Annotated in this window: 782 protein-coding genes, 8 tRNA genes, 2 other RNA genes, 1 pseudogene and 2 riboswitches (1 of these 795 only partly in view); of the genes and pseudogenes, 433 read left to right on the forward strand and 360 right to left on the reverse strand. The window is 41.7% G+C overall.

The window, feature by feature from the left end; translation table 11 throughout:
• Positions 1-451 precede the first annotated feature (451 nt).
• Positions 452-1,003, forward strand: a complete 552-nt coding sequence (locus tag DUL71_RS07345; RefSeq protein WP_114937501.1) for a BfmA/BtgA family mobilization protein — start codon at positions 452-454, stop codon at positions 1,001-1,003.
• 40 nt (positions 1,004-1,043) lie between these two features.
• A complete protein-coding gene (locus DUL71_RS07350) occupies positions 1,044-2,018 on the forward strand; it encodes a DUF5712 family protein (RefSeq protein WP_114937502.1) in 975 nt (324 codons plus the stop codon).
• 368 nt (positions 2,019-2,386) lie between these two features.
• Here the strand turns inward: DUL71_RS07350 and DUL71_RS07355 are convergent, their stop codons facing one another.
• The gene (locus DUL71_RS07355) at positions 2,387-2,650 is read right to left on the reverse strand and encodes a hypothetical protein (protein WP_114937503.1); all 264 of its coding nucleotides are present in this window, start codon (positions 2,648-2,650) and stop codon (positions 2,387-2,389) included.
• Positions 2,650-3,075 carry a helix-turn-helix transcriptional regulator gene (locus DUL71_RS07360; protein WP_114937504.1) on the reverse strand — a complete coding sequence of 142 codons (426 nt, stop codon included), beginning with the start codon at positions 3,073-3,075 and terminating at the stop codon, positions 2,650-2,652. The genes DUL71_RS07355 and DUL71_RS07360 overlap by 1 nt, the downstream gene beginning before the upstream one ends.
• Before the next feature lie 180 nt (positions 3,076-3,255).
• Here DUL71_RS07360 and DUL71_RS07365 point away from each other — a divergent pair, with 180 nt between their 5' ends.
• Entirely contained in the window at positions 3,256-4,782 is a 1,527-nt protein-coding gene (locus DUL71_RS07365; RefSeq protein ID WP_114937505.1) for a nucleoside phosphorylase-I family protein, read from the forward strand.
• A gap of 431 nt (positions 4,783-5,213) precedes the next feature.
• Positions 5,214-6,650, forward strand: a complete 1,437-nt coding sequence (locus tag DUL71_RS07370; RefSeq protein WP_114937506.1) for a TolC family protein — start codon at positions 5,214-5,216, stop codon at positions 6,648-6,650.
• Here DUL71_RS07370 and DUL71_RS07375 read toward each other — a convergent pair.
• From DUL71_RS07375 to DUL71_RS07395, 5 genes are all read right to left on the reverse strand, one after another.
• The gene (locus tag DUL71_RS07375; RefSeq protein WP_114937507.1) at positions 6,647-8,986 is read right to left on the reverse strand and encodes a peptidase domain-containing ABC transporter; all 2,340 of its coding nucleotides are present in this window, start codon (positions 8,984-8,986) and stop codon (positions 6,647-6,649) included. The genes DUL71_RS07370 and DUL71_RS07375 overlap by 4 nt on opposite strands.
• Positions 8,987-8,989: 3 nt before the next feature.
• Positions 8,990-10,186: an HlyD family secretion protein gene (locus DUL71_RS07380; RefSeq protein WP_114937508.1), complete on the reverse strand. Its 1,197-nt coding sequence runs from the start codon at positions 10,184-10,186 to the stop codon at positions 8,990-8,992.
• 125 nt (positions 10,187-10,311) lie between these two features.
• On the reverse strand, positions 10,312-10,542 hold the full coding sequence (locus tag DUL71_RS07385; protein ID WP_114937509.1) for a hypothetical protein: 231 nt from the start codon (positions 10,540-10,542) through the stop codon (positions 10,312-10,314).
• A 76-nt stretch (positions 10,543-10,618) separates the two neighbouring features.
• The gene (locus tag DUL71_RS07390) at positions 10,619-10,867 is read right to left on the reverse strand and encodes a hypothetical protein (RefSeq protein ID WP_091207773.1); all 249 of its coding nucleotides are present in this window, start codon (positions 10,865-10,867) and stop codon (positions 10,619-10,621) included.
• Between the two features lie 103 nt (positions 10,868-10,970).
• Positions 10,971-11,219 carry a hypothetical protein gene (locus DUL71_RS07395; protein ID WP_091207770.1) on the reverse strand — a complete coding sequence of 83 codons (249 nt, stop codon included), beginning with the start codon at positions 11,217-11,219 and terminating at the stop codon, positions 10,971-10,973.
• Positions 11,220-11,752: 533 nt separating this feature from the next.
• Here DUL71_RS07395 and tatA point away from each other — a divergent pair.
• The 11 genes from tatA (at position 11,753) to DUL71_RS07450 (ending at position 20,403) form a co-directional block, all read left to right on the forward strand.
• A complete protein-coding gene (gene tatA / locus DUL71_RS07400) occupies positions 11,753-11,929 on the forward strand; it encodes a twin-arginine translocase TatA/TatE family subunit (protein ID WP_114937510.1) in 177 nt (58 codons plus the stop codon).
• Positions 11,930-11,939: 10 nt separating this feature from the next.
• Positions 11,940-12,515, forward strand: coding sequence for an RNA polymerase sigma factor (locus DUL71_RS07405; protein ID WP_114937511.1), 576 nt, complete (start codon positions 11,940-11,942; stop codon positions 12,513-12,515).
• A gap of 118 nt (positions 12,516-12,633) precedes the next feature.
• Positions 12,634-12,972, forward strand: a complete 339-nt coding sequence (locus DUL71_RS07410) for a DUF1475 family protein (RefSeq protein WP_114937512.1) — start codon at positions 12,634-12,636, stop codon at positions 12,970-12,972.
• Positions 12,962-13,759, forward strand: a complete 798-nt coding sequence (locus DUL71_RS07415) for a DUF1295 domain-containing protein (protein ID WP_114937513.1) — start codon at positions 12,962-12,964, stop codon at positions 13,757-13,759. The genes DUL71_RS07410 and DUL71_RS07415 overlap by 11 nt, the downstream gene beginning before the upstream one ends.
• A gap of 15 nt (positions 13,760-13,774) precedes the next feature.
• On the forward strand, positions 13,775-14,809 hold the full coding sequence (locus DUL71_RS07420; RefSeq protein WP_114937514.1) for an SAM-dependent methyltransferase: 1,035 nt from the start codon (positions 13,775-13,777) through the stop codon (positions 14,807-14,809).
• Positions 14,806-15,927 carry an alpha/beta hydrolase gene (locus DUL71_RS07425; protein WP_114938492.1) on the forward strand — a complete coding sequence of 374 codons (1,122 nt, stop codon included), beginning with the start codon at positions 14,806-14,808 and terminating at the stop codon, positions 15,925-15,927. The genes DUL71_RS07420 and DUL71_RS07425 overlap by 4 nt, the downstream gene beginning before the upstream one ends.
• Position 15,928: 1 nt before the next feature.
• Positions 15,929-17,224 (forward strand): NAD(P)/FAD-dependent oxidoreductase, encoded by a 1,296-nt coding sequence (locus tag DUL71_RS07430; protein ID WP_114937515.1) that lies wholly within the window; start codon positions 15,929-15,931, stop codon positions 17,222-17,224.
• Positions 17,225-17,238: 14 nt separating this feature from the next.
• Entirely contained in the window at positions 17,239-18,060 is an 822-nt protein-coding gene (locus DUL71_RS07435) for a DUF1365 domain-containing protein (RefSeq protein ID WP_208645498.1), read from the forward strand.
• Positions 18,061-18,125: 65 nt separating this feature from the next.
• Positions 18,126-19,367, forward strand: coding sequence for an SAM-dependent methyltransferase (locus tag DUL71_RS07440; RefSeq protein ID WP_208645499.1), 1,242 nt, complete (start codon positions 18,126-18,128; stop codon positions 19,365-19,367).
• Positions 19,368-19,798: 431 nt separating this feature from the next.
• Positions 19,799-20,182: a TraR/DksA family transcriptional regulator gene (locus DUL71_RS07445; protein WP_114937517.1), complete on the forward strand. Its 384-nt coding sequence runs from the start codon at positions 19,799-19,801 to the stop codon at positions 20,180-20,182.
• On the forward strand, positions 20,179-20,403 hold the full coding sequence (locus tag DUL71_RS07450; RefSeq protein ID WP_114937518.1) for a hypothetical protein: 225 nt from the start codon (positions 20,179-20,181) through the stop codon (positions 20,401-20,403). Before DUL71_RS07445 ends, DUL71_RS07450 begins: the two co-directional genes overlap by 4 nt.
• 377 nt (positions 20,404-20,780) lie before the next feature.
• On the opposite strand, the gene DUL71_RS07455 is transcribed toward DUL71_RS07450, so the two are convergent.
• The 6 genes from DUL71_RS07455 to DUL71_RS07480 form a co-directional block, all read right to left on the reverse strand.
• Positions 20,781-21,299: an ORF6N domain-containing protein gene (locus DUL71_RS07455; protein WP_114937519.1), complete on the reverse strand. Its 519-nt coding sequence runs from the start codon at positions 21,297-21,299 to the stop codon at positions 20,781-20,783.
• 45 nt (positions 21,300-21,344) lie between these two features.
• On the reverse strand, positions 21,345-22,562 hold the full coding sequence (locus DUL71_RS07460; protein WP_114937520.1) for a site-specific integrase: 1,218 nt from the start codon (positions 22,560-22,562) through the stop codon (positions 21,345-21,347).
• A gap of 334 nt (positions 22,563-22,896) precedes the next feature.
• Positions 22,897-23,328 carry a helix-turn-helix domain-containing protein gene (locus DUL71_RS07465; protein WP_114937521.1) on the reverse strand — a complete coding sequence of 144 codons (432 nt, stop codon included), beginning with the start codon at positions 23,326-23,328 and terminating at the stop codon, positions 22,897-22,899.
• Positions 23,325-23,735: a hypothetical protein gene (locus DUL71_RS07470; RefSeq protein WP_114937522.1), complete on the reverse strand. Its 411-nt coding sequence runs from the start codon at positions 23,733-23,735 to the stop codon at positions 23,325-23,327. Before DUL71_RS07470 ends, DUL71_RS07465 begins: the two co-directional genes overlap by 4 nt.
• A 2-nt stretch (positions 23,736-23,737) precedes the next feature.
• The gene (locus DUL71_RS07475) at positions 23,738-24,319 is read right to left on the reverse strand and encodes a DUF4468 domain-containing protein (protein ID WP_114937523.1); all 582 of its coding nucleotides are present in this window, start codon (positions 24,317-24,319) and stop codon (positions 23,738-23,740) included.
• A 20-nt stretch (positions 24,320-24,339) separates the two neighbouring features.
• Positions 24,340-25,074, reverse strand: coding sequence for an XRE family transcriptional regulator (locus tag DUL71_RS07480; RefSeq protein WP_161964392.1), 735 nt, complete (start codon positions 25,072-25,074; stop codon positions 24,340-24,342).
• A 178-nt stretch (positions 25,075-25,252) separates the two neighbouring features.
• Between DUL71_RS07480 and DUL71_RS07485 the strand changes: the two genes are divergently transcribed.
• The 19 genes from DUL71_RS07485 (at position 25,253) to DUL71_RS07590 (ending at position 41,575) form a co-directional block, all read left to right on the forward strand.
• Positions 25,253-25,492 (forward strand): helix-turn-helix transcriptional regulator, encoded by a 240-nt coding sequence (locus tag DUL71_RS07485; RefSeq protein WP_114937525.1) that lies wholly within the window; start codon positions 25,253-25,255, stop codon positions 25,490-25,492.
• A gap of 5 nt (positions 25,493-25,497) precedes the next feature.
• Entirely contained in the window at positions 25,498-25,704 is a 207-nt protein-coding gene (locus DUL71_RS07490; protein WP_114937526.1) for a hypothetical protein, read from the forward strand.
• Positions 25,704-26,102, forward strand: coding sequence for a hypothetical protein (locus DUL71_RS07495; protein WP_114937527.1), 399 nt, complete (start codon positions 25,704-25,706; stop codon positions 26,100-26,102). Before DUL71_RS07490 ends, DUL71_RS07495 begins: the two co-directional genes overlap by 1 nt.
• 2 nt (positions 26,103-26,104) lie before the next feature.
• A complete protein-coding gene (locus DUL71_RS07500) occupies positions 26,105-26,404 on the forward strand; it encodes a helix-turn-helix domain-containing protein (RefSeq protein WP_114937528.1) in 300 nt (99 codons plus the stop codon).
• Positions 26,401-26,841: a hypothetical protein gene (locus DUL71_RS07505; RefSeq protein WP_114937529.1), complete on the forward strand. Its 441-nt coding sequence runs from the start codon at positions 26,401-26,403 to the stop codon at positions 26,839-26,841. Before DUL71_RS07500 ends, DUL71_RS07505 begins: the two co-directional genes overlap by 4 nt.
• 16 nt (positions 26,842-26,857) lie before the next feature.
• Positions 26,858-27,547, forward strand: coding sequence for a hypothetical protein (locus DUL71_RS07510; RefSeq protein ID WP_154402341.1), 690 nt, complete (start codon positions 26,858-26,860; stop codon positions 27,545-27,547).
• Between the two features lie 230 nt (positions 27,548-27,777).
• Positions 27,778-28,299, forward strand: a complete 522-nt coding sequence (locus DUL71_RS07520) for a hypothetical protein (protein WP_114937532.1) — start codon at positions 27,778-27,780, stop codon at positions 28,297-28,299.
• 1 nt (position 28,300) lies between these two features.
• The gene (locus DUL71_RS07525; protein ID WP_114937533.1) at positions 28,301-29,002 is read left to right on the forward strand and encodes a hypothetical protein; all 702 of its coding nucleotides are present in this window, start codon (positions 28,301-28,303) and stop codon (positions 29,000-29,002) included.
• Positions 28,995-29,150: a hypothetical protein gene (locus tag DUL71_RS32770; RefSeq protein ID WP_425270975.1), complete on the forward strand. Its 156-nt coding sequence runs from the start codon at positions 28,995-28,997 to the stop codon at positions 29,148-29,150. The genes DUL71_RS07525 and DUL71_RS32770 overlap by 8 nt, the downstream gene beginning before the upstream one ends.
• Positions 29,147-30,046, forward strand: a complete 900-nt coding sequence (locus DUL71_RS32355; RefSeq protein ID WP_208645500.1) for an A1S_2505 family phage non-structural protein — start codon at positions 29,147-29,149, stop codon at positions 30,044-30,046. Before DUL71_RS32770 ends, DUL71_RS32355 begins: the two co-directional genes overlap by 4 nt.
• 245 nt (positions 30,047-30,291) lie before the next feature.
• Positions 30,292-30,681, forward strand: coding sequence for a hypothetical protein (locus DUL71_RS07540; RefSeq protein ID WP_114937535.1), 390 nt, complete (start codon positions 30,292-30,294; stop codon positions 30,679-30,681).
• A 294-nt stretch (positions 30,682-30,975) separates the two neighbouring features.
• Positions 30,976-33,489: a DNA methyltransferase gene (locus DUL71_RS07550; protein ID WP_114937537.1), complete on the forward strand. Its 2,514-nt coding sequence runs from the start codon at positions 30,976-30,978 to the stop codon at positions 33,487-33,489.
• Positions 33,486-35,246, forward strand: coding sequence for a DNA cytosine methyltransferase (locus DUL71_RS32170; RefSeq protein WP_161964393.1), 1,761 nt, complete (start codon positions 33,486-33,488; stop codon positions 35,244-35,246). Before DUL71_RS07550 ends, DUL71_RS32170 begins: the two co-directional genes overlap by 4 nt.
• A 226-nt stretch (positions 35,247-35,472) precedes the next feature.
• Positions 35,473-36,396, forward strand: coding sequence for an adenine nucleotide alpha hydrolase family protein (locus tag DUL71_RS07565; RefSeq protein WP_114937539.1), 924 nt, complete (start codon positions 35,473-35,475; stop codon positions 36,394-36,396).
• Positions 36,397-36,406: 10 nt separating this feature from the next.
• Positions 36,407-36,667 (forward strand): hypothetical protein, encoded by a 261-nt coding sequence (locus DUL71_RS07570; protein WP_154402342.1) that lies wholly within the window; start codon positions 36,407-36,409, stop codon positions 36,665-36,667.
• A 191-nt stretch (positions 36,668-36,858) separates the two neighbouring features.
• Positions 36,859-38,034 carry an ATP-dependent DNA helicase gene (locus DUL71_RS07575; RefSeq protein WP_114937541.1) on the forward strand — a complete coding sequence of 392 codons (1,176 nt, stop codon included), beginning with the start codon at positions 36,859-36,861 and terminating at the stop codon, positions 38,032-38,034.
• Positions 38,031-39,488, forward strand: a complete 1,458-nt coding sequence (locus DUL71_RS07580) for a DEAD/DEAH box helicase (RefSeq protein WP_114937542.1) — start codon at positions 38,031-38,033, stop codon at positions 39,486-39,488. Before DUL71_RS07575 ends, DUL71_RS07580 begins: the two co-directional genes overlap by 4 nt.
• Before the next feature lie 3 nt (positions 39,489-39,491).
• Positions 39,492-40,613 carry an AAA family ATPase gene (locus DUL71_RS07585; RefSeq protein ID WP_114937543.1) on the forward strand — a complete coding sequence of 374 codons (1,122 nt, stop codon included), beginning with the start codon at positions 39,492-39,494 and terminating at the stop codon, positions 40,611-40,613.
• Positions 40,544-41,575, forward strand: a complete 1,032-nt coding sequence (locus tag DUL71_RS07590) for a DUF6371 domain-containing protein (protein ID WP_114938494.1) — start codon at positions 40,544-40,546, stop codon at positions 41,573-41,575. Before DUL71_RS07585 ends, DUL71_RS07590 begins: the two co-directional genes overlap by 70 nt.
• On the opposite strand, the gene DUL71_RS07595 is transcribed toward DUL71_RS07590, so the two are convergent.
• Positions 41,576-41,926, reverse strand: coding sequence for a hypothetical protein (locus tag DUL71_RS07595; protein WP_114937544.1), 351 nt, complete (start codon positions 41,924-41,926; stop codon positions 41,576-41,578).
• 18 nt (positions 41,927-41,944) lie between these two features.
• Entirely contained in the window at positions 41,945-42,400 is a 456-nt protein-coding gene (locus tag DUL71_RS07600; protein ID WP_154402343.1) for a hypothetical protein, read from the reverse strand.
• A 641-nt stretch (positions 42,401-43,041) separates the two neighbouring features.
• Between DUL71_RS07600 and DUL71_RS07605 the strand changes: the two genes are divergently transcribed.
• The 25 genes from DUL71_RS07605 (at position 43,042) to DUL71_RS07720 (ending at position 58,151) form a co-directional block, all read left to right on the forward strand.
• Positions 43,042-43,494 (forward strand): VRR-NUC domain-containing protein, encoded by a 453-nt coding sequence (locus tag DUL71_RS07605; protein ID WP_114937546.1) that lies wholly within the window; start codon positions 43,042-43,044, stop codon positions 43,492-43,494.
• Between the two features lie 250 nt (positions 43,495-43,744).
• Complete coding sequence (locus DUL71_RS07610) at positions 43,745-43,933, forward strand: hypothetical protein (RefSeq protein WP_114937547.1); 189 nt, start codon at positions 43,745-43,747, stop codon at positions 43,931-43,933.
• 5 nt (positions 43,934-43,938) lie between these two features.
• Positions 43,939-44,364, forward strand: a complete 426-nt coding sequence (locus DUL71_RS07615) for a hypothetical protein (RefSeq protein WP_114937548.1) — start codon at positions 43,939-43,941, stop codon at positions 44,362-44,364.
• 3 nt (positions 44,365-44,367) lie between these two features.
• A complete protein-coding gene (locus DUL71_RS07620) occupies positions 44,368-45,087 on the forward strand; it encodes a terminase small subunit (RefSeq protein ID WP_114937549.1) in 720 nt (239 codons plus the stop codon).
• Positions 45,062-46,504: a PBSX family phage terminase large subunit gene (locus DUL71_RS07625; protein ID WP_114937550.1), complete on the forward strand. Its 1,443-nt coding sequence runs from the start codon at positions 45,062-45,064 to the stop codon at positions 46,502-46,504. The genes DUL71_RS07620 and DUL71_RS07625 overlap by 26 nt, the downstream gene beginning before the upstream one ends.
• A gap of 170 nt (positions 46,505-46,674) precedes the next feature.
• Positions 46,675-47,025: a hypothetical protein gene (locus DUL71_RS07630; protein ID WP_114937551.1), complete on the forward strand. Its 351-nt coding sequence runs from the start codon at positions 46,675-46,677 to the stop codon at positions 47,023-47,025.
• A 103-nt stretch (positions 47,026-47,128) separates the two neighbouring features.
• Positions 47,129-47,524 carry a hypothetical protein gene (locus tag DUL71_RS07635; protein ID WP_114937552.1) on the forward strand — a complete coding sequence of 132 codons (396 nt, stop codon included), beginning with the start codon at positions 47,129-47,131 and terminating at the stop codon, positions 47,522-47,524.
• Positions 47,521-47,652, forward strand: coding sequence for a hypothetical protein (locus DUL71_RS32655; RefSeq protein ID WP_279629787.1), 132 nt, complete (start codon positions 47,521-47,523; stop codon positions 47,650-47,652). Before DUL71_RS07635 ends, DUL71_RS32655 begins: the two co-directional genes overlap by 4 nt.
• 134 nt (positions 47,653-47,786) lie before the next feature.
• Positions 47,787-49,238 (forward strand): phage portal protein, encoded by a 1,452-nt coding sequence (locus DUL71_RS07640; protein WP_114937553.1) that lies wholly within the window; start codon positions 47,787-47,789, stop codon positions 49,236-49,238.
• Positions 49,238-49,522, forward strand: coding sequence for a ubiquitination-like system serine protease family protein (locus DUL71_RS07645; protein WP_114937554.1), 285 nt, complete (start codon positions 49,238-49,240; stop codon positions 49,520-49,522). The genes DUL71_RS07640 and DUL71_RS07645 overlap by 1 nt, the downstream gene beginning before the upstream one ends.
• Positions 49,519-49,920: a hypothetical protein gene (locus DUL71_RS07650; protein WP_114937555.1), complete on the forward strand. Its 402-nt coding sequence runs from the start codon at positions 49,519-49,521 to the stop codon at positions 49,918-49,920. The genes DUL71_RS07645 and DUL71_RS07650 overlap by 4 nt, the downstream gene beginning before the upstream one ends.
• Before the next feature lie 132 nt (positions 49,921-50,052).
• A tRNA-Met gene (locus DUL71_RS07655) sits at positions 50,053-50,127 on the forward strand.
• Between the two features lie 522 nt (positions 50,128-50,649).
• Positions 50,650-50,723, forward strand: a tRNA-Ala gene (locus DUL71_RS07660).
• Between the two features lie 426 nt (positions 50,724-51,149).
• On the forward strand, positions 51,150-51,467 hold the full coding sequence (locus tag DUL71_RS07665; RefSeq protein ID WP_114937556.1) for a hypothetical protein: 318 nt from the start codon (positions 51,150-51,152) through the stop codon (positions 51,465-51,467).
• A gap of 218 nt (positions 51,468-51,685) precedes the next feature.
• Entirely contained in the window at positions 51,686-51,931 is a 246-nt protein-coding gene (locus DUL71_RS07670) for a hypothetical protein (RefSeq protein ID WP_114937557.1), read from the forward strand.
• 1 nt (position 51,932) lies between these two features.
• Positions 51,933-52,094 carry a hypothetical protein gene (locus DUL71_RS31910; protein ID WP_154402344.1) on the forward strand — a complete coding sequence of 54 codons (162 nt, stop codon included), beginning with the start codon at positions 51,933-51,935 and terminating at the stop codon, positions 52,092-52,094.
• A 37-nt stretch (positions 52,095-52,131) separates the two neighbouring features.
• Positions 52,132-52,767 (forward strand): DNA cytosine methyltransferase, encoded by a 636-nt coding sequence (locus tag DUL71_RS07675; RefSeq protein WP_114937558.1) that lies wholly within the window; start codon positions 52,132-52,134, stop codon positions 52,765-52,767.
• Positions 52,764-53,372 carry a hypothetical protein gene (locus tag DUL71_RS07680; RefSeq protein WP_114937559.1) on the forward strand — a complete coding sequence of 203 codons (609 nt, stop codon included), beginning with the start codon at positions 52,764-52,766 and terminating at the stop codon, positions 53,370-53,372. The genes DUL71_RS07675 and DUL71_RS07680 overlap by 4 nt, the downstream gene beginning before the upstream one ends.
• Before the next feature lie 152 nt (positions 53,373-53,524).
• Positions 53,525-54,073 carry a hypothetical protein gene (locus tag DUL71_RS07685; RefSeq protein ID WP_114937560.1) on the forward strand — a complete coding sequence of 183 codons (549 nt, stop codon included), beginning with the start codon at positions 53,525-53,527 and terminating at the stop codon, positions 54,071-54,073.
• Complete coding sequence (locus tag DUL71_RS07690; protein ID WP_114937561.1) at positions 54,070-54,387, forward strand: hypothetical protein; 318 nt, start codon at positions 54,070-54,072, stop codon at positions 54,385-54,387. Before DUL71_RS07685 ends, DUL71_RS07690 begins: the two co-directional genes overlap by 4 nt.
• A gap of 218 nt (positions 54,388-54,605) precedes the next feature.
• Positions 54,606-54,836, forward strand: a complete 231-nt coding sequence (locus DUL71_RS07700) for a DUF6965 family protein (protein ID WP_114937563.1) — start codon at positions 54,606-54,608, stop codon at positions 54,834-54,836.
• A 191-nt stretch (positions 54,837-55,027) separates the two neighbouring features.
• Positions 55,028-55,510: a hypothetical protein gene (locus tag DUL71_RS07705; protein WP_114937564.1), complete on the forward strand. Its 483-nt coding sequence runs from the start codon at positions 55,028-55,030 to the stop codon at positions 55,508-55,510.
• 2 nt (positions 55,511-55,512) lie between these two features.
• Positions 55,513-56,016, forward strand: a complete 504-nt coding sequence (locus DUL71_RS07710; RefSeq protein WP_114937565.1) for a LexA family protein — start codon at positions 55,513-55,515, stop codon at positions 56,014-56,016.
• Entirely contained in the window at positions 55,943-57,223 is a 1,281-nt protein-coding gene (locus DUL71_RS07715) for a Y-family DNA polymerase (RefSeq protein WP_114937566.1), read from the forward strand. Before DUL71_RS07710 ends, DUL71_RS07715 begins: the two co-directional genes overlap by 74 nt.
• A gap of 40 nt (positions 57,224-57,263) precedes the next feature.
• Positions 57,264-58,151: a hypothetical protein gene (locus tag DUL71_RS07720; RefSeq protein WP_114937567.1), complete on the forward strand. Its 888-nt coding sequence runs from the start codon at positions 57,264-57,266 to the stop codon at positions 58,149-58,151.
• A gap of 22 nt (positions 58,152-58,173) precedes the next feature.
• Here the strand turns inward: DUL71_RS07720 and DUL71_RS07725 are convergent, their stop codons facing one another.
• Together DUL71_RS07725 and DUL71_RS07730 are read right to left on the reverse strand one after the other, a co-directional pair.
• Complete coding sequence (locus tag DUL71_RS07725; protein ID WP_114937568.1) at positions 58,174-58,845, reverse strand: SOS response-associated peptidase; 672 nt, start codon at positions 58,843-58,845, stop codon at positions 58,174-58,176.
• A gap of 1 nt (position 58,846) precedes the next feature.
• Positions 58,847-59,320, reverse strand: a complete 474-nt coding sequence (locus DUL71_RS07730; RefSeq protein ID WP_154402345.1) for a hypothetical protein — start codon at positions 59,318-59,320, stop codon at positions 58,847-58,849.
• Between the two features lie 234 nt (positions 59,321-59,554).
• On the opposite strand from DUL71_RS07730, the gene DUL71_RS07735 reads away from it, so the two are divergent.
• The 18 genes from DUL71_RS07735 to DUL71_RS07825 all read left to right on the forward strand — a co-directional run bounded on the left by DUL71_RS07735 (position 59,555) and on the right by DUL71_RS07825 (position 77,752).
• Entirely contained in the window at positions 59,555-60,238 is a 684-nt protein-coding gene (locus DUL71_RS07735; RefSeq protein ID WP_114937570.1) for a hypothetical protein, read from the forward strand.
• A 4-nt stretch (positions 60,239-60,242) separates the two neighbouring features.
• On the forward strand, positions 60,243-60,917 hold the full coding sequence (locus DUL71_RS32360) for a hypothetical protein (protein WP_208645501.1): 675 nt from the start codon (positions 60,243-60,245) through the stop codon (positions 60,915-60,917).
• Positions 60,917-61,996, forward strand: coding sequence for a hypothetical protein (locus tag DUL71_RS07750; protein ID WP_114937571.1), 1,080 nt, complete (start codon positions 60,917-60,919; stop codon positions 61,994-61,996). Before DUL71_RS32360 ends, DUL71_RS07750 begins: the two co-directional genes overlap by 1 nt.
• Positions 61,996-62,520: a hypothetical protein gene (locus tag DUL71_RS07755; RefSeq protein WP_114937572.1), complete on the forward strand. Its 525-nt coding sequence runs from the start codon at positions 61,996-61,998 to the stop codon at positions 62,518-62,520. Before DUL71_RS07750 ends, DUL71_RS07755 begins: the two co-directional genes overlap by 1 nt.
• 2 nt (positions 62,521-62,522) lie before the next feature.
• The gene (locus tag DUL71_RS07760; RefSeq protein ID WP_114937573.1) at positions 62,523-62,840 is read left to right on the forward strand and encodes a DUF6706 family protein; all 318 of its coding nucleotides are present in this window, start codon (positions 62,523-62,525) and stop codon (positions 62,838-62,840) included.
• A 14-nt stretch (positions 62,841-62,854) separates the two neighbouring features.
• A complete protein-coding gene (locus DUL71_RS07765) occupies positions 62,855-63,142 on the forward strand; it encodes a hypothetical protein (protein WP_114937574.1) in 288 nt (95 codons plus the stop codon).
• Positions 63,135-63,602 carry a hypothetical protein gene (locus DUL71_RS07770; protein WP_114937575.1) on the forward strand — a complete coding sequence of 156 codons (468 nt, stop codon included), beginning with the start codon at positions 63,135-63,137 and terminating at the stop codon, positions 63,600-63,602. The genes DUL71_RS07765 and DUL71_RS07770 overlap by 8 nt, the downstream gene beginning before the upstream one ends.
• Complete coding sequence (locus DUL71_RS07775) at positions 63,599-64,030, forward strand: hypothetical protein (RefSeq protein WP_114937576.1); 432 nt, start codon at positions 63,599-63,601, stop codon at positions 64,028-64,030. The genes DUL71_RS07770 and DUL71_RS07775 overlap by 4 nt, the downstream gene beginning before the upstream one ends.
• Positions 64,031-64,064: 34 nt before the next feature.
• On the forward strand, positions 64,065-64,880 hold the full coding sequence (locus tag DUL71_RS07780) for a PKD domain-containing protein (protein WP_114937577.1): 816 nt from the start codon (positions 64,065-64,067) through the stop codon (positions 64,878-64,880).
• Between the two features lie 74 nt (positions 64,881-64,954).
• Positions 64,955-65,491 carry a hypothetical protein gene (locus DUL71_RS07785; protein WP_114937578.1) on the forward strand — a complete coding sequence of 179 codons (537 nt, stop codon included), beginning with the start codon at positions 64,955-64,957 and terminating at the stop codon, positions 65,489-65,491.
• A gap of 183 nt (positions 65,492-65,674) precedes the next feature.
• Entirely contained in the window at positions 65,675-66,190 is a 516-nt protein-coding gene (locus tag DUL71_RS07790) for a hypothetical protein (protein WP_114937579.1), read from the forward strand.
• On the forward strand, positions 66,190-70,719 hold the full coding sequence (locus DUL71_RS07795) for a phage tail tape measure protein (protein WP_114937580.1): 4,530 nt from the start codon (positions 66,190-66,192) through the stop codon (positions 70,717-70,719). The genes DUL71_RS07790 and DUL71_RS07795 overlap by 1 nt, the downstream gene beginning before the upstream one ends.
• An 87-nt stretch (positions 70,720-70,806) precedes the next feature.
• On the forward strand, positions 70,807-71,328 hold the full coding sequence (locus DUL71_RS07800; protein ID WP_114937581.1) for a hypothetical protein: 522 nt from the start codon (positions 70,807-70,809) through the stop codon (positions 71,326-71,328).
• Between the two features lie 4 nt (positions 71,329-71,332).
• Positions 71,333-73,315 (forward strand): SGNH/GDSL hydrolase family protein, encoded by a 1,983-nt coding sequence (locus tag DUL71_RS07805; protein WP_114937582.1) that lies wholly within the window; start codon positions 71,333-71,335, stop codon positions 73,313-73,315.
• A 2-nt stretch (positions 73,316-73,317) separates the two neighbouring features.
• Complete coding sequence (locus DUL71_RS07810) at positions 73,318-75,984, forward strand: phage tail protein (protein WP_114937583.1); 2,667 nt, start codon at positions 73,318-73,320, stop codon at positions 75,982-75,984.
• 85 nt (positions 75,985-76,069) lie between these two features.
• On the forward strand, positions 76,070-76,603 hold the full coding sequence (locus tag DUL71_RS07815) for a TIGR02594 family protein (RefSeq protein WP_114937584.1): 534 nt from the start codon (positions 76,070-76,072) through the stop codon (positions 76,601-76,603).
• A gap of 2 nt (positions 76,604-76,605) precedes the next feature.
• Complete coding sequence (locus tag DUL71_RS07820; protein ID WP_114937585.1) at positions 76,606-76,953, forward strand: hypothetical protein; 348 nt, start codon at positions 76,606-76,608, stop codon at positions 76,951-76,953.
• Complete coding sequence (locus DUL71_RS07825) at positions 76,946-77,752, forward strand: hypothetical protein (protein WP_114937586.1); 807 nt, start codon at positions 76,946-76,948, stop codon at positions 77,750-77,752. Before DUL71_RS07820 ends, DUL71_RS07825 begins: the two co-directional genes overlap by 8 nt.
• Here the strand turns inward: DUL71_RS07825 and DUL71_RS07830 are convergent.
• The 5 genes from DUL71_RS07830 to DUL71_RS07850 all read right to left on the reverse strand — a co-directional run bounded on the left by DUL71_RS07830 (position 77,717) and on the right by DUL71_RS07850 (position 82,487).
• Positions 77,717-78,931, reverse strand: a complete 1,215-nt coding sequence (locus DUL71_RS07830) for a tyrosine-type recombinase/integrase (protein WP_114937587.1) — start codon at positions 78,929-78,931, stop codon at positions 77,717-77,719. The two genes, DUL71_RS07825 and DUL71_RS07830, sit on opposite strands and share 36 nt — an antisense overlap.
• A 150-nt stretch (positions 78,932-79,081) precedes the next feature.
• Positions 79,082-79,450: a transfer-messenger RNA gene (ssrA, locus tag DUL71_RS07835) on the reverse strand.
• A 117-nt stretch (positions 79,451-79,567) separates the two neighbouring features.
• Positions 79,568-80,629: an acyltransferase gene (locus tag DUL71_RS07840; RefSeq protein WP_114937588.1), complete on the reverse strand. Its 1,062-nt coding sequence runs from the start codon at positions 80,627-80,629 to the stop codon at positions 79,568-79,570.
• Between the two features lie 100 nt (positions 80,630-80,729).
• A complete protein-coding gene (locus DUL71_RS07845; RefSeq protein ID WP_114937589.1) occupies positions 80,730-81,956 on the reverse strand; it encodes a pyridoxal phosphate-dependent aminotransferase in 1,227 nt (408 codons plus the stop codon).
• Positions 81,957-82,088: 132 nt separating this feature from the next.
• Positions 82,089-82,487 (reverse strand): DUF1573 domain-containing protein, encoded by a 399-nt coding sequence (locus tag DUL71_RS07850; RefSeq protein ID WP_091207513.1) that lies wholly within the window; start codon positions 82,485-82,487, stop codon positions 82,089-82,091.
• 136 nt (positions 82,488-82,623) lie between these two features.
• Here DUL71_RS07850 and DUL71_RS07855 point away from each other — a divergent pair, with 136 nt between their 5' ends.
• The 3 genes from DUL71_RS07855 (at position 82,624) to DUL71_RS07865 (ending at position 86,727) form a co-directional block, all read left to right on the forward strand.
• Positions 82,624-85,059, forward strand: a complete 2,436-nt coding sequence (locus tag DUL71_RS07855) for an alpha-ketoacid dehydrogenase subunit alpha/beta (RefSeq protein ID WP_114937590.1) — start codon at positions 82,624-82,626, stop codon at positions 85,057-85,059.
• Positions 85,060-85,133: 74 nt separating this feature from the next.
• Positions 85,134-85,712: a nitroreductase family protein gene (locus tag DUL71_RS07860; protein ID WP_114937591.1), complete on the forward strand. Its 579-nt coding sequence runs from the start codon at positions 85,134-85,136 to the stop codon at positions 85,710-85,712.
• Positions 85,713-85,962: 250 nt separating this feature from the next.
• A complete protein-coding gene (locus DUL71_RS07865; RefSeq protein WP_244228715.1) occupies positions 85,963-86,727 on the forward strand; it encodes a murein L,D-transpeptidase catalytic domain family protein in 765 nt (254 codons plus the stop codon).
• A 67-nt stretch (positions 86,728-86,794) separates the two neighbouring features.
• Here DUL71_RS07865 and DUL71_RS07870 read toward each other — a convergent pair whose 3' ends face one another.
• A complete protein-coding gene (locus DUL71_RS07870; RefSeq protein WP_244228716.1) occupies positions 86,795-88,237 on the reverse strand; it encodes a L,D-transpeptidase scaffold domain-containing protein in 1,443 nt (480 codons plus the stop codon).
• A 225-nt stretch (positions 88,238-88,462) separates the two neighbouring features.
• Between DUL71_RS07870 and DUL71_RS07875 the strand changes: the two genes are divergently transcribed.
• Together DUL71_RS07875 and DUL71_RS07880 are read left to right on the forward strand one after the other, a co-directional pair.
• Complete coding sequence (locus DUL71_RS07875; protein ID WP_114937594.1) at positions 88,463-89,473, forward strand: glycosyl hydrolase; 1,011 nt, start codon at positions 88,463-88,465, stop codon at positions 89,471-89,473.
• Positions 89,473-89,985 carry a DinB family protein gene (locus DUL71_RS07880; RefSeq protein WP_114937595.1) on the forward strand — a complete coding sequence of 171 codons (513 nt, stop codon included), beginning with the start codon at positions 89,473-89,475 and terminating at the stop codon, positions 89,983-89,985. Before DUL71_RS07875 ends, DUL71_RS07880 begins: the two co-directional genes overlap by 1 nt.
• Here the strand turns inward: DUL71_RS07880 and DUL71_RS07885 are convergent.
• The 10 genes from DUL71_RS07885 to DUL71_RS07930 all read right to left on the reverse strand — a co-directional run bounded on the left by DUL71_RS07885 (position 89,975) and on the right by DUL71_RS07930 (position 99,992).
• Positions 89,975-90,601, reverse strand: a complete 627-nt coding sequence (locus tag DUL71_RS07885; protein WP_114937596.1) for an HAD family hydrolase — start codon at positions 90,599-90,601, stop codon at positions 89,975-89,977. The two genes, DUL71_RS07880 and DUL71_RS07885, sit on opposite strands and share 11 nt — an antisense overlap.
• A gap of 9 nt (positions 90,602-90,610) precedes the next feature.
• Entirely contained in the window at positions 90,611-91,843 is a 1,233-nt protein-coding gene (locus DUL71_RS07890) for an MFS transporter (RefSeq protein WP_114937597.1), read from the reverse strand.
• A gap of 104 nt (positions 91,844-91,947) precedes the next feature.
• Complete coding sequence (aroC, locus tag DUL71_RS07895; protein ID WP_114937598.1) at positions 91,948-93,042, reverse strand: chorismate synthase; 1,095 nt, start codon at positions 93,040-93,042, stop codon at positions 91,948-91,950.
• 151 nt (positions 93,043-93,193) lie between these two features.
• Positions 93,194-94,495, reverse strand: a complete 1,302-nt coding sequence (aroA, locus tag DUL71_RS07900; protein WP_114937599.1) for a 3-phosphoshikimate 1-carboxyvinyltransferase — start codon at positions 94,493-94,495, stop codon at positions 93,194-93,196.
• Positions 94,496-94,502: 7 nt separating this feature from the next.
• Entirely contained in the window at positions 94,503-95,633 is a 1,131-nt protein-coding gene (locus DUL71_RS07905) for a chorismate mutase (protein ID WP_112566383.1), read from the reverse strand.
• A gap of 96 nt (positions 95,634-95,729) precedes the next feature.
• Positions 95,730-96,638 (reverse strand): prephenate dehydratase, encoded by a 909-nt coding sequence (locus tag DUL71_RS07910; RefSeq protein ID WP_114937600.1) that lies wholly within the window; start codon positions 96,636-96,638, stop codon positions 95,730-95,732.
• Positions 96,639-96,894: 256 nt separating this feature from the next.
• Positions 96,895-97,755, reverse strand: a complete 861-nt coding sequence (locus DUL71_RS07915; RefSeq protein WP_114937601.1) for a PH domain-containing protein — start codon at positions 97,753-97,755, stop codon at positions 96,895-96,897.
• Positions 97,756-97,796: 41 nt separating this feature from the next.
• The gene (locus DUL71_RS07920; protein ID WP_114937602.1) at positions 97,797-98,723 is read right to left on the reverse strand and encodes a sterol desaturase family protein; all 927 of its coding nucleotides are present in this window, start codon (positions 98,721-98,723) and stop codon (positions 97,797-97,799) included.
• Position 98,724: 1 nt separating this feature from the next.
• Complete coding sequence (aroB, locus tag DUL71_RS07925; RefSeq protein ID WP_114937603.1) at positions 98,725-99,783, reverse strand: 3-dehydroquinate synthase; 1,059 nt, start codon at positions 99,781-99,783, stop codon at positions 98,725-98,727.
• A gap of 2 nt (positions 99,784-99,785) precedes the next feature.
• A complete protein-coding gene (locus DUL71_RS07930; RefSeq protein WP_112566398.1) occupies positions 99,786-99,992 on the reverse strand; it encodes an RNA-binding S4 domain-containing protein in 207 nt (68 codons plus the stop codon).
• A 58-nt stretch (positions 99,993-100,050) separates the two neighbouring features.
• On the opposite strand from DUL71_RS07930, the gene DUL71_RS07935 reads away from it, so the two are divergent.
• Positions 100,051-101,253 carry a proline dehydrogenase family protein gene (locus DUL71_RS07935; protein ID WP_114937604.1) on the forward strand — a complete coding sequence of 401 codons (1,203 nt, stop codon included), beginning with the start codon at positions 100,051-100,053 and terminating at the stop codon, positions 101,251-101,253.
• 30 nt (positions 101,254-101,283) lie between these two features.
• Here DUL71_RS07935 and DUL71_RS07940 read toward each other — a convergent pair whose 3' ends face one another.
• Positions 101,284-101,916 carry an HAD family hydrolase gene (locus DUL71_RS07940; protein WP_208645502.1) on the reverse strand — a complete coding sequence of 211 codons (633 nt, stop codon included), beginning with the start codon at positions 101,914-101,916 and terminating at the stop codon, positions 101,284-101,286.
• A gap of 65 nt (positions 101,917-101,981) precedes the next feature.
• Between DUL71_RS07940 and DUL71_RS07945 the strand changes: the two genes are divergently transcribed.
• The 13 genes from DUL71_RS07945 (at position 101,982) to DUL71_RS08010 (ending at position 117,344) form a co-directional block, all read left to right on the forward strand.
• Positions 101,982-102,055 (forward strand) — tRNA-Ile (locus tag DUL71_RS07945).
• Positions 102,056-102,512: 457 nt separating this feature from the next.
• The gene (locus DUL71_RS07950; protein ID WP_114937606.1) at positions 102,513-103,100 is read left to right on the forward strand and encodes an RNA polymerase sigma factor; all 588 of its coding nucleotides are present in this window, start codon (positions 102,513-102,515) and stop codon (positions 103,098-103,100) included.
• A gap of 62 nt (positions 103,101-103,162) precedes the next feature.
• The gene (locus DUL71_RS07955) at positions 103,163-104,356 is read left to right on the forward strand and encodes a FecR family protein (RefSeq protein ID WP_114937607.1); all 1,194 of its coding nucleotides are present in this window, start codon (positions 103,163-103,165) and stop codon (positions 104,354-104,356) included.
• 203 nt (positions 104,357-104,559) lie between these two features.
• A complete protein-coding gene (locus tag DUL71_RS07960) occupies positions 104,560-107,910 on the forward strand; it encodes a TonB-dependent receptor (RefSeq protein WP_114938495.1) in 3,351 nt (1,116 codons plus the stop codon).
• 19 nt (positions 107,911-107,929) lie between these two features.
• On the forward strand, positions 107,930-109,738 hold the full coding sequence (locus DUL71_RS07965; RefSeq protein WP_114937608.1) for a RagB/SusD family nutrient uptake outer membrane protein: 1,809 nt from the start codon (positions 107,930-107,932) through the stop codon (positions 109,736-109,738).
• An 82-nt stretch (positions 109,739-109,820) separates the two neighbouring features.
• The gene (locus tag DUL71_RS07970) at positions 109,821-112,133 is read left to right on the forward strand and encodes a glycoside hydrolase family 3 N-terminal domain-containing protein (protein ID WP_114937609.1); all 2,313 of its coding nucleotides are present in this window, start codon (positions 109,821-109,823) and stop codon (positions 112,131-112,133) included.
• A 182-nt stretch (positions 112,134-112,315) separates the two neighbouring features.
• Positions 112,316-113,131: an oxidoreductase gene (locus DUL71_RS07975; RefSeq protein ID WP_114937610.1), complete on the forward strand. Its 816-nt coding sequence runs from the start codon at positions 112,316-112,318 to the stop codon at positions 113,129-113,131.
• Positions 113,132-113,186: 55 nt separating this feature from the next.
• Positions 113,187-113,960, forward strand: coding sequence for a helix-turn-helix domain-containing protein (locus DUL71_RS07980; protein ID WP_161964394.1), 774 nt, complete (start codon positions 113,187-113,189; stop codon positions 113,958-113,960).
• Between the two features lie 47 nt (positions 113,961-114,007).
• A complete protein-coding gene (locus DUL71_RS07985; protein ID WP_114937612.1) occupies positions 114,008-114,448 on the forward strand; it encodes a DUF2147 domain-containing protein in 441 nt (146 codons plus the stop codon).
• Positions 114,449-114,739: 291 nt separating this feature from the next.
• Positions 114,740-115,498, forward strand: a complete 759-nt coding sequence (locus tag DUL71_RS07995) for an SDR family NAD(P)-dependent oxidoreductase (protein ID WP_114937614.1) — start codon at positions 114,740-114,742, stop codon at positions 115,496-115,498.
• A gap of 16 nt (positions 115,499-115,514) precedes the next feature.
• Positions 115,515-116,048: an OsmC family protein gene (locus tag DUL71_RS08000; protein ID WP_114937615.1), complete on the forward strand. Its 534-nt coding sequence runs from the start codon at positions 115,515-115,517 to the stop codon at positions 116,046-116,048.
• A gap of 167 nt (positions 116,049-116,215) precedes the next feature.
• Entirely contained in the window at positions 116,216-116,563 is a 348-nt protein-coding gene (locus DUL71_RS08005) for a hypothetical protein (RefSeq protein ID WP_114937616.1), read from the forward strand.
• Between the two features lie 55 nt (positions 116,564-116,618).
• On the forward strand, positions 116,619-117,344 hold the full coding sequence (locus DUL71_RS08010; protein ID WP_114937617.1) for a RibD family protein: 726 nt from the start codon (positions 116,619-116,621) through the stop codon (positions 117,342-117,344).
• A gap of 83 nt (positions 117,345-117,427) precedes the next feature.
• On the opposite strand, the gene DUL71_RS08015 is transcribed toward DUL71_RS08010, so the two are convergent.
• The gene (locus tag DUL71_RS08015) at positions 117,428-117,727 is read right to left on the reverse strand and encodes a DUF1330 domain-containing protein (RefSeq protein WP_114937618.1); all 300 of its coding nucleotides are present in this window, start codon (positions 117,725-117,727) and stop codon (positions 117,428-117,430) included.
• Positions 117,728-117,831: 104 nt separating this feature from the next.
• On the reverse strand, positions 117,832-118,581 hold the full coding sequence (locus tag DUL71_RS08020; protein WP_114937619.1) for an SDR family NAD(P)-dependent oxidoreductase: 750 nt from the start codon (positions 118,579-118,581) through the stop codon (positions 117,832-117,834).
• A gap of 212 nt (positions 118,582-118,793) precedes the next feature.
• Here DUL71_RS08020 and DUL71_RS08025 point away from each other — a divergent pair, with 212 nt between their 5' ends.
• Complete coding sequence (locus DUL71_RS08025; RefSeq protein ID WP_114937620.1) at positions 118,794-119,372, forward strand: TetR/AcrR family transcriptional regulator; 579 nt, start codon at positions 118,794-118,796, stop codon at positions 119,370-119,372.
• Here DUL71_RS08025 and DUL71_RS08030 read toward each other — a convergent pair.
• From DUL71_RS08030 to DUL71_RS08055, 6 genes are all read right to left on the reverse strand, one after another.
• Positions 119,365-120,096 (reverse strand): YoaK family protein, encoded by a 732-nt coding sequence (locus DUL71_RS08030; RefSeq protein ID WP_114937621.1) that lies wholly within the window; start codon positions 120,094-120,096, stop codon positions 119,365-119,367. The genes DUL71_RS08025 and DUL71_RS08030 overlap by 8 nt on opposite strands.
• A 32-nt stretch (positions 120,097-120,128) precedes the next feature.
• Complete coding sequence (locus DUL71_RS08035) at positions 120,129-120,518, reverse strand: tautomerase family protein (protein ID WP_114937622.1); 390 nt, start codon at positions 120,516-120,518, stop codon at positions 120,129-120,131.
• A 183-nt stretch (positions 120,519-120,701) separates the two neighbouring features.
• On the reverse strand, positions 120,702-122,069 hold the full coding sequence (locus tag DUL71_RS08040) for an NAD-dependent succinate-semialdehyde dehydrogenase (RefSeq protein WP_114937623.1): 1,368 nt from the start codon (positions 122,067-122,069) through the stop codon (positions 120,702-120,704).
• A gap of 102 nt (positions 122,070-122,171) precedes the next feature.
• Positions 122,172-123,068 (reverse strand): helix-turn-helix domain-containing protein, encoded by an 897-nt coding sequence (locus tag DUL71_RS08045; RefSeq protein WP_114937624.1) that lies wholly within the window; start codon positions 123,066-123,068, stop codon positions 122,172-122,174.
• 121 nt (positions 123,069-123,189) lie between these two features.
• Entirely contained in the window at positions 123,190-123,888 is a 699-nt protein-coding gene (locus tag DUL71_RS08050) for a type 1 glutamine amidotransferase domain-containing protein (RefSeq protein WP_114937625.1), read from the reverse strand.
• Between the two features lie 84 nt (positions 123,889-123,972).
• Positions 123,973-124,821: an oxidoreductase gene (locus tag DUL71_RS08055; protein WP_114937626.1), complete on the reverse strand. Its 849-nt coding sequence runs from the start codon at positions 124,819-124,821 to the stop codon at positions 123,973-123,975.
• 598 nt (positions 124,822-125,419) lie between these two features.
• Between DUL71_RS08055 and DUL71_RS08060 the strand changes: the two genes are divergently transcribed.
• Positions 125,420-126,250: an AraC family transcriptional regulator gene (locus DUL71_RS08060; protein ID WP_114937627.1), complete on the forward strand. Its 831-nt coding sequence runs from the start codon at positions 125,420-125,422 to the stop codon at positions 126,248-126,250.
• A gap of 102 nt (positions 126,251-126,352) precedes the next feature.
• Here the strand turns inward: DUL71_RS08060 and DUL71_RS08065 are convergent, their stop codons facing one another.
• The 5 genes from DUL71_RS08065 to DUL71_RS08085 form a co-directional block, all read right to left on the reverse strand.
• On the reverse strand, positions 126,353-127,090 hold the full coding sequence (locus DUL71_RS08065; RefSeq protein WP_244228718.1) for a helix-turn-helix domain-containing protein: 738 nt from the start codon (positions 127,088-127,090) through the stop codon (positions 126,353-126,355).
• A 263-nt stretch (positions 127,091-127,353) separates the two neighbouring features.
• The gene (locus DUL71_RS08070) at positions 127,354-128,049 is read right to left on the reverse strand and encodes a type 1 glutamine amidotransferase domain-containing protein (protein WP_114937629.1); all 696 of its coding nucleotides are present in this window, start codon (positions 128,047-128,049) and stop codon (positions 127,354-127,356) included.
• Positions 128,050-128,218: 169 nt separating this feature from the next.
• Complete coding sequence (locus DUL71_RS08075; protein WP_114937630.1) at positions 128,219-129,241, reverse strand: SLAC1 family transporter; 1,023 nt, start codon at positions 129,239-129,241, stop codon at positions 128,219-128,221.
• A gap of 210 nt (positions 129,242-129,451) precedes the next feature.
• Positions 129,452-130,318 carry a type 1 glutamine amidotransferase domain-containing protein gene (locus DUL71_RS08080; protein ID WP_114937631.1) on the reverse strand — a complete coding sequence of 289 codons (867 nt, stop codon included), beginning with the start codon at positions 130,316-130,318 and terminating at the stop codon, positions 129,452-129,454.
• 190 nt (positions 130,319-130,508) lie between these two features.
• Positions 130,509-131,258: an SDR family NAD(P)-dependent oxidoreductase gene (locus DUL71_RS08085; RefSeq protein ID WP_114937632.1), complete on the reverse strand. Its 750-nt coding sequence runs from the start codon at positions 131,256-131,258 to the stop codon at positions 130,509-130,511.
• A gap of 429 nt (positions 131,259-131,687) precedes the next feature.
• On the opposite strand from DUL71_RS08085, the gene DUL71_RS08090 reads away from it, so the two are divergent.
• Positions 131,688-132,494, forward strand: coding sequence for a helix-turn-helix domain-containing protein (locus tag DUL71_RS08090; protein ID WP_244228719.1), 807 nt, complete (start codon positions 131,688-131,690; stop codon positions 132,492-132,494).
• A 77-nt stretch (positions 132,495-132,571) separates the two neighbouring features.
• On the opposite strand, the gene DUL71_RS08095 is transcribed toward DUL71_RS08090, so the two are convergent.
• Positions 132,572-132,952, reverse strand: a complete 381-nt coding sequence (locus DUL71_RS08095; protein WP_114937633.1) for a tautomerase family protein — start codon at positions 132,950-132,952, stop codon at positions 132,572-132,574.
• A gap of 326 nt (positions 132,953-133,278) precedes the next feature.
• Here DUL71_RS08095 and DUL71_RS08100 point away from each other — a divergent pair, with 326 nt between their 5' ends.
• The 8 genes from DUL71_RS08100 (at position 133,279) to DUL71_RS08135 (ending at position 141,439) form a co-directional block, all read left to right on the forward strand.
• A complete protein-coding gene (locus DUL71_RS08100) occupies positions 133,279-134,091 on the forward strand; it encodes an oxidoreductase (protein ID WP_114937634.1) in 813 nt (270 codons plus the stop codon).
• A gap of 75 nt (positions 134,092-134,166) precedes the next feature.
• Positions 134,167-134,973 carry a helix-turn-helix domain-containing protein gene (locus DUL71_RS08105; RefSeq protein WP_114937635.1) on the forward strand — a complete coding sequence of 269 codons (807 nt, stop codon included), beginning with the start codon at positions 134,167-134,169 and terminating at the stop codon, positions 134,971-134,973.
• A 237-nt stretch (positions 134,974-135,210) separates the two neighbouring features.
• A complete protein-coding gene (locus DUL71_RS08110; protein WP_114937636.1) occupies positions 135,211-136,053 on the forward strand; it encodes an oxidoreductase in 843 nt (280 codons plus the stop codon).
• A 66-nt stretch (positions 136,054-136,119) separates the two neighbouring features.
• Complete coding sequence (locus DUL71_RS08115) at positions 136,120-136,896, forward strand: type 1 glutamine amidotransferase domain-containing protein (protein ID WP_114937637.1); 777 nt, start codon at positions 136,120-136,122, stop codon at positions 136,894-136,896.
• A 79-nt stretch (positions 136,897-136,975) separates the two neighbouring features.
• On the forward strand, positions 136,976-138,613 hold the full coding sequence (locus tag DUL71_RS08120) for an NADP-dependent glyceraldehyde-3-phosphate dehydrogenase (protein ID WP_114937638.1): 1,638 nt from the start codon (positions 136,976-136,978) through the stop codon (positions 138,611-138,613).
• Between the two features lie 42 nt (positions 138,614-138,655).
• On the forward strand, positions 138,656-139,705 hold the full coding sequence (locus DUL71_RS08125) for an NAD(P)-dependent alcohol dehydrogenase (RefSeq protein WP_114937639.1): 1,050 nt from the start codon (positions 138,656-138,658) through the stop codon (positions 139,703-139,705).
• Between the two features lie 123 nt (positions 139,706-139,828).
• Positions 139,829-140,428: a TetR/AcrR family transcriptional regulator gene (locus tag DUL71_RS08130; RefSeq protein ID WP_114937640.1), complete on the forward strand. Its 600-nt coding sequence runs from the start codon at positions 139,829-139,831 to the stop codon at positions 140,426-140,428.
• Positions 140,429-140,545: 117 nt separating this feature from the next.
• The gene (locus DUL71_RS08135) at positions 140,546-141,439 is read left to right on the forward strand and encodes a hypothetical protein (protein WP_114937641.1); all 894 of its coding nucleotides are present in this window, start codon (positions 140,546-140,548) and stop codon (positions 141,437-141,439) included.
• Positions 141,440-141,515: 76 nt separating this feature from the next.
• Here DUL71_RS08135 and DUL71_RS08140 read toward each other — a convergent pair whose 3' ends face one another.
• Positions 141,516-141,818 (reverse strand): ester cyclase, encoded by a 303-nt coding sequence (locus DUL71_RS08140; protein ID WP_114937642.1) that lies wholly within the window; start codon positions 141,816-141,818, stop codon positions 141,516-141,518.
• Between the two features lie 90 nt (positions 141,819-141,908).
• Positions 141,909-142,760 (reverse strand): SDR family oxidoreductase, encoded by an 852-nt coding sequence (locus tag DUL71_RS08145; RefSeq protein ID WP_114937643.1) that lies wholly within the window; start codon positions 142,758-142,760, stop codon positions 141,909-141,911.
• A gap of 213 nt (positions 142,761-142,973) precedes the next feature.
• Here DUL71_RS08145 and DUL71_RS08150 point away from each other — a divergent pair, with 213 nt between their 5' ends.
• The 3 genes from DUL71_RS08150 (at position 142,974) to DUL71_RS08160 (ending at position 147,730) form a co-directional block, all read left to right on the forward strand.
• Positions 142,974-143,366, forward strand: coding sequence for a winged helix-turn-helix transcriptional regulator (locus DUL71_RS08150; RefSeq protein WP_208645503.1), 393 nt, complete (start codon positions 142,974-142,976; stop codon positions 143,364-143,366).
• A gap of 480 nt (positions 143,367-143,846) precedes the next feature.
• Positions 143,847-146,213 carry an ABC transporter permease gene (locus DUL71_RS08155; protein WP_114937645.1) on the forward strand — a complete coding sequence of 789 codons (2,367 nt, stop codon included), beginning with the start codon at positions 143,847-143,849 and terminating at the stop codon, positions 146,211-146,213.
• Between the two features lie 419 nt (positions 146,214-146,632).
• Positions 146,633-147,730, forward strand: coding sequence for a metallophosphoesterase family protein (locus DUL71_RS08160; RefSeq protein WP_114937646.1), 1,098 nt, complete (start codon positions 146,633-146,635; stop codon positions 147,728-147,730).
• Between the two features lie 19 nt (positions 147,731-147,749).
• On the opposite strand, the gene DUL71_RS08165 is transcribed toward DUL71_RS08160, so the two are convergent.
• Genes DUL71_RS08165 through DUL71_RS08170 form a run of 3 tightly spaced genes read right to left on the reverse strand, consistent with a single transcriptional unit; the run spans position 147,750 to position 149,525 of the window.
• A complete protein-coding gene (locus DUL71_RS08165; protein ID WP_114937647.1) occupies positions 147,750-148,658 on the reverse strand; it encodes a helix-turn-helix domain-containing protein in 909 nt (302 codons plus the stop codon).
• A gap of 52 nt (positions 148,659-148,710) precedes the next feature.
• The gene (locus DUL71_RS32505; RefSeq protein ID WP_244228720.1) at positions 148,711-148,941 is read right to left on the reverse strand and encodes a hypothetical protein; all 231 of its coding nucleotides are present in this window, start codon (positions 148,939-148,941) and stop codon (positions 148,711-148,713) included.
• Positions 148,938-149,525, reverse strand: a complete 588-nt coding sequence (locus DUL71_RS08170; RefSeq protein ID WP_244228721.1) for an SDR family oxidoreductase — start codon at positions 149,523-149,525, stop codon at positions 148,938-148,940. The genes DUL71_RS32505 and DUL71_RS08170 overlap by 4 nt, the downstream gene beginning before the upstream one ends.
• Positions 149,526-149,766: 241 nt before the next feature.
• Between DUL71_RS08170 and DUL71_RS08175 the strand changes: the two genes are divergently transcribed.
• Together DUL71_RS08175 and DUL71_RS08180 are read left to right on the forward strand one after the other, a co-directional pair.
• On the forward strand, positions 149,767-151,293 hold the full coding sequence (locus tag DUL71_RS08175) for a sulfatase family protein (protein ID WP_114937648.1): 1,527 nt from the start codon (positions 149,767-149,769) through the stop codon (positions 151,291-151,293).
• Between the two features lie 30 nt (positions 151,294-151,323).
• The gene (locus tag DUL71_RS08180; RefSeq protein WP_114937649.1) at positions 151,324-152,856 is read left to right on the forward strand and encodes a sulfatase family protein; all 1,533 of its coding nucleotides are present in this window, start codon (positions 151,324-151,326) and stop codon (positions 152,854-152,856) included.
• A 17-nt stretch (positions 152,857-152,873) separates the two neighbouring features.
• Here DUL71_RS08180 and DUL71_RS08185 read toward each other — a convergent pair whose 3' ends face one another.
• From DUL71_RS08185 to DUL71_RS08275, 21 genes and pseudogenes are all read right to left on the reverse strand, one after another.
• Positions 152,874-154,064 carry a winged helix-turn-helix domain-containing protein gene (locus DUL71_RS08185; protein WP_114937650.1) on the reverse strand — a complete coding sequence of 397 codons (1,191 nt, stop codon included), beginning with the start codon at positions 154,062-154,064 and terminating at the stop codon, positions 152,874-152,876.
• 96 nt (positions 154,065-154,160) lie between these two features.
• Positions 154,161-154,799, reverse strand: a complete 639-nt coding sequence (locus tag DUL71_RS08190; RefSeq protein ID WP_114937651.1) for an MgtC/SapB family protein — start codon at positions 154,797-154,799, stop codon at positions 154,161-154,163.
• A gap of 81 nt (positions 154,800-154,880) precedes the next feature.
• Positions 154,881-156,194 carry an alpha-L-rhamnosidase-related protein gene (locus DUL71_RS32365; protein WP_208645504.1) on the reverse strand — a complete coding sequence of 438 codons (1,314 nt, stop codon included), beginning with the start codon at positions 156,192-156,194 and terminating at the stop codon, positions 154,881-154,883.
• Between the two features lie 66 nt (positions 156,195-156,260).
• A pseudogene (locus tag DUL71_RS32775) lies at positions 156,261-156,356 on the reverse strand (family 78 glycoside hydrolase catalytic domain); the annotation flags it as partial.
• A complete protein-coding gene (locus DUL71_RS32375; RefSeq protein WP_208645505.1) occupies positions 156,320-157,534 on the reverse strand; it encodes a family 78 glycoside hydrolase catalytic domain in 1,215 nt (404 codons plus the stop codon). The gene DUL71_RS32375 and the pseudogene DUL71_RS32775, both read right to left, overlap by 37 nt.
• A 126-nt stretch (positions 157,535-157,660) precedes the next feature.
• Complete coding sequence (locus DUL71_RS08200) at positions 157,661-159,007, reverse strand: sugar transferase (RefSeq protein ID WP_114937652.1); 1,347 nt, start codon at positions 159,005-159,007, stop codon at positions 157,661-157,663.
• Positions 159,008-159,314: 307 nt separating this feature from the next.
• The gene (locus DUL71_RS08205; RefSeq protein WP_114937653.1) at positions 159,315-160,229 is read right to left on the reverse strand and encodes a glycosyltransferase family 2 protein; all 915 of its coding nucleotides are present in this window, start codon (positions 160,227-160,229) and stop codon (positions 159,315-159,317) included.
• 202 nt (positions 160,230-160,431) lie between these two features.
• On the reverse strand, positions 160,432-161,466 hold the full coding sequence (locus DUL71_RS08210) for a glycosyltransferase (protein ID WP_114937654.1): 1,035 nt from the start codon (positions 161,464-161,466) through the stop codon (positions 160,432-160,434).
• A 15-nt stretch (positions 161,467-161,481) separates the two neighbouring features.
• Positions 161,482-162,285 (reverse strand): O-antigen ligase family protein, encoded by an 804-nt coding sequence (locus DUL71_RS08215; protein WP_161964395.1) that lies wholly within the window; start codon positions 162,283-162,285, stop codon positions 161,482-161,484.
• 373 nt (positions 162,286-162,658) lie between these two features.
• Positions 162,659-163,438: a glycosyltransferase family 2 protein gene (locus DUL71_RS08220; RefSeq protein ID WP_114937656.1), complete on the reverse strand. Its 780-nt coding sequence runs from the start codon at positions 163,436-163,438 to the stop codon at positions 162,659-162,661.
• 69 nt (positions 163,439-163,507) lie between these two features.
• Positions 163,508-164,695, reverse strand: a complete 1,188-nt coding sequence (locus tag DUL71_RS08225; RefSeq protein WP_114937657.1) for a glycosyltransferase — start codon at positions 164,693-164,695, stop codon at positions 163,508-163,510.
• A complete protein-coding gene (locus DUL71_RS08230) occupies positions 164,688-165,611 on the reverse strand; it encodes an NAD-dependent epimerase/dehydratase family protein (protein ID WP_161964396.1) in 924 nt (307 codons plus the stop codon). The genes DUL71_RS08225 and DUL71_RS08230 overlap by 8 nt, the downstream gene beginning before the upstream one ends.
• 1 nt (position 165,612) lies before the next feature.
• Positions 165,613-166,239 (reverse strand): acyltransferase, encoded by a 627-nt coding sequence (locus DUL71_RS32660; protein WP_114937659.1) that lies wholly within the window; start codon positions 166,237-166,239, stop codon positions 165,613-165,615.
• A gap of 23 nt (positions 166,240-166,262) precedes the next feature.
• A complete protein-coding gene (locus DUL71_RS08240; protein WP_114937660.1) occupies positions 166,263-167,177 on the reverse strand; it encodes a glycosyltransferase family protein in 915 nt (304 codons plus the stop codon).
• A gap of 24 nt (positions 167,178-167,201) precedes the next feature.
• Positions 167,202-168,047 (reverse strand): glycosyltransferase family 8 protein, encoded by an 846-nt coding sequence (locus tag DUL71_RS08245; RefSeq protein ID WP_161964397.1) that lies wholly within the window; start codon positions 168,045-168,047, stop codon positions 167,202-167,204.
• 22 nt (positions 168,048-168,069) lie between these two features.
• A complete protein-coding gene (locus tag DUL71_RS08250; RefSeq protein WP_114938497.1) occupies positions 168,070-168,624 on the reverse strand; it encodes an acyltransferase in 555 nt (184 codons plus the stop codon).
• 51 nt (positions 168,625-168,675) lie between these two features.
• A complete protein-coding gene (locus DUL71_RS08255; protein ID WP_114937662.1) occupies positions 168,676-169,626 on the reverse strand; it encodes a glycosyltransferase family 2 protein in 951 nt (316 codons plus the stop codon).
• Positions 169,627-169,660: 34 nt separating this feature from the next.
• Positions 169,661-171,175 carry an oligosaccharide flippase family protein gene (locus DUL71_RS08260; protein WP_114937663.1) on the reverse strand — a complete coding sequence of 505 codons (1,515 nt, stop codon included), beginning with the start codon at positions 171,173-171,175 and terminating at the stop codon, positions 169,661-169,663.
• Between the two features lie 149 nt (positions 171,176-171,324).
• Positions 171,325-172,404 carry a GumC domain-containing protein gene (locus tag DUL71_RS08265; protein ID WP_114937664.1) on the reverse strand — a complete coding sequence of 360 codons (1,080 nt, stop codon included), beginning with the start codon at positions 172,402-172,404 and terminating at the stop codon, positions 171,325-171,327.
• Between the two features lie 15 nt (positions 172,405-172,419).
• The gene (locus tag DUL71_RS08270) at positions 172,420-174,900 is read right to left on the reverse strand and encodes an SLBB domain-containing protein (protein ID WP_114937665.1); all 2,481 of its coding nucleotides are present in this window, start codon (positions 174,898-174,900) and stop codon (positions 172,420-172,422) included.
• Between the two features lie 163 nt (positions 174,901-175,063).
• Positions 175,064-176,737 (reverse strand): capsule assembly Wzi family protein, encoded by a 1,674-nt coding sequence (locus DUL71_RS08275; RefSeq protein ID WP_114937666.1) that lies wholly within the window; start codon positions 176,735-176,737, stop codon positions 175,064-175,066.
• Positions 176,738-177,314: 577 nt separating this feature from the next.
• Here DUL71_RS08275 and DUL71_RS08280 point away from each other — a divergent pair.
• Positions 177,315-179,750: a glutaminase family protein gene (locus DUL71_RS08280; RefSeq protein ID WP_208645536.1), complete on the forward strand. Its 2,436-nt coding sequence runs from the start codon at positions 177,315-177,317 to the stop codon at positions 179,748-179,750.
• 295 nt (positions 179,751-180,045) lie between these two features.
• Here DUL71_RS08280 and DUL71_RS08285 read toward each other — a convergent pair.
• Together DUL71_RS08285 and DUL71_RS08290 are read right to left on the reverse strand one after the other, a co-directional pair.
• A tRNA-Ser gene (locus DUL71_RS08285) sits at positions 180,046-180,132 on the reverse strand.
• A 174-nt stretch (positions 180,133-180,306) separates the two neighbouring features.
• On the reverse strand, positions 180,307-180,642 hold the full coding sequence (locus DUL71_RS08290; RefSeq protein ID WP_114937668.1) for an ArsR/SmtB family transcription factor: 336 nt from the start codon (positions 180,640-180,642) through the stop codon (positions 180,307-180,309).
• A gap of 671 nt (positions 180,643-181,313) precedes the next feature.
• Between DUL71_RS08290 and DUL71_RS08295 the strand changes: the two genes are divergently transcribed.
• The gene (locus DUL71_RS08295) at positions 181,314-182,480 is read left to right on the forward strand and encodes a hypothetical protein (RefSeq protein ID WP_244228722.1); all 1,167 of its coding nucleotides are present in this window, start codon (positions 181,314-181,316) and stop codon (positions 182,478-182,480) included.
• Between the two features lie 14 nt (positions 182,481-182,494).
• On the opposite strand, the gene DUL71_RS08300 is transcribed toward DUL71_RS08295, so the two are convergent.
• Positions 182,495-182,827, reverse strand: a complete 333-nt coding sequence (locus tag DUL71_RS08300; protein WP_114937670.1) for an ArsR/SmtB family transcription factor — start codon at positions 182,825-182,827, stop codon at positions 182,495-182,497.
• A 200-nt stretch (positions 182,828-183,027) separates the two neighbouring features.
• On the opposite strand from DUL71_RS08300, the gene DUL71_RS08305 reads away from it, so the two are divergent.
• The 4 genes from DUL71_RS08305 (at position 183,028) to DUL71_RS08320 (ending at position 188,704) form a co-directional block, all read left to right on the forward strand.
• A complete protein-coding gene (locus tag DUL71_RS08305; protein WP_114937671.1) occupies positions 183,028-185,814 on the forward strand; it encodes a TonB-dependent receptor in 2,787 nt (928 codons plus the stop codon).
• A 45-nt stretch (positions 185,815-185,859) separates the two neighbouring features.
• Positions 185,860-187,302 (forward strand): hypothetical protein, encoded by a 1,443-nt coding sequence (locus DUL71_RS08310; RefSeq protein ID WP_114937672.1) that lies wholly within the window; start codon positions 185,860-185,862, stop codon positions 187,300-187,302.
• 92 nt (positions 187,303-187,394) lie between these two features.
• A complete protein-coding gene (locus DUL71_RS08315; protein WP_114937673.1) occupies positions 187,395-188,075 on the forward strand; it encodes a helix-turn-helix domain-containing protein in 681 nt (226 codons plus the stop codon).
• A gap of 89 nt (positions 188,076-188,164) precedes the next feature.
• A complete protein-coding gene (locus DUL71_RS08320) occupies positions 188,165-188,704 on the forward strand; it encodes a hypothetical protein (RefSeq protein WP_114937674.1) in 540 nt (179 codons plus the stop codon).
• Between the two features lie 76 nt (positions 188,705-188,780).
• On the opposite strand, the gene DUL71_RS08325 is transcribed toward DUL71_RS08320, so the two are convergent.
• The 6 genes from DUL71_RS08325 to proB all read right to left on the reverse strand — a co-directional run bounded on the left by DUL71_RS08325 (position 188,781) and on the right by proB (position 201,789).
• Positions 188,781-194,390 (reverse strand): alpha-2-macroglobulin family protein, encoded by a 5,610-nt coding sequence (locus DUL71_RS08325; RefSeq protein WP_114937675.1) that lies wholly within the window; start codon positions 194,388-194,390, stop codon positions 188,781-188,783.
• Positions 194,391-194,456: 66 nt separating this feature from the next.
• A complete protein-coding gene (locus DUL71_RS08330) occupies positions 194,457-194,861 on the reverse strand; it encodes a hypothetical protein (protein ID WP_114938498.1) in 405 nt (134 codons plus the stop codon).
• A 93-nt stretch (positions 194,862-194,954) separates the two neighbouring features.
• On the reverse strand, positions 194,955-197,348 hold the full coding sequence (gene topA, locus DUL71_RS08335) for a type I DNA topoisomerase (RefSeq protein WP_114937676.1): 2,394 nt from the start codon (positions 197,346-197,348) through the stop codon (positions 194,955-194,957).
• Between the two features lie 233 nt (positions 197,349-197,581).
• The gene (gene mnmA / locus DUL71_RS08340; protein WP_114937677.1) at positions 197,582-198,670 is read right to left on the reverse strand and encodes a tRNA 2-thiouridine(34) synthase MnmA; all 1,089 of its coding nucleotides are present in this window, start codon (positions 198,668-198,670) and stop codon (positions 197,582-197,584) included.
• A gap of 786 nt (positions 198,671-199,456) precedes the next feature.
• On the reverse strand, positions 199,457-200,704 hold the full coding sequence (locus DUL71_RS08345) for a glutamate-5-semialdehyde dehydrogenase (protein WP_114937678.1): 1,248 nt from the start codon (positions 200,702-200,704) through the stop codon (positions 199,457-199,459).
• 5 nt (positions 200,705-200,709) lie between these two features.
• Positions 200,710-201,789, reverse strand: coding sequence for a glutamate 5-kinase (gene proB / locus DUL71_RS08350; protein WP_112566511.1), 1,080 nt, complete (start codon positions 201,787-201,789; stop codon positions 200,710-200,712).
• A 338-nt stretch (positions 201,790-202,127) separates the two neighbouring features.
• Between proB and DUL71_RS08355 the strand changes: the two genes are divergently transcribed.
• Positions 202,128-205,079, forward strand: a complete 2,952-nt coding sequence (locus DUL71_RS08355; protein ID WP_114937679.1) for a TonB-dependent receptor — start codon at positions 202,128-202,130, stop codon at positions 205,077-205,079.
• A 328-nt stretch (positions 205,080-205,407) separates the two neighbouring features.
• Here DUL71_RS08355 and DUL71_RS08360 read toward each other — a convergent pair whose 3' ends face one another.
• From DUL71_RS08360 to DUL71_RS08390, 7 genes are all read right to left on the reverse strand, one after another.
• Positions 205,408-206,118: a phosphoadenylyl-sulfate reductase gene (locus tag DUL71_RS08360; protein ID WP_114937680.1), complete on the reverse strand. Its 711-nt coding sequence runs from the start codon at positions 206,116-206,118 to the stop codon at positions 205,408-205,410.
• Positions 206,115-207,623 (reverse strand): TSUP family transporter, encoded by a 1,509-nt coding sequence (locus DUL71_RS08365; protein WP_114937681.1) that lies wholly within the window; start codon positions 207,621-207,623, stop codon positions 206,115-206,117. The genes DUL71_RS08360 and DUL71_RS08365 overlap by 4 nt, the downstream gene beginning before the upstream one ends.
• Positions 207,601-208,386 (reverse strand): uroporphyrinogen-III C-methyltransferase, encoded by a 786-nt coding sequence (gene cobA, locus DUL71_RS08370; protein ID WP_114937682.1) that lies wholly within the window; start codon positions 208,384-208,386, stop codon positions 207,601-207,603. Before cobA ends, DUL71_RS08365 begins: the two co-directional genes overlap by 23 nt.
• Positions 208,386-210,476 carry a HEPN domain-containing protein gene (locus DUL71_RS08375; RefSeq protein WP_114937683.1) on the reverse strand — a complete coding sequence of 697 codons (2,091 nt, stop codon included), beginning with the start codon at positions 210,474-210,476 and terminating at the stop codon, positions 208,386-208,388. The genes cobA and DUL71_RS08375 overlap by 1 nt, the downstream gene beginning before the upstream one ends.
• A 241-nt stretch (positions 210,477-210,717) precedes the next feature.
• Positions 210,718-211,152, reverse strand: a complete 435-nt coding sequence (locus DUL71_RS08380) for an RrF2 family transcriptional regulator (protein WP_112566532.1) — start codon at positions 211,150-211,152, stop codon at positions 210,718-210,720.
• Positions 211,153-211,277: 125 nt separating this feature from the next.
• The gene (locus tag DUL71_RS08385; protein ID WP_114937684.1) at positions 211,278-211,553 is read right to left on the reverse strand and encodes an Rdx family protein; all 276 of its coding nucleotides are present in this window, start codon (positions 211,551-211,553) and stop codon (positions 211,278-211,280) included.
• On the reverse strand, positions 211,550-212,446 hold the full coding sequence (locus tag DUL71_RS08390) for an MOSC domain-containing protein (protein ID WP_244228723.1): 897 nt from the start codon (positions 212,444-212,446) through the stop codon (positions 211,550-211,552). Before DUL71_RS08390 ends, DUL71_RS08385 begins: the two co-directional genes overlap by 4 nt.
• Positions 212,447-212,583: 137 nt before the next feature.
• Between DUL71_RS08390 and DUL71_RS08395 the strand changes: the two genes are divergently transcribed.
• Both DUL71_RS08395 and DUL71_RS08400 read left to right on the forward strand, forming a co-directional pair.
• Positions 212,584-214,293 carry a GMC oxidoreductase gene (locus tag DUL71_RS08395; protein WP_114937685.1) on the forward strand — a complete coding sequence of 570 codons (1,710 nt, stop codon included), beginning with the start codon at positions 212,584-212,586 and terminating at the stop codon, positions 214,291-214,293.
• Between the two features lie 107 nt (positions 214,294-214,400).
• Positions 214,401-215,117: a ThuA domain-containing protein gene (locus DUL71_RS08400; RefSeq protein WP_114938500.1), complete on the forward strand. Its 717-nt coding sequence runs from the start codon at positions 214,401-214,403 to the stop codon at positions 215,115-215,117.
• Positions 215,118-215,213: 96 nt separating this feature from the next.
• Here the strand turns inward: DUL71_RS08400 and DUL71_RS08405 are convergent, their stop codons facing one another.
• The 3 genes from DUL71_RS08405 to DUL71_RS08415 form a co-directional block, all read right to left on the reverse strand.
• The gene (locus DUL71_RS08405) at positions 215,214-216,698 is read right to left on the reverse strand and encodes a RagB/SusD family nutrient uptake outer membrane protein (protein WP_161964398.1); all 1,485 of its coding nucleotides are present in this window, start codon (positions 216,696-216,698) and stop codon (positions 215,214-215,216) included.
• Between the two features lie 10 nt (positions 216,699-216,708).
• Complete coding sequence (locus DUL71_RS08410) at positions 216,709-220,008, reverse strand: TonB-dependent receptor (RefSeq protein WP_161964399.1); 3,300 nt, start codon at positions 220,006-220,008, stop codon at positions 216,709-216,711.
• Between the two features lie 187 nt (positions 220,009-220,195).
• A complete protein-coding gene (locus DUL71_RS08415; protein ID WP_114937688.1) occupies positions 220,196-221,338 on the reverse strand; it encodes a FecR family protein in 1,143 nt (380 codons plus the stop codon).
• A gap of 156 nt (positions 221,339-221,494) precedes the next feature.
• On the opposite strand from DUL71_RS08415, the gene DUL71_RS08420 reads away from it, so the two are divergent.
• A complete protein-coding gene (locus DUL71_RS08420; RefSeq protein ID WP_114937689.1) occupies positions 221,495-222,082 on the forward strand; it encodes an RNA polymerase sigma-70 factor in 588 nt (195 codons plus the stop codon).
• A gap of 86 nt (positions 222,083-222,168) precedes the next feature.
• Entirely contained in the window at positions 222,169-224,016 is a 1,848-nt protein-coding gene (locus DUL71_RS08425) for a right-handed parallel beta-helix repeat-containing protein (protein WP_161964400.1), read from the forward strand.
• Positions 224,017-224,036: 20 nt separating this feature from the next.
• Here DUL71_RS08425 and DUL71_RS08430 read toward each other — a convergent pair whose 3' ends face one another.
• Both DUL71_RS08430 and DUL71_RS08435 read right to left on the reverse strand, forming a co-directional pair.
• Positions 224,037-224,546: a class I SAM-dependent methyltransferase gene (locus DUL71_RS08430; RefSeq protein ID WP_114937691.1), complete on the reverse strand. Its 510-nt coding sequence runs from the start codon at positions 224,544-224,546 to the stop codon at positions 224,037-224,039.
• Positions 224,547-224,550: 4 nt separating this feature from the next.
• Positions 224,551-224,946, reverse strand: a complete 396-nt coding sequence (locus tag DUL71_RS08435; RefSeq protein WP_146749952.1) for a hypothetical protein — start codon at positions 224,944-224,946, stop codon at positions 224,551-224,553.
• A 167-nt stretch (positions 224,947-225,113) separates the two neighbouring features.
• On the opposite strand from DUL71_RS08435, the gene DUL71_RS08440 reads away from it, so the two are divergent.
• The 7 genes from DUL71_RS08440 (at position 225,114) to DUL71_RS08470 (ending at position 238,453) form a co-directional block, all read left to right on the forward strand.
• Positions 225,114-228,125, forward strand: coding sequence for a glycosyl hydrolase (locus DUL71_RS08440; RefSeq protein WP_114937692.1), 3,012 nt, complete (start codon positions 225,114-225,116; stop codon positions 228,123-228,125).
• Positions 228,126-228,495: 370 nt separating this feature from the next.
• Complete coding sequence (locus DUL71_RS08445; protein WP_114937693.1) at positions 228,496-229,026, forward strand: RNA polymerase sigma factor; 531 nt, start codon at positions 228,496-228,498, stop codon at positions 229,024-229,026.
• Between the two features lie 36 nt (positions 229,027-229,062).
• Positions 229,063-230,208 carry a FecR family protein gene (locus DUL71_RS08450; RefSeq protein ID WP_114937694.1) on the forward strand — a complete coding sequence of 382 codons (1,146 nt, stop codon included), beginning with the start codon at positions 229,063-229,065 and terminating at the stop codon, positions 230,206-230,208.
• A gap of 229 nt (positions 230,209-230,437) precedes the next feature.
• Entirely contained in the window at positions 230,438-233,932 is a 3,495-nt protein-coding gene (locus DUL71_RS08455) for a TonB-dependent receptor (RefSeq protein WP_114937695.1), read from the forward strand.
• Positions 233,933-233,952: 20 nt separating this feature from the next.
• A complete protein-coding gene (locus DUL71_RS08460; RefSeq protein WP_114937696.1) occupies positions 233,953-235,929 on the forward strand; it encodes a RagB/SusD family nutrient uptake outer membrane protein in 1,977 nt (658 codons plus the stop codon).
• A gap of 39 nt (positions 235,930-235,968) precedes the next feature.
• A complete protein-coding gene (locus tag DUL71_RS08465) occupies positions 235,969-237,174 on the forward strand; it encodes a DUF5000 domain-containing lipoprotein (protein ID WP_114937697.1) in 1,206 nt (401 codons plus the stop codon).
• Positions 237,175-237,208: 34 nt separating this feature from the next.
• Positions 237,209-238,453: a DUF4998 domain-containing protein gene (locus tag DUL71_RS08470; protein WP_114938501.1), complete on the forward strand. Its 1,245-nt coding sequence runs from the start codon at positions 237,209-237,211 to the stop codon at positions 238,451-238,453.
• A 79-nt stretch (positions 238,454-238,532) separates the two neighbouring features.
• Here DUL71_RS08470 and DUL71_RS08475 read toward each other — a convergent pair whose 3' ends face one another.
• Positions 238,533-239,741 carry an MFS transporter gene (locus DUL71_RS08475; protein WP_114937698.1) on the reverse strand — a complete coding sequence of 403 codons (1,209 nt, stop codon included), beginning with the start codon at positions 239,739-239,741 and terminating at the stop codon, positions 238,533-238,535.
• A gap of 76 nt (positions 239,742-239,817) precedes the next feature.
• The gene (locus DUL71_RS08480; protein WP_112566598.1) at positions 239,818-240,093 is read right to left on the reverse strand and encodes an ArsR/SmtB family transcription factor; all 276 of its coding nucleotides are present in this window, start codon (positions 240,091-240,093) and stop codon (positions 239,818-239,820) included.
• Between the two features lie 231 nt (positions 240,094-240,324).
• Here DUL71_RS08480 and DUL71_RS08485 point away from each other — a divergent pair, with 231 nt between their 5' ends.
• Positions 240,325-240,633, forward strand: a complete 309-nt coding sequence (locus DUL71_RS08485) for a hypothetical protein (RefSeq protein WP_114937699.1) — start codon at positions 240,325-240,327, stop codon at positions 240,631-240,633.
• 10 nt (positions 240,634-240,643) lie between these two features.
• On the opposite strand, the gene DUL71_RS08490 is transcribed toward DUL71_RS08485, so the two are convergent.
• Complete coding sequence (locus tag DUL71_RS08490) at positions 240,644-241,117, reverse strand: Lrp/AsnC family transcriptional regulator (RefSeq protein WP_114937700.1); 474 nt, start codon at positions 241,115-241,117, stop codon at positions 240,644-240,646.
• 148 nt (positions 241,118-241,265) lie between these two features.
• Here DUL71_RS08490 and DUL71_RS08495 point away from each other — a divergent pair, with 148 nt between their 5' ends.
• The 9 genes from DUL71_RS08495 (at position 241,266) to DUL71_RS08535 (ending at position 254,097) form a co-directional block, all read left to right on the forward strand.
• Positions 241,266-242,261 (forward strand): NAD-dependent epimerase/dehydratase family protein, encoded by a 996-nt coding sequence (locus tag DUL71_RS08495; RefSeq protein ID WP_114937701.1) that lies wholly within the window; start codon positions 241,266-241,268, stop codon positions 242,259-242,261.
• A 12-nt stretch (positions 242,262-242,273) separates the two neighbouring features.
• A complete protein-coding gene (locus tag DUL71_RS08500; protein ID WP_114937702.1) occupies positions 242,274-243,128 on the forward strand; it encodes a sigma-70 family RNA polymerase sigma factor in 855 nt (284 codons plus the stop codon).
• 142 nt (positions 243,129-243,270) lie between these two features.
• On the forward strand, positions 243,271-245,127 hold the full coding sequence (locus tag DUL71_RS08505; protein ID WP_114937703.1) for a beta-galactosidase: 1,857 nt from the start codon (positions 243,271-243,273) through the stop codon (positions 245,125-245,127).
• 291 nt (positions 245,128-245,418) lie between these two features.
• Positions 245,419-247,791 carry a response regulator gene (locus tag DUL71_RS08510; protein WP_114937704.1) on the forward strand — a complete coding sequence of 791 codons (2,373 nt, stop codon included), beginning with the start codon at positions 245,419-245,421 and terminating at the stop codon, positions 247,789-247,791.
• 100 nt (positions 247,792-247,891) lie between these two features.
• Positions 247,892-250,273 (forward strand): TonB-dependent receptor, encoded by a 2,382-nt coding sequence (locus tag DUL71_RS08515; protein ID WP_114937705.1) that lies wholly within the window; start codon positions 247,892-247,894, stop codon positions 250,271-250,273.
• Positions 250,274-250,277: 4 nt separating this feature from the next.
• A complete protein-coding gene (locus DUL71_RS08520; protein WP_114937706.1) occupies positions 250,278-250,883 on the forward strand; it encodes an RNA polymerase sigma-70 factor in 606 nt (201 codons plus the stop codon).
• Position 250,884: 1 nt separating this feature from the next.
• On the forward strand, positions 250,885-251,847 hold the full coding sequence (locus DUL71_RS08525) for a FecR family protein (RefSeq protein WP_114937707.1): 963 nt from the start codon (positions 250,885-250,887) through the stop codon (positions 251,845-251,847).
• Positions 251,847-253,583, forward strand: a complete 1,737-nt coding sequence (locus DUL71_RS08530) for a carboxypeptidase-like regulatory domain-containing protein (RefSeq protein WP_114937708.1) — start codon at positions 251,847-251,849, stop codon at positions 253,581-253,583. The genes DUL71_RS08525 and DUL71_RS08530 overlap by 1 nt, the downstream gene beginning before the upstream one ends.
• 43 nt (positions 253,584-253,626) lie before the next feature.
• Positions 253,627-254,097 carry a RidA family protein gene (locus DUL71_RS08535; RefSeq protein WP_114937709.1) on the forward strand — a complete coding sequence of 157 codons (471 nt, stop codon included), beginning with the start codon at positions 253,627-253,629 and terminating at the stop codon, positions 254,095-254,097.
• A gap of 57 nt (positions 254,098-254,154) precedes the next feature.
• Here DUL71_RS08535 and DUL71_RS08540 read toward each other — a convergent pair whose 3' ends face one another.
• Together DUL71_RS08540 and DUL71_RS08545 are read right to left on the reverse strand one after the other, a co-directional pair.
• Positions 254,155-254,607 (reverse strand): c-type cytochrome, encoded by a 453-nt coding sequence (locus DUL71_RS08540; RefSeq protein WP_114937710.1) that lies wholly within the window; start codon positions 254,605-254,607, stop codon positions 254,155-254,157.
• A 2-nt stretch (positions 254,608-254,609) separates the two neighbouring features.
• Positions 254,610-255,917: a PQQ-dependent sugar dehydrogenase gene (locus DUL71_RS08545; RefSeq protein WP_244228724.1), complete on the reverse strand. Its 1,308-nt coding sequence runs from the start codon at positions 255,915-255,917 to the stop codon at positions 254,610-254,612.
• A 277-nt stretch (positions 255,918-256,194) separates the two neighbouring features.
• On the opposite strand from DUL71_RS08545, the gene DUL71_RS08550 reads away from it, so the two are divergent.
• The 4 genes from DUL71_RS08550 to DUL71_RS08565 all read left to right on the forward strand — a co-directional run bounded on the left by DUL71_RS08550 (position 256,195) and on the right by DUL71_RS08565 (position 260,855).
• Positions 256,195-257,040: a hypothetical protein gene (locus DUL71_RS08550; protein ID WP_114937711.1), complete on the forward strand. Its 846-nt coding sequence runs from the start codon at positions 256,195-256,197 to the stop codon at positions 257,038-257,040.
• A 190-nt stretch (positions 257,041-257,230) separates the two neighbouring features.
• A complete protein-coding gene (locus tag DUL71_RS08555) occupies positions 257,231-258,244 on the forward strand; it encodes a LacI family DNA-binding transcriptional regulator (protein WP_112566639.1) in 1,014 nt (337 codons plus the stop codon).
• A gap of 40 nt (positions 258,245-258,284) precedes the next feature.
• Positions 258,285-259,565 carry a serine hydrolase domain-containing protein gene (locus tag DUL71_RS08560; protein WP_114937712.1) on the forward strand — a complete coding sequence of 427 codons (1,281 nt, stop codon included), beginning with the start codon at positions 258,285-258,287 and terminating at the stop codon, positions 259,563-259,565.
• Positions 259,566-259,802: 237 nt separating this feature from the next.
• Positions 259,803-260,855 (forward strand): hypothetical protein, encoded by a 1,053-nt coding sequence (locus DUL71_RS08565; protein WP_114937713.1) that lies wholly within the window; start codon positions 259,803-259,805, stop codon positions 260,853-260,855.
• 83 nt (positions 260,856-260,938) lie between these two features.
• Here the strand turns inward: DUL71_RS08565 and DUL71_RS08570 are convergent, their stop codons facing one another.
• The 4 genes from DUL71_RS08570 to DUL71_RS08585 all read right to left on the reverse strand — a co-directional run bounded on the left by DUL71_RS08570 (position 260,939) and on the right by DUL71_RS08585 (position 265,683).
• A complete protein-coding gene (locus DUL71_RS08570; protein WP_114937714.1) occupies positions 260,939-261,625 on the reverse strand; it encodes an arylesterase in 687 nt (228 codons plus the stop codon).
• Positions 261,626-261,645: 20 nt separating this feature from the next.
• Complete coding sequence (locus DUL71_RS08575) at positions 261,646-264,201, reverse strand: ABC transporter permease (RefSeq protein WP_208645506.1); 2,556 nt, start codon at positions 264,199-264,201, stop codon at positions 261,646-261,648.
• A 4-nt stretch (positions 264,202-264,205) separates the two neighbouring features.
• A complete protein-coding gene (locus tag DUL71_RS08580; RefSeq protein WP_114938503.1) occupies positions 264,206-264,895 on the reverse strand; it encodes an ABC transporter ATP-binding protein in 690 nt (229 codons plus the stop codon).
• A gap of 155 nt (positions 264,896-265,050) precedes the next feature.
• Complete coding sequence (locus DUL71_RS08585) at positions 265,051-265,683, reverse strand: MarR family winged helix-turn-helix transcriptional regulator (RefSeq protein WP_114937715.1); 633 nt, start codon at positions 265,681-265,683, stop codon at positions 265,051-265,053.
• Between the two features lie 246 nt (positions 265,684-265,929).
• Here DUL71_RS08585 and DUL71_RS08590 point away from each other — a divergent pair, with 246 nt between their 5' ends.
• The 7 genes from DUL71_RS08590 (at position 265,930) to DUL71_RS08625 (ending at position 276,260) form a co-directional block, all read left to right on the forward strand.
• The gene (locus DUL71_RS08590; RefSeq protein ID WP_114937716.1) at positions 265,930-267,684 is read left to right on the forward strand and encodes an ABC transporter ATP-binding protein; all 1,755 of its coding nucleotides are present in this window, start codon (positions 265,930-265,932) and stop codon (positions 267,682-267,684) included.
• 35 nt (positions 267,685-267,719) lie between these two features.
• Positions 267,720-269,480, forward strand: a complete 1,761-nt coding sequence (locus DUL71_RS08595) for an ABC transporter ATP-binding protein (RefSeq protein ID WP_114937717.1) — start codon at positions 267,720-267,722, stop codon at positions 269,478-269,480.
• 548 nt (positions 269,481-270,028) lie between these two features.
• Positions 270,029-270,733 (forward strand): NUDIX hydrolase, encoded by a 705-nt coding sequence (locus tag DUL71_RS08605; RefSeq protein ID WP_114937719.1) that lies wholly within the window; start codon positions 270,029-270,031, stop codon positions 270,731-270,733.
• A gap of 95 nt (positions 270,734-270,828) precedes the next feature.
• Positions 270,829-274,362, forward strand: a complete 3,534-nt coding sequence (locus DUL71_RS08610; protein WP_154402346.1) for a PKD domain-containing protein — start codon at positions 270,829-270,831, stop codon at positions 274,360-274,362.
• Positions 274,363-274,364: 2 nt separating this feature from the next.
• The gene (locus tag DUL71_RS08615) at positions 274,365-275,381 is read left to right on the forward strand and encodes a PorP/SprF family type IX secretion system membrane protein (protein WP_114937721.1); all 1,017 of its coding nucleotides are present in this window, start codon (positions 274,365-274,367) and stop codon (positions 275,379-275,381) included.
• 234 nt (positions 275,382-275,615) lie between these two features.
• The gene (locus tag DUL71_RS08620) at positions 275,616-276,008 is read left to right on the forward strand and encodes a hypothetical protein (protein ID WP_114937722.1); all 393 of its coding nucleotides are present in this window, start codon (positions 275,616-275,618) and stop codon (positions 276,006-276,008) included.
• 18 nt (positions 276,009-276,026) lie between these two features.
• The gene (locus DUL71_RS08625) at positions 276,027-276,260 is read left to right on the forward strand and encodes a hypothetical protein (protein WP_114937723.1); all 234 of its coding nucleotides are present in this window, start codon (positions 276,027-276,029) and stop codon (positions 276,258-276,260) included.
• A gap of 55 nt (positions 276,261-276,315) precedes the next feature.
• On the opposite strand, the gene DUL71_RS08630 is transcribed toward DUL71_RS08625, so the two are convergent.
• Both DUL71_RS08630 and DUL71_RS08635 read right to left on the reverse strand, forming a co-directional pair.
• The gene (locus tag DUL71_RS08630; RefSeq protein ID WP_091206294.1) at positions 276,316-277,710 is read right to left on the reverse strand and encodes an arginine decarboxylase; all 1,395 of its coding nucleotides are present in this window, start codon (positions 277,708-277,710) and stop codon (positions 276,316-276,318) included.
• A gap of 232 nt (positions 277,711-277,942) precedes the next feature.
• Positions 277,943-278,923, reverse strand: coding sequence for a GlxA family transcriptional regulator (locus DUL71_RS08635; RefSeq protein ID WP_114937724.1), 981 nt, complete (start codon positions 278,921-278,923; stop codon positions 277,943-277,945).
• 160 nt (positions 278,924-279,083) lie between these two features.
• Here DUL71_RS08635 and DUL71_RS08640 point away from each other — a divergent pair, with 160 nt between their 5' ends.
• From DUL71_RS08640 to DUL71_RS08650, 3 genes are all read left to right on the forward strand, one after another.
• Positions 279,084-279,506, forward strand: a complete 423-nt coding sequence (locus tag DUL71_RS08640) for a DoxX family protein (RefSeq protein WP_114938505.1) — start codon at positions 279,084-279,086, stop codon at positions 279,504-279,506.
• A 61-nt stretch (positions 279,507-279,567) separates the two neighbouring features.
• Positions 279,568-280,143 carry a dihydrofolate reductase family protein gene (locus DUL71_RS08645; protein ID WP_114937725.1) on the forward strand — a complete coding sequence of 192 codons (576 nt, stop codon included), beginning with the start codon at positions 279,568-279,570 and terminating at the stop codon, positions 280,141-280,143.
• A 105-nt stretch (positions 280,144-280,248) separates the two neighbouring features.
• A complete protein-coding gene (locus DUL71_RS08650; RefSeq protein ID WP_114937726.1) occupies positions 280,249-280,572 on the forward strand; it encodes an HTH domain-containing protein in 324 nt (107 codons plus the stop codon).
• Here DUL71_RS08650 and DUL71_RS08655 read toward each other — a convergent pair.
• Entirely contained in the window at positions 280,554-281,828 is a 1,275-nt protein-coding gene (locus DUL71_RS08655; RefSeq protein ID WP_154402347.1) for a hypothetical protein, read from the reverse strand. The genes DUL71_RS08650 and DUL71_RS08655 overlap by 19 nt on opposite strands.
• Before the next feature lie 159 nt (positions 281,829-281,987).
• Here DUL71_RS08655 and DUL71_RS08660 point away from each other — a divergent pair, with 159 nt between their 5' ends.
• The 3 genes from DUL71_RS08660 (at position 281,988) to DUL71_RS08670 (ending at position 285,975) form a co-directional block, all read left to right on the forward strand.
• A complete protein-coding gene (locus tag DUL71_RS08660; RefSeq protein ID WP_114937728.1) occupies positions 281,988-282,359 on the forward strand; it encodes a DoxX family protein in 372 nt (123 codons plus the stop codon).
• Positions 282,360-282,426: 67 nt separating this feature from the next.
• A complete protein-coding gene (locus DUL71_RS08665) occupies positions 282,427-283,815 on the forward strand; it encodes a serine hydrolase domain-containing protein (protein WP_114937729.1) in 1,389 nt (462 codons plus the stop codon).
• 423 nt (positions 283,816-284,238) lie between these two features.
• Entirely contained in the window at positions 284,239-285,975 is a 1,737-nt protein-coding gene (locus DUL71_RS08670) for a phospho-sugar mutase (RefSeq protein WP_114937730.1), read from the forward strand.
• Between the two features lie 72 nt (positions 285,976-286,047).
• Here the strand turns inward: DUL71_RS08670 and DUL71_RS08675 are convergent, their stop codons facing one another.
• Positions 286,048-286,476, reverse strand: coding sequence for an RNA recognition motif domain-containing protein (locus DUL71_RS08675; protein WP_114937731.1), 429 nt, complete (start codon positions 286,474-286,476; stop codon positions 286,048-286,050).
• A 442-nt stretch (positions 286,477-286,918) separates the two neighbouring features.
• On the opposite strand from DUL71_RS08675, the gene DUL71_RS08680 reads away from it, so the two are divergent.
• The 5 genes from DUL71_RS08680 (at position 286,919) to DUL71_RS08700 (ending at position 300,336) form a co-directional block, all read left to right on the forward strand.
• Positions 286,919-288,529: a DUF6377 domain-containing protein gene (locus DUL71_RS08680; protein WP_114937732.1), complete on the forward strand. Its 1,611-nt coding sequence runs from the start codon at positions 286,919-286,921 to the stop codon at positions 288,527-288,529.
• 575 nt (positions 288,530-289,104) lie between these two features.
• Positions 289,105-292,080, forward strand: a complete 2,976-nt coding sequence (locus tag DUL71_RS08685) for a SusC/RagA family TonB-linked outer membrane protein (RefSeq protein WP_161964401.1) — start codon at positions 289,105-289,107, stop codon at positions 292,078-292,080.
• A 10-nt stretch (positions 292,081-292,090) separates the two neighbouring features.
• Entirely contained in the window at positions 292,091-293,629 is a 1,539-nt protein-coding gene (locus tag DUL71_RS08690) for a RagB/SusD family nutrient uptake outer membrane protein (protein WP_208645507.1), read from the forward strand.
• A 70-nt stretch (positions 293,630-293,699) separates the two neighbouring features.
• Positions 293,700-297,002: a VCBS repeat-containing protein gene (locus DUL71_RS08695; protein WP_114937735.1), complete on the forward strand. Its 3,303-nt coding sequence runs from the start codon at positions 293,700-293,702 to the stop codon at positions 297,000-297,002.
• On the forward strand, positions 296,989-300,336 hold the full coding sequence (locus tag DUL71_RS08700; RefSeq protein WP_161964402.1) for an FG-GAP repeat domain-containing protein: 3,348 nt from the start codon (positions 296,989-296,991) through the stop codon (positions 300,334-300,336). Before DUL71_RS08695 ends, DUL71_RS08700 begins: the two co-directional genes overlap by 14 nt.
• 4 nt (positions 300,337-300,340) lie before the next feature.
• Here DUL71_RS08700 and DUL71_RS08705 read toward each other — a convergent pair whose 3' ends face one another.
• On the reverse strand, positions 300,341-301,273 hold the full coding sequence (locus DUL71_RS08705) for a GyrI-like domain-containing protein (protein WP_114937737.1): 933 nt from the start codon (positions 301,271-301,273) through the stop codon (positions 300,341-300,343).
• A gap of 231 nt (positions 301,274-301,504) precedes the next feature.
• Between DUL71_RS08705 and DUL71_RS08710 the strand changes: the two genes are divergently transcribed.
• Positions 301,505-302,833 carry a vanadium-dependent haloperoxidase gene (locus tag DUL71_RS08710; protein ID WP_114937738.1) on the forward strand — a complete coding sequence of 443 codons (1,329 nt, stop codon included), beginning with the start codon at positions 301,505-301,507 and terminating at the stop codon, positions 302,831-302,833.
• Between the two features lie 31 nt (positions 302,834-302,864).
• Entirely contained in the window at positions 302,865-304,904 is a 2,040-nt protein-coding gene (locus DUL71_RS08715; RefSeq protein WP_244228725.1) for a kojibiose hydrolase, read from the forward strand.
• An 86-nt stretch (positions 304,905-304,990) separates the two neighbouring features.
• Here DUL71_RS08715 and treA read toward each other — a convergent pair whose 3' ends face one another.
• Positions 304,991-306,583 (reverse strand): alpha,alpha-trehalase TreA, encoded by a 1,593-nt coding sequence (gene treA, locus DUL71_RS08720; RefSeq protein ID WP_114937739.1) that lies wholly within the window; start codon positions 306,581-306,583, stop codon positions 304,991-304,993.
• Positions 306,584-306,769: 186 nt separating this feature from the next.
• On the opposite strand from treA, the gene DUL71_RS08725 reads away from it, so the two are divergent.
• On the forward strand, positions 306,770-307,921 hold the full coding sequence (locus DUL71_RS08725) for a glycoside hydrolase family 130 protein (protein WP_114937740.1): 1,152 nt from the start codon (positions 306,770-306,772) through the stop codon (positions 307,919-307,921).
• Between the two features lie 86 nt (positions 307,922-308,007).
• Positions 308,008-308,322 (forward strand): hypothetical protein, encoded by a 315-nt coding sequence (locus DUL71_RS08730; protein WP_114937741.1) that lies wholly within the window; start codon positions 308,008-308,010, stop codon positions 308,320-308,322.
• A 25-nt stretch (positions 308,323-308,347) separates the two neighbouring features.
• On the opposite strand, the gene DUL71_RS08735 is transcribed toward DUL71_RS08730, so the two are convergent.
• Entirely contained in the window at positions 308,348-309,127 is a 780-nt protein-coding gene (locus DUL71_RS08735) for an NUDIX hydrolase (RefSeq protein ID WP_208645508.1), read from the reverse strand.
• A gap of 132 nt (positions 309,128-309,259) precedes the next feature.
• Here DUL71_RS08735 and DUL71_RS08740 point away from each other — a divergent pair, with 132 nt between their 5' ends.
• Genes DUL71_RS08740 through DUL71_RS08750 form a run of 3 tightly spaced genes read left to right on the forward strand, consistent with a single transcriptional unit; the run spans position 309,260 to position 312,669 of the window.
• Positions 309,260-310,252 (forward strand): TIM barrel protein, encoded by a 993-nt coding sequence (locus DUL71_RS08740; protein WP_114937742.1) that lies wholly within the window; start codon positions 309,260-309,262, stop codon positions 310,250-310,252.
• A gap of 26 nt (positions 310,253-310,278) precedes the next feature.
• Positions 310,279-312,027: a GMC family oxidoreductase gene (locus DUL71_RS08745; protein WP_114937743.1), complete on the forward strand. Its 1,749-nt coding sequence runs from the start codon at positions 310,279-310,281 to the stop codon at positions 312,025-312,027.
• Between the two features lie 18 nt (positions 312,028-312,045).
• Positions 312,046-312,669: a gluconate 2-dehydrogenase subunit 3 family protein gene (locus DUL71_RS08750; protein WP_114937744.1), complete on the forward strand. Its 624-nt coding sequence runs from the start codon at positions 312,046-312,048 to the stop codon at positions 312,667-312,669.
• Between the two features lie 43 nt (positions 312,670-312,712).
• Here the strand turns inward: DUL71_RS08750 and DUL71_RS08755 are convergent, their stop codons facing one another.
• Positions 312,713-316,102: a DEAD/DEAH box helicase gene (locus DUL71_RS08755; RefSeq protein WP_244228726.1), complete on the reverse strand. Its 3,390-nt coding sequence runs from the start codon at positions 316,100-316,102 to the stop codon at positions 312,713-312,715.
• 157 nt (positions 316,103-316,259) lie between these two features.
• Between DUL71_RS08755 and DUL71_RS08760 the strand changes: the two genes are divergently transcribed.
• The 8 genes from DUL71_RS08760 (at position 316,260) to DUL71_RS08795 (ending at position 327,526) form a co-directional block, all read left to right on the forward strand.
• The gene (locus DUL71_RS08760; RefSeq protein ID WP_114937745.1) at positions 316,260-318,539 is read left to right on the forward strand and encodes a YncE family protein; all 2,280 of its coding nucleotides are present in this window, start codon (positions 316,260-316,262) and stop codon (positions 318,537-318,539) included.
• Positions 318,502-319,113: a deoxyribonuclease II family protein gene (locus DUL71_RS08765; protein WP_208645509.1), complete on the forward strand. Its 612-nt coding sequence runs from the start codon at positions 318,502-318,504 to the stop codon at positions 319,111-319,113. Before DUL71_RS08760 ends, DUL71_RS08765 begins: the two co-directional genes overlap by 38 nt.
• A gap of 233 nt (positions 319,114-319,346) precedes the next feature.
• Entirely contained in the window at positions 319,347-320,852 is a 1,506-nt protein-coding gene (locus tag DUL71_RS08770; RefSeq protein WP_208645510.1) for a DUF1593 domain-containing protein, read from the forward strand.
• 97 nt (positions 320,853-320,949) lie between these two features.
• Positions 320,950-321,552: a TetR/AcrR family transcriptional regulator gene (locus DUL71_RS08775; protein WP_114937748.1), complete on the forward strand. Its 603-nt coding sequence runs from the start codon at positions 320,950-320,952 to the stop codon at positions 321,550-321,552.
• A 45-nt stretch (positions 321,553-321,597) separates the two neighbouring features.
• Positions 321,598-322,833 carry an MFS transporter gene (locus DUL71_RS08780; protein WP_114937749.1) on the forward strand — a complete coding sequence of 412 codons (1,236 nt, stop codon included), beginning with the start codon at positions 321,598-321,600 and terminating at the stop codon, positions 322,831-322,833.
• Between the two features lie 670 nt (positions 322,834-323,503).
• A complete protein-coding gene (locus DUL71_RS08785; RefSeq protein ID WP_114937750.1) occupies positions 323,504-324,916 on the forward strand; it encodes a L,D-transpeptidase scaffold domain-containing protein in 1,413 nt (470 codons plus the stop codon).
• A 114-nt stretch (positions 324,917-325,030) separates the two neighbouring features.
• Positions 325,031-326,335: an NRAMP family divalent metal transporter gene (locus tag DUL71_RS08790; protein WP_114937751.1), complete on the forward strand. Its 1,305-nt coding sequence runs from the start codon at positions 325,031-325,033 to the stop codon at positions 326,333-326,335.
• A 138-nt stretch (positions 326,336-326,473) separates the two neighbouring features.
• Positions 326,474-327,526, forward strand: a complete 1,053-nt coding sequence (locus tag DUL71_RS08795) for a response regulator (RefSeq protein ID WP_114937752.1) — start codon at positions 326,474-326,476, stop codon at positions 327,524-327,526.
• Between the two features lie 63 nt (positions 327,527-327,589).
• Here the strand turns inward: DUL71_RS08795 and DUL71_RS08800 are convergent, their stop codons facing one another.
• The gene (locus tag DUL71_RS08800; protein ID WP_114937753.1) at positions 327,590-327,964 is read right to left on the reverse strand and encodes a response regulator transcription factor; all 375 of its coding nucleotides are present in this window, start codon (positions 327,962-327,964) and stop codon (positions 327,590-327,592) included.
• Positions 327,965-328,206: 242 nt separating this feature from the next.
• Positions 328,207-328,875: a BON domain-containing protein gene (locus tag DUL71_RS08805; RefSeq protein ID WP_114937754.1), complete on the reverse strand. Its 669-nt coding sequence runs from the start codon at positions 328,873-328,875 to the stop codon at positions 328,207-328,209.
• Positions 328,876-329,103: 228 nt separating this feature from the next.
• Between DUL71_RS08805 and DUL71_RS08810 the strand changes: the two genes are divergently transcribed.
• Positions 329,104-329,616, forward strand: a complete 513-nt coding sequence (locus DUL71_RS08810; RefSeq protein WP_114937755.1) for a flavodoxin domain-containing protein — start codon at positions 329,104-329,106, stop codon at positions 329,614-329,616.
• Positions 329,617-329,666: 50 nt separating this feature from the next.
• Here the strand turns inward: DUL71_RS08810 and DUL71_RS08815 are convergent, their stop codons facing one another.
• Together DUL71_RS08815 and glgP are read right to left on the reverse strand one after the other, a co-directional pair.
• Complete coding sequence (locus DUL71_RS08815; protein WP_208645511.1) at positions 329,667-330,680, reverse strand: zinc-dependent alcohol dehydrogenase family protein; 1,014 nt, start codon at positions 330,678-330,680, stop codon at positions 329,667-329,669.
• Between the two features lie 73 nt (positions 330,681-330,753).
• Positions 330,754-332,406, reverse strand: a complete 1,653-nt coding sequence (gene glgP, locus DUL71_RS08820; RefSeq protein WP_114937756.1) for an alpha-glucan family phosphorylase — start codon at positions 332,404-332,406, stop codon at positions 330,754-330,756.
• Between the two features lie 264 nt (positions 332,407-332,670).
• Here glgP and DUL71_RS08825 point away from each other — a divergent pair, with 264 nt between their 5' ends.
• Entirely contained in the window at positions 332,671-333,054 is a 384-nt protein-coding gene (locus DUL71_RS08825; protein WP_114937757.1) for a hypothetical protein, read from the forward strand.
• Positions 333,055-333,319: 265 nt separating this feature from the next.
• The gene (locus tag DUL71_RS08830) at positions 333,320-335,821 is read left to right on the forward strand and encodes a cation-translocating P-type ATPase (RefSeq protein ID WP_114937758.1); all 2,502 of its coding nucleotides are present in this window, start codon (positions 333,320-333,322) and stop codon (positions 335,819-335,821) included.
• Between the two features lie 136 nt (positions 335,822-335,957).
• Here DUL71_RS08830 and DUL71_RS08835 read toward each other — a convergent pair whose 3' ends face one another.
• Together DUL71_RS08835 and DUL71_RS08840 are read right to left on the reverse strand one after the other, a co-directional pair.
• Positions 335,958-336,410, reverse strand: coding sequence for a pyridoxamine 5'-phosphate oxidase family protein (locus DUL71_RS08835; protein WP_114937759.1), 453 nt, complete (start codon positions 336,408-336,410; stop codon positions 335,958-335,960).
• A gap of 137 nt (positions 336,411-336,547) precedes the next feature.
• A complete protein-coding gene (locus DUL71_RS08840; protein ID WP_114937760.1) occupies positions 336,548-336,817 on the reverse strand; it encodes a helix-turn-helix domain-containing protein in 270 nt (89 codons plus the stop codon).
• A 310-nt stretch (positions 336,818-337,127) separates the two neighbouring features.
• On the opposite strand from DUL71_RS08840, the gene DUL71_RS08845 reads away from it, so the two are divergent.
• From DUL71_RS08845 to DUL71_RS08870, 6 genes are read left to right on the forward strand one after another with little or no spacing between them, the layout of a single operon-like run.
• On the forward strand, positions 337,128-337,553 hold the full coding sequence (locus tag DUL71_RS08845; protein WP_114937761.1) for a QcrA and Rieske domain-containing protein: 426 nt from the start codon (positions 337,128-337,130) through the stop codon (positions 337,551-337,553).
• A 12-nt stretch (positions 337,554-337,565) separates the two neighbouring features.
• On the forward strand, positions 337,566-338,003 hold the full coding sequence (locus tag DUL71_RS08850) for a thioredoxin family protein (protein ID WP_114937762.1): 438 nt from the start codon (positions 337,566-337,568) through the stop codon (positions 338,001-338,003).
• Complete coding sequence (locus DUL71_RS08855) at positions 337,990-338,937, forward strand: FAD:protein FMN transferase (protein WP_114937763.1); 948 nt, start codon at positions 337,990-337,992, stop codon at positions 338,935-338,937. The genes DUL71_RS08850 and DUL71_RS08855 overlap by 14 nt, the downstream gene beginning before the upstream one ends.
• A gap of 3 nt (positions 338,938-338,940) precedes the next feature.
• Positions 338,941-339,168, forward strand: a complete 228-nt coding sequence (locus tag DUL71_RS08860) for a DUF4266 domain-containing protein (RefSeq protein ID WP_114937764.1) — start codon at positions 338,941-338,943, stop codon at positions 339,166-339,168.
• 14 nt (positions 339,169-339,182) lie between these two features.
• Positions 339,183-340,406, forward strand: coding sequence for a DUF3570 domain-containing protein (locus tag DUL71_RS08865; RefSeq protein ID WP_114937765.1), 1,224 nt, complete (start codon positions 339,183-339,185; stop codon positions 340,404-340,406).
• A gap of 6 nt (positions 340,407-340,412) precedes the next feature.
• Positions 340,413-341,102: a VIT1/CCC1 transporter family protein gene (locus tag DUL71_RS08870; RefSeq protein ID WP_208645512.1), complete on the forward strand. Its 690-nt coding sequence runs from the start codon at positions 340,413-340,415 to the stop codon at positions 341,100-341,102.
• Between the two features lie 3 nt (positions 341,103-341,105).
• Here DUL71_RS08870 and DUL71_RS08875 read toward each other — a convergent pair whose 3' ends face one another.
• The gene (locus DUL71_RS08875) at positions 341,106-341,768 is read right to left on the reverse strand and encodes a cytochrome b/b6 domain-containing protein (RefSeq protein ID WP_114937767.1); all 663 of its coding nucleotides are present in this window, start codon (positions 341,766-341,768) and stop codon (positions 341,106-341,108) included.
• Positions 341,769-341,906: 138 nt separating this feature from the next.
• Between DUL71_RS08875 and DUL71_RS08880 the strand changes: the two genes are divergently transcribed.
• The 4 genes from DUL71_RS08880 to mgtA all read left to right on the forward strand — a co-directional run bounded on the left by DUL71_RS08880 (position 341,907) and on the right by mgtA (position 347,414).
• Positions 341,907-342,581, forward strand: a complete 675-nt coding sequence (locus DUL71_RS08880) for a response regulator transcription factor (protein ID WP_114937768.1) — start codon at positions 341,907-341,909, stop codon at positions 342,579-342,581.
• Positions 342,581-343,831: a sensor histidine kinase gene (locus DUL71_RS08885; protein WP_114937769.1), complete on the forward strand. Its 1,251-nt coding sequence runs from the start codon at positions 342,581-342,583 to the stop codon at positions 343,829-343,831. Before DUL71_RS08880 ends, DUL71_RS08885 begins: the two co-directional genes overlap by 1 nt.
• 227 nt (positions 343,832-344,058) lie before the next feature.
• Entirely contained in the window at positions 344,059-344,706 is a 648-nt protein-coding gene (locus DUL71_RS08890; protein WP_208645513.1) for a hypothetical protein, read from the forward strand.
• Positions 344,707-344,876: 170 nt separating this feature from the next.
• Positions 344,877-347,414 carry a magnesium-translocating P-type ATPase gene (gene mgtA, locus DUL71_RS08895; protein ID WP_114937770.1) on the forward strand — a complete coding sequence of 846 codons (2,538 nt, stop codon included), beginning with the start codon at positions 344,877-344,879 and terminating at the stop codon, positions 347,412-347,414.
• A 94-nt stretch (positions 347,415-347,508) separates the two neighbouring features.
• Here the strand turns inward: mgtA and DUL71_RS08900 are convergent, their stop codons facing one another.
• Positions 347,509-348,381, reverse strand: a complete 873-nt coding sequence (locus tag DUL71_RS08900; protein ID WP_161964403.1) for a universal stress protein — start codon at positions 348,379-348,381, stop codon at positions 347,509-347,511.
• Between the two features lie 152 nt (positions 348,382-348,533).
• On the opposite strand from DUL71_RS08900, the gene DUL71_RS08905 reads away from it, so the two are divergent.
• The 6 genes from DUL71_RS08905 (at position 348,534) to DUL71_RS08930 (ending at position 355,033) form a co-directional block, all read left to right on the forward strand.
• Entirely contained in the window at positions 348,534-349,358 is an 825-nt protein-coding gene (locus DUL71_RS08905) for a universal stress protein (RefSeq protein ID WP_114937772.1), read from the forward strand.
• 111 nt (positions 349,359-349,469) lie between these two features.
• Positions 349,470-350,813 (forward strand): L,D-transpeptidase scaffold domain-containing protein, encoded by a 1,344-nt coding sequence (locus DUL71_RS08910; RefSeq protein ID WP_154402348.1) that lies wholly within the window; start codon positions 349,470-349,472, stop codon positions 350,811-350,813.
• Positions 350,814-350,838: 25 nt separating this feature from the next.
• Positions 350,839-351,717, forward strand: coding sequence for a universal stress protein (locus DUL71_RS08915; RefSeq protein WP_114937774.1), 879 nt, complete (start codon positions 350,839-350,841; stop codon positions 351,715-351,717).
• A 13-nt stretch (positions 351,718-351,730) separates the two neighbouring features.
• The gene (gene hemA / locus DUL71_RS08920; protein ID WP_208645514.1) at positions 351,731-352,990 is read left to right on the forward strand and encodes a glutamyl-tRNA reductase; all 1,260 of its coding nucleotides are present in this window, start codon (positions 351,731-351,733) and stop codon (positions 352,988-352,990) included.
• Positions 352,991-353,068: 78 nt separating this feature from the next.
• Entirely contained in the window at positions 353,069-353,800 is a 732-nt protein-coding gene (locus DUL71_RS08925; protein WP_114937776.1) for an LOG family protein, read from the forward strand.
• A gap of 30 nt (positions 353,801-353,830) precedes the next feature.
• Entirely contained in the window at positions 353,831-355,033 is a 1,203-nt protein-coding gene (locus DUL71_RS08930; RefSeq protein WP_114937777.1) for a PAS domain-containing sensor histidine kinase, read from the forward strand.
• 231 nt (positions 355,034-355,264) lie between these two features.
• Here the strand turns inward: DUL71_RS08930 and DUL71_RS08935 are convergent, their stop codons facing one another.
• A complete protein-coding gene (locus DUL71_RS08935; protein WP_114937778.1) occupies positions 355,265-356,125 on the reverse strand; it encodes a universal stress protein in 861 nt (286 codons plus the stop codon).
• 222 nt (positions 356,126-356,347) lie between these two features.
• On the opposite strand from DUL71_RS08935, the gene DUL71_RS08940 reads away from it, so the two are divergent.
• The 4 genes from DUL71_RS08940 to DUL71_RS08955 all read left to right on the forward strand — a co-directional run bounded on the left by DUL71_RS08940 (position 356,348) and on the right by DUL71_RS08955 (position 361,126).
• Positions 356,348-356,779 (forward strand): Hsp20/alpha crystallin family protein, encoded by a 432-nt coding sequence (locus DUL71_RS08940; RefSeq protein ID WP_114937779.1) that lies wholly within the window; start codon positions 356,348-356,350, stop codon positions 356,777-356,779.
• A gap of 75 nt (positions 356,780-356,854) precedes the next feature.
• Positions 356,855-357,433: an HdeD family acid-resistance protein gene (locus DUL71_RS08945; protein WP_114937780.1), complete on the forward strand. Its 579-nt coding sequence runs from the start codon at positions 356,855-356,857 to the stop codon at positions 357,431-357,433.
• 93 nt (positions 357,434-357,526) lie between these two features.
• On the forward strand, positions 357,527-358,714 hold the full coding sequence (locus tag DUL71_RS08950; RefSeq protein WP_114937781.1) for an acetate/propionate family kinase: 1,188 nt from the start codon (positions 357,527-357,529) through the stop codon (positions 358,712-358,714).
• 18 nt (positions 358,715-358,732) lie between these two features.
• Positions 358,733-361,126, forward strand: coding sequence for a phosphoketolase family protein (locus DUL71_RS08955; RefSeq protein ID WP_114937782.1), 2,394 nt, complete (start codon positions 358,733-358,735; stop codon positions 361,124-361,126).
• Between the two features lie 229 nt (positions 361,127-361,355).
• Here DUL71_RS08955 and DUL71_RS08960 read toward each other — a convergent pair whose 3' ends face one another.
• Entirely contained in the window at positions 361,356-361,592 is a 237-nt protein-coding gene (locus DUL71_RS08960; RefSeq protein ID WP_114937783.1) for a hypothetical protein, read from the reverse strand.
• 513 nt (positions 361,593-362,105) lie between these two features.
• On the opposite strand from DUL71_RS08960, the gene DUL71_RS08965 reads away from it, so the two are divergent.
• The 13 genes from DUL71_RS08965 (at position 362,106) to DUL71_RS09025 (ending at position 374,597) form a co-directional block, all read left to right on the forward strand.
• Positions 362,106-362,867, forward strand: coding sequence for a hypothetical protein (locus tag DUL71_RS08965; protein ID WP_114937784.1), 762 nt, complete (start codon positions 362,106-362,108; stop codon positions 362,865-362,867).
• Between the two features lie 173 nt (positions 362,868-363,040).
• Positions 363,041-363,310: a helix-turn-helix transcriptional regulator gene (locus DUL71_RS08970; protein ID WP_114937785.1), complete on the forward strand. Its 270-nt coding sequence runs from the start codon at positions 363,041-363,043 to the stop codon at positions 363,308-363,310.
• A gap of 14 nt (positions 363,311-363,324) precedes the next feature.
• The gene (locus tag DUL71_RS08975) at positions 363,325-363,588 is read left to right on the forward strand and encodes a helix-turn-helix domain-containing protein (protein WP_114937786.1); all 264 of its coding nucleotides are present in this window, start codon (positions 363,325-363,327) and stop codon (positions 363,586-363,588) included.
• Positions 363,585-363,920 carry a hypothetical protein gene (locus tag DUL71_RS08980; RefSeq protein WP_114937787.1) on the forward strand — a complete coding sequence of 112 codons (336 nt, stop codon included), beginning with the start codon at positions 363,585-363,587 and terminating at the stop codon, positions 363,918-363,920. The genes DUL71_RS08975 and DUL71_RS08980 overlap by 4 nt, the downstream gene beginning before the upstream one ends.
• Positions 363,921-364,137: 217 nt before the next feature.
• The gene (locus tag DUL71_RS08985; protein WP_114937788.1) at positions 364,138-364,512 is read left to right on the forward strand and encodes a MobC family plasmid mobilization relaxosome protein; all 375 of its coding nucleotides are present in this window, start codon (positions 364,138-364,140) and stop codon (positions 364,510-364,512) included.
• Positions 364,502-365,482 (forward strand): relaxase/mobilization nuclease domain-containing protein, encoded by a 981-nt coding sequence (locus tag DUL71_RS08990; protein ID WP_114937789.1) that lies wholly within the window; start codon positions 364,502-364,504, stop codon positions 365,480-365,482. The genes DUL71_RS08985 and DUL71_RS08990 overlap by 11 nt, the downstream gene beginning before the upstream one ends.
• A 46-nt stretch (positions 365,483-365,528) precedes the next feature.
• Positions 365,529-366,131: a hypothetical protein gene (locus DUL71_RS08995; RefSeq protein WP_114937790.1), complete on the forward strand. Its 603-nt coding sequence runs from the start codon at positions 365,529-365,531 to the stop codon at positions 366,129-366,131.
• A 556-nt stretch (positions 366,132-366,687) separates the two neighbouring features.
• Entirely contained in the window at positions 366,688-367,062 is a 375-nt protein-coding gene (locus DUL71_RS09000) for a hypothetical protein (protein ID WP_114937791.1), read from the forward strand.
• A gap of 161 nt (positions 367,063-367,223) precedes the next feature.
• Positions 367,224-368,627 carry a TolC family protein gene (locus tag DUL71_RS09005; protein ID WP_114937792.1) on the forward strand — a complete coding sequence of 468 codons (1,404 nt, stop codon included), beginning with the start codon at positions 367,224-367,226 and terminating at the stop codon, positions 368,625-368,627.
• Positions 368,628-368,630: 3 nt separating this feature from the next.
• On the forward strand, positions 368,631-371,867 hold the full coding sequence (locus tag DUL71_RS09010) for an efflux RND transporter permease subunit (RefSeq protein ID WP_114937793.1): 3,237 nt from the start codon (positions 368,631-368,633) through the stop codon (positions 371,865-371,867).
• Between the two features lie 18 nt (positions 371,868-371,885).
• Complete coding sequence (locus DUL71_RS09015) at positions 371,886-372,962, forward strand: efflux RND transporter periplasmic adaptor subunit (protein ID WP_114937794.1); 1,077 nt, start codon at positions 371,886-371,888, stop codon at positions 372,960-372,962.
• Between the two features lie 29 nt (positions 372,963-372,991).
• Positions 372,992-374,272, forward strand: a complete 1,281-nt coding sequence (locus tag DUL71_RS09020; protein WP_114937795.1) for an MgtC/SapB family protein — start codon at positions 372,992-372,994, stop codon at positions 374,270-374,272.
• 127 nt (positions 374,273-374,399) lie between these two features.
• Positions 374,400-374,597 (forward strand): hypothetical protein, encoded by a 198-nt coding sequence (locus DUL71_RS09025; protein WP_114937796.1) that lies wholly within the window; start codon positions 374,400-374,402, stop codon positions 374,595-374,597.
• 92 nt (positions 374,598-374,689) lie between these two features.
• Here DUL71_RS09025 and DUL71_RS09030 read toward each other — a convergent pair whose 3' ends face one another.
• A complete protein-coding gene (locus DUL71_RS09030; RefSeq protein WP_114937797.1) occupies positions 374,690-375,106 on the reverse strand; it encodes a helix-turn-helix transcriptional regulator in 417 nt (138 codons plus the stop codon).
• Positions 375,107-375,264: 158 nt separating this feature from the next.
• On the opposite strand from DUL71_RS09030, the gene DUL71_RS09035 reads away from it, so the two are divergent.
• The 4 genes from DUL71_RS09035 to DUL71_RS09050 all read left to right on the forward strand — a co-directional run bounded on the left by DUL71_RS09035 (position 375,265) and on the right by DUL71_RS09050 (position 379,088).
• Positions 375,265-376,761: a hypothetical protein gene (locus DUL71_RS09035; protein ID WP_114937798.1), complete on the forward strand. Its 1,497-nt coding sequence runs from the start codon at positions 375,265-375,267 to the stop codon at positions 376,759-376,761.
• Positions 376,762-376,776: 15 nt separating this feature from the next.
• Positions 376,777-377,358 carry a hypothetical protein gene (locus DUL71_RS09040; RefSeq protein WP_114937799.1) on the forward strand — a complete coding sequence of 194 codons (582 nt, stop codon included), beginning with the start codon at positions 376,777-376,779 and terminating at the stop codon, positions 377,356-377,358.
• Between the two features lie 27 nt (positions 377,359-377,385).
• Positions 377,386-378,288 carry a HEPN domain-containing protein gene (locus DUL71_RS09045; RefSeq protein ID WP_114937800.1) on the forward strand — a complete coding sequence of 301 codons (903 nt, stop codon included), beginning with the start codon at positions 377,386-377,388 and terminating at the stop codon, positions 378,286-378,288.
• A gap of 230 nt (positions 378,289-378,518) precedes the next feature.
• On the forward strand, positions 378,519-379,088 hold the full coding sequence (locus DUL71_RS09050) for a hypothetical protein (protein WP_114937801.1): 570 nt from the start codon (positions 378,519-378,521) through the stop codon (positions 379,086-379,088).
• Positions 379,089-379,574: 486 nt separating this feature from the next.
• Here the strand turns inward: DUL71_RS09050 and DUL71_RS09055 are convergent, their stop codons facing one another.
• From DUL71_RS09055 to DUL71_RS09090, 8 genes are all read right to left on the reverse strand, one after another.
• The gene (locus DUL71_RS09055) at positions 379,575-380,108 is read right to left on the reverse strand and encodes an ORF6N domain-containing protein (protein WP_114937802.1); all 534 of its coding nucleotides are present in this window, start codon (positions 380,106-380,108) and stop codon (positions 379,575-379,577) included.
• Between the two features lie 75 nt (positions 380,109-380,183).
• The gene (locus DUL71_RS09060) at positions 380,184-381,395 is read right to left on the reverse strand and encodes a site-specific integrase (protein WP_114937803.1); all 1,212 of its coding nucleotides are present in this window, start codon (positions 381,393-381,395) and stop codon (positions 380,184-380,186) included.
• Positions 381,396-381,640: 245 nt separating this feature from the next.
• Positions 381,641-381,730: transfer RNA gene (locus tag DUL71_RS09065), tRNA-Ser, on the reverse strand.
• A 98-nt stretch (positions 381,731-381,828) separates the two neighbouring features.
• Entirely contained in the window at positions 381,829-382,809 is a 981-nt protein-coding gene (locus tag DUL71_RS09070; RefSeq protein WP_112566793.1) for a YihY/virulence factor BrkB family protein, read from the reverse strand.
• Positions 382,810-382,819: 10 nt separating this feature from the next.
• Complete coding sequence (locus DUL71_RS09075; protein WP_114937804.1) at positions 382,820-383,227, reverse strand: acyl-CoA thioesterase; 408 nt, start codon at positions 383,225-383,227, stop codon at positions 382,820-382,822.
• On the reverse strand, positions 383,227-384,252 hold the full coding sequence (gene mltG, locus DUL71_RS09080; protein ID WP_244228727.1) for an endolytic transglycosylase MltG: 1,026 nt from the start codon (positions 384,250-384,252) through the stop codon (positions 383,227-383,229). Before mltG ends, DUL71_RS09075 begins: the two co-directional genes overlap by 1 nt.
• Before the next feature lie 56 nt (positions 384,253-384,308).
• Positions 384,309-384,617, reverse strand: a complete 309-nt coding sequence (locus DUL71_RS09085) for a rhodanese-like domain-containing protein (RefSeq protein WP_114937806.1) — start codon at positions 384,615-384,617, stop codon at positions 384,309-384,311.
• The gene (locus DUL71_RS09090) at positions 384,595-385,389 is read right to left on the reverse strand and encodes a PASTA domain-containing protein (protein ID WP_114937807.1); all 795 of its coding nucleotides are present in this window, start codon (positions 385,387-385,389) and stop codon (positions 384,595-384,597) included. Before DUL71_RS09090 ends, DUL71_RS09085 begins: the two co-directional genes overlap by 23 nt.
• Before the next feature lie 256 nt (positions 385,390-385,645).
• Between DUL71_RS09090 and DUL71_RS09095 the strand changes: the two genes are divergently transcribed.
• The 3 genes from DUL71_RS09095 to DUL71_RS09105 all read left to right on the forward strand — a co-directional run bounded on the left by DUL71_RS09095 (position 385,646) and on the right by DUL71_RS09105 (position 388,494).
• Positions 385,646-386,635 carry a D-alanine--D-alanine ligase gene (locus DUL71_RS09095; RefSeq protein ID WP_167443291.1) on the forward strand — a complete coding sequence of 330 codons (990 nt, stop codon included), beginning with the start codon at positions 385,646-385,648 and terminating at the stop codon, positions 386,633-386,635.
• A gap of 114 nt (positions 386,636-386,749) precedes the next feature.
• Positions 386,750-387,385, forward strand: coding sequence for an ABC transporter ATP-binding protein (locus DUL71_RS09100; protein WP_114937808.1), 636 nt, complete (start codon positions 386,750-386,752; stop codon positions 387,383-387,385).
• Complete coding sequence (locus DUL71_RS09105) at positions 387,385-388,494, forward strand: hypothetical protein (RefSeq protein ID WP_114937809.1); 1,110 nt, start codon at positions 387,385-387,387, stop codon at positions 388,492-388,494. Before DUL71_RS09100 ends, DUL71_RS09105 begins: the two co-directional genes overlap by 1 nt.
• Positions 388,495-388,497: 3 nt before the next feature.
• Here the strand turns inward: DUL71_RS09105 and prmC are convergent, their stop codons facing one another.
• Positions 388,498-389,361: a peptide chain release factor N(5)-glutamine methyltransferase gene (gene prmC, locus DUL71_RS09110; protein WP_114937810.1), complete on the reverse strand. Its 864-nt coding sequence runs from the start codon at positions 389,359-389,361 to the stop codon at positions 388,498-388,500.
• A gap of 33 nt (positions 389,362-389,394) precedes the next feature.
• Between prmC and ribD the strand changes: the two genes are divergently transcribed.
• The 5 genes from ribD (at position 389,395) to bioB (ending at position 394,560) form a co-directional block, all read left to right on the forward strand.
• Positions 389,395-390,450 (forward strand): bifunctional diaminohydroxyphosphoribosylaminopyrimidine deaminase/5-amino-6-(5-phosphoribosylamino)uracil reductase RibD, encoded by a 1,056-nt coding sequence (gene ribD, locus DUL71_RS09115; RefSeq protein WP_114937811.1) that lies wholly within the window; start codon positions 389,395-389,397, stop codon positions 390,448-390,450.
• Positions 390,451-391,329, forward strand: a complete 879-nt coding sequence (locus tag DUL71_RS09120; protein WP_114937812.1) for a DMT family transporter — start codon at positions 390,451-390,453, stop codon at positions 391,327-391,329.
• Between the two features lie 9 nt (positions 391,330-391,338).
• On the forward strand, positions 391,339-391,953 hold the full coding sequence (locus DUL71_RS09125; RefSeq protein ID WP_114937813.1) for an IMPACT family protein: 615 nt from the start codon (positions 391,339-391,341) through the stop codon (positions 391,951-391,953).
• Positions 391,954-392,045: 92 nt separating this feature from the next.
• Positions 392,046-393,401: a magnesium transporter gene (gene mgtE / locus DUL71_RS09130; RefSeq protein ID WP_114937814.1), complete on the forward strand. Its 1,356-nt coding sequence runs from the start codon at positions 392,046-392,048 to the stop codon at positions 393,399-393,401.
• A gap of 151 nt (positions 393,402-393,552) precedes the next feature.
• The gene (gene bioB / locus DUL71_RS09135; RefSeq protein WP_114937815.1) at positions 393,553-394,560 is read left to right on the forward strand and encodes a biotin synthase BioB; all 1,008 of its coding nucleotides are present in this window, start codon (positions 393,553-393,555) and stop codon (positions 394,558-394,560) included.
• Between the two features lie 81 nt (positions 394,561-394,641).
• Here bioB and DUL71_RS09140 read toward each other — a convergent pair whose 3' ends face one another.
• Entirely contained in the window at positions 394,642-395,133 is a 492-nt protein-coding gene (locus DUL71_RS09140; protein ID WP_112566837.1) for a YajQ family cyclic di-GMP-binding protein, read from the reverse strand.
• Positions 395,134-395,326: 193 nt separating this feature from the next.
• On the opposite strand from DUL71_RS09140, the gene ppk1 reads away from it, so the two are divergent.
• The 4 genes from ppk1 (at position 395,327) to DUL71_RS09160 (ending at position 399,534) form a co-directional block, all read left to right on the forward strand.
• The gene (gene ppk1, locus DUL71_RS09145; protein ID WP_114937816.1) at positions 395,327-397,372 is read left to right on the forward strand and encodes a polyphosphate kinase 1; all 2,046 of its coding nucleotides are present in this window, start codon (positions 395,327-395,329) and stop codon (positions 397,370-397,372) included.
• A gap of 2 nt (positions 397,373-397,374) precedes the next feature.
• Positions 397,375-398,253, forward strand: a complete 879-nt coding sequence (locus DUL71_RS09150) for a Ppx/GppA phosphatase family protein (protein WP_114937817.1) — start codon at positions 397,375-397,377, stop codon at positions 398,251-398,253.
• A 173-nt stretch (positions 398,254-398,426) separates the two neighbouring features.
• Positions 398,427-398,990 carry a UbiX family flavin prenyltransferase gene (locus tag DUL71_RS09155; RefSeq protein WP_208645515.1) on the forward strand — a complete coding sequence of 188 codons (564 nt, stop codon included), beginning with the start codon at positions 398,427-398,429 and terminating at the stop codon, positions 398,988-398,990.
• 46 nt (positions 398,991-399,036) lie between these two features.
• Entirely contained in the window at positions 399,037-399,534 is a 498-nt protein-coding gene (locus DUL71_RS09160; protein WP_114937818.1) for a DUF6265 family protein, read from the forward strand.
• 45 nt (positions 399,535-399,579) lie between these two features.
• Here the strand turns inward: DUL71_RS09160 and DUL71_RS09165 are convergent, their stop codons facing one another.
• Positions 399,580-401,079: a malate:quinone oxidoreductase gene (locus DUL71_RS09165; RefSeq protein WP_114937819.1), complete on the reverse strand. Its 1,500-nt coding sequence runs from the start codon at positions 401,077-401,079 to the stop codon at positions 399,580-399,582.
• Positions 401,080-401,382: 303 nt separating this feature from the next.
• Here DUL71_RS09165 and DUL71_RS09170 point away from each other — a divergent pair, with 303 nt between their 5' ends.
• Positions 401,383-401,913, forward strand: a complete 531-nt coding sequence (locus DUL71_RS09170) for a hypothetical protein (RefSeq protein WP_154402350.1) — start codon at positions 401,383-401,385, stop codon at positions 401,911-401,913.
• Positions 401,914-401,916: 3 nt separating this feature from the next.
• On the opposite strand, the gene DUL71_RS09175 is transcribed toward DUL71_RS09170, so the two are convergent.
• Positions 401,917-406,212 carry a hybrid sensor histidine kinase/response regulator gene (locus DUL71_RS09175; protein ID WP_114937821.1) on the reverse strand — a complete coding sequence of 1,432 codons (4,296 nt, stop codon included), beginning with the start codon at positions 406,210-406,212 and terminating at the stop codon, positions 401,917-401,919.
• Between the two features lie 174 nt (positions 406,213-406,386).
• On the opposite strand from DUL71_RS09175, the gene DUL71_RS09180 reads away from it, so the two are divergent.
• The gene (locus tag DUL71_RS09180) at positions 406,387-406,599 is read left to right on the forward strand and encodes a VF530 family protein (protein WP_114937822.1); all 213 of its coding nucleotides are present in this window, start codon (positions 406,387-406,389) and stop codon (positions 406,597-406,599) included.
• Positions 406,600-406,671: 72 nt separating this feature from the next.
• Here DUL71_RS09180 and DUL71_RS09185 read toward each other — a convergent pair whose 3' ends face one another.
• The 4 genes from DUL71_RS09185 to DUL71_RS09200 all read right to left on the reverse strand — a co-directional run bounded on the left by DUL71_RS09185 (position 406,672) and on the right by DUL71_RS09200 (position 409,511).
• Positions 406,672-407,970, reverse strand: coding sequence for a DEAD/DEAH box helicase (locus DUL71_RS09185; RefSeq protein WP_114937823.1), 1,299 nt, complete (start codon positions 407,968-407,970; stop codon positions 406,672-406,674).
• An 82-nt stretch (positions 407,971-408,052) separates the two neighbouring features.
• The gene (locus DUL71_RS09190; RefSeq protein ID WP_114937824.1) at positions 408,053-408,850 is read right to left on the reverse strand and encodes a tRNA pseudouridine synthase A; all 798 of its coding nucleotides are present in this window, start codon (positions 408,848-408,850) and stop codon (positions 408,053-408,055) included.
• 109 nt (positions 408,851-408,959) lie between these two features.
• Positions 408,960-409,184: a CDGSH iron-sulfur domain-containing protein gene (locus tag DUL71_RS09195; protein ID WP_090525766.1), complete on the reverse strand. Its 225-nt coding sequence runs from the start codon at positions 409,182-409,184 to the stop codon at positions 408,960-408,962.
• 99 nt (positions 409,185-409,283) lie between these two features.
• Positions 409,284-409,511 (reverse strand): hypothetical protein, encoded by a 228-nt coding sequence (locus DUL71_RS09200; RefSeq protein WP_114937825.1) that lies wholly within the window; start codon positions 409,509-409,511, stop codon positions 409,284-409,286.
• Between the two features lie 147 nt (positions 409,512-409,658).
• Between DUL71_RS09200 and DUL71_RS09205 the strand changes: the two genes are divergently transcribed.
• The 4 genes from DUL71_RS09205 (at position 409,659) to DUL71_RS09220 (ending at position 414,715) form a co-directional block, all read left to right on the forward strand.
• A complete protein-coding gene (locus tag DUL71_RS09205) occupies positions 409,659-410,690 on the forward strand; it encodes an aldo/keto reductase (protein ID WP_112566872.1) in 1,032 nt (343 codons plus the stop codon).
• 180 nt (positions 410,691-410,870) lie between these two features.
• Positions 410,871-411,689 carry a peptidoglycan-binding domain-containing protein gene (locus tag DUL71_RS09210; protein ID WP_114937826.1) on the forward strand — a complete coding sequence of 273 codons (819 nt, stop codon included), beginning with the start codon at positions 410,871-410,873 and terminating at the stop codon, positions 411,687-411,689.
• Between the two features lie 275 nt (positions 411,690-411,964).
• Entirely contained in the window at positions 411,965-413,296 is a 1,332-nt protein-coding gene (locus DUL71_RS09215; RefSeq protein ID WP_114937827.1) for a Gfo/Idh/MocA family protein, read from the forward strand.
• 57 nt (positions 413,297-413,353) lie between these two features.
• Entirely contained in the window at positions 413,354-414,715 is a 1,362-nt protein-coding gene (locus DUL71_RS09220) for a 3-keto-disaccharide hydrolase (protein ID WP_114937828.1), read from the forward strand.
• Positions 414,716-414,876: 161 nt separating this feature from the next.
• Here the strand turns inward: DUL71_RS09220 and DUL71_RS09225 are convergent, their stop codons facing one another.
• The 4 genes from DUL71_RS09225 to DUL71_RS09240 all read right to left on the reverse strand — a co-directional run bounded on the left by DUL71_RS09225 (position 414,877) and on the right by DUL71_RS09240 (position 419,642).
• A complete protein-coding gene (locus tag DUL71_RS09225) occupies positions 414,877-415,905 on the reverse strand; it encodes a GntR family transcriptional regulator (protein ID WP_114937829.1) in 1,029 nt (342 codons plus the stop codon).
• A 120-nt stretch (positions 415,906-416,025) separates the two neighbouring features.
• Entirely contained in the window at positions 416,026-417,039 is a 1,014-nt protein-coding gene (locus tag DUL71_RS09230) for a cytochrome d ubiquinol oxidase subunit II (protein WP_341867738.1), read from the reverse strand.
• A gap of 2 nt (positions 417,040-417,041) precedes the next feature.
• Positions 417,042-418,358, reverse strand: coding sequence for a cytochrome ubiquinol oxidase subunit I (locus DUL71_RS09235; RefSeq protein ID WP_114937830.1), 1,317 nt, complete (start codon positions 418,356-418,358; stop codon positions 417,042-417,044).
• A gap of 252 nt (positions 418,359-418,610) precedes the next feature.
• Complete coding sequence (locus DUL71_RS09240; protein WP_114937831.1) at positions 418,611-419,642, reverse strand: LacI family DNA-binding transcriptional regulator; 1,032 nt, start codon at positions 419,640-419,642, stop codon at positions 418,611-418,613.
• Between the two features lie 130 nt (positions 419,643-419,772).
• On the opposite strand from DUL71_RS09240, the gene DUL71_RS09245 reads away from it, so the two are divergent.
• The 7 genes from DUL71_RS09245 (at position 419,773) to DUL71_RS09275 (ending at position 429,070) form a co-directional block, all read left to right on the forward strand.
• A complete protein-coding gene (locus tag DUL71_RS09245; RefSeq protein WP_114937832.1) occupies positions 419,773-421,248 on the forward strand; it encodes a xylulokinase in 1,476 nt (491 codons plus the stop codon).
• A 106-nt stretch (positions 421,249-421,354) separates the two neighbouring features.
• A complete protein-coding gene (xylA, locus tag DUL71_RS09250) occupies positions 421,355-422,683 on the forward strand; it encodes a xylose isomerase (RefSeq protein ID WP_114937833.1) in 1,329 nt (442 codons plus the stop codon).
• A gap of 48 nt (positions 422,684-422,731) precedes the next feature.
• Positions 422,732-424,438, forward strand: coding sequence for a sodium/sugar symporter (locus DUL71_RS09255; protein ID WP_114937834.1), 1,707 nt, complete (start codon positions 422,732-422,734; stop codon positions 424,436-424,438).
• A 210-nt stretch (positions 424,439-424,648) separates the two neighbouring features.
• Entirely contained in the window at positions 424,649-426,049 is a 1,401-nt protein-coding gene (gene uxaC / locus DUL71_RS09260; protein ID WP_114937835.1) for a glucuronate isomerase, read from the forward strand.
• Complete coding sequence (locus tag DUL71_RS09265; protein ID WP_114937836.1) at positions 426,050-427,081, forward strand: sugar kinase; 1,032 nt, start codon at positions 426,050-426,052, stop codon at positions 427,079-427,081.
• On the forward strand, positions 427,078-427,740 hold the full coding sequence (locus DUL71_RS09270; protein ID WP_114937837.1) for a bifunctional 4-hydroxy-2-oxoglutarate aldolase/2-dehydro-3-deoxy-phosphogluconate aldolase: 663 nt from the start codon (positions 427,078-427,080) through the stop codon (positions 427,738-427,740). The genes DUL71_RS09265 and DUL71_RS09270 overlap by 4 nt, the downstream gene beginning before the upstream one ends.
• A gap of 19 nt (positions 427,741-427,759) precedes the next feature.
• Entirely contained in the window at positions 427,760-429,070 is a 1,311-nt protein-coding gene (locus DUL71_RS09275) for an MFS transporter (protein WP_114937838.1), read from the forward strand.
• Positions 429,071-429,123: 53 nt separating this feature from the next.
• Here DUL71_RS09275 and DUL71_RS09280 read toward each other — a convergent pair whose 3' ends face one another.
• Complete coding sequence (locus tag DUL71_RS09280) at positions 429,124-429,360, reverse strand: hypothetical protein (protein ID WP_114937839.1); 237 nt, start codon at positions 429,358-429,360, stop codon at positions 429,124-429,126.
• A gap of 165 nt (positions 429,361-429,525) precedes the next feature.
• Here DUL71_RS09280 and DUL71_RS09285 point away from each other — a divergent pair, with 165 nt between their 5' ends.
• From DUL71_RS09285 to msrA, 3 genes are all read left to right on the forward strand, one after another.
• The gene (locus DUL71_RS09285; protein ID WP_114937840.1) at positions 429,526-430,461 is read left to right on the forward strand and encodes an MBL fold metallo-hydrolase; all 936 of its coding nucleotides are present in this window, start codon (positions 429,526-429,528) and stop codon (positions 430,459-430,461) included.
• 36 nt (positions 430,462-430,497) lie between these two features.
• Positions 430,498-430,749, forward strand: coding sequence for a DUF3820 family protein (locus tag DUL71_RS09290; protein ID WP_112575553.1), 252 nt, complete (start codon positions 430,498-430,500; stop codon positions 430,747-430,749).
• A 74-nt stretch (positions 430,750-430,823) separates the two neighbouring features.
• The gene (msrA, locus tag DUL71_RS09295; RefSeq protein WP_114937841.1) at positions 430,824-431,480 is read left to right on the forward strand and encodes a peptide-methionine (S)-S-oxide reductase MsrA; all 657 of its coding nucleotides are present in this window, start codon (positions 430,824-430,826) and stop codon (positions 431,478-431,480) included.
• Here msrA and DUL71_RS09300 read toward each other — a convergent pair whose 3' ends face one another.
• Genes DUL71_RS09300 through DUL71_RS09310 form a run of 3 tightly spaced genes read right to left on the reverse strand, consistent with a single transcriptional unit; the run spans position 431,481 to position 433,660 of the window.
• Positions 431,481-431,921, reverse strand: a complete 441-nt coding sequence (locus DUL71_RS09300) for a hypothetical protein (RefSeq protein ID WP_114937842.1) — start codon at positions 431,919-431,921, stop codon at positions 431,481-431,483.
• A gap of 2 nt (positions 431,922-431,923) precedes the next feature.
• Entirely contained in the window at positions 431,924-433,048 is a 1,125-nt protein-coding gene (gene corA, locus DUL71_RS09305) for a magnesium/cobalt transporter CorA (RefSeq protein WP_114937843.1), read from the reverse strand.
• Complete coding sequence (locus tag DUL71_RS09310) at positions 433,049-433,660, reverse strand: WbqC family protein (protein ID WP_114937844.1); 612 nt, start codon at positions 433,658-433,660, stop codon at positions 433,049-433,051.
• A gap of 35 nt (positions 433,661-433,695) precedes the next feature.
• Between DUL71_RS09310 and DUL71_RS09315 the strand changes: the two genes are divergently transcribed.
• Entirely contained in the window at positions 433,696-434,580 is an 885-nt protein-coding gene (locus tag DUL71_RS09315; RefSeq protein ID WP_114937845.1) for a lysophospholipid acyltransferase family protein, read from the forward strand.
• Positions 434,577-435,611 (forward strand): glycosyltransferase family 2 protein, encoded by a 1,035-nt coding sequence (locus DUL71_RS09320; RefSeq protein ID WP_114937846.1) that lies wholly within the window; start codon positions 434,577-434,579, stop codon positions 435,609-435,611. The genes DUL71_RS09315 and DUL71_RS09320 overlap by 4 nt, the downstream gene beginning before the upstream one ends.
• Here DUL71_RS09320 and DUL71_RS09325 read toward each other — a convergent pair.
• Together DUL71_RS09325 and aroQ are read right to left on the reverse strand one after the other, a co-directional pair.
• Entirely contained in the window at positions 435,583-438,126 is a 2,544-nt protein-coding gene (locus DUL71_RS09325) for a mechanosensitive ion channel family protein (RefSeq protein WP_114937847.1), read from the reverse strand. The two genes, DUL71_RS09320 and DUL71_RS09325, sit on opposite strands and share 29 nt — an antisense overlap.
• A 79-nt stretch (positions 438,127-438,205) precedes the next feature.
• On the reverse strand, positions 438,206-438,625 hold the full coding sequence (gene aroQ, locus DUL71_RS09330) for a type II 3-dehydroquinate dehydratase (RefSeq protein ID WP_114937848.1): 420 nt from the start codon (positions 438,623-438,625) through the stop codon (positions 438,206-438,208).
• Positions 438,626-438,665: 40 nt separating this feature from the next.
• Here aroQ and xerD point away from each other — a divergent pair, with 40 nt between their 5' ends.
• Entirely contained in the window at positions 438,666-439,565 is a 900-nt protein-coding gene (xerD, locus tag DUL71_RS09335; protein ID WP_114937849.1) for a site-specific tyrosine recombinase XerD, read from the forward strand.
• 3 nt (positions 439,566-439,568) lie between these two features.
• Here xerD and DUL71_RS09340 read toward each other — a convergent pair whose 3' ends face one another.
• The gene (locus DUL71_RS09340; protein WP_090525696.1) at positions 439,569-439,991 is read right to left on the reverse strand and encodes an acyl-CoA thioesterase; all 423 of its coding nucleotides are present in this window, start codon (positions 439,989-439,991) and stop codon (positions 439,569-439,571) included.
• 18 nt (positions 439,992-440,009) lie between these two features.
• Positions 440,010-441,164, reverse strand: coding sequence for a serine hydrolase domain-containing protein (locus DUL71_RS09345; RefSeq protein ID WP_114937850.1), 1,155 nt, complete (start codon positions 441,162-441,164; stop codon positions 440,010-440,012).
• Positions 441,165-441,284: 120 nt separating this feature from the next.
• Here DUL71_RS09345 and DUL71_RS09350 point away from each other — a divergent pair, with 120 nt between their 5' ends.
• On the forward strand, positions 441,285-441,641 hold the full coding sequence (locus tag DUL71_RS09350; protein WP_114937851.1) for a response regulator: 357 nt from the start codon (positions 441,285-441,287) through the stop codon (positions 441,639-441,641).
• A gap of 86 nt (positions 441,642-441,727) precedes the next feature.
• Here the strand turns inward: DUL71_RS09350 and DUL71_RS09355 are convergent, their stop codons facing one another.
• The 4 genes from DUL71_RS09355 to DUL71_RS09370 all read right to left on the reverse strand — a co-directional run bounded on the left by DUL71_RS09355 (position 441,728) and on the right by DUL71_RS09370 (position 445,535).
• On the reverse strand, positions 441,728-443,404 hold the full coding sequence (locus DUL71_RS09355) for a lectin (RefSeq protein WP_114937852.1): 1,677 nt from the start codon (positions 443,402-443,404) through the stop codon (positions 441,728-441,730).
• Between the two features lie 327 nt (positions 443,405-443,731).
• Positions 443,732-444,508 (reverse strand): HAD-IIA family hydrolase, encoded by a 777-nt coding sequence (locus DUL71_RS09360; protein ID WP_112575540.1) that lies wholly within the window; start codon positions 444,506-444,508, stop codon positions 443,732-443,734.
• Positions 444,509-444,537: 29 nt separating this feature from the next.
• Positions 444,538-444,921, reverse strand: a complete 384-nt coding sequence (locus tag DUL71_RS09365; protein ID WP_114937853.1) for an SRPBCC domain-containing protein — start codon at positions 444,919-444,921, stop codon at positions 444,538-444,540.
• A 23-nt stretch (positions 444,922-444,944) separates the two neighbouring features.
• On the reverse strand, positions 444,945-445,535 hold the full coding sequence (locus DUL71_RS09370) for an acetate uptake transporter (RefSeq protein WP_114938513.1): 591 nt from the start codon (positions 445,533-445,535) through the stop codon (positions 444,945-444,947).
• A 104-nt stretch (positions 445,536-445,639) separates the two neighbouring features.
• On the opposite strand from DUL71_RS09370, the gene gpmA reads away from it, so the two are divergent.
• Positions 445,640-446,329 (forward strand): 2,3-diphosphoglycerate-dependent phosphoglycerate mutase, encoded by a 690-nt coding sequence (gene gpmA, locus DUL71_RS09375; protein ID WP_114937854.1) that lies wholly within the window; start codon positions 445,640-445,642, stop codon positions 446,327-446,329.
• Positions 446,330-446,407: 78 nt separating this feature from the next.
• On the opposite strand, the gene DUL71_RS09380 is transcribed toward gpmA, so the two are convergent.
• The 4 genes from DUL71_RS09380 to DUL71_RS09395 form a co-directional block, all read right to left on the reverse strand.
• Positions 446,408-447,643, reverse strand: coding sequence for a homoserine dehydrogenase (locus tag DUL71_RS09380; protein WP_114937855.1), 1,236 nt, complete (start codon positions 447,641-447,643; stop codon positions 446,408-446,410).
• A complete protein-coding gene (locus DUL71_RS09385) occupies positions 447,643-448,698 on the reverse strand; it encodes a homoserine O-acetyltransferase family protein (protein WP_114937856.1) in 1,056 nt (351 codons plus the stop codon). The genes DUL71_RS09380 and DUL71_RS09385 overlap by 1 nt, the downstream gene beginning before the upstream one ends.
• Before the next feature lie 185 nt (positions 448,699-448,883).
• Positions 448,884-450,203, reverse strand: a complete 1,320-nt coding sequence (locus DUL71_RS09390) for an O-acetylhomoserine aminocarboxypropyltransferase/cysteine synthase family protein (RefSeq protein WP_114938514.1) — start codon at positions 450,201-450,203, stop codon at positions 448,884-448,886.
• A 247-nt stretch (positions 450,204-450,450) separates the two neighbouring features.
• Positions 450,451-450,561: riboswitch (SAM riboswitch) on the reverse strand.
• A 204-nt stretch (positions 450,562-450,765) separates the two neighbouring features.
• Positions 450,766-451,884: a trans-sulfuration enzyme family protein gene (locus DUL71_RS09395; RefSeq protein WP_114937857.1), complete on the reverse strand. Its 1,119-nt coding sequence runs from the start codon at positions 451,882-451,884 to the stop codon at positions 450,766-450,768.
• 98 nt (positions 451,885-451,982) lie between these two features.
• Here DUL71_RS09395 and DUL71_RS09400 point away from each other — a divergent pair, with 98 nt between their 5' ends.
• The 7 genes from DUL71_RS09400 to DUL71_RS09430 all read left to right on the forward strand — a co-directional run bounded on the left by DUL71_RS09400 (position 451,983) and on the right by DUL71_RS09430 (position 459,282).
• Positions 451,983-452,501 (forward strand): hypothetical protein, encoded by a 519-nt coding sequence (locus DUL71_RS09400; protein ID WP_114937858.1) that lies wholly within the window; start codon positions 451,983-451,985, stop codon positions 452,499-452,501.
• A gap of 92 nt (positions 452,502-452,593) precedes the next feature.
• Positions 452,594-453,787, forward strand: coding sequence for an aminofutalosine synthase MqnE (mqnE, locus tag DUL71_RS09405; RefSeq protein WP_114938515.1), 1,194 nt, complete (start codon positions 452,594-452,596; stop codon positions 453,785-453,787).
• Between the two features lie 90 nt (positions 453,788-453,877).
• Positions 453,878-454,510, forward strand: coding sequence for a histidine phosphatase family protein (locus tag DUL71_RS09410; protein ID WP_114937859.1), 633 nt, complete (start codon positions 453,878-453,880; stop codon positions 454,508-454,510).
• 7 nt (positions 454,511-454,517) lie between these two features.
• Positions 454,518-455,261 (forward strand): menaquinone biosynthetic enzyme MqnA/MqnD family protein, encoded by a 744-nt coding sequence (locus tag DUL71_RS09415; RefSeq protein WP_114937860.1) that lies wholly within the window; start codon positions 454,518-454,520, stop codon positions 455,259-455,261.
• 150 nt (positions 455,262-455,411) lie between these two features.
• Positions 455,412-456,224: an SDR family oxidoreductase gene (locus DUL71_RS09420; protein WP_114937861.1), complete on the forward strand. Its 813-nt coding sequence runs from the start codon at positions 455,412-455,414 to the stop codon at positions 456,222-456,224.
• Between the two features lie 225 nt (positions 456,225-456,449).
• Positions 456,450-456,926 carry a hypothetical protein gene (locus DUL71_RS09425; RefSeq protein ID WP_114937862.1) on the forward strand — a complete coding sequence of 159 codons (477 nt, stop codon included), beginning with the start codon at positions 456,450-456,452 and terminating at the stop codon, positions 456,924-456,926.
• Between the two features lie 148 nt (positions 456,927-457,074).
• Positions 457,075-459,282 (forward strand): bifunctional alpha,alpha-trehalose-phosphate synthase (UDP-forming)/trehalose-phosphatase, encoded by a 2,208-nt coding sequence (locus tag DUL71_RS09430; RefSeq protein WP_114937863.1) that lies wholly within the window; start codon positions 457,075-457,077, stop codon positions 459,280-459,282.
• Positions 459,283-459,598: 316 nt separating this feature from the next.
• Here the strand turns inward: DUL71_RS09430 and DUL71_RS09435 are convergent, their stop codons facing one another.
• Positions 459,599-461,383 (reverse strand): glycoside hydrolase family 15 protein, encoded by a 1,785-nt coding sequence (locus DUL71_RS09435; RefSeq protein ID WP_114937864.1) that lies wholly within the window; start codon positions 461,381-461,383, stop codon positions 459,599-459,601.
• Positions 461,384-461,531: 148 nt separating this feature from the next.
• On the opposite strand from DUL71_RS09435, the gene DUL71_RS09440 reads away from it, so the two are divergent.
• The 12 genes from DUL71_RS09440 to DUL71_RS09495 all read left to right on the forward strand — a co-directional run bounded on the left by DUL71_RS09440 (position 461,532) and on the right by DUL71_RS09495 (position 474,995).
• Positions 461,532-462,167 (forward strand): peroxiredoxin, encoded by a 636-nt coding sequence (locus DUL71_RS09440; RefSeq protein WP_114937865.1) that lies wholly within the window; start codon positions 461,532-461,534, stop codon positions 462,165-462,167.
• 140 nt (positions 462,168-462,307) lie between these two features.
• Complete coding sequence (locus tag DUL71_RS09445; protein WP_114937866.1) at positions 462,308-462,505, forward strand: cold-shock protein; 198 nt, start codon at positions 462,308-462,310, stop codon at positions 462,503-462,505.
• A gap of 125 nt (positions 462,506-462,630) precedes the next feature.
• Positions 462,631-463,863: an MFS transporter gene (locus DUL71_RS09450; RefSeq protein ID WP_114937867.1), complete on the forward strand. Its 1,233-nt coding sequence runs from the start codon at positions 462,631-462,633 to the stop codon at positions 463,861-463,863.
• A 280-nt stretch (positions 463,864-464,143) separates the two neighbouring features.
• Positions 464,144-465,058, forward strand: a complete 915-nt coding sequence (gene hemF / locus DUL71_RS09455; RefSeq protein WP_114937868.1) for an oxygen-dependent coproporphyrinogen oxidase — start codon at positions 464,144-464,146, stop codon at positions 465,056-465,058.
• Between the two features lie 30 nt (positions 465,059-465,088).
• Positions 465,089-465,487, forward strand: a complete 399-nt coding sequence (locus DUL71_RS09460; protein WP_114937869.1) for a hypothetical protein — start codon at positions 465,089-465,091, stop codon at positions 465,485-465,487.
• Positions 465,488-465,649: 162 nt separating this feature from the next.
• Positions 465,650-468,241, forward strand: coding sequence for a DNA gyrase subunit A (gene gyrA, locus DUL71_RS09465; RefSeq protein WP_112575521.1), 2,592 nt, complete (start codon positions 465,650-465,652; stop codon positions 468,239-468,241).
• A gap of 5 nt (positions 468,242-468,246) precedes the next feature.
• Entirely contained in the window at positions 468,247-469,365 is a 1,119-nt protein-coding gene (locus tag DUL71_RS09470) for a tetratricopeptide repeat protein (RefSeq protein ID WP_114937870.1), read from the forward strand.
• 5 nt (positions 469,366-469,370) lie between these two features.
• Complete coding sequence (locus tag DUL71_RS09475) at positions 469,371-470,633, forward strand: tetratricopeptide repeat protein (RefSeq protein ID WP_114937871.1); 1,263 nt, start codon at positions 469,371-469,373, stop codon at positions 470,631-470,633.
• 505 nt (positions 470,634-471,138) lie between these two features.
• A complete protein-coding gene (locus tag DUL71_RS09480) occupies positions 471,139-471,999 on the forward strand; it encodes a glycosyltransferase family 2 protein (RefSeq protein WP_244228728.1) in 861 nt (286 codons plus the stop codon).
• Between the two features lie 180 nt (positions 472,000-472,179).
• Complete coding sequence (locus DUL71_RS09485) at positions 472,180-473,268, forward strand: Ntn hydrolase family protein (RefSeq protein WP_208645516.1); 1,089 nt, start codon at positions 472,180-472,182, stop codon at positions 473,266-473,268.
• Positions 473,269-473,275: 7 nt separating this feature from the next.
• Positions 473,276-474,079, forward strand: coding sequence for a phytanoyl-CoA dioxygenase family protein (locus DUL71_RS09490; RefSeq protein WP_114937872.1), 804 nt, complete (start codon positions 473,276-473,278; stop codon positions 474,077-474,079).
• 121 nt (positions 474,080-474,200) lie between these two features.
• Positions 474,201-474,995 (forward strand): SDR family NAD(P)-dependent oxidoreductase, encoded by a 795-nt coding sequence (locus DUL71_RS09495; protein ID WP_114937873.1) that lies wholly within the window; start codon positions 474,201-474,203, stop codon positions 474,993-474,995.
• Between the two features lie 76 nt (positions 474,996-475,071).
• Here the strand turns inward: DUL71_RS09495 and DUL71_RS31915 are convergent, their stop codons facing one another.
• Entirely contained in the window at positions 475,072-475,272 is a 201-nt protein-coding gene (locus DUL71_RS31915) for a hypothetical protein (RefSeq protein ID WP_146750144.1), read from the reverse strand.
• Positions 475,273-475,440: 168 nt separating this feature from the next.
• Here DUL71_RS31915 and DUL71_RS09500 point away from each other — a divergent pair, with 168 nt between their 5' ends.
• Genes DUL71_RS09500 through DUL71_RS09515 form a run of 4 tightly spaced genes read left to right on the forward strand, consistent with a single transcriptional unit; the run spans position 475,441 to position 478,465 of the window.
• Positions 475,441-475,917 carry a DUF4442 domain-containing protein gene (locus DUL71_RS09500; protein WP_112575516.1) on the forward strand — a complete coding sequence of 159 codons (477 nt, stop codon included), beginning with the start codon at positions 475,441-475,443 and terminating at the stop codon, positions 475,915-475,917.
• A gap of 8 nt (positions 475,918-475,925) precedes the next feature.
• Complete coding sequence (locus DUL71_RS09505; RefSeq protein ID WP_208645517.1) at positions 475,926-476,384, forward strand: GNAT family N-acetyltransferase; 459 nt, start codon at positions 475,926-475,928, stop codon at positions 476,382-476,384.
• 13 nt (positions 476,385-476,397) lie between these two features.
• Positions 476,398-477,030 carry an AlbA family DNA-binding domain-containing protein gene (locus DUL71_RS09510; protein WP_114938518.1) on the forward strand — a complete coding sequence of 211 codons (633 nt, stop codon included), beginning with the start codon at positions 476,398-476,400 and terminating at the stop codon, positions 477,028-477,030.
• 52 nt (positions 477,031-477,082) lie between these two features.
• Positions 477,083-478,465: an MATE family efflux transporter gene (locus DUL71_RS09515; RefSeq protein WP_114937874.1), complete on the forward strand. Its 1,383-nt coding sequence runs from the start codon at positions 477,083-477,085 to the stop codon at positions 478,463-478,465.
• Here the strand turns inward: DUL71_RS09515 and DUL71_RS09520 are convergent.
• Genes DUL71_RS09520 through DUL71_RS09545 form a run of 6 tightly spaced genes read right to left on the reverse strand, consistent with a single transcriptional unit; the run spans position 478,462 to position 483,271 of the window.
• Complete coding sequence (locus tag DUL71_RS09520) at positions 478,462-479,364, reverse strand: histone deacetylase family protein (RefSeq protein WP_114937875.1); 903 nt, start codon at positions 479,362-479,364, stop codon at positions 478,462-478,464. The two genes, DUL71_RS09515 and DUL71_RS09520, sit on opposite strands and share 4 nt — an antisense overlap.
• A 5-nt stretch (positions 479,365-479,369) precedes the next feature.
• Positions 479,370-480,224: a bestrophin family protein gene (locus DUL71_RS09525; RefSeq protein ID WP_114937876.1), complete on the reverse strand. Its 855-nt coding sequence runs from the start codon at positions 480,222-480,224 to the stop codon at positions 479,370-479,372.
• A gap of 12 nt (positions 480,225-480,236) precedes the next feature.
• Entirely contained in the window at positions 480,237-481,520 is a 1,284-nt protein-coding gene (gene kynU / locus DUL71_RS09530) for a kynureninase (RefSeq protein ID WP_114937877.1), read from the reverse strand.
• Between the two features lie 25 nt (positions 481,521-481,545).
• A complete protein-coding gene (locus DUL71_RS09535) occupies positions 481,546-482,148 on the reverse strand; it encodes a DNA-3-methyladenine glycosylase (protein WP_114937878.1) in 603 nt (200 codons plus the stop codon).
• A complete protein-coding gene (locus tag DUL71_RS09540; RefSeq protein WP_114937879.1) occupies positions 482,145-482,795 on the reverse strand; it encodes an alpha/beta hydrolase in 651 nt (216 codons plus the stop codon). The genes DUL71_RS09535 and DUL71_RS09540 overlap by 4 nt, the downstream gene beginning before the upstream one ends.
• On the reverse strand, positions 482,795-483,271 hold the full coding sequence (locus DUL71_RS09545) for a GAF domain-containing protein (RefSeq protein WP_114937880.1): 477 nt from the start codon (positions 483,269-483,271) through the stop codon (positions 482,795-482,797). The genes DUL71_RS09540 and DUL71_RS09545 overlap by 1 nt, the downstream gene beginning before the upstream one ends.
• Before the next feature lie 74 nt (positions 483,272-483,345).
• Between DUL71_RS09545 and DUL71_RS09550 the strand changes: the two genes are divergently transcribed.
• Together DUL71_RS09550 and DUL71_RS09555 are read left to right on the forward strand one after the other, a co-directional pair.
• Positions 483,346-484,047 (forward strand): DUF3291 domain-containing protein, encoded by a 702-nt coding sequence (locus tag DUL71_RS09550; protein WP_114937881.1) that lies wholly within the window; start codon positions 483,346-483,348, stop codon positions 484,045-484,047.
• A gap of 7 nt (positions 484,048-484,054) precedes the next feature.
• Positions 484,055-484,303, forward strand: coding sequence for a hypothetical protein (locus DUL71_RS09555; RefSeq protein ID WP_090525603.1), 249 nt, complete (start codon positions 484,055-484,057; stop codon positions 484,301-484,303).
• Between the two features lie 226 nt (positions 484,304-484,529).
• Here DUL71_RS09555 and DUL71_RS09560 read toward each other — a convergent pair whose 3' ends face one another.
• The 5 genes from DUL71_RS09560 to DUL71_RS09580 all read right to left on the reverse strand — a co-directional run bounded on the left by DUL71_RS09560 (position 484,530) and on the right by DUL71_RS09580 (position 489,786).
• Positions 484,530-485,243, reverse strand: a complete 714-nt coding sequence (locus DUL71_RS09560) for a Dph6-related ATP pyrophosphatase (protein ID WP_244228729.1) — start codon at positions 485,241-485,243, stop codon at positions 484,530-484,532.
• Positions 485,244-485,264: 21 nt separating this feature from the next.
• The gene (locus DUL71_RS09565; protein WP_114937883.1) at positions 485,265-485,960 is read right to left on the reverse strand and encodes an SIR2 family NAD-dependent protein deacylase; all 696 of its coding nucleotides are present in this window, start codon (positions 485,958-485,960) and stop codon (positions 485,265-485,267) included.
• An 87-nt stretch (positions 485,961-486,047) separates the two neighbouring features.
• Positions 486,048-486,620 carry a DUF6580 family putative transport protein gene (locus DUL71_RS09570; protein WP_112575503.1) on the reverse strand — a complete coding sequence of 191 codons (573 nt, stop codon included), beginning with the start codon at positions 486,618-486,620 and terminating at the stop codon, positions 486,048-486,050.
• Positions 486,621-486,674: 54 nt separating this feature from the next.
• The gene (locus DUL71_RS09575) at positions 486,675-487,742 is read right to left on the reverse strand and encodes a YncE family protein (protein WP_114937884.1); all 1,068 of its coding nucleotides are present in this window, start codon (positions 487,740-487,742) and stop codon (positions 486,675-486,677) included.
• Between the two features lie 10 nt (positions 487,743-487,752).
• Positions 487,753-489,786 (reverse strand): TonB-dependent receptor plug domain-containing protein, encoded by a 2,034-nt coding sequence (locus DUL71_RS09580; protein ID WP_114937885.1) that lies wholly within the window; start codon positions 489,784-489,786, stop codon positions 487,753-487,755.
• Positions 489,787-489,881: 95 nt separating this feature from the next.
• Positions 489,882-490,079: riboswitch (cobalamin riboswitch) on the reverse strand.
• A gap of 45 nt (positions 490,080-490,124) precedes the next feature.
• Here DUL71_RS09580 and DUL71_RS09585 point away from each other — a divergent pair.
• The 3 genes from DUL71_RS09585 to DUL71_RS09595 all read left to right on the forward strand — a co-directional run bounded on the left by DUL71_RS09585 (position 490,125) and on the right by DUL71_RS09595 (position 494,181).
• Positions 490,125-491,381, forward strand: coding sequence for a serine hydrolase (locus DUL71_RS09585; protein ID WP_114937886.1), 1,257 nt, complete (start codon positions 490,125-490,127; stop codon positions 491,379-491,381).
• 64 nt (positions 491,382-491,445) lie between these two features.
• A complete protein-coding gene (locus DUL71_RS09590) occupies positions 491,446-492,180 on the forward strand; it encodes an SRPBCC family protein (protein WP_114937887.1) in 735 nt (244 codons plus the stop codon).
• Between the two features lie 309 nt (positions 492,181-492,489).
• Entirely contained in the window at positions 492,490-494,181 is a 1,692-nt protein-coding gene (locus DUL71_RS09595) for a sensor histidine kinase (protein WP_114937888.1), read from the forward strand.
• A gap of 6 nt (positions 494,182-494,187) precedes the next feature.
• On the opposite strand, the gene DUL71_RS09600 is transcribed toward DUL71_RS09595, so the two are convergent.
• From DUL71_RS09600 to DUL71_RS09610, 3 genes are all read right to left on the reverse strand, one after another.
• The gene (locus tag DUL71_RS09600; RefSeq protein ID WP_114937889.1) at positions 494,188-495,387 is read right to left on the reverse strand and encodes an MFS transporter; all 1,200 of its coding nucleotides are present in this window, start codon (positions 495,385-495,387) and stop codon (positions 494,188-494,190) included.
• 84 nt (positions 495,388-495,471) lie between these two features.
• The gene (locus DUL71_RS09605; RefSeq protein ID WP_114937890.1) at positions 495,472-496,218 is read right to left on the reverse strand and encodes an HAD-IIB family hydrolase; all 747 of its coding nucleotides are present in this window, start codon (positions 496,216-496,218) and stop codon (positions 495,472-495,474) included.
• 64 nt (positions 496,219-496,282) lie between these two features.
• On the reverse strand, positions 496,283-498,478 hold the full coding sequence (locus DUL71_RS09610) for a carbohydrate binding family 9 domain-containing protein (RefSeq protein ID WP_114937891.1): 2,196 nt from the start codon (positions 498,476-498,478) through the stop codon (positions 496,283-496,285).
• Positions 498,479-498,992: 514 nt separating this feature from the next.
• On the opposite strand from DUL71_RS09610, the gene DUL71_RS09615 reads away from it, so the two are divergent.
• From DUL71_RS09615 to DUL71_RS09640, 6 genes are all read left to right on the forward strand, one after another.
• On the forward strand, positions 498,993-502,133 hold the full coding sequence (locus DUL71_RS09615; RefSeq protein WP_114938519.1) for a SusC/RagA family TonB-linked outer membrane protein: 3,141 nt from the start codon (positions 498,993-498,995) through the stop codon (positions 502,131-502,133).
• A 12-nt stretch (positions 502,134-502,145) separates the two neighbouring features.
• The gene (locus DUL71_RS09620) at positions 502,146-503,960 is read left to right on the forward strand and encodes a RagB/SusD family nutrient uptake outer membrane protein (RefSeq protein ID WP_114937892.1); all 1,815 of its coding nucleotides are present in this window, start codon (positions 502,146-502,148) and stop codon (positions 503,958-503,960) included.
• Between the two features lie 19 nt (positions 503,961-503,979).
• On the forward strand, positions 503,980-504,687 hold the full coding sequence (locus DUL71_RS09625; RefSeq protein ID WP_161964404.1) for a DUF3823 domain-containing protein: 708 nt from the start codon (positions 503,980-503,982) through the stop codon (positions 504,685-504,687).
• A gap of 18 nt (positions 504,688-504,705) precedes the next feature.
• Positions 504,706-505,857, forward strand: a complete 1,152-nt coding sequence (locus DUL71_RS09630) for a hypothetical protein (RefSeq protein WP_114937894.1) — start codon at positions 504,706-504,708, stop codon at positions 505,855-505,857.
• A 76-nt stretch (positions 505,858-505,933) separates the two neighbouring features.
• Positions 505,934-506,941, forward strand: coding sequence for a family 43 glycosylhydrolase (locus DUL71_RS09635; RefSeq protein ID WP_114937895.1), 1,008 nt, complete (start codon positions 505,934-505,936; stop codon positions 506,939-506,941).
• Positions 506,942-506,972: 31 nt separating this feature from the next.
• Entirely contained in the window at positions 506,973-508,259 is a 1,287-nt protein-coding gene (locus tag DUL71_RS09640) for a glycoside hydrolase family 99 protein (RefSeq protein WP_208645518.1), read from the forward strand.
• A 64-nt stretch (positions 508,260-508,323) separates the two neighbouring features.
• Here the strand turns inward: DUL71_RS09640 and DUL71_RS09645 are convergent, their stop codons facing one another.
• Positions 508,324-509,388: a M20 family metallo-hydrolase gene (locus DUL71_RS09645; RefSeq protein ID WP_114937896.1), complete on the reverse strand. Its 1,065-nt coding sequence runs from the start codon at positions 509,386-509,388 to the stop codon at positions 508,324-508,326.
• 228 nt (positions 509,389-509,616) lie between these two features.
• Entirely contained in the window at positions 509,617-510,921 is a 1,305-nt protein-coding gene (locus DUL71_RS09650; protein ID WP_114937897.1) for an MFS transporter, read from the reverse strand.
• A 136-nt stretch (positions 510,922-511,057) separates the two neighbouring features.
• Here DUL71_RS09650 and DUL71_RS09655 point away from each other — a divergent pair, with 136 nt between their 5' ends.
• Together DUL71_RS09655 and DUL71_RS09660 are read left to right on the forward strand one after the other, a co-directional pair.
• A complete protein-coding gene (locus DUL71_RS09655; RefSeq protein WP_114937898.1) occupies positions 511,058-512,344 on the forward strand; it encodes a DUF2851 family protein in 1,287 nt (428 codons plus the stop codon).
• A 4-nt stretch (positions 512,345-512,348) separates the two neighbouring features.
• On the forward strand, positions 512,349-512,570 hold the full coding sequence (locus DUL71_RS09660) for a PspC domain-containing protein (RefSeq protein ID WP_112575488.1): 222 nt from the start codon (positions 512,349-512,351) through the stop codon (positions 512,568-512,570).
• 23 nt (positions 512,571-512,593) lie between these two features.
• On the opposite strand, the gene DUL71_RS09665 is transcribed toward DUL71_RS09660, so the two are convergent.
• Entirely contained in the window at positions 512,594-514,570 is a 1,977-nt protein-coding gene (locus DUL71_RS09665; protein WP_114937899.1) for a glycoside hydrolase family 97 protein, read from the reverse strand.
• Positions 514,571-514,636: 66 nt separating this feature from the next.
• The gene (locus tag DUL71_RS09670; RefSeq protein ID WP_114937900.1) at positions 514,637-514,996 is read right to left on the reverse strand and encodes a DUF1493 family protein; all 360 of its coding nucleotides are present in this window, start codon (positions 514,994-514,996) and stop codon (positions 514,637-514,639) included.
• 205 nt (positions 514,997-515,201) lie between these two features.
• Here DUL71_RS09670 and DUL71_RS09675 point away from each other — a divergent pair, with 205 nt between their 5' ends.
• Positions 515,202-515,903: an HAD family hydrolase gene (locus tag DUL71_RS09675; protein ID WP_114937901.1), complete on the forward strand. Its 702-nt coding sequence runs from the start codon at positions 515,202-515,204 to the stop codon at positions 515,901-515,903.
• A 63-nt stretch (positions 515,904-515,966) separates the two neighbouring features.
• On the opposite strand, the gene DUL71_RS09680 is transcribed toward DUL71_RS09675, so the two are convergent.
• On the reverse strand, positions 515,967-516,479 hold the full coding sequence (locus DUL71_RS09680; RefSeq protein WP_114937902.1) for a GNAT family N-acetyltransferase: 513 nt from the start codon (positions 516,477-516,479) through the stop codon (positions 515,967-515,969).
• Between the two features lie 237 nt (positions 516,480-516,716).
• On the opposite strand from DUL71_RS09680, the gene DUL71_RS09685 reads away from it, so the two are divergent.
• The gene (locus tag DUL71_RS09685; protein ID WP_114937903.1) at positions 516,717-517,643 is read left to right on the forward strand and encodes a DnaJ C-terminal domain-containing protein; all 927 of its coding nucleotides are present in this window, start codon (positions 516,717-516,719) and stop codon (positions 517,641-517,643) included.
• 12 nt (positions 517,644-517,655) lie between these two features.
• Positions 517,656-517,943 carry a chaperone modulator CbpM gene (locus DUL71_RS09690; protein ID WP_112575481.1) on the forward strand — a complete coding sequence of 96 codons (288 nt, stop codon included), beginning with the start codon at positions 517,656-517,658 and terminating at the stop codon, positions 517,941-517,943.
• 36 nt (positions 517,944-517,979) lie between these two features.
• On the opposite strand, the gene DUL71_RS09695 is transcribed toward DUL71_RS09690, so the two are convergent.
• Positions 517,980-519,665 (reverse strand): MutS-related protein, encoded by a 1,686-nt coding sequence (locus DUL71_RS09695; RefSeq protein ID WP_114937904.1) that lies wholly within the window; start codon positions 519,663-519,665, stop codon positions 517,980-517,982.
• Between the two features lie 217 nt (positions 519,666-519,882).
• Between DUL71_RS09695 and DUL71_RS31920 the strand changes: the two genes are divergently transcribed.
• Positions 519,883-520,050, forward strand: coding sequence for a hypothetical protein (locus tag DUL71_RS31920; protein WP_154402351.1), 168 nt, complete (start codon positions 519,883-519,885; stop codon positions 520,048-520,050).
• Between the two features lie 32 nt (positions 520,051-520,082).
• Here the strand turns inward: DUL71_RS31920 and DUL71_RS09700 are convergent, their stop codons facing one another.
• From DUL71_RS09700 to kaiC, 6 genes are all read right to left on the reverse strand, one after another.
• On the reverse strand, positions 520,083-521,999 hold the full coding sequence (locus DUL71_RS09700) for a PAS domain-containing protein (protein ID WP_161964405.1): 1,917 nt from the start codon (positions 521,997-521,999) through the stop codon (positions 520,083-520,085).
• A 220-nt stretch (positions 522,000-522,219) separates the two neighbouring features.
• A complete protein-coding gene (locus DUL71_RS09705) occupies positions 522,220-522,996 on the reverse strand; it encodes an enoyl-CoA hydratase/isomerase family protein (RefSeq protein ID WP_114937906.1) in 777 nt (258 codons plus the stop codon).
• 75 nt (positions 522,997-523,071) lie between these two features.
• On the reverse strand, positions 523,072-524,739 hold the full coding sequence (locus DUL71_RS09710; protein WP_114937907.1) for a PAS domain-containing sensor histidine kinase: 1,668 nt from the start codon (positions 524,737-524,739) through the stop codon (positions 523,072-523,074).
• Positions 524,740-524,741: 2 nt separating this feature from the next.
• Positions 524,742-525,077: a circadian clock KaiB family protein gene (locus tag DUL71_RS09715; protein ID WP_114937908.1), complete on the reverse strand. Its 336-nt coding sequence runs from the start codon at positions 525,075-525,077 to the stop codon at positions 524,742-524,744.
• Positions 525,077-525,376 (reverse strand): circadian clock KaiB family protein, encoded by a 300-nt coding sequence (locus DUL71_RS09720; protein ID WP_114937909.1) that lies wholly within the window; start codon positions 525,374-525,376, stop codon positions 525,077-525,079. The genes DUL71_RS09715 and DUL71_RS09720 overlap by 1 nt, the downstream gene beginning before the upstream one ends.
• Complete coding sequence (kaiC, locus tag DUL71_RS09725) at positions 525,376-527,124, reverse strand: circadian clock protein KaiC (RefSeq protein WP_114937910.1); 1,749 nt, start codon at positions 527,122-527,124, stop codon at positions 525,376-525,378. The genes DUL71_RS09720 and kaiC overlap by 1 nt, the downstream gene beginning before the upstream one ends.
• Positions 527,125-527,509: 385 nt before the next feature.
• On the opposite strand from kaiC, the gene DUL71_RS09730 reads away from it, so the two are divergent.
• The 4 genes from DUL71_RS09730 (at position 527,510) to DUL71_RS09745 (ending at position 532,065) form a co-directional block, all read left to right on the forward strand.
• The gene (locus DUL71_RS09730) at positions 527,510-530,512 is read left to right on the forward strand and encodes a PAS domain-containing sensor histidine kinase (RefSeq protein WP_114937911.1); all 3,003 of its coding nucleotides are present in this window, start codon (positions 527,510-527,512) and stop codon (positions 530,510-530,512) included.
• A 104-nt stretch (positions 530,513-530,616) separates the two neighbouring features.
• Entirely contained in the window at positions 530,617-530,976 is a 360-nt protein-coding gene (locus DUL71_RS09735; RefSeq protein ID WP_244228730.1) for a response regulator, read from the forward strand.
• Between the two features lie 313 nt (positions 530,977-531,289).
• Positions 531,290-531,760 (forward strand): ferritin-like domain-containing protein, encoded by a 471-nt coding sequence (locus tag DUL71_RS09740; RefSeq protein ID WP_114937913.1) that lies wholly within the window; start codon positions 531,290-531,292, stop codon positions 531,758-531,760.
• Between the two features lie 26 nt (positions 531,761-531,786).
• The gene (locus DUL71_RS09745; protein ID WP_114937914.1) at positions 531,787-532,065 is read left to right on the forward strand and encodes a hypothetical protein; all 279 of its coding nucleotides are present in this window, start codon (positions 531,787-531,789) and stop codon (positions 532,063-532,065) included.
• A gap of 21 nt (positions 532,066-532,086) precedes the next feature.
• Here DUL71_RS09745 and DUL71_RS32175 read toward each other — a convergent pair whose 3' ends face one another.
• The 7 genes from DUL71_RS32175 to DUL71_RS09780 form a co-directional block, all read right to left on the reverse strand.
• Positions 532,087-532,476, reverse strand: a complete 390-nt coding sequence (locus tag DUL71_RS32175) for a hypothetical protein (protein WP_161964406.1) — start codon at positions 532,474-532,476, stop codon at positions 532,087-532,089.
• A gap of 75 nt (positions 532,477-532,551) precedes the next feature.
• Positions 532,552-533,346 (reverse strand): DUF6438 domain-containing protein, encoded by a 795-nt coding sequence (locus DUL71_RS09755; RefSeq protein ID WP_114937915.1) that lies wholly within the window; start codon positions 533,344-533,346, stop codon positions 532,552-532,554.
• Between the two features lie 11 nt (positions 533,347-533,357).
• Positions 533,358-533,990, reverse strand: a complete 633-nt coding sequence (locus DUL71_RS09760) for an HAD family hydrolase (RefSeq protein ID WP_112575468.1) — start codon at positions 533,988-533,990, stop codon at positions 533,358-533,360.
• Between the two features lie 266 nt (positions 533,991-534,256).
• On the reverse strand, positions 534,257-534,916 hold the full coding sequence (locus DUL71_RS09765; RefSeq protein ID WP_114937916.1) for an MBL fold metallo-hydrolase: 660 nt from the start codon (positions 534,914-534,916) through the stop codon (positions 534,257-534,259).
• 194 nt (positions 534,917-535,110) lie between these two features.
• The gene (locus DUL71_RS09770) at positions 535,111-536,454 is read right to left on the reverse strand and encodes a PhoH family protein (RefSeq protein WP_114937917.1); all 1,344 of its coding nucleotides are present in this window, start codon (positions 536,452-536,454) and stop codon (positions 535,111-535,113) included.
• 653 nt (positions 536,455-537,107) lie between these two features.
• A complete protein-coding gene (locus DUL71_RS09775; RefSeq protein WP_114937918.1) occupies positions 537,108-537,866 on the reverse strand; it encodes a TIGR03915 family putative DNA repair protein in 759 nt (252 codons plus the stop codon).
• A gap of 2 nt (positions 537,867-537,868) precedes the next feature.
• Positions 537,869-539,125: a putative DNA modification/repair radical SAM protein gene (locus DUL71_RS09780; protein WP_114937919.1), complete on the reverse strand. Its 1,257-nt coding sequence runs from the start codon at positions 539,123-539,125 to the stop codon at positions 537,869-537,871.
• A gap of 179 nt (positions 539,126-539,304) precedes the next feature.
• Here DUL71_RS09780 and DUL71_RS09785 point away from each other — a divergent pair, with 179 nt between their 5' ends.
• A complete protein-coding gene (locus tag DUL71_RS09785) occupies positions 539,305-539,718 on the forward strand; it encodes an Ohr family peroxiredoxin (RefSeq protein WP_114937920.1) in 414 nt (137 codons plus the stop codon).
• Between the two features lie 77 nt (positions 539,719-539,795).
• Here the strand turns inward: DUL71_RS09785 and DUL71_RS09790 are convergent, their stop codons facing one another.
• Complete coding sequence (locus DUL71_RS09790; protein ID WP_114937921.1) at positions 539,796-540,236, reverse strand: Hsp20/alpha crystallin family protein; 441 nt, start codon at positions 540,234-540,236, stop codon at positions 539,796-539,798.
• A 136-nt stretch (positions 540,237-540,372) separates the two neighbouring features.
• Between DUL71_RS09790 and DUL71_RS09795 the strand changes: the two genes are divergently transcribed.
• Complete coding sequence (locus tag DUL71_RS09795) at positions 540,373-540,819, forward strand: acyl-CoA thioesterase (RefSeq protein ID WP_114937922.1); 447 nt, start codon at positions 540,373-540,375, stop codon at positions 540,817-540,819.
• A gap of 127 nt (positions 540,820-540,946) precedes the next feature.
• On the opposite strand, the gene DUL71_RS09800 is transcribed toward DUL71_RS09795, so the two are convergent.
• Both DUL71_RS09800 and folB read right to left on the reverse strand, forming a co-directional pair.
• Positions 540,947-542,344, reverse strand: a complete 1,398-nt coding sequence (locus tag DUL71_RS09800; RefSeq protein WP_114937923.1) for an FAD-binding oxidoreductase — start codon at positions 542,342-542,344, stop codon at positions 540,947-540,949.
• Between the two features lie 2 nt (positions 542,345-542,346).
• Positions 542,347-542,706, reverse strand: coding sequence for a dihydroneopterin aldolase (gene folB, locus DUL71_RS09805; RefSeq protein WP_112575459.1), 360 nt, complete (start codon positions 542,704-542,706; stop codon positions 542,347-542,349).
• Between the two features lie 232 nt (positions 542,707-542,938).
• On the opposite strand from folB, the gene DUL71_RS09810 reads away from it, so the two are divergent.
• The 3 genes from DUL71_RS09810 to DUL71_RS09820 all read left to right on the forward strand — a co-directional run bounded on the left by DUL71_RS09810 (position 542,939) and on the right by DUL71_RS09820 (position 548,571).
• The gene (locus tag DUL71_RS09810) at positions 542,939-544,120 is read left to right on the forward strand and encodes an acyl-CoA dehydrogenase family protein (protein ID WP_114938520.1); all 1,182 of its coding nucleotides are present in this window, start codon (positions 542,939-542,941) and stop codon (positions 544,118-544,120) included.
• A 142-nt stretch (positions 544,121-544,262) separates the two neighbouring features.
• Positions 544,263-546,320, forward strand: coding sequence for an ATP-binding protein (locus DUL71_RS09815; RefSeq protein WP_161964407.1), 2,058 nt, complete (start codon positions 544,263-544,265; stop codon positions 546,318-546,320).
• A gap of 169 nt (positions 546,321-546,489) precedes the next feature.
• Positions 546,490-548,571 (forward strand): tetratricopeptide repeat-containing sensor histidine kinase, encoded by a 2,082-nt coding sequence (locus tag DUL71_RS09820; protein ID WP_114937925.1) that lies wholly within the window; start codon positions 546,490-546,492, stop codon positions 548,569-548,571.
• 3 nt (positions 548,572-548,574) lie between these two features.
• On the opposite strand, the gene DUL71_RS09825 is transcribed toward DUL71_RS09820, so the two are convergent.
• Entirely contained in the window at positions 548,575-549,933 is a 1,359-nt protein-coding gene (locus tag DUL71_RS09825; RefSeq protein WP_114937926.1) for a GH1 family beta-glucosidase, read from the reverse strand.
• 296 nt (positions 549,934-550,229) lie between these two features.
• Here DUL71_RS09825 and DUL71_RS09830 point away from each other — a divergent pair, with 296 nt between their 5' ends.
• The 9 genes from DUL71_RS09830 to DUL71_RS09870 all read left to right on the forward strand — a co-directional run bounded on the left by DUL71_RS09830 (position 550,230) and on the right by DUL71_RS09870 (position 557,305).
• The gene (locus tag DUL71_RS09830) at positions 550,230-550,697 is read left to right on the forward strand and encodes a DinB family protein (protein ID WP_154402353.1); all 468 of its coding nucleotides are present in this window, start codon (positions 550,230-550,232) and stop codon (positions 550,695-550,697) included.
• Between the two features lie 43 nt (positions 550,698-550,740).
• Positions 550,741-551,151, forward strand: a complete 411-nt coding sequence (locus tag DUL71_RS09835) for a succinate dehydrogenase assembly factor 2 (protein WP_112575453.1) — start codon at positions 550,741-550,743, stop codon at positions 551,149-551,151.
• Positions 551,151-551,798, forward strand: a complete 648-nt coding sequence (locus tag DUL71_RS09840; RefSeq protein WP_114937928.1) for an SCO family protein — start codon at positions 551,151-551,153, stop codon at positions 551,796-551,798. Before DUL71_RS09835 ends, DUL71_RS09840 begins: the two co-directional genes overlap by 1 nt.
• Entirely contained in the window at positions 551,795-552,211 is a 417-nt protein-coding gene (locus tag DUL71_RS09845) for a c-type cytochrome (protein WP_114937929.1), read from the forward strand. The genes DUL71_RS09840 and DUL71_RS09845 overlap by 4 nt, the downstream gene beginning before the upstream one ends.
• 3 nt (positions 552,212-552,214) lie before the next feature.
• Positions 552,215-552,670: a YwiC-like family protein gene (locus tag DUL71_RS09850; protein WP_114937930.1), complete on the forward strand. Its 456-nt coding sequence runs from the start codon at positions 552,215-552,217 to the stop codon at positions 552,668-552,670.
• Positions 552,671-552,712: 42 nt separating this feature from the next.
• Positions 552,713-553,100, forward strand: an RNA gene (gene rnpB, locus DUL71_RS09855) — RNase P RNA component class A.
• Between the two features lie 181 nt (positions 553,101-553,281).
• Positions 553,282-554,667, forward strand: a complete 1,386-nt coding sequence (locus DUL71_RS09860) for a sigma-54-dependent transcriptional regulator (protein WP_114937931.1) — start codon at positions 553,282-553,284, stop codon at positions 554,665-554,667.
• A 97-nt stretch (positions 554,668-554,764) separates the two neighbouring features.
• The gene (locus DUL71_RS09865) at positions 554,765-555,232 is read left to right on the forward strand and encodes a lipocalin family protein (protein ID WP_114938521.1); all 468 of its coding nucleotides are present in this window, start codon (positions 554,765-554,767) and stop codon (positions 555,230-555,232) included.
• Positions 555,233-555,631: 399 nt separating this feature from the next.
• On the forward strand, positions 555,632-557,305 hold the full coding sequence (locus DUL71_RS09870; RefSeq protein ID WP_114937932.1) for a hypothetical protein: 1,674 nt from the start codon (positions 555,632-555,634) through the stop codon (positions 557,303-557,305).
• Here DUL71_RS09870 and DUL71_RS09875 read toward each other — a convergent pair.
• Entirely contained in the window at positions 557,302-558,168 is an 867-nt protein-coding gene (locus DUL71_RS09875) for a fructosamine kinase family protein (RefSeq protein ID WP_114937933.1), read from the reverse strand. The two genes, DUL71_RS09870 and DUL71_RS09875, sit on opposite strands and share 4 nt — an antisense overlap.
• 92 nt (positions 558,169-558,260) lie before the next feature.
• Here DUL71_RS09875 and lepA point away from each other — a divergent pair, with 92 nt between their 5' ends.
• The gene (lepA, locus tag DUL71_RS09880) at positions 558,261-560,048 is read left to right on the forward strand and encodes a translation elongation factor 4 (protein ID WP_114937934.1); all 1,788 of its coding nucleotides are present in this window, start codon (positions 558,261-558,263) and stop codon (positions 560,046-560,048) included.
• 386 nt (positions 560,049-560,434) lie between these two features.
• Positions 560,435-561,316 (forward strand): bifunctional 5,10-methylenetetrahydrofolate dehydrogenase/5,10-methenyltetrahydrofolate cyclohydrolase, encoded by an 882-nt coding sequence (locus DUL71_RS09885; protein ID WP_114937935.1) that lies wholly within the window; start codon positions 560,435-560,437, stop codon positions 561,314-561,316.
• A gap of 61 nt (positions 561,317-561,377) precedes the next feature.
• Here DUL71_RS09885 and DUL71_RS09890 read toward each other — a convergent pair whose 3' ends face one another.
• From DUL71_RS09890 to DUL71_RS09900, 3 genes are all read right to left on the reverse strand, one after another.
• On the reverse strand, positions 561,378-561,716 hold the full coding sequence (locus DUL71_RS09890) for a Rieske (2Fe-2S) protein (protein ID WP_114937936.1): 339 nt from the start codon (positions 561,714-561,716) through the stop codon (positions 561,378-561,380).
• Positions 561,713-562,432: a hypothetical protein gene (locus tag DUL71_RS09895; RefSeq protein WP_114937937.1), complete on the reverse strand. Its 720-nt coding sequence runs from the start codon at positions 562,430-562,432 to the stop codon at positions 561,713-561,715. Before DUL71_RS09895 ends, DUL71_RS09890 begins: the two co-directional genes overlap by 4 nt.
• Positions 562,433-562,509: 77 nt before the next feature.
• A complete protein-coding gene (locus tag DUL71_RS09900; RefSeq protein WP_114937938.1) occupies positions 562,510-563,274 on the reverse strand; it encodes a hypothetical protein in 765 nt (254 codons plus the stop codon).
• 261 nt (positions 563,275-563,535) lie between these two features.
• Between DUL71_RS09900 and DUL71_RS09905 the strand changes: the two genes are divergently transcribed.
• Genes DUL71_RS09905 through DUL71_RS09915 form a run of 3 tightly spaced genes read left to right on the forward strand, consistent with a single transcriptional unit; the run spans position 563,536 to position 566,799 of the window.
• A complete protein-coding gene (locus DUL71_RS09905) occupies positions 563,536-564,159 on the forward strand; it encodes a 7-carboxy-7-deazaguanine synthase QueE (protein ID WP_114937939.1) in 624 nt (207 codons plus the stop codon).
• A gap of 39 nt (positions 564,160-564,198) precedes the next feature.
• Positions 564,199-566,103, forward strand: a complete 1,905-nt coding sequence (locus tag DUL71_RS09910) for an OmpA family protein (protein WP_114937940.1) — start codon at positions 564,199-564,201, stop codon at positions 566,101-566,103.
• A 42-nt stretch (positions 566,104-566,145) separates the two neighbouring features.
• Entirely contained in the window at positions 566,146-566,799 is a 654-nt protein-coding gene (locus tag DUL71_RS09915) for a carbohydrate-binding protein (RefSeq protein WP_208645519.1), read from the forward strand.
• A gap of 54 nt (positions 566,800-566,853) precedes the next feature.
• Here the strand turns inward: DUL71_RS09915 and recQ are convergent, their stop codons facing one another.
• The gene (gene recQ, locus DUL71_RS09920) at positions 566,854-569,046 is read right to left on the reverse strand and encodes a DNA helicase RecQ (RefSeq protein WP_114938523.1); all 2,193 of its coding nucleotides are present in this window, start codon (positions 569,044-569,046) and stop codon (positions 566,854-566,856) included.
• Between the two features lie 261 nt (positions 569,047-569,307).
• On the opposite strand from recQ, the gene DUL71_RS09925 reads away from it, so the two are divergent.
• Entirely contained in the window at positions 569,308-570,393 is a 1,086-nt protein-coding gene (locus DUL71_RS09925) for a mannose-1-phosphate guanylyltransferase (protein WP_114937941.1), read from the forward strand.
• A gap of 71 nt (positions 570,394-570,464) precedes the next feature.
• Here the strand turns inward: DUL71_RS09925 and rlmB are convergent, their stop codons facing one another.
• Positions 570,465-571,235 (reverse strand): 23S rRNA (guanosine(2251)-2'-O)-methyltransferase RlmB, encoded by a 771-nt coding sequence (gene rlmB / locus DUL71_RS09930; RefSeq protein ID WP_114937942.1) that lies wholly within the window; start codon positions 571,233-571,235, stop codon positions 570,465-570,467.
• Positions 571,236-571,540: 305 nt separating this feature from the next.
• Between rlmB and dnaB the strand changes: the two genes are divergently transcribed.
• Positions 571,541-573,109 (forward strand): replicative DNA helicase, encoded by a 1,569-nt coding sequence (gene dnaB, locus DUL71_RS09935; protein WP_114938524.1) that lies wholly within the window; start codon positions 571,541-571,543, stop codon positions 573,107-573,109.
• 78 nt (positions 573,110-573,187) lie between these two features.
• Here the strand turns inward: dnaB and chrA are convergent, their stop codons facing one another.
• Both chrA and DUL71_RS09945 read right to left on the reverse strand, forming a co-directional pair.
• The gene (chrA, locus tag DUL71_RS09940) at positions 573,188-574,387 is read right to left on the reverse strand and encodes a chromate efflux transporter (RefSeq protein ID WP_114937943.1); all 1,200 of its coding nucleotides are present in this window, start codon (positions 574,385-574,387) and stop codon (positions 573,188-573,190) included.
• Positions 574,388-574,528: 141 nt separating this feature from the next.
• Positions 574,529-574,870, reverse strand: coding sequence for a tetratricopeptide repeat protein (locus tag DUL71_RS09945; protein ID WP_114937944.1), 342 nt, complete (start codon positions 574,868-574,870; stop codon positions 574,529-574,531).
• A gap of 45 nt (positions 574,871-574,915) precedes the next feature.
• Here DUL71_RS09945 and DUL71_RS09950 point away from each other — a divergent pair, with 45 nt between their 5' ends.
• From DUL71_RS09950 to DUL71_RS09965, 4 genes are all read left to right on the forward strand, one after another.
• A complete protein-coding gene (locus DUL71_RS09950; RefSeq protein WP_114937945.1) occupies positions 574,916-575,653 on the forward strand; it encodes an electron transfer flavoprotein subunit beta/FixA family protein in 738 nt (245 codons plus the stop codon).
• Between the two features lie 29 nt (positions 575,654-575,682).
• A complete protein-coding gene (locus DUL71_RS09955; RefSeq protein ID WP_114937946.1) occupies positions 575,683-576,660 on the forward strand; it encodes an electron transfer flavoprotein subunit alpha/FixB family protein in 978 nt (325 codons plus the stop codon).
• A 22-nt stretch (positions 576,661-576,682) separates the two neighbouring features.
• Positions 576,683-577,282 carry a bifunctional nuclease family protein gene (locus tag DUL71_RS09960; RefSeq protein WP_112575568.1) on the forward strand — a complete coding sequence of 200 codons (600 nt, stop codon included), beginning with the start codon at positions 576,683-576,685 and terminating at the stop codon, positions 577,280-577,282.
• 216 nt (positions 577,283-577,498) lie between these two features.
• Positions 577,499-578,758, forward strand: a complete 1,260-nt coding sequence (locus DUL71_RS09965) for a nucleoside permease (protein ID WP_114937947.1) — start codon at positions 577,499-577,501, stop codon at positions 578,756-578,758.
• A 292-nt stretch (positions 578,759-579,050) separates the two neighbouring features.
• Here DUL71_RS09965 and rplT read toward each other — a convergent pair whose 3' ends face one another.
• The 5 genes from rplT to DUL71_RS32515 form a co-directional block, all read right to left on the reverse strand.
• Positions 579,051-579,395 carry a 50S ribosomal protein L20 gene (gene rplT, locus DUL71_RS09970; protein ID WP_022829871.1) on the reverse strand — a complete coding sequence of 115 codons (345 nt, stop codon included), beginning with the start codon at positions 579,393-579,395 and terminating at the stop codon, positions 579,051-579,053.
• Positions 579,396-579,476: 81 nt separating this feature from the next.
• Positions 579,477-579,677 carry a 50S ribosomal protein L35 gene (rpmI, locus tag DUL71_RS09975; protein WP_022829872.1) on the reverse strand — a complete coding sequence of 67 codons (201 nt, stop codon included), beginning with the start codon at positions 579,675-579,677 and terminating at the stop codon, positions 579,477-579,479.
• An 85-nt stretch (positions 579,678-579,762) separates the two neighbouring features.
• The gene (gene infC, locus DUL71_RS09980) at positions 579,763-580,329 is read right to left on the reverse strand and encodes a translation initiation factor IF-3 (RefSeq protein ID WP_091207084.1); all 567 of its coding nucleotides are present in this window, start codon (positions 580,327-580,329) and stop codon (positions 579,763-579,765) included.
• A 1-nt stretch (position 580,330) separates the two neighbouring features.
• The gene (gene thrS, locus DUL71_RS09985; RefSeq protein ID WP_114937948.1) at positions 580,331-582,256 is read right to left on the reverse strand and encodes a threonine--tRNA ligase; all 1,926 of its coding nucleotides are present in this window, start codon (positions 582,254-582,256) and stop codon (positions 580,331-580,333) included.
• Between the two features lie 208 nt (positions 582,257-582,464).
• The gene (locus DUL71_RS32515) at positions 582,465-585,068 is read right to left on the reverse strand and encodes a M1 family metallopeptidase (protein ID WP_161964408.1); all 2,604 of its coding nucleotides are present in this window, start codon (positions 585,066-585,068) and stop codon (positions 582,465-582,467) included.
• Between the two features lie 214 nt (positions 585,069-585,282).
• Here DUL71_RS32515 and DUL71_RS09995 point away from each other — a divergent pair, with 214 nt between their 5' ends.
• The 6 genes from DUL71_RS09995 to rseP all read left to right on the forward strand — a co-directional run bounded on the left by DUL71_RS09995 (position 585,283) and on the right by rseP (position 592,130).
• On the forward strand, positions 585,283-586,233 hold the full coding sequence (locus tag DUL71_RS09995) for a glycosyltransferase family 2 protein (RefSeq protein WP_114937949.1): 951 nt from the start codon (positions 585,283-585,285) through the stop codon (positions 586,231-586,233).
• A gap of 95 nt (positions 586,234-586,328) precedes the next feature.
• A complete protein-coding gene (locus DUL71_RS10000; RefSeq protein ID WP_114937950.1) occupies positions 586,329-587,297 on the forward strand; it encodes a glycosyltransferase family 2 protein in 969 nt (322 codons plus the stop codon).
• Positions 587,298-587,302: 5 nt separating this feature from the next.
• Positions 587,303-588,079 carry a glycerophosphoryl diester phosphodiesterase membrane domain-containing protein gene (locus DUL71_RS10005; RefSeq protein WP_114937951.1) on the forward strand — a complete coding sequence of 259 codons (777 nt, stop codon included), beginning with the start codon at positions 587,303-587,305 and terminating at the stop codon, positions 588,077-588,079.
• Between the two features lies 1 nt (position 588,080).
• Positions 588,081-589,580: a GH3 auxin-responsive promoter family protein gene (locus DUL71_RS10010; protein WP_114938525.1), complete on the forward strand. Its 1,500-nt coding sequence runs from the start codon at positions 588,081-588,083 to the stop codon at positions 589,578-589,580.
• Between the two features lie 6 nt (positions 589,581-589,586).
• Positions 589,587-590,774: a 1-deoxy-D-xylulose-5-phosphate reductoisomerase gene (locus tag DUL71_RS10015; RefSeq protein WP_244228731.1), complete on the forward strand. Its 1,188-nt coding sequence runs from the start codon at positions 589,587-589,589 to the stop codon at positions 590,772-590,774.
• A 21-nt stretch (positions 590,775-590,795) separates the two neighbouring features.
• Positions 590,796-592,130 carry an RIP metalloprotease RseP gene (gene rseP / locus DUL71_RS10020; protein ID WP_114937952.1) on the forward strand — a complete coding sequence of 445 codons (1,335 nt, stop codon included), beginning with the start codon at positions 590,796-590,798 and terminating at the stop codon, positions 592,128-592,130.
• Between the two features lie 110 nt (positions 592,131-592,240).
• Here the strand turns inward: rseP and DUL71_RS10025 are convergent, their stop codons facing one another.
• From DUL71_RS10025 to DUL71_RS10045, 5 genes are all read right to left on the reverse strand, one after another.
• Entirely contained in the window at positions 592,241-592,807 is a 567-nt protein-coding gene (locus DUL71_RS10025) for a DUF4199 domain-containing protein (RefSeq protein WP_114937953.1), read from the reverse strand.
• Between the two features lie 148 nt (positions 592,808-592,955).
• Positions 592,956-593,534 carry a DUF4199 domain-containing protein gene (locus DUL71_RS10030; RefSeq protein WP_114937954.1) on the reverse strand — a complete coding sequence of 193 codons (579 nt, stop codon included), beginning with the start codon at positions 593,532-593,534 and terminating at the stop codon, positions 592,956-592,958.
• A gap of 9 nt (positions 593,535-593,543) precedes the next feature.
• Complete coding sequence (locus DUL71_RS10035) at positions 593,544-594,212, reverse strand: hypothetical protein (RefSeq protein WP_114937955.1); 669 nt, start codon at positions 594,210-594,212, stop codon at positions 593,544-593,546.
• Between the two features lie 7 nt (positions 594,213-594,219).
• A complete protein-coding gene (locus DUL71_RS10040) occupies positions 594,220-595,470 on the reverse strand; it encodes a dihydroorotase (RefSeq protein WP_114937956.1) in 1,251 nt (416 codons plus the stop codon).
• A 32-nt stretch (positions 595,471-595,502) separates the two neighbouring features.
• Positions 595,503-597,551, reverse strand: a complete 2,049-nt coding sequence (locus DUL71_RS10045) for a BatA domain-containing protein (RefSeq protein ID WP_114937957.1) — start codon at positions 597,549-597,551, stop codon at positions 595,503-595,505.
• Between the two features lie 205 nt (positions 597,552-597,756).
• Here DUL71_RS10045 and DUL71_RS10050 point away from each other — a divergent pair, with 205 nt between their 5' ends.
• The 5 genes from DUL71_RS10050 to DUL71_RS10070 all read left to right on the forward strand — a co-directional run bounded on the left by DUL71_RS10050 (position 597,757) and on the right by DUL71_RS10070 (position 604,505).
• Positions 597,757-598,752 carry an aldo/keto reductase gene (locus tag DUL71_RS10050; RefSeq protein WP_114937958.1) on the forward strand — a complete coding sequence of 332 codons (996 nt, stop codon included), beginning with the start codon at positions 597,757-597,759 and terminating at the stop codon, positions 598,750-598,752.
• A 29-nt stretch (positions 598,753-598,781) separates the two neighbouring features.
• Positions 598,782-599,957: a dipeptidase gene (locus DUL71_RS10055; protein WP_114937959.1), complete on the forward strand. Its 1,176-nt coding sequence runs from the start codon at positions 598,782-598,784 to the stop codon at positions 599,955-599,957.
• 73 nt (positions 599,958-600,030) lie between these two features.
• On the forward strand, positions 600,031-600,987 hold the full coding sequence (gene trxB, locus DUL71_RS10060) for a thioredoxin-disulfide reductase (protein WP_090526227.1): 957 nt from the start codon (positions 600,031-600,033) through the stop codon (positions 600,985-600,987).
• 456 nt (positions 600,988-601,443) lie between these two features.
• The gene (locus tag DUL71_RS10065) at positions 601,444-603,747 is read left to right on the forward strand and encodes a family 20 glycosylhydrolase (RefSeq protein ID WP_114937960.1); all 2,304 of its coding nucleotides are present in this window, start codon (positions 601,444-601,446) and stop codon (positions 603,745-603,747) included.
• A 50-nt stretch (positions 603,748-603,797) separates the two neighbouring features.
• On the forward strand, positions 603,798-604,505 hold the full coding sequence (locus tag DUL71_RS10070; RefSeq protein ID WP_161964409.1) for a hypothetical protein: 708 nt from the start codon (positions 603,798-603,800) through the stop codon (positions 604,503-604,505).
• Positions 604,506-604,595: 90 nt separating this feature from the next.
• On the opposite strand, the gene DUL71_RS10075 is transcribed toward DUL71_RS10070, so the two are convergent.
• The 6 genes from DUL71_RS10075 to DUL71_RS10100 form a co-directional block, all read right to left on the reverse strand.
• Positions 604,596-606,224, reverse strand: coding sequence for an acyl-CoA carboxylase subunit beta (locus DUL71_RS10075; protein WP_114937962.1), 1,629 nt, complete (start codon positions 606,222-606,224; stop codon positions 604,596-604,598).
• Positions 606,225-606,317: 93 nt separating this feature from the next.
• The gene (locus tag DUL71_RS10080) at positions 606,318-606,902 is read right to left on the reverse strand and encodes an LOG family protein (RefSeq protein ID WP_114937963.1); all 585 of its coding nucleotides are present in this window, start codon (positions 606,900-606,902) and stop codon (positions 606,318-606,320) included.
• A gap of 66 nt (positions 606,903-606,968) precedes the next feature.
• Positions 606,969-607,577 (reverse strand): hypothetical protein, encoded by a 609-nt coding sequence (locus DUL71_RS10085; protein WP_114937964.1) that lies wholly within the window; start codon positions 607,575-607,577, stop codon positions 606,969-606,971.
• Positions 607,578-607,672: 95 nt separating this feature from the next.
• Positions 607,673-609,145 carry an IMP dehydrogenase gene (gene guaB / locus DUL71_RS10090; protein ID WP_112569091.1) on the reverse strand — a complete coding sequence of 491 codons (1,473 nt, stop codon included), beginning with the start codon at positions 609,143-609,145 and terminating at the stop codon, positions 607,673-607,675.
• A 270-nt stretch (positions 609,146-609,415) separates the two neighbouring features.
• Complete coding sequence (locus tag DUL71_RS10095; protein ID WP_114937965.1) at positions 609,416-610,693, reverse strand: M16 family metallopeptidase; 1,278 nt, start codon at positions 610,691-610,693, stop codon at positions 609,416-609,418.
• A 108-nt stretch (positions 610,694-610,801) separates the two neighbouring features.
• Positions 610,802-612,040, reverse strand: a complete 1,239-nt coding sequence (locus DUL71_RS10100; protein WP_114937966.1) for a M16 family metallopeptidase — start codon at positions 612,038-612,040, stop codon at positions 610,802-610,804.
• 123 nt (positions 612,041-612,163) lie between these two features.
• On the opposite strand from DUL71_RS10100, the gene DUL71_RS10105 reads away from it, so the two are divergent.
• Entirely contained in the window at positions 612,164-612,718 is a 555-nt protein-coding gene (locus DUL71_RS10105) for a hypothetical protein (RefSeq protein ID WP_114937967.1), read from the forward strand.
• 88 nt (positions 612,719-612,806) lie between these two features.
• Here DUL71_RS10105 and DUL71_RS10110 read toward each other — a convergent pair whose 3' ends face one another.
• The 3 genes from DUL71_RS10110 to clpB form a co-directional block, all read right to left on the reverse strand.
• Positions 612,807-613,151: a phosphoribosylpyrophosphate synthetase gene (locus DUL71_RS10110; protein WP_114937968.1), complete on the reverse strand. Its 345-nt coding sequence runs from the start codon at positions 613,149-613,151 to the stop codon at positions 612,807-612,809.
• Between the two features lie 174 nt (positions 613,152-613,325).
• Entirely contained in the window at positions 613,326-614,939 is a 1,614-nt protein-coding gene (locus DUL71_RS10115) for a hypothetical protein (protein WP_208645520.1), read from the reverse strand.
• A 217-nt stretch (positions 614,940-615,156) separates the two neighbouring features.
• Positions 615,157-617,772 carry an ATP-dependent chaperone ClpB gene (gene clpB / locus DUL71_RS10120; RefSeq protein ID WP_114937969.1) on the reverse strand — a complete coding sequence of 872 codons (2,616 nt, stop codon included), beginning with the start codon at positions 617,770-617,772 and terminating at the stop codon, positions 615,157-615,159.
• 150 nt (positions 617,773-617,922) lie between these two features.
• Between clpB and DUL71_RS10125 the strand changes: the two genes are divergently transcribed.
• Complete coding sequence (locus tag DUL71_RS10125) at positions 617,923-619,263, forward strand: sensor histidine kinase (protein ID WP_114937970.1); 1,341 nt, start codon at positions 617,923-617,925, stop codon at positions 619,261-619,263.
• Between the two features lie 12 nt (positions 619,264-619,275).
• On the opposite strand, the gene DUL71_RS10130 is transcribed toward DUL71_RS10125, so the two are convergent.
• Positions 619,276-620,697, reverse strand: coding sequence for an ATP-dependent DNA helicase (locus tag DUL71_RS10130; protein WP_114937971.1), 1,422 nt, complete (start codon positions 620,695-620,697; stop codon positions 619,276-619,278).
• Positions 620,698-620,754: 57 nt separating this feature from the next.
• On the opposite strand from DUL71_RS10130, the gene DUL71_RS10135 reads away from it, so the two are divergent.
• A complete protein-coding gene (locus DUL71_RS10135; protein WP_114937972.1) occupies positions 620,755-621,228 on the forward strand; it encodes a hypothetical protein in 474 nt (157 codons plus the stop codon).
• Position 621,229: 1 nt separating this feature from the next.
• On the opposite strand, the gene DUL71_RS10140 is transcribed toward DUL71_RS10135, so the two are convergent.
• Together DUL71_RS10140 and DUL71_RS10145 are read right to left on the reverse strand one after the other, a co-directional pair.
• The gene (locus DUL71_RS10140) at positions 621,230-621,580 is read right to left on the reverse strand and encodes a hypothetical protein (RefSeq protein ID WP_114937973.1); all 351 of its coding nucleotides are present in this window, start codon (positions 621,578-621,580) and stop codon (positions 621,230-621,232) included.
• Positions 621,577-621,912: a hypothetical protein gene (locus DUL71_RS10145; RefSeq protein WP_154402354.1), complete on the reverse strand. Its 336-nt coding sequence runs from the start codon at positions 621,910-621,912 to the stop codon at positions 621,577-621,579. Before DUL71_RS10145 ends, DUL71_RS10140 begins: the two co-directional genes overlap by 4 nt.
• A 237-nt stretch (positions 621,913-622,149) precedes the next feature.
• On the opposite strand from DUL71_RS10145, the gene DUL71_RS10150 reads away from it, so the two are divergent.
• Both DUL71_RS10150 and rsmD read left to right on the forward strand, forming a co-directional pair.
• A complete protein-coding gene (locus tag DUL71_RS10150; RefSeq protein WP_114937975.1) occupies positions 622,150-622,962 on the forward strand; it encodes a DUF3822 family protein in 813 nt (270 codons plus the stop codon).
• On the forward strand, positions 622,938-623,474 hold the full coding sequence (gene rsmD, locus DUL71_RS10155) for a 16S rRNA (guanine(966)-N(2))-methyltransferase RsmD (protein WP_114937976.1): 537 nt from the start codon (positions 622,938-622,940) through the stop codon (positions 623,472-623,474). Before DUL71_RS10150 ends, rsmD begins: the two co-directional genes overlap by 25 nt.
• Here rsmD and DUL71_RS10160 read toward each other — a convergent pair.
• Positions 623,471-624,223 (reverse strand): DeoR/GlpR family DNA-binding transcription regulator, encoded by a 753-nt coding sequence (locus tag DUL71_RS10160; RefSeq protein ID WP_114938527.1) that lies wholly within the window; start codon positions 624,221-624,223, stop codon positions 623,471-623,473. The two genes, rsmD and DUL71_RS10160, sit on opposite strands and share 4 nt — an antisense overlap.
• Positions 624,224-624,281: 58 nt before the next feature.
• Between DUL71_RS10160 and nudK the strand changes: the two genes are divergently transcribed.
• Complete coding sequence (gene nudK, locus DUL71_RS10165) at positions 624,282-624,860, forward strand: GDP-mannose pyrophosphatase NudK (protein WP_114937977.1); 579 nt, start codon at positions 624,282-624,284, stop codon at positions 624,858-624,860.
• Between the two features lie 128 nt (positions 624,861-624,988).
• On the forward strand, positions 624,989-625,450 hold the full coding sequence (coaD, locus tag DUL71_RS10170; protein ID WP_114937978.1) for a pantetheine-phosphate adenylyltransferase: 462 nt from the start codon (positions 624,989-624,991) through the stop codon (positions 625,448-625,450).
• On the opposite strand, the gene DUL71_RS10175 is transcribed toward coaD, so the two are convergent.
• Positions 625,419-626,057, reverse strand: a complete 639-nt coding sequence (locus DUL71_RS10175) for an NUDIX hydrolase (protein ID WP_114937979.1) — start codon at positions 626,055-626,057, stop codon at positions 625,419-625,421. The genes coaD and DUL71_RS10175 overlap by 32 nt on opposite strands.
• Between DUL71_RS10175 and pyrE the strand changes: the two genes are divergently transcribed.
• From pyrE to DUL71_RS10190, 3 genes are all read left to right on the forward strand, one after another.
• Positions 626,056-626,715 carry an orotate phosphoribosyltransferase gene (gene pyrE, locus DUL71_RS10180; RefSeq protein ID WP_114937980.1) on the forward strand — a complete coding sequence of 220 codons (660 nt, stop codon included), beginning with the start codon at positions 626,056-626,058 and terminating at the stop codon, positions 626,713-626,715. The two genes, DUL71_RS10175 and pyrE, sit on opposite strands and share 2 nt — an antisense overlap.
• Positions 626,716-626,791: 76 nt before the next feature.
• The gene (locus tag DUL71_RS10185; RefSeq protein ID WP_114937981.1) at positions 626,792-627,187 is read left to right on the forward strand and encodes an SRPBCC family protein; all 396 of its coding nucleotides are present in this window, start codon (positions 626,792-626,794) and stop codon (positions 627,185-627,187) included.
• A 376-nt stretch (positions 627,188-627,563) separates the two neighbouring features.
• A complete protein-coding gene (locus tag DUL71_RS10190) occupies positions 627,564-629,192 on the forward strand; it encodes an ABC-F family ATP-binding cassette domain-containing protein (RefSeq protein WP_114937982.1) in 1,629 nt (542 codons plus the stop codon).
• A 65-nt stretch (positions 629,193-629,257) separates the two neighbouring features.
• Here DUL71_RS10190 and DUL71_RS10195 read toward each other — a convergent pair whose 3' ends face one another.
• Positions 629,258-629,434: a hypothetical protein gene (locus DUL71_RS10195; protein WP_154402355.1), complete on the reverse strand. Its 177-nt coding sequence runs from the start codon at positions 629,432-629,434 to the stop codon at positions 629,258-629,260.
• Between the two features lie 332 nt (positions 629,435-629,766).
• Between DUL71_RS10195 and DUL71_RS10200 the strand changes: the two genes are divergently transcribed.
• Together DUL71_RS10200 and DUL71_RS10205 are read left to right on the forward strand one after the other, a co-directional pair.
• A complete protein-coding gene (locus tag DUL71_RS10200; RefSeq protein WP_161964410.1) occupies positions 629,767-634,035 on the forward strand; it encodes a T9SS type A sorting domain-containing protein in 4,269 nt (1,422 codons plus the stop codon).
• On the forward strand, positions 634,032-634,739 hold the full coding sequence (locus tag DUL71_RS10205; protein WP_114937984.1) for a hypothetical protein: 708 nt from the start codon (positions 634,032-634,034) through the stop codon (positions 634,737-634,739). The genes DUL71_RS10200 and DUL71_RS10205 overlap by 4 nt, the downstream gene beginning before the upstream one ends.
• Positions 634,740-634,817: 78 nt before the next feature.
• On the opposite strand, the gene DUL71_RS10210 is transcribed toward DUL71_RS10205, so the two are convergent.
• Together DUL71_RS10210 and DUL71_RS10215 are read right to left on the reverse strand one after the other, a co-directional pair.
• Positions 634,818-634,890: transfer RNA gene (locus DUL71_RS10210), tRNA-Lys, on the reverse strand.
• Positions 634,891-635,238: 348 nt separating this feature from the next.
• Positions 635,239-636,798, reverse strand: coding sequence for a beta-N-acetylhexosaminidase (locus DUL71_RS10215; protein ID WP_114937985.1), 1,560 nt, complete (start codon positions 636,796-636,798; stop codon positions 635,239-635,241).
• 250 nt (positions 636,799-637,048) lie between these two features.
• On the opposite strand from DUL71_RS10215, the gene DUL71_RS10220 reads away from it, so the two are divergent.
• From DUL71_RS10220 to DUL71_RS10245, 6 genes are all read left to right on the forward strand, one after another.
• On the forward strand, positions 637,049-638,332 hold the full coding sequence (locus DUL71_RS10220) for a sugar MFS transporter (protein ID WP_114937986.1): 1,284 nt from the start codon (positions 637,049-637,051) through the stop codon (positions 638,330-638,332).
• Positions 638,311-639,516, forward strand: coding sequence for an N-acetylglucosamine-6-phosphate deacetylase (gene nagA, locus DUL71_RS10225; RefSeq protein WP_244228732.1), 1,206 nt, complete (start codon positions 638,311-638,313; stop codon positions 639,514-639,516). The genes DUL71_RS10220 and nagA overlap by 22 nt, the downstream gene beginning before the upstream one ends.
• 22 nt (positions 639,517-639,538) lie before the next feature.
• Positions 639,539-640,294, forward strand: coding sequence for a glucosamine-6-phosphate deaminase (locus DUL71_RS10230; protein ID WP_114938529.1), 756 nt, complete (start codon positions 639,539-639,541; stop codon positions 640,292-640,294).
• A 39-nt stretch (positions 640,295-640,333) separates the two neighbouring features.
• Positions 640,334-640,945: a carbohydrate-binding family 9-like protein gene (locus tag DUL71_RS10235; protein ID WP_114937987.1), complete on the forward strand. Its 612-nt coding sequence runs from the start codon at positions 640,334-640,336 to the stop codon at positions 640,943-640,945.
• Between the two features lie 378 nt (positions 640,946-641,323).
• Positions 641,324-644,254 (forward strand): SusC/RagA family TonB-linked outer membrane protein, encoded by a 2,931-nt coding sequence (locus DUL71_RS10240; protein ID WP_161964411.1) that lies wholly within the window; start codon positions 641,324-641,326, stop codon positions 644,252-644,254.
• Positions 644,255-644,258: 4 nt separating this feature from the next.
• On the forward strand, positions 644,259-645,890 hold the full coding sequence (locus DUL71_RS10245; protein ID WP_114937989.1) for a RagB/SusD family nutrient uptake outer membrane protein: 1,632 nt from the start codon (positions 644,259-644,261) through the stop codon (positions 645,888-645,890).
• Positions 645,891-646,072: 182 nt separating this feature from the next.
• On the opposite strand, the gene DUL71_RS10250 is transcribed toward DUL71_RS10245, so the two are convergent.
• Positions 646,073-647,134 carry a LacI family DNA-binding transcriptional regulator gene (locus DUL71_RS10250; protein ID WP_114937990.1) on the reverse strand — a complete coding sequence of 354 codons (1,062 nt, stop codon included), beginning with the start codon at positions 647,132-647,134 and terminating at the stop codon, positions 646,073-646,075.
• 188 nt (positions 647,135-647,322) lie between these two features.
• Here DUL71_RS10250 and DUL71_RS10255 point away from each other — a divergent pair, with 188 nt between their 5' ends.
• Entirely contained in the window at positions 647,323-648,435 is a 1,113-nt protein-coding gene (locus DUL71_RS10255) for an acyltransferase family protein (protein ID WP_114937991.1), read from the forward strand.
• An 18-nt stretch (positions 648,436-648,453) separates the two neighbouring features.
• Here DUL71_RS10255 and DUL71_RS10260 read toward each other — a convergent pair whose 3' ends face one another.
• A complete protein-coding gene (locus tag DUL71_RS10260; protein WP_114937992.1) occupies positions 648,454-649,149 on the reverse strand; it encodes a hypothetical protein in 696 nt (231 codons plus the stop codon).
• Positions 649,150-649,397: 248 nt separating this feature from the next.
• Between DUL71_RS10260 and DUL71_RS10265 the strand changes: the two genes are divergently transcribed.
• Complete coding sequence (locus DUL71_RS10265) at positions 649,398-649,685, forward strand: hypothetical protein (RefSeq protein ID WP_114937993.1); 288 nt, start codon at positions 649,398-649,400, stop codon at positions 649,683-649,685.
• A 169-nt stretch (positions 649,686-649,854) separates the two neighbouring features.
• Positions 649,855-651,357, forward strand: a complete 1,503-nt coding sequence (locus DUL71_RS10270) for a glycoside hydrolase family 43 protein (protein WP_114937994.1) — start codon at positions 649,855-649,857, stop codon at positions 651,355-651,357.
• 97 nt (positions 651,358-651,454) lie between these two features.
• On the opposite strand, the gene DUL71_RS10275 is transcribed toward DUL71_RS10270, so the two are convergent.
• From DUL71_RS10275 to DUL71_RS10285, 3 genes are all read right to left on the reverse strand, one after another.
• Positions 651,455-652,357 carry a helix-turn-helix domain-containing protein gene (locus DUL71_RS10275; RefSeq protein WP_114937995.1) on the reverse strand — a complete coding sequence of 301 codons (903 nt, stop codon included), beginning with the start codon at positions 652,355-652,357 and terminating at the stop codon, positions 651,455-651,457.
• 31 nt (positions 652,358-652,388) lie between these two features.
• Positions 652,389-653,204 (reverse strand): SDR family oxidoreductase, encoded by an 816-nt coding sequence (locus tag DUL71_RS10280; RefSeq protein WP_114937996.1) that lies wholly within the window; start codon positions 653,202-653,204, stop codon positions 652,389-652,391.
• 91 nt (positions 653,205-653,295) lie between these two features.
• Positions 653,296-655,797, reverse strand: coding sequence for a TonB-dependent receptor (locus tag DUL71_RS10285; protein ID WP_114937997.1), 2,502 nt, complete (start codon positions 655,795-655,797; stop codon positions 653,296-653,298).
• Positions 655,798-655,976: 179 nt separating this feature from the next.
• Here DUL71_RS10285 and DUL71_RS10290 point away from each other — a divergent pair, with 179 nt between their 5' ends.
• Complete coding sequence (locus tag DUL71_RS10290; protein WP_244228733.1) at positions 655,977-656,954, forward strand: 3-keto-disaccharide hydrolase; 978 nt, start codon at positions 655,977-655,979, stop codon at positions 656,952-656,954.
• A gap of 87 nt (positions 656,955-657,041) precedes the next feature.
• Here DUL71_RS10290 and DUL71_RS10295 read toward each other — a convergent pair whose 3' ends face one another.
• The 32 genes from DUL71_RS10295 to DUL71_RS10450 form a co-directional block, all read right to left on the reverse strand.
• Entirely contained in the window at positions 657,042-657,881 is an 840-nt protein-coding gene (locus tag DUL71_RS10295) for an SMP-30/gluconolactonase/LRE family protein (RefSeq protein ID WP_244228734.1), read from the reverse strand.
• A gap of 150 nt (positions 657,882-658,031) precedes the next feature.
• Positions 658,032-658,280 carry a hypothetical protein gene (locus DUL71_RS10300; protein ID WP_154402356.1) on the reverse strand — a complete coding sequence of 83 codons (249 nt, stop codon included), beginning with the start codon at positions 658,278-658,280 and terminating at the stop codon, positions 658,032-658,034.
• A 4-nt stretch (positions 658,281-658,284) separates the two neighbouring features.
• The gene (locus tag DUL71_RS10305; RefSeq protein WP_114937999.1) at positions 658,285-661,560 is read right to left on the reverse strand and encodes a T9SS type A sorting domain-containing protein; all 3,276 of its coding nucleotides are present in this window, start codon (positions 661,558-661,560) and stop codon (positions 658,285-658,287) included.
• Between the two features lie 445 nt (positions 661,561-662,005).
• The gene (locus tag DUL71_RS10310; protein WP_114938532.1) at positions 662,006-662,593 is read right to left on the reverse strand and encodes a porin family protein; all 588 of its coding nucleotides are present in this window, start codon (positions 662,591-662,593) and stop codon (positions 662,006-662,008) included.
• 180 nt (positions 662,594-662,773) lie between these two features.
• Positions 662,774-664,099 (reverse strand): TolC family protein, encoded by a 1,326-nt coding sequence (locus DUL71_RS10315; protein ID WP_114938533.1) that lies wholly within the window; start codon positions 664,097-664,099, stop codon positions 662,774-662,776.
• A 13-nt stretch (positions 664,100-664,112) separates the two neighbouring features.
• Positions 664,113-664,790: an ABC transporter ATP-binding protein gene (locus tag DUL71_RS10320; protein ID WP_112569202.1), complete on the reverse strand. Its 678-nt coding sequence runs from the start codon at positions 664,788-664,790 to the stop codon at positions 664,113-664,115.
• 344 nt (positions 664,791-665,134) lie between these two features.
• The gene (locus DUL71_RS10325) at positions 665,135-667,537 is read right to left on the reverse strand and encodes an ABC transporter permease (protein ID WP_114938000.1); all 2,403 of its coding nucleotides are present in this window, start codon (positions 667,535-667,537) and stop codon (positions 665,135-665,137) included.
• A 118-nt stretch (positions 667,538-667,655) separates the two neighbouring features.
• On the reverse strand, positions 667,656-670,052 hold the full coding sequence (locus DUL71_RS10330) for an ABC transporter permease (protein ID WP_114938001.1): 2,397 nt from the start codon (positions 670,050-670,052) through the stop codon (positions 667,656-667,658).
• 92 nt (positions 670,053-670,144) lie between these two features.
• On the reverse strand, positions 670,145-672,514 hold the full coding sequence (locus tag DUL71_RS10335; protein ID WP_114938002.1) for an ABC transporter permease: 2,370 nt from the start codon (positions 672,512-672,514) through the stop codon (positions 670,145-670,147).
• Positions 672,515-672,611: 97 nt separating this feature from the next.
• Entirely contained in the window at positions 672,612-674,990 is a 2,379-nt protein-coding gene (locus DUL71_RS10340; protein ID WP_114938003.1) for an ABC transporter permease, read from the reverse strand.
• A gap of 118 nt (positions 674,991-675,108) precedes the next feature.
• Positions 675,109-677,496 carry an ABC transporter permease gene (locus DUL71_RS10345; RefSeq protein WP_114938004.1) on the reverse strand — a complete coding sequence of 796 codons (2,388 nt, stop codon included), beginning with the start codon at positions 677,494-677,496 and terminating at the stop codon, positions 675,109-675,111.
• Between the two features lie 87 nt (positions 677,497-677,583).
• Positions 677,584-679,944, reverse strand: coding sequence for an ABC transporter permease (locus DUL71_RS10350; RefSeq protein ID WP_114938005.1), 2,361 nt, complete (start codon positions 679,942-679,944; stop codon positions 677,584-677,586).
• A gap of 131 nt (positions 679,945-680,075) precedes the next feature.
• A complete protein-coding gene (locus DUL71_RS10355) occupies positions 680,076-682,493 on the reverse strand; it encodes an ABC transporter permease (RefSeq protein WP_114938006.1) in 2,418 nt (805 codons plus the stop codon).
• Between the two features lie 359 nt (positions 682,494-682,852).
• Positions 682,853-685,267 (reverse strand): ABC transporter permease, encoded by a 2,415-nt coding sequence (locus tag DUL71_RS10360; protein WP_114938007.1) that lies wholly within the window; start codon positions 685,265-685,267, stop codon positions 682,853-682,855.
• A 155-nt stretch (positions 685,268-685,422) separates the two neighbouring features.
• Positions 685,423-687,819, reverse strand: coding sequence for an ABC transporter permease (locus tag DUL71_RS10365; RefSeq protein WP_114938008.1), 2,397 nt, complete (start codon positions 687,817-687,819; stop codon positions 685,423-685,425).
• Between the two features lie 71 nt (positions 687,820-687,890).
• Positions 687,891-690,359 (reverse strand): ABC transporter permease, encoded by a 2,469-nt coding sequence (locus tag DUL71_RS10370; RefSeq protein WP_114938009.1) that lies wholly within the window; start codon positions 690,357-690,359, stop codon positions 687,891-687,893.
• Between the two features lie 70 nt (positions 690,360-690,429).
• Entirely contained in the window at positions 690,430-692,784 is a 2,355-nt protein-coding gene (locus DUL71_RS10375) for an ABC transporter permease (RefSeq protein WP_114938010.1), read from the reverse strand.
• A 110-nt stretch (positions 692,785-692,894) separates the two neighbouring features.
• Positions 692,895-695,315: an ABC transporter permease gene (locus DUL71_RS10380; protein ID WP_114938011.1), complete on the reverse strand. Its 2,421-nt coding sequence runs from the start codon at positions 695,313-695,315 to the stop codon at positions 692,895-692,897.
• Positions 695,316-695,392: 77 nt separating this feature from the next.
• Positions 695,393-697,813, reverse strand: a complete 2,421-nt coding sequence (locus tag DUL71_RS10385; RefSeq protein WP_114938534.1) for an ABC transporter permease — start codon at positions 697,811-697,813, stop codon at positions 695,393-695,395.
• Positions 697,814-698,016: 203 nt separating this feature from the next.
• The gene (locus tag DUL71_RS10390; protein WP_114938012.1) at positions 698,017-699,054 is read right to left on the reverse strand and encodes a DUF4097 family beta strand repeat-containing protein; all 1,038 of its coding nucleotides are present in this window, start codon (positions 699,052-699,054) and stop codon (positions 698,017-698,019) included.
• 215 nt (positions 699,055-699,269) lie between these two features.
• Entirely contained in the window at positions 699,270-701,645 is a 2,376-nt protein-coding gene (locus tag DUL71_RS10395) for an ABC transporter permease (protein WP_114938013.1), read from the reverse strand.
• A gap of 188 nt (positions 701,646-701,833) precedes the next feature.
• Positions 701,834-704,257 carry an ABC transporter permease gene (locus DUL71_RS10400; RefSeq protein ID WP_114938014.1) on the reverse strand — a complete coding sequence of 808 codons (2,424 nt, stop codon included), beginning with the start codon at positions 704,255-704,257 and terminating at the stop codon, positions 701,834-701,836.
• A gap of 108 nt (positions 704,258-704,365) precedes the next feature.
• On the reverse strand, positions 704,366-706,786 hold the full coding sequence (locus tag DUL71_RS10405) for an ABC transporter permease (RefSeq protein WP_114938015.1): 2,421 nt from the start codon (positions 706,784-706,786) through the stop codon (positions 704,366-704,368).
• Positions 706,787-706,858: 72 nt separating this feature from the next.
• A complete protein-coding gene (locus DUL71_RS10410; RefSeq protein WP_114938016.1) occupies positions 706,859-709,249 on the reverse strand; it encodes an ABC transporter permease in 2,391 nt (796 codons plus the stop codon).
• Between the two features lie 272 nt (positions 709,250-709,521).
• Positions 709,522-711,906: an ABC transporter permease gene (locus tag DUL71_RS10415; protein WP_114938017.1), complete on the reverse strand. Its 2,385-nt coding sequence runs from the start codon at positions 711,904-711,906 to the stop codon at positions 709,522-709,524.
• Positions 711,907-712,002: 96 nt separating this feature from the next.
• On the reverse strand, positions 712,003-714,369 hold the full coding sequence (locus DUL71_RS10420) for an ABC transporter permease (protein ID WP_114938018.1): 2,367 nt from the start codon (positions 714,367-714,369) through the stop codon (positions 712,003-712,005).
• Positions 714,370-714,476: 107 nt separating this feature from the next.
• Entirely contained in the window at positions 714,477-716,864 is a 2,388-nt protein-coding gene (locus tag DUL71_RS10425) for an ABC transporter permease (protein WP_114938019.1), read from the reverse strand.
• A gap of 134 nt (positions 716,865-716,998) precedes the next feature.
• Positions 716,999-719,365: an ABC transporter permease gene (locus DUL71_RS10430; RefSeq protein ID WP_114938020.1), complete on the reverse strand. Its 2,367-nt coding sequence runs from the start codon at positions 719,363-719,365 to the stop codon at positions 716,999-717,001.
• A 115-nt stretch (positions 719,366-719,480) separates the two neighbouring features.
• Positions 719,481-721,874, reverse strand: a complete 2,394-nt coding sequence (locus tag DUL71_RS10435) for an ABC transporter permease (protein ID WP_114938021.1) — start codon at positions 721,872-721,874, stop codon at positions 719,481-719,483.
• Positions 721,875-721,935: 61 nt separating this feature from the next.
• Positions 721,936-724,305 carry an ABC transporter permease gene (locus DUL71_RS10440; RefSeq protein WP_114938022.1) on the reverse strand — a complete coding sequence of 790 codons (2,370 nt, stop codon included), beginning with the start codon at positions 724,303-724,305 and terminating at the stop codon, positions 721,936-721,938.
• A 194-nt stretch (positions 724,306-724,499) separates the two neighbouring features.
• Positions 724,500-725,177, reverse strand: a complete 678-nt coding sequence (locus DUL71_RS10445) for an ABC transporter ATP-binding protein (RefSeq protein ID WP_090525339.1) — start codon at positions 725,175-725,177, stop codon at positions 724,500-724,502.
• 130 nt (positions 725,178-725,307) lie between these two features.
• Complete coding sequence (locus tag DUL71_RS10450; RefSeq protein WP_112570679.1) at positions 725,308-726,564, reverse strand: efflux RND transporter periplasmic adaptor subunit; 1,257 nt, start codon at positions 726,562-726,564, stop codon at positions 725,308-725,310.
• A gap of 480 nt (positions 726,565-727,044) precedes the next feature.
• On the opposite strand from DUL71_RS10450, the gene DUL71_RS10455 reads away from it, so the two are divergent.
• From DUL71_RS10455 to DUL71_RS10465, 3 genes are all read left to right on the forward strand, one after another.
• Positions 727,045-728,403 carry a sigma-54-dependent transcriptional regulator gene (locus DUL71_RS10455; protein WP_114938023.1) on the forward strand — a complete coding sequence of 453 codons (1,359 nt, stop codon included), beginning with the start codon at positions 727,045-727,047 and terminating at the stop codon, positions 728,401-728,403.
• On the forward strand, positions 728,393-729,739 hold the full coding sequence (locus DUL71_RS10460; RefSeq protein WP_114938024.1) for a sensor histidine kinase: 1,347 nt from the start codon (positions 728,393-728,395) through the stop codon (positions 729,737-729,739). Before DUL71_RS10455 ends, DUL71_RS10460 begins: the two co-directional genes overlap by 11 nt.
• 107 nt (positions 729,740-729,846) lie before the next feature.
• Positions 729,847-730,380, forward strand: coding sequence for an NADPH-dependent FMN reductase (locus DUL71_RS10465; RefSeq protein ID WP_114938025.1), 534 nt, complete (start codon positions 729,847-729,849; stop codon positions 730,378-730,380).
• A 6-nt stretch (positions 730,381-730,386) separates the two neighbouring features.
• On the opposite strand, the gene DUL71_RS10470 is transcribed toward DUL71_RS10465, so the two are convergent.
• On the reverse strand, positions 730,387-730,800 hold the full coding sequence (locus DUL71_RS10470) for a hypothetical protein (RefSeq protein ID WP_114938026.1): 414 nt from the start codon (positions 730,798-730,800) through the stop codon (positions 730,387-730,389).
• 6 nt (positions 730,801-730,806) lie between these two features.
• Positions 730,807-731,466 carry a YceH family protein gene (locus DUL71_RS10475; protein ID WP_114938535.1) on the reverse strand — a complete coding sequence of 220 codons (660 nt, stop codon included), beginning with the start codon at positions 731,464-731,466 and terminating at the stop codon, positions 730,807-730,809.
• 111 nt (positions 731,467-731,577) lie between these two features.
• On the opposite strand from DUL71_RS10475, the gene DUL71_RS10480 reads away from it, so the two are divergent.
• The gene (locus DUL71_RS10480; protein ID WP_114938027.1) at positions 731,578-732,387 is read left to right on the forward strand and encodes an MBL fold metallo-hydrolase; all 810 of its coding nucleotides are present in this window, start codon (positions 731,578-731,580) and stop codon (positions 732,385-732,387) included.
• On the opposite strand, the gene DUL71_RS10485 is transcribed toward DUL71_RS10480, so the two are convergent.
• Entirely contained in the window at positions 732,388-733,170 is a 783-nt protein-coding gene (locus tag DUL71_RS10485) for a M90 family metallopeptidase (RefSeq protein WP_114938028.1), read from the reverse strand.
• A gap of 16 nt (positions 733,171-733,186) precedes the next feature.
• Positions 733,187-733,894 (reverse strand): DUF92 domain-containing protein, encoded by a 708-nt coding sequence (locus DUL71_RS10490; protein WP_114938029.1) that lies wholly within the window; start codon positions 733,892-733,894, stop codon positions 733,187-733,189.
• Between the two features lie 59 nt (positions 733,895-733,953).
• Between DUL71_RS10490 and DUL71_RS10495 the strand changes: the two genes are divergently transcribed.
• From DUL71_RS10495 to DUL71_RS10525, 7 genes are all read left to right on the forward strand, one after another.
• Complete coding sequence (locus tag DUL71_RS10495; RefSeq protein WP_114938030.1) at positions 733,954-734,643, forward strand: class I SAM-dependent methyltransferase; 690 nt, start codon at positions 733,954-733,956, stop codon at positions 734,641-734,643.
• 74 nt (positions 734,644-734,717) lie between these two features.
• Positions 734,718-735,572, forward strand: a complete 855-nt coding sequence (locus DUL71_RS10500) for a pirin family protein (protein WP_114938031.1) — start codon at positions 734,718-734,720, stop codon at positions 735,570-735,572.
• 92 nt (positions 735,573-735,664) lie between these two features.
• Positions 735,665-736,639 carry a YeiH family protein gene (locus DUL71_RS10505; RefSeq protein WP_114938032.1) on the forward strand — a complete coding sequence of 325 codons (975 nt, stop codon included), beginning with the start codon at positions 735,665-735,667 and terminating at the stop codon, positions 736,637-736,639.
• A 100-nt stretch (positions 736,640-736,739) separates the two neighbouring features.
• Positions 736,740-737,669, forward strand: a complete 930-nt coding sequence (locus DUL71_RS10510; protein WP_114938033.1) for an AraC family transcriptional regulator — start codon at positions 736,740-736,742, stop codon at positions 737,667-737,669.
• Between the two features lie 111 nt (positions 737,670-737,780).
• A complete protein-coding gene (locus DUL71_RS10515) occupies positions 737,781-738,638 on the forward strand; it encodes an oxidoreductase (RefSeq protein ID WP_114938034.1) in 858 nt (285 codons plus the stop codon).
• Positions 738,639-738,840: 202 nt separating this feature from the next.
• A complete protein-coding gene (locus DUL71_RS10520; protein WP_114938035.1) occupies positions 738,841-739,638 on the forward strand; it encodes a ThuA domain-containing protein in 798 nt (265 codons plus the stop codon).
• Between the two features lie 255 nt (positions 739,639-739,893).
• On the forward strand, positions 739,894-742,806 hold the full coding sequence (locus DUL71_RS10525) for a ligand-binding sensor domain-containing protein (protein WP_114938036.1): 2,913 nt from the start codon (positions 739,894-739,896) through the stop codon (positions 742,804-742,806).
• Between the two features lie 63 nt (positions 742,807-742,869).
• On the opposite strand, the gene DUL71_RS10530 is transcribed toward DUL71_RS10525, so the two are convergent.
• From DUL71_RS10530 to DUL71_RS10555, 6 genes are all read right to left on the reverse strand, one after another.
• Positions 742,870-743,628, reverse strand: a complete 759-nt coding sequence (locus DUL71_RS10530) for a ThuA domain-containing protein (protein ID WP_114938037.1) — start codon at positions 743,626-743,628, stop codon at positions 742,870-742,872.
• 18 nt (positions 743,629-743,646) lie between these two features.
• Positions 743,647-744,129 carry a DUF4468 domain-containing protein gene (locus DUL71_RS10535; protein WP_114938038.1) on the reverse strand — a complete coding sequence of 161 codons (483 nt, stop codon included), beginning with the start codon at positions 744,127-744,129 and terminating at the stop codon, positions 743,647-743,649.
• A gap of 75 nt (positions 744,130-744,204) precedes the next feature.
• Positions 744,205-744,963 carry a ThuA domain-containing protein gene (locus DUL71_RS10540; protein WP_114938039.1) on the reverse strand — a complete coding sequence of 253 codons (759 nt, stop codon included), beginning with the start codon at positions 744,961-744,963 and terminating at the stop codon, positions 744,205-744,207.
• Positions 744,964-744,988: 25 nt separating this feature from the next.
• Positions 744,989-745,741 carry a ThuA domain-containing protein gene (locus DUL71_RS10545; protein WP_114938040.1) on the reverse strand — a complete coding sequence of 251 codons (753 nt, stop codon included), beginning with the start codon at positions 745,739-745,741 and terminating at the stop codon, positions 744,989-744,991.
• A 9-nt stretch (positions 745,742-745,750) separates the two neighbouring features.
• Entirely contained in the window at positions 745,751-746,884 is a 1,134-nt protein-coding gene (locus DUL71_RS10550; protein ID WP_114938041.1) for a redoxin family protein, read from the reverse strand.
• Between the two features lie 23 nt (positions 746,885-746,907).
• Positions 746,908-748,761 (reverse strand): glycoside hydrolase family 9 protein, encoded by a 1,854-nt coding sequence (locus tag DUL71_RS10555; protein WP_114938042.1) that lies wholly within the window; start codon positions 748,759-748,761, stop codon positions 746,908-746,910.
• A gap of 377 nt (positions 748,762-749,138) precedes the next feature.
• On the opposite strand from DUL71_RS10555, the gene DUL71_RS10560 reads away from it, so the two are divergent.
• From DUL71_RS10560 to DUL71_RS10585, 6 genes are all read left to right on the forward strand, one after another.
• Positions 749,139-749,576, forward strand: a complete 438-nt coding sequence (locus DUL71_RS10560; protein ID WP_114938043.1) for a PTS sugar transporter subunit IIA — start codon at positions 749,139-749,141, stop codon at positions 749,574-749,576.
• Positions 749,569-750,039 carry a PTS sugar transporter subunit IIB gene (locus DUL71_RS10565; RefSeq protein WP_114938044.1) on the forward strand — a complete coding sequence of 157 codons (471 nt, stop codon included), beginning with the start codon at positions 749,569-749,571 and terminating at the stop codon, positions 750,037-750,039. The genes DUL71_RS10560 and DUL71_RS10565 overlap by 8 nt, the downstream gene beginning before the upstream one ends.
• 42 nt (positions 750,040-750,081) lie before the next feature.
• The gene (locus DUL71_RS10570) at positions 750,082-751,668 is read left to right on the forward strand and encodes a PTS system mannose/fructose/sorbose family transporter subunit IID (protein ID WP_154402357.1); all 1,587 of its coding nucleotides are present in this window, start codon (positions 750,082-750,084) and stop codon (positions 751,666-751,668) included.
• Positions 751,669-751,680: 12 nt separating this feature from the next.
• Complete coding sequence (gene ptsP, locus DUL71_RS10575) at positions 751,681-753,393, forward strand: phosphoenolpyruvate--protein phosphotransferase (protein ID WP_114938046.1); 1,713 nt, start codon at positions 751,681-751,683, stop codon at positions 753,391-753,393.
• Positions 753,390-753,656, forward strand: a complete 267-nt coding sequence (locus tag DUL71_RS10580) for an HPr family phosphocarrier protein (protein WP_161964412.1) — start codon at positions 753,390-753,392, stop codon at positions 753,654-753,656. Before ptsP ends, DUL71_RS10580 begins: the two co-directional genes overlap by 4 nt.
• A gap of 181 nt (positions 753,657-753,837) precedes the next feature.
• Entirely contained in the window at positions 753,838-754,596 is a 759-nt protein-coding gene (locus DUL71_RS10585; RefSeq protein WP_114938536.1) for a 6-phosphogluconolactonase, read from the forward strand.
• Between the two features lie 86 nt (positions 754,597-754,682).
• Here DUL71_RS10585 and DUL71_RS10590 read toward each other — a convergent pair whose 3' ends face one another.
• Genes DUL71_RS10590 through DUL71_RS10600 form a run of 3 tightly spaced genes read right to left on the reverse strand, consistent with a single transcriptional unit; the run spans position 754,683 to position 760,132 of the window.
• Positions 754,683-755,831 carry a glycoside hydrolase family 18 protein gene (locus DUL71_RS10590; RefSeq protein WP_114938048.1) on the reverse strand — a complete coding sequence of 383 codons (1,149 nt, stop codon included), beginning with the start codon at positions 755,829-755,831 and terminating at the stop codon, positions 754,683-754,685.
• A 23-nt stretch (positions 755,832-755,854) separates the two neighbouring features.
• On the reverse strand, positions 755,855-757,114 hold the full coding sequence (locus tag DUL71_RS10595) for a DUF5009 domain-containing protein (RefSeq protein WP_114938049.1): 1,260 nt from the start codon (positions 757,112-757,114) through the stop codon (positions 755,855-755,857).
• Positions 757,115-757,135: 21 nt separating this feature from the next.
• Positions 757,136-760,132, reverse strand: a complete 2,997-nt coding sequence (locus DUL71_RS10600) for a glycosyl hydrolase family 28-related protein (protein ID WP_208645521.1) — start codon at positions 760,130-760,132, stop codon at positions 757,136-757,138.
• Between the two features lie 36 nt (positions 760,133-760,168).
• Between DUL71_RS10600 and DUL71_RS31925 the strand changes: the two genes are divergently transcribed.
• On the forward strand, positions 760,169-760,312 hold the full coding sequence (locus DUL71_RS31925; protein ID WP_154402358.1) for a hypothetical protein: 144 nt from the start codon (positions 760,169-760,171) through the stop codon (positions 760,310-760,312).
• A gap of 886 nt (positions 760,313-761,198) precedes the next feature.
• Here the strand turns inward: DUL71_RS31925 and pdxR are convergent.
• Complete coding sequence (gene pdxR / locus DUL71_RS10605) at positions 761,199-762,692, reverse strand: MocR-like pyridoxine biosynthesis transcription factor PdxR (RefSeq protein WP_114938050.1); 1,494 nt, start codon at positions 762,690-762,692, stop codon at positions 761,199-761,201.
• Between the two features lie 83 nt (positions 762,693-762,775).
• On the opposite strand from pdxR, the gene DUL71_RS10610 reads away from it, so the two are divergent.
• The 4 genes from DUL71_RS10610 (at position 762,776) to DUL71_RS10625 (ending at position 766,859) form a co-directional block, all read left to right on the forward strand.
• The gene (locus tag DUL71_RS10610; RefSeq protein WP_161964413.1) at positions 762,776-763,345 is read left to right on the forward strand and encodes a TQO small subunit DoxD; all 570 of its coding nucleotides are present in this window, start codon (positions 762,776-762,778) and stop codon (positions 763,343-763,345) included.
• Between the two features lie 31 nt (positions 763,346-763,376).
• Positions 763,377-764,180: an MBL fold metallo-hydrolase gene (locus DUL71_RS10615; RefSeq protein ID WP_114938052.1), complete on the forward strand. Its 804-nt coding sequence runs from the start codon at positions 763,377-763,379 to the stop codon at positions 764,178-764,180.
• Positions 764,181-764,374: 194 nt separating this feature from the next.
• Positions 764,375-765,991, forward strand: a complete 1,617-nt coding sequence (locus DUL71_RS10620; RefSeq protein ID WP_114938053.1) for a carboxylesterase/lipase family protein — start codon at positions 764,375-764,377, stop codon at positions 765,989-765,991.
• Between the two features lie 4 nt (positions 765,992-765,995).
• Positions 765,996-766,859 carry an alpha/beta hydrolase gene (locus tag DUL71_RS10625; RefSeq protein WP_114938054.1) on the forward strand — a complete coding sequence of 288 codons (864 nt, stop codon included), beginning with the start codon at positions 765,996-765,998 and terminating at the stop codon, positions 766,857-766,859.
• A 60-nt stretch (positions 766,860-766,919) separates the two neighbouring features.
• Here DUL71_RS10625 and DUL71_RS10630 read toward each other — a convergent pair whose 3' ends face one another.
• From DUL71_RS10630 to DUL71_RS10655, 6 genes are all read right to left on the reverse strand, one after another.
• Positions 766,920-767,687: a hypothetical protein gene (locus DUL71_RS10630; RefSeq protein ID WP_114938055.1), complete on the reverse strand. Its 768-nt coding sequence runs from the start codon at positions 767,685-767,687 to the stop codon at positions 766,920-766,922.
• Positions 767,688-768,073: 386 nt separating this feature from the next.
• Entirely contained in the window at positions 768,074-769,450 is a 1,377-nt protein-coding gene (locus DUL71_RS10635) for an OmpA family protein (protein ID WP_114938056.1), read from the reverse strand.
• Between the two features lie 310 nt (positions 769,451-769,760).
• Positions 769,761-770,600: a maleylpyruvate isomerase N-terminal domain-containing protein gene (locus tag DUL71_RS10640; RefSeq protein ID WP_114938057.1), complete on the reverse strand. Its 840-nt coding sequence runs from the start codon at positions 770,598-770,600 to the stop codon at positions 769,761-769,763.
• A 27-nt stretch (positions 770,601-770,627) separates the two neighbouring features.
• Positions 770,628-771,056 carry an OsmC family protein gene (locus DUL71_RS10645; RefSeq protein ID WP_114938058.1) on the reverse strand — a complete coding sequence of 143 codons (429 nt, stop codon included), beginning with the start codon at positions 771,054-771,056 and terminating at the stop codon, positions 770,628-770,630.
• A 90-nt stretch (positions 771,057-771,146) separates the two neighbouring features.
• Positions 771,147-771,563, reverse strand: coding sequence for a DUF3052 family protein (locus DUL71_RS10650; RefSeq protein ID WP_114938059.1), 417 nt, complete (start codon positions 771,561-771,563; stop codon positions 771,147-771,149).
• On the reverse strand, positions 771,563-771,997 hold the full coding sequence (locus DUL71_RS10655; protein ID WP_114938060.1) for a DinB family protein: 435 nt from the start codon (positions 771,995-771,997) through the stop codon (positions 771,563-771,565). Before DUL71_RS10655 ends, DUL71_RS10650 begins: the two co-directional genes overlap by 1 nt.
• Before the next feature lie 84 nt (positions 771,998-772,081).
• Here DUL71_RS10655 and DUL71_RS10660 point away from each other — a divergent pair, with 84 nt between their 5' ends.
• From DUL71_RS10660 to DUL71_RS10670, 3 genes are all read left to right on the forward strand, one after another.
• Positions 772,082-773,329 (forward strand): nucleoside recognition domain-containing protein, encoded by a 1,248-nt coding sequence (locus tag DUL71_RS10660; protein WP_114938061.1) that lies wholly within the window; start codon positions 772,082-772,084, stop codon positions 773,327-773,329.
• A 72-nt stretch (positions 773,330-773,401) separates the two neighbouring features.
• Positions 773,402-773,821: a hypothetical protein gene (locus DUL71_RS10665; protein ID WP_114938062.1), complete on the forward strand. Its 420-nt coding sequence runs from the start codon at positions 773,402-773,404 to the stop codon at positions 773,819-773,821.
• A gap of 115 nt (positions 773,822-773,936) precedes the next feature.
• A complete protein-coding gene (locus DUL71_RS10670; protein WP_114938063.1) occupies positions 773,937-774,350 on the forward strand; it encodes an OsmC family protein in 414 nt (137 codons plus the stop codon).
• 219 nt (positions 774,351-774,569) lie between these two features.
• On the opposite strand, the gene DUL71_RS10675 is transcribed toward DUL71_RS10670, so the two are convergent.
• Positions 774,570-775,187, reverse strand: coding sequence for a TetR/AcrR family transcriptional regulator (locus DUL71_RS10675; protein WP_114938064.1), 618 nt, complete (start codon positions 775,185-775,187; stop codon positions 774,570-774,572).
• A 177-nt stretch (positions 775,188-775,364) separates the two neighbouring features.
• Between DUL71_RS10675 and DUL71_RS10680 the strand changes: the two genes are divergently transcribed.
• Positions 775,365-776,492 carry a mechanosensitive ion channel family protein gene (locus tag DUL71_RS10680; RefSeq protein WP_114938065.1) on the forward strand — a complete coding sequence of 376 codons (1,128 nt, stop codon included), beginning with the start codon at positions 775,365-775,367 and terminating at the stop codon, positions 776,490-776,492.
• On the opposite strand, the gene DUL71_RS10685 is transcribed toward DUL71_RS10680, so the two are convergent.
• From DUL71_RS10685 to DUL71_RS10705, 5 genes are all read right to left on the reverse strand, one after another.
• On the reverse strand, positions 776,489-776,974 hold the full coding sequence (locus tag DUL71_RS10685; RefSeq protein WP_114938066.1) for a DUF4126 family protein: 486 nt from the start codon (positions 776,972-776,974) through the stop codon (positions 776,489-776,491). The two genes, DUL71_RS10680 and DUL71_RS10685, sit on opposite strands and share 4 nt — an antisense overlap.
• Before the next feature lie 117 nt (positions 776,975-777,091).
• Positions 777,092-780,514 (reverse strand): efflux RND transporter permease subunit, encoded by a 3,423-nt coding sequence (locus DUL71_RS10690; protein ID WP_114938067.1) that lies wholly within the window; start codon positions 780,512-780,514, stop codon positions 777,092-777,094.
• Positions 780,515-780,539: 25 nt separating this feature from the next.
• On the reverse strand, positions 780,540-781,643 hold the full coding sequence (locus tag DUL71_RS10695; protein ID WP_114938538.1) for an efflux RND transporter periplasmic adaptor subunit: 1,104 nt from the start codon (positions 781,641-781,643) through the stop codon (positions 780,540-780,542).
• A gap of 33 nt (positions 781,644-781,676) precedes the next feature.
• A complete protein-coding gene (locus DUL71_RS10700) occupies positions 781,677-783,029 on the reverse strand; it encodes a TolC family protein (RefSeq protein ID WP_114938068.1) in 1,353 nt (450 codons plus the stop codon).
• 77 nt (positions 783,030-783,106) lie between these two features.
• A complete protein-coding gene (locus DUL71_RS10705) occupies positions 783,107-783,718 on the reverse strand; it encodes a TetR/AcrR family transcriptional regulator (protein ID WP_114938069.1) in 612 nt (203 codons plus the stop codon).
• 209 nt (positions 783,719-783,927) lie between these two features.
• On the opposite strand from DUL71_RS10705, the gene purB reads away from it, so the two are divergent.
• The 3 genes from purB (at position 783,928) to DUL71_RS10720 (ending at position 786,632) form a co-directional block, all read left to right on the forward strand.
• Positions 783,928-785,271, forward strand: coding sequence for an adenylosuccinate lyase (purB, locus tag DUL71_RS10710; protein ID WP_114938070.1), 1,344 nt, complete (start codon positions 783,928-783,930; stop codon positions 785,269-785,271).
• Positions 785,272-785,394: 123 nt separating this feature from the next.
• A complete protein-coding gene (locus tag DUL71_RS10715; protein ID WP_112570525.1) occupies positions 785,395-785,946 on the forward strand; it encodes a NifU family protein in 552 nt (183 codons plus the stop codon).
• 272 nt (positions 785,947-786,218) lie between these two features.
• Entirely contained in the window at positions 786,219-786,632 is a 414-nt protein-coding gene (locus DUL71_RS10720; protein WP_161964414.1) for a hypothetical protein, read from the forward strand.
• A 36-nt stretch (positions 786,633-786,668) separates the two neighbouring features.
• Here the strand turns inward: DUL71_RS10720 and DUL71_RS10725 are convergent, their stop codons facing one another.
• The 4 genes from DUL71_RS10725 to mtaB are packed head-to-tail and all read right to left on the reverse strand — an operon-like array spanning position 786,669 to position 790,424.
• A complete protein-coding gene (locus tag DUL71_RS10725; RefSeq protein WP_114938072.1) occupies positions 786,669-787,460 on the reverse strand; it encodes an inositol monophosphatase family protein in 792 nt (263 codons plus the stop codon).
• Positions 787,426-787,914, reverse strand: a complete 489-nt coding sequence (locus DUL71_RS10730; protein ID WP_114938073.1) for a GtrA family protein — start codon at positions 787,912-787,914, stop codon at positions 787,426-787,428. The genes DUL71_RS10725 and DUL71_RS10730 overlap by 35 nt, the downstream gene beginning before the upstream one ends.
• Positions 787,907-789,076 (reverse strand): prolipoprotein diacylglyceryl transferase, encoded by a 1,170-nt coding sequence (locus DUL71_RS10735; RefSeq protein WP_114938074.1) that lies wholly within the window; start codon positions 789,074-789,076, stop codon positions 787,907-787,909. The genes DUL71_RS10730 and DUL71_RS10735 overlap by 8 nt, the downstream gene beginning before the upstream one ends.
• Positions 789,077-789,104: 28 nt before the next feature.
• Positions 789,105-790,424 carry a tRNA (N(6)-L-threonylcarbamoyladenosine(37)-C(2))-methylthiotransferase MtaB gene (gene mtaB, locus DUL71_RS10740; RefSeq protein ID WP_114938075.1) on the reverse strand — a complete coding sequence of 440 codons (1,320 nt, stop codon included), beginning with the start codon at positions 790,422-790,424 and terminating at the stop codon, positions 789,105-789,107.
• A gap of 176 nt (positions 790,425-790,600) precedes the next feature.
• On the opposite strand from mtaB, the gene DUL71_RS10745 reads away from it, so the two are divergent.
• Complete coding sequence (locus DUL71_RS10745; RefSeq protein WP_114938076.1) at positions 790,601-791,209, forward strand: hypothetical protein; 609 nt, start codon at positions 790,601-790,603, stop codon at positions 791,207-791,209.
• A 274-nt stretch (positions 791,210-791,483) separates the two neighbouring features.
• Entirely contained in the window at positions 791,484-792,320 is an 837-nt protein-coding gene (locus DUL71_RS10750) for a hypothetical protein (RefSeq protein WP_154402360.1), read from the forward strand.
• A 5-nt stretch (positions 792,321-792,325) separates the two neighbouring features.
• Here DUL71_RS10750 and DUL71_RS10755 read toward each other — a convergent pair whose 3' ends face one another.
• From DUL71_RS10755 to DUL71_RS10785, 7 genes are all read right to left on the reverse strand, one after another.
• On the reverse strand, positions 792,326-793,054 hold the full coding sequence (locus DUL71_RS10755; RefSeq protein WP_114938078.1) for a (Fe-S)-binding protein: 729 nt from the start codon (positions 793,052-793,054) through the stop codon (positions 792,326-792,328).
• A 13-nt stretch (positions 793,055-793,067) separates the two neighbouring features.
• Positions 793,068-794,390 carry an MFS transporter gene (locus tag DUL71_RS10760; protein WP_114938079.1) on the reverse strand — a complete coding sequence of 441 codons (1,323 nt, stop codon included), beginning with the start codon at positions 794,388-794,390 and terminating at the stop codon, positions 793,068-793,070.
• Positions 794,391-794,447: 57 nt separating this feature from the next.
• Positions 794,448-794,780: a YnfA family protein gene (locus DUL71_RS10765; RefSeq protein ID WP_208645522.1), complete on the reverse strand. Its 333-nt coding sequence runs from the start codon at positions 794,778-794,780 to the stop codon at positions 794,448-794,450.
• A 118-nt stretch (positions 794,781-794,898) separates the two neighbouring features.
• Positions 794,899-795,423, reverse strand: a complete 525-nt coding sequence (locus tag DUL71_RS10770; protein WP_114938081.1) for a DinB family protein — start codon at positions 795,421-795,423, stop codon at positions 794,899-794,901.
• Positions 795,424-795,506: 83 nt separating this feature from the next.
• A complete protein-coding gene (locus DUL71_RS10775) occupies positions 795,507-795,854 on the reverse strand; it encodes a hypothetical protein (RefSeq protein WP_114938082.1) in 348 nt (115 codons plus the stop codon).
• 41 nt (positions 795,855-795,895) lie between these two features.
• Entirely contained in the window at positions 795,896-797,224 is a 1,329-nt protein-coding gene (locus DUL71_RS10780) for an MFS transporter (protein WP_114938083.1), read from the reverse strand.
• A 70-nt stretch (positions 797,225-797,294) separates the two neighbouring features.
• Positions 797,295-797,822 (reverse strand): hypothetical protein, encoded by a 528-nt coding sequence (locus tag DUL71_RS10785; protein ID WP_114938084.1) that lies wholly within the window; start codon positions 797,820-797,822, stop codon positions 797,295-797,297.
• A gap of 75 nt (positions 797,823-797,897) precedes the next feature.
• Here DUL71_RS10785 and DUL71_RS10790 point away from each other — a divergent pair, with 75 nt between their 5' ends.
• Positions 797,898-798,392 carry a hypothetical protein gene (locus tag DUL71_RS10790; protein ID WP_114938085.1) on the forward strand — a complete coding sequence of 165 codons (495 nt, stop codon included), beginning with the start codon at positions 797,898-797,900 and terminating at the stop codon, positions 798,390-798,392.
• 27 nt (positions 798,393-798,419) lie between these two features.
• Here DUL71_RS10790 and DUL71_RS10795 read toward each other — a convergent pair whose 3' ends face one another.
• The 6 genes from DUL71_RS10795 to DUL71_RS10820 all read right to left on the reverse strand — a co-directional run bounded on the left by DUL71_RS10795 (position 798,420) and on the right by DUL71_RS10820 (position 805,395).
• On the reverse strand, positions 798,420-798,941 hold the full coding sequence (locus DUL71_RS10795) for a GNAT family N-acetyltransferase (protein WP_114938086.1): 522 nt from the start codon (positions 798,939-798,941) through the stop codon (positions 798,420-798,422).
• A 139-nt stretch (positions 798,942-799,080) separates the two neighbouring features.
• The gene (locus DUL71_RS10800) at positions 799,081-800,820 is read right to left on the reverse strand and encodes a thiamine pyrophosphate-dependent enzyme (RefSeq protein ID WP_114938539.1); all 1,740 of its coding nucleotides are present in this window, start codon (positions 800,818-800,820) and stop codon (positions 799,081-799,083) included.
• Between the two features lie 182 nt (positions 800,821-801,002).
• Complete coding sequence (locus DUL71_RS10805) at positions 801,003-802,112, reverse strand: XdhC family protein (RefSeq protein ID WP_114938087.1); 1,110 nt, start codon at positions 802,110-802,112, stop codon at positions 801,003-801,005.
• 21 nt (positions 802,113-802,133) lie between these two features.
• Positions 802,134-804,290 (reverse strand): xanthine dehydrogenase family protein molybdopterin-binding subunit, encoded by a 2,157-nt coding sequence (locus DUL71_RS10810; RefSeq protein ID WP_114938088.1) that lies wholly within the window; start codon positions 804,288-804,290, stop codon positions 802,134-802,136.
• Positions 804,291-804,319: 29 nt separating this feature from the next.
• Positions 804,320-804,928, reverse strand: a complete 609-nt coding sequence (locus DUL71_RS10815) for a c-type cytochrome (RefSeq protein WP_114938089.1) — start codon at positions 804,926-804,928, stop codon at positions 804,320-804,322.
• Positions 804,925-805,395, reverse strand: coding sequence for a (2Fe-2S)-binding protein (locus tag DUL71_RS10820; protein ID WP_112570478.1), 471 nt, complete (start codon positions 805,393-805,395; stop codon positions 804,925-804,927). The genes DUL71_RS10815 and DUL71_RS10820 overlap by 4 nt, the downstream gene beginning before the upstream one ends.
• A 345-nt stretch (positions 805,396-805,740) precedes the next feature.
• Here DUL71_RS10820 and DUL71_RS10825 point away from each other — a divergent pair, with 345 nt between their 5' ends.
• Together DUL71_RS10825 and DUL71_RS10830 are read left to right on the forward strand one after the other, a co-directional pair.
• Positions 805,741-808,185, forward strand: a complete 2,445-nt coding sequence (locus DUL71_RS10825) for a T9SS type B sorting domain-containing protein (protein WP_161964415.1) — start codon at positions 805,741-805,743, stop codon at positions 808,183-808,185.
• Positions 808,186-808,374: 189 nt separating this feature from the next.
• A tRNA-Leu gene (locus DUL71_RS10830) sits at positions 808,375-808,456 on the forward strand.
• Between the two features lie 234 nt (positions 808,457-808,690).
• Here DUL71_RS10830 and DUL71_RS10835 read toward each other — a convergent pair.
• The 4 genes from DUL71_RS10835 to kdsA all read right to left on the reverse strand — a co-directional run bounded on the left by DUL71_RS10835 (position 808,691) and on the right by kdsA (position 813,481).
• Complete coding sequence (locus tag DUL71_RS10835; protein WP_114938091.1) at positions 808,691-810,094, reverse strand: undecaprenyl-phosphate glucose phosphotransferase; 1,404 nt, start codon at positions 810,092-810,094, stop codon at positions 808,691-808,693.
• Between the two features lie 208 nt (positions 810,095-810,302).
• Positions 810,303-811,634, reverse strand: a complete 1,332-nt coding sequence (locus DUL71_RS10840) for a nucleotide sugar dehydrogenase (RefSeq protein ID WP_114938092.1) — start codon at positions 811,632-811,634, stop codon at positions 810,303-810,305.
• 111 nt (positions 811,635-811,745) lie between these two features.
• Complete coding sequence (locus tag DUL71_RS10845; RefSeq protein ID WP_114938093.1) at positions 811,746-812,681, reverse strand: KpsF/GutQ family sugar-phosphate isomerase; 936 nt, start codon at positions 812,679-812,681, stop codon at positions 811,746-811,748.
• Positions 812,682-812,704: 23 nt separating this feature from the next.
• Positions 812,705-813,481, reverse strand: coding sequence for a 3-deoxy-8-phosphooctulonate synthase (kdsA, locus tag DUL71_RS10850; RefSeq protein WP_114938094.1), 777 nt, complete (start codon positions 813,479-813,481; stop codon positions 812,705-812,707).
• 176 nt (positions 813,482-813,657) lie between these two features.
• Between kdsA and DUL71_RS10855 the strand changes: the two genes are divergently transcribed.
• From DUL71_RS10855 to DUL71_RS10875, 5 genes are all read left to right on the forward strand, one after another.
• Positions 813,658-813,987, forward strand: coding sequence for an ArsR/SmtB family transcription factor (locus DUL71_RS10855; RefSeq protein WP_091207357.1), 330 nt, complete (start codon positions 813,658-813,660; stop codon positions 813,985-813,987).
• Positions 813,988-813,993: 6 nt separating this feature from the next.
• The gene (locus tag DUL71_RS10860; RefSeq protein ID WP_114938095.1) at positions 813,994-814,413 is read left to right on the forward strand and encodes a VOC family protein; all 420 of its coding nucleotides are present in this window, start codon (positions 813,994-813,996) and stop codon (positions 814,411-814,413) included.
• A gap of 107 nt (positions 814,414-814,520) precedes the next feature.
• A complete protein-coding gene (locus DUL71_RS10865; RefSeq protein ID WP_114938096.1) occupies positions 814,521-815,009 on the forward strand; it encodes a VOC family protein in 489 nt (162 codons plus the stop codon).
• A gap of 24 nt (positions 815,010-815,033) precedes the next feature.
• The gene (locus DUL71_RS10870; RefSeq protein WP_114938097.1) at positions 815,034-815,534 is read left to right on the forward strand and encodes an SRPBCC family protein; all 501 of its coding nucleotides are present in this window, start codon (positions 815,034-815,036) and stop codon (positions 815,532-815,534) included.
• Positions 815,535-815,720: 186 nt separating this feature from the next.
• Positions 815,721-817,100 carry an MFS transporter gene (locus tag DUL71_RS10875; RefSeq protein WP_114938098.1) on the forward strand — a complete coding sequence of 460 codons (1,380 nt, stop codon included), beginning with the start codon at positions 815,721-815,723 and terminating at the stop codon, positions 817,098-817,100.
• Positions 817,101-817,166: 66 nt separating this feature from the next.
• Here the strand turns inward: DUL71_RS10875 and DUL71_RS10880 are convergent, their stop codons facing one another.
• Positions 817,167-818,405: an MFS transporter gene (locus DUL71_RS10880; RefSeq protein WP_114938099.1), complete on the reverse strand. Its 1,239-nt coding sequence runs from the start codon at positions 818,403-818,405 to the stop codon at positions 817,167-817,169.
• Positions 818,406-818,759: 354 nt separating this feature from the next.
• On the opposite strand from DUL71_RS10880, the gene DUL71_RS10885 reads away from it, so the two are divergent.
• On the forward strand, positions 818,760-819,356 hold the full coding sequence (locus DUL71_RS10885; RefSeq protein ID WP_114938100.1) for a TetR/AcrR family transcriptional regulator: 597 nt from the start codon (positions 818,760-818,762) through the stop codon (positions 819,354-819,356).
• 256 nt (positions 819,357-819,612) lie between these two features.
• The gene (locus DUL71_RS10890; RefSeq protein WP_114938101.1) at positions 819,613-821,976 is read left to right on the forward strand and encodes an alpha-L-rhamnosidase-related protein; all 2,364 of its coding nucleotides are present in this window, start codon (positions 819,613-819,615) and stop codon (positions 821,974-821,976) included.
• Between the two features lie 128 nt (positions 821,977-822,104).
• Here DUL71_RS10890 and DUL71_RS10895 read toward each other — a convergent pair whose 3' ends face one another.
• The 22 genes from DUL71_RS10895 to DUL71_RS11000 all read right to left on the reverse strand — a co-directional run bounded on the left by DUL71_RS10895 (position 822,105) and on the right by DUL71_RS11000 (position 854,549).
• A complete protein-coding gene (locus tag DUL71_RS10895; protein WP_114938102.1) occupies positions 822,105-822,716 on the reverse strand; it encodes an MCP four helix bundle domain-containing protein in 612 nt (203 codons plus the stop codon).
• Positions 822,717-822,824: 108 nt separating this feature from the next.
• Complete coding sequence (locus DUL71_RS10900; protein WP_112570447.1) at positions 822,825-823,847, reverse strand: LacI family DNA-binding transcriptional regulator; 1,023 nt, start codon at positions 823,845-823,847, stop codon at positions 822,825-822,827.
• Positions 823,848-823,957: 110 nt separating this feature from the next.
• Entirely contained in the window at positions 823,958-825,193 is a 1,236-nt protein-coding gene (fucP, locus tag DUL71_RS10905; RefSeq protein ID WP_114938103.1) for an L-fucose:H+ symporter permease, read from the reverse strand.
• Between the two features lie 115 nt (positions 825,194-825,308).
• The gene (locus DUL71_RS10910; RefSeq protein ID WP_114938104.1) at positions 825,309-826,469 is read right to left on the reverse strand and encodes an acyltransferase family protein; all 1,161 of its coding nucleotides are present in this window, start codon (positions 826,467-826,469) and stop codon (positions 825,309-825,311) included.
• A gap of 89 nt (positions 826,470-826,558) precedes the next feature.
• Positions 826,559-829,522 (reverse strand): discoidin domain-containing protein, encoded by a 2,964-nt coding sequence (locus DUL71_RS10915; RefSeq protein WP_208645523.1) that lies wholly within the window; start codon positions 829,520-829,522, stop codon positions 826,559-826,561.
• A gap of 182 nt (positions 829,523-829,704) precedes the next feature.
• Positions 829,705-831,981 carry a GH92 family glycosyl hydrolase gene (locus DUL71_RS10920; protein WP_114938106.1) on the reverse strand — a complete coding sequence of 759 codons (2,277 nt, stop codon included), beginning with the start codon at positions 831,979-831,981 and terminating at the stop codon, positions 829,705-829,707.
• 140 nt (positions 831,982-832,121) lie between these two features.
• Positions 832,122-833,312, reverse strand: coding sequence for a DUF4185 domain-containing protein (locus DUL71_RS10925; RefSeq protein ID WP_114938107.1), 1,191 nt, complete (start codon positions 833,310-833,312; stop codon positions 832,122-832,124).
• 8 nt (positions 833,313-833,320) lie between these two features.
• Positions 833,321-834,496 carry a prolipoprotein diacylglyceryl transferase gene (locus DUL71_RS10930; protein ID WP_114938108.1) on the reverse strand — a complete coding sequence of 392 codons (1,176 nt, stop codon included), beginning with the start codon at positions 834,494-834,496 and terminating at the stop codon, positions 833,321-833,323.
• Positions 834,497-834,580: 84 nt separating this feature from the next.
• Entirely contained in the window at positions 834,581-837,673 is a 3,093-nt protein-coding gene (locus tag DUL71_RS10935) for a SusC/RagA family TonB-linked outer membrane protein (protein WP_114938109.1), read from the reverse strand.
• A gap of 40 nt (positions 837,674-837,713) precedes the next feature.
• Positions 837,714-839,420 carry a RagB/SusD family nutrient uptake outer membrane protein gene (locus DUL71_RS10940; protein WP_114938110.1) on the reverse strand — a complete coding sequence of 569 codons (1,707 nt, stop codon included), beginning with the start codon at positions 839,418-839,420 and terminating at the stop codon, positions 837,714-837,716.
• A 28-nt stretch (positions 839,421-839,448) separates the two neighbouring features.
• Entirely contained in the window at positions 839,449-842,547 is a 3,099-nt protein-coding gene (locus tag DUL71_RS10945; RefSeq protein ID WP_114938540.1) for a SusC/RagA family TonB-linked outer membrane protein, read from the reverse strand.
• Positions 842,548-842,641: 94 nt separating this feature from the next.
• Positions 842,642-843,649 (reverse strand): DUF4961 domain-containing protein, encoded by a 1,008-nt coding sequence (locus DUL71_RS10950; RefSeq protein WP_114938111.1) that lies wholly within the window; start codon positions 843,647-843,649, stop codon positions 842,642-842,644.
• A 24-nt stretch (positions 843,650-843,673) separates the two neighbouring features.
• Complete coding sequence (locus DUL71_RS10955; protein ID WP_114938112.1) at positions 843,674-844,117, reverse strand: DUF5004 domain-containing protein; 444 nt, start codon at positions 844,115-844,117, stop codon at positions 843,674-843,676.
• A gap of 27 nt (positions 844,118-844,144) precedes the next feature.
• Positions 844,145-845,896, reverse strand: coding sequence for a RagB/SusD family nutrient uptake outer membrane protein (locus DUL71_RS10960; protein WP_114938113.1), 1,752 nt, complete (start codon positions 845,894-845,896; stop codon positions 844,145-844,147).
• A gap of 285 nt (positions 845,897-846,181) precedes the next feature.
• Positions 846,182-847,012 carry an alpha/beta hydrolase gene (locus DUL71_RS10965; RefSeq protein ID WP_114938114.1) on the reverse strand — a complete coding sequence of 277 codons (831 nt, stop codon included), beginning with the start codon at positions 847,010-847,012 and terminating at the stop codon, positions 846,182-846,184.
• Positions 847,013-847,027: 15 nt separating this feature from the next.
• Complete coding sequence (locus DUL71_RS10970) at positions 847,028-848,413, reverse strand: SGNH/GDSL hydrolase family protein (RefSeq protein ID WP_114938115.1); 1,386 nt, start codon at positions 848,411-848,413, stop codon at positions 847,028-847,030.
• A 42-nt stretch (positions 848,414-848,455) separates the two neighbouring features.
• The gene (locus DUL71_RS10975; RefSeq protein ID WP_114938116.1) at positions 848,456-850,150 is read right to left on the reverse strand and encodes an RICIN domain-containing protein; all 1,695 of its coding nucleotides are present in this window, start codon (positions 850,148-850,150) and stop codon (positions 848,456-848,458) included.
• Between the two features lie 126 nt (positions 850,151-850,276).
• Positions 850,277-852,616 (reverse strand): GH92 family glycosyl hydrolase, encoded by a 2,340-nt coding sequence (locus DUL71_RS10980; protein ID WP_114938117.1) that lies wholly within the window; start codon positions 852,614-852,616, stop codon positions 850,277-850,279.
• Between the two features lie 263 nt (positions 852,617-852,879).
• A complete protein-coding gene (locus DUL71_RS10985) occupies positions 852,880-853,293 on the reverse strand; it encodes an SRPBCC family protein (protein WP_114938118.1) in 414 nt (137 codons plus the stop codon).
• A 4-nt stretch (positions 853,294-853,297) separates the two neighbouring features.
• Positions 853,298-853,801 (reverse strand): SRPBCC family protein, encoded by a 504-nt coding sequence (locus tag DUL71_RS10990; protein ID WP_114938119.1) that lies wholly within the window; start codon positions 853,799-853,801, stop codon positions 853,298-853,300.
• Positions 853,798-854,118: an ArsR/SmtB family transcription factor gene (locus tag DUL71_RS10995; protein ID WP_112570414.1), complete on the reverse strand. Its 321-nt coding sequence runs from the start codon at positions 854,116-854,118 to the stop codon at positions 853,798-853,800. Before DUL71_RS10995 ends, DUL71_RS10990 begins: the two co-directional genes overlap by 4 nt.
• A 50-nt stretch (positions 854,119-854,168) precedes the next feature.
• Positions 854,169-854,549, reverse strand: coding sequence for a DoxX family membrane protein (locus tag DUL71_RS11000; RefSeq protein ID WP_114938120.1), 381 nt, complete (start codon positions 854,547-854,549; stop codon positions 854,169-854,171).
• 294 nt (positions 854,550-854,843) lie between these two features.
• Between DUL71_RS11000 and DUL71_RS11010 the strand changes: the two genes are divergently transcribed.
• On the forward strand, positions 854,844-856,445 hold the full coding sequence (locus DUL71_RS11010) for a hypothetical protein (RefSeq protein ID WP_114938122.1): 1,602 nt from the start codon (positions 854,844-854,846) through the stop codon (positions 856,443-856,445).
• Positions 856,446-856,532: 87 nt separating this feature from the next.
• Here the strand turns inward: DUL71_RS11010 and DUL71_RS11015 are convergent, their stop codons facing one another.
• The gene (locus DUL71_RS11015; protein WP_114938123.1) at positions 856,533-857,732 is read right to left on the reverse strand and encodes a Gfo/Idh/MocA family protein; all 1,200 of its coding nucleotides are present in this window, start codon (positions 857,730-857,732) and stop codon (positions 856,533-856,535) included.
• A 12-nt stretch (positions 857,733-857,744) separates the two neighbouring features.
• Positions 857,745-858,749, reverse strand: coding sequence for an FAD:protein FMN transferase (locus DUL71_RS11020; RefSeq protein WP_114938541.1), 1,005 nt, complete (start codon positions 858,747-858,749; stop codon positions 857,745-857,747).
• 163 nt (positions 858,750-858,912) lie between these two features.
• Here DUL71_RS11020 and DUL71_RS11025 point away from each other — a divergent pair, with 163 nt between their 5' ends.
• Positions 858,913-859,479 carry an NUDIX hydrolase gene (locus tag DUL71_RS11025; protein WP_114938124.1) on the forward strand — a complete coding sequence of 189 codons (567 nt, stop codon included), beginning with the start codon at positions 858,913-858,915 and terminating at the stop codon, positions 859,477-859,479.
• A 199-nt stretch (positions 859,480-859,678) separates the two neighbouring features.
• Entirely contained in the window at positions 859,679-860,569 is an 891-nt protein-coding gene (locus DUL71_RS11030; RefSeq protein ID WP_114938125.1) for a winged helix-turn-helix domain-containing protein, read from the forward strand.
• A gap of 126 nt (positions 860,570-860,695) precedes the next feature.
• Here the strand turns inward: DUL71_RS11030 and DUL71_RS11035 are convergent, their stop codons facing one another.
• From DUL71_RS11035 to dgoD, 4 genes are read right to left on the reverse strand one after another with little or no spacing between them, the layout of a single operon-like run.
• Positions 860,696-861,352 carry a bifunctional 4-hydroxy-2-oxoglutarate aldolase/2-dehydro-3-deoxy-phosphogluconate aldolase gene (locus tag DUL71_RS11035; protein WP_114938126.1) on the reverse strand — a complete coding sequence of 219 codons (657 nt, stop codon included), beginning with the start codon at positions 861,350-861,352 and terminating at the stop codon, positions 860,696-860,698.
• Positions 861,349-862,329 carry a 2-dehydro-3-deoxygalactonokinase gene (locus tag DUL71_RS11040; RefSeq protein WP_161964417.1) on the reverse strand — a complete coding sequence of 327 codons (981 nt, stop codon included), beginning with the start codon at positions 862,327-862,329 and terminating at the stop codon, positions 861,349-861,351. The genes DUL71_RS11035 and DUL71_RS11040 overlap by 4 nt, the downstream gene beginning before the upstream one ends.
• Complete coding sequence (locus tag DUL71_RS11045; protein WP_341867739.1) at positions 862,310-863,614, reverse strand: MFS transporter; 1,305 nt, start codon at positions 863,612-863,614, stop codon at positions 862,310-862,312. Before DUL71_RS11045 ends, DUL71_RS11040 begins: the two co-directional genes overlap by 20 nt.
• Positions 863,608-864,756: a galactonate dehydratase gene (gene dgoD / locus DUL71_RS11050; RefSeq protein ID WP_114938129.1), complete on the reverse strand. Its 1,149-nt coding sequence runs from the start codon at positions 864,754-864,756 to the stop codon at positions 863,608-863,610. Before dgoD ends, DUL71_RS11045 begins: the two co-directional genes overlap by 7 nt.
• Positions 864,757-865,036: 280 nt before the next feature.
• Between dgoD and DUL71_RS11055 the strand changes: the two genes are divergently transcribed.
• Complete coding sequence (locus DUL71_RS11055) at positions 865,037-865,957, forward strand: SMP-30/gluconolactonase/LRE family protein (protein WP_161964418.1); 921 nt, start codon at positions 865,037-865,039, stop codon at positions 865,955-865,957.
• Between the two features lie 43 nt (positions 865,958-866,000).
• On the opposite strand, the gene DUL71_RS11060 is transcribed toward DUL71_RS11055, so the two are convergent.
• From DUL71_RS11060 to DUL71_RS11070, 3 genes are all read right to left on the reverse strand, one after another.
• Positions 866,001-866,080, reverse strand: a tRNA-Leu gene (locus tag DUL71_RS11060).
• A 19-nt stretch (positions 866,081-866,099) separates the two neighbouring features.
• The gene (gene hscB / locus DUL71_RS11065) at positions 866,100-866,624 is read right to left on the reverse strand and encodes a Fe-S protein assembly co-chaperone HscB (RefSeq protein ID WP_114938131.1); all 525 of its coding nucleotides are present in this window, start codon (positions 866,622-866,624) and stop codon (positions 866,100-866,102) included.
• A 68-nt stretch (positions 866,625-866,692) separates the two neighbouring features.
• Positions 866,693-866,881, reverse strand: coding sequence for a hypothetical protein (locus DUL71_RS11070; RefSeq protein ID WP_114938132.1), 189 nt, complete (start codon positions 866,879-866,881; stop codon positions 866,693-866,695).
• A gap of 150 nt (positions 866,882-867,031) precedes the next feature.
• On the opposite strand from DUL71_RS11070, the gene DUL71_RS32180 reads away from it, so the two are divergent.
• Positions 867,032-867,280, forward strand: a complete 249-nt coding sequence (locus tag DUL71_RS32180; protein WP_161964419.1) for a hypothetical protein — start codon at positions 867,032-867,034, stop codon at positions 867,278-867,280.
• 175 nt (positions 867,281-867,455) lie between these two features.
• Here DUL71_RS32180 and DUL71_RS11080 read toward each other — a convergent pair whose 3' ends face one another.
• Positions 867,456-869,087, reverse strand: a complete 1,632-nt coding sequence (locus tag DUL71_RS11080) for a carboxylesterase/lipase family protein (protein ID WP_114938134.1) — start codon at positions 869,085-869,087, stop codon at positions 867,456-867,458.
• Between the two features lie 146 nt (positions 869,088-869,233).
• Here DUL71_RS11080 and DUL71_RS11085 point away from each other — a divergent pair, with 146 nt between their 5' ends.
• The 16 genes from DUL71_RS11085 (at position 869,234) to DUL71_RS11155 (ending at position 886,198) form a co-directional block, all read left to right on the forward strand.
• The gene (locus DUL71_RS11085; protein WP_114938135.1) at positions 869,234-869,983 is read left to right on the forward strand and encodes an NUDIX hydrolase; all 750 of its coding nucleotides are present in this window, start codon (positions 869,234-869,236) and stop codon (positions 869,981-869,983) included.
• A 136-nt stretch (positions 869,984-870,119) separates the two neighbouring features.
• Positions 870,120-870,557, forward strand: coding sequence for a VOC family protein (locus tag DUL71_RS11090; protein ID WP_114938136.1), 438 nt, complete (start codon positions 870,120-870,122; stop codon positions 870,555-870,557).
• A 90-nt stretch (positions 870,558-870,647) separates the two neighbouring features.
• Positions 870,648-870,869, forward strand: a complete 222-nt coding sequence (locus tag DUL71_RS11095) for a hypothetical protein (protein WP_208645524.1) — start codon at positions 870,648-870,650, stop codon at positions 870,867-870,869.
• A gap of 65 nt (positions 870,870-870,934) precedes the next feature.
• Entirely contained in the window at positions 870,935-871,318 is a 384-nt protein-coding gene (locus DUL71_RS11100) for a VOC family protein (protein ID WP_114938137.1), read from the forward strand.
• A gap of 425 nt (positions 871,319-871,743) precedes the next feature.
• A complete protein-coding gene (locus DUL71_RS11105; RefSeq protein ID WP_112570221.1) occupies positions 871,744-872,130 on the forward strand; it encodes a response regulator in 387 nt (128 codons plus the stop codon).
• The gene (locus DUL71_RS11110; protein ID WP_114938138.1) at positions 872,111-873,199 is read left to right on the forward strand and encodes a sugar transferase; all 1,089 of its coding nucleotides are present in this window, start codon (positions 872,111-872,113) and stop codon (positions 873,197-873,199) included. The genes DUL71_RS11105 and DUL71_RS11110 overlap by 20 nt, the downstream gene beginning before the upstream one ends.
• A gap of 4 nt (positions 873,200-873,203) precedes the next feature.
• Positions 873,204-873,887: a TolC family protein gene (locus DUL71_RS11115; RefSeq protein WP_114938139.1), complete on the forward strand. Its 684-nt coding sequence runs from the start codon at positions 873,204-873,206 to the stop codon at positions 873,885-873,887.
• 3 nt (positions 873,888-873,890) lie between these two features.
• A complete protein-coding gene (locus DUL71_RS11120; protein ID WP_114938140.1) occupies positions 873,891-876,056 on the forward strand; it encodes an exopolysaccharide transport family protein in 2,166 nt (721 codons plus the stop codon).
• Positions 876,057-876,103: 47 nt separating this feature from the next.
• Positions 876,104-876,241, forward strand: a complete 138-nt coding sequence (locus DUL71_RS32290) for a hypothetical protein (protein ID WP_162996890.1) — start codon at positions 876,104-876,106, stop codon at positions 876,239-876,241.
• A 29-nt stretch (positions 876,242-876,270) separates the two neighbouring features.
• Entirely contained in the window at positions 876,271-877,782 is a 1,512-nt protein-coding gene (locus DUL71_RS11125; RefSeq protein ID WP_114938141.1) for an O-antigen ligase family protein, read from the forward strand.
• Between the two features lie 4 nt (positions 877,783-877,786).
• On the forward strand, positions 877,787-878,401 hold the full coding sequence (locus DUL71_RS32665) for an acyltransferase (protein ID WP_114938142.1): 615 nt from the start codon (positions 877,787-877,789) through the stop codon (positions 878,399-878,401).
• A 10-nt stretch (positions 878,402-878,411) separates the two neighbouring features.
• Complete coding sequence (locus tag DUL71_RS11135) at positions 878,412-879,755, forward strand: oligosaccharide flippase family protein (RefSeq protein WP_114938143.1); 1,344 nt, start codon at positions 878,412-878,414, stop codon at positions 879,753-879,755.
• Between the two features lie 12 nt (positions 879,756-879,767).
• Positions 879,768-880,985, forward strand: coding sequence for a glycosyltransferase (locus DUL71_RS11140; protein WP_114938144.1), 1,218 nt, complete (start codon positions 879,768-879,770; stop codon positions 880,983-880,985).
• A 63-nt stretch (positions 880,986-881,048) separates the two neighbouring features.
• Positions 881,049-882,266, forward strand: coding sequence for a glycosyltransferase family 2 protein (locus DUL71_RS11145; RefSeq protein WP_114938145.1), 1,218 nt, complete (start codon positions 881,049-881,051; stop codon positions 882,264-882,266).
• A 55-nt stretch (positions 882,267-882,321) separates the two neighbouring features.
• Positions 882,322-884,973 carry a non-ribosomal peptide synthetase gene (locus tag DUL71_RS11150; RefSeq protein WP_114938146.1) on the forward strand — a complete coding sequence of 884 codons (2,652 nt, stop codon included), beginning with the start codon at positions 882,322-882,324 and terminating at the stop codon, positions 884,971-884,973.
• A gap of 79 nt (positions 884,974-885,052) precedes the next feature.
• The gene (locus DUL71_RS11155) at positions 885,053-886,198 is read left to right on the forward strand and encodes an acyltransferase family protein (RefSeq protein WP_114938147.1); all 1,146 of its coding nucleotides are present in this window, start codon (positions 885,053-885,055) and stop codon (positions 886,196-886,198) included.
• 3 nt (positions 886,199-886,201) lie between these two features.
• Here DUL71_RS11155 and DUL71_RS11160 read toward each other — a convergent pair whose 3' ends face one another.
• The 4 genes from DUL71_RS11160 to DUL71_RS11175 are packed head-to-tail and all read right to left on the reverse strand — an operon-like array spanning position 886,202 to position 888,755.
• Positions 886,202-886,753, reverse strand: a complete 552-nt coding sequence (locus DUL71_RS11160; RefSeq protein ID WP_114938148.1) for a hypothetical protein — start codon at positions 886,751-886,753, stop codon at positions 886,202-886,204.
• A gap of 14 nt (positions 886,754-886,767) precedes the next feature.
• Positions 886,768-887,103: an STAS domain-containing protein gene (locus DUL71_RS11165; RefSeq protein ID WP_114938149.1), complete on the reverse strand. Its 336-nt coding sequence runs from the start codon at positions 887,101-887,103 to the stop codon at positions 886,768-886,770.
• Entirely contained in the window at positions 887,104-888,243 is a 1,140-nt protein-coding gene (locus tag DUL71_RS11170; protein WP_244228736.1) for a fused response regulator/phosphatase, read from the reverse strand.
• Between the two features lie 11 nt (positions 888,244-888,254).
• A complete protein-coding gene (locus DUL71_RS11175; RefSeq protein ID WP_154402361.1) occupies positions 888,255-888,755 on the reverse strand; it encodes a hypothetical protein in 501 nt (166 codons plus the stop codon).
• Positions 888,756-888,833: 78 nt separating this feature from the next.
• Between DUL71_RS11175 and DUL71_RS11180 the strand changes: the two genes are divergently transcribed.
• The 5 genes from DUL71_RS11180 to DUL71_RS11200 all read left to right on the forward strand — a co-directional run bounded on the left by DUL71_RS11180 (position 888,834) and on the right by DUL71_RS11200 (position 902,593).
• Positions 888,834-889,757, forward strand: coding sequence for a glycosyltransferase family 2 protein (locus DUL71_RS11180; protein WP_114938152.1), 924 nt, complete (start codon positions 888,834-888,836; stop codon positions 889,755-889,757).
• Complete coding sequence (locus tag DUL71_RS11185; protein ID WP_114938153.1) at positions 889,754-890,929, forward strand: glycosyltransferase family 2 protein; 1,176 nt, start codon at positions 889,754-889,756, stop codon at positions 890,927-890,929. Before DUL71_RS11180 ends, DUL71_RS11185 begins: the two co-directional genes overlap by 4 nt.
• A gap of 197 nt (positions 890,930-891,126) precedes the next feature.
• A complete protein-coding gene (locus DUL71_RS11190) occupies positions 891,127-897,816 on the forward strand; it encodes a polyketide synthase (protein ID WP_114938154.1) in 6,690 nt (2,229 codons plus the stop codon).
• Between the two features lies 1 nt (position 897,817).
• A complete protein-coding gene (locus DUL71_RS11195; protein ID WP_114938155.1) occupies positions 897,818-901,837 on the forward strand; it encodes a non-ribosomal peptide synthetase in 4,020 nt (1,339 codons plus the stop codon).
• 3 nt (positions 901,838-901,840) lie between these two features.
• Positions 901,841-902,593 carry a 4'-phosphopantetheinyl transferase family protein gene (locus DUL71_RS11200; protein WP_114938156.1) on the forward strand — a complete coding sequence of 251 codons (753 nt, stop codon included), beginning with the start codon at positions 901,841-901,843 and terminating at the stop codon, positions 902,591-902,593.
• On the opposite strand, the gene DUL71_RS11205 is transcribed toward DUL71_RS11200, so the two are convergent.
• Positions 902,580-903,305: a glycosyltransferase family 2 protein gene (locus tag DUL71_RS11205; protein WP_114938157.1), complete on the reverse strand. Its 726-nt coding sequence runs from the start codon at positions 903,303-903,305 to the stop codon at positions 902,580-902,582. The two genes, DUL71_RS11200 and DUL71_RS11205, sit on opposite strands and share 14 nt — an antisense overlap.
• A 184-nt stretch (positions 903,306-903,489) precedes the next feature.
• Between DUL71_RS11205 and pbpC the strand changes: the two genes are divergently transcribed.
• The 11 genes from pbpC (at position 903,490) to DUL71_RS11260 (ending at position 917,049) form a co-directional block, all read left to right on the forward strand.
• Entirely contained in the window at positions 903,490-905,778 is a 2,289-nt protein-coding gene (gene pbpC, locus DUL71_RS11210; RefSeq protein WP_341867740.1) for a penicillin-binding protein 1C, read from the forward strand.
• A gap of 67 nt (positions 905,779-905,845) precedes the next feature.
• Positions 905,846-906,415, forward strand: coding sequence for a hypothetical protein (locus DUL71_RS11215; RefSeq protein WP_114938159.1), 570 nt, complete (start codon positions 905,846-905,848; stop codon positions 906,413-906,415).
• 177 nt (positions 906,416-906,592) lie between these two features.
• Positions 906,593-907,171, forward strand: a complete 579-nt coding sequence (locus tag DUL71_RS11220; protein ID WP_114938160.1) for an RNA polymerase sigma factor — start codon at positions 906,593-906,595, stop codon at positions 907,169-907,171.
• A complete protein-coding gene (locus tag DUL71_RS11225; protein ID WP_114938161.1) occupies positions 907,168-908,811 on the forward strand; it encodes a porin family protein in 1,644 nt (547 codons plus the stop codon). Before DUL71_RS11220 ends, DUL71_RS11225 begins: the two co-directional genes overlap by 4 nt.
• Before the next feature lie 93 nt (positions 908,812-908,904).
• Positions 908,905-909,612, forward strand: coding sequence for a 3'-5' exonuclease (locus DUL71_RS11230; RefSeq protein ID WP_114938162.1), 708 nt, complete (start codon positions 908,905-908,907; stop codon positions 909,610-909,612).
• Positions 909,612-911,309, forward strand: a complete 1,698-nt coding sequence (locus tag DUL71_RS11235; protein ID WP_114938163.1) for an ABC transporter ATP-binding protein — start codon at positions 909,612-909,614, stop codon at positions 911,307-911,309. Before DUL71_RS11230 ends, DUL71_RS11235 begins: the two co-directional genes overlap by 1 nt.
• 78 nt (positions 911,310-911,387) lie before the next feature.
• A complete protein-coding gene (gene rnr / locus DUL71_RS11240) occupies positions 911,388-913,526 on the forward strand; it encodes a ribonuclease R (RefSeq protein WP_114938164.1) in 2,139 nt (712 codons plus the stop codon).
• A gap of 190 nt (positions 913,527-913,716) precedes the next feature.
• Complete coding sequence (locus DUL71_RS11245; protein ID WP_114938165.1) at positions 913,717-914,691, forward strand: polyprenyl synthetase family protein; 975 nt, start codon at positions 913,717-913,719, stop codon at positions 914,689-914,691.
• 13 nt (positions 914,692-914,704) lie between these two features.
• Positions 914,705-915,094 carry an energy transducer TonB gene (locus DUL71_RS11250; RefSeq protein WP_114938166.1) on the forward strand — a complete coding sequence of 130 codons (390 nt, stop codon included), beginning with the start codon at positions 914,705-914,707 and terminating at the stop codon, positions 915,092-915,094.
• A 21-nt stretch (positions 915,095-915,115) separates the two neighbouring features.
• Positions 915,116-915,457, forward strand: a complete 342-nt coding sequence (locus tag DUL71_RS11255; RefSeq protein ID WP_114938167.1) for a TonB family protein — start codon at positions 915,116-915,118, stop codon at positions 915,455-915,457.
• On the forward strand, positions 915,454-917,049 hold the full coding sequence (locus DUL71_RS11260) for a M1 family metallopeptidase (RefSeq protein WP_114938168.1): 1,596 nt from the start codon (positions 915,454-915,456) through the stop codon (positions 917,047-917,049). The genes DUL71_RS11255 and DUL71_RS11260 overlap by 4 nt, the downstream gene beginning before the upstream one ends.
• A 267-nt stretch (positions 917,050-917,316) precedes the next feature.
• On the opposite strand, the gene rpmA is transcribed toward DUL71_RS11260, so the two are convergent.
• From rpmA to DUL71_RS11280, 4 genes are all read right to left on the reverse strand, one after another.
• Positions 917,317-917,736 carry a 50S ribosomal protein L27 gene (gene rpmA / locus DUL71_RS11265; protein WP_114938169.1) on the reverse strand — a complete coding sequence of 140 codons (420 nt, stop codon included), beginning with the start codon at positions 917,734-917,736 and terminating at the stop codon, positions 917,317-917,319.
• 49 nt (positions 917,737-917,785) lie between these two features.
• The gene (gene rplU, locus DUL71_RS11270) at positions 917,786-918,094 is read right to left on the reverse strand and encodes a 50S ribosomal protein L21 (RefSeq protein ID WP_090467954.1); all 309 of its coding nucleotides are present in this window, start codon (positions 918,092-918,094) and stop codon (positions 917,786-917,788) included.
• A 75-nt stretch (positions 918,095-918,169) separates the two neighbouring features.
• Positions 918,170-918,643 carry a hypothetical protein gene (locus DUL71_RS11275; protein WP_244228737.1) on the reverse strand — a complete coding sequence of 158 codons (474 nt, stop codon included), beginning with the start codon at positions 918,641-918,643 and terminating at the stop codon, positions 918,170-918,172.
• Positions 918,644-919,023: 380 nt separating this feature from the next.
• Positions 919,024-920,406 carry a dicarboxylate/amino acid:cation symporter gene (locus tag DUL71_RS11280; protein WP_114938171.1) on the reverse strand — a complete coding sequence of 461 codons (1,383 nt, stop codon included), beginning with the start codon at positions 920,404-920,406 and terminating at the stop codon, positions 919,024-919,026.
• A 166-nt stretch (positions 920,407-920,572) separates the two neighbouring features.
• On the opposite strand from DUL71_RS11280, the gene DUL71_RS11285 reads away from it, so the two are divergent.
• From DUL71_RS11285 to DUL71_RS11295, 3 genes are read left to right on the forward strand one after another with little or no spacing between them, the layout of a single operon-like run.
• Positions 920,573-921,100 (forward strand): hypothetical protein, encoded by a 528-nt coding sequence (locus DUL71_RS11285; protein ID WP_114938172.1) that lies wholly within the window; start codon positions 920,573-920,575, stop codon positions 921,098-921,100.
• A 41-nt stretch (positions 921,101-921,141) separates the two neighbouring features.
• Complete coding sequence (locus tag DUL71_RS11290; protein WP_112570152.1) at positions 921,142-921,639, forward strand: RNA polymerase sigma factor; 498 nt, start codon at positions 921,142-921,144, stop codon at positions 921,637-921,639.
• A complete protein-coding gene (locus DUL71_RS11295; protein ID WP_114938173.1) occupies positions 921,626-922,216 on the forward strand; it encodes a hypothetical protein in 591 nt (196 codons plus the stop codon). Before DUL71_RS11290 ends, DUL71_RS11295 begins: the two co-directional genes overlap by 14 nt.
• Before the next feature lie 45 nt (positions 922,217-922,261).
• On the opposite strand, the gene DUL71_RS11300 is transcribed toward DUL71_RS11295, so the two are convergent.
• Positions 922,262-922,746, reverse strand: partial view of a LytR/AlgR family response regulator transcription factor gene (locus DUL71_RS11300; protein WP_114938174.1) — the 3' portion only. 214 nt of this gene lie beyond the right edge of the window; 485 of the gene's 699 nt are visible here — the last part of the coding sequence; its start codon lies beyond the right edge, outside the window — the gene reads right to left on this strand; the stop codon is at positions 922,262-922,264.

Genomic DNA, 922,746 nt, shown 5'->3' on the forward strand with positions numbered 1-922,746 from the left:
AAAGAAGCAAAAAAAGAAAAACGCATTGATATGTGGACAACGCTACGCGTTCCCCACATATCAACACGACAAACAAACAACAAATAATCATTTGATAATGAAAAAGAAGATCCCGAGGCAGTCTCATTGAGAAGTCCTGATAAAAGCAGTACTATTGTAAATCCATTTCAGGATTACCGTACTGCTGTCAATCTATTGCAGGACGAATAAGAAAAAACTGTAAACGTATTTCAGGACGAGTCAAGTGAGCAAGTGAGCAAGCGGAAGTTGGGCAGAGCCCTACTTTGCTTGCCCTCCGCTTCGCTACGGGGGTTTTACGTATCCTCCGGGGATACTTTAGGGCGTTTCCGCCTATGAGATAAAAGAAAACAGGATACCCTGCGGTATCCTGCATATTGGAATAAAGGCATAGTTGCATAGACAGCTATTTGACCGGTTTGAGAATATGAGTATGGAAGATATCAATGTGAGATCAGTGAGATACCCGGTTGCGGTAGATCAGAAGTTTGAAAAGATCGCCCTAAAACTGGGCAGGACGAAGCGGCAGGTATTTATTCAGATGGTCGATTACTTTTATAAAAGCAAGAAAGATCCCCTGGACCTGAATGATGAGTTGTTAAAGAATGCGCTGATGAAAAATCATCAGCAGTATATTGGTTTTATCCGAAACCAGGAAAACATGTTGCTTATTCCGATCAAAACGGAAATGGACAGGATGATTGTATCACAGGTCAAGATCATCGAGAGTTTCAATACGCAAGTCCTTAAGGCAAATACGGACTTGCTGAATAATCAGCATGCTTTGGCGCAGAAGTTAAGCGGCATAGATGCGCTGATGGAAACGATTTCGAAAAGCCAAAAGAGCAAGGATAACCTGAAAAAACAGTTCCTGTTCATTCTTGATGGTTATATTAAATCCAGGGATGCTTTTGGGATGATGACATCGGGCCGGGAAAAAGATGAGCTGATCGCTGTTACCAGATCGCAGGTCGGTTTGCTTTAACCATTTATTTATTATTTGCCTTTAGGGGATAGGGGGTATTATGTTTATCAATATTACAGATACTAAAGAAGCGGCAAATAAAGGCAGCAGCGCGGGACTGGTAAATTACCTGGAAAAAGAAAACCGGATCGACAATAAGCCGGAACCAGAATACTGGTTTAACGGACAGCAGATCAGGATCGAGCCTTATGAGGTCATGCGCAGTATCGATGGTAATGTTGCCAAGCTGGGCAAAGACGATGCTAAATTTTTTCTGATCAATATCAGCCCGAGCCAGAAGGAGATCAGATTTTTGAGAGAACAGTATGGTGAGGAAGGTGCTAAAGAACAAATGAAAGGCTTTGCGGTCAGGGTGATGGATGCCTATGCAAAAAACTTCAACCGGGATGGCGTGAACAGTAACGAAGACCTGTTATGGTTTGCCAAGCTGGAAAACTACCGTTACTATAATTATAACGACCCGGAAGTAAAACAAGGTTTGAAACAGCGGGGCGAACGTAAAGAGGGCGAGCAGATGCATGTGCAGGTTATTGTCAGCCGTAAGGATATAACCAATAAGATCAAGCTTAGCCCAATGAATACTTCAAGGGGAAAGAATGCGGAACATTCCAAAAAGATGGGGCAGTTTGACCGGGTAGCATTTAAACAGAGCGGGGAATCTCTTTTCGACAGCCTGTTTGAGTTTGACAGGCAGCTTAAAGATACCATGGCATACGCCAATGTTCAAAAGAACGGAGAACTATCCCAACGGGAACAGCTGGGTGTATTGGTAGAAGGGGCTTCGCAGAATTATGAAAGCAGATCGGTGGCTAATGAAATGGCCCAAGGGGTTGCTAATGGCTTATTTACAACTAGTACCGGGATGCTATCGGCAGCGGGTAAGACAGCTGCAAGCTTCCTGGAGGTAATGCTGGAACCGATGTATACGGGAGGTGCTAATGTTGTTCCGGAAAGTGAAATAGAGGAAAAGAAAAGGCGAAAGAAAAAATCTCAGGGCCAACAGATATCGCGTTGAAGCAGTGTGCTATTATAAATGGATATTTCCTGTTTCTCATAGAAAAGAATGGCTATGCGGCTGCGGCAGGCAGCTTCATGGCACCACGCGCTTCGCTGCGGGTTCCATTACGCCGCCAACCCCGCCGCCGCGCGTGCAGGAGTGTATTCGTTCCTCATACACACCTGCCTTTCCCACCCTCGGGTTATCGGTTAGTCACAGCACCGCAGTCACAAAATTAGCTACGCAGGAAAACAGTCAAGGCTATATAAACCGGCTATCGCCGGGCCTTGACAGTTTTCCTGCTAACAGCTCCGGTTGTTTAAGCGGTGATATGACTGGGTGTGTTTGTGATTTTATGACCAGTCGGCTAAGATGTAGAGGTAAATCTAATTCTGGAAATACCTGCCGTAAACGTCGATAACAGCTTTCTTAAGTTCAATCGGTAAGTCCCGTTGCATTTTCCAAATGAGTTTAGCCGTATTAATATCGCTGGAAGCGGATTCAACAACGTCAAATAGATCAAAAATATCTTTAATCTTATGAAGTTCGAAGTAAGGTTCGAATCGTTGACCTATAGCGGCAAGTTCGTTATCGTTGATAAATGCAAATAGCCTGTTCTGATAATTGCTTTCATCAGCATGCTCTTCCATTAACCCTTGTTCTTTAAGATTTCTACTTTTTCACGTTCACTTTGCAAAAGGCGCTCATATAGCTTTTTATTTTCTTCGATGACTTCAAGCCACTTTTCTATGGGATTAAAATTATAAGTTCCGTAGTTGCCCATAAATGGACCGTGATTAACACTGGTATCATTAAAAGTGTTAAAATATGTTACTGCTGCTTGCTCATCAAAATTCTTGATCGCTTCAACCGGCACTTTAAGTATGGCGGCTACTTGCGCAAGAATATCATCTTCTATAGTGTCTTTGGCTTCTAACAACGAAACTCGTCTTTGGCTCCAGTCTTCCCCTAATTCCAAAGCCAACGCTTCTTGTTTGATGCCCAGCATTTCCCTGAAACGTTTGATATTACGGCCGTGATGGATCTGGGTTGGTTTTTCGCTGGTAGTGCTCATAGGATGTTGTTTTGGTCAAAAATAACAAAAATAATAAATAGGTGCCGCTATACTAAAATAGAAATAATAACCGGTAAAATATCGCTTCCCGTGTTTGAGATAAACTTTTGAAAGATGATTTAGCGTCGTATGGTTTCTCAACTTTGAATATGAAGTCAATATTCACTCAATTTTTAAGCTATGCGAGGTGACGAACATTACGTGCCATGGGAGAACTATCCTAAATTCCTGCTATTTAATGAAATCCGCGATCCCTATCGCGCGTTACGAGACGCTTTTTGGGGAGAAGAACCAGAAAGGAATAAACGTTTGCTGGAACAATTAAAAGCATTTGCGCTAAGCGATACACATTACCAGGGTGGTAAAGAAGGCCCCGCAAAAATGGTGCAGGCTGTAAACGAGTGGGTTCGAATGATCGAGATCTGTTATATTCTGTGGCTCGACAGAAAAACCCCGGATGATTGGGATAAGGCTGAAATTGTTGGGGGGAGTGAATTGAGGTTTGCCAGACATACATGGAAATATTTTCCGGATGATTTGTCGTTCTACGAAGAGCGCAATCCATATATAGTTTTCAGACGAATTTTTGGCTATATCGGCTTGCAGGACCTACGTGACTACTTCGATTACTGGCTTTATTCAGCCTTGAGCAACAAGGCATTGACAGTAGAAGAATTCGAAGGCAATATGCCCCAATTATTTGACGATCTATTAAAACTCCACTCGGCAGCTTACATGGTCGAACAACTTGCTATTGGCGCGGTATGGGAAACCCTCACTACAAATAATGGCCATCATTTATCTTACACCGAAGACGGCAGGAAGGTGATCACGATTATGGAGGATACGGAAAACTACAATCTTTTCGATTGGAAGTTGCCACGGGCACTTAAACGCAAAAACAGATTAGAGAAGGAATTTAAATTCGGGGAAATGGCCGATACTCTCGTTAAAGAATTTCCATCTATTAAACATGTATGCCACCTGGGTGCTCTACCATATGCGAACAGGATTTACCTGTTAATTTTAGTTGATGACCAGGTTGTAATAACAGAAGATGAGATATCGGATAAAATTCAATCTGACAGGCTTGGAAAAACCTTTATCGTTCCCATCGTTTATAAAGTCAAAGATGCTTTAGTTGAAATCAAAACAAATCCACGCTTTTGGGAATGGGTAGTATATGCAGGGACAGCATTATATACCGACAAGGATCTTGTGATTCCAAATCCTGAATATGTGACTGTCGAAATGCATAAGACGGTGTTGGAAAGGTGCTGGGAAAACGCTCATAAAGAGTGCCGCAGCCTGTTAAAACGAGTAGAAACCCATTTGAAGAAAGAAGAATACAAGTCTGCACTATCATTTATGATCAAAGCGATTGAAACTGTGCAACTGTGTGCGATAGAGCTTAAGTTGGGATACAACAGACAGGACGGAAAATTTGCCAAACTGCAACATATAATGAGCTTGTTTAGTGATGATTACCAATATATCCTTTATAAGGATACGGATGATGACACGGAGTTTGTTTTCTACAATCTTTTCGATAAGGGATATCCAAAGGCTAAAACGAAAAATTTCAAAGCCGAAAAATCCATTTTGGAAACTGCCGTAAAAAAGATTGAACTGTACCTGTCGAGAACTGAAAAGCTATATAATCAACAAATTGCATTTCTTGAGTATTCTCTGGGCAAATTTTCGTGAGTAAATACCGTAAACTAAAATATGTCATGTTTTAGAGTATTTTAGAAACGCAAAAAATAGAGTATCCGGGTTTTCATTGTGAAATTTGGAGTGTACCGCCAAGAAACGAGTGGGGCCAACGACCAAGTAGCCACGGCTAAGCAAGCAAGGAAGTGAGTGTCTCACGACCTTGCTTGCTTAGCCGGAAACGGAGAATTAGCAAAATCCCACTAAGGGAATTTTTTTCTTTGAATAAATTCATGAATAGGAATTTTTGCTGTGAGACAGCGACAGTATGTGTACCTAATTAGCTCTAGAAGTTATCAAAAATCTTCCTTTCCTCTTATTCAGCATTCTTTGAAAGTTTTCCGAAGAAGTTTAATACTCCAAGATGGAGTTGATTGAAAAAAACAAAAAACTGTTCCAATTGATAAATATTTACACAACCTATTATGTCGATATATTTATCAAATAACAATGCCGGCAGGAAGCTTGTCGCTATACTTTCTTTGTTCTTTTCTCAAAACATCTCTGCACAAACCAAAATCACGCTTGAGCAAGCTATTGATAGTACGATGGTTCATAACATCGAGATCAGGCAGGCCCGTTTTGATGAGGCCATTGCTGCCGAAGACCTGAAAGCTGCAAAAGGTGCAACGTTACCCACCTTAAATGGCAGTGTGGCGGCTTACCGCTTGTTTGGCCGTGCGCTTGATCCAACTACTTACCAGTATAATAACGCAACGGCCAATGTTGCCCAGGGCAGTGTTTATGCCAATGTTACCCTGTTTCAGGGCTTTGCAAAAATGAACGCTATTAAGCAGAACAAATATCTGTTGGATGCCAATAAAAGCAATGTAGCTAAGATCAAGAATGACCTTACGCTTTCTGTGCTTTATACTTACATCCAGGTGCTAACCAATCGCGACCTGCTCGCCGCATCCAAACAACAACTGATAATAGCTAATGGTGAGCTTGCCCGCCAGCAGAAGTTTTATAAAATAGGCCAGAAAACCCTGGCCGATCTGTCGCAGGCTAAATCCCAGGTTGCTAATGCCGAGGCTAACCAAACCAACGCCCAAAACGAGTTGGAGCGGTCATACCTAACTTTAACCCATTTTATGGAACGGGATGATAAATCGCCATTTTTAGTAGTTGATCCGCCTAAAAACGCTATTGAAAAACTCAATACCGGCTATACTAATGATGAGGTGTACAAAACCGCCCTTGAAACTAATCCGGATATACAGGTTACGGTCAATAAGCGCCTTGCTGCCGAAAGCGGGGTTGATGTGGCCAAAGGTTTAAGATACCCCAGCCTTTCGTTTGGCGGTGGATTGAATACCAGTTATTCCAGCAGTCAAAGTACGGTGGTGGCTACACAAATTACGGGCGCTGTACCTATTGGTGTGGTTCAAAATACCAATGCGGCGGTTGTAGCACCGGTTTATCAAACCCGAAACGTATCCTTTGGAGATCAGATCACTAATAACTTTAATCAAGCAGTAGGTTTTACACTGGCTATCCCAATATCTAATGGCAATGGTGCCAATATCAACGTGCGCAAGGCTAAACTCAATTACCAAAACTCGTTGGCTACTGAGGAATTAGCAAAAAACAATATGCGTAAAACCGTGGCCGAAGCCGTTTGGGATGTACATGCTACACAGAAAAAGTACACATCGGCACAGGTCACATTTAAATCGGCCGCGGATGCTTTTAAGGTGATGCAGCAGCGTTATTCGGTTGGTTTAGCTAATAGCCTTGAAATCAACGTAGCAGAAAATGAACGGAATATCGCCGAGTTTTCATTGATCCAAACCCGTTACGAACTGATCTTAAAAAGCAAGATCATTGATTATTACCTGGGTAATAAGATCAGTTTTTAGTTTTCCGCGGAAGCTTTCGACTTAACACTCTTTCGTGGTTTGCTTTGGCTGGACAGGATCACATCTTCGGCCGGGAACTGTTTTTGCCACATCTTGAAATACTGACCTTGCTGCGCCATCAGTTCATGGTGCGTACCTTCTTCCAACAGCTTCCCGGTTTGCAGTACGATGATCTTATCGGCATTCATAACAGTACTTAGGCGGTGCGCTATTACAATGATGGTTTTTTGCCTTTCGCGCAGCAATGCGATCGCGTTCTGCACATGCGATTCTGATTCCGAATCGAGCGATGAAGTAGCTTCGTCAAGGATCAGGATTTCCGGGTCACGGTAAAGCGCGCGGGCTATGGCTAAGCGCTGCCGTTGGCCTCCTGAAAGGTTAGTGCCGTTCTCGCCCAAAAAGGTATTGAAGCCATTCGGTAACCGTTCAATAAAATCGGTAATTTCCAGCTGGCGGCAGATTTGTAATACCCGTTTCAGATCAGGCTCCAGATCGCCTACCGCTACATTTTCGGTTACATTACCTGCAAACAGGTGTACATCCTGCGGTACAACGCTCACCATGCGGCGAAGGCTCTCGTTAGTAACATATTGGATATCAAAATCGCCAATGAATATCGAACCCGACTGTAATGTGTAAATATTTTGCATGAGCGATAGGAGGGTTGTTTTACCGGAACCGCTTTCGCCCACAATAGCCGTGATCTTGCCTTTGGCTATGTTAAGGTCTAATCCTTCAAACACAGTAGCCCTGCTGCCATACCTGAAATGCACATCTTTAAAGTGGATGTTGCCTATCATATCCGGTGTAAGCTCTGCCCGGTTTTCGGCAGGCTCCTGTTCCATATCCATGATCTCGAAAAGGCGGTCGGCAGCTATGCGTGCATCCTGGAGGGTTTTATTCATGCCGATAAGCCCGGCTACCGGACTCATAAAATAACCAATGATTGAATAGAACGAAAGTAATTCGCCTGGGGTAATGATCTTATCCAACACAAAAGCCGAACCTGCCCAAAGCAGTATTACCGTAAAAGAGGTAGAAACCAGACTGCTGAAATTACCAACCCAAAGCGAGTTGGTTGCCGAACGAAAAACCGTTTTCAGCATATTAATAAAGCGGGTTTCTGTTTTGAAGTTGGCAAAATCTTCCAGTCCGAAGCGTTTAATAGTAGGGATGGCGTTTACCGACTCCACCAGTTGGGTTTGCAGATCGGCTGCATCTTCCATCAGTTTACGCTGGGTGGTGCGGTTCAGCCTATCCGATAATTTGTAGATGAGCGCGAACAGCGGCACAATGGTGAGCATAATCAACGCCAGTTTCCAATAGTAGGTAAACATGAGCGCAAACGAGAATATCAGTATAAAAATATTCACCGCAAACATCACCAGTACCTCGTTAATAAACGAACGGATTTTAACCGCGTCGTTTATCCTTGATATGATCTCGCCAACCCGCATGCTATCAAAAAATTGCTGCGGCAACTTAAGCAGGTGCTTATAATAGCCAAGTATAAGCCGAGCATCGATCTGCTGACCGGTTTTAAGAGTGATCAACGTGCGGGCATGGTTAATAAAAACCTGTAAAAAAATGATCACTACCATCACCAGACCCATCAGGTTAAGCAGGTTGCGGTTATCCTCGGGCAAAACATTATCTACTATCTTTTGCAGAAATATGGAGGTGGAGAGGCCCAATATGGTATAAACGACCGCACCCAACAATACCTGTAGCAGCATGCCTTTGTGGGGCTTTAACAATTGCCAGAAGCGTTTTTCTACAGATACCGTTTTATCGCCGGCAATAAATTGTTCGTTCGGCGCAAGCAGCACCAATATCCCCGTCCAGATCTTTTTAAAATCATCATGGCTTAGTTGGTGGAGGTAACCATCGCCGGGATCCATCACTTCTATAAACGTGTCGGAGACTTTATATATTACCACATAATGCTGCAACTGGTTTCCCAACAATACGTGGGCGATGGTTGGTGTAGGAATTTCGAACAGGTTTTCGAAAGCGCCTTTTACACCCTTGGCCGAGAAACCCATCTGGTTGGCGGCTTCTATCAACCCTAATAGGTTAGTACCCTTTTTATCGGTTGATGCCAGCTGCCTGATGCGGGCAATAGGCATACTGAGGTTATAATAAGCGGCTACCGATGCCAGGCAGGCCGCGCCGCAATCCATGATATCATGCTGCCTGATCTGTACCCGTTTCTTTAAACGTTTACTTTCGGTAAGCGCCTGCCACTTTTGGTACAGCCTGTTATTATTTATCCGTTTAGCAAGGCCGTTATACCAAGCTTCGGTCTTGTTTAAAAATTGATCGAAATTTGCCATAACCTATAATTGGGCCGTGCTTTTAGCCGGGAGCCTGCCGGGGTTTAACCAATCGCTGGTTTTGTCATATAATAGTTGGAACAGCGTACGGCGGGTAACATAAAAATTGGCCTGCAAACTCATGCCTTTTTTTATGCGGCCTACGTAGCCGTTCTTCAATTTCAGTTCGTTTTTATCCAACAGGCACCTCACCTTAAAATAGGGTTGTTGCCCGTTATCGGTAAATATATCGTTTGATACCGTGAGCACTTTGCCGGTAAGCAAGCCCCACTGGTTATAATTAAAGGCATCAACCTGGAAATTAACTTTAATATCAGGCCTGATCAGGCCTATGTCTTTAGGGAGTACATAAATTTCGGCTATCATCCCTGTTTCGGGCGAGATCTCGGCCACTATTTCATTAGCGGCAATTACGCTGCCGGGTTGTATGCCGCGCAGGTTTTGCACGGTACCGGTAACGGGCGCACGCAGAGTGTACAGGTCTTTCTCCTGTTCGATAGATTTCCCTTCCGATTGCAGGTTGCGCATTTGCGCTTTGAGGCTGGTGTATTCGGCCTGCCATTTACTGCCCTGATCGTCATAAATTAATTGCAGCGCGCTCAGCGCATTCTGATACGCCAGGTGCACAACATCATATTCGGAAGCAGAAATGGCTTTGTTTTTAAAGAGATAGCTGTAACGCTCTTCATTACGACGGGCGGCGGCCAGGTTAGCATTGGCATCGCGGGCTTTTTGTTGTAAAAGCACATATTGCTGGCCATATAATTCGGAGGTAAGAGATGGCTTTTTACTCCACTGGTTGCGCTTTACCATATCGGCCAGCACCTGTAAATCGGCCAATTGCGCTTCGTATTCTGTTTGCTGGGTATGAGCGGCAAGGTCCTGTTGGTTTATGGCCACCGCCTTTAAAGTAACAAGAACCTGGCCTTTGGTAACATGCATGTTTTCTTTCAGCAGCATGGTATCTACCCGGCCGGATACGAGGGGTTTGATCTCATTATGTTCGGTTGACGATTTGATAATACCCAAACTTTTTACGTTGATATTAACCTTGATAAAAAATATGGATACCAGGGCGAGCACCGTAAAACCCAAAACCATTTTATAAATAATATTGGTTTTAGGGTCATATTTTCTGAAGTGGTACTCGGCAGTGGACGATAGGAACCCTGCCGGGAAAACTTTATTATTGTTATCCATTATAAATTCCCCCTTAGGGTTAGTAGTTTAATATCAAAGCAGCGTAAAGTGTTTTGGTTTACTCCCAAATCCTCTAAACTAAAAATGGGACAGCCGCGGCCATCCCATTATATATTGTATAGGTTTTAACTTAAATGTGTTCCGTTTAAAAAAGCATCAAAATTAAGGTTGATACCTTTGCCGGCTTCCAGTTTATAATCCTGGTAATTATCGCCCTGCTGCCACTTAAATTCTATCGAAAGCAGGCTGTCGGTCCCCGCGCTTAAACTCATGCTTGCACCATTGGCCGCGCCTCCGTTTACGGTGGTAAGCTCGGCTACGCTCAGTTCGCGAATATTGGTTGTGTTGGTTTTCATGATAGATGATGTTTGCTTTAAAAAATAAGCGCGGGCATTATTTAAAATGCCCGCGCCAGGTATATAATTGAAAAAATTATACGCTTTGTGAACCGAAGTTCAGGATTCCGCCCAGGCTTGATGTAATGCCGTTACCTAATGTAAAGGAGCTGGCTTGTGCCTGGTCGCCGTTTTGGCTGCCTTGTTGAAACGACAGCAGATTAGATATTCCTAAAGAGCCTAACAGACCGCTTTCGCCGCCAGATGTATTTGCTCCACCTAAACCTAAAAGTGATCCACCGTTTACTTCCTGTAATTCAGTGTGATTTAATTCCTGCATTTTCATAGTGTATGTATTTAAAATGTTGCCTACTCTGTTAAAAGGTTTTCGGCCGTCCCTTGGTAATCATAATCACAGCATTGCTGCAAGTGCTTCAATTCAATTTAGCTTAAACGCTTTTTGAACCAAAGTTTAAAATACCGCCAAGCGATGACGTAATGCCATTACCTAACGAGAATGATGTAGAGCTGCTTTGATCGCCATTTTTCGACGCGCTGCTAAATGATAAAAGGTTGTCGATACCCAGGCTACCTAACAGGCCGCTTTCGCCGCTTGATGTGTTTGCACCGCCCAGGCCCAAAAGTGAACCACCATTTACTTCTCTTAATTCCATTTCATTCAAATCTTGCATTTTCATGGTTATGTAGATTAGTTTTGCCTACTCTGTTAAAGGTTTTCGGCGATCCCTCGTTTTGTTCGTTTGATTGATTAACGTCGATAATTGTATTACGGATTTAATTTAAAGTTAATAATTAACAACCAAATCGAGTTCTTTTATCGCTATAGGTTGTGTTGTATTTAAAACATAATAAGAAAACGATGTGTTAAACGCGCATGCAAGCATTGCCCGATTACCTATAAATTAAGAATATCACAGGAAGGAAAACAGGGTAAAATTTAATGTTTAGACATTGAATTTCACTACTCCTGGTTGTTAGAAAGTTTTGCTATTTATTATATGATTCCTCTTTTCATATGTCAAGTCCTCAAAAAACGAAATAATTGGGGGCATTTCATAGTTTTCTAAAATCTATCCCGTTCATATTTGCGTAAGTTCGATAACACCCTTAGTTATTTAAATAACGATTACACATTAAAGTATAAGTTTAAAGGCTGGTTAGTTTTTAACTCCGGCTAATTAATATCCATCTACCTAAAAAAACAAACACCATGGGATTAGGCGCACCAGAGATCATACTGATTTTAATAGCTATACTGTTATTGTTCGGCGGAAAAAAAATACCTGAAATGATGAAGGGCCTTGGGAAGGGCATGAAAGAGTTTAAAGAAGCGCAAAACGGAGAACAGGCAGGAACGGCTTCCGAGAGCCCCAAAACGCAACTTTAAATAAAGCAACATGGGACATAAAAGAAAGTTGACCTTACCGGAAGAGTACCTCATTAAATTGATCAGGGAGCGTCATCCAGAGGGGGCCAAAGCACTTTATCATATGTATAGCGGTTCGTTGTATGGTGTAATATCTCGCATTATTACTGATGAAGCTCTTAGTGAAGACGTTCTTCAGGAGTGTTTTATCAAGGTATGGCAGAGTTTTGATTCATATGATGAGAATAGAGGCCGTCTTTATACATGGATGTCGAATATAGCCCGCAATATGGCGATCGATCAACTTCGTTCAAAGGAATTTAGAAACAGTCAGCGACACCAAAGAATTTCAGAATTCTACGAAGAATTTTATGAAGATGAAGTAAGCAGTGTAAATGTAGATATGCGTTTTTTAAGAATTGGCGCCAATAAGTTACCTGATAAAGAGCGGTGTATCATAGACCTGATATACTATAAGGGTTATACGCACTGTGAGGCAGCTGAAGAATTACAGATACCACTAGGTACTATTAAAACGAGAATTATAAGGGCTATTAAGCGTCTTAAGCTTCATTATGCCCTTGAATATTTGCCAAAGGTCTCTTAATTATATATTCAACTGACTCCCATCCTTTGCTTATGGGGTAAAATCCTTTAGATGCCTTCAACATATAAATATCTGTGTAAGATAAATCTGCCAGCCGCTGTTATTCGTAATACATAGTATGGTTACTTTTCTGAAGATCTTATTCAGTGCAATATTACTATGGATATCCTACACCGTGATAACCACCAGCCTAAAAAGTAACCTACTTACCGAATGGGATTTTTTAGGGGACATCCCATGGATGCGCGCAACGCTTTGGGATTTTTATGCCAATGTAACCGTAATATTTGTGTGGGTTTGTTATAAAGAAAACAGGGTACTGACGTCACTGTTATGGCTTTTATTACTTTTTTGCCTCGGTAGTATAGCCAGCTGTGCTTACGTGCTTATTCAATTATTCAAACTTGAACCCGGCGAAGGCCTTAAAGAATTTTTCGGCAAACAACATGCAAAATAACCCCATATTGCTTTTAGCACTTTACAGTACAGCCGCTTGTTGTTTTATCATGGCGCTGGTATGGATATTGTCATATAAGATCAAAAACGCAGGCGTGGTCGATATTTTCTGGTCGTACAATTTTCCTGTAATAGCCATTATTTTACTGGTGCTGGCACCCGGCTTTGAATTGCGTAAATATATGCTTTGTGGTATGGTGATCATCGCCGGATTACGTTTGGGCACGCATTTAGCCATCAGGATACTAAAACACTTGCACGAAGAAGAGCCGCGTTATAAACATATTAGGGAAGAGTGGGGGAGTAAAGCTGAAGTAAAGATGGCAGGTTTCTTTCAAATGCAAGGGATCTCAAATGTATTGCTAAGCATTCCTTTTTTTATCACCGCAGTTAATATACAAACCACAATATCTGCATTTGAATATACGGGCGCTTCTTTATGGCTCATTAGTGTTACCGGCGAAGCTATAGCCGATCAGCAACTGGCCCGATTCAAAAAAGATACTGCTAATAAAGGTAAAGTTTGCGATACAGGGCTTTGGAATTACTCCCGTCATCCCAACTATTTTTTTGAATGGCTGATGTGGGTATCCTACTTTATTTTCGCCTTAGGTTCACCTTGTGGATATATCGCCATAATTAGCCCTGCAATTATTTTGTACCTGTTGCTTAAAGTAACCGGCATACCCGCTACAGAACAACAATCTCTTAGAACCAAAGGCGAAGCTTTTAAAAGATACCAGGAAACCACCAGTGTTTTTGTACCCTGGTTTAAAAAATCTAACTGATATAATCCATTAATTATGTGGTACGAAAAACTATTGGAACAAGACCGTATGCCCGATGCCCTGATAAGGGCGGGCATCCGCCGATTATTAAAACAACGCTTACGCGATGAAAATAAAGGCAATGTTGAACTGCAGCAGCAACATTTGATGGATTTAATAGAAAAGCTGAAAATTTCTCCTATTGCTGTAAACACCGCCGATGCCAATCAACAACACTATGAAGTGCCCACCGTTTTTTACCAGTATTGCCTCGGTAAAAACTTAAAGTACTCAAGCGGCTACTGGAAACCAGGTACAAAAGATATTGATACGGCCGAAACAGACATGCTTGAGCTAAGCTGCACCCGTGCCGAATTACAAAACGGACAGCAGGTGTTAGAATTAGGGTGTGGCTGGGGTTCGTTATCGCTTTACATGGCGGCAAAATACTCGGAAAGTACTTTTACCGTTGTTAGCAATTCGGCAACACAAAAGCTTTATATCGACGGGCAGGCGCAGGAACGCGGTATCAATAATTTAACCGTAATAACGGCTGATATCAATAGTTTCAATATTAATCAACAATTTGACCGTGTGGTATCGGTAGAGATGTTTGAGCACATGCGCAATTACAAAGTTCTTTTAAATAAGGTGGCATCCTTTTTAAAACCAGATGGTAAATTGTGGATCCATATTTTTACCCATAAAGAATATGCTTACCTTTTTGAAGTTATCGATGATACCGACTGGATGAGCAAATATTTCTTTACAGGCGGCATTATGCCAAGCGACGACCTGATGTTTTATTTTAACGACGATTTGGTAATAAAAAAACACTGGCATGTTAACGGCACGCACTATAGTAAAACGGCCGAGGCTTGGCTGGCAAACATGGATGCGCACAAAACGCAGATCATGCCCGTTTTTGAAGAAACTTATGGAAAAGAGCAAGCGCTGAAGTGGTGGGTTTACTGGCGTGTTTTTTATATGGCTTGCGCTGAGTTGTGGAACTTTAACAGTGGCAACGAATGGTTGGTAAGCCATTACCTTTTTCAAAAAACAGGCGCATGACGAGGCTGATAATCGCGATCATTCTGTTATTAATGGCTCTGCTAACGGTATTGCGGGCACCAGAATTTCATCTTTGGATGTTGGCTATTATCGTGAGTGAGTTTTGCTGGGTGTTTGCCCTTATTGCTTTAATAACTTTCGCTACAGGCCTTACGCCAAGGCTGCTGCAGTTGGCAGGCAGCATCATCTGCGTGCTGGCTTTTTTACTCTATGTCTCGCCTATCATGAGGGCATACATCGTGTCGGATTCACTAAAAATTGATATAGAGAAAGCTTTCCCTGCCGATAAAAATATCGATGATGCAGAACCTTTCAGTCTATCAAAGCTTTTTAAAAGTACCCCGCATGTAGATCATCAAACACTCAATTATGCAACTTATACTGACACTGCGCTAACCCTTGATTTTTATCAAAGTAAAATAAAGGGGGACAGACCCTGTGTTATTGTGGTACACGGAGGTTCATGGAGCGGCGGCGATAACAAGCAATTGCCTGACTTGAACAGCCTGCTTGCAGAAAAAGGCTATCATGTTGCCGCTATCAATTATCGCCTGGCACCGAAATGGAAAAGCCCGGCTCCGGTAGAAGATATTGCCAATTGCCTGAAGCACCTTTGCCATCATGCCGCGGAACTGCACCTTGACACTGCTAAATTCATATTGCTGGGCCGCTCCGCGGGGGCACAGATCGCTTTGCTTGCTGCTTATACCCTGAAAAGTAAAAACATAGTCGGTGTGATCGACTTTTACGGGCCTGCGGATATGGTTTGGGGGTATTCCATTCCCTCCAATCCGCTCATTATGGACTCAAGAGCGGTAATGGCAGATTACGTTGGCGGCACATACGCTCAGGTCCCTGAAAAATTTAAGGCCAGTTCGCCGTTAATTTTCGCGGGGCATCAAGTCCCACCAACGCTCATTATCCATGGTGAAAACGATGTTTTGGTAGCCTACGACCATAGCCGCCGATTAAACGAAAAGTTGCAACAGCTTGGTGTTGCTCATTATTGGTTAAGGTTACCCTGGGCCACACATGGTTTCGACTATGTATTCAACGGCCCTGGCGGGCAATTATCCACTTATGCGGTGCTACATTTTTTAAATTCTATAACCAGGTAACATGCTAAAAACAGCAATTATTGGAACCGGTATTGCCGGCATGGGCTGCGGACATTTTTTATATCCGAATGGCGACGATATTACGTTGTACGAACAAAATGATTATACCGGCGGGCACACAAATACGATAACCGTAAACGAAAATGGAAAGCCGGTACATATCGATACAGGTTTTATGGTTTTCAATTATAAAACCTACCCTAACCTTTGCAGGCTGTTTAAGGAACTGGATGCGCCGGTAAAGAAAACCGAAATGTCGTTTAGTGTGCAGTATCAGCCTACCGGTTTGGAATACAGCGGGTCGAGTGTTAACCACCTCTTTGCCCAACGCAAAAATATTTTTAGTCCTTCCTTTATCAGGATGCTGATGCAGATAAGCCGTTTTAACCAGCAAAGCGTTAAAATATTGAAGGATCCTCGTTACCAGGATTATTCGATCGGGCGGTATATTAAGGAGTTTGGTTTTAGTGAGGATATGCTATGGAAATATCTGGTGCCCATGAGTTCGGCCGTGTGGTCGACTCCTATGGAGCAGATGCTTAATTTTCCAGCCGTTACTTTAATCCGTTTTTTCCTGAACCATGGTTTTTTAGGACTTAACACCCAACATCAGTGGTATACGTTACACAATGGCAGCCAGGCCTACCGCGAGTTATTGATCAAACCGTTTAAAAATAAAATAAGGCTCGGGAACAAAGCTGTAAGTGTTGCCCGGAACGATAATGGCAAAGTTACCGTACGTAGCACGGACGGCACAGAAGAAGAATTTGACAGGGTAATTATCGCTGCCCATGGCGACGAAGCGTTGGCTATGCTGGCTTCGCCAACCGAAAAGGAAACAAGGTTGTTATCGGCATTTAAATATCAATATAATAAAGCCGTTTTGCATACTGATGAAAGTATTATGCCAAAAACCAAACTGGCCTGGAGTAGCTGGAATTACAGCATTAGGGAGCAAAAGGGTAGACTAGAACCTACAACCATTTATTGGATGAACCGTCTTCAGCAGGTATCTGACAAAAAAAACTATTTTGTTTCCATTAATCCGCACGAAGGGTTAAATGAGCAAAAAATTTTAAAAGAGATAGATTACCACCATCCACTTTTTGATATAGCTGCCATAAACGCACAAAAAAAACTTCAGGAACTAAATAAGGCAGGTCCGATATATTTCTGCGGCAGCTATTTTAAGTATGGCTTTCATGAGGATGCTTTTACAAGTGCGGTTGATCTATGCTCGCAATTGTTGGGTAAACCCGTTTACGATGCTGATAAAATCATCCAGCCGCCGGTTTAAATCGTAAGTAAGTTATGGGAGCAGTGAATATCAACTCGTGTTTATACAAAGCCAAGGTGATGCATAATCGCGTTTCACCCAAAAAGCATAGCTTCCATTACGAGGTTTTTATGTTTTACCTGGACCTTGATGAGATAAACGGCTTATCATCCCGTTTGAAATTTATGAGCCGTAACCGGTTCAATCTTTTCAACTTTCGAGACCGCGACCATCTGCAATTGCCGCGAGATAAACCAGATCTTTCAAAAAACTTACGACAGCACATCACTGATTATTTGCTACAAAACGGCGTAGATATCGGCAACGGCCGTATCATGCTCCTTACCAATCTCTGCACGCTTGGTTATCAGTTTAACCCTGTGTCTTTTTATTTCTGTTATAACGAGGCTGATGAACCGGTTTGTTCCGTGGTAGAAGTATGCAATACCTTTCGGGAAATGAAGCCTTATTTTTTGGGTGCCGGTACCAGGCAAAATGATAACTTCAGGTGGCATACGAGTAAACACTTCTATGTATCCCCGTTTTCAGACATGGATACCGATTTTGATTTTAAACTGGATATCCCAACTGATAAATTAAAGATCACCATTGACGATTACGATCAGGCGGGAAATTGTTTTTTTCAAAGCAGCCTTATCGGTGAGCGCAAACCACTTACAGATGGTTACCTGCTTAGATATTTTTTCAGCATGCCTTTGATCACCCTTAAAGTGATCGGTGCCATCCATTGGCAGGCACTTAAACTTTGGCTAAAGAAACTGCCTTATCATAAAAAAAGTGATGATGCCCACCTTCAGCAAGGCGTTTACAGGTCAATGCCCAACAAACAGTTGTAAGCTAGATAAAACCAAAAAGGCTTGTTTTTTCGTACCTGATCAAAATAACCTATTAAAAACCAATAATGCCAGAAACAAGCATCGCAGTCACCGCCCGGAGTAACTTTTACCAGGATATCGTTTTAAGACTCATGAATAAGATGAGCCTCGGCAAGCTGAATATAACGTTGCCGGATGGTACTGCGTTGCTCATTGGTAATGGCCACACTAATTTATCTGCTATTATTATAGTTAACCACGAAGAATTTTTCAAACGAATAGTTCTCTCAGGAGATATAGGTTTTGGAGAAGCTTATGTGGACGGGTTATGGGATACGCCCAATATCACCAACGTGATCAAATGGGTGTTATTGAACATCGAAAACGCCCCTACCGTATCGGGGAGTAAAGTACAGGGCCTGATGCTTAACCTGCTTAAATGGGTAAACAAATTCACCCATTTAAAACGGGCCAATACTATTGACGGCTCCCGCCGTAATATTGCCGAGCATTATGATTTGAATAACGATTTCTTCGCTACTTTTCTTGATCCTACAATGACCTACTCAAGCGCATATTTTTACAAGGAAGGCTTAAGCCTTGAAGAAGCGCAACTGGCAAAATACGAACGGCTTTGCAGGCAACTCCATTTGCAACCTGCAGACCATGTTTTGGAGATAGGCAGCGGATGGGGCGGCAATGCTATTTACATGGCCAAACACTATGGATGCAAGGTAACCTCGCTGACGATATCCGAGGAACAGCACAAACTGGCCACCGAACGTGTCCAGGCTGCGGGTTTGGGAGATAAGGTAACTATTTTGATCAAAGACTATCGCGAGATGGAGGGTTGTTTTGATAAGATCGTATCCGTTGAGATGCTGGAAGCTGTAGGGCACAAATACCTTCCGGAGTATTTTAGACAATGTAATCGCCTTTTAAAATTAAACGGGATCTTCGCACTACAGGTGATCACTTGTCCTGACAGCCGCTACTATAGCCTGCGTAAGGGAGTCGATTGGATACAGAAACATATTTTCCCCGGCTCGCTGTTACCATCAGTAGCCGCAATCAATGCCGCGGTAAATCAAACCAGCGACCTTACACTGGTGGATCTAAAAGACCTTGGACTTGATTATGCAAAAACGCTTAAACTATGGTTCAATACTTTCAACGCAGAGCTTCCAGAAGTTAAGACTTTAGGATTCGGTGAGCGTTTTATTCGTCAATGGAACTATTACCTCAATTATTGTGAGGCGGCTTTCGCCATGCGGAACATCAACGTCATGCAACTTACTTATGTTAGGCCAAATAATACGCTGAGATAAGAGGTGTATAGTTGCTGTTTTGAGAACGTTGTATTGCTTCTTAATACATGGGCCAGGTTTTTGTGAATCGCTTAAGATCAATCAAGGAATTTAAGAAGAGATTTCATCCCAATCGGCAGAAATTCAAACAAAACTTGAGTTCGGGGTGTAGTTGAACTTTGAATGAACCTTTACGAACAACTACCTTACTGGCTGATGAAAGATGGACTTGTAGCGCAGTATCCATCTCTTGGCAACGACCTAATGACCTGAAAAATTGGAGGGTTATCAAAAGCCTGATCGGATTAATAACAACGATTTTAACATCCATACCTTCAGGCAAGCGCCCCCTGTACCGGCAGATTTCTCTTTTGTCAATGATGCGGTTAGCATTATAATTTAACGTACAAATTTATATCCAACTATTTTCCTAAATCATTGTTAAAGCAATCATGCAAACAGAAAATACTAAAACAAAGTACAACGATACAGAATTAAATGAATTTAGAGAATTGATCAAAGACAAGATTAGGATGGCACGCGAGGAATTGCAGGATCTTATTGGAACCCTCAGTTCTTCCAATTCTAATGGCGATGATGCCGCTATTGCCGGTAAAACATTGGAAGATGGTTCTGCTACTTTTGAGAAAGAACAGACTAACCAATTGGCAGGACGTCAGAAAAAATTTATCGAGCAGCTTGAAGCGGCGCTGATACGCATTGAAAACAAAACTTACGGTATTTGTCGTTCCACCGGTAAACTTATTGCAAAAGAACGCCTGATGGCTGTTCCGCATACTACTCAAAGTATGGAAGCAAAACTTAAACAATCATGAGCTCGGCATTTGTAAAGGAAGGGGAAGCGAGGCAGCTCAAAGATGTAGCACCGAACCTTGGGGCATTGCTGCTATTTCTGCGTATAGAAAATAACGGCACGGTGATCCGCGATGAAAAGATCTATTTCAGCGAAAAGCATGGTCGTGATATTTATGAAATGAGTGATGGCCTGATTTATGCAATAAATGATAGTAATCAGTGGTATATTATCCTTGATTAAAAAAGCATTATATCATATAGTCCGGCACAGTCTCGTGGAAAATTACTTAATGATTCTTAAGTTGACATTTTCTCTGATAGGAATAAAAGGAAACAACCGGGTCTGCTTAGCTTCAAGCGATAGGGCAGACCGCCAAAAGAAATAATTTTGAAAGTTTAAATCCACAGGAATTGCTGAAGATCATCCAGGCACCTTAATAGCATAATTGTCCGCCAGGAAAGGAATCTGAATTTAAAAGTTTGATGTCGCAATTTGCGACATCAAAATGTACGAATAGCTATTAATTGCTTGATTTCCGGTAATCTATATAAATATAAAAACTTTAAATACAAGGGAAACAATTTGCTCCTCTTGTATTTAAAGCGTTTGGAAGCTAACTAACCGTTCAACTTGAAACCGATCGGCTCACGCGGCTCATTCTTCTGCTGTATCAATTGTTTTAATGCCTGAAAAATGGACTGAATTTCATCGTCATGATGAATGACCAATTTTTCCAGCTGTTCAAATTTAAGTAGGAGATCCTTATGAGAAATAAGCATCTCCCTGAATTTAACAAATACCTCAATGATCTTAATACTCATGGTAATAGCCTGCTTGCTATTTAACACGCTTGAAAGCATGAGTATTCCGTGCTCTGTAAAAACGTATGGCGCATATCTCCGGCCACCTCTCTTTGAGGTCGCAAATTGCGACCTCAAAACATCAAACTCTTCGTTGGTGAGACGAAACATAAATTCCGGTGGAAACCTAAGTGAATTTCTATTGACCTGTTCAATTAGCCTTTTAGTTTCCACTCCATACATCTCAGCCAAATCTTTGTCCAGCATAATTTTATGTCCCCTTATCAGGTATATTTTTTCGGCTATCTCTTGATCGCCGGCATTCAACTCTTTCATAAAATATTTATTTATCGATTTAGTACAATATTTGCTCTCGAATATTTAGTGGGATTGTAGTTTTTTTCTGAGTACCCCCATATCTTCACCAACTTTCAAATCTAAAATCCTTGCATAGTGTTGTGTGGTCTTGATATTAGTGTGGCCGAGCATTTTAGAAACGCTTTCAATTGGCACACCATTTAATAAGGTGACTGTAGTTGCGAAAGTGTGCCTGGCTATATGAAAAGTCAGATCTTTATTTACATTACACAAGTCTGCTATCTCTTTTAGGTAGGCATTCATTTTTTGGTTGCTTAATATGGGTAGTAGCTTATCCTCAACTTCACATTGTGGATGATCCCGATATTTTTCAATTACACTCAGTGCATAAGGCATTAGTGGGATACGTGAGGGTGTGTCAGTTTTTTGGCGACTTGTAAAGATCCATTGCTCACCATCGTGGCCCTTGACAATTTCAGAGCGCCTAAGTTTTTGCACGTCGATATAAGCCAATCCAGTATAACAACTGAATAAAAATATATCCCTGACCTGCTCAAGACGCGCACTAACGAAAGATTTCGAAGCCATAATTTCCAACTCTTCCTTTGACAGGAATGGCCGATCAACTTTTTTAATTTTGATTTTGTAGTTAAGAAAGGGGTTGACGGAAATCCAGCCACTTGCTAAACAGATGCGAACAATCTTACCAAAGTTCTTGATATATTTTAAAGCTGAATTGTTATTGCATTTACGAACCGAACGGAGGTAGAATTCGAATTCACTGATAAACCTGTGATCAATCTGCTTGACTCGGATATCGCTGATTTTGTATTTCCATTGCATAAATTCCTGCGTGTGCTTCAGCGTTGTTTCATACCGGGTAACGGTAGCAGGAGCAAATTCCTCATTCACCAAGGCGGCTACCTTGCGGTTATGTTCCTTAAATACATCAACCAGCATAACGGGCTTTTCTGTTTTACCCAAGAACCGATTTTTAATTTTTTCCGCAGTAAGATCTTCGCCACAATCCTTCAAGTAGCGGATCGTATCATTAATCTTTAGTTCGAGATCATTAAGGGCCGAGTTCAATTTGTAAACCGCCTCTGTTTTGCCCTTAGCTCTTTCTTCACCGGGACTCCATAGCTTTGCCGGAATTTTTTGACCGGTCGCCAATTCGGCGCGTTGTCCATCGCAGGTGATCCGTACATAAACCGGAACTTTTTCTTCTTTTGAATTTGCTCTCTTTTTCAGATAAAAGAGAACAGCCACATTTTTGATCATAAAAAGCTGTTAAAAAGTTAAACAAATTTACCTTTACAGCATAATTCTCACAAGATGTTCACTCGCTGAACATCTTGAATTTCAATTAGTTACAAGCATTCTGGTGAGCGCTTTTCTTAAAATTCGGTGCTCACCAGAATGCTCACCAAAATGGCCGTTCAACGGTGAGTAAATGAAACCAAAATGCAACAAAAAACCCCTCAAACGTAGCGTTTGAAGGGTTTTAGTGGTGTTTGATACCGTTTTCGTGGAGCCGGAGGGATTAATTTGCTAATTTTATTAGCATTGACTGTCAATTACTTATGACGTATACTAAAATTTGGTGTAAACAGGGTTAGCTAAGTTTGGATAATTTCTTTTCCAAAGCCTCAATTTGCTTACCCTGTTGGCCGATTACTTTGAATAGATGATTGGTGTTGGCTTCCATGATTTTGATATGTTTTTTAAGCACATTTAACTCTTCATTTAATGAATTCAGGTCTGTGATCAGAGTTGCCTTCGCCGGGTTCTTATCTTGGGGTTTGCCGTGCCCAGATGTAAACCAATCCTGGTTAAGACCATATTCTTTTACAAGTTTGGCTATAAATTCATGTTTGATCGGCGTTCTTCCGCTCTCTAAATAAGATAGGGCACTCTGTGCTATTTCAAGCTTTTTGGCAGCCTCATTTTGGCTTTTATCAATATATTGCTGTCTGAAGATTTGCAAACGGTTTGCAAGCATTTTATCGTGTACCTGCTGTGGCACTATCGTTTTAGTGGTTGTCATTTCTTTGTCGGTAAATAGGTGAAGGTTAGCCAAACACGATCCAAGGGTTTAGTGTGCTTGAATTCGTTCACGAAATAAATATTGTTATATACGGTATGATCGAAAATAGTTATCAGGTGATCCACTTGTGCCTCTAATCTGTCTAAGGGAATGATCTCGTATAGATTAAAAGCATATCTTCCAATGATAGGATCTTGATTATATCCATATGAGTTAACACTATAATATATTCGATCTGGAACATTAAGGCCAAATCCGCCGCCCGGGTGGAAACCATTTACCGGCCAGATATCGCTGCCATAAAGATAGCTGTTGTGCAAAATCCGAAGTCCAGTATCCATTACTTCCATGGCTATCTCGCGCATTAATTGCTTTTGCTCTGGGGTTTCTTTTTCGCGTGATGGCATGGTTAAAAGTCGTCTTTTGATTTTCCAGTATCAGATTTGGTGATCATAGCTGATTTCAAGCTCTGTATTAAAGCAGATGATTTATCATCCATATTTAAGATTATTTTCTTTGCTGCCCCTAACTTAATTCCTTTATCTTTATTATATATATCTACATAATAATTGAACATTATCGCCCCATCAGAAATAGATGTAGGGGAACTTTCTTCTACAGACTTAGGAATTATTTCATATTTGTAACGTCCATCTTTAACAAAAACTGAAATAGTGTAATTTGTGAAAAAAGTATATCTGGTAAGCATAAAGGAATATCTTCCCTCGGAAACTCCTTTCCCTATTATTTTGCCTGATGCTTTATCATCCATATCAATAACCTTTCGAGCAGAGTTATATGTTTTCGCAAACCATTCTTTTGCTCTCGAATAAAGTTCATCTTTTGATGTGCTATCAACTTTCACTACAGCTGTATATGTTACTTCGTTCGTTGAGCTATCTATCGGTAGAATGATTTTATCCCCTTTTTGGGCAATTGATAAAAGAGGCATTATCAAACTAATGATGAGTGTTAATATTGATTTTCTCATTTTGTGATTTTGGTTTTAGATTATTTATCTACTTTTTGAACTACATTAAAAATTTGTTCGACATCGTCAAGGTGCAATACCTCATCTGGATATGTTTTTTTATCTGGGTTTAATGAATGTATGGTTATCGTACATAACTCCACGTTGTGATCAATAATCTGCTTTATCAAAATGCCTTCAGTTTTGTGAACAATGATCCATGCATCATGATTGTTGATGTGTAATTTGTATTTCCAGTGGTGTTTAGCTAATTCCCGGCCAACAACTGTTACCCCATCAAATATGCTTTTCCTGAAATGCTCTGGTTCAAGAGATGTCATGCTATCTCCAACCACCTCAAATGCCAGGTATGTGCCCCGGTGCTGTTTGAATACATCTATTGAGATATAATTTAAGCCATCATAAAATTCAGGATCCTGAAACCCCCTGAGATATCCTGCGAATGCTTTGTGCGGTATAACAGGTACACGCATCCTTAATGTACCATCAGGAAGTTCCTCAAATCTGCTGCCATCATTATCATAGTCATTAGGATCTGCTGAAATATGTAGGACCTTAGCTTCCAACCTGGGATTTGATTTTGTTTCAATTTTGAAGAATTTGTTAATTGAAGTAAGGACATCCACCTTGCTTATAGGCGCTCCTGAGGCTTCCAATCGGCCAATTGTACCTTTTGGTATGCCAGTTTGATCTGCTAATTCTTGCTGAGAAATACCTTTTTCGATCCGTAATCGTCTTAATTCAGTTCCGTTCACTGTGTTTTGATTCAAAAATGAAAAATAATTTCACTGATTATCAATGCTTTATGATTTTGCTTCAATGATGATTCAAAAATGATTTGCTTTGATTCAGAAATGAACTACATTTGTATTGTTCAATAACAACAAAGATAAACATTAACAATCAACGCAGAAATAGCAAATAAGTACTACCATGAACCCACTACCTAAAAATTACGATGTACCTGCCATTAACCTCCCCCTGGGCATATTGACAAAAAGGGAGATCGAAATAGTGAAGATGGCGATCCTGCCGGATAAGCAGATCGCTTGGGATCTTGATATCAGCTATTACACTGTTCTGGCTCACCTTAAGAGCATCAGGAACAAGACAGGTATTCAGGATGGTAGGCAATTGGTATACTTCGGGATGAAAAAAGGACTAATCAATTAATAATTATGGAAGTAGTAAAACCACAAAAAGGTACTACCTGGACCGGAATACTTACAGGTATGTCAGTGGGACAGGAGCTGCCGGCTTCGATAGAAGACCGAAACACAGTGGCGCCACTGATCAGCAGACAATTAAAATACTCTCACCCGGGTATGAAATGGAAAACTGCAAAATCGGGTGAAGATACCTTAACTATCATACGAGTAGCATAATGAAAACCATAACTAAAGAACTTCAGCGCACCAACATGAGTCTATTGTCATTGTTCTGTGCAGCAAACTTAGATCCTAAAAGGATTCAGATTGCAGATCTTGACCTTTCAGAATGCTTTTTAACGCTTTATCTGGAAGATGCTCAGGATATCAAAGCTACACTTGATGAAACACTCATGTTCAAGTTGCCGGTGTCAAAATTCGCTGAGATCATTAGCGCTGAAGGGTTCAATAGTTACGAAGGTACCAGGTTCAGCGAAAGCGGCAGGGCATACACAGATAGGATTGTGATTGCTGAGTCTATACAATGGTTCAAACAAGATGCCACTCCTGAAGAGCAGCAACGGGTGCTGGAATCAGTTAAGGCAATCATTTTAAAATCATCAACCAGGTTATAGTTATGGAAGGGGTATCACTGGTAGAAACCAAAACATTGCAGGCCCTGATAGCTGAGGTTCAGGATATGCGCCAAGTGGTGATATCCACCATATCAGAACTTAAAGAGGCCAAAAAACCTTACCTGTCTGCTCAGGAGGTGATGGAGTTAACCGGATTCAGCATTGACTGGGTTAATGACCATAAACAAGATATAGGCTATTCTAATATTGGCCGAACCATCCGCTTCAAACGCAAAGATGTGGAGGCTTACATGGATCAAAACTACTTTAAAACCAAATCACCAAGGAGGAAATCATTATGATCATTACTCACGAAACCACTATCGAAGAATACGAAGCATGGTTGGCAACGAATCCTGATTTCAGCGTATTCAAAGTTGCTGTACGGTCAACATTCAGGGCCATATATAAATCAATAGCTACTGTAAAAAGGTTGGTTAAGAAACGAAAAAGATCATGCCTGGTGTATAAAGTAGGTACTCAAACTGTCTATCCACTGAGTTACAATAAAAACTCGCCTCTGAAATCATCTGACTTCGTTGACTGGATGCAATATGTATCCGAAGAGCTCAGGACAACAACTAACAAGATCCGGAAGTTGCGACTGTTTGAATTTCTCAACAACGAACCATGGGCAAACAAGCTGTATGAGCAGAGACTCCGGAGGATTGAGCATCTGGAAGACGAGATCGCCATGGAAAGCCTAAAGTTAGAAGTAAAAGAATTATTAAGTAAATAAAAAACTCCAATAAAGTATGAAAACCGAATTAGCAACTATCAAATCAATGCCAGTATCTGATATCATGACAATGGCAAAAACTTTTGCAGAAAGCGGCATGTTCACCGATGCCAAGCAAATGGGGCAGGCGTTCGTTAAGATACAGGCTGGTCAGGAAATTGGTATACCTCCCTTTGCTGCAATGAGTGGTATACACATCATTCAAGGTAAGCCAACTATAGGAGCCGGATTAATTGCTTCTACTGTGAAAGGATCTGGTAAATATGATTACAAGGTGATCCAGCTTGACGACAAAGCATGCTCTCTTGATTTCTATCAAGGTAAAGATAAAATAGGCAATAGCACTTTTACCATTGCCGATGCTAAAGCAGCTCAAACCAAAAACCTTGATAAGTTCCCTAAAAACATGCTGTTTGCCCGCGCAATAAGCAACGGTGTTAAATGGTATTGCCCAGATGTGTTTTCAGGGCCAGTATATACCCCTGAAGAGATGGAAACAATTGATATTTCTCACGAAGTGATCACTACACAGCCAGAGGTGAAAGTTCTACCGGCTCTAACAGATAAGATGTTTAAGCAGCTTTGTGATAAAGTTAGGGGTGGTGATAAAGAGGTTTTTGAAAAGACTAAAGACGCCTTCTCCATGACACAGGAGCAATTAGACGCAGTTGATACTATAATCGCTGAGCAAGCCATTGCCGCGTAATGGGAAAGCTTGAAAATAGATTGACCAACCCGATGGAGTTGGTCAATCATAAATCGGTATGGGTTGAGTCTTGGAAAAGGCCGTGTGCAACTTCATTCTTGATGTCAATGCAATTCAGGACGCTAAAACTATTTTTTGACAGAGGTATCTATGAATATCAACCTAAGGAACAAAAAAAGTTCAAACCATTCGATAGCCAATTAATCACCCTTAATCACCAATAAAACCAAATGGAAAATCTTAATTTGTTCTTACAGCCAGTGGAGCAAACTGCACTGGTGGCAATAGAAGATAAGTCATTGCTCACAGTTGACAAGTCTGAATTGTCAGAGATAGCCAGCAAGATAGTAGAGGCTGTGGATGACGGGAACGCCGATGCCCTCAATACCTTAATCATGGCAAAGAAAGGTGCCTATGTTTTTGATGCTGTCATTGAAGCTATGAAAGGCAAAGCCAGGCTTCCTGAAGGTAAAAACTATCAAAAGCACAATTGCGACATCAGGGAGCAGATGACTGGCGTTAGATATGACTTCAATGTCTGCAATGATGCGGTTTGGAATAGCCTAAACATGCAGATGTTAGCTATTAAAGAGCAAATCGCAGCCAGAGAGCAAAAGCTTAAAACATTTACAACGCCTACCGAGGTAGAGGACGAGATAGATCAGGACACTGGCGAGGTTATCATGACTGCCAGGGTAATTAATCCACCAGTTAAGACAGGTAGCCAATCATTAATCTTTACACTTAAATAAGATGGAAACTATCAATTATGCCATTTACCCAAGTGTGCTGGATGCATACCTCCGGTTCAAACGTAAGGATGATGACGAGACATTTAAAAGTGTTTTTGATAAAATCAATCATGTTAGGGGAGAGCAAACTGAGCAACAAGCAATGGGAGAGGAGTTCGAGCTTTGTGTTAATGATATGATCACCTCTATCAAGACAGGAGATTATTCACTCACTCTGTATCAAGATGGTTATTATAGGACAAAGAATTTCAAGTTCAAGGCCGATCTCATAGACCGTATAGCTACCAAGATGCAGCATGCAACCAAAAAACAGGAGTACATGGAAGCGATCATTCCGTCTCACGTTGGTAACATTAAGCTATACGGGATCGCTGATTACACATTCCCTGAGATGATCACCGATTTAAAAACCACCCAGAACTACAAATGCAATAAGTATAAGGATCATGCACAGCACCCTTCATATTCATTGATCAGGGAGCTGAATGGTGCACCATTAAAGGCATTTAAGTACCTGGTTAGTGATTTTGACAAAGTGTATCAAGAAACTTATATCCCGACTCCTGGTATGCACCAAAAATTGATGATAACGCTGTTTGAGTTCATCAACTTCATTGAGTACTTCAAAGACTACATTACTGACACTAAAATATTTGGAGTCCATGTACACCGACCAATCACCGATGCCGTGGGGCATGCATAAGGGCAAAGCCCTGGCGAATGTCCCTGATAGTTATCTCCTATGGCTATATACTGAAAATAAGGCCCACGGAGAGCTCAGGGAATACATCAAAAATAATCTTGCTTCAATCAATACCAATATCAAACGATCATTACAAAAATTAAAATGAAAATTAAAATCACTCCTTCAAAAATCACAAAGCTCAAAAAGAATGAAGTCTTTGTATTCGGCTCAAACTTATTGGGCAATCATGCCGGCGGCGCTGCTCGTTTAGCTGTTGAGCAATTTGGTGCTATCAATGGCCAGGCAGAAGGGCTTCAAGGGCAGTCGTACGCTATCCCTACCCTTAATAAAAACATGGAAAAGATTTCTTTGGATGTTCTCCAATATCATGTTAACAAATTTGCAAATGACGTGGAAGCAACTCCAAAATTACAATTCTTATTGACAGATGTTGGTTGTGGCATTGCCGGCTTCAAAGCGGAAGAGGTAGCTCCATTGTTCACTGAGCTCTACAAAAAGAACTTGCCAAATATTTCATTCCCTAAATCATTTGTTGACCTACTAATCACAGAAGGCCCGGTTGTGCCAGGGTTTAAAGGGTTTGATAAAGGCATGAATTGCCGTGGGTATCAGTATTCCGAGAACGCCGAGTTTTTTCATGATCAAGAGCCTTCATTGTGTAATCATGGATTTCATTTCTGTGAGTCTCCATTGGATGTGTTTAATTATTATCCTCCTGAGATCGGCCGAGAATACGCGCACGTTGAGGCTTTTGGTGCTGTAGAAAAAGATGGTGACAAAACTGCTACCAATAAATTGAGGGTAAAAGCAAAGTTATCATTGGGCAAGTTGTTCAAGCTTCATTTTGAGGTTGTCTCTGATAGCATAAAGGCGGCAGTAGAAAAAATAAAGTCCAGTACTGAAACAACCACAACCGCCGGATACAAGGCTCACGCTAACACCGCCGGAAACAAGGCTCACGCCTCTGTTAAGGGCCGCGATTCAATAGCCGTATCATTAGGAATTGAGGGCCTAAAGGGGCTATTGGCTGCTGGATCGTAGTTACTGAGTGGAAACAAAACGAAGACTGGACTTATTCAATATCTGAAGTTAAATCAGTTAAGGTTGATGGCGAAATAATTAAAGCTGACACATTTTACAAGCTTGTTAATGGCGAACTAATTGCAGTTGAATAATGCTCATCACCACCTACGAAATCACTACCGCTAACGGCAGCCAGGTTAGCATCGTTACAATCGAATTAATATAAACCGCCAAAAGGCAAATAAACTTCAAATCAAATTAAAATGAACACAGACAAGGATCTATCTGGCAGCATCGCGCTGACCAAACTGACACACGTATTGATGGACGCCAAGGGGAAAGGTGGTAAGCCGGTGAGGGGTATCTTCATACCAATTGATGTAAATATGCTGGTTGAAAAAGACAAGGCAGTTTACATGGCCGTAAAGGTTAAGGTTAAATCTGAAGCTGATCAGTTTGGCCAAAATGGTTTTATTGCTAAAACAACCGACTCAAGCATCTGGAAAGGACTTACTGAAGACCAAAAGGAAGAGGCGAAAAAGCTATCACCAATTTTGGGTAACATCAAAGACTTTTCGGCCGGTACCGCCAATGATACTTCAGGAGCCGCGGCGCCAAATGTTGTTAGTGAGGATGACGATTTGCCATTCTAAGGCATTTAGGTTATCAAAATTTTGATTATAAAGATTGGTTGTTTCGGCAGCCAATCTTAACTAAAATAACATGGCATTCGGTAATAGAATAATAATCGATTCAGATCCGCCGGATAAGCCTCGTGTACCATTCCATACATTGAAAGAAGGAGATAGGTACCAACATGAAGTCAATGGCAATATCAGCAGGGTCATAGAAAAGAAGCCTGAATTCATGACGATCAAAAGGCATGATGACTGGCTGATTCATTTAAAAGCCGGGTGCTTTACCTGGGGTAAAATGGTGATAAAATTATGAGAGATTACAATAAATTTCTTGAAAGTAAAATAGTAGCCGCCGAGAACTACGGCGTAATGTGCTACCCAAATTCGCTTTCATCTGTATTACTTGATCATCAACGTGTCATTGTACCTTGGTGCATTTATGGTGGTAGACGGGCCATATTTGCAAGTTTTGGTTTGGGTAAAACACTGATGCAGTTGGAAATCGCAAAGTTGGTTATCGATATGACTAATAAGCCATTTTTGATATGTATGCCTCTCGCAGTTGTTGGAGAATTCAGGAGAGATAATGATTTATTGAACACCGGTTACGAAATCCAATATATTACCGATTCTGACGATGTTGACATCTATGGTGTGAAAATTTACGTTACAAATTACGAGAGGGTTCGAAAAGGTGATATTGATCCTACAAAGTTTAGCGGCGTATCTTTTGATGAGGCAAGCATACTCAGAAACCTACAGACAGAGACTACCAATTACGTTTTACAATATTTCCGTAATGTTCACTTTAGGTTCGTTGCTACAGCAACCCCTACACCTAACGATTTCATTGAGATACTTAACTATGCTGACTTTTTAGGTGTTATCGATCGCGGGCACGCTTTAACCAGGTTTTTCCAGCGGGACAGCACAAAAGCCGGCAACTTAACGCTTTACGAAAACAAAAAAGAGGAGTTTTGGAAGTGGGTATCTACCTGGGCTGTTTTCATTAATAAGCCTTCCGATCTGGGGTTTGATGATGACGGTTATAACCTTCCTAAAATGAATTTTCATGAGGTGGAAATTGCCAATCAAACCACGGATGTCATTCAAAACAAAAAGGGCGACATCGTACTGTTTAAAGATCTAACCAAAAGCCTTCCTGATGTAAGCCGGGAGAAAACTGAATCCATCCATTTGCGGGTAAATGAGGCGTATAGGATTGTCAAAGAGAACCCCAGCAAGCGTTTTATACTGTGGCACCATCTGGAGGCAGAGCGAGCTGCTTTGGAGCGTAAATTTGCAGAGTTTAACACGATATCTGTGTACGGATCTCAAAGCAACGCTGAGAAGGAAAGACATCTGATCGATTTTTCAGAAGGTAAATATGATATCCTGATCACTAAGCCAAAAATTGCAGGATCCGGCTGCAACTTCCAGGATGCTTGTCACAATATGATCTTTGTCGGTATTGATTATAAGTTCAACGATTTCATACAGGCCATTCACCGGATATTTCGTTTCCGTCAAAAGTTCGAGTGTAACATTTGGGCCTTGTTTACCAATAACGAGCGCGAGGTTTTAAAAACCTTAAAAATTAAATGGGCTAACCATATCGAGCTAAATACCGAAATGATCAACACAGTCCGTGAGTATGGTCTAAACAGCGACAAAATTAAAGCAGACATGAAAAGAAAAATATTTTCCGCACCCCGGACCGCAACTGTGGGATGTGCAACTGTTTATAATGATGATACAGTAAATGTTCACAATAATTTACCTGACAATTATAGCGGAGCCATCATCACAAGCATCCCTTTCGGTGACCACTACGAATACAGCGATAATTACAATGACTTTGGCCATAACCACGGTAATGCCGAGTTTTTCAAGCAAATGGATTACTTAACACCAAATTTGCTTCGTACACTTAAACCTGGCCGTATAGCAGCCATCCATGTAAAAGATAGGATTCGTTACAGTTATCAAAATGGGACTTCATTTACTACTATAGAAGACTTCTCTGGCCAGACTGTTGCTCATTTTATCAAGCATGGTTTTTACCTGGTGGGTAAGATTACAGTTACTACCGATGTGGTAAGGGAAAACAACCAAACATATCGGTTAACTTGGGGTGAGCAGCGAAAAGATGCTACTAAAATGGGCGTAGGGTTGCCGGAATACATATTATTATTCAGGAAGGCTCCGACCTCTTTTGATAATGCTTATGCTGATGATCCTGTTGTAAAAACTATTGATGAATATCTGCTATCCCTATGGCAGCTGGATGCTCATGCTTATTGGAAATCCTCCGGCAATCGGTTCTTATCTGCTTCAGAGCTATCAAAGGCCGATATGAAGCATGTATTCAATTCATGGAAGAAATATGACATGCAGTCGATCTACGACTTTCAGGAACACCTCCGAGTTTGCAATGATCTGGATTCTGTAGGTAAGCTAAGTAAATTGTTCATGACCATTCCTACTACCAGCTCTAACGATTTGGTCTGGACTGATATCAATAGAATGAATACTTTAAACGCCAACCAGGTTAACAGAAAAAAAGAAAAACACATTTGTCCGCTGCAGCTGGATATAATTGAGCGATTGATACACAGGTTTACAAATAAAGGGGATCTTATAGATGATCCTTTTGGCGGGTTATTTTCTACTGCTTATAAGGCTCTAGAGATGGGCCGGAAAGCAGTAAGCGCGGAGTTGAATCCTGAATATTACGACGATGGTTTATTTTACCTAAAGTCGATTGAGTATAAAATCAATGTGCCTACGCTGTTTGATATGTTGGGAGGAAGTGCGGCATGAGGAACTTATTCCTACATTCTGAAGGCGGAGGACTGTCATCAATAAGCGCCTGGGAGATTCAGGAAATTATAGCCAGGCTGCCACAAGAAGTTGATGAAAGCATTGAGGCTTTTGTGGTAGATCTGTTCAGCGGATTTGGTGGTACCAGTTACGGATACGAGGAAATAGAGGTTGATGGACAAAAGGTTGTTAAAGTAATTTTTTGCGTAAACCATGATAAAGTTGCCATCAAATGCCACATGTTAAATCATCCATTCGCTCTGCATGCCATCGAAGATATGCGTACACTTAATCTGGATGTATTAAGAGCTGTTGTAGCACACTATCGTAAAATATACCCAAATGCTAAATTAAAGCTATGGGCCTCATTGGAGTGTACAAACTTCAGCAAGGCTAAAGGCGGACTTTCGCGCGATCCAGATAGTAGGACATTAGCAAATCACCTGTTCAGGTATATCGACGCTATCAATCCAGATTACATTATGATTGAAAATGTGGTTGAGTTCATGGCGTGGGGCCCGGTGCGTATCAAAGCTAAACGTCATATCAAAGAAGACTTATCCAAAGGTATATATGCTAATACAGAGCTAAAGATGGGCGTAGACAAAAAAACTAAGCTTGAGGCTTATTGGTGGCAACCGGTTTCTTATTTAAATGGTACATGCTGGCTTGAATGGTGCAACAGGATCAAAGCTTATGGATATGATGCCCAATGGCGGAAATTAAATAGTGCTGATTTTGGTGTTGAGCAAACCAGAGATAGATTGTTTGGCTGCTTTGCCAAGGATGGACTTCCCATTGTGTGGCCAAAGGCTACTCATTCCAAAGATGCTAAGCCTGATCTGTTTAGTGATCTGTTACCGTGGAATGGTGTTAAAAACGTGCTTGATTTAACTAAGGTTGGTGAAAGTATTTTTAACCGGGATATTAACATGAACCTACCTAAAAAAAACAGGAAAGATTTGTGTGATAATACCATGAAGCGTTACTATAAAGGCTGCATCAAGATTATTGCAGGGGGTGAAAAGAGATATAATGCTCTCAAAGAACAGTATTATAAGTCAAATCATCCCTATCAGTTTGTAGCACTTTATTATGGCAGCGGTGGCCAATATAAGTCCATTGATGAACCTAACGGTACTGTACCGACTCATGACAGGTTTTCTTTGTTCACTGCCGAGCAATTTATTGATGAGGCTTATTCTGCCAGTGATGGAAAGTCCATAAATCAGCCATCTGGTACATTGTTACAGGTCCCTAAACAATCGCTAATGACCATGGAGCCGGTTATTATCAATACCAGTTATAATAATAATGGTTCGTCAATTCATGATCCTTCCCCTACAATAACAGCTGACAGGCATCACCATTATATATTGAACCCATCTCATGGCGGCCATTGCACAGATATTAATCGACCGAGTCCTACTGTGATAGCCAGGCAGGATAAAGCGCCATTGTATTTGATCACAGCTACCACAGGGAAGTTTAATATACCAGTCTACGACACAGATTCAGAGTATACGGTAAAGTTAAAGGAGTTTATGGCTGTAATGAATTTCAAAAACATCTACATGCGCATGTTTGAGATAATCGAGCTCTTGCAAATTCAAAGCCTTCCTAAAAATTACAAAATGGTAGGCTCTAAATCTGATCAGAAAAAGTTTATCGGCAACGCGGTGGCATCAAAAGTCGTTACTGCTATGGGCAGCGCTTTTATACCGGTTTGGCGTGAACTAAGGAGGATGGCGGCATGAGTTGTTTAAAGGTATGCATCAACCCACATTGTGATGCTGTTGCACATAATTGTAATAAAAAAGAAACTCACTGCCGGGATTGTGATTCTGGTTTGGTTGAGATAAACAAGGGAACCTACCAGGAAAAATATATCAACAACTACTTCCAATACGATTATAGCAATAATATTGGTGATGTGATAAGCCCTTCTGATATGGGGTATGGACTTCAATTGAATTTAGAATTATGATCACCGTTAACAGCCTTTCAGGCGGCAAAACAAGCTCATACATTGCCGCCCATTACCCGGCCGATAACGAGGTTTTCGCGCTTGTTTGCATGGATGATCACAATTCCAATGCTGGATCAAAAACATTCAAAATTGATAAAAAGGTTAGGCAAATGGTTAATGATAAGCTGCAAAAGTATTGCAGTGATCAACATGAATTTGTTTGTACTGCCGAAGATCCGATAACTATTAAAACCATGTTTGATCTGGAGCAGTATATCGGCCGGGAAATAATCTGGCTACGCGGACCTGGTTTCCAGCAAACTACATTCGGCAAATCAATGCTACCTAACAAACAGCATAGGTGGTGTACCTCCATTTTTAAAATAGAGCCTATATTCCGCTTCCTATACAACTGGAGGTCATTGCCCTGCAAGATGCGTATTGGTTTCAGGGCTGATGAGGCTGATAGGGCTAACACTTTTAAAGATACGTTTATTATGAATAGCCATTGCGAAATGCATATCGATGAAAACAATCACTTTCAGCAAAAGTCGAACGCAATCCTTACATATCCAGTTACCAGGTCGGGTTATTCCTATGCTATCAGAAAGAAAGAAGTTGCGTTTAGAATTGGAGAATTTCCTTTGATCGAGGCCGGCATAGTTCAAGCAGACATCCAAAGGTATTGGCAGGATAAGCCGGTTGAGTTTGCAGCTGATAGCAATTGCCAATTCTGCTTCTGGAAACATCCAATGCAGTTACGAAATAACTTTGATATTCATCCTGGAATAATGCATACCGCAATGGTACTAGAGGCCATGCAGGGCGGAACGCTACATGCAAGTTTATCCATGAGGGATATTAAAAATATAGCACCCCAGTTGGATTTGTTCAAAATGCGTGGCGGTGGATGCCATGGCGGTTATTGTACTTCTTAAATTTTATATCATGACAGTAATAGACAGATACATCACAAATAATCCTAAAAAGTCAACCCGGGAATTAGCTATTGAAATAGGGGTAACTGAATCCTTTGTTAAATGTAGGAGGACTATCATTAATGATAATGACCATGTCCGGATGTCTACTAACACCAGTGACGAAATACATGCTCTTGAGCACTATATTAGTATTAAAGGATCTGGCTGGTTTGTCGATGCAGCTAAAACCAGAATAGCTCAGTTGGAGGCTACCGCCAAAAGAATTTAGCAATCTGCTTATCAAAATTTTGATTAAAAAGATAACTATTTGTTATATTTGAAAACAGTTTAGCAACTGAAAAGACATTCATTCATTACCCCCTCAGGCGCGCTGGCTATCCCATATCCAGCTTTAATTGTCGCTAAACTGTTTGCCTGCGGGGGTAATGATAATTTTAAAAGTAATAACCATTCCTGAATATGCAATTATCAAGCAAACAAGATTTGTTTCTTCAGTCTGTTCTTGCCGGAAAGAATTTGTTTTTGACGGGTAAGGCCGGAACGGGAAAAACATTTATAGTCAAAAAGGCTATAGAGGCCTTAAAGGAAGATGGTAAAAGGATTGTCGCTTTGGCACCTACCGGTGTTGCGGCAAATAATGTTGGAGGTCAAACTATTCACTCGATGTTCGGGCTTAACCCGTTTGGAGTAATGGATTTTGAGTCATGCAATTTTCTAAGAGGTGAAAAAAGGCGAATGCTTGAATTAATAGATGTCTTATTGATTGATGAGATATCGATGCTTCGACCTGATATTTTGGATGGTATGCATTGGACCCTTTTAAAGAATGGATGTCAAGGTCTTGATACCAAGCAAATCATATTTATTGGCGACATGAAGCAGTTGCCTGCAGTTGTCAACGATAATACCCGGTCCATACTGTATAGGAAATATAACGGGGTTGAATTTTTTGAAGCAAAAATATTTTCAAAGCTAAATGTAGAAACCATTGAGCTTGACGAGGTTTTGCGTCAAAGCGATCCTGAGTTTATTGATAATTTGAATATTATCAGGGATGGCGGCAAGGCTCCATATTTTCACAAATTTGTAACTAACGAGCCGAAGGGGATCATATTAGCTCCGCACAACTCTACTGTCGATAAATATAACAGGATAGGATTAGATTCTTTAAAAGGCGAACTATTCACATTTGAAGCCAAAGTAACTGGAAATATCAATGCCGATGATTTTAATTTCCCTACTAAAATAGAAGTCAAAAACGGGGCTAAGATCATGTATCTCGTTAATTCAAAAGACAATAATTTGGTTAACGGAACGCTTGGGACTTTCGTATCACATGAAGATTGCCACTATATAAGGGTGGGGGATGTCGATCATGCCCTTGGTAAAATTGAAATTACCAAAAAGGAATATGTCCTTAATGATTCGAAGACAGATCTTGAATTAAAGGTTATTGGCACAATTGAACAGTTACCGTTTAAGCTTGCCTATGCTCTCTCCATTCATAAATCGCAAGGACTAACTCTCGATGAGGTAACTATAGATATAAGCAAGCCATGCTTTATGCCAGGTCAATTTTATGTTGCTGTTAGTAGAGTGACAAGCCCTGAAGGACTAAGAATATTAACGCGATGAAGAAGACTCCCAGGCAATACCAAATTGACATCGTTGATCGTACTTCGCGTTCATTAGCTAAAAACAAAGCTGTGATTTTGCATGCTCCGACAGGCGCTGGAAAATCGATCATGATTGATATGATTGTTTCGCGAAGCATAGAGAAGGGTAAAACTGTGCTTGTGCTTTCTGATGCCCGCAAAATTTACACCCAACTCGTTAAGGAATGCAATGGTACAGAAATTAACGCGAACGTCAAATCAATGATGATATTCCCTGGCCAGTGTTACGTAGGCATGATCCAAACCCTGATAAAAAGGCCGATGATCATTAGCCAATTGCAGGAGCTTGGAAAAAATTTAATTTTATTGATAGACGAATGCCACATATCTACTTCAACAAAACTTATTGATTATTTACCTGAGGCATACAGAATTGGCTGCACAGCTACGCCTTATGGTATTATACATAAACACCTGCCAATTTATTACAACGACCTGGTAGAAGGCCCGCAAGTTGATTGGCTCATACAGCAGGGATACTTGACCAATTACCGACACAAAAGCCGTGTCCCGGCAGATACAAGTCTTCTTGAAATCCGGAACGGAGAAGTGACTGACAAATCTAATGAGATAGTTTTCGGTGCACAGCGTGTTTATGATGGATTGTTCGACGATTTAAGGGAGTTCCCATTCAAAAAGTGCGTAATTTTCGTAGCATCTATCAAGCAGGCTGATGCTTTGAATGAGCGGCTATTGGAAGCTGGGTTTCAATCTACAAGATATCATTCGCAAGTTGAACACGGCGACTACGAGCTGGCAAAATTTACCACTTTGGATATGGCGAATATCCTCGTTACTATCAAGTCGCTCAGCAAAGGGTGGGATTATCCGCCGATTGACATGGTTGTTTTGATGCACAAAACATTATCAACGTCTGTCTATCAACAGGAGATAGGTCGCGGATCCCGGCTTTATCCTGGCAAAGACCTCTTTACAGTTTTAGATTATGGTATGAACTGGAAGCAACACGGATTATACTTCGAGGACCGGCCATATTCTGAGCTCTGGAAAAAAGTAAAGCAAAAAGGAGAGACTGAAAGCCCTGCCGTATGTAAGTCATGCCCGAGCTGCGAAAGCATATTGCCGGTATCTGCTCGCAAATGCAAATACTGTGGTTATGAGTATCCCGAACCTGAACAGATATTAGCTCAGGGAGAAATGGTTGACTTAACTGATGAATACCATGATATGGTTGGCAAAAAGATCAGCGAGCTGACTCCGGTAGAGCTTGCCAATTACGCCAAAATAAAAAACAAACGCCCATTTGCAATACGTGTTGCCAGGGCACAAGAACAAATAAGGCACGGATTCCTGATGGACTTTGCTGCTAATATGGGGTATAAGAGGGGGTGGATTGATCACCAGATTATCCCAATAGAACCAATTGAATTTATGGACATTGTATTACGGTAGCGAATGAAGTTAGTAGACGACTTAGTTAATGAAATAAACGAATCCGCGCCGGTACAAAAGACACTGCAGGATATTATTCGGGAATCACTAATCCCCCAAGGCGTTGATATTCCGAAGCCAGATATAGTTTTTGCTGTTAATGAAATCTCAATTTTTACCAAAAAGTCGATTAGTACTTTGGTCGGCCGGGCAAAATCTGGAAAAACAACGGTCACATCGTGGATTGTATCCCAGTGTATTAATAATCTGATTAAGGTGCTGTATATAGATACTGAGCAGGGCCTATATTATGGCAGCCGTACCCAATCGTGGATATTGCGGATGTCTGGCCTTGCATCATCAGAATACCTGAATTTTTATGATCTCAAAATCTTTAGTCCTCATGAGCGGATTGAGATGATTGAGGAAATCATTAAAATGTTCAGGCCTGACTTAATTGTGATAGATGGTATACGTGATCTGGTTTTTGATATCAACAGCCCGGAGGAGGCAACTAAGCGTACCGGTGACCTGATGAAGTGGGCAGAGATTTATGATTGCCACATTATGAATATCCTTCACCAGAATAAGGGTAATGAGCATGCCCGCGGCCATTTGGGCACTGAGATGATTAACAAGTCTGAATCGGTAATTAAAGTTGAGCAAAATGATGACAAGGTTATCGTTTGTTCGCCGGAATACACCCGGTCGGCGCCATTCCAACCATTTGCATTTGATCGTGACGCCAATGGCATACCTCAAATAGTTACAGGGTTTAGCGGTGTTATTGCTACGAGCGGGGGAAATAGGACAACCGGCCGTAAAAAGTCAGTTGATCCTACGGACCCAGCTTGGAACGCTGCTCATATTGAAATAGTAAACTATATTTTTAGTAAACGCGAGTTTTTAAAATACTCAGATTTAATTGATAACATCTGCAACTTTTTTCAAAATCATACGGAAGATGTAGGAAAATCTAAGGCAAGAGAATTTATAACTCATTACTTAATGACTGGAATTGTATGGATTGCTCCATATGCGCCTAATAAAACAGAAAAATACCAAAAAAACCCTAAATGGTCAGGGTTCCCATATGTTTCGCAGCCGGCCAAAATAACGACAGAAGAAAGGGAGCCACCATTTTGATACCTGCAGATAAAATAGAATCAATTAAAGCCTCAGCTGATATAGTTGAGGTTATTGCGGACTTTGTAAAGCTTAAGAAGCAAGGTAAAGAGTATGTAGGATTGTCTCCTTTTAGCAACGAGCGTACGCCATCATTTTCAGTTTCGCCGGCGAAAGGAATTTATAAATGTTTTTCTTCAGGTAAGGGTGGGGACGCTATAAATTTTGTAATGGAACATCTTTCTCTTAAATATTACGATGCTATATCTTACCTAGCTAAAAAGTACAAAATCGATATCGAATCAGATGTTGTTTATCAGATACCAGAGCGTAAGCCGACTATCCAATTACTACCATCGTTCATACCTGTTGATCATGTGAAGCCCACATTGGGGCGGCCTGATGGCAATAATCTCTTCAAATTCTTATGTACCAGGTTTAGCCCTGATATCGTCCTTAAAAGGTTTCGGGAATATTTTGTTGGCACATATGGTGATTGGTGCATTTTCTGGCAGGTGGATGCTGCCGGCCGGGTAAGATCAGGAAAGTACATTAAGTATCTTGATAATGGCCACCGTGATAAGTCTCAGGATCCGTCATGGCATCATAACCGGACAAAGGAATACAAACCTGTTTATCCTGACTTTAATATGGTTCAATGCTTATTTGGCGAACATCTTATTGCTCAGTATCCCAGGAGGCCTATTGCTATTGTAGAGAGCGAAAAAACAGCGCTGATAGCATCCTTATTCATTGATAAATATACCTGGGTATCATGCGGTATGAAAGGTGGGTTAAACGCTACCAAATTGGCAGCTGTAGCTAATCGATCGGTAACATTATTCCCGGACCTGAATGCCTATAAAGAATGGAAAGAAAAGGCTAAAGAATTTAACTTTAACATATCAGATCACATTGATCGTTTTGCTACTGACGAGGATAGGATTAAAGGATTGGATTTAGCTGATTTTTTGTTGAGGTGACTATAAATCGAATACAGATGCGTTTATATGTGCAATCAGCCTTTGAAAGGCTATAGGCTTTAATTTATTATAAGGGTTGCTTAATTGAAGGTCGGCTTCGAGTACGTATGTAATCAGATGGCATCTTACTTGAGAATTCTTTTTATTACTTGGATTTTGCAAATCATTATCGGTTAATGGAAAGCTAAATTTGTCAGTCACTCCGTTAGAAGACATCATGGCACATAGATAGCACTTATCATGATTATAAACATCTAAGCATGATAACACCACTCCGGAATGATTAACCCAGCTTCCATCATCTGGCATTTGAAAAGTAAAAGAAATAATGTCTCCTTGATTGAATGGCATTAATGTATACTCAAGGAATTAAACAAGCTGATTAGAGATAGCAGAATTTCCAATTGATCGTTTAGACATATCTGATAACTGATTTTTAATATAATCAGGGGTTGGAATAATTTCTGATTTAGAATTTATATGAATTCTAAGCTTTGCTTCATAAGAATAAACAACACTTATGAAACCTTTAAAAGATTGTTTTAATGAATCATTTTTAAGATCAGATACCATACTCTCAAGCTTTTCTATATCCTGGAATACTTTACCTAATTTAAGTAATTTATACTCTGCTGAAGGTATGCTCAAATATTGTATGTATTGAATTTTTGCTTTATATAACAACCTGCTTTTATCAAAGATGGAAGTTAAATCTTCAACAAGCCATTTATAAATCTTACCCTCAAAGCGTTCTAAATGCTCAATAAGCCAAGCTTTCAATATAATTGAAAATGACGGACGAGAGTGTGTTAATTGAAGGTGCATAGTTTTAATTTTATAATCTGTAAACTATTACTTATACCAAAAAAAGTATACCGATTTGACACCCATATACGCAATTAGTTTAAATAATGTTTTGTGTAATTAACTTCAGTCAAGAGGCCAAACAGCGGAATCCGTCACGCGCGTGGTGTTGATCAAGTTAGTTATCGAAGCTATAATTATCAGGACCGGCACGGCTCCTCCATCGGAATTGTGCACTAGGTAATGATCCTTAATAAGTATAACTCTGTGGTTCTTAACGCCAAATATATACCAAAGTTTGCATTTGTCAAGACATATTAAACTGCGCTATAGTTTATACCTTAAAATATAAAAAGTATATATCATTACATTTAACAAGGCCCTTTAAAGCCCCTTTTAAGGCCCTTGGTAAATCTATTTGGATTTATGTCGAGTACAATCACATAAAATTCTATAAATCCATTAAAATGAATCTTATTGCGTTTTACAATATTTTTTATTTAAAAATTATTTAAAAAATATTTTTAATTGTAACAACAAAATGACAATTCTTTCCGGTGCACTGCCACCAAATCACAGCTTAATCCCTGATACCAATGTCAAGGAATAATTTTATTTAATCAAAATTTTGATTAAAAAGATAAGTATTATTATCTTTAACCATGCAATCAGAGGCTAAGATTCAGCAAGATGCTTTTACTGAAATACGTAATAAGTACCCGCAAACTTACGGGTTATTGTGGCATTGCCCAAATGGTAGCTTGCGCGATCCTGTTACTGCTGCTTTCCTGAAAGGAGCCGGTGTTGTGCGAGGAATCCCTGACCTGCATTTTATTTGGAATGGGAAATACTACTTGATCGAAGTTAAAACGCCCACCGGTTTCTGCTCTACTGATCAAAAATTAATCCACGCTGTTCACGCCAGTCACGGCCTAAATACTTATTTATTTACCACTTCAAACGACATCATTTCGTTTGTTGAGTGTATCTTAAATGGTGGCGATATAGTCCAATTTAACTTGTTTATTTCTCCTTATTCCAGGGCTGAAATGGTTGATGTTTACAAGGCTGAGCTACGTGCTGAAAGGATGAAAAAGTTAAAAAAGGCTGCGTAGACCAAAATTGAAATTGGTATAAAAATGGCCTTAATGATATTATAATCTATGTTAACATACTTTTTTAAAAATAACCAGCAAAAGTATGTTAACATAGATTGATAAAAGTTAATAAAAAGTGTCTTTACGGTACTATAAACTATGTTAAATAGTACTAAAAGTGTGTTAACATACTTTGTGTGATAAAGTGTGTTAATAAGCCCCTATAAGGGGGCTTTTAACTTAACACACTTTTGATTAGGCTACACAAATGCAAGTCCTCACACCCAAAATAAAAACCTACTTCACCAACATGGTACCGGGTGAAGTAATACAAGTGTGGGAACAAAGGTACCCGGTCATCCTCATCCTTGCTGCGAAGGAATTTATAGACGAAGGTGGCCAGTTAGAATTTAGCAGCGATTACGAACAATTAAAAAAGTTACCCAACTGGATTTAAATATCATGAGCTTAAAATTATCCACCGTGGCAAAAGTTATTGCCAAACAATCACCAGAGCAGTACCGTGCTGCCGTAAAGGTTTGTGAGCCGATGCTGGCAAATACCGGTGTCATTCCGGCAATTCATAAAGCCATAAAAGATACTTATCCTGATCTTGATCGTACCGACGAGTCTATCATGTTTGCGGCTTGCGTGTATAGCGCTTACAGCCCGGCAAGCTTATTGGCGCCAGGAATCGAACGCGCTCCTAACGGGATTCGCAAAGTGATGTGCCAGGTTATGAATTGGGCTGATGCGCCGGTAGTTAATTACTATACAGGAATTGCCGCGGCCTATCTCAAAAATCCTAAATTCAAAGACCGTGTTAGTGCTGTGTTATTGGGCTTCCAGCAGTTTAGTATCAAGAGCAATCAGATCGAATTATTTTAAGCCATGGCAAAGCTCACAGCTAAACAACAGCGTTTTATTGAGGAATACCTGGTTGACTTCAACGCTACACAGGCTGCAATACGTGCTGGTTATTCTTTTGATACCGCTGCCGAGATGGGTTATGAAAACCTCAGAAAACCTCACATAAAAGCTGAAATTGATAAACGCCTCGATGCACTATCCATGGAGGCAGGAGAGATCACCAAACGCTTCACAAACCTTGCCAGAGGCAACATGAGCGATTATATGGTCAAGCGCCTTGTTCCGCATACCCCGCAAATCAAAGTTGGCTTACAGCGGCTCATTGATAATGAAAAGGCTCACATCGCCAGAGAGGAAAAATTTTGCATAATCAAGGGATATACCGGCGAAGATTACGATAACTTCCAGAAATCTCTCGATTATAACAGGGATAATATCCTCCGTTGGGAGCTTGAGCTAGCTGATAATCCTTATGCTTATCGTGTTGTTGATGGCGAAACTGTCATGATTGAAGAGGCAGAGCTTGACCTGGTTAAAGTGATCGAGGATAAAGAGCGCGGGATTATCAAATCTGTTAAGCACACCAAAGATGGAATACAGGTTGAAATGTATCCGGCCGATAATGCTTTGGCCCAATTAGCCAAGATCAGGAAGATGATGAGTGATAAAGAGGTTGACGTTAACCTGAACGTAGATACGATCATTAAAGTGGGGTATGGCCAAAACAATGAGGGAGCTTAAGTTCGATTTCAATCCAGATATTTTCAATAATATTTTCTGGCACCTGAAAGCAGCATTCTTAAATGTTGCTATCAGGTTTATTTGGGTTTATGGAGGATCATCGGCCAGTAAAACCTACTCTGTTGTGCAGCTCATCATCATCCGGATGCTGGAAGCCAAAGATGAAAATACCATGGTGCTGCGTAAGTATGCGGTAGACATTAAAGATTCCATCTATTCAGACTTTACTGGTATCATAAAATCTTGGGGCCTTGAAGATTATTTCCTTTGCCAGCAAAATTATATCGTATGTAAAATCACAGGATCTTACGTCCGTTTTCGTGGGTTGGATGACAGCGAGAAAATTAAAGGACTGGCTAACTTTAAACGGGTTGTTTTGGAGGAGATCAGCCAGTTCGACGAAACGGACCTTAAGCAGATAAGAAAGCGTTTACGCGGGAGAATAGGGCAGCAGATCATCGGCATATTTAACCCAGTATCAGAAGAGCACTGGATCAAAACTAAAATATTTGATCTGGAAATCTTAACTGAGCAGCAGAGCGATATCGCCGGCATGTGGGTTAACGAAAAAGGGAACCTGGTTATCATGAAAACCAATTACCTCGACAATAAATACATAGTCGGGCCAAACTTCGTTGATCAGCACACCATTGATGACTTTGAGAAGGATAAGATTAATGATTACGAGTATTACCGGATCTATGGTTTAGGAGATTGGGGCAAGCTACGTACGGGCGGAGAGTTCTGGAAGCAATTTAAGCCTGCTCTGCACGTCAATAAAATTGCATGGGACAAATCATTGCCTATATGGTTATCTTGCGACGAGAACGTTAACCCTTATATCCCGTGGACTGTATGGCAGCTTAAAGATAAGCATGCGCAGCAGATCGATGAGATATTTCTTGAAGATCCACGTAACCGGGTTGTACACGCGGCAGCTGAATTTAAAAAGCGATATCCTGCCGGCGAGGTGTCGGGATTATTCGTTGGTGGTGACCGTACCAGCATCAAGGAAGATACCAAAAAAGAGAAAGGTGAAAATTACTTTACTGATATCATGACCGCGCTGAAGGAATACAGGCCTGTATTGAAAATTCAAGCCGTTAACCCATCTGTAGTACAATCTGGTAACTTTATCAATGAGATATACGGCGGCACCAGTGCCAGCGGCATAACCATTGGGATAAGCGATGTCTGTAAGAAGTCAATTTATGATTATCAGTATACGCAGGAGGCAAGTGACGGGACCGTGTTCAAGAAAATGGTTAAGCATCCAGTTACCAAAGTGCCATATCAGGAATTTGGGCACGCCACGGATTGTAAGCGCTACCTGATCACTCACAACTTTGCTGCAGAATACCTGGCATTCATCAACAAGAAAAAATCATTAGGTGTTAGGGCCCTTAGTGGGGTTTAAAAATAAATATCAATCAAAATTTTGATTAAAAAGATAAGTTGTTTATGTTTGTTCTATGCTAATGAGTTGCAATTCGGTTAGCTATCCAAAACGACATTTTTAGAGCCTATTAGCAGAGTACCTGATTGCAACCTGGGAAATGCTGATAGGCTTTATCATTTTTAGATTTTATGGGAAATATAAAAACAGATCCTTATCAGATCGTGAAACACTTTCGCGGCAACTATCAGGTATTAGATGCTGAAGGTCGTGACTTAATAGGTCATTATGTAAGCCTGCACAAAGCAAATCAAACGGTTATTGCCCATAAGCTACAAGATAAAGCTTTATCTGATCCTCGAGTATTGCAGAGGGCTGAGGCCATGACAACGCTCAAGGGCGAAAGCTTGCGTAACTGGCTATACACAACGCTAATCAGGTTTGAGATTGATGAGCTTAGATTGGTCATCAATAAGCCTAAGAAATTGAAAGAGCTCCATGACTCTTATATCGAACGTATGATGCGTAGGTTAAATAAATAACATCAAACGGCCCCGTCCGATCTCACAGGTAGGCATACAGGTAGTGAGATACCCCCAATGCTTAAACGGCTTGGGGATTTGGTGGTAAAAAGCAATTATAATTATGAAAAAACTTATCCTAACCTTAGCAGGCGTAGCCATGCTGCTGCAGGCCTGCCAAAAAGACTCTGTACAACCTAAAAAGCAAACAGTAACCTACAGCGTTACCTGCGCGCATTGTTCAGTTTACGTAACCGACAATTACAGCAATGCCGGCAACGAACAACTGGCCGCTAAAAGCAAACACTTCCTTGTCGATGGTGAATTTAACTACAGCTTTGACAATGATACGTTGAGCACAGCATCACTACAGGTGTATCTGGGCGCTCTGGCTCCTGTTATGCCGGTTAAGGCCATGATCACTACCAGTGATGGTAAACGTGTTGTCCTCGACAGGGAAATGGGCTTAGGAACCAAAGACGATCTTATAACAACTACTATTTATCTGCCACTTAAATGATCAAGCGATGGGTAGAAGTAATCAGGCATGACGAGGTTTTGCAGGATCGTAAGTTTATAGCTGCTGTGATAGGTCTGATGTTGGTGGCTGCCGGGTTTAACTTTTGGACTTGGTGGTTTTTTAATTAAGTTTGGGTATGTATGGCAGATCACTATTAAGCTTGGCAAATGCCGGGCTTTTTTTTATTTTACATCAACTTACTATCAATACTAAGTAAGCCCCATAATCATACCCCTGCCAATAAGCAAGGGTATTTTTGTTTGTGGAGATATCTGAATTAACCGCGCTACTAGCGGATCCTTTAAAACTCATTCCGGCCATAGAATCACTTGAGCCTACAATCCCGGCTTATGCCTACGATGTAGAGCCTGAGAATCACAAAGTAGTATCTGATTTGTCCTATAGGCCGTGGAAAGAGATTGATGTGGCTAATGGTGTTCTTGATGATAAGGGTAATATGACCTACCGTAAGGAACAAAGGGACGTTCATCGCATACCGTCATCAACGCAAAAGCAAATCCTGAATTGGGCGGTTCATATGAACCTTAGTGGTGGCATTGAAATCGACGCTACAATCCGGGATAGTTTCAAAGCTACCGATGAGACTATGCTGGCCATGCTTAAAAAGACATGGGATGACAATAAGCTTAATTATACCGCTCAGAAAATAGATAGGCTCAAAAAGAACTATACCCAGTGCCTGGTTGTCTGGTATTCGGTACCAGCCGAAGAAGGATTCTGGGATGGTATTGCACCGGCTACAAGCAAGTTTAAGATGCGGTGCTCTTTTTTTAGCCCAGCAACCGGCGATATTATCATCCCGATCTATGACCAGTATGGAGCAATGATCAGCTGTGCGCGTAAATACACAGTTGCCATCGATTCCAAAGATGTTTTAAAGATGGATCTGTTCTTGACTGACAAATACATCACCTATATCAATGCATCTACAGGCTGGACCGAAGAAAAAGTGACTGCAATCGCATACGGGAAAGCAAATTTCGTATTCCACGGGCAGGACAGGCCAGAATATGCCGATGTTTTACCTAAAATTGAGCGTGTTGAGGAGGTCGACAGCGATACAGCCGATGAAAACCAGATCAGTGCATTCCCGATACTGGCTGCAATAGGTGAAATTACTGATTCAACCGGTGGAGGTGCTAAAAATACACGCAAAACATTCCAGTTGAGTGATGGGGGCGATTTGAAATACGTTGAGGCGAAAGGATCACAACAGTCCGCCACTGATGAGCGTAAGAACCTGCGCCGGGATATCTATGACGAGACTGGTACCCCTCAAATCTCAATGGAGCAGCTGGCCGGCAGTTCAAATATACCTGGTGTAGCGATTGAGCTGATGTTTTTGCCGGCTACAAACAAAGCCAGATCTAATCAGGAGGGAGATTTGGGCATGGAATGGCAGCGGCATCTGAATTTACTTAAGTCATGTATGGCCGTGATAAACGTTGGCGTTAAGCTGTCTGTTAGCATGCCTGTTAAGCCCAAGTTTAAGATTGAATTGCCGCGTAACCTTACCGAAGAGTATACCAACATAGTTTCTTTGGTAGGAGCTGGATTATTGAGCCGAGATACCGCTGTAAAGATGCTGGCATTTACCAATGATCCAGTTGCCGAATACGAAAAGATCAAAGCAGAAGCTGCTGAGGCTGCCAAATTGAAAGCCCCTGTTGTACAACCTAATACTTCAGTATAATGAAAACCTTACGTAAAGTTACCATCAAACCGGTATTTGTTGAATGGATGCCTGATTTCTATGAGCAGGGGACCGTTTATATAAGCCGTGAGCATAATTGTAGTAAGCATTTGTGTTTATGTGGCTGCGGGCAGATGACGATCATGCCACTGGATGATGGTACAAATTGGTGGCGTTTGGTTGAGAATGGGGATAAGGTGTCATTCATTGGGTCGGTTGGTAACTTTTCTTTTGAATGCAAGTCGCATTATATCATTACTGATAACATAGCAAATTTTGTATGAAGAACGGCATAATGGGTTCAATTGATTTTGGTGTTTACCCTGGTAAATGCCTTTTTGTTTATGGATATACCTATAAACAAATGATCAAAGAACTTAAAAAGCAAAAGTGTCATGAATTGATAGCCGGTATTGAAGGTGAAAAAGATTTTATTAATGAAAGTGATTATTGCGCGATGCACCGGCAGGCGGGAGGCTCACATCTTTATTACATTTTCATAAACCGGAAATTTAAATTCATTGATGAGCATTATGCTACATTGGCCCATGAATGCTTGCACATATGCCAATTCTATTTGCCGCGGATCCTTGACCGCAACAGGGAGCATGAAGCTGAAGCTTATCTGCACACTCACCTGATGCTGCAGTGTCTGAAATTGTTAAGAAAATCGGTTAAATAAAAAATATTTTAATCAAAATTTTGATTAAAAAGATAAGTTACTTATATTCGTTTCGTAATTGATTTACGATGGGGATTTACGAGGTAAGATCAGTGAGCAATCACTGGTCTTACTTTGTTAAGAATTGAAAATTGCGGGGTAGAGCAGTTGGTTAGCTCGTCGGTCTCATAAGCCGAAGGTCGTGGGTTCGAGTCCCATCCTACGCAACGCAATTACCAGGCTCAATCAAAAAGATCTAAAGCAAGGGGATGGTTTCTTATCCGGTTTACTTCCGGTGATCTTCCATCTACGCCGGGGTAATTAAAGATGGTTAGAGCCAAGTTAAACGGACTGGCAGAAGCAGGATGCACTACGCCAGTCGCCTGCTTTATTAAAACAAACAACCGCTTAGGGCAATCCTTGTAAGTCGGTTAAAGAAGCTGGTTTCCGCCGTAGAAGCTGATACGGATTACCCTTTACGAGTTATTGGGTTTGGGGTTGAAGAGAAACAATCACGCCTTATGAGATGACGGATATCATAGGGATGCAGCTCCAGCAACTTAGCAAGTTTTCGGTGGCTAAAAAGGAGTAACCGATGACACTTTGGAAAGGCAAAGCCATTAGTAGCCAATGGAAACGTAAAACCCGAAAGGGCAGCAAAGCTACCATCCCATGGGTGAAATACATGTGCAGGGAGTTACACCCGAAAAGAGAAAATGAGTAATGGCAGTCGGGAAAGTACCGGCAAATGGGGTTGTAGCTCAGCTGGCTAGAGCGCCTGCCTTGCACGCAGGATGTCAACGGTTCGAATCCGTTCTTCTCCACATAAATGCATACCGTTAGGTTCGGGTCAGGCCAGTTAATAATTACGTAATAAACCTGGATTAGCGTTTGAAATCGTCCCGGTTATCGCGCCTAACGGCATGCAAAATATTGTACTGTGAGGTAATTGCTCCATGAAACCGTGTGCATCCCGCTTGATGCAATGAGAACTACCATAATGCGCTATTGAGTCCCTCACAGGGCAAAGTTTATCAACTCAATAGCGATAACCAGCGTGAGCAATGTAATGCATTCAGCGCCATGGTAGGAATAGCACAACAAAGAGCTGGGTAACACCGGCTTTTGTTGGTAGTAACACATGGCTTCGGAGGGCCAATGATATGAAACGCTAATTTAATCAAACTACCATCGTATTTAAGGGTCAGCCATTGTGCTGGCCTTTGTCAGTAAACAATAACTCAATTTTTATGCGTAGAAATTACACAAAAAATCTATTACTGAGCGGCCTTGCATTGGCTGGCTTAGCCGGTGCCGGTCAAGTTGCATCAGCACATTCACAATCAGCAGCCAGTACAGTTGAGTACAAAGCCACCAATGAGCGTAAAGCTAAGAAATCAAAGATTGCTGTTAACGATGTGACCGGTGGGCTCGACTTTGCTCCAATGTTGCCAAAGTTAGGTATGTCACCTAAAGAGTATGGGCTGCGTTACGGCAGTGGCGGTACCAAGCGTAGCAACCGGTTAAGGTATTCGCATAATGCTAAGGTTAAAAGGAGGAAAGTATAGTGAAGATGCGCGCATTAGCAGGCCTTGCAATAGCTTCACTACTGTCTGGCGGTAAAGGCTTAGGTTTTATTGCACCTACAGAGGCTAATCGGGGATGGAATGGGTTTGTTTGAGACAGTATCAAGAAACAACAGAAACATACTAACAGGCTTAGGTGCAAGCACAATGCCAAACTTAAGCGCCGTAAATCAAAATAGTAAACATTTTAAATTCATTTAATGAGCACCATCACACAAATAATAAAAAATTCAGCTGTTAACGGAGTTATCAGCATTGACAAGGCATTAAAGATCGCGGCCACGCTGGATCAGGAGCGGGAAGAAACTGCAGCACTGCTCAAAAAGTGCGAAAAGAACGTTGGCATGTATCTGGGGGAGGAGATCAATGTTCACCTGGCTAACATGAACGGTACCAGGTTCAGCGCTGTAGATTATCATTACGAAATCCCAAACGGGGAGCAATAACATGGAAACATTAAAAGAAATACTTCATTACTTGCTGATTTTCGGCGGGGTGATGGCTGGCATATTGGTACTGTACATCATTTATGTTATAGCTGTTATCACCTGGCTGTACTACAATCTGCCAATAGAAGATAATGACCGCGACGAGCGGTTGCATTTGTAATTCACTAACCCCATGTGTGGGGTAAAAATAGAAAAAGATGAAACTTAAATTACTTGATTTATATTGTTGTCAAGGTGTTGGCGGTTATGGATTTGAATTGGCCGGATTTGATGTTACAGGAGTAGATTTATTTCCGCAGCCTAAACATCCCGGGGAATTTATTCAGGCCGATGCCATTGAATATGTTTTGGCACATGGCCATGAATATGATTATATCCATGCTTCACCTCCTTGCCAAGATGCTTCAATGGCATCTATGCAATTCAGGGTTGCCGGCAAAGAATACCCTAAGTTAATAGAGGCCACACGTGCCGCACTCATCGAAGTTGATAAGCCATATGACATTGAAAATGTTCCTGGCGCTGCTTTGATTAACCCCATTTTATTATGTGGTTCAATGTTTGGTATCCCCACTTACAGGCATCGTTTGTTTGAATCTAATTGGGATTTACAACAGCCGTTGCATTTAAAACATGTTGCTAAAAATGCAAAAATGGGCCGTGCTATAAAAGACGGTGAATTTATACAGTACGTAGGCCACTTTTCAGGCGTTAAACATGTGCAGGAATTTACTGGCGCTCACTGGGCAGATCAATACGGGTTAGCTCAATCTATTCCACCTCAATACACAAAATACATTGGCGAACAATTTTTAAAAACCTTAACCCCATGAATTTCAACAACGCAACACACATAACCTGCGCTAACGGTTTGGCCGTGCCAGAAAATCCAAATAGCATGTTTATTAACTTGGGGCTAACAGCGCCACCGCCTAATCCTGCCTATAAGCAATTTGAACATTGGCTATCTCAACAACCCGAACTCCATTGCTCGCATGAACTATCCGGCACATATCCGGTTGATGAGTTTGGGGAAGTGGCAACACAGTGTTTTCATAATGATTATAGGTGGGTTACTATTCCTAATGCGTGGATACAAACTTCAGATCAGGCTACACAATATAATATCAACACGCGCCAATTTCTACCATACATAGGGCCAAAGAAGCAGGAAAGTGAGCCGAAAGCTAACTGTAATGGGTGCGGTAAAGAAATATTGAACGGTGAAATATTCTATACAGTTGATAATGGTGATGATTATTGTTCTGATTGTTATTATGCGATATTATCAGATGATGAATCAAGCGGACGTTTAGATACTGAGCCCGCCACCCCTGAACAAAAGGGAGTGGAGCAGGGGGAAGAAAAGCCAGTTAAAATAACTTTTGGCATACAGCCAACACATTTAAAGGCTATCAACGATTTACTTGCCAAGTAGGATGCAATTGAAACAGGCGACAAAACTCACCATAGCGTTATGCTTTACAGCGAACACTTTTGGCAAGAAATCGGCAGCCAAATTGGCTGGCTTCCGTTTACAATCGCTTTACACTATTTCAAATATTTAGCTAAACAAAACCACACCCAACAATGAAAACACCATTAGAAATAATAAACGAGATTAGTCCTAATCGCCCATGGAATGAGCGAGGTAAAACTGATGACATGATTATTAGGTGCATGATCCGTTATCACAATCAATTTTTAGAATTGAACAATGCTGCAACCCCAACCGAGTCAGAAATAAATGAGGCGGCAACAGATGCAATGATGCGTACAGATCAGGAATATGATGGCGAAAGCGATTATATAAATGGATTCAAAGAATGTGTTAAATGGCTTCAAAACTACCAAACACAGGGCAGCGAGAAGCCGGTAGAAAATTCATTACTAATTGATGCCTGTAAATATGGATACGAATACCATGCTAAAACTCAATTCCCTGAAATGTCATTTGAGGAAAACTGTAAAAATAACTTTCTCCAACATTCATCTAACTGGCAAGCCTCCCAACCCAATCCGGCTATAGCCGTGATTGAGGCGGAGATGAATGAGTTAAAAATTAATGGAGGATTAAGAGCAAGTGCCACCATATTAGTTTTAGAAACCATACTTAAGAAGATAAAGGGATTAAAATGACAGACAATCAAAGACAGGCACATTTCGATGCCTCACACCAAAGAAAATTAGGCTCATTCAAGAAAAGAGTTGAGCATGATTATGTTTATCCATCAATAGATGAGTTTAAGGACAAATTATTAAATGCCTCTCCTGTGTTCATATGGAACGATATGTATTCATCGAAAAAACACCTGTATGAAGTTACAAAGCTAATGAGAAACGATGGCGTAACTTTATTTTGCACTGCATGGGCTGACAAAACCCCAAAAGAATACACATGGCTTCAATTTTATAAGTTATTAAAAAATGGGATGCAATACATTCGATATTAAAGAAGATATAACAATTGAATTTTATTACACTAAAGCCAAATATAAAGGCAGACAGGAAATAAAAATCAAGCAAGTTTATATCCAATTTGGAGAAACAATTATAGTTTCATCAAATAATGTTGAGTATCAATTATCAGAATTAACAGACTTTAGTTTTTAAGAAATGAAACCCCCAATAACCCTTTACCACCCGACAAAAAAAATAGTAAATTAGCTATATGACCGTAGATGAATTACAAGACTTCTTTTCTAAAGTAAAGCTCGAGGGTCCAATACAACTTGGCCCAGGTGAACAAATAGTGAACCCAGATATTTTTTTGGAAGGGCACTTTAATGTGGTTAAAAATTATGGAACAGACTCTCAAATGTCTGTGCCATTTATAGCCAGGCTAACTAAAGTATATAATTTGATCAAAGCTGGCCAGGTTAGCGTTATTTACCTGGAATAATCGAGACGAAAGGCCATTTATTTTGAAAGTCAGTGAGGTTGGTATAAAATGTGTTCGCAGCCTTTGTTAGCGGCCCTGTTTGGTTACCATCGCTAAATATAGCTGTAAAATGAGTTGGTATAAAAAACTTTTAAATCGCTATTGACTTTACTAAAATTTTTAGCATAACTTTGTATTGTAAATCAAAAGCAATGGAAAAGTTCGTAATTATCAAGGAGAAAGACGAAGATATTATCTGCCACGCGGGTAGTGATCTGAAAATTTTTGTTTACACCGGTCGCCAGCTGGGTGACGGCGACAACTATGAAAACATTGATTACATTAATATATTCCCTAAAGATGTAAGTAAACAAAACATCCACCTTAAGATCGATAAAATAACGCCAGAGGCTATTCTTGAAGACCGTGCAAAGCATCAATTAATCCAGGATGGCTTCAACTTCTATGCAGCTAAAGAGTTTGATGGAGAAGGCGTAATGTTCTATCAAAAACCAGATCCAGAATTTCAGATACCTGTTGCCGAACAGTTAAATCATTATGATTTAAAACACATTCCCCTTATTGAAGAACACGAACTGGGCCCAGATCTAATAGAAGAAGAATGCTCCCCAGAATTATGGGCATATTTAAAAGGCAAAGAAAATAAGGATAGTGAGGACGATTTTGCCTTTTAAATATGGTAGTCAAAGTTTACAGGCGCGGTGAGATTGGCGAAGGCAGGCCGCTTGCAGGCTTTTGGTTACATGCAGCATTTGAAAGCCCGGGCACCGATTACGAGGAAGACAGGATCAGCCTTGATGACTACGTCAGCGACTACCCGCACGCTGTTTACTACGTCAAGGTTATTGGTGATTGCATGGAATACTCAGGGATTGAGAGTCACGACCTCTTAGTTGTAGACCGGCACCTGACACCGGTTAACGGCGACGTTATCGTTGGGGTGCTTAACGGCAACCATATTATCGCATGCTACATTGAGTTCGAGGGCAAATGGTTCCTGATGCCGGATAATCCCAAATACAACCCTCACTTAATTAATGAATTTGATCAATTTACCATAGAGGGAGTTATCCCGCATAGCATATTAAATCAAAGGAGGCAAAACAGTGTACGCGTTAATCGACTGCAACAACTTTTACGTATCCTGCGAGCGGGTATTCCAGCCAGAGCTGAGGGGTAAAGCTGGCGTAGTACTTTCCAATAATGATGGATGCGCGATCGCGCGAAGCCAGGAGGCTAAGGATATGGGTATCAAAATGGGTACCCCTTTTTTTGAGCTGCAAAAACTGGTAGATGATGGTAAACTATGGTGGCGCTCTTCCAACTACAGCCTTTACCAGGATATGATGCGCCGGATCACTCACATAGTTGGCGAGATGTGGCCTGAAATTGAAATTTACAGTATTGACGAAAGCTTTTGCGATCTTACCATGTTTAAGACTCAGGATCTGGGAGCAATGGCCATTGAACTACGTCGAAGAATATTACAATACACCGGTGTGCCGGTATGTGTCGGCATCGGCCCCAGTCGTACATTGGCCAAGGTAGCCAACCGGGTAGCCAAAAAGCACTTTAAAGACATAGGAGTGTATCATATAAAGGATGATACAACCAGGTGCTTTGCATTGCAAAATTTATCAATTGAAGATGTGTGGGGCGTTGGACCGAAAACGGCTGACAAGCTGATCCGGATCGGAGTGAACACTGCCTGGGACTTTGCCGAAATAAAAAGTTACGAGTATGTCCAGGATCGCTTTACCATTACAGGCCTTCGCACATGGTATGAGCTAAACGGGAAATCAGTACTTAGTATGGAATATCTTCCTCCGGAAAAAAAAGGTATCTGCACGGGCCGAAGCTTTGGACAGAAGACTGACGATTACCGGGTGATCGAGGACGCTCTTGCTGCGTTCGTACAAAATTCAGCCCCGAAACTTCGCACGCAGAAAACATTGTGCGGTCAGCTGCAGGTATTTCTAATGACGAGCCAGTTTGAAGTTGTGCATAAATTAAAAAGCGCTGCTTACAGCATGGATCTTGCTATACCTACAAATATAACTCAGGAGCTACTGCGTTATGCTATTGAATGCCTCAACAGGATCTATCGGCCGGGTTACCCATATCAAAAGGTAGGCGTGTTCATGACCAAATTTACTCCTGAATCCGCCAGGCAAACTTATTTAATGGAAGACATGGCTAAGCGGGATAAACTTTTAAAAATATCCAAGCTGGCCGATAAGGTAAACAATCAAATGGGACATAATTTGCTGCGTTTTGCTGCGATGGGTTACGAGCAAGCCTGGAAGATGAGACAAGGGTATTTAAGCAAAAGGTATACTACAAGGGTTGAAGAATTGTTGATAGTTAATTTGGAGTTTCGAAAGTAAATGCAATTTAATTACCTTGTCTAATAATTTTCATTTAAATATGACTCAACCGAAACCTAATTCAACCAGGCCTACATATTCTAAACAAGACCTGACAATCATTCAATATTTTCTTGCTTTTCAACTTTTAAACATGATTTTATGGAGCTTTATTGCCGAAAAATATTATGGGTTAGCATGGTCATCGGTTGTGTTATCAATCGCATTATTATTATTTTTCGTTGGTAAAAACACAAGATTCAGGTCGTTACTCCGAGCTATTTCAATTCTAATATTCTTTCATATGTTGGTTTTTCCTTGGATTTATTTAACAATAATAACAGTTAATCCAAATGCAATTGTAATTGATAATGATATATTTAGCAGCGTAAACTCTCAACTTAAAGCAGATATCAAAGAAAATTACCGGCCTGAAGAAATCGAGCGAAGTTTAGATATGTTAAACAGAATGGATAGCAGTAAGGAGATTAAAAATTTTAAGCTTGATTGGCTAATTTCAGGAAACTTATACTTTATAGATGGGTATGCACTAAAAATCACAAACTCAGAAATCCCTGAAAGAAATTGGAGTAACCTGACAATATATGACAAGTCTGGGCGCTTGATAGAGGACTTCGGCTTTAAGAACTATGATTTTTTATCTGGCGATATCGATGACGGAACATTACACGACTTATTAAGTAAAATGATCAATGATACCAAATCGAAGCAAAAGAGTTATTTGTCAGAAACTTTAAAGATAAAGAACAAAGAGATTTGGACATACGACCGGATACTACCTTACTCAATAAATATTTTCAATTCAAAAACGATAAAGCCAATTTCCGGCTTCGCCAATATATTGGTGTTCTTACATCAGATATTTGTAGTGGTATTAACTCTTGGGACTATCGCCGCATTAACTCGAGACATCTTGATGAAAAAGTGATACCTATTAATCACAGGCAATATTAATTACTGTTTTCTGGCAATATAAGATCCGAATTATTGTTCCTCACGTTGTTCACGTCCTTGCTAACCCTATGTAAATCCATTTCAACTTCAGGAAACGGATCGCACAGCGACATAATATCGCTTATTGGTACTCCTCCCTTTAGCCAAATAGATTCCTCCTCTTTAGATAATATTACTGGCATCCGGTCATGAAACTGTCCGACCGTGCCATTGGGGGCCGTGGTCATTATCGTAAATGACTTGTACCATTCTTGTGACGCAGGATCTTTCCACCATGAGTAAAGGCCGGCAAAAGAAAATGTCGGCCTTTCCGGCAAAAAGAATCGGTATGGTAGCTTTTCTTTGCCTACAGTTTCCCATTCGTAAAACGAGTTGACAAGTACCAGGCATCGCTTATTCTTTTCGATCAACGGCTTAAATGACGGCTTCTCCAATGCAGACTCGCTTCGAGCGTTCAATAATGAATAACCTACTTTTTTATCCTTTGCCCAATGTGGCACCAGGCCGAAGTGATATTGTTGAATAATGTCGGGATGATCAGCTGTTATAACACAGGCTTTGTTAGTTGGAGCAATATTCCAGTTACGAACATATTCCTCTTGCATTTTGGCGGCATAGGCCTGTTCAATTTCTTTTTCTGAGGCCTCTAGGACGTAGCGTGCGCACATATTAATCGTAATGGCTTTCTATTTTGTTAACGATCTGGTCAAAAATATCTGAAGGCAACGTTTCACCTTCGCTTTGTTCCCAGTCTTCCCAGTGCTGGATTACCGCGGCAAACTTTCCATTAAGTTCGATCCCAAAATGACCTTCATTGTCGGTTACCCGGATGTGATACTGTTTGCCTTCTGAAGTAATCTCAAAAGCAAAAGAATCTATCGGCTCATGTTTATGGATATAGTCCACGATCTGCTCCTGCTCAGCCACTGAAAACTCCCCGCCGCAAAATTCCCAGTCAAACTGCTCATCAATTTTAAAAGCTACCTGGCAGACTTCACCAGGTTGATCAATGGTCGTTTTGGAGATATCATACACATGAGTAAAATATCTGCCTTCTGGGCCATCTTCAAATTGAGGTTCTATAGTTAATGTTAAAGTGCTGCCGTCATCCCGTAGCAGGTCGACCGTTCCTATGTTTATCATAGTATGTTTTAATTTCAAGACAAGCAAGTTATAATAATGTTCTTAAAATTCAAATATTACTAATTGTCCTATCAATCCTTTGATTAAAAAGATTGGTCATTTTCTAAACCCGGTTAGTAAGTGTGCAAACTTTATCAACCCGGCCCTTACGGGTAAATTCGTGGCATATCGCAAGGTGTAGACGCGTAATTAACGGATTCAACTTAGCAAAAACACACAACCCACAAATTTATTATGTCACTTAAAATCAAAATCGCAGCACGACTGAAGGTTAAAGCCGCAGGAGTGAACTTATCACAAAAACGTATTGACGCAATTGTTACCCGGGCAGAAAAGGGGCTCACTGATGAATCAGATGATGCCGCGATTGACGCCAACCTGGACACTATCAACGACCTTACTCCATTTAAGGAAATAGCAGCTTATGATGATCACCAGAGGGCAAAAGAAGCAAAAGACAAAGCTGATAGGGAAAAAGCTGACAAAGAAGCGGCTGAAAAAGCAGCTAAAGGTGAGCCGGCAGAATTGCCTGCTGACACCCCGGAATGGATGAAAACATTCATGAAGCAGCAAGCCGAACAAAATAAGCTTTTGCGAGATGAAATCACGTCAATTAAAGGTGAGAAAGTGGCAAATACCCGCAGGGATCAGTTCATTAAATCAATGGAAGGTACTTCCAAAGAATACCAGGCAAAAGAGTTGAAGAAATTCGACAGGATCACATTTAAGGACGACGAGGACTTTAACACTTTTCTTGAAGATACCAAAGATGATCATGCCAGCGCGATTCAGGAAGATGCAAACGGTGGTTTAGGTGGTGACAGACCAGCGGGCAGCGGTGGGGATAGTATATCAAAAAACAAAGACAAGGCATCACAAGCAGAATTGGATGCCGCATTTCCAAACTTTAAACTTTAAATAAATGGCAGTAGTTGTTGATTTAGTGGATAAAGGAGTTCAGGTTAATAGCTCGCTTGATAGCATTGTTATTATCAAAAACGACTTTTCAATCCCGGGCGGCAAGTCACTTGATGTGACTGGTTACGCATTTGACGTGTTGCAGGCAGGGCACGTCATTATAAAAGAAACTGCTACAGGTAATTATAAGCCAATGCCTGCAACAGAATTGGCTCCTGCTGGTGTTGCTACTTTAGGTAGTGTAACTGCCGGCGCTGGTTATACTAACGGTACTTATGAAAATGTACCCCTGTCAGGAGGCACAGGCAAAGGTGCTCTTGCTACTGTTGTAGTAGCTTCAACAGTTGTTTCTACTGTGACTATAACCAAAGCAGGGCAGGATTATACTGCAGGCGATGTGTTAAGCATCCCAGGCGCATATGCGGGTGGTACCGGCTCAGGCGCTTCAGTACCTGTAGCTACAGTTGCAGATATAGCGGCGGCTTACGGTTCATTGCCATCAGGGCACACTTATGCAGGCATTCTGGTAGCTACAATTTTAACCAAACGGCCTTTCGCAGGTGTAATGCTTGAGGGTTGGGTGAATGAAAATGCTTCTCCATTCCCTATATCTGGTATTAAATCGGCGTTCCTGACCGCGACTAACAACCTTATTAAATTCAGAGGAGACTTATCATAATGGAACAATCAAAATTTATTAAGTACATCCAAAAGTACTTTACCGGTTTTGTGGCATTGGTCACAAAAACCATTAACGGCAAGGATGCGCCATTAACTTACTTGTACAAGACCATGCTTACACCAAAGCAGTCTGTTGACGGTAAATGGACATCAATAACTGCCGATAACCAAAACGTTGCTGCAGATGTTGTGGCAATGGATAGCCCGCTGCCTCTGAAAACACGGCCGGCAATAGCCACTGCTTCAGGAGATATCCCTAAACTGGGTATGGAAATGAAGATGAACGAAAATCAGCTAGATCAGTTAGATACGCTGATTGCCAAAAACGCTGATATTTCAGACATTGTCAGTGAGCTATTTGACGATACTAAACGCGGTCTTATTGGTGTAGAAGAGCAAACAGAATATCTTTTTCTTAAAGGCCTATCATCCGGTATTGCTTTAACTGATACAGATAACGTTGGTACAGGCGTGAGAGTGAATTATGGGTACCTGGATGCCAATAAGGGCGGAGCTGCTGTATTGTGGTCTGATGTGACTAATTCAACTCCGATTACAGATATCAATAACATGATTTCTAAAGCTTCTGACGCAGGCAAAACAGTAGGTTATCTGATGATGGATAAGGTAACATTTAACCTTGCACGTAAATCAAAAGAAACAGCTGGCCTTTATGCTATTAGTATTGGCAACTTTGGTACTACCCAACCTACGCCGACCTATAAGCAATTTTTGGAATACTGGCAGGATGAAACCGGGTTGCAGTTCACCATTGTCGATCGTTCCGTAAAATTCGAAAAAGACGGCGTTAAGAAAACTGTTAAGGCCTGGGATGAAGGTAAAGTAATCCTGTTGACCGATAACAATGTTGGTAATCTGGTTTGGAAAAAGGTTGTTGAAGATAGCCACAGATCTCAGGCAATCACCTATGCTAATGGCGAATTAGGCACCCTTGTGTCAAAGTACGTTACCCACAAGCCATTCGGTGAGTGGACAGATGTACAGGCCCGCCGAGTGCCGGTTATAAATGGCGTTGACCAGGTATTCCAGTTAGACACTAAAGTAGTTCAGGCCTAATGGAAAACTTCAATAAGAACTCACTGAAAGCGGCCGTAAAGGTTTACGGTCCGCTTCACTCAGCCGGCAAGGCCGAAACTGAAGTGAAAGAAGCATTGGCCTCAGATGAAAAGGGGTATACACCTGAGCAGATCGATGAGATCTACAAAGCTATTGCCATGCCGGAGGAAAACGATGAACCAAAGGGCGAGCTATTGACAGCAGAAACTCCTGAATGGGTTGAGCAGTTATTGGCATCTAACCAAGCGCTGCTTGAATCGAATCAAAGCGTTGTCAACGCTGTTGCGGAATTTAAAGAAGCAGCAGTTGACTTCCTAAAGTCGGGTGGCTATGGCCATGATAAGCAACAAGCTAAAAAAAGCGAACCTTTCGACAAAGAAGCCGATTACGAAGTAGCTGAAGGTAAATCTTTCCGCGATTATAAAGACTTTACAAAGGAGTACACTTCAGGCCAAGATGTAAGCCATTTACCTGTAGAAGTATTGGAACGCTTACATGCTAACGGCTTGATCACAGAAGCATAACTATGACCATAAAAGAAGCCCTAACCAGTACGATAAACTTCCCCTTGCCGGATGCTGCGATCGAGAAAGCGTTAATTGATGGAGATTTGGATGGATCAGCCATTTACGCTAAGTGTGATGCAAGGGCTGTAGGCTTATGTATGGCAGGGCTTCTTTTTACGCTGATCACCAGTGCCAATGTAACTGAGGATGATGTCAATATCAATCTGCCATCCCGGGATGTATTGATGAAGTTATACTCTGCAATTTGTAAACAATGGGGTATCCCCGATACACTTGCGCCGGCAAAGCCGACTGTTAAAAAGATAGCGTTTTGGTAACAAGGCCACATATTATGAATTGGGTAACAGCTGGTACTCCTGCAGGTGAAGATCCTACTACAGGGTATCCTTTGCCTCCAATACCTGGTGAGCCAAAATCAGTATCATGCCGGTTTCATTTGGGTGGTACACGGATCTTTAAAAATCAGGATAGCGTCGAAGTTAATCAGATAGGCAGGATCAGGCTTGATGCAGGAATTGAGTTGCCAGATGTTGGCCAAATGATAGAGGTAGTAGGGCAGTTTACCGGCAAAGTGCAAGACGTTTACAGGGGCCAATTAAGTAGTAGGATCGATGTTTAGCATTACCGCGAATTTTAACCCAGGCGATGTTTCAAGCTACATTCAGCAGGAAACTGATAAATGGTTTAGCTCATTGATTGAACCGTTCAGGGTCACTGGCCGGGATCTGGTTGACAGGGCTCGCGCGCAGACTAAAGCAATCGGCGGATGGGGTAACATCACATGGAACTTGCGGTCATCTATTGGGTACCTGATCATGTATAACGGCGAAGTAGTTGAAACTTATTTCCCGGTTCTTGAAACCGGTGCGGAAGGCTCTGAAACCGGCGAGAACTATGCAAGGGAAATAGCGCTACTGGTTAACGAAGGCGAAGGTGTTCAACTAGTGATAGTTGCAGGTATGGAGTATGCCCTTTTGGTGGAGCGTCAAGGAATGCCAGGCAGTTACGGCCAGAAGGATGTTATTACGCATGTGGTTGGTGACAATATTGGGGACGCACTAAATAAACTCCTAAAATGAAAACCGCTTTTGATATGGGTACCGATGTTAGGTCTTTGATTAACGTTCCTGCAATTATATCGCTGCTGGAAGGAGGTAAGATCTATCCGGATGTTAGGCCAGCCGGCAGGTCAGAGAAAATTGATATCGTGGTTAATACTTTGGGTATTAATAACAACCAATTTCAGAAAGGCACGCCCAACATTAATGTGTATGTGCCATCGATTAAGACAACACAGGAAGATGGTACTGTACAGTACTTGCCTAATCAAAGCAAGTTATCGGCCATAGCTAAAGCGATCCTTCCATTAGTTGATGCCCAATGGAAAACAAGTTTCAGAACAGAGGTTACCGATCCGGGCACGCTGCTAAGAGACGCTGATGGCAATTGGTTTATAAGCATGCAGTTGGGATACGAATCCTACAACAAACAATTTAATAACTATTAAAAACCGCCCACGGGCATAAAACAAAAATAGCAATATGGAAACATTCGTAATGAAAGGCGTTGACAAGGCCGAGTGGGGAACCGGTGATCGCTACGGTAACGTAACTGATTGGACCCAGGTAGAAAACCTGCAGCCTGATTCAATCACGCGCACTAAAAACAATGGTACCTTAGCCGGTTTCACTCCGGAGGATAAGGATGCGCCATTATTCACAATTTACACCCCTGCCGAAACACCTGGCACTATCGCCATTGGCTTAGCCGAGCAGAGCCCTGTGAACATGCAGAAGCTGTTCAATACGGTTTGGGATGCTGCTACCAGCACCATTGTAGTATTGGCAAAAGAAAAGGTTGCTAACCTTGCAATCCGATTAACCAGTCGCCCGGTAAACGGCCGCAGGTCAATCATTACCTACTATTACATTGATGCTTTAACCGGTTATTCAAACAACATCGCTAAAGGTGTGAATGAGGCGCTGGCCATTACTGGTACTATTAAACCATACCTATACTTAGGGCAGGAAGCTATTTATACACAACAGTGGGTTAATGAAGACGGTTCATTGATCAATAGCACTCCTGCTACAGTATCTGCCGGCGCAAACAGTACAACCAGCACCTCTACTAAAGCTTTAACTGGTACCGCAACAGCGGCTGGCGGTAAAACCATCATCCAGCAGTACTGGACACAGGTTTCAGGTCCAAATACCGCAACAATGACTGCGCCAACCGCATTATCTAATACTGTAGGTGGCTTGGTAACCGGCGTGTATGTGTTTAAGCTGACTGTTGTTGACAGCGCGGGCGTGGAAACATCTGCTACCACTCAGGTAACTGCAACTGTATCATAATTAAACACAGATTAATAGATATAAAAGGCCTCGCTTGTCATTAGGCGAGGCCTTTTTGATAACCACATATTTCTATGACCGAAATAGAAGAAAATAATATCATTTCCGGCGCTGTCGATACTTTGACAGGCAAGTTGCTCTACAAGTTCACAGTGAAGGTGAGGCATATTGAGGCTATGAAAATCAAGCCCCCAACTTTGTGGGATAGGATTAGAGGTATCAATGGAGAAGTGGAGGCACTCCCCGAATTAGAGCGCTCATTTGAGATATGGCCATGTGTCGCAGTTAACCAATACAGGATCGCTGGTGTGGCAGTTACGCTTCCATCTGAGTTATTTGAAAACTCTACTGATATGCTGGCATTTGTGCCTGAGCACCTCCCTAAAATGATTTACATCATAGCGGCGGCAGTTCAAAACGATTACAGGGAGCCGGATCCTGAGCTGATTCAGTTCTTCGAGCGTAACCTGGATAACATCGATATCGTGCAGATCCTGAGCGCATCATTACAAGCTGCTAACATGCAGTCTTTTTTGACTTCTATTGTCTTAATGAACGGGGTAGCAAAGATCCTAAAACCAAAGACAAGTCCAGCGGACGGGAGCGAGTAGATAGCCTCCCACACAGTACAATAGGGAGTGCTATGAAATATTTCAGATGGCCTCCCGACTTCATCAATACAATGACTTGGGCAAACTTCACCTTATATGTGGCTTCCATACCAAAATTTGATGATGAGGTGAAAGATGAGAAGCCGAAACTGAAGGAAATGAACATAGAACAATGGTGTTAATATGGATAAGTTAGGACAATACATACTTAAAAAAGCCAAAATAGCTGGTATTTGTGATGAGTGGGCAGGTTTAGTTGGCAGCACAGATAGTGTTGATGAACTGCTTCAACTTTATAAGAAAGGGATTGATTTCTGCTTAGAGAAAAATTTCCCATCAAATAAAGATCTGTTGAGGCTTGGCGGCAACCGGCTAACGCTCCACGGAATTTATATAGACAAAGATGTAACCGCATGCAAAGGCGACTTCATCGTACTGCTTGGTGGCAGCTCGGCCAAGGTAGAGATTGACGGATACGAGGCCAGTCAATTATTTGTTAAACATTCCTCAAAAGCTAAAATCAGCGTGTATGATAATGCCTTCGTGGTGATTGATTGCTTTGATAATGCTGTTTTGGATATCACAGCATCAGGAAATAGCAAAGTTATGGTCAACGTGTACCAGTATGCCCAGGTAACCCACAATGCCAAGGACAATTCCATCATCAAGGTCGTTCATAAAAACAAAAAATCTTACTAATGAGCAACACAGGACAGGCTGGGCCATTAAATTTTACTGCTAAGCTCGATATTAATCAGGCAAAGAAAAATGCAGAGGAACTGAAAAAGACTTTGTCGGATCTTGCTGTTACTACTCTTGGCATTACTAAATTATCTGACTCTCAAAAATCAGCAGTTGATGCTCTGACGGATGCTGTAAAGGCTAATACTGATGCGAGGAAAAAACAGGTATCTGTTGACAACAACGCGGGAAAGGCACTAACAGAATATCAAAAAAAACAACTTGAGTTAAGGAAAATCTTAATTGATGCTCAGGCGACATCGGAAGATCTTCGACGCAAAAATTTAGAACTCGATGCCAGTTACAAAGCTGGTAAAATAACAGCTCAGGAGTTGGCTGCAGCGGAAAAGCAAGCCCGTAAAGATAGACTTGCCCTTGCTGAAGCAACAAAGGCAGCGAGGCAGGCTCAAGTAGCCGCTATAGGTAGCTATGATGAGGCAAACGCCAGGCTAAAGGAGTTGGGTAGATCGATCAAATCGGCAGCGGGTGGATTTGATTCAACTAATCCTATCATCAGGGCACAAATAGCTGAATACAACAAGCTTAATCAATCTCTTAAAGACTTTGATGACCTGATGGGAAATCATCAACGCCATGTCGGGGATTATAAACGTGCATTAAGCGGTGTTGGGGATGACCTAAAGGCATTGGCGTTGAATTATTTATCTCTATATGGCGCTTTAGCTGCTGTTACTTATGAGATAAAACTTAACGCGGAGATCTCCGATAGTTTATCTGATGTAAGGAGGACGGCAGGCCTAACAGCTGACGAAGTTAATGATCTTGCGGAAGCTTTAAAGAAGATTGATACCAGAACTTCATTGAAGGGATTACTTGAAATAGCAACCATTGGTGGCCAATTGGGTATTTCGAAAGATCAGTTAGGCGGTTTTACTAAGGCTGTAGATGAACTAGCTGTATCATTGAGTGGGGAGCTTCAGGGCGGCGCAGAGGGCATTGCTAAATCACTTGGAGTATTGGACAATGTTTTTGGTGTAACTAAAAGTAATGCCGGGGACGTTGAAAAATCATACAACCAAATAGGGTCTGCTATTTTGGGATTGGGACAATCGGGTTTAGCCACCGGTGATTTCTTAACTGATTTTGGTGAACGCGTTGGCGGTTTGGCTAAACAGGCTAAATTATCTCTACCTATTATTTTGTCATACGGTGCAGTTTTACAAGAAAATGGTGTTAGCGCTGAGGTGGCCGGATCATCGTTTAAAAGACTCTTATCATCGTTGACCACTAACAGAACAAAATTTTTCGCCATAGCTCAGCTGGCAGATGCTAATCTTACGCTTAATGAATTTACTAGAATCATTAATACCGATACAAAGCGAGCATTGGATTTGTTCTTTGCTGGGCTTGAAAAGGGAGGAACAACAACAACCTCTTTTAATGATATACTTAAATCTTTAAAACTGACCGGGCCTGGTGTTTCTCAAACAATTGCTGCCCTGGCTGGACATCAGCTGGATTTAAATGAGCATATTCAGGAAGCCATAAAATATTACAACGATGGCGCTTTATCGGCTGAGCAATTTGAAATCAAAAACGATAACCTTGCCGGCTCGGTATCGAAATTGAGCAATGAGTTTGATAATGCTTTGCAAGGTGATGGAGTTGGGAAATTCTTTAAAAACATTGTTGATGGCGCGAGGTATGCACTGATAGAAATTGACAAGTTATTTAAAAGCAGATCTCTGGCTGAGCTATCGGCAAGAGTATTCACTTTCGATGCATCTTTCTACGACAAAAAAAATTATATATCTGATAATTTCAATGCGAGTAAAACTGTAGGTGACGATTTCGGCAAAAACAGTAATCCTACTGGCGCAAGCCGGCCTATTGTAGTTTCGGCATTGGCCGACAAGCCTGTAAAAGAATTGAGCGATATGGTATCCCAATATAAAAAAGCTGCTCAACAAGCTGCAACAGCTTTGATATCATATCAAAAAGGGATTGATTCGGGTGATTTGAAAGATGGCGGCGATATCTCTTTGGATGCTGCTAAAAAGAACTACACCAACCTTAAAAATGTATTAGGTATAGTGAGAGATGCCTACGATCAGGCTAAAAGCAAATCTAAAGAAGCTGCTAAGGGACAGATTCAAGATGCAAAAGAGATAGCTGATAGCGAACTCAAAACAGCGGATGCTATCCGGGCAAGGATAAAAGAATTGCAGAATGATGCATTAGCTAATCCAGCGAACAAGGCAGCCGATGTAAAGCGCATTCAGGACTTGAAAGAAACTTTGCGATCTGTTGCCGGTAATCCTGAATCTGAAAGTAAGGTTAAGTCAGAACTAAAGGCGCGGAATGACTTACAGAGCCGTATCGACGAGCTCACTAAAAAAGGCATCGATAAGCAGTTGTCATCAGACGAGCAGGAGGTTGAATCGGTAAAGGATAAGTATAAAAAGATGCTTGACGCAGTTAAGGCTTTCAACAATGATCCCGAAAATAAAAAGAAGGGATTAAAGGTTGATGGTAGTGGCCTTGCGTATGCACAGGATAGGGCTGTTACTGCTGTAGAGGACAAGCAGGCTGCAGATAAATTGAAGGTGACCTTTGACCAGCAGAAAAAGCTTTACGATGACTACGAGGCTTATAAATTGAAGGTTGGCAAAGAGAATGCTGATAAGTATTATGCAGATCAGATCGATACTGACAAGACTTACATTGAATACCTTAAAGCCAAAAGGCAGGAGCTTGCTAATGCTGACTCTAAATCAAAAGGAGGCTCTGATGTTGACAATGCCGCTGTTCAGGAGCAACTTAAAGTTGTAGATAAGGAAATCGCTGAGGAGATCATAGCCAATAAAAAGAAGGATTCTGAAATCTACGCTAATTCTTATCAAGCCGCTTTAACCAATGCTCAGGCTTTGCTTGAGATAGAAACTGATTATCAAATAAAGGTTAAGGCCTTGGGCGAAAATGCTTCTCAGGAGCAGATTGATAACTTAAAAAGGCAACGTGATCAGCGTATCAAAAACGAAAATGAATCCAATGCCGATCAGTTATCTGGTTATGCTGATCTGTTGGAACAGATTGACGGGTTGACGAGGGAGCAAGCGATATCAGAACTTGAGCAGGCTAAAGATAAATATACTAAGCAGTATAAGGATGGCGCCATAAAGGCTAAGTTTTACTTCGACAGAATCAGAGAAATAAATTCAAGGGTAGATCAGTATACTAGAGATGGCATTTTTAGCGGCTTATCAAATGCGATAAAAAATTATAAAGAAGCTAAGAAAGCTTTTGATAATGCATCCGGTGACACAGGCAAGAAGATTGCCGTAGAAGATGCCCGCGCAGATTTATTCAATAAAATAGCAGAAGGCGCTGAAGTTGCTGCACAAGCAGTTCAGGGGGTAGGCGAAGTTTTCGACAGTCTTGGTGTAGGTGGTGATAAACTGCAAACTACACTTAAAAGCGTTTCAGGTATGGTTTCCGGCGCTGGCCAGTTTGCAAAGGGGTATGCAACCGGTAACCCGATAGATATGATATCTGGATCGGTTAAGTTCCTTACCTCTGCAATTAGCCTTTTTAGCCATAAAGATGCCGACCTCCAAAAGAAGATTGACGGATACAAAAAGGAACTTGACCAATTGGGTGCGGCTTATAAGCAATTAGATCAGCAGGTTAAGAACGCCGTAGGGGAAGACATTTATACTGATCAGGCTGCCCAGATAAAAAACCTTCAACAGCAGCAAATCAAGTTGACTCAGATGAGGGATGCTGAAGCTCAAAAGAAAAAGGCGGATCAGGGCAAAATAGATGATTACAACAATCAGATATCGGATATTCCGAACAAGATTGATGATATCAATAAAGCGATTAGTCAGAACCTTATTCAAACCACTTTCAAGGACCTCTCTAAAAGTTTATCAGATGCGTTTTCAGAAGCATTTGCATCGGGAGAAGATTCTGCCGGAAGGTTTGAGGATGTATTCAACCAGGTAATTGCTAACGCGGTTAAAAATAGCTTGCAATTAAAATTGCTTGATCCAATCATCAGCGATTTTACTGATGACCTTACTCAGTATGCAAAAGATCACGATAACAGTGTCATTGGCTTCGACTTCGACACCTGGAAGAAAGCGATTAAAGAAAAAGGCGATCTGTATACCCAAGGGTTAGAAGCAATCAAAGATTATCTTCCGGATCCTAATGATAGTAGCAGTTCATCTGCAAAGGGACAAATAGAAGCATCTATAACAGAAGATACAGCAACCCGGCTATATGGTGTATTTGCCGGAACTCAAACCGGAGTATTACAAGTTAGGGATGAAATGAAGTCCCTTAGTGCAAGTTTGGCGCAATCGTTTCTTTTAGCAAGGGATCACTTGAATGTAACAGTCCAGATTGAAGCTAACACCCGCCGCGGAGCTGACAATACTGATGGCCTGATACCAGCCCTGAAGGAAATTATTAATAACACCAAATCTACCAACTCATTAAGAGGATCTGGACTGCAATAGCACTTACCAACCCGTTGCAGTAAATAACGGGTTGGTATTATACCTAACTCCTCAAAGTAACTTTGAAAAGTAACGCCAAAGCCGGGAATGATTAGCAAAATAAATGGATACGACTTATATCTGGCATTTGGCATAGTGCTCAATAATGACCGGTCTACTGCCAACAGCTTTGAGGTACCTAATGATGTGAATCCTGTCTTTTCGCACGCTTGGGAAGATGGCGTAATTGAGTATGACCTCGACGCAACTCCAACGCTTGCCGCGAGAGTGTTCACCATTAGTGGATATATCGTCGTTGATAATGTGGATGACTACATGGCTACCAGAATGGCTTTGACCACTGTCATTTACCAAAACTATGTCACAGTAGAAGATGATGGTAAGCTGGGAATAAAGGTTAATGCAAGGCTTAAACCAGGCACCATCAAGTGGAACAGGAAATCAACACTTGATGGTATCAGACCTATTGTAGTAGAACTATCATTCCAATTAGATGAGGTACTTCAAAATGTGCCATATAAAGATGATGGACTGCCTGTAATAACTTATATGGTAGATAGTCAAGCCAGGTATTACAACACACAGGATAATAAATTTATGATTTTATAACAAAATGGCCAAAGTAGTTAAGACAAATGAATTACCGGTTATAACCGATCTTACAAATGCTAAAGTTATCGGGCTGTCAGCTACAGGAACTGATGCCCAATTCCCGTTGGCGCAAATAGTTCGTAATAATATAGGCTCTGTTAAAACAACTGATGCTGCACCTGTTGGGCCACTTTTAGGTCAGAGTGTTAAGCTTATTGGGAGTGGGGTACCTGGGTCCAATGCATCTGGCACATACACGAATCTGCTCAAAGCTGCAAGTACACCTATTGTTATACCATCGCCTGCCGCTGGCAACGGCATTTTTGAAGCGTTTGCTAAATGGAATGGGTCGTATTGGATTCCCGAATGGCAAGAATTGCCATTGCCTATTCAGGATATATCAGGACTTACTCCAAAAACTGATTTTAATGCTCTTTCGGCAAAACTACCGTTTGTGCCAAGCAAAAATTTATTTGATCAAACGCAGGTTATTGTAGGCAGCTTCGTGGCCGGGTCCAGTGGTAATATATCTACAGGGCTTGGAACTGGATATGCCATTTTCCCATTGACAGTTGCACCAGGACAAACATACACTATGTCAGGAACAATGGCCGGAACGGTAAACGGTGCCGTAAGGTATGAAGATGTTTCTGGTAATAAGCTAAGTTGGACGCAATACGGCGCTTCTTTACCATTTACATTTACCACTCCTGCAAATTGCGTGAAGGTTTATCTGGATGTTAAAAATAATGCAACTGTTGATTACAATACTATTCAGATTGAGCTTGGATCTTCAGCAACTGCATATGTGCCCTTTGCTCCGGTGCTGCCTAAATCTTCTTTGGATTTGTCTGGTTTGTTATCTCAATCTTCTGGGGATGCCAGGTACGTTGTGCCTGCTCAAACACGCAACCTGTTTTATGCAGCAAATGTTGTTATAGGAAGCTTCGTTTCGGGCGCCAGCGGTAACATTTCAACTGGATTGGGTTCAAACTACGCTTTGTATCCCATGGTAACTACCCCGTCTACTCAATACACATTATCAGGGAATATCACTTCGCCTACTTCAGGAGCAATAAGGTTTGAAGATGCTGCTGGTACTAAATTAAGCTGGGTTGCATGTGGTGCATTGCCTTTCACCTTTACAACACCTGCTAATTGTGTTAAAATTTATGTCGACGTAAAAAACAATGCTGCATCTGATTTTAGCACAATACAAATTGAAACCGGAGCTTCAGCAACAGCTTATACTGCTCCATTACTAATTAACTCGGCACTTTTAGATTTTACAGGACTGCAAGGTGCTAAATACTCAGGTCTTAAAATAGCTTATCTAACCGATAGTTTTGGCGGCTTTAATATTTATCAGGCCGTAGTAAATGGTATTCTAAAAACTTCGCATATTAATTTCTCGGTTGGCGGCTCATGTATAACCCCCGGATTTGAATCGTTGCCTAATGGCAGTTCAGACCAGCGTTTATCAGGGTTTGCCAGAGCAGATCAGTTAACGGCCGCAACTAAAGATGTTATTGTTTTACAAATGACTGTCAATGATGGTTATTATATGAATCAGTCAAACCCAAACAGTAACCCACTTTTGCCATCTCCACTACTGGGAACCATTAATGATACTCCTTTAGCAAGTATCCCGGCAGGTTATACCACTAACGGGGTCGGCGCAACAATAACTTATGCGAGCGCATTGAAAGGGATTTTCGTGAAAATTATGGCCAATAATCCAAACAATCCACTATTTATGGTGGGGCCAACACCACAGTTTATAAACGGGTTTGCAAGGTCTAAAGAATACAGCATGCAAGAGCCGTTCGCTATACTGGCGCAGCAAATATGTGCGTATTACGGCATCCCTTATGCAGACGCCTTCCATACTTTCGGCATCAATTACGAAAATAAAGCTGTAACAACGAGAGACAATATCCACCCGACTGATGCCTATTTTATACAGTATGGTAAAAAGGTAGCCGGATTTCTTAATGCTCAATAGTTATGTATCTCCCAATTTATTTAAATGGAGTAATTATATCACAACTTCCAGTTTATGACGATTTAGCCATAAACAGGGCGCTTATGGGGGTTGATGAGATCCCTGTACAGATAGAACTGCCAGGTACTCTTTACTGTCCCATAGGATCATATATTATATATAACAATTGGAAGTATACCGTTAACACCATTCCAAGCCCTACTGTTACAGGTGATGCTAATGGATTGAAGTATAAATATAGTATCGTATTCGAATCTCCATTTTATAAGCTGTACGATAAAAAATTCAAACATTTAAACAATAAGACTTTTGAGTTTTATGGTGATTTGGAAAGTCTTTGTTACCTTGTTGTAAGCAATATAAACGAGATAGATTCGGGATGGACAGTAGGTATTTGTGATGATCTTGGTAAAAAAACATTAAGTTTTGACAAACATACCTGCAGGACCGCGCTTGATACCATTGCTGAAGCTTTCGGATGTGAGTGGTATCCGAGCGGCATCGGAAAAACGATCAATTTTGTTAAGCAGGCAGGAAACTTAACAACGCTTGTGTTCCAATATGGCCGCGGTAAAGGTTTATATTCATTGGGATATGAATATCAGAATGATGAAAACATTGTCACCCGCGCCTTTGGCTATGGCAGTAGTAAGAACCTGCCTAAAAATTATAGGGATGGTGCCACACAACTCATGTTTGATGGCTATTATCTTGATAAAAACATATTGAAACCAGATGGTGTAACTCCATTATATGGGATCAAAGAGGGGGATTATGAAGATGAGGATATATTCCCATCGGTGGCAGGCGTTGTTTCTGGGCTTAGTGCTTACGATGCGGATAGTGGTGTATTTACAATAACAGATAGTGCACTTTCATTTAACCTCAATACTTATTTTTCACAGGACACTGCTAAAGTAACATTTACATCAGGCCAATTACAGGGGCAGGATTTTGAAATCCAGTCTTATGATAACACGGCAAAGACAATCAAAGTAAAAAAATCTCAGGACGCTGCCGGTAATACATTGCCGAACGAAACTGTAACAGCGGAAATTGGCGACACCTATACGCTTACTGATATGTACATGCCCGATGAGGTTGTAGCTGCAGCAGAAGATTTGCTCAAAACAAAAACACAAGAATGGCTGAATGAAAACTGTGTGCCAAGAGTTCTGTACACGCTTGAATTAGATCCTTTATATGCCAGAGATAACGGAATTATCTTAAAGCCAGGTGATCAGATTAGGGTAGTAGATAATGCTCTGGGCATTGATACTTTAATACGGACTACAAGTACAAGCTATCCCGTTATTTTCCCTGATATCATTACCCCTAATACAAAGATCAGTGCTACGATCGCAAATTTCATTCCTTACACCACTACTGAACGCGTAATATCAGACACCATCGATAATCAACATGATATTAAGATTGTCAATCGTACCAGTGCTGAAAGGGCCCGGGTGAATGCTTTAAATTTAAAAAAGCTACAAAGCAGGATCTTCAACCCAGATGGATCATTATTTACCGGTACTGATAGTTTGGTTGCAGGCATGGCCAGCTTCGGTTATGATTCTCAAAACTTCAATCTTAACAATGTAACTATATCCCCAAACGATGGAGCTGATCCTAATTCACTCAAGATATCTGCCGGAGATATGGTACATAGAATTTACAAAATTGAAGGGCTGGGGTATACCTGGATTATTTCTAACAATGAGTGGACCGGCCTTGATCCTGCTAAGTTTTATTATGTGTATGCCAAGTGTTCAAGGACCGCGCTCACCGGAACTTGGGAGATTTCTGAAACACCTGTTAACGCAGCTGATATACCAGGTTACTATGCTTTTAACGTTGGCATTTTATACGAGGTAAATACTGATGGATACCGAGATTTTGAGTTCACCAAAGGCATGACCTACATTGTGGGTGATCAGATCACCACCGGTAGGATTAAAGATATCACCGGGCAAAACTTTTTCGACCTGAATTCAGCACAGTTTAATCTTGGGGATGAGGATGCCGGGCTGGATTGGAATATTACCACTCCTGCTACCTTAACTATAAGGGGATTTACGGTAGCCAAAGTAGTACAGGTTGGTTCTGATGGTCAGATCAATGCTCGAATATCTGGGGTGACCGATGCAGGAGCCAATTCGATCAGGTTTGCAGCTGGCCCTGCCGATCAGTTTAAGGTTTTAGATAGTGGAAAGATGTTGGCTACCAATGCGGAAATATCAGGCGACATCACAGCCAGCACTGGTAAGATTGGGGAATTTAATATCTTAAATGGCTTCTTATCATTAAATAAAGAGCATCAAACAGGGGTATTCAACCAGGTTCTATTCGGGGATAACGTCCTTCCTGCTACATCTCCAAACCTGAAGGCGAATGGTGTTTTAAGGAATTTGGTTGAAAATAACGAAGCTGGCACAGGCAAGAACTACGCTCTTATCCTAGAAGCCGATAATGCCTATACAAATATTGCTTTAGAGGTGGTGAATGGTGATGTAAACCTTGGATCTGATGCACTTCAAACAAGAGGCCATACTGCAATTCCATTTTTAAATATTGTTTATAAAGGCGCAAGCGGAGACAATAGATATATGAAGTTTTCAAATGGTGTCTTGTACGAGGAGGGAAGCGGTACGGGAGGCCCTGAATAATTTACTAATACTGCGTGGTAAGACAAGTTAGGGCACTTAATGGGTCTTTAGGCCATAATTTTGATTTATAATAACACGCGCAACAATGAAATTACCTGATAAGTACGCTTGGTTAAACGAAGAAGGTGCTCCTGCAATGCTAGCAGAAGCCTTGAAGCACTATGGCACAATGGAGCATCCCGGTAAAGGTAGCAATCCTGACATTACCCAATGGGCTAAAGAAGTTGGCGTGAGTGGATGGTATACTGATGACGATATTCCATGGTGTGGATTATTTGTAGGCATTTGCGCGCTTAGGGCCAAGTATCCGTTCAGCGCCAACAAATTATTAGCTGCCAAAGAATGGGCCAATTATGGCGTTAAAGCTGACACGCCTAAGCTATGGGATATACTGGTGTTCCAGCGGCCAGGTGGCGGCCATGTGGGCTTTTATATTGGTGAGAACACTAATGCTTATTTAGTGTATGGGGGTAACCAATCCAATGCTGTCGGATTTGCTTGGATTGCAAAAGATAGGTGTATAGCCGCCCGCAGGCCTGCTTATAAATATGGGGTGCCTGGCAATGTTAGGAAAATAATTCTTACAGAAACCGGCGAATTGAGCAAAAATGAAGCATAATAATGGCAGAGCCAACAAGAAGGAATTTAGAGAACGCCAAGAAATTTTCATGGCAGTGGGCAGTTTATGTGCTGTTGGGGGTAATAAGCTTCTTGTATGGCCAAGTACTTCTTAAAGAAAAAAACAATGAAGACGTTTGGAAGGAGAGGGTTGCCAATCTAAGAGTGATTAATTCAAAAAAAGACAGCATCATATTAGATTGGCAATCTAAATATATCAATCTGTCAACAGAATTACTATATAAAAACAACATTATTGACCGGCAAAACAGGGTCATACAAAATACTGACAGCCTTGTGAGAAAGAAGTTTGAAAAACCGGCTAAACAAATTGTAAAAGCAAATGAATAGATTAACAAAAATTGTCATTGGCTTGCTCGTTGTGGGCCTGATTGTATCAATCCTCTATGCAAAACACGAACATTGGAGAGCTGAAAAAGCAGAAGTTCAGGCATCTACAAATCAAAATGTAGTTAGCCAGGCAGCTACTATTATCAACCATTACATAGATACCAGCAAACGCAACCATATTGTAATATCTGCCGGTCAAAATGTATTGCCTCAAAATTGGTATAAAAATGGCACTGCCATATCAGGAGGCCTGGTTGATACAGTAAGCGCGGCTCTTAACATTGCAAAAAAACAATTGCAGGAGGTTACTCAGATTGCGAGTGTCACTCAAGCAAAGCAGTTAAAAGCTGAGCGGACCATCGATAGTTTAAAACGACTTACCTACTATTACAAGGATAAATACTTGCAACTTGCATACCGTCCGGCTATTGCTGGCTCCGACACTTCTGACCACGGGCAATTCGACTACAAATACAATGACGAACTAAATGTAGTGCAGTACTGGAAGCGAGGTTGGATTTTAGGCGCTAAAAGAAGTTATATTGACATCTATTCAAGCGATCCGCGCACCACTATCAATGGTGTTAAAAGATTAGTTGTAAAGCAGAATGAGCCTACATTTGGATTAAGAGTGCAAGCAGTGAGTAATTACAGCCTATCCAGAAAAACTCTAAACATAGGTCCTGGTTTGCAATTTGATTTCAAGCGGTTCAGCGTGATAGGCACATATTATTATGATACTGATGCCAATTCATGGAGGCCGTCAATCGGCGCCAGGTACGATCTTGTCAGGTTTTGAACTGATTCCAAAGATGTCATCAGCAGCTTGATCGAGAGCATCTTCTTTCCGAATATCGTTTAAGTATTGCTGATGAATTGCGAGCGATGAATGACCCAAAAGCTCCATTGTCACCATGGGGTTATTAATTTTCTCAATGGCCATTTTTGCAAAAGTATGCCGGGCAATGTGTGACGAAAGCGGTTTTTTTATGCCGGCCATTTTAGCCAAAACTTTAAGATACCGATTAATAACAGAAGTGCAAACTTCTTTATGTTTTAATCGGGCGCGTTCGTTCTCAAATTTGCCGAACTTCCTGTCATACTCCCAGGTAAAGAAGGGGAACAGCCTCGAATGTCTGCCACGATACTTATCAATAATTTCAATAGCTGGCTGAATCAATTTAATAGACTGTGGCTTATCTGTTTTATCTGATCGGTATGAAAACTTACCATTGTCAAAATCCTTAGCGTAAGCCTGTAATAAATCTCCAACCCTGATGCCCCTTAAGTATACCTGCATCAAAAACAGATCTCTTGTTGCCGTTAACAAGTCGTCGTCGGGTAGTTGTAATCCCGCCAAAGCGCGAAACTCCTCAGTAGATAGTTTTTGCTTTAATGGCTTTTGTGTTGGAACTGTTACAGACTTAATTTCTTTACTTACACCTTTGTCAGAGTATCTCAATAGGATCCCTCGCATAAGCTTGATCTTTTTCTTAACAGTATTTCCATTGTTACCAAGCGCTGATAAGTTGTTGATCATCTTTTCAAACCACCGTTCATCTATATCTGACACTAATATTGACGTATCCGGAATTTGTTTTTGGATGGCCAGCATCTTGTCATAGTATCCAGATTTAAATTCCTTTTCCAGCCTGATTAATTCTGCATTAAAAGCATCTTGAAGCGTTACTGTTGATGTTTCTTTAAAAATCGATGACGCAACCTTATCACCGCTTTTAATATCATATAAATCATGTTCAGCCTTGACGTATTCCTCATTCAAGTAATGATTTATTCTGGCTGCATTCGATACTTTTGATTTAACCCTGTTTTTAATCGGGTCCCAATCTTCAGGTTTACACCGGGCCAGCACCTTACGCTTAACTTTTCTGTTGGTAATGTACTGCAGCATGATGGGGTGGGTACCATCTGAATAAGTCTTTTGTTTATAGAGCAATATTTTTAAACTAATCTGCATGGTGTAAACATTTATTTTATGCCTATTAAATCCAGTGTAAACAAATATACCATAACCAACCTATTCAAGCCTTAAGTAACTGTTTAAAAATTGCGTTTAAATAAAAAACGGAAGGCTTTTTTAGTCTGCCTTCCGTTGGTTGATGGTAATAAGTGGAGCCGGAGGGATTCGAACCCTCGTCCAAACATGGTATAAGGTAAGCTTTCTACATGCTTAGCTTCTGTTTAATTGTAGGGAAGGGGAAGGTCAGTCGCTTACCTATACCGTCTTCCTTAGGTGCTTTATCTCGTTCGCTATGCACACCTTAAGCAAACCAGTTTCATCTTTCGATGCCCCGATTGCCGATCCGATGAAACGGAAAACCGACGGGACAAAAGCTATGCTAATTCTAAATTAGGCAGCTAAGGCGTAGTTATTTTCGCCATTTGTAAGTTTGAGCGTTCAGATTAAAGCGCTAATTCACCCAACGCGCTGCATGCTTACCTACTTATCTCCATCCTGTCAATTCCGGTCGACCCCATTTTTGAGTTTGCTGTTGCCGGTGAGCAGTTTGCAGTAAAGCGATTACAAATATACGGATTTACTTTGCAGTTGCGGAGAATAGTTCATGGATTTTAATCATCATTACACTAAAATTTATCCGGCAACATGTTTTAACAGCGGTAGCTTGCTCATCACATAGATCAGGAGGCTGGACAGTAAAAAGGTTAATAATGCCACTAATGGAATACTGAAAATCGGGTTAAAAATGTTGTATGTGATATCATTAAGCTCAAGCACATTTAAAATGAAAGCATGGCTAAGGTATAAGCCCAGGGTATATTTACCTAAATTGTTTATGAGTTTATTTACAACCGGGTTTAAATTGACTTTGGTAAATCTTGCCATTAAAAATGCGCTCGACGACAGTATAACTATAAAAGGACTAATCGGCTCGTAAAAGAAAGTATTTAAGCTTTTGGTTTTCAATAGTATAAAATACGTGCCTAAAGCTATTAATAGAGCACATAATACAAATACCAGGGCCGCAATTGGAGCTATGTTTTTAAATTTAATTGGCTTATAGGCAAGGTAATAGCCAAGTACAAGATACCCAATATATCCGGTAAAGTTATGCAGGTCGATGCCGGGATCTAATATTGTTAAATAAGGGCGGCTTAACATTACTGTTAAAAACCAGATACCTAAAAAGTATAACAACTCTTTTTCTGTTGCGTTACGTACAAACTTGCTTATTACGGGTATAAACAGGTAAAGGCCCATTAAAAGATAAACGTACCATAAATGATAATAACTACCAGTTTGCAGTTGCTGTATTACAAGTTTTATATTGGGCCATATATTGTCTGATAGTTCTATTTCTTCGTTGTAGAGTCTATAACCAATATAAACCAAACTCCAAAAAATAAATGGAGGTATTAGCCTGCCAAATCGCCGTTTTAAGAAGTCTTTAAGTTCATACTCGCGCTGTAATAATAAAGCTCCTGTTATCATTACAAAAACTGGTACACAAAAACGTACCAGGGCATTGTAAGCATCAGCGGCAAGCCAATCGTTAATGGATGCATCTTTAACACGGAATAACAAGGGAGATGCTGTATGTAGAACAACAACGGCAAACATAGCTATCAACCTTAAAATATTTATCCAGTTGATATTATGGTGTTTATCTGTGCTAATTGTTTGGCTAAATTTCATTGAATAGGCCTGTGGTATATTATATACGATTGATTAGGGTAAAAAACAACAAAACCCGTTTTTGAACCGGGCTTTGTGTTTGTTAAATATGTAAAATGAATTAATTGCCAAGTGCCAATTCCGAATTAGCAACTGTTCTACCCGGATAAACTTTTAAGGCTTCATCCAAACAAATCATAGCTTTTTTAAGATCATCATTGTTCAACACGTAAGCCATACGTACTTCGTTTGATCCGGCGTCTGGTGTACTGTAAAAACCTGTAGCCGGAGCCATCATAACGGTTTCATTATTAAGGCTGAAGGCTTCCAGCATCCACTGGCAAAACTTATCGGCATTGTCTATAGGTAGTTTAGCCACTACATAAAACGCACCACCTGGGTTAGGGCAATAAACCCCATCCATTTTGTTCAATGCGTTTACAAGCGTGTCACGCCTGCTGGTATATTCTTTATTTACTGCTTCAAAATAGCTGTCTGGCGTATCAACAGCAGCCTCTCCGGCAATTTGTTCAACCATGCCAGCGCTTAAACGGGCCTGGGCAAATTTCAATGCTGTTGTACGTAGTTCCTTGTTTTTGGTGATCATACAACCTAAACGAGCTCCACAGGCACTGTAACGTTTACTCACCGTGTCCATCACCACCACGTTTTCTTCCAGGCCATCCAAATGCATTGGTGAGATAAAAGTACGGCCGTCATAGCAAAACTCACGGTATGCCTCGTCCGAAAACAGGTAAAGATCATACTTTAAAACCAGCTGTTTCAAAGCTTCCATCTCTTCTTTTGAATACAAGTAACCGGTAGGGTTATTAGGATTGCAAATGATGATAGCCTTGGTTTTATCTGTGATCAGTTTTTCAAACTCACTGATAGGAGGCAGGGCGAAACCATTGTCTATAAACGATAAGATAGGCTTAACCACAATATCGCTTTGGCTGGTAAAACCATTATAGTTGGCGTAAAATGGCTCGGGGATAATCACTTCATCTCCCGGATCAAGGCAGGCCATTAATGCAATACTGATGGCTTCCGAGCCGCCGGTAGTAACAATGATATCTTCAGGCGTGATATTGTAGTTTAGTTTATTATAGTACTCCGTAAGCTTTTTGCGATAGCTTAAAGTACCTTCGCTCGGGGTATAGGCCCAAACTTTAAAGTCGATGTTTTTAATGGCATTAAGCATGCCATCTGGTGTAGCAATATCGGGTTGGCCGATGTTCAGATGATACACCTTTTTCCCATCCTGCTTAGCTTTATCAGCATAAGGTGTTAATTTACGAATCGGTGATGCGGGCATTCGCTGCCCTTTTTCAGATATTTTTGGCATCCTGCAAATTTACTAAATTGAAAATATACTTTGTAAAACCTTTGTAAACGAAAAAAGACCCGGTTTCGGGCCTTTTAAATATTATTTTAAATATCCCGGTTGATATACGGGATATATCAAGCTCATAATAAATTACTTGCTTGCCGCGGGTTTAGCTACAACTTCACCAACAATGTTCAGATATTTTTCCGGTGTTACAGCGTTTGATTTAACAACAATGGTTTTGTTGAACGGTGCAGCAGCAGCAGCATTGTAAGTGATTTTGATTGTACCCTTGTCGCCACTTTTTACTGGAGTTTTAGTGTAATCGGCAATAGTACAGCCGCAGGTTGGCCTTACTTCTGTTAAAATAAGTGGTTCTTTACCAACGTTGGTAAATTCAAACACAGTAGTAACCGGAGTGCCTTGTGGTATTTTACCGAAGTCATGTTTTTCTTCGTTAAATTTAAACTCAGCTTTTCCACTATCTTGTGCTGATGCGGTGAAGGCAAAGCCCAATATTACCGCGCAAATCATTAATATCTTTTTCATACGTTATATTTGATTATTACAAATATAAAAGGTTTAACGTAATTACAAAACTATTACTAAAACTCCGGGTTTTATCTGTTAGTTTGCCTAATACAGAATAGAATTTTATACTTTTACCGTCTAAACAAAATTTTATATGCCTGAAACTACAACACGCGCTACCAGTAAATTTAATACTGCCGAGCTAAGTTTTGATGATTTCAAGAAGATTGTTATTGATGATTATCGTATTGGTTATGAGAGTCGTCAGGCCAGTTTGATAGGCCGCAGGGAAGTACTTACGGGCAAGGCAAAGTTCGGTATTTTTGGCGACGGCAAAGAGGTTGCACAGCTGGCTATGGCCAAAGCTTTCCGCGCCGGCGACTGGCGCGCGGGCTACTATCGCGACCAAACTTTTATGTTTGCTACAGGCATGAGCAATATGAAAGAGTTTTTTGCTCAGTTATATGCTAATCCTGATATTGAAAAAGATCCTGCATCTGGCGGCAGACAAATGAATTGTCATTATGCTACCCGTTTTGTAAATACCGATGGCAGTTGGGTTAACCAGGTTGAAACGATGAACAGCTCGTCGGATATCTCAACAACTGCCGGTCAGATTCCCCGTTTGTTGGGTTTAGCCTACGCGTCAAAATTATATCGCCAAAATAAAGAACTGGATTACCTGAAACAATTTTCGATTAATGGTAACGAAGTAGCTTTTGGTAGTGTTGGTAACGGTGCAACATCAGAGGGCTCATTTTTTGAGACTTTTAATGCTGCTGGAGTACTACAAGTACCAATGGCTATTTCAATTTGGGACGATGCTTATGCTATTTCGGTTCCAGCCAGCCTGCAAACAACTAAAGAAGATATTTCTGAAGTATTAAAAGGTTTTCAGCGCGAAAACGGAAGTAACGGTTACGAAATATTTAAGGTTCGCGGCTGGGATTATATTGCACTATGCGAAACTTATGAGCGCGCCATCGGCATTTGCCGTGAAGAGCATGTGCCTGTGCTGATTCACGTAACTGAAATGACTCAGCCGCAAGGACATTCAACTTCAGGCTCGCACGAGCGTTACAAAAGTAAAGAGCGTTTGGCCTGGGAGGATGAACACGATTGCCTGCTTAAGATGCGTGAATGGATGATTGCATCTGCTATCACTACTGAGATAGAGCTGGAAGAGCTTGAAGCCGAAGCAAAAAGATATGTGCGTGAATGTCAGCGTGAGGCTGCTAATGAACTGGCTGTTGTAATAAAAGCTGAAATAGAAGAAGCTATAGATTTAATAGATGCTTTCGCAGAATCATTACCGAGGCAAAAAGAAACTATATCGGCATTGTCAGTAGGTTTACGTTCCAGCATTGATGCCGGACGACGTGAGATATTTACGGCCATCCGTAAAGCATTGAGATTAACCGTTCATGACGATAACGCCGAACGCAAAGCACTGTCGGATTGGCTAAAGGCAGAGGGTGTTAAAAATGCCGAACGCTATAATTCAAAACTATTTACCGGAACCCCAGAATCACCTCTTTATGTGCCTGTTGTGCCAGCTATCTACAACGATGATGCAAAGGTTATGGATGGCAGGGAAGTATTAAATGCAGCTTTTGACGCTAACTTTGCCCGTGATAAAAGTATAGTTGCTTTTGGTGAAGATCTTGGCGCCATAGGCGATGTAAACCAGGGTTTTGCCGGTTTGCAGGCCAAATATGGCGAGATTCGGATCAGTGACACCGGAATCCGGGAAACGAGTATTATAGGGCAGGGTATGGGCCTTGCCATGCGTGGTTTAAGGCCAATTGCGGAGATTCAATATCTTGACTATCTGATATATGCGATAACCATCATCAGTGATGATATTGCTAGTTTAAGCTACCGTACTATGGGTGGGCAAAAAGCGCCGTTGATTATCCGTACCAGGGGCCATAGGTTAGAGGGAATCTGGCACTCCGGTTCTCCAATGAGTGTTATTTTAGGGTCGATGCGTGGTTTTCATATTTGTGTACCCCGTAATATGACCCAAGCCGCTGGCATGTACAATACGCTACTGAGAGGGGATGAGCCTGCATTGGTAATTGAATGCCTGAATGGCTATCGCCTAAAAGAAAAATTGCCTGCAAACGTTGGTGAATTTACTGTTCCGCTTGGCAAGGCCGAGGTTTTACAGGAGGGCAATGATATTACGGTAGTATCTTATGGTTCAACTCTGCGCATTGTCCAGGAAGCATCTGAAGAACTTGCCGCTATGGGAATTAATATTGAAGTGATAGATCCTCAAACTTTATATCCGTTTGATACAGAGAATGTTTGTGGTACTTCCTTAAAGAAAACCAGCAAGCTGTTAGTTGTTGACGAAGACCTGCCCGGAGCCGGCTCAGCCTACATTTTGCAGAAGATACTGGAGAACCAAAGCGGCTATTATTCGTTGGATGCCCAGCCTAAAACGCTGACTGCTAAAGAACACAGACCTCCGTATGGCTCAGATGGCGATTATTTCAGCAAACCATCTGTTGATGACGTAATTGAAATCGTTTACGCCATGATGAATGAGGCTAATCCTTCAAAATACCCAGCTATTTATTAATAAATTATAATTACAGGTTGGTGAGATTGGTGATTTATAAATCATTAATTTCACCAACGGTTTTTTATCTAACTATGGACAACACTTTTTTAACCGTCGCCGAAAATATTAAAACCCGCCGTACTGTAAAACCGGCCATGATGAATGGTCATAAAGCACCAAACGGACATATAGCGGCATTACTTGAACTTGCTGATTGGGCACCAACACATGGCTTTACCGAACCATGGCGTTTTATCGTTTACGAAAATCCCGAGCAATTTTGTGGCGAACATGCTGAAGTTTACAAAAAAAGCGTATCTGCCGAAGATTTTAACGAAGCCACTTATAACAACCTGAAAACGCTTGGTAATAAGGTCTCTCATGTTATCATTTCTGTAATGCAACGTGGTGATCTGCCGAAAATTCCACCGTTTGAAGAAGTTGCAGCAGTATCAAGCGCTATTCAAAATATCCTGTTAGGTGCTACTGCTTTAAACATGGCTTCATTCTGGAGTACAGGTGGGGCTATCCTGAAACCGGCGTTTAAAGAGTTTCTGAATTTAAGAGAAGAGGATAATGTAATGGGCGTATTGTACCTCGGCTATGCCGATCAATATCCTGAAGGAAAACGTACCGTTCCGCTTGAAGATAAAGTTAAATGGGTTAAGTAAAATTAACCCATAACCTTTCCCGTTTCTGCTCCGTATAACTGCCCAAAATATTGCTTAGTTTTAAACTTATTTTCATTTAAGTAAAAAATTATTGTTTGCTGATTTGGATTTTAGGTTTTAAAGTATATTTTTGTGTTGGCCTGTTAATAAAAGGTTAACACACCGTCCAGAACCTGTTACTATACCCTAATTATTTAGAATTAAATTAAACTCAGGCAAGCGTATGAGGAAACATTTTTTGTGGGTCACTATGGCGATTTTTTTTCTGTCAGCAACAATCTTAAGCTGGAAATCGGATGGTGCAAACAGATCAGTGAGTGTTGGGAAAAAAAGTGCAGCATTTACAACAAAAGAACTATTTGAGCAATACGTCAACAATTTATATGAATCGGCCCATCTTGGGGAAACCGGTTTAGCTTTTAACGTATTTGAAAAAGCGGTTACGGGTTACACTAATTTAAAGCTTTCGCACATGGTGCCTCAAAGCAGCGATGTGCTTACGGTAGTTGATTTTTCCAAATCGAGCCGGGAAAAGCGTATGTGGATCGTTAATTTGTTAAGCAAACAATTGATACTTAATACCTGGGTTGCTCATGGATCGGGTAGTGGCGAAGAAATGGCCAGTCATTTTTCAGATGCTAACGACTCGCATGAAAGCAGCCTTGGATTTTATGTAACCGATAAGGTTTACAACGGTAAACACGGTCGCTCGCTATATCTTGATGGTATGGATGAGGGCTTTAATAGTAATGCTCGTATGCGCAGTATTGTTGTACATGGTGCCAATTATGTTGGCCCGGCAGCTATTAATAAGCAGGGATATTTGGGCCGGAGCTTTGGTTGCCCCGCGGTATCTCCGAAAGTAATTAATAAAGTAATTAATACAATTGCCGGAAAAACTGTTATATTTATTAACGGAAACGACGAATCGTATTATTCGAAATATTTGGATGAGGCTGGCCCGCTTAATTTGATGGCGAGCGCTGATACTTCATTCAATTTTGCTAAGTTTTAAATCCAACCCCAACTATAAACCAAATCATGAGGCCCGGCTAACCGAAAGTTAGCCGGGCTCTTTTTTATTACTTAGCCAAAAAGTTTTGCAGGTGTGCGTACAGCACAATATCTAAGCCGTAAACGTCTGGCCTGTATTGTATGGCGCCATTTTCATCAGCCCAGCAGGTTACGTAGGTGATATAGATAGGCATTTTTTTCGGCAAACCAATATTGGTTGGCTCCGGTTTATCCTCAATCATATCTTTCGAAATGGTATCAAGGTCGGCCCCTTCACCAAACAGATTTGTTGCAAGGCCAAGCGGATCGCCCAGACGCACACAACCATGACTTACAGCCCGCATGGTGTGCCTGAATGCTTCTTTATTAGGCGTATCATGCAGATAAACGCTGCTGCGGTTTTTAAACAGAAATTTTATTTTCCCCAGCGAATTATCTTCGCCCGGGCGTTGTTTAAACTCATACTCAAGGTTATCCGGCGTAACTTGTGTCCAGTCAATGGTTTCCGGATCTGCAATCTTCCGGCCATCTTTAAATACGTCAATGTTTTTGTTGGAAAGATAGAAGCGGTCTTCGGCTGCCTCAACAATGATTTCTTTTGTGGCAATGCTGCGCGGAATGTTCCAAACCGGGTTTACCTCAACACTATGGATCACACTGTTTAGGATAGGCGTTTCGCGGGGAAATGGTTTATCTGCCCTTGCGGTATCGTCAAAATGTTCAAGGGTATTTTGGTTTTTCATATTGCGTCCCTGTCCAACGCAAACCTTCATATTTAATACCGATTTGCCATCTTCCATCACGTCAAGCCTGAAATCGGGAATGTTGACGATGACGTATTTGGGCTCATAAGGCTTGTTCCGCCATCTTAAACGCTCAAGGCTAACCAACAAATAACGTTTGCTTTCCTCTTTTGAAAGGCCATCAATAGTAGCACTATCCCTGTACGCTTTTTGTAAAGCTAAATATTGCGGGTTTTTAGGCTGAATACTATCCAGAAATGTTTTATAATCCGCTCTTTCTAAAGTAGCAAGCATGGTTGTACTATCAGGCCGGCGGGTAGCCATAAAATACCTCGAATAGATCTTTTTAGGGTTAATCACCCCATATTGCAGCGCGTTGGAGTACTTTACAAGTGCGCCGGCTGTTAAAATTTCGAGCTTAGCAACCGTTTCATATGCTTCATCTATTGTTGTGATCGCTGTTTTGTTTTTGAGTTTGGCAACAAGCGTTTTAATCTCTCCTGAAGGATATACCGTCGGGTCAAGGCCGTGCTCATTAATCTTTTCCAGGTATTCAGGCAGAGCTTCAAGATCGCCGTTATTTAAGTGATTGATAACTAAAATGGGCTGGTACTCGTTTTTTTTAAAAAAAGATTCGATAACCAATGGGTTGGCCGTTTTTGACCGGTATTTGGCAAATACCCTTTTAAAAACAGGAATGTATTCTTCAGTATCTGCCTTTTTGAAAATTTCATTTTGAGTAATCCTGAACATATCTTCAGCAATCATCTCGTGCTTTTTTTTACAGCTTTGTAGTACAGCGGGCAAAACCAAACACGTGGAAAGTATAATCGGGATAAAGTGTTTCCTAAATGGAATAGGTATCATATAAACGAAAGATAGTTAAATATTGCATATGAATAGCAATAGCCATACCATAAACGGCTATGCTTTTTATTTATTTTTGAACAAAGCCCCTTACAACCACTAACACCTATAAACTGTTTAATTAAAATGAAAAAACTCTTTTCGCTTGCTTTAATCATATCGTTGCCTTTCATGGCTTTAGCACAAAGTTTTAAACCAGTAAATAAAGAAGCATCATCTGAAGTAAAAAAATTACTAAGCTTCCTTTATAGTATAAAAGGCAAACATATTTTGTCGGGACAGCAGAATTACAACAGTGACCGTGACGTTTTTTCAGACAGTGCCAAAGCAATTACCGGACAGTATCCCGCAGTGTGGGGTTCAGATTTCATGCTTTGGGGAGATAAAGACCTGGGAGCCGACCTGGTTAACGAAGCGAAACAAAAATGGGAGGATGGTTACCTGGTAACACTCATGTGGCACCAGGGCCGGCCGTTGGATAATCCGCCATATGATTGGAAGCAAAGCATCCAGGGGAAAATGACCGATGCGCAATGGAAGGAATTAATTACTCCCAATACCGAACTGAATAAAAAATGGCTTGCCCAGATTGATGTGGTAGCCGGATATTTAAAACAACTCAGAGACGCCCATGTACCGGTTTTGTGGCGCCCGTACCATGAAATGAATGGCGTGTGGTTTTGGTGGGGGAATAAAAAAGGGAATGATGGTATTATCAAACTTTGGGAAATGATGTACGACCGTTATACTAACTACCATCATTTAAACAACCTGATTTGGGTATGGGGGCCTAATGGTTTGCGTGATCTGCCATTAGATGAAGCGTATGACTATAAAGACTTTTACCCGGGTGCCGATTATGTAGATATTTTAGGTGCCGATATTTACCATTTTGACTACGAGCAGCGGGATTATAACGATTTGCTAAAGGTTGCCAATGGCAAGATCATAGCGCTGACGGAAACCGGCGAACTGCCAAAACCCGAAATTCTGGCAGCACAACCTGAATGGGCCTGGTTTATGGTGTGGACAAGCTGGCTTTGGACCGATAATACACATGAGCGGGTAAAAACCATATATGGCCTGCCGCAAACCTTAAATCATGAACAAGTAAAATCAATGCTAAATAAAAACTGATGTCAGCAACAAAATTACCAGAGGTTTGGCTCCGTGGGCCATTAGTTGATGTACAGGCCTTGCTTCAACCTGTAGCACATGCCCTTTTACAGGCCAGGGAAGAATTGAATGAATTGATGGAAGGGTTTCCTGAAGCGCTGCTATGGGAAAAGCTTGTCGGGATGGCATCGCCCGGCTTCCACTTGCAACACCTTACCGGGGTGCTTGACAGGCTTTTTACCTATGCAAAAGGCGAGGTGCTAAGCGAAAGTCAATTGGACTACCTGGCAGCTGAAGGAAAACCGGGCGAGAATATAACCGGTGTAGCGGATTTAGTAAACGCCTTTAATAATCGGGTAGATAATGCTATTGTTCAGCTTAAAGCGACCGATGCCAATACCTTAACCGATTGGAGAGGGGTAGGCCGGGCACAGTTGCCATCAACGGTTATCGGTTTGTATACGCATTCTGCCGAACACACCATGCGTCATCTTGGGCAGCTTTTGGTTACGGTAAAAGTGCTTAAGCAATAATAGCAGTTGCGTCTTTCAGATTTTGTGAACGATAGGTTACCCGGGCGTTTGGATGTTTATTTTCAGGATCGTATAAGAAAGTATCGATACCCAATTCGCTTGCCGCTTTTATTTCAGATTCGGGATCGTCGCCAATAATGAGCACATCTTCGGCTTTGTAATTGTATTTCTCCAATATCGACGCGAAGATATCTTTCTTGGTTAAGGACGAAAGTTCGGGATCAACAATGTGGATGGCTTCAAAATCGGCTTCGATATTCAGCATTTTTACCTTGCTCCGTTGTAGCTTGGTAAAGCCGGTAGTAACCAAAAACCTGGTGATCTTAGCTTCGCGGATATGTTTATAATCATCGAAAGGCTGCATTGGCCGGTTATACTCAATGTTACTTAGTAGTTCGAGGCCTTTGCTTTTAACGAGATCGCTAAACTGGTATTTGTCGGCAACTTTTTGATATGGGATCCTTTTTAAATCCTCTTTGGCATTATTGATATGCTCAACACCCTCGCCTGCGATATGCAGATCAAGGAAACTGAACAGTTCATTAAATAGATAATCGGCTATGGAATTAACCGGATATATGGTATTATCAAGATCTAATATGATAGCTTTTTTCATCGCGGTAATTTAAGGTAAAACGGGAACTTCTCTGTTGAACTGTATTGAGCGTTTCATGAGCAGGTATCCGCAGGCAACAAGCAGGCAAACACCGCCCAGTAACCACCAAAGCATTTCAAAGCCACCGTACGCAATAACCTGGCTGCCTAAAAATGGCGCTATGATTTGCGCGCCTGCCCATGACATACTGTACAACGCAGCGTATTCGCCGCGGTTGCGTACATTGGAACGAGCTATCCAAAAGGTATTCATAAAAGGCATGGAAAGCATTTCCCCCAACGTCACCATACTCACAATTAGTATTGCTACCAATGGTACATGCGGCATCAAATTAAGCAGCACGAAACTACTACCGGTAACTAAAATACCAGAGATGATATAACTTAGCGGATGGCGCTTGCCTTCGAGCCAATTAATCAATATCATCTCAACAAGTACAATGAGTATCCCGTTCAGCGCCAGCAGAAAACCTATAAATCGTTCATTAAAATGCCATTGTATTTTATAAAACACAGGTTGCATAATAAAGAACTGGAAAAAGCAGGTTGCAAATAGTGTGGCAAGCAGGATGAACAACAAGTAAACGCCGTCTTTATAAGCCGATGAAACGATTTCGTCAAAACCGGCAACGGCTTCTTTAATGGTTTTTGCCACTTTGGAGGGTGGCATCAATGTAAGTAATAGTATGCCCGCGGCGATATTGGTACAGCCATCTACCCAGAAAAGTAAGTGATAATTTATTGAGGCTAATAATCCGCCTAAACCACCACCAAAAGCCCAGCCCAGGTTTGTGGCCAACCGGTTGAGTGAGTAGGAGCGTGTTTTATTTTCCTCGGTACTGTAATGAGCTATGGCCGTTGAGTTTGCCGGTCTGAATGATTCATTACAGATGCTTAACACCAGCGTAAAGATAGCCATGCTGATGAAATTGGTTTGATAGCCTAATATAAGAAACAGTAATCCGCCGGTAAGCAAGGCACCCACCTGTAAATCATAAAATCCTATTCTATTGATCAGCTTACCACCTATAAAGCCACCTGATACCGCGCCTACACCAAAAATGGCCATGATATAGCCAGACTGCTCGATGGTGAAATGCAGTTGCCTGATGGTGTAAATTGTCATGAAGGGCACAACCATGGTACCACTACGGTTAATAAGCATTACGATGCTCAGGTACCAGCTGTTTTTTGAAAGTCCGCTATAGGCTTGTTTGTATAATTGGATAATTGAGGTTAGCATGTGGATGATGTGCAAATGTGCGGATATGCAAATGTGCAAATTATGAAATGAATACAGATGTGCGAATTAATACTTAATCTGCACATCTGCATATTTGCACATCATTAAATCAAGCGAGCGTTTCTATTCCTAAGCCAATGATCGGCCAGTACAAGGGCTGCCATGGCTTCTACAATAGGCACAGCGCGTGGTACCACGCAAGGATCATGACGGCCTTTGCCTGATATTTCTGCAGCGTTGCCCTCGCTATCAATTGTAGCCTGATTTTTCATGATAGTAGCTACCGGTTTAAAGGCAACCCTAAATTCAATAGGCATGCCATTGCTGATACCGCCCTGGATACCTCCCGAAAAATTGGTGATAGTTTGAATATCACCTAAATGCGATTTTACAAAAATGTCGTTATGTTCAGACCCACGCATTTCGCTGCCTTCAAAGCCTGAACCAAATTCAAAGCCATGAACAGCATTGATACTTAACATTGCCTTTCCTAATTCGGCATGTAGCTTGTCAAATACCGGTTCTCCAAGGCCAACAGGACAGTTCTTTACATAACAGCTGATCTTACCGCCAACGGTATCGCCGTCTTTACGTACGCTATCAATGAATTCGATCATTTCTTCGGCTGTTGCCGGATCCGCACAACGTACAATATTTTTCTCACGTTCCTCAATAAATTCAAGCGGATCGCTGATAGATACGTTAGGAGCGTTGATCTTTCCTACGCTGCTTACGTGAGCAACAATTTCGATACCTTGGGTTTTAAGCAACAGTTTTGCCAATGCACCAGCGGCAACACGTGCAGCAGTTTCACGAGCCGAAGAACGACCGCCACCACGGTGATCACGGATGCCGTATTTGGTTTGATAAGTATAGTCGGCGTGTGACGGGCGAAAAACATCCACGTTATGGCTGTAATCTTTTGAGCGCTGATCTTCATTGGGGATCAGCATAGCAATAGGGGTGCCGGTAGTTTTACCTTCAAATGTGCCTGAAAGGATTTTTACCGTGTCGCTCTCCTTGCGTTGGGTAGTGATCTTTGACTGACCAGGCTTGCGTTTATCCAACTCGCCTTGAATATAATCAAGATCAACTTCCAGACCGGCCGGGCATCCGTCAATAATTACGCCGATGGCTTCGCCATGTGATTCGCCAAAAGTGGTTATCCTGAATAATTGCCCAAATGAATTGCCTGCCATAGTTTTAGATATGAGATGTTAGTGTTTATAATCGTCACTGCGAGGTACGAAGCATTCGCGGACTATACAGGGCGTACCTGCCAATAGGGATTGCTTCGTACCTCGCAAGACGTGGTTTGGTGTTGTTTGTGTTATCTTTCAGCTTTCGCCTTTATCCTTTCGCCACAACTTCTTCCACTTCAAATCCTTGCTTTTCCAGATCGTTCCAGAAAGCCGGATATGATTTGTCAACAACCGGTCCGTTCTCAAACTCCATTTGCGGGAGGACAAGGGCGAGCGGCGCAAAGGCCATAGCCATGCGGTGGTCGTGATATGTGTTAATAAAGATATTCTCCGGAATAAACTTTCCGCTGCAATCAAGTGTATAAACCTCGTCTTTTTCAATCAGTTTAACACCCATTTTAGCCAGCTCTGTTTGCAGGGCCAGGATGCGGTCGGTTTCCTTGATCTTTAAAGTTTCAAGACCGGTGAAAGAAGCTTCGTGATTTAATGCAGCGCAAACAACAATTACAGTTTGTGCCAAATCCGGGCACTCTTTCAGATCAAATTGGTGGCGGGAAATTGGTTTGTTCTCTTTTTTCAAGTGAACACCGCCATCTTTAAATTGCGAAGTGATACCAAAATTGGCCATGATCTCGGTGATCACGCTATCGCCCTGTAAGCTGTAAGGTGTAAGACCTGTTAAAAACAGTTCAGCTTCATCGGCAAGTGCTGCAATGGCATACCAGTATGAAGCGGCGCTCCAATCCGGTTCAACATGTAATGATGTTGTTGTGAACTCTTGGTTTGCAATAGCAATGACATTGCCCTGCCAGGTATGTTTTATGCCAGCTGTTTCAAGCATTGCCAGGGTCATTTCCACATACGGACGTGAAGTTAATTCACCTTCAATATGTACCTCTAAACCTAACGGTAAGCGTGCAGCAATAAGTAATAAAGCAGTAATATATTGGCTGCTGATATTGCCTTTAATATTGATTTTCCCGGTTTGCTGTTTAAAGCCACCTTTTAGTTTGATGGGAGGATAACCATCGTTTTCTTCGTAATCAATATTGGCGCCCAGCACTCTTAAAGCATCAACCAATATACCTATTGGGCGTTCCTTCATGCGTTTGCTACCGGTTAAGATCACCTCGTCTTCCTGAATAGCATAGTAAGCTGTCAGGAAACGCATCGCAGTACCGGCAGGACCGATATCTACGATTGCGGATTTGCAATTCTCGATTTCGGAATTATTTGCTGAAGAATCTGCTGAAACAGCCTCTTGATCCCCCCTCAAAATACCTGCCAACAAAACAGCATCGGCAGCGTCTGAGATATTCTCAACCTTTACTTTGCCTTCGCTAAGTGCTTCGATGATCAGGGCACGGTTACACTCACTTTTTGAACCGGTGAGGTTAACCGTACCATTAACGATCTTGTTGTTTCTTTTAAGAATGATGTTTTGCATCATTATAAAATTAAGCGTGTGTAAGTTTTTCTGCAGCCTGACCCTGAGCAGCATCAGCGTTCATTACGTCTGTTTGCCTGCGGATAGATTCGTTGTGAACCAGTTCAAGCAATTTTTCAGTGAACTCGGCGCTCAGTTTTAATGCTTTACCATAAGTAGTGCGTTTTTGCAGGATCTCATCCCAACGGCCAACTTGTAAAATGGTGATGTTGTTATCTTTTTTGTACTGACCGATTTTCTCAGCAATCTGCATACGCTCAGCAATTTTCTGGATTACCAGGTCATCGATTTTGTCAATCTGGTTACGTAGTTCGGCAAGCTTGTCGCTTACTTCTGCGTTTTTAACTTCTGGTTTGCGTAAAGTTAAATGATCAATGATATCAGCAAGAGCAGCAGGGGTAACCTGTTGTTTAGCATCTGTCCATGCTACGCTTGGGTCGATATGTGATTCGATCATTAAGCCTTGCATATCCAGGTCTAACGCTTTTTGTGAAACGTAACCAATCAAATCGCGGTTACCGGTGATGTGGCTTGGATCATTGATGATAGGTAGCTCAGGAGCTAATGTTTTTAAGCTGATAGCAACATCCCACATTGGTTCGTTGCGGAAAGCTGATTTTTCGTAAGATGAGAAACCGCGGTGAATAGCAGCCAGTTTAGTGATACCCGCGTTGTTGATACGCTCTAAAGCACCAACCCATAATGAAAGATCAGGGTTTACAGGGTTTTTAACCATTACCGGTACGTCAACACCTTTTAATGCGTCAGCAATTTCCTGAACGGTGAAAGGGTTAGCAGTTGAACGTGCGCCTACCCAAAGGATATCAACGCCTGCTGCAAGGGCTTCTTCAACGTGTTTAGCGGTAGCAACCTCAACTGCGGTTGGCAAGCCGGTTTCTTCTTTGGCGCGTTTTAACCATTCCAAACCAATGCTGCCAATACCTTCAAACTCACCCGGGCGGGTACGTGGTTTCCAGATACCTGCACGCAACGCTGAGATTTTACCTGTTTGTGCTAATAAATGTGCCGTGGCTACTAATTGCTCTTCGGTTTCAGCGCTGCAAGGGCCTGAAATTACCAGAGGTTCCTTACCTGTTTTAATCCAGGTACTAAGCGGCTGTATGTTTAAATTTAGTTTCATCTTGTGTTTTGTTTGTCCGGTGGTAGCCGGGATTGTTAGTTGATAATTTAAATTATGTTAGTTTTTTCGGTTTCTGTTTGATGTATAACCCCTGGCTTATGCATTACGCCTGATGTTGATATACTTACGGATGCTCCGTTCGGCGCGGTGCGGCTTTGGGGTAGACGATGGTTCATCATCATGTCTTTCATACTCGCCAAGAATATTGAAATTATGGGTATACTTCAGAATTTGCCTTATTGAAGTGTCATATTGCTTTTGTTCGTCCCATTCAATATCCACATAGAAATTATACTCATTGCGTTTACCCAAAATAGGCATCGACTGAATTTTGCTCATATTTACGCCTTCTTCGGCAAAAATATTAAGCACTTTGGCCAAGGCTCCAACCTTGTTGCTTACCTGGAAGCACAATGACGCTTTGTTGGCAGGCTTTTTCTCAACATTGTCGTGCTGAGTCATGATCAGGAAACGGGTAAAGTTCCTTTTGTTTGATTCGATACGGCGTTCCAGTACATCTAAACCGTATAGCTGGGCGGCCAAAGCATTGGCAACAGCAACAGTATCTGTTAATTGTTCGTCCCTGATACGTTTTGCACAGGCAGCAGTATCGCTGCTTTCCACAATTTTTAGGTGCGGATATTCGTCAAAAAAATCGACGCACTGGCGCAAAGCGATGGGGTGGGAGGTTACATATTTAATGTCCTCAAACTTTACGCCCGGCAAAGCCATCAGGTGCAGTTGGATTGGCAGGTAAATTTCCCCCACAACCGGAAAGCCATAATCAAGCAGCAGGGTGTAGTTTGGCAGGATACTGCCGGCAATGCTGTTTTCAATAGCCATCACCACATAATCTGCTTCGCGTTTCTTTAAGCTTTCAAATGTTTGCTTAAAAGAGTTACACTCAATGGTTTCGATGTTTTCACCGAAGTACCTTATCGCGGCTTCTTCGTGAAAAGAAGCCCTGATCCCCTGGATTGCAACTTTTGGTCTTTCTATTTTCATAAACCCCTGTTAAAGCAAAAAGTCCCGGCTTTTTGGCCGGGACTTTTTGTGTTTTTTATATGTTTTGTTTAGTACATATTAGTCCCGGCTCTCACTGGTAAAGTAAAAGTAGTAACCAAAAAAGTATGCACCTGTTAATTTCATTTGTTGTTTTTTATTACGACGTAAATGTACGGTAAAAAAAGAGTTTGTCAATAGAAAATTTTATTTTTTGTAAAAAATAATGGGCGAACCAAATTTAATTTGGTGAAATAATCTATTCAGTACGTCCTGATAATGTTTGATTGACTTGTTTGATGGTTATATTCAGTGCTTTAGGGAATTTTCTGAGAAGCGTTTGCGCATTTATCAAATTTTCTGGCTGTATATAGCTGCCATTTTTGAATGTGATTTTCAAATCGGACACCCAGCCCTTGTTACTTACGTAATAGGAAATCTCCTGGATATTTAACTTGTCATACAGTATTATATGCTTTTCATCATATCCGTAAGAAAATAGGTTGTTCCCCCGGGAGATTTGCAAGTACTGTTTTTTTCCCGGAGTAAAAATAAATACTAAGCCCCCTATAAATACCCCGATTATTGCAGCAAACAGGAAAATAACTCCTGCGGGATGCGGAGTTGAAGATTGTCCGGCTATCGCACGGAAATATATACTTGAAACCACAAAAGAAGATATCAGGGCAACAGTTAGCACTATTTTAGATGGCTTTACACGGTATACAAAATCGTTTGTGATAAAATGTGGCTTATTTCCGATATTAAACAGGTGTTTATCAAATTGTTTTATATCGAGTTTCTGCTCAAAAAAATCTCTAACTAAATTATAAGCTTCATCAATAGTTGACGCATGATACTCGTATAAGTGATTTTGACTATCAAGGTAATAAAGACAAAACTTACCATTAAAATAAAGTCCTAATTTGAGGTAATTCAAATCAGAATCCTGAATAGTTACCGATGGGCCGGTCAGCTGAATATCAGTCAACGCCCGTTCTGTATCCCATGGGAAATCCTTGATGAGGTTTATAGTTTCTTCAATATTGCGGGCTTGCTCGTCAGAATATTCACCTTTTTCGTAGGTATTATGCTGAAGTTTTGATATTAATTGTAACATGGTTTAGCGCGGCGCAAAATGCCACGCCAAATATAATATTGTCAGGCTGCAGTTTCGTGCTTTTTATGCGCCTCTTCCATTTCTTTATATTCCCGTTGCAATACACGGGCGGTTTGGGTACTGCCATCATGGCTCCATCCCGGCGGATGAATAAAGTATCCTATTTTAGATTTAAGATCAGGAGCATTTCTCGCATCATGCAGCAAGGCTTTCCATTCGTGAAATAACACATTTACCGGTCCCATGTCTTCGGGCTGCTTGGTTAAGCCGTATTTAACAGGTTCGGGTAAATCTTCATCACGGAAAGTGCCAAACATCCTGTCCCAGATAATGAACATCATGCCCATGTTTTTATCAAGATAAGGAATGTTTGAAGCGTGGTGTACGCGGTGATGCGCTGGCGTTACAAAAATCCATCCATACCATTTTGGTAATGGAATCTTATATTGGGTATGCACCAGATTGCCGTATAGCTGTGTTATTAAGTAAGCGTACAAAATATCCAAAGCGGTAAATCCCATTACAGCCAGCGGCAGGTAAAAGAATACCCTGTAAAGCGGTTCAAACACTGTTGAGCGAAAGCCGGTGGTAAAGTTGAAATGCTCGGATGAGTGATGGGTAACGTGCATAGCCCAAAACATGCGACAGTAATGTCCGGTATAATGCAGCACCCAATATAAAAAGTCCTGAACTATTACCAGCACAAACCAATACCAAAAAATATTCTGGATTTGAAAGAGCTTGTAGTGCTGGTAGGTGTAATCAAGTATAAAAAAAGTAAATACCTTAACGCAAAGGTTGGTAACCACAGCCAAAGATGTGAGGTAGATATTGGTAAGCGTATCGCGTGTTTCATAAAACTTGCGATCTTCCCAATAACTTAAGGCCATTTCAACCAAAGTTAAAACGACTAATAAGCCCATTAGCACAAGGGCCGCCTGATTACGCGGTTCTATATGTTGCAGCATGTTACAGGTTAATGTAATATCTCAAACTTTCACAAAGTTCGTCGGCCGAACACACATTGTCAATACTAAACTGGCCTATATGTGTCAATAAGGTGCAATTAATCTCGTCGCCTACGTTCTTCTTGTCCTTTTTCATATTAAGGAGTAACTCGTCAAAGTTTGCTTCTTTAATAGTATATTTAGGGTAAAGATCGGTTAATACCTTAACAATTTCATGAAGTTCGTCTGAAGTCAATCCCGTCTTTTTATGAGCGAGGTATGATTCGCAGATCATGCCAATGGCTACAGCCTCACCGTGCGAAAGACTATTTTTATCGTGCAATAAAGAATAGGTTTCAACGGCATGACCAATAGTATGGCCAAAGTTGAGTGCTTTACGGATACCTTTTTCATGCGGATCCTCGATAGTAATCTGGTTCTTGATCTCTACAGAACGGTGAACAAGCTCAACAGATGGGTTTTTGAGATCGCTGTTCTTTAGGTTATTCCAATAGATTGCGTCAACAATTAAACCATGTTTAAGCATTTCAGCAAGGCCTGAAAGAATCTGCCGTGCCGGAAGGCTTTGTAAAAACTCATGGGCAATAAAAACCGCTTTCGGCATCGTAAATGTACCGATGATGTTTTTGATACCATCAACATCAATACCTGTTTTACCACCAACAGAAGCGTCAACCTGCGAAAGCAGGGTTGTGGGCACCTGTACAAAATCTATCCCTCTTTTATAGGTAGATGCAGCAAAACCGCCCATATCTGTAATGACACCTCCGCCTAAATTGATCATGAGGCTTTTACGATCGGCGCCAAAATCAATCAGCATTTTCCAAACGCCTACACAAAAATCAATGTTCTTGCTTTCTTCGCCCGATGTGATCTCAATCAGGTCGTAATTATTAAAGCCGGTAAGTTTACTTGTAAGCAATGGCAGGCAGTGCTCGCCGGTATTCTCGTCGGTTAAAATAAAAAATTTGGAGTAGTTACCTTTTTTAATAAAATCAACTAACTCATCAAGGCTATTGTCAAAATAAACCGAGTAGTTATCGCTTAGAATAGTGTTCATTATTATATTACTATAATTTTATTCCCATCGAACTCAACCGTGTCACCTCTTTTTACTTTAAGGCGTTTGCGGTAGTCAACCGTGCCGTTATACTTCACGAGGCCCTCAGTTACAACTATTTGTGCCTCGCCGCCGGTTTGTACTAAGTTCGCAGCTTTGAGTAGCTGGATCATTGGGATAAAGTCCCCTTCTAACTTAAATTCGATCATGGGATGGCAAAAATAAACTATTCATGCAATTATGAGTTATCATTTTATAATTTTGCAGATGACCTCTTTTGAAACTAACAATAATCAAGGGCAAAATACGCCCTCATTCGAAAATACAGAAATAGCATTTCGCCATTCATCTAATACCGATCTGAACCGGGCTTACTGGCTGTTCAGGATGATCAATATCAACTTTTTAGTAAAGATAGGTCCTCCGGTTACCAATTTTGCCATGAAAATTGGCTTACCGATAAAAAGCATTATTAAAGCTACGATATTTAAGCACTTTTGCGGCGGCGAAACCATTGCCGAATGTGACAATACAATTAAAAACCTTTACAGTGGCCGGGTAGGAACCATTTTAGATTATTCGGTAGAGGGAGAGGAAGAAGAAACGGTATTTGATAGCACCCGTGACGAGATCATCCGTACCATTGAGCGTGCTGCAAAAGATAAAGCCATCCCGCTAACAGTATTTAAAGTAACAGGTGTAGGTCGTTTCGGTCTGCTTGAAAAGCTGGATGCCCGTTTAAAATTAAACGACACCGAGGAAGAGGAGTGGAGACGGGTACAAGCCCGGGTGCTGGCCATTTGCGATAAAGCCTTTAAAAATAATGTGCCTGTAATGATAGATGCGGAAGAAAGCTGGATCCAGGATACCATCGATCTTTTGGCGCTTACCATGATGACGCAGTTTAACAAGCAAAAGCCTATAGTATATAATACCTATCAAATGTACAGGCATGATAAATTGGCTTCGATGTTAAATGACCATGCCATCGCCCAAAGTGAAGGGTTTATACTGGGTGCAAAAATTGTACGCGGTGCCTACATGGAAAAAGAACGTAAACGTGCTGAGGAAAAAGGCTACCCTTCACCAATTCAGCCCGATAAAAAATCGGCCGACCTGGATTATGATTCGGCGCTTGATTACTGCACCAGCCATATTGAACAGATCGCTTTTATTGCAGGTACACATAACGAAGAAAGCTGTCGTTTGCTGGCCGAGCTGCTGGACAACAAAGGCATTGATCATAAGCACCCGCATGTTTATTTTTCGCAATTGCTGGGCATGAGCGATAACCTCAGCTTTAACCTGGCTGACGCAGATTATAATGTAGCTAAATACGTGCCATACGGGCCGGTTAAGGCTGTGTTGCCATATTTGTTTCGCCGGGCACAGGAAAATACAGCCATAGCCGGACAAATGAGCCGGGAACTTAGCTTAATAACTAAAGAAAGAAAGCGCCGAAGCGCTTAATTTATAGAGACTAAAAAAAGGGAGTATTTATTAAATTAAATGCTCCCTTTTTGCAAATAGCTGTATAGTATCCGGCGCCGTCATTAAAAAAGTTTGAATGCCCAGTTTTTTGGCAGACTCAAGGTGTTGTGGACTATCGTCAATGAATAAAGTTTCCTCAGGCTTTAAATTATTCTCTTTTAATACCTGCTCAAAAATGGCCGGCTCTGGTTTACGCTTGCCTGTAAGATGCGAATAATATGTTTTTTCGAACAGATGGTCATTACCATCAAAGCCAAAATCGGTTTTAAGATAGTTCATGATATAATCAAAATGGATAGCATTGATATTGCTGAGCAAAAAGGTGCGGTACTTATCTTTCAACTTTAACAGCAAATCGTGGTTGCCTTCAGCAATTCCAACTAAAATACTGTTCCATGCAGCATCAATTTGCGCATCGGTAAGCGAAGGATTGCTGGTTTTTTCCCTTACATACTCCCTGAATTGGGCAGCTGTAACTTCGCCGCGATCAAATTTATCAAAAATTTCATCCTGGGTTTTGTGACCAAAAAACGTTTCGGGGTTGGCGATACCTAACTGATTCCATGCTTGTTGTACACTGGCGAAGCTAAGGCTGAAAATAACATTGCCATAATCGAAGATGATATTTTTAATATTTTCCATAAAAAGAGTTTGAGATATGGCCGCAAATATGTAAAATTGCACCCGCAAACAAAAACAAAATAACCGCGCCTATAGCTCAGTCGGTTAGAGTAGAAGACTCATAATCTTTTGGTCCCTGGTTCGAGCCCAGGTGGGCGCACAGAGTACAAAACCCGCTTTTTACGTATGTAGAGCGGGTTTTTTCGTCTTACACACGCAGGTCATGATCCCCTGCAACACTGTTACTGTAGCATATTTGTAACAGGATACATGTTTTTTTGTTGAACTTGACGCTTCCATGTAACAAATAGGTAACGGGATTTAGCGTCATAATTGATGTAGATTATGGCTACGACCGTAAGTGCAAAGATTTATTCGCACCACGAAAAAGCTGACGGTACCTCCAAGTCGATATTGCAAGACTAAGATTCCGAAGAGGTTCCTATTTTTTAAATTGTAATGAATTTTTTATGTTTGTATAATCTGTTTTAAACCGGATAGATTAATAACAAAAAAATTTACGTAGTTCTATTTAACCTTAGTAATAGTTACGATGATTACGCAATCGATTGCGTAATAGTTGATAAAAGGATTTACCTCTTTTTGCTTTTATACCGATGAAAGTGCTTTTAAGTGAAACTGATTTAATGGAGCTCATAGCCAATGGTGACAGGAAAGCATTTGCCCAATTTTACGGAGTTTACCTGAAAAACATATATAAATATGTTTTCAGTATTTGTTATTCAAAAGAGACGACTGAAGAAATCGTACAGGAACTTTTTTTAAAAGTTTGGGAAAATAGGGGAAAGCTAAGGAATGTAAAATCTGCAAAAGCTTATTTATATCAATCTGCTAAAAATCTGCTATTGGACCATATTCGTCGCTTAAGAATTGAAAGCAGGGTGATGGATTTAATAGAGTTGAATACGATTGCCGGTGAAAATTATACTGAAAATCACCAGGCTTTCGGCGAATATTATCAAATAGCACAACAAGCAATTGAGTTGTTACCTGAGAAAAGAAAAAAAATATTTGAACTTCGACTGAATGATGATCTATCTCTCGATGAGATCGCAGTAAAACTCAGCATATCCAAATCTGTAGTAAAGAAACAGCTGTATGCAGGTATTAGTTTTGTACGTAAATACCTGCATGAGCACAGTGAAATCGCCGTCTTTGTACTCTATTTAATTGTTTTTTCGTAGTAACTTAAAATTATTTTTCTCCCGAGGGGTTCTTTCTGAGATGTTGTTCGTCTTAAGTTTATATGAGCCAATCGATACCCGAACAATTTTTTGAGAAACTGAGAAGCCATCAGCTTGACGAAAGTGACCATTTGAAGCTTACAGAATGGTTTAAAAGCGCATCCGAGGCCGAGATCGACCAGGTTTTAGATGAGTATAGCAGGTATTTTCAAGACCATTCCGATGACCAATATCCCGAAGATAGTCGCCTGATTAGTCTTATCGAAAGTAGGATCGATGAAGCTGAAAACCTGTTTCCGGAAATTGGTCAGTATGAGCGGCAAACAACGCCTTTTCCTTTTATAAAATCTGTCTCGATAGCAGCCACCCTGTTGATTGGGGTATGCCTGTTTTATTATTTCTATAAGGAAAAAAAGCAACCCGGGGCTTCGGATCAAATTGCCCGTGCAACAAAAATTGTTCCCGGGGGCAATAAGGCGACGCTCACACTCAGCAACGGTAATATTATCACCCTCGATTCGGCCCATAATGGCATGCTGGCCAACCAAAGCAATGTGCAAATTATCAAGAAAAAAAATGGTCAGCTTGTTTATGATGCTTCGGCGATAAATCGAACAGGCAATGAAGTTGCCTATAATACCATAACAACCCCCCGGGGAGGTCAATACCAGGTACAATTGCCTGATGGTAGCAACGTTTGGCTCAATGCCGAATCATCTCTTAAGTTTCCTGCGCATTTTACGGGAGTACGAAGAGAGGTCATGTTAACCGGCGAAGGTTATTTTGAAGTAGCCAAAGATAAAGCGCATCCCTTTGCGGTTGAAATCAATAACACGGAGGTTGAAGTGCTGGGCACCCACTTCAATATAATGGGCTATAAAGACGAAGCTGCTACGGCTACCACCTTGCTGGAAGGTTCGGTGAAAATCAAAAAAGGGAATCGTGAACAAATGATAGTTCCAGGTCAGCAGGCAAAGGTTAACCAGGATATCACCATAGCTAATGTGAATGTGAACGAAGCTGTTGAATGGAAAAACGGCAATTTTAACTTCTCGCACGAAAAGCTGGAAGGTATTATGCGCAAGATAGCCCGTTGGTACGATGTTGATGTAGCTTACGAAGGCAAAGTTACCAACGCCACCTTTGTGGGCACCATACCACGTTCAGAACAGATCTCCGAGGTTTTAAAATATTTAGAATTAACAGGATTAGTGCACTTTAAAATTTCAGAAAGGAGAATAACGGCCATGCCATAATTTTTACTTACCGGCGGCCCATTCATTAAAAAGCCAGCAAGCGCTACCAACGCTTCCTGGCAATGCCTGGGAATGTAAAACCGCCATATAACCGTACTACCAATTATTAAGTCAGATTTAAACCCAAAACATTCAAATGTATGAAATTTTATTTTCAAACAGGGGAGCGGCGTTTTGCCTGTTTTCCTAAAATTTTGCTTGTAATGAAGCTTACCCTTGTTATATTAATTACTGCTTTTTTACAGGTTTCTAAGGCCAGTTATGGACAGCGTATAACTTATAAAGGAAACATATCGGTTGAGAAGTTTTTACAAATAATCCAAGCCCAAACCCCTTTCAAAGTTCTTTATACTGAAGAAATGGTGAATGGGGCTGGCAACACCGATTTGAACCTGAAAAACGTAACTGTTGAAGACGCACTCAACACTTGCTTCAAGGATAAACCATTGAGTTACACTATAAACAACAATGTAATTGTTATTAAAAATAAACCGGTGCTGGTTAATGGGGCAGGCAGCCAATCGTTAACTATCAACGGCAAGGTGACTGATGATAAAAATGCGCCGCTTCCGGGCGTAACAGTTTTAATTAAAGGCACCAGCACAACTGCAGTTACTGATATTAACGGCGATTATAAAATTACGGTGAACGACGCTAAAGCGATCCTTGTTTTTAGTTTTGTTGGTTTTGAAACTACCGAGGTTATGCCTGGTACGAACCCGGTAGTCAATGTACAATTAAAGGTATTCAACCAGAACATTAGCGAGGTTGTGGTTGTGGGGTATGGAACGCAGCGTAAAACATCGCTAACATCGGCGGTTTCGGCAGTTAAAGGAAGCGAACTGGCAAAGGCCCCGGTCCCTAACATTACCTCATCATTAGCAGGGCGTGTCGCCGGCATATCTGCACGGCCTAACGGCGGTGTACCCGGACAAGATGATCCGGATATCCATGTCAGGGGCATAGGAACAACAGGAAGTAGTGGCGCCCTTATTGTAATAGATGGAATCATTCGATCTAATATTGATCAAATAGACCAAAACCAGATCGAATCTGTTTCAATACTGAAAGACGCAGCCGCTGTAGCACCTTATGGTTTGGCAGGTGCCAACGGTGTAATGCTAATTACTACCAAACATGGCCAAACAGGCCTGCCAACCTTGTCGCTGGGAGCTTATTATGGTATCCAGCGTCCAACATTTCCGCCCAATATGCTAAATGCTAAAGATTACATGACCTTAAAAAACGAGGCGGATGTAAACTCAGGCTTAGCCCCCGAATTTGCCACAGACCTGATTAATAATTATGATAATCTGCACGCCCAAAATCCCGATAAATACCCTAACAGCAATGTTCAGCGGGAATTGGTGAAATTAAACAAACCCCAGCAAAATTATAATTTACAATTAACGGGAGGTACCAACATTATGCAGTATTATGTTGGCTTCAATTTTTTAAGGCAAGATGGTATATTTGATCCCCTTTCATATAACAGATATAATTACAACGCCAAGGTTGATATCAATGCGACCCCGACCACTAAAGTAAGTGTTGCGCTCAGCAACTCTATTGAGCAAAACCAAACAGGACCAATAGCACAAGGTATTTCTTACATCCCTACGGCTGCAATTTATTACAGCAACGGTTTATGGGGACAATCGGGTGGATATTCACCTGCGGGAGATATTGAAAGCGGTAGTTATAGCAAAATAAGCCGAAATACCGCGTTAAACTCTATCGCGGTTGAGCAGCAGTTGCCGTTTGTGAAAGGGTTAAGTATTAAAGGTGTATTCGGCTATGATCCCACAACTGAAACAGATAAAGGCTGGACACGCCCAAGCTACTATTATATTTATGATGCTACAACGTCGCCGGCAACCTATAATAAAACGCAACTTGGCGACGGTTATACTACACTTTCTCAGAGCTTCTTAAAGAGCCAAACCTTTACCTATCAGGGATATTTGAATTACCATCGCACGTTTGGCAACAATGATATAACCGGCCTGGTAGTTGCAGAGGCCCGCAACCAGATCTTTAGCAATTTCAATGCATCGAGAAGAGGTTTTAGCGTTAATGTGGATGAACTGGATCTGGGTACATCCGACAAATTGAACTTCAATAATGGCGGTTCGTCCAGCACCGCCAGTCAGTTAGGGTATGTGTATCGCCTGGACTATGCTTATAAAGGCAAATACATGATTGAAGCTACCGGGCGTTATGATGGACACTACTATTTTGCACCTGGCCATCAATGGGCATTTTTCCCTGCATTTTCGGCAGGATGGCGATTATCGGAGGAACCGTTTATTAAAAAGAACCTCACGTTTGTAGATAACCTCAAGTTAAGGGGATCCTGGGGTAAATCAGGTAACCTGGCGGGTAGCCCATATCAGTATCTTACCAAATACAACCTTTACAGTAACGCTTATTCTTTTGGCACCTCAAACCTTGTTCAGGGATCTTATATACCACTCGAATCGAACCCTGAAATTACCTGGGAAAGGGCAACCAAAAGTGATATAGGCATTGACGGCTCTCTCTGGGGCGGCAAATTGACGTTTGAGACCGATTATTTTTACGAGAAAAGATCTGACATGTTGATCGATCCGATAACTACCGTTCCGGTTGAGTATGGGCTGGCACTCCCACAAACCAACGCCGGTGTAATGAGTAACCACGGCATTGAGGTAGTGCTTGGTACAAACCACAAATTCAGCAATGGTTTACAATTAAGTGTATCAGGTAATTTTAGCTTCGCAAGGAACAAGCTTTTACAGGTCTTCGAAAATGACGTAACCAAAAATAACCCTCAGCGTAGCCGGACGGGACGCGAGTTAGGAACGCCCTTTGGCTATAAGGCGTTGGGCTTATTCAAAACATCGGATGATAAAAACGGTGATGGAATAATAGATAGCAAGGATGGTTATAATATAACCCAATTTGGTACTCTTCACCCCGGCGATGTGAAATATGCTGATCTGAATGGCGACGGTAAAATAGACGATAAAGACGAAACCGTAGTTGGTTATCCAACCACCCCTGAAATAACCTATGGCTTAAACCTTAACGCCTCATGGAAAGGTTTTGATGTCACCTTGTTTTTCCAGGGTGCGGCCAATTCAAGCCTGAATATTCAGGGCTATCAGACTGTTCCTTTTAGGATAAACAACACCAACACCTCCTACGAATATTTTGACAACAGGTGGACACCGGATCACCAGGATGCCAAATATCCGAAATCTTACGCATCGAAAAATACTAATAACACCACTAATCCACTAAATGGTGATGGTTTCGGCGCTTTTTCATCTTCACTATGGATGGCCAATACAAGCTTCCTGCGATTGAAAACCGCAGTAGTAGGTTATACTATTCCGGCTGCCATTACCAGGAAATTCAGTATTCAGAGCCTGCGTTTATATGTTTCGGGACAAAATGTGTTTACCATGAGCCCGCTTAAGTTTATGGATCCCGAAACAGGCTATTCATCACGTGAAGAATCGTACCCTGTTCAAAAAGCTTTCATTTTTGGTCTGAACGTAACTTTTTAACCATAGCGTAATTAAAGTCATGAAGAAATTAAATAAAAATAGCACCTACTATGGTTGGCTGTTGCTGGCCGTATTGGTGATCCCTATAGCATCCTGCAAAAAATACCTTGATAATTCACCCAAAGATTCTATTGCGGGCGATGTGCAATGGAGCAGTGAAACTACTGCCGACCTGTTTTTAAATGATATTTACCACCAGATAAACGATCAGGGTGATACTCCCGACCCATTGGATAGCTACACAGACGATAACGATGGCGGGCCATATTGGAAATCATGGCGCTGGAGACAAGGTATCATCGGGCCTGGTGTTGAAGATGGCACCCCGCAAGAAAATGATGGTGGGGCATCAAATTACGAGGAATGGGACGCAGTTTATTCCAAGATCAGAAAGTGTAACACTTTTATTCAGGAAGTGAATGCGCACGCTGCAAACCTCTCGCTGGGTTACAGAAACAAAAGGATTGACGAAGTTCGTTTTCTACGGGCTTTTTTTTACAGTTATTTATGGATGCACGTTGGTGGCTTGCCGATAATAACCGTACCGCAAGACAGAAATAAGGATAGCCAGGCCGATCTGTTTAAATCCAGAAGCACTTTTGGCGACACCTATAACTTTATCGATGCTCAGTTAGACTCTGTTGTCAATAACAATTACCTGGCAAAAAAATACAATGCGGGTGAAGCAGATGCAGGTCGTGCTACGATAGGGGCGGCACTGGCGTTAAAGGGTTGGATTGAGTTGTACGCCGCAAGTCCATCCTTCAACACCGGTTCGGCGATAATGGGTTCCGACCCTAACAAATTTTTCAGCTTCGGTAACACGGATGTGGCACGCTATGTTAAAGCCGCCGCAACCAATAAAAAGTTTATCGATGAACTGGGAGGTACCTATGCATTATTCCCCGATATGACCACTTTCTGGAAGGAATCTAATGAATACAATTCTGAAGTTATATTTGATAAACAGGCAGTAGCCAATAGCACAGGCAGTGCGTATAACCTTTTCGGCGGCCCGGTCTACATATTAGGTCAGTATTACACCTGGGGAAATTACGACCCTACACAAGAACTGGTTGATCAGTTCAGGATGGATAATGGTTTGCCTATAAGTGACCCGAAATCGGGGTATGACCCTCAACATCCGTATTTGCATCGCGAAAAGCGTTTTTATGATTGGATAGTATATGATGGAGCGCCGTACAAGCAAAATTGGATGAATAAAACAGATACCATTTACACCAGGATCGATAAAGTTCACCCATCCCTCAATGAGATCGATTTTGGCTCGTCAGATGTATCTAATACGGCATATTATTTCAAAAAACGCCTTAACCCGGATATTGTACCATCGGGCGGTAGCAGCAACGGTATCAACTACGTGTACTTTCGTTACGCTGAGGTGTTATTGAATTACGCGGAAGCTCAGAATGAAGCTGTTGGCCCGAATGCAGATGTTTATTCGGCCCTTAATAAGCTCAGAACGAGATCAAATTTGCCTGCACTTGAGGCTACTTATGGTGGCCAGAATTTGAGCCAGGCCCAAATGCGTGCCGTTATCCGTAATGAACGCAGGGTTGAACTGTGCTGGGAAAACAAAAGGTATTATGATATCATTCGCTGGGGCATAGGAGTTGATGTACTTAACGTTGACAGGCACGGCATGAAGATCTCCAACACTTCGCCAGCCGATAATAAAGGCGTATGGAAGTATGAACCTGTATTGTTAGGGCACCCGCATGTGTTTACATCAAAAATGTACCTTAATCCAATACCACAACCGGTTATTGACAGGAATCCGAACATTAAGCAAAATCCTAATTATTAAGCCCGTAAACATAGGATTAGCAGTTAACCACCGGCGTAAGCAAGTTTACGCTGGTGGTTTTTAAATATTAAAATCAAATCAAATGCTAAATAATAAATCCATCTTCCTGTCTGTGTTAAGTGTTGCGTTTGCAATAACGGCAAATGCCCAGCTTTACAAAGACCCCAAAGCGCCTGTACAAAAGCGCGTAGCCGATCTGTTAAAACGAATGACCCTCGAAGAAAAAATAGGACAGATGAGTATGTCGTCGCTTACTGGAGCTAAGAATAGCAAAATAGCTTATGGAGTTTTGGAGAGCCCTTTTACTAATGTAAGAGATGTTGCTTTAAAATCGGCAGTTGCAAAAAAATACAGTCGCGAGCAAACCCGTCTCGGGATTCCTCCGATACAAATAGGTGAATGTTTGCACGGGCAGCTTGCCGCGGGGGCAACAACTTTTCCGCAAGCCATAGCCCAGGGAAGTACCTGGAACCCTGAATTGATAGAAAAGATGGGACAAGCTATAGCTTATGAAGCATCTACATCCGGGGTTGACCAGGCATTGTCACCATTGTTCGACCTGATCAGGGATGCCCGTTATGGGAGAGTAGAAGAGTGTTTTGCTGAAGACCCTTATTTGGTTGGTCAGCTTGGTTCGGCCTTTGTAAGGGGGATGCAGGGTAATCCCGCCCAAACCCGAAATAGCTTCGCTTTTGATAAAGTGATGTGCACCGGAAAGCATTTCGCTGCTTACAGCAAACCCATTGCGGGTATTAATATAGCCCCGGCCGAAATAGGGGAGCGCGAACTGCGCACCATGTTCCTGGCACCGTTTCGCGATGTTGTGCAGGATGCGAACATAGCCGCTATTATGCCCTCATACAATGAAATAGACGGCGTTCCTGCCCATAGTAATGAGTTTTTGTTAAAACAGGTATTAAGGAAAGAGTGGAATTTTAAAGGCTATGTATTTTCCGATTACGGGGGCCTGAGCCAGTTGTACGATTTTCATAAGATCGCTAAATCGAAGTCAGAGGCTGCTATTTTCGGCATAACCGCCGGGGTCGATCTGGAAGCTGCCCGCCCTGATATTTATCCTCATTTAATTGAGTTGGTTAAAGCAGGTAAGATCAAAGAATCGCAAATTGATACTGCCGTAGCCCGCATTTTAACCCTTAAATTTAAAGCAGGATTATTTGAAAAGCCCTTGGCCGATACTTCGCGCATAAAGGACAGGGTACATACCGCCGATCATATCAAACTTTCGCAGCAAATAGCAGAAGAATCTATCGTATTATTAAAAAACAATGATAACCTGTTGCCTCTGAATATCAGTAAACTAAAATCTATTGCTGTTATAGGCCCCAACGCTAATAAAGTTCAATATGGCGATTATAGTTTCACCAGAGATAACCTCTCGGGTGTAAATGTGCTTGAGGGAATTAAGCAATTTGTAGGTAATAGCGTTAAAGTAAACTACGCCCAGGGATGCGAACTTACCGGTCTTGACCGAAGCGGCTTTGACGAAGCTATAAAAACTGCTAATGAAAGTGACGCAGTTGTGGTGGTATTAGGAACTACCAGCGTTGTTTTTCAGGGTGTAGGCTGGAATGGCCAGGCACCGGGTAACGAGCCCCAGGATCCTTTTACCTGTGGAGAAGGATATGATGTTACGGATATTAGTCCACAAGGCGTTCAACGCGAATTGTTGCAGGCCATTTACAAAACCGGTAAACCTGTTATACTGGTGCTGGAGAACGGCCGTCCGTGGAGTATCAGTTGGGAAAAAGAAAATATCCCGGCTATTTTAGAGGCTTGGTACCCCGGTGAAAAAGGCGGCACTGCCATTACCAATATTTTGTTTGGCAAAGTAAACCCGTCTGGAAGGCTTAATATGAGCGTGCCGCAATCAACCGGCCATATTCCTGTATTTTATAACTATGTAAACTCATCGAGAGGTAATAACCGCGAAGCCGGAACAATTGAAAAACCAGGGCGAGACTATGTATTTTCATCCCCTGATCCACTGTTTGCTTTCGGCTTTGGTTTGAGCTATACTTCGTTTGACTACAGTAATCTTAAAGTGTCAAAAACAACTTTTAGTAAAGATGAACAGGTTACTGTTTCTGTAGATGTAAAAAATGTGGGCAAGGTAGCTGGTAAAGAAGTTGTGCAATTGTACCTTGGTAATAAAGTTAATTCGGTTAGTACGCCGGTTGTGGCTTTAAAAAGGTTTAGTAAAATAACTGTTGAACCGGGAGAAACTAAAACAGTAAGTTTTAAAATTGATGCTAAAGATATTGCCATCTGGAATCGCCAGATGAAGTTTGTTACTGAGTCGGGTACGTTTGATGTGATGATCGCCAAAGCGGCCAACAATGTTGTATTAAAACAACAAGTGGAATATAAAAACTGATATCCGTTTGTGGGATCATAAATTCGTGGGACAATTCCATTATATTGTCCCTGGGCATTCCGCATTATTGTCAAAAAGATTGAATAACTGAATTCCGGTCTTGTGATGTAAGTAATTCGGGCCGCTGGGAAAACCTTCGGTTGTAGATTTAAAAGACCTTTGTGTTATTAAATCTTCAGTAAATGGAAAGGAAAAAAGTTGCATTAGTTACTGGGGCCTCGTCTGGCATTGGCGAGGCTACAGTAATACTCTTAGCCAATAACGGTTATAAAGTTTACGGAGCTGCCCGCAGGGTGGAAAAAATGAGGCACCTGAAATTGGCTGGCATTGAGATTTTGGCGATGGATATTTCTGACGACGAAACCATGGTGCAAGGGGTCAATGAGATCATTAAAAGAGAAGAAAATATCGATATCCTCGTTAATAATGCCGGGTTTGGATCCTTCGGTGCCGTAGAGGATGTTGCTATGAAAGATGCACGCTATCAAATGGAAGTAAATTTGATCGGCCTGGCACGGTTATGCCAGCTGATATTGCCGCACATGCGCCGTCAGCATTCAGGAAAAATCATTAACATCACCTCAATCGGCGGTAAAATGGCCACACCAATGGGCGGCTGGTACCACGCCAGCAAATTTGCGGTAGAAGGCTTAAGCGACAGCCTCCGGATGGAAGTGAAACAATTCGGGATCGACGTGATCGTTATTGAACCCGGAGGCGTTAAAACTGAATGGGCCGGAATTGCTGCGAACCATGCGGGTAGCGTTTCTGGCGATACCGTCTATAAAGCTATGGCTGATAAAGCCAAAGAGATCGATGCTGCACAGGACAAATTTTCCGAGCCCGTAGAAATTGCCAGAACGATCCAAAAGGCGATTGAGGCTAAGAAGCCCAAAGCACGTTATTCAGCCGGCAGCATGGCGGGCGTGATCCTCTTTTTGAAAAAATGGCTGAGCGATGCCGCCTTCGATAAATTCATGATGCAGCGTTTTAAATAATTACCGATATTTAAAAAAAGGTATGTCGTACTCTGCGCATCAATACAATATTATCATGTCTACCTGTGCCGCGGTGGCGCATCGGGGCGGAGAAGATTTAGTTCCCGAGCACGCGCTCGCTTACCGGATTAGCGGGGTATCCCGCACTGTTATTGGGGACAAAGCACATGTTTCCGGCCCGGGTACTATTGCATTGGCCCGAAAGAATACCTTATTGAAAACCATCAAATATCCCGAACGGGGGGATATTCCTTTTCGTTCCATTGCGATTCTTTTAAACCAAGCCATTTTGAAGAAAATTAGCGTGGAAGAAAATATCATTGCCGACACCGCCTATACCGGGGAACCGGCCCTTGATCTCAGCCAAAACCTGTTTCTGAAAGGGTATTTTGAATCGTTGGTCCCATTTTTCCAGACAGGGAGAACGCTGACACCCAGCCTGGCGGAATTAAAGACCCGCGAGGCGGTCGCCTTACTGTTGCAGCACGATGCCAAATTGAAAAACATGCTGTTTGATTTCAGCGAACCGGGAAAGATCGATCTGGAAGCGTTTATGCAAAAAAACTATGTTTATCACATTTCACTGGCCCAGTTTGCCCGGCTCTCGGGGCGCAGCATGACCACGTTTAAACGGGACTTTAAAAAGATCTTCGACAGCACACCTGAACAATGGATTCGGAACAAAAGGTTAGAGCGTGCGCATTTTTTAATTGCCGAACGCAAACAGGCTCCGGTATCCATTTTTTCAGAAGTTGGCTTCGAGACCCTTTCTCACTTTTCATCCGCCTTTAAAAAACTCTACGGGTATAACCCGTCGGCACTGACCTGAAGGTTAAACAACTTTTAGATTTTTTTGAAACATCAAAGCTTACTACGATGAAAAAAATAGTATTCCTGGGCTTACTATGCCTTGTTAACAGTACATTATTTGCACAATCTGCAAGCGATAAAGTGCTTGGTATTTGGATGACGGTCGCTAAAAATGCGAAGATCGAAATCTACCGGTCGGACAATAGATATTTCGGAAAGGTTTTGTGGGGAACGCTGCTCTACGAAAAAGATGGCAAAACTTCATTGAAGGACAATCTTAACCCCGATCCTCTGTTAAGATCGAGGAATCGTATCGGGTTGATCTTTATTACGGATCTGATTTATAGTGATGGTGAATACAGCAGTGGTCAGATATATAACTCGACGAATGGAAAAACCTACCGGTTAAAAATGAAATTGCTCGACGATAATGATTTGGAAATGCGCGGCTTCCTGGGCTTTACCTTGTTTGGGCAAACCGTCAAATGGGTGAGGGTGAAAGAATAATCCTACCACTAAACAGCATCGCTTGTTTGTCGAACGCCGGACAGTTGATGGCCGTTAGACACCGGGTAATTGTCCTGCTTGCAAAAAATCACCATATCTAAGACGGGGAACGACAAAATTAAAGAAACGCTTGCGCGGTTCTTTTTGATAAAAAGGCGAAACAATTGGTTTAGATATCCAACCATATTGCAAAGAAGTGCCGGCCAAAAGTTAAGGCTGGAAAAATATTTAAAATTTTTTTGCATCTTTTTTAGCATTGGCCGTCATAGGAGAAAATTTAAATATTCTTTTATGAAACAGGAACAAGCGCTTATCATTGGCGGAACCACAGGAATGGGTAAAGCTACCGCAACCCGATTATTAAAAAAAGGAATTGAAGTGATTATTGTCGGCAGGCCAGATCATAACCTTGATACCGTAAAAGCCGAAATGTCAGTATTTGGCGCCGTGAAAACAATTGGGCTCGATTTACTTGACATGGCTGCGGTCCGTTCGTTGGCCAAAAATCTTTCTGAACAAGCCCCTGATCTAAAATTCCTGGTTAACGCTGCAGGCTATTTTAACCCGGTGCCTTTCCTTGATCATACAGAGCAGGATTATGACATTTATCACGGTTTTAATAAAGCGTTTTTCTTTATTACGCAAGCTGCGGCAAAGATCATCACCAGCAATGGCGGCGGATCGATCGTTAACATTGGCTCTATGTGGGCGCATCAGGCAATCAAAGCAACTCCATCATCAGCCTACTCCATGGCCAAGGCGGGTTTGCACAGTTTAACACAGCACCTGGCAATGGAACTTGCCTCCGGCAACATTCGTGTTAACGCCGTTGCGCCGGCAGTAGTGGTTACTCCTATTTATAGTGCCTTCATCGAGAAAGATAAAATAGAGGAAACGCTTCAGGGCTTTAACGACTTTCATCCAATAGGCAGAGTTGGGCGCCCTGAAGATGTAGCCGCAACGATTGACTTTTTGCTATCTGAGAATAGCGCATGGGTTACCGGCGCGATATGGGACATAGATGGCGGTGTAATGGCTGGACGAAATTAACTTGGGAGGATTATATATGCTTAATGGAATAAATTTAGATGGGCTTGCTGCTTATACCCAGATCATTACCCGCAACCCGGCAGAAGCAATATCCAGTTACGGTATTACTGCTAATTGGTTAGGCGGCGTTAGCACCGAAATCCGGACGGAAAGCCAGAAAGTTGGCTCTGCGGAAATCAGTAAGGACTTTAGCTTTAAAATTGACGAGCCACAGGAGCTTTTGGGTAATAATCAGGCACCAACACCGCAGGATTATTTATTTGCCGGCCTTGCCGGTTGTATGATGGTTGGTTTTGTAGTTGGCGCTTCGCAAAAAGATATCAAATTGGAAAGCGTTGTTCTTACTATCAAAGGAAATCTTAACCTGCTGGGCTTTTTGGGAATTGATCCAAACGCGCCGGTTGGATTTGAGAGAATAGAATTTCATTACGATGTAAAAGGGAACGGTACGAAGGATGATTATGACGAGATTATAAGGAAAGTTCAGCAAACATCGCCAAATTACCGAACATTGGTTGACAGTGTGATCCTGACAACAAGCAAATGTTGAATTATAAAAATGCTGGTTTTATAACGAGCTATAAAAGCCCCCCGGACCCGTCCGGGGGCTTTTATTTTAACGGGTTATCAAATTAACAAATCGTGCAAACTTTGCCTACAATCGTATAAAGATAAGGTTCATTGTCAGGGTACTTTTGTTTTATCAAACATCACACAATGAAAACATTATACTCAGTTTTTGAAGATATCAATTTAGATATGTGCAGTAACCAATGCTTGTTAAGCATCGGTACGCAAGCACTGGTGCCGAAGGTGAATTTATTCGATCGGCTATTCGGCCAGATCAAAATTTCAAGATCGGGTATTAAACGGAGTTTGATGCTCATCTCAAAAGCAATTATTAAGGAATCATTAGGTGCTGAGCTGGATATTAAATTAATTATCATGCTATTTGCCGGGTATCTATCTCTTGTAAAGCAGCCGTCATCTTTATTAAAGATCAAGGCCTTTCAGAGCCGTTCGGCCTCCTCATTCATCAACACACAGTTACTTGCAATTGATTGACTCTACATTTATAAAATCACTAATTATATCAACTTCTTATTAAAAATTATCAGCCATGAAAAAAGATGAAAAAACAAAACGTCCATACGTCATTTGCTTGATGGTTACTTCCCTTGATGGCAAAATACTTGCTGAAAAATGGGGTGATACCCCGACAGTTAACAAACTTGCCGATAAATTCGAGATAGTTCAAGACAGAATCGGAATACCTGCGTGGATCGTCGGCCGTACTACGATGGAAAAGGATTTTACAGATTATGCAAAACCCATTCTGAAAAAAGGGCATCACGAAATCAGCCGTGAAGATTTCGTTGCCACACACAACACTAAACGATTTGCCATTACCATTGATGGCAGTGCTAAATTAGGTTGGGAAGAACCGACGATCGGTGACGACCACGTTATCACCATTCTTACGGAGGCCGTACCAGATGCATACTTGGCTCATTTAAAAGACATAGGCCTTTCTTACCTGTTTGCCGGAAAAACTGTGGTAAATCTTGAAGTCGCCTTAGAGAAATTATACAGCCTTTTCGGAATCGAAAAGCTGATGCTGGAGGGCGGCGGTAAAATCAACGGCTCATTCCTGAATGAAGGCTTAATTGACGAGGTTAACCAGGTTATTCTGCCTATGGCAGATGGAACCATTGAAACTTCCACTATGTTTGAGATAGATGCGAAAAAGAAAAAAGGTGGCGCAACGCTGATGTCGTTACAGGAAGTAAGAAAAATTGAAGACGATGCAGTTTGGCTCACCTATAAGGTGGTCGGCCGGGAATAGCGGCCATAGTTGATACACAAAAAAAGCGGCACAATAGCCGCTTTTTTTGTGTATGAAGTCAAAAATAATTTCTGTTTTTCTTGTTACGCCGGTTGTTTGAAACCTTCCACTATAACTGCTGTATAAACCGCGCCTTTAAAACGGTGTTGTTTAACTTCAGTATAACGCGGGCTGTTGTAAAAATCCTCGGCTTCCTGAAATGAAGGAAATTCCAAAACAACAACGCCTTCAACTTCCGGGCCTTCAACAACCTTTTTCTGGCCGTAGGCGGTCAAAGGCTTGAAGTTAAACCCTTCAGCTGCTGAAGGTAAGAGGCTTGAATAGGTGTCCAATTGAGCCTGGTCCAGTGTTTTTTCTTTGATAAAAATGATGTAAGCTCCCATGATTTTGATGTTTTAAGTGTTGAGTGAATTGTTAAGTGTTTTGATGAACCCGACAACTTTCATTGAATGAAACGTTGCCGGGTTAAAAGTTCTTCGTTGATCGATTAAAACATACCGCCGGTTACGCGCAATATTTCACCGGTCATGAAACGTGATTCGTCAGAAGCCAGGAATACGGCTACGTCAGCGATATCATCCGGTTTACCTACACGGCCTAATTGGGTCATGCTGATCATCATTTCTTCCAATGGGGTGCCGATGATGCCTCTTTCGCGATTACCTTCGGTATCGATCATGCCGGGATTGATGGAATTAACGCGGATATTTCTTGACGCCAATTCTTTTGATAGTGATTTGGTGATCACATCGGCGGTACCTTTAGCAGCGGCATAAACAGAAACACCTGCCGGTGCCAGTTGTGCGGCAATAGAACCGATATTGATGATACTGCCACCTTCCGGGCTATAGTGTTTAACTGCTTCTTTAGAAGTTAATAAAGAACCAAGAACGTTTGTGTCAAACATATAATGGAAATCTTCGGCAGTTACGCGCTCCAGTGGTTCAAAGCGGAAAACGCCCGCGTTATTTACCAAAATGTCTACTTTACCAAAGGCATTCGCGGTTTCTTTAAACAGACGGGCGATATCGGCTTCATTTGACACATCGCCCTGAACTGCGATGGCTTTACCACCACCAGCTACGATTTCGGCAACCACTTTGTCGGCCCCTTCTTTAGATGATGCATAATTTACAACTACGCTGGCACCTGCTGCTGCCAAACCTTTTGCAACACCGGCACCAATACCTTTTGATGCACCTGTTACTACTGCTACTTTGTTTTCTAACTTTTTCATTTTTTTAGTTTTTTATATTTTTCTATCGGGAATGATTGTTCCCACAAATGTATATTTGTTTTGGGAATGATTGTTCCCAAAAGATTTTTTATTGTTTTGCGATGACACAGTAGCGGGAGAGGGCGATCGTAATCGTCTGGAAATCTGCGTGCAGTGTCATTTAATTTTGCTTTAGTAATTAAAGCGCCGATATTGATTACTTTTGCAACCCCATGAGAACGAAGGAGTTTAACGAAGATGAAGCGCTTGAAAAGGCGATGCAGCTTTTCTGGCTTAAAGGCTATAATGGTACTTCCATGCAAGACCTGCTGGACGGCCTTGGCCTGAGCAGATCGACGCTGTACCGCGCCTATATTGATAAGCATAGTTTGTTCCTTAAAGCCCTGGGGCATTACCAGCAATTCAGCTCTTCGGAAATTAAAAAGGTTATTAACGAGGGCGACACCGCTAAGGAAACCGTAAAAAAGTTGCTTGAATTTATTGCTGAAGTTGTAGTTCAGGACCAGCAACATAAGGGTTGTTTTATGCTGAACAGCGAGATAGAACTTTCCCTGCATGATAAAGTAGTTCACGATATGGTGGTCAACAGCGACCAGGATATTGAAGATGTTTTTTATCATGTTTTAACGAAGGGACAAAAGCGTGGGGAGATCAGTAAGGCAGAAGATGCCCGGGCAATGGCAAAATTTTTCTTAAATACAGCAAAAGGCATCCGGGCTACTGCTAAGTCCAATCCAGATAAGAAAGTATTTAAGGATATCATCGCATTAGCCATCAAAGCGCTTAATTAGCGATCCTTTTCATGACCGCGCTGCTTAAAGTGTGGGTCACACCCTGGTGCTGTTCGATAGCGAGTTTTGCCCTGAAACAATAAACGACGAGAAATATACCCGGAAAGACAAATGCCGAGAGTCCCATCCACTGGCCCAGCAGTGCGCCTGAAATACATCCGAATAGAAATGCCCCGATGGTCATCAGTTGGCGATACAAGGTTACCTCAGATAATGCATATACTCCGTTAATCCTGAAGATCGCGCCAATATTCAATGCCGCTTCGATAACCAGCCCCGTCATCATGGTCGTCGGCCCATAGGTCTTCTTGGGATGAATTTTGGCGAAGGCATTTTGCAGCCCCATGGCAAAAACGACGGTCATCGCCCCAATATATTCCGGTGTTTCGCCAGGGATATTGCCGGTGAAAAACAAAATGAGCCATATAGCACCGAACAAGAACAGGATAATACCTTCTATGAATAATAAAAGGTATGGCCTCTTTGAATGGGAGTCGATGGCGCCGCCCACAATTACCCCGACTATAAAAACGGGAAAACTAAGCAGCTTGATCCATCCGCTGGTATCAACATGTTTGACCACATCGTAGGCAAACACCACCAGGTTACCGGTAACGTGCGATGAAAAAAATTCCTGTAGCGACACGAAGGTAACGGAGTCGCAATACCCCGCTGTAACGGACAGCAGGATAGTGATCAGAGCAATCTGTTTTGGACGTTTCATAGGGGGTAGAAATAAGAAGATGGAACTATTAATTATTTTTCCCCGGCCACCCAATCCTTACTCAGGTGTCCCATCCATTGGTGGTACATTTCATCACCGGTGTGCTGGGTGAACTCAATATTTAGTTGATTGACCTCCAGTTCCAAAACTTCATTGCAGATTTCAATAAATTTTTTGGACAAGGCTTCCCGGGTTTCCGGCGTACGCCCGGCGCGCACATCCAGCATCATAATGGCTGCGGGCCAGGGTTCGTCTTTGCTGCACCTCCAGATGGAGCCTTCTCCAAGTTCCCTGATACTAATGGTCACTCTTTCCACCGCGGCTTCCATGATTTCGGCATAGGCTGCCCCTAATTCTTTCGCCAGGTGTTTTTTGGTTTCGATAGGATAAAACTTTTGAACTTCTATTTGTAAGTACGGCATTGCTTTAAATTTTAATGTTTATAAATCACTATATCTAAAAACTTAATAAGGGTAGCTTTAACAACCATACAGCCGGCGTAACCCGGCCGCATGGTGCTGTAGTCTTATTTTCATTTAATGCCAAATCTGACTGCCTGGAAATGGCTTCATAGGGGTAGTTATAGTAGATGCAGGGCCTGCTGATTAGCGGATATACACGGTTTTGATGTTTACAAATTCGTGTATACCCCATACGCTTAATTCACGGCCATAACCTGATTGTTTAACACCGCCGAACGGGATGCGTGGATCAGATTTAACATTGGCGTTTACGAATGCCATGCCGGCTTCCAGGCGGGTAGCAGCGATCTTTTCGCCACGGGCGATGTCAGTAGTAAATACAGCCGAACCCAGACCAAACTGACTTTGATTAGCCAGCTCAATAGCGTGTTCTTCGTCTTCAGCTTCAATGATCGATGCAACCGGGCCAAAAAGTTCCTCGTCGAAAGAAACGATACCTGGCTTTACATTCGTTAATACCGTTGCCGGATAAAAGGCGGTATTATCATCAGGTACTACGCCGCCTAATACTAATTTTGCGCCACCTGCCACCGAAGCCAACACTTGATTGTGCAACTCATCACGCAGGTCAACACGTGCTTGAGGACCGATATGGGTTTTAGGGTCTAAAGGATCGCCTACCACTTTGGCTTTGGCAAATTCCACGAATTTTTTAGTGAATTCTTCGATAACAGATTTAACGACGATAAATCTTTTACCTGCAATACAGCTTTGGCCCGAGTTAACATATCTTGCATCTACGCATACCTGGGCAGCAAGGTCAAGATCTGCATCTTCCAATACGACATAAGCATCGCTGCCGCCAAGTTCCAGAACAGTCTTTTTGATCAGTTCACCTGCTTTTGAAGCCACTTTAGAACCTGCGGCGTTGCTGCCGGTTAATGTTACGGCTTTGATATAGTCGTTTTCAATAACTGCTTCCACATCCCTGCTGCCGATCATTAAAGTCTGAAAAATATTTTTAGGGAAACCAGCCTCTTCAACAATGTCCTGGATAACCAGTGCACAGCCCGGTACATTTGAAGCATGTTTTAACACGCCGGCGTTACCCACAGCTAAAGCAGGTACAAGGAAACGAAATACCTGGAACAAAGGGAAGTTCCAGGGCATTACTGCCAGCACAATACCAATCGGGTTGTAAGTATAGTAGCTTTTGCTGGCATCGGTTTCTACTAAAGTATCTTTTAAAAATGTTTCCACGTTATCCGCGTAATATTCGCAAGCGAAGGCACATTTTTCAACTTCGGCCAGGCCCTGTGTAACGGGTTTGCCCATTTCGTTGGCCATTAATACCGAAAGTTCATTTGCACGTGTGCGAAGTATGCCGGCCATTTTATGAAGCAAGATTTTTCTTTCTTCGAAGGTGGTTTTTTTCCAGCTCAGCCAGGCTTCCTGGGTAGCTGCGATTTTAGCTTTTGCCTGTTCAGGCGTATCAAGCGTGTAGGTTTTGATGTTTTGCCCGTTTGCGGGGTTGATTGATGTAATTTCCATGGTTGGTAGTTTGATTTTATGTTTTTTTTAAAATTTCGGGCAATAGTCAAGCCTTCTGAGGCAAAAAATGCATCAGTGGAAGACTAAGCCAGGCGTTAGTTTTTAGTTTTGTAGTTGCTTTCTGTATTGCTGCGGGCTCAGGCCGATTTCTCGTTTAAAGAGCCGCGAAAAGTAAGGCATGTTCTCGAAGCCCAATGAGTAGGCGATCTCCGTTACATTCCGGTCAGACCCCTTTATCATGTTTTTTGCTTCGGACACCAGGAAAATATGAATGAGCTCTATAGATGTCTTTCCGGTTTCCTGTTTAAGCATATCACTGAGATAACGGGTTGACATATTGAGGGCGAAGGCGATGTCTTTTACTGATGGAAGACCTTTATCCAGCATGTTCTCGCCGACGAAATGCTGTTTCAGCATATCATTAAAGCGGGTGGCTGTTTTGCCTGATTTTTCGAACCGGCTGATAAATTGTCTTTTATAAAAACGCTGGGAGTATTTCAAAATGGATTCAATATGTCCCAGCATGATTTCCCGACTAAACTCATCCTGGTTATTATGATATTCTGTATTGATTTTTTCAAACAGCTCCCAGATGATTTCTTCTTCTTTGGGAGACAGGTGCAAGGCCTCATTGGTATCATAATCAAAGAAGCTGAAATTCTTGATATCATTGTGCAGCAGGTGCCCGGCCAGCAAATCTTCATGGAAATAAATCGCAAAACCGTCTTCTTCCATTTCAACATCCCTGATCTCAATTACCTGTCGCGGACTGGCAAAAGATAGCGACCCGTTATCGTGATCGTATTGCGTCCTGCCATATTTGTAAACCCCGGCTTTCATTTTTTTGAAGCTGATCATGTAAAAATCGCTCGTGAATTCGCTGGCAGCAATCGAACATGAAGTCCGGTGATCGCAACGTATCAGGCTGAGCAGGGGATGTGCAGGTTCAGGGTAATTATTAAGACGATGCAGGTCGGTTATGGTGCTGAAATGTTTCATTTTTCTTGTCGGTTTATGAAACCTGCGCTGATTAGTGCAGGTTTCCTGGTATGGTTTATTTCCTTTGTATGATTGAAGATCGAAAATTACCCTCGGTTAATCAAAGCCTTTACTACGGTGATTAAGCGTTGGTTAAGGCTTCTAATAATTTTTCGCCTACCAATTCTGCTGATTGTGGGTTTTGACCGGTTATCAAGAGTCCGTCAACAACTGAGAATGAACTCCAATCATCTCCTTTTTGATAATCGGCACCCAAACTTATCATTAGGTCTTCTGTTAAAAATGGAACTACCTGAGTCAGGCCAACTGCTTCTTCTTCACCGTTAGTGAAGCCGGCTACTCTTTTGCCTTTGATCAATGGTTCGCCATTAGCAGCTTTAGCGTGTTTTAATGCAACAACACCATGACAGAGCAGTGATACCGGCTTGTTGTGCTGATAAAACGTTTCTATCAGTTTGGCTGCGGTAAGGTCTTCCGCTAAATCCCACATCGGACCATGGCCGCCAGGGAAAAAGATGGCATCATAATCGCTTTCTGATACGCTGCTCAATAATACAGTGTTTTTCAATTTTGCTTGAACAGCTTCATCGCCGTCAAACCTTTTAGTTGCATCTGTTGCAAACTGAGGTATCTGGCTAAATGGGTCGATAGGGGCTACACCACCTTTTGGAGATGCTATAGTGATATCGTAACCGGCATCAGCTAAAGTGTAATAAGGCGCTGCAAATTCACCTTCCCAAAGGCCGGTTTGTCTGTCGATATTACCCATTTTGTCGTGTGAAGTTACTACGAATAGTACTTTTTTTGTTTTGGTGCTCATGTTTTTCTGTTTTAAAAGGTGTTTTAATGATGTATTGATTGAGGATTGTACAGCCTGGTCTGTTTTGTATACTTCTGTTTTATATTAATGCTGTGTTGCTTCCTTCGGAAAATCTGCGCCTACGCTGGTTTCAGCCCATGCGTCATAGTCTGCTTTGGCGGCAACAAGTTTGGCATTCGCTTCATTGAAGGAGTCATTACCTAATAGTAATCTTAACGGCGGATTTTCGGATGCTACGATCTTCAGGATTGCTGCAGACATCCGGACCGGGTCGCCATCTTGTCTGCCGCTGATGCTACGGAGATGGTTTTTGACAATGCCTGCCGTAGCCTGGTAATCGGCCATAGTTTCAGACGTTTCATTAGCAGAACGGCCCGCCCAGTCGGTGCGGATATTGCTTGGAGCTATAATTGAAACTTTGATACCCAGCGGCGCAACTTCTTTCGATAGTGATTCAGAATAGCCGTCAACCGCAAATTTTGTTGCACTGTAAAAGCCCACTGCCGGGGCGCTCATTAAACCAAGTATGGATGAAATGTTGACGATATGACCGCTGCGCTGGCTGCGCATGATGGGTAATACTTCGTTGGTTAGTTTGGCCAGTCCGAAGAAATTGATCTCGAACATGCGGCGCACTTCAGTTTCTTCGCTTTCCTCAATGGAGCCGAAATAGCCGATACCCGCGTTATTAACCAACACATCAATGCGTCCGAACTTTTGCTCAATCGCTTTTACAGAAGAAACAATTTCATCGGCATTGGTTACATCCAGCTTTAAGGCCAAGGATGTTCCAGGATAGGCAGCGACGATATCCGCCACATCTTCAATTTTGCGGGCACCTACTGCGGCCAGGTAACCGGCAGCCAGTACTTGTTTAGCTAACTCTTTTCCTAAGCCGGAAGAAACCCCGGTGATAAACCATACTTTTTTCATTGTCTTATGTTTTTTAATGATTGATGATTCAAAGGTAGAGCAGTCCGGACGGCAAGGTTTATCCGATTGTAGGCAATGTTTGCACGATTCTCCGGACAGAAGAGGACTATTGTGAATACGGTAGGAGCATCGGGATAAACAGAGATACGCATAAAGTTATAATTGTCTGGTTTACAGTCGGTATCGGTAAGTAATAGTCGATTGTTTAATGCGCATGCCTTAACATTGAAAAGTCTTAAAACAACATTTTCAACTTTACGAATTCATCCTGATTTAATGTGCACTAATCACTCCGAACTACAATTGTCCGGCATGATTTTGACAAACCTTATTTCTTTATATCCGCTTCCTTTTACAATCAAATTTAGTTTCTTGCAGAAGTGAAAAATTTGGTGTACATATCAAATTTTATGTGCTAAAAATTTCACCGATGAGCCCGTCGAAAAAACTAATTTGATTTTTTAGAATGCAAGGAATTGAATATTAGCGTTTTGAGGCTGCTCTTAACTGCGCTTAGGCCCCCACGCCGGAAAGCGCGAAAATGCTCCGGTTGTATTGCTGAAATTTTAAATACATTTATTATTTATAGCTTTAGTGTATGCTGTCCAGATTACGACATAAACATGCTGGTATACTGATCTCGTGCACAGAAAGGAAATTTTTCAAGATTGATGCGGAATGGGAGTTTCATTCACTTATACGCATCCTGTCCGGAGAGATGAAAATTATTTTAGCGGGCGAGTCTCAGACGTTTGTCACGGGCGATACTTTCCTGGTGCCGCGAAAGCAGATGACCACCGTAATCAAGCGAGCAAAAGGCGGCTCGCCTTTTAGTTGTATTCTGGTGCGTTTCCGGCCGGAGCATCTTAAGAAATATTTTACCAAAAATAAAGTAAAAGCCAAACATGCACCTGCGCAACGGGTAAGGGCTTATACACGCCACCCACTGTTAGACAGTTTTTTCGCTTCGCTTATACCTTATTTTGATCTGGAAAATAAACTGCCAGATGAATTGACTGCTCTTAAAATAAACGAAATATTAACGATACTGCGGGAAATAGATGATAGCGTGGATTGCTTACTGGCAGACTATTCTGTTACGGACAAGATAGATCTTGCCGTATTCATGGAGAAAAATTTCATGCATAATATGCCGTTAGAAAAACTCGCTTTTCTTGCCGGCCGTAGTATTTCAACTTTCAACAGGGATTTCAGGATTATATTTCAAACTACGCCGCAAAAATGGCTGATCACTAAACGCCTGGAACTGGCCCACTATCAACTTGCGGTTGAAAAAAAGAAACCTAAGGAAGTATACTCCGACACAGGCTTTAAAAACTTTTCCCATTTTTCCTTTTGCTTCAAAAAACACTTCGGCTATTCTCCTACAGCATTTCCCGGAACAAAAGGTAGCCCGGAAAAAAACTGATCAAACAGAACTAAACAATTAATGATAACAAAAAAGCGGGATAAGTTTTAAACCTACCCCGCTCCAGCTAAACAATCAACAACACCCAAACAACACCCTTTATTAGTTCAGCAGGTGCTTTTTATATTGAAGGGGGCTCAGACCTATCTCCCTTTTAAATAAGCGCGAGAAATAAGATATATTTTCGAAGCCCAACGCATAGGCGATTTCGCTAATATTCCGGTCAGACCCCTTTATGAGATTTTTTGCTTCCGATATCAGGTAAATGTGGATTAGCTCAATACTGGTTTTTCCGGTTTCATTTTTTAACAGGTCACTGAGGTATCGTGTTGACATATTCAGTGTTAAAGCTATAAACTTAACCGAAGGCAGCCCTTTATCCAGTAAATCCTGGCCAGAATAGTGCTGATTCAATATGTCGTTAAAACGGGTCACCGTTTTACCGCAATTTTCAAACCTGTCGTTAAACTGCCTTTTGTAAAAGCGTTGAGAATATTTCAAAATAGATTCAATATGCCCAAGCATGATTCCCCTGCTGTATTCATCCTGGTTATTTAGATATTCCAATTCGATTTTCTCAAACAGTTCCCAAAGAATTTCTACTTCTTTTGGGGAAAGGTGCAATGCTTCGTTGGTGTCGTAATCGAAATAACTGTAATTTTTAATTGCCTGGCGCAATGGGTGCCCGGCCAGCAAGTCTTCGTGGAAATAAATTACAAAACCACCCTCTTCCAGCTCGATATCCCTCATCTCTACTACCTGCCTCGGACTGGCAAAGGATAACGATCCGTTATCGTGGTCATATTTAGTCCGGCCATATTTGAAAACCCCTGATTTCATTTTCTTGAAGCTGATCATATAAAAGTCACTTGTGAACTCGCTTGCAGCAATTGAACATAAGAATTCCTGATTGCATCTGATCAAACTAATCAATGGATTCTCAGGGCGCGGATAATTATTGACGCGATGAAGCTCGCTGATGGTGCTAAAATGTTTCATCTTTTTAATTATTAATAACACCCGCACTTTTGTGTGCAGGTGTTATTGTGAGAGCAAAACATTGAAAAACACAGGGCGTTACTATGCGTCCTGTCGCGAAGCGATTAGGCTTCGGCTAATGCTTTCAATAAATTTTCGCCGGTAATTTGTGCGGATTGAGGGTTTTGACCGGTAATCAGCAAACCGTCTACAACAGAGAATGCACTCCAGTTATCACCTTTCTGGTAATCAGCACCTAAGCTTTTCAATAAATCCTCTGTTAAAAATGGCACGGCTTCTGTCAGGCCAACACCTGCTTCTTCGCTATTAGTAAAGCCTGCCACTTTTTTGCCTTTGATCAGTGGTTCGCCGTTAGCAGCTTTTGCTTTTTTGAGGGCAACTACGCCATGGCATAATAACCCAACTGGTTTACCATTGTGATAAAAGGCTTCGATCAGATCGGCTGCTTTTTGATCTTCTGCAAGATCCCACATCGGGCCATGGCCGCCAGGGAAAAAGATAGCGTCATAATCGCCTTCTGAAACAGCGTTCAGCAATGCGGTATTGTTTAACCTGGCCTGTAAAACTTCGTCGGTATCGAACCTTTTGGTTGCATCTGTAGCAAACTGGTCAATCTGGCTAAATGGATCGATAGGGCCGAAACCTTTAGGAGAAGCGATGGTGATTTCGTATCCTGCATCTGCTAAAGTGTAATAAGGGGCAGCGAATTCGCCGATCCATAAACCTGTTTTTTTACCGGTGTTACCTAACTGATCGTGTGATGTTACTACGAACAGTACTTTTTTTGATTTAGTGCTCATGATCTTAATTTTTTAATTTTTTTGTTTCTTTTAATTTGATACAACAAAGTTAGATCAGCAGCTTTCGGGAAATTTATACGATTGTATGCAATGTTTGCACGATTTGCCGGAATGCTTTGTTGTGTGTTTTTGACCATTATTTATATTCCGTTGAAGGGTATTAAAGCCGTTATTTAGACGACATAACAGAGGCCTTGTAGTCGGTTAGTGATATCCTGTTTTCAGGTTTAGGGCATTCTTTAACAATAAAATGCGAAATGATATAATGAAGGGTCGGAAAGAAAAGCATCAGGAAAACCAAACTTGAGACACCGAGCAAAATAAACAACACAATTTTAGCCCCTGGCAAATCGGAATGCGATGCAAAGCGGAAAGCGGCTGCGGTGATGGCGGCTAATGGAAAACTGGTTGCCCACCATGTTATTGTGAATTGAACCTTCACTAATAAGAAGAAGAGTTTGCGTCCCAATAAAAGCAATAAAAATATACTGCTGTAAAAGAAAAAATCTGCTGTCAGATCCTGTTTTCCGACTATTTGCTGGTAATTGGAATATAATAACGCGAATGGTCCCGCCAATAACAATAAGGTTGGCTGTAACGTTGCTGCCAAGCCTTCCTGGAAAATAAGTCTTTGAAATACGAGAATAAATACAAGAAAGGTAAGTAGAAAACCGGCGACAAAAAAGAAAATGCCAATCTCATGAACCGCTGCTCCTCCATATGACCAGCCTGTCAAGGGAATATCCAGTAAGCAAAAAATCGGAATTGTCCAGCCTGGCAGTGCATGCAAAACATTCTGTTGCTGGCTGATCCAGCGGGTAAAAAGGGAGTAGGTAAAGACAAAAGTCGCTATCGACGCGATGATCCAGAGTACAAAACCCAATTGCGGTGCATATGGATGAACGAGGCCGGTTACCAGTAAAAAGGCGGTGAAAAATATAGCGTAAAGGTTAACGCCAATGGGGTGATTAAAATCCTGTTTAACCAATTGCGGGTATTTGATCCATTTAAGGAGGAATAATATACAGAAGATAATGAATAGTCCTACAGCCGCGAAGCTGATCGCTTCTTTAAAGCTGTTACCGAAATAGCTCCAGGCGTAAGCCAGGCTGCTTAAACTACTGACAACTGCAAAAAAAGTTAAGGGGAAAAACTGCAAAAAATTTGGTTGTTTATTTTCGATCGTTTCCATGGTATGTTTTTCATTTAATTGGTAAAAGTTGGTTTAAAAAAAATGACCATACAGTTGAGAGCTATTCAACTGTATGGTCACTCTCTTTTAATGTTCGAATCGTAGATAGATGATGATTTATGAAGCGTGAGCGGTTCTGTTTTATTCAGAACCATTCACGATCATCGCATTGTTAATTGAGCTGTCTGATTTCTGATGATTTATTCGTTATTAACGACGTGAAGCTGCAATTTTTGCAATCAGCGCGTCTGCGAAAGCATGATCAGAGAAAGGTTGTTGGCCGGTGATCAATTCGCGATCCTGCACAACTTTTGGTTGCCAAGGCTTGTTATTTTCAACTTTTAAACCGGCTGCGGCAAGCGCTTCGTCATTATAGTAGGGAGCTGGGCCACCCAGCTGTGGAGTTTCGATCATTTTTTCTTCTGGTTTCGAGAACACTGCTATTTTGTATCCTGCGTAAGGGAAGTCGTGCGCCAGTTTACCCAGGGCTGAAAAGTGACCTGCTACCAGTTCCTTATTATATTTATCAGTTTCAGGAAGGGTTGACAACAAGCCCATTGGTCCGTGACAGATCAAAGCAGTGGGACGGCCATTTTTATGGAAGTCGCGAAGTATCAAGCCAAGGTTTTTGTCTTTCACCAGGTCAATCATTGGCGCGTGTCCGCCGGGTACAAAAACGGCCACATAATCTTGTGTATGACCTACAATTGAAGACAGCAAACGTGGGTGATGTAAGCCCGCAAAGCTGTCAAGGAAACGTAAGGCCTTCATACGTTTGTTGGCATCGCCACCAAAGAATTTGTCAACATTAGAACTGGCATCCATTGATGGCGTATCACCATTCGGGTTGGCAAAAACAGGTGTATAACCAGCATCAACCAGTGCCTGAAGCGGAACGGCAACTTCGTTCAGATAGTAACCTGTTGCGTAAGCTTTACCATCAGCAAGTGTCAATATATGGCCACCTGACATTACTATTAACACTTTGCCTTTGCTTGCTTGTGCCGCAACCGGCAAAGTATGCATCATTAGCGCAGCAACGGCCACGGCTAACATTAATTTAATTTTCGTTTTCATTTTTTTTGTTATTTTAATAATTTGATGAAGCAAAGTTATTTCCGCCTGAACGGATAGGTTTATACGATTGTATGCAATGTTTGCACGATTTGCCGAAGGGGCTGTATACGTATGGAAAAAGGATTGTCGTAAAGCAAAAATAGCTTCACCGGTTAAGTAAAGCTATTGCGTTGTATTCACTGATACGAGATCAGGCCATACCGCCGGTTACGCGCAGCACCTCACCGGTCATAAATCGGGAATCTTCCGAGGCGAGAAATACTACGACATCGGCAATGTCTCCAGGTTGACCTGCACGCCCGAGCAGGGTCATGTTCAGCATCATATCTTCAAATGGTGTACCGATGATACCTTTTTCCCGGTTCCCTTCTGTATCGACCATGCCGGGGTTAACGGAGTTAACGCGTATTTTCCGGCCGGCGAGTTCTTTGGATAAAGACTTGGTAATGATATCGGCTGTACATTTAGAAGCATTATACACGGAGCTTCCTGCGGGGGCCAGCGAGGTAACAACCGAACCTATATTGATGATACTTCCGCCCGAACCGTTAAAGTGTTTTACGGCCTCTTTGGTTGTCAGGAAAACGCCACGCACATTAATGTCAAACATAAAATGAAAATCTTCGGCGGTAATACCTTCCAGTGGGGCAAACCTGTAAACGCCAGCATTGTTAACCAGAATATCGACCGTCCCAAATGTTTTAACAGTTTCTTCAAATAACCGGGCGATGTCCGATTCGCACACTACGCTTCCCTTAATTGCGATGGCTTTTCCGCCATTTTCAATAATTTCGGCGACAGTTTTATCGGCGCTTTCTTGTGAAGAGGAATAGTTGATCACGACACTTGCACCCTCGGCTGCGAGCCCTTTTGCTATTCCTGCCCCAATCCCTTTAGATGAACCGGTTACTACGGCTACTTTGTCAGCTAATTTTTTCATTGGTGTAATTTGAATTTTAAGTTGATTTATCTTTTTTATTTTGAAGCAGGCACACTTGTATAGCAATTCGGTTCGGTACACGGGTACCATTATCCATACCGACCTTAAGTATAATATCTCATTTCATACTTTTTATGCTCGAACTAAGGATATTGGGTTAGCTTTTACTTGTTTTAGAGCAAAAATAGCCCTCGCCGACACCAATAATTTTGCTGTGCGTATCTAATTTATTTTGTTGAGCGTACCAGTTCCTGGGAACAGTCTCATTGAAAGAAGATTATGAAGGGGGGGATTTAGGGGTGCTTAGAATGGCCTTTTTTTTAATGTATAAATTCAAATGTTTTAAAGTAAATTTATTGTTAGTTTAATTTATATCCTTTGATGATGCAAGTGTTAAGGCCCAAATATGCTCCTATTGTTGTTTCCTGTATGGCCGATAAATTTTTTAAAGCCGAGGCTATTTGGGAATTTCATTCCTTAATGCGGATTGTTTCCGGTGAAATGAAAATCGTCCTTGCTGAAAATACTCATGTGTTCGGAATGGGTGACACATTCCTTGTTCCACGAAACAGGCTCTCCACCGTGATTAAATATCCTAAAGATGGGTTGCCATTTAAGTGTATATTGATAACATTCAGACCTGAACAATTAAAGGACTATTACGCAAAGCAGAAAAGCAGTGCCAAACTAAAATCCTGGCAAAAAGTAAAGTCTTATGATAAAAACCCGCTCCTTGAAAGCTTTGTGACTTCACTAATGCCATATTTTGACATGCAGCAGGATCTGCCTGAAGAGCTCGTCAAACTTAAACTTGAAGAGGCCCTTACTATTCTACGTGCTATCGATGAAAGCATTGATGGATTGTTATCCGATTTTAGTGATCCTGGAAAAATTGATATTGCGACCTATATGGAGAAAAATTTTATGTTTAACCTGACCCTGGAAAATTTTAGTTTGCTTACAGGTCGGAGTATTTCTACGTTTAACAGAGATTTCAGGAAATCATTTAATACGCCACCGCAAAAATGGTTGATGCAAAAACGCCTGGAACTTGCACATTACTTACTTTTTGAAAAAAAGATAAAACCGGCAGATGTTTACGTCGAGGTTGGATTTGAAAACTTCTCGCATTTTTCTTATTCCTTTAAAAAATATTTCGGTTATTCTCCCAAAAGATCTACCGAGGGCAAGACTATTAAAACGACTCCCGCAATTGAGAACGATTTGATCCAATGATGATGACATCAAAAAGCCTTCCTGAATGTTATATCTGGAAGGCTTCTTTTTCATGGTAATCAGATACAATCTAAAGATCAGGCATGTAATATTTGCCCGGCGGTAAATGCCCAGTTTTCCCAGGCCGTTTCTTTAAAAACAACGAATACGTCTTTAGGCTCAATCGACAACTCTTGAAGCCCTGAAATTAAAGTTGCCAGGATTTTCCGTTTAATCTTTACGCTTCTGCCTACCGAAAACAAGATTTCAATGATGATGAACTTATCAGATCGTTGTTCCTGCATTTCGGGATAAGACCTGTCGAAAATTAAATTTTCTTCGTCCATATCGAAAAAACGTTGAAAACGATCAGCAATCGGAGTTCCGGCCTCTCTTAAGGCATTTTGAATGGCGTCTCCGATTTTCCTTTTTTCTTCTTTTGTTCTACCCTTCAGGGCGGTTACTGTTATCAATGGCATGATTTTAAAATTTAGAGATTAACAAAATATATCAAATAAAGAACAGAGGATATCGTCTGTGTGATGATTTCCTGTAATCCTATCAAACAAAAATATCTGTAATAAGGAGGGGGAGTTTATACGATTGTACGCAATGTTTGCACGATTTATAAATAATATCTAAAGAGATTATATTTTATGAGCTTTTAGAGAAAGTAAATTGAACCTTTCAGAAAACCATCGAGCGTCATCAGCAGCCGATATTTGTATCTTAATAGTAATTAACTAAAGCGATTACAGCGATTATTATCAACAGGATTCCCTTGGGGCATCAAATAATAGGAAATATGAAAAAGACAGTATTGGTCACAGGGGCATCTTCCGGCATGGGAAAGGAAACAGCAAAGTTGCTTGCACAAAATGGGTATAAAGTATATGCCGCTGCCAGGCGATTAGAACAAATGGATGATTTAAAACCGCTTGGCATCGCTACCCTAAAAATGGATGTGTCAGACGAGCAATCAATGATAAATGGTGTAGACGAAATTTTTAAAGCCGAGGGAAAAATCGATATACTGATCAACAATGCGGGGTTTGGGCAATATGGAGCAATTGAAGAAGTAGATTTGAAAGACGCCCGCTACCAGATGGAAGTCAACCTTTTTGGGCTGGCCAGACTGATTCAGCTTGTTATTCCACACATGCGCGAACAATACTTTGGTAAAATAGTAAACATATCTTCAGTTGGGGGCAAAATGGCGGCTCCGCTTGGTGGCTGGTACCATGCGAGTAAATTTGCACTTGAAGGTTTAAGTGACAGCCTACGCTTAGAGCTGAAGCCTTTCGGTATAGATGTTATCGTGATTGAACCGGGCGGTGTAAAAACCGAATGGGGGACTATCGCCATCGGGAATGCGATGAAAACAGCCGAGGGTTCATCATATAAGGGCTTGATTGAAAGCGCACAGAAAATCAGCGAAAAAACTGAAAAAAATAATATCCCGGCCATTGAAATTGCTGTCTTAATTAAGGATGCCATTGAAGTTGCAAAACCTAAGGCCCGATACGCAAAGGGCTATTTGGCGAAACCAGTCCTTTTCATGAAAAGATGGCTAAGCGACAGCGCCCTGGATAAAGTGATTATGGGGCAGTTGAAGTAACTGCCTCTATTTAGGAAAATTGAAAATCAGGTACTTGTGCACAAAGTGTCTAATTTTGTATCAATCGATTCGATTATGAAAAAGAATGAATTACAATACAATATATTATATTCCTGCTCTGTGGAAAAGGAACGTAGTGGAGAGAAGTTGGTGGAGGAACACGTATTGAGCTATGTGATCTCAGGCGAAGTACATTTTTTTAGTAATCAGGGGAGGATAGTTGGGAAGGCAGGGGCTATTGGCCTGCTGCGCAAAAACCTTTTGGTAAAAGCTGTCAAATATCCCGCAGCAGATGGAACCCCCTTCCAGTCGCTTAATGTATTTCTTAATCAGGATATTCTGAAAAAGTACAGTTCTGAGCATCAAAAAACGGCCGAAAAGATTTATGACGGTCATCCCATCGTCGATCTTAGCAATGATCAGTTCATAAAAGGATACTTTGATTCGCTATTTCCTTATTTTAATTCGGATGTCCCGCTAACGGAACACCTGGCATTGCTGAAAACTAACGAAGCGATAGAATTGCTTTTACGCCATCGGGAACTTGCAAATCTATTGTTGGATTTTGCTACGCCTTATAAAATTGACCTGGAGGCTTTCATGAGTCAGAATTATGTTTACAATGTCCCCATGTCTAAATTTGCCCACTTAACCGGCCGAAGCCTGGCAACGTTTAAACGGGATTTCAAAAAGATATTCCAAATAACACCCGAAAAATGGTTGATGCAAAAACGACTGGAACGTGCGCATTTCCTGATCGCCCAACAGAAACTGTCACCGGTTGCGGTGTATCAGGAAGTCGGGTTTGAGAACCTTTCGCATTTTTCTACTTCTTTTAAAAAGAGGTTTGGTTATAATGCTTCGAGTCTCGGTACTTTATAACAATACCTCAATTTGTCAATAAATTAATTACCAACCTAACCCTAAAAATATAAGGAACTTATGGCCATTTGATCATCATTTGGCTGCAATGTCATTCCTGCTCACCTTTTTTGTCACGTAAAAGTCGACAAAAACCCGCTTCGGCAAATCGTGCAAACATTGCTTACAATCGTATAAATTTCAGGGTGGCCTGCCGATCTACCTTTGACTCATTGATTATTTAAAATAAAAAAGACAATGAGCAAAGTATGGTTTATAACCGGAACCTCTTCTGGTATCGGTAAAGAATTAGCACAACAAGTGCTGGCAGCAGGCTACCAGGTAGCTTTAGGTGCCCGTAACACCAATGATGTAGCCGATATCCTGGCTGCTTATCCTGAAACTGCGCTGACAGTAACGCTGGATGTTACTAAAGAAGATGAAATTGTTTCATCTGTAAATGCAATTACTTCGAAATTCGGCCGAATTGACGTATTGGTAAATAACGCCGGTATTGGTTATTTCGGTTCTATCGAGGAAAGCGAAGAAAGCGAAGTTCGCCGCATGTTCGAGATCAATTTCTTCGGCCTGGCGAAATTGACTAACCAGGTATTACCGGTCATGCGTGCACAACGCAGTGGCCATATCCTGAACGTGACTTCGATCCTTGGTTTGGTGAGCTATCCTGCTGTAGGATTTTATAGCGCAACCAAATTTGCTGTTGATGGTTACACCGAATCGTTATCAAAAGAAGTAGCCCCTCTGGGTATTAAAGTTACAGCCATTGCTCCAAGTAGTTTCCGCACCGATTGGGCTGGCCGTTCAGCTAACGAAGCGCCAAACACTATTGAAGATTACAAAGCGACTGCTGAAGCAAACAAAAATAATATCCGTAATGGAAGCGGTAAACAAGCCGGCGATCCTGTCCGTGCAGCGCAAGCCATCATCAAAGTGGTTGAATCTGAGAACCCTCCTTTAAGACTTCTTTTAGGTGAGGCTTCTTATAAAGGTGCAAATAACAAATTAACAACCTTAAAAGCAGATTACGATGCCTGGGCTGAAACCAGTGTAGGCGCTGATTTTCCAAAAGAACAAGCATAATTAAAATAACCGCCCCGCTAAGGGAATTTCGATAAATATCCAATAACAATTTAAAAACAGAAAAAGATGAAAACTAAATTCATAATCCTCGCAACTATGTTCGTTGCAGCCCTGGGTTTCCAGGTAAAAGCGCAAACCAATAAGCCTAAAAAAGTCCTGTTCGTAGTAACTTCACACGACAAAATGGGTAATATTGACAGGCAAACCGGCCTTTGGCTTGGAGAATTTGCAGCTCCTTATTACACCTTAAACGATGCAGGCATAGAAATTACCATTGCTTCGCCTAAAGGTGGCCAGGCGCCCATCGATACCTTCAGCTTAAACAAATCGTTTGCAACTGAAGCTACCAAACGTTACCAGTCAGATGCCGCTTTACAGTCGAAATTGAGTAAAACTGTAAAACTGAGCACTGTAAATCAAAAAGATTATGACGCGGTATTTTATCCAGGTGGCCACGGCCCAATGTGGGATTTGGCTGAAGATAAAACCTCTGAAAAGCTTATCGAAAACTTTTATAACCACGGTAAAATTATTGCTTTTGTATGCCATGGCCCCGTGGCCCTGAAACATGCAGTTGACAAAAACGGCGTATCTCTTGTAAAAGGCAGAACCGTTGCCGGTTTCACTAATGGCGAAGAAGAAGCAGTTGGTTTGACAAAAGTGGTTCCTTTCTTAACTGAAGACCTGTTAAAACAGCTTGGTGGTAATTATCAAAAAGGTGCCGATTGGAGTCCATTCGTAGTTCAGGACGGTCTTTTGATCACCGGCCAAAACCCACAGTCGGCTTCGTTGATTGGCGAAAAGGTGTTGAATGCACTTAATAAACCAGTGGCGTCAAACTAATATTTGATACCCTTAGAAAGCTGGTGAAAACCGGCTTTCTAAGCTTTATCCCATCAATCTACTCAAACTATCAAAAACAATGGAAACCAATCATCAATTATTAACAAATCTGTTTCCTACCATAGAGGACATACCGGATTCTGTGAAAATTAATCAGCCGGTTCACCAGAAACGTCTCCTGATAAACGGTGAGCTATTAGAATGGAACGGACCGACACATATCGTTTTTTCTCCGATCCATATCAAAACTAACGGTGGAGATGAAACACAATTTGTAATTGGCAGCTATCCGCTTGCGACCAGTAAAGAGGCAGAAACGGCCCTCGATGCGGCTGTAAAAGCGTTTAACGCGGGCCGTGGCGAATGGCCGGCAATGCCTGTCCAACAGCGTATCAAACATCTGGAAGATTTCACTTACCAGATGATCGCTAAGCGTTCGGAAATCGTTAAGCTGCTCATATGGGAAATCGGCAAAAGCACGGTAGACTCAGAGAAAGAATTTGACAGAACTGTCGAATATATTTATGAAACCATTAAAGCAGTCAAAAAACTGAATAACAATAGTTCAGCTTTTCAGGTGCAGCAAAGTTTCATTGGTCAAACCAAGAAAGTTCCGCATGGTGTTGTTCTGTGTATGGGGCCGTTCAATTACCCGCTGAATGAAACATTTACCACGCTGATTCCTGCGCTGATCATGGGCAATACCATACTTTTCAAACCTCCAAAGCATGGTACTTTATTATTTGAGCCATTGTTGGAAGCTTTCCGTGACGCCTTCCCTAAAGGAGTGGTTAACACTTTGTATGGCCGCGGTAGGGATATTGTTCCTGCCTTAATGACTTCAGGTAAGATAGACGTATTAGCGCTCATAGGTTCAAGTAAAGTGGCCGACAGTTTGAAAAAGATGCACCCAAAATCAAATCGCTTGAAGTCGGTGTTGGGTTTGGATGCAAAAAATGCAGCGGTCATCCTGAATGATGCCGATATAGAACTGGCGGTAAAAGAATCTATCACTGGTGCGCTATCCTTTAACGGCCAGCGTTGCACTGCCTTAAAAATCCTTTTTGTCCAGGATCAAATCGTAGAACGCTTTAACCAACGCCTGGTCGAAGAAATAGAAAAATTGAGTATTGGCATGCCTTGGTTAAAAGGCGTTAATATTACCCCGCTTGCCGAACCTGAAAAACCGGCCTATCTGCTTGAAAGTATCGATGATGCTATTGCTAATGGCGCTAAGGTATTAAATGCTCATCTTGGCGGGGGCAAAAACCACCTTTCTCTCGTTAAGCCAGCTATCTTATATCCTGTGAATGAGAATATGAAGATATACCGTGAAGAGCAATTTGGCCCGGTTATTCCAGTTGTTTCTTTCAGCACGCTTGATATACCGATAGAATATGTCACTACTTCACCTTATGGTCAGCAGGTCAGCATTTTCAGCAGTGATGCCGAAGCGGTTAGTTTATTGGTCGATACCCTTGCCGGTCAGGTTGGCAGGATCAACCTGAACAGCCAAAGTCAACGCAGCCCCGACACTTTTGCATTCAATGGAAGGAAAGACTCTGCAGATGGTACACTGTCAGTAGACGAAGCGCTGCTGGCTTTCTCGGTAGACTCTGTTATTGCAACTAAGCAAAATGACGCGAATGAGCAGTTAGTTCAGACTATCCTGCAACATAACCTGTCACGCAGGTTAAGCAATAGCGTAGCATTTTAATTAACTATCAAATAATTCACTTGAACAATAAATAAAACGCATATGTATGCAATAAAATCATACGGAGCGCAAAGCGCCGAAAAACCGTTGGGCCCATTGACCATAGATCGCCGTGAACCCGGCGCTACAGATGTAGAAATCAAAATTTTATATTGTGGAGTATGCCACACGGATATTCACGTTGCCAGAAATGAATGGGGAAATACGCTATATCCCGTAGTTCCTGGCCATGAAATTGTAGGTACAGTAACTCGTGTAGGATCTGGCGTTACCCAATATAAAGTTGGTGATACCGTTGGTGTTGGCTGTTTTGTAGACTCTTGCGGTCACTGTAAGAACTGTCTTGACCACAATGAACAGTATTGCGAGAATGGTAATACCATGACCTATAATGCTTACGAACAGGATAAGAAAACCATCACCTACGGCGGTTATTCCAGCCACATCGTAGTGACTGAAAAATTTGTACTGAGCGTTTCAGATAAATTGCCTTTAGAAAAAGTTGCTCCTTTGTTATGCGCCGGTATCACTACCTATTCTCCGTTGAAACATTGGAACGTAAAAGCTGGTGATAAGCTGGCGGTATTGGGTCTTGGTGGCCTTGGTCACATAGCTGTGAAGCTGGCCGTTTCTATGGGTGCAGAAGTTACTGTTTTAAGCCGCTCAAAAAGTAAAGAACAGGATGCACTTGCCTTGGGTGCTCATCATTTTGAGCTGACCAACGATAAGGAGAATATGGCGAAACTTGCCAATACCTTCAACTACATTATTGATACGGTATCGGCTTCCCACGACTACAATGAATATCTGGCCTTGTTAGCAATTGATGGCGTAATGGTATTGCTGGGTATCCCGCCAACTCCTTCCGAAGTTCATGCATTCCAGTTGATTGGCGGTCGCCGCAGCCTTGTAGGGTCATTAATTGGTGGTATCAAAGAAACCCAGGAAATGCTGGATTATTGCGCTGAGCACAATATCACCTCGGATATTGAGCTGATCAGCATTGACAGGATTAACGAAGCTTATGAACGCACCATCGCCGGTGACGTACATTATCGTTTCGTGGTCGATATGGCTTCTTTGGATAATTAATCCGTAGTATCATCATTGCTTAGTTAGCACTGTTTTGCGCAACTAAGTTGTACGATAAATTTAAGTGCGAAGCGGGCAGTTGCTGTGCTTCGCACAATTTTTTATCTAATAAATAGTATTGTTATGAGCAGCAAGGAACGAATGCAACGTTATAAGGACAAAATCTATAACGGCATTCTTGACGCGGCAATGGAAATCCTGAAAACTGAGGGATGCGAATCTTTGAGCGTCAGAAAAATAGCAGATAAGATAGAATATAGTGTACCCGTCATCTATTCTTATTTTTTAAATAAGGAAGCGGTGCTGATAGAATTGTCGCGAAAAGGTTTTACAAAGCTGATAACTTGTATAGAAAAGTCACTTAAGGGATTAATAAGCCCCGAAGAAAGAATGGAAGCTATGTTGTCAACGCTGATAGAATTCGCTCATAAGGAAAAAGAGCTGAATCAACTGATGTATTCCGTAGGCGTGCATGTGATAGACGTCGAAGAAACTTTCCCGGTTTTAAAAGTGATCAGTGATCTTTTCCGAAAAGAGTTAAATGATTTAAAAGCCGGTGAGATAATCAGCGAAGATTCCTTCCGCAGTACTTACTTAACCTTTCTTTCTATTGCGCACAGGCTGGTTGCAGTAAACCATTACTATAAAAATATTGATCCGGCCATTAACAGTATCGTATTGAAGAAAACGGTCCATGCAATTTTACAGCCGATAGATGCATAAAGCCATTAAGTCTACTATTTAGCTATTATCGGTTGAGCTTTTCAACAACGTTAATTGAGCCGTTAAAAAAAACTACCCGTTTTCTAATTATTCATCTTTGCTATAAAATTTCAACGTATGGATTTTCTTCAAAAAATGATTAATTATTACCAGGGCGAAACGCGGCATGGGTTTCTTGTTTCAATTACAGGCATATTTCTCATCGGAATTGCGCTGATTGGCCGGAAGTTTATCAACCCTGTATCCATTTTCAGAGGCTTTCTCATCCCATTTATTGTGGGTGGTTTATTTTTAGGAATCGCCGGAGCCGCTAGTGGAATATTTACTAAAAAATCATTTAAAGAAAGAATGACCTCTTATCAGCAAGATCGGAGTGCTTTTTTTAAAACCGAAGTTTCGAAAGTTCAAAAGATCCACAAATCGTGGCTTGGTACCCGTACAGCCTGGACCATGGTTGGTTTCGCCGGTTTGGCCTTACTTCTTTTAGCAAAAAAGAACTATTTGATGGGCGTTGGTCTCGGCATTCTACTTTTTGGTCTGATTGGCCATGTGATCGAAGCCTTTTCCTTTCATAGAAATGAAATTTATAGAGATGCAGTAATAGATGCGGCCGATATTGAGCGATCAAGCCAAAATAAGGCAGGTTCAGAAAAACAAAGCGAGTTGCCTATCAGCGTAGCTGTTAAAGAGGAAACATCGAAACCTTCAGGTATTAGTGACACTTTTTCATCAAGTGATGATGGCGTAGGCCAAAGAGATACACTGTTTTTACAATCAGCATTATGCGCTGAAATTAATTTGTCAACTCCCAAAGACACGGCTGCTTTCCTAATGGCCAATAATTTACCCGCGATAAAAATAGGAAAAGATTCATCAATGCGCGACTTGTCAGTTATCATGGATAAGCCCGGCAGAAAAAGGAAGCTATTGGATTATTATAATTCCGATTTGATTCAAAAAAATAGCGTTTACGCTAAACACTGCTGGTTTAGCAAGAAATACAGCTATTAACCGACCTATAAGCATTGATCATAACGAAACGGTGGATAGCAACCTAAGTTGCCCCACCGTTTTTTTGTTATTCGCTTTAAACATTAATAAAGCTCAATTGAGCGAACATTTGTAAGAGATCTTCTGAGAGCCAAGCTTCAGCAATTTTGCCATCTTCAATACGATAGAAGCCCATTCCATTCCATTTAGCATCTATATGAGATGGCCCATTTCCCAAAAAAGAACCGGAATTATGCCCGCTGTTGGTGAAGAACATAGATACTTTATCATTCGAAGTCAGGATAATGGTTGCAGGAAAATCACTCATATAGTTTGAATAAATAGGAGATACCAGCGGATCTGTCGCATTAGCTTTTCCCTTGAATGGCGCCACAAACATGATGAGTTCAAAGAATTTAACAGATGTTCTAATAATTAACAAATAACCAGAGTATACCAAACCCCAGTTATTTGAAAATTCCCAGATTGTTTAAAAACCGTAGGCACTAAACCATCTTTTTTTAATTTCTTCCGTCGCATCGTTATATTCAACATCGATACCGTTAGAACTTGGATCAACTGGCGTCCGCAATGGTCTCTTACCTTTTTCTGTATCAACCAAACTCAAGGCTGCATCTGCAATGAGTTGCGGATCAGGGGCCGACTCAGTGAATAGTTTTGTAAATACACGTTGAATGTTTTGCTGGATATCTATTAGGTTTGCGCCATATGATTCCTGAATACCTTCACGATCACCATTTACGTGGGCTTTACTGATAATTTCTGTCATAAAACCTCCCGGTTCGATCAGAACAGATTCCACGCCCTGTCCGATCAATTCTTCATGAGACCCTTCTATGAATCCTTCCAAAGCAAATTTGCTGGCATTATAAGCAGACTGCAAAGGAAGAGATACTCTGCCTACCTGGCTGGAAATCGTTATGATGAGGCCGTCTTTCGCGGCACGCATGGCAGGCAATACTTCGCTGTTCATTCTAATTACTCCCCAAACATTTACATCGAATAATTTTTGGATCTGTGGCAAACTATAAGACTCCAATACGCCACCACCATAGATTCCTGCATTGTTAACCAAGACATCAATTTTGCCGTATTTGGCGTAAACTGCAGCCACAGCGCTTTTAACAGATGTGTCATCCGTTACATCCAAGTCAATAACTTCTGTATTTGGCAGTGCGCCCAAATTCGTCGCGAATTCCGCGTTTTTGCCGTTTACATTGCGCATAGTAGCGATTACTGTATGGCCTTGCTTATCAAATGTCCTTACCATTAATGCCCCGAATCCGGTACTTGAGCCTGTAATTAAAATTACTTTTTTCATGTTATTTGTTATTGTCAATTTATTCTATTAGCCATTTTTAAAGGTGCATGCCCATTTTTCACGTTGTTTGGGACTCAAAAATTATACTGCTTGAATGAAGAAACATGTGTTTAATGCCCCTTTAAATTTTTTGCAAGTTAGGGCCAATTTACTTTACTTTGTATAGCACTTTCCCTGAGGAAAGCAAAATGAAATAAATCAAAAATTATGGCTATGAAAAAAGTACATTCTGATTGTCTTGAGACAATAAAACCTGTTCGGGATGCTCTTGAGGTGCTAAACGGTAAATGGAAACTATCTATTATCATATCCGTTGCAGTGGGAAATGAGCGCTTTACAGATATACAGGACAGTATTCCAGGAATTACACCGAAAGTTTTGGCCAAAGAATTGAAAGAGCTTGAACAACATCAACTGATCAAGCGGATAATTATAGAAGATTACCCGGTTAAAATTATTTATCGATCAGAACCTTACGCAGCAACTTTAAATCCTATCATCTTTGCGTTGAAGGACTGGGGGTTGAACCACCGTAAAAAGCTATTCGAAAAAGGATATACCATGAGTGACATTGGAGAGGCCCCAAAGTGCCTGCCTGTAGAATGATATTAGGTATAATGAATGGAATTCCCGCTCCCACACGCAAAAGTTAAATTTTAGGCTTAAAAAATAAAGAAAATTCAGTCTTAATATTCCAATTAAGCTTCGTTACTTTTAAAGTAGCCAGAAAGTATAATTCTTCATAAATAACTTCATAGAGCATTATTGACTAAATCGAAAAATAGTCTTAAATTAAGACTCTGTAAGTCAAAACTTACTTTTGTCCCTACTGTTTAGTGGTGCCCTGAAATACTCATCATCTTTTGATCCCCGATAGAGCCCAGATGGGTGGACAAAACGAGTTTTTTTTAAAAATAGAACCCTATAAATAGCTGATCTGTAGCTTTTTTATTTTATTAAGATCCTTTTCAATCCTCATGGATAAATAGTTTCGTAGTTTAATAACAAGAAAAATTAGCTTTTTTGTTTTGGTGCTGCAACTAAATAACACTTGCCTGCGTCTTACAACTATCCAAGCCTGAACATATGCTCAAAAACTACTTAAAAATAACCTGGCGTAACCTTTTGCGTCAAAAAACATTTTCCCTGATCAATATCCTTGGCCTAACCATTGGCATGGCCAGTGCGGCGCTCATTTTGTTGTGGATCCAAAACGAACTGAGCTTTGACCAATTTCACGAAAAAAGGGACAGGCTTTACTCGGTTTACAATCAATCGAAATTCGACGGGAAATTGTGGAGCTGGGAAACTACTCCTAAAATTATGGGTAGGGTAATGAAACAGGAATTACCCCAAATGGAGAAAGTGGCCAGGGTTACCAATGCCAATTTCTTGTTTACTATTGGTGATAAGCGCCTTACAGCAAGCGGCGACTTTACTGACGCCGATTTCCTTTCTATGTTCAGTTTCCCGCTGATTAGTGGGGATTCCAAGACCGCATTGAACGAGTTGCATAACATCGTCATCACCGAAAAATTTTCTAAAAAGCTTTTCGGTGATGGGAACGCGATAGGCAAAACGGTCAAAATAGATAGCAATGCCTATTTCAAGGTAACGGGAGTGATGAAAGATCTACCGAATAATACCCGCTTTGATTTTGAATACCTGTTACCTTGGTCGTACCTGAAAAAGATTGGTCAGGATGATGAATACTGGGGTAATAATTCTATCCAAACTTTTGTGTTGTTAAAACCAGGTGTAACAGAAGCCAACGCCGATGCTGCTGTGGAAAATTTCACTAAAAATCATTCTGATACCAAAGATATTCAGCAGTTTTTGCACCCGGCAACCAAATGGCATTTGTATTCGCATTTTGAAGATGGTAAAATAGTTGGTGGGAAAATAGAACGGGTGAGGGTGTTTTCGCTCATTGCGGTGCTCATCCTTGTTATTGCCTGTATCAATTTTATGAATTTAAGTACTGCCCGGAGCGAGTCGCGTGCGCGTGAAGTGGGGATTCGTAAAACGGTTGGCGCATTAAGAGGATCATTGATCTGGCAGTTTTTAGGCGAATCTGTTTTGATAGCCGCTATAGCGGGTGTTTTTGCAGTTATCATTGTGCAAATCAGTATGTCGGGCTTTAACCAGCTCACTCAAAAGCAATTGTATGTGCCTTATGGCAATCCATATTTTTGGCTCCTAGCGCTTGGCTTTATCCTTATTACTGGTATCATTTCTGGAAGCTATCCGGCCTTGTACCTGTCATCTTTCAGGCCGGTGGCCGTATTAAAAGGTACTTTTAAGGCAGCAAACGCATTAGTTACACCACGTAAATTACTGGTAGTTATTCAGTTCACTTTCGCGGTGGTGTTGATCATTTGTACAATAGTTATCCGCCAGCAGTTACAGTACGCCCAGGATAGGGATACCGGTTATAAAAAAGATAACCTGGTTTTCAGTTTCATGTCGGGTGATATTGATAAGCATTATCAATCTATCAAAAATGAGTTGCTTTCAAGTGGTGCAGCAACATCCGTATCCAAAACAAACTCGCCCATAACACAACGGTACAGCGATAGCTGGGGCTTTAACTGGCCCGGTTCAACACCTCACAACAAGGTAGATTTCATCATTTATAGTTCGGATGGCAGCCTGATAAAAACCATGGGGCTCAAGCTGGTGGCGGGCAGGGATATTGATCCTGTTAACTATCCTACAGATTCGACCGCTATGCTGGTTAACGAAGCTTCAGTTAAAATCATGAACCTGAAAGATCCCGTAGGTAAAACAATTACCCAGGGCGAGGGCAAAGACGCCAAAGCCTGGCATATCGTTGGTGTCATTAAAGATTTTATCATCAGTTCGCCTTATGAGCCAGTACAACATATGCTGATACAAGGGCCGAGTTCATGGTTTAATATCATTCACTATAAACTTAATAACGCCAATTCAACCAAAGAGAACCTCCGCCGTGCCGAAGCCATTTTCAAAAAATACAACCCCGATTACCCATACGAGTATACTTTTGTTGACCAGGAGTATGCTAAAAAATTTGGAGACGAACAACGAACAGGGACCCTTGCCAGCCTGTTTGCCGGCTTAACAATTGTTATTTCATGCCTCGGATTATTTGGCCTGGCCGCCTATATGGCACAGAACAGGATTAAAGAAATAGGTATAAGAAAAGTGCTTGGTGCTTCAGTTGCCAGCGTAACCACACTGCTTTCGCGCGATTTTCTGAAGCTGGTTGCTATATCATTTTGCATAGCTGCTCCAATTGCATGGTATTTAATGGCTCAGTGGTTAAAAGGGTACAGCTACCGGGTCAGTATCAATGTATGGGTATTTGTAATTGCCGCAACGCTTACATTGCTGATATCTGTTTTAACTGTAAGCTACCAGGCCATCAAAGCCGCGTTAACAAACCCGGTGAAAAGCTTGAAAGGGGAATAAGTTATAAGGGGCCGTATGGCATTTAAACCTAAGTGCTCCTGATATAACAACAAACACTAAGTATACTTAATATCCATAAAAAGGGAGTGGTACATTAAATTAGGGTATCACTCCCTTTTTATCATAGAGGGCTTTGCAAAGGTTTTATTAGCGGAGAATTGAATTTAATATTTTGAGTCGGTATAGGTTACCGTCGCAAAAGTTGTAGATATCATTTAAAAAGTAACTGAGTCAAATTAACAATATTTTAAAGGCTGTGATTGAAGCTGTCTTTCAAATTACCTATGAAATGGCCTGTGAAACACCTATTCAGACACTTTTTTTCTAACAGTCAAAAGATTAATAAGAAGAATATCTATTATAAATACACAATTATCAATAATTTAGTATTGATAAGATATCTCGCCTATAATTAACTTATGAAAAAGTTCCTTTTATTGTTCCTCGCGTTGTTTCCCTTGCTCGTGCAAGCCCAAACCCAAACAGATTCTGTATTGGTATTATCAGACGTACACGTTGATCTAAATTTGAAACCAGATGTGTTTTATCATAAAGTAGATACCGATACCGCGCTTTTTAAATCGGCGACAAAAAATGCAGGCTCAGGAAAGTACACGTTTATTATTATGCCAGGTGATCTTCTTTCGCATGGGGACAATCACACTGAAGCCGATATGAGCAAAACATTCAAATATGTTGCAGATCATGTTCATCAAATTGATAAAAACGCGGTCATACTGCCTGCCTTAGGGAATAACGACTGCGCACAGCATAACACACCGGATACTACAACTTACCGCATATTTTATAATTCACTGTTGGCGCGTATCGATCATGATAATCATATCTATAACACTTTTAAAAAAGGTGGCTATTATACTTATGATAAAGGCGATCTGTCTGTTATTGTACTTAATACTTTGCTTTTCGCGTTCGGGCCGGACACAGAGGCAATAAAAGAGTTAGATTGGCTAAAGAAGGAGCTGCGTGAGGATAGTAAAAAGCATAAAAAGGTCTGGATGGTTTACCACATCCCACCAGGAACAGACCGTTATGCCGACGGGCCATTCTGGCATTCAAATATTAAAGAACTTTACCTAAGTATCATTAAAACATATGCTTCAACCATAAAATTTCAACTGGCAGGGCATACCCACATGAACGATGCTGAACTGATCTCTGATCATGGAAAGTTAATTTCATATGTGGCTATAGCACCTGGATTGGATACCAGGAACCAAAATAACCCCGGTTACCAGGTTATCCATTTCAATAAACGGGATAAAGCGGTAAATGAAATACGAACTTATTATACCAGCGGTTCGCATCCTTATCAATGGCAATCGTTTAGCTTCCGGGCGTTAGATTTTAATTTCCTGCGCAATTTTAAACCTGAAAGTGTACAAGGGATAAACTTTGTTAAGGACTACTCGATGCAAAGGGGTACAGTAATATCCAGCAAAAAGCAGGAAATTGTGTGGGGTGATAAGTTTAGTACAGATTCTCAAGTTAAGTAGCGGTTTGTATGGAGAATATTTAAATGCTCCTGAATTCTAAAGGTGTTTTACCGGTTTTTTGCTTAAAGAGCTTGTTAAAGTACTGCGGATATTCAAAGCCGAGGGTGTAGGCGATCTCTGCAACGGATTTGTCTGTATTTAGTAATATGTTTTTTGCTTCCTCAATCAGATAATAATGAATGTGGTCCTGGGCGTTTTTACCGGTTTCCTTTTTGAGCAGGTCGCTTAAGTAGCCGGGAGATAGATACACCTGTTCTGCCAGTTGCTTTACTGTAGGCAAACCTTTTTCGTTGATGTCGGTCTGTTTAAAATAGTCCTTTAAGATGTTTTCAACCTGTGTAACTACAACGTTATTAGAGTTTTTACGGGTGATGAATTGCCTGCCGTAAAAACGGGAGCAATAGTTTAATAGCAACTCGATAGTCGATACAATGATGGCCTGGCTGTGGATATCAATATTCTCTTTTAATTCGGTTTCTATTTTGGATACACATTCTATTAACACCTGGTTCTCTTTTTCGGAGAGGTGAAGCGCTTCCGATATTTCATACGAAAAGAAGCTGTAATCTTTCATCTTGTCGTTCAGTGTGGTTGCCCTGATCAGGTCTGGATGGAAAAACAAGCCCCAGCCGGCTACTATTGCTGTAGGTTCAACTTCCTTTTCCAGTTCAAGCACCTGGTTGGGGGCCATACAAATCAGACTGCCACCCTGAAAATCAACTATTTTACGGCCATATCTAACGTTATTCCTGTTGTAGTTTTTGCAGATCAACGAATAGAAATCCGTGGAAAGTTTGATTTCGTCCTGTAAATCCTCGTTTACCCGGCTAAAATCAACCACCGCAACCAAGGGATGCCTAACAGCGTGATCAAGCTGAAAAAAACGGAACAGATCTGAAATGGTTTGCAGATGGAGGAATGTGCTCATTAATTGTAAATATAAACAATAGCGCCCTCGCACAGGCAAGGGCGCTATCAATTTAAAGTCCGAACTGCGTTTTTATCATTCCCATAAAGCTTGCATCGTCTGCCTGGAGACGATTAGCTATTGTTTCCCTGGCATCTTCCCCTGCTGTATATCTTAACCTGGTGGTACCATCAGTAGCAGCTTCATAAATAACATCGGCAACAACGCTTGCAGGTGAAGCGTGCTCAAAAAAGGCAGGCATTCCGGCCAATACTTTTCCAGCGATTGACTGATATTCAGTCAAACTCTCGTCATTGCTAAAACAAGTGAACGGCCGGCGAAATCGGTAGCTATGGCCCCTGGTTCTATGATCTTTACCTTTCCACCAAATTCTTCTACTTCGTAGCTTAAGGATTCTGAGATCCCTTCAACAGCGAATTTTGTCCCATGATATAATGTGCCTAAGGGGAAAGTCATTTTTCCGCCAATAGAAGAAATATTGATGATCACACCGCTTTTATTAGCGCGGAAATGGGGCAGAAGGGCTTTGGTAACGTCAAGTAGTCCGATGACGTTGGTATTAAACTGGCGGATGATTTGCTCCCTGGTAAATGATTCCAGGGTACCAAACGCACCATAGCCTGCATTGTTAACCAGTACATCTATCTTTCCGAATTTTTTTATGCCTTCATTTACCGCGTTTTGGATAGATTCCAAATCCAATACATCGAGCCTGGTAAGCAATAGGTTATCAGTTGCTTTTAATTCCGTTTGATTTTCCGGCTGCCGCATAGTGGCAATAACGTTCCATCCTTTGGCTTGAAATAGCTTGGCAGTTGCCGCACCGATACCACTACTGGCACCGGTTATTAATATGGTCTTGTTCATCTTATTTGTTTTTAAATAACGATGTAAAGTTCCGCTGAAACGCCGGGCTGGAGATAATACGAATCACGGGGATTTGTATGCTTTTTCCGGTAACTGCGTGATTAGTATAATTATCGTGGGTGTTGCGATGGGTTTAAAGGCTATAGCTTCCCTTTATGTTAAAGCAGCGTGTGCCAATATGAAAATAATTGCAGGCAGGCCATGAAAAAATTATAAATTGAAACCGTCAATTTAGCTGCCTATGTACCGTAATGTGTTTATCGCTTTACTGCTTGCTGTCCCGGTTATTGTATCGGCGCAAGGAAGGAGTAACCATGCGACCCAGGCCAATGTTATCTATATTTATGCCGATGATTTGGGTTATGGAGATCTAAGCTGTTACAGCAAAACCGGGATCCATACACCTAATTTGGATAAACTGGCAGCTTCGGGTATCAGGTTTACCAATGCCCATGCCACTTCTGCAACGTGTACGCCATCAAGGTATGCTTTAATGACGGGTAAATACCCATGGCGCAGAACTGGGACTGCTATTCTGCCCGGAGACGCGGCGCTGATCATCCCCACAGATAAAACTACTTTACCTAATCTTTTTAAAAAGGCCGGATACAAGACCGCAATTGTAGGTAAATGGCATCTTGGTTTAGGAGAAGCAGTTGACAAGGACTGGAACGGCGAAGTAAAACCAGGCCCCAACGAGGTTGGCTTTGACTATTCATTTATTTTTCCCGCTACGGCCGACCGGGTACCGACCGTTTTCTTAGAAAATCATAGGGTGCTGGCACTGGAAGCCAACGATCCTATATCGGTTGATTATAGCAAAAAGATAGGTAATGATCCCACTGGTGAAGAACATCCTGAGCTGCTCAAAGTGAAATCTTCGCCTGGACAGGGGCACAACCAAACCATTGTAAATGGAATAGGCAGGATTGGCTATATGAGTGGAGGGAAGCTGGCCCGGTGGACTGATGAGGAATTATCTTCTACTTTTTTAGCCAAAGCCGAGGGTTTTATTGAAGATCAGCACAAAGTACCTTTCTTTCTGTATTTCGCCCTCACCGAACCTCATGTCCCCAGGATGCCGGCAACACGTTTCAAGGGCAAGAGCGGGCGGGGCCTGCGCGGTGATGCGATACTGCAATTAGACTGGGCTGTTGGTGAAATAATGAAGCAGCTAAAGTACCTCGGCCTGGAGAAAAATACGCTAATTGTTTTCAGCAGCGATAATGGGCCTGTACTTGACGACGGTTACCAGGATGAAGCGGAAGAAAAGTTTAAGGGGAATCCGCCGGCCGGCCCGTTGAGGGGAGGGAAATACAGTGTGCTGGAAGGAGGCACCCGCGTTCCGTTTCTCGTTAGCTGGCCCGGTAAAATTAAACCTCAGGTATCATCAGCAATGGTAAGCCAAATTGATCTTATCGCTTCTTTTTCGAAACTGATTGGCCAACCGATCCCGGCAGGTGAAGCATCTGATAGCGAAAATGTACTTGATGCTTTGCTTGGACAAAACAAGAACGGGCGTTCTGTATTGGTTGAGCAGGGTATGGGTAACACCATCGCCATTGTTAAGGATGGATGGAAATATATTCCACTCAATAATGGCGAAGCAGTTATGAGGCTGGTAAACATCGAAACCGGAAACCTGGCTTCGCCTCAGCTTTATAATTTAAATGAAGATATAGGCGAGCAAACTAATCTCGCTGCAAGATACCCTGATAAAGTGAAGGAATTGGCTCTGCTCTTAAATACTATCCAGGGTAAGCAATAGAAATATAGAACACATTGATATCATCAAAATATGAAAATATTTAAAGGAAACAGGCCCAAATTAAACGGAGCAGGCAAAACCGGGATATTATTAGCAATAACTATTTGCTCCTTTGTTTATACGCATGCCCAAACTGCAAAGCGCTCGTTAGCGCTTGAAAAGATTAAAGGTGAAAAACCAAGAAACGTTATTTTTATTTTGACGGATGATCACCGTTTTGATTTCATGGGGTTTACAGGTCGTGTACCGTGGCTCAAAACGCCTAATCTTGATAAGCTATACCATGAAGGGGCGTGGTTTAAAAATGCATTTGTAACAACATCTCTATGTTCGCCCAGTCGCGCGTCGATATTAACAGGGGCTTACTCGCACGTACATACTATTGTAGATAACAATGCGCCCGAGCCGCCAAATCTCACTTATTTTCCGCAGTACCTACAGAAAGCCGGGTACCAGACTGCCTTTTTCGGTAAATGGCATATGGGAAATGATGATGACTTTCCTCGTCCTGGATTTAATCATTGGGAGAGTTTCAAGGGGCAAGGCGTTTATTATAATCCCACGTTGAATATCGATGGTAAACGTGTAACATATGGCGACTCAACCTACATTACCGATCTGTTGACCGAACATGCATTGGGCTGGCTGAAAAACAGAGATAAATCAAAACCATTCTTTTTATATCTATCCCATAAAGCGGTGCACGCGCCTATGCAGCCAGCCAAGAGGCATCTGGGCTTATATAAAAACCTGAAATACCCGTTGCCATCCACTTATTATCAAACCCAGACAGATGAGTATAAAAAGTTGGGATGGCCAGAATGGGTTAAGCAACAACGGTACAGCTGGCACGGTGTAGATTACATTTATCATACACACCAAAACGTGGAAGAATTAGTGCAGTCATACTGTGAAACCCTATTGGGTGTTGATGAAAGTATAGGGGAAGTGATGGACTATCTTAAAAAAGAGGGATTGGACAAGAATACTCTGGTGATTTACATGGGCGATAACGGCTTTAGTTTTGGTGAACACGGCTTGATAGACAAACGTCATTTCTATGAAGAGTCGGTAAAAGTGCCCTTCCTGGTGCGTTGCCCCGATTTGTTTACCGGTGGTAAAACAATCAATAAAATGGTGCAGAATATCGATGTAGCCCCAACCATTTTACAAGCTGCAGGTTTACAGAAACCTGCTAATATGCCCGGCAAATCGTTTATACAATTGCTTAAAGGAGATTCGACAAAATGGCGGGATAAGATTTTTTACGAATATTACTGGGAGTATGATTTCCCGATGACGCCTGTTATTTACGGCGTGAGAACTGATAAGTTCAAGTATATCCGTAACCAGGGCGTTTGGGATACCAACGAACTTTACGACCTGGAAAAAGACCCTGCGGAGCGTGTAAACCTGATTGCCAAACCCGAATACGCGGATACCGTAAAGAAAATGGCAAATGAACTTTATGACTGGCTTGAGCAGACTGGAGGGATGCAGATCCCGTTAAAACGCACTGTAAAACATCCTTTTGGTGATTACCGGCATCCGGATAATGACTAAAAGCATTGTTGGTTTTATTAAAAACCACTTGCAATAGTGTCCAGGTAAGCCGGGGTGTTTGATTTTTTAAATTCAATGTCCCGGCATTGGTTAAAATGTACAAATGCTTTCAGAGCACTTATAATTTTTGTTATCGCTGCTTCACCCAACTCCAAACCTTCAAAGTGCAGGTTATGAACAATTAATACTTTTTGTTTGCGGTCGGCTTTGGCATCCATTCTGGCAACAAAGGTATCACCGACCAATATGGGCAGGCTAAAGTATCCGTACTTACGTTTGGCTGCAGGTACAAAGCATTCTATCTGGTAGTCAAAACCAAAAAAATCTTTTAAACGATGACGAAACACATTCAGGATATCAAATGGTGATAAAATGAACGCTTCGCCGGACAACTCAATGGCCGTCGGTTGATCGGGCAGCATATAAAGCTGGGCACTTTTCAATCTTTCTATTTGAACAGTGAGCAATTCTCCCTCGGTTACCATTTTTGCAAGCTCCTGTTTAACCAGGTTGCCTTTAACATAGCGGGCTCGCCAAGCTATCTCTTTAGCGTAGGCAATGCCTAGTGCCTTTAACGTTCGCCTGATTACGAAACGTGCGTATTCCTGATCTGTAGGTACAGTGAGATCGGTGTCTTCTGGTACCATGTTCATGGGCAAGTCATACATCTTATGAAAAGCCTTGGTACGGGAGATCATCAGTTCACCACCAAGGTATAATCGTTCAAGGGCAACTTTTGCGGGGCGCCAGTCCCACCAGCCGGAGCTTGCCTCCACGCGGTCATTTTCAAAATCGCCAACCATCAGCGGTCCCTCGCGTTCTACCCGGTCAAGTACCTGTTTCATCAGATTTATTTCCTGCTTGTCGGTTGTTTTATGCCTGTCGGCAAAGGCTTGTTTAACCGGGAGGGAAAAACGGAAATCATGCATAGGCAAATAGCCGGCATCAGAAGTAAAGTATTCAAAAATAAGTCCATCTTCCGTGAGTTCTGCCAACCAGTTCACTTCATAATCCGGAATGCGTGCAGCCATTACATGGTGATGAGCCCGTTCAACCACATAGTTTGTATCAAGTTGCACAAAGCCAAGTTGATCTATCAAACGGTAAACGGCTTCGCGGCCGGTACCGAATTGGGCCTTTTGGGCCAGTCCGGCTGCATGCAGAATGATTTTACGGGCCTGCGACGCGGATAGAAGTATTGGTTCCATTGCAGCAAAGTAATAAAATAATCAGATAACGAAGGGAATGGCTGTTAGGTATTCCCAGGTTTATGGCGGGAGATCAGTTTAATATCTCAATATCTATCAGGAATACTCAAAATGTTCAATAACAGGATTATCGATAATTGAGTTAATGAACATATCCATTTTAGCCGAACGTCCCTGAAGCTGCCACGTTAAAAAAATGTATTCGCCATCTTTCACTCTTTTTATCAGCTTGAATTTCAGCTTATGATGTCTCATCATATTTTCGCATAATTCGATGCCATTTGCCGAGACAGGACATTTGATATTAAATGTTTTGGACTGATTATAGTAGTCTATCTTCTTTTGAAAAAAAGGGAGCACGGAAAGTATAAACAGGATCATCACACTGGCGCATCCGGCAGCTAAATAAAAACCAGCGCCAATACCCATACCCACCGCCGCGACAGCCCAAATGGTAGCAGCTGTGGTAATCCCATTCACCCGGCTTTCACCCCTGAAAATTACACCTGCACCAAGAAAGCCTATCCCGGTAACAACGTTAGAGGCAATCCTGTCGGCATTATTAGGTGCGCCTATAGCCATCGACATCAACGTGAAAAAACATGCGCCAAATGATATCATGATGGTAGTACGAAAGCCCGCAGCTTTTCCATGATATTCTCTTTCTGCACCTACAAGCCCTCCCCATAAAAGAGCCAACAAAAACCGGATCAGAATCTCTGTATTAAAAGCCATTGTTTGATTATATCTGATTATAATCGAATATATGACTTTTATAAATACTTCAGTCTGTAGATTTCATAGACCGAACTGTCGCTATCTGCTATAGTGGTAAACACCTGGTCCAACAGTGATTTTCTGGTAAGTTTTACCTTGAAAATCAGGGATAAGTATATCGGCTGTTGTGTTTTGAGGTATAGTGACACTCATGTTCAATTTATTAGCTATGATTTCCCATTTGCAGGAAATACTGCCGTAGGGGCATTCATATTTCCCTTCGGCCCATGAAAGGCCGCCGCCAATTACCGGTTTGATTAGTATCTTTTTATAGCCTGGAGCAGCGGGTATTATACCGGCTATATTGCGATACATCCAATCGCCAATGGCGCCATAAGCGTAATGATTATAAGAGTTCATGGATGGCTCTTCAAAACTGCCGTCGGTTTTAATGCCGTCCCATCTTTCCCAAATGGTAGTTGCTCCCTTTTTAATTGGGTATAACCAGGAAGGGTAAGTATCTTGCAATAACAGCTTATAGGCTACGTCGGCATAACCAAACTTGCTTAATGCGTCGCAAAGATAGGGGGTGCCCAGAAAGCCGGTGGTTAAATGACCGTGGTATAATTCAATATTTTTAACAAGCCTTGCCGCAGCCTGCTGCCTTAGTTTAACAGGTAACATATCAAACTCCAGGGCCAACACATAAGCCGTTTGTGTATCTGAAGAAATGAGGCCATTAGCGGTAACATATTCGTTTACAAAAGCTTGTTTTATTTGGGCTAACAGCTTTGAATAATATTCTTCATCGGCCTTCTTATTTAAAACTTTGGCGCTATTGATCAGTATCTGGGTTGAATAGGCGTAGAAACACTGGGCTATCAAATACTTATTGGTTATCGCGGATATACCATCCCTATCATCATTAACGCTGTAAAATAACCAGTCGCCAAAATGATTACCTGTTACCCATAGGCCATTCCTGGTTTGCTTTTGGATATAATTAACCCAGGCTTTCATACTTTGAAACTGGTTCTCCAATATTTGCTTATCACCGTAAGCATTGTACATATTCCAGGGGATAATAGTTGCTACATCTGCCCAACCCGAACTGCCCCCAACTTCATCTGTACCATTAGTAAATACATCAGGGATCACATAGGGAATACTACCACTCTTATACTGATCGGCGGCAACATCCTTTAGCCATTTGGTGAAAAAATTATGTACATCCATATTAAATGCGGCGGTACGTGAAAATACTTGTGCATCGCCTGTCCAGCCTAAGCGCTCATCACGTTGCGGGCAATCTGTCGGTACATCCAGGAAATTTCCTTTTTGTCCCCATTGGATGTTATGCTGTAGTTGATTGAGCAGCGGATTAGAGCAGGAAAAGCTACCGGAAGCTTTCATATCTGAGTAGATAGCTACCGCGGTAAAATCATCAGGATTTAAGGGGCCTTTAATACCCTTGATTTTGATATATCTAAACCCTTGCCAGCTAAATTGGGGCTCAAAGGTGCGTTTGACGGTATCTTTTAATATGTAGATATTCTCGGCTTTTGCCGCTCGCAGATTTTCTGTATAGAACTCGCCAGCTTATCAAGCACCTCCGCGTGTGCAATTTTGATAGAATCTCCGGCATTGCCTTTAACCGTAACTTTAACCCATCCAACCAGATTTTGCCCAAAATCAATAACTTTTTCGCCACGTGGGGTGGTTATGATTTTTATTGGTTTAAATACCTCGTGTTGTTTTACCGGTTCATTATATGTAGCCACAAGGGTGTTCTTTGTATAGGGCATTACATGCACCGGACGCCAATCCTGGTCATTAAATACAGGCATAGTCCATCCGGATTTTTCTAGCCGGGTATCGATAACACAACCATTATAGATCTCGGCAAAGCGCAAAGCCCCTGTTGATGATTTCCAGTTCTGGTCTGACGATATAATTTTTGTTGAGCCGTCTGTAAATACAATCCTGATCTCCATTAAAAGGGCTGTTTTATCACCGTAAAAATTAGCTCTCGGTGTATATGGGCCCAGCGGACTTCGGTACCAACCGCTTCCAAGTGTAACGCCAATGGCATTTTCTCCTTCGGTTAGTAATGAGGTAACGTCGTAGGCCTGGTATTGTAATCTTTTGTTATAACTTGTCCATCCTGGTGTAAGGAAGCTATCGCCTATTTTATGGCCGTTTAACTGCGCTTCATAAAACCCGTGCGAGCTTATGTAAGCGGTAGCTTCCAAAACTCTTTTATTTAACGTAAAACTGTTTCTGAGCAGGGGAGCAGGGGCGTTAACGGTATCATTTGATGCCGGTACAATCCATTGAGCATGCCAATCAGGGGGTGATATTAATCCCATTTTCCAAACCGCCTGTTCGCTCCAGCCCGAACAAACGCCCCTGGTATCCCAAATCCGTACCCGCCAAAAATACTTATGGCCCGATAGCAATGATTTGCCGGAATAGGGGATATAGGCAGATTGATCGGAGTTTATTTTACCACTAGACCATAGTGGAGAATGATTACTGTTATCAAGCGAGCTCGAATCTACTTGTAGTTCGTAAGCTTGTTGTATAACCGCTTTGTTATATTTTTCGGTAAGCTGCCAGCTAAAACGCGGATTTTGTGCATCAATGCAGATTGGGCTTTTCAGGTTTTCGGTCAAAAGATTTTTTACAGCTATTTGTGCCGATGCAGTATACCATGAAAATAAAAGGCACCCGATAAGAAATGGTGTTCTCATAATTTGATGTGAAGGTTCAATCAGGAAATTGGTTGTTAAAAATAAAGCAGGATAGTAACTAAACTATCCTGCTCTGTCTTGAAACTTTTGAATAAGTTGGGGATTGTGGCCCGATTGAATTATTTCTTATTTGCCTTTAAGCTGAACCATAACTCTTATGGTTTGAAAAATGATGCCTAAATCGTTGTTGAAGTTTATATTTTTCAAATAAATAAGATCGTAACGAACACGGTCGCGCATTTCCTGAACGTTTTCTGCATAACCATAATTTACCTGACCTATGGAAGTAAGGCCCGGTTTAAGTTTGAATAACTTATGGTAATTTGGAGACTCCTCTATCAATTGTTCAATAAAATACTGACGCTCCGGGCGCGGACCTACAATAGACATATCACCTTTTAAAACATTCCAGAACTGAGGCAGTTCATCCAACCTTGATTTACGTAAGAATGAGCCCCATTGCGTAATTCGAGGGTCTTTATCTTTTGACAGCATTGGGCGCCCAGCTTGCTCAGAATTTACATACATGCTCCTGAACTTGTATATATTGAAAGGCTTGTGGTTTCTGCCAATGCGTTCCTGGCGATAAAAAACAGGACCTTTTGAGGTTAACTTAGTTATAATAGCCAATGCGATGAAAACAGGGAACCCGGGAATCATCACAAAAAGTGAAAACAGGATATCGAAACAGCGTTTGAAGAAAATTATCTTCAGGCTAATTTCAACGGAAGATGAAAGTTGTATAACCGGCAGATTTTCATAATTAACTATGCTGGCGTAACTATTTTCAAGGACCAGATCAGAAACCAGTTTTATTTTAATATTGTGCTGGTCGCCCAAATCAACAAGTTTTCTTAATAAAAGCTGATCCATGTATTTATAGCAAATAAACGCTTCGTCGGGCCTTGCTTCAAGAATCTTATTAAACAATACTTCATTGGGCTGGCTTTCAAGCATATCTTCAGAGATAGTTGTAATAAAATTATACCCATACTCCGGATGTTTCGAAAATGACTTTTTTACTCGATTAACTATATCTGTGTTTCCAACTATAATAACATGTTTTATGTTGTACCCTTTTTTACGGATATAATCAAGCGTAAAAAAGATCAGAGAGCGTTGTGCAACTATCAGGATGAAAAACAACAGGTAAGTACAGAACATCACCATTCTGCTTACCTCATAAAGTTTAAAAAAGTACACTATCCCAAGAACCATCACCAGGTGATATACCATGGATGTCATGAATTTGCTTAGGTTGTCACTGAGCATTAAGGGGCGCTTTATGACATAGTTTTTAGTTACCGAAGCTATAGTGATCCAGGTTAAATTAACTAATAATAAAAAATCAATTGACTGAATTTCGGATGAGTAGAACGTAAATATAAATAGATGAGCACATTGCAGCGCGATATTTAATAGCAATAAATCACTAAAAAATGTGAATGGCTGAAGTAGTTTAGAATAACGCATTTGCGATCAAGGTTAAGTTATGCAAATATAAAATTTTTTACTAAAACAATTTTATTTTAAATAAAATCAACATTTGTTAAACTTAATTACGGGGCAATTACTTGAAACGCTACAACTAAAAACTAAATATTTACTATTTTATTTTGTTCTTATTTTATCGGTATGGGTAAATATCTCACTATTAACCTTGTTTATTCGAGTTGTAATAGTGTTTTGGAGATTTCTTTATAATTAAATAACAATTTTAAAACATGCTACCCCGAAAAATGTGGCGCTGACTGATAAACTTAAAACAATGACTTTTAATTTATTTCCAGTAAAATGAATGCATGGAGAAGCGTTTTAAAATCTGTTTTGGCAATTTTTTATAGAATTTACCGCTTTTATACCCCAGCCATTTTGCCCCCAAAGAAAAGACAGAATTTAGGATGATGCTCTTTTTATGTTTTAAAACATATTTTAATTCAGATCTCATGAATTTGAAGCCTTCGCCCGTGGGCTTGCCAAAATCACGGATCAGCCACTTATTTTGTTCGTGAAAAACCCGTGTATCAAAGTACCTCCTAAATTCTTGCACAAGGGTATAAGTATGAGAGTGGTAAACAGTGGCATCTGCTACATAGGCTTTTTTGTATCCGGCTGTTAACATCCTGGCGGCAACAATTGCGTCCTCGCCCATAATAGAATCTGTTGGGAAACCACCGATTGCTAAAAGAGCGTTCCGCCTGTACGCGGCGAAAGAATTGGAACAAAAAAACACTTTAAACCCCATTTGTGTAATATCTTCAGATGATCTTATATGTGATATGGCCGGGTAATTATATAAACGTGCATGGCTTTCCAACGTTTGCGCATTTTTATGAGGAAGCTGTCTGCCATATGCCATGCCTACCTGGGGATCATCAAAAGCATTAACAATATTTGATATACTGTCGGGCGAGGCTAATATAGCATCCTGTGTTAAGAAAATGCAGATATCGGCATCTTCGGAGAGCTCAACAAGTTGCTGGCGGGTTTTACCATGATTAAATTCAGATTTATTAATTTCCTTTACTTTAAATCCGTATTGATTTGAAAGATTAATTGTATTGTCTTTTGAACCGGAGTCTATTATTATCTTATTTGATAGATTGTATGTTTGACTTTTTATACTTTCAAGCGCCTCAAGCCAAGATGAGCCGGCATTTAATGTTGGGATTAATAAGGCAACTTTATAGTTCATGGAGTTTTTTGTTGAGGGAGTTAGAAATTGAGAACAACTGTATCGTCAATAATATGTGAGTAAAAAGATAGTTGTTAATAGAATTAAAAAGATTTAAGCCATAATCTTGTGGCTATTTTTCTTAGGAGTATTAATTTAATATATTGATTTTGGATAACCTGAATGATATAAAAAGCTTTGAAGTAGGCATATGCACCATAATTTATCTATTATAGAGTTTTATATAGTTTGCAGCCATGATTTGCGCTGTATAACACTTTGAATATTTTGAGTGAATTTTTTTCGCCAGTACTTCTTTATTTCTGTCCGTTTCAACGAGAGTAGCTAACAATGAATTGATGTTTCCGAGTTGATAAGTCATAACTTCATCACTGTCAAATAGCTCTCGAAATACAGGTAAATCTGAACATACAACAGGTATTTTTTGCGAGGCAGCCTCAATAACACATAAACCAAAGCCTTCCGACATTGAAGTCATGCCATACAAGTCGAAATATTTAAAATAATCGATAGCGTTTGGCTTGTAGCCCAAAAATAGACACCTATCGTTTACGTTTAACTTTTTTGCCAGATCCATTAACTCGAGCCTTTTGTCTCCATCCCCAATTAAAAGCAAGCCAAACTTCCTTTCTTCGTCAATTGCTAAGGCCTGGATAAGCTGATCGATGCCTTTTCCATAAACCAATCTTGAAGACACCCCAATTATTTTATACTGCTGCTTTAGCTTATTAAGGGCATCTACCTCTTCGTTAAAGACAAGCGCAGATGGATTGGGGCTTGTACCATTATGTACAAAATTGATATTGCTTTTGGGAAGTGCACGCTTATAAGTATCTGCCATCAATTTGGATAAAGTAACAATACAATTTGCTTTCTTGATAAATTGAAACCATACTTTTTCGGTAGCAATACCTATGAATTGATTATAACGAAACGAGTATACAGGTCTAATTTCCTGATGTAAAGTAGCGATGCGCTTTTTTATCGTTTTTCTGTTAAAGAAACTATAAAAATCGCCTAAAAAACCATGTGAATGAACAACATCGTAGCCCGAAAAGTCGGTTTTTGTAAACAGGTCCACTTTATGGATGGGGGCCTTAAAATCTAATTTAGCTACAGATTCTTTCAGATAATAAATAGTTACATCGTGTTCGCCAACTATGTTGTTTATAATGTCTTTTGCAACAATAAACGGCCCGGATGGCTCGCAAGTGCTTAATATAAATGCAATTCTCATGATTAACAGTTTTCCTTATAAACTCATGCTATATGTGCATTTGTTATAATTAAAGGATTTTAATTGACCTATAATAAAAATCAAAATAAGGTATACAATAATGTCGTTATCGTAGCCAGGGAATAAGACCATCATAGTGGCAAGTAAGGGGATAAATGCGGTAACCCAATATGCCCTGTTATTGAAAAGGCTTTTACCATACCTAAAGAGGGTAATCAAAAATAAAACATAAAACGACAGCCCTAATATTCCAAAATCAAGATAGTTGTTCAGGAAGGTATTATGAATATTGGGTTCGCCCATATAAATTAGGGCATACTTATCCAAAAATTTATCAGAAGACAAAAAGCCTTCGCCCCAGATCGATATTTTATCAAAATTTACAAAAAAGGCGGCCCAATAAATTAATCTCAACCCCATACCATCACTGCTACTGGTTATACTATCTATTCTTAAAACACTGTTTAAAACGAATGGCGTGATTAAAGCAATTAATACAAAAAAAGAAAGTTTTATATATCTCCCCGGCATTTTCCAAATAATGTAAGCAACCCCTGAAATCAGCGCAAAAATTGGAGTTCTGGACATGGAAATATATGCAAGGATAATTACTAACAAAATCCTTGAAAGGGAAATTCGGTTAAAACGGGCGGCACCAATTAAAATATAAGGAAAACCTATTGTTACTATCCTTGCTCCAAATAAATTTTTATTATCCAGTCCCCAAAAATATAAAGTGTTATTATAGATATCAGTTCCTTCACCAGAGCTTTTTGCGCCAGCTAAATATTGGAAATTGCTTTGCTTATGGTAAAGCATTAATTGAATGAATACCAGAAAAAATGTAAAATGAAGTACATTATCTACATACCTTATCAACTTGTCTGTTTCTTTATTGTACAACCAGTTAATACTGGATATTAGAAAAATAAAGTTGACAAATATTTTGTAAAAGTTTGTCAACCTGAGCTCGTCATAATTACCCGACACAACAAAAGATATTATTGCATATGTACTATATAAAATCAGATAAACTACCCAAGCCTTTTTAATGATCATTTTCCGTTCAAAAAAGAACGACAACGAAGCAAATAAAAATACTAAAGGGTAGATTTTAACTGGAAAAAATATTGATAGCAAACAAAAGCAAAAAAGTCCATCGTTGAAATCTTCTAATTTGATTTTCATTTTGTTATTTCTTCAAAGCAATATTAATCCCAACAGACCGGAAAGCCCTGCGGATCAAAAATTTACTATATTCTTTTAGAATATCAAGACCTGCAACTATTTTGTTGAGCTTCCCGGTTCGGGTAATTGCCTTATAAGTTTCTAAGTACACCCTATAGCTGTCACTGATTCCGCCCACTTCCATCCTGACAGTTACTTTATCCATAAATCCAGCTTTCATTTCGTCGCGTCCCCTCAATAGCAATTCATAGTCACCCACTATTCCATACTCTGTGTTATATTTACCATATTTAGCAAAAAGCGATTTTGAGTGAAAAGAGCCGGGGTGAGCTATGTTATTTCGCTTTCTTGATGACCTCCAATCCCATGCCCACCCCAATGTTCGTATTACTTTATTTTTACTATTTGTAATATGTATTCTGGATGAAACAAAATCGTATGTGTTATCATTGTTATTCAAATACTCAACGTAATTTTCGATGGCGTCCTCGTATAAAGCATCGTCGGCACCTATAAAGAGAATCCAATCTCCTTTAGACAAATCGATACCTTTATTCCATGCATCATATACCCCGGTATCCGGCTCTGATATCCACTTTGTTGTTTCGCTGCTGTATTTTTTTAAAATATCAACAGTGCCATCTTTTGAGGCGCCGTCAACAATTACGTGCTCAACGTTTTTATAAGTCTGACTTAGTACGCTGTTAATACATCTTTCTATAATGTCAAGAGAATTATACGTTGCTGTGATGACCGTTATTAAAGGTTTCTTTTCCGATTGCATGTTCTGTCCCCAATATTATTTAGATGGCAGGCTTTTAACCGCCGCCACCTTTATCATATTTCCTTAATGTTAACGTTCGTTATACAACTCTGTGATAATTTGATGATACTTCTGAGCAAATAACTTTGTTCTTGTGGCCAGGTTATTCTGTACCTCTTCGTCAGTTAAGAAATTATTTGAAACTTTATTTTCTACTTGGCTTAATACATTTTCTATTATATCTGCAAGGGCAGATTCATTCCGCGGGTCAAAATAGATACCAGTTTCCGGATCCTGTTCCCTGTGAATTGGAATATCAGATACGAGTATTTTTTTTCCGATGCTTTTTGCCTCTTCCACTGTTGAACTCCAACCTTCAAATAAAGAAGGGTTGATCAAAGCGGTACATGTTTTCATTAAAACTAATACTTCGGCATAGGGTATTAACCCCAGTAGTAAGATGTTTTTCGAAAGATCATTTACTTCGATAAAATCGCGTATCATTTTAATATTGCCATCGTTGCCACGATAGTCTACCATGTGCCCCGTTGTTACCAGTAAAGGGTTAAGACCGCGATTTTTAAGCAGGTTGATGGCTTTAAAAACCACCATATGGTTTTTATGGCTCCAAAATTGATTGGGCAGATATAGAAAATCGCCTTCAATTTGGTATTTGGATTGAATACGTTTTTGAGTCGCTATAAATTCGGTTTCTGATAAAGAACTTGGTTGAGAAACAAATTGCATAACCTTAACCTTACTTATATCTTCCGACGCAAATTTGATATAATCCTTAAGCGAGTCATTGCTGCTCAGGATTATTCGATCGCTGTATTTCACAACTTTTTTATTCAAGTTGATCATCCAGTTTCTTTCACTCGCAGACCATAGATCGGGAAAGTGATAAAGTTGGAAGTCAGGTATCCAACTTACAATTTTAAGCTTACCAAACCTACTGAAGAAATTAGAATGCGATACAATTTCTATTTTATATTTCTTCAATAGATTTATTAAGAGCAAGTTTTTTTTAAAAAGTTTGTCAGATACTTTATCAATATACCAGGGCATCGACTTTCGCTTTAATACGTTGGTTTTAATAACTTGAGCGTAGGGGAGGAAGGCATCAATTATATCCTGGTCAAGGTCTGATGGGACAAAAAACGTATAATGAATATAACCAGGAGCTTCACTATGACTCGCGTAAAGTAAATTTTTGAGGTAATTTATTCCCCCTTTATACTCCTTTGAAAAATACATGATAATCCCAACTCTAATCATTCTGCAACTTTTTAAAATAATTTACATACTGTGAAATACCTTCTTTTACATCAACACCCGGTAACCATCCAAGGTTTAATGCCTTTGAAATATCAGCGTGATAAAATCGGGGATCTCCAGTTTTTATACTTTGATTAAAATTGATAACTATCTGTTTATTATAGGCTTTTACCAACATATTTATGGTATCTGCAACGGTAGTTCTGATACCAGAACCACCATTTATGATACTTGTTTTTCTGTTTTCATGAGTAGCTATCGCTAATATCAAGGCAGATGCATCTGTAACATATAACCAATCGCGAGTTTCCTCTCCCGTGCCAAAAAATGTTACTTCGCCGGTGGAATTTTTTACTTTCATGCATGCGTCCCATAGCAATTGTTTTTGCAATCCTACTCCGTAAATAGAAAAATACCGGATTATCGAAACTTTCAAATCAAAGTTTTTACTATAGGAGAAGCATAATTCTTCTGCAGCTTTTTTGTGAAAGCCATATGGTGAAACAGGGTCTGACGGATCATCTTCTTTTATCTTTTTATCGCCAACATCACCTTGTACTGCAGGGCTTGATGGGTAAATAAAATGACATGGCTTACCTTGCAGCCTTATATATTCCAGCAACGCTAAAGTACTCTGAACGCTTTTTTGGAAATCTTCGAACGGGTTTTGATAGGAGAAGGCCACGGATCCACTGCCGCCGCAGTGAACTATCACATCAAAAGCCTGGTTGATATTCATCAAAGCTTCAAATGTTATGGTTGATTCAAACCAATCATCAATACCCCATTCACTATATTCGTACTTATGCCATTTGCCGTGTCCTATACCACTTACGCGGTAGCCGGCATCTTTAAAAGCTTTTGCGGTATATCTGCCTAAAAAACCGTAAGCACCAGTTATTAAAACTTTTTTCATTTTAAGATTTTCGTAAATCAATTGGGATTTCTTTGATGACTTTAGCTGGATTTCCGCCAACAATTGTCCACGGAGGTACATCTTTTGTAACTACGCTCCCTGCACCTACGATTGCGCCTTCGCCGATAGTCACCCCTTTTAAGATAATACAGTTCATGCCGATCCAGGCATTAGAGGAAATCTTGATTGGCTTCGTATTTACAACCGACCAGTTTTTATTTTCTATAAAGTTGCGCCCTGCCCTGTAATCTTCTAATTGTGTTTTTATGTCGTTTTCACGCTCCCGATAATCAACAGCGTGTGAATCGTGATCGTAAAAGTATGATCCCCATGCAACAAATACATCATCTCCGAACGATACGGAAGAGCGGCAAATGATTTTAGAGCATCCAATATAACATCTATTACCTATTGAAACATTGCCATCCGAGCTTTCGAATATTACATCACAATCTAACATGCAGTCATCTCCTACAATAAGATACTTTTTTTCAGACTGCGGATAATTTAATGTAAGGTTAAAGTTTCCTAAGAAATGAGAATTACCCGCATCGATAAATCGTTTAAGGGCCCCGATCTTTTTATTCTTTTTGACCTGTTTTAAATAATCGACTATTTTAAAAAACATAATAGAAAAGCTATAGACAGGAATTAATTTTTAAAAAGTTTTGATATCTTGCTTTTAACCCTGGATATGACTGATGCGGGTTTATAGCAATTTTCAAATAAAAAATTATCCGCTTGCTCATCTACCATAATATTTGCAGGGTGCTTGATGTAGCCTAATGCATTAGTGCCTAAGGTTAATCTGTCATACCAAAGTGGTTTGTTCATTGTATGCGTGCCGGCGTTACCAAAACCGATATTATCGATCAAATTAACATTTGGCACTATGCTAATACCGTTGTATAACCACGTATTGTAATGCCATTGATAATCCCAGGTGTCAATGTTTTTTGCCTTTGCTAAGGTTTTTGCCCAAAAAACTTGCTGTTTTTTATCCTTGAATATTTTATTTAGGAAGTTTTTATCAAGCATTTTATCTAAATCTTTCATGTGATAATCGTAGCTTTTCCAGGCCCTTGACCATGTGGCCCATCCCCATATGCCGCCGTAGTTTGAAAAGTAATATGAATTATGGCCTCTTTTATGCCCGCCCTGGAGGTTGGTGCCGCTGATGGCCCAAACATGGTCATCGTTTTTATAATATTCCAGATTTTCTTCGCAAAATGAAAAGAAATCGGGATGAGGTAAACAATCATCTTCTAAAATGATGCCATATTCAACCTGTTCAAAAAACCAGCTAATGCCACTTGATACGGCAAGGCCACAACCCATGTTGTGTTCTCTGAACAACGTTTTTACCTCACAATCCCAATCTATTCCATTCAAAATATATTCTTTTACTGCATTAATCTTTGAAACATCCTGGTCATTGTTGGCTCTCGGACCGTCGGATGCTATAAACAGGTATTTAGGTTTTTGTTCTTTTATGCGCTCAAATACCCTGATAGAAGTATCCAACCTTGTAAAAGTTAGTAAGAGTATGGGGATTTTAAATGCCATTATTAATTATATAAATACCAATAATTATTGAGGTTTATAAAAGAACACTATTCGTTTAATCAAGTTTTTTAAAGAGAAGTCTTTATATCGGTAATCTTTAAAAGGTGATAATCTTAAATAATGCCAATATTCTTTTTTATATGGATGATTATTTAAGTACAACCAGGGCTTTGATGTTCCTGCAAAGTGAACCACTACCGGCTTATCTTTTAGGCGTTTAGTAAGATGTTTTTCATTAAATGTTGGCGACAATGGTTTCCATTTGTTGTAGAAAAATATATTTAAAACATCTTGATCCCACCATAAAAGTCTCTCCATATATTCTTTGGCAGTAGCAATCAACCCTACAGATACTTTATCTGATTGCCACTTTTCAAGGTTAATATACATTACACCTGCATTGAAATATCTTTTTGCAGGAATTCCAAGCCTGTTCATCCGATGAAGGCTTTCGATATCAACAAGATCTTCTACAGCTGAAAGGTAGTTTCCTTCCAGATCAAATTCAACCAATGCTCTGAGCGACCCTAATACTAAAAGATCTGAGTCAAGGAATAAAGCAGTTTTGATATTCTTCGGCATTATTTCAGCAATCATCAATCTGAAATACGTAGCCTTTGATACATGATGTGTTAAAGTATAATTATTAAATGAAGAGCTTTCAAGTGACAATAAACTGATCAGAAGGTTGTACTTAGCTTTAAAAAATGCTTGTATTTCGTTTATCAATGTTAAATCTTCTAAATCATGAATAACAAATATATTTAAATTCAAATCGGGATTGTTTTCACAAACTGAGATCAGAGCTACCGTAAAGTGCTGTATGTAAGCCTGATCTATAGTGAATATAATATTTAATGTCTTTTTCAAAAAAATTCGATTATCGTTGTTATTAAAACGTATTAATTTCTACCGATGCCAAGGCTTTAACGATACTGTTTGAAGGAATTGATTTGTAAATTAAGCAGTTGGCTCCAATTATTACATTGTCGCCAATAGTTACCCCTTTTAAAATAGTAACGTTACTCCCTATCCAGCAATCTTTACCGATAGTTATGGCACCCAATGTATACTCACTTGGGTGTGTTTTTACTATAGGGCTTTTCTCATAGGCGTGGTTATGGTCATACATTTTCACCGACTCCCCGATAATTGTGTTGTCACCTATTGTAATCTGATCCAAACAGTTTATAGAGCAGTAGTTATTAAAAAATATGTTATTCCCTATGGTAAGCTTCGCCTTACTAAAAACTAAAACTGAGCAGAATTCCTTAAAAATTACGTTGTCGCCAATATTTATGTTAACATCGGGATAAGCCGCGTTAATGTTCACGTTTTTGCCCATAATAAGGGTAGGGGCGATATTGATAGTATCGCTTTGGGGAAAAAGCCGGTAACTTTTTACCGAAAATAATTTTCGCAGTATGTTTTTTAAATAACGATACATAGGTTTAACAACCAAACTGAATATTGTCTATGAGTTTGTTCACAAAGTTCTTTATTTTAATTGCAGGCTTTCCAATCTACCAATGATTGCTACTGGGATATGGGCCAATCTGCCAAATGATTTTATAAGAAATTTAATTGTTTTAAATGTTATTGATGGTAATATTTCATCAGTTTCTTTAATTGCAAAATAAGCGTCGTCAAATCTACGTAACTTGATCAGGTTGTTAATTAATGGGAAAAATACTTTCTTCAATGCGTTAGATAGATCTCCCGAATTAATTAGCCCGGGTTCGTAGTTTTTTGTAAATACAGCTAACTGGGCTAAGAGCATGTTTACACTATTTTTAGAAACATTGGTTTCATGTCTTCGGTAATAAAAGAGTTTTTGCGGTAGTCCGTAGAAATCAGCTCCAACTCTGGCTATTCTTAACCAATAATCCCAATCCTCACAACCCGAAAAAACTCGTTCTTCATTTTGAGGGCCTATAGTGTCTACCAAAGATCGTTTAACAATTACCGACAAAACAGGAATGTAGTTTTGCTGGTATTGCATTTGATACATAATATCATGAGATAATAACCTACCTGTAAATGTTGGATAAGGCATTAAGTTATTGAATTGCTCATGATCATTGAAAATAAACCCATCTGAATAAATAACCCCCGCTGTAGGATATTCCTTACTTGCCTGGATCTGCAGGCTTAATTTTTCTGGTTCCCAAAGGTCATCAGAATCTAAAAAGGCAATCCAGGCACCTTTTGAGTTTTTTATTCCGTTGTTCCGCGCAGCTGCCATTTTTTGGTTAACCTGATTGATCAGTTTGATCCTTGAATCTTCTTTACTGTATCTTTCTACTATCTCTTTGGTGTTATCAGTCGATCCGTCATTGATAATTATTAGTTCCCAATCAGTGTAGCTTTGCTTTAATACCGATAATATCGAAGCTTCTATATATTTTCCTGCGTTATATGCAGGCATTAAAATTGAAATCAGTTCCATCGTAATTAATTATCAAACATCAGTTCAATAGTTGTTATTTAGCAAAAATCTTTTTCATTAAATCCCTAAACAAGGATTTGTTTATTAACACCACTGGTATCAGAAATAAGATTGATATTAATAGTGTGTATAAAATTAAAAGCAGCCAGCTGTTTATAACGTAGAATTTCTGTTTAAGCAGATAATACAAAAGACCATCAAAAGCAGAGCAGAGCAATATCGGTTTCAATAAAGTTTTTAAATAGGACAGGGCAGTGCCACCTAAATACTTAACCGAAAGGTATGGGATATACCAAAATGAAGTTAATACCCCCCCTACAATAGTCCCAATTATTACGCCGTTCAGTCCATATTTTTTAACCAGAAAAATGGAAAGGCTAAGATTTATCGCGGCTTCAATTAAAGCCATGACAGAAATGCTTCTTGCAACCCCAACGCCGTTTAAGCACACCGAAGTAACGTGTATGAAAGTAAGCTGTATCAGGTATAAATACGCTACCGAAGCCGTAAATGACATACCGGCATAATATTCATTGCCCACCCATAATTTTATAAAAGGAAAAGAAGTCAATATCAAAATCCAAAAAATTGTGGTTGTAAAAGATAGGGTCAATTGCATAATCCTATCATGGGTATTTTTCAAAGCTCCCCCCGAGTTTTTTTGCTTTGATAGCTCAACCAATGCGGGAAAAGAGTTGTCGGAAATCTTCCATATTACTTGCGAAGAAAGTTCTGGCAGTTTAGTGGTAAATGAATATACTGATACCGCTGTCAATGACACAAATGTGCCTATAATTATCCTGTCTGTTTGAAATATCACCTGTACAGCAATGCCAACCAGAAATAGTGAAAATCCATAAGAAAACATATCCTTAACTAAGGCAAGGTCAAATTGCCGGATATTAATACGGATATATGGATAGTGTTTTCTTAACTGGTAAATATTCAAAATAGAGCTTAAAAGAAACACAATAACCTGGCTGTAAACAAAGCTCCACAGGTCATATCCTAAACAAACAAAAATTACAGTTAATACTGTGTTTGCAAAATTCAATATGAATGATAAGGTATTGAATAAAGTTTGTCGCTGGTGCGCAAAAAAAATAGCAGTAAGAGCTCTCAATATTAATTGAAATCCTAACAAAATAGATAAAACTGAAACAATCTGGTGAACAGTATTGGTGTATTTAGCAGGTGCATTAAATAGTTTCGCGGCAAAAGGCGCAAATATATTCCCGCTTAGCATAATAATAACTGCAATTATGCCATAAACAATTACGGCAGTTGATATGATTTTTTTTATTATTTCCCTGTTTTCTTCAGAGTCTTCTCTTGTGCCTGCCAGGTATCTTTCAACTCCTGCAATTAGTCCAAAATCAAACATCCCTAAATAAGCAGTGATTTGAAATATAATTATTGATAGGCCATAAACTTCCGAACTTAAGTGACTAATTATAATAGGTACAGAAAAAATACTAACAAGTACAGATATAATCGTATAAAACTGTGATGATAATGCCCCGAAAAAAGCCGATTTAGTTCTGCTCATATGTATTGTTTGGTAAAGCTTAGTAAGAGGCTTATACTTAAATCTGAATTTATGGGTCCAGATGCGATATTTATTTTTTGTTTAGGTTTTAAATTAAGTCTGCGCTTAACGCAGGATCAAGAATTAATAAAAAAACAGTAATAAGTAACTTAATTCAATATGTTATGATAAAGCTTTTTGGATATAAAAAATACGGTTGTTAAAATCGCCCCAATAAAAAAGCCTATCATAAAACCCTTTTTCTTTCCAAGGAATACTTTATCAAGAGGAAAGGCCGGTTTGTCTATCACTTGTATAAGTGGAGTCTCCTGCCTCAAAGTGATTTTTCCTAATTCCAGGTTTTTCACCATCTCGCTGTAGATACCTGTATTGGCCTGTACATCAATCTGCTTTTTTTGCGAAGGAACCCTTAGTGTTAACAATGATGGATTAGCGTTGGGCGCGGCGTCTAACGCTGAAGCTACAGCACCTATTGAATTATTAAGAACCGACTTAACACTATCAACTTGCTTTTGTAAAATGAAAACATTGTGTGCAGTTTTTTTTGTTTTTGTTTTTATATAAAAATCGTTAACTGTTTCAACTAACTTGTTGTTGAACTCCATAGCAAAAGCTTCATCTTCAAATTTTGTATCTACTTCAATGATATTTAACTTTTTATCGGGTTTGCTTACCGTTAGTGAATTTTTGTTGATGTCTATCACTATATTTTTGATAATGCTATCCTGTTGCCTGTTAAAATGATCCGGATCTCCGCTGAAGCTTAGGTTTTTCAACTTATCATCTTTTTGCATGGATTTTCTCAAATCCTTAAAGTCGATATACCTGTCAATCATGAGCTGATCCTTACCGTTAAAATTAGCTTTAGCCAACAAAGTTTTCTCAATCATTAAACGTGACTGATAAAGGGCAAATATGTTATCCCCCTCAAATATGCCTTCGTTACTGCTGCCGCCCAAATTTATTCCCGCCAATGATGCTAACCCTGCGTATTGCCCCATAACGCCGCCTTTTGAGTCTTCTAAAACGAAATTACAGGATGCTACATATTGAGATTTTTTCAAAAAAGCATAACATGCACCAATTATTCCGCCGAAAACTCCTATAGCAATTATAATTTTCCAATTTCGAATAAGGTACTTTAGCCCAAGTTGTATTTTGGTAATTAGTTCTCTTATTGAAATCTCATTTTTAGAATTAGGATTTGCGTTTGATGAATCTTGAATCATATCTTGCACAATAATCTATTTATTCAAACTTAAAATCCCCAAAATAATAGCTCCTAACGAAGCAAGCCCGGTTGTAAATCCTAAGATAGTTTGGGCTGTATTTCCCTTACTTTCTGATTTTTTAGGAACATATATTTCACTGCCCGGCTTAACCGAAGGATGGTTGTTGAAGAACAGGAATTTACGTGTACCTTTTACGGTTCCGTTTGGATAAACCACATAAGCGCCGCGTCTTAAGGCGTCGGGCCCGTAGCCACCTGCATTTGAAACAAAATCATTAAATGATTTTGACTTATCGAATACGACAGCACTTGGATAAAGTACCTGTCCGTTAACACGTACAACCTGCTGTTGCTTAGGCACCCTAATAACATCACCATTTTCCAAAAGCAAATCAGTTTTTGAGCCCGGAGATTTTAGGATTTTATCCAGTTCTATACCTACATAGTTATTTCTTAATTGTGTGGTATCTATAGATGTATTGGTGGAGTCTTTATATGATTTTTTCAACCTATTAATCCGTGCCGAGCGTTCGGCATTGATAGATGCGGTATCCGTTTTATTTTTATCGATACCTAATATTGCAAAATTGTCGCGTTTTAATGAACCGCCGGCTGCATCGGCCGAAGCGGTAAGACCGCCTGCTCTGGCAATCAGATCAGAAATTTTTTCGTTCTTGCTTTTGATAGTATATGAACCAGGGTACAAAACTTCGCCTTCAACCTTTACCGTTTTTTGTTTTTCATATCCGGGCAAACTATAAACCGAAACTATATCAAAAGGAGTTAGCACAAAGTTGACATCTGCAGGTTTCAGATTGCCATCAATATTAACACTAAAAACCTGAGATACTGAACCGTTTTTAGATGATGGATCGGCATCTGTTACCCTCCGGGCCACTTCAATACGGTTCGTACTTGCACCTTCTGCAAACCCACCTGCTTTTAAAATCAGATCTTCTACCTTCATGTTTTCCGAAAAGGCAAATTTCCCCGGCTTCCTTACGTTGCCATTAATTGTAACAGTATACTTATCCCTTAAGTCAAATATAGACGAGATATTAATGATGTCTTCGCGCTGCAGCGGGATATTGGTGGTCTTGTTAATAACATCCTTAACATTAAAACCTATTATTTCGGTACTGTTGTCCGCCTTTAAACGGGTAATTGTACCGCGTTCGGTAAAGGCGTCTTCCTTCAATCCTGCTGCTTTTTCAATTAATTGCAGCAAGGTTAAGCCGCTTTGCAACTCATAATCACCTGGCCTGAATACAGCACCCTTTATAACTACACGGTTCTCAAATCTATATATAATAGGCTCAATCGTATATTTATCGCCTCGTAAAGGGATATAGTTTTTATAATCGGCTTCCAACACATCGGTTATTTTGCGTTGCTGATCGCTTACCTGGGATACTTTGATCCTTGCAGTGTAGGCGCTATCGGTAAAGCCGCCTGCATAAGTGATAACGTTGTCGAGGCTTTCTCCCGGCAATACCTCAAATAACGCAGGTATTTTAATTTCACCTACAAGTTGTACCCTGGTACGGTACGTTGGCACACGTACAATATCCTGATCCTGCAGGGTGATATTATTTTTCTGATCGCCTTTTACTAAAAAGTCGTAAACGTCTAAATGCCGGATAATGCGGTTATTTCTGATAATTTCTATCTGCCTTAAACTTCCATTGTCATTAGGGCCACCTGCTGTATATAAAGCATTAAAAACAGTAGCCAGCGAGGGTAGGGTATAAGTCCCTGGTTTTGCTACCTGACCAATAATGATAACCTGGATACTACGAATATTGCCAAGTGTAACCTGTACGCTTGTTCCGCGGCCAATGGCGTAGTTATTTGCGGCAAGCTTACTTTTTATCAAAGTAGTAGCTTGTTCAATGGTTTTGCTGCCCACATTCAAAATACCAACCCCAGGAATGTTTATATTCCCTTCCGGTGATACATCAAGTTTCCAGTTTACTAATGAACTGCCGTAAACATTTATATTAAGCTGATCGTTAGGCCCAACAATATAATTTAGCGGAGTAGCCAACTTAAGATTGGGTTCAAATGAGCTGTTTTTGTTTTTGAAAATATCGGCCCCGAAAATTTTAGGTCTTAAACTTTCAAATAAATCTTTATTGGTAAAAACAGTATCAGTATCGGGTTTATAGTTAAGCTGCCGTCCCTGTTGAGTGAGCGTTGTATCAGATTTGTTATTGGATGATTCGTTGCTTTTAGTTCTTAATTTTTTTATCCGGATCTCTAATTTTTGAACCTGAGTTGCCGACATTCCTCGGCTTTGAGCCTGTTGAATTAACTCAGCATCAGTTAAGCCGGCTTTTTGAGCCTGCTGCAGCAACTGAATTACCTGCTGGTCTGATAGGTCATCAATGTTGATAGAAGAAATGTTTTGTAAACTGGTTTGGGCTGTGATATTAGTAACCGCTCCGAAGCTAAGCAAAGCAATTAATAATATGAAAAAACGAAATCTATTCATACGTAAAGGTTATCAGAGTATAAAAATAACACTCCAATAAGTGATATTATTTTCTGCAAAAGTAAACAATTTCCCATTTTAAGGGCAGAAGGCGATTTTTTTTAATTTGTAATATAAGTAAGGTCTCGGTCAATAAACTTAAAATGAGCTCAAAAATTGTCCATCAATTAAAAAAATAGGTAAAATTAATTCTTGCATGCAAATTGAATGTTGAGCCGTTTTTGTATTCATAATTGAGCGTGTAAACAGGGGTAGCCTCGGCAGAGATCAGGTAGTTCCTAAATTTCAGATTGGTATAAAATGTACCGGCAATATCCACCCAATGTAAGTTATAGGAATTGGTACCGGCAAAGGCCTGGTAATACAGATCATTGTTATGAAGCTGTCTTTCCAGCATTAAACCGTAAGAATTGTAATTTTTAAGGTAGCTTATATCAAAAATAAAGCTGTTGCCTCCCGGACCAATGCCTGCACCTACATACCTGCCATAGTTGGTATAACCATCTTTAGGGCTTTGAACGTGAACATACCATGATGGCTCATCACGAAGTAAATAAGTTGGAGCCCTTTGAAGCTGCGTTATTTCTGATTTAATCTGTATAAACCCTCCGCGACTAAGCTCAAACAACTTGCGTCCGCCAAAGGTATATGCTGCTGAATGCTCGGGTTCCTCTATTAAATCAGAAAGGCTTCCACTACGGTCATTGCGACCCCATTCAAAGTAAAGTTCGGCTTTGTATAGTGGTAGAAGCTGCCTGATATTAAATGTGTATGCAAAATCCTGCTGATCGCCATTTTGTCCGTTGTACGCATTATTAGCTTTTGCTGAAGATCCGATGATAACCGGGATTACTTTACGAATAAGGCTTTTGTTATGATAAACAGAATCTTTATCAAGATAATCATAAGCAGAGGCGCCAAGGTATAGGCCTTTTAACCATTTGGGTTGCCAGTTTACACTGTATGCCGAAATATATCGGGTAACCTTAGGTTTAGGCACGTATGAATTGTTTCCGTATTTAAGCTTACTGACATCATCAGGTGCAAAGCCAGATTGTTTTAGGTTCCCCCCAATGATTTGCCACTCAAATGAACCTATAGCTGTTTTGACTGGTTTTGTAGAGTTGAATGTCCAGTGAAAAAAGCCGGGAGCCGAATTACTCATTGTAATAGAATTTCTTATACTTGGGCCCCACCACAAATTTTCTGTAGATACTCCGGCTTCCACACTTTTGTATGATAATGTGATTTTTGATTGCCCAGGATAAAGGTGCTTTAAAGATGACGTGCCAAATCGTTCGGGGGCATCAATGCCATTTATGGTTCCAAAGTATGCACCCAGAAGCGCAGTGGAGTTATTATTGGCCTGTACATCGGCAAAGGTTGAAAAATTTTTGTTCTGCGCATAAACAAACTCAGGCTTTACCTGCACGGTCAATATACCGGCTTTTAATAAAAAACCGCCGCTAAGCATACTTTGGTAGCCTGCATTAGGATATAGTGATGAATTGTTATAGCCGTAAGGGCGATTTACATTATATTCATTTAGCCAATTGAATGGAAGGATACGCAAACCTGACGGCATACCCATAAAATTGAATTTTAAGTACTCCGGACTTGCAATTAATGATTGGAGGTTTGAATTAGCCATAGTTGCAGCAACAGGCCTTATAACAAAAGATGAATGATTATTGCTATCTCCGGCCACCTGCTGCCTGCGTAGCAGTTCCTCTGAGTAGCTTCCAACGGGTATTGTTTGGCTATAACCTTTTAATGAAACGAAAAAGCACAGTACAAAAACAGTATAAAAGGATCGGATAGTTATATTAGGGTTCATCTAAAAGAAAGGTTTAGGAAATAATAAATTAACCAATGGTAATATAAAAACATCTATCAGTTATATTGATTAAAGCTTAGGTGTACATTTACCATCTTAAATCAATATTTTGCTATTGATTGATATTTCTATTAACAATTATCGGCTTTTTTTTAAAATTCTAAAACGTTTTTTAAAGTTTAATAAAAAAACTACAATTTGGTTACTTATACGACCTGCTTTATCAAAACATTACAATTGCCTTGAATTAAATTTTTGATGGAAGTGTTAGACGTCTCCTTGTAGTTATAAGATTTAGGATGTAGAAGTATGGTTGATAACGATATTTCTGATTTTGTGACTATCTCTTTTTATCAAGATCCTAAAGTTACATTTTAAACTAATACATCCCGTAGTAAACATGCCATTTGTGATGATGAGCCATCCTAATAACGAAAATATGCTAAATTGAGACGATATGCAGGGATTTTGACACGATACGAAGATATCTGGGTAGAGCTTTTCCTTACTTTTACCGTCTGAATAAAACATCAATTATATATTTTTCATGAATTCATCTAACCGATTTAAATTGTTGATGCTACTGGCCGGTATCTGTATTACCGGCATAGCGCACGCGCAGGACAGAAAAGCTCCTGCTTATCCGCTTATCACGCATAATACTTATTTCAGCATCTGGTCTAACACAGATAAGTTGAACTCCTCTACTACCACGCATTGGACAGGTGCCGAACAATCGCTGCTGGGACTCATCAATGTAGATGGTAAGATTTACCGTTTTTTAGGAAAAGAGCAAACCAACTACAAAACCTTATTAAGCGCATCAGACGAGGCATCGTACAGTGTTAATTATACCGAAAACAAACCTTTGGGTGACTGGACATCCCTAAAGTACAGTACAGCAGGCTGGAAATCTGGTCCGGCCCCGATTGGTGATGACGAAAAAAATGTAAAAACGTTATGGAAATCGGACGACATCTGGGTAAGGCGTACGTTTAACTTAAGCGCTGTTGCAGACATTAACGAGCTTTTCCTGAAACTAAACCACGATGACAATGTGGAGGTGTTTCTTAATGGCAGCAAGGTTTATGAAAAAACCGGGTGGACAAGTAGTTTTCAATACTTCCCTATCAGCAAAAAGCTTTTAAAGGCAGGGGGCAACGTGATCGCTATTCATCTGGCCAACTCGGCTGGTGGTCGTTTTTTGGATTTCGGGCTGGTAGATAAATTGAAAAACAGCACCGGATCAATACTACTGGCCGATCAAAAAAATGTTGATGTAAACGCCACACAGACTGTTTACAATTTTACTGCCGGTAAGATCGACCTGCAGCTAACTTTCACGTCACCATTGCTGCTGAACGATATGAAACTGTTATCGCGCCCGGTATCGTACATTACTTATAAGGTGAATGCAAATGATGGTAAAAATCATGCGGTAAAAATTTTCCTGGGTGCGTCATCAGATATAGCCGTTTATCAACCTACGCAGGTTGTTACCGCGCAAAAATATGGCACCGCAAAACTCTCCGTATTAAAAACCGGTACGGTTGAGCAACCAGTTTTGCAAAAAGGCGGCGATGATATGCGGATTGACTGGGGTTACTTTTACGTAGCTGCACCAAAAGCAACGGGAGCAGTTCAGTTTATTACAAAAGGTACTGAAGCAGCTAACGCATTTGCAAAGGGCACTATTTTGTCAACAGCACCCAAGGGGCGTTCACTTTCGTTAAATACAGTAGTTCCTTTCGGCAAGGTTGGTAAAACTGCTGTTGAGCGTTTTATTGAATTAGGTTACGACGAACGTTTTTCAGTGCAATATTTCAATACTGATCTGAGGCCCTGGTGGAATAACTCGGGTAAAGCTACCATAGAAGGCGAACTGACAGATGCCTTTAGCGAATATCAGTCTGTTATGAAAAAATGCGTAGCTTTTGATAAACAGGTTTATGCAGATGCTTTACGTTCGGGCGGCAAAGAATATGCATATATATGCGTATTAGCCTATCGTCAAAGCATAGCAGCCCATGCGCTGGTTAAAAGTCCGGCGGGCGAAACTTTATGGTTATCAAAAGAAAACAACAGCGGCGGCTTTATAAACACGGTTGATGTAACCTATCCCTCGGCACCGCTTTACTTGATCTACAACCCCGAACTGGTACAAGGTATGCTGAATGGTATTTTCCACTTTAGCGAAACCGGTAAATATCCGCATCCATGGGCCGCGCATGACCTGGGCACTTATCCAAAAGCTAACGGACAAACCTACGGTGAGCCTATGCCAATTGAGGAATCGGGCAACGTGATTATACTTTGCGCCGCCATAGCTAAAGCCGATGGCAATGCCAATTATGCAAAAAAGCACTGGAAAACTTTAACAACCTGGGTTGATTACCTGGCTAAGGAAGGATTAGATCCTAAAACGCAATTGTGCACAGATGACTTTGCCGGCCACCTGGCCCGCAATGCCAACTTATCGGTAAAAGCTATAGTAGCGATAGCTTGTTACGCTCAAATGGCTCAAACATTAGGCGAAGCTGAAACCGCCAAAAAGTATCGCACTATAGCGGAAAGCATGGTGCCCGAGTGGATAAAGATGGCTGATGCCGGCGATCATTACGCGCTTACCTTTGATAGTAAAGATACCTGGAGCCAAAAGTATAACCTGATTTGGGATAAGGTATTAGGTTTGCACCTGTTTCCGCAAAAGGTATATGATACCGAAACCCAATATTATCTTACCAAAGGCAATAAATTTGGTATCCCGCTGGATAGCCGTAAAACATATACAAAAAACGACTGGATAACCTGGACTGCGACGTTTGCGCCTCAAAAAGATCAGTTTGAAACGCTTATACATCCACTTTACGTTCATGCGCTGGAAACCCCGTCGCGCGTGCCGCTAAATGATTTTTACGATTCAAAAACCGGCATAAGGGAGAACTTTAAAGCACGGAGTGTGGTTGGTGGTTTTTATATGAAAATGCTGGCCGATAAATTAAAAGCAGAATAATTTACTTCATGCATTTATATGCGCCCTGTCCGTTGTCTTAATACGGGCAGGATTTGTTTTAACCTTATTCAATTAAAAGAAACCTGTTATCTAACCGCATTACTCAAGCGCCATTGTTTACGCGAATAGGTGAGTTCTTTCTTTATATCGCATATCCCTGCGATTGCCTTAAGATAGCTGTTGTATTTCTGGTTCTCAATATCGGCAATATCCTGCCGTTCTGATTGCCTGTAAACAGGAAACGCCTCAAATCCTATAATTTGAGGCGTTTTGAAATAACTTTGTTCGTTTTAAGCGGAGAGTTAGGGATTCGAACCCCAGGAACCTTTCACAGTTCAACAGTTTTCAAGACTGCCGCAATCGACCACTCTGCCAACTCTCCGGCGACAAAAGTACAAATCTGAACCGAATTGCCAAATCCGAAAAGGTACTTTAAGCCCAAGTTAAGCCAATGTTACAACACACAGTCTGTTTATCAGATTATTAGAATTTAATTTTTTTTACAAAAAATCATTTTCGCTGCGAAAAACAGCTAAAAACAGCCCGTTTTTTATCATTAGCAATTCTGCAGATCGGGTTCAAACGTTCGCATGCTATCAAATAGCATGGCAAAACCTTCGGCCATTTGCTGAAATAATTGCTCATCGAGACTGTATCTAAGCGAGCTACGTAAACCGTAGGCTTTTATGATCCCCAGCCGTCTTAATTCGGATAGGTGCTTGGTTATCGTTTCGTGGTTAAAAGGAATACTGTATAAGCTTTCTTTGCCTACAGAATTGCCATTAGTCATAATAATACGCACAATGGCAATTCTCACAGGCAAAGCAAGAGCTTTAGCAAAATTAGCCAGTTCATTGTCGGTAGTTGAAAATTTCAGATCGAAATAAGGCATAACTTATCCATACGTTTTTAATTGCATTATGCAGTGTGTTAGCCGCACCGAATGCAGATAATAAATAATTAAGGAAACATTGTAACAGGTATCAGCAGGAGAGGAAACCTAATAAATCAAATTTTCCAGGTATGGATAATAGAAAGGATATTGGCTGTATAAAAGATTTTATGAGCCCGGAACCTGTTCGGATCGTCAATTTTTGTCAGGCACCTGAACGGACATAATTCACAAACGCGTATTAGCTTGAATTGGTTACTTAAAGCGACTAAGTTTTTACCAAAGATGACACGCGGGCGTGATAGAAACAGAACAGGGATCGATTTACCGTTAGTTGCGCTTGAAATAATAGGGGTATTTTGCTTTATCTGATTGCCGGCAGTAAAGTGTTGCCCGGTTTTAGTATGACCGGCAACTTTAGGGCAACGTGTAACATATAAGCACGAAAAAAAGAAGTATCCTATTGCTATAAATAAACACAGTATTCTTTTTCCTAATGATATTGACCTCATGAACCGGCTTTTCAAATATCAAAAATAGGATTGCAATGTTATGGATGTGTTCCTTAATGATTAAAATAACGTTAACTGATTCGGGGTTTAATTCGTAACTTGTATAAAGATTATGAACCGGGTCTTTGATTGATGACCAGATGCGTTAAAATATTATTCATGTGTTTGTTGCTTTTGAATACAGTTAGTCTGCACGCGCAAAGCAACAGAAGGATTTGTTTTGCCTTTTATGGCGGCACTTTTAATGCCGAAGTTGATACACAGACTGTGGCTGCTACCGGCTCCATGTTGTCAGAACAGAATATAAAGGGCTTTTACGATGCCGTTGATGCCCGTAAGTACCACCCATTACTCATGGCGCTGCAAAGTTACAAGGAGGAGCATCAACTCAACGACTGGCTTTATTACCAACTTGTGCGTAAAACTGCACAGCAGATATTCCCCAAAGAAAAAAACTACAACAACTATACCTTATATAAATGGTTCCTGATGGTTAAATCTGGTTATGATGCGCGATTGGCGGTGGCTGGCAAAAAGATCATTTTTTACGTTTACAACAATGAGGATATATCTGATATACCTTCATATACAGTTAATAATAAAAAGTACATGTGCCTTAATATTCATGACTATCCGGGTACCGATCTTACAAGACAGGCTGCTACTCCCGTTGAAATCGATGTTCCCGGGGCTATAAATCCGTTTTCATACAAGGTTACACGGATGCCTGATTTTACACCGGCAGATTACATCGAAAAAAATCTGCAGTTTACTTATCAGCATAAGGCATACTACTTTAAAATTAAGCTCAACCCGCTGGTTGACTCTATTTTCAGGAATTACCCTGTTGTTGATTTTGAATCCTATTTCAATATTCCTTTAAGTAAAGAAACCTATGGCTCGCTGATCCCCTTACTTAGACAAAATGTGAGCCGGATGGATATAAAAAAAGGGGTTGACTACCTGATGCGTTTTACACGCTATGCTTTTTTGTATGAAAACGATGAACTGAACTTCGGCCGGGAAAAACGGTTAAGTCCCGAAGAAACACTGTTTGCCCAATATAGTGATTGCGATGATCGGGCGGGCTTATTCTTTTATTTGGTGAAAGAAATATACAATTTGCCTATGATAGCGGTTTTATACCCAACTCACATCACTATGGCAGTTCAGTTTGATAAACCGGTAGGGAAGCCCTTACTTTATAAAGGAAAAGCATACTCATTTTGCGAGCCTACGCCACAATTACATGATCTCAAGATAGGGCAGGTATCAGCATCTTTAAAGCAGGTGCCTTATAAAATTGTATACGAATATAACCCATAAGAACTGGAGGTAGCCTATCCAACCTTTTGTTCCGCGTTATTAATGGCGCTTAACATATTTTCAAATTGGGCAGTATAACGGTTCCAGGTTGGCCAGTTAACATCGTACAATGATTTCTTACCGTCAATGGCAACAGTGATCAACCGCGCATCCATTAATTCCTTTAAGTGGTGAGATACAGTAGGTTGTGCCAATGGAAGTATCTCAACTATTTCGCCGCAGGTAAAATGCTTATTTTGTGCTAAAATACGCATGATAGCAATCCTTGCAGGGTGTGATAGTGCCTTCGCTACCATTGATATATCCTGATCTGTTGCTGCAAACTCAGCCTTTTTATGATTAGCCATGTTTAAATGTGAGTTACAAATATATAACCCATATTTAAAAATGAATAATGGAACCTGTAGCACTTCATTTAATCTTCATGATATTGGATAAAATCGATCTTCTTAAATTTAATTTAATATTCAAGATATTCGATTTGATAATTTTGAGTTAACATGAATTTAATTTAACGGGGATACTTTTGACCCGTTATTAAAAATTTATGAAGTCAAAATCTTTACTCCTGCTAATCTTATCCGTATTTTTCTTTACACTGAAAGTATCTGCGCAAGGTAATGGCAAGATCATTGGCAAGATCATCGATCAAAAAACCAGTGAAACGCTTATTGGTGCTACTGTGGGTATTGATGGCACAACTAAAGGCGCCGCTGCCAACGTAGATGGCCGTTACGTGCTTACCGATGTAAAGCCGGGTAAATACACCTTAGTTATTAAATATATAGGCTATCAAACTAAATCAATTTCGGATGTTGAGGTTAAAGCCGGCCAGGTTACTACGCTTGACATAGCGATGGCTTCAGGAGCGACAACAGCACTTAAGGAAGTTGTGGTTAAATCAACTTACCGTCAGGCTTCAGTTGCTTCATTATATGCCACTCAAAAAAATAGCGCTTCTATTTCTGACGGTATCTCTTCAGAGCTTATTCGCCGCGCGCCCGACCGCAATACCAGCGACGTGTTAAAAAGGGTAAGCGGTACTACTATCCAGGATAATAAATTTGTAATTGTAAGGGGCTTGAGCGACAGGTATAACAGTGCGTCGCTTGATGGAGCTCCGCTACCAAGTACCGAGCCTAACCGTAAGGCATTTTCATTTGATATTGTTCCGTCAAACCTTGTCGAAAATATTGTGATCAGCAAAACCGCAACTCCTGATCTTCAGGGCGATTTTGCGGGTGGCAGCGTTCAAATCCAAACCAAAGATATACCTGATCAAAACTTTGTAAGTCTCAATGTTGGCGTAGGTTATAACTCTCAAAGTACCTTTAAAGATTTCAAGAACGGATACCGTAATGCCAGCGATTACTTTGGTTTTGATAACGGTACACGCAAACTGGTTAGCAATTTCCCTACAACAAACCAGATCGTTAATCGCCAGCTTAGCCAAACCCAAACTATCCAATCAATCAACAGTCTTAATAACGATTTCAGCATTTACAGAAGTAACGCCTTGCCTACACAAAACTATCAGTTAACAGTAGGTAATGTGCAGGAACTTGGGGCTAACAAAAATAGGCTTGGTACAACAGTTTCGTTAACTTACCGTAACTCACAAACTACAGTTCCTGATTTGATACAGCAGTTTGATAACTATGATTATCACAGCGCCCAATACAAATTTTCAACTAATATAGGTGCGTTGGCCAACTTCGCTTACAGCTTTGGTAAAAACAAAATCACGTTTAAAAACCTGTACAACCGTACGTTTGATGATCAGTTCACCTACCGCACAGGCTCAAACACCAGCGATGGCAGCTATGACTCCCGTTTTTACGCTAACGATTTGTTAGAAAAATCATTACTAAAAAGTACACTTGAGGGCGAACATGGCTTAGGTGCTAAAAACTCAAAAATTAAATGGAACCTGGGCTTTAGCAATATCATCAACGATCAGCCGGATCAACGCAAAACCAACTATAGGCAAGGTGCTGCCGGCGAACCGTTTTACGCGCAGGTTACTGGTTTAGCTAAACAAAATGCCCGTGTATTTTCTCATCTGAACGAAAATATTTATTCTGGGAAGGTAGATTATTCTGTTCCTGTTGATCTGTTTAAGCAAAGCACATTGAAGCTGGGAGTTTACTCGCAATACCGCAAACGCGATTTTAACGCGCGTTTCCTTGGCCTGGTTATCAATACAAGTAATACTCAATACGATATTAACACTATCCTTCAGCGGCCAATTCAAACCATATTTGGCCCTAACCTGATCAATAACGGTTTGTACTCGCTTGATGAAATTTCAAACCCTACCGACAGGTACGATGCCAACAGCTGGACTAATGCAGGTTACGCCATGCTCGACAGCAAGTTCAGCGAGAAGATACGTGTAGTTTATGGCTTAAGGGTAGAAAAGTTTGACCTTAAACTGCATACCGAAGAAACGGATATGCAGCAGCCGCGTGCACAATTAAATAACACCGATTTCCTTCCTTCTGTAAACTTTACATATGCTTTAACACAGAGGGCTAATTTCAGGGCATCATACTATCGTACACTTGCAAGGCCAGAATTTAGAGAGTTAGCGCCATTTGCATTTTACGATTACGAATTGCTGGCCACTTTGCAAGGGGAGCCAAACCTGAAACGTACATTGATTGATAATGCCGATTTAAGATATGAGTTTTATCCTGCGGCCGGTCAGATCTTTTCGGTATCTGTTTTCTACAAAAAATTCCAGAATGCTATTGAGCCTAAAATAGAAGACTCTAACTCGTCAACCACAATCAGCTATTTTAACTCAAAATCGGCTTACGTATATGGTTTTGAATTAGAGGCGCGTAAAACACTTGATTTCATTAACGGTGGCAACTTCTTTAAAAACACAACAGCTTACGCCAACTTCTCGCTTAACCGCTCAAAGGTAACTAACCCCAATGATGGTATCGTACGTCTGGAAAAAAGCCGTCCGCTGGTAGGGCAGTCGCCTTATGTTATCAACGCGGGCTTACAGCACAACGAGCTTGATAATAAGTTATCTATCAATGTACTGTATAACAGGTTGGGCAAACGCATTTTTTACGCCGGTGGCGAAAGGTTTTCAAGCGTTTACGAACAACCACGTAATGTGCTTGATTTCCAGATCGGTTACAAAGTACTGAAAAGCAAAGGCGAAGTTAAATTCAGTGCAAGTGATGTACTGAATCAGAAATACAATTTCATATACGAGCTTGATGGTAAGCCATACATTCCATCCGGAACAGGCTATACCTTCAAAAGCTACTTGCCAGGCGCAAACTATGCTCTGTCATTTAACTACACATTTTAAGAAAAGAACATAAAAAAAACAACTGATTCCAAAAAAGCAAAAATTATGAAAAAACAGGGATTATTTTTAACACTTGTTGTCGGCCTTTTTATCGCGGCCTGCGGTAAAAAAGATGCTGTGATCGATCCAAACCCACCAACCGGCGGCGGTTCAGACAATAATGTTGTTACTGTAACCGGCGACATCGCAGCCAACACTACCTGGAAAGCTGACAAAATCTATTTAATTAAGGGCTTCGTTTATGTAACTGACGGCGCTACTTTGACTATCGAACCAGGTACCCTGATAAAAGGTGACAAAGCAAGCAAAGGTACTTTAACTATCACCCGCGGTTCAAAAATCATGGCCGTTGGTACTACTGATAAACCAATTGTATTTACTTCTGCATTTGAAGCAGGTGCCCGTTCAAACGGTGATTGGGGTGGTTTGATCCTTTTAGGTAAAGCTCCGGTTAACCAGGGCGACAACGTAGGCATCGAAGGTGGTTTAGATGCTAAAGGTAACGCTGCTAAATACATCCAATACGGTGGTACCGACGTAAATGACAACTCAGGTACGCTTAAATATGTACGTGTTGAGTACGCCGGTATTCCGTTTTCACCAGATAACGAAATTAACGGTATCACTTTCGGCGGTGTAGGTAAAGGTACTACAATTGATTACGTTCAGGTTTACCGTTCAGGTGACGACGCTTTTGAGTGGTTTGGTGGTACAGTAAATTGTAAGCACCTTATTGCTATGGGTAGCTTAGACGACGATTTTGATACTGACTTCGGTTTTGCCGGTAAAATTCAGTTCGGTTTAAGCCAGCGCTTTAAAACCATTGCAGATATTTCTGGTTCAAACAGCTTTGAAAGTGATAACGATGGTTCAGGTTCTGACAAAACACCACAGACTTCTGTAGTATTCTCAAACATGACTTTGTTAGGCCCATACACAAAATCTGATGAAACTAACGTTAACGCAAACTATCAGCACGGTGCTCAGATCCGTCGTAACTCTGCTTTGAGCTGCTTTAACTCAATTTTTTCTGGTTACGCAGAAGGTATCTATATCGACGATTCAAAGGTTACTACTCCTAACTCAACTTCAACTAACTATACTGCAGGTCGTTTAGTATTCAAAAATAACCTGGTTTTAGGTAGCAATAAAAAGGGTAACGAAGTTAAAGGTGAAAACAAAGCCTTATTTGAAACCAAACTTAGGGCTGAGAACGTGTTTAATGCTGCTATCTATGCAGACGCGGTTATTAACTCACCATTCAAGTTTTCATCTGATTTTGCTAACGCCGGTACTCCTGATTTTACTGTTAAAACAGGTTCAATCGCTGCTTCTGGTGCTGCATTTACTGATGCTAAATTGAATGATACATTCTTTGATAAAGTTGACTATAAAGGTGCTTTCGGTTCAACAGATTGGACTGCTGGCTGGGCTAACTTTGATCCACAAACAATGCCATATACTACAGCGGGCGCTGTAAAAAAATAATTTAGCACATCCCCAAAAAAAGGTTCCCCGGTAATTGGGGAGCCTTTTTTTATTATTGTTATATCCTGAAATTTTCTGCCTAAGAATATATCATGCCGTCTCCTAAATATACCGAAACTGATAGCGAACTTGCCTGGTTTGCCCGTTTGCTGGCTTTGCCTGTGCGGGTTTATATTGTTAGAAAAATCATTGAAAACAATAATGCTATAAGCAAAAAGGATATCTGTGATGTACCATTTGAGATGGAGAATATCCTAAAACATATAACCGAACTTAAAACACTCGGGTTGGTAAAAATCAACGGATCTAAGCTTAACACCATCTACAGTGTTGACATCGCCTTGTTTAACCGAGTTGCGGGCAGGTTTGTATCGCTTTTCGGCAGTTTAAGTTCGGTTATCGATTTGCCGGTTGTGGCAGAATTGCCTGAAACCATGCAGGAAAAAAAGGAGCCTGCTACAAATACGTCTTACACCGCAAGTTTTGGTGAGCTAATAAAAAGATACAGGCGCTCGCTCAAGATGTCGCAGGAGGAATTAGGGCAGCTTGTCGGAATAGACCGCTCGGAGCTTAGCCGTATTGAATGCGGAAAGAAAAGTCCCGGTGCCGAAAAATTGCCTTTATTGTCACGTGCACTCAAAACAGATATAGATACACTTAGTAAAGAGTATTACAGTTTCAGAATAGTGAACCTGGTAGAAGAAAGCGGCTTTAGCGGTATCGTACTTGAAAGCGCGCTGGCTAAAATGAATTATTTGTTTGCGGCTGTCTGACAGATAGCTTGTTAACATAAATTTAACGCGCTTTTTTGTAGCATAATGCTTAGGAGAAACGTAAAGGTTTATACAAATTAACCTTAAGCATGAAATCAAAACTTATCTTGCCATTATTACTGCTTAGTAGTACTTCGTTGTTTTATTCCTGTAGTAAACAAAAGAGCGAAAAAAATCAGCCTGCCATAGATGGTAAAAACTTAACGACCTGTGGCGAAGGATCTAACTGTAGTTTTTTATTCACCGAACAAGCTGATTTTGAAGGGTACACCACCCTTAAACCAGGTGTATTTCGCGTATTTTGGAGTAGCCAGCGTACATCAGGTATTACGACTACTTTATACATCAAAGCCCCTATGCAGGGCCAAAGCTTTTCACTAACTAAAACGGATATAATTGGTGGCAAGATCCAGTTTAATCGGTCATGTCCGGCATGCCTTATGTATGAGGCGCCGTTTAAACCTGTAGATGGCTACGTTAAAGGTATCAATACCACTCCAAATAACCGGGCTGATCAAACAAAATGGTTGGTAGAAGCAAAAATCTTTTTACAGGCTGATGGGATCCCACAATTAAAAGACACAGTTTTTGTCAAACAATATTTTGACCCTAATTTTGTGATTGATTAAGAGTTTGTCATTATCCTGTAGTAAATTCTTAAAGCCTTACGAAGTTTCCAAAACTTTGTGAGGCTTTTTTGGGGGATTACTTTACAACCTCAACCCATTGGCCTTTTAATAAACTGCTGATCTGGTTGTTATACATTGCCTCGCAATAAACAGCCGGCAGATAGTACTTACCGGTATAAGCCGCATTCAGCATAACATAATAGGTTGATTCCTGGCCTTCATATAAGCTGAAATAAGTATTCACCCTGTCATCGCGGATATCACGGTAATCTGACGGGGAGGATTTAAAAGCTTCATCGCCAAGCAGGCGTGTGTTTAATATTTCCCATCCCGAAGGGAAGATCTGGGTAAGCGCCAGATTATCGTACCTACCTCGTTTGCCCGGATTTTTGATATTTACCTGAGCTACAAAATCGGTTCCCTGTTTTAAGGAAAATGGGTCTATCGGTTTCCCTTTAAGCGAGAAATAGCCAACACGCATCTGTAAAACATCAGGATTGATAATTGATTGGCTGTCCTGTCCTGATGATGGCTGACCTCTTTGTATCAACCTGATGTACAGTTTGTTGTTGCTGTTATTTTTAAGATAAACTTTACCACCATTAGCCGCTAAAATACCTTGCCACAGATAAGAAGTTGTACTTACAGAAGCTTTAGCATTGCCATTAACATAGTTAAATTCAAGCTTGCCAGCTGGTTTATTTTGCCCGTAAAACTGTGCAAGCGCAATTAGCGAGTAGGCTGTAGTTTGTGTGCTGTACCAATCATCCTGCGATAGTCGGGCCGCTACGGTGTGCACTAACCCTGCAGCTTTTTGTTTTTGATCCAGCAGGGTAAGGGTTTCCAATATCATTGCCTCATCTCGTAAATCGGAGCCATAGGTGCCAAACAGGCTGTCGTATGGCTTAACGGTGGTTGATAGTTTGGCTATCATCTTTAAACCAACTTCGGGTTGCCCTGCAAGTTTATAGGCAGCGGCAAGTCTCCATGCGGCGGCATCGCTCAACAAGGCAAATTCACGTAAACGGTTCATAGCACCCATTTCCGGCGAACGGGCAAAGGCAAGCAGGTATAAACGATAAGCTTGCGTCAGATCATCTTCATAATAATATGGCTGCTTCCGTGGCGCCCAGGTCAGGGCTTTTTCCCTCTGGTATTTTTTCCAGCGGTCAATAAAACCTATAGGCATGCTATATCCTTTGGCTTGAGCGGCTAACATAAAATGTCCGGCATAGTTAGTACCCCATTCATTAGCTTCGCCACCGTCCGGCCAGTAACTTAAGCCACCGCCTTGTACCTGGAAGCCATTAATCCTGTCGATGGTGGCCTTAATATTTCGGTCGGTTTCGGCGCGTTGTTTAGGTGAAAGGTCAAGCAATTGGTTCAGATACAATTGAGGGAATGCTGATGAGGTGGTTTGTTCAACACAACCATGCGGGTATTCTATCAGGTAATCCAAACGTTTTGAAAGGTTTAATGGCGGGATATAAGCCACCTCAAGTGTAGCTTTATTGGTTCCGTTGATGCCAATCGGTTGATAGTCGGTATTCCAAGCCTCACCAGGCGCAAGTTCTTTCTGTATAATTCTTGTAATAGGAGGGTTAGGGTTCCGGACATTAAGATCAACGTCATACACCGCTGTTTCTGAGCCACTTTTGGCAATTACTTTTACTTTGCCAACCCCAACAAAATCTTTAACATTTAAATCAAAGGTTACCAGTTGGTCGCCCGGTTTATCAAAAGTTAGTGTTTTTTGATTGTTACCGCCTAAATTACTGAAAGCATTGCTCTGTACCTGCAGGCTTACGGTTTTGATATTGTTTTCCATCGCGAACACGGTAACCGGCAGTTGAATACTTTCTGACGGACCAAGCACACGGGGCAAGGTAGCCAGGATCATCAACGGCTTTTTAACCGCTACGGCTTTTTCGGCAATACCATAAGCGCCGTTGTGACCTGCTACTATCATGGCCTTAACGGAGCCTACATACTGAGGCAATGTAAAGCGCTGTGTTTGCTTTTCACTGGCATTGAGGTGGAAAGGGCCAAGAAATTTCACAACAGGCTTAAAGCGGTTTACAGACACATTTTTGTTATTACCCAGGTTTCCGTCACCACCGATGCTCAAGATCCGCTCTAAACCGCCACCAAACGCGCCAATTACATAGTCAAACAAGTCCCAGGTTTTTACGCCCAAAGCTTCGTGGGCATAAAAAGTGTCATGTGGGTCAGGGGTTTTGTAATTGGTGATATCCAATAACCCTTCGTCAACAATGGCAATGGTGTAGGTCATTTCCTTGCCCGATGCTTCTGAAATGGTAATGGCCGATTGTGTTTCCGGTCTGATCTTATCAGGCATGCTGATAACTGGTCTAAGTATGGTCTCCGGGTTTTCTATCTGTAAAGGAATAGCACCATACATCCGGATAGGCAGGTCATTAACCGTTTGTGAATGTTTTTGCAGCAGCGTAACGTTTACAAAAACGTTTGGCGCCATGGTTTCGTCAACTTTGAATGAATAGCGGGTTTGCCCTTTTTTTGTATCTATCCAGGTGGTTTTTAAAACCTTGCTGCCGTTCTCAAAACTGATCAGCGCGCGGCCGGCCTCACCTGTTGGAATAGTCAATGTAGCTTCTTCTCCAACCTTATACGTTTGTTTATCTGAAGTGAAAGATAACATTGCGGCTTCTGTAGGATTGGTGGATTGCAACCTTTCCGACCAGTTTGGCCAGTCAACATAAATGATCTTGCCTGTTGAATGCCCGGTTTGTTCATCTTTTACTTTGATAAGGTACCGGCCCCAATCGGCTTTGTTGATATGAAGAGTCCATTGGCCCGAGCCATTGGTTAACCGCACACTTTCGGTTTTGATGAGCTTATTATACTTATCCTGGGTAAAGTTGCTCATTTCATTGCCGGTTTGATCCCACCACCAGCGCCATTGCACTTTATACAATTCAACCTGTACGTCGCGGGTTCCAGGAAGGGCGTTGCCGTTTACATCCACATCGGCAATATCTACCATGTGGTCTTTATCAGTAACCAGCATACCCGACAGATCGCTTCCTGAAGGGGTTTTAACGCCCACATAGCCTTGATAAACGTTATAAGGCATACTTACCTGGTTTATGCTAAAGTTACCACCCGGCTCAAATACTTTAACCAGGAAGTTTGCACGCAACTGACCAGGGGCCTGTTTCTCTACGTTTACGTTGGCGTCAACATCGGCTGTGCCTGTTTCGCTTAACTTGCCATCAAAAACGGTTTGTACCTGTGTATTAAAGGCAAGTGTAGGGTCATCAAAAACATAATCTTTATATTTTTTGAAGCTTGTATTTTGTGCCGATAAGTAAGCATCTACCTTAGCCTTTAAATTTTGTGCCGCGCCGCCGAAAAGCCACTGCGCACTCAACTTGCCATTGGCATTATTGCCTTTGGTTAATTCCGAAGCGCCGCCGAAGGAGAGGCTAAGCTTAAGCCTGTTCGGCATTATCGTTTCAACCTTTATCTTTTTCTCAAATACAGCACCGCCCACTTTAACCTTGGCTGTCCAGTTACCGGTAGGGGACGAGGTTTCAGTCGCGGTATGAAAGCTGTAAAATCCATCTAAACTTTTGGTTTGAGTAATACGCCTGTATAGTTTGTCACTTGGGTCGTATAGTTCAAATTCAACCGGGTGATCTGCAGGTAGCGTTTTTAATTTATCTTCCAGGATAAAAGATGTATAAATGGAATCACCCGGACGCCAAACACCTCGCTCACCATAAATAAATCCTTTAAGGCCGTTCTGTACTTCTTCGCCACCAACGTTAAACCTCGATAGGGGAAGTGAACTGCCGTCATCAAGCTTTAAATAACCACGTTGTGAACCTTTCTTAGCCACCAATAAATAAGGCTTACGCTTCATGTCGAACTTAGCCAGGCCATCGCCGTCAGTAGTACCTTTGTAAATCACCTGTTTTTGGTAATCAAGTAATTCCAGCTCTACATTATTCATTGGTTCTGCCGTTAAGATATCGGTAACGGCTATCAACATGCTGTTGTCATTGCCCCGTTTGGCTATAAGGCCAATATTTGATGCTATGACGTTGCGGGTAGCCCAGCGCTGTTTGCTGTAATAGGAATCTGTACAGGCATCATTACGTTCCTGCCAGTTATAACCTTCGGGATAGTAATTATCATACCGCTTCCAGAAATCGTCATCCTCATCATTTACTTTTGACGTATTGTCACTGTATTCGCCGCCATAATAACCTTCGTCTTCGCCATCGTCACCATTGTTTTTTTGAACTTTGCCACTGTTGATCTTGCAATTGAACAAGGAGTATGATCGCCTGAAACCGATAACCACCCGATAGATGGCGCCTGGCTCGGTGCGGATCATCTGATCAAGATCGAGCATGAAGCGGTTCTTCTTGTTCAGGTTAAGGCCTTTATCAGTATCCAAACGGATGGTTTTTTGAATTATTGGTTTACCCACCTGCCTTAACTCTGCACTACCGTCGAAGCCGTTGCTTTGGAAGTATTGGGGAATGTTATTTTCGTAAATCTTAATGATCGTAACATCCACCGCGTTCAGGTTTACAGCTTCAAAAGGCATCATGATGCGGCCGGAGTCAGGCAGGATTACACCTTTACCTGGTATACTGACAGCCGGTAAACGGTTTTCAAAAAACAGGTTAGCAGTGTAGCCTTTAGTGATTCTTTTCAAAAGCGTGTTTTTGATACCCTCGTTTACTGTCACCGTGTAATCGCCCTGTAGGCGGTCGGGGGCGTAAACTTTCACGAGGCTGCCGTCAATGCTATAGGCAGGATCGGAAATGTTGTTAATACTGATCAACCCGTTTAGTTCCTGCCCCACCAAAATATTGTCTGAAAATTGCACTTCAACATATTGGTCATTGTCCTGCACCGCACGTATGTTCAAAACTTTGAAATCGCCGATGGCGGGTACCTCGAAATTCTGACTGCCCTTTTTATCTATGCCAATGCTGCTGCCATCCCAGTTAATAACAAGCGGACTACCTTTTCCTGCAACGCGGGTTAAGCCGGTTATGGTAAAATGGTGGTTTTTATGAGCCGCATCATGCTCCCAGTTTATTTTAACCGGCGAATCATAATTGGGCACCAGGAGTTTATCAACGGCAGATGGATCTTCAGCATCAGCTGTCTGGATGTCGCCGGTCAGTTTCATTTCGGTGTTTGAGGTACTGCTGGCCGTTTGCATACCAATGAATGATACCGTAAAATCGGGCTGAATGACCTGGAAGCTAAATTTAAAGTGTTCAAAGCTGCCTGGTACGTCAATTAACTTGCTCAGTTTAAAATCGGCAGTATAGTTTTTGCCTGGGTCGAGCTTTTCATCAGGCCTGAATTCAATAGTACGCGCATCTGTCCAGATGGCTTTTCCTTTTATAGATGGAGAGAAGTTAAAAAGATCGTCGGTTATTTCCTCATTTTGCTGATGGGTTACCTGCACATCACTGGCTAACCGGATGCGTATTGGGCTTTGTTTGGACACAACACCTGTGGTGTACGACTCAATATATTTGCTGAAAGCAGGGTCGACAACTGTTTTTTTATGGCCAATGGCTACCAGGTATACAATGAGTAAAACAAGGGTAACAGTGGTGATAACAGTGATTAAGGTTCGGCGTCTGCGGAATTGACTGTATCCGTTTTCCATGAAATAGGTTTATTTATTATCAGGTAAATTATAAAATTTATGACAATAAATAATTTAAAGCAAAAATTATTTTATCATAACTCCGGGCTTATTTAAAACCGGGATCTTGATAAAATTCATCTCTACAATGCTTTCAGGAAGGAAAATAAACTTCTTATCGAAAATGTCTTTACCGATATAATAGCTCAGCCAATACTCGTTATTGAGGCCAAATGTTTGCTCATCAATAGGCTCAATAAGTTTATATGCTTTGCTGTCAACAACTGGGATCATGTGCCGCAGGGTGGAGGTTTTTACCTGCTCGCCATCTTTTTCACCATAACCTCTCGAGGTAATGAGCACGTTTTCAATCGGCTCATTTTTAAGGTTAATGAGATAAACATACCATACCTTACTTTCTACACTCTCGCTCTCCAATGCTACCGCGATAGCAATATCCTTTACATTATTTTCGGGCAGGTCTTTTTTCATATTTTGGTCGATTAAGTTAATTGGGTTGATCAGGTGAGAGGTTCTAAGCATACTTGCTAAACCATTCACCTGATCAACCCAATCAACCATTCACTATTTCTTTTTTGTTGCCGCTTTTTTCTTGGCAGGGGCTTTTGTTGCGGTTGGCTTGGCAGCTGCAGCAGCTTTACCAAAGCGTCCCTTTTTAGCATCCTTCGGTGTGGCATCGGCGAGGGCCTTGCATTCTTCGTAGGTAAGGGTTAAAGGATCTTTATCTTTAGGGATCTTAACATTCAGCTTGCCAAATTCAATATAAGGCCCCCAACGGCCGTTCAATACTTTTACATCCGGATCTTCATCAAAGGCTTTGATCAGCTTTTCGGCATCCTTTTTACGCTTTAGGTTGATGAGTTCAATTGCTTGCTCTTCAGTAACATCATGCGGATCAATCTCTTTAGGCAACGATACAAACGCACTGTTATGGCTAATATAAGGCCCGAAACGACCAATAGCCACTTTCATTACCTTGCCTTCATATTCACCAACTACCTTTGGTAACTTGAACAACTCAAGTGCCTCCTCAAGGCTGATGGTTTCGATGCTCTGGCCACTGCGCAAACTTGCATAAAGTGGTTTCTCTTCGGTATCGTCAGTAGCTGTTTCGCCAATCTGAACAAAAGGCCCGAAACGACCAATACGTACCGAAACTTTCTTGCCGTTTTCCGGGTGATTGCCTAATTCACGCTCACCGGTAGCTTTATCAGCCTTTTCAATAGTGCTTTCCACCTCTTTGTGAAAGGGGTTATAAAAATCGTGGAGCATGTCTGTCCACTCTTTGAGTCCCTGAGCTATCTCATCAAATTGCTTTTCAACACTGGCTGTAAAGTTGAAATCAACGATATCTTTAAAATATTGTACCAGGAAATCATTTACAACAGCGCCAATATCAGTTGGGAACAACTTGCCGCGTTCTGCGCCGGTATTTTCTGTTTTTTCTTCCTTAATGATGCTGCCTGCTTTCAGTGTTAATACCCTGAAGTTACGTTGCTTGCCTTCGCGCTCTTCCTTAACTACATAGCCACGGTTTTGAATGGTTGAAATAGTAGGAGCGTAGGTTGACGGACGGCCGATACCCAGCTCTTCCAGTTTTTTTACCAGGCTGGCCTCTGTATAACGGGCTGCAGGGCGCGAAAAACGTTCTGTTGCCGACATTTCCTGCAAAGCCAATCGTTGGCCTTTGGTTAAAGGTGGCAGCATTGTATTGTCGCCATCCTGTTGTGTATCATCCTCATCATCGTTTGATTCAAGGTACACTTTCAGGAACCCGTCGAATTTCATTACTTCGCCATTAGCTACAAGGTCTTCACTACGGGTTGATATACTGATTTTTGCAGTGGTTTTCTCAAACTGTGCTTCGCTCATTTGCGATGCGATGGCGCGCTTCCAGATCAGTTCATATAAACGTTTTTCTGATGATTCTCCATCAATAGTATGATTATTGAAATACGTAGGCCTGATAGCTTCGTGCGCTTCCTGGGCACTGGCATTTTTAGTTTTATACCTTCTTTGCTGATGGTATTTTTCACCGTAAGCAGATACAATTTCGCTCGCGGCGGAGTTCAAAGCAAGTTCCGATAAGTTTACTGAGTCGGTACGCATATAAGTGATGTATCCCGATTCGTAAAGTCTCTGAGCAACCTGCATGGTACGTGCAACCGAATAGCCAAGCTTTCGGCTGGCTTCCTGTTGCAACGTCGATGTTGTAAACGGTGCGGCAGGAGAGCGTTTGGTTGGGCGTGTATCTAACGATTTTACATCAAAATCGGCAGCTATACAATCCTGTAAAAACTTTTCAGCTTCTTCCTGTTTTGCAAAACGCTCAGGCAACTCAGCTTTGAATGCTTCCTTACCTTTACCAAATATGGCTACTATTTTAAATGCTGCTTCTGATTTAAATCTATTAATCTCGCGCTCACGGTCAACAATAAGCCTTACCGCAACTGATTGTACACGGCCTGCGGAAAGTGAAGGTTTTACCTTTTTCCACAAAACAGGGGAAAGCTCAAAACCTACCAGCCTGTCTAAAACACGACGTGCTTGTTGGGCGTTAACCAGGTTATAATCAATTTTACGTGGTGTATCAATCGCTTTTAAAATAGCCGGCTTGGTGATCTCATGAAAAACAATACGTTTGGTATGAGTATCTTTCAAATCCAGCGTTTCAAACAAGTGCCAGGAAATGGCCTCACCCTCGCGGTCCTCGTCCGATGCAAGCCAAACCATTTCGGCTTCTTTAGCTAACTTCTTTAACTCGGTGACTACCTGCTTTTTATCCGCAGGTACTTCATATTTCTGTTTAAAGTTATTAGCTATGTCAATTGCATCTTCCGACTTAACCAGATCACGGATATGCCCGTAGCTGGACTTTACAGTAAAGTCCTTACCAAGGTAACCCTCAATGGTCTTAGCTTTTGCAGGTGATTCAACTATCAGTAAGTTTTTGGCCATTTAATCAGTTTTAGTTTTTGCAAATAAAACATAAAGTAAGCGAAACACCAATTAGTTTTTAGTAAAAGGTGCAAAAAATGAATGCTTATTGGGCTTTAAGTTGAAGAAATAATGTTAAAATGCCTTTGAAAATAACATTATGATAAAACAATTGCTTTTATCTTAATAAATTGATAACAAGCAATTGTTCAATTCATATTTCCAACTTAAAATATTAAGGGGAAAAAGGATATTTACATCAGGAAACCACCACCAAGCAGGTCATCACCTTCGTAAAATACCGCAGACTGGCCCGGAGCTATGCCGGATACATTATGATGGAAATCAACCTTCATATGTTCGCCCATTTGAAGAATAGAACTTTGTGTGCCGGCATCTTTGTAGCGTATTTTAGTAATAGCTTCAAGTGGCTCGCTTATAGTTTCGTATTTAATAAGGTTGAGGTTCCTTACCCAAGCCTGTTTGCGCTCCAGTTCATCGGCTGTGCCTAAAACAACGGTATTGGTTTCAGGGTCGATACGCATTACAAACATTGGATGACCTAATGCCACGCCCAAACCTTTCCGCTGACCGATGGTATAAAAAGGATAGCCCTGGTGTTTACCGACAACCGTGCCATTTGAAAGCACAAAATTGCCCGGGCCAACCCTTTCATCCAAATCTTCAACTTTATGGCGAAGGAACGAGCGGTAATCGTTATCGGGCACAAAACAAATCTCATAGCTTTCGCTTTTACCGGCAAGTTCAATCTGTCCCATATCAAGCGCCATTTGCCTGATCTCGGGCTTTGAAAAGCTGCCCAAGGGGAATTTAGTACGTGCAAGGTTTTTTTGCGATACTCCCCACAATACGTATGATTGATCTTTATTAGTGTCTTTACCTTTTGAAATTACGTAACGGCCATTATCCTGCAAACGGATGTTTGCATAGTGCCCTGTGGCTATAAATTCACAATCGAGCTTATCGGCACGTTTTAATAGTGCTTCCCATTTAATGTGCGTATTGCATAAAACGCATGGGTTGGGGGTACGGCCCGCCAGATACTCGTCAACAAAGTTATCAATTACAAAATCACCAAACTCATTACGTATATCTAATATATAATGCGGAAAGCCATAGCCAACAGCAAGGGCGCGTGCATCATTAATGCTGTCCAGACTGCAGCAGCCGGTTTCTTTTGAACTACCGCCAGATGAGGCATAGTCCCAGGTTTTCATGGTTAAACCAATTACCTCATAGCCTTGTTCATGCAGCATCACTGCCGCTACCGAACTATCAACTCCGCCGCTCATTGCCACTAATATCCTACCGTGCTTATTCATAATTTTGCAAAGATACCTATTTGATTTTTATGTTAATATACCCTTAGTCAGTATAGGGTAAAATGTGTGGCAATCGAACCCTTGCTGAGTTAATTAATAGTTAATTATTGTTTATTTTCAGTGCTTTATAATTCGTATATAAAGTAAAACTCAAGTGTGATTAAACCCCTTGGCGTAATACATCTTGCCAAGAAAGCTATATGATGTTTATTATTTCCTTAATATAAGTTAAATGTTTCAACGGCAATAACCTTAACATTGGCTTAATATAGGTGGCGTTTAAACATATAAGGAGTATGAATCTCAATGGCTTAGTGTAACCGGTGTAAAGATGCATTCGTAAAACCCCAACAAATAAAAACCAATTAAACATTGCATTCAAACCAGCATTTATGCTAAAAATGTTACATAAAAACGGGGTGTAAATGGTACACTGAATTCAATATTCAGGCGTTTTTGTTGCTAAAATTTTAAATAATAAATGTCGGTTTAACTATTATAAAAACAGGTGGTATTATTTATTAAAAATAATGTAAAAATGATATCGCCTATTGTAACAGACCTATTACATTATAAATTTGCTATATCCTAATTAATAAAAATATGTTAACTCAATTGACTTTAGAACAAAAATTACAGGGCGTGATTCTGGTGATTATCTGCTTTATTGCTGCAGCCAACTACTTAATAAAGTAAACGCAAAACAATAGAGAATAACACGTTTAAGGTGCTTACTATACGTAGTAAGCACCTTTTTTATGCAATAAAGATTTTCAGGATAATAGTTTACGGGTTACGGGTTTGTCCGTTGCCTTTAACCAGCCATTTGTAACTGGTAAGCTCTTCAAGCCCCATAGGGCCGCGAGCGTGAAGTTTCTGGGTGCTTATACCTATTTCGGCACCAAGTCCGAATTGAGCACCATCAGTAAATGCTGTCGATACGTTTGCGTACACGGCGGCGGCATCAACATCATTCAAAAATTGAGCGATATTTTCAGCACTTTCGGAGATAATGGCTTCGCTGTGTTTGGAACTGTTTATGGCTATATATTCCAGCGCTTCGGTAAATGAATCTACCGTTTTGATAGCCATTTTCATTGAAAGAAATTCAGTACCAAAGTGTTCCGGACTGGCTTCATGTAGCAAACTGTTCGGGTAACCATTTTGGAGTGCTTCAAAAGCACGCTCGTCTGCAAAGAGTTCTACTTCTTTTTCTTTTAAGATATGTGATAAGCGTGGCAGGTCATTTAACCTGGCAGAGTGTATAATTAAACAATCCAGAGCATTGCAAACACTTACGCGACGGGTTTTAGCATTGGCAATAATCTCAGCACCTTTTTCCAGATCGCCTGATTCATCAAAATAGGTATGTACTATCCCTGCGCCGGTTTCAATAACAGGTACCTTGCTATTATCGCGTACAAAATCAATCAGTGACTGACTTCCCCTTGGGATGAGTACATCAATATAACCAATAGCATTCAGCAGGGATGTGGTAGCCTCCCGTTCGGCCGGAAGTAATGTGACGACATTTACATCAACACCATGTTTCTCCAATACTTTATGGATAACCGAAATGATGGCCCTGTTAGAGAAATCGGCATCGCTGCCACCTTTTAGTACGCTGATGTTACCTGTTTTAAAGCAAAGCGCGAAAACATCAAAAGTTACGTTTGGTCTCGCTTCATATATCACCCCCACAACGCCGAGTGGCACACGTATTTTTGATATGGATAAACCATTGGGCATTTCTGTAGCCGAAAGCTGTTTCCCAAGCGGGCTATCTAATTTGGCCACACTTAGCATGTCTCCGGCAATACCCTTAATACGATCCGCAGTGAGTTTAAGGCGGTCATATTTCGGATCAGCCGAATCCATGCGGTCAAGGTCTTTTTGGTTCTCGGCCAGGATATATTCGTTTTGGGCAATTGCTTCAGCAGCTACATCTTCCAAAACCTTGTTGATCAGGGCAGGGGCAAGGGTTGCTTTGCGGCTTGCTTCACGTGCTTTATCAAAATAGCTGTTATAGTTCATGTTATTTAGCCTTGTAAGTAAAGATAATCGTAATGCACCAGCGCCTTCTGGTTTTTTTGGCCGATGCGTTCACGGGCCTTGTCGGCACCGTATTCGGCAATACCTAAGCCAATCAATTTATCAGTATCGTCAATCAGTTTAATAATATCGCCTTTTTTAAAGTCGGTTATCACGCCAACAATACCAACAGGTAATAAACTGGTTGCCTTGTTTGAGATCAGGGCGGCTTTGGCTCCGGCGTTGATCAATACACTGCCTGTTGCCGATTTTTCGGAATGGGCAATCCATTTCTTTTTGCCCGATGCCGTTTTATTAGGAATGAAACGGGTATGTGTAACCTGATTCTCCAACACATCGGTTAATATACTGTCCCGTTTACCATTTGCAATATGCACCGAAATCCCTAACTGGGCTGTTTTTTGTGCCATAGTAGATTTGGTGATCATACCACCACGACCAAATTGCGAACGCCCTGACGATACGAAACTTGAAAAATCAAGTTCATTACCGCTTACCTCATCTATCACTGCTGAACCAGCTGCTTTAGGGTCACCGTTATAAATACCATCGACATTGGTAAGGATGATAAGGGCGTTGGCATTAAGCATAGAAGCTATCAGGCCTGCCAGTTCATCATTGTCTGTAAACATCAGCTCGGTTACCGATACAACGTCATTTTCATTTACAACCGGGATCACCTCATATTGTAGCAAGGCCTCAAGGCAGTTTTTCATGTTGAGGTAATGCATCCTGTCCCTGAAATCTTCGCGGGTAACCAAAACTTGCGAACATAGGATCTGAAACTGTTCAAATAAATGCGAGTAGGTATTAATGAGTTTTACCTGTCCTATAGAAGCAAGTACCTGACGGGCTGCAACCGCATCCGATTTTTCTGATACGGTGATCAAACTACGGCCTGATGCTACGGCACCGGACGAAACCAGAATAACTTCAATCCCTTGCTTTTTTATCGCGGCTATCTGTTCAACCAAATGTTTTATTCGTGACTGGTCGGGAAGACCATTTTCCTGGGTAATAACATTTGAGCCGATTTTGATAACGATGCGTTGATAATTGAAAGCCATTAGCTGAGTACAGAGGTTGAGGCTTCAATATTACAAATTTGAGCGTAATTAGGTCTTGTTTATTTTAAAATATCCACTAAAGTGATGGATTTTATAGTGAAATAATGCCAAATCATCAAAAACTCAAAAAAATTGAATAATTGCCTTGACAGCAAGCTTTTAATTTATATTTTTGTCGACTAATTCTATAGACAATGTATCGTTTCAATGCAATTGCCAATTACTCCATGTTAAAAATGCAGCTCCTAACTGCAGGGTGTTGTTGTTGAATTTAACCTCATCAACAATAACACAAAACCCGAAATCACAATTTTAATAACCACCACACCAATTACTTCATGAAAATTTTTACAAACTCAATTAAAATAATTGTGCTCTTACTGGTACTGTTACCGGGTATAAGCCGCGCGCAATTAAATGGCTCATATATATTGAGCGGAAAAGTAGGCGATGACCAGGGAAAACCGCTGGTAGGAGCCACTGTATCCATAAAAGGCACAACTAATAGCACATCAACAGATACAACCGGTAAATTTTCGTTAACTACCAGCGCAAAACTACCATACACACTTGTTTTTACAGCTGTAGGTTTCCAACCACAGGAATTTTATATAAAAAATGCCAATAGCGCGGTAAATATCACGCTTACTACACAATCCTTATTGGTTAACGAGGTAGTAGTAACCGCTTCCCGTAAGGAAGAAAAGTTACTTCGGTCGCCGGTTGCTATTGAAAAGCTGAGTATTACTGCATTGAAACAATCGCCTGGCCCAAGCTTTTACGATGCGCTTGAAAACGTTAAAGGTGTACAAATGACCACCACCAGTATCACCCTGAAAGTACCAAACACCCGCGGTTTCAATAGTCCTAACAACTTTAGGTTTATGCAATTGGTTGATGGGGTTGATATGCAGTCGGCTACGTTAGGCGTACCACTGGGTAACGCTATCGGTCCAACCGAACTGGATATTGCCAGTGTTGAAATTACTCCGGGAGCAGCTGCGGCGCTTTATGGCACCAATGCAATTAACGGTTTATCAAACCTGTTCACTAAAGATCCTTTTAAATATCAAGGTTTAAGCTTTTATCATCGCCAGGCGGTTAACCATGTAGGTAACGACCGTTTAGGCGCAAGTTCAATTACCGAAGATGCTTTACGTTATGCCAAAGCATTTAATGATAAGTTTGCCGTTAAAGTGAACTTTAGCTACATGCAAGGGCAGGATTGGCAGTCGGATACCCGTTTAGATCAGAACCCAACTAACCTGAAATCTGCAAACCCAGCTTATCCTGAACTAACAGGCACAAGCAACGCAGCTTATGATGGCTGGAATAAGTATGGTGATGACGCGCTTGCGGGCAGTAACACGGTATCAATAAAAGGTATTACTGTTGACGGTAAAGCCCGCCCTAATCTAACCGTTGCACGTACAGGTTACAATGAAGTTGACCTGGTTGACCCGCACGTAAAAAACTTAAAATTAGATGGTACACTGTCTTATAAATTAACACCAAGCACCATCTTATCGTACACCTACCGCTACGGCAGGTTGGACGGAGTATTTCAACGTGGTAATAAGATCTCGTTGCAAGGAGCTACCGTTCAGAATCATAAAATTGAGTTAAAAGGAAAAGACTTCCTGGTACGTGGTTACGAATCTATCGAGAATACAGGTAACTCATTCAACGTAAAGCCATTGGCAGACAATCTCGATCTTAACCATGCAAGCAACTCGGCTTGGGGTACCTTATACGGCAATGCTTTAAAAGCCTATAATGGTGGCGTACTTACCTCTGCAAACCTTGCAGCGGCTGAGCAAGCTGCACGCGCTGCCGCTGATAAAGGCCGTGTTGAGCCGGGGACACCTGAGTTTGACGCTCTGCGTAAAACCATCATTGGTATTAATAACTGGGATATCAAATCGAGCCTGATTCCTAATGCACCTGTTACTGGTGGTGCCGCATTGGTTCAAAAAAGCCATATGTACAACGGCGAGGCTCAATGGGATTTAACTGATAAGGTTAAATTTGTTGATCTGTTGGTTGGTGCCGATGTACGCGTTTACAGCATTACGCCCGATGGTAACAACTTCGTAGATTTTAGCCGCCCGATTGCAGACAGGAACACTCCGCTTGCCGATGGTACTTTCGGCAAAGATGTGATCTACAAAAAATATGGCGCCTTTACCCAGGTTACCAAGACCTTTTTCGACGAGAAGTTGAAATTATTCGGCTCTATCCGTTGGGACCGTAACCCATACTTCGATCCTAAATTTACCCCGCGTTTAGCAGCAGTTTATACTGTTAACCAAAACCATAACTTCAGGTTCACTTTCCAGAACGGCTATCGCTTCCCATCTTTATTCGAAGCATTATCATACGTTAATAACGGGCGCGTAAAACGTGTAGGCAGCTTGCCATTCATTAATGAAGGTTTAGGTTATCTTGGTAACAGCTACACGCAAACATCGGTAGTGGCATTCAATGCCGCTGTAAATGCTGCAGGTGGTTCAGATCAGGCGGCTTTGGCTAATCGCAACTTGTTAAAAGTGGCGGACCTGCCTCCGGCTCGCCCTGAACAGATCACTTCGTTTGAGGTTGGTTATAAAGGTATTGTAGCAGATAACAAAGTATTTATCGATATTGATGCTTATACTAACCGTTACGATGGTTTTCTTGGTCAGGTACAGGTATTTGTGCCCAATGGGGCTACTGTAGGTTCTGATGCTGCTGTGCTATCGATGCTTGATATTAACCGCGACCCTACAACCGGCACATCCAGCAACGCCGCCAGCCAGGGCCAAAGCAGGTACCGCGTTTACACTAATGCTAAGAATATCTACCATAACTATGGCTCATCGGCAGGTGTTACCTATAATTTCTACCAGCATTATACAGTATCAGGTAACGTAAGTTTCAATAAACTAAAGGCTCAAACTGCATCAGATATATTTGTTACCGGTTTTAACACGCCTGAGTGGTCTGGAAACGTATCGTTTGGTAACCGCGAAGTAGTTAAAAACTTAGGCTTTAACGTAGTTTACAAATGGCAACAATCGTACCTGTGGGAGAGCCCGCTGGTTACCGGTACAGTACCATCAATCAAAACTGTTGATGCCCAGGTTACTTACCGTGTTCCTGCTTACTATGCAACATTTAAGTTAGGTGCTACAGACATCTTTAACAAAAGGTACTACCAATACGCAGGTGGCCCAACCATTGGCGGCTTGTACTATGTATCGGTAACGCTTGATGGTTTATTAGCAGGTAATACCAACAATAACAAATAAGAACTTTTATTACGTTTTATATAGTTTGTAAGGGGATGGTCGCAATTAGTGACCATCCCTTTTTTTGAACCATGATTCTTAGGATTTGAGGATTACCTTGAGTTTTATGCGGATTATTCTCAGTTTATCGTTGTATGTGACTTGCAAGAAAAATCGGTGCAATCATAATAATCAAAAAAAACAATTGAATAAAAAAGGCCAACCGATCTTGCGACCAAGTTGACCTACGTATAAAAAAAAGCGTCTTTATTCCGGAAACGTTATTTTAGGATTCGGGGAGCGTAATAGTACCGACTTGCAAAATCAGGTAATCCTTGAATCCTGTTCATCAAGGTTTTGCTACCTCATGCAATCCACATTCTTTTTTAGATTGATCTTCCCACCACCAGCGACCGGCACGAAAATCTTCGCCTTCGGCTACTGCACGGGTACATGGCATACAGCCAATACTCGGGAAACCTTTATCATGCAATGAATTGTACGGGATATTGTATTGTTTAACGTAAGCTTTCACTTCATCAAGCGTCCAGCTAAAAATAGGATGGAACTTTACCAATTGATTTTGCTCGTCCCATTCCAGGTCATGCATATCATGTCGGTTAACAGACTGCTCGGCACGGATACCGGTTATCCAGATCTTGTTTCCTTTCAAAGCTCTTTTCAAAGGCTCAATTTTACGGATCCCACAGCACTCCTTACGGTTTTCTACAGATTCGTAAAAGCTGTTGGGTCCTTTTTTGCTTACCATTTCTTCCAGCAACTCATTATTTGGATAGTAGGCATGAATAGGTTTTTGATACCTGTTCATGGTAGCCGCCCAAACCGAGTATGTTTCGCGGAAAAGCCTGCCTGTTTCAAGTGTAAATACTTTTATAGGCAAATTATTGCTGAAGATGATGTGACTGATCACCTGGTCTTCCCAGCCAAAGCTGGTAGAAAAGATCACTTCACCCGGAAAAAGCTCAGCCAGTTTGGTGAGCGCTTCAACAGGGCCAAGGCCATTGATGTGTTGTTGTACATTTTCTAAAGCTGAGCTCATGGTATCTTAACAAAGAATTTAAGAATAGAACGGACGCTGATCAGGATAACGATAACTGATACGGCAACCATAATGGTTTTTGCTGAAATTTTGTTGGAAATCTTGGCGGCGATTGGTGAAGCAAGGGCGCTACCTAAAATAAGACCAGCTACAGCCTGCCAATGATCGCTGCTTACCATGGCAATAAAGGTTATTGATCCCATTATGGCCACAAAAAAGCGGGAAAGTTTAACAGTACCTAATGAAAACCGGGGACTACGGCCGCCTGCGATCAGTGTAGATAACACGATTGATCCCCAGCCGCCACCACCAACAGCATCAATAAAACCACCGCCCAAACCAAGCAGTGAAATGCGTTTTACTTTATCAGCAGATTTTTTCTTTTGTGTATTGAACGCTTTCCTGAATATCACTATACCTAATATCAACGTGTAAATTGATACAATAGGTTTAGTATACATTGCGTAATGTTCAAGCGATGATAGGAGATAAGCACCTGTAACCGCGCCTATGATACCGGGAACAACCAATAGTTTAAATAACTTCCAGTTAATATTACCCATGCGATAATGCATCCAACCGGCTATGCCGCAGCTCATAATTTCTGAAAGGTGTACCCCCATACTGGCCGAAGCCGGCGGGATGCCCATAGTTAACGAAAACGTGGTTGATGTTACACCGTATGACATGCCTATGGCCCCGTCAATCATAGCAAATACAAAGCCGGCTCCTAAAAAGTAATAAAAGATAGGGTCGATGCCGGTTACAAAGTTTTTAAAGTTGGGCTCTTTAAGATAAAGCGCCGTTATCCCAATGGCCAACGATAAGATGATTGTAGACCAGATCAACCAGATAAAATTTTTCCGGTTGGGGGCTTTTGGCTCAACCAGTACAGATGTTACGCTGTTTAGTTTTTTTACCTTGTCGGCAAAATCACCCTCAAGGGTATTTCTCAGTTCGCTCATTTGCTGCAAAGTGATATCAAGCTCGGCAGGCAGGCTTTCGTTTAATACTTCTTTTAATCGTTTTGCCACAGTAGGTGATTTTCCGTTGGTAGATATGGCCAGCTTCAGGTCGCCCTTTTGCACTATCGATCCTAAGTAAAAATCGCATAATGCAGGTTTGTCGGCTACATTGATCAGCAGTTTCCTGTCGTGAGCGGCAGTGCGGATATAGTTATTAAGTTCACTGTCATTAGTTGCGGCAATAACAATGTCGGCATCATTCAGGTCATCATCCGTAAATGATTTTTGAATAACACGAATGCCTGTATATTGAGATGCAAGGCTATGAATCTCGGGCAAAAAATCACGTGAAATAACAGTTACGCGAGCCTGATTACTGTTGTTGAGTACCGCGGTGAGTTTTTCCAAACCAACATTACCGCCACCAATAAGCACGGTATGCAGGTCATTCAGTTTCAAAAAAACAGGAAAAAGCTGGTTGCCTTCCTGTTTTTCGTCCTGAATGTTGGTAAAACTTTTATCCCCTGGCAACAACGTCATAAACCTCTTTTATCAATTGGAATTTTGGATGAAGCGATACAACCTCGCCCAATACAATAAGTGCAGGTGAGGAGATCCTATTTTCTTCAACGGCATTAACAATGGTATCAACCGTAGCAACAGCTATTTTTTCCTCTGCAGTCGATCCGTTTTGAATAACGGCAACCGGCAGTTTGTTCTTGCCTTGTAACTTAAATATTTCAGTAATCTCGGCCAATTTATGGATGCCCATCAAAACTACAACAGTAGCATTTGAACGTGAAGCGTCTATAAGGTCGTTCGAGATTTTACCATTTGCGGTGGTGCCTGTAACCACCCAAAAGCTTTCACTCAAACCACGGTGTGTAACAGGAATTTGCTGTAATTCGGGCACGGCTATAGAACTTGAAATGCCCGGAATAACCGACGCCGGTATATTATGATCAGCTGCAATGAGCAGCTCCTCATACCCACGACCAAATACAAAGGGATCGCCGCCTTTTAACCTAACCACGTGCCCGTAGTTTTTAGCGTAGTCAACCATCAGGTTATTAATGGCTTCTTGGGAAAAGGCATGATCGCCGGAACGTTTGCCTACATAAACTTTAGTTGAGTTTTCGGGAGCGTATTCCAACAGCTCTTCATTAACTAAAGCATCGTACAAAACAACATCTGCTGTTTTTAAAGCTTTGATGGCTTTAATCGTTATCAGATCGGCATCACCGGGGCCAGCGCCCACAAGTGTAATGCGAGGTTCTTTTATAGTTTTATTAGTATCGGTCATTATTGTACAAGCGCCTCTCTCTTATCCTTGCTTCTGCTTAAAAATTCGGTTGCCTGAGCTATATAGGCCGTAGCAAACTCTTGCGATGGTTCGTTTTGGTTGATCTGTAAAACCAGGTCGTTAAAAGTGCCATTCAACTCAAATTCGCCTTTTTCAACGTATTGAGCATCAAACTCACGGATAACACCTGCCTGGGTGCTGCTGTTAATGCCTTTGTCAAGCAATAAAGCTTTTGCCGAACTTACCAATACGTTATAAGCGTGGTAAATAGCATCAGCCCAACGGCCGTCAGCATAAGCGTCATTGGCCCAGCCCAGTTTTTCTTCTGATTCAAACAATAGGGTAGCAACCAGGTCTATGATAACACCGGCACACTCACCTACACCTATAGCGGTAACAAATGTTTCCTGGTGGCCCCAGTCAATGTATTCGTCGTCGGTAAGGGTCGTCAGATCGGCAAGTGGTTTCAACAAACGGTAAAAATAATCTTTACCCTGTCTGTCGTAATATTCATGGTAAGTTTCACCCTCAGGCGAAAACTCTTTATAATCGTTTAATAAATACCTTAATACATCTGTAGCGCGTTTGGTAGGTACTTTGATAACCCTTTCTGCAGCACGGCCAACGCCGTCGCCAACAGTACCGCCGCCTAACATCACCTGTACCGATGGCAATACTTTTGTGCCTGCTTTAAGCGAACTGCCGTGGAAACCAATGTGAGCTAAACCATGCTGACCGCATGAGTTCATACAGCCGCTTATTTTGATCTTGATTTCGCGGTTATAAATAAAATCTTCGTACTCGTTATAGATCAGGTCTTCCAGTACGCGGGCCATGGTCATACTATTCGAGATACCAAGGTTACAGGTATCTGTACCTGGACAGGTAGTAACATCGGCCAAACTATCAAAGCCTGGTGCTGCCAGTTCAAGCTTAGCCAAGCCTTCGTAAAGAGCAGGCAAAGCTTCTTTTTGAACGTATTTTAATAGCAAGCCCTGGTTTTGGGTAATACGAATCTCGTTGCCAACCAACGGCTCTAAAGTTTTAACCAGTGCACGTGCAGTATCAGAAGAGATATCGCCTACAGGTACTTTTATATATACGCCATAAAAGCCTTCTTGCTTTTGCTCAAAAACGTTCGTTGCCAGCCATTGCTCGTAACGGAGCGGGTTGCTGATAGTTACTTCAGGGTAGCTATCGGTTGGTGGCAAAGCCGGAGCATCAACCGCGTCGCGGTTAATAGGGTATGATTTTACCTTGTTGGCCGTACGTTCAATTTTGGTTAAACGTAATACTTCATCCAAGCCTAATTTTTGGATAAGGTATTTCATGCGGGCCTTGTTACGGTTGTTGCGTTCGCCATAACGGTCAAAAACGCGGATCACCGATTCGATATAAGGGATCAGCTGATCTTCGGCCAAAAATTCTTCTACAATGTTTGCCAATAGAGGCTGCGCGCCTAAACCACCACCAAGCAGAATTTTAAAACCACGCTCGCCATTGGCGTTTATTTTCGGGATAGCGCCAATATCATGAATATAAGAAAAGGCTGTATCCTCATCGCTTGATGAAAACGAGATCTTGAATTTACGGCCCATTTCCTGGCATATCGGGTTACGCAGAAAATAATCAAATGTAGCGTAAGCGTATGGAGAAACGTCAAAAGGCTCTTTCGGGTCGATACCTGCAGTAGGAGAGGCAGTAACATTACGTACGGTATTACCGCAGGCTTCACGCAGGGTGATATCGTCCTGTTCGAGTTTGGCCCAAAGTTGTGGCGTACGGTCAAGACTTACATAATGGATCTGAATATCCTGACGGGTAGTCAGGTGCAGGTTGCTGCTTCCAAACTCATCAGAAATCTCGGCTATTTTCAGTAATTGCTTAAAGCTAACTTTACCAAATGGAAGTTTAATGCGTACCATTTGAACACCCGGCTGGCGCTGGCCATATACACCACGTGCCAAACGCAAGCTCCTGAACTTTTCGTCATGAATTTTACCTTCACGAAAAGCACGGATCTTTTTTTCAAGATCTATAATATCCTTCTCAACAATCGGGTTCTCCAGTTCCGTTCTGAAGCTCTGCATATTTTATATATTAATCTTTTATAAAAAAGCCTCTTTAGCTGTGGCGAAAGAGGCAGATATGGTTAAATATTACGTTTACAGCCTCGCTTTACCGTTGCACATGTAGCAACAGTTCTGTTGGTTAAAGGTTGTAGTAATAATGCTCTCACGATTCATTTCCCAAATATATATATAGTATACGGAAAAGGTAGCATTTAATTAAAAAAAACTGCGTTATGACAGTTTTATGAAATTTTGAAATTTAAACGCTGATGAGAGTAGTTTCGCGTTTGATGATATCAGCGATACTGGTTTCGCTTAATATTTTAAGTGTGGCATCTCTTACATCAACAAACACATCCCTTATGCCGCAAGTGCTTTCCTGATGGCACTCATCACATTTGTGGTAAAAATTTAAGCTTGCGCAAGGCACCATGGCGATAGGGCCATCAGTGATACGCATGATACTTACCAGGAAAATTTCTTTCGGATCCCGGTTGAGGCTGTAGCCGCCACCGGCACCTTTTTTACTGTATAAGAAACCCGCGTTACGCAGATCGAGCAGGATTTGCTCAAGGAATTTTTTCGGAATTCGCTCGAGCTCGGCGATTTTTGATATTTGCATAGGTGGCTGATCCATGTTTTTGCCCAGCACAACCAATGCTTTTATAGCATACTTAGTTTTTTTCGAAAGCATTTTCTATAATAAAACTTACAAAGTTAAATAAAGATATTACTAAATTAACTATTTTTTCGAGTAATATTATAGATTATATAGAAAGGATATTTTATACAGACTTTATTTTATTAAAATCGCAATTGCTAACGATCTGAATGACCGAGACTTTTCTCAGGGTTTACCCTGTTGCGAACAGCTTTTTTTAGCTCTTTGATCTCTGGAAAATGACCGTCGCGCTTGCGGTCAAATAAGGTTTCTTCATCAACACTTATGGTGTACCGCCCGCTTACTTCACTTGGTTTTAGGGTAATGCCGTTTAAATCATCGGTAAAAGTAGTAAGCAGTTCCTGCGCCATATAAGCCGCGCGCATCATCCAGTTACATTTGGGGCAGTATTCAATAGTTATAGTTGGTTTCATGTAGTTAAGCTTGGTTTTTGAGGAATAATAAAGCGCTCATCCTGGTGAATGCTCAATACTTTAAGTTCATCGCCAACGGTGATTGTCCCGGTGTTTTCGTGTACCAGGTTTTGCCCGAACATGATCTTGTTGTTTTTCATACGATATGATGCCAGGGTTTTAAGCGGCTCTTTCGCCTTTACAGCAGTTTGCTGATCTATGGTAGTGAGCACACATCGGGCACAAAGCTTGGCGCCGTAAAAAGTAATGCCGGCTATGTTTATCTGGTTCATCAAATCTTCGCTGTAAGCATTACCGCCGGTAAAAACGATATTGGGCCGGAAACGGTTCATGGGCAGGGGCTGTGCCATCCGGGTATTAAGATCATCTAATGATGATTGCCCAATCAGTAAAAAAGGATAAGCATCGGCAAATGAAGTGATCATGCCTGGTTTGGCATAGCGTTGATCAACTTCACGCTCGCTGTCATCGGGCATATAAACCAGGCGGCATTTCATATTAAACGCGTCGCTAAACCATTGGTCAAATTCATCATTCACATACTGGCCCATGCAGGTGTCATCCCAAACGGCAAATTGCTGTAATGGCTTCCGCTCACAATCAAAGGGGATCAATAATGTTGATTTTGAATGATGATCAACGGCGATACCATTGGGCTCAACCCTCGCCTTTAATAAAGCCATTTGCGGAAACTCTCGCTGGGTTATAAAAAGGCCATGTTCATTAACCAGCATCCAGCGCCTGTCATACTGTAGGCCACGTGTGGTAACTACAGCGCTTTGTACAGAAATACCGCCAAGGGATTTGATGGGGTAGATAAATAGTTCACTTACCTGGAGCATGGTGTAAAAATAAATAAAAGAACCATGATTTTTAGGATTTGAGGATTTCATGATACTTAAATCGGATACTACGATCAAAGTAATCCATCAATCCTAAAATCATGGTTCATAAATTCGACAATCGATTGCAATAATTAATTTTAATTGATATACTTGTTTCATCCAATTTCAAAACCAATTTATAAACTATGCCATTAAGTAACATAAACGGCAAGGCCAAGGCTGGCAATACTTATGATGCTATTGTAATAGGCTCGGGTATCAGCGGAGGCTGGGCAGCTAAAGAATTAAGCGAACTCGGTTTAAAAACTATTATGCTTGAACGGGGCCGCAACTTTGAGCACATCAAAGATTACAAAACTGCAGGCAAGGATCCCTGGGACTTTCATCATGCCGGAAGGCCAACCCAGGCCGAGCGTAAACAACGCCCGGTAATTTCCCGTGGCTGGGGCGCTACAGAACCTATCATGGATTATTGGACCGACGAGCAAGCCGCTCCATATACCGAGATCAAGCCTTTTAACTGGTGGCGTTCATACCAGCTTGGCGGCCGTTCTATTTTGTGGGGAAGGCAGAGTTACCGCTGGAGTGATTTTGATTTTGAAGCTAACGCTAAAGATGGCTGGGCTATTGATTGGCCTATTCGTTATAAAGATCTTGCACCATGGTACGATCATGTAGAAAAGTTTGCAGGGATCAGCGGCTCTTTGGAAGGCTTGCCACAATTGCCCGACGGTCATTATTTACCGCCAATGGATATGAACGTGGTTGAAAAGGATGTAGCTGCACGCATCAAGAAAAATTATAATGGCACCAGGCACATGATCATTGGTCGTTCGGCTAACTTAACAGCCGCCATTCCGGGACGTACGGCCTGCCAGTTCAGGAACAGGTGCTGGGAGGGCTGCCCTTTTGGTGGATACTTCAGTACGCAATCATCAACATTGCCCGCTGCTTTGGCTACCGGGAACTTAACGGTAAGGCCGTATTCTATAGTTACTAAAATACTATATGATAAAGACACGAAAAAGGCCAAAGGAGTTGAAGTGCTTGATGCGGAAACCAACCAAACCTATGAGTATTATTCAAAAATAGTTTTCGTTAATGCCTCGGCCCTCAATAGTGCCTGGGTATTGATGAATTCGGCTACAGATATTTGGCCCGATGGCTTGGGCAGCAGTAGCGGCGAGCTTGGTCACAATATTATGGATCATCATTATAACCTTGGTGCCAGCGGGCTGGTTGATGGCTTTGAGGATAAATATTATTATGGTCGCCGGGCAAATGGTATTTATGTTGTGCGTTTCGCCAACCTGTTTGGTGATAAACGCGATTACCTGCGTGGCTTCGGTTACCAGGGCGCGGCAAGCCGTATGGGCTGGAACCGCGAAATTGCCGAATACAATATTGGAGCCCAATACAAGGACGCGCTTACCGAACCAGGTCCGTGGACAATTGGCATTGGTGGCTTTGGCGAGTTGCTGCCTTATCACGAAAATAAAATCACCCTTGATAAAACACGTAAGGATAAATGGGGGTTACCAATATTAGCGATGGACGCGGAGATAAAGGATAACGAAAAGAAAATGCGGGTTGATATCATTAAAGAAGCCAAAGCTATGCTGGAAAGTGCCGGTGTGAAAAACATTGAAACACACGACCGCGGTCATCATGTTGGCGATGGCATCCACGAGATGGGTACAGCACGCATGGGCCGTGATCCTAAAACCTCGGTGCTTAATGGCAATAACCAGGTTTGGGATGCCAAAAACGTTTTCGTTACCGATGGCGCCGCTATGACCTCGTCGGCTTGTCAAAATCCGTCATTAACGTATATGGCTATGACGGCCCGTGCCGCTCATTTCGCTGTAGACGAATTAAAAAAAGGGAATATATAATTTGGTGAGCGGTGAGTAGTTGATTGGGGAGTGACTCCATTTTATTCCCTCAATCAACTACTCACTTAATCAACCCAATCAACCAATCACTGAAAAAAGTACAAAAAATGAAAAAACTAATCACCATATGCCTGTTGATAGGCGCATCTATAAGCCAGGTAATTGCAAAGGACAAAGTACTTGTATTTTGCAAAACGGCCGGCTTTCATCATAACTCTATAGCGGTAGGGGTACCTGCCATTATGAAATTAGGTCAGGAAAACAATTTTGACGTGGATAGCACCACCGATGCCACAAAATTTACTGCAAGCAACCTGAAGCAGTACAAGGCTGTGATATTTTTAAGTACCACCGGCGACGTCTTGAACGATACGCAACAAACAGCTTTTGAACAATATATTAAAGGCGGTGGAGGCTTTGTTGGCGTACATGCTGCTACAGATACTGAATATGACTGGCCATGGTATGGTAAACTGGTTGGCGCTTATTTTAAAAGTCACCCCAAACAACAGGATGCTACTTTAAACGTAGTTGACCGTAATTTCATTGCAACCAAACATTTGCCGCAAACCTGGAAACGCTGGGACGAATGGTATAACTATAAATGGATAGGTGACGACCTACACGTATTGATCAAGATAGATGAAAAAAGCTACACCGGCGGCGAAAACGGCGACAACCACCCAATGGCATGGTATCATAACTTTGACGGGGGAAGGGCCTTTTATACAGAATTAGGCCACACAGATGAATCATACGCCAATCCGTTATATTTGAAACATTTGCTTGGCGGAATCAAGTACGCGATGGGATGGAAGAAGTAATTGCCTGAATCAGAATTTTCGGGATTCAAGAATTAACAGTAATAAAAAACGCCTTACGGATTTAACCGTAAGGCGTTTTTTATTACCGCTCCTTTATTAATATCCATCATTCTGGATCAACGCAGGAGCATTTCTGTCAACTTCTGATTGTGGCAGTGGCCAAAAATCAAAATTGTCTTTATAAATGGTTTTTGTCGCCGGGATCAGCGGATTTTGAATAAACCCGTTCAACTTATCTTTGGCAATGCCCCAGCGGCGCATATCAAAATAACGGAAGCCTTCTAATGCTAATTCTACACGGCGCTCATGTCTTATCTTCGCCCTCATATCAACCTGAGATAAACCGGTAACAAGCGCAGGCATATTTACACCCGGACGAGCCCTTACCTCGTTGATTTGTTTGTAGACACTTGCATCGGGGCCTACAGCCTCGTTTTGTGCTTCGGCATACATCAGTTTAACATCGGCAAACCTTATCCATACATAATCCTGATCATCAAGCAAGCCAGGCTGTGGATTGACGATCTTAGGATCGAGCCATTTTTTTGACGGGTAAAATCCGGCAGTCCAGTTGTTAACACCGGGCTTGCCAACGGTGCCGGGGTAAGGCCATCCTTGTGCCGGTGTATCACCAGGAAAAAAGAAAGTCATTTTTTCGCGCGGATCATTAGCCTCGTATTCATTGATCATATCCTGAGTACCCTGCAAGTCAACATATCCCGGCAATATCAATATCATGGTAAGCGCGTCGGGATGCGGAATGGTAGGTGCACTATATTGTACCGAAAACATAATTTCGGGACTGCTTTGCTGATCGGGCTTGTAAAAGTTTGAAGGATAATTGCTATTGAGTGAAAAAAGACCTCCATCTATGATAGACTTTGCCATCGCTGCGGCATCGGCATATTTCTTTTCAAATAGTAAAACCCGTGTCATCAGCCCCTGGGCAGAGCCTTTAACTGCATGCCCAGTGTTGAATTTCTGATTAGGTAATCCAGAGATAGCGTTGTTAAGATCACTCTCAATCAGTTTTAAAACATCCGCCCTCGATGACTTGCTTACCTTTTGTTTAAAATCCGAGGTGATAGGATCGGCCGTCAATAATGGTACGTTTCCATAAGTTTCGGCTAATAAAAAGTAATTGAAGGCGCGGATAAAGTAAACTTCACCTTTGTATTGTGTGAGCTTATCGCCTGTAAGTACTTTATCAACGTTGGCCAAAAAAGTGTTACATGCCGCTACACTTTTATAGGCATTGATATAAAGGCTGTTGCTTCCATCGGCTACAAATCCACCGCTTGATGGATTAAGACCAGCAACTAATGCCTGTTGCGCGCCGGCCTGGTTGTTTTGTGTATAAGTGTTATCGCTGAAATTCTCGTACCACATTGGGGCATAGGTAGAGATTTGCCCGCTTCTTGCGTAAAGGGTGCCGTATACGCCGGTGAGCGCTAGGTCTGCGTCGGCAGGAGTTTTCCAGAAAGTGAGGTTTGATAATTTATCGGGAGGCGTTACATCAAGTTTTTTACATGAAGTAAAACCTGCTAACGCTGCTATAAATATGATGATATATTTTTTCATTGCTAACAAATTAAAATTGAACAGATGCGCCAAATGTGAAAGTTCTGTTTTGCGGATAACCTGCAAAGCCATACCAGGCATCGGGCCTGTAATTGATGTCTTGCCTTTCCGGGTCGGCTCCTTGCTTCAATGGCGTAAACAGGGCAAGGTTATCAACCGAACCGAAAACACGAAGCGTTTTAACACCTTTGATCATGTTTTGCGGAAAGGTATAACCCACCTGCACATTCTTGATCCGCATAAAACTTGCTGCGTACAGGTGATAAGTTGACTGTACACTGGTGATTTTAGGGTAGCCATAAAAACCCATGTAAATTTTAGGCATAGTGGTTGACGGATTTTGCGGTGTCCAGCGGTTCAGCCAATCGGTAGTAGGCATAGCACCTTGCGCAAAAGGATCAACGCCCCATTTGTACAGGTAAAGCTTATTACCGTATGAGCCATAAAGCTGCACGCTTGCGTCAAAATTGCCCCAGGTTGCGCCCATGGTATACGAGTACTCAAACTTAGGGTACTGACCAGGGATAATGCTGCGGTCGTTGGCATCTACTTTACCATCGCCATTGATATCCTTGTACCTGATATCGCCCGGGGTAGGTACACCGCCAAGGCTCGACTGATCGGGTGCACTATTGATCTCGGCCTGGCTTTGGAAAATACCCTGCATGGTATACAGGTAAAACGAGTTGATAGGGTAGCCGTTCTGCATAATAGTTTGCTGATCCGGGCCGCCAACTTCAGGGGCACCAAAAGAAAGTACCTTATTACGATAAAGTTGGAAGTTGGCAGTAGCATAGTAGCTGAATTTCTCAGATGGGTGATCCTGATAATGCAGACTAAACTCTATACCCTTGTTGCTTACCGCGCCATTGTTTACTGTAGGCGCGTTTACCCCTAAGGCCAACGGCACCTGCGAATTCCTTAGAATATCGTAGGTGTATTTGTTAAACCAGTCAAAAGTGAAGGTTAGTTTGTTGTTTAAGGCAACGAGGTCAAGACCAATATCTGTCATGCGGGTTGATTCCCAGGTAAGTGCAGGGTCGATGAGTTGATTAGCCTGAAAACCATTGGATATGGTACCATTAAACGCGTATACGCTTTGTACCAGTGTAGGCTGATATGGATAATTACCAATGTTTTGGTTACCAAGCCTTCCCCATGATCCCCGGATCTTCAGATCGTTTATCCATGATACATCTTTTAAGAAGTTTTCCTTTGAGATCCTCCATCCGGCAGAGAAAGATTCATATAATCCCCAGCGACTGTTACTTGGTAAACGTGAAGTACCGTCATAGCGCATACTGGCGCCTAAAAGGTACTTGTCATCATAGTTGTAGTTGGCGTTACCATAAAACGAACTGATAGCCCATTGTCCTGATGTACCGTTGTTCTTTAGGCCATTTAATGACCCGGCGTCTATTTCTTCCAGATCATTTGTCGGATAATTGGTACGGAAAGCGCCGAGGTTACTGAAATGATCAACTTCCTGCTGCGCACCACCCAATACAGTAAGATCATGTTTGCCAAATAGTTTATGAAAGTTCAACTGGCTATAAATTGTTGAATGCGATTCATCCTGTTCTGTCGCGGTAAGGCCCGGCGTACCCACATCGGCGTTGCGATAGTAGGAAAGATCACTGTACAGGTATTGAGGAATAACAGGGGCAAAGGTTTTATACTTTTGAAGGTTGAAGCTTACGCCGGCCCGGTTTTCCCATTTTAGGGCATCAAAGATTTGTACATCAAGAGAGATATTGCCCTGCCCGTAATAGTTAGGATTATGGGTTAATATGGTTGACGACAACACTGGGTTTTTATTGCCGAGTTCCTTATCATAAGCTTTGGTGATCCATAAACCATCCTGTGTTTGAGCCGGATATAGCGGCGATTGGGCAAGCGTTGAAATATAAAGGTCTGTTGCATTATCAAACGGGTAACTACGATCGCCATAACGAAACTGGAAATTGGTTCCTAATGTTACGCGCTTATTGACTTTTGAATTTAAACCCACATCAAGCGTGTACTTTTTATAGTCGAAACCGCGCATAGTTCCCGGCTGATTGGTCAAACCTAAACCGATACTATAGGTAGTATTGTCATTACCGCCGCCCAGGTTAAGGTAATGGTTTTGTACAGTAGCTGTCCTGAACATATCCTTCAGCCAGTCGTGATTTGGATATTTCACCCGATCGGTAGCGTTTTTATACAAGTCGATTTGTGCCTGGGTATAAATAGGCGCGTTACCTGAATTTGCTTCAGCTTCGTTTAACAATTCCATATAGGTAGCAGAATTGGTGATCAGTTTGGGAAGCCGTGTGGGTGTAGCAAACCCGATATTGTAATTATAACTTAATGCGAGACCACCAGAGCCTTTGCCTTTTTTGGTTTTAATCACCAATACACCATTCGCACCGCGTGAACCATAAATGGTAGCGGCAGCAGCATCTTTAAGCACTGTCGCAGATTCGATGTCATTAGGATTAATCACACTAAGATCGCCGGGAATGCCGTCAATAATAACCAAAGGGTTGTTACTGGCAGCGCTAAAGGTACCTAATCCGCGAATACGCAGTTGTACGTTTTCGTTACCGGGTTCGGCAGAGTTTTGTATTACCGAAAGGCCAGGTAACTGACCCTGCAAAAGCGACGTAGGGTCGGTCGCGACACGTTTAGTCATATCTTCGCCTTTAACTGATACGATGGCACTGGTTAACGTGTGTTTGCTTTGCGTACTGTAACCGGTAACAACAACTTCGGTAAGGGCTTTTTTATCTTCAATCAGGGTAACATTGATATCAGTTTTATTGCCTACCGATATTTCCTGTTTTACGAAACCTACAAAGCTGAAAACTAACACAGCATTGCCATCTGGCACACTGATATTATAAGTGCCATCGCTTTTACTGGTGGTACCGGTAGTGCTACCCTTTATCTGTATATTGACTCCCGGTATTGCCAAACCTTTTTCATCAACAATTTTACCTTTTACCGGGATAGTCACAGGAGCTTCGGGCTCGGGCCTTATTTTTATAGTTATGGTTTTTTTGTTGATGAGATACATTAGCGGCAAATCGGCAAAAAGCTTATCCAGCGCTTTATCAATACTGGTGTTTTTGACTGAGAGTGATACAGGAGCCGTATTTTTCAGAAGGTCGGCGCTGTAAATAAAATCGTAACCGCTTTGTTGCTGTAAATTAAAAAGCACATCTTCAAGCGGCACTCGTTTTACATCAACGCTTACCTTCTGCGCGTAAGTAGTGGCACTCACCTGCATTATGACCAGCATAATCAGGGCACACGATAATTTCATAATCCGGATAATTTTGAGCAGGGCATAGTGATGCCGCCTGAACTTTGATTCAGTAAATATTTTATACATTTGAATGTTAGGTTTTAATTAATAATTGGTTGTCGCTCAATTGATCATTGATTACCTGGCACTACACCGGGGGCGGGCCAACGCCTCCGGTCTTTTACCAGATAATCGTAAGTACTCGTTAATTCATTACGATTATCCTCCTTTCTTCAATTTTAAAGTGTATTAATCCAGTTAATTCAAGTCCTTTCAATAACTCGTTGATATCTTTATTCATGGAGTATATTCCGCCGAAGGTTTTGCGCGTAACGTTACCCTGGTATTCAACTTCAACATCGTACCAGCGTGAGATCTTCCTCATGATGCTCTGGATATCATCATCCCTGAAAATAAAATAACCAGTTTTCCAGGCAATAACCTGGTTTACATTTACCGTTTTGGTGGTAATCTGTTGATCGGGCCCGGCAATGCCTTGCTGACCGGGTACCAATAATGTGGATGATTTATTATTAGATAGGCTTACCGAACCTTCAAGCAAAGTTGCTTTTATGTCTTTTTCGTCTTCGTACGCTGTAACGTTAAAATGAGTACCCAACACTTTTATGTTAGCACCATTGGCATGCACTATAAAAGGCAGATGTTTGTTTTTGGTCACCTCAAAATAAGCTTCTCCGGTTAGGCTTACGCTTCTGTCGGCCCCGGTAAATGCCACGGGATATGATAAAGACGATGATGAGTTAAGCCAAACCATGGTACCATCGGGCAGCTGTATAGAATATTTTCCGCCTCTTGGTACCGTTACCACATTTTTCGCCGGTTCGCCTGCGGGTTGTGCCGAACCTTCATTGCTGTAAGCTATAAGTCCGTTGGTCAGTTTTTTAACCGATGTTTTGCCCGATTTGGCTAAAACACCATTTTTGGCATCGTCCAGCGTTATGTTTGATCCGTTGGCGAGCGTCAGGATAGCAGTATTTCTGCCGGGCTTTATTGCCTTAACAGGTGGTTTGCTGGCTGCAATATTATTTTGCGGTTGTTTGGCCTGGAAAATAAAGATGGCTGAAACCAGCAGGATAACCGCAGCAGCGGCCGCCCAACCCCACATCCTGCGATAGTTTTTGTTTTGAACTTTAGGATTTAACGTCGCACGGATGCGCGCATATATTGCCGAACGTTTCTGCCTGCTTTCAGTATTAAGAGGTAAACTGCTTTCAGTTTCATGAAACCTGAAGTCATCCTCAAATTCCATAAGGCGTTTTTCCTCCTCAGGGGTACATTGTCCGGCATTAAACTTTTCGTACAGTTTGATGTATTCTTCGGTTGTCATTATTGGTTAGGCCGTATGAGATTGGGGCCATTATATATATAGTGTGCTTCTAAAAGCGCTAACACACATACATTCGAAAAAAAAAGTATCAATTTAAATTTATGTAACAGCTGCGGTTACAAATGGTAAATAATTTCTACTTTTATTGCACCAATCATGACCAATAAACTTACTGACAACGAATTATGGGAGGCCGTCGTCTCAGATAGTTCCAGGGCTTTTGTAGTCCTGTACAATAGGTATTGGCATAAACTTTATAAAACGGCTAAAAAGTATTTGAAAGATGATATCGTGGCCGAGGAGATTGTTCACGATGTTTTTGTAGCTCTGTGGCAAAAAAGACATAGCTCAAAGATCGTAGATTTTCAGAAGTATATATTGGTAACCGCAAGGTATCACGTATATAAACAGCTTCGGACAATAGCTGCTGAAAAGGTTGAATTTTACGAGCAGATACCGGAGCAGCCAACGCTTGCCTTAGTTAGTGAGGCAGATGTTAAGCTTGGTTATGAAGACTTGCAAACTGAGCTGACTAACGTACTTAAACAATTACCGCGCCGCTGCCAGGAAATTTTCTGGCTTAGCCGGGTAGAGAACCTGAGTAACGATGAGATAGCGGAAAGGTTGAATATTTCCAAGCGTACGGTAGAAAACCAGATTACCATCGCGCTGAAGTTCCTGAGATCATTGTACCCTCATTTTAGCGGTGCAGCGGTATCCCTTCTTTTTATTTTTATCCTGTAGGCAAACTAAGCCACAATTTTATTTTGTGAAGGCTGTGTGTAAATGTTATGACATCTACACTATATATTAGTAACCTGATATATACCATGAGAAACTTTACAGTAAAATGCCTGTTGCTTTCGGGCTTGTTAATGATATGTCATTTGTTAAAAGCTCAAGATAAGCCTGTTGAATATTTAGCCCTGTCGGCCAGACATGTTTCTCCCGGGCATAAAACATATTACATCGATCCCGTTAAGGGCAATGACAGCAATGCAGGACTCAGCATTACAAAGCCCTGGAAAACGTTCAAAGACGTTAATAAGCTTATTTTATCGGCAGGTGATCAAGTAAAAGTATTAACACCAGGGCAATTTCACGAAACGCTGTCAATTGTAGCACATGGAACTAAGGAACAGCCTGTTACCATCACTTTCGCTACCGGTAAATATGATTTTTTTCCCGACGGTGCTTTCAAAACACAGCTTCAGATCTCTAATACCAATGATGTTCCGTATGGATTAAAAGCAATTGCACTGATGGTTGATAGCAGTCGGTTTGTAAACATAGCAGGTAGCACCTCGCTGATTAATCTAAGGGGTAAAATGATCGAAACCTTTATTAATCATAGTAACAATATCAGGTTGAGTGGTTTAAATTTCGATTATCGCCGGCCAACGGTCTCAGAATTCAAGATCACGGCGTTAACAGAAAACCATGCAGATGTTATAGTTAACAGCGAATCAGAATATAGCATTAAGGATAGTACATTAACCTGGATAGGCGAGGGCTGGCGTTATCAGCCCGATTCATACTGGCAGCAATATGATCCCGCAACACGCATGCTGGAAAGACTGGATATTCCGCAGCAAAACCTGAAATATGTCACCCTGAATGCACATCAGATTCGGATATTCTTTAAAAAGAACCCGGGGTTTAAAAAAGGCATGATATATCAAAACCGGGATGTTACACGTGATTGTGTTGGTTTATTTATACAAAAAAGCGCCAATGTAAATTTAGATCATATCCGTATTTACTTTATGCATGGCATGGGCGTGGTAAGCCAGTTTAGTAAAGACTTAAATTTTAATCATGTCATAGTAAAGGCCAGAGATGGCCGTACCTCTGCGGCGTGGGCGGATATCTTACATTTTTCGGGCTGTAGTGGCAAAATAGAAATTGCCAATTCATACCTGTCGGCCGCCAATGATGATGCCATTAATGTACACGGCACTTTTTTAAAGATAACCGAAAAGCTTTCGCCAACACAGGTTAAAGTGAAGTTTATGCACGATCAAACTTATGGCTTCGACGCCTTTTCGACCGTTGACAGCATTGGCCTTGTACATCCGGCAAGTTTACTTACTTATCAAAGCAACAAGCTAACGAATGTCAAAAAACTGAATAATAAAGAGTTTCTGCTAACCCTGAGTAAGCCATTACCGACTGCAATGGAAACCGGTGATGTAGTTGAAAATATTACGGCCACTCCCGAAGTTTGGGTTCATAACAATACCATTGAAAAGATTCCGACAAGGGGGATCCTGGTTACCACAAGAAGAAAGGTGCTTATTGAAAACAACACCATAAACCGTACTCATAACAGCGCCATCATGATTAACGACGATGCTTCAAGTTGGTATGAATCGGGCGCGGTAAAGGATGTTACTATTAAAAACAACGCTTTTTACGAGTGCGGTGGGCCAGTGATCGGTTTATTGCCGGAAAACAAGGTGACCTCACCGAGTCCTGTGCACATAGGTATTAAAATAATAGATAATAAAGTCACATTGAAAGGTACCCGCTTTTTTGATGCTTCAAGTGGCGGCGGAATAAGGATCACCGGTAATCAGATAACTTCATCAGGCAATATTAAAGACATCAATAAGTTGATAAGCTTAAAGGATTGTAAGGACGTTAAAATAAATAATAACCGGGTCACAAATCGATAGAACCTTAGGGCAAAAAGTTCTTATTTGAAAGCAAGCGCAGAATAAATTACGCCTCCAAATCTTGAGGGCATTTCTGCCAACTTATCTACTCTATATCCCAACAGACTAAATTCGTGATTTAGTTTTTGATAGGATATAGGATACGGAACCCATGGATTGGCTTTAGTGGCATCATATTCTACAATCAGGAACCGGGGATTACCTTTAAAGGTATGTTCTAACTGGTTGGTCAGTTTGGTTTTGTTTGCTGCAAAATGAAAAGAGTTTGCCATCAGGATACCGTCTAACGGGCCGACAACTATTGACTCATTTACAAAGTCGGCTTTGCTGAAATCTATTTTGATGCCATTATTGAGGGCCGGCAAATATTGGTTGCTTTTGTCGATAGCAGTAACGTGACTTTCCCGAGGGAGAAGGCTTGCGAGGGCAATAGTAAATGTACCGCTACCGCAGCCCAGATCGGCCCAATGCTGAGGAAGAGCGCTTGTTATGCCTTTTTGAATCAGCGTAATAGCTTCAGTTTGTTGCATGCAACTAAAATTCGTCGGCAGTTGAACGGCTATCGATGTATGGCGAACTGAAAAAGCTTGCAATCAATAGCTTATGATCAACAATAAAAGTCCATTCCGAGGTCTGATCTTTTTTGTAGGTTACAACGTCTTCGCAACCAAAGGAGTAATTGACATCCAATACAATGCGGAAACTTCCATGGCCTGCCTGCTGATCAAATTTGATCCGGTCAAAATTTAAACGGAGCACCTCGGGCGATCCCTCGGGTCTGAACTCACGCTCAAGCGCATATTTAAGCTGTTCGTAATTTGCTGAAAAAGGCTCAAATAAAACATTCAGGAACTTTAATAAGCTTGCAGGTTCATCCCTTAGCTCTTCAAGCTGCCCGTTATGAAGTTTAAATTGTAAGCTGTTCATCATCGATACAAAATTAAAAACAAAAAATTGATTAAATCAAGTAGGAAATGCGGCTGGTTTTTTGGGCTTTTGTCAAATCAAAAATTATAAATCAAATGTCAAATAAGTGCTGTTAGATGAAACGTAATTAGGATAAATTTGAGTTACGCATAGTTTATTTACCTTTTTTAATGTACAAACCTTTAGTCATCTGTATTATAGGCCTTTTGTGTTTTCAGTTTGCGTCCCAGGCGCAGGTGAGCAAATTAAAGGCGGGCTTTCTTAATCCGCCAGATAGCGCGAAACCGGGTGTCTATTGGTATTTTATGGATGGCAATATGTCGGCCAAATCAATTACGTCCGATTTGGAGTCTATGAAGAAAGCGGGCATCAGCAATCTTATTTTTTTAGAAGTAAACGTTGGCATCCCTCGTGGCCCTGTTGATTTTTTAAGCGAGGAATGGCAAAATATGTTTGCTCACGCAGTAAAGGAAGCCAAGCGCCTGGGTATTGAAATAACTCTTGGCATAGGGCCGGGGTGGACTGGTAGCGGCGGCCCCTGGGTGCCCATATCTCAATCAATGCAGCATTTGGTAAGCAGTACGGTAAATATTACTGGCGGAACAGCACAACCAATAAAATTGCCTCTTCCGCAACCAAAAACTCCTTATTTTGGTGAAGGTGCATTTACACCTGAATTAAAAAAACTATGGAATGACTTTTACGAGGACGTTGCCGTAATAGCTTATCCTACACCGATTGAAACCCCGGCCAAATTAACTGATATAGATGAAAAAGCATTGTATTATCGGGCTCCTTATTCATCAGTAAAAGGTGTAAAACAATATCTTCCATACCTGGCCACATATCCGGAAGTGGCCAAAAATGCTGTAATCGATAAAAGTAAGATCATTGATTTGACCGATAAGTTACAGGCCGATGGTACACTTAATTGGAGCGTTCCAAATGGAAATTGGACAATTATGCGCTTCGGCAAACGGAACAATGGTGCTATTACCCGTCCGGCACCTGTGCCCGGTCTGGGCTTTGAAGCCGACAAATTTGATACAGTTGCACTGAGCGCTCATCTGGGAAATTATATTGGTAAATTACTGCATAAAACCGGAAAGCCAGATGTTGCTTCACCGGGAGGCTTAAAAAGATTGCATATTGACAGTTGGGAGATGGGGGCACAAAACTGGACGGCAAATTTCAGGGCCGAATTTATAAAACGAAGAGGTTACGATCCTCTACCTTATTACCCTGTTTATGCCGGCAATGTTGTTGAAAGTAATGAAGTAAGCGAACGTTTTTTGTGGGACCTGCGGCAAACATCGCAGGAACTTGTTTTGGAAAATCACGCAGGTTACGTGAAGCAGTATGCACACAAGCTCGGGTTGAAATTATCGATCGAACCTTATGATATGAACCCGACGGCAGATCTTGAATTAGGTAATATCGCCGATGTTCCTATGTGCGAGTTCTGGAGCAAGGGATATGGCTTTAATTCATCGTTCAGTTGTATGGAAGCTACTTCTGTAGGGCATGTAAATGGAAAATCATTAATTCCGGCGGAGGCTTTTACAGCTCAGGATGATATGTGGAAACAATACCCTGGGTCGATGAAAAACCAGGGCGATTGGGCGTTTGCTGCCGGCATTAACCGTTTTGTTTACCACACTTTCCAAAATCAGTTCCTGGCCGATTCTTTGAAGCCGGGTGCCACCATGGGGCCTTACGGCGTGCATTGGGACAGAAATCAAACCTGGTGGCCAATGGTAAGCGGATATCATGACTATATATCGCGCTGCCAATATCTGTTGCAGCAGGGACGGGCGGTGGCAGATGTACTCTATCTTACTCCCGAGGGTTCTCCGCACGTTTTCAGGCCGCCATCATCAGCGCTGGATGGAGATGCTGTACTGCCCGACAGAAAAGGCTATAATTTTGATGGCTGTTCGCCGGGCCAACTGTATAAGGCTAGTGTCCGAAATAGGCATATCGTGTTTCCTGGAGGTGCAAGTTACAAGTTGCTGGTTTTACCGGCTGTAAAAACCATGACACCGGCGCTGTTGCAAAAAATTACCGAATTGGTAAATCAAGGTGCGGTGGTTGTTGGTTCCCCTCCTTTAAAATCTCCGGGCCTTTCCAACTATCCTACGTGTGATGAACAACTTACGGATATGGCCAAAAAACTGTGGGGTACTTTGCAGGAACAAGATCGCCAGACAGAACGTCGGTTTGGAAAAGGAATATTGATATGGGGAGGTGATTTGACTAAAAATGTCGACGATCTCTACCCGGTATATGATCTTACTGCCAGCATCCTGAAGAAAATGAATATTCAACAGGATTTCACTGCCAACGGGCAATTGAGATATACTCATCGTGTTGTTGGCGATGATGATGTATATTTTGTATCTAACAGAACTGATCAGCAGGTTGCTACCACTGCAACATTCCGAAGTACTAACAGCACTATACAACTTTGGGACCCTATGACAGCTAAGCTTAGGGTACTTCCTGAATACTCAAGAAATGGCGAACTGATTGCCGTGCCGTTAAAATTTGAACCATATCAAAGTTATTTTTTGGTGTTCGCAAAGGCTGTTTCTGCTGCTGCGAACCATGAAAATTTTGCCGAATACAAAACGATAAAGGCGTTAAGCGGACCGTGGCAGGTAAGTTTTGACCCTAAATGGGGAGGGCCTAAATCTGTTAAGTTTGACGAGCTAAAAGATTGGACCCTACGTCCTGAAAATGGCATCAAATACTATTCGGGCATCGCACAATATCATAAAACATTTGAGTTGCCCGCGAGCATATTGCAGCAAAAAAACAAAAAAATCAGCCTGGATCTTGGTGAAGTAAACAATATGGCAAGGGTAAAGGTAAATGGAAAGATTGTAGGCCTACTATGGACAGCACCCTGGCGCATCGACATTAGCGCCGCTGATTTAAAAAGATATAACCAATTGGAAATAGAAGTGGCAAACCTCTGGCCTAACAGGTTAATTGGCGACGAAAAGTTGCCTGACGACGGGATTCAGAACGATAATACATGGCCAGAATGGTTAATAAAGGGCACGCCCAGGAAAAGCAAACGGTTTACATTTACTACTCATAAATTCTACACAAAAGACTCTCCATTATTAAAATCGGGTTTAATTGGCCCCGTTACCATTCAGCAAAGCGACTTCTGATAATTAAATAAAATGGGCTCGTCAGCATTGATACTCTCCTTTCAAATCTGAATAAGCCTGAGAACTATATTAAAATATTTAATTGTTTTTATTACATTAATTAATTGCGGAATCGATTGCTTTTTATGTATCTACATCTAAACGCTGTATTATTTTACAAGCGTGAGTTTTTACTTCGTTTTGCGCTATAGTCTTACCCTGCGCATGGGCAAAATACAGCTAAATTAATTGGTCAGCTACCCTTTATTTGATAGATACAGAGATTTCTAATAATTTTTTAATAATTGTTGTTTTGACAATAAAAGTTTTTACATTTAGCTTTCTTTAGATAGTCCAACCTATTTAGTTATAAACCGATTAAGACCAATTCATGGAAATTTTGAACGATTCTCAACTTATTGAGCAATTAAAGGCAGGGGACAAGGAGGCCTTTGAAGCAGTATTTAAAAAATACTACAAGTTGCTTAATGTATCAGCCTTTTACATTTTACAGGACGAAATGGAAGCTGAGGACACTGTTCAGGGTTTTTTTGTTGATCTTTGGGAAAAGCAATTATTTACCAATATTAATTCGTCATTAAAAGCATATCTAACTACGGCAATACGTAACCGTTGCCTGAAAAAAGTTGAAAGCGAAACACGCACGCAAAAGAAATTGGTTGACTATAAATACACACTTACCGAGGTAGAGGAGGAAGAAACGCCTGCACCCGAAATTTATCCGGAGAAAATGCTGGCTGATCTGTCAATACAGCGGATGCAGGCTTTTACCCTGGTGCACTATGAAAATAAAAAATATAAGGATGCAGCCTTTGAAATGGGAATCAGCATAAATTCATTGAAAACTCACTTGAAACTGGCCATAAAAACTTTAAAAGAGGGGTTAAAAAGTGCCAAATAAGTTCACCCATTTATCCATAATGAGGTCTTACAAATAATGACATACAATAAAGCGTATTTTCAGGAACTAATAATTGAGCAAATAGCGGGCACGATAAGTGAGGAAGAAAACCATTTGCTTAACGAGGCTATACAAAATGATCCAAGGGTTAAACAACTTTGGGATGAAATGCAGCAGAAATTATCTTCAGACAAGGCTCAAAACTTTTTTGACAACATAGATGAAAACAAAGCCTGGGATAAAATTGAGCCCGAAATAAAACAGGCTAAGCCTATCAACACCCGTCGCATACAAATCACAAAATGGCTATCTATGGCTGCTTTGTTATGTATTGCTTTTACTGCCGGGTATTACTGGCGAAAAATGCCCGACAATGAGACGGTTGCTGCAAAAAAGGATACCAAGGCCCCGGCCATCGAGCTCCGGATGGCGAACGGACAACATATCGATCTTTCGGATACAAGCAAAAAGGTGATCAGTGTACCTTTCGCGCATTTAAAGAAAGGCACTAACGGCTTAAGCTATCAGCTTGATAACAATAAAACGGCTGAATGGAGTACGCTTGTTATTCCGTCAAAATTAAATTACCGGATAGTGCTTTCAGATGGCACTGAGGTTTGGTTAAATTCAATATCAAGCCTGCGCTTTCCTTTTGCATTTTCAGGTAAAACGAGGGAGGTGTATTTAACCGGTGAGGCCTTTTTTAAAGTAGCAAAAAACGCCGCCCAACCATTCATTGTACATACAGACCAAACTGATGTAAGGGTTTTAGGCACCGAGTTTAATGTAAACACTTACCAGGCCAATAAAATAGTGACATCATTAGTTGAGGGTTTGGTTTCAACAAGCGGGCAGGGTAAACGAAAAATGCTTCTGCGGCCGGGTTATCAGGCTGTTTACACACCGGTTACGGGATTTATCTCGCAAACGTTTGATCCTGCGATTGAACTGGCCTGGATGAATGATATCTATTATTTCCACGATACTAAACTTCATGATATAAGCGATGTACTGCTTCGGTGGTTTGATGTCAAAGTTGTTTTTGATGATCCTGCCAAAGCCGATGAAGCATTTAGCGGTGCTATCCAAAAGAATAAACCGGTTGATGTTTTTATACAGAATATCAAGGCATCTGCCGGTGTTAACGCCGTTTTGAGGGAAGGAGTTTTGCACATCAGGTAGTTTAGCAGCCTCAGCTAATCCAACAGTTGTTTTCTGTAGTGCTTAATGCCTGGTTTTTAACCAGATTGAGAAATCCTTGCCTAAATAATTGAATTTCACTTAACTGTAACTCATTGATTTATTGCTAATTGAATCTTATGTAATTAAAAAAATACATTTTTTCCTGTTCCCGTTCACCCGTTTCATCAGGATGCGGTCTTAAAGAAAACCAAATCATAAACCCAATAATATGGAGAGAATTTTATTCAGCCGGCGGCTTATACTGCCCTTTATTTTTCTTTTATTGGTAACCCGGTACAGCGCTGTTCAGGCACAGGCAACGGGGCCAATAACACTCAAAAAGGCTAACGTCAGTTTAGCCGAAATATTCAAATCAATCAAAAAGCAAACTGGTCTGACTGTTTTTTACAGCAACAATTTGTTGAATGACAAAGAGCTTGTTTCTGTAGATTTTAAGAAAGCCGAGTTAAAAGAAGTATTCGGTGTGCTTTTGAAAGGGAAAGATCTCAATTATGTAGTGCGTGATCAGCTCATCGTAATTGAAAAAAATGAACCTGTACCCGTTGTAGCCCCACAGAAAAAAGAACCGGCAAAAGCTGTTATTCCCAAAAAGGTGCAGGGCGTTGTCACCGATGATAAAGGCCTCTCCTTACCGGGCGTAAGTGTTAAAGTTAAAGGCACTATGAATGGCACACAATCTGACGTGGATGGCCGGTATACGCTCAATTTAAAAGAAGGAGGGAGTTCAATCATTGTTTTTTCATTTGTAGGTTCAAAATCCCAGGAGTTTGATCTTTCAAACTACCCCTTATCTGCAGCCGGTGTCTACAAAATTGACGTACAAATAGGGGCTGACAGAAACGCGCTTGAAGAAGTTGCAGTTGTTGCTTACGGTACCCAGAAAAAAACAAGTCTGGTAAGCTCTATCACCACAGTAAACCCTAAACAGCTCAAAGGTCCGTCAAGTAACCTTACTACCATGCTTGCGGGTGTTGTGCCCGGCATGATCTCCTATCAGCGAAGCGGTGAACCGGGTGCTGATAATGCCCAGTTCTTTATCAGGGGCGTGGGGACCTTTGGTGCCGGTAAAGTTGATCCCTTGATATTGATCGACGGTATAGAATCAGGTACTACCGACCTTGCAAGACTTCAGCCGGATGATATCTCGGGTTTTTCGGTACTAAAGGATGCTACCGCTTCATCACTATATGGTGCAAGGGGGGCCAATGGCGTAATCCTGGTAACTACAAAGCGTGGTGATGTTGGCGCTGTTAAGTTTAATATTCGCGGTGAAAATTCAACTTCGTCAAATATTAAAAACATCGACCTCGCCGACAATATCACCTACATGACATTGGCCAACGAAGCTGTGTTAACCCGTAATCCCCTTGGTGCTTTACCTTACTCTCAAAACAAAATAGATCATACAGCGAAAGGCGATGATCCGCTGCTTTACCCTAATAACAACTGGATCAAACAGTTGATAAAGAACAAAACCAGCAATCAACGCTTCAACATGAACGCCAGCGGTGGTTCGGAAAAGGCCAAGTACTATCTGGCCATGACCTATAACATAGATAATGGTAACCTTGCCGAAAACAGCCTGAATAATTTTAGCAATAACATTAAACTGCAATCTTATTCTATTTTATCAAATACCACTTTAAATCTTACAAAGACCACCGAGGCTGTTGTAAGTTTAAAAGGTCAGTTTGATAGCTATCATGGGCCTGTTGGCGGCGGCGGTTTTACTTTCTTGAATGCCCTTTGGAGCAACCCGGTTGCGTTTCCGGCCATTTACCCAGGCAATTTGCTTCCTTATGTAAATCACCCGCTTTTTGGTAATGCCATTATCCCAAGCGGCGGATTGTACGTAAACCCTTATGCTCAGTCTTTGTCTGGTTTTCAAAGTTCAAATACAAGTACTTTAACCGCGCAATTAAATTTAAGCCAAAAGCTTGATTTTATTACTCAGGGCCTGTCGGCACGTGCCATGGCGTATACCACACGATATTCTTACTTCACAGTTTCGCGCCAGTATAGTCCTTATTACTACCAGTCAAATATACTTAACGGGCAATTCAATGGGTTAACGCTGCTTAACGACGGCTCATCGGGAAGTATAGGTCCAACGCCAACCGAATATCTCACTTACAATCAAAACCCGGCGGCAAATATTTCCAACTCCATTACCTACATCGAAACTGCAGTAAACTACAACCGCACATTCGCCCAAAAGCATGCGGTTAGCGGGTTGCTGATTGGTACTATGCGTAATTTTCTTACCGGCAATGCGCCAACACTTCAACTGTCGCTGCCATCGCGCAACCAGGGTGTATCCGGCAGGTTTACCTATGGCTATGATAACCGTTACCTGGTTGAATTCAACTTCGGCTATAACGGTTCTGAGCGTTTTGCAAGCAACCACCGTTTTGGTTTCTTCCCTTCTGTAGGCGCGGGTTGGGTTGTTTCAAATGAGAAATTTTTTGAGCCTTTACTGTCAACCATCGATAACTTGAAATTTAGGTTTACCTATGGTTTAGTGGGTAACGACCAGATAGGTTCAGCTACAGACCGTTTCTTTTATCTGTCGGATGTTAACTTAAACAATGGTTCAAATGGCCAGTTCGGTACTAATTATAACTACAGCAGGCCAGGTGTAGTAACCTATCGTTACGAAAACCAGAATATCACCTGGGAACAATCAAGGCAAACCAATATTGGTATGGATTTAACGGTGGCTAAAAACTTTACCTTAACCGTAGATGCCTATCAGCAAAAGCGCGATAATATCCTGATGGTGCGCAGTACCATACCAACTTCAATGGGTTTACAAGCCAATATATCATCAAACGCCGGTAAGTCATCAAGCAAGGGTATTGATATTGCTATGGATTATAAAAAGAGCTTCAACAACTCCTTTTGGGTTCAATCACGCGGTACGCTTACTTACTCTAAAAGTAAATTGTTAAAAAATGAGGAGCCTATTTATGGCGATAATCTTAAATACCTGAGCAAAGTTGGCAACTCTTTAAGCCAGATCTACGGTCTTATTGCCGAGCGCTTATTTATTGATGATAAAGATGTTGCCAACTCGCCGGTGCAAAGCTTTGGCGACTACAAAGCCGGTGATATCAAATACCGCGACATGAATGGTGATGGCAAAATATCCAGCTCGGATGTTGTACCTATCGGCTACCCGATTGTGCCGGAGATTATCTATGGTTTCGGCTTTTCTTTTGGCTATAAAAACTTCGATATCAGTGCATTTTTTCAGGGTTCTGCACGCTCATCTTTTGTGATTAATTCTGCAGATATTTCGCCTTTTTACCTGATAAATGGCTTGCAAACCAACGGACTTAATTCTGGCAACCAAAGTGGCCTGTTAAGCACCATAGCTAAGGACCACTGGTCGGAAGATAACCGTAACCCGTACGCTTTTTGGCCCCGCCTAAGCACCCAGATACAGGGCAATAATACCCAAACTTCAACATGGTGGTTGCGTAACGGCTCCTTCGTTCGCCTTAAATCAGCAGAGTTGGGTTACAATTTCAACAAAAGCCAGCTTAAAGGCCTCCACTTAAATAGTGCGCGTATCTACCTGAATGGTTTGAACCTGCTGACCTTAAGCAGCTTTAAACTTTGGGACCCGGAAATGGGAACATCAGGATTGGGCTACCCAATTCAAAAAGTATTTAACGTGGGCCTAAGGGTAGAATTTTAAAAGCTTTCAAAATCAGTTATATGAAAACTAATTTTATACAAAAAATTAAGCATTCAGTATTAAGCAGCACGCATAAAGGGAATATTACCTTCATCATTGTGGCCTTAATAATGATTGTGCCGGTATCATCCTGTAAAAAATCATTTCTGGATGTTGTTCCTGATAACGTATCAACAATAGCCAACGCGTTTGTTTCAAAAACCGAAGCAGAAAAGTACCTGTTTACCTGCTACTCATACCTACCAACAGAAACTGACCCTACCTATAACGTAGGCTTAACCGCCAGCGACGAAGTTTGGGTAGAAGACCCTGCAAATCACATCCGGTCAACAAACGTGCTGCAACTGCCAAGGGGCTTTCAAAACTCATCAGATCCGATTGCCAACTATATGAATGGTACCAGGGATGCGGCAGCCAACTATAAAGCTATCCGCGATTGTAATGTTTTTATTGAAAATGTAAGCGATCAAACTAAAGTGAGGGATCTTGACATCGATACCCGCGAACGCTGGATTGCTGAAGCACAGTTTTTAAAGGCGTTTTATCACTTTCAGTTGTTCCGTGCTTATGGGCCAATCCCAATTATTGATAAAAACCTGCCTATCGATGCGCCTATTGATCAAGTCCGGGTAAAACGTCGACCGGTTGATGAAGTGGTAACTTATATAGCTGGTTTGTATGACCTTGCGGCAGGAAAACTACCTTTAACTATCAGGAACGAAGGAAGCGAGCTGGGGCGTGTTACCAAAGCTGCGGCTTTGAGCATGAAAGCAAAATTGCTGGTAACTGCGGCAAGCCCGCTGTTTAATGGCAACCCCGATTATAATTCATTTAAAAATAAAGACGGTGAGCAGTTGTTTAATTCAACCTATAGCGCCGAAAAATGGCAGCGCGCTGCAGACGCCTGTAAAGCGGCCATTGATTTTTGCGAATCTCAAAATATCCACTTGTACACATTTCCTACGCCAACCATTCCGCTAAGTGAAACTACCATGACGCAGATGAGTATCAGGAATGCCATGAGCGAGAAATGGAACGATGAATTGATCTGGGGCTTAACTGCTGATAACAATATCAACTATAATTCCTTTTTCCAGTCGATGTGTGCTGGTCAGTATGACTTTAACAATGCTGATGCTGCCAAATCGGCAAACCGTCCGCTGCTTGGCCCTACCATAAAGATGGCCAAAATGTTCTATACAAAAAACGGCGTGCCTATCAACGAAGATAAAACGCTTGATTTTAGCAACATAGCAGAGCTACGTGTTGGTACACATGCTGAACGTTTTAACATCAAAGAAGGCGAAACAACCGCAAGGCTTAACTTTGACAGGGAGCCGCGCTATTATGCCGACCTTGGGTTTGACCGTGGTGTATGGTACATGGCTAATAGCCCAACCAAAACCGACGAAGATACCTGGTGGATGAAAGCCCGCGGAGCCGAAGTTGGACAGTCTTCGCCTATACCTATTGCCGGTTTTTACATGAAAAAAGCACTTAACTGGCACTATGAATGGGCAACAGTTACCTATATTAACTATCCATGGCCCGAAATGCGCCTTTCTGACCTTTGCCTGCTTTATGCAGAAGCCCTAAACGAAGCACAAGGCCCGGTAGCCGATGTTTATACCTATGTAAACAGGATCAGGGCCAGGGCAGGGCTGCCTACCGTTCAGGATTCGTGGTCAAACTTTAGTATCAACCCAACAAAGTATACGACAAAAGACGGCATGCGCTCAATTATTCAGCGTGAACGCGGCGTGGAACTTTGTTTTGAAGGGCATCGTTTCTGGGATCTGCTACGCTGGAAAATCGCAGGGGTTGAGCTCAATGGCAACGTAACCGGCTGGTCGATAAATGAAAATTCACCTGAGTTGTATTATCGTGAACGCACTATATTTTCAAGGCACTTTGTGATCCCACGCGATTATTTATGGCCGATACAGGAAAATGACCTGCTGGTTAATCAAAACCTGGTGCAAAACCCTAACTGGTAAACGCGTAGCAACAATATGTTGAACATTAAAAACATTAACATGGAAACAAGGAAATTACAAGCAGCTTTCTGCACCTTACTATTGATGATAGTAATGGCTGGCTGCAAGCAGGAATCACTCAATAAACCAACTATAACCAATAATAATGCGCCGGGAGTTGTCTCCAACGTACAGGTGCAAAACCTTAACGGCGAGGCTACTTTAACATATACTTTGCCTGGCGATAATGATCTCTTTTATGTAAAAGCTGTATACGAAACTTCGCCGGGTAAAACACGCGAGGTAATAGCTTCACATTATACCAATACTTTAACTGTTGACGGTTTTGGCGATACGCTTGCGCACGTAGTGAAACTATATGCCGTTAATTCAAGCGAGAAGGCATCGGCACCGGTAAATGTTACTGTAACTCCATTAACGCCGCCTTATTTACTTGCCTACAGATCTCTTAAAGTTACTGCTACCTTCGGTGGTTTTAACGTGACTTGCGATAACGAAGCCAAAGATAATCTCGCTATTGTGCCGATGGTTGATACTGCCAATAACGGCCAATATGTGCAGCCAAAGGGAATGGATAATATCTATAGCAACAGTGTTTTGATAAAAGCAGCAGTAAGGGGGCAACCTGCTGTTGAACGTAAGTACGCGTTTTTTGTACGCGATAGGTTTTTAAACAGGTCCGATACGTTATTTATGAAACTTACGCCGTTTTATGAAGAGCAGTTTTCGAAACTTGACTGGTCGGCTTATGTGTTGCCTGGCGACGCCACGAATTTGTACTCATATACCGACGTAACTAAGACTTTTGATGGCAACTTTACCGGCGGCTGGCCTAACTGTCTCTTTACTGTTGAGAGTGCCGGCAGCCCACAAATGGTAACTATCGATTTAGGCAAGCAACGTGTGTTCAGTCGTTTCATCATGAACCCGTTCATTGAAATTGGTAATGTGTACTACGTACGTGGAAATTTAAGGGATTTTGAAATCTGGGGCTCAAACTCGCCAAATGTAAACGGCGCTCTTGATGCCTCATGGACAAAATTATTGACCTGTAACGTGGTAAAACCATCAGGATCGCCATCGGGCACAGAAACAGCTGCCGACTATAACTATGCGCATGACGGCTGGGGCTTTGATTTTCCGGCTGGATTGAGTGCGTACAGGTACATCAGGATCAGGAGTTTACGAAATTGGACGGGTTCATACTTTATGAGTATCAGTGAATTTACCCTGTTTGGAAAGTAGTAAGACCGATGCATTTATCAATTTAATTACCATCATGAAATTATATAAAATAACATCATACTATCTGTTGATGCTGGCAGCCTTCATCATAAGCTCCTGCACTAAAATGGATGATTTCAAAAAGAAATATGAGCCCAACGGGCCAATTATTTACCCGGGCAAACTGGATTCGGTACAGGTATTTTCGGGTAGGAACCGGGTATTACTCACCGGCCTTTTTACATCTGATCCTAAAATTGTAAAATATAGGGTATACTGGAACAGTAAGCAGGATTCGGTAGATACGCCGGTGAAGCGCACCAGCGGGGTTGATACGGCGAAATTATTTATACCTAATTTGCCTGAAGGTATCATGACCTTTGAGATCCGCACCTATGACAATGAAGGGCACGTATCCATTCCGGTTACCCTGGCGGGGAACGTGTATGGTAGTTTGTACCAAAGCTCGCTTATTAACCGCGGTATAGCAAAAGCCGAACTTCAAACAGACGGATCAGCCTTAATTAACTGGGCCGATGTTAACGCTGATGACGGTTTGCTTTCTATGGAGATCAAATACACTGATGTCTCAAACAAACAACATGATACATTGATCACTTCGGTGCCGACGGGCTTAAGCACATCGTTGCCTAAATTCAAGGCAGGTGGGGTAATTAGCTATCGTACAGCGTTTAAACCCAATAAAACAGCCATTGATACTTTTTATGTAGATTTCCAGGATCATAGCGTTAAGGCCGATGTAACCAGTATTTACCTCACCAATACTGGGCCTTTCCAAAGGGATAGTTTTGACGGGCGCTGGGGAACGCTTGCCGCGCCATGGATAACCAACGCGGCCGCTAAAAATAAAGGGGGTATTAACGGAGGTTACAGCTCTGATGGCGGTGGTACTATTAACTGGGAAACCTGGAATAATACGCCTGTGGTTAACGGTATTGTTTATCAGGCCACATCGTCACCATTACCGGCCGGAAATTATATTGTTTCCTTTGATGCGTATTCAGAAGTTCAATCAAACTCCTCGGTTTATTGTATTGCAGCGGCCGGAGGTAATGGCATACCGGTGCTCGCAAACCTTTCAACATCCTTAGGATATGTGAATTTGTTTAACGGTGCTAACGTAGGCAGTACAAGCCCCAATTCAAGAGAGGTAAAAACTTTTACTTTTACGCTTGCATCGCCACAAGTAGTATCGATAGGTTTTTTAGGAAACATTGTAGGGAACGGCAATCCGGGCAGTTACTTCACGGTGTTTAATATTAAACTCTTCAAAAATTAAAGACGATAAAAAAAGTCCCCGGTGAATCCAGGGACTTTTTTGTTTTTATATCCAACAGTTTAGTAACAGAGTTTATCTCTTATTCGCAAATAGCTACCTGTACGGGTTCTGGTTCCTGTAGTTCTTCAATAGTTGTGGATGTAGCTTTCTGCCCGACGTTTGATTTAATAAAGCTCATGCTAAATGCAAGCAGAAGCAACGGCACGGTCATCCAGATTACCTGGTGGATACCATAATGCGCAATCACAAAGCCACCCAGTAAGGTACCCAGTGTTATACCAGCGTTGAAAAAGGAGGGGAGCAAGCTGTTTACAAAGTCGAGCGCAGGTTCTTCAATACCGTGTGTAAGTTGTATATTGGCCGCAAGGAATCCCCCGGTATGTATAAAACCCCATACTGAAAGGATAACGACCATGGGAATAAAATACCCGCCAAACTGATAGGCCAGTATATGGGTTGCTACCAATGAAAGTAAAAACAGGCGAACAGTAAGCGTTACATTTTTACTTAAAGCAATGCCCATTAACCAGTTCCCGGCTATACCCGTACCGCCAAACACCAGCAGCATAATACTGATCTGCGCTCCGCTCATACGTGATACCTTATCCAGGTATTCGGCAAGGTAACCATAAGTGGCAAACATACCTGCCAGTATAATAGTTGAAGCCAATAGCTTAACCCATAAATGAACATTTCGCAATAATTGCAGTTGGCTTTTAGGGCTTGCTTGTTCTTCGTTAACCGGCATTGAAGGAGCAAATAGTGTTAAAGCGCCAAACGCCAGCAAGTTGACAATCGCTGATACAATAAATGAAGCTCTCCAGCTAAACAGATCGGCCATGTAGGTAGTCAGGGGAACGCCAAGCACTGTGGCAACACTCAGCCCGGCCATAACTATCGAAATAGCCTTAGGCGCATCTTTCGGGCCTGCCTGCTTTGCTGCCGCTGTCATAGACACCGCCCAGAATACCGGGTGCAAAAAGGCGGGCAATATGCGGGCTATCATCAGTACGGTAAAGTTTGGCGCCACTGCCGATAACAGGTTGGAGATAACGAAGATTCCCAATACAAGGCACATTACAAATTTGCGGTTAAGGCGTGCGGTAAGCATATTGGTAAAAGGCCCGGCAAGTGCCACTGTTAACGCAAAAGCACTTAGTAGCCAACCTGCCGTGTCAATTGATATATGAAATTCTTTTACCAGGTCGGGGAGGATGCCGATAACTCCAAACTCGGTAGTTATGATGCCAAAGGCACCCAGGGCCATAATGTAAATTGATTTATTCATGAGTAGAAATATTTAAATATTTAAAAGTTTCGATATTTTTGATCAAAAGGTCAGATGTACTTCAAGAAACTGATGCCTAATTTTTCAATTCGTTCAGGCAGGCAATGTACTCGTCAAGTACTTCCTGGTTCAGTACGTATTTAAGATTACGACCTTCTTTTTGGGGCAAAAGCAAATCGGCATCAACCAGTTGTTTTAAGTGATGCGATACAGAAGGCTGTGTAAGATCAAGTAAATCATTTACTTCTGCGCAGTAAAGGCAATCCTTCTTCTTTTTAAACTGCTGTAAAATAGCTATCCTGTTCGCATCGCTTAACGCCCTGGATATTTTCTCTATTTTTTTGTTGTCCATTATTTTGTTTTGCTGATTACTTAATCAGCTTTAATAATACAAAGGTATAATAATATTAACACATAGAAATGTTTCTATCTATTTTAAACATAGAAATGACAATGAAAAACAGCACTGCTCGAAAATTAATACGTGGGAGGACTATTGCTGGTTATAATATGGCGCAAATCCCCCTGTTTGTTGGCACATTTGCCTGTTTTGTACTTATGGTATATGCTTTAGCTTTATGATATGAAAGTAGTAAGAGTACAATACACCACACGCCCGGAGTTCGCGGCCACCAATCAACGTAACATCGCGGCCATTGTTGAAGAATTAAAAACTTTAAACCACCCCGGCATCAAATATACAGCCTGGTTATTACCCGACGGCAAAACATTCATGCATTTTGATCAGCTGGAGAATGAGGAAGCGCACCTGGTTTTACAAAGCTTGGCATCATTCCATAAATTCGCAACTGAGCTTGAAGCCAGCGATTTAGAAGTAGAGCCAAAGCTCGAGCTACTTACACTTGTTGCATCAACAGAGGGCTATTTTTGATAATTTGATCTTAATGCTTTCTGATGGGTAACGCGGTTTCCGTTTTTGCCGCTTTCATCACCAATTTGGTTTCTACCTTGCCAATAGCAATGATGGCAAAAAGCCGGTTCATCAAAAAATCGTGATATTCTTTACGATCTTTCACCGTTACCTTTAAAATAAAGTCAAAATCACCTGTAAGGTGATAACATTCTAATACCTCCGGAAGTTTAATGATCTCACTTTCAAAATGACTTAGGCTGTGCTGGCTATGGTCTTTCAATTGTACGTGGGTAAAGGTCATGAAATCAAGCTCTAGTTTTTCATGATCAAGTACGGCTACATATTTTTTAATATAGCCCCGTTCCTGCAACGAGCGGATGCGGTTATTAATAGGAGTAGTGGTTTTATTGAGCTTCAGTCCTATTTCCTGACCGGTAAGGCGGGCATTTTCCTGCAGTAATTGAAGTATGCGGATATCGGTATCGTCGAGTTGATCAAGCATAAGAGTTACAAAAACTAAAAGATATTCGTCAAATATTTATCAAAAGTTTCAAAACCTGTTTTGAATTGTATTTTCGGTTCTAAAAACCAATTTTTATGTTCTGTATGGATTATAAGGTTGTGAATATACAATTTTACATCATAATACTATGGAACACGATACAAATCAATCATCGCCGGTAATCCTTGTTACCGGTGCCCGCGGGCAGATCGGTACTGAACTGGTAGCCGCATTAAGAAACGTTTACGGCAGAAAACAAGTTATCGCTACCGACCTGCATGATGCCGCTTCAATATCTGAATCAAACCGCCCATACCATCAGCTTAATGTATTGGATAAAAATGAGTTGGAGAACCTGGTTATTACCTATGGGGTAACTCAGATCTATCACCTCGCAGCCACTTTATCTGCAAAAGGAGAAGAAGCCCCACTAAAGGCCTGGCACCTGAATATGCAAAGCCTGCTGAATATCCTGGAGGTTGCTAAAGATCATAAATTGGATAAAGTGTTCTGGCCAAGCAGCATTGCCGTGTTTGGGCCATCAACGGCACGCAAGATCAGTCCGCAGGATGCTTTGCTTGACCCGCAAACAGTTTATGGGATAAGTAAAGAGGCCGGCGAACAATGGTGTGCCTATTATCGGGAGCACTACGGACTTGACGTACGCAGTATCCGTTATCCCGGGTTAATTAGCTACAGCGCCCCGGCCGGTGGCGGTACTACTGATTATGCGGTAGCTATATTCCACGAAGCATTGCAGAACGGAAGTTACAATTGCTACCTGAACCCCGACACTGCATTGCCTATGATGTACATGGATGATGCCGTAAGGGCCACCCTTGAACTGATGGATGCTCCGGCCGAAGTGCTTAAAGAACGAGGTGCCTATAATATCGGTGCTTTGAGTTTCACACCGGCAGAACTTGCTATCGAATTGCAAAAACACCTTCCCGGTTTTACAATTAGTAATGATGCCGATAAACGTCAGGCTATAGCAAACTCGTGGCCGGCCGGTGTTGATGATAATGCAGCAACGCGCGATTGGAACTGGACACCGAAATATGATCTTGCGGCCATGACAACTGATATGCTACTGCATCTGGCTCCGGTTTATAAAAATACCAATACTGCAACTGTGAGCTAAACAAGGGTTGTAATGAGAGACCTGAATATTACCCAATCTATTACCGCCCGTGACGCTGCTTCGCTGGAGATGTATTTCAGCGACATTGCACGTGAGCCAATAATAAACGCCGAAGAAGAAGTTGTGTTAGCCGGAAAGATCAGGCAGGGTGACCTATCTGCTTTGCATAAGCTTGTGAAGGCTAATCTACGCTTCGTGGTTTCGGTGGCAAAAAAATATCAACACCAGGGCATGCCCATGGGCGATTTAATTAGCGAGGGTAATTTAGGCTTGCTTGAAGCCGCTAAACGGTTTGATGAAACCCGTGGCTTCAAGTTCATTTCGTATGCTGTATGGTGGATCAGGCAGCGTATAATGGAGGCACTTCTTGATAAAACACGGATGATACGCCTGCCTGCTAATCAGGTGGATATGATTGTCCATGTTAACAGGGCAACCGGAGTTTTAGAACAACAGCTTGAGCGGTTGCCAGCCCAGGATGAAATAGCTGAGTTTCTGGAAACTGCCGAATGGAAAGTAAAAGAAGCGCTGTATGTAGCCCCCTTTACACATTCATATGATAAGGCGGATACAACTGGCGACGACGGGTATAGCTTGCTCGATCGTCTAAACAACGACGAACCCGGAGTCGAAAGTTTTCTGGAGGCATCCCAATTGAAACAACAGCTTGATGATTTACTTGGCAAGCTAAACACTGCCGAGCGATCAGTTATATTTTATCATTATGGCCTCGACGGGCACAGCGAACTCTCCGCTCCTGAAATCGGTAGCCGACTTGGAGTTAGCGCGGAGCGGGTGAGGCAACTAAGAAACCGGGCTATTGATAAGCTAAGGGAAAAAGCCAGTTTAGAAAAACTCGAAGTTTAATTTTTGCGTTTGGCAAACGTTTGCGTTGAATAAATACGGCCCGAAATTAGGCGTTACTATTTTAGGTTTATAACTTAGGAGCTCATAACTATTATGACAGGCATACTTGCCGGATCTATCATAATAAACGCTACAAACGCAAATGAAAAAAACACTACTCTCTTTATTACTGCTAACCTTCATTACTTCACAGGTTTTTAGTCAGGCTAAGCACAGTTTTAAAATTGCTGACGGCAATTTTATTTACGACGGAAAACCTATCCAGATCCATTCGGGCGAAATGCATTTTGCCCGAATCCCTAAGACGTATTGGAAACAACGTTTACAAATGCTTAGGGCAATGGGCATGAACGCGGTTGCAACTTACGTATTCTGGAACCATCATGAGCTTAGTCCCGGTGTTTGGGATTTTAAAACAGATAACCGTGACATCCGTGAGTTTATAAAAACTGCACAACAGGAGGGTTTAATGGTAATATTAAGACCAGGCCCTTATGCCTGCGCCGAGTGGGAGTTTGGTGGTTATCCGTGGTGGCTTCAAAACGATAAACAATTGGTTATTCGTAGTAAGAACGATCGCTTTTTGGACTCGTGCAAAACTTACATTAATCAGTTAATGGGCCAGGTTCAGGATTTGCAAATTACTCATGGTGGGCCTATTATTATGGTTCAGGCCGAAAATGAGTTTGGATCGTACGTAGCCCAGCGCAAGGATGTACCACTTGCCGATCACAAAATTTATAGCGCTGCTATAAAGGATCTGCTGCTAAAATCAGGCGTTGATGTACCATTGTTTACTTCGGATGGCGACTGGTTATTTCAGGGCGGCGTAATCAGCGGCGCTTTGCCAACTGCCAATGGCGAGGGTGATACCAAAAATCTGAAAAAACTCATTAACCAATACAACGAGGGCAAAGGCCCTTACATGGTAGCCGAATACTACCCGGGCTGGCTTGATCACTGGGGCGAAAAATTTGAAAAAGTATCTGAAACTTCAGTAATTAAAGACCTGGAAAAGTATTTGAAGGATACCGTATCGTTTAATATCTACATGGCACATGGTGGCACCAATTTTGGCTTTACAAGCGGGGCCAACTATGATAAAGAGCATCAGATTCAGCCAGACATTACCAGTTACGATTATGATGCTCCGATAAGTGAAGCTGGTTGGGTAACATCTAAATTTACCGCTATCCGTAACCTGATGAAAAAATATGCGGCATATTCTATTCCTGAAGTGCCTGCCCAAATTCCTGTTATCCAGATCCCGGCGATAAGACTAACTAAGACGACGGATTTGCTTGAACTAGCCAAAAATCAGCAGGCAGTAGAAAGCGATACCCCTCAAACATTTGAGGCGCTCAACCAGGGGCATGGCTACGTATTGTACAGCCGCAAATTTACACAACCAATTAATGGTACCTTAAACCTGGAAGGCTTGCGTGACTATGCTACTATATATGTAAACGGTGAAAAAGTTGGCGAGCTTAACAGGCAAGGTAACAAATTCAGCTGCCCTATAAACGTTCCTTTTAATGCCCGTTTGGATATTTTGGTTGAGAATCTTGGCCGTATCAATTATGGTGGCGAGATCATCCACAACCTTAAAGGTATCATTAGTCCTGTTAAGATTGATGATCATGAAATTACCGGTAACTGGCAAATGTACAAGCTGCCTATGGATAAAGCCCCGGCGCTTGCATCAGGTTCGGCAAATACAGTTGGCCGCCCAACAATTTACCAGGGAACTTTCGAGCTAAATAAAGTTGGAGATACTTTTTTAGATATGAAAAACTGGGGTAAAGGTATTGTATTCGTAAATGGGATCAACATTGGCCGTTACTGGAAGATAGGTCCTCAGCAAACACTTTATTTACCGGGGTGCTGGCTAAAAAAAGGCACAAACAGTATCGTGGTATTTGACCAACTGAATGATAGCCAACAAACCGAGATCGCTACCGTTACGGTGCCTGTATTAGACGGGGCGGTTAGTAAATAATTATTCATTAATTTAACTTATTCAAGGGCGGCAGGAAATTATCTTGTCGCCTTTTTTATTGTTATACCTGCGGCAACACATTAACTATTATTACTTGTCAGAGGATTGAATTTAACCCAGTGTTTAAGTAAGCCAATAAGCATAAACAAATACTTCAAAATACTGTATGGGTTACTATATTCACACTTTATTATAAAAACTTCGGGCTTAATTATGGTAGATGAACTTTTGCCATAACATATAACAAACAAATTTATAAGCTTTTGATTTTATGATAAGTGCCCCCATCAGATGAGAGTCATTAAGGTTGTATGTTTAATAGTAGTTCTGTTAGCCGGTACCATAATAAATGTATCTGCGCAAACTAATTATGTAGCCGCCGTGCATGGTGTGTTGGATCTTCGCAATAAGCCCATCAATGATAAAATTGAACTAACAGGAAACTGGTTATTTTACTGGAACCAGTTGGTCAACCCCAATGACGACACAGTTGGTATTAAAGACAGGTTGTTAGTGGAATTTCCGTTTAAATGGAACGGTTATATCTGGCGGGGAAAAAAACTACCGGCCTTTGGTTACGGAACTTACCTGCTTAAAATTTTGCTTCCTGCTAAACATCCTGAATTGAAACTTGGGATGCCTGACGTTTACAGTGCTTACAGGCTTTATGTAAACGGTAAATTAGCATCATCAAACGGCAAGGTTACCACTACCGCAAAAGGTTTTGAAGCTCATTGGGAATATCACGCCATTAATCTGCCTAATGCCGATACCATCAATATCACTTTACAGATATCCAACTTTGTACATAGTAAAGGAGGAATCGGTAAACCAATATTTATAGGCCCGGCCGAAAAGATTGACCTTGCGAGGCACCAAGCTGAAGGTATTGATCTGATGCTGACGGGATGTTTACTGATGGGTGGTTTATTTTTCCTTGGCTTATACCTGTTGGGCAGTCGAGATAAAGCAATTTTACTCTTTGCCCTGTTTTCGATGATTTACAGTTACCGTATCATTGGAACGGATAACTACGTATTACATACGCTGTTGCCAGATATCAACTGGTATATAACAGCACGTATGGAGTACATAAGCCTGTTTTTGGGGATAGGTATATTTGGCCTTTACACATTATATTTATATCCAGCCGATGTAAACAACCGGATTGTTAATATCATTAATGGTATTAGCTTTTCGTTCGCTTTAATCACACTGTTTAGCCCGCCGTTAATTTTCACACAGCTGGTTAATCCATTTTTAGTGGTCATGCTTTTTTGCCTGATCTATATCCCTTACGTATATTCAAGGGCCTGGCGTTATAACAGACCGGGATCTGTTTACGCGTTAATGAGCGCGTTTGCCTTGATGTCGGTATTTGGGATCTCGCTGTTTCATTATTGGGCGCTTATACCGCCATTGCAATTGGTTAGTTTTTTGGGATACCTGGCGTTTTTCTTCCTGCAATCTTTAGTGCTGGCCCACAGGGTATCGTTTGTATTGAAAAAGGCAAGGGCTGAAGCAGAGCAGGGCTTAAAGGCCAAAAGTGAGTTTTTGAGTACCATGAGCCACGAGATCCGTACACCGCTCAATTCGGTAATAGGCATGAGCCACTTACTGCTCAAGAACGAACCACGAAAAGATCAGATTGAGCATCTCGATGTTATGCTTTTTTCGGCCAATAATCTGTTGGCGATAGTGAACGACGTGCTTGATTACAATAAGATTGAGGCAGGGAAAATAACATTTGAGCATATTGAAATGGACCTGGCTGCAATAGCCCGGAATGTTGTAGGCGGCTTGCAAACCGCGGCCCACGATAAGGATATTACGCTGCGGCTCGATTTTGATAAAAAGCTACAGCATAAACTGCTCGGCGACCCGACCCGCTTGTCGCAGGTAATCACTAACCTTGTTCATAACGCAATCAAATTTACGCCGAGCGGTGAGGTGGTTTTAGGAGTAGAGGTGAAGGAACAAACGGAAACAACCGCCACGTTGATGATCTTTGTAAAGGATACGGGTATCGGCATACCCCGGGGCAAGCAGAAACTCATATTTGAACGCTTTACCCAGGCCGATTCGTCCATATCACGCAGTTTTGGGGGAACAGGCTTAGGTCTTGCTATCAGTAAAAAAATATTAGAGTTACAAAACTCATCCCTGCAACTGATCAGCGAAGAAGGTGTCGGATCGATATTCTATTTTATTCAAACCTTTGACAAGGCAGCAAAGCAACAGGAACATATCAATGTAAAAGCTAAGCCCGACGAAACAGATAAACTTCTTAACGGAATTTCTATTTTGTTGGTTGACGATAACCCGATGAATGTAATGGTTGCCCAAACTTATTTAAAACGTTGGGGAGCCGCTACAGATGTGGCCACCAACGGCTTAGAAGCTTTGGATAAGCTTGACACATCAAAACATAGGCTCATATTGATGGATTTACAGATGCCGGTAATGGATGGATATGAATCGACAAAAAAGATAAGGGCTAATGGCGTAAATATTCCAATCATAGCGCTTACCGCCAACTTACCTAAAGACGTTGAAGAAGAAGCCTTTAAGATCGGATTTAATGATATCGTCATGAAACCGTTTTTGCCCGATGAACTGCATAGTAAAGTACTGCACTATGTTTTTAAACAAGAGCACGTATAAATATCATCTGGAATAAAATCCCTTCTATATCTCAATAAAAAAATCATTTGCTCATAGGGGTAAAATGATCCTGGCGTGTTTCAGGAGAAATTTTACTAAAATGAACAGGTTATCTTCCTTATTACTATTACTTATTTTGCTGATAACGGGTTTAAAAGGTGCGGCCCAGGTTAAGTCCGGTGAAACAATCTTTACCCAAACTATAAAAGGTAACATTATTGAGAAAAGCTCGAAACTCACGATGCCGGGTGTTACTGTAAAAGTTGTTTCTGTACACCCCGAAAGAGCAGGTATTACCGATGCTAATGGAGTTTTTCATATAACACAGGTGCCCATTGGCAGGCAGATAGTTGAGATTAGCTACGCCGGCTTCAATAAAGTGGTATTATCAGATGTGTTGGTGACAACCGGTAAGGAAATAGAACTGAATATTGAACTGGAAGCGACTAATACACAACTTAACGAAGTTGTTGTAAGCGCGACATCAAACAAACGACCCATTAATTCAATGGCAATGGCCAGCGGCAGGTCATTTTCGCCCGAAGAAACCAACCGTTATGCAGGTGCGCTTTTTGATCCTGCGCGTATGGCGCAGGGATTTGCCGGTGTGGTAGCCGGCGGCGACAATAATGAAATTATTGTTCGGGGCAATTCACCTAAAAGCTTGCAATGGCGGCTGGAAGGAATTGAAATTATCAGTCCCAATCATTTTAATAATGAGGGTTCGGCAGGTGGCGGGGTAAGTATGCTTAACTCAACCGTAATAGGCACTTCGGATTTTTATACAGGGGCGCTTGCTGCTGAATATAACAACGCCACGGCAGGTGTTTTTGATCTCCGCTTCAGAAAGGGCAATATAGATAAGCGCGAATATACCTTTACCGCAGGTGTATTAGGACTTGGAGCCACCATGGAAGGGCCGTTTATTAAGGGTGGCAACGCTTCTTATTTAGTGAGCTATCGTTATTCAACACTCGGGTTGCTTAAAGCTGTAGGCGTTGATGTATCTGATTCGGGCGTTCCACAATATCAGGACTTGTCCTTCAATCTTGTTTTCCCAACAAAAAGTATCGGTACATTTTCTGTATTTGGCGTAGGCGGGACCGGCAATGTAAATACCGATGCCAAACGTGATACCACCAAATGGGATGAACGGATGGATTCATACGATCTCCGCTATAATTATAAAGCCGGAAGCGTTGGGCTGAAGAATATTTACATTGCTAATAACAGGCTTAATTTCAGCAATATTGTGTCTTTCTCCGGGAGCCGTAATGCATCAAGGGTTGATAGTCTTACATCTAAATTTCAACCGAGCCTGCTGCAGAAAAATCATTATGATAATACAGCTATTCGCTATGCAGGTGTAGTAAATTATCGTACGGGCGAAAACAACAATATCCGTGCAGGTTTAAATGCAGGATTTCTAACTTATAATTTATATGACCTGGAATATCAGCGTGACACCCATGATCTTAAAGAACTTCTAAATCAAAAAGGTGATGCTGCAACCTTTGATGGCTTTATACAAAACAAACACGAGTTTGGCAATAAGCTGAGTTTGAATACAGGGATCCATGTTAATTATTTCGACCTGAGCAAAACGTGGAGCTATGAACCAAGAGCCGGTCTAAACTGGCATGTAACACCAGATCAGGAGGTATCTTTAGCGGGTGGCGTTTACAGCAGACTTGAACCATTATCTTTTTATTTTGCTAAAAGTGCCGAATCAAATGACGCTGTAAGCACCAAACTTTCACCAACTAAATCAGCGCAATTGGTGCTTGGTTATGAAAAGCTGTTTTCCGGTCACCTGAAATTTAAAACGGAGGCATATTATCAGCATCTGTATGACGTACCTGTATCCAGCGATCCAGCCAATAATTTCTCGGTGCTAAACGTATCTGATAATTCAGCTATCAGCGGTACAGATTATCATTCGCTGGTGAATAAAGGAACGGGCAAAAACTATGGCATTGAGTTTTCAGTAGAGCGGTCATTAAACAAAGGGTATTATTTTATGATCACCTCATCTGTGTTCAATTCAAAATACAAAGCCCTGAGCGGACAGGAGTTTAATACCACCTTTAATACCCAATATGTAACCAATTTAGTGGCAGGTAAAGAGTGGGCTACAGGGCCCAATCATAAAAACCTGTTCGGTTTAAACGGAAAGGTTATTTACGCGGGCGGACGAAAGTATACACCTATTTTAGTTGATGAAACCTTTCAGCGTGACGAGCAGGTAATTGATCAGTCCAAAACCAACACATTAACGGCCGATCCCTATATTCGTGTCGATTTCTCGGTCAGTTACAGGATCAACAGTAAAAAAGTATCGCACTTTTTACTGCTTGATATTCAGAACCTGCTTAACAGACGTAATAACGTTGGTTTATTTTATAACCAAAGCAAGCGGATAATTGAAAAAAATAAATGGATAGGCATACTTCCAACCATTAATTATCGCATTGAGATTTAATAAAATGTTAACCCAAACTGATCATATTTTGGATTTAAATAACGAACAAGTAATCCCGCTGCTGCTCTCGGGCGATGAAGCCACCTTCGAAAAGGTGTATAAACACTTCATCAGGCCATTGCACGTGTATGCCATCTCCATTTTAAGGGATGAAGATACGGCGAAAGGGATGGTACAAAACGTTTTCATGCGGCTTTGGGAACGTAAAGAGCGGTTGAATATCTCCGGCTCAATAAAGGCTTACCTGTACGGGGCCGTGTACAACGAATGCCTTAATAACCTCAGGCATCAAAAAGTAAAAATAAATCACCAGCAACATGTAGTGTATATGACGAAGGATAAAGTGGACGAAGGCACAGGCATGGAGCTGCTTGACCTTAAAGAGAAATTGCAACAGGCCCTTAATGATCTGCCTGAAAAATGCCGTACTGTATTTCAGCTAAGCCGGTTTGAGGACTTAAAATATCAGGAAATTGCCGACGAGTTAGGCATCTCTATAAAAACAGTAGAAAACCAGATGGGCAAAGCCCTTAAAACATTGCGGTTCAAATTAGTTGATTACCTGCCGTTATTCATTTGGGTTATTAGCAGGGCTTTTAATATTATTTAAGATGATGGACGAATTATTAACCAAATACATGCTGAACGAAACCACGTCGGTTGAGAATGAAACCATCAACCGCTGGCTTAGCGAAAATGACGATAACAGGAAGTACTTCGATCATTTTAAACTGATCTGGAATACAAGCCGCGAACTTAAGATTGAAAGCAAGCTTGATCCCGAAACCTCATGGGCCGAATTTAAACAGTTGGCACAAAGCAGGAGCGAGGCCTCTGTAAAAATTAAAACGCTGAACCCCGTAAACCGCTGGCTTAAAATTGCCGCTGTATGGCTGGTAATATTAGGGAGCGCAGGCGTATTGTATACTATATTTAAACCTGCCAAGGCCAATATGCTTACACTGCAAAGCGGCAATGTGGTACGTAAGGTTATTTTATCGGATGGCTCGCTTATCACTATGAATAAAAACTCGGTATTGCATTATCCGGATAAGTTTACCGGGGATACCAGGGAAATCTCATTAAAAGGAGAAGCCTTTTTTGATGTAGCCCATGATAAATCAAAACCATTTATGATTCACGTGAATGATGTGGTTGTAAAAGTGGTTGGTACGTCATTCAATATCAAGGCTACAGGCCCAAACACGGAGGTTATAGTTGAAACCGGCGTGGTACAGGTAATTCAGCAAGAGATTGTAGTGAAGCTAAAACCTAAGGAGAAAGCATCAGTACAAAATGGCCGTATGCAAAAAGGGAACAGCCAGGACGAGTTGTATAATTACTACCGTACGCAAAAGTTTGTGGCTAATAAAACACCGCTGTGGCGCTTGGTTGATGTGCTTAACGAGGTCTACAAGGCGAATATCGTGATAGATAATAAAAAACTGGCTAACAGAACAATAACAACCACATTCAAAGCAGATTCGCTCGATGGAATATTAGATATCGTAAGCAAAACCCTTGGCGATGTTAAAGTGATCAAAAAACCTCATCTCATCATAATCAAAAACTGATGGAAAAGAAACTAAACATATTATTTTATATCATGCTGGTATTGGCGGGCTGTCTGCTCATTACCAATGCACTTGCACAGGATAACCTGAACCGTACAGTAGCGCTTAATGTTAAACAAAAAAAGATAGCCGAGATCCTGACCATTATCGGCGAAAAAGGGAAGTTTTATTTCTCGTACAGCAATGATGTCATTAAAACTGATAGCGTAGTTAGCATGACATCTTCAGGTCAAACTATCAAAAGCCTGCTTGATGAACTGTTTCACGGCAAGGTTGATTATAAAGAATCGCCGGGGTATATTATACTCCGGCCTACTCCGTACAGGTTGAGCCTTGTACCGGATACGTTAGCTGGGCCCGGTAGTGTTTATTATATAAGTGGCTACGTGTATGATGATATAACCGGCAAAAAACTTTACAATGCCAGCGTGTATGAAAGAAATTCCCTCGAGTCGACACTTACCGATCAGAACGGACATTTTCAGCTTAAAATAAAAGCCAATGGCATGATCACGCTTAATGTAAGCAAGGAACTTTATCGTGATACCAGTATCAACCTTTTAAGCAACGTAAATGTATCAATAAAGCCGCGCGAGTACTATTATAGTGCGGATGCAGCAAATTCAAAATCAGACAGGAGTTGGCTCGGCAGGATATTTCTTTCATCAGGGCAAAAAATACAGAACCTCAACCTGGGCGGGTACCTTTCAACAGTTCCGGTACAGGCTTCGCTTGTGCCAAGTTTGGGGAGCCACGGTATCATGAGCGGGCAAATAGTTAATAACTTTTCGTTCAATCTTTTAGGGGGATATAACGGAGGCGTTAATGGCGTTGAGCTTGGCGGGCTATTTAATATTAACAAGCAGGATGTTAAATATGTTCAGGCAGCCGGTCTTTTCAATGTTGTGGGAGGTAATAGCAAAGGAGTTCAACTGGCTGCCGTAAGTAATAATGATCAAAAAAATATGACCGGTATTCAGGCAGGGGGTATTTATAATATGGTAAAGGATAGCCTTAAAGGTGTACAGCTTGCCGGGGTCTTTAATCATGTAAACGGCAATGCCAAAGGTTTCCAGGCGGCCGGTATTTGTAATTACACTCATAAAAACAATACGGGTTTTAGTATTGCCGGGATAGCAAATGTCACAGGTAATGAAGCAAGCGGAATGCAGGTAGCGGGAATTTTTAATAAAGCCCGTGTAATAAAAGGCGCTTCATTTGCGCTGGTGAACATTGCCGACACTCTTGATGGCTATGGTATTGGTTTGATAAATATATCCCGTAATGGTTATGCTAAAATTCAGGTATACAGCAATGAAATCACCACTGCCAACATCGCTTTTAAATCCGGTAATGCCAAGCTGTATTCTGTATTATCCGGAGGCGTTAATTTTACTGATAAGCATACATTTTACAGCGCTGGCTGGGGTTTAGGACACGATTTTATTTTTAGCAACAGTCTGTTTTTATCTGCCGAAGGATCAACACATTTATTGTTTGCCAAAGGTTGGAAAAATCAAAATCAAATAAACCGGGTAAGCGCTTTATTGAATTTTAAAGCGGGTTCAAAAGTTGGCTTTTTTGCAGGCCCGTCCTTTAACCTTTATACCAACTATGGCGATCATCCCGGAGATAGTGATATTCAGCAAATCATAAAAAACAAGTCGGGTTTGATTGATTGGGGTAACCGTACAAAAGGATGGATTGGCTGGTCGGCAGGTATTACCATATTGTAAGTTTGCGGCAAGATGTTCAATTTTGTGTGATAAAAATCATCGTATGAAAAAACTCCTGTTCCTCATTTTATTATGTGTTTCGTCAGCTTGCTTTGCACAGGAAGCCAACAAAGACATAACTTTTTTAAACCCTGTTACAGTCGGCAAGCCCTTCGGATATTCACACGCAGCAATTATCGACTTAGGTAAAAACAAGATGGTCATCATGTCGGGCCAGGTTGGTTTGGATAAAGATGGCAAGCTTGCCGGCAACGGCGACCTGACCAGCCAGACTGAGCAGGTATTTACCAATATCAAAAACATAGTTGAAGCTGCCGGCGGCTCCATGAATGATCTGGTTGAGTTGAATTACTACCTGATGGATGCATCACAGGTTCAGTTGGTACGCAATATCAGGGATAAGTTTGTAAACACCAAACAGCCACCGGCAAGTACACTGGTACAAGTGAGCAAGCTTTTTAGAGATGATATTTTAATTGAGATAAAAGCGACCGCAATTATCAGGAAAAGGTAAGACGATAATAACAAAGACTTACGAAGTTTTGGAAACTTCGTAAGTCTGAATAGTCGACTACTTTTTATTAGTTGCCCTTGTAGTTTTTACCTGGGCAGCGGTAACGCCACTTGCCTTATTGCCAAAGCTGTTGCGCACGTACGTTAACACATCGGCAATTTCCTGATCCTTCATAAAATCATGCGCAGCCATGGTATTTGAATAGGTTTCACCGTTTATCTCTACGTCTTCATCAAAGCCATTAAGCACTATTTTAATAAGCTTGTTTTTGTCGCCCAATACATAGGTGGTTTTAACCAATGGAGGGTTCATATGTGGCACGCCCAAGCCATCTGCCTGGTGACAAGCCACGCAATATTGAGTAAAAAGCGCCTGTCCTCTGGTTATGGATGTCTTAAAACCGGCAGCTGGTTTCCTGGCTGCCGGTTTTTTATGTTTGGTTTGCGCTTGCGAAGCAAGGCTTGTAAATACTATGATGAATAATAGCAGAAGGGCTTTTTTAAAGTCCATTGTTATTTTTTATAAGTGATTTTGTAAATATTTCCGGCCACATCATCAGTAACATACAGCGAACCATCAGGGCCTTGTGCTAAACCGCATGGACGGTGGGCTGCAGCCCCTGAAGCCGTATTCGCTGCAGAACCCGAAAAGCCATCAGCAAAAACTTCCCACTGGCCATCAGGCTTACCATCTTTAAATGGCTGAAATACTACAAAGTAACCTGCCTGTGGTTCAGGTGCACGGTTCCACGATCCATGGAATGCTATGAAAGCGCCATTTTTATATTTTGCCGGGAATTGATCGCCGGTATAAAATAACAAGCCATTTGGAGCGAGGTGACCGGGATAAGCAGCAGCCGGGTCAATGGCATCTTTTCCACCTTCAATTTTGCCATCACCACCATACTCAGGCATTAACATTTTTTTATGCTGTTCCTGGTCATAATACATGTAAGGCCAACCGGCATTATCTCCTTTTTTCAAAGCGTACATACATTCGGCAGGCAAAATAGACGATTGTTTTGCAGTAAAATATTGAGGATAAAATTCATAAAGCTGATCGCGACCATGCTGCATTACAAAAAGCTGATTGTTTTGCTGGTTCCAGGTGATGCCTACAACATTACGTAAGCCTGTGGCATAACGCACTCCATCACCATAATGCTGGTTCAACTTATCGGCCTTAAATTGCCAGATACCACCAGCCGAATCTAAAATAGGGCAGCCCTTTTGACCAGGAGAGCCTTTTTTACGATCTTCAACCTGGCAGGCGTTTGAATATGCACCAATATTAACGTAGATATTGCCTTCATTATCAAGCGTAATGGCTTTTGCTTCGTGCTCATGACGGCTGATAAGTCCGGTTACAATTTTTTCAGGCTGATCAGGGTTGATCACTTCACTTTTGTCATTCAGTTTATAACGAAAAACCTCTTCATCTGATGACGCGTACAGGTAACCATTTTTGATTGACATACCGGTACCACTATACGCACCAAAACTGTTTTTAACAGAAGCTTTGCCACCTTCTTCGTGCAGCATTAATATGCCCTTGTTGTTCTTAACGTTGGTGAGCTTTACGTAAATATCGCCTTGCGGGGTAATCGCAATGTGGCGTGTACCACCAAGTTTTTCGGCAATAATGCTGGCGCTAAAGCCCTCAGGAGTCTTAAGGCCGGCGTTCTCTGTTGTCGAAGCAGGTGTAGAGGTGCTGTCGCCGGTTTTTTTTGAGTCGCTATTGCTTTTACAGGCTGTAAAAAACATAAAGCTTCCCATAACTGCTATAGGCAGCATGGAACGTAATAAGTTGCGGTTTTTCATGGTAACTGATTAAAGATTATCAAATTAAGTAAATATACCTATAATCCTAAAATCTGTTTTGTAGTATTAAAGTGACAGTGTGTTTTTTATTTAAACATCATAACCTTAATAAAATTCGGTGGCAATAGATTGCAATGTCCGTTTCTTAGAATAAAATTTTACAAAAGTAGTCATGTGTAAAATATAGTATCAATCAACTAATGTTTTAACACATAAAGCAACGTTTGATTAAACCATCGCTAAAATCTATCGTCCTAACTGTATAAAATTTACAATTATGAAGAAGTTAGTCATATTATCAGCAATAGCAGCCGGAAGCTTATTTATCAGCAAAGCCAACGCTCAGGTATCTATACAATTTGGCATTAATATTCCGGCACACCGCGTTTATGTACCAACTTCTCCGCCGCCACCTCCACCAGTAATTGAAGACGAGCCCGTTTACGATGATAACGTAAATGTTAGCGATGATGATGATTACTACTATTTACCAGAGGTTGAGGCTTATTACAATGTAGGCACAGGATGTTACTATTATAATGACGGTAGTCGTTGGGTAAGCTGTGCTTATCTGCCTGGCGCTTACAGAGATTACAACTGGCGTACCGCTGTACGTTACGAAGTGAGGGCTCCTCGTCCGTTTATGCATCACGATTATTATAGGCAAAGGTGGGGCGGTTACATGGGCGACCGTGGTAACTGGGGCCATCGCTTTGACAGAAGACCTGCTAACGGTTATGCTTATCGCCCCGGCTGGGGTGGTGACCGTGGCGGATGGGGTAGAAGGCCTAATCCGTATGATAACCGTGGTAACTGGGACAACAATGGCAGAGATAATCGTGGCTGGGGCAATCGTGATAATCGTGGCAACTGGGGTAATGGCAACAACAACCATGACAACCGTGGCAACTGGGGCAATGGTCAGCAACCTAATAATGGCAATCATGATAATCATGGCAATTGGGGCAATGGACAACAGCAACAACAAAATAATGGCGACCACGGCAACCGTGGCAATTGGGGCGGCCGTCCATCAAACGGCGGTGGCGGATTTGACAGGGGTAATGGCGGCGAACGCTTTACCCAAAACGGAAATTCAGGCAGAGGTATGCGCAGGTTTTAATATTCTAACTCCCTATATATTAACTGAAGAGTCGCCCGTTATGGGCGGCTTTTTGTTTTATAAGCATTTACAGCATTCAGAGCTTGTTCTGCCTGTATTAAACTAATAAGCAAAATAAACCATTTATTATCTACTAAACCTGTTTAGCATTACCATTAATATTATATATTTGGTTTAAAATACTAAGCTCTTGAAGAAAAAATTATCTATAGTTGACATTGCCAATAGCCTGAATATATCTAAAACCACGGTTTCTTTTATCCTTAATGGCCGTGCGCAGGAAAAACGTATTAGCGATGAATTGGTAAAGCGCGTGCTGCAATATGTAAAAGAAGTTGGCTATAAACCCAATTCGTTGGCCAAAAGCTTGCGTACGGGGAAATCAAATATCATAGGCTTATTGGTGCAGGATATTTCCAATCATTTCTTTGCTACCATAGCCCGCCGCATCGAAGATCTGGCTTATCAAAGCGGTTATAAGATCATTTACAGCAGTACAGATAATGACACACAAAAAACCCAGGAGCTAATAGCCATGTTTCGCGACAGGCATGTTGACGGATACATTATTACTCCTCCCGATAATATCGAAGAAGATATCAGTGACCTGATCAAAGATGGTTTCCCGGTTGTGCTTTTTGACCGGTACTTGCCTAAAGTGGCTACTGATTATGTGGTGGTTGATAACCTCTTCAGCACGTTTAATGCTACACAATACCTGATTGATAAAGGGCACAAAAACATTGCTTTCATAACTTACAGCTCTATCCAAACCCAAATGATAGAAAGGCTTGAAGGTTATGAAAAAGCCATACGCCAAAGTAAGCTAAAACCTCATATTATTGAGGTTGATTTTCACGCGACTGACCAGGAGATACTTAAGCTGATACTCGATTTTTTTGAAAGCCATAAAGATGTTGATGCTATACTATTCGCCAATAATCACTTGGGCAAGTGCGGATTAAAGGCTACCAGAAAAGCGGGCAAAAACGTTCCGGGCGATATCGCCTTGATCGCTTTTGATGATTATGAACTTTTTGAGCTGTACACTCCGGCCGTTACCGCTATAGCCCAGCCAATTGATGAAATAGCCGATAACGTGATCAAACTTTTGATGGAAAGGCTGAATGCCACAACTCCCGAAGAAAAAAATCAGCACATAACACTTGCCACTGAACTAATTGAGCGGGATTCATCAAGGTAAATAACTATTTTGCATCACCAATAAACCCGGATTTCGCGTGATGAAAAGAGCCTTTACTTTTTTATTGTTGGCCGCATTTGCAGCCAACGTATTTGCCCAGGGCAGTGTTTTGAAAAATGCCGACCCTGCATCTGCAAAGTTTTCGCCCGAAAGGCTAAAACGGATAGATGCTATGATTGAGCAGAATATCGATTCGGGATATGTAAAGGGGGCCGTCGGCTTCATAGCCCGCGATGGCAAAATAGTTTACAATAAGTCATTCGGACTGGCCGATGAAGATCAAAAGCGGTTAATGACCAGCGATGCTATCTTTCGTATAGCATCGCAAACAAAGGCTATTACCAGTGTAGCCGTCATGATGCTTTTTGAAGAAGGAAAATTTTTACTGGATGATCCGATCTCCAAATATCTCCCTGCGTTCTCGCATCCCACAGTGGTTGATCAGTTTAATGATAAAGATAGTACATACACTAGCGTTCCGGCAAAAAGGGAAATAACCATTCGCGATCTGTTAACCCATACCTCAGGTATCGAATATGCGCAGATCGGCTCGCCGAAAATGAAAGCTATTTATGCCAAGGCAAGTATCCCGGCAGGTTTTGTGGCAGATAAGATATTATTGGCCGATGCCATGAATAAACTTGGCCATTTACCTTTATTACATCAGCCGGGCGAACGCTGGACATACGGAATGAACATTGATGTACTGGGTTACCTTGTAGAAAAAGTATCCGGTAAAAGTCTCGACCAGTTTTTTAAAGAGCGCATCTTCGCACCATTGGGAATGAATGACACTTACTTTTACATCCCAACTGCCAAGCAAAACAGGTTGGTTGCAGCTTATACATTTGATAAAAATGGTCATATCACCAATTGGAGTAAAGCTACTTTTCCGGCGTTTGATGTGAATTATCCAAAGGCTAATGGCACTTATTACGCCGGTGGCGCGGGCTTAAGCTCAACTGTAAAAGACTACGCAATTTTTTTGCAGATGTTACTTAACGGAGGTATTTATAACGATCAGCGTCTGCTGGCCCGCCATACGGTTGAACTGATGACCACCAATCAAATAGGTGATCTGAATATCAACCCTGACAAGGACAAATTTGGCTTAGGCTTCGGTTTAACATCTCAAAACAGCTCTGCAAAATTAGGCATTAGCGAAGGCTCATTCGCCTGGGGTGGTTTTTATGGTACGTTATATTGGGTTGATCCGAAAGAACACCTTGTTTGCTTACTGTTTGTACAGAACTGGCCTTTCCCTCACAACCAAATCCAGGATAAATTCAGGGCCATGGTATACCAGGCTCTGAACGATTGACTTATCAGTCCGGTTAAGGCTTGGTTTTAAATATTGCCTGGTATGTATTTTCTTTTCGCAGATATTAAAGAATACGTAAAAATACTTATTATAAATGGGTGAAAACACGCATTGTATCTTAAAGAAATGAAAAGTATTTTAGACTATTAAATAGCTGATTTGTAGTTATTTAATTAGGCGCCATTTTGAACTTGGGTTTTCGACACCATTTTTCAAATTAATCTTAAACCTTATCTCATGGACAACGCACCTGTACCATCAAACACAACTGAGCCCGGAACAACATCAGCTGAAACTGTTGCTAGCAATGAAATCTCAACACGCGGAAAAATTACCGCCGGTGTCTTACTGATCGCCTCTATAATAGCAGCGGCAACAATCGTGGTTGCTTTTTGGCCGGACAAGCTACCACCCGCTGGCAAACTTGCACGATATCGATATAAGGCTTTTAATATCACGCTATTGGATAGTTGCCAATGTAAATCATCGTCTTACGAAGACTTAATAAAGAAAACTGCCGGTAAAGTGGTTTTCAAAAAAGATTCGACAAATAAAGATTCCGATAAAGTTAAAGTTGCAACATTAAAATTGTTTCTTCAAAAAGCCGATTCTTTGAAAAAGAATGGATGTGAAAAAGTAAAAATTGATTTTAACGACACCATTGATTTTAACACCATCATACTAATACTGGTGGCTTCAGCAGGCTTTTTAGGTAACATGATCCACATTACTACCTCTTTTACTGCTTTTATTGGTTCGGGCCAGTTTAAACGTAGTTGGGTGTTATGGTACTTTGTTAAACCTTTCACGGCGGCCGCGCTGGCTATGATAATGTACTTTGTATTCAGAGCCGGATTTCTCAGCTCTGCCGACCCTGGCAATAACCTGAATATCTACGGTGTTATGTCAATGGCAGCTTTCGTTGGTTTATTTACCGATGCGGCGACCGAGAAACTAAAAGAGGTTTTCAAGACCTTGTTTAGTACCAAAGATGATCGCCCTGATAAGATGAAACCTGATGTGAAAATTTCGGTATCCTCGGTAAAGCCTGAAAAAATCAGTGTTACTACTCCTAATAATTTCATAATAGCTGGCGAAAATTTAGATAAAAGGAAATTAGTTATCAGTATAAACAAGGTAGTAATACCTGCCGGGGATATTGTAATCGCTGATAAATTAATCCATTTTACCTTTACCGTTCCAGCCGATCAAATTCAGCTTACAACCTTTACACTTCTTATTGTTGATGATGCAAACATCGAGGTCTTTAAAAAGGATCTTGGGGTTTAACAATGAAGAAGGATGTAATTTGCTGATTAATTATTCAACTGGCTTGGCGCTATGTATCAAATAAGCTAATATGAAGAATTGAATTATTTCAGATCGTCTTTTAAAACCGCCCAAACATTGTCAGCAACAATTTTGGCACCCTGAGTTGTAGGATGGATACCGTCGCCCTGGTTAAGTGACGGTACCCCTGCTACATCCTTCAGCAGAAAGGGAACCAGTTCCATTTTATTTTTAGTGGCAAGGGTTGGAAATACACTTTTAAATTTATTGGAGTAATCCGCACCCATGTTTGGTGGTACCTGCATGCCTAACAAAACAAGTTTGGCATCGGGGTATTTTGATTTTACTTTATCAACTATAGATTGCAGGTTCTTAGCTGTTTCGCTCACAGGGATCCCGCGGAGACCGTCGTTTGCGCCAAGCTCCAGTACAAAAACATCAATCTTTTGCTTCAACAGCCAGTTAATCCGGCCGTTGCCGCCCGCTGTAGTTTCCCCGCTGAGGCCTGCATTTATAACTTTGTACGGTAGTTTCAATGAATCAACCCGCTTGCTGATCACTCCCGGAAAAGCATCCGCAGGGTCATCAAGGCCATAACCGGCAGTAAGGCTATCGCCAAAAAACAAAACTATTTTCTTGGAAGCAGAATCAGTTTTTACAACTTCGGTAGCTGCTTGGTTTTGATCGTTGTTTGATGATTTAGCACCGTTGCCACAGCCTGCAATAGTGAGGGCAGTAAGCAAAATGCCGGATAATATAACTCTGTTCATATAAAATAAATACAACGCGCTTAGGCGTTTGTTCTTAAAATTTCCAATGGTGGTTTGTTTAACACGCCGCGGCTATTCAATAAGCCAATAATAACGGTTAACAAACTCACAATCAAAAATAGTACAAGAGCCGGTAATACGTTAACACTATATGGTATTTCAAAGCTATATTTTGCAAGGAAATATGTACCGGCAAACGCTATCAGGATACCGGTTAATGCAGATAAGCTACCTAAAAACCAGTATTCCAATGCGGTTATGGTAAATATTTGCTTACGGCTGGCCCCAAGGGTACGCAATAACACACTTTCCTGGATGCGCTGGTATTTGCTGATGCGTACCGACGCTATCAGTACTACGATACCCGTTATAATACTAAACGCGCTCATGAAACGGATAACGTAACTGATTTTGCTCAGCAGTTCATCAACAACGCTTAAAATTAAACCCAGATCGATGATCGAAACATTGGGATAAGTTTTTACTACCAGTTGCTGAAAAGCGGCCGATACCTTGTTTGATGGCACATGCGTCATCAATACATGAAATTGTGGCGCGTCTTCCAGTACTCCTTTAGGGAAAACAACCTGGAAATTAGTCTGCACTTTGCCCCAGTTAACCTTGCGGATACTGGCTACATAAGCCGGCATTTGTACGCCTTGCACGTTAAATACTATTTTATCGCCAATTTTCAGATTGCCCCGTTTGGACAGGTTTTCTTCAACAGATACAGGGATTTCCTTTGACGGATCTGCCTGGCCAATCCATTTACCATCCAATAATTTTTCTGACGAGGTTAATGAATCCCTGAATGTTACCCGGTATTCCCAGGCAAAAACACCGTGTTGTATCTTAATCGTAGTGTCTTTAGTGAGATCGGCAGCTGTTTTGCCGTTAATCTGCTCAATACGCATGGTAACAATAGGTACCTGCTGTAATACAGGCAGCCCTTGTTGTTTGGTCAACTGAACAACGCCTTTTTCCTGACTGCTCTGGATATCAAACAAAATCATGTTTGACTGATTGCCGCTACTTGAAAGATTTACCTGCTGCACTAACAGCGTTTGCACAAAATAAAGCGTGCAAATGAACATGGTGCTTAAGCCGATGGATACTATAAGTATAATGGTTTGGTTATTGGGACGGTATAAATTGGCAAAACCTTGCCGCCATAAATAGCTCCACGAACCTTTTACTATTGCTTTAGTGATACGCATCAGTAACCAGGCAGTTACTGTTAGGATCATAAACGCGATGAGGATCCCCAGCGTGAACAGAATACTGCCCATAATGCTATCCAATTGCAAATAACTAAAAGCTATTACAAAGATCAGTATCAGCAAATATACCAGCCAGCGTAATGGATCACGCCGTCTACCGCTTTCATCTACCGACATACGGAGCGTGTTAAGCGGCGAAATATTCCTTACAGATATTAAGGGCAATAGAGCAAACAGGATAGAGATGATTACACCCAACAAAATACCCTGGCCTATGGCCATCCATGATATTTGCACCGAAATGGTAAAAGGTAGAAAGTCCTTAAATACCAGCGGCAATAAATGCTGAATGGCCGTACCTAAGATTGCTCCCGAAACAGAGCCGATAATCCCGATCCCGATAATTTGTATTAGGTAGATCAAAAACGCCTCGGAAGATTTTACACCCAGGCAGCGCATAATGGCTATCGACGCAATCTTTTCCTTTACATAAATATGAATAGCGCTGGCAACACCTACACAGCCCAGCAGTAAGGCAACAAAGCCTACCAGTGATAAAAAACGGCTCAGGTCGCCAAAGGCACGGCCGGTATTGTCTTTTTTTGTTTCGATGGTTTCAAAGCGCATCCCGGCCTTGTCAAGTACAGGGTCAAGGTTTTTGCTGAGCTTGTTTACGTTTACCGAAGAATTGAATTTATAGTAAAAACTGTAATTAACCCGGCTACCAATTTTTATAAGCCCTGTTTGCTCCAGGTATTGCATCGGAATATAAACTACAGGCGCAATCCCTGCCATAACACCACTTTGTCCGGGTGCTTTATTCAGGATGCCGGCAATCTGGAAATTCAGGTTACCTACTTTAACTGAGTCGCCCACGCGGGCATTAAACTGCAACATCAGGGTTTTATCAACCAAAGCCATCCGCCCTTTTTTGAACGTAAGCCCGGCTGCTTCCGGAGTAGTTTCTAAAGTGCCATAATATGGGAAACCTCCCTGTAAAGCCCTGATCTGTACAAGCCGGGTGCCATTGGTGCGTGGAAAATAGAGCATCGATGCAAAACTCCGTTCCTGTGAGCGCTCGTCGCCCATGGAATCGAGCATGTGCTTTAACTGATCATCTACAGGTTTATTGCCGGAGATTGCCAAATCTGCACCAATCAGTGTAGCTGCCTGATCGTTAATATCATTTTGCACGTTGTATTTAAAGGAGTAAATAGCCACCAATGCAGCTATCCCAAACACAATGGCCGATATAAAAAGGAATAACCTTGATCGATTACGCCTGCTATCGCGCAGGGCCATCCGAAACAGCCAGGGGATATTTATCTTTCTTTTAAAATCAATATTATTATCCATTAGCTTATGCGTTAATGGTTTTTTCGTCGGAGATTAGTTTGCCACCTTTGATCCGGATGATGCGTTGGGTTTTGGCTGCCAGTTCAGGGTCGTGTGTAACTACCACAAGTGTAGTGCCGGCTTCTTTATTCAGGTCGAAGATGAGTTTGATCACTTTATCGCTGGTTTCGGCATCGAGGTTTCCGGTAGGTTCATCCGCAAAAAGGATGCGTGGCGCATTTGAAAAAGCACGCGCCAGTGATACCCGCTGCTGTTCACCGCCGGAAAGCTGGAGTGGGTAATGATGACCGCGCTCTGAGAGGCCTACTTTATCTAAAAGATCCAAAGCCCTTGCCCTGATATTTTTTTCGCCCCGGAGCTCAAGAGGTACCATTACATTTTCAAGCGCAGTTAGGGTAGGCAGCAACTGAAAATTCTGAAATATGAAACCCACATGCTGGTTCCGCACCTGCGCGCGCTGATCTTCGGTAAGGTTACTCAAATTTATGCCGTTGAGTTCAACTGTACCTGATGTTGAACGGTCAAGCCCGGCACACAAACCAAGCAAGGTGGTTTTCCCGCTGCCTGAGGGGCCAACTATAGCGTTGGTTGAACCTGCCGCTACCGAAAAGTTTATTTGATCGAGCACGGTAAGCGTACGACCGGCACTTTGATATGTTTTACTTAGATTGGAGATATTGAGGATATTGTCCACAGGTATTTTTTTATGGTATAGATACGAAAAAGCCGGGGTTGTTACCAAGCCCGGCCATTGAATGTTCAAGTATTATGCCATCTTTACTTTTAGCTGACATTGGGTTTAGAGCCGGTTATCGTGTGTTGAGAATTGGATAATCGTACTCTTTAAATTTATACTTTATCGGTCATTATATGCTCATACATCTGGTCGAAAGGTTTATTTTTCAGCTCGATCGCTAACGATGAGTTACGTTGTTCGCAATATTTAAGCATCTCGTAGCAATCAATTAAAATTTCATCGTCGATGCCTTTAAAGGTCATTTCAACTACTTTGCCCGATATTTTATAATATTCATCCAATGCCGCAAGTCCTTTCTGGTTTACTTTGATAAGCTTGGCGCGCTTATCATCAGGCGATGTGCGTTCATCTATTTTCTCTTCGCGGATAAGCCGGTTTATGACTTCCATACCGGTTGTTGTTTCTGCGAACATATAATTAATCAGGTCGCTTTTTCTTACTTCCCCCAGGTGGAGTAAACCATTCAGGTAATAAAAGCTTTCGGCAGGAGGGATGCCTATATAATTCACTGCCGACCGGAAATAAAGTGAATAAGCACTCAATATACGACCAAGTGTTTTAAGCAGGTAAGCACCGTTCATAATGCGTTCGCCTTTTTTACCGGCTTGTTTGGGCTTAGGACGTTGTTTTTGCAGATAATACCTGCAAAAGGCCTCCACGGTAGGTTGCTCGCTTACTTCTTCAAAAGCTGCCCATTCTTCAACTAATTGTACAACTGGTTTCATTTTATTCCGGTTTGGATGTAAAATTAAAAATTTATTTCTAAAATGTTTTAATTATTCCTAAATAGAAATATATTTGTTGAGATATATCGAAATAGAAATATATAGAAAATAAGCAGCGCTTGCAAATCCTTCTGATTTATTTCGATAATTTTAAATTGAATAAAAATGTTTTCGCCGGCCAATCGTCAACCATAATAATGGCTCGAAACACATCCGCGAAAAAGAATTATAAATTATAAGATCAATATGCAACCCGATCATACAAAAACAACAAACAGCAAGCCCCCAGGTGTATTTAGCTTGCTCAAACCATATAAAGGGCTTGTAGCGCTATTGCTGCTATTTGCCTTATTGGGCAACAGCATGAACCTTTGGCTGCCTAAAATTATAGCCAATGGTATTGATGCCTACTCAAACCACCATTTTGTGATTAATGAGGTTATGGCTAAATTCCTGACGGCTACATTGGTTGTGTTTTTGTTCGCCGGTTTACAAGCCGTTGTTCAAATCTTCGCCTCTGAAAAAGTAGCCCGTGACCTGCGGCAGCAGCTGGCAGATAAAATATCCCGTCAAACTCATGCTTTTATTGAACAGGCTAACCCTTCAAAATTGTTAACCAATCTTACTTCTGATATTGATTCAATTAAGTTATTTGTATCACAGGCCTTGGTTTCTATTGTATCGTCGCTGTTTATCATTATTGGCTGCAGTGTTATGCTGCTTACCATTAACTGGAGGCTTGCATTGGTTGTGATCACCATTATTCCCATTATCGGTGGTACTTTCTTTTACGTTTTGAAAAATGTGCGCGCCCTGTTTATGAAAAGCCGTGGCGTTATTGATCAGCTTAATAAAGTAATTAACGAGAGTATTCTTGGGGCAGCGCTGATCAGGGTAATTAATTCGCAGCAACTGGAGTATAATAAATTTCTGGCGGCCAACACCGAAGCTAAAGATTATGGCTTGAGGATCCTCGGCTTCTTTGCAGGACTTATCCCAATAGTAACCTTTACAGCCAACATGGCCGCCTTCACGATTTTGGTAATGGGCGGGCATTTCGTGATCAGCGGCAGCATGACCCTTGGTAGCTTCGCAGCTTTCAATAGCTACCTTTCATTATTGATATTCCCTATATTCATTTTAGGGTTTATGAGTAACTTAATAGCCCAGGCCACCGCTTCGTTTACCCGTATAAGTGTTGTTTTAAACTCGCCGGATGTTACCGATGGCGGCCCGCTAAAAGACACTTTACGTGGTGATGTTGAACTGAGGGACGTTACGGTGCGCTACGGGCAAAAAGCAGCATTGAAAAATGTATCGTTTAAAGTCAAGGCCGGTTCAAAAATTGCTATCATCGGGCCTACGTCTGCAGGTAAAACACAATTATTGTATTTACTTACCGGCCTGATCAATGCCACTTTGGGTGAAGTCTTATTTGATGATAAACCACTATCCGAATATGATAGTGAAACCTTTCACCGACAGGTTGGCTTTGTTTTTCAGGACAGCATCATATTCAATATGAGCATTCGTGAAAATATTGCCTTCAGTGATACGGTAACAGATGAATCGCTTCAAAAAGCTATTGAAACGGCAGAATTAAGCGCGTTCATCGATAACCTGCCCGATAAGTTGAGTACTATCGTTTCTGAACGCGGCTCAAGTCTTTCGGGAGGGCAAAAACAACGGATTATGCTGGCAAGGGCACTTGCTGTTAATCCAAAGGTATTGTTGCTTGACGATTTTACCGCGAGGGTTGACAACAACACGGAAAGGAATATCCTTGCAAATATTCAAAAGCATTATCCTGGTTTAACACTAATATCGGTAACCCAAAAGATTGCTTCAGTTGAGCATTATGATCAGATCATTCTATTAATGCAAGGAGAAATTGTAGCTACCGGCGTACATGATGAGCTGATGAAAACCAGTCCGGATTATGTACAGATCTTTAATTCGCAGCAAAGTACCAGCAATTACGAGCAGGGTATCAACCACTAAATATTAAGTTATTACCCGAAAAACTATCAATTACAATGAACTACGATCTTAACCATATAGGTAAAAATCAGCAAAAAACTTCGACACTGGCCGGGTTAAAAAAGCTGTTGCAGCTTATTGCCCATGAAAAGCGCACACTTATTATTGCCTTTTTTGCCATCCTTGTTAACTCAACACTTAACTTGCTGGGTCCGCTTATTATTGGCCATACCATCGATAAATACGTACAGCATAAGGATTTTAACGGCGTTTTGCATAATGCTGCTATTTTGTTTTGCATGTATCTGTTAGCTTTGTTCACCAGTTATAAGCAAACCACATTAATGGGTGGGGTGGGACAAAGGATGTTGTTTACTTTGCGCAACTCTATCTTTAATAAATTACAGCAATTGCCGGTAGCTTTCTTTAATCAAAACAAAGCCGGCGACCTGATATCGAGGGTTAACAACGATACTGATAAGCTTAATCAGTTCTTTTCACAGTCGCTGATGCAGTTTATAGGCAATATTTCCATCATGATTGGCGCCGGTATTTTTTTGTTGGCTATTAATATTGAGCTGGGAGCAGCGGCTTTATGTCCCGCGTTGGTTATCTTGTTTTTAACACTGGTATTATCGCCATGGATAAAAAGAAAGAATGCTGCTAACCTGAAAAGCACAGGTTCGTTGAGCGGAGAGATCCAGGAAAGCATCAATAATTTTAAAGTGATCATCGCTTTTAACCGTCGCGATTATTTCAGGAAGCGGTTTAATATTGCCAATTATGAAAACTATAAAACGGCGGTAGGATCGGGTATTGCCAATAATGTTTTTGTACCGGTTTATGGTTTATTTGCAAGTATGGCCCAGCTTACGGTATTATGCTTTGGTATTTACCTTATTAGTAAAGGCATGTTTTCTGTGGGTTTGCTGGTGAGTTACTTATCGTACGCAACAAACTTTTATAACCCATTAAGGCAACTGGCAGCTCTTTGGACAAACTTCCAGCTGGCCATGGCAGGTTGGGACAGGATTTCGCAGATCTTATCTCTCGAAACTGACCTACCAGTATTACAGGCAGGTGTTAATGAACCTGACGCTGCCCTGCTCGAGTTCAGGCACGTGCATTTTAGCTATGACGAAAGCAGGGAGATCTTGCACAATATCTGCTTTAAGCTTGAGCGTGGTAAAACCTACGCCCTGGTTGGCCCAACCGGTGGCGGCAAAACAACAACAGCTTCATTAATAGCGCGTTTATATGACCCAACTAAAGGTTTGGTGCTGCTTGACGGAAAAGATATCCGCAGTTTTACAGCCGAAGAACGCAGCCGAAAAATAGGTTTTATTTTGCAGGAACCATTCCTGTTTACCGGCACGGTGAGGGATAATATCCTTTACGGCAATGAGCTGTTTAGAGATCATACCAATGAGGAAATGGAACAGGTGATCAGGGATGCAAACCTGGGTAGCCTGCTGGCAATTTTTGAAGAAGGACTGGAAACCAAAGTCTTATCAGGGGGTGATAGTATCAGCTTAGGCCAAAAACAATTGATTGCCTTTATGCGAGCCGTTTTACGTAATCCGGAAATATTGATCCTCGATGAAGCCACAGCCAACATTGATACCATTACCGAAAAGTTATTGAGCGACATTTTAGATAACCTGCCTGAAACTACCACTCGGGTAATTATAGCGCACCGTTTAAATACAATTGAAAATGCGGATGAAATTTTCTTTGTAAACTCGGGCGAGGTGATCAGAGCCGGATCATTTGATGACGCTATGGATCTGTTACTACAGGGAAAAAGGGTTAGTTGATCTTTTATTGTTAAATGCCTGGGCAACTATAAAATAAATAATAGCTGATATCATGAATGAGGTTGAAAGGGCGATTTCAAAATTGATTCGGAAATGAAGAATATCGGCGTTGATTTGTTCGGTATACCAGTGAAAGATATACCTGAGGCCAAACAGACAGCAGTAATCCCCGGTAAATAAAAATGCAATTTCGGAGGAGATATATAAAAGCAGGGCATCCAAAAGATTACTAATACTGTCAGTTATATGATTTAAAAGCAATATGAGTAAATAATAGGCCACTACAGTACCGAATGCAAGCATGGACGATATCAGACAAAAAAGATCAGTTGTTTGTCTGCCATGGGTTAAATAAATTCTGATAATAACGTTGGAAATTATTACGAAGGATATCCCATATATCAGAAACTTACCCCATTTTTTTATCCGGGTGCGATAAATCATTTTAATTTAGGTTGATAAATTACGAACTTATAAAATAGTTGTCCGATTAACACTAAATAATTGCTAAATTATTTTTACCATTGCATATAAACTTAATCTAAGTTATGCATAAGTATAGCGGCGAAACGCGCATTTTAGTAGCAACAGATTGTATCATATTCGGATTTGACGGGGCTAATATCAAATTATTACTTGTACAGCGTGGCCTTGAGCCCGAAATACACAAGTGGAGCCTCATAGGTGGCTTTATAAAACCCACCGAATCGCCGGAAGATGCCGCAAATCGTGTACTTGAGTTGCGTACAGGGCTTAAGAACGTTTATATGGAGCAATTCCAGGTATTTGGTAAGCCGGAACGTGACCCGGTAGAAAGAACGCTTTCGGTCGCCTATTTCGCGCTAATTGATATTCATAAATATGAAGCTCAGTTAAGTGAGGAATATCATCCCGAATGGTTTTTACTGGATGAAATGCCCGACCTGATATTTGACCACAACGAAATGGTACGCATGGCTAAAAGACAACTGCGTTACAAAGCAGCACTTCACCCTATATTATTTCAGTTACTACCCGAAAAATTCACCATTCCGCAATTACAAGCCCTTTATGAAGGTGTTTATCAAACAAAGTTTGATGACAGGAACTTTAGTCGCAAGCTGCTTTCAACCGGTTTACTGGTAAAACTCCCGGAAAAAGATAAGCTTTCGTCAAAAAAAGGGGCGTTTTATTACAAACTTGATCAATCGCATTACGAAGAAAACTTTGAAAAGTTCCTGAACCTGGTACCTAACCCGGATAAGTTTTTTTAAACCTGCTTTTGTTTTTAAAATTACCAGCTTAAGTTAAAGGTTTTTGTACTTTTAAAGGGCGGTTTAACGCGCCAGCCAAATTCAACTAAAAACCTTTGAGCAGGATATCTTTTTTGCGATCATTAAGCCTCGCGCTTATTTTTATATGTTTTGCTATTTATACCCGAGCACAAGGTTCAAACCAGGGCACGGAGTTTTACACCGCATATATTGACCACGTTGATGGTGCAGCCGGCAATCCCGGTGCCCTGGGCAGGGACAGTCAAATGGAGCTTTACATAACATCTGATGTAAACACCGCTGTCACGGTAGAGGTTGAGGATGGAAGCTTTGCAAGCACTTACCAGGTTAAAGCTAAGGATATCTTAACTGTAAATATTCCTCCAGGAGCTTTTATAGGAAATCAGGGGCAATTTTTAAAGGGGATCCATGTCACATCGTTTAAACCCATAGCGGTTTATGCGCATATTTTTGCCGAAAATGTATCTGGCGCCACTTTGTTGCTCCCGGTTAATACTCTTGGTAAGGATTATCTCTCTATTAACTATCAGCAAGTATCAAACTCAAATAACGGCACAAAAAACACAGAAGGAGTGCCCTCTTACTCAACCTTCGCAGTTATTGCAACTGAAGATAATACCACCGTTGAGATAACGCCCTCGCAGCCGCTCTTAAATGGCATCCCGGCAAATCAGCCATTTACAATAACTTTAAAAAAAGGAGAAGTATACCAGGGGCTATCCGCTACAGATTTAACCGGCACCCGTATCCGCTCAATTGTGAGCGCTACCGGAGCCTGTAAAAAGATTGCCGTTTTTTCGGGCAGTTCAAAAATAAGTATTGGATGCCAGGGCGATAAAGGATCGTCGGATAATCTTTTTCAGCAGGTTTACCCTTTGGCGGTTTGGGGTAAAAATTATATAACCTCGCCATTGAAAGGGCGTAATTATGATATCATAAGAATAGTACTCAGTTCACCAGATGCAAATGTCACCGTAAACGGAGCGCCAGCACGAGGAGGATTAATCAATGGCCTATATTATGAGTTTACCTCAACCACGCCCAATATTATTACTTCCGATAAGCCAATCCAGGTAGTTCAATACGCGGTTACTCAAGGGGAGGCTTTAAATTGCCAGCTCACATCTAATGATACCGGCGACCCCGAAATGATATATTTAACGCCTATTGAGCAAACACTTGATCATGTTACATTAAACTCTACAGGCAACTATCGGATCATTGATAATTACATTAACGTAATTATTAAAACCGCAGCGGTACCAACGTTTTCGCTTGATGGGGTACCTTATACCCAGTTTTCGCCGGTGCCTAATAGTATTTATTCTTACGCGCAAATTAGTGTCAATGCCGGGGTACACAATATCAGAGCGTCAGATGGTTTTAATGCAATAGCTTATGGGTTTGGCAAGCTGGAATCTTATGGATATGCCGCCGGTACAAACCTTAAAAACCTGAACGAATTTATAGCCTTACGAAATTCTGCTGATAATACAATACAGACAAATGGCTGTGCCGATACGCATTATAAGCTGCAGTTGACATTGCCTTTTCAAACCAATAAAATAACTTGGGATCTAAAAAATGGTAGTCCGGCACTTGTTATGAATAACCCGGTGCCAACGGGTTCAATAGTAAAAGATTCAAAAGTGCTGTATACTTATGAATATCCTGGAGATGAAGTTTACAGCGATGGTGACTATAGTGTTGTGGCCACTGTATTTAATCCTATTGCCGATGAATGTGGTACGAATGAAGATATAGAATTTGACTTTAATATCTCAGCTTCACCGATTGTTAAATTCACTTTTGCTGATCCCTGTTTGGGTAGCGACGTCCAGTTTACGGATCAGTCAACATCCGGTACCCGGCAAATTAAAAGCTGGAAATGGGACTTTGGAGATGGCTTGACCGATGTAGTACAGAACCCCAAACATAAATACGCCCAACCTGGGGACTATATGGTGTCATTGTTTATTACTAACGAAAACGGCTGCGGCGAGGCATCAGATCCTATAAAAGTACACATATCGGCACCTCCGGTTGCTTCATTTAGCTATTCGTCACCAAATTGCGTTGGGCAGGATATTACTTTTACAGACAACTCTACAACAGCCGAGGGAGATATTGTTAGCTGGCAATGGGATTTTAATGATGACACTCCGGTTGAAACCCTTACAAGCAAAAATCCGTTTAACCACACGTATAGCAAACCGGGCAATTATTTGGCTAAACTAACTGTTACCAATAGTAATGGTTGTACAAGTAATATAGCCCAGTTGCCTGTTAACGTTTATCCTGTGCCAGTAGTTGATTTTTTATTGCCGGAAGCCTGTGAAGAGGACTTTGCTCAGTTTACTGATCAAAGCACGATTGCCGATGCCACAGAAGCTGACTTTGCTTACGAATGGAACTTCGGCGATCCAAACGCAACAGCAGGCAACGCCAATATTTCGCACGAGAAAAACCCTAAGCATCATTTCTTAGCCGGCAATTACCAGGTTACACTTAAGGTTACTTCCAAATATGGATGTTCTTTTACATCGGCTCCAAAATCACTAACAATTAATGGGAGCAAGCCTAAGGCTGGTATAGTTGTTCAGAACCCGGCAAGTTTGTGCAGCGCCCAGGAGGTGTTTTTTGAAAATCAGTCCTCTGTTAATTTTGGTGCAATTACCCGGCTCGAGGTTACTTATGACAGCAGCGATCCTTCAACCACGGTAGTCTATGATCACCCTGCATTTGGGTTGCAGCTGAGGCACAAATATCCTTCGTTTACTACAGGGGCCCGTGTTGTTACTTTAAAAGCAGTAGCATATTCGGGCGCGTTATGTTCTGACCCTATAGAACTCCCCGTTAATTTGAAGGCATCACCTCTGGTGACTTTTGATCCGGTCCCTGTTCTTTGTATCGAATCGCAACCATACCAGTTAATACCAAAACCTGATGGGCCTGTAGGAGTAGGGGTATTTTCAGGAACGGGTATTAGTGCCGATGGTATATTTAACCCGGCTGTTTCAGGCGCCGGAACATTTGATATCCGGTATATTTATACAGCTGCAAACGCTTGCGCAGATACGGTTCTTCAGCAAATTAAGGTTGATCCGTCACCTTTGGTTTCATTAGGCCCGGATTTCACCATGCTTGAAGGAACCAAGCGTGTTTTAAAACCGATTGTAAACAATGACAATTTAACCTATAAATGGACGCCGGCAACAGGGCTTGATCATGACGATATAGCTACCCCGGTGGCAAGTCCTGCGCAGGATGTTACTTACCAACTGGTAGTTACCTCGGCTCACGGATGTAAGGCAATGGCCAGTGTATCGGTAAAGGTTTTGAAGTTTTTAGTTATTCCCAATACGTTTACTCCCAATGGTGATGGGGTGAATGATTTTTGGAATGTTAAATATTTGGAAAGTTATCCAAATAATAAAGTTGACGTATACAACAGATACGGAGAAAAGGTATATTCGTCAATTGGTTATAGCATACCTTGGGATGGCAAATACAACGGTTCATATTTGCCTCCGGGAACTTATTATTATATTATTAACCCAAAAAATGGCCGCGAGGTTATTGCAGGTAATGTGACCATTATCAGATAAAAATGAAGCGAATTTTATATACTTTAGTAATTATTGCCACGGCAGCTCAGTTAGTAAAAGCTCAGCAACGACCGCAGTACACTCAATACGTATTCAACAACTACCTTTTAAATCCTGCATTAAGTGGTATAGAAAACTACACCGATGTAAAGTTGGGTTACCGGAGCCAGTGGACCGGCCTTGAAGGGGCGCCTGTAACTTCTTATGTTTCGGTGAATGCACCTATTGGCAACAGGTTTTTACAGGGTGATGCTACCGCGTTTCCAGCCGGCGGCGGTTTAAACCCTTCAAGCAGGTCATACACTCAAAATTATATGGCTGCCGAGCCACATCATGGTATTGGTTTAATGGTAGTATCTGATAAAACAGGCCCCATAACACAAACCAATATTGATGCTACTTATGCTTATCACCTTGGCCTAACCGAAACATTGAATTTAGCTGTAGGTGTATCGGCCGGCGTTAGTCATAATGTGATTGATGTAAGTAAACTTACTTATGTTGATCCTAACGACCCTACTATCAACAACATTACAGGCTCACAATGGAAACCCGATTTAGGGGTGGGAGTATGGGCATATTCGTCAAACTACTTCTTCGGAGCGTCTGTACAGCAGATCTTGCCACAAAATTTATATGTAACCACATCTACAACAGCCGTTCAAAATAAAACCGTACCACATTATTTTGTGACCGGCGGTGTCAAACTTTTTGTATCTGATGATATTACATTGATGCCTTCGGCTTTGCTGAAATTTATAGCTCCTGTACCGGTAACTTTTGATGTGAATATGAAAATGTCATTCCGTGATAAATTCTGGATTGGTGGTTCATATCGCCGTAACGACTCATATGCTGCATTGGTTGGTTTTAACTTGAGTTCATTGATCAATGTTGGCTACTCTTATGATTTTACGACATCGGCCTTAAATACAGTAAGTCATGGTTCGCATGAAATTGTATTAGGTATCCTGCTTAACAATCGGTATAAAGTAACCTGCCCTCAGCATACTTTTTAATTTTTAAAATCGTTTTTAAGCTATACACTTAATTGCCTTTACCAAAGCAAATTGTGTACACCAATGTGGTGTTGCTATTTGGATGTAAATTGGTGCGGATGCTTCTTTCCTAATTAACAAAAACTGTTTGGCGATTATGTTGGAATTTAATGAATTAAGTTTCTTAAAAAGATAAAAATTAAAACAATAAGATCGCTCCATAGGTTTATTTAATAACAACTAAAATTAAAACCTATGAATACCAATAATGAGAACTGGGATAACCAGAACAGCAACCACAACAATTTTGAGAATAATACCAATTCATTTTCTGTGAATGGTGACGAAGCTTATGCTAACCGAAATCTTAAAAGCGATGATGATGAGGCGGATGATATAGTAGATTATGACGGAAAACCTGAGGTAGAAAATCCTGAGAAAGAAAAGGTAGGGACTCATAGTCAATCTGAGGTTAATCAACCCAATAAAAGTGCGGACACATCATTTAGTGAACAAACAGACGTAACACCACCGAATAAAAAAGAATTTCCTTCAGTGGGTCCGGCTAAAACCGATTTTGAAAGCCGCCCGCAGGGCCGCACAACCGGACGCATGGTAGGCCATGAACCCGGAACCGAAGGGATTTAGGAATAGGAGGAAATAATCATGAGTGATTATCGAGACGATCATTCTGCCTCAAGGCAAGGTAACATTAAAGAGACAAGGGAAAGTGGCATAACCGGCAGTGATAACAATACCACCCGGATCAATCCCTGTCTCGAAACAAAAGGTCCTCAAAAAATGAACTTTAGAGTTTTACATGAGGATGGTAGCCTGGCAGATCTTCCAGATCAGAATGTTGAAGGCGCCGGTGTCGGAGATGGCACCATAGGTCGTTAAAAAGAAAAAGGTGGCTGATATGGCCACCTTTCTTTTTATGCTGATGTTTATACTATTAGGTAGTATAACCCAGAATTTTTAGTACCTGTTTACTGTTTTGCTCTTCGCCAAATACTTCAAAGTTGAAAGTTTCATCCCTGTTACGGCGAATGATCACGTGCTTAGGTGATGGTAGCAAACAATGGTGAATACCGCCATAGCCGCTTAATACCTCCTGATAAGCTCCTGTATTAAAGAAACCTAAATACTGTACCTTACGGGTTTTAGGCATAAATACGCTGTTCATGTGCGCTTCCTGGTTGTAATAATCCTGACCATCGCAGGTGATGCCGCCAAGGTTTACACGCTCATATTCCGAATCCCAGTTGTTAACCGGCAACAGAATGTACTTTTGATTTAATGCCCAAACATCGGGAAGGTTAGTGATGAATGAACCATCAAGCATCAACCAGCGTTCGCGATCATTTTGTTGCTTGCGGCCTAATACTTTGTAAAGGATACCTGAAGCTTCAGCCACAGTATACTTACCAAATTCGGTAATGATATCCGGTTCCATGGTATCATGCTCGGCACAAATTTCTTTGATACGGCTTACAATCTCGTTGATCATGTATTCATAATCAAAATCGAAAACCAGCGAATCTTTAAATGGCATACCACCACCAATATCAAGCGTATCCAAATGCGGATTTACTTTCTTGAATTTACAGTAAAGCGTTACATATTTCTCCAGCTCGTTCCAGTAGTATGGTGTATCTGAAATACCCGAGTTAATGAAGAAGTGTAACAGTTTAACCTGGAAGTTGGGGTTGTCCTCAATTTTATTATGATAAAAATCAATAACATCTTCCATACGTACACCTAAACGCGAAGTATAAAACTGAGAATCAGGCTGCTCTTCGGCCGCTATACGGATACCCAGGTTACAAGGAGTATCCATCTCAATTTCGTCGTCGTAAAGGTTAAATTCTTCTTTATTATCCAATACAGGGATGATGTTCTTGAAGCCATCATGCAGCATGTCGATAATATATGTTTTGTATTGGAAGGTTTTAAAACCGTTACATATTACGGTAATATCCTTTGTTACGGTGCCTTTTTTCTCTAATGCGTCAATCATTGGCATATCAAAAGCCGATGATGTTTCCAGGTGGATTTCGTTTTTCAGGGCTTCTTCAACAATATGCCTGAAATGCGAGCTCTTGGTGCAATAGCAGTATTTATAGCTGCCGCGATAATTGTTTTTGATGATAGCCTGTTGAAACAACAACTTGGCCTGCTGGATCTTTTTAGAGATCAAAGGCAGATAAGTAAAGCGTAGGGGGGTACCATACGTTTCAATCATCTCCATCAAATTTAGGTCCTGAAAGTATAGCTCATCGTCGATGATCTCAAAACCATCCTGTGGAAAGCCTACACTTAAATCAAGAAATTCCTGGTAACTCTGCATCCTTTAAAATTTTGGGGCAAAAATGTAATTTTTAAACGGAATATCTTGCTATTTGTTAGGATTAATTTTATTGACAGAATGTAATGTTTTTGCAGCAAAAGAGAGCTTGCTCATTAGCCACTGTTACACAGTACGTTGCATTCGATAATCCATAGAAATTTTCGATAATAATGAAACTATAATATAGCTCATTAGGAGGGTATATAATCACTAAAAATACCGGCAGGCGCGACTATGCCACCGCAGCCTCTTTATTGTATTTATTTCGGTAATCAATTGGCGATAATCCAGTGATTTTTTTGAAAACCGTACGGAACGCTTTGGCATCGGTATAACCAACATCATACATTACTTCGTTGACGTTTTTCGGGGTGCTTTCCAGTTGCTTTTTTGCGGCTTCAATCTTCACTCGTTGAATATATTCAACCGGCGTATTGTTGGTGGCTTTCTTAAACCGGCGTTCAAAGTGCCTGCGGCCTATGGCATATTTCGAAGAAAGGTCTTCAACCGAAATTTTCTCCGTTACATTATTTTCGATGTATTCTTGAGCTTGCTTAATCGGATCATCCTCATGCTTCTTTTGCCCGGTGAACATTGCAAAAGGCGACTGACTTTTCCGGTCTATTTCCAGTGCATAGATCTTGGCTGCCATAATAGCTATATCCCTGCCGGCATACTTCTCTATTAACAATAGTAACAAACTCCAGTAAGATGTAGCGCCTCCACTTGAATATAAGCCTTGCTGTTCGGTAACAATGCGTCCGTCAACCAGTGTTACTTCCGGGAACATGCTTCTAAACTTATCTGCTGTGATCCAGTGGCTGGAACATTCTTTACCATTTAATAACCCAGTAGAGGCCAGTATAAACGAGCCGATACACAAACTAACTATTTCAGCGCCGTTTTTGTATTGATTGATGATCCATGGTACAAACTCCTGATTTATCTTTACTGCATTGTCCAGATCGCCGCTTATAGCCGGGATGATCACCATGTCGGTTTTTCCCAATTCACTCATCAAAAGATCGGGGTGAACCGAGAACATGCCACCATGCACTTTAACCTCTTTGGCAAGACCAACCATGTGCACATCAAAAACCGGCTGCCTGCCCACGGATTGTAAAAAGTCATTGGCTCCGGTAAAGATAGTCCGGGCATCTACAATACTGGCCAAAACCGCCTCATTAGGTATCAGGATAGCTACATGTTTCATGCTTGGTAATTGAATAATTGGTTATATTGGATAAAGATAGTAAACGTCAAAGTCGCAATCAACCCCTTAATAAGTCCTTTTTGCACATTACGTGGCTTTATGCCCAGCGATAACTTTGTACCGTAAACAAATCAGCAATCACACAAAAAACAATATCAACATGAAACCAAAAACAATTAAAATCCTGTACTGGATCTTCACTACTCTTTTTCTATTGGCAATGCTTGGCGACGCTTATGGCGGCATTACCATGCAGCAGGCGGGCAAAGATTCATTAGCAAAACTGGGATATCCTATGTACCTGCTGGTAATTATGGGATCGGCAAAAATAGCGGGTGTGCTGGCCATTGCACAAACCAAATACAAGGTTTTTAAAGAATGGGCTTATTCCGGCTTTACCATCAGTTTTATCGGCGCGTTTTTATCATGGTATGCAATTGGGGCCGGAGGTGCAATGCTTGTCCCGCCCGTAGTGATGTTAATCGTCATGTTCTTTACCTATTACTTATGGAAAAAATACGAGCAGGTAAAAGATCTTAATGTAACCAATACCAGGCTTGCAGGCAATACCGAACTCGCTTAATAATGCACCATTTTCTTAACCCCGGGTTTATCTGTTAAACCCGGTTTGCTTGTTTAATATTATGCGTAAACTGACAGTATCCCTGAATATAACACTGGATGGCTTTGTGGCAGCGGAAGATGAGGGGCTTGACTGGCACTCACCCTACTGGTCTGATGAAATAGCCGAAACTACTGCTGAGTTGTTAAGTAAGGCGGATACAATCTTATTGGGTAAAAATACCTACCAGGCTATGGCCGCATATTGGCCCTTTCAGGCTAAAAGCATGAATTTCCCACGTACAGATATAGCTTATGCCGATATGATGAATACCTATCAAAAAGTGGTAATATCTTCAACAATGAACGCTGCGTGGTGGAATAATTCGCTACTGCTGAAAGGTGATCTGAAACAAGTTATAGGGAAACTGAAAAAGCAAAACGGCCGCGATATCCTAACTTACGGAAGCATTAGCGTTGTTAAAAAGCTGGCGGCGGTTAATTTAATTGATGAATACCAGCTTTGGGTACACCCGGTAATTTTAGGTAATGGCCGGCCGCTCTTTAATGGGCTGAAAAGCTCATTACCTTTAAAATTGTTGTCGCAAAAGGTTTTTTCGTCAGGTGTGATTTTGATGGTTTATCAATCGCCTAATTGATTAGCAGGGATTAGTAAACAAGATGAATTCATAGGAAGCCTTTTACTACTGACACACTGTTGTCAATAGCCATTAGCACATTTGTGTGAATAAATATAATGTGCTATGAATAGGGCCGACAGGTTGCTCAGGGTATTGGTGTTACTGCAAACCAGGGATGTGGTTTCCATTGAGCTATTGAAAGCACAATTTCATATCAGCACGCGCACCGCCTATCAGGACCTTGAGGCACTAAAACAACTAAAAATAACAGTAACATTTGAGCCAGAAAAAGGCTGTTTTGTTTTAGTTGGAAGCTGTCCATCACCTGGCAACAACAGCGAAATTCTTTCTCAGCCAATGATGATTATCCCACCCGTTATAAAAAATGAGGTTTTGTCTGTTATTTTCCGTCAGTTTAATAATGATCCTCAAAACTCATCATCGTAGTTTACCTTTCCATTGCTCAGTCGCACATAATCTACCGCTCCGGTGCCCTGAAAGCGATAAACAATTCCGATTATTTTGGCCCGGCCAATACCTTTATCTACCGTGTAAACCTGCTTGTTATCAATAAAAATTTGCGCCTTGCCATTGTGGGATACTATTTTGAGCAGTACATATTTCTCAAAATCAACCCCAAAGGCAGAGAGATCGTGCTTCTTGCCCGACACTTCATACCCGGCAAAGTACATATCCAGATCGGATACACAACCTTTAGCACTTAAAGGGATCCAAATAGCCGTGCCTTTGCACAGAATATAAATAGTGCTTGAGCGACAGGCAGCCGCGCCTTCGTTATAGTTGTTTTTTACCGATGTTTCAAAAGTGAAGTCATCGCTGTAGACCTCTCCAAAATCTCTCACATTGGTATAAACCACATAAGGAGGGGTAGGCTGCATGGGGATATTCCGCTCCTTGATCTTTTCAGGCGACAAGGAAAGCTTGCCATCTGCCATTGCATCCTTTTTTTCATAATAAACGGGCACCGGCTGCTTTTCAACAACAGGCAGCCACCCATTTGATTCAACAAACAATTCATGCTGTTTTACAATTTTACCGCCTACAATGAGCTTGGCGTAATAAAAATCCGGGAAGTAATAGATAGAGGTATGCTGATGGTCATTTTTAGAAACATTAACCCGCAAATGCCTGTCCCATGATTGCTGGATAGCAACTGAATCGTAAGGAGATTTAGTCGCGTCAAAATCAAACACCACCGAATTAGGCAAACCCGAAGTAATCACTTTTTTACTGTTGAACTTGTAATCCTTAGCCACTATCGGCGGCACAGGGCGCTCGGTGCGCGAAGCTATGATCACAACCAATAAAATTCCCATTAAGGTTAAAACACCCAATGCATAGGGCAGAGACCTGAATGTTTTTTTTACCGGTTGTGGTTTAGATTTTTGTTGTTTGCCCGGTTTGTCAACCGGAACAAATTGAGTGCTGAAAGCCCTAAAGTTTTCATAACCTAAAAATTGAACCAGGGTATCCATAGTGTAAGTATTTGGCAGACTGTCATATTTAACTTTGCCCCAGATGCGCTTCAGCGTAACATGACTTATAGACGCGCCTGTCTTCTCGCGGATCTTTTCGCTTAGGTTTATAAAATCCTGGTTTTTCCAGTTTGTGCTGTCACCCCAGCCGGTGAAAGTCTCGTATTGTTTTATCAGTTCGGTAATCAATAACTCTTGTGCGGGCATATCCATTGGTCAAAAATAGCCGGTAAACAGGTTCAAATACTATTTGTACAGGCTTGTACCAACTTGTACAAGCTGTGAATTGCGATAGCCTTACAGGCAAACTAATTTTATCAGCAATTCAAAATATTTAAACCTAAATATACCATAACCTAACCAACAATGAAACAAGTATTAAGCAGGAGTAGCGCATATATTTACGCAACGGTAATGTTTATATTCGGCATTCAGCATTTTATATATGCCGATTTTGTGGCAACCCTTGTGCCCAGCTGGATTCCTTTCCACCTGTTTTGGGTGTATTTTACCGCCGTGGCGCTAATAGCTGCAGCCGTAAGTATCTATGTTAATTTATATGCTCAATGGGGCTGTTTTTTGCTGGGATGTATGATATGGGTATTTATATTAACCATACATATCCCATTGCTTGTCAACAGTCATTTTGATGCGGGTAAAATAACCAATGCCATGAAAGATACCGGGCTTGCATCGTGTGCCTTTATACTGGCGGCGATATATGAACGGGAGGGTTAATTAATACCGAAATAACATGTAACATAAATGTGTTTGCTGTAGTCTCTTTACTATGAATCTGCACATTATGAAATTGAATTTAAAATACGCTTTTCTGTTAGCGATGTTTGCTTTTGGTACAGGTAAAGCATTTAGCCAGCAAAGCAAGGTTGCTAATATTGATACCCTAATTCAAAGGGCAAACAGGTTAGGCTTGTTTAGTGGTAATGTTTTAGTTACCGATCATGGAAAAGTTATTTATAAAACAGCTATCGGATATGCCGATGCTGCCAAAACAACAAAGCTTACAGATCAGTACCGCTTTCACATCGGGTCGATAGCGAAAGAGTTTAACGCTGTTGGTATCATGATGCTTGAAGAACAAGGTAAGTTAAGCCTTGATGATAAAGTATCTAAATACCTGCCCCAATTGCCTGCATGGGCAAGTAAGATCAGGATCATTAACCTATTACAGTACACCAGTGGCTTACCCGATGTGAAATGGAAAACGGCAAAGAACGACGCCGATAATATGGCCGATTTAATAAAGATTGATTCGCTTGATTTTGAGCCAGGTAAAAAGTATGCCTATAATAATAACAATGTTTTTCTGCAGCGACGCATTATCGAGAAAATAACGGGCCTCAGCTTTAAACAATTTGTTGAGGATTGTGAATTGAAACCTGCTGGCATGAATACGGCTATTGTTGACCCTATCGAAAACGACAAGCTTATCGCACGGTCATTTAACAATGACGGCAAGACCGACGACCTTATTTACCCTATATCTGGCTGGACGGCTGTAACGCTTGACGATTTCTACGCATGGGCAAACGCGATAGCAAAATTTAAACTGATAAGTCCCGTTGCTACCCGAGAGATCATTAACGGAGTAACCCCTGGAAGGCAGTCGGGCCTTGGCGGAGGCAGCATGGATGGTGATAAAATGATTAGCCACGTTCATGATGGCACCTCGTTAAATTATCAGGCTTTATTGGTAAGTAAGGTACCTGAAGGTATTACCATTATTTTGATGACTAACAATAAGCAGGGAAACTTGTATTCGATCGAAAAATCCATTGAGGCTATTTTAGAGGGTAAACCTTATGCCCAGGTGAAGAGATCGTTCCTGGATACATTTAGCGCAAAGCTGGATTTAATGAGTGGCGAGCAAATCGTCAATTTCTATAAGGACCTCAAAACCAAACACGGTGACGAATACAGCTTTGACGATGAAAGCATTTTAAACGAAACCGGCTATTATTTAATGAGTAAAAAAAAGCTGGCCGATGCCGTTCGGGTTTTTGAGTATAATACCCAACTATTCCCAAAATCGGGCAATGTGTTTGATAGCCTCGGTGAAGCATATTACAATCAGGGTAATAAATCATTAGCGTTGCTGAATTATAAAAAGTCGTTACAGCTTGATCCGGCAAATGATAACGCCAAAAAATTCATAGCCGAATTGGATAAATAGGGGAGCCTGCAGTAAAAGATAAGGGGTTTACTGGCAGGCTAAATTTTCGCAAACACTTACCAACTCCTATATATCCGTCTGTTTATGCCGGTTTGCGCAGGCAAACCGGCTAACAGGCATTTTGCTATTGAAGTAGTAACCATCTCTTTATCAATACCAACCTGCCGCTGATTAAATCTCTATAAACAGGGGTACGGTATCCGGATATCAGATCTTTCAAAATCCGCAAACTTTATTAATAAAATGTTGTTGTCAGAACAAAATTAAACCGTGTTGTTTAAGTACTATCGACCCAAAACTTATTCATTTTTTGGGCTGGCATATTTAAAAAGATGATTTAACTTTAAGGCGTTCTTCATTGGTTATTTATTGCCATATTTGAAGCAAAACCGAACCAGATAATTTGAAAACATACAACCACTTATGCAGGAATTAGACCCCACCATTCTTCAAAAAGCAAACTCATGGCTTCAAGGAAATTATGATGCTGATGTAAAGCAGGAAATCCAAAAGTTAATTGACGATAAGGCGTACACCGAACTGACTGACTCATTTTATCGTGATCTGGAATTTGGTACAGGCGGCCTTCGCGGCACTATGGGGCCAGGTTCAAACCGTATTAATAAATATACCATAGGTGCGGCAACTCAAGGTTTAGCTAATTACCTGAAAAAAACATACCCAGGCGAAAAAATCAAGGTGGCAATTGCCCATGACAGCCGTAATAATGCTGATTTCTTTTCAACTATCACTGCCGAGGTTTTCTCTGCTAATGATATTCATGTTTATTTTTTCAAGGCGCTTCGCCCAACTCCTGAGCTTTCATTTGCTGTACGCCATTTAGGCTGTAAAAGTGGTGTAATGCTTACTGCATCTCACAACCCTAAAGAATATAACGGCTATAAAGCTTATGGCGCCGATGGTGGCCAGTTTGTTTCGCCTCATGACAAAGCTGTAATGGACGAAGTTGCCGCGATCAGTAGTATCGATGAGATCAAATTCAATCGCGTTGATGCTAATATTGAAGAAATAGGAGAGGATATCGACGAACTTTACCTGAGCAAGATCACTGAACTTTCTGTTTCGCCTGATGCTATTGCCCGTCAAAAAGACCTAAAAATAGTTTATTCTCCAATTCATGGTACAGGTATAACTTTAGTACCGCAAGCCTTGGAAAGATTTGGTTTCGAAAACGTGATACTGGTTGACGAGCAAATTACTCCAGATGGCAATTTCCCTACAGTAGTATATCCAAATCCAGAGGAGAAAGAAGCTTTAACACTTGCTCTTAAAAAAGCGCAGGAAGCCGACGCCGATCTTGTTTTGGCTACAGACCCTGATGCCGACCGTGTTGGTATAGCTGTAAAAGATACCAATGGTGAGTTTATCCTGCTTAATGGTAACCAAACCGGCGCAATGCTTATTAATTATTTATTAAGTGCCTGGGAAGAAAAAGGTAAGCTTACCGGCAAGGAGTATATCGTTAAAACCATTGTTACTACCAACCTTATCGAACGCATAGCAGAAGCCAAGAATGTTACTTATTATAACACGCTAACCGGCTTTAAATATATTGGCGAACTGATGACCCAATTTGAAGGTAAACAAACCTTTATTGGTGGTGGCGAAGAAAGCTATGGTTATTTAATAGGCGAATTGGTAAGGGATAAAGATGCCGTTGTTTCAAGCGCGTTCATTGCCGAAATGACTGCTTATTACAAAGATAAAGGCAGCAGCTTGTTTGAAGCCTTAATTGACACTTATGTACAATATGGTTTTTACAAAGAGAAACTGATCTCTTTAACTAAAAAAGGAAAAACCGGTGCCGAAGAGATCAAAGAGATGATGGAGAAATTCCGTACCAATCCTCCGGCTACCTTGGGTGGTTCAAAAGTTACTACGCTTAAAGATTACGAAAAACGCGTTGAAACCGACCTTGTGAACAATACAACCAAGCCAATTGAATTACCCGCGTCTGATGTTTTACAGTTCATTACCGAAGACGGAAGTATTATTTCTGCCCGTCCTTCAGGAACAGAGCCTAAAATTAAATTCTATTGCAGCGTAAACGGAAAGCTTGATAGCAAAGAAGTGTATACTGAAACCGATAAACAGCTTGATGCCAAGATTGCCTCAATTATGCAAGACCTTGGTGTTTAAAACTGATAAACACGCTATAAAAAAACCGGCTATTTGATTTAGCCGGTTTTTTTATGCCTTATTGAAAAGCTTTTACATCGTTTTTCTTGGGCGCCTTGGTCGTTCACCTGACGGCGACTGTTCGTTGCTATTACTACTTCTGTAATTACTTTGACTGTTGTAACTCCTGTTATCATTATTTCTGTTGCCGTAATTATTGCTTCGGTTATTATTGTTACCATAGCCGAAAGATTTACGTGGCGGCGGAGTTTTCTTAACAAAGTCGTCGTTTATTTTTACGCTTAATACCCGGTCGCCGATTTCGGTTCCATCTAAAGCTATTACCGCATTTTCGGCTCCCGTACGGTCTTTCATTTCAAGAAATGCGTATCCCTTGCATATTCTTGTCTTTTTATCACGCACAATTTTTATTGTTTCCACATCACCATGCGGACCTATCATTTTAACAAGTTCCAGCTCTGTCATTTCCAGAGGAAAGCCGCCTACAAATAATTTGACCATTTATAAATTGAGATTAAGATGATAGATAACCACCGTATACAAATTTCGTTTGATTTTTTTTAAATAAAGGATGTTTTTACGCTAAAAGCAAAGTTTATTTTCAATAACTAACCTTTAAGGGTAAATTACGGCATAAAGGAGGTGTTTTGCGCCTTACGCAATCACTGTTCGCAATGTGCTTAAGTGTGTAAATGAATTTCCGATCACTTTTCAAATAAGGTCAAAACTATCAAAAAAACAAAACTAAAACGCATTAGCAATGCTTCAAATCCATATATTTGAGAAGATAAACCAGGGAACAGTATGCCATTGTTCTCAAAATGACAACCTGTTAGTTTGACGTTTTAATTAGCTCATTAAGTATTTGATTTGCTGAATTTGTGTGTTTGATTAAATACCAGGCAATCAGTTGCATTATTTTTTTTAAACCTTTACAATAAAAATGAAATACATCTTCTATCTGCTCTTTTCATTATTAAGTCTTTCAGCAAATGCGTTAACTGATACCAACTCTTTACTCGAAGAACTAAAAAATGAAATAGCAAAGAAAAATGTATACGACGGGGCTAAAGATGTAAGGATTCAAAAGTTAAAAGCTTATCAATCCAAGCTTTCACAAACCGACTACGATGCCAGGTTTGATACCTGGGATAAGCTGTATACCGAATACAAATCATACCAGTTTGATTCGGCCTATGTTTATGTCGATAAAATGATATCGCTGAGCAAAGTAACCGGTAACAAAAAGAAAGAGTATTATAGCTATGTCAGGATGGCTTTCATCTTGCTCTCATCAGGCATGTTTAATGAAACCTTTGATTATTTACGTAAAGTAGATGTAAAGGCATTGAGCAATGTAGATAAGGTTGATTATTATTTTTTTTTAGGCAGATGTAATTACGACCTGGCAAAGTATAGTAATGACAAATATTTCACTCCCGATTATATTTCTGCAGGGAATAAATACATTGATTCGGCAGTTTCGTTTTGTGGTAACGACCATATAATGCATACCTACCTGCTTGCATTGCAGGATTATCAGAAAAAAGACTATAAAGAAGGGCGTATCAGGTTTAAAAAATTACTGGAAAGGGACATGCCTATCTCCATGCACCTCCGCGCTATGGTATCGTGTTCGTTAGGTGCTATCTGCCTCGAAGATAATGAACCCGAAGAGGGTTTGAACCTGATGATCCGTTCCGCGATAGCTGACATAAAATCGTCCACCCGTGAAACTGTCGCCTTATTTACCCTTGCCGAGTTATTGTATAAGCAGGATAATATTAAAGATGCCTATAGTTTTATTCAACTCGCCAAAGCTGATGCCGATTTTTACGGCGCCCGTCAACGTAAAATACAAATAGGGGCTATATTGCCGCTAATTGCCGCTGCGGAGCTCAATAATACCGAGCATCAAAAAAATCGTTTCCTGATGTTTTTATTAATTATTACCGCACTTGCCTTGCTGGTGGCGTTTTTCCTGGTGATGATTGTTAAACAATTAAAAAAGCTTAAGGTTAAGGAAGCCATCATTGAAGGGAAAAATGTGCAGTTAAACCACATTAACGGCAAATTAATTGAAGATGCTAAAATTAAGGAGGAATATATAGGGCAGTTTTTTAAAGCTATTTCGGGTTATATTGTCAAGCTCGAAAATCTTAAGATTTCGATAGATGCCAAACTCTCTATGAAGAAGTATGACGCTATTCATACATTTATAGATAACATAGATATCAAAAAAGAAAGGGAAAACCTGTACTACAGTTTTGATCATATCTTTTTAAAGATTTTCCCCAATTTCATTACGGTATTTAACAGCCTCTTTGCCGAGAAAGACCAGATCTGGCCCGATGAAGACGAAGTATTAAATACAGATCTCCGGATATTCGCGCTTATCAGAATGGGTATTGCGGATAATGAAACCATTGCTAAAATACTGGAGTATTCTGTCAATACAATCTATGTTTACAAAATGCGGATTAAAGCCAAATCTCTTCATCCGGATCAGTTTGAGCAACGCATTATGGATATCAAGGCCTTTGACTACGATTAACTTTTTTGTTACAATTAACCTCATAATAAACCTGTAAGGCCTCAAAATCTCACAGGTTTTTTTGCATAAAAGTATCATAAATGCATAAAAAAGCATTATATTTTTCGCTATATAATTTTATACAACTAATTGATTTTTAGATTTTTAAATTTAAAAAACATCGAAAAAGTTTATAAAAATATTAAAATAAGCCATTTTCACCATTGTTAACCGTTGAAAACCTTTTTCTGAGTTTATTTATAATTAAATTGCATTAGATTTTAACATGTAATAATTGTAAACCATTACATTTTTAAACGACCAGTTATTGTTAACCTTTTCCCTGTACTAACCTGCTATCCGCTGGTACAGGCATTGTTTTCATGACATTTGTGCATATGCTTTGGATATTATTTATTATGATACCGCGAAACCATATTAGCATAATTTCGTAAAAAATGTTGGAGCTCTTCTTACGGGTTAAAAACTAAACCCAATAACAAACCAATTTCAACTAAATCTCAAGTTTTATGCAAATTAAACATTTACTCAAAGTATGTTTCTTTGCTGTTTTTCTCTTTTTAATGGAGCCAGCTATGGCCCAGAATAAGGTAATAACAGGTAAAGTAACCGACAAAAAAGATGGTTCTTCGTTAATTGGCGTATCTGTTGTTACTGCTGTAGGAGCATCCGGCGGAACTATCACCAATGTCGACGGCGGGTACCGAATCTCGGTCCCCCAGAACACTACCAGCCTTACTTTTACTTACGTAGGCTATCTGAATGTCACAGTGCCAATTAATGGCCGCACTTCAATTGATGTGCAAATGGAATCGGCCAGTAAGGCGTTAAATGAAGTTGTAGTAATTGGCTACGGTACCCAGCGTGTACGCGACGCTACGGGTTCGGTAGCCTCATTAAGCACTAAAGATTTTAACAAAGGTGTAATTTCAACGCCGGATCAGTTACTTCAAGGCCGCATCTCGGGCGTACAAGTTACCCCTTCAAGTGGCGAGCCTGGAGCAGGCGCTACAATCGCTATTCGTGGTGCCGGTTCTATCCGTTCCGGAGACGGACCTCTTTATGTAGTTGATGGTGTGCCATTGGACAATGGTGGCGGTACAAGCGGTGGTTATGGTGTTGGTGCAGGTAGCTCATCTGCCCGTAACCCTTTGGCATTCTTAAATCCAGCCGATATCGAAAATATATCTGTATTAAAGGATGCATCGTCTGCTGCTATTTATGGTTCACGCGGTGCAAACGGCGTAATTTTAATTACTACCCGCAAAGGACGCAAGGGCCAGGGTATTCAATTTTCATCAAACACAAGTATTTCAAGTACGGCTAAACGTTATGATGTACTGGGCAGAGACGCGTTTTTGAAAGCGGTAGCGGCGGTTGGCGCTAATGCAAGCCCTGTTGCAGATGGGGGTATTGATTACGGCGGCAATACCGATTGGCAAAAACAAATTTTCCGCAGCCCTATATCTCAAAATTACAACCTGAGCCTGGGTGGGGCAAGCAAAGATAATACGGCAAGTTTCCGGGCTTCTTTTGGTTATGATGACCAACAGGGTATCGTGAAAAACTCCGGATTAAAACGCTTGAACGGTCGTATCAATGCTTCCAAATCGTTCTTAAATGACAGGATCAAGTTAGACCTCCAGTCAACCTATTCAAATGTTAAAAACCAATACGCCCCAATCACAAATAACGCCGGCTTTAACGGAAGCTTAGTAGGTGCTGCGATACAGCTAAACCCTACAGCACCGGTATTTGACGCGCAAGGCAGGTATTTTAACTTAAATGGATACAATGACGCCGGTTATCCTAATGGTAACAGTTTCAGGAACCCCGTGTCATTATTAAACCAGATAGACGACAGGGACAACATCAATAGGTTTTTAAATAACCTTACACTCACTTTAAAGTTATTTGAAGGCCTTTCATACAAAGGCAACTTTGGAGCTGACATATCAAGAGGATTAAGAAAAACATTTTATGATCCTAAAATAGTTGGTTATACCGATGCTATCGGTATCAGGCAGGTAAACTTCCCTTCGCCAACAGGTAACGGTACTGCCATTCTTACGCATAACGAATTAACCAATTATACAACTGAGCATACCTTAAACTACGATAAGAAGTGGAAGGATGGAAGTTCGCTCACCGCTTTGGCTGGTTACTCATATCAAACTTTTAAAAACTTTAACCGTAACGAGTTTGGTTTTGGCACTTCAACAGCCGGCGTATTGGTTAAAAATTATAATGATTTTAAAACCCATCTGCCTTACCCGGTTGGTGATAGCTCAAGCTATAAACTGCAATCATACTTTGCACGTGTAAATTATTCTTACAAAGACCGCTATATCGTTACTGGTACAATCAGGAGGGATGGTTCATCACGTTTTGGTGCTAACCACAAATACGGTAACTTCCCGGCTTTGGCTGTTAAATGGCGTATAACCAATGAGAGCTTTATGCCTAAAGATGGCCTTTTTGATGATTTGAGCCTTAGGTTAAATTATGGTAAAACAGGCAACCAGGAAATCCCTGCATATGCTTCATTACCGGTTCAGCAATTACAGGATTTCCCAGGTGCGGTTGTTGCTCCTTTATACCAGGCCAATCCTGATCTGAAATGGCAAACCAATACCACCTATGGTGCTGGTCTTGATTTCTCGATCATAAAAGGAAGGTTAACAGGTTCTGTCGATTACTTTAATAAATCAATTAAAGACCTGCTTTTTTTCCAGGATATCGCCCAGCCAACGTTCTCTTCAAGGATTTATAAAAACCTGGACGGTAACGTAATCAACAAAGGTGTCGAAGTAGGATTAAACCTTGCAGCTATTCAACAAAAAGACTTTAGCTGGGATGTGGCTTACAACATGACTTTTATAAGCAATACGCTTAAAAACTTCAAAAACTACATTGTGACAGGTAACATCGACGGACAAGGCCTTTCAGGTGCTTATTCACAGTTGATCACCAATGGCGTGCCGCTTTATACCTTCAACGTTCCAAATTATAAGGGCCTTGATGCAAACGGCTTCAGTATCTATCCTCAGGGTGTTGACGTATCTTCATTACAGGGAAGTCCTAACCCTAAATTCACCGCCAGCTTAACCAATAACTTTAATTATAAAAACTGGAGCTTAAGCTTCTTCCTGAATGCGGCCACTGGTTTCTATATTTACAATAACACTGCAAACGCGTTCTTTTACAAAGGCAACCTTGTTAGCGGTCGTAACGTAACAAAAGAAGTAGCAGCAACCAATGAAAACCCGCTTAACTCTGGTGAGGTATCAACTCGTTTTCTTGAAAAAGGTGATTTCTTAAGATTAAGTAACGCCACATTAGGGTATACATTCCCGCTTAAATCTAAGGCGATAAAAACTTTAAGAGTATCATTTACAGGACAGAATTTATTCCTGATCACCGGCTACTCTGGCTTGGATCCTGAAATTAACACAGATAAACAACGAAACGATGTGGCTTCAAAGGGTATCGATTATACCTCATATCCTAAAGCCCGCATATTCACTTTTGGTTTAAACGCAGGCTTTTAATAACATGAAAATGAAAAATATTACATCACGAGCAGCGCTATGTAGCTTAGTTCTGATAACAGCAGCCGGTTGTGCAAAACTGGATGAAAAACTTTACGGATCTAAATCGTTATATGGTAACAATGCCGGATCCGCCGAACTTAATGGTGTTTACACGCAATTATACGGGCAAACCGACCAGGCTAATACCTACGCATTACAGGAACATCCAACCGATGAAATGATGGGCCCAACCCGCGGTACCGACTGGGGCGATTTCGGCACATGGCGCAAATTGCATACCCATACCTGGACACCTACACACAATCAGGTAAATGATACCTGGGATCAGTTAAACATTGGTGTATTCCGCGCTACACAGGTTATCTCAAAAGCTACAGATAATAACATTAAAGCACAGGCAAGTTTTTTACGCGCTTACTTTATGTTCCAGGTAGTTGATTTGTACGGCCAGCAGCCAATGCGCGACCCGGATGCGCCAACTTCATCAATCCCTACGGTTATGAAACGTGCGGAAGCTACTGATTTCATGATCAAAGATCTGGAATTTGCCGAAGCTAACCTGGCAGCCACCACTGCAAATATTGGTGTAGCTAATAAGGCCGCTGCCCAGGCATTACTGGCGAAGATTTACCTCAACAGGGCTGTTTATGCAGCAACCACTGTTGGAGGTCCCTTTACCTTCGCCAAAGCCGATATGGATAAGGTGATCGAATATGCCAATAAGGTTACCGCTGCAGGATATACCTTAGAACCTGCAGGCAAGTATTTCCAGGATTTTGCATGGGACAATTCAGAGGAATCTCACGGAAACATATTTGGTTTCTATAACACGGCAACATCTTCGCCTGCTCCGGCCAAAAACCGTTGGAGAATGGGCTTGCATTACAATCAAACTCCGGATGGCTGGAATGGCTTCACAACACTGGCCGATTTCTATAATTCATTTGAAGCAACCGACGAACGTCGCGGTGTAGATTATCCGGGTTTGACTGATAAAATTGGATTGAGAGCTGGTTTTGCAGTTGGGCAGCAATATGGCCCTGGTCATAAAGCTTTGACACAACGTAGCGGTAAGCCATTGGTTTTTACCCCCGATGTTAACCTTAACTTCTCAACAGAGGCGCAAGGCATCAGGGTATTCAAATACTTCCCTCAGCCAAAAGCAGATAACACCGTTAATGATGACAATACATCAAATGACTACGTGATTTTACGCTATGCCGACGTTGTACTTGAAAAAGCAGAGGCTATTTTGCGCGGTGGTACAGATCCCTCAGGCCAAACGGCATTGCAGCTTGTCAATTCTATCCGCACACCTCGTGGCGCAACAGCCTTAACTACTGTTGATCTTACCGCAATGCTTGCAGAAAGGGGCCGTGAGCTTTACTGGGAAGGCTGGAGAAGAAATGACCTGATCCGCTTTGAGAAATTTAACGATCCGGTTGATCAGCGCCCGGCAAAAACCGATAAAAGCAAAACGGTATATCCTATACCTCAACGCGCGGTTGATACCAACCCTAACCTTAAACAAAACGCAGGTTATTAATATTTGAGATTTATTTGATTGAAAGGAACGTAGCGGAAATTTCCGCTACGTTTGTTTTTTCGCAAAGTATATGCATTCAAAAACACCCCTGTTTCTAATTTTCATAGCCTTTACTACTCTTTGCGCCTGTAATGGTGTTAATAAACAAACACTGTTTACCCTGCAAAATAATGAAGCCCTTGGGATAAATTTTGCCAATAAACTCAATGACCAGGACCGCACAAACGTTTTTACCTTTCGTAATTATTATAACGGCGGCGGTGTTGCTATTGGTGATGTTAACAACGACGGATTAAACGATGTTTACCTAACCTCTAACATGGGCGGCAACCAACTTTATATCAATAAAGGGAATTGGAAGTTTGAGAACGTAACGGATAAGGCAGGAGTTAAAGGTACCAAATACTGGAGCACCGGAGCTACCATGGTTGATATCAACGGCGATGGCTGGCTTGATATTTATGTTTGTCATAGCGGTAACGCCCGCGGTAACGAAAAGGGCAATGAACTATTCATTAATCAGCATGACGGCACGTTTAAGGAAGAAGCCCAAAAGTATGGCCTGGTGGATAACGGATTATCAACCCAGGCCATATTTTTTGACTACGACAATGATGGCGATCTGGATTGCTTTGTATTGAATAACTCTTTCAGACCTATAGAATCATTTGATTTTAGTAAAAATTTACGGGCCGTAGTTGACGAACTGGGTGGCGCGCGCCTGTATCGCAATGATGGTGGTCATTTTACAAACGTTACCAAAGAGGCAGGAATATATTCAAGTGACATCGGTTTTGGCTTGGGTGTTTCTGTAGCTGATATAAACCAGGACGGCTATCCCGACATTTATGTTTCTAATGATTTTTTTGAACGCGATTATCTTTACATCAATCAAAAAAATGGGACTTTTAAAGAAGATATCCAAAATGAAACCGGGCACCTGAGCCTGGCCTCAATGGGTTCGGATATCGCCGATATTAATAACGATGGGCGGTACGATATCTTCACCACTGAAATGTTGCCCGAAGGCGATCAGCGGTTAAAAAAGATGACTTCGTTTGAATCATATGATGTAATCAAGGCTAAACAGCGCGATGGCTATTATAATCAATACATGCAAAACTGTTTGCAGATCCGTAATGCAGATGGTACGTTTTCCGAAACTGCATTTTACTCAGGCGTAGCAGCTACAGACTGGAGCTGGGGGGCATTAATGTTTGATATGGATAATGACGGATGGAAAGATATTTTTGTATCGAATGGCATCTATAAAGATCTTACCGACCAGGATTATATTGAGTTTTTAGGCAATCGCGATAACATGGCAAAAATTGCCGAAGGCCGAAAGAAATTTGATTACAAAGACTTTACGGATAAAATGGCGTCATCGCCTATTTCCAACTATGCTTATTTGAATAATCATAATCTTACGTTTACCAATAAGTCGGCCGATTTCGGTTTGGATAATCCTGGTTTTAGCAATGGCTCATCTTACGCCGATCTTGATAATGACGGCGATAACGATCTTATTGTAAATAATGAAAACGCGCCGGTATCTATTTTTAAGAACAATGCCGAAAAAAATGGGAATCATCATATTCAGCTAAAATTAAAAGGGGCAGGGCTAAATACATTTGGGATAGGCACTACCATAAAGGTTTTCATGAAAGGCAGTTCGCTGATTTATTACAATCAGCCTACCAGGGGCTTCCAAAGCTGCACGTCGCCTAATTTACTTACTATCGGCATCGGTAAGTACCAATCAATTGATTCGGTACAGGTGATATGGCCCGGCAACAATTACCAGTTACTGAAAAATGTAGCTGCTGATCGGGTTTACACGATTAAACAGACTGATGCCAGCCTTAAATACAATTGGACGAAGCCAGTTGCCAAAACAATGTTTGCTGATGTTACCAAATCAATATTTGATAGTATTCCGCGGCATAAGGAGGATGATTTTATTGATTTTGACAACGAGCGTCTGATGTTGCAAATCTTATCAACAGAAAATCCTTATATGACAACCGGCGACGTTAACGGTGACGGACTTACTGATTTTTACTTTGGCAGTTCGAAAAATAGTTTCGCAGCTATCTATATACAACAAAAAGATGGGCGGTTTAAACAAACCATTCCGGAAGATTTCAAAAAGCAGGAATATCTGGAAAATGCTGGAGCTGTTTTTGGCGACTTTGATGGCGACGGCGACCAGGACCTGATAATAGGAGTAGGAGGCAATGCTGATGAAGCCGAAACCCCGGTTTACAATCCGCGCTTTTTTGTAAATGATGGCAAAGGAAATTTCCGTCGCGATCCTGACAGAACATTACATGCAGCGGTTAACGCTTCTGTAATTGTTTCGGCAGATTATGATGGCGACGGCAAGCCCGATCTGTTTGTAGGAGGGAGAAGTGTTCCCGGGCTTTATGGCTGTTCGCCACAATCATTTGTTTTTCATAATGATGGCAATGGTCATTTTACCGATGTATCCAAAGCAGTACTGGGAAATGATACAAAATTGGGTATGGTAACAGCGGCAAAATGGGCCGATATTGATAATAACGGCTCACCAGATTTGATAGTTGCCGGAAATTGGATGGGTATCAGGATCTTTAAAAACAATAAAGGAAAATTTGCTGAAGATAAGCAGCTCACTAACTACAAAGGCTGGTGGAGCAGTCTTGAAGTTGCCGATGTAGATGGCGATGGCACTCTTGATATTATTGGTGGCAATATTGGCCTTAATTTAAAGTTCAGGGCATCAGCTAATCAACCGATGGAAATCCATGTGAAGGATTTCGATAATAACGGCACCAAAGAATGTGTAACTTCTATGTATAAAAGCGATGGCGTAAACTACGTTTTTCATATGAAACCGGATCTGGTTGGTCAGATGCCTATCCTTAAAAAACGATTTTTAAGGTATATCGATTACGCGGGCAAGCCTTTTACGGAAGTATTTACAGCCGAAATGCTTGACGGTGCAGAAGTGCATCAAATGAACTTTTTGGCCTCGGCCGTGTTTTTAAATAGGGGCGGTAAATTTACATGTAAACCATTACCTGCAGATGCTCAGCTATCTATGGTAAATACTATTCTATGTGCTGACTTAGATAATTCAGGCACTAAGAAGATTATTTTAGGCGGTAATTTTTATGGCTTTAAACCGGAAGTTGGTAGACTTGATGCTAATCGCGGCCTGGTTTACGAGTACACAAAAAATGGATTTACGTATTTTTCCGCCAACCAAACAGGCCTCAATTTAAACGGCCAGGTACGCTCATCGGTAGCTATTAAAAATGCGGCAGGCAAAAATTATTATATGTTCGGCATTAATGACGAACCGCTTAAAGCTTATGAACTACGCTAATACCCCAATAATGCTGCTTAACAGATCTATTTTTAACTATTTCTTTATCCTGCTTTGCATTGGTGTGGTCAGCTTGTTTTCCTGCAAGCCTAAAAAAGCAGGGGAAGGCGTATTTAAACTACTTCCAGCCAATGAAACGGGGGTTTCCTTTGTAAATAAGAATATTGTATCCGATTCGGTTAATATTTTAGACTATCTCTATTTCTACAATGGGGCAGGCGTAGCTTCCGCAGATTTTAATAACGATGGTCTTCCTGATCTTTATTTTGTATCAAACCAGGGCCCGAACAAACTGTATATCAACAAAGGAGGGATGAAGTTTGAAGATATTACAGATAGGGCGGGTGCTGCCGGTACTGGCAATTGGAAAACAGGCGTAACAGTAGTTGACATTAACGGCGATGGGTTTAAAGATATTTATGTTAGCGTAGTATCCGGCTATAAAACTTTTAGGGGTAAAAACCAGCTTTATATCAATAACGGAAATCTAACTTTCACTGAAAGCGCCGCCAAATATGGGCTTGACTTTGCAGGGCTATCCACCCAGGCTTCGTTTTTTGATTATGACAAGGATGGCGATCTGGATATGTTCTTGCTTACTTCTTCAGTTCATAGCAATGATACTTACGGTGATTCTACTCAACGATTCAAATATAGTCATGATGCAGGCGATCATCTTTTCAGGAACGATAATGGACACTTTACGGATGTAAGCGCGGGTTCAGGTATTTATTCGGCTCCCATTGGCTACGGGTTGGGTGTAAGCGTAGGTGACTTAAACAATGATGGCTGGGATGATATTTACGTTAGTAATGACTTTTTTGAGCAGGACTATTATTATGTCAATCAACATAACGGAACTTTCAAGGAACAATTGAAAAGCGCCTTCGGGCATACCAGCCTGTTTTCGATGGGTAATACCATCAGCGATATTAATAAAGATGGTCATCTGGATGTGCTCAGTACTGATATGCTTCCCGAAGAAATGAGAGTGCTCCGCTCAACCATAAATGACGAGCCTTTGGATATTTATAACCAGGAAGTTAACGCGGGCTATTACTATCAATACTCAAAAAATTGCCTGCAACTGAATGTTGGCAACGGGAATAAGTTTGTTGATTTAAGTTTATATAGCGGCGTATCGGCTACCGACTGGACTTGGTCGCCCCTGGTGCAGGATTTTGATATGGATGGTAAGAAAGACATGTTCTTCTCCAACGGAATCAAGCGCCGCCTGAATGATATGGATTACCTGAAATACCTTGGTGACCCCATGGTGATGCAGGCCTACAAAGAGAACCGTGTTTTTGATAAGGAAAAGATCAATAAAATGCCTGAAGGGGGGGTGCATAACTACTTTTATCATGGCGATGATAAGTTGAAATTCACGGATGCGTCTTCGACAAATGACATGCAGCAGCCCTCCATATCGGCTGGTTCAGTAGCAGTTGATTTGGATAATGACGGCGATTTAGATATTGTAACCAACAATATGGACGAGCCGGCATACATCTATAACAATACAACTATAGAAAACAGTAAAGAGAATAAGCCGACTTATCTTAAATATACTGTAAAATATAATCTTTTAAACCGCGATGGTATTGGTACTAAATTGTTCCTTAAATCAAAAAAACATATCGATCACCAGGAAATACAGACCAGTAATGCCTATGAGAGCAATTTAAACAATGAGCTTCTTTTCACCTTTGCACCTGATGATAAACCGGAGTCATTATTGGTAGTATGGCCAGATAATAGCTACGAGCTGATCAAAGATTTTAATCCCGGACAAAAAAGTATTCTAAGATATAACCCTCAAACCATTGATAATCGCAAACCGGTGACTGAAGTTATTGACGCGTTTATCAGTGACAGAAAACAATTAGATTATAAACCAATACAATCAAGACTTCTGGCGTCGGTTAAAACCTTTGACACACCTGATTTTAATTACTACTCCCTTTTACCGCACACTTATTTACAGCACACACCGGCATTAGCCGTAGCCGACATTAACAACGATGGCATTGATGATATTTATGTAGGAGGCATTGTCGATGAAGAAAAATACATTCTGGCAGGTGATAAATCGGGCGGATTTAAAAAAATAAAAGTGCCACTGTTTGATCAGTATAAAAACACAGCCGACGAACAGGCTATCTGGGCCGATGTCAACAACGACGGTAAGCCCGACTTGATCGTGATCAGCGCCAATCATCCATTTCTTGAAACAGAAAAGTTGGTTCAGCCACGCCTGTATATAAATAAAGGGAACTTTCAATTTGAATATCAGCCATTGCCTAAGCTTAATTACCAGGCGTCAAAAATTACCTTATTTGATTTTAATGGTGACGGCTTGAATGATATTTTATTTACCAGCGCAGTTTCATTTAAAGATTATACAAGCGTTGTCCCTTCCTCGATATTACTAAATAAAGGCAACGGAGTGTTTGAAATTAGCCGCAGCAAAACTTATGATGAAGTCACAAACCTGCAATACGTTACCAGCATAACAGCAACAGATATCGATCACAACGGCAAACCCGATTTGCTGATCACTGCCGAATGGCAACCGGTTTATATTTTCCTGAATGATGGAAAAACCTTAAAACGTTTTTCATCGCCGGTTTTGGATAAAGAGAAAGGCTGGTGGCAATCTGCTATGGTAACCGATGTTGATGGTGACGGTAAAGCTGACCTTATTGCCGGGAACTGGGGGCTTAACAATAAATACAACGTAACAGCAGATCAACCCCTTTACGCCTATAATACCGATTTGGACAAAGATGGCAAAAACGATCTGATCCTATCATACTTTTATAAAGATCTGTATTACCCGTTTCGTCCTAAAAATGATTTGGAGCAGGAGCTTCCGTACCTTAAAAAGGAATGGCTTAGTTATCAAAAAATGGCCGACAAAACCACTTCAGAAATATTTAAGGATAAACTTGATGACAATAACCGTCTAAGTGTAAATCAATTTAATAGCATTTTCGTGAGTGATGTGCTTCATGCATCTTCCATGGTGCCGCTGCCATACCTGTATCAGCAGGCTCCACTCAAATCGCTGTTAAAAGATAGTAATGGCGATATATTGCTGAACGGAAACTTTTGGGGTGTGGTACCTTATGAAGGCAAATATGATGCACTTGGGTTAGCAAATCTTCGTTATAATAAACAAAACAAGCAATTTGATACCCCAACTTATTTAATAAATGCAGCGGTTAATTCACAGGAAATCACATATCTGGCCCCAGTTAAGACATCAACAAACGCTAATACCTATCTCGCGGTAACCTATGATGGTCGTTTAATGTTGTTAAGCAAATAAGGGATTAAAGTATTGGATAATATATTTTAGTGATCCATTTTGATGTGTCTTTTTGTGCCAGCCTATCTGTAATCAGCGATTGAAAAGGCATAGCAGGGGATACCAACCGGTGATCTTTCATGTATATTTTCATTTGCATCAAGGCGTTGTTCACTGTATTCTGCCCCCCGCGTACATCAGCTACCAGTAAATTACCACCTTTGGGTATATTGTTTATGGTAGTATTTTGAAGTGGATTGATCTTTTTATTGATTGGCAGGGCAACGTTCACCTGATAAATGTGCTCATCGGTTTGAGTAACGTTAAGCATCGGAAAATTTGTCTGCTCTGCACCCTGGCTACCAGCCTCCTGTTTCAAAGTTGTAACTGTATTATAGATATCCTTTAATGGAGGATACGCAGGATAAGTGGTTGCAGAAACAAGTAAAACTGTATCCTTAGCGTGGTTAAGGTAAATTTTATAACCATACGCGTTTCGCTCATCCTCAAGAAAATGCTTAAGATTTAGCAGCAATTCGGCTACCCGGTTTTCGGCACTCCTGGTTTTTAAATAATTAGTCACACGCGACAAAAAGCCGACATTGCTATCGTCAATCGCGTCCCATTTAAATTTTACAGAGCCTTCGGCATCGGCAAAATAACTAACTTCACCAGTGAAGATTAAATTATCTTTCAATAATTTGAGATGTGTACTGCCATTGGTCATTTTATCTACGCTGATCCGTATATCTCTAAAGCTGTAGTCATTGCTGTCGGCTTTTGTGCCGGGCCACCATTTGTCCCATCCGTTTTTAGTAGTTAAAAATTTAGCAGCGATAGCATCTGAAGTATCAATAGACAGATCTTGTGCGATAACAAGTTTTTCAGGAAGTAATAAATATGCCCCAACTGTAATAACAATTAAGGCAGCGAATCCAATAAAAAAGTTCTTCTTCATTTAGTTTATAAGGCCCGGATAGCCGGGATGATAAATTTAATAATATCGCTTGTATTAGCGGAAACATATCCTTCTTTTTATTAAAAATAAAAATCGCTATTACAGACCAAAAAACTGAGTAAAACATGCGGTGGCGTGCTAAAAAAAGCATATATTGGCTCTTGATCAATTTAAAAAGCGGGCAGGTTTCTCCCTATAAAACCAGTCTGATTTTAACCTATTTTATAATTTATGAGATCCTTTTTATTTTGCCTTACCGGAGTATTATTTTTATTCGCATCCTGTAAAAAGCCCGACTATGAAAAAGTAATTCACGATCCCGAACTTTACCGCACAACCGTTAAAAAGCTTAACGATATCGTGTTGGAAAATAATTTTCCGCCGGTTACCGCATCCCGTAATTATGTATACGCCAACATAGCCGCCTATGAGGTTATAGCATCCGGCGATCCGGAACATTTTAAATCACTGTCCGGACAGATTAAACATTTACCTGCAATACCTAAAGCGTCAAAAGATACAGCAGTTGACTATCAATTTGCATCGCTGCTTGCTTTTTGCACTGTGGGTAACGCGGTAACCTTTCCTGAAGGTAGTATGGATCAATACGTGGATGAACTTAAAAAGAAAGCTAAAGATGCCGGTATGCCATCTGATCTGTTTGAAGGTTCAGTAAATTATGCCAATAAAGTAGCCAAATTTATATTAAAGTGGAGCAAAGGTGATCATTACGCACAAACCCGGTCGGCAAGTAAATACACTGTAAAACAACAGGATGGGCGCTGGATCCCTACGCCGCCTATGTACGCGCAGGCACTTGAGGCACACTGGGGCGAGATAAGGCCGATGGTGCTGGATTCAACTGCACAATTCATACCGCCTAATCCTCCGGCTTTTAATGTCAAAGATCATAATAGTCCGTTTTATAAGCAGGCCCTTGAGGTAAAGCAAATAGTGGATAGTCTGACTAAAGAAGAAAAACACCAGGCTGATTTCTGGGATGATAATGCCTTTAAACTCAATGTAGTTGGTCACGCTTCATTTGCAACCAAAAAATTTTCGCCGGGAGGGCACTGGATGAATATCACGGCCATCGGCACCAGAGCTAAGAAGTTTGATTTTGGCACTACGGTAAGCATTTATACCGAAGCTTCAATTGCCTTGTTTGATGGATTTATCAATTGCTGGTACCTTAAATACCGATCCAACTACGTGAGGCCCGAAACTATAATTACCAAATACATTGATGCCGATTGGCGCCCGTATATCCAGACGCCGCCATTCCCCGAATATAGTAGCGGGCATGCCGTGACTTCATCTGCTGCCGCGGAGGTGCTTACCAATAGGATAGGTGATAATTTTGCTTACACCGATTCTTCAGAAATGGAGTTTGGGATCGATCCGCTATCCTTTAAATCATTCCGCGAAGCCGCGAAATCGGCAGCTATGTCAAGGGTAATGGGCGGTATTCATTTTAAAAATGCCTGCATTGTAGGCAATAAACAAGGTGCCGAAATAGGGGAGCTTGTTGTTAAAAAACTACAATTAAAGGTAAAGTAGCGTTTTGGATTTTCATTTTAAACTACTGATTTTGAATAGAATATTAAAGTTTGGTTTATTTGTCGCTTTGCTGGTACCCGGGGTGTCAAAAGCTCAAAGCATTGATTCCTGGAAAATTAAGGCTGATAAAATTGATCCCGCTAATTATTACGGCATTACCGTAGCTAACGGCATGATCGGTATCGTATCGGCACCGGAACCATTTAAAGTTAAAAATGTAGTGTTGGCAGGTGCGTATGATCTGTACGGTCGCGGCCGTGTAAGCAATTTCCTGAACAGCTTTAACCTGCTTAACATGTACCTTGAAATTGATGGCAGACGTATTGACGCCAAAAATATCAGCAATTTCAGGCAAGAGCTGGACATGCAGCATGCAGCATTCACCACTGCTTTTGATTATGCGGATAAAGCAACTATAAAATACACTTACTACTCGCTTCGGCAATTGCCTTTTACAGTTTTGATGGATGTAGCAGTAACGGCAAAACAGGCAATCAATATCACATCTGCCAGTGTAATGGAAGCACCGGACGCCCTTAAAGAGGTGCAAAATTATTATAATGAAATTGACAGACCACATGTAACTATTAGCCTACTTACCTCAACCGCTAAAAGCCCTACGGGTAAAATGCAGCTCTGCGCATCTACGTCATTTTTATTCAATGAGCCTCACGGACAGGAGCCCCGCATTATTCATGAAATGTGGGACAACAATATGCACCTTATGAAGTTTAGCAAAGCGATAGCCGCCGGCCAGACTTATAGCTATGCGGTAACAGGCTCTTCCATAACGTCAGCCCATCATGCCGACCCGCTGAATGAAGCTGAACGCCTGACCATATTTGCTAAGCTGGAAGGCCGTGACAGACTGATCAAATTTCATAACAAGGCCTGGGATGACCTGTGGGCAAGCGATATACAGATTGAGGGCGATGATCAATCGCAGCAGGATATCCATAGCATGTTGTATCATTTATACTCGTTTTCGAGAGCGGGCACGGCTTATTCGCCGTCCCCAATGGGCCTTTCGGGTTTAGGATATAACGGTCACGTTTTTTGGGATTGCGATGTTTGGATGTACCCCGCTATGCTGGTATTGCATCCGGAAATTGCAAAATCAATGGTTGAATACCGGTTTGAACGCCTGGATGCTGCGCGTAAAAACGCTTTTTCACATGGCTATAAAGGTGCGATGTTCCCTTGGGAAAGTGCTGACAGCGGGGTAGAGGAGACGCCCGTTTGGGCATTAAGTGGGCCGTTTGAACACCATATTACCGCTTGCGTAGCGCTTGCGGCGTGGAATTATTATTGCGTAACCCAAGACAAGCAATGGCTAAAGGAAAAAGGCTGGCCAATCCTTTCTGCGACTGCCGATTTTTGGGCAAGTCGCGTAGAACGTAATGGCCCCGGTCATTATGATATTAAAAACGTAGTAGCTGCCGACGAATGGGCTGAAAATATTGATAACAATGCATTTACCAATGCAGCTGCAAAAGCCAATCTGTTAAACGCCACGGCTGCCGCAAAAATCTTAGGGGAGAAGGCCGGTGCCGATTGGGTAAACGTTGCACAAAATATCCCTATCCTAAAGCTGGATAATGGTGTTACCCGCGAGCATGCATCTTACAATGGCGAAGGCATTAAACAAGCTGACGTTAACCTGCTGGCATACCCGCTTAAAACTATAACCGACCCAGCCCAGATAAAAAAAGACCTGGAATACTACGAAACCCGTGTGCCTAATGAAGGAACTCCAGCCATGACGCAAGCGGTATTCGCCTTATTATATTCACGCTTAGGTAATGGCGATAAGGCATTTCATTTTTTCAAGGACGCTTATGAATCTAACCTTAATCCTCCATTCCGTGTCATTGCAGAAACTAAAGGCGGTACCAATCCATACTTTGCTACAGGAGCCGGAGGGATTATTCAGAGTTTGCTAATGGGTTTTGGTGGCCTGGATATTACGCCAACAGGGATTATACAGGTAAAAAGCAAGCTACCTTCAAATTGGAAATCACTGAAGATTACCGGCGTTGGAATGAATAAGGCAACTTACACGATTAAATAAATTTAACACCTTTAAAACAGAAGATATCTGAAGACTTACGAAGTTTTTAAAACTTCGTAAGTCCCAATTCTAAGTCCAAATCCTGATCAATTCTGAACTTCAGCCGGTGTTTTCTCCAATTGCTGGGTATCGATATGATACCGGTTCACCAAGTGTAACAATACACCATTTGTCCAGCCAAAACCATCCTGTAATGGGTATTCGCCGCCGCCCGCGGTTAATTGGGTATCAACCACATTGTATTTTTCAAGCAGCTTACCTGTTTGTTTAAACACCCTAATGTTAAGTTTAAGCCAGCGGGTAGCAATATCCTTAGCCAGCGTGTTGTAGTTGTATTTTTCAAGTCCATCAATCGCTATGTATTGCAGAGGGGCCCAACCATTTGGAGCATCCCATTGCTGCCCGGAAAAGTTTGGGGTAGTAACCAGCCCACCAGGCTTCAGAAAATTGTTTTTAAGTCCGTCGGCTATTAAACGGGCCTGTTCATCGCTGGCAATTTTAAACTCCAGTGGAAATTCGCCTGCAAGTGTTTCTACATCTGATTGCTGTTTAAGCTTCCAGTTGTAGTCATCAAACCAACCGGTTTTCTGATTCCAGCAGTATTTAAGGATAGCATTTTTACGCTTGTTTGCCCTGTACCTGTACATTTTGGCCAGTTTGGCATTCTGAACTTGGTTTAAGCTCCGGGCGATGGTCGTTTCCAGGTTATACAATAAGCAATTCAAATCAACGGGTATAATATCGGTAGTTTGTATCGTTGGCAGTTTACCCGACGAATCAAACCAACGCGTGCTGAAATCCCAACCCGAAGCGGCGGCAGCCCTTATGTTACGATAGAATTGTTCAGGTAACTGTTTACTTTCCTTAGCCGCATCAACGTCTTTTATATACGACTCTTCACGGGGTTCATCGCTTTCATCCCAATATCGGTTTAGTAAATTGCCATCAGGCATCTTTACAACCCGGTTTGTAGCACCATCGGTACCTATTGCCTGCCAGTTATACATCCAGTACTCATATTCCTTAATGAGTTGCGGCCTGAAATGCACCAGTACTTTATCCCCCTCAATTTTTGCAAGCAGGTTTAACATCATCGCAAAAAACGGAGGTTGCGAACGGGTTAGGTAATAGCTGCGGTTACCGTTGGGGATAAATCCATATTTATCAATCAGGTAAGCGAAGTTTTCGACCATGTTATGGATCACCTTTACCTGGTGACTTTCCTGTAAGCCCAGCATAGTAAAGTAGGAGTCCCAATAATAAATTTCCCTGAACCTGCCGCCGGGTACAATGTATGGATTAGGCAATGCCAGGGTTGAGGAAAAAGGCTTTGCCTCATCAGGACGGCGCTGTAAAACCTGCCACAACGTATCGATATGTTTGCGAATTCCGGCCGAGATATCGGTTTGAAAATTATTGTGCGATACGGGCACATTAAAATTAGCGAGTACAAATGCCTGCAGGTTAAACCCGGGCTTATCTTTTTGCTCGTTATAGGCCTTCATGATTAGCGCCGGATCCTGCTTGGGTACGGCATCAACAAATGTTTTATTGTCGGGGAAGATAGTTGAAGTTTGAACAGCTTCAAACAATCCCGGAAACTGTTGTCGGGGCGTAGGGGTTTGGGAGTTTACGCGTAATACAATGAGCGAAAATGCGAGTAAAAAAAGTTTTCTCATCAGCTTAAAATTATACCCTGTTGCAGGATGGGTAAAAGGTTTATACAGTTTATAAATTTACTATTTTTGAGAAGATTATAATTGATATCTACTTTGTTTTCAGTGTTTTTTATGCGATATTTTGCAGGAAAACCACCGATCAATAAGTTATACCAATAATAAAACTAATTACATAAGCCATTCACTATGATAAACTTTTTGCGTAAGGGAAGTATTATATTTTCGCTGCTGTTCACACAGTTTTGCTACGGACAACCGGCCGTTAACAAATTACCGTATTGGGCGTTAGGCGGATTTACCCGACCTGCAAATATCAACCCAATCATATCGCCGGATACAACTTCCCGCTTTCTTGATCCCATGAGCAAAAAACAGGTTCAGTGGGAAGCCAATGACACTTTCAATCCAGCGGCAACCATAAAAAACAACAAGGTAGTTGTGATGTACCGTGCTGAAGACTTATACGGGATTGGCATCGGCTTTCGTACTTCGCGTGTAGGATATGCCGAAAGCACCGACGGAATCCATTTTAACAGGAAGAAAACCCCGGTACTTTATCCGGATGAAGACGTTGCCAAAAAGTACGAGTGGCCAGGCGGCTGTGAAGACCCTCGGGTGGCAGTTACCCCCGAAGGCACGTATGTTGTTTTTTATACCGAATGGAACCGCGATTTACCGAGATTAGGTGTAGCTACATCAAAAGATTTGATTCACTGGAAAAAGCATGGGCCGATATTTGAAACCGCTTATAATGGCAAATTCTTTAATATAGCCAGTAAATCAGCCTCGATATTAACGCAGGTGATTAACGGGAAGCAAGTGATCATAAAAACTAAAGGAAAATATTGGTTGTACTGGGGCGAACATCATGTGTATGCCGCCACATCAGTAAACTTAGTGGATTGGTCGCCGGTGGTTGATGAACGAGGCGAACTAAAAGAGCTCATGTCGCCGCGCAACGGCTATTTCGATAGCGACCTTACTGAATGCGGTCCGCCTGCTTTGATGACCAAAAATGGGGTGATCCTGTTTTATAACGGCAAAAACAAGCCAGCCGGAGGTCGTGATTTCCGCTTTAACGCCAATTCGTACTGCGCGGGACAGGCTTTGTTTGATGCAAAAGATCCATCTAAACTCAAAACCCGGCTTGACGTCCCTTTCCTGCGACCAAGAGAGCCTTTTGAAAAAAGTGGTCAATATGTAAATGGTACCGTGTTTATTGAGGGTATGGCTTACTTTAAAAAGAAATGGTTTCTGTATTATGGATGTGCCGATTCACGGGTAGCCGTAGCTGTGTATGATCCGGCCAAACCCACGCCTCCTGATCCGATTGAGTAATTCATCGACTGTTAAAAATAAAAATATGATTTAAAACGCTTGGTTGTATTATCTAAAATATTATCTTCAGGATTAAAATATTTAATATGCTTTATATCCTTATTTCAGCTGCAGTTGTCCTATTTATCGCCCACGTAGTTTTATTATTTACCTCTTTTTCAAAAGGTACATTGATTTCGCCACGTTATTTTTATTCACATTTAACGTTATGGCTTACAGGCTTAGCAGTTTTTGTACTGGCGGTATTATATAGCGGTTCCAATCAGTCGGCTTTTCTTGATTATTTCGATACCTGGACTAAAAAGTCATACATCCTCATATTTATTTTCGGCCTTTCTCTGGTAGCACATTGTCTTGTTACCTTTTTGGTTCTGCCGCTTTTACGCAAATCAAAAGTATAGTAATCCAGGTCGGATATTCCTTGTACTAACTTAAAACTAGCCCTTCGTTCAGGGCCAGTTCATATTTTCCCTTATCAAAACTGTATAAATGCGGAGAGCGGTGCGCGCCGATGCTCCGCTTTTCATCCAGTTTTTTGAGGAGCCCGAGGCTGGTGAGTTTTTTTGGAAAATTGCTGATATCCAGCTTTTTTCCTAATAAAGTTTCATACAAAGCATGAATCTCGCTTAAAGTAAATTTTTCTGGCAACATATTTAAGCCGATGGGGTAGTGGTACAAATGTACCCGCATGGTGTGTAATGCGTCACGCACCATATCGTTATGATCGTATTCCAGGTTAGGCAGGTTGTCAATATCAAACCACGCGCATTCAGCCGTGGTGATATCTGTTTGCAATACAGTTTGCGAAAAATCAGTTATAGCATAAAAGCCAACCGATATGGTTTGGTTAAAAAGCCAGCTTTGTTCAAGCGAGTTAATCCCCGTAAGCTCCAGCCATTTCTTTTTATCAAACTTATTAAACTGTATTCGGTCCGGATCACCAAAAGTTTTGAACTGCTGCAAAAAAAGATTATCAATCCCCGTCCGGTCCTTAACATTACGATTGGCAGCCTCCACTAATTTCTCGGTACGTTTAATGTAACCACCGGGTAGGCACCAGCCATCTATATTCCGGTGTTTGATGAGCAGCAGTTTCAACTGGCATTCATGATAACCGAAAATAGCGCAATCAATAGACACGTGAGGGATATAATAAAGATGTCCGTTAAGTATAAAATCCTTAAGTTCTTCTTCCGTTTGCATCATCAAAAATAACATTTCCCAACGGTGAAACCATAGCTTAAATTTATTTAGTAAAATTTACTAAATAATAAATTATTGTACTTATCTTCATTTTGTAAAATCTACTAAATAGATAAACCAATAACCAATTATGTAATGAAAACCAACAGAAGAGATTTTATTAAGCAGGCCGCGATGGGTGCGGCTGGTTTGGGCCTGGCAACATCTCTGCCAGAGTTTTTATACGCTGACACCGCCACAAAGCCGTTTTTCAAACTCGCCGTTTCCCAGTTTTCGTTTGCCAGCCAGTTCTGGACAAAACAGCTTGATCCGCTCAATTTTCCGGCCAAGGCAAAAGAGCTTGGCATTAGCGGACTGGATTATTGCTCAATGTTTTTTGCCGATAAAGCCAAAGACCAGCAATTTTTAAGCGATCTGAAAAAGCGCGCCACCGATGCGGGAAGTTATAACCTGAGGATCATGGTTGATGGCGAAGGCGTTTTAGGTGATTTAAATGAAGCTAACCGTCTTAAAGCTGTAGATAATCATCACAAATGGATAGACGCAGCTGCCGCATTGGGTTGCCCAATGATCAGGGTAAACGTAGAGGGAGATGGTAATCCGGATGATGTAGCCAAAGCAGCAGTTGATAGTTTGGGCAGATTAATTGAGTATGGCGGCAAGCAAAAGATAGATGTTATTGTAGAGAACCACGTAGGTATTTCCTGTAATGCAGGCTGGCTTGCCGGGGTCATGAAACAGGTTAACAGTAAACACTGCGGCACTTTGGCTGATTTTGGAAACTTCTGTATCAACCGTACCAAGCCCGAAACCAATGACATTGCCGGTTATATGAAAACTAAATGCCTGGAAGAGTATGATAAATACAAGGGCATAACCGAGCTGATGCCATACGCAAAAGGCGTACATGCTAAATCGCACATGTTTATGCCCGATGGCAGCGATCCTGAAACCGATTTTCTGAAAATGTTTAAGATCATTAAAGAATCGGGATTTAACGGCTGGGTGAGTATTGAATATGAAGGCGGTCTGTTAAAAATGTATAGCAAGGAGGATAAGTATCTTGACGACTATGCAGGTACCACAGCTACCAAAAAGCTTATCGAGAAAGTTGCTGCCATGGTTTAATCCTTCACTCTAAATAGTTAAACACAATGCAGATAAAAAAATCATCAACGATGTACGATGTAGTTGTTATTGGATCCGGCGCGGGCGGTGGCATGGCCGCTTATACTTTAGCAACAGCAGGTATCAAAGTGCTGATGCTGGAAGCGGGCCCGTTTTTTGATCCGGCAAAGGATTCACAACAGCTAAAATGGCCATATGAGTCGCCAAGGCGTGGAGGTAACGCGACCCGCCCGATGGGCGATTTTGACGCGGCTTATGGTGGCTGGCAAATTGAAGGAGAACCATATACTCAAAAAGACGGATCAGAGTTTCAATGGTTCCGTTCAAAAATGCTGGGCGGCCGGACAAACCACTGGGGACGTATTTCATTACGTATGGGGCCAAAGGATTTTAAATGTAAAACGGCTTACGGCGTAGGCGATGACTGGCCGATAACCTACGATGAGATCAAGCCGTATTATGATAAGGTAGATCGGCTATTAGGAGTTTACGGATCGATGGAAGGGCTGGAGAATGATCCTGATGGAATTTTTCTTCCGCCGCCAAAGCCACGGCTCAATGAGTTGTTTGTTAAAAAGGCGGCTACCGGCATGGGAATCAAAGTAATTGCAGGCCGTGGTTCGATATTGACAGCCCCTTTACCGGGAAACAAAGATAGGGGCGCTTGCTTTTACTGCGGACAGTGCAACCGGAGCTGTAAAATTTATGGTGATTTTTCATCTTCTTCGTGCCTGGTAATCCCTGCAATCAAAACCGGTAACCTAACGGTTATAACCAACGCGATAGTAAGGGAGATCCTGGCAGATAAAGAAGGCCTGGCAAGTGGTGTATCCTATATTAGCAAGGAAGATATGCAGGAATACCAGGTAAACGCCAAAACGGTGATCCTGGCAGCCAGCACCTGCGAGTCGGCAAGGATCTTGCTAAACTCCAAATCCGACAAACATCCCAACGGATTAGCAAATAGCAGCAATGTTATCGGCAAATACCTGCACGACTCTACCCAGGGAGGCGGAGTGGCGATACTGCCGCAGCTATTTGGCCGTAAACGGTTTAATGAAGATGGGGTAGGCAGTCTGCACCTCTATGCTCCATGGTGGTTGGATAATAAAAAGCTCAATTTTTCGAGAGGCTATCACCTTGAGATTTTTGGAGGAATGATGATGCCTGGCTATGGAGGCTATTTTGGCTTCGAAGGAGCGGTTGTGCCATTTTTGAATGGCGTTGTTCCCGGCGCCGATGGAAAGACCAAGGATGCGGGCGGCTTCGGCCTATCCCTTAAAAATGATTACCGGACATTTTACGGAAGTATGGCCGGTGTTGGCTGTCATGGCGCATCAACAGCCCGTGAGGATAATTATTGTGAGATAGATCCTACGGTAGTTGATAGATATGGCATTCCAGTGCTCCGTTTCAGGTATAAATGGACGCAGGATGATATTAACCAGGCCAAACACATGCAGGATATCTCGCAGGAAATAGTAAAACAGATGGGAGGGATTTCACTTGTTCAGCCTAAAGGCCCTGAAACCAATTATGGGTTGGACAAACCCGGCAAAGGCATTCATGAAGTTGGTACGGTGCGTATGGGGGATGACGCTAAAAAAGCCCCGCTCAATAAATGGGGACAGGCGCATGATTGCAAAAACCTGTTTGTAACGGATGGTTCGGTGTTTACCCAGCAATCGGAAAAGAACCCTACGTGGACAATCCTCGCGTTATCTATGCGTACTGCCGAATACCTGATAGAGCAGCGAAAAAAACAGAATGTTTAACCTCCTCAACCTGACAACATGAACAGACGAGATAGCTTAAAGGCAATAGGCTTAGGAACCTTATCTGCAACGGCACTTATTGCTTCCTGTAAAAATGGCGATAAAGAATCTTCAGCTACAACAAACAGTGAAGTATCAACAACCGGCAGGCAGGATTTTGAAATAGCCCGTGATAAAACTTTGCTGAGCGAAACTTTTTTTGATAAACACGAAATGACTACTATCACGGTGCTTGCTAACCTGATTATCCCCAAAGATGAACGGAGTGGCAACGCATCTGACGCTAAGGTGCCTGATTTTATTGAATTTATAGTAAAGGACGAACCGGAACATCAATTACCCATGCGTGGCGGATTAAAATGGCTGGATATACAGAGCCTTAACCGCTATAATAATGATTTCGTAAGCTGTACGCCCCAACAGCAAACCGCGTTGATCAACGAAATAGCTTACCCTTTTAAAGCAAAACCTGCTATGCTGCCTGGAGTAGCCTTCTTTAGTAAAATGCGCGACTTAACCGCCATTGGCTTCTTCACCAGTAAAATGGGGATTGAGGACCTCGGATATAAAGGAAACTCGCCGGGTAAATGGGAGGGTGTGCCACCGGACGTACTGAAGCAATATGGCCTGGAAAATGTTTAACCCCTACGTATCAAAGCCTCCTGTAAATTTTACAGGGGCTTTTTTATGTCAGCAAATCAAGCAAGTCGTCTTTTGAGAGTGAGCCGGTAAAAGTTTTATCCGATTTAACCAGTTTATCGGCAATATCTTTTTTCGATTGTTGCATCACCATGATCTTCTCTTCAATAGTACCGGGGCAAATCAAGCGCACCGCTACGATCTTTTTATCCTGGCCTATACGGTGACAACGATCTATAGCCTGGTTTTCAACGGCCGGGTTCCACCACGGATCAACAAGATAAACGTAATCGGCCTCGGTTAAATTGAGGCCGGTACCGCCTGCCTTAAGACTAATAAGGAAAACCCGGATGCCCGAATCGCTCTGAAATTCATTTACAACCTGCTCGCGCTTACGAGTTTGCCCGGTAAGGTATGAAAAGCGAGTATCGCGGCCGCTTAATTCCTTACCAATAAGATCAAGCATAGATACAAACTGCGAAAATATGAGGATCTTATGCTGGTGTTTTTTGCTCTCAATCTCTTCCATCAATACGTCCAGTTTGGCTGAGGCATCACCCGGCATTTTTTCGCCCTTTAATAGCATCGGTGAATCGCAGATCTGCCGTAGTTTGTTCAGTCCCTTCAATACATTCATGGAGCTCTTTCTCAGTTCCTCATTAGTTGTGGCCGAGATATACTCTCTAAATTCTTTCTCATAAGAGTCATAAATATGGCGCTGCTCTTCCTTCATTTCACAATACAGCACCATTTCTGTTTTTTCGGGCAGCTCAGTCGCTACCTGCTGTTTCGTACGCCTGAGTATAAATGGCTTAACTTTTTCCTGGAGTTCAGTCGCGCGTTTACTCCCCTTAAATTTATCAATTGGTATAGCGTAAATATCCTTGAAATACTGTTTGCTCCCCAATAAACCGGGGCAGGCAAATGAAAGCTGCCCATATAAATCGAACGTATTATTTTCGACAGGCGTACCTGTTATGGTGATCTTGTTTCGGGATTTCAGTAATCGTACCGCCTTATAACGTTGCGATTCGGGATTTTTGATATTCTGCGATTCGTCAAGAAAAACGTAGTTGAAATTAAAATCCTTTAAGAAGTTGATGTCCGATAGTAAGGTGCCGTAAGAGGTAAGCACAATTTCGTACTGGTGCAGGTGCTTGGTGTGCTTAAGCCGCTCGGCGCCGTAAATGGTATGGATACGGATGGATGGCGCGAATTTTTGCACTTCCTGCTGCCAGTTAAACAGGAGCGAGGTTGGTACTACAATCAGGTTAGTATTGTTTTCAACCCTGTGTCGCTGTAAAAGTATAAAAGCAATAACCTGGATACTTTTACCCAGACCCATATCGTCTGCAAGACAACCGCCGAAGTTAAGACTATCCAAAAAGCTCAGCCAGTTTAAACCCTGGCGTTGATAAGTTCGCAGCGTTCCATTTAATTCCGGAGGTACTTGTACTTCATCAATAGTTTCGGTACCGGTTAGCCTTCTGTTATAGCTGGCAAGCTCATTTCGTACCTCCTCATCCAGCATTTCCTTATCATAATATTGCTGAATGGCTGTATAATTACTTTTTGAAGTATGTAAGATATCATCATCAGAGATCTCGCCCGAATTAAAATAGTCGGTAAATTTCTCTATCCATTCGGCAGGTAAAATCCCTCGGGTACCGTCATCAAGCCGTACATATTTGCTTTTATTTTTTACAGCCTGGTGCACTTGTTTTAGCGAGGCCCTTTTTTTACCAAATTTTAAATCGATAACAGTATTGAACCAGTTAATGCCGCTTACTACATTGATGGTGATCTTTACTTTGTGAGCGTTTAATTTGTTACCCTCCAGTTCGTTAAAGCCAAGTATTTCGATGTTGTAGTTATGCCATTCATCAAATACGTTTAAAAACCATTCTTCATCTAAAAAATGCCTCTTATGCAGGTAAAAATAATCAAGGTCGTTTTCTAACTGTTCATTAAAATATTGATGTTGCTTTACCAGGAGGGCCGTAAAAGCTATTTCCTCATCATCCCGTCGTTTAACTAAAAACTGGTTGTCTTTTTCATCAGTGCCGTAGATCTGCTTTTGTGTACGGATAGGGATCTCTGCCTCCCCATAACGCATCACAGGGATGATCATAACATGAGCACCAAAATCCGACAAGTAAATGATCTTTTCGGCCGGCTGATCAAACCCTTCTTTTTTTATTTGCTCCTGTGTTGCCGGTTTAATATAGGTATAATCTATACGAAGCTTGTTTTCCAGCTTATTAAGCAGGTGTGATTTTAACTCGCCAAATTTGCTTTTATGCACCTGCAGGCTGCCTTGTTTCTTTTTTAACAGATCGATAACGTTTAATACCTGCAGGCTTTCAATAAGGTAAAGCACATCGCCTATGCCAATAAAATAGGTATACCTTATATCAAGGTCTTTAACATCATACAGCAAGCCATCTACATTAAAAACACCGCTTATTTGATAAAACTCGTCCCATGTGTTTACCTTAAGTTCAAGATCACTTTTCAGCGTCCTGAGCTTTACCGGGCTTATTGAACCGGCCGTCACCTTATCCGATATGCTGTTGTCATGAGCGAAGAAGTTATAAGCCGATGGATTTTGAACGATAGCCTTTAACGCCGCTATATCTACAGCCGTTTTTTGCGTATTAATATGATTTTGGAACTTGTGTACCCCAGTAAAAAACTTGACCTGTCTTGTATCATTCGTTTCCCAGATGAGGTCTAAGGGCGCTATGGGCAGTAAAGGGTTCTTGATTTTCCCTTCTTTAGTACTTTGTGCAGCGTACAGTTCAACAAATAGATATTTGTAGTATTTGTGCTGTTTCAGGACAATGCAGGTTGTTTTATCAGCATCATCTCCGGGCAACTCAATTGGCTCAGCACTGTCACTCACAATAATATTTTGCAGACTGGCAAGGCTCTCTTTAGTAACCGCTGTTAAAGTAGCCGACCGGGGAATGATCTCAAAGCTTTTAGATTGAGCCCGCAGTTCAAAAAACTTGTCGAGATCGGGTTCATCTTCAAGCCCGTAATCCGCAGCTACCTTTTTCAATTTCTCAAATCTTAATCTATCATCAAAAAACACCCTTAACTCGTCACGTTGGGTTATGGCCGATAATACCTGGGCTTGGTGTTCACAAAGCTTATTACCTGTAGCATGACATCCGCATGAAAGCGCCAGCTGCCCTTCATGGCTGGTAACAATTACCTCCGGAAAAGCGACCGTGCCAGACTGATTGGTAAAAGCGCCCTGGTTAATTTCAAGGTGTTTAGCCAGTATTTGCCTATAGCTCTGGGTATCGAAATAAATGCTGACAGCAGCATGAGCAGCGATAACGCTTTCGCTAAGATCGGCTATGGTTGCGCCTTTGATGATGACATTATGGTTGCTTTCGCCTTCCTGATAGCTGGTTATCCTGATCACTATGCTTTGATGTGTTACCCGGTAAATATCATAACAATTATAGAAAAGAAGGTTATCACCGGTATAATTTCATCCGCTATGTAACAATTATATTCTTCACCAAATATTTACCTTTAGTAAATGTACCTGCTTTAATTTCGCCGTTTAGTTGTATACTATGAAATACCCGAAATTCCTACTACTCATATTCTTTTTTTCCCTTTTCTTTTACGCGTGCCATACTGTTTCCGGCAACAAGCAGGTTTCCGAAAATGAACAGGTTAACATGCACAGCGCCTATGATGACAGCACGCTCAATCGCCACATATTACCGGTTTTAATGCCATATAACCGCATTATAGACCCGGCAGGAACTGTAATGTCATTTGGCGACGCTGAAGACGAAAATCATAGCATGGACGTAAGGCTGATACCAAACACTAAGTTTATTGCCGTTGAGGACAGGTATGGGCTTACCATAATTGATACTGTAGCCAAAAAAGTTACTACTCGCTGGACTTACAAACAAGATCCCCGTTACCGCGGCTTAACAAGCACTTATTCAGGCTTAAAAGTTGTAAATATTGACGATCAAACGCAAATATACTGGAGTGCGGCTGCTGGCAAGGGCAAGGACTCAAAATCATACGTTTTCCAGGCTACCTGGAAAGACGGCAAGATTGATATACAGAACACCTTCAGCTTTAAGGCCGAAGGCGAATCGCCACTGGCCTTACCTAACGACCTGGCCATTAATAAAGAAAATGGGGTAAACTATTTATATGTGGTTTTAAACGGCAATAACCAATTGGTAAAAATCAGTTTGGCGGATAATAAAACCGTTTGGACAAAATCAACCGGTGTTGCACCTTACGGACTTACCATCGCAAAAAACAAGATATTCCTGACAAACTGGGCCGGTCCCGAAGCTGTTGATACCTTAAAACGTGAAACAGCCGGCGTGCCTTACGGTAAAGCTTATATCGATCCTAAAACAGGTGCAACCGTACAGGGCACTGTAATGGTTATAGATCTGGCTAAAGGGGATGTGATCAAGGAAATTACGGTTGGCCTGCATCCAAACGCTATCATCAATAGTGCCGACGAAGCTTTTGTTTATGTGGCCAATGGCAACAGTGATATGGTATCGGTAATTTCAACAAGCTCGTTGCAAAATATAGCAGCTATTGATGTAAAATTAAACCCGGGTAAAAAAAGTTATATAGGCGATACGCCAAATGCTTTAGCAATAAATGCGGATGGCACAACCCTGTATGTTGCAAACGGTTTGGATAACGCGGTTGCAATGGTAAAATTAAGCAGCAAAACATCGCTTAAAGGAACGGGGAGTGACGAGGTGAAAGGCTTTATTCCAACAGAGGCATACCCGGGCGGCTTAGCCGTTGACGGCAACAATTTATTTGTAACCAACCTGGAAGGAGAGGGCTCCAGGGTAGGCACCGACGAAATCGGTAAAAGTAATTTAAAAGGCGATCTGCCTGGCGGAGATGATGTTGTGGCTTATAACTCGCACCATTTAAAGGCTACTGTATCTATGATAAGCATACCCGACGAAGCTACACTAAAACAGTATACCCAAAAAGTACAGAACCTAAACCTCAGCTTCCGCCAGCAGATAGCGCAGTTACTGCCACGTAAAAACGTTGCGCCTAAGCCAATACCTGAACGTATCGGCGAACCATCTGTTTTTAATCACGTGCTTTATATCATCAAAGAAAACCGTACTTACGACCAGGTTTTAGGCGATATGCCTGAAGGCGACGGCAATAAGTCGCTTTGTATTTATGGCGATAGTGTTACACCCAATCAGCACAATTTGGCGCGCAACTTTTTGTTGCTTGATAACTATCATGTTTCAGGTAAATGCTCGGCCGAAGGGCACCAATGGACGGATGCCGCCATGGTTACAGATTACGTTGAGAAAAGCGTAAGGTCATGGTTCAGAAGTTATCCGCATGTACAGGAAGATGCCCTGGTTTATGATGGTAATGGTTTTATCTGGAATAATGCCGCCGATCATGGTAAATCGGTACGGATCTATGGAGAAGCCTGTGCGGTACACTTTGACAACAAGCTTAGCTGGAGTGACATTTACAATAATTACAACGCAGGCAAGTCTTTTGCATTTAACAATACCAGTACTATTTCGCGTGTAAGGCCAATGCTGTCGCAAAACTTTCCGGGATCTGACGAACATAAGATCAATGAGCAGTTAAGGGCCTCGGCTTTTATCAAAGAGCTCCACGAGTATGAGCAAAAGCCCGGCGACCAGTTGCCTCAATTAATGGTGATGGCCCTGTCGGCCGATCATACCGTAGGTACAAGGCCAGGCTTCCCGACACCTGATGCCATGGTAGCCGATAATGATCTTGCACTTGGCCGCATTGTTGAAGCGATTAATGGTGAACCACCAGGAGCCGCAGATCTATTTTCATAATACCGCAAATCTTCCTGAAACCTCCGACCTTTATGCGCTGACACAGCCGTTGGCCAACCATCCGGTAGCTTTGGGCGATTCAATTGATTTAAAAACGATTGGAGGGATGCCTTTTAAAGTTATAGCGAAGAACCGGGAATGGAACAAAGATTTCTGGAACGAATTAGTAGGCCCTACACTACAAGATGATCTCGACATTGAAACATGGATCCGTGGCCCAATTCCACCTATTGCCGATAGTGATGGCATTCATAAAACTTTTGATATCAAGTACATCAATTTAGGTTTTATGGGCGCACATTGGGCTTGGCCCGAAACACATGACCATGCTAAATGGGGCGTTACGTTACACGATCCATGGATTTGTGTAGGCGATATCAATCGTATGATATCGCAAAGAAAACGCGGCGGCGGTACTATCGCGTTTAAGAACCAAACTTTGTGGTCGGGCTTGTCAAAAACAAGTTTGCTTTTGGCGCCGCCAGGACATAACAGGACCGAGGCCCATGTGCTGATCCAAAAAACGCATCACCATCATGCGGAAGCACCATTGAGGGAGCCACCTGAAGAATAATTTACAATTTAAAACCTTTCGACAGACACCACTAAACAAAAGATCCCGCCTAAGCGGGACTTTTTGCTTAAATATATTACATCTGATTATCAGTAACATATCAACTGATTTACGTATTTTTAACTGGATGTTATAAACCAGTACAACCAATGACTTTAACCCTGAAATACTTTAGCGTCAGAGCAAGTCGGTGCGCATTTATGCTAATCGTTCTTTTTACGACTAACAGCCTTGTGTACGCTCAAAACTTAGCCAATCAAGCAAAGCCGCGCATCATAATTACAGCAGATCCGGAATTGGATGATAATAATTCGCTTATCAGGTTCCTGCTATATAGTAGTGATGTTGAAATTGAAGGATTGATTTACGCGAGCAGTGCTTTTCATTGGAAAGGCGATGGCAAGGGAACCAAATGGTTTGTACCGGGCCGCGAGTATGCCCGCTTTGGATTAAACTTATGCCCATGCGAATCCTGGCGATGGGGCGAAGATGAGCATTTTATTCATGATGCTGTGTATACCTATGCAAATGTTTACCCCAATCTTAAAATACATAATCCCAATTACCCTGCACCTGATGTGCTCAAAGCCAGAATCAGAATTGGAAACATTGAATTTGATGGTGATATTTCAAAAGACTCGCCGGGTTCAGATCTTATCAAAACCCTGATACTTGATGATAAACCAGGGCAATTATTTATTACAGCGTGGGGCGGCCAAAGTACTATAGCGCGTGCTTTAAAATCTATTCAGGAACAGTATGAGTTTACCACCAATTGGGAACAAATAAGATCAAAAATTTTTCGGAAGGTGGTTTTACTCCCTTCCGGTGATCAGGATGATAACTACGCGAAATACATTAAACCTAACTGGCCAGGTATTGAATATCGTGAGTTTAAAGGCGGACCAAACTATGGCTATGGTGCCCAATTAAATGCGGCTCCACAAGATTCCGTTTATATGACAGCTTCCTGGATGAAGGACAACATATCTGGCCGAGGGCCGTTGGGAGCACTGTACAGGGTGTGGGGCGACGGAAAACAAATGGTAAAAGGTGATATCATGGACTATTTTGGTATCAGCGGCCACACCACTGACGAGTTGAAGAAAATGGGTTATGTTGTGTGGATGCCTGTACAGGAGAAAGGCTCATGGTTAGGAGAGGGCGATGACCCAACCTTTATGAACATGCTCGGCAACGGACTCCGCGCATATGAAAATGGCACCTATGGGGGCTGGGGTGGTGCCGGATTTATTGATCCCAAAGCTAAAAACATTTTCTTTCAAAATAGTGATACATCATCAAAAGCAATGGCAACTTCGCTTGCTTCGCCGAAAGACCGGGATAACACCTATCCTGATTTTTTCCCAGCTGCTCAGCGGGATTTTGCTGTCCGGCTTAAATGGTCGACAACGCCAATATATAAAAGAGCAAATCATGAACCTGTTGCTAAAATAGAGGGGCCATTGAATGTCATGGCAGCGGCCGGTGAAACAATCCGATTAAATGGAGCCGTTTCGGATCCTGATGGCGATGTTGTTTCTGTTAACTGGTGGCAATTTCAACAAGGAACTTATCCGGGAAAAGTTTTGATATCAAACCCCGAAACCAAACAAACACAAATCGAGGTTCCTAAAAATGCTGTTTCCGGACAAACAATCCACATTATTTTCCAGGCAACTGATAATGGCACACCATCTCTTACCCGGTATCAGCGTGTCATTATAACAGTAAGATAAGAATAACTTACATGATGTAAATGCTTACATGGATAAAATTTGACAAAAAAATAAATTTTGTCAAATTTTACTATCTTTGTAATCGAAACAAACAAAAATGACCAGTCAGGACGATATCATTCGCGAGGAAATCTTACAAGCCGGCTTGCGTCTGTATAAAGGAGCAGGCCCTGCAAAAATAACTATGGAGAATGTGGCGAAGGCTACCGGGCGTAGCAGGACCTCACTTTACTACTATTTTAAGGACAAAGACGAGATTTTCCAGGCAGTTCTTGAATGTATTGCACATGATGTTGCTACCGAAATCCGCGCCGCTGTTGTTAAAGCAGGAACATTAAACGAAAAGATATCAGCCTTTTGCGTTGCAAAAATAAAAACTTCGGAAGAGTGGAAGCGCGTATTTAATGCTATTGAAGGATTTATAAAGGCAGATGAGAAGTTTAAACACACACAATCATTGGATGCCCTGCATCGAAAACTCATCCATTTGGAAAAAGGCATTTTGATGGACGCGTTCTCTGAAGAAGAACATCTTTTTCCCCGCAAGTTAAGCTACTCAGATAAGGATATGCTGGCATTCATTATCTATAGTGGTGTACGTGGCATTAGGCGCGAGGTTTACGATCAGAATGACCCGCATGATGCTAAGACGGCTGTGCAGCTTTTATGCGATATGGTCACCAAATGGCTTGTTGTGTAATTTAAGATCTATTTTTTGACATTAATTAAAAAATTGTCAATTTAAATGAAAAAACTTAGTCAACTCAATTTATTCAGGGCCTTATCAAGCCGGAACTTTACACTTTATTTTATTGGCAGAGCGGTATCACAGTTTGGCACCTGGATGCAGCGCACCGCTGTAGTATGGGTGGTATATTCCATGACACACTCCGCCTTTCTGCTTGGCTTAACTGTTTTTGCGGAACAATTCCCTTCATTCATATGCTCAATACCCGGAGGTGTAGCGGCTGATCGCTATAACCGCTATACCATAATTAAGATCACGCAAATAACTTCCATGTTGCAGTCAGTGCTCCTGGCGATACTCGTGTTATCGGGACATATGGTAGTGTGGGCAATCCTTTTATTGAGTGTGATCCTTGGGATTATTAATGCCTTTGATGTACCGGCAAGACAGGCGCTGATAAATGACGTAGTTGCCAGTCCCACAGATTTACCTAACGCCCTTTCGCTTTCAACAGCAACGGCAAGCCTTGCACAGTTGTTAGGACCTGCATTATCCGGTATAGTGTTAAGTGCATTTGGCGCCGGTGTATGCTTCTTGCTGAACGCAGCAAGCTTTGGCGCGGTAATACTATCAATTCTACTGATGAAATTGCCAGCATACGTGCCTAAAAAAACAAATAAAAGGGTATTGGCTGATTTCTCTGAAGGCTTCACTTATATTAAAAACACGCCAGGCATTGCAACAATGGTTGTGATGCTTGCTGCTGTAAGCTTACTGGTGCTGCCATTTAACACAGTTCTTCCGGTATTTGCTAAGGTGGTTTTTAAAGGCGATGCATCTACCTTTGGTTACATCAATAGCTTTGTGGGGATAGGGGCGGTTGCCGGTACCATTTTTCTCGCGTCGCGTAAACCGGGCGCTCATTTAAAACAGATCCTTTTTGTTAGCACAGTACTGATGGGTATAGGGCTTATCTGCTTTTCTCAATTCAAGAACTTTCCTGCTGCCATGTTTTTTGCTGCCATTGCAGGATATGGCTCTGTAGCGCAATTTACCATCAGTAACATTGTAGTACAATCAGACGCGGCAGCCAATATGAGGGGGCGTACAATGGGAGTTTTATTGATGGCCATTTTTGGCATGCTGCCGTTAGGTAGCTTGTTAACCGGAGCTGTCTCCGAACACATTGGAGCTCCTGCTACTGTATTGGCACAAGGCATCACCGCGTTGGTTATTGCCTTTGTGTTTATGAGGTTCTTAACAAGAAAAGAGAAGATTGCTGAAATGGAGTAACCATATCAACCAGCTAATGACAGACTAAAGGCAAAAGTGTTGCCTTTGTTAAGTGTGCTTTGAAACCCCGTTTTTCCATTATACCCCTCAATAATCTCGTACAAAAAAGCCCTGAAATCAATGATTCCAGGGCTTAAATTCTTGGCGGAGAGTTAGGGAACAGTAACTAGTTTAATGTCTGCTATAAATCAATGCTTTGTGCTTTTATTCAGTTAGGGGGCACCTAATAGATCACCCTTAAATAATCAAATCGCTTGTGCTTATTTAACAAAGATATAACTATTTTAAATGTAAATATTCACAAATTCAAGATGAAGGAGTTGACAGACGCACTAGTCTAAAAGATCTGTCGGAAACCGTACAGTTTCGATTCCGGTTTGGAAAGATTTGATACTCCAAAAAAAAGCTATTTCTAAGAGCTGATTACCAATACGACAAACTTTGCTTATCTGCGCTTTGAAAAGTATCAGAAATGACTATCATTTCTGACTTTCAACTGCTGATATCTTCCACATAGTTTCAATAACCGAGTTTTCCGGGTGACTGATATCATTAAGTTATTTGACGGAGGTCATTCTTTTTGGTAAATGTTATTCAAAACTTTACTTAAAATATTGACGATCGTTTGTCTCTTCGAAAATGACGTCGGGTTATCATAAAAAAATTAAAAATGAAAAAGTTGATTTTACTGGTTTTTATAGTTGGATTATTCTTTTCTGTAGATGTATTTGCCCAGGACAATAATTCGGCACTGGTCAGTGCTGTTCGTCATCAACTGAGTTCACCAGCTTTACTGCGAGTATTACATTATCCGCAAACCGCAATTCGTTTTTACAGGCAAAATAACTATGGACCGGTATGGATAAACCCCGAATCTCATTCAAATACCGGAAATGCCATGTTGCTTATAGATTGTGTAATGCAGTACGGATTATCACATAGTGATTTTCATCCCGTGGATCTTCAATTTGATGTACTTCGTGACATTTTAGATACCCCCAAGATAGTAGACGACTCGCTGAAAGCAAAGTTTGACGTTTTGCTTACGGATGCGATAATTACCATGATGAATTATTTGCATTATGGTAAGCTAAACCCCGATTACGGATCTGCACGTATAGATTATGGGATGGATATTCCGTTTGCTGCAGAAACCAAACTACAAAATATCATAAATTCGCCCGATTTCAAAGATGCGGTTCTTAGTGTTCAGCCACGTGCCAAAAGCTACGTCGTTTTGCAGGAAATGCTGTATGTAATCAGAGGGCAAGCGCCTGACGATTGTTACGGAGAAGCAGGCAGCGATGTTATGAAAATAGCTGCTAATATGGAACGGATCAGATGGGCGGAGATTGACGACAGGCAAGAGTTTATCCAGATCAATGTGCCAACTTATACGTTAAAGTTGCATTTGCCGGATACCACAGTGCTATTTAAAGTAATTGTAGGAACGCCTGAAACGCCCAGCCCGACATTGCAAAGTCAGGTGACTTATTTGACTACATACCCCAACTGGCTTATCCCTAACCAGATATTTACCCACAATATATTGCAAAATGCTCTTGCAGATAGCCTGTTTCTTGGGCGCAACCAAATAAGCATCTACAATAGGGACGGGGAACTAACAGATATCACGAATGCCCAATTGAAATTCATATTAAAATCACCAAACGGATATTACGCCAAACAAGCGCCGGGGTGCGATAAAACGCTTGGGGCGATTATGTTTCATTTTCAAAATAGCTACAATATTTATTTAAATCAAAGGGATGATCAAAAATTGTTTACATTGGATAAGCGCGATGTAAGTAATGGTTGCATTTGGATAGATAAGGCGGTTGAACTTGGTGCGTTGCTGCTTAAATATGACGGTTTGGGACAAGCGGCTCAAATGTACAAGAGTTTGAAAAAAATAAAGACTCAAAATTTTATTCTTAATAAGCCGGTTCCTTTAAAAATCACTTATTTAACGTGTGAAGTGAGAAACGGCGAGTTGATACGGTTTGAAGATATCTATAATTTGGATGAAAGCCTTGAAATGGCCATCTATGGTAAAAATACACATAACATAAGTATGAAATAAACATCGGTTTGCTAACCTTAACATTTAACCATTTGGTATTTTAAAGTTCCGGGTTTCATTTTCCCCTGAAGAGGTTGCTTAACATAGATCAAATTATTCTGACATTTTGCGATAATGAAAACTAACCAGCAGCTAATTAAAAATCGAAAAAATGAGGTGGCAAAGTTTTTTTCGGTGCTGGGCCCGGGCCTTACAACAGGCGCTGCTGATGATGACCCTTCAGGTATAGCCACTTATTCGCAAACCGGCGCACAGTTTGGCTATAATCGATTATGGACAGCGCTTTATATGTTGCCTTTTATGATAGCCGTGCAGGAAGCCTGCGCAAGCATTGGGATGGTTACCGGTAAGGGTATATCGGCCGTAATAAAAGAAAATTATAGCAAAAGTGTTTTATATGCGGTTGCCGGGCTGGTATTAATAGCTAATACCATTAATATTGGTGCCGATATAGGAGCTATGGCCGCCGCCGCCCAATTATTGGTCCCAGCATCTTTTGTTACCCTGACGTTATTTTTTACGCTGTTAATCCTCATTCTTGAAGTTTTTACTTCTTACCGGTCATATGCCAGGATTTTAAAATGGCTGGCCATAACTCTCCTTGCATATCCCATTACTTTATTTATTGTCCGGCAACCCTGGCTCACTATACTAAAAGCAACAGTTTTACCTCATTTTGAATTAAATTTTAGCTTTCTGTTTATTATTACCGGGGTGTTGGGAACTACTATTTCTCCATATATGTTTTTTTGGGAGGCATCACAGGAAGTAGAGGAACAAAAGGAATGGGAACGGCTTTCACATCATAAACCAAAAGTAAGCCGGGGGCAAATTAAGCGGATGCGTATCGACAATACTTTCGGAATGTTGTTTTCAGAATTTACCACCTGGAGCATTATTGTAGTTTCTGCTACGGTTTTACACAACAGCGGTGTAACAGACATCAGGAGCGCTTCCGATGCGGCAAAAGCGATCGAACCATTGGTACATACCTGTCCTAACGCTGGTTTTTTAGCAAAATTAATTTTTTCAATTGGCATCATTGGCCTCGGCTTGCTGGCGGTTCCCGTGCTTTCTGGTTCAGTAGGATATGCTACTTGTGAAGCGTTCAATTGGAAATCTGGACTTAATTTGAAGTTAAAAAGAGCTCCGGCATTTTATGCTGTTATTTGTATCTCCACTTTAATTGGATTACTTATCAATTATAGCGGGGTAGATCCTGTTAAAGCACTTGTTTATGCAGCAGTGTTAAACGGAATAGCTGCGGTGCCTCTACTTTTTTTAATAATCCGGATCACTTCTAACAGAAATATCATGGGGGAATTCAAAACTAAACTATTTTCCAAAATACTGCTTTGGTTCACTTTCGTCACTATGGGGGCGGCTGCTATAGCGTTATTTTATACAGTTTATGCATAACCCAGAACCTTTCGCAACAGCTATAAACATTGACTTCCTTTTTTATATTAAAAAAACACGCTTTTATTGCAGATAAGCCAAATGATTATGACACCTCAATTAAATGATTTAAATTAGGCTATGTCCAGTACCTGATTTATGAGTATTCCAATTTTAATAATAGAAGATACCGCCGACATTCGGGAGGGTGTAGTTGAAATACTCGAACTGGCCGGTTATACCGTTTATGCTGCAGAGAACGGAAAAGTAGGTGTTGAACTTGCTAAAACCCATTTGCCGCATATAATTCTTTGTGACATTATGATGCCGGAGCTCGATGGGTATGGTGTGCTGTATATGCTCAATAAATTGCCGGAAACGGCTAACATACCATTCATTTTTCTTACAGCCAAGGCGGATCGGGTTGATTTACGCAAGGCGATGGAAATGGGGGCTGATGACTATCTCACCAAGCCTTTTGATGATGTGGAACTGCTTGCAGCAATTGAGAGCAGATTAAAAAAGCAGGAACAGCAAAAGAAATTTTATAGCGAGAGCCTTGATCAGTTAAGCCGAGTTGTTTCCCGGAAAGAAGGCTTAGCCGAACTTCAAAAGATCATTAAAGAGCGAAAAGTGCGTTCATTCAAAAAAAATCAGGTTATATATTATGAAGGGGATAAGGGAAACGGCTTGTATGTTATACTGAATGGAAAAATTAAAATCAGCAAGCTCGCTTCAGACGGGCGGGAATTGATAACAGATTTGCATACGGCAGGCCAATACCTCGGTGTCAGGTCTCTCCTGGCCGATGATTCCTATTCGGAAACCGCTTGCGCCGTTGAAGATAGTCAGCTATGCCTTATTCCCAAAGAGCGGTTGGATGAAATGCTTAATTTATATCCCGATGTAACAAGCAAGTTTATTAAACTGTTGGCGGGCCAGATACGGGAGAATGAAGATCGTTTACTGCAATTGGCTTATGATTCTGTTAGAAAGAAAATGGCAAATGCCGTTTTACGGCTTCTCAGGCAAACTAACGCTGAAGACAGAAGCATTCGTATTTCCAGAGAGGATTTGGCAGCGTTTGCCGGCATGGCTACAGAAACGGTTAGCCGTACATTGTCAGACTTTCGCAGCGAAGGATTGATCGAAAAAAATGGCAGTGTAATCAGGGTGCTTGATTTGGAGCGGTTAAGTAAAATGAAGAATTAATTTTTCTGTAAAACGCAAAAAACATGTAAAAAATATGATGCAGGAAGTTTAGCCGGGTATTTTTTATTCCCCAGCCGATAGCAGGCATCGCCCAAGTGTTTGCAATAATTCTTCCGAGCCAAAGGGCTTGCAAACGTACCCGTTAGCCCCTAAATGCATTCCTGTCTCCATTTCTTTTTTCTCGGCATTTGCCGTAAGAAAAATAAAGGGAATGGTTGCGGTAATGGGGAGCGATTTTAGCGCCCGAAACACCTCATAGCCATTGGCCATGGGCATCATGATATCACAGAGAATAATATCCGGCAACCAGTCTCTTGCTAATTGAAGGCCGGCCTCTCCATCCTCAGCCGTCAGTACCTTGTAACCTTCCAGTTCCAATAGCTCACATGTGTTTTCCCGGATATCCTGATTATCTTCAATTACCAAGACTTTTTTCATAATGCCTCATCTTGTGGTCTTAGTGCCGCAAACAGAGTTTCAATAATAAAGATATGAAAGATTTCTTAAATACTCCTGTGAGTTGTAAGTTGGTGTCAGCTGCGCTGGCCAGGTATCGAAAACGCCATTTTTAATAATCCTAAATAGTTACAATCAAACGTCAAGAGAAGATATAGTTATGCCAAACTGGCAATCCTATTCAGTTGAATAAGGCGCTGCCATAAAGCGCCAGCGCCTTCCTTTTAAAAAGCAAATTCAGCTTCTCCGATATCCAGTTTGTTTTTTACATGGAATATGCCGGGCGCGGCCCATGCTGCATTCTCGGCGTCGTCTTTCTCCGCAAGGGAGCGTACCCTGCCGGTCAGCGTTACGGTGTTTCCATTGATTTCCGCATGAACCTTCGCTGCATCTATACCGGCGCTTCTGTGAAAAGCTGCGCTAATTTTTTGCTCCAGTTCGTAGGCAGATAGCCTGGGTTTCAGCGCAATCCGGTTGATTACCGATTTTATACCCGTGAGTTTTTGAATAGCTGTTACTGCGCCGGCGCGCTGATATTCCCATTCCAATTCGCCCTCAAGTGTGACAACGCCGCTTTCTACCTTGATTTTGATCTTATCGTTGGGGATCGCTGAATGCCATTGTAGGGTGTTTAATATTGCCTCGGCTATTTCAGTATCGGTTCTGCGGTAGATTGGGGAAATCCCTATTTGGATGTCTTCGGCTACAGCCTTCACGCCGGCCACCTTTTTTACTGCCTTTTCCGCATCAACTTTTTTAGAAAATGTGTCTACGGTACCCGACAGCGTAACAATGCCGTTTTTAACGGCAACTCCAATTGTGGATGAGTTTAGGAATGGTTGCCATTTAAGTTCATCCATTACGTCTTTCTGAATTTCATGGTCTGTTTTCATAATTAATTATTAAATAATAGAGTTGTGTTAATTGATATTCAAATGACCTCAATTTCAGTAGAAAACAACATGACGGTGGGCAGTACCCCGGATGATTGTTATCACGATAATAACCCAGACAAAAAATGTAGGGAACAATGATAGTTTGGATCATTTTAGAACATGACCCGGGTCATTTTTGTGTTGGTATTTGCCAGTTAACTTGCCCGTACAAAATCGACAATTGCCATGAAAGGAATCATCATTTACGGGAGTAAATACGGCGCGACTAAACAATATGCGCATTGGCTGGCCAACATTTTGCAAATGCCGGTATCAAAAGCCGAGAGTGTGACTCCCGACGTGCTGGCTCTTTATGATATGATTGTAATTGGTAGCCCAGTTTATATCGGCAAGTTAGTGCTGCATGATTGGCTGAGGAAAAATAGCGACAGTCTAAAACACAAAAAGCTTTTTATATTCATTGTTAGCAGCACCAACGATGAGGATATTGCGCAGCGGCACGCGCTGATAAAAAACAACTTCGACCATAATATCAGCAAAATGGCCAAAGTGTTTTTCCTCCCTGGCAGATGTGTTGTTGCTAAACTTTCATGGATGGACAGGTTATTATTAAAGATGGGCGCCTGGCTGGAAAAGGCTCCTGAGAAAAAATTGGTTATGAAAAAGGGATTTGATTATATGGATCGCCACCACCTTGATGATATCATTGCACAAATTCAGCGTTTTGCCGACGATTAGTACGAGTTTTTTCGTGCAGATGCCAACAGTTTGGAATAGCGGCCTTTAGATCAGGCTTCATCCATAATTAGCACTGCTGCGCCGCTAATTTGCCCTGATCTTAACATCGAGATAGCGTCATTAGCTTCGGACAGTTTAAACACCTGGGTTTGCGTATGTACCGCAACATTTTTCAATGCAGAAAAGAAGTTCAAGCCATCCTGGCGGGTTAAATTTGCAACTGATTTAACCGAGCGTTCGCCCCAAAGCAAATCGTATGAAAAGGTCGGGATATCGGTCATGTGAATCCCCCCGCAAATCACCTGGCCTCCTTTATCAACCTCTTTTAAAGCTTTGGGAATTAATTCGCCGGCAGACGCAAAAATAATGGCCGCATCAAGTAACTCAGGCGCAGTTTCCGAACTGCCGCCTGCCCAATACGCCCCCATAGCTTTTGCAAATTGTTTTGCCTGATTGTCATTGTCTCTAACGAACGCGAACACCTTCTTGCCTTGAGCTATAGCTATCTGGACCAGGATATGTGCCGCTGCCCCAAAGCCATACATGCCTATATTTTGGGCCGATGGCGTTATCATCTGGTAAGAACGAAAGCCTATAAGGCCGGCACAAAGCAAAGGCGCTGAAGATGGGCTGCGATACTGCTCATCCAATACAAAACAAAAACGGGCATTTGCCACTGTATATTCGGCATAGCCCCCGTCTATGGTATAACCGGTAAATAACGGGTTATCGCAAAGGTTTTCCATTCCTTGCAGGCAAAACTTGCAATGCCCGCAGGTTTGACTCAACCACGGTATACCCACAAGTTGACCGGGAACTGGCTCTTTGACCGCCTTTCCGGCTTCGATTACCGTTCCTAATATCTCGTGCCCTGGGATTAGCGGAAGTTTGGGTTTATCAAGTTCGCCATCTATTATATGCAGGTCGGTACGGCAAATGCCGCAGGCCAATACTTTAACAAGTACTTGGCAATCAGAAGGCCGGGGGATTGGCAGCTTTTTGCAGATGAGCGGGTTGCCGGCTTTTTCCAGCACCATGGCCCGCATGGTATCGGGGTATATCATGAGTATTTCGGTTTTATTTATTAAACATCAAAACAGCCGACGTCAAAATGTAATTTATTGCATTGCTGATAGTTTATGAACTGTACATTTTCATGTAGTATTCATCAGCCATCCTTGCCGATTCAAAGACTGGAAATATATCTTTTGCTGCTTGCTTCATGATAGATAGCCATTGATCCTGGTTGCGATAATACATGGGCATTATTACGTTTTCTAACAAGTCCATCAGGTTCCTGTTTTCCAGAATATCTTTTTCTTCTTCTGATATCGTACCGGGTGCGGGCCTGATCAGGAAACAATTATCCATTTCTCGGGCAAATTCAGGGACCCAGCCATCAGGCATCGACAGGTTTATACTTCCGTTCATGGCCGCCGTCATACCGCTTGTGCCTGATGCTTCATGATAAAGTTTCGGATTATTCAGCCATACGTCCGAACCTTTTTTTAACATAGCCGATAGCGCAAGCTCATAGCCTGTCAACACCGCGCAGCGCTTAAAAGGCCTGGTTTTAATCATGATCTGGTTAAATTGATCTATGGAATCGTTATCTTCGGGATAAGGTTTACCTGCCCAGATCAACTGTATGGGGTAATCGGTTTGCTCAAGTAAACGTGTAAAACGCCCCCAGTCTTTCATGATGAGGCCAGCGCGTTTATAGCCTGCAAAACGTCGCGCCCAAACAATGGTTAGTACGTTTTCGTCAAAAAGTTTACCGCATTGGTCGGCTACGATTTTGAACAAGCTTCGTTTCATTTCTTTTTTCCAGGCTATGACATGGCCATCATCATTATCAGCAAAGGCCGCGTTAAGATCAGTGTCGCTCCAGTAAGCGTTGTTTTGGGCGTTGGTAATAGAAGTAATTTCGCATATATCGGGGCTTTTACCCCACATTTGCCTGGCAACTTCCCCGTGGAGCTTTGAAACCCCGTTGGCTTTTCTTGAAAATTTAAGTGCCCCCAATGTATAATTAAACCGGTCGCTTTGCATGCCCAGCATTTTCCTTACCTCGGTATCTTGTAAATGATAAAAGAACGACATTTCTTTTAATAGAACATAGCTATGTGATTCGTTGCCGGCCATTTCCGGGGTATGAGTTGTAAAAACCACCCGCTTTTTTAGTTCCGCAAGGCTTTTAAATTTATCAAGCAGGTAAAAGTTAAGGGGTACGGAATGGCCCTCATTCATGTGGTAAATATCCGGTTCAAGCCCCAACAGGTCAAGCAAAGTAGCGCCGCCAATACCCAATATAATACTTTGCGCAATGCGGGTTGCTTCATTCGGGTCATACAAGCAATGGGTGATAGAACGCGAAAGCTCATCATTTTCGTCAATATCGGTACTCAGCAGGATTAATGGGGCTGTTCCGAACGTTTCAGGAGGGAGTAAATAAGCTTTAACATGTACCGGGGCATCATGAACGGATACCTGGAAAACGAAACCTAAATCTTTCAGAAAAGCATATTCTTTTCTGATAAATTCCGCTTTCATCAAACCCTCACTATCTCTTGCCTGATCATAATAACCATATTTCCATAAAATACCTATCCCAATCAGGTTTTGCTTTAACTGGTAGGCGCTGCGCAAATGCGAACCTGATAAAAAGCCCAACCCTCCGCTGTAAATCTTCAGCGCCTGGTCAACAGCAAATTCCATAGAAAAATAAGCTACGCTCGTTTGGTATTTTTTATCGGGTGTGTAGCCGAAAATTTCGTCTTTGGTTATCATAAATAGTCGATTGGTGGCTTATTCTATAACAGGTGGCGCTATTGTTTGTGTTATCCGGCGCCGGGTATGAGTTTGCCTTAATTACCAAGCTTAGGTTCAACAAAGTTAGGTTGTTGTTTAGGCTGCGAAATGATCGTTTCTCCTCAAATAAATGATACTGATCATTTATTTGAGGAGAAGTTGTTTGGCAATACATGACGAGTGTCACCCTTGCAGCTGTTCGTGGTCATTCCGGCCATATACAGCGCGTTGCAATTTTGTATTATGAAAAATCATATCAATATCAAATACGTTAAAAACCTCAATAACGACGCTTTACGCGGCATTGTTTTTTACACACAGGAACTGGGTATCCTTCAGGAGAGGTTACAGGAAATAGCAGCAGATAATACTGCGCGCGAAGTGCAGGAAAAGGTTGAACATTTTCAAAATCAGTTCAGCATCCACCAGGATTATCTGACAAAGTTAAGGCACGATATCCAAATCAATGATAAGGCAATCGAGGCCCAATTACAGGTTACCGATGCCGTGATCTCTGAAAGGACCGCCGCTGAGCATGCCGGCATCCATGAGAACTACATCACTGAGGAGAATATTTTCAACAACCTGCGACACGAGTTTAACCGCTTCGCTGCACAATGGATGTAATCTAAGGAAATAAGAAGAAATAGGCGCAAACCTTAGTTTTTAAAAGGAATTTAAGGTTCTCCAAATGACGAGGATCACAAACAAAACTGATCATTGTCCTGTCCGGACTTCAATATAGTAGATAGTTTTGGTATAACCGATGGATGGAATTTATTCCTGTTTCGGTAAATGATCCGCATCATGGGTTCAATACCGGTGACGGCGGCATTACGGAACCGGAGGTACCAGTTCCGTTTTTTTTATTAAATATCCCCCCGCGTTGTCAATGACTAAAAATAATTTCCATATCCAGGGTTTGAGCCGGTTGGAAGTTGCCGCTGCGCGGGAAAGATATGGTATTAACCGCCTTTCAATAGAAAAGAATAATGTTTTTTTTACTGCCCTGAAAGACCTCGTAGCAGAGCCAATGGTTGTTTTACTATTAGTAACGGCCGTTATATATTTAATTAGAGGTCAGAACGCCGATGCTATGTTTTTAGCGATAGCCGTATTTTTGGTAGCCGGAATTTCTATTTTTCAAAATTCCAGGAGTAAGGCTGCTCTCGATAAGCTAAAGAGTTTTACACAGTCAAAGTGCAGGGTGATCCGGGAGGGTTTGGTAACTGATATAAATAGCGATGAGCTTGTTGTGGGCGATAGCCTTATAGTCGAAGAAGGTATGTCCATCGCAGCGGATGGAAGGATCCTGCATTCCAATGATTTTTCCGTTAATGAGAGCATACTGACAGGAGAATCCCTCCCGGTTTTTAAGGATCCATTGTCTGTTGAACCCATCGTATTTCAGGGTACCACAGTAGTAAGCGGACTTGCAGTGGTTGCTGTTTCTGCTATAGGTGATCAGACCCAGCTTGGTAAAATTGGAAGGGGGCTGGAATCTATCACGGTAGAAAAAACGCCCTTGGAATTACAGATCAACAATTTCGTAAAAAAGATGGTCATCATTGGCGTAATTGTTTTTGCAATTGTTTGGGCTATCAATTTTTTTCGCTCTGCAGATTGGCTGGCCAGCCTTACTAAAGCACTTACCCTGGCTATGAGTATTTTGCCCGAAGAGATCCCGGTTGCATTTACCACTTTTATGGCTTTGGGGGCCTGGCGGTTGATGCAGATGGGAGTGGTGGTCAAAGAAATCAAAACTGTGGAAACGTTAGGCAGCGCATCGGTAATATGCACGGATAAAACAGGTACTCTTACTGAAAACAGGATGAGTCTTGCCAAATTATATTTAAGGGGGGGCAGGCAATTTTATGACGCCATAGAGTTGATGGATGAAAAAAAAGCAAGGCAATTGGTAGCGTTGGCAATGTGGGCAAGCGAACCTATTCCTTTTGATCCGATGGAAGTGGCTTTACATGAAAGCTATCAGAAAAACTGTGATATAGATGAGCGTCCCGGTTATCATATGGTTCATGAATATCCTTTGGCTGGTAAGCCGCCAATGATGACACATGTTTTTGAAAATGAAAGCGGTCATCGGATCATTGCTGCAAAAGGCGCGCCGGAGGCTTTGCTGGCGGTATCAGGATTAAATATTGAAGAAAAAAAAGTTATTGAAAGCGCGATCAGGAAACTATCGGCAGAAGGTTGCCGGGTATTAGGCGTAGGGCGGGGACTTCTTGATGACAATCAGTTTCCGCCGGTGCAGCAGGAAATCCAATTTGACTTTATTGGTCTGGTGGCTTTTTATGATCCGCCCAAAAAGAACATAAAGGATGTACTGGGAGCTTTTTACAAAGCAGGGATCGAGGTAAAAATTATAACAGGCGATAATTCGCTTACTACACAGGCAATAGCGAAGGAAATAGGTTTTCGCAACGGCAATGAAACCATCTCCGGGAACGAGTTACTCACTTTGTCCGAAAAAGAGTTCGGGGAGAAGATAAAGCACGTCAATATTTTCAGCAGGATGTTCCCCGATGCAAAACTGAAGATTGTCAACGCGTTAAAAGCCGCAGGTGAAATTGTTGCTATGACCGGCGATGGTGTTAATGACGGGCCCGCACTCAAGGCAGCGCATATTGGTATAGCCATGGGCACTAAAGGGACGGAAATAGCCAAAGATGCCGCTTCGCTGGTGCTTGTAAAAGATGATTTGTCAAAAATGGTTGACGCGATAGCCATGGGCCGGCGTATTTATACTAACCTTAAAAAGGCAATACAGTATATTATTTCTATTCATATACCTATCATTCTTACAGTATTTATTCCTTTGGCATTTGGATGGATCTACCCCAATATATTTTCCCCTGTTCATATTATATTTCTGGAACTGATTATGGGGCCGACATGTTCTATTGTTTACGAGAATGAGCCTATTGAAAAGAACACTATGCTCCTTCCTCCAAGACCTCTGGCCACGACATTTTTCAATTGGAGCGAGGTAGTGACCAGTGTTATTCAGGGATTGGTGATTACCGGAGTAACCTTGCTTATTTACCAATATGCAGTAAACGCAGGGCTTAGTGAGCAACTGACACGTACCATGGTTTTTTGTTGCCTGCTCTCAGCCAATATTTTCCTGACACTGGTTAACCGTTCATTTTACTACTCGGTGTGGGTTACAATAAAGTACAAGAACCGGCTGATGTTCCCGATGCTTGGTTTTACGTTGCTGCTTGGGTTGGCGTTGCTTTATATCAGGCCATTAGCAATGTTTTTTGAATTTAAGTCTCCTTCTGCATTTCAGCTTGCAGTAAGTGCCGGCGCAGGTTCTCTTTCCGCCGGATGGTTTGAGGCATTGAAATGGGTTAAGAGAAAACGAGATTAGCGCATCAATAATTATGTGCTAATGATTTTGGGGATACTTCTGGTCAGAGCAAATTAGGTTTTATTGACCATGAAAGAAACTATAAACAGTTACAATCAGCAAATATCTGCTCTTTATTTCGCACCCAACCGGATGATTAATTGTGCTCAAACCGACCGGTTGTATTGTCAATTACTATTTTATAAACTATGAGGTCAATTTTATCTCCCAGGTCGTATTCACTTTCGGTGATCCCATGGGAGGGATGGCCAGAAGGCTGTTCAACCAATGGCATGATCCTATGAATTAGGGCCTGCATAGCCTGTTCTTGTTCTCCAATTTCGGTAATCTCTTCAAATTTTCCCCAGGCGATGACACTTTTCCAGCTAAAGATGTTTTTTATTTCGTCCACCTCAAAACAAACTTTAGGGTTTTGCCGCATCATCTCGATCTTTTTCCCCGGACCGGAGTGCGCATAGATAACGCCGTTTTTATATACGTAATTAACAGGCACAATATAGGTAATACCGTTGGCGTGGCATCCCAGGCGGCCTGTAATTTGCCGGCTGAGCAAAGCTTCGATTTCCGGCTGTTCCAATTTTCCTAACATAGCTAAGAGCATTAAGTTTATCAAAACTAAACAAGCAGGGATTTAAATAAGATGTTCTTTGTCAGCGAGAGATATGATCTATATCACTCTTGTTGAATTGTTGCTGATATCAATTTTTTAACCGGTGCTCTGCCGCTCTAAGTTTTTGCGCGATACAGGTACTTGTTATATCCGAATGATATTTTTTCGATGAGGCCAGCCTCCACCAGTTTCTTCAATTTATTATTGAATGAGCTGTGTGAGATATCGAGGCCGGTAGCTCGTACATCCAACCAGATAGATTCGGCATCCTTGCCTTCTTTTGATGTTAACATGTGATCGATAATGTAGCCACTTAACAACTGCATTTGTTCCTGCGGTTTAGTAAGCCGGGACTTTGATGACCTGAAGGGATATTGGATATTCATTGCTTTATATATTCAATGATTTATAGCTTATTTCCAACAAGCCAAAATAGCTTTCAAATTTGAAGCAAATCTGTACCTGGTTTTAATCCCCCTTTTTAAGAGCTTCAAATTGTTAAATTCTGTTAAACAATACGCATTTCATCTCAACTACAGAATGTTGCAATACTATTGTTAAGAAAAAGAAGAGTGCGGATAACTATGCTGTATTGTTTACCGGCACAAAATAGCCGTTTGTCCGCACATTGTTTGAAGTATCTAATTGCTAATTAAATTTAAAGGAAACTTATTGATTTACCCCGATCTTAATTTTATGGACAGAAAAGAATTTCTTTCAACGATTGGAATTACGGCCGCTTCATTTGCGTTGATCAATTGCATCGGTTGCAGTAAAAAGTCAGATAGCGCATCCGGCAGTGTTACCGGGCCGACGGGCGTTGATTTTACACTTGATCTCAGCCTTTCTTCAAATTCGGCGTTACTGAGCAATGGTGGTTACCTCGCTTCAAACGGCGTAATTGTAGCAAAGACTACGGCTGGCGCTTACATTGCTGTTCAGCAATCCTGCACGCACGAAAGTTACCCGCTCATTTACCAGGGTAGTAGTCAGCAGTTTTATTGTAACAATCATGGCTCCGCGTTTACTGAAGCAGGAGTTGTTAAAAATTCGCCGGCGAACCGTAACCTAACTGTTTATAAAACAACACTAAAAGGTACATCTTTGAGGGTATTCTCTTAAAAAAAAGTTAAAATGAAATTACTGATCTTCACATTTTTTTTATTTGTGGCTAAGCCGGTTACCTGGCTTGGCGATTTCAACAAGGCCCAGGCCGAAGCTTCTGCATCACATAAACTGATTGTTATAAACTTTTCCGGTTCGGACTGGTGCGGCCCCTGCATCCGGTTACGAAAAGAGATACTGGAATCGGATAAATTCAATGATTTTGCTGCTGATAAACTTGTTTTAGTGCGGGCCGATTTTCCTCGGCAAAAGAAAAATCAATTGAGTAAAGAGCAGGTTAAACTGAACGAGGCACTTGCGGACAAATACAACCCCGATGGTAAATTTCCTTTTACTCTGCTTGTTGATGAGCATGGTAAAGTGTTAACAGAGTGGGACGGGTATCCAAATGAATCCACCGATCAGTTTATTGATCAGATCAAAGCCTTTACAAATGACAGCCATTGAAATAGTGCCAACCGTTTATAAACGCGTTCTGAAATTGATGGGCAACCGTTTTGAAATAAGCGTAGTAAGCGATTATGAGAGCTGGGCGTCAAGTCGTATCGATTTGGCTGTAGCAGAAATAAGCCGGATAGAAAAATTACTTACCACCTTTAACGACGATAGCCAAACCAACCAGATTAATGCTGCTGCCGGTATAAAGCCGGTAAGAGTGGATCAGGAGGTTTTTCAGCTTATTCAACGCTCGCTCAAAATATCCGCGATTACGCAGGGGGCATTTGATATTACCTACGGATCAATTGATAAAAGCCTGTGGAACTTTGATATAAACATGAAAAGTTTGCCCGATGCCGAAACCGCGCGTAATGCTGTACGACTGATCAATTACAAAAACGTGATCATGGATCCTGAACACCTAACAGTTATGCTTAAAGAAAAAGGTATGCGCATAGGTTTTGGCGGGATAGGGAAGGGATATGCTGCCGACCGGGCAAAAGCCATTTTACAGCAAAACGGCGTAAACAGTGGCATAGTAAATGCAGCCGGCGACCTAACCACCTGGGGAACACAGCCCAACGGTAAGCCATGGACTATAGCCATAGCCGATCCAAACAGGCAATTGACCCCGTTTTCAACACTTAATATTAGCGATATGGCTATCGCTACATCCGGCAACTATGAAAAATATGCAGTAATAGAGGGTAAAAAATATTCCCATACCATTGATCCTAAAACGGGTTTGCCGGTAAGCGGAATCAAAAGCGTGAGCATTGTTTGTCCAAGCGCGGAATTTGCCGATGCTATGGCCACCCCCGTAACCGTAATGGGTATCAGGGTGGGCCTGGATTTGGTAAATCAGCTAAAGCAACTTGCCTGTGTGATCATCGATGACAATAACCGCCTTTACACATCCAGGAATATTAACGTTAAAAATTAATACATGAAAAAAGTACCCCTAATTAAATTAATGCTTATCGGCGGCTTGCCGGCACTTGGGATGTCTTCTTGTATGTCGGTAAAGGCATATCAGAAAAACCGCCTTAACGACGCGGAGATGGAGTTATCAGCCCGTAAATCGCAAAAATTTGAGCAAAGTTTTCAATTATACCGTGAAGGCGGCTCAGGTGCAAACGGTGGAAAAAGCGGCGGTGGCTGCGGATGTAATTAAAACGGCTGCCGGAAATGAGAAAAATATATTTATGCGTTGCCGCTTTGTATTTAGGAATAGTTGCCGCGCATGCGCAAACTAAAACCTTACCCGTTAAAGATAGCAGCAATTACCAGGCACGTAAACTAAAAATCGATGAAATTAACATCGTATCAGCTTATTACCACCAGGATGGCAACAACTCTGCTGTTACAGGAGGTATTGGTACCGAAAAGCTGACTGATTTTGCTAATACCTTTGATCTGCAATTATCAAAATATGGTATAGGAGGAAATAAGCACACTTTTACTTTTGAACTGGGTGTTGACCATTATACGTCGGCCTCTTCAGATAAGATCGATCCTTATAGCGTTTCTTCGGCATCCAGGCAGGACACCCGTGTTTATCCCTCACTAAATTGGACGGTATCTAACGATAAAACGGGAAACGCATTTGGATTAACCGGATCTTATTCACACGAATTTGACTACCAGTCTTTTGGCGGGGGAATTAATCTGACCCGAGTATCGAAAGATAAAAATACGCAGTTTGATTTTAAAGGACAGGTGTTCCTTGATACCTGGAAAGTTATATTGCCGGTTGAATTACGACCGCCTGGATATGGATCAGGGTCAGACAGGGATGGACGGGGTAACGTGGACCATAGTCCCCGCAATTCATTTAGTACATCATTTTCAATTTCGCAGGTGCTGAGCACGCGTTTACAGGCTTTGTTTATTATCGAGCCGTCCTACCAGCATGGTTTATTGGCAACAAAATATCAACGTGATTATTTTACCGATGGATCTGAAAGGGTTGAAAACCTGCCGGGCAGCCGTTATAAACTTCCCATTGCGGTAAGGTTCAATTATTTCCTGGACGACCATTTTGTGATCAGAACGTTTTACAGGTATTACATGGACAATTGGGGGATCCGGGCGCACACAGCCGAATTGGAGATACCCATAAAGCTAACCTCTTTTGTATCGGTAAGTCCTTACTACCGGTATAATAATCAGCAAGGAACACGCTATTTTGCACCTTATGGGCAACATGATCCAACTGCTGTATATTATACCAGCGATTACGACTTGTCAACCCTCCATAGTAATTTTGTTGGTGCCAATATCAGGTTATCACCACCAACTGGTGTATTTGGATGGCAGCATTTCAATTCGCTGGAGATCAGGGCAGGACATTATATGCGCTCAACGGGCTTAAACTCAAATATTGTAACTTTAGCAATGAAGTTTAAATAAATTATTATGCATCGCGAACATCATGTAACAAGTTCAGAAACCATCAGGGATATCGTTATCGGTATGTCTGATGGTTTAACTGTACCTTTTGCACTGGCGGCGGGGCTAAGTGGGGCGGTAAGTTCGTCAACGCTGGTGGTTACGGCGGGGATTGCCGAAATAGTGGCCGGATCTATTGCCATGGGTTTGGGCGGATATCTTGCCGGACGAACAGAAGTTGACCACTATCAATCTGAGTTGAAGCGTGAATACGATGAAGTTGAGAACGTGCCTGATCAGGAAAAGGCAGAAGTAAAAAAAGTATTTGCAAGCTTCGGTCTTTCAAAGCATCTTCAGGATGAGATTGCAGATGAACTGGCGAAAGATAAGACCCAATGGGTTGAATTTATGATGCGTTATGAACTGGGCCTGGAAGAACCTGATGCAAACCGCGCAACCCAAAGTGCCATCACCATAGGCATTTCCTATATAGTAGGAGGTATCATCCCGCTTTCGCCCTATATTATTATTCATGAGGCGCAAGAGGCTCTTTATTACTCATGCGGGGTAACGATAATTTGCTTGTTTATTTTTGGCTATTTTAAAAGTAAAATGACCGGCCAGCCTGCGTTAAGCGGCGCATTAAAAGTAGTAATTATTGGGGCTCTTGCCGCGGGGGCCGCATTTATTATGGCAAAGCTGATTACCGGAAAATAATGTTTATTTATTATTACCGCCGTTTATCATGTCTGAAACAATGCCCTTATCATCATTCCTTTCAGCCAAAAATACGCCAGCCAAATGCACAAGTATAAATGCGATAATCAGGTACATGCAAAATCCGTGAACTTCTTTAACACTATGCCTGATAGATTTAAATGGTGCTAACAGATCTTCAAATGCCAGGAATAAACCCGTTAGGGCCATTATAATAAGTAAGATATAGAATAACGCATAAATGGCTTTCACTGTAAGCTCATGTTTGGCAAGTTCACGCTCTTTTTTTGTGGAATGAAACTGACGGTAAAGATATTTTATCTGGCGGGTGAATTTTTGATCAGTTAGTTGAAAAAACTCCAGGATAAGCCTGAATAGCAATAGCGCCACTAATACATAACCAAACCAGGTATGTATGCTCCAGACACTATCTCCGAGTGTGTGCGCAACAGAGCCCGATTGATCGTCGGTTACGGTGGCACCCTGGGCTTTCAGTTGCGTTTTAATTATTTTTGTTATAGTCCTTTTGTCGGTGATAGTAGAATTGATCAAAACGGTAATTAATGAACCGCTGATAACGATTGTGTTTGCCCAATGCCAAAAACGCAAAGGGGCCGAGTATACCCGATGGATAAGGCTCTCATGATTAGGTTGGATTATTGCCATAGTTTTTTGACTGGAACAGGATTTGTTATATCCTCATTTAAAATGTTTGTAAATTAACTGATGATTTTGAAGCAAGTCTGTAGTTTGTGACACTTCAGCTTCTCTTCAGTTTCCATATTTAAATTTGATCAAAAAGCTTTGAAAATCCTGGTAATAGAAGACGAGCAAGGTTTACGCGAAAACATCACAAGTTATTTGAATGTAGATGGCAATATCTGTGAAAGCTGTAGCACATTAACTATGTCACTGCAAAAACTTTCTGACTATGACTATGACTGTGTCTTGCTCGATATTGGCTTGCCCGATGGAGAAGGCTTTGGCGTGCTTGAATACCTGAGCATCAAACAAAAAACCGAAGCTGTTTTGATCATCTCGGCCCGAAACTCGCTCGATGATAAATTAAAAGGGCTTAACATCGGCGCCGACGATTACCTGACAAAACCCTTTCATTTAGCCGAGTTAAAAGCCCGGTTGATGGCTGTGTACCGCCGAAAAGCTTTCAATACAAGTAATAAATTGGTTTTCAATGAAATTTCTGTTGATATGCAGGGACGTACAGTTGAAATTAATCAAACCCCGATTATCCTGACCAGGAAAGAGTATGATATGTTACTTTATTTCATGGCCAACAAAGGAAAAGTAATCTCCAAAAATGCCATTGCCGAACACCTTTGGGGAGATGAAATGGATATGTATGATAGTTTTGATTTTATATACACGCATATAAAAAATCTCAGACGGAAAATTCTGGAGGTTGGAGGGAGGGATTATTTGACATCTATATATGGTATGGGTTATAAATTTACCGATTGATGAAGCTGTCACAGCATTATACCCGGACGAGTGTTTATGCCACGCTGACTGTTTTAGTGATAGGAGCAGTTATTTACTACTTTGCCATTAATTACATTGGCACACAGCAACTTGACCGGGCGCTGCAACAGCAGTTAACGGAGGCAGAAGAGTATATCAGGAGCAACGATGGCAACCCGCAGCTATATGACCTTGACCGTGATCATGCCGTGTTTGTTAAAACTAATAGACAACTGTTACTGAAGCGTTTTTTTGATACAACGTATTTTAATCCAAAAGAACAACGAAGCGAAGCAGGCAGGGCGGTAGAAGACCTGGTAAAACAAAAAGATAGTAATTACAAGGTTGTGATCACTGTTTCGCGGGCAGGGCAAAAAAATCTTATCGAGCTTATTTCTATCATTACGCTTGCATTGCTGGCCGGTTTACTTGCAGTACTTTTTGTTATCAATAAATACATGTTAAATGGCCTTTGGAAACCCTTTCAACTCACCTTGAATGAAATCAAACAGTTTAATATCGCCGACGTTAACCAATTTAAAGGCAAACCAAGTAAAGTTGACGAGTTTACAGAGCTTAATGGAGCTATAAGAGAAATGTCTTTAAGGGTAACCCATGATTATCTTAACCTGAAACAATTTACCGAAAACGCATCACATGAAATGATGACCCCGCTGGCTGTTGTTACTACTAAACTGGATACCCTTATACAGGATGAAACATTAAGTGCAGAGCAGTTAGGACAAATAGCCGGCATTTATAGCTCAGTAAATAAGTCCAGTCGGCTTAATCAGTCGTTATTGCTATTGGCTAAATTAGAAAATAAACTGGTTACTGAAGAGGAACCAATTAGCCTTGAAACGGTGATTGAAACTAAAATACTCCAGTTTCAAGAGCTTATTGAAAAAAAAGAACTTACCATCCGGCATACCCTTTACCCCAGGCAAATAGTGGCCAGTAAATACCTTGTTGATATTTTATTGAATAACTTTTTCAGTAATGCGATCCGGCACAATCTGCCAGGTGGATTCATAATCATTGATCTTAATTTCGACCAGTTATCTATAAAAAACACCGGGGCCGCAAATACATTAAACGGGCAGCAAATTTTTGAGCGTTTTCAAAAAGGCAAGGACTCGCAGGGTGCCGGATTAGGCTTAACATTGGTTAAAAATATCTGCCAGTTATATGGCTATACCATTCAGTATGAGTACGAGACCGGCTGGCATAAATTTGTTGTTACTTTTTAAGCCCGTCGCTGTTTTGTCACTTTTTTTATACACAAGGATCAACTACAATTTTGCTTCAGATTACCGCAATAGCTTAGCACGAATACAATTTGTATACGTTTTAAAGCTCAATATCGATGAAATACGTTTGCTTGCTGATCCTTACATTTTGCGTCCTCAAGCTAAAAGCACAGGATAATTATGAGATTTAGGTTTATGGCTCAGAAACTGTTGAAAAAGGTAGAACAATGGTTGAGCTTCACAGCAATTATACAATAAGCGGTAGTAAAACGGTAGGTAACGGCGAGCTTCCAACAAATCATGTTGAACATGAAACTATTGAGATTACTCATGGTTGGACAACATGGTTTGAAACCGGGTTCTACTTTTTTAATTCAATTGGTGACGGTGTCCGCACCGCTTATGTTGGTTCTCATATAAGGCCCAGGGTAGCAGCACCGGAAAGCTGGAATTGGCCTTTAGGAGTAAGTATCTCAACCGAGTTCGGCTTCCAAAAAGCTGCATTTTCTGCCAATACATCCACGCTGGAAATCAGGCCAATCGTAGATAAAAAATGGAATAAGTTATATATATCCGTGAATCCTACACTGGAAAAGAGTTTCAAGGGGCCTGATCAAAACCGCGGGTTTACCTTTTCACCAAATGTTAAAGGCAGTTATGATGTAACAAAAGTTGTTGCACTTGGGCTGGAATACTATGGCAGTACAGGTCCATTTTTTCATTATGACCCAATTAAGCAACAGGACCACCAATTGTTTGTTGCAACCGACCTGAATGTAGATCCTAAATGGGAGTTTAACGGCGGGGTAGGGTATGGTTTTACGTCAAATTCAGACAGGGCTATTTTGAAGATCATTGTAGGTCGCCGGTTTTAATAGAATTTTAAAGCGTACAGAATTAACCCGGAGATCAACGCGTATTCTTTTATACTGAGTTGATCAAATAATGACGCAGATCATTTGTTGTGTTGATGCGGGTCAACATAATATCCGGCGATATGGGCTTAATTTGATAGGTATTTCCAAAACCTCTTCGGCCCAAACCAATGGAACATAAAAACAATCAATTAAATACCTTCTGGCAGCTTACGCAAGATGACGCATTGCACTTGCTTGACACTATAGCTACAGGGCTTAGTTCATCGCAAGCTATTGAAAGGCTTAAACGATACGGCGCCAATACATTAAAAAAAGCAAGCAAATTCAACAATCTGGTATTGTTACTCTCTCAATTTAAAAGCCCTGTAACATTATTACTTATAGCCGCAGCATTACTATCTGCCGGTTTAGGTGACATGGCTGATACTTTAATTATAATGGGTATAGTGCTTGTTAGCAGTATTTTGGGGTTTTGGCAGGAGAGGGGGGCTGCCGGCGCTGTTAATGAATTGTTGAAAATGGTTCAATTGCATTGCACCGTACTGCGTGATGGCAAAAAAACAGAGCTTGAGGTAACAGGTGTGGTTCCGGGTGATATTATCTGTTTATCGGCCGGGGATATTGTGCCTGCCGATTGCCTGATCATAGAATCAGAAGCCTTGTTTGTCGATGAAGCGGCATTTACCGGCGAAACCTATCCGGTTGAAAAAAATCCTGGTATTGAACGTGCTAACACACATTTAGCGAGGCGCAACAATTGTCTTTTCATGGGCTCGAGTGTAGTGAGCGGCATTGGAAAAGCGCTAATAGTACAAACAGGACGAAATACAGAATTTGGGAAAATATCAAATGATTTGTTATTGAAAGCGCCAGAAACCGATTTTGAAAGAGGGATAAGAAAATTTGGATATATGCTAATGGAAATCACCCTTTTATTGGTATTGGTGATTTTTGCGATAAACGTATTGCTACATAAACCGGTGCTTGATTCCTTTTTATTTTCACTTGCTTTGGCCGTTGGCCTTACCCCGCAGCTTTTACCTGCAATTATTACCGTTAATCTTTCATCCGGCGCCCGAAGGATGGCCAAACAAGAGGTGATTGTAAAGCGCCTTAGCGCTATTGAAAATTTTGGCAGCATGAATATATTATGCTCTGATAAAACCGGCACTATTACCGAGGGAAAAGTCAATTTAAAAGATACACTCGATTTTAGGGGCGAGCATAACGATAAGGTGTTTACCTATGCCTGGCTTAATGCCAGATCCCAGCAGGGTTTTGTAAACCCCATAGATGTTGCTATTTGCTCAGCCGGTACCGGACAAAAAGACGTAGCCCCCTTTTCTGTAATTACTGAAATTCCATATGATTTTATCCGTAAGCGGCTCACCGTACAATTGAAAAGTCAAGCAGCTAACCTGGCTATCACCAAGGGTGCGTTAAGTGTAATTGTTGATATCTGTAGCCGGGTTGAAGTGTCTGAAGGTGTTATTGAAGATATCGGAGATCGTAAACAGGCTATTTTAGATCTTTATCACAAATTAAGCGATTTGGGGCTCCGAACGCTGGGGGTGGCATATAAAGAAGTGAAGGACGACCAGGTTTTTACAAGGGATAATGAAAATAATATGGTATTCCTTGGATTTGTAACACTGTTTGACCCACCCCGGGCGGGCATGCTTCAAACAATTGAAAACCTGCAAAACCTTGGTATAAAGCTAAAAATAATTACGGGTGATAATGCACCTGTGGCCCTTAATCTTGCCCAGCAAATCGGCTTTCAATCAGTTCGGATACTTACAGGTCAGCAAATGCGCAATATGAGTAATTCCGCGCTCCGGCATAGCGCACCGCTTACCGATATTTTTGCTGAGGTTGAACCAAGCCAAAAAGAGCGGATTATAAGTATACTGAAAAAGGCAGGAAATGTTGTTGGTTTTATGGGCGACGGAATAAATGATGCCCCCGCGCTGCATACTGCCGACGTAGGTATTTCTGTAAATTCTGCTGTTGACGTAGCTAAGGAGGCGGCAGACATAGTACTGTTGAACCAGGATCTCAATGTATTAATCAATGGGGTTACGGAAGGCCGTAAAACTTTCACCAATACCATGAAGTATATTTTTATGGCTACCAGTGCCAATTTTGGCAATATGTTCAGTATGGCCGGTGCATCGTTGTTTTTACCATTTTTGCCATTGTTGCCAAAACAAATATTGCTCACTAATCTGTTAACCGATTTTCCTGAGATGACTATTTCTTCAGACAAGGTAGACGATATTAATGTTAAAACACCTCAACGCTGGGACCTCCGCTTTATTCAGCGTTTCATGATTGTTTTTGGTTTACTGAGTTCGGTTTTTGATTACCTCACTTTTGCGGTGCTCATTTTCGTGCTGCACGCCAATGAAAAGGTTTTTCAAACCGGTTGGTTCACCGAATCGGTGATTTCAGCTATTTTGATTGTATTGGTAGTGCGTACACGGTTGTCATTTATGAAAAGCCTTCCGGGTAAATATTTATCATTGGTAACTGCCGGCATAATGTTCCTGGTATTGGCTATTCCATTTTCACCCTTTGCGGCAGTGTTTGGTTTTATAACACTATCGTGGAAGTATTATATGTTGATGATAGGCACTGTAATAGCCTATATCTTATCAGCGGAACTTGCGAAGCAATGGTTTTACAAACGAATTGTAAAGTAGAAATTTGCGTACCCTGTAGTTTTAAGCAGGAACAACTAAATTATTTGGTTGGCAGCATTTGAAAGTATGGTTGCCGGCTTACCCTATGATATATTTATACCCGGGCATTGAATATTAATATGGGCACATTTACATTTTTAGTCATTTCAAGCGTGTGGCTGCCCTTAAATAAACGTTTTAAAAAACTAAAATGATGATGCACCATCGCCAGTATATCCACATGCTCTTCTACGCAAAGCGTTGCAAGCTCATTTTCAATTTCTTTAGATCTCAGAATTTTGGTGCTCAATAGCTCGTTTCTGTTTTTTAATGCCATGGCGTTCAATATTTCCTGCATAAATCGTTCATTGAGAGCGAAGTAATTATCGTGCTCGTCAACTGTTGTTAATAGTATTTCTGCATTAAGCGGTTCTATAAGTTTGGTTAATGATTCAATAGCCTCAATATCGTCTTTAGTTGATGTCAGATCGGTCGCGAACGCTATACGCCTGATATCGTCAAACCCGGCGGCGGGAGGAACAAGCAACAGGGGAAGGTCTAAATTATTCACCATGCTTTTCATGTTGTTGCCTTGCAAAAAGGTATTTAATCGGTCTTTATCATGCGTGCCGGCCACAATCATAGCAACGTTATTGGTGGATGAAAGGAATTTTATTACGCTGCACAAATTGCCAAAAGAACTATTAACAGATATTTGAGGGCTAAACCCATTTTCTTCACGAAGAGTACCCCGCCAGGTTTCCAATTGGCTCTTCAAAAGGTTTAGCATGTTGGTGCTTTCTTCGCTCAGCATATCATATTCTTCAACCGGCCAGCCAACAGTGTAAGGACTTGGAATTTCTGAAGGCAACAGATAAGCATTGCACAATAGTAAATTGGCTTTTAGGCTCATTGCAAGTTTTAATGCAAAATGTGCGGCGTGTGTCGCATTAGGGGAGAAATCGGTGAGTGCAATAACGGTTTTCATAATCCGGTAATTTTTAAGGTAAAAATGCGATACCCGCGGCAGGAAAAGCATGATGAAAATCATATAAATGATTGATAGTCATCAGTGAATGAGGTTTTACAGATAGCTTATTTTGCAGATGTTACCCGGTTATTCACCTAAAAAGCATTATTATGAAAACGATCCTTGTAATTGACGATGGTTCCACATCAGCAAAACATGCGGCACATTTTGCCCTTAGCATGGCTCAGCAGGCAGAAGCAAGTTTGGTGTTGGCACATGTTTATCCATTAAAACGGCCTGCGGCATCCAGAAAACTCCAGTTGGCCGGCCAAAATATACCCGAATATGATATTACTGAACCAACGCAAGATCTTTCGGCTCAACTCAAATTGGTAGCAACAGGTGCTTTTGTGCCCCCAATTGATGAATTTGACGCATTGCTTGATACTGAAGCTCAATTAATCTCTTACATCAATAAAAATAATATCTGGCTGGTAATGAAAGGGGGGACGAAACCTGAACCTTTTGACACGGGAATAAAAATTCAGTCGGTTTTAAATAGGATCAAATGCCCGTTGATGCTAATCCCTGAAAAATATGACAGGCAGGGTTTTAAACAAGTTATTTATATCGCTGACTTAAGGTATTGCCGGTTAAGTGTGCTGCATTACCTTGCCGCGCTGGCCCGGCCATATAAAGCCAATTTGTTGCTCACACATCTGTCGGCAAAAGGATTGCCCCATATTGAACAAAACTATGCGCTCAGCCTATTCAATGATGAAATAAGTGCAAGGATTAATTACGAACAATTGCATTTTAATAACACAAAGGAACGTGATGTTACCCGGGCAGTTGATGTTATGGTACACACTATGAATGCCGATCTGCTGGCCGTTGTTCATCATCGTTTTCATTGCGAAGAATTGGCTGCAGAAAGTAAAGGTACTTCTGTGCCTGTTCAGGTAACTATCCCGGTCATAATCTTTCCTTATTGAATTTCAGTTGGTTATGGTTTATTTGGATGTTGAGGATCAGTCAGATAAGTGACGGTTGTCACTAATTTAACAATTGGTGCGTTGCAACTTTACATTATTAAAAAAGATGTTATGAAAACAGGTGAGATGAATAACGCGGTTATAAAAAGAATTGTAATTTTTCTTTTTATCTCATGCGTCCTTACTGCTGCCAATGTTCAGGCCACGGGCTTAGCAATTTTAAGAACCGATACTTCGGTAAACGCGGAGATAACCAGGCAACTGAATGACAGGGCGGTTAATAGCGTGTTATATTTCCCTTTGTCAACAAAGCGTTTTTATCTTAAGCGTAATTTTGCACCTGTTTGGACATTGGAGCAAAAAGACCAGAATAAAACCTGGGCCGCCATGCTGCTGGTTGATTGTGTATTACAGTTTGGTTTAAGGCACGAGGATTACCACCCTAAAGAGCTGCAGTACTCGCTACTTCACAAAATACTTGAACAGCCAGAAAAGATAAGCAACAGCCAAAAAGCCCGGTTTGAAATACTGCTTACAGATGCCATGCTTACTTTCATAAATAACCTGCATTTCGGCAAGTTAAACCCATATTATTCACCTGCAAAAATTGATAGGGAAACTGTAAATGGTTTCAATGGCAGTGATGTATTAGCGAACGCCCTCAATCAACCTTCGGTGATGGACGCGATTGTGAAAGTGCAGCCGACTAATGAAGATTATAAAACTTTTCAACGTCAGTTACACATGATCAAGGGTGTTTATGAAGGGGATTGCTATGAAACACCTGAAGCCGACGTGAGGAAAATAGCTATAAATATGGAAAGGCTGCGATGGGCTGAAATTAATGACAGCACTTATATCCAGGTCAACATTCCTACTTATTCATTAAAACTGGTACGGCCGGATACGACATTTAACTTCAAAGTTATTGTGGGAAAACGTGCGACACCAACGCCATTAATGGTTAGTATGCTTACAGATTTTGCAACTTCGGCAGGGCCTCGGGTTATAAAAAACGAGAGCCGGGATAAATTTAATTCCGGCGATTTTTCATTCAAAGCCGCTACACCTAACGAAAAAAAAGGGGCATATATATACTTTATGCCAGGCAATAAAGCAGGTGTTGAACTACAGGGAGTATCAGATAAAAGTTTATTCAGCAAAGGGGGAAGGGCTGCAAGTGACGGAGCTATAAAGATTGAGCGGGGGGAGGAGCTTGCAAAGCAATTACTGATAACAAGCGGTGATAAAAATGATATAAAATCAGTTCACCGCGCTTTGATGAACCGTGAAGTTAAGGTTTTTTCGTTAAAAAAGCCCATCCCAATCAGGATCACCTACATTACAGCGGCTATTATAAACGGCCAGATTGTTAAATACAATGATGTTTACAATTTGGACAGCAGGATTGAAAACATGCTTTATGATATTAAGCCTAACAATAAAACTAAATGATCATACTATTAATAGTTGTTAAGTTATGAAAACGATCTTAGTACCAACCGATTTTTCAGCTCCTGCTCACAATGCGGCAAGCTACGCTTTAAACCTTGCAAAAAATATAAGGGCCGGGGTAACCTTGTGCCATGCTATTAAAGTGCCATCTGAGGCGCCCATGGCGGCGCAGGTTCCCTGGCCGCTGGAGGATTATGCCTCTTTGAAGGAAGAAGCGGACCAGGAACTGAAGCACTTGTCGGTAACTTTACGACATGAAGTTCCTTTTGAGAAAATAGCCTCTGGTCGCGAATTTATAGGCACCCATAGCGCTACCGGTGAAGTAATGGATGTGATAAGAAACACAGTTGAAGACCAAAAATGTGTAATGGTAGTAATGGGGATGTCGGGAGAGGGAGCTGTAAGCAGGTTCTTTTTAGGAAGTAATACCCAGGAGATCATTAATAAAGCAACATTCCCCGTACTGCTGATCCCGGTGGAGGCCCGTTTTCGTCCGATATTTAAAATAGCGTTTGCTACTGATTTGAGTAGGGGAGATATCGAACTGATCCATTCCGTAGCGAGCCTGGCTTACTATTTCAACGCCGAGTTGTTAATAGCCCATATTACCGACGACAAATTTGAAACAGGTGATGATAAACGAAAAGTTGATGAATTTTTAAAAGAGGTTACCTGTAAAGCCAATTATCCCAAAATCTATTACAAGCACATAAAAAGTATAGATGTAATGCATGGACTCGACTGGCTTAGCGAACACGGTGTAATTGATATGCTGGTTATGGTACACCGGAGGCTAAGCCCCCTCGGACAGCTTTTAGGTTTTAGTTACACTCAAAAGCTTTCACATCATATTGAAATACCCCTGCTAATGCTGCCTGAAGGCCTGCCTGCTGTACACTTTTAACTGAGCGAATATTTTGAAAACAATTAACAGCATGGCGGATATCCGTAACTTTTATGTCATTGGGATAAGTTACAAAAAAACAGATGCCGATAACAGGGGTAAATTTGCAATAAGCAGCGGGCAATATGAAGTTTTATTAAAAAGTGCAAATAACTATGGAATCAATTCGGTATTTGTTCTGTCAACATGTAACCGTACCGAAATTTATGGGTTAACAGACAATGCAAACAAGCTTATTGATTTATTATGTGGTGTTACCGTTGGCAAAAAGAATGAATTTGCCGCTTACTGTTATGTGAAACAGAACGTGAATGCAGTCAGGCATTTATTTAATGTTGCGGCAGGTTTAGACTCACAGATACTGGGTGATTATGAAATTGTAGGGCAGTTAAAACAAGCTGTTAAATTTGCCAAAGAACGTGGCTTTATCGATAGTTTTTTAGAGAAGCTTTATAACACCGTTTTGCAGGCATCGAAGCAGGTTAAAAATCAAACCGGCCTGAGTAAGGGATCTACGTCCGTGTCTTTCGCAACTGTTCAACTCATAAAAAAACATAGCCTTTTTAATATTGATAGTAAAATATTGCTCGTGGGCGCCGGAAAAATGGCACGGCTTACATGTAAAAACATAACCGAATGCCTGGGGAAGGTTAGTATTACAATAGTTAACCGTTCTGTAGATAAGGCAAGAGAGGTTGCGGGTGAAGTGAATGCTGATTACGCAGCTGTTGACGAGTTGAATAGCCTGATAGGATCTTCTGACATTATCATTGTAGCTACAGGGGCACCTTATCCCATTATTTTAAAAGGAGACCTTGAATGCCCGGGTAAAAAACTGGTTATAGATTTGTCCATGCCCTATAATGTTGAGCCGGAAGCAGCAAAATTGCCTCATATTGATTTAGTTAATATTGATGAGGTATCGCTGATTAATAGTAAAACGTTACAAAAAAGACAAGGGGACGTGTGCGCCGCCCAAAAGATCAATGAATACTTTATTGATAAGTTTATGGAGTGGTGTGAAATTCGTAAAAGCCTTTTATTGGTAAATACTATTAAAGGAAAACTAACCTCCATTTGTATAAGTCAATCATTGCTTGCCCATGGTACGGGTAGCCCTATTGTTTTTGAAGAGCAACAGAGGATACAGCAAATTTTGAATGAAACGGCCGCAAAAATGAAAAGCTCAAATCAAGCCGGCTGCCATTATCTTGAAGCTTTAAATGATTTTATGTCACCTCAGTTTTTGATGCAAAAAACCGTTTTAATATGATATCTGTCAAATAAGTCATTGACTAAGATCATTTCAAAATTCTGTTTTAATCAACAGATTTGATTAAAACAACCTGTTATGGCTAACGGTATAAATAAATCAGAGATCGTATTCCTGGAAGGCCCCCACTCCAGGTTCAAGGAGTTGCGTTTTACTTTAGAAACCATGTGGGAATTTATAAAGGGCTTTCGTGCTTTGCATTTTATCGGCCCTTGTATTACAGTCTTTGGTTCGGCCAGGTTTAACGAAGATCATCCCTATTATGAACTTACCAGAAAAGCCGCAGCCGAATTTGCCAAACTTGGGTTTACCATAATGACCGGAGGGGGGCCGGGACTTATGGAAGCAGCCAATCGTGGCGCTAAGGATGTTGGCGGTAAATCGGTAGCTTGTAATATTCAGTTACCGGTGGAGCAGAAACCCAATCGTTACCTTGATAAGTGGGTTTATATGAAGCATTTTTTTATCAGGAAAGTATTGTTGGTCAAATATTCTTTTGCCTTTGTAGTAATGCCGGGCGGTTACGGTACCATGGATGAGTATTTTGAAGCGCTTACCCTGATTCAAACCCATAAAATAGAAAATTTTCCCGTTATTATTTTCGGCAAAGCTTATCACAGGGAGCTTGTGGAACATATCAACCAGATGAAGGCGAATGGAACCATTGGCCCAAATGACACGAAATTATACCTGATTACCGATGATATACAAGAAGCAGTTAGCCTGATAGCAGAGAAGAGTATCAAAGCTTTCGGTTTAAAACCTGCCAACACCATAAAGCCAATGAAATGGCTGCTTGAGCACATTTAAATTATCTGCTGATATTAATACGCTATCGTTATGGATGATTTTAATTTAATTAAAGCGGTTATACAACACGTGATAGATGGTATAATAATTATCGATCAATCCGGGCAGATTATTTTTGCCAATCCTGCTGCCCACGAATTATTTGGGTACCAGCCAGGCGGGTTATGCGGATTAAATGTGGATTGTTTAATGCCGGCTCATCTACGCATTTCTCATAAAAGGAGTATTAGTAGATATAACGAAACAGGGCAGGCGAATATGATCAATAAAGGGCGCGAGATTACAGCCCTTAAAGAAGACCAAACCTCTTTTCCTGCAAGGTTATCGGTTAGTGAAGTTCAATTTCGCGGGCAAACAGTTTATGCGGGTGTCATACATGATCTTACTCTTGAAAAGAATATTGAAGAACAACAAAGGGAATACACATCCGAACTGGAGGCAATTGTTGATAAGCGTACAAGTTTCCTGACAAATATTGTCCAAACACTGGAACAGGCCAAAGAGGAGGTAAGTGCATCTTTGCTCAAAGAAAAAGAGGTTAATAAAATGAAAACACGCTTCGTTTCAATTGCCTCCCATGAGTTTAGGACGCCACTCAGTAGCATCCAACTATCAGCGTCCTTGATTGAAAAATATTACGACAGATTGAATAAAGAAAAAATATTCAGGCATCTGTTGAAGATAAAAGGGGCGGTGGCCGACCTCACCAATATTCTTAATGATTTTTTGTCGATAGAGCGTATCGAATCCGGCAAAGTAAAAATCGATTTTAAATCCTTTAACCTGTGTCCCCTGGTAGATGATATCGTTTCGGAAATGACCCTGCTTGCAAAAAGCAGCCAGTGTATTGTTTTTGATCACAGCAGTCATGCGATTTACGTCAAACTCGATGCAAACTTGATAAGGCATTGTCTTGTTAACCTTATTTCAAATGCAATTAAATATTCGGGAGAAAATAGTTTAATCACAATACACGCTCAAAGTGATAAAGACCAATGTATTATTAAAGTAAAGGATAACGGTATTGGGATCCCGGAAGATGATTGCACTCAAATATTTCAACCATTTTTTAGGGCGGCCAATACCGCGGATGTTGAAGGCTCTGGTTTGGGCCTGAACATAGTTAAGCGTTACGTTGAACTAATGCAGGGCACCATCGGTTTTGAAAGCGAAATGGGGCGAGGTACAATTTTTGAGATGAGATTTCCCGTCGAGTATAACCGATCATATTAATATGTTTTCTCCAGTATATACAGATCGGGCGTTTTGCTGAAAAACAAAGGTACACTATAAACACATTTTGTTATCTCCGTACCATATTTTAATCACGTTTGCTGGTTTAATAAATTTCAGACGGCAAAGAAATGGCTTCATGCTAACGGCTTACATCAAAAGAAAGCCGGTTAGGTATTCTTTTAATGTAAGTCGTTTAATTTAGATAACAGATCCTTAATGCCGGTACCGTTACACAGTTGCAGGAAAAATGAATAATGGCAGTTTTAAATCTTCAAGAGCATCTTTAGTTGTGCTGTGCTCAAAATAGCGCCTGAAGAATGAATGCTGATGATGAACTACAGCAAGAATATCGGGTTTTACTTCAGCACAATGACGGTGCAGCCTGTCTGCAACATCATGACCTCCAAGGTTTCTGAACGAGATTTTATCATACCCAAATTTGGCTATGTGTTTTTGGAATACCGCTTCCTTTTCAATCTGTTGCTGCTTGTCCTTAACCTGTTGATTTACGTGTACCACTTCGATGCTAAAATGAAAGGTTTTGCCAAGGTTTATTAAATAGTGCAGGGCCTGGATGTCGGGTTCATCAAAAGTTGTGGCGAATACTACATTTTTAATATCTGCTAAAGCACCATTGGCAGGTATAACAAGTACGGGTTTTTGAGCATGCCTTATTATTTTATTCGTTTCACTGCCAAAAAACAAATGGTCGATTGACGTACTTGATGGTGCGCCCATAGTTATAAATTCGATTTGGTTTTCATCAATTACCTGTTTGAGGTTGTCTTCCAGGTTTCCGTCACCACTCAAACCTTTGAGTGTTGGTTTGCGATAGCTTTTATTAATGTCATCGGCAATGTATTGAAGGGTGTTTAGCTGGTGGTCAAGCTTTTTCTTTGTTTCAGTAGTAGCTAAAAAAAACTCTTCATCTACGTAAGGGCCGCCTGAGAAAGTAGAAGCTACAGCTATCGTTTCATAATTATGATACAACAGCATGTTGGCATGTAATTTACCCGCAAGCAACACAGCTGAGTTAGCTGCGTTTACTGAATTATCAGAAAAATCGGTAAGTGCAAGGATAGTTTTCATGATGACAAATTGGTTTAATGTTATTGAAATTGTTTATACAAATTTTCGCATAATAAGCTCAGCTGCAAATGATCGTGATCATCAGGAATACTGATGTTCAGCATCGATTATTCTGTCACCGCAACACTTTGGTGCTGAATATCATACGTTATTGTGACGGCCGTCATGTTACGTTAAATCGTTTGTTCCCAATTTTGGACCATAAACTTAATACATACCGCTATGTCAACATTAGTAAAATCAAACAACACGCCTTCATTACGTTCAATGATGGAAGATTTTTGGAACAATGACAGTTTTTTCGCGTTCCCTTTATTTAATCAGGAATTATTACCTGCGGTAAACATTCGTGATACTAAGGATAATTATGAGCTTGAAGTTGCTGCCCCTGGTTTTAAAAAAGATGATTTTAATATCAATACCGAAAATGGCTTGCTAACTATAAGCGCCGAAACCAGCGAGGAGCATAACGAAGAAAAGAAAAATTATACCCGTAAGGAGTTTTCTAATACTTCGTTTACCCGCACTTTTCGCTTGCCCGATAATGTGGACAACGAGCATATCAAAGCAAACTACAATCACGGATTACTGACTATTGATATCCGCAAAACAAAGCAGGACACAACGGAGAAAAAGAAAATCAATATTGACTGATCAAACCACGTTGCACCTGTGCCTGGTTGCACCGGTGCAACTTTTTCTTTGATCTAAAGCGAAAAAAATCAAGCGATGGAAGTAGTAGTTTATAAAAGTGCCAGAGTGCCCTCAAGATATTGGGTGTTGATGCTATTATCAGGGATATTACTTTCTATTCTCGGCGTGTGGATCATTTTATCGCCGCTGCAGTCCTACTTATCGCTCAGCCTTACGTTTGCAGCAGGCATGATCATAACAGGTTTTTTTGAAGCCATTGTATCCCTCATGAGCATCAGACATATTGAGCGCTGGGGGTGGTTATTGGCAAGCGGGCTCATTGATATTGCTATTGGAAGTTACCTCTTTAGCTATCCTTCAATAACCATGATGCTACTTCCGATTATTATTGGCTTTTGGTTGCTGGTTAGAGGCATAATGGGGATTGGAAGTGCTATCGATATGCGTGCTTATGGTATTTCAAGTTGGGGCTGGATCTTATTTAACAGCCTTGTTGTTGTTTTTTTCTCGGTAGGGATACTGGCCTATCCTGCTTTTGGAATAGCAAATCTAATCATTTGGACCGGGCTTGCTTTTTTAGGGGCCGGAATATTCAGAATTGTTATTTCAATAAAGATAAAGGAAATAAGCCGGCGTGTATCCGGCCATATGTGACATGGTCATTAGTTTTCTTATAATCAGGTAGCCCGGTTTTATTTAACGAATATTGGGCGCTTAGTATTTGTCACGGTATTTAAATGTCTGAAAATGAACACAAAAGTTCCAGCGCCGGCAGCATTGCTTGCAATTAATGCAGGCTCATCAAGTATCAAATTCTCTTTATTCCGCCTGACTGCTAATGTTCAGAAAATAGGAGAAGGTAGGATAATCCGCATTGGTCTGCCCGGAATGTCATTTGAACTTACGAGGAATCAGCTCTCCGAAATTGAAACACTCCCTAATGATGTTACTGATTATGTGTCGGCGATAAAATTCATTGTGGACTGGCTTGAATGCCAACCCTTATTCGCTCAGGTTAAAGTCATAGCGCACAGGATGGTGCATGGCATGGAGGATTGCTCACCCGCTATTGTTAATGACCACATGTTATCCACTTTAAAAAAGGAAGCTGGTGATGATCCGGAGCATCTGCCAAACGAAATTAAGCTGATCGATGCTTTCAGGTATCGTTATTCGCAATTGCCTCAATACGTTTGTTTCGATTCATATTTCCATCAGGATATGCCAGCCGTGGCCAAATTACTGCCATTGCCAAGGCGCTTTACACAATCTGGAATAAGGCGTTACGGTTTCCACGGCCTCTCGTATCAATATATCATGCAAAAGTTAAAGGCAGAGGGCAACGGGGAAGGCAAAATTATCATTGCGCACTTAGGTAATGGTTCGAGCCTGGCGGCGGTGAAGGACGGCAAAAGCGTGGATACCACCATGGGTTTTACCCCCGCTTCGGGGTTGCCAATGAGCACCCGGTCGGGAGATATTGACCCTGGCGTGGCCTGGCACATTATGAAGCATGAACGGCTTACTGCCGACCAGTTTATCCACATGACCAACCATGAGTCGGGACTTTTGGGTGTCTCCGGAAGCAGCGGCGATATGCATGACCTGCTTTCGCGGGACGCAACGGATTATTTTGCAGTAGAAGCGGTAGATCTGTTCTGCTATTATGTTAAGAAATCTGTTGGAGCCTTCACTGCCGCTTTAGGTGGCATTGATACCTTGGTTTTCACAGGTGGAATAGGGGAAAATGCAGCAGTGATACGAAAAAAGGTATGCACGGGGCTTGAATTTTTAGGAATCGAGCTTGATTACGAAGCAAACCAAAAAAACGAAAATGTCATATCAGTAGCTGAAGCAGGGGTTAAAGTTTATGTAATGCCAACCGATGAAGAGCTAATGATGGCTGAGACGATTAGTGAATTAATGAACATTTAAATTTTTAAAAGTTAAGAAATGAAAATGATAACGGATATTACCCAAAACGAGAATGCACCGTTAACCGATGATTGTTTAACAAAATTGGATGCATATTGGCGTGCAGCAAATTATTTATCTGTTGGCCAGCTTTACTTGTGCGATAATCCGCTGCTGGATGAGCCTTTAAAGATAGAGCATATAAAAAAGATGCAATTGGGGCACTGGGGAACCACACCCGGTCAAAACTTTATATACACACACCTCAACAGGCTTATTAACAGGTACGACCTAAACATGCTTTATATTTCCGGTCCCGGGCACGGGGGGCCTGCTGTAGTTGCAGGCACCTACCTTGAGGGTACTTATAGTGAAATATATCCCGAAGTTAGCCAGGATAAGGCTGGGATGAGAAAACTATTCAAACAGTTTTCATTTCCCGGTGGTATCTCCAGCCACGCCTCGCCCCAAACACCGGGATCAATGCACGAAGGAGGAGAGCTGGGTTATTCGCTAAGTCACGCGTTTGGCGCGGTGCTTGATAACCCAGACTTGATAGTTGCGTGTGTAGTTGGCGACGGTGAGGCCGAAACCGGGCCGCTTGCAACTGCCTGGCACTCTAACAAATTTCTAAATCCGCTTACCGATGGTGCCGTATTGCCCATTTTGCATCTCAACGGCTATAAAATATCTAACCCAACCGTATTAGCCCGTTTACCTCACGATGAGCTGGAACAGCTATTTTATGGTTATGGTTATAGCCCGATATTTGTTGAAGGATCAGATCCTGAATTTATGCACCAGGCTATGGCGGCAGCCTTGGAGCAATCGATTCATTACCTTAAGCAAATTAAATATAATGCCGCCGAACACCCCGGAATGGAGAGGCCAAAATGGCCGATGGTTATTCTGCGGTCACCCAAAGGCTGGACAGGAACTAAAGTTGTTGACGGAAAACAAATAGAGGGTACGTTCCGCTCTCATCAAATCCCGCTTACAGTGTCACCAGCTTTCGAAAGCCATTTGCAAATGCTTGAGAGCTGGATGAAAAGCTATCGGCCTAAAGAATTATTTGATATCGACGGCAGCTTGAAAAAAGAGATAGCGGAGATAGCACCGAAAGGGAACCGCCGGATGGGGGTGAACTCTCATGCTAACGGCGGGCTATTATTGAAAGAACTCCGCCTTCCGGATTTCCAGCAATACACCGTAAATGTACCTGCCCCTGGTGTTGCGGGGGAGGGTGATGTACACGTATCCGGACGTTTTTTACGGGACGTTATATCCCTTAATCCCCAAAATTTTCGCGTTTTTGGTCCGGATGAAACGGTTTCGAATAAACTGGAAGCTGTTTTTGAAGTAACCAACAGGCAATGGAATGCCGATGTTGATTCAAATGATGAATACTTGGCTGCAACCGGAAGGGTAATGGAAATGTTAAGTGAACATCAATGCGAAGGCTGGCTGGAAGGATACCTGCTTACCGGCAGGCATGGCCTGTTCAACTGCTATGAAGCATTTATTCATATTGTAGATTCGATGTTTAATCAGCATGCCAAATGGCTCAAAATGACCAGCGAGATCCCATGGCGAAGAAAGATAGCTTCATTAAATATACTGCTAACATCTACCGTTTGGCGGCAGGATCATAACGGTTTTACCCACCAAGACCCGGGTTTTATAGATCATGTGATCAACAAAAAATCAGAGATTGTGAGAGTTTATTTACCGCCCGATTCTAATTGCCTCTTATCTGTAATGGATCATTGCCTGCGGAGTAGTCATTATGTAAATGTTATGGTGGCTGGAAAACATCCTTCCCCACAATGGTTGAATATGAAAGATGCTGTAGATCATTGTACAAGAGGAATAGGGATTTGGGACTGGGCGAGTAATGATCAGGACTGTGATCCGGATGTAGTAATGGCGTGTTGCGGAGATATCCCTACACTGGAAACCCTTGCTGCGGTATCCATTCTAAGGGAACACCTGCCGGATTTAAAAATAAGGGTTGTAAATGTAGTTGACCTTTTGAAGCTCGAAAGGCAATCCGGGCATCCTCATGGCTTGAATGATCATGATTTTGACGCGCTATTTACTGCCAATAAGCCTGTGATTTTTGCTTTTCATGGATATCCATGGCTTATTCACCGGCTTACCTATAACCGCACCAATAATAATATTCACGTAAGGGGATACAAGGAAGAAGGTACAATTACCACCTCATTTGATATGACTGTTTTAAATGAAATGGACAGGTTTCGTCTAACTATCGATGTTATAGATCGCGTGGCTACACTTGGCAGTAGGGGCACATATTTAAAACAGAAATTAATGGATAAGTTAGTTGAGCATAAACAGTTTATCTATGCTCATGGTGAAGATATGCCCGAGATAAGGAACTGGCAATGGAAAGTGGGAAGTAAATCATAAAAAACTGCAAAATGTTTTCGTGAAAACATTTTGCAGGAAAAATTACTTGATTCAGTACGGGTAATTTGAAGGTGAGAGTGGGAGTTTTGGCTGATTTTGACTCTGTTCAATCATTTTTCACGAGGCTATCCTGAAGCGCTGAAATCAGGCGGAACCGTAAGACGAAAGAAGGCGCAACGCTCCCTGAGTATGCCCCATGACTCAAGCCGCTTTGGCTCCTGTTCGGTTTTTAAAATAGGCCCAACGTTTCTTTCGGACGGTCCCGGTATCCCAATTCTTCGTTGCAACCTAATTCTGGATGCTCCTTGCTGTTATCTTTAAAGACAGAATAAACTATCCATAGTACTACTAACGGCGAGATGAGATATAATGTTACAATAACAAGGTAAGCGTATCCTAAGGTAATCAGAGCTATATAAACAAATAGGTAAAGAGTCGCGAGGCCGATGATTACTGTACTTTTCATGGCTTATAATTTGATTTTATTTTGAAATAAAAGGTATTAAGAAATGTTTCCAGGCATTCAAGTTACGTTAGTAACGTTTTTTTAAGCCGTACGAAAGTTCGGTAAGAGGGTGAGTTTATTCCGTCAGCTGGCAGCTTTCTGGGAGTTTCTCCTTATTGGTCGTTCTGCTATTGTTTTTCACCACTCTTTTTATACATACTTAGTAATACCCGATTATATTACTTCCTGACGAAAAGCGAGCAATGACCATCCATTATGATATCCTCTTAACCAGGCCATCGAAGCGTTCCTTTGTGATGACCGCTATTGCAGCCTCTGAATGGGAGTTGGAGCAATTATAGAAGGTTTCAGTCAACCGAAACAAGGCTTAAATAAACTTGACTGACAAACAACTTCACCTCACGCATAATAAGCTTAATGAACTTTGAGAACCTCATCGTTGCATTGATAAATGCTTTCTTATACCTTTCTTCCAACTTAAGAAACACTTATTTTTGAATAAATCACCTACCTATGAGCGTTACATACTTCAGACCACGCGATCGATTCGATTTTGCGCAGGATACCCTGGATATCGGCAATCCATTACAATGGGACAGGTCTCATTTTCTAAAACACTTTTTTAAAAGAGTGTTTGCCATTCGAGAAGATCAGATAGATGAATTTTACAAGCGCCATCTGGCTTATTATCTGTCTCAATATCCAGATGGTACAGAAGAGATCTTCTTTAAATATTTTTGGTCACTCATTGAAAGACAATTAAAAGTGTTGTTAGGTACTAATATTTATGATGAGCACCATTTAAGGAATGAGCGGGAAATCGTACGATTGCAAAAGTTTACGTCAATGCTGATTTCGCTTGACCGTTGGAACATTTACAAATCAAATGATGCAGTAATAGCGCAGCAGGAATCAGAAATATTGGCACTTAAACAAGAGGTAACTCAATTGAAAGCCGATCTCAGGAAAGCCACTGCGCTTGAAACCGAAGGTTATATTAATATTCCGGAAGGATATCGAAATGCCGTTTTGCACCTGCACCTGCAAATGCAGGAACTTAAAACACCTGAAGGGAGGGAACTCATGTTTTCCCAAACGCAAAGCGTCTGGATGAAAATGATATGTAAGTATTTCCGCGAAGGAGATAAGGCGATCAACTACGAAACCATACGCCGTTATTTCCCGAGTGACAAGCGGGAGCCGGGAGATAAACACGCCGATATTCCTGCAAAAGCAAAGCTATTTACGATCAACCCTGCGAAAAAGAGAAGCTGATTTTTTCTTTTGCCGGCAAATCAGCTGATTGTTTACTAATACAACATCAAGCTGTCAACCAGTATTTTACAAGCACTTTCACCTTTCTCCAAACTACTCCATTTTAACCATGCAGTTCTGCATGGTCAAGAAATCTATTCTGTACAGCACACATTTGTTCCAAAACAAATGCTATGCAGATAATCAATCAAGAAGCTCTTAGCCTGTGCATACGCCAGGCAGTGAGAGCAGAACTACAGGAACACTTCGAAACGGGCGGTAGCCAGCTGCCCAATTCAGAAAAACTTTTATCCAAGCAAGAACTCGCCGCCGAACTCGGCGTGTCTCTCGTTACGCTTACTGACTGGATGAAAAAAGGCTTACCCTATTTGCGCCTGCATAAAAGGGTGTACTTCAGAAAAAGTGAAGTACTTAATGCCATGCAACAGACCATTAACGATTAAAAAAGGAGGAACAGATGAATGTGGAACTAATCACTAAAGGGGATTTACTGGAATTTAAAAGCGATCTGCTTAACGAGATCAAAAGGATCATACAGCCTGGACAGGCAAGTACAAAAAAATGGCTGAAGAGTGCAGAAGTAAGAAAGCTGTTGGGAATATCGCCCGGAACGCTTCAAAATCTTCGGATCAACGGCACGCTGCGTTTTACCAAAGTAGGCAGCATCATGTACTACAAGTTGGAAGACATCAACAAGATCCTGGAAGGAGAAGGCAAATGAAGCTGCAAAAGGAAATTGTCAAAGAGCTGGCAGCGTACGCCAGCTTGCTTAAGCGCATGGAGAAAGATAGCCGGTTGCTGCCAACTCACCTTAGCTTGTTTACCGGTTTGTTTGTTTGCTGGCAGAGGAACGGTTTTATAAACCCATTTAGTGTGACCCGGAAAACGCTCATGGCGTTTTCCAAGGTTGCCTCGATTGCCACTTATCACAAATGCATCAGGGAACTGGATGAGTATGGTTATATCCGATATCAGCCGTCCTATCATCCAAAGCAGGGCAGCCTGGTTTACTGGCCGGAAGCACAAGTAGTAGCAAAAAAGGATGGTGTCTGAATCCGCGCAAAACTTCGTTTTGCAACATTGGAATAACACACCGCAAGCGGTATGCAGCGCTTATACAGATAGCGCGTTATATGGCGGAGAAATCTACGACCCGAAGGGAGCGAGTTAATGTTTTTGCTTCACAAAAACCCGGATACACCCCGCTGGGGTGATCCGGTAACTCGCTCCCGTTGGTCGGTTTGGGAAGAAGTTTTAAGAACGTGATTTTATGACAGGATCAACTGAAAAAGATAAATTACAGAAAAAGCGGTTGCCGGGCAGACCGAAAAAAACGGTCAGCCGGAGCGATTTCCTGATGGTACGTTTAACGCCGACTGAACGTGTCCTGATCGATGGCAGGGCAAAGAAGGCCGGGTTGAGATCCAGTGAATGGTTCCGAAGGGCGGCAAAAAGCGCGAAAGTTTTTCCGCGATTTACAGTAGAGGAAACCGGTTGGTTCAGGATGCTGGCCGGGCTTGCCAATAACCTTAACCAGTTGACACACCTTGCTCATGTAGCCGGCCTTTTTTCCCTGGCGCTGAAATGCCAGGCTTTGCTTAAACAGATCGAGGAGTTATTAACTAAGATCAGCCATGATAGGTAAACCAATAACCGGAAGAAGCTTTGGCGGCTGTGTCCGCTATGTGGTGAACAAACAGGATGCAAAGATCATTGCTGCCGAAGGCCTGCGGATGCAAAGTGCCGGTACGATCACCCATGATTTTAATTTGCAGAGAAAGTTGCGGCCGGAATTGGGCAAAGCCGTAGGGCACCTGGTTTTAAGCTGGAGCAGGGAAGATCTGTCTAAGTTGAGTGATGACATCATGGTGGAGCGGGCTAAAGAATACATGGATAAAGTGGGTATCCGTAACACCCAGTTCGTTGTAGTTCGTCACCATGACAGGGAGCATCCGCATTTACATGTGATTTATAACAGGGTAGATAATAACGGCAACACCATTACCGATAAAAACAACTTTGCCAAAAATGTCAAAGCCTGCAAGGAGATCACACTTAAGCATGGGTATCATTTGGGGGAAAGCAAGGAACAGGTGAACAGGCAGGCCTTAAAAGGAAAGGAGAAAACCCGGTATGAGCTTTTTGACATCATTAAAACAGCGCTTAAACAATCAAGTGACTGGAAACAACTGGAAGCGAATTTACAAAAGCAGGGTATTGGTATCGCTTATAAATATCGGAGCGGTAGTGATGAGGTGCAGGGCATCTCTTTTGAAAAAGGTGATATCAAAATGAAAGGATCTGCTATTGACCGGAGTTTGAGCTACGCCGGGATTAATATGCAGCTTAACCGGAATCTACAGGCGCAGCAGGAACATATAGTAAGCAAAGTAGATTCACCTTCATTAGCCGACCAGTTAAGGGAAGCGATCAGGCTACGAGGCCAGGCTGATCACGTGCACCTTCAAACCGGCGGTAAAGGCATTTTGGAAACTTTGCTGGAACCGCAGTTTGTTGCCGGTCCGCCCGATCCGATGGGGGATGCGGATATAGCCAAAAGGAAACGAAAGAAACATGAAGCGGAGCATTCCCAGTCACAAGGGATAAGCAGGTAGCGTGATTGCAAAAAAAGATTATTTAAACTATTAAAACTTAGGTAGTATGCAACAGGAAGAACTGGAGGAAAAAGTAACGATGCTGGAGGAACTGATACAAGGGTTGATTCAAAGGATAACCATAGTAGAAACCGATATGCCGGAGTTTCTGAAGAGTTTTTTAAGTCAATACAAGGAAACATTAGACAAGATAGCCAACAGGATCGAAACGGCTAATAAACGTTATAATGATAAAAAGATCCAGCAACAGATGGATGAATTAAAAGGTGTGGTTTCACGGGTACCAAAAGTAATTGATGTTAAGAACAGTCATCATTTCGGAGCATGGTCAAAAAGCCTGATTATCGGAGTTGTGGTAGCTTTTGTTATTACTGCCGGATCGTTTGGAACTGCTTTATATCTCAATCATCAAAACGATCGGCTAAACGAGGAGGCTTATAATTTCTGGTTGGTCAGGGCGATGTATCCCAATACTGCGGATGCGATCATTACTGAATTACATAATGATCCAAGTGCTTTTATTGCAAAGGCAGAAAAAGCAATGGAAAAGCAACAGGCAATTGCTGCCGCTAAAGCTATTGCCGATCAGGCAGACAAGGATCAGAAAACGGCGAGGGATAACCTAAAGAAAGTACGTTCAGCTAAGTGAGCACGCATTAACATGTTTTTTTGATAGGAGGGGATGGCCATGCGGCTGAGGCAGGCGGCTTCATTACACCACGCGCTTCGCTCCGGGTTCCATTACGCCGCCAGCCTCGCCACCGCACGCTCAGGAGTGTATTCGTTCCTCATACACACCTGCCTTTCCCGCGCACGAGTAGTAGGTTAGTCACAGCACCGCAGTCACAAAATTAGCTACGCAGGAATACAGTCAAGGGTATATAAATCCCGATGATAGGATCGGGACCCTTGACAGTTTTCCTGCTAACAGCTCCGGTTGTTTAAGCGGTGATATGACTGGGTGCGTGCTTTATCAAAAAGTATTGTTAATAGGGGAGGTTAATAAGCGCACTTCAGAAATTGCTAATTTAATCCTTAACGTTGTATTTTAGTATGATTTTGATAATGCCTTGGCTTATGTCATTAAATAAATTCCAAATTATGTAACATTTACGTTGCGTCGCCATTTTCAATGTTTTGATAAAGGCAAATGATTATTATTGTTAAATAAATGTTAATTTAATATTAACATACCAGAAAGCAAGATGGATATCAAAAGGACGCTTAAACTGATCACCTACACCTTTGCAGTGTTGATGATTTTGTTGCGCCCTTTTTGCGCCTACAGGATATCCATGAACTCGTTGCTTGTTAAAGACCCTAACCGGATGCTCGCCTCACTGCAACGTGTGATCAAGAAAAAGGAGACGCATGCGGAAGCAGCTGAAGACGCGGCAGAGATTACGGCTGACGGTAGTATCGTTATGCTGCCGTTGCTGTTCGTACTATTGACCAGATTTAATTTATCCTGGTTGCTATCCCGATTAAAATGGAATAAGTTAAACAGTCGTTTCTCAACAATATTCCAGGTATCACCCAGCAATGATTACTATTGTTGGATCTCCCGTTTTCAAATCTGAATAATAGCTATCTCAGTTAGTTAAAGTTTCCTTATCCATCGCCCTGCGAGGGTTAGGCAGTCTATTGTTTTGTGCCGTGGTTTAGCGCACACACAAAATTTAAACAGGCCGGGAAACATACTTATTCAACTATTTATCATCCTGTTCATTCAACAGTATTTATGACATCTTATTTTTTAAAGGCTACGCGTTTGTGCGTAACCTTATACTTGCTGACTTTTGCCATTGCGGCAAAAGCACAGGTACAAAACACTTATACACTTGAGGCACTTGTTGATGCGGCTAGAGCTCATTTGCCACTTCTGCTTCAAAAACAGGCCCTGGTGAACAGCGCGAAAGCTAATGTTACTGATGCCCGAAATAGCTTTTTACCCAAATTGAACATTGGTGATGAGGTGACAATTGCTTCATCTAATGATGTAACAGGCACCTATCTGCCTTTTGGAGGTATTATCCATGCTACCTCCGGTAGTATTCGGTCCGGGAATAATTACGCAGCTCAAACAGGTAACATAGCTTCAGTTTATGCAGAATACGATCTCGTTAACTTCGGGCTGCGCGGCGCTAAAGTAAATAACGCCATCGCGTATGCCGATGTGCAGCAGGCCGATTTTGATAAAGAGAGCTATGTGATCAAATTGCAGATTGGCAAACTGTATTTTAATATGCTCAAAAACCTGTACCTGTTGCAGGTAGATCAGCAGAATATTAATCGTTACCAATCTGTTTACACCATTATTAGCGCGCTTACCGGGAGCGGGATCAAGCCAGGTGCCGATTCCTCACAAGCGAAATCCGAGCTGTCAAAAATTCGCGTCAGCTACAACCAGCGGGAGGGGCTGATCAAGCAGGCCAGGCAGCAATTGAGCTTTTTAACCGGCATCAACGCTGCTGATATCAATATTGATACCGTCCGTAAAAACGATGACCCGCAGACGAGATCTTTTTTTAACAATTTGCCGGATACAACCAATAACCCGCTCTTGGCTTATTATGTGAAACAAAAGGCGCTTTTTCAGAGTGCTGAGACTTTGGTCAAAAAAAGTTACCTGCCTAAGATTGTGTTGGCTGGCGGTGGATGGGCGAGGGGATCGAGCATTGCGTATGGCGATGATTACCGTTCATTAAATACCGGCCTCGGTTACCAGCGCTATAACTATGCAGCAGGTGTTGCCATTACCTACGATCTGTTTAACGTGGTGCACAGAAAAAATAAGATTGCTGTAAATCACTATCAAACACAGGCTGCCGATTTTGACCTGAAGCAACAGGTGTTGGCACTGCACAATGCACAGGCCCAGGCAGATGAAGCAATCAAAACAGCTGAGCTAAACCTCAGGGAGTTGCCGGTTCAATTGCAGTCGGCAACAGATACCTACAACCAAAAAGTAGCGCAATATAAAGCCGGGGTTATTAACCTCATCGACCTGACAAACGCTTCCTTCCTGCTTTACAGCGCCCAGGTCAATTATGTGGAAACCCTGAACGACTGGTATAGCGCTAACCTTGATAAAGCCGCATCCGGCGGTAACCTCGATTCATTTATTCAAAACATTAAAAGATAGATCATGGTAAAAGCAGCATTAAAAAGGCCCATCACCATACTGGTGCTATTTGTAGGCCTGCTCTTATTCTCCGTTATATCCCTGCGGTCGGTACCTATTGATATATTCCCAAGCCTTAATTCGCCTACAGTATATGTTATCCAGCAATATGGCGGTATGAGTGCAAGGCAAATGGAAGGCTTTTTCTCCACCAAAATGCAGGACCACTTTTTATATGTTGATGGCCTGAAAAGCATCGAATGTAAAAATATACAGGGCCTTACGCTCATTAAACTGTCCTTTTATGAAGGTACGGATATGGCCGAAGCATCAGCTGAGATTGCCATACAGGTAAACCGGTGTTTGTCGTTTTTTCCTCCAGGCGCCTTACCGCCTGAGGTAGTGCGCTTTGATGCTTCTTCACTTCCCATTGGCGAGCTGGTATTCAGCAGTAATGCCAAATCATTGAACGATATCTTCGATATGGCAGGTACGCTGATCCGTCCGCTGTTTGGTAAAGTCCCGGGGCTTTCAGCGCCACCTGCATTTGGCTCTAACGCGAGGTCAATCATCCTGAAAGCAGATCCGCAGAAACTCAGGGAGCTGAATATCTCTCCCGAACAGGTAGTAGAGGCGTTAGGCCGAAACAACGCTATGACACCTTCGGGGAATGTTCGAATTGATAGCACGATGTTTATTTCATCAGTAAATTCCCAGGAAGAAAAAGTTAAAGATTTTGCGGATATCCCTATTATCAGCAACGGTGTAAATACCATTTATGTGCACGATGTTGCGAAGGTTGAAGATGCATCTGACCTCGTGGTGGACTATGCATTGGTAAACGGTAAACGTTCCGTGTACTTCCCCGTAGTAAAAACGGCCAGCGCCTCTACCTGGGATGTCGTACAAAACCTGCGTAAGGAGCTGCCCGAGATGCAAAGCCTCCTGCCACCGGATGTGCATGTGAGCTACGAGTTTGACCAAAGTGTATTCGTTATCAACTCTGCCAAAAGTTTAATGACGGAAGGCATTCTTGGCGCTATACTGACCGGTCTCATGGTATTGCTGTTTCTGCGTGACTGGCGGAGCAGTTTAGTGGTGATCATTACTATCCCGGTAGCGATTTTAAGTGCGGTTTTCTTCCTGAAAATGGCCGGGCAAACCATTAATATCATGACCTTGAGCGGCCTTGCCCTTGCTATCGGTATATTGGTTGACCAGGCAACGGTTACCATTGAAAATATCCACCAACACTTTGAGATGGGCAAAAGTAAAAAGCTCGCGATCCAGGATGCCTGTACCGAAATTTCGTTTCCCTTGTTACTCATTTTGTTAAGTATCCTCGCAGTATTCGCACCATCGTTTGTGATGAGCGGCGTGCCCAAAGCGATGTTCCTGCCGCTATCGCTGTCTATTGCTTTTGCCATGATCGTATCGTACATAGCCGCGCAAACGCTGGTGCCGATCATATCCAACTGGATCTTGAAAGCGGAGATGTTCCAATACCATCATGCGGGGTTTCATGCCCACGCTGGTTTGGATCTGGATGACGACGAAACCGCGGAGGTAAAACTGCATACCGAACAGGATATCAAACACCCGGAAGAGAACGACTTTTTTCAGCGCATAAAAGTTGGCTTGCTGAATAAGCTGAACAAATGGATGCTCAAACGGAAGCCTATTGTGATACTTTACCTCGTTGTTGTATTTATGTTGACAGGTATCGGTTTTGTTGTTATCGGGAAGGACATGTTGCCTAAATCAAATGCGGGACAGTTACAGTTAAGGGTGCGCGAACCGGATGGAACCCGCCTCGAAATCACTGAGCGCAATGTGAAAAGTATACTGAAGATCATCGATTCGGCAGTTCATGGTAATGTGGCGATATCTTCAGCATTCGTTGGCCCGGTATCTGCCAACTACGGGCACAGCAACCTGTATGTTTTCAACAGCGGCTCGCACGAGGCAGTGCTACAGGTGCAACTGGATGAAAGCTATAAAATTAAAATGGATGATCTGAAAGATCAACTGCGGACGGCCATTGGCGCAAAATTCCCCAAGGTAAGATTGTCTTTTGAGCCCATCGAGTTAACGGAGAAATTGATGTCGCAAGGCTCGGCAACACCAATCGAAGTGCGGGTTGCCGCCAAAAACATCAGCGATATGGCGGGGTATTCAGCCAGACTGGTAGATAAGTTGAAAGCCATTCCTTACCTGCGTGATGTGCAGGTTGCGCAGCCCTTAAAATTTCCGACAATCAATATCAGGCTTGACCGGCAGCGTCTCGCCCAGTTAGGATTGAGCATTGAAAACGTGTCTAAAAGTATTTCGGATGCTACTGCGTCAAGCCGGTACACGCTCAAAAACTTATGGCTGGATAACAACAAGCAGTACACCTATAACACCGAGGTACAGGTGCCGGAATACATGATGAACAGCATAGAACAGCTTCAGGCTATACCCGTTGTGCCCGGCAAGCCAAGGCCATTATTGTCGGATATCGCAAGCGTAAATATCGATTCACTTCCGGGCGAATACGATCGCTCAGGTCCGCGGAGGTTTTTAACCATCAACGCCAATATCTACAAAAAAGATCTTGGCACTGCAACTGCCGCTGTACAAAAAGCCATTGACGAGATGGGGACACCGCCACAGGGCCTTGTTGCCGAAGTTAGGGGTATGTCATCTTTACTTACCGAAACGCTGGGTTCTCTGCAAAATGGCTTGCTGGCCGCTGTAGTTGTGATACTACTATTACTTACGGCCAACTACCAATCGTTTGGTTTAGCGGTTACTATTCTGTCTACAGCCCCGGCAGTTTTGCTGGGTTCTATAGCCATGTTGTTGCTCACCGGTTCAACGCTTAACCTGCAATCGTACATGGGGATCATTATGTCGGTAGGGGTGTCGGTAGCCAATGCTATCCTGATCGTTACCAATGCCGAAACGTTAAGGATGGATTATCGCGATCCGTTCAAAGCGGCCTCTGTAGCGGCGAGCATAAGGTTAAGGCCTATTTTGATGACCAGTTTGGCCATGATAGCCGGTATGATACCCATGGCCAGCGGCCTGGGCGAATCAGGTGATCAATCAGCTCCCTTAGGCCGTGCGGTGATAGGTGGTTTGATAGCCTCTACCATTGCTGCCCTTTATATCGTGCCCCTGGTGTATGGATGGGTGCAGCAAAAAGCATCCTACAAAGACGCGTCATTATTAGCAGAATCTGAAGTCGAAGAAAGAACCATGGAATTGGTATCCTGATCTCTCAAAATTTAAATTATGAATATTAAGCAAATCCTATTATTAAGCGCCCCGATAGCTATGCTATGGGGCTGCACAGAAAATAAAGCATCGGAAAAGAAAACAGAGGTTTCTATTCCTCATTATGCCCTGGCTAAAGTAAGCCAAACCAGTATGGAGCAAACTGTAAAGCTGCCTGCGCAACTTTCAGCTTACCAGGAAGTGAGCATTTTTCCAAAGGTTAATGGCTATGTTAAGAATGTAGCGGTTGATATCGGCACAAAAGTGAATAAAAACCAGTTGCTGATGGAGGTTGACGCGCCCGAGATACAGCAAGCCTTATTGCAGGCTAAGGAAAAATATGCCCGCGCAAAGGCTGATTATAACCTTGATAAGGAGAATTACTTTCGTTTAAAAACGGCCTCACGCACTGCCGGGGCTATTTCGCCAATGGATCTGGCTACCGCCAAATCAAAAATGGAGGCTGATAGTGCCCTGTGCAATGCCGAAAAGGCAAGCTGGCAAATGCAGCAGGCCATGAACAGCTATCTGCATGTTACTGCACCTTTCAGCGGGATCATTACTGAACGTAACACCCATCCGGGAGCGTTGGTGAGTGCCGAAGCTAAAGACGAACCCATGCTGGAACTTAAAGAAGTAGATCACCTGCGCTTACAGGTTGATGTGCCCGAAGCCCTGGCTTCAGCGTTGAAAAGCAGGGACTCGGTAACCTTTTACCTGTCAGCCATGCCGGGAAAAAAGATGGCAGCTACTGTAAGCCGCAAAGCCGGTAGCGTGAACATTCAATACCGTACAGAACGTGTCGAATTGGATGTTCCGAATAAGAAAGCTGAATTATCTCCGGGTATGTATGCCGAGGTTAACTTTAAGGCTAAAGGTAATTCTAATGCTTTGACGGTTCCGAAATCGGCCGTTGTCACATCAACTGAGCGGAAATTTGTGATAGCTGTACGCGACGGAAAAACTATAAGGGTTGATGTAGCTACAGGTATCGAAAACAAAAACAACATACAGGTAGTTGGTAATTTGAACAAAGGGGAAAAAGTAATAGCTTCAGCCACAGACGAAATTGAAGAAGGGATAGCGGTTAAATAACCGTTATCCGCCTTAAATTGTATAGCATTATGGATCATGAATTTTTGCATACACCTGCGGGGCCAATAGCTCTGAAAATGGCGGTGGCTATCTGCATTGGTATGCTTATAGGCATGGAGCGCAAATGGTCACACAAGGAGGCGGGTATCCGTACGTTCGGGATCATTTGCCTGCTAGGGATGCTTTCATCTATTATTGGTGACAGCATGATCATCGCCTCGATGATCGGTGTGTTTTTGCTGATCATCGCTACCAATACCCGTGGTTTGATGACCAATAAGACCCTTGAGATCACCACATCGGCAGCACTTATCGTAAACTACATTTTGGGTGTGCTTGTTGGACTAGGCCATATATTCACGCCTGTAGCAGGTGCCATTGTAATGACCATGCTGCTGGCGCTTAAAACTGAACTTAATCGCTTTGCTGGCGGCCTACAGTTATCAGAGATCCGCAGTGCTATATTGCTTGGGTTGATAGGCTTTGTGATTTACCCGATCATGCCCGACAGATACATCGATCCATGGTCGTTGTTTAATCCGTCGGATGCTTGGGTAAGTATTATTGCCATCGCAGGAATAGGCTTTATTAACTATGGTTTATTAAGAATATTCAGCACCGGGGGCTTGTACCTCGGTGCCATTTTCGGTGGATTGGTAAATAGCAGCGCCACAGTAGCAGAAGTAAGTAGCAGGGCGGAATCGTCAGGCATGACCTCAAAAATGACCACGCTGTGTTTGCTGACCACAATCGCGATGTTTGGTAGGAACCTGCTTATCGCTACCATATTTTCGCCTGCATCGATAACCGCTACGTTAATGCCATTGGCAGCGATGTCGCTCGTAGCGGCTTTGTTCATCTTCAGAGATAAGGTTACCAAAGGCAAACTTGCTGAACCGACAGGTACATTACAACTTGATTCTCCGATTTCAGTAAGCAAAGTATCGGGTTTTGGCTTGCTGTTCATACTGATACAGGTGGGAGGTACATTATTGACCCGTTTCTTTGGCAGCTACGGTTTATTGGTAACCGGCCTTTTCGGTGGCCTGGCAAGCAGCGCGAGTACCACAGCCGCGGCGGCAACCATGGCTATGCATGGCAAAATCACGGCATCATTGGCAGGAAGTGTGACCATAGTTTCATCTTTAGCCAGTGCAGTTGTTAACCTGCCGATTGTGTGGAAAACCATTAAAGATAAAAAAGTACTGCGTAAGCTAACTTTAGAGATTATGGCGGTAATCATCATTGGTATTGCGGTTGTGGTGCTGGATCGTATTTTCCTGATTTCTGATATGTTATTGAAGCGATGATTCAGCAGCCGGTCGATGTTTTAAAAATACCAGATGAAATTATACCTTCGCCAATTCAAAACAGTCAAAATGAACTACTAAGCTCTATAGTCTCTTAAGTAAATAGGTGTCAATATTGATAAGTACAATGAGAACGAAGATCACCGGGCATTTCATCCTTTACGAAGTTTTTCAAACATCTACCGGTAATGCCGTAGGTGAGGTCATGATAGCCTGGGACGAGCCTGATCATGAAAGGGCTTTGAAAAAAGAGCTAAAAGATCTCAGCAAGGAGATAGGCATCCGCATTGCGGATCTTGAATGGCGAGCTTTAGGAAAGCACTAAAAGAACGTATTACGAGATATCAAATTTCTGGATATCATGATATAACAAAGATTCCGTTCTCTGATTAAGAAACGGAATCATTGTTTATAAGTTTAGCTTTTATTCTTTAGTATCTCTACCTTTTCTCGCTCGCTTTGCAAAAGACGCTCGTAAAGTTTTTTGTTTTCTTCAATTACTTCAAGCCATTTGTCAATAGGATTGAATGTTAATGTACAATTATTATTTATAGAACCCGCATTATCGTGCAGTGTACTAGAGATAATATTTATGGCAGCTTCTTCTGTGAAACTTTTAAAGGCTTCAACCGGCACTTTAAGTATGGCGGCTACTTGCGCAAGAATATCATCTTCTATGGTGTCTTTGCCTTCTAACAACGAAACTCGTCTTTGGCTCCAGTCATCTCCTAACTCTAAAGCCAACGCTTCTTGTTTAATGCCCAGCATTTCTCTGAAACGTTTGATGTTACGGCCGTGGTGGATCTGGGTTGGTTTTTCGCTGGTAGTGCTCATTGGATGTTGTTTTAGTCAAAAATAAGAAAAATAATATATAGGTGCGGTCACGCTAAAATAGAAATAACAACAGCTAAAATATCGCTTCCCGCGTTTAAGATAAACCTTTTAAAGATGGTTTAGCATATTATGGTTCATCAATTTTGTCTTGCCGGTCAATGGAGAACGGCATCAAATTGAAGCTTATGTATTGCGGTGTTTATGCTCCCTGGGATCACGCTCCAAAATTTCTGCGTTTATCAGAGGTAAAGAATCCCATGCTACCTGTAAAATATTTCTTTGATGCGCATGATGTTGAAGGCCATGAAGGAATATTAAAGCATTGGCGTGATCATGTCGTAAATGACGGATTTTATAATCATCAAAGGTTCGGGCCAGGAGTTATTTATCACGATTACGAATTAAATGTCAGGCTTATAGAGGCTTTGCACTTACTAATGCTGGAGCATGAAAGTACGTCTTATCTTAAAAAGTCGGTAACCGCGGAGCAATTAGACACCGAAAAGGAGAAATGGGTTTGGTTTCCGTCTGGTTTATCAGAACAAGAATTATATAACCCTTACATAATAATTAAAGCTGCTTTCAAAGAAATAGAGCCACAGGAGTTCAGGGATCATCTCAGCGAGTGGCTCGTCGCTGCATTGTCGGTTCAGGCAATTGATGAATCTGTGACACCCGGGGAGATTATCACAGTGTTTGAGCACCTTAAAAAGCTCTACTCTGCCGCCTGGATAATCAGGCAACGCGAACACGATAAACCACTATTAAGAAAAAATCACTTAGGAAATAATGGATCTGAAGACATTATGGAAACGGTAATTAAAAAATCGAATCAACCAATCCTTAGGGTCGTCCAAACACCTGCAGAAAAACTTGCACTGAAGGAGGTTACTAATGCGATACTTAAAATAGTTCCCTCGGTTAAGGCTATTATTCATATCGGCAGGGTTAAAAACGCGGAAACATTTATGCTATATCTAATAGTTGACGATGCTAAAACCACTATCGACCGGAAGCTTAACAAGATAATTGAAAATGGAGTCGAAAATCTGATCACAATAATAACCGTAATTGAAAGCATAAACGTTTTACAGAAACAAGGTGACGAAAAATCGGCCTTCCTCAGATATGTAATAGCGAAAGGTATTATCGTTTACCAGGCCGTGGGTGTGGTTTTGAATGAGCTGCCGACGTTAGTTCCATATGCGAGTGCAAATTCCGAGGGAGGATACCTTCAGCAAAAGCTAAGAGAAGCCAGCATGTGTTACGATCTCATAGATTTTCAGATCGATGCTCAAAAGCCATTTGAATCGATTTCGTTGATCGCCCAATCTATGATTGCCACACTGCAAGGATTGCTGTTCTTTATGACTGGTTACAAAACTAATATGGCTGAAATTGAGAAATTATCCTGGTTAACACAGCTATTTACCAATGATATTGAAGAGCGTTTTTGCCGTCTTGCCACATTAGAGAGTGATTTATACACTCACCTAATGAGTGCGCAACCTGATATTATTGATATCGTACCTGACATAACACTTCCGGAAGTATTAAAGTTAAAAATTGAGCTTGTTAATCAACGAATGATCGTTCGAAACCTGATGAGCATCGGCAATATCCAAACGGATACAGCTGATCTTATTAATTCTTAAATTTTGACGTGTATAATGATGTATAGCGGTAAACATGTCCCATGGGATAATTTTCCTAAAAGCCTTAGTTTTCAAGAAATACAATACCCACTATCCATTTTGAAAGAGTTTTTCGACTTTGACTGGCCCGAAGGGCATTTCGAAGATCTGAAAACTTGGCGATCATTTGTGATTTCAGATAGACACTATACCCACGAAAAATTTGGCGCCGGAAAGCTATTAAGCAAATATCATTCTACTTTAAAACTACTCGATGCACTATACGTCCTGCATTTATTAAATCGTGATGATCCAAGTGAGGCAGTAAGTGAAGAGCAATTAGCTGACGAACGAAGCAATTGGTATTGGATGCCTGAGAACCTTTCAGAAGAAGAAATACTGAATCCGTACTTGCTTACAAAGCGCATTTTCAAAAAAATTAAACCCCAACAATTCCGGGACTATTTGATGGAATGTATAGATTTTGCACTTGGCCCCAACCCTGTCAATTCAATGACTGCAAAGGAAGTTATTTCTTTATTTAAAAAAATCAAAAAACTCATTTCTGTAGCCTGGATAATTCGTCAACGTGAAACTGAGACGCCAGTTTACAAATGAGCAAAGTATATTAAATGAATTTTCAACATGAAAAACGACCCGATTAAACTTTCCGATTCGCAAATCAAAGAACTGCAGGAAATAGCGACAGCGTTAACCAATCAGTATCAAATTGAGAAGATCATTTGCTTTGCTGCGATAAATAAATCAAGCGGGGAAACTAATGTCTTTAATCGTTCAAAAGTTGTTTCAGTAAAAAATTACTATTTACTGGTAATGACTACTGAGGTTACCCGTGTCGAGCATGCAATGCAGGACTTCATCAGCAAGTTATTCCCAGGTACATTTGTGATCGCACATGGCCTTGAAACGGTGATGAACCTCGTTTACAAATACGACACTTTCTTTTTGAATGCCTGTTTAAACGGAGCATTGATTTATACATCCGACGGCTTTACGATGATTCCTGATTTCGACGAAGGAAAAGCCGAAGAAGCCATTTTGAAAGATTGCGAAGCTTTTAAAAGGATCTACAACCTTGCATTGGGCTTTTTGGAGAGTGCATGGAATTGCCTTGAAAATGACTTTGACAACAATGTTATCTTTTTACTTCATCAGGCCGTTGAGCAGGGTTGCCGCGCATTGATAAGACTGCTTACAGGATATCGGTCTGACATCCATAATATCAGCCGGCTGCTGGATTTCTGCAATTGCTTTTCGACAGAGCCATCGGCACTTTTCCGGCGACATTTTGCAAAAGAAAAGCATCTATTTAAGGTACTTGCCGCAAGCTACTCGGATGCCCGATATAAAGATAACTATCAGGTAGTTGACCATGAAGCTGATTTATTATGCACACAAGTGCAAGCCTTTCTTGATCTAATAGAAGAACTGGCAAAAAAAGAAACCGCACCGGGTACTGCTAGGACCACAGTTGAGGCATCGGCAGAGGTCGTGGATTATTCCCCGGCCCTGCCTGCTTCGCTGTGATTGCTCTAAGGAGTGTCCATCGAACTTCATAAAACAGGAACTGGCATCGGCTAATGAAGTCAGCAATGAAATTTAATAGGGATTGACGATTGATTATAAAGAAACCGCACAGGGTACCGCTAAGGACGCAGCGAAAGTATCGGCAGAGGCCGTGAATTATTTCCCGGCCCTGTCAGCTTCGCTGTAGATTTCACTTCTGGGATAATGACACGGATTTAAAATATAAAAAGATGTATCGTAGAGAAACAGCCCCATGGGAGCATTTTCCAAAGAATCTAACGATTAGCGAATTGCTCGATCCGCTAATAACAATAAGGGAATATTTTGAGGCAGGACCACCCAAAAAGAGGTTCAATAAAATAGATCGCTGGCAGTATTTCGTAATTAAAGAAGATTTTTATAACGACCCAAATCTTGGCCCCGAACCATTACTTTTAGCTTATGACCAAAATTTGAGGTTTATGGAAGCCGCTTATCTATTACTACTAAAGCACAATGATCTTAATCGTTTCCCAGGAAGAATTGCAAAAGATGAATTGGAGGTAGAACGGCGAGCATGGGATTATTATCCAATCACTCTTACCGATGACGAAATCATTGATCCATATACGGTATTAGAAAATTGTTTCAAAGAATTTCCACCTCAAACTTACCGAGATAATCTACACGCCTGGTTACATGCTGCCTTATCTACGCAAACCGACCACGATGTACTACCGCCAAGTGAGGTTATCGTTTTCCATGATTGTATAAAGCGCTTAATTGATGCTGGGTGGCTTCTTAAACAAAGACTAAAGTAAATTTCCCGAATATCGTTTTGAAAAAAAATGAAGGCAGTGTCGGCAGGCGGTTCAGTTTCTCAGGCCGTCTCGCCACTCGGCCTAGACGGCCGCAAACCAAAGGTAGTGTAATAAGATAAGAAAATTAAACTGAGGACTGGTAGCTCGATGGAAGTGTTGCAAGGTCACTGATTTGTGATCTTGCTCACCCATTGGAATATGGATTTTCGGTTAAAATGACCTTAACCATAAACGGAGAATTGTTAATGAACGCCTGAAACTCTAACAGTTTAATATGATTAGGTTATCAGAAATACAGTTGAAACCTCGACAAACGGCTTGGTTAATTCGCAGAATCTGGCAGCTTAGCTTTTACCTGTTGATTAAATTATATTTAATTAATGAATAAATCGCATATCTGAATATCTGAGACTTTACAAGGTCTCTTTATGATAAGGTTTAGGAAAAAGTCCCGGCGGCGAGCGTTTTGGGTTTATTATTTTTATATTAATTGTCACTGTCCGGCATGTATCCAATCCGTTTTCTCGCTAATTGTTGTGACTTTTTCTCGATTAATTCATCCAGATATCCAAATACCAACTCAAGGCTTTTATCCTGCCTGATCAACTTGCTTTTAATTTGTTCAATTTCCAACCGAAGCTCTGTATTATCAAGATACATATTTCTTATCCGGTTGAATATCCTCATAACCTGAATGTTAACCTGGATGGCCTGTTTGCTGTTCAATACGCTTGAAAGCATCAATACGCCATGCTCGGTAAAAACATAGGGGAGTTTTCGTCGCCCTCCACGTTTTGATGTCGCAATTTGCGATATCAAACTTTCAAATTCGGATTCATTCAATCTAAACATAAAATCATCCGGGAACCTGTCCATGTTTCTGGTTACTTGTTCGTTCAGACGTCTTGTTTCTACGCCATAAAGTTCTGCGAGGTCGCTATCCAGCATTACTTTCTGATCCCTTATATAATAGATTTTAGTCATGATGATATCATCAGCTACTGATTTTATATTGCTCATGTATGTGTCGGTTATAAATGTGATAATTAACCATAGAGCCATAATTGGCTCTATGGTTATTGAATAGCTTGTCTTTTAATAAATCTGCCTTAGCTTAGACATATCCTGGGCGACTTTCATATCAAGGATTTTCGCGTAGTGTTGGGTTGTTTTGATGTTCGTATGGCCTAGCATCTTAGATACACTTTCGATAGAAACGCCATTTGCAAGCGTTACTGTAGTTGCAAAAGTATGGCGGGCTATGTGGTAAGTCAGTTCTTTATTGATGCTACAGGCATCAGCTATTTCCTTCAAATAGCTATTCATCTTCTGATTGCTCAATACAGGAAGCAATAAACCATCATTCACACATTGAGGGTGGTCCTCATATTTTGCCATTAATTCCATTGCTTGGGGAAGTAAAGGAATTCGGGACGAAGTATCTGTTTTCTGACGACTGGTATAAACCCATTTCTGGCCGTCGATTCCGGTTACGATTTCTGAACGTTTTAATTTCTTTACGTCCGCATATGCCAAGCCTGTGTAGCAACTGAAAAGAAAAATATCCCTTACTTGTGATACTCTATCACTAACAAGCTTCTTTTTTGCCATCACCTCCAGTTCCTCAGCGTTTAAGAAGTCGCGTTTAACCTCTTTAACTTTCGGCTTGTATTTGGCAAATGGATCTCTATCAAGCCATCCGTTGGCAATACAGATCAGAATGATCTTCTTGAAGTTTTTTAGGTACTTAACGGTTGAGTTATTGTTGCAACTCCTTTCCGAACGCAAATAAAAGTCGTAAGCCATAATAAACTCGTGGTCAATTGCCCGGATATCAATATCGCTGGAGTTAAACTTCCATTTCAGGAAGGCCTGCGTATGTTTCAAACTTGTTTCGTACCGATCAAGCGTCCCCTTTGCATATTCTTTGCCAATAAGCGCAGCAACCTGACGGTTATGTTCCTGGAATATTGGCACCAGCATTTTTCCGGGTGATGGTTTTCCGCCGAGAAGTCTGTCTTTTAAGTTGGGAGCGGTGATCAGCAACTTACGCTCTATCATATCCCGGTGGGCATCGTACACTTGGTGTGACAATGTTTTCAGGTAAGCATTGATACTTTTTGTATCCTCATTGTTCCCGGTTAACTTTTGGCCGTTTGTACTCCATTTGTCGGCATTGACATAGCGTTTAGAGGAGATTTCGATACGAACGCCATCGATAGTGATACGCAGGTAAACAGGGGCGAGGCCTTCGGCATTTGTTTTTGATCTCTTTACGTAAAAGAGGAGGTTAAAAGATTTGTTCATCGCTGAAGCTTTTAAGTGAATAAAATTAGTTACATATCCTCCTGAAATCAAGATGTTTAAATACTAAACAGGCTCAATAACAGTGACTTATAAGCATTCTGGTGACCAGCGATTATACCTTTAAAAAGGTCACCCGCAGGTCACCGGAACAAAGCGATCTATTGGTTTATTTTGGTGTGGGCTAAAAACAGAAAACGCCGTAAATGATTTATTTACAGCGCTTTTGATCCTAATTGAATAATACTTGGCGGAGAGTTAGGGATTCGAACCCCAGGAACCTTTCACAGTTCAACAGTTTTCAAGACTGCCGCAATCGACCACTCTGCCAACTCTCCGGCGACAAAAGTACAAATCTGAACCGAATTGCCAAATTTGATTTGCACTTTTTTTAATTTAATTAAATAATCTATATAAAATACTGATTAACAGAAAGTTAATTTTTTATTTGAGTAACTTTTTTCGTCCGAAAAGTATTAAAACGAGGTTTTACGATACGGATTGTACGCTTGGAAAGCTCTACCGACGCGTTTAATTCGAACCCGATGATCAAAATTAATGAGTTTATATACATCCAGATCATCACTACGATGAGCGTCCCGATAGATCCGTAAACTTTATTATACGACGAGAAGTTATTGATGTAGTACGAGAAGCCGAGGGAAGTTAAAACCGCCAGTGCCGTAGCCAATATAGAACCCGGGTTTACGAAGTTCCACTTCTTTTTATGTGCAGGCGCATAACGATACAAGCAACCTATAGTAACAAAAATAATCACCACAATAATCACCCATCTAAACAGCATTACAGGGTACACCCAGAAGTGATTTTCGGAGGCTACGTGAGATTGGATGAACTTGATAATAGATTGGCCTAATATCAGGATAGAAATGGCCAGCAGTAATGCAAAGCTAATGGCAACTGTAATACCGGTGGCTACTAAACGACGTCGGAGCCACGTCCGCTTATCTTCAATTAATGACGACTTATTAAACGCTTTCATCAAGTTGATAACTCCGTTGGTCGCAAAATACAGGGTCGACAGAAAACCGAATGAAAGCAATTTTCCATTCTGATTGCTCACAATATCAAAAAGGGTTTCCCTGAAGGCCATATAAGCGTTTGTAGGCATTACAGAAGCCAACACCATCATCAGGTTACCCCTGAAATGCTTAATGGGTACATAGGGGATAAGCGTAAACAAAAAGATGGTGGCTGGAAAAATGGCCAGCATAAAACTATAAGCCAACGCGTAAGCCCGGTTAATGAGCGAATTGTTGGTGATTTCCTTAACAAAGAAATCAATAACAGTATAAAGCGGCAACGGCCTGAAACCGGGGATGATGACAGATTTTGTCCACTCGATGATGTACCTGTAGAACCTAAACCGGAGTAAAAAACGGTGCAGCCATTTCATTTACCCAAATTTACTTAAAAAAGGGTATTAATCTATCAGTAAAATCTTGCGGCGGTAAACACGGGCGATTGGTTTTCATATTGATGAATACCAGCAGTGTTTCACCGGTATTAATGAGCTCACCTTTCGGGTTTGAAAGCTCATACCTGAAATGAATACGAATGCCCGGCAATTTATCCATAATTACCCTGATGCTGATCTCTTCGTCGTACAAAGCAGGTTTCAGATACTTACAGTTCAGTTCAAGCACCGGCATCATAATGCCCGACTCTTCCATACCCTTGTAGGTAAGCCCAAGACTCCGGAGCATTTCTACACGGCCAACTTCATAAAACTCGGCATAATTGCCGTAGTACATATAACCCATCTGATCGGTTTCGCCATAGCGCACCCGTATTTTGGTGGTGTGCTCAAACATTACCGGAGGATGTTACGTTCGTTAAGGGCTTGTTGAAATTTATGCGCGTTAACCAAATGGTCGGCCACATTGGTAGCAAAGGCATGGTAACCCGAAAAATCAGCTTTGGCACACATATAAATGTAATCGTTCTTTTGATAGTTGAGCACTGCCTTTACAGCATTAACTGATGGCATCATGATAGGCCCCGGAGGTAAACCTTTATGCAGATAAGTATTGTATGGCGAATTGTATGAAAGGTAACGCGTGAGTACACGTTTTATAGTAAAATCATTCATCGCGAAGATCACTGTAGGATCAGCGTCCAGCGTCATGCCTTTTTTTAAACGGTTAAGATATAAACCCGCTACAGCAGGCATTTCATCATCATGCAGCGCTTCTGCATCAACTATTGACGCCAGGATAGATACTTCTTGCGGAGTAAGATTTATAGCGGCAGCTTGTTGTTTACGTTCAGGTGTCCAAAATGCCTGGTAATGGTCATACATCCGTTTAAAGAATTTCTCCGGACTTGTGTTCCAGTACATCTGGTATGAATCGGGCATGATCACGGTATACACGTTATCAGTAGTAAAGCCATATTTACTTACAAAACTTGCCGAATCAAGCAGACGGATAATTGCCATTGAATCGGGTTCAATCTTTTTGGAAATAAAACCGGCAAATTGCTCCTTAAGCCTCAAGCCATGAAACTCAACCTTAACGGGCTCCTGGGTACCCGATGCCAGCATATTGATAAGTTTACGGTTACCTAAACCTTCATGCAGACGGTATTTACCCGGCTTTACACGGGTAGTATAATTCATGTTACGGGCTGCCCAAGCAAACGATGCCGTGTCTTTAACAATACCCTCATCCTTGATAGTTTTAAAAACATCGTCGAAAGTCGCGCCCGTGTGAATACATAAATACTCTTGTTTGCCGGTAACGTTAGGGCCAAAGTACTTAAGGTAATAATTGAAACCTGTAAAACCCAAAAGCACTACGATAACGACTACCAGTGCTATGATAAATTTTTTGAGCATGCCTGATCCTTGTTTTTTCGCGGTCATGATATTGATAGATAGTGTATTTTTTGTATTTATTTTAGTTTTTGAACAGCTATTAAGCCGCCGCTTAAATTGCGCACGTTGCTGTAGCCATGCTGTTCCAATATGGTTTGTGCTGTTTCGCTCCTTAAACCAACTTTGCAGATAACGATTATCTCATCGGTTTTGTTGTAGCTTAAACTGTTAAGTGCGCTTTCCAGTTTTGACAAAGGAATATTGCTACCTCCTATATTATAAGTGAGATATTCAATAACCTCGCGCACATCAATCAGGTTAAGGCTTTCACCTTTGTTTAAGCGCTCAAGCAGTTCTGTTGCTTTAATTTGCCGGTGGGGCTGCATCTGTTTTTGTACCTTGTGAAACAGTAAGGTTTATACGTGTACCAATACTTGTTTTGCTTAACGAATCGGTTTTCATTGGGTATTGTGAAACAACTACTACGTTGGTCGAGTCGGTAATAGTACCCTGATAGGTAATAATACCTACGGTTAACCCGGCACCTTTAATTGCAAAACGGGCAGCATCAAGGTCGAGGTTTACCAGCTCCGGGATTTCAACTTCGCTTGCGCCTTCGCCATCTCCCAAAACAAGATCTATCCGCGAACCTTTAGGAATCTTTGTGCCTGGCTTTATAACCTGGCCACCAAAACGCACCTCAAGGATCCTGTCGCGCGCAATATCCGAACGGTAAGTTGTGTCGCCAACTTTTAAGCCATAATTTGATATCGTGGCAATAGCTTCGCGGTAATTGCTTTGTTCAAGATCGGGGAGGGCTACATTTGGTGCCTGTAAGGTAACCATAGTAAGATATATTACCCGGTTCTCTTTAACGTTGGTTCCGGGATCGGGATCCTGCTCAACAATAGTTCCGGGGGCAACATCCTGTACATAAACAGAATCTATTTTATAGCCAAATCCCTGTTCTTTTAAAATGTCCATAGCCTTATCAATGGTAAGGCCTTTAAGCTTAGGTACAGGTATGCCTGAACCGTGACGGGTATAATAACCAAGACTGAAAAATGCTATTAAAACAATAGCTATCATCGTGACGATAGCCATTAATAAGTTATTTCGGAATGATTTTGATTTTAAGTAAGCCCCAAATTTGCTCATCAGTATATGTAAGGATAAACCTTTTAATTAAGTATCAAACATAGGAATTATTTTGGACATGGGTATCAGGATGTCGGATTTCGGATGTTCGATTTCGGAATTAAAAATTTCAATATTTTAGAAATTTAGAACTCAAAATTTGAACTTTGGTGTTACTTGCAATGATATTTATTCTAAATTCGGCATCGAAAACAGGTCGCCCTTAACGGACTGCCGATGATAAATCCGAAATCGAACATTCGAAATCCAAAATAGTATGAGTATAAAAAATATAGCCCTTTTGGCCGGAGGTTTTACCGGCGAATATGAAGTATCCCTTAACAGTGCAAAAAACATTGCCGCTAACCTGGCGTCAAATAGTAATTATAAAGTTTATACCATATTAGTTACCCGCGATAGGTGGTTTTTTGAAGCCGATGATACTACGGTGGACGTAGATAAAAATGATTTCACCATTACCCTTAACCAGGAAAAGATAAAATTCGATTTCGCTTTCATCACCATTCATGGTACCCCAGGCGAGGATGGCAAACTGCAAGGTTATTTCGATATGCTTGGCATTCCATACAATACCTGCGATGCCACAACATCGGCCATTACCATGAACAAAGCCTATACAAAAGCAATTGTAAATGGCATTCATGGCTTACACACCGCGCATTCCATGCGTTTATTTGAGCGCGATGTACACGATGTTGCCACTATTGCCGCCAATTTGAAATTTCCGCTATTTGTTAAGCCAAACAATGGAGGCAGCAGTGTGGGTATGAGCAAAGTACAAAACATTGCAGGCTTACCAGAGGCATTGAACAGGGCATTTCAGGAAGATGCACAGGTACTGGTTGAAGAATTTATAAAAGGCAGGGAGTTTAGTATTGGCATTGCCCGTTTGCACGGCAAAATCAAAGTATTGCCTGCTACCGAGATCATTACTTCAAAAGATTTTTTTGATTACGAGGCAAAATATACCTCAGGCGTAACGCAGGAGATAACCCCTGCAGATCTGGCTCCTGAAAAGGTTCAGGAAATTGCAGGTATAGTTACCGAGGTATACACAAGGCTTAACTGCCGCGGCATGGCAAGGATTGATTTTATTTTGCTGGAAGGCAGTAACGATTTTTATTTCATCGAGATTAACACAACACCTGGCCAATCGGCTGCCAGCTTGATCCCGCAACAAGTGAGGGCTGCCGGCATGGATGTTGGCGAGTTTTATAGCGCCTTGATTGAAGGAGCAGCGTTGTAATTTTGGAATTGGAAATTTCGATTTCGGATTTATTTAAAATTCATATTAAAGGAGACGCTTTTGATGCGTCTTTTTTTATGTAACAACATATTCATTTTGTTATCAAAACCGACGATGCTGCAATTTCAAAACTTTAAAAAATCATACGGCAATTATCCCGCCTTAAATGTTGACGACCTCAGGCTTGAAGCCGGTATTTATTGGATAAAAGGAGTCAACGGATCCGGTAAAAGCACCTTGCTGAAATCAATTGCAGGCATACTGGCATTTGATGGTGATATTTTGCTTGCTGACCATATCAGCATTAAAAAACAGCCGGTACCTTACCGTAAACTGGTGAATTTCGCCGAAGCTGAACCGGTGTTTCCTGATTTTTTAACCGGCACAGAAATGATAGCCCTGTTTGCTGATGCTAAAGATGCACCGACAGGCCAGCAGGATCACTATATTAAAAGTATGGGTATGCAAGGCTTTGTCGACCGACCTGTAGGTACCTACAGCAGCGGCATGATGAAAAAGCTGTCATTGTTGCTCGCATTTTTGGGCAAGCCGAAGCTAATTCTGCTTGATGAACCTTTGATTACCATTGATACAGCTTCATTAGGCATACTAAACAACTGGATACGGGAAAAACATGAACAGGAGGGAACCAGCTTTCTACTATCCTCGCATCAAATACTGGAAGGCGGTTCACTACCGGTATCCGGCGAACTTTTAGTTGAGGATCAAACTCTAAAATTTATCAGTTAATGAAATCGCTAACCAATATATTGTTAAAAATATTTGCCGGTGGCTTTTTCAGGGTACACGCGGGGATTTTGCTGTTTGTTTTTCTGGCAATGGTTGGTGTGGTGCCGCCTCAATACCTGATAGGTTATCACAAAGCATTGATGCTGGCCATGGATAGCAGCTCGGCAGTAATGGCAATTGTATTTGTGATCTGGCTTATCTACGCCATCAAAAGCTGGCATTATGTATACGGGCAGATCTTTGCCGCCGAGCAACACTTCTTGTTTTACAGCAGCAACTCGTTAAGCAGGCAACAGCAATTAAAAAGTTGGTTTTGGGCACAGGCGGCGATACTATCACCAATAATAGTTTATGCATTCATAACAATTGGTGTTGGTTTTGCCAACCATTATTATGTGTTGCCTTTTTGCATTTTCCTTTATCTTTTGGCGCTTAGCTATTTGAGCGCGATTATTTATGTAAAACAAATCAATAGACTGATTGATGGCAATAATCAATCAATATTATTGAAGCTAAGCAGCAAATGGCGCAAACCTTATTTCAGCCTGTACATTTATCACCTGTTTGATAAACGCAAGGTTCCTTATCTGATCACCAAAGGGCTTTCATGGCTTATCATTACCGGGGTGTTTTATGTATTTGCTGATGTAAAAACTGATGTACGGGTTGCCGGTATAGCCATACTCGCTGTTATAACCGCGCATATCGTTTTAATATTTGAGGAAAGAAAGTTTGAGGAAAACGCACTTAGCTTCTCCCGTAATTTGCCTTACAGCAGGAGAAAACGATTTCTGAACTTTATCGGCGTTTATTTCATTCTGCTACTCCCCGAAAGCATCTGGCTCTTTAGCAGATTTAACCCATTGATGGCCATTGAGCTATTGCTTTTAGCTTTAAGCATTGTAATGCTTTTCCATTGCCTGCTTTATTGGTTCGGGCTAAATATGGATAAATACCTGCAATGGATCCTCGGGTTATTTATTGTACTGTTCTGGGTTATCATGTTTAAGCTGCTATGGATACTTGTACCGCTAAATATCGCAATAGCTTATTGGTTATTTTATCATAACTATTATAGGTTTGAGGGAGTGGCAAGCGATAAGCTTTAACTCTTAAAGTTCAGCTTTTACCATCCTGTCCCTGCCACTCATATCCTTTCTTAATTCGATATTTTTAAATCCTTTATCAGCTAATAAAGCTACTGTTTCGTTACCCAGGTTTTCATTGATCTCAAAATATAGCAAACCCTCGGCCATTAAATTATTCAAAGCAAAATCGGCGATAGCCCGGTAAAATAGCAGCGGGTCATGCTCGGGGACAAACAATGCGGTATGCGGCTCAAAATCCGTAACATTAGTATGCATCTGCTTTTTATCCTCAAGCGTAACGTAAGGGGGGTTACTTACGATGATATTAAATTTCGAAAACACGTTATCAGGTTTGACATTCAAAATATCGGCATGAATAAAATTAACGTCAACCTCATTTAGCGATGCATTTCCTTTAGCCGTTTGTAAGGCTCCTTCAGATATATCTATCGCAGATACAAGTGCATCAGCCAAATTTTTTCTCAGGCTGATAGCAATACAGCCACTACCTGTACCTATATCCAAAATAGAAAACCTTTCACCTTTAGCCTTTAATCTTTCACCTGAAATTATCCATTCCACCAGTTCCTCCGTTTCCGGGCGGGGGATTAACACGAAAGAGTTTACTTTAAAAGGTAAGCCATAAAACTCGGTGATACCCAAAATGTATTGAACCGGCTTTCCCGTTTTTAGTTCTGTAAGGATATTTTTGATTTGATCGGCCTGTTCTGCAGTCAGTTCCCTTTCAGGAAAAGCTTTGATGGATGCCCTTGACAAGCCGGTAACTTCGGCAATAACCAACAGCGTAAGGGCTTCTGTTTCATTAATATCGTAAACGCTGTTTATCTGCTGCCTGTAAACTTCAAAAACATCCTTAATCGTAATCATGCAACAAAGTAACATAAAAGCTACTTTTGCAGCATGCTTGAACATGAAAAATATATGCGTCGCTGTTTGGAGCTTGCCGAATTAGGGGCGGGCTATGTTAGTCCGAACCCTATGGTTGGCGCGGTAGTGGTTCACGATGGCCAAATAATAGGAGAGGGCTATCACCAAAAATACGGTCAGGCCCATGCCGAGGTTAACGCTATTGCACAGGTTACCCAAAAGTTTGACAACCATGCCGAACTGCTCAAAAATTCTACTATATATGTTTCGTTAGAGCCATGCGCGCACTATGGCAAAACCCCACCTTGTGCCGATTTGATCATTAAGCATCAAATCCCTAAAGTAGTAGTGGGCTGTCGCGACCCTTTTGCCCAGGTTGACGGTAAAGGCATTGAAAAGCTACAGACAGCAGACATCGAAGTAATAAGCGGTGTATTGGAACAGGAATGCCAATGGCTTAATCGCCGCTTTTTTACCAAAGTACAAAAACACAGACCTTATATTATATTAAAATGGGCGCAAACACAGGACGGATTTTTTGCTCCTGCCAACGGTAGCCAGTTTTGGATCACCGGCCCTGAGTCAAAAAAACTGGTTCACAAATGGCGCAGCGAAGAAGACGCTATTCTGGTTGGCAAAAACACCGTATTGAGTGATAATCCGCAGTTAAATGTGCGTTATTGGGATGGCCGGTCACCTAAGCGGGTGGTAATTGACCGCAGGCTGGAATTAAATAAAGGGTTGAATATATTTGATCAATCTGCCGAAACGCTGATATTTAACGAGGTAAAGTTTGACATGGACGGTAAAAACAGGTACATAGCGCTTGAAGATTTTGAACGCTTTGTGCCTCAATACATTTTGTACCAGTTATACCTTCAGGATATTCAATCCGTTATTATTGAAGGCGGCGCCCGTACGCTTGAGTCATTTATTGAAGCCGGTTTGTGGGATGAAGCCAGGGCATTTACCGGCGATAAAGTTTTAGGAAAAGGTATAAAAGCCCCACAAATAACCGGTATACTTGCGGACGAATATCCTGTAGGTGCCGATCACCTGCAATTGTTATACAATAAGCCAGTTATATAAATGCTGTTCGTTTTTTTAAGTATTTGCTGTAGTGTTATCGTTTCTATTTTGCTAAAACTGGCAAAACGTTACCATGTAGATGTTTACCAGGCCATCACCTGGAATTATTCAATGGCTATTTTGCTTACCTGGTTCTTTTTTAAGCCTCAATTAAGTATTATTCAAAACGGCCCCATTTATAACTATCTTGCTCTGGGCATCTTGTTCCCGTCGATATTTGTTATCATGGCTACATCGGTGCGCAAAGCCGGTATAGTACGTACAGACGTGGCTCAGCGCCTCTCACTGTTCATTCCTATCCTGGCAGCATTTGTTTTATTTGGCGAGGCCACAGGCACTGTAAAAGCTATCGGTATTGTACTGGCGTTTATTGCTATTATCTGCTCTGTTCCCTGGCAAAAATCGGCCGGTAACAAAGTTGAAAAAGGTTCATGGATTTACCTGCTAATTGTATTCCTGGGCTTTGGCGTTATTGACGTATTACTAAAACAACTTACCAAGGTTAGCAACGTACCTTTCACTACGGCCATATTTGTGATCTTCATTATAGCTTTTGTGTTAACCTTTATAGGACTGCTTTACCGGGTATCCATTAAGAAAACGAAGTTCTCACTGCCTCAAATTATTATTGGCTGGATTTTGGGGATAGCTAACTTTGGCAATATCCTGTTTTATTTAAAAGCACACGAGGCTTTGGCCAATAGTCCGTCGGCAGTATTTTCGTCGGTGAACATCGGCGTTATTTTCGTAGGTACCTTGGTTGGGATTTTTGTATTTAAAGAGAAGTTGAGCCTGCTTAACAAGATTGGTATTATTGTGGCTGTTCTGGCCATTGTTATTATTTATTTCCCGCAGACCTTGGGTTTTCTGCACCTGTAATATTTTTGAATGCTTTTTGACGATACTTATAAAACTATAGAAAATCCTGCCGAAGGTATTTTTCGCGACCGGGGTAGCAAATTCCTGGCCTATGCTTATCCCATCAATTCTGATAACGATATCAAGGCCATTGTTGCCCAATTAAAATCAGAACATCCAAAAGCCAATCACCATTGCTGGGCAATGCGTCTAACTATCGATCGCTCTGTATTCAGGGTTAATGATGACGGAGAGCCGTCGGGTACAGCGGGCCGGCCAATTTTAAACACATTGCTGTCAAAAGATCTTACTAATATCCTGGTTGTAGTTGTCCGTTACTTTGGAGGTACTTTATTAGGCGTTCCTGGTTTAATTAATGCTTACAAAGTGGCTACCGAAGAGGCACTAAATCAGGCCGTAATTATTTCAAAAACGGTAAATGACGTGTACAACATATCTTTTGATTACCTGCAAATGAACGATGTGATGCGGATAATCAAAGAAGAAAACCTTATAGTACTTAGCCAGGCTTTTGATAATGACTGCAGCATTCAGCTTTCTATCCGTAAAACACAGGTTGAACAAGCCCTTTTTAAAATAAGCAAGGTAAGCGGATCAAAGGTCAAGTACGATCATAGTATCTAACAGTTGAGCCCTTGTACCTTACCACTTCGGGCACTGTTTTTGTACCGATTTAATTCCTTAATTGTGGTGTATTTGTTTTAATTTAGTCGGGTATGCAATCTTTTGACTTAGATAAAACCGACCTGCTCCGCATTAAAACAGCGCTCGAAGCCGATGATGCTGAGTTAGAGAATGTTCTGAAGGAATATCACGCCTCGGAGATTGCTATACTATTTGAAAAACTTCAGCAGGAAGAAAAAGAAAGGATCATCAATATCCTTCCGGCCGACATTGCTTCGGAAGTTTTATCCGAAATGGATGAGGAGCACGGGCCTGCCGAGCTATTGGTAAACCTTGACCCTGAGAAACGTACTGAGATAGTTGAAGAGCTTGACTATGATGATGCCACCGACATCATTTCCCAGCTTGATGAAGAAGACCAGCAGGAGATCTTAGAGGATCTTGATCATGAAGATGCCAGCAGCATCCGTGCGTTGATGACCTACGCCGAGGATACCGCGGGTGGTTTGATGAACTCCGAAATCATCAAGGTGAACATCAACATGGATAAGAAGGATGCGCTTGATGAGATCATCCGTCAATCTGAAGAGATGGAGGAGTTTTATACCATCTGCGTGGTCGACAATAATGATATCCTGAAAGGGATCCTCTCCATCAAAACCGTCATCAAAGCCCGCGCTGATGCCCGCATCAGCGACCTCGTCACTACCGACTTCGTTTACGTAAAAGCAGAGCTTGACCAGGAGGAAGTGGCCCGCCTTATCAAGCAGTATAACCTTACCAGTATCCCGGTAGTTGACGACCATATGAAACTACTTGGTCGTGTTACGGTAGATGATATCATCGACGTAATGGAGGAAGAGAACACCGAAGACATTTTGAAAATCTCCGGTGTATCTGAAGACGAAGAATTGAGTGGTAACTGGGTAGAAGCGGTAAAAAGCCGTCTGCCATGGTTGGTGATCAATCTCGGTACAGCATTCCTGGCCGCATCCATTATCCGGACATTTGATGATACGGTTGCCAAACTTTCTATTATCTCGGCTTATATGACCATTATTGCAGGTATGGGTGGTAATGCTGCTACACAGGCCCTGGCGGTAACCGTTAGGCGTATTTCGTTAAGTGACCTTTCGGACAAACAGGCTTATAATACAGTATTAAAAGAGTTTTTAGTTGGCATGATAAACGGAGCCGCAAACGGGGTAATTGTTTTTATTGTGGCTTTCTTTTACGATGCAAACCCTATGCTTGGCCTGGTGTTATTCCTGGCGATGACCGGCAACCTGATTATAGCAGGTTTAACAGGAGCTTCTATTCCACTGATATTAAAAAGGGTAGGGATAGACCCTGCCGTGGCATCGTCTATTATTATCACCACTTTTACAGATTGTATTGGCTTCTTACTTCCCCTGTATCTTGCCACCAAACTGCTGCTAAAGAATTAAAGCCGGGTAACGTTAAATATTTAAAGCCTTGTTATATAGTTAGTTTCTTTTCGGGAGTTATCAAGAATGCTATATTTATAAATAATCTTTGAATATTTGCGTGTTTACAATAACTTAATAACATTGTTGGGACGAATTTAATCTGAAACTGATGACAGAAGTTAGACATAACTGGACTAAAGAAGAAATAGCTGAAATATATCACACGCCGTTGCTGGATCTTGTATACAAGGCAGCCACAATCCACCGTGAAAATAAGGATTATGCAGAAGTGCAGATCAGCTCGTTAATCTCTATCAAAACAGGCGGTTGCTCTGAGGATTGTGCTTATTGCCCGCAGGCGGCACGTTACAACACAGGTGTAAACGTACATGCCATGATGCCTAAAGATGAAGTAATTGCCGCAGCCGAAAAGGCAAAAGCCGGTGGTGCTTCACGCTTATGTATGGGTGCCGCATGGCGCGAAGTACGTGATAACCGCGATTTTGATAAAGTTATCGACATGGTAAAAGCGGTTAATGAACTGGACATGGAAGTTTGCTGTACCCTGGGTATGCTTACCGAAGGTCAGGCACAACGTTTAGCCGATGCTGGTTTATACGCCTACAACCATAACCTTGATACCTCTGAAGAAGATTATAAACGTATCATTACCACCCGTACATACGACGAGCGCCTTAAGACGCTTGAACACGTGCGCAAAGCGAAGATCACAGTATGCAGCGGCGGTATCATAGGTTTAGGTGAAACTGTAGAAGACCGTGTGTCTATGCTAAAAACCTTATCAAATCTGCCTAAACACCCGGAATCAGTGCCTATTAATGCCTTGGTACCTGTAGCAGGAACCCCGCTGGCCGATCAGCCTCGTGTTTCTGTTTGGGATATGGTACGTATGGTTGCTACTACACGTATTATCATGCCTAAAACTGTAGTACGTTTGTCGGCAGGCCGTACCGAAATGAGCACTGTTGAGCAGGCATTTTGCTTTATGGCAGGCGCCAATTCTATTTTTGCAGGCGAAAAATTGCTTACCACACCCAATCCGTCATTTGACACCGATATGGCTATGTTTGAATTGCTTGGTCTATCGCCTCGTAAAGCATTTAAAAACGGCCGCCCGAACGAAGTTAAAAAAGAAGAGATTGAAGTTGCAGGCTAAAGCTACTTTAAGATTAAAAAGAAAAAGCCGGGTAAACACCTGGCTTTTTCTTTTTAAATAATATATTAATTATCCAGCTGATTAATCGCGCATATTGATGTATTGCAAAGGCTGACCGAAATCATCTGCGCGGCAAAGGCTGATAACTGCTTGCAGGTCATCAATTTTTTTGCCTTGCACGCGAACCTGGTCGTCCATGATAGAAGCCTGTACTTTAAGGCCACTGTCTTTTATCTTTTTTACAATCTTTTTCGCGGCTTCCTTATCAATACCTTCTTTAATTTTGATTTCCTTACGGATCATGTTGCCTGATGCGTATTGTTCTTTGCCAAAATCCAGGGCTTTAGGGTCAAGGTGTTGTTTAACCATACGACTTATAATGCTGTCCTGTATAGCTTTAAGTCGCATATCGTTTTCGGTAACAATAGTTACTTCGTTGGTCTTTTTATCTAAATCGATAGTACTTTTTGAATCGTTAAAATCATAACGATTAAGGATTTCTTTTTTGGCGGTATTTATCGCGTTATCAAGCGTTTGTCCGTCTATTTTGCTAACTATATCAAATGTAGGCATACGTGGTATATTGGTGGTAAATGTTTTGCAAAACTAATATATTGTTAACACAGATCGCAATTTCGCAACAAATTGTTTAATTTCTGCAATAAATAATGATGAACGAAAACAGGTTAATTCCTCATGAGTTAATATTAAGTTAACAAATAAATAAGCAGATTTGTAACATCTGGCTGTAAAGCAAGAAATTCTTATGGATAAACAGGCTCCCTTAATTAACAGAGAAATAAGTTGGTTATATTTTAACGATAGGGTTTTGCAGGAAGCTGCCGACCCGACAGTCCCGCTGATTGACAGGATCCGTTTTTTAGCCATATTTTCATCTAATCTCGATGAATTTTACCGTGTAAGGGTAGCCACTTTAAGCCGCTTAGCAGCCCTTAACGAAAAGTCGAAAGAAATATTAGGTTACAACCCCAAAAAGGTACTTAACCAGATCAAGAACATCGTAGTAAGGCAGGAGCGTAAGTTTAATAACCTTTATGAAAATATTATTGTTAAGCAGCTGGCCGAAGAAAAGATCTTCATCCTGAACGACAAGCAGCTTAACGTAACCCGTGGTACCTTCGTAAAAAATTATTTCAGGGAGAAACTATTGGCTACATTGGTGCCTATCATGCTTAATGATACCCTGCCGCTGCCAGAGCTTAGGGACAGGGCCGTTTATTTTTTTGTAAAGCTTACTACCAATAAAAAAACACGGTTTGCGCTTATTGAATTTCCGGATAACCTTTCGCGCTTTGTTAAATTGCCCGATACTAATAACCTGAAGTTCATTATTCTGCTTGATGATATTATCAGGTACAGCCTGGAGGATATCTTTTTCATTTTTGAACACGATAGCATTGAAGCATACTCGATCCAGCTTACCCGCGACGCGGAACTTGACCTGGACAAGGAGGTGAGTGAAAAATTTGTGGACTCACTGGCCAAAAGCCTTCAGAAACGTAAAAAAGGTAAACCGATGCGCCTGCTGTATGACTCAGAAATGCCCATGGACATGCTGAAGTACCTGGTGAATAAAATGGGATTACATGGCGAAAGCCTTATTCCGGGCAACAGGTACCATAACTTCAAAAACTTTATATCGTTTCCTAACGTGGGCGGGCCGGAGTTGGAGTACAGTAAGTATATACCCCTGCCGGTTTCAGACCTTTCGTTCGGCAAAAGCCTTATCGACCTTATTGCCAAGAAAGATTATTTGGTTAGCACTCCTTATCAGTCGTACGATTATGTGATCCACTTTTTACGTGAGGCCGCTATCGACCCAAAAGTAAAAGAGATCAATATTTCTGTATATCGCTTAGCCGAAAATTCGCGGGTAATTCACGCGTTGATCAATGCCGCCAAAAATGGCAAAAAAGTAAATTGTTTGGTGGAGTTGCGTGCCCGTTTTGATGAGCAAAACAATATCCACTGGAGTAACAGGTTGGAAGAAGAGGGCGTAACTGTACTTTACGGCGTTCCAGGCTATAAAGTGCATTCAAAAATTTGTTTGGTTAGCCGTACCGAAAAAGGGAAGCTGGCTTACTATGCCTGTCTTTCAACCGGAAACTTTAACGAAAAAACCGCCCAGATCTACGCTGATCATACCTTGCTTACAGCAAATAAAAAGATCACTGACGACCTGGTAAATGTTTTCAAAGCAATTAACCGCGGTCAGTTAGCTAAAGGCCTAAAAAGCCTTATCGTATCGCCAATTGATTCAAGGCCTGCAATTTACAGGTTGATTGATAATGAGATTAAAAACGCTAAAGCCGGCAAACAGGCATACATGATCCTGAAAATGAATAGCCTTGCCGACGAGGATATGATCAACAAACTTTACCAGGCCAGCAACGCCGGTGTAAAGATCAAGATGATCATCAGGGGCATGTGCTGTTTAATAGCCGGGGTAAAGGGTTACAGCGAGAATATTGAAGTGATCAGTATTGTAGATAAGTACCTTGAGCATGCACGTGTACATATTTATTGCAACGGAGGCAAGGAGCTGATCTATCTTACTTCGGCCGATTTTATGTCCCGCAATATTGATAACCGTGTTGAGGTTGGCTTCCCGATATATGACGAAAAGTTACAAAAGGAGATACGGGACATTATCGATATCCAGCTTTCGGATAATACCAAAGCACGGGAGATCAATAGCCAGAATACCAATAAATACCACAAGACAAATTCGCCCGAAAGCCATAGGGCTCAAATTGAAATATATAATTATCTAAAAAATAAAACGAAATAACATTGAGATACGCCGCCATTGATATAGGTTCAAACGCCGTGAGGCTGTTAATTGCCGACATAATTCAAAACACCGGATCGGTGTCATTTAAAAAAAACACATTGATCCGTGTTCCGTTACGTTTGGGAGATGATGCTTTTATACAACAACACATCTCAGAGAAAAAAACTACGGAACTTGTTAAATCAATGGTTGCCTTCCGCAATCTGATGGATGTATATAAGGTTACAGATTATCTGGCCTGCGCAACATCGGCTATGCGCGAAGCCAAAAATGGGGACGATGTTGTTAAAATGATCAAGGATGAGGCCAATATTGACATTGATATTATTCATGGATCAAAAGAAGCCAGCATCATTTATGCCAGTCACGCCGAGCAAAATATCGATAAAAGCAAAAACTATCTGTACATTGATGTAGGCGGCGGTAGCACCGAGCTTTCGTTGTTTTCGGCGGGGGAGCTTATTGTTTCCCGTTCATTTAATATTGGAACCATCCGCATTTTAGATAACCAGGATACCGAAGAAACCTGGAATGAAATGAAGGACTTTGTACGCGACAATACCCGTAATTTTAAGCAATTGTCAGGTATTGGTACCGGCGGAAACATTAATAAGCTATTCAGGTTGTCTGAAGAAAAGGAAGATATGCCCTTAACTTTTGCCAAACTGAGGTCTTTATATACCTACCTGAGTTCATTTTCATTAAAAGACAGGATTAACGTGCTTGGCCTTAACCAGGACAGGGCCGACGTTATTATCCCAGCATGTGAAATTTACCTTACCTTAATGAAGAATGCCAACATCAAAAATATCTACGTACCACGGGTAGGTTTAGTTGACGGAATCATTCAAACTTTAATAGAAAAAAATCTCCAATAAAGGGGTTAAAATTATTTTAAGAAATTGTTTAAAAATTAAAAAACTGTTACTACATTTGTAGTGCCCTCTCAAGGGCATGTTTTTCATAGGTAGATGTAGGGTCGGGTACAAGTTATTCGACCCTTTTTTGTGCCCCTAACTTTTTGCGTGTTTGGGTTGTTGAAGGAGTAATTATGAAGAAAAAGATAGTTGTTGCTGTTACGGGTGCCAGTGGTTCAATATATGCCAGCCTGCTACTAAAAAAGCTAAATGAATTACGGGATCAAATAGCCGAAGTAGGTGTTGTAATGTCAGACAATGCCAAAGATGTCTGGAAATTCGAGCTTGATAACGAAGATTATACACAGCTCCCTTTTAAGTTTTATGCCAAAAATGACTTCATGGCTCCGTTTGCCTCAGGCTCGGCCAAGTTTGATACCATGGTAGTAGTGCCTTGTTCAATGGGAACACTCGGCCGGATAGCGGGAGGGATCTCCGATGATCTCATAACCCGTGCAGCGGATGTGGTCCTGAAAGAACGCCGCAAATTGATTCTCGTAGCGCGCGATACGCCGCTTAATCTTATCCATATACGCAACATGGCCACGGTTACTGAAGCGGGAGGGATCATCTGCCCGGCAATTCCTTCATATTATAGCAAGCCTCAAACCATTGAAGAACTGGCTATGACTGTAGTGAACCGGGTGATTGACCTGATCGGCTTAGAGAGCAAAAGCTATGAATGGAAGGGGATGTGAGCCTCCGCGATTATTCCAGGCTGTGAATTATTGTTAAATTCATATTATGAACCTTAAATACATTTTTCCTGCAATCATTGGCTTTATTTTGATATCTGGTAACAGCTTCGCGCAAGTTAACAAAGCAAGCGTTAAGCAACTGGCCTTTATGGCCGGTACCTGGACACAAAAGCACGAATGGGGCGATATGGAAGAATTTTGGGGCGAGCCGATGGGAGAGAGCATGATCAGCAGTTTCAGGGTAGTTAAGGATGGCAAAGCGGTGTTTTACGAGTTTGTGGTTGTTGAAGAACAAAACGGGGTGCCCATTTTTAAGATGCGTCATTTTAACCGTGGCAGCATAGGATGGGAAGATAAAGATAAGCCGCTGCTATTTTACCTCACCAATATTCAAAAAAACAAAGCCGAGTTTGAACTGAAAGATAAATCGGTTCATTTAACCTATCAACTAACCGCACCTGATAAATTGGACGTGACAGTTATTGAAAAGGATAAAAAAGGAAAATGGCAAAAGGATATTTTTAACTATACCCGAAAGAAATAGTTTCTTTAAATATACCCTTCTGCCAATTAATATTTTGAAGGATAGCTAAATCAACCCCAATACTTTACTTGTTCTTGCCCTGGTTTCGTCGCTTAAAGCTTCGTTATTAGCTAACGATTGTCCGTACGAAGGGATCATTTCTTTAAGCCTTTGCTGCCATGCATCGGTTTTGATATGATTTTTAAAACAGCGTTCAATAAGCTGGATCATGATAGGCACAGAGGTTGATGCACCTGGCGAAGCACCCAATAAAGCTGAAATACTACCATCGGCAGAAGTTACAACTTCGGTACCAAACTCAAGTACGCCGGTATGTTTAGCATCCTTTTTAATAACCTGCACACGCTGACCGGCAATATCCAAGTCCCAATCTTCGGCTTTAGCTGTTGGCATATAATCTTTAAGCGCATTCAACCTATCGGCAGGCGATTGCATTACCTGAGAGATAAGATATTTGGTTAGAGGCCAGTTATCGCGCCCTACAGCAAGCAGGGGTAGTATATTGTTTAGTTTAATAGATTTGAACAAGTCAAGCAATGAACCTTTTTTAAGAAAACGGGTTGAAAAGCCTGCGTATGGACCAAAAAGCAGCGCACGTTTTCCATCAATCATACGGGTATCAAGGTGAGGAACTGACATTGGCGGCGAACCTACCGATGCCTTGCCATAAACTTTAGCCTCGTGTTGCTTCACTATCTCAGGTTTATTACAAACCAACCATTGGCCACTTACCGGGAAGCCGCCGAAGCCTTTACTTTCGGCAATACCTGATTTTTGTAGTAAGTGCAAAGCACCGCCGCCTGCACCAACAAAAACAAATTTGGCATTAAGCTTTCTTTTGTTGCCCGTAACTTTATCTTTTACAACTACTTTCCAGGTGCCGTCAGCATTACGTTTAAGATCTTGAACATCATGGTTAAGACTTACATTTACACTTGATTTTTGTTTGAGTTCGTCAATCAGCGCGCTGGTAAGGCTTCCAAAGTTTACATCTGTACCAATATCCATAAATGTTGCCGACACTTTTTCATCAGCAGCGCGACCTTCCATAACCAGCGGGATCCATTTTTTGATCTGAGCTTTATCCTCAGAATATTCCATCCCTTTGAAAAAGTGATGTTTAACAAGGGCCTGCTGGCGTTTTTTAAGATACTCAACATTTTCGGCTCCCCAAACAAAACTCATGTGAGGCACTTTGCGGATAAAATTTTGAGGATCTTTTATCAGGCCCTTCCCGATAAGATGGGCCCAAAACTCCTTGCTTGTTTCAAATTGCTCGGCAATTTTGATAGCTTTTTTTATTTCAACGCTACCATCCGGAAGCTGGGGGGTATAATTCAATTCGCAAAAAGCGGAGTGACCGGTGCCGGCATTGTTCATCGGGGCCGAACTTTCAGCCGCTATGACATCCAGGCGCTCAAAAATCTCAATCGTCAGATCGGGCTGCAGTTCTTTAAGCATTACACCAAGTGTAGCGCTCATAATACCTGCGCCAATTAAAACCACATCAACTGTTAAATTTGAACCTGTACCGTTATTAGTCATCTTAGTATTATAGCCTGCAAAGCCTGCAGTGTTATTTATTACAAGGTAAACCCCGTTTTTGAAAATTTGTTATGATGGTTTAAGTCCTGTCGGGCAACTAACCGACCGGGGCAAAATAAATCAGGCAATTTTAAGAAATTTTTAGAGAAAAACTGTCCTTTAGTCCCCCAATTAATGCAATAAAATCTATGTTTAAATTGTTTAAACTTAATTTATAGATTAAACTCACATTTGGTATATCCAAACACATCAACACAAAACAGTTAAAATGATGTATATAAATAAAGTGCTAATTTATAAACCATGAATCTGTTTAAACCATCTATTTATTTTTGTGTTTTGGTCATGACAATTTCGGCCTGTAAACAAAGTAAACTCAAACCATTATCAAATGATATTTCAAAAACAACAGTAACAGTGGCCGGCAAAAAGGATAGTGTGTTCAACAACCCGCGTAAAAAATATGGTGCTGCAACTGTAGCCGAACCTTGTGTCAAGTGCCTGCTGGCAGTTATACAGGATAGTAAAAGCTATAAAGAAAATACAGAAGGCCTTTCGGCACAGAATATAAATTATACCATTAACTGGGTTAAGGCATCGGCCCCGGCATTAACGCCTGATACAAGCAACAAAACCAATGGCATAAGGATAGATGTCAAGAAAGATGAAAACGGAGAGGATACCCGTTTGTGCTCGTATGTATATAACAACAGCAGCGGTACCATGTACCTGCTCAACAACCAAAACAAGTATGAGCACGAAATTTCAAGTATCACACCTGCTATCCTCAAAAAAATCCGCAATAGCTGTTACTGGGGCGTAGCCTCGCGATAATGCTTAAACGTATTTACCTTTTACGTTTTTCATCATTTTGTACGCCCCTTTTAATACATTAATAAGCGCGTCGGTTTTCATAGGCTTGGCAATGTAATCATCCATGCCTTCGCTTATGCACATATCGCGATCGTCGGGGCCTGCATTGGCAGTCATTGCAATGATAAAAGGCTGCTTAAAGGCATACTGCCTGATATGGCGGGTTGCCTCAAAGCCATCCATCTCCGGCATTTGTACATCCATAAATATCACGTCGAAAGTTGGGTTGGCTTTTAACTTTTCCAGGGTATCATAACCATTATGTGCCAGTTCAAAATCATAGCCAAGCTTCTCCAGCATCCGGCTGATCAGTTTTTGGTTAACCGTATTATCCTCGGCCACCAGGATACTAAGTGGATGTTCATTGGCAAAGTTGGCATCAAAAAGCTTATCCGGTTTAGTTTCTGCAACCTGAACTTGTGTTTTACCCTGAAACTCGGCCTGTAGGCTTTTACCCAATTGTGATTGTTTAACAGGCTTGGTTAATATAGCCGAAAACAAACCGGGATATTTCTTCTTTGAACCATCGCCGATGGAGCTCAGCATAACCACCGGTAAGTTTTTGTAATTATCTTTTATCTCCCTGGCCAGTCCAACGCCATCCATTTCCGGCATTTCCATATCGGTTATAACAAGGTTAAAGCCGTTGTTAGCGCCCAAAATGTCAAGTGCCTGCCTACCCGATGCGGCAGCTACCGTTTGTATACCCCATTGTTCAAGTTGGGTTTGCAGGATAAAACGGTTGGTTTTATTATCATCAACAATAAGCACTTTCTTGCCTTCAAGTTCGTCGGCATTAAAAACGATAGGGATTTGTTTTGATTGTTTTTTACTTATTGCCGACTTAATAGTAAATACAAAAACAGAGCCTTCACCAAAAACGCTTTCAACCCAAATTTCGCCACCCATTAATTTTACCAGGCGCTCACTGATCACCAAACCTAAACCTGTACCACCATATTTGCGCGTAGTAGACGAATCAACCTGCGAAAACGCGTTAAACAACGTTATCAGCTTATCTTCAGGGATGCCGATGCCGGTATCCATCACGCTAAATCCGATTTCAATTTCCTTATCACCAATATTTTTAGATAAAAACACCTTAATAAACACCTCGCCACGTTCAGTAAACTTGAGTGCATTACCCGTCAGATTGGTTAATACCTGCTTCAACCTCAAACTATCGCCAATAATTTGCTGGGGTAGGGCGGGATCAATCTGGTAAACCAGTTCCAACTCTCGCTTGGCAGCATTTTGGGAAAAAATGTCCATCACTTCTTCAATACACTGGCGTAGGTCGAAATCTTCCTGCTCCATTTCCATTTTTCCCGACTCGATTTTGGAGAAATCAAGGATGTCATTGATTACGTTCACCAAACTATCACCGCATGAAATAATGGTATCTGTATATTCACGCTGTTCGGTATTCAATTCGGTTTCGCCCAACAGGGAAGCCATACCAATAACACCATTCATCGGGGTCCTGATCTCATGGCTCATGGTAGCCAAAAATATGCTCTTGGCCTGGTTAGCTTTGTCAGCTTCTTCACGGGCCTCACGTTCCTGTTCCTTCTGCAGCTGCAATTCTTCTGACTGTGCCTGCAACTCTTCATTCAGGGCCTGTAACTCTTCCGATTGATTTTGAAGTTCAATATTCAGTGTTTGCAAATTTTCGGACTGTGCTTTCAATTCTTCCGATTGCTGCATAACCTCGGCCGTGCGTTCAGTAACCTGTTCTTCAAGCAGGTTCTTTTGTTGTATGATAGCCTTTACCCTAAGCCGGTGCCAGGTATAAACCACCACTATAGTAACTAAAACAAGCAAACTTATAAACCACCATGTAAGCCAGAAGGGTGGGAGCACCGTAACATTTAGGCTCACCTCTCTTAATGACCACTTACCATCGGTACTCCGGCTTTTCACCCTGAATATATAATTGCCTGCAGGCAAATTGGTATAAGTTGCCGTGTTTTTATTACCAACGTAATTCCAGCCTTTATCAAACCCTTCAAGCTGATAAGCATATGATTCTTTATTGCTCAGGCTATAGTCCATCGACACATACTCGAATGATATAACCGATTGATCATGAGTTAGCGTTATGGACTTTGTTTCTGCAATATCTTCCTTTAAAGGCGATGGATCATTATTGTTTTGCGCTACGTGAATTGATTTATTATAGATCTGAAAATCGGTAAGCACCAACGTAGGATCGTAAATATTGTTCCTTATTCCTGCCGGATCAAACATATTAAACCCGTTAACGCCACCAAAATACATGATGCCATCGTGACCCTTTACTGCGGAGTGAGGTTTAAACTCTTCTGCCTGCAAACCATCCGCAACAGTGAAGTTTCTAAATTTATTGGTATTGGGGTTATACCTGGAGATGCCTCTGTTGGTACTGATCCATAAATTACCAGCTGCATCTTCTTCAATAGCATACGTGTAATCATTAGGCAAGCCATCTTTTGCTTTAAAGTTTGTAACCTTACCGGTAACCGGGTTTAATCTGTAAATACCGCTATAAGTACAGATCCAGATATTACCCAAATGATCTTCAAAAAGATCAAGCGCAGTGTTATTGCCGAGGGCACTGTTCAGTTTTTCGTATTGTACCGGTTTAAATGAATTGGTGGCGGCATCATACAGGTTTACACCACCATCATTAGTACCTACCCAAAGGTTGCCTTTTGAATCGCCAAGCAATGAATTGATATTATCGCTACTAATACTTTTAGGGTTACCGGCATCATGACGGTAATGAATAAACTTGTTGGTTTTAGGGTCGAACAGATCAAGTCCGGTACCAAGAGTGCCAAACCATAGTTTCCCATCAAGGGTTTTGGCTATAGCGTAAATGTTGTTACCACTTATACTTGTACTGTCATCCGGATTGTGTTTAAACGATCTGAAGGTGCGGGTCTGCGGGTTCATCATGCTTACCCCATCGCCCCAGGTACCTATCCACAGGTTACTTTTAGCATCTTCCTGAATGGTTAAAACATAATCGCCACATATATTGCTATTGCTTCTTTTATAATATTTAAACTCACCCTTTTCAGGGTTAAACAGATTTAAACCGCCACCGTCTGTGCCTACCCATATGTTGTTCTTTTTGTCTTCATATACACTCAGCACAAAATTATTGGACAAGCTAATGGATTGCGCTCCATGCTGATAATGAGTAAAGTTTTCACTCGCTTTTTTATAAAAGTTAAGCCCCGATGCAAAAGCGCCTATCCACATATTCCCGCTTTTATCTTTCAGGATCACGTCTACCGAGTTATTAGCAATACTGCTGTTATCTACGTCATCTTCCTGGTGGTTATTGAAGGTATTGAGGGCGTAATTAAAAATATTCAGACCGCCGTTTTCCGTGCCGATCCATAAATCGTGGTTACTATCTTCGGCAAGGCATTGTACACTATTATATGAAAGCGAATTCTTGTTGTTCGGATCGTTTTTATAATGGGTGAAAGTTTTGTCGGCCGGGTTAAACAGGTTAAGTCCGCCATCGCTAACGCCAACCCATAAGCGACGGCTACTATCTTCTAAAATTGCATTGACCTTATTTGCCGAAAGTGATGACGATTTATTCTCATCATGAACAAAACGCGTAAAATTATGGCTTTGCGGATTGTAAAGGTCCAGACCGCCATAAGTTGTGCCTACCCATAATTTATTCTGGCTGTCTACATATACAACCCGGACATTATTATCGCTTAAACTGCTGTTATCTGCTTCATTATAGCCGTAATGAGTAAATTTCTTTTGAGCGATGTTAAACTGATCAAGTCCTTCCTTTTGATTACAGATCCACAGGTTATCGCTTTTATCAAGGGCTATCTTAACCAGGATGTCACTTGCAATTGAATTTTTGTTATTGGGGTTATGACGATAATGGATAAAACGATCAAGCTTGCGGTCGTACATATTTAAACCGCCGCCGCTGGTGGAGATCCACAGGTTTCCATTCTTGTCCTCAACTATATCCTGAACAAAGCTGTTACTGATGCTGTTATTATCGCCAATAATATTTTTAAATATCTTGAATTTGTTGCCGTCATAACGGTTAAGGCCGTCACGTGTACCAACCCATATAAAGCCGCGGCTATCCTGTATAATGCAATTAATATTTAATTCGGAAAGCCCCTCACGGCTACCAAGGTGTTGAAAATGAATAGGGCGGTTTTGTGAGAACACGCATAACGAAATAGCTTGCAACAACAAAACAAGGTAACACTTATAGCTATTCATTAAAATATTTTTGGGCAACTTGAAGAAGTGGTTTTAAACGTGCTTTATTAGCTGCATTAAATTAAACAAAATTTACCATTTATTAAATATCAGCTAATATAATTTAGTAGTTAAACGACTTTGCGACAAATTTTGTTATGGTATTTTACCGAAACAAACCTTTACTTTTGCCCCATGCAGCAACAGCCCAACAACCCTTTACATGGCAAAACGCTTGAGATGATACTCAATGAACTGGTAGCTCATTTTGGCTGGAAGGAACTGGGTATTCGGATCAGGATTAATTGCTTTAATGATAACCCGAGTGTAAAATCAAGCCTCAAGTTTTTGAGAAAAACCGATTGGGCAAGGAAGAAGGTGGAAGACTTGTATCTGGAGATAGCGTGATATTACTAAAGTTAAGACTTACGAAGTTTTAAAAACTTCGTAAATCTGGGCAGAACTTAAAGGTGGAATTTCTTACCCGTGCTTTTTCTTCTTATTCATTTTAGCCTTGGTACTGGCGCTCAGGTTATATGTTTTGGCGTTTGACGCCTTTTTTTCGTGGAAGGCTTCACCAACGCCGGCAGGTTTCTTATCTTCCTTTGCATCCGTTTTCTTCGGCTTCGATTCGGTTACAATCACCAGGTCTTCGGGCAACTCAGCTACCTGAATCTTATGTCCAATTAGCTGCTCAATCTTTTTTACCTGCCCCAATTCAATATCGGTAGCAAAGGTCATGGCCAGCGTTTCTTCTTCACTATCAGGGCTATGATTTACTATGCGACTAATAAACACCTCGTTATCTGCCGGCAAATCAAACTGAATCAGGAAAGGGATATCACTTAGATTAAGCTCTTCCTCGTTTTCGTTAGTAACGATTAGGATTCTCGTAGCCGGATCAGCTTTAAAATCTTCAATATTTTTAAAACCTTTGGTGTCGAAGAACTTTGGGTTCAAGTATGCCACACCTGTACGTAAGCGACTTTTAAGGCTTTGAAAAACCTTTTCGGCAGTTGTTTGGGTATTTACAAACACAACCGTTTTTGTAAACAGCTCTTCGTCATACATAAACAAATTGAGCAGGTTTAGCTTAGTGCCAAAGTTGGGCACATTGTATAAAAGCTGCTCGTGCGTTTCAATAACGGTATCACTTAATTCGTCAACCTCAATTATAGCAGGATCTCTCATAAACGGATCAAGCATTTTTTCCAGTTTAGCGTGAATAACCTCGGTAAACACAAGGTGCTGTGCTTTATCAATGCTATTGGCAAGTTCAACAACGGGTAATTGTAAGCCCTTTTTTACTATCTGGTCGGCATCATCAACTACCAGCAGGTCAACTTTATTTAAATTCAAAGCCAATTTGAGGTAAATAGCCCTTGCCCTGTCGGGGGTGGCCACAACAATATCAGCGCCGTCGGCTAAGTCATCCATCTGGCTTTCAAAGCCGGGGGTAACATATAAACCAACTATGCGGATAGATTTATTTTTATTGAGACGGTCAAACTGCTCAATAACCGCAAATACGTTTTCTTTTTCAGGCACAAGTATCAACACACGCGGAACACCTTCCGGAGCATAGTTGAAGCGGTTTAAAACACCTAACACATAGGTAGTGGTTTTTCCGCTACCTTCGGGGCCAATAGCTATAATGTCCTGCCCACCAATTATACGGTTGATGGTTTTTAGCTGCAACTCTTTAGGGTTTGTAAAACCTACTTCATTTACAGAACGTAACAGTTGCTTATTAAGCTTCAATTTATCAGACCACGCCATCAGGATATTTATTAAAAATTAAAATGAGGGTGCAAAAGTACCAAATTACCGCGTCATATTTTTAAAAATCAGCAGATAAGCGTTATAGGGGATACCAATCGGCACCGTTAAGTAATGAAAAGGCCGACCGCGGTTCGAGATCAAGATAGCGATAAGTTACTTTTGAAAGGTATAAGCCCTGAGGATGGGCAGGTATAATGATTTTTGGTGTTTGTTTATTGGCAAGATAAAATTCAAATTCATCAGTACTCATCTTCCCCTGTCCAATTTCAAGCAAGCGCCCTACAGTAATTCTGATCATCTTATACAAAAAGCGATTGGCAGTAATATTAAACCTCAGTTTACTGCCATTGCCGTCAATATAAAGCCCGGCAGATTTCACGTGACAAATAGTATGCTCTATTTTATCGGGCGTTTTACATAAGGCGCGGTAATCATTATAATTTGGCAGAATAGAAACCGCCTTTTTCATCGCATCCAGGTCGAGATCCTGGTCGGAATAATGTGAACTGAAACGGCTCAGGAAGGGATCTTTATAATTATGGATGAAATAATCGTATGATCGGATCACGCCATCAAAACGGGCATGCGGATCGCCCTGCATCGGGATAATATCAAATACAGCAATATCATCAGGAAGCAGTTTATTTAGCCGGAACAACAGATCAAAGTCTAAATTATCGTCAATATCGGCGTGAAAAAAATACTGACTTGCATGTACTTTCGCATCGGTACGGCCACAGCCATTAATGGCTACGGGATGTTTCAGAATTTTCTCGAGGGCTGTTTCAATTACCTCCTGTACAGTAATTGCTTTTGAAAGCTTTTGCCAGCCCGAATACCTTGCACCATGATAGCCAATATGAAAAAAGTAACGCATTATTATTTATAAGTATAGTTTCAAAAATGCAGATTATTTTAGGAATACTGCATAAAACAAAAGCCCAATGTAATTAAACACCGGGCTTTATGTATATAAAAACAATTGTTTATACTTTTTTCGGTGGAAGATCAAAGGCAATGGCATTATGCTCAAAATGGCCTTTGTGAGAGCCATCGCAAAATGGTTTGTTAGCTGATAAACCGCAACGGCAGATAGATACTACTGTACGGCCTTGCAAACCGTAAGCATTGCCCTGCATATCCACAATTTCAAAATCGCCTTCTATTTTAACCGAACCGTTATTATTAATGGTAAGTTTAGTTTTCTCCATGTCTTAAATTTTGCGCAAAGTTAAAATATGGCATCAGCCTCAACGGGTTTATTTGTTATTTAGAAGTGTTCCTGATTGGATAAAATGGGGGAGGTTATTCTAATTAAATGATTGGTTAAACGCAACCAGAACCTGTAAAAAAACATCCCTGTCGAGGGCAAAAGAAGCAGGTTGTTCAGGTTTTACAGGTTTGCCGTTTTTTATTTTGAGTGGAAACAGGGCGATAAAATCGCGAATAGTAATTTCATACCTCAGCATAGGGTCATGACGGTGGATCTCTTCCAGCCTCATTTCAAAAAGGGAAACGCTTAGCGGGTCTGCAATCATATTTCAAAACTACTGTTTGTTTATCTCAACGCAGTAAAATATCAACCATAAATGACAAACTTATGATACGTAAAAATGCCTTCAGCAATCGATTCCGCATAAATTTGTGAAACAGGCTACCGCCTTTTACATCATAAAATATACACTATGGAATACAGACAATTAGGTGCATCCGGCCTGCGGGTGCCTATCTTAAGTTTCGGCACTGCCACATTTGGCGGCGGCAACGAATTTTTTAAGGCCTGGGGCAACACCCAGGTTGATGAGGCAAAAAAGCTGATCAATATTTGCCTTGATGCCGGTGTTAATTTATTTGATACGGCCAATGTTTACTCGCAAGGTACCTCTGAAGAAATATTGGGCAAAGCGTTGGAAGGCATTCGTAACGAGGTGCTAATTTCTACCAAGGCTACATTTACTATGGGGCAGGGTGTTAACGACTTCGGTTCGTCCCGCTATCACCTGATCAAATCGGCAGAAGATAGTCTTCGTCGTTTAAATACCGACAGGATAGATATTTACCACATGCACGGTTTTGATGCCAATACGCCTGTTGAAGAAACATTAAGAGCGCTTGATGACCTGGTAACCAGTGGTAAAGTACGATACATTGCCTGCTCTAATTTTTCGGGCTGGCATTTGATGAAATCGCTTTCGGTATCTGAAAGATATGGATGGAGCCGTTACGTAGCCCACCAGGCATATTACTCACTGCTTAACCGCGAATTTGAATGGGAATTGATGCCATTAGGGATCGACCAGAAAGTAAGCACTATTGTATGGAGCCCGCTATCATCAGGCCAACTAAGCGGTAAATTCAGGAGAGGAGCGCCAATTCCGGAAAGTTCAAGAACGGTACAGGGTGGTGCGCATGGCCCGGCAACAAACTTTGACCATTTATATAATATTGTTGACGCGCTTGATGAAGTTGCCGAAGAAACCGGCAAATCTGTAGCGCAGGTAGCGCTGAACTGGTTATTGCAGAGGCCAACAGTAGCTAACCTGGTAATTGGTGCACGTAACGAAGAACAACTTAAGCAAAACCTTGGTGCTATAGGATGGAATTTAACCCTCGATCAGGTTAAAAAACTGGATGCGGCCAGCGAGGTTGATCCAATATATCCGTACTGGCACCAGCGCCAGAATTTAAAACTGGTTCCGTTGCCGATACAATATTAAGTACCGACATAGGTTTTATAACCTTGATTCAAAAAAGCTTACGTAAAACTACGTAGGCTTTTTGCTTTAAATACGTATCACTACGCTGGTTAAATTGCAGGCGTTGATTTAATTTCATCCCGTTGAGTAAAGTACCCCATTTACATCATCTAAACTTATCATAATTAAATCCTGCAACCAATGATCAAAAAACAGTACCTCAAAGAAACAGTGATAGCGGCAACCCAACAAAAGGGCAGCGCCTCAAACAACCAGAAAGAAGTAGCTAAAATTCAAAGCTGGCTTAACTTGTATGCTGTTACCAACCCTTCCGCAGGAACAGCAACAGGCATTGATGGCAGCTTTGGCTCCGGAACGGAAACGGCAGTTAAGAATTTCCAAAAAGCGAAAAACCTTCCACAAACAGGCATTGTTGACAGCAGCGTTTTCTCGGCCCTATCTCAACCTATGACAAACGCGTTTAAAAGTCCCGTTGCCGGTACCGGATTAAGAGAATTGATTGTAAATACGGCAATGCAGCACTTAAGCAACGCACCGTTTGAACTTGTAATTAAAGGCCAAAGTAATAGCGGTCCCTGGGTACGGGCTTATATGGATAATAACGAAGGCACCGAATGGTTCTGGTGCATGGGCTTTGTACAAACCATCATTGATCAGGCCGCAAGCCAACTTGGAAAAGATTTCCGGACGGTGATGCCGCTTACCTATAGTTGTGATACCGTAGGCACTACGGGCATTAGTAAAGGTTTGTTAAGCCGTGTCGCGACAGTAAGAGCCAATCCATCTATAGTTAAACCGGGCGATATCTTCCTGGTTCAAAAAACACCTAACGACTGGTTTCACACAGGTCTTGTAACCGGCGTTCATGGTGATCTTTTTGAAACCATTGAGGGAAACACAAACACAGATGGAAGCAGCAACGGAAATGGCGTATATAAAAGGGTACGTAACTTCCAAGCCTCAAAACTGGATGTATTTTCAATACAGCCACTTGTATAACGCTTTCCTGCAATTAATACCCCCTTGAGCCCCTTTAATGGGGCTTTCTGTTTTTGGAGCTTAAAGCCGAAGGCGGAAAGCTTAAAGCTATTGAATGTCTAATACAGTCTTTTTGCCTTAAGCGTTCCGCTTTCAGCTCAATTAAGTAACAGTTAAATTACAATTGCTTCATAAAAAAATTGCCCGATAGCTTTAGCCCTTTATAAATCTTAGCTAATTTGCGGCGCGGCCCGCCGGGGTACGCGTATTAAAACCCAATTAACCTGTTTTGAAAAATGATTAACCGTAGAAAGTTTATTCAATCAACCGCTGTTGCGGGTACAAGTTTTCTGCTTGCGCCACAACTATCAAAAGCTGCCGGATTTTTTAAGGGATCGCCCAACGAAAAAGTAGTATTAGGCATGATGGGGACCAATAGCCGTGGCCTGTACCTTGCCCAAAGCTTTGCCAAATTGCCTAACGTGGAGATTGGATATATCTGCGATGTGGACTCAAATGTAGTTGCTAAAACGATTGACGCGATCTACAAGCAAACAGGCAAAAAGCCGCAGGGCTTAACAGATATCCGCAAAATGTTGGAGATAAAAGATATCGACGCGGTTGTTGTAGCTCCTCCGGATCATTGGCACGCCCCCGCGACTATCATGGCTTGCCAGGCAGGCAAACACGTATACGTAGAGAAACCGTGCAGCCACAACCCGCACGAAGGAGAAATGGCTGTAGAAGCAGCAAATAAGTACAAACGACTGGTACAAATGGGTAGCCAGCGCCGTTCATTTTCAAACGTGCAGGCTATGGTAAAGGAGTTGCATGACGGCGTAATCGGTCGTACTTATTATGCGAAAGGTTGGTATACCAATCATCGCGCAAGCATTGGCAAAGGCAAACAGGTACCTGTACCTGCCAACTTAAATTATGATTTATGGCAGGGCCCGGCACCAAGAAAGCCGTATCAGGATAACCTGATCCACTATAACTGGCACTGGTTCTGGAACTGGGGCACAGGCGAGGCTTTAAACAACGGCACGCACGAACTGGATGTAATTAGATGGGGGCTGGGTGTTGATTATCCTAACAAAGTGGTATCAACCGGTGGGCGCTTCCATTTTGATGACGACTGGCAAACTCCCGATACGCAAAATATCCTTTATAACTTCCCTAATAACACTGCTGCAGAATGGGAATGCCGTAGTTGCAATGGTTTCGAAATTGAAAAATTAAGCAGGGGAGTTGTGTTTTATGGTGATAAAGGAACCTTGTTTTATGACAGTGGTAACAGCTACCGGGTTTATGATGGCGACAACAAACTGGTAAAAGAAATTAAAGACGATACTAAAGTTGACGGCACCAACAAAGTAAGCCCTACAGAAGCGTTGGACGGCTTCCACATGAAAAACTTTGCCGACTCGATACGTGGAACAGATAAATTGAACTGCCCGATAGAGATTGGTTTCAAATCGACGCTATTGCCGCAATTGGGTAATATCTCATACCGTGTTGATCGGGTGCTGCACATTGATCCGAATAACGGCCATATATTAAAGGATCCCGAAGCTCAAAAGCTTTGGAGCCGTGACTATGAGAAGGGCTGGGAGGTAAAGGTTTAACTCCTAAGCACATCGTTCCCGACGATTTTAATTTATTCAAACAAGAAAATATCGATCATGAAAAAAATAATCTACCCTGCTATTATGCTATTAGCGTCGGCGGCATTAAGTCCGGCAAGCGCGCAAACCAAGTTATTTGATGGTAAAACACTTAAAGGCTGGAAACAACTTGCCGGCTCTGCTAACTATAAAGTAGAAGACGGAGCCATAGTTGGTACCACCGTACTTAACTCTGGCAATTCATTCTTAGTTACCGAAAAAGAATACGGCAACTTCATATTGGAACTGGACGCTAAAATCGAAAGCGAACTGAGCAATTCGGGCGTGCAAACCCGCAGCCATTACGATCCGGAAGGCAATAAAGGTAAAGGCAAAGTGTATGGCAGGCAATTTGAAATAGATCCATCGTCGCGCAAATGGACTGGCGGTATCTATGATGAGGGCAGAAGAGATTGGCTGTATCCGCTTGATCTGAACCCAAAAGCTAAGGACGCTTTTAAAGTTGGCGAATACAATCACATCAAAATTGAATGTATTGGTAATGAAATAAAAACATGGGTAAATGGCGTGCCTGCCGGCGATGTAGTTGATACTGTTGACAGCAAAGGTTTTATAGCCTTACAGGTACACGCTGTAAGTGAAGAAAAACAGGCGGGTAAAAAAGTGTATTTCAAAAACATCAACCTTAAAACCACCAATTTAAAAGCTACACCATTTCCAAAGGATGTATATGTAGTTAACCTTACGCCAAACAGCATAACAACTGCCGAAAAAGCAAACGGCTGGAAACTATTGTACGATGGCAAAACCAATACAGGCTGGCACGGTGCAACCCTTAAAGCGTTCCCTGAAAAAGGCTGGGAATATGCTAATGGCACCATGCATGTATTACCGTCTGCCGGTCAGGAAGAATCAGGTGGAGGCGATATCGTGACTAATGATAATTACAGCGCTTTTGACCTGTCGTTTGAATTTAAGCTTACGCCAGGTGCCAACAGTGGTGTTAAATATTTTGTTACACTGTCTGAAGTTACCAAAGGTTCGGCAATCGGTCTGGAATACCAGGTACTTGACGATAAACTGCACCCTGATGCCAAACTTGGCCGTGATGGTGACCGTACTTTAGCCTCGTTATATGACCTCATCAAAGCTAATAAACAAGAACGTTTTGTACACCCGATAGGGGCGTGGAATACTGGCCGCGTGGTGGTATATCCTAACAATCACGTTGAGCATTATCTAAACGGTGTTAAAGTATTGGAATATGAGCGTGGTTCAAAAGCTTTCCGCGATTTGGTAGCTATCAGCAAATACACGATCTGGAAAAACTTCGGCGAAGCTCCTTCCGGCCATTTATTGTTGCAGGATCATGGTAACGAAGTATTTTTCAGAAGCATAAAAGTCAGGGAACTGAAGTAAGAAATTCCATCATGTCATTGCGGGGAGGAACGACGAAGCAATCTCGTAGCTATGCATCTTCGATATGCATTGGCAACGAGATTGCCACGCTGCGCTCGCAATGACATATTTAATTAAGAGTTTAATCTCTCCCGTTATTCTTCCTTTAGAGGATTAGACGCTCACAACGAGCTTCTCAACCTAACCGTAAACGGTACTGCAAAATGCTCATGGCAATTGTTCAGTGCAAACTCGGCCGCTTTGCTGCCCATCAATTTAAAGTCGGTTGAAATGGTGGTGATACCATCAAGAATAATTTCCTTAAGTGCGGTTTCGTTGTAAGATATCACACCTACGTCTTTAGCAACCTTTAAATCGGAGGCGATGACCTTTTTAATAAGTTCAACCAGGTCATCCTCGGTAAGACTTATGTATACCGTATTTTTCTGAATAGCCTCGGTGGATAGGGTTTCAACTATATCATATTCAAAAGCATACTGCCTGCAAAAATTCAGGAAGCCCTTCATGATCTCCTTGGAGTGGTAGGTTTTGCCGGGGAAGATCAGTTTAAGCGTATGGTATTTGCTCAGGCTATCCAGCATACTTTTCAGCGCCTCGTAAACATCAGTAGCGAAGTTTTCATAAATAGCCGCGAATTTGCCACTAACGCCCGGCACCATGTTATCCAGTAAGATCAGTTTATCCTTAGGGATAGTGTTAATGATCTCATGGGCCTTGGTTTCATTATCCAGGAAATGCGGAATGACGATGTATTTGGCATAGTCACTCTGGATACTTTCGGTAATGATCTTTTTGAAGAAATAGAAATCGTTATTGTAGATATAAAAATCTATGGCTGCCTGCTCGCCTATAGTAGCAACAAAGGCATCATAGATGATCTTTTTGTGCGCACTAAGCTTATTGAATAGCAGAAATATTTTAAGCGGCTTCTGAAAATCGGTATTCGATATAAAAAAACCTTTACCGGGTACTGAGCTTACAATTCCTTTCTCCTTTAATTCCTTGTAAACGCGCTCGATGGTATTGCGTGAAGTATCCAGCGCATAGCTCAGATCATTGATAGAGGGGAGCATATCATCCTTCACAATCTGCCCGCTTTCAATGGCCCTGATAATGGCATTAGATAGTTGCAGGTACTTAGGCGTAATCGAATACTCGTCGATTGATAAGATCTTTAAATAATTCTTCACAACACAAATGTAATATTTGACAGCACATCTTTATTAATCAGTAAGGATGGACAGTGATAGTTATCTAAAATTCTCCAAACACCGGTCAAGCAATCAACGAAATCAGCGTAATCAAAAAACTCAACGGTCTTTCTTCTTAAACGCATAATATAGATACCCCAATGCCGGCAATATAAACAAGCTACCAACCAGCAGGCCAATGCCCAGATCATCAATACTATTGCTATTAGCGTGTTCAGTAAGCAAGGACATTGAACTGCCATCTTTAAAAATAACAAACCTTGGGAAGCGCGAAAAACCAACCGATATCAGGATCATACACACCTGAAAAGCTGCAAGCACCCTGATCCATTGCCTGTTTTTCCGATGCGATATGATCAGATAAAGCACTACCAGTGAAATAGTTGCCGCTATTACCGCAACTAAACTTACCGGGTTTCCAAAGATCCAGTTGGCCAGGTGAACACGCTCAAAATGAGAAGCTAAAAATACCAACGCCCCACAAATCACAGCAGCAATGTTCATGATTTTTGCTTTGCGGATGTAGCGTTTTATTTCATCTACGTCTTCCGTTTCACCAACTATATAAATAGCGGCAAGGAAGCCGCAAAGTGCAACAGTAAAGAAGCCAACCGATACCGAAAACCAGTTAAACCAGCTAAAAATGTAAGCATGGGCAAAATCGGTAGCTTTAGGATCAATCTGTCCGGATAGCGCACTCCCTGCAATAATGCCTAAAAATAAAGGGGTAACAAAGCTCGAGTAAACAAATATGTGCGTATAAAATGCCTGTGTTTTTTCGTCCTTAACAGCATCATAATTGCGGAACGAAAATGCGGTACCGCGGGCTATTACACCAAGCAGCATGATTAGTAAAGGGATATGCAGGTAGATACACATCTCGCTGTAAATTACAGGAAAACCCACAAACAGCACCACCACGGTAATAATGAGCCACATGTGATTTGCCTCCCAAATAGGGCCTATAGCCTGGTACATGATTTTACGGGTACGGTGTTTATTGTCGGTTGAAGTAAAAAGCTCAATTATACCTGCACCGAAATCAGCCCCGCCCAATAAAAAGTAAAGGGTGATAGCCGCAAACAGGAAAAGGATTACAATATAAAGCATCATGGTCAGGCGGTTTTACGGTCATACAATTCTGGCACCATCTGGATCTGCCTTTTTAATAAAAATATAACAGCCACGCTCAGCGTAAAATAAATAAAGCTGAACAGGTAAAACGAATACTGGATTCCAGGCATAGGTGTAACCGCCTCGCTAGTACGCATAACATCCTGAATGATCCAGGGCTGGCGACCAACTTCGGTCACCGTCCAACCGGCTTCAAGGGCGATAAAACCAAGCGGGGTTGCCCAAATGAAAGTTTTCAGAAACCAGGATTTAGAAAGCAGATCTTTCTTCTTCCAGAGTTCATAAAAGTAGATAATTCCTATCAGCATCATCAAAACACCAATGCCTACCATAATTTGAAAAGCGTAATGGGTAACTGCCACCGGGGGCTGATTTTTCACCGGGATTTTATCCAAACCATTTACAGGTGTTTTGAAATTGTCATGAACCAAGAAGCTTAACAAACCGGGGATCTCTATTCCGTAGTTAACTTTTTTAGCCGCTGTATCCGGTATACCTCCTATAACCAGCGGGGCATATTCCTGGGTATGGAAATAAGCCTCCATGGCTGCCAGTTTTGCAGGTTGACGCTTGGCAGCGTTTTTAGCCGAAAGGTCACCGCTGAATGGTTGTAAAATGGCAGCCGCAGCGCCAAAAAGGATAGCGATTTTAAAAGCCTTAGTATGAAAAAGTACATTCTGTTTGCGGTAGATCATGAGCGCGTGAATGCCAGCCACAGCAAAACCCGTAGCTGAAAAAGCCGCTATGATCATATGCAGCGATTCTGAAAACCAGGCTTTGTTAAACATGGCTTTTACAGGATCGATATTAATATACTGCCCGTTCACAAAGTCGAAACCGGAAGGACTGTTCATCCATGAATTAGCAGCTACCACTAAGATGCCAGATGCTACACCACTTACACCAACAATGATCCCCGCTGTCCAATGTACCCAGTTGTTGAGTCGGTTCCAGCCATACAAGAACAAGCCCAGCGCTATTGCCTCAATAAAAAAGGCCACACCTTCAAGGGAGAATGGCATACCAAAGATAGGCCCGGCATGCTTCATAAAACCAGGCCAAAGCAACCCAAGTTCAAATGAAAGCATTGTACCGGATACGGCTCCGGTTGCAAAAAAAATAGCTACGCCCTTGCTCCAGGCAACAGTAATATTTTTATACACTGGATCCTGAGTTTTTATCCATTTAAAGTGGGATATAGCCATAAAAACAGGCATCACCATACCGATACAGGAATATATGATATGAAACCCTAACGATAAGGCCATTTGGGATCTGGCCGCTAAAAAATCATCCATACGTATTATAATTAAATAATGGCTGAAATTAAAGCTTAATGTAACAAATATGTAACTAAATGCTTATCGATATTGAATTTAAAATGAAAATACCAATCCAAAGAAATTGGATTAATGGGGATTATTTAGTAAAAAATGTCATTGCGCGGAACGCAGCTCACAGGCTGTAAAGAGACCAAGCACGTCGCTCTGTGACGTTTGGGACTGCTTCATGCCTCGCAATGACGATTGTTGGGAAGGAATGGTGAAGAATTATCCCTTCTTCGCTGTAGAGCCTCTGATGATCAATTCTGGTTTTATGCTGATGATCTTAGGTTTAACCGAAACCTCAGTATTGCCAATCTCCTGGAAAAACAGGTTGCCTATGGTTTTACCCATATAAACGCTAAACTGATCTATCGATGTTATGGACGGACTGGTTATTTCTGTAAAAGCTTCGTTAGAGTAACCGCAGATGCCAAGTTCTGATGGTACCTGTATTTTCATAGCATTAGCTACCTCCAAAACACCCAGTGCGGAAAAGTCTGAGGTCGAAGCAAATATCGCGTCAGGAGGCTGGGGGAGGTTAAGCAGTTTGCGGGTAGCTTCGGCACCGAGTTCTTTTGTCCAGGCGTTTTCTACTACCAATTCATCAATAACGGCAACCTTGTGGGTTTCCAACGCCCGCAGATAACCGGTTTTTCGCTGGCGGAAGATGTTCAGGTTTTGCGGGCCCTCAAGCAGGGCAATGCGCTTATATCCATTTTCAATCAGGTGCGATACCGCCTCAAACGAAGCCTGCTCATTGTCATTGATCACTTTAAGGGTTTCCAACTCTTCGGCAACACGGTCAAACTGGATCAGTTGTATGCCGTGGTCTAGCACATTCTGCAGATGCTGATAATCATAACTATCGGCCGATACAGAGATCACGATACAATCCACATGCTGATTAATAAGGGTGTTTACGCATTGAATTTCCTTATCATGTACCTCGCCTGATTGGCAAATGATCAGGTTATAGCCTTTTTGATAGGTTGTTTCCTCAATCCCGGCTATTACATTGGCGAAAAAGTTCTGGTTTATACGGGGTACCACCACGCCAATGGTTTTTGAATGCCCCTTTCGCAGATTGGAGGCAAGCGTATTACGTTTATAATTGAGCTCGTCGGCGGTTTTAATGATCAGCTCGCGGGTCTTTTCATTTACCTGGCTGCTGTTGTTCAGCGCCCTTGATACCGAGGATGCGGTTATGCCGAGCTTGGCGGCAATGTCATAAATGGTTGTGCGTTTTACTTTCTTCATTGGTGAGTGCAATTTGGAAAAAATATTTTACGCAATCGATTGCAATTTTTATTTATTTATTTATTTTCGTTGCGTTAAGTTACCAATTAATAAATACAACCAAAAAATCACACAAAAATCTGAATAGGCTATGCTATTATTAGGGATTGATATAGGTACTTCGTCGGTAAAAGTAAGTGTAGTGGATGCCGCTACGCAAAATACGATTGCGTCTGCGCAATACCCGGACGAGGAGTCGCCAATAAAAGCATTGCATCCCGGTTGGGCCGAGCAATCTCCATCCATGTGGTGGGAACAGGCACAAAAGGCACTTGAACGCTGCCATGCCAAAGGTGGTTATAATTCAAAGGATATCGCCGCAATAGGTATAGCATATCAAATGCACGGCCTTGTGCTTGTTGATAAAGATCAAAATGTACTTCGCGATAGCATTATATGGTGTGATAGCCGCGCTGTCGAAATAGGAGATAAGGCATTTGCCGCAATTGGCGAGGAGCATTGTCTTTCGCATCTGCTTAATTCGCCCGGTAACTTCACGGCCTCAAAACTGGCCTGGGTAAAAGAAAACGAACCGGAGATCTATAATAAAATTGATAAGATCATGCTGCCAGGCGATTATCTCGCCATGAAACTTACCGGCGAGATCACCACATCGGTATCAGCGCTGTCCGAAGGTGTATTTTTCGATTTCAAAACCAACAGCATCTCTAAAGAGATCATTAACTACTTTGGTTTTGATGGGAATTTATTCCCAGTTATCAATCCTGTATTTTCATCGCACGGAACTTTGCAGGCGTCGGTTGCCGAAAAACTGAATTTAAAAGCGGGTATCCCGGTTACTTATAAATCAGGAGATCAGCCCAACAACGCTTTATCATTAAATGTGCTTAATCCAGGCGAAGTAGCAGCTACAGCGGGCACCTCAGGTGTTATTTATGGTGTAGATGATCAGTTAGTTTATGACCAGCAATCGCGCATCAACACTTTCGCGCATGTTAACTATACCGATGAGCAAAAGAGACTTGGCGTACTGTTATGCATTAACGGCACAGGCAGTTTATACCGGTGGGTAAAAAATACATTCGGTACAGGCTACAGTTATAATCAGATGAACGCTGAAGCCGAAAAAGCCCCATTAGGTGCCGATGGTTTACAGGTACTTCCTTTTGGCAACGGCGCCGAGCGCATGTTAAACAATAAACAGGTGGGCGCGCATTTTCAAAACATCGATCTTAACCTGCATACGCCAGCTCATATTTTCAGGGCTGTACAGGAGGGCATAGCTTCATCGTTCCGTTATGGTTTTGACATTATGCGCGGGAATGGTATGAACCCAACTGTGATCCGTGCGGGTAAAAGCAATCTTTTCCTGAGCGATCTGTTTACACAAACATTTGTAAATGCTACCGGCGTACCCGTCGAGCTTTATAATAATGACGGCAGCGTTGGCGCGGCCTTAGGGGCAGGCATTGGCGCGGGCATTTTCAAGTCACCATCTGAAGCATTCAGCAATATCAAAGCTATTAAACTGGTAGAACCTACAACAGATCAGTTTGAACCTGTTTACCAGGAGTGGAAAGCTCTTTTAGACGCAAAACTGAGGTAAAAGGAAAAAGGTTAAAGGCGAAAGGTGTTTTCTGTAATAACTCAACAACTACAAAATAAAACAATTCATTAAATCATTAATTCGATAATTAAATAATTAAAATAACATGAGCATAGTAACAGGCGAAAAGGAATTTTTCAAAGAAATAGGCCAGGTAAAATTTGAAGGCCTTGAATCAGATAACCCACTGGCGTTTCGCTGGTATGATGCGGATAGGGTAGTAGCCGGCAAAACCATGAAAGATCATTTGCGTTTTGCAGGAGCTTACTGGCATTCGTTCTGCGGTACCGGTGCTGATCCATTTGGCGGCGCTACTCATGTTTTCCCATGGGATGAAAAAGCGGATGCCGTTGAGCGTGCTAAAGACAAAATGGATGCAGCGTTTGAGTTTCTTACCAAAATGAACCTGCCATATTACTGTTTTCACGATGTTGACGTGGTTGACTATGGTAATGATGTTGCCGAAAACGACCGTCGTTTACAGGCTTTGGTTGAATATGCCAAACAAAAACAGGCTGCCAGCGGCGTAAAACTGCTTTGGGGCACCGCAAACCTGTTCAGCCACAAACGCTATATGAATGGGGCATCAACCAACCCTGATTTTCATGTATTGGCCCATGCAGGTGCACAGGTAAAAGCAGCGCTTGATGCTACAATTGCCCTGGGTGGCGAAAACTATGTATTCTGGGGCGGCCGCGAAGGCTATATGAGCCTGCTTAACACCAACATGAAACGCGAGCAGGAGCATTTAGCTAAGTTTTTACATACCGCTAAAGATTATGCCCGCAAACAAGGCTTTAAGGGTACTTTCTTTATCGAGCCAAAACCATGTGAGCCAACAAAACACCAGTATGATTATGATGCTGCCACCGTATTAGGTTTCTTACAGAAATACGATCTCATCAATGATTTTAAACTGAACCTTGAGGTTAACCATGCTACTTTAGCTGGGCATACTTTCCAGCACGAATTACAGGTTGCTGCTGATTCTGGTTTATTAGGTTCGATAGATGCCAACCGTGGTGATTCACAGAACGGCTGGGATACAGACCAGTTCCCGAACGACATCAATGAGATCACGGAATGCATGCTGATCATTCTTGAAGCAGGCGGTTTCCAGGGTGGCGGTATTAACTTTGATGCCAAGATCCGTCGTAACTCAACCGATCCTGCTGATCTGTTCTACGCCCATATTGGTGGTATGGACCTTTTTGCAAGGGCATTGGTAACTGCTGATAACATCCTGCAAAAATCAGAATACAAAAAATTACGTACCGAAAGGTATGCCTCATTTGATTCAGGTACCGGAAAAGATTTTGAAGCGGGTAAGGTTTCTTTGGAAGATTTGCGTAACTATGCGATAGCTAACGGCGAACCAAAAGTGACAAGCGGTAAACAAGAATATATCGAAAATTTGATAAATCGATATATATAGTTTATAATTGTCAATCATACATATTAAACCCAAAGACAAACCAAAACAATGAACCTCAAAACCCTCTCGAATGGCGATTATGCTGTTTTCTTTATCTACTTTATAATTGTTGCCAGCTATGGCTGGTGGGTGTATAAGCGTAAACACAACGCCGATGCCACTTCAAAAGACTATTTTTTGGCCGAAGGGTCGTTAACCTGGTGGGCCATCGGAGCATCGTTAATCGCTTCAAATATCTCTGCCGAACAATTTATAGGTACAAGTGGGTCTGCGTTTAAAATGGGCTTAGCTATATCTACTTACGAGTGGATGGCTGCTATTACCCTTATCATTGTGGCGGTTTTCTTTATCCCGGTATATCTTAAAAATAAGATCTTTACCATGCCACAGTTCCTGCATCAGCGGTACAACGGAACAGTAGCCATGATCATGGCTATCTTTTGGCTGCTGCTGTACATTGTGGTTAATTTAATGTCAATCCTTTACCTTGGCGCCTTGGCCATCAGTGGTATCTCGGGGCTTGATATCCACCTGTGTATCTGGCTGCTGGCTATATTCTCGGCAGTTATTACACTGGGAGGTATGAAGGTTATTGGATATACCGACGTTATTCAGGTAGCTGTACTTATACTGGGTGGTTTAATGGCATCTTATCTCGCACTTACTTTGTTAAGCGAAAAAGAGGGTACCACAGGCTTACTGAACGGTTTCAAAATTCTGCACAGCGAAGCTACGGATCACTTCCATATGATCTTCAAAAAGGATAATCCAAACTATATGGACCTGCCTGGCTTATCAGTATTGATAGGTGGTATGTGGATCACCAACCTTAACTATTGGGGCTGTAACCAGTACATCACTCAAAGGGCTTTAGGTGCAAACCTGAAAACCGCTCGTGGTGGTATCCTGTTCGCCGCCTTCCTTAAATTGCTGATGCCGGTTATTGTGGTGCTGCCGGGTATTGCCGCTTACCTTTTATATCAAAAAGGCATGTTCCACCAGGAAATGGCGAGTTCATCGGGTGTATTGGATCCTAACAAAGCTTATCCATCGTTGTTAAACTTATTGCCTACCGGCTTAAAAGGTCTTTCATTTGCCGCATTAACTGCTGCAATTGTAGCTTCGTTAGCAGGTAAAGCAAACAGTATCGCTACTATTTTTACGTTAGACATTTACAAAAAAGCCATCAACCCTGAAGCTACCGATAAGAAACTGGTTAACCTGGGTAAGATATCTGTTCTTGTAGCCTTATTATTAGGTATCCTGTTATCTGAGCTTATTGGTAAAGCCTTAATGGGCGAAGGTAAACAAGGCTTCCAGTACATTCAGGAATATACGGGCTTTGTATCTCCGGGTATTTTTGCCATGTTCATTCTTGGTTTCTTCTGGAAAAAGGCTACATCAAACGCGGCTTTATTTGCAACCGTTGGTGGTTTCATCTTCTCATGTTTCTTTAAACTTTGCCCAAGGTTTATTGATTTGAGCTTCCTTTCTCCATATGGCTTTTCAAAGTTGGCGCTACAGGATGATAAGGTAACCCAGCTTTATGAAATTCCTTTTCTTGACCGTATGGGCTTTGTATTTATCATCTGCGTTATCGGTATGTATATTATATCGAAAATTGATCAGGCCAGGGGCATTACTACAAATGGTCTTGAAATTGAAAGTTCAATGTTTAAAACTTCAAGAGGATTTTTAGCCGGTGCACTAATTGTAACAGGTATTGTAGTAGCATTGTACTCTATTTTCTGGTAGCATAAATTTTACCAATAGCTATAAAAGGCGATGGGTTTGGTACCTGTCGCCTTTTTTTATTATAATAAATGTGTTTTAACGTTGAACGAAAACGTTTGCGTGGATTGTTTGGACTTATTACTTCCAACTTGCCTATATGATGTGTAATTTGCCCCTTACAAGTATAAACTATAATACCATTGAGCCTGGTATTACATCTGTTAATAACCAATGAAGAATTTTTTAGATCAGGATTTTTTACTCCAAACTAAAACGGCGCAGCGATTATACCATGAGTTCGCAAGTCATCAGCCTATAATCGATTATCATTGCCATTTGCCGCCAGACCAGATTGCCGACAATATCAATTTTAAAAACATAACCCAAATCTGGCTTTATGGCGATCATTACAAATGGCGCGCCATGCGGGCAAACGGGGTTAATGAAGCTTACATCACCGGCAATAAAACCGACGAGGAAAAATTTACAGCCTGGGCGGCAACTGTACCATACACATTAAGAAACCCGTTATATCACTGGACTCACCTCGAGTTACAGCGTTATTTTGGCATTAACGAATTGCTTTCACCTGCATCTGCACAAAAAATATACGCTCAGTGTAATGAAAAACTGCAATCGCCGGAGTTTAGCATCCGTAATATTCTTAAAAACAAAAACGTAGAGGTTGTTGGCACCACGGATGATCCGCTGGATAATCTCAGCCATCATCAGAAGTTAAAACAAGACGATTATAGCGTAAAGGTGTTACCGGCATATCGCCCGGATAAAGCCATGAATGCTGATGATATCCCGGGACTTAACAAATACATAGACCAGTTGCAAACTGTTGCTAACGTCGATATTTCAAACTTCGACGATTATTTAAAAGCGCTTAAAAGCCGTCATGATTATTTTGCAGAGAATGGCTGCAAACTATCGGATCATGGCCTGGAACAGATCTACGCTGAGGACTATACCGATGCGGAGATAGCTGCGATCTTTATTAAAATAAGAAACAACGAAGTGTTATTGCCGTTGGAGATCCTGAAATTCAAATCGGCCATGTTGTATTACTTCGCTATTTGGGATCACGAGAAAGGCTGGGTTCAGCAATTCCACCTCGGAGCGCTGCGAAATAACAATGCCCGTGCTTTAACTAATCTGGGCCCTGATACCGGTTGGGATTCAATCGGTGATTTTACACAGGGCAGGGCATTATCTAAATTCCTGAACAGGCTGGATACTACCAATCAACTGGCGAAAACCATTATTTATAACCTTAACCCTGCCGATAACGAGTTATTTGCCACCATGGTAGGCAATTACAATGATGGCTCCGTAGCCGGTAAAATGCAGTTTGGTTCGGCATGGTGGTTTTTGGATCAGAAGGATGGCATGATCAAACAGATGAATGCCCTATCAAACATGGGCTTATTAAGCCGCATGGTGGGTATGCTTACCGATTCACGGAGCTTTATGTCGTTCCCGAGACATGAGTATTTCCGCAGGCTACTTTGTAACCTTTTGGGTGATGATATTGAAAACGGAGAACTGCCAAATGATATTGAATGGACGGGTAAGATCGTGAGTGATATTTGCTATTTTAACGCCAAAAACTATTTCAATTTTTAAATGAGCAATATCGAAAATACAAAGGGGAGCATCCTGTCATTCGGTGAGTTGTTATTACGCATGTGCCCGGACGGCGAAGGCCAATGGCTGGCGAAAAACAAGCTGCCATTTTTCATCGGTGGTGCCGAACTTAACGTTGCCAATGCTTTGGCTTTATGGGAGCAGCCGATAAAGTATTTTACCGCCCTGCCCGATAATGCATTGTCAGAACAGATCATCAGTTACCTGCAAGAAAAAAGCATTGACACATCTGCCATACATAAAAGCGGTAACAGGATAGGGCTTTACTACCTTACCCGTGGTAAAGATGTAAAGAACAATGCCATTGTATATGATCGTGCGGGCTCATCCTTTGCCGATCTTAAGCCAGGCATGGTTAACTGGGATGCCGTGCTTGAAGGCGTAAGCTGGTTTCATTTCAGCGCTATTTGCCCGGCCCTAAGCCAACTGGCTGCCGATGTTTGCGAGGAGGTTTTACAGGCCGCAAGCAGGAAACATATCACCATATCTGTCGATCTTAACTATCGGCCTAAATTATGGCAATATGGCAAAAAGCCAGTAGAGATCATGCCGAAACTGGTTCAATATGCTGATATCATAATGGGCAACGTTTGGGCGGAGGAAACTATGTTAGGCATTCCGGTTACGCCGGATATCCACGAATCGGGACAGCAAAGTATTTACCTGAAAGAAGGACTTTATTCTTCAGAAAAAATAATGGATGCTTACCCGCGTTGCCGTGCCGTTGCAAATACCTTCCGTTTTGATGCAGGTAAAGGTGTTGAATATTATACTTCACTTTTTACGGGAAACCGCTTTTATCACTCGGCAACTTACAATACCGAAACTGTGGTTGATAAAGTAGGCAGTGGCGATTGCTTCATGGCCGGACTTATTTACGGCTTTTACAACAAGCAGGATCCGCAGCAGTTGCTGGATTTTGCCACGGCCGCAGCTTTTGAAAAGCTGTTTATTGAAGGCGACGCGACCACCAAAACAGTTGATGAAATTTATAATGCTATGAAACAATGAGTAAAAAAGATATCGTACTTGATGCCATATTAAAACAGGGAACACTGCCGTTGTTCTTTTACAAAGATCCGGAAGTGAGCCTGCAAATAACCCGCACGCTGTATAAAGCAGGGATCAGGGTATTTGAATATACAAACCGCGGTGCAGCGGCCCTCGAAAATTTTAAAGTTTTAAAACAAGCCCTGGCCAACGGCGAAATGCCCGGCCTTGAATTGGGTATAGGCACCATTAAAAGTGTTCATGAAGCAGAGGCCTTTATTGCGGCGGGAGCCGACTTTATCGTATCGCCAATTGTTAACCCCGAAGTTGGGAAGCTGGCCGCGCAGCACAACCTGTTGTGGATTCCGGGCTGTATGACGCCAACCGAGATCTATTTAGCCCAACAAAATAGCGCTGCTTTGATAAAAATATTCCCGGCCAATATCTTAGGGCCAGAGTTTGTATCCTCTATAAGGGATTTGTTTGCCGGTCAGTTGTTCATGCCAACAGGTGGGGTTGATTTGAACCATGACAGCATCAGTACCTGGTTTAAAGCAGGGGTATGCGCGGTGGGTATGGGCAGTAAGCTCATCAGCAAAAACGTGCTCGAAAACCAGGAGTATGACAAGCTGTATAATGATACCTTGAAACTGCTGGAGATAGTACAAACCATTAAATAGCCAGTTAACCTAAATTATAATGAGAGAAGAAAAAGTTGGGAACTACCGCTGGGTGATCTGTTCGCTGGTGTTTTTTGCAACAACTGTCAATTACCTTGACAGGGCAGTGATCAGTTTACTTAAGTCAGACCTTACAAAAGAATTTAAATGGAACGATGGCGATTATGCCAATATTGAAATAGCATTTAAAATAGCGTACTCTATAGGCCTGCTTGCTGCCGGCCGCATCATCGATAAAATAGGAACCAAATTAGGATATTTCCTTTCAACGCTGTTATGGAGTATTTCGGCAGTATGCCACGCATTCGTTGGTAGCACCTTTGGCTTCGGCGTAGTACGTTCGGCATTGGGGATTAGCGAAGCAGGAAATTTTCCGGCAGCAATTAAGACAGTTGCCGAGTGGTTTCCCAAAAAAGAACGTGCTTTTGCAACCGGCATTTTTAACTCGGGTGCAAACGTAGGTGCAATAGTTGCCCCTTTAACAGTTCCGTTTATCGCGGTTACATGGGGATGGAGATGGGCCTTTATCATAACCGGTTCAATCGGCTTTATTTGGCTGGTATTATGGCAGGTTATTTACCGCGCGCCTTCAAAACACAGCAAGGTATCAAAAGCGGAGCTTGATTATATTAACAGTGATCACGACAGCCAAGCAGAGATACTGCAACCTGCCGAGCAAAAGAAAATATCATGGGGCAAGCTGTTATCCTTTAAACAAACCTGGGCGTTTGTTATTGGCAAGTTTCTAACGGATCCTATCTGGTGGTTTTACCTGTTTTGGTTACCTGATTTCCTGGAAAGCCAGTATAACTTGAACGGCACAGCAATAGCTATTCCTGTCGCGTTGGTTTACACAATGTCTACTTTCGGCAGTGTTGGCGGCGGCTGGCTGCCCATGAACCTGATTAAAAATAACTGGCCCGTATTTAAGGCCCGCAAAACATCCATGTTTATTTATGCGCTGGCGGTAATACCAATCATATTCGCACAAATTCTTGGCGGCATAAATATGTGGCTTGCAGTAATCGTAATCGGGATAGCTGCATCGGCACACCAGGCCTGGAGCGCCAATATTTTCACAACAGTTTCGGATATGTTTCCGAAACGTACAATTGGCTCGGTAACCGGGTTGGGAGGGATGTTTGGCTCTATCGGCGGAGTATTCTTATCGCTTGCTGTGCAAAAAAATCTGTTTGTATACTATCGTTCTATCCATAAAATTGAGATAGCCTATTACATCATGTTTTTTGTTTGCGGTAGCGCTTACATTTTAGCATGGCTTATCATGCACTTTTTAGTGCCTAAAATGAAGCCAATTGAACTGGACTAAACAATAAGTTCTAAAAGAGAAAGCCGGGTCAAATGATCCGGCTTTCTCTTTTATTAGGCATGACTTGTTGCTTGCTCGGCAAGCTCATCAATCCAGCTTGATAGGTAAGGCTCGGTGCCATCAATCCTTATCCATTCGCCATCCTCATCTTTAGCAATCACCAAATGTAGTGTGCCATCTACTGATCTAAATTCAAAGGCTTCTGAGTAATCAGCATGTGTTATTTGTTGGGCAGTTCCGTCTATTTCACTGTCGGTTCCGGTAAGTGTAGCATCAAATTGCTGTTTCATGGTATCTATAATTTTTAACCTAACACGCTTTGGATAATTTCTGTTTGCATTGAAACCGTTCAGACAGGTATCTTATTTATTTTTAGGCTGATAAAAATTGTTCTTAAATTTAACTCACCTAAAACTTTTAATATAGGAGTTATGTTTTGTTAACAATTATAAACCATGAACAGAAGGCTCAGTACAAAGTATTTCCAGGTATCGCAAAGGGTATGGGGAACCAAACTATTATTCGTTAATATTTATATGATAGCAAACCGCCCCGGTGCTGCCAAAGGCTGGGTTTTGGTTGATACCGGGTTAAAAGGATCGGCAAGCAAAATCATTGCTATGGCCGAAGATCTTTTTGGCCCGGGGACAAGGCCAGCTGCTATTGTACTTACACACGGACATGCTGATCACGCCGGAGGCCTTGAAGAACTTTTAAAAATCTGGAATGTTCCGGTTTATGCTCATACGCTGGAATTGCCGTATTTAACGGGTTTATCAGCATACCCACCTGCCGATCCTTCATTGAGGGATGGAATGATGAGCCTGCTATCTACATTTTTCCCTACCGCGCCAATAAACCTCGGTAATAAAGTAAAGGCTATTGAAATGGAAGAAGGGATTCCAGAGCTGCCGGAATGGAAGGTAATCCATACTCCCGGTCATACACCTGGTCATATTTCTTTGTTTTTGCCGATAAATTCAACCTTGATAGCCGGCGACGCGTTTTCTACCACTAAAGCCGAATCCGCTTTATATTCTTTTAGTTCGCTCAAAAAGCTAACCGGTCCGCCGCGATATTTCACTACCGATTGGGACGCTGCAGCTCAATCGGTTCGAAGGCTTACAGCGCTTGAGCCTCGCACGGTAGCCGCAGGCCACGGCCCTGCAATGCGTGGTCGCGAACTGCATGACGAATTGCATGAACTGGCTGATAATTTTGAACAGGTCGCGATACCCTCAAACGGGCGCTATGTTAAGCACCCGGCCGTTGCGGATGAAATGGGCGTAAAATACATTCCTCCATATGTAAGCAGCGGCATTTTAAAAGCGTCCGTTGGTTTAGCGGCAGCACTGGCAACATTTTTTATTATACGCGGATTTCAGGAATAGGATGTAACCATAGCGGTTTGTTTTTACCTTTACCCCGTGGAAAATTTACAACCAGACCCCAAAATTCTCATCGATATAGTGCAAACCCGGATGCCCTACGGTAAATACAAGGGGACTATTATAGCCGATATACCTGTATCATACCTGGAGTGGATGGCGGGCAAAGGTTTTACTAAAGATAAAATGGGGATGTTGCTTTCAACCACATTTGAGATCAAGACCAATGGCCTGAGCGAAATCCTCTTCATGGTGAAAAAATCGCTTATGCAGCAGGCAAAAAGGCCCTAAGCTTGTTTACACGGGCGTGACCATCTGCTGGTGTCAAGGCATCGTATATTAGTAAACTAATAGTGATATCCATTATGAAAAAGTTGCTCTTATACGCTGCAGGCATATTCCTGTTTTTAAGCAGTTGTGCCGATGGACAAGCATCAAAAGGTGATAATTTTGCCGTGTTACCCGCGCCGAAAGCAGGAGAGGCCGTAGCAACCTTTGGAGGCGGCTGTTTCTGGAGTATGAGCGAGGCAATGGCTGAACTAAAGGGCGTTGATAAAGTAATATCCGGCTATGCAGGGGGAACTACCAAAAAACCCACTTATAGGGAAGTATGTTCTGATAACACCAATCATGCCGAGACAGTGCAGGTGTATTATGACCCTAAGGTGATCAGCTATGACAAATTAGTTGAAGCATTCTTCTCAGCGCATGATCCAACTACGCTTAACCGCCAGGGGCCGGATGAAGGAACAGATTACCGCTCAATAGCTTTTTATCGTAACGACGCGGAAAAAAGCACAATTGAAGCAACCATAAAAAAGGTAAATGAATCAAAGCATTATGCCAATCCTGTAGTTACCCAGGTTGTGCCTTTCAAGGTATTTTATCCCGCCGAGAACTATCACCAGGGATATTACCGGTCTCATCCGGATCAGCCGTATATCCTTGCTGTTTCAGAGCCCAAAGTAATAAAGTTCAGGAAGGCAATGAAAGCGGAGCTTAAGCCTGAGTTTCAGAAATAATTATTCGATGTAATTTAATACGATAGCCGAACCTCCTACTTTTTCATCAAGAACGGCGTTTACATTGCCCCATGCAAAGTTTCTTTGAGAGCCTATTTGGTTCGATAGCCAATTCTCAAAGAAACTTTTGTTTTTTTCTTCTGTTTCCTTATTCCAGTCATTCCATGAGGACTCTGAGAATGGATGGCTTGAAATAACAAAGCTGATGGTTTTTATAAGGTCTTTGTAAAACAGGAAAATAAAAATGAAATAGTTATCTTCTACCTGGATATTTTTAATTGAATAATGCACCCAGCCATTTCCCATGCTTAATGTTCTGAGTTCTTTTTGACCAAAGTACTCCTTTAATTTCGCAGGCCGGGTAATTGAAGAAATACGAATACTTTCAGATAAAACAATCTCACCGGTTATGGAATTCAATATTTTACCTTTGAAGTCCATAACTACAAACGATTAAACCAGCCTTTTTTCCAGAATACAAAAACCTGTACAACCGCAATTAGCAGCATAAATACAATAGCATATACATAGCCGTGACGCCAGTAAAGCTCGGGCATATTATCCGGAAGGACATGGCCTTTATCATCCTGGCGCGAAAAGTTCATGCCGTAAATACCGGCAATAAAGGTAAGCGGGATAAAGATCACCGAAATAATGGTAAGCACTTTCATGATCTCATTCATGCGGTTGCTCACCATCGACAAGTACAGATCAATGATGCTTGACGTTACCTCTTTATAGTTTTCGATAAGATCCATAGCCTGGATACAATGATCATAGGCATCGCGCAAAAATAATTTAACTTCCGGCGTTATCAGTGGACTTTCCGACCGGATCATATCGTTGATCTTATCGCGCTCGGGCCAGCTGGCGCGGCGTACAACAATAAGCGTGCGTTTTAGTTGCTGGGCATCAAACATGATGGTTTTATCGGCGCTTTCATAAAGTTTATCTTCAAGCGCGTCCAGATGATCTCCAATTTGCGCCAGCAAAACAAAATAGTTATCAATTATAGTATCGGTAAGCGCATAGCACATATAACCGGGCCCAGCAGTACGAATGGCGCCTTTACCGGCTTTTAACCGGGCCTTTACCGCGTCAAAACGATCTGTGTGATCTTCCTCAAAGCTAACGATGATGTTATCTTTTATAATAGCCGAAAACTGGCAGTTGATGATCTCATTTTCTTTATTGAAATGAACTATCCTACTGGTGGAAAAGGCATAATCATCATACTCATCAAATTTAGGGCGTTGGTGGGTATTGGCAATATCCTCCAAAACCAAAGAATTGATATTACAATGAGCGCCAATTTGCTCAATCAGATCGGCATCGCCCAAACCATTTATCTTAATCCAGTGGGTGTGATTATCACATTTGTTAAGTTGTTTTAAGGCCGTTTTTATATCCTTGCCTTCGCAGGTTACAAGCTCATCCTTATTGTACGAATAAACCGAGATTATGGGCTTAAGCGCATCGCTTGGCACGTTGATGGTGCCTGGTCGGTCGCCTACATTGCCTGCACGTTTATGTTTTTTAAAGCGTAAACGCTTCAAGTTGCCATTCATTTACAAATAGTTTATTGTTTGCGGTCCCTGGTTAAACAGCAGGTCAATGATGCTCAGGTTTTTCATAAAGCCCCGGCGGTCTTCAAATACCTGAAAATATGGTTTCTGCTGCATTTCGCTTTCTTTTTTGGGATGGATAGAAAACCGAAAATCGTGCAGGTTAGGATATTCGGCCTGGTATTCATCCGTGAAATTTAATTCTGTTTTTATTTTGGTAAGCTTTAGCAGCAGGTTCAAAAGCTCCTGATTATAATCAAATAAATAGGTAATTTGTTTTTCATAAAAAGGCGCAAAATCGTCTTCGTAAAACTCAAAATAAGCCGAACGCCGATAACAGGCCTGTAAGCTTTGCCAGTGCAGGCGCTGCCACATAAAGTCGTAACTTATTTTTACATCTTTAACTTTCGTATGATTTTTTGAACCTTTAATCACCGGCACTACTAACGCCAGTACACCATCGGGCGAGTAGATATTTGCCCGGTTGCGGTAAGTTTGTTTAGGAAAGTGCTCTTCTCTTTCTATCAGTATATCAGGCTTGTACGTATTTATCTGTACAAAATAATCTACCGGTGGAAGATAAAACATCGGTAACACAGCGCCTTTTTCAATCATATATTTTATGTTTGTGCTCGAAATTTGCAAAAATAATGATAAAAAAGGGCTTTACTAAGTTAGGTATATTAATTTTATACCTTATATCGCTGCTCCCCTTTTGGATTTTATACATTTTATCTGATATAGCGTTTGTTTTTGTTTACTACATCGTTAATTATCGACGCGATGTTGTACAGCAAAACCTGCGCAATGCCTTTCCCGAAAAAACAGACCGGGAGCGGCATGATATTGAGCGTAAATACTACCGTTACCTGGCCGACCTGATTGTGGAAACCGTTAAAATGATTACCATATCAGAAAAACAGATCAGGAAAAGGGTAGTGGCCACTAACTCCGAGCTTGTTTTTGAATACTTTGCTAAAGGTAAGAGTATTATTGCAGTTGCCGGTCATTATTGTAACTGGGAAATGGCCGCCCTCAATTTTAACTTTGTTACCGATAAAAGGTTCATGATTGTTTACAAGCCTTTAAACAACCATACGTTTAACGATTTCTTTATTGAGATCCGGTCGAGGTTTGGCGGACAACCCATAGCAATGAAACAAACCTTGCGTAAAATGATCGAATACCGCAAGGAACTTACTGTTACCGTACTGGTTGGCGATCAAACACCGGTGGCGAGCGATACACACTATTTTGCCAATTTTTTAAATCAGCCAACTGCTATGTTTTTAGGAATTGAAAAAATTGCTAAAACAATTGATACAGCTGTTGTTTTTTACGACATGAAAAGGGTAAAGCGCGGGTACTATGAATATACACTCGTTCCGCTTACCGAAACACCAAAAGAAACTGCCGAATACGAAATAACAAATATGCACGTGAAATACCTGGAGGGGATGATTAAAAGAGAACCGCAATATTGGTTATGGTCGCACCGGAGATGGAAGTTTAAGCCGGAGGATTTAAATAGATGACCCATACACCCAAAGTTGCTGTAGTTATTTTAAACTGGAACGGCCTAAAATACCTTAAACAATTTCTTCCATCGGTATTATCATCAACATATCCTAACCTGGAGATTGTGATGGGCGACAATGCCTCATCCGATGATTCTGTAGCGTTTATGCGCGAAAACCATCCTTCGGTAAGGATCATCCAGAACGATAAGAACTACGGCTTTACAGGCGGTTATAACCGGGTATTAGCCCAGGTTAATGCTGATTATTATATCCTCCTTAACTCAGACGTTGAGGTTATACCCGGCTGGATAGAGCCAGTTATCGAGCTCATGGAAAGCGACAGCTTAATTGCTGCTGCCGCACCTAAAATCAGGTCATATGCTCAAAAAGATTACTTTGAGCATGCCGGTGCTGCCGGCGGTTTTATTGATAAACATGGTTACCCGTTTTGCCGTGGCAGGATCTTTTATGAACTGGAGAAAGATAATGGACAATATGAGCAATCAGGCGAGGTTTTCTGGGCTTCAGGTGCTTCATTATTTATCAAAAAAAGCATCTGGGATGAGGTTGGGGGCTTTGATGAAAGCTTTTTCGCCCACATGGAAGAAATTGACCTTTGCTGGCGCTTGAAAAACATGGGCTACAAGGTGATGTACTGCGCGCAATCAACCATATACCATGTTGGTGGCGGTACGCTTAACGCCGAAAATCCTTTTAAAACTTACCTCAACTTCCGGAACAACCTGTTTCTTATAAAAAAGAACCTTCCTTTCGGTCGGGCTGTCTGGGTGATCTGTATCCGCTTCATGATGGATCTGCTCGCCCTGATCCGTTTTTTAATGGAAGGCAAGCGCAAAGATGCCTGGGCGGTAAGCAGGGCCCATCAAAGCTTTGTATTAAGCTTATTTAAGGCGAAAGGCAAAAGGCAAAAGGCGAAAGGTGATGCAGCGCAAAACACTGCCGGTATATTCAAAGGCAGTATTGTTTGGGCTTTCTTTGTGAAAAAGAAAATCCATTTTACTGATCTCGATCCTTCGGAGTTTTAGTATCGTCTATATCCTTTTGTTCTTCTTCGCCATTGCTTAAGCCTGGTGCTTCTATTGTAATAGGAGGTAAGCCTTTGGGCCATATTACCCGAACGTCCTGCTGGCGGAATGGGATATCAATACCCTCTCTGTTGAATGCATCATAAATGTTGCCCAATACGCGGCTTTTTAAGCCCAGCCAGGTATTGATATCGGCAGCCCAGAAAAACACCCGGAAATCAACCGAGCTTTCATTCAGATTATGCAGAAATACCGATGGTGAAGGCTGGCTCATGATATCATCATGGTTGGTCAATACACTTAACAACACCCCTTTTACTTTTTCTATATCCGAGCCGTAGGCTACCCCAATAATTAATTCAACCCGGCGGTTATTATTACTTAAGGTCCAGTTAATTACGTGATGCGATATCAGGTCGCCATTTGGAATGATCACCTCTGCGCCATCTGCGGTGGCGATTTTACTGGCACGGATCCCGATATCCATAATAGTACCGGAACGGCTATCTACCTCAATAATATCTCCAACCTGGATAGGTTTCTCAAAAGCCAATATTAAGCCTGATACCAGGTTGTTTACGATATTCTGCAAGCCAAAACCGATACCTATACCAAAAGCGCTGATAATGATGGTGATTTTATCGATAGGCACCCCCGAAGCCGCAACGGCCAGGAAGAAACCTAAAGCTATCACTCCAATACGGATGAGCAGGGTAGACGTACGGTTCTTTTTCTTGGCTACGTCGATATCATTTGCGTGCTTGGCAGCAACATCATATAAATAGCTGATGATCTTTGAAGCGATAGATGACAGCCAGATCACAGCCACGAATATGATTACGCTTTGAAAGGTGAATTGCGTATTGGTACCACCTATGCTCCGGCTCTTGGTCAGGAAATCGCCCATGGAGTCAAATACAGTATCTTCAATATTGAGGTTTTGGGTAAGCATAACCAGCCACAAAATTGTAGCCAGTATACTCAATACGCTTCTGAACTTATTTTGTAATAGTTTATAATCGATGAACGAGGTAAGGTTGTTGCTTTTCTTGCCTGCTTCCAGTTGCAGGAAAAGTGCCTCCATAATGATGTGCACAATGTAATACATCGCCAGGGCGAGCCAAAGATTGTATACTATGCTAACACCAATGATCTTAGCCAGGCTTACCCGGCCAAAGACGTTACAAAAGAAAGAAGCTCCCTGAAAAAATATAAAAACCTTAAGTATAAAGCTCGTATAGGGCAGATACTCATCCTTAGCCCTGCGCACTTTTGATAAAAACCTGAAACTTATTACCGATGCGGCAAATCCTAAAATCAAAATGGCAACTCTGTCAAAATTAGTTACCTGAATATAAAGATTGCTCAGGCTGTAAAGGATAGTGATGCCGAATAGCTGCACCATAAAGCGGAACATGGTTGCCGGGCACGATTTTTTAACCATGTAAAGTATGGCTATCATCAGGACCAGCAAAAACATTTCCAATACAACTACTGGTGGGTGGTCATAAAAATTAGGAAGTAGTGTAAACGTAATGATAAGCGACGATACAAAAGGATGATTTACAACATAGCTGGCCTGATCGAACACACTCTCAGGTGTATCATTATCTCGTAGTATCCTGCGCCTGCTGGCACGTACCCAGGCAAAAAACGCGAATAACAGCACCAAACCTCCAATATGGATGAGGATATCCCGGCCTATGAAAAAGTTAAAAAGCTTCGCGTTCATATCGGCGGTAGCTTTGGTAGCTATGCCAAAATCATTGCCCTCATCGGCAGTCATGCTCCAGATATTGCTGTACTCCTGAGACATGGCCCTGATGCTGAAATCCCGGATTTTGGTATCAATCTGGTCTTTAAGGTCGAGTATCGAAATATAAACGGCTGAAGTACGGTTTTGCAGCAAGCCTATCTTTACCATCACCTTTTTATTGGTGGTATCCAAACGATGATATTTGCTGTCGATAGCTATTTTCTGAATAAGATAAGTAGTAGCCAGCGAACTATCAGCCGGCAGGATCTTTAAAACGCTATCACGGGATATAGCATCAAGATCATTCTGGTTCTGAACAAGTTTGCTGTTAATATCAGCAAGCTGCTCCTGCCACAGGTCAAGCTGGTCATCACTGCGGGTAAGCACATCCCTTATGGTATATAAGTATCTTAAGGTACTTGACTTATCGTTATCAATAAGCGATTTAATAAGGGTAACCCGCCTTTCAAACGACGGCAATTTCGTGCTGATATCGGCAGTATCTAACTTTTTTGAAAGATTACTTTTAATCTGGTTAAAGGCAGATGTATAATACTCAACTTTTTGCAGTAGGTTGTTTACAGATGTATCAGAGCGTTTAAGCGCCCTCATCATCGAATCACGCGATAGGATAGAAGCGCGAAGCGAATCCCTTACCGAATGTGTTTTTTTCTTTTTGGTTTGAGCAAACGTATCAACACTGGATAACAGTGTAACAAAAAGTAAGGTTAGCGCGGCTACTTTGAATATTTTAGGCATCTGGAACTATAAGCTAAAAGCAAAGTTTAAACGCTTTAATTGCAAAAGCGTTTTATCAAAATGATAAAATATTTTTATACTATTTAAGCGTCAGATTTTCAAGGGCCAAGCGATAGCTGTCCATCCCGAAACCGGCAATTACGCCACGACAATTGGACGCAATCATTGATTTATGCCTGAACTCTTCGCGCTTGTGAACGTTAGAGATATGCACTTCAATAACCGGTGTGTTGATAGCTGCAATGGCATCAGCAATGGCTATGGAAGTATGAGTATAGGCCCCGGCATTCATCACAATGCCATCATAACTAAAACCAATTTCATGCAGTTTATTTATAATTTCGCCCTCAATGTTGCTTTGATAGTAATCAATGGTGATGTTTGCAAAGCGTTGGCGCAGGGTTTCAAGGTAGGTTTCAAAACTGGCATCGCCATAAATTGATTTCTCGCGAACGCCTAACAGGTTCAGATTTGGGCCGTTTATAATTTGTATCTTCATTAGTTCAAACTTAGCTATAAATCATCAAAACTAAAATCAATTGGATTGGCGTTCGGCAATAAAAGGTTTTCAGGCATATTTAAAATTAGAGAAGTCGCTGTCCGATAACTCCATCCAGGCTTATAGCAGGGATATAGAAAAACTATATCAATACTCAGATTCACAGCCTGTTAAATTAAAACCCGAATTAATTACTTTAACTAATTTGCGGGGATTTATAAACTGGATAAACGAGCTGGGCATGATCCCTTCATCACAGGCCAGGATCCTTTCCGGTATCAAAGCCTTTTATAAATACCTGCTGATGGAGGATATCATCCAAACCGATCCGTCAGAATTGCTTGAATCGCCAAAAATCAGACGAAAACTACCGGATACGCTCAGCTATGAAGAGATCAATAAAATTATAGCAGCCTTAGATCTTTCGAAACCCGAGGGCATGCGCAACAAGGCCATCCTTGAAACACTTTATGGCTCAGGCTTGCGCGTGTCCGAACTCACCGAGCTCAAACTCTCAAACCTTTACCTCGATATTGAATTTATAAAAGTAACCGGTAAAGGCAATAAAGAGCGGTTGGTACCCATAGGCAGCGAAGCCATAAAAGCGCTTAAACTCTGGATAGAAAATGTACGAGTACATAACCCGATAAAAAAGGGGGAAGAGGATTACGTTTTCCTGAACCGCCGTGGTACCAGGCTAAGCCGGCAGATCATTTTTTTAACCATTAAGGATTTAGCTGAAATTGTGGGACTAAAGAAAAAAATCAGTCCTCATACCTTTCGGCATTCCTTTGCAACGCATTTGGTTGAAGGCGGCGCCGATTTGCGCGCGGTACAGGAAATGCTGGGCCACGAAAGTATTACTACAACTGAGATCTATACCCATCTGGACAGGGAATATTTAAAAAGCACGATAAACCAGTTTCACCCCCGCAGTTAATGATCAGATAAGGTATTGGTCAATTACATCCTGCGGGATCTTCGCGCCGCGACCGGTTGCCATATCAATCATCACATAATCAAACCAACCATCGCAACAGATCTTTTTAGTGGCTTTATTGGTGATGGTAAATTTTACACGGCAGCCTTTGTCGTCTATACTTTCTATGCCGGTTTTCACAATAAAGTAATCGCCCATGGTTAAGGCCCGTTTATAATCCACATGAGCGGTACGCACCACCCAGCCAAAACCGCGTTCCATAAACTTCTCCATGGCCATGCCGTAACAGCGCTCCATTTGATCATAACGGGCAGCCAGTACATAATCAAAGTACTTACTGTTATGCACATGCTGAAACATATCTATATCATCGGGGCGAACGCGAAATTCAGATTCGAAAGTGGAAAGTTGGAGTGGTGTATCCATACAGCAAATATAGTAATCCTATTTAAGCGAAAGGAAAGCTTCCAGTTTCTCATTAAAACTGTTGCCATGGTCACAATTGGTAAAAAACACATAGCCCGATTGCCGGGTTTTATCCATCAAAAAAGCTGATTGAAAGTTGCCGTTATTACCCGAATGGACATAAAAGGTATCCGATTGCCTTTGCTCAATTGCTACACCTAATCCCCAGTTCAAATAACCGGCTTTACGAAAATCTTCAGGAAGAGGAACATTTAATTGTGGGCGGTACATCTCCCGGATGCTTACCCGGCTTAACCCTTTATCTTTCATCAACGCTATGAGGAATGCAGCGTAGTCCAGGGCATTAGTATGTAGTGAGGCCGCCGGGTTGAAAGTAGCTGAATCTATTCCCAAAGATGGTAACACGGGCCAGTTTAACCCCTTAGCCGGGTCTATATGCCCATCCTGGTGCCCCTTCACTTTATGCTTCAGCATGTAGGGGGTGGCAGTGTACGAACTGTGCTCCATCTGCAAGGGAATAGCCACTTCTTTTTCAAACACAGGCTCCATATTTTGTAATGAAAGATTAAGCAGATGCACTACAACTTTGCCCAGGTAAAGAAAACCTTCACCCGAATACCCGAACGAAGTGCCGGGTTTAAAATTCAGGTAAAGCGCGCCCGGTTTAATGTGTAATGCAGAATCGGCGGTATTGAAACGCCAGTTCGGAAGCCCCGATTGATGGGAAAGCACCATGCGGGCAGTGATTAACTTGTATCGCTCATCCTGTGCGATATCCGGATAGGGAAGATATTTATACAACGGGGTATCAAGGTTTAGTAGGCTCCGGTCAACCAATTTCATAACCCAATAGGTAAATACCGGTTTTGAGAGCGATGCCGCCTCAAAAATAGACTGCTCGTCAATCGGTGTTTTTGTTTTGATATCCGTCACCCCAAAAGCACGGTGATAAACAATTTTACCTTTATTAATGAAAGCGATTGATAGCCCCGGAAGGCGAAGCGAATCCATCTGTTTTTGCAGAAAACTATCCATGGCAGCACTACTTATAACCTTTCCGTTTGGAGTTGTTATTTGAGCGTTCAGGCAACTACAGAAGGCGAATGAGGCTAATATGATAAGTAAAAATGAGCAACTGTATTTATGGTACAAGTATTGTATGCTATTTTTCATAGTGGTGTGGCATAAGCTTTTCAACTAAGACGCAGAGATTAAAGATCTGGTTACAGATTTTAGCATACTTTCGCGACCGTGCAACTACTAAAGCAATAATATCGTAGAACAGGGTAATTTATGGGTAAACATATTGTATTAATAGAAGATGAGGCAGATATACTTGATTCCACAACCTTATTGCTTGAGCACGCGGGTTTCCAGGTTTCAGGATTTAAAGCTTTTACCACGTTAGAAGAAATAGTTGCCCTGCAGCCTGATTGCTTTTTGCTTGATGAAAACCTGCCGGGCATAAGCGGGCATATCATGTGCATTTTATTTAAATCCAAGCCCCCAACAAAAGATATACCTGTTGTATTGATCTCAGCGAACCCGGCAATCAAACAAATGGCCGCCATTGGCGAAGCAGATGCCTATGTAGGCAAACCTTTTGAAATTAGAGAATTGATAGATGTATTGACGAGAGTAATGGTATAAAACGAGGCGGTTTTTTTCAAACGCCTTATTGGTTATATAAAAGAAGAGGCTGTCATTCCAACAGCCTCTTCTTTTATTAAATAAGTCTATTGATTCACCCGGAATGATTCCCATCCGCCAATAGTGGCGCGGTTACAGGTCATGGCCTGTGTGCCGTTCTCGCCTGAAATGTACTTGCCATTGCTTCCGCGGAAAGAGACAGTACCATCAGCGTTGCTCACCCAGTCAAACTGTTCCCATGGACCTACAGATGTGCGGTTACAGTTAATAGCCTGGGTACCATTTTCAGATGATACATATTTACCCGAATTTAACAAGGCGACTTTACCGCTGCCTGCATTAACAATGGTAAACTGTTCCCAACCACCAGCCGTGGGCCGGTTACAGTTCATGGGCTGTGTGCCGTTTTCGCTGCTTACATAATTGTTATTTGAGCCTTTTAATGTTATAGTTTGCCCGATTGGAGGAGTGCCCGGATTGCTGCCACCTGCCACCGGAGCTGTCGGGCGCACGGCAGTAAGCCCTATTTGTCCTTTTAACATCCGGCCACCGTCACCTGTTAACCGCAGGTAATAATCAGCAGAACAAACGGTGCCATCCTCATCCAGTGATAAGAAGTTTGATCCGGCAGGCACAAATGATGAGTTTTCTGTTGTTTTGGCAATCTGGTTACCTTCATTGTACTCATCAAACATGGATATATACAATCCCTGCGCACCACCACGAATCAGGTTATAAAACTGTGTCCACATCAGGTCGCCGTGTACGCGCTGCCGTAACTGCAGATCGCCTGGCAAAACACAAGGCTGGTAATCAATACCATTGGCATTACAATACGTCTGATCGCCAACCTGTGTATTGTTATAAAAATTATTGGCCTCAGTTATAGTACCAATCTTACCAATCATCCATGGCGAGATCATGTTTAACGCGTTGAAGGTCGGTAAAAAGTTAGGCCGTACTTCACTGGCATTAGGGTCGCGCCAATAAGCAGGTACGCCACCTATAACGTAGCAGCCCTGACTTTTAAACCAGTTGATCACGTCAAGACAAACCGCTGCCGAAAACGGGTGATTATCATCATTAAAACCAAAGCCCCAGATACATACCACCGGTTTACCATTCTGTTTGGCATAAGCTGATGACGAGGTATAGGCCGACATTTTGGTTGTCCAGTCGGTTTTTATTTCCGATTGCATGTTTGTCCACCCGCCAACATCGTACATGATATAAAATTTACGGCCCGTAGCCTCGGCTGCGGTTTTTACCTTGGCAGTTATGGCATCACGTACAGGGCCTTCGCCACCGGTTGGATTAAAACGTTGCAGCGCGGCACAGTCGATATTATTCTGCTGCATCCACTGAAACTGCACATTTACCGTTTGATCATTAAAGGAAGAAAAAAGTTTTGCCGGACTGCCGTTATTCAAATTGGCAAAACCGGTTTGATAGGTGCCGGTATACTCCCGTACATCGGGCCATGATTTTATCCCGATATTATTGGCATTAGGGGCCTGGTTATTGGGGGTTGACCAATGCCACCACAAATTAATGGGGGAACCATCGCCAATAGCGGCAAACCAGCCCTGGTAGCCTACGGTGATTTTACCCACAACATCACCGGCAGGTGAAGCGGCTGTTTTTATTTTGGATTGATTGTTATTAGCGTTAGCCGGATTTCCTGCCAGTTCTTTTTTTGAGCAGGCACTTACAAGGCCGATAATAAGCGCACAGCTTAAAACATAAAGTTTTTTTAAGTTCATAAATTCAGATGTAATTGTTTGATAGATTGGTTTGTTAACAGAATACAGGTACAACCTGCCATAAGCCTTACGGTGGCTTAAGAACGAGTGAAAGCATAAATAGCAATATTGGTTTAATTGGTTAACCGCAGCCTTATAGGGCAGGCGTTGGTTTAATTGGTTGGGAGCAAATAAAGCCCGGCACTATTAAAAAATACTTAAAAAAAGCTTAATGATATTAGGTTTCAGTTAAACATTCTTCCAGGTTTTAACCATAGGATATTGCTATAAACAAAAAGCGGACGATCTTTTTTGACCGTCCGCTTTATCATAAAAAAGAAGATTATCTTATTGCCACCACTTAAGCGGGAAAACTATTTTATCAACCGAGCTGGCTACCATGTCAGGCTTAAACGCATAGTGACTCAACTGATCTTTGCTGGATATGCCGGATAAAACCAAAATAGTTTTATATCCCATTTGCACGCCGCCCTGAATATCGGTTTCCATAGTATCTCCAATTACAGTTGTTTCGGCTGTTTCAAGACCCAGGAATTTCCTCGCCGAACGCATCATTACCGGACTTGGTTTACCTGTTACAAATGCTTTACGACCGGTAGCCTCCTCAATCATGGCGGTTGTTGCTGCAATGCCCAGGTTATTCCATCCCGGTTTTTTAGGAGAAGGGTCCCGGTTGGTTGTTATAAATTTAGCGCCCGCCAAAATCATGTCAACCGCGCGCTGCACCATCTCCAGGGTAAAGTTTCTGCCTTCGCCTAAAACAACAAATTCCGGATCGGAATCAACCAATGTGATACCGTTTTCATGAAGACTGGTCAACAAGCCACCTTCGCCCAATACAAACGCCGTACCATTTGGGCTTTGATCGCCCAGGAATTTACCGGTAGCCATTGCACTGGTATAAACATGTTTAGTTTCAACGGTTATTCCCAGCCTTTTAAGCTTGCGTACAACCTCCAGGCTGGTGCGCTGACTGTTGTTGGTCATAAAAGTAAACGGGATATCATTATCAATAAGATGTTTGATGAATTTATCAGCGCCGAATATCAATTCTTCACCGCTGTAAATCACCCCATCCATATCAATCAAAAGGCCTTGTTTCATGGGTATAAAGTATTTTGTTTTTAGATGTGTTAAGCGCCCTCAAAAAAGTCTATCAGGCCACCAAAGTAACTATCATTCCAGCCTTCAACAATGTCGTTATAATCATCGTCGGGGATGTTGGTATGCCTTAGCTCTGCAGATGTGCCATTTTTATCAGCATGCAGTTTGATGGTCACGATAGAGTTATCGCTCTGTCCCTCAAAATACCATTGCTGAACAACCTTTTTATTGGGCTCAAACTCGAGGTTTTTACCTACAATGCTACCATCCCACATAGAAAATTCGGTGTCGGGTTCGGTAGACATTTCCGCTACTTCGCCAGTCCAAAGTTCGATGGTAATCGAATTGGTGATGGCCATATAAATCTCTTCGGGAGTGGCCGGTATGCTGTAATATTTTTTATAATCTTTCACCCACGCAATTTAGCTGAAAAAATTTAAACCTTCACCGGGCCAATAGGTAAAACAGTTTTTCCGTAAACTTCATTCAGTACATTGGCAATACCGGTATAAATAGCCGAAGCACCGCAAATGATACCTTCATATCCAGCCAGGTGCTTGATATTTGCATTACCGGTAGCATCGCCTGCTACCAGCAGGAAAAACAACACGGTTAACGAAGCAAAAACAAACTGTAATGCACGGTTGAGCTTTAGCGTACCAAAAAACAACAGGAAGGTAAATACCCCCCAGATGCTTAGGTAAGCAATCATGGCTCCTTCAGATGGCGCAGTGCCCCAGCCAAGCTTAGGCATCACCAGTAAGCCAACTAATGAAAGCCAGAAAAAGCCATACGAGGTAAATGCTGTAAGCCCGAAAGTATTATTCTTTTTTGCTTCGATAACACCGGCAATTACCTGTGCCAAGCCACCATAAAATATACCCATGGCCAGGATCATGGTATTCATTTCAAAAAAGCCGGCATTGTGAATGTTTAATAAAACGGTTGTCATACCGAAAGCGCACAGGCCAAGCGGCGCCGGATTGGCAATGCCATCCTTCACCGGTACTGGTGTAGTAGGGATCATAATAGGTTTTAGTTTATTTGGTTTGTACCGCAAGCTAACTGATTTATAAATATTAAGCAAGTTTTTCACAACCCTTAACTTACTTTTGCGTTAACTAAATACCTATGCAAAAATTAGTATTAATACGCCACGGCGAGAGTGTTTTCAATCAGCAAAACCGTTTTACAGGCTGGGAAGATGTAGACCTATCGGACAAAGGGTACGAGCAAGCCCATAACGCCGGAAAAATCCTGAATAAAAATGGCTATAACTTTGATATCGGCTTTACATCGTACCTGAAGCGGTCGATCAAGACCTTGCATTACATGCTTGAGGAGCTCGATCATCTTTGGATCCCGGTTGAAAAATCATGGCGCTTGAACGAACGTTTTTACGGAGCCTTACAGGGGCTAAATAAAGACGAAACTATTGCCCAATACGGTGAAGAGCAGGTATTAAAATGGCGCCGCGACCCTAATGAACATCCGCCGGCTATAACGAAAGAAGATCCCCGGTATCCGGGTCATGACCTTAGATACAAGGATTTAACCGAACGCGAGCTTCCGCTAACCGAAAACCTAAGCGAAACCATGGATAGGGTATTGCCCTTTTGGAATGAGAGAATAGTAAGGGCGATGCGGCGCAATCAAAAAGTTATAATTGCCGCACATGGCAACAGCCTACGGTCGCTGATAAAATATATTGATAATTTAAACGATGAGGAAGTAACTTCTCTGGAAATCCCAACCGCCGTACCTTTGGTTTATGAGCTTGATGAAGGTTTAAACAGGATCAGGCATTATTATCTGGAATAATCAGATAAACTACTTTCAATTAAAAAGGCTTCCCGAATTGGAGAAGCCTTTTTATATTAAAACAACCGAAGGAATCTACTAAAAAACTTCAGCTGTTTGTTTAGCTGCCGATGCTAAGCTGACCCCCGTAAGCTGATCGGCAAAGGCTACGAAAGCCTTGCTGTCAGATATACGTTGTTGGTTGGCGATCAGATTTTTTAAATTGATTTTTCCTATAACAAATTTATAATTACCTGAGTAGTAGCGCTCATTAATGTGCTCGAAGTTCAGCGCCTCAACCAGTTCTTCATCATCATAACGCAGATAAACCGTTAATTCAATGTTATTGGTAAAATTAAGATCTGTTTTTTCTTTTGCCTTTTTGTACTCGTACTGGTAATTATAGCGTAAAGCCGCTATATCCGACAGTACAGCAGAGCCGGTAGGGTGGCCACCAGCGCCTTTTCCGAAAAAGAATTGCTGATCGGCAAAAGCTGCCTGTACCGTTACGCCGTTGTATTCGTATTCAACGTTGTATAAAAACTCTTTATCGTTTACAAATTTTGGCAACACGAACAGGGCAACGTTGCGGTCGTCAAGTTCCTTAGCTACAGGCACTAATTTAATTTTCAGGTTCTTTTCGCGGGCATACTGCAAATCTGTAGCGGCAAGATTTTGGATGCCCAGGTTAAACACCTCATCGGGCTGTACCACTACACCATAAGCATGGGCAGCCGCGATAACCAGTTTATATTTGGCATCAAAACCGCCAACATCACTGGTTGGATCAGTTTCGGCAAAACCAAGGTCCTGCGCTTGTTTTAATGCGCTGTCATAATCCAAACCTTCAATAAATCCTTTTGAAAGGATATAATTTGAAGAACCGTTGAAAATGCCGCTTATCGAGTGCAATAATTCGTTGTCATAATATTCCTCAAGGTTACGGATGATTGGGATACTACCGCAGACCGCGCCTTCATATAACAATGATGTACCGTATTGATGCTGGATCTCGATCAGCTCATCTAAATGCAGGGCAATCATTTTTTTACTGGCCGATACTACGTTCTTGCCAGATTTCAGGGCCCTTGAAACAATTTCAAAAGCAGCTTCGGTATCATTGATCAACTCAACTATCGTGTTGATCTCGGGGTTATTAAGCAGTTCTTCTTTATCGGTAGTAAATAAATGAGCCGGTAAAGAACGTTTTTTTGTTGGATCTTTAATAGCAAATTTTACTATCTCAATGTTTAGCTTTTTTGTTTTTACGATATCATATAAACCCTGGCCCACAACTCCAAATCCGAAGAGGCCGATATTTAACTTTTTACTCATTACGCTGTACGTTGCAGTTCTATAATTTTTCCTTTTACATCGGTTTTAAAAAACGATGTAAATATGTTTGTTAATGCTTCTGTTTCAATTAAAAATCCGTCGTGCCCATAAAACGAATCCAGTTCGGCAAAGGCAGCTTTCGGGATATGCCTGAAAAGGTATTGCTGCTCCTCAATCGGGAATAACACATCTGATGAAATACCGATAACCAATGTTTTAGCTTTGATCAGACTCAATGCCTTGTCAACCCCGTTACGGCCCCGGCCTACGTTATGCGAATCCATTACTTTTGTCAGGTACCAATAACTATAGGCATTATAGCGGTTCACCAGTTTCTCGCCCTGGTAGTTTTGGTATGACGATGAGCGGAAATTATCTTTCACATCATCGCTTTCTTCCTGCTGGGTAATACCATAGGTTTTATAAGTACGATAGCTTAAAAGCGCGATGCTCCGGGCGGCTTTTAAGCCTTTTTGACCGCCCTCCGGCGTGTTGCCGTAAAAAGTACGGTCGGCCGTAATAGCTAAGCGCTGCGACTCATTAAAGGCAATGCCCCATGGCGAGTGCTTGGCATTGGTAGCAATCAGAATAAGATTTTTGATGCGTTCCGGCTCGATGATTGCCCATTCCATAGCCTGTTGGCCACCTAATGAACCGCCTATCAATACACTGATATTATTGATCTGCAAATGATCGGCAAGCAGCTGGTGCGCCTTTATCATATCCCTTGTAGTAAACTGCGGATAGGATAGGTAATATGGCTGCCCCGTAACCGGGTTAACACTTAGCGGACTTGTAGTGCCATACGGCGACCCCAAAATATTGGCACAAACTATAAAATGCTCTTCGGGATTAAAGAAATAACCCTCACCAATAAGGCCTTTCCACCAGTCAAATACATCGCTGTTGGCAGTAAGCGCGTGGCATACCCAAACAACGTTATTTTTTTCTTTATTTAACCTGCCATAGGTGTGAAAGCCTATTTCTAAACCTTCAATCGCGCGGCCGGATTCAAATTCAAAAGTATCAGTGTATTTAAATATCTCTGCGTTCATTCTTCTATTTGTTACGCTGTGTTAAGTCGAAAGTCTTTAGTTTGAAGTCTCAAGTCGAATGTTTTAAATCGGAAGTGAAACTTTGACTTTCGACTCAGAACTTATGACTTAAGACCTTCGATTTAGAACTTAAGACTTAACTACACGTAACGTTTACTATATCACTTAAAAAAAACTATACATTGTTAAACTAACTCACCCTCACTTTGCTTAATTTTTGCAAAAGCCTGCTCAAAATCAGCTTTAATATCATCTATATGCTCAATACCAACGGCAACGCGTAATGATGTAGGCGTAACACCGGCAGATAATTGCTCTTCATCAGATAATTGCTGATGCGTTGTTGCCGATGGCTGTATGATCAATGTTTTTGCGTCGCCCACGTTAGCTAAATGACTCACCAGTTTCAGGTTATTGATTAACTGGCTGGCCTGCGCTTTATCACCTTTGATTTCGAACGACAATACGCCGCCAAAACCATTCTTTAAATATTTTTTTGCAAGATCATGGTATGGTGATGATTCCAATCCCGGGTAATTTACCGTAGCTACCTGCGGATGCTGTTCCAACCATTTGGCCAGTTGCAAAGCATTATCTACATGGCGTTGTACCCTTAATGACAAGGTTTCCAGTCCCAGGATATTCAACCATGAGTTAAACGGCGATTGCGACGGGCCAAAATCTCTTAACCCCTCAACACGGGCACGGATAATGAACTGAATGTTACCAAAAGGACCGCCGATGCCAAAAACATCATTAAATACCAATCCGTGGTAACCTTCAGACGGTTCAGTGAACTGAGGAAATTTGCCATTACCCCAGTTGTAATTACCGGCATCAATAATAGCGCCACCAATACTGGTACCATGACCACCGATCCATTTAGTAGTTGACTCAACAACAACATTGGCGCCATGCTCAATAGGGCGGAAGAGGTAACCACCCGCGCCAAAAGTATTGTCGACAATTAAAGGGAGGTCATGTTTTTTGGCAACTTCGCTAACCTTTTCAAAATCAGCAATAGTAAAGCCGGGATTACCTATTGTTTCCAGGAAGATAGCTTTGGTTTTATCGTCAATAAGTGCTTCGATATTCGCCGCGGTATCATCTTTGGCAAAACGCACCTCAATACCCAGGCGTTTAAATGCTACTTTAAACTGGTTATAGGTACCGCCATACAGGAAAGGAGAAGTAACAAAGTTATCACCGGCCTGCAGGATGTTATTTAATGCTATAAATTGTGCCGCCTGACCAGATGCTGTTGCCAATGCAGCTACACCACCCTCTAAAGCCGCGATGCGTTTTTCAAACACATCGGTGGTAGGGTTCATGATACGGGTATATATATTGCCAAACTCTTTTAGCGCAAACAAATTGGCGCCATGTTCGGCACTGTTAAATACGTATGAAGTGGTTTGGTAAATTGGCACTGCGCGTGAACCTGTTGTTGGATCAACTTCCTGACCGGCATGTAATTGTAAGGTTTCGAATTTTAAGGTAGACATAGTTGTAATTTTTAATGTGTTTAATTTAGATTTTTTGTTAAGATGGATTTTGGCAAAGCCGGTTTGATATAACCGGTTTAACATCACACGCGCCTTTTCAGAGAAATGAAAACAGGGGCGTGCTAAGCATCAACAGCAGCAACACATACAAATACAGCTAATAGGAGAGCTAATATCTTGTATGTTACCATTTAAGGTGTAAAAAGTGTTGTGTTGCGTAAATTTAATTAAACTTTTCATGGCTATAAATTTATATTCCCCGGTGTTATTTGCCGGGACAGGAATTGGCACCTTCTTCAACATTGAAGGGTTGCCAGCGGGTCATTGAGCCTGATCTCTCGCCGCTTCTTTATAAATCAAAACCCGAACTATGTGCGGAGTATTGATCGACGTTGGTATCGCTACCAAATAATGTTCCAAATATAAGACGTTATTTGGTAATATGCCAAATTTTATTTTAGAAATGAGGTTAAAGGTCAAAGGCGAAGGTTAAAGGATTTTGAAACAGGGAATTTTTTACCCGCATTCATGCTTCTACCTTTTGCCTTTGACCTTTCGCCTTTTACCTCGATAAAGCCTGTTCCATATCAGCGATTAAATCATCAATATGCTCCAGTCCAACCGAAACCCGCAACAGGTTACGAGGCGTTTTGGTATCCGGACCTTCGACGGTAGCGCGGTGTTCTATCAGGCTCTCCACGCCTCCAAGGCTGGTAGCTTTGATAAATAGTTTAAGCTTATTAATAATGTTGTGCGTATCGTTTTCATCACCTTTAATGATAAAGGATAACATGCCGCCAAAAGCCAGCATCTGATCTTTTGCAATCTCATGTTGCGGATGCGATGATAAGCCTGGATACATTACCTGTTCAACATTGGGATGTTGTTCCAAATATTGAGCTAATAGTTGTGCGTTTTGTACGTGGCCTTTTACGCGGTACGGCAAGGTTTTAATACTGCGTACCAGATAATAGCAATCCATAGGCGAGGGGATAGCGCCGCCCATTTCCTGTACCTGGCGGATCTTTGTCCACCAATCACTTTTTTCGGCGGTAATTAAGGCTCCGCCCATCAAATCGCTGTGGCCGCCGAAATATTTGGTGGCCGAGTGCATTACAATATCTACGCCCAAATCAAGTGGTCGTTGGCAAATTGGCGTCGCAAAGGTATTATCGCACAAAACTTTAATGCCTTTTGCTTTGGCTATTGCTACTACCTTTTTTATATCAGTTATCTTAAGCAGTGGGTTTGATGGGGTTTCAATCCATATTAAGCCTGTTTCGAGTTTAATATATTGCTGCAATACTTCGGTATCGTTTACATCGATAAAATCGAACGTTAATATTCCCGCAAACAGGTTTTTAAGCTGATTACGCAAGCCATGATACATATCATCAGGGGCAACAATATGTGTGCCCGGCGCAAGCGATTGAAACACCGACATCCCGGCCGCGTTGCCTGATGAAAACGAAGCAGCCTCAACGCCGCCTTCCAGTTTAGCCAGTAAATGCTCAAGCGCATGCCTGTTAGGATTGGCTGATCGACTATAAATATAACCTGCCGGGAAACCACCGTCTTCGCCGCGCTCAAACGTGGTTGACATAATAATAGGTTGTATTACTGCTCGTGTTGCTTCATCAACATGGTTACCGGCGTGTATAGCTATAGTCTCTGTTTTCATGGTTCGAAATATGATATCGCCCAAAGTAAAAAAGAATATTTGTTATTAGCTGTAGCGTTTTTTCATTTTTAGCCGAATAGATTATAAAACCTATCCGCATGAAAAGAGCCTTTATCCTGATACTGCTTGCAATAACCGGCTTTACAGCCTGCAAAAAAGATGCTAACGAAACAGCTTACGACAAAAGTTATAAGGTATGGCAAAACTTTAAAACTGAAAGCAAAAACTCATACAGCTATACGGTTAATGCCGGGTCTGTATTCGGTTATGGATCCGAAACAAAAATTACTGTGCAAAATGGCGTGGTGGTAGGGAGAGATTTTCTATCATATACTTTAGAGCAAAATCCCAATAGCGCTCCCACTAAAAAAATAAGGGAACAGTGGCAGGAAGATAAGGCATCATTAGGGCAACATAATTCAGGCGCTGCATTACTTACGCTCGACCAGGTTTATCAAAAAGCCAAAACCGAATGGCTTGCCGCCGATAAGAAAAAGAACACCATTTACTTTGAAACCAACAATAACGGGATGATATCAGGCGCCAGTTATGTACCTAATGGCTGTCAGGATGATTGTTCGATAGGTATCTCTATAAGCGAGATCAAGGCTCTGTAACTTTAATGTAATTTACCATCAAATTTGGACGATATGTGTCATAACGCATATTACTTTTGTGCTTTTTTGTACATTTGGCCAAATTTATAATGATGCATAATTCAGATAATTTACAGGTATTGCTCCAGGATCCGAATTTATCTGCTGACTTAAAGCACATTGCCCAAAAGGTACTAAATAAACAACGCATCACATTTGATGAAGGCGTTTTGCTTTATGAGCAGGGCGAGCTTGGATTTCTTGGCACTTTAGCCAATTACATCCGCGAGGAGCGCCACGGCGATAAAACTTATTTCAATCGCAACTTTCATATTGAGCCAACCAATCTTTGCGTTTATGACTGCAAATTTTGTTCATACTCACGCTTGCTGAAACAAAAATCAGAAGGCTGGGAGTACACCATGGACGAAATGTTCAATATGGTTGCCAAGTACGACGGCGAGCCGGTTACCGAGGTTCACATTGTTGGTGGTGTATTACCGCAATATGATGTGCCTTTTTACCAGGAGCTTTTTGCCCGGATCCGTGCCCATAGGCCGGAGTTGCATATCAAAGCGCTTACCCCGGTTGAATACCATTACATTTTCAAGAAAGCCAAAATTGATTATGCTACAGGCATGCGCCTGATGCAGGAAGCCGGCTTGGATTCTATCCCTGGCGGCGGCGCCGAGATCTTTGACCCGGAAATCAGGGACCAGATCTCGAAAGATAAATGTACTGCGGATCAGTGGCTGGCTATTCATGAAGAATGGCATAAGTTGGGCGGTCGTTCAAACGCTACCATGCTTTACGGGCATATTGAGGAATACAAGCACCGTGTTGACCATATGGAACGCTTACGCCAGTTACAGGATAAAACAGGAGGTTTCCAGACATTTATTCCGCTTAAATTCAGGAATAAAGACAACCAAATGTCGCATGTACCGGAGGTTTCAGTAATTGAGGATTTGCGTAACTACGCTATAGCCCGTATCTATCTTGACAATTTCGATCACATTAAAGCTTACTGGGCGATGATCAGCCGTACAACCGCGCAGCTTTCGCTTAACTTTGGTGTTGATGATATTGATGGTACATTGGATGATACCACTAAAATCTATTCTATGGCAGGCGCCGAAGAACAGCACCCGGGCATGAGTACTAAACAGGTAGTAGAGTTAATTAAACACGTAGGCCGTCAGCCAATAGAGCGAGATACATTATATAACGTCGTAACAGACTATACCGACTTCGTGTTTGGCGGCGAACCAAAGCCACAGTATTACAAGTTACCGGTTATTAATTAAAGCTGAAGGCCAAAGGCTTAAAGCTGAAAGCAAAACAATAAATATAGCATAGATAAAGCAAAAAAGCTTTAAGCCTTTGGGCTCAAGAAAATGGTACAAAAAACCTTATATATAGTACGCCACGGCCAAACTGAGTTTAATAAACTTGGCATTATTCAAGGCCGCGGAGTTGATACCGATTTAAATAACGAAGGCCGCAAACAGGCCTGCCAGTTTTATGAAGCTTATAAAAACGTTCCGTTTGATAAGATCTATATATCGGCATTAAAGCGTACACAACAAAGTATCCAGCCTTTTATTGATCTCGGGCTCCCTTATGAAAAACTTTCGGGTTTGGATGAGCTGGCCTGGGGCGTTCATGAAGGACAAGCACCTACAACTGATAACAAAGCCGCTTTTCTGCAGATTATGCGGGATTGGCTGGATGGCAAGCTGGACAGCAAGTTTGAAGGAGGCGAAAGTCCGCGGGAGGTTGAGGTTCGTCAGCGTGAAGCGCTAAAGGTGATCATGAGCCATCCCGAAGAAAGAAACGTGCTGATTTGTATGCATGGCCGTGCTTTACGCCTGTTGCTTTGCATCCTCACCGGTAAGCCTTTATCCGAAATGGATAGCTTCCCACATCAAAACCTGGTATTATATAAGGTAAACTATGATGGCGAAAAATTTGAGATCGCGGATTTCAATAACGCCGAACATCTAAAAAATTCCGAAGAACAGAAATAGCGCATTTGTGAACAAGATCAGAATATCAGCAGTAAGCTACACTAACACCAAACCCTTTTTATACGGCATTCAACATACCGACATCATTAATAAAATCGACCTGAGCCTTGATATCCCCTCAGATTGTGCTCAAAAACTTATCGACGATGTAGTTGATATCGGTCTTATCCCTGTCGCGGCTGCCTTAAGCCTGCCACAATGGGAAATTGTTTCTGATTACTGTATTGGCGCGGTAGGTGCCGTGAACTCGGTTTTTATTTTTAGTAATTGCGATATTAAGGATGTAAAAACCATCCAGCTTGATCCGCAATCACGCTCATCAAACAACCTGGCCCGTGTGCTTATGAAAAACCATTGGCAGGTAAATCCGGATCAGGTTATAAATGCATCAGACTATGCCCAATCGGCAGAGGAACTTACCGCCTTTGTACAAATTGGCGACCGCACCTTCGGCAAAAAGCAACAATATAAATACGTATATGACCTTGCCGAAGAATGGCAAAAATTAACCGGTTTGCCGTTTACATTTGCTGCATGGATTGCCAACAAGCCTATCCCGCGGGAGTTTATGGACGAGTTTAACGCGTCGCTTAAATACGGACTCGATCACCGGGAAGACCTTTTTAAGGAGCTACCTATGCGTGATGATTTTGACCTGGTTGATTACCTGATGGTTAAAATAGATTACGATTTAACCGAGGATAAAAAGAAAGCCTTGTTCATGTTTCATGATTATATAAAGGCGCTATAATCTCTGAACCGGGATTTGGGCGATTTTTTTAGGATTACAGGACTATTGTTATTTGATTATGTAATCCTTTAATCACATAAATCCCGGTTCAGACAAAAACAATCTTCCCATCAATTCAATTGCTTATATTAAACACAAAAACGTTTATCTATGAGCAATAACCCCCAACTATTAAAAGGACAAGCAGCTTTAATAACCGGCGCCGATAGTGGCATCGGAAAAGGCGTTGCATTGGCCATGGCCGAAGCAGGCGCTAAATTGCTGATCAATTATGCGCATAACAAGGTCGCGGCTGATGATGTAGTCAGTCAGATCAAAGCATTAGGCGGCGAAGCATTCGCATTTCAGGCCGATGTGAGCCATGAAGATGAAGTAAAGGCCATGTTTGCCGAAATATTTAAACAATATGGCACCATCGATATCCTGGTGAATAATGCCGGCTTGCAAAAAGACTCCAAATTTGTTGACATGACACTTGATGACTGGAATAAAGTGATCAGTATCAACCTAACCGGTCAGTTTCTATGTGCCCGGGAAGCCGCTAAAGAGTTTATCAAGAGGGGAATTGTTGAAGGGAGAAGCAAAGCAGCTGGCAAGATCATTTGTATGAGCAGCGTTCACGAAGTTATCCCATGGGCAGGGCATGTAAACTATGCAGCCAGCAAAGGCGGCATCATGATGTTTATGAAAAGTATAGCCCAGGAACTTGCCCCGCATAAGATCAGGGTCAACGGCATCGGACCAGGTGCTATTCAAACACCTATTAATAAGGAAGCCTGGGATACCCCCGAAGCACTGAATAAGTTATTGACGCTCATACCTTACAACCGGATTGGGCAACCCAATGATATTGGCAAACTGGCAGTTTGGCTGGCATCAGATGAGTCGGATTACATTACGGGGGTAACAATTTTTGCGGATGGGGGTATGACTTTATACCCGGGATTCGCTGATAATGGGTAAATGACATTTCAATGACAACATAAATCGGTTTAGCAAACTAAAAACGCCATTATTTGGCGTTTTTTCTTTTAGATATTGTAAAATATACACTAAGGTCATTGATAAAATTTAAATTTTGAGGCTATAAAAGGCTATAATTATTAAATATTCATAAAAGTTTCTAAAAATTTTAAATATTGATAAGTCTACTGTATTTTTGTTGCAGGATTTAAAATTTAAACGAACATGAAAAAGATATTTTTAACAATAGCAACTGCAGCATTATTTACCGTTAATGCTTTCGCCGATGGTGGCAAAAAATATGACGGCGGTACAAACGTTTCTTACATCGCTTTACACGGCTTTACTGCTGATTTCGCTGAAGCTACCAACGTTAACTGGACTGTAACTAAAAACGTACAAAAAGCTACTTTCACTGTTGATGGCGTTCAAAAAACTGCTTTCTACAACTTACAAGGTGAATTTTTAGGTACAACTCAACGTGTTGACAACAAAGCTATCCCAGCTAAAGCCCTTAAACAAATCAGCAACGAGTACAAAGGTTACGAAGTAGGTGAAGTTATCGTTTACCAGGCTAACACTTCAATCAACGACGCTATCGAGCCAACTTCATACTTTGTTGACTTGAAAAACGACAAACACGAAGTTTTGGTAAGGATCACTCAACAAGCTAACATCGAGTTTTTCCAACAAGTGAAATAATTCCGAAAATTATAACAATTGAAAGCCGTCCTATATATCAGGACGGCTTTTTTTATGTCAAAAAACCACATTTTTAGATACAAAAACGCCATTTTTTAAAACAAAAACGCTGTTTTTACCTTTTAAATATTAATTAATATTTATTAGTATGTCGAAAACAATAATTGTATCAAACCGCTTACCTGTTAAAATCTCCAAAACTGATGGTGCTTATCATTCATCACCAAGCGAGGGAGGCTTAGCAACCGGTTTAGGTTCAATATATAAACAGGGCGATAATGTGTGGATTGGCTGGCCCGGCGTAGAAATAGCCGAGCAGGAAGATAAAGATCAGGTTACAAACGAACTAAAAGATTTAAGCTTAATTCCGGTTTTCTTAGACCAGGAAGAGATTAACCAATACTATGAAGGTTTTAGCAACGAGGTTTTATGGCCCGTTTTTCACTATTATGCTTCAACTTATGCAGCTTACAAACAATCAAATTGGGAGTATTACCAGGCTGTAAATAAAAAGTTCAGAGATGCGATCCTCAAGATCGCCGAGCCCGGCGATGTGATCTGGGTTCATGATTACCAGTTATTGCTGTTACCACAGCTTGTACGGCAGGAAATGCCCGATGTATCTATCGGTTTTTTCCTGCACATTCCTTTCCCGTCAAACGAAATGTTTCGGTTAATCCCATGGCGTTCTGAATTATTGGAAGGTATGCTTGGAGCCGATTTGATCGGATTTCACACTTTTGATGATGTTCGCCACTTTTTGGGAGCAGCCACACGCTTGCTGCCGGTGTCATCTAACTCTAACATTATAAGCAATGGAGAGCGTTCAATCGTTGTTGAATCATTCCCGATGGGCATCGACGAAAAAAAATATTCATCGTTGCCTTTACAGGACGAGGTGAAGGAGCAAATCGATTTAATCAAAGAAAACTTCCAGAACAAAAAGCTGATCCTTTCTATCGACAGGCTTGACTACAGCAAGGGTATTTTACAACGTCTTGAAGCGTTTGAGCTATTGCTTGAGCAATGTCCGGAATGCATTGAGCACATCACCCTTTACATGATCGTAGTACCATCAAGAGATACTGTGCCTCAATACGCTCATCTCCGCGATGAGATCGATAAAAAAGTAGGCAAGATTAACGCGTTATACCGTACTATGGATTGGAGCCCGATCCATTATTATTATCGCTCGTTTCCAATTGAAACACTGTCGGCTCTGTATTATTCGGCCGATGTTTGCCTCGTTACCCCAATGCGCGATGGTATGAACCTGGTGAGCAAGGAGTATGTTGCCAGCAGAATTAATAACGATGGTGTATTGATTATGAGCGAAATGGCAGGATCATCTAAAGAGCTCATCGATGCAATAATTGTTAACCCCAATAATACCGGCGAGGTTTGCCGTGCCATTTTACAGGCCATCAATATGCCGCTTGAAGAGCAGCGTCGCCGCATGATCCCCATGAGACAGCTTGTTGCTAAATTCAACACATCGCACTGGGTTAAAATTTTTATGGACAAGCTAAGAGAGGTAAAATTGATGCAGCGTTCTATGCAGGCCAGGCACGTAAGCAACACTACCGAACAAAGCATTATCAACCGTTATATCAAAACGAAAAAGAGGATCATCTTTTTAGATTATGATGGCACACTGGTGAATTTCAAATCGAATATCGACCAGGCCAGTCCTGATAGGGAATTATATAACATCATTAATAAACTTTCCGAAGATCCAGCAAACCAATTGGTTTTGATTAGTGGCCGCAAACACGAAAACCTCGACGATTGGTTTAAAAATAACGACATCTACCTCATTGCCGAACATGGTTCGTGGTTTAAACAACAGGGGACTTCTTGGCATAAAATAGGAGGGCTTAGCGACCAGTGGAAGCATGATATTTATCCTATACTGGAAACCTATGTCGACCGTACACCAGGCTCATTTATTGAAGAGAAAACATATTCATTAGTTTGGCATTATCGCAAGGCACAGGCCGGCCTGGGAGAGTTAAGGGCCAATGAGCTCATGAACAACTTAAAGTATCTTGCAGCCGATAAAGGTTTACAGCTTTTAGCAGGGGATAAGGTACTGGAAGTGAAGAATATGGATATCAATAAAGGCAAGGCAGCTTTAACCCTTACAGAAGGTAAGGATTACGATTTTGTTATTGCTTTTGGCGATGATTATACCGATGAAGATATCTTTAAAGCCCTGCCCGAAAGTGCCATTACCATTAAAGTAGGAAGCAATTTATCGGCAGCAAAATTTTATCTGCGCAATCCAACTGAGGTAAGGAAACTGCTTACCAGCTTTGCAAAGTATACCCCGGTGGAAGAAGGAACACAGGTGTAAAACATTATCTTTTTAAAAGAAGCCCGATTGACCGTTCACGTCAGTCGGGCTTCTTTATTTAGTAACCAGATAAGTTCTCGCTGTTGTTGATGTTATCACCAGAAGTGTTCGGAAGAAGCAGATCAGTTGAAAATATTGATTTAATTTAAAAGCCATGTCATTGCGAGGAGGAACGACGAAGCAATCTCGTAGCTATACAAATCGGACATGTATTGGCTACGAGATTGCCACGCTGCGCTCGCAATGACATGTTTTGTTTTTTATATTCTGTCAGGTTTTCTCATATAGGATCCCAATGAGCCCCCAAAACAACGACTTATAAAAAGATCGGTCTGTCCAGTTTCATCGCTATCCTGTAGGCAGCATTCATCAAACCTACATGGCTGTAGGCCTGCGGAAAATTGCCCCATTGACTGCCATCTTCCTCATCAACGTCTTCACTGAACAATAGCAAATGATTGGAATATTGCAGCAAATTGCCAAATTCCCGCTGGGCGTCATCTATCCGGCCAACTGTCGCTAAAGCTTCAACATACCAAAAAGCGCAGATCAGGAAGGTAGTTTTAGGCTTACCAAAATCATCGGCATATAAATACCTGTAGAATAGACCATTAGGCGTCCTTAATTCTTTTTCTAATGCAGCTAAATGATCTTTTGCTTTCTGCGAAGCAGGGTCAAGATAGTTCATCATGATCAGCTGTAATGTACTGGCATCAAGGTTACTGCTCCCGGCCGAGTTTGTATAAACCTTACGTACCGGATCGTAACAACTTTCGATATGGGCGGCTGCACGCTCCTTAAGGGAGATAGCCTTATCAATCAATTCCTGATTTTGGATGGTACGGGCCATCTTTTCTGCTGCAGACGCGCCTGCCCATTGAAACAGGTTACTGTAGCAGTGAATATTAGCCATGTTCCTGAACTCCCAGATGCCGGCATCTTTTTCGTCGATAGTATGCTCTATCTTGCTCAGCAAAAACTCTATCCAGTGCACGGAATCCTTACGTTCTGAAAAAACAAAGCGATGATCGGTATACAAAGGGAGCAGGGAGATAAGTACCTGACCATAAATGTCGTTTTGAATGTGTTCTGACGCCTGATTACCAACCCGCACCGGCTGATTGCCCATATACCCGTCTAATTCATCTAAAATAACCTCCACAAGGTCTTTCTTACCGGTTATGCCATAAAGCGGCTGGTAACGCTCCATTTCCGAAAAAGTGATATCAGTAACATAGCTGAAATACTTCTCCATCTCTTCAAAATGACCGATGTGGTTTAACGCGGTGATCACATAGAAGGTGTCGCGCAGCCAGCAATAACGGTAATCCCAGTTACGACCGCTTCCAGGCGATTCGGGCAAGCTGGTGGTACTTGCAGCAATGATAGCACCGGTATCTTCGTACTGGTGTATTTTAAGGGCCAAAGCCGAGCGAATAACAAAGGGCTGAAAATAAGTAGCTATTGATGAGTGCTTGATCCAGGTTCGCCAATATTGCACTGTTTCAGCTAAGAAACGGTCAGATGTGCTGATGAGCGGGGCTTCGAGAGGCTCCCCGTAGGTCATGGCCAAATATTTGGTTTCGTTAAGCACAAAGGCCTGTTCATCAAAAATGTAGCTTATCGGGATATTAGTAGTAAGACGAATATTTTCCTCGCCACCCTGGTATTGAATATGATTGCTACCACGGTTTACACTGAGTTTAACTGCGCCGTACTCAGATACAGGCTCGCATTTTACAATGATCCTTGGCGAACCTTCAATAACTTCAATTTTCCGGATCAGCATTAAAGGTTTATAGTAACGCTGGTGCTGATAAAAACGTGGAGCAAAATCGGTTATGCGGTATTTACCTCCACTTGCGGGACTAATTTCGGTGATTAAAACATTTGTATTTTCGAGATAATGCTGTTCGGTAGTATATTCCCCTTCAGGGCGGATCGAAAACTCGCCGCCTTTTTTCTTGTCCAGCAGTCCCCCGAAAATAAAAGTACTGTCAAAACGCGGCCAGCAAAGCCAATCAACATTCGTATTCTTATTAATATGGGCTAAAAAGGCGCAATTGCCAATTATGCCGGTATCATAGGTGTGTTTGCTCATGGATGTAGCTGTTATTTATTTCAAACTTCAACAACACAGCCTTTGTAATGTTGGCGTAAATAATGTGATTATTTCAAGTTTGTTTGCATTTGTTTAGTAATGTATAGTAACTTAGTAGTATTAATCTACAACAAAAATTCTATCAATTATGAGTTTAAGACTGGGCGATAAAGCGCCAAATTTCAAAGCAAAAACATCAGAAGGCGAAATTGATTTTTACGAATATTTAGGTGATAGCTGGGGCGTACTATTCTCGCATCCAGGTGACTATACACCTGTTTGTACTACGGAGCTTGGCAAAACCGCCGCTTTAAAAAATGAATTTGAAAAACGTAACGTTAAAGTTATCGCGCTAAGTGTTGACTCAGTTGAATCGCACCACGGCTGGATTAACGATATCAATGAAACGCAGGGCGTTGAAGTAAACTTCCCGATCATTGCCGATGAGGACCGTAAAATTTCTGAAGCTTATGATATGATCCACCCAAATGCTTCGGTAAATGCAACTGTACGTTCGTTATTTATCATTGGCCCGGATAAAGCAGTTAAGCTGATCATTACTTACCCAGCATCAACCGGCCGCAATTTCCAGGAAATTTTAAGGGTGATAGATTCGTTGCAGTTAACCGCTAATTACAGTGTGGCTACACCGGCCGACTGGAAAGAAGGAGAGGACGTCGTTGTAGTACCTGCAATTAAAACGGAAGACATTCCCGCCAAATTTCCAAAGGGTTTTACCGCGGTTAAGCCTTATTTGCGCCTGACACCGCAACCAAATAAATAATTTTATTTGGTTTATTTAATAATTTTATATATTTGAGGGAAGCGGGATATCTATTCCTTCTGAACATATAAACCTATTTTATTTTTCAGTTTGGTTTTAGTTGATCTTAACACGAATTTTTTATTACGATTATTATAATTATGAAAACTGGAAAAGTAAAATGGTTTAACACACAGAAGGGTTATGGCTTTATTATTACCGAAGAAGGTAAGGATCTTTTTGTACACTTTAAAGACGTTCAGGGCGGCGTAAATGCCATTAAAGATAACGACAGCGTTACATACGATGTTGAAGATGGCAGAAAAGGATTACAAGCAGTTAACGTTAAAAAGGTATAAAATATATAAAGTTATTGAACAACATTTACTCTCAGAACCCCTGACCTCACAGGGGTTTTTTTGTGCCGATTTTTTGCTTTTGTTTATATAAATCTCCTACATTAGCCAACCAATTTTTACACTTTATGACTGATGCTACCAACGCCAAAGCTACAAGAAATGCTATTTTCTTAGTACTTGTTGCTTCACTTGGCTATTTTGTTGATATATACGATCTTTTGGTTTTTTCAATAGTACGAATCCCCAGTCTTACAGATATAGGCTTAAATGCGAAGGAAGTAAACGATAAAGGGCAATTTATCATAAATATCCAAATGTTTGGATTGTTACTCGGCGGCATCATATGGGGTATTGTGGGAGATAAGCTGGGACGTATTAAAGTACTTTTTGGCTCTATATTGCTTTATTCTATCGCCAATTTTGCCAACGGGCTTGTACACGATGTAAATACTTACGCCATTGTCAGGTTTATTGCAGGCCTGGGGCTTGCAGGAGAGCTTGGTGCCGGTATTACTTTAGTTAGTGAAACATTGAGTAAGGAAAACCGTGGCTACGGAACCATGATGGTTGCTGTTATCGGTTTATTTGGAGCCACTGCCGCTTATGCGGTAGCCAAATTTGGCTGGCGCAATGCATACTTTGTAGGCGGCGGATTAGGAATATTATTGTTGCTGCTCCGTGTTGGTACTTTTGAATCGGGTATGTTCAAAAATGTCGAGAACAGCGACGTATCCAAAGGCAATATGCTTATGCTATTTACCAATTGGGAGCGGTTAAAAAAATACCTGTATTGTATCCTGATAGGTGCGCCGCTTTGGTATGTAGTGGGCGTACTGATCAGTTTTTCAGATAAGTTTGGTGTCGCGTTAGGCGCTAAAACTATTATCAAACCAGGTGACGGTATATTTTACAGTTATATAGGTATTGCCATTGGTGATATTGTTGCAGGCTTGCTGGCCCAGGTTACCAAATCGCGAAAATTAACCATGGCTGTGTTTCTAATACTTTCATTAGTAAGTGTGCATTTTTATCTAAGCGACGTAGGCATCACTCCGGAACGCTTTGCCGTATTAAGTTTCTTTATGGGCTGTACAGTTGGTTACTGGGCAACGTTTGTTACTATCGCGTCAGAACAGTTTGGCACCAATATCAGATCGACGGTTACGACAACGGTACCCAATTTCGTACGCGGATCATTAATCCCCATAACCTTAGCATTCAACGCGTTTAATGCCAAATATGGCTATATTAAATCCGGGTATATCATGATGGGCATACTTACGGTAGTCGCACTGTTTTCATTAAGCCAGTTAAAAGAAACTTTTGGCAAGGATTTGAACTATGTGGAGATAAGCTAAACCAGCCGGGTGTTCAACTTTTTAAAAAACGCATGTTCCAAAATGCTCCGTTTATCACAAAGCGAAAACACAAGCATTGACTATCAGTGAGTTATATTTTTTATCACAAAACTATGAACATATAAAAAACTGATTATCAGATAGTTTATTTTTTCCTGGTGTTCATACCTAAAAAAGTTGAACACTTGCTATTATCGTCTGTTGGATATAGAAGTGTACATTCCTGCATTAAAAAAAGCCCATCCACGGCAATTCCCAAAATTCATTACTTTTACAGCCTATGATCAGCAAAGAACAAATAGCCGAAGATTATAAGCAAATACAGGACGAGATTTGCGCCGCGCTTGAAAAGTTGGATGGCGTTGCAAAATTTGAGGAGGAGATTTGGGAGCGTGAGGGCGGAGGCGGAGGCCGTACCCGGGTTATTCAGAATGGTAAGATCCTGGAAAAAGGAGGTGTTAATTTTTCGGCGGTTCACGGTCATTTACCCGATACCATGAAGCGTGCGCTACAGGTTGAACAGGATGATTTTTTTGCTACCGGTGTTTCCATCGTGATCCATCCTAATCACCCGCTGGTGCCAATCATTCACATGAACATTCGTTACTTCGAAATGCCATCTACCATGGGCGATACCCAAAAGCCCGTTCGCTGGTTTGGTGGCGGTATTGATTTAACCCCGCATTACGTATTTGAAGATGATGCCCGGTTTTTCCATAGCGGCTTAAAAACAGTTTGCGATAAGTACTACGAAGATTTTTACCCTCGTTTTAAAAAATGGGCCGATGATTACTTCTTCATCAAACACCGTAACGAAACCCGGGGCATAGGCGGCATATTTTATGACAGGCTCACTGCCAATGATGAGTTGAGTTGGGAAGATATTTTTGAGTTCTCTAAATCAGTCGGTCGCTCGTTTGCGCCGCTTTATACGGAGCTCGTAAACCGTAATCGCGATAAATCATTTACTGAAAACCAGCAGCTGTTTCAATATCAGCGCCGCAGCCGTTATGCCGAGTTCAACCTGGTTTATGATGCGGGTACCAAATTTGGCCTGGAAACCAATGGCAGGATCGAATCGATATTGATGAGCTTGCCACCTACAGCTAAATGGCTTTATGACTACCATCCAACTGGTGGCAGCGAAGAAGAAAAAACATTATCTTTACTAAAAAAAGGTATAAACTGGGCGTAGCTACAGCTTAGCCTGGTGCAAACATCATCTATGAAAAAGCTTTTTTTACCTGCAGGTATATTGCTGCTACTATGCTCTTTTAATTTGGCCGATAGTCCGCTAAAAGGGAACTGGGAGTATAGGGGAGGAAAAATTAACGGCAAGCTTGACGCGGCACCTACAGCTTATAAACTACAACGGATTTATGACGATGAGCATTATAATGCTAAGGTGATAGAAGAGGGCGAAGAGACCGTGGTATATGAAAAAGGCGATTACCAACTCAAAGAAGATACCTGCTTTGAAACGCAAACCTATTGCATGCAGGAGTCAAAACTGCTTAACAAAACCATAAAATACAACTACACAATCAGTAACGACACCCTTAAACTGTTATCGGTTTTGCCCAATGGCAATAAGGTTGAAGATTACTGGGTGAAAGTTAAATAAACCCAGATTAAGGTAACAAAATTGTTTGATCTGCGACCATACATTAGTATGGTTTATTGCTACTAAGTTGGCGCAATCCCAAGTATTTTTTTAACTTCGCAGGTCGTTGAAAAATCAATTTTAACACGCAATTATAAGAGAAGGTTCTACAAATAATCAAAAATGGCTGAAGGAACAGAAAACGATAATTCACACGCAGAAGACAGGATAATTTCGATAAATATTGATGAGGAAATGCGATCGGCCTACATTGATTATTCAATGTCGGTGATTGTTTCCAGGGCGTTGCCCGATGTCCGCGATGGACTGAAACCGGTACACAGGCGTGTGCTTTACGGTATGCTTGACCTGGGTTTAACCAATAACAAGCCCTATAAAAAATCTGCCCGTATCGTGGGTGAGGTGATGGGTAAGTATCACCCACACGGTGATAAATCGGTATATGACACCATGGTACGTATGGCCCAGGAGTGGAGCTTACGCTACCTATTGGTAGAAGGCCAGGGTAACTACGGTTCCGTTGATGGTGACGAACCGGCGGCAATGCGTTATACAGAGGCACGCTTACAAAAGCTTGCTGAAGAAATGCTTGCTGATATCAACAAAGACACCATTGATTTCCAGTTAAACTTTGACGACTCGCTGCAGGAACCAACTGTGTTGCCATCTAAATTCCCTAACCTTTTGGTTAACGGAGCTTCGGGTATCGCGGTAGGTATGGCTACTAATATGGCTCCGCATAATCTTTCGGAAGTTATTGATGCTACTATGGCATTAATTGATAACCGTCAGATAGAGATTAGCGAGTTAATGAAATATGTAAAAGGTCCGGATTTTCCTACAGGCGGTATTATTTACGGTTACGATGGCCCGCGCGAAGCGCTGGAAACCGGTCGTGGCCGCGTAGTTATCCGTGCCCGTGCCGAGATAGAAACTTATAATGGCGAACGTGAACGCATTATTGTAAGCGAAATACCTTATCAGGTAAATAAAGCTTTAATGATTGAACGTACTGCAGAATTGGTTAACGAAAAGAAACTTGAGGGTATCTCGGCTATTCGTGACGAATCAAGCCGTGAAGGTATCCGCGTTGTTTACGAAATAAAACGTGACGCCAACGCAGCTATCGTATTAAACAACCTGTTTAAATATACGGCACTTCAAACTTCATTCAGTGTAAACAACATCGCGCTGGTTAATGGCCGGCCAATGCTGCTTAACCTGAAGGACCTGATCCATCATTTTGTTGAGCACCGCCATGAGGTTGTTGTACGCCGCACCAAATTTGAGCTTAACGAAGCCGAAAAACGCGCGCATATCCTTGAGGGTTTATTAATTGCGTTAGATCACCTTGACGAGGTTATCCGCCTGATCCGTGCTTCTCAAACACCTGATGAAGCAAGGGAAGGCTTGATGAGCAGCTTTGGTTTAACTGATATCCAGGCACGTGCTATTCTTGATATGACCTTAAGGAGGTTAACAGGACTTGAACGTGATAAGATCAAAGACGAATACGCCGCTTTAATGAAACTTATTGAACATTTAAAAAACATCCTGAGCGACGAAGGTTTAAGGATGCAGATCATTAAGGACGAGTTACTTGAAGTTAAAGAAAAATATGGCGATGAGCGCCGTACCGAAATGGTTCATTCATCGGCCGAAATGCAAACTGAAGACTTCATTGAAGACGAGGACGTAGTAATCACCATCTCACGTGAAGGTTATATCAAACGTACCCCGCTTACAGAATACCGCAGACAAAGCAGGGGAGGAAAAGGCGCTATCGGCAGCAACAGTCGTGATGAGGATTTCATTGAGCACCTGCTTATCGCATCTAATCACAACTACATGTTGTTCTTTACCGAGTCGGGACAATGTTTCTGGCTCAGGGTATTTGAAATACCGGAAGGCACACGTACATCAAAAGGCCGTGCAATCCAGAATATCATTAATATTCCTAAAGAAGAGAACATCAAGGCTTACATCAAACTGATCTCACTTAAAGATCAAAATTACCTTGAAAACAACTTCATTATCATGTGTACCAAAAAAGGTACCATCAAGAAAACTTCACTTGAGGCTTATTCACGCCCGCGTTCAAACGGTATTAACGCCATCAACATCAACGAAGGAGATTCGTTGCTTGAAGCAAGCTTAACAAGCGGAAGCAGCGAGATTGTGATGGCACTGAAATCAGGTCGCGCTATCCGTTTCAACGAATCAACCGTAAGGCCAATGGGACGTACAGCTACCGGTGTTCGTGGTATTACACTTGACGACGAAAACGATGAGGTAGTTGGCATGATAGCTATCGACGACGCGGAAACAACAGTATTGGTAGTATCAGAAAAAGGCTATGGTAAACGTACCGATATTGAAGACTACCGTGTTACCAACCGTGGCGGTAAAGGAGTAAAAACACTTAATATTACTGAAAAAACCGGAAACCTTGTTGCCATAAAAGGTGTTACAGATAAGGAAGACCTGATGATCATCAACAAATCAGGTATTATTATCCGTATAGCTGTAAGCGAATTGAGGGTAATGGGCCGTGCAACACAAGGTGTTAGGTTGATAACGCTTAAAAATAACGATGAGATAGCTTCAGTAGCCAAAATTGAGCACGACGAGGACGAAGAAGTAAAAGAAGGCGATGAAAATGCTGAAGGCTCTGATACCGAAGCTGAAAATACAGGCGACGGAGATACAGCTGAAAATGGTGCGGAACCATCAACTGACAATACAACAGAATAACAAATATGCACTACCGCAAGATCATTTTATCGGTTTTAATTACAAGTTTTACTACAACTTTTACCTTCGCACAAAAAGAAGCGCTTAAAGTTGTAGTAAATAACCTGGCTTTTTATAAACAGAAAAGCGACCTGAAGTATTTGGCAGCTGCCAAAAAGTCGGCAGATAGTTTGATCATTACTAAGTCGGACACAGCCGATATTGAAAAGAACCTTTACAGGGCTATTGTTAACTCCAGCATCCTGTATATCGATTCATTAAACAAACTTGGAATGCCGGCTGATATGCTTGACAAAACAACCAAACTGGTTGACAGGCTTTCGGGAATGAATAAAATTTTCAAATATCAGTCAGAACTTGATTATACCAAGCGGTGCCTGGCGAACGTTTACATACGCAAAGGTTTTGAGGCGGTAAATAATTCGGATTTTCCTAATGCCAAAACTGCATTTGAAAATGCAAAACGGTACGCACCCGGGATGAACCAAATCAATACTTACATAGCTTTTGCCAATAATAAAGCAGGTAATTTGCAGGATGCGGCTAAATATTATACAACAATGCTCCAGGTTGATAGTGCCCGCACCGAGTACATTGAAACGGCATCCAATATCTATAAGTCGTTAGGGGATACGACCAAAGCTTTGCAGATCCTTCAAAAGGGAAGAAAGATTTTGCCTAATGACAGGTTCTTATTACTTGACGAAGCCAATATCTACAACAATAAGAAAAACTATAAAGCGTTAGAGCCCCTAATTGGCCCTTTACTTGATATTAATGCAAATAACGCCGATATTGCGTTCGTTGCTGCAAATTGTTACGATCATTTAGATAAATTTGATCAGGCAGAATCTCTTTATCTGCACGCGATTGAATTGAGCGGAACATATTTTGATCCGGTATTTAATTTAGGGCTGTTATATTTAAAACAAAGCGCAATCACAAAAGGGGAGAAGGGCACCCAGGACCTGGGCAGGGCGATCCAATGGCTTGAAAAGGCTAATGAAATTTCGCCCAACAACGCGAATAGCTTACAGGCTTTGCAACTGGCATACGCGAAAACTAATAACCAGGATCAGTTAGACAGAATAAACAATAAACTAAAACAGTTAACCAATCAATAATAATCATGAAAATCAAATTTTTGATGGCGGGCCTGTTAGGCTTGGTTTCAGCGACAGCTTTTGCGCAAAAAGGTGAATTAAACACGGCAAAAGAAGAATACGAAAAGTATTCAGGCTTAAGGGGCCAACCGGCAATGGCATCAATGGCTGGTAAAAGCCTTACTACTGCAAAAGAGTCAATTGACAAAGCTTCAGCCAATGAAAAAACCGCTACATTACCGCTTACTTACGCTGTAAAAGGTTCAATTTATTCAGCGTTAGCTGTTCAGGACACTGTGCCAACTACTTCATTACCATTGTTTACCACAGCTGAAGAAGCTTTAAGAAAAGCTAAAGAGGTTGATACAAAAGGGGAGAACAAGAAAATGATTGATGAGGCATATTTAAACCTGGCTCAATATCAATTAACTAAAGGTGTTAAGGAATATTCGGCAGGTAAATATGATCTTGCTTACAAAGCATTTGACTTTTACCGTACTGTATTACCTGAAGATACCAATGCCATTTATTATACAGGCCTTGCAGCTGCAAACGGTAAAAATTATCCTGCTGCAATTTCAAACTACAGCAAACTGGTAACCACAAAATATTCAAAAAACGCAGGTGTTTACCTTGATCTTTCTTCATTATACCTGGCCAGTAAAGACACCGCAGGCGCGCTTAAAACTGTATCAGAAGGCGTAAGCAAATACCCGGCAAACAGCGAACTCCGCAAACGTGAAATTGAAATCAGCCTTCAAACCGGAAAAGAAAAAGAAGTTACTGATAAAATTCAGGCAGCTTTAGCAAATGATCCCAAAAACAAAACTTTATATTATTACGCAGGCTTAACCTACTCACAAACTGCTGATAACTACGCAAGAGAAGCTTCTGCTACCAAAGATGCTGCTGCAAAAGCAAAACTGCAAGCTTCAAAAGCAGAAGCTTATACCAAAGCAGGTGAGATGTATAAAAAAGCTTTAGAAATTGATCCGAACTATTTTGAAGCTAATTTAAACTATGGTTACGTAATACTTAACCCGGCTATTGATGCTTATAATGCCGCTAATAAATTACCGGCCAACAAACAAAAAGAATACGATGCTGCAATTGCAAAAGCTAAAGCTCAGTTTGAGCAAGCTAAACCATATTTAGCAAAAGCTGTAGAACTTCAGCCAAAATCACTTGATGCTTTACAAAATTTAAGAACCTATTATTTAGGTGTTAAAGACGATGCTAACGCTTCAAAACTAAAGGCTCAGATTGATGCATTACCAGCCAATCAATAATCAAACAGATAAGGAATAAAAAGAGGGGCCTTTGAGAAAAGGTCTTTCTTTTAAAAATCATATTTAACATAATGTTAATTATGTGAATTTTATTTAAGGTAGATTCATAACACATTCCTGACCCGACGTTTCGCGAGGATTTCACGTGTTCACACCTAAAATTTACACGCATGCACACGTGTGTAAACTAAATGAAATGTAGTTTACAATTTCAGAATCAATCAGGCACGCGAGGCAATTAATGAATATCAATTAGATATATTTGATATAGCAAAATGCTGTATTAGCCGACTCGTAATTATTGATTTTGATCGAAGCTTAAGTGTAATTTGAAAGCTGTTTTGACATCGTAAGCTTTCCCGATTAAACAAATAATGTGAGTCTTATGGCGAAGCACTGTGCAGTTCTCAAAGCAATTCACAACTCATTATTGCATCTAATCGCGATAGCAACAACAGTAACAAGAAAATCAATTATATAAGCCTAAATTATTTTTATTCCCTTTATGATTACAAACCAAGATTTGATGGTTAGTGTTTGCTGTACTACATATAACCACAAAAATTTTATAGCTCAAACTATTGAAAGCTTTCTGATGCAGGAAACCAATTTTCGGTATGAAATTATTATTGGCGATGATTGCTCAACAGATGGCACAACTGAAATAGTGAGATCGTACAAAGAAAGATACCCGGATAAAATCAAAATAATCTACCCCGAAAAAAACCGCGGCGCCCATCTCAATACCATTAATAGCTTAAACGCTTGCAAAGGAAAATATATCGCACTTTGCGATGGTGACGACTATTGGACAAACCCTCAAAAGTTACAAAAGCAGGTTGATTTTCTGGAAAACAACCCCGAATATATTATTTGCTGTCATTACACACGGGTAATTGATATCCATAACAATACCCTTAACGTGGAAGAAAATCAGGTTCCACTTGAATATACCTATCACGATTTATTGGTTGGCAGGCAGGCCGAAACTAAAACGGCGACACTTGTCTACCATAATATCCCTCAAGTGCACGAACTATTCCAGACAAATTGGTATTCAAGTTGTTACGCGGCAGATAAATTTTTCAAACTTTTTGCCACCTTCAATACCGGTCGTAAAATATATGTGATGCCCGAGGTAATGAGCTGTTACCGTAATCATGTTGGCGGCATTTGGAGCATGATCAAAAATGAAGCCCGAATGGAAATGGTTATCAGCGATTTTAATTTGATTATCAGGCGTTTTCATTACCGTGGAGTGCAAAAGAAAATGCTTTTGTTGTTATATATTAAAAGATATATCCTGTTTGAATTGAGCCGATATCGTTTACGCAAAGCCTTTGATACCGTAAAATATCTGCTTTAAACTAATTTCTTAATCTCTATTCCTGTCGCACAAAAAAATTCGCCCTAATCCTGCGGTCAGACAAACTTTTTTCTTTTTTTTAAAGCCCCCCAACAGTCATTTATCATGACTGGCCGATATACTCCTGCCCTCCCCCGGGCTTGTAATTAATACCCATTGCAGACAACTAAGAATCTACACATGAGCTACCAAAATTTCACTATACGTAATAGAAAAGACTGGGACGAATATATTAACCGATCATATGCGCACGAAGGGTTCCATACCTGGTATTATCACTCTTTAAATACCGAAGGTGAGCCACTTTTATTCGTTTATGAAGAAAAAGAAATATTTATAGCGCTACCGGTAATTAAAAGGAAGATCGAGAACTCCGCATATTTCGATATGACTTGTGTGTATGGTTATGCCGGGCCAATATCCAATGTTAAGCTTACAGATTTATCAAATATAACCACTACACAGTTTAAAGCCGCGTTTCAAAAATTCATGGACGATGAGTCGTCAGTTTGTATCTTTTCAAGATTGCATCCTTTTCTAAATCAACACTATCTCCTGGAAAATCTTGGCGGCATCAAGGATAATGGGACAACATTGTATGTAGACCTTGCCATGTCAGTAGAAGATCAGAGAAACGGATATGACAAAAGGCTTGGCCGGCAAATAAGAAGCCTGCGAAAGATGGAATACATTATTAAGGAAGCAAATAGCCTGCAGGAAATTGAGGACTTTGCCGAAATGTATTATAAAAACATGGACCGCTTGAATGCTTCAGCGGTTTATTACTTTGATGTTCAGCATTTCGTAAATCTTCTTAACGAAGAGTATATGAAAAACAAACTTGTGTTAATTTATGATGGCCCCAATCTTATGTGCGGGGCAATCATTTTAATATCCGATGAAATTGTCAGAAATCATCTTTCGGCAACAGCACCTGATTATCTGAATATCTCTCCAAGTAAGCTGTTAACAGATGAAATAAGCCTGATCGGAAGAAGATTAGGCAAAAAGATTTTTCACCTTGGAGGCGGAGTCGGCGGAAAAGAGGATTCTCTGTTCAATTTTAAAAAGCTTTTCTCCACCCTGCAAGTGAAAGACAGGATCTGGTGTTATATTAATAACGAAGCGGTTTATAATGATCTGGTTGTAAAATCAGGTGTTGATCCCAACGATGAAATCAAATTCTTCCCGCTATATCGTCATCCTCATAGAAAAATACAAACAACTGTCACAGAGACCGAAACCACCACAATTGAAAACCTTAATTAACTGAAAAATGAAAAATAAGTTTAATTATTCCGATGCTAACCTTGACGTATTTGATCATGTAATGAATGAATACGGATGGATTATATATGAAGATGCTTTGGATGATGCCTTCGTTAATGAAATAACGGATTCGTTAGTGCCAGCGTACGACGTCAGACGTAAAATTCAAATCGCAAATGGTATAGGCGACAATATGAACGGAACACTACACCACCTTGTTGAACGGGAAAGATTTTCGTTGAAATTTCTTGAGCGCAAATACTGTGCGGATCACATACAACATTTTTTGAAAGGGAATTACATTATAAACTCTTTAGGGGCGGTCATCAACCTAAGAGATGAAAAACCTTATGTACAAAATATCCACAGGGATATCAGAAGCTTTACCGGAGATTTTAAAGTGATGATTCAGATGATGATTACTTTAGATGAGTTCACTTCCGAAAACGGATCGACCTATTTTTTAACAGGATCGCATAAAAGCGACGAGAAACCAGACAGTGATTTCTTTTACGCCACTGCAGATCGCGCGAATACAAAAAGAGGCAGTATTATTTTATTCGACTCTAATTTGTGGCATGCTGCAGGTAAAAATTATACTGACTCAACGCGGCGCACCTTAACCATGGCCTTTACCAAACCTTTCTTCAAACAGCAGCTCGATTATCCAAGATTTTTGGGATATGATTTCGGTGAAGGATTAAGTGACGACCTCAGACAAATTTTAGGTTATAAATCACGCGTACCGGAAAACTTAAATGAGTACTACCAGCCTGTTGAAAAGAGAATGTACCAGCCAGGCCAGGGTTAAATTCTATTGCACATCGCCAATAACTACGTCAATTGTCAATGTTGTTTAATCTTTTGATTTTAAAAACTGCTAAAGCTAACAACGGTATTACACTTGTGTTATCAAAGCAAAAAATAAAATCATGAACCTTAAACTTAATGACAAAACAGCACTGGTAAGCGGATCAACCGCCGGCATTGGTTATGCTATTGCAAAATCATTAGCCAATGAAGGCGTTACTGTATATGTAAATGGCCGTAATCAGGCTAAGGTTGACGAAGTTGTTAAAAAACTAATTGCCGAAACCGGTAATGATAAAATAAAAGGTATTGCTGCCGATTTTTCAGATGTAAAGCAAATTAACGCGCTGATAAACAGCTTGCCTGAGGTTGACATTCTTGTAAACAACGTTGGTATTTTTGAGCCTAAACCGTTCAATGAAATTCCAGATACCGACTGGCTAAGATTTTTTGAAGTTAATGTTTTAAGCGGCATTCGTTTGTCACGTGCTTATTTTGATAAGATGCTTAGCAAAAACTGGGGCCGTATAATTTTTATTTCCAGCGAATCTGCCTACCAGATCCCTGAAGAAATGATCCACTATGGAACAACTAAAACCGCCCAGATTGCAGTTGCCCGCGGTTTAGCCGAGCTTACAAAGAATACAGGAGTTACTGTTAATACTGTTTTACCAGGGCCAACTCTATCTGAAGGTGTAGGTGATTTTGTAGAAGCTTTAGCAAAAGGCCAGGGATTGACTAATGCAGAAGTAGAAAAAGATTTCTTCATCAATGTACGCGGCACTTCCTTATTGAAACGCTTTATCACAACAGATGAAATAGCCAACTTGGTTACCTATGTGGCAAGTCCGCTGTCTGCTGCAACCAATGGCGCTACTTTGCGGGCCGATGGCGGCGTAATAAAAACGGCTTTCTAAAATTTAAGGTCAGAAACAAGCATAAAAAATCCCGGTTGGTGAAATACCCAGCCGGGATTTTTTATGCTTTACCAAATTACATTTTTTTGGTTGTGTCTTTCTTAGTTGTGTCGGTTTTTGTGGTGTCTGTAGCTGCCGGTGCCGGAGCGCTTTGACTTGTTGAATCCATTTTTGTGCTATCAGATCCATCGCCGGCTTTTTTTTCTGAGCTACAGCCGGTTGCAATTGCGCCGACCATTGCCGCGACAAGTGCGAAACTTAAAAATTGCTTTTTCATAGTTATTTTGCTTTAGATTAATTTATTCTGAACCATACTATAAACCAAACTTTGGGCGTATTGTTTACCGCTTATTTTCTATTTTCTCATCTTTTTATTTATGCACATAGGTCCATTTGATCCACAATTAAGGTGCTTTGATCAAATTTTTTCTGATATTTAAGCGCTATGGTAGTATCCGAAGGATTATTAAAATGGATAATGCGCTTATATCCACCTCTCCTTTTCCAACGTATTTGGGTAGTTAAGTTTAACAGTGGCTATCGTGGTGTCCAGGTAAGAATCAGGAAAAGTTTCCTTAACAATAACTACAATAATACAATTTTTGGAGGCACACTTTTTTCAGCTGCCGATCCTTTTTATCCGCTGCTCTTTCATCAAATATTTAGTCGCAAAGGCTACAAACTCATGGTTTGGTCAAAATCGGCAACTATACGATACGCAAAACCGGCTGCAACAAATTTGTCATTTAGTATTAACCTGACAGATAATGATATAGCACACGCGGAACATGTTTTAAATACCGAAGGTAAATTTATTCGCTCCTTCCCTATTGACATTTACAATAAAGATGGCGAAATATGCGTATCGCTCATGAACGAGATTTATGTGCGAAACTTAAACTTTATTGATACCACTATATAAATATACTGATGACTGTAATTATGAATGACGAGGCTTTTGAAAAAAAAGGCTTTATGATCTCAACCGATAAAAATCTGCTTAATGTTGATCTTATTTATGATTACCTGAATAATGAATCGTACTGGGCTAAAGGTATTCCGCGGCAAAAATTGGCCAGGGCCATTGAAAATTCCATGTGTTTTGGCATCTATCTTAACGGCGAGCAGGCAGGCTTTGCGCGTGTAGTTAGTGATAATGCTACATTCGCCTATATCTGTGATGTGTTTGTGCTGCCTGCCCATCGTGGTAAGGGCCTTTCTAAATGGCTCGTGCAAACAATTATTAAACACCCGGATTTAAAGGGCTTAAGAAGATGGTCGTTAGCTACCAAAGATGCCCACAATCTGTACAGTCAGTTTGGATTTTCACCAATATCCCGCCCGGAAACCTGGATGGAAATCTTTACACCATATATTAAGCCTCAATAACTAACAAATGGCTATGAACAAAACAAACGTTAAGAAGCTGATTTTTGATGGAGAAGGCGTAAGTGTCGACTTTAAAAAAACAATAACCAGCTGCGAAAAAATAGCCCGAACAATGGTATCCTTTGCTAATAACAAAGGTGGTAAACTGCTTATTGGCGTAACTGATGATGGCACAATAAAAGGTGTAAAATCTGACGACGAGGAACGGTACATGATCACAAAGGCGGCTCATTTTTTTTCCAGACCGGCACTTGAGCCTGTTTTTGAAGAGGTATATTTTGATGAAAAACTGGTACTTGTTGTGGAAATAGAAGCGAGCGACCTGAAACCTCACTACGCACTTGCCGAAGATGGAAAATGGTGGGCTTATGTACGCGTAAAGGACAAGAGTGTACTGGCCAGTAAAATTGTGCTGGAGGTTTTAAAACGTTCGTCGAATGATCAGGGTGTTTTAATTGAATATTCAGACAGCGAAAGAACCTTGCTCGGCCATCTTGAAAAAGTTGGGCGCATTACGATAAAAGAGTGCAGTGAACTACTTAAAGTCGGTCGCCGTCGTGCTCAGAATGTACTTGTCGATCTGATATTATCTGGCCTGATCAAGATCAACACAACGGAGAAGGAAGAATTTTATACAGCCTGCTGACTTTTGTGTGTTTGTGAATGGTTACTTTTGGGCTCCTCTTGCCTGAGTAATTATGAGATCCGTTTACCAAAAATACAAGCCTTATTATCTCGAAAGCCTTAAGCTGGCTATTCCCGTAATTATATCAAACGTTGGCCATACGGCCGTTCAAATGTCTGACACCATTATTGTGGGCCATTTTGCCGGCACTGTTTCTCTCGCCGCGGTATCAATGGTAAATAGTCTGTTTATGGTTCCGCTGGTTATAGGCATGGGGATCTCTTATGGTTTAACTCCGCTTATAGCCCAAAACAACGGGCGCAAAAATCATAAAGAATGTGGCTTATTACTTTCCAATAGCTTATTTCTGAATATGCTGAGCGGGATCATCCTGTTTTGTGGTATTTACTTTGGTACCATGTTGCTTATTGGTCATCTCGACCAATCGCCTGAAGTTGTGAAGGAAGCTAAGCCGTATTTGTTTCTGCTTAGCTTGTCTCTTATCCCCTTGCTTATCTTCAATACTTTTAAACAATTTGCCGAAGGATTGGGCTTTACCAAGCAAGCCATGATGATATCCATTTGGGGGAACATCATTAACATTTTATTGGGGATAACGTTTGTAAAAGGCATGTTCGGTATACAGCCCATGGGTATCAGAGGTGTTGGTTACAGCACACTTATCGACCGCTGTGTGATGGCCATTGTTATGGCGATTTATGTTTTCCGGTCAAAGAATTTTAAAACTTACCTGACGGATTTTGCTGTTAAAAATATAGATAGGATCCGCGGCATTCAGATCATGAAAATTGGTGCGCCTGTTGCAATGCAATACACCTTTGAGATCAGCGCGTTTGGCGGTGCCGCTTTGTTAGTAGGCACCATTGGCGTTGTAGCCCAGGCGGCGCACCAAGTAACAATCACCATGGCTTCAATGACATATATGATGGCAAGCGGTATCGCGGCAGCAGCGGCCATTAAATCGGGGAACTATTTTGGCGTAAGCGATCATCGGAATTTAAGGCTGGCTGCTATTTCCAATTACCACATTGTATTGCTATTTATGAGCTTTACTGCTTTGATATTTGCATTGGCCAGAAATTTTTTACCATGGATAATTACATCAGATAAAGAGGTTATAGCAATTGCATCACAGCTACTTATCATAGCAGCTTTCTTTCAGTTATTTGACGGCGCGCAGGTTGTTGGCCTGGGTGTATTAAGAGGCATGGGCGATGTAAATATCCCAACAGTAATTACCTTTCTGGCTTATTGGGTACTTGGATTGCCTATTGGCTACCTGCTCGGTATTAAATTTAACCTTGGGGTTTATGGTGTTTGGTACGGTCTTGTGCTTGGTTTAGCGGCAGCATCGATACTGTTGTTTATACGATTCAACCGGCTTAGCAAAAGCCATAAAATAAAGCCTGCTGTGCCGATAATAGCAAAAGACTAAAAATAAAGATCGACGGCGGCTTTAAAGGTATTGCAGTGCGCGTCTACAATATCCCTTATTTGTGGTGAATAGCCACCTCCCATGCTTACCTGCACTGGAGTATTGTGTTTAATGCATTGCTCAAAAACAAACTGATCGCGGGCTTTGCATGCATCCTTACTCAGGGCCAGTTTTCCCAGCTTATCGGTAGCCAAAACATCTACTCCAGAAAGGTAAAAGATGAAATCCGGCTTTTGTTGCTCTATTAACTGAGGCAAAGTGTTTTTAAGAATCTCAAGAAACTCTTCATCGTTTACACCGTCCTGTAGCGGAATGTCCAGATCAGAGCGTTCCTTTCTATAAGGGAAATTATTAGCCCCATGCATAGAGAAAGTGAACACCCTTGGCTCCTTTTCAAAGATTTCGGCAGTGCCATTACCCTGATGAACATCTAAATCGATTATTAAGATAGATTTAGATAAACCATTATCTAATAAATAATTAGCTGCAATAGCCTGATCATTCAACAAACAAAACCCTTCTCCCCAGTTACTACCCGCATGATGTGTTCCTCCGGCTACATTAAAGGCAATGCCGCTCTCAAAAGCATACCGGCAGCCATCAATGGTACCTTTTGCAATCCGGACCTCACGCTCTACTAATCGTGCTGACAGAGGAAAACCTGTACGACGCTGCTCTTTTGGCGGTAAGGTTAAATCACGCAGTTGATGCCAGTAATTTTCATCATGGGTACGGATGATGATATTTTCCTCAAGCACATCCGGCGAAAAGAGATTGTCTTTATTGATCACCCCTTCGTACAGCAGCTGCGCAGGGATCAGCTCGTACTTCAACATCGGAAAACGATGCCCCTTTGGTAGTGGATGAGCGTAAATTGGGTCGTTGGCTATCTTAAGCATAACGCTTATCCTATCAACTCTCCTATATGCTTTTGAATATTGTCACAAATGCTATCCAACGGTAAGTCATTAGCATCGCGACCAAAGGGATCTTCAATTTCTTCGGCCAATAGCTCGATACTTGCGAAAACAAAAAGCACAAAAGCAATTACGGGGATAATAAAATACTTCAGGTCAAAGGCCCAAGTAAAGGGCAGGGTCATGATATAGGTGAAGATAAACTTCTTAATGAACACATTGTACGAAAACGGAATAGGTGTTTTCTTGATACGCTCACAAGCACCACAAATATCTGTAAAAGAAGTAATTTCGGCAGTTATACTAAACAACTGCTCCGGGTTTATAACGCCTTCTTTGTTGAGCCTGTAAATGTTTTTGATCATCTCAGATGCAACCTGGTTAGGCACATGCTTTTTAGCGTCGATAGCCATAAATGGTTGTTCTTCGGGAACATATTCATCTCTTAAATGATCGCGCAGTACCCGGGCATAGCGAGGGATTGCGTAATTGAAAAAAGCCAGGTCATTTTCACCAATCAGATGCTTTAGCTTAATAGCAAGGTTACGGCTGTTGTTAACCAGGCTCCCCCAAATCTTACGTCCTTCCCACCAACGGTCATAAGCCGAGTTGATCCGAAAGGCAAGCAGCAATGAAAACACAAAACCAATGGTTTGATGAATAAAGATCACTTTCCTGAGTATGCTTGTTTCGGGCAGTTGCCAAAAATCAATAAGTAAATAAGTGACTACACCAGAGTAAGCACCAACGGCAAGCATCAGTGGAAATAACTCGCGAAGTGTTTCGGCTTTGTTTATTTTAAAAATGAATGAAAACCATTCCTTAGGATTGTAATAGACCATATTTGCAGGATTTTAAACAGCTTTAAGTGCATCAGCCATCAAGGCGGCTGCTTTGTAAACGTCTTCAAATGTATTATAAAGCGGTACAGGGCTCAGGCGGATCACGTCGGGTTCACGCCAATCGCCTATAACGCCATTTTGTGAAAGGTAATTAAAAACAGCCCTGGCGTTACGCTTACAAACTACCGAAAGCTGGCAGCCACGGGCAGCCGGATCAACAGGCGTAATGATACTGTAAACCTCCCCTTCCTGCTGTTTATTGATCTCATGAATCAAAAACTCCAAATAAGCTGTTAAACGAAGACTTTTTTCGCGAAGGGTATCTACCCCGCCCGCATCGTCAAAAACAGCCATAGAGGCCTTAAATAGCGCGAGAAGCAAAATCGGAGCAGTACTCACCTGCCAGCCAGCAGCGCCGGCTTCAGGATCAAAGCCCGGAGCCATTAAAAATTGCTTATCGCGGCGATATCCCCACCAGCCTGCAAACCTGTCCAGCTCTTTATCGGTAAAATGCTTTTCGTGCACAAAAATACCGCTTATGCCACCAGGCCCCGAATTCATGTATTTGTACGAGCACCAGCAGGCAAAGTCAACGCCCCAGTCGTGTAGCTGAACAGGTACATTTCCCGCAGCGTGAGCCAGGTCAAAACCAGCATATGCTCCTGCCGCATGAGCCGCATCTGTTATAGCTTTTAGGTCAAAGAACTGACCTGTGTAATAATTGATCCCTCCAAACAGCACTAAAGCGAGTTCGCTTTTGTTTTGATTAATGTGATTGAGAATATCTTCGGTGCGCAAAGTAACCTCGCCCTTACGTGGAAAAATCTCTATTATAGCCTCTTTGGGATCATAACCATGAAACCTCACCTGGCTTTCCATAGCGTACTGATCTGAAGGGAACACCCCTCCTTCCATGATAATCTTAAAACGTTTATCATCTGGTTTATAAAAACTTACCATTAACAAATGAAGATTTACTGTAAGTGAATTCATTACAGTAACTTCATTTTCCTGCGCCCCGACAATGCGGGCAATTGAACCTGTAAGAGATTTATGATAGTTGAGCCATGGATCGTTACCCTGAAACCAGCCTTCAACCGCGAGGTTTTTCCAGTTGGCTAATTGGTCGGCAAGGTACTGCTGCGCCGAGGCGGGTTGCAAACCAAGTGAATTACCGCAAAGGTAAACTGCATCTTCGCCGTTATGCTGAGGGATCAGAAAGCGATTTCTGAAGTCCCTTAATGAATCTTGTTTATCCAGTTGCCGGGCAAATGCCAGATCATTTTGATAGTTCATTCGCCAATATTACAAAATTGGCCGCTTATTTATTAGGCTTACTCACGTAAACATTGCCTTTTACATAGAATCGATATGGCAGTAATGCATCTTCGGCCGCGTAGGCTACACCTATGCGCGGACCAGCTTTTATTTGTTCGTCGGGAAAGTGCAAACCACGATCTTCAATCCATATCGTATCGCTTTGCAAACTAAAAGCATTAATGTTACGTGAAATTCCCAAAGCTTTAGCTACAGATCCAGGGCCGGCGGTAATGTTTGGCTTCAGCACCGACATATTGCGCCGTACCTGCATAGCTTCTATTCCATCAGTTGGCTGAATGGCCCTGATAAGAATAGCCTGTGGGCGCCCTTCGACAGAAGTAACGATATTGAACATTTCGTGAATGCCATAACAGAGATAAACGTAAGCAATCCCACCCTGCATAAACATGGTTTTAGTCCGGGGAGTAAGGCGATTACCAAAAGCGTGCGAAGCTTTATCTACAACACCATTATAAGCCTCTGTTTCAACAATATATCCGCCAGTAATTACACCATCGATACAGGTAAATAAATACTTGCCCAACAAATCTTTACTGATGCTCACAACATCATCACCGAGGTAATAACTTTCAGGTAATTTCATTTTTTCAGGATTCCCTTCAATAAAATATTGATCTCTTTTGCTTTGTCGAAGATCATGATATGCGTGCCGCCTTTAACAATGGTAGCACCTTTTATTCTTTTATAATCAAACACAAGGTCTTTATCGCCGGTGATATGATACAGGTTTGGCGGGATAACTTCATTCTTCCAATGCAGAATAGCATACATAGCCCACTTCATAAATACGGGCGATGATTTTCTGAGCATATCGCTAAATAACCAAGCATCTTCTTTACTCATGTGCCCAAACAATGGTTTTACCATACCTCCCATTGAATTGAATACCTTGCCGGGGATAAGTTTGTAAATGGGCAGCGTGCGGAAGAGCTTAAAATACCGTGGAGCTTCGTCATTTGTCTTGATACTGGAGATCAGAATAACCTTTTCAACCGGGATAAGCTTAGCAATTTCTACAGCAACAACTCCGCCCAGAGAGTTACCTATCAGTACTGAATTTTCCTGTATATCATATTGATAAATAATCTTTTGAGCATAGGTAATTAAAGTATCATTCAAATCGGGTTCCACCCAATCAACCACAATTACTTCGTGCTCATCACCAAGGCTTATATTATTGTAAACGCGCGTATCCGCACCAAGACCGGCAATAAGGTAGATCCGGCTCATTAAAAATTGATAAGCTTTACAATTTGCTCAAGATACTGCGCGTCGGTTTCATTGAACTGATCGAGCAATTCGCTGTCTACATCAAGCACAGCAACAACATCGTTGTCTTTAAATACAGGCACCACAATCTCCGAACGTGAAAGTGAACTACAGGCGATATGCCCGGGGAACGCTTCAACATCGGGCACAACCAGTGTTTTTGCCTGTTGCCATGCCGATCCGCAAACACCTTTTCCTAAGCCAATGCGGGTACAGGCTACCGGACCCTGAAACGGCCCCAAAACCAGTTCATTTTCTTTAACAAGGTAAAACCCAACCCAAAACCATTTAAACTGCTCTTTTAAAGCTGCCGCAACGTTAGCCATGTTGGCCACCAGGTCAGGCTCGCCGTATAGTAAAGCCTCAATTTGAGGAATAAGCGTAGTATATTGTTCAACTTTATCGGTTGACGTGTTTATTGATAGATCTTCTGCCATGACGCAAACTTAACTATATGGGGTCGAAAGTAAATAAGGCAAATATCATATTTAATGTTTTATTTAGCAGGTGCATGCTTGTTAGTCTCACTATAATCCGCTACCGAAAGCTATTTATTCCCTTCGCCTTGCTGGCCATGGCCATTCACCGCTTGCCGTTGCTGATGCAAAAAGGATGTAGCTTTTACAAATTGCTGGGCTCGGGCAAAAACGGAACTTTTGACCTTGAACCCGACTGGCAGCAATGGGGTTTATTGGCATGCTGGGACAGTCGTGATGACTTTGATGTATTTTACAAACGGTCATTTGTCGCTTCCTGGTGGAAAACACTGGGCACCGAAAGCTGGACAATGCTTTGTATCCCCTTGCAAAGTCACGGAAGCTGGGATGACAAAGAGCCCTTCGGCAAGCCCGAAACGAACGACATTCATGGCCCGGTCGCTGTACTTACACGCGCTACTATCCGCTTTAGCAGATTAAAAAACTTTTGGGCTAACGTTGATACTGTTGCTAATATGATGACGTCAGCTCCTGGCTATGTAAATTCTTTCGGCATAGGTGAAGCTCCGGTATACAGACAGGCTACATTTTCTGTTTGGGAAAGCTTGGATCACGTAAAAAACTTTGCCTATAAAAGTCCCGAACATGCTGAAGTTATAAAAAAGACAAGAAGCGAAGGCTGGTATAGCGAAGAGCTTTTTGCCCGCTTTAAACCCATTGCCAGCTTTGGCACCATTAATGGAAAAGACCCGTTAAATGGCTTACTGAATAAATAAGAAAAACATGAGAATTATTGCAGAACTCCCTCATCCAGATTTTAAAATCTCTATCCTGAATATGAACAATAAATTTATTGTAAAGGTAGAGCAGGGTTCACTTGAACAAAGTTACAAGATCCCTGAAATGGATTTGACGGATGGCGTAAACAGCGTTTTTGAATTACTCGACGAAGAGTTTCTAAAAAAGATAGCGGCCCGCTTTATTGATATGCGCAACGACTACAAGGACGCGTATTTTAGATATAACTACTAAAGTAATAAATATAAATACCTAACAATTAGGTAGTTATAATTACAGCCAATCAAAAACAGAATTTAATTTGGCAAACAAAGGATTTAAAACACTTTTTGCGGCCTGTCTTTTTCGTTTATCTAAATTTAAAATACAACTAAATCAATTCAATATATTGATAATTAGAATACTTATATGATTAAACAAAATTATATTCTGCGGAATTTTTCGCAAAATAAATGAGAACTTAGTCCAATAAAAGGTCACAATACCAAAAACCGGAAGGTTTTGGATCAGCGGCAGCTGCACAGAAATCATCGGCATTTTTAGGAGCGGCGTACTCCTTGAAAACTTTCAAACCCGTTTTATAATTTATCGGTTTGGTGAATATCGGCCCTTTATAAGTGAAGGTATGGAACTCCCCGTTCTCGCCGCAAACATCAACATCATCGGGTAAAGCATCAATCAATTCGTGGCTTATTTCTTTTCCAACTATCCGCTCCAACCGTTGCTGCGTACAGGCTATCACAGTTCCAAAACCAAGGTGCAGAAATTCATTAATCAGTTCGGATGTATCCCTTTTCCATAAGGGGTAAATACCTTTAAGCCCGGCTTCGCTTAAACGCGCATCCCGGTAATCTTTAAGGTCCTGTAAAAATATATCTCCAAAAATGGAATGGGTTATTCCCTCATTTTTGAAACGAGTGAGATGATAACGCATCACATCATCATACTCTTTCATCCCCGGCATCTCAGGCAGGCGAATCTGGTATAATGGAATACCGATAGCTTCGGCTTGTTTTATTAGCAGCTTAGTTCTGACGCCATGCATAGAAATCCTGTCGGCCGCATCATTGATGGTAGTAACAAGATAAGCGATCTCAAGATCCGGATTCTGCAGGCAATAGTATAACGCGAGGGCGCTGTCTTTACCGCCACTCCAATTGAAGATGCATTTCATGCTTATTATCTAATTAGTTAATCAGCGTTTTTTATCTTTCAATAATTCATTCGCCAATGCAGGTACACCAATGGTAGCCTTTTCCTGGATCTTAATCACTTCGCCCCTTACATTTACAGATGGGATATTCGGATCGATAATATATTTCGGAACATCACGATCAACATAACCTATCAGTCCTGCTGCAGGATAAACGGCCAGTGACGAACCAATAAGGATAAAAATATCAGCACTGGTACAAATCATGGCCGCATGCTCAATCATAGGCACAGGCTCGCCAAACCATACTACATGGGCCCGCAACTGCGATCCTAGTTCGCACAGCTCGCCCATTTTAATCTCCCAACCATCAATAGGATAAGTCAACTCTGGATTAATGCTTGACTGCGAGCGCGTGATGATTCCGTGCAAATGCACAACAGTTGATGAACCCGCCCTTTCATGAAGGTCATCGATATTTTGAGTAATGATAGTTACCTTATATTTTTCCTCAAGTGCGGCAAGCGCGTAGTGTGCAGCATTTGGCTTTGCCTCCATTACGGTTTTGCGTCGCTCGTTATAAAACTGCTGCACCATAACCGGATTATGTTCCCAGGCTTCGGGCGTGGCTACATCTTGAATGTTATAACCCTCCCAAAGGCCATCACTATCCCTGAATGTTTTTAAGCCGCTCTCCGCGCTGATCCCCGCGCCGGTTAATATTACTATGTTTTTCATGTTGATTTAAGTAGATGATAATTGCTTAGGTCACAAAAAAAGCGGACTGTTGTTCAACAATCCGCTTTAAATTTAAATGCTTTTATATTATAAAGCCAATTGCTTTTTATCCTGCAGAAAAGTGTACTTACTCTTAGCCAGCTCAAAACTACCGAAAAGTATACCGCTAAACACCAAAGTTCCAAGCGCCATATTTTGCTCAAACGGAATAGCTTTTACCAGCGACTCGCCGTAGCCCGCTAAGGTGTGTGGGTAAAGCGTACCGTATAACCATGGCAAATCGGTAATTAACCAATGAATTAGAACCGCAGCTATTGACGCTAAAAGCACATTGGCAACATTTACCTTTTCAAGCAAATTACCCACCAGTACCATTAACGCAAAGCACAAATACACCCACTCGGCTCCGCTATACCAAAATGTTAATTTTGAAGTATACAGGTAATTAATCACAATATCAGTTGAGAACAAGGCAAGCAACACCGTCACATAGCCTTTCCATTTTGATTTAAAATAAGCACCACCAAATAATGCAATAGCACCTACCGGGTTAAAATTGCTCAATTCTTTATACTTAAATGCTAAAAGCCTGAATGCGGCAACAACCAGGATCATCAAAATCAGGATCAGGTTGCGGTTGGTATTATCTTTTGCGCTCATCGTTTAATATATGGGGTAAAATTACTGATATTCTGTAAATAAACACAGGCTATATTACTTGTTTACGAAAACAACGCTTCCCGGGTTAATACCGGTAGTAAGGTTGTATTCTTTTTTACCATTTTTATCAAAAGCAAATACCAAACCGTTTGATTTATAATCTTTGGCATCGGTAACAAAAACTTCGCCTGTTTGCGTATCAGCTACTACGGCATAAGCGCTGGTAAAGGTTGTGCCGTCGGTAACAAAATTTGATGACAGGGCTTTCAGGTTCTTTACATCGTATGTTTTCACTGTTCCGTCTGAAGCTATATAATAAGCAACATCGCCGTTGATTGAAAACGGACCACCTGCAAAGTCGGTTTTAGATTTAACTACATCTGTTTTGCTATCAATAATGGTCAGCTCAGGATTGGCCGGATACAAATTGTAAGAGTGAACAAAAACATCGCCATAGCTATCAACGCTAACAGCATATGGGTTTACGCCAACCTCAAGGGTCTTGGTAACGGCTAAAGTTGTCAAATCAATAATAGATACAGTTTTATCTACGTCAGGATAGCTTAAGCCACCACCATTAACCACGTACAATTTACCGTTGCTAACAGCCAGCTGCTCTGGGTTACGGCCAACCGGGATGTATTTACTTACTGTAAGCGTCGCAGTATCTAAAACAGCAACATTGTTATCATACAGCGTAACGTAAGCGTTGCCTTTATAAAAAGCAATTGAACGTGGCTCGCGCGATGATTTATCTGCGTTTTGAAAAAGTACCTGTTTAATTGATTTTGCTGTTTTAGGATTAACCACCTCAACAGTGCCTGATTTATCCACCACGATATACATTTTGGCACCGTATATTTTAAGGTCGTTAGCTGTATTGCCTAAACCTTTGCCATTAGCCGACTGGAAAATATCAGCGGTTAAACTTTTAGAGGTGTAATCATAATAAGTTAAAGCGCTATTGGGCGAGCCAAGATTACCCTGATCTAAAACGTACAAGCCGGCTCTTTCTGCGGTTGGTTTATCATCGGGTACAACCTTTTTATCCTTATGGCATGATGCCAGGGTAGTAGCAACAGCACAGGCTATAAATAAATGTTGGAGTTTAAGTGATTTCATGTGTTATGTATTAAATAGTAATTTGAAATGTTAATCGGTATGATCTGCCGGGCATTGGGTAGCTGCTTATCACAGCATAGCTTTTATTAAACAGGTTGTTTACTTCAAAAGATGCTGCAACCGGCTTTAATCCCGCCAGGAAATTATACACAAATGAGGCATCGCTTACCGAATACTTGGGCAGATAGTATTCAGGTACGTTATTGCTGTTCTGATATCTTGATGACGAAAAGATTTCATTATAATATATACCAAACTGCTTATGCGTGAGTCCGGCATTTAACGCCAGTGTATGTTTTGGGGTATATGGGATCTGTTCAAGATAATACAGATCTGTTGGATTGGTTACATCAAGCGCCTGCTGATAGGTGTAAGCTACACTCAACAAACCTTTCCAATTGTAAAATGGCTTAAATCCACTTTTTAAGATAACGTCAAGTCCTTTAATATCTACTCTACCCAAGTTGACAACGGAAGGTGTTTCCGGTGATCTTGTCGGGATATAGGAAATCTTGTCTTTTACATGATTATAATATGCATCGGCGCTGATGTTTATATAGTCGAAAATACCAGCAAGGCTTTTGGTGTAAGCGGCTCCAATATTATACTGATCTGTGTATTCCGGCTTTAGAGATCGTGGTACAATGGCATAATAATATTGCTCGGCAAAAGTGGTGTTGCGGAAGGTGCTTTTGTAATAAGCCCTTAAAAGCAGGTTTTGACTTGTAAATGGCTTATAAGTAGCAATAACCGCAGGCGTGAATGCCGACCGTGACGCAGCCGCCGGCCCGCTTTTAACCTCGTCATGAATATATGTATTCAGCAAATTAGCCTGTAAACGCCATTTACCTATACTCAAATCTGTGGCTATAACATTGAATAAACTTGTCCGGGTTGGGAAAGCGTATTTGTAAACATCAGATTGCAGGTTGCTGATATCAGCATCTGAAGAATAAGAGATTTTCCAATCAGACGTAAGATTATAAGCTAACGCTCCCGACAAATAAAAATCGTTTTGGCGGTAATGCTCGTCAATTAAGCCGCTGTTATTGTAGACACCTGTATCAAGGTAACGTACATAACTATGCGCGTATTTTGCATTAATTAGCAATTGCAAACCACTAACCGCCTTATGCAAATAACCCGACTGGATAAAAAAGTCTCGGTTTTGCAATCTTTGATTAGTAGGAGCTGCATAATAAACAACCGGACCGGGTAATCCCCGCTTTGAATTATAAAAATTAAATTGAAGGTTGAATTTATCACTATCCGATTTTGCCCAATATAAGCCACCGTCTGCCTGCTGAACGTGCACATCGCCGTTCTTGCGGGTTGCCAACGTATCTGAACCGTCGCCGGCTTCGCGATATTTATATCGTCCGTTAGCTTCCTGAACGGAACTGTTTATAACGAACGACCAATATTTGCTGAGCCTTTGCTGCCACTGCAAATAAGGGTTCACCAGTCCGAATGAACCGCCTTTAATTCCGGCTATAATATTATAAGGCTTCCGCTCATCTAATACCGGATGGATCGTTTTAATAGCAAGTACATTAGCCGAAGCATAAGCACGGGCCGTTTGCAAAATATCGGTTGGCTGGGCGTTGTATAAAACGATTTCTTCAACGTTGTTTAGGTTGAACTTGCTGAGATCAATTTGCCCATTCTGCGCGTCGTTAAGCTGCACCCCGTTGTATAAAACCGCCGTATTATCGGCGCCAAGGCTTCGAACCGAAACAGTCTTCAGGCCGCCAATGCCTCCGTAATCCGAGATATTAACACCCGCAAAATTTCGGATGGCGTCGGCCACGTTAAATGATGCGGTCCGTTTAAAATCGGCGGTAGATATTGATTGCGCGGGGGCCGAACTTTGAATTTGAGGAATAGCCGACGATGATACTTTAACTTCATTAAGTTTCTTTGTGGTATCTGATTGGGCCAAAGCCTTGTTGCCTAACACTACCTGGGTAACTACCAATAACAAACCGCACCCTTTTATAGGTAAGCGTTGTTTGTAAAAAAATACAGGTAAGCGTTTTTTCATGTCCGCGACAAAACTCAATTGTTGGAAGATTTTGAAATGAAAACACACCAAATGAAGAGCATTCACATTCAAGCTTCAATCCCCGAAAGCTTTGAATAATATATAATGCCTTGGCAGGTCTTCTGACTTACTCCCCATTTTGCCTGGTCTTCCCTCCTGTTTACAGAAAGTGACTTTATAGATTGGCAACGGTTACGGAGCTTACAGCTGCGGGACAGTTACGGACTCACACCGTATTCCCTTTTAATTCATTAAAAAATAGTTTAATGAAACCTAAAACGCCGTAAAAGTACAATAAGTATCTGTTAACCTCAAACTACATAGTTATATTTAGCAGAATGAAACGTTTCTTCTTTTTATTACTACTGATGCAGGCTTTCTGCAGCTTTGCCCAACAGCCTGATACCGTTTTTCTAAAAAGCCTGCTAAATAACCGTCCTGAGTTATTTTCCGGCATACTAAACCATCCCGCACAAAACGAGGTACAAATTATATACACCCGGATAGACAGGGACAAAAACAATATTCCGCATTTTACCGCATATAGTTATCGCCTTAATCCTCATCACTATTTTTACCCCGCCAGCACCGTAAAACTGCCTACAGCCATATTTGCCCTTGAAAAGTTAAATAAGTTAAATGCAAAAGGTTTAGACCGCAGATCGGTCATGATCACCGATAGCTCATTTGCCGGTCAAACTAAAGTTAAGTTGGATACGTCGTCTTCAAGCGGCTTACCCAGTATCGAAAATTATATCAAAAAGATCTTATTGGTAAGCGATAATGACGCTTATAACAGGCTTTATGAATTTGTTGGCCGGGCAGAGATCAACCAAAAGCTCAAGAAATACGGGCTGAACAATACCCGCATTGTGGGCCGCCTGGCCATTGGTGATGCGGGTGAAAGTACAAGGCATACCAACCCCATTGATTTTTATATTGGCGATAAACTGGTTTATCACAAACCTGGGCTTTATGATGCTTTAAACTATCCCATGCAATTGGAAAATATGCTGCAGGGCAAAGCTTACTTGGATAGCAGCGACCGGCTGGTTAATAAACCACTTGACTTTTCCGAAAAGAACGTTTATTCCCTTGCCAATCAACAGATGGTCCTTAAACGGCTGCTGTTTCCGGAAACTTTTCCTAAAGCACAACAATTTGATTTAACGGCAGATGATTATCACTTCATTTATCGCTATATGAGCACTTTACCTACCGAAAATATAAAACCGACCTATCACCGGCCCGAATACTTTCCGGCATTTTGTAAGTTTCTATTTTATGGAGGCGATAGTACGGCTGTAATAAATCCCGATATCAGAATCTTTAATAAAGTTGGCGACAGCTATGGTTATGATATTGACAACGCCTATATAGTCGATTTTAAAAACAAGGTGGAGTTTCTGCTTAGCGCGGTTGTTCAGTCAAACGAAGATGGTATATTGAATGATAATAAATATGAGTATGCAACGGTTTGCCTGCCTTTCCTGAAAAACCTTGGACAAGTCATATATCAATATGAATTAAAACGTCCCAAAAAGCATTTACCCGATTTAACTAAATTTAAATTCAGCTATAGCAATAAGCAATAAAATTCACTTCAGGAAAACTTAGTAGCGTCAAAGGTGTTCTAAAAACGACAATTATTTAAAACCTATGGCAACTACGATAGTAAAATATACCGACAATTACCCCGTACTCTACGGCGACGACCGTATTAACCTGAACTGGCCGGAGCGTTTTACCTCCATAGCCGGCGGGATGAAACTTGGTTTTTCGGGCTTTAAAAACATTTTTAAAAATCCGCTTGCAAGCATCGTAAAGATTGGAGCCGGCGGGTACCTTTTAAACCGGGGCATTACCGGTCATTGTGAACTTTATAAACGTATTGGCAAACTATCAACCAATCCAATAAACGTCAATATCCGGTCGTCATTTACAGTTAATAAACCGAGGGAAAAAGTTTACCAATTTTGGCGTAAACTGGATAATTTACCGCTTTTCATGAAACACCTGGAAAGCGTGGAGGTAATTGATTCAAAGTATTCACATTGGACACTGAAATTACCTAAAAATGTAGCTACTGTTAGCTGGCATGCCGAAATTGTGCAAGATGAGCCTAACGAAATGATTGGATGGAGCTCGCTTTCCGATTCCACGATCAATAACGCAGGTAAAGTCCGCTTTCAGGATACCATAGATGGTCAGGGCACCATCGTCGATGTTGTCATCAGCTATCAGCCGCCTGCTGGTGGTGTAGGCGCGGGCATAGCTAAAATACTAAACCCTGTATTCAAAAATATGGTTGATAAGGATATTCAGAATTTTAAGCAGTATATGGATATCAACAATGATCCCGAAGAATTTGTAAATGTTATTATTGTTGAATAGCGCGTTTATTGCAGCTAATTTTCAGAAAAGCCCGATAATTAAAAAATTATCAGGCTTTTTTATTTTATAACCTGTGGTTAAAGCAATCTTCTTTTTTTGATAATATCTGTGGTGTTTAACATTTACGAAAATCATTTCATAAATCGCCGGTTAAATATTAAGTAGGTACAAAAACTAACGGCATGCTATTGAGCTAACAACGGTTGATTGTATCATTTTTATCATTATCATTGTTCCTCAAAATATCAATGCCGGGCTTTATCAGGTTCTTCAATCAGTAATTTACGGCCTATTGATAATTATAACTATATGAACGTTTTATCAAGGAAGATACTGCTTGCTTTTTTAGCCTTCACCATAATCTTAGTTATTGCGGCTCTTTTTGTAAGGGACAAGATCGCCGAAAGACTGGCTCATACAGCCCAGGTATCGCACCTCATGGATCTTAATAATTCCAGACCGCAGCAGGCCCTTTTACTACTTCACCAGGCCGAGGATTTGTTTCAATCATCATTGGTAAATGGCGACCCGGCTAAAAGTAAAGCATATCAGGCCAAGCTTTCATTAGCTTTTGCCGAAATTGATACGCTGTTAAATATGCAGCACGATACTGCCAAACTAAATCCGGAGCAGCGTAAACAACTCCATGCATGGCATGATCAAAAAATAAAGCTTTCTGCTGATCTTCTCTCCGCCCGGCATGACTTTGACTCACTGCTAACAACCTCTTCTGACCTTAATCTTGCAACTGCTCAAAATAAGCTTGCTGTAAAAAGCAGCCAAAAAGTTCAAAACAGCACGGATACTATCACCCAGCAAGGTAAACTAAAAAGAAAGGGCTTTTTTGCCAGGATAAAAGAAGCTATAAAAAACAAAAACGCCTATGCAAGCGGATCCGGGGGCGTTGTCATTAATCACCGTACGCGGATTTATGTTGACTCGGTTACCCAAAAGCTTCGCACTAAAGACAAATCAAACTACCTGAATAAGCTGAAGCAGTTACAACAAAGCAACTCTAAATTGCAGGAAACACAAAGGCAGCTTATTGCCCTTAACATGCGGATCACCCATAAAATGGAACAGTTGATCAGCACCATTAAGGATATCAACTATAGCTTAACCGACGCCTTTAAGGGCCTGGCTTTTAACAGCTACCTGGAAACAACAAGCTTACTGAACAAACTTTACCTGAGCGCGCTTTTGCTATTGCTGGCTTTTGCCGTATTGCTGATTGTATTTGTTGTTAAACTGGGCCAATCCGAAGATCTTTTATTGAAGGAAAACGAACGCGCTGTAATGATAGCGCGCCAAAAAATGGATCTCCTGCTGCACATGAGCCATGAAATCCGTAACCCGCTTACTTCCATAAATGGCTTCCTGTATATTTTCAGCAGAACTACGCTTACGCCAAAACAATCAGAAATGCTGGGTACTGTGCGGGCATCATCCGACTTGTTGCTGCAAACCCTTAATGATACGCTTGATGCCGCTAAAATGGAAAGTAGCGAACTGAAGATCCACAATGATCCTTTTTGCCCGGACAAAACGTTGAAGGAGGTAATTGAAAGTATGGCATTCAGCGCAGATAAGAAACAACTGCAATTAAGCTATGATTTCCAGGGCGACCCGGAAGCCGAAGTTTTAGGCGATAGTTTCAGACTTAAACAGATTATCGTGAACCTTGTAAGCAATGCCATTAAATATACCGAGACGGGTAACGTTAAAATTAATGCCACGCTAAAATTAGCTGGTGGTAAAGGTGGGTTAACTGTTAATATTGTTGATACAGGAGCAGGTATCAGCCAGGAACAGCAGGTTAGCCTGTTTTCAAAATACTATCAAACTAACTCGGCAAAAGGTAATACCGGCACCGGCCTTGGTTTATATATCTGCAAGCAATTGATCGAACTGCAAAAAGGAAATATCAGCGTAAAAAGCGATGCAGGCAAAGGAAGTACATTCAGCTTTGAAATTCCTTATGAAAAGTATGAAATTGATTAACCGGTTTTAGGCCCGGAAGCTTTTTAACTTCCAGCCAATTACTAAACACAGCAAGAGGCCTAACAGCACCATCCCCATACTGAACGGAAAAATATAAAGCATCCCGAAGTGGCTTGCTACCCCGCCTACCAATGGCCCGGTTAGCCCAAGCGAAATATCCAGGAACAAACCATAGGCACCCAATGCAGCCCCTTTGTTCGAGCCTGGCACTAACTTTACTGCCTCCACTCCCAGCGCCGGAAAAACCAGCGAAAAGCCCAAGCCAGTTATGCCTGCGCCTATCAGCGCAATTTCAGGCATATTAGCCAGCCAAAGTACCATTAGCCCTACCGACTCCAATGCTATACATGCTACGGATGTTTTTAAACCTCCGTAATTATCGATTGCTCCGGCAAATATTAAACGGCCAAGGATAAAGAAAACGCTGAATACCGAAAGACAAAGCACCGCGTTAGTCCAGTTAAGATAGGCGTAATAGAGCGTTATAAACGTGGAAATAGTACCGAAACCCAAAGCAGCAAGGGTTAGACAGATGCCGTAGGGCGCAACAGTTTTAAGTACCGAAACAAATGATTTCCGTTGCTCGGAACTTTTGATCAATGCATCGGCCTTTCTTTTGGCCAATAAATAACCGCCAATTCCAAGTATAAAAACTACAATGCTGATACCGGCGATGCCGTAGTTATTATCAAGCAATATGCCTACGGGAGCACCTATTGCAAGCCCTCCGTAACTCGCGATACCATTATAAGATATCGCCTTTGCAGTATTTTGTTCACCAACTGTATTGATACTCCAGTTTATCGGGCTTGAGCCTATTAACCCTTCTGCAAAGCCTGTCACAAGTCGTGTAAGTGCTATAAGCCCTAAGCATAGTTCGCGATGATCTTTAAATAAAAAGGCGACAAACAAAAGCAAACCACTAATTGCAAAGCCCGTCGTCCCGGAAAGAAGAGCCGTTTTTGGGCCCTTTTTATCAATGATATTCCCTGCGTAACCTCTGAATAAAAAGGTGCTCAGGTATTGCAGACTGATAACCACACCGGCTACCATGGCGTTATAGCCTAACTGATTGTGTATAAAAACCGGAAGCACTCCAAGACTTAGTCCAATCGTAAAATATCCGATGAAAGTAAATTTAACAAACCCTGCTATTTCTAATGCGATTGATGACGTTCGGCTTTTTATACTCGATCCTGCTTCCATCTCGCAAAGATAGGTAGTTTCGGCGCCCGATTAAGTGTAAATTATACGCTTTACTTTTAATTAACATTTCAGGCAGTAGTGCTACTACTTCAGGCACAGGATTATTCCCTCAATAACACGCTTGGTTTCTTCCGGGTCGCCCACCTGGATACAATCCGCTCCGGTTGTACGGGCCGGGTGGTCATTACCTCCCTCAAACAAAGCATCGCCTATAAATATCATTTGCTTGATGCTGATCTCCAATGTATGCTGCAACTTATGAATGCCATAAGCTTTATCAATTCCTGGCTTTGTTATATCAATAGAGGTAGCCCCTCCAATTTGCACCGAAAATCCAGAGAGCGTTTTATCAAGTATGGCTTTAATCTTTTTACGTTTAGCGTATTTGGGGTCCCACTTTTTCTTTTCGTCCAGTGGCGCGTGCTGGCCTAATGCAGAAAATGTAATCTGACTCCCTCGATCTTCTATCTGATTGCCCCATGTTTTCCTGAATTTAATCCCGGAGGCATCAATGGCTTCATTTAATTTACTGACAATCTCCTGCCTTTCTGGATCCGTGAAATCTTCGGAATAAAGTTTTTTCCAACTACCTTTTTTATACTGATAATATTTGGTGCCGCAAGTTGGTAAAATTGACAGGTTTTTAATTGATTTTTTGCCAGGCAGGTTTGACAGTACCTGTTTTTCAAACTGGGGCCAGTCGCCGCCCGATATAATGGCCACTTTTGCAACTTTCATCAAATTGGTCAAAAGCGTGGCCATTTCCTGATCAAGCGCGGCCTTACTTTCGGCAAGGGTGCCGTCCAAATCAAATATGATGAGTTTTTTCATTTCCGGTAGATATCAAACTAATATCCGAACAGCAATCGGCAGCACTTGTTTTATAACAATACCGCTATAGATTACACCAATAGGTCCACTTTAAAGTAAGCTGCCGGTTTTTTACTGTATAAGGAGATGGTGTGGTGTTATCCCCATAAACAATAAATAAATCCGATGCCGGTTTATAACGCCATTGCAGGCGGGTGTTAATGTTGATATTATCTATCTGTTGGTTGTATTGAACATAGGTAGTAAAGTACAGCGTATTAGTGAAAGTAACATCAATCTTCGGGCCTACCAGCCAAAAGGTATTATGTCCAAAAGGTTGCGGCAGCCTTAAGTCATTAAATGAGGTATTGATAGCGATGTTTACATAAGGCTGAAAGCGGTAACCTATTAAGCTCGTAATACTGTTACGGATTCCTTTATCATAATACCCCCCATGTGATGCCTCCAGCAAATAGGTAAACACATTTTGCGGCTTGGATACAAACTGAACATCGATCGTGTTCCAGTTATGTTCGGACCCGGTTGGCAGCAGGCCTTTACCTATGTTAGTAGGATCATAAGGTTTTAACAACCGCACATAGTCATTTATGCCGGATACGGATAATGTTGCCCGGTTGCGGAAAGTGATGAGATAAGACAGGATACTTTCGTTATCGGTACGATGAAACGACTCATCAAAAAAGTAATTTGAAGTAAGCTGAACACCATGGCTCAGGATATTCCCCTGCTTAGGAAAAAAATTACGAAGCAGCAACGGACTTAGTTTGATATAGCCAACGCGGGGCACATAACCTACTTCGGCGTTATAGTTTTTCCCAACGTATTCTTCCTGCATGTACACCGTCCAGTATTTGCTTAGGTATTGAAAATGATCAGACACCACATAGTCATGACCACTTACCCCCGGCGTAAACGACTTTAAGGCCAATACCTTGCCCGTCCAGATATTGCTGCGCGATGCCAGATTGAACTCCGCGCCGATATTCCGGTTATAAGCAGCCGACCCGGTATTGGTACCAGGGATATTTGCTGTAGCGTCTTTATTGATAAACAAAAAACCAATATTGGAACGATCAAGCACCCGCCTTTGCAGCGTGATAATACCATAATTTTCAGGAGCTTGAGGCACACTTCCCGAGCCGCCGGTTTGAATATCCATAGCGCCAATTCGCCAGTCTTTATCCAGCTTACCTGTAAGCCGCGCGCCAAAATCGATAGGTACATTTAAGCCTATCCGTCGTGAAAAAAACGGGCGGATATCTGAATATCCAAAATTGGCGAACAGATCCCCATTCTCTAAAAAGAATTGCCGTTTTTCGGGAAAGAACAGTTCATACCTGTTCAGGTTAATTACCTGCTGATCAACATCCACCTGCGAAAAATCGGGATTAACTGTTAAATCCAGGTTTAGCGATGGCGTAACCGAGATCTTGGCATCACCACCTATTTCATGTTTGTATTCGGTTTTGGTATTATGCTGATAATCTTTAGATAAACCGGTAAGCGCATACGGAATGATAGATACATTGCTACTTGCCGTTGGAGGTGCCTCATCCCAAACCAAGGTACCGGTATACGCCAATGAAGCTGTGGGGAATTGCCTCGGGATTGGTGTCCAGCTCGATTTTTCGGCTGTCTTAAGGTCGTTACGACTAAAATTGATCCCCCACTCCTTGATCCCTTTTTTATAGCGGATGCTTTTAAAAGGAATAGACGCCTCCCAGATCCACTTATCAGGATAATTTTTTACAGCCGAATACCAGCGGTTATCCCAGCTCAGGTCAACTTTGCCTCCCTCGTACATACTGCCGTCCCACTGTCCACCGGCTGCATTTGCTCCAAAGCTAAAACCATCGGTTCGGGCATCAAAAGGATCCATGAAAATCAGGAAGTTGTCATTCTTCACAAAATTAAAGTCACGCTTCAGGGATTCAACCATATAGGGACCGGGTACAGAATTATAGTTAATGGCTATGATGTACAGGTTTTTATCATCATAAGTCATCCGCACTTCGGTTTTAACGGTAGCCTTGCTGGTATCCATCGGCAGCACCATAAAAAAGTCGCCGGCAGAATCAGCTTGCATCCAGGCCTGCTCATTCATCACCCCATCAACATTAATAGCTGAAGCAGCCCTGCGGATGTGATACTTATAGCCCGCGTTCTTTTTTTGTGCAGCTGCATAAAAACAGGTAGTTAAGCAAAACACAACAATTAATAACGTTTTTGCGGCAAGCAGACAGGGGTATTTAAAGGGCATTAAGATAAGGGTGTATAAGTTTATTGGTTACGGATTTTAAAACTACATTTTTTTGACAAAAATCAATGCCATGTATCACATTATTTACGGCCCGGTTTAGTTTCCTCACGCCGACAATTACATACCTGCTAATCCGTATCACCTTTTGTTAAAAATGTATCAAGCTATCTCCCCTATCATTAAAAATCAAATTATTCTTAAATAAAGCCATTTTTTTTCGCAATCGATTGCAAAAAAGTTCATAAAACCGCGTTTTTTGGCATTAATACGGCCTTTATTAATGTATTATTTATTTTTTATTAATGCCTGCCTGTTGTTTTGTACCTGAAATTATAAACCAACAACAGTGCTTTTCATCGCATAACCGCAACAGGGCGCTGCTTTAACCAACTCTTTTAAACCATGTATTACCACGCCCCTAACCCGCCGTAAGGCCTGCCGCTGCATGCGCTATTTATTACCCTGCATGGGTAACGATCAATTTAACCTTAAACAATCATCAAAGAGAGACGATATGAAAAAATATAAATACTTACTTATACTTTTCTTCCTTTTCCCGCTTAGTTTGTTAGCCCAGCAAACTACCATAAACGGAAAAGTAATAGACTTAACCGATGGGTCGACACTTCCGGGGGTAAGTGTAAAAATCAAAGGCACAAATGCCGGTGCTATTACAGATGTAGCGGGAAAATTCCAGCTGCAGGTGCCAGGCCCAAACGCTATTCTGCAGGTATCATACATAGGTTATGTAACCCAGGAAATAGCGGTTAAGGATATTAAAGATGGTACCATCGCCTTAAAAACAACCAATAAAAGCCTTGAGGAAGTCGTAGTTGTTGGTTATGGTACGCAAAAAAGGGCCACCATTACAGGTTCAATCGCCACGCTGCAAAGCAAGGAGATCACCACAACCAAAAACGAAAGCGTTATCAATATGCTTACCGGTAAAATACCCGGTGTGCGCATTGTTCAAACTACTGCCGAACCAGGCTCATACGCAAACAACCTGAACATAAGGGGTTATCAAAGCGCTCCTCTGGTTGTTATCGACGGTATCATCGGCGGTGACCAGTCGACCATTGGCCGTATGGACCCGAATGAGATTGAAAGCATTTCAGTGTTAAAAGACGCAGCTGCCTCTATTTACGGTATGCGCGCGGCTGGCGGTGCCATCATTATTACCACCAAAAAAGGCGGCAAAAATGGTAAGATCAATATCAATTACTCGGTTAACGATGCGATACAAACCTTTTTGGGCATGCCAGAAGGTGTTGGCGCTGTTGATTATATGTTGTTAACCAACGAAAAAGTTAAACGCGATTTTGCCAATAACTTTGTACACAACGTTACACCTCAGTTCTCCTATGCCGATATTAAACCATGGCTTGACGGCACTTACAAATCGGCCGACTGGATTGGGATGGTTTTCAAGAAAACAGCCAACCAGATACAGCATAACCTGAATATTGACGGAGGTAATGATAAGATCAGCTACTTCTTCAACTTCGGCTATCAGAAGCAGGATGGTGTATTTAAAACCGGTAGTTTGAATTATAATAAATACAACTTCCGTTCAAACGTTACAGCAACCATCACTAAAGGTTTAAGGGCACAGGTATTAACATCGGCCTGGATGGACGAGAAAAACCTTCCTTATACTGATGAATGGACCATTTATAAATATACCTGGAACCAGATCCCAACCCACCAGATCTATGCCAATGACAATCCACTTTATCCGGCTGTAATTGATGATAACATGAACCCCTCTATCATTACAGATGCCAATAAAGTAGGTTCAAAGCGTTTCCGGAACAAAAACATTACCAGTCAGTTGAATTTACAATATGACATCCCTGGAGTAAGCGGTCTTACTGCCAAGGCTTTGTTCAACATTGATTATGGCACTGCAGATAACAATATTGTCAGGAGATCATTCTCCCTGTATACTTACAAAGCCGATAATGATACATACATTCCAAGCTTAGTAAACTCACCTGCCGGTATTACACGCCAGTATTACACGCACTTAAATACCTTAAGCCAGTTAACATTAAATTACGCGCATACTTTTGCTAAAGATCATAACGTAACCGCCATGGCTACCTATGAGCAAAGTCATGAAACTGCCGATAACTTTAATGCTTACAGGGATATAGAAATTCCGGTTGATTACCTGTTTGGTGGTTTGCAAAACTCTAACATGGCAGGAGGTATGGATCCTAACGCACTGCAAGATCGCGCACACAGAAGTATCATAGGCCGTTTAAATTACGATTACAAAGGTAAATACCTGGCCGAATTCAGTTTCCGTCGTGATGGTAACAACCTTTATAAACCAGGATCCGACCAATGGGGCTTTTTCCCGGGTGGGTCTATCGGCTGGGTTTTAACTAAAGAAAACTTCTTCCGCAGTCTGGTTTCCGAAAATATACTTACCAACTTAAAAATCAGGGCTTCTTATGGTCAAACCGGTGATGAGGCGAATGCTCCTGCATTTAACTATGTAAACGGTTATACCTATCCTGTAAACAGCTACATCTTCGGTTCAAGTGCAGTTAACGGCTCGGCCCCAAAATTGGGTAACGCCGGCTTAACCTGGTCTGTAAATACCATAAAAAACATCGCTGTTGATTTTGGCTTGTTTGGTGGTAAAGTAGATGGTACCATTGAGGTTTTCCGGAACGATAGAACCGGTTTACCTGCTCAGCCATCAGTTGCATTACCAGGCACTGTAGGTGCGGCCGTACCACAAATTAACTATAATAGTGACAGGGTTCAGGGTCTGGACTTTAACCTTTCATACCGTAACACCTTTGGCCAGGTTGGCTTAAACGTATCTGGTAATATTGGTACAACCCGCTTAAAAGCGTTAAAAGTGCTTCGTGGTCAATCGGGTAACGAATACCTGAACTGGAAAGAAAATCAAACCAACAGGTATCAAAACGTTTGGTGGGGTCCTGAATATGCAGGCCAGTTTACCTCATACAACCAGATCTACAACTATGGCGTAAATACAGGCGGCGGTAATAACAACACCATCCCTGGCGATTACTACTACAAAGACTGGAACAATGACGGTGTTATTGACGATAAAGACAGTCACCCTATTGCCACCACCGATATCCCGTTGTATAACTACGGCCTTACTATCGGCGTAAGCTACAAAGGTTTTGACCTGAATATGCTTTTGCAGGGAGCAGCAGGCGTTTACGTACAATATGGCGAGCAATTTGCCGAGCCATTGATGTACAACAGAAGTGCCTTAACCCGCTTCCTGGATAGCTGGCACACGGTTGATCCTTCAGCAAACGTATTTGATCCGAACACGCAGTGGGTACCCGGATATTATCCGGCTATGGGTTCTCCATCTGCACAGGGCACAAAGGCCATCCAAAACGCCAGTTACCTGCGTGTAAAAACACTTGAATTAGGTTATTCCCTGTCTCCTGCTGTATTGAAAGCCATTGGGGTTAAAAAATTCAGGGTTTATGTAAACAGCTACAACCTGCTAACATTCACCGGATTAAAGAATTACGACCCAGAACACCAGGGACCTAATCCGAGAGACAACAATGATTTCAGCAAAGCCCTTGGCGGTTACACCTACCCAATGAACAGGACCTTTAACCTGGGTGCTAACGTTTCATTTTAAATCATTTAACACATGAAAAAATTACATAAACTCATTATAGCAATTTCTGTCGGTGTAGGTACTTCGGTAACCTCCTGCCAAAAATTAGATATCCCGCCTACCAATATTTTCACTCCCAATATTATTTATGACAGTGAGGCTGGTGTAAAATCATTTTTAGCAACCATTTACACCAATTTGCCCATCGAGGATTTCAAATACCGGCCCGACCAGGGATTTAAAACGGGAAGCAACGACTGGGAAAACTTTTATAACTCGGCCTCTGTTACCGGCGAAGAGGTTGGTCCGTTTGGCGGTATGGATATAGGCGGGGGCTTTGGTTATTGGCCATATGGTGACATCAGGAATGTGAATACCCTTATTGCCGAGCTACCTAAACATACGGCAGCCTTAACTCAAAACACGGTAAACGCGCTACTTGGCGAAGCACACTTTTTAAGGGCTTACTATTACTTCGGATTGGCAAAACGTTATGGAGGTGTGCCAATCATTAAAGAACCTCAGGATCCGGCGGCGCCTTTATCTGAATTACAGGTACACCGCGATAAAGAAGAAGCTACCTGGGATTTCATTGGTGCCGAGCTTGACCTGGGTTATCAGATGATGCCTGAAACAAGCGATGCGGGCCGGGCAAACAAATATGCTGCTGCCGCTTTAAAATCAAGGGTAATGTTATATGCGGCGTGTATTGCCAAATATGGTTCAACCAATTTTGTTGACGGTCCGGCACGCGCGCAAGGTTTGGTTGGTATTCCGGGAAGCAAGGCCAACACCTACTTTCAGGCTGCTTATGATGCCGCTAAACTGTTGGATGGTCATTATTCGCTTTACAGCGCCAATTCGGATAAGGTACAAAACTATGTCGACCTGTTTTTAAAACCAAGTCCCGAAAACATCTTCATTAAGCAATATTCTATCGCTAACCATACAGCACACAGCTGGGACGATACCATGTCGCCGCGTTACTTTACGGCCAATGCGCTATCTCGCTCATACCCTACGCTTGACCTGGTACAGCTTTGGGGCAACCTGAGTGTAACTAATGATGATGGTACGCCTAAACGTTTCAATAGCCGCGCCGAAATCATGCAGGGCCTGGAGCCAAGGTTAGTAGCAACTATTTACTTCCCTGGCGCTATATTAAGGGGCCTGATGTTTGATATGCAACGTGGTATTTACCCTTCGTTCAGCGGTACTGCCGCAGCCGAAGTTGCCAAACAACCCAACTCACGTTCCTACATTCTTGCAGGCGATACCAAAACCCTTTACCAGGGCAAGCAGGTTATAGGTTTTACCGGTCCGTGGACTGGTGGTGACGAGCTTACCCGTACAGGTTTCTATGTTCGCAAATATGTTGACTACAACAAACCTCAGGCATCTGTTGACCTGAACCGCAGCGAACAACCATGGATTGACCTGCGTTACGGCGAGATCCTGCTGAACCGTGCCGAAGCCGCTGTAGAATTAGGCAATAACGGTGATGCCTTAACCTCTATCAACCTGCTCAGAAGCCGTGCCGGTGCAACGCCGTATGGTTCTATCGATCTGGATAAAGTACGCAAAGAGCGCCGCATGGAGCTTGCTTTTGAGAACCAATACTATTGGGATTTAAAAAGATGGCGCATTGCCGATGTGGTGCTTGACCGGGCACACTTTAAAGGTTTGATGCCATACTATGTATTAAACGAAAACAAATACATTTTCCTGGCCGAGCCCGAACTGTTTAACAGGGAATACACTTTCCAAAAGCAGTTTTATTATGAGCCTATCCCTGGTGGCGAAATTGGCAAAAACCCTAATCTGCTTCCTAACAACCCTAATTATTAAGAATTTAAAAGTTAAAGATATGAAAAATCTGATTGGTAGAATTTTGGTGGGCATAGCTATACTGGCAAGTTCTGCATGTACAAAAACAGATAACTATGATGGCCCCAATGCTTCGTTGCAAGGCAATATATTATCATCTGAGGGCGGTAACCTGCTTACCTCGGGCGGCAGCACTACTATCAAGCTACAACAAATAGGCTGGACAACGCCGCAAACCATCCCAAGCAAATTTGATGGTACTTATGAGGATAGTAAATTGTTTAAAGGCGGATATAAAATTGTGCCTACCGGTGGTGCATTCTGGCCCGTTACAGATACAGTGACAGTTAATATTGATAAAGGTACCAAGCATGACTTTACAGTTACGCCGTACATCGTGATCAAAAACTTCACCCATACATTAACCGGTACTACACTTACCCTCACATTTGATATTGATGCCCCTATTATTGCTGGTTTACCAACCATCAAAGATGTGCAGCCATATGTAAATACCACTAAACTGGTAGGTACAGGCGCTTCTATCCGTGACTTTTCGGACCTGAACGCCAAAACCATCAACAAGGCATTTATTGATATGAGCGCTGCCGAAAAATCCATGACACTTACTGTACCCAATCTTATTCCGGGTCGCACGTTTTTTGTGCGGGTTGGCGTCCGTTTGAGCGATAGCTTCAACAGCTCAAATTTTTCGGAGATAGTACAGGTAGATATTCCTAAAAGTTAACCTAAAACCAAAAAGGAAATGAAATTCAATAAAACAATGATGGCTTGCTCCATCCTCATGATAGGCCTGATCGCTGCAGGCTGCAAAAAAGAAAAATATTTATCACGCGATACTTCATACCTGAAGCCGCCACCACCCGACACTACTGCTCCACCGGCGGTAGACCCAACGTTGATATCCTTTGACAACGCTGATAAAGCTGATGGCTGGCAAACCGTGGGTACACCCAACATCGCTACCAGCGGACAAAAGGAAGGTGCAGGCTACCTGAAAAATACCATTGCCAACGGTAGCGATTTTATGCAGTTCATCAAAGACCTGTCTACCCCTCTTGATACTAAGCTAACCGGCAATAATGGTCAGTTTAAATTCTGGTGGTACGTATCGGATGTTTCATTACTGAAAGCTGATGGTTCTATTGAGATCACGAGTTCAGGAAAATCAGATGATCATGAATCGGCCTGGGATGTGGCTCCTTTAATACCGACACTTAAAAATGGCTGGAACGAAATTGCCCTAAATTTCAGCAAAGCCATTAAAACAAACGACGGCGGTGCCGATTATTCGGCTATCAATCACTTCAGGATTTTCTTTTTTACAACAAATAAAGATCACGGCGATCTGGTTACCGGTGTTGATGACCTGGTATTCAGAGCCGCTCCAGCCCCACCGCCGGTGGTATTTGATAACGCCGATAAGCCGGACGGCTGGCAAACTGTTGGCACACCAACTATAGCAACAAGTGGGCAAAAAGAAGGTACAGGATATCTTAAAAATACCATTGCTAACGGGAGCGACTTCATGCAGTTTATTAAGGATATCGACCCGCCTGTTAATAGCAGCTTTAGTGCAGCCGATGGCAGGTTCACTTTCTGGTGGTATGTATCTGATGTTTCGTTGCTGAAAGCCGATGGCTCTATTGAAATCACCAGCTCTGGTAAATCGGATGATCATGAATCGGCGTGGGATGTAAAAGATTTGATCCCAACGCTAAAAAATGGATGGAACCAGATCACACTGGACTTTGATAAGTCTCTCAAACCCTCTGGTACTGATCCTGGTGCCGATTATAGCAAAATTAACCATTTCAGGATTTTCTTCTGGACTCAAAATAAAGATCATGGCGACCTGGTAACCGGCATCGATGATCTGAAGTTTATCTCCAAATAGCCATTCCCCAATAATAATTAATAAGAGCCGGCTGCAGGTATAACCTTTGGCCGGCTTTAATAACAGTAACATCATAATGAATTTAACTACTTTATTCAAACCATTAACAATAAAAGCTTTGCCCGCCGCGCTTGCCATAGCATTTGTGCTTACCGGAACCAGCCGCACCAAAGCCCAGGAAAAAGCCAAACAACAGGAAAAAGCTACGACCGATACCACCGGCAACCCATTTATCAGGAGCATGTACACCGCCGATCCGTCCGCGCACGTTTGGGCTGATGGCCGCCTTTATGTTTATGCTTCGCACGATATCTTTCCGGCACGCGGCTGCGATCTGATGGACCAATATCATGTTTTTTCGACAGATGATATGGTACACTGGAAAGATCATGGTGAAATCCTTCGCGCAGCCCAGGTGCCATGGGGGCGTAAAGAAGGCGGCTTTATGTGGGCTCCTGATTGTGCATATAAAAACGGTACCTATTACTTTTATTTCCCGCATCCAAGCGATACCAAATGGAATGAGAGCTGGAAAATTGGCGTTGCAACCAGCAAAAGTCCGGCGAGCGGTTTTACCGTTCAGGGTTACATCAAAGGCCTCGAATCAATGATAGATCCATGTGTTTTTATTGACGACGATGGTCAGGCTTACTTTTATTACGGTGGCGGTGGTACCTGCAAAGGTGGCAAGCTAAAAGATAACATGATGGAAATTGATGGCGAAATGAAAACCATGGAAGGCCTTAAAGATTTCCATGAAGCCAGTTGGGTGCATAAACGCAATGGCGTTTATTACTTATCGTACTCAGATAACCATGATGTTAGCGGTAAACATAATCGTATGAATTATGCCACCAGCAAAAGCCCCCTTGGCCCATGGACATATGGCGGCATTTACATGGATCCAACCGATAGTTATACCAATCACGGTTCTATTGTGCAGTATAAAGGCCAATGGTATTCATTTTATCATACCAGCGCATTATCACATGAAGACTGGTTAAGGTCTATCTGTGTAGATAAGCTTTATTACAACGCCGACGGTTCTATTAAAATGGTCGAGCCTACATCTTTCAAAAAATAACGAGCAATATCGTGTTATTAATCAATATGCTATGAAAAACATCCTAAGTAAATATCCGGCAAACTTTTGCTTTGTCGTAATCATGGCGCTGACTTTAAGCTGTTCAAAAAAAGGCGGCAGCGGAGGCGGCGACGTCATACCGGTAGATAAACCCAAAGATACAATCGACCTTACCCCATCGCCGGTTGGCGATGTGGTAGGAAAAGTAATTGTTGGATACCAGGGCTGGTTTGCAGCCATAGGCGACGGATCCCCTATTAATCGTTACTGGCATTGGGCCCAAACCTGGGAAGAGCAACCATCGCCAACCAACACGGCCATCAAATCATGGCCCGACGTACGTGACTACACCAACACCTTCCCCACCAAATACGCCAACCTGAATAACGGCCAACCAGCCAATGTATTTTCATCATTTTCTGATCAGACCATTGATGTACAGTTTAAATGGATGAAACAATATGGAATTGACGGTGCGGCACTGCAACGTTTTAATCCAAGCGGCCTGGAAGGTCCCGTGCGCGACGCGATGGCGGCTAAAACTAAAATTGCAGCCGAAGCGAATGGCGTTAAGTTTTACATTATGTACGATATAAGCGGCTGGAAAAACATGCAGTCGGAGATAAAAACCGACTGGACCAGCAAAATGTCGGTTTATACTTCCTCTACAGCCTATGCTAAGCAAAATGGGAAACCTGTTGTATGTATCTGGGGTTTTGGCTTCAGCGATGAAAACCATCCCTTTACCGCCGCTCAATGCCTGGATGTAATTAACTGGTTTAAAAGCAAAGGTTGTTATGTTATCGGAGGCGTTCCTACACATTGGCGTACGGAAGACAGTGATTCGCGACCAGCCTTTTTAAGTGCTTATAGCGCGCTTGATATGATCTCGCCCTGGATGGTTGGACGTATCGGTAATAAAAGCGAATCAGATAATTTTTACGGTACAGTTAACCGCCCGGATGTTGCTTATTGTAAAGCCCACGGCATGGATTATCAACCATGTATCCTGCCCGGCGACTTGCAGGAACATCAGCGTGTGCATGGCGATTTTATGTGGCGCCAGTTCTTTAACATGAAAAGCGTAGGCGCGCAAGGCCTTTATATTTCCATGTTTGATGAATATAATGAAGGTAACCAGATAGCAAAAACTGCCGAAAGCCAGGATTTTGTACCTGCAGGATCATCGTTTGTTACCTTAGATGAAGATGGAACAGCCTGCTCATCTGATTATTACCTGAGGCTTACCGGCGATGGTGCCAAGATGTTCAAAGGGTTGACCCCGCTTACACCTACGAGGCCAACACCTGTTAAATAGTTAAAACATAAGAGGCGTCATTGCGAGGTACCTCGCAATGACGCCTCTTATGTTTTTTATCGTCTTAATTAATGCTTTCCAGCATCTTAACATACAATTCAATACCCTCGCGGATCTCATCCACATAAACAAACTCATCTGCAGTGTGTGAACGGGCAGAGTCACCGGGGCCAACTTTTATTGATGGGATATCTAATAGCGATTGATCGGATGTTGTTGGTGAACCGTATGTGATGCGACCAAGTGCTATACCGGACTGAACTATAGGGTGTTCTTTAGGGATAGATGATGGCTTTAACCTGATAGAGCGTGGTTTTACATCACTTGCAACGTGCTCGCGAATAATTTCCAATACTTCCTCATTACGGTAAGCGTCGGTAACACGCACGTCAACAGTGTAAACACAGCTTGCAGGCACTACGTTATGCTGTGAGCCGGCATTGATAATAGTAACCGACATTTTTATCGGTCCAAAAACTTCCGACTCTTTAGGAAACTTAAAGGAGCGGAACCATTCAATATCCGTTAAAGCTTTATAAATGGCGTTCTCCCCTTCTTCACGTGCAGCGTGTCCGGCGCGACCGTGAGCTGTACAATCCAATACCATTAATCCGCGCTCGGCGATGGCTAACTGCATCAGGGTTGGTTCGCCTACAATACCAAATGACAGCTGCCCAAGTTCAGGAATGATCAGCTCCAGGCCGTTTACACCGGAGATCTCCTCTTCGGCAGTTGTTGCTAAACAGAAATTATATTTAAGGTTTTCCTTATCATGGAAATACAGGAAAACCGCTATAAGCGATACAAGGCAGCCTCCGGCATCATTACTGCCAAGGCCATATAGTTTACCATCTTCAATTTTGGCATCATAAGGATCGCGGGTATAGCCCGAATTAGGCTTAACAGTATCATGATGCGAGTTAAGGAGGATAGTTTCTTTAGCAGGATCAAAATGTTTGTTCCATGCCCAAATGTTATTAAGCTTACGATGAGTTGTTACACCATGCGATTGCAAAAATTCGTTGATCAGGTCGGCAGTGCGGTCTTCCTCTTTGCTAAACGATGGAATAGATATCAGTTGTTGCAGTAATGTTACCGCCAGTTGAAATAAATTGCTTGTTTCAGTCATAAATTTAAGGGTTGTCCCTCGTGATGAACGGGCAAAATTAATACTTTTTATTAACAAGTGTCAGGATCAGAATTTACAGAACTCAAGAATTAGTAGAATTATTATTTAGAATCCTGCCTTAAACAGTATATAAATATCCAATTAACAATAGGATAATATTTAGTTTACTCAACACCGATCTCCTATTTCTTTTTGTCAATGCTAAAATTCTGTAAATTCTGATTCAGATTACTCATCCTCTATTTTCGAGTGCTTATGCGTATCATTCATGGTGATGTACAGGATCAACGACAGTGCGATACAGATGGTTACATACCAATAGAACCATTGCGCGTGATGCTCATTTTTAAACCATAAGGCAATATATTCGGCAGTGCCGCCAAACAATGATACAGCTATAGCATAAGGAAAACCTACCCCCAACGCACGTACATTGGCCGGAAACAATTCAGCTTTAACAACGGCATTGATGGACGTATATCCGCTTACAATGATCAGCGCGCAAAGAATAAGTATAAAAGCCCCCCATACATCTTTGGTATGGCTTAACGTTGTCATAATAGGAATAGTGCAAAGTGTTCCCAAAACTCCAAAGCCAATGAGCAACGGCTTGCGGCCAATTTTATCTGACAATAAACCGAATAAGGGTTGTATCACCATAAATACTGCCAATGTTAATGTAGAGATTAAAGTAGCGTCGCTTTTACTGAACCCGGAGGTGTTAACCAAAAACTTCTGCATGTAGGTGGTGAAAGTATAAAATGCCAATGTGCCGCCAACGGTTAAGCCTATCACTGTAAATACAGCTTTAGGATGCTGGGTAAGTGCCTTTAAGGTTCCGTTCATTGCATTGGCTTTGGTCCCCTCCTTTTCAAATGAGGATGATTCCTGTAAACTCCGCCTTAAATACATGGTGGTAACTGCCAGTATTGCACCGATACCAAAAGGAATGCGCCAACCCCAATCATGCAATTGTTTTTCAGATAAAAACGTCCGTTGCAATAAAACCAGTACACCTAACGCAAGCAGTTGCCCCATAATGAGCGTTACGTATTGAAAGCTTGAGTAAAAACCACGATGTTTTTTAGTGGCCATTTCGCTCAAATAAGTGGCGCTGGTTCCGTACTCTCCTCCTACGCTCAAGCCCTGGATAATACGCGCTAATACCAATAATATTGGCGCAGCAACGCCAATTGACTTATAACCCGGCGTTATAGCTATTATTAATGAGCCAACACTCATGAGCAGTACAGAGAATGTAAGTGCTGTTTTGCGCCCGCGTTTATCGGCAAATGTTCCCATCACCCATCCGCCAATTGGCCGCATCAAAAAGCCGATGGCAAAGATGCCCGCTGTGTTTAAAAGCTGTACCGTTTGATTGCCTGAAGGGAAAAAAGCATCCGAAAAATATAAGGAGAACGCAGTATAAGCATACCAATCATACCATTCAACTAAATTGCCCAGCGAACCTCCAATGATAGATTTAATGCGCCCACCTGTTGTTTGAGGTAATGGTGATTTTATTTCATTCATAGGTTTGGCAGATATTGTTGGTTTCCGTAATATTAGGGATTTTAAAATAGAGCTGCAATACCGGTGTAATAACTGTGATATTTAGCCCGGATTAAAAAGCTAACTATAATAATCTAACCCTGTCATTCACAACAGTATGCTGTTCACCGAAGATTTTTTGCATTACATCTGGAAGTTCAGGCTTTTTGAACGCGACAACCTGCAAACTACAGACGGTGAGGAATTAGAAATTTTCTCTGCCGGGTTGCATAATTCCGATTCGGGGCCTGATTTTCATAATGCCAGGATCCGTATTGGTGAAACGGTTTGGGCCGGCAACGTTGAAGTACACCTTTCCGCGTCTGACTGGCAAAAGCATGGCCATACCCATGATGGTGCTTATGAAAATGTGATATTGCATGTGGTGTATCGCAACGATGTGTCGCTGTTTTTGCCAAGCGGGCGTAAAGTGCCAACGCTTGAACTGCAAAACCGTATCAGCGAAGAGCTTTATAACAAATACCATAAGCTTGTTTTCGGCAATCAGACCTTTATACCCTGCGAAGCCGGCATTGCTACTGTTGATGGCATAACCATGCAAAATTGGCTCACTCGCGTACTGGTTGAGCGAATGGAAAAACGATCTGCTAATGTTGCCAATGCCTTAGCGCTTAATAAAGGCGACTGGGAAGAAACTTTTTACCAGTTTCTGGCGGCAAACTTCGGATTTAAAGTTAACGCGTTACCGTTTGAACTGATGGCAAAATCCCTACCTCAGCTTACCCTCGCCAAAAACAAAAACAATGCTATGCAAATAGAGTCCCTGATATTTGGGCAAGCTGGTTTTTTGGAAGGGGAATTTAAAGATGAATATCCCCTGAAGCTTCAAAAGGAATATGAGTACCTCCGTAAAAAATATAATCTTAAACCTATAGAGAACCACCTATGGAAGTTTATGCGTTTACGGCCTCAAAACTTTCCAACCATCAGGCTGGCACAATTTGCGGCCTTAATTGTAAAATCCAATCATCTGCTCTCCAAAATACTGGAAATTAAAGAAGTTAAAGCTCTACGCGGTTTATTTACCGAAATCAAGGTAAATGATTATTGGGAAGATCATTACCGGTTTGACGTGCAATCGAAGCCTTCATCAAAAAATATGGGTGATGGATCTGTCGATATTTTGTTGCTCAATACCGTGGCTCTGTTTCTGTTCAGTTATGGTAAACAGCATCAACAGCAATATTATATTAGCCGTAGTCTTAAATTATTAGAAAATTTACCAGCCGAAAAAAACAATATTATCACCGATTTTGTTAACTTAGGAGTGAAAATTGATACTGCGTTTGAATCACAAGCATTACTTGAGTTAAAAAATAATTACTGCAACTATAAGAAATGCCTGCAATGCGGCGTTGGTAATAAGATATTAAAACTGACCTGACACCATGCTACAGCGAATACTTACTTTTTTTGAACGGTACTCTTTTGGTGTATGCACCTATCTTGGCGAACGCTTTAATATTTCGATATCCAAGATCAGGCTTTTCTTTATATATTCTTCTTTTTTGGCCGTGGGCTTCCCGCTGGTGTTTTACTTTTTTGCGGGAATAGTGCTTGACATCAGGAATTTCATCAAGCGAAAACATACCGGGGTGGCTGATTTATAATCAATAATTTTTCTTTGTGGAATTTATTTATGCAAATGTATCACCTGTCCCCCACCTGCTGCCAGCAACATATCTAATATAGCCCCCTTTGTAACGCCCTTAATTTCTTTTACCAAATGATCAGGATATTCTTCAACATCTGTTGCATCGCTGTATACCTCTGCTTTGTAATTCCCATCTGATAAAAAATCAAGTTTAAGGTTGATGGCAACTCCATCATGGTCAGTTATAGCCCCAATATACCAATCGGAACCTTTGCGACGAGCAATAGCCAAATACTTACCTACTTTTGCGGCAATAACACGTGTTTCGTCCCAGGTGGTAGGCACCTGCTGTAAAAATTCAAAGCCTGGCTGCCCTATATAAACTTCCGGGGCATCACAAACCATTCCTAATGCATTTTCAAGCACCACATACATTGCCAGCATGTGGCAGCGGGTACCCAATACATACGGGCGGGTGTAATGCACCTTAAAAGTTTTCTTATTGGCGGCGTGAAAACCACCGAGATGGTAATCGGTAGATCCGGCAAGCATTCGGGTAAACGGTATATTGATATCGGCATCAGGTGTCACATTGTCATTCCATTTATCGTTTTCATAGTTCAGCGTTCCTTCACGCGTAAACTCGTTTGGATACGTACGACTTAAACCTGTAGGCTTATATGCTCCATGAAACTGAATATGTAGTTTATGTTGGGCCGCTTTCTCCAGGATTTCTGTTTGGATATTCACCATTTCCTGATCATCACGATCCATAAAATCGCACATCAGGCCACTTACACCCCATTTTTCGAGTTGAGTAAATGTTTCATCCAGTTTTGGATACAAAGCCTTCCAGTGTATCCAGACACGAATGCCCACTCCCCTTTTCTTTGCTGAATCACATACAGCCTGCATATCTAAACCAGGCACCGCCTTTGACGGATCGGCATTAGGCCCCGGCTGAAAACCCGCACCATCATTCACATACCATTCATGTAGCCCATATTCAACTACCGAGTGATACTCGATGCCATACCTGGCGCACCAGTTCACATAATACATATTGGTTTCATAATTATTGCCAGGGGCAAAAGAAGTATCGGGAATGGCATTGCCATTCCACCATGGGAAAGTAGTTTTACCTGGCTTAATCCATGAAACATCTTTAACCCTGCACGGCGGACTGAGGCTCGTGAGTATATTTGATTCCATAAGCGCTCCAACCCTATCCCCAATCATCATTACCCTCCATGGGCTGCTATGTGGCAAAACTGCTTTTACTTTAATATCAGGCTGGCCGGGTAAAGGAGATAAACGGCTTTCCAAAACCCCATTATGCTTTATAAGATACATGCCCGCATAATCAAGCAAAGCAGCTTCTGTTATAGCCATGTAGTTACCATTTGGAAATTCAAATAGCGTGGGCATGTCCATCAGCGAATCCGCTTTAAGTTCGTCCAGTTTTGCCTTAGTATAGATCCCTTCATGAGATGTTGTGTAGTTTTCACGGAACAAAGTAGTCACTTCCGGATTTTGCGTTAAATTAAATGTATTTAATTCATCCGTTATCTCTACGCTTTTCAACTGATGTTGTTTGGGTATCATATATCGAAAAGTAACTCCATCATTAAAAACCCTAACCTCGATACTAAGCATTCGTTTGGTTCCTGCTTGCTCTGTAACGGAAATAACTGTACGGTTGCATTCACTATGTACCTTACTGGTTTTGCCAATAATGAGGTTATAATCATCTATAAGCTTATCAGTTGTAGAAGCTGATATCACAAGGTTATCTTTAAACATACCTCCTTGTTTAAAGCCGATATTAAGCCGGGATTTATCTGCCATAAAAGTTCCTTTAAACCTTATTTGGTAAAAAAGCCCGCTTTGATCTGTACTTAATAAAAAATTGATTTTTCCATCGGGCGATGAGGTGTTAATGATTTTTGCCGCGAATGACGATGCAAAGAAAAACAAGGTTATGACTATGCATAACAGGTTACGAAAAACTGGCATATATTGAGGTTTACCTTGGCGGTTTAAAACCTAAATGTATAAAAGCTAAGGTGATAAAGCAATTATTTAAACCAACTTGCCGGTTTTAACCGCATCTTGCAGGTTGCGAACTTTGAACTTTGGGGTATAACAATATTGAGCCAACTGTTTAGCCCAGGTGGTTTTGTCGCCAAACATGAGCTTAATGACTTTTACTCGAGTTGAACCTTTAGGATAACCGTATTTATACCAGCTGAATTTAGATTGGTCCACATTAAACTGCTCTGTAAAATCGGCGAGGAAAAGATCTATCTCAATGTCAAAAATATCCAGATCAAGGTCAATACTGGTATCCAGGCTAAGGCTGTGTGGGTCAACCTTGCGAATCTTATACCTGTTGCAATAATCAACTATAAATTCTTTTAAGGGTGGCAGTATCTCTTCCATTTAAACGAATATTAATTTGACCATTTAAGTTATGAGACGTAGCTTTTGAAATAAGGTTGCATACAAATTTACTTTATTTTCAAGTCGCTTAAATTCAATCCAATAGTTAATAAATGTTAAATTTTTATTGTTGCTAATGCAGGCTTTATGCCGTTAAAATGAACCTGATGTGCTATAATTGCATCAGGTAAATAACATACTTCAAATGAACCTAAAAGTAATTGCCTTTGATGCCGACGATACCCTTTGGGTAAATGAACCTTATTTTCAAGCTACTGAGGAAAGGTTTTGCAGCCTGCTCGAAAACTTTTCGCCCCAGCATACCATTTCCAAAGAGCTTTTTAAGGTGGAGGTCGATAACCTTTCGCTTTACGGCTATGGAATAAAAGGCTACATCCTCAGCATGATAGAAGCCGCGCTGAGTATTTCTGAAAAAAGCATCAGTGTTGAAGTAGTTGAAACCATTTTGCAATACGGCAAGGATATGCTTAATCAGCCAATAGAGATATTAAATGATGTGGAGCATGTGCTCTCTTCTTTAAAAGACAATTACCGACTGGTTGTTGCCACCAAAGGCGATTTGCTTGATCAGGAGCGCAAACTCAAAAAATCTGGCCTGGCGCATTACTTTCACCACATCGAGATCATGAGCGATAAGAATGAGGATGACTACATCAAGCTGATCAAACACCTTGATATTAATCCCGAAGAGTTTATGATGATTGGCAACTCCCTGAAATCAGATGTAATGCCCGTGATCAATATTGGCGGGCACGCGGTGCACGTTCCGTTTCATACCACATGGGCGCATGAACATGTAGAAACCGTTTTAACTCACGAAAACTTCAGGCAGGTTGATAAGATCAGCGAGGTGTTGGAATTGATGAAGTTAAGTTCTAAGTCGTAAGTCTTATGGTGAATTTATATAAATAGACTTAGAACTCAAGACTTCCTACTTCAGACTTAAAAATCAAATACTCTTCTCCATTACTATCAGCTCAATGCGCTGTTTAGCATCGCCAAAACGTCCGTGTGAGTGAAAAGGCTGAATCTCACCGGTTGGTTTATAACCGCGGCGCTCATACCAGCTTATCAGTTCAAAACGGGTGCTAATTACGGTCATGGTTAAAGTATCGCAATTATATTTCCGCGCGTAAACCTCAGCTTCTTCAATCAGAGCACGGCCTACTCCTTTATTTTGCAGTAACGGCGACACGCTGAACATACCAACGTACAATTTGGGATGCCTTACCTCAAGATATACCGTACCGGTTATGTATCCGTCTTCATCGGTATGTTTCAAGATGATTATCTTTTCATCCTGCATATATTGGTTAAGCGTTTCCTCATCAATGCGGAGGCCACCAATCAAATCTGCTTCGGTTGTCCATCCCTGTTTCGAGCTTTCGCCACGGTAAGCACTATTTATTAAAACATTAAGTTCGGGCACATCAACAAGAGTAGCCTGGGTAATAACGGGCATATCATAAAATTTAAGGACGCTAAAGGTAATACTTGCTAATTTAAATTAAAGACTTTAAATCATAATTTTAAAGCTCTTACCTGCTCCATTTAGCATTTGCCGTTATAATGTCTTCAAGCTATTCTATAAATTATTCTCGGGTACACGGTCGTCAAATGACATTAAAAAAGCTATGGTTTTAAAACCAAGCTGTATATTTAGTAGTTAATAACACATCTGTTTATATTATACCCCGCCATGGCTTTTATAGATTATTACAAAGTATTAGAGCTTGATAAAAACGCGTCTGAAAAGGATATAAAAAATGCTTACCGTAAACTGGCCCGCAAGTATCATCCCGATCTTAACCCCAATGATGAAGAGGCCAACAAAAAATTCCAGCAGTTAAACGAGGCTAACGAAGTTTTAAGCGATCCGGAAAAGCGAAAGAAATACGATAAATACGGCGAAAACTGGCAGCATGGTGAAGCGTACGAACAACAGGCCCGCCAGCAAGCGGGTGCGCAGGGCAGCGGCTACGGAGGCTATAGCGACTTCGGCGGCGCTGAGGGATTTGGAAGTGCTGAGGGATTTGGAAGCGAAGATTTTTCAGACTTCTTTCAATCCATGTTTGGCGGTGCAGGTGGCTCACGTGGCGGCAGACAGGCAAAATATCGCGGGCAGGATTATAATGCTTCTTTAAGCTTAAACCTGCGTGATGTTATTGAAACACACAAACAAACGCTCTCTGTTAATGGCAAAAATATCCGCATAACTATACCCGCCGGTGTTGAAAACGGACAAACCATTAAAATAGCCGGGCACGGTGCCCCCGGTGTAAACGGCGGCCCTGCGGGCGATCTTTATATTCAGTTTAATGTTGCTCCCGATCCGGACTTTAAACGCGATGGCAATAACTTATATACCATACAAAAGCTTGACCTGTACACAGCTGTATTAGGAGGAGAAGTAACAGCAGAAACTTTGACGGGTAAAGTAAAAATCAAAGTAAAGCCCGAAACGCAAAATGGAACAAAGGTAAAACTGAAAGGCAAAGGGATGCCCGTATACAAAAAGGATAATGAGTTCGGCGATCTTTACCTTACTTACGATATCCAGACCCCAACCAACCTTACCGAAAAGCAAAAACAGTTATTTGAAGAATTAGCTAAATCTTCAGCCTAAATTAAGAGCATTATGAAAACAGCAGAATTAATAGCAGCAAACGATTTTTGTGTATATCATAATGTTGAATACACTTTTATTACTTCATTACATGAAGCAGGATTGGTTGAGGTTACTATCATTAACGAAACCACTTTCATCCCTCAAACCGAATTACAAAAGCTGGAAAAATTGATAACCCTGCATGAGCTGGATATAAATATAGCCGGCATCGAGGCAATCTCCCACCTGCTTGACCGGGTTGAAAAGCTACAACAGGATATGAGGTACTTAAAAAACAGGCTGAGTTTATACGAATAAGTGGTCTTCTATTTACTGAACAAGACTTGATAAAATTTACACCAGGTACTTATTCATCATTCGCTCACTTATAATATTAGCTTCATCAATAACACGCTCAGGGTATCCCATCGATTTAAGAATCGCGATACCATTAGTGCTTTTAAGCAGGCCACGTTTTAGGAGATAGTCAAATACAAGCACGCGCCCATCTTTTGAATCGGAAAAGGAATATACTATAAAGTCTTCGTCGAGTAGTTCGGCCAGTTCAAGATCATGGGTAGATACAAACACAAAATTCTGCTTAGCAGTGATATATGACAGTACCGATTTTGCGGCAGCTATGCGCTCAATGGTATTGGTACCTCTGAAAATTTCATCGATTATAACCAGGCTTTTTATTTCTTCCTTTTGCGAACTGCCGTCGATGATATTTAATATTGCCGATGCCTGCGCCTGGAAATAACTCTTTTGCTCGTCAATATTATCGCCGGTTTTAATACTGGTTTGTATTTTTAGTACAGGTGCTTTGTAGGCCTTTGCACAACTGGTAAATATAGTTTGTGACAGTAGTGTATTTAATGCCAGTGCTTTGATAAAAGTAGTTTTACCCGACATATTTGACCCTGTGATCAGCGCTCCCCTATCTGCATCTGTTGTATAAAGGGAATTGGCAATACAATCTTCTACCAGCGGATGAAAAAGTTCTGTAATTTCAAGTTTACCATCAGTACCCGTAAACTCTGGTTTAGCATATACAGGCAAACCCTCGCGTATTGACTGAATGGCTATCAACGTATCAGCCCAACCAATAAACTTATATACTTCTTTAATATCGCCACGGTATTTACTGATATATTTTAATGATGAAGTGTAAGTATTGGGCTCAATTACAAAAAGCAATTTAAACAGCTGAAAAGCTGCATACCCAATATCATTTGACTCGCCTACGAAGCCACTTTCCATATCCACAAATTTAAGCGCTCGCTTTAAACCGGTTAAATTGGTAAGAGATTGTTTTACCCCTGGAACCTGGCCAAATTTCCCGCTTTTTACCAATGTCACCGCAACTTTGTACATGATCAGCATCTGGGGCAATGATCTGGTATAGGTAGAAATTGTTTTTTGACTGGTAAAATGGATAGCGATATTGTAAGCAAACAACAACACTAAAAAGATAAAGCTAAAAATATTGGGAATTACTGCCAGTGATATTAAAGCAGCGATAATCAGGAACGGAGAAACCCTGATGTAAAAATTCATCACCGGGGCAAATACGGGCTTATGTTCTTTCAGAAAAAGATCGGCTATAAAATAAGCATCCGTACTATTAAGTTTTGATAGCTCCACTTCCAGTTTTTCTCTGCCCGGTTTGTCCAAATTAAGATCCTCAACACTATTATCAAGCTCATGTAAGGCATCAATATCGGTTGTTGGATTGTGCAGCAAATTATAGAAGTATTGTTTACCCGGTTTACTGTTTGTACGGTCGATATAATTAAAAACGCTATTGAAGTCCAAATCGTTAGCTGTCTGGGCCGAGAGCTTATCTTTATTATTTATCGCGTCTAAGTAAATCCTGATCAGGTCAAAGTTGCGGCGGGCATTCACCGGCTTCCCCCACTTACCCTGAACCTTCGCCAGCCTCTTTTTTGCCAGTCGTAACTTATTATAATATGACTTGATAAAAAGCAACCCGATTATGATAAAAACAACTATTGCAGAAAAGACAAAGTAATACATGCCTTAAAAATATAAATTTTTAATTAAACCTCGCTACCCGTTAACAGTCATATCTACGTATCGCAATTGAGGTATTAACTAAAATTTACAACTATGAAATTTATCCGATTTTCAATAATAGCTTTAGTAATGGTATTTTCATTCCAATTTGCGAAAGCGCAAAGCGTATATGTAAGCGCTCATTTTGGACGTCCGTACCATAGGGTAGTTTACACAGATGGGTATTACGGAAGACCTGTTTATTACGGCCGGGATGTATATTATGGCCGCCCTCATTATTACCGGGCAAGATATTACCGGTCGGGTTATTACTACGCGCCTGCATACTACAACAGGCATTACAGAGTTCATTCTTATTACAGGCATTGGTAATTTTATTGTGTGATAAAAAGCCTCCGCGAACCGGGGGCTTTTTATTTAATCGTGACTGGCGGCGTCATTGGCCATTTCTATAATTACATTATCAAGACGTTCAAGTTCGGCTATCATATAATCAAGGGTTTCCGTATCAGTCGGGTTATCCTTCAACAAATCTGCAAGGCCTTTCAAATTAGCTACCGGGCTCCGCATATAGTGCGATTGTTTCCATGCCATATTTTTTATACGGTTAATATGATTATGGATCCTTTCATACGCGAGCTGCAGATTATTTTCAATATTCTTTCTATCAGTAATATCATAAAGCGCCATCATCAAACCTAATATATTCTCCTGATTATCCTTTATCGGGAAAAGGCGCACATAAAACCAGCATTTTGAACCATCGGCCTGGGGGTAGTCTACCTCATAGCTTACATTTTGTCCATTTAAAATCTGCCCGGTAAATTCAAGAAGTTGCGAAAACCGCTCTCTTGGAAAAAAATCAGATAACTTATCGCCATTTTGAGGGTCGTGATGAAACTGACTTTTTACAAACCCTACTGCTTTATGATTAAAAGCCTGAGCCTTAAAATCTTTATCAAAGAGGGCATATGCCGTATCGGTGGTGTTTAAAATAGTTTGCAGGTTTGCTTCTGATTTTTGGAGCAACTCTTCCGACCGGAGTTTTTCGGTGATATCATTAGCAATTGAAAGCCGTACTAAACGCCCTTCATAAACGATATCCTGCCCAAAAATTTGAACGTTGATCATCGAACCATCTTTTCTGCGATGCAGTGTAGTTATAGTATTGCCCCATTTTGGTGCCGTTTCCGAATAGCCTTTGTACATTGCATCCCATTGTTCGGGCGGCCTGACGTCTTTGATAGTCATGCTCAAAAACTCATCAGCCGTATAGCCGTAGTGTTTTATTGCGGCATGGTTCACAGCAATAATCGACAGATCATTTTTAGCTATCATCCACATGGGCAAAGGGTTACTATCAAAAAGCAGCTTATATTTCTGTTCAGATTGTTTTAACTCTTCTTCAATCTTTTTCCGCTCGGTAATGTCTATCATCGAACCAATGATGGTTGGCTCTTCATTAATCTGCGCCCTTGTTCCGTAAAACTCAACCCAATTATTTGAGCCATCCTTACAACGGCCCATAACCTCGTAATTAACACTTTCTACTTCACCCGACAACCTTGCCCTTACATGTTCCAGAACCATATCCTTATGGTACTCACTAATAATAACGTCAACAGATGAAACGCCTATCAATTCATGGGGTTCATAACCAAAAACCTGGGCAAATCGCGGGTTAACATAGGTAAAAGTGCCTTTTTGTACAATGTAAACCCCTACCATTGATTTTTCCGCCAGAGTACGGAATTTGAGTTCGGCCTCCTCAAGGCCGGCCTGCATAATTTTACGATTAGTAATATCACGGGCAATAACCAGTACGCTGTCTTTGGTAAATCTTTTTACATTGATCTCTACATCAAAAACCTGCCTGTTTTTCCTGATAAACCTGCGTTCCCGCATCACCGCAACATGCAAATCATCAGGGCCAAGCGTTACAGGTTCGGTTTTTAAGTTCTCAGGATCGATGATTTGTTCAATCTTAAGCTGCAATAACTCTTCACGGCTGTATCCCGTCATCCGGCACATGCTGGCATTCACTTCGGTGAAACACCCTGCAAAATCAATTACGTATATGGCATCTGACGCCTGTTCAATAAGAGATCGATATTTTTCTTCGCTTACTTCAAGTTTGGCAACTGTATTAACAAGCTCCGAGGCATGTTGCTGCATACTTTCAGTAAGGGCGTTATTTAGATCAATGATCTTATTTTCGTCTTCAGCCCTCTTTTTTTCAAGATAGGTAAGCAGCATCAAAGCGAAGCCGGCGACAACTATAACTACCACTAAGTTTAAAAACCATCCTGTTAGCAGCCAATTAAAAACAAGCATGATAATCAGGCTTATAATAATAACAATCTTGTTTTTAAGCGGATAGTTCATTCAAATTCAATAGTAAGCTAATGCCAGGGTAAAACGACTATCTAATTGGTTAACAAAACCGATTTAGGTGTATAATTGTAAATTACGACTAATCTATTAAAAATGAGAAGTATCAGTGAAATTATATGAAAATACCGGCAAATATTACGTAATAGGAACACTATTATTATCACTTAGCTCTGTCTTTAAAAAAAGCGTTTAAAGCCTGCTGCGTAAAATCAGATAGCACCAACTCACCGCTAACTGCAGCACGTTGTTTAAGTAAATTATCCCAATCGGCAGTGCCCTCCCAAAGCAACTGTTTTAAACAGGTCAGGGCTTCCGGATTATAGCAAGCAAGTTTTTGCGCAAGTTCGGACACTGCTACGTCAAGAGCCGGAAGATCTTCATGAACCTCATGGTATAAACCATTTTGTTTGGCCCATTGCGCCGTTTGAAAATCAGTGGCTTTAATAGTAAGCTGCGAAAATGCGGATAACCCTATTTTACGAATTACCGCCGGTGCTATCACAAACGGCCCTATGCCTATAGTTAGCTCGCTTAACTTTATTGAAGCCGCCTCGCTGGCCAAACAGTAATCTGCCGCAGCAGCAAGGCCAACACCGCCCCCTACAGCCTTGCCTTGCACCCTTGCAATAATTATTTTAGGACACTTACGACAGGCGTTTATCACGTTAGAAAAACCTTCGAAAAATAAAGCACCAGTTTCTTTGTCTTTGATCTGTAATAACTCGTCAAAGCTTGCACCTGCGCAAAAAGTACGGTCGCCATCACTCTTTAATACAATTACTTTTGTTTGCGGATCATCAGCCGCTTGATGTATTGCATAAGCCAGTTGCTTCAAAAGTGCAGATGGCAATGAATTTTGTGCTGGATGATAAAAGCTTATGGTAGTAACTCCATTGGGTTCCGTTACAATCGATATATTTCCGTTTTCGGCAGACATAAATTATTAGGTTTTACAGGCAATATACAGTAGTATTTATGTCAAATGCAATTTTGAGCGGGCACAAGCCGAAGCTTACTTTTCAAGTAAAGGCAGTTCAAAATAAAAAGTAGCGCCTTCTCCAAGTTCACTTACTACACCTATGCTCCCTTTATGATTATTAATGATCTCGGCCGAAATATAAAGGCCCATGCCGAGGCCGCTCGCCATAAATTTCTTATCCTCAACACGATAAAAGCGTTCAAAAATATGATCTATTTGTTCAGCAGACATCCCTATGCCAAAATCGGTTACAGATACGCGTACTTTTTTGTCGTTTTGCTCTGTTTTAATGATGATCTTTTTGTTATCGGTAGAGTATTTTACCGAATTGTTGATCAGGTTTACCAATACCTGTTCCAGGCGTCCGGAGTTGCCTTCAATAAAAAACTCACTTTTGGATAGATTAATGAAATCAAATTCGGGATAAAGGTGAACTGCGTTTTCCAAGGTTAGATTTATTAACTCGGAAAGATTTACTTCAGCCATGACGTACTCAAGTCGCCCGGCATGTATTTTACTTACGTCAAGCAAATCATTCACAAGGCGTTGAAGCTTATTTAACGCGCCGGTCGCCTTTTCAACGTATTGTTTTATCATTGGAGGTACTTCCTCCCTTTTATAAACCGAAATAAGCTGTAAATAACCTTTTAAACTTGTTAAAGGTGTTTTAAGTTCATGACTGGCAACACCGATGAATTCATCTTTCAGATCAAGTTGTTTTTTCTGCTCTTCAATATCAGTAGCAGTACCAACCCAAAAAAGGATTTCTCCCGTATCATCTCTTAAAGGCACAGCCCGGTTAAGATGCCAGCGATAAGTTTTATCCCAACGCAGGTACCTGTTTTCCAACTCAAATACCTTCCCGGTCCTTAATGAGTCGAGATAAACGTCCAGTGTTCTTTGCAGATCGTCTGGGTGCACAATCTGCTGCCAACCCCAACCCGCGGTTTCCCTATACCTCAGCCCGGTATAATCAAACCAGCGCTGATTATAAAAATTAACCTCCCCGCCGGGCAGGTTTGTCCAGGTCATTTGAGGAATGTTATTGGCAAGCAATTTAAAATGCTCCCTGCTGATCAATAAATCACTGGTGCGCTCTCTAACTGTATCCTCAAGCTCATTATTCAGCCTTTCGGCAATATTCTGGGCTTCCTCCAGTTGATCATTCTTGATTTTAAGTTCCCACTCAGTTTCTTTTTGAGATGTCAGGTCGGTGAGGATCAAACTTAACGCAGTTCCCTCATCAAGATCGAGTGTGGTACATGATAACAAACAAGGCGTTAACTTACCTTCGAGACTAGATAACAATATTTCGCCTTTACAATCATTGTTCCAGCCATCCTTTATTACTTCTTTATATTTTCCGACAGAAACTTCCGCGATAAAAACATCAAAATGGACACCAATCACTTTTTCGAGTGGCTCATTAACCATGTTTGCAAAACGGGAATTACTATATAATATAATTCCTTCACGATTCAGGGTGACGGCCCCTTCGTTCATTTTTTCAATAAACACACGATAGGTCTGGTCAGCCGTTTTTAGCGTATAAAGTTGATGACCTTCATCGCCTTTGACCACAAGCGCATCAACCTGGCCACTGCGAATAGCCTCGATGGTGTCATTTGCCTCTTCTAACAGAAAACGAAGTTCATCGTTTTCTGTCTGTAATTGCTCATATGTAAATTTAACTGACTCCATGATTAACTCTCCGAATATATACCAAGCCCCTTCAAAACCTTGGCGGTGTTTGACATATCTCCTATCAGCTTTCGTTCAGTACCAGGAGATTTTTTGATCAGCAGCGGCAGCGCTACAATCTGTTCGGCTTCGGCTATAAGTGGTTGCTGGTATACATCAATTATTTCCAGCTCGTAATTAGCTTTAATATATTCTTCACAAATATTTTTAAGGTTGGTAATAGCCCGGATAGAATTAGGCGATGCCCCAATCACAAATAAACGCAATCGAAAAAGCTGGCTTTCCCCCTCACTTAAATTATCATCCGCATTTAAAGGCAATTGATTGTGCTCCGTCATTATGTATTTTTTACAGGCCTAATGTTTAATCCCACTAAAACTTTTTCCTCGTTACTTAAATCGCCTATTATTTTGCGAATCGGTTCAGGCACTTTTCTTACCAGCGTAGGTACAGCAAAAATCTGATCACCCTCCGCCAGTTGTGGTTGTTGCAGCAAGTCAATCACTTCAATAACGTATTGACCTTTTAAATGTTCTTCACAATATTTTTTAAGATTTGTGAGGGCTGTAACAGATTTAGCCGTTTTACCTGCTACATATAATCGTAACTCGTATTTTACTACTTCTCCCAGTTCCATTACTTTTTAGTTTTTGCTTTACTTTTGGGCGCATCTACATTCCCGCGACGGATATTAGTTATCTCCTGGCGATTTTTTTCAATGATCTCCTGTTTTAACTCATCTTCAAGATACATCTTATTGAGCTCTTCCTCTGCCGATTCAAACTCAGCCTGCAGGCTTGCAATTTTTGATTCAAGCATCATACGTTTACGCAAGATCTCTTTATCTTTCCGGGATACGGCAAAGTCCCTGAGGGCCACTCCTGTTTTCTCTTTTAGTTTTTGCGCTTCACGGGCCGAACCTGTAAGTACTCCTTCAGGCCCAAGATAAACATCAACCAGGTTTAGGCCATTATCAGTTATTGTAAATTCCCGCACCTGGTTTGAGTGGCTCATACCCCGCGATTTCATAATGTATAATCCCCTGTTACGTTCACCATTTGATTCTATGTCCCGCACAAGTAACCAGGCATCAACTAATGACGATACACCTTCATCGGTTTGTTCATTAACCACGGTATTTAAACTAAGCGCGGTGAACATAACAGTGACCTGCTCGTCCTGTAAAAAATCTATCAGCCTGATAAGCATCGATTTTACCTCACTCACAGAACCCACGGTAATAAGATTGGTAATAGGATCAAGTATAACAGTTGAAGGTTTAAACCTTTTGATGATCTTATAAATTGCTACAAGATGCATTTCGAGCCCATAAAGTGTTGGGCGCGACGCATGAAACTCAAGCAAGCCACTATCAACATGTTGTTGCAGGTCTATATTGATGGATTTCATATTACGAAGAATCTGTTTGGGTGACTCTTCGAATGCGAAATAAAGACACTTCTTTTTATTACTGCATACTTCATTGGCAAAACTGGCAGCAATACTTGTTTTACCTGTACCGGCTGTCCCCGAAACCAGGATACTGCTACCCTGGAAAAAACCTTTGCCACCAAACATGCTGTCAAGCGAAGGAATACCTGATGAGATCCGTTTTGACGATACTTCCTTTTCAAGTTTTAAAGAAGTGACAGGCAATACTGAAATCCCTTCCTCATCTATTAAAAAAGGATACTCATTGGTACCATGTTGTGAGCCGCGGTACTTTACAACTCGCAAACGACGGGTTGAAATCTGGTTGATCACCCTATGGTCAAGCAGTATCACACAATCGGAAACATACTCCTCAAGTCCCTGTCGCGTTAACGAAGCCCCTTCTCCCTTTTCACCAGTTATGATTGCAGTTACTCCTTTATTTTTTAGAAAATTAAAAAGCCTTTTCAATTCGGCACGTAGTATAACCTGGTTCGATAATCCGGAAAAAAGATTCTCCAGTGTATCTAACACCACTCGCTTTGCTCCGATGCTATCAATTGCATAACCTAAACGGATGAATAAACCCTCCAGATCATACTCCCCTGTTTCCTCAATCTCACTTCGGTCTATATGCACATGGTCCAGTCTCAGTTTTTTATTTTCCTGAAGTTTGAATAAATCAAAGCCAAGCGATGCAACATTAGCGGCGAGTTCATCGGCTTTTTCTTCAAAGGCCATAAATACGCCAGGCTCATTAAATTCGGTAGCTCCCCTTATTACAAATTCAAGGGACATTAGTGTTTTACCACAGCCAGCTTCCCCGCATATTAATGTAGGTCTTCCTTTTGGTAAGCCCCCACCTGTTATCTCATCTAAGCCGGTAATGCCCGTGGGGGTTTTAGGTAATTGATCAAATGTTGTTAACTGTTGTTTTTTATGAAATTTGGTCATAAATGCAATTTGTTTTTAGCTACCTGTCTGCTATAACCATCAAGCATACAGGATTTTGTTTTCATAGGTAAGTTAATAGTAATAGCGGTAAAATTGTTTTGCCTTTTTGACTTTCTGCCGGTAAAAATTATGAAACAGTAATGAATTGGTAATGCTAATAATACGGATAAATAAATCTTTATTTAGTACATTTATTTTAAAACTCCCACAACCTACAACTCTAAAAACATAGCGCTAAACATTTACGCAGGTTTTCTGTTTTAATAAACAAAATTCATATTACGGCGGCCCTAACAGCGTTTCTTCGGAGCCTCTTCTAAATGGGACATCTGAGATTTAGTATTTTTAACCATTATGGATTATATTTATATGTTTTATCAGTGTAATGAATAACCAGGCCGACCTGCATCAACAATTAAACGAAGATATATTCCGTATCCTGATCAGGGAGTCACCTACGCCAGTAGCTTTGTACATGGGCGAAGGCATGGAAATCAGGATAGCCAACAAAGCCATTATTGATATCTGGGGCAAGGGAGACAATGTTATAGGGCGCACCTACTTTAACCTGCTGCCAGAGCTTGAAGAACAAGGTTTTCACGCGATATTATTAAACGTTTATAAAAGCGGTATCGCTTACGAAGGAAAAGAAGAAAAGGTAGACCTTTTGGTTAACAATAAACTTGAGGAGTTTTACTTCAATTTTACTTTTAAACCCTTACGTGATGATAAAGGTAAAGTTTGGGGCGTGCTAAATACCGCGGCAGATGTAACAGAACTTGTAACCACACGGCAAAAACTGGCCGAAAGTGAGCAACGTGTCCAATTCGCGCTTCAAGCTGCCGAACTTGGCACCTGGGATTTAAACCCCAAATTACAAACCGTAATATGGGACGACCGCTGTAAGGAACTGTGCGGCTTTCGGAAAGCCGATGATATAAAATACGCTGACTTACTAAAATTTGTACACCCGGAAGACGCTCAACGACTGCGCGCCGCGGTATTGCAGGCATATGATCCTGCGAGTGGTGGCAATTATGACCTGATTGTGCGCACTATTAATGATGCCGGCAATTTAAAATACTGGATTCATTTAAAAGGTAAGGCTTATTTTAATGACAACCATGAACCTATCCGCTTTGCAGGCACAGTACAAGACATTACCCGCGAAATATCAGACAAACAGGAACAACAAAAGTTACTTGCACTGATTGACAATACCGCAGATATAGTGGCTGTAGGCAACATGGATGGTTTTGTTACCTATATCAATAAAACAGGCTACGCCATACTCGGTGTTGAAAACACAAAATCTGTCTTAAAACCAGGCGTTGATTTTTTTATATACGACGAGGCAAGCAAAGTAAACAATGATATAATTCCGACAGTACAACAATATGGTAAATGGGAAGGTGAAATGCATTACCGGCATTTTAAAACCGGAGAAAGTATCCCGGTTTACGTGAGTTGTTTTAGAATAGATGATCCTTTAAATAACCTGCCTATTGGAATGGCTTCTGTGGCCCGTGACCTGCGCCCCGAAAAGACCGCGAGGAACGAGCAATACAAACTATTATCGCTCATTAACCACAGTTCGGATTTCGTAAGCCTGTCGGATTTGGATGGCAATGTTACCTATGTAAATACTGCCGGTCGGAAAATGCTGGGGATTGCCGGCGTTAAAGAACATCGCAGGCATAACAGCGAATTTATAATGCCCGATGAGGTAGTCAAGCTTAGAGATACGGTAAATATCGCCTTAATGAAGCATGGCAAATGGAGCGGGGAAATACGTTATCGCCATTTCCAAACCGGCGAGGCTATACCGGTATACGGGACCACCATGCTGGTTTATGACTCCGTAACCGGGGCACCGCAGGGCCGGGCTTCAATAGCTCGGGACTTGAGAAGAGAAATTGCCGATAAAAAAGCCCTGACAGATAGTGAACAGCTGCTCAAAAGCATCACCAACGCCTCACCAACGGTATTATGGATGGCCGATGCACAAGGGAATATCACCTATGTAAATCAAACCTGGATTGACTGGACCGGCATTGAATATGAAAAGCACATGGGAAGCGGATGGGCCAACGCTATTGTGGAAGAGGACAGACCGCGTGCTGCCGAGAAGTTTTTATCAGATTTAAGCGCCCGCCGGTTTTACGAGGTTGATTTTAGGATAATCAATAAAGATGGTGAAACAAGATGGTGCATTGCAACCGGCAACCCGCAATATAATGAACAGGGAGAGTTTACAGGATACATAGGAGCCTGTACTGATGTTACCGACAAGACGCTCGCCGAGCGCGAGATAAAACTACGTAACAGGGAGTTAAGCGACCAGATCAGCCAGTTTGAGTTTGTTACCGATTTTATGCCCGTACAACTTTGGACAGCCCGCACCGATGGGGAGCTTGACTATCTAAACAAACGGGCGGTTGATTATTTTGGCATCGCAACCAACAAAATAGCCGGCCCAGATTGGCTTGACGGCATTCATCCCGATGACAGGGCCGGATGTATTGAGGCCTGGAATAATGCGGTAAATACCGGCAATATTTTTCAGTACGAGTTCAGGCTGAAAGATAAAGACGAAAATTACAAATGGCACCTGGTTAGGGCATTGCCTTTTACCATCGACGATAAGATCATTAAATGGTTTGGTACCAATACCGATATAGATGAGCAGAAACAGCTGCAACGCCAGAAAGATGATTTCTTGGGCATTGCCAGTCACGAGTTAAAAACACCGGTTACCAGTATAAAAGCATATGCCCAGGTACTTGGCGCCATGCTTACCCGGGAGGGCGAACATAAAAAGGCCGAAATGGTGCTCCGGATGGATGCACAGGTAAACCGCCTCACTAATCTCATCGGCGATTTACTTGACGTTACTAAAATAAACTCAGGCAGATTACAATTTAATAAATCATGGTTTGATTTTAATGAAACGGTTCGGGAAACCGTTCAGGACCTGCAGCATACAACTCAGAAGCATCAGCTCATACAAAACTTCTCTCAAACAGGCAATATCTACTCCGATAAAGACCGCATAAGCCAAGTTATTACCAACCTTATTACAAACGCTATCAAGTACTCCCCACATACCGATACGATCATTGTTAGCACCCGCCGCGAAAACAATGAAGCTATTGTTTGTGTACAGGATTTTGGTATTGGTATTCCCGAAGACAAGAAAGACCTTGTATTTGAACAGTTCTACCGCGTGAGCGGGAATAAGCAGCATACTTTCCCCGGTTTGGGGTTAGGATTGTACATCTCTTCAGAAATAATTAAGCGCGAAGGCGGCAGAATGTGGGTAAACAGCATTGAAGGTAAAGGGTCTACTTTTTGCTTTGCATTACCTGTAGATGAAACCAACAGTTAATTTTTTGCTGGACCATTTACATTTAGGTTAGGTTTATCACTTATAATTTCAGAGGGTTTAACCAAGCCCTTACGCCTAAGATGAATGCAAAGAATAAAAAAATCATGATTGCAGATGATGATCCCGGCATTGTTGATGCCGTGGCAATGCTGCTTGAGTTTGAAGGTTATGAGGTAAGTTCAACTGTCGACGGATCTGCAGTACTTAAAGTTAAGCAGAATGATCTTCCCGACCTACTGCTCCTGGATATCTGGATGAGCGGCGAAGATGGTAGAGACATCTGCAAGAAATTCAAAGCCGATAAATTAACTAAAGATATTCCGGTTATCATGATATCGGCAAGTCATGACATACGCCAATCGGCCATAATAGCTGGTGCCGATGATTTTTTAGCCAAACCGTTCGACATGAACGATCTGCTGAAAAAGGTAGCCTATTTTACGCAAAAGCAAAACGTTTTATAATAACAAGCTTAACTGATCAACTAAATAAATTTTACCCCTCTTCGGGATGAACCCTGACGGTGGCTGTCTCACCCGGCCACCGTTTCCTCCCGTTGTTTGACAAACATGAAGTTGACGATAATTTAATGAATTTACCCCTCCTCGGGATGAGCCCTGACGGTGGCTGTACTACTCGGTCGCCGATTCATCCCGTTGTATAAGTAAAATGTTTTAGATTAGTTTATTATCCAACTAATCGCTATTTATCTAACTAACAAATAAAAAACATTAACCCATATGCTATGTTATTTACTATAACAAAACAATAGCAGCCATGGGACTCTTACAACACGTACAGCACCAGATCTCGGCATTGAATGATCTGATCAAAATAAACAACGACAGGATAGCCGGTTATCAAAAAGCCAATGAGGCAACAGATGAAACAGGTCTGAATTTACTTTTTAATGAGTATATTGATCAAAGCAAAAGTTACGTTAATGAATTGCGCGATTATATTCACGTATTAGGCGGAGACCCGGCTGATGGCACTACTCTTTCGGGTAAATTTTATCATGCATGGATGGATGTAAAAGCGGTGTTTACAAATAAAGATCGCCATGGTATTTTATCCGACTGCGAATATGGCGAAGACATAGCCAAAAAAGCTTATCGCGCCGCGCTTGATGATAAAGAATTAATATGGGAAGATGAGCAGGTGGTAGCCTTGCTTAATAGCCATTTGGATGGTTTAAAAAAAGCGCATGACACCGTAAAATCGCTACGAGATACGGTTAATACCTGATGGTAATTTTGTAACAGTAAATACAGATGAACAATTCTAATCAATCATTTTTTTCAGCATGTCATGTCCCTGATCGTTATGCAAAGGTTTCATGCACACAGGATAAAGTAATTTACACGCTTTCACAATTAAAGCAGGCTACTGTGGCTGATATCGCATTAAAATTAAGGGAATACGAACCATCGGTAAACGCGTTCACTCACGAAAAAAATGCTGCTGAAGTACTTGATTATTTGTTTGCCCGCGGTATGGTGAAAATCACCAGGCTAAACGGCGAATTAAACTACAACCTGGTTAGCGCTTAAACAGGTTGTAGTTTAAGTATATTACATACCCGGCGAAAGTGGTTTAGCCGAAACTATACTATCAACCACAAAAACGCTTACTCCGCGCCATGGCAATGTGTGCAGGTATTCTTTATAATGAAGTTCAAGAAATGAACCCGCATTGCTGCTCAGTTGCTTCGCCACCTTTTCGTCGGTTACAGAAAACATAAACTCATTTGAACCAATTGTGCCCCCGGCTACCTGACTGCGGATTCCGCTTTGGATCAACCTCCCCTCGTAGGTTTTAAAAACATAACCTTTCTTCACAAAATAATTCATTGTACCGGCCTTTGTGCCTTCGCCAAAAACAAAACAATAGCGATAGTAAAAGAAGCCAACTAAAATCAGTAGCAGTATAAGGGTAATAATGACTTTGGTTTTTGTTTTCATTGGAAGATTTTTTTGCTAACTAAGCTACAAAAACTTAACAGCTAAGCAAATATTTATATGCCTCATAAGCTCCGGTCAATTAGCCTGTTTCTCGCCTTCCTTAATTTTTGTCAGGTTTACTTTTCTGAATGATTCTACTAAAAAGTTTACCAAACCTGTTAGGTTAAAAGGAGGATCGTTAGTGGTTAGCGTAAGCTTGTCTTTATTATTTTCAAAGTCTATATCCAAATGGTAATTAGGGGCATCAGTAACCTGGCTACCCTGTTTCCAATCGTACATTTTTTTCAGCTCGCTGTGTTTAAGCCAAAAGTTAAGGCTATCCAGCTGTGCGCCGGTAAGCCTGCCAGCATAATCCCCTTTAAATGGTTCTGTAAATTCGCCTCCTTTTAAACGGTAAGTACCATCAGCCCATATGTTGATCAGTAATTGTGGGCAATTGCCATAACAGGTTGAAGACAGAAAGCGAAGCTTTGAAAACTTCACCCCGTTATCAAAGCTGGCTTTATAATTTTTAAACTGGAGCGGCGGGCGTCCTGCTAACTTCACTGCATTTTCATTAACCGCCTTAATGGTTAGTTTTTTTCCGTCAAAATAATTGATGATGAATTTAGAAACCTCGGCATGTTGCTGTCTGAAATTATCTGCACTGGTGGTATAGGTATCAATTATCTTAAGTGTATCGTGCCCTATTTTGTATTTGTTTTCGTGTTTCTTATATCCATCGAAATTAAAATAAGCTTTTCCTCCATTAAAATAGAGATAGCCAAGATCTTCGGTAAGCCATTCCTCAGATTCAACAGTTGTATGCTGGCCAAATGACGAACCGCATAGCGCGATAAGAAATAAAAGAAGCAGTGATACGCTTTTCATGTAAACTAAACTTACAAACTCAAATAATATTGGGTCAGCGATTCAAAATCATCAAACTTATTATCATAATCATCTGTGTTGCCAAACCCATAGCTAACAAATGTAAAGGGAATGCCTGCCAGGCGTGTTTGCTCGGCATCGCCATTGGTATCTCCTATATAAACCGGGCTTTGTAAATTGTGCTTATCCATCAGCAAATGCATGTTGTGGTTTTTAGGCATTTGATTGGTTCCGTAAGCCATGCTATCGGTAATAAACTCATTAATATCTGCCCAGGCTAAAAACAACGGAATAATGCCGACCGCACAATTGCTCAATACAAACAATTTATACTTGGATGACAATTGCTGCAAACCGTCTTTCACGCCTTTATACATAATGCCGCCGCTGGTGGGTAATATCTCGCGTCTTACCTGGTTTACGGCGTAATATACTTCCATTCCTTTTTCATCATCAAGTTCGGGCAGTAAAACACGGGTTAGTTTCTGTCCTTCCATTCCTATTACATGAAGCAGATCGTCGCGTTTTATTGTTCTCGGTATATCAAGCTTTTGAAATATAAGGTTCCATGATTGGGCGTAAGTGTCAACGGCGTCCCAAAGGGTTCCGTCCATATCAAAAATGAGGCTGTCGGGTTTCTGCATCAGCTAAAATTATGTATTTCGCTAAGATGAAGAATTAGCAGCAATTAATGTTCATGTTTTCTTCATTATTAATCCTCACCTTAGCATTGTGATAAGGTTAACGCGGGTCGGCTTAGCAGGAGGCTGAGCTCGCAAAGAACCCCCGCCTCTCGGCGGGGGTTTCTTTTTATAGCGGTATTTTAAACGTTTATAATTGATCCGTTCTACGTCGTTAGTATCATCTTCCAAATACTAAGTTATGTTTACATACGATTTAATACGCTGAACTAAAGACTTATCCCGTCCCCTACTTTATAAACTTCATGAAACTTAATGCCCAGTTTATCAAAATGCTTTTTATAAGCGGCATAACGCTGAAGAATGAAAAAATCCTTTGCATACCCGTCATGCACAGGCAAAATTTGTTTAGGGTGTAATTCATCTGCAAAGGCCGAAATTGTGGGCTCGTTGGCAAAGGGCGCCATCGATACCATGATCAGCAATTCGATCCCCTTAAAATTAAATAGCTTTTCCTCCATTGAGTCAACCGGATGTAAGATTTTATTATTAATCAGGAAACCGGTCATTTGGGGCAAGGGATTATCCATGATCAGTTCGTGCTTAACCGGAAAGGCCTGTAATTTAAATGGTCCCGCTTTATAAGTCCCCTCCTCCAGCAAAGTATACTTTAAATTTGCCTTTTCCAATTCCTTACCTACCTGCGAGTTTGTAATAATCTCTGCTTTGTTTAGCTCAACAATGCTTTTTAAAATGTCGATATCAAAATGATCGGGATGGATATGGGTGATCACAATATTCTTTACATCGGCAAACATTTGTGGCGTAACCAAACCTTCAGCAAATGAAAATTTACCCGGATCAAATAATAGCTGATAATTATCCAATTCAAAAAGCAGACACGAATGCAAGTATTTTGATATTTTCATAAGCAGAGGTTTATTTCCTAAAGATACACAGGAAAGAGTTATGAAGTTTTAGAAAATATGTTTATTCGGTACTTCAAGAAGCGATGAAAATAAAAAAGCGTCATTGCGAGGTACAAAGCAATCCCCGATTTACAAGTCCACCCTGCATAGTTTGGGATTGCTTTATACCTCGCAATTGACGTAGTGAAGATACCCTACAACAACTCCGTAGCCAAATTAGCTAATTCGCTTCTTTCTCCTTTTTGCAGAGTGATATGCGCATAAAGCGGGTGACCTTTCGCCTTATCTATTAAATATGATAATCCGTTACTTTCTGCGTCAAGGTAAGGCGTGTCTATCTGGTAAATATCTCCGGTAAATACAAACTTGCTATTTTCACCGGCGCGGGATATGATAGTTTTTACTTCATGCGGAGTGAGGTTTTGCGCTTCATCCACAATAAAGAAAATCTTGCTGAGCGTACGCCCGCGGATAAAAGCCAGTGGCGCTATCGAAATCTTATCGTTGTTGACCAATTCATCAATCTTAGCCTGCATTTTTTCGTCATCAGCAAACTGGTCTTTGATGAATTTCAGGTTATCCCATATTGGCGCCATGTATGGATCTATCTTTGATTTAATATCACCGGGCAAAAAGCCAATATCTTTATTACTTAAGGGTACTATAGGGCGGGTTACAAAAATCTGGCGGTAATATTTACGCTGCTCAAGGGCGCTGGCCAGTGCTAACAAGGTTTTGCCCGTCCCCGCGTTGCCTTGTATGGTTACTAATTTAATATCCGGATGCAAGAGTGCATGAATTGCAAACGATTGCTCCAGGTTACGGGGATAGATATTTAATACCGGCTGCTCGGTAACTTTTTCAAGTTGTTTGCTCTGCGAATTATAAAAACCTACCGTATCTCCTTTTTTACCTTTTAATACATAAAAATGATTATTGGTATATGATTCTATCTTCAAATTCTCGGCCGGAACATTCTCGTTTTTATTCAGCGTGGTGATGAGCTTTTCAGTAACTTTCTCTACATCCGTTTTGCCGGTGTACAACTCATCCAGGTTTTTGATCTTACCTGTTTCGTAATCTTCGGCGTGTAGATTAAGGGCTTTGGCTTTAAGGCGAAGACAGATATCTTTTGAAACCAGCACTACCTTTTTACCCGGGTTCTCTTCCTGTAAACCTAAGGCCGCGTTCAGGATCCGGTGATCTGTTTTATCGGAACCAAAAACCTGCTCGGCATCAAGACCCGTGGTTTTGGTGTCCATAGCCACTTTAAAACTGCCTTTGGTTTTACCGTTAAGCGGAACCCACTCATTAATCAGTCCGTTGTGAGAAAAATCATCCATGAGCCTGATAAAACTCCGGGCCTCAAAGTTACGGGTATCATTACCGTTTTTTTTGTTGTCAAGCTCTTCCAATACCTGGATGGGTATGGCTACATCATGCTCCTGGAAGTTTTGAAATGCATTGTGATCATACAGGATCACGGAGGTATCTAAAACAAATATTTTTTTCTTCTGGTTACGCTGGCCGTCCTTCATATCCGTCTAAAATAACGATTTTAACATTTGAAGAAAAATTTCTCCCCAAACAAAAAACCTTCAAAAACGAAAACGGGAGTCATTTCTTTCGATTTGAACTCCCGTTTCCAAACTGCCTCTTAACCGTAGTTGCCTGACAGCATCAAGTTTTGTGTATCTTTAACCGACATGATCGTTGTCCGTTGCTCTCACGAGCGGTCGACCCGTTTTCGTTGTCACCGGTTTCTGTTGGTTCCCTCCGTAGAGTTTCTCTTCTTAATTCCGGCACCTCCTTTAACCACTTTCTTTTTTCAAAAGACTTTCGCCTTCTTCATTTTTTCTTGTGACTCAGGGACTTCCCTTGATCTTTAGTTCCCCCGGAGGTTCACCCGATTCAATTTCTGTTTTCCTGAAAGGCTATCAAAGTACGTCGTTCTTGATGATTTCAATATCGGGACATTGGCTGAAATTGGCAAATATTTTCATTTGTTTTTATTAACAGGTTATTAACCTTAAAGAGTCAGTTATTAACAATCTAAAAACCATCAATTTTAAGTATAAATATTGAAAATCAAGTAAATAGCAGCCCCTGTTATTAACATTGCCCTTTTCAACAAACACTGCCCAAAACAATAAGTAAACAAAAAGAGAAAATGCGCAAAACTGGCAAAACGCTAAATTTTCTCTGTTAAATGCCGCCAATATCGCTTAGGAATATGGCGCACATGGAGCTTCGTATTTTTGCGCGAAACGATGTTTACGCTGTTAAAATAGTTTTTCCAAAGGTTTTGATAAATGCCTTCATCCTCGCTATAAGCCGCAATGACATCAACCGGTTTATTTAACTCGTCGAAATCCATTTCGATGAATTGCGTATCATGGAGATCGTAATATAACCCGTAATTTCTTTTAATATCATAGATCATCCATTTCTGATCGGCATATCTGCTTTTAAAATGCTTGATGAGCAATGGCAACACATTAAAATCAGGTTCAATAGCGGCGTAAAAAGTACCGTCATTTAGTTTTTGAAACCTCACAAAGGCCTCCATCCTGTGTTTTTCGCGCCGAACCATTTTTAAAATTTCCGACAGGCGCATCACATACCTGTTCCCATAATCTTCCTCAATGTTTCGATCGTTATCAAAAACATGCCGTATAAACCCGAGTACATTACAATCCTCTCCCGTAATTTCAGCCATGTGGCTTATGTAAAGGCGTTGCACACCGGCTGCCGAAAGTTTTTTTCGCAATCCTGTCAACACCCGGCCCGCGCGGGCCTCATCTGTAACAATAGGAATTACCTCTTCAAACAAAGCGCTGTTGCGCCACTCCCCTTTTAATAATTTAACAGGATACAGCTTGCGCTCATAAATTTCAAACACAGCAGTAAGCAGCCCTTCAAATGTTCCATCGTAAACCAGTGTATGCATTTTCAAAACAGGTTAAGTTGGGTTTGCGTATTTTTAATGTATTTACTTTGCGATTGGGCCATGATAAATTGCTTGATTTTTTGCCCGGTTAAATCGCGCCGTTCAAACTCATTGCTTTTGCAGGTAATAAAATACTTAGCCCGATTAATAGCCACTCCTATCTTTTTAAGTTGCTCCCAGCCCAATCCGGCAAACTTTCGCGCAGCAACTATTTTTTGTGCCGATAGTAAACCAATACCCGGTACACGAAGAATCAACTGCAAGTCAGCTCTATTAATATCAATGGGAAAAACCTGCATATTCCGGATTGCCCAGCTCAGTTTAGGATCGATATCCAGATCGAGCAGCGGATTTTGATTATTGACGATCTCGTTTACATGGAAACCATAAAAACGCATAAGCCAATCGGCTTGGTAAAGGCGATTCTCACGCACTAACGGGACAGCGGTATTCAAGGCCGGCAAGCGCTGGTCTGCCAGCACAGGTACATAGCCCGAATAATACACCCGCTTTAAATTGAAATTTTTATAAAAATAATTGGCCGACTGCAATACCTGCTGATCACTCTCGCGTGTAGCGCCCACAATCACCTGTGTACTTTGACCTGCAGGCGCGAACATTGGTGTATTTTTAAAAAGCTTCTTCTCTTCTGTATTCTGAATAATTTCCTTTTTCAAAAACTGCATCGGATCGATCATGTCCTGCCGGTTTTTATCGGGAGCCAGCAGTTTTAATCCGGCCTCGGTAGGCATTTCCAAATTCACACTGAGCCTATCGGCATATAAACCCGCTTCGCGCATCAACTCCTCACTTGCACCGGGAATGGATTTTAAATGAATATACCCGTTAAAGTTATGCTCGGTCCTTAACTTTTTTGCTACACGAACCAGGCGCTCCATCGTATAATCGGCATCCTTAAAAATACCTGAACTTAAAAACAGGCCTTCGATATAATTGCGGCGATAAAAATTAATGGTAAGGTCAACCACCTCCTGCACGGTAAACGCGGCCCGTTTGATATCATTGTTTTTGCGGGATACACAATAAGCGCAGTCGAATATGCAGTGATTGGTAAGCAGGATCTTCAGCAGCGATACGCATCGCCCGTCCTCAGTATAACTATGACAAATACCATTGCTGGCATTTCCCAGTCCTTTGTCTTTGTTTTTCCTGTTGCTCCCGCTCGACGCGCATGATACATCATATTTTGCCGCATCGGCCAAAATATTGAGCTTTTCCGTTATCCTGTCCACATTCATATCAAATCAAAAATACTAATAATTTTAGCAAAATAATTCAACTCAAAATTTTTTATTTTATAAATCAATAAATGATCGCGATAGAATAATTTATATAGAGTTCCTCCATGACCTAAATCAAATAACAGGCAAACACTATTTCCTTTCAAGAGTTAACTATTAAAACAAAGATTAAACTCATGAAAAAATTATATACCGCTGTAGTAACAGCAAAAGGCGGCCGGGAAGGCCATATTAAATCAGAAGATGGTGTGATAGATATGAAGCTTAAACTACCTGCGGCACTTGGCGGCGAAGATGGCTATGCCAACCCCGAATTGCTATTTGCCGGCGCCTGGGGAGCCTGCTACCTGGGTGCGCTGGGTTCTGTTGGTAAACGTGATAATGTAGATGTAACGCAGGCCACAGTTGATGTACATATTTCGTTCAACAAAGAGAGCGAGGCCGCATTCGCTTTGTCGGCCGAATTGCATGTACATATCCCGGGCGTGGATTGGGATATTGCTCAAAAAATGGCTGATGCTGCGCACAGAGCTTGCCCTTACTCAAAGGCAACAAGAAACAATATAGAAGTAAAGGTGCTGGCAGATTAGCTGGTGCTAAAAAAAGGCCGCCCCATTACAGGGCGGCCTTCAAACCAAACTAACTACTTTATGAAAACAGTCTTTAATTATTTTACAGCTATTTCTCTTGTTTGAAATTTAGCTTCTTCTTTTTTTGCTATAGTAAGTTTCAAAATACCATCAGCATAATCCGCATCAATTTTTGATTGGTCGGCGCTTTCAGGCAAAGTGAATGATCTTACAAATGAATTGTAGCTATATTCACGTTTGCTGAATTTTTTACCTTCTTCAACGTTTTCGGCTTTCTTTTCAGCAGCTACACTTAATACGTTTTTATCAAGATTGATCTTGAAATCTTCTTTCTTTAAGCCAGGAACAGCCAGTTCAACATGAAATTCGTTTTCGGTTTCTGCAATGTTTACAGCAGGTACACGAGCGATTAATTTATCGCTTAAAAACGAATCATTGATCAGTGAATCAAATACATCACTAAAAAATGGGTTAGCTGAAGTATTTTTAAGGCCGTTGTTAAATTTTACTAATGTCATTTTTATATCCTCCTAAAGTTTTGTTTTTTATTAACTTCGTAACCTATTGATCAACTGCTGTACCAACGGCAAAAAAGCCTAAATAGAGCGACAAAAAGTCACTAATAATATTTTTAGGCAGACAAAATGACCGAAAATGACTGAAAAACTTACCGATTACAAATATAAAACCCCTATCCCTATCCGTTTTTCGGATATCGATTCATTCGGACACGTAAACAACGCGGTATATCTTACCTACTTTGAAATAGCCCGTATTGGCTACTGGAAAGAAATTATTAACTGGGATTGGAGCAATACCGGGATCATTCTCGGCCGTTCAGAAATAAACTACCTAAAACCGCTAACCGTTCAGGACAATATCGCCTGTTATGTACGTACCATTCGTATCGGCAACAGCAGTTTTGATATGATGCACGTATTGGTGAAGATAACCCCCAATGGTGAGGAAATTGTAACTACAGGCAAAACCGTTTGTATCAGCTACGATTACTCAGCTAATAAATCGGTGCCTATCCCATCCTCTGAAAGGCATAGAATGATCAATTATGATGAGCCAAGGTTGATCCTGAATACGAATTGATTGTTGATGGCAGATATTTATCTCTCAAATCGTCATTGCGAGGCACGAAGCAATCCCTAACTTTTCAGAGCGGCTCTGCTAATTGGGGATTGCTTCGTGCCTCGCAATGACGCGCGGTTTTTCTTGATTAAAAAATCTTCCCAGGGTTTAATATCCCTTTAGGGTCAAATACTTGTTTTATACCTTTCCAAAGCGCAAAGTGTACGTCCGAAAATTTTATCGGCATAAAATCCTTTTGCACAAGACCAATACCGTGCTCGCCCGATAAGGTACCACCAAGGGATACCGTAAGCTCAAATATTTCCCGGATTCCGAATTTCAGCTTGTTGTTCCAATCCTCATCGGTCATATTGGCTTTAATGATATTTACATGCAGGTTTCCGTCGCCGGCGTGGCCATAACATACTGATTCAAAGCCGTATTTGGCCCCGATTTCTTTTATACCTTTAATTAACTGAGGTAACGCGGCACGCGGAACAACTGTATCCTCTTCCTTATAAACCGAGTTTGATTTTACAGATACCGCCATGGTACGCCTTAAGCGCCAAAGCTCTTCCTTATGAGCCGACGAATCTGCAAACAGAACATCGCGGCAGTCAAACTCTTCAAGTACTGAATTTATCTTTTCGCAATCACTAAAAATCACATCCTGATTGGTACCGTCAACTTCAATCAAAAGAAAAGCTTCAACGCCATCCTGAAGATCAAAGGCAATATCATCATGCTCCTTTACCCACTCTACCCCTTTTCGCTCCATAAATTCAAGCGCTGATGGCACAATCCCGGCCCTGAATATGGCCGAAACGGCTGCACATGCCATTTCATTTGTCGGGAACGAAGCCAGCATTAAGGCATCAAGCGTTGGCGCCGGAATAAGCTTTACCACTATTTTGGTAACAATACCCAAAGTACCTTCCGAGCCGATCATCAACTGCGTAAGGTTATACCCCGAGGCATACTTTAAAGTATTGGCTCCTGTCCAAATGATCTCGCCAGAGGTTAAAACAACCTGCAGGTTAAGCACATATTCCCGGATGGTACCGTATTTAACAACCCTCGGACCACCAGAACCATGCGACACATTACCGCCAATAAAGCAACTGCCTTTACTGGCCGGGTCAACCGGGTAAAGCAAACCTTTGGCAGCTACCGCGTTCATAAACTCTTCGGTTACCACACCCGGCTCAACGGTTGCCTGTAAGTTTTGCTCGTCAATATCAAGTACTTTGTTAAAGCGCTCCATAGCAATCAGCAAACCACCTTTTATGGGCAAAGCACCTCCGCTAAGACCAGTACCCGCACCTCGCGGCGTTACCGGGATCAGGTTTTCATTGCAGATTTTTAATAATACCGCAACTTCTTCAGGAGTTTGCGGGCGAGCTACAACTTCGGGGTAATAAACCAGATCCTCTGTTTCGTCGTGGCTGTATTTTTCGAGGCTTTCGTGACTGGTTAATACATTGCCCTCTCCTACAACTGCAGTAATGGCATCTAATATTTGAGCCGATATTTTATTGAATTCCATGATTAGGATTTCTTATAGTTTATAATCACAGCCGAATGGGCCACTTTACCGCTCAATGGCGGAGTAAGCTTTTTGATGGTAACCTCAATGCTTTCCGCAAACGGATATTTCTTTTTGATACGATCGATGATCGACTGCCCAACAGTTTCGATCAGTTTGCGCGGATGCTTCATCTCTTCACATACTATGATATACACGCGCTCATAATCAACTGTTTTACTCAGATTGTCTTCCAGCAGATCGCCGGGAGGCACAAAACCTACGTTTACATCAACTAAAAAACGGCAACCTATTTTTTGTTCTTCAGGATAAAATCCGTGATACGCGAAAAATTCCGCGCCTTGCAAGGCTATATTGATCATGCTCAAAAGTAACAAAAGCCATATCTAAATCTCATCCCGAGGGAAAAGACTTTTCAAAATATTTTTAATCATACAGATTTTCAGCTTGTAAAAATATTTTTGTTAAAAACATGCTTTAAACCGTTTAAACCTACTTTTTGCAATAAAGTGGCCTCACATATCAAAAAACGGCCTTTTTGACTTGCTTTTACCGGTGATAAATGCTTTATATTTGCCCACCAACTATAACGTTATGGCCAAAACAGATCTGTACGAAGCCCCGGATTATTACTTGTTAGATGAGTTGCTCACCGACGAACATAAGCTCGTCCGTTCATCGGTACGGGATTGGGTAAAAAAAGAGTTAAGTCCGATCATTGAAGACTATGCTCAAAAAGCTGAGTTCCCTTCGCAATTACTGAAAGGCCTTGCCGAAATCGGTGCATTTGGTCCAACTGTTCCTGTTGAATACGGTGGTGCCGGCTTGGACTATATGTCATATGGTATCATCATGCAGGAATTAGAGCGTGGCGACTCAGGCATCCGTTCTACAGCCTCGGTTCAGGGATCATTAGTAATGTACCCGATTTATGCTTATGGTAGTGAAGAACAACGCAAAAAGTATCTGCCCAAGCTTGCTACAGGTGAGTTGATGGGCTGTTTTGGTTTAACCGAGCCAGATCATGGATCAAACCCCGGTGGTATGACCACCAATATAAAAGACGCGGGCGACCACTATATCCTCAACGGAGCCAAAATGTGGATCTCCAATTCGCCTTTTGCCGATATTGCCGTTGTTTGGGCTAAAGATGAAGAGGGCAAAATTCGAGGATTGATAGTTGAACGCGGCATGGAAGGTTTTACTACACCAACTACCCATAACAAATGGTCGCTGAGGGCATCGGCTACCGGCGAACTTGTTTTCGACCATGTTAAAGTACCTAAAGAAAACCTATTACCAAATGTTGCCGGCATTAAAGGGCCATTGGGCTGCTTAAACCAGGCACGTTATGGAATTGCCTGGGGCGCCTTGGGTGCCGCGATGGATTGCTACGATACCGCTCTTCGTTACACTAAAGAACGGGAACAATTTGGCCGCCCTATTGCAGGTTTCCAGCTTCAGCAAAAAAAACTGGCCGAAATGATAACAGAAATTACTAAAGGGCAGCTTTTGGTTTGGCGCTTGGGCACACTTAAAAACGAAAACCGGGCTACCCCGGCCCAAATATCAATGGCCAAGCGAAACAGTGTTGAAACAGCTATTACCATTGCGCGCGAAGCAAGGCAAATGCTTGGAGGCATGGGCATTACAGGCGAATACCCTATTATGAGGCATATGATGAACCTGGAATCGGTAATTACTTATGAAGGTACACATGACATCCATTTGCTTATTACGGGGATGGACATTACCGGCCTGGATGCTTTTAAGTAGCAGATAATCAAAGCGCTTAACTTTTAGTAACATACGTGTTATTCTGACGCAAAAATATTGTTCGTTATAATTATGAACATTATATTTGTTGCGTAAACACTTAAAGTTGGCGCCCCCTAATAGCCCTGTTAGTTTAAACAAAGTGCTGCTCAATCATACTATTTGGTTGGCTTTAGCATGTTTATTGGCTTTTAATTCCTGCACAAATAACACCCGTGACACCGGCGACTATTCCAAACAGTTTAAGCCGATATTTGATACGGTAACGTCATATAACGGCGAAAAATCACAGCCTCACAGGGCCATTGAATACCTCGATTCGGCATATAAAACAGTAAGCCGTCGTTATGTAAGTGACAGGTTCCGTTTTTACGCTTTTCATTTTCTTTATAATTTAAAAGCATTGCATGACCCTAAAAAGGCCATGCCCTATGCTGATACCATGCAGGCAGTAGCAGCAGAAAGCGTTACCCCCGATCAGCACATAGCCTTAGCATCTGAAGCGGATTTCGCGACCGGCGATGCCTATTCGGATATGGTGAAATACGATCAGGCTTACCGGTATTTCTACAAAGGCTATTCTATAGGTAAAAACGCTATTGACGATGCCATATTAGCCGAATACACTTACCGCATGGGTATGATCATGTTTAAACAGGGGCATTTTAAGGAAGCCGCTAATTATTTCAAGATCAGCCACAGGCAAAGCTACGCCTATACCGATGATTTTCGCGCTTTTTATCAGCGACAGGAGCTTTTGGATAATATTGGTGAAAGCTATAAAAACAGCGGTGATATTGATAGCTCAAGGCTTTACTTAAACAAAGCACTAACTTACATCAACGAAAACAGTACAAGATTTGCCGAACGCGCAAACCTGCTTGAAGTTGCCAGAGGTGTAGTATACGGTAACCAGGGCGATTTAGCTATGCTTGTTCATGATTACCCCCAGGCAAGTGAGTTATTGAAGAAAAGTATTGCAATTAATTTAAAGCCCGGCAATGATAACCGCGATGCCGAATTAACAGAGATAAAACTTGCCCGGCTATACCTAAGCATCAACAAGCCAGCCGAACTATTTGAGTTACTGAAAAGCCTGCGTCTTCAGCTTGATATTATAAATAATGACGATGTTGAAACCAGTTGGAACGGTTTAATGAGCACTTATTACCTGCAAAAAAAGGATTACCAGAACAGCCTGTTTTATTTAAAAAATTATTCCGCTTTAAAGGATTCGGCACTGAAAAGGACATCCTCTTTGAAACGGACGGACGTAAACCAGCAACAGGCTAATTTCGACAAGGAAAATCAGATAGAAAACCTTAAAGGACACAACAAACTGCAATTGGTATATATCTGCCTTGCCGTACTTTTTTCGGTGATGGCGGTAATTATTATCTTCCTTGTTTTCCGCAACCTGAAAAGATCTAAGCGGGATATCGTTGCGATAAAAAAGCTGAATGACCAGATCAAACTGCAGAAAAACGAATTAGAAAACACCCTTGAAGAAGTAAATCGCGGCAGCCGCGAAAAAGACCGTATCCTGCGGGCCGTTGCTCATGACCTCCGCAACCCTCTCGGTGGCATAGCATCATTATCAGCAGCAATGATTGATGATGCGCAGGACGAAGAGCAAACAGACCTGATCAACCTGATCAAAGAAACTTCATATAATTCGCTCGAGCTTATCAATGAGATTTTAGAAGCTGCAAATACAGCCAATGTAAGCTTTAATAAAGAATGGGTCGAGATAGACAGCCTTATCAGTAATAGCGTTGATTTGTTGAGATTCAAGGCGGCTGAGAAAGATCAGGATATCATGCTTAGCCTGCTGGATACCCCTACAGAGCTATTGATAAACCGGGAAAAAATATGGCGCGTTATCAGTAACCTCATCAGCAACGCCATTAAATTTAGCCCAAGAGGAGCTGTTATTTATGTAATTGTAAACCAAAAACACCAGGGGGTTGAAATATGTGTTAAAGATTATGGAATTGGAATTCCTGATAAATTACAGCAACAGGTGTTTAATATGTTCACCGAAGCCAAACGTCCCGGTACCGACGGTGAAAAGTCATTTGGCCTCGGGCTTTCAATCTGCCGGCAAATAGTTGAAAAACACAGCGGTAGGATTTGGTTAAAGAGCGATTTGAACAACGGCTCAAGTTTTTACGTATACCTCCCGGCCGAAGTAGCATAATCTATTAATTAATCAAGCCACCTTCATTAGTCGCTAGCCGAATTAAATATATTTCATTTTAAGTAATTAATTAACAATAGTCATAAAAACAGTATAGTTATTTTGAGGAAATTTCATAGTTTAACCCTGTTTTATAACCAACACTAAACCTGGCATAATTTAATCTTTAATGTTTATATACAAAAGCCTTAAACAAACGCAGTTATCTGTTAATATACAGGTATGCTTGTTTTTTGCTTGTTTGTTATTTATCATCAGTTCGTGCGAGCAACAACCTAAGGGCTTTCTTTCGTCATCTGCATACAATAAGGCGGTTGATACAGCAACCTCCATGTATGACAATGGTCATTACAAAGCGGCTGCCGATTATCTTGACTCGGCCTTTCACCATTCCAATCATCTCGGCTTTAAACAGGTATACAATTATTACTTTTTCATTTATAATTACGCAGCTCACGTAAAGAATGATCGTAAAATGGCTTTGCTATATGCAGATAGCATGCTCAACATTTTTGACACGCCTGAAAAAAAGTTAAAATTCACCAGCGAATACGGCCAGGCTCATCTTTCTAAAGGAGATGTATTGTTTGATGAACGCCGCTACAACGAAGCTTACAGTTATTTTTATGAGGGAAAAGTAATTGCCAACAATAACCTGGACGATTGTACCATGGGCGATTACAGCTACCGTATGGGCATGATCCTTTACAAACAGGAACACTATGGCCGTGCAGCTTCGTTTTTTAAGAAAAGTTTTGAGGAAACAAGTTCATGTGAAGGAAACTTTAACTATTTCTATCGCCGTCAGGAGTTGCTGAATAACATTGGATTAAGCTACAGCAAGCTGCAAAGAAACGACAGCGCCATGTACTTTTATAACAAAACGCTCGACTATCTTAAGGCTAACGCGGCCAGGTTTAAAGACCGTCCGGAAATGGGTGAAGTATCAAAAGGTGTTGTGTATGGTAACATCGCCGATGTTTATATGAGGCAGCGGAAATACGATGAAGCTAAAGACCTGTTAAAAAAGAGCATCGCTATCAACTTGCGTAAAGGCAATGATAATAACGATGCCCAGTTTTCTGAACTTAAACTTGCTGCAATATATGATAAGCAAAATGCCAATGACTCTTTATTAAACATTCTCAACGTTATAAAGCTACAGTTTGACAGCGTAAAAAGTCCTGACGCTATACAGGATTGGCATTTGTTAATGTCGAATTATTTTGAGAAACAGAATGATCATCAGCAGGCAATGGCGCATTATAAGCAATATGATGAGCTTAAGGATACCATCACAAGTGAAAACAGGAAACTAAAGGAAGCTGATGTAGCGGAACAGGTTAAAAGTCTTGAAAAAGACAATGAGTTTAATAACCTCAAGAAAAACAATGAATTACAACACGTCTACCTTAGGGTAACCGTTGTTTTTGCGTTGATGCTCATTATTATCATTTCCCTGATATTTTTGAATTGGCAAAAATCAAAAAAGAATATTAAGACACTTGGAAGTCTTAACCACCAGATAAATCATCAAAACAACCATCTGGAAAATGCCCTTAATGATCTAAAGCTCAACAACCAGGAAAAAGACCGCATTTTGCGTACCGTTGCACATGACCTCCGCAACCCTATAGGCGGCATAGCATCGCTTACCAGTATAATGAGCGAGGAGAATTACAGCGACGAACAGAAAGAGCTCCTCGGCATCATCAGGGAAACCTCGTTTAACTCCATTGAGCTGATCAATGAAATACTGGAAGCCACCGAATCTACTTCAACAACATTCAACAAAGAAGCAGTTGAAATTAATTCATTATTAAGCAATAGCGTTGAGCTTATGCGGTTTAAAGCAGCGGAGAAACAACAGGTGATCAATCTTGCTCAATTAAACACTCCGGTTGAGATTTGTATCAGTCGTGAAAAGATATGGCGGGTAATTAGCAACCTCATTAGCAATGCCATTAAATTCAGCCCGGAAGGATCAGCTATTTTAGTAATGGCAATTGAACTGGAAAATGAAATACAAATTTCGGTAAAAGACCATGGCATCGGCATTCCTGATAAGCTGAAAAACCAGGTATTCAACATGTTTACCGATGCCAAACGCCCCGGAACGTCCGGCGAAAAATCATTTGGCCTCGGGCTTTCTATCTGCAGGCAAATTATTGAAGATCACAACGGGCATATCTGGTTTGAAAGTGACACCGAAAATGGGACATCGTTTAACTTCACACTGCCTAAAAATTAACTTTTATTTTAAAAATTCGGCGTACCACTTGCCTGAAGCCTTAACCGTGCGTTGCTGGGTAGCATGATCAACATGGATCAATCCAAAACGCGGGTGATAGCCTTCGGCCCATTCAAAATTATCGGTAAGGGTCCAAACAAAATAACCTTCAATTTTATGCCCCTCATTTTTCGCCTTTAGTACTTGTGCTAAATTATCCTTAAGATATTTAAGTCTCTTAGGATCATTTACTTCGCCATCAGTAACAGTGTCGGGAAAAGCCGACCCATTTTCTGTGACAATTATCTTTTTAACATTAGGATATGCATCATACTTTTTGATCATATGATAAATTGAAGGCGGATAAATTTCCCAGCGCATAGCAGTAAGCTCAACGCCCCTGTTCTCGGCCTTAACCATACTGGCATTGATATAAGGCGTGAAGAATGAATATTTTACAATCTCGCGGGTGTAGTTCTGGATGCCGATAAAATCAAAATCAAAACTTAGTTTATCTTCATCGCCGGGATAAAAATATTTTCTGAGGTCTTTAAGGGCAGGGAGATCATTTATAGGGTACCCCATACCCAGCAAAGGTTCAATATATAAACGATTGATCAGGGCATCAGCACGAACAGCCGCAGCTATATCCCTCGGTTTGTTTGAGTAAGGTTCTATCTGTGAACACGAAAACGTAGTGCCTATTTGTGCTGTTGAAGGTAAAAGTCTTCGTAATATTCTACCTCCTTCGGCAATACTCATAGTTACATGATGTATGGCGGGCACAAAGTTTTTCATACCACTGCGACCAGGGGCATGAATGCCGAAAAAATAACCTGCGCCCGTAAACACTACCGGCTCGTTCATCACCATCCAGTGCTTTACCCTGTCGCCAAAGTTTTGGGCACAAATGGTTATAAACTCACTAAACCAGCTAATAGCTTCGCGATTTGTCCATCCGCCTTGAACTTCAAGTACATGAGGCAAATCCCAATGATATACGGTTAGCCAGGGCTCAACACCTTGTTTAATGCAATAATTGATTACCCGGTTGTAATAATCGATACCTGCCTGGTTAACTTTCCCGGTACCATCGGGCAGGATACGTGTCCATGAAATAGAAAAGCGAAAATTGGGGATGTTGAGCTCTTTGATCAGATCGATGTCGCGCTCGTATAAGTTATAAAAATCGCAAGCGGTTTGGGCATGGTCGCCATTCAGTATTTTTCCTTTTTTTGTGGTGAAGGTATCCCATACAGATAATCCTTTTCCATCGGCGTCATGAGCCCCCTCTATCTGAAAAGCAGCAGTTGAAACGCCCCATTCAAAGTCGTTACCAAAAAGATCTTTGCTTAAATGTATTTCCCGGTCAGTAAGTTCCATTAATTTGAGCTACAAAAGCCCAAAAGTGCAATTATATTTATAAATGAAGAATTATAAGTGATAACTTAATGTATGAACGATGAACGCATACTTTTAAGCATCATCCACTGACGGAAGTTGATCAGCAGCTTTGAAATATTGATGATAAATTTCATGACCTTATGTTTTAGCTATAAAATAAAGGTAACAAGCAGATGTTTGCTGAATATGACAACTATGTTATTTAATTGTTAACCAGCATTGTTATAAATATACAAAATTGCTTTGATACATTAGCCGCTTATTTTACAAACACCGTGAAAACATACTTTTTGAAAATGTTTGGCTATAATCTTTTTGCCAGTAATCTCATAATACAAGCCATGGAAACAGCCGGTTCGCCGGATATGACACTCAAGCTTATGGGACATTTACTTGCTGCCGAACAAGCCTGGCTTGAAAGATGCAAACTCGTACCTCCGTCAATGCCAAATTCATGGCCCGAAAATGTTACAATTGAGCAATGCAAAAAACAGGTATCTGAGCGTTATGAAGCATGGGTAACATTTTTAAACGAAATAAATGAGGATGATCTAAATAAGATAATCCCGTATCATAGTTTTACCGGCGACTATTTTGAAAACCAAGTGGGCGATATTGTAACCCAGGTACTTAATCACGGCACGCATACCAGGGCGCAGATTGGTCAGCAGCTTAAGCTTGCGGGCGTAAAAACTTTACCTGTAACAGACTATAGTTATTATTTAAGAGTATTAAACAGCTAAACATTTAGCATATTTGCCAAGTTTTATCACGCTATCAAAAACCATGAAAAAATATCTATTCATTGCAGCAGGAGCTGCTTTATTGTTCGGCTGCGCCGACACTCAAAAACAGGAAAAAGATCTTTTAAACCAGGTAATTGCGGTGCATGATAAGGTAATGCCAAGCGATGTGAAATTAACCGAAAATAAAATGCTATTGGATAGCCTTTTAAAACATGGCGCGCCAACTATCAACAAAGATTCGGCCCAGGCCTATATAAAACTGGTTGACGACGCAGACAATGCCATGAATGACTGGATGCATAAATTTGACCCGGAGAAAAAGGATAAATCGCACCAGGAGTTTATGGAGTATCTTGAGGCCCAGAAAAAACAGATCAATAAAATAGACACCCTGGTAACCGTAGCAGTTACCAGTTCAACAAAATACATCACCCAAATACCGGTAAAATAATGAGGAATCTGTGGATAGGCATTATCATACTAACGCTTTTTAATGCCTGCAAATCAAATACAAAAACTGCCCTGCCGATATTGGGATATAAAACACCGGTAACTAAAACTGTTAATGGCAAAACTGTAACCGATACGGAATACGCCACTATCCCACCATTTAAATTTGTAAACCAATACGCTGATACCATTACAGAGAAAAGCCTTGATGGTAAGATTTATGTTGCCGATTTCTTTTTCACCACCTGCCCTTCTATATGCCCGGTAATGCACCGAAATATGCTTAAGGTATATAAGGAGTTTAAGGATGATAATAATTTCAGGATCATTTCGCATACCATCGATCCTAAGTATGATACTGTACCTGTATTAAAACGCTATGCTGATAAATTGGGGATTGCAGGTAATACCTGGTGGTTATTACATGGCGAAAAAGGCGACACTTATAAAATCTCCAAAAGCTACCTGCAAAGCGTATCCGAAAAAAATCCTAAAGGGGAATATATCCACGATGGATTTTTTATCCTGATAGATAAGCAAAAACGTATCCGCGGTACTTATGAAGGTACAGATCCCGCAGAAGTAACCAAATTGATTACCGATATCAAAACGTTAAAAGCCGAACCGGATCAAATTGCCGCTAAATGAAATTAAAAGCAATTGGCGCAATAGCTATTTTATTGATTGTAATTGGTGCATCATGCCAAAGCGACGATCAGATTGAGTTTAAACGCTATTACTCGGCTGGCAGCCTTGTTTATCAGCAACACTGTCAAAATTGCCATGGCGACAAAGGACAAGGGCTATCATCGCTTATCCCGCCTTTAACAGATTCAACATATCTGAAAAACAATAAAGCAGCCCTGGCCTGCTTCATCAAAAACGGCCTCAAAGGAAAGATAACTGTTGCCGGACGCGCATTTGATGACGAGATGCAGGCTGATGATATAGCACCGCTCGAAATTGCTAAGGTGCTTACCTATGTTACCAATTCTTTCGGTAATAAAATGGGAACCATTACTTTGCAGCAGGTTCAGAATGATTTGAAAAACTGTAAGTAACTTATGAAAGTTTACAGTGGCTTATTGTTAAAAAAAGAATTTACCATTTCGGCTTCAATGATCGAAATTGAGGATAAGCTTGCGATATATGACCGAGAAGAATTTATAATAAAAAAGATCGGTCATCACGAATACAAATTCCTGTCTAATCTATCTTTTGGCACACTTGTATCTAAATACGGAGGTGGTGTAGAAGGAATTAAAATATATACTTCGCTAAACTCAAAAAATGAAAATTTAGTCGATATAACTATAAAAACAAAGATTAGGGTCGAGTTAATATTGTTTGCGCTGTTAACTTTGGTATTTGGCCTTTCTATGATATTCGGCCAGCAGCCTCTTCCAACTTGGGCTATTATATTACTCCCTCTCGTATTAATTTTCTTTTGGTTTACTTACAGATTTCAGGAGAAAAACCTCATTGCAAAGGTTGAAATTTATCTGTTATCCTTCCAATAGTACACTTAATAAATATCGCTCAGAAATATTCCGTACCTTTAGGCCGCAAAACGTTCTATCGCTGCCAGCTTGTTTGGCGGAGGAAAGTCCGGGCAACATAGAGCATCCTGCTTCCTAACGGGAAGGCGCCGGCAGCCGGCGACAGCAAAGTGCCACAGAGAAAATACCGCCCGCTTAGGTGGGTAAGGGTGAAAACGTGAGGTAAGAGCTCACGGCATAACCGGGCGACCGGCTATGACGGTAAACCTCAGGAGTTGAAAAACCAAATAGGTCCTGAAAGCGGAGTTGCTCGCTCCCGTATCTGCCGCAAGGCAGGTCGTTAGGATGGGTAGGTTGTTTAAACCTGTTAGTGATAACAGGGCCAGATAAATGATAGAAGTTGCCCTTTAACAAGGCAAAACAGAACCCGGCTTACAGATTTGCTGCTGTACAACCCCTTGCTGTAAAGTGAGGGGTTTTTACTTGAAGGCATTTTATTTTTTAATAAATTTAAAAACATTGCAAACATTTATCTGCCTTAAACCTTTATAGCACATTAAAAGTGTTTGTTTTTCTATACAAACTCATATATTAGCGATATAACAACTACTACCTGTACATAACTATACAACATGGCTAAAATTTTAATAATTGATGATGAGCGGTCGATACGTAATACGCTTCGCGAAATTTTGGAGTATGAAGATTACGAGGTTGAAGATGTAGATAACGGTGTGGACGGACTTCAGTTAATTGAAAAGAAAGACTATGACCTGGTGCTATGCGATATTAAAATGAACCGCATGGATGGCATGGAGGTACTTACCGAAGGCCTCGCCATTAAACCCGATCTTCCGTTTATCATGATATCAGGCCACGGCACGGTTGAAACCGCAGTGGAAGCCAGTAAAAAAGGCGCGTTTGACTTTATTTCAAAACCACCTGACCTGAACCGCTTGCTCATCACTGTTCGTAACGCGCTTGACAGGGGAAGCCTGGTTGTTGAAGCCAAAGTACTGAAACGTAAAGTTTCAAAGGTACGCCCTATTTTAGGTGAGTCGCAGGCTATTATTAAGATCAAAGAAACCATCGACCGTGTTGCTCCTACCGATGCCCGTGTGTTGGTTACAGGTGCCAACGGTAGCGGTAAAGAGTTGGTAGCACGTTGGTTGCATGAAAAATCAAACCGCTCAAGCGCGCCTATTATTGAGGTGAATTGTGCAGCCATTCCATCTGAATTGATTGAAAGCGAATTATTCGGCCATGAGAAAGGTTCATTTACCTCAGCCATTAAGCAACGTATAGGCAAATTTGAATCGGCAAACGGAGGAACACTATTCCTCGACGAGATCGGTGACATGAGCCAATCGGCCCAGGCTAAAGTATTACGTGCTTTGCAGGAAAATAAAATTACCCGTGTGGGTGGCGAAAAGGAAATTGATGTTGATGTCCGTGTAGTAGCCGCAACAAACAAAGATCTGCTTAAAGAAATTGAAGCCGGTAATTTCCGTATGGACTTATACCACCGCCTTAGCGTCATATTGATTCACGTACCGCCGCTTATTGAGCGAAAGGATGATATTTCGCTGTTAACACAAAGCTTTTTGGATGAGATCTGTAATGAATATGGCATGCCGGTTAAAAAGATCTCAGATGCAGCATTAGAAGCCCTTAAATCTCTTCCTTGGACAGGTAACATCCGCGAGCTTCGCAACATGGTTGAGCGTTTGATCATCCTGAGCGACAAGGTTATCACCGATAATGATGTACGCTCATTTGCAAATCCTTCGGCTCCTGTAGCCGCTACGGCTGCCGGTGCAGCAGCGCCCACGCCACAAACAGACTTTGATCAGTTTAATAACTTCCAGGAATATAAAGATTTTGCCGAGCGTGAATACATCAAATTCAAGCTGGAAAAAAACAATTGGAATGTTTCAAAAACAGCTGACGATATTGATATTCAACGCAGCCATTTATATAGCAAAATTGAAAAATTTGGCCTGAAACGCGGCGAATAACATAAACTTTTGAAATTATTTTAAAAAGCATCGGCAATTATGATTGTCGATGCTTTTTTTATGCTATTATTGTATATCAATAACCTTTATTAACACCATGAAAACCTATTACTTAGCTTCTTTTTTGTTGCTTGCGCTGTGCTCATGCGGCAACCCACCAAAGGCAACAACTGAAACAACTGAACCTGCAGGCAAACTTGACGGAACCTGGCACCTGATATCAAGCAAAAGTATCGTGAAGAATGATACAACGGTAACTACACCGCCAAAAGATCAGGAAATGTTCAAGATGTTTAACGCTACTAACTTTGCTTTTTTTACGCATGATCTGGTACATGGCAAAACCGCCAAACCTTTTTATTCGTCAGGCGCGGGCACTTATACCCTATCTGGCGACGACTATACCGAACATCTGGCTTATTGTGACGCCCGGGATTGGGAAAACAGGGATTTTAAATTTAAGCTTACCGTAAAAAATGACACCCTGGTTCAAAAAGGGATTGAGAAAATAGATAGCCTCAAGGTTGATCATGAAATTATTGAAACTTATGTTAAGGTGAAATAATTCATCATATTAAAATAACATTATAATATGTAAAGCCCGGGCCGGATGGTTCGGGCTTTTTTTGAACTTATCGATATCATCCGAAAAAAAACTTATTGAGATATTAAATAAAGGTTATATAATTTTTAACCTATTCCCACCTTATTTATTCGCACCAGCCACAAAAAAACACAAGAAACTGATAAACAGGACACTATAAATAAATTCTAAAACTTTAAAGAGTAACGAAACCTGAAACCTAAACTATACGTTAAAACACCCATAACTACACTACTACTCATATTCCTGAAACTTTAATTAAAAAAATAACTCCGAAAGGTTCATGGGATAGTTATGCGGTTTCCGCTGCCTCTGAAAACATTAAATATGTTTTTTATTAAAATTTATTAATTGTAGCTTATGAGCACAAAATTACACCGGGGCATGCAAATCGTATTTCACAGTAAAATACTGGCAGTCATTCTGTTTTCTACCTTTTTATTCAGCAGGTGTCGTCCGGAGCGGCTTACTCCGCCTGCACAAAACTCTGAAAAAATGTCTGCCGGCGTCATCGACGCTTCCGGTAAATTAAGATTAAACTCGTACAGCGGTGTCGGCGTCCAGTTAAAAGATATGTTTGGCATTAACGCATATGAATGGAATTTTTTGCAGGACCCGGCTAACCCCAACCTGAAAAGCACCATTTATGAAACTAATATGGCGCTCATTAAATCATTCAGCGGGGTTAGGCATTACCTGGGTTGGGCCCGGATGGAAAGCACCAAAGGCAATTATACCTTCAGTCCAACACATGAAGGCAGTTGGGATTACGACCTTATTTATAACCGCTGCAAGCAGGAGGGCATATTGGTTTTGGCCGATATAAAAAATTGTCCACCGTGGTTGGTTAGCACCTACCCCAATGATATGCAAGACCTTGAAAACGCGCCGCTTCTTTATGGTTTAAGCAAGGCCGATCCGGCAAGTTATGTTGAACAGGCACGTATGGCATTTCAATTTGCAGCCCGCTACGGCTATAATGCCAATGTGGACAGGTCCTTGGTAAAGGTTGACTCAAGCGTGCGGTGGACTAACGATCCGCCAAACCAGGTTAAAGTAGGAATGAGCGTAGTATCGTACGTTGAATGCGATAACGAACGCGACAAATGGTGGAAAGGCCCGGCAACACAACAAACCGCTGAAGAATACGCGGCCAACATGTCGGCTTTTTATGATGGAGATAAAGGCAAGCTCGGCAAAAATGCCGGTGTAAAAAATGCCGATCCTAACATGAAAGTTGTTATGGGTGGTTTAGCTACCTGCAACGTAGATTTCGTAAAGAAAATGGTAGAATGGTGCCGTACCAATCGCGGTTACCGTGCTGATGGAAGTGTAGATCTTTGTTTCGATATCATCAATTACCACTATTACAATAATAACGGTAATATATTAACGCATCAATCTGCAACTATTGGTCTGCCACCTGAACTATCTATGGCCGGTCAAATTGCCGATTCATTTGTTCAATATGCAAACTCTTTGACTAAACCTCTCCCTGTTTGGGTAACCGAATCAGGTTATGATATAAACCAAGGGAGTTATCAGAAAGCGCTGTATGTTGGTGATAAGTTACCGAAAGACACCCAGGCTGACTGGATTTTAAGAACTTCGTTACTTTATATCCGCCATGGTATTCAGCGCGTATTTTACTACCAGCTTTTTGACGATACCCCAAATGTTGATGTTCAGTATGCTACTTCTGGTCTGGCCGAAAACGGTAAACGCAGGCCAGCGGCAGATTTTATATTGCAAACATCAAAATTAATGGGCAGTTACACCTATTCCGGAACCGTGAATGCAGATCCGCTGGTTGACAAGTACATATCGGGATCACAAACCATGTATGCGCTCACAATTCCCGACTTCAGGGCACGTACAGGTACTTATACGCTTGATCTGGGTACTCCTAAAGCAAATATCTACACACTAAAAACAGGTGCAGATGAAGCAGTGAAAACCCAGGTTAATACCGTGGACGGTAAACTAACCGTAACTGTATCTGAAACGCCGATCTTTGTGCAAGGCACCAACTAAATAAATACCGAAAGACTATCCCTTACCTGTTTGGCGTACATACCGCCAAACAGGTTTACATGTACCAATAGCGGATATAAGTTCCAAAGTTTAAGCCTTTGTTGCCAACCATTCTGCAAAGGAAATTCCGAATTATAGGCTTCGTAAAAAGCACGGTCAAAACCACCAAAAAGTGTAGTCATTGCAATATCAAACTCGCGGTTGCCAGAGCTAACGGCTGGATCAATCAAATAGGGCTTTCCTTCAACATCAATTAAATAATTACCACTCCAAAGATCGCCGTGTAATAATGTCGGTGGCTCTTCTGTAAACAAACCCGGAAGTTTTTTATACAGCTCATCAAATTTACGTGCGTCATTTTGGGTGAGTTCTTTTTTATCTACTGCCATTTTAACCATGGGCTGCAATCTCTCCTCAAAAAAAAAACGGGCCCAGCTATCGTGTCTTTTATTGCTTTGATGGAGTGATCCCATATAGTTATCCGTATAGAAACCATGTTGTTTCGCCGTGCTACGATGCATTTGTGCAAGCCGTAATCCCAGTAATTGAGATGAGTTTGTGTTGCTATCTCCCGCTTCTATATAGTTCAGAACGAGATAGCTTTCGTTCTGAGTATCCCCCTGCAAAACGACTTCGGGTACAGCTATTGTATTTGTTTCGCGAATTGCCGATAAACCCTGCTCCTCACACTTAAACATACCTGGGAATTTATGAAGGCTGTTTATTTTAATAAAATAATCACCTTGAGTGGTTTGCAAACGATAGCTCTGGTTAATATCGCCTCCACTTACCGGATTAGCGCGTTTTACAGTGATATTTAATCTTGATTCCACATCATTTATGATATCTGCAGATACAGCCATTTCGTTCGGGTCTTATTAAAATAAACATTTCAAAATAGTTAATTTATTAGCTGATACAAATTATCGGTTTAAAAAGTTATTTTTGCGGTTCAATGGAGCATATTCGTAATTTTTGTATCATAGCACATATCGACCACGGCAAAAGCACACTTGCCGATAGGTTATTAGAGTATACTAACACTATAACCCAGCGCGAATCGCAGGCACAATTGCTTGACGATATGGATTTAGAACGCGAACGCGGTATTACCATAAAAAGCCATGCCATACAGATGGACTATGAGCTTGATGGTCAAAAATACGTACTCAACCTGATCGACACGCCTGGGCACGTGGATTTTTCATACGAGGTATCACGCTCTATCGCTGCCTGTGAAGGCGCATTGCTAATTGTTGACGCAGCACAGGGTATTCAGGCACAGACTATTTCAAACCTGTATCTTGCTTTGGAGAATGATCTGGAAATCATCCCTATTTTGAATAAAATGGACCTTCCGGGCGCCATGCCTGAGGAAGTAAAAGACCAGATCGTTGACCTCATTGGCTGTAAACGAGAAGAAATCCTTGCTGCATCAGGTAAAACCGGTATGGGGGTGCATGATATTCTTCGTGCTATTGTTGAGCGTGTACCGGCACCTGTTGGTGATCCGAAAGCTCCGTTGCAGGCGCTTATTTTCGACTCGGTATTTAACTCGTTCCGCGGTATCATCGCTTACTTTAAAGTTGTTAACGGCGAAATCCGCAAAGGTGATAAAGTGAAGTTCGTTGCTACCGAAAAGCAATATCTTGCCGATGAAGTTGGTACATTAAAACTGCGCCCACTGGCTAAGGATGTGATCAAAACCGGCGATGTAGGCTATATCATCTCGGGCATCAAAGAAGCTAAAGAGGTTAAAGTAGGTGATACCATCACCCAGGTTGACCGCCCGTGCGAAGTAGGTATCCAAGGCTTTGAAGAGGTAAAACCAATGGTATTTGCCGGCATTTACCCCGTTGATACTGAAGATTACGAAGAACTGCGCGAATCAATGGCAAAACTGCAGCTAAATGATGCCTCATTGGTTTTTGAACCGGAATCATCAGCGGCTTTAGGCTTTGGTTTCCGTTGCGGATTTTTAGGGATGCTGCACATGGAGATCATCCAGGAACGTTTGGAGCGCGAGTTTAACATGACGGTGATCACCACTGTGCCCAACGTATCATATTTAGCCCATAATACCAAAGGTGATACGTTTACGGTAAATAATCCGTCAGACCTCCCTGATCCAAGTAAAATTGACTTTGTAGAAGAGCCATATATCAAGGCTACCATAATCACAAAATCTGAATTTGTTGGCCCGGTAATGTCGCTTTGTATCCAAAAACGTGGTACCATTACTAATCAATCATACCTTACATCCGAGCGTGTCGAGTTGATTTTTGAAATGCCGATGGGCGAGATCGTATTTGATTTTTACGATAAGCTGAAAACCATTTCAAAAGGCTATGCATCATTTGATTATCACCAGATAGGTTACCGCCAGTCTGACCTGGTAAAACTGGATATCCGCCTGAACAGCGAGCCTGTTGACGCTTTATCATCCCTGATCTTCCGTGGTAACTCCTATGATTTTGGTAAAAAGATCTGCGAGAAATTAAAAGAACTTTTACCGCGTCAGCAATTTGAGATCATTATCCAGGCTTCTATCGGTGCCAAGATCATCGCCCGTGAAACAGTTAAAGCGCTACGTAAAGATGTTACAGCAAAATGTTATGGTGGTGATATCTCCCGTAAACGTAAACTGTTAGAAAAACAGAAACAAGGTAAAAAACGCATGCGCCAGGTAGGTAACGTTGAGATACCACAATCGGCATTCATGGCAGTTTTGAAGTTGGATTAATCCCTCAACTCCTTTGAAGGGAAGCGAGGGTGAGTAAATTGATATATTCTGTACAGGTTAGTTACATATTTTACAGCAACCGGGTTTGTTAAACATATTCATTTAGGAGACTTTGTTTATGGTAAGTGGATTGTATATGATGCCGACGAACCGAAATATTATATTGATGCTTTCAATAAAGATGCGGACTCAAGTAAAATTATATTTGAAATGCTCCTGAATAATAAAACAGAAACCATTGAAAGTATCATCAACAAGATCAATCAAAATCACGGATTAAAATTATCCCTGGATAACAGGCCTTTTATAAAAGTACGAGTAAAGTCAGAGCCGGTAAATTTGAGTTTACCCCCATTGCCTGATCACTTCGTTAAACATATTTAACAATGCAGCTTTTAGACGGAAAATACGTTTCAGAAAAACTTAAGGTTGAAATAGCTGAAGAAGCAGCTAAAATATTAGAAAAAACAGGTCGCAAGCCACATTTGGTTGCAGTACTGGTTGGTCATGACGGCGGCAGCGAAACCTACGTAGCCAGCAAAATGAAAAACTGCGAAAAGGTTGGCTTCAAATCGTCATTAGTACGTTATGAAGATGATGTTACCGAAGAAGAATTACTAAAAAAAGTTGAAGAGCTGAATGCCGATGCCGATATCGATGGCATCATTGTACAGCTTCCGTTACCAAAACATATCGACCCTGAAAAGGTAACTGAGCGTATTGATCATCGCAAAGATGTTGACGGATTCCACCCGGTTAACCTGGGCCGCATGCAGCGCAACCTTCCATCATTTATTCCTGCAACACCTTATGGTATTACCTTAATGCTTAAAGAATATGGCATTGAAACTGCAGGTAAACATTGTGTTGTTGTTGGTCGCAGCAATATTGTTGGCTCGCCTATGAGCATCCTGATGGCCCGTAACACTACGCCGGGCAATTGCACCGTAACCATTTGCCACAGCCGCACTCCTGATATTAAAAAATTCACACTTGACGCCGATATCCTGATTGTAGCCATTGGCAAAAAGAATTTCATTACTGCGGATATGGTGAAAGATGGTGTGGTAATAGTTGACGTAGGCATGAACCGCGAAAGATCAACCACAACAAAATCGGGCTTTAAGCTTTACGGCGATGTTGATTTTGAAAATGTTGCGCCTAAATCATCATGGATTACCCCTGTACCGGGCGGTGTCGGCTTGATGACCATTGTTGGTTTGCTTAAAAATACTTTGGCTTCAGCTAATAAAGAGGTTTATAAATAGTGAGTAGTTTATGATGTTGATTAGGTGAGTGGTTTCTTTTTCCATTCACTTAATCAACCGCTCACTTAAACCCCAATCTTAACTTATCCCAAATTGAGTTTACTCCGATATAAACACCATCATCCCTCATTTCAACCGGATAAGTTTCAATAAAATCGTTTTGTCCTTCGCCCCCTTTACCTGTTTCCAGATCGTAAGTATAGCGATGATACGGGCAAACAATTAGTTTTCTGACACATAAGCCCTCACTTAAATCTGCGCCTGCGTGTGGGCATTTAGCTGATACAGCATAAAGTTTACCTTCAAAACCTACCAGGCAAATACTTTTACTACCAGCCTTGACCTTTTTTATAAACGTGCCCTCTATATCGATTATTCCCGAAGCTTTATACCATTTCATTTCTCGAATATATTAACAGAAGCATTCAAATCCGAATAGACAGGATCGAATCTGAATTTTTCATAAGCTATTCGGGATAACAAGATCTTTACCGGCAGGACCTCTTTGAACCCGTTCATATCATAATGGTATACAAACTTCTTTTCATTAGTATCCCACTCAAAGCCAAGAGTTATTAAAGGATGTCGAGATGCTATATCATCGTCATCAATATCTGTTGAATAAACCAAATTGCGGTGATGGGAGCTCAACTGATGAGTGATTTTTAAAAGCTCTCCGGAAATTTCAAAATCAAGATTAAAGTTTTCTTCTGCACTCAGGCGTAACCTGAATTTTCTTATTCGCTTTTCATACAGATCGAATAATGCATCGTCAATTACCTGACTATCATTAAAATAATGATCATTTTGCTGCTCGCTTAGTTTTTCAAGTTCGCTTCTCTTTTGGGCTATTACATCTTTATAGAAAGAAAAACGTTCACTATCTTCAAAAGAGTTCATCCATTTAAGCCATCTTTCAATTTCGTCCTTTTTATAATAAAAAGGATCTTTAAAACGCTTTAATACACCAAGATGATTGTTTAAACGCCAAAGGCCTTCCTGTTGATGGTGAGCATATAGATAATCGTACTCAGCAAGGCTTCTCTTAATTGACATTTCAAGATTTTCCTTTTCACCTTCAAAATATTCTATGATTTGGTCAAGGTCAGATTTCATGAGCACAAGTTATGTACTGCAAATTTCCGAATCTAATATTACGCCAACATTTCTTAATATTATTGAACTAACTGATTTTAAAAATCTATTTTTAAATTCATCACATTAGGATTCTTTATAACCTCATCCATACTGGTAACAAGGGTTACTTCCCTCCTGTCGGCCGAGAGCATGGCCTTTGAATTATTGATCTTTTTAACCGGGTGGGCAAACCTCAGTATCACTTTGTAGGGCATATCAATAAGCATCGCCTTAGCCATCATGAATGTGGCCTGGGTTTTCTTTAAAAAAGCATTGAATTTCGCCTTATCAATAATGCGGTAAAATTTATGTGGAGTTATATCGTACGAGTAATAATCCTGCCCACCAACCATTTGCCGGGCATCAAAGGGTTTATTTGCTTTATCCGTAGTTGTTATCGCACTGATTTGGGTGTTGAGTGCTATTTTTGACACATTTTGCAAGTAGTACTGTAAATCAGTGGCATTTTTTGCGGTATGGTTAAGCGTTACTTTCATAACGCTTTTTTTAAGGTTCATATTCACGGTAAGCTCGCTGCTCTTGGCCATCTCAATTTCTTCGGCCTTTAGCTTTTGCTGCGCACTATCGGGTATAGCGCTATAAAAATTGAGCGTAGTGTCCTTAACTAAACTAAATTGCGGGGTTTGCTTAACCGAATCGGACATCAAATTAACCAATACAGACACTGCCCTGCTCATATCAAAAGCATAGGCAACCTTACAGGTTCCGTCGCTTTTAAAATTGTAATGCTCTTCAATATCCACGCATGAACTAAAACAAAGCATTACCAATAATAATAAAGGAAGGTAAAGTTTTTTCATACCCGGATAAAAATTAAGCGTTACCGAAACAGTTAAAGCATTTTTACGAATTTCAGGTTAATTGGTTATCTTAAAATTAAAGTAATAATACCAATTATTAATGAAATGATAAAGGTAAAAGGAAATTTCGCGTAGTAGCCTGTCAAAAATACCACCACGCAATCTCATATCCGGAACTCCACTTCCATATTAGTGTAACCTTTTACCTTTCACCTTTCTGCTTTTACCTATCTTTCAGTACCTTTGCACCCTTAAATAACTATGGCACACCAAATACCAGACGACGGCACGTTGCTTCCTTTAATGGAAGAGTTTTACACGATACAAGGCGAAGGATACAATACAGGCAAAGCTGCGTATTTTATTCGCCTGGGCGGCTGCGATGTAGGTTGCCATTGGTGCGACGTTAAAGAAAGCTGGGATGCTGAGCTGCACGCGCTTACCGCTGCCGACACTATTGTAAACAACGCGGCCTTGCACCCCGCAAAAGCCGTTGTAGTAACCGGTGGCGAGCCGCTAATATACAATCTCGACTATTTAACCCACCAACTACACGAAAAGGGAATAAAAACCTTTATTGAAACTTCCGGCGCTTACCCGCTTTCCGGCGATTGGGATTGGATTTGCCTTTCGCCTAAAAAATTCAAGGCCCCCACACCACATGTAGCTGAATGTGCCCATGAATTAAAAGTGATCGTATTCAATAAGTCCGACTTTGAATGGGCCGAGTATCATGCCAAAATGGTATCGCCCGACTGCAAACTATACCTGCAGCCTGAATGGTCAAAAGCAAAGGAAATGACTCCGCTTATTGTTGATTATGTGAAAGAAAACCCGCAATGGGAAATTTCATTGCAAACACATAAGTATCTGAATATCCCATAATCTTTGTAACTTACGGATATAAATTATCCTAAGTTATAAATGAGAATAGCAATTTTCTTGGTGCTTGCATTGTGTTTGCCTGCTTTGCTTTGTGCCCAGCAGCCTGCCCGGTATTCATCGTCCAATAAAGAAGCTATAAAATATTTTGCCTTAGCCTATCAAAACCTGGATCAGCATCTTTATGATGAAGCCATTCAAAATTCGTTGAAGGCTGTTGGCGAAGATCCTAAATTTGTAGAAGCCCATCTACTGCTTGGCGACCTATACCGGATGAAACGCCTGTATAAGCCGGCTGTAGAACATTATACTAAAGTTATTTCGTTAAGCCCGGAGTTTAACCGGGGCGCCTACCTCAAAGCTGCTGAAATGGAAATTCATGACGCCAGTTATGCACCGGCCCAGCAGCATCTTGAAAAATACCTTACTTATCCCGATCTTAGCCCTGAAAACATCACATATGCAAAAAAAATGCTTGCTGATGCTAAATTCGGCATCCAGGCTATGGCTCATCCCGTCCCCTTTAAACCCATAAATATCGGGCCCGAAATAAACACGGCGAATGATGAATACCTTCCTGTAGCCACAGCCGATGAAAGCACCCTAATATTTACCCGCAAAATAAATAACAACGAAGACTTTTATAAAAGTGAGAAGGTTAATGCTCAATGGGGCACGGCCACGTATTTAAGTAACCAGATCAATACTGAAAAATATAATGAGGGGGCTCAATCCATATCGCAAGATGGTAAATATTTGTTTTTCACGGGCTGTAACCGGCCAGATGGCCTGGGGCGCTGTGATATTTACATAGCACAAAAAAAAGGTAACGACTGGGGAAAGCCTATTGATCTTAATCCGCCTATAAATACCGCGGGCTGGGAATCCCAGCCATCAATAAACGCCGACGGCCGAACACTCTATTTTGTAAGTAATCGTAAAGGAGGCTATGGCGGGTATGACATATGGAAAAGTACGCTTGGCGAAAAAGGCTGGGGCGAACCTGAAAACCTCGGTCCAAACGTAAATACTCCGTATAACGAGCAATCGCCATTTATACATCCCGACGATAGTACGCTTTATTTTAGTAGTGATGGCTGGCCGGGTTTAGGTGCAAAAGACCTGTTCGTTAGTCGCTTAGGTAAAGATGGCAAATGGCAAAAGCCCGAAAACCTGGGATACCCCATTAACACCAATGGAGATGAGGGCGGTTTATCATTAACTGCAAATGGCGACTACGCTTTCTTTTCATCAAATAACCTGAACGGATATGGCGGATACGATATTTATAAGTTTGAGCTCCCGGTAAATTTAAGGCCACGAGTGGTTACTTACGTTAAAGGATTTGTAAAAGACATTAAAACCAAACAGCCGCTGGAAGCCGCCATTGAAATTATCGACCTGGAAAGTAACCAGGTGGTTTACCAGGATTACAGTGACGAGGAAAAGGGTGATTTTTTAGCTACGCTTACCTCTGGTAAAAATTATGGTCTGAATATATCAAAAGGCGGATACCTGTTTTACTCTGAAAACTTTTCGCTTAAAAACTATAAAACCAAGAACCCCTTCAACATTGTAGCATTGTTATCGCCGATTGAAATTGGGAATAAGGTGATCCTTAAAAATATCTTTTTCGATACTAACAAGTATGATCTTGAAAAGGAATCAAAAGCAGAGCTGGCCAAGCTTATTGAATTTTTGGGGGTGAATCAAGCTATACGTATCGAAATCTCCGGCCATACAGATAACGTTGGTAACCATCAAAACAACCAGATATTATCCGAAAATCGCGCCAAGTCTGTTTATCAATATCTTGTGTCAAAAGGGATTGCCCCTGCCCGCCTTGTATACAAAGGCTACGGAGAAACGCAGCCTATAGCATCAAATACAACCGATGAAGACCGGGCTAAAAACAGACGTACCGAATTCATGATTATAGCTAAATAGCGTTTTAATACACTTATAAACAACCTAATCGGTCTTCCCTAAATGAAAAAGAGACTAATAATCATAACTGGCGCTGCAATAATTTTATGTGCTTTTATTTTAAACCATACCGGTAAACCATGGCAGGGTAAAATGCAGCAGCTTCCGGGCAGACTTGAATGTGAGTATTATGACGAGGGTGGCGAAGGAGTAGCCTACCATGACGCAGATAGCACAAACAATGGCAGTGGAAAACTAAACCCGGCTAACGGCTCGTTTCTGAATGAATTCCGGATGAAAGAAGGTGTTGATATTTCCTACGCTAAAACGGGCAACATTGATAACAATCCTTACAATAAGGTTCCGCGCGATATTAATAAACTATACGTGGGCTGGACACAACCCGGCGAATGGATCAACTACACGGTAAAAGTAAATAAAGCCGGCACCTACCCTATTGGCGTTTTATATACTGCTAACGGCAATGGAATCATCTCGGTTGATATCGATGGCAAAGATGCAACCGGCCCTTTGAATATCAACACGACACATGATGACCGTGATACTGTTGCCTGGCGCCAATGGCATCATTGGAATTCATCTGACTCAATAGGCTCAATAACTTTGAAAAAGGGAGTTCATGTACTTACCCTGCACATTATTACTAATGGCAACATGAATCTTGACTTTCTCAATTTTGGAAAGAGCCTTAAATAAAACAGCCTTCAGAATTCAATCCAAAGGCTGTTTATAGTATAAAATATTATATCGTTAGTTTCCTAACTCTGACATAAACTTGATACGCATCAATTGTACCTCTTCGCGCGTGTAATCATCGCTGCCAAGCTCTGCTAATGCTTCATCGATAGAATCGGCTTCGGCAGTACGGAAATAATCAAATACTTCTTCCTGCTTATCCTCGTCAATTACCTCATCAATGTAATAGTTCAGGTTAAGCTTTGTACCCGAGTTAACAATAGTTTCAACTTCTTTCAGGATCTCCTCATACGTAAGACCTTTTGAAGCAGCAATATCATCCAGGTTTAAATGCCTGTCAATATTTTGGATGATAAATACCTTAAGCGCCGACTTATTAGCCGCGCTTTTGATTACCATATCAATAGGGCGGTCAATATCATTATCCTCTACGTATTTCTGAATCAGATCAGTAAAGGGCTTTCCGAATTTTAAGGCCTTACCTGCACCAACACCCGAAATCTGTTTCAGTTCTTCGGTATTGATTGGATAGTGGGTACACATTTCTTCCAAAGACGGATCCTGGAATATTACAAACGGAGGCAATCCTTTTTGTTTGGCCAGCTTTTTACGCAGCTCCTTAAGCATTTGCAGCAATTGCGTATCAAGCGCGCCTCCGCTTTGTTTTGGCCCGTCATCGTCGCTATCATCGTCGGTAGCTTCCATAACTTTATTTAAAACAAAACGAATACTATGCGGATTGTCGATAAAGGAATTCCCGCTTTTGGTAAGCCTTAACAGTCCGTATTGGTCAATATCCTTTGAAATATAGTTATTGAGCAAAGCTTGCCTTAAAAGTGAATTCCAGAGGTTTTTTCCCTGCTCTTTGCCCGCGCCATAATAATCAAGGTGATCATGCTCATAATTTTTGATCTGCGCGTTTTCTTCGCCCATCAATATGCTGATGATGTGGTGATCATCAAACTTCTCACCTATGTGCTTGATCAGGCTTAGTGCCCTGTGCAGGTGTTCTTCAGCATCAAAATGATCTTTGTGCGTGCAGCAGTTATCGCACATATTGTTACAGCCCGCCTCATTAAAGTTTTCACCAAAATAATGCAGCAATTGCTTACGGCGACAAACTGAAGATTCACAGTAATCAATAACCTCTTTAAGTATCTGGGTACCTATTTCGCGTTCTGAAACAGGTTTATCCTTCATGAATTTCTGAAGTTTATCAATATCTTTTTCTGAATAAAAGGCAACGCAAACACCTTCGCCTCCGTCGCGCCCAGCCCTTCCGGTTTCCTGGTAATACCCTTCCATACTCTTAGGTACATCGTGGTGTATTACGTAACGAACATCGGGTTTGTCGATACCCATACCGAAGGCGATAGTAGCAACAATAACGTCAACATCTTCCATCAGGAATTTATCTTGAGTATCGGCACGTACTTTAGGATCAAGCCCGGCATGATATGGCAGGGCCTTCACGCCATTAAGATTGAGTACCTCTGCCACTTCCTCCACCTTTTTACGGCTAAGGCAATACACTATACCAGATTTTCCCTGATTTTGCTTAACAAATTTTACAATCTCTTTTATAACGTTGCGCTTAGCCCTTACTTCGTAAAAGAGGTTACCGCGGTTAAAAGATGATTTAAATACAGTAGCGTTATTCATTTGCAGGTTTTTTTGAATATCCTGCTGAACTTTTGGAGTAGCTGTGGCTGTTAAAGCAATGATAGGTATATTTTCGCCTATGTTGCTGATCACCTGGCGTATTTTACGGTATTCGGGTCTGAAATCATGACCCCATTCCGAAATACAGTGAGCCTCGTCAACGGCAACAAACGATACATGATTCAGGCGTAAGAAATCGATATTTTCCTGCTTAGTTAGTGACTCCGGTGCAACGTACAGCAATTTGGTTTTACCGGCTAGTACGTCTTCCTTAACCCTGGCTATTTCTGATTTTGTAAGTGATGAGTTTAAAAAGTGGGCTATACTATCTGATCCTCCAAACGCCCTGAGCTGATCTACCTGATTTTTCATCAAGGCTATCAGTGGTGAAATTACGATGGCTGTGCCATCGCTCATCAAGGCTGGTAACTGATAACACATCGATTTGCCGCCACCGGTAGGCATGATAACAAATGTGTCATTGCCGGCCAGGATGTTGGTTATTATCGCTTCCTGTTCTCCCTTAAAATTATCAAACCCGAAAAAATTCTGGAGATTGTCAAATAGCGATTTCTTTGTTTCTATCATTATTTTAACAAATTCTTAAATTGTATTTAAAAGTTTAAAGTAACAAAATTTTCTAAATAAACGATGGATTTACTTTTAAATTTTGTGTAAAAATGATGATTAAATGAAAAACAATTTCTTTAATTACTCATTTAAAATACCAGTCAAATTGGCATTTAACTATGCTGTTAAATTATTTAGCAACACTTAATGGATAATTAACAAATTAATACACATTTTTACGGTCGATATACCAAATTTTAAATTCTTTACTTTCTCATGAATAAAAACTATTATGCGATAATTATGGCAGGAGGGATTGGCAGCCGCTTTTGGCCGATAAGCCGTACATCGCACCCTAAACAGTTTATCGATATACTTGGTACCGGTAAAACTTTAATACAAAATACCTACGAACGATTCCTGAAAGTATGTCCCAAAGAAAATATTTACATCGTTACTAACGAAAACTATACAAAACTTGTAAAACACCAGCTTCCCGATTTGGAGGATCAGCAGATCCTTACAGAGCCCGTAATGCGTAACACAGCACCGTGCGTTGCCTACGGCTGTTTTAAAATTGAAAGCCTTAATCCGGATGCGGCCATTGTTGTGGCCCCTTCAGATCAACAGATTCTCGACGAAGATGCCTTTGTATCAGCTATCGAAAAATCTTTGCAAACAGCATCTTCAAATGATTACCTGATAACCCTGGGCATTAAACCATCAAGGCCCGATACCGGTTACGGGTACATTCAATATACAGACAATGTTATCAATGATGAGTTTCATAAAGTAAAAACCTTTACCGAGAAACCAACCCTGGAGATTGCTAAAACCTTCATCCAAAGCGGCGACTTTTTATGGAACGCAGGCATCTTTGTTTGGTCGGCAAAAGCTATTGTGAAAGCCTTTGGCCAACACCTGCCCGAAATGCACGAAATTTTTGCTGACGCCAGACCGGTTTATAACTCAGACGATGAAAAACCTTATGTTCATAAAGCATACCAGCAATGCGTTAACATCTCGATAGACTACGGCATTATGGAAAAAGCCGATAACGTGTACGTTTTACCATCGGATTTTGGATGGAGCGATCTGGGCACCTGGGCTTCTATATATGACCTTGCCGAAAAAGATTATGTAGGGAATGCTGTGATTCCGGCCGAAAAAGTGATCATGTACGATTCATCAAACTGTATGGTAAATGTACCGGGTGAGAAACTGGTAATACTACAAGGCCTACACGATTTTATCGTAGTAGAATCAAACAATTCCCTGCTCATTTGCCCTCGCGACCAGGAGCAAAACATCAAGCAGGTTGTTGCCGATGTAAAAAATAAATTTGGAGCTAAGTATATTTAGTATTTAGAGATTGGAGGCTGGAGATTAGAGATTAGTTAAAGGCCATTTTTCTAATCTCCAATCTCTTATCTCTAATTAACTGACAACGAGCGTTGTCTTATCGCCTCGTACAAGATGATCCCTGTTGACACGGAAACGTTCAATGATTCTATTTCGCCAAACATAGGGATCTTGGCCAGGTGATCTGAGATGCGAATGATTTCGTTACGGATACCGTCTTCTTCCGATCCCATCACTATAGCAGTAGGTACGGTATAATCAGGCTTGTAAATATTATCCTGCGTTTTTTCTGTACAGCAAACCAATTGCAAGCCCGATTCCTGCAGAAAGCGTACAGTTTGCATAAAATTATCATGTCTGCAAACAGGGATCTTATATAATGCTCCGGCAGATGTCTTGATGGCATCCGGATTGATCTGGGCCGAACCTTTAGCCGGGATCACAATGGCGTGTACTCCTGCGCATTCGGCAGTACGGGCGATAGCACCCATGTTTCGCACATCGGTAATGCTGTCTAAAACCAAAATTAAAGGCGTCTCCCCTTTCTCAAATACCTCTGGTATAATGTTCTCGATCTTCTGATAAACAATGGGCGAAATTACAGCAATAACCCCCTGGTGGTTTTTCTGGGTAATGCGGTTCAGTTTTTCAATCGGGACCTGCTGTGCTGTTATCTGGTACTCGTTCATGAGCTCTTTAAGCTCCTGAATCAAGCCTCCGCTAATGCCTCTTTGTATAAATAATGCCTCGATCTCTTTACCCGAACGGATAGCTTCCACTACCGCCCTGATACCAAAAACCATTTGATTGCTTTCGCGCTGAGGCCTTGAATTAAATGCCATTTTATGATTTGAATTTTGGCAAAAGTAGCTATATTAATTGATTAAGCCGTTATTGAACTGATAACCCTTTTCGGTTTATCGCCGTTTACCCACTTATGCTATCAACATCGCAAAACTTTATTAACATCGGTTCAAATATCTGAAAATCAAACCTTCCAAACTTCCTTAAAAAGTTATCCACACCCGGGTGTTTATTAAAAAGCTTTAAATTATCGCCCTGTGTATGATTATTTTAAAATGTCGATACACTATGTTAGGTGTTTACTTTGCCCGGCGAAACATTTTTTGTATATTTTTGTACCCTTATGAGTTTTGAGAATAACAACCAGTATAACAAGCCGAACACATTTGAACGCCGTAGCCGGATCACCAATCCAACTCCATTTATCGGGGGTGGCAAATTGCAGCCTCAGGCTACGGATTTGGAGGAGGCTGTTTTAGGTGCGCTCATGCTGGAGAAAGATGCCCTTTCATCAGTTATAGATGTTTTAAAGCCAGAAGTTTTTTACCAGACCAATCACCAAAAGATCTTTTCTGCCATAAAAATCCTGTTTGAAAAAACACAACCTGTAGATATCCTTACCGTTACTGCCGAATTGCGCAGGTTAGGCGAGCTTGAAATGGTTGGCGGCGCCTACTATATTACCGAACTTACCAGCCGTGTTGCATCGGCAGCAAATATCGAGTTTCACTCACGTATCATCATCCAGAAATTCATTCAACGGGAGCTGATCCGTATCTCTACAGAAGTGATCAACAATGCGTACGAGGATACTGCCGACGTATTCGACCTGTTGGATATGGCTGAAAAGAACCTGTTTGAAATTGCACAGAGTAACTTACGCAGGGATGCCCGTAATATGGACGATCTGGTACATGAGGCCTTGCGTGATATCGAAGCACTAAAAGATAAGAAAGATGGTTTAACAGGTGTCGCATCCGGCTTTACAGGCCTTGATCGTATGACCTCAGGCTGGCAAAAATCAGATTTGGTGATCATCGCGGCTCGTCCGGCGATGGGTAAAACAGCCTTCGTATTAAGTTGCGCCCGTAACGCGGCGGTTGACTTTGACAAACCCGTGGTTGTGTTCTCGCTCGAGATGTCGTCGGTACAGTTGGTTAATCGTTTGATTGCAGGTGAAGCCGAAATTGAGCAAGAAAAGATCCGTAAAGGCACACTTGAAGAATGGGAATGGCAACAGGTCCACTCCAAAATTGGCCGACTTGAAAAAGCTACTTTCATTATTGATGACACTCCGGCCTTAAATATATTCGAGTTCAGGGCAAAATGCCGTCGTTTAAAATCGCAATATGATATCCAGTTAATCATCATCGACTACCTTCAACTAATGCATGGTAAAGCCGAAGGTAAAGGTGGTGGTGGTAACCGTGAGCAAGAGATCAGTAGTATTTCACGTGCTTTAAAATCGGTTGCCAAGGAGCTTAGTGTACCGGTTATCGCACTTTCGCAGCTAAGTCGTGCGGTAGAGAGCAGGCCGGGTAACTCAAAAAGGCCAATGCTTTCAGACTTACGTGAATCGGGCGCTATTGAGCAAGATGCCGACATGGTACTGTTCCTTTACCGTCCGGAGTATTACGGTTTAACTGAGGATGAAGATGGTAACCCAACCCAGGGTGTTGGTGAGGTTATCATCGCCAAACACCGTAACGGTGAAACAGGTACGGTACGACTGAAATTCGTGGGTAAATACGTTAAATTCGCTAACCTCGAAGAAGGTATGGACGGTTTCCCTCCTCCTGCTGGAGGTAATGCTTTCGCAGGCCTTGCTCCTTCTCAGGATTTTGAAAAACAAAGCAACTTTATTATCCGTCCTTCAAGAATGGATGATATGGACGATGAGCCACCGTTTTAATCTAATTTCGGAATTTGGATTTTCGATTTCGGATTTATTAAATGTAAAACTCCGAAATCGAAACTCCGAAATCCCTAATCAAAATATCATCCCCAAAATCACACCGATAATAATCACTATCGGTGTTTTTATTTTGGTGAAATGCAATACGAGGAACGTGCCTATCATCAGTACGTAGGCTATCCAGTTTAGGCCAAAAGGTTTAACCAGCAAGATCAGGGCAGTCGCCATAAAACCTACAGCTACCGCGTTAATACCACTTAAAGAGTTTTTTATGCGGGTTATCTTTTTCAAATCTTCCCAGAAAGGCACTATAAATAGTATCAATATCAGCCCGGGAGTATTGATGCCGATAACAGCAACCAGGCTACCAATCACCTGCCCCCAAATGTTATAACCTTTATTACCAAGGGTTATTCCCCCTAAAAACGAGGTAAAGGAGAAAGTTGGCCCCGGTAAAGCCTGCTGAAGTGCGTAACCGGATAAAAATTCTGACCGGCCCAAATAATGTTTTACCTCAACAAATTCGGTATACATTAAGGGAACAAGCACCTGGCCCCCGCCAAAAATTAGGATACCGTTACGATAAAAGTTCTCGAATAAGCGGATTGGCAAGCTGAAAGGAGATGTTTGATTAACCAAAGCACCCAATGCCGCAAAAAACAATAATATACCGACGAAGTACCCTACTTTATTGGGATTTACATTTGAATAAAGTTTGACCCTCAGCTCGTTTTCATGCTGCTGCGTTTCCATCGCTGATGAAATAATCCCTCCAAGTAATATCAAAAGCGGGAAAGCATAAGCATTTTGCAGGATCAGTGTAACAATTAACGAACCGACTGCAAGCATTCTGCTCACCTTTGTTTTTAAAAACTTATTGGCAAATGTATATGTTGCGTAGGCTACGATACCTACAGCGATCGGCTGTACATAACTGATTACATGAGCAAATTTAGCCTTATTAGCAAACATATTATAACTGATTGCAGCCATACACATAATGGCCGCCGAAGGCAAAATCCAAATCAGGAATGTGATGATAGCCAGTCGTAACCCTCCTACTTTCCAGGCTATCCCAACCAGCGTTTGGGTTGATGAAGGACCGGGTAAAACCTGTGATAAGGCGTTGAGCTCCATTAGTTCATCCTCGGTAATATATCTCCGCTTTTCAACAAACTCGCGCAGCAAAACCGCTATGTGGGCTTGAGGGCCACCAAAAGCGGTAAAAGTATAGATCAGCACATCCCTTAGGAACACAAGTTGCCGTTGTTTCATTTGCTAAAGCTGTTCATAGTTTATAGATGATGGTTAATGGGGACAATATTATAGCGGAAACACTATGGTTATTTCAAACAACTCACAAAAGAATGAAATGGTTAAGAAATACTCAAAATTGCCATGATCCATGAACTAAAATCAATAATCGTCATCGTCTTCTTCAAAACCCATTGCCTGCCTGTATACCGCCTGCAATTCAGAAAAAGCATGGTTATCGCGCTTTTCTTTGGTCACTTTCATGCCGGTTTCGTAAGTTTTAATGGCATCGTCCTTACGGTTTAGCGCTTCATAAAGCTTACCTAAATGATAATAGGTGCCCACATAACCGGGGTGGTTATTTACAAGGTCTTCATAATAGGCAAGCGCCTTATCTATCTCATTCAGACGCAGATATTCTGTTGCAAGGGCGTATTTCAGAAACTCGTCATCCGGTTCATTTTTTATAAATTCCAACAGCTTATTCAATCTGCTCAACTCCATTTTAAACTCTATCTTTTTTAATTAAATTTGCAAAAACCTATTGATATGAAGATTCTGGTATGTGTAAGTAATGTTCCTGATACCACCACAAAAATAACTTTTACTGATAACAACACGCAATTTAATACAAACGGTGTTCAGTTCATACTAAACCCCTATGATGAAATAGCTCTCGCACGCGCCATTGAATTAACCGATGGCGGTAAAGGTACGGTAACGGTAATTAACGTTGGTGACGCAAGTACAGAGGCCACTATTCGTAAAGCTTTGGCAATTGGCGCTACTGATGCAGTACGTGTAAACGCTAAACCTCACGATGCCTGGTATGTAGCGTATCAGATTGCCCAATATGTAAAAGCAAACCCATTTGATCTGATCCTGACCGGCCGTGAGTCTATTGATTATAACGGATCGAAAGTTGCCGGTATGCTTGGCGAGTTGCTTGATATTCCATCTGTATCTATCATCAAAAAATTAGATGCCGGTGACACTGAAGCAACCGTTGAACGCGAGATTGAAGGCGGTAAAGAAGTGTTAACTATCCCCTATCCTTTTGTGGCGGGCGCTGCCGAAGGTGTGGCTGAACCTAAAATACCTAACATGCGTGGCATCATGTCGGCGCGAACCAAGCCGCTTGCTGTTATTGAGCCGACTGAAGTTAAAACCTTTTCGGAAATTGTTAGTTATGAAACACCTGCCCCTCGTGGCCAGGTGAAACTTGTAGCTGCCGACGATACCGCCAAACTGGTTGAGCTGCTGCATGCCGAAGCTCGTGTAATATAAATTATGATCTAAATCACTAACAGATAACTATGTCAGTCTTAATATATGCGGAAAATGCCGGGGGGAAATTCAAAAAATCAATTTTTGAAGCCGTTTCTTATGCCCGCGCTATTGCCGATCAAAATAATACTTCTCTTACCGCTGTTTCTATAGGTAAAGTTGATGCCGCTGAATTAGCTTTATTGGGCAAATACGGTGCTGATAAAGTGCTTAATGTATCTGGCGACAAATTGAAAGATTTTGTAAACCAAGCCTACGCTTCGATAATTGCCGAAGCTGCAAAAAAAGAGGGTTCGGCTGTTGTAGTATTATCCAATACGTTTTCTGGTCGTGGTTTGGCGCCAAGAGTTGGCGTAAAACTTGAAGCTGGTGTAGCAGATGGTGTTGTAGCATTGCCGGTGCAGGAAGGCGGCTCTTTTAAAGTTAAAAAGACTGCCTTTTCGGGTAAAGCTTTCGCTACTGTCGAGCTTAGTTCGGCAATAAAAGTTATCGCGCTCGTACCTAATTCATACAAAGTTGTTGAAACAGGTGGCACAGCCCAGGTTGAAGACTTCAGCGTTGAAACCAAAGCCTCTGACTTTAAGGCCATGATCAAAGAAATTGTTCGTTCAACCGATAAAGTTTCTCTGCCTGATGCAGAGATCGTAGTTTCTGCCGGTCGGGGTTTAAAAGGCCCTGAAAACTGGGGAATGATAGAAGAGTTGGCAAACCTTTTAGGAGCAGCTACCGCATGCTCAAAACCGGTATCAGATGCCGGTTGGAGACCACATAGCGAACACGTTGGACAAACAGGTATAGCTGTCAGTCCAAATTTGTATATTGCAGTAGGAATTTCAGGTGCTATTCAGCACCTGGCCGGGGTAAGTTCATCAAAAGTTATTGTAGTCATAAACAAAGATCCGGAAGCACCGTTTTTTAAGGTAGCAGATTACGGAATTGTGGGCGACGCTTTTGAAGTGCTCCCTAAATTAATAGCAGCCGTTAAAGAATATAAAGCTTCAGCATAAATACAGGGTGATGGGGAATAACATGAAAAAAATAAAGCTTGATATTGTCGGCTTATCTTATAGTCAAACCCAATCGGGTGCTTACGCTCTTGTTTTGGGCGAAGTAAGTGGCCGTCGTCGCTTGCCTATCATTATCGGCAGCTTTGAAGCTCAAGCTATAGCCATCGAAATTGAGAAGATGACTCCAAGCCGCCCACTTACGCACGACTTGTTCAAGAGCTTTGCCCAGGCTTACCAGATCGAGGTGCAGGAAGTGATCATTTACAATTTGGTTGATGGTATATTTTATGCAAAACTTATCTGTAGTGATGGAAAGCGCTCGGTGGAAATAGATGCACGTACTTCTGATGCCATTGCTGTAGCAGTACGTTTTGACTGCCCTATCTTCACCTATGAGTTCATCTTGTCAACCGCAGGCATTGTAATAGAAGGTAATGACTTTGTTTACCTGGAGAATATTAACGAGGCCCCTGAAGAAAAATCAGTTAGCGCCTCGGTAAGCGGTTATGCTTCTATCAGCACTGAAGAACTTAAAACTAAGTTACAGGAAGCTTTGGCAGAAGAATCATATGAAAAAGCTGCCAAAATTCGTGACGAACTTAATAAGCGTAAAGCATCGTGAGGATTTCGGAATTCGGATTTTCGATTTTAGATTTTCTTGACTGTTCCATTTGAGATACAATTCTAATAACCTCAATATTATATAAACAGAAACCTGATCCCGGGTTTCTGTTTACCAATAGTAATTTCTACAACGGTAGTTTTCTCATTTACATTTATTTCACTACTTTCCGTTTTTAATTTAACACTGACTAAATTTATTTAAACCCGTTACCGTATGAATATTAAGTTCCGCTTAATACTGATGAATTTTATGCAATTCTTTATCTGGGGGGCGTGGTTGCTAACCATCGGTGCGTATTGGTTTCAGGATAAACATTGGTCAGGTGCACAATTTGGTGCCATATTTAGTACAATGGGCATTTCGGCTATATTTATGCCGGCCCTTACCGGCATTATAGCTGACAGGTTTATCAATGCTGAAAAATTATATGGTATCATGCATATCCTCGGTGCCTGCTCCCTTTTTATCTTGCCGCAAATAACTAATCCTTCTGCTTTTTTTTGGGTGATGCTGATTAATATGGTGTTTTATATGCCAACTCTTTCACTTTCAATTACAGTGGCATATTCAGCATTAAAAAGCGGCAATAAGGACGTAGTAAAAGACTACCCCCCCATCAGGATCTGGGGAACTATCGGGTTCATCGCCGCCTTATGGACGGTGAGCTTAACACATAACGAAACATCGCCAAACCAGTTTTATATTGCTTCGGCTGTAGCGCTTGCACTTGGGCTTTACTCATTTAGCCTTCCAAAATGCCCGCCTCTTTCTTCAAAAACAACCAATAAATCATTTGTTGATTCATTGGGACTCAACGCGTTTAAATTATTCAAAGATCCTAAGTTTGCCATCTTCTTTGCTTTTTCTATGCTATTGGGCGCAGCATTACAGCTTACTAATGCTTATGGTGATACATTCATTCAGGATTTCAAAAACATAGCCATTTATAAAGATTCTGTCGGCGTTAAGTACCCGGCCATTATCATGTCGATATCTCAGTTCTCTGAGACATTCTTCATTTTGGCTATACCATTTTTCTTAAGAAAGTTTGGTATCAAATACGTGATGCTGTTCAGTATGCTGGCTTGGGTGTTAAGGTTCGGTCTTTTTGCATTTGGCGATCCTGCGGGCGGTTTATGGATGATCATTTTATCATGTATTGTTTACGGCATGGCTTTCGATTTCTTCAATATATCGGGCTCCTTATTTGTAGAAACACAAGCCACTCCCGATATCAGGGCGAGTGCACAGGGTTTGTTTATGATGATGGTAAATGGCTTTGGTGCCTTTTTCGGAAGTATTGCAAGCGGTCTTATCATAGATCACTTTTTCTTGTTGCCAGGCGGCGCCAAAGATTGGCACGGTATCTGGCTTACATTTTCAGGTTATGCTTTAGTAATTGCCATCGTTTTTCCGTTTGTATTCAGGTACAAACATAACAAAGCATTGGTTGAGGCAATACAGCATGCATAATCTGAAATCTATGCTTTCAGAATAATTCCCTTTATCAATCCTACAAAGAATATTCATTCATATGAAACCCGCTTTAGATACATGCTAAAGCGGGTTTATTTTTTAGGACAGCCTAAATAGGCTCCTTTTCAAAGCTCAATTCGGGGGAATTAAAGTAAAACTGACTGGGACTATTTCGTTGAATTTACTATCCTGATAGCTAAAGCTGTTCGCGCTTCACAGAAATAAAAAATAAGAGTAAAACAAAAAAGGCCGCAAATTGCGGCCTTTTCCATGCATTTATAATGCGATATTATTTTACTGCATCAACAACTGCTTTGAAAGCATCTGGGTTGTTCATTGCTAAATCAGCTAATACCTTACGGTTTAAACCAATTTCTTTAGCGGCTAATTTACCCATTAACTGAGAGTAAGAAATTCCGTGCTGACGGGCACCAGCGTTAATACGTTGGATCCATAAAGCCCTGAACTCTCTCTTTTTGGTTTTACGGTCGCGGTAAGCGTATTGTAAACCTTTTTCAACTGTGTTTTTTGCAATGGTGTATACCTTGCTACGTGAACCCCAATAACCTTTGGCGAGGTTCATGATCCTTTTCCTGCGTCTTCTCGACGCTACTGCGTTAACTGAACGTGGCATCTTGTGTGTTTTTTGGTAGTGAGTGCCTGCATCTCGTGTGCCGGACTTAAAACTCTAATACCTGGTTTTAAAATTTGTGAATTACTTTCCGATACAAAGCATACGTTTTACGTTACCCATGTCGGCATCAGATACTAAGCTGGTGTGACCAAGGGCACGCTTACGTTTTGTCGACATCTTGGTTAAGATGTGGCTTTTGTATGCGTTTTTTCTTGCGATTTTACCGGTTCCAGTAAGCTTAAAGCGCTTTTTAGCACTGGAATTGGTTTTCATTTTTGGCATAACTCTATTTATTTGTGTTAGATATTAACGTTTCTCAACGTTTTATTTTCAAGCAGATGCGCATTTGCACATCTGCCTATTTTAATTACTTTTTAGCTGCCTTAGGTGCAAGGGTTAAAAACATCCTTTTTCCTTCAAGCTTAGGTAACTGCTCCACTTTACCAACTTCTTCCAATGCCTGGGCAAAACGAAGAAGTAAAATCTCACCTTGCTCCTTGTAAACAATGGCACGGCCCTTAAAGTGTACATAAGCCCTTACCTTTTCGCCAGATTCCAAAAACTTAATGGCATGCTTTAACTTAAATTCAAAGTCATGATCATCAGTATTCGGTCCGAAACGAATTTCCTTGATAACCGTTTGCTTGGCATTGCTCTTTATCTCTTTAAGCTTTTTCTTCTGCTCGTAAATAAACTTATTGTAGTCAGTTACTTTACAAACCGGCGGCACCGCGTTTGGAGATATTTCAACCAAATCCAATTCCTGCTCCTGCGCTATTGCAAGGGCATCTCTTAATGAGTAAACACCCTGCTCAACGTTATCACCTACAAGGCGAACTTCCTGAGCCCTAATGAATTGGTTTATGTTATGTTCGGCTTCTTTTTTCTTAAAAGGAAGCCTTGGTCCTCTATTGAAAGGTTTGTTTAATGCCAAGTTATACTGTTATTTCTTTAGTTATCTGTTCTTTAAAATCTTCAATGCTCATACTTCCCAAATCACCGGTACCATGTTTACGTACAGAAACCTGCCCTTCAGCAGCCTCTTTTTCGCCTACAACCAGCATATAAGGGATTTTTTTAACTTCAGCATCACGTATCTTTCTGCCTATTTTCTCGTCCCTGAAGTCGATTAGCCCGCAAATATCGGAATCTTTTAATATATCAGAAACTTTTTTTGCATATTCTTCATATTTTTCTGATATAGGAAGTATAATGAACTGTTCGGGGGATAACCACAGCGGGAAATTACCTGCACAATGCTCAATTAATACCGCTATAAAGCGTTCCATAGAACCAAAGGGGGCCCTGTGGATCATTACCGGGCGGTGCTTTTGATTATCGCTGCCTGTATACTCCAGTTCAAAGCGCTCAGGCAGGTTATAGTCAACCTGGATAGTACCTAATTGCCATTTACGGCCAAGAGCATCCTTCACCATAAAGTCGAGCTTAGGGCCGTAAAACGCGGCCTCACCGTACTCAACAACAGTTGGCAAACCTTTTTCCGCGGCTGCTTCAATGATAGCGTTTTCGGCTAATGCCCAATTTTCATCGCTGCCGATGTATTTGGCCCTGTTTTCAGGATCACGTAATGATACCTGCGCAATGTAATTATCAAAGCCTAAAGCCTTAAATACATACAAAACCAGGTCAATAACTTTTTTAAACTCATCCTTTACCTGGTCAGGGCGGCAAAATAAGTGGGCATCATCCTGAGTAAAGCCACGTACACGTGTCAAACCGTGTAGCTCGCCACTTTGCTCGTAACGGTACACAGTACCAAACTCAGCAAAACGAACCGGCAGGTCTTTGTATGAACGCGGTTTTGTTTTATAGATCTCGCAGTGGTGCGGGCAGTTCATTGGTTTTAAGAAGAACTCCTCTCCTTCCTGCGGTGTTTTTATCGGCTGAAACGAATCGGCGCCATATTTCTCGTAGTGACCTGATGTTACATACAGGTTTTTATGACCGATATGCGGCGTAATTACCTGCTCGTAACCGGCTTTTACCTGTGCTTTTTGTAAAAAGTTTACCAGGCGTTCGCGCAAAGCTGTGCCTTTAGGTAACCACAATGGCAAGCCCATGCCTACCTTTTCTGAAAAAGCAAACAGCTCCAATTCTTTACCTAATTTGCGGTGATCGCGCTTTTTAGCTTCTTCGATCATGTGCAGATATTCGGTAAGTTCGCTGGCTTTAGGGAAAGTAACACCGTAAATACGGGTTAACTGCTTGCGTGTTTCATCACCACGCCAGTATGCGCCGGCAAGGCTCATCAGCTTAACCGCTTTTATAAAGCCTGTGTTAGGGATGTGCGGCCCACGGCACAAGTCGGTAAAGTTACCTTGTGTGTAAAAAGTGATAGCGCCATCTGGCAGGTCCTTGATTAGGTCAAGCTTGTACTCATCACCTTTTTCAGTAAAATACTCAATAGCATCTGCTTTGCTGACAGGCTTGCGGATGTACTCTTCTTTGGTTTTAGCAAGTTCAATCATTTTATCCTCGATCTGCTTGAACTCGTCAGAAGATAAAACCTTGTCGCCAAAATCAACATCGTAATAAAAGCCGGTTTCAATTGCCGGACCGATACCAAATTTTGTACCCGGATAAAGAGCTTCTAAAGCCTCGGCCATTAAGTGGGCTGATGAATGCCAGAAAGTTGATTTACCATCGGCATCGTTCCAGGTTAATAATTTAACATGGGCGTCCTGCTCAATTGGGCGACTTGCGTCCCAAACCCGGCCATCAACTTCGGCTGCTAATACGTTACGTGCTAAACCTTCAGAAATCGACTGGGCGATTTGCATAGAAGAGATCCCTTTGTCATACTGACGAACGGAACCATCGGGAAGTGTAATGTTAATCATCTACAACTATGATTTTAAATTTATAAAATTACGTTTAAACGGTCACCTACAAAGTGACCCTCATTTTGTGGGTACAAAAATAGAATTTTAAATAGCAATTAGCATCACAGCTATTTCAATTTTTATCGAAGGGTATAAAAAATGGGATATCTCTACTTCATATCAATTGAAATAAAGATATCCCACCAGATTTAATGAGGCATCTAAACTATCTGAAAGCCTCGTTTGAGGGATTGGAGTTAACCGATGTTTCCTTAACCTTAAACTCAACAGGCTGCCCAACCAAAATAGTTTTTATCGAGAAAGGGATCTTAATACCTCCATTTATACCCTCATAGTTACCATATTCAACAGCTAATTCATTTGCACCTTCAATGGTTTGTTTGAGTTTTAATCCTGTTTTCTGGCTGTAATAATTATGAATATGGATATCGGTACCTATGTTAACGTCAACCTCATAAGCAAGTTCATTGTTCACTACCCGTAAAATAGGCTGCAGGGTCATATTTTGATTTATGCGTTCGTAGTCAAGCTCTGGAAACGGGCGGCTTTTAAGTTTAACTAATTTTTTGCCGGCATCATCAAGTTGCACGTCCCTGTTAACCTGTTTTGCTTTAATGCTATCGCCATTGAGCGTAACATGCGATACAACAAGGTTATTGTATGAAGGTACCATTGCTTCCTGGAAATATTTATCAGGCATTTTGTAGCGGGTCACCAGTTGAACTTCCGCGCCTTGTATTGTACCAATTGCGGATGTTTGCAAATCGCGAACATTCTTCAATTTTTCGGCGCCGCCAATAGCATCTAAATAGGCTTTAATAACAGAGCCAGCAGTTGTACCCTGAGGAACCGGCAGACCGCTGTATGAGTTATTTTCGGGATTAATATCCGGCAAGGTATGGTCAGGGTCAATAGTTGCAAAGGCAATTTTTGAAGTTGACTTATACGGGAATGTCCAGGTATCTCCACGCTGCCAGATCTCGGCCGGAAGTTTTACAACACCAATTTTTCCGTTCTCTTCTTTGATTGTTATTGTGACAGGCAATGCCATTTCTTCGAGGTTCTCGATAGTGATCATAGCGCCTTTTGAAGCATCATTATCCGGATAGGAAATATCCTTTATGCCCTGATCAAGTTTCCAGGTGGTAAAAAACCACTCGTTCCAAAACCAGCTCAGGTCTTCGCCCGCTGCGTTATCCATCGTATGGAAAAAATCCCATGGCGTTGGGTGTTTAAAAGCCCAGCGTTTAATATAGGTTTTAAAAGCATAATCAAACCGTTCTTCACCTAATATCTGTTCGCGTAAAATTGCCAAACCTAAGGCCGGCTTCTCGTAAGCGGCTACGGCTAAAAAATCCTCCTGAATTACATCAGGCGTATTCATGATAGCCTCTGCACCGGGAGCAAACAAATAGCTGGCACTTTTTTGCTGATCGGGTTTCTCGTAGTACTCGCCTTTATTGAATACTTTGGTATCTACGTTATTTATAAACGTGTTAAAGCCCTCGTCCATCCAGGCGTATTTACGTTCGTTCGAACCAACAATCATCGGGAACCAGTTGTGGCCAAATTCATGATTGGTAACCTCCCACAAACCTCCGTTTTGGTTGTTTGACCCGCAAAATACGATGCCTGGGTACTCCATCCCTCCTACAATACCTGCCACATTGGTTGCAACGGGATAAGTATATTCAAACCACTTGTCGCTGTACAGTTCAATCGCTCCTTTAACATATTCGGTTGAGCGTCCGTATGAATCATTTCCCTTTGCTTCAACAGGATAAACAGATTGCGCAAGCGCTTTTTTTCCACTTGGCAAATTGATCCGGGCAGCATCCCAGATAAATGCCTTTGAAGCGGCCCATGCTACATCACGTGCATTTTTGCAAACGAAATGCCACGTAAGCACTGGCTTTTTAGGATAATCATTATTACGTATAATATCTGTTGAATCCTTAATAGTAACCGTTTTATCGCTCTTTCTGGCTTCGACCAAACGATTCATTGTGTTTGGCGATAGTACTTCTGCCGGGTTAACAAGTTCACCCGATCCTGCTACAACCAAACTCGCTGGAGCTGTGATGCTATAGTCGAAGTTGCCATACTCCAGGTAAAACTCACTTGCACCAAGGTAAGGAATAGTATTCCAACCCGTTACATCGTCATAAACTTCCATGCGGGGATACCATTGCGCAATTTCATAGATCCAGCCGTTTTTGGTATGCTGTCGCCCCATCCTGTCTGTGCCATATTCCGGCACGTCAAAAGCGTAATCAATCTTAATTTGCAATTTGCTACCGGCCGCACGCAGGGAGTCTTTCAATTTGATCTGCATGCGGGTATCCGTGATCAGGTAATCGGCTTTCAGGGTTTTACCTTTATTGATGACGTAAACAGATTTTATTTCGGCACCTTTTGTATATGATTTGTTCACGAATCTGCCACCCGAAACATTACTTGTAGCTTCGGCACGTGAATCTTCCTTGTATATATTCTGATCTACCTGGAGCCATAAAAAACCAAGCGCATCTGGACTGTTATTAGTATAAGTAATTAATGTAGTTCCTTCAATGCGGTGTTTAACGGTATCAAGCGTAACGTCAAGCTTATAATCGGCCCGGTTTTGCCAGTATTTAGGGCCAGGGGCTCCACTGGCCGATCTGAACTCGTTCCCTCTTTCGGGATAAAACATGGGGTTAAATACTTTATGCTGATCATACTTAGGGGTAGCCTGATCTGCATTTTGCGCTTTTAATCTACCGGCATAAAAGCCTAAAAACAATAGCAACGCGGCTTCGTAGAATTTCATTAACTGTGTTTTAATTGTGAGGGAAAGATATTAAAATATATTTGAGTTGAAACGTAATTGCTTGGTTACGTAGTATCCAACATACTTTTTTATAGTGATAATGAATAAACTATTTATGCAAATAACACCGTTAATACATTGTTGCAAACCATTCCCTATTTTTTATATTTTTGCGGATGATTTTCGGCATATACCGTTAATCGCAGCCCAATAAATGGATATATCAGTTGTAGTACCTCTTTACGATGAAGTAGAGTCGTTACCGGAGTTAACCTCATGGATTAGCCGGGTGATGGATGAAAACCGTTTTACTTACGAGATAATTTTGGTTGACGATGGCAGCAAGGACGGATCATGGGAAATGATCAGGAAGCTGCAAACGGGAAACCCTTTCATCAAAGGCATTAAGTTCAGGCGTAATTATGGTAAGTCGGCAGCCTTAAATACGGGCTTTATAGCTTCCAAGGGCAACGTAGTGATTACTATGGATGCCGATCTGCAAGACAGCCCGGATGAAATTCCGGAGTTGTACCGCCGCATAGTTGAAGAAAAGTACGATCTTATTTCGGGCTGGAAAGCTAAAAGGCATGACCCTTTAAGCAAAACCATACCAACAAAATTATTCAATGCGGCCACCCGCAGCATGAGCGGCATCCACAATCTTCATGATTTCAATTGCGGTTTGAAGGCTTATCGTGGCACCGTTGTAAAAAACATTGAGGTGTATGGAGAAATGCACCGTTATATTCCGGTGATTGCCAAGTGGGCCGGATTTACTAAAATTGGTGAGCAGGTTGTTGAACACCGACCACGCAAGTACGGTAAAACCAAATTTGGCCTGAGCCGTTTCATCAACGGTTTTCTGGATCTGCTTTCGATATTTTTTGTTGGTAAATTTGGTAAGCGTCCTATGCACTTTTTTGGCACCATGGGCACCTTAAGCTTTTTTACCGGTTTGGTAATGGCTATCTGGATCATTGCCGAAAAGCTTTACAACATAGCGCACAACTTAAAATACAGGGATGTAACCACCAGTCCGCTGTTTTATATAGCGCTGGTAGCTATCATCTTAGGATCTCAATTGTTTTTAACCGGCTTTGTGGCCGAACTGGTATCGCGCAGCGCAAGCGAACGCAACCACTATCAAATTGAAGAAACAATTTAATTGGATTTGAGATGTTAGATATGAGATTTGAGACTTATTAAATATTTGCCCTCGTCTCATATCTAACATCTCAAATCTCACATCTATCTAAAAACATGTTTTTTTCCATCATCATTCCATTATATAACCGCCCGCAGGAGATTAAAGAACTGCTGGAAACCCTCACCTTGCAAACCTATCGCAATTTTGAGGTTTTGGTTATCGAGGATGGTTCTGTAAATGATGCTGAAGCCATAGTAAACACTTTTGCCGATAAGCTTAACCTCCGATATTTCAAAAAGCAAAATGAAGGCCAGGGCTTTACCCGCAACTTTGGTTTTGAACGCGCTAAAGGTGATTATTTTGTAATTTTTGATTCGGATTGTTTAATCCCTTCCGACTATTTGCAAATTGTAAATGATTCGCTGGCAAAAAACTATCTTGACGCTTATGGCGGACCGGATGGCGCGCACGCATCTTTTACACCTACCCAAAAAGCCATAAGCTATTCCATGACCTCGCCTTTTACCACAGGCGGCATCCGCGGTAATAAAAAAGGTATCGGTCAGTTTCACCCGCGTAGCTTTAACATGGGAGTTTCAAGACAGGCCTGGGAAAAAGCCGGCGGCTTCATTATTACCCGACTGGGCGAGGATATTGAATACAGCATCCGCATCCATTCATTAGGCTTTAAGATCGGACTGATTCCTGATGCTATTGTTTATCATAAACGGCGTACTAACTTTTACCAATTTTACAAACAACTGCACTTTTTTGGCAGGGCGCGCATCAACATCTCTAAGTTTTTTCCGCAGGAGCTAAAATTGGTTCATTTTTTCCCAGCGGCTTTTACCATAGGGGTTATCCTTACTATTATATTAAACCTGTTGGGCTCGACATTAGCAGCAATAGGTAATTTTATATTATTGATTTTCACTTTGTTAATATTTTTCCATGCCTGGTGGAAAAATAAATCGGTAAAAATCGCATTTTTGAGCATTGTAGCTGCCTTCACACAACTTATTGCCTACGGGTTAGGATTTATACAGGATTTTTGGAAGCGGAAAGTTTTAAGTAGATCATAAGCAATATGTACCACACCTTTTCTGTAGCGGAAACCATTAAAACCGCATGGAATATTTTAAAAAGAAATTTTGTACCGCTGGTGGTTTACTCGATCATATCGTTGTTTATAAACGAGTTTGTTGAGTTTTTAAAAGCGTTCATCATCGATAACGATGACCGTTTTATTGAGATGGGCTTTGTAATTGTACAAATGATAGTACAATGTTTTATTGGTCTAAGCTTTTACAAACTGATACTGACCCTCATCGACAAAGAATATTACGAATTTGACTTTAAAGACATTTTGCCAACGTTCAAAATGACATTCAATTTCGTAATCATCGGGATAATGACCGCTTTCTTTGTAGCAGCGCTGGTTTTTCTATACGTATTGGCTAAACGTAACATTGGATACGACAGCGTTTTTGAGGTTATTGAGCTGTTGTTTATTATGTATATAAGTCTCAGGTGCATCTTTTGCATCTGTTTTATTGTTGATGACGATTCATCTCCTATCGAATCGCTGCGTCAAAGTTTTGAAATCACCAAAGACAATTTCTTTAAAACTTTAGGCGTTTTCGCCATTATCATATTGATATTGGTTGCTGTATTGCTGCCGGTTGTGATTACCATGGGGCTGTTTGGTTTCGATCAGGAAAAGGACGGTTTTGCATTCAGGCTTGCATTTTACTGCTGGTTTATTCTTTGCTTTCCGTTTACCCAAGTGATAATAATGGTTACTTACCGCAAACTGGTTTATAGCCACCAGGATGTGGATGATGACCTATCTGAAACCAATTAAAATGGGACTTAAATCTGCATTAAGTAAGGTGTTTGCTTCCCTCGTTAACCGGGAATTAAATAAGATTCGGAAAAACGCGGTTCCATTGCAGCAAAAAGCGTTTACAGACCTGGTACATGCTGCAAAAAGCACCAGCTTTGGTAAAGACCATCAATTTGAAAAGATCAACAACTACGAAGACTTTAAGCGCTTGGTGCCTGTACATGATTACGAGGACCTTCGCCCATATATCGATCGTGTAGTTAACGGTGAAGAAAATGTGTTATGGCCGGGCAAACCAGCTTACCTGGCTAAAACATCGGGCACAACTTCGGGCGTAAAATATATCCCAATCTCTAAAGAAAGCATGCCCGACCATATCAAAGCTGCGCGCAACGCTTTATTAAGCTATATCCACGAAACAGGCAATGCCGATTTTGTGGATGGTAAGCTGATATTTCTGCAAGGCAGCCCTATTTTAGCCGAAAAACATGGTATCTCAACAGGCCGGCTTTCGGGTATAGTTGCCCATCATGTACCGGGATATCTGCAAAAAAACAGGTTGCCGGGTTACGAAACCAATTGTATTGAAGACTGGGAGCAAAAGGTTGATGCCATTGTAGAGGAAACTTTCAACGAAGATATGCGCCTCATCAGCGGGATTCCGCCGTGGTGCCAGATGTATTTCGACAGGCTTTCGGCTAAGGCAGGCGGCAAAAAAGTAAAAGACATTTTCCCTAACTTTAAGCTTTACGTTTATGGTGGGGTTAATTACGAACCCTACCGTGCCCGCATTGAAGAAAGTATTGGCTTTAAAATCGACTCAATAGAAACCTACCCTGCTTCTGAGGGCTTCATCGCTTTTCAGGATTCGCAAAAAGAGAAAGGGTTACTTCTTTTAGTGGATTCGGGGATCTTTTACGAATTTATACCATCCGAAGAATACTTCAACGAAAACCCAACCCGTATCAATATTAAAGATGTTGAGCTGGATAAAAACTACGCGCTTATCATGAATACCAACGCGGGTTTATGGGGATATAGCATAGGTGACACCATTAAATTTGTTTCTAAAGATCCATACCGAATCGTAGTTACAGGCCGCATTAAACATTATATTTCTGCTTTTGGAGAGCACGTAATAGGCGAAGAAGTGGAATACGCGTTAATGAGCGTAGCCAAAGAAGCAGGAGTTGACGTAGTTGAATTTACCGTTGCACCACAAGTTAATCCTCCGGTTGGGCAATTACCTTACCACGAATGGTTTATTGAGTTCGGCACAGCCCCTGCCGATCTTCATGCTTTCGCCATAAAAGTGGACAAAGCACTCCAGAATAAAAATATTTACTATTTTGACCTGATTGAAGGTAACATTTTACAACCTTTGGTAATCCAAAGCCTGCAAAAAGATGCCTTTATCAATTACATGAGATCGGAAGGTAAACTTGGTGGGCAAAACAAAGTACCGAGGCTTTCAAATGACAGAAAGATAGCCGAAGGATTAAAGAGTTTTATAAAATAAAGATACTTGAGTAACCAAATTAAAAACATTGCCATCCTTGGCTCAACAGGCAGCATCGGTACGCAAACACTTGATGTAATAAGGTGGAACAGCAATTTATTCAGGGCTTTTTTGCTTACAGCGCATTCAAATGCCGCGTTGCTTATTAGCCAGGCTATTGAGTTTATACCGGAATATGCTATTATATGCGATCAGAGCAAATATCAGGAAGTTAAAGAAGCTTTGGCGCACTTGCCTACACAAGTACTTGCCGGCCATCAGGCTATCATTGATACGGTAACTCACCCTGAAATTGCGGTTGTATTAACTGCAATGGTTGGCTTTGCCGGTTTGGAACCTACCATAGCAGCTATTAAAGCCGGTAAAGATATCGCCCTTGCCAATAAAGAAACGCTGGTTGTAGCCGGAGATATCATAACAGCGCTGGCTAAGCAGCATGAAGTTCAGATTTTACCTGTTGATTCAGAACATTCGGCCATATTCCAAAGCCTGGTGGGTGAGGATTATAAATCGATAGAAAAGTTGATTATCACCGCTTCAGGTGGCCCATTCCGGGGGCGCAGCCTCGACTTTTTAGCCAATGTAACCCGTGAAGATGCCCTTAAACATCCCAACTGGGTTATGGGCGCCAAGATCACCATCGACTCGGCTTCCTTAATGAATAAAGGGCTCGAAGTTATTGAGGCTAAATGGCTATTTGATGTTGAAGCAGATCAGATCGAGGTAATAGTTCATCCGCAATCCATTATTCATTCACTGGTACAGTTCAAGGACGGATCTATCAAGGCCCAATTAGGCGTACCCGATATGAAGTTGCCCATACAGTATGCCTTAACTTATCCGGAACGGGTACAAACTAATTTTAAACGCTTCAGCTTTACAGATTATCCAAACCTTACGTTTGAAAAACCGGATATGGAAACTTTCCGTAATCTAAGTTTAGCCTATGCTGCTTTAAGACAGGGAGGTAATATGCCTTGCATCATAAACGCGGCAAATGAAATAGCGGTTGCAGGTTTTCTGGATCGTAAAATCGGCTTTTTAACCATGAGTAGCATCATTGAGGAGTGTATGCAGAAAATTAATTTTATTGCAGCCCCTACCTTAGCCGACTATTTGAATACTGATAAAGAAACACGCATCTTTGCGCAAAATTATATACAGCAATTGCCATCAAAGGCATTACAATTTTAATATTACACATAGAAATAGATAATGAGTATAGTGATCATGGTGGGCCAGCTTATACTGGGCCTTTCAATTTTAATTATCCTGCACGAACTGGGGCATTTCCTGGCGGCACGCGCCTTTGGCATTAAGGTAGAAAAATTCTACCTGTTTTTTGATGCCTGGAACGTGAGCCTTTTTAAATTTACATATAAAGGTGTTGAATATGGCATTGGCTGGCTTCCATTAGGCGGCTACGTTAAAATAGCCGGTATGATTGATGAATCGATGGATACTGAGCAAATGGCAGGCCCTCCACAGCCATGGGAGTTTCGTTCAAAACCCGCATGGCAGCGCCTTATTGTTATGCTTGGCGGTGTTACTGTAAATGTTATACTTGGTATTTTGATATTCTGGGTATTAACCATGCGTTTTGGCGATAGCTATATCCCAAATTCGGCTGCTAAATATGGTATTGTGCCCGGCGAAGTTGGTAAAAAGATTGGCCTTCAGATTGGAGACAAAGTTGTAGCTATAAATGGTAAACCGTTCGAGCGCTTTGATGACCTTACAAGTCCGCAGGTACTGTTGGATAACACGGTATTTACGATACAGCGTGGTGCTCAAACTTTGCAGATCAGCATCCCCCGCACTATTTTAAACGATCTAAATGATCATGATATCGAAGGATTTATCAGCCGTCTGCCGCGTTCTAAATTTGTGGTTGACTCATTAGAGCCGGGCAGCAACGCCGTCAAAGCGGGCCTTAAAAAAGGGGATAGTATTGTTATTGCTAATAATCATTCGATTGTGTTTTGGGATGAATTACAGGCTCAGTTAACCGCTAACAAAGGCAAGCAAATTGATTTGGGCGTAAGGCGGAACCATGAGTTGGTTACTTTAAAAGCGCAAGTTACCCCGGAAGGCAAATTAGGCTTCTACCGTGCAAAATCCGATTTCCCGGACATCAAAACAATTAAATATGGCTTTTTTGAAGCCTTCCCTATTGGAGCAGAAAGAGCCTGGGGCACTTTCAGGGATAATGCCAAAGGCATTGGTAAAATATTTAAAGGAGATGTTAACCCAGGTAAAGCTGTAAGCGGACCAGTAGCAATAGCCAGCCTGTTTGGTGGTACTGTTGATTGGGTTCACTTCTGGACATTGGTAGGCTTCCTTTCGATGGTATTGGCGCTGATGAACCTCTTGCCTATCCCGGCGCTTGATGGCGGTCATGCGGTATTCCTGATCATTGAAATGATAAAGGGCAAGCCACTTAGCGATAAGTTCCTGGAGCGTGCACAAATTGTAGGTTTTGTAATATTGGTGAGCCTTATGGTATTTGTTTTTGGTAACGATATTGTAAAGCTGATCATGAAGAAATAGGGCCAGAGATTAGAGCTTAGAGATTAGTTATCTCTTCAATACCTGTAATAAAGAACAAAAGAGGCCTTTCAAAAATGAAAGGCCTCTTTTGTTCTTTATTTGTTGTTGATTTATACCGTCGGGTCTGATGGTTTTGGCGCGTCAAAATTATCAACCGCGGTATCAAAAGGAGAACGTTCATTTTTAAATACGGCAGCCGAAATTAAACTTACAATTGCACCAAATATGGCATACGCAAAAACCACGCTAACTGTAGCAATAACTGCGAAATACTTGGTTGCTATACCCATCGCGGTATCAATCTGATCTTGTGACATAGTTCCCTTCGCTTCCATTTGCTTCCGCGAAACATCCATTATCTTATCAATCATTTCCGGGCTTAGAATGGTAAAATACACATAAGTGAAAATGGCTATAAATACACCGGTGAAAACAGAATATAAAAAGCCCGATAAAAATCCCTGCCCATAAGTGAGATAACCACCGAGCTGATCTTTAAATTCTTTTTGAGTTAAAAGTAAAAAGGCGATAAACGGCAGATAATTTAGATACTTAATTGATGAGGTTTGGTCAACATTTAAAAATTGAAAAGCGTAAGTAATTACGATAGAAACGATCAAGTTAATTAATGCCCACTTAAGGGCCGGTTGCGATGGACTCGCTTTTTTTACTTCCATGGTACAAGTGTTTAGTGTTTAGTTAAAATTAACCAAATATTTAATATTTATATCACCGATGCCTTTATTTTCAAATCTCGTGAGATCATAAACAAAATAGGCCTTTCAGAATCTGAAAGGCCTATTTTGTTTTACAATAATATCATGCTTAGGACGTGTATCCGACAGGCTCCCGCTTAAAGAAAGCCGCAAAAATTATGGATAGAACAAACAAAAATATAATGCTTATACCTAACGACTGAATTTGCTGCCCTATAGTAATACCTTTTCCAGCTTCAAAACTTTTCTCCATTTCCTTTATTTTGGCGTCGGCTTCCTTTTTTTCCTCAGGTTTTGTAGTGCTATCTTTCAATTTATTCAAAGCGGTAACCATAGCTGTTTTGGTTTTTTGAGCCATCTGAGGTTCTATAGCCTTTGCAAATACCTGATCACGTAGTATAAATATGGTCAGGTTTGAAATGAAAAACATAATGAAAATTCCGGTAGCGGCTTGCCTCATTGTCCAGTATCCGCCTACTTTGTTCCTCAGATTGATGCAAAACAAAGCAGCAATAGCTATCGGAATTATGTATGTAAAAAGTATGGCGCCAACTGTTATTGCTACAGCCGATGCTACACTTACCATAAAATAAAAATAAATAATACTTACCAAAGCCAATATTGCACCTAAAATCAATCCCTTGATAAGTCCTTGTATTTTTATGGTTTTTTCTAATTGTGCGCTCATTTAAGAGGGTTATTGAAAACTAACTAAAATTTCTAAAACTGCCATATCAAACTCTTTATTGATGGCATTATCGGCAATCTCCTTTTTCTCTTCGTCCGACGGATCGATATTTTGGAAAAAGCACATCATTGGGTAAAACAATTCTGCAAGTTCCGAATCTTCCGGAAGGGTTGTAGCTACTTTACTAATTTCAGATACCGGACTTTCAATCAGGATCTGATTTGCGATAACCGGTTCGTAAATACGATACTCGTCCTGAAATTCATCCTCATCAACCAATAAAAACTCTTTTAAGTAGTCTTCCAGTTCCGGCTCAATTTCCTCGTCTTCGCATTCGTTAAGGTACAGTAACAGGTTAAGCAATTCGGTACCGCGGTCAAGTGTTTCTTCTTCAATGCTCTCCCATTCCGGCGTATCAAGGTAATCTTCTTCCAGTTTTTTAACGTCTGCGCTAAAGAAGTTAATCATCAGCAAATCAAAGAAAATCTCGCGCAGCCCCTCTACTTCAGGGTTTTCATCAAAAACCGCGTCAAGTTCATCTACTTTTGATAAAAAATCTTCGTCAGATGCAAATACATCGGCAAACTCATCAGTAAGCTGTGTTGCATCAAAGCTGTTGTATTTTGAAAAGGCCTCAAGCGCTGCTACAAAGGCGATTTCTATTTTTGGATCGATCATAGGTATGTTATTTAAAGATTTGTTGATTGTTGTAAGTTAACAATACTTTGCCTTTTAATTGCTGCCCGATGTAAGGCGAATTTGCAGATTTAGATTTGTTATTAGCTGCGGTATATTCCCATTCGGCGTCAGTGTCGAAAACTATAATATTTGCCTTTTCGCCTTCAGCAATAACCGCTGTTTCTACACCGAGTATTTCACGGGGATTGATCGACAGTTTTTCAACTATCAACTCGGCAGATAAACCCGCTTTCAAAGCTAAAGAAAAAGCTGTCTGCAGGCCAACTATGCCATACTCAGCTACTTCAAACTCCACATCTTTAAATTCAATTTCGTGTGGCGTATGTTGCGATACTATAGCATCTATAGTACCGTCTTCCAGGCCTTTTATCAATGCGGCAACATCATCGGCAGTACGTAACGGAGGTTTAACTTTGTATAAGCTATCAAAGCCTAATAGGGCCTCGTCAGTTAAAACCAGGTGGTGTGCGGCAACATCGCAGGTAACTTCAATACCTTTACGCTTAGCCTCGCGAATTAACTCGACCGAACGGGCGGTTGATATCGTAGTAAAGTGGATCCGTGATACTGTATATTCAGCGAGGTAAAGATCGCGCGCTACCATCAGTTCTTCGGCCAGAGAAGGGATACCCTTCATGCCCAGCAAAGTACTGATCTCGCCCTCATTAACTTTAGCTTTACCAGCTATAGCGGTATCTTCCGGATAAGAAAAAACCAGCGCGTCAAAGCCTTGTGCGTACAGCAAAGCCCTTTCCATTAAACCAGCATCCTGTACGGGGCGGCTACCGTCAGTAAAGGCCTTAGCTCCGCTTTGATACATATCGTACATTTCGGCGAGGTCTTTTCCTTCGCGTTTTTGAGATATGGTTCCCAGTGGATAAACATCCACCAAATTACCTTTTGAACGGTTAAGCAGATATTCCACTTCCGATTTGGATTGCACCGGAGGCTGGGTATTCGGCATCAGTGCTATACCTGTAAAGCCACCCGCCGCGGCAGCAATGGTACCGGAACGGAGGTCTTCTTTGGTTTCAAGGCCCAGCTCGCCTACGTTACAGTTAAGGTCGAAAAAACCGGGCGAAACATATTTGCCTTCGGCATCAAAAAGTTCGGCGTCGGCTTCAATATCTTCGGCTATTTTGGTGATAACACCATTTTCAATTAAAATATCGGCAACTTGTTGATGAAAGGATGATCCGGGATCAAGAATAGTGGCTGATTTGATAAGCAAATTCATTAGCACTGCTTTATGTGTGGATTTGAATCGAACTATACCGCTTGAATAACATCTTGTTTATCAGGCTTATAAAACCTAATTAACAATATTTCTGCAAGCAGGAAGATCAACGCCAAAATTATACAAAGTTTCCATAATTGTGTGCCAAAATTTGATTCGGTAACAACGCTTTTTAATGAACCGTTACCCGCTGTTAATAAGGGCTTTGCATTTGGCAGTAATTTTTCCAAATCTGCTGCCGAAAAATAACTCATGTCAGATTCTGCCCGGTTATCATTAAAAGCAAGCATGGCCAGTGTACTGTCCTGTTTCCGGAGCGAATAAATTCCGGGAGAGTTTAATTGATCCGAAACATATAACAGTGTACTTCCCTCCTGCTGTTTTACATCAGGAATAATGCTTTGATCGCCTTTAGTAAGTTTAAGCAATTGTTTTTCGGTAGTTTGGACTGGCGGAACTTCAAAATTTTCGTCGGCGCCGAGGGTATAAAACAAAGGCTGATCATGCCCGCTTAACAAGGCCATCCTGAAAAGCATCGGTACAAACAAAGCATGCCTTGGCAAACTGCTAAAATCTTCATCAAGCGGCACAGCGCATACATAAACATTTCCTCTTCCGTTACTGTAACCTGTCCAAAATGGTTCACCGGTAGCCAGGTTCATCAAGCTTTCCTGTTTGGCACCGCTTTTACTTAGCTGATAATATCTTTTAACCAGCGGCAGGTCCGGATTTTGAGGGAAATTCTCAAATACGTTTTTAAACACCTGGCTTTGCCTGTTGATAGAGGCTACTTTTACATCCTGGGTCACCAGCTTTTCAGGATACCCCGCATTTAATGCCAGCAAAAAAGACTTGTAATTAGCAAGATCGGCATCAGCCGACGGAAATACAACCAGCGTACCTCCTTTCGACACATAAGTTCTTAATTGTTGAACCAGACCGGTAGCTATCGTTTTAACATCGCTGACAATAACTATGGGATAGGTATTAAGTGCCGCGTAATCAACGTTACCGTCGGCTACCCGGTTTGCAGCAAAAAAGGCGTCGGAAGCAAAAACCGCCTTCAGATAGGGATTTGGAGTACCGCCGTCTATCAATAAAACAGACATTTGCTGCTTTACATTGAAGCTGAAATAAAACTGGTTATCAAAGGTAACCGGGTTATCCTGCAATTGAATTTCACCTCGTTGCCACCCAGCTTTTAAGCCCGAAAATGATAAGGTATCGTTTTGCGCCTCGTGCGAGTTTATGCTGAAGCTTCCAAGCGCTTTTTGTTCCCCGTTGACCAGGATCTTCAATGGAATCTTTTCGGCTTTTTCAGTAGCATAGTTATGCAGGCGTACAACCAGTTTCTCATTTTCGCCCGGGCGATGTACCGCACTTAGTAGCCAGGCTGAATCTACTGCAACATTAGGCAAATTTCCCGCTTTAAGTTGAACCAGATTAACTGAGATGTTACTATCAATTTTTACAGGTTTATCATTTTTATTTTTCTGGAAATCAGAAATGATGAAGATCGATTTTAACCCGTCCGCTTGATTTTCCAATAAGTTTTCCTGCCTGCTGACTACCTGTTGCAGGTTTCGGCTTTGCGGACTAAGCTTTACCGCATCTACAGCATCATTAAATTCATCGCGGCTCAGCAGTCGTTGATGTTTACCTTCAAAATCCTGCGTGAGCAATTGGAACCGGTCATTGATATTGTAGGCCGAAGCTATTTCCTTGGCCCTCCGTTTAGCTTCATCAAGTAATGAACCTTCGCGGTTAAGCGTTTGCATGGAGTATGAATTATCCACAAATATGCTAATCACTTGTTGTTTCCCCGTGTTAGCGTTCTGAGCACCGGGAATATAAGGGCGGGCAAACGCCAGGATCAGGAACAGCAAAGCAAGTAAACGCGAAGCCAGGACCAGCCGCTCTTTTAAATTGCGACGTGATGCCTGCTGCTCCTGTACCTCCTTTAAAAACTGAACATTACTGAAGTATACTTTTTTGTACTTACGAAAGTTGAACAGGTGGATCACAACCGGTATAGCGAGGCTCAATAACGCGAATAAAAAAGCAGGATATAAAAAATACATATTTTATATAGGTGGTTGTGCTATTTACAAATGTGGTAATTAATTTTTTAAATATGCAGCTATGGTGATTTCATTTAAACTGCGGGATATTTCTATTAATAGTAATCGTTTAAAGCGATAACATTATTATCGATAAACGATAGCACTTTCAAATAATGTTTAAATAAATATATTTGGTGCATACAACAACAATCTACTCTTAAAAATGGAATACAGAAAATTAGGCGAAAGTAAACTAAGCGTATCGGCAATAACCTTTGGTGCATGGGCAGCAGGAGGCTGGATGTGGGGCGGCAATGACGACCAGGAAGCTATTGATGCTATGCGTGCTGCTTATGATCACGGAATAACTTCAATTGATACAGCCCCCGTTTACGGACAGGGCAAAAGCGAAGAACTTGTTGGCAAAGCCATCAAAGATTTCCCTCGCGATAAAGTGCAGATACTTACTAAATACGGCTTGCGCTGGGACCTTGCCAAAGGCGAATTCTTTTTTAAAAGCAAGGATAATAACGGTAAGGACATCGATGTTTATCGATACGCTGGTAAAGACAGCATTATTGCCGAGTGCGAAAGCAGCCTAAAACGTCTTGGCACCGATTATATCGACTTGTACCAGATCCATTGGTCGGACAAAACCACTCCTATCGAGGAAACCATGGAAGCAATTTTACGCTTGAAAGAACAGGGTAAGATCCGTGAGGCCGGTGTTTGTAATAATGATGTAAGCCAAATGCAAACCGCAGCAAAGACCATTAAACTGGCTGCAAACCAGGTTCCCGTCAGCATGGTTAACCGCGATATTGAGGATGAGCTGATCCCTTATTGTATTGAGAGCAGGAAAGCTATTTTGGCTTACAGTCCGCTTGAACGCGGCTTACTTACCGGCAAAATGAAAGCGGGCCAAAATTTCGGCGAAGGTGATCATCGTGCAGGCGTTAAATATTTCAAGGATCAGAACATCGAAAGTACCAATGCTTTCCTTGCCAAAATAAAACCGTTAGCCGACGAAAAAGGCGCTACGCTTGGGCAATTGGTAATCCGCTGGACAATTAATCATCCTGGTATAACCGTGGCCCTGGTTGGAGCCCGTAATGCCGAGCAATCTGTTCAAAATGCAAAGGCCATCAACATTCATATTAATGGCGAAGAAATGGAATTCATCAATAACCAGTTGAGTGACCTGGTAATTGTTGGATAATTCAGCAATCAATTTCCCTATCTTCCATTATGAAAAAATCGCTGCTATTCTTCCCTTTAATGCTGGCGTTGAGATTATCAGCCCAAAATGCTCAGCAAATACATCAAAAGGCTATTTTAATTGATACGCATAATGATGTTATTTCAAACGAGCTGATAACAGGCGCTGACCTGGGTAAACAACAAAGTGAAGGAAATTTTGATTTGATTCGCGCTAAAGAAGGAGGCCTCGATGCTCAGATTTTTTCTATCTGGTGTGGCGAGAGTTATGGCAAAGGAACAGCGTTTGCTTTTGCCAACCGGGAAATTGATTCGTTATACGCGCTTATCAAACGCAACCCCGATAAAATAGCCCTTGTTCGTAACACAACCGAACTGAAGAAAACAGTTGCTGCGAAAAAACTTGCCGCGTTGATAGGCGTTGAGGGCGGCCACATGATTGAGGACAGGATAGATTACATTGACAGCCTGGCAAAACGGGGAATGCGTTACCTCACACTAACCTGGAACAATAGCACTTCATGGGCAACTTCGGCACGCGACGAGGTCACTAAAAAAGACAGCCTGACACATTTAGGTCTAACAGATTATGGCAAGCAAATAGTAAAGCACCTGAATGATCTTGGCGTTATGGTTGATGTATCACATGTTGGTGAACGCACTTTTTATGATGTGCTGGCAACTACATCAAAACCTGTTATAGCCTCACATAGTTGTGCCTATAGCATTGACCCTAACCGCCGTAATTTAAAAGATGATCAACTGAAAGCGCTGGCAAAAAATGGCGGCGTGGTATGCATTAATTTTTATAGTGGTTTTGTTGATAGCACCTATACACCAAAAGTGCTTAAGTTTTTGGCCCAACACAAGGCAGAACTCGACTCATTGACAAAAGTTTACCATGATGTCGATCTGGCCAATATCAGGATAAATGCCTTGTACAAAACCGAATCGGACAGACTAAGGCCGCCACTTGACCTGCTAATTAAACACATTGATTATATAGTAAAACTTATTGGGGTTGACTACGTAGGAATAGGATCAGATTTTGACGGCGCCGAATCCTATCCCCTGGGATTGAATAGTGTTGCCGATTATCCTAAAATAACCGAAGCATTGCTAAAGATGGGCTATACTCAAAAGGATATTGATAAAATATTGGGAGGTAACGTAATGCGGGTGCTCGCAGCAAACACGGGCAAATGATGTCACTTTGTTGACGATATGCGCTTTGCCTTATGCGCTTAAAATCGTAAATTCGCAACTCATTTATAATAAAATGTCTCAAGAAACTGAACACGTAAAATGTCTGATCATTGGATCAGGTCCTGCAGGTTACACTGCAGCTATATATGCTTCCCGTGCTGATCTTAAACCTGTTATGTACACCGGTTTACTGGCAGGTGGTCAGCTTACACAAACTACCGAAGTTGAAAATTTCCCTGGATACCCACAAGGAATTATGGGCCCGGAGTTGATGGAAGATTTCCGTAAACAGGCTGAACGCCTGGGTACCGAAATCCGTTTTGGTTATGTAAGTTCTGTTGATTTTTCGAGCCTGCCTCATAAAGTTGTAGTAGATGATGTAAAAACCATCACTGCTGATACTGTAATTATCTCAACTGGCGCTTCGGCTAAATGGCTTGGCTTAGAGTCAGAGCAAAAATACAGCGGTTTTGGTGTTTCTGCCTGTGCTGTTTGCGATGGCTTTTTCTTTAAAGGTCAGGATGTAGCTATTGTTGGTGCCGGTGATACCGCTGCCGAAGAAGCTACCTACTTAGCAAAATTGGCCCGCAAGGTATACATGATTGTCCGCAGGGACGAGTTCCGCGCTTCAAAAGCGATGGTTCACCGTGTATTGAACACTCCTAACATTGAAATTTTATATAATACCGAAACCAAAGAAATTTTAGGTGATGGCCAAAGTGTTACCGGAGTTAAAGTGATCAATAACCAAACCAATGCCGAAACGGATCTTGATGTTACAGGTTTCTTCGTAGCAATTGGTCACCACCCTAATACCGATATCTTTAAAGGCTGGTTACACATGGACGAAACCGGTTACATCATTACCCGTCCGGGTTCGACCGAAACCAACGTTGAAGGCGTATTTTGTGCTGGCGATGCCCAGGATCACATTTACCGTCAGGCTGTAACGGCAGCGGGCACCGGTTGTATGGCCGCCATTGACGCAGAGCGTTATCTGGCAGCTAAAGAGCATGTGGTAACAGCTTAATTAATGGTTAGAGATTGGAGGTAAGAGATTAGTTTCTTAGCCTCAAAAAGCGATAGTTAACACTATCGCTTTTTTTATTAGGGCCAATTATCATTCATCAAACTTTCGGCACTTGCGTTAGGGATGGCAGCGGATACCGGCCAAGTGGCTAAGGCCCTGTGCAGTATGAGCGTACAGCCCGGGCCGCAGGCAACGCCCAAATTCAGAACCGGGATTTGGGGCGATTTTCGTATGCACGGTATTTTACTTTGAATACTGTTGTCTAAATTCGTATCAAACGCGTACAAGGTTCTTTTGAATTTACTTAGAGCATTCTGCTAATTCAAGTAATTATGCAAATTCGAGTTCAGACAAATACCTAATGAATTATTGAACAAACTTTTTACTCGTCAAAGCTTTTTATATTTTTTTAAAAAGTTTTATCTTACGGGCTCACACTAACCTGATTGATAAATTATGTATAAGAAGGCCTCTTTGATACTGCTTGCCGCGCTTGCAGTCTGTACAACTACGGTAAACGCGCAAAGCGGGGACCCAAACCTGGGTATTATCCCCGCCCCTGTTTCATTAAAAAAAGCTCCCGGACAATTTGTTTTGAGCCAGGAAACCACCATCCAGGCAGACACGCCTTCAAACAAAGCCGTTGTATTTTTCAAAGATTACCTGGCCAATAACCAAGCTTACAATAAGCCCGTTATTGTTAAAGGAGGCACAAGCACAAACGTAATCACCCTTACCACTGCCGGTACCGACGGCTTACCCGCCGAAGGATATCGTTTAACCATTACACCGCAGCAGGTTATTGTTGCAGGAAAAGGTGCCGGACTATTTTACGGCGTACAAACCTTGCTTCAGTTGATGCCGGCCGAACACGCCGCAACTATTAAGTTGCCATGTGTACAAGTTGAAGATTACCCGCGTTTTGGCTATAGGGGTGCTATGCTTGATGTAGGTCGTCACTTTTTTGGCGTGGAGATGGTTAAAAAATATATTGACTTGTTAGCTGCCTACAAACTAAATACTTTCCACTGGCACCTGACCGAAGATCAGGGCTGGCGTATTGAAATCAAAAAATACCCTAAGCTTACGCAGATCAGCAGTATGCGTGCACAAACGCTTATTGGCGGTTACCGCGACCGTACTCCGCAGCAATTTGACGGCACTCCTTATGGCGGCTTTTACACGCAGGATCAAATCAGGGAAGTGGTAAAATATGCATCCGACAGGTTCATTACCATTGTGCCGGAAATTGAGATGCCTGGTCACTCGCAAGCTGCCCTTGCTGCTTACCCTGAGTTAAGCTGCGATCCGTCAAAAACATACAAACCTGCCGAAACCTGGGGCGTATTCAATGACATTTATTGCCCGAACGAAAAAACATTTGCCTTTTTACAAGACGTGTTGACCGAAGTAATGGCACTTTTCCCGAGTAAATACATTCATATTGGTGGTGACGAAGCGCCAAAAGATGCCTGGAAAAAGTCTGCTTTTTGCCAGCAGTTAATTAAAAAATTAAAGCTTAAAGACGAGCACGCGCTGCAAAGCTATTTTATACAACGCATAGAGAAATTTTTAAACTCAAAAGGCAGGAGTATTATCGGTTGGGATGAGATTTTAGAAGGTGGCCTTGCCCCTAACGCTACTGTAATGAGCTGGCGAGGTGAAGACGGTGGTATTGCAGCGGCGCAACAAAAGCATAATGTGATCATGACGCCGGGAAGCAATGGTTTATATATTGACCACGGTCAGGGCAAACCAAGCCAGGAGCCATTGAGCATTGGTGGAAACGAACCGCTTTCGAAAATTTATAGCTATAACCCTACCCCTGCTGTATTATCGCCAGATGAACAAAAATACATCAAAGGCGTGCAAGCCAATTTATGGACGGAATATATAGCGACAGATGCCAAGGTTGAGTTTATGCTATTACCGAGGTTACTCGCTCTATCGGAAGTGGCCTGGTCGCCGCTGGCAAATAAAAATTATGCTGATTTTGCCGATACCCGTTTACCGGGGCACTTAGCATGGTTGGATAAAAATGGCTTTGATTATCACGTACCAACTGCCATTGGTGCAAAAGATACAGTAATGATAGGCAGTAAATTGACAGCAGTATTAAAACCATCAGTTGAGGGGGCTAAAATTCATTACACTATTGATGGTTACACGCCTCGCGAAACGGACCTGATTTATACAACTCCGTTAAATTTTGATGTACCTGATGGTCAATACCGCGAATTACAAACTATTGTAATTACCCCATCAGGCAGGCGCAGCAACGTTACACGCGCATTGGTTTATAATAAAGCGCCAATGGCTGCCGTTACTTATACAGGTACTGCAAATGGAGTTAAGTACCAGGTTTATCCCGGATTATATACCAGCACCAATCAATTAGGCGGTATGCCTGCCGATAGCGGAGTAACCAAAACCTTTAATACTGCCGATCTGAGAAAAAATAAAAGTAAATACGGTGTAATTTATACAGGATTTGTTAATATTGATGCTGATGGAGTTTATGGCTTCTCTACGTTATCTGCAGGTGGTTCGGTATTGTTAATTGACGATCAGCCAGTAGTTAACAACGATGGAAAACATGGGATGAATGAGGAAATGGGTGCCGCTCCGTTATTAAAAGGCTACCATAAAGTAACCGTAAAATATTTTGACCAGGGAACCGGTCCTGTTTCGCTGAAGTTGTTCATAACCGCTCCGGGCAAAACAAAGGCCGAGTTAACGCCGGATACATTGTACAACTAAGTTGAACTATATAAAATATGACTAACAGGCTTTACCTTTTTGCGTTTGCGATGAGCGCATTAATGGCAGGATGCGGCAGACAGGAAACAAAAACGCCTGCCGCTCCCACGGCACCTAAAAAGCCGGAATTAATGGCGCCTTTCAGGTTTCACAAACTGATAGAGGTATCGCCTGGGCAAAGCTATGATGTTTTAAGCTGGGGGCGTGGTGCTGAAGAAGCCGGGGCATTTATGATATTACATTCAGATTCGGCAGCGATAAAATACACCACAACCACCGGTGATCTGGATGGAGCTATTGTTGATGTTTACAATTCGGACATGGATGTGGATGGTAACCCTGAGATCCTGATCCAGGCTAAATCAAAAGACACAACAAATTACGCATCAATCTATGCCTTTGAATTTAACAACAACAAAGCAAACAAGCTCGACTTTCCAAAGCTAACAAGTTCACAGCGTAAGGGCTATCGTGGTAACGATAACTTTTATATCAGGGATGGTAAGCTGATGCGTGAGTTCCCGATATTCAATGGCACCGGTAAGGAGGCAAAGCCTTCGGGCGCTAAACGGCAGTTAGAATATGGCTTACGCGGCAATGAATTCACCGTAAAACAACTAAGCAAAGATTCTACAGATGTAAACAATAAAGCATCCGATAATCAACCTGCTAAAACTGAGGAGAAAAAATCATCTGAAAAGCAAAGCTCATCGTCATCAAGCTCTTCAAAGAAAAAGCATAAAAGACACAGAGGGTAAAACAAAACTTCAAAAAAGCGCCATTCCGGGATCCGGAAGGGCGCTTTTTCTTTTACTAATCTCTTATCTCCAACCTCTAATCACCAAAGACTACGTCTGTATCACACCTACATTGAAAGCCTTTTCAATAGGCGCGTGATTGGCCGCTTCAATTCCCATTGATATTACCTTGCGTGTTTCAAGCGGATCAATGATCCCATCAACCCAAAGACGGGCGGCGGCATAATATGGGGTAGTTTGGGAGTTATATTTATCTGTTATTTGTTTCAATAGTTCAGCTTCTTTTACAGCATCAACTTCTTCGCCTTTGGCTTTAAGACCAGCAGCCTGGATCTGTAACAGGGTTTTGGCGGCTTGTCCGCCGCCCATCACCGCGATTTTTGCTGATGGCCAGGCATAAATCAATCTCGGATCATAAGCTTTGCCACACATAGCATAATTGCCAGCTCCATAACTATTACCTACTACAATGGTAAACTTAGGGACTACAGAGTTTGCTACGGCATTCACCATTTTAGCCCCATCTTTTATAATCCCTCCCTGCTCCGACCGGCTGCCTACCATAAAACCTGTAACATCCTGTAAAAACACCAACGGAATCTTCTTCTGATTACAGTTCATAATAAAGCGGGTAGCCTTATCTGCCGAATCAGAATAAATCACGCCGCCAAACTGCATCTCCCCTTTTTTTGATTTGATCACTTTACGTTGGTTAGCTACAATTCCTACAGCCCAGCCATCAATCCGGCCCAGTCCGCAAATAATAGATTGACCGTAGCCATCTTTATAAGGTTCAAACTCTGAGTTATCCAACAAGCGAAGGATGATCTCCATCATATCATAAGCTTTCTCCCTGTTATCGGGCAGTACCCCGTAAATCTCTTTTTCGTCAAGTTTTGGGAGCGATGACTGGATCCTGTCGAAACCGGCTTTGGTATAATCGCCGGTCATGCTCATGATGTTGCGGATAGAATCAAGCGCCGCTTTATCGTTAGGTTGCTTATAGTCGGTAACGCCCGAGATCTCGCAATGCGTAGTAGCACCGCCGAGTGTTTCGTTATCTACATCCTCACCTATAGCCGATTTTACAAGATATGACCCCGCCAGGAAAACTGAACCAGTCCCCTCTACAATCATCGCTTCATCGCTCATGATGGGCAGGTATGCACCACCGGCAACGCATGAGCCCATAATAGCGGCAATTTGAATAATTCCCATACTGCTCATTACGGCATTGTTACGGAAGATCCTGCCGAAATGCTCCTTATCGGGGAAAATCTCATCCTGTAAAGGCAAATAAACGCCAGCCGAATCGACGAGATAAATGATAGGTAACTTGTTTTCGATAGCTATTTCCTGGGCGCGGAGGTTCTTTTTAGCTGTTATAGGGAACCAGGCACCGGCTTTTACAGTGGCATCGTTAGCCACAACAACACATTGCCTGCCTGCTATATACCCGATACCGCAAACGACTCCGCCAGATGGGCAACCACCATGCTCTGCATACATTCCATCGGCAACAAAAGCGCCAACCTCCAGCCATGGTTTATCTTTGTCAATCAGGTAACTTACCCGCTCACGGGCAAGCATTTTTCCTTTTTCCTTTTGTTTGGCAGCTGCTTTTTCGCCGCCGCCCTGGTATACTTTGTTTAGCCGGGTGTTTAATTCATAAACAAGCTGCTTATTAATATCTTCATTTTTATTGAATTCGATATTCATAATTGGTTTTAGATAGGAAATGTAATTTAGAAAATTTCCTGTCACAAAACCGCAAGTAGGAACTGATTTGTTTTGAAGATGTATTCAGGCAAACTAAGTAAGATCCTTATTCTCAAACCAAACCTCTTCAGGTGTGGCTTTGAAGTTATCCATCAGGTTTACCAATTCAATAGCATCTCCTGAGGTTATGATCAAATCGCGGTTAACCGGCTTAAGAAAACGTTGCTCAACCATGAAATCCAGCTGCTTCAATAACAGATCGTAAAAACCGTTCACATTAAGCAAGCCCACCGGCGATGAATGCAAGCCTAATTGCAGCCAGGTAAGTACTTCAAAAAATTCTTCGAGCGTACCAACACCACCAGGAAGTGTGATGATACCGTCGCTCATGTCGCTCATCATTTTTTTACGCTGGTGCATGTTTTCTACAATATGCAACTCGGTTAAACCGGTGTGCCCAACTTCTTTATCCATCAAAAACTGAGGGATAATTCCAATGGCTTTTCCTCCCCTGCTTAATACAGCATCGGCTATTAAACCCATAACCCCAACTTTACCTCCGCCATATACAAGCGATATGTCCCGGCTCACCATCACCTCGGCCAGTTGTTCAATAGCTTGTTTTAATGCAGCATCGCCATTAAAATTGGCACCACAGAATACACAAATAGATTTCATGCCCAATGATAACGAAATTTGATTAAAGCCCAATTAAGCTTTTGTTACCTGTTAATTGCGTGATTTTTACTGCTGAGTTAAAAACTCTACCAGTGGCTTCCGGTATTCTTCGTCTTTTTCGGTAAATTCGATAACCTTTTCATCGTTACGAATATTAAGGTAAATCTCTGCCTGGCCTCCTTTATCCGACTGAAAAAGCAATTTCAATTCAGTTGAATATGGACTATTTTCGATACTTTTTTTAGTATAGCTTTTGGCAAATTGGTGAAGATCTACATAGGAAACGTTTACCTTTTCCGGAAACTTTTTAGCTGATATACCCAATCCATAGATATCACTCAGGGCATTTCTGAAATCATCACTTGGTTTGCCAAGGGTTTTTATGGTAATTCCGTTTCCAAATCCCCTTTCGTTTTGCTTGTCCCGGTCGGGAATCTCTATTTTAAAGCCTACAAGCTTGTTTTTATATGTTGCCTTTAAATCATAAACGGTAGATGAATCGAGTTTTGTTTTATGATCGATACTTAGATTAATATCTACAGCGCCGTTATCATTTTCTGCGGGATTAACGAGCAACCCAACAGAACCGGAACTTTTTGCCCGGGCAGATTTGCGTACAATAATGATAATAACTAAAAACAACAGGAATAAAAAAGCAGGGATAAGAAATTTCATTTAGTTACAGCAGATAAGGTTCGGTAAACAAATACGCCCTAAAGTTCGCAAATAAATTGAACTTTAGGGCGTATGAAATTTTACTTTTTACAGAATTACCTGCTGGTATAGTTAGGTGCTTCTTTAGTAATAGTAATATCGTGCGGATGGCTTTCGCGCATACCGGCAGCCGTGATACGAACAAACTTGGCTTTCTGCAAATCTTCGATATTAGCAGCACCGCAGTAGTGCATACCTGCACGTAAACCGCCAATGTATTGGAATATTACTTCGGCCATGCTACCTTTAAAAGGTACACGACCAACAATACCTTCAGGAACCAGTTTGGTTACTACATCGGTCTCATCCTGGAAATAGCGGTCTTTTGAACCTTTTGCCATGGCTTCAACCGAACCCATGCCGCGGTATGATTTAAATTTACGGCCTTCGTATATGATAGTTTCGCCTGGTGATTCTTCAACACCGGCAAATAACGAACCTGCCATAATTGAACTTGCACCTGCAGCAATAGCTTTAACAATATCACCTGTTTGTTTGATGCCACCATCGGCAATTACAGGGATACCACGGCCTTCAAGCGCTTTGGCGCATTCATATACCGCGTATAACTGAGGCACACCAACACCGGCAATGATACGGGTAGTACAAATTGAACCCGGACCAATACCAACTTTAACAGCATCAGCACCTGCATCGGCAAGGGCAAGGGCAGCATCGCCAGTGGCTATGTTACCGGCAATTACCTGCAAGTTTGGATAAAGCTTTTTAACAGCCTTAACCATATCAATAACTCCTTTTGAATGGCCGTGAGCTGTATCAACCGTAACCACATCAACACCAGCGTTAACCAGTGCGGTTACACGGTCAATATTATCAGCAGCTACACCAACTGCGGCACCTACGCGTAAGCGACCAAATTCGTCTTTACAGGCGTTAGGAAAGTTTTTAACTTTTTGAATGTCTTTATAAGTGATCAGGCCTACCAGCTTCCCATCTTTATTAATCACCGGTAGTTTCTCAATCTTATTACTTTGCAATATGTTGGCAGCATCAACCAAAGTAGTTCCTTCCGGTGCAGTGATCAGGTTAGTTTTGGTCATCACCTCGGTTACCGGAACGCTCATATCCTTTTGGAAACGAAGGTCGCGGTTGGTGATAATACCTTTCAGGTTTTGATCTGCATCAATAACCGGGATACCACCAATGCTGAATTCTTTCATCAGTTGAAAGGCATCTGCTAACAAAGCATCTTCGCGTAAGGTAACTGGGTCCTGGATCATTCCGCTTTCTGAGCGTTTCACCTTGCGCACCTCGTCTGCCTGGGCCTGGATGGTCATGTTTTTGTGTAACATACCAATGCCACCCGCCTGAGCAATGGCAATAGCCAGCTCAGCCTCGGTAACGGTATCCATAGCGGCCGAGATAATAGGAATGTTTAAACGGATGCTCTTAGTTAAGTAAGTTCCGGTATTCACTTCGCGCGGTAAAACTTCTGAATAAGCCGGGAGTAGTAAAACGTCGTCGTAAGTTAATCCTTCGGCAACAAATTTTGATGGGTCTAACTGCATAGCAAATAATTATTTTGGAGTTATTATTTGCCGGGCAAAGGTAATAAAATATTTCGGATCTCGGAATTTAGATTTCGGATTTATTTAAAATTGCCTTAAGATGATAATTCAGGATTTTGGAATTGGGATGTTCGATTTCGGATTTAGGTATGAGTATTTATAATTTTAGATGTTCCATTTAAGTTAACAGAAATAGAACATCTAAAATCAAAATAAATCCGAAATCGAAATTCCGAAATTCGAAATCAAAATAAATCCCCAATCAAACAATCAATACTTCCCTACTATAACCTTATAAAACTGGTCGAAGTTAAAATAAGTGTTAGCCAGCTGGATCAGCTTATCTGATGTTATATTTTTTACCGTTGTAGTATACCTGTCGTAGTAATCATAATCCAAACCGGCAAAATAGATACTCTTGAACTTGTCGGCATGTGAAAATACATTTTCGAGGCTGCCCAATAACGATCCCAACATATAGTTGCGCACCAGGGATAACTCTTCTTCAGGTACCAGTTCGGTTTTCAGCGTATTGATTTCCTTTTCAATTTCTGCAACTGCCAATTTACAAACGTCTGCACCTACTTCGGTAGCTATAAAAAACGAGCCTACTTGTTTAAATGAAGCTAATCCCGAACCTATACCATAGGTGTAGCCTTTATCTTCACGTATATTAGCCATTAATCGCGATCCGAAATACCCACCCAATACAGTATTCAAAACTTGCAGCGGCTGAAAGTCTGCATGCGAACGGTTGATGATAGGTGTACCTATTCTGATTGCGGATTGCAATGCTTCCGGTTTCTCTGTAAAATAAAACAAATCGGTAGCAGCTTTAATATCAGGCTGAATTGTTACACCAATCTCCGATGTATTTGGCCAGCTTTTATCAAATGTGTCTGTCAGCAGTGTCAGCGTTTCAGATTCTATTTTACCCGCTATAACAATAGTACAATTTGCCGGCTGATACATTTTTTTGTAATGGGCCAGCATATCATCCTGCTGTAGTGTTTGGTAATCGCCCATTTCTGCGGCATAGCCAAAAATAGTGCTACCGTAAACAGCCCTGTTAAACGCACGGCGAGCCACCACGTCATTTTTCTGAAGGCTAACCTGTAACTTTTGCTGCTGATTACGTTTAAATGTTTCCAGCTCTTTTTCGGGGAAGATAGAGTTATTCAGGATATCGGCAATAACGGGCAGTGTATGATGCAGGTGCTTATTCAAGCTGTATAAAGTTACCTGCGAATTTTCATACCCATAGTCTACCTGCAAAAAGGCGCCGTAAAAATCAATTTTATCGGCAATTTGCGCGGCGGTTAAAGTTGTGGTACCATCCGTAAGCATGGAGTTTACAGCCATGTTTAACAATGGTTTTGCCGGATCAAAAGTTAGGTTACTGAAGATCCATTCAATGCGTACCAGTTCCTGATCGCCGGAGTTGAAGCAAAAAATGTTAACGCCATTATCAAGCTGCAGATGCTGCGGCCTGATCAGGCTAATATTATCGATAGCCCTGAACTCAGGAGCTAATTGTCTGTTGATCATATGAATGTTATATCTTTAACCGTGATTTGCATGATTTTGGGATTTCCTAATATCACCATAATAGATCCATCAAGACAATCCTAAAATCCCATAAATCAAGGTTCTGTTTTACTTTTCGGCTAAATAAATAAGCGTTGATGAATTATCTTCCCTGAACAGTTTATTAGCCTGTTCTTTTACCTGCCCGGCACTTACGGCAAGGTATTTAGCTGTTTCGTGGTTAATCAAATCTGCATCACCCAGTAACTCAAACGAGGCCAGGTTCATGGCCTTATCCAGCAACGACATTTCTGAAAATATCATTGTGGATTCGGTTTTGTTCTGCACTTTGGTAAGCTCATCTGCCGGGATTTCCTCAGCTTTTATTTTCTCCAACTCTTCCCATAAAGCAGCTTCCCCTTGTTCAATACTAATGCCATCAAGCGGCTTGCCTTCTAACACAAACATACCTTTATCCAGGCTGCCGGTAATGTAAGCATGTACTTCACTGAAGATCTGTTTTTCCTTGATCAGCGATTTATACAGCCTTGACGAATTACCACGCGAAAGCACATCAGAAAGCAATTCAACAGCATAATAATCCGCATCGGTACGTGCGCCCATCTGGAAGGCTATATAAACATCGTTAAGTGGCACTTTAGCAGTCACCGTTTCACGACGGGCTTCCGTTTGCTCCGGCTCCTGCGGTAAGTCGCGGTGATATTTTTCGCCCGCCGGTATAGCGCCGAACCATTTTTCGGAAAGCTCTTTTACCTGTTCGGTTGTAACGTTACCCCCTACTACCATAATGGCATTTTGAGGGTTATAATGTTTTTTGAAAAAGGCTTTTACATCTTCGATCTTAGCGTCTTCAATATGCTTGATGGTTTTGCCAATAGTAGCCCAGCGATAAGGATGCGTTTTATAAACCAGCGGACGAAGCTTTAACCAAACATCGCCATAAGGCTGGTTCAGGTAACGCTGCTTAAACTCTTCAATAACCACATTACGCTGTACCTCAAGGCTTTTTTCGCTAAACGCGAGGCTCAGCATACGGTCGCTTTCAAGCCAAAAGGCTGTTTCCAGGTTGGCAGATGGTAGGGTGATATAATAGTTGGTGATATCGTTACTGGTAAAGGCATTATTTTCGCCGCCTACCCTTTGCAGCGGCTCGTCATAAACTGGAATATTTACAGAGCCACCAAACATCAGGTGCTCAAATAAATGGGCGAAACCGGTTTGTTCAGGATCTTCATCGCGTGCGCCAACATCATATAAAATATTGAGCACGGCCATAGGTGTGGTATTATCTTCATGCACAATAACCCTGAGGCCATTGTCAAGCGTAAATCGGTTGAATTTAACCATGTATCTATTAAATTGTTAGTACGGATAGCAAATGTATAACTTTTGATGACATTGAAAGTGAGCATCAAAAATGAATGAGTGTTTTAGGTTAGGTACAGGTATTTTTTTACTTTTAAGCTACCAATGACCCGCGACGAACTTACCCAAAAAATTGCGAATACCATAGGCAAACTTAAGGTACTTGAGTTGAGCCGGATTTTAAGGGAACAGCAATTTGATTTACATGATTTGATTGACATTACCTTTCATCCTGATAAACCGCTCGCCTTCCGCGCTGCATGGTTGCTGGAAAATATGTTCCTGCAAGATCCCGGTGTTTTTACTCAAAACCTTGAGTATTTAATTGAACGCTTTTCGCAGGTAACCAACCCAGGCTGTCAAAGGCACTATGCCAAAATACTGATGCACGCTACCGAAGAGAAGGAACAATCGCCTGTAAAACAAAAACTGAACACGCTTAACCTTGAGCCTGCCGTTGAGCAGCTTTTTGACTGGATGATAAATTCCAAGGTAAAAATAGCGGTGAAAGTATTTGCAGGCTGGGCTTTGCTTAATTTAAGACACCGCTATCCCTGGGTGGCTGATGAATTGCCGGCTCAATTGGAGTTTTTAATGCGCGATGGTACTGCAGCTATACAATCGGCAGGAAGAAAGATGCTACAGGAGCTAAACTCCTAAAAAAGCCAAAAGCCGACAACAAATATTAAGGCTGTCCCTACCACAATATTTGTTACCGACTTTTAACTTAAGACTTTAAACTTATAACCTAAGCGGTTGGCCTGTCTTCGCCATGCAGGTTATGGCTTACCATGTAATGATGCAATTTGGCATCAATGGCCGATGTGCTGTCATTAGCATAGGTACCGTAGGCGTTTACAAGCACCCCTTTTAAGTTATATTTTGATGATGACACCGCGTACACTATCGACATGTCTGACGGGTTACTCGCGCCTTCAAAGCGGTAAAACTCATCTATCTCAAAATCATCAGCTGTCATTTGTATATTTTTCTCCTTATCATCAATGGTATCGCCATCAAGGCTAAGGTTGGCCGTATATCCTCTCTTCAGGAGGTCGTTAGTGGCATCCACTAAGGTTTCATAATTTTTCATGGTGACGTTTTTGTATAGGTAAATAAAAAACGATCTGATTGATCACCTTTTAATATATAACCTAAAAGGCAACTGACTTGTTTGAACCTGAGAAATAAAAAAGTCCCGTTGCCATTGGCAACAGGACTTAAACTAACAATTGAAACTTACCCTTTCGGAAAAACGTTTATTAATTTATTGAGCTTTAGCCAGCCACAATGATGCATTTAAGTGGAATGATGAATGTGAGGTGTAACCCGACGGAGCATCGCCAGACCAGCCATTAAACAAACTATCACCTGTATCGCCAGTGCCATCATCAGCATCAGAACTATCGCCAATCCAAACTACACGACCGCTTCCGTAGGTAGCCAATAAAGCCATTGCATTAGCATTGCCACCATTAGTAGCACTGTTACGCCAGAATAAACCCTGTACACTTGAGTTATTGCCTGGGAATAACGTTGCTGTTGAACCATCATAGAAAGCCATTTTTGAGGCAGTACCTGCTGCGCCGTTCAATACTTTTTGCGCATCGGCGTTTGAACCTGTGTACACGTTAGTTGATGGACTTTCGTTGATATCAACGTAGTTAATATTAAAACCAAAAGGGTTATTGTTGTTGATGCCATTGTTGGTCATCAAATCGTTCCAAACCCTTGGCGAGTCATAACCATCACCGTCACGGTCTGATGGATTATAGCCATTAGCATCGGTACCGGCTGTTGTAGCCGCGGTATGATCTGCAATCATGAATAAACCACCACCGTTAGCCACAAAGTTCATCAGGGCAGTTTTTTCGGCAGCAGTAAATAAACGGTTAGGTTCGCAAACCACAAATACATCATAGTTGCTTAAATCCTGAGCACCACCGCCACCGTAAGTAATAGCTGTGCCAACAGGTAATGATTCAACCAATTCACCACGTTTTACCAGCTCTACCGCCCAGGCAGAAAGCGCGCCTTTCCAATAGGTTTCGGCAGTGGTAGAGGTAATACCAGTGTATGATGGTGTAGGGATACGCTGAGCCTTGGTTTCGGTAGTAGTACCGCCAGTGTAGATAGCAACCTGCTCGGTGCCATCAGCGTCAATCTGCCAGTCGGCGCTACCTGCGTTTTCAAGGTGACTTGCATCAAACAGGAATTTCTTACCTGTAAGTACAGTACCGCCGCCACCGCCTGTGCCGCCACCGGCGTTATCATTGATTGTGATGTCATCTATGTTGATACGATTGCTACCGCCTGTAAGCTTGCGGATCTCTAAACGAACGTTACCGGTTTGTGTAACCGTAAATGTTGATGTGGCAAGTGTTGCAGTAGTTGTAATTGCCGAACCTGATTGAGCCCAGGTTGAACCTCCGTTAACTGAGTAGAACAAGCCCCAAGTGCTCGGAGTATCACCATTGTAAGTGGCACTTTTAATAGTTACAGTGCTGATGCCGGTAGTAACATCAAACAACATGGTAATTTTACCGGTGTTACGTACGCGGGCACTCCATGAACCTGCTTTTTGGTCGGCAGCGAGATTACCGATCAGGGCATCATACATGTTCCATGAACTGCCCGATAAAGTAACATTGTCGCCGCTTGAAGAACCGGTTGGAGATACGTCATAAGCAGTTTTAGGGCTGGTTGAACCAACTTCAAACCCCTGTGTTAAGGACACAGCTAAGGTTTTGATTGTTTTAGTGCTGGTAGTTTGATCAGCATCTGTTAGTGCAGGCATCTGACCATTTTTTTGGCAACTTGCCAGCATGCCGGTTGCGGCAGCGGCCAATACCCACACACGCAGGTTAGTAAGCTTTAGCATAATGATTTTTTAGGTTTTAATGTATAAGTTAACAATATAAAATTATACGGTAACCCATTAGAAATGTTAGGCATAGTTTGTTTTCATTTCATTAACTTATCGTTAATCAAAAAAGTTACAACAGCTATCCCTCAGCATTTTTATTAGTAATACCCAAAAAAAAGAGCGACCCGTAGGACGCTCTTTTCATTATATATAGAGTTATTAATAGTTGATTTTATTTAGCTGCTTCGGCAACCTTTGGCGTATTCAGGAATACAAACTGGTTATCAAACATGTCTATTTTAATAGAGCTGTCTTTATCAACCGTGCCAGCCAGAATCTGTTTACTCAACTCGTTCAGGATCTTCTTCTGAATAACGCGTTTCAACGGACGCGCGCCAAATTGCGGATCATAACCTAACTGAGCTAACCAATCCAAAGCCTCGTCTGATGCTTCGATGGTTACACCCATTTCGGCAAGGGTATCCTGAACCTGTTTAAACTGCAGCTTAACAATGTCATGGATCTCGTCGCGGTTAAGCGGAGTAAACATGATGATCTCATCTATCCTGTTTAAAAACTCCGGACGGATGGTTACCTTTAACAGGTTAAACAACTCGTTCTTAGTTTTTGCTACCAGTTCATCGCGGTTGGTATCTTCCAGGTTCTGAAAGTTTTCCTGGATGATGTTTGAACCAATGTTTGAGGTCATGATAATGATGGTGTTTTTGAAATTCACCACACGACCTTTGTTATCAGTTAAGCGACCATCATCCAATACCTGCAACAGGATATTAAATACATCGGGGTGAGCTTTTTCAATTTCATCCAGTAGAACCACGCTGTAAGGCTTACGACGCACGGCCTCCGTTAACTGCCCACCTTCATCATACCCAACATAGCCCGGAGGCGCTCCTATCAGCCTTGACACAGCATGGCGTTCCTGGTATTCACTCATATCTATCCTCACAAGCGCGCCTTCGTCATTAAACAGGTACTCGGCCAAAGCCTTAGCCAGCTCGGTTTTACCTACACCGGTTGTACCTAAAAATATGAACGAACCTATTGGCCTGCGCTTATCCTGCAAGCCTGCACGGCTTCGGCGGATAGCATCACTTATTGCTTCTATCGCTTCTTCCTGCCCGGCCACACGTTTGTGCAATTCGGCTTCCAGGTTAAGCAGTTTCTCACGTTCGCTCTGGATCATTTTGCTAACCGGGATGCCTGTCCAGCGGCTTACTACACCGGCAATATCGTCGGCGGTAACTTCCTCTTTCAGCATGCGGCTGTCGCTCTGATTTTCAAGCAGGGCAGCTTTCAGCTTTTCAACTTCGGCCTGTGCCTGTACTATGGTACCGTAGCGTAATTCGGCTACTTTACCATAATCACCGGCGCGTTCGGCCTGTTCAGCTTCCAGCTTATAATTTTCTATCAGCTCAACCTTAGCGTTGATGCCATCAACAAGATCTTTTTCACCTTTCCATTTGGCACGTAGCGAATCGCGTTGTTGCGACAGGTTGGCAATTTCTTCACTTAGTTCGGCAACCTTGCGGTCGTCTTTTTCACGCTTGATGGCTTCGCGCTCAATTTCAAGCTGCATGATGCGGCGCTCCAGTTCATCAACCACTTCCGGTACCGAATCCATTTCCAAACGAAGTTTTGAAGCTGCTTCGTCCATCAGGTCGATAGCTTTATCTGGTAAAAACCTGTCGGAAATATAGCGTTGTGACATTTCGACAGAAGCGATGATCGCTTCGTCTTTGATCCTCACTTTGTGGTGGGTTTCATAACGCTCTTTCAAGCCACGTAAAATTGAAATGGCATCAGCAGCATCAGGTTCTTCAACCATCACCTTCTGGAAACGGCGTTCCAATGCTTTATCTTTTTCAAGATATTTCTGATACTCGTTAAGCGTAGTTGCACCAATGGAGCGAAGTTCGCCACGCGCTAAGGCAGGTTTCAGGATATTAGCAGCATCCATAGCACCTTCTCCCCCGCCGGCTCCAACCAATGTGTGGATCTCATCAATAAACAGGATGATCTCGCCATCACTTTGGGTTACTTCTTTTACAACGGCCTTTAATCGTTCTTCAAACTCACCTTTGTATTTGGCGCCTGCTATCAGCGCGCCCATATCCAGCGAGTACACAACTTTGGTTTTCAGGCTCTCAGGCACATCGCCTTTAATGATCCTGAAAGCAATACCTTCGGCGATGGCTGTTTTACCAACACCAGGTTCGCCAACCAGAATAGGGTTGTTTTTAGTACGGCGTGAAAGGATCTGGATTACACGGCGAATTTCATCGTCGCGGCCAATAACCGGATCCAACTTGCCAGAGCCTGCATATTCATTCAGGTTACGGGCGTATTTGTTAAGGGCATTGTAAGTAGCTTCGGCGTTTTGATCGGTCACTTTGCTATCGCCACGTAATTCGATGATGGCTTTTTTCAGGTCTTTTTCATTCACACCCGAATCTTTAAGCATGGTGCTCACTGCACCACCGGCTGCCAAAATTCCCAGCAGCACGTGCTCAACCGATACAAATTCATCCTTAAATTCCTTTAAATATCCTGTAGCTTTTTGCAAAGCCGAATTTGCTTCAGACGAAAGATATACGTTGCTCCCGCTTACTTTAGGGAACGATGCGATCTGCGCATCAAGCGTATCGTTTAACCTGTTCAGGTTAACGTTTAATTTCTTTAATAAGTAGGTAATTACGTTTTCATCAACCAGCAACAAGCCTTTAAGCAGATGTGCGGTCTCAATTGCCTGCTGTTGGTTACCAACAGCAATTTCAGAAGCCTTCTGCACGGCCTCCTGAGCTTTTATGGTAAAGTTGTTAAAATTCATAGTGATTAGTTGTGATCAAATTATCTGCCATTTAACCTATAGTGAAAAAATGTCATTCAATTGCAAAACCGAATGGCGTTTTGTCATATTCCTGTTACATAAACCAGAAATAAATTCATAGTTTTGTTATAATCTATGCTATAATATCAGGTGAATACCCATTTCTTTTTTAACAGCCTTCCGATAAAATACCGTTCGCAATACCGCGACTACTATACCTACCAAAACCTGGTGGCTATAAGAGGCGCCAGTATGATATTTTTGGTGCTAAACGTAATTATCCGCGCCCTTTACCTCGTATTCCCGGTTAGTTTAACAAAAGCTCAAAACTTCCCCGAATTTAGCTTCAGTAATTGGGTTTTTATTATTGTTACGCCTATTTTTCTGATAGCAAGCAATCTTTTTATAGCAAGTTTCAAAAGCCATAAAAAAGCAACAACAGGTATGTCGCTGCTTGTGTTTTTGTTTTCGCTTTATATTATTGTTTGCGGAATGTATTCGAGCTTTATAGCTACCTCTGATCCAAGCAACGCGCTCACGTTATATCTTGTTGCTTTGAGCCTGATCAGCGTAATATTTGTTTTTGAGTACTATGAAACTATTTTACTGCTTGTAGCCGTTGAGGTGTTTTTCACTTCGCTGTTATTTTACAGCCAAACCCCGGCTACCGATATGCTGTATAACCAGTTGATATCGGCTATTTTACTTTCTGGCTTTTATTTTACATCGAGGTATTTTTTTACTTATAAGGCCAATTACTACTTACAGGTGATCGAGATCCGTGAGAAAAACGCCGAGATAGAAAAAGCCAGCGAATTTAAAAACCAGGTATTGGGTATGGTAGCCCATGATTTACGAAACCCTATAGGAGCCGTCGAGTCAATTGCCATGATGATGGAGCTTGATGAAGTTGATGAGGACACACAAGATAACATCAATATGATGAAGGCATCATGCGTAAAAGCCAGAAGCATCATTGATGACTTACTTGAGGCTGCCAAAAACGAGAATATAGCTGTTTTTCAAACCCAGAATACCGAACTGAACCAATGGCTTAACAGTATTGTAAGCCAATGGAACTTACAACAAGGAAATAAGGTTAATGTGCTGTTCATTAGTCATACAGCTGCTGTAAACGCGCATATCAACCACGAAAAATTTCACCGGGTTATTGATAACCTGATCAGCAATGCTGTAAAGTTTTCGAAAGACCGGGACCGCGTAGATATACGCCTGGCTAAACAAACAGATGTGGTGACTATCGAGGTTCAGGATTATGGTATGGGCATTCCGGCCGACATGCTTCCGGAGATCTTCAACCGGTTTTCAAAGGCCGGCCGCACAGGTTTACGCGGAGAAAAATCAACGGGGCTTGGCTTAAGCATAGTGCGCCAGATCATCGAAAAACACAATGGTATTATTACCGTTACCAGTACCGAGGGACAAGGATCAACTTTCAGGATCACGCTACCGGCAACCAACCCGTTTTAAGGATCTGTGTAATTATTCTTCCTTTAACTTATAAAACCTGTTATCAAAGTTTACCAAAAACAATTCGGTAGTGGCGCGGGTGAGCGCGGTGTAAAACCAACGCAAAAAATCCATATTGATCATCTCGTCGGTTACATAACCCTGATCAACAAAAACCGCGTCCCACTGCCCACCCTGGGCTTTATGACAGGTGATGGCATAAGCAAATTTTATCTGTAAGGCATTATAATAAGGATTAAGCTTTAGCTCATTGTGCATGGCCCGTTTATTGGGCAAATGTTCATAGTCCTTCATTACTTCCTGGTAAAACAATTTTTGATTTTCCTGGCTCAACGCCGGTGAATCAGCATAAAGGGTATCAAGCAACACCTTGCAGTCAAGGGTGGGATCTTCAGCATAGTCAATAAACTCCAGTTGAACATCGGCAAAGCGCAAACCATACATCTCCTCGGTGCGCCGTACTTTCACTATCCGGGCAATATCGCCGTTGGCTATAAACGCGGTACTATTTTCGTCCTTATCCTGCAGCCAAAAGTAATTGTTCTTCACAATCATGATCTGATCGCCCCCGGTAAGTTCTTCCTCACGATACAAAATACGGTTGCGGATCTGCCCGTTATACAGGTTGGCATTTTTATTTGACCTGCAAATAATGAGTGTACGATCATGCCCATATTTACGGTATGCATATTCCAACCCTTCGGGCAAACGCTCGCCGGTCATCCTGAACACATCCTTAAATCCTTTGGTGACAATTTGGGGAGCTTCAATAGTTTCTGTGCGAATCAGGTCGCGGATGTTTGTAGCATTAAATAATATGCCCGAATCCTTTTGTTGCCTTAATACCTCAGTAAGCTCATATTTAAATATGGTAATACCAAATTTCCCATTCATGACCTGCTCATCAAGCGCAGGGCTGTTATCGGCCCCTACAGGAGGTAATTGTGCTGTATCTCCTACTAATACCAGCTTACAATTTTTATCATTGTAAACGTACCTCAGCAAATCAAACAATAACGAAACGTGGTTGCTCCCCATTGCCTCATCCGAGATCATGGAAGCTTCATCAACAATAAAAAGGGTATCACTGGCCAGGTTATCGGCAAGGGCAAAACCATCATCGATAGTTAATGCTGATTTTTTACGATAAATACGTTTGTGAATAGTAAAAGCTTTACGCCCCGAATAATTGGTAATAACCTTGGCTGCGCGTCCGGTTGGGGCTAACAACACTGCTTTATAGTTATAATGCCTCAGTGCTTTTACCAATGCACCCACTATAGTTGTTTTACCTGTACCGGCATAACCTTTCAAAATAAAGCATTCATCGCCATCGGTACTTTTTAAAAAAGCATGCAGCTTACCAAAAAGTTCGGTTTGCTGGCCTGTTGGCTCGTGCGGGAATGACTGACGGATATGATCGGGAGTTGACACCCTGCAAAAATGATGATTAGTAATTTAATTCAGTAAGATTAGTTTTACATTTGAGCCATGGAATTTGACGAAAATAAAGAGGAAAGCTACCAGGAAGATGATTTTGTAGATATATATTCAAAACGAGCCATATTTTGGTTCTCGTTTTTCAATTTCATATTCGGAGGAGTATTGCTCATCATTAATTTGTACAACGCAGGTTATAAAAGGGCTATTCCACCGGTTATAGCCTTCATGGCGGTATTTTTTTACGGATCAAACCTCGCAGTAGCTTACTCCGGCATTAATTTAAAACTTGTTGTTGATGCCTTAAATGTAGCTTCAAAAGGCGGCCAGCCTACCCCCGAACAGCTTAAAGCAACATTTTTGTTAGCGGGTTTAAACATTGCAATTGGAATTATAGGAGCATTGATACTTACCCAATATTTCTTCAAAAAATCATTCCCCGATAATGATTATTATCCCAAGCCTGTTTTACGGCCAATATTGGTGATGATACTACTCTATTTTCTGCTTCGGGTGGCTATGTAAGTTATTTATCTGTTTCGGATTCCATACGCCCGGAAACACTAATATTACTTTGTGTCGAATTGTACATATTTCGGCTTTCCTGTTTATAATTGGCGGGAGTTTGACTATCATTCATCACTATTTGAGCATATTTCTTACAACTATCAACATTACGCGTTCTGCTATAACATAAAGCTATATAATATGCTGTTTTATAATTGCGGTTAATCTTATATGAATATTTAAACTTTGCAATTGCACTCTGGAAATTCCTGGCTTGTAAAAAAGCAAATCCTTCCTGATAACTTTGCTTAAAAGTTTCAGTTTGCGAAACAGAATAAATGATCAATAAAACTAAAATTAACGTTTTCATTTTTTATCAGGTTTGGGTAAAGAATCGAAATCAGTTGGTATAGCTGGCGTATATAAGTTAGATGGGGCAGAATTTTTATTAATCTCATAAGGCTTTTCTACTTTAATAGCAAAAGCAATAAGTATTATTCCTAATAAAACAAATAGTAATCCGGGAGATGAACTGACTAATCCGCCTTTAACTCCATGATAGCCTGCTGAAAATTTAAACTCACCCTTTACCCCGCTATTTATTAATTTGTATCCTAACCTGATTGTTAAATAGCCGAAAAGGAAACAAGCCATTTTCATTGCAAAAACCAGTATAACCGGCAGATAAGGCAGTATATCCATAACTATAGCGTGTTTTATAAATATAAGCATAATTTACTGATAGTCAACACCAAAACAGAACAAGAAAATATACTGATATAGTAAATTCATTATTGCAGAATAAAGCTGAGAGATAATATTATTGCTTTTTAAAAGGGAATAGTTATGCTTGAAGAATTAATATTTTACCGATTTATATAGCTACGTTTTCTGAAAACCGCACAGCAATTAAAAAAATGCTACTTTTGTTAAACAGGCATGAACGAACACAATTATACCTACCACGACGATAACTTTAGTTTAGATAAAACTGAAGACTATGTTTTATTAATTCAGGTTGAAAACAATTCGTTTTCATATGCAATCACCGAAAATGGCAAACTAATAGCCTGGGCCGAAAATTACCCTTTTGATGAACTGAGTGATCCGCAGGAATTGCTTGATCTTTTATCTGCCAAATACAGGCAAATGATTATCGGCTTGCCTGCCCATAGCTTTACTCTTGTACCAGCAGCATTATTTTCGGACGACCGGCTGCCGAATCTGGCCCGTTTTCTGGATACGAAGCCCAACAGTAAAGTTTTAGCTCAAATATTAGATAAGGAAAATATCATTGTATACAACACCAGCGAAACCATTGTAAATGCTGCCGATGAATTTGGTATCCGCAATACTGTTTATACATCAAAAGGTTGGCTAACAGCCATTGCGCAGAACAATCCGGGCAATAATAGCCTCTACCTGAATATTGAAAAAGACAAAGTCGAGATAGCGCACTTTTCGCAAGATAAACTACGTTTTTACAACTCTTTTGATTTTAATGGGGACGACGAACTCGTTTACTTTGCCGTGCTGGTAGCTAATGAGCTTAGCCTTGATGCCAAATATACCAGCCTATATATTAGCGGTAACGTCGAATCCGACAGCAAAAGCCTGACTCGCCTGGCAGAGTTTTTTGGAAAGGCCGAAGTAAACAGCTTACAGGTATTAAAATTACCGTCAGAGGTTATAGCACACAGGGTATTATCTATATCGGCTCTTTCATTATGCGCATTATCGGAGGTAGTTTAAAAGGCTTGAGGCTTAACCCGCCTAAAAATCTTCCCGTTCGCCCCACAACAGACCTTGCAAAAGAGGCCTTGTTTAATATCCTGCTTAACCAAATTGAGTTTGAAGGTATTAAAGTACTCGACCTGTTTAGCGGTACCGGTAATATTTCGCTTGAATTTGCTTCGCGCGGTGCCGCTGAAGTTATCTCTGTTGACAGGAGCGTTCATTGTGTTAATTACCTTAAAGACACATCGCGTCAGCATAAGCTTACGCAGATAAAAACTTACCGGGAAGATGTATTTAAATATCTGAATGTAGAAACCGAACAACACGACCTGATATTTGCCGATCCGCCGTATGATTTAAACAGGATCCCTGACTTACCGAAAGTTATTTTCGAAAAGAATTTGCTTAAGTCTGATGGACTACTGATAGTTGAACACCAATCCTTGCAAAACCTGAGCAATCATCCTGCATTTGTTGAACAAAGGAAATATGGTCATTCGTCTTTTTCTTTTTTCAGAACGGCTTAAACACTTGCTTTCAAAATAGTTATCTCTTTTGTGTTAAAGTCCTTTAGCTGATCTGCTTCCGCATCGGTGATAATAGCGTTAATCAAATCTAATCCTGCAAAATTAAGGTAGGTTTCTTTTCCGATTTTGGTGGCGTCGCACAAAATATAGGTATAAGCGCTATTAGCGGCGAAAGCGGAAGTAATGGATGCTTCGTATTCGCTATTGGCAAACAGCCCGGTTTTTGAAATACCATCAATACCTAAAAAAGCCTTGGTTGCCCGGTATTTGTTGATATGCTCAATGGCTGTTGTGCCATGTACGGCTTGTCGCTCTTTGTCAAGTTCCCCTCCTATTATATTAACGCTTACTGCACAATTCTGAAGCTCATATATTACAGGTAATGAATTTGTTATCACCTTTATCTTCTTGTTTTTAATGAACTGACAAAGTCTGAAAACTGTGCTGCCACAATCCATAAAAATAATATCGCCATCGTTAATTTGCGCTACAGCCAGGCGACAAATAGCATCTTTAACGCCTGCATTTTGTGCGCTTTTATTCACAAAACTATGCGGCTTTTCAAGAGGGTTAACTTTGGTAGCCCCGCCGTGGGTGCGATAAAGCAAACCGTCTGCAGCCAATTGGTTAAGATCCCGCCTGATTGTGATTTCCGAAATATCCAACTCGGTGGCTAATTGTTTAATATCAACCTCTCCCGCCTGATCAAGCTGTTCAATTATTTTTTGTTTTCTTTTAGGAAAGTTCATTTTATTTATTTTAATTCGTTCAAAAATAATCATTATTAATCAAAAACGATCAATCAAAATGAATCCAATAGAAATTCTTAGTACTGATATCTTATCAGATAACTGGTACACATTAAAGAAAGTAACTTATCAGGTTAAAGAAAACAACGGAAATACTTCGGTTCAAAGTCGCGAGGCATATGACCGTGGTAATGGCGCAACTATTTTGCTTTACAATAAGGCGCAGCAATCTGTCATATTAACCAGGCAATTCAGGCTGCCGACCTATATTAATGGCAACCCTGATGGAATGCTGATTGAATGTTGCGCGGGCCTGCTTGATAGGGACAATCCGGAAGATTGCATCCGTAAGGAAACTGAAGAAGAGACTGGTTATAAAATAACTGATGTGAAGAAGGTTTTTGAGGCATACATGTCGCCTGGTTCTGTCACTGAAATCCTTTACTTTTTTGTAGCCGAATATAGCAGAGAAATGAAAGTTAGTGACGGAGGTGGTCTCGCCCATGAAAATGAAAATATCGAGGTTTTGGAATTACCCTTCAGCCAGGCCCTGCAAATGATGCAAACCGGAGAAATAAAAGACGGTAAAACAATTATGCTCCTGCAATATGCGCAATTAGCTTCGCTGGTTTACTGATGATACAGTTGATTGGATAAATGGTCGTTTTTAAGATAAGTCTGCCTCTTGTTAAATAATAGCGATAACATGCAAAAAAAATAGATTTTCACTTGAGCAACCAATCAACAATTCACTAATTTTACTGCATGAAGATAGCCCTTTTTCCAGGTTCCTTTGATCCCATCACAAAGGCACATGTTGATATTGTTAAGCGATCTGTTGAGTTGTTTGATAAATTTTATATTGGCATAGGTGTAAACAGCAGCAAGAAAGGGCTCTTAACTATAGAACAGCGCGAACAAATGATCAGGGCTGTTTTTGAACATGACGAACGGATCCATGTGATAGCCTATGAAGGGCTTACCGTTGATTTTTGTAAAAGCATAGGCGCCGCATACATGATCAGGGGCATCCGTACCGTATCCGACTTTGAATATGAGAAAGCCATAGCGCAGATGAACCATTCCCTCGCGCCAGATATCGAAAGCATATTTATAGTAAGTAAACCAGGCTATTCATCCATTAGCTCAACCATTGTACGCGAAATTATCCGGTATAATGGCGATGTAAGCCAGTTTATTCCGAAAGAGGCATTACCTTATTTGTAACCAGCTTTTCTTCATGGAGTACATCCATTATAGATGGAAATGTATTTTCAATTATCGGCTCAATGTGCTCATGCTCAAACCAGCGCACATCGGTAATACCTTCTTCTTTTTGTGGTTTTAACTTTTCTTTGCCTTTGCTTTTCATGGCAAACCAATGTGTTTTCTTTAGTACAACTTCACCGCGGTTCACATAAACGTGGTAGGTTTTGCAAATTTTTTCTCCCAGTTCGCTAACTTTTATACCGCACTCCTCTTCTACCTCGCGTACTGCCGCTTCTTTTACCTTCTCGTCTTTTTCTATTTTGCCTTTAGGCAAATCCCATTTATCGTTACGATAAATGAATAAATATTGCCCCTTAGTGTTCATAACCAGGCCGCCCGCAGCTTCAATAAGTGTAATATTCTTCTTGATGGCTTTTAAATATACCTTGGCGTTAGGCGTTTTTATGTAAAACAGTTTATTAGGATTAGCGAGAATCCAGGTGTATATAATTTTCAAGTCAAAGGTCTCTGCATCAAGCTTTTCAAAATTATCTGCATGCTTTGGTTCAGATTCTGTGAGCAGGATAACCTTTTCGTTAATATAAATTCTGTATTTTTGAGCCATGTTTACTAATAATGAGATCGAACAACAAGTAGCCGAATTCCTGCTGCAAATTAAAGCAATTAAATTACAACCCAATAATCCTTTTACATGGGCATCGGGCTGGAAATCTCCAATTTACTGCGATAACCGCGTTACGCTTTCTCATCCAACCATCCGCACCTATATCAGGCAGCAGCTGGTTGCAGCCATCCAGGACAAATTTGGTTCGGTGGGCTGTATAGCGGGTGTGGCTACTGCTGGTATTCCGCAGGGAGCTTTGGTAGCACAAGAATTAGGACTTCCTTTCATCTACGTACGCTCAAAACCTAAAGAGCATGGTACAGGCAGTATGATTGAAGGTGATGCCGTTACTACATCAGGCAAACGTGTTGTAGTAATTGAAGATTTGCTTTCAACCGGTAAAAGCAGTTTACAGGCTGTTGAAGCTTTGCGTGCCGCTGGTTATGATGTTGCCGGTCTCGCTGCCATCTTCACTTATGGCTTCGATATCGCCGACGAAAACTTCAAACTGGCTAATTGCCCATATGTAACGCTGTCAAATTACAATGCGCTGATTAAATATGCAGAAGAGCACCAATTCATCAACGAAAAAGATGTAAACCTGCTTAAACAATGGCGCGAGAACCCATCAACCTGGGGCGAAATAGCAGCAAGTTAAGACCGCAGATTTTTTTGATTTCGATGATTTTGGTTCACTGTTAATAGACGGCCGAATTTATCTCACATCTACCAAAATGAATACATTCACAAGTACAATAAGCATTAACAAACCTTTAGCTGAGGTTTATGATTTTTTGGCTGATTTTAATAATCATCAGCAGCTAATGCCCGATAATATCCAGGAATGGATATCTACCCGTGACGAGGCGCGGTTTAGCATCCAGAATATGGCCAAACTTGCTTTGAAAATTGAGGAACGTATTCCCAATCAATTGGTAAGAATTATTCCGGCTGAAAAACCTCCATTTGATCTTGAATTAAAATGGTCGTTATCTTTCAATAACGACCATACAGATATTTTATTCACCATTAATGCTGAGCTTAGCATGATGATGAAAATGCTGGCATCAGGTCCGCTACAAAAACTGGCCGACCATGAAACACAAAGTTTACTTAATATTTTAAGCTAACACCAGCATTATTGCAAAGCTTGTATTTAGTATACTTTGCGTTTTTGAGTATTGTTGATGGCTATTACCACATTGATGATAATTAAACCTATAATTAAAGCTCCCATGACCATTGTTAAATAATTTAAATGAATTGTTATATCAGTTGTTAGTCAAAGGCTGTACCACTATAGTATAATTGGCAAAATGTACCTTTAAAACGCTCCAAACGCGCTTTTAGTTTACATTCAATTATCATTTCTGTGTAATTGTATGCCCATCAATTAATTTTATGGGGAAAATTGCTGCTCAAAAAAATCCCCATCCATAATATCGGCACCGTATGTCGTAAAAATGAAGTTTTTAGCTTACTTTTGCGCCAAATTAGAGGTGCAGCATGATCACGGTATCCAATCTTTCTTTACGTTACGGTAAGCGGACTTTATTTGAAGACGTTAACCTGAAATTTACACAAGGCAATTGTTATGGTATTATCGGCGCTAATGGCGCGGGTAAATCTACATTCCTGAAAATTCTTTCGGGCGATATTGATCCAACCAGCGGTTCGGTTAGTTTTACTCCAGGCGAGCGTATGGCTGTATTAAGCCAGAACCATTACGCTTTTGACGAATTTACAGTTCTTGAAACTGTGATGATGGGTCACAAGGAAATGTATGCCATAATGAAGGAGAAAGACGCCATTTACCTTAAAGAGGATTTCAGCGATGCCGACGGAGAACGTGCCGGCGAACTGGAAAACCTTTTTGCAGAAATGGACGGCTGGAATGCCGAAAGCAACGCTGCTACCCTATTGAGCAACCTTGGCATTAAAGAAGATTTTCATTATCAATTGGTTAAAGACCTTGATAATACTCAAAAAGTACGCGTGCTATTAGCGCAGGCACTTTTTGGAAAACCCGATATCCTGTTACTGGATGAGCCTACCAACGACTTGGACATCCACACCATTAGCTGGCTCGAAGATTTCCTTGCCTCATATGAAGCTATTGTATTGGTTGTATCGCACGACAGGCACTTCCTTGATACTGTATGTACCCACGTGGTAGATATCGACTTTGGTAAGATGACCATTTATACCGGTAACTATACCTTCTGGTACGAATCAAGCCAATTAGCATTAAAACAACGTGCCGAGCAGAATAAGAAGGCGGAAGATAAAGTTAAAGAGCTTCAGGAATTTATTCGCAGGTTTAGCGCCAACGCGTCAAAATCCAAACAAGCAACCAGCCGTAAAAAGGCTTTGGATAAGATCAACCTGGATGAGATCCAGCCATCAAACCGTAAATATCCGGGCATTATATTCAACAACCTTGGTCGTGAGGCCGGTGACCAGATCTTAACGGTTGAAAACCTGGGCAAAACGCTAAATGGTGAAGTGTTATTCAACAATATCACTTTTACAGTAAATAAAGGCGATAAAATTTCCATCCTGTCGCAAAACAGTTTGGCAACCACCGCTTTCTACAATATTTTAACCGGAAGGGATAAAGACTTTACAGGTACTTTTAAATGGGGCGTAACCATCAATGCTGCCGATATCCCTAACGATAGTAGCGAATACTTTGACGGCAAGACTGATAATCTGATAGATTGGCTGCGCGAATATTCACCAGGCGAAAAGGACGACCAGTTTATCCGCGGCTTTTTAGGCCGGATGCTGTTTTCGGGCGAAGAGGTTATGAAAAAGTGCAGCGTACTTTCTGGTGGCGAAAAAATGCGTTGCATGTTTAGCCGCATGATGCTACAACAAGCTAATCTTTTAATGTTTGATGAGCCAACCAACCACCTCGACCTGGAATCAATCACTGCTCTCAATAATGGTATGAAAGATTTCCGTGGCACCATACTCTTCACCTCGCGAGATCATGAATTGGTTGAAACGGTTGCAAACCGCATCGTTGAGCTAACCCCGGGTGGCTATATTGATAAGCTCATGACCTACGACGAATATATTAACAGCTCCGTAGTTCAAAAGCAACAGGAAGAACTTTACGCTGCGGTGTAATAATCAATAAAGAATTGAAGAGGGCCGATAGTAAATACTATTGGCCCTTTATATTTTACACTTTATTAGCTAATCCTTGTAGCCTGTGTTTCAAGTTGATTTATGGTAGACTCGTCGCTAAACAGGTAAAAATGATCTTTAGTATAAGAATACTGAACGTTTAGGCCGTTTTGGGCGATAAAGTCCTTAACTAAGCTTTCATACTGAAGCTTGTTAATTTTAAGCAATTTTCTTTTTTCCATAGGAGTAGATGTTAAGTTCCACAATTTAAGCAGCATTTATTAAAATTACAACAACAAAATCAACACATTGTTGCGAAATTTTAATTTATCACCAGAACTTATCTGTTAACATACAAATAACAATAAAACAATTTTCTTTTAAGTAAAAAACGACTGGCTTTTCAAAAGCGCTTTGCTATATTTGCCTCAAACTTAAACCGTTCTCGTTAAAAAACAACCAAACGTTTTGATAACAAAGAGCCTATCACAACTGCATGAATAAATCTTTACCTAAACTCCTCGAAATATCAATAACCCATTACATTAAACATTGTATTGCTTTCTTTATCCTGATGCTTTTCGGAATACAGTTACATGCGCAAGCGCCCATAGTTGCCAGTATTTCACCGGCCTCCGGTCCGGCGGGCACCGTAGTTACTATCAGCGGTAAAAACTTCAATGCCAATGCAGCGCTGAATGCTGTATTTTTTGGCGCAGCCAAAGCAACATTGAAATCAGCTACTAATAGCGCTATAACGGCTATTGTACCAGCCGGGGCAACGTTTCAACCGGTTGCCGTTACTGCTAATAACCTAACAGGATACTCGGCCAAGCCGTTTATTATTACTTACGATAACGGCGGTAATGTATTTACAACCCACAATGCATTTGCCCCCAAATTGAACCTCCCGGTAGACGATAATAATTATACAGGATCTGTTACTACCGCCGATATTAATGCCGATGGCAAGCCCGACCTTGTAGTGCTCACAACAGGCCTGGGCGGTGGCGTACGCATCTATAAAAATAATGGCAGCAGCACAAAGCCTTTTGGCCCTAATGCCGATTTTTTCATCAGTAATGATGCAGACCCGATAAAAGTTATAGCTGCAGATTTGGATGGTGACGGATTGCCCGATCTGGCTGTTGCCAATTATCGGTCACCAACATTCACTACATATCTTAACACAAGCAGCGGCAGCCAGATTTCCTTTGCTAAAGGCATTACTTTTGGCAAAGAGCCAATAAGCGCTTTTGGTCTCCAAGCGGGCGATCTTGACCTCGACGGCAAACCGGATATAGTGGTAATTGATCAGGTAGGCGATGTAGTTTCGGTATACAAAAATACGAGCAAACCAGGCGCGCTCTCTTTTGATCCTAAAGTCGATTTTGTAACCGGTGCTGCTCCATTTGATGTTGAAATTGTTGATATGGATAGCGATGGGCGTGCCGATATTGTTACCGGCAATCATGAAGGTGCTACAATTTCTGTTTTAAGAAACACCACTTCCGGTTCATCTATTTCGTTTGATACAAAAAAAGATTTTCTTGCCGGCAATTCGCCCTATAATATAGCCGTTGGCGATATGAACAACGATGGCAAGCCCGACGTTGGAGTAGTCAACCACCCCTTTTTTGGTGAAATGAAAACGGGTTGTGGTTTGCGCAATACAAGCACTCCGGGCAATATATCGTTTGATACCAAAGTTGATTTTTATACCGAATTATATTCCGACGATCTGGTAATGAACGACATGGATGGCGATGGCCGACCGGACCTTGCTTTTCTTGATCACGATAGCGGTACAGCAAAATTGTTATCTAATAAAAGTACGGGCACCGCCTTGGTATTTAGCGGCCCGATAAGTTTTGATGCCGGCCAATACCCGCTCGGCATTGCTGTAGGCGATGTTAATGGCGACGGCAAGCCAGACATCGTCGAATCCAATACTTACTATGTTTCGTTATTAATTAATCAATCGGGACTACTTACCCCAGGCATTACATCATTTACGCCACAAATTACCGGCGAGGGCAAAACCGTTACCATTACCGGCGTTAACCTTACAGGGACATCGGCAGTTTACTTTGGGGGCGTGCCTGCCACAAGTTTTAACGTTGAATCGGCCACAAAGGTCACGGCTGTAGTTGGCACCGGGCGCTCAGGTGATATTACACTTACCACACCTTATGGTACAGTAGCAATTAATGCCTTCAATTTTCTACCTAAGCCGGTTATTCAGTCATTGTCAACAACATCTTCGGGCGGTACATATACCGTTGTCATTAACGGCTCCGATTTTACAGGTACTACTGATGTGAGTATAGGTGGAACACCTGTAACATCTTTCAAAATAAATTCGCGAAGCGTGGTTACTGCTGTTGCCAGCAAAGCACCTACAGGCAATGTGGTATTGACCACACCGGGCGGCACGGCTACTTTTGCGTATATTGTACCACCAACCGTTACTGCCTTTACGCCCAATACCGCGCCCACAGGCGGTGTAGTAAATATAACCGGCACTAATTTTACAGGTGCAACTGCGGTTACCTTTGGAAGCTATACGGCGCAATCATTTACCGTAAACAACGCAACAAGCATTACTGCCACAGTAAATACAGCGGGCAGCGGCAATGTGGCTGTTACTACCCCGGGAGGCACCGGAAGCATGGCCGGTTTCACCTTTATAGGTGCACCGATTGTATCTTATTTTACTCCCAACAGTGCAGGTGCAGGTGCTACAATTACTATTACAGGTAGTAATTTTACAGGAGCTACAGCGGTGAGCTTTGGTGGCCTGCCTGCAAAATCATTTGTAGTTAATTCAGCAACAACCATTACAGCAATAGTCGGCCCATCTGCCAGCGGCGATGTAGTCGTAATGACACCCGGCGGTACAGCCAAACGATCCGGCTTTACTTTTATAGCGCCGCCCGTTATCACTTCGGCCGATGCCACAGGCTACGCAGGCTCAACAGTTGAAATTAACGGCAGCAATTTGAAAAGTGTCACCAGCGTAAGCTTTGGCGGTGTGCGGGCAAAATCATTCAGTATACTTAGTGATACCAAAATCACAGCCGTACCTGCCAATACAGGTGCAAGCGGCGATATAACCCTTACTAACGACGGCAATACAGTAAGCTTTCCGGGCTTTACCTATTTGTATCCGCCAACTTTAACTTCACTAAGCCCCACATCAGGCACTGTAGGCACTCCGATAACCATCACCGGAACTAACCTAACCGGGACTACCGACGTTCGCTTCATGAGTAGCCCGGCAACTTCTTTTACAGTAAACAGCCCTACCAGCATTACGGCTATAGTTGGCGCGGGTAGCAGCGGTACGGTGTATATAACCACCCCGGCAGGCACCGCTAATATCAACGGCTTTACATTCATTCAGCCGCAGCCGGTACCAACACTGGCCTCTTTTGTTCCGGCACAGGGTTTTATAGGCTCAAGGGTATACTTAACAGGCACAAACCTTACCAACGTTACCTCGGTAACAATTGGCGGCGTGCCCGCAGCATCATTTTCAAGCGAATCGGCAACAGGACTGTTTGTCTATGTGGGCCGGGGTGCTGTCGGTGGCGATATCATAGTTACCACACCGCGCGGTTCGGCAACTATAAAAGGCTTTGTGGTGGTACCACCAACCGCCATAACCGGGTTTTCACCAAAAGTGGCTGTAGCGGGAACAGTTGTTACCATAACAGGTCATGGCTTCCTAAATACTACCCGCTTAGGGTTTGGTTCGGTACCGGCCAAAGCATTCGTTGTGCAGGGCGATGACCGGATCACTGCAACCGTTGGCGACGGAGCCGAAGGTGATATCTACCTTGAATCGCCTGCCGGCGCCGGTTCTATCACCGGCTTCTTATTTACACCCAAGCCTAAAGTTACAGCCGGTGGCCAAACAACTTTTGTAAGCGGTGGTAGCGTTACACTTTATGCCACTATCGGCAGCGATTATGCTTATCAGTGGATGAAGAACGGTAAAAATATCAGCGGGGCAACGCAGCAAACCTTTAAGGCTACCGAATCCGGAAATTATAGCGTTACCTTAACCCATGCAGGTATTAGCTTAACATCTGATGAAATTACGGTTACTGTCATTTATACCTTACCGGCAAGTAATTTCAAAGTATCGGCAACAAGCGCTACCTGCAAAGGCGAAAACAACGGCATTATCGGTATTACAGCAATACAGTCACTCTCCTACCAGGCTGTGCTAACCGGCAACGGGTTAAATAAGCAATATACGTTTACCAATAATTTAACTATCGATAATTTAACTGCAGGAACTTATAACGTTTGCATCACCGTTGATGGTCAGGCCGACTATAAACAGTGTTATGATCTTGTGATCACCCAACCTCAGGACCTGTCGGTATTTTCATCTGTTAACAAAGCGACTCAAACCGTTAACCTGAGCTTAAACGGCAGCGATAATTACGCGGTTGAATTGAATGGTACGGTTTATCATACTACCGATAATTCTATTTCATTACCATTACGTAAAGGCAACAATAAGCTCGTGGTAGCAACAGATAAGCTTTGCCAGGGAATTATCGAAAAAACCATTGCGGTGAGTGATAACGCGCTGCCTTATCCAAATCCTTTCCTGGATATCTTAAATGTTAACCTTGGTGATACCGTAGTAAACAATTGCACCATCAGGGTATTTAACATTGCTGATGGCCGGTTATTATATCAGCAAAAATTTCATAACCAGGCAGGAGTTGTTCAGCTTAACCTGGCAGGGTTAAAAAACGGAACCTATTCTTTAAATATGCTGGCCGACAACGTTGAGTCGGTTTTCAAGATCATCAAAAAATGAGAAAATTACTTGCCTATATAACCATATTATTGATAGCAACAGGCTGCGGCAAAAGCGGCGGCGGCGATACTCCACCGCAACCTCCGCCAGGACCCGGTGTTTCGGCATTGCTGTTTCCGGCAAAAGACGAATTGTGTAACCAAGGCACCGTTGTATCCGCTACTCAAAGCAAAGTGGTATTTAAATGGGGCAGCGCCAGCAATGCCGACAGTTACTCGATCAGTATAAAAAACCTCCTTACCGGCGCGAGCGTCTCACAATCGGCCACGCAAACGCAGTTAGAAGTAACACTTGATCGCAACACCCCTTATTCATGGAACGTTGTTTCCTTATCATCAAAAAACACTGATGCCAAAACGCAAAGCGATACCTGGAAATTTTACAATTCGGGTCCGGGAGTAGTATCATACGCTCCCTTCCCTGCCGAAGCGGTAAGCCCCGCTGTAGGCGCAAACGTTGCCACCTCAACCGAGCATACATATAACTTAACATGGAAAGGCAGCGATGTAGATAATGATATCCTGAATTACGATCTGTACTTTGGCGATAGTACCACGCCGCCATTGGTTGCAGCCAAAGTAAAAGACAGCTTTTACAACAAGCTACCAGTAAAACAGGCAACCACATTTTACTGGAAAGTGGTTACCCGCGACTCGAACGGTAATACTTCTGAATCTGCGCTGTTTCAATTTAAAGTGCTTTAGTGGATATAATTTGTGTGAGAAATGTGTGCAACAAAAAAGCCTCGCGAAAAATCGTGAGGCTTTTTTGTTGATTTTCAGTGACCCCGGAGAGATTCGAACTCTCGACCCAATGATTAAGAGTCATTTGCTCTACCAGCTGAGCTACGGAGTCTTATGTCCGATTTTCATCGGGTGGTAAATATGCGAATTATTTTCTTTTTTGCGCTAAAAAATACCCGGCACCGGCAATTATTTTGATCTGTTGATTGTAAAATTGTTTTGATCAGTATAATGCATTTTAATTTAGACTGTCCCGTACTTGTTCTACTTATCAAAGTTGGTCTTTAATTAATCAACGGTATAGGGCATCGATAGCATTGTAGTTAAAAAACGGCAACGTCAAAACTTATATGATGTTGAAGTCAGAACAATGATCAAATAAATTAATCTTTGTAAAACTTGAAATGATCAGAAGAAACACCTCTGAAAATGTTTTCAGAGGTGTTTCTTCGTTCCAAATCTATTTCACAAGCTTATCGAAAAGCTCATTAAGCTTGGCGTTGCGAAGCGCCTTTTCATCAGTCAGTTCACCCGCTTTTAAAAACCCGCCGTTAAGCCGGTCAAATTTTTCATCAAGTTTAACGGATTGATCCTTTAATGCAACTGCAGTGGCACGGTATTTCCCTTTCACGCCTTCGTTAAATTCATCGCTGTTCATAGCGGCTTCCAACTGTAACGTGTTTAGGTAAAACAACCTGATTTCGGCCATTAAACGGTAATGCTCAAACTCCTGCTGGTTTTTCTGTGGCTTCAATTTATTCAAGGTATTTAACGCGGAACGCGTACTGTCAGCTAAATTATCAAGCGATAAATCTGTTTTGCTTTTTACCTTACCAAACGCAACAGGATAAGGAGCCGTAAACAGGGCTTTCCTGAACAGGTCTGCATCCGCCAGACTAAACCCATAATTAGTTTTGCAGTAATCACGGGTAAAAGCGGATATATCCAATGGCTGGTTACTTTTAACCGCCTCAGTGTAGGCTGTAATGAGCATGTTAAATGCCGATAAGGGGTAAACACGACGGATGGGATATAAAGCCACCGGATCGTCATTAGAGTCAAATACCGTTGAGTAAGCGCCCGAGGTTGACCAGGAAGTCATCACCACGCCCTGATAATGTAACTGTTTGATCTGCGGGATAAAATTGTGGATATTCTCAAAATGGTTCCACCACTTTTCAATATAAAAATTATCAGGTTCGCTACGGATAGACGGCGCTCCCCAAACTTCATAGCCACTTGCCAGCAGCTTATCACGGTTGCCAAAAAGATTTGGGTTCCAGCCATAATTCCAGTCAACAAAAACTGTTTGTTTAGGCAACAAGTGAATATAGTCGGGGTATTTTAGGGCGATATCTGCCCATACTACCGGTTTCTTACCCAAGTTGCTAACAATATCGCAAATGAGTTTGATATGATCAAAGTATAGTCGTGACAGTCCTACTTCGGCAGCTTTCTTTTTGCATTTTTCACAGTGGCCTAATAAAAAGGTTTCGTCGCCACCAATGTGTACGTACGGCGAATCATGCAGGCTGATCATATCTTTGATCAACTTGGTGAACAATTGCCGGTTCAGTTCAGGTTCGCTTGGGCATACCTGCGAAAAATCCTTATCATCTTCCCTTAACGCGGCATATTTATAATGCCGTAAGATGTATTCGACATGCCCAAACGTTTGCTGTAAAGGGATAACATCTATATGCAGGCTACCACAGTATTTTATAAAATCTTTTACCTCTGCGCGTGTGTAAGCATACTTATTGGAGATAACCGATTCCCCGCTATAAGGATATGAACCCTCCCACTCCATAATCAATGTATTGATGCCCTGGTTATGCAACTTTAGGGCCAGTTGTTTTAACGCAGGAATGGTCATTACCTGGATCCGCAGATCGACGTGAAAGGCTTTCACCTTTAACTTATCCTGCGCATGACTTTTAACAGCAATTGAACAAAGTAATAACACTACTAATAAACAGTGCTTCGTAAATCTCTTGAAATTGGGCCGGAGGTTTTTCATAACTTAATTTCGTTTTATCGTGTACGTACACGATAAAACGAAATTATCTTGTTGATTTTAATTTTCCAAATATTATTGTCGCTATTTGAAAGAAAAATTGACGCGGCTAAGTTGGTCTTACAACGCAAAGGCTTCCCCTACTGTATCAACACAATCCATTGGCACCCGATTTACGCAGATAATTAAAAAATATTTTTTTGATATACAAAAATCACTATTATTGCACCGTGTACGTACACGAAAACAAACCATGACAAAACCAAAAACATTATTACCCATACTGTTGCTTTGTGCAATGTTTTTTGCGTTTGGTTTTGTTACCTGGGTAAACGCTATTCTCATTCCCTTTTTTAAGACAGCTTTCGAGTTGGATCATTTTTCTTCTTACCTGGTGGCATTTGCCTTTTATATCTCCTATTTGGTTATTTCATTACCCGCTACGTACTTGCTCAAAAAACGTGGTTTCAAAACCGGAATGAGTCTCGGTTTCTGGATCATGGCAACCGGTACGCTGCTCTTTATCCCTGCCGCCTATTTTAAGCAATATGCTATTTTTCTACTGGCTTTATTGATAATAGGCACAGGTCTTGCCATAGTACAAACCGTTGTTAATCCTTACGTTACGCTGTTAGGCAAACAGGAACATGCCGCGCGCCGCATCAGTATTATGGGTATCTGTAATAAAGTTGCAGGGATAATTGCTCCCGTTTTTTTGGGCTCATTTATCTTTTTGAATAAAGACCAACAATTTCTGGATGCACTACACCATATGCCGCCCGCCGCAAAAGAGGTTTTCCTTATCAGCTTTATCCGCAGGGTTATTCCGCCGTACATTACAGTTTCCGTGGTACTCGTTGCTTTGGGAGCACTTGTAAGATTCCCTATCTTACCCGAAATTGATGTGCAAAAGACGGATGAACAGGCGCCAGCACCGCAAAAGATCATCCATTATCCTCATCTAATATTAGGAGCTTTGGCTATATTTTTTCATGTAGGCTCGCAGGTTGTAGCTATAGATACGGTGATCAGCTACACCCGAGATATGGGATTACCGATGGAAAAAGCCCGCTATTTTCCTTCTGCTGTTTTATTCATGACTATTTGCGGCTACTTTTTAGGCATCGTATTTGTACCCTGGAAGTTTTCGCAGCTAACCGCTTTACGCATCTGCAGTGTATTAGGTTTGTCGCTATCATCACTTGTTTTACTTTGTCATTTGCAAATTTCTATTTGGGGTAATACCTTAAGCGCATCAGTTATATTTTTAACGATGCTGGGCCTGGCCAATTCAATGATTTGGGCCTGCATATGGCCGCTGGCACTTGAACGCTTAGGAGATAAGGTACGGGTTGGAAGTTCATTACTGATCATGGGCTTATGTGGAAACGCGATAATGCCACTGATTTATGGTTATTTGGCCGATCACATAGGCCTGCAAAATGCGTACGTTATATTACTGCCCTGTTACTCATATTTGGTATTTTTCGCATTACGGGGTTATAAACTAAATACATGGAAACTGAGAAGCAATTAATGTCGACTTTTTTAAAAATAAGTAACGCGCGCATTATAACGCCCAATGGCATATACCCAAACGGCACTTTAATAACTGAAAACGGGCGGATCAAGGCCATTGAAAACGGTCCGGTTGATTTTACCTGCGACAATGAAATTGATGCCAAGGGTAACCTTTTATGTCCCGGTTTTATTGATATCCATGTGCATGGCGGAGGCGGTTTTGATTTTATGGACAACAACGTTAAAGCTTATTTAAAGATAGCCGAAATGCACGCGCGGTTTGGTACTACCGCCATGACGCCAACCAGCCTGAGTTCCAGCTTTGCTGATTTGGAGAAGACTTTGGAATGCTATGAATCGGCCTCAAAACTTAATCATAACGGAGCCGAATTTATTGGTTTTCATATTGAAGGCCCCTACGTTTCGATGGAACAAAAAGGAGCGCAAAACCCACTTTATATCAAAGATCCTGATCCTGCGGAATACACCCGGATCATTGAAAGGTTTCCTTTTGTAAAACGCTGGAGTGCCGCCCCCGAACTACCCGGTGCAATGGATTTTGGCAGATACCTGAAAAGCAAAAATGTATTAGCCGCCATAGCACATACTGACGCTGTTTTTGAAGATGTAATTGAGGCCTTTGACAACGGTTTCACGCATGTAACGCATTTCTACAGCTGCATGTCCACCGTATTCCGGAAGGATGCTTACCGCTATGCCGGTTCTGTTGAGGCTACGTACTTTCTGGATAACATGACTGTAGAGATCATTGCCGATGGTGTGCACCTTCCCCCTGCCCTGCTTAAATTGGTTTGCAAGCTGAAAGGATATGATAATATTTCACTGATCACAGATGCCATGCGTGCCGCGGGGCTACCTCCTGGTGAGAGCTATCTCGGCACCCTCGAAGATAATTTTAAAGTTATTGTAGAAGATGATGTAGCTAAACTACCTGATCGCTCGGCGTTTGCGGGCAGCGTGGTAACATGTGATAAGTTGATTAAAAACATGGTTCAACTGGCAGATGTGCCATTAGTTGAGGCGATAAAAATGATGACGATAAATCCGGCCAGAGTAATGGGCGTTGATCAGCAGAAAGGCTCATTAACAGCAGGTAAAGATGCAGACCTGGTACTGATGACCGACGATTTTGACGTTTTGCAAACCATTGTTAAAGGACAAACTATTTACAAAGCCTGAGCAAGGCTTAATTGATAATCAAATGAAAACGACATACGAAAACCTAAACGTTATCATCCTGGCCGACAGGCAAGCGCTCGGCGCGAAAGCTGCCGCCGATGCCGCAGTAACGATAAATAAATTACTGAGCGAAAAAGAGCATATCAACATCATTTTCGCGGCGGCCCCCTCACAGTCAGCTTTTTTAGAGAGCCTGAAAAATGATGATTCCGTTGAATGGGAAAGGATTAACGCTTTTCACATGGACGAGTACCTGGGTTTACCTGCAGATGCGCCTCAAAGCTTTGGGAACTTTTTAAAAGAAGCCATATTTGGTCACGCCAATTTCCGGAGCATAAATTACATAAATGGCAATACAACGGATATAAATACGGAACGTGAACGTTACGCCCGCCTGCTTAATCAAAACCCGCCTGATATTGTTTTTATGGGAATAGGTGAAAACACCCATCTTGCTTTTAATGAACCATTTCAGGCCGATTTTACTGATCCAGAAATTATAAAGATAGTTACGCTCGACAGCGTCTGCAGACAACAACAAGTTAACGATGGTTGTTTTAACCAGCTGGGTGACGTACCGGTAAAAGCACTAACACTAACCATCCCGATCTTGGTAGCTGCAAAACACATATTTTGCATGGTACCGGGGGTCAATAAAGCCGGGGCGGTAAGAAAAACGCTGAACAAGCCTGTTTCTGTCGAGTTCCCATCAACCATCCTGCGCAAACACCATAATGCTATCTTATATCTTGATACACAAAGCGCATCGTTATTATAAGCTATTATTTCAAAGCTTGTCCTTGATTGTACAACACTCATGATCTCAACAGAAACCGTTATTCCTTTTTCTGCAAAAGGCTGCGATATGGTTACGTTAAGCCTTCAGCATGCTTTATGGGATACTGCCTTACAGCAGGAGTTGCGGGTTGGCATTGCTCATGATGGCAAAGGCCTATGGCTGGCTTTTGATGTTTTCGATCAATTTTTACAAGCGAAGAAAAGAAGTTTCAATGATGACGTTCACTTTGATAACTGTGTCGAGTTTTTCTTCCGACTTCCTGGCGACATTAATTATTACAATTTTGAGTTTAATTGCCTTGGTTCAATAAAAGCTGCTTACGGACCTGACAGGTATCAGCGAGAGTTTTTGCCGATTGACATTCTGCAAAAAATAGAACAAAATCTTGAGCTTTCTATCAGCAATCAAAATAAAACCGGGTTGATCAATTGGAAAATCAACATTTATATTCCCATTGTGGCATTTCCATTTAGCAACATCTCTTCGTTTCGAAACACTACCTGTGAAGCTAATTTTACCAAATGCGGCGATATGCTCCCACAACCCCATTATTTTTCATGGGTTTACGTTGATACCCCGAATCCCGACTTCCATCGCCCTGAATTTTTCGGGCAAATACACTTCTCGTAAATATCATTAACTGTTCCTTCTGTTTTCCTGCCTGAATGCCGTGATTTTATGGTTTTTATACACCTAAAAACCTGCTAACCTCTCTTTTTCGAACATTTTTCGCCTTAATCAATAAATAAAATCCCAAAACATTTGGAAAATTATTAAAAACAAATAAATTTGTTTACGTGTACGTACACGTTCATATTGTTATCGTTAACGTAACAATATTTCTTCTGCCAGTTTTTACCATTTTAATCACAGATCAATGAATTAACTTTTATTAAAACCCAAACAATTAGAGCTATGATGAAACAACGACCACCAATCAACATGCACTCTTCAACCTTACCCGGGGATACCTGCTCCCGGTGTTGGGGTAAGATGACATTAAAGCTTATGATGCTTTTCCTATTCGTTATAGGAAGCTTCATGGCCAACGCGCAAAACCGACTGGTTAGCGGCCGGATAATTGACAGCCTAACACTACAAGGCGTTAGCGGCGCGACCGTTAAAATTAAAAACACAACCAAAGGAACGGTTGCTAATCCCGATGGCTCCTTTAAAATTGAAGTTGCTACCGGCGCTATATTGGAGATATCGGCAGTAAACTATCATCCTGTTGAGGTTAAAACAAACCAATCCACGCCAATGCAGATCATGATGACATCCATCAACAAAACGCTGGCCGATGTGGTTGTCATAGGCTACGGTACAGCCAAACGATCTGATGTTACAGGTTCCGTGTCTTCGGTACCTAAGGCCCGTTTGTCCGAAATACCGGCACCAAACGTGTTACAGGCCATGGAAGGTACTGTGGCCGGTGTCAACATCACCACAGGGACAAACGCTCCTGGCGAAAGCCCCAGCATTGTGGTTCGTGGCGTTAATACGATTACAGGCAGCACGGACCCGCTGATTGTTATTGACGGGACGCCGTTTCAGAGCCTCTCCCTAAATGACATCAACACCAATGATATCGCCTCAATAGATATACTAAAAGATGTATCGGCCACTGCCATTTATGGTACCCGAGGCGCTAACGGCGTATTATTGATTACCACTAAGCATGGTAAAGCTGGTAAAGCGTCTATCTCGTTCAGCAACTACGCGGGTCCGGAATATTTTGCACATAAGGTGAAACCTATGGGTCCGGCGGAGTATGTGCAGAAATATGCCGACTACAAACTGGAAGCTGGTGTAGACAATAATTTCCCCGTTCCGAACCAATATGAGCAGGAAAATTATGCTGCCGGGAAAACTACCGACTGGCTAAAGGAAATTTCACAACAGGGCTTTATTCAGGACCATAACCTGAGCATTACCGGTGGCGGCAAGGATGTAAGATACTTTGTATCGGGCGATTACTTCCGCGAGAAGGGTTTGCTTAAAGGCTTCCAGAATAAACGCGGGAGCATCCGCTCAAACATTGACGCAACCCTGGCCAGCTTTTTAACTGTTGGCGCTAACCTGTACATGACACTCAATAACTTTGACGGCGGACGCGTAAACCTGCAGCAGGCTATGCAAATGAGTCCTTATGGTAGGTTTAAAGACCCGGATGGCAATTATACAATTTTCCCCATGTCGGGCGATCTGGCTTTTCAAAGCCCTATGCTTGGCCTTACAACAACACGGAACGACAGGCGCGAGAACTTCATAACCAACGTTTATGCTGAAGTAAAACCATTGGCCGGGCTAAAATACCGTGTTAATGCCAGTTACAACTACCTCCCTACCCTGTATCAATATTACCAGGGCCGATTGGCCGGCGATATCACCAATTGCTCGGCAACAGTAAGCAATGGCGAACGCAACAACTGGGTGGTTGAAAACATTTTGACATACGAGAAGAACTGGAATAAACACCATATCGATTTTACCGGCTTGTACAGCGCCCAGCAGAACCGTGAGTATTCATCAACCATCAATGCATCAGGCTTTATTAACGATGCGCTGCAGTTTAATGCCTTGCAGGGCGCTTCTACGTTCTCGGCTTCTTCATCGTACATCAAAACCACCATTGTATCGCAAATGGCAAGGATTAACTATAGTTATGATAGCCGTTACCTGATTACAGCCACAGCCCGTCGTGACGGTTACTCGGCATTTGGCAGTAATACTAATAAATATGGTACATTCCCATCTGTTGCAATAGCCTGGAACGTGAGTAATGAAGCGTTCATGAAAAAGGCTGAATTTATCGATAACCTTAAACTACGTGGCTCATATGGTTTATCAGGCAACCAATCGGCAGTAGTACCTAATTCAACAGTTACTACATTTTCAACCACCAGCATCCCGTCCGGCGGCAAGCCTACAACAGGTATTGTTGCTGATATATTGGGCAACAGCGACCTGAAATGGGAAAGCACTTATGGCGCTAATATAGGTATCGATTTCAGCTTGTTTAAAGGTCGCGTTAGTGGTACTATTGAAGGGTACAAAACCACCACTAAAAATCTGGTGCTTTACCGCCAGCTACCTGCCGCTACCGGCTACCTCAACATTGTATCCAACGTAGGTAAGGTTGGCAATAAAGGTATTGAGGTTACTTTACGTACCCAAAACATCGTTAGCGGCGATTTTAGGTGGGAAACCAATTTCAACTTCGCGGCCAACAACAACAAGATTCTCGACCTGTATGGCGATAAAAAAGATGATATCGGTAACCGCCTTTTCATTGGCAAACCCATTTATGTTATTTATGATTACAAGCAGGTTGGCGTATGGAAAGTTGGCGAAGATCCGTCCAAACAAGATCCAGGTGCCATCCCCGGCGATTTAAAATTTGCCGATCTGGATCATAACGGCGTTATTACATCTGATGGTAAAGACCAGACCATCCTTGGGCAATCAACACCAAAGTGGACGGGCGGCGTTACCAGCGCGTGGCATTACAAAAACTTTCACCTGAGTGTATTCATCCAAACAGTACAGGGCGTTACCAAATATAACCAGCTGACCAATTTTGTTGACTATGGTGGCAGGCAAAACGTTGTGAGCGGCCTTGGCTACTGGACACCAACTAACCAAAGCGATGTCCGTCCGTCAATTAACTATGTAAATTACCTTAACTACGGCTACCCGCAAAAGGCAAACTTTACGCGTATTAAAGATGCTACTTTTAGTTACACCATGCCTAATTCACTGGCCGATAAGCTAAAGCTCAGCGCGCTTACTTTATATGTAACCGGTCGTAACCTGGCAACTTTTACTAATTGGTTTGGATGGGACCCAGAAGCTAACTACGCCGCAACCGGCGACACCGGAGGCAATTATCCTTTGGTACGGACATTTATTATTGGCGCAAACATCACATTAAAATAAGCATATGAAAACATATATCAAACTGCTAACGGTGCTGCTCGCCATAGGCGCGGTGCTAAACTCCTGTAAAAAGGACTTTTTGAAGGAAACCGTTTACTCTAAATTCACCCCTGCCGCGCTCAAAGATTCCCTTGCCTTTGAAGCTGGTATAGTAGGTTTACAATACACTTACAACTTGTGGAACAACCAAAACGAAAACCAGAATGGTAACCAGGGCTTTCTGTGTGTATGGCAAATGGGCACCGATGTGGCCTATAACAAAGCCATCGATGATCTGGACCCAATGGCCATACCCTACACAAACTATGAAAAACTTACCTCAAGGGATGTATCGATAGATTTTGTTTGGAGATGGTGCTACCTGCTCATTAACAACGCCAATAATGTGGTAACCAATATTGATCAGCCGGGGTTAACGCTATCAACCGGCTTTAAAAATCGTATTAAGGGACAGGCCTTATTTTACAGAGGATTAGCCTATAATTACCTGGCCACCTTATTTGGCGGCGTGCCCATTATTACCACGCCGCTTACCGCCCCTAAAACTGATTTTGTACGCGCATCACTTGATGACGTAAATAAGCTTATAGTGCAGGACCTTACCTTTTCTAAGCAAAATGCGCCAACAGTTGATCAATTGACAGTAGCCTCGACACCACACAGCGCAATGGCTTCTCAACTACTGGCTGAGGTTTACCTAAGGATGGGCAAAAATCCTGACGCGGAAACTGAATGTAACGCCGTTATCAACAGCGGCTTTTTTAGCCTCATCAAAAACCGTTACGGGGTACACGCCAACCAACCCGGCGACGCTTTTGCCGATATGTTCATTTTTGGTAACCAGCGCCGCAACCAGGCCAATACCGAAGCCATCTGGGTGCAGGAAACAGAAAACCCGGCATCGGTACCTAACGGTGCAGGCCCGGATATTGATAGCAAGTTTCCGGGATATCACTTTACCGGTTCACAACACCGCAGGGCCTGGGGTAGCCGCTATTATAACACACCGGGCATGATCATAGGCGATAGTTTAGGCGGTCGTGGTATCAGTCGTATGGCATTAACCTATTTTGTGCTTAATCTGTACGATAAAAATGACATGCGCAATTCCCAATACAACCTGCGTCGCAAATATTATTATAATGATCCGTCGAGTTCGCTTTACGGCAAACTGGTTACGGGGCCGGGTATTGACACCAACCGAAACATCGTACCCAAAACAAACAAATGGGACCAGTTTGACCCCAACGATGAGTTTGGCAGCAGCATGATCAAGGATATGATTATTATGCGTCTGGGCGAAACCTATCTGCTTAAAGCCGAAGCACAATTTAAACAGGGCAACACAGCAGGTGCCGCCACAAGTATCAACGTGCTGCGTGACCGGGCTCACGCCCCTTTAGTTAATTCAGGACAAATTACAATGGATTTTATATTGGATGAGCGCGTACGCGAATTGATTGCCGAAGAGAACCGCCGTATGACCTTAATGCGCACCAAAACACTGGTTGACAGGGTTAAAAACCGGGGACAAAAGATCACCAGTATATCTGATAAGTATTTGTTGTTGCCGATACCTCAATCAGAAATAGACCTTAATAAGGACGCTCAGTTAACACAAAATCCTGGCTATTAACAGGGTGCACCGTTAGGTACTACCTATTTGTAGAATCATGATTAAATTATTTTTTGCGCCGTAGGTGCTACCCTAATAGCGATTTTTAATCGATATAATAAGGGTAGCCTCTACGAGGCACTAATTTTTATGATTAATTTATCTACAAATAGGTATCCCCTACGGGGAATCAAAACATTATTTTAATTTTTATAATAATGGAAGTTTTCTTTGGTGATGATATCTATCGGCATATAGTTGGTACGCTCGGCGTCACCTAAGCCAAAAAGATGTTTATAAAGCGCCATAATACCGTGGTAGCCTTGCTCTTTAGGGCGCTGGCTGATAATAAATGAAATGGATTCGTTTTCGAGGCAGCGAATATTCTCTTCAATAAAATCATACCCTATCAATATCAGTTTTTGCGGATGATCTGTCAGCACACGCGCCACCACGTTTACCCTGGAATTGGTAACAAACAAAACCCGCGCGTTTGGCGCTGAAGCCAGCGCTTTACTGAGCTGTTTTTTAACCGATTGAATATCGGTGTGGTTGATATTAAGTGTAAGTATCGTATTAGCAATGTTATGTTCCTCAAAATACCTGCGGAACCCCTGCTCTTTTCGTAGTAAATGGTGATCGAGCTCCAGTTCGGTAGAGATGTTCACGATAAATATATCGTCGGTTTCACGTGCCATCATGCTGATGATCTGCGCCGCAAGCCGACCGCTCTGGAACAGATCGGGACCGATATAGCTTAAGCTCTCCTGCCGGGGGAGATCGGAGTTGATAAAAACAAAGGGAATATTGGCTTCTGTCAGCTTTTTGGTAAGCATAAGCGACTCTTCGATAAACGATGGCGCAAGTAATACCCCCTGTAAATCAGCAGCCAGTATCTGCTCGCTCGCAGTGATAAAGCTATTTTTTGAATCTAAATCATAAAAGAAGTGCGTGACGCTTACTCCAAACTGCTTTAACTCGTCCACAGCTTGTGTGATACCCACCAGCGGATACGACCAGTAATTGGTTTCGCTGGATGTTTTAGGGATAAGCACACCAATGTTAACCTGGTTACGCCGGGCTAAAAGGCTGGCCATTTTATTGGGCCTGAAATTTAGTTCTTCAATAATGGCATTAACCTTTTTACGGGTTTCGTCTGATACACCCTTACGGTTATGGATCACCCTGTCAACCGTACCGATAGAGACATTAGCGAGCCGGGCAATTTCCTTAACACCCGTTGAGTTTGAGTTACTTTCTTTCATGTTCAGGCACCAAATATACAGACGAATTGATTTATTCTGTCTTCTTTTAAAAACACAGGCATTGTTATTACAAAACCTTCACAAAACTAAAATAAATCTTAACGTGTACGTACACGTTAAGATTTATTTTAGTTAAATTGCAGAGTATTTCTTATAGAACATTAATTATTTATAAGCCAACCGCATCAATGAACCCGGTAAAAGAGCGCCTCCAATCGTTAGATGTTTTTCGCGGCCTTACTATCGCTGCCATGATCATTGTTAATACTCCCGGCGATCACGATAATGCTTTCGCCCCATTAAAGCATTCGGAATGGAACGGCTGTACCCCTACCGACCTGGTATTTCCCTGCTTTATTTTCATGATGGGCATTTCTATCGTTTTTGCTTTGCAGTCAAAAAAAGATGACCCCGAAAAACACCGTGATATTATTTTTAAAGCATTAAAAAGGATGATTTTGTTAATTCTTATTGGTTGGGGAATTCAGTTGGTGTATCATTTCAGCTTTAGCACCTTACGTTTCCCCGGCGTATTGCCGCGGTTAGGCGTTGTATACTTTTTATCGACTGTGATCTACCTGTACATCCCACAAAAAGGATGGAAATATGTTTTTGGAGGAATTTTAATCGGATATTATATTGTTGTCTGCCTTATCCCCTTGCAGGGTTCCTTTGCCGTAACACCCACGCATAACATCGCTGCAGTTATAGACAGGTTTTTCCTTTCCGAAAAGCACCTCGCTAAATTTGCCTATACAGATCCTTGTGGAATAGTCGGTACCCTGCCTGCGGTTTGCTCGGCTATGGTAGGTTTATATGCCGGCGCGATACTCAAAGAGCTAAAACTATCTGCGAAAAATAAATTCGGAAGCCTTGCCGTAATGGGCTCACTATTTATTATAGCGGGGCTGCTTTTCAATCTGCTCTTTCCGTTAAACAAACCGCTTTGGTCAAGCTCTTATGTGTTATTTGCCGGTGGGATCTGTATGGTAGCTTTCGCGCTTTGCTACCTGCTTATCGATATTAAAAAAATCAAAATGCCTTACTGGATCTTCACGGTGTTTGGTATTAATGCTATTGCCTCCTATGTGCTATCCGAAGTATTGCCTGAACCTTTTGGATTAATTCATATCACAACAGCTCAGGGTAGAATTTCAGGGATGCATATTATTAACAATCTTGTTTTTAAGAACATCGTGGGCCCGCAATGGGCGTCTTTAATTACCGCTATTATATTTACGCTGATAGTTTGGTTACCTATGTTTGTATTTTATAAAAAGAAGATAATCATGAAAATTTAGTGGCGGTGCAAACGCTGATCATTGCTTTGTACTATATTCATACAGATGGTACTCAGTACCTGTATCCGGGATTTTAACCACATCCTTTACCAAAATGTTGTTTTGATAAGTGTAATAATACTTCACTACTCCTACTCCGCCATCAACCTCGGCATCTTCGTAAATCAGATTTTTATTGCTATCATATTTGTAGTTGTTGGTACAATTCCAGCTGCCACCAACCGTTTGAATTTCTTTTTTGAGCAGATTATCATGATAATATTCAAAGCCCGATTTCATATACGCATCTTTTTCCTTGCCGTTAAAGTATGCCGTACTGCTGATGTTATTACCACTGCCCTGATAGGTATTAACTCTTTTTTCGACTAATTGATTTTTTGATTCATAGTCCACTTCCTGTACTAAACGATTCTGTTTATCATAAGTATAAACGGTAAGTTGGTAGCCTTTTCCTTCACAAAATGTTTTCACCTTTTTTGATTTATGACCATTAGCATATTCAAAGCTAAATATTTCACAAAGTGGCTTCTGATGATCTACGTATTGAACCGACTTAATAATATCACCTTTGTCGTTATACAAACTTTCTTCTTCCTTCCTTAGCTTTTTCCCTTTTGCATCCGTTACCCATTTTATTTGCGTTTTATTGGTATTTAATGAGCCAAACGAACATAGAAGAAATAGCAATGACAAGCTTAGAACCGAATATTTCATTGTGACAGGTATTTTATTCCGGCCCGAATATAATAAAATGTAAACCACGTAAAGTAGCCATTACCTACCTGATGTGATTGGATTCTAAGCTATCTGTTTGTTTCTTTTGGTAATACATAATCCCGATTAATTCAGGATATTTACAAACAGGGAGGATTTGATACCGATCACGAGTCGGATTATGTTTACGACATATTTTTTCAATACTTTCATTACCAATCCTAACTGTCGAAAAAAACAAATACCAAATGAAAACTTTAGCAGAATTTAAAGCATCATTAACCGCAGAGCAGCCAGACAACGGGCTCTCTGTACAATTAAAAAGCCTTTGGTATGATGGTAAAGACGATTGGCATCAGGCGCATGCGCAGGTTGATCACTTGGGCGATCAGGCTTCGGCCTGGGTGCACGCATATTTGCACCGTAAAGAAGGAGACATTGGAAACGCCGATTATTGGTACAGTAAAGCACGCCAACCCCGGCCAAATATATCATTGGCCGAGGAATGGGAACAGTTAGTATTACATTTTCTTTAAGATGGACCTTATCACACAAAATAAGGACCGATGCATAAGTCTGTAAGGTTTATCGTGGCTGCATCAATTTGCGTGTTGGTGTAAATCCACATTCAGTCAAAAAAATCGGTTTAGCAATACTTCAATAGCGGAAAATAACGATATTGCCGTACCAAAAAACCAATACCTGATGAAATTACTAACCTTACGTTTTTTTGCTTTCCTGCTTTTATGGGCAACCATAAATCAATGTACCGCCCAAACAACTACAGCTGTTATACCCGGTGATTTTCCGGACCCAACGGTTATTGCTACCCCCAATGGTTATTATGCCGCGGGAACATCATCAGAATGGGCACCGCATTTTCCTGTTTATCACTCAACAGATCTCAAGACCTGGAAACAGGCTGGATACGTATTTGATAAAGCACCCGAATGGACTGTAGGATCATTCTGGGCGCCGGAATATTATCACATTAACAAAACTTATTACATTTATTACACTGCCAGGCGTAAAGCTGATAATGTTTCTTGCATCGGTGTGGCAACTTCAAATTATCCCGATCATGGTTTTACAGATCGCGGAATTGTTGTTGACCATGGTAAAGAAGCCATAGATCCATTTATATACAATGACAATGGACAATTGTATATCTCGTTTAAAGCATACGGCCTCGATAACCGCCCTATCGAACTCCTGGCTTGTAAACTTTCGGCAGATGGTTTGAAAACCGAGGGAGAAATGTTTTCCCTCCTCAAAGACGATAAACGCGCGGGCATGGAGGGACAAAGCATTTTAAAAAACGGGAAATATTACTACCTGTTTTATTCTGCCGGAGATTGCTGCGGCGTACGTTGCAGCTACCATGTTAAGGTAGCAAGGGCAACCAGTTTTGCGGGACCATATGAAAAATATGAAGGCGAAGAATTGTTGAAACCCGCGCCAGGATGGAAATGCAGCGGGCACGGAACATTTGTTAAAAGTACTACCGGACAATACTTTTATCTATGCCACGCCTACAATGAGCACAGTGAGGTTTTCACGGGTCGCGAGGGCATGTTAGCTACGCTTTCGTGGCCTAAAAACGATGGATGGCCTATCATGAAAACCGTTGCTACTCCGCATCCACTTCCCGAAATACATGATGCCTTTACTACTAATAAGCCCGCACTTTATTGGCAGTACGATTTCCACAATGCCAGTCCCGTTGTAAAACAAGGTAATGGAAAGTTTAATTTATCGGGCCAGGTGTCTGAGAAAAATAAGGCTGGGATTGTATATGGCGTGCGCCCGGTATCCGATAATTTCGATATGACTGCGACTGTATCTAACAGCAATAACGCGCTTAAAGGCCTGGCCTTTTATGGCACTGTCAATTCGGCTTTAGGAATTGGCACCTCGGGTAAGCAAGTGAAATTATGGATGATTAAGGATGGTAGTTTTACTATTATTGATTCTGTTACCATAGCGTCTGATGTGCCTGTACGCCTCAAATTCAGCATGGCACCCGACAGAACCTGCAAAGCTTATTACGCCGCACCAAACCAGGATTGGAAAGAAATATATGCCGGAAAAAGTATTCCTGTAGATTTTTTACCGCAATGGGACCGGCCTCAACGTATAGGCCTGTTTTTTAAAGGCAAGCCAACAGAAAGCGCGCAATTCAGCACATTTGATATTGTCAATAAATAAAGTTTAGGGGCAAACTGTCCAACCCCAATTATAATAACAAAGACGGCCTATAAATGACCGTCTTTGTTATATCAATTTCAGACCTCCAAAAAACCAATCAGTTGTTACTTCGGTATGCTTTTGGCGTAAGGCCGGTTTTGCTTTTGAAGATTTTTGTAAAATGTGAGGGATGATCAAACCCAAGCTGATAGGCAACTTCACTAACCGACTTACCCGTTTCCCACAGTAACAATTTTGCCTTTTCGATAAGCTGTAAATGAATATGCTCAAGCGTTGTTTTGCCGGTATATTTATGCAACAAATCGGACAGGTAATTAGGCGAAATATTGAGCTTCGATGCAAAATATTTCACTTCCGGTAAGCCATCGTTAACCAGTGTTTCACGTGTAAAATATTCATTCAGCAATAATTCAAAGCGCTGCACAATGTCATGGTTTACCTTCGCCCGCGTCAAAAACTGACGATCATAAAAGCGGTTACAGTAGCTTAACAGTAATTCGATATTGCTTACTATTAAGCCCTGGGTGTGCTTATCTATATTTTGTGAATATTCCCGTTCAATTTTTTTAATACAATCCAGCAGCACTTGCTTTTCCTCGTCCGAAACGTGCAGGGCTTCATTCAGATCATACAGAAAAAAAGAATACTGATGAATATTTCGCCCAAGCGTAGTGCCGTTGATCAGATCCGGATGAAAAAACAGGGCCCAGCCCTCCTCTACCTGAACTTCCGGATCCGAACTGATCACCTGTTCGGGAGCGGTGAACAACAGCGATCCTTCTTCAAAATCATAAAGCTGCCTGCCATAATGCAGGCTGCCTTTGAAACTCTTGCATGAAACGATATAAAGCGACATTTGGTAAGCCTCGCCTTCATCCAGCAAATTATGCCGGATTGTTTTAAGATCGATAACCGAAACCAGCGGATGACGTGGCGTACCACATTGATAATACCGGTGCAACTCATTGATGGAACGGATACGGATCAGTTCTTTTTTCATTTTTAAAGATATGAAATCTCCTTAAAGCGTATTAACCAAAGAAAACCTGATCAAAATGCTTGCGGAATGCCTCGGCTCCCATCTCCGTCCGGGTTTTATATAAAGCTTTTCCATCTTCACCCGCAATATATCTTAGCTGATCTTTACCGTCCGTCGCGGCTTCAAAAACCACTTCGGCTATATCCTCGGCAGGGGTAAGGTTTTCAGGAAGTAAAAGATGGCTCATGATATTGTTTACCTTATCAATTGACGGCTGATAAGCTTCAACCTCACGAACACCATGCGCCATTGAACGGCCTACGTAGTCGGTTCTGATACCGCCCGGTAAAATATTTTTAATGCCGATGTTAAACTTCGAAAGCTCAAAATACATACTCTCGCTAAACCCTTCTATCCCCCATTTGGTTGCATGATACATGGAGCTGAACGGAAAGGCCGTCATACCGCCCATAGATGATGTTGTTATAAATAATCCGCCACCCTGTTGTCTGAAATGCGATATAAAAGCTTTGGTTACCCTGATAACGCCTAATAAATTGGTGTTTATCAATCCTGCTATCTGCTCGTCGTCGTAACTTTCTAACGGGCCGAATAATCCATGTCCTGCATTATTGAATACTACGTCAATCATTCCTAGGCCGGTAGCTTTTTCAACACACGCTGTAATTTGTTTTGGATCATTAACATCAAGAGGCAGTAAGGTAACATTTGCTAATGCCGATAGTTCCTGCTCATGTTGAGGTGAGCGCATGGTTGCTATAACGTTCCAGCCTTTGCTTTGAAATAATTTGGCGGTAGCTTTACCCAGGCCAGATGAGGCACCGGTAATAAATATTGTCTTTGTCATTGTTTTAATTTTTAATACAATACAAAGGTGGCTTTATACCGGGCTTTAAAATTATATGTTTCTCTGAATTACTTATACATTTCCCGGATGCTTATTTACTGTCATTATTGCTTCCACTGTCTTTGAGGTCATCATTATTGATGGTCTTTTTCGGTTTTTTAGGTTTAGCCTGACTAAGGCCGCCAATGCGGTAACTAAACCTTATCTCGAAACTGCGTACCTGTGTTATGTTAACCGCCTGCTGGCTGATATTACCCGAGTTAACCACCGTAGGCACGTGAAACCCGTTAGTCAGGAAGTTATCAAGCCCTATGCCTATGCTGCCCTTTTTCTTGGCGAAATACCTGTTAAAGCTAACATTGTAAACCCCAAAACCTCCCTGGTAGCCCTGTAACTGGATCTGGCGTGAACGACGGAATGTGAAAGCCTGAATAGAATATTTATCCGACAGATCATAGCTACCGAACAAACGGTAGTTAGCTACCCAACCCTGGTTATTAGCGCGAAACAATGGATCAGGGTCCTGGTTATCGAGGCTAAGGTGATACATATCTACACCACCATTAATACTTAATTTATTGATTGGGGATAAATTGAATGAAAGGCTTAACCCGTAAGCATCCTGTTTGCCTAAGTTTTGGTACGATGTCCTCACCGTATCGCCGCTGCTTGTCCTGATAGTTTGGATAGCATCGTTGGTAGAGCGCATAAAGGCAGATACGTTAATGCTATTGTTTTTGATATGAGTGCTGTAGCCCAACTCCAAGTTATTGGTATACTCGGGCGAGAGCGCCGGGTTTCCTACAGTAACGTTAAGCGGGTTTGATGCCTGGATATTAGGGTTTAAAAACTCAAGCGACGGGCGCTGAATCCTGCGTGTAAAACCAAACTTGATCATATCGCCATTATCAAACTTACGGGCCAGGTTTACACTTGGTACCAGTACACCGTAATTTGGAATATTAACTGATGAGCCGCTGTTAAAATCAGCCGTAATGTTGGTATACTCATACCTTGCACCGGCCTTAAGCGTGTAATTTTTAATAGGCGAAAGCGTATATGACAGGTAACCGGCCGCTACGTTCTGCTTGTAGCTGAAAGCGTTTGATAAACTGGATGATGATATAGGCTGGTAGTTAAGCGAACCATCTGCTGCAGAAAAATAGGTATAATCACTGCTTACCGTTCTGATAATATCTTTGGCGCCAAACTCCAGCAATTGGTTCTTGAATGTAGGTGTTTGGTAATCAGCCTCAAAAGTAAGTTCTTTATTAACGCTGTTATTATTGTTTTTTAGTCCGCCGGTTGCCGCGCCACTGCTTTGATCCAAATAGATATTCTCGAAATTGTTATTCCTGTTATTCTGGCTGTATTCGGTAAGTATACTGAACTCGCGCTCTGGCTTTTTGCCTGTAAGTGTATAAGTAAGGGTTGCGTCTACCTGGTTGGAGTTATTGGTGATCTTGTTCTGCTGCAGCATAGAGCTTGTCAGTTCATCATTAAGATAACTTTGTGTCAGGAAATTATTTTGCGTTGTGGGACGGTTATTGGCGCCTATTACCACGCCCAGGCTAAGCGAGTTATGTTCGCTGATATCATAATCCATACCAAAATTATACCGGCCAAACAACGATTTATTTTTGGTTGTAGCACTTTGCGTAGTAAGGTAAGTATCATTTGAAGTAAGGCTGCTTACGGTTTGGCTATTGCTGAAAGAGCCCGGCGAATTGTAGCTGCCACGACCAAAGCCGCCTAACGAAAAATTAAACTTGCCTACTTTATAACCGCCGTTGAGGCCAAGACCCGATCCACGGGTTCCGGCTGTGCTATTGATATTGAGCGTAAGCCCCTGTAGGGTATTTTGTTTTAATACGATATTAATGATACCACCCGAACCTTCGGCATCATACTTAGCCGATGGAGAAGTGATCACTTCCACACTCTTAATCAGATCAGCAGGGATTTGCTTCAAGGCATCTGCCACACTGGCCGACATCATAGCCGATGGTTTACCATTAATAAGCACCTTGATATTCTGGCTACCCCTCAGGCTCACGTTGCCATCCATATCTACAGAAACCATAGGCACGCGTTTCATCACATCAGATGCGTCGCCACCACGTGCTGTAAGATCATTTTCGGCGTTATAAACCGTGCGATCTATCTTTTCTTCAACCAAGGCTTTCTTTGCTGTTACCTGCACTTCATTCAATACTTTAGCGTTGGGGCTCAGCAAAACACGACCCAGCTTTTTTGATTCACCATCGGCAAGATTAATTCCCGATATGGTTTTATCGGCATAACTTAAAAAACTGATCTTGACGTTATATATGCCCCTGTTTAATTTTCCGATAGAAAACTTACCATCTGTAGCTGTAAGCGAGCCGGATACTATTTTACCGTTGCTTTGGTCAATAATGGTTACCGTAGCATAATCAACGGGTTTACCACTTACCGAATCAAGCACCGTACCCGAAATACCGGATGAAAACTCATCGAGGTTAGAAGTTATGTTGTTTTTTACCCGGCCACTTGCATAGGAAGCTAAAACCACCAGGATGAACAATATGAAGAGAGAGATTTTTTTCATCATTACTATTTATTACCGGCAAAAGAACCCAAAATCACAAACTTCCTAAACCGTAATAGACCGTGGGCAAAAACTAATCGACGTACAGCTAATAGTTATCGAAGTGTGTGTGTCAGCTTGACACATCAAAAAATCGATCGTTTAGTTAAAATATTGAATGTTAGTTTGTAGATTTAAATATTATGAGAAACCAAACTACCACTAACCAAACCAAAACCTACCAATTTTTCCGCATGCAGGTTATCGCTGCATTGTTGCTTCTGATAATTTCGGGGGCAAAAGCGCAGCAGATAAAAGATCCTGCCGTTATCGGGCGCTGGGATATCACTATGGACAAAGGCGGCAAAAGCATTCCTTCCTGGCTGGAAGTTCAGAAATCAGGTACGCACACGCTGATTGGCCGTTTTACTTATGCATTCGGGAGTGCGCGACCGATATCGGAAGTAAAACCAAATAACGGAAAATACAGCTTCTCTATCCCTCCACAATGGGAAGAAGGAAACCGCAACATGGATTTTGAGTTTGAGGTTAAGGGCGAAGAGTTAAACGGCACGATGGTTTATACCGATGGCGTGACTTACCATTTTACAGGTGTGCGTGCACCGTCAATGACCCGGACAAAAGCACCGGTATGGGGTAAACCTGTTAAACTGTTTAATGGTACAGATACCAAAGGCTGGCATACCGATGGCAAAAATCAATGGGTAGTTGAATCCGGAATTTTAAGAAGCAAACACTCCGGTGCCAATCTTATCACCGATCAAAAATTTAGCGACTTTAAATTACATATCGAGTTTCGTTACCAGAAAGGCAGCAACAGCGGCGTTTATCTGAGAGGGCGTTATGAGGTACAGGTAATTGATACCAAAACCGGCGAACCGGAACCAATTAATAACCAGTTTAGCGCCATTTATGGTTTCCTGCCTCCTAATAAAATGATGGCAAAAAACGCCGGCGAATGGCAATCATACGATATTACCCTCGTAGGCAGGTTGGTTACAATTGTAGCTAACGGCACTATGGTAATATGCCAGCAGGAAATTCCGGGTATTACAGGCGGGGCTATCGACAGTAAAGAAGGCGAACCAGGTCCGCTATTGATTCAAGGCGATCACGGCCCTATCGATTACAGGAATATCGTTATTACTCCTGCCAAATAAAATACTTGAACTAAAAAAAGAAGCCCTGCCAACTCAGTTAGCAGGGCTTCTTTTGCGTTACATAAGCCTAAATTACCGACCGGTATATTAATTGGTTATTAGTTTGTATGCCACTACTTTCTTCGAAAAAAAGGTCGGCATGTATAAAATATGATTAACGGTATCATAACCCAGGTCGGCAGTACTCATCTTTTGCGCTTCTGAATCAAGCAGTACTTCTACTTTCCCATCCGCAGACACATAAAATATATGCCCTGACCAGCAGGTGATCAGGAAATCGCCATTCCCAACCGGTTCAAGGCCATCACCATTGCAAGTAATCGTGGCAATCTGTGTTAAATTACCTTTGCTGTCGGCTTTCATAAACTTCGGCCCGCTCATGATATACAGGTCGTTATCTATTGCTTTAAGCCCGTTAACACCGGTTACCTGGGTTAAAAAGGTGGTTACCTTTCCTTTTTCAACGCGGTGGATCTTGAAGGTTTTGCTATCTGATACATAAACCACGCCTTTTGAATCAACAGTAACATCATTTAAAACTTTAGCGCTGTCGATAGCTATTTTATTGATCACTTTGCCGGTTTTGATATCAATAACAACAAGTTCAGACAAATCGGCTACATATAATTTGTCGCCAAACCGTCCCATGCCTTTAGCAGAGTTTAAGCCTGTTGTAAAATCAAGGTCGATGATTTTGCCATCCAAACCTATTTTGGCAACCCCTCCTTTACCAACGGCGGTGCTGGAGTTTCCACCAATTTCGGATACGTATAAAATCTGTTTTTTAAAATCCGGTAAAACCGATTCAGGGACCCGTACAACGGAATCGGTTTCCCAAAGCTTCTCCAACCGGTGGGTTTGGGCCGAAACGCCCTGTACCATAAATGCCAATAAAGCAGGCAATACGCATTTAAAAAAGTGTTTCATAGCAGGTTGTTTTATTGGTCAAGATACAGATAATAGCACAACCGATTGTATATCAATATGATTTATTTCTGTAATAAAACAACACCGCTTTGCTTAGGAAGACAGCAAGTAATTTTTGAGGAATATTTTAATGGAACTTAAATACAACCATTAAGCCCGTTGCTCAAGGCTTGTATTTGATTTATTCTGCCGGATCAGGTGCCGCGCGGTAAACACTACGGCTACTATCATTAACACCCATACCCAGGTATCTAAGGGACAACCATCAGGTCCGCCATCATTACCATCACAAAGCCCATCGCCCGGATCCGCAAAGGTTAGGGATACCGTAAGCAAATTTATTATTGTAAAAGCTATTATGGATTTCCATTTTGATACGATCATAGATAATACACACATACTGTTATTGTTTAAAAAACATTCCACTTCCAATTCTATCACCCGTGCTTTCATTAACCGCAACTACTATGTAAAGGCCCCGGCTCAAACCGGTAACGTTTTCCTGTATAGTGTTTGTGCCTGTTGCTGATAGTTTTTTGACAATTGCCCCCGAAGGACTAACTATATTTATCTTAACCTGATTGGCAGATGTTTGTTCTAATTTTATATTAACCGTACTGGCCGAGACTACTGTTGGATAAACCAGGAACTTATTTACACCCGAACCGGGTTGTATTTGAAAAGTGAGCTTATCAGACAGTTTAGTTTCGCCGGTCACCAGGTTCTGACTGAGCCTGTAAATGACCTGACCTGTGCCGGGCGTTGGATCGGTATAAGTATATTTGCCCGCACCTGTTGACCGCAAACTATCTATAGTTAAAAACGTCTTGCCGCCGTCTGCGCTTTTCTGAACACCGAAACCTGTAAAATTGCTCTCGTTATCGGTGTCCCAATTTAAGGTTATACCCTGGGTAACTTTTTTTCCAGTAAAGCTAATCAGGCGGTAATCATGTCCCGGAACGATGCCGATAGAAAGGTAAAACCTGTCATGCGCATAGCTGGCCGCATTCGACTCTACCTTGAACGCGTACTCATCATTATGAACAACATCAAGAGAATCATTGGTGTATTTATCTTTCAGGTAGATGGAATACCTTGGATCGATATTCTTTTTTATTGGTGCTGTAAGCTTGTATGTTCCATAATTAGAGAAGGTAACAATCAGGTTCACCCGTTTTAATTTTTCGAGATTGCCTGTGTAATTGGCAAAACAGCCTATTGAATCGCTGCTTAAAGAATAAAACAGATCGCCCTGACCCGATGGTTGATAATAAGGAGCGTCTTCACCGTGGACAAATTTAGCAGAAGCATTTCCATCAAAGTTAATATCGGTAGAATTATGTATTACCGTATCCTGCGCCAATTCCATCGTAAGACGCGGCAAGGTGTTTTCAATATCATTGTTTGTGGTATTTGACGCAAACGATGCGGCGATATTTTTACCAGGATTACCCACTACGTTAAATACCGGATTAGTAGGAGGACTATAGTTTGAGTATGGAACTTTCATTGATTCATCAAATTTGATACCTACAGCACCTGAGGGGGCCAGAATAAAAAAGCCTTGTCCTGATAAAGCATATCGACTTGCGCCCGTGCCTGCGGAATTTGTACTGGCGTCATAAAGGGCAAATTTGGTAGATGAGCTGTTGGTTCCGGTATTAGCATCCTTTATCAGCATATAATAAAATTTATGTGTGATATTGGTAGTGGTATTAACTGTATTTGCCAGATATAATGCACGAAGGTCAATTACCGAAGCATAAGGATTTCCAATAAGGTTTAAACCTTGCTTATTAGCATTTGAATGATAAGAAAAAGTAGTTGGTGCCCCTACAGCAGCAGCAGTATAATAAGTAGGCGCGGTATTGGGAAAATTAACAATATTGGCTGTCAACTGAGCATTAGTAGCGCCTGTTCCTTTGATAACTGCTCCAAAAAAGTTTAATGTAGCGTTGTCTGTTGCCGGGAATGGCCTTACAAACGGATTCGCAACACTCCTGCTTCCTCTAAAATAATAAAGGAAACCGTTAGCAGCAGGCAAACCCTGGCTTGTTGAACTGAACGGTTTATATTCGTTCCCCACTACCATGTTTACATCAGTTGATGTGGGTGCATTTTCATCGTAAACAAAAACTGATGGGCTATTGCCTGTAGCTGTAGCGTTATCAAAGCCATTTGCCGAACCTCCCGGGCCTGTTATAAAGGTGGTTGCAATAAGCGGGATAAGATTATATGTAGCAACACCAGTGGCAGAGTTTGTAAATGTAGTTGTCGTATTCGTTACAGGTGATGACATCAGCATATAACGGCGTAGTGTACCCTTCACATAACGTTGAACATTGATGCTGCCGGTAATAGAGCCGGCTGCGAGGGTGCCTATGCTCGCGTCACCTGCAGAAGTAGAAAGTAACGTAAGTGCTGTTGTAGTGGAAGTTGCGTTACCCACCGCGAGTATGGCTGAAGTATTAACGTTTAAAGTATAGGTGGGCGCAATAGTAAATTTGCTACCTGAGGCCATTGTTTTGGTTCCACCTGTAGTAAAGGTTACATTGTAAAAAGCTGTGCCATTAGTGGTAGCATCAGTGAGGGTTTGCGTTGTACCGTCAAATGATATTAAAGCCGCCGAATTTGGTGTAAAGGTGCCGGTGTTGGTATAGTTGCGCGCGATGGTCACATTCCCCGCTCCCATTGTCATTGTTCCTGAATTATTAATATCACGATTAATATCAGTTGTGCCAGCCCCTCCTGTTATCGTAGATGTATTATTCCAATCGGTGCCAACTATGGTAGTAGTAGTCGCATTGGCAAATGTTGTCGGTGTGCTTGTAGTTAAAACCGAATCTATTCGGAATGTACCCGCCCCGGTACCTATCTGAGCAGTACCACTGGAGGCATTTATAGTAACATTATCATATTGGGCTATTGAGGTGTTAATGGTACCACCACCAGTACCAAAGCCCGCTGTACTTGTAGTATAAACAGTTGGAGACGCCGCTGTATAAATCACGGTACACTTACCGCCAGCTGTCGACGACCCATTAAAATTCACTGACGCATACGGAGTTGGAATAGATGGCAATGCATTAGCATTGGTTAAAATGAGGGTAGGATTAGATACAGTGTTAGCGACTTTATAAGTAGTGAAGGAATTAATAGTGAAATAACCAGCATTTAAAGATGTGCTGCGATTAACAAAGGTGATTTGCCCCCCAATCGTCATTGTCCCGCCTTCCAAACGTACACCGCTTCCATTTTGAGCCAACACATTAATATTTATATTTACATTATTAGTAACGTTAAGCGTTTTTACCTCCAAAAACAAAAAAGCCTGGTTAGAAGTAGTTACGTTAGATGTATTGCCAAATACAATATTTGTACAGGTAATTGAGCCCGTGCCTCTAATATCATTAAATATAGTACCATTAGTACTACCTGTATAATCCTGGGCTATATTGCCGGTAACCGTTAAGGTTGAGTTTACCGTTAAAACTGTACCAGTTAAAGTAGTACCAGTTAAAATAGCTCCGGCAGTGCTATTGTACTGCTTTTGTCCAAAATTTATTGACGCTACCGTAATGTTGGAAGCTAATGTTGGCTGGATAAGATATGGGCCCGATACAACCCCAAAATTAACAATATCGTCTGTTCGGTTGTTACCACCGGGATAAAGTTGCACAGCTGTTCCCGTTCCCGTAACCGACCAATTACTTGTATTTGTCCAGTCGGTTGTCAGCGCACCGGCAGTCCAATTAAACGTGTAGACCGCAAGAGCTTTACCCGTAAAAAAACAAAGATTTAGAAGAATTAATAGAACTGGTTTATATGATATTTTTAAGACGGCCCTCAAGCGCATAAGTAACCTTCATTTATTATTAGTTACTTTTTACGAAGAAATTTCAAAAAAGGTTTCCCATCAAAATATAAATTAACCATTAATTAACAACATATAGCTCTAAAATGATCACTCATCTATTCATTAGTTGGTTTGCATTCAATAAATGGACAAAAAACAAAGGCCTTTGATCCGGGTTAATCAACAGTAAAATTCAAAATATCGCCTAAAGCAAAAAAAGACCCGCCGTTCCCGGCAGGTCTTCCTATATTTTTTAATAAGCTGAGAATTATAAAGAGAATAATTTATAGGCTAAAGAAAGGCTAAACAAGCTTACGCGCGTATGTGAGTTATCATTGCCATAAGGAATTTTGTTTAAACCACCTTCGTAACGCAGGTCAACAGAAAAACTGCTGATATCAACGCCCGCTCCTACCTGGATAGCATAGTTGGCATCTTTATACCTTAAAGCGGTTGCATCATTGAAAGCATTGTCCTTACTTGTAGTAAATGAAAGCACAGGTCCACCATAAAACCTGCCGCCCAAGCCTAAGGCGCCAACTTTAGCACCAATTAACAATGGAACATCAAAACTTTTAAAGCTTTGTTTGTTTGAAACACCGCCATTGTTTACAGTAACGCTTTTATCAGCAAAATAAAGTTCCGGCTGAAAAATGAAGCCTAAGCCGCCAATACGTGCCCAGGCACCAGCCTGGTAGCCTGCTTTATTATCATTGTTAAAAACGCCGTTAGAGGGAAAAGTTGAATAGTTTAAACCGCCTTTTAAACCAAAAGAAAAGCTCGGTATAACCTGCGCTTTTGATACGCCGATTGACAGTAAAAAAATAGAGAAGATAAGTAAAATTGATTTTTTCATTTTTATTAGGTGTTTGGAGTGATGTATTAATGTTTTGCAAGCAATATTGTTTGCAAAACTGGCGCTAAAATAGAAATATCCGGCCAAACCCAACCGATAAGTTCGGTAAAAGTTTAACCAGATATTTAACTGTTAATCGGTAATAAAAGTATAGGTTTTTATTAATCTTAAACAATTACATCAAAGCGCTAAGTTGCCCTGGTAGTAATCAAGTATTTTGGTACGGATAAAATAATCATACCGTGCATTGATCAGGTTGGTATTAGCCTGGTCATAGTTTGATTTGGCTATTACAAAATCAACCGAAGTAATGGCGCCCGAATTAAATTTAACTTCGGCAATCCGGTACGATTCGGCGTAGGCATCAACCTGGTCGCGCAGTAAATGATAGCGCTCAAGTGCCGACGTCATATTGATATAAGCCTGATCGATATTCTGCTTTAACTGGATCTTTGTAAAATCATTATTGTATTTAGCAGTTTGAAGATCAATACGGGCCAGCGCTACTTTATTACGGTTCTGAAAATAGTTCAGAACAGGAATGCTCAACCCAACGCCAAAACCCGAACTGTAGTTATTTTTTAATTGCGAATAATAACCTGTATTACCGGTACTTGAGTAGTTGGTTGCCAATGACCCGAATGCCGAGATAGTTGGCCATAAAGCACCTTTGGCAGATTTCACTTCTTTTTCGGCACTTTTTAACCGCAAATCGTAAGCTTTAACCAATGCCAGATCGTTAAGTGCTTTAGCATAAATCTCCTCTGCATTTTTGTCGTAGCTGCCGGGTAACTGATCAGCTGATAAGCGGGCGAGTTTAACGCTCTTATCCAATGGCACATTCATAATCTGTAACAAGTTGATCTTCGAAATACCCATTGCGGCTTTGGTGTTAACCGCGCCTATCTTACTGGTAGCCAGCGTACCTTTTAAATCATACAATGTAGCAGGCGGCGTAGCACCATCTTTGTTTAATATTGCTAACCTATCTACCTGTTTCTGGGCTTGTTCAACCTGTATATCGGTTGCCTTTAGCAGATCTTCATTATCAAGCACCTGCAAATAGGCAGTAATAACATTTAAAGTAACCAGATCCTTCGCCTGTTGAAAATCCATTTTACCAGCCTGGTATGCCAATGAGTAACGTTTGATATTGTTAATAAGGCTCATGCCGTTAAACAATGTCAGGTTACTGTTCAGGTTATACTGGGCATACGTAATTTGTTGTGTTACGTAGTTATAGTTTGTTGGATCCTGGCTACGGCCATTACTTATGTTATGACTTACGTTGCCATTGATTGAAGGCAGCAGGTTTTCACGGGCCTGGTTATAGGCAATTTCCTGTGTTTGCATTTGCAATTCGCTCTTTTTTACATCGAGGTTGTTTTTAATTGCAAGATCAATACATTGCTGTAAAGTAAGCACAGAATCTGCCGGGGCCTGGCTGTAAGCCTTTAAGTTTCCAAATACAACAAGACCGAGAAATAGTAATTTATAGTATCGCATTTTATTATTGAGTTCAGAGTTTTCTTGATGAATCGATCCTGCCATCCAGCAAATCGATAATGCGCGAACCGTATTCGGCATTTTTTTCGGAGTGGGTAACCTGTATAATAGTTACGCCATCTTCTTTGTTAAGCTTACGGAACAGCTCCATGATCTCCTCGCCTTGTTTGGAGTTAAGGTTACCGGTAGGTTCGTCGGCCAGTAACAATTTTGGCTTGGCGATAAGCGCGCGGGCTATACCAACCAGTTGCTGTTGCCCGCCTGACAACTGCGCAGGGAAAAGGTCTTTTTTACCAACGATGCTAAAGCGGTCGAGCATATCGGCTACCATAGCTTTACGCTCCGCACTTTTAAAATCCTGGTATATAAGCGGGGTTTCAATGTTCTCGTAAACGGTAAGCTCGTCAATTAAGTGATATGCCTGGAAAACGAAGCCGATGTATTGTTTATACAAAGCCGAACGCTGCTTTTCTTTAAGCTGATGCACAGCATGACCTTCAAAGTAATGGTAACCATCTGATGGCTCGTCAAGCATACCGATGATATTTAGTAATGTTGACTTGCCCGAACCTGAAGGTCCCATGATAGAAATGAATTCGCCTTCGTCAACCTCAAGGCTCAGATCGTTCAGGATGATGTTTCTGTTGCCCCCTACCTGGAAATACTTTGAAATATGCTGCAGTGATAACATTTTTAATTATTGAATTAGTTTGTTTATAAATAAATGAGTTAAACAATAATACTCATCATTTTGCGATTAACATATCAATAACATACCAAAGTTATATCTAACTAACTATCAACACATTAAATCATATTACCAAATTATTACTGTACGCTTATGTAACAGAATGCGTTCGGTTATGATACAGTGTTTTTTGGGAGGTGAAAGATAAAAGGCGAAAGGTTAAAGGTTTTTAGAGGCGCAGGCAGCCATTGCCCTCCTTTTCCAGCCTCCCATACCTACGCCCTGAAACAACAAAAGCCGAAAGGAGTAAACCTTTCAGCTTTTACCTTTTACCTTTCGCCTAAAAATCAATCTCCCGAACGCAAACTCTTTACCGGGTTGGCAAGAGCCGCCCTGAGTGATTGCACGCTCACAGTGATAAAGGCGATGAATATCGCCACGGCACCGGCTGCAATAAATACCCAGATTTGGATGCTGATTTTATAAGCAAAATCCTGTAGCCAGCGATGCATGGCATACCAGGCTATCGGCGAGGCGATGATGACCGATATGATCACCAGTTTCAGGAAATCGCCGGAAACCAGTTTTACTATACTGAAAACACTTGCTCCCAAAACTTTGCGCACGCCAACTTCCTTTACCCTTTGCCTGGTTGAAAATACTGCCAGTCCGAATAAACCCAGGCAGGAGATAAAAATAGTAACCAGGGTAAACGCGGTTAATATTGACCCTGTGCGCTGCTCGGCTTTATACATGTCATCAAACTCCTGATCGAGGAAATGATATTCAAACGGCGTGGCCGGATTAAAGGCAGTCCATTTTTCTTTTACTGCCGATATAGTTTGTGTAAGATTATTTTCGGATGTTTTGATAAGCACCTTGCCAAAATAATCCTCAGTAAACATTACTATGGGCGTAATTTCCTGGTGTACGGATGCAAAGTTGAAATTTTGTACTACGCCCCTTACTTCACCCATGCGCCCATTAAGGCCAATGTGTTTGCCTACGGCTTCGTTAGCTTTCCAGCCCAGCGCGTTGGCCGATTTTTCATTGATGATAAACCCATAACTGCGTTTGTTTTCATCAGCTTCGGTCGAACGTTTTTCATCGGCATCTGTAAAATCAATGCCTTGCACCAGTTTAATACCAAGCGTTTTTAAAAAGTTGCGCTCAACCGGCAAGGCTGTTACCGAAAGGTTATAATCGCTGTTTTTACCATCGGCCTGGTTAATGCTGTATCCGCCATGAACGTCCACCGGCGAATCATACGAGGCAGTAGCATTAAGTACGCCCGGTAATTGCATCACCTCGTTGTTGAATGACTTAATATCTTTTAGCGATTTGCCACCAATATCAATCACCATTACCTGCGACCTGTCGATACCGATATTTAAATGCTGGATATATTGTAGCTGGCTACCTGCTATAACCGTACAGATCATGAAGAATACAGATACCACGAATTGAAACACAACCAACGACCGGCGTAATGTCCTGCCACCCGAAGTATTGGTAAGTTTTCCCTTTAACGTAACTATAGGGTTAAATGATGACAGGTATAGTGAAGGATAAGTTCCGGCTAAAAAGGTAACCGTTATAAACAAACCTGCAAGTGCCATGATCAACCATGAAGTATTCCAGGTTTGAAGACTTAACTGTTGTCCCGAAAAATCGCTGAACCATTTAAAACTTACATTGGCTAAAAGTAACCCACCAAGCAGTGATACGAGGGTGATCATGGCTGACTCGATAATAAACTGCGTAAAAAGCTGGGTGCGCGCAGCGCCCATTACCTTGCGTACACCTATTTCGTGCCCCCGCTCAATGGCTTTAGCGGTAACCAGGTTCAGGAAGTTAACACAGGCCAAAAGCAGTAGTATAACTGCCACGGCGCCCAAAATATAAATGTATTTAATATTGCCCGGTGGTGTGAGCGAATATGTAGCTTCAGATTTCAGGTGAACATCGGTCAACGGTTCAAGCGTGAACCACATTTTATGACCCTTCCTGAAATCATCTTTAAACATATCGGACACATAGGTATTCATTTTTTGCTGAACCGAAGCCGCACTAACACCCGGCTTTAACAATAGGTAAGAATAATCGTTTGCCGAATCCCATCTGCGTGTCTTGGAATGTTCGGTAATAGCGTATGAGCCGATCATATCAAACTTGATCTGCGAGTATTCCGGCACGTCCTCAACCACGCCGGTAACCATCATGTTTTGTTTGTTGTTTACCTTAAAAACTTTGCCCAGAGCATCTTCATTACCAAAGTATTTTTTTGCTGTAGATGCCGTGATCACCACAGCCGAGGGATCTTTAAGCGCGGTAGCGGCGTTCCCCCTCAAAAACTTAAAACTAAAGATTTTGAAAAATGGCTCATCGGCCAATAAAAACCGTTTTTCATTGAATAGCTTATCCTGGTATTGTACTGGGTTATTGTACCAGTAAATCCGCACGCCATCCTCAATTTCCCGCAATTGCTGTTTAAATACAGGTACCGGCGCAGTTGGCGTTACGGCTACCGAGTTTGCCTCAGCATCGTCAGTGGATTTATAATTATAAACCACCCTAACAATACGACTGGCGTTAGCATGAAACCTATCGTACCGCAATTCATTTAACAAATAGGTAGCCAATAATATAAAGCAGCCTATCCCAACTGCCAATCCCGCGATACTTATTAATGAAGTAACCCTATTTATCACCAGGTTACGCCATGCTGTTTTTATATAGTTTTTAATCATTTTCTTATTTCATTGGGTCATTTACTACGTGGTCATTAAGTCATTTTTTGATGTTCAATCTTCAAATGAGGCAAAGCAAATGACTCAATGACGTGAAACACAATGGCTCAATGACAATTTACTCTGACCGCAAGCTTTTTACCGGATTAGCCACAGCCGCTTTAACTGCCTGGAAGCTCACCGTTGCAAATGCTATAAGCAGCGATGTAAACCCTGCTGTGCCAAATACCCACCAGCTGATATCAATGCGATATGCAAAATCCTGCAGCCACTTGCTCATGGCATAAAACGCGATAGGCCAGGCTATAACATTGGCAATCAGCACCAATTTCACAAAATGTCCTGAAAGTAACAGCACAATATTTTGCACCGAAGCACCGAGCACCTTGCGTACCCCTATTTCTTTAACCCGTTTCTCAGCCGAATATGATGCCAGGCCGAATAGTCCCAAACACGATATTATGATGATCAGTCCGGCTAAAATACTTACTACGGTGCTTACCTGGTTATCAACACTGTAAACTTCTTTAAAATGGTCATCCAAAAACTGGTATTCAAAAGGTACGCCTGGAAACTCTTTTTGCCAGGTTGATTGTATAAACGCCACGGCATCTTTAGCCCTGCCGCCATTGATCTTAACCGACATTTGGTTAAAACCTTTACCATTCACCAAAAACAAAGTTTCTATTTTGTAATGGAGCGAATTGAAATTAAAATCTTTAGCTATGCCAGTGATCACACCCAAAGAATCAAAACCAAACCTTTGGCCTAACAGCGATTCCATGTTTTTCCCTTTGTGATCTTTCAGCAACTCCTTGGCCAGTGCTTCATTAATAATGTATTGCTTCCATACAGCCGAAGTATCGGTAGAGAAGTTTTTACCCATCATCAGCTTAATCTTGTACAGATCGAGGTAGTTATTATCAACCACCAACAAGGTTGATGTAAGCTGGCGCAAAGGAGAATCGCCAAGTTTAAATGAAATACCGGTTTGATCAAGGTGACTTCCCAAAATATCCTGCGAGGCGGTAACGCCTTGGATCATCGAATTGGATAACAGTTCTTGTTTAAACAGGTCATATTTATTTTGCGGGATCAAGCCTAAGGGAACGTTAACAATCTGATCGCGGTTAAACCCCGGATCCTTTTGCTGCATAAACTTAAGCTGTTTGATAACCAGCACCGTAGCTATCATCAAAATTACAGCGCTGGTAAACTGACCAACAACCAAAATATTTCGCAGCGGTACTTTATTGCCTCCAACTGAAGCAAAAGCCCCTTTCAGTACTTTAACTGGTTGAAACGAGGACAGGAAAAGTGCCGGATATATACCGGATATGACACCTACGAGCACTGTGCTAATAAACACCACGCCTATCAGTATCTTGTTATCATGCAGCGGCAAACTGATATCTCGCTGGCTTAAACTGTTTACAAAAGGAATGGCCAGGCTTACCAGTATACAGGCAAAAACCAAAGCGATGAGGGAGAGCAACACTGTTTCGCCAAGGAACTGCATAGCCAGTTGGAAACGACCTGCCCCTATAGACTTACGGACACCGACCTCCTTGGCCCGCTCGGACGAGCGTGCGGTTGAAAGGTTAATAAAGTTTATGCAGGCTATCACCAACACAATGATGCCAATAACTGTAAACAGGTTGGTGATATGCTTATCAAATTTTTGATAGTTGATATAGTCCAAACCAATATCAGCCGAGTTGGCATGAACATCTTTTAGCGATAACAGGAAAAGCTCATAGCTTTTGGAGCCACCCTTGCCCCTGTATTTTTCAAGATAGGCCGGAAATTTCTTTTCAAGTGCTGCTATATTGGTTCCGGGAGCCAGTTCAAGATAGGTATTTAACCAGTTGCCGCCCCAGTTGGTGAACATCCAGGGTTTATAGATACTACTAAACGAAAACAAGCAATCAAATTGTAACTGTGAGTTTTTGGGCACGTTGGCCAATATACCGGTAACCGAATAGGTAATGGTGTCCTGCCCATAATTGGTAATGGTTTTACCCATTGGGTCTTCATTACCAAACATACGTTTGGCGGCATCTTCGGTTAATAAAACGCTGCGCGGTTTCAGTAAAGCGGTTTCTCTATCGCCCCTCAGCAGCTTAAAATCAAACATCTTTAAAAAAACCGAGTCAACAAAAAACACCTGCGGCATATAAACGCGCTTTAGGCCGTAGTTGAGTGGAAACTTTTGTTGCCAGCGGATCCTGGTAAAATTCTTCACTTCCGGAAAATCGGCCTTGAGGGTCTGCCCCATCGGGAACATGGATAATGCTACTTTTTGCGAGGCACCCATACCCTCAAACTTTTGAACCTCGTTTAGGCGATAGATATTTTTAGTATGAAGGTTATCAAAGCTTTTTTCATAATAAACAAAAAGCGTGATCACGATGCAGGCTGCCATACCTACGGCCAACCCAAAAATGTTAATAGCCGAAAAAACCTTGCTTTTCCAGATATTCCGCCAGGCGGTTTTGAAATAATTTTTTATCATCTGTTTATTTCATTATGTCATCGGGTCATTAAGTCATTTTTGCTTTGGATTTTGGTCAATGACCTAATGACGCAAATGACTCAATGACCAACTTATTCACTCCGTAAACTTTTAACCGGGTTAGCGATAGCCGCTTTGATAGCCTGGAAACTAATGGTTACCAAGGTGATCGCAATAGCTGCTACGGCTGATATAATAAATACGCCGGGACCTACCGTTATCCTGTAATCATATTTTTGCAGCCAGCCTTGTAAAAAGTAAAATGCCAATGGCGATGCTATTACACAACTCACAAGAACCAGCAGCACAAAATCTTTCGACAGTAAAAACCACAACTGGGTTACCGTAGCACCTAATACTTTGCGTACCCCTATTTCTTTAGTACGTTGTTCGGCAATATATGCAGCTAAACCAAACAGGCCGAGGCACGAGATAAAAATGGCCAAACCGGCAAATATGCCCGATAGTTTACCCACCAATACTTCCTGACCAAACTTGCGATTGTAATCTTCATCAACAAAGCGGTAGGTATAAGGATAAGCCGGACTATATTTTGAAAATACCTGCCCTATTTCATCAATGGCGTCATGTGGGTTTGCTTTTGCCGAAAGGCGGTAAATCATGTTTTGATGCGGATCATTATTATATACAAACATGGTTGGATCTGCCTGGGCAAATGGCGATAACATCAGCGCATTTTTTACTACACCAATTATTTTGCGAGGCTTGCCTCCATAAGTAATAAGCTGGCTTATAGGGTTACCTTTAAGGCGCAAACGCTTAATAGCTGCTTCATTAAAAACAATACTTAATGAATCGGAGATTAAGTTATTGAAATCCCTGCCAGCAAGCATTTTCATACCCACTGTCTTAAAATAATCATTGGCTACAGCTATTACTCCCATTTCAACTGTTTCGCCAGCAAATTTCCCTGGCCATTGGTCAATATCGTTATGCATGTCGATATCTGTAACAGCGCTCGACGCCGACGAAACACTTTGCACTAAGCCACTTTGAATTAATTCGTTTTTAAACGCGTCAAAATGTTTACCGAGATCTTCATTGGCATTTGTGGCCATTAACCGATTGATATCGTACCCATTAGGGCGGTTCTTGGCGTATTGGATCTGCCTGTAAATTACTACTGTACTTATGATCAAGGCTATAGAACAGCTAAACTGCATAACCACCAAAATTTTGCGTGAGTAAGATGCAGAGCGCCCAACTTGTATGGTACCCTTTAAAACTTTTACCGGATTAAATGATGAAAGGTAAAATGCCGGCCGGCTTCCCGCTATTAAGGCAGTAACTAATACGCAACCAATGGTTATCAGCCAAAAAGTAATGTTATTAAAAGGAATAGCAATAGTAGTACCGGTAAGTGCGTTAAACGGACCAAGGGCTACCTGCACAAAAATGATAGAGCAGATAAACGATATGAAAGTGATCAATACAGACTCGGTGAGGAATTGGAAGATCAGGTGCTGGCGCTGAGAACCAATGGCCTTGCGGATCCCTACTTCCCGTGCGCGTTTTTCGGAACGGGCGGTCGTAAGGTTAATGAAATTAACACATGCTATCAGTAATACCAATACGCCGATAACACCAAAAATATGCACATAATCGATAAAGCCTGCACTGGCTACGCCGTTCTTATAGTCAGAATAGAGATGCCAATCAAGCATTGGCTGCATGATCACTTCTGAATTTCTGGCATTGATATTATCTTCTCCTTTTTCGATATTTTTGATCTTGGCGGCAAGCTTTGTATAACTTACACCCGGTTTCAGTTTAGCAAAAAGCTGATAGCCATTGTTGCCGAAGCTTGCATGTGCACCTTTCATGTACGACTGCGTTTGCTCCAAAAGACTGAAAGGTATCACGAACCTGAATTGCATCGACGAATTCGCAGGAACATCCTGCATTACCCCGGTAACCTTCAGATTATACGCGTTATCTATCCGCACAACTTTATTGATCACATTTTCGGTACCGAACAAAGCAATAGCAGTTGCTTTTGTTAAGACGATGGAATAGGCATCGCTCAAAGCAGATGAACGATTGCCTTGCAACATGCCATATGAAAAGATTTTAAGGAACTCGTTGCCTGCCTGTATTCCACTAATTGATAGTTTTTTGTCACCAACCATCAAGCCATGTGTGCCAGTCCAATCTGTGGTTGCCACGTATTCAACTTCGGGGATGGTATGCAATACGTCCGAAAGCTTCAGTGACGTTGAACTAAACGTTAGTGTTTCACCATTGCTGTTAAAGTTTCGGCGTACCTGGTACACTCTATCCGCATCAGGCAAAAACCTGTCGTACGAATATTCATTAGCAACCCAAAGTGCTATCATTAAGGCAACCGCCATCCCGGCGGCCAATCCTAAAACATTAATAGCCGTATAAGCCTTGTTATTTAAAACATTTCGCCAGGCTATTTTCAGATAATTTCTAAGCATATCTCATCAGTCATTAGGTCATTAAATCATTGAGTCATTCACTTCCGCGTTCCAAAAATGACTTAATGACGCGAAGCAAAATGACTCAATGACTAAACTATTCAGAACGCAAACTTTTAACCGGGTTGGCCAGTGCCGCCATTGCAGCCCGGTAACCTACCGTGATCCAGGCTATTATAAAGCTTGACAGTATCGATATCACAAATATTTGCGGGCCGATGCTGATCCGGTATTGAAAATCTTTCAGATAATTATGCATTGCCCACCAGGCCAGCGGAGCAGCAATTACAAATGCGATAAGCAGTAATATGCTAAACTCCTTGCCAAACAACCACAGAATGCTGCTGATATTGGCACCCAACACCTTGCGTACGCCAATCTCCTTGGTTTTACGTACCGCCATAAACGATACCAACCCATACAGGCCAAGACATCCTATAATGATCGCGATGCCGGCAAACGCCTCAACAAGCGTTAAAAGGATTCTATCCATTTCGTAAAAGTGGGCAATCGTATCGTCCAGGAATTGATATGAATATAATTCCTCCGGGAAGGTTTGGTTCCAGATCTTATCAATCTGCGCCAGGGTCTCTTTAGCATTACGCATATCTATTTTTATAGCTACGGTCGACAGCCCCTGGTAATTAGGCATCACACATAAAGGTGAAATCTCTGAATGAAAGGAGTAATTGTAAAAATCTTTCATCACGCCAACAATGGTACCTTTATAGTCGCGGCCATTGATGGCCATTTGTTTTCCAATAACATCCTGCGGTTTAAGGTGTAGTTTGCTAACAAAGGTTTCGTTCACCAGGAGTTCTTTTACCGAGTCGCCTTTAAAGAAATTTCTGCCGGCAATTAGTTTAATACCAAAAGTCGAAATGTAATTTTCATCGGCCTGTTTGGTGTTAATGCTCCAATGCTCATCTTCAGCACGGTTATCATACTGAATACCGGTGTTACTGTTTGAACGGGATGCCGGTGCGTTGGCACAGTAAGATACATTTTCAACCCCTTTAATTTCGGTTATTCTATTGCGCATCGTACTCATTTTAACCTTATCATTTTGAGGAAGCGGCACCAGCACTACTGCATTCTTATTAAAACCCAGATCAGCGGTTTGTGAATAATGTAACTGGGATACGACGATGATAGTACCGATGATGAGTACCTGCGAGATAGTAAATTGGGTAACCACCAAAATTCTGCGCAATGAAAACCCGCCAACATCTTTTTGCGACAGCTTACTTTTAAGCGCTTTGATAGGCTGAAACCTTGCCAGTACCAAACCGGGGTATGAGCCCGAAAGGAATACTACAACAATGGTAATCAGCACAATAAAAACGCTCAGTTGCGGCCAGTTAAAGATCATTTGCGCATGGAACAGGTTGTTTAAGGCAGGCAGGGCAATTTCAGACAAGCCAATGGCTACACCAACCGCTATAATGCTGATAATTGCTGTTTCGGCAATAAACTGCCAGAATAACTGAAAAGGCTGACTGCCGAGCACTTTACGGATCCCCACCTCTTTTGAGCGGTTAAGCGCTTGAGCTGTAGCCAGATTTACAAAGTTTACAGATGCGGTGATGATCAGGAATACTCCAATAAAAAACAGCGCCCACAAATAGCTTTTATCTGCATAGCCGCCAAGCTCACGGTCAAAGTGCATTTCAGCAATTGGCTGTAGTTTAAAGCGCCAAACCTGCAAATCGCGACCCGTATAGTTTTTCTTGATTAATTGCAGCATGGCTGTTTCAACCTGTGCTTTGGTTACCCCTGGCTTTAACCGGGTAAAGCCCTGGCAGCCGCTATAAACACCGCCCCAGTTATTTTCACGGTCTTTACCGGCGTATGCCTCCATACTTGCGTACGAAATAAAGATCTGTTGCTTTTGGTCAGTATTATTGGGCAAATCCTGCAGCACGCCTGTTATGGTGACGTTGATATTGTTATCAAGCTTAAAAACTCTGCCAATTGGGTTATCATTACCGAAATACTTGTGTGCCATCTTTTCGGTAACTACTGCCTCATTTGGATTCGTAAGAATAGTTTTCCTATCCCCTTTTAACAACGGAAAATTCAGGATGTCGAAGTAATCTGGCTCGACAAAGGCAACACCGTCGTCTTCGCCAAATTTTTTTACTTCGTTGCCACGTGTCAGGGTGATCAACGTTTTGTTGAAGCTGATATACCGGGCAGTTTTTTCGCTAAAGGCAAAGTCATTGCGATAACCTTTGGCCATAGGCTGCGGGATAGCACCTACCCGGTCTACACCCTGATCATGAAATTCGGTATAGAAACGGTAGATCCTGTCCTTGTCCTTATGAAAAGTATCAAAGCTCAGGTGATAGGTGATCAGCGTAAATATCAATACACCGCATGCTACACCCAAAGCCAACCCAATCACACTAATGGTTGCGTAAGCCTTGTTACGAACCAAATTTCGCCAGGCAATTTTTATATAGTTTTTGATCATAGTTAAATGTTCATTAGTTCACTTGTTCATTAGTTCGTTGGTATTTATCTGCGTGTAGAAAATACTTATTCATCTTGTCAGCGTTCACTAATGAACTAATGAACAAGTGAACCAATGACTATTCCGAACGCAAACTCTTAACCGGATTAGTAATAGCAGCCTTTATAGCCTGGAAACTTATGGTAACCAGCGTGATAATTATAGCGGCCACAGCCGAAAGCACAAATACACCCGGCCCAATGGTTACCCGGTAATCGTATTTCTGCAGCCAGTCTTTCAAAAAGTAAAAAGCTACCGGTGTTGCTATAATGCAGCTTACCGTTACCAGTAAAATAAATTCTTTCGATAGCAGCAGCCATACCTGTGCTATGGAAGCACCCAATACCTTGCGGATACCGATTTCTTTGGTGCGTTGCTCGGCCACGTAAGCCGCTAAGCCAAACAAACCAAGGCATGATATAAAAATAGCTAATCCCGCAAAAACCCCGGCCAGCTTGCCAACCAACGCTTCAAGGCTAAACTTTCGGTTGTATTCCTCATCAACAAACTGATAGATGTAAGGATACGCCGGGTTATAGGTATCAAAAATCTTCCCTATCTTTTTAATAGCATCCTGCATGTTCGTGTTGGGCGCAAGGCGGTACATGATGTTATTCCCTCCCCTTCCATGATTAAATACGGCAGGCTGTACAGGAGTAAAAGGCGATTCCATCAGGGCATCTTTAACTACCCCAATGATGTGCACCCGCCCCATAAAACTATAATTTATGACTTTATTGATAGGATCTTTCAGGCCCATGCGTTTAACAGCAGCTTCATTAATGATAACGTTTGTTGTATCAGCTGCCCACTCCGCCGAAAAGTCACGGCCTTCTTTCATAGCCATACCCATTGTTTTGAAGTAATTGGGCGATATAGAAATGGCACCAACATTAATGCCTGTCTCTCCGGCATTTTTCCCAGGCCAATTTTCTACGCCGGCATGGCTGTAAATATTGGTAACAGGGCTTGATGCCGAAGCTACACTTTCAACCATTCCGCTTGCTATCAGATCATTTTTTAAAGCGCTGTAGTTATGTTCCAGATCGCCGCTCATATCGGTCATCATCAAGCGGGTTGAGCTATAACCGGTAGGTCTGTTTTTAGCATACTGTATTTGCTGGTAAACAATAATAGTACTGATGATGAGGGCAACAGAACAGCTGAATTGCATCACGACCAATATTTTGCGCGGTAGCGAAGCCGATCTGCCTACCTTGATAGTACCTTTTAATACCTGAACCGGATTGAATGACGACAAGTAAAATGCAGGGCGACTACCTGCTAATAAACCTGTAAGCAGTACATAAGCTATCATTGCTCCCCAAAACAATGCATTAGTATAAGGAATACTAATAGCGCTACCTACAATAGCGTTAAACGATGGAATAGCCAGCTGCACCATCACTATCGATAACAAAAATGAAATGAAAGTGATCATGATCGACTCGGCCAGGAATTGGGCTATAAGGTCACTGCGTTGAGAACCGATAGCTTTGCGCACCCCAACCTCGCGGGCCCGCTTTTCTGAACGTGCGGTTGAAAGGTTCATGAAATTAATGCAAGCAATAAGCAGCACCAAAACGCCTATCACACTAAACATACGCACATAATCAATAAAACCACCAACGGCCTTGCCGTTCTTAAAGTCATTATACAGGTGCCATTTTTTTAGGGGATGAATGATTACTTCCGGTTTGGCCGGACGCATTTGTTCATTATGGTCATAAACGATGTTTTTAATTTTTGGTGCGATCTGCTCCATGGTTACGCCAGGCTGCAACTCCAGGTACATGTTAAACGAGTTGTTTGTCCACATGGTGCGGGCACCCTTCATCCAGCCTTCGGTTGCTTCCTTAAAACTGAAAGGTGTTAGAAAGCTAAATTGAAGCGTGGCGTTTTTAGGGAGATCTTTTACAATACCGGTTACTTTTAAGTTCTGGCTGTTATCGTACCGTACCACCTTATTAATAGGATCAGCATTACCAAACAAAGCCGTAGCGGTCGACTCATTAAGGATAATGGAGTTTGGCTGGGTAAATACATCTTTAGCGTTCCCCTTTACAAACGTGTATTTAAAGATTTGCAAAAAATCCGGATTAGCTGCGCCCCCGGCAACATAAAGTTTTTTATCACCAACCAGCAGGTCGTGCCATTGCATTCCTATCCAATCGGTTTCGGCAACACGCTTAATGCCGGGGATCTCTTTGCGCAACACATCTGCCAAGGGCAATGAAACCGCTGTTTGCGTATGCTCACCATCGTGCTGGGTAGTAAAATGTTGTTCAACCTGGTAAAGCTGCTCATAATTAGGTAAAAACCTGTCATACGAATACTCATTGGCCACCCAAAGGCCAATCATCAGCGCAACCGCCATCCCGGCAGCCAGTCCCAGTATGTTAATTGCACTATAAACCTTGTTGTTAAGGATATTGCGCCACGCGATCTTTAAATAATTCTTTATCATAACTTAGTCATTATGTCATTGAACCATTAACTCATTTTGCCCGCGTTAAAAATGACTTGATGACGCGAAGCAAATGACCTAATGATCTTATTCCGAACGAAGACTCTTCACCGGGTTACTCAGCGCTGCTTTAAGGGCCTGGAAACTTACGGTTGCCAGTGCTATTACGATAGCTGCTATTCCAGCTGCGGCAAATACCCACCATTGTACAGTTACCCGGTATTGATAGCTTTGCAACCAGTTGTTGATAGCATACCATGCAACCGGGAACGCGATCAGGCATGAAATGGCCACGAGTTTCAGAAAATCGCGCGATAACAGTCCGGTTAAACCTGCTACCGATGCGCCGAGCACTTTGCGGATACCTATTTCTTTGATCCTTCTTTCGGCGGTATAGGCCGCTAAGCCAAATAACCCAAGACAAGATATAACAACGGCCAGCGAAGCGAATACCCCGGCCAACTTACCAGTAAGGGCTTCTGTTTTAAACAGCTCATCAAAATCAGCGTCAACAAATTTGTACTCGAAGGGATAGCCCGGATTAGCACGCTTGTAAACCTCGCCTGCTTTAGCCAGAGCTTCAGTTAAAGTAACGCCCTGTTTAAATCGGATAGTTAAAATATTATTGTTTTGCGGACGGCTAAACAACATCAGCGGCGCGCCCGAAACGTACATATCGTTGTATAGGAAATCTTTAATGATCCCTGCTATTTGATAAGGCTTGCTGCCTCCATCCCTGATAATACCGCCCACATGCCCCGCTTTGCCCATTTGTTTGGCAAAAGCTTCGTTAATGATCACGTTGCTGCTATCAAGCTTGGCATTGGCGTAAAAATCCCGGCCTGCAATCAATTTCATATTCATGGTTGATACAAACTGCGGGCTCACACTTTCGATAGTGATCAATGGATTTTTCGAGGCATCTTTACCATCCCATGAAAAGTTATCGGTATTGCTCCAGATCTGTAAAACAGGATATTCGCTTAATGAAGCATCGGCCACAACCCCGGTTTGTTTCAATTCATTATTTACCGCCGCGAAGTGATCTGTCAATTTGCCCTTTGTATCGATATAAACAAGATTATCTTTTTGATAACCCAGTTCACGGTTTTTTACATGCTGAATTTGCTGATAGATAATTACCGTACCAATAATGAGTATGATCGATACCGAAAACTGAATTACCACCAAACTTTGCCTGATAAAACCGGCGCCTGCCGCTGATGGCAATTTAATATTCTTTAATACCGCAATAGGATTAAATGATGACAGATAAAACGCAGGATAGCTCCCGGCCAGCAAGCCAGTAACCAAACCTATCGACAATAAATAAAACAGGTGCGATGGTTGTAAAAGATCAATAGTAAGCTCCTTTTGAACCATATTATTGAACGATGGCAAGGCAGCATAAACTAAAAATACAGCTACTATTACTGCAATAAATGCCATGATCACCGCCTCACCTATAAACTGGGCTATAAGCTTGCCTTTACCTGCCCCCATAACTTTACGAACACCAACTTCCTTAGCCCGTTTTTCGGACCGTGCGGTTGAAAGGTTCATGAAATTGATACACGCTATAATGAGGATAATAAACGCGATAGCCGAAAACAGGCGAACATATTCGATGCGGCCGCCATCCATTTTACCGTCGGTAAATTTATCGCGCAGGTTCCAGTCATTCATTCCGAAAAGAAAAGAGACTGTTTTATTACCGTTCTTTTTGGTTCCGATATAATTAGCCAGCTTTTTGTTAATGGCATTAACATCCGCAGACGGTTCCAACTCTACATAAGTTCGGGCCCAGTTGGCGCCCCAATCCTGCATCCAGGGCTGCATATGATCGATGTTTTTTAAAGGCGCGAACCATTGCATCTGGAATGTTGAGTTTTTGGGCAGATCTGTAAATACGCCGGTAACAACAAAATCCTGCTCATTATTCATTTTTAAGGTTTTCCCAACTGGATTGGCATCACCAAAAAACTTTTTGGCCATGGTTGCATTAATCACTACCGAATGCAGATCATGAAAAACATTGGCTTCGTCGCCATGAACAAAAGACAATTTAAGCATCGGAAAAATCTCCGCGTCGGCATATGAGCCTTGCTCATTAATTACTTTTTCACCCAGGGCAAATACTATATCGTCTTCTCCGGCCATCCGGGCGGCATTTTTCACACCGGGAATATCACCCTTCAAGGCGGCAGCCATCGGCCCGGGAGTAGCACGAAATGTTGAGGTTTTACCATCATAGGTCTGATTTTCACGCACTGTGTACAGGTTGTCCCGCTTTACAAAATTGTGATTAAAGGTTAACTCATCCTGCACCCACAGGAATATCATAGACGCGCAAGCCACACCTATAGCCAAACCGGCGATATTCAAAAAGCTGTAAGCCCGGTTTTTCATCAAGCCGCGTACAGTGGTTTTAATGTAATTTCCTATCATGGTTGTTTCATTAAGTCATTTACGTTGTGTCATTTGCTTCGCATCATTTATTCCCATGTCATTGAGTCATTATACATTTTGCTTTGCGTTTTTGATAATGACTTAATGACGCGAAGCAAATGAAACAATGACTATTCAGATCTCAGACTTTTAACCGGGTTAACAAGTGCCGCTTTAACTGCTTTATAGCCTACTGTTACCCACGCAATGATCAGCGATGATACTATCGCCAGTAAAAAGATCCATACGCTCATTGAAATACGGTACACAAAGTTTTGCAGCCAGCCATTCATAATGTACCATGCGGCAGGCATAGCTATCAGGAACGAGATCCCGATAAGTATCATAAACTCCTTCGAAAACAGGAATACGATGCTGCTTACCGACGCACCCAGTACCTTGCGGATGCCGACCTCTTTTGTGCGCTGAACGGCCATGAACGATACCAGCCCGTATAAGCCAAGGCACGATATAAATATGGCTATCCCGGCAAACACCTTGTATACCAAGGCCATTTTATTTTCCTGTTCGTAAAATTTGGCTATGTTTTCATCCAGAAAGTAACCGTTATAAGCATATTCGGGATACGTGTTTTCCCACAGCTTTTGCAGTTGAGCAACTGTTTTGTTCAGGTCGGATGTTTGAATTTTGATGCCGATCTGGCCTTCAAATTTCTTAGCCGGAGAGATCACAATCGGTTTTATAGCTTCACGGAGCGAATTGGTTTTAAAATCTTTAACCACTCCCACTATCGGCAGCCATCTGCCACCTCCTAAACGCAATGTTTTGCCGATAGCCTCGTTGGCATTTTGGATGCCAAGTTTATGTATAAATGTTTCGTTAACTACGTACTGCCTGGCGGTATCGCTTACATCATAGCCTTTGCCGGCAACAAATGTTAACCCATAAGTTTTAAAGTAGTCTACATCACCAAACTTAAGATAGGTATTAAAACCTACATCTTTGGTGGAGTTATTAAAGTCGAAATTGGTACCCCAGTTATTTTCCGAAGATGGCACATCCGACGAGAAAGTGATGGCTTTTACATTGGGGTTTTGTAGTACCTGCTGCTTAAATGATTCCATTTTATGCAGGCTCAGGCTATCAGTATAACCGGGAATAATAAGTAAAGCGTTTTTATTGAAACCCAGATCGGCCTTGTTAACATAGTCCATTTGGTTTACAGCCACAATAGTACCTATAATAAGCAATTGAGATATGGCAAACTGGGCAATTACAAGCGCGCGACGAAGCGGGATCCCTCCTATTGACGCGGCTGTAATTTTATTTTTAAGGGCAAGCACCGGTTTAAAACCAGATACCACTAATGCAGGATAAATGCCCGATAACAGTACTATAGTTATGGTACTTGCAACAAGGAACAATATACTTCCGGCGGTAAATAGACTGATAGTATCAGGTACGTTGGCTATGTTTTTCAGTTGCGGCATGGCCAGCCTGGCTACAGCTAACGCGATTAAAGCAGAAGCAATAACAATAAGGGTAGTTTCGCCAATTACCTGGGCAATTAGCTGCGGACGGGTACTGCCAAGTACTTTACGGATGCCAACTTCTTTTGACCGGCCGACAGATTGCGCTGTAGACAGGTTAATGAAATTGATAGAAGCCATAATAATGATCAACAAGGCGATGAACGACAAGGTGCGCAAAGTAGCCTTGCTGGTGCTATGATCACCAAGCGGGTTACCTATCCGGGTGTCAAAGTGCATATCGGCAAGTGGTTGCGGCAGCAGTGTGGTTTGTGCCGATCCTTTTTTGAAATGTTTGGCCGAGAACGCTTTTAACTGGTTATCAATACTGCTTTTTGACATGCTGGACGGAAACAGCATAAACACCTCGTGGCTGCTGCTTGTTGATCCCCATTCGGCACTGTAGTTATAATCTTTAGGATGCTGTTTCCAGGTAACAAATGATACCATGATTTTAAACGGAAAATCGCTATTCAAGGGAGCGTCTTCAACAACACCGGATACCTTCAGCGTTAAAACATTATCCATTTTAAGGGTTTTGCCTACGGCTGTAGTCCAGTCGCCAAAGTACTTAATGGCCGAGCTTTTGTCTAAAACCACCATATCGGGATTAGCCAACACTGATGGGCTGCCAGCCAGCCATTTATAGCTAAAAATATCGAAGAACTGTGGCTGAATAAATAACACACCTATATTTTCGGTGAATTTTTTATCGCCGCTGTTGCTGCCGGCTGCTTCTGGTACGGTGATCTGGCTGCCATAGCTACTGTTCAAAGCCGCCACTTTAGCTTGTGGAATATCCAGTCGCAACGCGTCTGTGGCCGGAACCGCGACACCGGGATTGGTAGTGGTTTCCGACTCGTGTTTTTCCTGTGTTACTATACGGTAGATATTTTTATAGTTAGGATTGAATGTATCAAAACTAAGCTCAAACTGAATGATGACGAAAATGAGCAAACAGGCCGCTAAGCCAACTGTTAAGCCCGCAACATTTATGGCAGAATAACCCTTGTGGCGAACAATATTGCGCCAGGCTATTTTGAAGTAATTTTTAAGCATACCGTACAGCGATTTTTTATTTCAATGTAAAATACATACCAAAACAACAAACACCTTATTGTCAGATACTTAAATCAAAATAAAATCATTAACTGTTCGTAAGTGTAACACTTTGTGTACGGTAATGATACAGTGGTTTTGGAGGTTAGAGGTTAGAGGTTAGAGGTTAGAGGTTAGAGGTTAGAGGTTCGAGGTTAGAGGTTAGAGGTTAGAGGTTAGAGGTTAGAGGTTGAACGCTTCTAAATAGTTAAGGGTTTCAAAAAAAACACAGATAAGAAGTCATCCGTAAAAATCGAACGAGTTCTTATCTATATTCCAAAGAAACTAACCTCTAATCTCCAATCACTGATCTCTGAAAATCACTCTCCGGATCTCAAACTTTCGACCGGATTTGTCATGGCAGCTTTAATAGATTGGAAGCTTACCGTTACAAACGCGATCAGCAAAGCCATGAAAGCAGCCAGCGCAAACACCCACCATTGAATATCTATACGATAGGCAAAATTTTGCAGGTATTTGCTAATCATGAGCCAGGCTATGGGCGACGCTACTACAACAGCTACAAGAACCAGCTTCAGAAAATCGACAGAAAGCAAACCGGTTATATTAACCACCGATGCGCCAAGCACTTTTCGGATCCCAATCTCTTTGGTACGCTGCAAGGTCAATAATGATATCAACCCAAGTAAACCAAGGCAACTGATACAAATGGCTATCACAGCGCTTGAAGTAATGAGCTTGTTTAGCAAATCTTCCTTTTGATAAAAATCGGCTATTTGCTGATCGAGGAAATGGTATTCGAATACATTATCAGGATAGACAGTCTGCCATTCCCGTTTAATACGCTCAATCACTGCCGAAGGATTTCCGGAACCAATTTTTACCCCTGCGTATTGGTAACCTTTTCTAAACGTACTTATATACTCGGGAGCGATAGCTGTATACAATGATTTTGCATGGAAATCTTTTACCACGCCTACTATAATACCTGGATTGTTTGATAAGTCCCCGGCTGTAAATTTCCTGCCAATAGCTTGTTGCGGATCTTTAAGTCCTAATTTACTAACCAGCAATTCGTTAACCAGGTATTCGCGTGCTGTATCACTTTCAACGATGTTACGACCCGCTATCAATTGCATCCCAAATGTCTTAACATAATCTGCATCACCTATCTGGGTGTAGCCAACAAACTTTTCCCAATCGCGGCTATCATATTTAATGGAACCTCCTTTATCTGCGGTAGAAGACGGTGCCCGGTAACAGAAGGAGACGCTTTTTATTGCAGGATCGGCCATTAGCTGATTGCGCAAAAAATCAGTTTTGCCTTTGTCGTTGTTAGGGACGGGCAACATTATAACAGCGTTTTTATTAAAACCAAGGTCCGTTGTTTTAAGGTATTTAACCTGCATGGTTATTAATATCGTGCTAATGATTAGCACCTGCGCTATTACATTCTGTACAACAATTAAACCTTTACGGGCAAGACCCGCTGATTGTGTTTTACCACTAACCTGGTTTTTTAACGCGTTTACAGGCTTAAACCGACTTAGTATCAGCGCGGGATATGATCCTGCTGCAAGGATGATTATGGTCAGAACAGCCACTATAAAACCAGCAAGCCTGTAATCGGTAAAAAGATCAAAACTCAATTGAGTTTGTAGCCAGTTATTCAAAATCGGCATAGCCACTATAACCATTATAAACGATGATAATGCAGCAAAAACTACAATGTATGATGTCTCGGAAATAAACTGGATAAATATAGCTCTAGGCGAACTACCTAACACTTTTCTGGTGCCAATTTCCTTTGCCCGCTTAAAGCTTTGCGCTGTAGCCATGTTAATGAAATTAACACAAGCTATAATGATGAGCAGTAAACCAATTACACCAAGCGTTACTAATAATGATCGTTGGATAACACCCGCGAAACGGCCATCAAAGTGTACTTCGCTTATTGGCAGCATCATAAAATGGTATGGTTTGGCTTCTGCCGCGCCTTGCGCCTTTACATTTAACTGGTTTATATCATTTTCGACAACATTAGCGCTCACCCTATCTTTGAGTTCAACATAAATAGAATTGGTTGAATTGATAAAATTCCAATCGTTATACATAGGCGTATAAACATCCGGGTAAATATTCTTAAGCGTTGATATAGAAAGAAAAATATCTGACTTGATATCGGTATTTGCCGGGTGATCTTTTACCACGCCCGTTATTGTAAAAACATTTTTATTATCAACCTTGATGGTTTTGCCAATAACATCCTGAGTACCGAAATATTTTTCGGCCAGTCCATGACTTAGAACAACAGTATTTGGCTCAACAAGAGCAGTGTTTTTATTGCCCTGCTCCCATTGATAATCGAACAAGTTAAAAAAATGTCCATCGGTTATGCCAATGTTTTCATGCTCAGCAAACATTCTTTTGCCAGCCTCACTATTTTGTGAGACAGTTACGTTGATATCGTGCATTCGTAATAATGAAGCGACATCTTTAACCTTTGGATCGTTTGCTCTCACATCCCGGGCCAGGGCTAAAGGAGCTCCCTGATCATATATTGGAGCACCTTCGAATGCTGTTAAGCGATGTACAACTCTGTAAACATTTTTAGCATTATGATGGTAGGTATCAAAACTCAAATGATAGGTAATGAACTGAAAAAGTATGATGCTGCAACCAATGCTCAGCGCCAGGCCAAACATATTGATAAACGTATAAAACTTATGCTTCCAAAGGTTGCGCCAGGCTATTTTAAAGTAGTTTTTTATCATATCCAATACTTTACACGATGATACGCAAAACCCTTTAAATGAGTAGTTAAAATGTGTTAAAGTTAGGCGAAAGCGTCCAATGTTTTTCAAACACCGGACGCTTTCATGATTTAGTGCTACCTTTTAGTTTTTGCCTTTAACCTTTCGCCTGAAAATCACTCGCTCCTCAAACTGTTAACCGGATTAGCGAGTGCAGCTTTGATGGATTGAATGCTTACCGTTAACAACGCGATGATCAACGCGATGCAAGCTGCCGCGGCAAACATCCACCAGGAAATATCAATGCGATAGGCAAAATCCTGTAACCATTTGTTCATCATATACCAGGCAACCGGGAACGCGATGAGGTTTGCAATCAATACCGTTTTCAAAAAATCTGCCGATAACAACCTGATGATACTTTGTACGCTTGCACCAAGCACCTTGCGGATTCCGATCTCCTTTACGCGCTGCTCGGCGGCGAAGGCAGCCAGACCCAGTAAGCCCATAGCAGATATTGCGATGGTTATTGAGGCAAATACGGTGATCAACGTTGAGGAGCGTTGCTCGGCGTGATACAATTTGTTGTAACCTTCATCCAAAAAGTTGTACGCAAATGGCTGATCGGGTACAAATTGGTTCCACACGTTTTGTGCCGCCCTGATAGCCCCCGCTGTATTGCCCGAAGCTGTTTTTATGTAGAAACTACCTGCCCAATCGGTATGGTTGTTTATGACCATTGGGCCAATTTTTTCATGTAGACTCCTGAAGTTAAAATCTTTAACCACACCGACCACAACTCCCGAATCGCCATTAAACTTAAACCGTTGTCCGATAATTGGGTTACGAACTCCTAATTGCTTTACAGCGGTTTCATTTAAGATAACGTTATGCTGGTCAGCATTGGCTTTGCCAAACCAATGTCCATCTTTCATTTTCAGGCTCATCATTTGCTGAAAATTTTCATCAGCCGATAATGTAGCTACGGAAGGTTTGTAATCTTTAGGGCGGCCATCCCAATCCATCGAGCCTGACATTTTGGTGCCATTATTATAAAAGTCATCGCTCTGCGATTGGACCACCGCTTTTATCGCGCTTTGTTCCCGCAGCTCGTTCGCGATACTGCTCAGCATCGAAATCCGTTTTTTATCATCAAACCCTAACACATTCCATGGAACCCTGAAAGAAAATACATGCTCGCGATTATAACCGAGATCGGCCTTCTGCATGAAATTAAGCTGGCGGTAGATAACCATGGTACAAATGATGAGCATAACCGAAATGCCAAACTGCACAACAACCAAAGCTTTACGAATGCCACCATCCTTAACATTTAACGCGCTGCGGCCTTTGAAAACACTTAGCGGTTTAAATGAGGATAACAAGATGGCTGGATAAAGGCCGTTAAATATGAAACTTAGCAGTAACGTGCCCAGTAATATGATCCATGTTGCTGTTGAAGCCAGGGGCTGGCTAAAATGTTTTTCGGTTACACCATTAAACCATGGCATAAATACCTGGATACAAATAATAGAAAAAACCAAAGCCAACACACTCATCACCAACGACTCGGACATAAACTGGCCAAATAACTGGAACCTGCGCGCTCCTACTATTTTACGCACACTTACCTCTTTTGAGCGCACACTTGCACGTGCGGTTGTAAGGTTTACGTAATTGATACAGGCAGTAGCCAAAAGCAATACGGCCAGGATTATAAATATGCTAACCAGCCTGCGGTTGCCATGTTCAAAAGATGAGCTTTGTAAATCGCTTTCAAAGTGCATATCCTTTAGGGCAATAACGCTTAGTGCTGTATTTTCGCTGTCCTTATTATTTTTCCTGATGATATCGGTAAGCTTCTTAGCTGTTTCGTTTGTTTTTACGCCGGGTTGCAACTTAAGAAATGTAAGTCCGTTGTAGTTACCCCAATGCTTTGATTGCTCTTTTTCGTGCGGATTGCTCAGCTTCGCTTCAACCGGGATCAACATATCATACTGGAAAGTTGAATTAGCGGGATTATCCTTAACCACAGCCTGCACCTGGTAATTGACACTATCAACCCTAAGTATTTTACCTACAGCCTGGTTATTGCCAAAGTATTTTTTTGCGGTCGACTGCGTGAGGATTAAGCTAAACGGATTTTTAGAAAAGCTTTCGGCGCTGCCATCAACAAAATCGTAATTGAAAACTTTAAACCAATTAGCATCAACATAAGCATACTTTTTTTCGGAGATCAGCTGCCCCTTATTATGAACAATGATCATATAACCGGGCCATAAAAAAGTATAATCTTTAACTTCAGGAATTTCTTTTTTTGCTACCCCGCCCAACAAATAAGGCGATGATTCCCAAACCCAGGTTTCGCTCTTGGTTAAGGTAAGCTTTGCCTTTACGCGATAGATCTGATCAGCGTCTTTATGGTAATTGTCAAAACTAAGCTCGTTTTGTACCCAAAGCATAATAAACACCGCAGCAGTAATACCAACCGTAAGCCCGGCAATATTGATAATACTTGTGGTACGGTGTTTACTTAAATTGCGAAACGCTACTTTGAAATAATTCTTAAACATAGTAGTTCATTGGTTCAATTGTTCATTAGTTCATTGGGGCTTCCAGCTGCTAACTGCCACTGCAAACTGCTTTACTCACTTCTCAAGCTCTTAGTTGGGTTTGCTAATGCGGCCCGAATAGTTTGAAAACTTGAGGTGATCAACGCTGTCAACAGCATTCCTCCTCCGCTTACTACAAAAATCCACCAGCTTATAGTAGTACGATCTGCGAAGCTTTCCATCCACTTGTTCATTGCATACCAGGCCAATGGTGTCACCAGTATAAAGGCCAGCCCGATAAGCATCACCAGTTCGGTTGATAGCATAGTGACTATCTGGGTTACGGTTGCCCCCAGCACTTTGCGTACACCTATTTCCTTGGTGCGCTGATTGGTATTGTAGATAGCCAGCCCCAATAAGCCAAGGCAGCTGATAAATATAGATAAGCCGGTAGCCCAGGTTAACAAAGTTGAGGTATGTTGTTCAGCATCATAAAATTTAGCTATGTTTTCATCAAAAAAGTGATATTCAAAATCATCTTCGGGATAAATCTCTTTCCAGGCCTTTTCCATCGAGGCTATGGCTTTTTTCCATTCATTGCCTCCGGCAGTTTGCGGTTTAAGCGCAATGTGAAATGTGCCACTATTATAATAGCCATTGTTAATATGAATGCAAGTAGGTTTTATGGTCGAACGTATCGACTCTAAATGAAAATCATTCACTACGCCAACAATTTGCATTTTTTTATCTCCATTAAACTTATCAATGTATTTGCCAACCGCATCATTAGGGCTTTTAAAACCAAGAATTTTGGCGTATGTATTGTTGATCAAAAGTCCGCTGGTACTATCGCTGTATTGTATGTTGCGCCCGGCCAAAAGTTTTATCCCATATACATTGATATAATTAGGATCGCCCATCCTCTCATATAACTCAACTTTAATCTCCTTTTTACCATCGTTGTAAGATGATTCCGTCGAGTTAGTTCCACTTGATGAAGGTGCATCTTTACCCAAGCTAATCAAACTAACCTGGGGCAGCGCCAGCAACTTATTTTTAAACACCTGATTTTTACTACGGGTCCGGTTTTTCCAGGGTGAGTTAATGATAAGTATAGCGTCTTTTTTAAAACCCATATCCTTATTAAGGGCATAATTAATTTGCTTACTTACCAGTACAGTAGCCATTATAAAAAACTGGGCTATTACAAACTGCGTAACGGTAAGCGATTTGCGCAACCAGGCGTTACGGGTTTTGCTGCTGTTTGATGAAGCCTGGTTTTTTAGTACCAATACTGGTTTGTAACCTGATAACAAAGCTGCCGGATAAAAGCCAGATAAAAGGCTAACCACTATCGTTAATAAAAAAAGAAATATGAACAGGTTAGGCTGGTGCAGCAAATCGAGCTTAATACCTACGGGAATGAAATCTTTAAACAACTTTAATATAACCGGTGCAAGCACCACCGAAATAACTACCGCGATAATGGTTATAAAAAATGTTTCGCATAAAAACTGGATAACGAGCTGAGCCCTGCTGCTGCCCATAGTTTTACGCACACCAATTTCCTTAGCTCTTTGGGTTGCCTGTGCAGTTGTCAGGTTAACAAAGTTGATACAGCCAAGCAAAAGCAAAAACGCGGCTATTGCCAGCAAACCGTAAAGCGTTGGCTTATCGGCTACCCGTCCCGAAGAAAACGTGTAGTATATATTATTAAAATGAAGATCCCTTAGCGGCTGTAAAGTAAAATTGCGTGAGTTGCCTTTATTTTCCGGTTTGGGTGGATTATTCTTTTTAAGAATAAGATTCAATTGCTTTTCGAAATTGCTAACCGAAGCGCTTGGGGCCAACTTAACAAATAGTATCGACGATGAGGTAGTACCTCCCCAATCATCTGACCTTAACTCATCAGAAAGGGCTTTGTTATTTTTTGCAGTTGAATAAGAAAGAAAATCATGAAAAGCAAAGTCGTTATTTCCTTTTAAGGGTTCAACTATCCCGGTAATGGCGGCACTAATAGTATCATAAGTGACAACCCGGCCAATCATTTCACTGTATGAAAGTTTGGGAAAGTATTTTGTAGCCTGATCTGCCGTTAGTACAGTTTGATTAGGCGCATTCAAAGCTGTTTTTGCCGAGCCGGCTAACCAGTTATACTTAAACATGCTGAAGTAACGACCGTCCGCAAGGATTACGTTATCTTGTAGTTTAAACTTAACAGATACACCACCTTTTCCCGGAACAAGCACGTTAGGTTGGCTCAGCTCAAAAAATGGCGCGGTTAGCTCCACTCCGCTCACGTTGTTCCGCACAGCTTCAGGAACAGCCCCGGATACGCCACGGTTATGTGCTTCCTCGCCCGAAAAAGTGTAGTTTGATACCACTCTATAAATCCGACTGCTATCATCAAAGTTTTGATTAAAGGTAAAATCAAAATGTACAATAAGGTAAATAACCAGCGCCGAGCTGATACCTATAGATAAGCCGATTACATTGACGAACGTAAAAAATTTATGCCGCCAAAAGCTACGTAACGCGATTTTGAAATAGTTTTTAAACATGGTAGTTCATTGGTTGAATTGTTCATTAGTTCATTAGGGTATTCAAACTGCCTACTGCTACTATATACTGCTATTCGCTTCTCAGGCTCTTAACCGGGTTAGCCAGCGCGGCTTTCATCGTGTTAAGACTTACCACAACCAAGGTAAGCAGCAATATAAGCATGCCGACAATGGCAAACAGCCATACACTGATATTGATATGGTAAGTATATTTTTGAAGCCAGTTATGCATAATCCACCAGGTTATGGGCACTGCTATTACAAAAGCTATCAGTACCAGCTTTAAAAACTCGGTAGAGATAAGTACCAGCAATTGCTGAACGCTTGCACCCAAAACCTTGCGGATGCCAATTTCCTTGAACCGTTTTTCGATGGTGAATGAGGCCAAACCAGCCAGACCGATACAACAGATAAAAATTGCTAAACCTGCAAAAATATTGGTGATACGGCTGATTAGTACTTCAGTCAAAAACTTTTTGCCAAACTCCTGGTCAACAAACTGGTACTCAAAAATATCGGCCGGGCTGTATTTAGCGTAAATACCCTGCAGCAACTGAATAGCCTGCTGAGGTTTAATACCATTGTTAAGCCTTAAATCCATATATCCCGAATTGTTATGATCGGAGAAAACCATCATAGGATCAACAGCGGTATATGGCGATGCCATTACAACGTTATCGGTAACACCCAATACTTTAAACTTTCTATCACCATACCGCAATTCCATGCCTATCGGCCGTTTAAGTTGCATGACTTCGATGGCCGCTTTATTTAACAATACACCGGATGTGTCTGAAGGCATCCCTGTAAAATCACTACCCTGCAGCAGTTTGATACCCATAGTTTTGGTATAATCAACATCTGCAGTCATATTTGAAAAGATAATATTAGCATTAGCGGGCTTGCCATCCCAATCAGGCGCGCCTGATCTCCAGGATATTTCTGTTACCCTCCATGACGTGCGGGTTACACTGTTAACAATGCCCGATTTGAGCAGGTCGTTTTTTACAGCAGTAAAACTCTTGTCGGTACCGGCCGTGGATGGTACCATAATAAGGTTATCGGGATTATAACCAATATTACGATCCTTCACATGCTGTATTTGCTGATAAACTATAATTGTGGCAGAGATGAGTAAAATTGAACCTATAAATTGGAAAACCACTAAGATCCTGCGTGGCGCAATGGCTCCCTTACCTGCAACAAATGTTCCTTTTAAAACCTTAACCGGGCTAAATGATGATAGGTACAAAGCCGGATAGCTGCCCGATGTTAATCCTGTAAAAAGGATTATAGAAATCGTCCCCAACCAAAATATTGGTTCCACAAGGTTTAACACCAACTGTTTACCTACCAATAAATTAAACTGCGGCAACAGCAGGTAAACACAGGTCACGGCACATATAAAGGCTATAGTTACCAATATCATCGATTCAAAAAAGAACTGTAACACCAGCTGTTTTTTATCCGATCCAAGGGTTTTACGGATACCTACTTCCTTAGCTCTTTTCTCTGACTGAGCTGTAGATAAGTTCATGAAATTAACACAGGCAATCAAAAGAATGATAATAGCAATAATGATGAAGAAACGAACATACTCGATCATCCCACCTGTGTTTTTACCATCTTTAAAATCGCTATACAAATGCCATTTGCTCATCGGGAAAGTGAAGTAAGTACTTATCTTATCCTTATTATGCTGGTACATTACACCGGTAATGTATTTTTCTATTTGCTGAATATTAGGATTATCAACGGTTTGGATATACACCTCCCATGATGAACCCTGCCAGCGGGTCATGGCATTTTTTACGTCATTGTTCGAAAAGTTATAGGGAATAATGAAGTCAAATTGTTGTGTAGCGTTATTCGGCAAATCGGCCAGCACGGCTGTAACTTTGTGAACCTCGTTGTTATCTATTTTAATCACTTTGTTAATGGGATCAGCATTCCCAAACAAGGTTTTAGCAGTCGATTCGGTAATTACTATTGATGTTGGATCTGTTATTGCTGTAGCGGCGTTTCCTTTAACAAATTTCCACGAAAACATATCGAAGTACTTACCTCCAACATAATAGCCGTTTTTTTTTAGCTTGGTGTCGCCAACGTTAAACTGGTGCTGCTCCTGGTGCGATGTCATCACAGCATTTTTGATTTGCGGATAACCACTTTCAAGCGCTTTAGCCAGCGGAAACACCATATTAGGATCTGTAAAAATGTTATTTTTAAAATCGCGGTTGGCTAAAACCTGGTATATGGTTTTATAATTAGCATGGCTCTTATCATAGGTAAGCTCATTACGCACCCATAAAAAAATGAAAATGGTACATGTAATACCTATAGTAAGCCCTAACAAATTGGTGATGGCAAAAGCACGGTTCCGGTTAAGGTTACGCCATGCTATTTTTACATAATTTTTTATCATCGTTCTTCAGATTTATCATTAGGTCACTACGTCATTAAGTCGTTTGACATTGCTCATCAACCATAATAATGACTTAATGAGCTAAGCTAAATGACTTAATGACCTATCATTTATTCAGATCGCAAACTTTTAACCGGGTTAGCCATTGCAGCCTTTATCGACTGGTAGCTGATAGTTGCAAAAGCAATGATCAATGCAATAACCCCGGCCATTACAAATACCCACCACTGAATGCTCACTCTGAATGCAAAATCAAGCAACCATTTACTCATGGCGTACCAGGCAATTGGCAATGCTATTACCGCAGCCACGATCACCAGCTTTAAAAAGTCTTTAGATAGTTCGGTAACTATTTGCGGGATGCTGGCACCAAGCACTTTGCGTACGCCAATTTCTTTTACCCTTTGCGATATGGTGAAGGCTGAAAGGCCAAACAAGCCTAAACAGGCAATGAATATCGCCAGGCACGAAAATATGGTGAATAAATGGCTCTGCTCCTGCTCACTGTTATACAATTTTTGAATGCGCTCGTCAATAAAACTATATCTGAAAGGTTTTTCAGGTTGATATTTTTTCCAGATTTCCTGAAGGTTTGCTAATGCCGGATTAACATGATTACCATCTATCTTAACTGTTACCTTTCCATAATTGTTATTGGCAAATGACGGCATCTCCATTAAAAGGGGAATAATATTTTGATGTAACGACTCAAAATGAAAGTCTTTAACCACACCAATCACTTTTCCCTTAACCCCGCCGTAACTCATATCTTTACCAATAGCACTTTCCGGCGATTTCCATCCTAATACACTTACTGTAGCCTCGTTGATCACAAAATTATTGCTATCGGTAGCAAACTCACGACTAAAGTTTCTGCCCGCTGCCATTTTTATACCGAAAGTGGGAATGAAGCCATAATCAGTATTAACACATTTGATATCAGCCTTAACAGGCAGTGGTTTATCACCGTCAAAAACGGATGCACCCTGATCATCTAACAAGCGCCCGGATGGGATGCGTGACGAGCGGCCGATATCTTTTATAGCCGGGTTTCGCAATACATCTGCCCTGAAAGCTTCAAATTGGCTAGCGGGAATACCACCGCCAATAGTTACCAAATGATCTTTATTAAAGCCCAGTGATTTATTTTGGATATACTTTAACTGTTGAAAAACTATAGTAGTGGCAACTATGAGGATGATAGAAATTGAAAACTGCACAACTACTAAAACTTTACGGAACGAGATGTTACCCGATCCTACTTTTAGAATCCCCTTTAAAACTTTTATAGGTTTAAACGACGACATAAAGATAGCCGGATATATACCGCTGATAAGCCCGATAACGAGTGGCAGCAATAATACCGATGCTAAAATTACTGGTTGATACAAACTACTTATTGATAATCCCAATTCAGAAAACCGGTTGATAAGCGGCAGTAATGCCCAGGTCAGGATTAGCGCCAATACCAGCGAGAAGTAAGTTATCAATACAGATTCGCTTAGAAATTGAGTTATAATTTCCTTTTGTTGTGCTCCTATCACCTTTCGGATGCCTATCTCTTTGGCTCTTAGTGTTGAGCGGGCTGTTGAAAGGTTCATATAATTGATACAAGCTATAAGCAGGATAAACAACGCGATGGCCGAAAATATATAAACCGTTTTTATATCGCCGTTTTGTTCTACCTCATCATCAAGATGGGAGTGCAAATGAATATCCAAAAATTTTTGAATATGCAGTTGAGTAAATTTTGACTGGCGGGGTTGCCCGGGGAAATTCATGTATTTATCTATGAAAGCCGGAAACTGCGAACTGATGCGGTCAATATTATAATTATCGGGCAATAACAGGTAGGTAAAAAATGAGTTGTTACCCCAATTGGTCGCCAATGCGTTTCTCCCATATACTCTGCCGTCATTAAGCGTATTAAACGAGATCAGCATTTGGGGGTGCATTTGCGAGTTGGCCGGGAATGGTTTGAAAATGCCTGTAACTTTAAAGTTAAACTGGTTATCAAGCCTGATCTCCTTGTTCATCGGATCCTCGTTACCAAAATACTTGCGCGCCATATCCTCGGTCATCATTACTGTATATGGTTCACTAAGCGCAGTTTTAGGATCGCCTGCTATAGTTTTCAGATCGAAGAAACTAAGGAAATTTTCATCGGCAAAATATGATCCCATTTCGGTGAACAATTTTTCCTTATAGCGTAAAACCACATCACCGTTGGGAAACAACCTGGTAACCTTTTTAATATCCGGAAACTCATTTTTCAACAGCGGACCAAAAGGCGGCGCTACCGCGCCTAAATGCAGGTTCACAATGCCATCGGCAGTATTGAAACTCCGGCTCACACGGTAAATATTGGGGGCGTTATGATTAAACTTATCATAACTAAGCTCTTTAACTATATAAGTTAAAATAAGCAAACAACAGGTTAACCCGATAGTTAAACCCGATATATTGATGAACGAAATAAATTTGTGCCGGGCAATATTGCGAAAAGCACTCCGTAAATAATTCTTTATCATGACTTTTTAGTTCATTGGTTCAATTGTTCATTAGTTCATTGATACTTGTATAGTCCGCAAACTGCCACTGCCAACTGCTACTCACTTCTCAGGCTTTTAACCGGATTGGCTAACGCAGCTTTAACAGATTGAAAGCTTATGGTTATTGCCGCTACTAATAGCGCTATAGCTCCTGCCAATAAAAACACCCACCATTGTATGCTGATGCGATAGGCAAAATCCTGCAGCCATTTGTTCATAGCAAACCACGTAACGGGGAATGAAATGATTGATGCTATGACGATCAGCCTTAAAAATTCCTTTGATAGCATGACCGTTATGCTGCCGGTTGATGCGCCTAACACTTTACGGATACCAATTTCTTTAACCCTTAACCTGATCATGAACGCGGCCAGCCCAAATAAACCTAAACTGGCTATGATCAAAGCGATGCAGGAGAATACGGTAAATATCTTTCCTGTCTGTTGTTCGGAGGCGTAAAGTGACGCATATTGCTCATCAAGGAAAGAATAGCTGAAAGGAGCTTCCGGTCTGAAATTGTCCCACTCGGTTTTAATACCGGCAATAAGTGATTTTATATCAGCAGTTTTAACCTTTAAAATAACAGTGCCGGTGCTATGTCCCGATAACAACATCAACGGAGCAATTTTTTGCCGGGCCGAAGCATAATGAAAATCCTTAATTACGCCCACAACCTTATACTGCGAGCGGGCCGAACGCACGATGGTTTTGCCAATTGGATTCGAATTACCCCAACCCAAACCTTTAACCAAGGCTTCGTTTACCACAACCGACATAGAATCGCCAGGGAATGATGGGTAGAAATTACGCCCGTTAATTACTTTTAAACCTAAAGTAGGAACATAATTTTCATCAACATGGTAAATATTGGTATGGATCTCTGCGTGGCCTCCTTTATCATCAAATTCTTTGGCGTCAATCTGAGTACCGTCAATACCGGCTAATTTACCCGGCACGCTGCTTGATATGGTAGCGTTTAATACCTGCGGATTGCGCAAAAGCTGATTTCTGAAAGCATCTGCGTTATTGCCCAGTGTGTAGGCATCGTTAATTACTAATACCTGGTCTTTATCATAACCCAGCTTTTTATTTTGCATATAATGCAGTTGCTGGTACACCACAAAAGTTGATATGATAAGTGCTGTGGATACCGCGAACTGGAAAATGATCAATCCGCTGCGTAAAACACCTTTTCCTTCGGCCTTGGTAGCGCCGTTGCCTTTCAATACGGCAATGATCTGGAACGACGACAAGAAGAACGCAGGATAAATACCTGCCAGAATACCAACAACAAAAGCGGTAAATAATTCTACAAGCAAAGCCTTAGGGCTCAGGAAAAATCCAAGTTCAATATGTTTGCCGGCTAAGTTGTTAAACAACGGCAATAGCAGGTATACCATGCCTAAAGCCAATAATAAAGCCCAAAAGGTTAGCATAACCGATTCGGTAAGAAACTGAGAAACCAGTCCGCTTTTTTCTGAACCAAGCACCTTACGGATCCCTACTTCTTTCGATCGCTTAGCCGAACTTGCAGTAGAGAGGTTGGTAAAATTGATACAGGCCAGTATCAATATAAAAGCAGCGAGTGCCCCGAAAATATATATATAATGGATATCGCCATTGGGCTCCAATTCATATTTGGTTGCCGAATGCAAGTGAATATCACTTAAGGGCTGCAGAAAAAACAGGAAAGTATTAACAGATTTACTTGCCTGGGCTATGCTTGTGCCCATGTCATGCGCAATTTCGGGCACCACAAATTTCCGCACCATCTCCGGGAAAGCTGCTTCCAGCTTTTTAGCATCAGCATTTTCATTTAGCACTATATAGGTAAAATAGCCAATATTGCTCCAGGTCTGTTTTCTATTTTCAACAAATGGGGTCATATTCAAAAACGCGTCACCATGGAAATGCGAATCATCAGGTATTTTGTCAATTACTCCCGTTACCTTGTAAGGCGAACCATCGATAGTAAGTGATTTACCAACAGCTTCCTGGTTACCAAAATATTTGGTGGCCATAGCCTTGGTGATCACCATGCTGTTAGGGTCGGTAAAGCAGTTTTTATCATCACCATCAATCAATGGTATCGAAAACAGGCGAAAGAAATTGGCATCTATCATTTGCACGCGCTCTTCCTTAAACTGCCTGTCGTTATATTTGATAAAAACCGGCCCGCGACCGGCAAGCCTTGTGGTTTCCTTTACTTCGGGAAACATGTTTTTGATACCCTGTCCTACTGCAATATCTACCAAAGGGTATTCGCTTACGCCATTATTTTCAATGGAGCGTAAACCAACACGATACATTTGTTTTGCTTGAGCCGGGTACTGATCGTAGTTTAACTCGCTGTACACATAGGCACAGATCAACATACAGCAGGCTAAACCCACCGATAAGCCAAAAACATTAATAAATGAAAATATCTTGTTGCGTTTTAAGTTACGCCAGGCTGTTTTGATATAGTTTTTGATCATGAGTGTACGGTTAACCTGTTTTATGGTTTTAAAATGTATACCAATAAACAAATCACCTAACTATCAATAAGTTGCAATTTATTTCAAACCCAAACTGTACGAAGACGGAACACCATGTGTACGGTTATGATACACTCCGGTTAATACAAAAGGCCTGTTACTAATTTAAGTAACAGGCCTTTACAATATGATTGTTATCCTTATTAATTTACAGTAAGATTAACCCTGTTGCTGCCGCGTACTTCAACTAATGAGCCGCCGCCATTAAGTTTGCCCTCTACCCGTTCTTTATCTTTATTTCCTGAAAAACTATCACCAAGATTAGTTTCGATCTTATCGGCGCGTATATCAAGGTTCAGGCCTTGTTTTGATGGTAATTGCAGATCAACATGGCCCGAGCTTACATCAATTTTCACTGATTTGCCTACGCTCACGAACTGAGCATGGAAGCTACCCGCACTTGTAGAAGCATCAAGGCTGCATGACAAATCGGTAAGGTTAATGCTACCGCCTGAGGTGCCTGTAATGAAATCGCCATCGATTTTGTTACCGCTGATGCTACCACCACTGGTAGTTGCTTTGATATCGCCTTTTAAGCCATCCAGGTGCAATGAACCACCCGATGTTTCCAGCCTGATATGCCCCATGCAATTGCGGGCTTCAATGCTGCCGCCAGAAGTTTGCAGGTCGATATTTTCTTTTGAATCGCTTACGTGAATGCTGCCGCCTGAGGTACGGCCCTTGATAGTACCGGTAATTTTATCCATATGCAGACTGCCACCGCTGGTTTCAAATTGCTGTACTCCGGTCAGATTGTCCAAATGGATGCTGCCGCCACTGGTGTTTAGATTGGTTGCCACATTACCGGGTACATACACGCGGAAAGATATGCTCAATGACCTTTTCCAGTCCCAATTGTTATCTTTTTTGGTTTTAGCCTTAGCGTGAAGCTCACCACCATTAACGTCGATACTTAAATCGTAATTCTCGTCAAGTCGTTTTTTGATCTCTTCCTTCGGCAAGTCGCCATTGCCGTTATTGCCCTGTATAAAAACCTCAACCCTTGGTTCTTCGCCAGACGCACCGCTAACAGTGATACTACCACCCGATGTATTAACAAACACATCCTTAATTGACTGGCCGGATAACGATTTGGTTAAATATGGTGTTTTCTGGTTATTTTGAGCAAAAGCGCTGCCGCCTGCACAGGCAATGAACAACACAAGTAAATACTTTTTCATAATAATGACATTTGGTTTATATATACAAGACCAAGCCATTAGCTGATACGTTGCATGACGGTGAAAATAATTTTATCATCATGGAGCACAAAAAAGCCCGTGAGGACACGGGCTCGGGGAATAAGGTTGGGTCATTACTACGTAGTCATTGAGTCATTAGCTGACTACCATTCAATGACATAATGACGCGAAGCTAATAACTCAATGACTAAAAATCATTCGCTTCTCAAACTCCTGATAGGATTTGCCAACGCCGCTTTAAGCGACTGGAAGCTGATGGTAACCACCGCTATTACAAATGTAAGTAAAGCCGCCAAAGCAAAAATCCACCAGTGTAAGGGTGTTTTATAAGCGAAACTCTGCAGCCATTTATCCATGCAATAGTATCCTAAGGGGATAGCAATTACTGTAGCTAACAAAACCGGTTTCAGGAGGTCTTTAGATATCAGGATGAGGATATTTTGTACCGATGATCCTAACACTTTACGAACGCCGATCTCTTTAGTACGTTTAGCTGCGGTAAACGAAGCCAAACCAAACAAACCTAAACAGGCTATAAAGATTGCCAGCCCAGAAAATATACTTAACATGGTTTGCTGCCTGATATCATTGCGGTATGTGGTATCAAATTGCTGATCAAGAAAGCTGAACTCAAACGGATAGATCGGTGCGACTTCCGCATAAGTGTTTTTGATGGCCGTCAAGCCCGCCTGTATATTTCCAGGCTTTAATTTAATAACGGCTACACGCCTGTCTTCGCTTGGAGATATGATAAGGGCGTCCATATTTTCTTTAAGCGAAAGGAAGTTAAAATCTTCCACTACGCCAATGATTGTCCGGCGATTATTATCGCGCACTGTGTTTCTAACCCATTTGCCGATGGCCTGTTGCGGCGTAAAACCAAGCTCTTTAGCCGCCGTGCGGTTAATCAATACCGAGTTGGTGGTATCAGTTGCAAACTGTGGCGAGAAATCCCTGCCGGCAACGATCTTCAGTCCAAACGTTTTTACGTATTCAAAATCGGCAAATTCCGATCTGGACTTGAATGTTTCGTGCTGTCCTTCAACCTCAAAACCCTGCATATCAAAAAAACCACCCGGTTCGCCCGACATCAGGGATACCGATTTTACATAATCTGAGTTTTGCAGCTGATGTTTAAATGTTTGCTTGTGATCATAGATGTCGTTATTGTCAATTTTTACGATAACGGTTTGTTCCTTGTCATACCCCAGCGATTTGTTTTTGACATACCGCATCTGGTTAACGATCACGATGGTACCAATGATCAGTAATACCGAAATACTAAACTGGAATACCACCAGCGATTGTCTGAAGAAAGCTCCGCCTTTACCCAGCTTAAGCTTTCCTTTTAAAGCCTCAATAGGCGAAAACGCAGACATGAATATAGCAGGGTAACTTCCGGCCAGGAAACCCACAAATAAAATAACGGCTAAAAGAAACAGGTAAATTGGCGCGCTGTTCCATGATACGGTAAGAGCATAACCCAACAGACTATTGTATGATGGCATCAGCAGAAAAAGCAAACCTATCGAAAGCGCACACGAAATGAGTGCCAGCAACAACGACTCGCCGATAAATTGCCATACTAAATGATTTCGCAAAGCGCCCAATACCTTACGCATACCAACCTCTTTTGATCGTTCAACCGCGCGGATGGTGGCGAGGTTCATAAAGTTGATACAGGCGATGATCATGATCAGCACTGCTATCGAAATAAAAATAAACACAACCATTTTATCGCCGTGTTTCACCGCATCAAACGATGAGGCATTTTCAAAATAAATATCTTTAAAAGGTCTTAGGCTCAGGTTAAATTTGGCGCCAAAACGCTCCATATCTTTCCCCATATATTTCTCCATAAATTGAGGAAAGCGGCTTTCTAACCTGGCCGGGCTACTATGTTCGTTCAGCAACAGGTAAACAAACAAGCCGTTATTGATCCAAACATTAAAATTGGGGTCATGGGTATAATTGGATATCGGCACCACCAAATCAAAATCAAGATGCGAATTTGAAGGGACATCTTTGGCAATACCGGTTACCTTTAATTGCATGTGTTTATCCATCTTCACCACCTTACCCATGGCATTATCGATATTGCCGAAATACTTTTTGGCGGTAGTTTCGGTGAGCACTACGCTGCCCGGATTGTTCAAGGCTGAAACTGCATCGCCTCTCAATAGCGGAAAAGTGAACAACTGGAAAAAATTGGAATCAACCGCGTAAACCTTCTTTTCGTTAAATGACTTTTCGCCAAAAGATATCAGGTTATTCTGCGGTGAAACCCGTACAGCCATCTTGATATCATGCGGATAATCATTCAACATGGCGGGTGCATAAGGTCCCGACAAGTATGAAGTAGGCGGTTTTGACTTATCAAAACCACGCATTACCCGGTATATGTTTTTACCCTGCTTATGAAAATTATCCACGCTAAACTCGTTCATGATATACAGGAATATCATCAGGCAAACGGTTATCCCCATGGTTAACCCTAAAACATGGATCAATGAAAAAGCCTTATTTCGATAAAGGTTCCTCCAAGCTGTTTTTAAGTAATTACGTATCATATTTTATATCATTATTTCATTGGGTCATTAAGTCATTTTTATAATAAGTCAGGGCAACCAACGCCCCAATGACAGGAAGTAAATAACTCAATGACCAATTCTCCACTGCCATTTGCCGCTGCAGGCTGCCACTCATCCCTCAAACTCCTTACTTACTGCACCCTGCCACTGCCACTAATTCCTTATTGCTACTCATTCTTAAGGCTCCTCACAGGGTTGGCCAATGCCGCTTTGATAGATTGAAAACTGATAGTTATAAAAGCGATCAACACTGCCGAAACCGCGGCCAGTACCACTACCCACCATTGTATATTTTGACGATAGGCAAAACCCTGAAGCCACTGCTGCATGGCAAACCAGGCCACCGGAACAGCTATTACTATAGCTATAGCAACCAGTTTAATAAAGTCTTTTGATAGCATGCCTACAATAGCCGCAACGTTGGCGCCAAGCACCTTACGGATCCCTATTTCTTTAGTACGTTGTTCGGCTGAATAAGCTGCCAGGCCAAATAAGCCTAAACAAGCAATGATGATGGTTAAACTGGTAAAAATGATGAATATAGTACCCATGCGTTGCTCAGCACGGTATGATGAATCAAAATCCTCATCCATAAATGTATATTCAAACTCCTTACCCGACTTTATGGATTTCCACTTATCCTTAATCATGCCCATTAAAGCCGTAATATTAGCTGTATTAACTTTTACACTTAAAGCGCCTGTATTTTCTCCATACATCAATATAACCGGGGTAACGTTGTTACGCAGGGAAGCAAAATTGAAATCCTTGATCACGCCAACAATATGATACTCCTTGAATGTTTTGGCCATGTTATCCATAGGCAAATACATAGGTTTATTAAGTGGATCCTTTACCCCCATCAGTTTTGCCGCGGTTTCATTGACGATCATAGCCGCCGAATCGGTTGGCATCAGACTTGAAAAATTGCGGCCTTTAGTTAACTTGATGCCGAGCGTCGACAGGTAACTGTCATCAACTACCCAGGTTTGTGCTAATACTGCTTTTTTAGGATCGAGTGCGCGCTCCTGGAAAACACTGCTGCTATTGCGGTAATCGGAAGTTGGCAAAAAGCCGGTCATGGTTACACCCATTACCCCAGGTAATTGTTTTACTTCGTCCCTGAATACCTTGCTCTGCGCCCCAAGATCATATACACCATGCACAACCAATACCTGGCTGCGATTATAGCCGAGATCTTTATTTTGGATATACTTAAGTTGGTTATAAATAACCAGTGTACCGATAATTAGTGTGATAGAGATAAAAAACTGGAACACCACCAACGAACTCCTCAGCATACCTCCCTTGAAACCAGATGATAGTTTACCTTTTAAAACATCGATAGGCTGAAATGCCGAAAGGAAAAACGCCGGATATGAACCTGCCAAAAAGCCGATCACTAAAACGGTAAGCAATAATGCCGGAACAAGCCAAACCAATGAGCCAACGCTAAGCTCCATAGCTTTACCCGAAATATTATTGAATACCGGTAGCAAGAAATAGGCTATCAGCATTGCTATCACGGTTGCCAAAAAGGTTACCATGATAGATTCTGACAGGAATTGAGCGATAAGCGATTTGCGCCTTGAGCCGAGTACCTTACGTACCCCAACCTCGCGGGCACGGTTTGCCGAGCGGGCAGTTGAAAGGTTCATGAAGTTTACACAAGCTATCAGCAATATAAAGATAGCCACCGCGCCAAAAATGTATACATACTGGATATTACCGTTATGATCAAGCTCCGACATGAGGTTTGATTTAAGGTGAATATCTTTCAATGGCGCAAGGCTCAATTGATACCTGTTACCTGCACTTTCAAACGAATCGAAATTGAGATGCAAAATATCCTGCAACTGCGGCCCGGCATATTTGCGCATCAAAGCAGGGAACTTGGCCTCAAACTTTTTAGCATCTACACCCGGTTTGAGCAGCACATAGGTATTAAAGTTATTGCTGAACCAGGCATTCTCTTTACTTTCCTGCGCCGATGCCATCGACAGGAAAAAATCATAATGAAAATGCGATTGCTTAGGCAAATCCCTGATTACGCCGGTAACCTTGTAAAGCTCCCTTTCATCAAACGTGAAAGTTTTCCCTACTGCCTGCGCGGTGTTAAAGTAACGCTTGGCTGTACTTTCGGTTATTACTACAGTATGGGGTTCAACCAGCGCCTTTTTTGGGTCGCCGCCTACCATAGGCAAGGTAAATACATCAAACAAGGTTGAGTCGGCTAAAACCACACGGTTTTCGTGGATGACTTGATTACCTTTTTTTACATTGTAGCCACCGCGCTGCAATAAACGGCAGGCCCGTTCAACCTCTGGGTAATCATTTTGAAAAGTAGCACCAAGGGGTGCTGGTGAGGACGCATAAGTTTGGTCGATACCACCAAACTTAATCTGCATATTGGCACGGTAAATTCTATCGGCCTTTGTGTTGAACTTGTCATAACTCAGTTCATCAACTACGTAAAATACAATCAGTAAACACGTAGCCAGCCCAAGAGCTAAACCAAAAACATTAATTGCGGTAAATCCCACATTTTTTTTCAAAGTGCGGAAAGCGGTTTTAAGGTAATTTTTAAACATGGTTTATTTCATTAAGTCATTGAGTCATTAGGTCATTTACATCTTTCAATGCTCATCAGCCACTCAATGACTTGATGACCCGAAGCAAATGACCCAATGACTAAAAAATCATTCATTTTTTAAACTATTAACCGGGTTTGCCAAGGCTGCTTTTACCGACTGGAAACTTACGGTAACAACAGCTATCAGCAATGCCCCTGCACCTGCCAATACCAGCACCCACCATTGTATGCTGATGCGGTATGCAAAATCCTGCAGCCATTTGTTCATCAGGTACCAGGCCAAAGGCGTGGTTATGGCAATGGAGGTCAGCACCAGTTTTATGAAATCTTTTGATAAAGTGTTTACTATAGCCGATACACTTGCACCCAGTACTTTACGGATCCCTATTTCTTTGGTGCGCTGTTCGGCAGCGTAAGCAGCTAAGCCAAACAAACCAAGGCAGGCTATTGAAATGGCCAGCACAGTAAATATGATCGCTATGGTACCCGTACGCTGCTCTGTGCGATAGTTGGCATCAAAATCCTGATCCATAAAGGAATAGCTAAACTGGCTTTGAGTCATGCCCTGCCATTTAGTTTTTATCTGGTCGATAAGAGCAGGTAAATTAGCGGTGCTCACCCTAACGCTCAGGTTGCCGGTATCTTCGTTCATTAAAAAAATCATCGGACTGATATTTTCCCGCAGTGAGTTAAAATTGAAATCTTTTACTACGCCTATGATATGATAAGGTTTGATATGATCCCTGTTGCCATCCATATTACGGTACAGGATTTTATTAACCGGATTAGTAAAACTCAGGAACTTAGCCGCTGTTTCATTGATCACCAGGCCGGTTGAATCAGTAGGCATGTTTGCCGAAAAATCGCGACCGGCAGAGATCTTCATACCAAGGGTGCTGATATAATCCGCATCTACCCGCCAGCTTTGTGGAAACAAGGCCGTTTTTTGGTCAGACGCCGCTTCTTTGTAAAATATAGATGTCCCCCTGTTTTTTCCGGTTGGTAAATAGCCGGTCAGAGTAGCGTTAACTACGCCATTCATCTGCTTCACTTCATTTTTAAAGGTTTTGGCATGGCTGCCCAACTCAAAAGCATTATTGATAACAAGCACCTGGTTACGGTTGTAACCCAGGTTTTTAGTTTGGATATAGTTGAGTTGATTATAAATAACGATAGTACCTATAATCAGGAATATCGAAATGGAAAACTGGAAAACAACCAATACACTCCGGAGCCAGCTGCGTTTGAAGCCACCGGCCAGCTTACCGCTTAACACGTTAATAGGCTGAAAAGCAGAAAGGAAAAATGCGGGATATGATCCGGCGGCGAAACCTACTATCAGCACAATAACCAGCAAAGCAGGCAGCAACCAGGCCAATGTTTGCGAGCCAACAACCATCTCCTTTCCCGATACCTGGTTAAACAACGGTAAAAGCAGTAGCACTGCAAAAAAAGCGATAACAGCCGCGGCCAGCGTTACCATAACAGATTCGGTTAAAAACTGCGCTATTAAATATTTACGCGGCGAACCTAAAACCTTTCGTACCCCTACCTCGCGGGCCCTGTTGGCAGAACGAGCTGTAGAAAGGTTCATAAAGTTGATACCGGCTATAAGCAGTATAAATATGGCTATAGCCGAAAATATATAAACATACTGTACCGAACTGTTACTGCCTAACTCGCCGGTACGATTTGAATGCAAATGGATATCGGTTAATGGGGTGAGGTTAAGCCTGAAATAGCTACCGCTTTTCTCAAAATCGGCAATATTCACATGCAAAGCAGTTTGCATTTGTCCCTCGCTGTATTTTTTCAGTAACGCGGATAATTTCTTCTCAAATAATTTGGAATCTGTACCTGGTTTTAAAACCACGTAGGTGTTATAATCACTCCTTAACCATTCGCCGGACCGGCTATCCGGCCAGGTGATCATCGATATAAAAAAATCAAAATGAAAGTGCGATTGCTTTGGCAAATCCCTGATCACCCCTGTAACTTTCAATAATTGGTTATTATCAATAGCCAGTGTTTTACCTACGACATTGGTACCGTTAAAGTACTTTTTTGCAATAGATTCGGTAATGACAACGGTGTTAGGCTCTTTCAAAGCGGTTGCCGAGTTGCCATTGATCATTGGCAAGGTAAATACATTAAACACCGACGGGTCGGCGTAAACATTACCATACTCCAGGATACTTTCATTTCCTTTTTTAACGTGGAAACCTCCGGCAGCTTTAAGCCGGGTTGCATCTTCCACTTCCGGCAGATCTGTTTTTAAGGCCTGCGCCAACGGTGGCATTGCTACCGCATATAATACGTTATTGTTGCCAAATTTCAGGTCTTCGTTAACGCGATACGTGCGGTTGGCTTTTTCATTAAAGCGGTCGTAGCTCAGTTCGTCGGCTACATAAAGCACAATCAGGAGGCAGGTAGCAAGCCCAAGTGCAAGCCCCAATATATTTATAACCGTAAACCCCACGTTTTTACGCAGGGTACGGAAAGCTGTTTTAAGGTAATTTCTAAACATGGTTCATTGGTTCAGTTGTTCATTAGTTCATTGGTGTTAAGTTGCATAACTGCTTACTGCCACTGCAAACTGCTACTCACTTTTTAAGCTCTTAGCCGGGTTTGCATTTGCCGCCCTTACGGATTGTATGCTTACGGTTACAAAAGCAATGATGACAGCCAGGATGCCGGCTATTGCGAAAATCCACCAGTTAATATCAACCCGGTAAGCAAAGCTTTGCAGCCATTTGCTCATACCATACCAGGCCAGCGGCGACGCTACCAGGGTGGCGATCAGCACCAGTTTCATCAAATCTTTTGACAACAGCGTAACTATAGAGGTTACACTCGCGCCTAAAACTTTCCTGATACCTATTTCCTTTACCCGCTGTTCGGCAGTAAAGGTTACCAATCCGAATAAGCCGAGGCAGGCTATGCTGATAGCGAGTATGGTGAATATGAGCAGGATGTTACCCTGTTTTTGTTCTGATTGGTATTGCCTGGCGAAGTTTTGATCAAGGAAATGGAATTCAACCTTATTTTCTATATCAAACCTGCCATAGATCTTGCTGATGTAATCAAGCGTTGCGGGGATATTATTTTTGCCGATGCGGACATACATATTGTCCTCATCATTTGCTGTAAACGGAAGATACAGCATCATAGGCGCCACCTTGTGTTGTAGGGAATAGGTGTTAAAATCTTTAACTACGCCAATTATTTTCCGACTGATCACGTTGCCGTTATTATCCAAACCTACCCTTACCGAACGCCCGACAGCATCCTTCCAACCCATCTCGTTAACCAGCGTTTGATTTACAATGATGGCTTCCTGCTTGTCGGTGCTCATATCCGGAGAAAAATTGCGTCCTTTAGCCAGCTTTATCTGCAGGGTTGGAATAAAATCTTCATCAATAATCAGGTTCTCCACTACTTTCGATTCAGAATTGGCTTTTCCATCCGAACCGATGTTAAAATAATCTGAGCCTATATCATTATTACCTATAGGATTCCCTGCAATACCTACAGCCTCAATAGCCGGATTTTGCAGCAGCTGACTTTTAATAGCGGCTATTTTTCCCCGGGCTGATTTATCGCTGATATGAAAAGTAAGGGTTTGGGCCTTGTTGAAACCCAGGTCCTTATTCATCACATAATGTAACTGCCTGTAAATGATACATGAGCCGGCTATCATAACAATGGTAATTACAAACTGAAACACTACTAATGATTTTCTGAACAATATAGTTGCAGTCTGGCTGCCCATCTGGCCTTTCATGGCAGCGATAGTCCGGAAACCGGATAAAAACAAAGCCGGGTACAAACCGCTCAAAACACCGGTTACCAAAGCAAATAAGCTGAATGTGATGACCGTCGTGCTGAAACCAAACTGTAGCAACACCAAATTTTTCCCCGAAAGCTGATTAAAGTAAGGCAATAGAAATTGTACCATTACTGAGGCGATGAGCGCGGCTATCAGGGTAAACAAAACAGATTCGGCAAAGAACATCATGATCAGTTGCTTTTTGCTTGAGCCGATAACCTTGCGTACACCAATTTCTTTGATGCGTATCGATGAACGGGCTGTGGTAAGATTTACGTAATTGATAACGGCAATGGCCAATATCAGCAACGCCACCGCGCCAAATACATATACATAAGTGATATTGCCGTTGCTGCCCAACTCATAATCGAGATTCGAATTGAGGTGAATCGACGTTAACGGTTGCAGCTCCATACTGAACTGAACGGCACCAAGCGCACCTTTCAAGTATTTGTTAAAAAAGGCGTTGGAGCCGGCCTGGATCTTTTTAAAATCATCATGGTTTTTCAGCAATACGTAGGTGTAGATATGAGAATTAGCCCAGGTATCGGTATAACCCTCGGGTAACGACCTCAAGGCATTGAAAGTAAACTGAGAATTTACCGGCACATCATCAATAACCCCGGTAACTGTATTTGGGCTATTTTCGATGAGCACCGTTTTATCCTGAGCATCAGCAGCATTTCCAAATAGTCTCTCGGCAAGGGTTTTAGTAAGAACAATACTTTGTGGTTTGCTTAAAGCGGCGTTGGGATCGCCTGATAAAAAGTGATGGGTAAACAGGTTAAAGAAGCCTTTATCGGTAAACAACATCCCACCTTCGTTGATCTGTTTTTCACCATAGGTTATTTTGCCGCCACCTTCAGCATCAATGCGAATTGCATCTTCAACCTCTGGATAATCATTTTTTAAAGCAGGTGCGTAAGGTGGTGATGTAACCGCAAGATTGAATTTGCCGCCATTCCAGGTACCATGTTGCACTACGCGAAAAATACGATCGGCCTTAAGGTTATAACGATCGTAACTCCATTCATCAACCACATAAAGGCTAATAAGCCAGAACGCTGCAATACCGGTAGCTAAGCCGAAGATATTGATAAACGAAAAAACCTTGTGTTTGATGAGGTTTCTCCAGGCTATTTTGATGTAATTACGTAACATAGGTAAACGGTTTATACATCTAAAATAGTAAAACCTGTACCAATTATTTAAACTATTAAAAATCAAATAGTTAAATAAAACCAATTAATTTAAAACCGTTCGGTAATGGAACACTTGCAGTACGGATGTGAACGATATTTTAAGTCGGAAGTTCGAAGTTTAGAATCTGAAGTCACTCTTTATCTACTACTTGAATTTTATTATAAGTCTGAAGTACGGATGTGAAGTTAATGTTACTTCTGACTTAGAACTCCGTACTTCAGACTTCCTCATTATTCAGAGCGTAAACTCTCTACCGGATTTGCCAGCGCGGCTTTTATGGATTGAATGCTGATGGTAGCCAGGGCAATTAGTGTTGCGCCACCGCCCGCCAGCAGGAATATCCAAACAGTAATATCTATTTTGTAAGCGAAATCCTGCAGCCATTTACTCATCGAATACCATGCTATCGGCACCGCTATCAGGATTGAAATAATAATAAGCAGCACAAATTCGCTGGCCAGTAAACGGATAATGCCGCCAACACTTGAACCAAGTACTTTGCGGATACCAATTTCGCGCGTTTTAACCTGAGCCGAATAGGTTGCCAATCCAAACAAACCAAGACATGAGATCACAATAGCCAAAGCCGAAAATACGTTGAACAATGAACCGGTATGTTCTTCAACGCGATATAAACGGCTAAAGTTTTCATCAAGAAAGGTATACTCAAGCGGAAAATCATTATTATACTGTTTCCAGGTATTTTGCACTGCAGCGATAGCTTTTTGTGCGTCGCCCCCGGTTGTTTTGATAAACATGCGGAAACACTGATCGGGCCGGTAACATAATACGGCAGGCTCAATCTTTTTGCGCATGGAAGCATAGTTGAAGTCTTTTACCACACCTATGATAGTTCCCCGCGTTCTCTGGATCCTGATGCTCTTGCCGATAGGATCCTTCAAGCCCATTGCCGACGCAGCAGTTTCGTTTATTATAAAGTGAGTGCTATCTGCAACTGCGCCAGTAAATGCCGCCCCTTCTTTTATCTTAAGCTTAAAGAAACCTATATAATCCTGATCAACAAAAATGGGATGAAAAATAAGGTTTGCTTTTGCAGGCTTGCCTTCCCAGTCATTGTCGCCTGTCCACCCATCAAAATCAACAATATTGCTACTGCTTCGGGTAACGGCCATCACTCCGGGCTGTTTTAGTAATTCGGCTTTGGCTGCATCATAGTGCGGTTTAATATCCTGCATACCAAACATCAATACATTTTCTTTATTGTAGCCAAGATCTCTGTTACGGATAAAGCTGAGTTGTTTTCCTATAACCAGCGTACCAATAATAAGCACTATCGAAACGGTAAACTGCAAAACAACCAGCACCCGGCGAAAGGCGGCGTTTCCAATCCCGGTAGTAACCTTACCCTTAAGGGCTTTCAATGGCTCAAACGATGATAACAGTAGTGCAGGATAAACACTTGAAGCCACAAGCGTGCCAACAAGCGTTAATATGATATAAAGCCAAATCTGATAGCTATTTAAAGAAAGCTCCAGCTCTTTACCCGAAAATTGGTTATAAGCAGGCATCAGCGCATACATTAAAGTTATGGCAAATGCCGTAGCAATAACAAACAACAATGTAGTTTCAATTATAAACTGAAAAAAAAGCTGCATTTTACCTGCGCCAATGATTTTACGCATGCTAACCTCTTTGGCGCGCAGCATAGATCTGGCCGTTGAAAGGTTTACATAGTTTATACAAGCTATAACTAAAATCAGGATTGCTACAATAGCGAAAGTACGCACAGTTGACATGCCTCCATCACTGCCGTCAGCCTTGTACAAATGCATTTTCAGGAAAGGCTGCGCCAGGTAAGGAACCGGCGCGTCATCTGGTTTGTTACGCTCGTGGATTGCCCGCAGCTGTTTTTCTAATTTATGCAGATTGGTGCCCGGTTTTAGCAATAAATAAGTTTCAAAACTAAAATTAACCCAGTCGGCATCCATTGAGCTGATACGGCTGGTACCGTTATAACTGGCTCTATTTTTAACGTAGGCCTCATTATTGAAACGGCTTAAGGGCAACAGTATATTATAACCTATACTTGAATTTGTTGGATAATTGGCAACTACACCGGTAACATTCAAAACATCATTACGGCCAAGTGTGATGGTTTTACCAATTGGGTTATTATCTCCAAAATATTTTCTGGCAATCTTTTCAGTTATTACGATCGAATTGTTGTCTGGAAAAGGATGCTTAGCATCGCCTTGCAACAACGGAAAATTAAAAACATTGAAATACGATGGGTCGGTAAAGGCCACACCGGGCTCTTCAAAGATTTTATCCTTGTACCTGAATGATGCGCTACCTATATTCATGATACGCGCGCCATCCTTAACTTCGGGGATCTCGTTTTTGGCAAACGTTGTTACCGGCGCTATAATTTCAGTAAATATCTGCTTGCTCACATCAGTGCCGCCAACTATACCTATACGGTACAGGTTTTCACTTTGCTTATTAAACCTGTCAAAACTCAATTCATCCTGCACCCAAAGCAGCATAAATAAACCTATTACAAGGCCAAATGTCAGGCCTATCACGTTAATGGCGGTGTAAAACTTATTGCTTACAATGTTCCGCCAGGCAGTTTTCAGATAGTTTCTTATCATGGCTATATCATTAAATCACTGGGTCATTAAGTCATTGTTTATTGCCCACTACCATTCAATGACGTAATGACGCGGAGCAATGACCTAATGACGAGATTATTCGTTCTTCAAACTTTTAACCGGATTACTCAGTGCCGCTTTAATAGCTTGCCAGCTTACCGTGAGCAAACAAACGATTATACTAATCCCAATAGTAGCGATAAATACCCAGGCGCTTATATCCGTACGATAGGTATAATGCTCCAGCCATTTGCTCATGTTGTACCAGCTTAGCGCCGAACCAATAACAAAAGATATAACCACGAGTATTAAAAACTCTTTCGACAGGTTGAACCATAAGCTGCTGATGCTGGCACCAAGTACCTTGCGAATGCTGATCTCTTTTTTGCGCTGCTCAGCGGAGAACGAGGCTAAGCCAAATAAACCTAAACAGGATATAATGATAGCCAACACCGTGAATGAACTCGACAGCGTACCTAATAACTTTTCATCATCAAACTTATCGGCAAAACTTTGATCAACAAACCTGTATTCAAAAGGGAATTCTGGATTATATTTTTTGTATATCTTACCTATGGCTTCCAGACTTTTAGATACGGGCGCATTTGGATTTAAACGGATGCCGATCTGATTTGCCCAGTTCTTATCAAAACCTATAATAGCCGGTTTCACCGGTTCATATGGTGATCCCCAAACAAAGTCCTTCACTATCCCTACTACCGTGCAATTACGTCCCTGCCATTTTACAATTTGTCCGAGTGGCTCTTTTAAACGCATCAACTTAACAGCTGATTCGTTCATGATGAGCGATAAAGAATCGGCCATTCGATTAGGAATATAATCCCGCCCCTTAACTAATTCAAGTTTATAGGTCGAGATAAAATGGAATGAAGTAACGATCTGGTCAATTGGAATCTTATCTTCTCCAGGTAATTGTCCGGGCCAGTTGATACCCCAGCTACTGCTATTGGCACTGGCTATAGACCCCGATACCTCCGTGGCATCAACAGCGGCACCGGAAGCGATTATATCATTTCTGAAACTATCGAACGATTTAACCATACCTTCTTCAAGGTCAATTTCAATCAATCCGTTTTGGGAATACCCTACCGGCCGGTTTTTAATATAGGTAATTTGTTTATAGATCAAAATGCTTGAAAGGATCAAACAGGTAGCAAATACAAACTGTACAACAACCAGCACCTGCCTTGAATGCAGTGTTTTTTTCCCGGTTTTATTCATCCCTTTTAAAACCTTAACCGGTTTAAACGAGGATAAAAACAAAGCGGGGTAACTGCCGGCCAGCGCACCGGTTAACAGGGTTACCAAGATGGCAGCCACCCAGGCCCAGGCATTGGTAAATGGAATGATCAGTTGCTTATTAATTACTTCGTTAAAATAACCGATGGTAGCCATCATAATTAAAACAGCTACGATGAACGATAGAAATGCAGTAAGTACCGATTCGCCTAAAAACTGTTGAATAATAGCTATCCTGCGGGCACCTACTACCTTTCGGATCCCAACTTCGCGCGAGCGGCGCTCCGAACGGGCGGTTGAGAGGTTCATGAAATTGATACAGGCAATCAATAATATACCTATCGCTAAAAACAGGAACAAACGTACATACTCAATCGCTCCACCTGTATTCACACCGTTTTTAAACTGCCCGTACAAATGCCCTTTTACAAAAGGATACAAAAACAATTGGTTCTCCTTGTTATTAGGATCGTACCGTTCAACTACCTTATTGATCTTTTTGTTGAGTTTATCTAAATCAACGCCCGGTTTCAGCAGTACATATGTCTGGAACGAGTAATTGCCCCAGCCGGACTGCCTTACCCATTGATTATCGGCTTCATACTTTTTCCACGATTCAAAGGCTTTAAACCGGAAACGTGAGTTTTTAGGCAGATCTTTAAATATCCCTGTTACTTTTAAAGGTGTTTTAGCGTTAACCTTAACGGTTTGCCCCATCGGGTCTGCATCGCCGAAAATTGATTTGGCTGCCGATTCGGACAGGATAATCGACGATGGATCTTTGAAAACATCGTTTTTATTACCTTTTACAAATTGCACCGTGAACATACTCAGGAATGACTCATCGGCCACTAACGTGTTTATTTTAAGCGGTTTGTTATTATAATTAAACAATTGATCGCCCCCCCAGGTCGAACGCGCGACGGATTCTATCTCAGGGAAATCTTTTTGCAGCGCGGCTGCGGCCGGTACCGGGGTCGAACCGTTAGTATATATTTCGCCGTTAGAGGGCTGGTTACGCAAAACAGAATATAACCTGTCCTTATTTTCATGGAACCCATCATACGTAAATTCGTTGTAAACATAAAGCAGCAGCATAAAGCTCACCGCCATACCAACACCTAAACCACCAATGTTTATGGCCGAATACAGCTTGTTTTTAATTAAGCTTCGCCATGCGATTTTTAAATAGTTCTTAAACATATCTTATTTCATTAGTCATTTCGTCATTAAGTCATTGTTTATCGCTTTCATAATCGGCCATTCAAAATGACTTGATGACGCAAAGCAAATTATACAATGGCTCTTTACTATTCACTCCTCAAGCTCTCTACGGGATTAGCTAACGCAGCTTTAATTGCCTGAAAGCTTACTGTGGCAAATGCTATAACCAGCGCTGCTGTACCGGCTAACGCAAAAATCCACCAGGTTATCTCTATACGATAGGCAAAATTCTGAAGCCACTTGTTCATAGCAAACCATGCCAATGGAAATGCAATTAAGGATGAAAGCATAACCAGTTTCAAAAACTCCGCAGACAGCATATTTACAATCTCGGTTACAGAAGCTCCAAATACCTTGCGGATACCGATCTCGCGTGTACGCTGTATAGTGCTATATGATGCTAAACCAAACAGCCCCATACATGAAATAAGTATTGCCAGCACAGCAAAATACATAACCAGGTTACCAAAATTTACCTGCGCGGCATATTGCGCATTGAAAGCTTCGTCAACAAACCTATAATTGAAAGGACGTTCCGTCACAAGCGATTTCCACCGCTTTTGAATAGCGGCAATAGTCGCAGGAATATTTTTTGATCCTATTTTGAGTGTAAGCACCTTGTTAAAATCCGGGTCATTACTGATACTTAAGGGATTTACTGGTTCCTGCAACGATTGAAAATGAAAATCCTTCAAAACCCCTATAATTTTACCGTTCTGTCCCCATTGTTTTATTTTACGACCAACAGCGTCGGCTGGTGCTGTAAACCCAAGACTTTTTGCAGCCGCTTCGTTAATCAGGAAGGCCCTGGAGGTATCGGTACCAAAAGCTTTTGAAAATATTCTGCCTGCGGCCAGTTTCATTTCAAACTGAGGTATAAAGTCACTATCAACGTAATATGCATCAATAAGCATTTGTTGCATGTTGCCTGCTTTATTCTCCATTTCAGTTTCACTGTTACCATTACCAAACCCCGGTAAACTTCTTGACGCTGCCGCCGAGATAACATTCGGTATTTTTTTCAATTCTTGTTTTATCACGGGAAGCCGGCGTTGCACTGCTGTATCGGAAAAAAAGTCGATAGTAAGCATTTGATCTTTCTGAAAACCAAGCGGCTGGCTACGCATGTAATTTAATTGTGTGTAAACTACAATGGTGCCTACTATTAACACAATAGATATTGAAAACTGTACAACCACAAGCGAACGACGCAACAAAGCTCCTTTGCCCGATTTGCTGAACTTGCCTTTTAATGTAGTAGCCGGTTTATATCCTGATAGCACAAAAGCCGGATATAAACCGGCGATAAACCCTATAAAGCAGGATAATATAAAAAGATGAAACACATAAGCATGGGTAAAAATGGTTGTATTCGTAACCTTGCCAGATACCTGGTTGTAAAGCGGCAGCAACGAATTACTCAACAAAATGGCCAATAAAAAAGCGATAAGGCATATGATCACCGATTCACTCAAAAACTGGCCGATCAATTGTTTTCTCGCGGCGCCGATAACCTTACGGATACCAACTTCTTTTGCACGCTCGGTAGCCCGTGCTGTGGTTAAATTAATAAAGTTTATACAGGCTATCAGCAGAATGAACAGGGCTATAGCCGAAAAAATACGGATATTATGCAGGTCGCCCCACTCTGGGCCTCCTCTTACCGTATCCATGTATACATCTTTTAAGGGTATAAGATGGTAGTCATAATTTGTCCCTTCTTTCCTATCGGCCTCGGTGTAATGCCTGTTTGCAAAAGCCGGCAATTGCGTTTCCAAACTTTTAAAATCGTATCCTTTGGGTAGTACAATATAAGTATACCCCCGGATCCTCGCCCAGTTTGCCGGCCCGGAAGGAAATAACTTTAAAGACGTGGCATAAGAAACAGCGATATCAAATTTAAAATGAGAGTTGGTTGGTATATCCTTTATTACCGCTGTTACCGTTACCGGATATTTGCTATCAAGCGTTAATGTTTTTCCAATCGGATCACTATCGCCAAAATATTTTTTTTCCATGGATTGTGTTATCACAACCGTAAAGGGCGCTTCAAATCCCTTTTTTATATCACCTTTTATAACAGGGAATGTAAACACCGAAAACAGTGAAGGATCCGTATACACGGCATTTTCTTCCTGAAACTTTACAGCGCCATTTTGTACTAAAAACCTCGCACCCGATATGCGGGCGCTTTCTTTAACCTGAGGATAGTCTTGCTGCAATGACGGGCCTATCTGTTCAAACGCTGATGAAGTAGTAATTACCGGGATATTGGGACGCTTTACATCAACAGCGACACGATAGATCTGATCAATTTTTTCGTTAAACGTATCGTAGCTCAGCTCAAATTTTATATTTATATAGATAAGAAAACAGGCCGTTAAACCTATTGCCAGCCCTATGATATTGATCATCGAATACCCTTTATGCCGCCAAAGGCTTCTGTACGCAATTTTGAAATAGTTTCTTATCATGATTTATGTCATTAAGTCATTTTACTTTCGTGTCATTAGGTCATTGATCTCTGGATATCATTGTATAATTAAGCGGTTAATGTACTTTGCAATAATGACTTAATGACGCAAAGCAAATGACCTGATGAAATCATCTATTCGTCCCTCAAACTCTTTATCGGGTTTATCATGGCGGCTTTTATGGCCTGGTATGATATGGTAACGGCTGCTATAATAAATGACGACACTATCGCCACCATAAATATCCCGGGCCCTATGTTGATATGATATGCAAAATTTTGCAACCAGCTATGCGTTACATAATAACCAAGCGGTGCCGCTATTGCAAAAGCTATCGCTATCAGGTAAATAAACTCTTTGGTAAACAGGGCCACAATACTTGAAACTGGTGCCCCCAATACTTTACGAATGCCAACCTCCTTGGTGCGTTGTGACGCGGCAAAGGCTATCAAACCATATAGACCCAAACAACCTATAAAAATGGCAATGTATGAGAACAGCTGAAATGCCACATATACTTTTTGCTCCTGCTTATAAAAATTGGCTATGTGTTCATCAACAAACTGAAACTGAAAAATATTATCGGGATACAGTGCCGACCATTTTTTGCCAATGTAACTGATAGTTTCACTCATGTTGGCCGGCTGCATTTTTATACTCGCCATGAAAAACCGGTCCGGGTTATATTCCAATACACATGAGCGACGTTTTTTATGTTTCGACTCGCTTTGAAAATCCTTCACAACGCCAATGATGGTTGCTTTTTGATCGCCATTAATCGTTATGTGCTTATTTATAGCCAGCTGCGGATTTTGGATACCCAGTTTCTGCATCATGGTTTCGTTGATGACAACTTTATGAACGGTATCCTTTTCGTTCTTTTTCAAGATCTTTTGTCCGGCCAACATTTGCAACCCGAACATATCAGTAAATTTTTCATCTATAGCTTTGTACTCGGTAACATCGTCTTTAGGGAATCCCAGCTCTACAGATGAAAAGCTGGTAAAGTTGCTGTTGAAAGCCGGCGCACCTGATGAAAAACTAACTTCTTTTATACCGGGGTAACCGGCCAGTTGCTGATTTAATACATCTCGCTTTTTCATGTCGGGCAGCCCTACAGATACTACGGCCTCCTTATCGAAACCAAGATCCTGGTTTTTAAAAAAGTCCATCTGCCGGGCTACAATCAATGTGCCTATGATCATAATCTGGGATATGGCAAATTGCCCTATCACTAAACCTTTACGTAAGGTAAGCCTCCCGCTGCCACCAGTGTTTTTATTCTTAAAACTATCAACCGGCTGAAATGCCGATTGTACAAACGATGGATATAAACCAGCAAGCAAGATCACAGCTAAAGTGATGACAGCTATCCAGCCTATCACGGTAGGTTGTGCCAGCTGCAAAGCGTCAACATTGATAGACATCCATTCCGCCGCTTTGGCCAGGAACAAAGCACACAACCCGACACCCAGCAACACCGAAAATAAAACCAGCACGGTAGTTTCGCCCAAAAACTGTTTAATAAGCTGCGGGCGACTTGCGCCCAGCACTTTACGCATACCTACCTCTTTAGCACGTTTAATAGCCTGTGCGGTAGCGAGGTTAATAAAATTGATACATGCTGTAATGATGATGAGCAACGCCACACCAATTAGGGCGTAGTAAGTATCCTTTGAAGTTGGCGTAATAATGTTATTAATATAACGCTGATCAAAGTGAATATCCTTCAAAGGCTGAAAAGGTAAAACAGCTGTTTTTGCTACATCAGCTCCCCAGTTCTTTTTGATAAAGGCGGGCATTTTGCTGTTCAATTGTTGGATGGAATAGTTTTTAGGCAAAACGATGTAAGCATAGCTACCTCCGGGAATAGCCCAAAAGTTGCTCATCATCCCTTTTAAGTTATTTTCGATACTGCTTAATGAAATCAGAAACGAAAATGGCACGCTTGTATTTGCCGGCAGATCTTTAATAATGCCTGTTACCTTTGCATCCAATCGATTTTCAAAGTTGATCAGCTTGCCAACTGCATCGCTTTTACCAAAATATTTTTTAGCGATACTTTCGGTAAGTACAACACTATTAGGTTCTTTAAGGGCTGTATTAGGGTCACCGGCAAGCCACTGGTAATCAAACACTTTATCTATCTGATCGTCGCCAAAAGCTACATTATGTTCATTATAACGGTTTTCGCCAATCTTGATCATCGCATCGCCCTGGTAAAAAAACTGTGTAGCCTGTTCCAGTTCAGGAAAATCGATCCGCATGGCCGGTATTATCGCCAGTGACACATTAGAATTAAAGTCAAGCGCGTGAAGGGTTACCCGGTAAGTGCGGTCGGCCTTGCTGTTGTAACTATCATACCCAAGCTCATTCCTCACAATCAGGAAAATCACAAGGCAGGCCGCTACACCCAACGTAAGCCCGAAAATATTCAGGAAGGCGTAACTCAGGTTACGACGGATATTCCTGAAAGCAATAACTACATAACTTTTTAACATGGCGATTCATTTTAAATCATTTGGTCATTAAGTAATTTTACCCTGTGTTTTAATCCAGTATTCGCAATCATTAAAAATGACATAATGACGCAAAACAAATGACCCAATGACTATATTATTCGGAACGTAAACTCTTAACCGGATTATCCAAAGCCGCTTTAATGGACTGAAAGCTGACTGTTATAAAAGCAATCACTATTGCCATTGCACCAGCTCCTACAATAACCCACCACTGTATGTTTATCCTGTAGGCGAAACCTTGCAGCCACTTATCCATAAAATAATAAGCTATAGGTGATGCAATTACAAAGGCAATGAATACCAGTATTAAAAACTCTTTTGATAACAAAGTGGTGATATTGGCAACTGAAGCACCAAGCACTTTACGAATCCCAATCTCCTTTTTGCGCCTCAATACTACAAAGGCAGCAAGACTTAACAAACCAAGGCACGAAATAAGCATAGCCAAGCCGCCAATGATGGCAATCATGCTTCCGGCCTGTCTTTCGGAATGATATACTTCGTTAAAATGATCATCAATAAACTGATACTCAAAAGTATTATCGCCGCTTACAGCAATAAACACTTGCTGTATATCCTTTAATGTTTGGCTAACATTGGTACCCGAAACTTTAACGTATAAATTAGTTTGCCAATAAGGTATATAATCCATACTACCAATAATAAGTGGCTCGATGGTTTTATGTAAACTACTGTAATTGAAATCCTTTACAACGCCAATAATCCTGCCGGGAGGTAACGAAGTTATGTTGATAGGCTTACCAACAGGATTAGGGTAGCCTATTTGCTTTGCCAGGGTTTCGTTGATAATATATTCATTTTGCTGATCCTTACTAAAGGCATGGCCAGCCATTATCTTCATATCAAAAAAACTGATATAATTTATACCAGCATTCTCCATATTTACGGTGATCTTTTTCGCCTCGCCGTTTGGTGCAATAAAGTCGATGCCAAATATTGAACCATTGCCGCCCAACTCCATAAAGCCATTGGTGATATCTTTAACTCCTTTTACTTTAGCAATCTCTGCTTTAAGTACCTGTAGTTTTTTCGCCAGCCGCAAATCCATTGGCAATTTTATAACCTGATTATAAGAATAGCCAAGATCGCGTTGCTGCATATATTTTAGCTGCTTAAGTATCACCATTAAACTAATCATGAATATAACGGCTATTGCAAACTGGCCGGTAACCAGGATATTACGCAATGATGATTTTGAACCACCCAATAACACCTTTGTTTTTAAAGCTTCACCAGTGTTGGCTCTTGAGATAAACCAGGCCGGATAGATACCAGCCAGTAATGTAGTTCCTATTACTATACCTATAAAAACAACAGGCATAGCGCCGTGATAAATACTTTCTGAAGTAAGCTCCCTGTCAAGCAGTTTATTTAACAATGGCAAAAAGATAGTGATAAGCAACAGCGCTGATATCAGTGATAATAATACCGAAAAGAAGGTTTCGATAAGCACCTGGAAAACTACATGAAAACGCCTTGCGCCTACAATTTTTTTGATGGCCACTTCTTTGCCACGGTATCCCGCTATGGCTGTAGTAAGATTAACAAAGTTTACACAAGCAATTAAAAAAACGGCAATGGCTATTACTATAAATATATTCAGGTATTTACCATCAATCTTTTTATAGTTGAGCTGATCGTAGCTAATATTGACAGAGCCGGTATGGATACGGTTTAAAGGTTGTAAGGTGAAATCAATAAATTTGCTTTTGGAATGAATAGTTTTTGTCAGCCTGTTTTCAAGTAAGCCTATATTTTTGTTATTGGATATTTTCAAATACGTTGCCCCCATTAAAACATTATAATTTGTACCCAAAAAGCTACTTAAAAACTCTTTAGGGAAGGGCACCAATGCCTCAATCTGCAAATGGGAGTTTTTAGGCATATCGGCAATTACATTGCTTACTGTAAAATTAGTTACCGATGTATCAGCAGTATGTAATTGAATGGTTTTATTCAATGCAGGGCTATCGCCAAAAAGCTTATGTGCGAGACTGGTGGTAAGCACAATGGTATTTTGATCGCGGGTAAACCTATTTCTCTCACCCTCAATCATAACCGGGTTAAACATGCTGGCAAAGGTGGTGTCGGTACAAACCAGCTTTTCAGCTTTTATCTTTTTACCCTTGTACTCCATAGTCACCGACGGATAAACAAGTGGTACTGCAGGAAAAACGCGTGTATAGCTATCTATTTCGTTATTATTAGCCTTCAGAAACGGCGCAACAGGCGGGCCAACAATTGCAGCTGTTGATGGTGCAGTGCCATCGTAATGCATATATTCATTAAGACGATAAACCTTATCCGCGTTCGGTACAAAGTTATCAAAGCTTCTTTCGTTACCAACAAACAAACCAATGAGTACACAAGTGGCAATACCAATAGCAAGGCCCAAAATGTTTACAAAAGCGTAGGCTTTGTTTTTGAGTAAATTTCGATAAGCCGTTTTTAAATAAATTTTAAGCATTCTGCGTTACTGATTAACTGATATAAGGTTCCTCCTATTGCTGCTACATCTCTATCAACATTTATTCTGATCTTAAACTCTTAACCGGGTTAGCCAATGCCGCCTTCACAGCCTGGAAACTAATGGTTGCAAAAGCTATTATTACTGCACCACCACCCGCAACAGCAATCAGCCACCAATGAATTTCGGCACGGTAAGCATAATCCATCAGCCACTTATTCATGGCGTACCATGCTATTGGCGACGCAATTACAATAGCAAGAAGAACCAACAGCAGGAAATCCCGTGATAACATGGTAGTGATATCACCGACACTGGCGCCCAACACCTTGCGGATGCCGATTTCTTTAACTTTAATTTGCGCGGTATAAGTAGCCAGACCAAATAAGCCGAGGCATGAAATAAATATGGCTATCCCGGCAAACATGTTGAACAGCGTGCTTGTGTGCTGCTCAGACTTATACATTTCGTTATAAGCGTCATCCAAAAAACTATACTCATATGGGAAGTTAGCGTTATACTGTTTCCAATATTTTTCGACCAGTTTAATAGCCGCCGGCGCGTCTTTGCCGGTAGTTTTTACAAACATTTGCCATGAGCTTGGCCTGTAGGAGAATATTGCAGGTTCGATAGTTTGTTTTAACGAAGCGAAATGGAAATCTTTTACAACCCCGATTATCGTTCCGTCGGTGTTATGAAGTTTAAAGCGTTTGCCAATGGGATCTTTAATCCCTGCAAGTTTTACAGCGGTTTCATTAAGGATATAGTGTGCCGAATCTGACTTTACACCGGTAAAGCCCGTGCCTGCCGCAAACTTCAACTTAAACATGCCAATGAAATCCTTGTCCATATCAAAAGGACTGATTAGCAGGCTTACGTCAGATGCCTTACCATCCCAATCCGTATCGCTGGTACTTCCATTTCCAATTATTACGCTGGTATTGCCTGTGCTTACGCCTTTTATTTCTGTATGGCTTAACAACTCGGCTTTAATAGCCTCGTAATGATCTTGCATGGCCCGCATAGGCAGTGAAAACACATGCTCTTTATCGTAACCCAATTGTATGGAGTGGATGTATTGAAGCTGTTTATTGATGATCAATGTACCGATTATCAACCCAACAGAAAACGCAAACTGGCATACTACGAGAACCTTTCTGAAGGTAGCGTTACCTGCACCGGCCACTTTTCCTTTAAGCGCGTTGATAGGCTTGAATGATGAAAGCAACATTGCCGGATATATACTTGATGCAACAAGCGTTGCTATAATAGTTAAAACAATAACCTGCCATACGTTGGCATTAAACAGGTCGAAGTGCATTTGCTTACCCGAGATACTGTTATAAACAGGCATTACAGCGTAAATAAGCAAGAAAGCCAGCACCAGGGCTATCAAGAAGCATAATACAGTTTCGATAATGAACTGCATAAAAAGCTGGCTCCTTTCGGCTCCAATGATTTTGCGTACACTCACTTCTTTTGAACGAAGCATGGAGCGGGCAGTTGAAAGATTGATGTAATTGATGCAGGCAATGAGCAATATCAGCACTGCAACAATCGAAAATATTTTTACTATTTGTATCCCGGCAGATGTACCATCAGGGTTATACAAATGAATGTCTTTTAAAGCTTGTAATTGAAAAACACCATCGGTAGGTTTTATACCGGGCTGATTTTTCATGTGGATTTCGGTAAGTTTATCGGCGATGGCTTTGGTAGAAGCATCGGGCCTTACCTTCAAAAAGGTGGTAGTATAGTAGTTACCCCAATCCTGATCCATTGATTTCCAGAAATCCTTACCTGTGTATTGTTTCTTTTTTACATTCATGGAGAATAAGATATCTCCACCAATACTTGAATTAGCCGGAAAATCTGCCAATACGCCCGAAACTGTATATGGATCCTTACTATCACCGGTGAGTATTTTGCCTATTGGATCTTCATTACCAAAATAACGTTTAGCGGTACTTTCGGTAATAACGATTGACTGATCATTAGGAAAAGGCGTTTTAACATTTCCTTTCAGTAATTTAAAATCGAACATAGTAAAAAAGGCATCATCAACATATGAAGCCTTGCCAAAATCTTCTTTCAGCAGTTTGTCTTTATACCTGAAAACCGAATAATCATAGGAAGTTACAACCCGTACTGCACTTACCACACCCGGCACTTCTTTTAACGCGAAGGCTGCTACCGGCCCAGGTACACCACCCCAAACCTGTTTACTTGCGCCTGTACCAATGGACGCGTTTACCTTGTATATATTATCGCCTTTGGAATGGAAGCGATCATAACTTAGCTCGTCCTGCACCCAAATCAAAATAAGCATACCTACAGCCAGGCCAATAGTAAGGCCAACAATGTTTAAGGCGCTGTAAAACTTAGTGTTAATTAAGTTTCGCCATGCGGTTTTTAGGTAGTTTTTAAACATAGGAGTATCGGTTTAATAGCAAAAACACTCCAAATGCCCTTCTTCGCATTTGCGGAGAAGGGCAGCAGAGGCAATTATTAACTTATTATAAACTGATTTCGGGGGCGGTGGTCCAAGTCCGGAGTCGAAAGTTTTAAGTCGGAAGTTCTTCTTCTCCCATGAACTATAAACTATCAACCATGAACTCAAATAAGCTACACCATGATATTTTCCATAACGGTTTGTCCGTCAAGCAGGCGTATAATACGGTGACTGTAACGGGCGTCATGTTCAGAGTGCGTAACCATGATAATGGTGGTTCCCTGTTCGTTCAAATCGGTAAGCAGTTCCATCACGTCGTTACCGTTACTGCTGTCCAGGTTACCGGTGGGCTCATCCGCAAGGATCAGTTTTGGTTTGTTAACAACCGCACGGGCTATAGCCACACGCTGTTGCTGACCACCTGATAACTGTTGCGGATAGTGGTTACGACGGTGCATGATCTGCATTTTGTCTAACACCTCTTCTACCCTTTTAACACGCTCAGAAGCAGCTACACCAGTGTAAATCAAAGGAAGTTCAACGTTTTCAAATACGGTAAGCTCGTCAATAAGGTTGAAGCTCTGGAACACGAAACCGATGTTATGCTTACGCAGATCTGCGCGTTTACGCTCGTTAAAATGAGCTACCTCAATTTCGTTAAAAACGTAGCTGCCGGCATCCGGATCATCAAGCATGCCCAGGATGTTAAGCAAGGTTGACTTACCACAGCCTGACGGGCCCATGATGGCCACGAACTCGCCTGTTGCTACTTCCATCGATAACTTGTTTAACGCGATGGTCTCTACCTCTTCGGTACGGTAGAATTTCTCAAGATTGGAAATTTTTATCATTGGTGCCTCCGTTATTCATGCCGCCTTTATGGCGGCCTGATCTTATTTTTTGTTTATCTTAATTTATTAATTAGTTCGGTTTATATTATAATGACGCTTGAACAGAGCCCGGCGTTGCAGCCGGGTTAAGTTATTTTTTCAGCACAAGCTCCTGAATATCACCATAAGTTTCATAGCTTGAAGTAATAACCTTATCGCCCGGATTTAAGCCTTCTGTTACCACGAAATAATCAGGGCTCTGGCGTCCAAGCTGGATATTCACCTTGTAGGCTTTTGTACCATCTTCACTTACCTTAAAGATCCAGTTACCACCGGTTTGCTGGAAGAAACCGCCTTTAGGTACAAGCACAGCCTGCATCTGATCGCTCAGCGCCAACCTAACCTGTAGGGTTTGTCCTTTACGGATGCCAGTTGGTACTTTACCTACAAACTGCATATCAACCTGGAAACTACCTGTAGCTTTTACCTGGGTATATACTTTTTTAATAACCAGATTATAGGTTTGTTCGGCAAATTGGAAATCGCCTTTAAGGCCGGCATAAATGCGTGACAGGTAATGCTCGTCAATATCAACCCTAACTTTAAAGCCCGATTGTACGTCTATCTGACCCAGGTGCTCACCTTTATTTTTGCTCTGCCCAACCTCGGCATCCATTGAAGTTAATTGACCATCGGTGGGTGCCACCAATACTAAACCGGCTACTTTTTTGCGCATCAGCTCAAGCGTGGTTTTCATGTGGGCATATTGCTCCTGCGATTGTGAAGCCTGTTGCTTAACCAGCGCTGTATCCTGCGAAAGGATCTGCTTAGCCAGTTTATAACGATTCAATTGATAATCGTAAGTATTTTTTGCTGATTGATATTCCTGTTGCCCAATAGCTTTTTGATCATAAAGATGTTTATCCAGCTTGTAGATCCTTTCGGCTTCTTTAAAGGCGTTCTCTACATCGGCCATAGTATTTAGCTTGCTGATGGTATTTTGCTGGGCGTTATTGTGCGAGATCTGCATCTGAGTTTGCTCGGCATAAACCGCGGTTTCCTGGTTAGCCAAGGTAAGCTCAAGATCGGTGTTAGACATTCTTAGTATCCGGTCGCCTTTTTTAAGGTTGGCTCCGTCTTCAACATATTTTTCTTCAACAACACCACCTTCTGACGCGTCAAGAAAAATGGTGGTCAGCGGCATAACTACACCATTAACCGGTATAAACTCCTGGAAAGGGCCTTTAGTAATAGTACTTATAGTTAAGCGTTCAGTATCAACATCAAGCTTACTTTTACCAGATGTAAGATAAATACTGCCGCCAATTAGTAAAATAATGCCTGTAATACCTGCAATGGTAAGTATCTTCTTGCTGTTCCAGGTCTTTTTCTCAATTTTTCTGTCCACTGTATTTTTATAATATTTTGAAATGTTATAACAAAAAGATATGCCACAAATTAAAATACTGTTTTTCAATCATTTAAACACAAAACATAGTATTTAAGCGTACGCTTCTGTTACATCAGGTGTACGGTATTGATACAGTGTTTTTTCACATAATAATAGCCCGTTATATATAAATACAGATTAGCACTTCATTGTGAAGCATTTATATGATATGCTGCATAAAATGCGGGTATTTAGCATAAAAATTGTAACGGATGGTACCATTAGCGAGTCTTTGATTTATCGTTCATATGAGATGGTTGTTAGCGTATAGTTCATGGTTCATAGCAACAATGCTAAAAGTTTATCCAGGTAGTTTCGATAATTGAGATACAATTTAATTTAAATTTATAACTTTTATTAAATTGACACCTTAATAACTATATGTTATTATTTTGAGGCACCATAAACAAACATCTACGAACTATTAACCAAAAATAAATGATACTTAAAAAAGCTACCGTTTTAATTGTTGACGACGATCCGGACGTACTTACCGCGGTTAAACTTTTGCTTAAACCCGAAGCCCGGGAAATCATCACCGAAAAGAATCCGGAAAACCTTAACTGGCTGCTGCAACGCAACGAGGTTGACCTGATTTTGCTTGATATGAACTTTAACAGCGCCATTAACACCGGTAATGAGGGGCTATACTGGCTGCGTAAGGTAAAAGAATGGAAGCCGGATGTTTGCGTGATCATGATAACGGCTTACGGCGATATTGATCTGGCTGTACGCTCGCTTAAAGAAGGCGCGAATGACTTTGTGGTAAAACCATGGCATAACGAAAAGCTGATAAATACCATTAAAGACCTGCTTGATAAAAAAGAAGGCGGCGCAAAAACAACCAAAACACCGGTTAAAAGTACGGCAGGCGACACCTCGATACTTGGCGAGTCGGACGTGATGCAGGATATTTTTTATAAGGTTAATAAGATAGCCCCCACCGATGCTAATATCCTGATCCTTGGGGAGAATGGCACAGGTAAAGACTTAATGGCGAAAGCCATTCATGAACGATCGCTCCGCGCGGATAAGCCTTTTGTTAAGGTAGATGTTGGCGCTCTGACAGATACATTATTTGAAAGCGAATTATTCGGCCATAAAAAGGGAGCCTTTACCGATGCCAGGGAAGACCGTATGGGCCGTTTTGAGGAAGCTCAGGGTGGTACTTTGTTTTTGGATGAGATTGGTAACATCAGCCTGCAACAGCAAGCTAAGCTGCTTACCATTTTGCAAAACCGCCAGGTAACCCGCCTCGGGACCAACAAGCCTGTTGATGTGGATATCAGGCTGATCTGTGCCACCAACGTGCCGTTAAGTGAACTTGCCAACGAAAACAAATTCCGTAAGGATTTGATATATCGAATCAATACGGTTGAGATCAATATGCCACCGTTGCGCCGCCGTAATGAAGATATCGTGATTCTGGCGCGCCATTTTGCAAAATTGTACGCCAGCAAATACCTCAAACCGTCAATGGATTTTGATGCGGCGGCTATTAACAAGCTTAAGTCATACAATTTCCCTGGCAATGTACGTGAGTTGCAATATACTATTGAACGTGCCGTGATTATGGCTGACGACAGTACCTTGAGGCCCGACGATCTGATCTTTTCGATATTGGAAACATCCACAGAAAGCGTGGCTGACGCCGATAACATTCCGTTAAGCGCGCTGGAAAAGAACGCCATACTGCGCGTGATTGAGAAGCACAACGGTAATATTACCCGTGCCGCCAAAGAGCTTGGCCTCACCCGCACCGCCTTATACCGAAGATTAAGCAAATATGATATTTAACCGTTACGAATGGCGGCTTTTGCTGCGTGTATTTTTATTACTGCTTGTACTTACTGTTACGGCCTTTGTTATTGTAAACCTTGGTCAGTTGTTGTATCTCGTGATCCTGCTGCCATTGGTTGCCTACTCGGTTGTAGACATGATCCGTTTTCAGAAAAAAGCGCAGGACGAGGTAAATCAATTTGTTGAATCGATCCATTACCGCGATTTTTCCCGCCACTTTGACGTACGTAAAGCACCTAATGAGCTTAAGCCTCTGCGTAAAGGTTTTAATGATATCAACACCACATTTAAACTCATCAGTCGCGAACGCGAAACACAATACCATTATTTGCAAAAGATCCTTGAACTGGTTGATACCGGCATTTTATCATACGAAGAAGAAACCGGCGAAACCGGCTGGATCAATGAAGCTTTTAAAACCATTATTGGTGTACCTTATTTAAAAACAGTACACTCGCTCGAAAAACGGGAGCCATCATTATATGCCGAGCTCATTAAACTTAAACCCGGCGACAGCAAAATCATCATCGTTACCCGCAACCAGCAGCAGGTTAAAATACTGGTAAATGCCAGCCTGATGCGCAGCGATGAGAAACTGTACAAACTCATAGCTTTTCAAAACGTTAACGAGGCTTTAGACGAAACCGAGTCAAAAGCATGGTCAAAGCTGCTGAACGTAATGACGCACGAGATCATGAACTCGGTAGCCCCAATTTCCTCTTTGGCCGATACACTCAAGAACCGCCTGCAAAGCCCTGACATTGCCGAAAGCCTGCCACACAGCGACCTGGAAGATATTGAACTTGGCATTGATACCATCAAACGCCGCAGCGAAGGTCTGCTTAAATTTACCGAAAGCTATCGCAGCCTCAACAAGATCACCAAGCTTGATCTGAACAAGATCATGGTGCGTAACATATTTGAGAACCTAAATAGCCTGATGACGCCAACACTGGAGAAAAAGAACATTGAACTGGAGATCATCCTGCGCGATCCGACACTTTCTATCGAAGCCGATATCAACCTGATTGAACAGGTAATGATCAACCTGCTCGTTAACGCCATTGAAGCGGTAAAAGACCGTGAAGAACCACGTATTACGCTCACAGCCGAAATTCAGGGTGGCAAAACTTTTGTAAAAGTTATTGATAACGGTTTAGGCATGCCGCCTGAATTGCTTGATAAAATTTTTATTCCTTTCTTTAGTACCCGTAAAACTGGTAGTGGTATTGGATTAAGCCTATGTAAACAGATCATGTTGTTGCATAAAGGCAATATCCAGGTACAATCAACCGAGGGTAAGGGATCAGCATTTGTTTTGTCTTTCGTATAACCCCCCAGTGTCCTAAAGGGAGAGCGTCTTCAACGTATTTTTATGACTTTACGAAAACTTACGAAGTTTTAGAAACTTCGTAAGTTTGGTTCTACAACATCTGTTTCATGGATTATAAAGGCAACATCCTTGCTATTTCCGGTAGCTTAAGATCTGGTTCATCCAATCATAATATTTTGAGGTTTTTAGGTGGATTAGCTCCTGCTGATATCAATTATTGCATATATGATAGATTAGCAGATATCCCGCCATTTGATCCCGAATTGGATCATGATCACCCACCACAAGCAGTAGCAGAATTGCGAGGATTAATGAAAACAGCGTCAGGCATTATCATTTGTACGCCTGAGTACGCGTTCGGAGTTCCCGGGCAGCTAAAAAACATGTTGGATTGGATGGTTTCAAGCAGTTCGCTGGTTGATAAGCCCGTAGCATTGGTTACCGCGTCATCGGTTGGCAGTCACGCACATGCCGCGTTGCTTCTGACACTCGGAGCGCTTTCTGCGAAAGTAATTGACGGAGCTACTTTACTTATTCCCTTTATCAGGAGTAAAATTGATGCGAGCGGAAATATTACAGATCTGGAAACCGAAAACGCGTTGCGGAATGTAATGGAAGTGTTTTTGGGAGAGATACAATGATGTAAACTACCATTGATAGTCCTCAGTATATTCACCATCTAATCTATAGTCTCTAAGCTTCTGTTTTCTCAAAGTATCCATATCCAATTGCCAAATAGCTCCGCTCGCCGACCAAGGATCAATCAAAAGCTCCACCCTGGTATCGGACACCTGTCTAACTTTCTCTACCCAACACAGCTCGGGCCCATTTATTTCAAGTGCCCCAGTATCCTTTTTCCATAAAATGCACCAGATTCCTCCTGCTAAGCACCAGTCTCCAGTCTTGCTTATCAATCCAAAAGAAGGGTCACCAGGAAGATAGCCGATATATAAACTTTCATTTTTCTTTTTATCTACCAAATAAACTTCTTCATACTCATAACCAAGTAACAAATCCTCAGTTTCGTCAAGAATGCGCAGATTTAATTTTGATTGGATCATATAGAACTACTCCACCCCTAACTCCTTCATTAACCTGCCTACCGTCTCTTTCAACTCTGCAATCTCCTGCTCTGCTTTAGCCAAACGGGCTTCAAGGGCCGATGAGGATACGCGGCCGGTTGGCTCATCAGCAAAATCATCATCGTTAAATTCAGGTGTACCACCTAATAAGTGAGCATATCTAACTTCTTTTTGGCCCGGACGTTTAGGCAGTTGCACTACATATGGCATTTCTCCTCCGGCCAATCTATCTAATACCTCCTGTACCTCCTCTATCGAATCAAACTCGTACATGCGGCCGCTGTTGGTATTCAGCTCACCAGGTGTTTGAGGTCCGCGAAGGATTAGCAGGCAAATCAGCGCTACTTCTGAAGGTATCACCGGAAAAACAATGGCAAAATTGTGTTTATATTTTATGTTGCGGATTGAGCCACCGGTTGCGGTTGACATCAAACCACGTCTTTTCAATGAATTCAGTGCATTAATAACTGTGTCATCGTCATAATTAGAAACCGGCTTGCGCGATGTTTTCTGGTTACAGGCAGCCACCAGACCATTGAGGGTCATGGGGTAATAATCGGGCGTGGTTTTGGCTTTTTCCATTAAAGTACCAAGTACACGTAGTTCTTCGGCATCAAGTACGGGCAATGTTTGCGGTGAATCCATGGCTAAATATAAGCAGGTTTTTATAGCGTCAAAAAAAATTGCTAATTTTCTGAATGCTAAAATCATTAGGATTAAAATAATAGCATCAAAATAGTTTACTTTGCATTTCTAATGTCTTTATTTATTACATCATTAAATTCGGGAAGTAATGGCAACTGCTATTACGTGGGGAACGATCAGGAGGCGATATTGGTTGATGTAGGCATTTCATGCCGCGAAACCGAAAAACGCATGGCCCGGCTTGGGCTATCCATGCAAAAGGTAAAAGCCATTTTTGTGTCGCATGAACATTCAGATCATATCCGCGGCATCCCGGTATTGGCAAAAAAATACCAGTTGCCCATTTATATTACTCCCGGAACATTGATGCACCTTAGCGGGATTGATAACCGCCTCATTCATCATCTTAAAGGGTTTGAAATTGTTAATATAGGGAGCCTGCAAGTAACATCTTTTCCGAAAGTACACGATGCATCCGAGCCGCATAGTTTCATGGTAAGCTGCAATGATGTTAAAGTGGGCGTATTTACCGATCTTGGTATTGTATGCGATCAGTTGATCCGTTATTTTAGCCAATGCCACGCAGCTTTCCTGGAAGCCAATTATGATGATGATATGCTGGATAAAGGAGGCTATCCTTATTATCTAAAACAACGTATCCGTGGTGGCAAAGGCCATTTATCAAATAAACAGGCACTGGGCTTATTTACAACACACCGCCCGCCGCACATGACCCACCTGTTGCTTTCACACCTCTCTAAAAACAATAACGACCCCAAACTGGTGGAAGACCTGTTTACCAACTGCGCCGACGGGATTAATATTATCATAGCTTCAAGGCACGAGGAAACGCCTGTTTATTTTATCAGTAATATGGTTGCGCAGCATGAACCATTGGGCCAGCTTGGCCTTGGCTTTTAATCAGGCAACATCGTCGTTTGCCAAATCTTGCGAAAACATCGTACTCAGCATTTCATAAAGCTCAGGGTGTTTATGCTTTAATTCATTTGGCTTTTGAAAAAAGTATTCAGAAACGACTGCTAAAAATTCCGCCTCATTGGTGATAGCATAAGGATTAATATCCGAGCGGCCGGCTTCAATTTTGTGAATTTCCTGGTGGATCATTTTAAGCCAAGGCATCACATACTCATGGGCAAGCAAATTTTCAGGTACACCATCGGTAGCGCCATCAGATTTATCAAGCAGGTGTACAAACTCGTGGATAGCGGTATTTTCTTTCCCAGCAGATTTACTGAAACCTTTTGTTAAGGCGGCTCTCGACAAGATCATCTGCCCATTCATGTACCCGGATCCCACCATTCCTAAAATGCTCCGGTTTTCACCCTCAAACTGAAACTCATTATCAAAAGCATCAGGATACAGGATCACGTTAGTGAGGTTGCGATATTTCCAATCATTAAAACCAAATATTGGGATCACAGCACTTGCAGCTATCATTACTTTATCAGCATCGCCTACAGTTGTACCAATTCCTTCAATAGTTATATCCGATAAAAAACCGGTAACTTTCTGTTCAAACAGCTTTTTTTGTACATTGTCGAGGTGTTGATAATAAGGAATGTGCTGCTCTAAAAGCAGCTTATAATTAATCGCCGCAACGGGTACTTCATTCACTACTTTCTTTTTATTCAGAAAAAAGAACACAGCCAGCGCGATAACGATCAGGACTATAACAGGGAACATTTATATATAGATTAAATTACAAAACAAAGTAAAACAGCAACATAAACAAGGCGGCAATCAAAGTATTTAAAAAATTAACAGTATTGTTGTTGATTAAACCTTTTCTTTCCAATATAGCCCCTAAAACGGAATCTGTGAGATTACCAAGCGTCCCGGCTATTACTATCCAGATGAGGTTTACAGTCCACCCCATTCCTATCGCATAAACAACAGCAATAACAGTAGAACCAATTACGCCAATCAAAGTACCCTCAATGCTGATCACCCCATCAAGTCCGCGTGTATCCGGTTTTAGGGTTATAATGTTAAAGAAACGTTTGCCGTAAACCATACCCAATTCCGATGAAAGCGTGTCTGCCGTTGCGGAAGCAAAACCGGCAGCCATCATCAATTGTAAAACAGGTGCATATGCAGGTAATACGAGGATCATAATTCCGCATAAAGCAGCTGTGCCGGCATTAGCTAAAACCTGTGCGGCGGTTCTTCCACCTTTTTCAGCGGCATTGATATCCTCTTTAGTTTTACTTTGTACCGACGTGGCTGCCGAGCCTAAAATGAAAAAAGTGGTCATCATGGCTAAGCCTGTAAAACCGGCTCCGGCAAATACCAATATGGCTACGGCGGCACCAGTCAAAGCAGCTATAACGGTCAGCTTACGGGCAGATATACTGTATACTACACCAGCTGCCAAAATAAGTGTTAACAAACCATAGCTTAACCACATAGTTTACCAAAAGGATTTATTGCCGCTAATTTAAACTTTCAATTCATACTTTTGGACACATGAAAGATATACTGGGCCAGGCCATACATGATCATTACCATAACTTAACAAATCACAAGCTGTGGATCAATAATCAATATGGCCCGAAAGAAGAAATGCCAATTGACGTCTATTTCCGGGATGAGGACGACATGCCTGATATTGAATGGCTGGCCATGAACGAATGCCGCGGAACGGTATTGGATATCGGCGCCGGAGCTGGTAGCCATGCTTTGGTATTACAGGAGCGGGGCTTTGATTGTGTAGCGCTTGATATATCGCCATTAGCCTGCGAAGTAATGAAAGAGCGGGGCGTAGCGAAAGTAGTTAAAGGAGATATTTTTATTTATGATGAACAAAAGTACGACACCTTGCTCCTGCTTATGAATGGCATCGGCCTTACCGGAACGCTTGAGAATCTCAAAGTTTTTTTACAACATATTAAACTGCTGCTTAAACCCGGCGGCCAGATCCTATTCGACTCATCAGATATCGCATATCTCTACGAAGATGGCTTGCCCGAAAAAGGTTATTACGGTGAATTACTTTATCAATATCAATACAATCGTCAAAAAACCGACTGGTTCCATTGGCTGTATGTTGATGAAAAAACACTTGAACCCATTGTTGATGAAATGGGCTTTGACATGGAGGTGTTGCTGGAAGATGAGTTTAAACAATACCTTGTCAGGCTAACGCTGAGCAAATAAACCATAGTAAATTTCTTTTGGGCTACCTGTATTGAATGGAGAATAAACTATTTTTATTCCGATAATATCATCCCATGAAAAAAGCCATCACCCATATCCTTGCAGGCCGTGAAAAAAAGATCACTGCCGAAGAAACCGTGCGCCAGCCACTACCCCATAAAGATTTCAGGTTTGCAAATCCTTTTATCGTACTGCACCACATGGGGCCGGAAGTAATAGCCCCTGGTCAAACTTTACGGATTCACCCACATCCGCATCGCGGTTTCAGTCCGTACACCATTATGCTACAGGGCGAAGGTTATCATAAGGATAATGCAGGCAATGACGAGATCATTAAAGCTGGTGATGTGCAATGGATGTTTGCAGGCAAGGGGATTATGCACAGTGAAGGCCCAACAGCCGAATTATTGCAGCAAGGCGGTGTACAGGAGCTTATTCAGCTCTGGATCAACGCTCCGAAAAGTAAAAAGTGGGACGAGCCATTTTATCAATCAGCCAAAGCCAACCAATTGCCCAAAATACTTATCGGTGATGGCCTCGACTTTAGTTTAGCCAGCGGAGACTATGAGGGCAAAACCGGCCCAATCAAAAACTTCACACCAGTTATCTCAATAGTTGGTAAAATAGCATCAGGCAAAGAGGCAGATTTTAAAGCAACGCCGGGTTACTGGGCATTACTTTATATTATAAATGGCACCGTTAATGTAAACGGGCAAACCATCGATCAACATAACCTCGTTGTGTTTGAAAAGGAAAACGAAGATATTTCGGTGTTGGCTGAGGAAAACTCACAGGTATTATTCCTCTCGGCCGAACCTATTGATGAACCGGTATCCGCTAAAGATAACTTTGTGATGAACACGCCTGAAGAAATTGAACAGGCGCTTACCGATTATCAAAACGGTGTATTCGGCACGCTGAATTACTAAACATAATAACTTTTGGTTATCACAGATTGCGTTTTATGATGAAAATTAAGCGGTAATTCCATACACCTTTGTATCATTAAAACAAAGGAAAAATGAATACCCCACATCAATTAAACAATACCGGCGGCCTGTTATTAAACATCAATGAAAATGCCCGCAAGGTTATATTCGCTATTTGTATAGTACTATGCCTGATGCCTTTTATGAGCCCGGCGGTGGCTTTATTATTAGGTCTGGTAGTAGCACAATGTTCTGGTCACCCTTATCTGCATCTAAACCATAAGGCTACGCATATTTTATTACAGGTTTCAGTAGTTGGTTTAGGCTTTGGAATGAATGTGCACAGCGCACTGCAAGCCGGCAAGGAAGGAATACTGTTTACCATTGCCTCAATAACCGGGACGCTGCTATTTGGAACACTGCTGGGCAGGTGGTTAAACATCGAGAAAAAGACATCATTTCTGATCTCATCAGGAACAGCCATTTGCGGCGGGAGTGCCATTGCCGCCATATCACCTGTTATTAAAGCCGAAGAAAAACAAATTTCAGTGGCATTGGGCTGCGTATTTATATTAAACTCAATAGCGCTGTTTATTTTCCCGCTGATTGGCCACTATCTAAATCTGTCACAAACCCAGTTTGGTTTATGGTGCGCCATCGCCATACACGATACCAGCTCGGTAGTTGGTGCTGCGAGCAAATATGGCGCCCACGCGCTTGAGGTAGCAACTACAGTGAAACTGGCAAGAGCATTATGGATCATCCCTGTAGCTTTTCTATCTACCTTTTTGTTCAAGAACAAATCAAAAAAAGTAAGTATCCCCTATTTCATCGGGCTATTTATACTGGCCATGATAGCTAACACCTACCTGCCTGTTGTAAGGTTGATAAGTCCATATATAATCAACATAGCAAAAGCTGGGCTAACACTAACCTTGTTTTTGATAGGCGCAGGACTTTCACGCAGGGTATTAGCGTCAGTCGGTCTGAAACCACTTTTACAGGGCGTAGCGCTTTGGATTGCCATATCTGGTGCAGCACTTTACGCTGTAATGCAGTTGGCATAAGCATAGAAGTATTTAATACCAGGGTCATTAAATAGTGATCCTGCATCCTACCTATCTCAAACGCTGATTTGCTGCTTACATTTGTGAAAACTTCTTCGCCATGAAACAAACTACGCTCGACGCCAAAACTATTGATACCCTGCGCGATCTGCCGGATATGATTCCCGTGTTACGAGAATCATTCGAGAACTGGACTATCAAAGTGTTCGATCGTAAGCACCATGAGTGCCGCAATTATTTGTCACCTAACAGGCGAGACTTTTATAAAGTATTAATGATAACCGAAGGCGCGGGAGTTTTTACCATGGGCCTTAACACTTATTACATTGAGGAGCCTACTATCCTTTTCATCCATCCAAATGATATCATATCCTGGAAAAACCTTTCGGATAAATCAGGTGGATATTATGTGCTTTTTAGAAGAAGTTTTATTAATGATCATCCCCAGCTTAAAACCACTATTGATAAATACGGACTGTTTACCGAGAAAGAAAAAAGCGTTATCCGTTTAAAGAACTCCGACCTGCCGATGCTTAACAGCTTGTTTGAACGCATGGGGATTGAAGATCTGTCCAACAATCATTTAAAGGATGACGCCTTGCAGGCTTATATTCAATTACTGATGGTTGAAAGTATGCGGGTAGCCCAGTTCCCAAAACCTGATAATGTATCAGACGAATATCATTATATCCACCAGTTTTTTCATTTATTGGAGAAGGAAACATCCGGCATTAATTATACATCGCCAATAAAAATAAAAACCGCCAAAGAGTTCGCGGCCAATCTTTCGGTTCACCCTAACCATTTGAATGCGGTGTTAAAGAAATACACAGGGCAAAATGTAAGTACGCATATCCGCAACCGACTGCTTGAAGAAACAAAAGCCTTGTTAGTACAAACCGACTGGACATTACAAGATATTGGCTACAGTATTGGCTTTGCCGAGCAGCCTAACTTTAGTCTGTTTTTCAAGAAAAACACAGGCATAACGCCTGCCGAATTCAGGAAATCATACCAGGCTACCACATAATTCAACTACTTCTTTGATTTTCATAATAAGCACTTTGCTTTTGCTATAAGCCTCCGCTGCTTTTGTTGCCAACTTTGTAGTGTAAACAGAAACAAATAAAAGCAACACAAAATGAAAACTCAAAAAGTATGGTTTATAACCGGGGCCTCAAGAGGTTTTGGTTTAGAAATATCAAAAGCCGTTTTAGCATCTGGCGATAAATTGGTGGCCACAGTTCGTAAAAACCCCGAGACATTAAGTGCCCAGTTTGATAACGATCCTAACCTGTTTGTTGTACCATTGGATATCACCAATGAAGAGCAGGCAAAAGATGCGGCCGCGAAAGCTGTTGAGCACTTTGGCCGGATTGATGTTTTGGTAAATAATGCCGGCTTCGGGTTACTATCAGCCGTTGAAGAAGCCACAGCCGAAGAAGTAAAAAGGAACTACGATACCAACGTATTTGGCTTATTGAACGTAACCCGCGCCATTTTACCTTACATGCGTAAAGAACGGGCCGGCCATGTAATCAATGTATCTTCGGTCGGTGGCCTGGCAGCTTATTTTGGCTGGGGCGTTTATGGCTCAACCAAGTTCGCGGTTGAAGGACTTACCGAAGCTATGGCGCTGGAACTTGCTCCGCTTGGCATTCACGCAACTGTTGTTGCCCCTGGCTTTTTCCGCACCAATTTCCTTGATGAAAGCTCATTGATCCGCACTTCAAATGAAATTGCTGATTATCATGAAACCGTGGGTAATATGCGCGCACTGGCAACCGAGCTTAGCTACAAACAACCTGGCGATCCGGAAAAACTGGCACAAGCTTTCATTAAACTTGCAGCAGCAGAAAATCCTCCGGTACACTTACCATTGGGTAGCGATACACTGCAACGTTTCCGCGAAAAAACAGCCGCCTTTGAAAAGGATATTGAAGCATGGTATGATGTAGTTGTAGGTACCGACCATGATGATGTAAAACAGGCAAAATAATCGCTGCACGAAGAATACATGTAAAAAATCCCGGTAATAAATTTTGTTACCGGGATTTTTTATTGACCCTTTTTATAAGCCGGATCAACTTTTAATTAATATATCTGCACTACTTTACCTCTACTTTTTGCCATGACTGATCTCAAGTAGAAAGTTTAATTTATCATTGCAGGAATCTGAATCTTAACAATAAATATAATCGATGCTTCCTGATCGCGCTATAGCAACAAAATCTAACACCATAGCCTTTTTAACAATCGTATTTATCATGGCTATGTTTAACAACATTGCCAAGGCACAACAAAATACAAAACCACGCTTTAAAGTTATAGCCATTGCTGAGGTTGGCGGAGGGCATGCCCTATTTGACGTTGCGGCTAAACCATGGCTTGATAAGCTTGCTGCCGATAGCAATTTTACGATAGATTACATCAGCGATACTAAAAAGATTACCAGGGAGTTCCTGAAACAATACCAATTGTTTATTCAACTGGATTATCCGCCCTATCCATGGGAAAAGGAAGCCCAGGAAGCCTTTACAGATTATATTGAAAATGCCCGCGGAGGCTGGGTCGGCTTTCATCATCCTACTCTTTTGGGCGTATTTGACGGCTACCCAATGTGGCAATGGTATTCTGGCTTTATGGGTGGGATACAGTTTAAACTACACATTCCTGGTGGCACAGCGGCTATGCTTCATGTAGAGGATAAGCAACACCCGGTTATGAAAAACCTGCCGTCAACTTTCATTACAGAGGACGAATGGTATATCTATGATAAAAGTCCACGCCCTAATGTACACGTACTGGCCAGCATTGACGAAACTACTTACTTGCCTAACAAAGATGTAAAAATGGGCGACCATCCCGTAATCTGGACTAATGAGCATTTCAAAGCCCGAAACGTTTATATAGCGATGGGCCATTTCCCTCAGCTTTTTGATGATACCGCGTTTACAACCCTTTTTCGCAACGCGATATTTTGGGCTGTTAACAAATAATCTGTTGGCCGTAAACCTAATTTAAACCCCATAACTGTTATTTTAACAACATTTACGCAGCCCCTACAATACCACTACTACAATCCATTGCGGGTTTAAAATGTATGCAACTAAACAGTTTTAGCCCTTTTTGAAAGATTTAACCGTGCTGTATATGTAAAATGTTGATTAAATTACGGCTCTTAATAAGGCTTGGCTTTCGCCGGGCTATACTAATTATTGACAGGGCTAATCCCCCTTGCAGGAAAACCGTTAATGAAGAAAACTCTCCTATTTGTTATTGTTCTGCGTGCATTGCTATGCACATCTTTCGCTCAAACCACACTCGGTACCCCGGCCATTAAAAACTATACGCACAACGAATATAATGCCGGCAGCGAAATCTGGGACATAAAACAGGACAAGAACGGTATCCTTTATTTTGCTAACGATGAAGGCCTGCTTACATTTGACGGCAGTTATTGGAAAATTTATCCGCTGCCCAATAAAAGCGCTATAAAATCTGTAGCTATTGATCAAAGGGGCCGCATTTATGTTGGCGGACAGGACGAGGTTGGATACTTTTTTCCCAATGATGCCGGGATCCTCAAATATCACTCACTTAAACAATTGTTACCACAAAAGGCAAGGCAATTTGCTGATATCTGGGACATTGTAATTCATAATGACGAGGTGTTTTTCCGTACGATAGAGTGCATTTTTGAACTGAAGAACAATACTATGCGCACATTTGACGCGCCCGGTGGCTGGATGCTGCTAAGCCAGGCAGGTGGAAGGTTATTTGCCCATGATAAAGATCTTGGCCTGGTTACATTTAAAGATTCACGCTGGCAAGCGTGTGTACAACAACCAACAGCAGGCTTAAGGATAACCGGTATTACCGAGTTTGGCAAAGATACCTTACTGGTAACCACACGTAAAAATGGCCTTTTCATCATGGTGGGCACGTCATTGATTAAAAAAGCCACGCCCACTGATGGAACCTTGCTTACCGATCTTATAAACTTTGTTCAGAAAATTGGCTCCGACAGATACGCTATTGGTACATCGGCAAAAGGCTTAATTATTATCGATTGCAAAGGCAGGCTGATAGAGCAGTTCTCCAATAACCAGGGATTACAAAACAATAATGTTCATGGCATTTTGTTAGACAACAACCGCAATTTATGGCTCGGACTGGAGAACGGGCTCGACTTTATCAACTACAACACTTCAGTTAAAAACATTTACCCCAATCGCGAAAACCTTGTAAAAAGCAATGCGGTAAGCATTTTTAATAACAAACTGTTCATCGGCACATCAAACGGTTTATATGCAGTGCCAATAGGTGCACAACAAAAGGACATTAGTATGGCCACGGGTACTTTTACCGAAGTACCAAACACCAAAGGCCAGGTGCTAAGTCTTACGCAGATCAATGGCCGGCTGTTAGCAGGCCACCAGGACGGCGTTTTACAAATAGATAATAACCAGGCCAAACTGATAACTCCCGGTCCCGGCGCCTGGATGGTGAAAGCCTTCCCTGCTTCGCAGGATATTATAGCCGGAACCTATACTGGCTTTCAACTTTTAAAATATAATAATAATGGGTTTAGTTTTGAAGTCCGGTTAGATGGCATTTATGAATCGTTAGGAAATCTTGCGCTTGATAACAGGAACTTTGTATGGGCAACCCATCCTTACCGCGGCGTATTCAAAGTACAACTGTCGCCCGATAGGAAAAAGATAGTCGGCTATACTCAATATACACAAAAAAGCGGGTTACCATCGGCACTGAATAATCACGTTTATTTTATTAAAAATAAAGTAATAGCTGCCACCGAAAAAGGTGTTTATGAATACAATACTACAGAGGGCGATTTTATACGGTCTGCATTCTACAAACCCATATTTAATAGGGATAAAGTTGAGTTCCTGACCGAAGATGGCAAAGGTAATATCTGGTTTATCAGTAACCAGCGCGTTGGCGTAATTGACTTTGGTAAAAGATCTGCCAATTTGCGTTATAAGGTAATTTATTTTCCTGAGCTTGCCGGGCAAACCGTAAAGGGGGCCGAATATATTTATCCTCATGATATGGAGAATATCTTTGTAGGCTCAAACAACGGTGTATTCCATTTAAATTACCGCCAGTATGTATCGTCAGAAAACAAACTGAACGTATTACTGACCACAGTAAAAGCCATAGCCGAAAAAGATAGTCTGATTTTTGGAGGGTATTTTGTTAAAAATAACCGGCTTGCCCAGGCACAAAACACACAACAGGTTGTATCGTTATCCAACCACTGGAATTCCTTCCATTTTGAGTATACCTCTACCCTGTTTGCCCAAAAAAGCAACGAGGAATTTAGCTATAAGCTCATTGGCTTTGACAAGGATTGGTCGCAATGGTCGGTTAAAACGGAGAAGGATTATACTAATCTTCCGTATGGCAAATACACCTTTTCGGTAAAGGCACGCAATAATCTGGGTGCAGCATCGGCACCGGTAAACTATACTTTTATTGTTGAACCGGCATGGTATCAAACTATCTGGGCCTATCTTGTTTATTTATTGATCATAGTTTACGTAATCTACTTAGGTGTAAAAACACAGCAAAAGCGCTTTGCACTGCATCAACAGCGTCATGAAGAAGAGCAAAAAAGGTTAAGCTATTTGCACAGCCTTGAACTTGACCGCAACGATAAAGAGATCATAGCCCTTAAAAACGAAAATCTTGAAGCCGAATTGACTTATAAAAACAAGGAGCTGGCCACGCTAACCATGCAAATGGTTGACCGGGGAAAATTGCTGCTTAACATCAAAGATGAGTTAATGGTACTTATCAAGAAGCTCAACATTGCAGATGCTTCATACCAATTCAGAAGTGTATTTAAGCTATTGAGCGATACCGAAAAAAGTGATGACGACTGGGACAATTTCGCGCTGTATTTTGACCAGGTTCATAATAACTTCTTGACCACCATGAAGTCCAAATTTCCTGGCTTAAGTTCAACCGATCTGAAATTATGTGCCTACCTACGGTTAAACCTGTCATCAAAAGAGATTGCCCAGTTGCTTAATATCTCATTAAAAGGAGTCGAGATCAGCCGGTACAGGGTGCGTAAAAAGTTGCAGCTATCAACCGAAACAAACCTTTATGATTTTTTGATAGAGGTGACTAAATGATAATAAAAAGCCAGGCTGCATTAAAGAAACCTGGCTTTTATTTATCCGGAATGCCTTAAGAGATTATTTTTTCCCGGCCAACCATAGCAAAGCATCTTCAAACATTTGATTTTGCTCGGGCGAGGTAAATATCAGATCGCCGTGGCCCATGTTCATGTATAGCATTTTGTATTTAGTATTAGTCCATACCACGGGAATATCGCCATTACGAATGATATCCTTTTTACCCAGCGGATAATTCGCCGGATCAAGTGTTACCAGTACTTTAATATCTTTATTATCCCGCGGATTAGGCTTCCAACCATACCACTCGTTTATAGGAGCAACATAGCTTTTACCCAGACTTTTGGTAACCGGGTGCGTATTATCGTCCACAATCATTTTGGCGGGCAGTGGCGGCCAGTTGTTGTTATAGAATGTAGCTCCTAAAAAGTCAACAAACCAGGGCCATTTGGTGTACTTATCGTTATAGCCAGACACATGAAAACCCAGCCAGGCACCGCCGTTGGCCATAAACTTTTCAAACGCGCTTCTTTGCGCCTGGTTATGTGGAAACTCATTAAGCCAAATAACCACCCGGTAATTTTTTAGCTTTTTGTCATTCAGTTCGCCCCAATTACTTGTGGTATCAAAAGCGAAGCCTTTTGCTTTAGCCATTTTGCCATAAAACTTTATGGCGTCCATGGCAAAATCAACGTGATCGCTTTCAACATTGGTGGAGTATAAGGCCAGTACTTTAAATTGAGATTGCTGTGCAAAACTGTTTTTAACAGCCAACAGCATGAATAGCAAAAACGTTGTAGTATATATTAGTTTCTTCATTATAATTACCTACCAGGATTATTTATTCATTTCATTACCAAGCGAATCCATTACATTATTTACAGAGGCACTTATACCCCTGAACAATGGTTCATCATCTGCCGACCAGGGCTTGCCCCGCCTGAAATCCCACCAACGGTACTCTATCTTTGAATATTCATTTGAGATACCTTTTTCAATCGGCTTTTCATAAACATCAAAAATCCTAACCTCATAAGTGGCATCATAAACAATCACATTAACAGCAAACCTCGCAAGGTAATAATTGCCGGTGTTGCCTATATTGATACGGGTTACATAGGCGCCCATTATTTCACCTTTCTTTTCATTGGCTATAGTTATGCTTGCTACATTCTCATTTCTTTTAAACCATTCTAAAGATTTATTAAACAGATCGGCCTTTTTAAAGGTTGGGCTAAGAGCATAAACGTTATCAAAATACACTTTACCGCTACGCATTTGCAGCAAAATAGGCGATGTATTCCCCTGTGCTATAGCCATGAGAGGCATAAGTAAAAGGCACAAGAACAATAGCTTTTTCATCATGGTTGTGAATACAATTAGGTTTGTTGAATATTATTTTTCAGCTGCCCAGAATATAGCATTGCTAAAAAGCGTGGTATAATCCTTACTCTCAAAAAGTATCGGCGAATGGCCCATAAAAATATAAACGTTGCGGGCTTTTTTTGCAGGGTTAGTCCATACAACCGGGTGATCGCCCATGGTAATGCCATCTTTAGGCTCATAAGTTGACTCATCGACAGAGGCCAGCACATGCACATTAGGTCGCGGATCTTTATCATAGGTATACCATTCTTCTTTTTGAACCAGGAATGACGATGATACTCCCTTCATTACGGAGTGTTTCTTATCCTCAATATTAACAGTGCCTTTGGCAAAGGTTGCTATGTAATTTTTAAAACGGATACCGCCCATAAAATTCCAGAACCAATTCCACATTGGGTAACCGTCAAACTCGCCCAAAAGAGTTGCATGGTGAAAACCAATCCAGCCTCCCTTACCTTCATCTATATATTTTTCAAATGCTTTAACCGCTTTTTCTTTCCAGGCATAGGGCGGGTAGTCCAGCTGGATAAACAATTGGTAATTAGATAGAAATGCGCTATCAATTGTATCAGTAGTTTGAATATAATCGATAGAAAAATTATTATCGGCAGCCAGCTTGTCCAGCCATACTTTAGCTGCTTTTGAGTACTCAATATGGTGGCCGCCGTTTTCATAAAGGGCTATCACCTTAAAGCGTGGCACCTTTTGAGCCCAGGCGCTTACAACGGTTAACAAGCAAAAACTTAATATCAGTACTATTTTTTTCATGATGATTGTTTACAGGTTGATGATTTTATTTCGATCCCGCCCAAAGGATAGCATCCCTGAGCAGTGCTATATAACTTTGATTGGCGAATACCGAAGGATCATGCCCGATGCCTATATAAATCATGCGCCGGTATTTTTCATTCGTCCAGATGATGGGATGATCGCCCATCGGTTTATTTTGCTTAAAGCTTAATTCGTCGGCGGTAGCCAGAACACGCACATTGGGCCGCGGGCTTTTATCAAACTCGTACCATTCGTCGGAAATCTCGAATTTAGCAGGCAAGTTTTTAGTGGCCGGATGCCGGTGGTCTTCTACAATAACAGTTCCTCTTTGATAGGCCGGATGCGGCGAATAGACCACGCCTCCCATGAAGTCCTCAAACCATTGCCAGTATTTGGTATTTTTTGCCAGAAACTCCGTTCCGGTTAAACCGGCGGCATGAATCCCTACCCAACCTTTCCCCTGCTCAACAAACTTTTGTAACGCGGCCTGCTGAGTATTCGAAATATCAAAAGGCGCCAGTTGCATCATCACAAATACCTGGTAGTTCTTTAGATTCCCGTCGTTGATCTTGCTTGAATCGTCCGTGTAATCAACTTTAAACTGATTGTCCTTACCCAGTTTTTCGAAAAGCGGTTTGGCAGCAGTCATCATTTTAATGTGATCATCAGAACGGGAAATCACCACCAAAGCCTTGAATTTGTATGGCTGCGCAACAGCAATATTTACCAATAACAGTGGGATTAATGCACTTACAATATATTTCAGCTTGCCCATCGGTATCAATTATTTGTAGATCCGGCCCATCATCGGGTTATTCCAGATCACTTTTTTAAGTTCTTCAATATCGATAGCCCCCTGGTGACTATATACTACTTTCCCATCCGGATCAATCAGCATGGTATAAGGCAAGGCACCATCCCATTTAGGATCTACTGCCTCAATCATTTTGTATTTATCATCGCCGGTATAGATGTAATTAGTCCCTGACGATTGCTTACGTTGTAAGAATTTGAGGGCTTTATCCTTATTAGCGGGATCATCGGCACTGATACTTACAAACTCAAGCCCCCTGTCGCGGTATAGCCTGTTTAATGTAACCAGATCATCGAACTCGGCAACACAAGGGCCACACCAGGTTGCCCAAAGGTTGATCATCCTCAACCTGTCCGAATGATTTTTTACAACAGTTGCGATTCCGGCAGCGCTGATGGTATCAATCTTTACCGGTTCTTTTGCCCATTGAATTTGCGCCTTATCTATCCAATCCTTTTTCTCGGCCCATTTAACCGAGCAACCAAAAGTTTTGGTAACAGGCACGGCAATATCTTTACCCTCCAATACGGCGTCGATAGCATTACGTGCATCCTGCGATTTTGGGGTTTTGGCAGGATTTTCCATATCATCAATCCGGCCGTTGTACCTAAGCTTCCTGTCTTTATCAAACACAAAAATATGGGGAGTAGCAACGGGACCATATTTGTTGGAGGGCACTTCAGTTTCGCCATCGTACAAGTATGGGAAGTTAAAGCCTTTATCTTTGGCACGTGTTTTCATTTCTTCAAATGAATCACCTAAATCACTGTATCCCAATTCATCATAACGCAATGAAGATGGATTATTGGGGTTGATAGCCACAACACTAACACCCTTTGATGCATAATCGCTGGTCAGTTTGACCACTCTGTCTTCGTAAGCCTGCGATGTTGGGCAATGATTACACATAAAAACCACAACCAACACTTTGGCATTTTTAAATGATTGCACGGTGTAAGTTTTACCATCAATGCCCGGCAAACTAAAATCAGGTGCCTGAGCGCCGATAGCCAGCGTTTTGTGCTCATCCGCCGCAAAGCAAAATATCGGGACGCATAGTAACAGCGCAAGGGCAAAACTTATGTGAAAGCTCCAGTTCTTCATAACTTAGGTATAATGGTTTATAATTAATCGCTTGTTGAAACTGCCAGCAGGTACCAGGCCGTGTGCGGCAACCATTGCTCGGCCCAGCGCCAGTCCGAGTCTTTGCCCGACACAGCATAGGGAATATTAAAGTCAATATCATCCTCATTATCAAAGCCCGAGGTAATGCCATTTACAATACCGCCCGGCGCGTTGGTATATTCAAACGTGCCAAAAAAGCCATACGCCGGATTGTTATGCCCTGTACCCTGCAGCATACTGGCATCAAATGGGTTCAATCCCAAAATCCAGTTAAGCTGGTCAATGGCAAAACCTGAAAGCTGGTCATGAAAAGCTTTATCATCTTTAAACAGGTTTGCAGCCATCCGCGCGGCAGTAGCCACCGAACCAAGCCTTGCATTTTCTCCCTGCCACCAGGGCGAAGCATCACTGCCATGTGGGAAAAAGAAAGCACTATGGCGGTTGCCCAAAGTATCCTGCACCAATTCGCGACTGTAACCAAAGGGATTATTTACCTCATGAGTGATAGCCAGCTCAAACTCCATTGATTTCCTTATGGCCGACTTGATCTTTGCCTGAAGATCTGCAGAAGCATAGGGGTAATAATACAACAGACTAACAACCGGTAACCCGCCATCCGAAGGGTGAAAGAAAGGTCGGTCTTTATCATCGGCACGCCAAAAATTTTGATATTTATTCCATGAGGTTAGGCGATTGAGCAAATTATTTGCCCGTTTTTCGGCTGATGTTTTATATACCTCTTTGTGAGTTACCTTATAAAGCTCAGTCGCGGCGCTTAAAGCGCAATAATCGTCAAGGATATTTTCCTTTTTATCATAGTCCATTTGCGGGTTTTCCTTTTCCAAAAAGGCAAAGGCATTTTCAGCGGCCTTCAGGTAATCTGCATTGCTAAACTCACCCGATGTTTGGTAAGCTGATGCCATTGCCAACGCGGCGATAGAAATACCTGCCCCTGAACGGTAACTGGCCTGGTAACTGCGCCAGTTTTTACCGGTTGTAGTTTTGGTGAACGATTGATCTTTAGTTTGCTTGATCCGGTAACTACCTTCATCCGCCTGAATTACGCGGTCTTTAGGTAGCTTCCCCGGTCCGGGCGAAGAAACCGAGCGATAAAAAGAGCCGTTTTTCGCCTGCATCCTTACCAAATAATCAGCGCCATACATAGCCTCATCTAAAATCCGCCTGTTAAACTGCCTGAAATCAGTTCCGGGGCGCGCGCTTAACAACTCATAGGTTTTGAACAGACTAAAAGCCGTTAATGAGATTTGCTGCGGATTAAAATAATTAGAGAATGACAGGTGCGAAAGATGTTTGCCATAATCGCCGGTGGCATCATACCAACCGCCGTGCGCGTCAACAGTGTCCGTTGTTCCTGATAATACCAAATGATGATCGGCTTTATCTAACAGGCCGGAGCTTCGCTGTCCCTTAAAGTAATATACTACGTCAGATATGGTTGCTTTTTCAAGCACGTTCTTGCCTATAATAAAAGGATAAGACGAAATTATCCCCTTTGGCGAATTGAATTGTATTTTGTAAGTCCCCGGCTTTGTAAAACCGCTGAAATCAAGCGTCCAAAATTCAAAGTTCTTCCAATGATTCACCGGGCCGCTGTAGTTGATTTGCCCGGTAAATACGGTATTTCCTTTATCAGCATCAATAAGTTTAAATGATGTAAAGGCAAGATGACTATCTGCAACTATAATGGCGCGTTTGGCCTTATTATCCTCGTAGCCTACATGATTGGTTACCACTTTAATACTTTGCGCCTGCGCAATAAATGGCAATCCTGCTAAAACAAGGCAGCACTTTTTGCATATAGCCGAAAGAAGATCGATACGCTTTTTTAGGTTCATATATAAAGTTAAGGAATTATAAAATGGTTGACAGGAAAGCGTTTTGCATCCCGTTTCAAAGCTAAAACATAAAGCCGCTGATGGATATTTTCATGCCCCTACATTAACACTACTGATAAGTCATAAGTTCAAAGTCCGAAGTCAAAAGGCTTTTGACTTAAAACTTCGAACTTATGACATCGAACTTCCTTATATGCCTTCGAACTTCATCAATTGCGCGAAATCAGCACAATAAACTACAGTAGTGGTGTTGTAGTGCCTTCAAAATAGCAATTGAATAAAGTTTGACTGATAATTGCAAAAGATTAATTTTCATATATAAACCAATTATGAAAGCCCCGCGACCTTAAACGCGGATATAAAAACCTTAATTATTGATGGAGAATACCGGAAGCACAAGAAAATTTCTGATAGCAACGCACGGCAAACTTGCAGGTGGCATAAAATCATCGCTTGATATTATTACTGGCACTGCGGATAGCATTTTTTTGATTGAAGCTTATGTCGATGAAAACCGCTCATTAGAAGATGATATTAAAACGGTAGTTGATCAAATTGCAGACAATGATGAATTGATTGTTTTTTCTGACATCATGGGCGGCAGTGTTACCAACCAGATACTACAATATGCCCTGCAGCCTAACGTACATGTGGTTTCGGGCTTTAATCTTCCGCTGGTAATTGAAATTATATTGGCTGATGCGGACACTCCCGCAGAAGAAGTAATTGCCGAAGCTATTGAAAACGCTAAGCAACAAATGGTATATGTAAATAAACTTTTAACCGCCCAAAACCAGGAGGAAGAAAATGATTAAGCTAACCCGTATTGACGACAGACTGGTTCATGGTCAGGTAGCTTTTACATGGACACCTGCGCTTGGTGCCGATTGCCTGCTGATTGCCAACGACAAAGTAGCCAAGGATGAGTTTATGAAGATGACCCTTGGCCTTGCAAAACCGACAGGCACCAAACTACTGATCAAACCGGTAAAAGAGGCGGCCGCTTTTTTGAATGACGAAAAAAGCAAAAACGCAAAAGTTTTAATACTGATCAACAGCGTTAAGGATGCCGCGGCCCTCGCAGCCGAAGTACCTGAAATTACAACCATAAACTTCGGTGGACTTAGATCGAAAGATGGCTCAAAGCTGATATCAAAAGCGATAGCAGTTAATGATGATGATATAGCCATCATTCGCGAAATGCTGGCAAAAGGCCTTGAGCTGGAAGTACGGCAGGTACCTACTGACAATAAACAGCTTGTAGCAAATCTGATTTAAATAAACATATTTAACAAACTCACAAACAACAACTTAATCCTCTTGTCAGTATCATACTTACTCATCGCGCTGATAGCGATGTTTGGACATTCGGAAGATTTTCTGGGCACTACCCAGCTTAGCCGCCCCCTGGTGCTTGGCCCGTTGGTTGGCCTGGTGCTTGGCGATGTAACCCAGGGCGTGATCATCGGCGCTACGCTTGAACTCATATTCATGGGTAATATCAAGGTTGGGGCCGCCATTCCGCCAGATGTAATTACCGGCGGCGTACTGGGTACGGCGTTTGCCATCATCTCGGGCAAAGGCCCCGCAATTGCGTTGGCCATAGCAGTACCTGTTTCCATACTGGCCGAAATGGTGATCAGTGGTTTGTTTGTATTGCGGGCTATGCTTAATAAAAAGTTTAATCAATATGCCGAAGATGGTGATTTTAAAGGCATTCAACGCCTGCATATCATTTCAGGACTATTGCGGCCGTTACTCATGGGCATTATCGTTATGCTGGCACTGCAGTTGGGTGCCGGCGCTATGAAAACATTTCTGGAAATGATACCGGCGTGGGTGCAAACAGGCTTACAGGTTGCAGGCAATATGCTGCCCGCTTTAGGTTTTGCCCTGCTCATGAACCTGATGTTCAATAAAAACATGGCCCCCTATTTTTTCCTGGGCTTTATGCTGGCAGCCTATCTGAAATTACCGGTAATAGCGATTGGCGGCTTCGGAGTTATTATCGCCTTGTTGGTAACACAGGTTGCCCCTAAACCGGCCGTCGATGACGACGATGATTTTGGAGCTGATGAGGAACCGGCAGAGCAAATAAAGCCGAACCCAAAGCTGAGCAAGCGTGATATCCGCATGCTCTTCTTCCGCTCGTTGGCGTTGGAAGCCAATTTCAATTTTGAAACATGGCAAAATACCGGCTTCGCATTTTCTATTATACCAGTCCTGAAAAGGCTTTACAATACAAAAGAGGCTATGACGGCCGCTTTGAAAAGACATTTGCAGTTTTTTAATACCAGTCCATACGGTTCTACATTAATAATGGGCATCACAGCAGCTATGGAAGAACAAAACAGCAATGACGGGGATTTCGACGAGGAATCCATCAATTCGGTAAAACTGGGCCTGATGGGGCCACTGGCTGGAGTATTCGACTCTTTGTTTTGGGGAACATTTAAAGTGATTGCTGCCGGAGTCGGAACATCGCTGGCCATTAAAGGCAATATCCTGGGACCATTGTTATTCCTGTTGATATTTAATGTACCGCATTTATTATTACGCTATAAACTAACCTTTGTGGGTTACGATGCGGGGACACGCTTTTTGCAAAACCTGGCCAAAAATAATGTGATGGACAGGCTCACTAAAAGCTCTTCTATTTTAGGATTGATGGTTGTTGGGGCTATGCCGGCAACGCTCATGAACATCACTACACCATTACATATCGGCACAGAAAAATCAGCGGTGGGCGTTCAAAGCATTTTAGACCAAGTAGTGCCTGCCATGATACCGTTGGGGCTTACTTTTTTAGTGTATTATTTTGTTAAAAAGAATATTAAAACCACATACCTGTTATTAGGCCTGCTGTTGCTTGGTTTTGCAGGGAGTATTATCCACCTGTTTGCATAAAGAAAAACATAAATGAAGGGAATTGGAGTTTCACCAGGCATTGCTATAGGAAGGGCGTTTGTTATCAAAAAAAACGCTCCTGCTACCAACGGTATTATTTTAAAAAACCAGGTTGAGATAGTAGCGGAAATTGAACGTTTTGACATTTCAGTTGTCAATGCGCTTGCCGAGATAGATGCCATCAAAAACAGCTCACAACTGATGCTCAATGATGATGACATCGCTATACTGGAAACACAGGTGGAGTTGATCAATGATCCCCAGATCCGTGAAGATGTGGTAGCTAAGATTGAAGAAGAGAAAAAGACCGCCAATGATGCGATGATAGAAGTTACTGCTGGCATTGTCACCCTGTTTGAGAGTATGGACGATGAATATATGCGTGCCCGCTCAGCGGATTTTCAGGATATCGGCAACCGGATCCTCAAATACATCAACCGTACAGGCGATACCAATAACCGTTCGTTCGAACCGGATACCATTGTTATTGCAGACGACCTCACTCCTTCCGACACGATCACGTTAGACCTTAACCTTGTCACCGGTTTTGCAACACAAGCGGGCAGCCGTACTTCGCACGCGGCTATTATAGCCAAATCAAAAGGGCTGCCTGCGGTTGTAGCCTGCGGCGATGAGTTAATGACTATCAATCATAACGACTTTATCATTCTAGACGGCCTCAGTGGTTCGGTTTACGTCAATCCAGGCGAGGATATCATTAGCAGATACTCGGCTAAATCCGCCTCTTTTAGGCGACAGGCAGAGGTATTAAAAATGGTTAAAGACAAGCCTGCTATTACAGCCGATGGTAAACAGGTAACCTTGCTTGCCAATATCTCGGATGCCGATGACCTGGCTATGGTTCATGACAACGGCGGTGAAGGTGTTGGCCTTTTCCGTACCGAAATGCTATTTATGGATCGCGATACCTTCCCCGATGAAGATGAACAATTTGAGTTTTATAAAAAAGCGGTTTTAAAGGCAAAAGGCAAACCCATAGTTATACGAACCATTGATATAGGTGGCGATAAACACCTGTCATACTTTAACTTACCAACCGAACTTAATCCTTTTCTTGGCTACCGTGCTATCCGTATTTCGCTCGATCAGGAAGGCTTATTTATTGTGCAGCTTAAAGCCATTTTAAGGGCTTCCGCATTTGGATCGGTTAGTATTATGTTCCCGATGATCTCGAACGTAAAAGAGGTCCGCGACGCGAAATTCATCCTAAATAAAGCAAAAAACGAGCTGCTTGAAGCAGGTATCGCATTCAGTAATGATGTGAAGGTTGGGATCATGGTCGAGATTCCGTCAGCTGCTGTTACAGCGGATATCCTTGCTAAAGAAGTGGATTTTTTCAGCATCGGCACTAATGACCTTTGCCAGTATACCCTGGCAGTGGACAGGATGAATGAAAAGATCACCCACCTGTACGACCCGTTTAATCCAGGTGTGCTACGCCTCATTCTAAATGTAATTGAACAAGGCCGTGCGCATAACATCCACGTGGGCATGTGCGGCGAAATGGCTTCCGACCCGCTGGCAACCCTGTTATTATTAGGCATGGGGTTGGAAGAGTTTTCTATGAGTGCTGCCTCTATTCCTGCAATAAAAAACATTATCATTAATAACAGCGAAGCAACAGCTAAGCAGGTATGCCAGCAAGTAATGGCTATGGACAGCTCAGAGAACGTTACTGCTTATTTAAAGGAGATAACCCAATGATAACCAAAGATTATATCATCACATCGGCGCAGGGAATGCATGCCCGCCCGGCAACACAGCTTGTTAAACTGGTAAAAGGCTTTAAATCGGCGACAAGTTTAAAAAAAGGCGACAAAATTGTTAAACTGAACAGCTTGCTTAATATCCTGTCGCTGAGCATTAAAGGCGGCGAAACCATTTCAGTAATTATGGATGGCGAAGATGAAGTGAGCGCAGCCATTGTTATTGATGATTTTTTCACCAAACAGCTTAAAGAACTATAAAAAGCAAAAAAACTAATCTATTCATTGCTGTTGACTTTAGTCAACGGTAAAGGCAACAGTAAGCGGGCTTTAGCCCAAATGCAAGGCGACAATTCGGCTGAAGCCATTAAATCATTTGTCATTATTCCGTTGACTAAAGTCAACGGCAATGATTATTAAAGCAAAAACACAAACATCACGCATGAAAGTAACTATAACCAAAAGCGAACAGGAATTTGATATCACCGCGGCATGGCGCATCATTGCGCAGATGCTTGAAAAACGAACGTCGGTAATTGGCCTCTCAACCGGGCAAACTACCATTGGTATGCACCGTATCGTTTCAGAAATCTACGCTAAATACCCGTTTGATGTGTCAAACATTACCCTGTTTAACGTGGATGAACTTACCAATCTGGAACGTGAATACGTGGGCAGTTGCTATACCATGATCCTGAACCAGATTGCCGGCCCGCTGGGGATTCCTGAAGAAAACTTTATTATGCCGCCTACCCTTTCTGATGATTTTGTGGCGGAGAGCATCCTGTTTGAAAAACGCCTTGCCGAGCGGGGCGGAGCCGATCTGCAGATGCTGGGCATAGGCAGCAACGGGCATATCGGCATCAATCAGCCCGGAACGCCATTTGAAAGCGAAACCTGGGTATCACCAATGGACCCGGACTTTGAAGCACGCGTACGCCGTGAAACCCAGGTACCACCAGAAACCGAACTTGGAGGGTTAACACGCGGGGTTAAAAACATTATGCATACCCGCAAACTTATCCTGATAGCTAAAGGCAGCCACAAAGCCGAAATCATTAAACAAGCCATATTAGGGCCTGTAAGCACCGATATCCCGGCCTCGGTGGTGCAATTGCATCCTAAATGTGAGATCTTGTTAGATGCCGATGCAGGCGCTTTAATAGCTGATTACGCTAAGGAACGCGGCTATAATTGGTAATTTATTTATAATCCAACCTGAACTTTATAAAGCAGGCCACAGGGTAATCCGGAGGCCTGCTTTTTTTGTGATATGTCGAGGGTACTTTAATTCAAGTGGCTATTAGCGGCGTCAAGCAAATATTCTTTCCTATCATCAACATATTCCCAGAACATTACCCCGGCCATGCCGTTCTTTTTCACGTACCGGCATTTCTTTCTAATCGACCATTCATCGTCAAATGATAAAAACTGGCGGGTTGTTGGGTTATATAAATACGGCGCCTTAGCACTTTTATCCCGATAGTATTTGAATGCTTTATTGGTGAGGAGGCTATCTTTTATGAAAGTATAGCCACCGCCCCGCATCCTTTCGAGATTGCGCGAACCCAGCCCGGTTTTGGTACTGTCAGACACTCTTGTGGAACGACTGTAAAAAGCCATCCCTAAAACAAGCTTATTCCGCGGAACACCCGCTTCAATAAAAACCCGGGTACCATTATCCGAATTATTTTCTGTCTTAAGATACTTTGAAGCATACAAGCCGGTATGATGTACCGCTACATCGGCACCGTAATCGTAAGTCATGAGGTTGATATAATCCAGGCAAGCGCCTACTTTATCCATTTCTGTGTTCTGCACAAAATGCCTGAAGGCACCTACGGCTGCTGTAAGCAACAATTTTTTACCGGTTTCTTTTTCAAGCGCGTTCAACTGAGTCCTCAGTTCCAGGAATAAACTGGTATAGTTCTGTTTATCCTCCGGGCGATGGACGTTACCTGCGCCGGATTCATTGGGATACTCCCAGTCGATGTCAATACCATCCATTTTAAACTTACGCACCAATTCAACGGCACTTGCAGCAAAAGCTTTACGCGAAGTGTCGGTGAGCGCCATATCCGAAAAGTTTTTGCTCCACAGCCACCCGCCTATCGAAATCAAAACTTTCAAATCGGTGTTCTTTTTCTTTAATCCAACCAAATACCTGAAGTTGATGGTATCCGTTCGGGGATGGGTAAGAAAAGCGCGGTTCCCGATCACATTTACAAACGCGTAATTAATATGTGTAAGCTTTGCCGGATGAACCATGTTAGTATCTATCAACCCGCGAAAGCCACTCACATAACCGATTATAACATGCTTTTTAGCCCGGTTTTTCTGCGCATAAACCAGGTTTGCCGAAAGTATAAGGCATAGGAAAGCCATCAGCCGGTTTCTATATTGCCCCGGCCGCAATAATGATGCAAAGTTTGTCATCAGAATTTAGGTATGTATAATATTTAAATCTTCAGGCGTAATCTTTTCTTTTCAAGTAATCCGACAAATAGAATAATAACCACGGCGGTCAGGAATGAACGCAGTAACCCCGGAAATCCATTATTAATAATACTCGGATAATTAATATGAAATAACTCCAGTATAAAAACCTGAAAATACGGGATCAGGTAACAGGTGAGCGTACTGGTGCCGGCGGGTTTGATCCAGTTAAAGGCGCTTATTTTCCCTTTAACATCAACCACATATATCAATATTAAAAACGCCAGCGTAGTAATGCCCGAGCAAATGAGCACCCATGCCGGTGTTGAACGAATTTTAGAAATCCCTTCGGTATAAGGTCGTAAGGCAAAACCGACAACCAGGAACAAAACGCCAATAATAGCCAGTGTAGCCCAAATCCGTTGTGTTTTACCCTGTTCAACCAGCCTGGCGTAGATGCCAGAGATAACCACGCCGCCCATAGTTAAAGTCATGGTTGAGGCATCATGGATTATCCAGAGTGGTTTTAAAAAGATAATCGCGTTGCCAAGAAAGCTTCCGGTAAAGTTGTTACCGGCGATAGTGACCATTTCTTCATCATGCGTTACTTTTATCTTAAATACCGAGTGGGCAATGATATTAATGGCTATCAGTACTACCCATGCTACGACAAGCCTGTTTAATTTTCCTTTAACCGCGACAAATATCAGCGCGCAAACCAGGTATGCCCAGCCTATTAAACCTAATATTCCCCACCAGGATGGTTCCATCCACCTTACCTCACCATCTTCGCCACCTTTATAAATTACGGCCATGGCTATCAGCATAATAATCCCCAGCATTTGCAGCGAATATCTTTTGGCCTTTGCCATAGTTTCGGGGTAATCCAGCCAGATCAGGAAGAACGCTGTTGTAATAACCAGCGCCCATGCTGCTTTCGGAATTATAGCAGCCGATGAATTATAATCTTCAAGGTTTACATGGTAAAAACCCATAATGAGCAATGCAACACTCCTTATCAGTATGTAAAACAAAACCTGCCGGCCGCTATCACCTTTTTTGATCCTGTTATTGATGGCAAATGGTAACGACAAACCTACAATGAACAAAAACGCCGGAAAAATAGTATCGGCAAAACCCATTCTGTCTTCAAAGCCCTTAGCATGGTCTATCCACTCGGGAATATGCTTCACTCCGCTGGCATCGTTAACAAATATCATCAGCAGCATAGTGATAGCACGCAATACATCGATGGACAACAGGCGCTTTGGTAATTGTTGCATATGGCTTTATTTAGGGATGTTTTATTTAACTTTTACGGAAAACAATGAGTTATGGCTCGTAATATATAGAGTATTATTATCAGCACTACCAAACGCTAACCCAGTTGGCCGCTCGGGTACTTTTATCACATTGATCTGTTTACCGGCGCTGTCGTATACATAAATCTGTCCGTCGGCTATATAAACATTTCCTTTATCGTCGGTTGCAGAGGCAAACTCTCCCCTTTCGGCAAAATATTTTAAATCAGAAAGATAACCATCCTTGCTTACAGTTGTGCTCACGGTACGTTTGTCATACTCATCACTGCTGTATAATGGCTTTCCGGGATACGCGGCTGCCAATGCTGTTGATCTGGCCAAATCATACACTGCCGGGATAATGGTAACCCCATCGAGCGCTACAAAGCACTCTGTTGGCTTATTTACTGTTACCGTATTAAAATCATGGTAATCGCGCCAGCGGTGTGCCGGGTACAGCGCTTTATAAACCGGATTTACCTGCCCCATAGGTATAGTTTTCAGTTTTTGAATGGATTCATCGGGACTGTTAGGGTCGATACTATAAGCCCAGCTTGCAAAACCCGAATTACCCCACCCGCTAAAAGAGGTACCTCCGGCATCGGCAGGATTATCAAACTTTTCGGGCTTTCCATTTACAAGGTAGCCAGGCTTCGGCACATATTTAAAAACTACAAGCAGGTCATCATTTTTGTCGCAAGCTAAGGACAGCGGCTCCCACGGATAATCAGCCAGCAAACTGATCTGCCTGTCGTTAACCGACCATTTATAGATCCGTTTCATGCGCTGCTCGCTGAAATAAATATTGCCTTTACTATCGGCACATACCGCCGATGCAAATTCAAAACCTGTTGCAAGCTTATTGATAGTGCCGCCTTGCTGTTCGGCCGTGTTAGCTTTATCATCAATATAAAGCCGTGCAAATTCCCATGGCCTTACTTCGGTAGCGGTATTGATGTCATATAGCGGCAAAGTAGTGGTATATTTTATCTGGCTGTAATTGTGCACATTCAGCAACTCAATGTTTTTACCTCCCCATTTCCTGATAGAATATGGCACGGGCTTGTTAACCCTGATCACCCTGAACATATACAGGTTGGCAAATACCATGTTACTTGAATTTTCCAATTCCATTGGCTGGCATTCGGTACTTTCCCGGCTTTCTTCTTCCAGTTGCATAGCGTAAACCTTCCAGTTGGCAACGTTGCTAAAACGTACTTCGTTGCGCACATGATGCTCTATCGACATGGCATAAATGCGACCCGGAGTTTGCGTATTGGAAATGTAAGTACCGGCTGTAGCATAAGTATTGGCGCTCCAGATATCTTTAAAAGTACCGCCGCCGCCGTCTGTAACCCAAAGGCTCCAGTATTGTGTATCCCACGATGGGTCAATACCATTTTGAGCCCGGTTATAGGCGCCACCGCCTGCAGTACTTTTTGGTGTACCAACGCGCTGCATACCGCCATGACCGCCAACAAATTTCACATCGTTCATATATGAACCAGCACCTGCCATCCATTTGCAAGCTACAGCACGCGGGTTATCAGCATTAGTACAAAGACCGATCCCACTTAATATATTGCTCCCTCCTTTTGATGATTCCAACAATGCCACCGGACCACCAAAGCCTCCGAAAGCAGGTGTATTATCAGTAATTAAAAACTGCGTGGCAATGGGATTCAAACCAATCAATTTAGTATTGGGCTTTAGTTTAATTGTTTGACTAACGCGATACCAGCCCTGCGGCACATATATGGTTTCGTATTTGTCGATAGCTGCCTGTATAGCCTGCGTATCGTCACTAACACCATCACCTTTAGCGCCAAGTGCTTTCAGGTTTGCCCAGGTTTCAACCGCCGGAAAATCGGGAATGTCCTTTTTGGCGGCCTCTGGCAATGCGGTCAAAGGTTCTTGTTCATTGGTGGTTTTATATTGCGGATCGGTATCAAGGCCATCCATCTGCAAACCATAAGTAAAGTTTTTCACACCGTAGATATTCCCCGTTCCACGTGTTGTTTTGCCGCTACGACGATAGCTGGCCAATACGGGTACATTACGGCAAACTACGTTACGCAGGTTAATCTGGTTAAAAGCATTGTCCTCATTACTGATGATGATCGCGGGGCCGCTTACTCCATCAAAACGGCAATCCTCCATAAATATTTTTTCATGGTAGTTTGGGTTTATGCTGATTACTGTTGGCACGTGCTTAACATTCATCCGCACAATGGTAAGCCCTGCCTCCTGGGTGCGAATGGCAGCCTCACGCTGACCTTCAAAATAAGTATCCACCATCATAAACTGCCAGCCTGGTGATGGTTTGGTGGTATAGATACCATACTGGCCACCAAAAAAGCGAACATCCTCCATCTCATTGCCTACATCAAACATACCCGCCAGTCCTTTCCCAATATTTACATCAACATGGGCTATAAAACTATGTTGTGCAAAATGGGTGCGCATAGCAACCGCGTAAGGATTGCCCTCATCTATTTTAAGGTTGATGTTTGATATCGAGCTATAAAAAGTTGACGCGCCCGCATCATGTACCTCATCGCCGGGTTTGGATAGGTTACTCACAAACCAAAACATGTACTTGGCGTGGCCTTTATCACTTTCATCAGCAGTTTGAAAACTGGGCGAGTTTTTAGCCAGGATAATCTGCGGCCTGGTTTTGCCATAACCTATCAGCCTTACAGCAGTTGGTATAAATATGGTTTTGGAGATCAGGTATTTTCCTTCGGGGATAAAGAGCACGCCAAAGTTATGCTCAGTTTTCACTTTGGTAATGGCCGCCTGTAGTTCGTCTGAAACATCGGTTTTGCCATCGGCCTTGATTTTAAAATTGTCGGGGGTAAAATAAACAGCGTCCGAATCCTGCAGACGGGTCTGGTATATAGACTTACCTCCATTATCGTTCTTTACAGAGATATTATTGCCGAAACAAAAAGTTTGAATAAAAATAAACGCGGTGACTAACAGGGTTCCCTTTTTCACTTTTTTATAATATGGTTTATATGGTACCGGTATCCAATGTACACAATATATCAGCGGCACTTTTTAACAGGTCGTGTAAAATTGCTGATAGGCGCATACTGGATTGTTGGTGCACAAATCTATCTGATAGTGCTGTTTGATGCTATTATTACGGCACTACATCACCACTACCATAAGTAACATTAGCGCTAAACAAGAAAATTGGTAACAAAGGGAGGCGTTTTCGCGCCGGGAAGAGAAATAGAAAAAAGATTACTTAGTATTTGAATTGGTTTTACAAATACCGTTAAAACGAAAATGGGCAACCAAAGGCCGCCCATTCATTAACTGGTTTTAATGTCCAATTATTTTGCAGTTTTTCTTGCAGGAGTTAACGGAACAATAATAACAGCTAAGAAAAGGGCAACTTCTAATACGGTTAACATAACTTTAATTTTTTAAAATGTTTTAATTACTGAACTAACAATGTTTTAGGGGATTACAACCGTTCCTACAGGCATGCTGTTGCAGGGATGCAAGAACAATTGTATCATTCCCGGCAGGCATTCAGCTAATTATATGCCATTAAAAAATCGCCCCTAAAAATCAAGATGTTAGGCCAGAAACATCATTTTTTAAATTCAGCTTTTCTATAAAATCAATTTTAAAAACACAGATTTTTTGAATATAAATCTGCTTTTCACGTTAAGTATCAAAAAAATAGGCCTAAACCGGGTTAGAAAAAATCATTAAGCCGTTTTTTGCCGAATTATTTTTACAAAAACCGTGAAACCGGCATTAATTTATTTTTAGCGAAATTTATTTCGCAACGTAATTTCACACATTGCTTTACAAGGTAAAAAATGCCCTATCAAACATTTTTTTGTAAAAAAACCTGCACCGTATTTTTAGATAACACCCGTCTTAGCAATTTGAAAAAAATTAAGCGACAATTTGTCACGAGCATGACAAATACCAATTTTGGCAGAAAATCGACTCCTTAAAAAACTGACACACAACTGCCAAAGCATGACACGGGCATTGGTTAAACCGATATTATCCTGTATTTATACCCTATGCCAAACTTTTAAGCTAAATGCAGACACTTCATGATAGCCTTTTTCCAGATACTTACCGCCTCCTGCATTTCTTTTTCGTTTAAGGAGGCAAAACCTATCCGCACAAAGCTATGCTTAACAGACTTGTCATAATAATAATCGAGCCCTGCCCCTATGGATAAGCCCAATTCGTTAGCTTTTTTTGACACAACCGTTGTGTCCAGGTCATGAAGATACTTTACCCATATGGCAAAGCCGCCGCTTGGTATTTTGAATGAAATATATTCGCCCAATTGCTCCTGTAGGAGCCGACAAAGGATATCACGCCGTTCGTGATACAGCTTATTAGCTTTTTTAAGGTGCCTGCCGATATCGCCATTCTTTAACAGACTTGCCATAGCCTCTTCAAGTAGGTGCTCACCCTGCCGGTCAATCAGCCTGCGTAAGCGCGTAGCCTGAACCATGAAGTTTTGAGGCGCAATCATAAAACCAATACGGATTCCCGGAGCAATAGTTTTACAAAATGAACCAACGTATATTACGTTGCCATAATAATCGGCACTGGCCAATGGCAATATCGGACCGCTGCTATAGTGAAAATCAAAGTCGTAATCATCTTCAATAATGGCAAACTGGTATTTAGCGGCCAGCTCCAGCAAGTGCATCCGTCTTTCGGAGCTGAGTGTAACCGTAGTAGGCTGGTGGTGATGTGGCACAACATATAACATCCGCACTTTTTTTGTTTTGCAGATAGCCTCAACAGCATTAATATCTATGCCATGCTCATCTACCGGCACAAACGCCAGCTGAGCACCGGCCTGCTCAAACACTTCATTGGCACCACTGTATCCTGGGTCGCCAACAATTACGACATCGTTTTTATTGATCAGCACCTGGGCACACAGGTAAAGCGCCATTTGAACGCCCTTGGTTATTAAAATATCTCCGGGAGTTGCGTGCAGACCACGGGTTTCGCCTAAAAAGCGGGCCAACTCATTTCTTAAATTTTCCGAGCCCTGTTCCGGCCCGTACATCAGATATTTATGGGTAAAATGATAGCCGGCCATTCGCCTGTACTCGCGTACCATTAAGTCAACAGGGGCAATACGGGTGTCGGGAAAGCCCTCGGTAAAGGTTAGGTTACCATCGGGGATACCCAAAAACATGCGTTGGGGGCCGATCCTGTTATCATCCACCTTGAATGATGTCTTATTGGCCAGGCTGTGCTTCAGCACTGCCTTTTCTATTGGCCTGGGCGCAACATCGGGCAGATTTTTAGCCACGTAGATCCCTTTGCGGGGTATCACATCTACCCAGCTTTGGGCATAAAGCTCGTCATAAGCGGCCACTACCGTTTTACGATGGACATTTAAAGATACCGACAAGGCCCGGCTGGCCGGAAGCGCGGAGCCTGGCTTCAAAGTCCCCTGCCTGATGTAACGGATAATACCATTACTAATTTGCAGGTAAACAGGCACCTGGCTGCTTTTATCCACGCTTAATAAACTTTCAACAAGCATCATATTGGACTATCTTTAATCTACATTCTGGACTACAAGTATAGTCCAAAAGCATGGTAATTTTGATCATCAAAAAAATAAAATCCATGCATATCAATCAAAAACTTTCATCCATATACCTCAGGGTAGCTATAGGCATAAGCTACCTGTGGGAAGTAGCCGACAGGTTTGGTTTATTCGGCCCCAATGGGCATCCTCACGTTGGCTGGGGCGACTGGAAACATTTTATAGCTTATGCCAAACAAGTAATGAGTTTCCTGCCCGAAGGGGTTGTAAACCCGCTGGCAACTATCGCCACTATCGGCGAGGGCGGATTTGGACTATTGCTGATACTTGGCCTGTTTACCCGCATGGCAGCTATTGGCAGCGGTATACTGAGTTTATGTTTTGCTGTCGCGATGGCAATCTCCTTCGGTATCGACTCGCCTTTGGGCTATTCGGTTTTTACACTGAGCGCAGCAAGTTTTCTGTTGGCATCGTTAACCCAATATTCGTGGACTTTGGATAAATGGTTAGCCACACGGCTCGTTAATAAGAAGTTATCAGCCTACCAATCCCAGCAAAATGGATTGAAAGCTGATGATCAGTCCCTTCACCACACTGTCATCGATTTAAAACAGATCAGGGCTTTAGCTCAGATAGATTATCGCATATAAAACACTTCTTAATATAAAGCTTTATATAATCATGAACAAAACCATCATCTGCAGCACTTGTGGTACGCAATTTTTGGCCGAACCAACGACGCCCTCAATTTGCCCGATCTGTACCGATGACCGTCAGTATGTTCCGGAAAGCGGTCAGCGATGGACACTTTCTGCTGAATTAGAACATCGTACAATTAAAATCACACAGCTAAATGAGCACCTGTACGCACTCAAAATACAACCAGATTTTGCCATAGCTCAAAGGGCATTACTATTGATCTCGCCCGGAGGTAATATTTTATGGGACTGCATTCCGTATCTGGATAAAGCTACGATAGATTTTATCCGGGCTAAAGGTGGGTTAAAAGCCATTGCGTTTTCGCACCCGCATTATTATAGTAATATGAATGATTGGGCTGCCGAATTTGAATGTCCAATCTATATCCACCAAAACGATGCCGAATGGGTACCTTTTGATAGTCCATACATCTACTTATGGAATGGTAATACTACCCAACTTTGGGACGGCATAAGTATAATTCACATCGGCGGACATTTTGCAGGTAGTTGCGTGTTACATATAAAAGGATTAACACCTCAAGGTATGATACTTTGCGGCGATACCTTTAATATAGCCCGCAGCAAGCGGCACATGGCCATCATGTACAGCTATCCTAACATTATACTGCTCTCCAAAACAGAATTTGCCAAAGCATATGAAAAAGCATCTCAAATTAATTTTGATACGGTTTACGGCGCATTCGAAAACCAGGATATTGAGGGTAACGCGATGGAAATATTTGAGGCTTCGATGCTGCGGTATAAAGATAGTTACGGCTTATAAAAACCCAGAAACACAATATTTAAACAGAAATTTCCGAAAGTAAAAAGTATGATATAAATTGTATTTGGCAAAACCATTGTGTTATATTTACACAATAACATCAGAATTAATTGCTGATTGTTATATTTCTTCTTTCAGGATCCCTCGAGCGTGCAGGGACCTATTGCTTTAAACCAATTTAACCAAATACAATTATGAAAAAAAACAGTACCCTCATGCTGCTTTTATTTATTTGCTTTTTACCCGTAATGGTATTTTGCCAAAACAGCAATGAACCCGTTGTTGCAGGTAATGATGTGGCTGTAACATCAACCGAAAGCGGTAAGGTAAAAGGCTACATTCACAATGGCATTTATACCTTTAAAGGTATCCCCTACGCCAAAGCCGACCGTTTTATGGCTCCCGAAAAACCTACACCCTGGACAGATGTACGCAGTTCAAAAACTTACGGCCCGGTTTGCCCTACTGATCCTACAACAACCGTTAATGATGAATTTGAATTTGCTTTTCAGCATGATCTGGGTTACTCAAACGAGCATTGCCAGTCGCTAAATGTATGGACACAGAAATTAAACGACGGCAAAAAACGCCCGGTAATGGTTTGGCTGCACGGCGGTGGTTTTACCGCAGGCTCATCAATCGAGCTTCCGTCATACGATGGTGAAAACCTTGCCAAAACGGGGGATGTGGTATTGGTATCTGTAAATCACCGTTTAAATATCCTGGGTTTTCTTGACCTATCTGCCTATGGCGATAAATATAAAGGTTCATCAAATGTTGGCCTGCTTGATCTGAAAATGGCTTTGGAATGGGTTAAACAAAACATAGCCCAGTTTGGCGGCGATCCGGATAACGTCACCATCTTTGGTCAATCAGGTGGTGGCGGTAAGGTTACTTCCCTGATGAATGCTCCATCTGCAAAGGGTTTGTTTAAAAATGCCATTGTTGAAAGCGGTAGCTACATCACCAACTTCAATGAAAAGCAGGTTACACAAAAAGTTGCCGCGGCTTTACTGGAAGAACTTCATCTGCAACCATCACAAGTTGATTCACTTCAGAAATTACCATATGATATATTAAACGAAGCCGGTAAAAAAGCTATGCGCAAGGTATCTGTCGATTTAAGAAAAGAAGGCAAGAACATGAATGGCTGGGGCCCGGCTTTAGATGGCGATTTCCTGCCTTATCAACCATCTGACCAGGCGGCTAAAGATCTTTCGAAGAATGTCCCGCTATTGGTAGGCACCACCAAAAACGAATTCGCGCCATTTGTACCCGGCCCCAAAAGCCAAACAATGGATGAATTAAAGGCCAGTCTGCAAAAAAAATATGGCGATAAAACAGATGCTTTCATGGCTGCCGCACAAAAGGCCTATCCTACCATTTCAAAACCGTCAGAATACACCGATATTGAATTTAACTTCCGCTCCTTAGCTATCAAACAAGCCAATGAAAAGGCCGTAAGCGGTGCCGCGCCGGTTTATATGTACCTGTTTACCTGGCAGTCACCTGTAAACGGCGGCATGTACAAGGCTATGCACTGTATGGACATCGCTTTCCAGTTTAATAACATAGCACGTTGCCAGGAAATGACAGGCGGCGGTAAAGAAGCCTATGCCCTTGCCGATAAAATAAGCAGCGCCTGGATAAACTTTGCTAAAACCGGCAACCCCAACACATCATCATTACCTAAATGGCCTGCTTATACAGCCGATAATGGCGCAACCATGATACTGGATAACCAATGCGTTGTTAAAAACCATCCCGATGATGAGTTATTGCAAATTGTAGCGGCCGCACCTAAACCATAAGCACATGAAAAGGCTAACTTTAATTATAACCCTGTTACTTTACAGTATATGGGCTTTTGCTGCAAAAGTTGATACAGTGCAAATTCCCAGCGCTGCTATGAACAAAACTTATAAGGCGGCTATTGCTTTTCCAAAGGCTTATGCAAAAAACAAAGTCAATTTCCCGGTGCTGTACCTGCTGCACGGCGGATATGGGCACTTTGATGATTGGCTGCTTAAAACACCTGATAAATCGCTTGTAAAAGACCTCGCCGATGAATACAATATCATTATTGTAATGCCGGAAGGTGAAACCTTTAGTTATTATGTTGACAGCCCGGTTGATCCTAACAGCAAGTTTGAAACCTATATTATAAGCGAAGTAATTCCATTTATAGATAGTAAGTACCGTACCATTGCCGATAAAAAGGGTAGATTGATCACCGGTTTATCTATGGGTGGTTTTGGCTCTCTTTATCTCTCAACAAGGCACCCAGAACTGTTTGCCGCAGCCGGAAGTATGAGCGGAGCCCTGGACCCAAACATGACCACCTGGAAATTACCCCCCGACAGGTTTGAGATGCTTACTAAAATGCTTGATAAGATCTGGGGGCCAATGACACCGGACTCTTACCTGCCCTATTCGGTAGTGAATATGGCCGATCAAATGAGACGAAACGGATTACCGCTGGTTATTAATATTGGAGTTGATGACTTTTTGATTGAACCTAACCGGGAATTACATAGGAGATTAGTTTATAATAATACCCCTCATGATTATTCAGAACAACCGGGAGGCCATACCTGGGAGTTTTGGCAAAACGCGCTGCCTGCTCATCTGCTATTTTTCAGCAAGGTTTTAAAAGCAAACGGCACTTACATTTTATAAGGACTAAAAGTATAAAGGGAAGGTATTGTTAGTCTTCCCTTTTTACTTTTTCACGAGACATTAACAAGGAAAGATCAATGCCGGAAGATGGGCGTGTGCTTCGTTTTCCATATTTTCCCAATCCCAGAGGCCGTTTAGCTGCGAGCTACGGTTACTCAAAACAAAAAAGTCTACCTGCATTACGTTGGCCAAAACGTCAACGGTCTTGATGATGTCCCGCTCTTTAATATTTACGAGGTTAAGTCCCGAATTACAAAACAATTGCCTGAACACAGTCTCGGCATAACTATCGTTCATGTGCGGCAACCCCGATTCGGTAATATTAAAAAGCGAAGCCTTTACATCCAAAGCCTCGCTCATTTTACTTAAAAAACTTACAATATCTTTTTTAGCGTAACGCAAATCGGCGAGGTACCCTATATTGGTGATATTAAAAGAGGCATCTTCTGGAACAGCCAGCAGCGGGCAGCAAGCGTGATTTAAAATAGGCAGAACCTGGTCATTGATCTCTTTAGTAGTTCCACAAACACCTTTAATGATTAAACCGATATCATATTTAGTTGTAATAGCATGGAGCGACATTCCTAAAGTATCCAGATAGCTAAGGAAAACCATATTCTCGGCGTTTTTATTTTGGTCTTTAAAGCCAAAGTCTTCGTTATCAAACATGTCCTGAACTGAGATATCCGATAACTGAACGCTCAACGGCTCGGGTACCGTGTTCATGACAATTACTTTAGTTTTTAGTTTTGCGCCTAAGTTACCGGCGTAGGTGAGCGCGTAATTACTTTCCTTTTTAAGATTGTGAATCACTAAGATTGCTTTCATAGCTAAATAGATATATGAGATGTATAACAGTGAACAAGCGATAAAAGAAGCTGTTTCTTAATTTGTAATTAAAAAAGTCATAAAAAAGTCAGTTTAATATTGACATTAATTACCGGCAGGCTATAAACCTTAACCTTTAACTAAAAGGCCCACATTCTTTACCACTTGTTGCAATAAACGCGCATATTGATCATTCTTTTAAATAACTTATTTTAAATTACACTGATATTAAATAAGGGCACGGTACGATGTCGCAGGTAGATAAAAACAAGTAGGATTACGTGTTTATTATACTTAAAAGCTAACGACTGATTCGGGTCAGTCTATACATAAAAAGGCCGCTCATATGAGCGGCCTTTGTTTTTAAGGTATATTAACAATATCTATTAATATAAGGTAAATTCAACCCTGCGGTTAGCCTGACGACCGGCAGCGGTTTTGTTTGTAGCAATTGGCTGGGTTTGTCCGTAACCGGTTGCTTCGATACGTGATGGATTTGCACCTTTGCTTGCGAGGTATGATTTAACAGACTCGGCGCGGTCTTTTGATAAACGCATGTTTAAATCTGCAGAACCTGTGTTATCGGTATGACCGGCAAGTTTCAGGCTGAAGTTTTTATCAACCAGTAACTGCGCTACCCTGTCCAAACTTGGGTATGAATGTGCACGTATAGTTGCTTTACCCAAATCAAACTCAAGGTTTTTGATAGCGTCTTTAACTACTTTCTTATCTTCTTCGGTTACATAAACTACCGGTTTAGCTAAAGGACAACCAGAACCATCAACTTTTTGACCTGCTGGTGTGTTAGGGCATTTATCGTTAACATCCACAACACCATCACCGTCGCTATCTGTAGTTAACTTAGCTAAGTTAGCGTTGGTTGTAGCAAGGTCGCTTGCAAGCTGAGCATTTTTAGCTTTCTCGGCATCAATTTGCTGTTGCAGTTCCGCACGGGTGCGTTGATTTTCCCATTGATACTCGGTCCGCATAGATGATACCGGGTTATGAACGGCCATTTGCGGCTTTTTCTTGCTACCCAATGCAAACTCTAAACCAACGTGAGCGTATGAAAACCTGTCATCGCCGCCGCCAAAGTTATAGCCGTCAAAGTTGTCTGACTGTACAAAGTTAACCTGGTAACCTAAGTCGAGATTGATACCAGGAGCAAGATTGAATTTCAAGCCCGCGCCAATTGGAATGAATACTTCGTTAATGTGACCGTTGTCGGTTTTCTTGAAGTTTTCCTGCTGACCACCGGCCGGTGTTATCCTCGGCGTGTAGTTCATATACCCAGCACCAGCAGTTAAGTAGGGCTGAATGAACGGCCGGTCATGGCGCCAGTTGATGTTTGCCAATGTGAAGTTAGCGCTCAATGCTGCCGACCAATTTAGTTTTGTAGAGTACGAATCATAAGCAGAAGTACCGGCTGTGGTTACGTGGCTGTTTGATGATGACACCTGGCCACGAAGGAAATCGGCTTGTAAGCCAAATGATGGTAAAATTTGTTTCTTAATGTAAGCACCGTATCCAAACTGTTCGCTTGGATTGGTAAAATCCTGTCGGTTATTACGGCCAAATATGGTGTAAGGAGTTAACAGTCCTCCATGTACACCAATTGACCAGGTGCGTAATTGATCACCGCCTGAAAACGGTTTCACATAATCTCTTGCGGCTGCTGAAGTATCTGGTGATTGAGCGAATAATTTACTGCCAACCATTATCCCGGTAAGGAGCAGTGAGGCTTTTTTTAAATTTGTTTTCATATTTCTAATTTTAATTCTCCGTTTAACATTTAAGAAAAACGTACATTGGATAATCCAACATTGATGCCATCAGCATTTGGCAACCGGAAAACCAGGCCTTAAATCAGTCTAAAACAAATCGAAAAAATAAAGTAAAAATTTAATATAAACCGTTGATTAACTAAGCGAAACAACGATACTTTTATGATACAATTCAGATTAGTTGAAACACGTAATTTGTATCAATTATTTAACTTTTTGTACCAAATGGTTAATGAGTTAAAAACAATACAGTTTTGTACAGATAAGGAGTAAATAAACAAAATAGTTGTTAAGCCATTACGGCAACCATATTGAACAGATTTTCGCCCAGGTTAATATTTCCGCTGACATGGGATGCATCAAACGCGGTCTGTGGATCGATACCTTTGGTAAATACTTTCCAGGCAATATCGGGCGACAGTGTAATCTTAGTATCCGGCGCAGAACCGGTGTTTTGGGTAAGCATCCAGCCATCGGCAGTTTTGAGCAGAAACCAATTACCTCCGGCTTCACCACTTATGATAATTTGGATTACCGCACCGGCATTGGCAATAACAGTACGATAAGCATGCGGAAGCCCGCGCATAAATGTATCAATACAGGGGTAGAATAATTCGGCTGTAATAATACCCTGCTTACCAACAGCTTCGCGAATTTGTTGCTGATGATGAAACTTTTCGGTGTATTCGCGGGCAATGTGAAACCAATTAACGGACTCCTCCTCTCCCGCCCAGGCTACCGAAAATGGCGCAGGTGCAAACAGATCAGCTTTTGACATTATTCCGCTGTATTGCTTACCTGTTGTTTCCAAAAGCTCAATAAGCAAAGTCGGACTCATACGCCTCATGGCTTTCACCCAAGTGGCATTTAATCCATTCAAAAAATCAACTAAATCGTTGTAATTATTGATGGGGACAGAAGGGGGATCGCCCGCAAATTGTTGGACCATGGAAATAAGGCGCACATTGCCATCAAGCAAATGGGCGGCAATATCCTTCACCGTCCAAAGCTTTGCCAATGTTGGCTTATTCCACTCTTCGGCCGATAGGGACTTGAGTAACTCTATCAGCTTTTGATCCAAAAGGGGGAACAGGTGCACTGTTTTAATAGGGACTTCCTGTTCCGCCATCTGGTATTTTATTTGTAATAAACTTTATTATTGGGCAGGGTGAACAATCACCTTCCATTTAATTGCGGCGCCTGCTTTTGAGAGCGTTGCTGCAACAGAGCAATATTTGTTGATAGAGAGTTCGGCAGCGCGTACGGCTTTATCTTCATCAACATCACCATAGATATGAAATTCAATATCCACATCTTCCCATAGTGAAGGCTCTTTACCGGCCTCACGCTCGCCATTAACCACCATTTTATAGTCGGTTATTTCCTGGCGTTGTTTTTTCAGGATACTGATCACGTCAATTGCCGAACAGCCGGCAAGACCCATTAAAAGCATCTGCATTGGGCGGATACCAAAATCCTGACCGCCACTTTCCGGACTGCTGTCCATTTTTACGGTGTGTCCATTGGCGTCAACAGCTTCGAAGCCAAAATCGCCATGTACACGTTTTAATTCAATCTGAGCCATATTATCTGGTATTATTGCGCTAAGTTATATAATTAAGTGCTTATGCTAAAACACACTACTGTTGTTTAATCGGTTTTGGTAAAAAATGACCTATGTTATAGGTTTTCTGCTTTTAACAGGTATAACCAGCTTTAAACCTGACCAAACATCGTCAACCGCGCAAACCTTAATATCAACCAGGCCAATTTGCAGGGCAAAGTTCCTGATCAGATCTTCAGTAATATCCGTAACTACTTTTGACGCTTTTTTGGGCCAGGAAATCCAGATCATGCCATCCTGCTTTATTTGTTTCATGAATTCCGGGAGTTTAGCTTGATATTCATCAGCGTTTTTACTAAAGAAATGGATCACATCATTTTCAAGCGAAACATCGGCAGTAAAATAAACACCAGGAGGCATATCGGTAAACAAATCAATGTAATGCTCAGGCGCGTTGACCAGCAACAACCTTGCTCCTGATTTTATGCCAAGTTTTTTCGCCAAAGGTGTACCTGAATAGCCAGCCATTACAATATATCTTTCAGGTGATGTAACATATGGTCAACATAATCGGCGGCAAGCCATTCAACCGTTTGCAGATTTGGCTCCTGTTTGCTGTTATCACAACGGGCGTTTAACCTGCCGGGAGGGTAATTATTCAAAACCCGTATAATTTGCAAGTTTAACAATGCCCAAAGTTCAATCAGTTCGTTGATATCAGCGTCCTGGTAATGAGCAGCCGCAACCCACTCCACCTGCTCATAGGTGAGCCTGAAGTTCTCTTCATAAGAGCAGCGAACAAAACGTTGCAGGTTGATCTGGGCGCTGTCAATCAAATGACCTATCACTTCTTTTTTTGACCATTTGGTAGGCAATGCTTTACAAGTCCAATCGATATCCTGTCCCTTTAACAATCGTACATCGTCAATAATTTGGCTGAGTTTATTAATCGCCTGGTTCATTTATCGGTTTTATGAGTAGTATAAAAGTATGAGCATTTCATATTAAACAGCAAAAGCACTAACTTCAGAGCCTTAAACATTACTATGGCGCTTAACTATATCTGGATAGCTTTTTTTGTAATTGCATTTGTAGTTTCACTCATAAAATTAGTTTTTTTTGGCGATACAGAGGCTTTCAAATTATTGGTTGAAGGATTGTTCAATTCATCTAAGTCGTCGGTAATGGATATCGCCTTGCCATTAATCGGTTCTATGGCGTTCTGGCTCGGTATTCTCAATATTGGCGAAAAAGCCGGGGCCATCAATTTTTTATCGCGAATAGTAAGGCCATTTTTCAGTCGTTTGTTTCCGGATGTGCCTAAAGATCACCCTGCCACCGGTCAGATGATGATGAACTTTTCGGCCAATTTAATGGGGTTGGATAACGCGGCCACCCCACTTGGCTTAAAAGCTATGGGCAGCCTGCAGGAACTAAATCCCGATAAGGAAACCGCGTCAAATGCCCAGATCATGTTCCTGGTGCTGCATACTTCCGGCTTACAATTATTACCGGTCACGATCATCGCGCAAAGGGCTATCTTAAACTCTAAAGATCCTGCCGAGGTGTTTTTACCTTGTATTATTGCTACTTATGTGGCTACCGTTATGGGCCTGATAGCAGTAGCCATTAAACAAAAAATCAATCTTTTTGACAGGGTAATTATTGGCTGGCTTGGCGGCGTTACAGCTTTTATCACACTGGTTGTATGGTACTTTACTACTCAGCTAACTAAAGAACAAATCAGTACGGTATCGTCCGTTATCAGCAATGTGATGCTGTTTACCATACCCGTGATATTCATTGTTGGCGGACTTATAAAAAAGGTAAATGTATTTGAAGTGTTTGTTGAGGGCGCTAAAGGCGGCTTTGAAACATCGGTAAAGATAATCCCCTACCTGGTAGCCATGCTGGTTGGCATCAGTGTGTTCAGAAGTTGCGGCGCTTTGGATTACATGAATGAAGGATTACGTTGGGTTTGCGTTCAATTTAATTTAGATACCCGTTTTGTTGACGCTATGCCGGTTGCTTATTTGAAGCCGCTCAGTGGGTCAGGTTCAAAAGGCATGATGATAACGGTAATGCAAAACTTCGGCGTCGATAAATTTGCCGGGCGACTGGCAGGGATCTTCAACGGCTCGGCGGATACCACCTTTTATATTGTGGCGCTATACTTTGGTTCGGTAGGCATTAAAAAATCACGCTACGCTATTCCGGCGGGGCTTATTGCCGATCTGGCCGGGGTTATCGCGGCTATCTTTATCGCTTACTTATTCTTTGGCCATCAGCCATAAGGGCTGTTTAACAAAGGGTTGCTTTTATTCATCAATTAAATTACTACTTTTATCGCACCCTTTTTTAAACTAATGACTCAAACTTACCTTAAGGAAAAGCACCTTAAAAAGAAGCGTGCTATGAAAGGCGTATACGCCATTGTGATTGCCGGCGTGATATTTATATTTATTATGGCCAAATTTGCCACATCGGGTGGCATTTCAGAAGTGCTTTCGTTCAGTAAAGCCCCCACTGCCGAAGACGCTTATAAGATTGCGACAGAATTTGTTACGCCAACCATACGTACCGGAAACATTTCGTTCCCCGATAATAAATACCAGTTTGGTAAAAAGGCCGATTCTATTTTTATTATTAAATCGTACGTACTTTCGAAAGGCAGCAAAGGCGAAATGAACCGGACTAATTTTGAGGTATTACTGAAATATAATGGTGGCCCTAAATACCTTAAAAAAAGTTGGGCGCTGGTTGATATTAACGAAAGTTCTGAATAAATAAAGTCAGAAGCATGAAGTCGAAAGTCAAACGTTAGACTCCTTGCCTTCTTTAAACTTGGCACTTATGACTTTAGACTAAAGACTAATCGTAACTTACTATAACAATAGCCTTATGGAAGAAACCGGAATTGAGTTGATAGAAAGCGCCACCGCATTTATAGGGCATACCCAGTATCAAACAATAGTTAATAGTGGCGGGCACGGTCTCATAACCGACGAACCATTGAAAGCCAATGGCAGCAACACCGGCATGAACCCCTTTAGTTTATTGCTGGCCAGCCTTGCAAGCTGCACGGTTATTACCCTGCGCATGTATATCGACCGCAAAATGTGGCCTATAGAAGAAATCAAAGCCGATATTGAGATGTATAAAACTTTAAGCGGCACACGTATTGAAACCAAGCTAAGTTTTAAAGGCGAAGTTAACGACGAGCAGCGGGACAGGCTACTTAAAATAGCAAACGCTTGTCCGGTTCATAAAATACTGATTGGCAATATTGACATTAACACAAATATCAGCGCATAAAAAAGTCCGCGCGGCAAAAAGCTACGCGGACTAAATCACTCTAAAACAATCACCTCTTAAAAAAGAAGTATTTGTAAATAATTAAACAAAAAGGTAATTACCAGCCTGTTAAATTACTTGCAAGTACAAATGTACCCATAAATAACAGGCCCGGCATTAAACAGGCAATTCATTTGACGGCTAACTGACAGTACAGGCTTTTTATACCTTCGGATGACTTTAAGCCATTAGTCCCTTGATAAAAATATCAAGCAAAAGCAGTTTTTTGGTGTGGATTTCTTCGAGATGTTCCTTACGCGGGAAGTTGGTTTTCTTTTGAGATATGGCCCCAACCCTGATACCATGTAGAGCATCCATCAATACGTCAACAATCTCTTCAGGGTTGTTTACCGGCTTTATCGCACCTTTATCAACCTCGATTTTAATGGCATTACTTAACAGGTTCAATTCCGCGCTATGCACTTCACCAACTATTTGCCAGATGGTTTCGGGGAGGTTTTGCTCATTAAGCCTGAAAAAATCAAAAAAGTTGTAATTATTAACAATAAACTCGTGATGGGTATTTACCTGGAATGTGAATGCCTCTTTTAAGTTAGTGAAGCTATCTAACCTGCTCTCAAGCGTTTTTAAATAGTCGGCAGCAAGCTTGCGCATTACGGCTATGTAAAGCTGGCTTTTATCCGGAAAATAATAATAAAGCAAAGCTTTTGACATGGATAAGTCACCGGCTATTTCGTTCATGGTTGTTTTTGAATAACCATAATGTAAAAAACGCTGGTGCGAGGCCTCTAAAATTTTCTCCCTTTTAATATCCTGCTGGTCATTAGCTGCTGCCATGTGAAAAATTTTGCTTAAAAACAGGTAAACAAATAAGTCAATACAATCGATTTCCTGACTTTTTTAACAAAACTATCAAAAATTCATCAAATAAGTGTGGCAACCCCCTTCTGCAGGGCATTTGCTAAAACAATTTTACATTCCAACTATTTTATAGGGGACACCAATTTTTTGATTATGGATATTGGAAACAGATTACCACCCGATTTGCTTGAATTTTCGCAACGGATCCCTGCCTTTGCCTGGAACCTGATCATCATCGCTTCGGCAATACTTATTGGCCTTGTCACTAAATTTATCATTACAAAATTATTCAGGATCTATGCTCAGCGCAAAGACACTGATTATTCCATACTACGATCAATAATTGTAAACCTTGGCCCGGCGGTTGCTTACTTCATACCATTGTTCCTTTTCAACCTCCTATCACCACTAATGCGGATGAACAAGCTCTATTATCAACCGCTTGATAAAACCATAGAGATCTTGCTTACTATATCGTTCGCTGGCATTATTGTACGCTCGGTGCGCATTCTGGAGGATTATATTTATCACACTTACGACCTTAATAAGGTTGATAACCTGAAAGAGCGTAAGGTGCGAACGCAAATTCAGTTCATCCGCAAGATCATCGTGGTAACCATCATCTTTTTAACTATCGCTATTATCCTGCTTAGCTTTGAAAGTATGCGAAAGATAGGCACAGGCTTACTCACCGGTGTTGGTATAGGCGGTATTATTGTAGGCTTCGCGGCGCAAAGTTCATTGGGTAACCTATTGGCGGGTTTTCAGATTGCATTTACGCAACCTATCCGCATCGATGATGTTTTGGTTGTTGAAGGCGAGTGGGGCCGTGTAGAAGAGATCACCCTCACTTATGTAGTGCTAAAAATCTGGGACGAACGGCGCCTGATACTGCCCATCAATTATTTTATCCAAAAGCCTTTTCAAAACTGGACACGCACTTCGGCGGATATATTGGGTACTGTTTTTTTATATATGGACCACACAGTTCCGGTTGATGCCATCCGTGAGGAATTTGAACGTCTGATTGTAAAATCAACCCTTTGGGATAAACGGGTTAAAGTAGTACAGGTAACCGACGTGCGGGAGCATACCATCGAAATCAGGGTACTAATGAGTGCAAGCACCTCTTCAAACGCTTTTGACCTGCGTTGCTATATCCGCGAAAACCTGATCACCTTTATCCAAAAGAATTTCCCGGGCAGCTTGCCGCGTTCACGTAATGAGCTCAGCAATTTGGGCGAGCTTGAAAAATATATTCAGCCTGTAGCGGGAGCTTAAACCAACTTACTTAAGCTGATCCCTGCCCCAATTACCAAAGCGTCTTCGGCAGCACCTATCAACGGATCGGCGATATGATTGGCCTTGACTATGTTTTTGCGTAAATAATAGCTGGCATAAGATGCTGCTATTGCCGCTGCCCCTCCTATCAATGCCCCGGTTAACGTTTTGCCACCAACCGCTTTATATATACTTGCACCGGCTAAAGCACCTGACAAGCCTCTGCCGGCTACGCCTGCCGGCTCTATTCGGTTTGGCGTTGATGGTAATTTATCGGCGATAAGCTCAGTGACAGATAATACCTTCAAAACTGCGGCAACCGTTGTTGATTGCATGAACCTTAACGATGATTTCTCCAGCCTTTTTGATGGATGATTACTAAGTATATGCGTGGTTATAACCGGGGCCGATAAGGTACGCATGCCGGCTAATGTACCGATGCCAATCACCGGCCAAATTGGGTTTGATACTTTAAGTTTCATTTCGCTTCAAATACTTGATTTAAGAACCCAAAACGTCGTATTATGTTCTGTTTCATAGATACAAAAAAACGGCCATGCTAACTTAGCATGACCGTTTCTATATTTATTAGCTTTATTTTAAACTGCTTCTGGTTCTAACACCGCTGCGTGTTTAGGTTCAACTGATTTTTTGCCGAACAACCTTGCTTTAAGATTATAGCGGATCAGGTATAAACAAGGTACAAGTATCAGTGTAATAACCGTAGCAAACCCTAAACCAAAAATCATTGTCCATGCTAACGGGCCCCAGAAAGCAACGTTATCGCCACCAAAGTGGATGTGCGGTTCAAAATGGGTAAACAAGCCAACAAAGTCGATATTGAAACCAACAGCCAGCGGTATCAAACCTAAAATGGCGGCAGTGGCGGTAAGTAATACCGGTGTCATACGTGTATGACCGGCTTCAACTACTGCATCATGGATACTCACGCCCTGCTCAAGCAGCATATCGGTAAATTCAACCAATAAGATACCATTACGAACAACCACACCCGCTAAAGCGATGATACCAACACCGGTCATTACGATAGACATAGTCATGCCGAATACACTAACACCCAGCAATACACCTATGATACTAAAGAAGATCTCACTAATGATGATAAGCGTTTTACCGATTGAGTTGAACTGGATCATCAAAATAACCAGGATCAATCCGAATGATACAGCAAGTGCCGATAGCAGGAAGGTCATGGCCTCCATCTGGTCTTCCTGTCCACCGCCCTGACGAATAGTCACATTATCCGGCCTCTTAAAGTTATTTATCGCTTTAAGGATATTGGCATTAACCTCGTTAGGATTATTTGGCTTAATTACATTTGAGCCAAGCGTTAACACCCTACGCTGTTGTTTACGTTTAATATTACTGTAAGTGGTGGTATAGCGCACATCAGTGAAAGCCGATATTGGCACCTGGCGTATCGCGCCACTCATGGCCATATCACGGTATGTAATTTTCAGGTTTTTGATCTCATCAATATTACTACGCTGACTTGGCAATGTTCTTACCATGATTTTATAGTCGTCCTCGCGGGTATTGCGGAAATCGGCTGCCTTCCAACCATAAATTGCGGTAAACAGGTTTTGATTGATTTGCTGAGAAGATACTCCCTCACGGTTAGCACGCTCACGATCTATATCAAACACAATTTCTGGCTTATCACTTTGCACGTCGGCAATCAGGTTTTCGATACCGGCAATATTTTGCTTAGCCAAATAACTTTTAAGCCTGTTACCGGTAGCAACCAGCGTATCCAGGTTATCACCCACTATCTCAATACTGATATCTTTTTGTACCGGAGGACCGCTGCTCTCCTGTGCAACAGCTATTTTTGCACCGGGAATCCCTTGTACAGCCGCACGGATGTTGGCTAATACCTTTTTAGTATCCTTACCATTACGCTTACCAAATTCAACAAACGCTACGGTAACCTTACCTTTATTTTCATAATCGCCCTGATCTTCATCAGTAGGATCGGTAACCCCTTTAGTTACGTTTGAAATAACTGACGACACGATATCCTTATCAGGCTCAACTACTTGTGCAACGCGCTTTTCAATCTGTTTGGTTACTTCATTGGTGTAAGCCTGATCGGTACCGATAGGTAAAGTAATGTACACATAAGCAAAGTTAGGGTCGCCCGATGGAAAAAACTCGGGCGTTTTACCCCGTACGGCCATCAGGAAAATCGCAAAAATAAATAAGCCGATAGTTCCGACCAGAACGGTTACCGGCCTGCGTACAGCACGTTCAAGCCATTTCGCATACCAGTTTTGAAATTTAGGCCAGGCATTTTTCTGGAACCTATCAATAACACGCAGCAGGAAGAAATGGTTAATCAGGTATAATACCATGATCAGCACCATCAGGTTTCCAATACCAACGTTCATCAGATAGCCAATAACTGCTGCAATTGCCAAAAATATCATGGCCCTTTTTGTAGGCCTGTCAAACTTGGGATGATCATGCTCTCCATCATGATGTGGCCTCATAAAATCAACCGCGAATACCGGGTTAATGATATAAGCAACCACCAACGATGCCAGCAAAGTGATGATCAACGTAATTGGCAGGAAGAACATGAAATGTCCGATCAAACTGTTCCAGAAAGCCAGAGGTACAAACGGAGCCAAAGTAGTCATGGTACCTGAAAATACAGGAAGGAACACCTCACCTGCGGCCATTTTAGCCGCCTCTTTAATTGGCACCTTACCATTGGCAAAAATACGGTGTGTATTCTCAATCACCACAATGGCGTCGTCCACCACAATACCCAGCGCCAGCAAGAACGAGAATAGCACGATCATGTTGAGCGTAAATCCAATTGCAGGCATTACCAGGAAGGCAATAAAACATGACAACGGTACAGATAATGCCACGAAAATGGCATTGGTTGTGCCCATAAAAAACATCAGGATAACGGTAACCAAAAGGAAACCGATAACGATGGTGTTAATTAAGTCGTTAAGCGTTGTACGTGTTTTATCTGATTGATCGCCGGTAACAACAATATCGAGGCCTTTAGGGAAAACTGTTTTCTGCTTTAGCTTGATCAACTCGTTGATCTTATCAGAAGCTTCAATCAGGTTTTCTCCGGCCCTTTTACTCACGTTAAGGGTAATTACATTTTTGAAGTTAGGATTATCATTGCTTTTTAACCTTGCATAACTTTCCTGTTCTAAAAATGAATCTTTAACCTCGGCAATATCCCGCAAATAAACAGCCTGCCCTTTAGGGTTACGGATCACCATGGCAGCCACTTCATCGGCATTTTTAAAATCCTGCTTAATATCAATGGTTCTGCGAACGCCGTCGGTTTTAGCAGTACCTGTTGATGACAATATATTTTCGTAACCAATGGCTGTACTAATGTCCGGCAGGCTTAGTTGCGCGGCAGCCATCTTGTTCATATCAACATTAACCTGTATTTCAGGAGTTAAAGCACCTACCTCATCAACTTTTGAAATCTCCTTATAGCTTTCAATTTCATCTTTTAATATATCGGCATACTCTTTCAATTTTTTCAGATCATAATTACCTGAAATGTTGATATATAAAATAGGCAGATCGGCAACGTTAATATCCGAAACAACAGGATCGGTATAATTATTATCATTTTGCGGGAGATCCTTCTTGGCTTGGTCAATCTTATCCTTTACGTCTATTTTTGCATCCTTGATATCAATATTAGCCTGAAATTCGGCTGTAATAATAGAAACGTTTTGAACCGAGTTTGAGGTTACTTTCTTTAATCCCTTTAAGGATTTCAGCTGCTTTTCTATCTGGCGTGTTACCAGGTTCTCAATATTTTGCGGAGACTGACCGGCAAAGGTTGTTGTAATAAATACTTTCGATTGCGCTATATCCGGAAAGTTTTCCTTAGGCAAGCGGTTATAACTTACAAGGCCAAGCACCGTGATCAGGAACATGAGCACATAAATGGCCGTTTTGTTATCAATGGCCCAACTTGATGGGCCGAATTCTTTCTTTACATCTTTCATAATGAACAGATCAATTGGTTAATAACTAATTGGCCGATTGAACAACTTTGACTTTATCGCCGTCTTCAACCTCTGTTGCGCCTTCAACTATCAATTGGTCGCCGGCTTTCAAACCTGATAATATCTCGGTTTGGCCGCCATAAGTAATACCCGATTTTACATTTACCTGTTTTGCAATACCGTTCTGATTTACAAACACATGGTCGCCGGTTTCTGATTTCTGTACCGCTTTTACAGGTACAGAGATGGTGTTATTTTTTGAATAGTCGGCGATTTTTAAAATGGCGGTCATGTTAGGGCGCAGTGTGCTGCGTACCGGCAGTTTAATCTCAACACCAAAACTACGTGATGTAGCATCAATAGCTTTAGCGGCAAAAGTTACTTTAGTAACCAATGAATCGTTAGCATCCGGAATTAAGATCTTAACATCGTTACCGGTGTTTACGCTGCTCGCATATGATTCGGGAACATCAGCCTTTACTTTTAAAACATCAGCATTAACAATACGGATACCGGTTTGCCCCGGTGTCGCACTCTGCCCGAGTTTCAGGTCCATTTGATCTACAGTACCGTTTATAGGTGATATGATACGATACAGGGCAGATTGCTTTTTTAATGAGGCCAAAGCTTTTTGGCTGCTTTGTAATGTAGTTTGAGCCTGAAGATATTGCACTTCGGTGCCTATTTTTTGATCCCACAGGTTTTTCTGACGATCAAATAATTGCTGGTTTAAACTCACCTGGGCTTCGCTTTGAGCGATGTTTTGCTGCATAACGCTATTATCAAGCTGTGCAAGGATCTGACCCTTGCTTACATGTTGGCCTGGTTTTACATAAAGCGCGGTAATGGCAGCCTGCATTTGCGGATAGGCAGTAACGTTATCCTGCGCATCTATTTTACCCTGTATTTGAACGTAGTTGGTAAAATTGCCCATTTTCACTTCAGCAACACTTACGTCGGTGCTCTTGGCCGAATCGGTAGTGCCCATTTCAGACTGCAGCTTCTCAATTTTTGAATTGATATCTGATTGCTGCTTTTTAAGATCGGCCAGCTCGGCCTTTTTATCTTTAGGCTTACTTGAGCAGGCCGCAAGTAAAACCAGGAATGGTATGTATATAAATTTTTTCATTTTCATTGTTATATAGTGAGTTTAGTGTTGTTATTATTTAATTCGTCCGTAAGCTTTGTCAAGGTCAACTTTACTAACCAGGGCATCATAAAGGCCTTGTATGTATTTATTATCGGCATCTTCAAGCCCTGTTTGCGCTTGCGTAACCTCAATACTTGAACCTACACCCTGCTGATATTTTATTTTTGAAACACGCAATACTTCCTGCGCAAGGGTTTGATTACGTTTTTGGTTATTAAGCGACTGCAAACCATTTACATAAGTAACATGCGCCTGGTTAGCCTGTAGCTTTAAGCCGTTTTTAGCATTCTCCAAATCATTTTGTGATTTAAGTACGGCTATTTTTGATTGCCTGATCTGGTTAACACGCTGAAGACCACTAAATATGGGTACGTTTAAAGTTAAACCAACGTAACTCGACGGAAAGCTCATTTTATACAAGTTACTAAAATTATTGTCCTGATATGATGAGGTATAAGCCGCGTTAGCTTTAAGCGACGGCAGAGAAAGCGATTTTTGACGTTTCAGGTCCAGTTGCTTAAGGTCGACATTAGTCTCGGCTAAATTGTACTCGATGCGGTTGTGGTAAAACGCGGTATCGGCAGCAAGATCGGCTGTATTGTCTTCAAGTTTGATATCTTCAAGTTTATCCTTCAAACTAAGCGCATATTCAATGGGCATACCCATCTGAAATTTAAGTACCTGGTAATTTAAAGCCAGTAAACGAATGGTGTTTTCGCGGCTCGTAACTAAGTTATTGTACTGAACAACAATACGGTCAACATCAATTTTTTCAACAAAACCCTGCTTGTTTTGCTGCGTGGTTTCATCCATTTGCTGCTTTAGCTGAGCAATATTGGCATTCAATAATCTCAACTGCTCATTGCTAACCAAAACTTGGTAATAAGCTTTGGTAACATTAACGTTAGCCTCAATTCTTGAACGGATATGACTACGGATAGAAAGTTCCTTATATGTTTTAGACGCCTTTAAACCAACAAGATAGCTACCATCAAATAAAATCTGGTTAGCATTTACCCCAAAGCTCGACTGGTATTTAACACCGAACTGAATAGGAACAAAAGTACCGGCCGGCTGTCCAAAAAACTCACCGGGCAATAACGTGGTCGGGATTTTCAAGTAATCCTGAAAGGATGCTGTACCGGTTACCTGGGGCAAGCCAATACCAGTGGTTTCCTTAACTTTATACTCGGCGCTTTTGATATCAAGTTTGGCATTAACTACCGAATCCTGATGCTCATAGGCATAGTTAACACAATCCTCAACAGTAAAGTTAAAGGTTTGTACATTGGGCGCAGCCTCCTGCCCAAAGCTTTTAAAAGCTATGGCACAAATTGCAGCTGCCGTGAAGAATAGATATTTCATTATATATGTTGTGATTGAGTGATTTAATTTAACTGGTACAAATTTCATGCAGTTAGTGACAACCTTATGTCAGCATGTTATTCATTATCAATATTCTTATACTCGTTAAGCAGTTTGTACCCTTCAATGGTACAAATGCCATAATTAAAGTGATCTAAAAACTGAACCTGCACTTTCCAGGGACTAAAATCCCTTACCGGAAAAATGGATGTATTAAAGCCCAGTTCTACCTGGTTAACCCGCATCCGTGCTATAATGCGTACGTCAATGTCTTTACGGATATACCCCTGTCCCATTCCCTTGATCAGCAGCTCTTCCATTTTCTGGATCAATATTTCGGATTTGAATTTTTGAAAATCGTTCCAGGCTTCGGGATGATACTTTTGCAAATCGTGGATAACTATCGGGTTGATCCTTGAAAAGATCTCTTCCGAGCATTTGGTCATATTGATCATCTCCTCAATCACATTAGCTGACTTGCTGATGATATCATTCATTTGATCCTCATCTTCCTTCAGCTTCTGTTTAGTGAGCGCTACTACCAGTTCATTTTTATCCTTAAAAAACTGGTAAATGGTTTTTTTTGACATACCCAGATGCCTGGCAATATCATCCATGGTGATACTTTTGATACCTGCGGTTAAAAACAGGTCCTCGGCGCCTTTTATAATTCTTTCGGTTTGACTCATTGACTTTCCGGGTCAAAACTAAGGAAACATTTTTTGAATAAAAAGTTTCCATTCATTTTTACTTTTTCATTACAAATATTTGTTCGTTTTTAAAATTCATTTAATTATTGCTTGTTATACAGCGGTTTATTTGCGAAGCTTTTAATCTGCCTTAGGCCATCAAAAATGATTACCTTTGCAAAAATTTTCATCCACTCTCTTTTTAATATATGACGCTTACTTCACTTTCAGCGATCTCGCCTATTGATGGCCGTTATAGAAACACCACTGCCGAACTTGCCGCATACTTTTCAGAATATGCCCTTATCAAGTACCGTGTATTTGTTGAGATAGAGTATTTTATAGCACTTGCCGAATACCCACTACCTCAGTTACAAGCATTTGATAAAAATCTATCAGAAAAGTTACGCGACATTTACAGAAATTTTTCGGAAGATGACGCTGAAAGTATCAAAGTGATTGAAAAAACGACAAATCACGATGTTAAAGCCGTTGAGTATTTCATTAAAAAGGAGTTTGATAAATTAGGCCTGGAGCCGTTCAAAGAGTTTATTCACTTTGGCCTTACCTCGCAGGATATTAATAATACTGCCATCCCATACACATTTAAACTGGCTTTAAATAACAGCTATTACCCTGCTATTACTGACCTGGTTAGCATCCTGAAAGCATTTGCTGCCGATTGGGAAAATGTTCCTTTGCTGGCGCATACCCACGGTCAGCCGGCTTCACCAACCCGCCTGGGTAAGGAAATCCTGGTTTTTGTTGAGCGCCTTGAAGCCCAGCTTGAATTGCTGAAACCTATCCCAAATTCGGCTAAGTTTGGCGGCGCTACCGGTAATTTCAACGCGCATAACATCGCTTATCCTGCCATCGACTGGAAAGCGTTCGGCAATAATTTCGTTAACAACATTTTAGGGTTGAAGCGTTCTCAGTTTACTACCCAAATTGAGCACTATGATAATTTTGCCGCGCAATGCGATGCCCTAAAACGCATTAACAATATCCTGATTGATCTTGACCGTGATATGTGGACTTATATCTCCATGAATTACTTTAAACAAAAGATCAAAGCCGGCGAAGTTGGTTCATCGGCCATGCCACATAAGGTTAATCCTATCGATTTTGAAAACTCTGAAGGTAACCTGGGTATCGCCAATGCTTTATTTGAGCACCTTGCAGCTAAACTACCTATTTCAAGGCTACAGCGCGACCTTACCGACTCTACCGTATTAAGGAACATCGGCGTACCTTTTGCACATACATTGATCGCCATCAAATCAACCGTAAGGGGATTAAACAAACTGTTACTAAACACGGACGCAATCAATGCCGACCTTGAGGCTAACTGGCCGGTTGTCGCAGAAGCTATCCAAACCATATTAAGGCGCGAAGCTTATCCTAACCCTTACGAAGCCCTGAAAGACCTTACCCGCACCAATCAACAAATCAACGCCACCACAATAGCGGAGTTTGTTGATACGTTAAATGTAAGCGACGCCATTAAAGAGGAGATTAAAAAGATTACGCCTTTAAATTATACAGGCATTTAGATGCGCAGATGATATAATGTGCAAAACCTGCGCATCAAAGAAATGTCATAACAAAGTTTGAGGTAGCTTTTAATAAAAAAGCTCATTAAATTTGTTAATTAGATTGAATAAAAACACGAAACGATGAACATCAACGTATATACCGAATTAACGCCTAACCCGGCAACTATGAAATTCATAGTTAACAAACTGCTTATTAATGGCAGCGTTGACTTCGCTACTAAGGAAAGTGCCGAAAAATCACCTTTTGCAAAAGAACTGTACAAGTTCTCGTTTGTAAACGGTGTTTTCTTTGCCAGCAATTTTGTAACCATTACCAAAACTGAAGGTAGTGACTGGGCAGATGTTGAGCCTATCATGAAAGAGTTTGTTAAAGGCGCTATCGAGTCTGAATTGAAGATCCAGTTAGAGGAAGAAGCCGAAGCAGGAAACTTTGAAGGCACCGAAACTGAAGTTAAAATTCAGCAGATCCTGCATGATTACGTTCGCCCGGCTGTTGAGCAAGATGGCGGCGCTATCACTTACCGCTCATTTAATGAAGGTATAGTAACCGTTGAACTTCGCGGTTCATGCAGCGGTTGCCCATCATCAACCGTAACCCTTAAAGCCGGCATCGAAAACCTGCTTAAACGCATGGTACCTGAAGTTACCGAAGTGGTTTCTGAAGCATTATGATATTGAAGATTGGGGTTTGAGCCCCTTTGCTTATCCAAAAGCCTTTCATGAAAATGAGAGGCTTTTTTTATTAACTTTAATCAATGTCATCAATCACACCAGTCCAATATTGCTTTCCATACTTTTTTGATGAATATGATTTCAGAAGCCTCATTGAACAAATGGGTCTGCAATATAAGTTGAGCTTTGATACGAAAACAAGATTATTTAACTCGTTATCTATATTTAACCACCACAATTTCAACTTTTTCATTAATTGCTTTACGAATTTGATGTTTGATCAAAATGGCGATCTTATAATTTGGAAAACAGAAGAAGACGTGATTAATATTTCAAAAATAAAAACCAACTACGGGCTTATAAATAAAATTGATTTCACAATCGAATTAAAGGGGCTCCATGCGGGAAAAAATGAACTGGGCAACAATTATGGTCTATCAAATTTTGTAACTTATGTTAGAAAAAGCAGTATTAATTATGATTTTGACTATGCTGAAAATTTCGCTATAGTAATTATCAATAATTCATCTATTGATATCATTCCATTTGATTGGTTCAATAAGAAGGGCGGCGATTACGGTTACGTTTGGCCAGCTACAGCTCAACTCAATTTAGGAACTTTTGAGTTAACCGGGAAAGGAATGCGAATGGAGAACTTTTCAATTCAGCTGCATAATCAGATTTGAAAACAAATTAGACAAACAAATGATTAAATATTTCCCTTACTTAAAATACTTCTGCACCACCTGCAGCATCTCCCCAGTTATCCTCCCATTAGTAGCTAACAACTCACGGGTATCCAATACTTCCGAGCCGCCTTTAAAATTTACAACTTCACCTCCGGCTTGTTTTACAATCACAATACCCGCAGCAACATCCCAAGCGTTGAGGTTATACTCGTAAAAAGCATCAAAACGACCACAAGCTGTATAAGCCAGGTCGACAGCGGCCGAGCCTAAACGACGCAAGCCATGGCTGGTACGCATCAGCTCAGTAAATAATTCGATGTAGGCTGCTTGCTTAGTAAAGTCGTAGTATGGAAAACCGGTTGCAAGTAAGCTGGTGCCTACCGTGTTGTTTTTGCTTACGCTGATCTCCTTGCCGTTCAGGTATGCGGGTGCATCCTTCCAGGCGTAAAAACATTCATCAAGATTTATTTCGTAAACGACGCCCGCAATCAGCTCGTCATATTCTTTTAAAGCTATACTTACAGAAAAAGCAGGTACACCGTGGATGAAATTGGTAGTGCCATCAAGCGGGTCTATGATCCAGTTATAGCGCTCGCCTATTTTAGTGGTTGTTTTTTCTTCGGTAATGAAACCGGCTTCAGGTAAAATTTTGCTCAGGCCTTTTACAATGGTTTCTTCGGCGGTTTTATCAACGTATGATACCATATCGTTGAGCCCTTTATACTCTATCCTATCAGGATCAAAGGCTTTACGCTCCTGCCTGATAAAATCACCTGCTTGTTTTGAAACTTCAATTACCTGGTTTAGGATGTTCGCTATTTGCATGGTTACGTTTTAATGATAGGCTGAATGAAAAAACTTTATGGATAAAAAAGCTTGCGAAGAAAAGACTCAATGCCGCCGAGATCCTTGCTACCGTTGGATTAAAACTACAAGCCTGGATCAATATTTTCACAACGGATAAATTGGCGAAGAAGCCAATAAAGGCTACCATGACAAAACGAAAAAATTGCTTGCGTGGTGCCGACTTCGACTCGTTAAATACCATATATCGGGTGATTAAAAAATTAACCACAACGCCCATAAAAAACGATAATGCCAGCGAAACAGTATAGTTACGAACAGTAAGCCCAAAAATGTGGTAAGTATGCTGTGTAAGCAGATTATGGTAAAAAAGGTAAAATGCACAAACATCTACCAAAAAACCGGCCCCGGCCGAAAGCACAAATCTGAATACCTGGTTATTAATTAATTTGCCTTTTGATTTATTATCAGCCATTTGTAGTACCCAGTGCTTTCTTTTCTTTGTTTAGTCCGGTAATGATCAACGCTGTGCCGCCCAAAACCATGATCACCGAGATCATTTCGGCCTGGGTAAATGAAACACCGGCAACAACATATTTAGTATTGACCCTAATGAGTTCGATAACGAAACGCTCAATGCCAGCCAATATCATGTATACACCAAACAAAACGCCCGGAGCTTTAAAATTGTGCCTTATTTTCCATAATACAAAGAACAGTAATAAACAAATTACAGATTCGTAAAATGAGGTTGGATAAACCGGGTATTGCAGCTCGTGACAAAACTTACCCATACAGTTCACCATCTGCACACCTTCGTCGTTCACGTTATGCGGAAATTTAAAGCTCCACATCCAATTGGGAGCCCAGCTTAACCATTGCGGCTTGGCTGCAAGGTTAACAATACCCCAGTCGCCATCGCCACTCATCTGGCAGCCTATACGACCTAAAGCGTAAGCCAGCATCATACCCGGACCGCCAATATCAAGCATATCTAATGGTTTAATGCCGTGTTTGTTAGCAATATAAAGCACGGCCGCTCCACCGCATATCAGGCCACCATAAAAGGTTAAACCACTAAAACCGACCAGCATACCAACCGGGTCTTTCATAAAATCGCCCCAGTTTTCCAATGCATTAAACAACTTGGCGCCGGCAAAGCCAAACACCGCAGCCCAAAGCAATATACTGCCTAATAATTCATGGGGGTGTACGTCAATATCTTTGGTTACCGGTTTGTCAAGCTTTTGCTTGTTAGCTTCGTGCCATGCCCAATAAGCAAAAGCTGCGGCTCCGAGTATGCCACCAATCCAGTTACCTCTTAAGGATAGTAAAAATTCTTGCGGCGTATCCAACAGCATTTGGTAGTTGAGCGCGCAATCAACAATTTTATAACCCAATAAAAAGCCAAAAATACCATTGCTTATTAATTCGGTACTTGACGCCTGTAAACCTATAGTAACCCGCTTTTTAAAAGTATGGATAACGCCTAATGCTTCTTTCCGTTTAAACTCCTGGCCAAAAGCCCAGTAACCGCCAACAAAAGCTATCGCTACAAAAAAGCCAAAAGTTTGTATGGGCAAAGGAAGATTAAAGCCAAAAAGATATTTTAGTAACGATGTAAGCGTAGGAAACATAGGTTATATTTTAAGGCGAATATAGAATTTAATGCACTAATATTTCTTCGCCCTCTGTTATTTCAACATCACCATCAGGTGAAATATTTGTTAGATGTACTGTCTTCAATTCATTAACCAGCACAGGATCATACTTGGTACGCACCTTTACATAATTGCGGGTGAAGCCGTGCATAAAGCCATCTTTAATATCGCCCTCAAATAAAACTTCCTGGTTTTTATCCAATTGACTTTCATAAAAAGCGCGGCGTTTTTTATCAGACAGGATGTGCAGCATTTTGCTCCGCTCCCCGCGTGCCGAGCCAGGAACAGCACCCGTCATCTGGGCAGCTAAAGTATTTTCCCTTTCCGAATACGTGAATACGTGCAGGTATGATATATTAAGTTCGTTCAGGAAATTATAGGTATCAATAAAGTCTTCCCTTGTTTCGCCGGGGAAGCCAACTATAACGTCAACACCAATGCAGCAATCGGGCATTAGTTCTTTTATTTTCGCAACACGGTTAACATAAAGGTCGCGTTTATAGCGGCGGCGCATCAGTCCCAATATCTTATCCGAACCAGATTGCAGCGGAATATGAAAATGCGGAACAAAGCGTTTTGAGGTGGCAACAAAAGCGATGATCTCGTCGGTAAGCAGGTTAGGCTCAATAGATGAGATCCTGAAACGGTCGATACCTTGTACCTCATCAAGCGCCTTCACAAGGTCAAAAAATTTATCCTCGCGCTGTCCGTTTCGGATCCCGAAATCGCCCAGATTGACACCGGTAAGTACAATTTCTTTTACGCCAGATTCGGCAATTTGCCTGGCCTGCGCAACAACGTTTTCGATGGTATCGCTCCTGCTCGCGCCACGTGCCAGCGGAATGGTACAAAAGGTACAAGAGTAATCACAACCATCCTGCACTTTCAGGAAAGTACGGGTACGGTCGCCAAAAGAATATGCCGGTACAAACTCGTTAGCTTCAGACACGGGCTGGTTAAGCACCAATGCTTTTGGCCTTTTAGTTAGATCGGTAATATGATCAACTATCTGAAATTTTTCGGCAGCGCCAAGCACCATGTCAACACCCGGAATTTCGGCTATTTCCTGTGGTTTTAGCTGCGCGTAGCAACCTACAATTGTTACGTAAGCGTTAGGTGAAATTTTTAGCGCTTCCTTAACTATCTTCTTACACTTTTTATCGGCATTATCGGTTACCGAGCAGGTATTGATTACAAAAACATCCGGTGTTTCGGTAAAATTTACCGTATCATAACCGGCCTGGTTAAACAGCCGACCAATAGATGAGGTCTCTGAATAATTCAGCTTGCAGCCTAAGGTGTAAAAAGCGACTTTCTTGTTCATTTCAAACGGCAAAGATACAGTTTTTTATAAAATGTTGTTTCGGAGCATTTTTCATATCAGCGTAAATAATAAACGTTAAAACCAGCAGAGGGTTACTATAACAATTGATAATTTTATTTATCAGTATCATTTCTGTATTTTCAAACCGATTTAACATCTTCTAAACCTTATCAATCATGATCATATACGGTATCAAAGCCAAACTCTTAAAATCCGAAATAGCAGGCGACACCTGCCCAAATTGCAATACGGCTAACAGCATCCAGATGAATGTATTTCAGCGTTGGGCGCATATTTTCTGGATTCCGTTTTTCCCGATAGGTAAAACAGGTGTTTCGCAATGCCTTAATTGCAAACAGGTTTTGAAATTTAAGGAGATGCCGGCCTCGCTCAAATTAAGTTATGACAACTTGAAAGTACAGACCAAAATACCGGTATGGACATTTGCCGGGTGCTTTTTGATAGTTATTGGTTCGATCTTTTTTTATATAAGCGAAAAGCAGAAAGCTAAAAAAGTAAACCAATGGGTTTTATCACCGCAGAAGAACGATGTTTTTCATATCAAACTCAAAAACGATCACTATACCCTATACAGAGTAAATAAGGTTTCCGGCGATTCGGTTTACCTGGCCCTGAATAAATACGAGGTTGACCGCGAAGACGGGCTTGATGATATTGCCGCCAAAGGCGACACTGCTTATGACAATGCACAGGAAGGCGTTGCGAAACCTTTTCTTGTAGAAATGGCAAAAGAAGGAACCATTCTGGATATTGAACGCAAATAAGCTTATGACTGCCGCACCCCGCTCTTATTGGTTTGCTAAGTTCCTTGAATGCATGTATCTGCTTGTAGCAATTTATGATTGCTTAATGACGATGTGGGGTCCTTTACTTTACAAGCTGTTTAATTCTTTTGGTGACCTCTCCTTCGCAAGGCTCTTAACATGGGGTAGTATTGTGATGTTCATCTTTTCAGTGGCCTATTCTATCTATTGGCATCAAAAAAGTAAAAAGGAAGAATTTAATTCAGGAATAAGGCACGCGTTTTTGCGCGGCGTTATGAGATACTTCCTTGCCTATCAAGTGTCGGCTTATGGTTTTGCCAAAATCTTAAAAACACAGTTCGGGCATGTTTACATGAGGGATAATACCACTGTAGGTCAGCTAAGCGGCTTCGATCTCACCTGGAATTATTTTGGCCACTCCTACACTTTCGCGGTTATACTGGGCTTGCTTCAGATTGGAGGCGGCGTTATGCTTTTATTCAGGCGTACTACCTTATTAGGCACCTGTATATTATTACCGGTAATGTTAAACATTGTATTGATCAATGTATTTTATGATATAGCCACAGGGGCATTCATAAACTCAATCATTATAACTACCGGCCTGTTATACCTTTTACTACTACGATGGCCGGATATTAAACCTGTTTTATTTAAAGAAGTGGTAATACCGCCTTTAAGGCTAAGTTTTGCAAAACCAGTTTTAAAACTTTTAGTAATCGGCCTTGCTTTTTATAGCATTTACCGCTATGTAGCGGCTGTACCATCATCGACCTTTACGGGTAAATGGAAAGTCAAGGAATTTAAACGAAATGGCAAAACTGTCGGTGAAAACGATTGGATGAATGGTGCGCAAAACTGGTGCTATATATACATTGAAGATGATGGCAGAATATCATTTTGTGCAAATCCTTACGTGTTTGAGGCTAACCGGGCATGGTTTGGCCGATATAATTACAATGCTAACCAAAAAACATTCAATGTACATTTCGACGGCGGCACAAACAATGATACCACGAAGGTAAAGATCAGCAACTACAACGGAAAGCAAATGCAATGGGATACCAAAGTGTATGATGATACCCTAAAGTTGAAACTGGTTAAAGAATAGCAGGATTACACATTCCCCCAGCCCAGGGCCAAGACATCGGCAATGTGCATGGTTTGAATAGGGAGATTATTTTTATCGATATATCCCTGCATATGCATCAGGCATGATGTATCTGTCGAAATGATATACTCCGCGCCGGCATCAAGCGCGTTATTTACCTTTTGCTGCGCCATGGCTGTTGAAATACCATCAAACTTAACTGCAAAAGTGCCGCCAAAGCCACAGCAGGTTTCACCATCTTTTAGGTCGAGTAACTCAAGACCAAGCACTTTGGACAGCAACTGACGTGGCTCATCTTTGATCTTGCATTCGCGCAGACCGGCACAGCTATCATGATAAACAGCCTTGCCGTCAAGCTCGGCGCCGAAATAATCATACTCCAGGATATTTACCAAAAAATCAGATAGCTCGTAGATATTCCCCTGTATAGCCCGGCATTTGTTATGTACGGCGGTATTGGTAAACAGATCGTTATAATAGTTTTTCACCATGCCGGTACAAGATGCCGAAGGTGATACGATAACGCTATCTTCCGAAAAATCACTCAAAAATTTGCTACCAACCTCTTTGGCATCATCCCAAAAGCCCGCATTAAAAGCCGGCTGACCGCAGCAGGTTTGCGCCGGATTATAACTAACCTTGCAACCTGCTTTCTCCAGCAGTTTTACAGTATTAAAAGCTGTTTCGGGAAACAACTGATCTATAAAACACGGTATGAACAACTCAACCTTCATCTGCACAAATTAGTTAACGGGCGCTAAAATCCAAATTTTTATTGACGTTTCGTTCCGCCTTCAGCAAAGAAAACAATAAAATTAAGCCGACAATGAAAAATACGCCCAATACCAGGACTGAATTTCGCGGACTTCCGGTTATTTCTTCAAAAAAACCAAAGCTAAATACCCCGCCTACTATAGCCAGCTTTTCGGTAACATCATAAAAGCTGAAGAAAGATGCCGTATCCGGAATATTTTCGGGCAGATACTTTGAATACGTTGAGCGCGACATAGACTGGATACCTCCCATCACTAAACCTACCACAACAGCGATAATGTAGAACTGTGTTTGCGTATATGTAAAGTAAGCCGCTATACAAACCCCAATCCATAGGATCACCACGCCTATTAATACCTTTACGTTGCCATATTTACCCGACAAGCGCGACATCAGCGTTGCTCCGAAAATAGCAACCAATTGAATAATCAAAATTATAGTGATCAACTGCGGGGTTTCCATTTTCAATTCCTTGGCAGCAAAACCTGTAGCTACCAGCATAATGGTTTGTACTCCCATCGAATAGAAAAAGAACGACGGTAAAAACCTTTTTAACAAAGGCATTTCCTTAACCTTTTTCCAAACATGCCCTAATTCAATAAAGCCCCCTTTTATAATGTTATGGCTATGGCTTACCGCGTTGGGGCTGCCCTTAGGCAATACGCTGAACGGGATCATGGCAAAACCTATCCACCATAAGCCCACCAGCAAAAACGACAGGCGCGGCGCAAAGGTTTTATCAACAATGCCAAACCACTCGCCTTTGAGCACAAACAAAAAGCAGATGAGCTGCAACAATACACTGCCTATATAACCGTAAGTAAAACCTTTGGCACTTACGTTATCCTGCATATCAACTGTAGCAATTTCGGGCAGGTATGAATTGTAAAACACAAAACCACCACTATAACCGATAGCCGCCAGCGCAAAACAGATGATCCCCATCTCCAGGTGATCCTTATCAAAATTGAACAACGCGCAGCATGCCGCCGAACCAAGCAGCGTAAAAAACAGCATGAAGATTTTTTTATTGCCTTTATAATCGGCTATAGATGATAGTATGGGCAGCAGCAATACCATCACCAGGTAAGCAGCCGATAAGGCATAATCTGAAAGCGCGGTGTTTACAAAGCTTTTCCCGAAAAAGTTAACTCTATCGCCATTGGCATGATTAGTTGTTATAGCAACATAGTAGGCCGGAAAAATGGTTGATGTGATAACAAGGTTATAGGCAGAGTTGGCCCAATCAAAGAAAGCCCAGGCCCTGATGGTTTTTTTGTTGTTTTTGTTTTCCATTTGCTCACTAAATGTATGCAAATTTTACAAACTGCAAAAAATTGACTGTGGTCTCAATCAATGTCCGCGCGGCGCATAAACAATGATACAAGCACCGATCAAGGCAACCAAAGCTCCTATAATATCATACCTGTCTGGCTTAAAACCGTCAACCTTCCAGGCCCAGATTAACGCCATCACAATAAAAATGCCGCCGTAAGCCGCATACACTCGCCCGAAATTTGCGGTTTGCCAGGTGGCAACAATTCCATAAAGCGCCAGGATAACACCACCCAATATTCCGAACCAAAGCGGCTTACCTTCTTTGAGCCAAAGCCAAACCAGGTAGCCTCCGCCTATTTCAAATAAACCGGCCAATAAAAACAAAGCAAAAGAGCGAAGGATTGCCATAATTAAAATTTAGAAGCAATAGTGCTGCTAAAGATAAATAAACAGCGGCATTAGCTTGTAGCTATGATAAAAAAGGCCTCCTGTGCGGGAGGCCTCTAATCATTCTTGTAAATCAAGCTTAGCTTCTGTCATAAAACGCTGGCGGCTCAATTCCTAAGGAACGCAGATAAACATAAGCCTGGCCGCGGTGGTGTATTTCATTATCGATGATGTATTGAATAATGCTGTTTGCTACCCCTTCGTACTGACCAAAAGCCAATACTGTTTCCTGAAAGCGTTCGGCAGGGATTTGCGCCCAGTAGTTTGTTATATCTTCAGTCGCGTTGTCCCACAACTTTAAAAGATCATTTTTTGAGTGGGCTTCAACTTTCCCGGTATGATGATCGAGGCCTGCTATTGGTGTCCAGTCGTTGGTTACCAATCCTTTTACACCCGGGCTGCTCATGCTGATAATCTCCTTCACCATTTCTGAAAAGGGGCGCATCCCTCCTATCGAATAATTAAAAAGTGCTTCCTGCGGAAAAGCTTCAATCAGGCGACGGGTAACACGGCGCTGGCCAAGCCAGCTTTGTAAAAATTGATCGGGTGTATAAACAGATGCTACTGCAGTTTCTGTTGGCTGTTGAATTGCGTTGGTTTCCATTGTATTGTGGTTTTGTTTTTGATTACAATACAAAGTAACCACAGGCCGGTGACAACCCTATGTCAGCAGGAAAAAAAGAAAAATTAACTATTTGTATTTTGGATAAATTCAACCACCTGCTGCTGTTCATAGTGCGAAAGCGAACCTTCCGAATAATGCCATTTAGCGGTAGCATCGCCATCAAACATAATCTGCCCTAAATAATCCGGATTCTTTTTATCGTCAAGCAACGGCTTGCTTTCACCAATCTCGGGAGCTATCTCCTGGATCTCAAAAAGGATTGCTTCGCCATCGTTACCGCCCTTGTAAAGTTTGTACAAGCCAGTTGCGTTTAACTCATGACTTGTTGATTGATGAAGCACCGGCTCGATGATAATATTTCTTTGTGTGCCGTTATCGCCGGTTACATTGTGATTAACTGTATGGATCATGGCTTACGTTTTTATATAGTACAAGCCTGCCGCCAAATTGTTTAAACACTTGCTTTAACGCTTTGTCTGCGGATCTTACTTTCGGTAAACATTAACACAATAAGCATAATTAATCCCAACACAAAAAAGCCGTCAAGAGCAAGCGTGGAGTCGCGCATTTCGTTAGTTACGGCTTCCACAAAGCCAAAGCAAAACAGGCCAACTACTATCGAAAGCTTTTCGGTAACATCATAAAAGCTGAAATACGAAGCCGTATCAGGAATATTCTCGGGCAAATATTTGGAGTAGGTTGAGCGCGATAAGGATTGTACCCCTCCCATCACTATGCCAATGACCACTGCCGCCGCATAAAACTGGATAGAGCTGGTGATAAAGTAAGCATACAGGCAAATAGCCGACCATACCGCCACTAAGCCAACCAACGTACGCACATTTCCAAACTTCTCAGATGATTTGGATGCGATCAATGCACCTGGCACCGCTACAACCTGGATGATAAGTACAATAGAGATTAGCGCGGCATCGGGCATATGTAGTTCTTTAGCAGCAAAATTGGCTGCGACAAGCATGATTGTTTGTACGCCAACCGAGTAAAGGAAAAATGAAGCCAGGAAGCGTTTTAACAAAGGCATGTTGCGCACTTTGCCAAAAACCTTTGCCAGTTCTTTAAAACCACCTGTAAGTACATTGTAGCTATGTTTACCCGCGTTAGGTTGTCCTTTTGGAAGTAACCGGAAAGGGATAACAGAGAAACCAATCCACCAAACAAAAACCATCAGGAATGAGATGCGGGCAGGCAGCCAATCATCAGTAATGCCGAACCAACTTGGCTGAAGCACTACAATGAAGCACAATACCTGTACCACAATGCTGCCTACGTAGCCATAAATAAATCCTTTGGCACTTACAGCGTCCTGTTTATCGGGTGTGGCAATTTGTGGCAGATACGAATTATAAAACACAAAGCCACCGCAATAACCTATCGAGGCGAGCCCAAAACACAGCATCGGGATTTCCAGCCCCGTGCCCGGCTTAAAGAAAAACAAGCCCGCACAGGCTAAGCTACCCAGCCAGGTAAACAATTGCAGGTATGATTTTTTATTACCCCGGTAATCGGCTATGGAAGTGAGGATGGGCAATATAGCCGCCACGATTAGATACGATAAGCCCAATATATAGTTTGATAAAACTGTGTTCACATATTTATGCCCAAAGAAAGTAACCATTTGGGTGTTTTTTGAATTGAACTTGGTTACCTCCACAAAGTATGCAGGGAAAATAGTAGAGGTAATAACGATATTATATGACTGATTGGCCCAATCAAACATACACCAGGCCCAGATGGTTTTCTTGTTATTTTTTGCTTCCATTGCGGCCTTAAAAGTATGGAAATTTAGAGGAAGCCCAATTTACAGAGGAAAAATAAATTGCTTTATATCATCAATGGCCGTAATTTATTTTAGGATGATCGATATCATACTTTAACCTGTAGTAAATTAAAATAAAGGTCACTATCAGCGTTAGGATTACGATGAAAACATTCTTATTAAATTCTTTTTCTTTTTCCGGTGTGTCTACAGAAATTTTGTATTCCCATTCAATCCCATATTTAACCTTCATCCTATTTGCAATATATTCTGCAAGCTTATAACATTCTGTTTTACGAAGGTCATTTACTTCTTCGTTCGTGCAGAAATTGCATAACAACAGAATTTCTTCTCCATTTTTAATATAAATTTCAGCGCTGGTATTCATCCCTCGTCCGGCCCCATTTTGGTCTGTCGTGATCAATATCCTACTATTTTTATCAATGGCGACCGTCTTTGAAGTTTTATAATCGGTAGAAATCACATCGAATGAATTCAATTGCAGTTTCTTTTCAAAATCATGTCTTGAGACGTAAGAAGTAATATAAATAGTGTCCGGGTCTTCCTCTCTTAAATACAAGCCTGCAAACCGAGTAATCATACAGCTAATGTAAAAACATAGTTTAGCTTTATTTTGATTTGTTGTAGTTTTATCAGACAATCAAAAACAGTAAATATGTTCAATTATCTTCATTTTACAGATCAGTTCGGCTCTTATCTTTACAACGATGATTTTCAAGAATTTACGACTAAAACGTTCACCGATCTGAGTAGATACAATGTTTTGGAAAGCGACTATATGCGGTCTGAAACCATGCATATTGATTTAGGCTTCACCAACGATGATGCTGTTATTGATGAAGATGAACTGATTGTTTTAGAGCCAGGGCAACCGATATTTTCACATCTGAATATTTACCCGAAACAAGATATTCAATATTTGCTGCCTTTTGAAATTTCGTTTACCGACACCCGTAATGATGTCTTACAAAAAGCAGGCAACCCAACACAAACCAATCACGAAGTTTCACCTATATTGGATAAACATTTTCTGATAGACCACTATAAAATAGGCAATCTGGTATTAAGTATAGATTACGATCCGCATGATGAGTATATCAATTTCATCCAGATCAGGGACAATAATATTGTAGCGTATTTGAAATTATAAAAACGCAAGGCCGTTAACCAAGTTTTTTCATATATCTTTAAGAATCGCATATAAATGCTCATCCATAATTTCACCATTCTTTGTGATAGCATCTCTCATGATACCCTCTTTTGTAAAACCCGCTTTTTCAAGTACCCGCATTGATGCCAGGTTGTTACCATTTACAGTAGCCTGGATCCGGATGATATCAAAGTTGTAAAACACATGCGGAACAATGAGCTGGACGGATTCGGTAACTACACCCTTGCCCCAATACTGCTCTCCCAACCAATACCCCACCGAGGCACTTTTGCGATAAACATCATCACCTTGCTTAAAATCAATTGCGCCAACCGCGTTATCGCCTATTACGATAGCTAAATTTGTCATAACGGCCTTACTTTGATGAGCTAATACCCATCTTTCAGCATCAGCCTTGGTATAGGGGTGCGGAAAGCGATCAAACAGGAAACGGGCAACATTGATATTATTGGCATGACGTTGTAACGATGCAGCGTCGGTTAACCGCCATGGTCTTAAAATAAATTTGCTGCCCTTGATTGTTGCCATCGTTATTGCTTAATCAGCATAAAAATAAGCTTTGATTAACAACCCTGTGTTAACTTCAAAGCCAATTTGCAATCGATGTAAAAAAAGCAGGTGGCGAAAATTCAATCTTCCGCCACCTGTAATTTATTGTATTTACGCGTTAATCAAATATCTCGGGCAAATGCTTATAGTTGCCTTTTACAGTTGCTAAAACCTCATCAAATTTACCACCAAGCATCATTTTGGTCATAGAAACAGCCATACCCGCAACCATTTTAAGTTCGATATGCGGAGGGAGGGCGAGAGCTGTTCCGTCGGTATAAACATTCACCAACACAGGGCCAGTATAAGCGAAAGCTTCGGCTATGCCCTGTTCAAGATCCTGCGGATCATTTATTGTGATCCCTTTTATACCCATTGATTCGGCCACGAGCGTAAAATCAGGGTTGTGCATGTCCACTTCAAAATCAGGCAAACCCATTACCTCCATCTCAAGTTTCACCATACCCAACGCGCGGTTATTAAACACAATAATTTTTATGGGCAGATTATATTGTTTGATAGTCGCCAAATCGCCCAACAACATAGAGATGCCTCCATCGCCACACATAGCCACTACCTGCCTGTCGGGGCAAGCCAACGAGGCCCCTATGGCATGCGGCATAGCATTGGCCATAGAGCCATGAACAAACGAGCCGATCATAGAGCGACGACCGTTTGCGCTGATATGCCGGGCACTCCAAACGTTACACATACCAGTGTCACAGGTAAAAATAGCATCGTCAGAAGCATATTCGTCCACCAAAGCCGCCAGAGCTTCCGGGTGGATAGCGTCATGTTTGCCATAGTCTTTAATATAAGCTTGCTGCTGTTCTTTCACTTTTGCATGTACGTGCAGCTGAGCGTCTAAAAAGCTTCTGTCGGTTTTTTCTTTAAGTAAGGGGATTAAAGCTTTTAAAGTAGATTTAATATCGCCATAAAGGCCCATATGCAATTTGGCCCGCCGACCAAGGTTTTCGGGTTTGATATCAATCTGCACTATCTTTTTATCCTGCGGATAGAAAGGTGTGTAAGGAAAATCGGTACCCAAAAGGATGACCAAATCGCTCTCATGCATACTATGATAAGCGGCTGGCAAGCCAAGCAAACCAGTCATACCAACCTCGTAAGGATTATCGTGCTCCAAAAACATTTTCCCACGGAAGGAATAACCAACCGGGGCTTTTATTAACGCGGCAAGCTCTACAACTTCATCGTGTGCATCGGCACAACCAATACCACCAAAAATGCAAACCTTATTGTGACGATTGATCAGATCAGATAGTTGTACCAGCTCTTCCCACACCGGCGTAATATTAGCCTTGCAAAAAAAGTTGTTTACAGATGAGTCAATTTCTATAGCATCTTCCCCGGCCACATCGCCCGGAAAGCCCAATACGCCAACACCCTTACGTTGAATAGCCGTTTGAATAGCGGCCTGTGCCATACGCGGCACCTGCTTATTATTGGCGGCTACCTGGTTGTAGTAGCTGCAATCATCAAAAAGCTTAATAACATTGGTCTCCTGGAAATAATTACTGCCAAACTCCTTGGTGGCACAGGTTGACGCAATAGCCAGAACAGGGGCTCCTGAACGGTGGGCATCATAAAGTCCGTTTACCAAATGCACATGCCCCGGACCACTACTGCCTGCACAGCAGGCAAGGCCACTTAATTGCGCATCTGCCGAGGCTGCGAAAGCACCGGCTTCTTCATTACGTACGTGGATCCATTTTAATTCGGGCGTTCTGCGGACGGCATCGTTAAGTTCGTTCAAACTATCGCCCGTAATGGCGTAAATGCGCTTTATGCCCGCTTGTATCAGCATATCTACAAGCTGTTCAGCTACTTTTTTTGACATGTTTTTTTGTTTAACGTTAGTGATGTAGTGATTTCTAAAGATAACACCAAACACATGCCATTGTTAAAACATTAAAAGTCAAATATTTGTAATAAGAAGCCTTCTTGATATATCGTGATTTTGCGATAACAGTCTGAAATATCGCAAATACCTGATCGGGATCTCTTTATATGTTCCGCCTTTTAAGCGCTGTGGATCAGACTTGTTTTATATTTCAACGAGTTTCCGTTTCGTGCTGCAAACACCGCTTTTATTTCCGCTACAATTGATAATGCGATCTCTTCTGATGTTTCCGAGCCGATATCCAGACCAACCGGCCCGTAAATGGCTTCCAGATTTGCTGGGCTAACGAATGTCCCCCCTGTCTCCAATTCATCCAGCATGCGCTCCAGTTTTTTCCGGGGACCTAAAATTCCGATATAAGAAGTTTGTAAGGGTAAAATGGATTTCAGAAAAGCAATCTCGTAATTATAATTATGCGTCATCAACACAAAGGCTGTCCATTCGTTTATTTCAAGGTTATGCAGAACCTGATCGGGTTTTGCAATTACTATTTTATTTACTGATGGGAAGCGTTCTGCTGTAGCATAACTGGGCCTGCCGTCAACCAAAGTAATATTCCAGCCTAATACCGAAGCTATTTTTGTTAAGGGCATAGCATCATTTCCCGCGCCGATAATGACCAAAGAGATTAAAGGCTTAACGCATTCAATAAATGCGGTATAGTCATTATAGGCAGTAACGGACGAACGCTGATTATCCAGTGCATTTCTGGCATCCTCCAGCAACTCATTCTGATATGGCAATGTTTCTAATCCGTTCAACAAAGTTTCATGTCCAGTCAGGCATAAACACGATCCCGGTTGCGGAGCCTTACGGTCGGTCATAGAGAATACCGTAACTAAAACTGTGTATCCGCGTGAGGCTATTACTGCTTTCAGCAGAGTTATCGGGTTAGGTTGCCTGTCATTAATAGGTTCTATGAGGATATGTATGATACCATTGCAACCGAGGCCCACGCCAAGTTTGGCATCGTCGTCATCCATCGTATCATAGGTAACCAGAAGCGCCTCCTGCTGTAAAATAACCATGCGGGCTTTGCGCAAGGCGTCCCCTTCCAGACAGCCACCACTTATGGCACCTGTTAGCTGACCATCTTCGGTGATCAGCATCCGCGCCCCCGCCCTACGATAAGCCGAACCTTCAACAAGCACCACCGTAGCCAGAGCCGTCCTTTTGCCCGATTTTACCGCTTGCTCAAAAGCCGCTACGATGTCAATGATTTCTTTCATGTACAAATCCCTGATACTTTATTAAACAGCATTCATATTAAATGGCAGCTTCCTGATACGGTTACCGGTAAGGTCATAAATAGCATCGGTAAGTGCGGGGGCAAATGGTGGTAAGCCAGGCTCACCTACACCACCGGCATCCGCCGTATTTTCCATAATATGTACTTCCACCGGCGGTGCATCACTCATTCGCGGCATCAGGTAATCGTAAAAGTTATTTTGTTCAACCAAGCCATTTTTAAAGGTGATCTCGTGTATAGTAGCTGCACCCAGGGCCATCACAACCGAACCTTCTACCTGTGCCCTGATGATATCTGGGTTAACGTACCATCCGCAATCCATTACAGCCCAAACTTTATCTATCTTCACTTTGCCTTCGGCATTCCTGGAAACTTTTACTATCTGCCCTACGGTAGTTTCAAAGCATTCCGTAATTGCTACGCCGTAGCCCTGATTTTTTTGCCTTGATTTCCATCCCGAAACCTCTTCCATCTTGTCAATCAATCGCTGGCAACGCTCGTCTTTCAGGTATTTCCTCCTGAAATCCAACTGATCCTGCCCGGCTAAAACGGCCATCTCATTCATGAAACTTTCGTAAGCAAAACCATTGGTTGAGGCATAAACAGAACGCCACCACATATTGGGCAACGGCATTTCATAAGGCACATCAGCAAAACTGATATTTTTTATGCTATCGTAGTAAGGCTTTAAAAAACCTTCGGATGTGCTCCCGTTTGCTTTGCCACGTGCAGGACCGTTCCAATGATCAATATTTTGACCGGCCATTTTGAATTTCAGTGTGCTTATCTCCCCGTTTTCAATTGCCCCCTGGCCGCGGTAGGAAATACCGGCACGATATGGCCCTTGTTTTATATCATCTTCTCGCGACCATACTACCTGAACCGGTGCGCCAATCTCTTTCGAGATTGCTACAACCTCATGGGTATAATCCAAAAAGGCTTTTCGACCGAAACCGCCGCCTAAAAAAGTCATATTAACTACTACCTTATCTTTCGGCATTTTGAATTTAGTACTGATATCGTTCAACACCCAATCCGGCGCCTGTATCGGCCCCCAGATCTCAATTTTGTCCGGCTGATAATATGCCGCGCAATTTAAAGGCTCCATAGCAGCATGCGACTGATATGGCGTTTGATAGATCACGTCGATCTGCCGCGTCGCCTTAGCTAATGCGCCATCAGGATCTCCTTGTTTTTTGTGCGATATCCCTTCTTCCTTTTTGAGCAACTCTTCATGGGCGTTGTAGATATCAGCGGTATTTACGTGCTCAAAACCGCTATCATCCCATTCAACCCGCAATGCTTTCCTGCCTTGCATGGCAGCCCACGTCGAATTGGCAATAACCACCACACCATCACGCGTGGTATTAAAAACCATCATTTGTATTTTAAATACCTTCTTGACACCCGGAACTTTAAGGGCTGCTGAATCATCAAAGCTCTTTACCTTTCCTCGCAACCTCGGGCTTCGTTCAACAGCCGCGTGCAACATACCTGGCAGTTTTTTATCCAGGCCAAAAATAGCTTCGCCATTGGTTTTCATTGGCGTATCAAGCCGGTTGAGTGGCTTCCGGATCAATTTATATTCCGAAATATTTTTAAGTTTTACATCTTTCGGCGGTGAAAGCTTCGAGGCGTCCGTTACCAGTTCACCGTAATTGAACTTTTTACCGGAAGGCTTATGGATCACATGGCCTGATTGCGCATAACACTCACTTGCAGGAACACCCCACTTGTTGGCTGCCGCGCTAATAAGCATTTCACGAGCAGTAGCGCTCAAATTAAGCAATTTTTTATACGATCCCCTAATGGTAGAGCTACCACCGGTAATCTGACTACCATATTTATCAGGATCGCCTATGGCGAATATGACATTAATATCCTTCAGATCTACCTCCAGTTCTTCGGCAATAATCTGAGGTACCGACTGGTAAGATCCCTGCCCCATTTCGGCACGGTGATCAGTCAGCGTAACCTTGCCATCTGTATCTATCCGCATCCAGGCGTTAAATTCAAAACCCGACTGACCTTCGGCCGAGGCGGCGATCAGTTCTTCATTTTTTGCATTGGCCGGAAAATAAAAGCCTAAGCACAGCGCTGTTCCTGCCAGGCCAGACACCCGCAGAAAATTCCTTCTTGATATTGAGTTGGTTTCCATAATGGCTACTCTAATTCGTTCAAACCTTTTTATTTTGCTTTAGCCGAAGGGGCATACGCGCCTTTTGCTATCCATAAACGCACCTGGGCGGCAAAAGCCGGTCTGCTCATTGGCGGCAAGGTACGGCCATCTCCGGGATGCCAGGCCCAGCCAACCAGGTCATCATGAGCCATATGTTCAATCAGTTGTGCTTTTGTGCGTCCACCGTTTTGTTTTGGATCCAACAGTTGCAGGGCCAATTGACGTGGGGTACGCCCCTGGAATACCATACGCATATTAGCCGGTGGCAATCCCCATTTTGGATTCCCGGGAGGCATGTGTAAACCCGCAGTGTTCTCGGCTTGGTGACAATTACTGCAGCGCACCGAATAAAGACCCTTTCCATCTGCTCCGCGTTTTACATTCATGGTATGGATATGGCTATCATCACCCTGTAATGGTGAATCGCCTGCGGGATGGCAATTCATACAGCGAGCACTTTTTAATACGGTATAAACAGACATAAAGGCCTTTACTGAGCCAACACTGTCTTTTGGTAAAACCAGATATTTATCAGTTTTTACAGTTTCGGGCCGGAATGATAGTGTGACTAAACCGGTGATTGATGCAATCAGAATAATGACGATCAGTTTTTTCATAGCTTGGCTCCTTCCGTCTGCATTGCGGCAGCCTTATGGATCGCAGCTCTGATACGTTGGTATGTACCACAACGACAGATATTACCAGACATAGCATCATCGATATCCTGATCGGATGGGTTTGAGTTTTCACGCAACAATATCGCACCAGACATGATCTGTCCAGACTGGCAGTAACCACACTGCGGAACATTCATTTCATTCCAGGCCAATTGCAACGGATGATCATTGTTTGCCGAAAGTCCTTCGATTGTTACAATACGCTGGCCGGCGGCGCGGTTTAACTTGGTTACGCATGACCTTACCGCTTCACCATTAAGGTGAATTGTGCAAGCACCGCATTGAGCGGCTCCGCACCCGTACTTGGTGCCTGTTAAACCAAGAATATCCCTAATAACCCACAGCAGCGGCATATTGGGGTCAGCATCTACCTCGTGGTGTTGCCCGTTTACAGTAATATTGATCATGATACAATAATTGGTACAGTAAATTTAGCTTAAAAAATCCAATATGAATATCGCGCATCTGATACTTTTTCAATTACGATATTCAAACCAAAACTTACGTTTTTCAAACAGGTGAGTGTTTTGAGTAGCATTCAACCACTTCAATAGCAACATATCAGTATTATAATATTACTTTAACATTAACTTGGTGTTGGCGGATTTAATTTGAAAAACATTAAACCTTCATCTTATGATAACACCTACAAATCAACCAACCTGTCATGAGCGCTTCAGCTTATTTATTTGCCAATGAAAGCGAAGCCTTTTGTAAATATTATAACAGGGGCTTTATTTTGTCTTAGTTTTATGGTTTCCGGGATATCGAATGTAAACGCAGAAACATTTGTTGTAACCAACCGAAGCGACTCCGGCCCCGGTTCATTAAGGGAAGCGTTAAGCTTAGCGAACACTAACGGCGAAACTGAAACAGATTATATAATTTTTAAGCTACCCGGTAATACCGTCGCAGATAAGACAATAACAATCCTATCAGCGTTACCTCAGGTTAACACCCCTGTAATCATCGATGCATCTACACAACCCGGCGACTTGCTTTCGGCAAATGGGGCCAAAGTAATTATAGAAGCTTCGGGGCCTTTTTTTGATACCGGCGGTACCCTGGCCAACCGAAGCGATTGTTTTTTTGTAAGCGATGGAGCCTCTGTTTTTGAGTTATATGGTGTAATTATCAGGAACTTTAAATCGCGGGAGACATTTAATAAATTATCTTCCGGAGATGCTGTATTTGCTGATGACGCGGCTATCCGGATGATTATAGGCGCACCCGGAAAAGGGAATGTATTTTATAATAACGGTGGGGCCATAGAGGCTCAGGGCATCACAAACTATATTATCCAGTCAAACTTTATCGGTCTGCTGGAAGACGGTATTCATTTTGGAGATAAGGTTCAGATAGGCATAGCCTTGGCGCCTGAAAAAAATTGCCTTATTGGTGGAGATAACGCTGATGAAGGGAATATAGGTTTCGGTGATTTTGACTTCGGAAATATTTATGCCGGTATCAACCTGGTTATCAAAAACAATATCTTCAATGCAAACCAAAAGTTTCAGAGAAGCGGCCCGGCGGAAGCCTTGATCAAAGATCAGCATTTCCAGGTGTATATATTTGCAAACCTACCAACTAACCCTCCCAACTCTTCGGCAATTGAAGTTTCCGGCAACACATTCGGCTGCGGCCTCCAGATTTCAAAATGCACGGGTATTAAGATGTCAATCTCGAGGAACTATTTTGGCGCCTCTGCCGGTCAAACCTCAAAATTACCGGTATATACTGCTTCGATAAATATCAATCAAACCACGGGAACCATACTTGTAGGCGGAACGGATATCCAGCACGGCAATACATTCACCGGCGGGGTCGCTGATCCGGGCATTAAAGCCACTATACAGGCAACAACCAGCGACAAAATTGAATTATCGCATAACAGTTTCTTTTGTAATGAAAAACCCGCATTTTCATATACGGATAAAGGCCCCGGCCAAAAACCTCTTGAAGCACAGATTGCTTCAGTAACCGCAAATTTAGTAAACGGACAAACAAAACCCGGCGCAAGGGTTGAGCTGTTTTATACGGATGTTGATTGTACCGGCTGCGAACCCAAGGCTTTTTTGGCTACTGTAATGGCCGATAACTCGGGCGCATGGCAATACACCGGCAATATAAAACCCGGCTATGGAATTCTTGCCGGCGCTACGCTCAATCAGGTCAGTTCAGAGTTTACCAACATTGTGATATACACAAATCAGGTTTCGATAAAAAATGCAGGCTGTGCTACCGGCGGTTCAATATCAGGCGTAACAATAGTAAACGCTGATAATTTTGAATGGGTAAATGAGGCTGGTGTAGTAGTTGGCAATCATGCTGATTTAAACAATGTTCCAGCCGGACGATATAGATTATTGGCAAGGCAGACGTTTTGTACAACTTACAGCCCTTATTTTGAAATTGAGAACATTCCTCCCCTTACTGTAGTCAATGGCTCCGGAACAGTCTTTAATGAGCAATGCGGCGAAAAAAATGGACACATAGAAGGCATCAAAGTTGCAGACGGAACCGAACCTTACACTTATACATGGTCTGCTAACGCTAACCAAATACCCGGCTCATCTCCCTACTTAAACAATATTAGCGCCGGCACATACCAACTTATAGTTTCTGACGCAGGAGGATGCTCACTAAGCCCATTAACATACACAGTACAAAACGAAACCACGAATATCTCTCCGCCTGTAACCAAAGAGCTTGTGAATTGCAATGGGACAGTAACTATTGAAGTACAGCATCCTGTTCCCGGCTACTTGTATCGTCTTTATGATTCCCCGATGGGCGAATTCCCATTACAACAGAATGCCGATGGCAGGTTTGCATTACCCGCAGGAAGTAATGGCACCTATTATGTTGTTCAGGCTATAGGAACATGCGAAAGCCTGAGATCGGCAGGTGTTGTTAGCGGCATAACGGCGCAAAAATTAACCATACCTAACACAATAACACCCAACGGAGACGGGATAAATGACACCTGGACCATCAACGGACTTGTAAACTTTCCAAACGCGCTTGTACAGATCTTTAACCGCTATGGGGCGAAAGTTTTTGAATCTATCGGATCATCGCATTTATTTGACGGTACCAGTAAGGGTAAGCCTTTGCCGGCAGGTGTTTATTACTTTGTTATCAGCCTATCAAAAGGATGCGATTTAATGTCGGGTGATATAACTATTCTCAGATGAAACATAATGGCCCGCGCAGGCTAATGCTGTTTATATTTGTTTTCACGCAGTGTTAACCTACTTTGAGCAACTAAAAAAGTATGTGTTAAAAATTAATTCCTACTAAATGAGGACGATAGCGAAAAAATGAAAATTATGTTTTTAAGTTTACAATTAAACACTATCTTTGCAGCCTGTTAAATTAGAAACGCGGAAGTGGCGTAATTGGTAGCCGCACCAGACTTAGGATCTGGCGCTTCACGGCGTGGGGGTTCGAGTCCCTTCTTCCGCACAGAATGCAAAAGCCTCATTAAAGCAATTTAATGAGGCTTTTTTATGTTTTTATACTGTGCATTGATCTAATTATCTCCATAAATACAATTAGCAGAAAAAAACCACATCTAACACAAAGTCCACCTATCGATGAAAATATAATCAAAATGCCGTGTCAATTTGTAGCTATTAAGCTTAATTGACACGGCATTTTGATTATAAGAAGTATTCCGACTCCTATCAGGAAATAATATTAAAACGCGTTCTTCTCGCCTTTAAACACGTTCCAAACAGTTAAGAATATAATCTTCATATCTAACAGGAACGACCAATTTTCGAGATACCAAACATCGGCCTCTACACGCTCAAGCATAGCCTGGGTAGTTTGTGTTTCGCCCCTTAAACCTGATACCTGCGCCCAACCGGTAATACCTGGCTTAAGGAAGTGCCTCACCATAAAAGTATCGATAAGTTGCGAATACTGCTGCGTATGGCTGATCATGTGCGGCCTCGGGCCAACTATAGACATGTTACCCAATATCACGTTAAAAAACTGAGGCAATTCGTCGATACTTGTTTTACGGATAAATGCACCGGACTTGGTTATGCGCGAGTCGCCGCGTGTGGCCTGTTTTTTATCCGAATCGTGATTAACCCGCATACTACGGAACTTATAACATTTAAACGGCTTATTATCCCTTCCAGAACGTTCCTGCACAAAGAAGATAGGCCCTTTTGATTCGAGCTTAATAATAATTGCCAGTATCGGGAATAGCCAGCTAAAAATAAACAGGATAACAAATATCGAAAAGCAGATATCAAACAAGCGTTTGATAGAGCGGTTCAGCATATTCTCCAAAGGTTCAGGCCTTACTGAAATGATGGGAATGTGCCCAAAGCTCTGTATAAAGGTTGGCTTTTTTGCGTAATCATAATACTCGGGTACAAACTTAAACCTGATGAGGTTTTTGTCGGCGTCAAGCATGAGTTGTTCAATTTTAGTAGCCTCAGAGTTGGGAAGCGTACAAAATATCTCGTCAACCTTATTGTTGAGCACGTAGCTTATACAATCATTAGTTCCGCCCAGATAAAGACTTTTATCCAATACACTGCTTGCCCCGTCATCAAAAAAGCCAAGCAGGTTGTAACCACGCTCGGGGTTTTGCTTAAAAAAGCTATATAAATCCGACCCAATGCGGCCGCCACCTATAATAATAACGGTACGCGTATCAATAAGGGTTGCACGATCGCTTTTACGGATGCTCAGGAATATTAACTTCCACAATCCAAGCAGGAAACCAAATAGGGCCAGCGAATAAAAGAGGTATTCGCGTGTTATAAAATAAGCGTTAGTTCCGATTAATATAATGATAGTGAAGCAAATAAAGCTTACAAATAGCAGGTAGGTTTTAATTACGCCCCGATAAGTTTTAATTGAATCTTTATTGAGTACATGTTCATATAAGCCGGTAATGTTTGCAGATAACAGCCAAATGAGATTGAAAACCAATACAATAGGTAGATATTTCCTATTGTTAATCCAAAAAATGTATGACCGGTCTTCGATGAAGTAAGAAATTACCATGCTCATATTAAGAATAATATAATCGATGGTAAGGTTCACTGCTTTAATAAAAGTAGCGTATCTGTGAATCATGTATATGGGCTTATGTAGTATGCAACCTGTTAAAATTACTATAATTATTCATAAATAACAATGTCATAATTAAATGAAGACACAGTTACGAATGTATTATTTTGACAGCCACAAAATTAGAAATTAAGAAATTTATTCAAAATGAATTCTCTGTTAAGAGTGAGAAAAAGTGAAATTTTATATGAAAAAATAATTGTATAAAAAACATTTACAACCGTCCATTTACAACATCCTTGTTTAAAATACCTTTTATGTCGTAAATTATTGATGACGAAGTATGTTTTAAAGCAAGATAGTCGATATCGTAAAACTCATGGTGCGCCACAGCCATAACTATGGCATCGTAAGCACCTGTTAACTCATGGTAATTTTTCAATGTGGAGATCCCATATTCCCTTTTTACCTCCTCAGGATCGGCCCAGGGATCGTAAATTTCGCAGGTTGCGTCAAAACCATCGAAGCCTTTGATAATATCAATTACCCTGGTATTACGTACATCCGGGCAATTTTCTTTAAACGTAAATCCAAGCACAAGGATCTTTGAGTTTTTGACCGAAATATCATTCTTAACCATCAGCTTAATAACCTCAAGCGCTACGTAGGTGCCCATACCGTCATTAAGTCTTCGGCCCGCCAATATAATTTCGGGGTGATAGCCCATTTGCTGTGCTTTTGCCGCAAGGTAATAGGGATCAACACCTGTGCAATGCCCGCCTACAAGGCCGGGTTTGAAATTCAGGAAATTCCACTTTGTACCCGCGGCAGCTAATACCGCATGGGTATCAATATCCATGATATTGAATATTTTAGCCAGCTCATTTACAAAAGCGATATTGATATCACGCTGCGAGTTTTCTATTACTTTACAAGCTTCGGCAACCTTAATAGCTGGAGCTTTGTGCGTTCCGGCCTTTACTATGGTTTGATACAGGGTATCTATAAAATCAGCAGCTTCGGGCGTAGAGCCAGATGTTACTTTTAAGATATTGGTAAGGGTATGAACCTTGTCGCCCGGATTGATGCGTTCCGGCGAGTACCCCGCAAAAAAATCGCTGTTGAATAACAGTCCCGACTCTTTTTGTAAAACAGGAACACAAACCTCCTCGGTTACCCCTGGATATACGGTAGATTCATAAATAACTACATCCCCCCTTTTCAATACACTTGCTATCGACTTACTCGCCCTGATAAGCAAGCTCAGATCTGGCCGGTTATGCTGATCAGTAGGTGTAGGAACAGAAACAATATAAACATTACATGAAGCGATGTCCGATAAATCAGAGGTAAACGTAAGCCCTTTACCATGCTCCTTTAACGCTAAAACTGCAGATAGTTCGTCAGTGCTGGTTTCGAGGGTCCGGTCAAAAGCACCGCTCAGCTCGTCAACCCGGCTTTGTTTAACATCAAAACCTTTTACGGGATATTTTTTCGCAAATTCAACTGCAAGAGGCAGCCCAACGTAGCCAAGGCCAATTATTGCAATATGGATATTTGCAGGAGCCAGGAATGTATTGGTGATCGGGTTTGATTGATCAGGCATTTATTTAGTACGGTAGAAGATTATAGATACCGGTAAAGTTAATTAAATATTACCAAAATCAGTTATTCCCAATCCAAAGACCAAACAATCAAAGCTATTTAAAACCGAGTTTTATGCGCTATAGATCTGGTAAACACCAGATATTGATCTCTCTTCGGGAAAGCCCACCAGCAGTGTAGTGATCTTTTTTTCGAGCATCAATTGCTCGGCGTACCCTACAAACTCCTCTTCGTCAATTATAACAGGGTTCACGGTCATGATTTCGGGGATAGATAAAGTTGTAGTATCCGGGTGCTTAAGTAAGGCCCTCCTGAGATCGCCATCTGTTACTACCCCTCTTATCCGTGACGCGTCACCTACCATAACCATACCTAACCTGCCTTCCGACATACGTAGCAGTAAATCCATAAACGAGGCGTCTTCGTTTATAAAAGGCAGTTTATCGGTACGCATCAGGTCTTTAACTTTTACCAGCAATTTACGCCCCAGGCTACCTCCCGGATGAAAACGGGCAAAATCATGCTGCTTAAAGTTGCGGGACTCCATAAGGGCAATAGCCAGCGCATCGCCCATAACTAAAGCCGCCGTGGTTGATGAAGTAGGTGCCAGCTCGAGCGGGCAAGCCTCCCGCTCAATTTTTATATTTAAATGATAGTTGCAGTTTTTAGCAACCGTTGAAGCCGGATTACCTGTAATGCCTATCATTACATTTTTATTCCATTTTAAATATGGTATAAGCTTAAGCACCTCATCGGTTTCGCCCGAATAGGAGATCAGCAAAACGGCGTCATTGGAACTAACCATACCCAGGTCGCCGTGAAACGCCTCCCCCGGATGCAAAAAGAAACTTGGCGTACCGGTGCTGGCCAATGTAGCCGCTATCTTTTTACCAATAAGACCGGATTTACCAATGCCAATAACTACAAGCTTACCGGTTGATTGAAGAATTGCATCAACAGCCGCCGCAAAAGTATCGTCAATTAAACCGGCCACATGCTGCAGCGATTCAATTTCAATATCAAAAACCCTTTTCGCAATATCTTTCATAGATCCGGATATTCAAACAAAAATTACCCGATCAACGGAATTATAGTTTTCTCCAGGTCATGAAGCTTAACCATGTTTGGGCCATCACTCAGGGCATTATCAGGATCGGGATGGGCTTCCATGAAATATCCGTCGGCACCAAAGGCTTTGGCAGCAAGGGCCATCATCGGTACAAAAGTACGGTCGCCGCCAGTTTTGCCACCTGCACCACCCGGACGTTGTACCGAGTGTGTACAATCCATACAAACCGGATGACCGAATGCCTTCATATCATAGATATTCCTGAAATCTACAGCTAAATTATTATAACCGTACATGTTACCACGCTCGGTTAATATTACCTGGTTGTTACCTGCTTCAATAACTTTCTGAGCCGGGTAAAACATATCATGCCCTGAAAGAAACTGGGCTTTTTTAACGTTAACTATCTTGCCGGTTTCAGCAGCCGCAACCAAAAGGTCTGTCTGGCGGCATAAAAATGCGGGAATCTGTAATATATCTGCAACCTCAGCAACGATAGCTGCCTGGAATGGCTCGTGAATATCTGTAGTAACCGGTAAACCAAAACGCTGCTTAACATTCATCAGCATTTCCATGCCTTTTTCTAAACCCGGTCCGCGATAAGAGTGAATTGATGTACGGTTGGCTTTATCAAATGATGATTTAAAGATCACCGGTACATTATACTTCTGCCCTATTTCGGCAACCTTTTCGGCAACGGTATATAATAACTCCTGGTTTTCCATTACACAAGGACCAAGAATAAAGAACGGCTTTTGGCTTATTTGTTCAAACAGCATATTATAAGGATATATTATCTGCCACAAAGATGATGATTTTTTTGAGAATGCGTACAGACCGGTCTGTCTGCTTTTGCTCTACTAACTATCAGATAAAAAATCTAAGAAAAAATTTGCGTAAGTGATTGCTTACATATAAATTTGTAAGCAATCACTTACATATCAATATTATTCAGATGAGACGAGACGTTTTTCAGGCTATTGCCGATCCAACCCGCAGAGATATCATTAACCTGATAGCGTTTAAGCCCATGAACCTGAACGCCATAGCAGATAACTTTGATGTAAGCCGCCCGGCCATATCGCAGCATATAAAGATTTTAACCGAATGCGGCCTCATCGCCATTAAAAAACAGGGCCGCGAAAGATATTGCGAGCCTCGACTAAAACAACTTGATGAAGTAGCCCGATGGGTGGAACGTTATCGTAAGGTTTGGGAAGAAAAATTTGACGCCCTTGACGACCTGCTTGAAGAATTAAAAAACAATGATAAACCTTTAAAATAATCAATTATGACAAAGCAATTTTGGATCAACCTGCCCGTAAAAAATGTAAATGTATCTAAGGAGTTTTTCAGCAAACTTGGCTTCCGGTTTAATTCGCAATTCGGGAATGGCCCAAATTCTGCAGCTATGCAAGTTGGGGAAAAAGATGTTATCGTTATGCTTTTTGATGAGGCTACTTTTAAGGGCTTTGTTGAAAATTGTGGCCTTGCGGATACCGCAAAAGGTGTTGAAGTCCTGCTCTCTATCGATGCGGAAAGCAAGGAAGAAGTTGACCAGTTAGCACAAAAAGCCGTTGATGCCGGCGGCAAAAGCAGCCACAAGGCCCGCGAAATGGACGGCTGGATGTACGGATGCCTGTTTACTGATCCTGATGGTCACAGTTGGAATGTACTCCATATGGACATGAGCAAAATGCCAAAAGGATAAAAAAATCAATTTGTCGCTATCGCCCTCTTATCTCGTCGTTTTTGCACCCTATTAACCCCTGATGATGCCAGTAACTTTGAGATATCAAAAGCAACAAATTTTAACCAATGGAAACATTTAAAGCAACCCAGAAAGTAACTCCTTTTTTATGGTTTAACGGCAACCTTGAAGAGGCATTGAAATTTTATACTTCAGTATTCAAAAATTCAGAAAGCGAAGTAAGTTCCCTTACCGACCCAGGCAATGGCCGTAAAATGATAGTAGGCACATTCCGGATAGAAGATCAGGAGTTTTTGGCTTTGGACGGCGGACCGATGTTCAATTTTTCGCCTGCTACTTCATTTTACATCAACTGCAAAAACCAGGAAGAAATTGATTACCTGTGGGAGGCTTTACCTGCCGGCGGCGGCAAAACCAATCAATGCGGTTGGCTCGACGATAAATTTGGCGTTACCTGGCAAATTGTTCCGGAAGTGATGAGCGAATTGCTTTACAACAATGAAAACCCAGAAAAAGCTAAAAGGGTTATGGCTGCCATGATGCAGATGACCAAAATGGATATTAAGCTTTTGCAGGAAGCTTATGATAATGATTAACCAATCACCTAAATAAAAAACACCATGATCACCACAAAAAATCAAACCGGCATTAAGGCCGAACCAGGCAAACAGGAGCTTTTTATAACCCGTGAATTTGAAGCTCCCCGCGAACTTGTTTTTAAGGCTTTTACAGATCCTGATCTTATTGTAAGATGGCTGGGACCACGCGACCTTAAAATGCGCATAGATAAATATGACTGCCGCAACGGAGGCGCTTACCGCTACATTCATACAGATCCGGCCGGTAACGATTATGGTTTTCACGGGGTAATACATGATGTAACTGCGCCGGAACGTGTTATCCAAACATTTGAGTTTGAAGGCCTACCCGAAAGCGGCCACGTAACACTTGAAACAACCCGGTTTGAGGCACTTCCTAATAATCGGACAAGGGTAACCGTTCAGTCAGTTTTTCAATCTGTAGCCGATCGTGACGGCATGCTGCAATCAGGCATGGAACGCGGTGTTAATGATTCTCACCAGCGTTTGGATGAGCTTTTTGAAGCAGAAGAAATAAAATGACGCTACACTATATCATATGTTAACCTGATCAGCTTTACTTCAGAATAAAAGCCATCAGGTTAACAATTTTTCTTTCTGATCTTGAAACTCATAAGTCACGCAAGGGTCAATAAACATCCTATCTTAACAAACCATTGAATAGTACCATTCCCGGTGCAAATTGATCCTTAACTTTGGAGGCTTCTTATGAATCAAAAAACACGCACAAACCCTCCGGGCTTTGGTTGGGCGGTATTAACTACCAGTCTGGCTTTTGTAGTAGCTCAGCTTGATGTTTCCATCGTCAATATTGCCTTACCAGAAATAGCCAAAGCATATCGCGCCGGCATTAGCACATTGCAATGGGTAATTGATTCCTATACACTTGCGTTTGCCGTGCTAATGCTATCGGCAGGTAGTCTTAGCGATCTGTTAGGATCAAAAAGGATCTTCCAGATAGGCCTGATCATTTTCGGAATCGCGTCTGCAGGCTGCGGCTTGGCGCCAGACGCGCTTACGCTCATCATTTTCAGAATTGCGCAGGGTATCGGCGCCGCCATGATGATTCCCAGTTCACTTGCATTACTCAATCATCAATTCGCACATACGCCACAGCTTCGTACCCGCGCCGTTGGCTTATGGACAGCAGCCGGAAGTGCCGCCCTTGCCGCAGGGCCAACCATTGGTGGCTTACTGATAGCGTTTAGCAACTGGCGGTATATTTTTATCGTTAATATTCCCATTTGTATTATTGGCTATATCCTGAGTTTTAAAATGGAGCAGACTGCCAAAACAAGCAAAAAAAGCTTTGACCTTGCAGGGCAATTTACCTGGATGCTATCGATAACCACATTAATTAGCGTGATCATCGAAATACCAAGACTTGGGTTCGGCAGTGTATTCATCTGGGGCGGATTGATATTGAGCTTACTGTTGTTCGGTGTGTTTTTATGGATTGAGCACAAAGTAGCGCACCCCATGTTACCATTCCATTTGTTTAAGTCGGGAAAATTTAACTCACTTTTAGTGCTGGGCGCTGTTTTAAATGGCTCTTATTACGGTACTGTTTTTATCCTGAGCCTGTATTTGCAAAAAGTACTTAATTACCCTTCACTTACTGCCGGGTTCGCTTTCCTGCCGCTTACTATAGGTTTTGTTATATCCAACGTTATCAGCAGCCGTGTAATTAACCGTTATGGCATTCAAAAGCCCATAATTATTGGGCTCACTATGTTTGCAGCCGGCTTTGCAGGGTTATTTATAGCTCATGAGCATACCCCCTACCTATACTTGTTCCTTCCTTTCCTGATCATCCCGATGGGAATGGGGCTTGCCGTACCGGCTATGATTAACGGCATCTTATCAAGTGTAGATAAAACCCTGTCGGGTACGGCCTCGGCTATATTAAATACATCAAGGCAAACAGCCGGGGCTATAGGCGTAGCCGTTTTTGGCGCCATGGCCGCCGGAGGATCGCTTGCAATTTTAGGCGCGGTATCCAAAAGCGCTGCCATATCTATTGGCTTAACAGCTATTGCCATGCTTTTAGTAACAAGAGGGTTGAGAAAAACAAAGGCTATAAAATAACCATAACATAAAAAAGCCGGCAAAATACTTACCGGCTTTGAATGTTTCTTAGCATAAGTTATTAAGTTAAATCGCGACTTCCGCGTTTAAAATAACAGCCGCCTCCTGTTGTTTTTGATGTACAGCCCTTGCCCTGATGAAAAGAACAAGCGTAATGACAGCCAATATTGCGAAGGATAAATAAGCGGTTCCTAATAACTGTTGATTTTTAATAGCCATGAGGTTCACGATTCCGTAGCTAAAAAATGAAGTTACGATGTAAAGCGATCCGCCGGTTACACCACTTGCAATGCCTGCGTTTTTAGAGAAACGGCCTAAACAGTAAGCAAATATATTATTGAATATGAAGCCAGATAAAAGGTGAACCAAAGCAGTGAATGCCATCAGGGTAAATAAATTTGTTTTAACCCCTGCTGTAAATACCATTAAAGCAGCAAAGCCTAATTGTAAAGCAAGCGCTACCGATACCTTTTTAACAAGCGGCTTTTTAATGAGTGTTTTGGATATGATCCCACCTGCCATAAGCGATACCCCGGAAAGCAGCGAACAGTATCCAGTTACCACAGGCGAAAAATGAAATACGTGTTCGATAATAAATGGGCTGCTCATACCATATACTACCAGCATGGCGTAACTCAGGGAGATCAGGATCAGACCTAAAGAAAAATCAAAGGTTTTAATGGTAGAAACATAAACCTGTAAAATACTTTTTGCTTTGAACGGATGATAATTTTTCAGCGATTCGCCACCGTACATGAGTTCCAAAACCAGGAGCGACAGCGTAGCTATCCCAAGGAAAAGGAAATTTGATTGCCAGCCAAAAGCAGCTTCAAGATAACCGCCGATAAATGGCGCTACAATAGGAGCCGTAGCCCAGATGATAGAAAAAAGACTGGTATAATGCTTCAACTGTTCGCCTGAGTACATATCTACAAAGTATGCCCTTTTCCCTACTACAATAAGCGCGACCGTAATGCCCTGCAGAACACGCATAGCATAAATAACGTTAATATTATGAGAAACCGCTATGGTAAAACTCGCCAGCGCGAATACCAATAGGGAAATTGTACCTATGCGGTAGCGACCAAAGCTATCAAGCAAACTACCTACAAACAGCTGACTAACGCCCGAACTGATCATAAAGGCGATAAGCGAAAGCTGAACGGCCGAATTATTTACAGCCAACTCACGGGCCATTGACGGCAAAGAGGGTATATAGATATCAGTGGCAAAGCCCGAAAGCGGGATCAGCGCGAACGCTAAAACCGTGCTGATACCCCTGTGATGTTCCTTTATAAGTTTCATAACTGAGTGTTAAAATTTGATTAAAATCAAAACTTGTTAATTGTGTGTTTCTTTATTACCGGCAAACAAAAGTAGACTAAATGGTTTATTAAATAAAACTATTTAGTCTACTTTAAACGATAATTACATTGCGATGTCAATCATTCATTTAGCTGCTTTACCAACGCGCACTTTAATAAAATCAATGTAAAAAAACTGAGCAGCAACGGTATACCATCGCAATCAAATAAAATACAACACCCTATTTTACAGAACATTATAATAAATAAATTCCAAACATCATTTAAACTAATAGTTGCATCACTTTACTTTTTTAAACCATTTAGTCTATATTTGTATAATAAATAATTGAAAATGAACAAAGGCGAGCAAAAAAGGCAATTCATTATTGAGCAGGCGGCCATTTTATTTAATGAGAGGGGAATTGCCGGAACATCAGTTGATGATGTTCTTGAGGTTGCTAATACCAGCAAGGGATGTTTTTATGGTCATTTTGAAAGCAAGGATGAGCTGGCGCAAGCCGCTGTCGACTACCTTTTAGGCAGGTTAAACGACCGCAGGAACAACACCATAAATAAACACAAAACTGCGATTGCGAAAATCGGCGCAGTTTTGGATAACAGTAAAAACCCGCTTAACAGTTATATTGAAGGCGGCTGCCCTATCGTAAACTTTTCTACAGAAACTGATGACACCAATCCTGCTATCAAAAGCAAGATAAAAGAAATGGTTACTACAGCCATTACCACTATTGCCAATGTTATTAAAGACGGGATTAAAAACGGCGAGCTCTCAAACGCAATAAACCCCAGCGAATTTGCTACACGGATGATGCTTTCGATAGAGGGCGGCAACGCCATGTGCAGGGTGTTAAACAGCACAAAGCCAATGCAAATCATGATCAAAAGCCTGAAGGCTGAGCTGGCGTCGTATGCCCTGGTTAAAGCATAATATCGCAATCAGCAATATCTGAAACCATAATTTCTTCTTTTCGTTTTCCCCCACTCTGGCTCCTGTATGCTTACCCTCATATAAACGGGATCTTAATGTCCCCTCCCTTAGTATTAAACACCTCCATCGATAAAAAAATCAAAAATCATGACAAAATGCTAAATCGATTTAATTATATTAGTCGAACCAATTTTATGATTTAAACATACAGGTAAAACCAACCTGAGCAATCACCAATAAAACCAATTAAATCTGCATGAAACGTTTGCTACTTTCTATTTTATCAGCTGCAATTCTCCTTTTAACACACAACAGTAACGCACGACCGGTTCAGCCACCGGAAGACCGGACGTGGAACGCACAATGGATCTCCGCACCCGGCATCACCGGAAATGAATATGGTATTTACTATTTCCGAAAAAACATCGAGCTCGCTAATAAACCGGCAAGGTTCATTATTAATGTATCGGCCGATAACCGGTATAAGCTCTATGTAAATGGCACATTGGTATCGCTCGGACCGGCCCGTGGTGATACCTTTTATTGGAACTATGAAACTGTCGACATTGCACCGTATCTCGTAGCCGGTAAAAATACGGTGGCTGCTTTAGTATGGAATGAGGCACAATATCGTCCTGAAGCACAGATCAGCGTACGAACAGCATTCATTATTCAAGGCAGCACAGCAGCCGAAGAAATCCTGAATACCAATAATACCTGGAAAAGCACACAAGATAGAGGGTATCAACCCATCTGGGGCTATTTTGCCGCCAGCAACGGGGAGATGGTGGATATGAATAAATCAATCATGAACTGGTATGCGCCAGATTTTGATGATAATAGTTGGCCTAAAGCGGCTAATCTTTTCGGCGGACAATTGAAAGGGCAATGGGATGGTTTCGGATGGCAATTGGTGCCTTCATCAATTCCACAACGGGAGTTGGTCTATGAACGGATCCCAACCGTACGTAAAGCCACCGGAATGGATATTCCTCCAACTTTTCCTGGCACCAAAGCACCGTTAACCATTCCTGCTAACACTACGATTACTATGCTGCTTGATCAAGTACATCTTACAAATGCCTACCCTACTATAAATTTCAGCGGAGGAAAAGATGCCGGCATCTCCTTAAGCTATGCAGAATCGCTTTTTGATAATTTAAGCAAATACAACATGCGGAAAGGTAACCGTAATGATGTGGATGGGAAAGATTTTTCGGGCAGAAAGGATAGTCTGATCTCCAATGGCGACAAAGGACAATCATACACTACGCTCAATTTCCGCACTTTTCGTTACATCCGTTTAATTATTCATACCCAAAACGAACCCTTGGTTATCAACGATCTGTATGGCACCTTCACAGGATATCCATTTAAGCAAACTGCCGTTTTCAATACCGATAACAAGGAGATAAAACAAATCCTTGATATTGGCTGGCGCACCGCCCGGTTAAACGCCGTTGAAACTTATACCGATTGCCCGTATTACGAACAGCTACAATACATCGGTGATACCCGTATCCAGGCCATGATTTCTTACTATTACAGTGGCGACGACCGCCTGGCCCGCAACGCCATTAACCTGATGGACCATTCTCGTTTGGCCGAAGGTGTTACACAAAGCCGCTACCCTACTCATGATACCCAAATTATTTCAACCTTTTCGTTATGGTACATAGGCATGCTACATGATTACTGGATGTACCGCGGCGACAGCACTTTTATTAAAGATAAACTGGAGGGCGAAAGAGCGGTATTAAAATTCTTCAGTCAATATCAGCAAGCCGATGGTTCATTAAAAAATACCCCGTACTGGACATTTGTGGATTGGGCCAGCGGTAAAAACTGGGAAATTGGATCACCGCCCAAAGGCACAGATGGTAGTTCGGCCATAATTGACCTGCAGCTATTGTGGGCCTACCAATGGGCTGCCGCAATGGAAGCCAAGATGGGATTGCCTGATTATGCCGCTTTGTACAACAAACAGGCTGCTAAGCTTAAACAAACAATCCAACGCAAATACTGGGACGCTACAAAAATGCTCTACGCCGATACCCGGGACAAAGACCATTTTTCGCAGCATGCCAATTCGTTGGCTATACTTACCGGCATGGTAAAAAATGCAGATCTGCCGGTATTGTCTAAAAGATTATTGAGCGATACATCCTTAACCCAATGCACCATTTATTTTAAATATTACCTGCACCAGGCTTTGGTAAAAGGCGGTTTAGGTGATGATTATATGAACTGGCTGGATATCTGGCGCGAAAACATTAAAATGGGGCTAACCACCTGGGCCGAATATTCAGATCTTAAATACAGCCGTTCGGACTGCCATGCCTGGGGCAGTAGTCCCAACATCGAATTTTTCCGAACAGTTTTAGGCATCGACAGCTATTCGCCGGGATTTAGTAAGATAAAGATTGAACCACATCTGGGAACAATAACCAAAGTAAGCGGCGAGATCCCTCACCCTAACGGAAAGGTTGCAGTGAGTTACGCTCTGGAAAACAACAAGTGGAGAATAAAGATCAATTTACCGCAACGCACATCCGGTATTTTTGTATGGAGGTCAAAAACATACATGCTTAAAGGCGGTGAGAATGTGATGGTTATTTAAGAAAATCTCCGATCGTCATTGCGAGGAACGAAGCAATCCCCGATTAGCAGGTTCGCCCTGTATAGTTCGCGATTGCTTCGTACAGCAATGACGATTTTTAAAAGTTGTAATCAAAGACTTACGAAGTTTCAATTCATCAAATGCCGTTCGTCCTGCCGTAATATCATCTGTTCCCTGGCACTTAGCAGTACCATGATAAACAGTCCGAGTAAAATGCAAACCACAACACCAAAGTTGGCTGTCAGTATGCTTGAGCTCACATTCCTTTGCCCGCTTTGCAGCAAGCGGCTACTTTCGCCAACCTGTATCGCTATCAGCTGATCAAGCGATTTAAGCGCCTGGGTAAAAACATACTCCGCGTTATTTTTGTCCGCCTCCTGTTTCCGAAGGTTACTCAACTGAACGCGGAAAGCCTTCCACTTTACCGATTCTTCCTTCGTTAATTGAGTAGCTTCATATTTTTTCGCCAGTGCTTCTATAGCGGCATAATTACTACTGATTTTAGCCTGGGCATCCGGGGCCGATGCCGCTGCAGTCAGTTTATTTTCATAAAGCCTGTTGCTTATTTCATGCACAAAAGTAGCCGGCAGCAACCGATCATTCATAATGGAAGTCAGTGTTTTATCTAATGCTCTTACATTGTCACGGCCATTCCAGTTAGCCAATAAAAGCATGGCTGTGAGCACAGCTAAGGCCAAGACCAATCTTGCCTTATTTTTTATAATAAAAGCCCGTGTCATAACAGTAAATTTTTATTAAAGATAATAAAAGGATGCCCGGTTACAGAAAACCTATCCTCGGCAAGTGTATCACTTACGCCTGCTAATATATGGTTCTTTTAAAATTAATCAATCTTTTAAACCGGACGACGAACCCCTGATCTGGAGATTGGTTTTAAGAATTATAGAATGCGAAGCTGTGCTAACTCCTTTTGTATTAAGTTTTTTGAGCAAAACTGTGATCACATTATCAGCAATTTCATCAACCGGCTGAGCAATAGCGGTTACCGGCGGCGAGTACAGCTTAAAAACGTCATAATCATCAAATGAGATAACTGCCATATCATCAGGTACTTTTACACCCAGCGTACTAAATATCTTTAATCCGCACGTGCCCACATGGTTGGTGCCAAAAACTACCGCGTCCAGGTCTTTATGCTTTTTGAAAAAGGCTGTCATTGGCTTAATGATCATTTCCTCGTCCTGGTTAAAAACTATTTCTTTAACTACTGGTGTAAAACGGCTCTCCTTCAGCGCATCCTTATACCCCTGTACACGGGCCATCATTTGTGTTTGCGAGGAAGCAAATGTAACAAAGGCTATATTTTTATAACCCTGCTGTATTAAATGTCGAGTGGCGTTATAGGTGCTGAAAAGGTTATCAATTTCAACATAATCGGTATTTACTTTAGGTAGATGCCTGTCGAACATCACCACCGGTAAACCATCTTTAAGCAGTTGTTCTACATCATCTTCAATACCCTCTGGCGGGGCGATAATATAACCATCCACATGCCTGTCACGAAACATATTGATGAGTTCCTTGGTTTTTTGGGTATCGTTGTCGGTACTGCAATAAATTATCTTGTAGCCATTTTTATAAGCCCTATCTTCAATAAGCCGGGCAATGCTGGCAAAAAATGGGTTTGAAATATCCTCAACCATTAAACCAATGGTATTTGACTTACCGGTGCGCAAACTTTTAGCCAGCGAGTTAGGTTTATAACCTACCTCTTCAACGTATTTGGTAACGCGCTCCACCAGGTCCTCACCTATCCGCTTTTCTTTGGCCCGGCCATTCAGTATAAATGATACTGTGGTTTTAGAAACCTTTAATTCATTGGCTATATCAACAATCGATAGTTTTTTCACTCGGCTAAAAATTGGCTAAAATCAAATATAAAATATAATAGCTCAATAACCATAGATTATTGAGCTATTATTGGCCAAAATATAAAAATAAATCGATTAAGCTACTTTGATTATATACCTTGCTTGTTAAGCTTCGGATAACTGATACCGAATAAAAATATCACCGTATAACAAATGATAGGCAGGTAATAAGCTGTAGCTACATTATGATTAGCAATTAAGCCCATAATAGGTGGAAACAAGCCGCCCCCAACAACCCCCATTACGATAAATGAGGACGCGTTTTGGGTTTGAGCGCCTAAGTTTTTCAAGCCAAGACTAAATATGGTTGGGAACATAATGCTGAAAAAGAAGTTGATAAACAGCAAAGCCACAAACGAAACCACGCCAAAACCTTGCGCCACAATGATACACATCAGGATATTGCCCAGCGCAAATATCGACAGCAATTTATTGGGCGCTATGTAACGCATCAGGAAGGTGCCAATAAAACGGCCGGCCATCATCATCACCATACTTAACGAAAAATAATAACCAGCATGCTCATCTGTCAGGTGCATGATCTCATGGCCGTAGTTAATGAAAAATGCCCATGTACCGCCTTGGGCAGCTACGTTAAACAACTGAGCTATAGCAGCAAAAACAAAATGCTTTTTCTTGAACAGGCTCTCCTGAACGTGTCCCTCACCGGCAACAGCGTATGAATCTGTAGCCACTACATGCGGATCCTGCAATGGCGGAACTTTTAAAAATGAAAATGCTACGCCCACTAATGCTATCACCGCGCCTATTACAATATACAGATGCTTTACCGATATCAGGTCGTTGGAATGTTCCTGCCCTCCTTTTAAAACAAAATAGCCACCCAACAACGGACCAATCACGCCGCCAACCCCATTGAAGGCCTGTGAGAAATTGATACGCTGATCGCTGGTACGCTGATCACCCAGTGAAGCAACAAAGGGATGGGCTACAGTTTCAAGTGTTGCGAGGCCACAGGCAAGTACAAATAACGCGATCCGGAAGAAGTCAAACGATTTAGCATCGGCCGCCGGAACAAACAGAAATGCGCCTGCAGCATAAAGTCCGAGACCTAAAAGCACACCATTTTTATAGCCGAATTTTTTCATGAACATACCAGCCGGGATGCCCATTACAGCATAAGCGCCAAATAATGATAGCTGTACATAGGCAGAGCGCGACTTTGAAACGTGCAAAACATTCTGAAAATGCTTGTTCAAAGTATCACCGAGGGTCATGGCTATCCCCCAGAGCATAAATAACGAAGTAACAAAAATGAGTACTACAAGGAACTTACGTTCTGTAAATTGAGGTTTGGTATCCATTGTGCAGGTTTGTGTGTTAATTGGGTCGGTAAATTAGTTTAAAACTTCAATGTACCAAAGGCTTATTATTTATTTTCGATAAAAAATCTCATTCACAATTACTTAGCAATATAAATCACCTTTGCAGGTTCCATTTCTCTTTGAATTTCAACAATGGCATTTCCACGAACCTGAATGATATTTCTGCAAACAAAAAAGAAACCCCGACACGAATCACTGATATGACTATAAAATTACCTGCGCTATCATGCACCCTAAAATGTTCAAATACCGCAAAAATAACGTAGTGGTACACGTAAATCCCGTATGATCTGGTTCCAAGCCATTTAAGTACTTTATTGGAAAACAAAAAATGTTCAGGACTTTTTATCGCTATAAATATAGCTCCAGCACAAAAAACATCTAACAATAAAAATCCTCCACTGCGAAAAACAGAGCCACCACGTAACATTACCAGGAAAAAGCTAAAAATAATTATGTAACCGGCAATAAGCCAGAGGCGAAGTTTATTAGTTAACAGAAAGTTTTTAAACGCCGCCATCGGCATAGCTACGGCTAAAAGCGCTCCAACTAAAATACTATCAACACTACAAAGTGTAAAACGTATGGGATCAATGATTAGCAAACCATTATAAAACGAGGTTTCAAAATTACCCTGCCATACGCGGTATATGGATGCAATTAAAATCAATGCTAAAAGAAGCTTTATTTGATTTCGCCGTGAAAATTTGAATAGAAAGAAGGAGGTAATTAACGGCCAAAAAAGATAAAAGTGTTCTTCAACAGATAAAGACCAGAGATGCACCAGATGCCCTGAAACTTTTTCAGGAAGTAAATTGATAAAATAAAACAAAGCCGCTATAGTAGCTAATGATTGATTAGCCTGCGGGTTACCAACTTCAATGTACGACCAAAAAACGTTGGCCGATATTATACAAATCAATAAAGGAGGAAAAAGCCTTAATGCACGGCGAAAATAAAAACGAATAATTGATATTTTACCATAGGCTGCTGACTCGGCTTGTAATAAAGAGGTGATTATAAACCCGCTTAACACAAAAAAGAGTACTACTCCTACTAATCCGCCTTTGATAACACCATAGGTCATGTGGGTTAGTAAAACAAACAAGACAGCGAGCCCCCTTATAGTGTCTAAAGCCGGGATATAATGAAAAACTTTTTTCCCGGGTTTCTTTAAATGATCTGCATTAACAGTTCTAAACTGCGAAACAATCCCATCTTTATCAATTATTTGATAATCAGTATTTAACGACATAGAATATAGGTAGATCGTAAAGGTAATTAATTAATGTTACCTTAAAGTCAAACTCAAAATAAGTTTAACATGGCTAAACCTAACGTTGTCTATTGTGTTTTCACCGGATCATTGTAGGGCACCACCAATAATTTCAGCAGATCCTTACCCAACAATGCCGCGTCAAATTCTATCCTGATATCCTTTGATTCGCCTTTCATGAGCGAAAAATAATTATCATTCATGATGGCCGGTAAGATCTGCTCGCCGGTACTCGCTTTGGTAGCCTGTACGCGAATGGCAAAAGCAGCCGCCTTTGACGACGATGGGTTGCTGACCCTGGCATTTACATAGTATTTACCATTAATTTGTATTGTAGCCGATGATACTTTCAGGTTAACTTTTGGCAGTTGATTAAGCGCGGTAAAATCTGTGCGTTTATTACCTCTCCAGTAAAAATTATCCGATATCAATTTTCCGTTTTTGTCCACCAATTTTAGTTTAATAAAATGAACATCGGTAAGGCCGCTACTTTTAGGCGCACCACCGTACACCTCAAAATCCCAAAGTGAATATCCCCAGCCCGAGCCACGCTGCAAGCCATACATGCGCACGTACCGGCCTTTTACCTCATCAAAAGTGATTTGCTGTACGCCTACATGACCGTCGCCGCTTTCATAAACATCTTTCCAGCTTTTAGAGTCATCAGATACCTGGATCTTGAAAGCTTTTCCATACGCCTCTTCCCAGTTCAGCTTTGCGCCATTTATCTTCTGCTCTTTTCCAAGATCGACATAAATCCACTCCGCATCATTAGAATTACTGGCCCACCTGCTCCCCGAATTACCATCAGTTACAGAACCGGCCTCGCCCATAGTAGTGGATGATGCAAAAGCCTGCTTGTTTAATGCCAGGTTTTCGCGGTTATCGGCAAAAGCCATTGTAAAGCAGTTTAAGGCTGTATTTGACGGAGCGTCAATAGTTTTTGACAGGCTGTATTGTTTTACTATTTGCCCATCACTATTATAAACATCGGCATAGGCGGTCAAGCCGTTTTCGTCGGCACGGGTTGTGTTGATTACCTTGATGGCGTTATTTACCGGGTTCCATTGAATGTGCAGCGGTTCGCAGGCTTTTTTAGCTCCCCAGTAAGCACCGGTTAAATCATAATAGTAATCATAGGTTTGCCACACCAACGATGGGTAGGCCGACTGGCTCATCCAGGTCATAATACCGGAAGCGTCCTCCCAAATATTATCTTCCCAGCCCTCATACATGGCTTTGTTTGTTTCGATGTTTAGCAGTTGAGCTTTACGGCAATAATCCTCAATACCCGACGCTGCTCCATATCGGTTTTTAATACCATCATCATACCTGTCGGGCCCGGCATTGCCTGCCGAAGGGCCAAAGAAATGCAGGTTCCACATCTCATTGCGGGGCCACCATTTATCCTTCAGCATAAACTTTTTAAAACTGTCGAAATTGGTAAATACGGCTGTACCAATCTCGCTGCGTAAGCCCCAACCCTGGTTTCCGCCAAAGCCATTGGGAAAACGGCTAAAGTACCAACGCGGGTCAAAGTTAGTCCACGGGCCGCTGCCTGTCAGGTTGCCAGCGTGCGAATTGGGTTGATAATACCTGTCGTTCCCATCATATGCGCTGATATCTTCCCGAAGCCAATTATTAAGCGGCGGTAAAGGTTCACCCTCATTATCACCGCACCAAATGGCAATTGAAGGGTGATTCCTGAACCGTTTTATTTTTTCGATGGCATTGGCGTTAAACGTATTTACATCATTAGGGAGGTTAGGGATAGAATTAAGCCAGAAATCGTCCCAAACCATCATGCCATATTTATCGCAGGCATCATAAAACTCTTCATCGGTTGTAGAGCCAATCCAATTGCGGATGATGTTAAAATTCATCTCTTTGTGTAATCGTACCTTGATATCATATTCTGCACCACGGCAACGAAGCATATATTCGGCCATGCCCCAGTTACCTCCTTTTAAAAAAACTTTGGTACCGTTTACATACAAATGCAAAACATGGCCAACCGTATCGTAGCTGTACTTTTTAATGCCGAATTTAATCTGTTTGCTATCAGAAATAGCATCACCAAGCTTCAGGCTTAAGTTACAGGTATACAAGTTGGCATCGCCATAACCATTTGGCCACCACAGCTTGGGGCCATTGATAATCAATTGCGAAAAATGCTTAGGATCGATCTTGATTTCGGCATTGCTATTAGCCCCCACAAATACTTTTTGCGTAAACTGGATATTTCCAGGGTTAATAACGCCTGTTAACACGCCCGTTTGAAAAGTATCGGTACTATTTTTTACCCCAACAGCAACGGAAACTTCGGCGCGGGCGGTAGTGGGCACGTCCGTGCGGATCCAGGGATCATTGATGGTAAGGCTTCCGGTATTGGTCAGGTATACATCGTCTGTAATGCCACTATTAAGGCCCGGAACATAAGGCATCCAATCCCAGCTTGCACTGGGGATGTAGGTTGGGCTGGCATAATTCACTAATGGGTTTAGCGGACAATAAACCAGAACGGCTAATGTATTGGCACCGGTTTTATTAACCAGTTTAGTTACATCATACATGCCGCGTTGCATAAAACCATCCAAACTGCCAATTTTTTTTCCGTTAAGGTAGATCTCGGCTTTACGATTTATCCCCTTAAAGTTGAGCCAGATCTTTTGTCTGGTAAAATTGGCAGGGACATTAAACGCTGTACGATACCAGAAATTGCGGTCGTATTTCTTTTTATCAACTTTATAAATATTATCACCAAAACTGGGATCTTTCTCCAAGCCGGCAGCAACGTACGATGAAAATACGGTACCCGGAACAATTGCCTTTACCCAATCTGTAGTCGCGTAGCCATTTTTATAGATATCAAGACTATCGGCTCCGAGATCTGCCTGTGCTTTTACTTTCCAGGTTATTTGTTTGTTGGCATTGTTTAGGTAAAATATTTCCTGCGCTGATGTTGCGTTGAACAACAGCAGCATGGAGGTGATTAGCAGAAATATTCTTTTTAATTTGTAAATATTGATCATAAAATCGTTTTAGCGAGTATTCAGATAATTTTCATGTCCTTCTCTTCGATTAGACATTCCTTAGCATGACAAAATTAACTATGGATGTCATGCTGAGCCTGTCGAAGCATGGCGGGTTGGGCCTCTGCGCACGTCCTTCGACAAGCTCAGGATGACAGCCCCCCCAAACCTAATTTAGATGTTTACTTTGCCTTTGAAAGCGAAAACGGCTTGTCATCGGGCGCTATCCCGCGGTTCAAGGCTGGTTTATTGCCCATTTCAAAATGCAATAGGCCACCATTCATGATATCACCCTGCGTGATCCAGTTATGCGTATATGGCTTACCATTTAGCGTGGCCGATTGGATATACACGTTCTCCTTACTGTTATTATTAGCCTCAATCACGAACTTTTTGCCGTTTTCTAAAGCGATGGTCATCTTTTTAAACAGCGGACTGCCAATCACATATTGATCGGTACCGGGGCAAACGCTGTAAAAACCAGCCGCACTTAACACAAACCACGACGACATTTGTCCTTCATCCTCATCGCCGGGGTAGCCGTTTTCACCCGCGTTGTACATTTTATCCATCACATCGCGCAGATGCTGCTGGGCTTTCCATGGCTGGCCGGCGTAGTTATACATGTAAAGCAAATGGTGAATGGGCTCGTTACCCTGGGCGTATTGGCCCATTTTAAATTCGGCCATCTCCGTCATTTCGTGAATTACCTGGCCATACCCTCCTACTTTGATGGTTCCCGGCTCTGTAAATACCGAGTCGATCTTTGCAGTAAAGTTCTTTTCCCCGCCCATCAGGTTGATCAACCCTTGTGTATCATGAAAAACCGACCATGTCCAGTGCCATGCGTTACCTTCGGTATAAGGACCGCCCCAATCCATAGGATCAAAAGGCTCAATCCAGTTACCCTGTGCATCTTTTGAGCGCATGAAACGCGTTTTTGTGTCGAACAGATTTTTATAATTATACATCTGCCTTGCAAAAACATCTTCGTAAAATTTATTACCGGTGAGCTTTGCCAGCTGGTAACCGCAAAAATCGTCGTAAGCAAACTCCAGCGTCCAGGCGGTTGAACCGAGGGTTTGAGGCGTAAAAGGCACATAACCATTGGTATAATACTCTTTCCAACCCGGGCGACCGTTAGCACTCCCCCACGGGCCCTTGTTAGTAGCCTCATGATAATATGCCTCAAGCGCCCTTTTAGGATCAAAAGTTCGAATTCCTTTTACCCATGCATCCGCCAACAAGGAAATGGCATGATTTCCCAACATACCACCGGTTTCCGCCGGGAATGACCAGGCCGGCAGCCAGCCGCACTGCTGTTGTGCATCAAGCAGCGCCTGTACCAGTTGGCTCTCCATTTTAGGATGCAATACAGTGTTCAGAGGAAATTGCGCACGAAAAGTATCCCAGAAACCATTATCGGTATACATATAACCATCATGTATCTTACCATCATAAGGGCTGTAATAATAAGGCTTACCGTCCTTTCCATACTCAAAAAACTGGTGCGAAAACAAGTTTGCATGGTACATACAGGAATAAAAAGTTGCCTTTTGATCTTCCGTGCCACCTTCAACAGCCATACGGCCAAGCAATTGGTTCCAAACTTTGTCTGCCGCTTTATGGGTATCGTCAAATGATTTGAACTCGCCCAATTCCTTATTTAGCGTAAGTTCAGCTTGTTCGGGACTGATATAGGACGAGGCTACTTTGGCCTGCACGGTTTCGCCATCTTTAAATTGGATATAAGCCCCAACACCCTCTCCTTCCGCTGTTTCGCTTTTTGCTGCTATGGTGTTCTTTTTATTTTCCCAGGTGCCATAACCGGTAAACGACTTGTCAAAAACAATAACAAAGTAATTCCTGAAATCTTTGGGAGCCCAGCGGCAATTGTTTACATAGCCGGTTATTTTGCGTTCGGATGGAATGATCTTTACTTCACTCATTTTGGTATAGCCATCCAACACAAGATACGAGGCTTTACCTTTCGGGAAAGAAAAACGCAAATGCGCCCCTCTTTCGGTAGGTGACATTTCGGCGGTGATGTTGTTATTAAGCTTTACCTTGTAGTAGCTGGGCTGGGCAATCTCGTTATCGTGACTAAATGATGCCGCTCTTTCATCTTCATTGACAACCAATTTACCGGCGACCGGCATCAGCGAAAACACCACATAATCGTTAACCCATGAGCTGCATTGATGTGACTGCTGAAAACCGCGGATGGTATGCTCAAAATACTGATACTTCCATCCATCACCATTTTTACCCGTCTGTGCCGTCCAGGTGTTCATGCCGAAAGGTAATGAGGTAGCCGGATAGGTATTACCGTACGAAAACTCATACTTGGTATTGGTACCCTGCCGGGTATTCACATACTTTACAAGATTAGCCTCCTGTGCAAACAGGTTTCCGGTATAAGCAAGCGCAGCGGCGCAAACAAGCAAACGTATTTTCATTGGTTTATAATGGTATCAGGACTTGATGATTGAAGAAATCGTCCCCGAACAAAATTAATAATTAAATCGATTTAGCAAAGTAGCATTTTAAATAAAGTCATTGAAGAAAAGTCTCCCTGAAAGCTCATTTAAAATATTGGCTATTCAAACTTCACCCTGATAAACCTTGGCCTGTACAGGTTAGGATATTTCTTCAGGTCATTCAAAAAATCAACGGAGTTAATGTTATAACTGATCAGCAATTCGCCAGGTTTTGATAAACTCGGATGGGCTTTAGCGTTATAAACCACAAACGTTTTGGCGGTTAAATCCGGTTTGCAATCCCAAAGTTTAATGATCGGGCCAAATGGACCAACCGGGCTTGCCCCTATCCGCATGCCTACGGATGTGGTCATTCCCCCTACCTGGAATATCAAAGCGTAACGACCATCAGGCAGCGGACTGAAGCTTAACTCGTTTGATACATTGCTGGTTACATTGGCAACTTGTTCCATATCGTTTACCCAGGCAGTTCCGTTGTAGAAAGTCCACTTGCTATAATCTTCAAAATCTTTAGGTAAAACACGGGCAACCATCAAATGCTTGGCCATGCCTCGTACACCATAAACGTAAATATAACCATCCGGCTTAGGCGCACCGGCCTCTTTAGTGTTTACATAGATGCCTGCACCAAACGAGCCACTTTCGCCTTTTTGATCCATCAGGTAAAATGGTGTATCCATTTGCTTGAGGTCTTTATAAGGCGGTTTGCTGTTTGCAGGGATTTTGATAAGCGTATTGCCCACCTCCCTGAAACCAAACGCCTCATTACTTACATTACGAACCCGGTACCCAAAAATGTAGATATTGTTGTTCAGCGCCTGGTTAACAAAACCATCCCCAAGCCAGTAGTAATCTGTAGGGCCGGTTTTAGGTGTATGCGGAATAAAAACAGATTCAGGTTTACCTTTGGCATTCTTATCCCAATAAAATTTCATCTGCTTATCCAATGGCTCGTTCCCTTTTAACTCAGCTACAGCATTATGGATCATTACCGCTCCCGGAGCTGTAGTATTGTCGCGTACCGCGCCAATCATGCTGTCACTAAAAATGAAAAGCACTTTATCGCTGGGTTTTGCCTGGCCGGTCTCCTTGCCATTTAAAGGAATAGTATAAATACCATCGCCGCCAAACCAGCCTAAATCACGTTTTAATAAAGCCGACCATTCCGGCGCGGCCTCAACTTTAAATTTAATATTGGTTACATCAACTGTATCAGCCTTTTGAGCAAAGGTTTTATTTGTTAAAGCCAGGCTCAAAAAAGCTAAACAAGCAAGGGTATTTTTTTTCATTTCGATATTTATAATACAGGTAAATGTTTCTGCTGATGGGTTCTGTGTTTAATAATCAGGGTGGCAAAACCTGTTAATCCGCCCAGCAGCATTAAAAAGCCAATTAAACCGGCCTGTGTAAAGGGCAAGCCTAAAAAATGATACACCGGATTGATGCGGATCTGCTCTATCAAAAAACGCTCGGTACCGTTAAGCACAAGGTACAGGAAAAACATAAAGCCGGGTGTAACTATACCTTTACGAAAGGCCCACATTAACAGGAACATACCAATACACAATGTAGCCTCATAAAACGGTGTAGGATAAACCGGGTTAGCCAATTGGTTACAGTAATTACCTATACAACCAGATATCGGCATACCGGAATTTATAGCGTTATGCGGATATGTAAACGTCCACATCCAATCGGGCAGCCAGTTCAACATACCCGGTTTTAAGTACATATTAACTTTCCCCCAATCGCCATCACCGGAAAACTGGCATCCTATACGGCCAATACCGTAAGCCAGCATCATACCCGGCGAGCCGATATCTGCAAGATGCACCAGTTTCATATGATGCTGGTGACCGATATACAAATAAGTCAGCGCCCCAAAGATCAATCCACCATAATAAGCAAACCCATTAGCCGAAAATATAGTGCCCAGCGGATCATATCTCAACCTGCCAAAATGCTCCACAATATCAAACAGCTTAGCACCAATAAAACCGAAAAAGCCAACGCTAAAAACAATCAGTCCCATTAATTGGTAAGGATGCACGGCATATTCGGTTGTTTGCGGTTTAGGCAGCGCGAATTTTTTCCGGTCGTTATAAATCCAGAAAGCAAAAGCGCCGCCGATCAGGATTCCGGCAGTCAGGTTTCCCTGAAATGAGAGAATGTAAGCCCTGGGATTTGCTGCGAAAATAGCGTAGTTAAAAACAGCGCCAAAAAGCTTAAATCCGAATAAAAAACCCGGCAAAAAATTGATGGTCATTTCAGCAGCCGAAGCAGGCTTTCCTACAATCACATTGCGCTTAAACGCGTTGATTTTGCCAATAGCTTCATAGCGTTTAAATTCGGAGGTAAAAACTATGTAGGCAAATAAAAAGGCAAGCGCCATAAAAAAACCAAGCGTTTGGATAGGAAACCCAACCCGGATATGGAAGAGGTAAAATATCAGATCGCCGATGGTTGGAAACATATCCTAAATTAAAGTTTATCTGCCAAAACAAAAAGAGAACCGGTACCTGCGTACCGGCCTCTTTTGTGGTTTATGTATTGGTTATTAAAAGCCTGCCTGAATCCCCAGGTTAATTACGCGCTGGTTAATGTACGCGTCGCCTGCGGTATTGGTAGCAATTTCAGGGTCTTGTTGGTATTTCTTATAATTATCAAACGTGAGCAAATTGTACGCGCTCATGTAGATACGGGCGTTATTGATCTTGAACGGCAACAGTTTAGTTGGCAGCTGGTAACCGATATCAACCGTTTTTAAACGAACATAGTGCGCGTTCAACAGCCAGTAATCAGAGAAATAAGCTGTAGGACTATTTACCGAAGTTGGATTAGTAGTTAACCTCGGGAAGGCCGCGTTAACCGGATTTTCGGGCGTCCATCGTTCCTGGTGTATAGGCTGAAACTGGCTTTGGAATGGCTCGATACCTGTGCCGATAACCGCGAAGCTATAGTTAAATGAACCCTGTAAAAGCACGCTCACGCTGAAACCTTTGTAAACAGCCTGTAATGATAATCCCAATATGGTATTTGGCAGGTTTGGATTGCCGATAGGCCTTTTATCAAATACATTGATGACACCATCACCATTTAAATCCTGGTACTTCAGATCGCCCGGTTGCAGCGGAATCCCGTTATCAGGTACCGGAACCGATTTACTTCCCGAATTAATCGCGGTGATATCCGCTGCCGTGTAGTATCCCATAAAATGGTAACCATATTGCTGACCGATGGAATGGCCAGTTTGCGCCAGCCATGGATAAGCCGGCGTTGCTTCATCCTCGTAAAGGATCTTGTTTTTGGCATACGAAAACACGAAACCCACATTGTATTGTACTTTACCAAGTGTGCTATGGTAGCTGATCTGTCCATCAAGACCCTGATTACGGGTTCTTCCGATATTTACTGCAGGCAAACCAACGCCCAATATTTCGGGCACACTGCCCGGGGTAATCAGCTGATTGTAGCGAATATCATGGAAATAATCGGCGGTGATGGAGATCTTATCATTAAATAAGTTGGCATCCAAACCGATATCGATCTTTTTGGCACGTTCCCAAACTACAGTCGGGTTGCCTAATGAGCCTTCAGATATGGTATTGTAGCCCTGTGCGGTTTCGCCAAAGTTGTAGCCTCCCCCCTGGTTATATACCTGGTTGTACACATAACGGTTACCCGGCGCGGCATCCGAGCCAACTAAACCATAGCTTCCCCTTAGTTTTAGGAGGCTGAAAACCGGCATAGCTTTTTCAAAAAACGACTCTTTAGCTATGTTGTAACCAAAGCTCACGGCCGGAAAAATACCAAAGCGGTGATTGGCGGCAAATCGATCTGTACCGTTATAGGCTACGTTAAAATCAAACAGGAATTTCTGCTTAAAGTCATATCCAACCTTGCCAGATACACCACGAAATTTTTGCGGAACACCAACCTGGGCTCCATCCAGCAGCGGATAGGTAAAATAAGTTTGAGACGTTTGATTAAACAATAACAATCCCGAAAAATGGTGTGAGCCGCGGAATGTCCTATCGTAATTGGCGTAAAGTTGCAGGTTATAATTATTGGTGCTGATGTCCGTACTCCCTGTTAAGGCATATGTTTGATATACATAGGTCGCTCCCGGCCTCAATGAGTACTGATTGGTTGTAGGGTCATAATGATAGGCCGGAATACCACCGTTAAAGATCTGCTTGGTAAATTGCTCTATACTGGAATATGCTACACGTCCTGTTACCGAAAGACCATTGGTCAGATCATCCAGCCTCTGAGTAGCGCCAAAAAGCACGTTAAAATCGGTACGGCGCGAATGCTGATAACCTCCTGTAGCCAGTCTTGCGTTAAGCGTTGGCAGGTGATCGGGATTAAACGATGAATACGCATATGAGTAACTGCCGTTAGGGTTTAGATATGGCGCGGTGAAAGGCGTTTCCTTGGTAAAATTGTATACTTCGCTAACTGCATTCTCATTGTAAGGCTGGTTCAGATCAGAGAAGCGGGTGGTTATATCCAAGCGTAAGTCAAGCGTTTTATTGGCTTTAAGATCGAGGTTTGAACGGAAATTATAACGTTTAAAATAATAATTGGTATTTACCAAACTTTGCGGGTCGGCAAAGTCACGTACCAAACCGTTCTGATTTAACGCCCCTCCGGAGATAAAGTATTTCACCCCGGTAGTACCACCTGAAATATCAAGGTTTGCATTAGTTTGATAGGTGTATTTTTTGAAGATCTTATTATACCAATCCACATTAGGGTGCCCGTATGGATCTGATCCATTTTTAAACAGGTCGAGATCTTGCTGGGTAAAGCTAAGCGGGATGCCATCATTATGCTGTGCCTCGTTGATGAGTACTGCTGTATTGTATGAATCTAAAAATTGAGGTGTTTTGGTTGGCTGCTGAATTCCACTTTCAACGCGCAAGTTCACTTTGGGTGTACCGGCCTTTCCGCGGCGTGTTGTAACCACCAATACACCGTTGGCACCTTTAATACCGTAAATTGCTGTAGTGGAGGCATCTTTTAGGATAGAGATACTTTCTATTTCATTTACGTTGATCTGTTGCAGCTGGTCATAACTGTATTCAATATCATCCACAATAATCAATGGCTGGTTACCTGATGGGTTCAACGAACTTACACCACGGATATAGAAATCTGACGCATCCTTACCCGGCTGGCCAGAAGCCTGTTGCGAGAAAAAGCCCGGCAATTTACCGGTTAAAGCATTTTGCACGTTGGCTGTTGGAACAGTGCGGATCTCACTGGCCGAAATTGAACTTACGGCCCCCGTATTGGTGATACGTTTTCTTGTTCCGTAAGCCACAACCGCAACCTCATCCAAACCGTTGGTGTTGGTTTGCAGAATAATATCCATCCTCCCTGTTTCCGATATGCGGAGTTCACGTGGAATATAACCGATAAAACGGACTATGATGGTGTTTGATTTTCCTTTAAGAACAAGCCTGAATTTACCGCTCTGATCTGTAATGGCGCCGTTGTTAGCTACGCCCTTTTCAATAACCGATACCCCTGGTAATACCCCGGTAATATCGCGCACGGTACCTGTTACGGTTCGGCTTTGCGCAAATGATACTGCCGGGAGCAGGATCATTAATATCTGGAAGAAAAGTATTATTTTTCTCATAAAGCTTAATTTTTTTGGTTTAACTGAATCGGTTTTGAGATTACCATCCTGGATTTTGTTTCATATTCGGGTTCTTCAAAACCTCATCATAAGGTATCGGGTACAGATACATCTTTGGCGTTTCAAATTTGGTGGTGAGCGCGTTTACTACGTTGTAAGTAAGGCTTGAACCTATCTTCACAATGCTCATCCCTTTTTGCGGCTGGTTCATTACCGTACCGGCAATTTTCCAGCGGCGGATATCAAAGTAGCGATTCTCTTCAAAGGCCATTTCCAAACGGCGCTCATTTTGAATGATGGCGCGCATCTCATCTTTGGTCATGCCCGATTTAAGCCCATAATTGCCAGTCCCTGCATCAATACCTGCGCGTTTCCTGATGCTGATCACGGCGTTATACACATCGGCAGTAGCCCCGGCAGATTCGTTAAGTGCTTCGGCGTAACCTAAAACCACATCGGCATAACGCAAAATCTGCCAGTCGATCACGTGCGCTGCATAAGCATTAGTATTTTCAAAATTGCCCATGAACTTGCGCATGTAGTAGCCTGTTTTGGTTTGCTGCAACGAGCCATTAGGTTTACTGATACCGCCTTCATACAATTGCAAATCGGAGTTAAGCCACCTGGCGCCGTTATAAAGCACAGTGTAGGTTAAGCGGGGATCACGGCTTACATAAGGATTGTCCGGGTTGTAGCCCGATGCGGGATCAGTAATAGCCAAACCGTTTTTCATCGGAAAAGCATCAACCAGTTGTTGTGTTGGACTGGTTTGTCCCTTGCCTACTGCACCCGTAAAGCCTATTGGCCCATTAGCGGTTTCTATCGATGACGAATTATCTGTTTGACGGATAAATATATTTTCCGAACTGCTCTGGGTCAGGAACACATCTTTAAAGCTGGGAAGCAATGAATAAACATTCAAATCCATTACTGCTTTTTCGGCAGCCGCGGCCTGTGCCCACCTATCGGCACTAAAATCTGTATAGCCGGTCAGCGGATTTGAGGCATCAATATTTTGCCCGTTAAATAAGGGACTTGCCGCGTACAATAGTACCTTGGCCTTTAAAGCCAGAGCCGCACCTTTTGTTGGGCGATGATAATCAGCATTAGGGTTGCTCAGCGGGGCGGCCATCAGTGTATCCTTGATGGCATCGCATTCGCTTACGATGTATTTGATGCAATCGGCAAAGGAATTACGTGGAAGGGACACATCGTCAGTTATAGTGAATACTTTGTTGCCCAATAATGGTACGCCACCGTAACGTTTAACCAACTCAAAGTAATACAGCGCTCTCAAAAAGCGGGCTTCGCCTTTCCACACATATTTCATGGAGTAGCCATTGTATTTAGCCATTACCGGCACCACATCTATATTGTTCACAAACTCATTTGCCTTGCGGATACCGGCGTAGTAGTAGGCCCAAAGATTTTCATCTGTAGGAACAGTGTAAGAGTTGTAAGCCGCCGTCGAAAGTACGGTAACCTCATTTGATGCACCCGCAGCCGATGATATGGCATCGTCACTCGCGGCGTCAAGGTAATCGCCTCCTATCCGGCTGTGACCGTTTTGTAATGACACGTAAATCCCGTACAGGAACATCTGGGCATTAGTTCCCAGCGAATCCTTTTTATCAAACACGTAGTTAATGGTCACTTTATCAACCGGGAATTGCTCGTATTTTTTACACCCAACCATTACGGTGATGATGCCGGCGGCCGCTAAAATTATTTTGTTGAAATTCTTCATGATCGTCATATTTTAATGATGGCCAAAATCAAAGCTTAATGTTAACACCGGCATTTATCACCCTTTGAATCGGGTAAGCTGTGCCATATATCTCCGGATCAAAATCTTTGTAGCCGTACATGGTATACAGGTTTTCGCCGTTTACAAATACCCGCAGACCTGATAATCTGAGCTTGCGTGCCCATTCATAAGGCAGGTTATAACCTAACTCGGCATTTTTGAGCCTTACATAATTTCCTTTGCGTAGGTACAGGGTTGAGTTAGCGGTATTGTTGGCGTTGCCCAGCGATAACCGCGGTGCCGTAGCAGTAGCAGCGGTTTCAGGCGTCCATCTGCCTAAAATGGTTTCGTAGGCCTGTCCGCTATAGGTAAGCCCCAGGAAACCAACACCGGCAAAGCCATTCACCTGCGAATTATTGAACATCAACTCGCGGTTGGCTACACCCTGTAACAGGAAGCTTAAGCTAAAGCCCTTGTAGTTAAAACCACTTGATAATCCGTAATAAACCAGCGGGCGGTTACCACCAATGGCCGAAACATCAAACTGATTAATGATATGATCGCCGTTAAGGTCTTTATATTTTACGTCACCAGCCTGCGCTGTGTAGCCTGTAGTTGTAGCGCTGGTAGCTGCATCCTGGGCATCTTTGAAATAGCCGATAGCAGTATAACCATAAATCGCAGTAGTTGAACGGCCGGTATGTTTCAACCAGGGATATGGGTATGGTTCCTCATCGCTAAAAATAATTTTTGACGACTGGATCGACGCGTTGCCCGAAATAAAGTAATTGAAGTTTTGGATATGGTTTTGATAAGTTAATGTGAGCTCGGCACCTTTATAAAGGTTGATGCCCAGGTTTTCATATGGGTAAGCCGTACCTAATAATGCTATACTGTTTCCTCTAACTTGCAGTAAATCATAATACCTGTCGCGGTAAACATCGGCAGTGATATTGAAGTGATCGTTAAACAATGAGATATCCGTGCCTACATCCAGCTTACGGGCCTTTTCCCAACGGATGTAGGGGTTAGCAAGCGTATTTTCATAAAACCCCTGTACAGGGCTTTTCGAAGTACCCGTGCTGTATGAGTAGCCGTTAGTAGCGCCGTAGGTTTGTAAAAAATTATAATAACCGTAATTATCTACGTTGTTGTTGCCGGTTTTACCATAGGTGGCGCGCCATTTCCATGAGCTTATCCAGCTAAAGTTATCTTTGATGAAGGATTCTTTACCCATTTGCCATCCTATGCCACCCGCATAAAACAAGCCATATTGATTGCCCGGCGGATAACGGTTGTATCCGCTGCTGTTTGCGGCTGCTTCAATAAAATACTTACCGTCGTAATTATAACCTGCTTTTAACGCCCGGTTTGTTGTTACCTGCGAAAGGTCATAGTTTAATACCACCGAACGCACATCATACAATGCCATACCGGTAATGTTATGTTTGCCGAAAGTCCTGTCGTAATTAACCGATGCCTGGGCAAATGAGTAACGGGCGCTGGATACAGTACTGTATGAATTGCTTTGCGCAACCGATGAACCTACCGCCGAATAAGAACTATCCGCATTAAATGAATAAGCGTTGTTTTGCAGCGAGCGGTTTAAGAAGCTTTGCGACGAAAAAGCGAGATTACCCTTTGCTTTAGCGGATAAGCCCGGCGTGATGCTATTCAGGTTATAATTCAGATCGAGATTGGCGAGTACATCATTACTGTTGGTGCGCTGATAGCCTGAAAACTCGGTTTGAGAAAGCAGGTTATTAGTGTAAGTAGTTGTACCTGCAAATGAGCCATTAGGATTGCGTAAGGCATAAGCATTATTTGGCAAACTATAAAGCGTGCTCAATATATTGCCGTATCCGGCACCTGGCTGCGTGCTTTGCTGAACACGGCCAAACAGTTGCAGATCGACAGTAAACTTTTTTGTTACGTTAACCGCCAGATCGGAATTGATGATATATCTGTTAAGATCATTATTGGTATTATAGGCAACAGACGGATCCTGGCGGAACATCCCGGCTTGATCCAAATAGTTTAATGACACACTATACCGCGCTACCTGTGTACCTCCGTTAACGTTGAGTTTATAGCTGGTAATGGGTGAGTTATCGCGCAATATGGTGTTGAACCAGTTGATATCCGGATGCCTTATAGGATCGGTATGGTTACGATAGGCGTTAAAATCGGCAGCACTATAGAGGGCAGGCTTACCATCATTCTGTAAGGCTTCGTTGTATAAATAAGCGTACTGATATGCCGGCAGCGGGTTTGGCAAACCCAAAGGCTGTTGAATCCCGGTTTGTGCAGTGAACGAAATATGGGGCGCACCTACCTGTCCGCGTTTGGTGGTAATAAGCAATGTTCCACGGGAGCTGTTGATGCCCAGCATGATATTTGAAAGCGCGTCTTTCAAAACTGAAACCGATTCGATACTTTCCGGATCAAGTGAGGCTATCTCGCGCTGAACACCATCAATAATAGTTACCGGAGCTTGTCCCCTTAAAAAAAGACCAAACTCGCTATTATCATTAGCCGAATAATTGTTGTGCTGCACCACAGCACCGATAAAATCGTTTACAGTTTGCACACCGGTTTGAGGAGCAGCAAACCCGCTGTATTGCTGGGTATACAAGCCTGGCAATTGTCCGGGCAATGCGTAAGTGTATAAAGTAGAAGGTGTTGTAGTGAGTCGATTGGTATAAATAGTTGATACGGCACCTACACTTTTTGCTGTACTAACGGTATCGTAAAGTACGTTGATAGTTTTGGGTTTCTGGATATAAGTATCTAAAAGCCTTACCCTGATACCGGCAGTGTTTTTCACAGTAACCTGGCGGGCGTTATAATTCGCGGCGGTAAATGACAATATATCGCCTTTAATAGCATTAATAGCGAAGGCACCGTCCTTACCGGTAGTTTGGGTGCTGTTTTTCCCTTTATTGGTTACCTTAACACCCTGTAGCGGGTTGCCGTACTCATCAAGTACGATACCGCTGGCCTGACCGGGGCGTGCAGGCGCCACAGCGGTAGTATCCTGCTGCGCAACCGCATAACCGGCCGTAGCCAGCAGCAGTAACAACAGTGTAATACCTGTTAAGCATCTCTTTATGTAGCAATAAGCCATATTTTTCAGGTTTAAAATTGTTGGCAATAGGTTTAAATATCGTTTTAGCAAATACACATTGGTTAAATGCATTTGCTGTTTTTTTATCTATCGGTTAACCGCACTTAAATGTATAGGTGAACGGGGCATCTGTATTACCATAGCCAACTTTCGTTTTACCCGTTTTATCGATAAGGAAGTACTCCATTCTGGTAATGGTTTGCGTATCCCCTACACTAAAGAATGATCGCGGCCAAAATGTAAGCTGATATTTTTTACTGGTGGCTGTGGTTTGTTTGAGCATCGTTTTAGTGGTTTGCTCACAAACATTAATGGTTTTACCATCAGCGGTATAAGCAGTCGCGCACAGGTAAACTTCACTTTCGCCTTTTAAATGCGTATCTGTAACTGTCCCGTCAAAAGTCAGCGTCACAAAATCATTATCCAGTGATTTTGGCGGATCGATAGTGGTCAATTGCGGATTACAAAAATCAACCAGGTCGCCGCTGCCGCCGGTTACTTCAAAACAGTTAGCACCAGTTAATACGCTATAATAAGTACCGTTACCATCACTTGTAAAGCCGTTACCGCTATCCGTTATGGTATAACCCAGTTTTACCATCATGTTATTATTATCGGCGCCTACTTTTGTTTTGATGTTTAGATCTACAATAAACTCTACTCCTCCTGTGTGACTGTATGCTTTATCCGTTTGATAAGCCACCCATTCCACGTCATCGATAAGGTTGCCACCATTGCTAAACATTTTTTTCATATAGGCAGGCCAGGTTAGCCCGCCGCCGTTTTTAGGTAAGGTACTATTGGGTATCAGGGACATCGTTCCGTTGCCCTGCTTACTGGTATAAGTTATGGTGGTGTTCTGCGCAGCTTTCCACCCTTTAGGTACCAGGAATCCGAAAATCAGGTAATCAGGCCCCCCGTCACCGGCTGTGGGAATATCACAATGCACTGTTATGGGTACTATTGAGCCTACGGTAGCTGTGGCAGGCTGATCAACGCTCGTGATCTGCTCACCGCAGCAGGCTAAAGCAATACACAGCACTACCAAAGCGCACAGCTTCCATAAATTTTTACCTTTTATATGTAGTAAATATGATCTCATAATTTATCTGTTGCTATTGGTTTATTAATTGGCTTTTTCAAGCACATACACATAAGTATTATTGGTACAACCAGGGCTGAATGTTATGCTGAGCTGCCTTTTTCCGTTAACTATAGGATAGGTAAAAGCGGTTGAAACCGGCTTGTCGCCTGTAGCAGTAAAGGTGATCTTAAATGGATACTGCGGATCATCAAGCGCAAACGCGCCATCTTTACTCACCAGGAAGGGCAACTTGTTTACCAGCGTATAACCTTTATCGGTGAAATTGATCCGGAACTGGCTAAAATCAATGATAGAGGTTAAATCGGTACCGTTGCGGGTAGCCTTGATCACCCGCCAGTTGCCGGCGATATCTTTTGGGGCCTCGCTGCCGGGCACTATTTTTTCGGTTTTACATGATGATACTGCCAGCGTAATGACAGCCACAAGCACCAGGTAAATCCGTTTTGCTTTGTAATTATATTTCATATCAATATTATTTATGCTGTCGGGTAATTAATAGCCAGGGTTCTGAATCAATTCGGGCGATTTAGCTACTTCGCTCTGCGGGAAAGGCCACAGGTACATAGCCTTGCGGAAATTGCGTTTACGCACATCAAATTGCTTGTATGCCACGGTAGCGCCGTCACGGTCAACCTCCATTCCTTTAGTTAAGATATTATCTGTTTGATCAGCAATTTTCCAGCGGCGCACGTCCCAAAAACGGTGCTCTTCAAAAGCTAATTCTATGCGGCGTTCATTTTGAATGACTGTACGCATTTCAACCTGGCTCAGCCCCGTTGGCAATTGGTAGGGATTTAAACCGGCTCTTTGACGGATTGCCTCAACTGCAGAATAAACAGCCCCGGTAGGCCCTTCATATTCATTAGCTGCTTCGGCGTAATTCAGCAGGATCTCGGCATAGCGGATCAGCGGCAGGCAACGACCGGTACGGTGTTCAAAATCATTTGCAACTGCCGCCGGATCAAGCATCTTATTGGTATAGTATCCGGTTGTAGTACCAACATGCACAGCATCGGGACCTGTTGTGTTTCCATTGTATTTACCTACGAAAATATTAATAGGTGATGTGCCCGAAGCGAGCCTGATTTGTAAAGGCGTTTGATCATGAATAATACTGTAATCCAAGCGGGGATCGCGGTTTGTATACGGATCATTAGGGTTATAGCCCGAGGTGGGATCGGAAATTAATTTACCATTGCTCATAGGGAAAGCATCCACTAAGCCCTGCAATGGGAATGCACCGTTTTTACCTGTACGACTTGGCGGCTGCCATAATGTTTCCAGATCGACATTGTCCGTCGGGCGCATTAGCTGAAAAATATACTCGGTATTTACACGCTTGGTAAACAACTTCTGGAAGCCAAAACCGGGAGCGGTCGCGTTATCTATATTCAAGCTATAAGCTCCGGTGGATATAACTGCTTCGGCTGCCTGTTCTGCCAGGTGCCAGCGTTCCGGGTCGCTGTCTGGATATCCTGCTAAACCAACTGATTTACCTTCACCTATAGACTGGCCATTAAACAGCGGGCTCGCGGCATACAATAACACCCGTGATTTTAGGGCAAGACAAGCTCCTTTTGAAGCGCGACCGTAACTTACCCCCGATTGTACAGTCGGTAAATTTTGAGCAGCAGTGTCACATTCGGCCAAAATATACTTTACGCAATCCGCGTAAGTGTTGCGGGCCGCCGGGATCTTATCTGTGTAGGTATAAATACTATCGCCCAACAAATGCACCCCACCATAATGTTTTACCAGTATAGAATAATACCAGGCACGTAAAAACCGGGCCTCGGCTTTCATTTGTGTTTTAACAAAGCTATTAATAGGCGCTTTGGGTAGATTTTTGAGTAACTGGTTTACCGACCGGATATTGGTGTAGCAAGTTTTATACGCGTCATCGGTAACTACAGCGGCATTAATGGTACCGGTTTCAAACGCCAGCGCCGTTGAACCGGCGGAAGCCGAAACTTCAGCCTCGTCAGAAGCAGCATCAATACCACCATTTGGCGTAGGCGAAAGTATCGGCCCGTATGTAAACCTACCTGCCGCCGCACTAAAGCCAACATTACTATAGATATTGGCTAAAAATGATACGGTATTGGCACTATCGGTGAATACCGTGCCTTCGGTTAAGTTTGATGTTTGAGTTTGCCCCAGAAAACCATCCTTTTTACACGAGGTAAAAAACAGAAAGCCCCCCAAAACCGAATAAGCAAGAACCTTGAAGTAAAGTTTTTTCATACTATAGGGTTAGTTAACATCAAGCAACGACGAGGGAGATATAAAATCGTTTTAGCAATTCCATATTATTAACCCCGGGAGCTAAAGTTTAAAAACTGTTTGTTAATTGGTTTATAATTCAGATGTTGAAATCTGATACTAATATAGTTTATAAAAACGATTTAGCAAATTTTTTATTCGATTTTATAATATTTTTGAAAATCGTAATTTCTTTGCCTTGATTTTAACAATTACAACATTTACAATCGGTTGAAAATGTTGTAATTGTAAGATATACTTATCCCCCTATTTAATCCCGTTAAAAAAGCGACTAAAAAAGAGGGCCTGGTAATTGATAGAATTGCCCCAATATTCCCAGGTGTGTGCTCCCGGCCTTACCGTATAATCATGAGGCACCTTGCGCTCCAGTAGTTTTTTATGCAATTCCTGGTTCGCCTGATAAAGAAAATCGTCATAACCTACGTCAAATGTAATGGCAAGCGAGTTGGGTTTTAACAGGTATATCAGGTTAACAACGCTATTTTGCTCCCACCTGTCGGGATGTTCGCTGTATTTGCCAAGTACCCGCTCTATGCCAAAGCTATCAGGAAAAGGCCTGATATCAACCGCGCCGCTCATGCTTCCGGCAGCGCCAAATTTATCTAAGTGTTTAAAAGCTAAATACAAAGCGCCATGACCGCCCATACTTAAACCGGTTATGGCCCTCCCCTTGCGGTCTGCTATAGTTGAGTAATGTTTATCAACCCAGTTTACCAGCTCGGTGCCCACATAGGTTTCATATTGCGATTCTTTAACAGCCGGACTGTCAAAATACCATCCGGCAAAATCGCCATCGGCACAAACTATAATAAAATGATAGGTATCGGCCAAACCGGCAACTGCCGGTACTTTTTTGACCCAATCGCTGTAATTACCGCTAAAACCGTGCAGCAGGTACAATACCGGGAACTTTTTGGTGTTTGAATAATCGGCGGGCTTAATCACTACCGCCTTGATATCCTTGTTCATCGCGGCGCTGTGGGTTAGCACCGTATCAACCGTTGCGGCATTAGCTTTGAAGCTGCAGACCGCAAGGCAGGTAAATAACGGAATAAATAATAGTTTTTTAAAGTTCATCTGTATATAGTGATTTTATTTTGAGGCGATTACAGTAATGCGATGATTTTGCGGTTTGTTTATAGCATAGATCTGGTCGGTAAGTACATCCATTTCCCTTTGCCATGCATCGCGCAGACTTTTGTACCGGGCACGGGTATAGTTATCTTTATTGCCGTTAACAAAAATGTCTTTTTTAGCATACTTGCTGATGGTATCCATAGCCGCGTTAGTATCATGAAATAACAAGCCTTTGCCTTTCAAAAAGTCAAACTGCATCCAAACATACATACGGATACGCCTTTCAATATCCCAGCGCTCCTCGTTTAACTCCCTGATCTGAATAGCCTGCTGATATTGCGGTGTGGTAGTGATCTCAGCCAGGTTAATGCCGGCACTTAATTGCCCGGCCGACCAGTTGCCCATTTTCTCCCCATCAATAAGTACATCATAATTGGCTGTTTTTAACCCTTTAACAGCAAGCAGTTCCTGGTTCATCTCTTTGGTAAATGGCACAACCTTAAGTGCATCAGCCTGCTTTTTGCGGTTTCCCCAACCGCGAGTAATGGTATCGATAGGATAAGGCAATGAATTTGCAAGGTAATTGAACGATACCGAATCAGCAGCAGATACCACATTGGTTATCTTGCAATTAACTGCTTTAACAGCTTTTTTGCTCTTCGCATCAACGGCTACATCGGCTACTACTTTATTACTAAAGCCCTGCGCTTTTAAAAACAGGTAAGCCATTACCAGGTGCCCGTCATTATCGGGGTGTACCCTATCATTCGGAGTTAAACTAAACGTTGAGTCTTTAGCCTGTTCACGCAGGTTGATCTCGGTCATGGGATGGAAAAAATCAACGTAACCCCAGTTATTCTTTTTAGCAGCATCCCGCTGAAAATCGATCACTTTTGAAAACGCGGCGCTTTTTTTAGGGTAGATGTTCTTGGTAGTGAACTTACTGGTTTCATCATAAGGTGAACCCAAAATAAAGATCTTGCGGATATCGGGGCGTTGTTTCAGCTTAGTTTCCAACAACGCATAGTTATCGTACGAGCCCTGAATCCTTTTATCCATAAACTCTTGTGCATCTGCACGGTACCATTCAAAATAACCTGTATCATTCATACCCCAGGTCAGGGTTATCACATTAGGCTTTTTGCTGAACACATCATCCTCAAAACGATCGTTGATCTGTCCTACTACGTCGCCGCCTATGCCCGCATTATAGCAGGTAATCCGCATGTTGGGGAACCGGGTCATGTAATACAGCCAGATGTATGAATGATAGTGGCCCCCATCGGTAATGCTGTTGCCAACAAAGGCCACCCGGTCTCCGGCATGAAATGGCGCTATATTTTGGGCAATTACCGCTCCCCGCGCTGTTATCAGTACTAATAATAAAATCAACTTTTTCATTAACTGTTAATTATAATGTGTTCAGCAAAAAATAAATTCAAACTATAGGCCCACTAAACTATACGGAATCCTGACGGCTTTTACCTGGTAAAAATTAGGATCCTGGTTATTGTTTACGCAGGTGGTTGTACTGCAGCTGCCACCTTCGCCATTATAATTAAGGCAGTAGGTAACAAGCAGCTCATTATGTCCGTTAACAAATTCCGGGTGAATGGCCGGAGTATAATACTTAGCCAAATGCCCCTGGTAAACATCATTAATGGTGAAAACCATTTTAGGCGTGGTGAAAGGCCCTTTAGGGCTATCGGCTGTTGAAATATAAATATTATGACTCGCCGGATCACAAAAATAGCCCAGGTCCATCTGCATCATCACGTATTTGTTATTCACTTTTGAAATGATCACATTTTGCTGAGTAGTGTTGCCCGCCCCCACAGTTATAGCTGCCGCTGAGGCAGTTGTACGGGTTGATGACCATGAAGATCCCGTCCAAAACGACCAGTTAGCCGGATTACTTACAGGAAACCGGGCCAGGAACACGTTGGACGTATTGAAGTAAACGCTCTTGCTTCCGTAAACATATACAGAATCATTGCTTACGTTTTTAACCATACCGTTTGAAAAACCTGTTTCTGTTTGTCCTGACATGCCCGCTGGTGTAATACGGGCCGCTGTGCCCCAGTTTAACCCTGCGGTATTCTGTGTGAGATCATAAAGTACCTGGTTTTCAGGGGTGGACCCGTTGGCAGATTCAAACGTGTATAAATAAACATGATTACCGGCTTCAATACCCGCTCCAGGCCAGCGATAAGTTGAATTATGATCGCCTGGGCTTTCGATGATCTCCATATTGTTAACCGGTGAATTATTAGTGGTGATATTTGGCGTAAGGGATTGGTCCCAGCTGTGGCTGGCCGGCTGCAACAAAGCCGAATTATGATATTTAAAAAATTGGCAATATAACTGCCCGTTACTTTGAAGCTGCGATGATTCATAGGCATCTTCGGTTATCCAAAGCACTTTTCCGCTGTTAGCACCATAGGTAAGCGGAACACTTTTTCCCTCATCAAAGGCCACAGTGCCATTTGTACGGTGAAAAAAGTTTACTACGTCATCATCGCGGTAGGCTTCGGCGATAAGCCCGTTAAGCTGCCAGGTTTGTGCAGTATTACCGGAAACAAAGGTTTCCTGTGTGACGGGAGTACCATTTGTAGTTGATGAACCGTGATTGGTAACCGCCAGACCATTACCTACGTTAATAATTTTATATATGCCGGTGCTTACCAATTGAATATACCACTGCTGTGCGTTATTGGTATTGGCTTTATCCTGCCATAATCCGGTACCCGGATTAGTTGTTGCCAAGGGCACCTCCAGGTACTTGCCACTGGCCACATTCATGATCTTGAACTTGGTGGTACTGGTTATAGCACCGCTACCTTGTTGTACAATTATCCATTTTTGATTGGGAGCTGTGGCTGTACCGCTTCCTGAATATTGGTTTTGCTGCGCACCAGTGCCGTCATTAAGCATGCCACTACTATTAATTTCAATAGCTTTTCCGCTTAAAACATTGGTGATAAAAAAGGTACCATAAGCGCTTACCGGCGATCCGCTGGCCAATTGAACCGAATCCGTACGTACAAAGGGTTTGGGGTACTTAACGGCAGCTTGTTTGCTGCATGATGCCAGCAAGGCCATAGCCGTAAAAGCACTGGTAAAAAGGTTTGCTTTCATAATTTGGTTTGGTTTATAATTTGGTTTGATGTTTGGTTAGCATTGTAAAATCAATTATTTGTAAAATCGATTTAGCAATTAAACATAAAAATCACCCGCATCTTTACCTTTCATTTCCTTAAATTATCAGATTCCCCAGTTTTTATTCGGCGTTGCCCCCATGCTTAACTCCAATGTGCCACCTGCAGCAATATCTTTATAGTCGATATAGCATTTGTTATAAGTTTTACCATTAAGCTTTGCCCCTTGTATGTAAATGTTTCTTGCCGAATTATTATTGGCGATAATAGTGAACGTTTTTCCCTTAGCGTATTTAGGATCGAGCCTCAAGGTTACTTTATTAAATACCGGACTGGTGATCTCTTGCCTGGTGTCGCCAGGACAAACAGGGTGCAAGCCACTGGCTGCCAATACATACCATGCCGACATCTGCCCTACATCTTCGTTCCCCACCAAGCCCTCTACAGAGTTTTTATAAGCCCTGCTACAGATCTCGCGAGTCCATTTCTGGGTAAGCCACGGAGCGCCCAACCTGTTATATAAAAATGGAACATGGTGCACAGGCTCGTTGGAGTGGTTGTAGTAATCGTTCCACATCATGTTATCGGGCGTTTTTTCAAAAAGATTGTCCAAATCGGCTATCACTTTATCGCGGCCGCCCATCAGCTTTGCCATGCCGTCAACATCCTGGGGTACAAACCAGCCTTGCTGATAAGGGTTACTCTCCACGCAGCCATACCATTGTTTAATACGCCCTTCCGCAGGCCATGGCAGCCAATTACCGGTACTATCTTTGGGGCGGAACCAACCTTTGTCCGCATCAAAGATATTTTTAAAGGCTTCTCCCCTTTCGCTGTATTTTTTTTCGTCCTGTGTTTTGTTAAGCGCTTTTGCAAGCTGCGCAACGCACCAATCGTTATAAGCATACTCAAGCGTATAGCTTATACCGCCACCACCCGGAGTAAAACCTTTATCGCCATTGCCAAATTTTTCAACGGTGCTCACGGCTAATTTATAGGCATCGGGTATGTTATAGTTACGTATACCTTTGGCGTACGCATCGGCCATAACGGCTACCGCCGGGTTACCAAGCATACAGCCGCTGTAAGCATTCAATAGCTCCCAGCGTTCCAGGTAATCCTTATTTTTCTCGTTAGCAAGGGTAACCAAAGAATTAACCAGATCATTAACCAGTGATGGGTTAATAATGGTTTGCAAAGGCATCTGGCTCCTGAAAACGTCCCAGCCACTAAAAATCGTTCTCTTCTTAAATGTTATAGTATGATGAACTTTTCCGTCGCCGCCCATGTATTGCCCGGTAACATCACTTACAATGCGCGGATCAATCATTGTATGATATAACGCTGTATAAAACACCGTTTTTTGCTCTGGCGTGCCACCCTGGATGCTTACTTTTGATAAGGCGTTATTCCATAGGTTCACAGTATGTTGGTGTACGGCATCGAAATTCCAGTCCTCTATTTCAGCCTGCAGATTGGCTTTAGCTCCGGCTACGCTTACAAATGAAATACCTGATTTGAGTATCACCTGCTCATTGGCGTTAGTTGCAAACTCGGTATAAAAACCGAGATGCTTGCCTTGTTTCTCTTTTAAACCTTTTAATACTTCGGCTTTGGCAACGCGCTCCTGGTATTTATCGCTGGTTACATCGTCCAATTTCCGGCTCCAATCGCCAGGAATATCGGCACTCCAAACACCATAATTTTTCAGCGGTTTGCTGAACTGTGTGTAGAAATATACGGTATAATCCGCCTTGCCATCGCCATTGCCCCAGCCACCTCCATCGGGTGTACATTTCATAAAACCTTCAATAGTATGGTCATCAACTACTTTTACATACTGTAAGGTTGATGTTCCCCCTACCCTCCGGGCCAGATCAATCTGGATGCGTGATTGTTTATTTTGAGGGAATGTAAAGCGCAGCATGCCGCTGTGAGGAGCTGCAGTGGCTTCAGCTTTGATATGATAATCAGTTAGCTCAACGCTATAATAGCCAGCAGACGCCTTTTCACTTTTCTTATCATAAGTGGAACGGTATCCTACGCCGGTTGTACCTATCTTACCGGCACTTGTTTTAAGCGCACCTGTTGTCGGCATTACTAAAAAGTTCCCCAGATCGCCATACCAGCCAATACCGCTCATTTGAGTAAAGGCAAAACCTTCTATACTTGTATGCTCATAACTGTAACCGGAGCCATTATCGCCGCCTGTTATGGTATTCGGACTTAACTGCACCAATCCATAAGGCGTAGCAGCGCCCGGAAAAGTTTTACCTAAACCATGATAAACACCCGCACCATCGGCACTAGTACTGGCACCAATAAACGGGTTAACATACGAAGCCGCGTTTTGGGCTTTCAGTTCTGTGGCTACCCCGAGCGATAAACCCACAGCAAATACAGCGACTAAATATTTTTTTAATACAGGTAGAGTAGTTATGCTCATAATGGTAGTACCGGTTTTATTGTTTAAGATCTGGCAGCCCGAAACTGTGATTTATTATCGAGAAAAAACTTTATTTAGCGTAAGTTTTTCATGACAGATAATCCTTCAGCGTTTAAAAAATTGACCGGTATTATTAATTGGTTATTACGCAACCAAATTATATAATAAAATCGATTTAGCAAATTTTAGTTGATTTTTATTTTTCATAAAAACAGCGACTGCCTTTTCGAGACAGTCGCTGTTTAATATTGCTGTAACCTATTTTAGTTTTCTTCGGTATACTTTTTAAAGTTGTTGAGTATAGCCTGCCAGCCGCTTTTTTGCATTTCAAGCGGATTTTGGTCTTCCGGATCAAATATTACCTCAACTTCAGTTTGATTGCCGTTTGCTTTAAAAGCTACAGAAGCTTGTCTGCCGTTTGGCATTGTGTAGGTAAACTTTTCGCCGTCAATAACTTCATCATAAGTAGCTTCAAAATCAAAACCGAAGCTTCCGTCCTTAGCTTCCATCCTTGCCGAATATTTGCCGCCAACCTGCATATCGTTAGATGCTGAAGGGCATTGCCACGAAGGATCGGCAAAGTTCCATTTTGTAATATGCTCCGGATTGGTGTAGTAGTCCCAAACTTTTTTTACATCTGCATTTACCGTAGCGGTAACTGTGATCTTGTTGCTCATTTTATTATTTTTTTAAGGTTAGTAATAATTGGTCAAGTTTTTCGAGTGTTGCCATCATGCCTTGTTCCATACCCATCTGGATCACAGTTTCCAGATCAGAAAGCGACTTATAGGTAACAACTGTTTCTACCAAAGCGTTTTCTCCCCTATCGGTAAAATTTACAAGCCACTCGGCCCTGGGCAGGTCCTCGTTTATCTCGCCTTCGGCATTACAGAAAGCGTCCAATGCGGTATAGTAATCAATAGGCTTAATTTTTTGATAGCCTGTCCAGCCCCAATATTCTGTTCCGTTTGGATCAACCATGGCATAATGCCAGTGGCCACCCTCGCTAAAATCCATCGACTTTGTTTTGGTTGTTAATGGCGCTGGCGCAAACCACTGGTCAAGCAGTTCCTGTTTGGTGTAGCAATCCCAAACCAATTGCCTGTCGGCCAAAAACTCACGTTTAATAGTTAATGTGTTCTTTACTTTGTCGGCAACGAAGTCGAAATACAAATTGCTTTTCATTTTTGTTGTTTTTTTAAGGTTGATAAAAGGTTATCGAGTTGCAGGAAGCGCGTTTCCCAGATTTTCCGGAACTGCTCCAGCCATTTGTCTATTTCTTTCATTTTGTCAATCTCCAATAGATAATAAATCTCCCGACCCTGATGCTCCTGTTTCACAAGCTCGCATTCGGTTAAAACCTTCAGGTGCTTTGAAATTGCCTGGCGTGTGGTGTCAAAATGTTCGGCGATAGCATTAGGTGTCATGGCCTGTAATGCAATCAAGGCAATAATAGCCCTACGGGTAGGGTCGGCAACGGCTTGAAAAATATCTCTTCTCATTGAAGTACTAATTACACACCGGCTAAGTAACAGCCGGTTATTTTAAAAACTTATTTCCTGATCATTGGCAGGTATTTTTCCCAATTATCAATGATTACCCAGGCAACAATCGCTATCAACACTAATACAATAGGCAAGCCTGATGGAGCCATGCTGATATTGGATAATAAAATACCGGTTAAAATAGGTACAAGCACAATCGCGCCAAGCGCTCTTGTTCTTGGAATAATCAATAACAAGCCACCCACAACCTCCGCAGCCCCTACCAGTGGCATGAGCCAGCCTATTTCCATATATGCCTGCATAACTTTCATCATTTTTTCGGGCATATCTTTAGGCATCGGCATGTAATTCAGGAATTTATTCAGGCCGGCGTTAATAAACATAAGCCCGGTTAACAGGCATAAAACAAATTGGATTTTACTTTTCATGATTGGTTTATTTTAAGTTTACGAAACTGATTGGTTGCAAATATATACGCAACCAATCAGTTTCGCAAATTTATTTTGAAAAATTTAGGATGAAAAAAATCCCAAAGCGTGGACAAGCTGATCTGAAGCTAAAACAAGCACATTTTCTAATTAATTGTCCAATTTCACTTAGACTCAAGAAACTCCTACTTTAAACAATCTATTAATTACAAAAACTCATTCATGATAAAACATCTGAGTTTTTTCAATTAAGCAAACTTTTTTTAGCTTTAAGTGCCAACCATTTAAAACACCATGAAATTAAATAGTGCTTTGTTATCTACTCAAGAGGAGTTTGCACAACTGAATGGAACCTCTATTAGGGGATCATACCACTGGATGCAATTCGTATTAAGACTAAGGGATGACGTTAGAGAGGGACTAAAAAGCGAGTTTGATTTTGAACGTATACCCGCACAATCGACAGCAATTCATGAAAATATCCACTGGTGGCAATATATGGGATCAAACTTCGGTCTACTGTTCTCCTTAGCCTATCCTGCTTTTGTTCACTTTTCTGGGCCGGGATTAATGAACTTGGTTTCACAAAGGCTAACTACAAAATCAATTCTAAAGTTTGATAAAGAATATTACGCCAAACACGGAAAAGCAGACCTTGAAGATATCAATTTTGTCCTTAATAATTATTATGATCTTGAGTACGCCAAGCGGTTTGCTTTAAACAATGAGGACATAATAGAAATTAATAAAGATAGACGATTTTTCCTAAGCATAGGGCATTGTTATCGTATCTTATGGAGTGAAACCATAGATACTCTTGCTGCCACATTAGATCCCGATTATAAATTCTTGCCCAAAGCAAACGAATGGGAAGGAAAATTCAAGTACTTAAACGATAATAAAATAGCTGGTTTTTACCCAGATTCTCCTTTACATTTAACTCCCCTTGGAATCAAAGCTATTTATGAAGGGCAAGCAATATTTAATCAAATTCAGTTCCTGAACCAAAATCTAAACAAGGATTTAACTTATGAGGATTGCGAAAACGCGGGTATGCTGCATGGCATATACGTGAAAGCCTTTGAATTCTTTTTAAAAGTGACTAAACTTACTAAACCTTCAAATCTATTAGACCCCACAATTGGACTGTTTTTAGCCATCTGCGATATAGCTATTAATCCCAACAACGGCTTCCCTCTTGATATTTACGACTTAGAAAACTTTATTGTTAAAAATGATCCTGGCTGTCGATTTTCTTTGTTATGTGGGGAGATATCAAAAAAAGCAGAACATTATCGTAGTAAAGTTACAGATTACACGAAGGACGAATATATCCAATTATCTGAGGAGTTATCGGAAGCAATTGGTTGCAAATGCTCATATAAGAGTATCCCTATCATATTGAAATGTCAAGAACATCAAAAGGTAGCTGAGATTCTTGACGAGGAACGAGAACTCAAATATACCCTTCCAAATCTCCCAATAAAATTAATGTTCTCAAAGTATTATCGTTTTCAGGAAGATAAATACGAATATCCCCATGTTCTGTGCTGGTTTGGTTACCACTGCACTCCCAAGAATAAGATTATTGAGTTTGATATCGTAAACTCTTTATATAAAAAACACCATGCATTGTTTATGGATGCTGCGGATGGAGAGATTAAGCCCACCATATTCGAAGGCCGAACTGAAGAAAATATTAAGAACTCCTTTAATCTATTTTACGCATTTAACATACTTTATGATCAGACTCTAAAATGGGTAGCTGAAGAAGGGGCGTTCAAGTTTGATTATGGGTGGCTCGCAGGAGAAAGAGCAAAGACTTTTACGCCATCGATTAAAAGGAATTTCAAGAACCAATGGGGTATTTCTATGGACGATATCAAAATCCTGTAAATCTTTATAAAACTAAACAATTTATTACCTCTTTAAAAATTGGATAAGTTAAATGCCCCGATATTTGAAGATACCGGGGTTTTAATATTATCCAATCTTGTAACTACTATCCCAGTTACAGGTTTTCTGGCTGTATAAGGCCTGATTACCCAGATGCACACTAATGGCTGTCCGGGCTCCGGTAAATACATTGCTATCGGGGAGTTCCTTACGCTGTATTTTCTGATAAAAATCGTTAAATGCGTACCAGGTACCATCTTTGGTGGCTTCGGGTAAAATAGGTGTGCCGCCGTCCCTGTTCCACACAATGCGTGTTGCACCTGTTACGCCGTCTACTGTTCCTTTTTCACTTAATAGTTTTTTCTCGGGGTAAAACATGCCCTGATCTGTTAGCAGGGATACGGAACCAAGCGTACCTTTTATTTTAAACAGGTACCCATCATGCGCGTTGCCGCACATGGCGCCGAAGTTGCCGATCAGGCCCAGATCCGGATAGCGGAGCATCAACTGCACGTTATCATAAGTTTCACGGCCGTCCTTAAACACATCAATACCTCCGGTTGCAAAAAACTCCTGGGGATGGGTATCAAAAACCCAGTTAATAAAATCAATCTGGTGCGAAAGCAGTTCGGCCATTAACCCGCCCGAATATTCTTTATACATACGCCAGTTAATAGCCCGCTCAAGTGACGGATCAGGCACCGGGCGACGCCAGTTTCCGTTGCGATCCCAGCGGCAGTCAACCTGCGTTACTTTACCCAGGTAGCCTTTATTGATCATCTCCTTAACCCGGTAATATAATGGCGAGTAGCGATACTGATGCCCAACCTGTAAAACCTGGCCGGTACGCCCATGCATAAGGTTAACAAGTTCAAGCGCCTGCTCAATATTATAGGTCATTGTTTTTTCGAGGTATAAATGCTTGCCTGAGCGAATAACATCTGCAGCTACCTGGTAGTGAAGGTACAACGGTACAGCAACAATAATGGCATCTACCTGTTTATCATCAATTAGTTTACGATAGTCTGTATATGTTTTTACGGCGTTTGTTTTTGTCAACTTTTGCGCTGCCGTCAACCTGAAATCAAGTACATCGCATAAAGCGGTAATGCGATACTGATCGGGCATACTGTTAAGAATATTCATGATGCCTGTACCACGGTCACCACAACCTATCACCGCTATTTTAACGGGATCGTTTGAAGGCTCCATTGCGCTTAAATTATGATTGAGCAATATCCCGCCCGTCAGCAAACCTGTATTTTTCAAAAAAGTTCTTCTCTCCATTTATTCAGTTCGTTATTTATATCCTTTAAAATAAGCAGTAACCGTATCCGCTACGTGGCCATCTGGCTTCCGGTACACGATATAAGCGCCCATATCTTTCCTTTTAGACAGGAAGTTTAGCGTGCGCTTCAATCCCATCGCCATAAACCCATTATCATACCCATCCGCTGTAATTGCGTCTTTTGCATAAACTGTAACACTAATCATTTCGTTTTGTACCGGGTAACCCGTTAACGGGTTCATCAGGTGCGATACCTGTTTACCACCCGCTTCGTGATGCTTACGGTAATTGCCCGATGTGGTGATGGCGCCATCCCCAGGCTCAATCACTTTACGCATCGGGGCCGGATCAAGGTCATCACCATTGATTCCCTCAATACCAACCTTAAAGGGTTCATTCCCGGTTTTATGCCCCTTAATGCGCAATTCGCCGCCAAGCTCAATAAGATAGTTATGAATGCCATGTTGCTCCAATAAAGAAGCCAGCAAATCAACAGAATAGCCTTGAGCAATCCCGTTAAGGTCCAGTTGTACTCCCGGCAGTTTTTTATGTAAAAAATTTCCTTTTAGGGTGATCTTATCTGCGCCCACATTGACAAGAAGGGCCTGTATTTCTTTCCGATCGGGGTCGTGGCCGGGTTTAACCACACCAAATCCCCAGGCATCAACCAAAGGTTTTACTGTAGGATCAACCAATCCGCCGGTTGCCCGGTTAATCTGCAGTGCACGTGCTACTAACACCCTGAATGTTTCATCCATTGAGATACCATTTGCAGAATGATTAAACTTACTGATAAGCGAATTAGGCTGATACAGGGACACTGACTGATCAAAACGCTTCAATAAACTATCTGTTTGGCCCGTGCTCACCAAGCTGTCGGGTGCGTAATAAACAATGCTGTAAGTGGTACCCTGGGCGTATCCCCTTAGTTCAACGCGACGGAGAGGCTCCTGCTGTACAAAAGCACAGCATAACAAAATAAAGACGCAGGTATACGTCAGTACGGTTATTTTCATAGTCAGATAACCAAATGTAAGCTTTCTGCCGGCTTTTTTAAATCTTGATTGAAATGAAGCATCAGGAGTTTCGTTTTTAAAACCCGATATCGTAAGTTGGTTTGATAAATTTGGTTCAACTGCAAACACTATCTGAACCAGTTTTATAACTTTGACACATCTTATGTCAAACTTCATCAAACCCTGGATAGTGCTGGAAGATACCGACGTATCTCCGAGTCACTGGTTCCCGATTAGAAAACAAAAGGCTAAACTTCCGAATGAATTAATAATTGATGATTATTACTTTTCACCATTAGGCAATGTAGTGCAGGTATTGCCAATTACGCCCAACAACGAAATTGTTTTGGTAAGGCAATACAAGCACGGGCTGGGTGAAATTCTGATTGAAGTGCCAGGAGGTATGCAGCAAGCCAATAAAACGTTAACGCAATCGGCAATTGCCGAACTGGAAGAAGAATGTGGCATAAGAGCAAATGAACAGGAGCTTGTACCATTAACAACAATGGCCATCAATCCAACAAAACTACACCAGGTAACCTACGGCTATATTTTATTTGATGCTAAATTCAATTCTATTCCGAAACCGGATGCAACAGAACAAATTGAGTTGTTTATAGTCCCGGCTTCAGAGGCCTTAAAAATGGTAGACAATGGGGAAATTTGGGTGACTGATTCGATGAATTTGATTTTGATTGCGGCGCGTAAGTATCCGGCGATTTTTTTGTAGAATCCGATCTTTAAAATTGCCCGAGATCCGCTTTACTTATGTTTACATCTTTGGTTTCAACTACACTTTAAGCGTTATTTTTTTGATAAAATTTCATATCGTATAAAATTGGTTCGGCAAAATTGCTTTGTATTTTTAAGACCGGGCAATCATTATTGCAAATTAAAATTGCAAACTTTGTAAATAAAATCTCAATACGATGCGTTATAGCCTAAATATGCTCTCCGGGAAACGCAAGTACCTTTGGGGATCATTAATATTGCTGTTTGCCTCCATGATTTGTTTGGCGTTCAGCTTGACCGGCAACAACAGCTTTGATACTGCCAGAAGGGAAGTTTTGCTCCGTAAGATAGGCGATGAATTGCTTTTACAGTCGGGCGACAGCACATCAAGGGTACTCCCGGTGCAAAAAGTTGCAGAAAATGAATACCAGATCAGGTTTGAGCATGATCTTACCTTTCAATCAGACTCCCTGGTAAGCACCACCACGCGTTTGTTAGCTAAAGACCCGCTCACACAGGATTATGTAGTTAATGTCCTGACCCGTGGCAACGCCGGCGTAGCTTATGGATTTGCTATATCCGGGAATAAAAAAGATGATATTGTAGCATGCAAAGGAAGAAAACAACCAGCAGCCCGCTACGTGATTGATATTAAATTTAAACCGGTAGGTACCAACATCATGAAGAAAGGCTACCTTTTGGGCAGCCTGCCCTTTTTAGCATTTATTGGTTTCATATTTTTGAGGTCTGCTAAACCGCGAAAAGTCGCGCCTAAAAGTGAAAATACCGGCATACTAACTTTGGGCTCAGTTTTATTTGATGTGCAGGGACGGCAGTTGTTAATAGATAAAAAGGCCACAGAACTTACCGGAACTGAAACGCGGATACTGAACATTTTAGCTTTGGCCCCTAATGAAACTATAGAGCGAAGCCGGTTACAAAAAGAGATATGGGAAGATGAAGGTGTTATTGTAGGGCGTAGCCTGGATATGTTCATATCAAAACTCAGAAAAAAACTGGAACCTGACCCCAATATCAATATTACTGTTGTACGAGGCAAAGGATATAAGTTAGAGATCAACTCTTAAAAGGAATCTTCAAGCTGATCTCGTTAGCATTTAATTTGGCACCTGCTACTGTCCTTCCTGCTGCTCGGCTCTTTCTGTCATTAAATTCAGCGTGTTGCCAAATGGTTTAAAAAGTCAAATAAACAGTTACGCCTTTTTTGACTGGATAAACGTATGATACCGCTCTGTGAACAAAACATAAATTTCCTTCAATTTATCCCAGTCTTCCTGCTCCAGGATACTCTTTGGGAATAAGTGGCTGCCTATTCCAACGGCTTTTGCTCCAGCTTCCAGATAGCCGGTAAAATTCTCAAGGTTAATTCCTCCGGTTGGCACAAGGCTAATATCGCTTAAAGGCCCCAACACCTCCCGGATATATCCCGTACCTAATGTAGTAGCCGGAAAAACCTTTACCATGGTTGCACCAAGGCTCCATGCCTTATAAATTTCTGTCGGTGTGTAAGCTCCGGGAAAAACAGGCACTTTTTGAGCCGCACAAGCAGCGATAACATCGTCATTTACAATTGGGGTAACAATAAATTGCGCGCCGGCATTTAAGGCCCTATCCAAGTCATTCATAGTACACACAGTTCCCGCTCCAATATTTAGTTTATCGCCATGTGTGTTAACCAGTGAGCCAATGGTTTCCTCGGCGCCCGTTGAGTTCATAGTAACTTCGAGGCATGTTAAACCTGCCTGTTCAAAAGCATGGGCAATATTTATTGTATATGCGCTCGAAATATTCCTCATAATCCCAATAATGGGCATCTGGTTAAAAAGTTCCCATGAAAATTTGTTGTTCATTTTGTGATTTTTTTATAAATTTTATACTGACCCCTCACTACCGCTCCATCAACCCATACGATATCGATTTCGTGTGTTCTTGACAAAAATCCTAATTCTTTCAGCCCGCACAAATAATAATCACTCAGGTTTGAGCCACCGATCAGGCTGATCTTTTTGACAGATGAGGTCTTTAACTCCTTTAATTCGGTTCCTATTAGCACGCCGCTCAGATATTGACAATTTTCATCCTTCGATAGTTTGTTCAACAGGCTGTTTGTTCTCACTTTAAACGCAGCGTTTAATAAGCTTTCATCAATCGCATCATTCAGACCCATTTTAAAGCCGACTGAAGTTTGCGGATCAACATGCCCTATATTACTGTCAACGCTCAACCTTAAAATGCTTTTTTGTGACAGCAATTCAAAAAACTCGCCGGTCATATAGGTTTTGATCCCGGTTATCTGATCATTCGATACAAAAATGTGTTTAGAATGCGTGCCTGGAAAAATGAATAATTCATCATCAGCTTTTTCGCCTGAAGGATCGATACAGCCAATCAATTGGGTTTCCTCTCCCCTAACAACATCATCATCAGTCCGCATCCCGGAAATAACCATCACATCATGTGCAAAATACGGGGTTGCAGGTAGTGATCTTGTTTTGATATTTGTACCATCTGTACCTACAGGCAGTTGACTATAATGGATCTCTATAAAGCCCATTGTGGAAGATGCCATCCCAGAAATAATAAGCTGTACACCGCTTAAGGACCTGCCGATTCTATTTTCTATTTTGCCTATATATTTATGAACGACGTCCAGATAAAATGAGCAACGCTCTTCTTCAGCTTTACCACTTTGCTCCCATAAAGCAAAAGTGGCTGCAATGCCCTGGTTGTTTGTTTCTTCGGCTATTATTTGATACCCATTCACGTCAACCAGCCGTAGCCTGAAGCTGGAAGTACCCCAATCGCAGCTAAGAAACTCTTTCATCATATAATAATTTAAGATCCTGGTTGTACCGGCCGGAGCTGCCGACATCGCCAACCAAAAACAGGTAGGATAATACACCTGCAAATGCCAGTATGCCTATAAATAGTATTGAAGATGTGAAACTACCATCTTTAGCTAAATAACCGATGACCAGTGGCACCACTATGGATGACAAACCGCCCATGAAGTTAAAAACGCCTCCTGTGAGGCCGATAAGGTTTTTGGGAGCAAGCAACGATACAAATACCCAGGCTATGGATGCCAGGCCGTTCCCAAAAAAAGCAATAGTCATGAATAAAATTACCAAAGTGGTATCGCTGACATAATTTGCACCTATGATAAGGGTTGACAACAGCAAACCAACTATCACAGGCGTTTTTCGTGCTTTGTTGAATGAAATGCCCTTTTTTATTAAATAGTCGGAGATTAAACCGGATAGTATAACACCTGCAAACGCTGCTAAAAATGGTATTGAAGATAAAAAGCCTGACTTTAAAAAATCAAAACCGCGGTATTTGACCAGGTAAGTTGGAAACCAAGTTAAGAAAAACCACAAAGTTGACGTAACAGCAAACTGGCCTAAATAAATCCCCCACAATTTGCGATTACTTAAAACTTGTTTAAATTCTTTCCAGGTAATTTTTCTTGATTGAGTATCAGCCTCTGCCGCGTTACTGTCTTTAACTTGTAACTGATCATCAGTTACCGGATCGCGGTAAAAGCAGTACCAAACAAAGCCCCAGGTTATGCCAACTAAGCCGGTACTAATAAACAAACCACGCCAGCCCCAGTATTTTTGTATAAGTGCCAAAATAGGCGTTAGAAATGCGAGCCCGATAAACTGCCCCGAAGTGTAAACCGCTATAGCCGATGCCCTTTCATTTTCGGGGAACCATTGGCTTACTACCCGATTATTTATAGGATACGAAGGTGCCTCAAACATACCTGTGGCCATCCGAAGGCCTAATAAAAGATAAAATCCGCGGGCAATACCTTGCAATAAGGTCACAACCGACCAGCTACAGAGTGTTATGGCGTACAATACTCGGGGGCTTAAACGATCAATGATAATTCCGCCGGGAATCTGGAAAGAGACATATGTCCAGCCAAAAGCCGAAAAAATCAGTCCTATCTCTACAGTGTTTAATTTCAAATCTGAGCTGATTGCTGTAGCGGCTACCGAAATATTACTGCGGTCCATATAATTGATAATGACGTTAACAAACAAAAAAGCCAAAACCCGAAACCTGGCTTTGCTATATCTTTTGTTATTTTTTGTCATTACCATTCTGCCACGCTCCCATCCTCATGCCGCCAGAGCGGATTAGTCCAATTGTGGCCAACAGCAGCCATTTTGCGTACATGCTCTTCGTTCACTTTAATACCCAAACCGGCACCTTCGGGTATGTTTACGAACCCGTTTTCATATTCAAACACATCTTTATTGGTGATGTAATCAAGGATATCGCTCCCTTTATTGTAATGTATCCCCAGGCTTTGTTCCTGTATAAAAGCATTGTGGCAAGTGGCATCTACCTGTAAACAAGCTGCCAGCGCGATGGGGCCAAGAGGGCAATGCGGCGCTGCCGCAACATCAAATGCCTCGGCCATGGATATGATCTTTTTACATTCGGTTATCCCGCCGGCGTGTGACAGGTCTGGTTGAATGATATCAACATATCCGTCTTTTAAAAGCGTCTTAAATTGCCATTTTGAGAACATCCGTTCGCCGCAGGCTATAGGGATAGCGGTATGCATTGCAATTTCGCGCATTGCCTCATTGTTTTCAGGCAAAACAGGCTCTTCAATAAACATAGGGCGAAAGGCCTCAAGTTCCTTAGCCAGGATTTTGGCCATTGGTTTGTGTACGCGACCATGGAAATCAATACCTATGCCTACATAGTTACCTACGGCTTCCCTAACCGCAGCTATCCGGCTAATAGCCTGATCAATCTTTTCGTATGAATCTACATATTGCAGCTCCTCGGTGGCATTCATTTTTACAGCGCCAAAACCGGCTTTAACCATTTCTCTTGCAGCATTACCCACATCAGCAGGCCTGTCGCCCCCTATCCACGAATAGACTTTCATTTTATCCCTAGCCTTCCCGCCGAGCAACTGGTGCACGGGTGCATTGTAATATTTTCCTTTGATATCCCAAAGTGCCTGATCAATACCTGCAATGGCACTCATTAAAATTGGGCCACCTCTGTAAAAACCACCGCGGTACATCACATTCCAGTGATCCTCTATATTCATTGGGTTTTTACCAATAATATAGGTCATCAATTCTTCAACAGCAGTTTTAACCGTTGCCGCTTTACCTTCAATAACAGGTTCGCCCCAGCCGGTTATGCCTTCGTCAGTTTCTATTTTAAGAAACAGCCAGCGCGGGGGCACGGTGAATAATTCAAAGCTTTTTATTTTCACAGTAAATGATGTTTATCTGGTTAATTAGTTTAATACAGGTTGCAATTTGGCAATGCTTGCGTGATAGAGCAATATCGAAATAATTTTCTGACAATACCGAAACAAAGAAGTCTCCAATGAACTGGTTTCGGCCAACTTATCGATATTTTTGCATTAACTTAGCTAAAGCTATAAACCAAATGCACTAATTATGATTAAGTGGAATAAATTGTTGCCGGCTACAATCGGTATCTTAATAAGCGGTATTAACGTGTGTTATGCTCAACCTGCCAAACCCCTCATGACTATAGAACAGCTTGATCCGCGGTTCAACACTTTAGTAAGTAAAACGGCTAAAGCGGAAATTTTGGCCGACGGTTTTAGTTGGAGTGAGGGCCCGTTATGGATAGAGCAATATAAAATGTTTCTTTTCTCTGATGTTAAAAAGAACGTCATTTATAAATGGACAAAAGAAAAAGGCAAGGAAATCTATCTCTCTCCTTCTGGGTATACCGGTAAAATACCACGTGGCGGCGAGCTGGGTTCAAATGGTTTGGGTTTGAACAAAAAAGGGCAGTTGATCATCTGCCAGGACGGAGACAGAGTAGTATCCCTCATGGACGCTCCTTTAAATAAACCAAAGACAAAATTCATTAGGCTGGCAACCGGCTACCGGGGTAAGAAATTTGACAGCCCCAATGACCTTGCTTTTTTGAGTAACGGCGATATCTACTTCACAGACCCGCCATACGGGCTCGAAAAAAACGTGGACGATCCGTTAAAAGAAGCCAAATATCAGGGCGTTTATAAAATTTCCGCAACAGGAAAAATCACCCTGCTCACTGATACCCTTACACGACCAAACGGCATCGCTTTTTTTCCTGGAGGTAAAACTATCTTAATCGCAAATTCTGACCCCGGCAAAGCATATTGGTATGCCTACGATCTGGATAAAAATGGCCTATTTATAAATGGACGCATATTTTACAGCGCAAATGCAGCCTCCAAACAAGATGCGGGCATGCCCGATGGGTTAAAAATCGACAAAAAAGGCAATGTGTTTGCTTCCGGCCCCGGTGGCTTATGGATATTTAACCAATCCGGTAAATTACTTGGGAAAATGAAATTTAACGATTTAGTGTCCAACTGTAGTTTTTCTGCCGACGCAAAAACGCTTTACCTAACCTCAAATCACCGAGTTTTGAAAGTATCTCTGCGATAAAATTATAAAACAGCAAAGCCCGATACTTTCGTATCAGGCTTCGTACCCAGAGCCGGAGTCGAACCGGCACGGTTTCCCACAGGTGTTTGAGACCAGCGCGTCTACCAATTCCGCCATCTGGGCATTTTGTAAGTGTATTCCCTTACAAGCGGGCTGCAAATGTAGATAAACTCTCTTTAATTCGCAACAAATATTTTTGTTTATAGTAAATATTTGCAATTTCTATCAGGCGGCTTTCTTTGGCCGTATCATCTAATTGCTCATAGTCACCGATCAGCTTTGCTAACTCTTCATTCATATCCCCTTCAATAGCAAGCGTTTCTGAAGTTATTGATGCTAACTCTGTCGCATCTTCCACTTCCATAAGACGTTCGTTGATGTCCATCATTTCCATTAAAAAATCTGCGGGCAATTGTGGCTTTGCCCCTTCAGATACCAGGTCATGCAGCTTTAAAATGTATTCTAAACGCTTGGCCGGGTCGCCAAGTGCATGATAAGCTTTGTTATTCAGGGTAGATAATTCAAGGATCTCCTGTTGTTTTGCCTCATCTTCATTTGCATAAAAATCGGGATGATAAAGCTTACTCAACTCATAAAACTTTTTCTTCAGCAAAGCCTGGTCAACCTTAAAAGATTCCGGGATGCCGTAAAATTCAAAATAGTTCATAGCGGCAAAGATAACTATTAACAAATTATCTGTACCGCTATGAATTTCATGTTAAGGTAAGTTATCGGCTATTCATCGGGCCTTTGAGGTTCGCTTTCGTTGTTTTCCTTTATTATCGTTTTTGAATATTCGTCCGCAAACAGTTTACGGTCTTTAGTTAAGGTTGGGGCTACTCCTAACATGCCTATACCGGCAACTGCCAATATCATAAACACAATAAGCCCGCAAAGCCTTATAAGCCTTTTAATTTTTTTCATTTTGATAGCATAATAAATAACAGGCGCAGTCCTTATAAAGGCTAACACCCTGAATAATTAATAAGGAAAGAGACTACCGTTTGGTAATCAGTAAGGAAGGACTATGCTGCAAAAGGATCACCGCCATCAGAACTGGAACGGTAAGCCCGAATGAAAAAAAGGTTTTTGATTGACTTATTTGACATGAACAGTTTAGATAACTGTTTAATATCAATATCGGTTTCCCTGCTATGCAAAATGCTTAAAACCGGCACGTTGCTGCATCCGGAAATTAACTTTGAAGTGTTATCCCGACGAGTAGCATTTAAAGCCGCTTTGTATGAAATCGATCTGGAAACCTTGTTTCCTGAAAGTGTAACCAGGGTGATATCTGTTTTATTAAACCGGCTGGCTATTTGAATGTTAAGCCCCGAAAAAGTAAAAAAGCCGAATATTAAAATGGCCGTCAACAACCATTTAGATAAGAAGCTTTTTACCGGGTTAAATTTCATTGAATAAAGATAGCGATATGGTTTCACAAAAAAGGCCCCTGCGAAAAATCACAGGAGCCAGCCCATACATCTGAAAAAAAATCTTATTTCATGTAATCTTTATCCAAAAACAAATAGCGTGCACGGTTAACTTCCGGCTTTTCTTCGCTCTTTACATCAATGTTCATGAATTTAACATGGTTGTTATCAGTAATAGCCGACCATTTAGGTAATCCCGCACCATTAGGGTTTGCCTTTTTAATAAAGTTGGCAAAGTAGTTTTCCATGGTTTCAGATACCTTAAAATCATCAGGAGTCCATGCGTAAGTTTTATTACCCGCAAGGTTGCCCATGGCGTATTCAATTTCTGAAGCGTGCGCGGCCCCAACAGCCGGCGGCATTTTGGGAGCAGGTTTTGCGGCATCGCCTTTAACTACACCACCTGCAAGTCCTGGGGTTGCGTTACCCATTGAGGCTACCATGGCAGGGCGTACACGTGAAAACAGGTAACGATAAACCGGCTTTCCTCCTGTTTGTACCTGCAGGTCGGCCCATTTCCAGGTACTGTATACAATAAAACGATCGCTTGACAAATCGGTTGCCACTTTAACTACTTCTTCATCATTAGCTGCCGGATATAGTTTCAATGCTTCCTCTGCCCTTTCTCCGTATAGTTGCTTCAATGTTTTAGTATAATTTTCAAGTGTTGGCGCGTCGCCGCGCATCATAAATTGAAATGGCACTTCGGCCGAATTCCAGCCTACCAATAAAGGCACTTTGGCCTGCTCGCCAGCCATAAATATTTCGGGCAGCGATTTTGGCAGCAGGTAATTATCAATAGTGGCCGACATTGGCGGAGTGCCGGGTTTAAAAGCATCATTTAACAATTGCTCGGCAGGTATAGCTCTCAAATCAGCCAGTGTATTGGCTTTTTCATTTGCGGCAAACTTTACACCGTTCTGCTCGGCATCAGCCAACGGGATAGGGAAAAGTGTTGGTTTAATACCTGCGCCACTTTCACCAATAGCACCTGCAATCAGGTCTTTTGATAAGGGCGAAGCCATTTGCACCGATACAGAAATTGATCCTGCAGATTCGCCTGCTATGGTAACCCGTGCAGGATCGCCTCCAAAGGCCGCGATATTTTTTTGTACCCAAAGTAAGGCCTGGTGTTGATCAAGGTATCCATAATTACCTGAAGAGTGATTTGGCGACTCTTTAGTTAATTCGGGATGCGAAAAGAAACCGAACACACCAAGCCGGTAATTTACAGTCAAAGCAACAATACCTTTTTTAGCCATGCTCTCGCCGTCATAGCGCGACTCTGATCCATCACCGGCCATTAAACCACCACCATAAAAATAAACCAGCACAGGCAGCTTTTCTTTAGATGATTTTGCAGGTGTCCATACGTTAAGATATAAACAATCTTCACTCATACCTGATGTCCGGAAACCCATATCGCCAAAAATTGGCTTTTGCATAGGGTTATGGCCAAAATGGTCGGCTTTTAATATGCCTTCCCAGTTTTTGACAGGTTGAGGTTCTTTCCAGCGTAAATCGCCAACAGGCGGCTGCGCAAATGGGATTCCTTTAAAACTTAACACGTTCGATGCTTCGCGGGTACCTTCAAGCGCCCCATTCTCAACGGCTGTTTTGTTTGCAGATAACTGCGCCATCACCCTCACCGAGGCAACCTGCGCAAGTAACAGCATTACTAAAATTGATTTCTTCATTATTGGTTATTTGGTTTGTAGCGTGCGGATAATAACACAATAAGAACAGTAATTCTTATTGTAACATAATGATACAATAATAAATTATTTAATCTCACATTTCAAATTTTTTTGTTACTTGTGCAATCATTTTTTTCAGGACCTGCATGAATAAAGAGTTTGAACAACAGGAAAGTAATATCAGCGGCGAAGGTTTTTTACCCGGGTTGGCTATTGATACCGTTATATTCGGGTTTCATGATAACCAGTTAAAGGTATTGCTGCTGTCATACAAAAACTCTTCATTATATGCCCTGCCCGGCGGTTTTATTCATGACAATGAGGATGTAAACCAGGCAGCGCGCAGGGTATTGGAAAGCCGCACGGCTTTAACTAATATTTACCTGGAACAATTTTATGTATTTGGCGATTACAGCCGTTATGACCCTACCCCGCTTAAAGCCATTATGCATGCCAGGGGCTACACCGCGCCCGATAACCACTGGTTACTGAAACGTTTTGTATCAATCGGCTATTACGCGCTGGTTGATTTTACTAAAGCGGTACCGTCTCCTGATGATATATCTGATAGTTGTGACTGGTATAGCCTTGATGATTTACCGGTTTTGATGCAGGACCACCGGCAAATTATTGAAAAAGCCCTGCAAACACTGCAAAACAACCTCGACCAGAAACTGATAGGCTTTAACCTGCTCACAGAGGAATTTACCATGGGCGATCTGCAATCACTTTATGAAACTATCCTCAATAAAAAACTACTCCGGGCGGCATTTCAGCGTAAAATGCTAAGCCTTGGTATTTTGGAGCGGATAGCCAAAAAGTGGACCGGAGGGGCTCATAAAGCCCCTTACCTGTACAGGTTTATATCAAACAATGTTACGGCAGATACCTTTTAATACTACAACTTCACTGAAGTTACATGTCGCAATTTACCCCTTAATATGTCTTAATAGCGCCCTCCTATATTAAGTTACAAGACGTAACTTTACTATACAAAATCACTCAATTATAAAACAAAAACAATCAAGCAACATGTTAGTCGTAAATCCTTATTTAAACTTTAACGGTAATACCGAAGAGGCGTTTAACTTTTACAAATCAGTTTTTGGAGGAGAGTTTGCCGTGGTTATGCGTTTTAAAGACGGTCCCGAGGCATCAAAACTTGCCGAAAAAGATCAAGACAAGCTTATGCACATTGCACTGCCGCTTGGCCCGGGCAATATGCTTATGGGTACCGATGCCTTAGGTGTTGAAGAAGGCGGCATGGGTTTGGTAACCATGGGTACTAACTTCTCGCTTACCATCAGCTGCGAATCAAAAGAAGAAGCAGACAGGTTTCATGCAGGTTTATCAGCCGGCCAGGAAGGCGGCGGCCCAATGCGCGAAGAATTCTGGGGCGACTACTTTGGTTGGGTTAAAGACAAGTTTGGTGTTAGCTGGATGATCTCATTCAATCCAAACCGTCCGTAATAATTTAATAAATAAGGGGAATGGCATTGTTATCCCATTCCCTTATTTACCTTTTCTGATCTCCATTAAAAGTACACAAAACTAAAACTTATGATGGTAGAAGTTTTTAAAACCAATGTAAACAAACATCGCCAGGCCAGCATGCTGTTGGATGCCATTCATAAAGCATTTGGAAACCATAAAGCCAATTTTGACCTGGATGATTGCGACAAGATATTGCGGGTGCAATGCGATAGCGGCACTTTATGCGTAAAATCGCTAATCAACTTTTTGAATGATTTAGGTTGCCGTGCCGAAGTTTTGACAGACTAATCTCCTGTTTCGGCAAACAAAACATTTAAAAGCAAGGTAGTATCATTAATATAAAACCAATTGTTATGTTAGAAGAAAGCAAAGCATTCAGCGGATTTTCGGTAGATGATCCGGCAAAAGCAAAGGCGTTTTATGCCGGTGTGCTTGGTTTAAATGTAACTGAGGTTCCAGAAATGGAGGGCCTGCTTAACCTTAATATCAACGGTAGTACGCCGATACTGATATATACCAAACCCAACCACACCCCTGCTACTTTTACTATTTTGAATTTCCCGGTTCTTGATGTAGAAAAAACAGTTGATGAACTCAGTGCCCGCGGAGTTAAATTTGAAATTTACGATCAGGAAAATTTTAAGACAAACGAAAAAGGAGTATTTCTTAGCGGCGGCCCAAAAATAGCCTGGTTTAAAGACCCAGCCGGGAACTTCTTATCAGTAATAGAAAAATAACTTCTCATTTACCTGTAAACAGGTATAATTTAATCCCACTTTGGGGAATAACAGCTACCCGCCGTGGGAATAAATTCCTCGGTATTACTATTAACTTTCCGTTAATTTCTCATTTTTTTCACAACTATTCTTCACAAAACCCGTATAAAAGCCCATCAAGGCCATAATTACGATGGTTTTTTATTTGAGGAATGTTTTTTGCCTATAATTACAATGTAAAACAAATGGCAAAAATTGCTGAGCTGTTTATTTTTATACTTAGCTATCATTTAAAACAGCTTACAATTTCGTTTCTTTAACATTAATAATATTTATTAATTTATATTTTTTAATATTATCTAATTTTTACGATAAAAAAATAAACACGGCACATCAACAATAAATTAACTGCTTACTATTATAAATTAAACCCCAATTAATTAAGCATGAAAAGAACGCTACTTATAGTGGATGATGATTTGAGTATATTAAAATTGCTTAACTTCATTCTTTCAAAAGAATATGATATTGTAGTTAAAAATAATGGTATCGAAGCTTTTAGCTGGCTTGAAGACGGCAACATGCCCGAATTGATTATATCAGATCTTCAGATGCCTTATTTTGACGGGCAATCATTCGTAAAAAATGTTAAGATCAGTGGCTTTTATCGCGATATCCCGGTAATACTGCTTTCTGCAGCCCACGATCTTGATGCACAGGTAAGCGCCATGCCTTTTAAGGTTGATGCTTTCATACACAAACCATTTAACCCAACCGCATTAAAAACAGCCATTAACCAAGTTTTACAAGTTTATGAATCATCAAACATCTGATTGGAACGAAAGTTCAGGTTCTAACATCAGGATAGCATACGCCGGTAGCGAGTTCAAAGAGAAAATCTCTAATGGCTTAAATGAGGGCTTCAAAATCGCGTATAACAATAGTATTGATCAGCTTAATGATTATTTAGGCGAGCAATCTATTTTATCTGTTCCGGATATTTTGTTGGTTGAGGTTGATGCCGAAGGTAAGTGGATTAAACTTGTTGAAGAGGTTAAGAAAAGTTTCCTTTTAAATGGTTTGATCATTGTATTGCTTGCAACAAAAAATGATAAAGCCCTGAAGCAACAAGCTATTAAATTAAAAGTGCATGACTTTTACGGTGAGCCATTTGCAATCAGCGATCTGCGTGAAAGACTTAACTTTTTGGTGCGCTTTAAACTGATAAAACCCAAATTGGTTGAGCTATCAAAAGTAGTTGACACTACATATAAAATGCCGGCCGGCAAACGCCTTATCGATCTGGTAATTTCAGGCGGAATGATGCTGGTATTGTCTCCGGTTATGCTGATTGTGGCTATCCTGATCAAACTGGATTCAAAAGGCCCGGTATTTTACAAAAGCAAACGTGTAGGTACAGGTTATAAAGTATTTGATTTTTATAAATTCAGGTCGATGCGTACTGATGCCGATCAGTTGCTTGCTAAATTATCGGCAGAAAACAACCAATATGCATCTGAAGCCGGTGATAATAAAGTGGCTTTCGTAAAAATCAAAAATGATCCGCGTATTACTAAATTGGGAAATTTCCTGCGCAACTCAAGTCTTGACGAATTGCCTCAATTATTTAATATTTTACGCGGCGATATGTCTGTAGTAGGCAACAGACCGCTGCCATTGTATGAGGCTGAGATGCTTACGTCAAACGAATGGTCGATGCGTTTCCTGGGCCCTGCCGGTTTAACAGGCTTATGGCAAATCAGTAAACGAGGTAAAGAAGACATGTCTGAACGCGAAAGGAAAAAATTAGACAACTTTTATGCTCAGAAATATTCAATTTGGTTAGATTTAAAAATTATTGTGGGTACAGTTCCCGCACTATTCCAAAAAGAAAAAGTATAACTCTATGCCTGTGAAACTAAAGCTCACGTATCTTTCTATAATCGTTCTTTTTTTTACCAGCCGTGTACAAGCGCAGCAAAGTTCATTTATAAACGACGTTAACTATCCGTTCCTTGAAAAACTGATAGCCACCGCCAAAAAGAACTATCCTGAAGTTAAAGCAAGGCAAAGCCAGGTGAATGCCGCTAAAGGCCTTTACAATTCAACGGTATTTTCATGGCTTGAAGGTGTAACGGCATCTTACATTTATAGCCCGCAAAACTCAATCAATCTTTCGCAGCCCACAATATTTAAAGGCTACCAGATAGCCATATCATTAAATATAGGCCAAATGTTTTCAAGACCTGGAGCTATCCGTCAGGCAAAAGAAACTTACAAAGTAGCTGAATACCAGCAGGCAGCATATTTATTAACTCTTGAGGCACAGGTTAAACGTTTTTACTTCGCTTATCTTGAAGCGCAGGCCGAACTAAGGTTACGGGCCAATGCAGTAATAGATGCCGAAAGTGCGGTTAAGCAATTAAAATATGCATTCCAAAAAGGTGAAACAACTTTTCAGATTTATAACGAACAACTTAACAGTTTATACAACCAAAACTCCTTTAAAGTACAAGCTGAATTAGCGACATTTACAGCCAAGACCAATCTTGAAGAATTATTGGGTACTAAATTAGAAGACGTTAAGTAAACGATGGAGATAGGCAACTTTTTCACTCTACTAAAGAAATACAGGACTACGCTGATAATTATACCGCTTGTAGCGGTTATAGCATCGTTTTTTCTCGTAAAAAATCTACCAGATAGTTATCAGTCGCACGCTGAAATTGCTACCGGTATCATTGATGCTTCCAGGCACCTTCTTGATAAGGACGCTACTGCCAATGTACAAGAACAGCAAGTTTACCGCGAATTCAGCAACCTTATTGCTATCATGAAGCTAAAGAAACTTGTTGATCAGGTTTCTTATTCGCTTATGATCCATGACTTGACTGATTCTTACCCTTTTCGTAAACCAAGTAAGGAATTATTGGAACTGCACTCGTATGAAAAGGATAATGTATTAGCAATTTTAAAAAAGAAATTTGCTACCCTCGAGCCATTGTCCGTTTACGATAAAACCGAAAACTCCGTTATAGGATTGCTTAGGTCGATGAAATATGATGAGCGTAACATCATGAAAGATCTGGTGATTATGCGTAACGAAGACAGTGATTTTATATCTGTGAGCTTTGATTCGGAAAACCCTCAACTTTCTGCTTTCATCGTAAATACATTGTGTAAACAGTTTATAGATTATTACACTCAGAGTGTAAAACAAAACGAATCAAACGCGGTAACATTTTTATCTAACCTGCTTGATGCTAAACGTAAAGCACTTAGTGATCAAACCGGCAAATTGCAGCAATATAAAATTGAAAACGGTGTACTGAACCTCGATGAGCAGTCGAAAGCTATTTTTGGTCAGATTATGGTTTACAACGATAAAAAGTTGCAGGCCGACAAAGACATGATAGCGAACCAGGGAGCTATTGATGCTATCAACCAAAAATTTACGCCCGATGAGAGGAAATATGTTGAAGCCGTAACCAACAAATACAACCAGGCTATTATTTCTACCCAGGAGCAGCTACATACACTTGAAGATCAGTATGTACGGAGCGGCTTTAATAACAGGTACAAAGAATCAATTGATTCTTTACAGCAACAACTGGCAAACCAGATCAATTTAACATCTGATAAATACATCACCAATCCGCTTATAGCTAAAGACGATCAGATTAAACAAAAACTTACACTTGAAGTTTCCCGGGATTTAGCCAAGTACAGCGTCAAATCAATAGAAAATGAATTAGCAAATCTAAACGCTAAGTTTTCACGACTGGTTCCGTTTGATGCCAAAGTAAAAACCTATGATTTTGATATTGACATTGCAGGTAAAGAATATCTTGATGTATTAAACAAATACAATGAAACTAACCTGCGTTCAAGCTTTTCAATAAAACTTATCCAGGTTGAAATGGCCCAACCCGATGTAGCCCAGCCATCTAAAAAAATGCTGCTTATTATTCTGAGTGGTATAGGCAGTTTATTTGCATGCGTTTTTTGGCTGTTTGTGTTATTTTATATTGACGATACTATTAAAAGCCCTACCGAACTGGTTAACAAAACCCAGTTACCGCTATTGGGTTATTTAAATAAGATAAGCGGCGAAAACCTGGATTTGCGTAAGCTTTGGGACGTTGAACATCGTGATAAGATGAAAACTTTTAAAGAGTTGTTACGCTCTATAAGGTTTGAAATTGACCAGGAGTTAAGAGGCGAAAAAGTGTTAGCCATAACAAGTATTGAACCTTCTGAGGGTAAAACCCTGCTTGCTATAAGTTTGGCTTACTCTTATTCAATGATTAACAAAAGGGTATTGTTAATTGACGGTAATTTCAATAACGCAACTATAAGCAACACAGCTCAGCCCCAGATTTACCTGGAAGATTATTTTAAAAATAATCCAAACGCGCAGCAAGAAATAAGCAGTGCAAGCACTACTGTTTTAGGTAATCGCGGTGGCGATGTAACCCTGCTTGAAATTGGCAGCGAAGCGTTTGTAAAAAACAGATTTGACGACTTACGCTCTAAATACGATGTTGTGATTATTGATACCGCTCCACTTACGGCGCTTAATAAATCAAAAGAGTGGTTGTTATTTGCTAATAAAACCATAGCGGTATTTGAGGCTAATAAAAAGATCACTAATCCTCAAAAGCAATACATAACCTATTTGAAAGGGCTCGAAAACAAGTTTGCGGGTTGGGTACTCAATAAAACTGAATACAATCAGAAAAAAGAGAAGAATTCTTAATTGGTTGCTTGCTACAAGGCATCGTTTAACTATTAATACTACTTAAAATGAGAATAGACCCTCCTAAACGAGAAAAGGATCCATTTGAAGATTTAAGTCCGCTTCAAAAAAAAACACGCAAAGCGGCTATAGTATTTGCATTTATTGGTGTGTTTGTATGGGCTGTAAAAATCCTGTTCCTGTAATTTTTTAAAAAGCATTTCTATTCTACTGCATGCGTAATGAACAAACAGGCAATACTGGAGTTAAGCAAAGCTTTTGGAAAAGCCTTATGGTTCAAAAGTTTTCGCATCCCTTTGCGCTGCTTTTTCTGCTGATTACTTCACTTGCTATAAGCTTTTTAACTTATAAGCTCGAATTTATAGGTGTGGGTGCTGTTTTGGCGTTAACTATAGGCTTGCCTATCGTATTCGCAATTACTGTTTATCCCGAATTCGGGATCTGCGCACTGATCATAGCAGCATTTTTTATCAGCTACGTTTCGGAATTTTTACCAGATCAGGTTCCTATCGGTACACTGATGGACGTAACAACCTACCTGCTCATCCTCGGTTTTTTTATTAAACAACGTACAGAACGGAACTGGACCTATTTCAAAAACCCGATCAGTTACATGATATTGGTGTGGCTGGCGTACAATATGCTCGAATTTGTAAATCCATCTGCCGAGTCAAGGCTGGCATGGATTTATACCGTGCGTACAGTAGGTTTTATCATGCTTATGTACTACGTTTTTGTTTACCAAATCCGCACGGTAAAGTTTATTAAAACCTTATTAAAGCTTTGGATATTCCTGGATATATTGGCCGGGATCTCCGCTTTTCAACAAGAAAACATTGGCTTTTTCCCATTCGAACACAAGTATCTGTACGCCGATCCGTTGCGTGTAAGCCTGTTATTTATTAACGGGCACATGCGTAAGTTTGGCATCTTTTCGGATCCGGTTACGTTTTCGTATAACATGGTTATTGGCGCGCTGCTTTGCGTTGTGTTGCTTATGGGTGATATTCCGCTTAGGCGCAAGGTAACACTGGGCTGTATTGCCGGCTTTTTTCTGTATGTGATGCTTTACTCTGGTACCAGAGCTGCTTACGTATTAGTGCCGGGAGCACTTTCAATGCTGGCTGTGTTAAACTTTAACCGGCGGGTTTTAACCTTTACGCTCGTAGCCGGTGCCTTATTGGGTATTTTGATTGTGATGCCAACATCAAACCCTTTGATCAAACGTTTTCAGACAGCCTTCAATCCTTCTGATGACCCATCCTATAATGTACGCGCCGAAAATCAGAAGAAGATCAAACCATTTATCCTCTCCCATCCTATCGGTGGTGGCCTGGGCTCTGTAGGTGTTTGGGGCCGAAAGTTTTCGCCAAATTCTATGCTGGCTAAATTCCCACCGGATAGCGGTTATGTACGTGTTTCCGTTGAAATGGGCTGGGTGGGCCTCATTCTATTTTGCACGCTCTTCTTCGTGGTACTCAAAACGGGGATCAACTTCTATTTCAGTATTAAAAATCCCGAACTCAAAAATTATTGTCTGGCCATGCTGCTTATTCTTTTTGCGTTTAACATAGGTAACTTTCCGCAGCAGGCACTCGTTCAATACCCTTCAAACATCCTGTTTTACCTGGCCATATCCATCCTTGTAGTATGTAAGCGCATTGATGATCAGGAGCAGGAAGAATTAAAAAAGAAAAACAGTACAGAGACAATACTAATTAACTAAGCAGATGTCATTTGTATCATCCATAAAATCAAATCCGAAATTAAAAAAATTAGTCCACTGGATGCTGATCCCTCCCGGTCAATCAAGGCCGAGGCTTTGGGTAAGGCTAATACTTAACCGCTTTTTTCATGAGCGCGGCAAGGGCAGCGTTGTACGACGTAATGCACGGATGGACCTTTTTCCATTCAATAAATTCGCTCTTGGTACTAAAAGTATTGTAGAAGATTTCGCGGTAATCAACAACGGTGTTGGTGATGTTTTTATAGGCGAAGGATCGGGCGTTGGCATCAGTACGGTAATCATAGGCCCGGTTAAAATAGGTAATTTCAGCATGACTGCACAGCACGTTGTTATCTCGGGACTCAATCACGGATATCAGGATGTAAGTATTCCCCCACGTCATCAAAAGGTTACTACCAAACAAATCACTATCGACGACAACGTATGGATAGGCGCTAACTGCGTGGTAACAGCCGGGGTAACTATTGGTAAACATTCGGTTATTGGGGCTGGCAGCGTGGTAACACGTGATATCCCGCCTTATTCGGTAGCTGTAGGCAACCCTGCCAAAGTAATAAAACAGTATAATTTCACAACTCAAACGTGGGAGAAAGCGTAAAACGATATACATGGGTTTATTTAAAAAGTTAATAAACAAACACACGCTTTCGCTGGCCACCAACGCGGTTTTGCCGGTTTTAGGGATGGTAATATTATCATTGCTGGCCCGCAGGTTGAGCAAACCTGACTTTGGTAATTACGTATTTTTCCTGATCGTATTTACGCTGGCAGATACCTTCCGCACAGGCTTCCTTCAAACCTCGCTCATTAAATTCTATTCGGGCTCAACGGTTGAACGGATGAAAAATATCTCCGGATCAACCTGGTTTCTTGGCTTCAGCATCACTTTGGTATTTGGCGTTGTCAACCTGTTGATCTATCTCATTTATAGAAATCCGGATGCGGATATAGCCATTACGCTCAAATGGTTCAGCTTAATCTATTTTTGTACGCTGCCATCGGCGGTTAGCCTTTGGATTCTGCAGGCCGAAGAACGCTTTGATAAAATGTTCATTCTGCAATTAATGAACCAGGGAGGCTTCCTCATATTGGTAGTAGGGTTGGCCATTGCAGGTAAATCAAATTTCGAGACCACTATCTATTCTTACTTTGCGGCTAACCTGTTAAGCAGTATCATTTGCGTTATTATAGGTTGGGCCAAGGTAAAAACCATAGCTCACAGAAGCTGGGATACCATAAAAGAAATGGCCCATTTCGGAAAATTCAGCGTAGGCACATCCATAAGCTCGTACCTGCTCAGGAGCTCAGATACACTGATTGTAAAACCCATGTTCAGCCCGGATTTGCTGGCGGTTTACTATATCCCGCAAAGGCTCATGGAAATATTTGAGATCCCGTTAAGGGCTTTCATTTCTACCGCCCTGCCTGCAATGTCGGCCGCTGTACAGCGCGGCGATAAAAAGCATGTAACCTACATCATGAAAAAATACGCGGGCATGCTTACCATGGCGCTCACTCCTATCGCTATAGTTTGTTTCGCTGCTGCAGATCTTATTATCGGACTGATATTCGGGGCCAAATACCAGCACTCGGATGCAGGTAATATCTTCAGGATTTTTATGTGCTATGTGATGCTCCTGCCTATCGACAGGTTTTTCGGGATCACGCTTGATATCATTAACAAGCCGCACCTTAACATGATCAAAGTGTTCCTGATGCTAACGGTTAACGTTATTGGTGATTTTACCGGTATCCTGGTATTTCACAGCCTTTATGCCGTTGCCATTGCATCTATTTTCACATTTTTTACAGGCGCCATATTTGGCTACTGGGCATTAAAGAAAAACCTGCAGTTTAAAATATCCGACATCTTTGTTTTAGGTTATATCGAACTAAAAGAACTCATTGGTGTTGTGATTGGCAAAATCAAAGGAAAACAACTAACCGAATAGTAAGCTATATTTATGGAGCTAAAAAACCGGCATATCGTTATATTCTCGCAGATGCAGTTTGATAGCCGTCTTGAGTCGACTAACTATACCATGGCCAAACATTTGGCTAAGGATAATTTCGTATACTACGTTGACCGGCCATACACCTGGAAAGATTATATCCAGTTTAAAAATACGCCCGGATACAACGCCCGCAAACCGCATTTTTTTTCGCCCAAGGATAGTTTTATCCAAACGGAGATCCCGAATTTAAAGATCATCATAACGCCTCCTGTACCATCTATAAATTCGTTGCCTGAAGGTGCCATTTACCGGTTGGCCTTGAAAGTAAACGAAGGGATTGTAGCAGGCAGGCTCAACAAGGTTATTAAAAACCTTGGGATTAAAGATTTTATCTTCATCAACTCCTACGCGTTTTACTATCCCACCATGCACCGGTTGCTAAAACAGAAACCGTTGCTTAAGGTTTATCACTGTGTTGATCCGCTGATTGAAGAATACCAAACCCGTCATGGCCTTATATCCGAAGATATTTTGGTGAAGGATATGGATATGGTGATCAGCACCAGCAAGGAGTTGAGCAATATAAAAGCAAAGCTTAACCCTAACTCCTACTTTGTACCTAATGCGGCCAATATCAGCCATAGCCAAAAAGCACTTGACCCGGCTTTGCCTGTTGCAGAGATCCTGTCGGATGTTAAAAAGCCCATCATCGGCTATTTCGGGAATATTGAACGCCGTATTGATTACGATCTGCTCTCACAACTAACGGCGCAAAACCCGGATAAAAGTTTTGTTTTTGTTGGGCCTGTTGATATAGATTACGAAAACAATCCTGCTTTTAATGCTCCCAATGTTTTCAAAAAAGGCGCGGTGCCTTATGAACTGTTACCTGCCGTGCTTAAAGGCTTTGACGTTGCTATTATTCCTTTTAAAAAGGATGATGTAAGCAGTTCTATTTTTCCCCTCAAATTATTCGAATATCTTGGCTCCGGTCGCCCTGTAGTGATCACCGATTTTAACGGTGACCTGGAAGAATTTACCGGTGATACAGTGTACATCTGCAAAAATGCTGATGAATTTACTGCCGCAATTAACCTATCGTTAAACGATACTCCTTTTTTACAACAAAAAAGATTAAAAGTAGCAGCACAAAATACCTGGGAGCACCGTATAACAGAGATCAAAAGCCTGCTGGCAACAAATTTGAATAATAAGCAGAAAGGTTAAAATTTAGAGAAACATACCTGTTACTTATAAATTAATGTAAAACAGGGATTATCATCAAAACACATGGAAATCATCAAATTCATTGCATCTGTTGTCGCCATTTTGCTGTTTATATACCTTGGGGTATATAGCTTGTACCTATTTGTGTTCTCTGTGCTGGGGAAATTAATCCCCATTAAACAGCCAGTTACGGCAACTAAGCTCAGCAAATTCATTGTTTATATCTGCGCTTATAAAGAAGATGAAATTATTTTAAACTCGGCGGCAGCGGCCTTAACTATCGACTATCCGAAAGATATGTTTACGATTTGCGTGATTGCCGATTCTATGAAACCTGAAACCATTGTTAAATTAAAGCAAATGCCGTTGCAGGTGGTTGAGGTAGTTTTTGAAACCAGTACCAAATCAAAAGCCTTAAATAAAGCCATTGAAAATACAGCTGCAGGTTACGATGCCGCAGTTGTTTTTGATATTGATAATATTGCCGCTCCTGATTATCTGCACCAGATCAATAATTATTTACAAGCAGGCCATCTTGTGGTTCAGGGCCATCGCGTTGCAAAAAACTCAAATACGCAGGTAGCTATACTTGATGCGGTGAGCGAAGAAGTTAACAATCACATTTTCAGGAAGTCGCAGCAGTTATTTAAGTTTTCGGCTGCAATTATCGGCTCAGGAATGGCTTTAGAATACAAGCTTTTTGTGAATGTAATGTCGCGTATTGATGCTGTAGGCGGTTTTGATAAAGAAATGGGGTTACTACTCACCCGCGATAAAATCCACGTTGCCTATGCTGGAAAAGCGTACATCTACGACGAAAAAGTAAGTAATCCGGCAGTATTTGAAAAGCAGCGTAAACGCTGGCTTTCGGCCCAATTTAACTTGCTTAAGAAATACGGTGCTACTGCTCCTGCACAATTTTTCCGCGGCAACTTTGATTATGTGAACGAGATTTACCAGATGGCCATCCTGCCGCGCGTGCTGATGCTTGGCCTTATGCCGCTTATGTTGTTGATATCATTTTTTACTCCGGGCATCGGTCCGCACTGGCATTTATGGCTTGGTGCAACTGTGGCTTGTTACCTTGGTATCATAGTTGCCATACCGACATCGTTCTACAACGGAAAACTTTTAACGGCTATGCTTAAACTACCACTTATATTTTTCACCATGTTCCTGCTGTTGTTTAAACTTAAGGGAGCAAACAAAAGGTTTATTCATACGCCGCACGATCACGCTCCTGCAGAACCCGTAAACAACGAAGCAACTGCTGTTAAATAACGGAAACAAGATTGATAATTAATTGAACCAGGAATAATATAGCATATAAACAATTATGGATGCCCCTCTGAATACCGACGTTATAAGCATGTTAAACAATACTGCTGTAGATTATCCCAAAGAAAAGGCACTTATCCATTTAACCGCGGCTGCTGCACATCAGTATCCGGATAAAGTGGCGCTGAAATTTCATGAACGTATACTAACCTATAAGGCACTAAACGAAGCCGCCAATAAGCTGGCCGGTTACCTGATTGATCAGGGCCTTAAAAGAGGTGATGTTGCCGGTGTAGCACTTGACCGCTCGCCCGAAATGGTGATATCGCTCTTAGCCGTTATGAAAGCCGGTGCCGCATACGTACCACTTGATCCTGAATATCCGAAAGACCGTATCGAATTTATGCTGGAAGATTCATCAGCCAAAATTCTGATCACTTCTGAAAAATATCATAATCACTTTGCTGCAAACTCAATTGAGGTTTTGATTGAGGCGGCATTAGAGAAATTTCCATCATATCCTGCTGCCGAGCCTGAAACAGGCGTAAACGGCGAAGACCTGGCTTATATCCTGTACACATCAGGCTCAACCGGTAAACCTAAAGGTGTACAGATTCGGCACTTTAACCTGATTAACTTTTTATTAAGTTGCCAAAAGGTACCGGGCATGACTACTGCCGATAAGGTACTGGCTGTAACAACCATCTCTTTCGACATTGCTGGTTTGGATTTATACTTACCGCTGATAACCGGTGCCGAACTTTTATTAGCCGATTCGGCTACGGCAAAAGACGGCCGTGCTTTGGTTGACCTGGTTAAAGCAGAAGATGTGACTGTAATGCAGGCTACTCCTTTTACCTGGCGCATGATGCTGGTATCTGGTTGGGATAGCAAATTGCCGTTAAAGGTGTATTGTGGCGGCGAAGCGTTTCCAAAGGATTTAGTTACACAACTTTTGCCTAAATGTGAGGAGATCTGGAACCTTTACGGCCCAACCGAAACAACCATTTACTCCACCATAAAACAGATTACCAGCGATGAGGATATCACTATTGGTAAACCTGTTGCCAACACCCAGATCTATATTTTAGACGAGGCGCTTAATAACCTTACCGATGGTTCAATCGGTGAGATTTATATCGGTGGCGATGGTGTTGCCGTTGGCTACCTTAACCGTGCAGAATTATCGGCCGAACGTTTTGTGAAAGATATCTTCTCAACCGTTGAGGGCGCCCGGATGTACCGTACCGGTGACCTGGGCAAGATCAGGCATGATGGCGAAATTGTTTGCCTTGGCCGTATCGACCACCAGGTTAAGGTGCGTGGTTACCGTATTGAGCTGGAAGAAATTGAACAAAACCTGTTAAAGCAGGATAATATTAAACAGGCAGTAGTTATAGCCCGTGAAGATACTCCGGGAATGCCACGCCTGGTAGCGTATGTAATTACGCCTGAGCCGAAAGAAGGGCTCGACCTTAAAAACCAGTTTGATGCATGGCAAAAAGGCTTGCTGGAAGTTTTACCTGAATACATGGTTCCGGATGATTTTGTGGTGATGGACGCCATACCTATTACTCCTAACGGTAAAATAGATCGCAAAGCATTACCTAAGCCCGATTATAACATCATATATCGCGAAGGCGAATTTGTTGCCCCACGTACCGATAACGAAAAGTTAGTTGCCAAAATATGGCAGCAAAACATGGGTATTGAGCAGATCAGTATCCTGGATAATTTCTTTGAATTGGGTGGTCGTTCATTAGTTGCTGTGAAAATCATGGCCGCTATTGAGCAGGAAACCGGCAAGCGTTTACCATTAGCTACCCTGTTTGAGCACGCGACAATCGAAAAACTTGCCGCACGACTTGAGGGCAATGAGGTAATCAGCTGGGAATCGCTGGTACCTATCAAGCCAACTGGCAGTAAAATGCCGTTGTATATTGTTCACGGTGCAGGTTTAAATGTATTATTATTTAACGCCCTTGCCATGAATATGGATGCAGAGCAACCGGTTTACGGCTTGCAGGCCCGCGGCTTGAACGGCATTGATGAGCCTTTGGACGTAATGGAAGAGATAGCGGCAAACTATATTGCCGAGATCGTGGCTAAAAATCCTGAAGGGCCGTATGCATTGGCGGGTTATTCATTAGGTGGTATTATCGCATACGAAATGGCAAATCAACTCATAGCGGCAGGCAAAGAGGTTAAAATGGTTGCCATGTTTGATACTTACGCTGATCGCTCAGATGTAAACGACAGCAAGGCTAAAAAGATTGTTGATAAAACAACGCTTCGTGCTAAGCAATTCGCCCACAGCTTTGTGCTACTGGCCGAAGACCCTAAACGTACCATTGAGTACAAAGGCCTGATGCTTAAACGCCAGATGATAAAGCTTTATTGGAAGGTATTTAAGCCTAACCAAAAACGCGAAGGCTTTTTTGCTTATGATAACGAGATTGACGAGGCAAGCGAAAAGGCATTACGCAACTACATATTGAAGCCGTTAAACATAACCCTCGACCTATTCAGAGCCAAAAAGCGGACTTTTTATATGGAAGATTTTGAGTTTTTAGGCTGGAAACCGTTCGCGATTAAAGGTGTGAATGTACACGAGATTCCGGGTGAGCACAACACCATTTTTGCTCCGCCAAATGACAAGGAATTTGCCGAAGTACTGCAGAAGTGTCTGGACAGGGTGGCAAAAAGTTAAGCTGTCCAGCACATATCTGCCAATAAACCAACCGTGTTAAAACTTTTAGTTAAAATGAGCTTTACCGGCGGTGCTACTTATGAATACTACTACTACCGAAAAGAATTTAAAATCAACAGGCAAAGCAAGGGTTTATTTCTCCAATTTAAATGGAGTAAGGGCTCTTGCTGCGCTCATGGTAGTAATATCCCATATCGAGCTGCATAAGGTCGACTTTCACGTTGCGCGGATCCCTCATTTAACTATACTTAACTTTGGTAAAACGGGTGTTACCATATTCTTTGCGTTAAGCGGGTTTCTGATAACCTACTTATTGTTAGAAGAAAAACGTAATTTTTCGGCAGTAAACTTTAAAGCCTTTTATGTAAGGCGTATGCTCCGGATCTGGCCCTTGTATTTTTTATTGGTAGTTGTAGGCTTTTTTATTTATCCGGGAACAGGCGCAACAACAGGACTTTGGTTATCTGTATTTTTTATGCCTAACCTGGCATTCTGCCTGCAAATGCTGCCGGAAATTTTCAACCCTATCTGGTCGATAGGTACTGAAGAACAATTTTATATTTTCCACCCGCATTTCTTCAGGATAAAGAACCCTAAAAACATCCTTTATGCCTTCCTGATTTTCATTGCATTGATTTGGGCATTGCAGTTAAGCATTAACAACCTTAATCATGAAAACCCGGTTTGGAAAATATTCAGCCAGTTTTTTTATTACGCCCGTTTTGACAACATGATGATTGGCGCGGCAGTTGCCGTTATATTTCATAACACCAGGCACCCATCGTTTAAGTTTAAATTGCAGCCGCTGTTTGATCTCATGTTTAAACCTTATATGCAGGTGATACTATCCATTATTTTTCTGGGTTATGTTTACCTGTATTTAATCCATGACATCCCACACGGCGATGTTCCGCTGGCCGTCATTTCTTCACTGCTCATTGTTAACCTTTGCCAGGCCGAAACCAGTATTTATACTATAAACAGTAAAGCGCTTGATTATATAGGCCAGATATCTTATGGCATTTATCTCTTGCATAAATATCCCCTATTTTTAACCCTATACCTTGTACATAACTATGTCCCGACTATGAATATGGTAATGCAAAACATTATCATATACACTGTTACTATTGGTTGTGCTATTGGGCTGGCTTCACTGTCGTACTTTGGATATGAGAAACCTTTTCTCAACATTAAAAAACGTTTCCAGAAAATAACGCAGTAATATTTACCGCTGCTTAAGTTCAATTACCGAAGTAAAGGTATTTATCCCGGTACCAGGTTTATGCTTGTAATCAAACGCGTCGCTGGCGCGCGCTATGATCATGAGGCCGTAATGTTCGTTTAACCCCATTACAGTTTCTTTACTAACGTATTGCACATCAAAATCCTCGGTAAAAAACTCCAGGTGATTGCTGTTTTTCACCCGTCCCTTCAATGTACCAAAGTCATCCCCATAAATGGCAATTTCGTTTTGGGCCAGTTTGTTGGTTAACAGCGGCCAGGTCAGTATCGCCTGGCGGGTATTAATTTGCAGCGGTTTTCCCTTATCCTGTTTACTGATATATAGTTTGTTGCTTTTCAGATCAACCCCGATATTGGTTACGTCGGTCCCCATGTGCTTAAGTGAGTTGGTAAGCAACTCTATCAGGATAGTTTTTATCCTGAAATCCGCGTCGTCATCAACTATATCTTTCGCAATATTTTTTATATAGCCGATGATCTGCACTGTTAAAGGATAAATACCTTCGGTTTCATTGTTAAAAACAAACTTTTTCAAGGTGGTAAATTAATTTATGCCCCGGTTAAAGCCTCCTGTGTATTTGTATATATCTTGAACACTTTGTCAAGTCGCACCAATTGAAACAATGATCTGATATCGCTATTTAAACCAACCACGGCAATATCACCTCCGTTGTTCATGGCCAGTTTAAGTGCCGATACCAGCGCACCTAAAAAAGAACTATCTACGTATATCACCTGCTCAAAGTTTACTATAACATACTTATTTCCACTATTGATGAGACTGTGCAATTCTGCCTTAAACTGATCGGCATTTGATAAATTGGCCTCTTTAAGCTGTATGTCCACTATTAGTGCATTATCAAGCAAATGTGTACGTAGTATCATTTAACTGTTTTTTTGAATAAATATTAAACTGCAATCGTCAATTTGTTCATTGGCCTTTTCATTTAAAAAGCCATCATTTTTTAAGGTCATGAATGAATCAGATTTACCAAGATATCTCTCAATTTCGCTGGTAAAGCTATTCAAATCGGTTTTCTTACCTGCAGGCGTTTCTTTATCAATTAATCCATCAGTTATCATCATTAACTGATCGCCGGGCCGCATGGTAAACAGATGCTCATCAAAACCACCTTGTTTACTAACTCCAAGCAGTAGCCCAGCTGAAGAGATCCGGTCAAGCCTATTTTTGGCCTTGCAGAAATACAAGAGCGGTAAATCGCCCGCACCGGTATAACTCAATTCTTCACTTTCAGCATCAATCATGATAAGCGACAGTGTAGATAGCACTTCGCTCACAACCGGATCATGATAAATAACCGAGTTGATCTTTTGCATGATGCTTTTGGTCGACACATCGCCCTCCGAAACACATAGCCTCACCGCGGCCCTTATATAACTCAGATATCCAAAGGAAAAAAACCATGCTCCCCACTTTTTCCCCATCACGTCGCCCAGGATAATAAAAGTATACCTATTATTAATAGATATCACATCAATAAAATCTCCGCCCGGATAGTTTTCAAATGATTTGTGCCAGAAATCAATTTCAAAACCATTTATACGGGGCGTTTCCTTCGGAACTGAATACAGATTGAGCGCCATCGCGGCACTGCTTAGTTCACGTATGGTATGCTCATGCCTTTCACGAATGCTGTTCAGGAAATTATTGATCTTTGAAATAACAAAGGCTATTGGCGTATCCTTATCAATATAATCAATAACATCAAGACTCATCCCGGCTATCATATGATCATGATCGGTAACTGATGTTAAGAACATAAAAGGAATGTTCTTAAACTCCGGAACCGCCATTAGGCTTTGCCTAAACTCGAAGCCATTAATACCTGGCATCTGGTAATCGGACAGGATCAAGTCGGGGATATCATTTTTAAGCCATGCTAAGGCTTCCTCCCCATTATTCGCTTTATGGCAAACAAAACCCTCTTTTTCCAAAGCCCGGCCAATAACCTTTAAAACAAGCGGGCTATCATCAACCAGTAATATTTGGGGCTGCTTCGGCATAATTCAGGTATTCAGGAATTGCTTTTCCGCAGTAAAGCGTTTATAAACAAATATACGCCTGTTAATACGATTAATACCGATATAACATCCATTAAAGTTATACCATCATCCTTTGTAAAATAAAAAATGGTAAACATTTCAAAGTACGGTGGCGCAGGCATGATGATCATGGCTAAACCAAGTACAATCATCGTAATGGCTATCCCTATCAAAACAGCATGCTTTAACTTTTCCTGCAGCCGGTACTTTTTTGCCTGACGACTATCAACCGGGTGCTGGGCCAGCAAAAACTCAAGATTATTTACCATGTCCAAACGGCTCTGATCCTCATCTATTTCGCCAAAGACATCAAATTTTTGAGGCGAAGTATCAGGCTCAATGGCATTATTTATTTTTTGCTGTATCGCCCTAATATATTCTTTATCAATATTTCCCTTTTTTAGCAGTAGAACCAGCTCATCAACTTTGGTATCAAGCAGCACTTCATCATTATTTGGTAGTTTATTCTTCAAAGGAATATCGTAGTATAATTTGGTTAACTTTTACTGATATTAGCCGTAAAAAGCTTTATTGATAATAACCCCTCTCAGATGAAAAAAGTTTCCGTTGTTACCGTAAATTTCAATCAGCCTACTGTTACAGAAGAAATGTTATTATCGATTAAAAATACGAGTACTTACAGCAATATGGAAATAATTGTTGTAGATAATGCGAGTAAAATAAATCCTGTAACCGATTGGAAAATAAAATATCCGGAAATAATATTTATCCGTTCGGACATTAACCTGGGTTTTGCAGGCGGTAATAACCTCGGACTTACCGTTGCCACAGGCGATTACATTTTCATGGTAAACAACGATACCGAGTTTACCCCAGGCCTGGTTGAAAAACTTACAGAGGTGATGGATGGCAATGCGGCCGTTGGCATGATATCGCCCAAGATCAAATATTTTAGCGATAAAAACCTGATCCAATATGCCGGCTACACACCCATGAATTATTATACCTGCCGTAATAGTGTAATTGGTTTAAAGCAAAAGGACGAAGGCCAGTTTGATCATATAACTGCCCCTACTGCTTATTGCCATGGGGCTGCCATGATGATCAGGAAAGAAGCTATTGAAAAGGCTGGTATGATGTGCGAAAACTTCTTTTTATACTACGAAGAGGTTGACTGGTGCGAACATATCATTAAAGCCGGTTTTAAAGCGTGGGTTTGTACTGATGCACTTATTTACCATAAAGAATCGGTTTCTGTAGGTAAAAAAAGCAAGCTTAAGGAATATTTCATGAACCGCAACCGCATCCTTTTTACCCGGCGGAATGCTCCGTTGTTTAAAAAGATCTTCTTTTATTTTTATTTCCTGTTTTTAGTAGTGCCCCGAAACCTGGTCAATTATATTAAAGAGAAACAATACGGATTTATACCTATGCTTTTTAAAGCAGTATGGTGGAACTTTACTCATTCAAAAAACAGCAGCAATTTAGGATACCCCATTAATACCATAGCATGAAAATAATTTTAGCCATAAGCCTGTTCATTGTTTTTTACACTTTTGTTGGATACGGAATTTTCCTGTATATCATTATCAGGATCAAAAGAATTTTTAAGGGCACAAAAGCACTCCCTACAGAAAATCCGGATACACTTCCTTCATGCACCCTGGTTATAGCGGCCTATAATGAAGAGTATTTTATTGAGGAGAAGATCAAAAACAGCCTTCAGTTAAATTATCCGGAAGGAAAACTGAAACTACTTTTTGTTACCGACGGCTCATCAGACAAAACACCTGATATTATTGCCCGGTACCCCCAGATACAATTATTGCACAAGCCCGAACGCGCGGGAAAAATTGCTGCCGTACACCGCGCTATGGAGTATGTTGATACCGACGCCGTAGTATTTACCGATGCCAATACTTTTTTAAATAAAGATGCATTGATCAAGATCTGCAGGCATTACAGCGACGCAACAGTTGGAGCCGTTGCCGGTGAAAAACGGGTACATATAGACGAAAACGCAGATGCCAGCGCAGCTGGTGAAGGTTTTTACTGGAAGTACGAATCGGCATTAAAGAAATGGGACTCAGAGCTATATTCGGTTGTGGGTGCTGCCGGTGAACTGTTTAGTGTACGCCGCTCATTATACCAACCCGTTGAGCCGGATACTGTGCTTGATGATTTTATGATATCGATGCTTATAGCTGCCAAAGGCTACCGCATTGTTTACGAACCGGAGGCATATGCCACAGAAACCGCATCTGAAAATGTTTCGGAAGAGTTAAAACGGAAAGTGAGAATAGCAGCCGGCGGAATTCAATCTATACTAAGGCTTAAAAAACTGTTCAACCCGTTCCCCTACCCGGTTTTGTCGTTCCAATATGTTAGTCACCGGGTTTTGAGGTGGACAATCACTCCCTTCCTGCTCATCCTGTCATTTATTTTAACCGTTGTATTGGCGCTTAAACCAAACGAAACCGATATGCAATTGTTACTATTGGCACAGGTATTGTTTTATATATTGGCCTTGCTGGGGCTGCTTATGGAAAAGCGGCAACTGCGCATTAAAGTTCTTTTTATTCCCTATTACTTCTGCGTTATGAATTATGCAGTACTGGCAGGCATCATTCGCTATTTCAGTACGAAACAAAGCGCGGTTTGGGAAAAAGTACAACGGAAGCAGTAAATAATTGATTATAAGTTAACAGGATAATTATTTTATAGTTTAATACATTGAATAGATAAAAGGGTTGCATTAAAATAATTAATGATAAAGAAGATCAAATTAAGAGAATTTGTCTTCTGCTGCTTTTTGAATTACCTGTCAACTAATTTATAAAGTATATTCTGACCGCTATACGTGGTCAAACCTTATTGAACCTGATGAGTATTGAGCCGGGGATTGTTTTAAAAAGTGGGGAATCTATTGCCCCAACTGTATACGACCTATTTGAACAACAGCGGATAAAATTACCCGATGCCGTTGCTGTTGTACATAACACTGATAGTGTTACCTATCATCAGCTTTACAAAAAAGCCGATGAACTTGCCGCCGCTATCTTAACTTTTTATCCGGATTCGGAGATAATTGGAGTTAGCGCAAACCGGAGCATTCATACTATAATTGGTGTACTGGCCATACTAAAAGCCGGCAAAGGTTACTTACCTCTTGATCCGGAATATCCAAAAGATCGCCTCGAAACCATTATTATCGATTCGGGTATACAGGCTTGTATCGCGGCCTCGGATAAAAAGCATCTGTTTGAGGGCTTGCCTGTAAACATCCTGCTTGCCGATGGAACTTTTGAGCTTACAACTAAATCATTCCAGCAAACTCATTTGACTGATTTAGCCTATGTGTTATATACCTCAGGCTCAACCGGAACCCCAAAAGGAGTATCAATGGGCAATGCGGCATTGGTTAACCTGTTGTTATGGCAACAGGAAAACTCAATCTCCGCCGCGGACATCAATACATTGCAATTTGCGCCTTTAACGTTTGATGTATCATTCCAGGAGATTTTCGCTACGTTAGGTACCGGTGGCACTTTGTTTTTGGTAGATGAAGAGTTACGGATTGATCCGGTTAAATTGTTACAGTTTATTGATAAGCATGCCATCAACCGCATCTTTTTGCCGTTTGTAGTATTGCAATATCTTACAGAGGCGGCGATAGCGAATAATCATATCCCGGTTTCCTTAAAAGAAATAATGACTGCCGGGGAGCAGCTAAAGATTACCCCGCAAATAGCAAGTTTTTTTAATGCACTGCCAGGATGTGTACTTTTTAACCAATATGGCCCTACAGAAACTCACGTGGTTACTGAGCTAAGATTGGACGGCGATGCATCTTTATGGCCTGCACTTCCATCCATAGGCATTCCTATTAGTAACACAGAGATCATATTGCTTGATGAAAACCTGAAAAGGGTGGCCGACGGCGAAACCGGCGAATTGTGCGTTTCGGGTATAAGCCTGGCAAACGGCTATCTGAACCGGCCCGAAATGACAGCCGAAAAATTCATCGACTGGAAAGAAGGCAATAAAACTATCCGGATCTATCGTACCGGCGATCTGGCCCGTTTTATGAGCGACGGTAATATCGAATACCTGGGCCGCAGGGATACACAGGTTAAGATTCGTGGTAACCGTGTAGAAATCGGTGAAATTGAGGTATTGATCAATCAGCTTGAAAATATAAAACAAGCAGTGGTAACCGCCCCCGCAGATGCTGCAGGGCAAAAACGGCTGGTAGCCTATCTTGTATCATCTGGCGATCAACAAGATACCGAAGCGGTACGCAAATCCCTTGAGGAGCAACTTCCTGATTTTATGCTACCCTCGGCATATATATGGCTGAAGGAACTACCCAAAACAACCAGCGGTAAGGTTGACAGGAAAGCACTGCCTAAACCAGATATTAAACGCCCCGAACTTGATGTGCTGTACAAAGCACCATCAAACCAAACCGAAAAAAACATAGCCGCTATTTTAATTGAGCTGCTGCAGTTTGATAAGGTGGGCATTGATGATAATTTCTTTCAATTAGGTGGTAATTCATTGCTGGCGTTAAAAACTGTTGCACTATTAAAGCAGCGTTTTAACTACGAAGTTCCAATCACCAAACTATATCAATATCCAACTATTGGCGGTATCGCCAAGCTGATCGGTGGAGCAAATAAGCGAGCATCTCCTCTTCTGGCACAAAAAGTAAAATCAACAGGGAGCAATACTGATGTGGTCATCATTGGCATGGCTGGTCGGTTCCCGGGCGCTGATACCACCGATGAATTTTGGCAAATGCTTGCCGGGGGGCATGAAGGCACCAGCTTTTTCACTCAGGAAGAATTAGACAAGTACGTTCCGCTTAACGAAAAAAACAACCCGGCCTATGTAAGGGCAAGAGGCATCATTAACGGTGCCGATGAGTTTGATGCCGGATTTTTTGGTTTTAACCCGCGCGCGGCCGAACTGATGGATCCACAGCAACGTATCTTTCTGGAACTTGCGTGGGAAGTATTGGAAAAAACAGGCCATCTGCCTCAAAAATATGACGGACTAACCGGTGTATTTGCAGGCTGTGGGTACAACACCTATTACAACAACAATGTATTAACCAACCCGGAAATAGTTGAAACAGTTGGCCATTTCCAGGTACGTACTTTAAATGAAAAGGACTACATAGCAACCCGTACGGCTTATCAGTTAAACCTAAAAGGCCCTGCTGTCGCGGTATATTCGGCTTGTTCAACATCTCTTTTAGCTGTAACACAGGCAGTAAACAGTATCCGTAGCGGGCAATGCCAGGTTGCAATCGCGGGTGCCGCATCCATAACATCGCCTGTAAAAAGCGGCCATATTTACGAAGAAGGCTCAATGATGAGCATTGACGGTCATTGCCGTCCTTTTGATGCCGAAGCATCGGGCACTGTCTTTAGCGATGGCGCAGGCGTAGTGCTTTTAAAAAGTTTGGAAGATGCCCAGCGCGATGGTGATACTATTTATGCCGTAATAAAAGGCGTTGGCGTAAATAATGATGGTGCCGAAAAAGGAAGTTTCGGAGGACCAAACGCTTATGGGCAGGCCGGCGCTATAGCTGCGGCCATTGCTGATGCCGGCATAGATGCCTCGACCATAAGTTATGTAGAAGCGCACGGCACTGCTACCCCATTAGGTGATCCGATAGAAATTGAAGGGCTAAACCTCGCTTTCGGCGAGCAGGAGCAAAATCAGTTTTGTGCTATAGGTTCGGTTAAAAGTAACTTTGGCCACCTTACCGCGGCATCAGGAGTTGCCGGGCTGATCAAAACCGTGCTTGCTATGAGGTATGGTCAAATGCCTCCGTCGCTGTTTTTCAAAAAGATCAACCCTAATATCGATATAGAGCATACGCCGTTTTTTGTTAACGCAGAACTTGCGCCCTGGGATGCTGAGCTCAAACGAGCCGGAGTCAGTTCCTTCGGCGTGGGCGGCACCAATGTACATGTTGTTTTGGAGGAATATAAAACAACCGAATCTATTGAACCCGGCGCAGGCAAACCTTTAAAGCTGATCAGTTGGTCGGCCAAAAGCGAAGAAAGTTTAGCTCAATACGCCGTGAAACTTGCCGCATTTGTACAGAAAAATAAAAGTATTGACCTTAACGATGTAGCTTACACGCTGCAAACAACACGTGCAGATTTTAATTATCGCCGTTTTATAGTGGCAACAGATGCCGACGACCTGATAGTAAAGCTAAATGCTTCAAACACCGACCCGCTATCTGTTAAAAAGCTCAACACCATTCCTGCCGAGGTAGTATTTATGTTCCCCGGACAAGGTTCGCAATATGTAAATATGGGTCATGACCTGTATCAAAACGAGCCCGTTTTTAAAGGTGCGGTAGACGAATGTATAGGTCTGTTGCAGGGAACTATACACGCTGATCTTCTTCAGATAATATTTGCTGATCCTGCCAACCCGCAATCGGCAGAAAGGATAAAAAATACATTATACACTCAGCCTGCACTATTTATTTTAGAATACGCCATGGCCCGCCTATGGATGAGCAAAGGCATTGAGCCGGCCATATTAATGGGGCACAGCATAGGCGAGTTTGTAGCCGCACATCTGGCCGGAGTGTTCGGCCTGCCGGATGCCCTAAAGCTGATATCGGAACGGGCTCGACTGGTAAGCAGTGCTCCGTACGGCCAAATGCTTTCGGTACGTATCGAGGAAGAGCAATTAAAAGGCATATTACCTGCCGGGCTTTCCATAGCCGCAGTAAATAGCAAGAAGCTTTGCGTAGTGGCCGGCCCTGAAGATGCCATTAAAGCATTTACAGCAGAACTATCTGAAAAAGGGATCCCCGCACGGCTGCTTTTAACCAGTCACGCTTTCCATTCACTGATGATGGATAATATTGTTTGGCCATTTAAAGAAGTAGTTAGATCTGTAACATTAAATAAGCCGGTAAAGCCCGTTATATCCACCGTAACCGGCACCTGGCTAAGCGAAGCGCAAGCAACCGATCCTGATTATTGGGCGCAACACCTGCGTAACACCGTTCGTTTTGCAGATGCACTGGATACCATTGCAGAAGATGATAGCCGCTTACTGCTTGAATGTGGCCCGGGAAACATACTGGCCACACTTGCACGCCAGCATAACACAGGCAAGAATATCCCTGTAATAGCGGGCTTTGAACAAACTGATACCTTAACAGAATATCATAGCTCATTAAAAGCACTGGGCCAGCTATGGCTAAATGGCATCCAACCAAATTGGGAGGCAACTTATTTAGCGCAAAACCGTAAAAAGATTGATATCCCAACCTATGCTTTTGATCATAAACGGTATTGGCTTGAACCTGCTGTAACAATAAACATTGTCCCTGAAACCTTAACCCAACAACAAACAAATACAAAACCTACGCAACCTGTACTGATGAGGAAGGATATTTTAATTGATAAACTTAAAGAGATCTTTGAAGACGCAGCCGGTATTGAAATAGATATGGCAGCAACCAGCATGAGCTTTATTGAAATAGGCTTCGACTCGCTTTCGCTTACACAAATAGCTACCAACCTAAAAAAGATCTTCAACGTACCTATTACATTCAGAAAGCTGTTTGAAGAATATAGTAGCCTTGAACTGCTTGCAGTTTACCTGGACAACACTTTACCTGCCGATGCATTTCAGCCGCAGGTTGCCCCTGCTGTAAATCCTGCATTTCAACATGGCGAAACTAATGCAGGTGCACAACCTGTAATTCAACACTATTCCCAGTTTATTAGTAATAATGGAGCTCCGACCTACCCTGCTGCAAATCAGGGAAGCAATGATATCGCCATCAGTTTAATATCTCAGCAGTTGCAATTACTCGCCAATCAGCTATCTTATATACAAGGCAATGCACCCGCAGCACAGGCACCGCCTCAGCAAACTTATAATGCTCCGGCCCCTGTAGTTACGCCGGCTAAATCCTTACTTTCACTTGCTGCAGATTTTACTCCGGAAGAGCAGGTTGAATTAAAAAAACCTTTCGGAGCAACAGCTCGTATCGAAAAACAGGTACAGGGCTTAACCGATAAGCAGCAGGCATTTTTAAAAGATCTTACAGAAAAATATAACGCCAAAACCAAAGGCAGTAAAGCTCAAACACAAAAGGACAGGTCATACATGGCCGATCCTCGCGTAGTGAGCGGCTTCCGCCCGTTAACCAAAGAGATTGTTTACCCGCTGGTAGTTAACCGCTCAAAAGGGAGCCGTGTTTGGGATATTGATGGTAATGAGTATATAGATGCGCTGAACGGATTTGGTTCAAACTTTCTGGGCTACCAAACCGATGTATTAAAACAGGCTGTATTGGAGCAGGTTGAAAAAGGATACGAAATAGGCCCTCAACATGAACTTGCGGGTGAGGTTAGTAAACTGATATGCGAGTTTACCAATTTTGACCGTGCCGCTTTATGTAATACCGGCTCCGAAGCGGTTTTAGGTGCAATGCGTATAGCACGTACCGTAACCGGCCGTTCACTTATTGTCGCGTTTAATGGCTCATACCATGGCATTAACGACGAGGTTATTGTTCGTGGAACTAAAAAGTTAAAAACCGTACCCGCCGCGCCGGGCATTATGCCCGATGTAGTGCAGAATATGCTGATCCTGGACTATGGTACCGAAGAATCATTAAAAATTATAGCCGAACGCGCGCATGAGCTGGCGGCAGTATTGGTTGAGCCGGCCCAAAGCCGCCGACCAGACTTCCGCCCTGTTGAATTTTTAAAGCGCGTAAGGGAGATTACCCGTCAGTCAGAAACAGTTTTGATATTTGACGAGGTAATCACAGGCTTCAGGATGCACCCAGGCGGCGCGCAGGCCATGTTCGGCATTAAAGCTGATCTGGGCACTTACGGTAAAGTTATTGGCGGTGGCATGCCTATCGGCGCCATTGCCGGTATTAGCAAATATATGGACGCGCTTGATGGCGGCAACTGGCAATTTGGTGATGACTCATCGCCTCAAGCCGGTGTAACCTATTTTGCAGGTACATTTGTACGTCATCCCTTGGCTTTAGCCACCGCAAAAGCATCATTGAACTACATGAAGGAAAAAGGCCCCGCCCTGCAGGAAGGCCTTAATGCCCTGACCAAACGCCTTGCTGATGCATTGAATGAAATTTGTGAAAAAGAAGGTTTGCCGTTGCATATCCCATCGTTCGGTTCGTTATGGAAGATCAAGTTTGATTATGAACTGGCTTACGGCGAACTGCTGTTTACACTGATGCGCCTTAAAGGCATCCATATCTGGGACCTTTTCCCTTGCTTTATTACAGCTGCGCATACCGATGATGAAGTTGATCAGATCATCAAAGCTTTCAGCGATAGCGTTTATGAGCTAATTGAGGCTAGTTTTATGCCGACTAACAAACCGGAACCGGTAAAAACAGAAGCGGCTAAAAATGGCCTGCCTGCAGAACCTCCTGTACCGGGTGCAAAATTAGGTCGCGATAAAGATGGTAACCCTGGCTGGTTTGTAACAGATACAAATAATCCAGGAAAATATTTACAGGTAACGATCAGCAATAACTAACTTGACTACAAATACCTTATACGATATTATACCGGTTGAATTTGATCCTTTTGCGGGGCCTGAACTTATCGCAATAGCGCCATCAACCGAACCTCAGTTAGAGATCTGGGCGTCCTGCATTATTGGCGGCAATGAAGCCAACTGTGCATATAACGAATCTTTTTCGCTGCAGCTCTCCGGTCAGCTTGACCAGGAGGCTATGTTGGAAGCTTTACAGGAAATCACCAACATGCATGAGGCATTGCGTTCCGCTTTTAGTGCCGATGGTAAATCTTTATGCATTTATAAAGAATTACAGCTTGATTTTAAGTTCGCCGACATGTCGGGAAGAAGCGTTGATGAACAGCAATCCTTTATTACCGAGCAAAACAACCAAAACGCGTTTACCGCTTTTGACCTGGTTGCCGGCCCCTTGTTTAAAGTTCAGTTAATTAAACTGGATGAAAACGAGCATCGGTTAACTTTTATAGCGCATCATATTATTTGCGATGGCTGGTCAATAGGTATCATGATGCAGGATTTAAGCAAGCTTTATTCCGCTTATGCCCAGGGTGAATATATTGAACTACCGGAAGCGTCTTCATTCAGTGATTATTCAAACGAGCAGTCTTTATTTACTGATAGTCAGGAATATAAAAACAACGAACAATACTGGTTAGACGAATTTAAAGGAAGCAGTTATCACCTTGATTTGCCTGCCGATCTGCCTCGCCCGGCGGTACGTACTTATAAAAGCAATCGCCTTGATTTTGATCTTGATAAGCATCTTGCTTCGGCGCTGAAGCAATTGGGCAAGACAAACGGAAGCAGCTTTGTGACCACCCTATTGGCTGCTTTTGAAGTTTTTCTACAAAGAATAACCGGGCAGGACGAGATCATATTGGGTTTACCCGCCGCAGGCCAATCGGCCACGGGTAATTACCGCTTGGTAGGGCATTGCGTCAATCTGCTTCCGTTAAGAAGCTATCCAAAAGGCGATCAATCATTCCGCAGTCATCTTAAACAACGCAACTCCTCCATTCTCGACGCGTATGATCACCAGTTGTACACATTCGGCGAATTACTTAAAAAGCTAAGTATCCCCCGAGATGCTTCACGAGTTCCGTTGGTACCGGTGATGTTTAATATTGATATGGGGATGGACGATGATGTTGACTTTTATGGGTTAAAACATCATCTCGTAAGTAATCCGCGTGAGTATGAAAACTTCGAGATCTTTGTCAATATCTCGGGTCGCGATGAAGCTTTAGTTTTAGAATGGTCATATAACACACAGTTATTCAGCGAAAAAGCTATCCGCACCATGATGGATGAATTTAGCTTTTTGCTCCATGAACTGGTAGCCGCGCCAGATACATTAATAGGTGCCATACCCGCTTCTAACCGGGAAGAGCTGATAAAAAAGCTAAAGGTTTGGAATAATACAGCAATAGCTTACCCTAAAGATAAAGCCTTATATCAGCTCATCAACTGGCAAAGTGATTCGGTTGCAGTAAAATCCGGTACACAATCATTTACTTACAGGCAACTAAATGATATCAGCAATCAGTTAGCCGCTTTATTGGTTGATAAGGGAGTTAAAAAAGGAGATAAGGTTGCTTTCGCTATTGATCGTTCGGTAGAAATGCTGGCGGTTATACTGGGTATTATGAAAGCCGGTGCTATCTATATTCCGCTTGATCCCCAGTTCCCACTTGAGCGGATCAATTATATGCTCGGCGACTCTAAAGCAGTGGTACTGCTAACTTCTGAAAAATACAAAGGCCTCTACCAGTCAAACGCTACCGAACTTACCTTAGAAACTGAGTGGGCCAAACGTTCAAATTACAGTACCGATACTCCGAAAGTTAAGATTACAGGTGATGATCTTGCCTATATCCTCTATACTTCAGGCTCAACAGGTATGCCTAAAGGTGTTCAGATCAGTCAGCATAGCCTGGTGAACTTTTTATACAGCATGCAAAAAGCGCCAGGCATGACCGCCGATGATAAATTGCTTGCTGTAACTACGATAAGTTTTGATATTGCTGGGCTCGAGCTATTTTTGCCTCTATTGAGTGGTGCCCAGGTGATTATTGCCGATACTGCAACTGCCAAAGACGGTCGCGCGCTGCTTGATATCATACGGACAGAAGGCATAACCACCATGCAGGCCACCCCATATACCTGGCGAATTATGTTGGAAGCAGGTTGGGATACAAACACCCCTGTAAAGGTAATTTGCGGCGGCGAAGCTTTACCTAAGGAATTGGCTGAAAGGATTCTCGGTAAAGCATCCTCTTTATGGAACGTTTACGGCCCTACCGAAACTACCATTTGGTCAACTATTAAAGAGATCAAGACTGAAGATCCGGCGATTACGATTGGTCGCCCAATCGACAATACTTCGATTTACATTTTAGATAAGAACCTTAATCCACTGGATACAGGCACCATAGGCGAAATATTTATTGGTGGCGATGGTCTGGCAGCCGGTTATTTAAACCAGCCCGAACTTACAGCCGAAAAATTCATAGCAGATCCTTTTTCAGCACAACCGGGAGCTAAGATGTACCGTACCGGCGATTTAGGCAGGTTTATGGATAATGGTGAAATTGAATGCCTTGGCCGTGCTGATGCGCAGATCAAAATCCGTGGTTATCGCATCGAAACCGGGGAGATAGAGTATCACCTGATCAACAAAGCCGATGTAAAACAGGCGGTAGTTGTAGCCCAGCCTGATAGAAATGGCGTGAATAAACTTGTTGCTTATATTGTTATAAACGACAACTACATTACCGAAGAGGAATTGACGTTGATAAAAAACTGGCGCGCTTCGTTAAAAAACTCTCTGCCTGATTACATGGTTCCGGATGACTTTGTTATTATTCCTTCCATCCCACTTACACCCAATGGCAAGGTTGATAAAAAAGCGTTGATCCAAAACAATGCTGTTCTCGTTGCCGAAAATGTCAGTTTATATGTAGCCCCCCGAACAGATGTCGAAAAAATGATTGCCGATATCTGGAGCGAATTTTTAGGCATTGAAAACATTGGTGTTTACGATAATTTCTTTGAATTGGGAGGCCATTCGCTTATTGCGGTACAGGTAATGACCCGCATTGAAAAACTAACAGACAAACGTTTGCCTCTGGCCGCACTTTTCGAAAACTCTACGGTTGAGAAGTTGTCCCTTATGCTTGAAATGGATGGTAAATCCATAGTATGGGATTCTCTGGTGCCTATAAAGCCAAACGGCAGCAAAATACCACTTTATATTGTGCATGGCGCGGGTCTTAACGTTTTGTTATTTAATGCTTTGGCAATCAATATGCACCCGGACCAACCGGTTTATGGCTTACAGGCTAAGGGGCTTAACGGCGTTGATGAACCGCTTACCGAGATTAAAGATATTGCTGCTCATTATATCTCCGCTATACAAGCACAAAACCCCGACGGACCATATGCACTTGCGGGGTATTCATTTGGCGGCATCATAGCTTATGAAATGGCCATACAATTGGAGGCACAAGGCAAAAAGGTAAAAATGCTTGCCATGTTTGATACCTATGCATACCGTTCGCCATTTTTTGATCCATGGCTTACCATGCAAACCAAACGGGCTAAGTTCTTTTTACGTAAGCTGAAGTATAATCTTTTAACTCCGGAGGGTCTTTCGCAAAACATAGCCGACAAAACAAAAAACATTAAACGCCATGCTACGAGGCTTTTATGGCGATTTAAGAAAGATGAAAACCAGGAAGGCTTTTTTGGCTACTCAAACAAGATAGATGAGACGAACCAGCAAGCCGAACGAAATTATCAGCTAAAGCCCTACAACATCTCGATTGAATTGTTCAGGGCTGATAACCATACCTTTTACATGGATGATTTTGAATACCTTGGCTGGCAACCTTATGCTTTAAAAGGTATCAACGTGCATCCTATTCCCGGTGAGCATAACTCAATTTTTAAAGCGCCTAATGACAAGATCTTCGCAAAAATTTTGCAAAATTGCCTCAATGAAGCTGCTAAGAAATAAGTTATGGATACAGTAAAGATAGCAATACACTATCTCGATGCTGTTGATTGGCTGCAAAATGCCAATTCCAACCCAACTATCGATGTTAATGTTGATGTATGGCGAATTAAGATTACTGACCATCTTTCACTTATCGGGCAGCTTAAAACATTGCTGCTGCCCGATGAAATAACCCGCGCAGGCAGATATTACCAGGAAAAAGACAGGCAACGTTTTATAGTGAGCCGCGCCGCGCTAAGGATCATTTTAGGCAAGTATTTGGTTCAAAAGCCCGAAAATATCCGTTTTGAGATAGGCCCCAATAAAAAGCCCTTCGTAAAAACAAGCGGACCAATAATTAATTATAACATATCTCACTCGGATGAGTGGGTGACCATTGCCATATCCAAAACTAAAGTTGGCATTGATACCGAGAAAATCGACCGGTCATTCGCCTACAAGGAAATTCTTGCTGATAACTTCAGTACCGATGAAATCCGCTTCATCAACCAACCTGAGCCGATGGAAAAGTTCGTGCTCCTCTGGACGCGTAAAGAAGCTACAACTAAACTCACAAGTCAGGGGTTAGACGAAAGAATTAAGAATATTCCATCCCTGGATGGCGATCATCTAACAAGCAGTGATATTGTTAACTCAACCGAAGCAATTACGCTGGTGAGCTTTAAACTTGACAGCAATAATCTGGCAACATTAGCCTACGAAAGTGAGTCTCAGTCTGTTTTAAGGTTTTACGATATCGATCTTATTTCGATTTAAACAAACCGTACTTCAGGATACAATAAATAGCCCTTACGCCATCCTTCCATCCTATCTTTTTACCTTCTTCGTACGTACGGCCATAATACGAAATACCTACCTCATAAATCCTGATCCGCGGCACACGGGCGATTTTCTGGGTTACCTCGGGCTCAAAACCAAAACGCTTTTCGGTAAGTTTTATAGATTGGATCATACTGGTATTAAACAACTTATAACATGTTTCCATATCTGTAAGGTTAAGATTAGAAAACCAGTTTGAGGCAAACGTAAGCCACCTGTTACCTATGGTATGCCAAAAAAACAGGATGCGGTGAGGATTACTCCCCATAAAGCGCGAACCATAAACTACGTCGGCAAAGCCAGCTACTACGGGTTTTAACAGGTCATTATATTCAGCAGGATCATATTCAAGGTCGGCATCCTGGATAATGAGGTAATCGCCGGTTGCTTTGGAGATGCCAGTATGCAAGGCAGCTCCCTTGCCTTTATTTACCTCATGCTTAAAGTATTGGATATTAACTTCGGGGTTACCAAGCTTGTATTTATAAATGGCGGCTTCGGTATCATCCTTTGAGCAATCATTTACAATGATCACTTCTTTTTCGATATCGTTGACAAGGTTTACCATTTTGATTTTATCCAAAATTAAATGTATGGTGTTACCTTCGTTATAAGCCGGGATAATAATTGATAATTTTTGTATCGTCATTTATTGTATTATTGCCTGGTAGATTTTTGCCACAATTATAGTTGTATAAACCTGAACTGGCTTAATATTTTTATATTTAGTAATGCAATTTGTGCTAAAACGAGCTAAAAGTTATTTAAAAAAGCCTAAAGTCATAGTCTCGCTTTTCTTTTTGTTTGTTTTAACCCTCATATTTTGGTTTTGTTTGCCCAAACCATTATTTAATAGCCCAACTTCATACGTAATTGACGATGATCAGGGCCAATTACTGGGCGCATCCATTGCTAACGATGGTCAGTGGCGCTTCCCCTACAATGCCGATGTTCCCGAAAAATTCAAGCAGTGTATCATCACGTTTGAGGATAAACGCTTTGAACACCACCCCGGCTTTGACCCTATTGCCTTTAGCCGCGCTATAAAACAAAACCTGAGCTCAAAAAAAGTTAGCAGCGGCGGTAGCACCATCACCATGCAGGTGATCAGGCTGGCCACCAAACATAAACGCAACATCTGGAATAAGCTGAAAGAGATTTTCATGGCCATGCGCCTTGAACTAACCTACAGTAAAGACGAGATATTGGCCCTATATACCAGCAATGCCCCCTTCGGCACCAACGTTATAGGGCTTGATGCGGCCTCCTGGCGATATTTTGGCCGCAGCCCGGATAAACTTTCCTGGGGCGAAATGGCGGCTATGGCAGTTTTACCTAATTCCCCGTCGTTGGTACACCCCGGCCGGAATAGGGCCATCCTGCTTCGCAAGCGCAATTCCCTCTTGGATAAATTGCATAAAGCAGGTATTATAGACAGCACAACCGCCGCCCTTGCCCGGCTTGAACCCGTGCCCGACAGACCTATGCCTTTGCCCCAACTTGCCCCTCACCTGCTGCAACGTTTTAAGGCCGATCACCAGGCAAATCCAGATGGCGATACCCGCATCTCCAGCAGCATTAAATCATCATTGCAACAGCAGGTAAATGATATCCTGGAGCAGCATCACAGTTTGTTAAAAGCAAATGATATCAACAACATAGCAGCTATTGTACTTGACGTTGAAACGGGTGCAACACTTGCTTATGCCGGCAACATTGCGCACCGGGAAGACCCGCAGATGGAAAGCGACGTTGATGTCATAGATGCGCCCAGAAGTCCTGGAAGTACTTTAAAGCCGCTGCTTTATGCCGCTATGCTGCATGACGGCCTGATATTACCCAATAGCCTGATGGCCGATGTACCCACCATGATAGCCGGCTATCATCCCGAAAATTTTGATTTGGGTTACGATGGTGCAGTACCAGCGTCACGCGCCTTATCCCGATCATTGAATGTACCGGCGGTTAAAATGCTGCAACAGTATAAATACGAGCGCTTTTATGATTTTTTACACAAAGCAGGCATCACCACATTGACCAAACCTGCCGATCATTATGGTCTGTCTTTAATTTTGGGCGGAGGCGAAAATACACTTTGGGAACTAAGCGGTGCCTACGCCGATATGGCCCGAGTGCTTAATCATTACAACAAAAACAACGGCAAGTATGATCCCGCCGATTTTCACAACCCTGTTTATGAAAAAAAGGCCGGTGCCAAACCGGAACTTCAAAAATCAGGATTGTTGGATGCGGCTTCCATTTACTATACGTTTCAGGCTATGGAAGAGGTGATGCGCCCGGGCGAAGAGATGCTTTGGCAACAGTTTAGCTCAAGCCAGCGCGTTGCCTGGAAAACCGGAACAAGCTTCGGCTTTCGGGATGGCTGGGCTATCGGCGTTACACCCAAATATGTAGTTGGCGTTTGGGTTGGCAATACCGATGGTGAAGGGCGACCGGGATTAACCGGTATTAATACCGCTGCCCCTGCGCTGTTCGAGATCTTCAGGTTGCTGCCGGTATCGCGCGATTGGTTTGAGATGCCCATGGGCGAAATGGTAAAAATAAATGTGTGCAGGCAAAGTGGGTACCGGGCAGGGCAATACTGCCAGGATATTGACGAGCAGTATGTACCCAAAAGCGGCTTGAAAGCACCGGTTTGCCCGTATCATCAATTGGTTCACCTATCCGCTGATGCCAAATGGCAGGTAAACGGTAACTGCGAGCCCCCGAATAATATCCTGAACAAAAGCTGGTTTGTGCTGCCACCATCTATGGAGTATTATTACAAGGCCAGGAACTATCAATACCACGTACTGCCTCCTTTTCGCGCGGACTGTACCCAGGCCGAAAACGGAAACGCCATGGAAGTGATCTACCCCAAAAACGGCGCTAAAATATATGTGCCTCTTGAAGCAGATGGGACTCGTGGCCGCATGATCTGCAACGCGGCCCATCGCCAGCCCGGTATGAAGATCTTTTGGCATTTAGATGATCAATATGTTGGCGAAACCAGAGATTTTCATCAGATGGCCTTAAATCCACCTCCAGGCAAACATATCCTCACTTTGGTTGATGGCAATGGCAATACCATCAGCATAGGGTTTGAGGTATTAAAAAAATAAAGACAGAGCTCACCCAACGTTTTCACTGATTGATTCGATGATGTAATAAAATCATAAATCAATTAAAATGAAAAAACTAACCTATTCCATTGTAACCTTCTTACTGGCTTTTTTTATCGTATCCGGATGTACTAAAAAAAATGACGTAATCAGTAACCCAAAAATTGCGACCAGCAACAACGCCCTCAAAAACTCCGGTGATACTACTGTGAAAACGCCTCCGGCGGATACAAGCCAACTTGTTGCCCTAACCGGCGACAAGATTACGTTGGCTCCCGGGTATCATCAAAATGCGGCTGGAGACAGTGTTGGCATTTCGTTTAACGCGGTAACAACTAACCGGTATTGTTCAAACGGGCTGTTGAAATTCCACAATACGATTGATGTAAACAACAACTTCTTCATTGATTTTCTCAATGTACAGGAGCCCCTCGTTTGTCACGGCACCGGTGATATCCCTATGGTGGCAGCGATAAACTTTCAAAAAAGCTACCTGGTAAACGGCAGTCATCCATTAAAGGTAACGCTTAATGGTACTACCTATACCGGTAACATCATCGTTTCGGCAAGCAACATCACTTTCGACTGGAATTATTCCACAGGCATTGTAATATCACCTAAAACCTTAACACGATAATCAATTCAATTATGAAATCGATCATGTCAGTTTGCTTCGGCAGACTGATATTGATCAATTTTTTCAGGAATGTCATTTAGCAAAAAAATAATTTGAAAAAAAATCTACATTTTACCCAACGTTTGATGAATTGTATCCGAAGAGGTAGTTACAATCATTTAAACGTGATTTTTTTGAATGAACCTAAGCAAGAAGCAAACAGAGAGGCTGGTAAAAGGGTGCATCAATAACGACCGAACGGCGCAGGAAGCCTTGTACAAATTATTTTATGCAGAGATGCTTCGCGTTTGTTATAGTTATGTCCCTGATAAAGAACTGGCTAAAGAGGCCTTCAATAACGGGTTCCTGAAAGTTTTCCAGTCTGTAAATAATTTCGATATTGAAAAAGGCGAGTTGGGTGGATGGATCAGGAAAATCATGATCTATACCTCAATTGACCTGTGCAGGAAGGAGTTGAAATTTAATACGGTAAGTTTTGATATCCAGGAGCATGACGATTATTTCATATCCCCCACGGCCCTGGAGAAACTTTATTTTGAAGATATTCTGCAAAGCATCCGTACCCTGCCCCTTGCTACCCAAACTGTTTTCAACCTATCAGTACTTGATGGATTTACACACAAAGAGATAGGCGAACAACTTAGTATCAGCGAAGGAACATCCCGCTGGCATTTGGCCGAGGCGAAGAGAAAATTAAGAGAGTTGCTTGAACCAGGCAGCATCCAGTCGAAAGAAAGGAGTGAAATAAAACGATGAAAGATTTATTTAAAGACCCCGATCTTTGGCGGCAAAAACGCGATCAGCTACCGGTTGATGCTGAAGCTCAAAGCGGATGGCAGGAAATGCAATCTATCCTTGATAAGCATTTGCCCCTGTTGCCTTTAACATCCGCTCCACATGTTTCAAAAATGGCAAAAGCCATAAAAGCTATTAAGGCGATGAAAGCCACATCGATATTAATAGCTTCATTAACCGTAGCAACAGTTACCGGTACTGTCATTTACATTATTAAAAGCGGCCAACATCAAAATACATCCCACCATCAGCCCCAAAAACACAGGCAAGCAATAGGCAAAGACAGTTTAAATACCGTTATGACTGTTGACTCAATAGATCCCGACATCAAAGTTGATAGCTTATACGCTTTACAGAAGTTGACATCATCCATTAATAAAACAGACAGCATTAATAACATAACAATTGCGGGCCAGGTTAATAGCAACAATATTAATCAGGGGAGTCTGGCTTTAAAAAACAATAAATCGGCAACAAACCAGCAAGTAACTAACGGCGGTAATGCACAGGCAAACTCAACCTTATCGCCAAATCATAATAGTACTGGTTATCTAACTTCGGGAAATTACCGAAGTAATCACTTACAAGTATCCGCAAAGAACGCAATTTCACAAAAAGGTACAAATTCAAGCTCCAACGGTACAATTGAGGAAAGTTCGTCGGATGAAATAACTCAGAATAGCAAATCAACGGATAACAACGTTATGCTGCTTTCAGCTAATCAGGCCAGTATGTCCCAATTATTCGAGATGAATAACAACTCGTTCATTAAGCCTCAGATATTCTCTAATAAGCCCCTATCAAAATTTGTAATAACTGATGCTTATAGAGCAGTGCGGGGCAATGTTAATCAAATCAAAAACTCAAACAATAAAAATAAAGCCAATAAAAATCCATCAGCAAAAAACGGCAAAGCAAAAGGCGCTAAAGCCTCATCAACAAGGCCACTATCTGCCGTATTCGCTAATATGGACTGGGGAATTTTATTAGGCGCCAATACTTCCGGAAGCTTTACACCCGGTTCGCAAAACAAGAATATCTATGGCAGTTTCCCAATTGATATTTATCCGGGAATATTCGCTACTTATCGTCTAAACGATAAATGGGCTATAAATGCGCAGGTACGCTTTTTAACGCCGCTTAACCTGGGTGGCTCATATGACAATAAGAGTTTCAGCCACGTTGATTCCGCACAATTTGTCAAAGTAACCGATTCACGAAAAGCTTATTTTGTAAATGTGCCCATCCATGTGATGTACAAGATCAACAACAATATCAGCATAAAAGGCGGACCAGTTATTAATCTCCCTGTTAAACAAATCAATAGCAACACCAGTTTGCAGCGGCTGGACATGAATCTTGACACTATATACTTTGCTAATGCCCAAAACAAAATAAAGACAACCAGGTACGATCAAAAAATAAACTTCGGCTTATCGGGCGGCGTAAGCGTTCAGTTTAACAGGTTAATATTTGAAGCTATGTACCAAAAAAGCCTTAACGGATACCATGTTATTTCTGATTTTGGTAACTATAAAACCAATCCGGGAACATTGCAGATTAGTGTTGGCTTTAAGTTAAATGGTTCAAAGCATCATTAAAATACCATTTTTAAAAATTGAATCAGCATGCAAAGCTGTATCCATACTTAAAATAAAAACTATCATTATCTTGCCTCCATAATTCTTAACCGGATGCTTGAACAGTACGATTTGCATAATTTACTGGTAATTGATATTGAAACTGTACCGCAGTACGGCAGTCACGAACAGCTACCCGAAAATCTGCAGGTTTTATGGGAACTAAAAACCCGGCATCAACGCAAAGACGAACCCGCCGATGTTCATTACGAGCGTGCCGGGATCTGGGCCGAGTTTGGTAAAATAGTTTGTATTTCGGCCGGGATTTTTACAGCAGGAAAGAACGTAGGTTTGCGGGTAAAGTCGTTTGCATCGCACGATGAAAAAGAATTGTTGACCAAGTTTTCAAACCTATTGTTCAGTCAGCCCGCTAATCTTGTTTTGTGTGCCCATAACGGTAAGGAGTTTGATTTCCCCTATATCTGTCGTAGACTGTTGGTGAACGGAATGCCTTTTCCGCAGCAACTGCAAATAGCGGGTAAAAAGCCCTGGGAGATTGCCCATTTAGATACCATGGAGTTGTGGAAATTTGGCGATCACAAACATTATACATCCTTAAACCTGCTCACTACTATTTTTAATATTCCAACCTCCAAGGATGATATTGATGGCAGCGATGTCGGTCGCGTTTACTGGCATGAAAATCAGTTAGAACGTATTTGCACGTATTGCCAAAAGGATGTGGTTGCAACAGCACAATTGCTAAGGCGTTACCGGGGCGAAGAATTGATTCCTGACGAATTTATAACCGTTGTAGGCTGATGCTTAAAGTAAACGATCTGTCGGTTAGTTTTAAGAATGGTAAAAGCCAGTTCGAGGCCGTAAAGGGAATTTCCTTCACGCTTGATAAGGGCGAAACCATTGGCATTGTAGGCGAATCCGGATCCGGTAAATCTGTAACCTCCCTTGCGTTGATGCGCTTGCTAAATGAAGATCAGGCTGTAATAAACGGCTCGGTGCTTTTAAATGGAGTCTGTCTGTGCAGGTTATCAGAAGATGAGATGCAACAGGTACGCGGCAACCAGGTGGCCATGATCTTCCAGGAACCGATGACATCGCTTAACCCGGTACTTACCTGCGGTTTTCAACTTACTGAAGCTATCCGGCTGCATTTGGGTGTAACAAAAGCCGAAGCAAAACAAAGAACTATTGATTTGTTCAAGGAAGTTCAGCTGCCCCGGCCGGAAGCTATATTTGACAGCTATCCCCATCAGATCTCGGGCGGACAAAAACAACGGGTAATGATTGCCATGGCTTTGGCCTGTAACCCGGAGATTTTGATTGCAGACGAACCTACCACCGCCCTTGACGTTACGGTACAAAAAACCATTATCGAGCTCCTGCACAAACTCAAAGCCGAAAGGCACATGAGCCTCATCTTTATATCGCATGATTTGGGGGTGATCAGGGAAATTGCCGACAGGGTATTGGTCATGTACAAAGGCGAAATTGTGGAAGAAGCTACCGTAGATGAGCTTTTTGCCAGCCCTAAACATCCATACACCAAAGGCTTACTGGCCTGTCGCCCTACCCCTCAGCAGCATTTAAAAAAGCTGCCTGTTGTAGCCGATTTCCTGGACGAAGGGAAACCCGCAGTGACTATTGAAAGCATCAGGGAATTATATCATTATCCTGACACCGAAATTGCTGCAAGAAGACACAGACTATATGAGCAACGGCCGCTGCTAAAGGCCGAAAAACTAAATACATGGTTTCCTACAGATACAGGCTTGTTTAAACGGAAGGACCATGTTGTAAAAGCGGTAAACAATGTAAGCTTTGATGTATATCCGGGAGAAACTTTAGGTTTGGTCGGCGAATCGGGCTGTGGTAAAACTACCTTGGGTCGAAGCATTTTAAGGCTGATAGAGCCTACGTCGGGCAAGGTTTCTTTTGAGGGTACCGATCTCCGCGGGCTAAAAAAAGATGAGCTGAGGCAGATCAGGAAAGATATCCAGATTATTTTTCAGGACCCTTATTCATCATTGAATCCTAAGCTTACCGTTGGGCAATCACTTATGGAACCTTTACAGGTACACAAGTTTTACAACAACGATGCCACCCGCAAACGTAAAGTGCTTGAGCTGCTTGAACGGGTTAACCTGCAACCCGCACATTTTAACCGTTACCCACATGAATTTTCGGGCGGACAAAGGCAGCGGATCGTGATAGCACGGGCCCTGGCACTTCAGCCCAAGTTCATCATTTGCGATGAATCTGTTTCGGCGCTTGATGTATCAGTGCAGGCCCAGGTACTCAACCTTATTCGCGAACTGCAGGACGAACTTAAACTTACCTACATTTTCATATCTCACGACCTGGCTGTGATCAAGCATATTTCCGACCGCATGATGGTCATGAACAAGGGAGAAATAGTTGAAACGGGCTATCCTGATGATATTTATTACAGCCCTAAAGAAGAATATACCAAAAGGCTGATAGCTTCAATACCGGGTTGATAAAATGGAGTATGTGCCTCGCTAATTGAATCAATCCGGCACTTCAAAATTCAGTATCTTTGATGCAAATACTATCCTATGTCTAAACGTAAGAAAAACAACTCTTCTATACACCAGGTACTTACCCAAATGGTACTTGATATATTTGAACAAAACGGCAATACGCCACTCAACTATAAACAGGTTTCTGCTAAACTAAACGTTCGTGATTCCGAAGCGCGTGAGATCATCTATGAGATCTTGAAAGATGAGGTTAAAAAATCTGTACTCAAAGAAATTTCCCCAGGCAAATTTCAGCTGCTTGAACTTAAAACTTTTATTGAAGGTGTGGTAGACCTTACCAACGACGGTTCGGCCTTCATCGTTACCGATGACGAATTTGAGAGCGATATTTTTATTGCTCCTCGTAAACTGCGCACCGCTCTTAACGGCGACCGTGTTAAGGTTTACGTATATGCCAAAAGTAAAGGCAAACATAAAGAGGGCGAGGTTATCGAAATCATCCATCGCGCTAAAATGGAGTTTACCGGCGTGGTTAAACTTTCCGAGCGTTATGCATTCTTCATTCCTGACGACCGCAAGATGATGCACGATATTTTTATCCCCATCACCGAATTAAACGGGGCTAAAAATGGCATCAAAGCCGTTGCCGAAATTACCGACTGGCCAACGGAGGCTAAAAACCCCATCGGCCGTATCAAACATGTGTTAGGTGCGCAGGGCGAAAACGATACGGAAATGAACGCCATCCTGGCCGAATATGGATTTCCGTTATCATTCCCTGCCGAAGTAGAACATGATGCCGAAGAAATTTCAGACGTGATCACACCTGAAGAAATTGCTAAACGCCGCGATTTCCGTAACATTACCACCTTCACCATCGACCCATTTGACGCCAAGGATTTTGACGATGCCCTATCCTATCGCGTACTGGAAAACGGCAATTACGAAGTTGGCGTTCATATTGCAGATGTATCACATTATATCATTCCTGATTCTGCTTTGGATAAGGAAGCTTTGGACAGGGCAACCTCAGTTTACCTTGTTGACCGGGTGATCCCGATGCTTCCCGAAAGATTATCAAACGGTCTTTGCTCCCTTCGCCCTAAAGAAGAAAAGCTTTGCTTTTCGGCGGTGTTTGAGCTGGATGAGAACGCCAACATCATTACCGAATGGTATGGTAAAACCATCATTTACTCTGACAGGCGTTTCACTTATGAAGAGGTCCAAGAGGTAATAGAAACCGGCGAAGGCGACTTTAAGGAAGAAATATTTAAGTTAAACGCGTTAGCTTATAAACTTCGCGAGCGCAAGTTTAAAAACGGCGCTATTAGCTTTGAAACTACCGAGGTTAAATTCAAACTTGATGAAACCGGTAAACCAACGGGTGTTTATGTAAAAGAGCGTAAAGACGCTCATAAACTCATTGAAGATTTCATGTTGCTGGCCAACCGTAAGGTAGCCGAGCATGTGAGTAAAATGGGTAAAGGCAAACATAAATATACCTTTGTTTATCGCGTACACGATTCGCCTAAGCCCGACGCTCTGGCTAATTTTGCACAGTTTGCCGCAAGGTTCGGGTATAAGATCAACACGAAATCTGACAAGGAAACGGCTAAATCGCTTAATTTCCTGATGGAAGATGTTGAGGGAAAAAAAGAGCAGAACGTATTAACGCACCTTGCCATACGTTCAATGGCCAAAGCTGTATATACTACCAAAAGCAGCAGCCACTATGGTTTGGCCTTTGATCATTACACACATTTTACGTCACCAATTCGTCGTTATCCGGACGTGATGGTACACAGGTTACTGTTCCATTATTTAAATGGCGGTCAATCGGCCAATGCCGAGTTTTATGAAAAACTGTGTTCTCATAGCTCGTTAATGGAGAAAAAGGCTGCCGATGCGGAACGTTCTTCAGTAAAATACAAACAAGCTGAGTATCTTCGCGACCAGGTTGGCAACACCTTTATGGGTATCATATCGGGTGTTACAGAATGGGGCATGTATGTAGAGATCATCGAAAACAAATGCGAAGGCATGATCCGCCTGCGCGATATATCCGATGATTTTTATACTTTGGACGAGAAAAACTACGCCATCATTGGCCAGCGTAAAAAGAAGATCTATCAATTGGGCGATGAAGTCAAGATCAAAGTAAAACAAGTTGATCTGACCAAAAAGCAGATAGATTTCATATTGGTACAGGATTAGTGGTTGGTGAATGGTTGATTGGGTGAGTGGTTGATTAAGTTTTAAAATAGAATTTGGTCACTCATTTAGTCAACCAGCGAATCAATCGCTCGCTTTAAACTGGTTTAATAAGTTGATAGAAGATTAGTTGATTAAGTTTAGCACGTTCAACTACTCACCTAATTAACCCAATGAACCACTCACTAAATAAATGAAACAACTTACAGAGTTACAGTTACTGATAAATGATGCAGTTGGCAAACTAAGCTACCCGGCTTATCCTGCCGATTTGTATGAACCGATAAGCTATATTTTATCTATTGGCGGCAAACGCATGCGCCCGGCCCTGCTCCTGCTGGCTTGTGACCTTTTTGGCGGCGACGTTGAAAAGGCTATTGAACCCGCGTTGGCTATTGAGGTATTCCACAATTTCACGCTGATGCATGATGATATTATGGACAAAGCCCCTTTGCGCCGTGGCAAAGCAACCGTTCATGAAAAATGGAATGCCAATGTGGCTATCCTCTCGGGCGACGCCATGATGGTAGAGGCCAACCGCATGATGATGAAGGTTGACGACGCCATTTTACGCAAGGTGCTTGACGTTTTTAATGATACTGCCACAGGAGTTTGTGAAGGCCAGCAGATTGATATGAGCTTTGAACAACGTAACGACGTGCATATTGAAGAGTACATCAACATGATCCGCCTTAAAACGGCAGTATTATTGGGAGGTACGTTAAAAATTGGATCTATCATTGGAGGGGCTGCTTCAACCGATGCAGACCTGATTGATGCGTTTGGCGTAAACCTGGGTATCGCGTTCCAGCTGCAGGACGATATATTAGATGTTTACGGCGATCCGGAAAAGTTTGGCAAACAAGTTGGAGGGGATATCATCTCCAATAAAAAAACCTTTTTGCTGATCCGCGCACTTGAACTGGCTAAGGGAGAGCAGGCACAAACGTTAAACCATTGGCTAAATACTACCGAGTTTGATAGCGCAGAAAAGGTTAAAGCCATAACAGAGATTTACAACCAGCTTGATATCAGGCAATACGCGGAAGAAGCCATGCAAACCTATGCCGAAAAATCTTTTGCTGCCCTTGATGCAATTAATTTACCCGAAGACCATAAACAGTACCTTCGTGATTTTGCGGATGGTTTGCTGGTGAGGGAGAATTGATTTATATTTAAGGATGAAGAAACTTTTACCCATCCTTACCATCCTGATCTGTTCAATAAACGCGAATGCCCAAAAACTTACGCCGCCACATTTTCGTGGTGGCGATAATGCTTTTCATGATTTTTTGAACAAAAACTTAAAATGGCCTAAAAACGTGAGCGGCGGCGAAGGTATTGTTACCATAAGCTTTTTTGTTGAAAACGATGGTCGTTTAACCGACCTGAAAGTGGTTAAAGGCATGACTGAACCTTTTAATAAAGAAGCCTTAAGGGTTATTGCTTTATCGGAGAGATGGGTGCCGGCTATGCGTGATGGTCATTTTATAAAATCAAAATACTCCGTACCCATACAGTTTTTTACCATGCAGGCAGTGCAGGTTTTAGATAGCACGAAAGCTAACTGAATCAATTAAAGACATCTCATTATGGACGATAAAAAAATCCAAATTAAAGAAGCAGTTACCTCTGTATCAATTTCTTTCGACCCGGAGCCGGTCATGCAGTTAATAAGATACTTAAAAGACAATGTTGTGTATCCCGCCGGAGAAACGATGGAAGGACAAGTAACAGTTGGCTTTACCACGCACGACAACGGTACAATAACCGAAATACATATCATCCAAAGCCTGTCGGAAACTACAGACGCAGAAGCATTAAGAGTTATTAAAGCTTACACGCAATGGCCACCCCGCCCAACAGTTGAAGGGCGAAACCCTACAAGCAAACATACCATTGGCATAAATTTCACGAAGGAGCAAAATAAATGAAGAAATCGCTGCTAACCCTCTTTACTATTATTACACAGGCTGCAATTTTACAGGCCCAAACGCTAACATCAGGAGGAAAACTAAAACCGGAACAAGCCATAATGGATGTGCGGCATTATACCATTTCGCTTGCTGTTAATCCGGAACAGAAAACCATTGATGGTTTTACCACCATCGACGTGATCATGGCAAAGCCTACTAAAGTTTTACTTTTTGATCTGTTGGATTCTTTGTCAATTAGCAAAGTTTTGGTAAACGGCAAACAGGAAGCGTTTGAATACAAAAACAACCTCATTACTATTAATACAGCTAAAGAGCTGTCTGCCGGTAAAGCAAGCGTAAAAGTAATTTATGGCGGCAAACCCCATGTTGCACGTCGACCGCCCTGGGATGATGGTTTTATCTGGACGCGTGATTCAACCGGGCACCAGTGGATGGCTATTACAGCCGAAGGTACAGGCGGTAAATTGTATTTCCCTTGTAAGGACCATCCTTCTGATGAACCCAATGAGGGTGTTGATATGTTCATTACCGTTCCTAAAGATCTGGTGGTTGCTGGTCCGGGCTTATTGAAAGGTATAACCAAACAAAAGGAAACAGCAACGTTTCACTGGCAAACCAAATACACCATCAACAATTATAGCATACTGTTTAACGCCGGTGATTATACCGTTGTAACCCGTCCGTACACTACTGTAGATGGACACCAGGTACCTATTCAGTTTTATGTATTAAAAGAGCATGCTGCCAAGGCAGAGCATCATCTTGATATTTTTGTAAAAACCATCAAGGAGCAGGAGAAATACTTTGGCGAATACCCCTGGGCAAAGGAAAAAATAGGGATAGTTGAAACGCCTCACCTGGGTATGGAACACCAAACCATGAATGCCTATGGCGCTAAGTTCAGGTACACTAAAGTTGGTGGTGAAGATTATGATGGCCTGATGCATCATGAATTTGGCCACGAATGGTGGGGGAACAAAGTTACAGCCAAGGATTGGGCCGATTACTGGATCCATGAAGGGATCTGTACTTACGGTGATGCCCTTTATGTACGGGAATTTGAAGGTGAAAAAGCTTATATCAAATTCTTCCAGAATTCCGCTTTATCATTCGGTAATAAGATACCGCTTGTTATCGGGAAAGATATTGATGAAGAATCAGCTTATAACGGTGATATCTATGGTAAAGGCGCGTTCTTTATGCATACGCTGAGATACATTATGGGCGATAGCACTTTCTTCCCTACCCTTAAAGGCTTTGTTACCGATCCGCGATACACTTATAGCAATTTGGCCAGTACCGATGACGTGATCCAATATTTCAGCAAGGCTGCAGGCCAGGATCTAAAGCCCTTATTCGATCTGTATATCTATTCTATTAATAAACTGGAAGTACATGTAAAAGCCCAGCGTGGCGATAAATACCTCGTTCAGCTATTAAATATCGACATGCCATTACCGATTAATGTTACCGCCGATGGTGTTACAAAAAGATATACGCTTGATAAAAAGGGCATCACCATAACCAGCAAAACCATGCCGGTTATTGACCCGGATACTTATTACCTGAAGAAATTGATTATTGAATAGAAGCAGGTCTGCTTCGTAAGGCAATATTATAAATAAAAAGCGTCATTGCGAGGTACGAAACAATCCCCGACTTACAGATCGCCCGGTATAGTTTGGGATTGCTTCGTACCTCGCAATGACGCTTTTTTTACTCATCTATCCAGCTAATGCATCCTAAACATTCAATACACATTTTTTGCACAACACCATTTAACTAAAATAATCACCAAACAAAAAATCCCGATCAAAACTGACCGGGATTTTTTATATCCTAATATTGTTAACTGATTACTCAGCTACTTCTTCAGCGGCATCAGCAGCTTCTTCTTTTTTAGCTTTTGGTGCAGCAGCTTTCTTTGCTTTTGGAGCTTCTTCAGCAGCAGGAGCTTCAACAGCTACGGCTTCTTTTTTAGCTTTTGGTGCAGGTGCAGCTACTTCTTCAACTTCAGCAGCTTCAAACGGAACTACTGAAACGTATGAACGGTTATCAGCTTTCTTTTTGAAAACTACGATACCTTCAGCCAGTGCAAATAAAGTATGATCTTTACCAAGACCTACGTTTAAACCTGGATTGTGTTTGGTACCACGCTGACGAACGATGATATTACCTGCAATTGCTGGTTGACCACCGAAAATTTTGATACCTAAGCGTTTGCTATGTGACTCACGACCGTTTCTTGAACTACCGGCCCCTTTCTTATGTGCCATTTCTTATATCTTTTATGGAATTGCAGAACAACTCCGGTTCAACCTTTAATTATAATGTAATACCGGTGATCTCGATCTTGGTAAATTGCTGACGGTGACCGTTTTTCTTTTTGTAACCTTTTCTTCTTTTCTTTTTGAAGATAATTACTTTATCACCTTTTAAATGTGACACGATCTTAGCCGATACTTTAGCACCTTTCAAATCAGAACCTAATTTGAATTTACCTTCGTTTTCTGCTAACAATACACTGTCAAATTCAATACTAGCGCCTTCATCGCCTTGTAACCTGTGTACAAAGATCTGCTGGTCTTTGGCAACTTTAAATTGCTGTCCTGCTATACTTACTATTGCGTACATGTTTGTTAAATATTGTTTTAAATTTCGAGGTGCAAATATAGGGATTGATTATTTAATAAACAATATCCCAATATTTTATTTTTTACCACGATTCTCTACGTCAGTCAATTTTTTCTGAATTTCAGCAACCAGTCGTTGATTGGCATCAATAAGTTTAGGATTGCCAAAATAGTCGGTATCAAAAATCACACGCTTGGTTTTCTCTTTGTATTTAAACTCAATGATATACCTAACCGCTTTGCCATCGGCAACTTTCGACGTATCTCCGATTTCTTTCGACGGAAAATCCCAAAAACCTAAATCGGCAGCTTTACGGTGCAGGTATAACAAATCATCTTTAGTCAAGCGCAAATGCTCTTTCACCAGCGAATCGCGCCTGTCGAGGTACTGAAACATGCCGGTATGCGAATCATATTTATTTACCAGGCTATCCTTATGGCCATATTGAAAACTGATCGATTGAAAATCAACGAAACGGTATGGCGCATTCTTGATCATCATACCATAATAATACACGCAGTATAGTATAAAGGGTACTACTACGGTCATGATTAAAAACACCTTTTTTAAACGGGGAGACATATATAATTAGTGAATTAGTGAATTAATGAATTATTGATTTTTCCGAATCGTCATTGCGAGGCACGAAGCAATCGCGAACTATACAGAGCGGCTCTGCTTATTAGAAATTATGAAGAGCTATGTTCAATTTATAATTCTTAATAATCTCCATTAGGTCGGTTAATTATATTCGTTCTCTATAATGACTTAGTTATAAGTTATTGATTATTATTATTTTTTATTAATAACGTGGACGTCACCTCCGGCCCGGGCTTTTGCACACTATCTTTAATATAGTTTGTATATCATCAATGCCTTTTCCATCGTTTTACTGATGGTTCTTCGCCACGATGGTATACTTTATTCCCTTATTGTTGGGCACCTACCTCTTCGCCTTCCCATTTGCTTACTACGGCCGTAGCCATTGCATTACCCAACACGTTTGTAGCCGAACGTCCCATATCTAACAATGGATCAATACCTATCAACAAAAACAAACCAGCTTCCGGAATATTGAACATAGCCAGCGTACCGGCAATTACAACCAGCGAAGCCCTTGGCACGCCTGCCACGCCTTTACTGGTAAGCATCAATACCAGCAACATGGATAATTGATGCCCGAATGAAAGGTGAATATCATAGGATTGCGCCAGAAACAACGACGCAAAAGTCATGTACATCATAGAGCCATCCAAATTAAATGAATACCCGAGTGGCAATACAAAGCTCACTATTTTATTACTGCAACCAAACTTCTCCAGCTCTTCCAACACTTTTGGATAGGCTGCCTCGCTTGTTGAAGTACTAAAAGCTATTAGCATGGCATCCTTAATACTGTTCAACAGCCTGAATACCGGCTTCCTTAATACAATGTATCCCGCCAATATAATCACCGACCACAATACGATCAGCGAAAAATAAAACTCGCTGATAAAAATACCATAAGTTGAAAGTACACCTATCCCTTGTTTGGCAACAACCGCGGTTATTGCACCAAACACCGCTAAAGGGGCCATTTTCATCACATAACCGGTAATCTTCATGATCACATGGGCAAAGGCGTCCATAGCTTTGATCACTATTTTGCCCTGCTCGCCTATTGCTGCAGTAGCGACGCCAAAAAACAAAGAGAACACCACAATCTGCAGGATCTCGTTATTTGCCATAGCCTCAATAAAACTCTTAGGAAAAACGTGACCAACAAATTCGGTTAATGATAAGGCCGTCTTTTTGATACCTGTACTCAAATGACTATCAGGAAGCGGAAGGTGCATGGTTTTACCTGGTTCAAACAAGTTAACCAATAGCATCCCTAATAATAAGGATACCAGCGTTGCGCTGATGAACCAGAGCATTGTTTTACCCCCTATCCGGCCAACAGCCTTAATATCCCCTACCTTGGCAACGCCCACCACCAATGTGGTGAACACCAATGGTGCTACAATCATTTTTATCAGGTTAAGGAAAATCTTGCTCAGTATATTATAAAGCTCAAGCTTATCTTCCCGGGCGTCGGTTGCCTGGCTTTGAAGTTTTACCTGGGCTATTCGTTGTAGTTTAAGATCTTTATAGGCTGATACCGTAGTATCGGATAATGCTTCTATATTTTTGTCGATACTTTTAATAGTTGCACCGGCGGTACTAAGCTGTTTATTCAGATCGGCAAAAACGTAGGTGTTATAAATATAACCGGCTACCACACCCAAAATCAGTGCGATAAAAATGAAGAGCGTCAGTCTGCTTTTTTTCATTTAATTTAATAAGCCTGCAAAACTACAAAATTTACGGTCGGTTTAAACAGGCTTCGGAATATTCTATTTTACACTAACTCACATTAGGCAAATAAAACATCTTACCACGTTTTAGCATTATCATACTTTATAAAAACAATTAGTATTTTGCCCGCTTATTTACAACATGACTACTACTGCCTACGGACTACAGCATATAAAAAAGGAAATTCAGCACCTGCCCAACGAGCAGATGGCCGAATTAATGCTCCGTTTAGCGCGCTATAAAAAGGAAAACAAAGAACTTCTCGCCTACCTGCTCTTTGAAGCTCATGATGAAGCCGCCTTTATCGAAAAGGTAAAAGCCGAAGCCGGGTTTATGTTCAGCCAGCTATCGTCATTAAGTTATAACGCCGCAAAAGGCATGCGTAAAATATTAAGGCTGCTAAGTAAGTACACCAAGTTCATGGCTTCAAAAGGTGCCGAAATTGAATTATTGATCAATTTTTGCGAGAATTACGTGGAGTATGCCGACAGGCGCACATCATACAAACCTTTAAGATTGATACTGATACGTCAGGTAGAAAAAATCCGTGGATTGATTGTTAAACTACATGAGGACCTTCAGTTTGATTACCAGGACAGTTACAACAATTTAATAAGTGATGCTGAAACTAAGCTGGGCTGGTTTAAAAAGAATGATCATTTGTTGTAACATACAAAGCTTAACATCGTCTAAATATAAAATTAACTGAAGTGGCCAACAAAGAAGCAGCATTCAAGCAGATATATGAAGCTAATTCTAAAAAGATATTCCATCTGTGCTATGGTTATACCGGCGATGACGACGCCGCCAACGACCTGCTACAGGAAACCTTTTTAAAGGTTTGGCAAAATTTAGACAAATTCCGTAACCAGGCCATGATATCAACCTGGATTTACCGGATTGCTGTAAATACCTGTTTAACCTATTTGCGCTCGGAAAAACGCCAGGCCAAAGACGAACTTACTCCACAATTAGCAGAAACAAAACGCGAAGAACTATCGGATAAAAACGAGCAGGTTGCTTTACTATATAAGTGTATTTCAAAACTGGAAGAATCAGAAAGGATTATTATAACTATGGTGCTTGATGAGGTGCCATACCCCGAAATTGCCGAAATTTCGGGTATATCAGAAGGGAACTTGAGGGTGAAAATTTATCGTATTAAACAAAAATTAACGGAGTTATATAACCAGTATGAAAGACTTTGATCATTTGATGTCGGTTTGGCAGGGACAGCCAAAACCAGATCAGCTTTCGGTGGATGAGGTGCTGAAGCAGGTAAAGAAGGGGATTCGCAGCATAACTACTAAGTTGTACTGGACTATAGTGGCCATGGTGGCCATCGCGGCATTCGCGTTTATTGTTACATTTTTTCTGGCATTTAAATCAACCGTAACCACTATAGGTATATTAATAGTATTGGTTACAATGCTCATGTACCTCTCTTTAATTTTACGGCATTATCATATCCTGAGCAAACAGGACGCTACATTAAACCCAACCGAATATTTACACAGCCTTAAAGAGTATCAAAAAAGCCGATCGAAAGTAATAGGTTGGTTTTATTATATCTATATACTGATGATAAGCGCGGGGTTGGCTATGTACTTTGTTGAAGTGCTTGAACACTCGTCTTTAGCCTTCAAAATAGTGACTTATAGTTCGATTGCCGTATGGTTTTTGTTTACCACCTTTTACCTTAAACCACGTATGTTTAAAAACGAGGAAGAGAAACTGAACCTAATGATTGACAGACTGGTACGCCTGCAGGAGCAATTTGATTAGAAAGATTTAGGTTTTACAATCTGACTTAGAACTTTCGACTTAAGATCATCTGTTTTGATTAATCAGCGCATGCAACACCTGATCTTTTAACTGCCTGCTGATTGGCACTTCAAATTCGCCAATATTCAGCATATTCCCTTCTATCGATGTAATTTTACTACTGGCGATGATATATGATTTATGCGTTTGCATGAATTTACGGGCCGGCAGTTTATCGGCGAACGCCCGCAAAGTACTATGAGTTATTATTTTACGGGCAGATGTATAAATCTCAACATAGTTTTCCATTCCTTTGATAAATAACACATCGTCGAAAACAATCTTTTCAAGCTTGCCATTGCTTTTAACAAAAATGTAATCGACCGAACCCGCGTTATTCCTCAAATCAAAATAGTCTTTAGCTTTAAAAGCTGCCTTCATAAAGCGCTCGAAAGGGATAGGTTTAAGCAGGTAGTCGAGCACGTCCAGATCAAAACCATCGGTAGCGTATTCTTTAAACGCGGTAGTAAAAATAACCTTTGGCGGATTTG

Source organism: Mucilaginibacter endophyticus, from assembly GCF_003351025.1.
Lineage (GTDB): Bacteria > Bacteroidota > Bacteroidia > Sphingobacteriales > Sphingobacteriaceae > Mucilaginibacter > Mucilaginibacter endophyticus.

Excerpts from the sequence above, each read along its gene's own strand:
- pyrE (WP_114937980.1), top strand. The coding sequence starts at position 626,056 with ATGTTTACTAATAATGAGATCGAACAACAAGTAGCCGAATTCCTGCTG.
- DUL71_RS08005 (WP_114937616.1), top strand. The coding sequence starts at position 116,216 with ATGAAAACATTATACTCAGTTTTTGAAGATATCAATTTAGATATGTGC.
- DUL71_RS10410 (WP_114938016.1), bottom strand. The coding sequence starts at position 709,249 with ATGTTACGTAATTACATCAAAATAGCCTGGAGAAACCTCATCAAACAC.
- DUL71_RS08435 (WP_146749952.1), bottom strand. The coding sequence starts at position 224,946 with ATGATGAACAGCTTACAATTTAAACTTCATAACGGGCAGCTTGAAGAG.
- DUL71_RS07885 (WP_114937596.1), bottom strand. The coding sequence starts at position 90,601 with ATGAAAAAAGCTATCATATTAGATCTTGATAATACCATATATCCGGTT.
- DUL71_RS09515 (WP_114937874.1), top strand. The coding sequence starts at position 477,083 with ATGAGATCCGTTTACCAAAAATACAAGCCTTATTATCTCGAAAGCCTT.
- DUL71_RS07960 (WP_114938495.1), top strand. The coding sequence starts at position 104,560 with ATGAAGCTTACCCTTGTTATATTAATTACTGCTTTTTTACAGGTTTCT.
- ptsP (WP_114938046.1), top strand. The coding sequence starts at position 751,681 with ATGAAGGGAATTGGAGTTTCACCAGGCATTGCTATAGGAAGGGCGTTT.
- DUL71_RS08785 (WP_114937750.1), top strand. The coding sequence starts at position 323,504 with ATGAAAAAGTTGATTTTACTGGTTTTTATAGTTGGATTATTCTTTTCT.
- DUL71_RS09215 (WP_114937827.1), top strand. The coding sequence starts at position 411,965 with ATGATTAACCGTAGAAAGTTTATTCAATCAACCGCTGTTGCGGGTACA.
- DUL71_RS08255 (WP_114937662.1), bottom strand. The coding sequence starts at position 169,626 with ATGGAACTGATTTCAATTTTAATGCCTGCATATAACGCAGGAAAATAT.
- DUL71_RS07625 (WP_114937550.1), top strand. The coding sequence starts at position 45,062 with ATGGCCAAAACAATGAGGGAGCTTAAGTTCGATTTCAATCCAGATATT.
- DUL71_RS11165 (WP_114938149.1), bottom strand. The coding sequence starts at position 887,103 with ATGATACTACGTACACATTTGCTTGATAATGCACTAATAGTGGACATA.
- DUL71_RS10535 (WP_114938038.1), bottom strand. The coding sequence starts at position 744,129 with ATGGCTATAGCACAGGGGAATACATCGCCTATTTTGCTGCAAATGCGT.
- DUL71_RS10365 (WP_114938008.1), bottom strand. The coding sequence starts at position 687,819 with ATGTTTAAGAATTATTTCAAAGTAGCGTTTCGCAATTTAAGTAAACAC.
- DUL71_RS11120 (WP_114938140.1), top strand. The coding sequence starts at position 873,891 with ATGGAGATAGGCAACTTTTTCACTCTACTAAAGAAATACAGGACTACG.
- DUL71_RS08970 (WP_114937785.1), top strand. The coding sequence starts at position 363,041 with ATGCAGATAATCAATCAAGAAGCTCTTAGCCTGTGCATACGCCAGGCA.
- DUL71_RS09485 (WP_208645516.1), top strand. The coding sequence starts at position 472,180 with ATGAGCTACCAAAATTTCACTATACGTAATAGAAAAGACTGGGACGAA.
- DUL71_RS10890 (WP_114938101.1), top strand. The coding sequence starts at position 819,613 with ATGAAACGTTTGCTACTTTCTATTTTATCAGCTGCAATTCTCCTTTTA.
- DUL71_RS10370 (WP_114938009.1), bottom strand. The coding sequence starts at position 690,359 with ATGTTTAAAAACTATTTCAAAATCGCGTTACGTAGCTTTTGGCGGCAT.
- DUL71_RS07420 (WP_114937514.1), top strand. The coding sequence starts at position 13,775 with ATGTGGTACGAAAAACTATTGGAACAAGACCGTATGCCCGATGCCCTG.
- DUL71_RS09100 (WP_114937808.1), top strand. The coding sequence starts at position 386,750 with ATGCTGCAATTTCAAAACTTTAAAAAATCATACGGCAATTATCCCGCC.
- DUL71_RS09495 (WP_114937873.1), top strand. The coding sequence starts at position 474,201 with ATGAACCTTAAACTTAATGACAAAACAGCACTGGTAAGCGGATCAACC.
- treA (WP_114937739.1), bottom strand. The coding sequence starts at position 306,583 with ATGAGAAAACTTTTTTTACTCGCATTTTCGCTCATTGTATTACGCGTA.
- DUL71_RS10275 (WP_114937995.1), bottom strand. The coding sequence starts at position 652,357 with ATGAAAAAAGAACTGATCCGTATCCGTTCCATCAATGAGTTGCACCGG.
- DUL71_RS07720 (WP_114937567.1), top strand. The coding sequence starts at position 57,264 with ATGACTCAACCGAAACCTAATTCAACCAGGCCTACATATTCTAAACAA.
- DUL71_RS09085 (WP_114937806.1), bottom strand. The coding sequence starts at position 384,617 with ATGCAGCCCCACCGGCAAATTAAAGCAACAGAACTGCTTGAGCGCTTA.
- DUL71_RS10295 (WP_244228734.1), bottom strand. The coding sequence starts at position 657,881 with ATGAAACACTTTTTTAAATGCGTATTGCCTGCTTTATTGGCATTTATG.
- DUL71_RS07755 (WP_114937572.1), top strand. The coding sequence starts at position 61,996 with ATGGAAAACTTCAATAAGAACTCACTGAAAGCGGCCGTAAAGGTTTAC.
- DUL71_RS09675 (WP_114937901.1), top strand. The coding sequence starts at position 515,202 with ATGAACCTAAAAGTAATTGCCTTTGATGCCGACGATACCCTTTGGGTA.
- DUL71_RS10880 (WP_114938099.1), bottom strand. The coding sequence starts at position 818,405 with ATGAAACTTATAAAGGAACATCACAGGGGTATCAGCACGGTTTTAGCG.
- DUL71_RS10115 (WP_208645520.1), bottom strand. The coding sequence starts at position 614,939 with ATGCTAAAGCTTACTAACCTGCGTGTGTGGGTATTGGCCGCTGCCGCA.
- DUL71_RS09690 (WP_112575481.1), top strand. The coding sequence starts at position 517,656 with ATGAAAACAGCAGAATTAATAGCAGCAAACGATTTTTGTGTATATCAT.
- DUL71_RS10690 (WP_114938067.1), bottom strand. The coding sequence starts at position 780,514 with ATGAAAGATGTAAAGAAAGAATTCGGCCCATCAAGTTGGGCCATTGAT.
- DUL71_RS08470 (WP_114938501.1), top strand. The coding sequence starts at position 237,209 with ATGAAATTATATAAAATAACATCATACTATCTGTTGATGCTGGCAGCC.
- DUL71_RS07510 (WP_154402341.1), top strand. The coding sequence starts at position 26,858 with ATGAAAACCGAATTAGCAACTATCAAATCAATGCCAGTATCTGATATC.
- DUL71_RS10705 (WP_114938069.1), bottom strand. The coding sequence starts at position 783,718 with ATGAGTCAAACCGAAAGAATTATAAAAGGCGCCGAGGACCTGTTTTTA.
- DUL71_RS10240 (WP_161964411.1), top strand. The coding sequence starts at position 641,324 with ATGATGCTTTTCCTATTCGTTATAGGAAGCTTCATGGCCAACGCGCAA.
- DUL71_RS08595 (WP_114937717.1), top strand. The coding sequence starts at position 267,720 with ATGAACTACGATCTTAACCATATAGGTAAAAATCAGCAAAAAACTTCG.
- DUL71_RS10550 (WP_114938041.1), bottom strand. The coding sequence starts at position 746,884 with ATGAAGAACTGGAGCTTTCACATAAGTTTTGCCCTTGCGCTGTTACTA.
- DUL71_RS07505 (WP_114937529.1), top strand. The coding sequence starts at position 26,401 with ATGATCATTACTCACGAAACCACTATCGAAGAATACGAAGCATGGTTG.
- DUL71_RS10235 (WP_114937987.1), top strand. The coding sequence starts at position 640,334 with ATGATCTCAACAGAAACCGTTATTCCTTTTTCTGCAAAAGGCTGCGAT.
- DUL71_RS08405 (WP_161964398.1), bottom strand. The coding sequence starts at position 216,698 with ATGAAAAAATATATCATCATATTTATAGCAGCGTTAGCAGGTTTTACT.
- hscB (WP_114938131.1), bottom strand. The coding sequence starts at position 866,624 with ATGAACTATTTTGAATTTTACGGCATCCCGGAATCTTTTAAGGTTGAC.
- DUL71_RS09160 (WP_114937818.1), top strand. The coding sequence starts at position 399,037 with ATGAACCTTAAATACATTTTTCCTGCAATCATTGGCTTTATTTTGATA.
- DUL71_RS07795 (WP_114937580.1), top strand. The coding sequence starts at position 66,190 with ATGAGCAACACAGGACAGGCTGGGCCATTAAATTTTACTGCTAAGCTC.
- DUL71_RS08145 (WP_114937643.1), bottom strand. The coding sequence starts at position 142,760 with ATGAAAAAAGTAATTTTAATTACAGGCTCAAGTACCGGATTCGGGGCA.
- DUL71_RS09720 (WP_114937909.1), bottom strand. The coding sequence starts at position 525,376 with ATGGAACTGGGAGAAGTAGTAAAATACGAGTTACGATTATATGTAGCA.
- DUL71_RS10540 (WP_114938039.1), bottom strand. The coding sequence starts at position 744,963 with ATGAAAAAAATAGTACTGATATTAAGTTTTTGCTTGTTAACCGTTGTA.
- DUL71_RS07705 (WP_114937564.1), top strand. The coding sequence starts at position 55,028 with ATGGAAAAGTTCGTAATTATCAAGGAGAAAGACGAAGATATTATCTGC.
- DUL71_RS08175 (WP_114937648.1), top strand. The coding sequence starts at position 149,767 with ATGTACCGTAATGTGTTTATCGCTTTACTGCTTGCTGTCCCGGTTATT.
- DUL71_RS08510 (WP_114937704.1), top strand. The coding sequence starts at position 245,419 with ATGAGAGTCATTAAGGTTGTATGTTTAATAGTAGTTCTGTTAGCCGGT.
- DUL71_RS09210 (WP_114937826.1), top strand. The coding sequence starts at position 410,871 with ATGATCAAAAAACAGTACCTCAAAGAAACAGTGATAGCGGCAACCCAA.
- DUL71_RS08605 (WP_114937719.1), top strand. The coding sequence starts at position 270,029 with ATGCATAAGTATAGCGGCGAAACGCGCATTTTAGTAGCAACAGATTGT.
- DUL71_RS08590 (WP_114937716.1), top strand. The coding sequence starts at position 265,930 with ATGCAACCCGATCATACAAAAACAACAAACAGCAAGCCCCCAGGTGTA.
- DUL71_RS11085 (WP_114938135.1), top strand. The coding sequence starts at position 869,234 with ATGAATAAAGAGTTTGAACAACAGGAAAGTAATATCAGCGGCGAAGGT.
- DUL71_RS10645 (WP_114938058.1), bottom strand. The coding sequence starts at position 771,056 with ATGGCTCAGATTGAATTAAAACGTGTACATGGCGATTTTGGCTTCGAA.
- rplU (WP_090467954.1), bottom strand. The coding sequence starts at position 918,094 with ATGTACGCAATAGTAAGTATAGCAGGACAGCAATTTAAAGTTGCCAAA.
- DUL71_RS07780 (WP_114937577.1), top strand. The coding sequence starts at position 64,065 with ATGGAAACATTCGTAATGAAAGGCGTTGACAAGGCCGAGTGGGGAACC.
- DUL71_RS09610 (WP_114937891.1), bottom strand. The coding sequence starts at position 498,478 with ATGCCCTTTAAATACCCCTGTCTGCTTGCCGCAAAAACGTTATTAATT.
- DUL71_RS11255 (WP_114938167.1), top strand. The coding sequence starts at position 915,116 with ATGGACGATAAAAAAATCCAAATTAAAGAAGCAGTTACCTCTGTATCA.
- DUL71_RS07815 (WP_114937584.1), top strand. The coding sequence starts at position 76,070 with ATGAAATTACCTGATAAGTACGCTTGGTTAAACGAAGAAGGTGCTCCT.
- uxaC (WP_114937835.1), top strand. The coding sequence starts at position 424,649 with ATGAAGAATTTTTTAGATCAGGATTTTTTACTCCAAACTAAAACGGCG.
- DUL71_RS11110 (WP_114938138.1), top strand. The coding sequence starts at position 872,111 with ATGAATCATCAAACATCTGATTGGAACGAAAGTTCAGGTTCTAACATC.
- DUL71_RS08985 (WP_114937788.1), top strand. The coding sequence starts at position 364,138 with ATGACAGGATCAACTGAAAAAGATAAATTACAGAAAAAGCGGTTGCCG.
- DUL71_RS10040 (WP_114937956.1), bottom strand. The coding sequence starts at position 595,470 with ATGAATTTGCTTATCAAATCAGCCACTATTCTTGATCCCGGATCATCC.
- DUL71_RS10700 (WP_114938068.1), bottom strand. The coding sequence starts at position 783,029 with ATGAAATATCTATTCTTCACGGCAGCTGCAATTTGTGCCATAGCTTTT.
- DUL71_RS10035 (WP_114937955.1), bottom strand. The coding sequence starts at position 594,212 with ATGATCGATCCAAAAATAGAAATCGCCTTTGTAGCAGCGCTTGAGGCC.
- DUL71_RS09995 (WP_114937949.1), top strand. The coding sequence starts at position 585,283 with ATGGATATATCAGTTGTAGTACCTCTTTACGATGAAGTAGAGTCGTTA.
- DUL71_RS10500 (WP_114938031.1), top strand. The coding sequence starts at position 734,718 with ATGAAAAAAGCCATCACCCATATCCTTGCAGGCCGTGAAAAAAAGATC.
- DUL71_RS09585 (WP_114937886.1), top strand. The coding sequence starts at position 490,125 with ATGAAACGTTTCTTCTTTTTATTACTACTGATGCAGGCTTTCTGCAGC.
- DUL71_RS11295 (WP_114938173.1), top strand. The coding sequence starts at position 921,626 with ATGAAAGACTTTGATCATTTGATGTCGGTTTGGCAGGGACAGCCAAAA.
- folB (WP_112575459.1), bottom strand. The coding sequence starts at position 542,706 with ATGATCAATATAGCCTTGCAAGGCGCGGAATTTTTCGCGTATCACGGA.
- DUL71_RS09785 (WP_114937920.1), top strand. The coding sequence starts at position 539,305 with ATGAAAAAATTATATACCGCTGTAGTAACAGCAAAAGGCGGCCGGGAA.
- DUL71_RS10730 (WP_114938073.1), bottom strand. The coding sequence starts at position 787,914 with ATGGCTGATAATAAATCAAAAGGCAAATTAATTAATAACCAGGTATTC.
- DUL71_RS08615 (WP_114937721.1), top strand. The coding sequence starts at position 274,365 with ATGAAGCGAATTTTATATACTTTAGTAATTATTGCCACGGCAGCTCAG.
- DUL71_RS08390 (WP_244228723.1), bottom strand. The coding sequence starts at position 212,446 with ATGAAATCCTCAAATCCTAAAAATCATGGTTCTTTTATTTATTTTTAC.
- DUL71_RS07870 (WP_244228716.1), bottom strand. The coding sequence starts at position 88,237 with ATGATTGCTGAAGATATGTTCAGGATTACTCAAAATGAAATTTTCAAA.
- DUL71_RS10175 (WP_114937979.1), bottom strand. The coding sequence starts at position 626,057 with ATGGCTCAAAAATACAGAATTTATATTAACGAAAAGGTTATCCTGCTC.
- DUL71_RS10895 (WP_114938102.1), bottom strand. The coding sequence starts at position 822,716 with ATGACACGGGCTTTTATTATAAAAAATAAGGCAAGATTGGTCTTGGCC.
- DUL71_RS08625 (WP_114937723.1), top strand. The coding sequence starts at position 276,027 with ATGAGTGATTATCGAGACGATCATTCTGCCTCAAGGCAAGGTAACATT.
- DUL71_RS07995 (WP_114937614.1), top strand. The coding sequence starts at position 114,740 with ATGAAACAGGAACAAGCGCTTATCATTGGCGGAACCACAGGAATGGGT.
- DUL71_RS07820 (WP_114937585.1), top strand. The coding sequence starts at position 76,606 with ATGGCAGAGCCAACAAGAAGGAATTTAGAGAACGCCAAGAAATTTTCA.
- DUL71_RS10375 (WP_114938010.1), bottom strand. The coding sequence starts at position 692,784 with ATGATAAAAAATTATGTAAAAATAGCATGGCGTAACCTTAACCGGAAC.
- DUL71_RS09170 (WP_154402350.1), top strand. The coding sequence starts at position 401,383 with ATGAATCTGTTTAAACCATCTATTTATTTTTGTGTTTTGGTCATGACA.
- DUL71_RS10220 (WP_114937986.1), top strand. The coding sequence starts at position 637,049 with ATGACAAAACCAAAAACATTATTACCCATACTGTTGCTTTGTGCAATG.
- DUL71_RS07645 (WP_114937554.1), top strand. The coding sequence starts at position 49,238 with ATGAAAACCTTACGTAAAGTTACCATCAAACCGGTATTTGTTGAATGG.
- DUL71_RS09850 (WP_114937930.1), top strand. The coding sequence starts at position 552,215 with ATGAAAGTTTACAGTGGCTTATTGTTAAAAAAAGAATTTACCATTTCG.
- DUL71_RS31925 (WP_154402358.1), top strand. The coding sequence starts at position 760,169 with ATGTACACAATATATCAGCGGCACTTTTTAACAGGTCGTGTAAAATTG.
- DUL71_RS09635 (WP_114937895.1), top strand. The coding sequence starts at position 505,934 with ATGAATTTAACTACTTTATTCAAACCATTAACAATAAAAGCTTTGCCC.
- DUL71_RS09955 (WP_114937946.1), top strand. The coding sequence starts at position 575,683 with ATGTCAGTCTTAATATATGCGGAAAATGCCGGGGGGAAATTCAAAAAA.
- DUL71_RS08775 (WP_114937748.1), top strand. The coding sequence starts at position 320,950 with ATGACCAGTCAGGACGATATCATTCGCGAGGAAATCTTACAAGCCGGC.
- DUL71_RS10950 (WP_114938111.1), bottom strand. The coding sequence starts at position 843,649 with ATGAGATCATATTTACTACATATAAAAGGTAAAAATTTATGGAAGCTG.
- rlmB (WP_114937942.1), bottom strand. The coding sequence starts at position 571,235 with ATGGCATTTAATTCAAGGCCTCAGCGCGAAAGCAATCAAATGGTTTTT.
- DUL71_RS10765 (WP_208645522.1), bottom strand. The coding sequence starts at position 794,780 with ATGGCAATCCTTCGCTCTTTTGCTTTGTTTTTATTGGCCGGTTTATTT.
- DUL71_RS08890 (WP_208645513.1), top strand. The coding sequence starts at position 344,059 with ATGGTTGAGCTTCACAGCAATTATACAATAAGCGGTAGTAAAACGGTA.
- rpmI (WP_022829872.1), bottom strand. The coding sequence starts at position 579,677 with ATGCCAAAAATGAAAACCAATTCCAGTGCTAAAAAGCGCTTTAAGCTT.
- kdsA (WP_114938094.1), bottom strand. The coding sequence starts at position 813,481 with ATGCTGTTTGAACAAATAAGCCAAAAGCCGTTCTTTATTCTTGGTCCT.
- DUL71_RS09575 (WP_114937884.1), bottom strand. The coding sequence starts at position 487,742 with ATGAAATCACTTAAACTCCAACATTTATTTATAGCCTGTGCTGTTGCT.
- DUL71_RS11045 (WP_341867739.1), bottom strand. The coding sequence starts at position 863,614 with ATGGTAATGACAAAAAATAACAAAAGATATAGCAAAGCCAGGTTTCGG.
- DUL71_RS10755 (WP_114938078.1), bottom strand. The coding sequence starts at position 793,054 with ATGAAGGTTGAGTTGTTCATACCGTGTTTTATAGATCAGTTGTTTCCC.
- DUL71_RS07580 (WP_114937542.1), top strand. The coding sequence starts at position 38,031 with ATGAAGAAGACTCCCAGGCAATACCAAATTGACATCGTTGATCGTACT.
- corA (WP_114937843.1), bottom strand. The coding sequence starts at position 433,048 with ATGAATGGCAACTTGAAGCGTTTACGCTTTAAAAAACATAAACGTGCA.
- DUL71_RS32665 (WP_114938142.1), top strand. The coding sequence starts at position 877,787 with ATGTCATTTGTATCATCCATAAAATCAAATCCGAAATTAAAAAAATTA.
- DUL71_RS09090 (WP_114937807.1), bottom strand. The coding sequence starts at position 385,389 with ATGAGCAAATTTGGGGCTTACTTAAAATCAAAATCATTCCGAAATAAC.
- DUL71_RS10810 (WP_114938088.1), bottom strand. The coding sequence starts at position 804,290 with ATGGAAACCAACTCAATATCAAGAAGGAATTTTCTGCGGGTGTCTGGC.
- DUL71_RS08125 (WP_114937639.1), top strand. The coding sequence starts at position 138,656 with ATGTATGCAATAAAATCATACGGAGCGCAAAGCGCCGAAAAACCGTTG.
- DUL71_RS10480 (WP_114938027.1), top strand. The coding sequence starts at position 731,578 with ATGTCTTTATTTATTACATCATTAAATTCGGGAAGTAATGGCAACTGC.
- DUL71_RS07725 (WP_114937568.1), bottom strand. The coding sequence starts at position 58,845 with ATGTGCGCACGCTACGTCCTAGAGGCCTCAGAAAAAGAAATTGAACAG.
- DUL71_RS10985 (WP_114938118.1), bottom strand. The coding sequence starts at position 853,293 with ATGAGCAACAAGATCACAGTTACCGCTACGGTAAATGCAGATGTAAAA.
- DUL71_RS10795 (WP_114938086.1), bottom strand. The coding sequence starts at position 798,941 with ATGGCAACAATCAAGGGCAGCAAATTTATTTTAAGACCATGGCGGTTA.
- DUL71_RS08430 (WP_114937691.1), bottom strand. The coding sequence starts at position 224,546 with ATGCAACAAACTGAAGCTATTACGCTGATTCAAAAAGGCATAACAAGC.
- DUL71_RS10615 (WP_114938052.1), top strand. The coding sequence starts at position 763,377 with ATGAACAAAACCATCATCTGCAGCACTTGTGGTACGCAATTTTTGGCC.
- DUL71_RS08865 (WP_114937765.1), top strand. The coding sequence starts at position 339,183 with ATGAGAAAAATATATTTATGCGTTGCCGCTTTGTATTTAGGAATAGTT.
- DUL71_RS09820 (WP_114937925.1), top strand. The coding sequence starts at position 546,490 with ATGTTTATATACAAAAGCCTTAAACAAACGCAGTTATCTGTTAATATA.
- DUL71_RS07690 (WP_114937561.1), top strand. The coding sequence starts at position 54,070 with ATGACAGACAATCAAAGACAGGCACATTTCGATGCCTCACACCAAAGA.
- DUL71_RS09505 (WP_208645517.1), top strand. The coding sequence starts at position 475,926 with ATGACTGTAATTATGAATGACGAGGCTTTTGAAAAAAAAGGCTTTATG.
- DUL71_RS10955 (WP_114938112.1), bottom strand. The coding sequence starts at position 844,117 with ATGAAATATAATTACAAAGCAAAACGGATTTACCTGGTGCTTGTGGCT.
- DUL71_RS08015 (WP_114937618.1), bottom strand. The coding sequence starts at position 117,727 with ATGGGAGCTTACATCATTTTTATCAAAGAAAAAACACTGGACCAGGCT.
- DUL71_RS08360 (WP_114937680.1), bottom strand. The coding sequence starts at position 206,118 with ATGAGCTCAGCTTTAGAAAATGTACAACAACACATCAATGGCCTTGGC.
- DUL71_RS07435 (WP_208645498.1), top strand. The coding sequence starts at position 17,239 with ATGGGAGCAGTGAATATCAACTCGTGTTTATACAAAGCCAAGGTGATG.
- DUL71_RS08905 (WP_114937772.1), top strand. The coding sequence starts at position 348,534 with ATGAAAACGATCCTTGTAATTGACGATGGTTCCACATCAGCAAAACAT.
- DUL71_RS09525 (WP_114937876.1), bottom strand. The coding sequence starts at position 480,224 with ATGGTCTATTACAATCCTAAGGAATGGTTTTCATTCATTTTTAAAATA.
- DUL71_RS08180 (WP_114937649.1), top strand. The coding sequence starts at position 151,324 with ATGAAAATATTTAAAGGAAACAGGCCCAAATTAAACGGAGCAGGCAAA.
- DUL71_RS08120 (WP_114937638.1), top strand. The coding sequence starts at position 136,976 with ATGGAAACCAATCATCAATTATTAACAAATCTGTTTCCTACCATAGAG.
- DUL71_RS09545 (WP_114937880.1), bottom strand. The coding sequence starts at position 483,271 with ATGGCAGAAGATCTATCAATAAACACGTCAACCGATAAAGTTGAACAA.
- DUL71_RS08650 (WP_114937726.1), top strand. The coding sequence starts at position 280,249 with ATGAATAGGGCCGACAGGTTGCTCAGGGTATTGGTGTTACTGCAAACC.
- DUL71_RS09810 (WP_114938520.1), top strand. The coding sequence starts at position 542,939 with ATGGCCAAAACAGATCTGTACGAAGCCCCGGATTATTACTTGTTAGAT.
- DUL71_RS08060 (WP_114937627.1), top strand. The coding sequence starts at position 125,420 with ATGCTGTCCAGATTACGACATAAACATGCTGGTATACTGATCTCGTGC.
- DUL71_RS09350 (WP_114937851.1), top strand. The coding sequence starts at position 441,285 with ATGGGTAAACATATTGTATTAATAGAAGATGAGGCAGATATACTTGAT.
- DUL71_RS08020 (WP_114937619.1), bottom strand. The coding sequence starts at position 118,581 with ATGAAAAAGTTAGAAAACAAAGTAGCAGTAGTAACAGGTGCATCAAAA.
- DUL71_RS08675 (WP_114937731.1), bottom strand. The coding sequence starts at position 286,476 with ATGGTCAAATTATTTGTAGGCGGCTTTCCTCTGGAAATGACAGAGCTG.
- DUL71_RS07585 (WP_114937543.1), top strand. The coding sequence starts at position 39,492 with ATGAAGTTAGTAGACGACTTAGTTAATGAAATAAACGAATCCGCGCCG.
- DUL71_RS08025 (WP_114937620.1), top strand. The coding sequence starts at position 118,794 with ATGAGAACGAAGGAGTTTAACGAAGATGAAGCGCTTGAAAAGGCGATG.
- DUL71_RS09745 (WP_114937914.1), top strand. The coding sequence starts at position 531,787 with ATGAACAATTCTAATCAATCATTTTTTTCAGCATGTCATGTCCCTGAT.
- DUL71_RS08085 (WP_114937632.1), bottom strand. The coding sequence starts at position 131,258 with ATGAAAAAATTAGCTGACAAAGTAGCCGTAGTAACCGGTTCATCTAAA.
- DUL71_RS10620 (WP_114938053.1), top strand. The coding sequence starts at position 764,375 with ATGAAAAAAAACAGTACCCTCATGCTGCTTTTATTTATTTGCTTTTTA.
- DUL71_RS09650 (WP_114937897.1), bottom strand. The coding sequence starts at position 510,921 with ATGAATGAAATAAAATCACCATTACCTCAAACAACAGGTGGGCGCATT.
- DUL71_RS07890 (WP_114937597.1), bottom strand. The coding sequence starts at position 91,843 with ATGCTAACCTCAATTATCCAATTATACAAACAAGCCTATAGCGGACTT.
- DUL71_RS07975 (WP_114937610.1), top strand. The coding sequence starts at position 112,316 with ATGGAAAGGAAAAAAGTTGCATTAGTTACTGGGGCCTCGTCTGGCATT.
- DUL71_RS08380 (WP_112566532.1), bottom strand. The coding sequence starts at position 211,152 with ATGCTTTCGAAAAAAACTAAGTATGCTATAAAAGCATTGGTTGTGCTG.
- DUL71_RS09435 (WP_114937864.1), bottom strand. The coding sequence starts at position 461,383 with ATGAGCAAACACACCTATGATACCGGCATAATTGGCAATTGCGCCTTT.
- DUL71_RS10835 (WP_114938091.1), bottom strand. The coding sequence starts at position 810,094 with ATGATTCACAGATACGCTACTTTTATTAAAGCAGTGAACCTTACCATC.
- DUL71_RS08840 (WP_114937760.1), bottom strand. The coding sequence starts at position 336,817 with ATGAATATCCAATATCCCTTCAGGTCATCAAAGTCCCGGCTTACTAAA.
- DUL71_RS09825 (WP_114937926.1), bottom strand. The coding sequence starts at position 549,933 with ATGGAACTTACTGACCGGGAAATACATTTAAGCAAAGATCTTTTTGGT.
- DUL71_RS07600 (WP_154402343.1), bottom strand. The coding sequence starts at position 42,400 with ATGCACCTTCAATTAACACACTCTCGTCCGTCATTTTCAATTATATTG.
- DUL71_RS32655 (WP_279629787.1), top strand. The coding sequence starts at position 47,521 with ATGATCAAGCGATGGGTAGAAGTAATCAGGCATGACGAGGTTTTGCAG.
- DUL71_RS09285 (WP_114937840.1), top strand. The coding sequence starts at position 429,526 with ATGAACAGAAGGCTCAGTACAAAGTATTTCCAGGTATCGCAAAGGGTA.
- DUL71_RS10095 (WP_114937965.1), bottom strand. The coding sequence starts at position 610,693 with ATGATCAACAGACAATTAGCTCCTGAGTTCAGGGCTATCGATAATATT.
- DUL71_RS09045 (WP_114937800.1), top strand. The coding sequence starts at position 377,386 with ATGAAAAACGACCCGATTAAACTTTCCGATTCGCAAATCAAAGAACTG.
- DUL71_RS08345 (WP_114937678.1), bottom strand. The coding sequence starts at position 200,704 with ATGAACTATAACAGCTATTTTGATAAAGCACGTGAAGCAAGCCGCAAA.
- DUL71_RS08095 (WP_114937633.1), bottom strand. The coding sequence starts at position 132,952 with ATGCCATTGATAACAGTAACCGCCCTGAAGGGTAGAACAAAAGAAGAA.
- DUL71_RS09360 (WP_112575540.1), bottom strand. The coding sequence starts at position 444,508 with ATGAAACAAGGCCTTTTGATTGATATGGATGGGGTGATTTACAGCGGT.
- rpmA (WP_114938169.1), bottom strand. The coding sequence starts at position 917,736 with ATGGCACATAAGAAAGGGGCCGGTAGTTCAAGAAACGGTCGTGAGTCA.
- DUL71_RS08690 (WP_208645507.1), top strand. The coding sequence starts at position 292,091 with ATGAAAAATATTACATCACGAGCAGCGCTATGTAGCTTAGTTCTGATA.
- DUL71_RS10660 (WP_114938061.1), top strand. The coding sequence starts at position 772,082 with ATGGCGCTTAACTATATCTGGATAGCTTTTTTTGTAATTGCATTTGTA.
- DUL71_RS08330 (WP_114938498.1), bottom strand. The coding sequence starts at position 194,861 with ATGAAAAAAGACCTGCCCGAAAATAATGTAAAGGATATTGCTATCGCG.
- DUL71_RS09000 (WP_114937791.1), top strand. The coding sequence starts at position 366,688 with ATGGATATCAAAAGGACGCTTAAACTGATCACCTACACCTTTGCAGTG.
- DUL71_RS10925 (WP_114938107.1), bottom strand. The coding sequence starts at position 833,312 with ATGAAAAAAAATACCCTTGCTTGTTTAGCTTTTTTGAGCCTGGCTTTA.
- DUL71_RS10065 (WP_114937960.1), top strand. The coding sequence starts at position 601,444 with ATGTATAAGAAGGCCTCTTTGATACTGCTTGCCGCGCTTGCAGTCTGT.
- DUL71_RS08790 (WP_114937751.1), top strand. The coding sequence starts at position 325,031 with ATGAAAACTAACCAGCAGCTAATTAAAAATCGAAAAAATGAGGTGGCA.
- DUL71_RS10270 (WP_114937994.1), top strand. The coding sequence starts at position 649,855 with ATGAAATTACTAACCTTACGTTTTTTTGCTTTCCTGCTTTTATGGGCA.
- DUL71_RS10000 (WP_114937950.1), top strand. The coding sequence starts at position 586,329 with ATGTTTTTTTCCATCATCATTCCATTATATAACCGCCCGCAGGAGATT.
- DUL71_RS08295 (WP_244228722.1), top strand. The coding sequence starts at position 181,314 with ATGTGTTTGTTGCTTTTGAATACAGTTAGTCTGCACGCGCAAAGCAAC.
- DUL71_RS08730 (WP_114937741.1), top strand. The coding sequence starts at position 308,008 with ATGCTTTATATCCTTATTTCAGCTGCAGTTGTCCTATTTATCGCCCAC.
- DUL71_RS09380 (WP_114937855.1), bottom strand. The coding sequence starts at position 447,643 with ATGAGTAAAAAGTTAAATATCGGCCTCTTCGGATTTGGAGTTGTGGGC.
- DUL71_RS11100 (WP_114938137.1), top strand. The coding sequence starts at position 870,935 with ATGTTAGAAGAAAGCAAAGCATTCAGCGGATTTTCGGTAGATGATCCG.
- DUL71_RS10865 (WP_114938096.1), top strand. The coding sequence starts at position 814,521 with ATGGAAACATTTAAAGCAACCCAGAAAGTAACTCCTTTTTTATGGTTT.
- DUL71_RS08860 (WP_114937764.1), top strand. The coding sequence starts at position 338,941 with ATGAAAAAAGTACCCCTAATTAAATTAATGCTTATCGGCGGCTTGCCG.
- DUL71_RS10195 (WP_154402355.1), bottom strand. The coding sequence starts at position 629,434 with ATGGAAAAAAGAAAATTGCTTAAAATTAACAAGCTTCAGTATGAAAGC.
- DUL71_RS09590 (WP_114937887.1), top strand. The coding sequence starts at position 491,446 with ATGGCAACTACGATAGTAAAATATACCGACAATTACCCCGTACTCTAC.
- DUL71_RS07775 (WP_114937576.1), top strand. The coding sequence starts at position 63,599 with ATGAAAACCGCTTTTGATATGGGTACCGATGTTAGGTCTTTGATTAAC.
- DUL71_RS08640 (WP_114938505.1), top strand. The coding sequence starts at position 279,084 with ATGAAACCAAAAACAATTAAAATCCTGTACTGGATCTTCACTACTCTT.
- DUL71_RS07850 (WP_091207513.1), bottom strand. The coding sequence starts at position 82,487 with ATGAAAAAGATATTAATGATTTGCGCGGTAATATTGGGCTTTGCCTTC.
- DUL71_RS07825 (WP_114937586.1), top strand. The coding sequence starts at position 76,946 with ATGAATAGATTAACAAAAATTGTCATTGGCTTGCTCGTTGTGGGCCTG.
- DUL71_RS11185 (WP_114938153.1), top strand. The coding sequence starts at position 889,754 with ATGAAAATAATTTTAGCCATAAGCCTGTTCATTGTTTTTTACACTTTT.
- DUL71_RS07790 (WP_114937579.1), top strand. The coding sequence starts at position 65,675 with ATGGATAAGTTAGGACAATACATACTTAAAAAAGCCAAAATAGCTGGT.
- DUL71_RS09355 (WP_114937852.1), bottom strand. The coding sequence starts at position 443,404 with ATGAACTTAAAAAAACTTTATGTTTTAAGCTGTGCGCTTATTATCGGC.
- DUL71_RS07880 (WP_114937595.1), top strand. The coding sequence starts at position 89,473 with ATGTCAGCAACAAAATTACCAGAGGTTTGGCTCCGTGGGCCATTAGTT.
- nudK (WP_114937977.1), top strand. The coding sequence starts at position 624,282 with ATGAATCCAATAGAAATTCTTAGTACTGATATCTTATCAGATAACTGG.
- DUL71_RS09105 (WP_114937809.1), top strand. The coding sequence starts at position 387,385 with ATGAAATCGCTAACCAATATATTGTTAAAAATATTTGCCGGTGGCTTT.
- DUL71_RS07540 (WP_114937535.1), top strand. The coding sequence starts at position 30,292 with ATGAACACAGACAAGGATCTATCTGGCAGCATCGCGCTGACCAAACTG.
- DUL71_RS08765 (WP_208645509.1), top strand. The coding sequence starts at position 318,502 with ATGGTGAACCACCAGGAGCCGCAGATCTATTTTCATAATACCGCAAAT.
- DUL71_RS10920 (WP_114938106.1), bottom strand. The coding sequence starts at position 831,981 with ATGAAAATACGTTTGCTTGTTTGCGCCGCTGCGCTTGCTTATACCGGA.
- DUL71_RS08480 (WP_112566598.1), bottom strand. The coding sequence starts at position 240,093 with ATGGACAACAAAAAAATAGAGAAAATATCCAGGGCGTTAAGCGATGCG.
- DUL71_RS07635 (WP_114937552.1), top strand. The coding sequence starts at position 47,129 with ATGAAAAAACTTATCCTAACCTTAGCAGGCGTAGCCATGCTGCTGCAG.
- rnr (WP_114938164.1), top strand. The coding sequence starts at position 911,388 with ATGTCTAAACGTAAGAAAAACAACTCTTCTATACACCAGGTACTTACC.
- DUL71_RS09175 (WP_114937821.1), bottom strand. The coding sequence starts at position 406,212 with ATGAATAGCTATAAGTGTTACCTTGTTTTGTTGTTGCAAGCTATTTCG.
- kynU (WP_114937877.1), bottom strand. The coding sequence starts at position 481,520 with ATGAACTATCAAAATGATCTGGCATTTGCCCGGCAACTGGATAAACAA.
- tatA (WP_114937510.1), top strand. The coding sequence starts at position 11,753 with ATGGGATTAGGCGCACCAGAGATCATACTGATTTTAATAGCTATACTG.
- DUL71_RS08745 (WP_114937743.1), top strand. The coding sequence starts at position 310,279 with ATGCAGATAAAAAAATCATCAACGATGTACGATGTAGTTGTTATTGGA.
- DUL71_RS08550 (WP_114937711.1), top strand. The coding sequence starts at position 256,195 with ATGAAGAAGTTAGTCATATTATCAGCAATAGCAGCCGGAAGCTTATTT.
- DUL71_RS10075 (WP_114937962.1), bottom strand. The coding sequence starts at position 606,224 with ATGAATATCGAATTCAATAAAAATGAAGATATTAATAAGCAGCTTGTT.
- DUL71_RS10815 (WP_114938089.1), bottom strand. The coding sequence starts at position 804,928 with ATGAAAAAACTGATCGTCATTATTCTGATTGCATCAATCACCGGTTTA.
- DUL71_RS10390 (WP_114938012.1), bottom strand. The coding sequence starts at position 699,054 with ATGAAAAAGTATTTACTTGTGTTGTTCATTGCCTGTGCAGGCGGCAGC.
- DUL71_RS08465 (WP_114937697.1), top strand. The coding sequence starts at position 235,969 with ATGGAAACAAGGAAATTACAAGCAGCTTTCTGCACCTTACTATTGATG.
- DUL71_RS08780 (WP_114937749.1), top strand. The coding sequence starts at position 321,598 with ATGAAAAAACTTAGTCAACTCAATTTATTCAGGGCCTTATCAAGCCGG.
- DUL71_RS08620 (WP_114937722.1), top strand. The coding sequence starts at position 275,616 with ATGAATACCAATAATGAGAACTGGGATAACCAGAACAGCAACCACAAC.
- DUL71_RS07865 (WP_244228715.1), top strand. The coding sequence starts at position 85,963 with ATGGCGATTTTTTTTCTGTCAGCAACAATCTTAAGCTGGAAATCGGAT.
- DUL71_RS10320 (WP_112569202.1), bottom strand. The coding sequence starts at position 664,790 with ATGTTATCACTGCAGCATATTTCAAAGTATTTCCAGGTAGGGGGCAAC.
- proB (WP_112566511.1), bottom strand. The coding sequence starts at position 201,789 with ATGGCTTTCAATTATCAACGCATCGTTATCAAAATCGGCTCAAATGTT.
- DUL71_RS09755 (WP_114937915.1), bottom strand. The coding sequence starts at position 533,346 with ATGAAAAGCGTATCACTGCTTCTTTTATTTCTTATCGCGCTATGCGGT.
- DUL71_RS07830 (WP_114937587.1), bottom strand. The coding sequence starts at position 78,931 with ATGCAGATTAGTTTAAAAATATTGCTCTATAAACAAAAGACTTATTCA.
- DUL71_RS07450 (WP_114937518.1), top strand. The coding sequence starts at position 20,179 with ATGAGCTCGGCATTTGTAAAGGAAGGGGAAGCGAGGCAGCTCAAAGAT.
- DUL71_RS08200 (WP_114937652.1), bottom strand. The coding sequence starts at position 159,007 with ATGCGTTATTCTAAACTACTTCAGCCATTCACATTTTTTAGTGATTTA.
- ribD (WP_114937811.1), top strand. The coding sequence starts at position 389,395 with ATGCTTGAACATGAAAAATATATGCGTCGCTGTTTGGAGCTTGCCGAA.
- DUL71_RS10245 (WP_114937989.1), top strand. The coding sequence starts at position 644,259 with ATGAAAACATATATCAAACTGCTAACGGTGCTGCTCGCCATAGGCGCG.
- DUL71_RS10135 (WP_114937972.1), top strand. The coding sequence starts at position 620,755 with ATGGAATTTGACGAAAATAAAGAGGAAAGCTACCAGGAAGATGATTTT.
- DUL71_RS11205 (WP_114938157.1), bottom strand. The coding sequence starts at position 903,305 with ATGACGATACAAAAATTATCAATTATTATCCCGGCTTATAACGAAGGT.
- DUL71_RS09430 (WP_114937863.1), top strand. The coding sequence starts at position 457,075 with ATGTCGAAAACAATAATTGTATCAAACCGCTTACCTGTTAAAATCTCC.
- DUL71_RS07365 (WP_114937505.1), top strand. The coding sequence starts at position 3,256 with ATGCGAGGTGACGAACATTACGTGCCATGGGAGAACTATCCTAAATTC.
- DUL71_RS07855 (WP_114937590.1), top strand. The coding sequence starts at position 82,624 with ATGCCTGAAACTACAACACGCGCTACCAGTAAATTTAATACTGCCGAG.
- DUL71_RS08935 (WP_114937778.1), bottom strand. The coding sequence starts at position 356,125 with ATGAAAACTATCCTTGCACTTACCGATTTTTCTGATAATTCAGTAAAC.
- DUL71_RS08070 (WP_114937629.1), bottom strand. The coding sequence starts at position 128,049 with ATGAGCACTAAATCAAAAAAAGTACTGTTCGTAGTAACATCACACGAT.
- DUL71_RS08545 (WP_244228724.1), bottom strand. The coding sequence starts at position 255,917 with ATGAAAAACCGCAACTTATTACGTTCCATGCTGCCTATAGCAGTTATG.
- DUL71_RS32170 (WP_161964393.1), top strand. The coding sequence starts at position 33,486 with ATGAGGAACTTATTCCTACATTCTGAAGGCGGAGGACTGTCATCAATA.
- DUL71_RS11150 (WP_114938146.1), top strand. The coding sequence starts at position 882,322 with ATGGATGCCCCTCTGAATACCGACGTTATAAGCATGTTAAACAATACT.
- DUL71_RS07970 (WP_114937609.1), top strand. The coding sequence starts at position 109,821 with ATGCTAAATAATAAATCCATCTTCCTGTCTGTGTTAAGTGTTGCGTTT.
- DUL71_RS11010 (WP_114938122.1), top strand. The coding sequence starts at position 854,844 with ATGAAATTAAATAGTGCTTTGTTATCTACTCAAGAGGAGTTTGCACAA.
- DUL71_RS07765 (WP_114937574.1), top strand. The coding sequence starts at position 62,855 with ATGAATTGGGTAACAGCTGGTACTCCTGCAGGTGAAGATCCTACTACA.
- DUL71_RS09270 (WP_114937837.1), top strand. The coding sequence starts at position 427,078 with ATGAGTAAAAAAGATATCGTACTTGATGCCATATTAAAACAGGGAACA.
- DUL71_RS10460 (WP_114938024.1), top strand. The coding sequence starts at position 728,393 with ATGATATTTAACCGTTACGAATGGCGGCTTTTGCTGCGTGTATTTTTA.
- DUL71_RS09120 (WP_114937812.1), top strand. The coding sequence starts at position 390,451 with ATGCTGTTCGTTTTTTTAAGTATTTGCTGTAGTGTTATCGTTTCTATT.
- DUL71_RS10205 (WP_114937984.1), top strand. The coding sequence starts at position 634,032 with ATGAGAAAATTACTTGCCTATATAACCATATTATTGATAGCAACAGGC.
- DUL71_RS07620 (WP_114937549.1), top strand. The coding sequence starts at position 44,368 with ATGGCAAAGCTCACAGCTAAACAACAGCGTTTTATTGAGGAATACCTG.
- DUL71_RS09035 (WP_114937798.1), top strand. The coding sequence starts at position 375,265 with ATGGAGAACGGCATCAAATTGAAGCTTATGTATTGCGGTGTTTATGCT.
- DUL71_RS09900 (WP_114937938.1), bottom strand. The coding sequence starts at position 563,274 with ATGAAAAAACTTTACCTTCCTTTATTATTATTGGTAATGCTTTGTTTT.
- DUL71_RS08385 (WP_114937684.1), bottom strand. The coding sequence starts at position 211,553 with ATGAAACCAACTATAACTATTGAATACTGCCCCAAATGTAACTGGATG.
- DUL71_RS07610 (WP_114937547.1), top strand. The coding sequence starts at position 43,745 with ATGCAAGTCCTCACACCCAAAATAAAAACCTACTTCACCAACATGGTA.
- chrA (WP_114937943.1), bottom strand. The coding sequence starts at position 574,387 with ATGAAACAACGGCAACTTGTGTTCCTAAGGGATGTGCTGATCTATACT.
- gyrA (WP_112575521.1), top strand. The coding sequence starts at position 465,650 with ATGGCTGAAGGAACAGAAAACGATAATTCACACGCAGAAGACAGGATA.
- DUL71_RS11020 (WP_114938541.1), bottom strand. The coding sequence starts at position 858,749 with ATGAAAATAACCGTACTGACGTATACCTGCGTCTTTATTTTGTTATGC.
- DUL71_RS09540 (WP_114937879.1), bottom strand. The coding sequence starts at position 482,795 with ATGAGCCGGATCTACCTTATTGCCGGTCTTGGTGCGGATACGCGCGTT.
- aroQ (WP_114937848.1), bottom strand. The coding sequence starts at position 438,625 with ATGAAGATACAAATTATAAACGGCCCAAATCTGAACCTGTTAGGCGTT.
- DUL71_RS10385 (WP_114938534.1), bottom strand. The coding sequence starts at position 697,813 with ATGATCAAAAACTATATCAAAACAGCCTGGCGTAACTTAAAACGCAAC.
- DUL71_RS07495 (WP_114937527.1), top strand. The coding sequence starts at position 25,704 with ATGAAAACCATAACTAAAGAACTTCAGCGCACCAACATGAGTCTATTG.
- DUL71_RS07520 (WP_114937532.1), top strand. The coding sequence starts at position 27,778 with ATGGAAAATCTTAATTTGTTCTTACAGCCAGTGGAGCAAACTGCACTG.
- DUL71_RS07385 (WP_114937509.1), bottom strand. The coding sequence starts at position 10,542 with ATGAAAACCAACACAACCAATATTCGCGAACTGAGCGTAGCCGAGCTT.
- DUL71_RS08535 (WP_114937709.1), top strand. The coding sequence starts at position 253,627 with ATGAAAAAACTCCTGTTCCTCATTTTATTATGTGTTTCGTCAGCTTGC.
- DUL71_RS08670 (WP_114937730.1), top strand. The coding sequence starts at position 284,239 with ATGCAGGAATTAGACCCCACCATTCTTCAAAAAGCAAACTCATGGCTT.
- DUL71_RS09155 (WP_208645515.1), top strand. The coding sequence starts at position 398,427 with ATGAAGAAAAAGATAGTTGTTGCTGTTACGGGTGCCAGTGGTTCAATA.
- DUL71_RS07430 (WP_114937515.1), top strand. The coding sequence starts at position 15,929 with ATGCTAAAAACAGCAATTATTGGAACCGGTATTGCCGGCATGGGCTGC.
- DUL71_RS32375 (WP_208645505.1), bottom strand. The coding sequence starts at position 157,534 with ATGAGAACACCATTTCTTATCGGGTGCCTTTTATTTTCATGGTATACT.
- DUL71_RS08975 (WP_114937786.1), top strand. The coding sequence starts at position 363,325 with ATGAATGTGGAACTAATCACTAAAGGGGATTTACTGGAATTTAAAAGC.
- DUL71_RS07465 (WP_114937521.1), bottom strand. The coding sequence starts at position 23,328 with ATGACAACCACTAAAACGATAGTGCCACAGCAGGTACACGATAAAATG.
- clpB (WP_114937969.1), bottom strand. The coding sequence starts at position 617,772 with ATGAATTTTAACAACTTTACCATAAAAGCTCAGGAGGCCGTGCAGAAG.
- rplT (WP_022829871.1), bottom strand. The coding sequence starts at position 579,395 with ATGCCACGTTCAGTTAACGCAGTAGCGTCGAGAAGACGCAGGAAAAGG.
- DUL71_RS09275 (WP_114937838.1), top strand. The coding sequence starts at position 427,760 with ATGAGAGAAGAAAAAGTTGGGAACTACCGCTGGGTGATCTGTTCGCTG.
- DUL71_RS09450 (WP_114937867.1), top strand. The coding sequence starts at position 462,631 with ATGACTGATGCTACCAACGCCAAAGCTACAAGAAATGCTATTTTCTTA.
- DUL71_RS08485 (WP_114937699.1), top strand. The coding sequence starts at position 240,325 with ATGAAAGTAGTAAGAGTACAATACACCACACGCCCGGAGTTCGCGGCC.
- DUL71_RS08810 (WP_114937755.1), top strand. The coding sequence starts at position 329,104 with ATGAAAGGAATCATCATTTACGGGAGTAAATACGGCGCGACTAAACAA.
- DUL71_RS09470 (WP_114937870.1), top strand. The coding sequence starts at position 468,247 with ATGCACTACCGCAAGATCATTTTATCGGTTTTAATTACAAGTTTTACT.
- DUL71_RS09400 (WP_114937858.1), top strand. The coding sequence starts at position 451,983 with ATGAAAAGAGCCTTTATCCTGATACTGCTTGCAATAACCGGCTTTACA.
- DUL71_RS07785 (WP_114937578.1), top strand. The coding sequence starts at position 64,955 with ATGACCGAAATAGAAGAAAATAATATCATTTCCGGCGCTGTCGATACT.
- aroC (WP_114937598.1), bottom strand. The coding sequence starts at position 93,042 with ATGGCAGGCAATTCATTTGGGCAATTATTCAGGATAACCACTTTTGGC.
- DUL71_RS09670 (WP_114937900.1), bottom strand. The coding sequence starts at position 514,996 with ATGGAAGAGATACTGCCACCCTTAAAAGAATTTATAGTTGATTATTGC.
- DUL71_RS10565 (WP_114938044.1), top strand. The coding sequence starts at position 749,569 with ATGATTAAGCTAACCCGTATTGACGACAGACTGGTTCATGGTCAGGTA.
- DUL71_RS09730 (WP_114937911.1), top strand. The coding sequence starts at position 527,510 with ATGAATAACCAGGCCGACCTGCATCAACAATTAAACGAAGATATATTC.
- DUL71_RS07410 (WP_114937512.1), top strand. The coding sequence starts at position 12,634 with ATGGTTACTTTTCTGAAGATCTTATTCAGTGCAATATTACTATGGATA.
- DUL71_RS10960 (WP_114938113.1), bottom strand. The coding sequence starts at position 845,896 with ATGAAAAAACTTTACTTCAAGGTTCTTGCTTATTCGGTTTTGGGGGGC.
- DUL71_RS09340 (WP_090525696.1), bottom strand. The coding sequence starts at position 439,991 with ATGGATACACCACTCCAACTTTCCACTTTCGAATCTGAATTTCGCGTT.
- DUL71_RS08870 (WP_208645512.1), top strand. The coding sequence starts at position 340,413 with ATGCATCGCGAACATCATGTAACAAGTTCAGAAACCATCAGGGATATC.
- DUL71_RS32180 (WP_161964419.1), top strand. The coding sequence starts at position 867,032 with ATGAAAAAAAGGTTTTTGATTGACTTATTTGACATGAACAGTTTAGAT.
- DUL71_RS08665 (WP_114937729.1), top strand. The coding sequence starts at position 282,427 with ATGAAATTGAATTTAAAATACGCTTTTCTGTTAGCGATGTTTGCTTTT.
- DUL71_RS10970 (WP_114938115.1), bottom strand. The coding sequence starts at position 848,413 with ATGAAAAAGTTGATTTTATTATTAGTACTGATAACAGCGCGGGGAGCG.
- DUL71_RS08170 (WP_244228721.1), bottom strand. The coding sequence starts at position 149,525 with ATGAACAAGACCATATTAATAACCGGTGCCAGTAGTGGTATCGGTGCG.
- DUL71_RS11145 (WP_114938145.1), top strand. The coding sequence starts at position 881,049 with ATGGAAATCATCAAATTCATTGCATCTGTTGTCGCCATTTTGCTGTTT.
- DUL71_RS10005 (WP_114937951.1), top strand. The coding sequence starts at position 587,303 with ATGTACCACACCTTTTCTGTAGCGGAAACCATTAAAACCGCATGGAAT.
- DUL71_RS10915 (WP_208645523.1), bottom strand. The coding sequence starts at position 829,522 with ATGATCAATATTTACAAATTAAAAAGAATATTTCTGCTAATCACCTCC.
- DUL71_RS11190 (WP_114938154.1), top strand. The coding sequence starts at position 891,127 with ATGAGTATTGAGCCGGGGATTGTTTTAAAAAGTGGGGAATCTATTGCC.
- DUL71_RS09660 (WP_112575488.1), top strand. The coding sequence starts at position 512,349 with ATGCTACAGCGAATACTTACTTTTTTTGAACGGTACTCTTTTGGTGTA.
- DUL71_RS08500 (WP_114937702.1), top strand. The coding sequence starts at position 242,274 with ATGAGAGACCTGAATATTACCCAATCTATTACCGCCCGTGACGCTGCT.
- DUL71_RS07590 (WP_114938494.1), top strand. The coding sequence starts at position 40,544 with ATGGTCAGGGTTCCCATATGTTTCGCAGCCGGCCAAAATAACGACAGA.
- DUL71_RS10655 (WP_114938060.1), bottom strand. The coding sequence starts at position 771,997 with ATGAACCAGGCGATTAATAAACTCAGCCAAATTATTGACGATGTACGA.
- DUL71_RS08420 (WP_114937689.1), top strand. The coding sequence starts at position 221,495 with ATGACCAATAAACTTACTGACAACGAATTATGGGAGGCCGTCGTCTCA.
- DUL71_RS07760 (WP_114937573.1), top strand. The coding sequence starts at position 62,523 with ATGACCATAAAAGAAGCCCTAACCAGTACGATAAACTTCCCCTTGCCG.
- DUL71_RS10185 (WP_114937981.1), top strand. The coding sequence starts at position 626,792 with ATGAATACATTCACAAGTACAATAAGCATTAACAAACCTTTAGCTGAG.
- DUL71_RS08190 (WP_114937651.1), bottom strand. The coding sequence starts at position 154,799 with ATGGCTTTTAATACAGAGATTCTGATCCGGTTTTTGTTGGCTCTTTTA.
- DUL71_RS09600 (WP_114937889.1), bottom strand. The coding sequence starts at position 495,387 with ATGGAAGCAGGATCGAGTATAAAAAGCCGAACGTCATCAATCGCATTA.
- DUL71_RS07800 (WP_114937581.1), top strand. The coding sequence starts at position 70,807 with ATGATTAGCAAAATAAATGGATACGACTTATATCTGGCATTTGGCATA.
- DUL71_RS10150 (WP_114937975.1), top strand. The coding sequence starts at position 622,150 with ATGAACGAACACAATTATACCTACCACGACGATAACTTTAGTTTAGAT.
- DUL71_RS08685 (WP_161964401.1), top strand. The coding sequence starts at position 289,105 with ATGGCCCAGAATAAGGTAATAACAGGTAAAGTAACCGACAAAAAAGAT.
- DUL71_RS08265 (WP_114937664.1), bottom strand. The coding sequence starts at position 172,404 with ATGATTCAAGATTCATCAAACGCAAATCCTAATTCTAAAAATGAGATT.
- DUL71_RS07675 (WP_114937558.1), top strand. The coding sequence starts at position 52,132 with ATGAAACTTAAATTACTTGATTTATATTGTTGTCAAGGTGTTGGCGGT.
- DUL71_RS09565 (WP_114937883.1), bottom strand. The coding sequence starts at position 485,960 with ATGAAAAACATAGTAATATTAACCGGCGCGGGGATCAGCGCGGAGAGC.
- DUL71_RS07700 (WP_114937563.1), top strand. The coding sequence starts at position 54,606 with ATGACCGTAGATGAATTACAAGACTTCTTTTCTAAAGTAAAGCTCGAG.
- DUL71_RS10885 (WP_114938100.1), top strand. The coding sequence starts at position 818,760 with ATGAACAAAGGCGAGCAAAAAAGGCAATTCATTATTGAGCAGGCGGCC.
- DUL71_RS09180 (WP_114937822.1), top strand. The coding sequence starts at position 406,387 with ATGCAGCAACAGCCCAACAACCCTTTACATGGCAAAACGCTTGAGATG.
- DUL71_RS07710 (WP_114937565.1), top strand. The coding sequence starts at position 55,513 with ATGGTAGTCAAAGTTTACAGGCGCGGTGAGATTGGCGAAGGCAGGCCG.
- DUL71_RS08325 (WP_114937675.1), bottom strand. The coding sequence starts at position 194,390 with ATGGAAAACGGATACAGTCAATTCCGCAGACGCCGAACCTTAATCACT.
- DUL71_RS11070 (WP_114938132.1), bottom strand. The coding sequence starts at position 866,881 with ATGAAAAAAATTAAAAGGCTTATAAGGCTTTGCGGGCTTATTGTGTTT.
- mgtE (WP_114937814.1), top strand. The coding sequence starts at position 392,046 with ATGCAATCTTTTGACTTAGATAAAACCGACCTGCTCCGCATTAAAACA.
- DUL71_RS07955 (WP_114937607.1), top strand. The coding sequence starts at position 103,163 with ATGAGCCAATCGATACCCGAACAATTTTTTGAGAAACTGAGAAGCCAT.
- DUL71_RS10260 (WP_114937992.1), bottom strand. The coding sequence starts at position 649,149 with ATGAAATATTCGGTTCTAAGCTTGTCATTGCTATTTCTTCTATGTTCG.
- DUL71_RS08320 (WP_114937674.1), top strand. The coding sequence starts at position 188,165 with ATGAAATCAAAACTTATCTTGCCATTATTACTGCTTAGTAGTACTTCG.
- DUL71_RS10350 (WP_114938005.1), bottom strand. The coding sequence starts at position 679,944 with ATGATAGGAAATTACATTAAAACCACTGTACGCGGCTTGATGAAAAAC.
- DUL71_RS08365 (WP_114937681.1), bottom strand. The coding sequence starts at position 207,623 with ATGACGTTGTTGCCAGGGGATAAAAGTTTTACCAACATTCAGGACGAA.
- DUL71_RS10980 (WP_114938117.1), bottom strand. The coding sequence starts at position 852,616 with ATGAGCATAACTACTCTACCTGTATTAAAAAAATATTTAGTCGCTGTA.
- DUL71_RS07595 (WP_114937544.1), bottom strand. The coding sequence starts at position 41,926 with ATGCCATTCAATCAAGGAGACATTATTTCTTTTACTTTTCAAATGCCA.
- DUL71_RS10310 (WP_114938532.1), bottom strand. The coding sequence starts at position 662,593 with ATGAAAAAATCAATTTTACTTATCTTCTCTATTTTTTTACTGTCAATC.
- DUL71_RS10470 (WP_114938026.1), bottom strand. The coding sequence starts at position 730,800 with ATGATCCAATCAAAATTAAATCTGCGCATTCTTGACGAAACTGAGGAT.
- DUL71_RS11040 (WP_161964417.1), bottom strand. The coding sequence starts at position 862,329 with ATGATGAAAGAGTTTCTTAGCTGCGATTGGGGTACTTCCAGCTTCAGG.
- DUL71_RS10465 (WP_114938025.1), top strand. The coding sequence starts at position 729,847 with ATGGATTATAAAGGCAACATCCTTGCTATTTCCGGTAGCTTAAGATCT.
- DUL71_RS07550 (WP_114937537.1), top strand. The coding sequence starts at position 30,976 with ATGAGAGATTACAATAAATTTCTTGAAAGTAAAATAGTAGCCGCCGAG.
- DUL71_RS10635 (WP_114938056.1), bottom strand. The coding sequence starts at position 769,450 with ATGAAAACAAATTTAAAAAAAGCCTCACTGCTCCTTACCGGGATAATG.
- DUL71_RS09325 (WP_114937847.1), bottom strand. The coding sequence starts at position 438,126 with ATGCCTAAAATATTCAAAGTAGCCGCGCTAACCTTACTTTTTGTTACA.
- DUL71_RS09410 (WP_114937859.1), top strand. The coding sequence starts at position 453,878 with ATGGTACAAAAAACCTTATATATAGTACGCCACGGCCAAACTGAGTTT.
- DUL71_RS08835 (WP_114937759.1), bottom strand. The coding sequence starts at position 336,410 with ATGTTAGGAAAATTGGAACAGCCGGAAATCGAAGCTTTGCTCAGCCGG.
- trxB (WP_090526227.1), top strand. The coding sequence starts at position 600,031 with ATGTCTCAAGAAACTGAACACGTAAAATGTCTGATCATTGGATCAGGT.
- DUL71_RS09370 (WP_114938513.1), bottom strand. The coding sequence starts at position 445,535 with ATGATCCCTACTACACCAGTACCGGTGAAGGATGGCATTGCCAATCCG.
- DUL71_RS08990 (WP_114937789.1), top strand. The coding sequence starts at position 364,502 with ATGATAGGTAAACCAATAACCGGAAGAAGCTTTGGCGGCTGTGTCCGC.
- DUL71_RS09265 (WP_114937836.1), top strand. The coding sequence starts at position 426,050 with ATGAGCAATATCGAAAATACAAAGGGGAGCATCCTGTCATTCGGTGAG.
- DUL71_RS09870 (WP_114937932.1), top strand. The coding sequence starts at position 555,632 with ATGAGCACAAAATTACACCGGGGCATGCAAATCGTATTTCACAGTAAA.
- DUL71_RS08105 (WP_114937635.1), top strand. The coding sequence starts at position 134,167 with ATGAAAAAGAATGAATTACAATACAATATATTATATTCCTGCTCTGTG.
- DUL71_RS08315 (WP_114937673.1), top strand. The coding sequence starts at position 187,395 with ATGCCGTCTCCTAAATATACCGAAACTGATAGCGAACTTGCCTGGTTT.
- DUL71_RS11155 (WP_114938147.1), top strand. The coding sequence starts at position 885,053 with ATGAATACTACTACTACCGAAAAGAATTTAAAATCAACAGGCAAAGCA.
- DUL71_RS10430 (WP_114938020.1), bottom strand. The coding sequence starts at position 719,365 with ATGTTAAAAAGTTATGTAGTTATTGCTTTCAGGAATATCCGTCGTAAC.
- DUL71_RS10435 (WP_114938021.1), bottom strand. The coding sequence starts at position 721,874 with ATGCTTAAAATTTATTTAAAAACGGCTTATCGAAATTTACTCAAAAAC.
- DUL71_RS07380 (WP_114937508.1), bottom strand. The coding sequence starts at position 10,186 with ATGGATAACAATAATAAAGTTTTCCCGGCAGGGTTCCTATCGTCCACT.
- aroB (WP_114937603.1), bottom strand. The coding sequence starts at position 99,783 with ATGAACACTATTCTAAGCGATAACTACTCGGTTTATTTTGACAATAGC.
- glgP (WP_114937756.1), bottom strand. The coding sequence starts at position 332,406 with ATGATAACCAAAGACGAAATTTTCGGCTACACACCCGATAAAAAATAC.
- DUL71_RS07735 (WP_114937570.1), top strand. The coding sequence starts at position 59,555 with ATGTCACTTAAAATCAAAATCGCAGCACGACTGAAGGTTAAAGCCGCA.
- DUL71_RS09345 (WP_114937850.1), bottom strand. The coding sequence starts at position 441,164 with ATGAAAAATAGCATACAATACTTGTACCATAAATACAGTTGCTCATTT.
- DUL71_RS09280 (WP_114937839.1), bottom strand. The coding sequence starts at position 429,360 with ATGAAACAGCAATTTGATGCTACACTTACCGGAACCGACAGTGAAATA.
- DUL71_RS08100 (WP_114937634.1), top strand. The coding sequence starts at position 133,279 with ATGAAAAAGACAGTATTGGTCACAGGGGCATCTTCCGGCATGGGAAAG.
- DUL71_RS08425 (WP_161964400.1), top strand. The coding sequence starts at position 222,169 with ATGAGAAACTTTACAGTAAAATGCCTGTTGCTTTCGGGCTTGTTAATG.
- DUL71_RS10840 (WP_114938092.1), bottom strand. The coding sequence starts at position 811,634 with ATGCCTGATCAATCAAACCCGATCACCAATACATTCCTGGCTCCTGCA.
- DUL71_RS09070 (WP_112566793.1), bottom strand. The coding sequence starts at position 382,809 with ATGAAATGGCTGCACCGTTTTTTACTCCGGTTTAGGTTCTACAGGTAC.
- DUL71_RS10965 (WP_114938114.1), bottom strand. The coding sequence starts at position 847,012 with ATGAACTTTAAAAAACTATTATTTATTCCGTTATTTACCTGCCTTGCG.
- DUL71_RS10990 (WP_114938119.1), bottom strand. The coding sequence starts at position 853,801 with ATGAAAAGCAATTTGTATTTCGACTTCGTTGCCGACAAAGTAAAGAAC.
- DUL71_RS11275 (WP_244228737.1), bottom strand. The coding sequence starts at position 918,643 with ATGACCGTAGTAGTACCCTTTATACTATACTGCGTGTATTATTATGGT.
- DUL71_RS10485 (WP_114938028.1), bottom strand. The coding sequence starts at position 733,170 with ATGTTCCCTGTTATAGTCCTGATCGTTATCGCGCTGGCTGTGTTCTTT.
- DUL71_RS10675 (WP_114938064.1), bottom strand. The coding sequence starts at position 775,187 with ATGGCAGCAGCTAATGACCAGCAGGATATTAAAAGGGAGAAAATTTTA.
- DUL71_RS08875 (WP_114937767.1), bottom strand. The coding sequence starts at position 341,768 with ATGGCAATAATCCAACCTAATCATGAGAGCCTTATCCATCGGGTATAC.
- DUL71_RS08490 (WP_114937700.1), bottom strand. The coding sequence starts at position 241,117 with ATGCTTGATCAACTCGACGATACCGATATCCGCATACTTCAATTACTG.
- DUL71_RS09705 (WP_114937906.1), bottom strand. The coding sequence starts at position 522,996 with ATGTCTGCCGAAAACGGAAATATATCGATTGTAACGGAACCCAATGGA.
- DUL71_RS09440 (WP_114937865.1), top strand. The coding sequence starts at position 461,532 with ATGAGTTTAAGACTGGGCGATAAAGCGCCAAATTTCAAAGCAAAAACA.
- DUL71_RS10785 (WP_114938084.1), bottom strand. The coding sequence starts at position 797,822 with ATGATTACTCGGTTTGCAGGCTTGTATTTAAGAGAGGAAGACCCGGAC.
- DUL71_RS11230 (WP_114938162.1), top strand. The coding sequence starts at position 908,905 with ATGCTTGAACAGTACGATTTGCATAATTTACTGGTAATTGATATTGAA.
- fucP (WP_114938103.1), bottom strand. The coding sequence starts at position 825,193 with ATGGATACCAAACCTCAATTTACAGAACGTAAGTTCCTTGTAGTACTC.
- DUL71_RS08575 (WP_208645506.1), bottom strand. The coding sequence starts at position 264,201 with ATGGATAATAATATTGATTTTAAAAGAAAGATAAATATCCCCTGGCTG.
- DUL71_RS08475 (WP_114937698.1), bottom strand. The coding sequence starts at position 239,741 with ATGAATAAATCAATTTACATTATGGCCCTGGGTGCCTTTGGCATCATA.
- DUL71_RS11215 (WP_114938159.1), top strand. The coding sequence starts at position 905,846 with ATGAAAAAACTAACCTATTCCATTGTAACCTTCTTACTGGCTTTTTTT.
- DUL71_RS08275 (WP_114937666.1), bottom strand. The coding sequence starts at position 176,737 with ATGAACCCTAATATAACTATCCGATCCTTTTATACTGTTTTTGTACTG.
- DUL71_RS10875 (WP_114938098.1), top strand. The coding sequence starts at position 815,721 with ATGAATCAAAAAACACGCACAAACCCTCCGGGCTTTGGTTGGGCGGTA.
- DUL71_RS10440 (WP_114938022.1), bottom strand. The coding sequence starts at position 724,305 with ATGTTTAAAAACTACCTAAAAACCGCATGGCGAAACTTAATTAACACT.
- DUL71_RS09790 (WP_114937921.1), bottom strand. The coding sequence starts at position 540,236 with ATGACATTAGTAAAATTTAACAACGGCCTTAAAAATACTTCAGCTAAC.
- DUL71_RS09445 (WP_114937866.1), top strand. The coding sequence starts at position 462,308 with ATGAAAACTGGAAAAGTAAAATGGTTTAACACACAGAAGGGTTATGGC.
- DUL71_RS08415 (WP_114937688.1), bottom strand. The coding sequence starts at position 221,338 with ATGACAACCGAAGAATACATCAAACTGTACGAAAAGTTTAATGCCGGA.
- DUL71_RS08750 (WP_114937744.1), top strand. The coding sequence starts at position 312,046 with ATGAACAGACGAGATAGCTTAAAGGCAATAGGCTTAGGAACCTTATCT.
- DUL71_RS10230 (WP_114938529.1), top strand. The coding sequence starts at position 639,539 with ATGAAAACGACATACGAAAACCTAAACGTTATCATCCTGGCCGACAGG.
- DUL71_RS09655 (WP_114937898.1), top strand. The coding sequence starts at position 511,058 with ATGCTGTTCACCGAAGATTTTTTGCATTACATCTGGAAGTTCAGGCTT.
- DUL71_RS10160 (WP_114938527.1), bottom strand. The coding sequence starts at position 624,223 with ATGAACTTTCCTAAAAGAAAACAAAAAATAATTGAACAGCTTGATCAG.
- DUL71_RS09460 (WP_114937869.1), top strand. The coding sequence starts at position 465,089 with ATGAAAAAGCTTTTTTTACCTGCAGGTATATTGCTGCTACTATGCTCT.
- DUL71_RS07490 (WP_114937526.1), top strand. The coding sequence starts at position 25,498 with ATGGAAGTAGTAAAACCACAAAAAGGTACTACCTGGACCGGAATACTT.
- DUL71_RS10300 (WP_154402356.1), bottom strand. The coding sequence starts at position 658,280 with ATGTGTGTATTATCTATGATCGTATCAAAATGGAAATCCATAATAGCT.
- DUL71_RS08455 (WP_114937695.1), top strand. The coding sequence starts at position 230,438 with ATGGAGAGAATTTTATTCAGCCGGCGGCTTATACTGCCCTTTATTTTT.
- DUL71_RS10420 (WP_114938018.1), bottom strand. The coding sequence starts at position 714,369 with ATGTTTAAGAACTATTTAAAAATCGCATGGCGAAGCTTAATTAAAAAC.
- DUL71_RS11055 (WP_161964418.1), top strand. The coding sequence starts at position 865,037 with ATGACTATAGAACAGCTTGATCCGCGGTTCAACACTTTAGTAAGTAAA.
- DUL71_RS08930 (WP_114937777.1), top strand. The coding sequence starts at position 353,831 with ATGGATGATTTTAATTTAATTAAAGCGGTTATACAACACGTGATAGAT.
- mnmA (WP_114937677.1), bottom strand. The coding sequence starts at position 198,670 with ATGAATAAGCACGGTAGGATATTAGTGGCAATGAGCGGCGGAGTTGAT.
- DUL71_RS07935 (WP_114937604.1), top strand. The coding sequence starts at position 100,051 with ATGACCTCTTTTGAAACTAACAATAATCAAGGGCAAAATACGCCCTCA.
- DUL71_RS08445 (WP_114937693.1), top strand. The coding sequence starts at position 228,496 with ATGGAAATTTTGAACGATTCTCAACTTATTGAGCAATTAAAGGCAGGG.
- DUL71_RS10425 (WP_114938019.1), bottom strand. The coding sequence starts at position 716,864 with ATGATAAGAAACTATTTCAAAATTGCGTACAGAAGCCTTTGGCGGCAT.
- DUL71_RS08570 (WP_114937714.1), bottom strand. The coding sequence starts at position 261,625 with ATGAACAGAGTTATATTATCCGGCATTTTGCTTACTGCCCTCACTATT.
- DUL71_RS09550 (WP_114937881.1), top strand. The coding sequence starts at position 483,346 with ATGCTTGTTAGTCTCACTATAATCCGCTACCGAAAGCTATTTATTCCC.
- DUL71_RS07845 (WP_114937589.1), bottom strand. The coding sequence starts at position 81,956 with ATGCCAAAAATATCTGAAAAAGGGCAGCGAATGCCCGCATCACCGATT.
- DUL71_RS08645 (WP_114937725.1), top strand. The coding sequence starts at position 279,568 with ATGCGTAAACTGACAGTATCCCTGAATATAACACTGGATGGCTTTGTG.
- DUL71_RS10330 (WP_114938001.1), bottom strand. The coding sequence starts at position 670,052 with ATGATAAAAAATTATTTCAAAACCGCCTGGCGGAATATCTGGAAAAGC.
- DUL71_RS08800 (WP_114937753.1), bottom strand. The coding sequence starts at position 327,964 with ATGAAAAAAGTCTTGGTAATTGAAGATAATCAGGATATCCGGGAAAAC.
- DUL71_RS08140 (WP_114937642.1), bottom strand. The coding sequence starts at position 141,818 with ATGTTTGTGGCGCCATTCAAGGGAAAAGCTAATGCGACAGATCCGCTG.
- DUL71_RS11260 (WP_114938168.1), top strand. The coding sequence starts at position 915,454 with ATGAAGAAATCGCTGCTAACCCTCTTTACTATTATTACACAGGCTGCA.
- DUL71_RS08050 (WP_114937625.1), bottom strand. The coding sequence starts at position 123,888 with ATGAGCACCAAAACAAAAAAAGTACTATTCGTAGTAACTTCACACGAC.
- DUL71_RS10995 (WP_112570414.1), bottom strand. The coding sequence starts at position 854,118 with ATGAGAAGAGATATTTTTCAAGCCGTTGCCGACCCTACCCGTAGGGCT.
- DUL71_RS07905 (WP_112566383.1), bottom strand. The coding sequence starts at position 95,633 with ATGAAACTAAATTTAAACATACAGCCGCTTAGTACCTGGATTAAAACA.
- DUL71_RS09390 (WP_114938514.1), bottom strand. The coding sequence starts at position 450,203 with ATGTCTACCTTAAAATTCGAAACCTTACAATTACATGCCGGTCAGGAA.
- DUL71_RS10360 (WP_114938007.1), bottom strand. The coding sequence starts at position 685,267 with ATGATAAAAAACTACTTTAAAATAGCCTGGCGCAACCTTTGGAAGCAT.
- DUL71_RS11090 (WP_114938136.1), top strand. The coding sequence starts at position 870,120 with ATGTTAGTCGTAAATCCTTATTTAAACTTTAACGGTAATACCGAAGAG.
- DUL71_RS08900 (WP_161964403.1), bottom strand. The coding sequence starts at position 348,381 with ATGAAAACCGTTATTGCACTCACCGATTTCTCCCCTAATGCGACACAC.
- DUL71_RS10515 (WP_114938034.1), top strand. The coding sequence starts at position 737,781 with ATGAAAACTCAAAAAGTATGGTTTATAACCGGGGCCTCAAGAGGTTTT.
- DUL71_RS09645 (WP_114937896.1), bottom strand. The coding sequence starts at position 509,388 with ATGACTGAAACAAGCAATTTATTTCAACTGGCGGTAACATTACTGCAA.
- DUL71_RS08815 (WP_208645511.1), bottom strand. The coding sequence starts at position 330,680 with ATGATATACCCCGATACCATGCGGGCCATGGTGCTGGAAAAAGCCGGC.
- xylA (WP_114937833.1), top strand. The coding sequence starts at position 421,355 with ATGAGCATAGTAACAGGCGAAAAGGAATTTTTCAAAGAAATAGGCCAG.
- DUL71_RS11200 (WP_114938156.1), top strand. The coding sequence starts at position 901,841 with ATGGATACAGTAAAGATAGCAATACACTATCTCGATGCTGTTGATTGG.
- DUL71_RS07930 (WP_112566398.1), bottom strand. The coding sequence starts at position 99,992 with ATGATCGAATTTAAGTTAGAAGGGGACTTTATCCCAATGATCCAGCTA.
- DUL71_RS08960 (WP_114937783.1), bottom strand. The coding sequence starts at position 361,592 with ATGAAAAGTACAGTAATCATCGGCCTCGCGACTCTTTACCTATTTGTT.
- DUL71_RS07915 (WP_114937601.1), bottom strand. The coding sequence starts at position 97,755 with ATGTTACAATTAATATCAAAACTTCAGCATAATACCTACGAAAAAGGT.
- DUL71_RS31910 (WP_154402344.1), top strand. The coding sequence starts at position 51,933 with ATGGAAACATTAAAAGAAATACTTCATTACTTGCTGATTTTCGGCGGG.
- DUL71_RS08135 (WP_114937641.1), top strand. The coding sequence starts at position 140,546 with ATGGATTTTCTTCAAAAAATGATTAATTATTACCAGGGCGAAACGCGG.
- DUL71_RS10025 (WP_114937953.1), bottom strand. The coding sequence starts at position 592,807 with ATGGAAGTAAAAAAAGCGAGTCCATCGCAACCGGCCCTTAAGTGGGCA.
- DUL71_RS10720 (WP_161964414.1), top strand. The coding sequence starts at position 786,219 with ATGTTTGATCAAAATGGCGATCTTATAATTTGGAAAACAGAAGAAGAC.
- DUL71_RS11180 (WP_114938152.1), top strand. The coding sequence starts at position 888,834 with ATGAAAAAAGTTTCCGTTGTTACCGTAAATTTCAATCAGCCTACTGTT.
- DUL71_RS32360 (WP_208645501.1), top strand. The coding sequence starts at position 60,243 with ATGGCAGTAGTTGTTGATTTAGTGGATAAAGGAGTTCAGGTTAATAGC.
- DUL71_RS09535 (WP_114937878.1), bottom strand. The coding sequence starts at position 482,148 with ATGAAATTACCTGAAAGTTATTACCTCGGTGATGATGTTGTGAGCATC.
- DUL71_RS08540 (WP_114937710.1), bottom strand. The coding sequence starts at position 254,607 with ATGGACTTTAAAAAAGCCCTTCTGCTATTATTCATCATAGTATTTACA.
- DUL71_RS10085 (WP_114937964.1), bottom strand. The coding sequence starts at position 607,577 with ATGAAATTTCTTATCCCTGCTTTTTTATTCCTGTTGTTTTTAGTTATT.
- DUL71_RS32515 (WP_161964408.1), bottom strand. The coding sequence starts at position 585,068 with ATGAAATTCTACGAAGCCGCGTTGCTATTGTTTTTAGGCTTTTATGCC.
- DUL71_RS07810 (WP_114937583.1), top strand. The coding sequence starts at position 73,318 with ATGTATCTCCCAATTTATTTAAATGGAGTAATTATATCACAACTTCCA.
- DUL71_RS10910 (WP_114938104.1), bottom strand. The coding sequence starts at position 826,469 with ATGTCGTTAAATACTGATTATCAAATAATTGATAAAGATGGGATTGTT.
- DUL71_RS10800 (WP_114938539.1), bottom strand. The coding sequence starts at position 800,820 with ATGTCAAAAAAAGTAGCTGAACAGCTTGTAGATATGCTGATACAAGCG.
- DUL71_RS10140 (WP_114937973.1), bottom strand. The coding sequence starts at position 621,580 with ATGAAAACGTTAATTTTAGTTTTATTGATCATTTATTCTGTTTCGCAA.
- DUL71_RS09915 (WP_208645519.1), top strand. The coding sequence starts at position 566,146 with ATGAAAAAGAGACTAATAATCATAACTGGCGCTGCAATAATTTTATGT.
- DUL71_RS09770 (WP_114937917.1), bottom strand. The coding sequence starts at position 536,454 with ATGAAGGACGGCCAGCGTAACCAGAAGAAAAAAATATTTGTTTTAGAT.
- DUL71_RS10415 (WP_114938017.1), bottom strand. The coding sequence starts at position 711,906 with ATGATAAGAAACTATCTGAAAACTGCCTGGCGGAACATTGTAAGCAAT.
- DUL71_RS10505 (WP_114938032.1), top strand. The coding sequence starts at position 735,665 with ATGAATACCCCACATCAATTAAACAATACCGGCGGCCTGTTATTAAAC.
- DUL71_RS09960 (WP_112575568.1), top strand. The coding sequence starts at position 576,683 with ATGAAAAAAATAAAGCTTGATATTGTCGGCTTATCTTATAGTCAAACC.
- DUL71_RS10530 (WP_114938037.1), bottom strand. The coding sequence starts at position 743,628 with ATGAAGAAACTAATATATACTACAACGTTTTTGCTATTCATGCTGTTG.
- DUL71_RS09200 (WP_114937825.1), bottom strand. The coding sequence starts at position 409,511 with ATGATTGCAGACCCGCTAAGCGTTTCCCTTTTTGAAATGAGGCTGGAA.
- DUL71_RS08925 (WP_114937776.1), top strand. The coding sequence starts at position 353,069 with ATGGCTAACGGTATAAATAAATCAGAGATCGTATTCCTGGAAGGCCCC.
- DUL71_RS10680 (WP_114938065.1), top strand. The coding sequence starts at position 775,365 with ATGGATATTGGAAACAGATTACCACCCGATTTGCTTGAATTTTCGCAA.
- DUL71_RS08130 (WP_114937640.1), top strand. The coding sequence starts at position 139,829 with ATGAGCAGCAAGGAACGAATGCAACGTTATAAGGACAAAATCTATAAC.
- DUL71_RS10105 (WP_114937967.1), top strand. The coding sequence starts at position 612,164 with ATGACCCGCGACGAACTTACCCAAAAAATTGCGAATACCATAGGCAAA.
- DUL71_RS07615 (WP_114937548.1), top strand. The coding sequence starts at position 43,939 with ATGAGCTTAAAATTATCCACCGTGGCAAAAGTTATTGCCAAACAATCA.
- DUL71_RS08850 (WP_114937762.1), top strand. The coding sequence starts at position 337,566 with ATGAAATTACTGATCTTCACATTTTTTTTATTTGTGGCTAAGCCGGTT.
- DUL71_RS10845 (WP_114938093.1), bottom strand. The coding sequence starts at position 812,681 with ATGAAAGATATTGCGAAAAGGGTTTTTGATATTGAAATTGAATCGCTG.
- DUL71_RS07805 (WP_114937582.1), top strand. The coding sequence starts at position 71,333 with ATGGCCAAAGTAGTTAAGACAAATGAATTACCGGTTATAACCGATCTT.
- DUL71_RS09005 (WP_114937792.1), top strand. The coding sequence starts at position 367,224 with ATGACATCTTATTTTTTAAAGGCTACGCGTTTGTGCGTAACCTTATAC.
- DUL71_RS11095 (WP_208645524.1), top strand. The coding sequence starts at position 870,648 with ATGATGGTAGAAGTTTTTAAAACCAATGTAAACAAACATCGCCAGGCC.
- DUL71_RS08910 (WP_154402348.1), top strand. The coding sequence starts at position 349,470 with ATGAAAACAGGTGAGATGAATAACGCGGTTATAAAAAGAATTGTAATT.
- DUL71_RS09040 (WP_114937799.1), top strand. The coding sequence starts at position 376,777 with ATGATGTATAGCGGTAAACATGTCCCATGGGATAATTTTCCTAAAAGC.
- DUL71_RS10590 (WP_114938048.1), bottom strand. The coding sequence starts at position 755,831 with ATGACAAACTTTGCATCATTATTGCGGCCGGGGCAATATAGAAACCGG.
- DUL71_RS10510 (WP_114938033.1), top strand. The coding sequence starts at position 736,740 with ATGAAACAAACTACGCTCGACGCCAAAACTATTGATACCCTGCGCGAT.
- DUL71_RS08885 (WP_114937769.1), top strand. The coding sequence starts at position 342,581 with ATGAAGCTGTCACAGCATTATACCCGGACGAGTGTTTATGCCACGCTG.
- DUL71_RS10030 (WP_114937954.1), bottom strand. The coding sequence starts at position 593,534 with ATGAGCGCACAATTAGAAAAAACCATAAAAATACAAGGACTTATCAAG.
- DUL71_RS09580 (WP_114937885.1), bottom strand. The coding sequence starts at position 489,786 with ATGAAAAAACGCTTACCTGTATTTTTTTACAAACAACGCTTACCTATA.
- DUL71_RS10745 (WP_114938076.1), top strand. The coding sequence starts at position 790,601 with ATGATCATATACGGTATCAAAGCCAAACTCTTAAAATCCGAAATAGCA.
- DUL71_RS08010 (WP_114937617.1), top strand. The coding sequence starts at position 116,619 with ATGAAAAAAGATGAAAAAACAAAACGTCCATACGTCATTTGCTTGATG.
- DUL71_RS08565 (WP_114937713.1), top strand. The coding sequence starts at position 259,803 with ATGGACAACGCACCTGTACCATCAAACACAACTGAGCCCGGAACAACA.
- DUL71_RS10280 (WP_114937996.1), bottom strand. The coding sequence starts at position 653,204 with ATGACAAAGACAATATTTATTACCGGTGCCTCATCTGGCCTGGGTAAA.
- DUL71_RS10930 (WP_114938108.1), bottom strand. The coding sequence starts at position 834,496 with ATGTTTCCAACCATCGGCGATCTGATATTTTACCTCTTCCATATCCGG.
- DUL71_RS11235 (WP_114938163.1), top strand. The coding sequence starts at position 909,612 with ATGCTTAAAGTAAACGATCTGTCGGTTAGTTTTAAGAATGGTAAAAGC.
- DUL71_RS08980 (WP_114937787.1), top strand. The coding sequence starts at position 363,585 with ATGAAGCTGCAAAAGGAAATTGTCAAAGAGCTGGCAGCGTACGCCAGC.
- DUL71_RS09605 (WP_114937890.1), bottom strand. The coding sequence starts at position 496,218 with ATGAAAAAACTCATCATATTTGATTTGGACGGCACCCTTGCCGAAAGT.
- DUL71_RS10395 (WP_114938013.1), bottom strand. The coding sequence starts at position 701,645 with ATGATACGTAATTACTTAAAAACAGCTTGGAGGAACCTTTATCGAAAT.
- DUL71_RS08700 (WP_161964402.1), top strand. The coding sequence starts at position 296,989 with ATGAACTACGCTAATACCCCAATAATGCTGCTTAACAGATCTATTTTT.
- mgtA (WP_114937770.1), top strand. The coding sequence starts at position 344,877 with ATGGAACATAAAAACAATCAATTAAATACCTTCTGGCAGCTTACGCAA.
- DUL71_RS09255 (WP_114937834.1), top strand. The coding sequence starts at position 422,732 with ATGAACCTCAAAACCCTCTCGAATGGCGATTATGCTGTTTTCTTTATC.
- DUL71_RS07345 (WP_114937501.1), top strand. The coding sequence starts at position 452 with ATGGAAGATATCAATGTGAGATCAGTGAGATACCCGGTTGCGGTAGAT.
- DUL71_RS09595 (WP_114937888.1), top strand. The coding sequence starts at position 492,490 with ATGAACGTTTTATCAAGGAAGATACTGCTTGCTTTTTTAGCCTTCACC.
- DUL71_RS09060 (WP_114937803.1), bottom strand. The coding sequence starts at position 381,395 with ATGAACAAATCTTTTAACCTCCTCTTTTACGTAAAGAGATCAAAAACA.
- DUL71_RS10860 (WP_114938095.1), top strand. The coding sequence starts at position 813,994 with ATGACAAAGCAATTTTGGATCAACCTGCCCGTAAAAAATGTAAATGTA.
- DUL71_RS10560 (WP_114938043.1), top strand. The coding sequence starts at position 749,139 with ATGGAGAATACCGGAAGCACAAGAAAATTTCTGATAGCAACGCACGGC.
- DUL71_RS11285 (WP_114938172.1), top strand. The coding sequence starts at position 920,573 with ATGACTACTACTGCCTACGGACTACAGCATATAAAAAAGGAAATTCAG.
- DUL71_RS10405 (WP_114938015.1), bottom strand. The coding sequence starts at position 706,786 with ATGTTTAGAAATTACCTTAAAACAGCTTTCCGTACCCTGCGTAAAAAC.
- DUL71_RS10215 (WP_114937985.1), bottom strand. The coding sequence starts at position 636,798 with ATGAAAAACCTCCGGCCCAATTTCAAGAGATTTACGAAGCACTGTTTA.
- DUL71_RS08185 (WP_114937650.1), bottom strand. The coding sequence starts at position 154,064 with ATGGAACCAATACTTCTATCCGCGTCGCAGGCCCGTAAAATCATTCTG.
- DUL71_RS10495 (WP_114938030.1), top strand. The coding sequence starts at position 733,954 with ATGAAAGATATACTGGGCCAGGCCATACATGATCATTACCATAACTTA.
- DUL71_RS10045 (WP_114937957.1), bottom strand. The coding sequence starts at position 597,551 with ATGTATTTTTTATATCCTGCTTTTTTATTCGCGTTATTGAGCCTCGCT.
- DUL71_RS09095 (WP_167443291.1), top strand. The coding sequence starts at position 385,646 with ATGAGTATAAAAAATATAGCCCTTTTGGCCGGAGGTTTTACCGGCGAA.
- DUL71_RS08305 (WP_114937671.1), top strand. The coding sequence starts at position 183,028 with ATGAAGTCAAAATCTTTACTCCTGCTAATCTTATCCGTATTTTTCTTT.
- DUL71_RS08525 (WP_114937707.1), top strand. The coding sequence starts at position 250,885 with ATGATGGACGAATTATTAACCAAATACATGCTGAACGAAACCACGTCG.
- DUL71_RS10855 (WP_091207357.1), top strand. The coding sequence starts at position 813,658 with ATGAGACGAGACGTTTTTCAGGCTATTGCCGATCCAACCCGCAGAGAT.
- DUL71_RS10525 (WP_114938036.1), top strand. The coding sequence starts at position 739,894 with ATGAAGAAAACTCTCCTATTTGTTATTGTTCTGCGTGCATTGCTATGC.
- DUL71_RS08250 (WP_114938497.1), bottom strand. The coding sequence starts at position 168,624 with ATGTATCGTTATTTAAAAAACATACTGCGAAAATTATTTTCGGTAAAA.
- DUL71_RS09490 (WP_114937872.1), top strand. The coding sequence starts at position 473,276 with ATGAAAAATAAGTTTAATTATTCCGATGCTAACCTTGACGTATTTGAT.
- DUL71_RS07650 (WP_114937555.1), top strand. The coding sequence starts at position 49,519 with ATGAAGAACGGCATAATGGGTTCAATTGATTTTGGTGTTTACCCTGGT.
- DUL71_RS11225 (WP_114938161.1), top strand. The coding sequence starts at position 907,168 with ATGAAAGATTTATTTAAAGACCCCGATCTTTGGCGGCAAAAACGCGAT.
- DUL71_RS11250 (WP_114938166.1), top strand. The coding sequence starts at position 914,705 with ATGAAGAAACTTTTACCCATCCTTACCATCCTGATCTGTTCAATAAAC.
- DUL71_RS10825 (WP_161964415.1), top strand. The coding sequence starts at position 805,741 with ATGGTTTCCGGGATATCGAATGTAAACGCAGAAACATTTGTTGTAACC.
- DUL71_RS10010 (WP_114938525.1), top strand. The coding sequence starts at position 588,081 with ATGGGACTTAAATCTGCATTAAGTAAGGTGTTTGCTTCCCTCGTTAAC.
- DUL71_RS10400 (WP_114938014.1), bottom strand. The coding sequence starts at position 704,257 with ATGTTTAAAAATTACCTTAAAACCGCTTTCCGCACTTTGAAAAAAAAT.
- DUL71_RS09140 (WP_112566837.1), bottom strand. The coding sequence starts at position 395,133 with ATGCCTACATTTGATATAGTTAGCAAAATAGACGGACAAACGCTTGAT.
- DUL71_RS08955 (WP_114937782.1), top strand. The coding sequence starts at position 358,733 with ATGAAAATGATAACGGATATTACCCAAAACGAGAATGCACCGTTAACC.
- DUL71_RS08065 (WP_244228718.1), bottom strand. The coding sequence starts at position 127,090 with ATGAAATCAGGGGTTTTCAAATATGGCCGGACTAAATATGACCACGAT.
- cobA (WP_114937682.1), bottom strand. The coding sequence starts at position 208,386 with ATGACCGATACTAATAAAACTATAAAAGAACCTCGCATTACACTTGTG.
- DUL71_RS10935 (WP_114938109.1), bottom strand. The coding sequence starts at position 837,673 with ATGAGAAAAATAATACTTTTCTTCCAGATATTAATGATCCTGCTCCCG.
- DUL71_RS09315 (WP_114937845.1), top strand. The coding sequence starts at position 433,696 with ATGATAAAAAAGGGCTTTACTAAGTTAGGTATATTAATTTTATACCTT.
- DUL71_RS10695 (WP_114938538.1), bottom strand. The coding sequence starts at position 781,643 with ATGAAAAAATTTATATACATACCATTCCTGGTTTTACTTGCGGCCTGC.
- thrS (WP_114937948.1), bottom strand. The coding sequence starts at position 582,256 with ATGATTAACATTACACTTCCCGATGGTTCCGTTCGTCAGTATGACAAA.
- DUL71_RS08940 (WP_114937779.1), top strand. The coding sequence starts at position 356,348 with ATGTCAACATTAGTAAAATCAAACAACACGCCTTCATTACGTTCAATG.
- DUL71_RS10760 (WP_114938079.1), bottom strand. The coding sequence starts at position 794,390 with ATGGAAAACAAAAACAACAAAAAAACCATCAGGGCCTGGGCTTTCTTT.
- DUL71_RS08160 (WP_114937646.1), top strand. The coding sequence starts at position 146,633 with ATGAAAAAGTTCCTTTTATTGTTCCTCGCGTTGTTTCCCTTGCTCGTG.
- DUL71_RS31920 (WP_154402351.1), top strand. The coding sequence starts at position 519,883 with ATGGGTATTACGGAAGACCTGTTTATTACGGCCGGGATGTATATTATG.
- DUL71_RS08215 (WP_161964395.1), bottom strand. The coding sequence starts at position 162,285 with ATGCTTTACCATAAGCAAAGCAATTTCCAATATTTAGCTGGCGCAAAA.
- DUL71_RS08635 (WP_114937724.1), bottom strand. The coding sequence starts at position 278,923 with ATGAAACATGTAGCTATCCTGATACCTAATGAGGCGGTTTTGGCCAGT.
- DUL71_RS09865 (WP_114938521.1), top strand. The coding sequence starts at position 554,765 with ATGAAAACCTATTACTTAGCTTCTTTTTTGTTGCTTGCGCTGTGCTCA.
- DUL71_RS07570 (WP_154402342.1), top strand. The coding sequence starts at position 36,407 with ATGACAGTAATAGACAGATACATCACAAATAATCCTAAAAAGTCAACC.
- DUL71_RS09710 (WP_114937907.1), bottom strand. The coding sequence starts at position 524,739 with ATGGAGTCAGTTAAATTTACATATGAGCAATTACAGACAGAAAACGAT.
- DUL71_RS10545 (WP_114938040.1), bottom strand. The coding sequence starts at position 745,741 with ATGGGCAAGCTGAAATATATTGTAAGTGCATTAATCCCACTGTTATTG.
- DUL71_RS10735 (WP_114938074.1), bottom strand. The coding sequence starts at position 789,076 with ATGTTTCCTACGCTTACATCGTTACTAAAATATCTTTTTGGCTTTAAT.
- DUL71_RS09860 (WP_114937931.1), top strand. The coding sequence starts at position 553,282 with ATGGCTAAAATTTTAATAATTGATGATGAGCGGTCGATACGTAATACG.
- DUL71_RS08045 (WP_114937624.1), bottom strand. The coding sequence starts at position 123,068 with ATGAAACATTTCAGCACCATAACCGACCTGCATCGTCTTAATAATTAC.
- DUL71_RS09835 (WP_112575453.1), top strand. The coding sequence starts at position 550,741 with ATGAAAAAATATCTATTCATTGCAGCAGGAGCTGCTTTATTGTTCGGC.
- DUL71_RS08035 (WP_114937622.1), bottom strand. The coding sequence starts at position 120,518 with ATGCCGTACTTACAAATAGAAGTTCAAAAGTTTTATCCTATCGAAACC.
- DUL71_RS08515 (WP_114937705.1), top strand. The coding sequence starts at position 247,892 with ATGAACAGGTTATCTTCCTTATTACTATTACTTATTTTGCTGATAACG.
- DUL71_RS09765 (WP_114937916.1), bottom strand. The coding sequence starts at position 534,916 with ATGAAAATATCAAAATACTTGCATTCGTGTCTGCTTTTTGAATTGGAT.
- DUL71_RS09420 (WP_114937861.1), top strand. The coding sequence starts at position 455,412 with ATGAGCAATAACCCCCAACTATTAAAAGGACAAGCAGCTTTAATAACC.
- DUL71_RS09245 (WP_114937832.1), top strand. The coding sequence starts at position 419,773 with ATGCTATTATTAGGGATTGATATAGGTACTTCGTCGGTAAAAGTAAGT.
- DUL71_RS07415 (WP_114937513.1), top strand. The coding sequence starts at position 12,962 with ATGCAAAATAACCCCATATTGCTTTTAGCACTTTACAGTACAGCCGCT.
- DUL71_RS09775 (WP_114937918.1), bottom strand. The coding sequence starts at position 537,866 with ATGCATACACTGGTTTACGATGGAACATTTGAAGGGCTGCTTACTGCT.
- rsmD (WP_114937976.1), top strand. The coding sequence starts at position 622,938 with ATGCGCATTATCGGAGGTAGTTTAAAAGGCTTGAGGCTTAACCCGCCT.
- DUL71_RS08225 (WP_114937657.1), bottom strand. The coding sequence starts at position 164,695 with ATGATTAGAGTTGGGATTATCATGTATTTTTCAAAGGAGTATAAAGGG.
- DUL71_RS07525 (WP_114937533.1), top strand. The coding sequence starts at position 28,301 with ATGGAAACTATCAATTATGCCATTTACCCAAGTGTGCTGGATGCATAC.
- DUL71_RS10685 (WP_114938066.1), bottom strand. The coding sequence starts at position 776,974 with ATGAAACTTAAAGTATCAAACCCAATTTGGCCGGTGATTGGCATCGGT.
- DUL71_RS11080 (WP_114938134.1), bottom strand. The coding sequence starts at position 869,087 with ATGAAGAAATCAATTTTAGTAATGCTGTTACTTGCGCAGGTTGCCTCG.
- DUL71_RS32175 (WP_161964406.1), bottom strand. The coding sequence starts at position 532,476 with ATGAAAACAAAAACCAAAGTCATTATTACCCTTATACTGCTACTGATT.
- DUL71_RS07460 (WP_114937520.1), bottom strand. The coding sequence starts at position 22,562 with ATGATCAAAAATGTGGCTGTTCTCTTTTATCTGAAAAAGAGAGCAAAT.
- DUL71_RS07730 (WP_154402345.1), bottom strand. The coding sequence starts at position 59,320 with ATGATAAACATAGGAACGGTCGACCTGCTACGGGATGACGGCAGCACT.
- DUL71_RS09560 (WP_244228729.1), bottom strand. The coding sequence starts at position 485,243 with ATGAAATGCATCTTCAATTGGAGTGGCGGTAAAGACAGCGCCCTCGCG.
- DUL71_RS09965 (WP_114937947.1), top strand. The coding sequence starts at position 577,499 with ATGAATATTAAGTTCCGCTTAATACTGATGAATTTTATGCAATTCTTT.
- DUL71_RS09625 (WP_161964404.1), top strand. The coding sequence starts at position 503,980 with ATGAAAAATCTGATTGGTAGAATTTTGGTGGGCATAGCTATACTGGCA.
- DUL71_RS10285 (WP_114937997.1), bottom strand. The coding sequence starts at position 655,797 with ATGATGAAAAAAATCTCTCTCTTCATATTGTTCATCCTGGTGGTTTTA.
- DUL71_RS09500 (WP_112575516.1), top strand. The coding sequence starts at position 475,441 with ATGGTAGTATCCGAAGGATTATTAAAATGGATAATGCGCTTATATCCA.
- DUL71_RS09570 (WP_112575503.1), bottom strand. The coding sequence starts at position 486,620 with ATGAGCGCAAAAGATAATACCAACCGCAACCTGATCCTGATTTTGATG.
- pdxR (WP_114938050.1), bottom strand. The coding sequence starts at position 762,692 with ATGATGCTTGTTGAAAGTTTATTAAGCGTGGATAAAAGCAGCCAGGTG.
- DUL71_RS09300 (WP_114937842.1), bottom strand. The coding sequence starts at position 431,921 with ATGGACTTCAAAGGTAAAATATTGAATTCCATAACCGGTGAGATTGTT.
- DUL71_RS11030 (WP_114938125.1), top strand. The coding sequence starts at position 859,679 with ATGCGTTATAGCCTAAATATGCTCTCCGGGAAACGCAAGTACCTTTGG.
- DUL71_RS07665 (WP_114937556.1), top strand. The coding sequence starts at position 51,150 with ATGCGTAGAAATTACACAAAAAATCTATTACTGAGCGGCCTTGCATTG.
- DUL71_RS32365 (WP_208645504.1), bottom strand. The coding sequence starts at position 156,194 with ATGAAAGCTTCCGGTAGCTTTTCCTGCTCTAATCCGCTGCTCAATCAA.
- DUL71_RS09555 (WP_090525603.1), top strand. The coding sequence starts at position 484,055 with ATGAGAATTATTGCAGAACTCCCTCATCCAGATTTTAAAATCTCTATC.
- DUL71_RS08400 (WP_114938500.1), top strand. The coding sequence starts at position 214,401 with ATGAAAAAACTAATCACCATATGCCTGTTGATAGGCGCATCTATAAGC.
- DUL71_RS09240 (WP_114937831.1), bottom strand. The coding sequence starts at position 419,642 with ATGAAGAAAGTAAAACGCACAACCATTTATGACATTGCCGCCAAGCTC.
- DUL71_RS09665 (WP_114937899.1), bottom strand. The coding sequence starts at position 514,570 with ATGCCAGTTTTTCGTAACCTGTTATGCATAGTCATAACCTTGTTTTTC.
- DUL71_RS08585 (WP_114937715.1), bottom strand. The coding sequence starts at position 265,683 with ATGAAACCAGTTGTACAATTAGTTGAAGAATGGGCAGCTTTTGAAGAA.
- DUL71_RS10445 (WP_090525339.1), bottom strand. The coding sequence starts at position 725,177 with ATGATAAAAATTTCCAATCTTGAGAAATTCTACCGTACCGAAGAGGTA.
- DUL71_RS09630 (WP_114937894.1), top strand. The coding sequence starts at position 504,706 with ATGAAATTCAATAAAACAATGATGGCTTGCTCCATCCTCATGATAGGC.
- DUL71_RS10870 (WP_114938097.1), top strand. The coding sequence starts at position 815,034 with ATGATCACCACAAAAAATCAAACCGGCATTAAGGCCGAACCAGGCAAA.
- DUL71_RS07770 (WP_114937575.1), top strand. The coding sequence starts at position 63,135 with ATGTTTAGCATTACCGCGAATTTTAACCCAGGCGATGTTTCAAGCTAC.
- DUL71_RS09310 (WP_114937844.1), bottom strand. The coding sequence starts at position 433,660 with ATGATTGAAAAAGGCGCTGTGTTACCGATGTTTTATCTTCCACCGGTA.
- DUL71_RS09025 (WP_114937796.1), top strand. The coding sequence starts at position 374,400 with ATGAGAACGAAGATCACCGGGCATTTCATCCTTTACGAAGTTTTTCAA.
- DUL71_RS09010 (WP_114937793.1), top strand. The coding sequence starts at position 368,631 with ATGGTAAAAGCAGCATTAAAAAGGCCCATCACCATACTGGTGCTATTT.
- DUL71_RS08995 (WP_114937790.1), top strand. The coding sequence starts at position 365,529 with ATGCAACAGGAAGAACTGGAGGAAAAAGTAACGATGCTGGAGGAACTG.
- DUL71_RS09510 (WP_114938518.1), top strand. The coding sequence starts at position 476,398 with ATGAACAAAACAAACGTTAAGAAGCTGATTTTTGATGGAGAAGGCGTA.
- DUL71_RS07425 (WP_114938492.1), top strand. The coding sequence starts at position 14,806 with ATGACGAGGCTGATAATCGCGATCATTCTGTTATTAATGGCTCTGCTA.
- msrA (WP_114937841.1), top strand. The coding sequence starts at position 430,824 with ATGAAAAAGTTGCTCTTATACGCTGCAGGCATATTCCTGTTTTTAAGC.
- DUL71_RS08260 (WP_114937663.1), bottom strand. The coding sequence starts at position 171,175 with ATGAGCAGAACTAAATCGGCTTTTTTCGGGGCATTATCATCACAGTTT.
- DUL71_RS09925 (WP_114937941.1), top strand. The coding sequence starts at position 569,308 with ATGAATAAAAACTATTATGCGATAATTATGGCAGGAGGGATTGGCAGC.
- DUL71_RS08110 (WP_114937636.1), top strand. The coding sequence starts at position 135,211 with ATGAGCAAAGTATGGTTTATAACCGGAACCTCTTCTGGTATCGGTAAA.
- bioB (WP_114937815.1), top strand. The coding sequence starts at position 393,553 with ATGACAGAAGTTAGACATAACTGGACTAAAGAAGAAATAGCTGAAATA.
- DUL71_RS32770 (WP_425270975.1), top strand. The coding sequence starts at position 28,995 with ATGCATAAGGGCAAAGCCCTGGCGAATGTCCCTGATAGTTATCTCCTA.
- mltG (WP_244228727.1), bottom strand. The coding sequence starts at position 384,252 with ATGCTCAAAAAATTTATCATAGCACTGGTAGTCGTTATCGTAGTGCTT.
- DUL71_RS07475 (WP_114937523.1), bottom strand. The coding sequence starts at position 24,319 with ATGAGAAAATCAATATTAACACTCATCATTAGTTTGATAATGCCTCTT.
- DUL71_RS07860 (WP_114937591.1), top strand. The coding sequence starts at position 85,134 with ATGGACAACACTTTTTTAACCGTCGCCGAAAATATTAAAACCCGCCGT.
- DUL71_RS11000 (WP_114938120.1), bottom strand. The coding sequence starts at position 854,549 with ATGAAAAGTAAAATCCAATTTGTTTTATGCCTGTTAACCGGGCTTATG.
- DUL71_RS07360 (WP_114937504.1), bottom strand. The coding sequence starts at position 3,075 with ATGAGCACTACCAGCGAAAAACCAACCCAGATCCATCACGGCCGTAAT.
- DUL71_RS10380 (WP_114938011.1), bottom strand. The coding sequence starts at position 695,315 with ATGATAAAGAATTATTTACGGAGTGCTTTTCGCAATATTGCCCGGCAC.
- DUL71_RS08630 (WP_091206294.1), bottom strand. The coding sequence starts at position 277,710 with ATGCAGAGTTACCAGGAATTTCTTGATTTAAGTGTAGGCTTTCCACAG.
- DUL71_RS10975 (WP_114938116.1), bottom strand. The coding sequence starts at position 850,150 with ATGAAAGCAAACCTTTTTACCAGTGCTTTTACGGCTATGGCCTTGCTG.
- DUL71_RS31915 (WP_146750144.1), bottom strand. The coding sequence starts at position 475,272 with ATGAAAAAGCAATTTTTAAGTTTCGCACTTGTCGCGGCAATGGTCGGC.
- DUL71_RS10790 (WP_114938085.1), top strand. The coding sequence starts at position 797,898 with ATGTTCAATTATCTTCATTTTACAGATCAGTTCGGCTCTTATCTTTAC.
- DUL71_RS09185 (WP_114937823.1), bottom strand. The coding sequence starts at position 407,970 with ATGGCGTGGTCTGATAAATTGAAGCTTAATAAGCAACTGTTACGTTCT.
- DUL71_RS08410 (WP_161964399.1), bottom strand. The coding sequence starts at position 220,008 with ATGAAATTATCGTGTGCCCTGATTATGCTGGTCATAATGCAGGTGAGT.
- DUL71_RS10665 (WP_114938062.1), top strand. The coding sequence starts at position 773,402 with ATGACTCAAACTTACCTTAAGGAAAAGCACCTTAAAAAGAAGCGTGCT.
- DUL71_RS09385 (WP_114937856.1), bottom strand. The coding sequence starts at position 448,698 with ATGAACGCAGAGATATTTAAATACACTGATACTTTTGAATTTGAATCC.
- DUL71_RS07370 (WP_114937506.1), top strand. The coding sequence starts at position 5,214 with ATGTCGATATATTTATCAAATAACAATGCCGGCAGGAAGCTTGTCGCT.
- DUL71_RS08310 (WP_114937672.1), top strand. The coding sequence starts at position 185,860 with ATGAAAAAACAGGGATTATTTTTAACACTTGTTGTCGGCCTTTTTATC.
- DUL71_RS08710 (WP_114937738.1), top strand. The coding sequence starts at position 301,505 with ATGAGATCCTTTTTATTTTGCCTTACCGGAGTATTATTTTTATTCGCA.
- aroA (WP_114937599.1), bottom strand. The coding sequence starts at position 94,495 with ATGATGCAAAACATCATTCTTAAAAGAAACAACAAGATCGTTAATGGT.
- DUL71_RS09715 (WP_114937908.1), bottom strand. The coding sequence starts at position 525,077 with ATGACGGAGCACAATCAATTGCCTTTAAATGCGGATGATAATTTAAGT.
- DUL71_RS10250 (WP_114937990.1), bottom strand. The coding sequence starts at position 647,134 with ATGAAAGAAAGTAACTCAAACTCAACGGGTGTTAAGGAAATTGCCCGG.
- dnaB (WP_114938524.1), top strand. The coding sequence starts at position 571,541 with ATGAGTTTTGAGAATAACAACCAGTATAACAAGCCGAACACATTTGAA.
- DUL71_RS11025 (WP_114938124.1), top strand. The coding sequence starts at position 858,913 with ATGTCAAACTTCATCAAACCCTGGATAGTGCTGGAAGATACCGACGTA.
- DUL71_RS09910 (WP_114937940.1), top strand. The coding sequence starts at position 564,199 with ATGAGAATAGCAATTTTCTTGGTGCTTGCATTGTGTTTGCCTGCTTTG.
- DUL71_RS10640 (WP_114938057.1), bottom strand. The coding sequence starts at position 770,600 with ATGGCGGAACAGGAAGTCCCTATTAAAACAGTGCACCTGTTCCCCCTT.
- DUL71_RS07920 (WP_114937602.1), bottom strand. The coding sequence starts at position 98,723 with ATGCTGCAACATATAGAACCGCGTAATCAGGCGGCCCTTGTGCTAATG.
- DUL71_RS09945 (WP_114937944.1), bottom strand. The coding sequence starts at position 574,870 with ATGGAGTTGAGCAGATTGAATAAGCTGTTGGAATTTATAAAAAATGAA.
- DUL71_RS10200 (WP_161964410.1), top strand. The coding sequence starts at position 629,767 with ATGCTTTTCGGAATACAGTTACATGCGCAAGCGCCCATAGTTGCCAGT.
- DUL71_RS10770 (WP_114938081.1), bottom strand. The coding sequence starts at position 795,423 with ATGGAAACCAACGCAATTCAACAGCCAACAGAAACTGCAGTAGCATCT.
- nagA (WP_244228732.1), top strand. The coding sequence starts at position 638,311 with ATGGAAACTGAGAAGCAATTAATGTCGACTTTTTTAAAAATAAGTAAC.
- DUL71_RS11220 (WP_114938160.1), top strand. The coding sequence starts at position 906,593 with ATGAACCTAAGCAAGAAGCAAACAGAGAGGCTGGTAAAAGGGTGCATC.
- DUL71_RS10805 (WP_114938087.1), bottom strand. The coding sequence starts at position 802,112 with ATGAAAGAAATCATTGACATCGTAGCGGCTTTTGAGCAAGCGGTAAAA.
- DUL71_RS11170 (WP_244228736.1), bottom strand. The coding sequence starts at position 888,243 with ATGCCGAAGCAGCCCCAAATATTACTGGTTGATGATAGCCCGCTTGTT.
- DUL71_RS08150 (WP_208645503.1), top strand. The coding sequence starts at position 142,974 with ATGAAAAAAGTACATTCTGATTGTCTTGAGACAATAAAACCTGTTCGG.
- hemF (WP_114937868.1), top strand. The coding sequence starts at position 464,144 with ATGATCAGCAAAGAACAAATAGCCGAAGATTATAAGCAAATACAGGAC.
- DUL71_RS08240 (WP_114937660.1), bottom strand. The coding sequence starts at position 167,177 with ATGGCATTTAAAATCCCCATACTCTTACTAACTTTTACAAGGTTGGAT.
- DUL71_RS10145 (WP_154402354.1), bottom strand. The coding sequence starts at position 621,912 with ATGGATATACTGCCTTATCTGCCGGTTATACTGGTTTTTGCAATGAAA.
- DUL71_RS07565 (WP_114937539.1), top strand. The coding sequence starts at position 35,473 with ATGATCACCGTTAACAGCCTTTCAGGCGGCAAAACAAGCTCATACATT.
- DUL71_RS07455 (WP_114937519.1), bottom strand. The coding sequence starts at position 21,299 with ATGAAAGAGTTGAATGCCGGCGATCAAGAGATAGCCGAAAAAATATAC.
- DUL71_RS10355 (WP_114938006.1), bottom strand. The coding sequence starts at position 682,493 with ATGCTTAAAAATTACTTCAAAATAGCCTGGCGCAATATTGTTCGCCAC.
- ppk1 (WP_114937816.1), top strand. The coding sequence starts at position 395,327 with ATGGATAAACAGGCTCCCTTAATTAACAGAGAAATAAGTTGGTTATAT.
- DUL71_RS10580 (WP_161964412.1), top strand. The coding sequence starts at position 753,390 with ATGATAACCAAAGATTATATCATCACATCGGCGCAGGGAATGCATGCC.
- DUL71_RS10555 (WP_114938042.1), bottom strand. The coding sequence starts at position 748,761 with ATGAACCTAAAAAAGCGTATCGATCTTCTTTCGGCTATATGCAAAAAG.
- DUL71_RS07440 (WP_208645499.1), top strand. The coding sequence starts at position 18,126 with ATGCCAGAAACAAGCATCGCAGTCACCGCCCGGAGTAACTTTTACCAG.
- DUL71_RS11135 (WP_114938143.1), top strand. The coding sequence starts at position 878,412 with ATGGGTTTATTTAAAAAGTTAATAAACAAACACACGCTTTCGCTGGCC.
- DUL71_RS09230 (WP_341867738.1), bottom strand. The coding sequence starts at position 417,039 with ATGATGCTTTATATTGTAATCCTTTTCCTGTTTGCGGCTATCACCCTT.
- DUL71_RS08560 (WP_114937712.1), top strand. The coding sequence starts at position 258,285 with ATGAAAAGAGCCTTTACTTTTTTATTGTTGGCCGCATTTGCAGCCAAC.
- DUL71_RS08695 (WP_114937735.1), top strand. The coding sequence starts at position 293,700 with ATGCATTCAAAAACACCCCTGTTTCTAATTTTCATAGCCTTTACTACT.
- DUL71_RS09320 (WP_114937846.1), top strand. The coding sequence starts at position 434,577 with ATGACCCATACACCCAAAGTTGCTGTAGTTATTTTAAACTGGAACGGC.
- DUL71_RS11115 (WP_114938139.1), top strand. The coding sequence starts at position 873,204 with ATGCCTGTGAAACTAAAGCTCACGTATCTTTCTATAATCGTTCTTTTT.
- DUL71_RS10780 (WP_114938083.1), bottom strand. The coding sequence starts at position 797,224 with ATGGAAGCAAAAAATAACAAGAAAACCATCTGGGCCTGGTGTATGTTT.
- DUL71_RS09395 (WP_114937857.1), bottom strand. The coding sequence starts at position 451,884 with ATGAAAACAGAGACTATAGCTATACACGCCGGTAACCATGTTGATGAA.
- DUL71_RS08855 (WP_114937763.1), top strand. The coding sequence starts at position 337,990 with ATGACAGCCATTGAAATAGTGCCAACCGTTTATAAACGCGTTCTGAAA.
- DUL71_RS09030 (WP_114937797.1), bottom strand. The coding sequence starts at position 375,106 with ATGAGCACTACCAGCGAAAAACCAACCCAGATCCACCACGGCCGTAAC.
- DUL71_RS10050 (WP_114937958.1), top strand. The coding sequence starts at position 597,757 with ATGGAATACAGAAAATTAGGCGAAAGTAAACTAAGCGTATCGGCAATA.
- DUL71_RS08355 (WP_114937679.1), top strand. The coding sequence starts at position 202,128 with ATGAAAATTTTTACAAACTCAATTAAAATAATTGTGCTCTTACTGGTA.
- mqnE (WP_114938515.1), top strand. The coding sequence starts at position 452,594 with ATGCATAATTCAGATAATTTACAGGTATTGCTCCAGGATCCGAATTTA.
- DUL71_RS09235 (WP_114937830.1), bottom strand. The coding sequence starts at position 418,358 with ATGGATGATTTTTTAGCGGCCAGATCCCAAATGGCCTTATCGTTAGGG.
- DUL71_RS09875 (WP_114937933.1), bottom strand. The coding sequence starts at position 558,168 with ATGGCTGTATCTGCAGATATCATAAATGATGTGGAATCAAGATTAAAT.
- DUL71_RS07355 (WP_114937503.1), bottom strand. The coding sequence starts at position 2,650 with ATGGAAGAGCATGCTGATGAAAGCAATTATCAGAACAGGCTATTTGCA.
- DUL71_RS10255 (WP_114937991.1), top strand. The coding sequence starts at position 647,323 with ATGAACCCGGTAAAAGAGCGCCTCCAATCGTTAGATGTTTTTCGCGGC.
- DUL71_RS08655 (WP_154402347.1), bottom strand. The coding sequence starts at position 281,828 with ATGCCCGCACAAGAGTTATTGATTACCGAACTGATAAAACAATACGAG.
- DUL71_RS10940 (WP_114938110.1), bottom strand. The coding sequence starts at position 839,420 with ATGAAGAATTTCAACAAAATAATTTTAGCGGCCGCCGGCATCATCACC.
- DUL71_RS08395 (WP_114937685.1), top strand. The coding sequence starts at position 212,584 with ATGCCATTAAGTAACATAAACGGCAAGGCCAAGGCTGGCAATACTTAT.
- DUL71_RS09480 (WP_244228728.1), top strand. The coding sequence starts at position 471,139 with ATGATTACAAACCAAGATTTGATGGTTAGTGTTTGCTGTACTACATAT.
- DUL71_RS07965 (WP_114937608.1), top strand. The coding sequence starts at position 107,930 with ATGAAGAAATTAAATAAAAATAGCACCTACTATGGTTGGCTGTTGCTG.
- DUL71_RS08680 (WP_114937732.1), top strand. The coding sequence starts at position 286,919 with ATGAAATACATCTTCTATCTGCTCTTTTCATTATTAAGTCTTTCAGCA.
- DUL71_RS07670 (WP_114937557.1), top strand. The coding sequence starts at position 51,686 with ATGAGCACCATCACACAAATAATAAAAAATTCAGCTGTTAACGGAGTT.
- DUL71_RS10340 (WP_114938003.1), bottom strand. The coding sequence starts at position 674,990 with ATGATCAAAAACTATATAAAAATTGCCTGGCGAAATTTGGTTCGTAAC.
- DUL71_RS08945 (WP_114937780.1), top strand. The coding sequence starts at position 356,855 with ATGGAAGTAGTAGTTTATAAAAGTGCCAGAGTGCCCTCAAGATATTGG.
- DUL71_RS08230 (WP_161964396.1), bottom strand. The coding sequence starts at position 165,611 with ATGAAAAAAGTTTTAATAACTGGTGCTTACGGTTTTTTAGGCAGATAT.
- DUL71_RS08495 (WP_114937701.1), top strand. The coding sequence starts at position 241,266 with ATGGAACACGATACAAATCAATCATCGCCGGTAATCCTTGTTACCGGT.
- DUL71_RS10820 (WP_112570478.1), bottom strand. The coding sequence starts at position 805,395 with ATGATCAATATTACTGTAAACGGGCAACACCACGAGGTAGATGCTGAC.
- DUL71_RS09220 (WP_114937828.1), top strand. The coding sequence starts at position 413,354 with ATGAAAAAAATAATCTACCCTGCTATTATGCTATTAGCGTCGGCGGCA.
- DUL71_RS10595 (WP_114938049.1), bottom strand. The coding sequence starts at position 757,114 with ATGCAACAATTACCAAAGCGCCTGTTGTCCATCGATGTATTGCGTGCT.
- DUL71_RS10585 (WP_114938536.1), top strand. The coding sequence starts at position 753,838 with ATGAAAGTAACTATAACCAAAAGCGAACAGGAATTTGATATCACCGCG.
- DUL71_RS11245 (WP_114938165.1), top strand. The coding sequence starts at position 913,717 with ATGAAACAACTTACAGAGTTACAGTTACTGATAAATGATGCAGTTGGC.
- DUL71_RS09055 (WP_114937802.1), bottom strand. The coding sequence starts at position 380,108 with ATGAGCAATATAAAATCAGTAGCTGATGATATCATCATGACTAAAATC.
- DUL71_RS08965 (WP_114937784.1), top strand. The coding sequence starts at position 362,106 with ATGAGCGTTACATACTTCAGACCACGCGATCGATTCGATTTTGCGCAG.
- DUL71_RS09620 (WP_114937892.1), top strand. The coding sequence starts at position 502,146 with ATGAAAAAATTACATAAACTCATTATAGCAATTTCTGTCGGTGTAGGT.
- DUL71_RS10290 (WP_244228733.1), top strand. The coding sequence starts at position 655,977 with ATGAGAAACCAAACTACCACTAACCAAACCAAAACCTACCAATTTTTC.
- DUL71_RS11125 (WP_114938141.1), top strand. The coding sequence starts at position 876,271 with ATGCGTAATGAACAAACAGGCAATACTGGAGTTAAGCAAAGCTTTTGG.
- DUL71_RS09125 (WP_114937813.1), top strand. The coding sequence starts at position 391,339 with ATGCTTTTTGACGATACTTATAAAACTATAGAAAATCCTGCCGAAGGT.
- DUL71_RS32290 (WP_162996890.1), top strand. The coding sequence starts at position 876,104 with ATGAGAATAGACCCTCCTAAACGAGAAAAGGATCCATTTGAAGATTTA.
- DUL71_RS08830 (WP_114937758.1), top strand. The coding sequence starts at position 333,320 with ATGACTAAAAATAATTTCCATATCCAGGGTTTGAGCCGGTTGGAAGTT.
- DUL71_RS10265 (WP_114937993.1), top strand. The coding sequence starts at position 649,398 with ATGAAAACTTTAGCAGAATTTAAAGCATCATTAACCGCAGAGCAGCCA.
- DUL71_RS32660 (WP_114937659.1), bottom strand. The coding sequence starts at position 166,239 with ATGTTTTTTAAAATAGTCGATTATTTAAAACAGGTCAAAAAGAATAAA.
- DUL71_RS09685 (WP_114937903.1), top strand. The coding sequence starts at position 516,717 with ATGGCTTTTATAGATTATTACAAAGTATTAGAGCTTGATAAAAACGCG.
- DUL71_RS08825 (WP_114937757.1), top strand. The coding sequence starts at position 332,671 with ATGAAAAATCATATCAATATCAAATACGTTAAAAACCTCAATAACGAC.
- rseP (WP_114937952.1), top strand. The coding sequence starts at position 590,796 with ATGAGTATAGTGATCATGGTGGGCCAGCTTATACTGGGCCTTTCAATT.
- DUL71_RS08115 (WP_114937637.1), top strand. The coding sequence starts at position 136,120 with ATGAAAACTAAATTCATAATCCTCGCAACTATGTTCGTTGCAGCCCTG.
- DUL71_RS08155 (WP_114937645.1), top strand. The coding sequence starts at position 143,847 with ATGCTCAAAAACTACTTAAAAATAACCTGGCGTAACCTTTTGCGTCAA.
- topA (WP_114937676.1), bottom strand. The coding sequence starts at position 197,348 with ATGGCCAAAAACTTACTGATAGTTGAATCACCTGCAAAAGCTAAGACC.
- lepA (WP_114937934.1), top strand. The coding sequence starts at position 558,261 with ATGGAGCATATTCGTAATTTTTGTATCATAGCACATATCGACCACGGC.
- DUL71_RS09615 (WP_114938519.1), top strand. The coding sequence starts at position 498,993 with ATGAAAAAATATAAATACTTACTTATACTTTTCTTCCTTTTCCCGCTT.
- DUL71_RS09795 (WP_114937922.1), top strand. The coding sequence starts at position 540,373 with ATGACTGAAAAACTTACCGATTACAAATATAAAACCCCTATCCCTATC.
- DUL71_RS08080 (WP_114937631.1), bottom strand. The coding sequence starts at position 130,318 with ATGAAAACGAAAATTAAATTAATGTTAGCCGTGGCCGTTGCTGCGCTA.
- DUL71_RS08705 (WP_114937737.1), bottom strand. The coding sequence starts at position 301,273 with ATGAAGAAGAACTTTTTTATTGGATTCGCTGCCTTAATTGTTATTACA.
- DUL71_RS09780 (WP_114937919.1), bottom strand. The coding sequence starts at position 539,125 with ATGAATGTGGACAGGATAACGGAAAAGCTCAATATTTTGGCCGATGCG.
- DUL71_RS08950 (WP_114937781.1), top strand. The coding sequence starts at position 357,527 with ATGAACACAAAAGTTCCAGCGCCGGCAGCATTGCTTGCAATTAATGCA.
- DUL71_RS07750 (WP_114937571.1), top strand. The coding sequence starts at position 60,917 with ATGGAACAATCAAAATTTATTAAGTACATCCAAAAGTACTTTACCGGT.
- DUL71_RS10945 (WP_114938540.1), bottom strand. The coding sequence starts at position 842,547 with ATGGCTTATTGCTACATAAAGAGATGCTTAACAGGTATTACACTGTTG.
- DUL71_RS11035 (WP_114938126.1), bottom strand. The coding sequence starts at position 861,352 with ATGAACAACAAATTTTCATGGGAACTTTTTAACCAGATGCCCATTATT.
- DUL71_RS08660 (WP_114937728.1), top strand. The coding sequence starts at position 281,988 with ATGAAACAAGTATTAAGCAGGAGTAGCGCATATATTTACGCAACGGTA.
- DUL71_RS10650 (WP_114938059.1), bottom strand. The coding sequence starts at position 771,563 with ATGGCTGGCTATTCAGGTACACCTTTGGCGAAAAAACTTGGCATAAAA.
- DUL71_RS09680 (WP_114937902.1), bottom strand. The coding sequence starts at position 516,479 with ATGCCCGTTATTACCCAGGCTACTCTTGTTGATGTGCCCGAACTTAAT.
- coaD (WP_114937978.1), top strand. The coding sequence starts at position 624,989 with ATGAAGATAGCCCTTTTTCCAGGTTCCTTTGATCCCATCACAAAGGCA.
- DUL71_RS09885 (WP_114937935.1), top strand. The coding sequence starts at position 560,435 with ATGCAGCTTTTAGACGGAAAATACGTTTCAGAAAAACTTAAGGTTGAA.
- DUL71_RS10325 (WP_114938000.1), bottom strand. The coding sequence starts at position 667,537 with ATGATTAAAAACTATATAAAAACAGCATGGCGTAACCTGGTGATAAAT.
- DUL71_RS07630 (WP_114937551.1), top strand. The coding sequence starts at position 46,675 with ATGGGAAATATAAAAACAGATCCTTATCAGATCGTGAAACACTTTCGC.
- DUL71_RS09205 (WP_112566872.1), top strand. The coding sequence starts at position 409,659 with ATGGAATACAGACAATTAGGTGCATCCGGCCTGCGGGTGCCTATCTTA.
- DUL71_RS08735 (WP_208645508.1), bottom strand. The coding sequence starts at position 309,127 with ATGATGCAAACGGAAGAAGAACTTAAGGATTTTATACTTAACGGACAT.
- DUL71_RS07405 (WP_114937511.1), top strand. The coding sequence starts at position 11,940 with ATGGGACATAAAAGAAAGTTGACCTTACCGGAAGAGTACCTCATTAAA.
- DUL71_RS07940 (WP_208645502.1), bottom strand. The coding sequence starts at position 101,916 with ATGGAAAATATTAAAAATATCATCTTCGATTATGGCAATGTTATTTTC.
- DUL71_RS07390 (WP_091207773.1), bottom strand. The coding sequence starts at position 10,867 with ATGAAAATGCAGGAATTAAATCACACTGAATTACAGGAAGTAAACGGT.
- DUL71_RS11105 (WP_112570221.1), top strand. The coding sequence starts at position 871,744 with ATGAAAAGAACGCTACTTATAGTGGATGATGATTTGAGTATATTAAAA.
- DUL71_RS08760 (WP_114937745.1), top strand. The coding sequence starts at position 316,260 with ATGAAATACCCGAAATTCCTACTACTCATATTCTTTTTTTCCCTTTTC.
- DUL71_RS09425 (WP_114937862.1), top strand. The coding sequence starts at position 456,450 with ATGAAAAAGATATTTTTAACAATAGCAACTGCAGCATTATTTACCGTT.
- DUL71_RS08075 (WP_114937630.1), bottom strand. The coding sequence starts at position 129,241 with ATGGAAACGATCGAAAATAAACAACCAAATTTTTTGCAGTTTTTCCCC.
- DUL71_RS09845 (WP_114937929.1), top strand. The coding sequence starts at position 551,795 with ATGAAATTAAAAGCAATTGGCGCAATAGCTATTTTATTGATTGTAATT.
- DUL71_RS08290 (WP_114937668.1), bottom strand. The coding sequence starts at position 180,642 with ATGCCTTATTTCGATCTGAAATTTTCAACTACCGACAATGAACTGGCT.
- DUL71_RS07875 (WP_114937594.1), top strand. The coding sequence starts at position 88,463 with ATGAAAAAACTCTTTTCGCTTGCTTTAATCATATCGTTGCCTTTCATG.
- DUL71_RS10070 (WP_161964409.1), top strand. The coding sequence starts at position 603,798 with ATGAGCGCATTAATGGCAGGATGCGGCAGACAGGAAACAAAAACGCCT.
- DUL71_RS10190 (WP_114937982.1), top strand. The coding sequence starts at position 627,564 with ATGATCACGGTATCCAATCTTTCTTTACGTTACGGTAAGCGGACTTTA.
- mtaB (WP_114938075.1), bottom strand. The coding sequence starts at position 790,424 with ATGAACAAGAAAGTCGCTTTTTACACCTTAGGCTGCAAGCTGAATTAT.
- DUL71_RS10670 (WP_114938063.1), top strand. The coding sequence starts at position 773,937 with ATGGAAGAAACCGGAATTGAGTTGATAGAAAGCGCCACCGCATTTATA.
- DUL71_RS08530 (WP_114937708.1), top strand. The coding sequence starts at position 251,847 with ATGGAAAAGAAACTAAACATATTATTTTATATCATGCTGGTATTGGCG.
- DUL71_RS10475 (WP_114938535.1), bottom strand. The coding sequence starts at position 731,466 with ATGGATTCACCGCAAACATTGCCCGTACTTGATGCCGAAGAACTACGT.
- DUL71_RS07375 (WP_114937507.1), bottom strand. The coding sequence starts at position 8,986 with ATGGCAAATTTCGATCAATTTTTAAACAAGACCGAAGCTTGGTATAAC.
- DUL71_RS07605 (WP_114937546.1), top strand. The coding sequence starts at position 43,042 with ATGCAATCAGAGGCTAAGATTCAGCAAGATGCTTTTACTGAAATACGT.
- DUL71_RS11280 (WP_114938171.1), bottom strand. The coding sequence starts at position 920,406 with ATGAAAAAAAGCAGACTGACGCTCTTCATTTTTATCGCACTGATTTTG.
- DUL71_RS08805 (WP_114937754.1), bottom strand. The coding sequence starts at position 328,875 with ATGAAAACAGACCATGAAATTCAGAAAGACGTAATGGATGAACTTAAA.
- kaiC (WP_114937910.1), bottom strand. The coding sequence starts at position 527,124 with ATGACCAAATTTCATAAAAAACAACAGTTAACAACATTTGATCAATTA.
- DUL71_RS09475 (WP_114937871.1), top strand. The coding sequence starts at position 469,371 with ATGAAAATCAAATTTTTGATGGCGGGCCTGTTAGGCTTGGTTTCAGCG.
- DUL71_RS10750 (WP_154402360.1), top strand. The coding sequence starts at position 791,484 with ATGAGATACTTCCTTGCCTATCAAGTGTCGGCTTATGGTTTTGCCAAA.
- DUL71_RS10100 (WP_114937966.1), bottom strand. The coding sequence starts at position 612,040 with ATGGTTAAATTCAACCGATTTACGCTTGACAATGGCCTCAGGGTTATT.
- DUL71_RS10625 (WP_114938054.1), top strand. The coding sequence starts at position 765,996 with ATGAAAAGGCTAACTTTAATTATAACCCTGTTACTTTACAGTATATGG.
- DUL71_RS09520 (WP_114937875.1), bottom strand. The coding sequence starts at position 479,364 with ATGCTTAAGATAGCCAACGACCCAATTTACGCTCATCCACTACCAAAG.
- DUL71_RS09890 (WP_114937936.1), bottom strand. The coding sequence starts at position 561,716 with ATGAAATGGTATAAAGCTTCGGGAATAATCGATATAGAGGGCACGTTT.
- DUL71_RS08520 (WP_114937706.1), top strand. The coding sequence starts at position 250,278 with ATGTTAACCCAAACTGATCATATTTTGGATTTAAATAACGAACAAGTA.
- DUL71_RS07395 (WP_091207770.1), bottom strand. The coding sequence starts at position 11,219 with ATGAAAATGCAAGATTTGAATGAAATGGAATTAAGAGAAGTAAATGGT.
- prmC (WP_114937810.1), bottom strand. The coding sequence starts at position 389,361 with ATGATTACGATTAAGGATGTTTTTGAAGTTTACAGGCAGCAGATAAAC.
- DUL71_RS07985 (WP_114937612.1), top strand. The coding sequence starts at position 114,008 with ATGAAAAAAATAGTATTCCTGGGCTTACTATGCCTTGTTAACAGTACA.
- DUL71_RS08450 (WP_114937694.1), top strand. The coding sequence starts at position 229,063 with ATGACATACAATAAAGCGTATTTTCAGGAACTAATAATTGAGCAAATA.
- DUL71_RS07910 (WP_114937600.1), bottom strand. The coding sequence starts at position 96,638 with ATGAAAATAGAAAGACCAAAAGTTGCAATCCAGGGGATCAGGGCTTCT.
- DUL71_RS10775 (WP_114938082.1), bottom strand. The coding sequence starts at position 795,854 with ATGATCCATACAGTTAATCACAATGTAACCGGCGATAACGGCACACAA.
- DUL71_RS08300 (WP_114937670.1), bottom strand. The coding sequence starts at position 182,827 with ATGGCTAATCATAAAAAGGCTGAGTTTGCAGCAACAGATCAGGATATA.
- DUL71_RS08795 (WP_114937752.1), top strand. The coding sequence starts at position 326,474 with ATGAGTATTCCAATTTTAATAATAGAAGATACCGCCGACATTCGGGAG.
- DUL71_RS08205 (WP_114937653.1), bottom strand. The coding sequence starts at position 160,229 with ATGAACTATAAAGTTGCCTTATTAATCCCAACATTAAATGCCGGCTCA.
- DUL71_RS10610 (WP_161964413.1), top strand. The coding sequence starts at position 762,776 with ATGCATATCAATCAAAAACTTTCATCCATATACCTCAGGGTAGCTATA.
- gpmA (WP_114937854.1), top strand. The coding sequence starts at position 445,640 with ATGCAAAAATTAGTATTAATACGCCACGGCGAGAGTGTTTTCAATCAG.
- DUL71_RS09165 (WP_114937819.1), bottom strand. The coding sequence starts at position 401,079 with ATGACTAATAACGGTACAGGTTCAAATTTAACAGTTGATGTGGTTTTA.
- DUL71_RS09075 (WP_114937804.1), bottom strand. The coding sequence starts at position 383,227 with ATGTTTGAGCACACCACCAAAATACGGGTGCGCTATGGCGAAACCGAT.
- DUL71_RS09695 (WP_114937904.1), bottom strand. The coding sequence starts at position 519,665 with ATGTATTACTTTGTCTTTTCTGCAATAGTTGTTTTTATCATAATCGGG.
- DUL71_RS09905 (WP_114937939.1), top strand. The coding sequence starts at position 563,536 with ATGGCACACCAAATACCAGACGACGGCACGTTGCTTCCTTTAATGGAA.
- purB (WP_114938070.1), top strand. The coding sequence starts at position 783,928 with ATGACGCTTACTTCACTTTCAGCGATCTCGCCTATTGATGGCCGTTAT.
- DUL71_RS10630 (WP_114938055.1), bottom strand. The coding sequence starts at position 767,687 with ATGAAAGCAATCTTAGTGATTCACAATCTTAAAAAGGAAAGTAATTAC.
- DUL71_RS07950 (WP_114937606.1), top strand. The coding sequence starts at position 102,513 with ATGAAAGTGCTTTTAAGTGAAACTGATTTAATGGAGCTCATAGCCAAT.
- DUL71_RS09895 (WP_114937937.1), bottom strand. The coding sequence starts at position 562,432 with ATGAAATCTGACCTTGACCAAATCATAGAATATTTTGAAGGTGAAAAG.
- DUL71_RS07445 (WP_114937517.1), top strand. The coding sequence starts at position 19,799 with ATGCAAACAGAAAATACTAAAACAAAGTACAACGATACAGAATTAAAT.
- DUL71_RS08460 (WP_114937696.1), top strand. The coding sequence starts at position 233,953 with ATGAAAACTAATTTTATACAAAAAATTAAGCATTCAGTATTAAGCAGC.
- DUL71_RS07980 (WP_161964394.1), top strand. The coding sequence starts at position 113,187 with ATGTCTACCTGTGCCGCGGTGGCGCATCGGGGCGGAGAAGATTTAGTT.
- DUL71_RS09015 (WP_114937794.1), top strand. The coding sequence starts at position 371,886 with ATGAATATTAAGCAAATCCTATTATTAAGCGCCCCGATAGCTATGCTA.
- DUL71_RS07575 (WP_114937541.1), top strand. The coding sequence starts at position 36,859 with ATGCAATTATCAAGCAAACAAGATTTGTTTCTTCAGTCTGTTCTTGCC.
- DUL71_RS08280 (WP_208645536.1), top strand. The coding sequence starts at position 177,315 with ATGCTACTGGCCGGTATCTGTATTACCGGCATAGCGCACGCGCAGGAC.
- DUL71_RS08165 (WP_114937647.1), bottom strand. The coding sequence starts at position 148,658 with ATGAGCACATTCCTCCATCTGCAAACCATTTCAGATCTGTTCCGTTTT.
- DUL71_RS09740 (WP_114937913.1), top strand. The coding sequence starts at position 531,290 with ATGGGACTCTTACAACACGTACAGCACCAGATCTCGGCATTGAATGAT.
- DUL71_RS07350 (WP_114937502.1), top strand. The coding sequence starts at position 1,044 with ATGTTTATCAATATTACAGATACTAAAGAAGCGGCAAATAAAGGCAGC.
- DUL71_RS08440 (WP_114937692.1), top strand. The coding sequence starts at position 225,114 with ATGTACAAACCTTTAGTCATCTGTATTATAGGCCTTTTGTGTTTTCAG.
- DUL71_RS09020 (WP_114937795.1), top strand. The coding sequence starts at position 372,992 with ATGGATCATGAATTTTTGCATACACCTGCGGGGCCAATAGCTCTGAAA.
- DUL71_RS08270 (WP_114937665.1), bottom strand. The coding sequence starts at position 174,900 with ATGAATAGATTTCGTTTTTTCATATTATTAATTGCTTTGCTTAGCTTC.
- DUL71_RS08055 (WP_114937626.1), bottom strand. The coding sequence starts at position 124,821 with ATGAAAAAAGTATGGTTTATCACCGGGGTTTCTTCCGGCTTAGGAAAA.
- DUL71_RS32355 (WP_208645500.1), top strand. The coding sequence starts at position 29,147 with ATGAAAATTAAAATCACTCCTTCAAAAATCACAAAGCTCAAAAAGAAT.
- DUL71_RS11015 (WP_114938123.1), bottom strand. The coding sequence starts at position 857,732 with ATGGAGAGAAGAACTTTTTTGAAAAATACAGGTTTGCTGACGGGCGGG.
- DUL71_RS08220 (WP_114937656.1), bottom strand. The coding sequence starts at position 163,438 with ATGCAATCGGAAAAGAAACCTTTAATAACGGTCATCACAGCAACGTAT.
- DUL71_RS08725 (WP_114937740.1), top strand. The coding sequence starts at position 306,770 with ATGATAAACTTTTTGCGTAAGGGAAGTATTATATTTTCGCTGCTGTTC.
- DUL71_RS10715 (WP_112570525.1), top strand. The coding sequence starts at position 785,395 with ATGAACATCAACGTATATACCGAATTAACGCCTAACCCGGCAACTATG.
- DUL71_RS07500 (WP_114937528.1), top strand. The coding sequence starts at position 26,105 with ATGGAAGGGGTATCACTGGTAGAAACCAAAACATTGCAGGCCCTGATA.
- DUL71_RS08210 (WP_114937654.1), bottom strand. The coding sequence starts at position 161,466 with ATGAGAATTGCATTTATATTAAGCACTTGCGAGCCATCCGGGCCGTTT.
- DUL71_RS07680 (WP_114937559.1), top strand. The coding sequence starts at position 52,764 with ATGAATTTCAACAACGCAACACACATAACCTGCGCTAACGGTTTGGCC.
- DUL71_RS08000 (WP_114937615.1), top strand. The coding sequence starts at position 115,515 with ATGCTTAATGGAATAAATTTAGATGGGCTTGCTGCTTATACCCAGATC.
- DUL71_RS09950 (WP_114937945.1), top strand. The coding sequence starts at position 574,916 with ATGAAGATTCTGGTATGTGTAAGTAATGTTCCTGATACCACCACAAAA.
- DUL71_RS08375 (WP_114937683.1), bottom strand. The coding sequence starts at position 210,476 with ATGCAGAGCTTCAGAACGGAACTGGAGAACCCGATTGTTGAGAAGGAT.
- DUL71_RS09800 (WP_114937923.1), bottom strand. The coding sequence starts at position 542,344 with ATGGAATTCAATAAAATATCGGCTCAAATATTAGATGCCATTACTGCA.
- DUL71_RS10725 (WP_114938072.1), bottom strand. The coding sequence starts at position 787,460 with ATGCAAATAGCGAACATCCTAAACCAGGTAATTGAAGTTTCAAAACAA.
- DUL71_RS09700 (WP_161964405.1), bottom strand. The coding sequence starts at position 521,999 with ATGCTTGTTTTTAATTGGCTGCTAACAGGATGGTTTTTAAACTTAGTG.
- DUL71_RS09050 (WP_114937801.1), top strand. The coding sequence starts at position 378,519 with ATGTATCGTAGAGAAACAGCCCCATGGGAGCATTTTCCAAAGAATCTA.
- DUL71_RS10110 (WP_114937968.1), bottom strand. The coding sequence starts at position 613,151 with ATGAAAAATTATGAAACCTTAGTGGATGCCACTAACGACCTCCTGAAG.
- DUL71_RS08030 (WP_114937621.1), bottom strand. The coding sequence starts at position 120,096 with ATGAAACGTCCAAAACAGATTGCTCTGATCACTATCCTGCTGTCCGTT.
- DUL71_RS10315 (WP_114938533.1), bottom strand. The coding sequence starts at position 664,099 with ATGCGATACTATAAATTACTATTTCTCGGTCTTGTTGTATTTGGAAAC.
- DUL71_RS08915 (WP_114937774.1), top strand. The coding sequence starts at position 350,839 with ATGAAAACGATCTTAGTACCAACCGATTTTTCAGCTCCTGCTCACAAT.
- DUL71_RS09840 (WP_114937928.1), top strand. The coding sequence starts at position 551,151 with ATGAGGAATCTGTGGATAGGCATTATCATACTAACGCTTTTTAATGCC.
- DUL71_RS07470 (WP_114937522.1), bottom strand. The coding sequence starts at position 23,735 with ATGCCATCACGCGAAAAAGAAACCCCAGAGCAAAAGCAATTAATGCGC.
- DUL71_RS08040 (WP_114937623.1), bottom strand. The coding sequence starts at position 122,069 with ATGGAAATTACATCAATCAACCCCGCAAACGGGCAAAACATCAAAACC.
- DUL71_RS09195 (WP_090525766.1), bottom strand. The coding sequence starts at position 409,184 with ATGGAGAAAACTAAACTTACCATTAATAATAACGGTTCGGTTAAAATA.
- DUL71_RS07840 (WP_114937588.1), bottom strand. The coding sequence starts at position 80,629 with ATGAAATTTAGCCAAACAATTAGCACAGATAAACACCATAATATCAAC.
- DUL71_RS09735 (WP_244228730.1), top strand. The coding sequence starts at position 530,617 with ATGATTGCAGATGATGATCCCGGCATTGTTGATGCCGTGGCAATGCTG.
- DUL71_RS10335 (WP_114938002.1), bottom strand. The coding sequence starts at position 672,514 with ATGCTTAGAAATTATCTGAAAATAGCCTGGCGAAATGTTTTAAATAAC.
- DUL71_RS09190 (WP_114937824.1), bottom strand. The coding sequence starts at position 408,850 with ATGCGTTACTTTTTTCATATTGGCTATCATGGTGCAAGGTATTCGGGC.
- DUL71_RS10490 (WP_114938029.1), bottom strand. The coding sequence starts at position 733,894 with ATGTGGTTAAGCTATGGTTTGTTAACACTTATTTTGGCAGCTGGTGTA.
- DUL71_RS09760 (WP_112575468.1), bottom strand. The coding sequence starts at position 533,990 with ATGCAGAAACCCGACAGCCTCATTTTTGATATGGACGGAACCCTTTGG.
- DUL71_RS10080 (WP_114937963.1), bottom strand. The coding sequence starts at position 606,902 with ATGAAATCTATTTGTGTATTCTGTGGTGCCAATTTTAATGGCGATGCT.
- DUL71_RS09640 (WP_208645518.1), top strand. The coding sequence starts at position 506,973 with ATGAAAAACATCCTAAGTAAATATCCGGCAAACTTTTGCTTTGTCGTA.
- DUL71_RS07485 (WP_114937525.1), top strand. The coding sequence starts at position 25,253 with ATGAACCCACTACCTAAAAATTACGATGTACCTGCCATTAACCTCCCC.
- DUL71_RS10455 (WP_114938023.1), top strand. The coding sequence starts at position 727,045 with ATGATACTTAAAAAAGCTACCGTTTTAATTGTTGACGACGATCCGGAC.
- DUL71_RS08845 (WP_114937761.1), top strand. The coding sequence starts at position 337,128 with ATGGACAGAAAAGAATTTCTTTCAACGATTGGAATTACGGCCGCTTCA.
- DUL71_RS07685 (WP_114937560.1), top strand. The coding sequence starts at position 53,525 with ATGAAAACACCATTAGAAATAATAAACGAGATTAGTCCTAATCGCCCA.
- DUL71_RS08740 (WP_114937742.1), top strand. The coding sequence starts at position 309,260 with ATGAAAACCAACAGAAGAGATTTTATTAAGCAGGCCGCGATGGGTGCG.
- DUL71_RS11140 (WP_114938144.1), top strand. The coding sequence starts at position 879,768 with ATGGAGCTAAAAAACCGGCATATCGTTATATTCTCGCAGATGCAGTTT.
- DUL71_RS10055 (WP_114937959.1), top strand. The coding sequence starts at position 598,782 with ATGAAAAAATCGCTGCTATTCTTCCCTTTAATGCTGGCGTTGAGATTA.
- guaB (WP_112569091.1), bottom strand. The coding sequence starts at position 609,145 with ATGCAGTTAGACCCATCAAAATTTGTTGCCGAAGGATTAACTTACGAC.
- DUL71_RS10345 (WP_114938004.1), bottom strand. The coding sequence starts at position 677,496 with ATGATAAAGAATTATTTAAAGATCGCGTGGCGCAATATCCTTAACAAC.
- DUL71_RS08505 (WP_114937703.1), top strand. The coding sequence starts at position 243,271 with ATGAAAAAAACACTACTCTCTTTATTACTGCTAACCTTCATTACTTCA.
- DUL71_RS10520 (WP_114938035.1), top strand. The coding sequence starts at position 738,841 with ATGCTTCCTGATCGCGCTATAGCAACAAAATCTAACACCATAGCCTTT.
- DUL71_RS08090 (WP_244228719.1), top strand. The coding sequence starts at position 131,688 with ATGGCCGATAAATTTTTTAAAGCCGAGGCTATTTGGGAATTTCATTCC.